Source organism: Gordonia sp. Swx-4 (genome assembly GCF_030316175.1).
Taxonomy (GTDB): Bacteria; Actinomycetota; Actinomycetes; order Mycobacteriales; family Mycobacteriaceae; genus Gordonia; species Gordonia alkanivorans.
Genome location: NZ_CP128197.1, coordinates 2,180,301 through 3,103,046, shown reverse-complemented (window position 1 = coordinate 3,103,046; position 922,746 = coordinate 2,180,301). Strand labels below are relative to the sequence as shown.

Below are 922,746 nucleotides of genomic sequence, written 5' to 3'. Positions count from 1 at the left end.
CCGGGGTCGCCTCGGCGGAGGCGTTCGACGATCCGCCCGGACTGATCGCGATGCCCGCCGAGCAGGCGCTCATCGGCAAGGCCGTGGAGAAGCGTCGCCGCGAGTTCACCACCGTCCGGCACTGTGCCCGGCAGGCGCTGGGTCAGCTGGGTTACGACCCGGTGCCGATCCTCAAGGGCGACAAGGGCGCCCCCATCTGGCCCGCGGGCATCGTCGGCAGCCTGACCCACTGCGACGGATACCGCGCCGCGATCGTCGCCCACGCGATGGGGGTTCGATCCCTCGGCATGGACGCCGAACCGCACGACGCGCTGCCCGACGGCGTCCTCGAGCACACCAGCCTGCCCGCCGAGCGAGAGGTCCTCGCGACCCGGCCGGCCGGACTGCACTGGGACCGCCTGCTGTTCTGCGCCAAGGAGGCCACCTACAAGGCCTGGTTCCCGATCACCAAGCGGTGGCTGGGATTCGAGGACGCCCTCATCACCTTCGAACAGACCGTGGATACGTCCGGGACGTTCGTCTCGCGCATCCTGATCGACCCGGCCGCCTCCGACGGCGGTGCTCCGGTGATCGAGTTCCACGGCCGCTGGCTCGTCGAACGGGGCATCATCACCACGACGATCGCGATGGTCTGACATGGCCGACGCAACCATCGAGAAGGCCGGCCTGCTCATCGTCGACAAGCAGGCCGGGATCACCAGCCACGACGTCGTGTCGCGGTGCCGCAAGATCTTCGACACCCGCCGGGTCGGCCACGCCGGCACCCTGGACCCGATGGCCACCGGCGTTCTCGTCGTCGGGATCGAGAGGGCGACAAAGCTTCTCGGCCTGCTATCGTTGACCACCAAGTCCTACACGGCGACCATCCGGCTGGGCGCCTCGACCACCACCGACGACCGCGAGGGGGAGATCCTCACCACCGCGGACGCCTCCGGTGTGACCGACGACGAGATCGCCTCGGGCGTCGCCGATCTCACCGGCGACATCCAGCAGGTCCCGGCGAAGGTGTCGGCGATCAAGGTCGACGGCCGGCGAGCGCACGCCCTGGTCCGCACCGGCGCCGACTTCGACCTCGAAGCCCGCCCGGTCACCGTGTCACGATTCGACGTGCTCGCCATACGGCGCGACGGCGACACCGACAACGGCACCCCGGGCGTGGTGGATCTCGATGTCGCGGTGGACTGTTCGTCGGGTACCTACATCCGGTCCCTGGCCCGTGACCTCGGCGCCGCACTGGGGGTCGGGGGACACCTCACCGCACTCCGACGCACCGCGGTCGGGCCCTTCACCCTTGAACACGCCCGCACGCTCGACGAGGTCCGCGAGGACGGCCGCGTCAGCCTCGACATCGACGAGGCCGTGAAGCTGTCCTTCCCGCGCCGCGACATCAGCGACGACGAGGCCGAATCCATCAGCCAGGGACGGTGGCTCGAGCCGATCGGCATGAAGGGCGTCTACGTGGTCGTCGACCCGCACGAGCAGGCCATCGCGCTGATCCAGGAGAAGGGCAAGCGGGCGAGTTCGGTGATGGTGGTACGACCCGCGACCCTGCGTTAGCGCGGGACGACGAAGATCGCGCGGGCGGCGATGTCGCCCAGGTCGATCGGCGCCGCGTCGTCGAGGGACACCGAGATGGTGCCGGCGAACGGCCGCTTCTCGGCGACGGTCACCACGCGGTCGAGGGCCACGCCCACCTCGTCGAAGTAGCGCAGCATCTCCGGATCGGTGTCGGAGATGCGTGCGATGCATCCCGACGCCCCGACCTCGAGGTCGGCGAGCAGGGCCGCGGCGGGAGTGGGGATCGAACCGTCGAGTGCGGGGATCGGGTCGCCGTGCGGATCCCGGTCGGGGAAGCCGAGTTTGGCGTCGAGCCGGGCCATCAGGCGGTCGGACACCGCGTGCTCGAGGATCTCGGCCTCGTCGTGCACCTCGTCCCAGCGGTAGCCGAGTTCACGGACGAGGAAGGTCTCGATGAGACGGTGGCGCCGCACCATGAGGATCGCGGCCTCGCGGCCGTGATCGGTGAGTGTCACCGCGCCGTAGGGCTCGTGGGAGACCAGACCCTGGTCGGCGAGCTTGCGGATGGCCTCCGACGCGGTGGACGGGGACACTCCGAGGGACTGGGCCAGCAGCTTGGTGGTGACCTTGACGTCCTCCCACTCCTGGCTGGTCCAGATGACCTTCAGATAGTCCTGGGTGACCTGTGACAGCTCGGTCACCGGACGGTCTGATCGCCATGGCATGGATCGAGCTTAGCGTCCCCTTGTCGCCTCGCCGACACCTCGTCGTCGGCATCGTGTCCGCTCGTAGGCGTGTGGCGGTGGTGGTTTGGAACTGGTGCTCCCCGTAGGCTGGTCGCGTGTTGCGATGGCGAGGTCTTGATGACATCCCCGCGGACTGGGGACGGTGCGTGGTCACCATCGGTGTCTTCGACGGTGTGCACCGTGGGCATGCCGAACTGATCCATGCCGCCACGAAGGCGGCGAAGGAACACGGGGTGCCCTCCGTGCTGATGACCTTCGACCCGCATCCGTCGGAGGTCGTGCGGCCGGGATCCCATCCGCCGCAACTGACCACGCTGACGCGACGGGCAGAACTGGCCGAGGAGCTCGGGATCGACGTCTTCTGCGTCATGCCGTTCACCCCGGAGCTCGCGGCCCGCTCGCCCAAGGACTTCGCCCACGACATCCTCGTGGAGACACTGCATGCCGCCGACGTGGTGGTGGGGGACAACTTCACCTTCGGACGCAAGGCCGCCGGCGATGTCGCGAAACTGACCGAGCTCGGCGCCAAGTTCGGCTTCGAGGTGCAGGCCATCTCGCTGTTCGGCGAACACGCGGTGACCTACTCGTCGACCTACATCCGGTCCTGCGTCGCCGCCGGCGACATGGACCGCGCCGCCGAGGCCCTGGGTCGCCCGCATCGGGTGGAGGGCGTTGTCGTCCGCGGTGACGGTCGCGGACGCGATCTCGGTTATCCGACCGCCAACGTCGCGCCGCCGATGTACGCCGCGATCCCGGCCGACGGCGTGTACGCGGCCTGGTTCACGATCCTCGGCGTCGGCCCGGCCGTCGGTGAGGTCGTCCCGGGGGAGCGCTATCAGGCCGCGGTGTCGGTGGGCACCAACCCGACCTTCTCCGGACGCACCCGCACGGTCGAGGCCTTCGTCCTCGACAAGAACGCCGACCTCTACGGCCAGCACGTCGCCGTCGATTTCGTCCACCGCATCCGCGGCATGGTCCAGTTCGACGGGATCGACGCCCTCATCGACGAGATGGGGAACGACGTCGCCAAGACCAGGGAGATCCTGGCGGCGGCCGAGACATCGTGAGCGCTCTCGGCAAGAGTCCCGCTCAGACGTCGGCGATCGCCGCGGCCCTCGCGTCGGTCGTGCTCGGCCTGGTGGTCGTGGCCGCGACGTTCATGCAATGGGTGGACCTCGCCGCGGTGGGACTCGCACCGCTCAACCCGAACGGTTTCGGCGTCCACGACGGGCGCTACGCGCAGACGCTCGGAACCCAGCTGACGCTCGGGTGGTTCACCGTCCCCCTCGGTCTGCTGATCATCGTCGGTGGTCTCGCCGCCCTCTACGGCCTCGTGCGGCGGGTGGGTGCACCCCACCCGGGTTTCGCCACGGTCGCCGGGGCAGGTGTCGGCGTCGTCGTCATGGCCGGGGCGGTACCCGTGCGGCCCCTCGGGCTGACGCTGCCGCTGGGGCAGATCGGGGCGACATCGGCGGCCGCCGACGTCGGTGAACCGACCGTCGGCTTGTTCCTGATGCTCGCCGCGGCCCTGACCTCCGTTGTTCTCGGACTGATCGGCGTCTCGCTGACCGGGCGAGGCGCCGAGCGTCAACCGGCCCGACGCCTGCTCGCCATCGCGATCGTCGTCGGTGCGGTCATCGGCGTGGTCGCCGTCGCCCTGGTGTGGTGGTGGCTCGGCCGTGACGCGGCCATCAGCATCCATGGACTCGGGCCGGTCCCGCACGGATTTGGGGCGGGCCCACTCCGGCAGGTAGCCTGATCAGTCGGTGTTGCTGCAGTCCGCAGTGGCGCACCGGATGTATCTGAGACGCGGCACTGAGAAACAGGAGTATCTCCATGGCTTTGACTGTCGAGCAGAAGAAGGAAATCCTCAGCGAGTACGGTCTGCACGAGACCGACACCGGTTCGCCCGAGGCCCAGGTCGCTCTGCTGACCAAGCGCATCGTCGACCTCACCGAGCACCTCAAGCAGCACAAGCACGACCACCACAGCCGCCGCGGTCTGCTGCTGCTCGTCGGCCGTCGTCGTCGCCTGCTGAAGTACGTCGCCAAGGTCGACATCAACCGCTACCGTTCGCTCATCGAGCGCCTCGGCCTGCGTCGCTGATCGCAGACCGCGACAACAGACTCACCACCGGCCATCTCCCGAACGGGAGGTGGCCGGTTTGTCATATTGAGGTATTGACACGGCGCGGTGATAGGCTGACAACGGATCGTTGCCGTGAACTGATGGCAGTGCGTGACGAGCCAGATCGGTCCTCGGTAGTGGCCGCCGGAACAATGGTTCCGGCCGCTTCGATCGAAGGCCGTCTGAGCACTCAACCGGGCGCGAAACGTCGCGCCATTCACCCGCTGCCGTATTTTCTCGGCGCGTTCTGGGTCGGTCCGATCCGCGCGTGCGACGAGCTCCACAGCACGACTGCACCGGCATTCGGTGCACGCTGCGCACCTCGCGATGACCACCCTCAACCGCACAAGCGGCCATCTCTGCGTGGCCGCGCATCACGACGGCCGCTAACGGCAGCCGCTACGAAGGGATTCCACCCCACATGACAGATGTGAACACCACCGAAGAATTCACCGACGAGTACGACGACGCCATCACCGAGGCCACCGCGATCATCGACAACGGGAGCTTCGGCACCCGCACGATCCGCTTCGAGACCGGACGCCTCGCCCTGCAGGCCGCCGGCTCGGTGACCGCGTACCTCGACGACGAGAACATGCTGCTCTCGACCACCACCGCGTCGAAGCACCCGAAGGAGCACTTCGACTTCTTCCCGCTGACCGTGGACGTCGAGGAGCGGATGTACGCCGCCGGCCGCATCCCCGGATCGTTCTTCCGTCGTGAGGGCCGTCCGTCGACCGACGCGATCCTCACCTGCCGTCTGATCGACCGCCCGCTGCGCCCGTCCTTCGTCGACGGCCTCCGCAACGAGATCCAGGTCGTCGTGACCGTGCTGTCGCTCGACCCGAACGACCTCTACGACGTCGTGGCCATCAACGCCGCGTCGGCGTCGACCCAGCTCGCGGGTCTGCCGTTCTCCGGCCCGGTGGGCGGCGTGCGTGTCGCGCTCATCCCGACCGAGGAGAACAAGGCCGGCCAGTGGGTGGCGTTCCCGACCGTCGAACAGCTCGAGGGCGCCGTGTTCGACATGGTCGTCGCGGGCCGTATCGTCAGCGGTGAAGGCGATTCCGCCGACGTCGCGATCATGATGGTCGAGGCCGAGGCCACCGACAACGTCATCGACCTGATCGCCGGCGGTGCTCAGGCGCCGACCGAGGCGATCGTCGCCGAGGGCCTCGAAGCCGCCAAGCCGTTCATCGCCCGCCTCTGCGAGGCACAGAAGTCGCTGGCCGCAGCCGCTGCCAAGGACACCGGGGAGTTCCCGCTGTACCCGCCGTACCAGGACGACGTCTACGAGGCCGTCGCCGCCGCCGCGACCGAGCGCCTCTCGGAGATCCTCACGATCCCCGGCAAGCAGGAGCGCGACGACAAGACCGACGAGCTCAAGGCCGACATCCTCGCCCAGCTCGGCGAGCAGTTCGAGGGTCGTGAGAAGGAGATCGGCGGCGCCTACCGTTCGCTGACCAAGAAGCTGGTGCGCCAGCGCATCCTGACCGACCACTTCCGCATCGACGGTCGTGGCATCACCGACATCCGCGCACTCTCCGCCGAGGTCGGCGTGATCCCGCGCGCCCACGGCAGTGCGCTGTTCGAGCGTGGCGAGACCCAGATCATGGGCATCACCACACTCGACATGGTCAAGATGGCGCAGCAGATCGACTCGCTCGGACCCGAGACGTCCAAGCGGTACATGCACCACTACAACTTCCCGCCGTACTCGACCGGTGAGACCGGCCGCGTCGGTTCGCCCAAGCGTCGCGAAATCGGACACGGAGCGCTCGCCGAGCGTGCCCTCATGCCGGTGCTCCCGAGCGTCGAGGACTTCCCGTACGCGATCCGTCAGGTCTCGGAGGCCCTGGGCTCCAACGGTTCCACCTCGATGGGTTCGGTCTGCGCCTCGACCATGTCGCTGCTCAACGCCGGTGTGCCGCTGCGCGCCCCGGTCGCCGGCATCGCCATGGGCCTGGTCTCCGACACCGTCGACGGCGAGACCCGCTATGTCGCACTGACCGACATCCTCGGCGCCGAGGATGCCTTCGGCGACATGGACTTCAAGGTCGCGGGCACGAAGGACTTCGTGACCGCTCTGCAGCTCGACACCAAGCTCGACGGCATCCCGTCGCCGGTGCTCGCGGGTGCGCTCAGCCAGGCCAAGGACGCCCGGCTGACCATCCTCGACGTCATGGCCGAGGCCATCGACGAGCCCGACGAGATGAGCCCGTTCGCACCGCGGATCACCACCATCAAGATCCCGATGGACAAGATCGGCGAGCTGATCGGCCCCAAGGGCAAGACGATCAACGGCATCACCGAGGAGACCGGCGCCAACATCTCCATCGAGGACGACGGCACCGTGTTCGTCGGCGCCTCCGACGGGGTGAAGGCACAGGCTGCGATCGACCGCATCAACGCGATCGCCAACCCGCAGCTCCCCAAGGTCGGCGAGCGTTTCCTCGGCACCGTCGTCAAGACCACCGCCTTCGGTGCGTTCGTGTCGCTGCTGCCGGGTCGTGACGGCCTGGTGCACATCTCGAAGCTCGGTAAGGGCAAGCGCGTCAACAAGGTCGAGGACGTCGTGAACGTGGGCTCCAAGCTCCGCGTGGAGATCGCCGACATCGACGAGCGCGGCAAGATCAGCCTCGTCCCGGTCGACGAAGAGGCCGACAAGGCAGAGGCCGCAGCCGCCGAAGCGGCCACCGCCGACGCCTGAGCCGTTCTGAACTGAGGTACCCATCGGGCCCGCCGTCCATCCGGACGACGGGCCCGATGTTCGTCCTCTTCGGCCTAAGATCTTCAGAGATGAACGGTCCGCCTGACCAGCTGACGGTCGCGCACCGCCGCGACGCCGCGCGCACACCCGCGTCGCGCACCGTGGCCGACCTGCTGCGAACCGCGCCGGTGATCGGACGGGCGGACATGACCGTGCGTCAGGCCGCGACGCTGATGACCGAGCGCGACCAGGACTACGTCGTGATCCCGCAGCCCGGCCACGGTCTCGGGCTGCTCACCGACGCCGACATCCGGGCGCGCGTCGTCGCCGCCGGACGAAACCTCGACACCCCGGTGGGGGAGGTCGTCGACGGTCCGGCGTTCGTCGTCGACGCCCGGACGTCGGCGATCGACGCCCTCACCGCGCTCGTCGACCGCGACCTCACGGTGATCCCGGTACGCGACGCCGACGGCACCGTCCTCGGCGTTGTCGGCGCGAGTGATTTCGTCGCCGACCCGGCCGGTTCGAGCATGCCGCTGCGCGAACAGATCTCACGGTCGCAGACGGTGGAGGAACTGCAGGGACACGCGCAACGCATCCCGCAACTGGTCGCCGATCTCGTGCGGCGCGATCGACCGGCACACGAGGTCACCCAGGTCGCCTCCCTCATCGTCGACGCCGTCGTGCTGCGGGGACTGCGGCTGGTCGTCGACTCCCGTCCCGACGTCGATCCCGCCGCGTACACCTGGTTGTCGCTCGGCAGCAATGCGCGTCGGGAGCCGGTGCTGAGTTCGGATGTCGACTCCGCGGTCGTGTTCGACGACTCGCTGGGAGGGTCCGAGCTCGACGGCTACCGTGGGGCTTTCGCGGAGCTCGACGACCTGTTGCGCGGTGCCGGCCTGACCGTGGACACCAAGGGCGCCGTCGCGTCGAAGCCGTTGTTCTCGCGGACCCGCAGCCAGTGGCAGACGGCGGCACGCGGGTGGATCGACACGCCGCTGGAAGACAAGGGGATGATCTTCACGTCGCTGATCCTCGACGGCCGGCCGCTGGCCGGGCCGCGTCGTGGTTCGGCGGCACCGACGCCGGGAGTCGAGATGATCGGCGCCCTGCGCGCCGACCCGCGCACCATGCGGTTGCTGCTCGAGGAGTCGTTGTCGACCAAGGCGCGACTGCGCTCGATGCGCGACGTCCTGACCCGGCGCCCGGGGGCGTTCGACGTCAAGGCCAATGCGCTGACGCCGCTGATCAACATCGCCCGCTGGGTGGCGTTGAGCGTCGAATCCACCGAGGTGAACACACGCGCGCGTCTCCAGGCGGCGTCGGGGAGCGCCTTGCTCACCGACGACGATGCGACGACGCTGACGGAGGTGTTCGACGTCCTGCAACGGGTGCGGTTGCGGTATCAGGTCGCGCAGTTCGATCGTGGCGAGACACCGACGGACGTGCTGGAGATGGGGCGGCTGTCGCCGCTGGACCGGAGCCTGGTGGCGCAGGCGGTGCGAGAGATCGCCGGTGTCCAGCGCAGAATGGCGGGTATGAGCCACTACCAGGTGAACTGAGATGCCATGTGCCTGATCCTCTTCGCGTGGAACGCACATCCCGAGCACCGGCTGATCGTCGCGGCCAACCGCGACGAGTACCACCGGCGGCGCACGTATGCGCTGTCCCGGTGGGATGAGCTGCCGATCATCGCCGGACGCGACGCCCTCGCCGGCGGCACCTGGATGGGTGTGTCCGCCGACGTCCCCGGCCGGGTCGCGATGGTGACGAATGTGCGGGTCGGTCCGCCCGAACGCGCCGGGGTCCGCTCGCGCGGGCAGTTGCCGGTGGACTTCCTTGACGGCGACGAGGACCCGAAGGTGTTCGCCGATCGCGTCGTGGAACAGGCCGCCGACTACGACCCGGTGAACCTGCTCATCGGTGATGCCACGGATCTGTGGTGGGTGACGAATCGACCGGCTCCGCACGCCGAGCGGGTGGCCGACGGCGTGCACGGCGTGTCCAACGGTGCGCTCGACAACGACTGGCCGAAGGTCGCCGACGGTACTGTTGCACTCCGTGACCTGATCTCCGCCGGCGCCTCCGACGACGACTACTTCTCGATGCTGGCCGACCAGGACCGCCCCGACCCGGTGCGGCTGCCCGACACCGGCGTCGGAGCCGAGTTCGAGGCGGCCCTGTCGTCGAAGTTCATCAACATCCCGGGATACGGGACGCGGGCGTCGACCCTGCTGCGCATCGGTCACGACGGCCACGGCGCGATCGTCGAACGCCGCTACGGGTACCGCGGGAAGCGGCGGGGAACCACCCGCATCGCCTTCTGAACGCGGGTGGCCGCGCTGATCAGTTGTGTGCGAACGGCATCGCCGCGACGGGGAGACCGAGCGCCTCGCCGACCTCGGCGGTGAACAGCTCGCCGCGATGGGTGCTCAGACCCGATGCCAGTGCCGGATCGGTGTCGCAGGCCTTCTTCCAGCCCTGATCCGCCAGGCGCAGCACGTAGGGGAGGGTCGCCCCGGTGAGCGCGTGCGTGGATGTGCGGGCGACGGTGCCGGGCATGTTGGCCACGCAGTAGAAGGTGGTGTCGTGCACGGTGAAGGTGGGGTCGGCGTGGGTCGTGGGATGCGAATCCTCGAAGCAACCGCCCTGGTCGATCGCGATGTCGACGAGAACCGCACCCGACTTCATCTGCGCGACAAGGCTGTTGGGCACCAGGACCGGCGCCTTGGCGCCCGGGACGAGGACGGCGCCGATGACCAGGTCGGCCTTCTTGACCGCGTCGTCGAGCGCGAGCTTGGTGCTGTAGCGGGTGTGGACGCGGCCGGCGAACCGGGCGTCGATCGCGCGGAGCTTGGCGATGTCGAGGTCGAAGACGGTGACCTGCGCACCCATGCCGACGGCGATCGTCGCCGCGTTGACGCCGCTGACCCCGCCGCCGATGACGACGACCTCGGCCGGCTCGGTGCCGGGGACGCCGCCCATGAGGACGCCGCGGCCACCCTCGGACTTCATCAGGTGATAGGCGCCGACCTGAGGTGCGAGCCGTCCGGCGACCTCACTCATCGGCGCGAGAAGGGGGAGCGCGCCGTCTGCGGTGCGGACCATCTCGTAGGCGATGGACGTGGTGCCGGAGGCGAGTAGCGCATCGGTGCACTCCTTGCCGGCGGCCAGGTGGAGGTAGGTGAAGATCGTCTGGCCCGCGCGCATGAGGTCGAACTCGGCGGCGATCGGTTCCTTGACCTTGAGCAGCAGATCGGCCTGGTCCCAGACCTCGGCGGCGGTGCCGAGGATCTGCGCGCCGGCGGCCTTGTAGTCGTTGTCGGTGATGGCCGACCCCTCACCGGCTCCCGCCTGGACGATGACGTCGTGGCCGCGGTGGTGCAGCTCGGCGACGCCCGCCGGGGTGACGGCGACGCGGTACTCGTGGTTCTTGATCTCGGTGGGGACGCCGACGCGCATCATGCTCCCTCTCTTGTCGAAGTTTGTGCAGAAAACCTGTCCTCAGGGTGAAGGAACTTCAGAAGGGACACAATGCGGGTGAAGAAGATTCTTGACCAGCCAAATCTGACGAAGATGTTTCTATCGAGGAGGGTTCGATGCCTGCCGCACCGAAGGATGTTCAGCCCGGAGAGCTCGACGCGACGGACCGTGAACTGCTGAAGCTCCTGCAGTCCGACGCGCGCATGCCCAACAGTGAGCTGGCACAACGCGTGGGGATCGCCGCGTCGACGTGTCACGGCCGCATGCGCAGGCTCGTCGAACTCGGTGTCATCCGTGGTTTCTTCGCCGACGTCGATCCCGCCGCCGTCGGTCGCCCGCTGCGCGCGATGGTGGCGGTCAGTCTCCAGTCCGATGCGCGTGGGCAGATCCGGCGCTTCGTCGGCGAGATCGCCGCGTACGACGAGGTGATCGACGTGTTCTTCCTCGCCGGCGCCGACGACTACATGCTCCACGTGGCGACCGCCGACACCGAGACGCTGCGCCAGTTCGTCGAGCGGCTCAACAGCCGTCGCGAGGTCGCGGGCACCACCACGTCGCTGGTCTTCGAGCATCGCCGCGGCGATGCGCCGATCTATTGAGAATGTCCTCGCCACTAGACTGAGACCCGTTGGCACGTCGAGATCGAAGAGGGTGGACATGAGCGGTATCACGGTGGGCGTCCTGGGCAGTCAGGGCAAGGTCGGGCAGGCGATCGTCACGGCGGTCGAGAAGGCCGACGACCTCACCTACACCGTGGGCGTGGACAAGGGTGACTCGCTGGAGTTCTTCTCCGACACCGACACCCAGGTCGTCGTCGACTTCACCCACCCCGACGTCGTGATGGACAACCTCAAGTACCTCATCGCCAACGGGATTCACGCCGTCGTCGGTACCACCGGTTTCACCGAGGAACGCCTCGAGACCGTCCGCGGCTGGCTCGCCGAGAACCCGAAGGTCGGCGTGCTGATCGCCCCGAACTTCGCGATCGGCGCCGTCCTGTCGATGCGTTTCGCCGCGCAGGCCGCCAAGTACTACGACTCGGTCGAGGTCGTCGAACTGCACCACCCGCAGAAGGCCGACGCCCCGTCGGGCACCGCTTACCGAACCGCCGAACTGATCGGCCGCGCACGTGCCGAGGCGGGCGTCGGACCGAGCCCCGATGCGACCACCTCCGAACTCGACGGTGCGCGAGGGGCCGTGGTCGACGGTGTGCACGTCCATTCGGTGCGCCTGGCCGGCCTCGTCGCCCACCAGGAAGTGCTGCTAGGGACCGAGGGTGAGACGCTCACCATCCGCCACGACTCGCTCGACCGGTCGTCGTTCGCGCCCGGTGTGCTCCTCGGGGTGCGCAGCATCGCGGACCGTCCGGGTCTGACCATCGGACTCGAAGAACTGATGGACCTCTGATCACCATGGTCGATGACGGCACTCACGACGAGGGCACCCACACCGGCGACACCGAGGGCGGCGCGCCGCAGCTGGGGCCGAAGAAGAAGGACGCGCGACCGATCGTCTGGATGATCGGGTTCCTCGTCGTGGCGCTGATCGTCTACTTCGTGCTGCTCGGCTGGCGTGGCTTCCAGCTCATCGCCACGGGGACCGCAGCGGGAATCGGGTTGGGGCTCGGTGTCATCGCCCTACCGCTCATCGGCGCCTGGCTGATCTACGCGACGCTCCGCGCAGGCCTGGAACACCAGAAGCTCGCCGCGATCATGGCCGAGGAGGGTCGCGAGCTCGACATCTCGAACCTTCCGCACCGCGCCTCCGGCCGCATGGAACGCGGCGCCGCCGACGAGCTGTTCGCCCAGGTCAAGGCCGAGTGGGAGGCCGATCCGAACGACTGGCGGAACACATACCGCATCGCCCGCGCCTACGACTACGCCGGCGACCGCCCCCGAGCCCGCGCGATGATGAAACGCGCGGTCGCGCAGTTTCACGGCAGCGAGCAGTAGGGACCCGGGAGGGCCAGATGGTTCTGCTCGAGGGTGCGAACGCGGCTGATAGGTTGCTGGCGTTCGCGGGGAGGTCGTGATGTCCGACGATGCCAAGCGACTCCTGATCGTTCACCACACGCCGTCGCCCCACTGCCAGGAGATGTTCGAGGCCGTCATCTCCGGTGCGACGGACCCGGAGATAGAAGGCGTCGAGGTGGTCCGTCGAGCCGCGCTGGCGGTGACCGCGAGCGACTTCCTGGAGGCCGACGGTTACATCCTCGGCACCCCCGCCAACCTCGGATACATCAGTGGCGCACTGAAACACGCCTTCGACGTCAGCTACTACCAGATCCTCGACTCGACGCAGGGTCGCCCGTTCGGTGCGTACTTCCACGGCAACCAGGGAACCGAGGGCGCGGAGAAGGCCCTCACCTCCATCACCACCGGCCTCGGCTGGGTGAAATCCGCTGAGTACGTGGTGGTTTCGGAGAAGCCGACCAAAGTCGACCGCGAAGCGTGCTGGGAGTTGGGCGCGACGGTTGCGGCGCAGCTCATGGGCTAGTGTCCTCGGCCGCGTCCCCTGGGCCGGCGGCTTCGTTCCTTTTCGCCTCGATCAACCCCCGTCGTCCATTGGCGCCGTGTGTTCCGCGGAACACTTGCGAGTCTGTGACCTGCAGAATTGTCGGTGCCCGGCGATAGCTTGTTCGTATACCTGTTCGAACTGGCTGGGGGGTCGGGATGTCTGTTACCGCGTTACGTGCCGAGGGTGTGTCGTCGATGTTCGATGGCGCGGATCCGAAGTCGTTGTCGGACGAGGTGCTCGAGGTTCGGGTGCTCGGTTACGCCGCACAGATCACAGCGTTGACGGCCGATCTTCTTGATTTGGTGGCGGAGTTGGATGAGCGGGAGTCGTGGCGGGGGCCGGGGATTCACTCACTGGCGCACTGGCTTTCCTGGAAGGCGGGGATTGCGCCGCGGACGGCGCACGAACAGGTGCGGGTCGCGAAGGCATTGCGCGAGCTCCCGCTGATCCGGCAGCACTTCAGCGAAGGTCGGCTGACGTATTCCAAGGTGCGAGCGTTGACGCGGGTGGCCACGCCGATGCGGGAGCCGGAGTTGGTGAATCTGGCGTTGTCGTGCACGGCGTCGCAGCTGGAGAAGGCGGTGCGGGCGATGCGGCAGATCGACCGGGGCTACAGCGATGGTGGGGAGTTGACGCCGCCGGCGGAGTCGTCGGCTCGGTGGAAGTGGAATGCGGATGGATCGTTGTCGGTGTCGATGACACTGACGCCTCTTGATGGGGCGCGGTTTCTGGCGGGGACGGTGCGCGCGGAGTATGAACGCGCCCGCACGATGGGCGATCCGGACCTGCCGAGTGTTCCGCGGAACACTCCCGGCGAACTGGAAACCGAATCCGGGGAGACGGATTCGGAGGTGAAGCCGGCGAATCGTCGGGATCTGTGGCGAAACGTACCGTCAAATATTGCTGCGGCGGTGGTGGCGATGGCCGATGCGGTGCATGAGGGAATCGCGATGCCCGACCTCGCTCCCGGGGCCGAGATCTTGATCCATGTCGGAGACGGGGTGGAGCATGCGCATCTGGATGACGGTCCGGCGTTGTCGGAGGCCGAGGTAGAGGAAGCGGCGTGTGGTGCGTCGTTGCGGGAAGCGTTGTCCCGCCGGGTGGCGGGGAGTCCGGGGAAGCGGGCGTTGTTGGGGTTGGGGCGCAAGCAGCGGGCTCCGTCCAAGGCGATGATTCGGGCGTTGTTCCTGCGGGATCGGTGTTGTCAGACGCCGGGATGTGGGCGGACGCGGCATCTGCATGCGCATCATGTGGTGTTCTGGTCGGCCGGTGGGGAGACCGAGTTGGACAACCTGATTCTGTTGTGCGGCTCGTGTCATCGAGCATTGCATCGGGGCGAGTTTGCGATCAAGGGACTTGGGCAGCAACGGTTTTCGTTCCATATGTCCGATGGTTCGGTGATTCAGTCGAGTCCACCGACAGGCGCGTCCGGACAATGGCGACCGGACGGACGGATTGCCGCGGGTGCGACGGTGCCGATCGGTGGCGGGAAGCTCGATCTCGGGTACGCCACCGAGGTGATCTACGCGGTGTGGGAATGGAAGGAGCGCCAGTCGACGGCCAATCCTGCGGCTGCTTGATTCCGGCCGGCCCGCCCAGAGTGCAGAGCGTTCCGCGGAACGCTCGTGACGCCGATTGTCCGGTGCGCTGTTAAGCTTTCTCCCGGAGTGCCGGGAAGTCTGGTCGGCTGCGTGTTTGTCGTTGGTCGTGATCCGCGGTCGGCGGCGACGCGTACGTTGCCGCACCACTGAGGACGACCATGCACTCACTTCAGCACCCTGAACCGAAACCACGCCTGTTCGCGCGAGGCTCCTGGCCGGAGACCTCCCGCATCACCGACATCCTCCGCAAGGAAACCGTCGGCGGGATGCTCCTCCTCGTTGCCACCGTGGCGGCGTTGGCGTGGGCGAACTCCCCATGGTCGGCGGCGTACTTCGATCTCGCCGATGTTCGAGTCGGTACCGACGCCCTCGGCCTGCACCTCGACCTCACCCTCGCCACCTGGGCGGCCGACGGCCTCCTCGCGATCTTCTTCTTCATCGTCGGCCTGGAGTTGAAGCGAGAATTCGTCGCCGGCGACCTGCGTGACCCCGCCCGGGCCGCGCTGCCGGTGGTCGCCGCCATCGGGGGCATGGCGGTACCGGCCGTCATCTTCGTCGCATTCACCGCACGAGCCGGCGACGGCGCAGTACAGGGGTGGGCCATCCCGACGGCCACCGACATCGCCTTCGCGGTCGCGGTGCTGGCGGTGATCTCCACACACCTGCCCGCGGCGCTGCGTACCTTCCTCCTGACCCTGGCAGTGGTCGACGACCTGCTCGCGATCACCGTCATCGCGGTGTTCTACAGCGACACGATCAACGGCTCGGCCCTGGCGCTCGCGCTGCTGCCACTCGCGGCGTTCGCGATCTGTGTACAGCGGGGGATACGCGCCTGGTGGATCCTGCTTCCGCTCGCGGTGCTGACATGGGCGTTCGTCCACGAGTCAGGAGTGCACGCAACCGTCGCGGGGGTGTTGCTCGGGTTCACCGTCCCGGTCCTGCACCGGATATCCGACGACTCGGCCAAGCCAGGTCTCGCCGAACAGTTCGAGCACCGGATCAGGCCCCTCTCAGCAGGTTTCGCGGTCCCGGTGTTCGCCTTCTTCGCCGCAGGCGTCGCCATCGGCGGGCTCGACGGTCTCCGCGACGCCCTCGGCGATCCCATCGCGCTCGGCATCGTCTTCGGGCTCGTCATCGGCAAGGTGGTGGGGATCGTCGGCACCAGCGCCCTGCTGGCCACCTTCACCCGCGCATCGCTCGACGCCGACGTGCGGTGGATCGACGTGGTCGGCGTCGCGATGCTGGCCGGAATCGGATTCACGGTGTCGCTACTCATCGGTGACCTCGCCTACGAATCGGGCACCGAACGCGACGAGCTGGTGAAGATCGGGGTCCTGGCCGGCTCCCTCATCTCCGCGTCGGCGGCCGCGGTTCTCCTTCGCCTACGAAATCGTCACTACCGCGCAGTCGCTCGCGAAGAGTCGCGTGACGACGACCACGACGGAATACCCGACGTCTACCAGCGAGAGCAGTGACATGCAGCAGACCGGACTCGGCGTGATCAACGTTCCCGAACGCGCACAGAATCCAGTACGTGCGATCGGTATACGCGTCGCCATCGCCGTCGGCGTCATCTCGATCGCGACGGCGGTGGTCTACGTCGACCGGGATGCCTACAGCCACGCACTGGATGCTCCACTCACACTCCTGGACTGTCTGTACTACGTCACCGTGTCGCTCTCGACCACAGGTTACGGCGACATCGCTCCCATGACCCCGGGAGCTCGAGTCGTCAACGTTCTCGTGGTCACGCCGTTGCGCGTCCTGTTCCTGGTGGTGCTGATCGGGACGACTCTCGAGGTGCTGACCGAACGGTCTCGTCGGGCGTGGCGGATTCAACGGTGGCGGCACAACCTGCGCGACCATCACGTGATCGTCGGCTTCGGCACCAAAGGTCGAAGTGCGGCCCGCGCGCTCATCGACGCCGGCGTGGACACCGCGAGTCTCGTGGTGGTCGACAGCGACCCGAATGCGCTCGACGCCGCGGAATCGCTCAACCTGGTGGCTGTTCGTGGAGACGCCACACGGAGTGAGGTCCTCAAGCTGGCCGAGGCCGGCGCGGCCCGTGCCATCCTCATCGCTGTTCACAGCGACGCGACAGCCGTCCTCATCACCCTTACCGCCCGCCAGCTCAGTCCCGGGGCCAACATCGCGGGTGTGGTCCGCGACGCGCAGAACGTGTCGCTGCTGCGCCGATCGGGTGCCGACACCGTCGTCGTCTCCGCGGCGACCGCGGGGCGCCTCATGGGAATTGCGACTCGGACACCACATGTCGTCGAGGTGGTGGATGACCTGTTGACTCCGGGAACACGGCTGTCGATGGTCGACAGGCCCGAGGACCGTTGACCGCGGCAATGTTCCGCGGAACACCTACCTGGGGGTCAGCTTGATGATCGGCAGTTCTCGATCGGTCTTCTCCTGATACCCGGCGAACCGCTCGTTCTTGCTGATCTGATTCCAGGCCTGGGCGCGTTCGTCGCCGTGGAGCTGCTGGGCGCGGACCTCGACGGTCTTGCCGCCCACCTCGATCCGGGCCTTCTCGGGGTTCGCTTTCAAATTGTGGTACCAACCGGGGTTGTTCACGGCTCCGTTCGCCGACGCCACGATCAGCCAGCTGCCGTCGGGGCCCGGGAACCAGGCGAGCGGGGTGGCCCGCTCCTGACCGCTCTTGCGGCCGACGGTCGTCAGCACGAGCGCATTCATCCCGCCGAACTGTCCCTTACGGCGGATCATCGGCGCGACGACCTTGTTCACGATGCGCATGAAGGGGCCCTTCGGCACCCGGCCGCCGCGCGTACCCGCCGAGGTCTCGAAACTCATCGTCGAACTCTCCTTCGCCAGATGGTCTCAGTGTGCGCCTCCCGAGTGTTCCGCGGAACACTTCGGACCTGCCAGATCGGGCTCCGCACTACTCGACGTCGGCGAGGAGCCTGCTCACCTCGTACTGCCGCACCAGGAACGCCTTCTCGTCGAGCTTCTTGCGGCGCATCCAGGAGGTGACCTCGGAATTGCACTTGCTGGCATTGCACGAACCGCAGCACGGGACGACGTTGGTCACGGTGTAGCGGCCGCCCCGCGAGATCGCCAGCATGCAGTCGCGCTGGAGGGCGACGCCGTCCGCGCCGCAGTACGCGCACCCACCCCAGGCCTCCTGGAGTGCGAGCCACTGGGTGTCGGTGAGGTCGTTGTCGCGGGAGGCGACGCGCTTGCGACGCCGCTTGGCATAGCGGTTGGCGCGGGTGGTGCTGCGAGTGGCCACGGGAGGAGGATACCCCCGACGCCACATGCGTCACTGCAGTCACAGCAGGTGGTTGCCGCGTGTCGTGCGGGCGGCGACGTGTCGGGGGCTTTGCCTAGACTGACACCCGTGAGTACGGCCATCCGCGACATCTCATCGACCGGGACGATCCCCACTCCTTACGAGGACCTGCTGCGCCTCGTGCTCGAGACGGGCACCCCGAAGGCGGATCGCACCGGCACGGGCACAAGAAGTCTCTTCGGGCATCAGCTGCGCTACGACCTCGCCGAGGGCTTTCCGCTGATCACCACCAAGAAGGTGCACCTCAAGTCGATCATCTACGAGCTCCTCTGGTTTCTGCGCGGCGACTCCAACGTCCGCTGGCTCCAGGAGCGCGGCGTGACGATCTGGGACGAGTGGGCCGACACGAACGGTGAGCTCGGACCGGTGTACGGCGTCCAGTGGCGCAGCTGGCCGACTCCGTCAGGGGAGCAGATCGACCAGATCTCCGCAGCTCTCGAGATGCTCAAGACCAATCCGGATTCACGACGCAACATCGTGTCGGCGTGGAACGTGGGGGAGATCCCGCAGATGGCGCTGCCGCCCTGCCACGCGTTCTTCCAGTTCTACGTCGCCGACGGCAAGCTCTCCTGCCAGCTCTACCAGCGCTCGGCCGACCTGTTCCTCGGCGTGCCGTTCAACATCGCGTCGTACGCGCTGCTGACCCACATGATGGCGCAGCAGGCGGGCCTCGAGGTCGGCGAGTTCGTGTGGACCGGCGGCGACTGCCACATCTACGACAACCACCTCGACCAGGTGAACCTGCAGCTCTCGCGCGAACCCTACCCGTATCCGAAACTCGAGCTACGCAAGCGGGATTCGATCTTCGACTACGAGTACGACGACATCGAGATCGTCGGCTACCAGTCGCATCCCGGGATCAAGGCGCCGGTGGCGGTGTGACCCGCCGAGTCCGGCTCGTCTGGGCGCAGGGCCGCGAGGTCACCGGTGAAGGGGCCGCGATCGGACGGGACAACACCATCCCCTGGCGCGTCCCCGAGGACATGGCCCGGTTCAAGGAGAAGACCCTCGGCAACCCGGTCGTCATGGGCCGCAGGACGTGGATTTCCCTGCCACCGAAGTTCCGGCCGTTGCCGGGCCGCACCAACATCGTGGTGACACGCAATCCGGACTGGTCCGCCGACGGTGCGGTGGTGGCCCGATCCGTCGAGGAGGCGTTGGCTCTCGCCGACGGCGACACCGTCGGTGTCATCGGCGGTGGCGAGATCTATCGGGCGGCAATGCAGTTCGCGACCGAACTCTGCCTCACCGAGATCGACGTCGACGTCCCCGGAGCCGACGCGTTCGCGCCGGAGATCGGGCCGGAATGGACGGTGGCCGACAAGGGGGAGTGGCGGACCTCGACCACCGGTACGCCCTACCGCTTCATCGACTACACCCGCTGATGGCGCCGGACCGGCTGTCTCCGGCTCAGGCGCGTCGAACCGCGCTGGCGGCACAGGGTTTCGCCGATCGCGCACCGTCGGGCACCCCGACCATGGCCCACCTCAAGCGCGTCGTCGGCCGGACGGGTCTGCTCCAGATGGACTCGGTCAACATCGTCGCGCGGGCGCACTTCATGCCGCTGTACAGCCGGCTCGGTCCCTATGACCCCGACCTCCTCCATCGCGCCGCGTGGCAGCCGACGAGGGGCCGACGGCTCCTCGTCGAGTACTGGGCTCACGAGGCCGCACTCATCCCGGTCGAGGACTGGCCGCTGTTCCGTTGGCGCATGGACGAATTCGCCGACGGGCGGTACCGACACACGCGTGAGGTCATGCGCCGCAACAAAAGTCTCGCCGCGGACGTCCGCAGCGTGATCGAGGAGACCGGTGCCGCGATGCCGCGGACCATCGAGGAGAAGCTCGGCATCGAACGCGAGCCGGGCACGGCGGGGAGCTGGTGGCAGCGCGGCGAGGTCAAGCACCTGTGCGAGGCGATGTTCGCCGCAGGCGACCTGTCGGCGGTGCGGAACGGCAACTTCATGCGCCACTACGACCTCACCGAACGGGTCGTGGGCGCCGACATCGCCGCGCAGCGTCCGGATCGCGCGCAGGCACACCGGGATCTTCTCGCCCGGGCCGCGCGTTCACTCGGCGTCGCGACCGTCGCCGACCTCGCCGACTACTACCGCATCAAACCTGCCGACGCCCGGCCGGCCGTTGCCGACCTGGTGGATTCGGTTGTGCTGCACGAGGTCTCGGTGGACGGATGGCGCGACCCCGCCTATCTCGCCGACGGTGCGCCGATGCCGCGAAGCATCGACACCTCGGCGATCCTCTCGCCGTTCGACCCGCTCGTGTTCTTCCGGCCGCGAGCCGAGCGCCTCTTCGACTTCCACTACCGCATCGAGATCTACGTCCCCGAGCACAAACGCATCCACGGTTATTACGTGCTGCCCTATCTGCTGGGCACCGACATCGCCGCACGCGTCGACCTCAAGGCCGACCGCAGGTCCCGAACCCTGTTGGTACTCGGTGCCTTCTGTGAGTCCGGGCACGATCGCGGCACCGTCGCCGAACGATTGGCCGCCGACCTGCGGACTTTCGCGCGGTGGCTCGACCTCGACGACGTGTCGGTCGGCACGAAGGGTGACCTCGCGCGCGATCTCCGAGTCGTGATGGGATGCTGAGCACCGGGAGAACGCGAACCAGCGGAACAAACATCCGGGGACCAGAAGGAGAGTAGCGACGATGACCGTGTCGTATGAAGGCAACGACTACCGCTTGGTGATGTTCGACCTCGACGACACACTTGCCCCCTCGAAGAGCCCGCTCGATGACCAGATGGTGGACCTGCTCCATCGAATGCTCGACGTGAGCCTCGGGTGCATCATCTCCGGCGGCAACTTCACCCAGTTCGAGAAGCAGGTCCTCGCGCGCCTCGGCACCTTCGACTCCGTCGGCAACCTCCATCTGATGCCCACCTGCGGCACCCAGTACGTCCGTTGGGCGGGCAGCGAGTGGGAGACCGTCTACGCCGAGTACCTGACCGACGATGAGAAGAAGCGCACGGTCGACGTCCTCGAGACCGGTGCCAAGGCGCTCGGCATCTGGGAGAGCGAGACCTGGGGCGAGATCCTGGAGGACCGCGGCAGCCAGATCACCTTCAGTGCGCTCGGGCAGAAGGCCCCGGTCGACGCCAAGGCCGCCTGGGACCCGGATGGCGCGAAGAAGGAGTCGCTGCGCGCCTACGCTGCCGAACGTCTGCCCGACCTCGAGGTCCGCAGCGGCGGTTCGACGTCGGTCGACGTCACCAAGAAGGGCATCGACAAGGCGTACGGCGCGCTCAAGCTGATGGACATCCTCGGCCTGACCACCTCCGACATCCTGTTCTTCGGCGACCGCCTCGACGAGGGTGGCAACGACTACCCGGTCAAGGCACTCGGCATCACCTCGATCGCCGTGCACGGCTGGCCCGACACCCACGCCAAGCTGTCGGCGATCCTGGATCAGAGCTAGACCGCGGGTCGCCCGACCGGCTGGACCCGCTGCGTTCCGCTGCGCACCCGGAAGGACTTGGCGTAATACTGCCCCGAACGCGGGTTGGTCTTGTCGTTGAGGAAATACCAGTCCATCTGGGTGGCGGACGGCGTGACGGTCAGCACCGAGTATCCATGCGAGTCCAACTCGCAGTAGCGGATGTGGTGATTGGCGGCCCCGAACGCGGCCGCGATCGTCGGACCGGCGGTGTTCTCCGGCACGTTGAACATCTCGTCGATGTTGGTCGACGTCACCGACGTCCCGACCAGTTCTGTCGCGACGGTTCCGGCGCCGGGATAGTTCGCGACGTCGACGGGGATGTCACAGGCCCACGACGAGTGGATGTCGCCGGTGATGAACACGACGTTGTCGACGCCGTTGCTCGTGATCGAGTCGAGCAGACGCCGGCGGTCGGCGGCGTAGCCGTCCCACTGATCGGCGTTGTAGGGGATGCCTTCCCGCGGAACGCCGAGCAGCTCGGTGACCGCGCCGGTGGTCTGCGGGTCGAGCGGCGGGATCAGCACCGGCGTGATCATCACCGGGTTGCCGACGATCCGCCACCGGGTCTCCGACGACGCGAGTCCGTTGGTCAGCCACGACATCTGGGCGCGGCCCATCATCGTGCGGGCGGGATCGTCGATGCGTGACGACACCGCGTCGACCTGGAGGTCGCGGTAGGAACGCAGATCCAGCATCGACAGCTCGAGCAGCTTTCCGAACCTGAGTCGGCGGTACAGATGTCGGCCCTGCGGGTCGACGCCCGGTCGGATCGGCATCCACTCGGAGTAGGCGCGCAGGGCCGCGCTGCGGCGCACGATCCACGAGCCCTCGCCGGGCTGATGGTTCTCCGCGCCGTCCCGCCAGCTGTCGTTCGACGACTCGTGGTCGTCCCAGATGCAGATGAACGGCGTCGACCGGTGCAGTGCGGTGAGGTCGGGATCGGTCTTGTACTGCCCGTGGCGGGTTCGGTAGTCGCGCAGTGTGCGGATCTCGTGGCGCGGGTCGTGGATGCGGACCGCGCCGGTCTTCCCGGTGTACCGGCCGGTTTGGTACTCGTAGTAGTAATCGCCCAGGTGCACCACGGCGTCGAGGTCCGGCTGGTTGTTCAGATGCCGGTAGGCCGAGAAGTACCCGGCCTCCCAGTTGGCGCAGGACACGACGCCGAAGCGGAGCCGCGCGACGTCGGCCCCGGTCGCGGGAGCGGTGCGGGTGTGGCCGACCGGCGAGACGGCCCCGGCGGCCGGTCCGGACGTCACGGTGAACCGGTAGTGGTAGGTCGTCCGCGGACTCAGCCCGGTGGCGTCGACCTTGACGGTGAAGTCCTTCTCGGCCGACGTCTGCTCGACCCCGGAACCGACGATCGCACCGAAACCAGCGTCCCGAGCGATCTCCCAGCGGACCGAACATGGTTGTCCCACACCGGAACCCGGTGTCGATGCGGGGGACTGGGTGATGCGGGTCCACAGGATGACCGCGTCGGGCAGCGGGTCGCCGGAGGCCACGCCGTGAGCGAAAACGTTTCGCGGGGCGGCTTGCGCCGAGCCGGATTCGGCGACGGCGGGCAAGGTGAGGGCGGCGCCGGTGACGACCGCACCGGTTCGCAGGAAAGTCCGTCGGGTGGACTCATGCCGAGTGGACACATAGGGACCTTACCCACCGCGGACCGCGACTTCAGGCCGAATCCACGCCCCGTGGAGCGGTGGGGGACAATCAGGGCACACAAACGTCGAACGGAGGGGACTGCGTGTCCGAGTTGGTGCCACTGAAGGTGCAGATGGTCGCCATGACCCAGTTCACCCCGCCCGAGGACGTGCCGTGGAGCACGGATGCCGAGGGCGGCGAGGCGCTCGTCGAGTTCGCGGGCCGCGCCTGCTACCAGAGCTGGGACAAGCCCAACCCCCGTACCGCCACCAACGCCGGCTACCTCCGACACATCCTGGAGGTCGGGCACCTGTCGCTGCTCGAGCACGCCTCGGTGACCTTCTACATCTCCGGCATCTCGCGCTCGTGCACCCACGAGCTGATCCGCCACCGGCACTTCTCCTACTCGCAGCTGTCGCAGCGGTTCGTGCCCGAACACGACTCCAACGTCGTGGCGCCGCCGGCGATCGTCGGCGACGAGCACCTCGAGGAGCTCTTCACCGCCGCCACCGACGCGAGTCGCGAGGCCTACACCGAACTCCTCGATGCGCTGGAGGCGAAGTTCGCCGACGTGCCGAACGCGATCCTGCGCCGCAAGCAGGCACGTCAGGCGGCACGATCGGTGCTGCCGAACGCCACCGAGACCAAGATCGTCGTGACCGGCAACTACCGGGCGTGGCGGCACTTCGTCGGCATGCGCGCCACCGAGCACGCCGACGTCGAGATCCGGCAGCTCGCCGTCGAATGTTTGAGGCAGTTGATGCAGGTGGCGCCCACGGTTTTCGGCGATTTCGAGATCGGCACGCTCGCCGACGGCACCGAGGTCGCGACCTCACCGTTCGTGCTGGAAGGGTGAGACCCGTCACGGATACGGAGGCGGTAGCCTTTAGCACCATGAACGCAGTCCAGGAACCGCTGCACGAGCATCCCTTCGGGACGAACGTGGTGGCGATGGTGACCCCCTTCCGTCCCGACGGAAGTCTCGATCTGGACAAGGCCGCCGTCCTGGCCGACCACCTCGTGTCGAAGGGTTGCGACGGGCTTGTCGTGTCCGGCACCACCGGCGAATCGCCGACCACCACCGTGCCCGAGAAGCTCGACCTGCTGCGCGTCGTGCTGGACGCCGTGGGCGACCGCGCCCGGATCACCCAGGGTGCCGGTAGCTACGACACCGCCGAGAGCGTGCGGTTCGCCATCGAATCGGAGAAGATCGGCGCCCACGGTCTGCTCGTGGTGACCCCGTACTACTCCAAGCCGCCCCAGGCCGGCCTCCTCGCGCACTTCCGGACCGTCGCCGACGCCACCGCACTTCCCGTGCTGCTCTACGACATCCCGCCGCGCTCGGTCGTGCCCATCGCCAACGAGACGATGCTGGCGCTGGCCGAACACCCGAACATCCGCGGCGTCAAGGACGCCAAGGGCGACCTGCACTCGGCCGCCGGCCTCATCGCCACCACCAAGCTCGAATACCTGTCGGGCGAGGACGCACTCAACCTGCCGTGGCTGTCGATCGGTGCCACCGGTTTCGTCAGCGTGATCGGGCACCTAGTTCCGGATCGCCTGCGCGAGATGCAGATCGCGGTGGAGAAGGGGGATCTCGCCACGGCGCGGACCCTCAACACGTCGATGCTTCCGCTCGTCAACGCCATGGGACGCCTCGGAGGTGTCACGATGGTGAAGGCGGCGCTGCGCATTCTCGGACTCGAGGTGGGCGATCCGCGCCTGCCCCAGGTGCCCGCCTCCGGGCCTCAGATCGAGGAGCTGATCGTGGATCTACGTGCGGCAGGTGTTCTCGCCTGATGTCTGACAACACCGGCACTGACACCAACGGTCCCGAAGCACGGACCACGCGCCCCCGACGCCGTGCCGCCTCCCGTAAGGCCGGACCGCCGAGTACGCCGCCGGTGGAAGCGGTCCCGGTCGACACGGTTCCGGCCACCACCGCGCCCGACGCGGGCCCGGCTCGCCAGGCCCCCGCGAAGACCGAGACCGCACCCAGGCATTCCGCCAAGCAGAAGTCCGGTTCGTCGTCCGGTGGCCGGCGCGGCCGGCACGAACGCGGCGGCGACTCTCGCGGTCGCCGCAACGAGCAGGCGACCCCGGCGCCGGTCGATCGCCTCGGCACCCCGCGCCGCCTGCCCAAGGGTGGACTGCGGATCGTCGCGCTCGGCGGTATCGGCGAGATCGGCCGCAACATGACCGTCTTCGAGTACGACGGACGTCTGCTGATCGTCGACTGCGGTGTGCTGTTCCCCGAGGACCAGCAGCCCGGCGTCGACCTGATCCTGCCGGACTTCCGCTACATCGAAGACCGCATGGACGACGTCGACGCGGTGATCCTCACCCACGGCCACGAGGACCACATCGGCGCGATCCCGTTCCTGCTGCGGCTGCGCAGCGACATCCCCGTCGTCGGTTCGAAATTCACGCTCGCCCTCGTCGAGGCCAAGTGCCGGGAACACCGCCTGCGGCCCAAGCTCGTCGAGGTCGCCGAGGGGGAGCGGACCGACCACGGCCCGTTCGAGTGCGAGTACTTCGCCGTCAACCACTCGATCCCAGACGCCCTCGCGGTCGCGATCCGCACCCCCGCGGGTCTCGCGCTGCACACCGGAGACATCAAGCTCGACCAGCTGCCCCTCGACGGTCGGCTCACCGACCTCGCCGGCTTCAGCCGCCTCGGCGACGAGGGTGTGGACCTGTTCCTCGTCGACTCGACCAACGCCGAGGTCCCCGGCTTCGTCACCCCCGAACGCGAGATCGGCGGCGTGCTCGACCAGGTCATCGGCAAGGCCAGGCAGCGTGTCATCGTCGCGTCCTTCGCCAGCCACGTGCACCGCATCCAGCAGATCATCGACGTCGCGCACACCCACAATCGGCGCGTCTGCTTCGTCGGCCGGTCGATGGTGCGCAACATGCAGATCGCGCAGGACCTGAACTACCTGTCGGTGCCGGACGGTGTCGTCGTCGACCTCGACACCGCCGCGACGCTTCCCGACCACCGCATCGTGCTGATCTCCACCGGTTCGCAGGGCGAGCCGTTGTCGGCGCTGTCGCGGATGGCGCGCGGCGAGCACCGCCAGATCAACATCCGCGCCGACGACCTCGTCGTGCTGGCGTCGTCGCTGATCCCGGGCAACGAGAACTCGGTCTTCGCCGTGGTCAACGGTCTGGCCAAGCGCGGTGCCACCGTGATCACGCAGCAGAGCGCGAAGGTGCACGTGTCCGGCCACGCCTCGGCCGGCGAGTTGCTCTACCTGTACAACGCGGTGCGCCCGTCGAACGTGATGCCGGTGCACGGCGAATGGCGTCATCTGCGCGCGAACGCCGCACTCGCGGTCGCGACCGGCGTGCCGGAGGACCGCGTCGTGCTGGCCGAGGACGGTGTGGTGGTCGACCTCGTCGACGGCCGCGCCGACATCGTCGGCCGCGTCCCGGTCGGACACGTCTACGTCGACGGACTGTCCGTCGGCGACGTCGGCGAGTCGACCCTGTCCGAGCGTCTCGTGCTCGGCGAGGGCGGCTTCATCGCGATCACCGTCGCCATCGATGCCACGACGGGTCGCGCGGTCAGCTCGCCGGAGGTCTCCGGCAGAGGCTTCTCCGACGACCCGGACGCGCTCAAGTCGGCCGCCGACCTGGTCAACCAGGTCCTCGACTCGCTCGCTGCCGAGGGCGTCAACGACGCGCATCGCATCGCGCAGGGAATCCGGCGCGCCGTGGGCCGCTGGGTCTCCGACGTCTACCGTCGCCGGCCGATGATCGTGCCGACGGTGCTCGCCGTGGGCGCCGACTAGTTCTCGCTACTGTGGGCTGGGTGACCGGTGCACAGGAGGAACGAGCGGCTCTCGTCGAGACCATGAAGAAGGTGGGCCCGGACGCGCCCACCCTCTGTGAAGGTTGGACCACCCGCGATCTGTTGGCTCATCTCGTCGTCCGCGAACGACGCCCCGACACCGGGCCGGGCATCCTGATCCCGGCCTTCGCCGGCTACACCGAGAAGGTGAGGACCAAGGCCGCCCGGCGGGACTTCGACGAACTTCTCGACGAACTCGCATCCGGGCCGCCGGTCTACTCGCCGTTCAAACTCGTCGACCGGTTCGCCAATCTCGCCGAGATGTTCGTCCACCACGAGGACGTGCTGCGTGGGGGAGCGGACCCGGCGGGGCGCTGGACGCCGCGGATGCTGTCGCCCGAACTCGAGGCCGAGCTGCGCGGTCCGGCCACGTCGATGGCGAAGATGACCCTCAAGAAGATCCCCGCGCGCGTCACCCTGCGCACGACCGCCGGCGAGGACCTCGTCACCGTCGGCTCCGGGAAAGAAGTCGTGGTCACGGGATCGATCGGCGAACTCGTCCTGTTCGCGTTCGGACGCGCCCCCGTCGCAGTCACCTTCGACGGCGATCCGAGCGCGATCGCCGCGGTTCGTGACAGTTCTCACGGCCTGTAGGGCGTGTCGGCGATGCAGGCGGGTAACAACTTCGACACGTCGCCGTTATCAGTGTTGCCCGTGTGACTGAAGTGAACAGAGCCGACTAGTCTGTCGGTATGGCTTCGAAGGCAAGCACGGGTACGCGCACGTCCGCGTCGAAGGCATCCGGCACACGGTCGGGTGGCACGAGCACCGGACGGTCGACCGGGTCGGCGGCACGTTCCGGCGCGAGCCGGTCAGGCAAGAGCACTGCGAACAGCCGCGGGGCGAGCAAGTCGTCGACCCGTGCCGGTTCCGCACGGTCCGGTGCGGGCAAGTCCGGGGCCTCGCGCACGTCGAGCCGATCCACGAGCACCGGGTCCCGCAGCCGGCAGTCCGCCACCGCGACACCGCGTCGCCGGAACACCTCCGCGTCGGCCGAGTCGGTCGATCTGCACCGCCGTTCGGTGGCCGCCGCCGGCGCCTCCGCGGTGGGGAAGGGGATCGGCGCAGGCTGGTCGCTGTTCGCCCGCGGTGTCGGCAGCGCGGCTCGCGTGGGTTCCGGCGTCGGCCGGGGGCCGCGCACCGAGTCGCGACCGTTCGACGACGATGATCTCGAACTGGATGCCGTCGACGCCGACTACGACGACGAGGTCGACGCCGATGGTGCGCCCGGTCCGCGTGGACCGGCTCCGCGCGGGCAGGGACACAGTCATCGCCGCGACGGTGTTGCTCTGGGACTGCTCGCGCTGGGTCTGTTGTTCGCGGCCAGTGTCTGGTTCGGGGCCGCCGGACCCGTCGGCGCATTCATCGAGGCGCTGATCCGCGCGATCGTCGGCTCGGCGGCGGTCGTGGTGCCGGTGGCGCTCGTCGTGGTCGCGATCATGCTGATGCGACGCCCCGCGGCACCCGAACGACGTGGCCGCTATCTCGGCGGCGGGTCCCTCGTCGTGCTGCCGCTGCTGGGCATCATGCATCTCATCGCCGGTGCACCGCTGGATCTGCCGGGCCGATCGTCGGCGGCGGGTTTCGTCGGTTTCGCCATCGGCACGCCGCTCACCACGGGCGTCACCGCCTGGGTGTCCGTCCCGATCCTGTTGCTGTGCATGGCCTTCGGCGTCCTGATCCTCAGTGGACGCACGGTGCGTGAGGTCGTCGACGCCGCCGCCGGATATCTCGGACTGGGTGTGCCCGGTGCCGACGACGCGCCGTGGGAGAGCGACCTCGACTGGGACGAGGACGCGGAGAACTACGAGGATCCCGACTTCGGCGATCCCGCGGCGGACGACGCCGACGATGACGCCTTCGGCTCCCGCGCGACACGTCGCTCGTACTCGTCGAACCCGTACGACAACTACCCGCCCGACGAGACCCCGTCGCGGCCGGTGAGCCGATCGCGCCGCAAGCCGGCCAAGGTCGCCGAGGAGCCGATCGAGGAAGCGGTCACCGAGAACTTCGCCGACGCCTACACCGAGCCGTTCGGCGACAACGCCGCCGACGAGCAGATGACCGAGGTCATCGAGCCACCGGCCCGCCCGGCCACTGCACGTCGTACGACGCCGGCCGCGCGTCCGGCGCCCAAGCCGGCACCCGCAGCGGAGCCGGAACCAGAGCTCGACGACGAGGCGTTCGCACCCTCGGAACCGGCAGCCGAGGGTGACTACATCCTGCCGCCCCCGCACCTGCTGCTCGAGGGCGATCCGCCGAAGGCCGGCACCAGCGCCAACGACGAGATGATCGACCGGATGACCGGCGTGCTCGAACAGTTCAAGATCGACGCGGCCGTCACCGGCTACACCCGCGGACCGACGGTCACCCGCTACGAGGTCGAGCTCGGACCGGGCGTGAAGGTCGAGAAGATCACCGCGCTCCAGCGCAACATCGCCTACGCCGCGGCGACCGACAACGTCCGCCTGCTCGCGCCGATCCCGGGCAAGTCCGCGGTCGGTATCGAGGTGCCCAACGCCGACCGCGAGATGGTCCGCCTGGCCGACGTCCTCAGCGCGCCGTCGACCCGCAAGGACAAGCATCCGCTCGTCATCGGTCTCGGCAAGGACATCGAGGGTGACTTCGTCAGCGCGAACCTGGCGAAGATGCCGCACCTGCTCGTCGCCGGTTCGACCGGCTCGGGTAAGTCGAGCTTCGTCAACTCGATGCTGGTGTCGCTGCTCAGCCGCGCCACTCCCGAGCAGGTCCGGATGATCCTCATCGACCCGAAGATGGTGGAGCTCACCCCGTACGAGGGCATCCCACACCTGATCACCCCCATCATCACGCAGCCCAAGAAGGCTGCCGCCGCCCTCGCGTGGCTGGTGGAGGAGATGGAACAGCGCTACCAGGACATGAAGGCCTCGCGGGTTCGCCACATCGACGACTTCAACACGAAGGTGCGTTCCGGCGAGATCACCACCCCGCTCGGCAGCGAGCGGGTGTACAAGCCGTACCCGTACATCCTCGCGATCGTCGACGAGCTGGCCGACCTGATGATGACCGCACCGCGCGACGTCGAAGAGGCGATCGTGCGCATCACCCAGAAGGCGCGCGCGGCCGGCATCCACCTGGTCCTCGCGACCCAGCGTCCGTCGGTCGACGTGGTCACCGGTCTGATCAAGACCAACGTGCCGTCTCGCCTCGCCTTCGCCACGTCGTCGCTGACCGACTCGCGAGTCATCCTCGACCAGCCCGGCGCCGAGAAACTCATCGGCATGGGCGACGGACTGTTCCTGCCGATGGGCGCCAACAAGCCCATCCGCATGCAGGGCGCCTACATCTCCGACGAGGAGATCGCGGCCGTCGTCGACTTCGCCAAGGAGCAGGCCGAGCCCGAGTACACCGAGGGCGTCACCGCGGCGAAGGCCGGCGAGAAGAAGGACATCGACAGCGACATCGGCAACGACCTCGACGACCTGCTGCAGGCGATCGAACTCGTCGTCTCCAGCCAGTTCGGTTCGACGTCGATGCTGCAGCGCAAGCTACGCGTCGGCTTCGCCAAGGCCGGCCGCCTGATGGATCTCATGGAAACCCGCGGCGTCGTCGGACCGAGTGAGGGCTCCAAGGCGCGCGAGGTGCTCGTGAAGCCCGACGACCTCGCCGGGGTCATCGCCTCCATCACCGGCGGCGGGGACGACGAGTCGGCCGAGAGCTGAGGAAGTGGCTGAACAGGGATTTCCGTGGCCGCCTACCGGCATCCGGTAGGCTGGCCGCCAGATCCATGAGGGGAGTATCCCCGACGCGGCGTCTCCGTCAGTACGGTGCCGATCCGCGGTGATGCCGATCATCACCGCCTCGGTGACCCGGAGCGTCGGCCCCCGAATCCCGGGTGGGAGAGACCTCTGGCTCGTCAGCTGATGCTGCCTGCTGGAGGACTACTGTGGACGTTTCTTTATCCCTATGGCTGATCACCGTTGCGGTGATCCTCGGATTGTTCGTGTTCGACTTCTTCTCACACGTGCGCGTGCCCCATGCACCGTCACTCAAGGAGTCGGGCACCTGGTCGGCGGTTTACATCTCGCTCGCCATTGCCTTCGGTGTCTTCGTCTGGTGGAAGTGGGGCGGAACGTTCGGTGGCGAGTACTTCGCCGGGTACGTCACCGAGAAGGCGCTCTCGGTGGACAACCTGTTCGTCTTCGTCATCATCATGGCGAAGTTCGCGGTGCCGCCGGAGTACCAACAGAAGGTGCTGCTGCTCGGCATCGTGATGGCGCTCGGCATGCGCGCCGTCTTCATCGCCGTCGGTGCGGCCGCCATCAACGCCTACAGCTGGGTGTTCTACCTGTTCGGGGCCTTCCTGATCTTCACCGCGGTCAAGCTGCTCCGCGAGAGCGACGACCCCGTCGAACACGAGGAGCAGCGGGAGACCAGGCTCGAACGCTTCGTCAAGCGGTTCCTGCGCACGCATGACTCCTACGACCGCGACAAGCTCTTCACCCGCGTCAACGGCAAGCGGCTCGCGACGCCGATGCTGATGGTGCTCATTGTCATCGGCTTCACCGACTTGCTGTTCGCACTCGACTCGATCCCGGCGATCTACGGCCTGACCTCCGAGCCGTACCTGGTGTTCACCGCCAACGCCTTCGCGCTCATGGGCCTGCGCCAGCTGTACTTCCTGCTCGGCGGACTGCTCGACCGGCTGGTGTACCTCTCGATCGGCCTGTCGATCATCCTGGCGTTCATCGGCACCAAGCTGGTCCTGCACGCCCTGCACGAGAACACGCTGCCCTTCGTCAACGGCGGCGAGCACGTGAGCGTCCCGGAGATCTCGACGCCGCTGTCGCTGTCGGTGATCCTGGGTGTCCTCGTCGTCACCACCGTCGCGAGTCTGGTGAAGAGCAGGTCAGGGGCTGACAAGGATCAGGCGCAGACCTGACGCGACCCGTCAGAACGGTCCGAAGACCTGGTTCCACTCGTCGATCCGCACGGCGTCGACGGCCTCGTGAGCCTGGAACGGGTCGTTGGCGAGGAAGGCCTCGGCGGCCTCGAGGTCGGCCGCGCTGATGATGATCAGCGCGCCCGACCCGTCCGGGTACGGCCCGGCGAGGAGCACGTTGCCCGCCTTGTTCTCCTCGCCGAGCCACTCCCGATGCAGCGGACGGTGCTGGTCGCGGAGTGCGGCCTTGGCCGGACGGTAGGTGTACTGGACGGCGAAAAAGGGCATCTGCTCACTCCTCGGAGATGGTGGCCAGCATCCTGGTGTTCCCCAGGGTGTTGGGTTTGACGTAACTCAGGTCCAGGAACTCGGCGACACCGGTGTCGTAGGAGCGGCACATCTCCTCGAACACCTCACGCGTGACCGGGGTGCCCTGGATCTCGCTGAACCCGTGCTTGGCGAAGAAGCTCGTCTCGAAGGTCAGCACGAAGACGCGGGACAGTTCGAGTTCGCGGGCGATCTCCATCAACCGGCCGACGATCTTGTGACCGATCCCGCGACCGGAGAACGTGGGGTCGACCGCGACCGTGCGGACCTCACCGAGATCGGCCCACAGCACGTGAAGGGCCCCGCAGCCCACGACCTCCCCGTCGAGTTCGCCGACCCAGAACTCCTGCACCGACTCGTACAGGGTGACGAGGTTCTTCTCCAGGAGGATCTTGCCCGCGTACTCGTCGATCAGTTCCTTGATGCGCGGCACGTCCGAGGCACGCGCGCGTCGCACCACGACATCGCCAGTAGTCGATTCGGGCGCAACGGGATCCGCCGTGGATTCGGGTTCGGCGGGCTCCGGGGAGACGGGGGACATGGGACATCACCTTAGTCCTGTGCGGACATGCGCATCGGCCCGGTTTACCTTCTGCGCGGCGTGGGCCGATACCCTGTTGAGCGTGCGTATGAGAATTCCCGTGTATCGCGGAACCCGTCCGCGCCCGGGGGTGTGCTCATGACCGATCGCATTCGGCGGGCCGTCGACGAAAAAGGTATCGCGAATGTGGGCCGCGGGCCGGATCACATCACCGATCCGGTCGACCCGGTCCCGGTGGTCAACATCGCGAACGCACTGACTGTCTTCCGGATCCTCCTGGTCCCGGTGTTCCTGGCGGCCCTGTTCATGGAGTCCGGTGAATCCACGCTGTGGCGCACGGTGGCCACGGTCGTCTTTGCGGTCGCGGCCCTCACCGATCGGTACGACGGGCGCATCGCCCGGCAGCGCGGCCTGATCACCGACTTCGGCAAGATGGCCGACCCGATCGCCGACAAGGCCCTCATCGGCGGTGCGCTCGTCGGGCTCTCGATCCTCGGCATCCTGCCCTGGTGGGTCACCGCGGTCATCATCGCGCGCGAACTGTGGGTCACGGCGCTGCGCTTCTGGGTGCTGCGCCACAAGGTGATCCCCGCCAGCCGCGGCGGGAAACTCAAAACCCTGCTGCAGGCGGTCGCGATCGGTCTGTACCTCGCGCCGCTCGGCGGGGGATGGCAGATCGCCGCCGGGATCCTGATGGGTCTCGCGGTGGTCGTGACCATCTACACCGGGCTCGACTACACCTGGCAGGCGATCAAGGTCCGCTCCGGCGGGTCCGGCACCGGCACCCCCGATCCGGGGTCGGCGCCGCAGGCGCGACGGGCCGTCGGAGGAACCGGCGCGGGCCGCTGAGTTCGACTACTGTCGGGGGAACCGCGGCCGGGGAACGATCCGGCCGCGTGAGGCGTTGGCTGAGGAGTGAACAGGGAGAGGAGACTCGATGGCGATGCTCTTACGTGAGGCGCTCGGCGACAGCCTTCGTCGGGTCCGCACGCAGCAGGGTCGGACCCTTCGTGAGGTGTCCACCGGTGCACGCGTGAGTCTCGGTTACCTCTCCGAGGTCGAGCGCGGTCAGAAGGAGGCCTCGAGCGAACTGCTCGCGGCCATCTGCGACGCACTCGACGTGGAGATCGCCGACCTCCTCCTCGACGTCGGGCACGCGATGCGTCCCGCCGAGACGGTGGCCCCCGAGGTCGCCGAGGCCGGTCTCACCGCGACCAAGGTGGTCATCCCCGCGCCTGCCGGACGCCGCGACGCGACCGCGCTGGCCGCGGCCTGAACGCGCAGCCACTAGATTGGTCTGCACAGTCCTCAAACCCTTGAATGGAGTGACGTAGAGCATGGCGAACCCGTTCGTGAAGTTGTGGCGCTACCTGACGGCACTCGGTAACGCGAAGATCGACGAACACGCCGACCCGAAGGTCCAGATCCAGCAGGCGATCGAAGATGCTCAGCGTCAGCATCAGGCGTTGTCGCAGCAGGCCGCCTCGGTCATCGGCAACCAGCGACAGCTCGAGATGAAGCTGAACCGGCAGCTCGAGGACATCGAACGCCTGCAGGCCAACACCCGTCAGGCGCTGACGCTCGCCGATCAGGCCGCGGCCGCCGGGGACACCCACAAGGCCACCGAGTACACGAACGCCGCCGAGGCGTTCGCAGCCCAGCTGGTGACCGCGGAGCAGAGCGTCGAGGACCTCAAGTCGCTGCACGATCAGTCGCTTCAGGCTGCCGGCCAGGCCAAGAAGGCCGTCGAGCGCAATGCGATGATCCTCCAGCAGAAGCTCGCCGAGCGCTCCAAGCTGCTCAGCCAGCTCGAGCAGGCGAAGATGCAGGAGCAGGTCAGCGCGTCGCTCAACCAGATGAGCGAGCTGTCGGTGCCCGGCAACACCCCGAGCCTCGACCAGGTGCGCGACAAGATCGAGCGCCGCTACGCCAATGCCCTCGGCTCGGCCGAACTGGCGAAGAACTCGGTCCAGGGCCGGATGCAGGAGGTCGAGCAGGCCGGCATCCAGATGGCCGGTCACTCCCGCCTCGAGCAGATCCGCGCCAGCATGCGCGGCGACGCCCTGCCGTCCGCCGGAGCGACCGCACCGCCGCTGCAGAAGGGTCAGCCGGCGACGCAGGCCACCCCGCCGACCACCGAGCCGCCCGCGCAGAACTGATCCGCGGCACGTGCATGTCGCACTTGTCGCGGGTTCTGATGCAGGACATGCCTTTCCGGCCTTCGCCCTCGCCGAGCGTTTTGTCTCGGCGGGGCACCGGGCGACGGTCTACACCGGACTGAACTGGTCGGATGCCGCGCGTCGTCGCGGCATCGACATCGCCGAACTCCCGGGTCTCGCGGCCACGGATGTCGACGACGACGCCGACGCCGGGGACAAACTCGGCGCCCGTGCGGCGCGGATGGCGCAGCTGCTGGCACCCGTGCTGTCCGAGTCCGGCGCCGAACTCGTCGTCTCCGATGTCATCACCGTCTGCGGGGGATGGGCGGCGCAGCTGAACGGCCTGCCGTGGATCGAGCTCTCGCCACATCCGCTGTACCTGCCGTCCCGCGGACTACCGCCGATCGGTTCGGGTCTCGCCCCGGGAACCGGGTTTCGTGGTCGCGTCCGGGACGCGCTGATGCGTGCCGCGACCGCGACCTCCATCCGCAAGGGCGAACGGCAGCGTGCCGCTGCGCGGGTGTCGATCGGTCTGCCCGCCGCCGACGACGGCCCGAGTGCGCGGTTCGTGGCGACCCTGCCCGGCCTCGAGGTGGCACGGCCCGACTGGCCCGCCGACACCCATCTGATCGGCCCACTCCTGTGGGAACCCACCGACGACCTCTTCGACCGCCCCGCCGGTGACGAGCCGCTGGTGGTACTCGCGCCGTCCACGGCCGAGACCGGCGCCGCCGACATGGTCGGTGTGGTGCTCGAGGCGCTGTCCGAGCCGGTTCTCGGACGGCGTGTCCGGGTGGTGGTCTCCGGGCTGCACCGGCCGACGGCCGAGGACCTGGCCCGCTTCGGCGGCGGCGTACCCGCCCCGATCACCGCGGGACTGGGACGGCAGGACGAGGTGCTGGCCCATGCCCGGGTACTCATCTGCGGCTCCGGGCACGGCATCCTCGCCAAGGCGATGACCGCCGGGGTGCCGGTGGTCGCGGTACCCGGCGGCGGCGATCAGTGGGAGCTGGCGAACCGTCTCCAGCGCGCGGGTGCGGGCCGGTGGGTCCGCCCGCTCACCGTCGACGCCGTCGCCGACGCCGTCCGCGCGGTCCTCGACGACACCGGACACGCCCGCTGCGCCGAGCGGATCGGGGAGAGCGGCACCGACACCGTCGACCCGGTGGTGGTGGCCGAACGTAGGGTGGGGCTGTGCGCCTGACCGAGTTCAACGAACTGATGAGCACCGAATTCGGTGTGACACGGGCGGATTCGATCCTCGTCGACCACGTGCTCACCGAGTTCGCCGGCCGCACCGGTGCGCAGGCGATCGACGACGGGATCGACCCCCGCGATGTCTGGGTGGCGATCTGCCGCGACTTCGACGTGCCGCGACAGCGGTGGTGACACGCCCCGCGTGTCGCACTTGCCATCGAACACCTGTTCGTTCATTCTGGTGATCAGACGGAACCGAACGGGCCGCCGCCGCGTCTGAAGTATCGGGACCGAGGAGAAGAATGGGTCGCCGGGAGCGCCGCCAAGACTTGTCGGACCCACGCGATACCTTTCAGACATGAACGCCCGGACCGCACCGACCACCCGCCGGAAATCCGGCTCACAACCGAGGAGAACTCCGATGGCATCTGCGCCTCAAGACCGTGAGAAGGCCCTCGATCTGGCCCTCGCCCAGATCGACAAGAACTTCGGCAAGGGTTCGGTCATGCGTCTCGGTGAGGAGACTCGTCAGCCGATCGAGGTCATCCCGACCGGCTCGATCGCACTCGACGTCGCCCTCGGTATCGGTGGTCTGCCCCGCGGCCGCGTCGTCGAGATCTACGGTCCGGAATCCTCGGGTAAGACCACGGTGGCGCTGCACGCCGTCGCGAATGCCCAGGCCCAGGGCGGCATCGCCGCCTTCATCGACGCCGAGCACGCTCTCGACCCCGACTACGCCGCCAAGCTCGGTGTCGACACCGACGCGCTGCTGGTGTCCCAGCCCGACACCGGTGAGCAGGCTCTCGAGATCGCCGACATGCTGATCCGTTCGGGCGCTCTGGACATCCTGGTCATCGACTCGGTGGCCGCACTGGTGCCCAAGGCCGAGATCGAGGGCGAGATGGGCGACAGCCACGTCGGCCTGCAGGCCCGCCTGATGAGCCAGGCGCTGCGCAAGATGACCGGTGCGCTCAGCCAGTCCAAGACCACCGCGATCTTCATCAACCAGCTGCGTGAGAAGATCGGCGTCATGTTCGGTACGCCCGAGACCACCACGGGCGGTAAGGCTCTCAAGTTCTACTCGTCGGTGCGCCTCGACGTCCGGCGCATCGAGACCCTCAAGGACGGGACCGATGCCGTCGGTAACCGCACCCGCGTGAAGGTCGTCAAGAACAAGGTCGCGCCGCCGTTCAAGCAGGCCGAGTTCGACATCCTCTACGGTCACGGCATCAGCAAGGAGGGCTCGCTGATCGACATGGGTGTCGCCGAGGGCTTCATCCGCAAGTCCGGCTCGTGGTTCACCTACGAGGGCGATCAGCTCGGCCAGGGCAAGGAGAACGCCCGCAAGTTCCTGCTCGAGAACCTCGACATCCGCGACGAAATCGAGAAGAAGATCAAGGAGAAGCTCGGCGTCGGCGCCACCGTCGACGCCGACGACGTCGCCCCGGCGCCAGTCGAATTCTGATCGGTCCCGCCTGATCCGATATGAACGAGGCATCAAGCCCCGAACGGACGGACCCCGAGCGGACGCAGAAAAAGGGACCCAGTGCATGGGACTCCGCACTGCGGCTGCTCGGGGTCCGTGCGCGTTCACGGCACGAGATGCGGGAGAGGTTGACCCGCAAGGGATTCGACGCCGACACCGTCGACGAGGTGATGGCACGGCTCGACAAGCACCAGCTGCTCGACGACACCGATTTCGCCGCGGAGTGGGTGCGTTCCCGACACCTGAACTCGGGTAAGGGACGTGTGGCGCTCCGTCACGAACTGCGCACCAAGGGGATCTCGGAGTCGATCATCGCCGAGACCCTGGCCGACATCGATCCCGATGACGAACGCGGGGTCGCGGCGGGACTCGTCGAGCGAAAACTGACGCCGTCGGTCGTCGAACGCGTCGTCGCCGATCGTGCCGAGCGCGAGAAGACGCTGCGCCGGCTGGTCGCATTCCTTGTGCGGCGCGGTTATTCGCAGTCGCTGGCCTTCGACGTGGTGGGGGAGGCGCTCGGCGCGTTGGACGACGCCTGACGCCTCCCCGTCACGGGATCACTCGGATCAGAGCAGGTTCTCCGACGCGGCCTGCTCGGTCTTCTCCGGGTCCGCGGGCTCGGTCGCCCGACGCCCCTGACGCAGCCGTCGTTCGACGTAGGTCGCCAGGTTCGACAGCCCGAAGTTGATGAGGATCATGATGATCGCCACCACGATCAGCGCCGGGATGTAGTTGCCGTAGCGCGAGGCCGACAGCAGACCGCTGCGTACGACCTCCGAGTAGCCGATGATGTAGCCCAGCGCGCTGTCCTTCAGGGCCACCACCATCTGCGAGATCAGTGCCGGCATCATCGCGGTGATCGCCTGGGGGAGCAGCACGATCCTCATCATCTGGCTCTTCCGCAGACCCAGCGCCATCGACGCCTCGGTCTGGCCCTTCGGCAGCGAGTTGATGCCCGAGCGCAGGATCTCGGCCATCACCGACCCGTTGTAGAGCGTGAGGCCGGTGACCACGGCGGCGAACGCCAGCATCGACGACGGGAAGATGCCGTAGATGGCGAACAAGAACCAGGTGAACACCATCAGGATCAGCACCGGGATCGCGCGGAACACCTCGACGAATACGCTCGAGACGGCACGCACCCAGAGATGATCCGACAGCCGGCCGATGCCGAGGACGGCACCGAGGATCAGCGACAGCACGATCGAGACGGCGGCCGCCGCGAGCGTGCGCCACAGGCCGGGCAGGATGTAGCCGGTCCAGGTGGACCAGGTGACGAACGGGCTCCACTTCTCGCCGGTGAACTGCTCGTTGGCAGCGAGCACGGTGATCACGTAGATCGCGATCGCCGCGAGGATCGCGATGAACAGGATCGCTGTCAGGCGGTTCCGGGTTCGTGCGCGTGGGCCGGGGGCGTCGTACAGGACAGTCGATTCGGCGCTCATCGTTTCACCGCCAGTCGCTTGGCGAGGTAGCCGAAGACGGCTCCCTCGGTGAGGGTGATGATCATGAAGCCCACGGCGATGACGCCGAAGATCACGAACAGCTGGTCGGAGAAGGTCTCGATCTCGGTCTTCATGAGGGCCGCGGCCTCGGCGACGCCGATGACCGAGGCGACCGTGGTGTTCTTCGTCAGCGCGATCAGCACGCTGCCCATCGGACCGATGACGGCTCGAATGGCCTGCGGCAGCACGATGATCCCGAACACCTGGGTGAAGGGCATGCCCAGCGACCGCGCTGCCTCCGCCTGCCCGAGGGGCACGGTGTTGAAGCCGGAGCGCAGCGTCTCACAGACGAACGTCGACGTGTAGAGGACGAACGCGAGCACCGCGAGCCAGAAATTGTTGGACTTGATCGTCGGCGCGAAGGTCAGCCCCAGGTTCTGGTACAGGCCGATCGCGCAGAACAGCACGACGAGCGTCAACGGGGTGTTGCGGACGACGTTGACGTAGACCCCGGCGAAGGCGCGCATCACCGGGACGGGGGACACCCGCATCGCGGCGAGGATCGTGCCCCAGACCAGCGAGCCGATCGCCGAATAGAAGGTCAACTGGATGGTCACCCAGAAGGCGGGCCACAGCTGGGGGCCCATGCTCTCCCACAGAGAGGCGTCATTCATCGATTACTCCTCTCACTCGAGTCCGGGCGGGCACGGCGTGGACGGTGAATCGAGGAACTCGAGGTCACCGGGGTCCGGCAGGTAGGGGAACTTCGAACCGGGACGGTCCGCGCGGGCGATGATCTCGTCCACGTACTCGTTGCCGAGTGCTTCGCGGAGGTCGGCGTTCCAGGGCGACTCGATGCCCTCGGCCGGGGTCAGCATGGTGTCGAGGGCCTTGTTGATCGCCTCGACCGCGGCGGTGTCGCCGAGTGCGACACCCACGCCGTAGCGTTCGGTCGAGAACGGGCTGCCCGCCGTCTTCAGCGCGTCCTTGACGCACGCGTCCTTGAGGTACGTCATCTCGACGAGCTTGAACTCGTCCTTCCAGAAGTTGGAGTAGCCGGCGAGGATCGCCTCGTCGGTCGTCAGCGCGTCGACCTTGCCGCGGCGGAGCGCCTCGACGCAGGCCGAGTAGGAGTCGTACTCCTGCAGCTGCACGGTCGGCAGCTGCGCCTTCACGTTCTGCGCCGACGTCGAGCCGGTGACCGAACAGAGCTTCTTTCCGTTGTCGAGGTCGGCCAGCTCGGAGATCGAGTTGTCGTCGTCACGCACCATCAGGCCCTGGTAGGTCTGCAGGTAGGGGCCGCCGAACGACACCTTCTTGGAACGGCTGGCGTTGATCGAGTAGGTGGCGGCGATCAGGTCGACCTCGCCGTTGTCGATCATCGCCTCGCGGCGGGCCGACGGCGTCTCGCGCCAGGTGATCTCCGGGTGATCGACGCCGAGGTCGTCCGCGATGGAGTTGACCACGTAGGTGGCGACCGACGCGTCGAAGCCGGTGACGTTGCCGTCCGGCTCGTACAGGCCGAGGCCGGGCTGGTCGAACTTGACGCCCAGGACGACCGCTCCGTCACGGATCGAGCTGAGCAGGTTGCGGGGTTCGGTGCTGCCACATCCCGACAGCAGTCCGGCGAGCAGTGCCCCGACCGCGACGACCAGTCCGGCGCCACGCCATCGGGACACCTGCGGGCGTACTCGGTGTGTTTCCTGACTCATCCGCATCTCAGTGCCCCAGGATCTTGCCGAGGAAATCGCGTGCTCGGTCGGTCTTGGGGTCGGTGAAGAAGGTGTCGGGTTCGGCGTCCTCGATGATCGCGCCGTCGGCCATGAAGATCACCCGGTCGGCGGCCTTGCGGGCGAAGCCCATCTCGTGGGTGACCACGAGCATCGTCATGCCCTCTTTGGCCAGGGCGACCATGACGTCGAGGACCTCGTTGACCATCTCGGGGTCGAGCGCCGAGGTCGGCTCGTCGAACAACATGACCTTCGGATCCATGGCGAGGGAGCGGGCGATGGCGACGCGCTGTTGCTGGCCGCCGGACAGCTGGGCGGGGTACTTGTCCTTCTGGCTGGCGATGCCGACCCGCTCGAGCAGTTCCAGCGCCCGCTTGCCGGCGTCGGCCTTGGACTTCTTGCGCACCTTCGTCGGTGCGAGGGTGACGTTCTCGAGGATCGTCTTGTGGGAGAACAGATTGAAGGACTGGAACACCATGCCGACGTCGGCACGGAGTCGAGCGAGGTCCTTGCCCTCGGCGGGCAGGAGCTGACCCTCGACCCGGATCTCACCCTCGTCGATCGGTTCGAGGCGGTTGATCGTCCGGCAGAGAGTGGACTTGCCCGATCCGGACGGACCGAGGACCACGACCACCTGTCCGGCGGGAACCTCGAGGTCGATGTCCTTGAGGACGTGCAGCGACCCGAAGTGCTTCTGCACCCCGCGCATCGCGATCATCGGCTGGGACCCGGGGTCCGCGGACTTGCTCGGCGAAACGGTCATTGGAGAACCCTAACCAAATTCGTGCCGAGGAGCGGTACCGGTCACGCAACGTCGGCGATTTGCGTCGGCACCGTACCCTGGTAGGAGTGAGTATCGAGTTGTCGGATCGGCCTGACCAGGCTGCATCAGCCCCAGGCCCCCTCGGCGATCAAGCACCCCGCAGCTACCAGGTTCGAACCTACGGCTGCCAGATGAACGTCCACGACTCCGAACGCATCTCCGGGCTCCTCGAGGACGCGGGTTATGTGCGTGCCGGCGAGGACGACGACGCCGATCTGGTCGTGTTCAACACGTGTGCCATCCGCGAGAACGCCGACAACAAGCTCTACGGCAACCTGTCGCACCTGGCGCCGGTGAAATCCCAGCGGCCCGGCATGCAGATCGCCGTCGGCGGTTGCCTCGCGCAGAAGGACAAGGACACCGTCATCGCCAAGGCGCCGTGGGTCGACGTCGTGTTCGGCACCCACAACATCGGCTCGCTGCCGGCGCTGCTCGACCGTGCCCGTCACAACGAGGAGGCGCAGGTCGAGATCCTCGACTCCCTGGAGCGCTTCCCGTCGACGCTGCCCGCCAAGCGCGACTCGGCCTACTCCGGTTGGGTGTCGGTGTCGGTGGGCTGCAACAACACATGCACCTTCTGCATCGTGCCGTCGCTGCGCGGCAAGGAGGTCGACCGCCGACCCGGTGACGTGCTCGCCGAGGTCCGGGCACTCGTCGACCAGGGTGTCGTCGAGGTGACGCTGCTCGGTCAGAACGTCAACGCCTATGGCATGTCCTTCGCCGATCCGGACCAGCCGCGCAACCGCGGCGCCTTCGCCGAACTGCTGCGTGCCTGCGGCGACATCGAAGGACTCGAACGGGTCCGGTTCACCTCGCCGCATCCCGCCGAGTTCACCGACGACGTCATCGAGGCGATGGCCGAGACCCCCAACGTGTGCCCGCAGCTGCACATGCCGCTGCAGTCCGGCTCCGACCGCATCCTGAAGGCGATGCGACGCAGCTACCGCCAGACCAGGTTCCTCGGCATCCTCGACAAGGTCCGCGCGGCGATGCCTCATGCGGCGATCACCACCGACATCATCGTCGGGTTCCCGGGGGAGACCGAGGAGGACTTCCAAGCGACCCTCGACGTCGTGGAACGCGCCCGGTTCTCCAGCGCCTTCACCTTCCAGTACTCGCCGCGCCCGGGAACCCCGGCCGCGACGATGCCCGACCAGGTGCCCGCCGACGTCGTCGGTGAGCGCTACCAGCGACTCATCGCGCTGCAGGAACGAATCTGCCTGTCCGAGAACGAATCCCTGACCGGCACCGAGGTGGAACTGCTCGTCGTCGCCGACGAGGGACGCAAGTCCGCCGAGACCCGGCGGATGACCGGTCGCGCGCGGGACGGACGCCTGGTGCACTTCGCGCCCGGCGACACCGCGGGCATCCGACCCGGCGACGTGATCCACACCGTGGTCACCGCGGCCGCGCCGCACCACCTGATCGCCGACGCCGGGGTGCTCTCGCACCGCCGCACGCGCGCCGGCGACGCCCACGAGCAGAGCCGCACGCCCACGACCGCCCCCGTCGGAGTCGGCCTCGGCCTGCCGACGATTGGTCCCCCCGTACCCACCCCCGCCACCGCCGCTGCACCCGCGTCCGCCGGATGCGGCTCCTGCGGCTAGAGCGCGCGCCACACCAGACCCACTCGTGAGAAGAGGCGATGACATGTCCGAGAACCCGGACCGCACACCCGGCGCTTCCGACCGGGACGCGTTGAAGGAATACGAACAGGACCTGAGGAAGGCCGAGCGCAAGGTCGCCGGTGAGATCGACCCCGGCGCACGCGCGGTGGTCGTGGCCATCGCCGTATTGCTGGCCATGGTGTCGCTGGTCCTGCCGCACACCGGCTCGGTCACCGGCCTCGAGGTGCTGTCCTTCGCGCCGGAGGCCGCAGCCGAACGAGTCACCATCGTGTCGAAGATCTTCGTCTACCTGGTGGCGATCTTCGGCATCGTGGTCTCGATGCTCGCGCTGCTGACCCGCCGGTGGATTCTGGCGTGGATCGCCTTGTGCGGCTGTGCGATCGCCTGCGTGGCCGGAATGCTCGCCTGGTGGTCGCGCAACACCCCCGGCGTCGGTGGCGTGGAGCCTCCGTCGGGTGTGGGCATCGGACTGGTCCTCGGCTGGATCTCGGTCTTCGTCCTGACCTTCCACTGGTCACGCGTGGTGTGGGCGCGCTCGTCCTACCAACTGGCGATGGAGGCCGAGCGTCGCCGCCAGGCTGCCGAGCAGGAAGCCTATGCCTCGGCGCTCTACCACAAGGACCCCGAACAGCCGAAGTAGTCGGCGGCCCGGGGTCCTCGGGTCGTTGTAGCGGGTTCGCTCAGCGGTCGGTGACGGCGCTGTGGGCGGCCTCGGCCCACTCGCGCCACTGCGCGGCCTGCTCGCGCAGCGACGCCGCCTCACGGTCCTTGCCCTTCTCCACAGCCTTGCGGGCCTGCTCCTCGAACTGCGCGGCGCGGTCGGCGAACTGGGCGGCACGCGCCTGGGCCTCCGGGTCGGTGCGCTGCCACTGGGCGTCCTCGGCGTCGCGGATGCGCTTCTCGATCGCTCGTGCGCGTCCCTCCAGCGAGTGCATCTGATCGCGCGGGACCTTGCCGATCTCGTCCCACTTGTGGCGGAACGCCCGGAACTCACGACGCGCCGCGTCGAGGTCGGCGGCCGGGTCGATGGCCTTCTCGGCGGCCTCGAGCAGCGCGATCTTGGCGGTCGCGTTGGCCGCGAACTCGGCGTCGCGTTCGGAGGTCGCGGCGTTGCGGGCGTTGAAGAAGACGTCCTGAGCGGCCTTGAACCGCTGCCAGAGTGCCTCGTCGGTGTCGCGGGGCGCGCGGCCGGCGGCCTTCCACTCACCCAGGAGTTCGCGGAACCTGGCCGAGGTGGGACCCCAGTCGGTCGACGAGGACAGTTCCTCGGCGCGGGCGATCAGCGCTTCCTTGCGTTCCTTGGCCCCGGCGCGCTCGCGGTCGAGTTCGGCGAAGTGGGCACCACGGCGGCGGTTGAAGGCATCGCGTGCCTTCGCGTAGCGCTTCCACAGGGCGTCATCGGTCTTGCGATCGATACCCTTGATGGTCTTCCACTCGTCGAGGATCTCGCGGAGTCGATCGCCGGCACCCTTCCAGTTGGTGGCCTCGGCGCCGATCTGTTCGGCCTCGGTGGCAAGGGTCTCCTTGCGGGCGATGGCGGTGGCGCGGGTCTTCTCACGCTCGGCGCGCAGCGACTCGGCGACCTCGTCGGCGGAACCGACGATGGCCTCCAGTCGACGCTGTAGCGCGGCGACATCGCCGATGACGTGGGCGTCGGGCAGGTCGTCGAGCAGGTGCTTGGCGGCTGCCTGGGCCTTGCGCGGGTCACCGGACCGTGCACTGAGACGTTCCTCGAGGATCTCGACCTCGGTGGCGAGGTCGTCGAAGCGGCGCGCGAAGTGGGCCAGACCCTCTTCGACGGTGCCGGCCTGCCACTGGCCGATCTCGCGCTCGCCGTCGGCGGTCTTGAGCCACACCACACCGGAGGAGTCGATGCGACCGTATCGGTGCGGGTCGCCGGCACTGATGTGCGTGATGACGGGTTCGTGCGGACCGGGTCGTGGGCCCGGCTTGGGACGCGGACCGGGTTTGGGGCGGGGCGTCGGGACCGGAGTGCTCGTCTGCGGCGCCTCGGTGGCCGTGGAGGGATCGGTCGGGTGGGTCATCTGCACATGTCCTGCCGCTCAGTGGTGCCGCGCGTCACGGCTGCCGGTCGCTGGGTCGGTTCTCGCGGGGCATCGTAACGCCCCGTCGACAGCCGACAGTACGGATCCATTCAAGCAGTTCAGGCGCGTGCATGTGGCGTGCGCGGCGAGTTGTCGGAATCCGTGTCGGGGTTCGGGCGTCGGTCGCGATGTCTGGTTCGACTAGCGTCGTGGTGTGCTTGCGGCCGTCGTCTTCGTACCGAGTGCCCCGTTGCTGGTACCCGAATTGGCCGGTCCGTCGGCGTTCGACACCGAACCCGTGCGATCGGCGGTGCGGGATGCCCTTGCCGACGCGGCGTCGACCGGGATCGATCGCTGGGTCGTGGTCGGCGCCTCCGACGACCCGGTGACCGGACCGGTGGAGGAGTCGGGGTCGGGCGGTTTCGCCCGGTACGGGGTCGACGTCCGGGTGAGCGTGAGCGATCGGACCGGTCGTCGGATGAGTCTGTCCGCCCTGATCGGAGCCTGGCTGCGTGAGTGGGCGGCGCTGGGACCGACGAGCATGTCGATCGTCGGCCGGGCGACGACGCCCGCCGAGTGCGCGGTCATCGGTGCGGATCTCGGCGCACGGCTGAGGAAGTCGCCGGAGCGGATCGGACTCCTGGTCGTCGGCGACGGCTCGACCGCGCTGACCCCCAAGGCGCCGGGCGGTGGCCGACGGGATTCCGCGGTTGCCCTCAACGACTCGATCGTCGCGGCGATCGCCGCCGCCGACACCGCTGCCCTCCTGGACCTCGACGACGCGCCCTGCGACACGGAGGGAGTCGGCGGCCGGGTCGCATGGCAGGTCGCCGCCGCCGCGGTCGACCACTCCGGTTCCGGCGTCGTCGCGAAGACGAGGTACGCCGAAGCCCCGTTCGGGGTCGGCTACGTCGTCGGCACGTGGACCGTCACCGGTGACCGTTCATGAGCGACCAACCGGCCCTGCGGCCGATCATGGTCGTCGGCCCGACCGCGTGCGGGAAGTCCGACCTCGCCCTCGACCTGGCCGAGCGGCTGGGCGGGGAGATCGTCAACATCGACGCGATGCAGCAGTACCGCGGCATGGACATCGGCACGGCCAAGGTCCCGGTCGCCGAACGCCGCGGCATCCCGCACCACCAGATCGACGTCCTCGACGTGACCGAGGTGGCCACCGTCGCCCGGTACCAGCAGGCCGCGGCCGCCGACGTGGAGCGACTCCTCGCCGCAGGTCGCGTCCCGGTCATCGTCGGCGGTTCGATGATGTACGTCCAGGGGCTGCTCGACAACTGGCAGTTCCCGGCGACCGACCCCGAGGTCCGCGGCCGGTACGAGGAGATGCTCGCCGAACGCGGCGTCGCCGAGATGCACCGGCTGCTGGCGTCGGTCGACCCCGCCGCGGCCGCAACGATTCTCGACACCGACGGCCGGCGCATCGTCCGCGCACTGGAGGTCGTAGAACTGACCGGGCAACCGTTCGCGGCGTCGCAGCCGACGATCGGCGAACCCCGGTGGGGGACCGTGATCCTCGCGCTCGACCGGGAGACCGCCGAACTCGACGACCGGATCGCGCGTCGTACCCGGCTGATGTTCGAGACCGGGCTGCCCGACGAGGTCGAGACCCTGTGCGCCGGCGGACTGCGGGAGGGGCGCACGGCCTCGCAGGCGATCGGCTACAAGCAGGTGCTCGCCGCCCTCGACGGTGAGTACGACATGGCCCAGGCCGAGGAACTCACCTTCATCGGCACCCGCCGGTACGTGCGCAGGCAGCGGTCGTGGTTCCGCCGCGATCACCGCGCCGTCTGGCTCGACGCCGCCGCCCCCGACCTCGCCGACCGCGCCCTCGCCGCCGCCGCTGTCTGAGGTCACCGGCGCCTGACGCTCTGCGCGAGAAGTAGTCTGGTGCGCGTGAGTTCTCATCAGACGGGTCTGCGCTTCGTCAAGGGCCACGGCACCCAGAACGACTTCGTCGTGCTCGCCGATCCGGCCGCCGAGCTGTCGCTCGACGCCGAGATGGTCGCGGCACTGTGCGACCGGCAGCGGGGCATCGGTGCCGACGGTCTGCTGCGCGTGGCGCGCACGGGTGCGCTCGTCGAACGCGGCGTCCTCGACGCACTGCCGGACGGCGTCGCGGCCGACGACTGGTTCATGGACTACCGCAACGGCGACGGCTCGATCGCCGAGATGTGCGGCAACGGCGTCCGGGTCTTCGCCCACTTCGTCCGCGCGACCGGACTCACCGACACCGACACCTTCACCGTGGGCTCGCGTGCCGGAGCCCGGCCCGTGACCATCCACTCCTTCGACGACGTGCACGCCGAGGTCACCGTGGAGATGGGTGTCGCCCGCCTCGACGGCACCTCGGTCGTGCGCATCGGCGACGACATCTATCCGGGTGTCAAGGTCGACGTCGGGAACCCGCACCTGGCGTGCGTGGTCGCCGACCTCACCGCCGACGGCCTCGCGGCTGTCGACTTCACCGCCGGCGTGGTCATCGAGGCCGACGACTTCCCGAACCGGGCCAACGTCGAGCTGCTCACCCCGCCGGTCGAGGACGTCGACGGACGTCTGTACGCGCGGATGCGGGTCTTCGAACGCGGCGTCGGAGAGACGCGTAGCTGCGGAACGGGCCTGGTCGCGGCCACGCGCGCCGCCCTCGACGCGCGCGGACAGGACACCGGCGAGCTGCGCATCGGCATCCCGGGCGGCGAGGTCACCGTGACGATCCGGACCGACGGCTCGACCCTGCGTGGCCCGTCGATGCTGGTCGCCGACGGCGTCCTGCGACCGGGCTGGGACCGCTGAGCCGATAATCACGTGCTCGGCGGGGGCGGGGCGTGAGACCATGGATCCCGTATGACCGAATCATCAGCACAGATCCTGTCCGACGCGGACCTCGACGATCGCCCCGGTGACCCCCACCGCGACGACGATCCGACCGTCGGCGAACTCCAACTCTCCGAGCGTGCGTCACTCCAGCGCGTCGCCGGGCTCTCCACCGAACTCACCGACGTCACCGAGGTCGAGTACCGGCAGCTCCGCCTCGAGAAGGTGGTCCTCGTCGGTGTCTGGACCGAGGGCAGCGCCGCGTCGGCCGAGGCCAACATGGCCGAGCTCGCCGCCCTGGCGGAGACCGCCGGTTCGCAGGTGCTCGACGCGTTGATACAGCGCCGTTCGAAGCCGGACTCGGCGACCTACATCGGTAGCGGCAAGGCCGAGGAACTCCGCGAGATCGTCCTGGCGACCGGGGCCGACACCGTCATCTGCGACGGTGAGCTCACGCCCGCCCAGCTGACCGCGCTGGAGAAGGTCGTCAAGGTCAAGGTCATCGACCGGACCGCCCTGATCCTCGACATCTTCGCCCAGCACGCCACGTCCCGAGAGGGCAAGGCGCAGGTCTCGCTGGCGCAGATGGAATACATGCTCCCGCGCCTGCGTGGTTGGGGTGAGTCGATGTCCCGGCAGGCCGGTGGCCGTGCCGGCAGCAACGGCGGTGTGGGTCTGCGTGGGCCCGGTGAGACCAAGATCGAGACCGACCGCCGGCGCATCCGTGAGCGGATGGCCAAGCTGCGCCGCGAGATCCGCGACATGAAGAAGGCGCGCACCACCAAGCGTGCGGCGCGCAACCGTTCGGCCATCCCGTCGATCACCGTCGCCGGCTACACCAACGCCGGCAAGTCGAGCCTGGTCAACGCGATGACCGGCGCCGGTGTGCTCGTCCAGGACGCGCTGTTCGCGACCCTCGACCCGACGACGCGCCGGGCCACCCTCGACGACGGGCGGGCCGTGGTCTTCACCGACACGGTCGGTTTCGTCCGCCACCTGCCGACCCAGCTCGTCGAGGCGTTCCGGTCGACGCTGGAGGAGGTCGTCGACGCCGATCTGCTCCTGCACGTGGTCGACGGATCGGATCCGTTCCCGATGGAACAGATCTCGGCGGTACGTCAGGTCATCAGCGAGGTCGTCGCCGAGGAGAAGGCGGAGGCGCCGCCGGAACTGCTGGTGATCAACAAGATCGACGCGATCGACGGTAACCGGCTCACCGAGCTGCGCGGCGCGGTCGGCGCCGACGCGGTGTTCGTCTCGGCACGCACCGGCGAGGGACTGCCCGAACTGTTCGACCGGGTCCGCGAGTTCGTGGGCCGCGAAGACGTCGAGCTCACCATCGAGGTGCCGTTCTCCCGCGGCGACATCGTCTCCCGGATCCACAGCGAGGGCGAGGTCCTCACCTCCGAGCACACCGAGTCGGGTACCACCATGAAGGTCCGCGTCCCGGCCGCTTTCGCGGGCGAGATCGCGGACCTCGAGGTCTAGCTGTCAGTCGGCATCCAGGTCGGTTTCGACGAGGGTGACGATCTTGTCGAGCGCCGCCTGGTCCTCGGCGGTCACCACGACCCGGGTGCCCTTCTCGGCGCCGAGCGTCATGATCATCAGCGCGGAACCGGCGTCGACCGGGTCGCCGCCCTCGAGTCCGAGGGTCACGGTGCTGCCGGTGTCGGCGACGGCCTCGGCGATGATCGTGGCCGGCCGGGCGTGCAGGCCGACTGCCGATCCGACGGTGACGGTGGTGCTGGGCATGGTGCCTCCTGTGTTGGCGATTGCTTGTCGGTTGGTGGTTGTGCGTGGCGATGTGGTCGCGCGTCGGGGTCTGGACTTCAGGCTGCCACGGCCTCGAGATCGGCCGCGGCGATCTCGCGGGTCCGGCCGAACTGCTTCGCCGCGATCACCACGACCGCGCTCAGGACGGTGCCGGCGAGCAGGGCCACGAGGAACAGCACCCAGCTGTTCATGGCGAAGAAGACGAAGATGCCGCCGTGCGGGGCGCGGAGCTCGACACCGAATGCCATGATCAGTGCGCCGGAAAGGGCGCCGCCGGCCATCATCGACGGGATGACTCGGAACGGGTCGGCCGCGGCGAACGGGATGGCGCCCTCGGAGATGAACGACGCCCCGAGAAGCCATGCGGCCTTGCCGTTCTCGCGTTCGGGTTCGGTGAACAGGCCGGGACGCAACACCGTTGCGAGCGCCAGGGCGAGCGGCGGGACCATGCCGGCACACATGACGGCGGCCATGATCTGGAACTGTGCGGGACCGGCGGTCGCGGCATCGGCGATACCGGCGGTGGCGAACAGGTAGGCGGTCTTGTTGACCGGGCCGCCGAGGTCGAAGCACATCATCAGACCGAGCACGATGCCCAGGACGACGGCCGATCCGCCGGACATGCTCTCGAGTCCGGAGTTCATCTGCTCGGTCAGCCAGGCGAGCGGCTTGCCGAGAACCAGGTAGAGCAGACCGCCGACGATCAGGCTGCCGAACAACGGGATGACCACGACCGGCATCAGTCCACGGGCCCACTGCGGCACGGGGAGTCGCGAGATCCACAGGCACGCGGCACCGGCGATGAGGCCGCCGATGAGTGCGCCGATGAAGCTCGCGCCGACTGCGAGGGACACGATGCCCGCGACGAAACCGGGTGCGATGCCGGGACGATCGGCGATCGCAAAGGAGATGTACCCGGCCAGGACCGGGACGGCGAGTCCCATCACCCCCGACCCGATCGCGAAACTGACCGCGCCGAGGTACTGGAGGAGACCCCCGGAGGGGAGATCCCAGAGGCTGTTGTTCAGGGCGATGAAGGCGGCGTCGTTGAGGGAACCGCCGGCATCGAGCGTACTGTTGGCGATCTCGTAGCCCGCGAGCAGGAAGCCCAGCGCGATGAGCAGACCGCCCGCCGCGACGAACGGGATCATGTAGCTGACACCGGTCATGAGTGCCTGACGGGTGCGCCCGGCCAGTCCGACGCCGGATGAACCCGCCTCGGCGGACTCGGTGCCGCCGTCGTCGGTCACGCGAGCCGCATCCGGATTCCGTCCGGCCGCAACGGCTTCGGCGATCATCGTGTCGGGTTCGTTGATGGCGCGCTTGACGCCCGAGGCGATCACCGGCTTGCCGTGGAAGCGGCCCTTGCCCTTGACCCCGATGTCGGTGGCGAAGATGACGGCGTCGGCGGACGCGATGACCTCGGGATCGAACGGTGTGGTGGCCGAGGAGCCCTGCGTCTCCACCGCGAAGTCGACCCCGGCCCGTTCGGCAGCGTACTTCAGTGCGTCCGCGGCCATGTAGGTGTGCGCGATCCCGGTGGGGCAGGCGGTGATCGCGAGGATGCGCGGCCGGTTCTCGGAGACCGTCTCGCTGCGCTTCTCGGTGGCGGCCGGGGTCTCCCTCGCCGCCGGGGCTGCCGGGGGAGTGGCGGCCTTCCCGGCGTCGGGATCGATGGCCGCGGTGACCAGTTCGATGACGCGGTCGTCGGTCTCGGCCTCGCGGAGGCTCGCCACGAAGTCGGGGCGGACGAGCGAGCGCGCCAGGGAACTCAGCAGTTTCATGTGCGCGGCCGCACCGCCCTCGGGGGCGGCGATGAGGAAGACGAGATCCGCCGGACCGTCGGGTGCGCCGAAGTCGACCTTGCGGGACAGGCGCGCCATGGCGAGGCTCGCCGACGTCACCGATGCGGTGCGGGCGTGCGGGATCGCGATGCCACCGGGTAGTCCGGTGGCGGACTTGGCCTCTCGCTCGAGTGCCGCCCGGGCCAGGTCGGCGGGATCGGTGGTCCGTCCGGCCGCGGCCAGAGCATCGGCGAGAGTGGTGATGACGGCGGCGGGGTCGGCGCCGGCGTCGACGTCGAGACTCACCGTCTGCGCGGTGATGATCTGCTCGGTCATGGGATGTCCTTCGGCAATGTGGGTCGGGGGTTTGTGGGGGTCCTGTGGGCGCGGGATCGGCTTCATCTCATCGGCCGGCCCCGGAGAGTTCCGTGATCGTGACCCCGGACAGGTCGAGATGATCGGGAGTGGGGGAGGCGGTGCCGGCGAGCGCGGCGGCCGCCGAACCGTAGGCGACGGCGGAGCGGAGACATTCCGGAGCCGACGCACCGCGCGTCTGGGCGATGAGGAAGCCGGCCAGGGACGAGTCGCCCGCGCCGACGGTGCTGCGCGGGACGATCGGCGGTGGGGTCGCGCACCAAGTGCCCGCAGCGGTGACGAGGACGGCGCCCCGCGCCCCCAGCGTCGCCAGGACGCTGCCGCCGATCTGCTCGACAAGGGCCTGCGAGGCGGTCACGACCGGCCGGAGATCGTTGCGCGACAGGGAATCACGGAGCTCGGCGGCATCGGCGCCGGTGAGTTCGGCGAGTTCGTCCTCGTTGGGTTTGATCAGGTCGACACGTCCTGCCGCGGCTGCGCGCAACGGTGCTCCCGAGGTGTCCACGGCCACGCGGCATCCGGCGGTGACCAGCGCGTCGGCGACCGTCCGGTACCAGTCCTCCGGCACGCCGGGTGGAAGTGATCCACACAGCGTGACCCACTCCGCGCCGTTCGCGTGGGTGCGGATCAGAGTGGACAGCGACTCGAGCTGAGCTGCTGTCAGGGTCACGCCCGGGGCGTTGATCTTCGTGGTGGTGCCGTCGGATTCGGCGATGGTGACGTTGGAACGGACCTCGCCGTCGACGGGGACGGCGTCGTAGGGGAGTCCGAGGTCGTCGAGCGCGGCGAGCAGGGGGTCGCCGGTGCGAGCGGGCAGCAGGGCCCGTGTCGAGAGACCGGCGGCGGCGACGGTGCGGGCGACGTTGACGCCCTTGCCGCCCGGTTCGGCGCGGACGACGCCGGCCCGCTGGACCTCGCCGCGTCGCAGCGGGGTGGCGAGTTCGAGGGTGCGGTCGACGCTGGGATTGGCGGAGACGGTGAGGATCACGCGATCACGACCTCGACGCCGCGGGCGGACAGTGCGGCCGAGAACTGCGGATCGACGCCGGAATCGGTGATGAGAACGTCGATGTCGTCGATGCCGGCGAAACCGGACAGCTCCTCGCGCTCCATCTTCGAACTGTCGGCGAGGACGACGACGCGGCGGGCTGCGGCGACCATCGCCGCCTTCACCGCCGCCTCGTCGGGATCGGGGGTGGACAGACCGTGCGCCTCGCTCAGGCCGTTGGTGCCGATGAACGCGGTCGTCACGCGGAGTCGGCCGAGCGCGGCGACCGTTTCGGCGCCGACCGTCGCCTGCGTGAGTCCGCGGACGCGACCGCCGAGGGAGTGGAGACCGTCGGCATGGCGTCCGGCGAGCAGCCCGGCGATCGGGAGGCTGTTGGTGATCAGTGTGAGATCGCGGTCGCGCGGCATGGCCTCGGCGGCCCGGAAGGTGGTGGTGCCGGCGTCGAAGAGCACCGATCCGCCGTCGGGCGGGAGGAAACGAAGCGCGGCACGGCCGATCGCGGCCTTCTCCTCGGTCTGTTCCGTCTCGCGCTCGTCGATGCCGAGTTCACCGATCACGCGCAGGACCTCGGGGCGGACGGCACCGCCGTGGACTCGCTGCAGGTGCCCGGCACGTTCGAGCACCGCGAGGTCGCGGCGGACCGTCTCACTGGTCACGTCGAACTTCGCGGCGAGCTCGGCGACCGAGGCGCGTCCTGCGACGCGTACCTCCTCGGCGATGGCCTGCTGTCTCTCCTCGGCGTACACACCGGCTCCGTTCTGATCGTTCCCGTGGCGCTGATCGGGCCGTCCAATGTGGGAACATGTGGCTTTGCGTGTTGTAGTAATTGTGTTTACGCCTGTTTATGTTGACAAGTCAAGAAGAATTTGTAACCGTGGTCACATGACGCAGATTCTGACGGGGACGCCGGTTGTCGGTGGTGTGGCTCTCGGGCCCGCACTCTGGCCGGGACGCCGACCCGACCACTCCGCAGAGGCACTGGGCGCAGGCGTCGAGATCGCCGAGGACCGTCGCGCCGACGAGGCCGAACGGTTCACCGCCGCGGCGGCCGCGGTCGCCGCGCGCCTACGTGAGCGTGCATCGCAGAACACCGGCGTCGCCGCCGAGGTGCTCACCGCAACGGCCGGACTCGCGGAGGACCGCGGCTGGATCGGTGCCGCCTCGGGTCTGATCGCCAAGGGCGCCTCGGCGCCGTCGGCCGCCGTCGCCGCCACTGAACAGTTCGCCGCCGTGTTCACCAAGCTCGGTGGGCTCATGGCCGAGCGCGTCACCGATCTCAACGACGTCCGCGACCGCGTCCTCGCCGAACTCCTGGGCCTCCCCGAGCCCGGCGTGCCCACGCCGGACGTGCCCTCGGTCCTCCTCGCCGACGACCTCGCGCCCGCCGACACCGCGGGGCTCGATCCCGCCACCACCATCGCGCTGGTTACCCGCCTGGGCGGGCCCACCAGCCACACCGCGATCATCGCCCGGCAGCTCGGCATCCCGTGTGTCGTCGCGGTCCCCGGTCTCGCCGGGATCGACTCGGGCACGGTGATACTCGTGGACGGCACGACAGGCGAGATCGTCGTGCAACCCGACAACGCCGCCGCGCGGGCCCGTGTCGACGAGTACACGCGTCAGGCCGCACGGGTCGCCGGCTGGTCGGGCCCGGGTCGCACCGCCGACGGTGTGGAGGTGGCGATCCTGGCCAACGTCGCCGACGGATCGTCGGCCCGTGCGGCCACCGATCATCCGGTGGAGGGCGTCGGACTGTTCCGCACCGAACTGGCCTTCCTCGAACGCGCCGACGAGCCGTCGGTGGAGGAACAGGCGGACATCTATCGCGAGGTGCTCGACGCGTTCGGCGGCCGCAGGGTCGTCATCCGTACGCTCGACGCCGGCTCGGACAAGCCGCTGCGCTTCGTGCACCAGCCCGAGGAGGCCAACCCGGCGCTCGGTGTGCGCGGCGACCGGATCGCCTTGGCACACCCCGAGATCCGTGCCCATCAGCTCGACGCGATCACACGCGCCGCGGAGGGTTCCGAGACGAGCCCCTGGGTCATGGCGCCGATGATCGCCTCACCGGCCGAGGCGGCCGCCTTCGCCGCTCAGGTACGGGAACGCGGACTGGTCGCCGGGGTGATGATCGAGGTCCCCGCCGCCGCGATCCTCGCGCCGGCGATCCTGGCCGAGGTCGACTTCGTCTCGATCGGCACCAACGACCTCACGCAGTACACGATGGCCGCCGACCGGATGTCGGCCGATCTCGCATCGCTGACCGATCCGTGGCAGCCGGCGGTCCTGCACCTCATCGCGACGGTCGCGCGGGCCGGACGGGATCAGGGGAAACCGGTGGGCGTGTGCGGCGAGGCCGCGGCGGACCCGATCCTCGCCTGTGTGCTCGTCGGGTTGGGTGTCACCTCGCTGTCGAGTGCTCCGGTGGCGGCCGCCGCGGTCGGTGCCCGCCTCGGCGGCGTCTCACGGTCGACCTGCGAAAACGCGGCGACAGCCGCGCTCGCCACCACCGATCCGGCTGCGGCGCGCGAGGCTGCCGCCGCGGTTCTCGAGAACGAAGAGGTCAGATACGCCGCATCACGGTGACGACCTTGCCGAGGATCACGGCCTCGTCGCCCGGGATCGGGTCGAACAGCTCGTTGTGCGGCATCAGCCAGACATGACCCTTCTGGCGTTTGAAGGTCTTGACCGTGGCCTCGCCGTCGATCATCGCGGCCACGATGTCGCCGTTGTCGGCCACGTTCTGCTGGCGGACGACCACCCAGTCGCCGTCGCAGATCGCGGCGTCGATCATCGACTCACCGACGACCTTCAGCAGGAACAGCGAACCCTCGCCGACGAGCTCGCGGGGGAGCGGGAAGACGTCCTCGACGGCTTCTTCCGCGAGGATCGGGCCGCCTGCGGCGATCCGGCCGAGCACCGGCACGAAGGTGGGCTCGGGTAGCGCACCACCGGTCGGTGAGGTGGGCGTCGGCGGCTCGCTCGGTGCGATGTTGACCGCTCGCGGACGATTCGCGTCGCGCTTGAGGAGGCCCTTGCGTTCGAGCGTCCGCAGTTGGTGGGCGACGGAGGAGGTCGACGTGAGACCCACCTCGTCACCGATCTCGCGGATGCTCGGCGGGTAACCGCGCTCGCGCACGGATCTGCGGATCACCTCGAGAACTCCGCGCTGCCGCGGCGTCAGCGAGGCCTCGGCCGCCGCCATGTCTGCCGGGGCGACGGGCTCGTCGGCGCCCCGCGCTCCGGTGCGCTTACCGCCGTCATCGCTCATGATCGGGTTCCTCTCGATTCCGAACGTGCTGGTAGATCGCTTGTCTGACGACGACCCTAGCCGAGAATGCCGACCGCATCAAACATTTGTTCGACGTGTTGCGAGACAAGTGTCGGAGTGCCGTGCTACAAATCGAACATCAGTGCATCGAACAGATGATCGACAATCGAACAGTTCGAACGCCGACGACGCAGTCGGAGCACGGACAAGCGTTCGACCGGAAACACGGAGGGCATCATGCGCACCGCCACTCTCATCGACCCCGACCGCTCCACCGATTCGGTCCGTGGTGACGTCCTGGAGCGTCCGCGCCCGATGCGCCGCGGCGACGGCCGCCGGCCCGTCGACGGGCGTCCGGTGCCGGAGTCGGCGGTCCGGGTCCGCCGGGTCGCCTCCACCCGGTGCGCCTCGCCGGTCGGTATGCGGGGTCGTGCACCGGTCGTACCCGTCTCGCGTGTTGCGCATACCGCGCCCTCGGCCGTCATCCGGCGGCGTCGGCGCACGGCGACGGCAATTCTCGCCGGCGTCGGGCTCGCTCTGGCCGTGTGGGTCATCGCGGTCGTCGGTCAGAACTACGCCGCGACGGTCACACCTTCTTCGGTCGGCACCGAGGTCGTACACGTGCGGTCGGGCGACTCGCTGAGCACCATCGCATCGCGCGTCGCCCCCGAGATGCCGCGTGAGGCGGTCGTCGACGAGATCATCCAGCTGAACGACCTCCCGTCGAGCGGGCTGCGCGTCGGTCAGCCGCTGCTCGCCCCCCGGTACCACTGAGCACGGGCGGTATCCTCGATGTCACAGGGACCGGCCGACTACCGGCCTGGCATGCGGCGCGGCTGCACCAGAGTGTCCCGTGACCTGCGTGAGGATACGATGCGCTGCCCCTTCTGCAAGAACGACGACACCAAGGTCATCGACTCGCGTGTCGCTGATGAGGGGCAGGCCATCCGGCGCCGCCGCTCCTGCGTGGAGTGCGGGCGACGCTTCTCGACCGTGGAGAGCGCGGTGCTCGCGGTGGTCAAACGCAACGGCGTCACCGAACCGTTCAGTCGCGAGAAGGTGATGAGGGGCGTCCGGCGCGCATGCCAGGGACGCCACGTCGCCGAGGACGCATTGGCGCAGCTCGCCCAGCAGGTCGAGGACACCGTACGTGCCAGTGGATCGGCCGAGATCCCCAGCAACGAGGTCGGTCTCGCGATCCTCAAGCCGCTGCGCGACCTCGACGAGGTCGCCTACCTGCGGTTCGCGTCGGTCTATCGCTCGTTCGACTCCGTCGAGGACTTCCAGCGCGAGATCGACGACCTCCGAGCCGCCTCAGCCGAGTCGGTCAAGAGTTCGTAGGACCCGCTTCTCCGACACCGGGTACGCGGTGCCGAGCCGTTCGGCGAACAATCCCACCCGCAGCTCCTCGACGAGCCACTGGGCCTCGTCGTTGACGTGCGCCTTCCGGTGGTCGGGCACCTGAGTCAGTCGTTGCGCCCACCGCTCGGTCACCCGGTCGACGACGGCTACTCCGGCCTGATCCCGGGCCGCCGATGCAGGGAGCGCCGACAGGCGGGCCTCGGCGGCCGCGAGGTAGCGCGGCACATTCTCCAGATGTCGTCGTGCGGTGGCGGCGACGAATCCGTCGAAGACGAGATTGTCCAGCTGTTCGGCGACGTCATCGGCCGCGAGTGAACCGGCATGTCGGTCGATCGCGGCACGGACCGGTGCCACCCAACCGAGGGATTCGACGGCGAGAGAGAAGTAGTCCGGTGCCGACTCGGTGATCCGTGGACGCAACTTCTCGGTGAGCACGCGGAATGTCTCGGGAGAGCGCACCGCCGACAGGGTGCCGGCGTCGAGGCCCGCCACGACATCGCGGATGGCGCGACGTGTGCAGTCGGCCAGCAACGCATCGAGATCCGGGTAGGGGCTCTGGCTCAGCGCGAGTCGACCCGCGGCCCCGAGGGAACCGGCCACGCGGCGGTGCAGGGGCGGGATCGCCAGGTCGAGGAGCGCGACGATTCCTCTCGCCGCCAATCGATCACGGGTCTGCTCCGACGCGGCGTCGATCACGACCACCCCGCGCGTGCGTCCGGCGTCGTCGGTGATCGCGTCGATGGTCGGGTAACGGGTGAGGCGTTGTCCGGCGATGTCGACGGTCCGCTGTGCGGCGAGAGTGCCGATGCCCTCGTCGGTCCAGGCGCGATACAGGGTGCGCTTCACCGTCTTCGACGCTGGCGGGGTGGCCGCGCGCTGCAGTTCGGCGATGGAATCGGCTCGCGCGGTGATCTCCCCGGCGTCGTCGGCGACCGCGAAATGCATCCGTAGGTGGGCCGGAATCCGGTCGACGTCGAAATCGCCTGCGGTGACCGTCATCTGCGTGATCGTGGTGAGCTCGCGAGCGAGCCCGACCGTGAGCGGCTCGCTCCGTGGGGTGAGGCGGGCCAGTGCCAGTTCGGCGAAACGCTGTGCCGGCGACATCGACTTGCGTAGCTGCTTCGGCAACGACTTCACCAGTGCGGTGGCCAGTTCCGTCCGCATGCCGGGCACCGACCAGTCGAAACCCGCCGGGCGCACGTGGGGGAGCAGTGCGCGCGGGATGATCACGGTGACACCGTCATCGGGGGCGCCGGGCTCGAACCGGTAGCGGAGTTCGAGTCGGGTGTCGCCCTGCTGCCAGGCGCCCGGATAGTCGGTGGGGGCGGCTTCGGTACTCGCCGCGACGTCCTCCGGCTTGAGATCGAGCAGAGCCGCATCGGAGCGTCGGGCCTTCTTCCACCACGTGTCGAAGTGCCGTGCGGAGGTGACCTCGGCGCCCACCCTCTTGTCGTAGAACTCGAACAGCTGGTCCTCGGTGATCACCAGTCCGCGTGTGCGCATACGGTTCTCGACGTCGGAGGCGGCCTCGAGCAGTGCGCGGTTGCGTTCGAAGAACGGGTGCTGCGTACGCCAGTCGCCCTCGACGAGGGCATGGCGGATGAACAGTTCGCGTGAGACGACCGGGTCGATGGGGCCGTAGTCGACACGACGACGCGCGACGAGGGTGACCCCGTAGAGGGTGACCCGCTCGTAGGCCATCGCGGCACCGCGCTTGGACGACCAGTGCGGTTCGCTGTGCGTGCGCTTGACCAGATCGCCGGCCAGCTTCTCCGCCCACAGCGGGTCGATGCCGGCGACCGTGTGCGCGAACAGTCGCGAGGTCTCGAGGACCTCGGCGGCCATGATGAACGGCGGCGGCTTCTTGGCGAGCGGGGACGCCGGGAAGATCATCAGCGTCGTGTTGCGCGCCCCGGTGAACTCGCGGCCCTCGGTGTTGCGGGCGGCGATGTTGGACAGCAGTCCTGACAGGATCGCGCGATGGACGGCGTCGGCGTCGACCTCGGGCAGGTCGGAACCGGCCGGACTCACCGGCCAGTCGAGGTCCTTGACGATCTCGGTGAGCTGGCGATGCAGGTCCCGCCATTCCCGGATTCGCAGGAAGTGCAGGAACTCCCGTTCGCACATCCGACGGAACTTGCTGCTGGACAACTCCTTGCGCTGTTCGTCGAGGTAGCGCCACAGCTCGACGTAGGACAGGAAGTCCGACTGCGGCACGACGAAGCGCCGGTGCGAGGCGTCGGCGGCCTCGCGATGTTCGGCCGGACGCTCGCGGGGGTCGGGCAGGGACATCGCGGAGGCGATGACCAGCAGGTGGTCGAGGCAGCCGAGTTCGCGACCCGCGATCAGCATCCGTGCGATCCGCGGATCCACCGGGATCCGGGACATCGAGCGCCCGACGGGGGTGAGGCGCGGCGGGCCGCCCTCACGGCTCACGGTGATCGCCCCGAGTTCGGTGAGCACACCCATGCCGTCGCGGATGGCGCGCTCGTCGGGCGGCTGCACGAACGGGAAGTCCGCGATCTCACCGAGTTTCAGCGAGGTCATCTGGAGGATGACGGCGGCGAGGTTGGTACGCAGGATCTCCGGGTCGGTGAACGCGGGCCGGGCGTCGAAGTCGTTCTCGCTGTAGAGCCGAATGCACACACCGGGGGCGACGCGACCGCACCGCCCGGCGCGCTGGCGGGCGCTGGCCTGCGAAACCGGTTCGATGGGAAGGCGATTGACCTTGGTGCGGGTCGAGTACCGGCTGATACGAGCGGTGCCGGTGTCGATGACGTAGCGGATGCCGGGGACAGTCACCGACGTCTCGGCGACGTTGGTGGCCAGCACGATGCGGCGACCGTTCGACGGGGCGAAGACCTTCTGCTGGTCGGCGATCGACAACCGCGCGAACAGCGGGACGATCTCCGCGCCGCCGTTGCGGCCCGTTCCCGTCCGGCGCTTCAACGCATCCGCGGTCTCGCGGATGTCGCGTTCGGTGGGGAGGAAGACCAGGATGTCGCCGCGGCCGCCGGCCCACAGTTCGTCGATCGCGGCGTCGATGCCCTGGATCTGGTCGAGGTCGGCGTGTTCGCCGCCGCCGGTGTCGTCGCCGCTGTCGGGGCGCTCCTGCAGACTCAACGGCCGGTAACGGACCTCGACGGGGTAGGTGCGACCCGACACCTCGATGACCGGGACCGACATCTCGGGTGTGCTGAAATGCCGTGCGAAGCGGGCGGGTTCGATCGTCGCCGAGGTGATGATCACCTTCAGGTCCGGTCGTTGCGGTAGCAGCCGTCGCAGATAGCCGAGGATGAAATCGATGTTGAGGCTGCGCTCGTGGGCCTCGTCGATGATGAGGGTGTCGTAGCGCCGCAGCATCGGATCGGTGGCGATCTCGCGGAGCAGGATGCCGTCGGTCATCACGCGGATCAGGGTGTCGGCGCCCGAGCGGTCGGTGAACCGGACCGAATAGCCGACCGCGTCACCGAGTTCGGTGTCGGTCTCGTCGGCGATGCGCTTGGCCACCGAGCTCGCCGCGATACGACGCGGCTGCGTGTGGCCGATGGTGCCGCGGATGCCCCGGCCGAGTTCGAGGCAGATCTTCGGCAGCTGCGTGGTCTTGCCGGAACCGGTCTCACCGGCCACGACCACGACCTGGTGGTCCCGGATCGCGGCGGCGATCTCCTCGCGGGCGGCCGAGACGGGGAGTTCGTCGGGGAAGCGCAGCACCGGCACCGTGGCCCGGCGACGGTCGAGGCGGTGCCGGGCCTTCTCGACGTCGGCGACGAGCTGTTCCCATCTGTGCGGATCGGGGGTGCGGCCGAGTTTGTCGACCCGGCGGCGCAGACGGTGGGCGTCGACGATCGCGACCGCGTCGAGCGACCGCAGCAGTTCGGAACGGGAGATGCCGGGCTGAGGATCTCGCGGGGCTGGATCTGAGGACTCGACCGACATGATGACTCCAGGATATGGGTCGATGCCGGGGGCGCTCACCTCGCCCGGCATCATGGTGGGCATGTCTGAAACTTCTGGTGCTCTGTGGCACGGCTTCGCCGACATGGGTGCGGTGACCGCGAGTGGCCCCTTCGTCGTGACCAAGGGTGAGGGGACCCGTATCTGGGACCGCGAGGGCAAGGAATACATCGACGCGACCGCCGGTCTGTGGTTCACCAACGTGGGCCACGGGCGTACCGAGATCGCCGACGCGGTGTCGCGTCAGCTCGGCACCATCGCGCACTACTCCAACTTCGGGGACATCGCGAGCGACGTCACGCTGCAGCTCGCCGACGAGCTCGCCGCGATCGCGCCGGTGCCCGGGTCGAAGATCTTCTTCACCTCGGGCGGCAGCGACTCGATCGACACCGCGGTCAAGCTGGCCCGCCGCTACTGGGTGGAGCAGGGCAAGCCCGCCAAGCGCGTCGTCATCAGCCGCACCAAGGCCTATCACGGCATGCACGCCGCCGGTACGTCGCTGGCGGGCATCCCGCTCAACCACGACGGCTACGGCGAACTCATGCACGACGTGCAGAACGTCGACTGGGATGACGCGAAGAGCCTGCTCGGTCTGATCGAGCGGGTCGGCGCCGAGAACATCGCCGCGTTCTTCTGCGAGCCGATCATCGGCGCCGGTGGCATCTACCTGCCGCCGGCCGGATACCTGGACGAGGTCCGTGCGATCTGCCGGGACCACGACATCCTGTTCGTCGTCGACGAGGTCGTCACCGGCTTCGGCCGTATCGCCGGCAACTCGTGGTTCGCCTCGGCACGTTTCGACCTGCAGCCGGACATGATCACCACCGCCAAGGGGCTCACCTCGGGCTACGTGCCGATGGGTGCGGTCTTCATCGCGCCGCGCCTCGCCGAACCGTTCTTCGCCGGCGGCGTCTGGTGGCGCCACGGCTACACCTACGGCGGTCATGCCGCGGCCGCGGCCGCCGCACTGGCCAACCTCGAGATCATCCGCCGCGAGAACCTGCTCGCGGAGGCCACCCGACTCGAGGGCGACCTTGCGGCGGCCCTGTCCCCGCTGGCCGACCTCGACGCGGTGGCCGAGGTGCGCACCGGGCTCGGTGCGGTCACCGCGGTGCAGCTCGCCGATCCGGCGACGGCGCCGGCCACGGTGGTGAAGCTGCGTGAGCACGGCGTCAGCACACGCGCCGCCGGGCAGGGTGCGCTGCAGATCTCGCCCTCGTTCGTCATGACGACCGACGAGGTCGGCGAGATGGCCGACCGCATCCGTGCCGCGCTGAGCTGACGGCCCGAACACTGTCGAACACCACGAAGCCCGGCTGCCGAAAGGCAGCCGGGCTTCGTCGTGTTGCCTGGATCAGGCGTTCGCGAGCACCTCGGTGGTGGCGATGGCCTGGGCCACACCGGTCACGATCGAGGCGACCTTGAGGGCCTCGAAGATGGCCTCGCGGTCGACGCCGGCCTCACGCAGGGTGTTCTCGTGGGCGGCGACGCAGTGTCCGCAGCCGTTGATCGAGGACACGGCGAACGACCACAGCTCGAACGCGGCCTTGTCGACACCCGGGTTGCCGATGATGTTCATCCGCAGGCCGGGACGCAGGTCGTCGTACTTGCCGTCGAGGAAGCCGCGACCGCGGTAGAACACGTTGTTCATACCCATGATCGACGCGGCACCGAGTGCGGCGTTGTAGGCCTCGGCCGACAGGTTGTCAGCGGCCTCGTCGGCGATCTCGCTGAGCACCTTGGCGCTCTTGGTGGCAGCGGCGGTCGACAGCAGGGTTCCCCACAGCTGCTCCTCGTTCAGCGCGGTGGTGCGGCTGATCGAACCGAGGTTGAGCTTGAGGTCCTTCGCGTACTCCGGAAGGGCTTCCTTGAGATTGTCGATGCTCATCTTGATCTCCTTCTCTAGACGCCCGAGGACATGAGCTCGCCGGCGTCGATCGTCGGGTCACCCTTCTTCCAGTTGCAGGCGCACAGCTCGTCGGACTGCAGGGCGTCGAGGACGCGCAGCACCTCGTCGACGTTGCGGCCCACGGAACCGGCGGTGACCGACACGAACTGGATCTCGTTGTTCGGGTCGATGATGAAGGTGGCGCGATCGGCGACCCCGTCGGCGTTGAGAACGCCTGCAGCGGTGGCCAGCTCACGCTTCAGATCGCTCATCATCGGGAACGGCAGGGTCTTCAGGTCCTCGTGCTGTGCACGCCACTGGAAGTGGACGAACTCGTTGTCGACCGAGGCGCCGAGCACCTGGGTGTCACGATCGGCGAACTCGTCGTTCAGCTTGCCGAACGCGGCGATCTCGGTCGGGCACACGAAGGTGAAGTCCTTCGGCCAGAAGAAGACGACGCGCCACTGGCCGGGGTGGTCGTCGGAGGTGACGGTGGTGAAGTAGTCATCGGGCTGCTGGGCGTTGACCTTGCTGAGGTCGCCACCGATCACGGCGGTGAGGTTGTAGGCGGGGAACTGGTCACCGATGGTGAGCAGGGCCATGTATCGCTCCTTCAGCTGAGGGGGTGTACCGGAATTGCGCGCGAAAGACTTTCGCGACGTACGAGTACTATCGTGCCGGAAATTCGACAAAAGCGAAACGTGATTAGTAGCACTACACTGATAGCCATGCCCGATAAAACTTATCAGCCCACCATCGCCGGTCTGCGCGCGTTCGTGGCGCTCGCCCAGCGCAGACACTTCGGGTCCGCCGCCGCGGACCTGGGAGTGAGCCAGCCGTCGCTGTCGCAGGCCCTGTCGGCGCTCGAGACGGGTCTCGGGGTGACGCTCGTCGAACGGACGACGCGCCGGGTGCTGCTGACCCAGGACGGCGAGGAACTGCTGCCGCGGGCGATCGCGGCCGTGGACGCCGTCGACGAGTTCACCGCGGCGGCCGCGGGTGCCGGTCAGCCGCTGCACGGGGCGATCCGGCTGGGAGTCATCCCGACGGTCGCGCCCTACGTGCTGCCCGCGGTGCTGCGCGGACTCGCCGAGAGGCTTCCGGACCTGCGGCCCCGCGTCGTCGAGGAACAGACCGGGCGGCTCGTCGAACAGCTGCGGGGCGGCACGCTCGACGTGGCGCTCCTGGCGCTGCCGCTCGACGTGCCCGGAATCGCCGAGATACCGCTCTACCGTGAGGATTTCGTCCTCGCCCTGCCGGCCGGGCACGCTCTTGCCGGCAAACGACGGGTGGACCCGAGCGCATTGGCCGACCTGCCGTTGCTGCTGCTCGACGAGGGGCACTGCCTGCGGGACCAGGCGCTGGAGGTGTGTGCTCTCGCTGGGGTCCGGCCCGACCTGGGGCAGACGCGCGCGGCATCGCTGACGACGGCCGTGCACTGCGTCGTGGGCGGGCTCGGGGTGACCCTCATCCCGCAGACCGCGGTCGCGTCGGAGACGGCTTCGGGGGACCTGGCGATCGCCACCTTCGCCTCGCCGCGACCGGGGCGGCGGATCGGGGTCGTCTTCCGCCGGTCCGCACGCCACGACGACGCGTATCGACAGCTCGCGACGATCATCGGGGAGATCGTCGCCGACACCGGCGCCGTCACGCCGGTGTGAGGGTCAGACCTCCGCGGCCTGGGCGGCGAGTGCCTCCCACTCGTCGACGAGACTCGAGTCGACCTCGCGGACCATGGTGCCGAGATCGGCCACGATCTGTTCGATCTCCGGCGTCACCGCACTGGTCGGAACGCCCTGGCGGAGAACCCGATAGCAGTCGGACAGGTAGCGCAGCACCACGCCCTCGCTGCGGGCGAGACCGTAGGCGGAGATCAGCTCGGTGAAGGTCATCGCCTTCTCCAGCATCTCGCGGAGCACCGACTTCGGGTTGGGTGGGAACGACGCCACCCAGGGGTGACCGCGCCGGTAGATCTCGAAGGCGCCGAAGATCTCCTCGAAGAGCGGCTGCGGCCAGGTGATGTCCTCCAGCCGCGTCATCCGTTCCTCGTACTCGATGCCGTCGGCCTTCATCTCGGCGATCGCGGCGTCCCGGGCGACCTTGCGCTGGGCGAGCAGCAACGGTCGCGGGTTCTCCAGCGTCGACTCGAGAACGGAGATGACATCGAGGGCGTACGTGGAGGATTCGGGGTCGAGGATCTCGAACGTGGCCATCGCGAACGCGGACAGCGGGTTGGTCAGCGCGAAGTTCTCCGGCATGTCCACGCTGAGCGCGATGTGCCGGCCGGTCTCGTCCGGTTGGTCGAGCTGCACGACGATGCCGGCATCGCGCAGGCCGCGATAGAGCTCGATGGTGTGCTTGATGTGGCGCAGCTGCCGATCTCGCGGTTCGTGGTTGTCCTCGAGCAGGTGCCGGATGGCGGCGAAACAGTCGCCGGGACGGCCGAGGACCTCGAGCAGCATCGCGGTGGTCATCTGGAAGTGCGACCGCAGCGGCTCGTCGGGCGCGTCGATCAGCTGGGTGAAGGTCTTCTCTCCCCACGACACGAAACCCTCGGGAGGCTTGCGGCGCACCAGTTTCCGCAGCTTCTTCGGATCGTCGCCGGCCTTGGCGACGGCGCGGGCGTTCTCCACGTCGTGCTCGGGTGCCTGAGCCACGACGTACCCGACGGTGTCGAAGCCGGCGCGGCCGGCGCGGCCCGCGATCTGATGGAACTCCCGCGCCCGGAGGCGACGGACGCGGCGACCGTCGTACTTGCTCAACCCGGCGAACAGCACCGTGCGGATCGGCACGTTGATGCCCACGCCCAGCGTGTCGGTGCCGGCGATCACCTTCAGGAGTCCCTGCTGCGCAAGACGTTCGACGAGGCGACGGTAGCGGGGGAGCATCCCGGCGTGGTGGACGCCGACACCCGAACGCAGCAGCTTCGACAGGGTGTTGCCGAAGCCGGTGGAGAAGCGGAAGTCGCCGATCGCCTCGGCGATGGCGGCCTTCTCCTCCTTGTCGCAGATCTTGACGCTCAGGAGAGCCTGGGCGCGTTCGACCGCGGCGGCCTGGGTGAAGTGCACCACGTAGACCGGGGCGCGACCGCGGTCGACGAGATCGGCGATGGTCTCGTGGATCGGGGTCATCGCATAGTCGTGGACGAGCGGCACGGGCCGCTGGGCGCCGGTGACCTCGACCGTGTCGCGGCCGGTGCGGCGCGCGAGATCGTCGACGAAGAACGAGACGTCACCGAGCGTTGCCGACATCAGCAGGAACTGCGTGGAGGGCAGCTCGATGAGCGGGACCTGCCACGCCCAGCCGCGGTCGGGTTCGCCGTAGTAGTGGAACTCGTCGGCGACGAGCGTGCCGATGTCGCTGTCGCCACCGGCGGCGAGGGCCAGGTTCGCGACGATCTCGGCGGTGGCGCAGACGATCGGCGCATCCGGGTTGACCGACGCGTCACCGGTCAGCAGACCGACCTGGTCGGCGCCGAACATCCCGCACAGTTCGAAGAACTTCTCGCTGACGAGGGCCTTGATCGGCGCGGTGTAGAAGGCCCGCTCGCCCCGGCAGCGCGCGAAATACAGTGCGCCGGCGGCCACGAGCGACTTGCCCGAACCGGTCGGGGTCGCCAGGATGACGTGGCTGCCGGCGAGCAGCTCGAGCAGGGCCTCTTCCTGGTGTTCGTACAGGTCGAGGCCACGATCGGTCCACCACTGTGTGTAGGTGTCGAGCGCCTGGTCCTCATCGTCGACGGGCACCAGGGCCGTCGGGCTCGCGGTCAGATCGACGATCGCGGTCCCTCGTCTCCGGGCTCATCGTCCTTCGGGGTCTGCTCGGCTGCCTGCTCGGCGAGGAACCGTTCGAGTTCGGCGCCCAGTTCGTCGCCGCTGGGCAGCGACTCCTCGGCGGCGAGCAGCGACGCGCGCTCCTCGGCGGCCTGGGTGAAGGTGTCGTACTGCGTCTCCAATGCGGCGACGACCGACTCGATCTCGGAGTTGCCCTCGACCTCGGTGTCGACCTGGGCGCGCACCTTCTCGGCGGCGCTCTCGAGCGCGGCGAGCGGCAGGTCGAGACCGGCCAGTTCGGCGACCGCGGACAACAGTCGCGCAGAGGCCGCCGGGTAGTTGGTCTGCGCCAGGTAGTGCGGCACGTGGACCGACAGGCCGGAGGCCCGGTAGTCGTGCTCACCCATCCGCAGTTCGAGCAGCATCGAGGCGCTCGCGGGCAGCTTCATCGCCGAACCCCAGCGCGGGAGGTCGCCAAGGGCGTCGGGGTCGCTCCCGTGCGCGGTGATCGACGGCGGACGCGTGTGCGGCACGGCCATCGGGATGGCGTTGAGTCCGATCACATCGGTGACGCCCAGCCGGTCGGACAGGCGGCGCACCGCGTCGACGAACTGCTCCCAGCGCAGATCGGGTTCGGCGCCGGCCAGCAGCAGGAAGCCCTTCCCCGAGTTGTCGCGGATCGCGTGCAGGGTCAGCGCCGGCATCTCGACCTCCGTGAAGGTCTCACCGCTGAACGAGATCGTCGGGCGGCGGGAGCGGTAGTCCATCAGCTCGTCGGACGAGAACGTCGCGACCAGTTCCGACTCCAGGCTGTCCCGGAGGTGGGCGGCCGCGAGAGCGACGGCGTGGCCGGCGTCGGCGAACCCCTCGAGAGCATGGATCAGAACGGGGCCCGTGCCGTCGGCGCGGGTGACCTTCGGAGCGGGAAAGGCGAGTTCGTACAGCGCGTCGTTCCGCGCGGGTTGCTCGTCCACGTCATCCCTCCTTGTACGTGGCGGCCGTGGCACAGCACGGCCGGATTCTCGTCATATGTCTCATTGTCTCGCACCTCCGGTCGCGGTTGGGCACCGGCGTCCGGCGAGACACCGAATATGTAACGACATAGCCGCGCCAGGGATTCCCTCGTCGGGTGTGTCACCCGCACGGGCGGGCTCTCGCGGTGGCACAGTAGATCGCTGTGACCCCGGCAACCGCTGCACCCCGTACGTCCTCCGGACGCCGCCTGCCCGTGCTCGTGCTGGCCGCCGCCTGCGTCTTTTTCGCCGGTGGTGTCCTCTCGGCGTGTTCGATCGCGGGTGACGCCCAGTCGGCGAACCCGGACCTCTCGTCGAGGTCGGTGCTGGCCTCGGACTTCCCGGGTGGACCGGCGAGCCCGATCCCGCCCCAGGCGGTGGCCAACGCACTGGCCGACGTGACCGGCAGCCCGGCGCCGGGGCAGGGGGCCGACACCGAGGTCTCACCGGCCGACTGCGCACCTGCCCCGGTCTCCGCCGACGGCGCCGTCGCCTTCCTCGGCCCCGGCACCGCGGAACGCTCGACCCTGACCACCGTCGTCGCCCACGTCGACACCCCGCTCGCCGAGGTCGTGCAGCGCGCCGAGAGGTGCCCGGAACTGACAACGACCACCTTCGGGGCGTCGTCGACGGTGACCACCGAGGTCCTGCCCGCCCCGCCCGCACGGGACGGCGTCGAGACCGCGACCATCCGCCGCACCATCGTCACCGGCGGTGGTACCGCACCGGTCACCACCAGCTCGCTCGCATTGACAGGCCAGCGCGACGGGGTCCGTGTGTACGCCGAATATCGTTGGCCCGCAGCAGGTCCGGTGCCCGCCGAGGATTCGGCTGCGCTCGACGAGCTGTTCACCAAGGCGGTGTCGGCCGCCTTCGGCTGAGAAGACCACGGCCTGTGGACGGGCCGCCGCGGTTGTCCACAGGTCAGCCGGCGCGCCGTCGAGGCGCCCTCACGCGGCCGATGCTTCGTGCATGCCCGCCTTCGCGTCCTCCCGTTCCGTCCGTGACCCCATCGACCCGACGACGCTGCTGACGGCGATACCGGCGTTGCTCGGCTTCATCCCGGAACGCTCGATCATCGTGGTCGCCTTCGCGCCCGACCGGGGGATCTCGGCCACCATGCGCCACGATCTCGCCCTCGACGACGCCGGCGAACCGACATCCGAGCTGTCCACTGTGCTCGCGGGACTCGGGGCGATCACCCACTCCTACGGCGCCGACGAGGTGGTGGCGATCATCGCCGACAACCGCTATCCGGCCGACAGTCCTCGGTATCGACGGGTGCTCGCGATCGCCGACCGCCACTTCGACGCCATCGGGGGTGTCGCCGCCGGATTCGCTCTGTCCGCCTTCGATGCCGGGGCGGCGTGGTCGGTGATCTGGTGTCCCGACGGGCAAGCGTGGTCGGTCGACGTCCTCGACGACCGCGAGGGCGTCCTCGACGATCCGCAGACCTGTCCGACCGCCATCGCCGAGGCGGTGAAATCCGGCCGGCGCATCCTGCCGCGCCGGTCGGAGATGCGGGCCATGCTCGAACCGGTCGCCGGGGAGTGCAGCGCCGGACGGCCCTGCCCGGACTGCACCCGCGGCGTCGTTCCACTCGGGCGGGCGATGTCCGACGCGCAGCTGCTGGACCTCACGATCGGATCGGTCGCCGACGGCGGGGGACCGCTGGACTGCGCGGAGGTCGCCGTGCTGGAACAGGCCGTCCGACGACCTCAGGTCCGCGACGCCGCGCTGGCGCTCGCCGTCACCGACCTACGAGAAGACGCCGAATCGGTGTGGCGAGAACTCACACGCCGCCTGGCCGGACCCGGCCGTGCAGGAGCGGCCACCCTCCTGGCACATCTGCACTACATCGGCGGGGAAGGGGCGTACGCCGGAGTCGCACTCGACGTCGCCCTCGAAGCCGACCCGGACGCGAACCTGGCCCGACTCCTCGACACCGCCCTGCGGGCCGGCGTCCGGCCGACGATGCTGTGGGAGATGATCGACGGTTCCTACGGCACCGCCCGGGAACTCGGGGTCCAGATGCCAGAGATCACCCGGCGCGCCGCCGGGTGATCTCCGAGATTTTGTGGTGCCGGCCTCGTTGGGCCAGACCGCTGCCGCGTCAGACCTTCTCCACGACCTTCTCGACGAAGACCGAATGCGCCATGTCGGCGGAGAGCTCCAGGCCCTCGTGTCCGGGGGTGTTGATCGTGATGGTGCCGGCGACGTTGGTCACGGTCACGCGGGCGTTCGGAACCACGCCGGCCTCCCGCAGATGCGAGATGAGACCCACGTCGGACTGTGCGTGCTCGGACAGTCGCCGCACGATGACCGCCACGGTGTCGCCTGCGGGCAGATCCGCGATCCGGGTCGCACCGTCGTCGGTCGAGGACACCTCGACGCCGAGCAGATCCAGACCCGGGATCGGGTTGCCGTAGGGCGAGGTCGTCGGGTACTCGAGCACGGCGAGCAGACGACGCTCGACGTTCTCGCTCATCACGTGCTCCCAGCGGCAGGCCTCCTCGTGGACCTGGTCCCAGGGCATGCCGATGACGTCGACCAGGAGCCGCTCGGCCAGGCGGTGCTTGCGCATGACCGCGACGGCCAGCGACCGGCCGCGCTCGGTCAGTTCGAGATGGCGGTCGCCCGCGACGCGCAGAAGTCCGTCGCGTTCCATCCGGGCGACGGTCTGGGAGACGGTCGGGCCGCTTTGGTCCAGGCGCTCGGCGATACGCGCCCGCAGCGGCATGATCCCCTCTTCCTCGAGGTCGTAGATCGTCCGCAGATACATCTCGGTGGTGTCAACCAGATCGTTCACTGTGCCCAATCCCTTTCGTCCCCGCCAAGATTACCCTGTTCGCCCACGGTGACAGCCCTCTCACGAGGCCGCGGCACATGGCGACGACCCCGACCGTACCCACATGTGGTCGAACCGACATCGTCCAGCCGCCCGCCAGGTGAACCACTAGCCTGAACCTGTGACCGACACTTCCACGACGGCCGTCATCTGGAGCGAGGACTTCCTGTCCTACCGGTGGGCCCACACCCACCCGATGAATCCCGTGAGGCTCGCGCTGACGATGACCCTCGCCCAGAGCCTCGGGGTGCTCGACGACGTCGAGACGGTGCCGCCGCAGGCCATCGACGACGACGCCCTCACCGCGGTGCACACCCGCGACTACATCGACGCCGTCCGCGCGGTGGGTTCCGGCACCGCGTCGCTGTCGGGTCCGCTGCTCGAGCGGCTGTTCGGACTGGGCGACGCGGACAACCCGGTGTTCGCCGGGATGCACGAGGCCGCCCGGCTCCTCGTCGGCGGCACCCTCGCCGCCGCGCAGACCGTGGCGTCGGGTGCCGCGACCCGCGCGGTCAACATCGGCGGTGGCATGCACCACGCGATGAAGGCCCGGGCCGCCGGGTTCTGCATCTACAACGACTGCGCGATCGCGATCCGATACCTGCTGGACAAAGGCTTCGACCGGATCGCCTACATCGACGTCGACGCCCACCACGGCGACGGCGTCCAGGTGGAGTTCGCGGCGGACCCGCGCGTGATGACCGTCTCGCTGCACCAGCATCCCGCGACGCTGTGGCCGGGGACGGGCTGGCCGACCGAGGTCGGCGACGGCGACGCGCAGGGGAGTGCGGTCAACCTCGCGCTGATGCCCAACACCGAGGATCGCCTGTGGCTGCGGGCATTCCATGCCGTCGTGCCGTCACTGATCGCCGGGTTCAAACCGCAGATCATCGTCAGTCAGTGCGGCGCCGACAGTCATCGCGCCGATCCCCTCACCGACCTGTCGCTCACCGTCGAGGGGCAGCGCGCGGCGATGATCGCGATGCGTGATCTCGCCGACAAATACTGTGAGGGACGGTGGATCGCGGTCGGCGGTGGTGGCTACGGCGTCGTCAACGTGGTGCCGCGCAGCTGGACCCACCTGCTCGGCGTCGCTCTCGACCGGGAGATCGACCCGACCACGACCATCGACGAATCCTGGTGCGCCACAGCCGAACAGATCTCCACCCAGGTGCACTCCGACTATGCCCGGCCGCCGGTCGGGGTGATGGGCGACGGCGGCGACGTCGACTATCAGCCGTGGGACGGCGATGCGGGTCAGGAGCCATTCGAGGGGGTGAGTGCAACGGCACAGCGACAGACCGATCGCGCGATCCTGGCGACCCGCCGCGCGGTGTACCCTCTGCACGGTCTCGACCCGGAGGATCCCCGTGACTGATCAGGACGTGTCGTCCACCCCAGAGCAAACGCCGACCACGCCGGAAACACTGGCCGATCAGCCCGAACCCCGTGGCGCGTGGGACTATCCGCGACACTGGATCGCCGACGTGCTGGCCTCCGACGGCGGGGTCGTGCACCTGCGTCCGATCGTCCCCGACGACGCCGAGCGGATCGTCGCCTTCCATTCCAAGCTCTCCGAACGCACCCGCTACATGCGGTACTTCGGCCCGACACCGACGCTGCCGCCCCGCGAGGTCGCCCGGATGACGACCGTCGACCATCAGCAGCGCGTGGCGATCGTGGCGGTGCTCGGCGGCGAGATCATCGCCGTCGGCATCTACGAGGGACTCGCCTTCGACGGCAAGCCGGAATCGGCCGAGGTCGCCTTCGTCGTGGCCGACGAACACCAGGGCCGCGGTCTCGGACCGATCCTGCTCGAACACCTCGCGGGCGCCGCGGCCGAGAACGGTTTCACCCGCTTCGAGGCCGAGGTGCTCAGCGAGAACCCGAACATGGTCGCCGTGTTCCGCGACGCCGGCTACCAACTCGCCCGCAGCTTCGACGGCTCGACGGTGCACGTGGAGTTCCTGATCGACCCGACCGAGGCGCTCCTGTCGGTGCGCAACGCCCGCGAGAACGCGTCGGAGGCCCGCAGCGTCGCGAACCTGCTGCGCCCCACCTCGGTCGCGGTCATCGGTGCGTCGACCGATCCGAACAAGGTCGGCAACGCGTTGCTGGCCAACATCATCGCCGGCGGGTTCACCGGTCCGGTCTTCCCGGTGAACGGACCGGCCCGCGTCGAGGAGGAGCCCGGTAGCGACGCGCAGCGGCTCGGTCGCATGACGAGCCCGAGCCGGAAGCGAACCCGCGAACGGCCGCCGTCGGTCCGCGGCATCCGTGCCTACGAGACGGTGCGTGACATCCCGGACCCGGTGGATCTCGCGGTGGTCGCGGTCCCGGCGTCCCGGGTCGACGACGTCCTCGACGACTGTCTGGTGAAGGGTGTGCGGACGCTGGTCGTCGTGTCGGCGGGTTTCGGTGACTCCGGCGAGGAGGAGGGCCTCGAGAACGAGCGTCGCCTCGTCGCGCAGGTCCGCGAACACGGCATGCGGCTCGTCGGGCCGAACGCGCTCGGCGTGGCCAACAACGACGCCGGGATCGCGCTCAACGCCACACTTGCACCGCGGATCCCGGCTGCCGGCCGGGTCGGGTTCTTCTGCCAGTCCGGTGCGCTGGGCATCGCGATCCTCGACACCGCTGCCCGGCGGCAGATCGGGTTGTCGACCTTCGTCTCGGCGGGCAACCGTGCCGACGTCTCCGGCAACGACCTGCTGCAGTACTGGGACAGCGACGCCTCGACCGACGTGATCCTGCTCTACCTGGAGAGCTTCGGTAACCCGCGCAAGTTCTCGCGCATCTCGCGGCGGGTGTCGCGGGCCAAGCCGATCGTCGCGGTGAAGTCGGGCAGGGGAGCGATGAGCCCGGTCCGTGCGGCCCGGTCGACGGCCAACTTCGACGACCAGATCGCGCGCATGATGCTCGAACAGGCCGGTGTCATCCAGGTCGAGACGATCCCCGAGTTGTTCGACTGCGCGGCGTTGTTCGCCTATCAGCCGCTACCGCGCGGACCCCGCGTTCGGATCATCGGCAACTCGTCGGTGCTGGGCAGTCTCGCCGCCGACCAGGCACGCAACGGCGGCCTCGAGGTCGTCGACAACATCGACCTCGGTGCGGGGGCGTCGGAGGAACTGTTCGAAGATGCCGTCTCGGCGGCCATGACCGACACCGGCGTGGACGCGATCATCGTCGTCTTCGTGCCGCCGGTGGCGGTGGACGCCGACTGGCACGCCCGCGCACTGATGGCCGCGGCCAACACGCCGGGTGCCGATGGCGAGAAGCCGATCGTCACGACGTTCCTCGCCGTCGACGGCATCCCGCCGGGTCTCACCAAACCCGGCCCGAACGGTATGCCCGAACGCGGGTCCATCCCGTCATATGCCAGCCCGGAGCGCGCCGCGGCGTCATTGGCCCGTGCGTGGCAGTACGCGAAGTGGAAGTTGCGGCCGGAGTCGGCGATCCACCGGGCCGAGGGCACCGACCCCGAGGCGGCCCGTATGTACGTCCGCGAGGCGATGGACTCGGACGGGCAGTCGTCGGACCGTCTCCTCGGCCAGGTCGAGTCGGCGAGACTGCTGCGCTGGTACGGCGTCTCGGTCGTCCCGTTCCGTGAGGTCAGGACGATGCACGAGGCGTCGGCCGCAGCGCGGGAACTCGGCTTCCCGGTGGCGGTGAAGGCCACCTCGCCCAAGTGGCGGGGTCGTCTCGACCGTGAGGGTGCCCGGCTCGACCTGCCCGACGCGACGGCGGTCGTCAACGCGTTCGCCGAGCTGAGCGAACTCACCGGCGATCACGTCCTGCATGTCCAGAAGATGGCCCCGAAGGGCGTCGGCACGGTCATCCGCGTCCGCGACGACGAGTCGTTCGGGTCGGTGATCTCGTTCGGGTTGTCCGGGCGGACCTTCGACCTGCTCGGGGACCACGGCTACCGGGCGATCCCGCTCACCGAACCCGACGCCCGTGAACTGATCGACGAACCGCGTTCGGCGCCGCTCCTCTCCGGGTATCGAGGTGAGGAACCGGCCGACAAGGAGGCACTCGTCGACCTGTTGCTGCGGATCTCCACACTCGTCGACGACATCCCCGAGGTGCGCGACGTGCTCTGCGACCCGATCCTCGTGTCGGTCGAGGGCGCCTCGGTGCTCAACGCCCAGATACGAGTCGGCCCGGTGCCCGGAAGACGGGACACCGGACCGAGACGGCTCAGCTAGGAGACCGGAAGCGTCAGCTGGCGTAGGCGCGCAGGCGCTCGGCACGATCGCCGGCGCGCAGCTTGCCCATGACCTCGCGCTCGATCTGACGCACGCGCTCGCGCGACAGTCCGAACATGCGGCCGATCTGATCGAGGGTGCGCGGCTGGCCGTCGTCGAGGCCGTAGCGCATCCGGATGACCTGCTGCTCACGCTCGTCGAGGGTTGCGAGGACCGCCCGGATGTCGGAGTGCAGGAGACCGGCGATGACGGCGTTCTCGGCGGAGGTGGCCTCGGCGTCCTCGATGAAGTCGCCCAGCGGCGCCTCCTCGTCGCTACCGACCGGCATGTCGAGGCTCACCGGGTCGCGGCTGTGGTCGAGGAGGTCGGCGATCTTCTCGGCCGGGATGCCCGACTCGTTGGCCAGTTCCTCGTCGGTGGCCTCGCGGCCGAGCTGCTGGTGGAGCTCACGCTTGATGCGGGCGAGCTTGTTCACCTGCTCGACGAGATGGACGGGGAGCCGGATCGTGCGGCTCTGGTCGGCCATGCCGCGGGTGATGGCCTGACGAATCCACCATGTGGCGTACGTCGAGAACTTGAAGCCCTTGGCGTAGTCGAACTTCTCCATGGCGCGGATCAGACCCAGGTTGCCCTCCTGGATGAGATCCAGGAGCGGCATGCCGCGACCGGTGTAACGCTTGGCCAGCGAGACGACGAGACGGAGATTCGCCTCGAGCAGGTGGGCGCGTGCCGCCTCACCCTCGCGGACGATGGTCGCCAGGTCACGCTTCTTGGTGGCCGAGAGGCGCTTCTTGGTTGCCAGGACGTGCTTGGCGTAGAGGCCGGCCTCGATCTGCTTGGCGAGTTCGACCTCCTGCTCTGCGTTGAGGAGAGCGGTGCGTCCGATCCCGTTGAGGTAGACGCGGACGAGGTCCGCGGCCGGCGACTGGGCGTCGAGATCCTGCTCCGTCATCGCCGGGCGGGTGCCCGGGGCGGCGGGATCGGCGAAACCTGTGGTCGGGGTCGAACGTGCAACTGTCGAGCGTGACATGCGGCCTCCTGACTTGAATGCGTTCACTGGGTCCAACGTCCATGTGATGGCGATAGTTCCCGAAAGTCATTCGGCGCAAACCCGAAGGAGGCTTGGTGACCTGCGAAGACTTTCGCCGATTCGCAGGAGCGGCTGAGAAGTTGCTGAGATGTCGAACGCGGGGGAACCGCGAGCGCGTCAGTCGTCGGGATCGACGACGTGCCCCTCGACGGTTCCCCGGTCGAGTTGCTGATCGGTGTGCGAGAGGGCGGGCGGGCCGACGACGTGATGGTCGGCGCCGTACTTATAGTGCGGTACCTCGCCGCGCTTGCGGGGCGGGCGGTCGTTGGCGATCAGCACGGCCATCCACGGCAGCGGGATGGAGATGGCGACGATGGCCAGGGCGAGGAGTCCGGAGCCGGTGATCGAGTAGGCGATGCCGGCGACTATCAGTGCGGGGACGCGGAACGCCATCATGATCAGGTACTTGCGCACCCGGGCCTTCTGCTGCGCTTCGAGCGAGTCCTGGGCGTCGGTGATCAGGAAGGTCTCGGCGGCCACGGCCGGGTGTTCCGACCTGCCGAATCGTCTCGAGTCCTCGTGGTGGTCGTGCGGCTGACGGCCGGTCGCGCCCATGGAATCCCTTTGTTCGAACACCCTCTCCACTGTCCCACTTTCGGTTGCTCATTGCACTGACGGATTCCGGGCACCTGACGGCTGCCGCGGAGCAGCCTGTGCTTCGGGTTCCCCGGTGACGCACAATAGAGCAATGGCAACTGAAACCATCGAACGCCCCGATCTCGACGAGTGGACCGACACCGAGACCGACGAGAGGTCCGACGCCGACGCCACCGACAGCAGTGACGACGACCGGCCCAAGTTCTTCCACTACGTCAAGAAGGACAAGATCGCGGAGAGCGCCGTGATGGGCAGCCATGTGGTCGCGCTCTGCGGCGAGACCTTCCCGGTGACCCGTGCGGCCAAGCCGGGTTCGCCGGTGTGCCCGAAGTGCAAGAAGATCTACGCCAAGCTGCGCAAGTAGCGAGGGGGTCGCCGGGACCGGTCAGTCGCTCTCGCGGTCGCGCGTGGGACGTCGGATCGGTCCCGACGACAACCGGTCGGGAATCGTCTTGAGCTGGCCGGTGAAGTCGGAGGTCTGCGAGTTGACCCAGTGCCGGACCTGGGTCGTCGTGGACGCCTTGGCCGGCCAGAACTGTTGCACCGCCGCGTTGAACTCGGCCCCGATGACGATGCCGAAGCCGAGCGAGAAGGTGAACAGCAGGAAGGCGATCGGTGTCGCCAGCGCCCCGTATGACACGCCCGCCTCGGTGATCTTCGTCAGGTAGATGCGCAGCACGTAGCTGGCGACCCAGAAGAACACGCCCGCGACGATCGCGCCGCCGATGAGCCGGTGCCACGGCAGCGGATTGGGCAGGGCCAGGTGGTAGAGCGTGGTGAGCACGAACAGCAGGAGCACCGCGACGAACGGGAAATAGCCGAAGTCGATGAGTGTGGTCACGAACGACCCCCACGACTCCGGGACGATCGCCCGCAGATAGTTCGGTCCGAGTGCGACCAGCGGCAGCAGGAACACCGCCACGAACAGGAAGCCGACGTAGAGGAACAGCGCGAAGAACCGCTGCCACACCGGATGCCGGACCTCGTGCTGATCGTGCGCCTTGGCGATGGAGGCGATGAAACACGACATCGCCGACGAGCCGGCCCACAGCGACAGGATGAAGCCGACCGACATGAGTCCGATGCGGCCCCGTCCCAGGACGCTGTCCACGGTCGGGGTGATCAGGTCGTCGACGACCGTCTCGGTGAAGGTGCGCTGCGCGAACTCGATGATGCGGTCGTAGACGATGTCGACGGTGCCGGGTCCGAACCAGCCCGCGACGTAACCGACCGAGCCGAGGAGCCCGAGCAGCAGCGGGGGCAGCGAAAGCGCCTGCCAGAACGCGGCCTGCGCCGCCCAGCCGATGATCCCGTCGTCCCAGGACTTCACGATCGTCCGCCACACCACCCGGTGCATGTTGGGTAGGACCGGGGGACCGGGTTCGTTCTCGGCGTCGTCCGAATCCGAAGCCGCCTTCGCGCCGTTCGCCGGGACGGGCTCGTCGACTCCCTCGGGCTTCTCCGGCCGGTCGTGCACGACCGCGACGTCACGGGAGGCGGGTGCGGTGACGCCGGGGATTTCGGTGTCGCCGGCGAGCGGGGCCGGCCGGCGCGGCGTCCGGATCGTCGTGTCGAGCGGAGCGGTCACCGCGCTCGACGGATTCGGGCGCACGGCAGCCACCGGCGACGTCGCGTCGTCGGTCAGTGGCACCGGATTCCTCTTTCGCGTTGTGATGAGTTCAATATCCCCGATCGAAGGCCGTAAAGGGTACCCGGGTCACCAGGCGCGTCGTTCGGAGCGACCACACGGTGATGTCCGCGTCGGTGTCGGCGAGCCGCGGCGAGGGGGTGTCGCGATGCGGGTGCGGGGGCGGCCCGGCGGTACGATTGCCGGGTCCCCTTCGGCGCGGGTCCTCCCAACGCGAGGGGTCATTTCATGCCCGGTAGGGAATCCGTACGCCGTCAGGAGCAACACACACGTGACGTCCGCCGAACCCTCCACCAGCAGTGCCGATGCGTCGGGAACCGCCGCTCCCAATCTCGGGTCGCTCCGTGCCTGGCAGCGCCGTGCGCTGACCAAGTACCTGACGCGCAGGCCGAAGGACTTCCTCGCGGTGGCGACGCCCGGCGCCGGCAAGACGACGTTCGGCCTGCGTGTCGCCCGCGAACTGCTCGACGATCGGACTGTCGAACAGATCACCGTCGTGGCGCCCACCGAGCACCTCAAGCACCAGTGGGCCGAGGCGGCCGCGCGCGTGGGTATCGCCCTGGACTCGCATTTCTCGAACTCGGCCGGACAGACCAGCTCCGACTACAACGGCGTCGTCCTCACCTACGCCCAGGTGGCCGCGCACCCGACCAAGCACCGGGTCCGCACCGAGAACCGCCGCACCCTGGTCATCCTCGACGAGATCCACCACGGCGGTGACGCCAAGTCGTGGGGTGATGCGATCCGCGAGGCCTTCGACGACGCGGAACGCCGCCTGCTGCTCACCGGTACGCCGTTCCGCTCCGACGACTCGCCGATCCCGTTCGTCGTCTACGAGGCCGAGGCCGGCGGACACCAGCGCTCCAAGGCCGACCACACCTACGGCTACGCCGACGCGCTGAAGGACGGCGTCGTCCGTCCGGTGGTGTTCCTGGCGTACTCCGGCGAGGCGAGCTGGCGGACCAGCGCGGGCGAGGAGTTCACCGCGCGTCTCGGTGAGCCGTTGTCGGCCGAGCACACCGCGCGCGCCTGGCGGACCGCCCTCGACCCGCACGGTGATTGGATTCCGGCGGTCCTCACCGCCGCGCACACCCGACTCGGCCAGCTGCGTGCCAGCGGGATGCCCGATGCCGGCGGCCTGGTCATCGCGACCGACCAGTCGACCGCCCGCGACTACGCCGAACTGCTCACCGCCATCACCGGCAAGCAACCGACTCTGGTCCTCTCCGACGACCCCAAGTCCTCCTCCCGGATCGCCGAGTTCTCCGCGTCGAAGGACGAGTGGATGATCGCGGTGCGCATGGTGTCCGAGGGCGTCGACGTGCCGCGGCTCGCGGTCGGCGTGTACGCCACCAGCTCGTCGACCCCGCTGTTCTTCGCGCAGGCGATCGGTCGCTTCGTGCGATCGCGGCGCCCCGGCGAGACCGCGAGCGTGTTCCTGCCGTCGGTCCCCGTGCTGCTCGACCTCGCCAGCCAGATGGAGGCCCAGCGCGACCACGTCCTCGGCAAGCCGCACCGCGAGAGCGACGGCCTCGACGACCAGCTGCTCATCGACGCGAACAAGCAGAAGGACGAACCGGGGGAGGACGAGCCGGCGTTCCAGTCGCTGCACGCCGACGCCGAACTCGACCAGGTGATCTTCGACGGAGCGTCGTTCGGCACCGCCACCTTCGCCGGCAGCGATGAGGAATCGGACTACCTCGGCCTGCCCGGACTCCTCGACGCCGATCAGGTGCGCGCTCTGCTGCAGAAGCGCCAGGCCGAACAGGTCGTCGCCCGGTCGACCCCGGCGGCCGAGCCCAAGTCGGAAACCCCTGATCCCGGTCGTGCGCCCGGTACCACCGGGGAGAACCTGCACGCGCTGCGCAAGGAACTCAACACCCTGGTCGCCATGCACCACCACCGCACCGGGAAGCCCCACGGCATGGTGCACAACGAGCTCCGAACCCGGCTGGGTGGTCCGCCGACCGCGATGGCCACCGCCGAGCAGCTCAAAGAACGTATCGCCGCGCTGCGGACGTGGCGCTGAGCGCCCTCGGGGACCCGAACATGAGAGAACCCGGCCGGATGTTCCGGCCGGGTTCTCTCATCGTCTGGGGCTCGCCCGTCAGGCCATGACGAGTGTCAGACCAGTTCGCCCTCGGCTTCGACCACGGTGGCGCTGAGCTCCACCAGTCGGGCTTCGTGCTCGTTGAAGTGATGACGGCAGAAGAGAAGCTCGCCGCCCTTGGGCAGGACGGCACGTACCTTGGCTGCGGCACCGCAGCGATCACAGCGATCGGCGGCGGTGAGCGGTAGGTAGATCGGGGCTGTGGTGGTGGCGATGTCAGTCATTGTTCCTCCGTCCCGGTCCGGCGCCGGTATCCGGACGCCTTCCCTTCGAGCCGACACATCCGGGCGATGCGTCAAACCTCACTCTGTCAGACGCTCGGCGGCTTCGTATTGTTCCGGCAGGTGCTATCGGTGTGTCGTCACTCACCGTTAACCCCAGGCAACAATCCGACAACGTCTCCCGGAATCAGCCGTCCGGGGTCGGCGACCGGTTTTCCGGAGTGCGGAACTAGTCCAGGTAATCCCGGAGAACCTGCGACCGCGACGGGTGGCGTAGCTTCGACATCGTCTTGGACTCGATCTGGCGGATGCGCTCACGCGTGACGCCGTAGACCTGACCGATCTCGTCGAGGGTGCGGGGCTGGCCGTCGGTGAGACCGAAGCGCAGACGCACCACGCCCGCCTCGCGCTCGGACAGCGTCTCGAGGACCGACTGCAGCTGATCCTGCAGGAGGGTGAAGCTCACCGCGTCGACCGCGACGACCGCCTCGGAGTCCTCGATGAAGTCGCCGAGCTGGCTGTCGCCCTCGTCGCCGATGGTCTGGTCCAGCGAGATGGGCTCCCGGGCGTACTGCTGGATCTCCAGCACCTTCTCCGGGGTGATGTCCATCTCCTTGGCGAGTTCCTCGGGAGTCGGCTCGCGGCCGAGGTCCTGGAGGAGCTCACGCTGGATACGGCCCAGCTTGTTGATGACCTCGACCATGTGCACCGGGATGCGGATGGTGCGGGCCTGGTCGGCCATCGCGCGGGTGATCGCCTGGCGAATCCACCACGTGGCGTAGGTCGAGAACTTGTAACCCTTTGTGTAGTCGAACTTCTCGACCGCGCGGATCAGACCGAGGTTGCCCTCCTGGATCAGATCCAGGAACGCCATGCCGCGGCCGGTGTAGCGCTTGGCGAGCGAGACGACCAGACGGAGGTTGGCCTCGAGCAGGTGGTTCTTCGCACGGTTGCCGTCGCGGGAGATCCAGTTCAGGTCGCGCTTCTGCGCGGTGCTGATCTTCTCGCCGGAATCCATCATCCGACGGAGACGCTCGGTGGCGAACAGACCGGCCTCGATGCGCTTGGCGAGCTCGACCTCCTCTTCGGCGTTGAGGAGGGCGACCTTGCCGATCTGCTTGAGGTAGGCGCGCACGCTGTCGGCGGAAGCGGTGAGCTCGGCGTCCTTGCGGGCCTGGCGGAGTGCCTCCGACTCCTCTTCGTCCCAGACGAAGTCACCGGACTTGGCGGCGGCGTCGGTCTTGGTCGGCTCCTTTGCCGCGGTCTTGGCGCCGGCGGGTGCCGCCTCGGCCTCCTCGGACTCGTCCGCGTCGTCGGAGTCCTCGGTCTCGTCCTCGTCGTCGACCTCGATGTCGTCGATCTCCACGTCCTCGAGCTCGCCGTCGGCGACGTCGATGTCGTCGATCGAGTTCGGGTCATCGGGCTCGGCGTCGGTGTCGGCGACACCCTCGGCGGAAGTGGCCTTCTTGGCTGCCTTCTTGGGGGCTGCCTTCTTGGTGGCCTTCTTCGCTGCTGCCTTCTTCGCGGGCGCCTTCTTGGCAGCGGTCTTCTTCGCAGCCTTCTTGGCGGTCCGCTTGGCCGGGGTTTCGGTCGAGGCGGTGGTCGACTGGGTCTCGTCGGCCTCGGCGTCCCCCTGGCGGGTCTTGATGGCTGCCACGTACAACCTTTCGAACTTCTCTTCAGCGGAGTCTTTGTCGGGTCCCGTGAGACGTGACACGGCAGCACGAGCCGCCGTGGACAAGGGCTTGGTTTCTCGGTTCAGATGACCGGTGACGACCATTGTAACGACATCGGCTCGCCCGATGTGACAAAGCCCTGGTCAATCGACGCGGCGGCCTAGGTTTTGATGCCCTGTGAGACCGCCATCGCCGCGCCCACGATACCGGCGGTGTTCAGCAGCGTGGCGGGCACGACCGGGGTCTTGTTGGTGAGCAGGGGAATCCACTTGTCGGCCTTGCGGCTGATGCCGCCGCCGGCGATGAACAGCTTGGGCCAGAACAGCGCCTCGTAGGCCTTGAGGACGTCGGACACCTTCTCGGTCCATTTCTCGTAGGACCAGTCCTTCTCCTCCTTGATCCGCGACGACGCCTGGTGCTCGGCCTCCTTCTTGCCGACCTGCATGTGACCCAGCTCGGTGTTGGGCACGAGGTTGCCGTTGATGAGGATCGCCGAGCCGATGCCGGTGCCGAACGTCAGCAGCATCACCACGCCGTCGACGCCCTTGCCCGCGCCGTAGGCGTCCTCGGCCATCCCGGCCGCGTCGGCGTCGTTGAGCACCGAGACCGCGCGCCCGCCGAGGTGGCGGCTGAACAGCTCGTAGACGTCGGTGCCGATCCACGCCTTGTCGATGTTCGCGGCGGTCCGCATGATGCCCTCGGTGACCACGCCCGGCAGGGTGATGCCGACCGGACCGGCCCAGTCGAAGTGGGCGACGACCTCGGCGACCGCGGCGGCGACCGCCTCCGGGGTGGCCGGCTGCGGGGTGAGCACCTTGAATCGCTCGCCGACGAGTTCGCCGGTGTCGAGATCCACGATGCCGCCCTTGATCCCGGAGCCGCCGACGTCGACGCCGAAGCCCGGATTCCTGGGGGTCGGCGAGCTGTCGGTGGCGGGCGTGTCGGTCATGGCGGAGTCCCCTTCGGCGGCCGGCGGTGATCGACATCAGGCTATCGGCGCCCGCCGCCGCACGCGCGGCATCCCTCCAGATGCGTTGCTTCGCCTCACCGGTGAACGGTCCCGGCCGCCGATGTGCTGACATGGAACACGTGGATCAGACAATTCCGGTGGACGAACTGGCCGCCATCGCGGTGGACGTGGCGCAGGAGGCGGCCGCCCACGTGCGACGCCGCCGACCCGAATTGTTCGGTGCGACACCGGCACTTAACCCGGTGTCGACCAAGTCGACGGAAACCGATCCGGTCACCGTCGCCGACACCGAGACCGAACGCCTCATCCGGCAGCTCCTGCACCAGGCGAGGCCCGACGACGAGGTCCTGGGGGAGGAGCACGGCGGGAGTCGTGCCGTCCCGTCCGGTGTGCGCTGGGTGGTCGACCCCATCGACGGCACGGTCAACTTCATGTACGGCGTCCCCGCCTACGCGGTGTCGCTGGCGGCGCAGGTCGACGGCCGCTCGGTCGCCGGCGTCGTCGTCGACGTGGCGCGCGAGGTCGTCTACGGGGCCGCTCTGGGCGGCGGTGCCTGGGTCGCCGACGGTGACGGCGACCGAGTGCCGCTGCGCTGCAATCCTGTCGACCGTGCGGAACTCGCCCTCGTGGCAACGGGTTTCGGTTACGCAGCCGACCGTCGGCGCGCGCAGGGACGGATCGTCGCGGAGCTGCTCCCGAAGGTGCGGGACATCCGGCGGATCGGTGCCGCGGCGCTCGATCTGTGCATGGTGGCCTCCGGCGCGGTCGACGCCCATTACGAACACGGCCTGAGTCCCTGGGACTGGGCTGCGGGCGGTCTCATCGCCGCCGAGGCGGGTGCGGTCGTGGTGACCCCGCCGCCGGACTCCCGGGCGGACGAGGGGCACATCACCGTGGCCGTCGCACCGGGTATCGCCGACGAGTTCCTCGGACTGCTGGACGAGGTCGGGGCGCGGGAACCGCTGGTCTAGGACGAACTCAGCACGGGGCCGAGTGGACCGCCTTCACCAGGGCGGGATCGGCACCGGTCTCGGGGTTGGTGGGATCGGCCGACCGCAGTGCCTCGAGCGCCGCCTGCGCGTCCTGGGAGAGCTCACCACCCGAGTGGTAGGTACCGAGTGCGACGTCGACCGCGGTACCCCGGCGTCCGTCGTCGACGAGCTGCGCGCAGGGGAACGCCAGCCAGGCGGCCGCGGCGGAGGCGCGGCCCGCAGGACCGAACCGGATCTGCGCGACGCAGTTGAGATCCCGGTTGACGTAGACGGGATCGTCGGCGAACGGGGTGTCGACGGCCGGCGTGAAGCCCTGGGCCGCGAGGTCCTCGGACACCGATCGGGCAGCGCCTCGTTCCTCGGAGGCGTTGAGGACGCGGACCTGGAAGGTCGACAGGGCGGCGGGTGCGACCTCCAGCATCTCGTCGCGGGGGACCGGGGTGAGGGCCGGCGGCTCCGCCGGCTCCGGCGCGCCGGCCTCCGTGGCGGTTGCCGGGGACGGCTGATTACAAGCCGTGGGAACCGATTCGCTGTCGTCGCTGCCGAGCACGACCGCCCAGACGATCACGCCGAGGACCATGAGGACCACCACCGTGATGATCGCCGGGGCATACCGGCGGCGCGGGTACGGGCGGCCCTGTTCGTCGGTCGGGTAGCCGGTCGTAATCTTCGAGACCACCGTGGAACGACTCCTCACTGGGGAAACTCACGAGCGGGTGTACTGCACCGGGAACGACGCCCCGCGCGATCTCCGCAACACTCTAGAGGGTCGATCGCGCCGCGGGTGCGAGCCTCGCCGCCGGTGCCGTGTCGTGACCTCACCTACGGGCCCGACCTGCGTCAAACGCCCGATTTCGGACAAATCCGCGGTGCCGCATTGACGATTGACTGGACGTGGTCTATTCTTCGGGCGCTCGCGCTTCCAGACTCGGGGTGCAGCCGACATCGAACCGTGACCGAAGTCACACAATACGCCGGATTCTCGGGAACGAATTGCGCTCGAGCCGGTGTTGTAGTGACCCCACCGGCTAGACAATCCCGGCGGAGTCGTGCGCACACCCCTGGTGACGGCCGAGCCGGAACCGAGAGCGCCCCCTCACACTCGCAACAAGTAAGGCACACAATGGCTACTGATTACGACGCGCCACGACGCACCGAGGCCGAGGACCTCAACGAAGACTCGCTCGAGGAGCTGAAGGCCCGTCGGAGCGAGGCGCAGTCCGCGGCGGTCGACGTCGACGAGAGCGACACCGCGGAGTCCTTCGAACTGCCCGGGGCCGATCTCTCCGGTGAAGAACTGTCGGTCCGGGTCATCCCGAAGCAGGCCGACGAATTCACTTGTACCAGCTGCTTTCTCGTCTACCACCGTAGCCGGTTGGCCGAGGAGAACGGCAACTCGCTGATCTGCGTCGACTGCGCGTGAGTTCCGCGGATCACCCGCGGATGAGCACGACGAGTCCCTGACAGACAGGGCCTGACGAAGAAGGGGCCGCGCCATCAGGCGCGGCCCCTTCGTCGTGTCCTGTGTGACGTCCCGGTGTCGTCAGGCGGTCGTCGACGGGCGATCCGCGGCGGCGTCCGGGATGTCGAGCGCTGCCAGCAGCTCGGCCGGGCGACGGGTGGACACCAGCCAGTACGGGGTCGGGTCGTCGGGATCGTCGAGGACGATGAGGACCATGGTTTTCACCCAGAAGCGGTGCACCAGGTAGGCGGCGGGGTCGAGCTGCCGGCCGAGGGCGGCGCTCTTGGCGGTCGCCGGGATCGAGGCGCCGCGCGCGACGACGGCCCGCGGCAGACGCGCACGATGCGCCTGCAGTTCGCGGTCGGCGGTCACCCGGACGCGGGTGCGGCCCATCGACCACAGCACCAGGACACCGAGGATGGCGGTGACGACATAGCCGATCACGCTCCACTTGCTGCCGTGGGCGGACAACTGGATCTCGTAGCCCACCACGCCGGTCACGACGGCGGCGGCCAGCCACCACCACCACGGCACGTGCAGGCGCTCGTCGAACAGGTCCGCGGACCCGGAGTCGCGGCGCGTCGCCGGATTCTCCGACGTGCCGCCGGTGTTGTCAGGCGATTGAGGTGCGGTCACGTTGACCAGCGTAGTCTGCGTGCGTGACCCCAGATCTCCCCCCTCCGCCGCCCATCGCGGTCCGTCGACTCGACCCCGATCTGCCGTTGCCCACCCGGGCTCATCCCGGGGATGCGGGCGTGGACCTGTGCTCGACGATCGACCTGGAGCTGCCCGCGGGACGCCGGCAGCTGGTCGGCACCGGGATCGCGATCGCGCTGCCGTTCGGCACCGTCGGGCTGATCCATCCGCGCTCCGGGCTGGCCGCCCGCGCCGGCCTGTCCATCGTGAACACGCCCGGCACGATCGACGCGGGGTATCGCGGGGAGATCAAGGTCTGCCTGATCAATCTCGACCCCGAGCAGTCCATCACCATCTCGCGCGGTGACCGGATCGCGCAGCTGATCGTGCAGCGCGTCGAGCTGCCCGACTTCGTGGAGGTCGACGAACTCGACGACACCAGCCGCGGCGACGGCGGATACGGGTCCAGCGGCGGCCACGCCGTCCTGGGCTGAGCGCGACACGCCGGGCGTCGTCTGCCCCCGCGTCGATTAATCTTCAACACGAATGCGGATCAACGAGGAGTAGGCGATGACGAATAACGGTTCGGACGAACTGCGGGTCGGACAGGCACTGGGCCCCTACGACATCGACGCCCTCGCGACGGAGACGAGCGAGCTGGAGAACTCCCATCTCGACCTGGGCTCCGTGCTCGTGCCGGTGGTCGAGGGCGGGCAGGTGACCGTCGAGATGTCGGAGACCCACCAGCCCCAGAACGTCTACCTGGTCACCCCGATCGGCCGGATCTCGGTGAGTGCCTTCGCGGCGCCCAAGTCGCCGGGGATGTGGCGTGAGGTGGTCCGCGAACTGGCCGAGTCGCTGCGCGACGGCGGTGCGGCCACCAGCATCGAGGACGGCCACTGGGGCCGTGAGGTCGTGGCCGAGGTCGAGGGCGGCACGCACCGCTTCATCGGCGTCGACGGCCCGCGGTGGCTCGTGCGCTGTGTCGGCAGCGGTCCGTCGGAGAGCGCCGAGGATCTCGCGCGCCTGAGCCGGGCCGTGCTGGCCGAGACCGTCGTGCGTCGCGGTTCCGAGCCGCACCCGCCGCGCGAACCCCTCCCGATCGTGCTGCCGCCGGTGCTCGCCGACCAGGTGGCCGCCGCGCAACAGCAGATCTTCGCCGAGGCGGAGGCGGAGGCAGGGGCCGGGTCGCAGGCCCAGGCGCCCGCCCCCGAGGTCCCGGCCGCCGACGAATCGGACGGGGTTGCCGGGGGAGCACTGGACCAGGTCGCACACGCCACCGTCTACGGCGAGAACTCCTACACCGAGACCCCGGCCGGGGGCGGGTCGGGTGGACATGACGACCCGTCGGTCACCGCCGACCCGGACCCCGAGGACGACGCTCCGTTGCCGCCGTCGTCGGGCTCGGCGATGCAGCGCTTCTTCCGTCGGCGCTGATCCCGCTGCGGCCCGGCCGACGGCTCGACGCGTAGGTATGCATCGAGGCAACTCGCACCGAGCAGCGCGGGATCACGGCCCCACCCCTCGAGGGTGACCTCGACCAGCGCCGAATGCGGTGCTGCGTCCTCCCAGGCTCGGGCGACGGCGATCGGATGGATCGCGTCGTCGGGCGCCGCGACGAGTGCCAGCGGAACGGTGAGCCCGGCTATCCGTGCGGGTGTCGGGGCGCAGTAGCGCGCCGCGTCACGCAGCTGACCGATGACCTCGGGGTGCAGTCTGCGCCAGGAACGGGACAGCTCCTCGGCCAGCCAGTCCGGACTGCTCGCCGCCATCTCGGCGACCGTCGCCTCCAGTCCGTTCCGTTCCATCGCGTCGGCGGTCGCCCGTGCGCTCGCGGCGGCGAGCGCGGAGTCGGCGTCCCCGCTCCAGGCCGGTAGGGCCGCGAACACGCCCGCACAACGTCCGACGTGGTCGGCGAGGGCCCACTCGAGGGCGATCGCGGCGCCGATCGACACTCCTCCGACCAGAACGCAGTCGTGCTCGGCCGTCGCGCGGTCGAGGCCTCGACGGTGTCCGTCGACGAGAGCCGACGTCGGCTCGAGTGCCACCAGCTCCACCCCGAGCGTCGCGGCGGCGTGACCGAAGGCACGTGTGACGTGGTCGGCATCGGAACCGGTCCCGGGAATCACCACCAGCGCGGTGGGTTTTCGTGTTTGCGGACTGTCCACGACGGCATCAACTGTCATCCGGATGCGAGGCACCCAGAGATCATCCCTTAGGGTGTCCCGGGACTGCGGGTGCGCCCCAGTCGTCCACGTTGTCACCGGAGGGTGCCGGGTCTACGCTGGCGGACAGCCACCGATCATTCGTTCGGTGGCCACGGACGCTACGGCGGAAGCCCTGGCGCCGGTTGAAATCCATTGGGAGGTTGGGATGCCCACAGCTGGTTATCTCAAGCGACTGACCCGCCGACTCACCGAAGACCTCGGGGACGTCGACGCGGAGCGAATCGCCGAGGAGTCGAAGGCGACGGGCGCACAACGCGCGTCGGACTGCACCCGCGGCGAGGAGGTCACCATGCACGGCGAGCTGCGCGCGGTGGAGACCTGTTCACGCACGGCCAAGGCCGGCGTGAAGGCGGAGTTCTTCGACGGCTCCGACACCGTCATGCTGAAGTGGCTGGGCCGCAATCGCATCGCCGGCATCGAACCCGGCCGCAAGGTGACCGTACGGGGCCGACTCGCCCTGCAGGACGGCCACAAGGTGATCTACAACCCCTACTACGAGCTGCAGGGCAGCGACGACGAGTGACACCCACGAGTGACACCGGCAGGTCGGACGACGAGTCCGCCGACCACGACGTCGAGCAGGAACCGGGCCTCGAGCCGGCCCCCACGGTGCTGGAACAGATCGGCGGCGTCTCCGGCCTGATCTACTCGACCGTCCCGGTCGTCGTGTTCGTCCCCGTCAACTCGTTCTTCGGCCTCACGGCCGCCATCGTCGCCGCGCTCACCGCCGCGGCCCTCGTCTTCGGAGTGCGGCTCGTCCGCCGCGAAGGGCTCTCCCCGGCGATCTCCGGCCTTCTCGGCGTGGCGATCTGCGTCTTCATCGCCAACCGGGTGGGGGACGCCAAGGGATACTTCCTCTTCGGGATCTGGACCACCCTCACCTATGCGATCGTGTTCGTGATCTCCATCGTCGTGCGCTGGCCGCTGATCGGTGTCGCCTGGCACCTCGTCAACGGGCAGGGGACCGCCTGGCGCAAGCATCGTCGGACGTTGCGCGCCTACGACATCGCCACCGCCCTGTGGGCCCTGGTCTTCGCGGCGCGGTATCTCGCCCAGTCCGAGCTCTACGACCTCGGTGCCACCGGATGGCTGGCCTTCACCCGGATCGCGATGGGATGGCCGCTCACGGCTCTCGCGGTGCTCGCGACGGTCCTGCTCGTCCGCCGCGCGGTCCGCGAGGAAGAGACCGTCAGCGCGTGATCGTCAGCGTGTGATCTGCATGGCGTCGTAGAGGGCAGGTTCGGCCTCCGACGGGGCGATGAAGATCAGCTCGTCGCCGCCCTCGATCGGGTCGTCGCTCTGCGGCACGATGACGCGCCCGCCCCGCAGGATCGTGACCAGAGCCACGTCGCGCGGGAGTTCGAGCTTGCGTACCGGCTTGCCCGCCATCGGGGTGTTCGACGGCAGGGTGAGTTCGACGAGGTTCGCCTGTCCCTGGCGAAAGGTCATGAGGCGGACCAGGTCACCCACCGATACCGCCTCCTCGACCAGGGAGGCCAGCAGGCGCGGGGTCGACACGGCGACGTCGACGCCCCAGTCCTCACCGAAGAGCCACTCGTTGCGCGGGTCGTTGACCCGCGCGACGACGCGGTTGATCGCGAACTCGGTCTTGGCCAGCAGGCTCACGACCAGATTGGCCTTGTCGTCGCCGGTCGCGGCGATCATCACGTCGAAGGTCTGCAACTGCGCGTCTTCGAGTTTCGCGAGTTCGCAGGCGTCGGCGAGGATCCACTTGGCGCCCGCCACCGAGTCCGGGTCGATGTGGTCGGCCTTGCGCTCGAACAGCGTGACGTCGTGCGAGTTGACCAGGAGTTCGCGGGCGATCGAGCGCCCGACCGCGCCGGCTCCGGCGATGGCGACCTTCACAGGATGACTCCTCGGTGTTCGGGGCTCTGGTGTTCCGGGGTGTTCAGGACTCGGCCTGGGTGAACGGTCCCGCGGCGATGCTGCGCGCGTCGGCCAGGTGGTCGAGCAGGACGGCGCCGTAGACCACGTCGTCCTGCTGGAGAACGGTTTTGGACTCGGGCAGGATCGGCCGGCCGACCCGGTTGAGGAAGGCCACGCGAGCGCCGGTCTGCTCCTGGAACTTGGCGACCGACACCCCGATCCACGACTCGTCGACGTCGATCTCGGCGACGGCCAGGGAACCGGACGGGTCACGCCACTCGGCCGTCGCGGTCTCGCCGAGCGCGGAGACGAAACGTTCGGTCGTCCACGGCACGGTCGCGACGGTCGGAATGCCCAGACGCTCGTACACCTCGGCACGCTTGGCATCGTAGATGCGGGCGACGACGCGCTCGACGTCGAAGGTCTCCCGGGCCACGCGGGCGGCGATGATGTTGGAGTTGTCGCCGGAGGACACCGCGGCGAAGGCGTCGGCGTGCTCGATCCCGGACTTGACGAGGATGTCCCGGTCGAAGCCCACGCCGGTGATCGTGCGGCCCGCGAAATCGGTGGACAGCCGGGCGAACGAGGACGGGTCCCGGTCGATGATCGCGACGTCGTGTCCGCGTTTCTGCATCGCCATCGCGAGCGACGATCCGACGCGCCCGCAACCCATGATGACTACCTGCACGACATTCCTCTCCTGACGCGACCTGCGTGCCGCGAGTCGAACCTACCCGCCACGATGCGGACGCTCTAGGGTTGCCTGGTGTCCACCGTCTCCAAGGTGTCCGTCGCGACGAAGCGCCTCCTGCTCGGCAGGCCCTTCCGCAGCGACAAGCTGGGTCACACTCTGCTCCCCAAACGGATCGCCCTCCCGGTTTTCGCGTCCGACGCGATGAGCTCGGTGGCCTACGCGCCCCAGGAGATCTTCCTCGTCCTGTCGGTGGCCGGTATCACCGCGCTCGCGTTCACCCCCTGGGTCGCCGTCGCCGTCGCGGTGGTCCTCGCGGTCGTGGTCGCCAGCTATCGGCAGAACGTGCACGCATATCCGTCGGGTGGTGGCGATTACGAGGTCGCCACCGTCAACCTGGGCCCCAACGCCGGCCTGACGGTCGGCAGCGCTCTCCTCGTCGACTACGTGCTGACGGTTGCGGTGTCGGTGACGTCGGCGGCGGAGAACATCGGTTCGGCCGTGCCGTTCGTCAACGAGCACAAGGTCTGGTTCTGCGTCGGCGCGATCCTGATCCTGGCGGCGGTGAACCTCCGCGGCATCAAGGAATCCGGTGCGTTCCTGGCCATCCCGACCTACGCCTTCATCGTCGGCGTGCTGGGCATGCTCGTCTGGGGGTTCACCGAGATCTTCGTCCTCGGCGAGGAGATCCGTTCGGAGACGGCCGACTTCGGTATCGTCGCCGAACAGGACAACCTCACCGGACTGGCGCTGGTCTTCCTCGTCGCGCGCTCGTTCTCCTCCGGATGTGCCGCGCTGACAGGGGTCGAGGCCATCAGCAACGGTGTCCCCGCGTTCCGGAAACCCAAGTCCCGCAACGCCGCGACCACCCTCCTCATGCTCGGCGCATTCTCGATCACCCTGCTGCTGGGCATCGTCATGCTCGCCCAGGAGATCGGCGCGAAGTACGTGATGGACCCGTCGAAGGACCTCGTCGGTGCCCCCGAGGGCTACCAGCAGAAGGCGATGATCGCGCAGCTGGCTCACGCGGTCTTCGACTCGTTCCCGGCCGGTTTCTTCTTCGTCGCGGTGGCCACCGCGCTGATCCTGTTGCTGGCCGCGAACACGGCGTTCAACGGTTTCCCGGTGCTCGGTTCGGTCCTGGCGCAGGATCGATACCTGCCGCGACAGTTGCACACCCGTGGCGACCGCCTCGCGTTCAGCAACGGCATCCTGTTCCTGGCGGCCGCGGCGATAGTCTTCGTGGTCGCGTTCGGGGCGCAGGTGACCGCGCTGATCCAGCTCTACATCGTCGGCGTGTTCGTCTCGTTCACGTTGAGTCAGACCGGCATGGTGCGGCACTGGACAAGACTGCTGCGCACCGAGACCGACCCCAGTGCCCGGCGGCGGATGATGCAGTCGCGGGTGGTGAACTCGGTCGGCCTGGTGATGACGGCCACGGTCCTGGTGGTGGTGCTGATCACGAAGTTCACCGCCGGTGCCTGGATCGCGGTGCTCGCCATGGTCTCGATCTTCGTGCTGATGAAGCTGATCCACCACCATTACGCGTCGGTTCAGCGCGAGCTCGACCGGGCCGAGACCGACGACGAGGGCGTGCTGCCCAGCCGGACGCATTCGATCGTTCTCGTGTCGAGTCTGCACATGGCCTCCAAGAGGGCCATGCGCTACGCCCGGGCGACGAGACCGGACGTCCTGGAGGCGATCACGGTGAACGTCGACGACCGGGACACCCGTAAACTCGTCTCCGAGTGGGAGGCCAGCGACATCACGGTCCCGCTGAAGGTCATCGCCTCCCCGTACCGCGAGATCACCCGGCCGGTCATCGATTACGTGCGACGCATCCGCCGTGAGTCCCCGCGCGACGTGGTGACCGTGTTCATACCCGAATACGTCGTCGGACACTGGTGGGAGCAGATCCTGCACAATCAATCCGCGCTGCGGCTCAAGGGACGCCTGCTGTTCGAACCCGGGGTGATGGTGACCTCGGTGCCCTGGCAGCTCACGTCGTCGGACCGCCGCAAGGAGACCAAGAGGTACTGGGCGCCGGGTGAGACCCGCCGCGCCCTGGGCGAATCGGAGCGCACACTGTGACACCCCCGGCACCGACGCGGCGCGTCGAGGTCACCGTCGATCGTCCCGCGAACGGTGGGGAGGCGGTCGGACGTGCCGACGGTCGGGTCCTGTTCGTGCGCGGCGCGATTCCGGGCGAACGCGTGGTCGCCGAGATCACCGACGACCGCCACGACTCGTACTGGCGTGCCGAGGCCGTCGAGATCCTCGACGAGTCCCCTCATCGGGTTCCGGTGGTGTGCCCGGCGGCGGCCGGGGGAGCGGGATGCTGCGATCTCGGGCACATCGAGCCGGGGCACGCGCGCGACCTGAAACAGGCCGTGCTGCTCGACGTCCTGAGCCGGATCGGTCACCTCGACGAGGCGACGATCGCCGGCACCGACCTCGCGACGCGGGGGGTCGACCGGTTGCCGGGAACCGACACCGGCTGGCGCATCAGGACACGGCTGGCCGTCGACGGACGGGGTCGCGCCGGACAGCACGCGTTCCGCGGTTCCGCGGTGATCCACGACGTCTGCGTGCAGCCGGCGCCGGGAATGGTCGACGACCTCGCCGGCCGCCGGTTCACCCCGCACGCCGAACTGGCCGTGGTCCTCGACGCCGACGGCACCCGCCACATCACCGAACTCGCACCCGTCGCCGAGGTCCGGCACGGTGACGCCCGACGCCGCGCACAGCAAAACCGTCGCCGCCGCTCCCGACCCCGCGCACAGGTGGTCGTCGAGGGCGCCGAGTCCGCGGTGCATCGCGTCGGTGACCGGTCGTGGGACATCCCGGTGACCGGGTTCTGGCAGGCGCACCGCGCCGCGCCGCAGACCTACGCCGACACCGTCGTCGGCTTTGTTCGAGACCATCTCGGCACCGGCCCGCGGGTCGCATGGGACCTCTACGGCGGCGCCGGGGTCTTCGCCGGCGCGTTGCTCGACCACCACCGAACGGGCCTCGAGGAGGTCCACATCGTCGACTCCGACGCGGGCGCACTGGCGGCCGCGGCCCGGACCTTCGACGCCGACGGCGATCGCGTGGTCACCCATCAGGGTGAGGTGGCGGCCCGGGTCCACGACCTCGGGGCGGCGCCCGACGTCGTCGTCCTCGACCCGCCGCGCACCGGCGCCGGCGAGCGGGTCGTCGAGGCGATCGCGGCCGCCGAACCGGCCGTGGTGGCGCACGTCGGCTGTGATGCCGCCCGCTTCGCACGTGATCTCGGTCTCTTCGCCCGTGCCGGATATCGCGTCGCGCAGGTGCGCGGCTTCGACGCGTTCCCGCTCACGCACCATGTCGAGGCCATCGCGTGCCTGGTTCCGGTCTGAGCTCCACCCGCCGAGTGAGGTCGTCGACCATCCGAGGGGCGGGGTCGTGCCGAATGCTTCCGTAGACTGACGGGTTATGAGCCGGGGGGTTTCTCCCGGAATCGCGAACCGGGGTTCCCGGGGGCATCACGTGATGGAGGAAACGATGGGTGTGCTCGACCGGATCAGCTCGCCGGCCGATCTGCGGTCACTGTCGGAAGCGGAGATGGAGACTCTCGCCTCCGAGATCCGGACGTTCTTGATCGAGAAGGTGGCGGCGACCGGCGGTCATCTCGGCCCCAATCTCGGCGTGGTCGAACTGACCCTCGGAATCCACCGGGTCTTCGACTCGCCGCACGATCCGATCCTCTTCGACACCGGCCACCAGTGCTACGTCCACAAGATCGTGACCGGCCGCAAAGACGGCTTCGATCATCTGCGCCAGCGCGGCGGTCTGACCGGCTACCAGGAGCGCGCCGAATCCGAGCACGACTGGGTCGAGTCCTCCCACGCTTCGGCCGCGCTGTCCTACGCCGACGGCCTGGCCAAGTCCTTCGAGCTGACCGGACAGAACGACCGCACCGTGGTCGCGGTGGTCGGCGACGGCGCGCTCACCGGCGGCATGTGCTGGGAGGCGATCAACAACATCGCCGCCTGCAACCGTCCCGTGGTGATCGTCGTCAACGACAACGGCCGGTCCTACGCCCCGACCATCGGCGGTCTCGCGAGCCACCTGTCGGGTTTGCGCCTGCAACCCGGCTACGAGAAGTTCCTCGACGAGAGCCGCCGCGTCGTCAAGCAGATGCCCGTGGTCGGCGAACCCGCCTACGCGGTCCTCCACGGCATGAAGAGCGGTCTCAAGGACCTGCTCGCACCCCAGGCGATGTTCACCGACCTCGGTCTCAAGTACGTCGGCCCCGTCGACGGACACGACATCAACGCCGTCGAGTCGGCACTGCGGCACGCCCACGACTTCGGCGGACCGGTCATCGTGCACACCGTCACCCGCAAGGGTATGGGCTACGCCCACGCCGAGAACCACGTCGCCGACCAGATGCACGCCACCGGCATCATCGACCCCGTCACCGGGCGACCCACCAGCGTCGCACCGCAGGACTGGACCAAGGTCTTCTCGGCCGCGCTGCTCGACGCCGGCGCCAACCGCCCCGACGTCGTAGCGATCACCGCGGCCATGCCCGGCCCCACCGGCCTGACGCCGTTCGGCGAGCGCTACCCGGACCGCATGTTCGACGTCGGTATCGCCGAACAGCATGCGATGACCTCGGCGGCCGGCCTGGCTCTCGGCGGCCTGCATCCGGTCGTCGCCATCTACTCGACCTTCCTCAACCGCGCCTTCGACCAGCTCCTGATGGACGTCGCGCTGCTGAAGCAGCCGGTCACCCTCGTCCTCGACCGGTCGGGCATCACGGGGCCCGACGGCCCGAGCCACCACGGCATGTGGGATCTCTCGCTCATGGCGATGGTCCCCGGTCTGCGGGTCGCCGCGCCTCGGGACGCGGTCCGGCTGCGCGAGGAGTTCGACGAGGCGCTCGGCACCGACGACGGCCCGACCGCCCTCCGCTTCTCCAAAGGTGCTGTCCCCGAAGACATCCGCGCGGTCGAACGTCTCGACGACGGGGTCGACGTGCTTCACCGCAGCGATCGCGATCTCGGCCCGGCCTCCGGTGACGTGCTCATCGTGGCGGTCGGTGCCTTCTGCAGCCTCGCCGTCGACACCGCCGAACGTCTCGGGCAGCAGGGCATCGAGGCCACGGTCATCGACCCGCGCTGGGTGCTGCCCGTGCCGACCTCGGTGGTCGAGGTCGCCCGTCGTCACCGCCTGGTCGTCACCCTCGAGGACGGCTGCGTCAGCGGCGGAGTGGGATCGGCTGTCGCGGGAGCACTCTCGGCGGCCGAGGTGACTGTTCCGGTGCAGATCAAGGGAATCCCGCAGGCGTTCATCGAACATGCCTCGCGCGGGGAGATCCTCGGCGACCTCGGTCTGACCGCCCAGGATCTCGCGCGCTCGATCACCGCGACGGTGTCGGGCATGCAGGCCGGTCCGGCGCTGGAGCGCCAGATCGAGAGCCCCGCGGATCCCGCACAGAGTCGCGCCGAGGACTGATGCCTCAGGTCGGCGCCGGAGGTCGGCGCCGACCTGTGACCATCGATCTCAGCGCAGGGTGGCCAGATTCGAGATCGACTTGTGCACATCGGATTCCAGCACCCTGGCGACGAGACGCCCGACGGGTCCGTTGAGCAGACCGCCGGACACGTCGGCGGACAGGTCGAAGTGCGAGCCGTCGACGATCTCGTCGACCTTCATCGCGAGGTCGATGTCGATCCCGCCGCGGCCCGTGCCGGACAGTGCGATCAACCGTGGTTCGTCGTACTGGACGACGGTCCAGTGGATGACGTTGCGGAACCCCTTCACCTTGATCAGCGACGAGACCTTCGTCCCCTCGGTGATCGAGTCGGGGACCGGGGACTTCCACCCGCCGAAGATGGTCATCCACTCGTCGAAGCGCGAGAGGTTGCCGGCGAGTGCCCAGGCTGCGCCCGGGTCGAGGTCAGAGTCGATGCCGACGGAGACTGTGGCCACTGAGTGCTCCCATTCCGTGAGGTCGTGCCTGTTGCGAGGTCGTGCCTGTCGGAGGGTCTCTTACCCAACTCGGAGCGGGGCTACTCCGACGATGTGGTCTCGGTCGTCCCGGCCTCGCGCAACGCCTCGGTCAACGCGTCCACGCTGAGCTGCCGCTGCCACGGACGAGCTCCGGCGGCGGTGAGGTGTGCGTCCATCGCCTCGGTGGTGACGGGCTCGGCCAGTCCGTCCCAGCACAGCTGGCGGACGACGTCCGGGGCGAGGATGTTCTCCACCGGGAGGGTGTGGTGCTCGGCGACCTCTTTGAGCGCCGGGCGGACCTTCTGCATCCGCGCCGCGGCCTCCGGGTTGCGCTGTTCCCAGCGGCTCACCGGGGGAAGCCCGGGGCCGGTGGTCTTGCGGGCCGGCAACTCGCTGTCGGGGAGTTCGCGGGCCCGTTGCAGGGCGCTGAGCCAGATCCCGGCCTGGCGACGCTGGCGAGGGCCACCGAAGACCGGCAGGCGGGTCAGTTCGCTGTTCGATTTCGGGTCGACGGTCGCAGCGTTGACGATCGCGGTGTCGGGCAGGACGCGACCCGGAGCGACGTCCCGGCGCTCCGCCAATTCTTCGCGCGCCGTCCACAATTCGCGGACCGCCGCGAGTGCACGAGCCGACTTCACGGTGTGGATGTTGGAGGTCTTGCGCCAGCGGTCGGTGCGCGGGGGGGCCGGCGGGCGGGACAGCACGTAGGCGAACTCCTCGCGGGCCCAGCCGTCCTTGCCGGACTCGGCCAGTGCCGCGTCCATCGCGTCCCGGAGTTCGACGAGCACCTCGACGTCGAGGGCGGCGTAGTTCAGCCAGTCGTCGGGGAGCGGTCGTCGTGACCAGTCCGCCGCGCCGTGACCCTTGAGCAGGCCGAGCCCGAGGAACTGGGCGACCATCGCGGCGAGGTTCACCTTGGCGAGGCCGAGCAGGCGCCCGGCGAGCTCGGTGTCGTACAGCTCGACGCATTCGAAGCCGAGCTCGCGTAGGCAGGGGAGATCCTGATCGGCGGCGTGCAGCACCCACTCGGGCCCGCGTAGCGCGTCGATCACCGGGGCGAGTGCCTCGGGATCGGCGATCGGGTCGAGCAGGAAGCTGCCCGAGCCGCGTCGTTTGATCTGGATCAGGTAGGCGCGCTGGGAGTAGCGGTAACCGGAGGCGCGTTCGGTGTCGACGGCGATGGGTCCCTCGCCCGCGGCGAGTGCTCGCGCGGCGTCGGCGAACTCCGCCGCGGTCGAGAGCACCGGCGGGACACCGCCGGCGGGGGCGAGCAACGGCTCGACCTCGGGGGCTTCGTCCCCTGGGGGGTTGTTCTCGGCTGCTCGGTTCTCGGGTGGTGTGTCCACAGTGCTCACGTCGCGCCGAGTTGGGTCACGCCCGTCGGCGGGAGGCCGGCAGCCGACGACAGAACCTCGCAGAACGCCTCGAGGTGTCCGTTGAGACCCTCGGCGGTCAGCGCGGTCCACGACGCCCGGACCTCGAGCTGGTGGGCGCGCGGCGGTCCGGCGATGTCGCCGTAGCGCACCGACGTCGTCGACGTCACGGTGCCGCCGAGGGCGGTCACCTCGATGCGGTGTGCGGTGCCGTTGGGGGAGGCGGGGGTGCTGCTCTCACCGACCGGCACGCCGAGGGCGTCGGACAGCCAGCTCCAGGCGACCTCGGGCAGCAGCGGGTCCATCGCCAGGGCGGCCTCGACCTCTGCCTGCAGGTAGGCGACGAGGCGGATCGTCCCGTTCCAGGCGTCCTGGCCGGCCGGGTCGTACAACAGGATCAGCCGTCCGAAGGCGGTGCCCTGAGAATCGGTGGGGACGACGTCGGGGTCGTCCGGCGGGCGCACCTCGGCGCCGACCGCATAGCTGTACGGCGCCAGCCGCTGCGGCGGGCGGATGGGGCCGACCTCGATCTCACGGCGGACGCGGGCAGCATGCAGCGACTCCACCGCCGCGCGGAAATCAGCAGGCTCGTCCGGAGCTCCCGAGGAAGTCACCGTTCGACCGTAGGTGTGTCGTGCCTGGCAGCGGCGGAGGCGCGCCGAGTCACCGGCCCCAGAAATGGGGACGCGGACCGGGAAGGGTGGCGCGAGGCGACCCGGGGCGGGTCAGATCGCCGAACATGGCAGAGTGAGCGGTGATGTCGAACGTAACTGGTACCCGGGTCCATCGGTCGCACCTGCCGCTCGTCGCCGCGGCCACGGGTGGGACCCCGTCACGCCGTCCGGTGTGGTTCATGCGGCAGGCGGGCCGATCGCTGCCCGAGTACCGCGCCATCCGCGCGAACCACGGCATGCTCGAATCCTGCTTCGACGCCGAGCTGGTCTGCGAGATCACCATGCAGCCGGTGCGTCGTCATGACGTCGACGCCGCGATCCTGTTCTCCGACATCGTCGTCCCGCTCAGGGCCGCGGGCATCGACCTCGACATCGTCGCGGGCACCGGTCCGGTGATCGCCGAACCTGTGCGGTCGGCGGACGCCGTCTCCCGCATCCCGCGCCTGGAACCCGCCTCGGTCGGCGCGATCTCCCGCGCCATCGAACTGTTGCTCGCCGAACTCGGCGACACCGCGCTGATCGGTTTCGCGGGTGCACCGTTCACCCTCGCGTCGTACCTCATCGAGGGCGGACCGAGCCGCAACTACGAGCGCACCAAGGCGATGATGCACGGCGACCCGGAGACCTGGGCCGAGCTGATGGCCCGCCTCGCCGACATCACCATCGTCTTCCTGCAGGTCCAGCTCGAGGCCGGCGTCGACGCCATCCAGCTCTTCGACTCCTGGGCGGGCATGCTGTCGGCAGCCGACTACCAGCGTTTCGTGGCACCGCACAGCGCCCGCGTCCTCGCCGAGGTCGCCGGATACGGCGTTCCGCGCATCCACTTCGGTGTCGGGACGGGTGAACTGCTCGCGCCCATGGCCCATGTCGGGGCCGACGTCATCGGCGTCGACTGGCGGGTGCCGCTCGACGAGGCCGTCCGTCGCGTGGGCCCCGGCAAGGCCGTCCAGGGCAACCTCGACCCGACGATGCTCTTCGCGGGACCGGAGGTCGTCGACAGCGAGGTGCGTCGTGTGGTCGCCGACGGTGACCGGGCGCTCGCGGCCGGCGCGATCGGCCACATCTTCAACCTCGGCCACGGCGTGCTGCCGGGCACCGACCCGGACGTCCTCACCCGCGTCGTCGAACTGATCCACAGCCTCTGATGGCTGCCCGGCGCCGGATCGCGGTCGTCGGCGGAGGTGTCTCCGGCCTGACGGCGGCGTACCGGCTGCGTCGCGAACTCGGCGCCGACGCGGAGATCGACGTCCTCGAGGCGAGCGAGCGGCTCGGCGGCATCCTGCACACCACGACGGTCGGTGGCCAGTCGGTCGACGTCGGGGCCGAGGCGTTCATCGTCCGACGACCCGAAGCGCTCGGCCTGGTCCACGAACTCGGTCTGGGGGACCGGGTCGTGTCACCGACCGGCCGGCGTCCGTCGGTGTGGTCCGGCGGCCGCCTGCACCCACTGCCGGCCCCGGCGCTCATGGGAATCCCCGCGACCCCCGAGGCGGTCGCCGATCTCGCCGACCCCGCCGACCTGGAACTCCTCCGCACCGAGCCGCATCGTCCCTGGAGTTGGGACGCGTCCGCGGACCCGACGGTCGGGGACCTCGTCGCCGACCGTTTCGGTCCGTCCGTGGTCGCCCGCAGCGTCGATCCCATGCTGGGCGGCGTCTACTCGAGCCTCGCCGCCGACATCGGTCTGCGTGAGGCGCTCCCGGCCCTCGTGGCGCGTCTCGACGGCGGTGCGCCCAACCTGACCGCGGCCGTTTCCGGCCTCGTCGCCGACGCCACCGGTTCGGGTCCCGTGTTCGGCACTCTTGTGGGTGGCTACCGGGTCCTGCTCGACGCGCTCCGGTCCGCCGCGGCCGTCGAACCCGAACTCTGCTCGTACGTCCGCGGCCTGGAGCCGACCGCCACCGGTTGGACGCTCGATGTCGCCGGCGGTGCCCGCGAGGACATCCGGGACTACGACGGTGTCATCCTCGCGATCCCCGCGTGGCAGGCCGGGCATCTCCTGCGCGGTTCGCTACCCGACTTCGCCGCCCCGCTACGTGCGGTCCGGGGTGCGTCGTCGGTCGTGGTGTCGATCGCGCTGGCCCCCGGGACGCCGGTACCCGATCACTCCGGCGTTCTCGTCGGGACCGGGGAGAGTCTGCGCGCCAAGGCGTTCACGCTCAGCTCACAGAAGTGGGGACACCTGTCGCACGACGACGCGCCGGTGTCGGTGCGGGCGTCGTTCGGCCGGTTCGGCGCCCCGGTACCGAGCGTCGACGAAGAACCCGGTGTCGACGACCGGCTGCGGACCGAGGCCCTCGAGGATCTCGACGAGGTGTGCCGGGCCGCCGGCGTGGCACCCGCATCGCCGAACGTCGTCGACACCTACGTGCAGCGTTGGACCAACGGCCTGCCCGTCTACGGTCCCGGACACCTGGCCACGATGGCGCAGGTCGCCGCGTCCCGTCCGCGTCGGCTCGCGCTCGCCGGGTCGTCGTATGCGGGGGTCGGTGTCCCGGCCTGCATCGGCCAGGCCGGACGCGCCGTGTCGGCTCTGCTGACCGACCTGACCTGACTGTTCGTCCCGCCGGACACGGTGGCACCATGTCAGTCATGGCCCGCTTGGATTATGCAGAACTCAATTCCACGATCCGCTACCTGATGTTCTCGGTGTTCGCCGTTCGCCCCGGCGAGCTCGGCACCGACCGGGACCAGGCCAAGTCGGATGCCGCCGACTTCTTCAAGTCCCTCGAGGACACCGGCGTCGTGGTCCGCGGCGTGTACGACGTGTCGGGTCTCCGCGCCGACGCCGACTTCATGATCTGGTGGCATGCCGCCGGCGTCGAGTCCATCCAGGCCGCCTACGCGAAGTTCCGGCGCGAGACCGTCCTCGGCCGTGCCTGCAACCCGGTGTGGAGCAACGTGGCGCTGCACCGTCCCGCGGAGTTCAACAAGAGCCACATCCCGGCCTTCCTCGCCGGTGAGGAAGCGGGCAACTACATCTGCGTGTACCCGTTCGTGCGATCCTACGAGTGGTACCTGCTGCCCGACGAGGAGCGTCGCAAGATGCTCGCCGACCACGGCAAGGCCGCCCGCGAGTACAAGGACGTCCGCGCCAACACGGTGTCGTCGTTCGCCCTCGGCGACTACGAGTGGCTGCTGGCCTTCGAGGCACCGGAACTGCATCGCATCGTCGATCTGATGCGTGACCTGCGCGCCACCGAGGCCCGTATGCATGTTCGGGAGGAGACGCCGTTCTTCACCGGGCCGCGCGTCGAGGTCTCGGCGCTCATCGACGCCCTGCCCTGACCGAGAGACCTCCAGCAGGGGCACCCGCGATCACCGCGGGTGCCCCTGCTTTTTGTGGGGAGTGACCTGTGTCGCCCGGTTAGATGAAAAGCGGACAAAACTCCTGCGGATCAGATCACGGTGAGCGAAAGGTGAATGGAGCCTCAAGAAGAGGTAACGAATTGCTCTCGATCTGGAGGAAGCACATGGTCCGAATCGCTCCCGCGGCCCGGGTTATCGCCGGCCTGATGTTCTCGGCGGCGCTCGCCGGTGGCGTCGCAACCGCGAATGCCGAACCGTGCAAGATGAATCTCGCCAACGGTCAGCACGCTCCCTGCGCGCCTGAAGTCATCTCGCATGTACCCGGCGACCCGGGCGGCGGCAACGACCCGGCATCCGATCCGGCGTCGTTCGAGCATGTGCTGGTGGAGCCGGCTTGGCCCATTGTCGAGGAGTCGACCGAACCCGAGCGGTCGCCCGCGGTGTGATGGCCCAGTTGCCTACCGTTGAAGGGGGCACCCGCGGACACCGCGGGTGCCCCCTTTTTCTGGGTGGAGTTTCCCGATTCTTCTTGAATATGGCTGTGGCACAAGCGACTTGGTCGACCGACCCAGGTCGCCGCAAAGGGTGAAAACGGACAAAACGCCATAAGTTCTGTTATGACGGGAGTGTGAGCTTCGTCTCACGAGGGACACAGCACCGTTCTACCCGACGTGAAGGAACCCCCATGACCCATCTCGTCCCCGCGGTCCGCATCATCGCAGCACTGATGTTCTCGGCTGCACTGGCCGGCGGCGTCGCGACCGCGAACGATCCGATCCTGGCTCGTTCGAACACACGCCGCTGGACCGGATCTCGCCTGTCGCGGCTCCGCCCGTAGAGGAGCCGGTCGACGACCACCAGATCGACATCCCGCAGCCCGAGGAGAAGGACCCGGACAAGGAGAAGGAAGAGAAGGCGCAGAAGGAGAAGGAAGAGCGGGAGGCCAAGGAAAAGGAAGAGCGGGAGGCGAAGGAAAAGGAGCAGAAGGAGAAGGAGCAGAACGGCTAGTCCTGCTCCCTCCGAACCTGCTGTGCTACAGCGCTACTCGGCCGGCTCGAGTTTCAGGCTGATCGAGTTGATGCAGTAGCGCAGGTCGGTGGGGGTGTCGTAGCCCTCGCCGGCGAACACATGCCCCAGGTGACTCTTGCAGTTCGCGCAGAGCACCTCGACTCGCTTCATGCCGAGCGAGTTGTCCTCGACCTCGATGATCTTGTCGCCGGCGAGGGGTGAGAAGAACGACGGCCAGCCGCAGTGGGATTCGAATTTCTGCTCGCTGCGGAACAACTCCGTGTCGCACGCCCGGCAGCGGTAGACGCCGACCGTCTTGGTATCGGTGTACTCACCGGTGAAGGGTGCTTCGGTGCCGGCCTGGCGCAGGACACGGTACTCGGCCGGGGTCAGGCGCTGCTTCCACTCCTCGTCGGTGAGTGTCGCGAGGTTCTCGGTCTCGGGCTTGCTGTCGGTCATGGGTTCCACGTTAGCGCGGCATGCACCTCGGTAGCGCGGCGCGCGGCGGCGCTACTTCGAGAGCGACAGCGAGTCGTCGGACTTCGCCGTCGGTGCCGGGGGAGCGTCGGTCTCCGACCGCATCACCACGTCCTCACCGGCGACGCCGTCGGATCGCATGTCGAGCCAGCGGAACAGCAGCGAGCAGAACACCGCGATCATGAGCAGCGACCATCCCCAGGTCACCTTGTTGTACTCGACCATCCAGCCGAAGGCCGTCCACCGCTGCGAGTAGAAGCTGTCGAACGTCATGCAGCCGTACACGCCGAGCCAGGCAGGCCAGTTCCGCATCGCCGACCCCGGAAGCAACACCGTCATCAGCAGCGGGAACAGCAGCATCGAGTAGTAGCCCTGGCCGAGCGAACCCACCAGGAACGCGGTGCCCAGCAGCACGCCCGACGATGTCGCGAGCCACAGCAGCTCGTTGGTCTTGCGGTAGTAACGGTAGAGGAACCACAGGGAGAACGCGGCCATCACCACGAAGGCGGCGCGCAACAGCAGCACCAGCCACGGCGAGACCCCGAAGTAGGCGCCGTTGCCGGCGATCGAGCTGTTGTAGTAGTCGCGGGCCTCGCCGAGGTAGGGAACAGTCCGGCTGATGAATGCGTCGGCGTCGACCGAGAGCGGCCAGGCGACCGCGGTCAGCACGAGGGGGACCACGACGGCGAAGACGAACACCCGCCACTGCCGGTTGAGCAGGGGGAGAAGCATCAGTGGAGCCAGAATCGGTTTCACCGCGATCGTCAGGCCCATCGGGACACCGGCCCACCAGTCGTGCCGTGAGCGCATCAGCATGAGGAATGCGATCATGCCGAGAAGGACGAACGAGTTGAAGTTCGTGAAGATCAGGGTGTGCGAGACGGTTTCGGTGAAGAAGAACACGAACAGGACCGTCGGCATCACCCAGGAGTTCAGGGCGTACCCGAACATCCGGGTCAACAGGTAGGCGGAGATCAGCAGTGCCACCACGCTGACCGCGATGAACGCCCAGCGGGCACGTTCGTAGTCGATGATCGCCACCGGCGCCATCAGCAGGGTGCCCGACGGCGGGTACAGGTAGTGCGGGTCGACCGTGGCGTAGTTCTCGCCGTAGACCGGCAGGTTGTTCAGAAAGTTGTAGGCCGCCGCGTACACCGGCTTGAAATCGTCGGTGCGGTCGCCGTTGACGCCGAGGAACACCGACCGGTGCACCACCATGAGCAGGCTGATCGGCCACAGGATCATCGGGATGATCCGTTGCGCGCTCATCTGGGGATACAGATACCTGTCGAGATTGGCCACCCGCGCACCGTACTACGAGCGGGTCGGGACCTTCCGCAGAACCCTCCGGGCCGGTGCCGGTCACGGGTGGTCAGGCGGGGCAACCCCGCTGGGTCGGTCCTTCGAGCGGTGCCTTCTTCACGTACTCGGCGGCGACCTGTGCCGCGCAGGCGCTTCGGCCCAGCACCGAGAAGCCCAGTCCGTCCCAGCTGACGGTCACCGGTTCGGCTCCGGCGTTCATGAACAGCGGCACGAGCGTGCCCGCGCCGCTACCGCCGTTGATGGGGTCCCGGGTGCCGTTGAGGACCAGCGGGTCGGCGGGCAGTGACGACGGGGGACGGACGGCGGTGCCCGACGCCCAGCCGTTGCAGCGGACCAGCGACAGCGCGCTGTCGGAGCCGGTCAGCGGACTCTGCTTGGTCCAGGCCTCGACGAGGCCGGGGATCTCGTTCTGACCCACCGGGCCGGTGACGTCGTTGCAGCGCGAGACCAGGGCGCCGTCGGTCGTCCGTAGGGCTGCGGCCCGGTCGGCCAGCCGGACCAGCTCACCGGTGTCGCCGCGGTCGGCGGCGGTGATGGCTCGGGACAGGTCGAGCAGTGCCTCGGGGCGATCCGAGGCGACGGCGAGCGTGGTGGTGATGGCGTTGAGAGCGGTGGTGTCCGACAGTCCGTCCAGGCGTCCGGCGCGCGCCTTGGTGAGCAGACCGGTCATCACCCGCACTCCGTTGGTGCCGAGCGTGCAACCGTCCAGCGTCGAGCATCGCTGCGCGAATCCCTGCAGCGCGGTCTGCACACCCTGGGCGCGCAGGAGCGCGCGATCGCGGGCGTTCGCGCCGAAGGGCGTCGGGGTGTCGAGGATGATGCGTCCCGCGCGGCCGCCGTAGAGGGAGGAGTACGCGAGGACGACGTCGGAGCCCTCACCGACGCCGATGAGACCCAGGTGCTCGACGCCCCACCGCTGCCGGAGTGTCTCGAGGTCGGCCGCGGCGAACTGTGCGCCGAAGTTGAGTTGGTAGGGCGTCAGTGTCTCGGTACAGCCGTCCGAGGCCGACGACGCGGCCGCGGCGAGCCGCGAGATGCGTGCCTGGGTGGTGGTCCCGCGCGTGGTGAGCCCGTTGTCGGCGATCGTGCTCCGCTCGAGCCGGGTCATGCAGTCGAGGTCCCCGCTCTGGGGGATGCCGCGATGGTCGACGGCCACCACGGGGTGGGCGTCGACGAAGGCCCGGCCCGGACCGGACGACATCACCATCAGCGTCCGCGACGACGGGAGATCCGATCCCGAGGTGAGGACGAGCGGCGGCGCGTCGGCGGGCGTCGCCGCGGTGCGGGCCCGGGTCGCCGCGATCCGCACGACCTCACCGTCGGGCTTGTTCCGGTCGACGGGGGAGTCGAACTCCGCGCATTCGATGGTCACCCCGGCCGGACGGGCGACCCCGTAGCGTCCGGCCGTCCCTGCCGCACAGTCCGACCACTCGAGGTCGGACTTCGGTACGGCGAGCGCCGGCGCCGGGGGCGGTGCGGACGACGAGGGTGCGGGACCCTGACCGCCGCCGGCACCGGGGATGAGTTCGGGGCCCCGGTCGGGGCCCACGGCGCACGACGACACGAGGATCGCGACGATCACACCCAGGACTGCCGTGACGGCGTGCGCTCTTCGCATGTCCGCGAGCGTAGTCAACGACGCCCGGCGACGGCCGTGCAGTGATCCGTTCGGATCGGTCAGTGGATGGACGACCGGCCGTGACGCAGCCAGCGCGTGAAGACGTAACCGTCGTCGTCGGTGATGATCGCGGCCGGTGACATCCCCTTGAGGGTGGCGGTGTCCTCCCCGTCCTCGGTGCGGGTGACGATGCGTCCCGCGCGCCCGCCGGCCAGATGGGGGCTGGTCGTCAGGCACAGTTCGTCGAGCAGGTCGTCGGCGATGATCGAACCGAGCAGGCTCGGGCCGCCCTCGCAGAGCACCCGCGGCCGGCCCCGCTTCCCGCACGTCTCGATCAGTGTCGACGTCTCGACGTCGTCCTCGCCGCAGTCGATCAGGGTGGCACCGGCGTCGACGAGCGCGGCGCGACGATCCGCGGGGGCCGACGCGCAGGTGAGTACGACGGTGTCGGGGTGACTCAGCGGCGGGTAATCCGGCGGGATCGAGAGCGACCGCGACACCAGGGCGAGCGCGGGCGCGGGTGTCTGTCCGTTCTCCTCCCGGAGGTCCGCGAACGCCTCGTCGGGTTGCGGTTGGCGGTATCCCTCGGTGGTCGCCGTCCCGGCGCCGACGAGGATGACGTCGGCGAGTCCGCGCAAGACCCGGAAGACGGTCTTGTCTCCGTCGCCGCCGAGGCCGCCCGACTTCCCGTCGTGGGTGGCGGCGCCGTCGATCGAGGCCACCATGTTGGCCCGCACGAAGGGGGCCGCGGCGCCGGGCCCCTCCGACGGCCGTGGTGGATAGCGATAGTGCTCGGCCAGCCGGAGCAGAATGTCGTTCCCCGTCTGATCGGACTCCGCGGATGTGACCTGGGTCGCTTTCTGCAGGTGGAACATGCATCCATCATTCCGCGGATGGCTACTCTCCACACATGGCGGCCCGACTTTGCGATCGCAACCCTGCGACCTCGCCGGACGCACTCATCGACGAGATGGTGCCTCCGTCGACCTTCGACGAGGTGAGTTTCGACTCCTACATTCCCGATCCGAAGGAGCCCTCGCAGGCCCAGGCGGTCGCGAAAGCGCGCGACTTCGTCGCGCGGGCGTCGAAGGCGCGCTCGGGGAAGAAGGGGCTCTTCTCGCGCAAGGCCCCCGCGCAGGGCATCGGGCTGTACCTCGACGGCGGGTTCGGCGTCGGCAAGACCCACCTCCTCGCCTCGATCTACCACTCCATGCCCGAGCCGAAGTCGTTCGCGACCTTCGTCGAGGTCACCCACGTGGTGGGTGCGCTCGGCTTCGTGAACGCGGTGGAACGGCTGTCGAAGCACACGGTGCTCTGCATCGACGAGTTCGAACTCGACGATCCCGGTGACACGATGCTGGTGTCCCGACTGCTCACCGAGCTCACCGCCAAGGGTGTGTCGGTGGTCGCCACCTCGAACACCCTGCCCGGCCAGCTCGGCGAGGGCCGCTTCGCAGCGCAGGACTTCCTGCGCGAGATCCGCAAGCTCTCGGCGGTGTTCGAGACCATCCGCGTCGACGGCCCCGACTATCGTCACCGCGACCTGCCGCCGGCCCCGGACCCACGCACGGAGTCCGAGCTGGCCGACATCGCCGACTCCACCGAGGGCGCGACCCTCGACGAATTCGATGCACTGTGCGATCACCTGAGCACGCTGCATCCGTCCAAGTACAAGGACCTCGTCGACGGCGTCTCGCTGGTCTGCATCAACGGTGTCCACCCCGCGAAGGACCAGTCGGTGGCCCTGCGGCTCGTGGTGCTCGCCGACCGCCTCTACGACGCGCACATCCCGGTGACGGTGTCCGGCGCCAAGCTTGACGAGATCTTCACCGACGAGATGCTCGCCGGTGGTTACCGCAAGAAGTATCTGCGCGCGACGTCGCGCCTGCTGGCCCTGTCGCGGTTCGCCGAATCTGCTGCCTGAGAGGTCTTACAGCTTCTGTGTGAACACGTAGTCGTGTTCGACGCTGCCCCCGAGGTCGAAGGTCCGCACCCCGGCGCGGGTGAAACCCGTTTTGGCGTAGAACTTCTGGGCCCGTTCGTTGAGCTGGTTCACCCCGAGCCAGACGACGACGCTCCCGCGGTCTCGGGCACGATCGAGCGCCGCTTCCATGAGCGCACGCGACGGGCTGAGACCGGGACGCGCATGATGGTCGGGGAGTACGTACATCTTCGACACCTCGCTCGCCGGCCGCTCCGGGACTATCTCGGCGACAACGGGATTCGACGGATCGCCGTGCAGCACCAGTCCATAGCCGATGACCGGGCCGTCATCGCCGTCCCGGACGACGAGCACGTCGGCGTCCGGGTCGGCGATGTAGCCGCGAAAGTTCTTCTCACCGAGATTGGTCGCGATGAACTGGGCGATGTCCTCGGCCGCGGCGTGCGGCGGGCACGCCAGGGGGAAGGTCGCGCCGGCGACTTCGGCCACCGACGCCGCCCGGTCGGGATCGGTGAGGAGTTCGACGGTCGCCGCGGGATGAGTCGGCGTCATGACCGCGAATCGGCCGACGACAGCGGACGATCCGGGTCCGCGGTCCAGGCGTTCATCGACCCGTCGTACACCGCGACATCGTCGCGGCCGAGTGCCTTCAGCGCAAATGCTGCTGCGGTGGCGGCGATCCCGCCGCCGCAGTAGGTGACCGGGCGCACCGTCGGGTCGAGGGCGCCCGCGTCGGCGAACAGTCCGCGCAGTTCGTCGAGCGGCTTCAGCGTGCCCGCCTCGTCGACGAGTTCGCCGAACGGGACGTTGACGCTGCTCGGGATGTGGCCGCCGGCGAACGACTCCCGGTCGAGGGCATTGACCAGCAGCACCGACGATTCGGCGGTCGCCGTGACGACCTCGTCGGTCGACGCGATCCGCTCCGGGCGGCGGTGTGCGGTGAAAGTGGCCGCCGGATGGGTGGATTCACCGGTCTCGGTGGGGAGCCCCGCTGCCACCCAGGCGTTGTACCCGCCGTCGAGGACGACGACGTCGTCGAAGCCCTCGAGGCCGAACTGCCACCACAGTCGTGTCGCCCAGATGCCGTTGACCGTGTCGTAGACGACGACGGTCGAGTCGTTGCCGATCCCGGCCGCGCCGACCGCCGCGGCGAAGTTCTCCGAGGACGCCGCTGCGAACGGGGCCTCGCCATTCGGATCGGACAACTCGGTGATCTGGTCGAGGAACACCGCACCGGGCAGGTGCCCCTGCAGGTAGGTGTCGCGGCCGGAGCGGACGTGCGCGCCGTCGGCGTCGAAGCTCAGGTGGACCGTCGCGTCGACGATGCGCAGACGTCCCTCGCCGAGGCGCTTCTGCAGTTCGTTCGGGGTGATGAGCGGTGCGGGGGTCATGCCTGACACGGTAGTCCCGCCGTGCCTGCGCCGGTTCTCAGGGATCGAGCGGTTCGGCCGTCATCGGTTCGGTGTGGAAGTCGGCGAGATCGACGTGGCGGGTCTTGGCCCAGTAGTCGACGATCCGCCACGGCAGCACCGCCACGACCCGACCGTCGGGGTTGCGGTACCAGTTGGTCATCGCGGGATGCGTCCACACCATCTGTGCGTGCGCGCGGTCGACGGCGTCGTTGTACTCGTCGGTGACGTCGCGTCGCACCTCGAGGGCACCGAGCCGGCGCTCGATCATGGCGCGGATGGCGTCGCAGACGTAGCGCACCTGGTACTCGAGGATGCTGATGAAGCTGCCCCCGTGTCCCAGTGCGGTGTTGGGGCCGGTGAGGATGAACAGGTTGGGGAAGTCCGGCGCAGTGATGCCGAGGTAGGCGTACGCGTCGTGATCGCCCCAGGCCTCGACCGTCGTCTTGCCGCTGCGACCGACGACGTCCATCGGGTACAGGTAGCGGTCGCTGTGGAAGCCGGTCGCGAACACGATGATGTCGAAGTCGTGTGCCCGGCCGGTGCTGTCGACGAGACCGGTCTCGGTGACGGAGTCCACGCCGTGTCCCACCAGCTCGACGTCGGGCTGCCGCAACATGCGAAACCAGCCGTTGTCCAACAGCATTCGTTTGCCGAAGGGCGGGTAGTCCGGCGTCGACAGCTCGACGAGATCGTCGCGGTCGCCGAGCTCGCTGCGCATGTACCGCAGGTAGAACTCGCGGTGACCGTGATTCACGGCGTTGATCGACGCGGTGGGTTCGGGCCATTCGGGGTCGACGTGCAGGGTGGAGTGGACCTTGTCGTTGAAGATCCAGGACAGCCGCGCGCGGTACCACTCCCGGTAGCCGGGCAGGTTGTTCATCAGCCAGTGCACGCTGTCGCCGACCGGCGCGAAGTAGTCGTCGTTGGGGGCGATCCACTGCGGCGACCGCTGGAAGATCGTCAGCGATCCGACCTTGTCGACGATGGCGGGGCCGATCTGCATCGCCGACGCACCGGAGCCGACGATGGCGACGCGTTTGCCGGCCAGGGCGCCGGGCTCGTCGAGTTCGGTGGGCCAGTGGGCGGAGTGGAACATCTTGCCGGTGAAGGTGTCCATGCCGGCGAGCGCGGGGAGCTTGGGCCGGTTGAGGATGCCGACCGCGCTGATCAGGATGCGTGAGGTGAGGGTGCTCTCGTTTCCGTCCCGGTCGCGGACCCGGACGACCCACTGCTGGGCGGCGGAGTCGTAGGCCGCGGAGAGGACCTCGGTGCCGAATCGGACGCGGTCGCGCACCGCGTGGCGGTCGGCGAAGGCCTGCAGATAGCCCTGGACCTCGTCGCGCTTGCCGAAGTGGGTGGACCAGTCGTGGTCGAACGACGAGATCGAGTACAGGTAGCTCGGGGTGTCGACGCCGGCGCCCGGGTACTGGTTCTCGTACCAGGAGCCGCCGACCTCGTCGTTCTTCTCCAGGACGGTGTGCTCGATGCCGGCGTCGGCGAGCTGGGTGGAGATCAGCATCCCGGCCACGCCGGCGCCGATGACCAGGGCGTTCATCGTTGAGCCGAGCTCGTCGGGCAGCGCTGGCAGGTGGGTGCCGCGCAGGTCGCCCCGCACGATCTCGCTCATCATCGGCGCGAACTCCGGTGCCACCGGTTCGCCGGCTGTGAAGGACATCAGTGCGGCGACGAGTTCCTCGTCGGCCGGCACGCGTGCCGGTGAGCCCTGCTCGTACCAGTCCTCGAGGGCGTCGACGACGGCGTCGCGGATCTCGGCCTGCACGTCCGCGGGCAGGCCGCCGGTCGAGTTGTCGTCCATGCCGCGGCTACGGGTCGGACGGTAGCGGTCGGCCAGCCAGCGGCGATCCCCGGTCATCTCCACCAGCACGGCGAGCAGCGTCGGGATGTTGCCCGCGTCGACCGCGGTCCGGATCTCCGAGGGGGCCGGACGCGTCGCCGGGCGGGTGGAAACTGAAGTCATAGCTGCAACTAACCACTGTTAGTCCCGTTTCGTCAACAGGAGGAAAGTCTCGATTTCTGATGCTTGACTGCCGCTATCTCGTATGGAACTGTGTCCCCAGTCATACTAACAACGGTTAGTGATCACGGAGGTTGACATGGAACTCAGCGAGGCAATGCGCACCACGGGCACATGCCGCTACTTCAGCGACAAGCCTGTCGAGGACGAGGTGTTCTACCGGGCGTTCGACGACGCGCGCTTCGGTCCGCAAGGCGGAAACCGCCAGCCGGTCCGCTGGGTCGTCGTCCGTGATGACGTCACCAAGAAGGCACTCGCCGACCTCTACCTGCCCTACTGGGAGCCGTACTACAACTCGATCCTCGAGGGCTCCAAGAAGGTCGGAGCCGTCCCGAAGACCATCGAGAGCGCCAACTACTTCGCCCATCACCTCGCCAAGGTGCCCGCGCTCGTCGTGGTGTGCGCCGAGGCGGAAGGGCTGCATCCCACCGACCACGAACTCGGCCGGCTCAGCGTCGTCGGCGGCGCGTCGATCTACCCGAGCGTGCAGAACCTGACCCTTGCGCTGCGTCAGCAGGGCGTCGCCACCGCACTCACCACTCTGCTGTGTGCGGCCGAGAACGAGGTCAAGGAACTGCTCGGCATCCCGGACGAGTACATCACCGCGGCACACATCGCGGTCGGCTACCCGCGCAACGGTTTCCCGCGCAAGCTCACCCGCAGCCCGGTCGAGGAGATCGCCTTCCTCGACCGGTTCGACAATCGGATGTTCGCGTGAGTGCCCCAGCCGTGACGGACGACCGCAAGCTCACCCGAACCCAGACGTCGCCGCTCGGACGCGCGACGATCGGTGATCAGCTCCGCAGGCTCTCGCGGTCGCAGGGCGACAAGCCCGCGATCATCGCCTACGACGCGGCCGGCGGCCGCACGTCGACCAGCTACGGCGACCTCGATCGCATGGCCAACCGCGTTGCCCACGTCCTCGTCGACCTCGGCGTCCGGCGCGGCGACCGAGTCGCGGTGATGAGCCGCAACCGCGTCGAGACCGTCGCGTCGTACTACGGCGCGCTGAAGGTCGGCGCGGCATACTCCGGTGTCAGCCCGATGTTCCGCGAGAAGGAGATCGCCCAGCAGCTGGGTCATCTCGAGCCCGCGGTCCTCGTCGTCGAACGTGACCTGGCACCTCTGGCCGGTCCGATCGCCGACAGCCTCGGCGTCTCGGTTCTCGTCGTCGGGGAGTCGGGATCGGATTCGTGGAACTCCTTCGACGAGCTGGTCGGGCAGGCCGACGACGCCGAACCCGACTGTGACGTCGACGAACACGATCTGGCGATGATCGTCTACACCAGCGGTACCGAGTCGACCCCCAAGGGTGTCGAGATCGCGCACCGCAACTACCTGATCTCCACCGCACCCGCGTACACCTGGGGTCTGCGTTGTCAGAACGACGACGTCTGGCTGTACGTCATGCCGTTCCACACGATCGCGGGTATCGGATCGCTGACCTCGCTGACCCTGCTCGGCGCCACGCTCGTGCTACCGGCCGCGGTCGACCCGGCGACGTCGCTGCGGATGATCCGCGACGAGAAGATCTCGGTGCTCGCCCAGACCCCGACCTTCTTCATCGCCCTCGCCAACCACGCCGACTTCGGACCCGACACCGTCGGGACGGTCCGCCGGTGTCTGACCTACGGCGGTCAGGTGTCGCCGCATGCCGTCGACGCATGGGCCACCGCCACGCCGGAATCGGTGTGGGGCACCTACTGGGGCCAGTCCGAACTCACCCAGCTGGGCTCGGTCGGGTGGTTCAAGCGGCTCGAGGACGTGCCCGGACAGGACCCGACGTGGATCGGCAAGCCGGTGGGCCATCTCGAGGTGCGAGTGGTCGACGCCGACGGCAACGAGGCCGAAGAGGGTGAACTCCTCTGTCGTACACCGTCGGTCATGCTCGGCTATCACAAGGACCCGGAGAAGACCGCGCAGGTCCTCGAAGGCGGTTGGGTGCACACCGGCGACATCGTGCGCATCGACGACGAGGGCAACATGTTCTTCCGCGACCGGCGCAAGGACATGATCAAGACCGGCGGATACAACGTCGCCTCCCAGGAGGTCGAGCGTGTGCTGCAGGCGCATCCCGACGTCGAACGGGCCGCGGTCGTCGGCCTGCCCGATCCGTACTGGTCCGAGGCCGTCACCGGTTTCGTCGTGCTGCGTGCGGGTACCTCGGTGTCCGCGGAGGACATCCGCGAGTACTGCCGCACCGACCTGGCGTCGTACAAGGTCCCCAAGGCGGTGCACATCGTCGACGAACTGCCGACCGACGCCCAGGGCAAGTTGCTCAAGCGTGAGTTGAGGAGAGCCCATGGAACCCCTCAGGGCTGACGCCGCCGAGGCCGCCGTCTCGAAAGCGGCGGTGGCGGAAGAGCGTCCGCGGACCCGCCGGGACGAGATCGTGGAGGCCGCCGCACGGTATTTCGCCGAGCACGGTTACGCGAACGCGGGGATGCGCGACATCGCCGAGGCCGTCGGCATGCGAGGTGCGAGCCTCTACAACCACTTCCACTCGAAAGAGGAGATCCTCTACGCCATCGCGTTGCGGATGACCGAGGACCCGCAGCAGGATCTGCTGGTGCTCGACGGCGAGGGCGGCCCGGTCCAGCGCCTCACCGGCCTGGTGGAGGCGCATGTCCGGAGGCTCGCGCGGTACCGGGTGGAACACCTTGTGGCGCTGCGGGAGCTGTCCGCCTTGACGCCTGAACACCGCCGGGCGGTCACCGACTACCGCAAGTACTACCAGCGGCGCATCCGCGACGTGATCGAGGCGGGCGCCCGCATGGGCGTGTTCGAGGTGCGCGATGCCCATCAGTCCGCGATCGCGGTGCTCGACCTGATGAACGGCATCAGCTGGTGGCTGCGCGACGAGCACGATGTCGACCAGTTGGTCAGCGACTACGTCGATTTCACGATCCGCGGCGTCCTGCACCACCAGGCGGGTTCGTGAGCGGTCCGCTCGCCGGCGTGCGCGTGGTCGAGATGCCGGGCCTGGGTCCGACACCGCACGCCGCGATGATGCTCGCCGACCTCGGCGCCGACGTCATCCGGATCCGACGCCCCGGCCCCGAGACCCCGGGTCCCGACGGCATCGTCGACGCGGACGCCGGTCTCTACCGGTCCCGGCGCAGCGTCGAGGCCGATCTCAAGGACCCCGCCGACCTGAACCGCATCCGCGAGATGATCCGGCGCGCGGACATCCTCATCGAGGGTTTCCGGCCGGGCGTCATGGAACGCCTCGGCCTCGGACCCGAGATCTGTGACGATGCAACGCAACTCGTGTACGCCCGCATGACCGGGTGGGGTCAGGACGGCGACCGCGCGATGCTCGCCGGACACGACATCAACTACCTGGCCGTGACCGGCGTGCTCGAGGCGATGGGCCCGGCCGGATCACCACCCGTACCGCCGCTGTCCCTGGCCGGTGATTTCGGCGGGGGATCGATGCTGCTCGTGGTCGGCGTACTGGCCGCGCTGCACGACCGGTCGCGGACCGGACGCGGGCAGGTCGTCGACGCCGCGATGGTCGACGGTGCCGGTCTGCTCGCCCAACTGCAGTGGTCGTGGAAGGCCGCCGGTCGCTGGGTGTCCCGATCGGAGGGCAACCTGCTCGACGGTTCCGCCCCCTTCTATGCGACCTACGAGTGTGCGGACGGCCGCTTCGTCGCCGTCGGCGCGCTCGAGGAGAAGTTCTGGCGCAACCTGATCGGCACGCTCGGTCTGGCCGACCTGCCCGACCGCTGGGACCGCGCGCACTGGCCGGTCATCTCCGCCGCGCTCGCCGCCCGGTTCGCCGCGCGCACCCGTGATGAGTGGGCCGCTGAGTTCGCCGGCGTCGACGCGTGCCTCACCCCGGTGCTCGACTTCGACGAGGCGGCCGCCGATCCCGTTGCGCAGCAACGCGTCAGCTACGTCACGGTCGATGACGCCGTGCAGCCCGCACCCGCTCCGCGGTTCTCGCGAACCGTACTGCCCACGCCGTCAGGGAGTTCGACCGCAGACCTGACGCAGATCCTCGATCAATGGTCGACCGATTCACCTGTGGAGGTGTCGTGAGTTACACCAGCCCGTTCCCCGACGTCGAGATCCCCGAGGTCAGCGTCCACGAATTCCTGTTCGGTTCGATCGCCGACGACGAGCTCGGGCGTACCGCTCTGGTGGACCCGAAGTCCGGTGCGGTGACGTCGTATCGAGAGCTGATCACTCAGATCGACGCGGTCGCCGGCTGGCTGGCGTCGCGGGGGATCGGGGTGGGCGACGTGGTGGGCATCCTCTCGCCCAACATCCCGGCGTTCGCGTCGGTCTTCCACGGAATCCTGCGGGCCGGGGCCACCGCGACGACGATCAACGCGCTGTTCACCGCGCCCGAGATCGCCAAGCAGCTCCGCGATTCCGGTGCCACGATGCTGGTCACGATCTCGCCGATGGCTGCGCAGGCGAAGGCCGCCGTCGCCGAGGTCGGGCTGGATGACACGAGCCTCGTCGTCCTCGACGGTGAGGGACAGGACGCCTCGGCTCACCCGAACGCCGCCGACATGCTCGGCGCCCGATTGCCCGCGCCTCAGGTGTCCTTCGACCCGGCCACCCATGTGGCGGTGTTGCCCTACAGTTCCGGGACCACCGGCAATCCGAAGGGTGTCGCGCTCTCACACCGGAACCTGGTCGCCAATGTCGCCCAGCTGAAGCCGTTGCAGGGCATGACCGCCGACGACGTGGTGATCGCGGTGCTGCCGTTCTTCCACATCTACGGCATGACCGTGTTGCTGAACGCGGCGCTGTTCAACCGGTCCTCGCTGGTCGTCATGCCCAAGTTCGACCTCGTGGAGTTCTTGGAGAACATCCAGGACCACAAGGTGACGATGGCCTACATCGCGCCGCCGGTCGCCGTCGCCCTGGCGAAGCATCCGATCGTGGACGACTACGACCTGTCGTCGCTGCACACGATGATGTCAGGCGCGGCTCCGCTCGACGACGAGCTGGGCCAGGCGGTCGCCAAGCGTCTGGACCTGCACATGCTGCAGGGCTACGGCATGAGCGAGTTGTCCCCGGTGTCCCACATCATCCCGTTCGATGCGAAAGCGCTTCTCGGACTCGAAGATCCGCCGCTGTCGTCGACGGGCTGGCCGGTGCCGAACACCGTGAACAAGATCGTCGACCCGGCCACCGGAGAGGACATCCCCCTCCCGCAGGAAGGGCTCTCGGAGCCGGGTGAGTTGTGGGTGAAGGGGCCGAACGTGATGCTCGGCTACCTCAACAACGAGCAGGCCACCGCCGACACGATCGACGCTGACGGCTTCCTGCACACCGGTGACATGGCGCAGGTCGATCCGACGGGCTGTGTGTACATCGTCGACCGGCTCAAGGAGCTCATCAAGTACAAGGGCTACCAGGTGCCGCCGGCCGAGTTGGAGGCCCTGCTCCTGACGCACGAGAAGATCGCGGACTCGGCGGTCATCGGTGTGATCGATGCGGAGTCGGGGGAGGAGATCCCGAAGGCGTTCGTCGTGCGGCAGCCCGAGGCCGAGCTGACCGCCGACGAGGTGATGGAGTTCGTGGCGTCGAAGGTGGCCCCGCACAAGAAGGTTCGTGCGGTGGAGTTCATCGAGGCGATCCCGAAGTCGGCGTCGGGCAAGATCCTCCGTAAGGATCTGCGTAAGTAGGAGACCGGAGCAGCGTCTATCCCAGGTCGCGCCTGCCGAAGCCGACGACTCCGAGGATCACGGCAAACAGTGCGAGCGCCGTGACCCCGAGGATGCCTCCCGCCCCCACACTGTCGAGCGGGGCCTGCGGCAGATGCTGGAACGGTGATGCGGCGCGGGTCCATTCGGGCAGGTTGAACGATTCGGCGAGGATCTCGGCGACCAGGCAGTACGCGAAGTACGTCCAGGCGATGATCGCGGCCGCTCGGGGCACGAAGCCGATGCCGGCCACGGCGACCGCGAGGATCAACCAGACCGCCGGGACGTACACCGCTGCCGCGGCGAGAAGGCGTGGGATCTGACCGGGATCGCCGATGGTGAGGCCGTAGGCCAGCCCTTCGCCCACCGCGCCGGCCGCCAGGACGGCGGCGCTGCCGACGAGTGCCATCGTGATGTGGCCGCCGAACCAGTAGAGCCGGTTGGTGTTCGCGGCGACGAGCGACTCCGCCCGGTCGGCGGTTTCCTCACGGCGTGCCCGCAAGGCGCTGTTCACCCCGTATCCGGCCGACATCAGGGCGGCGATCGTGAGCGTGAGTGCGAGGTAGGCGTCCACGGCGTCCTCGGCGCCGCCGGGCAGGAACTCCGCGATCTGAGGGTTGTTCTCCATGAAGTCGGTGATCGCGTCGCCGAACGAGCCGTAGGCGGCCGATAGGACGAACACGCCTGTCGCCCAGGCGGCGATCGACCCGCGGTGTAGACGCCACGCCAGACCCGTCGTCGTATGCAACAGCCACGACGCCTCTGCGCGCCCGGCCCGGTTGCCGAAGATCCCGGCGCCGAAATCGCGGTGCTCGGAGACCGCCACGGCGGCTGCGATGGTCAGCGTCCCTGCCACGAGTGGAAGCAGGATCGGCCACCACCTGTCGTCGACGTACGGGTACGTGCGCTGACCCCAGCCGATGGGGGAGAGCCACGACATCGCTCCGTTGCCGACATCACCGATCGCCCGCAGCACATACGCCAGCCCGAGCATCGCGGTGATCGAACCGTAGACGCTGCGGGGATTCTCGAAGATCTGCGCGGCCAGTGCCGTCAGTGTCGCGAAGGTGAGGCCCACTCCGGCCAGTGCCGCGCCGAAGAGTACGGAACCGCCGAGCGGGAGGCCGGTGGCGACGGCGGTGATCACGACGGCGACCCCGGCGGCAAGATTCGCGACGGCCGCAAGAGTCAATGCGGTCGCGACCGGCGCATCGCGGCCGACCCGCGTCGAGCGGAGGAGTTCGGCGCGACCGTTCTCCTCGTCGGTACGCGTGTGGCGACCGACGAGAAACATCGACATGAGTCCGAGAACGATGGCGGCATAGCCGAATATCTCGAACACGACCTCGCCGCCGATGGTGGCGAGCAGCTGCTCCGGGCCGCCGAGCGCGATCACCGCGGGACTTCCGCCGATGGTCTCGCGGAGGGCGGCCAGCTTGGCCGGGGTGTCGTAGAGGTTCTGGCTGGCGACGGCCTGGAATCCCACTAGGGCGGCGGTACCGCCGATCCACGCCACGAGCGCGGCTCGTTCGCGCCGAACGTAGAACTTCAGAAGTGTTCGGAGCCCGGTGGCGTCCGCAGTCCGTCCGGCGCCACGTACCGTGTTCCGCTCCGCGACCTGCACCATCTCGATCTCCGCCATCGGATCTCCTCAGGCCCCGGTCGCCCGGGTGCCGGTTCCGTAGTGCCGGAGGAAGATGTCCTCCAGCGTCGGCGGGGCGCTGGTCAGATCGCGGACACCCAGGGTCGCGAGTTCGCGCACCACGGTGTCCAGGGCGGCGGCGTCGACGGTGCAGCGGATGCGGTGTCCGTCGCGGATCAGGTCGTGCACGCCGGGGACCGCGTCGAGCGTCGAGGGATCGTGGGCGGTCTCGGCACTGATCTCGAGCCGACCGAGGTGGCGCAGCTCCGACAGTGATCCGCTGTCCACCGTCCGCCCGGCCCGGATGAGGGTGACCCGGTCGCAGAGCGCCTCGACCTGGGCCAGGATGTGACTCGACAGCAGAACGGTGCGACCGTTCCGGCGTTCCTCCTCGATGCACCGCTGGAACTCGGCCTCCTTGAGCGGATCCAGACCGGACGTCGGCTCGTCGAGCAGGAGCAGTTCGGCGTCGGAGGCCAGCGCGGCGATCAAGGCGACCTTCTGCCGGTTGCCCTTCGAATAGGTCCGGGCCTTCTTCCGCGGGTCGAGTTCGAATCGCTCGATCAATTCGTCACGACGACGCCGGTCACGGTCACCGCGGAGGTTGCACAGGAGATCGATGACCTCCCCGCCGGTCACGCCCGGCCACAGATTCACCTCTCCGGGCACATACGCGATGCGGCCGTGCAGATTCACGTTGTCGCGCCACGGATCTCGGTCCAGGACGCGGACGACGCCCGAATCCGCGCGCAGCAATCCGAGCAGAACACGGATGGTGGTGGTCTTGCCGGAGCCGTTGGGTCCCAGGAATCCGTGGACCTCGCCCTCGGTGACGGTCAGGTCGAAGGCGTCGAGGGCCCTGACATGGTCGAACGACTTGGTCAGCTCCTGGATCGCGATCGCGGGCACATTCCCAGACTAAGACCGTCGGGCGCCCCGATCGCGGGGCCGAAAGTCACCTGATTCCGGCCCCGCGAACATGGCGATGAACTCAGCTGGAACCGAAGAGACCGTCGAGCGAGCCGCCTCCGGAGCCGGCGCAACCGGTCACGGTCACGGTGTGCCACTCACGGTTCCCGATCCATTCGCCCCCGCCTTCACCGTTGTTCCCGGGCGGGCCGAGGACCATCCGGTACTTCACCGTGTGTGTCGCGGCGTCCGGATTGGGGAGCGGCGGATTGTAGGAGTCGCTCAGATTCTTCAGATCTTTGGTGTACGTGGCTGTGGACACGCTGCGGTTGCTCACCATCCACCGGTTCTGCTCGGTGTTCTCACCTTCGGTTGCGATGTCGTCCGGCCACCGCGGGGCATCGTTGACCGTCGTGTGCATCCCACCGGTCCGTCCGACCTTGAAGTCGGCATAGTCGACGTCGCGCAGCGGTTCGTCGTCGATCTGCCAGTCGATCGTGTAGCTCGTGACGTTGGTGGTGTTCTTGATGGTGAACTCCACCTTGCAGTTTCCCTGGTTCTCGGCCCAGAACTGGACAGGACCTGTCCGCTGACCGTTGTCGGCTGCCTGCGCGACACCGGGTGCGATGGAGAGCGCCAACCCCCCGGCGGCGACCGTCGCCAGTCCGGTAACGATGGTCCGTTTGATCAATTGCCTCACCCATTTCGTCTTGTCCCGACCTGTTCGGGACGCTATGGACGGGTCAAATGTCCAATGGTGAGATCTGGATCACATGGCACGAATTTGCCGTCGCTGGGCACGTGCAAGTCACAGAAAAGCCCCGGTCCGGGGACCGGGGCTTTTCTTCCTACGAGCGGATGACGGGATTCGAACCCGCGACCCTCACCTTGGCAAGGTGATGCGCTACCAGCTGCGCTACATCCGCATGCTCACGAGCGATGGCACTGCCCGCGTGGCCAAGAGAAAGCCCCGGTCGGGGACCGGGGCTGACTTCTCTCGTGGTGCGCGATACAAGGATTGAACTTGAATCATCGTGCATCTGCGGTGTGGCCCCTGACCAGCGGCGCAGTGCTCTGAGCTGCTGGTATTCGAGACAGTATCGCGTGAAGGGTGCGGAAGCAAGCGGAACCTTTGGTAGGTTCTTATTGCACGTATGTTGCACGCGAGAGGTCACTATGGCACGACAGAAGGCGCGCACCCGGCGGTCGTTCGGCCGGTTGCGCAAGCTCCCGAGCGGTCGGTACCAAGCCTCCTACAGCGGCCCAGACGGTCGTGTCTATGCGGCGCCGTCCACCTTTGCCGCGAAGATCGACGCCGAGGCATGGCTGACGGACCGACGACGCGAGATCGACCGCGAGCTGTGGTCGCCACCGCGGCCCGAGTCGACAGTGGCGAAGTCGACGACGTTCGCCGACTACTCGGCCGAGTGGCTCGCGCACCGCCTGGTGAATGGCCGGCCGCTCAAGGCCCGCACCCGCGAGCACTACGAGGCACTGCTGTCCCACCGCCTGCTCCCGACGTTCGGGGCGCTGCCGGTCGGATCGATCACCGCCGAGGACGTGAAGCGTTGGCACGCTGACGAAGGATCGGCGACGCCGTCCTACACCGCCCAGGCGTACAGCCTGCTGTCGACGATCATGGCCACGGCCGTCCGCAACTCTCTGATTCCGACGAACCCCTGCATCATCACCGGCGCCGGATACTCCAAGCGGGTCAAGAAGATTCGGCCGGCGTCTCTCGAGCAGCTCGCGGCCATCGTCGAGGCAATGCCCGAGCGGTTCAAGGTCATGGTGTTGCTCGCCGCATGGTGCGCGCTGCGCTTCGGCGAGCTGACCGCGCTCACCCGCGGCGACGTCGTGCTCGTCCGTGATCCCGACGGTGTGCTGATCGCCGGCGAGCTGGACGTCAGCAAGGGCGCGGTGCGGGTGTCCGGCGAACGCCGGAAAGACACCACGAAATCCGAAGCGGGGGAGCGCTCGGTGTCGATCCCGCCGCACCTGCTACCGACGATCGAAGCGCACCTGGCCGAGCACGTGGACACCGGCGCGACGTCCCTGCTATTTCCTGCCGATCATGGCGGCTACCTCGCGCCGAGCACGTTCTACCGGCACTACTACCCGGCGCGCTCCGCGGCCGGACGTGACGACCTCCGGTTCCATGACCTCCGGCATACCGGTGCGGTGCTTGCGGCCTCGACGGGCGCCACGCTGGCCGAGCTGATGAACCGTCTAGGGCACTCGACACCGACCGCGGCGCTGCGCTATCAGCACGTGATCGACGGCCGAGACCGCGAGATCGCAGCCATGCTCTCGAGACTCGCCGACGGATAGTCTTTGCCACGCTGACGGATTGGTGCGGAAATGTTTGCTATTCTCTACCGCAAGAAGTCCGGACCTAGTCCGGCCTGGAGGGTAGGAACTCACCGGCGCTGACCCGACCGGCCTACCGTGCAGCCAGGTCCCCGTAAGGGGGCGCATAGGGCGCTTTGATGCCGATAACTGAAGACAGAGTCTAGCGACGCACTGGCCCTAGCATTCGGGTGACGGGAGCTCCAGTGGTGGCGGGCGATCAGGAATAGAACCCTCATCGTTCATGGAGCCAGTCGCATGTCTTCCACCCTTCCTCGTCGTCGCTACGCGACGATCAAAGAATCCGCCCACTACCTCGGCGTCACTGACCGCACCGTTCGGCAGATGATCGCAGATGGCCGGTTGCGTGGCTACCGCAACGGTCGTCTGATCCGCCTGGACCTCAACGAGATTGATGCCTCGATGCAGCCATTTGGCGGTGCAGCTTGAGGCCCCCGAACAGCGAAGAGGCCCCCGCACCACACGAGGACCTCTCCAAGTCAGTCGCCACCAAGCAATCCGACAGTGGTCATTCTACCGACCTCGCATTCGCATGGCAGCTCGACGCGCTCGGCATCCCAGTATTCTGCCTGCCGCCTGGCGACGACGAGTTCACCTGGTCCGGCGACACCGGCTGGCAGCACTACACCGCAGACGGCAACGCCGAACGTCTCAGCCGATGGCGGCCGGGATGGTCGGTCAATGCGGTGTGTGGCGAGACGTTGACCGTTCTCGATGTCGATACCAAGAACGGTGCTGACATCGAACAGGCACGACAGTTTCTCGCCGACAACGATATTCGCGTGTTCGGTGAGGTATTCACACCATCGGGTGGCCGGCACTTCTACCTCGCCGGCCACCCTGACCTACGCAAGTTCACCCCTCACGGTTTCGACCGCACACATGTCGACCTGCAGGCCAACGGCTGCAACGTTTACGCTCCTGGCACCCGGCGGCCCAAGTACGACGGAATGGGTTACGTGGTCGGTGCTGATGGCCTCGACGACGCACTCGCCGAAGGCGACGAAGCCATCGAGGTACTCGTCGGCATGCACGCTGCCAAGGTTGCTGCGAAGACGCAGCGCCCGCCGGTGCAGCCGTGGAGTGGAGAGCCTCTCGACACACGGCAGAAGGCCTATGTCAGCACCGCGTTGCGCGACGAGGCCCGCATCCTGGCCAACACGGCCGACGGCAACCGACAGAATCGACTCTACGAGGCGGCGATCAAGCTCGGATCGCTGATGGCGGGAACCGGTCTCAACGAGACGGAGATCCGGCGAGAGCTGACTCAGGCCGCCGAACGCAACGGCTACCTCGCCGACGACGGCCCTGCCGCTGTGCAACGGCAGATCGACCGCGGCCTGGACTATGGGGCAAGGAACCCCCGCGGGGTACCACCGGCTGACGACCCGACACCCCCGGCTGCCGCGGACACGCCGCGCCTGGCCACGAAAGTGCTCTCCCGCACCGACTTGCGTGCCCTGCCCAATCCGGAGCCACTCATCCACGACACGCTCGACCAGGGCACCACGGTGCTGCTGTACGGCAAGTGGGGCACCGGAAAGAGCTTCATCGCGCTCGACTGGGCCGCCAACGTCGCCACCGGCCGCAACTGGCAGGGCAGGCCGGTCGCACGACGCCGAGTCCTCTACGTCGCAGCGGAGGGCGCTTTCGGACTCAAGGGACGCGTGGACGCGTGGGAACACGCCTGGAAACGCGACATCGACGCCGATGACCTGACCGTGTTGCCCGAGCCGGTGAACCTCACCAACGGAGTGCAAGTCGCCGAGCTGTGCCACCTCGTCGAGTGGGGGTCATTCGGCCTCATCGTGCTCGACACGTTGGCGCGGTGCATGGTTGGCGGCGACGAGAACAGCGCCAAGGACGCCGGCGTCGTCATCGACGCCATGACGAAGATTCGCCAAGCCACACCGGGCGGCCGAGGCGTGGTCCTCGGCGTCCACCACACCGGCAAGGACGCGAAGACACTGCGCGGCTCGTCTGCGTTCGAGGCAGGCGTGGACACGGTCTACCAGGTGACCACCGATGGCGGGGCAATCGACCTCATTCGGGAGAAGCGAAAGGACGGCCCCGCCGAGGACCGACACCGGCTGAAGGTCGAGCCGATCATGGGCACGACATCGGCGGCGATCACGTGTCACACCCCCATGACATGGGGGTCGTGTGCCGACAGGGTCATGTCATCGTTTTTGTCATCTTTCGCGGCCACGGGCGCCAGCAAGTCGGAGCTTCGGGCGGTGGCTGAGATGCCGCCCGCGTCGTTCTACAAAGGCGTATCTGAGCTGGTAGAAGCCGGTCGGCTGGTCAACGTCGGCACCGACAAACAGCCCTTCTACAAGGAGGGCAGGGCATGACCGATCTGTCACGTGTCACGGAATGTCACAGCGCCGGTGACGGTGTCATGTCACATCACCCCCCTTTAGGGGGTGACAGACCGTGTGTGGATGACATGACGGCCTCTGAGGTTCGTCGACTCCCCTATGGCTTGGTCGCGCTGATCTACCTCCGTGACGAGCGTGACGACCTCGCACCCGAAACTCGCGACCGCCTCGACCACATCACCGAGTCGGAGTCGGAGTACACCCGGCGCTGCGAGAGGGGCAGCGCATGACCGAGTCACGGCCCCGCACCCGCCGACGCCTGGTGACCCGGCTCTACGGCCTGGCCGCGCGCATCAACCACGACCGCCTCAACGACGCACAGCTGGCCTACCTGACTGCCGTGCTCGACCACTACAACCACGCCATCAAGGGGATGACCGATGACTGAGCCGACCAACCTCGACGACCTCGACCACCGCGAGAGCATCAACCACTACGTGACCGTGTGTGCCCTTGTCGCCGAGGGCAGGCGACGCGATGCCTTCGCCTACATGAAAAGCCTGACCGACGTCGAACGCATCGACATGTGGCTCGCAGGCTGCTCCATCACCATCGCCTTTGCCGACGACTGCCGCCGCTTCCACAAGGTGCCGGTGGAGCTTCCGGCGTGGTTGCGCCTCATGGCGCTCGCCGACGAGGACGGCGCCCAGTGATGGGCCTCATGCGTCCGTGTGTCGAGTGCGGCGAACCCGCCGAGGGCACCAGGTGCGCCGAGCACACCGTCAGCCACCGTGCGGTCGCCCGTACGCCCGAGTCCCGCCCGTCCCGCCGCGCCGGCTATACGACGGCTTGGGACCGGCTCTCGAAACGTGCCCGACGTCTGCAACCGTTCTGTTCCGACTGCGGCACCCGCGACGACCTGACCGCCGACCATTCGCCCGAGGCATGGCGACGCCACGATGCCGGCAAGCCTGTACGGCTCTGTGACATCGACGTCGTGTGCCGCCGATGCAACTCCCGCAGAGGCCCCGCGAGGCCGTCAGCGGCCCGCTCAGACCCCAGGGGGGTGCCCCCTGCGCCGGGGGGTGGGAGCCGACGGGGGGAGTCGGGATGTCGCTCTCACACCCCCGGGGGGTACCCAATGGCGGGTGGTGCGGCATGAAGGCCGGCGTCAAGCAGCAGATCACGGTGGACCCGCTCGATCTGAGCGACTACCCGGCGGAGCGGGCGGCCCGCATCGCTCGGTTCATTGAGGAGTTCCTGGTGATCCCCAAGGGTGTGGGTGCCGGTGAGCCGGTGCGCCTGCCGGACTTTCAGCGCGAGATCATCGACGGCGCGTTCGCTGACGGTATCCGTCAGGCGTTGGTGAGCATCGCCCGCGCCAACGGTAAGACCGGCTTGGCCGCGATGGTGGGTGTCGCCGAGCTGTTCGTCGGTGGTGAGTCTCCCGAGGTGCTTGTGGTGGCCTCAGATCAGCGTCAGGCCAACATCACGTTGCGGGTGGCACGCCGCATGGTGGAGATGAGTCCGGCGCTCTCAGAGCGTTGTCACATTTACGCCGACAAGCTCCAGACCCCGCACAACGGAGGCCTGTTGCAGCCGTTGCCGGCCGATCCGGCTGCGCTGCATGGCTGGGACCCGACGCTGCTGATCGTCGACGAGCTGCATGTGGTGACCGAGGAAGTGTGGGAAGCGGTCACCTCGATGGTCGGCAAGCGGCCGGTGTCGACGACGCTGGCCATCTCGACGCCGGCGACCAGTATCGAGTCGGTGATGTGGCGGTTGGTGCAGCACGGTCGCACCAACGACGACCCGGCGTTCTATCTGCGAGAGTTCGCGGCGCCGGAGGGCTGCGACATCGACGACCGCGAGGCGTGGCGCATCGCGAACCCGGCGATGGGCCTGTTTCTCGCCGAGGACGGTATGGCCGCGGCGCGACGCACGTTGCGTGAGCCGGTGTTTCGTCAGCTCCGACTCGGTCAGTGGGTGGGGCAGGTGGACAGGTGGTTGCCGTGGGGTGCGTGGGAGCCGCTGGCCGACGCCGAGCGCACGGTGGGCCGACGCGACAAGGTGGTGCTGGCGTTCGACGGGTCGGCGTCGGGGGACTCGACGGCGCTCATTGGCTGCACGATCGGCCCTAAGCCGTTTCTGTTCACCGTCGGCATGTGGGAGAACCCCGGCGATCCGCGGTGGCGTGTGCCGCGCGGTGAGGTCGACGTCGCGGTGGCCCGCGCGTTCGATCAGTACGACGTGGTCGAGTTGGCCGCGGACCCGTGGGGGTGGCGCTCGGAGATCGAGGCATGGGCCACCCGGCACGGTCAGCGTCGGGTCCTGGAATGGAACACCGCTAACGCCGCTCGCATGGCCCCGGCGACCGATCGCTTCTATCAGGCGGTGGTCGACAAGACCGTGTCTCACGACGCCGACGAGCGTCTGGCCCAGCATCTGGGCAACTGCGTGGCCAAGTCGACGCCGGCGGGCGACCTGGTCAGCAAAGACAAGAAGGGCAGCAAGAACAAGATCGACGCCGCGGTCGCGGCAATCGTGGCTCTGGACCGGGCCGCGTTTCACACCAACAAACCTCGGAAGAGGGCAAGGAGTTTCCCATCATGACCAACGCTCTGCACACCACCCTGCTGCAACGCATCGACGCACCTGCCGCCCGCTACGCGGTGCTGGACCGCTACTACGTCGGCGAACAGCCGCTGGCGTTCCTGGCCCCTGAGGCCCGTAAAGCGTTGGGAGACAGGTTCGGTCGAATCGCCTCGAATCTGTGTCGTCTGTCGGTGACCTCGATCGCCGAACGGTTGCGCGTTACCGGATTCACCGGCGCCGACGTCTGGGACGACTGGCTGCGCAACGACCTCGACCAGCTCGCCCCGGTCGCTCACCGCGAAGCGCTGCTACTCGGCGCCAACTACGTCGTGGTGTGGGCCGACGCCCAGGGCCGACCCCAGGTGTCCATCGAGTCGGCGCATCAGATGAGCGTGGTCGTCGATCCCGGTACCCGACAGATCGTCGCCGCCTGTAAACGGTGGACTACTGACACCACTACCGAGGCAACGATTTTCGAGGCCAACAAGGTGACCCGGCTGCGTGCCAACAACGTCGGCGCGACGACGGCAGGATTCGAGACGGTCGAGGTGCTCGACAATCCGCTCGGCGTGGTGCCGGTGGTGCGGCTGGCCAACACCGACCGCATCCTCGGCGACCCGGTCTCCGAGATCGCCGACCTGATCCCGCTCAGCGATGCGCTCAACAAGATTCTCGCCGACATGATGGTCGGCTCCGAGTTCTACGCCCGCCCCCGCCGTTGGGCCACCGGTGTCGAACTCGTCGAGGAACCTGTCGTTGACGACGAGGGCAACCCGGTCCTCGACGAGGACGGCGTACCGGTCGTCGAAGAGACATCGCCGTATCCAGAAGAGACCAACCGGATGATGATCGCCGAACAGGCCGAGGCGAAGTTCGGTCAGCTCGAAGCGTCCGGTCTGACGGCGTACTCGTCGAGCATCGAGGCGCTGCTCACTCAGATCATGGCCGTCAGCGCGCTACCGGCGCACTACGTCGGCATCACCTCGGCGAACCCGGCCAGCGCTGACGCGATGCGCGCCGCTGAGGCCGCGCTCACCGCCCGCGCTGAAGCCAAGCAGGCGCTGTTCGGTCGCGCCTGGGAGCAGGTGGCGCGGCTGATCGTCGCAGTCCGTGACGGCGTCGATCCGGCTGAGGTGCAGGCGTCGGTGCAGTGGGCCGACCCGAGCACCCGGTCGATCGCCCAGGAGGCCGACGCGGTCGTCAAGCTGCACCAGGCCGGTCTCCTGCCGGCGACCTACGCGCTCAAGCGGCTGGGCTACTCCGACTCCGACATCGTCGAGATTCGTACCGCGACCCGGCTTGAGGCTATGGACTCCGCCGGCGCCGACGTCACCAGCCTGCTGCCGTCTGAGGCGCCCCGGTGAACGCCTACGCCGACCGGGTGACCGCGCTGGCGCAGTCGACCAGCGAGGCGGTGCAGGCACTCTACGACCGGTTCCTGGCCGGTGAGCTGACCGAGGAGATGTTCGTCGAGCTGGCCACGACCGCGCTCACGCTCAACGACCACCGCGCCGCCACCCTGGCCGACGTCGGCGTCGCCGCAGTACTGACCGCGCAACTGCGCACGGTGGCCCTACCGGTCGGCGTACCCGCACCGAACCCGCCGAAATCACTGTTGCACAACCTGATTCGGGAGGCCCTCGACGACCCCGACCCGCGTACCAAACTCGACACCGCCGCCCGCGGCCGGACGCTGGAGACGGCCCGCGAATCCTACGCCTCCGGCCTGCATCGTCACGAGGTGCAGTTCTGGAAGCGCGTACCGAACTCCGGCGCCTGTCCTGCCTGCCGCAACCTCGCCGGCACCGTCCTACCCATCGAGACGCCCATGTGGCACCACACCGGCTGTTCCTGCACTCAGGCGCCGGCAACACCCACCGAGAAGGAGAACTCCGATGCCCAACGATCCGCAGCAGCTCGACGAGCAGCAGCCACCCGCCGAGAACGAGACGCCGCAGACCCCGACTCAGCCCGAGCCCGACGATCAGCCGCAGCCCAGCGAGGCGCAGCAACCCGACGAGCCAACCGAGAACGATCCGACGCCGGAGCCTGAGCCCGACACGTTCCCGCGGGCCTACGTCGAAGACCTCCGCAAGGAGAACGCCGACTACCGCACCCGCGCCAAGGCCGCCGACGACCTCGCCAAGAGGCTCCACACTGAACTCGTCCGCGCCACCGGCAAACTCGCCGACCCCACCGACATGCCGTTCGATCCCGACCACCTCGACGACCCGGACAAGCTGGCCGTGTCCATCGATCAGTTGCTTTCGGCCAAGCCGCATCTGAAGGCCCGCCGGGTTGTCGGTGCCGTGGGGCAAGGTGAGTCCGGCACCACCACCGGTGTCGACCTGCTCGGCATCATGCAAGGCCGAGCCTGACTTAGTCCATTTCCCGGCGTCAGGAAATGGTGGCCCAAGGCGGCGCCCGCGCAGCAATGATCCTCGCGCGTCCGTCAAGGACTAACGACAACCGTTGTCATCTGGCCTGCATCCTGTCATCATGGGTGCAGGCCAGATGCCTGTCTAAGAGACGTTGCGAGCCGGGCGCTCGACGTGAATCCCCAACACTCACGTAGGAGCCCCATATGGCCACCCAGACCACCGCCACCCTGTCCACGTTGCAGCAGACGCAAATTCAGCAGCTACTCGTCCAGCCCCTCGAGAGCGAGTCCGTGTTCCTCGCCTCCGGCCCGAAGGTCATCGACACCAACGGCCCGATCCGCATCCCGCGTATCGCCTCCGGCCTGACCGTCGGATTCGTCGCCGAGGGTGCTGCGATCCCCGAAAGCTCGGTCGGCCTCGACGAAGTGTCGATGCTGCCCTCGACGCTCAAGAGCCTCAAGGTCATCAGCCGAGTCACCTCCGAGGTGCTCCGCTCGTCGGCCCAGGCTCTCGACGCAATCCTCAAGCAGCGCTTGGTAACTGATACCGCCAAGGCGCTCGACGTCGCCCTGTTCACCGGCACCGGTACCTCCAACACCATCCGCGGTCTGCTCAATCAGAGCGGCGTCGCGACCGGCACCCTCGATGCCGACGAGCCTGACAGCCTGCTCGACGGCATCGGCATCGCCCGCGCCAACGAGGTCAAGCCCAACCGCTGGTTCCTCAGCCCCGCCGACTACCTGTCGATCCGCAAGGTCAAGGACGCCGACGGTCGCTACATCCTGCAGCCTGACCTCACCCAGGCCGGCCAAGAGGTGCTGTTCGGTGTCCCGGTGACCGTGACCGCTCAGATGCCCACCGGCAAGGCAGCACTGGCCGATATGAGCATGGTGGCCATCGCCCGCGACATGAGCCCGAGCGTCACCGTCGACAGCTCCCGCTACTTCGACACCGACGAAGTCGCGTTGCGGGTCGTCGCCCGCTACGACCTGGCACTGCTGCAGCCCAAGGCCGTCACCATCCTCACCGCCACGCCGTGATCGAGTCCTCTCAGGTGGTGGCCCTGCTCGGCCGCGACGGCGACACCGAACTCGCCGCCGTGGCCGAACGGGCGCTACCGATCGTCACCGCCCAGGTGCGCGCCTACACCCGCGGTCGTGGATTCTCTGGTGACCAGCCGGCGCCCGACGTCGAGACGGTCATCCTCACCTCGACCGCACGCCTGGCCGCCAACCCCGAGAACCTGCGCGCCGAGAAGATCGGCGACTACGAGGTACAGCGGCAGGTCATCGACGGGTGGACGTTGCCCGAGCTGGCGATCCTCGGCCGCTACCGCAGGCGTGCCCGATGATCCCGAAACGACTGCTCCCCCAGCGGCTGACCTACCGGCCGATCGTCGGTCGGGGCAGTTTCGGACCGATCTACGACGACCCGGTCACCATTCCGGCGCGGGTGCAATTCACCGCCAAGGCCGTCCGCAACGCCAACGGTGAGGACCTCGTCGCCGCCGCGACGATCTACGTACAACCCGGCGAGAACCTGCCCGACGTCGGCGACATCGTCACGTTGCCTGACGGCAGCGTCCGGCCGATCATCGCCCGCTCAGATCAGGTGGGCGCCCGAACTGTCGAGGTGGTGTCCCTCGACGTGTCCTGAATGGTGGACAGGACACACAGAACGACCCCGGTTCTCCTCTGGGCATGGTGGAGAACCGGGGTCGTTTCGCTGGGTCGGAATTGAACTCCGCCCCTTCGCGTCCGACCACCTACACCAAGCGCAGCACCGGCGCCGCGGTTGCCTGATGCAGAGCGTTGATGTTCTCCAGCATCACCGTCAGCGCGGCAATCTGCTCGGTGGACAGGTGACGCTCGTCGAACTCGTCCAGCGCCTTGCAGCAGCGGTCTATCCATGCAGTTCTGTCTGGTATCACGTCGGGCCTCTCGATATAGGGGGAGTGGCCAACCGTAATTGCACGCTAGTCGCACGAAACAAGAAAGCCCCGGCGTAAACCGGGGCTGACCTGCACTAACAATGGTGCGCGATACAAGGATTGAACTTGTGACCTCTTCCGTGTCAGGGAAGCGCTCTCCCACTGAGCTAATCGCGCGGGACTGTGTTGAGTTGTGATGCGTGGAGGTGGCGACGGGAATCGAACCCGTGTACACGGCTTTGCAGGCCGTTGCCTCACCACTCGGCCACACCACCAGATGCGAGGTCGACTCGCGCCGAGCGGATGACGGGATTCGAACCCGCGACCCTCACCTTGGCAAGGTGATGCGCTACCAGCTGCGCTACATCCGCATGCCCACGAGCGATCTTGTGGATCTTGCTGCTCGCGGTGCGAAGAGAAACTTACGCGATCGATTCCGGACTTTACAAATCGGCAGGTCAGACGCTTGACGAACGGCGAATTCCCAGCGTGTGATTCCCGGTGGCTGCCGAATCGGACGTCTGTGACGTGGCGCACGTCCGTGATTTGGGAACTCTGCGCAAGCCGTGTAATCTTCTGGCTCGTGCGCAGGCGCCCCTGTCACAGACATCAGGCGCCCGACACGGTCCCGTGGCTCAGTGGAAGAGCGTCCCGTTCACACCGGGAAGGTCGCTGGTTCGATCCCAGCCGGGACCACAGAGAAAAGCCCCGCCGAGTCTCGGCGGGGCTTTTTGCGTGCTGGGTGCTGTTTCGACGCGAATCGGCAACGACTCGCGCACCGTCGGCGTTTCTCGTGATCTGGATCACAGCTCGGGCGTAGTCTCGCCCGCGTGTCCGCAGCACCGACCGTCCACTCCCGTTCCATCCCGACGTGGGCGATCGTGCTGGCGGGGATCGCGGCTCTCGGCGTGATCGCCTGGCACATCAGCGCTTTCCCGATCACCAATCCGTTCTACGGGCTGTTCGAGAACGCGACCGATGTCCGCGTCTACCGTGCCGGCGCCGACGCCGTGCTCGACTCGCGCCCCCTCTACGACGCCCCGGTCCTGTGGCGCCTGCACTTCACGTATCCGCCGTTCGCGGCGATCGCCTTCGTGCCGCTCGCCGTGCTGGGTGCCGGGTTCGCCGACATCATCTGGTGGGCAACCGGTTTCGCCGCACTCGTCGCGGTGGTGGCGCTGGGCACGCGCAGCCTGGGCTACCGGTTGGGTGCCCGCCTCATCGTGTTCGCCGCCCTGTTCTCGATCGCGGTCACCGCGCTCGAACCCGTGCGGACCACCATCTGGCTCGGCCAGGTCAATCTCGTCGTGATGGCGCTTGTCCTCACCGACCTGGTCTTCCTGCGCGTCGATTCGCGGTGGCGGGGGATCGCGCTCGGGATCGCCGCCGGACTCAAGCTGATGCCGCTGTTCGCGGTTTTCTATCTGGTCGTCACGCGGCAGTGGCGTGCGGCGGCCACCGCGATCGCCACCTTCGGCGCCACGGTCGCGATCGGATTCCTCGTCATCGGGTCGGATGCCCGGACGTACTGGACTCGTCACCTGTTCGAGTCCGCCCGCATCGGCCGTGCCGATTCGCCTGCCAACCAGTCGGTCCGCGGCTTCGGTTCGCAGATGCTGGCGCACCTCGACGTCCGGCGTTTCACCCATCCGGGACCGGGCGGGCCGGTGTTCGAGGCGCCGTCGTGGCTGTGGGTGCCCGCGGTACTGGTGGTCGCGGTAGTGGGCCTGTGGGCCGCGGTCGTCGCCCGGCGGATGTCGCAGCCGCTCCTGGCCGCGACGATCGTGGGGATGACGATGTGCGCGGTGTCGCCGTTCGCATGGGGGCACCACTGGGTGTGGTGCGTACCGCTGCTGCTGGTGACCCTCGATCTCGCCCTGCGGCATTGGTCGCGTCAGACCTGGTGGTACTGGCTCGCCCCGACCGGTGTCGTCGCGCTCACCTTCACCTGGTGGCGGCACTGGTGGGACAGCGGGACTTACCTGACTTCTGATCACGCGATCTCGCTGGGGCTGTTCATGATGCCGCGAAGTCCCGGCCTGGGCGTGGGCGGCCATGTACTGGCCGTGATCTACGCCGGTTGCTACCCGCTGCTGCTCGCCGTCACCGTGGTGGCGACTCTGGTCGGACACTCGGTCGCGCGGCGTCGTGCCGAGGCGCGGACGCCGGCACGAGATGACGTCATCGCGGTTGCGTAGCGGGATCGTCGGCGCCGAGCCCGCCCGTCTCGCCGAAATACCCGAGCCGGAGCAGGTCGGTGATCTCACTGATCAGCGGCATCCGCGGGTTGGTGCGGTTGCTCAGATCACCGAAGGCGGTCATCGCCAGCTGTGGCAGCGCGTCGAGGAACTCGGCTTCGGGCACGCCGATCTCGGCGAGTGTGCGTGGCATTCCCAACCTGCGCAGCAAATCGTCCACGCCCTGAAACAGCCGGCGCCGGCTCTCGGCCGGTTCGCGGCCGCCGAAGACGACCCGACCCAGTTGCGCATACTTGTCCGGCGCGACGTACGCCGAATAGCCCGGCGCGGGCATGAACTTGGTCGGCACGGAGGCGTTGTAGCGCAGAGTGTGCGGTAGGAACACACCGTTGACCCGACCGTGCGCGATATTGAACCTGGCGCCGACGGCATGGGCGAGAGCGTGATTGGTCCCCACGAACGCGTTCGAGAAGGCCAAACCCGCGAGAGTGGCCGCGTTGGCCATGTCGGTTCGGGCCGCGAGGTCGGCCGGATCGTCGTACGCACGGGGCAGCGCATCGAAGATCAGTCGGGCGGCCTGGACGCAGAACGCGTCGGTGTACGGGGAGGCGAAGATCGAGGCGACGGCTTCCAGCGCGTGGGTGAGCGCATCGATGCCGGTGTCGACGGTCAGCGTGCGCGGCATGGAAAGGGTCAGTGTCGGGTCCACGATCGCCATGTCCGGGACGAGCGAGTAATCGACGAGGGTCTCCTTGCGGCCCGCTACGGTCAGCACTGCGGCCGGCGACACCTCGGAACCGGTGCCGGCGGTGGTGGGAATCGCGACCAGTCGCAGTGTGTGCGGGTCCTGGGGGTACTCCGCGATCCGCTTGCGGGGATCGAGGAACGGCAGCGTCAACTCCGCAAGGTCGGTCTCGGGGTGCTCGTAGAAGAGCCGGATCGCCTTGGCGGCGTCGAGCACCGACCCGCCTCCGACGGCGATGAGCAGATCCGGCCGCTGACCTTGCAGCACCGCGACGCCCCGACGGATCGTCGCTTCATCCGGTTCCGGCTCGACCTCGGCGAAGACCCTGACGTGTTGGGCGCGCATGTGGGCACGCAGCTCGTCGACCACGCCGCGTTCTTCGCTCAGGACATCGGTGACGACCACGACATCCGTACACGGGACGTCGCGGAGATTGTCCAGTGCGCCGGCGTTGAAGAAGGTGTTCGCGGGCACGCGGAACCACTGGGACGGGGACCGTCGACGGGCCACGGTCTTGATGTTCAGCAACTGCAGGTAGTTCACGTTCTCGGTGGTGCTCGACCCGCCCCAGGTGCCGCAGCCCAGCGAGAAGGTGGGCGCGAGGTCGTTGTAGATCCCGCCCAGCGCCCCGACTGCGGTGGGTGCGTTGACGAGAATCCGCCCGGTGCGTACGGCGGCACTGAAGGCGTCGACGACCGACTCGTCGGCGGTATAGACGGCCGAGGTGTGGCCGAGGCCGCCGTGCTCGGTGACCAGGACCGCGGCGTCGATCCCGTGCTGCACGTCGCGGGCGCGGACGAGTCCGAGGACGGGCATCAGCTTCTCCTGCACCAGCGGGTGGATCGCGAGCTCGTCCAGATCCGACGGAAGTGGCGCCAGCAGCACCTTCACCGCGGGGTCGACGGTGAAACCGGCTCGGGCGGCCAACTCGGGAGCCTGCTGGCCGAGCGCGCCGAGGTTGACCTTGTCGCCGTCGCCGAAGGCGAAGTCGGCGATGGCCGTCGCCTGCTCGTCGGTGAGCAGGTGAGCGCCCATCCGACGGAACTCTGCAACCGTGGCGTCGTAGATCGCGTCGTCGACGATGCAGGTCTGTTCGGCGGGGCAGATGACGGAGGCATCGAAGGTCTTGGAGATCAGGATGTCGACGACGGCACCCTTGATGTCGGCGGTTCGGTGCAGGTAGATCGGTGCGTTGCCGGGTCCGACGCCGAGTCCTGGTTTGCCGGCTGCGTTGGCGAGTGCGACGATCTTCTGTCCGCCGGTGACCCAGATGAAGTCGACGAGCCGGTGCCGGAACAGGTAGTGGGTGACCTCATGGGCGGCGTCGGGAATCACCTGCAGGGCGCCGGGGGGCATGCCGGCCGCCTCGGCTGCCTCGCGCAGGATCGCCACCGTCCGTTCGCAGGAATGCGCCGCCACCGGTGAGGGGCGAAAGATGATGGCATTGCGGGTCTTTGCCGCGATGATCGCCTTGTACAGCACCGTCGACGTGGGATTGGTGACCGGGGTGATCGCGAGGACGACGCCGATCGGCTCGGCCACGCGCGCGACATCGCGTTCGGCGTCCTCCTCGATCACGCCCACCGACTTCTTGTCCTTGAGGTGGTCGTAGAGGAACTCCGTGGCGATGTAGTTCTTGACGACCTTGTCCTCGAAGACCCCGAAGCCGGTCTCCTCGATCGCCACCGCGGCGAGTTCGGCGGCGGCCCTCACCCCGGCCCGTGCCATGGCCGCGACGATCGCGTCGACCCGTTGCTGATCCAGCGTGCGGAACTCCGTCGCGGCGGCCGCGGCCCTCTCGACCGCGGCGTCGACATCGGTCAGATCGAGTGTTGGTGCTTCGGCGTTCTCGCGGATGGTCGACATTCGATATCACCTCGAACCGGTGTGTCGTCGCGCTTTCAGAAGATACGCGGCCGTGTTCGCGCACGTTACTCGCGACCGTGGGGACACGGGCCCCTTTGGGTCTTCCCCGGCACGATCTTCGACCCGGTGTGCGCCGGCAGTCGGGTTTGCCGGCATCAGTCGTCCGGGTTCTGAGCCAGGAAGTCCGCGAGTTCCCGACGCACCCGTTCGCTCTGACCGAGCAACAGGTGTCCACCGGAGTCGAGGCTGACCAGTCGCGCGCCGGGAATCCTCGACGCCGCCTCGGCGGCCGCTGAATATGACGTCAGTGGATCATCCACGGCGTGGACGATGAGCGTCGGGACGGCGATCTCCTCGAGTGGGTACGTGTTGATGTCGGGGTCGGCGACATATGCGTCGAAGACCGCACCCCGCCTGCGTAAGCCGATGGGGAAGATCGCGTTCGACAACTCCGTCAGGACGTGGCGCTGGGCGGGGGAGCGCGGGAAACCCCTGGGCACACCAAGTAGGCGGAAGAACGCCGGGCGGGCGAAGTACTTCAGCGACCACATCGCTGGATCGTTGTAGAACGATCGAGCCCATCGTGGCGGGATGCGTGTCGTCCGACTGCCCGGGAAACTGCCCGAGATGACGACCAGATGCCGGACCCGTCCGGGATGTCGAAGCGCGAACCGGACCGCGGCGCTCGTGCCGGCCGACAGCCCGACGGCGTCCACCTCGTGATACCCGAGGTGGTCGAGCAATTCCGCGAATGCATCCGCCTGGTCGGCGACCGAGGCACCGTCGGGCATCATCGATCCCAGGTAGCCGAAGCGCGACGGCGCGATGATCCGTCTGTCCGCCACCAGGTCGCGCATCGACAGCAGGCCGCCATCGCAGCCCTGAAAGATGCCGTGGCTCACGAGAAGTGGGTCTCCGGCGCCGCGTCCCGCGTAATCGATCGCACCGAACCGCGACTCGACCATGTGTCGGGGGGTCGACCCGATCCGTTTGCGAGCTGCGACCAGGTCGCGGACATAGGCGACACGGACGAGTCCGGCCACCGTCGCGACGACGGCGGCGACGACCAGGCGGAGTACGCGCACTCTCACCGGGGTTCGGCGACGGAGAGATCTCGATCTCATGAGAACTCGACCGTTTGTCCGGGGGCGAGTTGCACGAACGAGTCGCGACACTGGACATCGATAGGGTCGACGTCTCGTTGCTCGGAGGTCACCTCGACGCCGCTGCCGCTGACGGTCAGCTTCAGCCGGTGTCGCCGGTAGTAGATGCGAAACGACAGTGCGCCCAGCGATCGCGGCCACCGGGGATTGAGGATCAGCCGGTCATTGCGGAGTTCGAGGCCGGTGAAGCACCGCTGCAACAGGTCGATGCTGCCGCACATGGCCGCCAGGTGGATGCCCTCCGACGTCGTGCCACCCTGGATGTCGGTGATGTCGGCGTCGAGCACCTGCTCGAAGAACTTCACCGCGTGCTCGCGGTCGGCTCGGGCGAGGACCCACGAATGGACCACCGAACTCAGCGTCGAACCGTGCGAGGTCCGCGCCATGTAGTAGTCGATGGTGTGCGGAATCATTTCGGCCGGTAGCCCATAACCCAAGTCCTCCAACAGTTCCCGTAGCTCCTCCGCGGACAGCAGATAGAACAGCATGAGGACGTCGGCCTGCTTGGACACCTTGTACCGGGTCACATCGTCGTTCTCGGCCTCGAGGATGCGGTCGAGGCGTTGGATGCTCCCGTAGCGGGCGCGGTAGGCCTCCCAGTCCAGTTCTTCGAGCCGGTCGTAGCCTTCGAACTGGCTGATCGTCCCGTCGTGGAAGGGCACGAACATCCGGCGGGTGAGGGACCGCCACAGTTCGAGCTCGGGTTCCCGCAGCCCGAGGTCGACGAGCAGATTCACGCGGTCCCGCTGCGGGATCGTCGCGAGTGCGTCGAGGGCGCGACGGATCACCCACACCGCCATGACGTTGGTGTACGCGTTGTTGTCGATCCCGTCGTAGGGCGCGTCCGGATAGCCGGCATGGAACTCGTCGGGTCCGATGACCCCGCGGATCACGTAGCGGTCGCGGTCGGGGTCGTACTCCGCGAGGTCGGCCCAGAAGCGTGCGATCTCGACGAGCATCTCGGCGCCGGGCCCGATCAGGAAGTCGAGGTCGTGCGTGATCTGGAAGTACTGCCAGACGTTGTAGGCGATCGCCAGGCCGACGTGATGCTGACGCGCGCTCGGGTCCGGATTCCACCGGCCCGAACGCGGGTTGAGATGCAGCTTCTGGCTCTCCTCGCGGCCGTCGCTGCCGGATTGCCAGGGGTACATCGCGCCGCGGTGGCCGGCGTCGCGGGCGGCGATCCGGGCCTCGTCGAGCCGGCGGTAGCGGTAGCGGAGCAGCGCTTCGGCCAGGCGGGGGAGTCGGGGGGTGACCACCGGGAGGACATACATCTCGTCCCAGAAGATGTGTCCGCGGTAGGCCTCTCCGTGCAGTCCGCGTGCGGGGATCCCCACATCGGTGTCCACGGTGTTGTGCGAGACCACCTGCAACATGTGCAGCATGTGGAACCGGATCGCCCGCTGCGGGTCGGGTTGGTCCTCGAGGTCGATCCGGCACAGATCCCACAGCCGCACACAGGCACGAGCGTGGCCGGCGAGCAGGCCGTGAAACCGTCCGAGCCGCGTCAGACCGTCGGCGGCGGCCATTCCCGGCTCGGAGATGCCGCGGTCGCGGGAGGTGTAGAGCGTCACGACCTTCTCGACGACGACCTCCTCACCGGCGGTGACGTCGACGGTGAGGAGATGTCCGATCCGACCGTGGTCGGAGACGAGGTCGCGGTGCGCGGGCAACTGTTCGTTCCCGCGCCACACCGTGGTCCGGGCCGCCATCGCGATCTGGACCCGCGACTGGTTGGTCTGCACCCGCAGCAGCACGGAATCCGGTGTGGGTGCGCTGGTCTCGTGCGCGGTCAGGTGCCGGCCGGCGAGTTCTCGGTAGCGATCGACCCCCGTGTTGGCGACCTCCCCGTCGAGAACCGAGGAGAACTCCACCCGGCCCGACCAGTCCTCGGCGAGGACGCTCGTCTCCAGGGCGCACACATGGGGCCGGTCCATCGACACGAAACGACGCTGCCGGAGCTTGGTGGTGCGTCCGTGCGCATCGCGGAATCGGATGTCACGGATCAGAACCGCGCGGCGCAGGTCGAGAATCTGACGGAACGCCAGGATCTCGACCGCGTCGATGTCGAAGTTCTCGCCGTCGTCGATCCGGAAGGTCAGCGGCAGCCAGTTCGGGAGGTTGACCAGGCTCTCGTTCTCCACCATGCCGGCCGGGAGATCGTCGCTGAGCCGGTTGTAGACGCCGGCGGCGTAGGTGCCCGGATAGTGGATCGCGCCGGCCACCGACTCCGGCGCGGCGCCACGCGTCGCGAAACAGCCGTTCCCGACCGTGCACAGGGCTTCCCGGAGTTTCTCCGCGCCCGGGTCGTAGTGTTCGTAGATCAGCGACCAGGCGCTCGAGGGTTGGGCGGCCTGTGCGACCAGGTCGACGACCCGGCGCAGCAGCGCAGGGACGGCCGCGGGCGACTCGACGGCGAACTGCGCGGCCGTGCGACGGTCGCGGTTCTCGTCGGCGCACACCACCACGCCGAGCCCGTCGGTGGCCACCCGGTCGAACGCATCCTCGTCGGGCAGATCGTCGCCGAAGTAGATCGGGATCGACTCGTCGTCGGCCGCGCCGACCTGATGGAGTATCCAGTCCACCGCTCGGCCCTTGTCCCAGTCGACATCCGGACGCAGCTCGAGCACCTTGCGGCCGGGAAGCGCCCGCAATCCGTGCCGGACTCCGATCTCGCGGGCTCCCGCGACGATCTCGTCGGCCAGGTCGGGGGCCGCGTTGCGGTAGTGCACCGCGACGCTGAACTGTTTGGATTCCACCAGGACTCCGGCCGAGTCGGCGAACCGCTGCCGGAGATCGGCGGTCGCGGCGGTCACCTCCGAGGTGGACGCCCGCGCGACGTCGTTGACGCGATGCTCGCCGTCCGGGCCGACGAGTTCGAGTCCATGACACCCGGCGTACCAGAGACCGGGAATGCCGACGCGCTGCCGGATGTCGGGCAGATCGCGTCCGCTGATGATCGCCACCGGGCACAGTTCCGACAGCCGGCTCAGTGCCTCGCCCGCACCGTCGACGAGGGTCGCCGCCGCCGGGTCGTTGACGATCTCCGACAGCGTCCCGTCGAAATCGAGGAAGACCACGGGTCGGCGCGCGACCGCGATGGCGTTCAGATGCTCCAGGTAGGTGACGGCGTCCGGCATCGTGGCGATCCGCGCGCCGCCGAGACGCGTTTTGATGTCTGCGGGGTGCTCGAGGACGGCATCGGCACCGTGACGCCGGAGTTCGTCGGCCGATGCGGTGCCGTCGACGCCGATCACCAGGGCGAACGCGCCGCTTCGAGCCGCGGCCACGCCGGCCGTGGAGGACTCGACGGCAACACATCGTGCCGGTGACACCCCGAGGCTCCCGGCCACGTGCCGGAGGGCGCCGCGGTCGGGCGGGCCGACCAGGGCCGGCAGATCACCCATACCCGCGGTGTCGAGCAGGGCGGGCAGGTCGCGATGCGACGAGTGCACCCCGCACGCGATGCCGAACCCCCGCAGCCGGTGGACGAGTGCCCCGGTGGATCGGAGCAGTGCCGAGTCGGCCTCGAGATCAACCGAATCGAGACCGAAGACCACGCCGTCGTGCAGGCGTGCGTCGATAGTGACCGTTCGCATCGTCCCCATCTGCTCAGCATGAACGCGTGCCCGGGCGTACACGCCGGACTTCGGTAGCCTGGACCCGACTTTTGACATTGACGGGTCCGACGTAGGGGGAACATGGCGGAGTCGTGGTGGAAGCGCATGCGGGTCCGAGCGCGTCATCGCCGGTACGTAGTGCGTTCCGACCCGCGCTGGCATCGCATCTATCGCATCGGCGTCGCCGTCGTCGGCACGATCGTGCTGCTCTGCGGCATCGTCGCCATCCCGTACCCGGGCCCCGGCTGGCTCATCGTGTTCCTCGGCCTCGGGATTCTGGCGTCGGAGTTCGAGTGGGCCCATCGCCTGCTGAAGTTCGCGCGAGCGAAGTACGACGCCTGGATGGAGTGGATCGGCCGGCAGCACTGGTCGGTGCAATCCGTGTTCTGGATCGGCACCTTCGCCATCGTCGTGGGAACGCTCTGGCTCCTGGGAGCACTGCACACGGCGGCCGGATGGGTGAACCTCGACTACCAGTGGCTCGCCAGCCCCATCTTCTCCTGATCGCCCTTCCGGGCCGCGCCGCGCGCCGGGAGAGGAGGGGTACGGCCGGTCGGGATGACACGCGGATACCATCGGAGTCGCAAACGTCCGCCGACTCCACGCGAACTCAGCGTGTCCGAACCCATTCGAGGAGCGTCCCGTGCCCGACGACGTCCAGGTGACCAGCCCAGCCACGATCCGTGTGCCGGCTGGAACTACCGCGGGCACCGCACTCCGTGACCACGACCTGCCCAACAAGGGCCCCGAGGCGATCGTCGTCGTCCGCGACGCCGCCGGCGACCTTCGTGACCTGTCCTGGGCGCCCGCCGAGGACGCCGAGGTCGAGCCGGTGGCGGCCAACACCGAGGCCGGACGCAGCGTCATCCGGCATTCGTGCGCGCACGTGCTCGCGCAGGCGGTCCAGGATCTGTTCCCCGACGCCAAGCTGGGCATCGGACCGCCCATCAAGGACGGCTTCTACTACGACTTCGATGTCGCCGAACCCTTCACGCCTGAGGACATCAAGGCCCTCGAGAAGAAGATGAAGCAGATCATCAAGTCCGGTCAGCGTTTCTCGCGCCGCGTCTATGAATCCAAGGACGAGGCACGCGCCGAACTGGCGAACGAGCCGTTCAAGCTCGAACTGATCGACGACAAGGGTGCCGCCGACGACGCCGAGGTCATGGAGGTCGGCGGCGGAGAGCTGTCCGTCTACGACAACCTCAATCCGCGAACCGGTGAACGCATCTGGTGCGACCTGTGCCGCGGGCCGCATGTGCCGACCACCAAGTACATCGCCGCGTTCAAGTTGACCCGGTCGTCGGCCGCTTACTGGCGCGGTGACCAGGACAACGCCGACCTCCAGCGGGTGTACGGCACCGCATGGGAGTCCGCCGAGGCCCTCGACACCCATCTCGAGCTGCTCGCCGAGGCGGAGAAGCGCGACCACCGCAAGCTGGGCGCCGAACTCGACCTGTTCAGCTTCCCCGACGAGCTCGGCTCGGGCCTGCCGGTCTTCCATCCCAAGGGCGGCATCATCCGCAAGGAGATGGAGGACTACTCACGGGCACGGCACGTGGCCGCCGGGTACGAGTTCGTCAACACGCCGCACATCACCAAGGGACACCTCTACGAGGTCTCCGGTCACCTCGACTGGTACCGCGACGGGATGTTCCCGCCCATGCACGTCGACGCCGAGATCGACGAGAACGGCGAGGTGCGCAAGCCCGGCCAGGACTACTACCTGAAGCCGATGAACTGCCCGATGCACAATCTGATCTTCCGGGGCCGCGGACGTTCGTATCGTGAACTGCCGCTGCGCATGTTCGAGTTCGGGTCGGTCTACCGCTACGAGAAGTCCGGCGTGATCCACGGCCTCACCCGGGTGCGCGGCATGACGCAGGACGACGCGCACATCTACTGCACGCGCGAGCAGATGCGCGACGAGCTGACGTCGATCCTCAACTTCGTCCTCGGTCTCCTCAAGGACTACGGCCTGGACGACTTCTACCTCGAACTGTCGACCAAGGACCCGAAGAAGTTCGTCGGCTCCGACGAGGTGTGGGAAGAGGCGACCAACACGCTCGCCGAGGTCGCCGAGGCCTCGGGTCTCGACCTGGTGCCCGATCCGGGCGGCGCCGCGTTCTACGGCCCCAAGATCTCGGTGCAGGCCAAGGATGCGCTCGGCCGCACGTGGCAGATGTCGACCATCCAGCTCGACTTCAACCTGCCGGAGCGGTTCGAACTGGAGTACACCGGCCCGGACGGCACCAAACAGCGTCCGGTGATGATCCACCGCGCCCTGTTCGGCTCCATCGAGCGGTTCTTCGGTGTGCTCACCGAGCACTACGCGGGCGCCTTCCCGGCTTGGCTCTCGCCGGTCCAGGTCATGGGCATCCCGGTCGCCGACGCGTTCGCCGGTCACCTGCAGGGCGTCGTCGACGCGCTGCGTGCCGCGGGTGTCCGCGCCGAGGTCGACCACTCCGACGACCGCATGCAGAAGAAGATCCGCAACCACACCACCGGCAAGGTGCCGTTCATGCTGCTCGCCGGCGAACGCGATGTCGAGGCGCATGCGGTGAGCTTCCGGTTCCGCGACGGGTCCCAGATCAACGGTGTCCCGGTGGGTGCCGCGATCGCGGCGATCACCGACTGGGTGGGCGCCCGGCGCAACGAGTCGCCGACCAAGGAGCTCCTGGAGGCGAAGCTCGGCACCGTGGGGGCCGTCGATGGCTGAGGCACCGGGCGAGATCCGCGACGAGGGCGTCGGCGTCGGTGGTCGTCTGGAGCGGCTGTGGAGTCCGCACCGGATGACCTACATCGCCGACCCGCAGCCGGCGGCCAAGACCGGGCACCCCTTCCTCGACATCCCGACGATGTCGGACGAGGACGGGCTGATCGTCGCACGCGGCGAGTCGGTGTATGCGGTGCTCAACCTGTACCCGTACAACCCCGGGCACACGATGGTGGTCCCGTACCGCCAGGTCGCCGACCTCGAGGATCTGACGCCCGCCGAGTCGGCCGAGCTGATGACCTTCACGCAGCGGACGATCCGCACGATCAAGGCGGTCTCCAACCCGAACGCCTTCAACGTGGGACTCAACCTGGGCTATGCCGCGGGCGGGTCGCTCTCCGAGCACCTGCACCAGCACATCGTGCCCCGCTGGATGGGCGACGCGAACTTCATCACGATCGTCGGCGAGACCAAGGTGATGCCGCAGTTGCTGCGCGACACCCGGGGACTGCTCGCCGAGGCGTGGCAGCGTCTCGATGACTGAGGGGGGAGGAGCTCGCGGATGCTGAGCATTCTGGGTCGGGCGTCGGTCTCCAAGGTGACGTTGCCGATGGGGCGGGCGCTGCTGCGTACCGGGCTCACGCCGGACATCATGACCGTGATCGGGACCGTGGCGACCGTGGCGGCCGCGCTCACGCTGTTCCCGATGGGCTACCTGTTCGCGGGCACCCTGGTGATCTGGCTGTTCGTCATGTTCGACATGCTCGACGGTGCGATGGCCCGTGCCCGCGGCGGCGGAACCCGCTTCGGGGCCGTCCTCGACGCCACGTGCGACCGCATCGCCGACGGCGCGATCTTCGCCGGCCTCGTGTGGTGGTGCACCATCACCGAACCCCACCGCCTGCTCCTGGTCGCGACCCTCATCTGCCTGGTCACCTCGCAGGTGATCTCGTACGCGAAGGCCCGCGCCGAGGCCAGCGGCCTCTACGGCGACGGCGGTCTCATCGAGCGCCCCGACCGCCTGATCATCGTGCTCGTCGGTACCGGCCTCACCGGTCTCGGCCTGCCCTGGGCGGTACACGTGGCGATGTGGCTGCTCGCCGTCGGCAGCGTGATCACCGTGGGCCAGCGCATGTGGTCGATCTCCAACTCGCCGGGTGCGCGGGATCTGATCCCGCTCCAGGCGGAAACCGAAGCCGCCGATCCCGACGCGGACGGCCCGACGACCCCGCCCACCGGGTCACGATGACCGGCATCGCCGCACTCGCCGCCGACCTGGGGTACCGGGCCGGCTGGGCCGCGGTCCGTTACGCACCGGAACGCGCCGCCCGCACCGTGTTCGACCGCGCCGGTGGGTTCGCGGGACGCCGCAACGGCGGTCCGGATCAGTTGCGCCGCAACCTGGCCCGCGTGATCGGGGTCGCCGACCCCGCCGACGTGCCCGACGAACTGGTCGCGGATGCGGTGCGTTCCTACGCTCGGTACTGGTGCGAGGCCTTCCGGCTGCCCGCTCTGGACCGTGCCACCGTGGCGTCGACGGGGAACCTGCCCGACGCCGATCACGCCCGGCTCGACGCCGCGGTCTCGCGCGGCAAGGGTGTGGTGCTGGCCCTGCCGCACACCGGCAACTGGGACATGGCCGGCGTCTGGCTCGTCCAGCACTACGGGAAGTTCGCGACGGTCGCCGAACGGCTCGAACCGGAGTCGCTGTTCAACCGGTTCGTGGAGTACCGGGAGTCGCTGGGCTTCGAGATCTTCCCGCTCAGCGGTGGTGAACAGCCCCCGTTCGGAGTGCTCGCCGACCGCCTGCGGGCCGGCGGCATCGTCTGCCTGCTGGGGGAGCGCGACCTCGCGCGCCACGGCGTCCCGGTCACCTTCTTCGGGGAGCGCACCCGGATGCCGGCCGGATCGGCGAGGCTGGCGATCGAGACCGGCGCAGCCCTGTTCCCGGCCCACCACTGGTTCGAGGAGGCGCCCTACTCGTCGATGAGCGTCGGCGAGGAGATCGATGTCTCCGGCGGCGTGGAGACGGCCACCCAGGCGCTCGCCGACGCGTTCGCCGAGAACATCGCCGCACATCCTGCCGACTGGCACATGCTGCAACCGCTCTGGGAAGCCGACTGGACCGATCGGCAGAGGGCACGGATGAACGAAACCGGGGGAGCCGCATGAGAATCGGGATGATCTGCCCTTATTCGTTCGACGTCCCCGGCGGTGTGCAGGCGCACGTCACCGAACTCGCCCACGTCTTCATCGACCGCGGTCACGAGGTGAGCGTCCTCGCCCCGGCGTCGCGCCGCACCGAACTGCCCGAGTACGTGGTGCGCGTGGGCCCGTCGTTGGCCCTCCCGTACAACGGGTCGGTGTCGCGGGTGAACTTCAGTCCTAAAGGGTATCTGCGACTGCGTCGTTGGATCGCGGAGAACGGCTTCGACGTCCTGCACGTCCACGAACCCAACTCACCGTCGATCTCCATGCTCTCGCTGATGGTGGCCTCCGGACCAATCGTCACGACCTTCCACACGGCGACATCGAAGTCGTTGTGGCTCAGCGCTTTTCAGGGCATCCTGCGCCCGTATCACGAACGCATCGCCGGCAAGATCGCCGTCTCCGAACTCGCCCGGCGCTGGCAGATGGAGTCGCTGGGCTCCGATGCGGTGGAGATCCCCAACGGCATCAACGTCGCCGGCTTCGCCAACGCCGAACCGCTCGACGGCTACCCGCATCCCGGCCGCACGATCCTGTTCCTCGGCCGCTTCGATGAACCCCGCAAGGGCATCGACATCCTGATGCGCGCGCTGCCGTCCGTGGTGGAGAAGTTCCCGGACGTGCGCGTCCTGGTCGTCGGCGGCGGCAACCAGGCCGCGCTGCGCCGGCGCGCGGGAAGCCTCGCCGATCACCTCGTCTTCCTGGGGCAGGTCGACGACGCGACCAAGGCGCGCGCCCTGGCCTCCGCCGACGTCTACTGCGCCCCCAACCTCGGCGGCGAGAGCTTCGGCATCGTCCTCGTCGAGGCGATGGCCGCCGGTGCCGCGGTGATCGCCAGCTCGCTGAACGCCTTCCGGCGCGTCCTCGACGACGGCCGGGCGGGCAAGCTCGTCGACACCGGTTCCCCGGATCAGCTCGCGGCGGGCATCATCTCGCTGCTCTCCGACGACGAGGCGCGCGAGCAGCTGGTCGCCCGGGGACGTGTCCGCGCCGACAAGTACGACTGGTCCCGCGTGGCCGACCAGATCCTCCGCGTCTACGACACCGTGACCGTCGGTGCCGGACCGGTGGTGGTGTCCGACTGATGGCGACCTGGATCGTCCTCGGGGTCGTCGCGGTCCTGCTGGCCGCCGGCTGGGCCTATCACACCGCCAACCGCCTCGACCGCCTCAACGTGCGCGTCGACCTCGCCCGGCAGTCCCTCTACGCGAGTCTCGACCGACGGGCCGTCGTCGTGCGTGCCATCGCCGCGGAACTGCCGGGATCCGAGCTGGCCGCACTGGCGGACCGGGCGGAACGAGCAGCCCCCGAGGCTCGTGAGGACGCGGAGAACGCGCTGTCGTCGGCGCTGGCCCGCGCCGACGCCTCCGGACGGTCTCCGGCGCTGGTCATCGAGCTCGCCGACGCCGAGACACGGGTGATGATGGCCCGTCGGTTCTACAACGACGCGGTGCGCGACACCCGTGCCCTCGCCGAGCGACGACTGGTCCGGTGGTTGCGTCTGGGCGGCCGCGCGTCGCCGCCGACGTACTTCGAGATCATCGAGCGCGTCTCACCGGGCCGGGGCGAGTGATCCTGACACCAGGGCGTTCACCGGGCTGACCTAGACTGGTTCCACGCTGCCGCGGGGTCCGCTGAAGGGGGATCGGCTGCGGCACGCCGAGACAGCGACATGAGGAGAAATCAGTGAGTCACAACGGCGCGACCGTTCCCGAGGTCGGACAGGGCACTGCCCGTGTCAAGCGGGGAATGGCCGAGATGCTCAAGGGCGGCGTGATCATGGACGTGGTCACCCCCGAGCAGGCGAAGATCGCCGAGGACGCCGGCGCGGTGGCCGTGATGGCTCTCGAGCGCGTGCCCGCCGACATCCGCGCCCAGGGCGGCGTCTCGCGGATGAGCGATCCGGACATGATCGACGGCATCATCTCCGCGGTGTCCATCCCCGTGATGGCCAAGGCGCGTATCGGGCACTTCGTCGAGGCGCAGATCCTGCAGAGCCTGGGCGTGGACTACGTCGACGAGTCCGAGGTGCTGACCCCGGCCGACTACTCCAACCACATCGACAAGTGGGCGTTCACCGTGCCGTTCGTCTGCGGTGCGACCAACCTGGGTGAGGCGCTGCGTCGGATCACCGAGGGTGCGGCGATGATCCGCTCCAAGGGCGAGGCCGGCACCGGTGACGTGTCCAACGCCACCACCCACATGCGCAAGATCCGCGACGAGATCCGTCGCCTGACGTCGCTGCCGAAGGATGAGTTGTACGTCGCGGCAAAGGAACTGCAGGCTCCCTACGACCTGGTGGTCGAGGTCGCCGAGGCCGGCAAGCTGCCGGTGACGCTGTTCACCGCCGGCGGTATCGCCACCCCGGCCGATGCGGCGATGATGATGCAGCTCGGCGCCGAGGGCGTCTTCGTGGGCTCGGGGATCTTCAAGTCCGGCAACCCGGCTCAGCGTGCGGCCGCGATCGTGCAGGCCACCACCTTCCACGACGACCCCGACGTGCTGGCCAAGGTCTCGCGCGGCCTGGGCGAGGCGATGGTCGGCATCAACGTCGACGACATCCCGCAGCCGCACCGCCTGGCCGAGCGCGGCTGGTAAACAAGGCATTCGCGGTCACGCCGTGAAAGTTTGCGGAGTGACCACCTAGGCGGGCGCCCCATGGCCGTGATCTTAGTTAGAAGCCGTTGTCGAAAACCTGACGGCTCACGGCATAGTGAGGCGCCCGCCGGATGCCAGCGTCGACCTCAGCCCTCGCGCATGGTTGGCAGTGTGACAGTCGAGTCGTCGGACGACATGAATCCGTTCTAGCTCTTGCCCGGGTCGACGGTCGCGCCTTCTCATTGGAGAACGCTACCCCACATCCGATTTCGCGTGACGCAAAGTTGTTCTTTCGTGGTTTGCCGCGTGCGCCGGCCGCTCGCCGATAGGATTTGCCTTGGCGCAATCAGGCTGTGATGTGGCGTCGATGTCCCTCCGGGTAGACAGGCGACGTAAAGGTCGCCGCCGACACCGGGAGCGGCGCGATCATGCATGGGAGCGTCAAGAGTCGCCCGACGCGGAAGGACAAAGTGACGCATGACTGTTCTCGGCCGACTCGAGCAGGTGCCCCTACGTGAGGTCTGGAGACATGAAGCGTCTGACTTCACGCAGTGGCTTGCGCTGCCGGAGAACATTGATCAGCTTGCCGAGGTGATCCTCGGCGGCGGCTCGCTGACGGTGACAGACACCGAGGTGAATGTCGGCTCGTACAAGGCCGACATCCTTGCGGTGGACTCCGAGGACCGCGTCGTCGTCATCGAGAATCAGCTCGAGCAGACCGACCACGACCACCTGGGGAAGATTCTCACCTACGGTGCTGGGAAGCAGGCCGAGGTGCTCGTCTGGATCGTCAAGGACGCCCGGGAGGAACACGAGAACGCCGTCAACTGGCTCAACGAGCACACTGATGACATGATCCACCTCTTCCTGATCCAGATCGAGGCGTGGCGGATTGGGAGTTCTGCTGCCGCTCCGCGATTCAACATCATTGCCAAGCCCAATGACTGGCTCAAGGCGGTGAAGCAGAGTACTGCGTCGGGTTCCGTGAGTGACCTCAAGCTGCAGCAACAAGCATTCTTCGAGGAGGTCCGCGAGCTTGGCAACGAGAGTGCCCCGCACGTGAAGAGCTGGGCGCGGCCCCAGCCTCAGCACTGGTACGAGGTCCGTGTCGGCTCGGGCAAGGGGCAGATCTTGATTACGGTGAACTCGCAGAAGTCGTACGTTGGGGTCGAGTTCTATGTGAACGCCAAGGACACCTACTACGATCTCGAGCATCACAAGCCCGAGATCGAGGAGGCCGTCGGCGTGGCTCTTGATTGGCAGGAGTTGCCGACGAAAGCCGCCAGTCGGATCCAGATCACGCGGGCCGGCGACTTCCGCGACGGCGAGATCCGCGCGGCGCTGCGTGAGTGGGCAGTGCAGACCACTGACTCATTCGCCCGCGTTTTTCCGCGATTTCTCTAAACCAGAGGCGGCCACTGCTTCCGTGGGAGGCTTCGTGTCTACGCGAGCCGCACGACCGAGCGTCAACTTAGGGGGTAGACGTGCGCGCGCCTCAACTAAACGTGTCTAGCAGCTCGTCGATCTACTCCATTTACTTGCCGATTACCGGGCTGACGCCTCGGACGGTTAGCGGATACGTTCAGGACGCCGCACCGCCTGGCGGAGCGCGGCTGGTGACCCCCGCCGCCGGAGCGCCCCCGTTCAACACGCCGGAGACCGAACAGTCGACATGCGTAGCGAGCCGGGGGTGTTCCGGCGGTAGGATCTGCTGATCATGGATGCGGCGACCATCGTTCGGGATGCCTCGGTCTCGGGCACACACATCGTGGGTGAATTGCGGCTCGAGTGGTCGGCGGCGTGCAACGTCGGCCGGGTCCGCGAGACCAACGAGGATGCCGCCCTGGCACTGCCGGGCATGTATCTCATCGCCGACGGCATGGGCGGTCACGACAGCGGCGAACTCGCCAGCGAGGCCGCACTGCTCACGCTCTCCGAGGCGACGAGCGCCGGTGAATTGAACGCCACCAAGGTGCAGCTCGACGACCTGCTGGTCGCGGCACAGCGCCGCATCGGCGAGATCGACACCGAGACCGACCGTCGGGCGGGCACCACCGCCACCGGTGCTGTGCTGGTCACCCACGAACAGAGCCCGCACTGGCTGGTCCTCAACATCGGCGACTCGCGCACCTACCGGTACCAGAACGGTTCGCTGCAGCAGCTGACCACCGACCACTCACAGGTCCAGGAATTCATCGACGCGGGCTTCCTGACGCCGGAGCAGGCGCGAACCGATCCGCGGCGCAACGTCATCACCCGTGCCCTCGGTGCCGGGATGGTCGATCCCGTCCCGGATTTCTTCAACACCCCGGCCTTCCCGGGCGATGTCCTGCTCCTCTGTACCGACGGGCTCACCGGTGAGCTGCCCGACGAGGAGATCGGCGACATCCTCGCCAACGCGTCGACCTCCGACGAAGCGGCCGAACGTCTCGTCGATGCGGCGCTCGCACTCGGCGCCCACGACAACGTCACCGTCATCGTGGTGACCGTGCACGAGTCGGTTCCGACCCTGACGATGCCTGCTCTCGACGGCGCCGCCGAGGGAAAGTCCACCGACGAGGCGACGGTCTCAGACCCCAACTGATGGAGGTGATCTGGTGAACACAGGTCACGATCCCTCGGTCTACGACCCCTCGGACGCCGCCGACACCGGGCTCGACGGTGCGACCTACGTCGAGTACTGCGGCGAACGAACCGCGCTCGACGCCGACCGGCGTTTCTTCATCGGCCGTGAGGCCGATCTGTCGATCGACGACAACCCGTATCTCCACCGCCGATTCCTGGTGGTGCACAACGAGAACGGGCTGTGGTGGCTCACCAACCTGGGCACCCACCTGTCGGCGAGCGTGTCGGCCGGTGATGTCGGCTTCTCGGCCACCCTCGGTCCGGGGGCCCGCATGCCGCTGGTGTTCGGCGAGACCACCATCGTGTTCACCGCCGGCCCCACCACCTACGAGCTGAGTGTGTTCGCCCGTGCGCCGCAGGTGAAGTCGGTGACCCGCCCGGAGTTCAGCGGCGGCCACACCACTCAGGGCGTGCCGACCCTGACCGAGAGCCAGAAGCTGCTCATCGTCGTACTGGCGGAGGAGATCCTGCGCCGCGAGGGGACCGGCGCCTCGTCGATCCCGTCCTCGGCCCAGGCCGCCCGACGCCTCGGCTGGCCGCTGACCAAGTTCAACCGCAAGCTCGACAACGTCTGCGACAAGCTCGATCAGCTCGGCGTCAGCGGGATGCGCGGCGGCGGTGGCAAACTCGCGAGCAACCGCCGCACCAAGCTCGTCGAGTACGCGGTGTCCTCGCGCATCGTGACCCGAGAGGACCTCCCGCTGATCGACGCGGAGGCCGCGCGGAACGCCGCAGGCTGACCGGGTCCTCTGACCTGCGGTTATGGCATGGGTAGTTCTCCCCATGCGGTGGGGAGTTCTCCCCATCGACCGGGGCGCGAAACGCCTATAATCTTCAACTCATCGCCGGCGAAGACCCGGCACAGACCATCCGGTTCGATGAGTGAAGAGGAAGCACACATGACTGCGATCGCCCACCAGGCCCCCCAGCACCTGCGCCAGATCAACGCTCGACGCGACGCCGAGGCGCAGGCCCGTCGCCAGGAGGCACTGGCCCGTCTCGCGGCCCGCCGGATGCCGCTCCCCGGACAGGTCTCCCGTCAGAACCAGCCCGGCCTCGGTCTCCGCGCCGGGCACCCGCACCTGCACCGCGTCGCCTCGCCGATGCCGGCGTCCGAAACCGCGGTGACCACCGAGGCGTCCACCGGTCGCGCCAAGCCCAATCTCACCTCCCGCGAGGTCGAGGTGCTGCGGACCTGGATGCTCGTCGACTCCAAGCCCGCCGTCGCCCAGGAGCTCTACATCTCCCTCGGCACGGTCAACACCCACCTGACCCGCATCCGCGCCAAGTACGCCGAGATCGGTCGCCCGGCCCCCACCAAGGCCTCGCTCGTGGCCCGCGCCATCCAGGACGGGATCATGACGCTCGACGAGCTGTAGAGGCTGACATCGGGATGGGTTGCCCGGTGCGGGATACTGGTCGGCGTGGCAGCCATCGAGGACATACTCCAGGTCGAGCAGATCGAGACCGACATCTACCGGGGTGGTGCTTTCCCCAGCCACCTCCAGCGCACCTTCGGCGGCCAGGTCGCCGGTCAGGCGCTGATGTCGGCGACGCGAACGGTCGACGCCGACCATTACGTCCACTCGCTGCACGGATACTTCCTGCGACCCGGCGATCCCGACATCCCGGCGGTGTTCCTCGTCGACCGGATCCGCGACGGGCGGTCCTTCGTCACCCGGCGGGTCACCGGGATCCAGCGTGGTGAGGCGATCTTCACGATGTCGGCGTCGTTCCACGTCCGGACCGACCAGGGCTACGAGCACCAGGACCGCATGCCGCCGGTGCCGGACCCCGAGGAACTCACCGACCGCCTCGACGAGCTGGGCGAGGAAGAGCGCGCGGTGTTCAAGGAATGGCGTAACTTCGACCTCCGCATCGTGCCGCCCGAGAAGATGGTCACCTCCCCGTATCTCGCTGCGCAGCAACGGGTCTGGTTCCGGTATCGGCACCAGCTGCCCGACGACACGGTGTTCCACGTGGGCACGCTCGCCTACATGAGCGACATGACCCTGCTCGGGTCGTCGCGCGTGCCGCACCCCGAGTCCAACCCGCAGGTCGCCTCCCTCGACCACGCGATGTGGTTCATGCGCCCGTTCCGCGCCGACGACTGGCTGCTCTATGACCAGACGTCGCCGTCCGCGGACGGCGGACGTGCCCTGACGCAGGGCCGGATCTTCGACCGGCAGGGACGCATGGTCGCGGCGGTCACGCAGGAGGGGCTCGCCCGCACCGGACGCCAGATGCCCGAGGACCAGCACGCCCGGACCGATCGGTGAGCGCCGGATCGCGACCGCGGATCGGGGTTCTCGCACTCCAGGGTGACGTGCGCGAACACGTCCACGCCCTCGAGGCCAGCGGCGCCGACGCACTGCCCATCCGCAGGCGGTCCGAGCTCGACGAGATCGACGGCATCGTCATCCCCGGCGGGGAGTCGACGACGATGAGCAAGCTGCTGGGCATCTTCGATCTCTTCGACCCGCTCGCCGAGCGACTCTCGGACGGGCTGCCCGCTTACGGCTCCTGCGCGGGCATGATCATGCTCGCCTCCACGATCCTCGACACCCGTCCCGACGCGCGCCACCTCGACGCGCTCGACATCACGGTGCGGCGCAACGCCTTCGGCCGTCAGGTGGAGAGTTTCGAGACCGATCTCGACTTCGTCGGCATCACCGATCGAGCCGGTGCGCAGCCGATGCGGGCGGTCTTCATCCGGGCGCCCTGGGTCGAATCGATCTCACCCGACGTGGAGGTCCTCGCCCGGGTTCCGGAGGGGCCGGCCGAGGGTCGGATCGTCGCCGTACGTCAGGGAAATGTGCTCGCGACGTCGTTCCATCCGGAGGTCACCGGCGACGGACGCGTACATGAATACTTCGTGCAGATGGTGCGTCGGTAAGATCGTGCCGAACCAGCGACAGTGCAAGCGCCTGCGGCAGCAGTCGGCAGGCTTGAGGATCGTCGGATGCGGGGCCACGGGCCCGGCATGCGTTCCGCGGGTGACCACCCGCTGCGCACCGGCACCGGGAAAGGATGCGACGACATGAGCGGCCATTCCAAATGGGCCACCACCAAGCACAAGAAGGCGGTCATCGACGCCAAGCGCGGGAAGATGTTCGCCAAGCTCATCAAGAACATCGAGGTGGCGGCACGAACCGGCGGTGGTGACCCGGCCGGCAACCCCACCCTCTTCGACGCCATCCAGAAGGCGAAGAAGTCGTCGGTGCCCAACGACAACATCGAACGCGCCCGCAAGCGCGGCGGTGGTGAAGAGGCGGGCGGCGCCGATTGGCAGACCATCATGTACGAGGGCTACGGCCCCAACGGCGTGGCGATCCTGATCGAGTGCCTCACCGACAACCGGAACCGCGCGGCCGGCGAGGTCCGCACGGCGATGACCCGCAACGGCGGCAACATGGCCGACCCGGGTTCGGTGTCGTACCTGTTCACCCGCAAGGGCGTCGTCACCCTCGAGAAGAACGGCCAGTCCGAGGACGACGTCCTGATGGCCGTGCTCGACGCCGGTGCCGAAGAGGTCACCGACCTCGGCGACACCTTCGAGATCGTCAGCGAACCGACCGATCTGATCGCGGTGCGCAGCGCCCTGCAGGAAGCCGGCATCGACTACGACTCCGCCGAGGCCAGCTTCCGCGCATCGGTGGAGGTCGCCGTCGACGCCGACGGTGCGCGCAAGGTCTTCAAGCTGATCGACGCGCTCGAGGACTCCGACGACGTGCAGAACGTCTACAGCAACGTCGACATCAGCGACGAGGTCCTTGCCGAGCTCGAGAACGACTGAGGCTCGCCGCCCTCGCGGGGGCGTGTTGATCATCGGAGTTGTCCGCTCTCCCCGATAGGATCTCGAACAGTTGTTCGTAACATCGTTCGGATGCCTGGGAGGGTACGAGTGCGCGTCATGGGCGTCGATCCGGGTCTCACGCGGTGCGGCATAGCGCTGGTGGAGTCGGGTCGCGGAAGGTCGGTGACCGCACTCGACGTGGACGTGGTGCGCACGCCGAGCGACATGGATCTGGCCGAGCGGCTGCTCGCGATCTATACCTCGGCGTGCCACTGGCTCGACGTCCACCAGCCCGATGTGGTGGCCATCGAGCGTGTGTTCGCGCAGAACCAGGTCTCGACCGCGATGGGCACCGCCCAGGCCGGCGGCGTGATCGCGCTTGCGGCGAGTCAGCGTGACGTGCCCGTCCGGTTCCACACGCCGTCGGAGGTCAAGGCCGCCGTCACCGGCAGCGGTCGGGCGGACAAGGCCCAGGTGACCGCGATGGTGACGCGGATTCTCGGCATGCAGACCAAGCCGAAGCCGGCCGACGCCGCGGACGCTCTCGCGCTCGCGATCTGTCACTGCTGGCGCGGACCCATGATGGAGCGGATGGCAGCCGCGCAGAAACAGGCCGATGCGGCCGCCGCGAAGCATCGCCAGCGGCTCGCCCAGGCACGAGAGGGGAGTCGCGCATGATCGCGTCAGTCCGCGGTCCGGTTCTCGAGATCGCCCTCGATCACGCCGTGATCGACTGTGCGGGAGTCGGTTACCGGGTTCTGGCGACCCCGGTCACGTTGTCCCGTCTTCGCCGCGGCGACGAGGCCACGCTGTTGACCTCGATGATCGTCCGCGAGGACTCGATGACGCTGTACGGGTTCACCGAACCCGACGCCCGCGCGCTGTTCGCGCTGCTGCAGACGGTCACCGGCGTCGGTCCGCGGCTGGCGATGGCGACCCTCGCGGTCCTCGAACCCGACGCGTTGCGTCGTGCGCTGGCCGACTCCGACACCAAGGCACTGACGTCGGTGCCCGGCATCGGCAAGCGGGTCGCCGAAAGACTCTGCGTCGAACTGCGGGACAAGGTGGACCGTCCGACGGCCGACACGGCCACCGGCAGCGTTCCCGCAGTCGGAATCCGCGATCAGGTGGCCGAGGCGCTCGTCGGACTCGGCTTCACCGCTGCCCCCGCAGAGAAGGCGGTCACCGCGGTCCTCGCCGAGAACCCCGACGCCGATGCGTCGACCGTGCTCCGCCGGTCGCTGGCGATGCTGGGCAAGGCTTCGTGATGACCGGCGATCCCGACGACCTCGAGGATCGCGAGGTCAACGCGACACCGGTCCGGTCCGACGGCGATCTCGACGCAGGCCTGCGTCCGCGGTCGCTGGCCGATTTCATCGGTCAGCCGCGCGTCTGCGAGCAGCTCGAACTCGTCCTCCACGGGGCCAAGGGCCGCGGCGGGACCCCCGACCACATCCTGCTGTCCGGTCCTCCGGGACTCGGCAAGACCTCGCTCGCCATGATCATCGCGTCCGAGATGGGTGCGGCGATCCGGGTGACATCGGGTCCGGCACTCGAACGCGCCGGGGACCTCGCCGCCATGCTGTCGAACCTCGTCGAGGGCGACGTGCTGTTCATCGACGAGATCCACCGCATCGCCCGGCCCGCCGAGGAGATGCTGTATCTCGCGATGGAGGACTTCCGCGTCGACGTCGTGGTCGGCAAGGGCCCGGGTGCCACCTCGATCCCACTCGACGTCGCCCCGTTCACCCTGGTCGGCGCCACCACCCGTTCCGGCTCGCTGACCGGCCCGCTGCGCGACCGCTTCGGGTTCACCGCGCACATGGAGTTCTACGACCCCGCCGAACTCGTCCGGGTGCTCAACCGGTCCGCGGGCATCCTCGGCATGGAGCTGCGGCCCGACGCCTCCGAGGAGATCGCGCGCCGGTCACGCGGCACGCCCCGAATCGCCAACCGCCTGCTCCGACGCGTCCGCGACTACGCCGAGGTCCGCGGCGACGGCTCGATCACCGTCGACGTCGCCCGCGCCGCCCTCAAGGTCTACGACGTCGACGAACTCGGTTTCGACCGACTCGACCGCGCCGTCCTCGACGCCCTGATCCGGGCGTTCGGCGGGGGACCGGTGGGGGTGTCGACGCTGGCCGTGGCGGTCGGCGAGGAGCCCGCGACCGTCGAAGAGGTCTGCGAGCCGTTCCTGGTCCGGGCCGGGATGATCGCCCGCACCCCACGTGGCCGAGTCGCCACCGCGGCGGCGTGGCATCACCTCGGCCTGACGCCGCCCGCCGGCGCGATGAACGCCTCGTTCGGCGCCCGCCCCCGCGACGTCGGGGGCGAGTCCCTGTTCGGCGAACTCTGACCCGACCCGCGTGCGGAACCCCGGTGTGACGCGGGGCACCACCTGCAGGGATGCTCTCTCCGGTGGACGTGGCACACTGTGTGGAGCACAGCGTGACCATCTGACGCCTCTCGCCGTTCGGCGCGGGGTGGTGGTGCACGCGGTACAACCCGAAACACAAAGGACTGACTCTCACCCATGGACGCTCTGCTCTTCCCCCTCTTGCTGGCACTGCTCGCCGGCTTCATGTTCTTGTCGATGCGGAAGCAGAAGAAGCGCGCGGCCGAGATGCAGGACATGCAGAACTCGGTGTCGACGGGTACGCGCATCCAGCTGACCTCGGGCCTGTTCGGCACCGTCATCGATGCGGCGTCGTCCGACTTCGTCGACGTGGAGATCGCCACCGGTGTGGTCACCCGCTGGAACCGTCTCGCGATCATGCGCGTCATCCCCACCGACGAGGCCGCCGCGACCTACCCGGGCCACACCGCTCCGGAAGCCGACTACAGCGACTACGCGGACGACTCGGACTCGGTCAGCCTCGACAAGCCGTCGTCCGACGACGCGCGCGACACCGACAAGTAATCCCGGAGCAGCGCCGCGCCGGCGATCGGCGTGGCGCCTCCTGCCCACCTCCCGCGCATCGCCTGTCTTGCTGAGGTCTGCGTGCCCCGCTGCCATCGCGGCGCGCGCACGCAGACCTTCGGAGTCGGTGGGTCATGCGGTCAGAGTGCCCTCGGCCGGTTGACGTTCCCAAAGGAGACCTGAACAGCTGTGACAAGTCCTCGCTCGACCGCAAAGGCGGACAAGCCCGCCGGCAAGCGGTCGCGACCGAGTCGAGAGATCCCACCGTGGCGTCCGCTCGTGGCCTTCCTCGCTCTGCTCGCCGTCGTGTACGGGTTGATCTACTTCACCGGTCCCCGGACGCTCGAGCCCAAACTGGGTATCGACCTGCAGGGCGGAACCCGGGTGACGCTGACCGCGCGCACCGAGGACGGCAAGGAGCCGACCCGCCAGCAGCTCGACCAGGCCAAGCAGATCATCGAGCAGCGTGTGAACGGCCTCGGCGTGTCCGGTTCCGAGGTCGTCGTCACCGGCAACAACCTCGTGATCACGGTTCCCGGTGAGGACGGCGCGCAGGCCAAGTCGCTGAGTCAGACCGCGCGTCTGTATGTGCGGCCGGTCGTCGGCGCCACGGCGGCGACCCCGCAGCCGCCCAAGCCGGAGAACCAGGACGAGGACCAGGGCAACGCGATGCCCACCGAGGTGGCCGCGGCGGCGATCGCCGAACAGCGCAAGATCCGTCAAGCGCCCGGCGATGCCAAGCAGGAGCAGCTGGTCCCGCTGCAGGAGCAGATGGCGAAGATGGACTGTTCGCCGACCGCCAACGACCCGCTCCGCGGCAACGATCTGCCCGATCAGTACCTGGTGGCGTGTTCCACCGACGGTAAGGAGGTCTACCTCCTCGGTCCGCAGATCATCGACGGCCGCGACATCAAGGACGCGTCCGCCGGCACCGATCCGCAGACCGGCGAATGGGTCGTCACCCTCGAGTTCAAGGGCAAGGCCGCGGACTTCTGGCCCAAGTACACCGCCCAGGAAGCGCCCAACCGCACGCAGACCGCGTTCACCCTCGACTCGGCCGTCGTCTCCGCACCGGCCATCAACGAGCCGATCCCCGGCGGCCAGACCCGCATCAGCGGCAGCAGCGCCGACCCGTTCACCGAGAAATCGTCCAACGAACTCGCGAACGTGCTCAAGTACGGCTCACTGCCGCTGTCGTTCAACGCCTCCGACGCCGAAACCGTCTCCGCGACACTGGGTCTCTCGTCGCTGAAGGCGGGCCTGCTCGCCGGTGCGATCGGCCTCGTCGCGGTGTTGATCTACGCACTGGCCTACTACCGCATGCTCGGCATCCTGACGATGCTGTCGCTGGTCCTCGCCGGAGCGATGGTCTACGGCATCATCGTCCTGCTCGGCCGCTGGATCGGATTCACCCTCGACCTCGCGGGCATCGCCGGTCTGATCATCGGTATCGGTATGACCGCGGACTCGTTCGTCGTCTACTTCGAACGCATCAAGGACGAGATGCGCGAGGGTCGGAGTTTCCGCTCGGCCGTGCCACGCGGTTGGGCGAGTGCCCGCCGCACCATCTGGTCGGGCAACGCGGTCAGCTTCATCGCCGCCTCGGTGATCTACATCCTCGCGATCGGTGAGGTGCGCGGCTTCGCGTTCACCCTGGGACTCACCACGATCCTCGACGTCATGGTCGTGTTCCTGGTGACCCACCCGCTGGTGGTCTACGCGAGCCGGTCGTCGTTCCTGTCCAAGCCGAGCGTCAACGGCCTCGGCGCGGTCAGCGAGGTGGCTCGCGAGCGCAAGGTCGCGGCCCGCCGCCAGGCCGAGGCCGCCGGCGTCGAAGCTGCTCGTGTCGACGCGTCCACGAGCGAGAAGGGGACTGTGCGATGACCCGTCCGGACAACCCGAACAAGGACCCGCGGGAGACCGGCAACACTGCGGTCGTCGAACCGCCGTCACCGTCCTCCGGTACCGATGCGGACTTCGTCTCCGACAACAGCCGCGGCTTCTTCGCCCGCCTGTACACCGGTACCGGCGCCTTCGAGATCGTCGGCAAGCGCAAGATGTGGTACATCGTCACCGCGGTGATCATGCTGATCTGCCTGGCGTCCATCGCGATCCGCGGCTTCACCTTCGGCATCGACTTCGAGGGCGGCACCCAGATGTCGGTGCCGGTCGCCTCGTCGGAGATCACCGCCGACTCGGTCGAGAAGGTCGTCACCGAGGCCCTCGGCGAGGAGCCCGAATCGGTCCAGACCGCCGGCGCCGGCAACAGCGCCACCGTGCAGGTGCGCACCGAGACCCTCGACCTGGCCCAGGCCGAGGCGGTGACCCGCGCGCTGACCGAGGAGTTCGGTCCCGCCCTGACGGCCTCCGAGGTCAGCATCTCCGACGTCAGCTCCACCTGGGGCCGCGAGATCACCGAGAAGATGGTCATCGCGCTCGCGGTGTTCCTCGTCATCGTGTTCGTCTACATCGCGGTCCGGTTCGACCGGGAGATGTCGATCGCGGCGATGGCGTCGTTGGTCTTCGACATCGTCGCCACCGCGGGTGTCTACTCGCTGGTCGGCTGGGAGGTCACCCCGGCCACGGTGATCGGTCTGCTGACCATCCTCGGCTTCTCGCTCTACGACACGGTCGTCGTGTTCGACAAGGTGCAGGAGAACACCCGCTCGGTGCTGCAGACATCCCGCCGGACCTACGGGGAGCAGGCGAACCTGGCGGTCAACCAGACGCTGATGCGGTCGATCAACACGACCATCATCTCGGTCCTGCCGATCATCGCGCTGATGGTCGTGGCGGTCTGGCTCCTCGGCGTCGGCACGCTGAAGGATCTCGGTCTGATCCAGCTCGTCGGCGTCGTGGTCGGCACGTACTCCTCGATCTTCCTGGCCTCACCGCTGCTGGTGACGCTGAAGGAACGCCGCGACGACGTGTCCCGGCACACCGCCAAGGTGCTGAACCGTCGCGCCGGGATCGAGTCGGGTGTGACACCGAGCGCCGGCGCCCGCCCGGTGCGCCGACGCCGGGGCGCGGCCGACACGGATGACGCCGACCGGGTACCGACCGGCAAACGCCGTCGCAACCGCTAGTCTCACCCACGTGATCGTCAGGCACCGGGAGTTCATCAGGGCCCTGAGCCTGCTCGTCGGGATCGTCACGGGCGCGAGCGTCCTGACGGCCTGCGGCGACGACGGGCCGCCGACCATCGACTACGTGGTCGATGCCCATGTGACCAGCTACAACGCGAACACCGTCGACGGCAACGCCGACGGCGTGCTCATGGCGACCAGCCGACTGCTGCCTGGCTTCAGCCTGCTCGGACCCCAGGGGCAGGTCATCCCGGACCGCGACGTCGGCACCGTGACCCCGATCCCGGGACGGGCGCCGGCGCTGCGCTACGAGTTCACGCCCGAGGCGGCCTTCACCGACGAGGTCGCGCTCGACTGCGACGACCTGGTGCTGGCGTGGGCAGCGATGAGCGGACGCTTCCCGGGCTTCACGCCGGCGACGACCGCCGGGTACCGCGACATCGAGAAGGTGGAGTGCTCGCCCGGCGAGAAGTCGGCGACGGTCACGTTCGCGCAGGGGCGTGAATACCGCAACTGGCTGTCGTTGTTCGGCGCGGGCACGTTGCTCCCGGCGCACATCGTGGCCCGCGAAGCCGGGCTCGCCAACGTCGTCGACGCCATCCGCGCGATGGACCGCGGCGCGCTGGCCCGTATCGCCACGGCCTGGAACACCGGCTTCGACCTGACCTTCGGTCCGGTCGACCACGCCCGGTTCCCGTCTTCCGGGCCATACCGCATCGACCGCTACTCGCGGTCGGGCGGACTGGTCCTGATCCCCAACGAATCATGGTGGGGGAACAAGCCCGAGACCTCGCGCATCGTGATCTGGGGCCGCGGAACCGATTCCACGCGACGGCTGCCCGACGGCAAGTTCGACGTCGTCGACGTCACCGCGGGCATCGTCGAGGGCGATCTCGCCGGGACGTCCGGACCCGACGGACCGGCCTCACCCGCCCGGGCGATCGGGGTCGAACAGATCGTGCTCGCCGGCAAGGGTGTCTTCGGGGACGTGCGGATGCGGCAGGCGTTCGCCTCGTGCGTGCCGCGCGCCGACCTCGCCCGCGACTTCTCCGGTGGCGCCGCCGTGTGGAATCTGCGTGTCCTCGCGCCCGCCGACAACCTCGCGGGACCGATGAACCCCGAGTTCGGACGCGCCTACCAGAGTCCCGACCTCGAGCGGGCACGGAACCTGCTGCGCGCCGCGACCGGTCAGGGCGCGGCGGACGGGACCACGACCACCGCGAGTCTGCAACCGCGTCGCGTCCGCATCGGCTACGTGGCGCCGACCCTGCGCTGGCAGCAGATGGTCGCGGCCATCGCGGCGTCGTGCCGGGAGGCCGGCTTCGTGGTCGAGGACGTCGCCACACCCGACGTGCAGCCGCGCTCACTCGGCAAGGACGTCGACGCGGTGATCATGGCCAGTGGCGACTCCTTCGCCGCAGCCGGTGCCGCCGACCCGAGCCGTGATGCCTACTCGTTGCGCGGCGGCGACCCGCTCAATCTCTCCGGAACCCGGGATCAGCAGGTCAGTCGCGGGATCGATCAGTTCGCGGTCACGGTGTCCGAACCCGACCGGCTCCGGCTGGCCCGCTCGATCGAGAACGCGAGCTGGTCGTCGATGCCGTCGATACCCCTGTTCGCGTCGCCGCGTATCCGGCAGTGGAAGGATCAGGTGGGTGGTGTCGCAGCGGGACTCAGTCGCGCCGGCACCGGATGGAACATGGATCGATGGACGATCCGCCAGTGACGGCAAGTGACAGGGGAGTTCTGATGGGCGGCGTGGTACCCGAACGGACCGCGGATGCGGTGACACGTGCCCAGGCGGCGATCGCCCGGCACACTCGGCTCGTCGACGACTTCCCGAGCCCCGGGATCGCCTTCAAGGACCTGACCCCGGTCCTCGCCGATCCCGAGGGGTTGTCCGCGATCGTCACCGCGCTGACCCACGGTTGCACCGAGATCGACCTCGTCGCCGGTATCGACGCCCGCGGGTTCCTCCTCGGTGGTGCGGTCGCCCGTGAACTCGAGGTCGGGGTCCTCGCGGTGCGCAAGGGCGGCAAGCTGCCGCCTCCGGTTCATGCTGTCACCTACAGCCTCGAGTACGGCTCGGCGACCCTGGAGATCCCGGCCGACGGCCTCGACCTGACCGGGCAGCGTGTGCTGCTCGTCGACGACGTCCTGGCCACCGGCGGTACGGCGGTCGCTGCGGCGGATCTGCTCAACCGCACCGGGGCGAGCGTCGTCGGTGTCGCGGTGATCATGGAGCTCGTCGGGCTCGGCGGGCGCGACACGATCGCCGGCGGCCTCGGCCCGCACGTACCGGTCCACTCGGTGGCGCTCGACTGACCGTCGGGGATCTAGACTCGGAAAGACCACGACAGACGGAGGAGGACCGGTTATGCCCGATGAATCCGGCACGGCTCAGCACTCCGTGACTCCCGCGGCCGACGCCTCGGACGACGCCGTCGGCGCACCGACCTCGACATCGGCCTCGGCCTCGACCTCCCCGTCCGCCTCGCGGCGTGTCCGCGCCCGCCTCGCCCGCCGGATGACCGCCACCCGCAGTCAGGTCCGCCCGGTCCTCGAGCCGCTGGTCACCCTGCACCGCGAGATCTACCCGAAGGCCGACGTCGCCCTGCTGCAGCGGGCCTACGACGTCGCCGAGGAGCGCCACAGCGGGCAGAAGCGCAAGTCCGGTGACCCCTACATCACCCATCCGCTGGCGGTCGCGACGATCCTCGCCGACCTCGGGATGGACACCACGACCCTGATCGCCGCGCTGCTGCACGACACGGTCGAGGACACCGGTTACTCGCTGCAAGCGCTGGAACGCGACTTCGGTCAGGAGGTCGCGCATCTCGTCGACGGTGTGACCAAACTCGACAAGGTCGCGCTGGGCAGCGCCGCCGAGGCCGAGACGATCCGCAAGATGATCATCGCGATGGCCCGCGACCCGCGCGTCCTCGTGATCAAGGTCGCCGACCGGTTGCACAACATGCGGACGATGCGCTTCCTCCCGCCGGAGAAGCAGGCACGCAAGGCCCGCGAGACGCTGGAAGTCATTGCGCCGCTTGCGCATCGACTCGGTATGGCGACGGTCAAGTGGGAGCTGGAGGACCTTTCCTTCGCGATCCTGCACCCCAAGCGGTACGAGGAGATCGTGCGCCTGGTCGCCGACCGTGCCCCGTCGCGCGACACCTACCTGGCGCGGGTGCGGGCCGACATCAACAACGCGCTGTCCGCGGCGCGGATCCAGGCGACGGTCGAAGGCCGGCCCAAACACTACTGGTCGATCTATCAGAAGATGATCGTCAAGGGACGCGACTTCGACGACATCCACGACCTCGTCGGCATGCGCATCCTCTGCGAGGAGGACCGCGACTGCTACGCCGCGGTCGGCGTCGTCCACTCGCTGTGGCAGCCGATGGCCGGACGCTTCAAGGACTACATCGCGCAGCCGCGGTTCGGCGTCTACCAGTCGTTGCACACCACCGTGATCGGGCCTGAGGGCAAGCCGCTCGAGGTCCAGATCCGCACGCACGAGATGCATCGGACCGCCGAGTTCGGTATCGCCGCGCACTGGCGCTACAAGGAGAGCGGTTACCGGAAGTCGGGGAAGAAGTCCGACACCGCCGAGATCGACGACATGGCGTGGATGCGTCAGCTGCTCGACTGGCAGCGTGAGGCCGCCGACCCCGGCGAGTTCCTGGAGTCGCTGCGCTACGACCTCGCCGTCCGCGAGATCTTCGTTTTCACCCCGAAGGGCGATGTGGTCACGCTGCCCGCCGGGTCGACCCCGGTCGATTTCGCCTACGCCGTCCACACCGAGGTCGGTCACCGGTGCATCGGTGCCCGCGTCAACGGTCGGCTGGTTGCGCTCGAACGGAAGCTCGAGAACGGTGAGGTGGTGGAGGTGTTCACCTCCAAGGCACCGACCGCCGGACCGTCGAGGGACTGGCAGGGCTTCGTGGTGTCGCCGCGGGCCAAGGCCAAGATCCGCCAGTGGTTCGCCAAGGAACGCCGTGAAGAGGCCCTCGAGGCCGGTAAGGACGCGATCGCCAAGGAGGTCCGCCGCGGCGGACTCCCGTTGCAGCGCTTGCTGTCCGCGGAGTCGATGGCGGCGATCGCCAAAGAGTTGCGGTACCACGACGTCACCGCGCTGTACGCGGCGGTGGGCGAGAACCACGTCTCCGCACGGCACGTCGTCAACCGCCTCGTCGCATCCCTCGGCGGCATCGAGGACGCGGAGGAGGCCCTCGCCGAACGATCCACTCCGTCGACGATGCCGACCCGCTCGCGTCAGGGCGGGGATGCCGGCGTGGTCGTCGACGGCGTCGACAACGTCGTGATCAAACTCGCCAAATGCTGTACACCCGTACCAGGTGACGACATCATGGGCTTCGTCACCCGCGGCGGCGGCATCAGCGTCCACCGCACCGACTGCACCAACGCGACCTCGCTGCAGCAGCAGTCCGAACGCATCCTCGACGTGTCGTGGGCGCCGTCCCCGGAATCGGTGTTCCTGGTCGCGATCCAGGTTGAGGCACTCGATCGTCACCGCCTGCTGTCCGACGTCACCAAGGTGCTCGCCGACGAACGCGTGAACATCCTGTCGGCGTCGGTCACCACCAGCCGCGACCGGGTCGCCATCAGCAAGTTCACCTTCGAGATGGGCGACCCCAAACACCTCGGCCACGTACTGAACGTGGTCCGCAACGTGGAGGGCGTCTACGACGTCTACCGCGTCACCTCGGCCGCGTAGTCGGACCCCGGAAGGTAGTCGGACCCCGGAATCCAGAAATCCCATTGCGTTTTGTCTCGGAATCCGGGACAAAACGCAACGGGATCTCCGTCGGCGCAGCGGGTTTGGTCAGTCGATGACCGCGGTCTCGATGGTCACCGGGGTCTTCGGCTTGCCGTCGCCGGGCTGGCTGCCGGCCGGGCCCGGGGTGATCCCGCCCTCGTAGACCTTGTCCAGCACGGCGAGTCCGGGCTCGTCGACCTTGCCCACGATGGAGTAGTCGGGACCCAGCTCGCTGTCGTTGATGACGATGAACAGCTGGCTCGACCCGGTGTTGGGGTTCTGGCCGCCCTGGCTGCTGTTGGCGATGGCCACGGTGCCGCGCGGGTAGACGACCGGCTGCGATCCGCTCATCGGATCGGGCTGTCCGACCTTCTTCAGGTCGGTCGGCGGCTCGTCGGGGCTGGTCCAGCCGGGACCGCTCATGCCGGTGCCGGTCGGGTCGCCGCACTGCAGGATCTTCAGCTTGTCGCTGGTGGTCATGCGGTGGCAGGTCGTGTCGTCGTAGAACTTGTTCTCGATCAGCGAGGTGACCGCGGCGACGTTGCAGGGGGCGCCGTCACGTTCCAGGGTGATCGGCAGAACACCCTGGGTGGTCGTGAAGGTGGCCTGCTCGGTACCGGACTTCAGGACCTTGTCGTCGGGCTTCGGGGACTTGCGTTCGTTCTTCGCCGCCGCCTTCAGCTCGTCGAGTTCGGCCTGGTACTGCGGCCGCTGATCGGCGGGCACGTTGTCGGGCACCTGGTCGGGAAGCTGGTCGAACCGGCTCGGGGAGTCCTCGAACGCACAACTGGTCCAGCGTGCGGCCTCGCGGTCGTCCATGATCTTCTTCACCACGACGGCGGTCACGCCGGCGACGACGGCGACCACGACGGCGGTCGAGACCGAGGCGATGACGATCTTCCGCTTCCGACGGGCGAGGCGTTCGGTTTCGAGGCGTTCCTCGAGCTTCCGCTTCGCTGCCTCGCGGCGCTCCTCATTGGTGGTCACGCGGGTGGATCCTCCTGAATCTCGGCATAGTCGTGCCGACAATCTGCGCGGATGTCACTTACTCGAGAGGCAAGTCTGCCAGTTGTACCTGAGAACAGCGTTCAGCGGGTGTTGGAGTGGGGTCTCGCGGCCGGGGAATCGGTGCGTGGAGAACCGGCTGTCGGTCGCCGTGGGCAGCTAGGACACAATGGAGGGACCCGCGACCCTCGAGGAGTGCCATGCTGATCACCGGATTCCCCGCCGGCATGTTCCAGACGAACTGCTACGTCGTGGCGGCCGAACCCGGGTCGGATGCGGTGATCATCGACCCCGGCCAGGACGCCGCGCCCCGCGTGCGTGAACTGCTCACCGAGAACGATCTCACCCCGGTCGCCGTCCTGCTCACCCATGGCCACCTGGACCACACCTGGAACGCCACGCAGCTGTGCGACGAGTACTCCATCCCCGCCTACATCCATGCCGCCGACCGGCCGATGCTCACCGATCCCGGCCTGGGCATCGGACGCGCGCTGGGCGCGATGATCGGCGACGAGAAGTTTCGCGAGCCGGAGAAGGTCATCGAGTTCTCCGACGGAGAACCGGTCGAGCTCGCCGGCATCCACTTCTCGGTGGACCTCGCACCCGGCCACACCCAGGGATCGGTCCTGCTGGGCATCGAGGTGACCGTGCCGGGGGAGTCCCCGTCCGACACCCCGACGAGGGTGCAGGTCCGCTTCGCCGGCGACGTCCTCTTCGCCGGCTCCATCGGCCGCACCGACCTGCCCGGCGGCAGCCATCAGCAGCTGCTCGACTCCATCGCGGCGAAGCTGCTGCCGCTGCCGGACGACACCCTGGTTCTCCCCGGCCACGGGCCGCAGACCACCATCGCGCAGGAACGTGCCACCAACCCCTTCCTGGCCGGCCTGCGGGCTCCGGGAACCGACACCACCATCGCGACTGATCGACCGAAGGGACGACACGGACTGTGAGCGGAGCATTTCAGGCACCCCGGGGCATCCCGGACTACTTCCCGCCGAACTCGGCGGATTTCCGGAAGGTGCGGGACACGCTCACCGACGCGGCGCGTCGTGCGGGATACGGGCACATCGAGCTGCCGATCTTCGAGGACACCGCGCTGTTCGCCCGCGGCGTCGGCGAATCGACCGACGTCGTCAGCAAGGAGATGTACACCTTCAACGACCGCGGTGACCGGTCGGTGACGCTGCGCCCCGAGGGCACCGCGGGTGTGGTGCGCGCGGTCATCCAGCACGGCCTCGACCGTGGACAGCTGCCGGTCAAGGTCTGTTACGCGGGTCCGTTCTTCCGCTATGAGAAGCCGCAGACCGGTCGCTACCGCCAGCTGCAGCAGGTCGGCGTCGAGGCCATCGGCGTCGACGACCCGGCACTCGACGCCGAGGTCGTGGCCGTCGCCGACGAGGGGTACAAGCGTCTCGGACTGTCCGGCTACCGCCTCGAGATCACCTCGCTCGGCGACGACGCGAGCCGCCCTCGCTACCGGGAGGCGTTGCAGGATTTCCTCTTCAAGCTCGACCTCGACGAGGCGACCCGAAAGCGTGCCGAGATCAACCCGCTGCGCGTGCTCGACGACAAGCGCCCGGAGATCAAGGAGGCGACCGCGAACGCGCCGCTGCTGATCGACTACCTGTCCGATGAGGCGAAGGCCCACTTCGACCTCGTGCTGGCCAACCTGGACCGGCTCGGCGTGGCCTACGAGATCAACCCGCGACTCGTGCGCGGCCTGGACTACTACACCAAGACCACCTTCGAGTTCGTCCACGACGGCCTCGGTGCACAGTCGGGCATCGGTGGCGGCGGCCGGTACGACGGCCTCATGCGCCAGCTCGGCGCCAAACAGGACCTCTCGGGTATCGGCTTCGGCATCGGCGTCGACCGCACGATGCTGGCCCTCGAGGCCGAGGGAGTCGCGGGCACGCAGGCGGCGCGCTGTCAGGTCTTCGGTGTCCCGCTCGGTGCGGACGCCAAGGCCGAACTGGTCGGTGTCGCAGGCGCATTGCGCGCGGCCGGGCTCAGCGTCGACCTCGCCTACGGCGACCGCGGACTCAAGGGCGCGATGAAGGCCGCCGACCGGTCCGGTGCGCGGCTGGCGCTGGTGCTCGGCGAGAACGAGCTGGCCGAACGCCAGGTCGAGGTCAAGGACCTGAGCAACGGTGAGCAGCACCGTATCTCACTCGATGACGTCGTCGTCGAGGTCACCCGGCTGCTTGGCTGACGTCCGCGCGACCCGCTGAAAAACGCCCCTGGCATCCGCCAGGAGCGCTTTTCAGACGTCGTTGTCGGGGCCGGTCATCTCCTCGGCCAGGACGTCAAGTGACACCCCGCCCAAGGCCAGCGCGCGGGTGTGGAAGTCCTTGAGCGTCCACTCCGGGTGGGCGCTGAGGGCGGCGTGCCGGGTCTGTTCCCAGACTCGTTGTCCCAGTGCATAGGACGGTGCCTGGCCGGGCCAGCCGAGGTATCGGTCGAGTTCGAAACGCAGCACCGAGTGGTCCATGGCCACCGAGGCGGTCAGGAACTCCCACGCCTTGTCGGCATCCCAGATCCCGCCGCCCAGGGACTCCGGTGCGGGCAGACGGCAGTGCACGCCGATGTCGACGACCACGCGTGCCGCGCGTAGCCGCTGTGAGTCGAGCATGCCCATGCGGTCGCCCGGGTCCTCCAGCCAGCCCAGTTCGTCCATCAGCCGCTCGGCGTAGAGCGCCCAGCCCTCACCGTGCCCGGAGGTGAAGGACGCCAGCTTGCGCCAGGTGTTCAGGTCGGGATCGACGATGGCCGAACCGAGTTGGAGGTGATGGCCCGGGACGCCCTCGTGGTAGACGGTCGTCTTCTCCTGCCAGGTGTGGAAGACGGTCTGATCGTCGGGCACCGCCCACCACATGCGGCCCGGCCGGGACAGGTCGGCGGTCGGCTGGGTGTAGTAGATGATCCCGGTCGACGACGGCGCGAGGCGGCATTCGAGCCGGGACAGGCGGGCGGGGACGTCGAAATGCCGGCCGGCGAGTCCGGTGACGGCAGCGTCGGAGGTCTCCTGCATCCAGTCGACGAACTCGTGGCGGTCGTGGATCTGGTACTGCGGCTGGCGATCCAGCCAGGCGAGTGCCTCGTCGACGCCGCGGCCGGGGAGAAGTGACTCGGCGATCTCGTGCTGTTCGGCGACGATCTGCTCGAGGCGGGTCAGCGCCCAGGCGTAGGCGTCCTCGGGGTCGGCGTCGGCACCGAGGTACGCCGGCAGGTGGAGCAGGTAGCGATCCCGGCCCACCGCGTCGTCGTCGACGGAGGCCGGCAGGACCTCGGTCTCGAGATAGTTGGCGAACGTGCCGAACGCGGTGCGGGCCGCGTCGAGGGCGGTGCCGAGCGTGCCGGCGAGCGCCGGGTCGGCGGCGATGGACGCGGTGTTGTCGGTGATGGCGTCGGTGGCCGAATCGGCTTGTCGCACCACGGCCGCCACCTGTCGGCGCGCAACCGGGGGGCCGTGCCGCAGGCGGTGCGCCAGCCCGTCGACGGCGCGGTTCAGCGCACCCGGGATCGCAGTGAGGCGGGCGAGGAACACCTCGCGGTCGGTCCGGGTGTCGGTGGGCATCAGATCGAAGATGTCCCGCATCGCCTGCAGCGGCGAGGCGATGACGTTGCACTCGCCGATGTGCTCACCGGCGTCGGCGAGGGCGAGTTCACGACGCAGTGACGCAGACATCGTCGCGACCGTCACCCGGTCGACGGCGTCGACGACGGGTGCTTTCGCAAGTGCCGCCAGGGTGTCGGCGGCGACCGCGGCCCGCTCGGCACATGCCTGCGCGGAGAAGTCGGTCAGGGCATCGTCGTGGTCGCCGTGGCCGATCTCGGTACCGAGCAGGGGATCGAGCTCACACAGTCGATCCAGGTGCGCCTCGGCGATCGCATCCACCTCGGTGCGTTCGCGCGGGCTCGTGGGGGTCGCGGCGGTGGGGGTCATCTCGAGGTCGCGTCAGAGATCGTTGGTCGCGAAGGTGTCGCACCGGTTGGGGTCACCGGACCGGTACCCGATGCCGAACCACTTCGCGCGTTGCGTGGCCGATCCGTGCGTCCAGCCCTCCGGGTTGGAACCCGGGCCCTGGATGGTGTCGTCGCCGATTGCCTTGGCGGTCTGGATGACCGAGGAGATCTGCTGCTCGGAGATCGGGGCGAGCAACGCGTCGGGGCCGTTGTCGGCGTGGTACGCCCAGACACCGGCGAGGCAGTCGGCCTGCAGCTCCACGCGTACCGAACCCGACCGCGGTCCCTGCGAGCCCATCCGCTGCCCCTTGGCCAGGGCGCCGGTCAGGTTCTGGATGTGGTGTCCGTACTCGTGGGCCACCACGTACTCCTGGGCGAGCGGCCCGTCGCTGCCACCCATGCGGCGCAGCTGGGTGAAGAAGGACGGATCGAAGTACGCGGTGCTGTCCGCGGGGCAGTAGAACGGCCCGGTCGCCGCACTGGCCGCGCCGCACCCGGTGTCGACCGAGTCGGCGAAGATGACCGTCTTCGGCGGCTGGTAGCCGGGCATGAGCTCCGACCACACGTCGTCGAGGCTGACGGTGGTCGCCTTGATCCGGCAGATGGTGTTCTCGTTCGCCATCTCCCAGGTGCAGGAGTCGAGCTGCTGCTGGATCTCGGCGGCACCCGACGAGGTGCCCTGCTGAGGGGCCTGGCTGCCGAGGAGTTCACCGGGGTTCACGCCGAACAGCAGCGCCACGATCGTGATGATGAGACCCGCACCACCGCCGAGCGCGATCCGCCCGACACCGCCACCGCCGCCGCCGGAGACGTTGCCGGTGTCGATCGATCCGCTGCCTTGGAATGTCACGCGGTCATTCTGGCACGCCGCGGTGCGCGGACCGGGCATCTCCGGGTGGCCGGGTTCAGGACACCGACGCCGATGCGGCACGATGGGTACCTGGCCTGCGTTTCCACCGGGTCACGAACAAGCCGACACAAACAACGCCTCCGTCGCCGCCCGCGAGACCGGGCCGGCTGCACGACGTTGGGAAGGACTCTCAGTGCTCCGCACGCATTCCGCAGGTTCGCTGCGCCGGGCCGACGCGTCGCAGACCGTCACCGTCGCCGGTTGGGTCGCGCGCCGACGCGACCACGGCGGTGTGGTGTTCATCGACCTGCGCGACTCCACCGGCCTGGTTCAGGTGGTCTTCCGCGAGGAGTCGGTCGCCGCGGCCGCCCACCGCCTGCGCGCCGAGTACTGCGTCGCCGTCACCGGCGTGGTCGAGGTCCGTCCCGAGGGCAGCGAGAACCCCAACCTGAGCTCCGGCGAGATCGAGATCAACGCCGTCGAACTCGAGGTGCTCAACGAGTCGGCGCCGCTGCCGTTCCAGCTCGACGAGTCGCCGGGCGAAGAGGCGCGGCTGCGTCACCGCTACCTCGACCTCCGCCGCGAGGGTCCGAGCGCCGCCCTGCGCCTGCGGTCGAAGGCCAACGCCGCCGCCCGCGGTGTCCTCGCCGCCCACGACTTCGTGGAGATCGAGACCCCGACGCTGACCCGCTCGACGCCCGAGGGCGCCCGTGACTTCCTGGTGCCCGCGCGCCTGCAGCCCGGCACCTTCTACGCCCTGCCGCAGAGCCCGCAGCTGTTCAAGCAGCTGCTGATGGTCGCAGGCATGGAGCGCTACTACCAGATCGCGCGTTGCTACCGCGACGAGGATTTCCGCGCCGACCGCCAGCCCGAGTTCACCCAGCTCGACATCGAGATGAGCTTCGTCGACCAGGACGACGTCATCGCGGTCGCCGAGGAGATCCTGGTGGCGCTGTGGAAGCTGATCGGCGTCGACATCTCGACCCCGATCCCGCGCATGACCTATGCCGACGCGATGCGTCGCTACGGCTCGGACAAGCCGGATCTGCGATTCGCCATCGAACTCGTCGAGTGCGCCGAGTATTTCGCGAACACCCCGTTCCGCGTCTTCCAGGCCCCGTACGTCGGTGCCGTCGTCATGCCGGGCGGGGCGTCGCAGCCGCGTCGTCAGCTCGACGCCTGGCAGGAATGGGCCAAGCAGCGCGGCGCCCGGGGTCTCGCGTACGTGCTCATCGCCGAGGACGGCACGCTGTCCGGCCCGGTCGCCAAGAACCTGTCGGAGGAGGAGCGCGCCGGTCTGGCCGCCCATGTCGGCGCGAAGCCGGGCGACTGCGTCTTCTTCGGAGCCGGCGAGGTCAAGCCGACCCGCGCCCTGCTCGGTGCGGCGCGCGGCGAGATCGCCTCGAAGCTCGGTCTCATCAAGCAGGATGACTGGGCGTTCGTGTGGGTCGTCGACGCACCGATGTTCGAACCGACCGCCGACGCCACCGCGTCCGGTGACGTCGCACTCGGACATTCGGCCTGGACCGCGGTGCACCACGCGTTCACCTCGCCCAAGCCGGAGTCGATGGAGAAGCTCGACACCGATCCGGGCGAGGCACTGGCCTACGCCTACGACATCGTCTGCAACGGCAACGAGATCGGCGGCGGCTCGATCCGTATCCATCAGCGTGACGTCCAGGAACGCGTCTTCGAGATCATGGGCATCGGGCACGATGAGGCACAGGAGAAGTTCGGCTTCCTCCTCGACGCCTTCGCCTACGGCGCCCCGCCGCACGGCGGCATCGCCTTCGGCTGGGATCGCATCACCGCGCTGCTCGCCGGTGAGTCCTCCATCCGCGAGGTCATCGCCTTCCCGAAGTCCGGCGGCGGCGTCGACCCGCTGACCGATGCACCCGCGGCGATCACCCCGCAGCAGCGCAAGGAGTCGGGCATCGACGCCAAGCCGGCACCGCGCGGCGGAGCCGAGCGGGCCGATGGCGCCCCCGAGAAGGCGGCCGAGCAGAAGGCAGCAGCCGACAAGTAGATTCCCAGAGCAACGAAAAGCGGTGGCCGAGCGTGAGTTCGGCCACCGCTGTCGTCTGTGCGCGATCGCCGACGGGCGGCCGCTGGGCATCTGTGGTGTGATCACTCCCATGTCTGCGAGCGCGTGCACTCCGGAGGTATGCCGGTGACGATCAAGGTGGCCCTCGAGCACCGGACGAGCTACTCCTTCGATCGCCCGACGAAGATCTACCCGCACGTGGTCCGGCTGCGCCCGGCACCACATTCGCGGACGCCGATCGAGGCGTACTCGCTGAAGGTCGAGCCGGGGAGCACTTCCTCAACTGGCAGCAGGACGCGTTCAGCAACTACCTCGCGCGGCTGGTGTTCCCGGAACCCTCGACCACGCTGAGCATCACCGTCAGCCTCGTGGCCGACCTGACCGCGATCAACCCCTTCGACTTCTTCATCGAGGACCGGGCCGAGCACTACGGGTTCGAGTACCCGGAGGAGCTGCGCCGCGACCTGGAGATCTTCCTGCGCCCGGTCGGTGTCGGCGAGGGCGAATTCGCCGGTGCGCCGGTGCATCCGGAGGTCGCCGCGTTCGCCGCGAAGCACAAGCCGGTCGGCAGGACACGCGTCATCGACTTCCTGGTGGCGCTGAACAGCGCGGTACGCGAGGCGGTCGGCTACACCGTGCGTCTCGAGGCGGGTGTGCAGACACCCGAGTTCACGCTGTCGAGTGCGATCGGTTCCTGTCGTGACTCCGCCTGGCTGCTCGTGGCCCTGCTGCGCGAACTCGGTCTCGCGGCGCGGTTCGTGTCCGGCTATCTCGTGCAGCTGACCTCCGACATCAAGTCGCTCGACGGCCCGTCGGGTCCCGACGCCGACTTCACCGACCTCCACGCGTGGACCGAGGTGTACCTGCCCGGTGCCGGCTGGGTCGGATTGGACCCGACCTCCGGCCTGTTCGCGGGGGAGGGACACATCCCGCTCGCGGCGACACCGCATCCGGTGGGCGCCGCACCGATCACCGGCGCGACCGGCCCCTGCCACGCCACGCTCGATTTCTCCAACACCGTCACGCGCTTCCACGAGGATCCGCGCGTCACCCTGCCGTACACGCCCGAGCAGTGGGATCGCGTCGTCGACCTGGGTGCGCTCGTCGACGAACGCATGGAGCGCAACGATGTGCGTCTCACGATGGGTGGCGAGCCGACCTTCGTCTCCATCGACAACCAGACCGCGCCCGAGTGGAACACCGCCGCCGACGGCCCGCACAAACGGCTTCTGGCGTCCCGGCTCGCCGAACGTCTCAAGGCGGCCTACGCGCCGCAGGGCCTCATCCAGCGGAGCCAGGGCAAGTGGTATCCCGGAGAACCGTTGCCGCGCTGGCAGATCGAGATCATGTGGCGTGCCGACGGCGAGCCGATCTGGCGTGATCCGGACCTGCTCGCCGACCCGTGGTCGACGCCGGAACAATGCGCGTCGGCGATCGAGACCGAGACCTACGGTGCCCACCCGGACACGACCGTCGACGCCGAGCCCGCACAGAAGCTGCTGACCGCCTTCGCGACCGACCTCGGCCTGCCCACCGACCAGGTGATGCCGGCCTACGAGGACCCGCTGGTGCGCATGCGCGAGCTGGCCGCCATGCCGCCCGGAGACCCGGGCGACGACCCGACCCTGCCCACGGCCCGGAAGTTCGCCCAGTCGGAGTTCGACGTCGACCTGGAGACCCTGGAGGACGGCGACGAGGAGGAGCTGGCGCCCGAGAAGGACTCGGTGGCGCGACGCCGTTCACTGTTGGCCCGGCTCGACGCCGCGGTCGACGACCCCAGCGCCTACGTCCTGCCGCTGAACCGGTCGGAGGACCGGACCGCCTGGCAGAGCGCGGTGTGGTCCCTGCGACGCGGCCGCATCGTCCTCACCCCGGGCACCTCGCCGGCGGGTCTCCGTCTGCCGCTGAACTCGTTGTCGTGGGGGCCGGCGCCGACCATGTTCGAGGCCGACCCGACGGCGCGACGCGAAGCACTTCCGGCCGACCCGGCTGAAGCACTCGGCCACTCCGTACGCGCGGTGGACCCGTCCGAGTTCCTGCCGCGCACGGCGGTGGTCGCCGAGGTCCGCGACGGCGTGACCTATGTGTTCATGCCGCCCACCTCGACCGGCGAGGAGTTCCTCGCCCTCATCGAACTCGTCGAGGGCGCCGCCGCGGCGACGTCGACCCCGGTTGTCGTCGAAGGCTATGGGCCGCCGTCGGATCCGCGTCTCACGTCACTGTCGGTGACCCCCGACCCCGGCGTCATCGAGGTCAACATCCAGCCGGCGGCGAGCTTCGCCGAACAGTCCGAACTGCTCGAGTCCCTCTACGGCCACGCCCGCCAGGTCCGGCTCGGCACCGAGAGCTTCGACCTCGACGGCAGTCACGGCGGCACCGGCGGCGGTAACCACATCACGCTCGGCGGGACGACGCCGGCCGACTCGCCGATGCTGCGCCGCCCCGACCTGCTGGCGTCGATGCTGACCTACTGGCAGCGACACCCGTCGCTGTCGTATCTGTTCTCCGGCCGCTTCATCGGCACCACCTCGCAGGCGCCGCGCGTCGACGAGGGCCGGGAATCGGCGCTCTACGAACTCGAGATCGCCCTCGCCGAGATCGACCGGCTCGCCGCCACGGTCGCGGACCCGCGTGGGACCGGCCCCAAGGGCGCCCACAGCGCCGACGAGCCCGATACGAACGCACCCAATCCGTGGGTCACCGACCGTGCGCTGCGGCATCTGCTCACCGACATCACCGGCAACACCCACCGCGCCGAGTTCTGCATCGACAAGCTGTACAGTCCCGACTCGGTCCGCGGCCGTCTCGGCCTGCTGGAACTGCGCGCCTTCGAGATGCCGCCGCATCACCGGATGGCGATGGTCCAGTCGCTGCTGGTACGCAGTCTGGTGTCGTGGTTCTGGGAGAAGCCCTACCGCGCCCGGCTCATCCGCCACGGCGGCGACCTGCACGGCAAACATCTGTTGCCGCACTACGTCATCGAGGACATCGCGCTCGTCGCCGAGGAGCTCCGTGAGGCGGGCTACCCGTTCGAGACCGCCTGGCTCGACCCGTTCACCGAGTTCCGTTTCCCGCGTCTGGGAACCGTGCAGATCCGTGATCAGGAAGTGGAACTCCGCGGTGCCATCGAACCCTGGAACACGCTGGGGAGGAGTCGACCGGAACCGGCACCGCCCGGTACGTCGATTCCTCCGTCGAGCGGGTCCAGGTGCGTGTCCTCGGCGGTGAGGACGACCGGTACCTGTTGACCTGCAACGGTTTCCCCATCCCGCTTCGGTCCACCGGCCGCACCGGCGAACGGGTCGCCGGCATCCGGTTCCGGGCCTGGCAGCCCCCGAGCGCTCTGCACCCGTCGATCAGCATCGACACCCCGCTGACCTTCGACCTCGTCGACACCGTCAACGGCCGGTCGGTGGGCGGTGCGACCTACCACGTCGTCCACCCGGGTGGTCGCGCCTACGACCGCCCGCCGGTGAACGCCGTCGAGGCCGAATCGCGTCGCAACGGGCGCTTCGAGGCGTCGGGTCACACCACCGGCACGGTCGACGTCGGATTGCTCCGGGAACGACAGGCCCGGCAGGCCATCGACTTCGGGGTCCCCGGGATCCTCGATCTACGGCGGGCACGTACAGTTCTCCGGTGACCTCTCCACCGGGCAACGCTTCCGCGGTGTTCGATGCATCCACGGTTTTCGACCGTTACCGTGACGAGGGTTACACGCTCTTCGACGTCGCCGGAACCGGCGATCCCGACCTCGTTTCCGGGGCCCACTACGACGAGCTCCTCGACTCCGCCGGCATGGTCCGTCCCGCGTGGGAAGACCTTGTGCGGCTGTATCAGCGGCGCGGTGACAGCCGCCTGCGCGAGTCCGCGGACCGGCTCGCCGCGGCCGTCCGGGACGACGGCGTGGTCTACAACGAGTTCGACGGTCAGACCACCCACACCCGCGACTGGGACATCGATGCGGTGCCGCTCCTCGTCGACGGCGTCGAGTGGGCCGAGCTGGAGAAGGCGATCACGCAGCGCTCGATGCTGCTCGATCTGCTGCTGCGCGATCTCTACCGCGATCAGAAGACCATCACCTCCGGTCTCGTGGCGCCGGAGATGGTCTTCGGGCACCCCGGCTACATCCGCAAGGCGGCGCGCCTCGAGGTCGCCGGACCCCATGCCCTGTTCCTGCACGCGGTCGACATCTCACGGTCCGCCGACGGTCGGTTCGTGGTCTACCGCGACCGCACCCAGGCCCCGTCGGGCATCGGTTTCTCGATCGTCGGCCGGCGCCTGCTGACCAAGGCCCTCCCGCAGCTCTTCCAGGCGTGCGCGCCGCGCCCGGTGACCGGTTTCGCCGGGACGATGCGCCTCGCGCTCGCCGAGTACGCCCCGCCCGGTGTCGACGATCCGACGGTCGCCGTGCTCAGCCCCGGCAGCATGTCCGAGACCGCCTTCGACCAGGCGTATCTCGCGTCGGCGCTCGGCTACCCGCTGGTCGAGGGTGCGGACCTCACCGTGCGCGACGGCGCGGTCTACATGCGCTCTCTCGGCAGGTACAAGCGGGTCGACGTCCTGCTGCGCCGGGTCGACGCCGCCTATGCCGACCCGCTCGATCTGCGGACCGACTCCCGGCTCGGCGTCGCCGGTCTCGTCGAGGCGATCTCGCGCGGCAACGTCACGGTGCTGAACACGCTCGGTTCCGGTGTTCTCGAGAACCCCGCCCTGCACACGGTGCTCGAACGACTCGCACCCGTCCTGCTCGACGAGGAGCTCGCGCTCGGCTCGGTCACCACCTACTGGGCCGGAGATGACCTGGAGCGCAGCAAGATCCAGAGCCGCGTCGGATCGCTGGTGCTCACCAACACCCGGACCGGCGAGGAGTTCATCGGCCCGCTGCTCGACGCGCGGACCCGGGCCGAGGTCGTCGCGCGGATCGACGCGCAGACCTGGCAATGGGTCGGACGCGAACTCGACGCCTACTCGGTGGCACCGACCGTCACCACCGGGACACGACCCGGACGCCACACCACCGCGCTGCGCGCCGCACCCGTGTCGATTCGCGCGTTCAGCGTCGCCCAGGGTCCCACCTACGCCGTGATGCCCGGCGGTCTCGGCGCCGTCCTGGCCGACGGCGTCGAAGGGGCCGCCCACCACGTCGTGTCGGCCAAGGACGTCTGGGTCACCAGTACCGAGGTCGGCGGACATGTGTCGCGTCGTTCGGAGACCCGCGTCGAACCGGCCGGTGAGGTCATCCCGGAGGCGGGGCGTCCCGTCTCGCTCGAGTACTCCGAGGTCGCGGCCGCCGCGAGTCCGCGTGTGCTCGCCGACCTGTTCTGGCTCGGCCGCTACGCCGAACGCACCGAGCAGGTCACCCGCCTCGCGAAGGTCTCCCGCCAGCGCTATCAGGACTTCCAGTACCGGCCGTGGATGTCGGGTACCCCGGCGGTGCCCCTGCTGCTGCATGCGGTCACGACGATCACGGGGACCGACGGCTACCTCGACACCGCGGATCTGGTGCTGTCGGGCACCGACCGCCAGCCCTCGCCGGAACAGGTCAACGAGGCCATCGAGAAGATCGCCGACCTGACCGTGGCCCGGTCGATCCCGGGTTCGGTCGCCCACTCGGTCGACCGCCTCGTCGGCGCCGCCCGCGCCGTTCGCGACCAGATGTCGACCAGCACGTGGATGGTCCTGGCGCCCGTCGAGCGGGTCGTCGCGAGTACCGCGCGTCTGGTCTCCCGGTCGCGGGCGGACTCCGCCGACGCGGGCACCGAGGGTCTGGGCGACGCCGCCCTCGACCTCGGTCCGGACCTCGCGCGGGCGCACGAGGAGATCCTGCACGGTGTTCTCGCCCTGACCGGACTCCAGGAGGAGTCGATGGTCCACGACCCGGGCTGGATGTTCATGGACCTCGGTCGACGCATCGAGCGCGCGATCACCCTCGCCGACCTCACCCGGGCGATGTTCACGCAGGCCCACGACACCGACACCGAACAGGCGCTGCTTGAGTCGTACCTCGCCGCCAACGAGTCCTCGGTGATCTACCGGCGCCGCAACCGCGGTCTGTACCGGTTCTCGAGTGTCGCCGAGCTGCTGCTGTTCGACCCGACCAACCCGCGTTCGATGATCTTCCAGCTCGAGAAGATGAACCACGACCTGACCTCGGTCCCCGAACCGCTGCGCTCGGCCGGGGCCGAGCGAGGGGTGCAGGACATGATCGCCGAACTGCGCCGGAGCGGTCCGGCCGACCTCGCCGGCGTCGACTCGCAGGGTCGGCGGACCGACCTCGCCGACCTGATGACCACGCTGCGAACCGTTTCCCGTGAACTGTCCGACCTGCTCAGCAGGACCCGCTTCGCCGTGCCGCGCCAGGCGCAGCCGATCTGGGGCGGGGGTGAGATGTGAGCACCCGCGTCTACCGGGTCATGCACCGGACCCGGTACACCTACAACGACGACGTGTCCTCGTCGTACGGCCGTTGCTACCTGACCCCGCGCGACCTGCCGGGACAGCGGGTGCTCTCGGCCACCGTCGACATCGAACCAGAGCCCGACGACCGGTCGACGGGCATCGACGTCTACGGCAACAACGACAGCTACTTCCACGTCCGCACTTCCCATCGGGAACTGACGGTGACCGCGCGCTCGGTCGTCGAGGTCGACGGCGTCGACCAGGGCATGATCATCGGTCCCGCGGCGCGCGCACCCTGGGAGTCGGCGCGCCCGGCGGTGGCCGGTAGTCGCGAGGCCGCGCTCGCCGCCGAGTTCGTCATCGATCTCGATCCGCCGGAGATCACCGCGTCGGTACGCGACTATGCGTCCCGGGTGTTCACCCCGGGACGACCGCTGATCGAGGCCGTCACCGACCTCACCACCCGGATCTTCGACGACTTCACCTACCGCTCCGGATCGACGGCGATCTCGACGAGGGTCGACACGGTGATGCAGCGGCGCGAGGGTGTCTGCCAGGACTTCGCCCGGGTCGCGATCGCGTGTCTGCGCTCGGTCGGACTCGCCGCCCGCTACGAGTCCGGGTATCTGGCGACCGATCCGCCACCGGGCAAGGAGAAGATCTTCGGCGCCGACGCGAGCCATGCGTGGGCGGCGGTGTGGATGCCCGACGGTCGCTGGCTGCCGTTCGACCCGACCAACGACAAACTGGTCGACGAACGCCACGTCACCCTCGCCTGGGGCCGCGACTACGACGACGTCCCGCCGCTGCGCGGGGTCATCTACACCGACTCGACCAAGAGCCACATCGACGTCTCGGTCGACGTCAGTCCGGTCGAGGACGAATCACCCGACCCGGCCGGCGCGACCCCTCCGGTTGTGTCCACCGAGGGCGCAACCCGGCACGAATTGTGAGCCGGTCCGCTAAACCCCTGGGAGGCACCGGAATCGGCGCGTCTGAATCGTCATTCACCAATCCCGAGGTCGTACAGAAGGATGAACACCGGTGTTGCAACACAGTTGCAACGGGTACCTTGGGATACGACATGACGGTCATTACTGAAAGCCGCATCACCAGCGTGGTGCGGGCGGCAGAGGCGCTGCTGTCACACCGCGCCGGTTCCTCCGTAGTCCTCGACGACCCGGAAGACCTCGGTGGTAGCGGCCGTACGACGGTGGTTCGGGTGAGGGTGGCGCAGAACCCCCTCAGCCTGGACCGTTCGCTGGTGATCAAGGCGCTGCCCGAGCACGAGGACCCGCAGGCGTTCCACCGGGAGATCGCCTCGTACAAGTACGCCACCGCGCTCCCGAACGAGTCGCGGCCGGGTCCGCAGCTCATCGCCTCCGACCCCGACCTGCGCCTGATGGTGCTCTCCGACCTCGGGCACGGCCGCTCGATGCTGGAGTACCTCGACGGCGTCGACCCGGTGGAGACCTCCCGCGCGGTGAGTGCCTGGGGCCAGGCCCTGGGCCGCATGCACGCCGCCACCGTCGGCGGCGAGATCGACTTCGACGCCCTGGTCCGCCGCGGCAGGTCGGGCACCGAGGGACGCGACATCCTCCGGGACGAGGCCCGACGCTCCGTCGAGGCACTGGCCGGACACGCCGCCGCGCTCGGCGTGCAGGTGCCGGACCGCGTCATCGAGGCCCTCGAGACCGCGGCCGCCCTGTTCGACGACGGTGAGCACCGCGCATTCAGTCCGTCGGACGTGGGCCCCGAGAACATCATGATCAACGACGACGGCGTGCAGTTCATGGACTACGAGTGGGGCGGTTTCCGCGACGCCACCCTCGACATCGCGTACGCCGTGGTGACCATGACCGCCCAGCTGCCCGCGCGCGCCGCGGCACGTGCCACCGACCTCGAGGTGTCGATGGTCGACGCCTGGCGGTCGGAGGTGAACCCGATCTGGCCGGCCCTCGCGCACGAACGCGAGATGGAGCGCAAGGTGCTCGTCGCCCGGCTGCTGTGGGTGTGGCTGTCGACCGCGTGGATGCTGCCCGCCGACACCGACCTCATCGCCACGGAGAACGCGGTCGGTGCGGATTCCGACGCGAGCCTCGAGATGACCCCGTTCGACCCCGAACTGCAGGGCTCCGCCGCTGGCACCCCGACCGAGAGCACCGGCGGATTCACCCACGACTGGGCACTGCACACGAACGATCCGCGTGTACTCGTGTCCCGCTGGACCGACCTCGCGGCCGCCGCCGGTCGCGCCGGTGAGGACGCGATCGCCGACTTCGCGACTGCAACGGGTCTCGCGTTGCAGCGCATCTGGATGGCCTGATCGGCTCGTGGACGGATTGTTCGACCCGCCCGTGGATCCCCGGGCCGGAGCCGGTGGGCCGACGCCCGGTGCAGACGGCTTGACCGCGGCACCGAAACCGACGGCACCGCTCGCGGTCCGCATGCGTCCGCAGACCCTCGACGAGATCGTCGGCCAACAGCACCTGCTCGGCGACGGCTCGCCGCTGCGTCGCCTGATCAGCGGCGTGGGCGCGGCGTCGGTGCTGCTCTACGGCCCGCCCGGCACCGGCAAGACGACGATGGCGTCGCTGATCGCCCGCGCCACCGGCGGCCGGTTCGAGGCGTTGTCCGCCCTGTCGGCGGGAGTCAAAGAGGTGCGCGCCGTCATCGACGTCGCCCGTCGCCGGCTCATCGACGGTCAGCAGACCGTCCTGTTCATCGACGAGGTCCACCGCTTCTCCAAGACCCAGCAGGACGCTCTGCTCGACGCGGTCGAGAACCGGATCGTGCTGCTCGTGGCGGCGACCACCGAGAACCCGTCGTTCTCCGTCGTCGCACCCCTGCTGTCACGGTCCCTCGTGTTGCAGTTGCGGTCGCTGACCGACGACGACATCCGTGAGGTCCTCACCCGGGCCGTCGCCGACCCGCGGGGCCTCGACGGGCAGGTCGAGGTGACCGAGGCCGCCTACGACCACCTGGTCGCGGTCGCCGGCGGCGATGCCCGGCGGGCCCTCACCGCGCTCGAGGCCAGCGCCGACTCGGCCACCCACGTCGACCTCGCCGACGTCGAGACCGCGATCGACCGCGCGGCGGTGCGCTACGACCGCGACGGCGACCAGCACTACGATGTGACCAGCGCGTTCATCAAATCGATCCGCGGCTCCGACGTCGACGCCGCCGTGCACTACCTGGCGCGCATGATCGCGGCGGGGGAGGACCCGCGCTTCATCGCCCGGCGCCTGATGATCCACGCGAGCGAGGACATCGGCATGGCCGATCCCACCGCGCTGCAGACCGCGGTCGCCGCCGCCCAGGTGGTCAACCTCGTCGGCATGCCGGAGGCCAAACTGGCCCTGACCCAGGCGACCATCCACCTGGCGACCGCACCGAAGTCGGCCGGCGTGGTCTCGGCGATCGGCGCCGCACTCGCCGACGTCGAGGCGGGCAAGGCCCGGGCGGTGCCCGCCCACCTGCGCGACAGCCATTACGCCGGTGCCAAGAAACTCGGCAACGGCGTCGCCTACCGGTACCCGCACGACCATCCCGACGGCGTGGTGCCCCAGCAGTACCCGCCCGACGAACTCGTCGGCGTCGACTACTACGAGCCCACCGATCACGGGCTCGAACGTGAGATCGGGCCGCGCGTGGCACGCCTGAGATCCATCGTCCGGGGTGCCGTCACACGTCGCCGATCCCGCTGATCACGCCGGATGTGCCGGGGTATGACGCCCGGGACCGGTTCCGCGACGCGCCGACGGTACTCTGGGATGTCGCGACAACCAACGGCGAGGACGAGACCAACAGTGCAGACGCATGACATCCGGAAGCATTTTCTGGACCACTTCATCAAGGCCGGCCACACCGAGGTGCCCAGTGCCTCGCTGCTGCTCGACGACCCCAACCTGCTGTTCGTCAACGCCGGCATGGTTCCGTTCAAGCCGTACTTCCTGGGCGAGCAGACCCCGCCGTACGACCGCGCGACCAGCGTCCAGAAGTGTGTCCGCACCCTCGACATCGACGAGGTCGGCATCACCACCCGCCACAACACCTTCTTCCAGATGGCGGGCAACTTCTCCTTCGGCGACTACTTCAAGCGCGAGGCCATCACCTTCGCCTGGACCCTGCTGACCAACAGCGTCTCCGACGGCGGCTACGGCATCGACCCGCAGAAGCTGTGGCCCACGGTCTATCTCGACGACGACGAGGCCGAGGCCATCTGGCGCGACGAGATCGGCGTGCCCGCCGAGCGCATCCAGCGTCGCGGCCTGAAGGACAACTACTGGTCGATGGGCGTCCCCGGCCCCTGCGGTCCGTGCTCGGAGATCTTCTACGACCGCGGCCCCGACTACGGCGTCGAGGGCGGCCCGGAGGCCGACGAGGACCGCTACATCGAGATCTGGAATCTCGTGTTCATGCAGAACGTCCGCGGTCCGGGCGGCGGCAAGGACAACTACGAGATCCTCGGGCCCCTGCCGAAGAAGAACATCGACACCGGCATGGGTGTCGAGCGCGTCGCCTGCATCCTGCAGGGCGTCGACAACGTCTACGAGACCGACCTGCTCAAGCCGATCATCGACCTGGCCGCCGAGCTCACCGGCCGCGCCTACGGCGCCGGTTCGCATGCCGACGACGTGCGCTTCCGCGTGATCGCCGACCACGCCCGCACCTCGGCGATGCTGATCGGCGACGGCGTGCTGCCCGGCAACGACGGTCGCGGTTACGTGCTGCGTCGCCTCCTGCGCCGCGTCGTGCGGTCGATGCGGCTGTTGGGAGCGGGGGACAACCAGGCGACCATGGGCACGATCATCGGCAAGGTCATCGACCTGATGGCCCCGTCGTACCCGGAGCTCGAGACCAGGCGTGCCGACATCGTGAAGGTCGCGGTGGGCGAGGAGACCTCCTTCGCCAAGACCCTCGCCGCGGGCTCCAAGCTCTTCGCCGACGCCGCGACCGCCACCAAGAAGTCCGCGAGCACCACCATCACCGGGGCCGACGCGTTCACCCTGCACGACACCTACGGCTTCCCGATCGACCTCACGCTCGAGATGGCGGCCGAGGCCGGGCTGGAGGTCGACCAGGAGGGCTTCACCGCCCTGATGGCCGAGCAGAAGCAGCGCGCCAAGGCCGACGCGACCGCCCGCAAGACCGGGCACGCCGACCTGAGCGTGTACCGCGACTTCCTCGACCGCGGACCCACCGAGTTCACCGGCTTCGACGAACTCGTCTCCGAGGCACGCGTTCTCGGTCTCGTCGCCGACGGCGCCCGGGTGCCCGTGGCGACGGCCGGGCAGGAACTCACCGTGGTGCTCAACCGCACGCCGCTCTACGCCGAGTCGGGCGGCCAGATGGCCGACGTCGGCACCATCACCACCGGTTCCGGTGTGCGCCTGTCCGTCACCGATGTGCAGAAGGTCGGGAAGTCGGTGTGGCTGCACAAGGTCCGCGTGGACGAGGGCGAGATCGAGGAGGGCGACGAGGTGCTCGCCGCCGTCGACACCGCCTGGCGTCACGGCGCCACGCAGGGCCATTCGGGCACCCACATGGTGCACGCCGCGCTGCGCGAGGTCCTCGGACCCGGTGCGACACAGGCGGGTTCGCTCAACCGCCCGGGTTACCTGCGCTTCGACTTCAACGCCAGCGGCCCGGTGACCGAGTCGCAGCGTCGGGAGATCGAGGAGATCTCCAACGCCGCGGTCGAAGCCAACTATCAGGTCAACACCTTCGAGACCGGACTCGACGAGGCCAAGGCGATGGGTGCGATGGCACTCTTCGGTGAGAACTACGGCGACGTCGTACGTGTCGTCGAGATCGGTGGCCCGTTCTCGATGGAACTGTGCGGTGGCACGCATGTCGTGTCGTCGTCGCAGATCGGTCCGATCACCCTCATCGGCGAGTCCTCCGTCGGTTCCGGTGTGCGTCGCGTCGAGGCCTACGTCGGTATGGATTCGTTCCGCTTCCTGTCCAAGGAGCGTGCTCTGCTCGCCGGTCTGGCGTCTTCGCTGAAGGTGCCGTCCGAGGAAGTGCCCGGCCGCGTCGAGCAGCTCGTCACCAAGCTGCGCGATGCCGAGAAGGAACTCGCCCGGGTGCGTGCCGAGCAGGCGCAGGCGGCCGTGTCGGGTCTCCTCGACACCGCGACCACCGTGGGTTCCACGCTCGTGGTCGAGGGGCGTGTCCCAGGACTCGACGCCAACGGACTGCGTTCGGTCGTCACCGATCTGCGGGGCCGGGTCGCCGACCGCCAGGCCGTGATAGCCCTGTTCTCGCCGAGCGGCGACGGACCGGATGCCAAGGTGCCGTTCGTGATCGCCACGACCGCCGCGGCCCGCGACGCCGGGATCAAGGCCGGTGATCTGGTCAAGGAGGTGGCGCCGCTCGTCGGTGGCCGCGGTGGTGGCAAGCCCGACCTCGCCCAGGGCTCGGGAACCGAACCCGGCGGGATCGACGCCGCCCTGTCGCGTATCCGCGAGTTCGTCGGCTGATGCCCATCGACCAGGATCCGCGCCTGCAACGAGGCCGCCGCCTCGGTATCGACGTAGGGAGCGTCCGGATCGGTGTCGCGGTCTGCGACCCCGACGGGATTCTCGCCACACCGGTGGAGACTGTCCGTCGAACACCCTCTGCCACAACCGATCTCGATCGGATCGTGGAACTGGTCGCCGAATACGGGGCGATCGGCGTCGTCATCGGGCTGCCGAAGACGCTGAAGAACACCACCGGGGTCGCGGCGGAGACCGCACGCGCCTTCGGTGATCGACTCGCCGAGCGGATCGCGCCGGCCGAGGTGCATTGGCAGGACGAACGATTCACCACCGTGACCGCGCAGCAGGCGCTGCACGCGAGCGGCCGGACGGTGAAGTCATCACGAGGAGTCATCGACCAAGCCGCGGCGGTCGCTATCCTTCAGGGATGGCTGGATGCGCGACGGTGAGTCCGATGATCCCTCGACAGAGTCGGGAGGGGAGCCGGCGGTGACCGAAGAACGGCGTCGCACGCGACACCGGGACAGCCAGGGACGCCGTGCCGACGCGCACCAAAGCGGTGCCGAGGGTATGGATCCGGAGCGTCTGCGGTACTTCACGCAGCCCGGCGAGGGTGCGTCACACACCCGGCATCGTCGCCGGCGTGCAGCCCCGCCCGCGCAGCCCGGCGAGCCCACGCCCCCGGCCCAGAGTGGCCGGCCGGGTGGGATTCCGGGACGTGCGCAGCCCGTCCGGATTCCGCCGGGCGGTCAACCCCCGCAGCCGCCGCGTGCACAGCAGGCACCTCCGCCGCCGGCCCCCCCGCGCCGGCCCGAACCGGAATACGTCGAACTCCGGTACGACGACCACGAGTTCAGCGACGTCGACGCCCAGCCCGCGTACGACGAGCCCACCTACGACGAGCCTGCGTACGGCGAGCCCGCACACCCCGAGCCCGTGGCGACGACGCCGCGTGGACCGCGTGCGCGCGACGAGGACGACTGGTGGCCGGGTGCCGACGACGCGGAGCCGGCCGCGGCGCCACGACGCCCGCGCCGACGCAACCGGGAGAACCAGAAGAAGCGTCGCGTGGTGCTGGCACTCGCCATCGTGTTCATGCTCGCCCTCGTCGGCGGCGTCGGCTACTACGGTCTGCGTTCCATGGGAGTCCTGGAGTCGCGCAAGGACTACACCAACACCGCCGGTGCCAGCGACGTGATCGTCGACATCCCGGAGAACTCGACCCTGTCCGACTTCGGCCGGATCCTTCTCGACGCCGATGTCGTCGGCAGCATGCGTGCTTTCCTCGACGCCGCGGACGGCCAGCCCATGTCCGGCGGCCTCTACAAGATGCGGACCCAGATCCCGGCGTCGACCGCCGTGGAGATGCTCACCGACGAAAGTGCCCAGCACCGCGTCGGACGGGTGGTGATCCCGCCGGGTCTGCAGCTCGACTCCAAGACCGGTATCGACGACAAGGTCACGCCGGGCATCTTCCAGTTGATCGAGGACGCGACGGCGACCGAGGTCAACGGTCAGCCCGAGGGTGTCACGGTGGCGCAGCTCGAAGAGGCGGCCGCCACCTCGACCCCCGAGGCCCTCGGGGTGCCGGATTGGGCGAAGGAGAACGTGGCGTCGATGACCGGCGACCACCGCCGCGTCGAGGGCCTGATCGCGCCCACCACCTGGGAACGCGTCGAACCCGATCACACCGCGGTGCAGATCCTCAACGAGATGATCTCCAAGAGCGCGGTGATGTTCGATCAGTGGGGTCTGGTGGACAACAACAAGTCCGGACTGTCGCCCTACGAGACGCTGATCGCCGCGTCGATCGTCGAACGCGAGGTCCGGCACGTCGAAGATGCGCCGAAGGTCGCCCGCGTCATCCGCAACCGGCTCGACGAGGATCAGCGGCTCGAGATGGACTCGACGCAGAACTACACCGCCGCCGTCACCAACATCGATGTGCACGGTGAGGCCTACAAGGCGGACAACGAGTGGAACACCTACCGCTACAAGGGTCTTCCGCCGACCCCGATCGCGGCCGTCGGTGTCCCGGCACTCGAGGCGATGCTCGACCCGGCTCCGGGTTCGTGGTTGTACTTCGTCACCGTCGACACCGCGGGCACCACGCTGTTCGCGAACACCTTCGAGGAACACAAGCGCAACCGCACTGTCGCCTGCAAGAACAAGCTCGTGTCGACGGGATGCCAGTGAGCCGTTCGCCGTACGGTGACCGTCGCCGGGCGGCGGTCCTCGGTTCGCCGATCGCGCATTCCAAGTCGCCTGCCGTCCACCTGGCCGCCTACCGGGCGCTCGGTCTCGACGGCTGGACCTACGACCGGATCGAGTGCACGGCCGATCGGCTGCCCGAGATCGTCTCCGGCGCGGCACCGGAGTTCATCGGGTTCTCGGTGACCATGCCGAACAAGCTGGCCGCCCTGGACTTCGCGACCGAACGGACCGAGCGGGCCGAACTCGTCGGATCGGCGAACACGCTCGTCCGCGTCGACGACGGCTGGCGGGCCGACTGCACCGACATCGACGGCATGACGGGAGCGCTGGCCGAACTCGGCGTCGACACCGACATCGCCGCGGGGGCCGCACCCGACGCGGTCGTGGTCGGCGCGGGCGGCACGGCGCTGCCGACCGTCATGGCGCTCGCCGAGGTCGGCGTCTCGACGATCTCGGTCGTCGCGCGCGACGCCGGCCGGGCCGCGTCCGTCCTGGAGTTGTGCGAGCGCCTCGGCATCACCGGTGAGGTCGTCCCCTTCGACGCCGGGACTGTGCTCGAAAACCGTTGCCGCGCTGCGTCTGTGGTGGTGTCGACGGTGCCCGCACCGGCCGCCGGGACGCTCGCGCCCGCAATCGCCCACGCGGGCAAGGTCGTCGACGTGATCTACGACCCCTGGCCGACGCCGCTGGCGGCCACCGTCGAGGCGTCCGGTGGAGTGGTCATCGGGGGACTGGTCATGCTGCTGAACCAGGCCTTCCGTCAGGTCGAGCTGTTCACCGGGCTCCCGGCACCCCGCGAGGCGATGACGCAGGTGCTCATACCCAACGCCTGAGGCTGTGGAGACCGTCCGCGATCCTGCCCGGATGCGCGCGATGCTCGGCACATGGCCGAACCCGCGATCCTGCTCTGGTTGCTCACGATCGCCGTCACCGACGCATGCACCCGGCGCATCCCCAATGCGATGGTCTGGCCAGGATTCTGCGCGGTGGCTGTCGTCGCCGTCGCCCAGCCCGCCGTGGGGCTCGCCGCAGCGGCTGCCGCGACGCCGTACCTGCTGACGTTCACGGTCGGGTGGTGCGGCGGCGGTGACGTGAAGCTCGCCTTCGCCTGCGGCGGTCTCGCGCTGCGTTGGGACACCGCGATGATCATGGTGGCGTGCGCCTCCCTCGTGGCGCTGATGATCGCCCTGGTGAGCATCGGGCGTCGCGGATCGACGGGGGGACACGCACATGCCCCGGCGCTCGTCGGCGCGCTGATCGTCGTGTCCGATCTGGCCTGACGGCGCCCGCCCCACGACCGCTGTCGGGGAGTTGTGGGGCACATGGAACAATTGATCACTGTGCTGCGCTGGATAACTGCCGGAGAATCCCACGGACCCGCCTTGGTCGCCCTCGTCGAGGGCATGGTCGCCGGGGTCGAGGTGACCTCGTCGGACATCGCCGAACAGCTCGCCCGCCGTCGCCTCGGCTACGGCCGCGGCGCGCGGATGAAGTTCGAGGCCGACAAGGTCACCGTGATCGGTGGCGTACGCCACGGTCGCACGATGGGTGGTCCGGTGGCGATCGAGATCGGCAACACCGAATGGCCCAAGTGGGAGACCGTCATGTCGGCCGACCCGGTCGATCCCGCCGAACTCGAGGGCAGCGCACGCAACGCGCCGCTGACCCGTCCGCGTCCCGGTCACGCCGACTACTCGGGCATGCTCAAGTACGGCTTCGACGACGCCCGTCCGGTCCTCGAACGCGCCAGCGCCCGGGAGACCGCGGCCCGCGTCGCCGCCGGCACCGTCGCCCGCAACTTCCTGCGTCAGGTCTTGGGCATCGAGGTCGTCTCGCACGTCATCTCGATCGGCGCGAGTGATCCCTATGTCGGTCCGCCGCCGCGCTTCAGCGATCTCGAGGCCATCGACGCCAGCCCGGTCCGTGCCTTCGACGCCGCCGCCGAGAAGTCGATGATCGACGAGATCGAGGCCGCCAAGAAGGACGGCGACACCCTCGGCGGCGTCGTCGAGATCGTCGCCACCGGAGTGCCCGTCGGGCTCGGCTCGCACGTCAGCGGCGAGACCCGGCTCGATGCACGTCTGGCCGCCGCCCTCATGGGCATCCAGGCCATCAAGGGCGTCGAGGTCGGCGACGGCTTCACCACCGCCCGCCGCCGCGGCAGCGAGGCCCACGACGAGATGGTCCCCGGACCCGACGGCGTGCTGCGCTCGACCAACCGCGCGGGCGGCCTCGAAGGCGGCATGACCAACGGCGAGGACCTGCGCGTCCGCATCGCCATGAAGCCGATCTCGACGGTGCCGCGCGCCCTGTCGACGGTCGACATGGAGACGGGGGAGACCGCCAGCGCGATCCACCAGCGCTCCGACGTGTGCGCCGTGCCCGCGGCCGGTGTGGTCGCCGAGGCCATGGTGGCGCTCGTCGTCGCCCAGGCGGCGCTGGACAAGTTCGGTGGCGACTCGGTCGCCGAGACCGCCGCCAACCTCGGTGCCTACCTGACTGCCGTCCACGCGCGCCCTCCGCGCCCATGACCCAGACGCCGACCCCCACACGGGCGACCACGGGGCGACGCCCCAGCGCCGTGCTGATCGGCTTCATGGGCGCCGGCAAGTCGACCGTCGGGCGTCTGCTTGCCGACCGTCTCGGGGTCGACTTCGTCGACACCGACATCGAACTGGTCCGGCGGACCGGCCGTAGCATCCCGGAGATCTTCGAATCGGACGGTGTCGACGGCTTCCGCACGATCGAGGAGAACGTGGTCTGCGACGTCCTCGACAACCACGGCGGGGTGGTCTCGCTCGGCGGGGGCGCGGTCACCACGGCGGGTGTCCGCGATGCCCTGGCCGATCAGCGGGTGGTCTTCCTGCGCGTCAGCCCCGAACGCGGTTACGAGCGGGTCTCCGGCACCGACCGGCCGCTGCTCGCCACCGAGGACCCGGCCGCCCGCTACGCGGAACTGCTCGCCGAGCGCACCGAGATCTATTCGTCGGTGTGCACCTTCGAGGTCGACGCCGACGCAGCTCCGGAAGCCGTCACCGACGCCATCGTCGCCGAACTCGCCCGCGAACTCGACGTGAGGACACCAGAATGACCGACATCGAACCCGTTGCGATCCGCGTCAACGCGGGTGCGCCCTATGACGTCACGATCGGCCGCGGGCTGCTCGGCGAGGTCGCCGAGGCCGCCGCCGGCGCCGACCGCATCGCGATCCTGTATCAGCCGCCGCTGAACAAGACCGCCGAGCAGATCCGGGAGTTCCTGGCGGACAAGGGCTTCGACGCCCACCGCATCGAGATCCCGGACGCCGAGGCGGGCAAGGACCTCTCGGTCGCCGCCTTCTGCTGGGAGGTCTTCGGCCGGATCGGTCTCAAGCGCAACGACAAGGTCATCAGCCTCGGCGGCGGTGCCGCGACCGACGTCTCCGGATTCGTCGCGGCCACCTGGATGCGCGGCATCGGCGTCATCCACGTCCCGACCACGCTGCTGGCGATGGTCGACGCCGCGGTGGGCGGCAAGACCGGCATCAACACCGAGGCGGGCAAGAACCTCGTCGGCTCGTTCCACGAACCCGACGCGGTCCTGATCGACATCGGCACCCTCGAGACCGTGCCGCGCAACGAGATCGTCGCCGGGCTCGCCGAGGTCATCAAGACCGGTTTCATCGCGGATCCGACCATCCTCGACATCATCGAGGCCGACCCGGAGGCCGCGCTCGACCCCACCAGCCCGGTCCTCCCGGATCTGATCCGCCGGTCGGTGCAGGTGAAGGCAGACGTCGTGTCAGCGGATCTCAAGGAGTCCTCACTGCGCGAGATCCTCAACTACGGCCACACCCTGGGCCACGCGATCGAACGCCGGGAGCGCTACCGCTGGCGTCACGGCGCCGCGGTGTCGGTGGGCCTGGTGTTCGCAGCCGAGCTTGCGCGCCTGGCCGGGCGTCTCGACGACGCGACCGCCGACCGTCACAAGTCGGTGCTCGAACTCGTCGGCCTGCCGACGACCTACGATCCCGATGCCTTCGCCGACCTGCTCGAGGGGATGGCGGGGGACAAGAAGAACCGTTCCGGTGTGCTGCGGTTCGTCGTGCTCGACGGGCTGGCCAAGCCGGGCCGTCTCGAGGGACCTGATCCGGGCCTCCTCGCCGCCGCCTACTCGGCCGTCGCCGGCGGGGCGGGCAAGAGCACGTCGGTCCTGCTCTAGCCGCTACTCGGCCAGAAACGAGCGAACCGGCTCTACTGCGCGGTCGCGTCGGCGTGACGGTCCTCGTGGGCCGACCAGTCGTCCTCGGGGGCGTGCTTGTTCTGGTCGCGGCGGATCAGCCAGCGGCCGATGGCTGCGCCGACGAAGGCCGGGACGAACACCAGCAGGGCGGTGAACGAGGCGCCGGCGATCAGCTCGACGAACAGACCGGCCTGGCCGATGCCGGCGAGGACCGTGTTGCCGAGGATCCAGGAGATGAGTCCGGCGATGACACCGGCCATGACACCGGCCTTCAGCCAGCGGACGGTGAGGTCCTCGTAGTCGTCCGGATCGGGATTGGCGCGGGCATCACGGATACCGTCGAAACCGCCCCAGACCAGGGCGATCAGGACGACCGCCGCGATGGTGACGGTGCGCCACACGGTGGAGTTCAGCGGGGCCTCGACCACCGCGACACCGAGCAGGATTCGGGCGAGGACGTGAACGGCGGTCATCGTCAGACCGCGTACCAACCACGAAGACATGCGCGTCATACTACGCATCCGTGCCGTGATCGCCGACACACCCGGTCGATCCGGGCGGTCCAGCGTGCCGGGGTCGCACTGTGCGACGTCCCACCGTAGCGTTGCCCGGGTGCCGATCATCCACGACACAGCAGGCCGGCGAGACCGGCTGCGGAACCAATTGCGTGAACGCGCGGACGCCGAGCAGGTGTCGGCGTTCGTGGTCTCCGACCTCGTCAACGTCCGCTACCTGACCGGTTTCACCGGGTCCAACGCGGCGGTCCTCATCGACGTGTCCGACCCCGCGGAGGACCGGATCGCCACCGACGGCCGCTACCTCACCCAGGTCGCCGCGCAGGTCCCCGACGTCGAGCCCGTCATCGAACGCGCGTGCGTCCCGGCGCTGGTCGCACACGCGCGCACCGCTGGTGTCACCCGCATCGGCTTCGAGGCCGACGCCGAGACCGTCGCCGGCCATCGGGCGCTGACCGCGTCGATCGAGGACTCCGGTGTCGAACTGGTCGGCCTCACCGGCGTCGTGCAGGGCCTGCGGGCCGTCAAGGACGCGGGGGAGATCGCGCTGCTGCGCGCCGCGTGCGCGATCGGTGACGCCGCCCTGGCCCGGATCATCGCCGACGGCGTCCTGCGTGCCGGAACCACCGAACGTCAGGCCGCCCGCGCGCTGGAGTTCGAGATGTACCGCCTCGGCGCCGACGGCATCGCCTTCGAGACCATCGTCGCCGCCGGTGCGCATTCGGCGATCCCGCATCACCGGCCCACACACACCGCGCTGGCCGACGGCGATCTGGTGAAGATCGACTTCGGCGCGGTCGTCGGCGGGTACCACTCCGACATGACCCGCACCTTCGTGTTGCGCCGCGCGGCGGATTGGCAGCGCGACATCTACGACCTCGTCGCCACCGCGCAGGCCGCCGGGCGGTCGGCACTGCGCCCGGGTGCCGAGCTGCGAGAGGTGGACGCCGCCGCACGCGACGTCATCGACGATGCGGGGCACGGCGACCACTATGTGCACGGACTGGGCCACGGCGTGGGTCTCGAGATCCACGAAGCGCCGGGAATCGGCAAACTCGCGGCGGGTACACTGCCATGCGGTGCTGCGGTCACCGTGGAGCCCGGTGTGTACCTACCCGGATGGGGTGGGGTCAGGATCGAGGACACCCTGGTCGTCACACAAGGCGACCAGGAACTGTTGACCACCACCGACAAGACATTCACCGTCATCTGACTGCAAGGGAAGAAACACCACATGGCGACCACCGCCGATTTCAAGAACGGCCTCGTGCTGCGCATGGACGACCAGCTCTGGCAGATCCAGGAGTTCCAGCACGTCAAGCCGGGCAAGGGCCCCGCGTTCGTGCGCACCAAGATCAAGAACGTGCTGAGCGGCAAGACCGTCGACAAGACCTTCAACGCCGGCGTCAAGGTCGAGACCGCCACCGTCGACCGTCGGGACATGACCTTCCTGTACAACGACGGCACCGACTACGTCTTCATGGACGCACAGGACTACGAGCAGTTCGCGCTGCCGCCGGCCGTCGTCGGCGACGGCGCACGCTTCCTGCTCGAGAACATGACCGTGCAGGTCTCGCTCAACGAGGGCAACCCGCTGTTCGTCGAGCTCCCGGTCACCGTCGAGCTCATCGTCGCCCAGACCGACCCGGGTCTGCAGGGTGACCGCTCCACCGGTGGCACCAAGCCCGCCACACTGGAGACCGGCGCCGAGATCCAGGTGCCCCTGTTCATCAACACCGGTGACAAGCTCAAGGTCGACTCGCGTGACGGCAGCTACCTCGGCCGCGTCAACTCCTGAGCTGTGAAACAACCCGGAACCCGACACAAGGCGCGGCGGCGCGCGGTCGACCTTCTCTTCGAAGCCGAGGCAAAGAAGGTCAGCCCTGCGCAGCTCGTCGCCGAACGCCGTGAGTACGTCCGCAGCGACGAGAGCGTCGGCTCGATCCACGACTACACCGCCACGGTGATCAACGGACTCGCCGACGATCAGAACCAGATCGACGCGGTCATCTCCTCCTATCTGCGGGAGTGGACGCTGGAGCGTCTGCCCGCCGTCGACCGCGCCATCATGCGCCTGGCGACCTGGGAGCTGTTCAACTCGCTCGACGTCGACACCATCGTGGTGGTCGACGAGGCGGTGGAGCTCGCCAAGGAGCTGTCCACCGATGATTCGCCGGCCTTCGTCAACGGTGTGCTCGCCAAGATCGCCGAGCTCGCGCCGCAGGTCCGTGCCGCCGCGTCGGCCGAGCCGCGGCCGTCGGGTGACGCCGAGTAGTACCGAAGATCTCATGTCATCGGTCCCGGTCGTGTTCGCGACCGGGACCGCTTGCTGTGGCGCAGGTCGCGGGAATTCGTCTGTCTCGCCACGCGGTGTAAAGTGTCGCGAGACAGACATCCTTTAACGATCCGTCCTGCGAGGCGGAGAAGGAGGTCGGCTTTGGCCAGCCCCGCCCCCAGGGTGCTGCTCGATGCCGCTGACGTGTCGCGCACGATTGCTCGTGTCGCACACCAGGTTATCGAGAAGACAGCACTGGACTCGCCCGACGCCCCGCGCGTCGTTCTCATCGGAATTCCCACTCGCGGAACGTCTCTCGCGACCCGCCTGGGTTCCAAGATCGGCGAGTTCGCCAATGTCGAGGTGCCGGTCGGCTACCTCGACATCACCCTCTACCGCGACGATCTGCGCGGCAAGCCCCATCGCCCACTCGAACGGACAATGGTCCCGGCCGGTGGCGTCGACGGCGCGATCGTGATCCTCGTCGACGACGTGCTCTACTCCGGACGCACGGTCCGCGCCGCGCTCGACGCGCTGCGTGATCTCGGTCGCCCCGCCGCGGTTCAGCTCGCGGTGCTGGTGGATCGCGGCCACCGCGAATTGCCGCTGCGCGCCGACTATGTCGGCAAGAACATCCCCACCGCTCGAGACGAGCAGGTGTCGGTGCACCTCACCGAACACGACGGGATCGACCAGGTCGTCCTGAGTTCCGGCGCCGATGTCGTTGCCGCCGAGGGTGATTCGTGATGCGGCATCTGCTCTCCACGCAGGATCTCGGCCGCGACGAGGCCACCGCGCTCCTCGATGACGCCGAGCGCTTCGAGCAGGCACTGACGGGCCGCGAGGTCCGCAAGCTCCCGACGCTGCGCGGCCGGACCGTCATGACGGTGTTCTACGAGAACTCGACCCGCACCCGCGTCTCCTTCGAGGTCGCCGGCAAGTGGATGAGCGCCGACGTCATCAACGTCAGCGCGTCGAGTTCCTCGGTGGGCAAAGGCGAATCGCTGCGGGACACGGTCAAGACCCTGCACGCCGCCGGCGCCGACGCGCTGATCGTCCGCCACCCCGCGTCGGGTGCGCCCGCCCAGATCGCCGACTGGACCACCGATTCCGACGGTGAGGGCCCGGCGATCATCAATGCCGGTGATGGCACGCACGAACATCCGACGCAGGCCCTGCTCGACGCGCTCACCCTGCGCCAGCGGCTCGGGTCGCTGGACGGGCGTCGCATCGCGATCGTCGGCGACGTCGTGCACTCGCGCGTCGCGCGGTCCAACGCGCACCTGCTGTCGACCCTCGGTGCCGAGGTCGTCCTCGTCGCCCCGCCGACCCTGCTCCCGGCGGGAGTGGGCGAGTGGCCGGTCACCGTCTCGGGCAACCTCGACGCCGAACTGCCCGCCGTCGACGCGGTGATGATGCTGCGCGTGCAGGCCGAGCGGATGAACGGCGGCTTCTTCCCGAGCCCCCGCGAGTACGCGGTTCGCTTCGGTCTCAACGACCGCCGCCTGGCGATGCTCTCCGACGACGCGGTGGTCCTGCACCCCGGCCCGATGCTGCGCGGCATGGAGATCGGCTGGTCGGTCGCCGACTCGCCGAAGGCCACCGTCCTCGACCAGGTCCGCAACGGCGTGCACGTCCGCATGGCGGTGCTCTTCCGCCTCCTCGTCGGCTCCGATTCGGCGGGAGCCCAGCTGTGACACCGAGTACGCCCACCCCCAGCACGTCAGGAGTTCGCAAGTGACCGCCCCGGCAACCGGAACCGTCCTGCTCGGTGATGTTCGCCCCTACGGCGAAGGTGAGCCGGTCGACGTTCTCGTCGTCGACGGCGTGATCACCGAGATCGGCCCCGAACTGTCCGCACCCGCGGGCGCCGAGCGCATCGAGGGCAAGGGCGGGGTGCTGCTGCCCGGTTTCGTCGACCTCCACACGCATCTGCGCGAACCCGGCCGCGAGGACACCGAGACCATCCGGTCCGGCTCCGAGGCCGCCGCCCTGGGCGGGTACACCGCGGTCTTCGCGATGGCCAACACCAGCCCGGTCGCCGACAACTCGACCGTCACCGACAACGTATGGCGCTCCGGCCGCGAGGTCGGCCTCGTCGACGTCTACCCGGTGGGTGCGGTCACCGTCGGACTCGAGGGCCGCCAGCTCGCCGAGATGGGCATGATGAACGCCGGCGCCGCGGGCGTCCGGATGTTCAGCGACGACGGCAAGTGCGTCGACGACCCGCTGCTCATGCGCCGCGCCCTGGAGTACGCGACCGGACTCGGTGTGCTCATCGCGCAGCACGCCGAGGAGCCGCGCCTGACCGTCGGTGCCGTCGCCAACGAGGGCCCCACCGCGTCCCGCCTGGGCCTCGCCGGCTGGCCGCGTGCCGCCGAGGAGTCGATCGTCATCCGCGACGCGCTGCTCGCCCGCGACGCCGGCGCCCGCATCCACATCTGCCACGCCTCGACCGAGGGTACCGTCGAGCTGCTGCGCTGGGCCAAGGACCAGGGGATCGCGATCACCGCCGAGGTGACCCCGCATCACCTGCTCCTCGACGACTCGAGACTCGAAACCTACGACCCGGTCAACAAGGTCAATCCGCCGCTGCGCGAGGTTCGCGACACCGAAGCCCTGCGTCGGGCGTTGGCCGATGGGATCGTCGACTGTGTGGCCACCGACCATGCGCCGCACGCCGCGCAGGAGAAGTGCTGCGAGTTCGCCCAGGCCAAGCCGGGCATGCTCGGGCTGCAGACCGCCCTGCCGATCGTCGTCGAGACCTTGGTCAAGCCGGGACTCCTCGACTGGCGCGGCGTCGCACGGGTGATGAGCGAACGCCCCGCGCAGATCGTCGAGTTGACCGATCAGGGCCGCCCGATCGAGGTCGGTGAGCCGGCCAACCTCACCGTCGTCGACCCGGACTCCTCGTGGGTGGTCCGCGGCGACGAACTGGCCAGCCTGTCGCGCAACACCCCGTTCGAGGAGATGACGATGCCGGCGAGCATCACCGCCACCGTCCTGCGCGGCGTGGTCACCACCCGCGAGGGCCGGGTGACCCGATGAACCTCCGGGCCCGGCGCGGCCTCATCCCCGGCATCCTCGTGCTCGTCGTGGTCGCCTCGGTGATCGGCACCGTGCTCGGCTACGGCAGGTTCGTGTTCAACGCGTGGTTCATCGGCGTGTGCGTGCTCATCGTGCTCGGCCTGCTGTCGATGTTCTACCTGCTGATCACCGGCAACAAGAAGAAGCAGGCGGCGCAGGCCGAGCTGATCGGCGAACTTCCGCCCACCCCGGCCGATCTCGGGGCGGAGCAGCGCGGCCCCGACACCGGCCTCTACCTCGGTTCCACGATGGCACCGAGTTGGCAGAACCGCGTCGCCGTCGGGGACATCTCCGATCGCGCGTCGGCGACGATCGCCGAGTTCGCCGCGGGCATCCTGATCACCCGTCAGGGTGCAAGCGACATCTGGATTCCGCGTGAGGCGATCACGGCGGTCCGCACCGAGCGCGGCATCGCGGGCAAGGTCATGAGCGCCGACGGTGTCCTGGTGATCCGGTGGGTCCTGCCCAGCGGCACCGAGATCGACTCGGGAATCCGCGCAGACGACAAATCGATCTATCCCGGTTGGGTGAACGCCTTTGCCGGGCAGCATGACAGTGGACAGGGGACACAGGAATGAACACAGCGGTCTTGGTGCTGGAGAACGGCCAGGTGTTCACCGGCCGGAGCTTCGGCGCAGTGGGCGAGACCCTCGGTGAAGCGGTGTTCTGCACCGCGATGACCGGCTACCAGGAGACCCTGACCGACCCGAGCTACCACCGGCAGATCGTCGTGGCCACCGCGCCGCAGATCGGCAACACCGGCTGGAACACCGAGGACGGCGAGAGCACCGGCAGCGCGGGCAGCACCGGGGTCGACGGCGACTCCGGCAAGATCTGGGTGGCCGGATACGCGGTGCGCAATCCCACGCGTCGCGTCTCGAACTGGCGCGCCACCACCTCCCTCGAGGACGAACTCGTCAAACAGGGGATCGTCGGCATCGGCGGGATCGACACCCGCACCGTGGTCCGCATCCTCCGCGACCACGGCTCGATGAAGGCCGGCATCTTCTCCGGACCGGCACTGGCCGACACCGACGAACTCGTCGGCCGGGTGCGCAACCAGCCGGACATGAAGGGCGCCAAGCTCGCCGACGAGGTCACCACCACCGACGGCTACATCGTCGAGCCGGTCGGCCAGCACCGGTTCACCGTCGCGGCCATCGACCTCGGGATCAAGACCAACACCCCGCGCATGTTCGCCGAGCGCGGCGTCCGCACCCATGTGCTGCCGGCGAACGTCGCCCTCGACGCGATCGCCGACCTCAAGCCAGACGGTGTCTTCCTGTCGAACGGCCCCGGTGACCCGGCGACCGCCGACGACGTCGTCGAGCTCACCCGCGGCGTTCTCGGCCGGGATCTGCCGCTGTTCGGCATCTGCTTCGGCAACCAGATCCTGGGCCGGGCCCTCGGCCGGTCCACCTACAAGATGAAGTTCGGGCACCGGGGCATCAACATCCCGGTTGTCGACCACGCCACCGGCAAGGTCTCGATCACCTCGCAGAACCACGGCTTCGCACTCGAGGGTGAGGCGGGGGAGGAGTTCGACTCCGACTTCGGCCGCGCGCGGGTCAGCCACGTCTGCGCCAACGACGGCACCGTGGAGGGTCTCGAGCTGCTCTCCGGCCGCGCCTTCTCCGTGCAGTACCACCCGGAGGCGGCCGCCGGGCCCCACGACGCCGCGTATCTGTTCGACAAGTTCGTCACCCTGCTCGAGGGTGACCGTGCGCAAGGAGCGAGTGCCTGATGCCGCGCCGCGAAGACATCAACCACGTCCTGGTCATCGGCTCCGGCCCGATCGTCATCGGCCAGGCCTGTGAATTCGACTACTCGGGCACCCAGGCCTGTCGCGTGCTCAAGGCCGAGGGCCTGCGCGTCAGCCTGGTGAACTCCAACCCGGCGACGATCATGACCGACCCGGAGTTCGCCGACGCCACCTACATCGAGCCCATCACCGCCGAGTTCGTCGAGAAGGTGATCGAGGCCGAGCGCGACGCCGGTCATCCCATCGACGCGGTGCTCGCCACCCTCGGCGGGCAGACCGCGCTGAACACCGCGGTCGCACTGCACGATCGCGGCTCGCTGGAGAAGTACGGCATCGAGCTGATCGGCGCCGACTTCGACGCCATCCAGCGCGGCGAGGACCGCCAGATGTTCAAGGACATCGTGGAGAAGGTCGGCGGCGAGAGCGCCCGTTCCCGTGTCTGCCACACCATGGACGAGGTCCGCGAGACCGTCGCCGAGCTCGGCTTCCCGGTCGTCGTGCGCCCGTCGTTCACCATGGGCGGCCTCGGTTCGGGCATGGCCTACAACGACGAGGACCTCGACCGCATCGCCGGTGGCGGACTCGCCGCCTCGCCGACCGCCAACGTCCTCATCGAGGAGTCGATCCTCGGCTGGAAGGAATACGAACTCGAGCTGATGCGCGACAACCGCGACAACGTCGTGGTCGTCTGCTCCATCGAGAACCTCGACCCGGTCGGCGTGCACACCGGCGACTCGGTGACCGTCGCCCCGGCGATGACCCTCACCGACCGCGAGTACCAGATCATGCGCGACCTCTCGATCGACATCCTGCGCGAGGTCGGCGTCGACACCGGCGGCTGCAACATCCAGTTCGCCCAGGACCCGCGCGACGGCCGCCTCGTCGTGATCGAGATGAACCCGCGTGTGTCGCGGTCGTCGGCCCTGGCGTCGAAGGCGACCGGCTTCCCGATCGCCAAGATCGCCGCGAAGCTGGCCATCGGCTACAGCCTCGACGAGATCGTCAACGACATCACCAAGGAGACCCCGGCCTGTTTCGAGCCCACGCTCGACTACGTCGTGGTCAAGGCGCCGCGGTTCGCGTTCGAGAAGTTCCCGGGCGCCGACGACACGCTGACCACCACGATGAAGTCGGTGGGCGAGGCCATGAGTCTCGGCCGCAGTTTCGCCGAGGCGCTCGGCAAGGTCATGCGTTCGCTGGAGACCAAGGCCGGTGGCTTCTGGGTGGAGGCCGACCGGCCCGACCCCAAGACCGTCGATCTGCCCGCGCTGCTCGAGGAGATCAGGACGCCGAAGGACGGGCGTCTGTACAAGCTGATGCTGGCCTTCGACGCCGGCGCCACGATCGAGCAGCTCTACGAGGCCACCGCGATCGACCCGTGGTTCCTGGCCGAGATCGGCGGCATCGCCGCGCTCGGTGCGGAGATCCGCGACGCCGACACCCTCGACGAGGCGCTGCTGCGCGAGGCGAAGTCGAACGGCTTCTCCGACCGTCAGATCGCTGCCCTCCGTCCGGAGTTCGAGGACGAGGCCGCCGTGCGCGCGCATCGTCTGTCGCTCGGTGTGCGCCCGGTCTTCAAGACCGTCGACACCTGTGCGGCCGAGTTCGAGGCGAAGACGCCGTACCACTACTCGACCTATGAGCTCGATCCCGCGGCGACCAGCGAGATCGCACCGCAGCCGGATCGGCCGAAGGTGCTCATCCTCGGTTCGGGCCCCAACCGCATCGGTCAGGGCATCGAGTTCGACTACTCGTGTGTCCACGCCGCGCTCACCCTGAGCGAGGCCGGGTACGAGACCGTGATGGTCAACTGCAACCCGGAGACCGTCTCTACCGACTACGACACCGCGGATCGTCTGTACTTCGAGCCGCTGACCTTCGAGGACGTGCTCGAGGTCTACTACGCCGAATCCCAGTCGGGCACCGTGGCCGGCGTCATCGTGCAGCTCGGCGGCCAGACCCCGCTGGGTCTCGCACGCCGCCTCGAGGAGGCGGGTGTCCCGATCGTCGGCACCAGCCCGGCCGCCATCGACCTCGCCGAGGATCGTGGCGAGTTCGGCAAGGTGCTCACCGGGGCCGGCCTGCCGGCTCCGGCATTCGGTACCGCGACCAGCTTCGCCGAAGCCCGCGACACCGCCGCCCGCATCGGCTACCCGGTGCTGGTGCGTCCGTCGTACGTCCTGGGCGGCCGCGGCATGGAGATCGTGTACGACGAGAAGTCCCTGGAGGACTACATCTCTCGTGCCACCGAACTGACCCCCGACCACCCGGTGCTGGTGGACCGCTTCCTCGAGGACGCGGTGGAGATCGACGTCGACGCCCTGTGTGACGGCGACGAGGTCTACATCGGCGGCGTGATGGAGCACATCGAGGAGGCCGGTATCCACTCCGGCGACTCCGCGTGTGCGCTGCCGCCGGTCACCCTCGGCCGCGCCGACCTGGAGATGGTCCGCACCTCCACCGAGGCGCTCGCCAAGGGCATCGGCGTGAAGGGCCTGCTCAACGTGCAGTACGCGCTCAAGGACGACGTCCTCTATGTGCTGGAGGCGAATCCGCGCGCGAGCCGGACGGTCCCGTTCGTCTCCAAGGCGACCGCGGTGCCGCTGGCCAAGGCCTGTGCCCGCGTGATGCTCGGCTCGTCGATCGCCGAACTGCGCGAGCAGGGCATCCTGCCGAAGACCGGAGACGGCGGCGAGGCTCCCGCGACCGCGCCGATCTCGGTGAAGGAAGCGGTCCTGCCGTTCAACCGGTTCCGTCGCCACGACGGCAGCGGTGTCGACAACCTGCTCAGCCCCGAGATGAAGTCGACCGGTGAGGTCATGGGCATCGACGCCGACTTCGGTCGCGCGTTCGCGAAGTCGCAGACCGCCGCGTACGGTTCGCTGCCGACCAGCGGCAAGATCTTCGTCTCGGTTGCCAACAAGGACAAGCGCGCGCTGATCTTCCCGGTCAAGCATCTCGCCGACCTCGGCTTCGAGATCCTGGCGACCGAGGGCACCGCGGATGTGCTGCGCCGCAACGGCATCAAGTGTGAGACCGTGCTCAAGCACTTCGAGGCCGCCGAGGGACAGCGCACGGTTGTGGACATCATCCGCGCCGGTGAGGTCACCATGGTGATCAACACCCCGTACGGCAACTCCGGCCCGCGCGTCGACGGGTACGAGATCCGCAGTGCGGCAGTCTCGGTCAACATCCCGTGCATCACCACGGTGCAGGGTGCCAGCGCCGCGGTCCAGGGCATCGAGGCCGCGATCAACGGCGACGTCGCGGTGCGCTCGATCCAGCGACGCCACGCGGACATGGCCGGCCGGTCATGACGGTGGTGTCGGCATGATGGGGGCGTCCGGTTTCGGCGCCCGCTACCGGCAGGTGACGGCCGAACGCGGACGCCTGTGCGCGGGCATCGACCCGCACGCGGCGCTGCTGACCGACTGGGGTCTGGACGTGTCCGTCGACGGGTTGTCCCGCTTCGCCGACATCTGCGTCGAGGCGCTGGCCCCGTCGGCGGCGGTGATCAAGCCGCAGGTGGCCTTCTTCGAGCCGTTCGGCGCCGCGGGTTTCGCGGTGCTCGAACGGGTCGTCGCGGGTTGCCGCGAGGCGGGTGCCCTGGTGATCGCCGACGCCAAGCGCGGTGACATCGGCTCGACCATGTCCGCCTACGCGCAGGCCTGGTTGGCCGACGCCTCGCCGCTCTGCGCCGACTCGGTGACCGCCTCGCCCTACCTCGGGTACGAATCACTGCGTCCAGCACTGGATCTGGCTCGTGCGGGGCAGCGCGGCGTGTTCGTCCTGGCACGAACCTCGAACCCGGAGGGCGGCGACGTGCAGAAGGCGATGGCAGGGGAGCGGACGGTAGCCCAGTCCATCGTCGACGCCGCTGCGGCCGAGAACGCCGACGGCACGGCCACCGTGGGTCTCGTCGTGGGCGCGACCCGCGAACACGGACTCGACCTCGCCGGCCTGAACGGCCCCATCCTGGCACCCGGCCTGGGTGCTCAGGGCGCCACCGCCGAGGACCTGAAGGTGGTCTTCGACGATGCCGACCCGGCCTGGGTGTTGCCGGCGAGCTCGCGTGGCGTGCTGCGGGCGGGTCCCGACGTCGCCGCTCTACGGGACGCGTTCATGCAGGCGCGCGACGAGGTCGAGGCCGCGCTGGGCTGAGACGACGCGGGCCCGGCGCTACGCCGGGGAAGCGCGCGACACGCTCGAAACGCGATCGAATTCCGGACGAATCTGGTCACATCACTCCAGTCACATCCGTCTCAGCAAGTGAATCACGCGATCGCGTGTCTTTCGCATTGCTACCGACCTGCGCGGATGGCGTCATCGCCGTGACCTGCAGGTTCCTGGTAAAACCCGTAGTCAGAGCGCTGCAACACTGAGTGAAGGGTTGAAGGGCCGGAGCGGACTGCTGCAGTGCACTACAACATGAGAAAACACCGCGAAAACGGGGGGTCGCGCTCGCAAATGCCTGCTCACGTCGGTACGGTCGCATTCGCCGCCAACAATCGGTGGTGCCGGACGGGTACCCCACCCGACCGCATCGTTGCGAAGACGACGCAGCGCCGCCAGTGTGGCAACAGCCGTCGGACGCCTCAGGGCGGACGATGACAGTCCCAATCAAGAACGAAAGACGGAGGAACCCGTGGCCCTTCCCCAGTTGACTGACGAGCAGCGCGCCGCTGCGTTGGAGAAGGCAGCTGCCGCTCGTCGCGTCCGCGCGGAGCTCAAGGAGCGCCTGAAGCGCGGTGGCACCGATCTCCAGCAGGTGCTCAAGGATGCCGAGAACGACGAGATCCTGGGCAAGATGAAGGTCTCGGCACTGCTCGAGGCCCTTCCCAAGGTCGGCAAGGTCAAGGCTCAGGAGATCATGACCGAGCTGGAGATCGCCCCGACCCGCCGCCTGCGCGGTCTCGGCGACCGTCAGCGCAAGGCTCTGCTCGAGAAGTTCAGCTCCTGAGCGTGAGCATCGCAACCGAACACGGCAGCGTGATGAGCTCGTGGGACCGGCGGTGACCAACCGGCCGGATACCGCGGGAGCCGCACGCACGAGGGGTCGACTGATTGTCTTGGTCGGCCCCTCGGCCGTCGGCAAGTCCACCGTGGTCGCCAAGGTGCGCGCCGCGTTGCCCGACCTGTACTTCAGCGTCTCGGCGACCACCCGCGCACCGCGCCCCGGTGAGGTCGACGGCCGCGACTACTACTTCGTGTCCGCCGAGGACTTCGACAAGATGATCGCCGGTGACGAGCTCCTGGAGTGGGCTGAGATCCACGGTGGCCTGCAGCGATCGGGTACACCGCTCGCGCCCGTCCTCGCGGCTCTGGAGGCCGGCAAGCCCGTTCTGGTGGAGGTCGACCTCGTCGGTGCGCGCAACGTCGTCACCCGACTGCCCGAGGCGACCACCGTCTTCCTCGCGCCGCCGAGCTGGGACGAACTGGTCGCCCGGCTGACCGGCCGCGGCACCGAGAGTCCCGAGGCGATCGAGCGCCGGCTGGCCACCGCGAAGGTCGAGATGGCCGCCAAAGACGAGTTCGACCACGTCATCGTGAACAGCGAAGTCGACCGAGCGGCCTCCGACTTGGTATCCTTGCTGGTCGGACCTGAGCAGGCCACCGCGCCCGCGACCTGACCAGCCTCTCTGACATCCCAGACCTCGACGCAGGAGTTTGTGTGACCACCCCGACCAATTTCGACATCACCGAGATCGCCGACGCACCGGCATACGACACGCCGCTGGGTATCACCAATCCGCCGATCGACGATCTCCTCGAGCGCGCCTCGTCGAAGTACGCCCTCGTCATCTACGCGGCCAAGCGTGCCCGCCAGATCAACGACTACTACAACCAGCTCGGCGACGGCATCCTCGAGTACGTCGGCCCGCTGGTCGAGCCGGGCCTCCAGGAGAAGCCGCTGTCGATCGCGATGCGCGAGATCCACTCCGACCTGCTCGAGCACACCGAGGGCGAATAGTCTCGACGTCGGGATGACCACACCGACCAAGCCGCGACGCCGAATCCTCATCGGCGTCGGTGGAGGTATCGCCGCATACAAGGTGTGCTCGGTGATCCGCCACTTCACCGAGTCCGGGCACGAGGTCCGCGTCGTGCCGACCCCCGCCGCACTCAAGTTCGTCGGCAAGGCGACCTTCGAGGCACTCAGCGGTAACCCGGTCAGCACCACCGTCTTCGACGACGTCGACGAGGTCGCGCACGTGCGTCTGGGCCAGGGCGCCGACCTCGTGATCATCGCCCCGGCGACCGCGGACCTCATGGCCCGCGCCGCCCAGGGCCGCGCCGACGATCTGCTCACCGCATCGCTGCTCACCGTGCGGTGCCCGGTGCTGTTCGTGCCGGCCATGCACACCGAGATGTGGGAGCACCCGGCCACTCAGGCCAACATCGCGACGCTGCGCGAGCAGGGCTCGACGGTCATGACCCCGGCGTCGGGTCGGCTCACCGGCACCGACTCCGGCCGCGGCCGTCTACCGGACCCGCAGGAGATCGCGCTCACCGGCGAGCTTCTCCTCGATCGCGCCGACGCCCTGCCCTACGATCTCGCCGGTGTCCGCGTGCTCATCAGCGCCGGCGGCACCCGCGAACCTCTCGATCCCGTGCGTTACCTGGGCAATCACAGCTCCGGCAAGCAGGGATTCGCGCTGGCCCGTGCGGCCGCGCAGCGCGGTGCGAGCGTCACCGTCGTCGCCGGTTCGACCGCTGATCCGGGCGATCCCGCCGGCGTGCAGATCGTGCGGATATCGACGGCTCAGGAACTCTCCGAGGAGATGACCAAGCGCGCGGCCGACGCCGACGTCGTCATCATGGCCGCCGCCGTCGCCGACTTCCGGCCGATCGCGGTGGCCGACGCGAAGATCAAGAAGGGCGATCAGGGTCCGGCCCCGATCGAGCTCACCACCAACCCCGACATCCTCCGCGGCCTGGTCGATGCGCGGGACGACGGTCGGATTCCGTCCGAGACCGTCATCGTCGGCTTCGCGGCCGAGACCGGGGACGAGACCGGCGGGGTCCTCGACCACGGTCGCGCCAAGCTCGCCCGCAAGGGTTGCGACCTCCTCGTGGTGAACGCCGTCGGTGACGGCAAGGCGTTCGGCACCGAGGACAACACCGGGTGGCTGCTTTCCGCCAAAGGTGACGAGACCGCTCTGCCCTTCGGATCGAAAACACTCATGTCGAGTCGGATACTTGACGAAGTGCGACAACTGGTGCCTGATGGTCGGGGGGCCTGAGCGGCACCGTAGTTTTGAAAGTGACTCCACCGGCCACACCGACCGGCCGACACCTGCCAAACGGCGCCGGACACATCCGCGCGCGAGATCTCGAGAGGATCTGATGACCACCTCGTCACGCCTGTTCACGAGCGAATCCGTCACCGAGGGACATCCCGACAAGATCTGTGACGCGATCAGCGACTCGATCCTCGACGCCATCCTCACCGACGACCCGAACGCGCGGGTCGCGGTCGAGACGCTGGTGACCACCGGCCAGGTCCACGTCGCGGGTGAGGTCACCACCACCGCCTACGCCGACATCCCCAAGATCGTCCGGGACAAGGTCCTCGAGATCGGTTACGACTCCTCGACCAAGGGCTTCGACGGCGCGTCGTGCGGCGTCAACGTCGCCATCGGTGCGCAGTCCCCGGACATCGCCGGTGGCGTCTTCGACTCGCACGAGAGCCGCAGTGGCATCTCCGAGGACGAGATCGACAAGCAGGGTGCGGGCGACCAGGGCCTGATGTTCGGTTACGCCACCAACGAGACCCCGGAGCTCATGCCGGTGCCGATCGCCCTCGCGCACCGGCTGTCGCGACGACTCACCGAGGTCCGCAAGAACGGCACTCTGCCGTACCTGCGCCCCGACGGCAAGACGCAGGTCACCATCGAGTACGACGGCGACACCCCGGTCCGGCTCGACACCGTGGTGCTCTCGACCCAGCACGCCGCCGACATCGACCTCGACAACCTCCTCGCCCCCGACATCAAGAAGCACGTCGTCGACGCGGTGCTCGCCGAGATCGGCCTGCCGTCCCTCGACACCTCCGATTACCGCCTGCTGGTCAACCCGACGGGCAAGTTCGTCCTCGGCGGCCCGATGGGCGATGCCGGACTGACCGGCCGCAAGATCATCGTCGACACCTACGGCGGCATGGCCCGCCACGGCGGCGGCGCCTTCTCCGGCAAGGACCCGTCGAAGGTCGACCGCAGCGCCGCGTATGCGATGCGCTGGGTCGCCAAGAATGCGGTGGCGGCAGGCCTGGCCGACCGCATCGAGGTCCAGGTGGCCTACGCGATCGGCAAGGCCGCACCGGTCGGCCTGTTCGTCGAGACCTTCGGCACCGAGCATGTCGACCCGGCGGTCATCGAGCGCGTCATCAAGGAGAACTTCGACCTGCGTCCGCTCGCGATCATCCGCGACCTGGACCTGCTGCGTCCGATCTACGGTCCGACCGCCGCGTACGGCCACTTCGGCCGCACCGACGTCGATCTCCCGTGGGAGCGGACCGACCGCGCGGACAAGCTGCGCGCGGCCGCCGGTCTCTGACCGGCGAAGGGCGCAGTCCCTGCCCCCGAAAGGCGCACGGGTCCCGGCTGATTCGCTGCCGGTGGCACGTGTGCTGCCCATTCTCGGACTCGCACACCTCGACCGACCGTTCGACTACCTGATCGACTCCGATCAGGATGCGACGGCGGTTCCGGGGGTGCGGGTCCGCGTTCGGTTCTCCGGCCGTCTCGTCGACGGATTCCTGCTCGACCGCATCGAGAAGAGTGATCACCCCGGCAAGCTGGGCTGGCTCGACCGTGTCGTCTCCGCCGAACCGGTGCTGTCACCGGAGCTGGCATCGCTGTGCCGCGCCGTCGCCGATCGCTACGCCGGCACCATGGGAGATGTTGTCCGGCTGGCCATTCCGCCGCGCCATGCGCGAACCGAGAAGGAGACGACACCCGAACCGACGACCGTCGTCGAGGCGCCGGACCTCGAGGCGTGGCGACGCTATCCGCTGGCCGGGTCGTTCTTCGAGGCGATCGCCGGGGACGGTCACCCGCGAGCGGCGTGGCAGGCCCTGCCGGGCGAGGACTGGCCCCGACGACTCGCCGAACTGGCCGCGGCGACCCTGGCGGCCGGACGCGGCTGCATCATCGTCGTGCCCGACCAGCGCGACCTCGACCGGGTGTGGGCGGAATGCGAACCACTCATCGGCGATCAGGGAGTCGCGCTGGCGGCCGGACTCGGACCCACCGCCCGGTACCGGCGCTGGCTCGCCGCACGACGCGGGGCGGCGAAACTCGTGATCGGCACGCGCAGTGCGGTGTTCGCGCCCGTCACCGACCTCGGTCTGGTCGTCGTCTGGGATGACGGTGACGACAGCATGGCCGATCCCCGTGCGCCGTACCCGCACCCGCGTGAGGTCGCGGTGCTGCGGTCGCATCAGGAACGCTGCGCACTGGTCCTCGGCGGCTTCGCCCGAACCGCGGAGGCTCAGGCGCTCGTCGCATCGGGGTGGGCACACGACCTCGTCGCCGATCGTCCGCTCGTTCGTCACCGCAGCCCGCGCGTGCAGGCCATCTCCGACGACGACCGGCAGATCGCCCGCGATCCGATGGCGAGGTCCGCGCGAATCCCCGAGGTCGCCTTCGACGCTGCCCGTTCGGCGTTCGCCGCCGACCAACCGGTGGTGTTCAGCGTGCCGCGTCGCGGCTACGTGCCGTCGCTGGCGTGTACCCGGTGTCGCGAGCATGCTCGGTGTCGCGGCTGCAACGGACCGCTGCAGATGGACGGAAACCAGCGTCTGAGTTGCCGGTGGTGTGGTCGCCCGGAGCCGACCTTCCGCTGTCCCGAGTGTGGCAACACGAAAGTGCGGGCCACGGTCACCGGCGCTCGACGCACCGCCGAGGAACTGGGGCGCGCCTTCGCCGGTGTGCCGGTCCACACCAGCGGTGGCGACTCCATCATCGACGAGATCGAACCGGGCGCACGGCTCGTCGTCGCCACACCGGGTGCCGAACCGGTCGCACCCGACGGCTACGGCGCAGCGATCGTCGTCGACACCTGGGCACAACTCGACCGCGCCGACCTGCGCGCGGAGGAACACGCCGTCCGACGCTGGATGGCCCTGGCCGGCATGGTCCGGCCCCACGGCGAGGGCGGCCGCGTGGTAATCGTCGCCGACTCGACTCTCGCGCCGGTTCAGGCGCTGATCCGTTGGGACCCCGTCGGATTCGCCTCCATTCAGTTGAGTGAACGCGTGGAACTGGGTTTCCCGCCGGCGGTCACGATGGCCTCGGTCGACGGTCCCACGCAGGTCATCACCGACTTCGTCGAACACCTCGAGCTGCCCGAGGGCTCGGACGTTCTCGGACCGGTGCCGCTTCCGCCGGGGGTGCGGCCGCCCGCCGGTAGCGCCGAATGGGAGGCCGCTGCGGACGACGAGATGGACCGCATCCTGGTGCGGTTGCCGCGCAAGCACGGACGACTCCTCGCCCAGGCTCTCGCCGCCGGGCAGGCGCGGCGCAACACACACCGGCAGACCGGGCCGATCAGGGTTCAGGTGGACCCGCCTACGATCGGATGAATGCGCATCGTTTTCGCCGGCACCCCAGAGGTGGCCGTGCCGTCGTTGCAGGCCCTGCTCGACTCGCCGTCGCATGAGGTCGTCGGCGTCATCACCCGGCCCGACGCGGTGTCGGGGCGCGGCCGCAAGGTCGTGCGGTCACCGATCGGCGTCCTCGCCGACGAGCACGGCCTCGAGGTGATCACCCCGCGCCGCATGTCCGAACCCGACGTCGCCGAGACGTTGCGACGCTGGGCGCCGGACTGTGCGGCCGTGGTCGCCTACGGAGGCCTCGTGCCCGAGGATCTGCTGGCGCTCCCGACCCATGGCTGGATCAACCTGCACTTCTCGGTGTTGCCCGCGTGGCGTGGGGCGGCGCCGGTGCAGGCCGCGATCGCCGCGGGCGACGAGGTGACCGGTGCCAGCACCTTCCGGCTGGAGAAGGGGCTCGACACCGGACCGGTGTTCGGCATCCTGACCGAGACCATCCGGCCCACCGACACCAGCGGCGACCTGCTCGCACGTCTCGCCGACGCCGGGTCCGGCCTGCTCGTCAACACGCTCGACGGCATCGAGGCCGGGGAACTCACCCCCGAACCGCAGCCCTCGACCGGCGTCAGCCACGCGCCGAAGGTCGAGGTCGAGGATGCGCGCATCCGCTGGGATCTGCCCGCGCACATCATCGATCGCCTCATCCGCGCCTACACACCGGCGCCGGGTTCGTGGACGAGTCTCGACGACGCACGGATCAAGGTGGGCCCGGTGCGGCCCGTCGCCGAGGACGACGCGTCATTGCCGGACTCGGTTCGGGCCGAACCGCTGGCCGCGGGTGCGATCGCGGTGACCAAGAAGGCGGTGTTCGTCGGGACCGGTTCCACGCCGGTGAAACTCGGCACGGTACAACCGCCGGGGAAGAAGCCGATGCCTGCCGCGGACTGGGCCCGTGGCGCACGACTGACCGATGGGACGGTACTGGGATGAGTGGGGATCGAAAGTTACGGCAGAAGGACCTCGACCCGGCGCGCGTCGCGGCGCGGGACACGCTGCGCGCGGTTCGTGAGCGGGACGCCTACGCGAACCTGGTTCTCCCGAAGATGCTGCGGGATCGCAAGATCGAGGGTCGCGACGCCGCATTCGCGACCGAACTCGCCTACGGCACGGCGCGTGCCCAGGGGCTGCTGGATGCCGTGATCGCCGCAGCGGCCAAGCGTCCCGTCGAGGAGATCGACGGTCCCGTACTCGACGTGCTGCGGCTCGGGGCGTACCAGCTGCTGCGCACGCGCGTGGGTTCCCATGCCGCGGTGTCGACGTCGGTGGACCTGGTGCGTTCCGAGAACGGGATGGGCCCTTCGGGTTTCGCGAATGCCGTGCTGCGCAAGGTGTCGCAGAAGACCGAGGAGATGTGGGTCGACGAGCTGGCGCCGTCGCCCGCCGAGGATCTCGTCGGGTATCTCGCGTTCCAGTACGCGCATCCGCGCTGGATCGCGGAGGTGTTCCGGGATGCGCTCGGGGGGTCGGCCGGCCAGCTGCAGGCGGCGCTCGCCGCCGACGACGAGCGGCCACCGGTGCACCTGGTTGCCCGCCCCGGCTACATCACCGCCGAGGAGCTGGCGCTGACCAGCGGGGGAGAGGAAGGCGACTACTCGCCGTACTGCGTGTATCTGCCCGGCGGCGATCCCGGCGACGTGGAGGCGATCCGCGAGGGCTACGCGGGTGTGCAGGACGAGGGCAGCCAGCTGATCGCGCGGGCGGTCACGGTCGCCGAGGTCGCCGACGACTCCGGCCGCTGGCTCGACATGTGTGCCGGGCCCGGCGGAAAGGCCGCGCTGATCGGTGCGCTCGCCGAGATCGATGCTGCCTGCCTCGACGCGATCGAGGTGTCGAAGCATCGCGCGGAGCTGATCCGGAAGGTCGTGAACGATCTGCCGGTGACCATCCACGTCGCCGATGCACGATCGAGTGGCCTCGAACCGGGATACGACCGCATCCTGCTCGACGCTCCGTGTTCCGGTCTGGGCTCGCTGCGTCGCCGCCCCGAATCCCGTTGGCGCCGAACCGCTGCAGACGTCGAGGAGCTCGTCGTGCTGCAGAAGGAATTGCTGACCGAGGCGTTGAGGTTGGTCAAACCCGGTGGCGTGGTGGCGTATTCGACGTGCTCGCCGCATCCCGCCGAGACCACCGCGGTGGTCGCCGACGTGCGGGCATCGGTGGACGGGGCCCGTCAGCTCGATGCCCGCCCACTGGTGACCGTCGGCAAGCTCGGGCCGGAGCTGCTCGGCGACGGCCCACACGTGCAGCTGTGGCCGCACATCCACGGCACGGACGCGATGTTTCTGGCGGCGCTCACTCGGGATTAGACGTTCAGTTCTCGTGTGAGCCTGTAACTGCCGCCGCCACGCCTTCGTAGTCCGCGACCGCCGCTCGGCCGTTCGGCTCGTACTCGAGGATCAGGAGTCCTGCGGGCGTCGCGGTGTGGTGTCTCAGTCGGAAGCCCAGGTCGGTTGTGTTGCGACCGAACAACTGTCGGCCCGTGCCAAGTGCGGTCGGGGCCACGACCAAGCGCAGTGTGTCTACGAGACCTGCTTCGAGGAGCGACGCGGCGAGGGTGTTGCTGCCGTGGATCTGTAGTTCGCGTCCCGGCTGCGAGCGCAGGGCGGACACCTCCTCTACCGGCTCGCCGCAGAGGAGGGTCGCGGGCTGCCAGGGCAGTTCGGTGAGGGTGCTGCTCACCACGTACTTGGGGAGGCCGTTCATCCGCCCTGTGAACGGGTCGTCGGGGTCGGTGATCTGCGGCCAGTCGCGGGCGAAGGCCTCGTAAGTTCGACGCCCGAGGAGGAGTCCGCCGGCGAGGTCGAGCCACTCCGACGCCTGCCGGATGAAGGTCTCATCCATGTGCGGCACGAGCCATCCGCCGGCGGTGAAGCCGTCGGAGGTGTCCTCGTCGGCCGACCCGGGGCCCTGGGTGACGCCGTCGAGGGTGATGAATTCGGTGACGGTGATCTTCATTGCCGGGCTTCACTTTCCACCAGTTCGGCGAGCGCCGCGGTCACCGAACCCCAACCGTCGTAGAAGCCGAGTTCATGATGTCGGTCGCGATCGGATGGATTGCCGTGGCGCACGACGACGCTGTACTCGGTTCCGTCGGTGTGTTCGGCGAAGGTGATCTCGGCGGTCATGGGGACCGGCGCCGGTTCCGCGGGTCGCCAGGAGCTGTCGATGGCGTTGGTGAACACCAGACGCTCGGTGGCGTCGACGACGACGAAAACGGCGTCCATGTGCGGGACGAACGTCGCGCCGTCGTCGCTCATTTGCGTGACCAGGGCGCCGCCGGGGCGTGGCTCGAGTCGGTCGACTCGGGTGACGGTCGGGGAGGGCGTCCACCATTTCGCGAGCTGTTCGGGTCGGGTCCACGCATCCCAGATCCGTTGTCGCGGTGCGCGGATGATGCGTTGCAGGGTCAGGTCGAGTTCGGGGTCGATCATGATGTCTCCTCTGGTTCGGTGACGAAGGCTTCGAGTCGGTCGGTGCGTTCGGTCCAGACGATGCGCTGGTGTTCGAGCCAGGTCTGCAGGCGTCGCAGGCGTCGCCGGTCGAGCGTGCACACCCGTGTTCGGCCGGTCTTCTTGGTCATGACCAGTCCGCTGTCCTCGAGGACCCTCAGGTGCTTCATGAACGACGGCAGCGTCATGGGGAAGGGATCGGCGAGTTCGCCGACGCTCGCGGGTCCGCGCCCGAGACGTTCGACGACGGCGCGGCGGGTCGGGTCCGACAATGCGCCGAAGATCTCGTCGAGAGTCGCCGTACGGTTTGCCATGTGGCTAAGTGTCGCACGGCTCGTCACTTAACTCAATGGTTAAGTGAAGGATCGTCTTCGGGTTGTGGATAACTCCGGCGGGCCTGGCGACATCGGCGTACTATCGAATGTATGTACGAATCATCGTCGGGCGGAACATCGGGTCTGTCGACGGACGGTCTACGTGCCCTCCAAGGCCTCCTCGCCGGGATGCCTGCAGGCGTCGACGAGGCCGAGTCGGTGCGGCGGCTGACGCTGCTCGAGGAGATCAAGTCGGCCTGCACTGCGGTCCAGGTGCGTGAGACCGCGAATCTCGACCGGCTACGTGCCGACGATGAGGCGGCACGGAATGTTCCGCAGAAGCGGCGGGGCCGGGGACTCGCCGCCGAAGTCGGGCTGGCACGGAAGGTCTCACCGAAGAAGGGGAGTCAGTACCTCGGGTTCGCTCGTGCTCTGGCACACGAGATGCCGCATACGATGGCAGCACTCACAGACGGTGTACTGACCGAATGGCGTGCCACCATTCTCGTTCGCGAAACCGCTTTTCTGACTCGCGAATCGCGCGAAGAGATCGATCGGCGGGTGTGCGGTGACCGTGCGGAATTGGTGGGTGTGTCCGACCGCGAGATCGAATCGACGGCGAAGCGTCACGCCTACGAACTCGAGCCGGCGGCGGTGGTCGCGCGAAAGGCCAAGGCCGAGAAGAGTCGGCGGGTTAGCGTGCGGCCGGCGCCGGATCTGATGACCCAACTCTCGGCGTTGTTGCCGATGACACAGGGAATCTCCGTATATGCCTCGCTCAAGAAGCACGCCGACTCCATACTCGGTGCCGACGATCGCACGCGTGCGCAGATCATGGCCGACACGCTGGTCGAACGTGTCACCGGCCGATCCGCAGCGGAACCGGTTCCGGTGTCGGTAGACATGATCATGTCCGACGAGTGCCTGTTCGGGCTCAACGATTCGGCGGCCGAAGTGAAGGGGTACGGACCGATTCCGGCAGCAGTGGCACGGGAACTCGTCGCCGCGTCGGTGTCGCCCGATGGTGAGACCGCCTCGACGATGCGTCGTATCTATGCACGTCCGTCGGATGGCGCACTGGTGGCGATGGAGTCGAAATCGCGAACCTTCCCGGCCGCGCTCGCACACTTCGTCCGACTCCGAGACCAACGCTGCCGAACTCCGTACTGCGGTGCGCCCATCGCGGAGATCGACCACGCGAAACCACATCGCCACGATGGCACGACCAGCGAGGCCAACGCCGACGGCATCTGCGTCATCCACAATCGGGCCAAAGAGGCCGACGGCTGGGACTACTCGGTCCGCATGGCCGGTGACATCCGGGTCATCGACGTCATCACCCCGACCGGTGCCCGTCATCGGAGCACCGCACCACCGGCGATCGGGCACCAGAGTCCTGACCGCAGCGTCGTCGAGACGAAGCTGCTGCAGCTGCTCGCGGTCGCCTGAGCGGTGCCGGCGCCGGGTAACGTCCAACGGCGTGACGATCCGCCCTTTGATTCGGCCGGCGACTCCGGCTGACGTCGACGCTGCCGCAGTTACTCTCGGCCAGGCCTTCGCCGACTACCCGTTCACCCGGCACACAGTCGACTCGCATGATCATGGCGACCGAGTGCGGTCGTTGCAGCGGCTGTTCCTCGCCGAGATCGGCATGCGGTGCGGACGTGTTTGGGTATCGGACGACCTTGCCGCCGTGGCGGTGTGGATCACACCGTCCTCGAGTGGCCTTGACGAGGCGTTCGGCGACATCGCATCTCGAGTCGTCGACCTCTACGGCGACAGAGCGGAGATCGCAGCGCGGGCCGACGAGGCAACTGCCGGTCTTCGGCCGGCCGAACCTGTCTGGCATCTGGCCACGGTGGGGGTCGCGCCGCATTCACAGGGGCGAGGGCTCGGTGCAGCTGTGCTCGAGCCGGGGCTAGCGGCCGCGCAGTTGGAAGGGCACGTCGCCTACCTGGAGACCTCGTCCCCGGCGAACGTCTCGTTCTATGAACGACTCGGGTTCGAGGTGGCCGGGAAGGTGTCTTTGCCCGACGACGGCCCGGAGGTGTGGGCGATGACTTGTGGAAGGTGAATCCCGCATCTCCTTGTCTCGTACTAAGTTGTCCGAGGGGAGTGGTGTCAGGACGCTGGCGCCGGGAACGGGGGACTCACAGTGACTTATCGCCTGGAAGCCGAGAAGTGTGTGATCGAGGGCGTCGGCAAGACGTTGGCCGGGTGTTCGGACGCCACGCGGGCGCTCTGGTCGGGCAGCGCGGGATTCGCTGACGCAGCTGCCGCGATGCCTGGATCAGCGTTCAGCGCCGCTTGTGCCGGCAAGGACGACGTCATTCGTACCCTTCTTGGACGCGCGGCCGCTCGCATGGACGCGGTGTCGCAGACGTGCTATCAGGTTGCCACCGAGTTCGCCGATACCGATGGAGAGTTGGCGAGCGGTTTCCGAGCCATTTCCGTGTTCTGATGAGCCGACCGACTCGATCGACGGTCAACAGCTGGGATGTGATGGTCCTGCTCCAGTCCGCGAGTTCGCTGGAGACAACAGCTGAGAACCTACGAACCCAGACCAAGACGATGGCCGACGCACCGATGAACGTGACGGGCTGGTCGGGCGAATCCAGGCGCGCGTGCGAAGACCGTACGACGTCTGACCGAGACGAGATCAACAAGCTCGGCACCGAACTCAGCGCGGCCGCAAGGGTGCTGCACGACACCGCCGCCGCGATCAGCCCCAATCGCAGCACTGCGCTGACGAAAGCGCTCGGCCTTGAACTCGACAAGTTCAGCGTCTCGGACGACTGGACCGTGCGCGACGCTCGTGACTACGCGTCAGAGTTGGGCGGAGTGGAGGCCGGAAGCGCGGCCGAACAGTCGATCCTGAATGATCAGGCCACACGTGCAGAAGAGGCGAAGACAGCGACGCTGTCGCTACAGTCGCTCGCGGACGAGATCGGGGAAGACGACCGGAACGGTGCACGCGCGCTGAATGTGGTCTTCGGCAATGCAGAGATCAATGCTCCGCTCAGCTCGAGCTTTTCCGCAGGACAAGCAAGCCGCGATGTCCAGGCGATCATGAGGGGGAACGCGACGCCTGATCAGAAGGAGCGGTTCTACCGAGCGACCAGCCTGACACCTGAGCAGCGCGCGGCACTGGCGAGGGGTGACGATGCTGTCATCCCGAAAGAGCAGTTCGATTATCTAAAGGCCACCTACACCCCCATCTGGGGACAGAATGCGGATGGGTCCGCGCCCTATTCTCTCGACGCGTTGAAGCGTTTCGGAGACGAATACAGTGGTGCGGAACGGCTGAAGCTCAAGAACGCGCTCGGTGACGGTATCTACATGCTCGGCAACCCGAGTCTGCGGACGGACCAGCAGGTCGAGCCGGCGTTCCTTGCTGGGCCGCTGCAGCAGATGGGATTGGCGCCGGGGCCGAAGTTCGTAGGCGGCGGGATACATCAGCTATCCACGCCTGTCCGTGAGGTGTTGACCAGTCCTGCATCGAGCAAAGGTCAACTTAGCCTGCCCGATGCCTCCGCGCATTCAGGCGGCGACAAGCTGATCAATGATCTGAAGACTTACAAGGATCTCAAATCCTTGATGGACATCATTGAAAATAGGTCCGACGACGGCGAAGGCACCTACGGTTCGAAGTCGGTGCAACTGGGCAGCGACGTCGATCGAGCGCTGATAGCTCGCGCTGGTGAGATCGCCAGTGGTACACAGGAAATGTACGTCACCGACCTCAGGACTATGGGGCACAGCAACATTTCGAAGCATGAGGTCGAAGATCTCCTCATACGAATGCTGGACGTTAGCGGGTCTGACCATATTGCGGTGCATGATGCGGTAATGGCTTCCACTGGGAAGGCTGCTGGCGGACCAGCATTGCTGGCTCTTCCTGATTGACGGTGCGTAGAACGGGTTCTACCGGGCACAAGATGTAGGTCGGGTTCGGCGGCGGCGAGCCGGGGATGCGGGCGGGTCCTGTGGTGTGAAGATGAAAGCCCCTACACCTCATCACTCACACCGACAGGACCCTCGTTGCAGCGTAGCGCCATTGCCGACACGATTTGCCGCACGATCGAACTCGGGGTGACGATCACCGATGCCGCTCTCGACGGCGAGGATCGCACACACCTGTTCTGCGAGGTCTTGGCCCCGAAGAGTAGCTGCCCGAGGTGCGAGCGGGCGGGTCGGTTGCGTGATCATGTCGATCGTGAGGTGGCAGATCTACCGATCGTGGGCCATCCGACCCGGTTGCATCTGAGGGTGCCGCGCTACGCCTGCGAGAACGGCGCGTGTGGTCAGGGCATCTTTCGCGCCGACATCTCGGCGATCGTCGCGCCGCGCGCGGCGGTGACGCGCCGCACGATCGCGTGGATTCTTCGGCGGATGATTCTGGACAAGATGAGCGTCTCTGCGGTCGCCGCGTCGGTCGGGTTGGGCTGGAACACCGTGAATGCCCTCGCGTTGCAGGCGGCGCGTACGGTGGCTTCGGCGCCTGGCCGACTCGACGGTGTCAGGGTTCTCGGTGTTGATGAGCACAAGTGGAAACATGTTCGCGGCAATGGTGATTCGAGTTTCGTGACCGTGCTGGTCGACCTCACACCGATTGTGGATGGGACCGGGTCGGCGCGCTTGCTGGATATGGTGGGCGGCCGGTCCAAAGCGGCGTTGAAGGACTGGCTCGATGCCCGCGATGACTCCTTTCGGGACCGGATCCGGGTGGTCACCATGGACGGATTCACCGGGTATCGCACCGCGACCGCCGAGGCATTGGATAAGGCGCGGGCGGTGATGGACCCGTTCCACGTGGTCCATCTGGCCGCCGAGAAGCTCACAGTGTGTCGTCAACGCGTGCAACACGATACGTGTGGGCACCGCGGCCGCACGGGTGATCCGCTCTACGGTATCCGCCGACCACTGCTGACCCGGATCGCGTTGCTGACAGACAAGCAGAAGGCCCGGCTACGTAGCGGGTTGGAGGCTCACGAGGAGCACGTGGCCGTCTCGGTCACCTACGCGATCTACCAAGAGCTGATCAACGCCTACGGCCAGGAGAACAAGCGTGACGGCAAGATCGCGATGTACAAGCTGCTCAAACGGATTCATACCGGCGTTCCGTCCGGGCTGGCAGAGTTGGCCCAACTCGGCCGATCATTATGGGCGCGGCGTGCCGAGATCTTGGCCTACTTCGACACCGGCGCCTCCAACGGACCCGTCGAAGCGATCAACGGCCGCCTGGAACACCTCCGCGGGATCGCGTTGGGCTTCCGCAACCTCAACCACTACATCTTGCGGTCACTCATCCACTCCGGCGGCCTCGCACAACACCTCGACGCACTCTGAATCAGGAAGAGCCGCATTGCTCGCGTACGACATCGATGGCAATCAGGGTTCTCTGAAAGATGCGGAAACGCTGAAGAATCTCATGACCTTCGATTGGACAGACGGCGCTGGTCATAAGGACGCGGGCGTCAATCGGCTGTTCAACTGGATGCCCGGCGCTGCTTATGGCGACGAGGCATCGTCTGTGGAGCAGTTGATGGATAACGAGCGTGCTGGAAAGATTGCTACAGAGCTAACCAAGTACTTTGGTGCGAACAAGGATTCGTTGATCGATATCAGTGCTGATGACAAGCGGGCATTGGGTGAACTGAACCCAGAGCTTGCACGGACACTCGCTGCCGCTATCGGTCCGCACACGGCGGTGATGGGCGGTGCGGACGCGGGTCTCTTTGGATCGTCGGGTGTATCGGAGGTAACCGGAGCAGAACTGAAGGCAATGTTCCAGATTCTAAATTCAGACGCTGAGGCTGGAAAAGTAGTGAATTCGCTGACCGCGCTTCAGGTCGACATCCTTCAGGAAGAGTTTGGTAGAGACCACAATGACTACGGTCTTGGTGAGATCGCCGGCCGCATAGAGGGGGCGATGATCGGTGGGCTGGATTCACACATCCAAGAGACATTCGAAGATAAACGCTATGAAGCAGCTAAGGATGCTGCTCGGGCGGGAGCGCTCTTCGAGAGCGCTACGGCCCTCCTGAAGGTGACCGGCTTGAATCCGGTGGTCAGCGCACTGATCGACGGGACCGCGGCGGAAGTCAAGTTGGAACTCTTCGGACTACCCAAAGATCCCGACACGATAATCACCGACGAAGATACTGCAAAACTACGCCATGATGTCTATAACTCGGAGATTCAGCCCAACGCCAAGTATGTGCAGGTCCTTGAAGGGTATTTCAGGACCCACACGGATCTGGTCGATCAACCTGAATTTCGGAAATTGTTTGTCGGGCAGGAGGTCGATTTCGAAGAGATGAGACGAACCGGAGAAATGCCACCAGTGTCTCACGATAGCGCCGCAGCTACGTACATCCAGCAGTTACTTGAGTCTGACATGAGTTCCTTCGTGAACCGTCATAATGAGAATCACCACCATGCATACGGTCAGAAGTAGTCTGGTGCTTAAAGGCCACGGTTTTCTGACTGGGGTGTTGTGTACTCTGCTCACGCTTTGTGTCGCGTGCGGACCATCTCCGAACACCGGTGGTGATTCGACAAGTTCGTCGCAGCCGTCGGTGGCGGATCGGTTGCCTCCGAGGCTGCAGACCTCGTATCGATGGTTCGAAACTGATGTCCTTGACCTGGCGAGTTCGGAAGGAACGTTTGTACGCGCTTACACGGAGTCGTTCGAGTTGTCTTTTGAGGGCCAGTCTCCGCAATGGGGCTATCCCGGATTTGTCGAGGCCTCGCCGTCAGACATCGACGAGAAGGTCACATTCGTGCCCAGTGAGAGTTCGCACAATGATGTGGTGAGCACTTTGTTCTTCCGTCCACTGCGCCGAGTGGACGATGGTCCGAATGTGCGCATTGTGTTGTGCCGTAGTGAGATCTTCTCGATCGCTCCCAGTGCCCGGGGCGGCGGTTCGCAGGAGTGGCGAAACGTGCACGCGCAATGGGGATTTCCTGTCACGATCGATCTCACGAAGTCCGGTGACGTTCTGCCACCCGCAGACCAAGCGGGCCCGGCGCCGGCGCCGTACCGTTCGGTGTTCGGCAGTTGGAAGGTGACGGATTTCGAGAGGCTCGGAGTCCGGCCGGAGAACTCTGCAGACATTGTCGCGTGCGACGCGTTGCCTGACAATCCTGACATTCCACGGATCGACATGTACTCCGGTCCAGACCCGGTGCCGACGCTTCCGTCTTACCCCGGGTGGCCGGCCAACGGAGTCTGAGACACCCGGACGCTTTCGTCGGCACCGACCCTCTCGCCCTACACTTGTCCACCATGTGCACCGCTGGTAACGCGCCGATGATCGCCCCGTCCATCTTGTCCGCGGACTTCGCGAATCTCGCCGACGAGGCGGCTGCTGTTGCCAAGCCCGGTGCCACCCGCGCCGACTGGCTGCACGTCGACGTCATGGACAACCACTTCGTGCCGAACCTGACGCTGGGTCTGCCGATTGTGGAGAGCCTGCTGAAGGCGACCGACATCCCGCTCGACTGTCACCTGATGATCGACAACCCCGACCGCTGGGCGCCGCCGTACGCCGAGGCCGGCGCCCACAACGTCACGTTCCATGCGGAGGCCACCGACAATCCGATCGCCGTGGCCCGCGACATCCGTGCTGCCGGCGCGAAGGCCGGTCTGTCGATCAAGCCGGGCACCGCGCTCGAGCCCTACCTGGAGATCCTCCGCGACTTCGACACCCTGCTGATCATGAGCGTCGAGCCGGGCTTCGGTGGCCAGAAGTTCATGCCCGAGGTCCTCGAGAAGGCCCGCGCCATCCGGAAGTTCATCGACGCCGAGGACCTGACGCTGCTCGTCGAGATCGACGGTGGCATCAACGCCGACACGATCGAAGAGGCCGCCGAGGCGGGAATCGACTGCTTCGTCGCCGGATCGGCCGTCTACGGTGCCGCCGACCCCGGCCAGGCCGTCGCCGCCCTGCGGGAGTCCGCCGCGACCGCACGCGCCCACAGCGACATCTGACCCGCCACATGGACATCGTCGCCGCCATGGACCGCGCCGTCGAGGCGTCGTTTGCGGCCATGGGTGTCAGCTCGCCCAATCCGCCTGTCGGAGCGGTGATCCTGACCGCCGACGGCACCGTCGCCGGTGTCGGCGCGACCCAACCGCCGGGCGGCCCGCACGCCGAGGTCATGGCCTTGCGCGCAGCGGGTGAAGCCGCGCGGGGCGGTACCGCGATCGTCACGCTCGAACCCTGCAACCACACCGGACGCACCGGGCCGTGCTCGCAGGCGCTCATCGAGGCCGGCGTCGTCGAGGTCCACTACGCGGTCAGCGATCCCAACCCCGTCGCCGCGGGTGGCGCCGACACTCTTCGGGCCGCCGGCATCCGGGTGACCGGGGGAGTCGCGGTCGACGCCGTGGAGAACGGTCCGCTGCGTCCGTGGCTCACCCGTCAGCGGCTCGGGCGGCCGATGGTCACCGCCAAGATCGCGGCGGGCATCGACGGCCGGATCGTCGCACCCGACGGCACCAGCCAGTGGATCACCGGGCCGGCGGCCCGCGACCACGCCCACCAGCAGCGCTCACGCCTCGACGCCATCGTCATCGGCACCGGCACGGCCCTCGCCGACAACCCGACCCTCACCGCCCGCACCGCCGATGGCGGGCTGTACCCGCACCAGCCGGCACGTGTGGTGCTCGGGCACCGCGACCTGCCTGCCGATGCCAACGTCCGCGGCGACACCGGAGGACCGCTGGTCTGCGTCGACTCCCACCACCCGGCCGACGTCCTCTCCGCCCTGCCCGACGCGCTCTGGGTCCTGGTGGAGGGCGGCCCGCACATCCTCGGCGCCTTCTTCGCCGCCGACCTCGTCGACGAGGTCCACGCCTACGTCGCGCCGATGGTCCTGGGCGCCGGACGCAGTTCCGTCGAGATCCCGGGAGTCACCACTCTGGACGACGCCAGACGGTTCGAAACCCGCGAGGTCACGACGCTCGGAAGTGACATCTTGATCGCACTCGACCGCTCATCGCGGGCATCGGCGCAGGACTGAGCGGGGCGAGATGCACGACACACCGGCGGCGATCTGTTTCGCTCAGCGAAATTCCAATGCGACTCCGTTCTCGCGTCGTGCTAGCGTCGATACCACCAGTTCTCGGGGCGGGGTGAGATTCCCCACCGGCGGTGATGAGGGTGCTACGGACATGCACCTTCCAGCCCGCGAGCGCCTGTCGGAAGACAGGGACAGCAGATTCGGTGAGAATCCGAAGCCGACGGTCATAGTCCGGATGCGAGAGAACAGGCGACACAGTGCCGCCCTGTCTGCTCCGAGCGAGCAGGAGGAGTGCGTGTTCACCGGAATCGTGGAGGAACTCGGCGTCATCGCCGACCGCGAGGATCTCTCTGATGCAGCCCGCTTCACCGTGCGGGGACCCATCGTCACCGCCGATGCCGGCCACGGCGACTCCATCGCGGTCAACGGCGTGTGTCTGACCGTCGTCGACCTCCGACCGGGCGAGTTCACCGTCGACGTGATGGGCGAGACGCTTCGTCGCAGCTCCCTGTCCGACCTCGCCGCGGGCAGCACCGTCAATCTCGAACGCGCCATGCCCGCGAACGGGCGTTTCGGCGGCCACATCGTGCAGGGCCACGTCGACGGGACCGGTCGCGTCCTGTCCGTGAGCCCCTCGGAGAACTGGACCGTCGTGCGCATCGGCGTGCCGGCGAAGCTCACCCGGTACCTCGTCGAGAAGGGTTCGATCACCGTCGACGGTGTGTCGCTGACCGTCTCGTCCGTCGGCGGATCGGGTGACGACTCGTGGTTCGAGATCTCCCTGATCCCCACCACCCTCAACGAGACCAACCTCGGTGCCACCAAGCCCGGCACCGTGGTCAACCTCGAGGTCGACGTGATCGCGAAGTACGTCGAACGTCTGCACCTCGGAAACACCCAACATGTCCCTGCGCTTGATGTCACCGGGACGAAATGAGGACAGCGGGCGAAATGAGCACAACGAGTGAGGTTCTGATGAGCGAATCGCCGCGTGATGGTGACGACGCGACCACCGACGAACGAGTCCGGCTCGACTCGATCGAACGGGCCATCGCCGACATCGCCGCCGGCAAGGCGGTCGTCGTGGTCGACGACGAGGACCGGGAGAACGAGGGCGACCTGATCTTCGCGGCCGAGAAGGCCACCCCGGAGCTCGTCGCCTTCATGGTCCGCTACACCTCGGGCTACCTGTGCGTCCCGCTCGACGGCGACGCCTGCGACCGCCTCGGTCTGCCCCCGATGTACTCGATGAACCAGGACAAGCACGGCACCGCCTACACCGTGACCGTCGACGCCCGTGAGGGCATCGGCACCGGTATCAGCGCCTCGGACCGCGCCACCACCATGCGTCTGCTCGCCGACCCGGAGGCCACCGCCGGTGACTTCACGCGTCCCGGCCACGTCGTCCCGTTGCGCGCCAAGGAGGGCGGCGTGCTGCGTCGTCCCGGCCACACCGAGGCCGCCGTCGACCTGGCCCGGCTCGCCGATCTCGCGCCGGCCGGCGTCATCTGCGAGATCGTCAGCCAGAAGGACGTGGGCTCGATGGCCCGCTCCGACGAGCTGCGCGTCTTCGCCGACGAGCACGACCTCGCCATGATCTCGATCGCCGACCTCATCGCGTGGCGTCGTCGCCACGAGAAGCATGTCGTTCGCGTCGCCGATGCCCGGATTCCGACCCGTCACGGCGACTTCCGCGCAGTCGGCTACTCCAGCGTCTACGACGACGTCGAGCACGTCGCCCTGGTGAAGGGCGACGTCTCCAGCGACGACGGACACGACGTCCTCGTCCGCGTGCACTCGGAGTGCCTGACCGGCGACGTCTTCGGCTCGCTGCGCTGCGACTGCGGTCCGCAGCTCGACGCCGCGATGGAGATGGTGGCCGAAGAAGGCCGCGGCATCATCCTGTACATGCGCGGCCATGAGGGTCGCGGCATCGGCCTGCTGCACAAGCTGCAGGCCTATCAGCTGCAGGACGCCGGCGCCGACACCGTCGACGCAAACCTGGAACTGGGTCTGCCCGCCGACTCCCGCGACTACGGTCTCGGCGCCCAGATCCTCGTCGATCTCGGGGTGTCGTCGATGCGTCTGCTGACCAACAACCCGGCCAAGCGCGTCGGTCTCGACGGTTACGGCCTGCACATCGTCGACCGGGTGCCGATGCCGGTGCGCGCCAACGCCGAGAACCTTTGCTACCTTCGCACCAAGCGCGACCGGATGGGACACGACCTCGTGGGTCTCGACGATCACGCACATACCGGCGACGACGCATCTGAAGGAGCCCCTGCATGAGTGGTCACGGAGAACCGACCCTCGAACTCGCCGATGCCGGCAAGCTCCGGCTGGCGATCGTGTCGTCGCAGTGGCACGAGAAGATCTGTGGCGCACTGCTCGACGGCGCGGTCCGCGCGGCCCACGAGAACGGTGTCACCGAGCCGACCATCGTGCAGGTCGCGGGCGCCATCGAGTTGCCGGTCATCGTGCAGGCGCTGGCCCGCACCCACGACGCCGTCGTCGCGCTCGGCGTCGTGATCAAGGGTGAGACACCGCATTTCGATTACGTGTGCGACGCGGTGACCGCGGGTCTGACCCGCGTCTCGCTCGACGAGTCGACCCCGGTCGGCAACGGTGTGCTGACCACGCTCACCGAGGAGCAGGCCATCGCCCGCGCGGGCTTACCCGGTTCGACCGAGGACAAGGGCGCGCAGGCGACCGTCGCCGCACTGGCGTCGGCCCTGACCCTACGCGCGCTGGCACGCGGTGAGGCCCTGCCGAGCACGGTCGGAGGAGCATCGGCGTGACCTCCCCTCGATGGGACCTGGTCTATCGGCCGCGCAAGCTGCCCCGCTGGGCGATCGTCGCGGCCGTGATCGTGATGGCCATCCACATCACCTTCGGGCTGCTGCTGACGATCGAGGACGTCGGGGTCCGCAACCTCGGCAGCTCCGACCAGGTCGCGATCATCCTCATCGGTGTTCTCTTCACCGGCGCCATCCTGCTGCTGACCCGTCCGCGGCTGCGGGTGGGCGCCGAGGGTGTCGAGGTGCGCAACCTGGTGCCCACTCGACTCTTCACCTGGGACCAGGTACTCGGACTGACCTACCCGGAAAAAGGCTTCGGCGCCTGGCTGCTGTTCCCGTCCGACGAACACATCACCGTGCTGGCTGTGCAGGCGAACGACGGTCCGCAGGCCGTCGAGGCGATGGCCCGGTTCCGCGAGCTCGAAGAGCGCTATCGCGGGACCGTCCGACCCGCCAACTAGCCTGGAACACGTGGCCGACCCGACTACCTACCGTCCTGCTCCCGGAACCATCCCGACCGATCCCGGGGTGTACAAGTTCCGTGACGAGCACGGTCGTGTCATCTACGTGGGCAAGGCCAAGAACCTCCGGTCGCGTCTGACGTCGTACTTCGCCGACATCGCCTCGCTGCACCCGCGCACCCGTCAGATGGTGACGACGGCGGCGTCGGTGGAGTGGACCGTCGTGGGCACCGAGGTCGAGGCACTTCAGCTCGAATACAACTGGATCAAGGAATTCGATCCACGGTTCAACGTCCGCTATCGCGACGACAAGAGCTACCCGATGCTCGCCGTGACCCTCAACGAGGAGTATCCGCGGCTGTTCGTCTACCGCGGACCCCGCCGCCGTGGCGTGCGCTACTTCGGGCCGTACGCGCATGCGTGGGCGATCCGCGAGACCGTCGACCTGCTGACGCGGGTGTTCCCGGCGCGCACCTGCTCGGCGGGCGTGTTCAAGCGGCACCGCCAGATCGACCGGCCGTGTCTGCTCGGCTACATCGACAAGTGCTCCGCGCCCTGTATCGGCCGGGTCGACGCCGAGGAACACCGCGAGATCGTCGAGGACTTCTGCGACTTCCTCGCCGGCCGCACCGACCTGCTGATCCGCAAGCTCGAACGTGACATGTCCGCTGCGGCCGAGGATCTCGATTTCGAACGCGCGGCCCGCCTGCGCGACGACATCGGCGCCCTCCGACGCGCCATGGAGAAGCAGGCCGTGGTTCTCGGCGACGGCACCACCGCCGACGTCGTCGCGATCGCCGGAGACGACCTCGAGGTGTCGGTACAGGTCTTCCACGTGCGCGACGGACGCGTCCGCGGTCAGCGCGGGTGGGTCGTCGAACGCAGTGACAACGGGACCGACGGCGACGTCATCGGCGAGTTCATCACCCAGTTCTACGGTGCGCAGGTCGATTTCGACGCCACCGTCGACGTCGGCGAGGACCGTGCACACGGCGAGTCGGTCCCGCGCGAGGTCCTGGTCCCCGAATTGCCCGCCAACGCAGCCGAACTCGAGGAGTGGTTGTGCGGACTGCGGGGAAGCAGGGTCACCCTGCGTGTACCGCAGCGCGGCGACAAGAAGGCGCTGTTCGAGACCGTCGCCCGGAACGCGGGGGAGGCGCTCACCCAGCACAAGCTCCGGCGCGCCGGTGACCTCACCACCCGGTCGGCCGCCCTCACCGAGCTGCAGGAGAACCTGATGCTCGACCAGGCTCCGCTGCGCATCGAGTGCGTCGACATCTCGCATGTCCAGGGCACCGACGTCGTGGCTTCTCTCGTCGTCTTCGAGGACGGTCTGCCGCGCAAGTCCGATTACCGCCACTACGCGATCCGCCATGCCGCCGGCGACGGCCACTCCGACGACGTCGCATCGATCGCGGAGGTCACCCGCCGCCGCTTCCTCCGGCATCGCGCCGACCGTGACGCACCGCCGCCCGAGTCGGGGGAGGTCGACGCCGAACCGCAGACCTCTGCGCAGCCGCGGAAGTTCGCGTACCCGCCCAATCTGTTCGTCGTCGACGGCGGTGCGCCTCAGGTGCATGCCGCGGCGGCGGTTCTCGACGAACTCGGTGTCACCGACGTCTCGGTGATCGGACTCGCCAAACGCCTCGAGGAGGTGTGGGTGCCCGGTGAGGACGACCCGATGATCCTGCCGCGCAGCAGCCAGGCGCTGTTCCTGCTGCAGCGTGTGCGCGACGAGGCGCACCGGTTCGCCATCACCTTCCACCGCAGCAAGCGCAGCAAGCGGATGACCGCGTCGGCGCTCGACGGCATCCCGGGTCTCGGCAAGACACGACGCACCGCGCTGGTGACCCACTTCGGGTCGGTCGCGCGCCTGCGTGAGGCATCCTTGGAGGAGATCGCCCAGGTGCCCGGGATCGGTCTGACCACCGCGCGTGCGGTGCAGAGCGCACTGGGTGGTGACACCGTTGCGGAGGCGGGGCCGGAGTCCGAGGTGGTGTCGGTGGAGTCGGTGGTGTCCGAGACGGTGAACGAGGCGGAGATGACGGTGGTGACCGGTGACGCGGGACGAGGTGTCGATGAGTGAGCGGGCCGAGGCCGAACACGACGAGCAGTTGACCGGAGGCGTGCGGAACGACGGGGTACCGGACGGACTCACCGTCCTGTTCGTGACCGGCATGTCCGGCGCGGGCCGCTCCACGGCGGCCAACGTGCTCGAGGACGACGGCTGGTACGTCGCGGACAACGTTCCGCCGTCACTGATCTCGACGATGGTCGGGATGGTGCGGGAGAGCGACCCGACGATCACCCGTCTCGCGATGGTGTTGCGCGCATCCGGCCCCGACCTCGCCCACGAACTCGAACAGCTGCGGGACAACCTCGAGGAGTCGGGGATTCGTACCCGGCTGCTGTACCTCGACGCGAGCGAGGAGGCGCTGGTCCGTCGCTTCGAGCAGGTGCGTCGCCGACACCCGTTGCAGGGCAAGGAAACTCTCATCGAGGGCATCGCCCGGGAACGCGCGATCCTGGCGCCGATCAAGAACGTCGCCGACCTCGTCGTGGAGACCTCGGCGCTGACCGCGGCCAAGCTCCGCTCCGTGGTGGAGGGTGTGTCGCCGGGAGACACCGAACCGCGGCTGAGCATCGCGGTGCAGTCCTTCGGCTTCAAGTACGGACTGCCCATCGACTCCGATCTCGTCGCCGACGTGCGGTTCCTGCCCAACCCCCACTGGATCGACGAGCTGCGCGACCACAACGGGCAGGAGGCGCCGGTCCGCGACTACGTCCTCGGCCAGCCCGACGCCGGTGACTTCCTCGACCTGTACACCGACCTGGTGTCCATCGTCGGTCGTGGCTACCTGCGAGAAGGTAAGCGCTACATGACGATCAGCGTCGGCTGCACCGGCGGTAAACATCGAAGTGTCGCCATCTCCGAGGAGCTCGCACGGCGTCTCCGCAAGGCCGTCGACGACTCCGGCGTGGCCACCTACGACGTGCGCGTGATGCACCGCGATCTGGGGCGCGAATGACCCAGGAGATCGTCGACCCCAAGATCGTCGCGCTGGGTGGCGGCCACGGCCTGTACGCGACGCTGACCGCGATGCGTTACCTGAGTACCGACATCACCGCGGTGGTGACGGTCGCCGACGACGGGGGATCGTCGGGCCGCCTGCGTGCCGAACTCGGCCTCATCCCGCCGGGAGACCTGCGAATGGCCCTGGCCGCGTTGATGTCCGCGCCCAAGGCGCTCGAGGACTTCCAGACCGCGGGTGACCCCGACACCCGTCGACGCCACGAACTGTGGGCCGAGGTGCTGCAGCACCGCTTCGGCGGTCGCGGCGCGCTCGCCGGACACCCCATCGGCAATCTGATGCTCGCGGGGCTCACCGAGGTCCTCGGTGACGCGGTGGCCGCGCTGCAGGAACTCCGGTCGATGTTCGGGATCGTCGGGCAGGTGCTGCCCATGTCGACCGTCCCGCTCGACATCGAGGCCGACGTGTCGGGACTCGAGGCGGACCCGCGCATCAGCCGGGAGATCCGCGGACAGGTCGCGGTGGCGACGACGCCCGGCAAGGTGCGTCGCGTGCGGCTGATCCCCGAGGAACCGCCCGCCTGCGAGAGTGCCGTCGGGGCAATCGAATCCGCCGATCTGGTGATGCTCGGACCCGGCTCCTGGTTCTCCAGCGTGATCCCGCACGTGCTGGTGCCCGAGCAACTCAAGGCGTTGCAGCGCACCGCCGCCCGCAAGGTGCTGGTGGTCAACCTCGCACCCGAACCGGGGGAGACCCCGGGGTTCTCGGTGGAGCGGCATCTGCACGTCCTGCACGCCCACGCCGACACCTTCCGCGTCGACAACGTCCTGGTCGACGCGTCGTCGGTGCCCGCCGGACGCGAACGCGAGCATCTCGTGCGCGCGGCCGGACTCTTCGGCGCCGAACTGAACGTCGGCGATGTCGCGGTACCCGGCCGCCAGGTCCATGACCCGGCGAAAGTCGCCGCCGTGGTGAACGAACTGTGCGAAGGTGAATCGAACCGTTACGCTGACCGGGCCGACGCCTGACCCAGGCGATGATTCGGCGTTTTCTCGAGGGACGTGTGGGCAGTTGACAGGAGGACAGGGACCGGTGGCGATGACGGCAGCGGTGAAAGACGAGCTGAGTCGCCTGACGGTGACCCAGGTGAGTTGCCGGAGAGCCGAGGTGTCGGCCCTGCTGCGTTTCGCCGGCGGCCTGCACATCGTGGCGGGCCGCGTCGTCGTGGAGGCCGAGGTCGACATGGGCAATGTCGCGCGGCGCCTACGACGCGAGATCCACGACCTGTTCGGCTACGGCTCCGACGTCCACGTCCTGCGAAGCGGCGGCCTGCGCAAGTCGGCCCGCTACATCGTGCGCATCACCAAGGACGGCGAGGGACTCGCCCGGCAGACCGGCTTGCTCGATCTGCGTGGCCGGCCGGTGCGCGGCCTCCCGGCCCAGGTGGTCGGCGGTAGCGTCGCCGACGCCGAAGCCGCTTGGCGCGGTGCGTTTCTCGCCCACGGTTCGTTGACCGAACCAGGACGCTCGTCGGCGCTCGAGGTCAGCTGCCCCGGACCCGAGGCCGCGTTGGCGCTCGTCGGCGCCGCCCGTCGCCTCGGTGTGACCGCGAAGGCGCGCGAGGTCCGCGGCGCCGACCGCGTCGTCATCCGCGACGGCGAGGCCATCGGCGCGCTGCTCACCCGGATGGGCGCCCACGACACCCGCCTGGTCTGGGAGGAACGCCGCATGCGCCGCGAGGTGCGCGCGACCGCGAACCGCCTCGCCAACTTCGACGACGCCAACCTCCGGCGCTCGGCCCGCGCGGCAGTGGCTGCGGCCGCCCGCGTCGAACGCGCCCTGGAGATCCTCGGTGACGAGGTCCCCGACCATCTCATCGCGGCCGGACAGCTGCGCATCACCCATCGGCAGGCCTCTCTGGAGGAGCTCGGCCAGCTCGCCGACCCGCCGATGACCAAGGACGCCGTCGCCGGACGCATCCGCCGGCTGTTGTCGATGGCTGACAAGAAAGCTCGCCAGGACGGCATCCCGGACACCGAATCGGCGGTCACCTCAGAGCTGCTCGACGAGGCCTAGGGACCTGCGGTGTGCCGGACCGAACCCGGCCTACTAGGCTGAAGTCGACGTGTGCGGACCGGGGGTCACCCCTGTGTGCCATCGGTGACCGCTCACGGCGCGGCCAGCAGGGCTTGACCCACAGGCCTGACCATGAATACCGCTAAGGAGCACAACTGTGACTGTTCGGGTAGGCGTCAACGGATTCGGCCGGATCGGCCGCAACTTCTTCCGTGCCGTCGAAGCGCAAAAGGCTTTGGGCACCACTGACATCGAGATCGTCGCGGTCAACGACCTCACCGACAACGCGACTCTCGCGCACCTGCTGAAGTTCGACTCGATCCTCGGCCGTCTGCCCGAAGACGTCAGCCTCGAAGGCGACGACACCATCGTGGTGGGCGACAAGAAGATCAAGGCGCTCGAGGTCAAGGAAGGCCCCGCAGCCATCCCGTGGGGCGACCTGGGCGTGGACGTCGTCGTCGAGTCGACCGGCATCTTCACCGCACGCGCCAAGGCCCAGGGCCACCTGGACGCCGGCGCCAAGAAGGTCATCATCTCGGCCCCCGCCTCGGATGAGGACATCACCATCGTCATGGGCGTCAACGACGACAAGTACGACGGCAGCCAGAACATCATCTCCAACGCCTCGTGCACCACGAACTGCCTCGGCCCGCTGGCCAAGGTCCTCAACGACGAGTTCGGCATCGTCAAGGGCCTCATGACCACGATCCACGCCTACACCCAGGATCAGAACCTGCAGGACGGCCCGCACAAGGACCTGCGCCGCGCACGTGGTGCCGCGATCAACATCGTGCCGACCTCGACCGGTGCCGCCAAGGCCATCGGCCTGGTCCTCCCGGAGCTGAAGGGCAAGCTCGACGGTTACGCCCTGCGCGTGCCGATCCCCACCGGCTCGGTCACCGACCTCACCGCGCAGCTGGCCAAGCAGGCCACCGCCGAGGAGATCAACGCCGCGCTCAAGGCTGCCGCCGAGGGTCCGCTCAAGGGCATCCTCAAGTACTACGACGCCCCGATCGTCTCCTCCGACATCGTCACCGACCCGCACAGCTCGCTGTTCGACGCCGGCCTGACCAAGGTCATCGACGATCAGGCCAAGGTCGTGTCCTGGTACGACAACGAGTGGGGCTACTCGAACCGCCTCGTCGACCTCATCGGACTCGTCAGCAAGTCTCTCTAGTCCACTCGTCGTACAACGAAAGAGGAGTCAACGCCTCATGGGTGTTCCCACTCTGAAGAACCTTCTGGAAGAGGGTGTTTCGGGTCGCGGAGTGCTGGTCCGTTCGGATTTCAACGTCCCGCTCGACGGGTCGACGATCACCGACCCGGGTCGCATCCTCGCCTCGCTGCCCACCCTCAACGCGCTGATCGACGCCGGCGCCAAGGTGATCATCACCGCCCACCTGGGTCGGCCGAAGGGCGAGCCGGATCCGAAGTTCTCGCTCGCGCCCGTCGCGGCGCGGCTCGGCGAAGAACTCGGTCGCAACGTGCAGCTCGCCGGTGACGTCGTCGGCACCGACGCGCTCGCCCGCGCCGAGGGTCTCACCGACGGTGACGTCCTGCTCCTGGAGAACATCCGTTTCGATCCGCGGGAGACCTCCAAGGACGACGCCGAGCGCGAGAAGCTGGCCAAGGCCCTCGTCGAACTCGTCGGCGAGGACGGCGCGTTCGTCTCGGACGGCTTCGGAGTGGTCCACCGCAAGCAGGCATCGGTCTACGACGTCGCCAAGCTGCTCCCGCACTACGCGGGAGAGCTGGTGGCGGCCGAGGTCGACGTCCTGTCGAAGCTCACCGAAGAGGTGACCCGTCCCTACGCGGTCGTCCTCGGTGGCTCGAAGGTCTCCGACAAGCTCGGGGTCATCGAGGCGTTGGCTCCCAAGGTCGACACGCTCGTCATCGGTGGCGGCATGGCCTTCACCTTCCTGGCCGCACAGGGCCATTCGGTGGGCACCTCGCTGCTGCAGGAAGACCAGATCGACGTCTGCAAGAGCCTGCTCGAGCGCTTCGGCGACGTCATCCACCTGCCGGTCGACGTCGTGGTGGCCGACAAGTTCGCCGCCGACGCGGAGGCGAAGACCGTCGCCGCCGACGCCATCCCGGACGGCTGGATGGGACTCGACATCGGACCGGAGTCGGTGAAGCGATTCACCGCGGTCCTCTCGGGCGCCCAGACGATCTTCTGGAACGGTCCGTCCGGCGTCTTCGAGTTCGAGAAGTTCTCGGCCGGCACCCGCGGTGTCGCCGAGGCCATCGCCGGTGCGACCGGCAACGGTGCGTTCACCGTGGTCGGTGGCGGCGACTCGGCTGCCGCGGTGCGGACCCTGGGTCTGCCCGACTCGGACTTCTCGCACATCTCCACCGGAGGTGGCGCATCGCTGGAGTACCTCGAAGGCAAGGAACTCCCCGGACTGAAGGTGCTGGAGAGCTGAGCCATGGCAACTCGTAAACCGCTCATCGCGGGCAACTGGAAGATGAACCTGAACCACCTCGAGGCCATCGCGTTGGTTCAGAAGATCGCCTTCGCCCTGCCGGCGAAGTACTTCGACAAGGTCGACGTGACGGTGATCCCGCCGTTCACCGACATCCGCAGCGTGCAGACCGTCGTCGACGGCGACAAGCTGCTGCTCACCTACGGTGCGCAGGATCTGTCGCAGCACGACTCGGGTGCCTACACCGGGGAGATCAGCGGCGCCTTCCTCGCGAAGCTCGGCTGTACCTTCGTCGTCGTCGGCCACTCGGAGCGACGCACCCTGCACGGTGAGACCGACGAGATCGTGCTGGCCAAGACCAAGGCCGCGCTCAAGCACGAACTCACCCCGATCGTCTGCATCGGCGAGGGTCTCGAGATCCGCGAGGCCGGCGAGCACGTCGCGTACAACGTGGCGCAGCTCAAGGGTTCGCTGGCGGGCCTGTCGGCCGCCGAGATCGCCAAGACCGTCATCGCCTACGAGCCGGTCTGGGCCATCGGCACCGGTCGCGTGGCCAGTGCCGCCGACGCCCAGGAGGTCTGCAAGGCCATCCGCGAGACCCTCGCGGAGATCGCCGACGCGGAGACCGCGGCCTCGGTCCGCATCCTCTACGGCGGTTCGGTGAACGCCAAGAACGTCGGCGACATCGTCGGCCAGACCGACGTCGACGGAGCTCTCGTCGGCGGCGCGTCGTTGAAGTCCGACGAGTTCGCGACGCTGTCGGCGATCGCCGCGGGTGGCCCCTTGCCCTGACGGGTCACACCCACGCGTACACTGTGGCAGGTTGGTGTCGATTTGCGTCGGCACCACCTGCCACAGCTGTTTCTCCAGGTGTTTACGGAAGGGCGTTTCGACTCGTGACTGTGCAAGGTGCACTCGACATCGGATTGATCGTGACCAGCGTTCTGCTGATCGTGCTCGTCCTGCTGCACCGCGGCAAGGGTGGCGGTCTGTCGTCCCTGTTCGGCGGCGGTGTCCAGTCCAGCCTGTCGGGTTCGAGCGTCGTCGAACGCAACCTCGACCGGTTGACCATCTTCGTCGGCCTCATCTGGGTGATCTTCATCGTCGGCGTGGGCGTCGACATCAAACTTTCCTGAGCTGGTTTCTGCTCTGGACCTCGGGCGACGCGTGATACGCGTCGCCCGTCGCTTTCCCCGGGATGCCGGACTCCCCTGATCTCGGGATACTTGACGGCATGAGTGAAACCGCCCCCGCCAAGGGAGCCCCGGCCTCGCGTCCGTCCATCTCGATCGTCGACCACATCGTCGTCGACGACGAGGGCCGTGCACTCACCGAACCATTACGCGAGGACATCCGTCTGCTCGGCGGCATCCTCGGCGAGGTCGTCGCCGAGCATTCCGGCACGGATGTCTTCGATCTCGTCGAGTCCGCCCGGGTCGCCGCTTTCGGCGTGCGCCGCAACGAGATCGACCGCAACGAGCTCGCCGACATGTTCGTCGACCTCGACGTCGCCACCGCGGTACCCGTCATCCGCGCCTTCAGCCATTTCGCGCTGCTGGCCAATCTGGCCGAGGACATCCACCGCGAACGCCGCCGCGCCATCCACGTGCGGGCCGGTGACCCGCCGCAGAAGTCCAGCCTGGCCGCCACCTACCGTCAGCTCGCCGACGCCGGACTCGGCGACGAGGAGGTCGGCAAGGCACTCGCCGACGCCAACGTCGTCCCGGTCATCACCGCCCACCCGACCGAGACGCGGCGTCGCACGGTGTTCGAGGCGCAGAACCGAATCACCGAGCTCATGCGCTTCCGCGGTCGCACCGAACTGACCCCCGACGAGGACGCCGAGGTCACCGAGGCGATCCGGCGCCAGATCCTCACGCTGTGGCAGACCGCTCTCATCCGTCTCGAGCGGCTGACCATCCAGGACGAGATCCGTTCGGGCCTGCGCTACTACGACGCCTCGTTCTTCGAGGTGGTGCCGGCGATCAACACCTCGGTGCGAGCCGCGCTGCGGTCGGCGTACCCGGACGCGGGTCTCGCCGACGAGCCGATGATCCGCATGGGGTCCTGGATCGGCGGCGACCGGGACGGCAACCCGTTCGTCACCGCCGAGGTCGTCACCCTGGCCACCACGCTGGCCGCCGCGACCGCGGTCGGGCACCACCTCGCCGAACTCGAGAACCTCGCGCAGGAACTGAGTATGTCGGCGCGACTGATCACCGGCACCGAGCCGCTGCTGGCACTCGCCGGCGCCGATGCCGACGACCCCGGTGTCGACGAGCCGTTCCGGCTCGCGCTGCGGCACATCAGGTCCCGTCTGGCGGCGACGGCGAGGGGCATGTTCGACGACGACTTCCTCTCATCGAGCGACCTCTTCCTCGTCGACGGCAAGTCGCCGTATCACGACGCATCGGAACTCCTCGCCGACCTGGACGTCATCGACGCCGCGCTGCGGGTCAACAACGACGCCACCATCGCCGACGACCGCCTCTTGTCGCTCCGGGAGTCGGTGCGTACCTTCGGTTTCCATCTGTCCGGACTCGACCTGCGGCAGAACTCCGACATGCACGAGGAGGTCGTCGCCGAACTCCTGGCGTGGGCCGGCGTGCACGCCGACTACGCCTCGCTGGGGGAGGAGGAGCGCGTCGAGATCCTGTCCGCCGAGCTGCAACGCCGTCGTCCGCTGACCAGTCCCGACGCGGAACTGAGCGAACTGGCGACCAAGGAACTCGGGATCGTGCGGGCTGCTGCGAAGGCGGTCGCGACGTTCGGACCGGAAGCGGTGCCGAACTACATCATCAGCATGTGCACCTCGGTGAGTGACATGCTCGAGGCCCTGATCCTGCTGAAGGAGGCCGGTCTCTACGATCCTGGTGCGGCGGGGGAGAACGCGCCGCGCTCGACCGTCCGCGTCGTACCGCTGTTCGAGACGATCGAGGATCTGCAGCAGGGCGCCACAACGCTGCTCGCCGTTCTCGACGTGCCGTTCTACCGGGCGCTCGTGGAGTCCCAGCACGGCATGCAGGAGATCATGCTCGGCTACTCCGACTCCAACAAGGACGGCGGTTACATGGCCGCCAACTGGGCGCTGTACCGCGCCGAACTCGACCTCGTCGAGGCGGCGTCTCGGTCGGGAATCCGGTTGCGGCTCTTCCACGGTCGCGGTGGCACCGTCGGTCGCGGTGGAGGTCCCAGCTACGATGCCATCCTCGCCCAGCCGCCGGGTGCGGTCCAGGGATCGTTGCGGATCACCGAGCAGGGCGAGATCATCGCCGCCAAGTACGCCGAACCGGTGACCGCCCGCCGCAACCTGGAGACGCTGCTGGCCGCGACCATCGAGTCGTCGTTGCTCGACGTCGAAGGTCTCGGCGACGAATCGGAGTCGGCCTACGAGATCATGGACGACATCGCGGCCAGGGCACGTGCGGCGTACAGCCGTCTGGTGCACGAGACACCGGGATTCGTCGAGTACTTCACCACGTCGACGCCGCTGTCGGAGATCGGCGCCCTCAACATCGGCAGCCGCCCGGCGTCACGCAAGCAGACCGAGAAGATCTCGGATCTCCGAGCGATCCCGTGGGTGCTGTCGTGGACGCAATCACGCGTGATGCTGCCGGGCTGGTACGGCACCGGGTCCGCGTTCGAGGAGTGGGTCGGCGACGATCCCACCCGCCTCGAGGCCCTGCAGCGCTACTACGAGAAGTGGCCGTTCTTCCGCACCGTCATGTCCAACATGGCGCAGGTGCTGGCCAAGTCCGACATGGGTCTTGCCGAGCGCTACGCACAGCTGGTTCCCGACGAGCAACTGCGCGACAAGGTGTTCGGCATGATCGTCGACGAGCACGAGCGCACGATCGCCATGTGCGCCGAGATCACCGGCACCGACGACCTGTTGCACGACAACGCAGCCCTGAAACGTTCGGTCTACAACCGTTTTCCGTACCTCGAGCCCCTCAACCTGCTGCAGGTGGAGCTGCTGCGCCGGTTCCGTGCGGGGGAGGACACCCCGCTGGTGCGCCGCGGTATCCAGCTCACCATGAACGGTCTGGCGACGGCGCTGCGGAACTCGGGTTAGCCCGGAGTGGCTGTGCTCAGCCGTAGTGGCAGACGTAGCTGACGGGGTCGGTGACCTCGATGTCGAACGAGGAGTTCCCGGGCACCGAGAACGAGTCGCCCGCGCCGTAGGAGGTCCAGTCCTCGCTGCCGGCGAGCCGCACCCGGCAGGCGCCGCTGTGGAGTTCCATGATCTCGGGTGCGCCGGTGCCGAAATTCAGTGTCGCGGGCAGGATCACACCGGCCGATTTACGGGTGCCGTCGGCGAGGTGGAACGTGTGGCTCACGCACTTGCCGTCGAAGTAGACGTTGGCGCGAGGGTCGTGGGTCACGTTCGCGTAGGTCGAGGTATCGGTCACGAGCATCGAGCCTAGCGTGAGCCCGGAATCACTTGAGCCGGGAGGCCGCGTCCTCGTCGAGGAACCAGATGGTCTCTTCGGTGCCGTGGGCACCGGCGCAGGGCCAGTCCGCCGGGTCGGCACCGTTGTGGGCAGCGACGACGGCCTCGGCCTTGTCGGCGCCGGCGACGAGGAACCAGACGTTGCGCGACCGGTTGACCACGGGCAGTGTCAAGGTGATCCGACGCGGCGGCGGCTTGGGCGAATCCTCCACGGCGACAACCGACTTCTCGGTCTCCGCGGTGGCCGCGGTGTGCGGGAAGAGTGAGTTGATGTGGCCTTCGCCGCCCATTCCCAGAAGGTGAAGATCGAACTCCGGGGCAATGCCGTCAGAGGAGCGGCCGGCCAGGATCGCCGCGTAATCGGCTGCGGCGGCGTCGATGTCGTCGCCGAACGGGCCGTCGGACGGGGCCATCGGGAAGACCCGCGACGGGTCGACCGGCACCTTGTCGAGCAGGGCTTCGCGGGCCTGTCCGGAGTTGCGTTCCGGGTCGTCGGCCGGTACGAATCGGTCGTCGCCCCAGTACAGGTCGACTCGCGACCAGTCGATCGTGCCGCTGTCGGCGGCCAGGGCCGACAGAATGCCGATCCCGTTGCTGCCGCCGGTCAGGACGATGCTCGCGACGTCGCGTTCGGCCTGTGCGCGGGTCACCAGGTCGATGAAGCGAGCGGCCGCGGTCACGACCAGTTCCTGCTTGGACTCGAAGACCAGCGTCTCGTTGGCCACGTCTTTTACTCTTTTCCGTCGGATGCAGCTGAATCGCTCTGCTGTGCGGCGTGTTCGACAGCGGCTCGCATGTCGGCTCGGAGGAGTGCCTCCTGCTCCGGTGAGATCCGCTCCACGTCGGCGACACCGGCCAACGCCGAGGCGTACACCTCGTCGACGTCGAGACGGCGCAACTCCTCGGCGATGCACACCGGCAGCGAGCGCGGCGTCATCGCGATCTTCCCGTCCGGCTTGCCGGGTGCGGTCAGGACGGCGTTGTTGCTCTCGTCGACGGCCAGCACGGTGTCGCCGTCGGTCCGGACGAGTCGAACCTCGAAGCTGCCGGTGAACCTGCGCGTGGGGACGCCCAGCGCGGACCGCAGCCAGCCGGCGAGCAGGTCGATGGCCGGACTGCGATCGGGTCCGGTCACATCGATCTCGAGGACCGGGGTGAACGGAGGACGATCGAGGGCCGAAGCGAGGATCGCCCGCCACGGGGTGAGCTGGGTCCAGGCGATGTCGGTGTCACCGGGCGAGTACCCGGCGAGACGACGTTTGAGGACGGTGTTCAGGCCGGGGTCGCGATTGGCGTCCATGATCCGGCGGCGGCCCAGCGTGCCGAGCGGATCGGATGCCGGCCGCGCGGGACCGATACTCGGCCACCAGGTGACCACCGGGGTGTCCGGCAGCAGGAAGGGGATCACCACTGCGTGTGCGTGGTCGGCCATGTCGCCGGCCAGAGACAGCACGATGACCTCCGACGCGCCGGCGTCGCCGCCGACGCGGATCTCGGCGTCCATCCGCGAACGCGCATGGCGCACACCGCGGGAGACGACGATCACGCGGCTGGGATGCTCGCGGCTCGCGGCGATCGCGGCCTCGATGGCGCCTTCGGTGGGTTCGTCGTGTTCGGCACAGACGACCAGCGTGAGCACGCGACCGCTGTTGACCGAACCCTCGGTCTCGTGGAGCGTGACCAGTCGCTTGGCGACTTCCCGGCTCGACGTGTCGGGCAGGTTGACGATCATGGACGCCTCCACTGTCGGCCATGGCGTGCGAGCATCTCGTCTGCGGACGCCGGACCCCAGGTTCCTGCCTCGTACGCTTCCGGCCGGCCGTTCTGGGCCCAGTGGTCGAGCACCGGATCGAGGATCTTCCAGGACAATTCGACTTCCTCGTTGACGGGGAAGAGTGACGGTTCCCCGAGCAGCACGTCGAGGATCAACCGTTCGTAGGCCTCCGGGGACGCCTCGGTGAACGCGGTGCCGTAACTGAAGTCCATGTTCACGTCGCGGACTTCCATGCTCGATGCGGGCACCTTGGAGCCGAACCGGAGCGTCATCCCCTCGTCGGGCTGAACGCGGATCACCAGCACGTTCTGGCTGAGTTCCTCGGTCATCGTCTGATCGAAGGGCAGATGCGGCGCCCGTTTGAAGACCAGCGCGATCTCGGTGACGCGCCGGCCGAGGCGCTTGCCGGTACGCAGGTAGAAGGGGACACCCGCCCAGCGGCGGGAGTCGACCTCCAGGGCGATCGCGGCGAAGGTCTCGGTCGTGGAGTCCTTGGCGAAGCCGGACTCCTCTTTGAGGCCGCGAACCTTCTCGCTGCCCTGCCAGCCGGCGGTGTACTGACCCCGAGCCGTGTTCTCCGACAGCGGCTCGATGTTGCGGGTGGCGGCGAGAACCTTGGCCTTCTCGGCCTGTAACTGCTTGGGCTCGAAAGAGATCGGCTCTTCCATCGCCACCAGCGCCATCAGCTGCAGCAGATGGTTCTGGATGACGTCGCGCGCCGCCCCGATGCCGTCGTAGTAGCCGGCCCGGCCACCGAGACCGATGTCCTCGGCCATGGTGATCTGGACATGGTCGACGTAGTGCGAACTCCACAGCGGATCGAACAGCTGATTGGCGAAGCGCAGCGCCAGGATGTTCTGCACCGTCTCCTTGCCGAGGTAGTGGTCGATGCGGAACACCGACGACTCCGGGAAGACGTTGTTGACGATGGCGTTGAGTTCACGGGCCGAGCCGAGGTCGTGACCGAAGGGCTTCTCGATGACCACCCGGCGCCAGCTGTCGCCGGTCTGTGCTGCGAGCCCGCTGCGCTCGAGCTGTTCACACACCGTCGGGAACGCCCCGGGCGGGATCGACAGGTAGAAGGCGTGATTGCCGTCCGTACCGCGTTCGTTGTCGAGCGACTTGAGGGTGTCGCGCAACTTGTCGAAGGCGGCGTCGTCGTCGAAATTGCCCTGCACGAAGCGGAAGCCCTCGGCGAGGCGCTCCCACACCTCCTCACGGAAGCCCGTGCGGGCGTGTTCCCGCACGGCGTCGTGCACGACCGCCCCGAAATCCTCGTCGGTCCAGTCCCGCCGGGCGAACCCGACGAGAGCGAACGACGGGGGGAGGAGGCCGCGGTTGGCGAGGTCGTAGACCGCAGGCATCAACTTCTTGCGTGCCAGGTCTCCGGTTACGCCGAAGATGACCAGACTGCACGGTCCCGCGATACGCGGGAGCCGCTTGTCCCGTGGGTCACGGAGCGGATTGGTCCAGGAGTCGGGTCCTACAGCACCGGGTCCCACTGAATCCCCGCCGACGGCCACTGTGGGATCAGCCCTTGATCGCCGCGGACAACTGCTCGGCGGTCGCGTTGAGCAGATCGTTCCACGCGTCCTCGAACTTGCTCACGCCCTCGTCCTCGAGGACCTTGAAGACATCGACCGTGTCGACGCCGAGCGCCGCGATCTTGTCGAAGACCTCCTGCGACTCCTGCGCGAGACCGATGATCGAGCCGGTGTTCACCCAACCGTGGTCGGCGAAGGCGTCCATCGTCTTGCCCGGCATGGTGTTGACCGTGTTGGGTGCGACGAGCTCGCTGACGTACAGGGTGTCGGGGTAGTCCGGGTTCTTCACGCCGGTCGACGCCCAGAGCGCGCGCTGCGGACGGGCGCCGTGGGCGAGCAGATCGGGGAAGCGCGACTCGACCTCGAACACCTGCTGGTAGGCCGAGTAGGCCAGGCGGGCGTTGGCCAGTGCCGCCTTGCCCTTGAGCTCCATCGCCTCCGGGGTGCCGATGGCGTCGAGACGCTTGTCGATCTCGGTGTCGACGCGCGAGACGAAGAACGACGCCACCGAGTGGATGTTCGACAGGTCGTGGCCGGCTTCCGCGGCGGCGTCGAGGCCGTCGAGGTAGGCGTCCATGACGTCCTTGTAGCGCTCCACCGAGAAGATCAGCGTCACGTTGACGCTGATGCCCTCGGCGATGACCTTGGTGATCGCCGGGAGCCCGGCCGTGGTGGCCGGGATCTTGATCAGCAGGTTCGGGCGGTCGACGATCTTCCACAGCTCGATCGCCTGGGCGACCGTGCCGTCGGTGTCGTGGGCCAGGCGCGGGTCGACCTCGATCGACACCCGGCCGTCGACGCCGTCGGACTCCTCGTACACCGGTGCGAGCACGTCGCAGGCGTTGCGGACGTCGTCGGTGGTCACCGTGCGGATGGTGCCGTCGACATCGGCGCCACGCGCGGCCAGTTCGGTGACCTGCGCGTTGTAGGCGGTGCCCTTCGACAGCGCCGCTTGGAAGATCGACGGGTTGGTGGTCACACCGACCACCGACTTGGTCGAGATCAGTTCGGCGAGTTCGCCGGAGCCGATCAGGTCACGGGACAGGTCGTCCAGCCACACCGAGACTCCGGCGGCGGACAGTTCGGCGAGCTTCTCGTTCTGGGTCACGATCTCTCTCCTTGGGTTGGTCAGCCGGCGACGACGCGCTCGGCGGCCGACGTGACGGCCTCTGCGGTGATCCCGAACTTGGTGAAGAGCACCTTGTAGTCGGCCGAGGCACCGAAGTGCTCGATGCTGACGATCTCGCCACCGGCGCCGACGATGCGGTACCACGGCATCGCGATGCCGGCCTCGACGGCGACACGCGGAACCGACGGCGGGAGCACGTGGTCCTGGTACCCCTTGGGCTGCTCGTCGAACCACTCGACACAGGGCATGGACACGACGCGGGCCTTGATTCCCTTGTCGGCCAGCGCCTTCTGTGCTTCGACGGCCAGGTACACCTCGGAGCCCGTGCCGATCAGCACGACCTGCGGATCGCCCTCGGAATCGCTGAGGATGTAGCCGCCGTTGGCGACGCCCTGCGCCGAGGTGCCCTCGAGGATCGGGAGGTTCTGCCGGGTGAGCGCCAGGCCGACCGGGTGGTTGCGCCGGGTCAGCAGGTGCGCCCACGCGTAGGCGGTCTCGTTCGCGTCGGCGGGACGCACGACGTCGAGATTAGGGATCGCCCGCAGCGCCGCCAGGTGCTCGATCGGCTGGTGGGTCGGGCCGTCCTCGCCGAGACCGATCGAGTCATGGGTCCAGACGTAGATCGGGTCGATCTCCATCAGCGCCGCCAGACGGACGGCCGGACGCATGTAGTCGGCGAACTGCAGGAAGGTGCCGCCGTAGGCGCGGGTCGGTCCGTGCAGGGCGATGCCCGACAGGATCGAACCCATCGCGTGCTCGCGGACACCGAAGTGCAGGGTGCGGCCGTACGGGTTGGCCGACCACTTCTTGGTGCTGATCGACGTCGGGCCGAACGAGGGCTCGCCGTCCATCGTGGTGTTGTTCGAGCCGGCGAGGTCGGCAGAACCGCCCCACAGCTCGGGCAGCACGGGCGCGAGGGCGCCGAGCACCTTGCCCGAGGCGCTGCGCGTCGCCACGTCCTTGTCGCCGACGTTCCAGCTCGGCAGGTTCTCGGTCCAGCCCTCGGGGAGCTCGTGGGCGGTCAGGCGATCGAACAGCGCCTTCTGCTCGGGGTTCTTCTCAGCCCATGCGTCGAAGGACGCCGTCCAGGCCTTGCGCTGCTCGGCGCCGCGCTCGACGAGCTTGCGGGTGTGCGCGATGACCTCGTCGGTGACCTCGAAGTTCTTCTCCGGGTCGAAGCCGAGAATCTTCTTGGTCGCGGCGATCTCCTCGTCACCGAGCGCCGCGCCGTGGGCCGCGCCGGTGTTCATGAGGTTGGGTGCCGGGAAGCCGATGATGGTGCGGAGGCAGATGATCGACGGACGGTCGACGACCTCCTGGGCGGCCTTGATCGCGGCCTCGATGGCCACGACGTCCTCGCCGCCTTCGACGGTCTGCACGTGCCAGCCGTAGGCCTCGTAGCGCTTGGCGACGTCCTCGGACAGGGCGATGTCGGTGTCGTCCTCGATCGAGATCTGGTTCTGGTCGTAGAACACGATCAGGTTGCCGAGCTGCTGGGTGCCGGCGAGCGAGCTGGCCTCAGAGGTCACGCCCTCCTCGATGTCACCGTCGGAGGCGACCACGTAGATGTAGTGGTCGAACGGGCTCTCGCCGACGCCGGCATCCGGGTCGAACAGGCCGCGCTCGCGGCGGGCGGCCATCGCCATGCCGACCGATGAGGCGAGACCCTGGCCCAGCGGGCCGGTGGTGATCTCCACACCGCGGGTGTGGCGGAACTCCGGGTGACCGGGGGTCAGCGAATCCCAGGTCCGCAGCGCCTCGATGTCGGAGAGCTCGAGGCCGAAGCCACCCAGGTAGAGCTGGATGTAGAGGGTCAGGCTCGAATGCCCGCAGGACAGCACGAAGCGGTCGCGGCCGGCCCAGTCGGTGTCGGTGGGGTCGTGACGCATCACGCGCTGGAACAGCGTGTAGGCCAACGGTGCGAGGCTCATGGCCGTACCCGGATGACCACTGCCACACTTCTGCACCGCGTCGGCGGCCAGCAGGCGGGCCGTGTCGACGGCACGCGTGTCGAGGTCGGTCCAGTCGTCCGGATGGCGGGGGGTGGTCAGTGCGCGGATCTCGTCTGTGTCGGCCACGATGGTGATTGTCTCCTGTGCCTGCTCGGGTTTTCGGCGCGTTCGGGTCCAGAGTAATCGGCCAGGAGCACGGCCTGCGCGCCGACCGAAAGTTACCGGTCGGTTCGTCGATCGGTGCCGGTCACGGGTCCGGCCACGAGGCGATTACGGTTCGCGAAGGCAAACGTCTACCATGCTCTGTAGTAGCCCGCGGCGATCTGTGCGGGCAGACGAGGAGTGTTCGTGAGGATAGGGGAGCGTGTGAGCGGAGACCGTCCCGCCGCATCCCACTCGACCGACACCGCATCACAGCAGGTTTCGACCGAGCCGGTCATGCCGGCGGATCTGACGTGGGCCGGACGTGTGCGCGCGACGGTGCTTGCGTATGTCGCGCTGACCAAGCCGCGGGTCATCGAGCTGCTGCTGGTCGCGACGATCCCGGTGATGCTGCAGGCCGATCGCGGTCACGTCGACATCGCTGTCATCGCCTTCACCCTGATCGGTGGATGGCTCGGTGCCGGCAGCGCGAACACCCTCAACATGGTGGTCGACGCCGACATCGACAAGAAGATGAAGCGCACCGAACGGCGGCCCCTGGCCCGTCGGGCGGTCGCCACGCGCAGTGCGCTGATCTTCGGCCTGGTGCTCTGGGCCGCGTCGTTCGCGGTGCTGTACTTCGCCGCGAACCTGCTGTCGTCTCTGCTCGTCTCGGCGACGATCATCTTCTACGTCGGCGTCTACACGATGATCCTCAAGCGCCGCACCTGGCAGAACGTGGTGTGGGGCGGCGCCGCCGGTTGCATGCCGACGCTGGTCGGCTGGGCGGCCGTCACCGGCTCGATCAGCTGGCAGCCGATCGTGCTGTTCCTGGTCATCTTCTTCTGGACTCCGCCGCACACCTGGGCGCTCGCGATGCGCTACAAGGAGGACTACAAGGCGGCCGGCGTGCCGATGCTCCCGGTCATCGCGACCGAGGAACGCGTCACGCGTCAGATGCTGATCTACACCTGGCTGACCGTCATCAGCTCCCTCGCACTGATCCCGGCCACCAGCTGGATCTACACGGTGATCGCCCTCCTCGCCGGCGCCTGGTTCCTCGAGCGGGTCACCAAGCTCTACCGCGACACCAAGCGCGGCGCCGAGGTGAAGCCCCTCAAGGTGTTCCTGCAGTCCAACGAGTACCTGGCGATCGTCTTCTGCGGCCTCGCGATCGACGCGGTCGTCGGCATGCAGACGATCTCCTCGTACTTCTGATCCGGTCGTTCAGATCCCTCAGGAATCCGCCGGCAGCAGCACGGTCGCACCCGTGGTCTTGCGTGCCTCCAGGTCCGCGTGGGCCTGCGCGGCGTCGGCCAGCCGGTATCGCTGACCCACCCGCACGTCCACGTCGCCGTCTCCGATCGCCTCAAAGTACTCGCTTGCCCGCCAGTTCAGTTCCTCCGGCGTCGCGGTGAAATGCGCGAGGGTGGGTCGGGTCACCGACAACGAACCGGCCGGGTTGAGGCGCTGCAGATCGAACGGCGGCACCGGTCCGCTGGAGGCACCGAACAGCACGATGATGCCGCGGACGGCCGTGGCGGCCAGCGACTGCTCGAAGGTGTCGGCGCCGACCCCGTCGTAGACCACCGCAACACCGCGACCGTCGGTCAACTCCCGGACGCGCGCGGCGAGGTCGTCCCCGTAGCGCAGGACGTGGTCGGCCCCGGCCTCCCGGGACAACTGCTCCTTCTCCTCCGAGGACACCGTCGTGATGACCCGCAGACCGTGGCGCTTGGCCATCTGGGTCAGGATCAGCCCGACCCCGCCGGCCCCGGCGTGGATCAGCACCGTGTCCTCCGGATGCGGGTGTGCGCTGCCGTCGAGCAGGTAGTGCGCGGTGAGCCCGCGGAGCAGCGACGATCCGGCGACCGCGTCGTCGATGCCGTCGGGGACGACGACCGCCTGAGCGGCGGGCACCGCCACGAGTTCGGCATACGACGCGGGCGCCGCACACCATGCGACCCGCTGACCCACTTCGAGGGCGGACACGTCGGAGCCCAGGGAGACGATCTCGCCGGCCCCCTCGGTGCCCGGGATGTACGGCGGGGTCGAAGGATAGAGACCGCGGCGGAGATAGGTGTCGATGTAGTTGACGCCCACCGCCGAGGTTCGGACGATCACCTCGTCGGCGGCCGGGATCGGGTCGTCGACGGTTCCGAAGGTCAGGACGTCCGGACCGCCGTGGCGGGTCACCTGTATCGCACGCACGACACCCGTTGTACACGGGGAACGCGCCGGACGTGACGCCCATCCCGGTATCGGGATCGGCCGAGGCCCACCGGTATGCTGAGCGTCATGACTGACAGTGCCGCCACCGACACCACAGCCACGCCGACCGTCCAGGCACCGGGCGATGTCGTCGCCTCGGTGAAGAAGTTCGTCGCGCGCGAGGGCGGGAGCGCCAAGGTCGTCCTGCAGGCGATCGGTGCGGCCGGCGTCCGGATCACGCTCGTCGGTGACGCCGGAGGCGTCCTCGGTGACCGCGTCGTCGCCGACCTCGCGACCGCGCAGGCAGTCGTCGACGCCGTCGACGGACTCGAGATCGCCGAGTGGGATCGCGATCTCACCTCCGAGACCACCGTCAAGCCGTCGCATTACCGCAAGATGGCCGGCTGGGTGGCCCGCCAGAAGCGCTTCCCGAAGGCGCGCAACCGCGCGATCCTCTGACGCGACGGTCCGACCCGCGAACCAGAGACGACCCCCGGCGCGATCGCCGGGGGTCGTCGTCGTTCGTGACGCGTGGTCAGGCCGCGTCGACGTGCGGCTGATCGGTCGCCCGGGCGACCAGCACCTGCCAGGTCGCGCCGATGAGGAGCAGCGCACTGCCGAACATGTGCGCGATGACCAGCGCGACGGGCAGATCGGTGAAGAACTGGACGAAGCCGATCACACCCTGCAGGACGAGCAGGCCCACGAAGACCAGTGCCGAGCGCTGCTGGGGACGCGCGAAGACGCGGGCGTAGATGAGTGCGGCCAGACCCAGGCCGACGAGTACGAACACCGCATCTGCGTGGAGCTGGGTGGCGTTGTCGGGGTCGAGTCCGTTGCGGGGGGCGTCGGCGTCGCCGGCGTGGGGGCCGGAACCCGTCACCACTGTGCCGAGGTAGATGGTCACCCAGGTGACCGCGTACAGCAGCCACGCCAGGTAGACGCCCAGTCGCCGGGTCGCCATCCCCGGGGTGTCGGTGTCGGCGGGTGCGGGTTCGGCCGGGGTCGGATACGGGCGCATCCGGAAGACCAGGACGGTCGCCGCCGACACCAGGATCATCGACAGGATGAAGTGCAGCGCCACGACCCACGGATTGAGGTCGGTGAGGACGGTGATGCCGCCGATCACGCCCTGGAACGGGATACCGAGAGCGATCAGGGTCACGAGCCACTTGTCGCGGCGGGCCGATCCGGCGTAGCGGAGCACGGCGATCCAGGCGGCGATCGCGATGATGATGAGGACCCATGTCAGCATCCGGTTGCCGAACTCGATCGCGCCGTGGATGCCGAGTTCGCCGTGCGGGACGAAGGAATCGTCGGTGCAGCGCGGCCAGGTGGGACAACCGAGTCCCGAACCCGTCACGCGGACGGCGCCGCCGGTGGCGACGATCCCGACGTTGGAGACGAGCAGCGCCATCGCCCAGCGGTGTACGAAGCGGATCGTCGGTCGGCCGAATCCCGGGATGGACCGCCAGAAACCGCCCACCTGTCGATTGCCACCCTCGGTAGTCGCCCTGTCGGGGTCCGCCCCGTCGGGTCGTGTCGAAGTCTGCGACGTCGTCATCGGAATCGGAACCACCTCACTGCCAAGGTGCCGGCCACTGCGGCCCACACCAGCAAGACGCCCACCCCGAAGGCGTCGAACGAACCACGTGCGGCCATTTCCAGGGCCTCACTGAGCGCACCCGAGGGGATACACCGTGCGAAGGTGTGCACGGCGCCGGGAACGTTGGAATCGACGACCACGAGGCTGCCGAGTCCGATGAACGCGAACCAGAGCAGGTTCGCCAGGGCCAGGACGACCTCCGCCTTGAGCGTGCCGCCGAGGAGCAGCCCGAGGGCCGCGAAGCAGGCGGTGCCGACGATGATCACCAGCGCGCCGATGAGCAGTCCGACCGCGTCGGGCCGCCACCCGAAGGCGAGTCCGATGGCGCCGAGGATGACCGACTGCAGGGCCACCACGATCAGCACTGCGACCGACTTGCCGACGATGATGCCCCACCGGGGAATCGGTGTGGCGCCCAGTCTTTTCAGGGCCCCGTACCGGCGGTCGAAACCGACGGCGATGGCCTGGCCGGTGAAGGCGGTCGACATCACGGCGACCGTCAGGATCGCGGGGACGAAGAGCGTGGCGCGCTCGGCCGGGCCGTCGCCGAAGGTCGTGTTGATCGGCAGCAGGCACAGCCCGATGAGCAGCGTGATCGGGATGAACATGGTGAGCAACAACTGTTCACCGTTGCGGAGCAGGAGCTTGAGCTCGAGGGTCGACTGCGCGGTGATCATCGCCGGCAGGGACGCCGGACGCGGCGCCGGACGGAACATGCCCTCGGGGAAGAGTCCCGTGCCGGGAGCGGGGGAGTTCACTGCGGGGGAGTTCACTGTCGTAGGGCCCGTCCGGTCAGGTCGAGGAAGACGTCTTCGAGACTGCGGGTCTCGACACGGAGATCGGTGGCGAGGACGTTGATCTTCGCGCACCAGGCGGTCACCGTCGCGAGAACCTGCGGCGTCATCGGGCCGATGACGAGGTACGAGCCGGGGTTCGCCTCGGTGCAGTGATAGCCCTCGGGAAGTGCGAGCGTGAGCATCGACAGGTCGAGCCCGCGGGGCGCGGTGAACCGCAACTCGTTCTCGGCGCCGGTGCTCGTGAGGTCGGCGGGGGTCCCGGCGGCGACCGCGCGGCCGTGATCGATGATCACGACCTGGTCGGCGAGTTCCTCCGCCTCGTCCATCAGATGCGTGGTGAGCAGGACGGCCACGCCGTCGGCGCGGAGGCGGTCGACGAGTTCCCACACGACGAGACGCGCGTGGGCGTCGAGGCCGGCGGTCGGCTCGTCGAGGAACACCAGTTCAGGACGGCCGACGATCGCGCAGGCGAGCGCGAGGCGCTGCTGTTGTCCGCCGGAGAGGCGTCGGTACGACGTGCGGCGGACGTCGTCGAGACCGAGTGCGTCGATGAGGAATTCGGGGTCGATCGGGTCGGCCGAGTAGGCGGCGACGAGCCGCAACATCTCCTCGGCGCGGGCGCCCGGGTAGGCGCCGCCGCCCTGCAGCATCACACCGACGCGGCGTCGGAGGGCGTCGTTGTCGACGATCGGATCGAGCCCGAGAACCCGGACGGTGCCGGCGTCGGGGGCGGTGAAGCCCTCGCAGATCTCGACGGTCGTGGTCTTGCCCGCACCGTTCGGTCCGAGGAGGGCGAGGATCTGTCCGCGCTCCACGGTCAGATCGAGCCGATCGACGGCGGTACGGTCACCGAAGGTCTTGACCAGCCCGCGTACCTCGACCGCTGGGGATGCGACGGGGTCGCTCGGCGGACGATCGTTCATTCGATCGTCATCGCTGATCTGCCGAGGGGTCGTGCTGCGCACACAGGTCAGACTAGGCGCTCGGACCCCGCGGACGAAAAACGCCGTTCGCGGGTTCGGTGGGGGATCGTCATGGCGTCGGGGCGTTCTCGGCCGGTTCCGGGGACTCCTCCGGTGCCCCGGTTCTGCGACGACGCCATCGGCGCGGCGAACGGTCCTCGAAGAAGAGTGCGGTGAGTGCTGCGACCATGATCACACCGGCCAGAAGCCCCTGTGCGAGAACGACTCCGCTGGTGTTGGAGCTCGTGGGCATCACGACGATGGCGATGATCGCGGATGCCGCGATGGTCGAGATCCGGAACCACGCTCCCGTCGCCCACGCCGCGAGCGGGATCACCGCCCAGAGGAGATACCAGGCCTGGACGAACGGGAAGAACAGGATGAATGTGGCCATTGACACACCGAGTGCGCCGAGGGGGTGCAGGCGTCCGCCAAGGGTCGCGAGCATCCACCGGATGATGAACAGACCCGCGACGAGCTGACCGATCGGGCGTGCGACGTCGAGGATCGCCTGGGTGTGCTCTCCAAGTCCGAGCGTCACACCGATCCGACCCGTCGTCACCCCGAGCAGCGTCGGCATCGACATCCACGACCGGACGATCTCGCCGGTGGAGAGCGTGCCCGTCCAGCCGAATCCGAGCCCGGTGGCCAGCGAGATACCAACCATCACGATGCCCAGGACGACCACGTAGAACGCCGCGGAGACTCCGAGGGCGTACACGGACCATTTCGATCGGGTCCACCATTCGCGGATCGGCGCGTGCCGCAGGGCCGGCAGCGTGGCGCCCCAACGCATCGCCAGGGCGATCCCGACGAAACCGAGCGCGAGCATGGATGCGACCTTGATCATCGCCGACGCCGCGATCACCGCGCCGCCTGCGATCAATATCCAGCCGGCTCTTGTGGGTATCAGCGTTCCCGGCTTCCGTAACCGGTCGACGCCGTAGATGGCGCGGAAGCTCAGCTCGAGGCCGACGAGCATCAGGCCGAGCATGAGTGCCTCGTTGTGGATGCCGCCCACCAGATGCAGGATCACCAGCGGGTTCATCGCACCGAGCCACAGGGCGGCGACCGAGGACACCCCGCAGCGCTTCGCCAGACGCGGCAACGCCCACACGATGAGCGCGACACCGATCAGTGCGACGATGCGGTGCAGGAAGATCGCCGCGGTGATGTTCGCCCCGGTGATATTGGTGATGCCCTCGCCGATCCACAGGAACAGTGGTCCGTAGGGCGCGGGGGTGTCGCGCCAGAGGTTGGGCACGGATCGGGTGAGGATGTGATCGACGCCGAGGCCGCGGACGGGACTGACCGAGTACGGGTCCATGCCGCGGAAGGCGATCGCGCTCTGGGCGAGGTAGGAGTAGACGTCCTTGCTCAGCAGCGGGGGAGCCAGCACGATCGGCGTGATCCACAGCATGAGCGTCCGGTCGGCCTGGCGTCGGCTCATCCGCCGTTCCGGACTGCGTCCGTGACGGACCTCGACGCTGAAGCGGCCGACCGCGAAGCGGCCGATCAGAAGCCAGGCGACCACGAGAGTGATGGTGCCGCCGATGGAGAGGGCGAGTGCGGTCCCGAACATCCGCGATGGCAGCGACAGCACGCGCATGCCGGCGACCGGGTTCTGCAGCACGGGCACCGCGCCGGTGCCGAGCGCGCCGATCAGGATCAGAACCGAACCGGTGGCTCCGAACAGCTTGATGCGGCGGAGGCGACGGGTCTCCGCGGCGTTGAGGGGGCCGACCTCGCGCTCGTCGTCGTGTAGCCGGGCGATGGCCTTGCCGTAGTCGCCGCGCTGCTCGGTGGCGTCGCCGTCGGTTCCGGCGGGACGCTGTTTACGCAGTCCGAGGTAGTCGAGTACGGCGAGCAGGTGATTCCACACGAGTCCGAAGAAGTCCGGCACGCGGCGGCCAGCTGTGGTTTCGGGCACACGACGACTGTAATCGGCGGCGCCCGATACCTCGCGACCACCCTTTATCCGGACAATCACGACACCGCTGACGAACTCGGACGCAGCGCTAAGGGCACCCTTGCTGGCAGGGCGGAATCAATTACGTCACACTCGTGTTGTGAAAACCATGCGGAACGATGTTGTGCTGCCCTCGGGCGGCGGCGATGCCGTGCCCTCCGCTGGTACGGCAACCACTCGCGCGCCCCTCGGTGCCGATGCGCACCACGATGGTCAGACGCGTGATGCGGTGGTGAACCTGCTCGTCGAGGACGGCCCGCTGACCGCGAGCGAGATCGGTGAGCGCCTCGGTATCTCCGCCGCCGGAGTGCGTCGTCACCTCGACGCGCTCACCAGTGCCGGGGACATCGAGGTCGCCTCGACCGGGTTCGGTCAGCGTCGCGGTCGTGCACGCGGTCGACCGGCGAAGTGGTTCCAGCTCACGGCGGAGGGGCGCGGCAAGATGCGCCACGCCTACGACGACCTCGCCGGTGCCGCGATGCGCAAGCTCCGTGACCTCGGTGGCCACGACGCCGTCGCCGAGTTCGCGCGGGAACGTGTCGAACGGATCGTCGCCGACGTGTCGCCGAGCGCCGACCCGTTCACGGTCTCCGACACGGTCGAGGAGATCGCCGACGCGTTGACCAGCGCGGGATACGCGACCAACACCCGGCAGGTCGGCAACGGCATCCAGATCTGCCAGCACCACTGCCCGGTGGCGCACGTCGCCACCGAGTTCCCCGAACTCTGTGAGGCCGAGACCGCGGTCTTCACCGAGCTGCTCGGCACGCATGTGCAGCGCCTGGCCACCATCGCCAACGGTGACTGCGCCTGCACCACCCACGTGCCGATCCACCCGCCGCCGGAGGCTCCACCGTCTCCCCGGCACGGAACCTCACAGACACTGCCCACGACAACCCGAAAGGCCACGCGATGACCGTCACCGATCCGGCCGCCACCACGCCGACCGCCCCGGCTCCCCTCACGCAGGAAGAGACGATTGCCGCGCTCGGCAAGTACGGCTACGGCTGGGCCGACTCCGACGTGGCCGGCGCCAGCGCCAGGCGCGGACTGTCCCCGGCGGTCGTCGCCGACATCTCGGCCAAGAAGAGCGAACCCGAGTGGATGCTCGAGCAGCGACTCAAGGCACTGAAGATCTTCGACAAGAAGCCGATGCCGCACTGGGGCGCCGGACTCGAGGGCATCGACTTCGACAACATCAAGTACTTCGTGCGGTCCAGCGAGAAGCAGGCCGCCACGTGGGAAGACCTGCCCGAGGACATCAAAAACACCTACGACAAGCTCGGAATCCCCGAGGCGGAGAAGCAGCGCCTGGTCTCCGGTGTCGCCGCCCAGTACGAGTCCGAGGTCGTGTACCACTCGATCCGTGAGGATCTCGAGAAGCAGGGCGTGATCTTCCTCGACACCGACACCGCGCTCAAGGAGCACCCGGAGATCTTCCAGGAGTACTTCGGTTCGGTCATCCCGGCCGGCGACAACAAGTTCTCCGCGCTGAACACCGCGGTCTGGTCCGGTGGCTCGTTCATCTACGTCCCGCCCGGCGTCCACGTCGACATCCCGCTCCAGGCCTACTTCCGGATCAACACCGAGAACATGGGTCAGTTCGAGCGCACGCTGATCATCGTCGACGAGGGTGCTTACGTGCACTACGTCGAGGGTTGTACCGCGCCGATCTACAAGACCGACTCGCTGCACTCCGCGGTCGTCGAGATCATCGTGAAGAAGGGCGGCCGCTGCCGCTACACGACCATCCAGAACTGGTCGAACAACGTCTACAACCTGGTGACCAAGCGCGCCAAGGCCGAGGCCGGCGCCACCATGGAGTGGGTCGACGGCAACATCGGCTCGAAGGTCACCATGAAGTACCCGGCGGTCTGGCTGACCGGTGAACACGCGAAGGGCGAGGTCCTCTCGGTCGCCTTCGCCGGCCCCGGCCAGCACCAGGACACCGGCTCCAAGATGGTCCACCTCGCACCGAACACCTCGAGCAACATCATCTCGAAGTCGGTGGCCCGCGGTGGTGGCCGCGCTTCCTACCGCGGCCTGATCAAGGTCAACAACGGAGCGCACGGCAGCCGTTCGACGGTGAAATGCGATGCGCTGCTGGTCGACACCATCTCCCGCAGTGATACCTACCCCTACGTCGACATCCGCGAGGACGACGTGACGATGGGGCACGAGGCGACCGTCTCGAAGGTCAGCGACGATCAGCTCTTCTACCTGATGAGCCGTGGTCTGACCGAGGACGAGGCGATGGCCATGGTGGTCCGCGGCTTCGTCGAGCCGATCGCCAAGGAACTCCCGATGGAATACGCGCTCGAGCTCAACCGCCTGATCGAGCTTCAGATGGAAGGAGCCGTCGGCTGATGGCCGATCCGACACTCCCGGTTTCGACACCGGGATCGCATTCGCCTGTCGTCAACAAGGGTGAACTGTTCACCTCGTTCGACGTCAACGCCTTCGAGGTGCCCAGCCCTCGCGAAGAGGCCTGGCGCTTCACCCCGTTCCGCCGACTGCGCGGTCTGCACGACGGTTCCGCGCAGCGGACCGGCGAGGCCACCGTGGATGTTTCCGGAGTCGCCGACGGCGTCACGGTGGAGACCGTGGGTCGCGAGGACGAGCGCCTCGGCCAGGGCGGCGTGCCCTTCGACCGGGTTGCCGCACAGGCGTACTCGTCGTTCACCCAGGCCACGGTCGTCACCGTCGGCCGCGAGGTCGAGCTGTCCGAGCCGGTCACCATCACGATCACCGGACCCGGTGAGGGCGAGACCGCCTTCGGTCACACCCAGGTCAGGCTAGAGCCCTTCGCCCGCGCCGTCGTGGTGCTGGACCAGAAGGGCGGCGGAACCTTCGCCGAGAACGTCGAGTTCGTCGTCGGCGACAGTGCCGCGCTCACCGTCGTCAACGTCCACGACTGGGATGACGATGCCGTGCACGTCGTCACCCATCACGTGCGCACCGGCCGCGACGCCGTGGTCCGCCACTTCGCGGTCAGCTTCGGCGGCAACCTCGTTCGGCTCTCGCCGATCGTCCACTACGACGCGCCGGGCGGCGACGTCGAGATGTGGGGTCTGTACTTCGCCGACGCCGGACAGCATCTCGAGCAGCGTCTGCTCGTCGACCACAGCCAGCCCAATTGTCGCTCGAACGTGGTGTACAAGGGTGCGCTGCAGGGCGATACGACCGGCGACCGGTCGCGTGAGGCGCACACCGTCTGGATCGGCGACGTGCTGATCCGCGCCGAGGCCGAGGGAACCGACACCTTCGAGCTCAACCGCAACCTGGTGCTCACCGACAACGCCCGCGCCGACTCGGTGCCGAACCTCGAGATCGAGACCGGTGAGATCGTCGGTGCCGGCCACGCCAGTGCCACCGGACGTTTCGACGACGAGCAGCTGTTCTACCTGCAGGCTCGCGGCATCCCCGAGGATCAGGCGCGCCGTCTGGTCATCCGCGGATTCTTCGGCGAGGTGATCGCCAAGATCGGTGTGCCCGAGCTCCGCGAGCGTCTGTCCGCCGCCGTCGAGCGCGAGCTCGAACTCTCCGGCGCCTGACCAGCGTCCGCGCCTGACTCAAACCTCCCACAGCCTGTTAGAGAGAACTCAGAACATGACCACACTGGAAATCCGTGACCTGCACGTCGATGTCGCCCAGACCGACGCCGACGCCGAGCCCATCCACATCCTCAAGGGTGTCGACCTGACCGTGAAGTCCGGTGAGACGCACGCGATCATGGGCCCCAACGGTTCGGGCAAGTCGACGCTCTCCTACGCGATCGCCGGCCACCCCAAGTACGAGGTCACCTCCGGTTCGATCACCCTCGACGGCGAGAACGTCCTGGAGATGAGCGTCGACGAGCGTGCTCGTGCAGGCCTGTTCCTGGCCATGCAGTATCCGGTCGAGGTGCCCGGCGTCTCGATGTCGAACTTCCTGCGCACCGCCGCCACCGCCGTCCGCGGCGAGGCACCGAAGCTGCGTCACTGGGTCAAGGAGACCAAGGAGGCGATGACCGCTCTCGAGATCGACCCGTCGTTCTCCGAGCGGAGCGTCAACGAGGGCTTCTCCGGTGGTGAGAAGAAGCGCCACGAGATCCTCCAGCTCGACCTGCTCAAGCCGAAGATCGCCATCCTCGACGAGACCGACTCGGGCCTCGACGTCGACGCGCTCCGAGTCGTCAGCGAGGGTGTCAACCGGTACAAGGAACGCGACAACGGCGGCGTCCTGCTGATCACGCACTACACACGCATCCTCCGCTACATCAAGCCCGACTACGTCCACGTCTTCGTCAACGGACGCGTCGTCGAGTCCGGCGGCCCGGAGCTGGCCGATGTGCTCGAGGAGAACGGTTACGAGCGCTTCACCTCGGCGGCCAAGGCCGGCTGAACCAACACCCCTGGAGGTGCACGCACGTGACACTCTCACCTGAGACAACAACTGCGGCAGCCGCTCTCGACGTCGAGGCGCTGCGCGCGGACTTCCCGATCCTGTCGCGCACCGTTCGTGACGAGAAGCCGTTGGTGTACCTCGACTCCGGGGCCACCTCGCAACGTCCCGTCCAGGTGCTCGACGCCGAGCGGTACTTCCTGACCCACCACAATGCCGCGGTGCACCGGGGAGCCCACCAGCTCGCCGAAGAGGCCACCGAGGCCTATGAGGACGCGCGCGAGGTCATCGCCGGGTTCGTCGGGGCGTCGTCGGACCAGCTCGTCTTCACCAAGAACGCCACCGAGGCGCTCAACCTGGTGACCTACACGCTCGGTGACCCGCGCTCGGCGTCGGTTCTCGGCGGTTCGGCACTCGGTCCCGGCGACACGGTGGTGATCACCGAACTCGAGCATCACGCGAATCTGGTTCCATGGCAGGAACTCTGCCGTCGGACCGGCGCGACACTGCGCTGGTACGGCGTGACCGACGACGGTCGGATCGACGTGGACTCGCTGACCCTCGACGAGTCGGTGAAGGTCATCGCGTTCACCCATCAGTCGAACGTCACCGGTGCGGTCGCCGATGTCCCCGAACTCGTCTCCCGTGCGCGGGCCGTCGGCGCGCTCGTCGTCCTCGACGCGTGCCAGTCGGTGCCGCACATGCCGGTCGACTTCACCGCGCTGGACGTCGATTTCGCCGCCTTCTCCGGGCACAAGATGTTCGGCCCGAGTGGTGTCGGCGCGCTGTACGGCAAGAGTGAACTCCTGGAGGCGTTGCCGCCGTTCATCACCGGTGGATCGATGATCGAGACCGTCACGATGGAGGCGTCGACCTACGCGGCGCCGCCGCAGCGTTTCGAGGCCGGTGTGCCGATGACCTCGCAGGTCGTGGGCCTCGGTGCCGCGGTGCGCTACCTGCAGACCATCGGTATGGAAGCCGTTGCCGCCCATGAGCATGCACTCGTCGAGTACGCGCTCACGCGGCTCGGCGAGATCGACGGTCTGCGCATCATCGGGCCGGCCACCGCGGAGAACCGCGGGGGAGCGGTGTCCTTCCTCGTCGACGGCATCCATGCCCACGACCTCGGGCAGATCCTCGACGACGAGGGTGTCGCCATCCGCGTCGGCCATCACTGCGCATGGCCGCTGCACCGCCGGTTCGGAGTGGCCGCGACCGCGCGCGCATCGTTCGCCGCCTACAACACGCTTGCCGAGGTCGACGCGCTGGCCGCAGCAATCGTCAAGGCGCAGAAGTTCTTCGGGGTGAACTGAGCATGCGTATGGAGCAGATGTACCAGGAAGTGATCCTGGACCACTACAAACATCCGCACGGTCGGGGACTGCGCGAGCCGTTCGGCACCGAGGTGCACCACGTCAATCCGACGTGCGGCGACGAGGTGACCCTGCGCGTCGCCGTCTCCGCGGACGGCACCACGATCGACGACGTGTCCTACGACGGGCAGGGATGCTCGATCTCCCAGGCCTCGACGTCGGTGCTGTACGACCTGATCGTCGGGCAGTCGGTCGGCGAGGCTCTCGCCACCGTCGAGTCGTTCAACGCGATGATGACCTCCCGCGGTAAGGATCCGGGCGATGAGGACGTCATCGGTGACGGCATCGCCTTCACGGGCGTCAGCAAGTACCCGGCGCGCGTGAAGTGCGCCCTCCTCGGCTGGATGGCGTTCAAGGACGCTCTCTCCCAGACGGTGGACAGCCACGACACCGACAGCCACGAGAAAGAAGCGGAGTCAGCATGAGTGACGAGACAGCCACCGAGAACCCGACCGCGACGGACACCACCGCCGCCGGCACTCCGGCCGCCCCGGCGACCTCGCTGCCGGCCCTCGAAGACGTGGAGGAGGCGATGCGCGACGTCGTCGACCCCGAGCTGGGGATCAACGTCGTCGACCTCGGACTCGTCTACGGCATCGAGGTGACCGACGAGGCCGTCGCGAAGATCGACATGACCCTCACGTCGGCGGCGTGTCCGCTGACCGACGTCATCGAGGATCAGTCGCGCGGCGCCCTGGTCGGCAGCGGTCTGTGTACCGACCTCGAGATCAACTGGGTCTGGCTGCCGCCGTGGGGCCCGGACAAGATCACCGACGACGGCCGGGAGCAGCTGCGCGCGCTCGGATTCACCGTCTAGAACGCTGCGCTACATCGATCCGACCGCCGCCGGGGCGGCCGGATCGATCGCTTTGGCGACGATCACCTCGTGAACGGTGGGCATGCTGTGCGCGTCGCTGACTCGGCGTGAACCGGCGGTGGACCAGATCTTCTCGAGGATTCCGACATAGGCCCTGGTGTGGACGATGTCGGCGAAATCGAGTTCGATCGTGACCTCGGTCGGGTCTGCGACGCTGCGCATCACCCGATAACCGACGACCCCGTTCTCGGCACCTACCCGTTCGAAGCCGTCGAATGCGCGCCGCCAGGCGTCGAAGTCGGGAATGGTTTCGGTGATCCGGAGCTGATACATGGTGTTCCCCTTTCTCGTGAGTGGACTCGTCGACCGTACGAGCGAACGGGTCCGTGCGTACATCCCCGCCACGGGGGATTTCCGGGCCTAGCCTTGACCCATGGGCGTCGATCTCCTGAGTCGGGTCGAGCGCTCCTGCGCGCGTGGCGCCTGGATGGAGAGCCTCCGGCTGGCGGTACTCGGTGACCTCGGGGAGGCGGTCGGGTTCGACGGCCACGTGTGGCTTCTGACCGACCCCACCACCGCGGTCGGAACCTCTCCGCTGGCGACGCTGCCGGGTGTCCCGATGCCTCGTCTGCCCGATCTGATCCGCGCCCGGTACCTCACGACAAGCACACGCTGGACCTCCCTCCGGGGACACCGGGTCCCGGCCACGTCGTGGTCCCGGGCCGGGCATCGCGAGACCGCGGCGTCGTACCCGTGGCGGGATGTGCTGGCGGAATTCGGAGTCTGCGACGTGGCGACGGTGGTCTTCGTCGACCGGTTCGGGTGTTGGGGCTGGCTGGATCTCTGGCGTTTCGGGGTTATGCCGTTCCCCGCCGACGACCTCGACCGGATGTCGCAGATCGCTCCGCCGGTCACGGCCGCCCTCCGCTCTCGCCAGGCCGGGCACTTCACCGAGCCCGTCCGCCCGGCGGACTCCACCGGACCCGCCGTCGTGGTGCTGGATGAGCACCTGCGACTTCGGGGACAGACAGCAGGGGCGGGATCGCGGCTCTTCCGACTCAATCCGCCCGATGCAGGACCGGACGGGCGTATCCCGGACGTACCGGCGATCCCGGCGGCCGCCTACAACGTGGCGGCGCAGCTCGTGGCCCGCGAGAGGGGCGTCGACGCAGCGTCGCCGCGCGCGAGGGTGTTTCTCGAGCACTACGGCTGGCTGACCTTGGAGGCCGACCGGATGAGTGGGGAGCGACCGCCCACCGGTCGCGACATCGCTGTCACGATCGAGCGCAGCGGTTTCACCGACCGACTGGATCTCTTCGCCCGTGTGACCGGCCTGACCAGTCGAGAGCGGGAGGTGCTCGGCCGTGTCTGCGCAGGTATGGACAACAGGTCGATCGCCGCCGCGGTGTCCGTCTCCGAGCACACGGTGCACGTCCACGTGAAGTCGACCCTCCGGAAGACCGAGTGCGGCAATCGGACGAATCTGATCGCCCGCATCGCGGGCTGAGCGTCTCCGGTGCGGGGGGAGTAGAACCGAAGATGTGAACCGGTTCGAATCACGCGTCGAGCGGATGATCCGCGAGGCGGCCGAACGCGGCGAGTTCGACGACCTGCCGGGTGCCGGCAAACCGCTCGACCTGTCGGACAGCGACGACCCCGATTGGTGGGTCAAGCGCAAGATCCGTGACGAGAACCTGGATTCCTCGGCCCTCCTCCCGGCGCCGCTCCAATTGCGCCGGGAGGCACAGGATTTCCCGGAGTCGCTGCGCGACATCGCCGACGAGACCGCAGTCCGCGACATCCTCACCGACTTCAATCGGCGTGTACGAGAAGCACACCTGGCGCCACGTCGGATCGCGATGCCGCACAGCGTCGTCGCCCACACCATCGACATCGACGACATGGTCCGGCAGTGGCGCGCCCGACGGCGCTGACCGTCTCTGGTGCTGAGCAGGGATGTGCGGTTCCCAGCCGATGGTCTGACGTCGCGATCCCGCCGTGCCCGCCGAAGCGCCCGATGTTTACGCCGGTCCGTGCCGTGGTAATCCCCGGCGCGGCTCCGAAGTGTTCGGTATCGCGGATCGCGAATCAGGCCAAGATCGAAAGAGGCTCCGGTATGGACGAGTCCGTTGTCGTCTCGAGCGGACTGACCAGAAGAGGTTTCCTGGGGGCAGCCGCCATCGGCGCCACCGGGGTGGCCGCGATGGGTGTGGGTGGGACGGCGGCGGGCCTACCCGGGGGCAGCGTCCGCACAGCAGCACGTCGTCTACCCCCGCCTGCGTCTATCACGGCCACCGATCCGGCGCTGCTCAGCGCCGTTGAGGCGGCGAGCTTGCTGCAGTCGGGCCGACTGCATCCGAGAGAGCTGCTCGACGCCTGTCTCGCTCGTAGTGGGGCTCTGGACGGACAGATCGGCGGCTGGGTTCGGATCTACCCGGAGATGGCTTACTCGGCCGCGGATGCCGCGGCCCGACGTCTCTCCGCCAAAGGTCGAAGTAGCCATGGTGAAGCGCCTCCCGTGTGTGGCATCCCGGTGGCTCTCAAGGACGTTTTCGCGGTCGCGGGCCTACCCTCACGGCCTCGAGCAGGGTGCTCAAGGGGAATGTCGCGGCTGGAGATTCCACTGTATGGGCCAAACTTCGAGAATCCGGCATTGTGCTGATGGGGCACGCGCACACAGATGAGTTCGCTATGGGTATCGCCACTGAGCAGGTGGGGAACCCGTGGGACCCGGAATACTCGCCTGGCGGGTCGTCCGGAGGGAGCGCGGCTGTTCTCGCTGCACGGTTCGTCCCGCTTTCGACTGGCACCGACACGGGCGGCTCGCTGCGGTTGCCGGCCAGCGCGTGCGGTGTCACTGCGATCAAACCGACATTCGGTCGGTGCAGCGCCTACGGGGTGATCCCGTTGGTCTGGACCCGTGACCACGTCGGGCCGATGGGGCGCAGCGTCGCCGACGCCGCACTCTTGCTCGATCAAATGGTCGGCGCCGACCCGAACGATCCCATCACCGGCGTCGCTCCACCTGCACCGGCCGAGGGTTACCCCTTGGTCGCCAGGGGCGGTCGATCGCCTTTGGCCGGTTTTCGATTCGGCGTCGCGCGGCGCAAGGCGGAATCCCTCCCCCCGGCCCTCGCCGAGCTGTTCGATCGTTATCTCGACCTCATCCGGCGCATGGGTGGTCGAGTCGTCGACGTGTCGTTTCCGACCCCTGCTCCGTCGCTGTTGACCGGTGATCTAGCCGAGATGGGCAGCTACCACCGGCAGTTCGCCGACCGGATATCAAGCTACCGCGCCGACAACGCCGCGACTGTCGCCGCGGCCGCCGCGGCGCTCGGTATTCCATCGATCGACTACCTCACAGCTGCGCGAAATAGGCTTCGATATCAACACGAGTTCAACAGGATGTTCGCTGCTGACGATCTCGACGCTGTAGTCGTACCCGGCTCGACGGTGGACGGGGCGAAGCGAATCGAGGTGGCGGGGGTGTCGGTCTTCGGCGGCAACACCGGAGACGTCCAGTGGGCCAACCTTGCCGGCACACCTGTCATCTGTACGCCGGCCGGTCGTTCTGCAACGACGGGACTCCCGTTCGGCGTGCAGATCGGAGGGCGAGCTTGGGATGAACAACGTCTCATCGAGATCGTCCTCGAACTCCAGGCGGCCAGTCCGGATTGGCAGGACGCGCCTTCGGTCTCGGCGGCCCCTCGCGACATACCGCGGGCGCGGAGGACCACACCTGGTGCGGGGCCTGATCCCACCAACACGAGCAACGTGGGTGTCGCCTTCAACTTCGTCCCCACGAGGTCGACCGCCGAACTTTGAGTCACGCTTCGGATGTTTTCGGCGGCGACCGGACCCTGCAGGTTCTGCATCCGGGGTGGTGCTGGACTGCGGTAAAGGCCGTCGAGCGTCGCAGATTTACCGAATCGGCGCAGGGCCGACGTCCCCCGCCCAGTCCGGCGTGGACATGGCCCCGCGGGCCACGACGGCCCGCGTGCGCATGTCGACGGCCCGGATGACCCGGGTCATCGCGCCCATCGTCCCGGTCAGGTCGTCGCGCCGGCTGAGGTAGCTGCGCTGCGCTTCGATCGGCATCGCGAAGAACGCCTCGAAGAACGCGATCGTCTGGGTGGGGCTGAGTCGCAACAGGACGCTGAGTCCGCGCAGACGGAGATTGTGGACGGCGCGTGCCGAGGAAGGCCACAGCTCGGGCATCGGGTCCCGCCCCGCGGCCAGCGCGGCGACGACGTCGTCGACGCACATCAGTGAGTAGGCGACGCTGTAGCCGGTTGTCGGATTCTTGAAACCGCCTGCGGCACCGAACCGGAACGTCGGATCCCGCCACGGCTGCGGCGACGACCCCGTCATCGGGAACGCCACCCGTTCGGCCCGGCGGACACCCGACGGAAGCCCGCCGAGCCGGACGTCGAGCCGACGCTTCAACTCGTCGAGACCAAGTGCCGGCAGGCCGACCAGACAGGTCTCCTCCAGGAGGTACTCGTCGTCGCCGAGCGGCACCACATAGAGGAACGACGGCAGCGCCCGGCGGTCGACGATTCCGCCGCGCCAGTCCATCAGCAGCGCCTCGTGGTCTTCGAGAAAAGGTGCGGCGGTGGCCTTGTCGACGACGATGCCGTAGGCGGTCTGCCGGGGCGCCTCGTGGGTGAGCGCCCCCCGGCAGTCGACCACCACGTCGCCGGTCAGGACCCGACCGGACTTGAGATGTACTCGCGCCCCGTCGACCTCGGTCACCCGGTCGGTGACGATGTCCGCTCCGTCGAGTGTCAGGGATCGTTGCAGACCGGGGGTGTCGAACACCGTGTAACCGCGGTCCACTTCATCGAGAGCGGTGCCGGCTACGCCGACGCGATCGAGGCGGGCGGCGAACGCCGCCGGGTCGAGCCAGTCGGGGAGCTCGTCGGACCAGCAGGCGAAGGTGGACTGCCAGACGCGGTCGGGGTGGGTGTCGACGACGGTCACCGGTACCGCGGCGGCGAGCAGCCGATGGGCCAGGGCACGCCCGGCCGGTCCCGCACCCAGAACGATCACTCCGCCGGCCATGCCCTCGATCCTGCCACGAACCGGCGAGAGCCTCCTTCTCGCTAGGCGCCGCCCGTGGCCAGCGTGCCGCCGTCCACGGCGAGGGTCTCGCCGGTGATCCAGGCCGCCTCGTCGCTGGCCAGGAAGGCGACCGCGCGGGCGACGTCCTCGGGTTCGCCGATGCGCTTCATCGGATATGCCGCGGCGGCGCGGGCCTCGTTCTCGCCCGCGATCAATCCGGAGGCGAACTTCGTGCGCACGATCGCGGGCGCGATCGCGTTCACCCGGATGTTCGGGCCCAGCTCCCACGCCAGTTCCGCGGTGAGACGGATCAACGCGGCCTTCGAGGTGCCGTAGGCCGCGATGACACCGGTCGACCGGAGACCGGCGACGGAGGAGATGTTGACCACCGCGCCCCCGGTGTCCTTCATGCCCGCCCGGTAGGCCTCCTGGACGAAGCCGAGGGCGGCGACGACGTTGGTGTCGAAGGTCTTGCGGTAGGCGTCCAGATCGGCGTCCATCAGTGGTCCGGCGAGCGGGGCGATCCCGGTGTTGTTGACCAGGATGTGGATTCCCCCGCCCTGCTCGACAGCCGCCGCGACCGCACCCGCCCGGTCGTCGGCGTCCCCGGTGTTGGCGGCGAACGCGGTCACCGCCGCCGACGGCACGGCCTCCCGGATACGCTCGGCGGCCTCGGAGAGCGGCTCCGCCTTACGGCTCGTGATGACGACGGAGGCGCCGCGTCGGGCGAGCTCGGTGGCGATGGCCTCGCCGATGCCCCGGCTGGCGCCGGTGACCAGAGCGGAACGCCCCGTCAGGTCGGACGTCTGGGGGAACGAGGACTGGGGAATCGTTGTGGATTGCGTCACGTCTGCCACCGTATCGGTCCACCGTGTCGCCGTGGGGCGACTCCGCGGCGTGGTCTGCGACCCTTTCGTGGACAAACCAGTGGACGCGCGCCGGTAGACTGGTCCGTCGTGATCACCGCGACCGACCTGGAGGTACGAGCGGGCGCTCGGACCCTGTTATCGGCGCCCGGCGACGCCCTCCGTATCCAGCCCGGCGACCGGATCGGCCTCGTGGGCCGCAACGGCGCCGGCAAGACCACGACTCTGCGCATCCTGGCGGGGGAGACCGAGCCCTATGCCGGCACCGTCCGGCGCTCGGGTGAACTCGGCTACCTGCCCCAGGATCCCAAAGAGGGCGATCTGGAGGTCCTCGCCAAGGACCGTGTTCTGTCGGCACGCGGACTCGACGAGATCCTGCGCGACATGGAGAAGCAGCAGGCGCGGATGGCCGAGGCCGCCGATGACAAGCTGCGCGACAAGGCCGTCGCCCGTTATGGACGTCTCGAGGAGCGCTTCGCCGCCCTCGGCGGTTACATCGCCGAATCCGAGGCTGCCCGCATCTGCAACAGCCTGGGTCTTCCGGACCGCGTGCTGAACCAGCCGCTGCGTACCCTCTCGGGTGGCCAGCGTCGTCGCATCGAGCTCGCTCGCATCCTGTTCGCCGCCTCGGACGGCTCCGGGAAGTCCGACACGACGCTCCTGCTCGACGAACCGACCAACCACCTCGACGCCGATTCGATCGCGTGGCTGCGCAGCTTCCTGATGAACCACGAGGGCGGGTTGGTCGTGATCAGTCACGACGTCGAGCTGCTCGCCGACGTCGTGAACCGCGTGTGGTTCCTCGACGCCGTACGCGGCGAGGCCGACATCTACAACATGAGCTGGAAGCGCTACCTCGACGCGCGCGCCACCGACGAACAGCGTCGCCGCCGCGAACGCGCCAACGCCGAGAAGAAGGCCTCCGCACTGCGTGCCCAGGCCGCGAAGCTCGGCGCCAAGGCCACCAAGGCGACCGCCGCCCAGAACATGCTCAAGCGCGCCGAACGCATGATCGACTCGCTCGACGAGGAGCGGGTGGCCGATCGCACCGCGCGGATCCGATTCCCGGAACCGGCCACCTGCGGCAAGACACCACTCATGGCCTCGGGACTGTCGAAGAGCTATGGCTCCCTGGAGATCTTCACCGGCGTCGACCTCGCCATCGACAAGGGCAGTCGCGTCGTCGTCCTCGGACTCAACGGTGCGGGTAAGACCACGCTCCTGAAAATGCTTGCGGGCGTGGAGAAGCCGGACACCGGACAACTCGAACCCGGTTACGGCTTGAAGGTCGGTTACTTCGCGCAGGAACACGACACCCTCGACGACCAGGCCACGGTGTGGGAGAACATCCGCCACGCCGCGCCGGATGCGGGTGAGCAGGACCTGCGGGGACTGTTGGGCGCGTTCATGTTCAGCGGTGCGCAACTCGACCAGCCCGCCGGCACCCTGTCCGGTGGTGAGAAGACCCGTCTCACCCTGGCCGGTCTGGTGTCGTCGGCCGCCAACGTGCTGCTCCTCGACGAACCGACGAACAACCTCGATCCGGTGTCACGCGAACAGGTGCTCGACGCCCTGCGCAGCTACACCGGGGCCGTGGTCCTCGTGACCCACGACCCCGGCGCCGCCGCGGCACTCGATCCGCAGCGGGTGATCCTCCTGCCCGACGGCACCGAGGACCACTGGAGCGACGAGTACCAGGAGATCATCGAGCTCGCCTGACCCCCTTGCTGGCTGATTGAAAGACGCGACACAATCCTCGCTGCCTGAGGTGCGAGGAGCGCAAGCGACGAGCCACGAAGGCCTGGTGAGACAACGTCGCCAGACCCTTCGTGGCTCGCTCCGCTCGCCCCTCAGCCTGGATCCGTGGAGGGGTGTGGGGTGTCGGTGATATAAAAATGCCCTCTGAGCTGGGATGATTGGTGGTGTTGAGACACTAAACATCCCAGCTCAGAAGGCACTTTCAGTGAAAGTATCACACAGCTTCTCGGCCACGTCGGCACTCTTTGACGATGACAATCTGGTGTCGCATGCCGGGTTGGTGCCGGTGATGGAATTGGCTCACTCGACCGGGGTGGCCGCATTGCTGGCCGAACGGGTCGATCTGGGCACCACCCGGGTCGCTTCCGCCGGAGCCAACCTGGAAGCGAAACTGCTGACCGTGATCGCCGGGTTATGTTGCGGCGCTGACAGTATCGACGACCTCGACATCGTCCGGGCCGGTGGGCACACCCGCCTGTTCGACCGCGTATACGCCCCGGCCACGATCGGACAAACCCTGCGGGAGTTCACCCCCGGGCACACCCGACAACTCAACGCCGTGATGACGCGCTCGCTGCCGGCGATGTGTGCCCGGGCAGGATTGTTACCCACCGACGGTGCCCGCGTGTTCCTCGATATCGATTCCCTGCTGCGCCCGGTCTATGGCTACCAGAAGACCGGCGCCTCCTACGGACACGCCAAGATCGCCGGACGTGAACTGCTGCGTCGGGGCCTCTCACCGCTGATCGCCACCCTCAGTGCACCCGAGCACCCACCGGTGATCGCCAACGCCTGGCTGCGCGCCGGGCGCCGCCTCCGGCGCCGGAGCAGCAACGATGCTCGCCGAAACCATCGCCACCGCCCGCCGCGCCGGAGCCGCCGGTGAGATCACCGTGCGCGCGGATGCCGCCTACGGGTCGGCCGAGGTGATGGCTACCTGCCAACGCCTGGGCGCCACGTTCTCGCTGGTCCTGCGGACCAACACCGCGATCACCCGCGCAATCACCGCCATCGGCGACGACGCCTGGACACCGGTGTCCTATCCCGGGGCGGTCACCGACCCCGACACCGGCGAGTTGATCTCTGATGCCGAAGTCGCCGAAACCACCTACACGGTCAAACCACTCTCACCGCACCCGATCACCGCCCGACTCATCGTGCGGCGAGTCAAAGCCCATCACCCCGCCGACACCGACACCCTGATGCCGGCCTGGCGGTATCACTCGTTTTTCACCAACACCACCGACGACACCGTTACCGCCGACATCAACCACCGCGGCCACGCCGTCATCGAGACCGTGTTCGCCGACCTCATCGACGGACCGCTGGCGCATCTTCCCTCCGGCGTTTTCGGCGCCAACGCCGCCTGGCTGGCCCTGACCGCCATCAGCCACAACCTCATGCGCACCCTCGCCGCGCTCAGCGCGGCCCCCAGACTACGAGCCGCGCGCGGAGCGACGCTGCGCCGCACGCTCATCGCCGTGCCCGCCCGACTGGCCCGACCAGCACGAACACCCATCCTGCACCTGCCCCGACACTGGCCATCCCAACACGCATTCACCACCCTGTGGGCCGCGGTGAACACCACCTGACCCAACACCCCAACACGCCCACCCACGACCAGGAAACCCAGTGAAAAAGCTGACGCAAGATCAGCGAATACCCGACGCCCACAACACGATCAACCACTCACGCACACCCCACCACCACTCACCCACACCCCTCCACGGATCCAGGCTCAGGGAGCGGTGGCGCGGCAGCTCCCTGAGGGATCGTGAACTAGCCTGCGGGCCAGTACTTCTTGCGCAGTTCGCCCTTGACCAGCTTGCCGGTCGGTGTGCGCGGCAGCTCGTCGACGAAGTCCACCGACCGCGGTGCCTTGTAGGCGGCGATGCTGTCCTTGGTGAACGCGATGAGCTCATCGGCCAGTTCGTCGGAGGGCTCACGACCATCGGCGAGCTGGACACACGCCTTGACGACCTCACCGAGATCCGGGTCGGGAACACCGATCACCGCGACGTCGAAGACCGCCGGATGGTTGATGAGGACGTTCTCGGCCTCCTGCGGGTAGATGTTCACGCCGCCGGAGATGATCATGAAGGCCTTGCGATCGGTGAGGTACAGGTAGCCCTCGTCGTCGACGTAGCCCACATCGCCTGTGGTGGACCAGTTCTCGTGTTCCGGGTGCTGGGCCTTGCGGGTCTTCTCCGGATCGTTGTGGTACCGGAAGGCGACGTCCTCGCGTTCGAAGAAGACCTGTCCGACCTCGCCGACCGGGAGTTCCTTGCCGTCCTCGTCGCAGATGTGGACCACGCCGAGCAGCGGCTTGCCGACCGAACCCGGGTGGTCGAGGGCCTCCTGCGGCCCGATGAAGGTGGCGCCGGCGGCCTCGGTGGACGCGTAGTACTCGTGGATGACCGGGCCCCACCACTCGATCATCGCCTTCTTCACCTCGACCGGGCAGGGCGCCGCGGCGTGGACGGCGATCTTGAGGCTGCTGACGTCGTATGAGTTGCGGACCTCCTCGGGGAGCTTCAGCATGCGGATGAACATGGTGGGTACCCACTGGCTGTGGGTCACCTTGTGGTTCTGGATCGCCGCGAGTGCGGCCTCCGGCTCGAAGCGGTCGAGCATGACCACCGTGCCGCCGACCGAGTTGGTCATGCCGCAATAACGCAGCGGCGCAGCGTGATACAGGGGAGCGGGGGACAGATACACCGACGAGTCGTCGAACCCGTACATCGGCGCGAAGATGGCTGTGTACATGTCGGGGACCTGATCCACCTGGCCGTCGGGCATCGGGGTCTTGATGCCCTTGGGGCGGCCGGTGGTGCCCGAGGAGTAGAGCATGTCGGTACCGCGCGGCTGATCGGCGCGAGGTTCCGCGGACGCGTTGGCCAGGACCTTGTCGTAGCTGTCGAAGCCCTCGAGGTCACCGCCCCACACGAGACGACGGCCGGTGCCGGTGAGGGCCTCGACCTCGCCCGACCGCGAGACGGCGTCGGCGACCGAGGCGCCGGCGAACAGCACCTGGGCGTTGCAGTCGTCGAGGATGTAGTTGGTCTCGGCCGCGGTGAGGTGGCTGTTGACCGCGGTCACGTACAGGCCGCTGCGCAGTGCCGCCCAGTACACCTCGAAGACATGGAGATCGTTGGCGGACACCACCGCAATGGTGTCGCCGCGCTCGAGACCCAGCGACTCCAGGTAGTTGGCGAGCCGCGTCGAGTTCTCGTCGAGCTGACGGTAGGTCAGCTGTTCGCCGGTGGCGGCACGGATGACGGCGGGCTTGTCCGGAGTGGACTTGGCGAAGACTCCAGGGAACAAGGGTGCACTCCTCAGACGAAGGGAACGTTCACCCCGAACGTCCGTTATCTAACGATCGTTCGGGGTGTTGTGTGTCACAGTACCCTAGGCCTCCCGGCCGATCTCACTGCCTTGTGAGGACGACCCGAGTTGTGCTCAGTGGTTCGCCAGGAACCGATCCATCGTGCGTTCGGCGAGTGCCGTGATCGTCAGCGCCGGGTTCACCAGGCCCACGGCACCCGGTACGAACGAGCCGTCGACGACGTAGAGGTTGCCGTAACCGCGGACCGCCCCGTCCATCGATGCCGCGTCTCCCATCACGACGCCACCGAGCCCGTGGTACGTACCCGCCGAACCGAATCCGACGGCGCGGGTGTAGATCGGGACGCCGTTCGCGGGACGGCCGTGGCGTGCCTCGGTGCGCTGGTGGAACTTCCCGACGAAGGCGGCCGCCTGGCGGTCGACCTTGTTGCGTCCCTCCGGAAACGGATAGTTCAGCTTCGCCGTCCGGCTCGCGTGGTCGAAGTCGACCGTGCCGCGTTCGTCGGTGTGGGTCTGTACGAGGTGGGTGGTCCCGGCCTTGCCCAGGGGCGCCGGAAGCGGTGTGGCCTGATAGACCATCGACATCGGCGTCTCGGTGAGACGGTCCTCGTAGATTCGCGCGTACCCCGGTCCGCCCTGGACCAGTCCGAAATCGTCGGACGGGTTGGTGCGGATCGTCAGGAAGTCGCCATTGGTCCCGAACCCGTCGCCGATACGGGGGGAGAGCCGGGGCAGAGTGCCTCTCGCCCGGGCCTCGACGAGCATGCGGGTGGTGTGGAACGAACCCGCCGCCATGAAGAGGTGATCGGCTTCGGCGGTTACCGTCCGGATGGTGCGACCCTGCTCGTCGCGGACCCGGGCGGTGACGACGAATCCCGCCCGGCGTGCGCGCGGTCGGATGTCGAAGACCTCGTGCATCGGCTTGATGGTGACGTTGCCCGTCCGCTCGGCGGCGGCGAGGTAGGTCCGGTCGGTCGACTTCTTGGCGCCGCTGTTCACGCCGTAGCTCAACTCGCCGACGATGACCGACGGGCGTTTACGGCCCGCCATCTCGGCGCGCACGATGTCCCAGTCGATCGCGAAATCGAAGAAGTGCGGGGTGGCGCCGTAGCGCGCGATCACCTTCAGCCAGGACCTGGGCCCGACATAGTTGGGGTGCCTGAGGATGTCGGCCGGCATCGGTGAGACGCCGAGGGTCCTCTTGGCGCGCGGATAGTAGGTCGAGAGGAGCTCGGAGTAGTTCGCCGCGGCCGGGAAGATGTGCTCGAAGTCCTGACGCCGGGGGACCGGGGTGAAGGAACCGAAGACCAGCGAACCGCCCCCGACGCCGGCTCCGTAGACCGCCTCGATGCCGTTGCCGACCACGTGGTCCAGCACGCCCGGGTAGGGCTCGACGGGGATGGACGTGGAGCTGTTCGCGCCGGCTCTGTTGCCGAACCAGGCGGCGCGTTTGTCGGGGCTGGAGAAGGCGGCGAAGGTATCGCCGTCGGGGCGGATCGGCCAGCGGCGGCCACGTTCGAACACTGTGGTCGTGAAACCGGCCTCTCCCAGCCGCAGCGCTGCGACCGACCCGCCGAAGCCCGTGCCGATGACGATCGCCGTACGACCCGGCGCGGCGTGCGCAGGTGCCGAGGTGGCGCTACCCAGCGCGGCGAGTGCGCCGGCGCCGGCGGCTGTGCCGAGAACGGTCCGGCGTGAGACGGAAATGCTGGATATGTCCAAGTTCACGCTGGAACCCTAGCGTGAGATGAGTTAGGTAAGGAACGCCTTACCGGGCTTTCGTGATGTGGGATGGCTCACCCGAACCTACCCTTCGAGCAGGCTTGCCGGTGGGTCAGTCCTTGGCCCGCACCGATTCCTCGACGAGGTCGAGGACCGCGTGCAGGTCGTCGGTGGGCTGACCCGACGCCAGTCGGGTGATCAGTCCGTCGAGAACGAGGTCGAGGTACTTCAACAGGACGTCGGTGGGGACGTCGTCGCGGAGGCGCCCGGCCTGGCGGCCTCGTTCGAGACGCCTGAGGGTGGCTTGTTCGAGTTCGGCCGACCGGGCCATCCACTCAGCCCGGAAGCTGTTGTCGGTACGCAACTTTCGCGCGATCTCGAGGCGGGTGCCGAGCCAGTCGAAATCCTCCGGCCGCGTGAGCATGTCACGCATGACCTGCACCAGACCCTCTTCGGCGGCGACATCCGCCATCCGCTCGGCGTCCTCATGCGCGAGCGCGAGGAAGAGCGCCTCCTTGTCCCGGTAGTGGTGGAAGATCGCGCCACGGGACAGGCCCGTGGACTCCTCGATCCTCTTGACGGTCGCACCGTCGTATCCGTACTCCGCGAAGCAATGCCGCGCGCCGTCGAGAATCTCCCGACGACGCGCGGCAAGGCGGTCATCACTGACCTTGGGCACGTCGCGTGCTCCTTGTCAGCCGTTGATCATGTTCCGCAGCACGTACTGCAGGATGCCTCCGTTGCGGTAGTAATCGGCTTCGCCGGGGGTGTCGATGCGGACCTTCGCATCGAACTCCACCTTCGAGCCGTCCTCCTTGGTGGCGGTGACGTGCACGGTCTTCGGGGTCTTGCCCTCGTTGAGTTCCTCGATACCGGCGATGTCGAAGGTCTCCGTGCCGTCGAGGCCCAGCGACTTGTGCGACTCACCCTCGGGGAACTGCAGCGGGATGACGCCCATACCGATCAGGTTCGAGCGGTGGATGCGCTCGAAGCTCTCGGTGATGACCGCCTTGACGCCCAGCAGGCTGGTGCCCTTGGCCGCCCAGTCGCGCGACGAACCGGTGCCGTACTCCTTGCCGCCGAGGACGACGAGCGGGATGTTCTGCTCGGCGTAGTTCTGCGCGGCGTCGTAGATGAACGACTGCGGTGCACCCTCCTGGGTGAAGTCGCGGGTGTAACCACCGGACACACCGTCGAGCAGCTGGTTCTGCAGGCGGATGTTGCCGAAGGTCGAGCGGATCATCACCTCGTGGTTGCCACGACGGGCGCCCAGCGAGTTGTAGTCCTTGCGAGCCACACCGTTGGCGTCGAGGTACTGCGCGGCGGGGGTGCCGGGCTTGATCGTCGACGCGGGGGAGATGTGGTCGGTGGTCACCGAGTCGCCGAGCTTTGCGAGGACGCGAGCGCCCTTGATGTCGGAGACGGGCGACGGCTCGAGCTGCATGCCCTCGAAGTACGGAGGCTTCCGCACGTAGGTGGACTTCTCGTCCCACTCGAAGGTCTTGCCCGACGGGGTGGGCAGGTTCTGCCAGCGCTCGTCGCCCTTGAAGACGTCGGCGTAGTCGGCGGCGTACTGCTCCGGCGAGATCGACGAGGCGATGGTCGCCTCGATCTCCTCGTTGGTCGGCCAGATGTCCTTGAGGAAGACGTCGTTGCCGTCGGTGTCCTTGCCCAGCGGGTCGTTCTCGAAGTCGAAGTCCATCGTGCCGGCGAGGGCGTAGGCGATGACCAGCGGCGGCGACGCCAGGTAGTTCATCTTCACGTCGGGGTTGATGCGACCCTCGAAGTTACGGTTGCCCGAGAGCACCGCGGTGGCGGTCAGGTCGTTGTCGTTGATCGCCTTCGAGATCTCCTCGGGCAGCGGACCCGAGTTGCCGATGCAGGTGGTGCAGCCGTAGCCGACCAGGTAGAAGCCGAGCTTCTCCAGGTAGGGCCACAGACCGGCCTTCTCGTAGTAGCCGGTGACGACCTGCGAACCGGGAGCCATCGAGGTCTTGACCCACGGCTTGGAGGTCAGGCCCTTCTCGACCGCCTTCTTGGCGAGCAGCGCGGCGCCGAGCATGACCGACGGGTTGGAGGTGTTGGTGCAGCTGGTGATCGACGCGATGGTCACGATGCCGTGGTCGAGGATCATCGAGCCGCGCTCTTCGGAGTCCACGCGCACCGGGTTGGTCGGGCGGCCCTCGGCGCCGTTGGCGGCCGAGTGCAGGGGCTCCGCGTCATCGTCGGCGAAGGTCAGCGTGGCCGGGTCGGAGGCCGGGAAGGTCTCCTCGACGGCCTCGTCGAGCTGGGTGTGAGCCGGGCTGTTGCCGTTCTCGACGTAGTTGTGGATGTCCTTGCGGAAGGCGTTCTTGGCGTCCCACAGTTCGATGCGGTCCTGCGGGCGCTTGGGACCGGCGATCGACGGGACGACTTCGGCGAGATCGAGCTCGAGGTACTCCGAGTACACGGCCTCCTCGGCGTCCTTCTCCAGCCACATGCCCTGTTCTTTGGCGTAGGCCTCCACGAGGGCGAGCGTCTCCTCGCTGCGGCCGGTGAGCCGCAGGTACTTCACGGTCTCTTCGTCGATGGGGAACATCGCACAGGTCGAACCGAACTCGGGGCTCATGTTGCCGATGGTGGCGCGGTTGGCCAGCGGCACCTCGGCGACGCCGTTGCCGTAGAACTCGACGAACTTGCCGACCACACCGTGCTTGCGGAGCATCTCGGTGATGGTGAGGACCACGTCGGTCGCGGTCACGCCGGGCTTGGTGGAACCGGTCAGCTTGAAGCCGACCACGCGGGGGATGAGCATCGAGACCGGCTGGCCGAGCATCGCGGCCTCGGCCTCGATACCGCCGACGCCCCAGCCCAGGACGCCGAGACCGTTCTCCATCGTGGTGTGCGAGTCGGTGCCGATGCAGGTGTCGGGGTAGGCGACGCCGTCACGGACCATGATCGAACGCGCGAGGTGCTCGATGTTGACCTGGTGGACGATGCCGGTGCCCGGCGGAACGACGCGGAAGTCGTCGAAGGCGCCCTGGCCCCAGCGGAGGAACTTGTAGCGCTCCTCGTTGCGCTGGTACTCGATTTCGACGTTGCGCTCGAAGGCCTGGGCGTTGCCGAAGGCCTCGATGATCACGGAGTGGTCGATGACCATCTCGGCGGGCGCGAGCGGGTTGACCTTGTCCGGGTCACCGCCGAGCTCCTTGACGGCGTCGCGCATCGTGGTGAGGTCCACGATGCAGGGCACGCCGGTGAAGTCCTGCATGATCACGCGGGCCGGCGTGAACTGGATCTCGATGCTCGGTTCGGCACTCGGATCCCAGTTCGCCAGGGCCTCGATGTGTTCCTTGGTGATGTTGGCGCCGTCCTCGGTACGGAGGAGGTTCTCGGTCAGCACCTTGAGGGCGTAGGGGAGTTTCTCGGCGCCCTTGACGGCGTTCAGGCGGTAGATCTCGTAGCTGTTGTCGCCGACGTCCAGCGTGCCGCGGGCGCCGAAGGAATTGATACTCACGTCTAAATCCACTCTCCTCGTGTACCGACGGGCTGCGTCGGCAATGCTCGATGAATTTCTGAACCCGGCGGGCTGCACCGGTGCCATCGGATGTCCGCGAGGCGACCCGCGACAACATCGTCCAGTCTAACAGTACGAGCGTACTGTCCAAGCGGGGTGTCGACGACACGCCGTCGACGACTCACGCTGTGGGCGAATACCCGGACGAGACCATTGTGTCGTACCGTGCAGGTCGAAGTCCGGCGAGCGTCCGCTTTGCTCGCCGCGGGGTGTTACCGACAGACAGGGGTGAGGACAGATGGGTCCCGAGCCGACGATGATGGTGCTGGCCGCACCCGCGGAGAACACCGAACTCACCGGGCTCGTCGGCGTCGACATGGCGCAACTGTCGCGCGACATCGCCGACGACGGGGTCGCCGGCGCCACCCCTGAGCAGGTCCCGGCGATGCTCGAGGTCATCGAGTACGCCAAGAGCAAGGGCCAGGACTTCAGCTTCGTGGTCGTCGACCAGGTCCAGCCTCGGTTCAGCCTCTACCGCGACATCGCCAATCAACTCCAGGAGCAGGTCGGCGGCACCGTCATCGTCCTCGGACCGAACTCGGTGGGCAGCTCCTCGCCGGAGTTCAGCCGCGTCATCCAGGAGCAGGCGACGCAGAACCTGACCCTGACCGACCCGCCCGGGGCGGCCCGGCAGATGGTCGACTCGATGACCGATTCGCACATCGATTGGACCGTCGTCGGTCTGCTCCTCATCCTCGTCGTCGTCCTCGGTGCGGTCGGTGCGCGATTCCGCACGCGGCGCGCCCGCGCGGCGGCCGTGACCGGTGCGCTCGGTCCCGTGACCCCCACCGGGGCGGGTACCGCGTCGTCCGACGACGCGGACGCCCCTCGCGACGCGACCCCGGCCGACTCGTCGGCCTCCACCTGACCTCTCATCTGGTCGTTCCCCGGCGTCGCTGACGACCGCTTCCCGCGGTCCGGCGGCGCCGTCGTCGTCGTGTGGCGCCCGAACCGGTTCGTCTACCGGTTTGTTGCGAATTCGAGACCTGGGCCATGGTGGTGAACTATCTGCAGTTCACAGCATTTTCCCAGGTAATCACCTCTTTGTAATTCATAACTTCCGGTTTTCTCGTGTGGTTGATGTGACGTACGGTTCTGATGTCGCATGTGTGACCTGTGTTTCCTGCAGGGGCGGATGCGACGAATGTGCAGGGTGAGGTCGGGGCGGCCCACAGCGGCCGTTCGATCGACATCCGGGGATCGGACAGGTCTTCGGAAGGAACCGCGAGGAGTTCAGGTGAGGCGACTTAGAACAGGTGCGTCCTGGCCGGCGCGCGTCACGGCGGCCATGGCTGCCGTTCTCATCTGTGCGGTCGGCGCCGGTCATGCCGTCGCGACCCCGAAGAAGGCGCCCGAGTCGCCGGTGAGCGGACTGATCAACGAGATCGCCTCGGTGAACCAGGACATCGCCGACCTCGACGAGGCACTCGCGGTCCGGCAGGAGAACGTCAACCGCGCGATCGTCGACTTCCAGAACTCGCTCGCCCAGCGGCGGCTGGCGACCGTCGCCGCCCGCGGCGCGCGCACCGAGCTCGACCGCGCCGGCCAGGCCGTCACCGAGGCGCAGAAGGCCTTCGACAACTTCGTCCGACTCGCGTATCAGCAGGGCCCGGAGCAGGGTTCGATGTCGAACTACGTCGCGTCCCCGGACCCCCAGGCGGTCCTCGACCGGATGAAGCTTCTCGACCAGGTCGGCAAGAAGCAGCAGGAGACCATCCGTCGTCTCCAGGTCGCCCGCAACCAGAAGGCCAACCGCCTCGCCGCGGTCGAGGCGACCCGGCGGCAGGCGGCGTTCGCCGCCAAGAGCGCCGATCAGCGCAAGCGTGACGCACTGAGCGCGGTCACCGAGGCCAAGACCGCCATCGCCGACCAGCAGGAGCGCAAGTCCTCGCTGGTCGCCAAGCGTGATCGCGTGCAGAAGAAGATCGACTCGATCCGCGGATACGTGCCCAAGAAGCAGGCCGCCGGACCGTCGACCCGTGACCTGCTGAAGAACATCTTCCCGGCGGCCCCGACCCTCCCGGACCTGCCGACGACCAACGTCTCCGACAACGAACTGCTCGCGATCGCGGCGCGTGCCGCCGCCCGGATCGCCGTCGACGTGGGTTCCGCGGCTCTCGGCATGGGCCTCGACATGGGTTCGCAGATGCTCTCGACGATCATCGGCGAGCAGCGGCTCCCGCAGTCCGAACTCCTCAACGAGCTCGGCCTCGGAGGCATGGACCTCACCGGCAGCAGCGGCAACGACAGCCTGAGTTCCCGCCTGGGTTCGGGAAGCCTCGGCTCCCTGTTCGGCGGCTCCGGCGGCGGTGGCGGCTCCGGCGGCATGGTGCGGCCGGGTCTGCGCGGCCCGCAGGCGGTCGAGATCGTCGTCAACCGTGCACTGTCGCAGCTGGGCGTCACCTATGCCTGGGGTGGAGGCGACGTCAACGGTCCGACGCAGGGCATCCGCGACGGCGGCGTCGCCGACAGCTATGGCGACTACCGCAAGGTCGGCTTCGACTGCTCGGGTCTGATGATCTACGCCTTCGCCGGTGTCGGCATCGAACTGCCGCACTACACGGGCTACCAGTACACCTCGGGACCGCACTTCCCGCTCTCGCAGATGCGTCGCGGCGACATGATCTTCTACGGCCCGAACGCGAGCCAGCACGTCGCGCTCTACCTCGGTGACAACAAGATGGTCGAGGCCCCGCAGTCCGGCTCCGTCGTCAAGGTGTCGCCCCTGCGCACCAACGGTGCGATGCCCAACGTGGTCCGGCTGCTCTGAGAACGTCCGAACGACGGGCCGCGCATCTTCTTGGCGCCTTTTCAGTTCGCACGGCTAGGCTGGCACAAGCACACGGGGGTGTCTTCGGCCCCGACGTGGCCACACCAGTGAGCAGCAGAGTTCAGACGAACAGGAGCACGGGTTGACCGAATCGCACTCCCTCGACAAGGCGGCCACGGGGGACCCGGCCGCGGCAGGCGCCGACTCGTCGGTGCTGAGCGACGCCGACGTCGCACTGCTCGAGCGGGCCATCTACGAGGTCAAGCGCGTCATCGTCGGTCAGGACCAGCTCGTCGAGCGGATTCTCGTGGGCCTGCTCGCCCGTGGCCACATCCTCCTCGAAGGTGTCCCGGGTGTCGCGAAGACGCTCGCGGTGGAGACCTTCGCCAAGGTCGTCGGCGGTTCTTTCTCCCGTGTGCAGTTCACCCCCGACCTGGTGCCCACCGACCTCATCGGTACGCGTATCTACCGCCAGGGCCGTGAGGAGTTCGACACCGAACTCGGTCCGGTCGTCGCGAACTTCCTCCTCGCCGACGAGATCAACCGCGCGCCCGCCAAGGTGCAGTCCGCGCTCCTGGAGGTCATGGCCGAGCGGCACGTGTCGATCGGCGGCAAGACCTACGCGATGCCCGACCCGTTCCTCGTGATGGCGACGCAGAACCCCATCGAGAACGAAGGTGTCTACCCGCTGCCCGAAGCGCAGCGCGACCGCTTCCTGTTCAAGGTGCTCGTCGACTACCCGTCGGTCGAGGAAGAGCGGGAGATCGTCTACCGGATGGGCAACGTTCCGCCGACGGCCTCGCAGGTCCTCGACCCCGCGGCGATGCTGCGTCTGCAGAAGACCGCCGCGAACGTCTTCGTCCACCACGCGCTCGTCGACTACGTCGTCCGCGTCATCAACGCGACGCGCCGTCCGGCCGAGCTCGGTCTCTCCGACGTCGCGTCGTGGCTGTCCTACGGTGCCTCGCCGCGTGCGACGCTCGGCATCGTGGCCGCGGCTCGTGCGCTCGCGCTGGTCCGTGGACGCGACTACGTCATCCCGCAGGACATCGTCGAGATCATGCCTGATGTCCTCCGCCACCGCCTGGTGTTGTCCTACGACGCCCTGGCCGACGAGATCGACGCCGATCAGGTGATCACCCGGGTGCTGCAGACCGTGGGACTACCGCAGGTCGGTGCGCAGCCGGTGCAGTCGTCGTACCCGGCGGCACCTCAGGGCCAGGGGCAGGCCGGCGCGCCCCGGGCCGGTGCGTCCCAACCGGCCCCACAGGGCGCCAACGGCTATGCCGGACAGCAGGTTCCGCAGGGTTCCGGTCCCGTGAACCCGAATGCGCGGTATGGCGGCTAATCGCGACCTGCCGAGCCTCGGTGCCGGGCTGCTCGAGGAGCCCCAGCTCACCGCGGCTCTGAAGATGTTGGAGCTCACCGTTCGTCGCAAGCTCGACGGCGTGCTGCAGGGCGAGCACCTCGGACTCATCCCCGGCCCGGGTTCGGAACCGGGGGAGGCGCGTACCTACCAGCCGGGCGACGACGTCCGTCGGATGGAGTGGTCGGTCACCGCCCGCACCACCCAGCCGCATGTGCGCCAGATGATCGCCGACCGCGAGCTCGAGACGTGGCTCGTCGTCGACGCGTCGGCGAGCCTCGACTTCGGCACCGTCGGGTGTACCAAGCGCGACCTCGCAGTGGCCGCGGCCGCGGCGATCGTGCACCTCACCACCGGCGGCGGCAACCGGCACGGGGCGCTCGTGGTGACCGGTGACGACGTCGTCCGGGTGCCCGCGCGAGCCGGACGCGCCCACGCCCAGAACCTCCTCAAGGCGATCGCGACGACGCACCGCAGTGCGCCCGGCGTCCGCGGCGATCTCAAGGCCGGTATCGAGGCGCTGCGCCGTCCGCAGCGGCGCCGTGGTCTCGCGGTCGTGATTAGCGACTTCCTCGGGCCGATCGACTGGGAACGCTCGCTGCGTGCCATCGGCGCCCACCACGAGCTGCTGGCGGTCGAGGTGCTGGACCCGCGCGACCTCGAGCTGCCGGCGATCGGCGAGGTCACCCTGGCCGACGCCGAGTCGGGGGAGATCCACGACGTGACCGTCACCGAGGACCTGCAACGCGACTTCGCCGCCGCCGCCCGCGCCCATCAGCAGCGCGTGCACCGGACGCTGCGCAGTTGCGGAGGAGCGACGCTGTCACTCCGCACCGACCGCGAGTGGATCACCGACACCGTCAAGTTCATCGCCCAGCGACGACGCGGCCTCGCCGCCGGGGTGGGGTAGCCCATGCTGTCCAGCCCCTTCTGGTTGTTGCTGCTGCTCGTCGTGGCCCTACTCGGTGCTGCGTACGTGTACATGTTGCGTCGCCGCAGGCAGCGGGCGCTGACCTTCGCGAACCTCGATCTCCTGAAGTCCGTCGCTCCCGCCGACCGCAACCGGCTGCGCCACGTGCCGATCGCGCTGCTGATCATCTCGCTGATCCTGTTGACGGTGGCTCTGTCCGGACCGCAGGCCGACCGCAAGGTCCCGCGCAACAAGGCGACGGTGATCCTCGTGATGGACGTGTCCCGGTCGATGAACGCGACCGACGTCTCGCCGTCACGCATCAAAGCCGCGCAAGAGGCGGCGAAGAAGTTCGCCGACGAGCTGACCGAGGGCATCAACCTCGGCCTGATCTCCTTCGCGGGCACCGCGGCGAGTCTGGTCTCGCCGACCCCGGACCACAACGCGACCAAGGTCGCCGTCGACAAGCTGAGACTCGACGACAAGACGGCGACCGGCGAGGGCATCTTCGCAGCGTTGCAGCAGATCAGCACACTCAACGCCGTTCTCGGCGGCGGAGAGGCGGCCCCGCCGGCGCGGGTCGTGCTCCTGTCGGACGGCAAGGAGACCGTGCCCGACGATCCCGACGACCCGCGCGGCGCCTTCACCGCGGCACGGAAGGCCAAGGAAGAGAAGATCCCGGTCTCCACGATCTCCTTCGGCACCCGGACGGGCACCGTCGAACTCGAGGGTGATCGCGTGCCGGTCCCCGTCGACGACGATTCGCTGCGCAAGATCGCGAACCTCTCCGGCGGAGACTTCTTCACCGCGGCGAGCCTCGACGAGCTCAACAAGGTCTACGAGAAACTGCAGAACGAGATCGGCTACGAGACACGACGCGGGGACAACTCGAAGCCGTGGCTGATCGCGGGTACGTTGTTCGCGCTGGTCTCGGCGTTTGCAGCCCTCGCGATCAACCGCAGGCTGCCCTGACCCGACCCCGGGCCCGGGCCACCGGCAGCCACGTCCGACGACCACCGCGACGCCGACCCAAACAGAACGGATAGGTTAGACACCCATGACGGCATCCAGCAACGAAGCGCAGAACCCTTCCCGTTCGGTCCTGGTGACCGGCGGCAATCGCGGGATCGGCCTCGCCGTGGCCCAGCGCCTGGCCGCCGACGGCCACAAGGTCGCGGTCACCCATCGCGGCTCCGGTGCCCCCGAGGGACTGTTCGGCGTGAAGTGCGACGTCACCGACTCGGAGTCGGTCGACGCGGCCTTCGCCGAGGTCGAGGCCCATCAGGGCCCGGTGGAGATCCTGGTGGCCAACGCGGGCATCACCGACAACATGCTGCTCATGCGTCTGTCCGAGGAATCCTTCGAGAAGGTCCTCGACGCCAACCTCACCGGCGCCTTCCGCTGCGCGAAGCGCGCCACCAAGGGGATGCAGCGCGCCAAGTGGGGCCGCATGATCTTCCTCGGCTCGGTCGTCGCGATGTCGGGCATCCCCGGCCAGGTCAACTACGCGGCGTCCAAGGCCGGTCTCATCGGCATGGCGCGCTCTATCGCCCGTGAGATCGGATCGCGCAACATCACCTCCAACGTCGTCGCGCCGGGCTTCATCGAGACCGACATGACCGCCGCCATGGAGGATCGCTACATCGAGATGGCCAAGCAGGCCATTCCGCTGGGTCGTACCGGCAAGCCGGAGGACGTCGCCGCCGCGATCAGCTTCCTCGCCTCCGACGAGGGCGGCTACATCTCCGGCGCGGTCATCCCGGTCGACGGCGGCATGGGCATGGGCCACTGATCCTCCGGGTCACCACCGGCCGACGGCCACACCACATCTCAATCAACGTCGATCTCAGGAGCACATCTTCGTGAGCGGAATCCTGGACGGGAAGACCGTCCTCATCACGGGCATCATCACCGATGCGTCGATCGCCTTCCACGCGGCCGCCATGGCGCAGGAGCAGGGCGCGACGGTGATCATCACCGGCATCCCGGAGCGGCTGCGGCTGATCGACCGCATCGCCAAGCGCCTGCCGAAAGAGGTGCCGCCGGCCATCGGGCTCGACGTCACCAACGAGGAAGACCTCGAGTCGCTCGCCGACAAGATCCGCGAGATCGCCCCGCAGGGCATCGACGGTGTCATGCACTCGATCGCGTTCGCGCCGCGCACCCTGATGGGCCCGGAGGCCAAGCCGTTCCTCGAGGGTCCCGGCCCCGACGCCGCCAAGGCGTTCGAGATCTCGGCCTGGAGCTACGCGTCGCTGGCCCGCGCCGTGCTGCCGGTCATGAACGAGGGTGGCTCCATCGTGGGTATGGACTTCGACCCGCGCACCGCCATGCCGTACTACAACTGGATGGGCGTGGCCAAGGCCGCCCTCGAGTCGGTGAACCGGTACGTCGCGCGAGAAGTGGGCAACGCCAAGAACATCCGCTCCAACCTGGTCGCCGCCGGACCCATCAAGACCCTCGCGGCCAAGGCCATCGCCGGCACCGCGACCGACGACGCCAAGCAGCTCAACATGCTCAACGAGTACTGGGACGGCGCGTCGCCCATCGGCTGGGACGTCGACGACCCGACCGTGGTCGCCAAGTCGGTCTGTGCCCTGCTGAGCGACTGGCTGCCCGGCACCACCGGTTCCATCGTCTACGTCGACGGCGGCGCCAGCCACAACACCTGGTTCCCGGAGGGCATGACCTCCGGGTCGTGAGCCCGGGGAGAGACGTCGTGGAGACCGCCTTCGATTCCGTCCTGTTCCTGTCCTTCGGTGGTCCCGAGGGTCCCGACGAGGTCATGCCCTTCCTGGAGAACGTGACCCGGGGCCGGGGCATCCCGCGCGAACGCCTGGAATCGGTGGCGGAACACTATCTGCACTTCGGCGGGGTGTCGCCGATCAACAGGTTGAACCTGGACATGATCGACGGCCTCCGCGCCGATCTGGCACGCCGCGGTCTCGATCTGCCGGTGTACTTCGGCAATCGCAACTGGCACCCCCTGGCCGAGGACACCCTGGCCGAGATGTACCGGGCCGGGCATCGTCGCATCCTGGTCTTCCCGACATCCGCCTGGGGTGGCTACTCGGGGTGCCGTCAGTACCACGAGGACATCGACCGGTCCCTCAAGGCACTCGCCGATCGTGAGCCCGGGTCCACGACGCCCGAGGGTGCCGTGGTGCTCCGCAAACTGCCGCAGTACTGGTCGCATCCGGCATTCACCGCGGCCGGCGCCGACGCCGTCCGTCGCGCCATCGAGAAGCTCGGCGAGTCCGAGGACCCGGTGCGGCTGGTGTTCACCGCGCACTCCGTCCCGAGCTCGGCCGACGCCGCGTCCGGACCGGCTGCCGAGGGCGGTGGTCTCTACTCGCGCCAGGTGATGGCCGCCTCGCAGGCCGTTGCCGACGCACTCGGCGTCGACGACTTCGACCAGGTCTGGCAATCGCGGTCGGGCCCCCCGCAGATCCCGTGGCTCGAACCGGACATCTGCGATCATCTGGAAGAACTTGCGGCGCAGGGTGTTCGCCGGGTTGTGGTCTATCCCGTCGGATTCATCTCCGATCACCTCGAGGTGATCTGGGACCTCGACAACGAGGCAGCCGAGACGGCGCAGCGACTCGGGATGGACTACGTGCGGGCCGACACCGTCGGCACTGATCCGCGCTTCGTCGAGATGATCGGCGAAATCGTGGAGAACTACGTCGGCGGCGCCGGCGATCTCGCTGCGATGGGCTGCGGCGACAACGGTCGGGTGTGTCGAGACCGTTGCTGTGTGCCCGCCGCACGGCCGTCGCGGCCGTCGGCCCACGCATCTGACGGTACGTAGAGACAGCTGATCTCAAGCCCATTGTTAACGATCGTTTCGATGAGTTCGTTGCATCATTTGCGATGATAACAATCGGATAACAGGAGTCGTCATATATGGCTCCGTTGTTCGACAGATGACATTCTGTGGATACGCTGCCTCCCCCCGGGCAGCGATTACCAGAGAGAGGAATCTGCAATGGCAGATGGACCAATCGAATTGGACGGCGAGATTCTCGGACCGATCCTGGACACCCTGATCACCGGCTCGCTCGAGGAAGAAACGCCGACCGTGTGAGAAGTCTTCTCGGGTGGGCCGCGTCGATGACGCGGCCCACCCGTTTTTCTGCGTCGTTTCCGGCATGTCGCACCGGGGAATGCGAGCTGCGATGACTGATGAACAGTACGAATCGATCGAAACGGTCACACTCACCGGCGACGATCTCGACCCGGTCATCGAGTTGCTCGCAGACGGTCTCGACGAGATTCCGTTGTACTCGTGGCTGCTCGGGGAACACATGGCCGACCGCTCTCTGCGGAAATGGTTGGCGGAAATCCTCGTACGACCATTGCTGAACGCGAAATGCGTCGTCGGTGCCCGGCGCGGCGTACGTCTCGTCGGATTGCTGGTGTTTCAGCCGCACGACGCCGATCTGGCCGTCGACGGCAAGCCGCCGCTGACGCCGGCCGACTTCGCCGCGGTCGCGACCGTTCCCGGGGTGCGCGAACGTGTCGCGGAGCTGTTGACCAGTTCGAAGCTCGCGCCTCCGGCGGACGACGCGGTCAACCTCCGGATCGGGGTCGTGGCGCAATCCGAACGCGGCGGCCGGGCCACGATCGGCATGATGCGCGAGATGGAGCGGTTCTGCACGGCCGCATCTCGACCCTATTACGCGTGGACGGGTTCGGAGAGTCTGCGTCGCTACTACACCGAGGTCTGGGGTGCCACCGAGTTCGGGGTCGAGGACTGGAACGGCATCACGATGTACGGACTCGTCTCCGACCGGCCACCGCGGCGCCGGACCTGGTCCGAGCCGGTCTGACACGTACCGCTCGCAGGTCAGCGGCGGAGCAGCTCACCGATCGTGTGATTGACCGCGGCCGCCCGTGCGGTCCGGGTGAGCGTCTGCAACCCGCGCAGGGCGGAGTCGCCCGAATCCCATTGCCCCGCAGTGTCGCCGATCTCGACCCGGCGGGCGCCCGCCAGATCGACGATGGCCTCGACCTGGGCGGCGGTGTCGATCAGGCGCGTCGAGCGGGTGTCGAGCGCATGTGGGGGCAGGGCGACGCGATGCCGGGCGGTGAGGGCCGCGAGTTCCTTGCGGAGGTCGCCGGCGTCGACCGACCGGCGTCCGCCGAGCCCGCCGATGATCGACGCGGCATCGCGAACGGCTTGCCGGAGATCGTATTCCAGGTCACCGGCGGACGGCCCGGACGACACGAGGTGGGCGAGGTCCAGCCGATCCGCATACCGGAAGGTCGTCCACCGGCACGTCACGTACGGGGGATCGACGCCGAGAGTGGAGAACTCGGGGACGAGTGCGAGGGTTCCGGCCGTATCGGAGTCGTCGACGAGGAGTACCTCGCCGGCGACCAGCGCTTTCGCTGTCGCAGGATGCGGTGGCAGGCCCTGCGGATCGCCGGTGGAGGGCAGGCGCACCACCAGCTGCCGGGCCGGTTTCAGGGAACCCAGCAGGTTCACCATGCGGTTCCCGGATCCCGTTGCGGACCTGGACTGTTCGGTCGACACCTCATGCCGGTCGGCTGATTCGGCGAGCGCCTCGATCACGTCGTCGGGGGAGCAGCGGCCGGCGAGCCACGCGGCCGCCCACGCGCCCAGTGCGCAGGTCGGCCAGGCGACGGTGGAGGGGAGGATGTCGCTGCGATTCATCAAGGAGCCAGGATACCGCCGGGCCCCGACCGGTCGCCGGGCGTGGCAACCCGCCGCCGGGAGTCCGGGCGCTTACGGTGTTGGGCGCAGATGTCCAGGGACCGAAGAGGTGGAGCGCGATGGATGACCGGTACGGGCGCGATGTGCTGTCTCAGCCACGCCGGGCCAAGCCGCGTCCGGTGGAGGTCGCGGCCGAACGCGATCTCGTCGTGGAAGACGCCGCGACCGGTTTCTGTGGTGCCGTCGTCGGCCTGGAGAAGAGCTACGCCGGTGACCTCGTCCGCCTCGAGGACCGGCACGGCCGGACCCGCGTGTTCCTGATGAACCCCGGCGCCTTCCTGATCGACGGCCGGACAGTGACCCTCGTCCGGCCGCGCACACGTGGACCCCAGAAGCCCGCCATGACGGCGTCGGGTTCCCGCGCCGCGCCCCGCACCCGGGCTCGCACCGCGCGGGCCAGCCGGATCTTCGTGGAGGGTGTGCACGATGCGACCCTGCTCGAACGGGTGTGGGGCGACGACCTGCGGGCCGAGGGCGTGGTCGTGGTGAGCCTCGACGGTCTCGACAACCTCGACGAGGCGCTCGCCGAGTTCCAGCCCGCGCCGCATCGTCGCGCGGGCGTTCTCGTCGACCATCTCGTGGCCGGTTCGAAAGAGGCCCACCTCACCGCAGAGGTCGGCGAGCACGTGCTGGTGTGCGGGCATCCCTACATCGACGTCTGGGAGGCGGTGAAGCCCGCCTCGGTCAAGATCCGGGCCTGGCCGACGATCCCGCGCGGCACCGACTGGAAGACCGGGGTGTGTGCCGAGCTCGGCTGGGGCGACCCGCGGGACGGCTGGCGCCGGGTGCTGGGCGGGGTCAGCAGCTTCCGCGACCTCGAAGTGCCACTCCTGCGATCGGTGGAGGAACTGATCGACTTCGTCACCGCGGCCGAAGAGGCCGGTTAGCGTCGGATCCGCGCGCTCGCGCATCGAACGCGCCGAGGCTGCTCGGACATCTCTGGCAGACTGGACACATGAGCGCCCTGCTGTGGTTGGCGGCCGCGATCGTCCTGGTGGTCGCGGAGATGTTCGGTGGCGAACTGGTGCTGCTCATGTTGGCCGGTGGTGCCTTGGCCGCGGCCGGTGTGGATTTCGTGTGGGAGCCGCCCCTCTGGGTGGACGGCCTGGTGTTCGCGGCGGTGTCGATGCTGCTGCTCGTCGCGGTGCGCCCGGTTGCCAAGCGCCACATGCTCAATCGCCCCTCTGTGCTGATGAACACCGAGGCCCTGGAGGGGCAGCCGGCGGTCGTCACCGAGACGGTCGACGGCGACGACGGCCGCGTGAAGATCGGCGGTGACATCTGGTCGGCGCGGTCGGTCGATCCCGCACAGGTGCTCGAACCCGGAACCCATGTGACCGTCGTCGAGATCGACGGTGCGACCGCGGTGGTGTGGCACGTCTGATAGCTCGATCCGACCTGCTCGACGGTTCGCGAGAAAGGTGAATTGTGGACGATTTCCAGATCTTCGGCCTGGTGGTGGTGGTACTGCTGGTCCTGCTCGTGGCGGTGGTACTGGTCAAATCGGTGGCCCTGATCCCGCAGGCGGAGGCCGCGGTGATCGAACGTCTCGGCCGCTACACGCGCACCGTGTCAGGGCAGTTGACGCTGCTGCTGCCGTTCATCGACCGGATTCGCGCGCGGGTCGACATCCGTGAACGGGTCGTGTCCTTCCCGCCGCAACCGGTGATCACCGAGGACAACCTCACCCTGTCCATCGACACTGTCGTCTACTTCCAGGTGACCAATCCGCGGTCGGCCGTCTACGAGATCGACAACTACATCGCCGGCGTCGAGCAGCTCACCATCACCACCCTGCGCAACGTGGTCGGCGGTATGACCCTCGAAGAGACCCTGACCTCTCGCGACTCCATCAACGGGCAGCTGCGCGGAGTGCTCGACGAGGCGACCGGCCGTTGGGGCCTGCGTGTCGCCCGCGTCGAACTCAAGTCGATCATGCCGCCGCCGTCGATCCAGGAGTCGATGGAGAAGCAGATGAAGGCCGATCGCGAGAAGCGCGCGACGATCCTTGCCGCAGAAGGTCAGCGTGAGTCGGCGATCAAGACCGCCGAGGGCAACAAGCAGTCGCAGATCCTCGCCGCCGAGGGTGCCAAGCAGGCCGCGATCCTCGCCGCCGAGGCGGAGCGGCAGTCGCGCATCCTGCGTGCCCAGGGTGATCGTGCGGCGGCCTACCTGAACGCGCAGGGCGAGGCGAAGGCCATCGAGAAGACCTTCGCGGCGATCAAGGCGGCCAAGCCGACCCCGGAACTCCTTGCCTACCAATACCTCCAGCAGTTGCCGGAGATGGCGAAGGGGGAGGGCAGCAAGGTCTGGGTGGTGCCCTCCGATTTCGGTTCGGCGCTCCAGGGTTTCGCGAAGTCCTTCGGCATCCAGGGCGACGACGGGGTGTTCCGGTACGAGCCGACCGACTCGCCGCCCTCACAGGTCGACGAGTCGGAGACCGAGGACTGGTTCTCGCTGGCATCCGATCCCAAGGTCGCGCAGGCCGTTGCCGAGGCCGAGGCGGTGGCCCGCAAACCCGTCGCCCCCGAGATCGGCACCGGTGTGGGCCGGTCGTCACGTCATGCGTCGCTCGGCGCCGCGATCGAGGAGACCGGAACCACCCCGGGTTAGACCGGCCGTCAGGTGGTGACCAGGTGTGCGATCCCGGCGAGGCCGATCGCCCAGAGCACCGAGGCGAAGGTGCCCATGATGAACTGCTCCGACGCCTGCGGCGCACGTAGTTCGGGATAGCGCGCGAGGCTCTTCACCGCCAGGATGATCGCCAGACCCTCCGGCCATCCGGCCATCAGCGTCGTGACGACGGCCAGCCGCTCGAGATGACCGATGACGCGGCCGCCCCGGAGTGGTCCTACCTCGTTCGGGTCGGACTGTTCGGTATCTGCGTCGTCCGGGGTCTCGGTGTCATCGGGGCTCTCCGGGTCAGGCGTCGGCGTCGGGTTCGCCCGGACACCACCCAGTTTGAGGACCGCCCGCACCACCGGGCCACCACCCGTGACCGCAGCCACGGCCGCGATCACCGTCGCCGCCGCGGCGGGGAACCCGGCTGCGGGTCCGGCGGTGGCGGCGACGACCGCCGTCGCCCCGGCGAGTCCCAGCAGAATCGTGAGTCCGACGGCGTGGACGATCGTCGCCGACGGCGGCACGGTGAGACCGTCGAGTGCGCGGTCACGCATGAGCCGCTCCACCCCGAGCCACCCCACAGGTGCGATGGCGGTCAGCACGAGCAGGACGAGGGCGATCCCGGTCATCGCGCGACCTCCCCGTCCGGCGCCTGCTCGACGGCGTGGAGGCGGTCGGCCTCGGCGAGTGCATCGGCGAGGAGGTCCAGCGAATCGGGTTCCAGATCCCAGCCGGCGGCGCGGAGTCGTTGGCTCATGGCCTGGGGTGAGATGTCGAGGACGCCCGCCGCGTCGGCCTGGGTGAGTCCTCGCCGCATGAGTGCCACCGCCTCGATGCCGGCAGCGCTTCGGGTGGCGACGATGTCGCTGATCAGCCGGCCGGCGGTTTGTGCGTGGCGGCACCATCGGGCATCGGGGCCGCGTACACACAGCGGTATGCGTTGCCGCTTGGCCGCCTCGACCGCGTCCCGGGCGTAGAGGAAAGCGGCTCCGCGGCCTGCGCGGGTCGAGGCGGGGAGCGGCTGTTCGACGTCGCCGGTTCCGATGCCGACGCTCCAGTGACCGTCGGCGGTCAGTTCGACGGCGAGCTGTGCGAGGGTCACCGGGTCGTCGAGGACGCCTTGGATCTCGTCGCCCGCGGTGCGCTCGAAGGGGCGAACCGAGTCGATGGTGCGCAGCCGGTCGAGCACGGCTTCGACGCGATCGATGTCGGTGCGGCTGCCGCGCTGGTCGACGGTCATGACGAACATCACACAAGCCTACTGGCTTGATCAGGACTGATCAAGCCTTTTGGCTGGACCGATCAATCATCAGAACTTGATTCGTCCTTCTCAAGTCTGGGAGGTTGAGGGCTTCCGGTGGTCACCGGCAACCGAGCGTCGAGGACCAGTCCGGCGATCCCGACCGCGAAGAGTGCTCCGCTGATCAGAAGCTGCGCGGGGTTGGTGTCGCCGGTCAGCGAATCGCCGAGCATCACCACCGCCGCGGTTCCGGGGGCCATGCCGATGATGCTCGCCACGGTGAACGGCAGTGGCCGTACCGAAGACAAAGCCGAGCAGTAGTTGGCGACGGAGAACGGACAGGCCGCGATCAGGCGGAGCGAGCCGACGGCCAGCCAACCGCGCCGTTCCAGGCGGTACTCGACGGCCTTGACGACCGGCTTCTTGAGAAACGGTCGCACCCGGTCGCGGCCGAGCACACGCACGAGTCCGAAGGCCGCGACCGCCGCGATCGACGACGCGATCATCGCGCCCACGAAGCCGACGACGGGGCCGAAGAAGATCCCGGACATGACGGTGAAGGTCGAGCGGGGGATCGGGGCGATCGTGACAACGGCGTACGCCGTGAAGAACAGCCACGGAAAGGCCGGACCGAGGTCGTCGCCCCAGGCGCGGACGCTGCCGATCGAGGGGAGCGGGATGAAGTAGGAGCCGAGCAGGACCAGGGCCACGACCGCCGCTGCGACGAGTGCGCGCCGGACGACCCGCCGGTCGAAGGTGACGCGGCGTCGGCTGCCCGTCGCGTCGGGTGTCACCTCGGTGACGGGAGCTGGCTCGGGCACCCGGACACTCTACTCCGGACTGCACGGGGCGCCTCGACGTCGCGACCTGCTCGCACCCGTTGCGTGGTCCATTTCACGCCGACCTCGGTGATGGGCCGAGCGAGCGATCGGCTAAGGTCGTGTACGCGCTCGCACAGAGCATTCACGGAGGTGTGCTTCCCCACATGCCACAGCAAACTGACCAGCCCAAACCCGAGTCAGATCTCGATGGCGCCTACCAGGCGTGGTCGAAGGCCGCCGCGGCCGTTCTGGCGAAATCGCGTCGGGTGGACGTCGACGAGCTCCCGGATACACCGGAGGCCCTGCTCTCGACCGACACCGCCGACGGGCTGACCATCCGGCCGCTGTACACACGTCGCGACGAGACGACCGAACCCGGCCTGCCGGGCCGGTTCCCGTTCGTCCGCGGCGCCGATCCCGCCCGTGACGTGACCACCGGGTGGCGCGTCACCGAGCGGTTCGGCGACGACGAGACCCCGGCCGAGGACGTCAACGAACTCGTTCTCGAGGCGATGACCAACGGCACCAGCGGACTCTGGCTGTCCGTCGGCAAGCCCGGTGGCGGTCTCGGTGTCACCGACCTCGCCGCCGTCCTGCGCGGCGTCTACCTCGACCTCGTGCCGGTGACGCTCGACGCCGGCACCGAGGGCATCGCCGCCGCCCGGGAACTGCTGGCGCTCAAGGAGAAGGCGCAGGCCGCACCGGTCGCCGCCGCTCCCACCGCGGCGACCACGCATTCCTTCGGGCTCTCGCCGCTGACCGCGGCGTTCTCCGGCCGGGCCACGGTCGACGCCGACGAGGCCACGGCGCTTGCCGCGTCGAACCTCCCCGTCGGGGTCCGGACCTTCCGCGTCGACGGCAGCGACTTCGCAACCGCGGGTGCCGACAACGGCCTCGAACTCGCCCTCGTGGTGGCCGCCGCGGTGGCGCACCTGCGTGACCTGACCGCCGCCGGCCTGACCGCCGAGGCGGCCCTGAACCAGATCACCTTCGGTGTCTCGGCCGACGACGACCAGTTCGCGACGATCGCCAAGTTCCGTGCGCTGCGCAAGATCTGGGCCCGTGTGGCCGAGGTCGTCGGTGCACCCGACGCCGGTGGGGCGATCACCCACGGCGTCACGGACCTGTCGATGTACTCCCAGCGTGACCCGTGGGTCAACATGCTGCGCAGCACCATCGCCGCCTTCGGCGCGGGTGTCGGCGGCGCCGACCAGCTGACGGTCCTGGCCTACGACGCGACGATCCCGGCGGACAAGCGCACCTCGAGTGCGTCCTTCTCACGCCGCATCGCCCGCAACACCCAGCTGCTGCTGCTCGAGGAGTCCAACATCGGACGAGTCCTCGACCCGGCCGGCGGTTCGTGGTTCGTCGAGTCGCTGACCGACGACCTCGCCGCCAACGCCTGGGCCGTCTTCACCGAGGTCGAGGCCGCCGGTGGCTACCGCGCCGCCCTGGACAACGGCTGGATCGCCGAGAAGGTCGAGGCCTCGCTGGCCCGCCGCGACGCCGAGGTCGCGCACCGTCGCATCTCGGTCACCGGTGTCAACGAGTTCCCGAACATCGACGAGCGGGCCCTCTCCGACGCCCAGGGCGTCCCGGCGTCGAACGTGACCGACGTGGTCACCGGAACCCCGAAGCTGGCCCGTGTCGGCCGTGCCTTCGAAGCGCTGCGCGACCGGTCCGATGTGGTGCTCGCCGAGCAGGGTGCGCGCCCGTCGATCCTGCTCATCCCGCTGGGCAGCGTCGCCGAACACAACGGTCGCACCACGTTCGTGGCCAACCTGCTGGGTGCCGGCGGCATCACCGTCGTCAACCCGGGTCCGCTGACCGCCGACCAGATCGGCGACGCGTTTGCCGGTGCGAACACCCCGATCGCGGTCATCTGCGGCACCAAGGCCCGCTACGCCGAGGAAGGTCCGGCGGCCCTCGCCGCCGCCCGCGCGGCCGGTCTCGCCAAGGTCCTGCTCGCCGGTCCGGACCGGGAATGGCCCGAGTCCGGCGATCGTCCGGACGGTTCGCTGCGGGTCGGCATCGACGCGGTGAGCACGCTCTCCGAACTCCTCGATCAGCTTCTCTCAACCTCGGGAGCGACGGCATGACCCAGACCGAACCCAAACTGTCACAATCCAACTCGGCCCGGTCGATCCCGAGCTTCGCCGGGGTCGAGCTCACCGACGGAACGGCGGCAGCAGCAGCCGGACCGGGCGCGCCCGTCACCGAGGAACTGGCGTCGGCGCACGGCTACTCGGTCGACCAGGTCACCTGGAACACCCCCGAGCAGATCGACGTCGCGCCGGTGTACACCCGGACCGACCGGAACGCGATCCTCGACGACGCCGAGCACCCGTACCCGCTCGACTCGGTTCCGGGTGAGGCGCCGTTCATCCGTGGCCCGTACCCGACGATGTACGTGAACCAGCCGTGGACGATCCGCCAGTACGCGGGCTTCTCGACCGCCGCCGAGTCCAACGCCTTCTACCGCCGCAACCTCGCGGCCGGCCAGAAGGGTCTGTCGGTGGCCTTCGACCTCGCAACCCACCGCGGCTACGACTCCGACCACCCGCGCGTCGCCGGCGACGTCGGCATGGCCGGTGTGGCGATCGACTCGATCCTCGACATGCGTCAGCTTTTCGACGGCATCGACCTGGGCAACGTCTCGGTGTCTATGACGATGAACGGTGCGGTGCTGCCGATCCTGGCGCTCTACGTCGTGGCGGCCGAGGAGCAGGGCGTGCCGCCGGAGAAGCTGGCGGGGACCATCCAGAACGACATCCTCAAAGAGTTCATGGTCCGCAACACCTACATCTATCCGCCGAAGCCGTCGATGCGGATCATCTCGAACATCTTCGAATACACCAGCCAGAAGATGCCGAAGTTCAACTCGATCTCGATCTCCGGCTACCACATCCAGGAAGCCGGCGCGACCGCCGACCTGGAGCTGGCCTACACGCTGGCCGACGGCGTCGAGTACATCCGCGCCGGTCTCGAGGCCGGTCTCGACATCGACAAGTTCGCTCCGCGTCTGTCCTTCTTCTGGGGCATCGGCATGAACTTCTTCATGGAGGTGGCCAAGCTGCGCGCGGCGCGTCTCCTGTGGAGCGAGCTCGTCGCCGAGTTCGGTCCGAAGAACGCCAAATCGCTGTCGCTGCGCACGCATTCGCAGACCTCGGGCTGGTCGCTGACCGCGCAGGACGTGTTCAACAACGTGGCCCGCACCTGTGTCGAGGCGATGGCGGCGACCCAGGGTCACACCCAGTCGCTGCACACCAACGCGCTCGACGAGGCGATCGCCCTGCCGACCGACTTCTCGGCCCGTATCGCGCGCAACACCCAGCTGCTGCTGCAGCAGGAGTCGGGTACCACCCGCCCGATCGACCCGTGGGCCGGCTCGAACTACGTCGAGACGCTGACCCACCAGCTGGCGCAGAAGGCGCGCAAGCACATCCGCGAGGTCGAAGAGGCCGGCGGCATGACGCAGGCCATCAACGAGGGTCTGCCGAAGCTGCGCATCGAGGAGGCCGCGGCCCGCACCCAGGCCCGTATCGACTCGGGTCAGCAGCCGCTGATCGGCGTGAACAAGTACCAGGTGGCCGACGACGAGGAGATCGAGGTCCTCAAGGTCGAGAACTCCAAGGTGCGCGCCGAGCAGCTCGAGAAGCTCAACACCCTTCGCACGCAGCGTGATTCCGCTGCGGTCGAGGCGGCCCTGGCCGACCTGACCCGCGCCGCGGCGTCGTCGGAGGGTGGCATGGAGAACAACCTGATGGCCCTGGCCATCGAGGCTGCGCGTCATCAGGCGACGGTCGGGGAGATCTCCGAGGCGCTCGAGAAGGTCTATGGTCGCCATCAGGCCGAGATCAAGACGATCAGCGGGGTGTACCGACATGAGGCAGGCGAGGTGAGCAACATCGACGCGGCCATCGAGGCAGTGCGCCAGTTCGCCGAGGCCGAGGGTCGCCAGCCGCGCGTGCTGGTCGCCAAGATGGGTCAGGACGGCCACGACCGCGGCCAGAAGGTCATCGCGACGGCGTTCGCCGACCTCGGCTTCGACGTCGACGTGGGCCCGCTGTTCGCCACGCCGGAGGAGGTGGCCGCCCAGGCCGCCGACAACGACGTGCACGTGGTGGGTGTGTCCTCGCTGGCAGCCGGTCACCTCACCTTGGTTCCCGCCCTGCGGGAGGCGCTCAAGGAAGTGGGGCGCGAGGACATCATGATCGTCGTCGGCGGTGTCATCCCGCCGGGCGATTTCGCCGAGCTCTACGAGGCCGGCGCCGCCGCGATCTTCCCGCCCGGATCGGTCATCGCCGACTCGGCCGTGGAGCTCATCGGCAAGCTCGCCGACACCCTCGGCCTGGAGCTGCCCGGGGTGGCCGCGAACTGATGGCGGACAGTCCTCGGCGTCGGGTCGACGTCGACGCGCTGGCCGATGCCGTCCTGGCCGATCGCCGCGCCGACCTGGCGCGCGCGATCACCCTGGTGGAATCCAAGCGCCCCGATCATCGGGCCGCCGCCCAGGAATTGCTGCTGAAGCTGACCCCGCACGCGGGCAACTCGTTCCGGGTCGGCATCACCGGCGTTCCGGGCGTTGGCAAGTCGACGACCATCGAAGCGCTCGGCATGCACCTGGTCGAGCTCGGGCACAAGGTGGCGGTTCTCGCCGTCGACCCCAGTTCGACACGCACCCGCGGGTCGATCCTCGGTGACAAGACCCGTATGGGCCGCCTGTCGACGGAGAAGAACGCCTACATCCGGCCGTCGCCGACGTCGGGCACGCTCGGCGGTGTGGCCAAGGCGACCCGTGAGTCGATCGTGCTCGTGGAGGCCGCCGGCTTCGACGTCGTGCTCGTGGAGACCGTCGGCGTCGGGCAGTCCGAGGTCACCGTCGCCAACATGGTCGACACCTTCACCTTCCTGACGCTGGCCCGCACCGGGGATTCGTTGCAGGGCATCAAGAAGGGCGTCCTGGAACTCGCCGACGTGGTCGTGGTGAACAAGGCCGACGGCAAGCACCTCAACGAGGCGAAGGGTGCGGCGCGCGAACTTCGCAACGCGCTCGGGCTGATCTATCCGCACGACGCCCTGTGGACGCCGCCGGTCCTGACGATGAGCGCGATCGAGAAGACCGGCGTCGACGAGTTCTGGAACACGGTCGTCAAGCACAACCAGACCCTCAGGGAGGCCGGCGAGTTCACCGCCCGCCGCAACCAGCAGCAGATCGACTGGACGTGGTCGATGGTCCACGACATCGTGCTCAGCAGGCTCGCGGAGTCGCCCAGCGTCCGCGACATCCGCGACGAGGTCGAGGACGAGCTGCGCGAAGGTGTGTTGACGCCGGCACTCGCCGCGCAGCGCATCGTCGACGCTTTCGACAACAGGTAGGTGAAGTCGGCGATCTGAGCCGAGTCGCCTCACGGTTCGACCCTATGCGGGTGCGTGCCTGAGGTTTCGGACGAAGGCGCCGATCGTCTCGATCAGGTCGTGGAAGACGGCGTCGAGGTCGGTGGCGGTGGCGATCCGGGCGTTCGGGCCGAGCGGCGACATCCAGCGTTCGTCGGCGACCGTCATGCCGCGGGTGAGGGTGCCGACGAGTTCGACGTCGACCCGCGCCGGGATGGTCGTGACGAGGTCGGGGTTCAAGGCCACCATCGCCGCGAACGGGTCGTGGAGGTGGGCGATGTAACCCTCGTCGTGGTCGTGGTGGAACTCGAAGTAGAAGCGCAGGGCGTCGGTGAGGTGCCGGATGATCTCGTTGTCCGCGACCGAGCGCAGACCCCGTTCGTCGCCCGGGTCAGGGCGTTCCAGGGGCGAACTCCCCGCTGCGGCGGACAGGCGCACCACGTGGCCGGGGGTCAGCACGACCTGTTCGGTGAGATCCAGCGCGCACACGATGGGCTCCGGCGCGCCGTCGGTACCGAATGCGGCGAAGACCTCGGCGGCGGCCTCCGGGTCGACGGCGACGTTCCACTCCGAGGTCGGCGTCGTGTTGCCGTGGGTGTGGAAGGCCCCGCCCATGATCACGAGGCGGTGGAGGCGGGCGGGCAGTGCGGGGTCCCGGCGGATCGCGGTCGCCAGCGAGGTGAGCGGACCGGTCACCAGCCCGACCAGTTCTCCGTCGTGCGTGCGCGACGCCTCGATCCACGCATCCGGGGCGTCGAGGTGGCTCGGCGTGCTGGTCGGGGTGGGCAGCGTCGCGTGACCGACCCCCAGCGGTCCGTGCGTGTCCTCGGTCGTCATGAGTTCGGCGACGAGCGGCGCGGCCGGCCCGACGTGAACGGGGACCTCCGGGCGGCCGCAGAGTTCGAGCCAGGCGAGGTTGTTGGTGGTGACCACGTCGACGGGGACGTTGCCGGCCGTCGAGGCGATGCCGACGAGGTCGACGTCGGCGCGCGCCAGCAGGTAGAGGAGTGCGACCGAATCGTCGATGCCGGTGTCGCAGTCGAAGAACAGGCGCTGGGTCACGTCACAATTGTGCCCGGTGTGCGGAGGGTCGCCCCGGGGATCCCTAGTATTCCGACGCAGGAAGCCGGGGCGGATCGCCGTCGGCGCGGCCGCGGAGGAACGCACATGCACACACCACGACGTCCATTCGCGGTCCTCGGGGTGTGCGCAGCGCTCGTCCTGTCCGCCTGTGGCGGCGGCGAGGAGAACGGAGATGGTACGGCGGTACCGGTTCCGCCCGACCCGGTCCTCACCCCGGTCGTTGGGTCGGTGATGTTCGCTCCGACGCCGTTCGCCGGGTCGGACGGCGCCGATCACCTCGTCTACGAGGTGTCGCTGACCAACTTCATGCGCACCCCGGTGACCATCACCGGCGTCAAGGCGCTCGACGCAGGGGTGGACGGTACCCCCGAGCTGCTCGGCCTCGACCAGGCCGATGTCGGGGAACGGCTCAAGCCCACCGGGGCGCCCTCCGTCCCGCCGAGACCCGGTGTGCCCGAGGGATACTCGGACGTGCTCGCACCGGGGCAGAACGGCGTCCTGTTCCTGCATCTGAAGTTCGAGGGAGCGGCGCCGACGAAGCTCGTCCACGAGATCTCGGTCCGTGCCGACGGGGCGCCGCCGGAGATGCGGGAGACCACCGAGCGGATCGCGGAGGTCGAGGTGAACGACGGTGTTGTCCCCGTCCTGGGTCCGCCCCTGATCGGCGAGCACTACATCGCCGCCGACGCCTGCTGCGACGCGGTCCGGCACACGCGCGCGATCCTGCCGTTGGACGGCGCTCCCGTCGTCGCCCAGCGATACGCGGTGGACTGGGAGCAGGCCGGACCCGACGGCAAGATCTTCGTCGGTGAGGCCAGGAACCCGGCGAGCTACCGGATCTTCGGCGACGACGTGCTCGCCGTCGCCGACGGCTCCGTCGTCGCCAGCCGCAACGACCTGCCCGAACAGGTACCGGGGGAGTTCCCCGCGAACCTGCCGATCGCCGAGGCCGACGGCAACAACCTCGTCCTCGACATCGGCGACGGGTTCTTCGTGAACTACGCCCACATGCAACCCGGTTCGGTGCGATTCGAGCCGGGGGACCGGGTACGACGCGGCGAGGTCATCGGCAAGGTCGGCAACACCGGCAACTCGGTCGCACCCCACCTGCACGTCCACGTCATGAACGGGCCGTCGTTCCTGATGTCCCAGGGTGTGCCGAGTGTCACCGACCTGTTCACGATCACCGGCCGAGTGGCCGGCACCGCCGCCTTCGACGCCTCGGAGGGCACCGGTGTACCGCTCGAGATGGCGCCCGGTGTGACCGTCTCCACACAGCAGGACCGGATGATCCTCGATCAGAACGTCGTCACCTTCCGCGCAGGCTGACAACGGTTTTCGGCGTCGACACCGACGCTCTCGGGTCGATCCCGACTGGACAACGAATTCAACGTCCGTACGGTCGGGGTCATGACCATTCAGAACCTGGCCTTCGAATGGACCGAGACGAATCGCGAATGGATCATCGAGAATCCGATCCGCATCGCGGCCTACATCCTGGCCGCACTCGTCGTGCGTTTCGCCATTCACCGCACCATCGACCGGGCGACCCGTCCACGCTCGCGGGACGGTGAGAAGTCGCGTGGAGCGACCCTCATGCGCGGTCTGCGGCCCAAGACGGTGACGACCGAACGCAGCGCCCAGATCGCCGCCCGGCGCGCGCAGCGGGCCGCCACCATCGGTTCGGTGTTGAAGTCGACGGTGTCGATCGTGTTGCTCGTCTGGGTGGTGCTGTCGGTGCTGAGTGTCCTCGGCGTGAACATCGCGCCGTTCATCGCCTCGGCCGGAATCGTCGGTCTGGCGATCGGCTTCGGTGCCCAGAATCTGGTCCGCGACTTCGTCACCGGGGTGTTCATGCTCCTCGAGGACCAGTACGGGGTCGGCGACATCGTCGACCTCGGCGAGGCCATCGGCGAGGTGGAGACCGTGGGTCTGCGCGTCACCACGCTCCGCGACATCGACGGCACCCTCTGGTATGTCCGCAACGGCGAGATCGCCCGCGTCGGCAACATGAGCCAGGAGTTCGCGGTCGCACGCGTCGACACCCCGGTTGCGCCGGGCGCCGACATCGACAAGGCGCAGCGGGTCGCCGCCGAGGCGGCACGTCTGGCCGTCGAGGAGGACGACACCGACATCCTCGGAGCCATCGAGATGCTCGGTGTGCAGGAGGTGTCCTCGGATCAGGTCGTCCTGCGCCTGACGGTCAAGACCAAGCCGAACGGGCAGTGGGCCGTGCAGCGCCGGCTGCGACGCGCCATCCTGCAGGCCTTCGTGGAGAACTCCATCGCCCTGCCGTACTCGCGCGCCTGGGGTTCGTTGCTGGAGACCGCCGGCACCTGACCTCCGATCAGGGTGAACCAACGAGAAAACCCCCGGCCGGAGCCGGGGGTTTTCTCGTTGTTCTGCGGTGTCCGAGGGGGGACTTGAACCCCCACGTCCGTTAATAGGACACTAGCACCTCAAGCTAGCGCGTCTGCCATTCCGCCACTCGGACTTGCTTTGCTGCGTTGCTCCGGAGGGGATTTCTCCCCGCCATCTCGCGGCAGCGGGATAACACTAACCGAGGTTGCCCGTGTATCCCAAATCCCGTAGGAGTGAGGGGTGTCTTCACAGTCTGCGACCACTGAAGTAGTCGATCTCGTCAGCCGGTTGATCCGGTTCGACACCTCCAACACGGGGGAGCCGGAAACCACGAAAGGCGAGGAAGAGTGCGCCAAATGGGTGGCGCAGCAACTCGAGGAAGTGGGATACACCACACAGTACGTCGAATCGGGTCGTCCGGGCCGCGGGAACGTCTTCGCACGCCTCGCCGGACCGCCTGACTCCGACCGCGGTGCCCTCCTGATCCACGCCCATCTCGATGTCGTGCCCGCCGAGCCGGCGGACTGGAGCGTCCACCCGTTCTCCGGTGCGGTCAAGGACGGCTACATCTGGGGACGCGGTGCCGTCGACATGAAGGACATGGCCGGCATGGCGCTTGCGCTGGCCCGCCAGTTCAAGCGCGACGGCACCGTCCCGCCGCGCGAGATCGTCTTCGCCTTCCTCGCCGACGAAGAGGCCGGCGGCACCTGGGGTGCCCACTGGCTCGTCGAGAACAGGCCCGACCTCTTCGAGGGGATCACCGAGGCGGTCGGCGAGGTGGGTGGCTTTTCCCTGACCGTCGACCGACCGGACGGCACCCAGAAGCGCCTGTACCTCGTCGAGACGGCGGAGAAGGGCCTGGGCTGGATGCGACTCACCGCAGAGGCCCGTGCAGGTCACGGCTCATTCCTGCACGCCGACAACGCGGTGACCGAGGTGGCCGAGGCCGTGGCACGGATCGGTCGGCACACCTTCCCGCTCGTGATGACGGAGTCGGTGAGTCAGTTCCTCGCCGAGGTGAGCGCCGAGACCGGACTGGACTTCAGCCCCGACGCACCCGATCTGGAGACGTCGCTGTTCAAGCTCGGCGATCTCGCCCGCATCATCGGCGCGACGCTGCGCGACACCGCCAACCCGACCATGCTCAAGGCCGGATACAAGGCCAACGTCATCCCGCAGAAAGCCGAAGCCGTCATCGACTGCCGCGTGCTGCCCGGACGGCAGAAGGCCTTCGAGAAGGAGATCGACGAGCTCATCGGGCCCAATGTGACCCGTGAGTGGATCACCCACCTCGATTCGTATGAAACGACGTTCGACGGCGACCTCGTCGACGCCATGAACAACGCCATCCTCGCCCACGACGAGCTGGGAAAGACGGTGCCCTACATGCTCTCCGGCGGCACCGACGCCAAGGCGTTCGCCAAGCTGGGGATCCGGTGCTTCGGCTTCGCGCCGCTGCAACTGCCGCCCGACCTCGACTTCGCGGCGCTCTTCCACGGAGTCGACGAGCGGGTGCCGGTCGACGCGGTTCTGTTCGGCACCAAGGTGTTCGAACACTTCCTGCTCCACAGCTGAACGCTCACATAGAGTGTTGGACAGATCGTTCCGATGCGCGAAACGTCAGAAAGGTGAACACATGTCGTCCTTCGACCCGTACTCCCCGCTACCGAGTCTGCCCGGTTTCACGCTGACCTCGGAAAGCCTCACCGACGGCTCGCCGCTGGCCAACGGTCAGGTGAGCGGAATCATGGGCGCGGGTGGAGATGACCTGTCACCGCAGCTGAGCTGGTCCGGATTCCCCGCGGAGACCAAGTCTTTCGCGGTCACCGTCTACGACCCCGACGCACCCACCGCGTCCGGATTCTGGCACTGGGCCGTCGCCGACATCCCCGTGTCGGTCACCAGCCTGCCCGAGGGCGCCGGTGATGAGGACGGCTCGGGCCTGCCCGACGGTGCCGTGACGCTCACCAACGACGCCTCGCTGCGCCGCTACATCGGTGCCGCACCGCCTCCCGGTCACGGCCCGCACCGCTACTTCGTCGTCGTGCACGCCGTCGACACCGAGTCGCTGAACCTGCCCGAGGCGGCCACCCCGGCCTACCTCGGTTTCAACCTGTTCTCCCACGCGATCGCCCGTGCGACCCTGGTCGGCACCTACGAACAGCCCGGCGAGAACGTCTGAGAAGCAGAACAACGACAATGGCGTCCCGACCACTGGAGGTCGGGACGCCTTTGTTGTCAGAGCAATTCGCTAGGGCTGCTGGGCGGCGGCGCAACCCACCGCGTCGGAGATCGACGCGAACCCGCCTGCTCGGACCCGCTCGGCGAGACCGGAGTGCAACTCGTACAGCCACAGCGGTCCGCCGTAGATGAACCCGGTGTAGACCTGGAGCAGATCGGCGCCGGCGCAGATACGTTCCCAGGCCTGGTCGACGGTCTCGATGCCGCCGACACTGACAATCGCGATCTTCCCGCCCACGCGGTTGTAGAGCCGCTTGAGGACGGCGAGCGACCGGTCGGCCAACGGGGCACCGGACAGTCCGCCCGCACCGATTTCGCGCACCTCGGCGTCCGGAGTCCGCAGACCTTCGCGGCCGATGGTGGTGTTGGTCGCGACGATGCCGGCCAGTCCGAGCTCGACGGCGAGGTCGGCGACCGCGTCGATGTCGTCGTCGACGAGATCGGGTGCGATCTTCACCAGGACCGGGACGTGGACCTCCGCCTGCACCGCGGCGAGGATCGGCCGCAGCGAGTCGACAGCCTGCAGGTCACGCAGGCCGGGGGTGTTGGGTGAGCTCACGTTGACCACGACGAAGTCGGCGAGCGGCCCGAGGAGGCCCGCGGAGAGCCGGTAGTCGTCGATGGCCTCGTCGAGCGGAACCACCTTGGTCTTGCCGATGTTGGCGCCGATCGGGGCGGACACCGGACCGCGCCGGACCTCTTTGAGATGTTCGGCGGCGACGTGCGCACCGGGGTTGTTGAAGCCCATCCGGTTGATGAGGGCACGGTCGGCGGGGAGCCGGAACAGGCGCGGCCGGGGATTGCCGGGCTGTCCCTGGCCGGTGATAGTGCCGATCTCGGCGAAGCCGAAACCGATTTGCCCCCAGGCGTTCACGGCGTCGGCGGTCTTGTCGAAACCGGCCGCCAGGCCGATGGGCACCGGGAAATCCACACCGAACACACGGCTACGCAGGACCGGATCGTGGTGGGCCAGCAGCTTGGCCACCGGGAAGGAGAGGACGGAGAACCGGCTCACCGCGCGCAGCAGCACGAAGACGATGTGGTGGATGCGTTCCGGCGGCAGCAGGAACATCAGCTTGAGCAGCAGGGGATAGCACCGCCGGTTGAGTGCGATCAGCACCTTGGTGGCGGTTCGTGCGGTCAGCATGCCTGGGCGCTCCGGGGATCGTGGTCGGTGGAACGGTTCTCGTCGAGCGCGCGGGCCCCGCGCGGCGGACGTTTGCGCTTGAGCAGGATCTTGCGTGTGCCGTCGGAGTAGAGGCGGACCCGCGACAGCTCCCAGCCGCCGAACTCGGCCTCGAGCGCGAGACGCATCGACGCGGTCACCCGGGTGACGTCCGGCGGCAGCTTCAGCAGGATGTACTCGACGTCCTCCGAGGTGACCTCCCAGCCGGCGGGGTACTGCGCGCCGACGCGGGCGAAGGTCCGTGAATGCCGCGTATGGGGCCGTCGGTCAGAACCCATGGTCACCGACCGGGCTCGACCGCCGTGACACCGAGAGGGGTGCCGGGCGGCGGGACGACCTGGAGTTTGCCGTCGCGTGCCGAGAGGACATAGACGGTGCCCGCATCGTCGACGGTGATGGTGTCCGGCTGGACCACGGACGCGAACCGCTGCATCTCGGTCGGCTCGCCGTCGGCCAGGTCATACGCAACCACCTCGTTGTTCCCGGTTGTCGACACCCAGAGCAGGTTTCGGGTGTCGTCGTAGTCTACGGCGTACGGGCCATCGGCCACCGGGTAGCGGAATCGCATGACCAGCGGTGACCCGAAGAATCCGAGGATCTCGCCGTCGCGGGTGTTCGCGACCAGGATGCGCCCGAATCGGTCGACCGTCGAGGTCGTGGCGCCGTTGCCCGCACGTAGGGCAGGCCCGGTCTCGCCCGACTCCGGGTCGATCGGGGTCACCGACGACTGTGCACGGTCGAGGACGACGACCTGGCCGTCGAGGCCCTCAGCCGATGCCGGGGCCGCGGTGAGCGAGTCCACACGGACGAACTCGCGCAGGTCGTGCTTCTTCTGGAACTCACCGTTCTCGGACCCGGCGTCGTAGATCAGGACCCGGCCGTCGGCGGTTCCCACGACGATCTCACCGGACGCGGCGCGCACGACCGCGGTCGGTTCGTCGGTGTCGATTCCGGTGGTACGGGCCCGGCCCTCGGCATCAACGACGACCAGCGAACCCGGTCCGACACCGAGGTAGCCGCCGTCGGTGTCCGCGGCGAGCGCGGTCAGGCCCGGCACCTGGATCGGGGTGGGTGGCGCGGTCATCGTGGCGGCGTCGAAGCGGAGCAGTCGGCTGCCGTCCGGCGAGACTACGGCGACCGTGCGACCCGAGGAGGCGAGTGCCCGGGAGCCGGCGGGTGCGGGGACCGTCAGGCCGGCCGGCTCGGAGGTCGCGGGCGCCTCGACCGCGGTCGCCGGAGCGACGGTCGGGACGTCGGGGGTGCCGGATTCGTCGGACCCGCATGCCGTGATCATCGCCACACCCACGGCGAGGGTCGCCGCCGCGGCGACCGGGCGCCGCAACCGTGCGAGACCTCTCGGGGGCTGGTGACGGGGGCGCGGTCGTCGAGACGAGTGCATGGACCCATCTTGCGTGACCGGTCGCGCGCGATGCTCAGGCGGGTCGACGCGTGTCGCCGAGCCGGGTCGGCGGGCGGGTCGCCGCGTAGCATCGGGCGCCGTGACCGACACCATGACCTGGACCCAATCGATCGTCCTCGGGGCGCTGCAGGGTCTCACCGAGTTCCTGCCGATCTCGTCGTCCGGGCATCTCCGTATCGCCTCGGAACTGATGTTCGGCGAGGACGCCGGGGCGTCGTTCACCGCGGTCACCCAGCTCGGCACCGAGGCGGCCGTACTGTTGTTCTTCGCCAAGGACATCGTCCGCATCATCGCGGCCTGGTTCCGTGGCCTGTTCCACGCGGAGGAGCGCAGCCTCGACTACCGCATCGGCTGGTATGTGATCCTCGCGACCATCCCGATCGGCATCATCGGCTTCGTCCTCAAGGACCAGATACGCACCACCGGCCGCAACCTGTGGCTGGTGGCGATCATGCTGATCGTCTTCGCCGGTGTCTTCTGGCTGGCCGAACGCTACGGCAAGAAGCAGCGCCCGCTCGAGAAGCTGACGCTGCGCGACGGTCTGGTGATGGGCGGCGCACAGTGCATGGCCTTGATCCCCGGGGTCTCCCGATCGGGTGCGACCGCCAGCGCGGGTCTGTTCCTCGGCCTCGAACGCGAGGCCGCGTTCCGGTTCTCGTTCCTGCTGGCCATCCCCGCGGTGACGGCCTCCGGCCTGTTCAGCCTCCCGGACGCGTTCAATCCGAGCGGCGAGGGCATGGAGGCCACCGGGCCCCAGTTGCTGGTCGCGACGATCGTCGCGTTCATCGTCGGATATGCCGCCATCGCCTGGTTGCTGAAGTTCGTCAGCAATCACTCGATGAACTGGTTCGGCGCTTACCGCGTGGTCCTCGGTGTCTTCCTGATCATCCTGCTGTCCACCGGCGCCATCTCCGCGACCTGACGTTCGCGGCGGTCCTCGTCGTGTGCGGGTCGCCTGCGCACATGCCTATGGTTGTGGCATGACCGTGATCCTTCTCCGGCACGGCCGTTCGACGGCGAACACCTCGGGTGTGCTCGCCGGTCGTAGCCCCGGAGTCCACCTCGACGACCGGGGCCGTGAACAGGCCGACGACCTCGTGAGCCGCCTCGGCGACCACCTCGCCGAGATCAGGGCGATCGTGCGTTCGCCGCTCGACCGCTGTGCGGAGACCGTCGCACCGCTACTCGCCGCACTCGGCACCAACGGCGACCGCCCGCCGGAGGTCGTCGTCGACGACCTCGCCGAGGTCGACTACGGCGGCTGGACCGGACGTTCGATCTCCGAGCTGCTCTCCGAGCCGCTCTGGAAGGTCGTGCAGCAGCAGCCGTCGGCCGCGGTCTTCCCCGACGGCGAGGGTCTCGCCGACGTCCAGGCGCGGGCGGTGCGCGCCATTCGCGAACTCGACCGCGTCTACGGCGGGCCGGACGGTTCCGGGGTGTGGGTCGCGTGTTCGCACGGCGACGTCATCAAGTCGATCGTCGCCGACGCCATGGGCAGCCATCTCGACGCCTTCCAGCGCATCGTCGTCGAACCGGCGTCGATCAGCGTGATCCGCTACGCCTCGTCGCGTCCGTACGTGCACACCGTCAACAACACCCAGAAGCTCTCGATACCGACCCCGCGTCCGCCCACCGGCGACGACCAGCAGTCCTCCGACGACGCCGTCGTGGGCGGGGACACCGGTGCCACTGCGACGATCCCGGCGACATCGGGATAGTGAACTCAACAATCAAGGAGGTGTGATGTCCCGAGCGATCCACGTGTTCCGCAGCCCGGACCGGTTCGTCGCCGGCACGATCGGGCAACCCGGTGACCGCACGTTCTACCTCCAGGCCGTCCACGAGACCCGCATCATCAGCGTGATGCTCGAGAAGCAGCAGGTCCAGATCCTCGCGGACCGGATCGGTGCGCTGCTCGACGAGATCCATCGCCGGTTCGGGACGCCGATCCCGCCGGCGACCGATCGGGTCGGCGACCTGAGCCCGCTCGTCATGCCCGTCGACGCCGAGTTCCGGGTCGGCACCATGGGATTGGGCTGGGACGCCGAGTCCGAGGCCGTCGTCGTGGAACTCCTCGCCATCACCGAGGGGGAGTTCGACGAGAGCGTCGTACTCGACGACACCGACGAGGGACCCGACGCGGTGCGTGTGTTCCTGACCACCACGGCCGCACGGGAATTCGCCGCCCGGTCGTCGAAGGTGATCTCGGCCGGCCGCCAGCCGTGCCCGCTGTGCAGCGAACCGCTCGACCCCGAAGGCCACCTGTGCGTTCGCACCAACGGCTACAAGCGTGATGCGCAGCTGAGCAAGTCGATCGACTTCATCGACCCCGAGGTGTTCAACAGCCTTGCGGCGCAAACCGATCCGAGCTTCCTCGTCGACGAGGACGACGACGACCCGGAGGATCCTGACGACGAGGATCCGGGCACGTCCGGACCCTCGCAGGCGTGAGACAGGGGCACGGTCGTTGACGACGGAGGCCGCGAGTCCGCAACCCGAGCCCTCGGACCCGGTGCCGACCGAGGTGTCATCGCTCGACATCCTCCGCGACGGTGAGCTGACCATCCTCGGCCGGATTCCGTCGGCGAGCAACGCCACCCTGGTGTGCGACGCCGTGCTCGACGAACAGTCGGTCCGCTGCGTGTACAAGCCGATCCGCGGCGAGGTCCCGCTCTGGGACTTCCCGGACGGCACGTTGGCCGGCCGCGAGGTCGCGTCGTACCTGATCTCGGAGGCCCTCGGCTGGGGTGCCATCCCGACGACCATCCACCGGGACGGGCCGGTCGGTCCGGGGATGGTCCAGCGCTGGGTCGAGACGCCGGACAACACCGAACACCCGCCCGTCGAGAACCAGCCGCGGATCGACCTGGTGGACCTGTGCCCGGTCGACACGGTGCCGACCGGCTTCTTCGCCGTCCTGCAGGCCTACGACCCGTACGGCGAACCCGTCGTGCTCGTCCACGCCGACGACCCGAGACTCCAGCGCCTGGCGGTGCTCGACGTCGTCCTGAACAACGCCGACCGGAAGGGCGGCCACGTCCTCGAGGGTCTCGACGGCGGTGTCTACGGCATCGACCACGGCATCTGCCTGCACTCCGAAGACAAGCTCCGGACCGTCCTGTGGGGTTGGGCGGGGGAGAAGGTGCCCGGACACCTGGTCGCCGACGTTGCCGAACTGGCGGAGAAGCTGGAGACCGACGGGTGCACGCTGCGCGACGAGCTGCAGCGTCACATCACCGCCGACGAGGTCGACGCACTCACGGTCCGGGCGGTCGTCATCGCCGAGAGCGAGACCATGCCACTCCCGCCGGGGCACCGGCCGATCCCGTGGCCACCGTTCTGACGTCATACTGTGATCCGCGTCGCCGGCCCACGCAGGCTGGGACCGGGCCGTGAACACCTCGCGGTCCGTGGGCAATACAGTGGACGGCATGCAGTCGTGGCCCGATGTGGAACTTCCGGAGGTACCCGGCGAGGGGCCTGCCCTTCGTCTCTATGACACCGCCGACCGTGCGGTGCGTCCGGTGACCCCCGGACGGACCGCCACCATGTATGTCTGCGGGATCACCCCGTACGACGCCACCCACCTCGGCCATGCCGCCACGTATCTGACCTTCGATCAGGTGAACCGCGTCCTGCGGGACCAGGGACACGACGTGCACTACGTGCAGAACGTCACCGACGTCGACGACCCGCTGTTCGAGCGCGCCGACCGCGACGGAGTCGACTGGCGCGACCTCGGCGCGCGGGAGACCCAGCTCTTCCGCGATGACATGACCGCCCTACGCGTGCTGCCGCCGCGCGACTACATCGGTGCCGTCGAGTCGATCGGCGAGGTCATCGAGGTCGTCGAGAAGCTGCTCGCCTCGGGTGCCGCCTACACCGTCGACGATGCGGAGTACCCCGACGTCTACTTCCGGACCGACGCCACCGAGCAGTTCGGCTACGAGTCCGGCTACGACCGGGAGACCATGGCGCGGTTCTTCGCCGAGCGCGGCGGCGACCCCGACCGTGCCGGCAAGCGTGACCCGCTCGACGCCCTTCTGTGGCGTGCGAAGCGGGAGGGCGAGCCTTCGTGGGACTCGCCGTTCGGTCCGGGACGTCCGGGCTGGCACATCGAATGCTCGGCGATCGCACTGAACCGGCTCGGTATCGAGTTCGACATCCAGGGCGGCGGCAACGATCTGATCTTCCCGCACCACGAGTTCTCGGCCGCCCACGGTGAGGCGCTCACCGATTCGCGACGCTTCGCCCGCCACTACGTGCACACCGGCATGGTCGGCCTCGACGGCGAGAAGATGTCGAAGAGCCGCGGCAACCTGGTGTTCGTGTCGGTTCTGCGACGCGAGGGCGTCGACCCGGCCGCGATCCGTCTGGCGCTGCTCGCCGACCACTACCGCGGCGACCGCATGTGGACCCAGTCGGTGCTCGACACCGCCGTCGAACGTCTCGACCGGTGGCGTACCGCGTTCGCCGCACCCACCGGACCCGACGCGGCAGATGTGATCGCGCGTGTCCGCCAGCATCTCGCCGACGATCTCGACACCCCGAAAGCGCTTGCCGCAGTGGACGCCTGGTGCGCCGATGTGCGCAGCGGCATCGGCTCGTCGGCGGCGGCGCCCGCGACACTCGCGGCCGCGGTCGACGCGCTGCTCGGCATCCCGGCGACCCGTCAGGACTGATCCGGTCGCCGGCGTTCTCCGGATGCCGGCAAACGTCGGGCGGGTTGTACGGGGCGAACAGTGAGTGGCCGCTCTGGGTACAGTGCTCTCGTGGCGCGCGTGCAAGAGATCAGACCAGACACCGACTCCGGGGTGTTCACCGTGGTCACCCGGACATCCACCTACCTCCTCGACTTCGGGGAGATGACGCTGTTGCGTGCTCCCGGTGTCGGCGGCACGGACAGCGAGGACTGGACCGTCAGTCGGCTGCGCCGTGATTCGGAGGACATCCCGCTGCTCGGGGTGAAGTCCTGCCGGCTCGGCGAATCGGCTCAGTTCTGGGTGCGGGCCGCTGACGATCCCGACGTCCGGACGTGGCGGATCACCACGCCGGTCGTCTCCATCGAGAAGATCGGCTGACCCGGGCCGTCGCTCACCTGATCCGTCCGCTCAGGGCGTTGATCGAGTCGACGAACAGCGCCGGACGCTGCCGATGGATGTCGTGCCCGGCCGGGATCCGGTCGACGAGTAGGCAGTCCGGCATCAGGACATGGGCACGACGTGCGTCGTCGTGTGTCATCGCCCCGAGCAGAACGCCGTCCTGCTCGTGCACGGTCGCGTGCAGCAGCGTCGCGGGTGCGCGGACCCTCGTGAGGGTCTCGGTCTGGTCGAAGCCGTCGAACCACGTGTTGTCGTAGAACATCTCGCCGTAGCGGAGGTCGTAGTCGCCGGTGCCGTCCTGCAGGCAGGCGGTCAGGGCGAGGGCCCGGTTCATCGTCGGCGGCAGCCACCAGAGACGCGGGATTCGGTGCGGATCGCGGTCGAGCCGGCGCTCCACCGGGTCGCGGACCAGACGCGTCCAGCCCTTGTCGCCGAACAGCGTTCGTAGGTGACTGTGGCGCACCCAGTGGCGCGTCCAGGTCATCGACGCGTCGTGGCGGGTGGCCAGGAACTCGTGCATGGGCCGGAAGCCGTCGAGCCATGCGAAGGTGCCCGGTGCGCGGTCGGGTTCGGTGGCGAAGAACGGTGCGTCCTCGATGAGGACGGCGCGGACCAGGTCGGGGGAGTCGGCTGCCAGGCGTGCGGCGAGGAGCCCGCCCGACGAGTGCCCGGCCACCACCGCGGGCGTTCCGACGACCGACTCGATGAACCAGGTGAGTGCCGTGGTCTGCCGTAGAGCCGGATAGTGCGCCGGATCCTTGGTGGACCCACCGTGCCCGAAGCAGTCCACCGCGAAGACGTGCCAGTTGTCCGACAGCGCGCCGAGCACGGACGCGTAGTCGGTCCAGGAGACCTGCTGTCCGGGGATGAGGAGGAGCGGCGCGCCGCCCGGTGGGCCCTCGCCGTAGCCGATCACCGCGCCGTCGGGCATGGTGACCGACCGTGAGGTCACCCCGCTCGAGGCGAGGAGGGACGACTCCCGGCGATCATAGGTGAGGTTGCGGGTCACAAACGTGGCGGCGCAGGCCGACACGACGGACATGCACACCGCACCCACGGCAGCGGCGCGGCTCGCCGCTGCCTTTCGGGGAGCCGTCACGCGCTGAACGGCCCCTGGCCGCGACGCTTCAGATATCGCTCGAACTCGGCGGCCAGGGCGTCGCCGTCGATCTTCGCCATCACCTCGTCCGGATCCATCTCGGCGTCGCCGCGTTCCTCGAGCCCGCGGACGTAGTCGGCGATCTCCTCGTCGTCCTCGGTCATCTCGGTGACCGCGCGTTCCCACTCCTCGGCCTGCTCGGGCAGGGTGCCGAGCGGGACCTCGATGTCGAGGACCTCCTCGACGCGTGTCAGCAGCGCGACGGTGGCCTTCGGGTTGGGCGGGGTCGACACGTAGTGCGGCACCGCGGCCCAGAAGGACACGGCGGGCAGGCCTGCCTGCACGAAGAGGTCCTGCAGCACGCCGGTGATGCCCGTAGGGCCCTCGTAGCGGCTCTCCGCGAGGTTGTACCGGGCCGCCGACTCACTGCTGTAGGCCGTCCCGGTGACCGGCACCGGGCGGGTGTGCGGGGTGTCGGCGAGCAGTGCGCCCAGCATGACGGTGGTCTCGACCTCGAGCTCCTGGGCCAGATCGACGATCTCGGCGCAGAACGCGCGCCACCGCATGTTCGGTTCGATGCCGCGGACCAGCACGATGTCGCGGTCGGCGCCGCGCGGACTGCAGTACGAGATCGACGTCGTCGGCCATTCGATACGCCTGGTCACGCCGTCCACCTGCTTGACCGTGGGACGGTTGACCTGGAAGTCGTAGTATTCATCAGAGTCGATGTCGGCGAGCGGACGAGCGTCCCACTCGAGGGCGAGGTGCTCGACGGCGCTGCTGGCGGCGTCCCCGGCGTCGTTCCATCCCTCGAAGGCCGCGAGCAGAATGGGTCTGCGCAGCTGGGGGAGGTTCGACATCTGCTCAGCGTTCACCGAACCAGCCTACGACCGAACACGCAGAGAGGGCGAACTACGCTGTCAACCATGTCCTTCGAAAACTCCGGCCATCGACCGAGCGACTTCGACACGACGTTCCTGTCGTCGATGTCGCGGCGCGTGCTGATCGGAGACGGGGCGATGGGCACGATGCTCCAGGCCGCGGACCTCACCCTCGACGATTTCCACAACCTCGAGGGCTGCAACGAGATCCTCAACGACACCCGGCCCGACGTCCTCGAAGGCATCCATCGCGCCTACTTCGAGGCCGGGGCCGACGCCGTGGAGACCAACACCTTCGGCTGCAACCTGTCGAACCTCGGCGACTACGACATCGCCGACCGCATCCGCGAGCTGGCCTACAAGGGCACGGCGATCGCACGCGGCGTCGCCGACGAGATGGGTCCGTCCGCCGACGGCACCGGCCGTTACGTCCTCGGCTCGATGGGTCCCGGCACCAAATTGCCGAGCCTCGGCCACACGACGTTCGCCACGATCCGCGACGCCTACCAGGAATGCGTCATCGGCATGCTCGAGGGTGGCGCCGACGCGGTGCTCATCGAGACCTCGCAGGACCTGCTGCAGGTGAAGGCCGCGGTGATCGCGGCGCAGCGCGCCATGGATCGGGTGGGTCGCCGGATCCCGATCATCAGCCACGTCACGGTCGAGACGACCGGCACGATGCTGCTGGGTTCGGAGATCGGTGCCGCGCTGGCGGCGATCGAGCCGCTGGGCGTCGACCTCATCGGTTTGAACTGCGCCACCGGTCCGGCGGAGATGAGCGAGCACCTGCGCTACCTGTCGAAGCATGCGCGCATCCCGGTGTCGGTCATGCCGAACGCCGGCCTGCCCGTCCTCGGGGCGAACGGTGCCGAGTACCCGCTGACGCCGGAGGAACTGGCCGAGTCGATGGCCCAGTTCGTCGGCGAGTTCGGACTGTCCTTCGTCGGCGGCTGCTGCGGCACCACACCGGAGCACATCCGTCAGGTCGCCGAGGCGGTCGCGCAGGTCACCCCCGCGACGCGTACGCCCGAGCACGAGTCGGAGACGTCGTCGCTCTACACCGCGGTTCCCTTCGATCAGGACGCGAGCTTCCTGGTCATCGGTGAGCGCACGAACACCAACGGCTCCAAGGCATTTCGTGAGGCCATGATCGCCGAGGACTACCAGAGGTGCCTCGACATCGCCAAGGACCAGACGCGCGACGGCGCGCACATGCTCGACCTCAACGTCGACTACGTCGGTCGTGACGGCGCGGCGGACATGACCGCTCTCGCGAGCCGCTTCGCGACGTCGTCGACGCTGCCGATCATGCTCGACTCGACCGAGCCGGAGGTGATCCGCGCGGGTCTCGAGGCGCTCGGCGGTCGTTGCGCGGTCAACTCGGTGAACTACGAGGACGGTGACGGTCCGGATTCGCGGTTCAACAAGATCATGCAACTCGTGGTGGAACACGGTGCGGCTGTCGTCGCCCTGACCATCGACGAGGAGGGGCAGGCGCGGACCGCGGACTGGAAGGTCAGCGTCGCCGAGCGCCTCATCGCCGACATCACCGGCAACTGGGGTCTCGCCGAGGAAGACATCATCATCGACGCCCTCACCTTCCCGATCTCCACGGGTCAGGAGGAGGTCCGGCGCGACGGCATCGAGACGATCGAGGCCATCCGCCGGCTGCACGAGACGCATCCCGACGTGCACTTCACGCTGGGCATCTCCAATATCTCGTTCGGCCTGAACCCGGCTGCTCGGCAGGTGCTGAACTCGGTGTTCCTGCACGAGTGCGTGCAGGCCGGCCTCGACACCGCGATCGTGCACGCGTCGAAGATCCTGCCGATGGCGCGCATCCCGGAGGAGCACCGTCAGGTCGCGCTGGATCTGGTCTACGACCGCCGGCGCGAGGGTTACGACCCGCTGCAGAAGCTGATGGAGCTGTTCGAGGGTGTCTCGGCGGCGTCGGCTCGCGAGTCGCGCGCCCAGGAACTGGCCAAGCTGCCACTGTTCGAGCGGCTGGAACGACGCATCGTCGACGGTGAGCGCAACGGCCTGACCGACGATCTCGACGAGGCGATGACCCAGGTCCCGCCGCTGTCGATCATCAACGACACCCTGCTGTCGGGGATGAAGACCGTCGGCGAACTCTTCGGCTCGGGTCAGATGCAGCTGCCGTTCGTGCTGCAGTCCGCCGAGGTCATGAAAGCGGCTGTGGCGCACCTCGAACCGCACATGGAGGCGACCGGTGAGGACGGCAAGGGCCGTATCGTGCTGGCGACCGTCAAGGGCGACGTGCACGACATCGGCAAGAACCTCGTCGACATCATCCTGTCCAACAACGGGTATGAGGTTGTCAACATCGGCATCAAGCAGCCGATCGCGACCATCCTCGACGTCGCCGCCGACAAGAGGGTCGACGTCATCGGCATGTCGGGTCTGCTGGTGAAGTCGACCGTCGTCATGAAGGAGAACCTCGAAGAGATCAACACGCGGGGCCTCGCCGACGAGTACCCGGTCCTGCTCGGTGGTGCGGCGCTGACGCGCTCCTATGTCGAGAACGATCTGTCGGACGTCTACGAGGGCGACGTGCACTATGCGCGTGACGCTTTCGAGGGCCTGCGACTGATGGACGACATCATGGCGCGCAAGCGCGGTGGCGGCCCCGACCCCGACAGCGACGAGGCCAAGGCCGAGGCGGCCAAGACCGCCGAGCGCAAGGCACGCCATGAGCGGTCCAAGCGCATCGCCGCGAAGCGCAAGGCCGCCGAGGAACCCGTCGAGGTGCCGTCGCGTTCGGACGTGGCCGCCGACAACGAGATCCCGACCCCGCCCTTCTGGGGTTCGCGCATCGTCAAGGGCGTGCCGATCGCCGACTATCTGCAGCTGCTCGACGAGCGTGCGCTGTTCCTCGGCCAGTGGGGTCTGCGTGGCGCCCGCGGCGGTGACGGCCCCTCGTACGAGGAGCTCGTCGAGTCCGAGGGCCGGCCGCGTCTGCGCTACTGGATCGATCGGCTCGCGACCGAGAACATCCTGCAGCACGCCGCGGTCGTCTACGGCTACTACCCGGCGGTCAGCGAGGGTGACACCGTTCACGTGCTGACCGAGCCGGATCCCGATGCGCCGGTGCGGTTCAGCTTCTCGTTCCCGCGCCAGCAGCGGTCGAGGTTCCTGTGCATCGCCGACTTCATCCAGTCACGCGAGGCCGCGAAGGCCGCCGGCCGGGTCGATGTCATGCCGTTCCAGCTCGTCACGATGGGGCAGCCGATCGCCGACTTCGCGAACAAGCTGTTCGCCGAGGACGCGTACCGCGACTACCTCGAGGTGCACGGCATCGGTGTGCAGTTGACCGAGGCGCTCGCCGAGTACTGGCATCAGCGCGTGCGCAGCGAGCTGAAGTTCGGTGACCGGTCGATGGACAGCGAGGATCCCGAGCACGCACAGGGCTTCTTCGACCTCGAATATCGTGGTGCGCGTTTCTCGTTCGGTTACGGCGCCTGCCCGGATCTCGAGGACCGCGCGAAGATGATCGAGCTCCTCGAGCCGGAGCGGATCGGTGTCCAGTTGTCGGAGGAACTGCAGCTTCATCCGGAGCAGTCCACGGATGCGTTCGTGCTGCACCATCCGGAAGCCAAGTACTTCAACACCTGAGTCTTCACCACGATCGGAGGGGCGATGGGCGGGTCGGGAGTGATCGAACGGCCGCAGGGACCGGTCCGGATCATCGGGATCGACCGTCCCGACCGCCGCAACGCCGTGGATCGGGCGACCGCCGATGCCCTGGCCGACGCGTTTCGTCGGTTCGACGCCGACGAAACCGCCTCGGTGGCCGTGCTCTACGGCGAGGGCGGGACGTTCTGCGCCGGAGCCGATCTCAAGGCCATCGCCGACGGAACCCCCAACCGGGTGGAGTTCGACGGTGACGGCCCGATGGGCCCGACCCGGATGCGGTTGTCCAAACCGGTGATCGCGGCGATCTCCGGTCACGCGGTCGCCGGTGGCCTCGAACTCGCGCTGTGGGCCGACATGCGCGTCGTCGAGGAGGATGCTGTCTTCGGCGTCTTCTGCCGGCGCTGGGGCGTTCCGCTGATCGACGGTGGGACGGTGCGGCTTCCTCGGTTGATCGGGGAGAGCCGCGCGATCGACCTGATCCTCACCGGGCGCGCGGTGGCCGCGGACGAGGCGCTGCAGATCGGACTCGCGAATCGGGTCGTACCGTGCGGGACATCCCTCGACGCCGCCGTCGAGCTCGCGACCCAGATCGCACAGTTCCCGCAGACGTGCCTTCGCCAGGATCGTCTGTCTGTCCTCGAGCAGCCGGGCATGGACACCGACGCCGCCATGGTCAACGAGCTGCGCCATGGGATGGTGTCACTTGCCTCCGACACCGTCGCAGGAGCCGCGCGATTCGCCGACGGCGCGGGCCGTCATGGTCAGGGCATCACCTCTGCTCCCTGATCCGAAAGAACGCGACATAGCCCTCGCTGCCTGAGGTGCGAGGAGCGCAAGCGACGAGCCACGAAGGCTCACAGACCATTCGGCGTCACCCGCGCGGGTACGCCGCGGCGAGGAGTATCGAGGCAAGTGTGGCTTCGGCGTCGGAGGCGTTGCGGAGGTCGATGATCTGGCGCATCTCGAAGCGCGGTTGATCGCCGGACTCGGGTTTGGGTCAGTGGATATCGGTGCGCACCTGTTTCAGTTGTTCAGCGAATCGGCGGGGTATGTCGGGTCGCCGGTTGATGCGTTCGGGGTTGGGTGGTGCGCCGGGTTCGGCGTTGAGCCGCCAGGCGCAGCGGCCTTCGTCGGGTCCGTCCCGAACCATGCGGGTGGTGTACTGGCCGGGCTGGTCGCCGACCAGGCGGTTGTGTTTGGGACAGGCGGGGGCGAGGTCGGTGATGTCGGTGAGTCCGCCAAGGCCCCAATCCAGTTGGGCGTGGTGTATTTCCACGTGTGCGGCGGCTATGCCGCAGTCGGGGGTGGAGCAGCTTTCGCCGTCGGGTCTGGCGAAGGACACCAGGCGTTGTTCGCGGGTGGCCAACCTTTTGCCGCGGCCGAAGTAGAGCGGGACGGCGGTGGCGTCTTTGAATACCGCCAGCCAGGGTTGGGTGTCAGCGGCGAGTTTGATGAGGTCGGTGATGGGGATGAGGGTGCCGGTGGCGGTGGTGGCGAAACCGGCTTCGCGGACCAGGTCGTCGAGGTCGGCCTTGATGATCAATTGCGTGGGTAGTCCGCGGTGGCTCTTGCCCAGCAGGCCGTCGTCGAGGACAGCTTTGAGGAGGGCGTTGAAGGCGTCGTGATTGAGTTGGGCGGGGGTGCGGGTATCGCGTTCGGCAGCCGCCTCGACTGCTTCCGGATCGGCATCCTCGACTGAGCCACAGGGTGATTCGGGGTCATCCGGATTGTTCATGCCGGGTTTGGCCCACACGGCAAGCAACATGGTGACGCGCGCAAGCAGTTCGGGTGTGAGGTTGGCGGTCATTTTCGCGGTGCCGTCGGCGCGCTGGCGGTTCACGTACAGCTGGCGGCGGCGTTTGCGGTCGGTGTCGTCGGCGAGTGTGCCGTCGGGGTCCACGAGTGCCAGCAAGCGCGCCCCGAGGGCGGCGATGTCGGCGGGGGTGTGGTCGACGGCGATCTCGGCCATCTGTCGTTCGGCGGCGACTTTCACGTCGTGGTCGACGGCGTGGGGGATCTGGTCGAGGACGTCGAGCACGGCGTGCACGTGGGCAGATCCGACACGTCCGTCGGCGAAGGCTTCGGCCAGGGTGGGGTGCTGGGGTGGGAGTGGTTCGCCGGTGAGGCTGGGAAAGGTTGCGGTCGCTGACATCTGGTCGCGGCGCCGCATGGGGTGGGCGACGCGTAGGCGGTGGGTCATGAACTGGATGACGCTGCGGTGGCCGGTTTTGCGGGGCAGGTCGCGTTCGGTGGCTTCGACGATCTGTCGGTCACCGGCGAAACCCAGTCGAGCGATGGCTCGTTCGGTCTCGGCCGCGACATCGACGAGTGCGGCATCTGAGCACTGCGTGAGATCGACGGCCTGCAGTTCGGTCGTGATCCGGTGGAGTTCACCCACCAGTTCCTCGGCACGCGAGATGGGCTCGTCGGCGACGTCCACCTGCGAGGTATCCCTCATGGCGGCCACCCCCGACACCTGGTGCGAAATGTATGTTCGACAATACCCGCGATTGTGTTGTCGTGCAACGAATATCGTCGGTTCTTCCGGTCGCCAAGACTGTCGGTGCGGTGTGGTAACGCGGCTACCGTCCGACCTGTCAATCGGGCGAACTCAGCTCGTCAGCTCCTCGGTCAACTGCGGCACGATCTGCTTCTTCCGCGAGACGATGCCCTTGCCGAAGGCGTGCCCGTCGGCAACCGTGATCCCGAGCGCACGCTCGACGGCGTCGACGGGTTCACCGACCACGAGAAGGTCTGAGTCGCAGGCGATCACATCGGTGATCAGCAGCAGGAACAGATTGTGGCCCGCGGTCTCCCTCTCGGCGGCCATGGCCTCGAAGAACTCGTCGCGGCGGGCGAGGACGGCGTCGGAGTCGACGGTGGTCAGCTGGGCCACGCGCACGCTGGCCGATCCCATCGAGAAGGTCTTGGCGTCGAGTCCGATGATCGACGACGCCGGTTGGTCACCGAGGTCCGTTCCGGCGCGGAGTAATCGGTTCCCGTAGTCCACGAGGTCGACGCCGGCGATCGTCGCGAGCTCCTCGGCGGCGATGCGATCGGAGTCGGTGGTCGTGGGGGAGTTCAGCAGGAGGGTGTCGGAGATGATCGCCGACAACATGATCCCGGCGGTGTCGGCGGGGATCTCGACCTCGCTCTCCGCGTACATGCGGGTGAGGATCGAACACGTACATCCGACCGGCTCGACTCGCATGTACAGCGGCGCGGCGGTCTCGAAGTTGGCGATGCGGTGATGGTCGATCACCTTGCGGACGGTGACGTCGGCGATGTCGGCGACGCTCTGCTGGCGTTCGTTGTGGTCGACGAGCATCACGTCGTGGGGGCTCGCGTGCTCGATGACGCGCGGCGCCGCGAGGCCGAAGTGGTCGAGCGCAAAGGCCGTCTCCGGGCCGGGTGAGCCGAGGGCGACGGCTTCCGCGTCAACTCCGAGTGCCTGTTCGAGCCGTGCCAGGCCGATCGCGGACCCGATCGCGTCGGTGTCGGGATTGCGGTGTCCGATGACGAGGATCTTCGACATGCGACTCAGCTTTCGCTCGACGTTGCTGCATCCCAGCGTACGGCGGAGCTCCGACGTTCGATGATTGCCGCAGAGATAGTTGTAAAACTACAATCGTTTTATGTCGACAACGGACGCCCACGTGCGCTCGCAGACCACCACCGAGGTGTGGTTCGCGATGAACAGCCTCGTGCGGGATCAAGAGAAGCAGTCGCGTGCCCGCATCAGCGAGGTCATCGACATCCCGTTCAGCCGGTTCCGCGCGCTCCGCCGTGTCGCCGTGCGGCCGATGACGCAGCGAGACCTCGCGGAGCGAATGGGTGTGGATGCATCGGCCATGAGCGGCATCGTCAATGATCTCGTCGCCCGCGGGCTCGTGACCCGGGAGGCCGACGCCGACGACGGCCGGTGTAAGCGCGTCACGATCACCGACGCCGGCCGCCGGGTGATGGACGAGGTGACCGCGAACCCCGCGACTGCGCCCGAGATGTTCGCCGCGCTCGACGAGGCGCAGCTCCAGCAGCTCGCGGAATTGCTCGATCTCCTCCGCGCGGCGGCCGAGTCGTGAACGCCGCACGCGCTGCGTTGCGCGCTCGATCGGCCGACGGCACCCTGACGCGGCGCGACCGGCTCGTCATCCTCGCCACCTGTTGCCTGAGCCTGTTCATCGTCGGCCTCGACGTGTCGGCGGTGAATGTCGCGTTGCCGTCGATCAGTTCGGACCTCGGCGCGACGCCGGCGCAGCTGCAGTGGGTCCTCGACGCGTATGCGCTGGTGATCGCGAGCCTGCTGATCTTCGGCGGATCGCTCGGAGATCGCCTGGGCCGCAAGCGGATCTTCCAGGTCGGCCTGGTGACCTTCGGCGTCGCCTCGGTGTTGTGTTCGCTGGCACCGACACCGGAGGTCCTCATCGGGGCACGCATGTTGCAGGCCGTCGGCGGCGCGATGCTCAACCCGGTCGCGCTGTCGATCGTCACCAACGTCTTCGTCGATCCTCGCGAGCGTGCGCAGGCGATCGGACTGTGGGGCACCGCGTTCGGCATGAGCCTGGCATTCGGGCCGGTCGTCGGTGGGGCCCTCGTCTCCGGGATCGGGTGGGAGGCGATCTTCTGGCTCAACGTTCCGGTCTGCCTGCTCGCCCTCGGACTGACGATGCGATTCGTCCCGGAGTCGAGGGCCGAGCACGCTCGCCGCGCGGACCCGGTCGGACAGGTGTTGATCCTGACCCTCCTCGCCACCCTCACCTTCGCCATCATCGAGGGACGCCCCCAGGGGTGGACGTCACCGGGAGTGCTCACGTGTTTCGCCGTGTCGGCCGGCGCGTTCGTCGCGATGATCGCGTACGAGAGTCGCCGCGAGGAGCCGCTTCTCGACCCGCGATTCTTCCGGAGCGCGCCGTTCTCGAGCTCGGTCGCATGCGCGGTCATCGCCTTCGCCGCCACCGGGGGCTTCCTGTTCCTCAACACCTTGTACCTGCAGGAGGTTCGTGAGATGTCGCCGCTGCACGCGGGACTCATGACCTTGCCGATGGCGGCGGCGTCGGTGGTCTGCGCGCCCATCGCCGGTCGGCTCGTGGGCGATCGGGGAGCCCGGACACCGATGGTGATCGGAGGAGTCGGGATGGTGGCGGGCGCCCTGATGCTCACCGGCCTCGGCAACGACACCTCCCTCGTCTACGTCGGCGGCGCATATCTGGTCTTCGGGCTCGGCTTCGGGTTCCTCAACGCACCGATCACCAACGGGGCGGTCTCGGGGATGCCCCGAACGCAGGCGGGTCTGGCGTCGGCGATGGCCTCGACCGGCCGCCAGGTCGGCACCGCGCTCGGTGTCGCGGTGTTCGGCGCGGTGGCGTTCGCCGGAATCGAGGGGTCGGTCGCCGACGGGCTCGCCGCCGCCGCCCGCCCGGTGTGGCTGATCATGGCGCTGTGTGGCGCTACGGTCCTCGTTCTCGCCTTCGTCTCGACGGGGGCGTGGGCCCGTGGAACGGCTGCCCGCACACGCGAGCGGATCGAGTCCACGTCGGGGACCTGGGTGCCCTGACCTACCCCGGCCGGCGCTGAGCGTCGGCTTCGGTGGCTGCCCGTGCACCGGTTGCCTGCGAGTCCCACCACTCCGCGATCCGTTGCGCGACGACGTCGGGCGTACGGACCCAGCCGATGTGCGTCGTGTTGCCGCCCGCCGGGCATCGTGCGTCGTCGTAGCGCCAGTGGGTGATCGACTCCGGCGAGAACGCGGCGTCGAACGCTGATGCCGCACCGTCGGTGACGATCTCGTCGTCATCGAGCCGGATGGCCAGGGTCGGTGTCTCGATCGAGCCGTCGAGGGCGAACGGCGCCCTACCGGTGAGGACCATACGTGCCCACTGCCGCATCAGCGTTCGGGCCGTGGGGCCGCCGAAACCCTGCCGGGGCCAATGGCCGACGGCACCCGATACGGGCCCGACGGCCACGGCGATCGCGCCCAGGGCCAGACCGCGGAGCCCGTAGTGGCGTACCGCCGGCACCGACGCGCCCACTGCGACGATCCCGTCGGGCGTGTGATCCGACGACTGGGCGACCATCGCGGCGAGTTGCGCACCGAGGCTGTGCCCGACCACGACGACCCGCGTGCCCGGGACGTCGGCCCGGGTGCCGGCGATCGCATCGGCGAGGTCGGCGGCCTCGTCCTCGTAGGACCAGTCGGCGGTGTGGGAGGGCGGGGTTGTACCTTCCTCGACACCGCGGCGCGCGACGACGCGGACATCGAGCCCGTATCCCGTCAGTGCCTCCGTCAGCCGTCGGTAGACCCGCGCCGGCACGGCCATCGCCGGGGAGATCAGGATGGCGGTCGGCCGATCTGTGCTGGTCTGGGTCATGGCCCAAGAGTGACGCATCGCCGACGCCGGCACCACTACCTACCAGGTAGTGGTTTGATCTCGGCCCTATCCGGATATCGCCGGGGTGCTGTGATCGAAGATTCCGACCGAAAGGCGAGCCACCGATGTCCGACGTGACCGATTTCTCCGAGACGTGCGCGCGACTGGCCGACGCGATCGTGGAGCAGGGTGTGCACGTCGCGGTCGCGGAGTCGCTGACCGGCGGCAACCTCGCGAGCGAGCTGAGCAAGGCCCCGCAGGCGGGGGACTGGTTCCGCGGCGGCGTCATCGCCTACCACGAGGACGTGAAGTTCGGCCTACTCGAGGTGCCCGAAGGGCCCGTCGTCAGCGAGACGGCCGCACGCGCCATGGTGGCCACCACCGCGCGACTGTTCGACGCCGAGATCGTCGTCGCGGTGACCGGCGAGGCGGGGCCGGAACCCGACGAGGCCGCACCGGGAACCGTATGGTTCGGACTCGACCATCGCGGCCGGGTCTCCGCGACCCGCAAGGAGTTCGACGGCGAGCCCGAAGACGTTCTCGCCCAGACCATCGCGTACTCACTCGAACTGATCGAGAGCTGTCTACGATGACCCCATGACCGTCGAGGTGGGAACTCTGCTGCAGCAGTGGCGGTCTCGCCGGTCCATCAGTCAGCTCGACCTCGCCTACGAGGTCGGGGTCTCGCCGAAGCACCTCAGCTTCGTCGAGACGGGTAAGTCCCGCCCGAGTCCGGGGCTGCTTCACGCGCTGGCCGAACGTCTCGACATCCCTCTGCGCGAACGTAATTCGCTCCTCCTCGCGGCCGGTCACGCACCGCGCTACAGCGAGGAGCCCCTCGACTCGGAGACGATGACCCGCGTGCGCGGCGAGGTCAAGAGACTGCTCGACGCGCACAACCCCAACATCGGGATGGCCCTCGACCGCGCGTGGAACGTCGTGTTGGCCAACGACACCGCGATGCGGCTCCTGTCCCTGCTCCCGGACGAGCTCCAAGCCAGGCCGGTCAACCTGTTCCGGGTGTCGCTGCACCCCGACGGCTTCGCGCGGATGACGCACAACCTCGACGAGTGGGCCTCCTACCTGCTCGACCTCCTTCGTCGGATGGTGCGCATCACCGGCGACGAACGACTCGCCGAGCTCGAACGCGAGGTGTCGTCGTATCCGACCGTGTCCGGTCTGAACGGCGGGCAGGTGTCGGGCAGGTCGCGAGAGGTGGGTTCGCTGCTGGTGCCGTTCGAGCTGGAACTCGGCGACGAGGTCTTGTCCTTCTTCAGCACCCTGACCACCTTGGGTTCACCCCGCGATGTCACGCTCGAAGAGCTGACGATCGAGCTTTTCTACCCGGCCGACGAGCCGACGGAACGATGGGTTGCGATGATGCAGGGGTGACCGACTCCGCTGATCCCGCATTCCGACTCCCCGCCGCCGTCCTCTGGGACATGGACGGCACGCTGCTCGACTCCGAGCCGATCTGGGAGATAGCGATGTCCGAGCTGGCGGCGCTCCATGGCATCGCGATGACCCCGCACCTGCGCGAATCGACGCTCGGCAACTCCCTGCCCGACGCGCTGGCGAAGGTCCACGACGCCGCGGGTCTGTCGCCCGAGGTCCGGGATCCCGCCGCGGACGGACGGTGGACGCTGGACCGGGTGACCGAACTCTTCCAGGAGGGTCTCCCGTGGCGACCCGGCGCACTCGAGGCGCTGGAACTGATCGCCTGTGCCGGTATCCCGATGGCGCTGGTCACCAATACGGTGCGTGAGGCAGCCGATGTGGCCCTGGAGACGATCGGCCGTCATCGCTTCGCGACCACGGTCTGCGGCGACGAGGTCGCCGTCGGCAAACCCGCTCCCGACCCGTACATGCGCGCCGCCGAACTGCTCGGATTGCCGACCGCGGAATGCCTGGCGGTGGAGGATTCCCCGACCGGCGCTCAGGCCGCGACGGCGGCCGGATGTCTCACCCTCGTCGTCGAATCCGCGGCACCGGTGGAACCCGGACCGCTGCGGGTGTTTCGACGCTCTCTGGTCGGATTGGGACTCGACGACGTCACCGAGGCATGGACCGGCGGTCTCGCGCGTACCGCGACATGCCAAAATGAGGAATCGTGAAGACATTCGAGGAGCTGTTCGCCGAACTCAGCGACAAGGCCGAGAACCGCCCCGCGGGGTCGGGCACGGTCGCCGCGCTCGACTCGGGTGTGCACACCCTGGGCAAGAAGATCATCGAAGAAGCCGGCGAGGTGTGGCTCGCCGCCGAGCACGAGTCCGACGACTCGCTCGGCGAGGAGATCTCCCAGCTCATCTACTGGCTGCAGGTGATGATGATCAAACGGGGCCTCAAGCCGGAGGACGTGTACCGACATCTGTGACCGGAAGCCCCGGTCGCCGACACACAACCTCCCGCTCAGCTGAGCACAACCCCACGAAAAGGACATCGAGATGCTGCGAGTGGCTGTACCCAACAAGGGTGCGCTCTCCGAATCCGCGTCGGCCATTCTCTCCGAGGCCGGCTACCGCAAACGATCCGACTCCAAGGATCTGACGGTTCTCGACAACAACAACGACGTCGAGTTCTTCTTCCTCCGTCCCAAGGACATCGCCATCTACGTCGGGTCGGGACGCCTCGACCTCGGCATCACCGGCCGAGACCTCGCCGGCGACTCGGGAGCCCAGGTCCACGAGCAGCTCGCGATGGGCTTCGGCACGTCGACCTTCCGCTACGCGGCCCCGGCCGACCAGGAGTGGACCGTCGCCGACCTCGCCGGCAAGCGCGTCGCGACGTCGTACCCGAACCTGGTGCGCGACGACCTCGCCGGACGCGGCATCACCGCCGACATCATCCGGCTCGACGGCGCGGTCGAGATCTCCATCCAGCTCGGGGTGGCCGACGCGATCGCCGACGTCGTCGGTTCCGGACGCACGCTGCGCCAACACGGGCTGGCTGCCTTCGGCGAGTCGCTGTGCGACTCCGAGGCCGTGCTGATCTCCCGGCGCGACGCCGATCTCACCAAAGCCGAGAAGCAGTTCATCGCGCGCGTCCAGGGCGTCGTCTTCGGACAGCAGTACGTGATGATCGACTACGACTGCCCCAAGTCGCTCCTCGACAAGGCAACGGCGATCACCCCGGGCATCGAGTCTCCGACGGTGGCCCCGATGGCCGATCCCGACTGGGTCGCCGTCCGCGCTATGGTCCCGCGCAAGGACCACCAGAACCTGATGGACGATCTGTCCGAGCTCGGCGCCAAGGCCATCCTGGCCACCGACATTCGCTCCTGCCGGTTCTGACCCTTCGAGACGGCCGTCGCAGGCTCCGGCCTCCTCAGGGAGCGGAGGACGGCGGTCCGTCGCAGGCTCCGGCCTCCTCAGGGAGCGAAAAGGGGCACCCTCGACCAATCTCGGGGGTGCCCCTTTTCTCCTCCCTGAGGAGCGAGCTTGCGAGCGCCTCGAAGGGTCAGCCGACGGCGTTGAGCAAGACCGTCTGCGCCGACCGGCCGATGTAGCCGGAGGTGTCGTACAGGTCGCCGAGGGTCGCGCCGAAACCGTCGGGTCCGGCGACCATGTTGGCGTCGATGCCGACCCACGGCCCGCTCGGTACCCGCGTCAGATGCACGGTGGTGTCGGTGTTCATCCAGGACCAGCGGTCCGGGCGCAGTCTCGTACCCACACCGTTGGCGACGTCGATCACGATGAACATGGCCTCGAGGTCCGAGGTCTTCTCGCCCTCGACCAGCGGGAGGGCCGCGCGCAGCCACACCGCCGGGGTCTCGCCGTAGCGGCCCTCGGTGCGTGCCGATTCGACGGTTCCGATGAACCCGAGCGTTCCCCAGCTCACTGCTTCGCCGCTGTCGTCGGGGAACCCGATCTGGCTCGGCAGCTCGTCGGGCAGCGGGGTCAGGGGAGCGGGACCGTTGGCGATCTCGCTGGTGTCCGCGCCGCGGATGCGCCAGCCCACCGACTTCGCGGCCGTGCGGAACGAGCCGTCGGCCCGCTGCACCTCGAGCTCGGTCTCGACGAGACTGATCTGCCTACCCGGGCGGATCACGCGAGCGTGAATCCGGTTGACGCCCAGCCCGATCGGGCCGAGGATCTCGGTCGTCACGCGGGTGAAGTGCTGTGAGGGATCCGGGTCGCAGCGCAGCAACGACCGCATCATCAGCGCCGACGGCGGGCCGCCGTGCTGCATGGTCGGCGACCAGACGCTCAGGGTGGCGTCGGTCGGCTGGAAGTACTCATATCGCGCCGACGGGTCGCCGGCCGGGCTGGTGCCGTCGGACGCCGGGACGTCGACGGGAACGTAGTACGAACTCTCCACGTGTCCAGCCTATGTGCATCTACATAATCGGGCGTCTCGGGGTGTGCCTCAGGCGACGAACCCGGGCGGCGGACCGGGGTAGGGCGGGATCTCGCCGCCGAACTCCGGGCACCGCGACTGGTGTTCGCAGAACCGGCACATCCGGGACTTCCGCGGCCGGAAGTCCCCGGAGGCGACGCCGGTGCGGATGGCCTGCCAGATCGCGCGCAGCGTCCGCTCGAAGCGGAGCAGCTCGTTGTGATCGGGGTGGTAGATCAGCTGCTGGCCGTCGGACAGGTACATCAGTTGCAGCCGGGCCGGCACGACGCCGCGCGTCCGCAGGATCGCCAGCGCATAGAACTTCATCTGGAACAGCGCCTTGGCCTCGTAGGCCTCGCCGGGGGAGCGTCCGGTCTTGTAGTCGACGACGCGGATCTCGCCGGTCGGTGCGACGTCGATACGGTCGATGAAGCCGCGCATCAGCATGTCGTCGGCCTCGATCTCGACGTGTTCCTCCACCGAGTCGGCATCGAAGGCGGTGGGGTTCTCCATCGTGTAGTACGTCGCGATGAGCTTGTGTGCACCGGCGATGAACGCCGCCTGACCGCCCTCGTCGATCACCCGCGCGAGCTGCGGGTCCTCCTCGCACAGCGCCGCCCAGGCCCCCTCGACGAGCAGCTCTGCCGAATCCTGGGTGCGGAGCTCGGCAGGCATGTCGAAGAGGTTCTCGAGTGCCGCATGGACGACGGTGCCGCGGGTCTGTGCGGCGGTCGGCGTCTCCGGGAAACGGTCGATGGCGCGGAACCGGTACAGGAGCGGGCATTGCTTGAAGTCCGCCGCCCGCGACGGAGACAGAGCCAGGGGGCGTCCGACGATCCCGCGCGCCCCCTCCGACGGGGGCGGCTCCGGCGCGGGGGTCGCGCTGGCGGAGGGGTTGTCGGTGCCGGTCATCGTGCTCACATCTCGCAGACTAGGCCGCAGCCCCGACACTCTGCCGGTCCGACACCCACCTGCGGTCGGGTATCGTCCTCACGGCCCACCGGACTCCCGACCACCACCTTCTCCGCCAGCGCGGAGGCGTCGGCTCCGTCCCGTTCACGAGAGGAAGCACCCAGTGCCCACCACCGGACCGTTCGCCGTCGGCGACCGGGTTCAACTGACCGATGCCAAGGGCCGAAAGTTCACGGTGCTCCTCGAAGAGGGCAAGCAGTTCCACACCCACCGCGGCGCCATCTCGCACGACGATCTCATCGGCTCGCCCGAGGGCAGCGTCGTCTCGGCCACCAGCGGCACCCAGTACCTCGCGTTGCGGCCGCTGCTCGTCGACTACGTGCTCTCGATGCCGCGCGGTGCCCAGGTCATCTACCCCAAGGACGCCGCGCAGATCGTCCTCGAGGGCGACATCTTCCCGGGCGCCCGCGTTTTGGAGGCCGGCGCCGGATCCGGCGCGCTGACGTGTTCACTGCTCCGCGCCGTCGGCACCGAGGGCGAGGTGAACTCCTTCGAGATCCGCGAGGATCACGCCGAGCATGCGATCCGCAACGTCGAGACCTTCTTCGGTGGCCGCCCGGACAACTGGAACATCGTCGTCGACGATCTCGCGAACGTCGACCAGGACGAACGCTTCGACCGCGTCATCCTCGACATGCTCGCGCCGTGGGAGCCCCTCGACGTGGTGCGCACCGTGTTGAAACCAGGCGGGGTCCTGACCATTTATGTGGCGACCGTCACCCAGCTCTCGCGCGTGATCGAGGCGCTGCGCGAGCAGGAGTGCTGGACCGAGCCGCGCGCCTGGGAGACCCTGCTGCGCGAGTGGTCGGCCGTCGGCCTGGCTGTTCGTCCCGAGCACAAAATGCAAGGCCACACTGCGTTTCTCATCACCGCCCGCCGGCTCGCCGACGGCACCACCACGTTGCGTCCGCAGCGTCGGCCGACGAAGGGCTGAGTTCGGCTGGTCCGCATTGGCCGCAAGATCGTGATTCCGTTGCGAACGCGCACATTTAACACACCGTCAACACCGCCATCTGGTGGGTGAAGGGCGATTCTGCGTCCGTGCCGGTAGCGTAGGGATACGGCGCGAGCATTCCGATCGTGGGATCGGGTGATTGCCGGGGAGAGGAGTCAGCAATGACCGAATCTGACCGCCATGACGCCACCGGGGACCGTGCGGTCCCCGAGAGCGCGAGTGCACCCGACGAGGGCTTCACCCCTGCCTACACCCCGCCTCTCGCGCGGAGTGGTTCCGAACGCCCGTCGTTCGGACGCCAGGCAGACACCGATAGCCTCCAGGAACGCGTCGACAGCCTCACGGCGCGCAACGCGAAGCTGCTCGACACGCTCAAAGAAGCGCGTCAGCAACTCGTCGCCTTGCGCGAGGAGGTCGACCGTCTCGGTCAGCCGCCGAGCGGCTACGGGGTCCTGCTCGAGGTGTACCCCGACGCGACCGTCGACGTGTTCACCTCCGGTCGCAAGATGCGGCTCACCTGCTCGCCGAACATCGACACCGAGACCTTGACCAAGGGCCAGACGCTGCGTCTGAACGAGGCCCTGACCATCGTCGAGGCCTTGGCGTTCGACACGGTCGGCGAGATCAGCACTCTGCGCGAGGTTCTCGGGGACGGCAAGCGGGCGCTGGTCGTCGGTCATGCCGACGAGGAGCGCGTCGTGTGGTTGGCCGAGCCGTTGCTGGGCGAGGTCGACGCGGAGGACGGCAAGCGCCGCAAGCTGCGTCCGGGCGACTCGCTGCTCATCGACACCAAGGCCGGGTTCGCCTTCGAGCGGGTGCCCAAGGCCGAGGTCGAGGACCTCGTCCTCGAAGAGGTGCCGGACGTCGGGTACGAGGACATCGGTGGTCTCGGCCGGCAGATCGAACAGATCCGCGACGCCGTCGAACTGCCGTTCCTGCACAAGGACCTGTTCCGCGACTACCAGTTGCGGCCGCCGAAGGGCGTGCTGCTCTACGGTCCGCCCGGTTGTGGTAAGACGCTCATCGCCAAGGCCGTCGCGAACTCCCTTGCCAAGAAGATCGCGATGTCCCGCGGAGACGACGCCAAGGAGGCGAAGTCCTACTTCCTCAACATCAAGGGCCCCGAGCTGCTGAACAAGTTCGTCGGTGAGACCGAGCGTCACATCCGGCTGATCTTCCAGCGCGCCCGGGAGAAGGCGTCCGAGGGCACCCCGGTCATCGTGTTCTTCGACGAGATGGACTCGATCTTCCGCACCCGCGGCTCCGGTGTCTCCTCCGACGTCGAGACCACGGTCGTGCCGCAGCTGCTCAGCGAGATCGACGGTGTGGAAGGCCTCGAGAACGTCATCGTGATCGGTGCGTCGAACCGCGAGGACATGATCGACCCCGCGATCCTGCGTCCCGGCCGCCTCGACGTGAAGATCAAGATCGAGCGTCCCGACGCCGAGTCGGCGATCGACATCTTCTCGAAGTACCTCACCGAGGAACTGCCGATCCACGCCGACGACATCGGCGAGTTCGGCGGAGATCGCACGGCCTGCATCAAGGCGATGATCGAGAAGGTCGTCGAGCGGATGTACGCAGAGAGCGAGGACAACCGGTTCCTCGAGGTCACCTACGCCAACGGCGACAAGGAGATCATGTACTTCAAGGACTTCAACTCGGGCGCGATGATCCAGAACGTCGTCGACCGTGCGAAGAAGTACGCGATCAAGTCGCAGCTCGACACCGGTGCCCCGGGTCTGCGTGTGCAGCACCTCTTCGATTCGATCCTCGACGAGTTCGCGGAGAACGAAGATCTGCCCAACACCACCAACCCGGACGACTGGGCTCGCATCTCGGGCAAGAAGGGCGAGCGGATCGTTTACATCCGCACGCTGGTCACCGGCAAGTCCTCCGGGGCGAGCCGCGCCATCGACACCGAGACGAACACCGGGCAATACCTGTAGCACGCGCCTCATCCAGCAGACGACCGACTCCCCAGGGGGTCGGTCGTCTGCTGTACAGAACGGCATGAAAACCGTCGTCAAGCACTAAAGTTGGCGGCGATGAACAGTACATCGATGGCTCGCGGTCGGGTGATCGTCGACGGTGGGGCGCCTCATCCGCTGGGCGAATCCCCGCGCATCACCCTGGGCAGGGAACCCGACAACGACATCGTGATCAATCATCCGATGGTGTCGCGTCGGCATCTCGCCATCGAGTGGCGCGGGGCTGCGTGGTATCTCGTCGACATCGGTAGCACCAACGGCTTTTTCGCCGGCGGACGACGCCTGGCCGAGCTCATGGTCGCCGGCCCGACGCAGGTCCGGCTCGGCGACGTGAGCACCGGTCCGATAGTCGACCTGGTGATCGATCCGACCGCCTACCCGCCACCGCCGAGCGGTCAGATGCCGTCCGCACCCGCCCGTCCGGGTCCGTTCCCGCCGGGGCCACGGTCAGCGGGTTTCGCCGCCCCCGGCCACCCGGGACCGAACATGCCGCAGTCGGGCCGCATCCCGTCACGATCCTCGGGCGGACCCTCGCGCGCCGGTGCGCCGGAACCGATGCCCGCCGAGCTGCGCGACGCCCCGCATCTGCAGGCGCTGAAACAGAACGTCTCGGCGGTCTACCGGCTTCCGGGAGCACCGACTCCGCCCGAGCGCGAGTCGATCTCGCTGCGCGGTGTGCAGCGCATCGGCCGCACACCGGACAACGACATCGTCGTCAGCGACGTCCTCGCCTCCCGCCACCACGCGCAGGTGTCGAGCCGCGGCGGCGTCCTGGTCATCGACGACCTCGGCAGCGTCAACGGCACCTTCGTCAACGGCCGCCGGGTCAACAACGCGCCGCTGTCCGACGGTGACGTGGTCACGATCGGCAACAGCGACTTCGTGGTGTCCGGCGGCACGCTCATGCGCGGCCAGGAGAGCGCGGCGGTCGCCGACGGTCTCCACGTGCACGGGGTCAGCCTCATCGTCGACGGTGGTAAGCGGCTTCTCGCCGACGTCGACTTCAGCGCGAGTCCCGGCACGCTCACCGCGGTGATCGGCCCGTCCGGCGCCGGCAAGTCGACCGTGTCGAAGATCGCCGCGGGCCTGAACTCGCCGACGAGCGGCCTGGTCACCTTCGAGAGTCGCAACGTCCACGCCGAATACGACGCCCTCCGCACCCGAATCGGGATGGTCCCGCAGAAGGATGTGCTCCACCACAAGCTCACGCTCCGGCAGGCCCTGCGCTACGCGGCAGAGCTGCGACTGCCGCCCGACCTGTCGAAAGAAGACCGCGACCGGGTCATCGACGGCGTCCTCGGCGAACTCCAACTGACCGAGCACGTCGACACCCGCGTCGAGAAGCTCTCCGGCGGACAGCAGAAGCGTGCATCGGTCGCGATGGAGCTGCTCACCGGTCCATCGCTGCTGATCCTCGACGAGCCGACGTCGGGTCTCGACCCGGCCCTCGACCGCCAGGTGATGGCGACCCTGCGGCGCCTCGCCGACGCCGGCCGCGTCGTCCTCGTGGTCACCCACTCGCTGACGTACCTGTCGATGTGCGACCAGGTGCTGCTGCTCGCCCCGGGCGGCAAGACCTCGTTCTGCGGTGCGCCGGCGCAGGTCGAACAGGAGATGGGGACCTCCGACTGGGCGGAGATCTTCGCCTATGTCGCCGACCAGCCCGACGCCGCGTACACGCGCTACCTCGAACGGCATCGGCGTGCTCCGAATCCACCGCCGCCGCAACGTCCTCCGGGCCCGCCGATACCGGTGCCGCACACCAGCTTCACCAGACAGGCGTCGACCATCGCCCGACGCCAGGTACGGCTCGTCTTCGCCGACATCGGCTATCTGGTGTTCCTGGTGTTGCTGCCGGTGGTCCTCGGACTGCTGACGCTGGTCATCCCGGGGTCGAGTGGTTTCGCCCGACTCGAGGTGATCCCGAACGCGCCGCCACCCAAAGACGGCGCGGAGGCGATCCAGATCCTGGTGGTCCTCGTCGTGGGTGCCGCGTTCATGGGTGCGGCTCTGACGGTGCGCGACCTCGTCGGTGAGCGCGACATCTTCGAGCGGGAGAGAGCCGTCGGATTGCGTCCCGGCGCTTACCTGTTCGCGAAGATCGTGGTCTTCTTCATCGCCGCGATCCTGCAGACGATCATCATGGTCGGCATCACCTTCGCCGGTCGTGGGCTACCCGACTTCGGCGGCCCGATCCTGCCCCCGCCGCTGGCCCTGCTGTTCGCCGTCGCCGTGCTCGCCTGTGTGAGCACCCTTGTCGGACTCGCGATCTCGTCGGCGGTGAAATCCAACGAACAGGTGATGCCGCCGCTGGTCATCGTGGTGATGGTGCAGCTCGTCTTCTGCGGCGGCCTGTTCAAGCTGGACGGTGTCGGCCTGCAGCAACTGTCGTGGATCTTCCCCTCGTTCTGGGGTTACGTCACCGCCGCCGGCAGTGTCGACCTGTACAACATCAACGTCGCCGCACCCCAGCGGATCACGTTGTGGGAGACCTCGATCGCCCACAGCGCCATCGCCTACTCGGTGCTCGCCTTCATCAGCTTCCTGCTGCTGGCCTTCACCTACTCACGGTTGCGGCTGAAAAAGCGCTGAGCCAGCCGCACCCGACCGGTAGACGTCAACTCGACCGGCAGACGTCGATCGAGGTCTGGCGGTCGGGGCTGAGGTTCGGCAGTCGGGCCGAGCTCGTACGGCCTTCGCCTATCCCGCCGCATCGCCCGACGCCACCGGATACCGGACGAGTCCGAGTTCCGCGTCGTGCGAGAGCTGTTCGTGGCGGGGGAGTACGCGCACCGTGTAGCCGAGGTGGCCCGACGCCGGCGGGGTGGCCAGCACCGAGAAGATCACGCGACCCGACGCATCTCGTTCGGCGGCCGGGCTCATGTCGGTGATCGCGGGGTCGACGATGTCGCCGTCGTCGGTCACGCGGCCCAGCACGAGTTGGACACGGAGACTGTCGGGGTCGAGTTCGCCGACCGCCACGTGGGCGGACACGCGGAGACCGTCGTTCTCGCTCTCCTCGTCCACACCCGCGACGACGACCGAGCCCCAACCGGTCTCGATCTCCCGCCGATAGACGGCGAGGTCACGGGCGCCGGCATGATCGTCGGCGCACGCGGCGACGTAGGCCGCCGCGGCGGGGCAGTACAGCTCGGTGGTGTAGTCGCGAACCATGCGCGAGGCGAGGACTTGGGGGCCCAGACGGGTGAGCGTGTGGCGCATCATCTCCACCCACCGCGTCGGCAGCCCGTTCTCGTCCCGCTGATAGAACAGCGGGATCACCGTGTCCTCGAGGAGTGCGTAGAGAGCTTCGGCCTCGAGGTCGTCGCGCCGGTTCTCGTCCTCGACTCCCTCGGCCGACGGGATGGCCCAACCGTTGTCGTCGTCGGCCATCTCGTCCCACCAGCCGTCCAGGATGGACAGGTTGAGGCCGCCGTTGAGCGCCGACTTCATCCCCGATGTCCCGCACGCCTCCATCGGCCGCACCGGGTTGTTCAGCCACACGTCGCAGCCGGCGTAGATGTGGCGGGCCATCGAGATGTCGTAGTCGGGCAGGAACACGATGCGGTCGCGCAACTGCGGGTCCTCGGCGAAACGCACCACCTGCTGGATGAGCGCCTTGCCACCGTCGTCCGCCGGATGCGCCTTGCCCGCGATGACGAGCTGCACCGGCCGGTCCGGGTCGGTGAGGATGCGGCGCATGCGGTCCGGGTCGCGCAGCATGAGCGTGAGCCGCTTGTACGTTGCTGCGCGACGGGCGAATCCGATCGTCAGCACGCCCGGGTCGAAGAGGTCGGCGGTCCAACCGAGTTCGGCGTCGGTGAAGCCACGCTCGCGTCCGCTCGCATGCGCCCGGCGCCGGACCTCGGCGACGAGCTCGGCCCGCAGCGATTCGTGGGTCGACCAGATCGTCTCGGCGGGCAGCCCGGCGTAGACCTCGGGCGCGGAATCCTCGTCACTCGAGGCGAAGTCACGCCACACCTTCGCCACCCAGGTTGGGCCGTGCACGCCGTTGGTCACCGCGCCGATCGGCACGTCCGCGGCGTCGAAGCCGGGCCACAGGTCGGCGAACATCTCCCGGCTCACCTCGCCGTGCAGCTGCGAGACGCCGTTGCTGCGCTGGCCGAGCCGAAAGCCCATGTGCGCCATGTTGAACACGCCCGGGTCGGCCTCGTCGCCGAGCTCGGCGATGGTCGACGCGGGCAGGCCGGGCAGCAGTCGCGAGGTCCCGGAGGCGTCGGCGTCGAGGTACCGGTTCACCAGATCGGTGGGGAAGCGGTCGATCCCCGCCGGCACCGGGGTGTGCGTGGTGAAGATGTTCGACGCCCGGACCACGGCCTCGGCGGTGTCGAAGTCGAGCCCGGCGGCCACGTACTCCCGGATGCGTTCGGTGCCCAGGAATCCGGCGTGGCCCTCGTTCATGTGGAACACCGTCGGCTCGTCCCGGCCGGTCGCCCGCACATAGGCGCGTAGCGCGCGCACCCCGCCGATGCCGAGGAGGATCTCCTGCAGGATGCGATGCTCCTGGTCGCCGCCGTAGAGCCGGTCGGTGACGCCGCGCAACTGGTCGTCGGTGTTGGCTGCGATGTTGGAGTCGAGGAGCAGCAACGGGATCCGGCCGACGCTGGCAACCCACACCTGTGCAGACAGGGTCCGGCCGTCGGGCATGGAGATCTCGACGACGACGGGCGCGTCCCCGTCGGTGAGGAGGGTCAGCGGCAGATCCCGCGGGTCGTTGACCGGATATCGCTCCACCTGCCGGCCGTCGTGGTCGAGGCCCTGGCGGAAGTAGCCGGACCGGTAGAACAGTCCGACGCCGATCAGCGGGAGCCCGAGGTCCGAGGCGGCCTTCAGGTGATCGCCGGCGAGGATGCCGAGCCCGCCGGAGTAGATGGGCAGCACCTCGGAGACGCCGAACTCCATGGAGAAGTACGCGATCCCGGGCGGGACCGGATGGGTCTGCGCGTACCCGCCGAACCACTGCGGCGCATCGAGGTACTCCTCGAGACTCGCGTGCGCCGCCGAGACCCGCGCGCGGAAGTCCCCGTCGGCCGCCAGCTCGGTCAGCCGGGCCGGGTCGACGTCGGCGAGCACCCGCAACGGATCACCCGTCGCCTCCCACCGCTCGGCGTCGATCGTGGCGAACAACTCCTGGGTCGGCGGGTTCCACACCCAGCGCAGGTTGTGCGACAGGGGACCGAGGGCGGCGAGTTCGGGAGGCAGCGGCACCCGAACGGTGAACCGGCGGAAAGCTTTCACGGCGACGACGGTACTGGTGCCGGGCCCGCCCTGCGAGCGGGACGCTGCGAGCCTCTCCGCATCACCCTCTACCCTCGAAGCATGCAGCGAATCATCGGTACCGAGGTCGAGTACGGAATCTCCGCGCCCGGCGACCCGACCGCGAATCCGATCATGACCTCCACGCAGGCCGTTCTCGCCTATGCGGCGGCCGCCGGCGTGCCCCGCGCCAAGCGCACGCGCTGGGATTACGAGGTCGAGTCCCCGCTCCGCGACGCCCGCGGATTCGACCTCGGCCGCGGTTCCGGACCGGCTCCGATCATCGACGCCGACGAGATCGGCGCGGCCAACATGATCCTCACCAACGGCGCCCGCCTGTACGTCGACCACGCCCATCCGGAGTACTCCGCACCCGAGGTGACCGACCCGATGGACGCGGTCATCTGGGACAAGGCGGGCGAACGCGTCATGGAGGCCGCCGCACGCCACGTGGCGAGCGTTCCGGGTGCGCCCAAGCTGCAGCTCTACAAGAACAACATCGACGGCAAGGGCGCCTCGTACGGCACCCACGAGAACTACCTGATGGCCCGCGAGACCCCGTTCACCGCGGTCATCGCGGGTCTGACCACGTTCTTCGCCTCGCGTCAGGTCATCACCGGCTCGGGTCGCGTGGGCATCGGCCAGTCGGGCGACGAGGCGGGCTTCCAGCTCTCGCAGCGCTCGGACTACATCGAGGTCGAGGTCGGTCTCGAGACCACCCTCAAGCGCGGCATCATCAACACCCGCGACGAGCCCCACGCCGACCCGGAGCGCTACCGCCGGCTGCACGTCATCATCGGCGACGCCAACCTGGCCGAGACCGCGACCTACCTCAAGGTCGGGACCACCGCGCTGGTCCTCGACCTCATCGAGGCGGGCGTCGACTTCTCCGACATCGAGCTCGCCCGCCCGGTCCAGGCCGTGCACACCATCAGTCACGATCCGACCCTGACCGCGACCGTCGCACTCACCGACGGCCGCGAGCTCACCGGCCTGGCCCTGCAGCGCGAGTACCTCGAACGCTGCATGAAGTTCCACGAGCAGGAGCACTCCGACGACGAGCGGGCCAAGCACGTCCTCGAGACGTGGGCGGATGTGCTCGACCGCCTCGAGCGCGATCCGATGGAATGCTCCGACATCCTCGACTGGCCGGCCAAGCTGCGCATCCTGGAGGGCTTCCGCCAGCGTGAGGGCCTGTCCTGGTCGGCCCCGCGCCTGCAGCTCATCGACCTGCAGTACTCCGACGTCCGCCTCGACAAGGGTCTCTACAACCGCCTCGTCGCGCGCGGCTCGATGAAGCGTCTGGTCGACGAGAACGACGTGCTCGCCGCGATCCACGAGCCGCCGCGCAACACCCGCGCCTATTTCCGCGGCGAATGTCTCCGTCGTTTCGGGGCAGATGTCGCCGCGGCCAGCTGGGATTCGGTCATCTTCGACCTCGGCGGGGACTCCCTCGTCCGCATCCCGACGCTCGAGCCGCTGCGCGGGACGCAGGCCCACGTGGGCAAGCTTCTCGATTCGGTCAACTCCGCCGCCGAACTGGTCGACCAGCTGACGACCTGACACGCGCGGGGCATGTGCTTTGTTCCGCCCCAGTTGTCGCCGCCACAGGTAGTGTGGGACCACACGATTCCGAGGCCGATTCACCAGGGATCAGCGCCCGGCGGAAGCCGGTGAGATCCCAGGGGTCGCAAGACCCGATGGTGGTCGGTCGCGGGTAGCCCGCCAAGGGGCGATCGGTTTCAAGGAGGCAGCAGATGGCGCAGGAACAGACCAAGCGTGGTGGCGGCGGCGACGATGAGGGCGTCGGCCCCGATTCCGGTGCCGGACAGGAACGTCGCGAGAAGCTGGCCGAGGACACCGACGACCTGCTCGACGAGATCGATGACGTGCTCGAGGAGAACGCCGAGGACTTCGTGCGTGCTTACGTGCAGAAGGGCGGCCAGTGAGCGACAGGTTCGGATCACTGCCCCCTTTTTCACAATTTCGTACGGGTTCTGCTCTCGGCGCGGACATCTCGTCGTTCACCGAGTTCCTGCGGTTGCACGCGCCGGAGCAGCTTCCGCAGGCTCAGGTTGATCGCGTGGGTTCGTTCGCCGGGGGCGCAGACGGCGCCGGAGACATCCCGCACGGCACGACGATAGTCGCCGTGTCGTATCCGGGTGGGGTCGTGCTCGCCGGTGACCGGCGGGCCACGATGGGCAACCTGATCGCCACGCGCGACGTCAAGAAGGTCTACATCACCGACGAGTACTCGGCGGCCGGCATCGCCGGCACCGCGGGTATCGCGATCGAGATGGTCCGGCTCTTCGCCGTCGAACTCGAGCACTACGAGAAGATCGAGGGTGTCCCGCTCACGCTCGACGGCAAGGTCAGCCGGCTCGCGAGCATGGTGCGCGGCAACCTCGGCGCGGCCCTGCAGGGTCTCGCCGCGATCCCTCTTCTCGTGGGCTACGACATCGACCACGACGACCCGACCGAACGCGGCCGGATCTTCAGCTTCGACGTGGCGGGTGACCGTCACGAGGAGTTCGGCGGCTACACGGCCATCGGTTCCGGATCGGTGTTCGCGAAGTCGTCGCTGAAGAAGCTCTACCGCTCGGACCTGACCGCCGACGAGGCGATCGCCATCGCGGTCGAGTCGCTCTACGACGCCGCCGACGACGATTCGGCGACCGGCGGACCGGACCTGGTCCGCAAGATCTTCCCGATGGCCGCGGTCGTCGACGCACAAGGTGCACGGGAGGTGGACGCGGCCGAGATCGAGAGTGCGGCGCGGGCCGTCGTCGAACGCCGTGCCGCCGAGCACGAGGGAGGTGCCCGATGACCTTCCCGTATTACGCCAGTGCCGAGCAGATCATGCGCGATCGCTCGGAGCTCGCGCGCAAGGGCATCGCACGCGGGCGGTCCGTGGTGATCCTGACCTATGCCGACGGGGTGCTGTTCGTCGCGGAGAACCCGTCGAACACCCTGCGGAAGACGAGCGAGATCTACGACCGCATCGGCTTCGCCGCGGTGGGCAAGTACAACGAGTTCGAGAGCCTGCGCAAGGCAGGAATCCAGCTCGCCGACATGCGGGGCTACAGCTACGACCGCGCCGACGTGTCCGGTCTGTCCCTGGCCAACACCTACGCCAATGCCCTGGGCAGCGTCTTCACCGAGCAGGCCAAGCCGTTCGAGGTCGAGCTGTGCGTGGCCGAGGTCGCCCGGGCGGGCAAGCCGAAACCGTCTCAGCTGTACCGCATCTCCTACGACGGGTCGATCACCGACGAGACCCGGTTCCTGGTGATGGGCGGCGCGACCGAACCGATCGCGGCGGCTCTCAAGGAGAGCTATGCCCCCGACATGGCGCTCGCCGAGGCGATCGGGGTCGCGGTCAAGGCGCTCGCCACCCCGGCCGACTCCGGCAACGGAGCCCCGGCGTCGCCGCGCGAGCTGACCGCCGGCGACCTCGAGGTCGCGATTCTCGACCGCAACCGGCCGCGACGGGCGTTCAAGCGCCTGACCTCGGCCGCGGTCGAGGAACTCCTGCCCGCTGCCGCACCCACGACCAACTCCCCGGCCGAGGGTTCCTCAGCGGACGACACCACCTCCGGCGGCGACTCTTCCGGCGGATCGGACTAGAACGCGACGACTCGCGGTCGGCCTGGCGCTTCTGCCCGGTCGGCCGCGGGTCCCGCGAGTAGGGTTGGTCAAGTGCAGCGACGAATCATGGGCATCGAGACCGAGTTCGGTGTCACATGCACCTTCCACGGTCATCGGCGGCTGAGTCCTGACGAGGTCGCGCGGTACCTGTTCCGCCGCGTCGTGTCATGGGGTCGGTCGTCGAACGTCTTCCTGCAGAACGGCGCACGCCTGTACCTCGACGTCGGATCGCACCCCGAATACGCGACCGCCGAGTGTGACAGCCTGATCCAGCTGATCAACCACGACCGCGCCGGCGAACTGGTCCTCGAGGACCTGCTCGTCGACGCCGAGCAGCGTCTTGCCGACGAGGGGATCGGCGGCGACATCTACCTGTTCAAGAACAACACCGACTCCGCGGGCAACTCCTACGGCTGCCACGAGAACTACCTCGTCGTGCGGGCGGGGGAGTTCTCCCGGATCTCCGACGTCCTCCTGCCGTTCCTGGTGACCCGGCAGCTGATCTGCGGCGCAGGCAAGGTGCTGCAGACCCCGAAGGCCGCCACCTTCTGCCTCTCGCAGCGCGCCGAGCACATCTGGGAGGGCGTCTCCTCGGCCACCACCCGCTCGCGCCCGATCATCAACACCCGCGACGAGCCGCACGCCGACGCCGAGAAGTACCGGCGCCTGCATGTCATCGTCGGCGACTCGAACATGTCCGAGATGACGACCCTGCTGAAGGTCGGCTCGGCGGCGCTGGTGCTCGAGATGATCGAGGCCGGCGTGGCGTTCCGGGATTTCGCCCTGGACAATCCGATCCGCGCCATCCGCGAGGTCAGCCACGATCCCACCGGCCGGCGTCCCGTGCGTCTCGCCGGCGGACGGCAGGCCAGTGCCCTCGACATCCAGCGCGAGTACCACGCCCGCGCGGTCGAGCACCTCACCAACCGCCGTCCCGACCCCGAGATGGACATGGTCGTCGACCTGTGGGGCCGCATGCTCGACGCGGTCGAGGCCGACGACTTCGCGAAGGTCGACACCGAGATCGACTGGGTCATCAAACGAAAGCTGTTTCAGCGCTACCAGGACAAGTATTCGATGGAGCTGTCGGACCCGAAGATCGCGCAGCTCGACCTCGCCTTCCACGACATCAAGCGCGGCCGCGGTGTGTTCGACGTCCTGATGCGCAAGGGGCTCGTGGCCCGTGCGACCACCGACGAGGCCATCAAGACCGCCGTCAACGAGCCGCCGCAGACCACCCGTGCCAAGCTCCGTGGTGACTTCATCTCGGCGGCGCAGAAAGCGGGACGCGACTTCACGGTCGACTGGGTGCACCTCAAGCTGAACGACCAGGCCCAGCGCACCGTGCTGTGCAAGGACCCGTTCCGCAGCGTCGACGAGCGGGTCGACCGGCTGATCGCATCCATGTGAGCGAGCCTCCGCACCGCCTGATCGGCAAGGATCTAACCTGACGCAGTGGCCACTCCCAAAGTCGAGCGACTGCTCAATCTGGTGATCTGTCTGCTGTGGACGAAGCAGTACGTCACCGCCGACTACATCCGACGCAACGTCGCCGGTTACCAGGACGGCGACAAGTCCGACGAGGCATTCAACCGGATGTTCGAGCGGGACAAGAACGAACTGCGCGACCTCGGCATCCCGCTGGTCACCGGACGTTCGCCGATGGCGGCGGGCGCCGAGGGATACCGCATCGACCGTGACACCTACGAGCTGCCCGAGATCTCCCTGGACTCCGACGAGGCCGCCGCGATCGCCATGGCCGCCGCGCTCTGGGACACCCCGGAGGTCTCCACGCTGTCGCAGACCGCGATCCTCAAGCTGCGCGCCGCGGGCCTCGACGTCCGCTCGGAGGACGACCTCGGCTTCACCGCCGGCGGGTCGACGCGATCGATGGGTTCGGAGCAGGTCATCGCCGGACTCCTCGGCGCGATCCAGGTCAAGCGCGCCGTCGAGTTCACCCACCGGTCGTCGGCGACCGCGACCCCGGCCGTCCGTCGGGTCGAGCCCTGGGGTGTGGTGTCCCACCACGGCCGCTGGTACGTCGTCGGACACGACCTCGACCGGGCCGCCACCCGCACGTTCCGCCTGTCGCGGATCTCGACGGTGACGCCGGTCGGACCCGCCGATGCCGTCGACGTGCCCGTCGGCACGGACCTCCAGCAGATCGTCTCCGCGGCGGTCGATTCCGCGGCGGGCACCGACGGTCGCACCGCGCGCATCTGGGTGGCCGCGGGCCGGGCCGCCGGACTCCGCCGGGCCGCGACCACCTCCGAACCCGCTGACCTCGACGGTGAGGCGGGCGACGTGCTGACCCTCGACATCCATTCGCTGTCGGCGGTGGCGCGCATGGCGCTGGGCGTGGGCCGGGACGCGGTCGTCCTCGATCCGCCAGAGCTGCGCGACCTCGTGATCGCCGGCCTGGACCGCCTGGCGGGGGTGAGCGCCTGATGGCCGGTGCACAACCGTCGCGCCTGAACCGGCTGCTGGCGATGGTCCCGTATTTCCAGGCTCGGCGCGGCATCTCGATCGAGCAGGCCGCGCGCGAACTCGGCGTCACCCAGACGCAGCTCACCAAGGACCTCGAGTTGCTGTTCGTGTGCGGGCTCCCGGGTTACTACCCCGACGACCTGATCGAACTCGAGTTCAGCGAGGGCTTCGTCAGCGTCGGGTTCACCGCGGGCATGGACCGTCCGCTGCGGCTCACGACCGTGGAGGCCAGCACCCTGCTCGTGGCACTGCGTGCTCTCGTGGAGACGCCCGGTGTGGTCGACGTGACCGCCGCGCGGCGTGCCATCGCCAAGATCGAGGAGGCGGTCGGGGCGACCGCCGTGCCGGGTCTGTCCTCCGGTGCGGAGTTCGAGGCATCGCCGGGGGAGAACCCGACCTTCACCACCGTCCGCGAAGCCGTGCGTCGAGGACGTGCGCTTCAGCTGAGCTACTACTCGGCGAGCCGGGACAGCGTCACCGACCGTGTCGTCGACCCGATCCGGCTGCAGGTGATGGACCAGCACACCTACCTCGAAGCCTGGTGTCGCATGGCCGAGGGCGTGCGGTTGTTCCGCTTCGACCGCATCGACACCGCCGTCGAACTGGACGAACCGAGCAACCCGCCGGCCGAGGCCGAGTGGTCGTCGCAGTCGGTGCTCGTCCCGGAGAACCCCGATCTGCCGGCGGTCGAACTCGAGATCGATCCCGACCACCTGTGGATTCTCGACTACTACCCGGTGGAGCCGACCACCTCGATCGACGACCGCCATCCGGATGAACCGGTCCGCGCCCGCATGGTCTACGGCTCACCCGAGTGGCTGACCCGTTTCCTGCTCGGCTTCGGCGGCTCGGTCCGCGTCGTCGACGATCAGAAAGTCGCGGCGGCGGTCGTGGAATCGGCGGCGAGTGCGCGCGAGCGCTACCGCTGAACCGGGCGGTCCACCGGCCTCAGACAACTCGGGTAGCATTGGATACGGTCTGGATCCGATCTGAAGGGTGATCTCATGGGCTTCACTTCGTGGTGGCACTGGGCGATTGTCGCCGTCGTGCTGCTGATCCTGTTCGGCTCGAAGAAGCTGCCGGACGCCGCCCGAGGTCTCGGACAGTCGCTGCGCATCTTCAAGAGCGAGGTCAAGGAGATGCAGAAGGACGACAAGCCTGCCGACACCGCACCGGCATCTCCCGACGCCCCGCAGCGGGAACTCCCGTCGGCTGACAACACCCAGCCGGGCACGTCGTCGAACGCCGACACCAAGAAATCGGCTTAGGGGCGCGTCGGAGAATCCGAGTGCGCATCCCCTTCGACCCCCGACACCGCAAGCGCAAACTCAATCCCGACGGCACGATGTCGTTGGTCGAGCATCTCTATGAGTTGCGCACCCGCATGGTCATCTCGCTGTTGGCGATCGTGGCCACCACGATTCTCGGGTTCATCTGGTACAGCCACGGCTTCCTGGGCATCCCGTCGCTCGGCGACATGCTGCGCGGACCGTACTGCGACCTGCCGCCCTCGGCCCGTGCGACGCTGACCGCCGACGATTCCTGCCGTCTCCTCGCGACCGGCCCGTTCGACCAGTTCATGCTGCGACTCAAGGTCGCGCTCACCGCCGGTGTGGTCCTGGCATGCCCGGTGTGGATCTATCAGACCTGGCAGTTCATCACCCCCGGCCTGCATCAGAACGAACGCCGCTACGGCATAGCCTTCGTCACCGTCGCGACCACGCTCTTCGTCGCCGGCGCGGTTCTGGCTTATCTGGTGGTGGCGAAGGCCTTCGACTTCCTGTTGACCGTCGGCAACGAGGTCCAGGTCACCGCCCTCGCCGGTGACCAGTACTTCGGGTTCATGATCAACGTCCTGGTCATCTTCGGTGTCAGCTTCGAATTGCCCCTGCTGATCATCGCGCTCAATCTCGTCGGTGTCCTGACCTACGACCGGCTCAAGAAGTGGCGCCGCGGCCTGATCTTCGCGGTCTTCGTGTTCGCCGCCATCGTCACCCCGGGCCAGGACCCGTTCACCATGCTGGCCCTGGCCTGCGCGCTGACCGTGCTGCTGGAGTTCTCCATCCAGTTCGCGCGCATCGCCGACAAACGACGCGGCAGGCGGGCACCGAGCTGGGCCGGACTCTCCGATGACGAGGCCAGCCCGCTGCCTCCGACCCGCCCGGTCTCGTCGCCGTCGCCGGTCGCGACCTCGGCCGCGGGCACCTCGAACGCCACCCGGACCTCGACACGGGCACACGAGACATTCGACGACGTCCTGTGAGTCAACTCGACGCGTTCACGTCGCGGCTGGACTTCGGACTCGATCCGTTCCAGCGCCGTGCCTGCGAGGCTCTTGAAGCCGGTCACGGCGTGCTGGTCTGCGCACCGACCGGCGCGGGCAAGACCATCGTCGGCGAATTCGCGGTCCACCTCGCTCTCGCCGGCGGGACCAAGTGCTTCTACACGACCCCGATCAAGGCGCTGAGCAACCAGAAATATGCCGACCTCGCCGCCGTTCACGGCCATGAGTCGGTCGGACTGCTCACCGGCGACAGCTCCATCAACCCGGATGCGCCGATCGTCGTGATGACGACCGAGGTCGTGCGCAACATGATCTACGCCGAATCCCGCGCGCTCGACGGGCTGTCGCATGTGGTGATGGACGAGGTGCACTTCCTCGCCGATCGCTTCCGCGGAGCGGTCTGGGAAGAGGTGATCCTGCACCTCGAGCCGTCCGTGCGTGTGGTGAGCCTGTCCGCGACCGTCAGCAACGCCGAGGAGTTCGGCGAGTGGATCCAGACCGTCCGTGGCGACACCTCCGTCATCGTCGACGAGCACCGGCCGGTCCCGCTGTCTCAGCACATGCTGGTCGGCCAACGGATGTTCGACCTCTTCGACCCGGCCGATCGCGATCCCGCGGACCGGAAGGGGTCGCGTCCGCGGGTCAATCCCGAACTCAAGCGGCACATCCGTCACCGCATCCTGCTCGCCGAGGACGAGCGTGATTCGTCCCGGGGCCGAGGCCGGGGAGGTGGCGGGGGACAGCCGCGCCGACGCGACGGCCGGGGTCCACTGCTCTCGCGCCCGAATCTCGTCGGTCGCCTCGACCGTGAGGGTCTGCTGCCCGCGATCGGGTTCATCTTCTCCCGTGCCGGTTGCGACGCCGCCCTGGCTCAGTGTCTGCGGTCGGGTATCGCGCTGCTGACACCCGAGGAGGCCGCCGAGGTCGACGCCGTCGTCGACCGGCGCCTCACCGAACTCTCGCCCAGCGACGCCGACGTGCTGGGCGTGCAGGAGTGGCGCGAAGGTCTCCGCCGAGGCCTGGCTTCGCATCACGCCGGGATGCTCCCGACCTTCCGCCACGCCGTCGAGGAGCTTTTCGTCCGTGGGCTCGTCCGCATGGTGTTCGCCACGGAGACACTGGCTCTCGGGATCAACATGCCGGCCCGGTCGGTGGTCCTCGAACGTCTGGTGAAGTACAACGGCGAGTCGCACGTCGACCTCACCCCCGGCGAGTTCACCCAGCTGACCGGCCGCGCCGGACGCCGCGGGATCGACGTCGAGGGCCATGCCGTCGTGGTGTGGACACCCGAGGTCGTCCCCGAGGAGGTCGCCGGACTCGCGGGTGCCCGCACCTTCCCGCTTCGTAGCTCCTTCTCGCCGGAATACAACATGGCGGTCAACCTGCTCGGCCGGCTCGGTCTCGACGGGGCCCGTGAACTCCTGCACCGATCGTTCGCCCAGTTCCAGGCCGACCGCTCGGTGGTCGGGCTGGCCCGCAAGCTCCACGAATCGCAGCGGGCGCTGCGCAAGCTCGACGGCGAGCTGGCCCGCGCCGCCGAGGCCCGGGGTCTGGAACCCGGGGGAGTCGACGCCACCGGGGCACCGGCAGCGGGCGAGACCGAGGCGTACGCCGGGTTCCTCGGCTACGTCACGCTCCGCGAGGAGATCCGCCGTCGAGAACGAGACCTGAAGTACCGCAAGCGGATCAACACCGAGGATGCAATCGTCGCCGACCTGGCCGCGCTCAAACGGGGTCACGTCATCGGGGTGCCCGTCGGACGCCACCGGGGTCTCGCGGTGATCGTCGAACCGGCCACCCAGGCAGCAGATCCCAAGCCGCTGGTGGTCACCGAGGACGCCTGGTGCGGACGTATCGGGCTGCGTGACTTCGTCAATCCGCCCGAGGTCCTCGGCAACATGCGGTTGCCGAAGAACGCCGACCGCCGGACCGGACGCGGCCGCCGCGACCTCGCGTCTGCACTGCGGTCGACCGGGATAGAGATGCCCCGGGGGCGCTCCAAGAAGCGCGCCGACGCCGCCGATGACCCAGAGCTGGCCCAGATGCGTCGCACGCTGCGTGCCCATCCCGCGCATCAGATCCCGAACGGCGACGAGCTGTTCCGTCTCGCCGAGAAGCGCAACCGTCTGCTGCGCGACATCGTCACCGCCGAACGCAGCATCGGTGAGCGAACCTCGACGCTCGGTGTCACCTTCGACCACATCGTCGGTGTCCTCAGCGAGCTCGGGTACGTCGAACGCGTCCGCGAGGCCTCCGAATCGACCGGCCACAACATGCGGGTGACCGAGTCGGGCAAGCTGCTGGCCCGCATCTACAGCGAGAGCGATCTCGTGGTGACCGAGTGCATTCGCGCGGGCGTGTGGGACGACCTCTCGCCGGCCGACCTGGCCGCCGTCGTCGCCGCACTCGTCTACGAGAGCCGTCGCGACAGCTACGGCGGGGTCGATGCGCTGCCCGGCAGCACCTCGCTGCGTACTGCGATGGCCGCGACCGTGGACATCTGGTCGAAGGTGACGGCGGTCGAGTCGCGCCACCGGGTCAGTCCCACCCGGGAGCCGGACACCGGTTTCTCGCTCGCGGTGGCGACCTGGGCGTCGGGCCGATCGCTCAGCGAGGCACTGCTCCTCGCGGGCGAACGCGGTCAGCTGCTCTCACCTGGCGACTTCGTCCGGTGGAATCGTCAGGTCATCGACCTCCTGGAACAGATCCGGCTCTGCGTCGGCACCGACACCCGCCTGGGCGGCACCGCACGATCCGCGGTCAAGGCGATCCGCCGGGGAGTGGTGGCCGCCGAACTCGGTTGAGCCCGTCGGTTCACCAGACGACGCTGCGGGCCACCCTGCTCGAGGTTGCCTGATTGTCGTGTGTGCCTGAGGTAACGTTCATCCCGCATTCGGTGTCAGGGAGGGATGTCCCGGCACTGTCGCGTGACGTCACAGTTCGCCGACACCTCGTCGAGGTGGGAGCCGAGTGGGAGGGGACTCATGACCGACCCGAACAACCCGAATCCGTCCCAGCCCCAGCAGGGCCAGCCCGGCTCCGGCGACAAGACCGAGATCGTGAACACGGGCGGTTCCCAGGAGGGCGGCTCGCAGGCCGACCCCACGACGATGGCGCCCAACCCCGGTTACGGACAGCCCCAGCAGGATCCGTTCCAGGCGAATCCCTACCGGCAGAACCCCTACCAGCAGGCTCCCGGATACGCGCCCGGAGCGCAGGCACCGGGCCAGCCGGCCCAGAACCAGCCGACACAGGTCGGGTACCCCGGGGCGCAGCCCGGCCAGTACGGGCAACCCGGTGGTCAGCCCGCCTACGGTGCCCCGAACCAGGGTGCGCCCAACTACGGCGGACCCGCGCAGCCCTACGGTCAGCAGCCCGACCCCGCACAGTACGGTGCCGGACAGTACGGTGCCGGTCAGTACGGTGCGCCCGGCCAGTACGGTCAGCAGCCCTACAGTCAGCCGCAGCAGACCCCGGGCGCCTACGGCCAGAACCAGTTCGGCGGACCCGACCAGTTCAGCGGCATGGCGACGCCCAAGTCGAACAAGACGCTTCGGACGCTGCTGTTCGCCGGTGGCGGTGCGCTGATCGTGATCGCCGCGATCATCCTCATCACCGCCTTCGTCGCCCCCGGCTGGGCCCCGAAGAACCTCGACCAGCAGGCAGCCCAGGACGGCGTGCAGCAGATCCTCACCGAGGACTATCAGGCCAGCGATGTCAGCAATGTGAAGTGCCCGTCCGGCCAGCGCGTCAAGGAGGGGTCGTCGTTCACCTGCTCGGTGACCGTCGGCGGACAGGACCAGCAGGTCACCGTCACCTTCATCGACGACGAGGGTCGCTACGAGGTCTCGCGTCCCAGCTGACACGAGACCGCGCTGATCAGGCCTTGGGCCAGCCCAGCGCCTTCGACAACCGACCCACCGACGCCCCGATGCCCAGCTCCTCGACGAGCGCGGCCAGGGCCTCGGGGTCGGCCGGTTCCGACGGCAGCAGATCCGGGCCGCTGTCGATGGTCTCCGCGTCGGTGCGCACCGAGACGACGGTGCGGGCCGCCTCCAGGTAGTCCTCGGCGGCGAGCAGCGCCTTGCGTGCCCGCGTCGGGACCTTCGACGACGAGTCCCGGGCAGCCGCTTCGAGCGCGTCCAGGCTGCCGTATTCGCTGATCAGTTTCGCCGCGGTCTTCTCGCCGATGCCCGGTACACCGGGGAGGCCGTCCGACGGGTCGCCGCGCAGCATCGACATCTCCGCGTAGCCGATCCCGGCGCGATCGGCGGGTACGCCGTACTTCTCCCCGACCTCGACCGGCCCCATCATCTCCGCCTTCGCCAGTCCGCGCCCGACGTAGAGCACCCGCACCGGGACCGGATCATCGGAGACCACCTGCAGCAGATCGCGGTCACCGCTGACGACGACCACCGGATGCTCCGCCTCCTCCCAGGCGAGTGTTCCGATGACATCGTCGGCCTCGCAGCCGACCGCCCCCGAGGTCGCGATCCCCGCGGCGGCAAGGACATCCATGATCATGTCGACCTGCGGCGTCAGCGTGTCGGGCACTTCTTCGACGTCGATGGTCTCCGTGCCCGTGGCGTCGGTCGCACCGTCCTCGACCGCGACGCGGTGCGCCTTGTACGTCGGGATGAGGGCGGTACGGAACTCGGGACGCCAGTCGAGGTCGAGGCACACGACGAGCCGCGTCGGGTGTTCGCGTGTCACGAGATTCGCGATCGTGTCGATGAATCCCCGGACCGCGTTGACCGGTCGCCCGTCGGGGCTGGTCATCTTCTCGGGCAGGGCGTAGAACGACCGGAACCACAGGCTCGCACCGTCGAGCAGCATCAACGAATCCGTCACCTCCACACTCTCGCATTGACGGTGTCGCCGCGTCACCACGACCCGCACACCCGGCGGTAGTCTTCGACCATGGCTGCCACATCGACCACCGCCGGCCCGGCGGCACCGCTGTTCGATCCCGAGGTGTACCGCGAACGCATGCGACGCGCCGCGGAACTCACCCGCGACGCCGGCCTCGACGCGCTGGTGCTGGCGCCCGGTCCCGACCTGCGATATCTCGTGGGTTCGCGCGCCGACACCTTCGAACGCCTCACCGCACTCGTCATCCCCGCAGCGGGGGACCCGAAACTCGTCATCGCGCGCCTCGAGGTGCCGTCGCTGTCCGCCTCAGCCGTCGGCGACCTCGGCATCGAGGTGGCCGACTGGGTCGACGGCGACGACGCGCACGGTCTCGCGCTCTCCGGTCTGCCGTCGAATCCGACCATCGCGGTGTCGGATTCGATGCCCGCCCTGCACGTGATCCCGCTGGCCCGGCACACCGGCGCCACACCGCAACTCGCCACCGCAGTGCTGCGCGAACTCCGAATGCTCAAGGACGACGCGGAGATCGAGGCCCTGCGTCGTGCCGGCGCGGCCATCGACCGCGTCCATGCCCGGATGGGTGAATGGCTCAAGCCCGGACGCACCGAGCGGGAGGTCTCCGACGACATCGCGGCGGCGATCCTCGAGGAGGGCCACACCGAGGCCGCGTTCATCATCGTCGGTTCCGGACCCAACGGCGCCGACCCGCATCACGAGTTCTCCGACCGGGTCATCGAACGGTCCGACATCGTCGTCATCGACATCGGCGGACCGGTCGAACCCGGTTACAACTCCGACTCGACCCGCACCTACTGTTTCGAACCGCCCGCCGCCGACGTCGCCGACGCGTACGCCGCCCTGCACGAGGCGCAGCGGACTGCAGTCGCCGCCGTACGTCCCGGAGTCACCGCCGCCTCCATCGACGCAGCCGCCCGCGACCTGCTCCGCGAACGCGGCCTCGCCGAGGCGTTCATCCACCGCACCGGACACGGCATCGGCCTCTCGGTCCACGAGGAGCCCTACATCGTGAACGGCAACGACATCACCCTGCGCCCCGGCATGGCCTTCAGCGTGGAGCCCGGGGTGTACTTCTCCGGCCGCTGGGGTGCCCGCATCGAGGACATCGTCGTGGTCACCGAGGACGGCTGCGAGTCCTTCAACAACCGCCCGCACCAGCTGGTGCAGCTGTAGCTACCCCAGCAACGACGCCGACCCGAGCACCCGGGACACGCTGATCTCGATGACCACACGTCGAGGGTTGGGCTTCGGCTGCCGGTACCGCTGTGCGTAGCGCTGCTCCGCCTCGTGCACGCGTTCCGGTTCGCGGCTGACCCGCGCCGGACCCTCGAGGGTGAGCCAGCGGGGACCGTCGACGTTCGTCACCGCCGCGTAGCCGCCGCGCTCGACGTTGCGCACCTTCTGGCTGCCGTCGAAGGTGATCACCCGCGCCAGCCCGGCTTCGGGGTCCCAGGTGAAGCCCACGGCCACCGAATGCGGTGTCCCATCGGCCCGCAGCGTCGTGAGGGTGCCGAGATGGCGTTCGGTCAGGAACTCGAGTGCGGCGGGGCCGATGTCGGCAGCGGTACGTGACATGTCTGCCACGCTAGCGCCGGTGGGGTGACTTCGACGTGTCGGGGCTGGTGCGATACTGCTGTGCATGGCGTCTGAGACATCTGCGGGTTCGCTGGTCCTGTTCGGCGGCCGCAGTGAGATCGGTGTGGCCACCGCTCAGCGTTTGGCCGACGGGCGGACGGTGGTCCTCGCGGCCCGTCGGCCCGACGACCTCGCCGATCAGACCGCACTGCTTCTCGAGGCGGGCGCGACCGCCGTACACACCGTCGGCTTCGATGCCGACGACACCGACACCCACCCCGGGCTGATCGCGTCCCTGCTCGACGACTTCGGCCCGATCGGTATCGCGATCGTCGCGTTCGGGATCCTCGGTGACCAGACGCGCGCGGAAGCCGATGTCGCGCATGCCCTGCAGATCGCGCACACGGACTACTACGCCCAGGTCAGTGTGCTGATACCGCTTGCCGCCGCCCTGCGCGCACAGGGGTCCGGCACGATGATTGTCTTCTCCTCGGTCGCAGGGATCCGCGTGCGCCGGGCCAACTTCGTCTACGGCTCCACCAAGGCCGGGCTCGACGGCTTCGCCAGCGGTATGGCGGATTCGCTGCACGGCACCGGCGTCCGGCTGCTCCTCGCCCGACCCGGTTTCGTGATCGGCGCGATGACCAAGGAACTGATGGAGTCCGGGGTGAAACCCGCACCGTTCTCGAAGACTCCGGACCAGGTCGCCGATGCCGTCGCCCGCGCGTATCGCAAGGGGCGTGGTGAGGTTTGGATCCCGTCGGTGTTGCGCCCGATGTTCTTCGGCATGCGTCTGCTCCCTCGCGCGGTGTGGCGGAGACTGCCCCGATGAGTTCCACACCGTCGAATTCGGGTGTTCCGCCGCGCTTCGTGGTCGTCGGCATCGGCGCCGATGGTTGGCGCGGTCTCGGCGACGCCGCACGCGACGAACTGCGTGGTGCCCACGTGATCTACGGGGCGAGAAGGCAACTCGCACTCCTCGACGACGCCGGGCACGAGCTCACCGGCACGCGTGAGGTGTGGCGCTCGCCGATGTCGTCGCATCTCGCCGAAGTCCTCGAGAACGCCACCGGCCGTGTACACATCCTCGCCAGCGGCGATCCGATGTTCCACGGCGTCGGCGCCAGCATCGTCGCGCGGGTCGGGCCCGATCAAGTGCGGGTCGTCCCCACGGTGTCCAGCGCGAGTCTGGCGTGCGCGCGTCTCGGCTGGGACCTTGCGACGACCAGGATCGTCAGTGCCGTCACCGCCGACCCCGAGGTGGTCCTCACCGAGGTCACCGGCGGCGGACGTCTCCTCGTTCTCAGTCGGAACGAGATGACACCCGCTTCCGTGGCAGAACTGCTCTCGCAGAACGGATTCGGCGATTCGTCGATGACTGTCCTCGAACAGCTCGGTGGACCGGACGAGCGCATCCGTTCCTCGACCGCGGAATCCTGGGCACCTTCACCCGTGGACCCGCTCAACATCGTGGCCGTCGACTGCGTCGGACCACGTCGCAGCCGGATGCCCGGCCGCGACGACGACACCTACGACCACGACGGCCAGATCACCAAGTCCACGATCCGCGCGATCACTGTCGCCGCTCTCGAACCGGCCGGGGCGCAGCTCCTCTGGGACATCGGCTCAGGATCCGGAAGTGTGGCCATCGAATGGTTGCGCGCCGACGACCGGGGACGGGCGGTCGCCTTCGAGCAGAACGCGGACCGGGCGGAGCGGCTCACCGCCAACGCTCGCCGGCACGGCGTCGGTCATCGCCTGACGCTGCGCGGCGCCGCACCCGAAGCCCTTTCCGACGCACCGCCTCCCGACGCGGTGTTCATCGGCGGCGGCCTCGACGAGAAGGTCCTCACCTCCGCGTGGAACGCACTGCGACCGTCCGGACGGATCGTCGTCAACGCCGTCACCGTGGAGAACCAGGAGATCCTGGTCCGCTGGCATGCGGAACGCGGCGGCACCCTTCGGCGCCTGTCCGTGGAAACAGTCGCACCCCTGGGGACGATGAGCACCTGGCGGCCCGCGCTGCCGATCGTCCAGTGGGCCGCAACCAGAGACGACACAGCAGACAAGGCGGGATCGACGACATGACCGTCTATTTCATCGGCGCCGGGCCCGGCGCTCCCGACCTGATCACGCTGCGTGGCGCTCGGCTGCTGGGGGAGTGCCGCACCTGCCTGTATGCCGGGTCACTGGTACCCGGCGACATGCTCGAGTTGTGCCCCGACGACGCCGTCCTCGTCGACACGGCGCGAATGCCGTTGCCCGACATCGTCGATCACATCGTCGCCGCCCACGAACGCGGACACGACGTCGCCCGTCTCCACTCCGGTGACCTCTCGATCTACTCGGCATTGGCAGAGCAGCAACGCGAACTGCGTGCACGGGGCATTCCGTACGAGATCGTGCCCGGGGTACCCGCGTTCGCCGCCGCGGCCGCTGCTCTCGACACCGAACTCACCGTCCCCGGAGTGGGGCAGAGCCTGCTCATCACTCGGGTGTCGACGCTGTCGACCGACATGCCCCACGGCGAGGACCTGGCGAACCTCGCCGCAACCGGTGTGACACTCGCCCTCCATCTCGCCGCACACCGTGCCGGACAGATCGTCGAGGCGCTCGCACCGCACTACGGATCGGAATGTCCCACGGCGACCGTCGCTTTCGCGAGCCGACCGAACCAGCAGGTGGTGCGCTGTGCACTGAGCCGTCTACCGGAGACCCTGGACGCCGCCGACATCCGCAAGACCGCGATCATCTTCGTCGGTCGCGTGCTCGACGCCATGACGCATCCCGAGGTCACCGACAGTTACCTGTACTCCCACGCGCGAATGACGAAACTCCGCGAGACACCGCACCCATGACCGATGAACAGATCCTCATCCTCGGCGGCACCGGGGAGGCACGAGCACTGGCGGCGTCCCTGACCGAGACCGGGAGGTCGGTCATCAGTTCACTCGCGGGCCGCGTGGACAATCCGCGCCTCCCGGTGGGCCCGGTCCGCATCGGCGGCTTCGGAGGAGTCGACGGCCTGCGGGAGTGGCTGCTCAGCAACCGGATTCAGGCCGTCATCGACGCCACGCATCCGTTTGCGGCGACCATCACCCGGAACGCGGCGCAGGCCGCGTCGGAAGCGGGGGTGCCGCTGCTCCGGCTGCGTCGTGAACCCTGGGTCCCGTCCGACGCCGACCGCTGGATCCGCGTACCGGATCTCGCCACCGCTGCCGACGAGGTACGGCACCGCGGCAACCGGGTGTTGCTGACCACGGGTCGCCAGGACGTCGGCGAGTTCGCCGGCATCGACGACGTCTGGTTCCTGATCCGGGTCGTTGATCCGCCGACCGCGGAACTCCCTGCGCACCACGAAATTCTGCGGTCACGCGGGCCCTACGACTACGACTCCGAGCTTGCACTCCTGCGCGAGAATCGGATCGACCTGCTGGTCACCAAGAACAGCGGGGGATCGCTGACGAAGGCGAAACTCGACGCCGCCGCGACGATGGGGATCGACGTGATCGTCGTCGACCGTCCGATCGAGCCCGACGTCCCGGCGGTGTCAGAGGTTGCTGCCGCCCAGGCTTGGCTCGAGCGGCTGCTCGGTTGAGACCTGTTCCGGTTCCTCGGTGGGAGTGTGCCGGCGCGGGGTGAACACCAGCGGACCCCCGGCGCGGGACACCGCTCGGGTCGCCGACGAACCGATGATGAGCAACGTGCGCATGTCGACCACTTCGGGGTCGAGGCCGGCCACGGTCGTCGTGGTCAGTGACTGCTCCGGACCGCCCACATCGCGACCGAGGACGACGACCCGGTCGGATGAGACCGTCTGCAGCAGCGTGTGTTTGAGGGCCCCGACCTGCCACGACCGGCTGGCCGAACCCGGATTGTAGATCGCGATGACCAGGTCGGCGGCCAAGGCGGCACGGATGCGGCGCTCGATCACCGACCACGGCTTGAGCCGGTCGGACAGCGAGATCACCGCGAAGTCGTGACCGAGCGGCGCACCGACGGCCGCCGCGACGGCGGTCGCCGCCGTGATCCCCGGAACCACGCGCACCCGAACGTCATGCCACTGCGGTTCGGCGGCCACCTCGGTCACCGCGGCCGCCATCGCGAATACGCCCGGATCGCCCGACGACACGACCGCCACGCGCGCTCCGCGTCGGGCGAGATCGAGAGCGAACTCGGCACGCTCGGACTCGACCCGGTTGTCGCTCGCATGGACGCGCTGGCCCGGTCTCGGGGTCACCCGCTTGAGGTAGGTTGTGTACCCGACGAGGTCGGTCGCGGTGGCGAGTTCCGCGCGGACTTCGGGTGTCGTCCAGCTGTCGTGACCCGGTCCGAGACCGACGACCACCAGTTCGCCCGGTACCGGTTCCGGCTCGAAGCGCGGGTTGTTCCGTCGGCCGGGAACCACGAGGATCGAGAAGTACGGCACCTCAGCCGGATTCACCTCCGCCGCCGGCAGCACACGCTCGACGGTGGTCGACGCCCGTTCGACGTAGAAGGCCTCGTCGAGGCGGCCGGCCTCGCGCAACGCCTCCCGCACCCGTTCGAAGGTGCGGCCCAGTTTCATCACCACGATGGCGTCGGCCGAACGGAAGCGGAACAGCAGCTCTTCCGTCGATGCCGTACCCGGGACGACCGTCAAGGTCTCGTCGCCCTCCACCAGCGGAACACCGGTGGCCGCCGACGCCGCGCTCACCGACGTCACACCCGGCACGATCTCCGCATCGAAGTGCGGGGACAGCCGCTTGTGCATGTGCATGTAGGAGCTGTAGAAGAGCGGATCCCCCTCGGCGAGAAGGACGACGTCCCGGCCCGCGCGCAGGTGGACGGCGAGCCGTTCCGCGCTCTCGGCGTAGAAGTCGTCGAGTGCACCCTGATACCCGCCGGGATGGTCGGTGGTCTCGGTGGTGACCGGGTACATGAGACGCTCTTCGGTCTGGTCTTCGCGCAGATAGGGTTCGGCGACCGACCGCGCGATGCTGTTGCCGTGGCGCGCACAGTGATACGCGACCACGTCGGCGGTGCTGATCACCCGCGCGGCCTTGACCGTCATCAGTTCGCTGTCGCCGGGCCCGAGGCCGATTCCCCAGAGCTTGCCGGGCCGCTGATCATCGTTGACTGCAGGCACATTCACTCCTGAGGGGTGGCGAGCGCGTTGACGGCGGCGGCGGTGATCGCCGACCCACCACGACGACCGGTGACGGTGATGAACTCGAGATCGGTGCGGGCAGCGAGGGCCTCGCACGACTCCGCGGCGCCGACGAAACCGACGGGCGCGCCGACGATCGCGGCCGGGCGGGGTGCGCCCTCGTCGATCATGTCGAGCAGGGCGAACAACGCGGTCGGGGCATTGCCGATCGCGACGACCGCGCCCTCGAGGCGTGGCAACCAGAACTGCAGGGCAGCAGCGGTTCTCGTGGTGCCCATCTCCTCGGCCAGAGCGGGGAGACCCGGTTCGGAGAGATGGCACAGCACCTCGTTGTCGGCGGGCAGACGCTTGCGGGTGATGCCGGACGCCACCATCGACGCGTCGCAGAGGATCGGTGCTCCGGCCTCGAGTGCCCCGCGGGCCGCGCGTACGACGCCGGGTGTCGCGATGACGTCGCGTGTGAGATCGGTCTGTCCGCAGGCGTGGATCATCCGGACGACCACGGTCGACACGTCGGAGCCGAAGGCGGACAAGTCCGACTCGGCCCGAATCGTCGCAAAGGACTGGCGGTAGATCGCGGCGCCGTCGCGCAGGTACTCGGTCATGATGCGCACGAGCCTAGCGGCGACGCCGGTCGTACCCGCCGTCGGGCGTGGCCTGCACCGACAGGTGTGTACCGGCGGGGGAGCCGCAGCGACGCTCGCACCCCACCCAGTGTTCGCGATCGCCTACCGGGAGGCCGGCCTCGACATGGGCGAGCAGGTCCTCGCGCACCGGGGCGTTGGCCGATCCGCAGCCCGGGGCGCCCACACAACAGCTGAGCCGTGCCCACGGCGAGTTCGCGTCGAAGATCAGGCCCATCGGTGCGAGCACCCGCACCACGGTCTCGGCAACGCCTTCACCGAGGTCACAGATCAGGATCTCCCGGTCCGGGGTGAAGACCACCGGCGACTCCACCGCGCCGATGAACTCGGCGAGGCGCGCGGGCAGGCGGCCGAGTTCGACGACCGAGCCGAGCAGCACCGATCCGTCGTCCTGGTCGAACCAGCCCACGATCGGCTCCACCGGGGCCGCTACGTCGTCTTCGTCGGATTCGACGGTGGGGGCCAGGTTCTCGGCGACGAGCCGCTCCAGGCGGTGGCGGTCCTCGGCGCCGAGATCGCGGACGCGCCAGGCGCCGGGCGCCACCGCGTTCAGACCGGCGGCCACCGAGATGAGTGCCTCGACGATCCCGGGCACCCCTCCGACCGATCCGACCGCGACGCCGCCGACCAGGATGTCGGCGACCACAGGTTCGGCCGAGCGCGCCACGGCACACGCGTCGGCGCCTCGGCGCCGGATGTCGCCGCGACCGTCGTCGACCCCGAACAGGAAGCGTCCCGAGATCGAGGTGGCCGCGGGATCGGCGCGCAGCGCGTCGTCGAGTGCCGCTGTCAGCGGACCTGCGTCGATGACACCGCCGATGCGGCCGGTCAGCGGGCTGACCTCGATGTTCCGGACCTTGTCGTGCGACGAGCTGGGCGCGAGGCCGGCGCTCACCACGGCGTCGGCCACGGCCTCGACGTCGGCGATCCCGCGCAGCTGCAGGTTCCCGCGCGCGGTGAGCTCGAGGAAGCCGTCGGCGTGAGCAGCCGCAGCCTGGGCGAGGGTGGTGAGCTGATCAGCGCGGATCCGGCCTCCGGGAAGCCGGATCCGGGCCAGTGCGCCGTCCTGCGCCTCGTGCGTGCTGAACACGCCGGGGCAACGATCCGCGGATTCCCGGATCGCCGTGCCGGGAGCGGGTTCAGCCGCTTCAGTCATCCCACCAGCCTACGACCGGACCAGGTGACGACTCCGCCGACCGGTCGCCGTAGGCTGAGACCCAACCGCGAGCGGGCTGAAGCCGGTGAGATTCCGGCGCGGTCGCGCCACTGTGAAGGGTCCCGGTAGACGCCGGTGCCCCAGCCAGACCAGTCCCTCGCACACACCCGACACTCCGGGCGCGACAACCCGGCGAGGAGACACGATGATCCTGCTGTTCTCGACCTCGGACACCGATCTGCTGACCGCGGCGGCCGCCGGCGAGGCGAACCCGGAAGTGGGGTTCCGCGGCGCGAATCCCGCACGACTGCTCATCGACGAGATCCCGGCACTGGCCGCCGACGCCGACCTGATCGTCGTCCGCATCCTCGGTGGAACGCGTGCCTGGGAAGAGGGACTCGCCGCGGTCGAGGCGACCGGCAAACCGCTGGTGGTGTGTTCCGGCGAGCAGCAACCGGACCCGGACCTGATGGCCCATTCGACGGTGCCGGCCGGTGTGGCCGCCCAGGCCCACGACTACCTCGCCGCCGGCGGCGTCGCGAACATCGTCAACCTGCATCATTTCCTCTCCGACACCGTGCTGTTCACCGGATACGGCTTCGAGCCGCCGCAGCAGACCCCGGCGTGGGGAATCCTGGAGCGCGCGCAGCGGGAGAATTCCGATGCACCGACCATCGCGGTGCTCTATTACCGCGCCCAGCACCTCGCCGGGAACACCCGCTACATCGACGCGCTCTGCAGCGCCATCGAGGAGCGAGGCGCCCGGGCGCTGCCGATCTTCTGTGCGTCCCTGCGTACCGCTCCCGACGACCTGATCGAGCTGCTCGGCACGGTCGACGCTCTCGTGGTCACGGTCCTGGCGGCCGGCGGCGCGACCCCGGCGACCGCATCGGCCGGCGGCGACGACGAGGCGTGGAACATCGAACAGCTTGCCGCACTCGACATCCCGATCCTGCAGGGCCTGTGCCTCACGGGTTCCCGGGCGGACTGGGAGGCGAGCGACGACGGTCTCTCACCGCTCGATGTCGCAACGCAGGTGGCGGTGCCGGAGTTCGACGGCCGGATCATCACCGTCCCGTTCTCCTTCAAGGAATTCGACGACGACGGCCTTCCCTGGTATCGGCCGGATCCCGAGCGCTGCGCCCGCGTGGCGGGCATCGCGGTGTCGCATGCACAGCTGCGCCGAATTCCGGCCGCCGACAAGCGCATCGCCGTCATGCTGTCGGCGTATCCCACGAAGCACGCCCGCATCGGCAACGCCGTCGGCCTCGACACCCCTCGGAGTCTGCTGCGTCTGCTCTCGGCCCTGCGCGCGGCCGGTTACGACATCGGACCGGAATCCGGTCCCGGTGCGATACCCGGTTTGGCAGAAGACGATTCGGATGCGCTGATCCACGAGATCATCGCGACGGGCGGTCAGGACCCGGATTGGCTGACCGAGGAAACCCTCGCCGCCAACCCGATCCGCCTGCCCGCCGCGGAGTACCGCGACTGGTTCGAGACGCTGCCGGAAGAACTGCGCAACGGCGTCGTCGAACACTGGGGCGAGGCACCCGGCGAGCTGTTCGTCGACCGGTCGAACAATCCCGACGGCGACATCGTCATCGCTGCACTGACTTTCGGCAACATCGCGATCATGGTGCAGCCGCCGCGCGGGTTCGGCGAGAACCCGGTGGCGATCTACCACGACCCCGACCTGCCGCCGTCGCATCACTATCTGGCGTCGTACCGGTGGATCGCCGCCCGACACGCAACGGGGCAGGCCGGTTTCGGTGCGGACGCGATCGTGCACGTCGGAAAGCACGGCAACCTCGAATGGCTGCCGGGCAAGAACCTCGGCATGTCCGCCAACTGCGGAACCGACGCCGCCCTGGGCGATCTCCCGCTCATCTACCCGTTCCTCGTCAACGACCCGGGGGAGGGGACCCAGGCCAAGCGCCGGGCCCACGCGGTGCTCGTCGATCACCTGATCCCGCCGATGGCGCGCGCCGAGTCCTACGGCGACATCGCCCGCCTCGAGCAGCTGCTCGACGAACACGCGAACATCTCCGCCCTCGACCCGGCGAAGCTTCCGGCGATCCGCCAGCAGATCTGGACGCTGCTCACCGCGGCGAAGATGGACCACGACCTCGGACTGACCGAACGCCCGGACGAAGAGGTCTTCGACGACATGCTCCTGCACGTCGACGGCTGGCTGTGCGAGATCAAGGACGTCCAGATCCGCGACGGCCTCCACGTCCTCGGCGAGGCCCCCCGCGACGACGCCGAGGTCGACCTCGTCCTCGCGATGCTGCGCGCCCGTCAGCTGTGGGGCGGAACGTCGGCGTTGCCCGGACTCCGTGAGGCACTGGGCCTTGTCGAGGACGGCACCGCCGAACGCGGGACCGTCGACACCGTCGAGGCGCAGGCCCGTGAACTCGTCGCCGCATGTGCCAAGGACGACTGGTCGGAGGCTGCCGTCGCCGAGGCCACCGCCGGATTGCCCGACGCGGTCGCCGACGTCCTGCGTTTCGCCGCCGGCGAAGTCGTCCCGCGTCTGCGGCAGACCACGGGGGAGGTGCCTCGCGTGCTGCACGCCCTCGACGGCGGCTTCATCCCCGCCGGCCCCAGTGGCTCTCCGCTGCGCGGACTGATCAACGTGCTGCCGACCGGCCGCAACTTCTACTCCGTCGACCCGAAGGCCGTGCCTTCGCGGCTGGCGTGGGAGACCGGACGCGCGATGGCCGACTCACTGCTGGAACGCTATGTCGCCGACCACGGCCACCACCCGGCGTCGGTCGGCCTGTCGGTGTGGGGGACCAGCGCGATGCGCACGTCCGGTGACGACGTCGCCGAGGTCCTCGCACTGCTCGGCGTCATGCCGGTGTGGGACGAGATGTCACGCCGCGTCGTCGATCTCGAACTCATCGACCTCGCCGAACTGGGCCGTCCGCGTATCGACGTCACGGTCCGGATCTCCGGGTTCTTCCGCGACGCCTTCCCCCACGTGGTGGCGATGCTCGACGACGCGGTCGCCCTCGCCGCCTCAGCCGACGAGCCCGACGACCAGAACTTCGTCGCCGCCCACGTCCGCGCCTCGATGGCCGATCACGGCGACCGTCGCCGCGCCGTCACCCGGGTCTTCGGTTCCAAGCCCGGAACCTACGGCGCAGGGATCCTGCAGCTCATCGACTCCCGCGACTGGCGCAGCGACGAGGACTTGGCTCGGGTCTACACCGAGTGGGGCGGCTACGCCTACGGGCGCGGACTCGACGGCGTGCCCGCGGTCGACGACATGCGCGCGGCCTACAAGCGGATCGCGGTGGCCGCGAAGAACACCGACACCCGCGAACACGACATCGCCGACTCCGACGACTACTTCCAGTACCACGGCGGCATGGTCGCGACCGTCCGCGCGCTCACCGGAACGGCACCCGAGGCGTACATCGGTGACAGCACCCGGCCCGACTCCGTTCGCACCCGGACGCTTTCGGAGGAGACCGCCCGCGTGTTCCGCGCCCGCGTCGTCAACCCGCGCTGGATCTCGGCGATGCAGCGCCACGGCTACAAGGGCGCCTTCGAGATGGCCGCGACCGTCGACTACCTCTTCGGTTACGACGCCACCACCGACGTCGTCGCCGACTGGATGTACGAGAAGCTCACCGAGTCCTACGTCCTCGACGAGACCAACCAGGAGTTCATGCAGCAGTCCAACCCGTGGGCACTGCACGGCATCGCCGAACGACTGTTGGAAGCCGTCGAACGTGACATGTGGCACGAACCGCCCGCCGACCTCCTCGATCAGCTGCGCAACGTCTACCTGCAGACCGAGGGCGACATCGAGGCCCGCGGCGAAGACTGAACCCCGGGAGAAAAATCGCCCCGTCGTTCGTTAACCTGCCAGACCCTGACGTCGAGGGTGCCCACAAGGCACCGAAAGACAGGTGAGACGACCATGGCACTCCGCTACTTCGCCGTGTACGCGCTGCTGGAGATCGCCGCCTTCGTGGCGATGGCGGTATGGCTCGGGTTCGGCTGGGCCGTGCTGATCAGCATCGCGGCCGGCGTCCTGGGGTTCCTGACGCTGCGCTGGCAGGGCCGCAAGGTGTTCGGCGAGTTGCGCCGCGCCGCCAACAACGAGGTCGACGCACGGGCGCCGCTGGCCGACACTGCGCTGGTCGCCGCCTCGACGATCCTGCTGGTCATCCCGGGTGTCGTCTCGACTCTCGCCGGCATCCTGCTGCTGTTCCCGCCGACCCGCAAGGTGTTGCGCCCGGTCGTGGTGGCCGTGGGCGCGAAGCGGATGGCGACCGCGATGGACCGCGCGGGCCTGTACGCAACCGGCGTCTACGGCAGCCGAATCCGCGGTGGCGGCGTCCCCGGTGGTGGGACCGTCGTCGACGGCGTGGTTGTGGAGTCCGACACCCCCGGAACCGGCTTCGGCCCAGGAACCACACCGATGACCACCCCGCAGCTGCCGCCCACGCGCTGACCTGGGCACGCCCCGCCCGACCCCTCCCGGCCACATTCACTCACGGCAAGGCAGACTGAACGATCGTGGCAACCCAACTGCTTCTCGGCGGTGCCGTGTACTCGGCGGCCGCCCCCGACGCGACCGCGATGGCCATCACCGATGGGGTGGTGGTGTGGGTCGGTACCGATGACATCGGCCGGGCTCTCCACCCGGATGCGGAGATCGTCGACCTGAACGGGCTCTTCGTCAGCCCGGGTTTCGTCGACTCGCACGTGCACCTCACGTCGACCGGTCTCTCGCTCGACGGTCTCACCCTCAACGAGGCGACGAGCCGGACGCACTGCCTGCGTCTCGTCGGGAAGGCGGTGGCCGACGACGCCGCCGCCGGCCACGACGAGGGCGACCTGCTCTGGGGTCTCGGCTGGGACGACTCGACCTGGGAGGGCCCCGAACCCGAGGACGGCCGGTTCCCGACGACCAGCGAACTCGACGCCGTGGTCGGTGGCCGCCCGGTGTACCTGGCCCGCGTCGACGAACACTCCGCGGTCGCCTCGACGGCACTCCGTCGTCTCGTCCCGGAACTCGCGGGCGCCGTCGGCTACCACCCGGAGGAGCCGCTTGTCGCCGAGGCGCATCATCTCGTCCGCGGTGCGGCCCGCCTCCTCGTCACCGCCGCACATCGTGAACGGGCGCAGCGTCGTGCGCTCGACGTGGCCGCCGCGCACGGTGTCGTCGCCGTCCACGAGAACGGCGGCCCCGACATCAGCGGTATGGACGACTTCCTGGCCATCGCCGACCTCGACCACCCCGTCGAGATCCGCCGCTACTGGGGACAGACCGTCACCGACGCCGACCACGCGGCCGAGCTGATGACCATCACCCGCGCCCACGCCCTCGGCGGCGACCTCTTCATCGACGGCGCGATCGGGTCGCACACCGCGTGGCTCAACGAGCCGTACACCGACGCCCCGGACACCCGCGGCATCAGCTACCTCGACATGGAGACGATCCGCGATCATCTCCGCGGCTGCACACTGGCCGGTATCCAGTCCGGTTTCCACGTCATCGGTGATGCCGCCACCGGTGCCGTCGTCGCCGCGCTCACCGAACTCGCCGACGAGCTGGGCACCCCGGCGATCGCCCGCTGCGCACACCGGCTCGAGCACGCCGAGATGGTCACCGCCCGCGACGCGGAGGTCCTGGCGCGCTGCGGCGTCATCGCCAGCATGCAACCGCACTTCGACGCCGAATGGGGCGGCGAAGGCGACCTCTACGACGCCCGACTCGGCAAGGCCCGCGCCGCAACGCTCAACGACTTCGCGATGCTCGCGAAAACCGGTGTGGCACTCTCGTTCTCGTCTGACGCTCCGGTCACGCCGATCGATCCCTGGTCGACGATCCGGGCCGCCGTGCACCATCATCAGCCGACCAACGCGATCTCCGCACGCGGCGCCTTCGCAGCGGCAACCCGCGGCGGCTGGCGCGCCGGCGGCATCAACGACGGTCTCACCGGCACCCTGACACCCGGGGCGCCAGCGAGCTACGCCGTCTGGGAGGTCGACGACCTCGTCGTCGCCGGCTCCCACGAGAAGGTGCAGCGCTGGTCCACCGACCCGCGTTCCCGTGTGCCCGCCCTGCCGGACGTCTCCCCGGGAGCCGAACTGCCGCGGTGCGTCCGGACCGTCCACCGCGGACAGGTCCTGTACGACCGGGCCGTCGGGTGAACGCCACCGACACGATGACGTCCGCCGAGGAGACCGAGGCGCGTTCGCGTCGCTTCACCCTGACCTGGGACTGGAGTCTCCGCACCCTGGCCGCGATCGTCGCCGGTCTGGCGATGTGGGCGGCCTTCCCGCCCCGCAACTGGTGGTTCCTCGCGGTCTTCGGGCTCGGCGTGCTGTTCACCGCCCTGTACGTGCGGCGCCCGCGGGTGCGCACGGGTGCATGGGTCGGCTTCGTCTTCGGGCTCGCCTTCTTCATCCCGCTGCTGCCGTGGATCGGCGTCTATGTCGGGCCGCTGCCGTGGCTCGCATTGTCGGTGCTGCTGTCCGGGTACCTCGCCCTGTTCGGCGCGATCGCCACCCTGACCATGCGACTCCCGGTCCCGCCGGTCTGGTTCATGGTCTCCTGGGTGCTCGTCGAAGCCCTGCGATCGGCGTTCCCGTTCGGCGGGTTCCCTTGGGGGAGAGCCGCTTTCAGTCAAGTCGACGGCCCACTGCTACCACTGGCCTCCGTGCTGGGCGCCCCCGGGCTGTCCGCCGGCGTGGCGTTGTTCGGCGCGTCGGTCGCCTGGATGCTGATCATCCTGGTCTCCGCCTATCGCCGATCCGCCCGATCGGCGGCGGCGCTCAACGGTGACCAGCCCTCGGGTTTCGTGCGGGTCGCGACCCTCGCCGTCGCCATCGCGCTGCTCGCACCCGTGGCGGCGATCGCCCTCACACCGGCCACCATCGACCGCACCATCTCGTCGGAGTCGGTGCACATCGGGGCGGTCCAGGGCAACGTGCCCCGACTCGGCCTGGACTTCAACGCACAGCGTCGTGCCGTGCTCGACAACCATGTGCGCACCACCATCGGCTACGCCCAGGCGATCGACGCCGGCCTCGCCGCCCCGCCCGATTTCGTGCTGTGGCCGGAGAACGCCTCGGACATCTCGCCGCTGGACAACGCCGACGCCGCCGCGGAGATCACCGCCGCCTCCGAGGCGGTCGGCGCCCCGATCCTCGTCGGCACCCTGATCCGCAACTCCGACGGCCGCCCCACGAACTCGGTGCTCGTCTGGGACGGCGCGAAGGGACCTGTCGACCGCTACGACAAACACATCGTGCAGCCGTTCGGCGAATACCTGCCCTGGCGCCCGTTCTTCCGTCTCTTCTCGTCGTATGCGGACATGGCCGGCAACTTCAAGCCGGGCACCGGTCCCACCGTCGTGGACGTGCCCGGCCGCTCGGGTGAGGTCACGGTGGGAGTCGCGACCTGCTGGGAGGTCGCCTTCGACCGTGCGGCGCGCCAGTCGATCCGCGACGGGGCGCAGATGCTTTTCGTCCCCACCAACAACGCGACCTTCGGCCGCACCGAGATGACATACCAGCAGCTGGCGATGTCGCAGGTGCGCGCCGTCGAACACGGACGTGCTGTGGTCGTCGCCGCGACCAGCGGTGTGAGCGCGATCATCGACGCCGACGGCTCGATCACCGAACAATCCGGCGTGTTCTCCTCGGACGTGCTGACCAGCACCCTCCCGCTGCACAACGGAACGACCCTCGCGACCCGCCTCGGGAGGTGGCCCGAGGCGCTCGCGATCGTCGTGGCGGTGGGTGGTCTTTTGTTTGCGCTGGCCTCGCGTACTAGGTTCACACTCAAGCCACGCAGGGACGCCGCACGGGCGTCCGGTGACATTTAAGGAGCTCGATGGCATCGGGGATTGACGCCTCGGCAGGACAGCGGCAGTCAGGCGACGCGCCGCAGCCGGTGGTCGGCGCCGACGGAGCGGGCGCACTGGTCGTCGTGCCGACGTTCAACGAGCGCGACAACCTGCCGGTGATCGTCGAACGCCTCCAGGCCGCCCTGCCCGGCGTGCACCTGCTGGTGGTCGACGACTCCAGTCCGGACGGCACCGGCGAGGTCGCCGAGAAGCTGGCCCGCCAGGACGCCGAGGCACACGCCGAGAAGGGCGAGGAGTCGGGTCGCATCCACGTGCTGCACCGCGAGGAGAAGGACGGCCTCGGCAAGGCCTACCTTGCCGGTTTCGCGTGGGGCCTGAGCCGCGACTACCCGGTCATCGTCGAGATGGACGCCGACGGCAGTCACGCCCCCGAACAGCTGCACCGCCTGTTCGACGCCATCAACGACGGCGCCGACCTCGTGATCGGATCCCGGTACGTTCCCGGCGGCAAGCTGGTGAACTGGCCCAAGCACCGTGAGTTCCTCTCGCGCGGCGCCAACACCTACGCCCGCGTCGCTCTCGGCGCCAAGGTGCACGACATCACCGCCGGCTTCCGCGCCTACCGGCGCAGCGTGCTGGAGAAGATCCAGCTCGACACGGTCGAGTCGGCCGGTTACTGCTTCCAGATCGACCTGGCCTGGCGGACCGTGCGGGCCGGGTTCGATGTCCGCGAGGTGCCGATCACGTTCACCGAACGTGAGCTGGGCGTGTCCAAGATGAGTGGTGGCGTCATGTCGGAGGCCTTCACGATGGTCGCGCGCTGGGGCATCCAGAGCCGCCTCGAACGCCTGGGCCTCGTCAAGAACTCCTAGCTCGGCATACACATACAGACCGGCCCGGCAGGTGTTCCTGCCGGGCCGGTCTGTATGTCAAGCGGTCGGGCTCAGTGCGAGATGCCCTTGCGACGTTGTTTCAGGAGGTCGAGGCGCTCGTTGAGAAGCACCTCGAGCTCTTCCTCGCTGCGACGCTCGAGCAGCATGTCCCAGTGGGTGCGCGGCGGCTTCGTCTTCTTCTCCTCGGGCTCTGCGCCCTCGAGGATCGTGCCTTCCATACCGTTCTTGCACGGCCACTTCGACGGCACCTCGGCGTCGTCGGCGAAAGGCACGTCGAAGATCTCACCGTTGTCGGTGCGGTACTGGACGATGCGACGTGGCGCGAGGTCGTGGTCGCGATCGGTCTCGTAGCTCACCGCGCCGAGGCGGCTACCCCGAAGTACTCGATCTGCCATGAAGGGTTCCTCTCAAAGCTTCGTCAGATTCTCAGTTTGCCGGATCTATCAGCTGTGTTCACGCGGCGTTCACCATCGAACGCAGCCAACTGAGTCGTCAACAGGAACATTCTACGCGCATTCCTCCCGGTGGCTCGCCACCGCCGACGACCCGTGTTGCCGGTGGCGGCCGCCGGACGTGCCGTGCCGGTCTCCGGGCGTCCGATCGGGGTACCGTCTCCGATGTGGAACAGGTCTCCCATCACCGGCGCCGCCCGTACAACTGTGCCTGGTGCGGCTCGATGATGGTCGACTCCGAACTCGGCCGGCGCCGCAAGTACTGCAAGCGTTCGTGCAGGCAGCGCGCCTATGAGCAGAGAACGCTCCTCGAGGGCACGTCCATTCCCGCCGACGCCGTGATCCTGTCCGCGGCCGAGGCCGCGGACTTCGGGGACCGGATGTTCGCCCTCCGCTGCGCCGCGGAGGACCTCGGCACCGCGGTCGCCGAACGCGCCGACCACGATGTCCTGGCAGAGCTGACCGACACCCTGCTCGAACTCGCGAAGGAAGCCGAGAAGCTGCGGTGATCACGCGCATCTTCGGCCTGTCCGCCGTCGTCTCGGTGGCGGCGCTGATCGTCGCCTATCTCTACCTCGGCTGGACCGGGCTCGCGCTGTGCGCCATCCTCGGCGTGCTCGAGGTGTCGCTGTCGTTCGACAACGCCGTCATCAACGCGACCATCCTCGAGCGGATGTCGGAGTTCTGGCAGCGCATGTTCCTGACCGTGGGCGTGCTCATCGCGGTCTTCGGGATGCGTCTGCTGTTCCCGCTGTTGATCGTCTGGATCACCGGCGGCCTGAATCCGGCCGAGGCGCTGCGGTTGGCCACCAACCCACCGCCGGAGGGGCAGACCCACTTCGCCGACGGCCAACCCAGCTACGAGACGATCCTCACCGAGGCGCATCCGCAGATCGCCGCGTTCGGTGGCATGTTCCTGTTGCTGCTGTTCCTGAACTTCGTGCTGACCGAGCGGGAGCGCACCTGGCTGACGTGGCTCGAGCGCCCACTGGCCAAGATCGGCAAGCTCGACCAGCTACCGGTCGTGCTCGCGTCGACCGGCCTCGTGCTCTGCGCGGAGTACCTCGCGTCCGACGACATCAGGGCCACCGTCCTGATCGCCGGGATCCTCGGCATGGTCACCTACATCACCGTCGACGGACTCAGTTCGCTGTTCATGTCCGACGGTCCGGAACACGACGAGCCGGGTCCGACCCGAGCGACCAGGGCGACCGGCAAGGCCGCGTTCTTCCTCTTCCTCTACCTCGAGGTGCTCGACGCGTCCTTCTCCTTCGACGGCGTGATCGGCGCGTTCGCGATCACCTCTGACCCGATCATCATCGCGCTCGGCCTCGGTTTCATCGGCGCGATGTTCGTCCGGTCCATCACGATCTACCTCGTGCGTACAGGCACGCTGGGGGAGTACCGGTATCTCGAGCACGGAGCGCACTGGGCGATCGGCGCGCTCGCCGTCATCCTCCTTCTGGGCGTGAAATTCCATGTCGACGAGATCGTCACCGGCCTCGTCGGAGTGGCGTTCATCGGTGCCTCGCTCGCGAGCAGCATCCGGGCGAATCGACGCGACTCACGACGCCCGAAAACCCCGTCTTCGGTGAACGCCTGATGCCCCGATCGGAAGCGTTCGACGGGAATCCATGACCTTCCGGTGAACGTTCTGAGACACATTCGAATCACCTCGGTCACTTACTCCCGACTGTCCGGCGACAGGTGTACAAAGGACTCCGTCGGTGACGTGCGTCACGCACGATCCCCGGGATTGCGCGACCGGGGCGAGGTGCCCCGGCACTACTTCGCAAACAGCACACAGTTGGAGGTGGAATGAACGACAGGCAGCAGCAGATGATCCAGTTCGAGAAGTACTGGTACCCGCTGGGCGGTGGGTCGTCGAAGCAGATCATCGAGGAATTCGGGCTGTCTGATCGAGATTTCTTCACCGAGCTCAACCGGATCGTCGACGCCGATCCGCCGGAGGCCCTGAGCGCCGCCGAGCTACGCCGTATGCGTGAGGTCATCCGCCGTCGTCTGTGGATGGCCCGCTAGTCACGCGCCGGGCGCGGTTCTGCCGACGATCCGCGGTGAGGGGATAATCGATCCGTGCCCTTCTCCGACGACGATCTCGAATCGTTCTACCGCGAGATCGAGGCACGGACGGCTTTCCACGAGCTTATGCACCGGCGCCCCGCGGCGCGAGCGGAGCGTCGGATCGAGGCAGCCGAGTGTCCGACACCGGACAAGCTTCCCTTCTCGTCGCCGGCCGATGCGCTCGACGGCATCGACCGCATCAAGCGGCGAGCGCTGGGCACCCTGTCACTCCGCTACTACGAGTGCATGTGCGGTGCCTGGCACATCACCAGCTCGGCGCGGCTGACGTACCGACCCACCCCGCCGGGACCCCGTAGGCGGAAGGGTAAGAAGAAGCGGTGATCCCGCCGAACCCGTTCCCGACCGCGATCGTCGAACTCGCCTGCGCCGACCCCGCACTCGCCGCCCGTACTCACGCGAGCCTTCTCGGTCTCTCCGGTACGCCCGATGCCGATTCGCCGGCAGTGGTTCTCGGGAACACCGAGCTCCGGTTGCGTCAGGCACCCGCCGGGGATGCTGATGCCGAAGCCGATCACCGGGTGTATTTCACGGCCGACGACCTCCCGGCGATGCACCGGCTGCTGGTCCGACGCGGCTTCCCCGTGGTCGAGTCGACGCTCGGGGTGTTCGGCGAGACGGCCCCGCTCGGTGTCGCCGCCCGTGAGGCCGTGGGGGAGTCGACACATGCCGGGGATGTGACGGGGATGGACCACCTCGTCTTCACCTGCGACAACCGCGATCGGGCGGTCGCGCTGTTCGGCGGCGTGTTCGGCCTGGACTTCCGGCTCGACCAGCCGCTCGGCGACAACGCCCGGCAGCTGTTCTTCCGCGCCGCTGACCTCATCGTCGAGGTCGTCACCGCCGCGACCTCGACCGAGCCGCCGACCCCCGCTGCGACCTCGCTGTGGGGTGTCGCCTGGCGGTCCACCGACGTCGAGGTGACCCACGCGCGTCTGTCGTCTGCGGGTTTGGCACTCAGTGAGATCCGTACGGGCCGCAAGAAAGGCACCCGCATCTTCACCGTCCGAGAACGCGCCCTCGGCACCCGCACGGTCATCATCGGTCCTGCTTGAGTGCCGAAACCTGGGTTTTCGGCGCCCCCTGCGCTAATCTGACTACGAATGTTGTCGAAAGACACGCTGTCGAAAACGACGTTGGGGGCACCATGACCGCGGTACACGACGAACCGACGACCGCCGCACTCGAGGACACCGATCGCCTGATCAACCACCGTGACGACGAGATCGAGCTGATCCCGCCGGATTCGCTGACCGCGCAGCTCACCGGGCTCTACACGTTCCTGCCGATCAACGGTGCCGCGTTCGTGATGCAGGTGATGCATCCGGTGATCGGCGATGTCGTCGACAAGTACTCGGTGTTCCGCACGGACCCGGTCGGGCGGGCGATCCGGTCCGCCGACTCGGTGCTGCGCTGGACCTACGGCGGTCAGGAAGCCATCGCCGAGGGGCACCGCCTGCGGAAGCTGCACCAGCCGCTGCAGATGCGCAACGCCGAGGGCAAGCACATCAGTGCGCTCAACCCGGAGGCCTACGCGTGGGTCATCGCGACCGCATTCCCGACGATGACCACGGCCGCGCCGCTCGTCCTCGGCCGTGAGTTCACACTCGAGGAGCGCACGGAACTACTCCGCGACAACCGTCGCATCGCGAAGATCGTCCAGGTCCCGATGAAGGGCTACCCGGAGACCCTCGAGGAGTTCGAGGAGTACTTCGACGACTTCGTCGAGAACAAGCTGGTCCGTCACCCGGTGGCGATCGAACTCATCGAGCAGATGCGTGCCGCCCCGCCGGTGCCGAAGACCGTTCCCAAGGCGCTGCGCCCGGCCGTCAAGAAGGTAGCCGCCACCGCGTCGGTCCCGTTCCAGGATTTCAACTACCTCACGACCGTCGGCGTCATGGATCCGCGCGTGCGCGAGATCCTCGGGCTGACGTGGACCAACGAGGAGCAGCGCCACCTCGAGAAGATCCACCGTCGCCTGCGGTTCGCCTACCGCACCCTGCCCGAGCGTGCGACCTACTTCCCGCTGGCCTACCACGCCCGTCGCCACCACGACGCGATCCAGGCCATGAAGAAGCGCGAGAAGCAGAGCGCCGCTTACCAATACGCCGCCAAGTAGCTCCGCTCACGGGTCGCTCACGATCTCCGTTCCCGCTCACGCGGAAATCGTGAGCCGGTACAGAGATGATGAGCGGTTCGGCTCAGAGACCGAGGACCCCGACGACGTACTCGCCGATCGCCAGGCACGAGGTGATGCCTGGCGACTCGATGCCGAACAGGGTGACCAGCCCGGCGTGCCCGTGTGTGGCCGGCCCGTGGATGGTGAAGTCCGCGGTCGCCTCGCCGGGGCCGCTGGTCTTGGGTCGGATTCCTGCGTATGCGGGAGTCAGTGTGCCCGAGGGCAATCCGGGCCAGTAGCGGCGGATCGACTCCTCGAACCCGGCCAGGCGTGTCTCGTCGACCGAGTAGTCGAGCTGCTCGCCGTCAACCCACTCCACGTCCGGGCCGAAGCGCGCCGCACCGGCGAGGTCCATGATGAAGTGCACGCCCAGTCCGCCGTCGACCGGCACGGGATAGACCAGGTGCTCGAATGGTGCTCGTGCACCGGACAATCCGAAATAATTGCCCTTCGCCAGGTGTCGCGGCGGGATCGGACCGTCGAACCCGTCCAGGGAGCGGGCAACGTCCCACGCACCCAGCCCGGCGCAGTTCACGAGCATCTTCGCCGACGCCGAGCCGGCCTCCGCAGTGTCGACGGTGACTCCGCCGCTGTCGACGCGCCCGCCGATCACCCTGCTACGCAACGCCACTGCGCCGCCTGCGGACTCGAGGTCCCGTCGCAGAGCCCGGACCATGCCGTCGACGTCGACGATCCCGGTCGACGGCGACAGCAGCGCGGCCACACCGTGCACATCTGGTTCCAGTTCGTGCAGTTCGGCACCGTCGATCCGTCGCAGATCGGCGACACCGTTCGTCAGTCCGTGCCGGAGCAGTACGTCGAGCCGGTCGGTCTGGGCGTCGTCGGTGGCCACGATCAGCTTGCCCGGGCGACGCCAGGAGACGCCGTGCTCGTCGCAGTACCGGGTGAGGAGTTCACGACCCCGCACGCACAACCGCGCCTTCAGACTGCCCTCGGGATAGTAGATCCCTGCGTGGATGACCTCCGAACTCCGCGAGGTCGTCTGCGTACCGACCGAGTCGGCCGCCTCGACGACGATCACCTCGCGCCCGGTCGAAGCCAGCGCATGAGCCACGGCCAGACCCACGATGCCGCCGCCCACCACCAGGCAATCGGTCCGTTCCACCGGGTTCTCCCTTCTCCTCGCCCATCCGATCATCCCGGTACAGATCGAGGTCTCGGGCACACTGGGCTGATGCGGCACTCTGATGTTCTCGCGATCGTGCAGGCCGGTGGGCGTGGTTCCCGGATGGAGGTGTTGACCGATCGACGGGCCAAACCGGCCCTGCCGTTCGCGGGGAACTATCAACTCATCGACTTCCCGCTGTCGAACCTGCACCACAGTCACGTCGACGACGTCTGGCTGTGCGTCCAGTACGAGGCGGAGACGCTGACCCAACTGGTCGCCGGCGGGCGCCCCTGGGACCTCGACCGCACGAGCGGCGGACTGCGGATCGTCATTCCCGAGCAGACCGACGCCCCGGAGACCGAGGACGGCTTCGCCACCGGCAACGCCGACCTTCTCTACCGGATCCGCGACCGCATTGCCGAACACGGACCGGCCGAGGTGATCGTCATGAGCGCCGACCACGTCTACGATTTCGACTTCCGCGACGCCCTCGACACCCACCGCAGCCGCGGCGCCGAATGCACCATCGTCACCACGACCTGTTCGCTGGAGGAGGCGTCCCAGCACGCCACGGTCACCTCCCGCCGCGACGGCACCGTCCGCGAGTTCCGCTACAAGCCCGACCGTGCGACGACCCGCACGATCGCCACCGAGATCTTCATCTACGACCCGCAGGTGCTCATCGAAGGACTCGAAGGCCTGGTGCGCGAGACGACGGTGGGTTCGGCCGAGGACGACACCGGGCTCGGCGACTTCGGCGAACACCTCGTGCCGTGGTTCGTCGACCGCGGAAAGACGGTTGCGCACGCGATGTCGGGGTACTGGATCGACGCCGGCCGGCCGGAGACCTACCTGCAGGCACATCGGGATCTGATCGACGGCAGGATCGACGTCTTCCGCGCCGAGCGACCGGTCCTGACGAACCAGCCGCAGCGCGCCGCGGCCCGGATAGAAACCGGGGCGGTCGTCGAGGACAGCCTCGTCAGCAGCGGCGCCCACGTGTGCGGAACCGTGCGACGCAGCGTCCTCGGACCGGGCGTGGTGGTGGAGAAGGGGGCCACCGTCGTCGACTCGGTTGTCTTCGCGGACTCCGTGATCGGCACCGGGGCGTCCGTGTCGTGGTCGATCCTCGACGAACGGGTCCGGGTGGGGCCGCGGGCGACGATCGGTGGCCATCCCCGAACCCGGCCGGTGCCGACCGAGAAGATCACGCTCGTGGGGATGGACACTCAGATCCTCCGGGGAGCGAAGGTCGCTCTCGGCGACCGCGTCGAATGTCACCGCCGGATCCGCTGACTGATAGCGTCGCGCGGGTGATCGAGACCGCGCGTACCTGGCGAGACCACGACCCGGATCCGGCGACCCGCGCCGAACTCGCCGGCCTCATCGAGGCAGCCGAATCCGGAGACGCCGCGGCCGCCGCCGATCTCGACTCCCGATTCCGCGGCCCGCTGACCTTCGGTACCGCAGGGCTGCGAGGCGAGGTCGGGGCGGGGGAGACCCGCATGAACGTCGCGGTGGTCACCCGCGCCACGTACGGCCTCGGCCGCCACCTCATCGAGACCGTCGGGCCCGATGCGCGCGCCGTCATCGGTTGCGATGCCCGGTACGGTTCCGATGCTTTCCTTGACGCCGCCGCCGAAGTCCTTGCCGCACAGGGCGTCACCGTGATGACGCTCCCTCGTCGGCTACCGACGCCGGTGACCGCGTACGCCACCCGCGCGCTCGACTGCGATGCCGGGGTGATGATCACCGCGTCGCACAATCCGCCTGCCGACAATGGCTACAAGGTGTACCTCGGTGGCCGCGCCACCGACTCTGCCGGTCGTGGCGTCCAGATCGTCCCGCCCGCCGACGAGCAGATCGCCGCCTTCATCGACTCCGCGCCGCCGGCTGACGAGATCACCCGCGACGCCGCCTCGGTCGTCGCCCTCGACGGTACGACTCTCGAGGCGTACATCGCCCGGGCCGCCGCACTCCGGCCCGGCACCGGCCCCAGCCCGGTGCGCGTCGTCCTGACCCCGATGCACGGCGTCGGCGGTTCGACGGCACTCGCCGTGTTGAGCGCTGCAGGCGTCACCGACGTCCACGTCGTCGACGACCAGTTCTCTCCCGACCCCGATTTCCCGACCATCCCCTTCCCGAACCCGGAAGAACCCGGAGCCCTCGACCGTGCTCTCGATCTCGCCCGCCACGTCGACGCACATGTGGTGATCGCCCTCGATCCGGACGCCGACCGCTGCTCGGTCGCCACCCCCACCGACCGTGGCTGGCGGCAGCTCACCGGCGACGAAATCGGTTGGCTGCTGGGCGAACAGGCCGCCCGCGACGCCGGTCGCAACGGGAACACGCTCGCCTGCTCGATCGTGTCGAGCCGGCTGCTGGGGAAGATCGCCGGCCATCACGGACTTCGGTTCGCGGCGACCCTCACCGGCTTCAAATGGATCGCCCGGACACCGGATCTGCGATTCGGCTACGAGGAGGCCATCGGGTACTGCACCGACCCGGAGGCCGTGCGCGACAAGGACGGGATCTCTGCAATGGTCCGGGTCATCGGTCTCGTCGAAGAACTCGCCGCCGACGGCCGCACACTCGTCGACCTCCTCGATGACCTCGCCCGACGCCACGGCCTCCACGCGACTGCCCCGCTGACGATTCGCGTCGACGACGTCGCCGAGATCGGACAGATGATGGACCGGTTACGCACCACGACGATCGACGCACTCGCCGGCTCCCAGGTCGTCGAGGTCCTCGACCTCGCCACGGGTTCCGGCGACCTTCCGCCCACCGATGCACTCGTCCTCCGCACGGCCACCGACGACCGGGTCATCGTGCGGCCGTCGGGGACCGAACCGAAGCTGAAGTGCTACCTCGAGGTCGTCCTCGATTGTGCGGACACCGAGGTCCCGCACGTCCGCGCCGCCGAACGGCTCCAGGAGCTCAGCGCCGACATCGCCGCAGTTCTGCGCGGCTGAGTGGGTCCCGCGCGCCGGTTGACGATCTACGATCGACGGGTGCCCCGATCCGATTCCGACCAGCGGTTGCGTGACCTGACCCTGCTCCGACAGGTCCGTGACCGGATCGACCGTGAGTACGCGCAGCCGCTCGACGTCGAGGCGCTGGCGCGGGGCGTCAACATGTCGGCCGGGCATCTGAGCCGTCAGTTCCGTAAGACCTATGGTGAGTCGCCGTACTCCTACCTGATGACCCGCCGCATCGAGCGGGCGATGACGCTGCTGCGCCGGGGCGATCTCAGCGTCACCGAGGTGTGTTTCGAGGTCGGCTGTTCGTCCCTCGGGACGTTCAGCACACGGTTCACCGAGCTCGTCGGGGTACCGCCGACGGTGTATCGCGAGCAGTCCGCCGATGCCACCGACGGAATCCCTGCGTGCATGGCCAAGAACATCACCAGACCGATCAGGAATCGAGAAGCGTAGCGGGGGTGAGGATGCCTAGCCTGACATCCATGAACATCAGCATCCAGTACGCATTCCTCCCACACACCGATGGCGAAGCAGCTCTCGGCTTCTACCGCGACATCCTCGGCTTCGAGGTCCGCAAGGACGTCGGATACGAGGGCATGCGTTGGCTGACGGTCGGCCCGCCGAATCAGCCGGGCACGTCGATCGTGCTGTACCCGCCGGCCGCCGAACCGGGCATCACGGACGCCGAAAGGCAGACCATCCTCGAGTTGATCGCCAAAGGCAGCTACGGCGCGCTCACCCTCGCCACCGAGGACCTCGACGGACTGTTCGAGAAGCTGCAGGCCAGTGGCGTCGACATCGTGCAGGAGCCGATGGACCAGCCCTACGGCGTCCGCGACGCCGCGGTGCGGGACCCTTCCGGCAACCTGATCCGTATCGACCAGGCGGCCTGAAAGGTGTGCGGCGCCGGTCGATTGCCGCCACGTGAAGCGCTCGCCGGGGGAGTTGCCGAATCGCCGATGACTCTCCTGGTTGGATCGAGTCAGACCAGTACGCCAACGGAAATCCTGCCCGATCACGACGATGGCTGCGCACCGAGACGCGCCGCCGCGATGGAGACACGATGAGCCCTGCCTCGCGCACGAAGTCGACGCCCCGATCCGCCCCGGTCGACGAGTACGACACCCATCCCGCCGACACTCACGACCGCATCCGGGTGCACGGGGCCCGCGAGAACAACCTCAAGAACGTCGACGTCGAGCTGCTCAAACGGCGGTTGACCGTGTTCACGGGTGTGTCGGGGTCCGGTAAGAGCTCTCTGGTCTTCAGCACGATCGCCGCCGAATCGCAGCGTCTGATCAATGAGACGTACAGCGCCTTCGTGCAGGGCTTCATGCCGTCGATGGCCCGGCCCGATGTCGACGTCCTCGAAGGACTCACCACGGCGATCATCGTCGACCAGGAACGCATGGGCGCGAACGTGCGGTCGACGGTCGGCACCGCTACCGACGCGAACGCGATGCTGCGAATCCTGTTCAGCCGCTTGGGGAAACCGCACATCGGTTCGCCGCAGGCGTTCTCGTTCAACGTCGCGTCGATCAGCGGCGCGGGTGCGGTCACCGTTGAGAAGGGCGGCCAGAAGGTCAAGGAGCGCCGCAGCTTCTCGGTCACCGGCGGCATGTGTCCGCGCTGTGAGGGCCGCGGCGATGTCTCCGACTTCGACCTGACCGCGCTCTACGACTCGTCGAAGTCACTCAACGAGGGCGCCCTGACGATCCCCGGTTACACGATGGACGGCTGGTACGGGCGGATCTACCGCGGCTGCGGCTACTTCGACCCCGACAAGCCGATCGCCAAGTACACCAAGAAGCAGCTCAACGACCTGCTCTACAAGGAACCGACGCGAATCAAGGTCGACGGCATCAACGTCACCTTCGAGGGTCTGATCCCCAAGATCCAGAAGTCGATGCTGAGCAAGGACCGCGAGGCGATGCAGCCGCACATCCGCGCCTTCGTCGACCGCGCCATCACCTTCCAGACCTGCCCGGACTGTGAGGGCACCCGACTCACCGCCGAGGCCCGGTCGTCGAAGATCAATGGCATCTCCATCGCCGACGCCTGCTCGCAGCAGATCAGCGATCTGGCGCAATGGGTCGCCGAACTCGACGAACCGTCGGCGGCGCCCCTGATCAAGTCGCTCCGCGAACATCTCGACGCATTCGTGGACATCGGCCTGGGCTATCTGTCCCTCGACCGCCCGGCGGGAACGCTGTCGGGCGGTGAAGCCCAGCGCACCAAGCTGATCCGTCACCTCGGATCGTCACTCACCGACGTCACCTACGTCTTCGACGAGCCGTCGATCGGATTGCACCCTCATGACATCGCGCGCATGAACGACCTCCTCCGGGCCCTACGCGACAAGGGCAACACGGTGCTCGTCGTCGAGCACAAGCCCGAGGTCATCGCCATCGCCGACCGCGTCGTCGACCTCGGTCCGCGAGCCGGCACCGACGGCGGCGAGATCGTCTTCGAGGGCACGGTCGAAGAACTCCGCGCCGCCGACACCCTGACCGGCCGTCACCTCGACGACCGCGCGTCGGTCAAACCCGACGTCCGCACACCCAGCGGTGCTTTCGAGATCCGCGGCGCGAACATGCACAACCTGCAGAACGTCGACGTCGACATCCCGCTCGGTGTCCTGGTCGTGCTGACCGGCGTCGCGGGGTCGGGCAAGAGTTCGCTGATCACCTCGTCGGTCGCCGGCGCCGACGGCGTGGTCTCGATCGATCAGACGGCGATCAAGGGTTCGCGACGCTCCAACCCGGCCACCTACACCGGACTGCTCGAACCGATCCGCAAGGCGTTCGCCAAGGCCAACGGCGTCAAACCGGCTCTGTTCAGCGCCAATTCGGAGGGCGCCTGCCCGAACTGCAACGGCGCGGGTGTCGTGTACTCCGACCTCGCCATGATGGCCGGCGTCGCGGCCCCGTGTGAGGTGTGCGAGGGCAAGCGTTTCCAGGCCGAGGTCCTCGAGTACACCCTCGGCGGCCGCAACATCAGTGAGGTCCTCGAGATGTCGGTGGCGCAGGCCGAGGAATTCTTCGCCGATGGTGATGCCAAACTACTTGCAGCGCACAAGATCCTGCGTCGCATGGTCGATGTCGGACTCGGCTATATCAAGGTCGGTCAGCCGCTGACGACCCTGTCCGGCGGCGAACGCCAGCGTCTGAAGCTGGCGACGCACATGGGGGAGAAGGGGGACGTCTACATCCTCGACGAGCCGACAACCGGTTTGCACCTCGCCGACGTCGAACAGCTCCTCGGGCTGCTCGACCGGCTCGTCGACTCGGGTAAGTCGGTGATCGTCATCGAGCATCACCAGGCGGTGATGGCGCACGCGGACTGGATCATCGATCTGGGCCCCGGTGCCGGCCACGACGGCGGTCAGATCGTTTTCGAGGGGACTCCGGCGGACATCGTCGCCGATCGATCCACCCTGACCGGACAGCATCTGGCCGAGTACGTCGGAGCCTGATTGCCCGGAGTTCCGTCCTGCCCAGCGCCACTGCCGGGCAGGACGGAGCCCGTGGGCTCGCAGTGTTCACACTGTGTACTTGTCAAAGATCGAATGCGGTCCCGGCTCTGTGCTCGTATGCCGGGTGCGAGAAGGTGCTACGCGAAAGCTGGCGTCATGCGGCGTCGTCGAGGCGCATGGTGCGGCGGTTGTAGGCGGGGCAGGGCCGACGCTGCGGGTCGATCTCGACGGGCGGGACGAGCCACGGGTGTCGATCGAATCCCATGACGACGTCCCATCCGTGGTGATGAACCTGGGTATGGCAGCGCTGACACAGCAGGCAGCCATTGTCGAGATCGGTGTTTCCGCCGTCGCTCCAGTGCTCGACGTGGTGCACCTGCGTATGAGACGGCGGTGCACCGCATTTGATGCAGAACTCATCGCGGATGATGATCGCTCGTCGCAGGTGGGCCGGGAACAGGCGCTGCTCACGGCCCATCTGCAGCGGCACGGTCTCGGCGTCGATGACGATCTCGGAAACCGTGCCGTCGCAGGACAACTGTCGCGCGGTCGCGTGCGTGACCGAACCCGTCCACGGCAGCGCGGCGGGATCTTCACCGTCCGCCGGGATCGTCAGCACGATCTGGGTATGTGCCGACCCCGCGCTGTCGACGGATGCGCCGAGAGCTGCCTGGTCCAGTAGTAGTTCGAAAGCGTCGGCCCGGCGTTGTTCGGCCGATCGTCGATCGTCCGCGCCGTCCGGCTCTGGGCGAGGTGCCGCACGCTCGTCGATCATCGCTGCGAACTTCTCACCGATCACCTGCGTGACATTGGCGCGGATGTCGATCCGAGCGTCATCCGTCACGCTGTGATTGAGCGTGTTCAATGAGCGATCGTCGGATGCGGGAACGCCCGTGTCCACTGACTCGGCGACGTCGTTGCCGATCCGCCGGGCGAAGGTCTGGACCTCGGCGGGCGTCGCTCCCGACAGGGCTTGGCTGACGAGCTGGGACTCGAATTCGGCCCGATCACCGTCGGAGAGGCCGTCAGGCGAGCGTTTCTCGATGAGTGCGACCCCGCTGACGACGGCGTCGACGACCTCGACCGACAGTCGCCCATCCGCAGCGTGTCCGACCACCTTGCCGAGGCCGTACAGGCCAGCGAGGATGCGCATGAGCCGGGAAGCTGCGGATGGTGGGAATCCCATCTCGATCAGCAGTCGCTTGGTGGTGGAACCGGATCTTTCCGCCACATGACTATGGTTGAGTTGCGCTGTGTGGCAGACGATCTTGTGGTCGACGACGTTGCGCATCTGTCGCAATGAATCGATTTCTTCGAATGTTGCTTTCCCGGAGGGGTCGTCGACCGGAGGGGTGATCGCGATGAGCTGGTCGAGGAGGGAGTCGAGCTTTGCCATGACCCCAATGTACTCGAACAGACGTTCGAATTTCCAGGTTTCTCCACAGCGGTTCGGAACGTCAGAACCGCGGTGTTGCAATATCTTTCACATTCGTTAACTGCATCGTCGTCTCTAGTGATCAACAGTCACAGGCGTTACGCAATGCGGACGAAGAGGGGTGGGTTTGTCTTTCTTCTTGGCTCATTCTCTTCTGGCTGCTCGGTGACGAGATGGACTCGCAGAACAATCCGGTCGACCGAGGCGACCGCCCGGCGTCCATCTCACACGCACCCAAGGCGCTTGTGAGATCACCGTTACGCAGCTCTTGCGGCACGACATTCCGGACGCAACGCCGCAGCGGCAGGGTCTGTGCATGGACAAGCAACTCTTGGAAGAAAGCCTGACCCTCGTCGATCTACCCGATTCCGGTCTCACCGTCCGGTTCTACGAGATCCTCTTCGAGCGCTATCCCGGCGTGAAGCCGATGTTCCAGCGGGACACCCGCGTCCAGGCTGAGATGCTGCGCACCGCCGTCGTCTCGGTCCTCGACCATCTCGAGGACGCGGCGTGGCTGACGACCAACCTGCACGCCCTCGGCAAGCGGCATGCGAGCCTCGGCGTCACCAGGCCGATGTACAGCGCGGTCGCCGAATGCATGATCGCCGCCATGGGTGAAATCGGCGGTGAGTCGTGGACGCCGGCGATGACCTCGGCGTGGGAGGAGGCGTTGGGCGCGGTCGCCACGATCATGCTCGACGGCTATCCCGACGAAGCCACGTCGGAAACCGCTGAAGAATCCGGCGCTGCCTGAGCCCTGAACACACAACCACCTCAGCGGGGTCACCGCCGCCCCCGCTGACTCTCAGCTCCACCGCGATACGATCCCGCTCGGAAGAGAGGGCTCGTGACAGTTGTGGACATTCCCCGGTCGGTGATCGATCGCTATCTCCGTTCGGCGTGGGCGCGAAGGCTGACGCTCGTCGTCTTCCTCGTCAGTGCGGCGATCGCGATCTTCGTACTCCCGAACCATCCGCCGGTGCCCTATCGCATCGATTTCGACGTCTATCGCATGGGCGGCCGCGTCTTCCTCGACGGCGGTGACCTCTACGGCACCCTTCCGACGCTCGGCGGCGGCTCCTATCTGCCGTTCACCTATCCACCCCTGGCGGCGGCCTTGTTCTCCGTGTTCACCGTCGTCCCGTTGGGACTGGGTCAAGCGCTGTTCACCGCTGCGACCATCGCCTGCCTGCTGGTGGTCTGCCGGATCGTGGTGGCCCACCTGACCGACCGCTCGTCGTCGGATCTCTGGTGGCTGGCGACCGCCGCGACCACCATCGGCCTGTGGCTCGAACCGGTCCGCGACACTCTGAACTTCGGGCAGGTCAACATCGTCTTGATGACCCTCGTCATCGTCGACGCCCTGCTCGGGCGAGGGCGCTGGTGGCGCGGCCTGCTGGTCGGTCTGGCCATCTCGATCAAGCTCACCCCGGCGGTCTTCCTGCTGCTGTTCTTCCTCCGACGCGACTGGCGAGCACTCGTCGTCGGCGCGGTGTCGGCCGTCGCCTACGCCGGCATCGGGTATCTGCTGGCGGCCGACGACTCCGTCACCTACTGGACATCCACCCTGTTCGACACCGAACGCATCGGTAGTCCGCAATTCGCCAACAACCAGTCGGTGAAGGGCGAGGTGGCCCGACTCGGCTTCGAGTCGGAGCTCATCTGGTTCGGCGCGGCTCTCGTCGTCGGACTGCTCATCGCGTGGTCGGCGTGGCGCCTGCTGTCCGCGTCGGAGGCCTCTGCGAATGGTCGCGACGAGACGCTCGAGGTCGCGGCCGTGATGACCGTCGCCTTCGCCTGGCTGTTCTGCTCACCGGTCGCCTGGGACCACAGCTGGGTCTGGATCGTGCCGCTGCTCCTGGTGCTGATCGCACTGGCCGCACGCCTGGAGGCGTCGAGAATCTGGTGGTGGATGGTCGGCACCGGGCTGATCATCTTCGCCTACGCTCCGCATCAGCACGTCCCGCAGCGCTACGACGCCGAGCTGTCGTGGGCCTGGTGGCAGCACGTCATCGGGTCGTCGTACCTGGTCTGGGGACTGGTCGTGATCGTCTCCTTCGGCGTGCTCGCACCACGCCTGGCCTCGAACTCTGTCGGTGAAATCGTGAATAGCCGAGGGAACTGAGCGGCTGACACAGACTCGCCTCTTGAAACAACTGTCAAAATCCGTTCCAATGGTGCATAGTGACCTAAGGCACAACGGATCAACGGGGAGTGGCAAGGACATGGCTAGTCGGAAGAAGCAGATGCAGACCGCGCTCGGCAAGCTGAGCAGCATGTACCCGAGCAAAGAGCGCCCGCTGGCCGAGCCACCTGCGGGTTCAGGCCTCAAGCCGGTCATGGGTGATCCCGGTATCCCGTACCTGGGCAACACCCTTCAGGCCCTCGCGGACCCGCTGCAGTCGGCGATGGACCGCTTCGAGCGGTACGGCCAGGTGTCCTGGTCGGGTGCCCTCGGCATGAACATGGTGACCCTCGTCGGCCCCGACGCCATCGAGGCCGTGTGGATGAACCGCAACAAGGCGTTCTCCAGCGAGCTCGGCTGGGAGCCGATGATCGGTCCGTTCTTCCGCCGTGGCGTCATGCTCATGGACTTCGACGAGCACATGCAGCACCGCCGCATCATGCAGCAGGCCTTCAGTCGCCCGCGCCTGAACGGCTATCTGGACATCATGACCCCGCACATCGAGAAGACCCTCGCCAACTGGCAGGTGGGCAAGGGCTTCCACATGTACTCCAACACCAAGGACCTGACGCTCTCGCTTGCCACCGAGGTCTTCATGGGTGCGCACGTGAGCGAAGCCGAGGCACATCGCCTCGAGAAGGCCTTCGAGGCCGCGGTCCGTGGCGGTCAGGCGATGGTCCGCAAGGATGTCGGCAACTGGACCTGGGCGCAGGGACTCCGCGGCCGCGAGGTCCTGCAGGAGTACTTCCGCTCCGAGATCCCGCTGCGCCGCGGCAGCGACGCCGACGACCTGTTCACCGTCCTCTGCAACAGCGAGAGCGACGAGGGTGAGACCTTCACCGACGAGGACATCGTCAACCACATGATCTTCGTGATGATGGCCGCGCACGACACGTCCACCATCGCGCTGTCGATGCTGACCTACTTCCTGGGTCGCCATCCGGAGTGGCAGCAGCGTCTGCGCGAGGAGTCGCTGGCCCTCAACAAGCCGACGATCGACTACGACGACGTCGACAAGCTCCCCAGCATGGAACTCGCCTTCAAGGAGACCCTGCGCCTCAACGCCCCCGTCGGCATGCTCTTCCGGATGGCGATCGAGGACACCGAGATCTGCGGCCACTACATTCCGAAGGGCACCCTGCTGGCCATCCACCCCTGGGCGACCATGCTGCGCAAGGAATGGTGGCCGAACCCCACCCATTTCGACCCCGAGCGCTTCTCGGCCGAGCGTCGCGAGGACAAGGTCCACCGCTTCGCCTGGGCCCCGTTCGGCGGCGGCGCACACAAGTGCATCGGCCTGTACTTCGGTGGCATGGAGGTGAAGTCGATCCTGCACCAGATGCTGCAGCGCTTCGAGTGGACCGTCCCGGCCGGCTACAAGCCCGAACTCACCTACGGCACCGGACCCACCCCGGCCGACGGTCTGCCGATCGACATCCGGCACCGCGCGCTGTAACGAGCGAGTTCTTCCGTCCAGCACGAGGCTCCGCAAACCGGTCGACTTCAACCCGACCTGCAGACTTCGATCGACGTCTGCCGGTCGAGTTGAGGTTCGGCAGTCGGAAACGAGGAGCGGTCGACGCCACCACTCGCTCCCTGAGGTGCGAGGAGCGATAGCGACGAGCCACGAAGGGCTGGTGACCAAACGGCCACCAGCCCTTCGTATTTCGTTCTAGATCCCTAAGACGCCGCGAGAATTCCGATCTCGAAGATGAGCGTATCGCCGGGCTCGATCCCGGCGCTCGGCTGTCCCTGGGCGTAACCGTCGGCCGACGTCATCGCGACGCCTACCTTGGAACCGACCTTCTGCCCGGCGATCGCCTTGCTGAAGCCGGGGATCACGCCGTTCAGCGGGAAGTCGACGGGAGTGCCGCTCTGGTAGGCGCTGTCGAACTCCTCGCCGTTGCGTCCGTTGACGCCGACGTAGCAGACGGTGACCGATGCGGTCTCGGCGACGACGGGCCCGTCGCCCTCGACGAGGGTTTCGACCACGGTCTGATCGACGCTGAACGGCGACTGGACGGTGATCTTCGGCGCCTCGTTCTCGGTGGCGGCGACCATCTCCATCTCGCCGGTGGCGCCCTTCAAGGTCCACTGCGGCTCGGCGCCGTCCTTGGCCGACGCGGTGGGGCAGCTGGTCGGAGCCGAACCGGTGTCGGTGCTGCCGGCTGCGGCGGTACCGGTGGCTTCGGTTGTGCCGGAATCGGAATCGGAGTCGGAGCTACAGCCGGCCACCGCGAGGACGAGGGCCGCGCCGAGCGCGAGCGTCGCATTCTTCATGTTCACCCTGGTCACGCTACCCGAGCGGCCGGTGATCACCGACCATCATGCTCGGCGACGAGCCGGGCCGCACGAGCGAGGTCGGCGCGGATCGCCCGCACCGCCGGCCACCGGTTCACCGCCAGCAGGGGCACGCCGATGGCAGGCACCGTCAACGTCGCCACGGCGTGGACATCCGTGCCGCCGTCGGATCGTTCCTCGAAGCCCAACGTCAGTACTGCGTCGACCGATCGCCATCCACCGACTTCCCGCCACAACCGATGCGGCTCGCAGTCGGTGACCTCCATCCGCGGACCGACCCCGGGCACGACGGTGACGTCGGTCCAGCTTGTGCCGACGTCACCCGCCCGGTCGCCGACCACCTGCAGGTCGTCGATGCGACGCAGACTCGACTGCCACGCAGGCCGATTGCTCGGATCGGTGAGATAGTCGAACGTCTCCGCGATGGGCGTCGGGAACGCGACGACGTCGTCGATGATCGTGAACCGGGCGGGGGACAGCATCAGCTGATGAGGCCGGCGAGCTGATCGATCTCCTCGATGGTGCGCGGGGAGACCAGCATCGTGGTGACACCGCACGACTCCCAGACCTTGATCTGCTCGCGGACGTGGTCGAGGTCGCCGACGATGGCCGAGTCCTCGACGACGGCGTCGGGAATGATCTGCGCCGCTTCCTCTTTGCGGTTCGAACGGAACAGCTTGGTCACCTCGTCGACGACGTCGGAATACCCCATGCGGCGATACACCTCGGCGTGGAAGTTGGTGTCCTCACTGCCCATTCCGCCCATGTACAGCGCGAGGAACGGCTTGATGGCGGCGTAGGTCGCGGCCCGGTCGTCGGTGATGACGATCTGGGCGGTCGCGATGATCTCGAAGTCGTCGCGACTGCGGCGGGCACCCGGCTTGGCGAATCCCTCGTCGAGCCAGGCGTTGTAGGTGTCGGCCATGCGCGGTGTGTAGAACAGTGGCAGCCAACCGTCGGCGATCTCGGCTGCGAGTGCGACGTTCTTGGGCCCCTCGGCGCCGAGCATGACCGGGATGTCGGCACGCAACGGATGCGTGATCGGCTTGAGCGGCTTACCCAGTCCCGACGCGCCCTCGCCGTTGTACGGCAGAGGATAGTGCGGCCCGGCGCTGGTGACCGGCGCCTCCCGCGCCCAGACCTGACGCATGATGTCGATGTACTCGCGCGTGCGGCCGAGCGGTTTGGCGAACTTCTGCCCGTACCACCCTTCGACGACCTGCGGCCCGGACACGCCGAGTCCGACGATGTGCCGTCCACCGGACAGGTGGTCGAGGGTCAACGCCGCCATCGCACAGGCGGTCGGCGTACGGGCCGAGAGTTGCAGCACCGAGGTGCCCAACCGTACGCGGGTCGTCGACGACCCGAGCCAGGCGAGCGGGGTGTAGGCATCCGACCCCCACGCCTCGGCGGTGAAGATCGAGTCGAAGCCGGCCTGTTCGGCGGCGGTGACGAGATCGGCGTGACCGGCCGGCGGCTGCGCGGACCAATATCCGAGTTGCAGACCGAGTTTCATGCGTTCGCCCCGTTCGCGGTCTCGGCGGCCGCTTCGGCCGCGATCTGGTCGAATTGCGCCCCCATCGCTTCGGCGAGGGCCTGCGCACCCGACAGTGGCCGGACCATCACCATGAAGTCGTCGATCTTCCCGTCGTCGTCGACGTGGATGAAGTCGCAGCCGGTGACCGCCTTGCCGTTGACGGTGGCCTCGAAGACCAGCGCCGAATCCCGACCGCCCTCGTCGTTGATCTCCCGGACGTAGCGGAAGTCGGTGAAGACGCGCAGCACGCCCCGTAGGATCGCCGAGGTGATCGCCTTACCCGGGTACGGCTTGAACGCGACCGGGCTGGTGAAGACGACGTCGTCGGCGAGCAGATCCTGCATCGCCTGCGCGTCACGTGCCTCGACGGCCTCTCGGAACTGCTTCATGCATGTCCTCCTCATCCACGGCGGGGGCGCCGTTGTGCGTACTTCTCCGCTCGACGCTAACCGATCTCCGACGCCGCGCGGGAGCCATCAACACGACGAGCGCCACCGCCAGCACCGCGATGCCCGCCCAACCGCTCGCGGTGATCGATTCCGACAGCACGACGACCGCCAGCACTGTGGCGACCGCCGGTTCGATGAGGGTGATGGTGGTGGCGGTCGAACTGTCGATCCGTCCCAGCCCGCGGCTGAACAGCACGTAACCGAGGAACTGAGGCACGACGATCAAATAGGCGAGGACGCCGAGGCTTTCCGGGTGATCGATCACCGACGGCACACAGACCGCGACCACCGGCAGCAACAGCACCCCGCCCAGTCCCATGACGCCACCGGCCGACGCCCCGCGGGCGAGCCCCTGGTTCATCAGGCGTCGCATCGCCCACGAGAAACCCGCGTAGGTCGCGCCCGCTCCCAGCCCGAGTACGACACCCCAGGCCGACGCGGTGCTGCCGGTGACCGAGTCACCATGCGACGACTCGCTGCGCGACAACGCCAGCGCGACACTGCCGGCGATGCCCAGCGCGCACGCGACGCACCACCGCGTCGTCAACGCCCGACCCTCCGCCACACGTTCGATCACCGCCGAGAACAACGGCGCCGACGCCAGCGACACCACGGTGCCCAGCGCGACGCCACCGATGCGCATCGAGCCGTAGAAGCACAGTGGGTAGATCGCCACGCACACGCCGCCCGCCAGCACCGTCGGCCACCGCTGCGACAACGACGGCCACGCGGCACGCACCGCGCGAGCGTTGACAGCTCCCTGCAGCAATCCGCCGCCCGCCATCGCGATCGCGCCGATCGTGACCGCGCTGAGTGCGGGAGCCAGCGCGGCCGCCGTTCCCGACGTTCCCCACAGGAACGCGGTGAGCGTCACCGCGAGAATCCCGGCGCGTTCGGCGGCTCGCGAATGGGTCATGTGCGCGTGGGCATCGGATGGCGCGCATAGAACTCGAGATGACGACGAGCCGCGTCCTCCCACGTCAACGACGCGGCGAGCGACCGGCCGGAGTCGACGCGTGCCGGGTCCGGCGTGAGCGCGTCCGCCAGCGCATCGGCGAGTTCGGGCACGGTCGATGCGTACGCGACCGTGTCGCCGAACACCTCTCGGAGAATCGGCAGCTCACGCGTCACGACCGGCCGCCCCGCGGACAATGCCTCCATCGCGGCCAGCCCGAACCCTTCCTTGACCGACGGGAACGCGAACACCCGACTGGCGGCGACCAGCGACGGCAGCTCGTCGTCGGGCACGTTGCCGAGGACGATCGGTTCGACGTCCAGTTCGGCCCGGCGGCGGTCGAAGTCAGCGCGGTAGTCCCGATAGTCGAACAGCGTCTCCCCGCCGGCGAAGACCAGCGCCAGCTCCGGATGGCGCTCTCGCAGAGACGCATACGCGTTCAGCAGGTCGATGCTGCCCTTACGCGGTTCGATCCCGCCGACCGCCAGCACGTAGTCACCGAGCTTCCCGGTCCATCGCCCACGTGCTTCCACGGCCTCGGGGATATCCGACGCGGCGTCGGCGAAGCGTTGGTAGGCAACACCATTCGGGATCACGTCCGGTGTCAGCCCCCAGCCGTGCTCCACCTCGTCGGCGACCGCCCGCGACACACAGATCCGCGCATACGGATTCACGACGGCCTTCTCGTGACATTCGACGAGAATCGGCGTCGTGAACTGGTCGAGGTGGTGGATCGTGCGGATACATGTCCCGACGGCATTGGCGCTGATGCAATCCTGGGCGTGCACGAGGTCGTAGGCGCTTGCGTCGAAGGCGTCGCGCAGGGTGGCGATGGACCGCACGATGCGGTCGGTGATCGTCTCGTTCACGCGGTCGGCGAACGGCACGAGTCGCAGCGACACCGCCGGGTCCACCGCGCGGAAGAACCCGTCGTCACCGCCGCGTGCCAGCGACCAGACCGTCACCTCGACGCCGAGTCGCGCCATCGCTTCGGCCAGGTTCAGCGTGTGAACCACGCCGCCACGGGGTTTGGTCGAGTAGGTCAGCAGCGCGACGCGGAGTGAGGGGGAGTCCACACCGGTCATGATAGGTCCGCGATCGACCCGGCCTGGCGTCTCGCGCTGCGGTAGGAGTCCGGGCGCAGTTCGGCGAGGTGGCTCAGTACTCGACGTGCCCGGTCGATCTCCGCGTCGACATCGACGGTGACACTGGCCAACCCGCCCTTCGACCGCGTGGTGGCGAGCATGTCGCCGCCGGGTCCGACGACCTTGGCCTGTCCGAGGAACCGCAACGACCCCATCACCCCGGTCTGGTTCGACGAGACCACGAACACCTGGTTCTCGGCGGCGCGGGCGCAGTCGTAGAGGTCGAACAGTCGTGACTGGCGGTCGGCGGGGAGCCGGGCGGCGCGGTCGGTCACGCTTGCCGGCCACGCGGACAGGGCAGCGATGATCCGCGCGCCGTCGAGGGCGAGCGTGCGGGCCGATTCCGGAAACGTCTTGTCGTAGTCGATGAGCATCCCGATCCGCCCGACCGGAGTGTCGAACGCACGGAACTCGTCACCGGCCGCGTAGGCCAGGGACTCACCGGCAGGCTGATGGACCTTGCGGTGTGTGCCGAGAATCCCGTCGCCGGACACACACACCGCCGTGTTGAAATGCTTGTCGCCATCGGCCTCGGTGTAACCGATACAGACCGTGGTGTCGCCTGCGGCGGCAATGATGGCGGCCAGTTCGGGTCCGTCGGGATCCAGCGCCGGAGGCAGCTCGTCGGGGTCGGGATTGCGCAGGTCGCCGAGGTAACCGCCGAGGGTGGCGTCCGGGAAGACGAGCAGGTCGACGCCATCGCGCGCGGCCGCCTCGACGATGCCGACGGCCTTGGACACACCGCGCTCCACGTCGCGGCCGAAGTGCGCGGCGAGAGCACCGAGGGTGACAGTGCTCATGGTCGAACAGTACCGACCGAGAACTGGCGAGAGGGCGTCACCCGGGGTCCGATCATGCGGCCCCCAGCCCGGTGACCGTGGAGGCCACCGCGACGGTCACCGCACCGTCGGGCCACCGCAGTCGCACGCCGGGTTCCGAGGTGAGACGCCCACAATCCGCGACCGTGAGAGCGTCCGGCGCAGGCACATCGGTACGACGACCCGGCCGGTCCGTACTTAGCATTGCGTACCCGGGGAAGCAGGTCAGCCACGCACCCATCGACGCGTCGCCCGGCCGCGGCACGGCGGTGGCGTTGAGTTCGGCTCCGGTGCCCGACGCCTCGGCGAGCATGCCCAGGGTCCCGGCGATCCCGGCCATGCTCACGTCCTTCGCCGACGCCGGTCCGACCCTCGCCAAATGACCTGCCATCGCACACAATTCGTCGCTGCTGCGTGAGCTCGTCGAGTCCCACTGCCGGTCGTGATAGCCCGGGCGCCACGACCCGCCGAGGTCTGCGTGCAGCGTCACAGTGTCGCCGACCGCACCGCCACCGGCCCGCAGCGGACTGCCCGTGGTCCCCAACGCTGTCACCGACAGCGCCGACGGCACGCCGACCTGAGTGTGACCACCGAGAACCGGTGTCTGCCAGGCTCGTGCGGCTGCGGAGATCCCGCGGATGATGCGGGTCAGATGCGAGGTCGTGGGCGCGCCGACCGCGTCGAGCAGCCCGATCGGTCTCGCACCCATCGCGGACAGGTCGTTGATGTTGACCAGCACCGAACACCACCCGGCCCATTCCGGATCACGTTCGATCATCGACGGGATGATGGCATCGCACGCCGCGATCACATCGGTGCCGGGTAGCGGCACGCCGTCGTCACCGCGGAATCCGGCTGCCCCGAGGCCGCCATCCTGGTCGGCAAACGGTGCAAGTGCCTCCGCGAGGACTGCTTTGGTGCCGTCGACGGTCCGCTGGATCCTATGGATGGGCCACCGCATCTCCCGGTGCGTCTGACCTGCGATCACCGGACCCGCCCCGCAGTCGTCCCAGCCGAGCCGCCGGAACATGAGTGCGTAGCGGTCCTGCACGGTGGCGTCGAAGCGCAGTGCGCCCCGCTGTTCGACGTGCGCACACGCCGCCCGCACGAGCGCCGGACCGATCCCGGCCGCGTGCCCGGGGTCGGCGACCACGAGCCGGCTGCCGAACCACCACCCGATGTCCTCGGTGTCCGACGACCCGTCCCACCGCACGGGTGCGACGCGGACTCCGCCGGCGATGGAACCGTCCGCGAGGGTCGCGACGAGGACCACGGTGCGTGGATCGTCGTCGGTGTCGTCGAGGTCGGAATGCGCGAAAAGTCCCTGTCGATCGACGAACTCCAGGTGCCGCATCGCACGGTAGGCGGCATGCTCGACCGCGGTGTCGGCGACGGTGATCAGGAAGTCCGGGCGTGGGGCGACGCGGCGTCGACCGGCAAGGATCGAGAGTTCGCCGGCCACTGCGTCTTTGGTGGTTGTTCTCATTCAGCCACCCACCGTCGGCAGGATGCTGCACGCGCCGCACGCCGCGCATCCGGCCCGCTGATCGGCGCCCGCCATCCCGATCAGAGTGAGATGGCGCGCGACCTCGCGGCTGATCTTCTCCACGATGGCCGGATCCGGTGCGGGTGCATCGTCGACGTCCACGGCGAGCGTTCCCGCATGACGCCGGAACGGCACGATGAACGGATAGACACCCAGGTCGGCGAGTTCCTTGGCACCGGCGATCATCTCGTCGGTGTCCTCACCGAGCCCAACAAGCAGGTACGTCGACACCTGGTTGCGTCCGAAAACGCGGACGGCCTCGGTCCACGCCTCGCGATACTCGGCCATCGAGACCGACGACTTGCCCGGCATCCACCGGCGCCGGACGTCGTCGTCGAGGGATTCGACGTGGATGCCGATCGCATCGGCGCCCGCCTCCCGCAGCTCGGTCAGGACCGCGAGGTCGGCAGGTGGTTCGCACTGCACCTGGATCGGCAGGTGGGGGACCGCGGCCTTGATCGTGCGGACGCACCGCGCGAGGTGGCGGGCCCCACGGTCGCGACCCCCGGTGGTGCCGGTGGTCATCACCATCTGGGTGATGCCGTCGAGTTCGACTGCCGCGCGGGCGACCTCGGCCAGCTGATCTGGCTTCTTCACCGCGATCGTCGACTCCGACCTCAACGACTCCTCGATGGAACAGAACCGGCACCGCTCCGACTCGTCGTAGCGGATGCACGTCTGGACCACCGTCGTCGCCAGGACGTTGCGGCCGTGTAGACGGGCGATCTTCTCGTAGCTGGTGCCGTCGGCGGTCTGCAGGTCGTAGAACCGGGGCCGCCCGATCGCCTCGACCTCGATGCCGACGTCGACGCCGTCGTACAGGACGCGCTCGCCGTCGAAGACGAACGGGCTCTGCGGGTTTCGTGGGATCGCGGCGTGCAGGCCGTCGACCATCAGATGGCCGTCGTCGCTGGGGCCGGCCCCGCCGGTCCGCTGCACCGGCGGCTCGCCCCGAATGCCGAGCAGTGCCAGGTCAACTCGTGTGGATACCGTCATGGGTACTCCTCCTTGAGGAAATCGATGTGCTCGACCCTCGCTCCCTGAGGTGTGAGCTTTACTGCTCCCTGAGGTGCGAGGAGCGTTAGCGACGAGCCACGAAGGGCGGGCGACGACCGCATCCCGCTCAGCCATCTACTGCGCCGCCGCCAACCGCGGGCGGTTCTCACCCAGAACACCGAGGATGTGCTCCGCCACGTACCTCGCGTCCCGATCGATCCCGAGGAACCGTCCCGATCCCCAGGTGTGCATCCACGGCAACCCGACGAAGCTGAGCCCGGGGACCTCGGTGATCCCGCGCGTCTGCATCGGGCGACCCCCACCGTCGAAGGCGCTGGCCTCGATCCACCGGTAGTCGGGTCGGTACCCGATGGCCCAGATGATCGACGTCACCCCGGCTGCTGCGAGATCGAGTTCGGCAGGGTCTTCGTCGGGAGCCCACACAGGTTCGTACCGCGAGGGTTCCGGCGCCTCGATCCCCAGCGAGTCGATGTGCCGGTCGATGTCGGAGCAGATGGAGTTGTAGGTTGCGTCGGCCTTGTCCAGTGCATCGCTGAGCGTCGGCGCGAACCGCAGCGTCGAGTCCTTGCCGTCGGTCAGCATGCCGTAGAGCTGCATGCCCTCGACAGCGAAGCGTCGGAGGTCGATGTCGCGGCCACCGTCGCGGCCGGTGACGTAGTGGTTGGTCTTCTCCTGCGCGGCACGGCCACCCGGATACTCCTGGGTGGGAGTGTCGTAGAGCCCCATGTCCGACAGCCACGTCATGCAGTCGCGTCCGCGATAGAACCGTGCGACCCGCGGCGCGTTGCCGACCGCCAGATGCACCTGCCGCCCGGCCAGGTGCAGGTCTTCGGCGATCTGCGTGCCCGACTGCCCGGTTCCGACGACCAACACCGCACCCTCGGGCAACTGGTCCGGGTTGAAGTACTCCTCGGAGTGGATCTGATGGACGGCCGGATCGAGCGCCGACGCGAACGCCGGGATCACCGGCAGCGGATAACCACCGGTCGCGATCACCGCCTGGTCGCACGTCACGGAGGTGACGCCGTCCGGACCGTCGAGGGTCACCTCGAACCGGTCAACACCGAGCCGCTGCAGACGGGTCACCCGCGTGTGTTCGACGAGCGGCGGCTCGAAGGTCTGCAGCCACCCCTCCAGCCAGGCCACCACCTCGTCGCGGGTCATGAACCCGTCGGGGTCCGGACCCTCGTAGGCATACCCGGGTAGACGGCAATGCCAGTTGGGTGTCACGAGAGTGAAGTTGTCCCAACGCTTGTCGGCCCACGCGTGGACCGCGGTCTCGGCGTCGACGACGATGTGCTCGACTCCGGCCTCTCCGAGATACCAGCTGACCGAGAGGCCGGCCTGCCCGCCGCCGATGACGACGACCGGAACGTGTGTGTTCATGAGCGCTCCCGTAGGTCGGTGGTGTGCGCGGGTAGCGGCGGGTACATCGAGACCACTTCGACCTCCGCCGAGTCCAGATGCCGCGCAGCATCCTTGGTGATCTCCGCAGCGGACGCGGCGGCCGAGGTGCACGCGAACCCGTACTTGGCCCGCACCCGTGCGCTGGCTTCGTCGAGCGCGGTGGTGGCTCGTTTCCGGAAGTCGTCGACGCGGTACGAACCCGGCGCGAGGTGGTCGTGCAGGACGAGGCTGGGGGAGTAGTACTGGCGGAACAGCCCGTCGGGCCAGCGCACCTGGACGGTCATCTCAGGCATGAGCGAGGTCCCGCCAGGCGAGGTCGTCGGCGGTCTCTGGTTCGGTGAGCAGGCCGTACTTCTCTGGGCGGCGGTCCCGCAGGTGGAACATGCCGGCGCGCATCGCGGTGAAGCTCTCGCAGATGTCCACCTCGGCGACCGCGAGACCGCTGCCGAGGAGAGTGGTGGCGAGAATGTTGCCGCCCGGGTCGACGATCTTGGCGTTACCGACATACCGCAACGACCCGAACGTCCCGCTCTGGTTCGACGCCACCCAGAACACCTGGTTTTCCAGGGCGCGCGCGGCGTCGAAGAGGTTGAACCGGTAGGTCCAGCGGTCCTCTTGAAGGTTCTCGGCGGTGGCGGTGCGTGCCGCCGGCCACGCCGAGAGGCTGGCGATGATCTCGGCACCCTTGAGAGCCATGATGCGGGCGGCCTCGGGAAACGCCTTGTCGTAACAGATTTGGAGTCCGACCCGTCCGACCGGGGTGTCGAAGACGCCGTATCCCTCGCCCGACGAGTACGACATGTTCTCGCCGAGCGGCTGGTGGACCTTCCGATAGCTGCCGTAGATCCGGTGGCCGTCGAGGACTGTGGCCGCGTTGTAGCGGGTCTCGCCGTCCTCGCCGAGTTCGCAGAACCCGATCGCCACCACCAGGTCTCCGACGATGGACTGCACCCGCGCGATCTCGGGTCCGTCGAGGGAGATCGCCGGTGGCAGCGACCGTGCACTGTTCTTCCGGGTGTCGCCGTGGTTGCCCAGCGACGACAAGTATCCGCCGATCGCCGCCTCGGGGAAGACCAGGAAGTCGACGCCGCGGGCCCGCGCCTGGGCGACATACTCTTCGATCGTCGCGTAGTTCTGTTCGAGATCGCGGGTGAAGTTCGCCGCGACGGTTCCGATGGTGGTCATAGGAATGTCCCAGGGTCGGTGGTGCGGAAAGTGTTGCGACTCAGACCATGTACGTCGAGTTGATGATCGCGCCCTTGCGTGCGTAGTGGATGATCGCGTCCTGGACGTCGAGCGGGTGCGCCGGGATGACGCCCTCGATCAAGTCCTCCTCGCGACCGCCATGGAGCGCGAGCCCGAAGCGGCAACAGAACACGGTGCCGCCCTCGGAGATGAAGGTCTCGAGCGCGTTGTTGATGTTCTGTTCACCGGGGAAGCCGGAGTCGCCTGTCGTCGGAAAGCCGCGCGTGGCAAGGCAATTGATGGCTCCGGGGCCGTAGAAGTACATGGCCGACTCGAAGCCCTTGCGCAGTGCGCGGGTTGCCTGCAGGACGGCGACGAACGACACCGACGACTCGTGGGCGATGCCGTGCACCAGCGTGAAGTAGGTTTCGCCGTCCTCGGCCTGATAGTCCGGGAAGATCTTGGTGCCGCCGTAGATGTTGGAGCCCTTCGGCAGCGACGGGTGCGGGATCTCCGCGAGCGATGCGGCGATGTTCTCGGTGATGGATTCGTCGAAAGAGGGCACAAGGACTCCTGGATGGCGAGACGACGGCGCCTGGCGGCTCGGCGTGTGAGACGAATGCGGATCGGGCATCATTGCCCAAGAGCGGTGGATCGGAAGATTTCGATCGCATCGAGTAGCTGATTGCTACGAGAACCAGTTCACCCCTCGACGATTACCGGGTGGTTACCGCTGGAATAAATGGATGGCCGGTCTGCGTAACACGTCGCTCGACGCGCGCCCGTCCCTCAACCGCTCGTCAGGACAGCAGGATGGTCCGGCAACAAAAATGTCCGACGAACCGGTCGGGTCGGGGGTCTGACCGGTTCATCGGACGTAAGTCAGCATATCGTCTGTGTCTCCGCAGGTCGAGCGAGGGATCCGCAATTCTGTGACCTGTTTCTCACGGATTCCGGACGAACCCGACCTCTACGGCTCCGTAACCGTCGTTCGCCGTCGTCCACCTGGACGACACCGATCCCGTCCGACGTGTCGCACCATCTCGCCGAACGACGAGGCGCAAGCTGGACTCATGCTCACCGCGATTCTCTACGGTCTCATCACCGCGGTACCCATCGCGATCGGTGCCGCGATCGGTCTCCGGTGGGATCTCCCGGCTCGAGTCTTGGCGACCCTGATGGCCTTCGGCGCAGGCACGATGATCGCCGCGGTCTCCATCGAGCTCTTCCAGCCGGCGTTCACACAGGCCGGCTTCGGCCTCGCCGGGGTAGCGCTGCTTCTAGGAACCGCGGTCTACGTGGTCGCCGACCACGTCGTCGAAACCAAACTCGGCTCCCGCGCGATCGGCCCGGCTCTCATGCTCGGCGTCTTCCTCGACGGCGTCCCCGAGAACAGTGCGCTGGGCGTTTCGCTCACCGCTGGCGGCTCGCTCGTCCTGGTGGTGGCGATCGCCGTCGGCAATGTCCCGGAAGCGGTCAGTGGGGCGTCGTTGATGAGACGCGAACACGACATGTCGCTGCGGTACGCGCTCGTGATGTGGGTGGCCACCGCCGCGATCCTCATCGCGGTGACCGTGGGCGGTTATGCAGTCTCCGACGCCATCTCGCCGACCGCGGTCAGCATCGTCCAGGCCTTCGCCGGTGGCGCGACCCTCGGCGTCCTCGCCAACGGCCTCATGCCCGAGGCCTATAAAGAAGGCGGCTGGTGGGTCGGCCTGGCCACCGCGGGTGGCTTCCTGCTCGCGTTCGTCCTGGGTTGAGCCGACGACCTCAGTGCGTCTGCAGCGCGTCCGGGTCGCTGGCAACGTGGCCCTGGGCGAGCTCTTGGAGTTCTCGGAAGACCCGCTTCGACGCCTCGGCCCAGGGCATCAGGATCGGGAACACGTGGAACATCCCCGGTTCCTCGAGCGCGCGCGTGGGCACCTCGGAGTCCTCCAGCCGCGCCGCGAATTCCCTGATGCCGTCGCGGAACATCTCGTCCTTGCCCCAGCACACGAAAGTCGGTGGGAACCAGTCCGGCTCCGGGTCGGCGTGGATGATCGAGACGCGAGCATCGTTCGGCTGCACACCATGTAGGTACGGCGTCACCGGGATGTTCCACGGCAGCACGTCGTACTGGGCGTTCTCGGTGATCGACGGGTGATCGAGGTCGAGATCGATTTCGGGGGAGAACAACGCCATCGCACCGGGCTTGGGTAGACCCTGCTCGTGCAGGTGTGCCACCAACGACGCCGCGAGCCCACCACCGCCGGAGTCGCCCGCGACGATGATGTGCTCGGGTGTCACCCCGCGTCCCAGGAGTGCCTGGTAGACATCCGCGGCGTCGAGAACCCCGGCGGGAAAGGGGAATTCGGGTGCCATCCGATAGTCGGCGATGAAGACCTCGAACCCGGTGATCCGCACCAGCGAAGACGCGAACGCCGAATACATGATCGGCGACGTCCCGATGTACCCGCCGCCGTGGAGGTACAGGATGGTCGCGCCGATCTCCTGCTTCTCCTCGTCCTCGTCGACGTAGGCGTCGGTACTCGCCTTCGCGCGACACCACAGGCCGGGGACGCCGCCGATGGTGTCGTCGGTCAGTTCGACCCCGTCGGTCAGTTCGACGAACGGTGGCATCACCACGCGGCAGATCTCGTCGAGGATTTTCTCCATCGACCGGAATTCCTCGATCGGCAGACCCATCGAGTAACCCATGAACGTACGGATGGACTGCCGGGTGACGGCCTGGCCGATGTTGTCGAGCAGGCCCGAAGGTCCCGACCACGGCTTCTTGAACGGCACGCGGGCGAGTCCACCGAGCATGCTCGACGCCAGGCCGGCGACGGCCAGCGCCGTCAACGGTCCGGATGCGGTCTCCACCTCGGGACGATCAGCCATCACCATGTCGCACAGAGTAGCGATGCCCGTGACCGACGGCTGGACGCGCGACCCACCGGACTGGGGTGCGGCCGGGTGGACGTGGCAGACTGTCGCGGGTCCTGTAGTCCCCGAGAACCCCGTGAGGCGGCGATGGAGAGTTCTGCCTTCCCGGCTCAGCGCGAGGCCGGGCGACCTGCCGTGCCGTCGGAATCGGCGCAGGTCACGCTGGGCGACGCCCTCGATGCCAACCGTGCGCTGCAGAAGTCGGCGGCGGTCAAGTTGTTCGCCGCGAACAACTCGGCTCTCTACGTCACCTTGATGGAGCGTCACCTCGACTACGGCACCAAGATGTCGGAGGTCGAGCTCACGATGCGGCTCGAACGCGACCTCGCCGAACTCGACCTCACCGACGACCAGCCCACCGGCCTGGAACTGGTCAAACTGTGGGCCCGTCAGGGCTGGCTGCACCGCGTCACCGACACCACCGACCCCGACGCCCCCAACCTCTGCCATCTGACCAGCGAGGCCCGCACGGTCCTCGACTTCATGCGCCGCCAGCGCCGCGAGGACTCCATCGCCACCGGCGGCTCGATCACCGGCATCGCCGCCGAACTCCGACGCGTCGCCGGGCAGGTCAGCAACGACCCCGAGACCATCCGCCTCGAGCTCGAGGCGCAGATGTCCGACCTCGACGCCGAGCTCGCCGACCTCGAAGCCGGCCGCCGCCCACCGGTCGACCTCCGCGTCGCCGAGGACTCCGCCCGCGCGATCGGCTACCAGATGGAGCAGATCATCTCCGACATCGGCCAGTACGGCACGATGCTCGACCGCATCACCACCGCGCTGCTCGACGACCCGGGGGACTCCGACCTCGCCTACCGCGACCGTCAGCGCCAGCTCTTCGACGACTACGAGGCGCTACTGCAGTCGTCGCAGTCGGCGTCGTACCAGGCGTTTTCCCAGATGATCCAGGACCCGGAGCGTCGCGCCCGCCTCAAGGTCGACATCGACACCATCATCGAGAACTTCCCCGGGATGGACGCCGGCCTGCGATCGGTGATGGACAACTTCTTCGGTCTGGTCACCCAGCAGATGGCCGAGGTCGGCCGCACCCGCCAGCGTTGCGCCCGTCGTATCCGACGCTTCGTCGCATCGGGCACCCTCGAGCAGAGCCGCGGTCTCGCGCGTCAGCTCAACGACGCCCTCGCCACCGCCAACGACCTGCTCAAGTCCTCGCTCGCAGACCGTCGCCTCGGCTACGAACTGCCGCTGGCCGCCCCGACTCTCAACTCGATCGGCCGCCTCGCCTTCGAGATCCGTGAACACGTCCCGCCCGCCCCAGCTTTGCCCGCAGGTGGCGCCGACGCCGACCTCACCGCCTTCGCCTCGATGACTGGCCAGGTCGACACCGTCGAACTCACCGAGACCGTGAACAACGCCGTCACCGCCGGCCCGGTCGCGCTCACCGACGTCATCGAAGGCCTCGACGAGCCGTACCTCGCGCACGTCATCGTGCTGTGGTCCTGGGCCCAGAAGCAGGCCGCGGCAGGGGAGAAGGTGCCGATGACCACCGTGCGCTTCCGGTCCCTCCTCGGGGAGGACCACGCCATCGAAGTCCCCGACCTCACCTTCACCGAACCGATTCCGACTGCGGAGGTCGACGCCGAATGACCACCACCGACGACACCGACCCCTCGTTCCCTGAGGTGCGAGCGGAGCGAGCCTCGAAGGGCCCTGAAACCGAAGCTCCCGCAACCCCCGAAGAATTCGCCGGCTTCGACGATCTGCCCACCGTCGCCAATCGTGCGGCGACGCATACCCCGAGCGCCCCCCGCTTCGACGGCGACGTCAGCGAGATGCCCGACCGTGCCTGCTGGGCACTGCAGAACCTGCTGGCCCGCCGCTACGTCAGCGGCGACCGGCAGCCGCAGCTGTGGTCGTGGGTGTCCGAGTACCAGGACGTCCTGCGAATCCGCCTGTCCGAACTCGACCTTCGCCTCCGCCTCGTCGACGAACTCCAGGTCGCCTTCGTCGAACAGGCCGGCTACGAGTCCCGGTGGGGCCGACGCATTCTCAAGCGCGAGACCGTCCACACCTACGACGCGATCCTGGCGCTGCACCTGGCCAAGTACATCCGAGCCGCCCGCGACGAGGATGCGCTGATCACCCGCGAGGAGATCCACGAGCTCTTCGCCGGCGTCACCAACACCATCGACCGCGACCTCGCGCTCTTCGACAAGCGCATCGAGCGGGCCATCGACAAGATGGAAGAACTCGAGTTCCTGCGCAAGCAGCGCGACGACGCCGACACCTTCACCGTGAGCCCGGTGATCTCCGCGGTCATGACGGCGTCGGTGATCACGGACCTGCAGCGCCAGTTCGAGCAGTTCATCGGCTCTGGCGACACGGGGGAGGAGCCGCCGGAGAACGCAGCCGACGATCCCGCCCGGCCCGACGACGCCGAGGACGGCTTCGGCGACGACGAAGGAGACGACTGGTGAGCGTCGACCAGTACCACCTGTCCCGGTTGCAGCTGATCAACTGGGGCGTGTTCGACGGGTATCACTCGATCCCGTTCAGCTCCAACGGTTCTCTGATCACCGGGTCGTCGGGTTCGGGTAAGTCGTCGTTGCTCGACGCCATCTCGCTGGCGTTCCTGCCCGACCATCGCCGCAACTTCAACGCCTCGGGTGACGCCACCGCCGCCGGCTCGTCGAGCGGTAAGCGCACCGTCGGCAAGTACGTGCGCGGCGCGTGGGGTGAGCGACGCGACGGCACCAACGCGCACCGCGAGATCATGTACCTGCGCGGCACCGGCCCGGCGTGGGCGGCCATCGCGGTCACCTACACCTCCACCTCGGGCACCGCCATCACCGGTCTGGTCCTCAAGTGGTTGGCCGCGGGCAAGATGACCGACTCGCACAGCTCGTACTTCATCTACGACGGCGACGCCGACATCGTCGAGGTCTGCAACGAGTGGGCCGCGGCCAACTACAACTCGGCCAAGTTCCGCGACCGCGGCTGGCGCGGCGGACCCGGCGAGGGCAAGTACCTCTCGACGCTGTACTCGCTCATCGGCATCCGCGGGTCCGACGCCGCGCAGCAGCTCCTCGGAAAGGCCAAGTCGCTCAAGAGCGTCGGCGGCCTCGCACAGTTCGTGCGGGAGTTCATGCTCGACGCCCCGACGTCCATCGTCGGCATCTCCGATGCGCTGGAGCAGATCGATCCGCTCGTCGAGGCCCGTGAACTGCTCGACGTCGCGCGCCGCAAGCGCACCATCCTCGGCAACATCGAGGAGGTCCACGAGCGGTACGCGAGCGAGTCGGCCACCTTCTCCGTCCTCGACACCATCGACAGCACCACGATCCGCAGCTATGTCAACAACCTGCGGATCCGCAACGCGCAGCCCGAGGTCGCCGACCTCGACGACCAGATCACCCGCCTCGACGGCGATCTCGCCGCGCTGACCACCCAGCACGACCAGCTGCGCCAGGACCACAGCCTGCTGCTGGCCCGTATCGCCACCTCCACCGGCGACCTCGCCCCGCTGCGCGAACAGCTCGGCGGCGCACAGAAACTCAGCACCGAGGTCACCGCACGACGAAACGCCTACGAGGACAAGGTCTCCGCCCTCGGCTTCAGCGCCCCCACCAACGCCGAGGGCTTCTGGTCGCTGCGTGAGGAGCTCATCGAGGAAGCCACCAAGATCGACGGCCAGCTCGAGGCCGGCCGCGCCCACTACGCCGAGGCGCTGGCCCGCGAGGTCGCTGCCCGCAGCCGCCGCGACACCGCGCAGGAAGAACTCGGCCGCGTCGAGCAGGCCGGTTCCGCGCTGCCGCGCACCGAGCACGAGATGCGCCGCGTGATCGCGCACGCGCTGCAGATCGACGAGTCCGAGCTGAAGTATGTCGCCGAACTCGTCGAACTCGACCCCGACGAGGAACGCTGGCGCCTGGCCGTCGAGAAGGTCCTGCGCAACGCTGGCCTGCGACTCCTCGTGCCGGACAAGCACTTCCGCTCCGCCCTGCGCTTCGTCAACTCGCACGACATGCGCGGCCGGATCCAGCTGCATCAGGCCGAGACCCGTCCGATGCCCGACGTCGAGCCGGGCACCCTGGCGTCCAAGCTGCGTTCCGTCGATCCCGGCCATCCGTGTGCCGCCGAAGCGATGACCGTGCTCGCGAAGCTCGGCAACCACATGTGCGTCGACAACCCGGGGGAGTTCTCCCAGTACGCCAAGGCCGTCACCGATCAGGGTCTGCGCAAGGATTCGGCGAAGCTGGCCGTCAAGGACGACCGCCAGCAGCTGCGCCGGTCGCAGTACATCTTCGTTGGCGACGTCGAATCCAAGATCTCCGCGCTGCGCGACGAACTCGCCTACGAGGAGCGCGCTTTCGACGACGCCCGCGAGGACTGCGCCGAACTCGACCGCGAACGTTCCGCCAAGGAACGACGCCGCGACGCCTATCGCCGGGTGTGCGAGCAGTTCACGCAGTGGAACGAGATCGACGTCGACTCCGTCGATGATCGCGTCGACCAGCTCACCGACCAGTACGACCTCCTCATGGAGGAGAACCCCGACGTCGAGGCCCTGCAGCGCAAGGCCGAAGACCTCTGGGAGCAGGTGCGCCACGCGATCTCGCAGGCCGCGCTGGTCAAGGACAAGATCGCCCGCCAGGACGAACGCCGCACCCAGCTACTCGACCTCATCGACCGGCTGAAGCCCGAAGACGTTGCCGCGCAGGCGGAGAAGACCCTCGACGGCTTCCGCGAGGACCTCTCGGCGACCCTCGACGTGCTCAACCCCGAGCCGTACCGCCAGGAGATCGTCAAGGCCGCCGGCCGCGAACGCGATCGCATGCGCTCCGACGCACGACGCTCCCGCGACGAACTGGCCCGAATCCTCGACACCTACGACGAGGAATTTCCCGACGCCATTCCCAACGACAGCGACGACTTCGACGAGCGCATCCACGACTACGTCGCCGTCTGCCGCCGCATCGACGAACGTGAGCTGCCCTCCGCCTACGAGCGGATGCGCCGCCTGATCACCGAGCAGGCCCCGGGCGCGATCCTGGGCCTGCACATGGCCGCCGACGCCGAGGAACGACGCATCGTCGAGCAGATCGAGCGCGTCAACACAGGTCTCGGCGCGGTGGCGTTCAACCGGGGTACCCGCCTGCGGCTGGTCCCGGGTCGCAAGAAGCTCGCCGCGGTGGAGGAGCTGACCGAGAAAGCCCGCCAGATCTCCAACCGCGCAACAGCGGTCAGCTTCGGCGACGAGCAGGCCATCCTCGAGCAGTACTCCGACATCCTGCTGCTACGCGAACGCCTGGCCGGCAACACCCCGGAGGACCGCCAGTGGACGCGCGACGCCCTCGACGTGCGTAACCGCTTCGACTTCTATTGCGAGGAGCACGACGCCGAGAGCGGCGAAACCATCCGCACCTACTCCAACGCCGGCGACAACTCCGGCGGCGAGCAGGAGAAACTGATGGCCTTCTGTCTCGCCGGTGCGCTGAGCTTCAACCTGGCCAGCCCGCACGGCAACGACAACCGGCCGATCTTCGCCCAGCTGATGCTCGACGAGGCGTTCTCCAAGTCCGACCCGCAGTTCGCCCAGCAGGCGCTGTCGGCCTTCCGCAAGTTCGGGTTCCAGTTGATCATCGTTGCGACAGTGCAGAACACCAGCACGATCCAGCCGTACGTGGACAACGTGGTGATGGTGTCGAAGGTCGAGGCTGGACCGGATCTGCGACCGATCGCGACGGCAACGTCGACGACGATCAAGGCGTTCGCGGAGCTGCGGCGGTCGGGGAGTCAGTTGCCCGTGTAGTGCTGTGCTGGTTGAGGATCGACGAGTGTCCCGCCGAGAGTTGGTTTCGGAGGCGAGCGCATCCTTTACGGTTGGGCCGCCCTCGGCTTTCCTGCAGCTGGTTGAGCAGCCGACGGGCGTCCCCTCCGCTGGTTGAGCCGTCGACGAGCGCTAGCGAGGAGGCGTGTCGAAGCCACCTGGCGACCAGACGTCGGAACCGTCACACCACCTGGCACCCCGAGTCCACCGCGTCCGCCCACTAGATTGGTGGACATGTCTGACAACTGGGTCGAGTTCATGAGCCTCGACGCCGACGAGGACCATGCGTCAGATCTCATTGATGCTCAGGTGGATTGGCTGCTCGCACAACAGATCATCGCGCCATCAGCAAAGCCGGACACGCTCTATGGGACTTTCCGCGAAGGCCCGCGATTCGCCGAGGCGATGGAGCCGGAATCGGTGCCACCCGGTGCAGTTGCGGGTGGCCGGTACATCTTGTTCGGCGTGCGGGTCAGGAAGGGCTGGCAGATCTCGCACAACATGGACGGCTTTGAAGGTCCCTCGTGTCCTCGGTGCGGCCACCAGCAGTTCGACGACGGCGTCGCGGGTGGACTCATCTTCGACTGGTACGAATCGCGGGCGGAACCTACCGTGACCTGTACGAACTGCGGACACATCGATCTCATCGGGAACTGGCCCCACGAGTATTTCGGCTACTGCAACTACGCCTCGCTGTCGTTCGTCAACAGTCCGCCGCTCTCGATAGCGTTCAGGGACGAGCTCCTCGTGCGTATCGGCAACCGTCCTCGGGCCGTACACGTAAGGCTGTAGGGGCCGGCGAGTTCCTACGCAAGCCTCACCGGCCTGGTGCCGTCTGATTGAGTGTTCGTATGAGCCACGCCGCCAACGCATCCGGTCACCTTTTCATCGTTCACGGGCGAATTGAGGCGCTAGGCGCTGATGCAGTCGTAGTACCAACGGACGCTGAATTCACCGTCGAACCCCATTGGTTTCCTCTCTTCGACGATGAGCACCCTTCAAGGCCTGAAACCTGGGACGGCACCTTCTCCCGCGCAACCGAGGGCGGACGCCTCTGGTTCGTCAATGTCATCGATGACTCCGCGGCCGTTGGCGCCCAGTTGGCTGGTCGCCTCCGAGATGTCCTGCACGACGTAGCGCTCGAGTTCGAGCTGAGGGAGTCACGGCCACCCGTGGTGGCGATGCCAGTCTTCGGCGTCGGCGGAGGAGGGAAGGATGGTCTCAAGGGGCTGGTTGTCAAAGACCTGATCACGCTGCTGTGGAGTGTGGCAGCCGACCTCTCACTCGACGTCGTTGTGGTGACCCCCGACCGGTCCGTCTACAGCGCACTCCAGCATTTTCGGAGAACCGAGCATGCCGAGCATTGGCAGCTCACCCCTGGACAGTTTCGCGTCGCGCAGGATCTCGGGACGAGGGCACGCGACGGCGACCTCGCGCTGTTCCTCGGTGCCGGGGTCAGCATGTCTGCAGGACTTCCAGGCTGGGGACAACTACTCGAGGAGTTGGGGTCGATAGCACGCATCGACCCCAAAGCGTTGGAGAGTCTCGAAGGGAGTCCACTCGATCAGGCGGAGTTGATCTCGTTGCGGCTGGGCGACGCCTTGGGCACGGAAATCGCGCGAATAGTGGAAAGCGTCAGAAGAGTCTCACTTGCGCACTGCCTCCTGGCCGGTCTTCGATGTCGCGAGGTGGTGACGACCAACTACGACGAGCTGTATGAGAATGCAGTGGAAGCGACCGGTGAACCGCGGCCGACGGTGATCCCTTGGGAAGCGGTCCAACCTGGCCGGTCATGGGTGCTCAAGATGCATGGCGAAGTCGGCAGACCAGAGACCGTCGTCCTCACCCGGCGAAGCTTCGTGCGGTATGACGCAAACTTCCGGCCCGCTGGCTCACTTCTGCAGGCTCTGATGATGACCCGCCACATGCTTGTCGTCGGCACGTCGATGACCGATGACAACGTCATCAGATTGGCGCTCGAAGTCGACGACTTCATCAGTCGCGATCACTCGTTCGGAACGTTCATCGATGTCTCCGAGTCGTCGACGCGAGCCGAACTCTGGGGTCCCCGGTTTCATTGGGCACATTGCGGCGGTGACGGAATCGTGGCACGGGTGCGATCCATGGAGATTCTTCTCGACGCCGTCGCAATGTATGCCGCGCAGGACGATTCGTGGCTGCTGGATGAGCGATTCGGCGGCCTGCTGCACTCCGGTGACCAAAGCGCTGCCAGTGATGTTCGCGGCGTCCTCGGTCGCGTTCAATCGACCCCGCGGACGCGGCTTCGCCCACTTCGCAACAAGCTCGCCGCGCTCGGCGCCGACCCGCGCTGGGTCGAGTCACGAACGCTGCTAGCGGAGCTAGAACAACTCGTGCGTGCGTCGAAGAACGGGCGCCGCGCCACATACAAGTTTATTGTCCTCTTGTGGGCGGTCACCCGAGCCGAGCAAGGATACGAGCGTCTGACCAGCTACGAGGATGCACGCCGCCAGCTGGCGAACTTGCTGTCGCCCTTCCGAATCGCGGAGACTGCTCCCAAGCCGGTGGACCCCTGGTATGCACTGCGGACTTCGTCGTGGTGGGAGATCTGCGATCTGCCCACCACTCCCACCGCGCAGGATGTGATTCAGCGGAATGCACGAGCCGGGCTGTCGGTCAGCGTCTACAACCTGGTGCGCCGGGACTCGGTCTTTGCCGAGGAAGCCATTGAGCAATTGACCGACTTGATTGCTCACGATGTCGAAAGCTTGTCCATCGTGCGGGATCTGAGGAGTCAGCTCTCGTCGAACGCGGTGAAGATAGGGAGCCAGGAGTGACGGACCGCTATCGAGACTAGTTCTGCTCGGGGCAAGGCCTCGCGGGTGGCCGCGCATCCGGAACGAGGAAGTCGTTCCTCGTCGGCATCGCAAACCAATTAGTTGTCGGGACGCGCCGGGGGACGGTCTTCAGCCGTGACGGCGGAGTGCTTGTCGATGGCATCCGCAATAGCAAGAACCTCGGGGTGTTCGACCATGAAAGGCTCGTACCCACCGCTGTGTCGATGTGCACGTACAAGATAGAAAGCCCACCCGCGAAGGAGGTCTATCCCTGCCCACTCCGGAACCGTCCCCTGTCGATCGAACTCGTGCCGAAGCGGAGCCAGGAGTTCGTAGAGTGTGCCTGGGTCACCGACCAGACGCTCGTAAGTGTTGTAGGTGTGCGCCCACTCGATCAGGAGCTGGTCGTAGTTGGCGTTCATCTCAATTCGAAGCTCCTGTTGATACGACCGAGGGACGGACTTCGCAGCCGCGCACGCTCAACTATTGCACTCTCCTCGGTTCACCAGACGTTCATCACGGCTCCTTCGCCACGCTGAGGTCGCCATGGCCATCGAGCTGTAAGACTCCAGCCTCAGGAGCCTCTTGATCGACTGGCCAAGTACCTCCTCGATGTCAGCACCTACTCGGCGCCAGCCAAAGACACCAGCCGCCTGCTTGACGAGTGTGCGCTCGTCGATCGTCACTGCATCGAGCACAATTTGTTTGAGCGCGAGTTCGATCTCTTCCGGCGCGACCTGGGCGGCTTTGCGCTCTCCGCATTCGTTGTCGGGTACTCGAACTTCGAGGGGCGACGGATTGTCGAGACGGAAGAACCCGTGGCTGTCAGGACCCGCCGGATGCGCCCGCTTCAGCGCCTTGTCGATGGCGCTTCGAATCTGCTGTCCCACACGAGCGGCGCCCCACACCGACTTGAACCGATCGTTGAGGAGGTCGCGGTGCACTGGTGCCTCGACACGGATGGCGTTGAGGAAGAATTCTGACAAGTCCTGAATTCCCTCAAGCGTTTTGGGGTCCCGCGTCCGAGCAGGCCTCACGGTGTACTCAGAGTACGGACGGGTCCAGTCGCGCTCCACGGTCTCGGGGACGTCAGAGAACTCCAGAGTGCTGGACCGCGATGTCGGCTCCGGTCCAAAAGTGAGCAGGTAAATCCGGTCGAAAAGTGAGCACCATCCAATGATTGGAGAGTGATCACTGTGGAGGACTGGGCGTTGATTCGTCAGTTGCATCGGTCGGAGGGGTTGTCGCAAGCGGCGATTGCCCGGCACTTGGGGTTGTCACGCAACACGGTGGCCAAAGCGGTGCGCTCGGACGTGCCACCGAGGTATGAACAGCCACGTCCGCCCTCGTCGGGGTGGGCACAGATCGAGCCCGCGGTCCGCGAGCTCTTGACCCGGTTTCCGACGATGCCGACCACGGTGATCGCCGAACGGGTCGGCTGGTCGGGTGGCCGATCCTGGTTCGCCGAGAACGTGACCCGGATCCGCCCGGAATATGCCCCGGCCGACCCGTGTGACCGTTTGGTGCATCGCCCGGGAGAGCAAGTGCAGTGCGACCTGTGGTTCCCCGGCCAGCTGGTGCCCGATCAGGCCGGAGTGCTGCGGTCCTTCCCAGTGTTGGTGATGGTCGCCGCCTACTCACGGTTCATCGCCGCAGTGATGCTCCCCTCGCGTATCACCGGAGATCTGTTGGCCGGCATGTGGCTGGTACTCGGCGACCAGATCGGCGCTGTTCCTCGTACCTTGTTGTGGGACAACGAGTCAGGCATCGGCCAACGCCGCAAACTGGCGACCGGTGTGGCTGGGTTCTGCGGCACGCTGGGCACCCGAATGATTCAGGCCCGCCCGTACGACCCGGAAACCAAAGGCGTCGTCGAACGCGCCAACGGCTATCTCGAGACATCGTTTCTGCCCGGCCGAACCTTCACCTCAGCAGCCGACTTCAACACCCAAATGCAGCAGTGGTTGACCGGAGCGAACACCCGCATCCACCGCACCACCAGGAAGAAACCGGCCGGGGAGTTGTTGATCGACCGCCAGTCGATGGCACCGCTGCCGCCCATCGCTCCGGTGACCGGAACATCGGTCACCACCCGGTTGGGCCGCGACTACTACGTCGCGATCGCCGGATCGGTCTACTCAGTCAACCCGGAGGTGATCGGGCGGATGATCACTGCGACTGCCGGCCTCGATCGGGTCGTCGCACGATGTGGTGACCGGGTGGTGGCCGAGCACCAACGATACTGGGGGCCAAACGGTTCAAGCACCGATCCTGATCATGTGGTGATCGCCAAAGCCCAACGCGAACATTACAATTCGCGGCCACCGCGTCCTGGTGGTGTGGAGGTTCAGGTTGCAGATCTCAGCGCTTACGATCGTGCGTTCGGGACCGGGGAGGTTGCCTGATGGCCACCAAACGCCCCAGCCCACCCTCTGATGCCGACAAGCTGATCGCCCACCAATCCCGGCTCCTCAAAGCGCCGCGGATCGCCGGAAACTATGCCCGGATCGCCGAACAAGCCCGCACGGCGGACTGGTCGCTGGAGGACTACCTGGCCGCAGTGCTGGCAGTGGAATCCAATGCGCGCGCCGAATCAGGTGCCCGCCTGCGTATTCGTGGTGCAGGGTTCCCGGCGATCAAGACGATCACCGACTTCGATTTCACCGCCCAACCCGCGGTGGACCGCGCGCAGATTGCCCGCCTCGAAGCTGGCGGCTGGCTTTCTGAAGCCCGCAACATCGTCCTCCTCGGACCGCCCGGGACCGGGAAGACCCATCTCGCGACCGCACTGGCAGTCGCTGCAGCCCACACCGGCTATCGGGTCGGGTTCGCTGCGGCGACAGCCTGGATCACCCGCCTGGCCGAAGCCCACCGCCTCGGGCGACTCGACGCCGAGCTCAAGAAGATCAGCCGGATCGGGCTGATCGTGATCGACGAAGTCGGCTACATCCCTTTCGATGCCGAAGCGGCGAACCTGTTCTTCCAACTAGTGTCGAGTCGGTACGAGAAGTCGTCGATCATTTTGACCTCTAACCTGCCATTTTCACGCTGGGGAGAGGTGTTCGGCGAGGCCACCATCGCCTCGGCCATGATCGACCGGATCGTGCACCACGCTGACGTCATCGCTCTCAAGGGCACCAGCTACCGCATCAAACACACAGCAATCGAGTCACTGCCTTCCGTCGACGCCGACCGTCAGGCAAACTCAAACCCGTAACCTGCTCACTTTTCGACCGGACACAGCAGCGCACTTTTGGACCGGAGCTGACACCGCGATTCAGTAGCTGAGTTATAGGCGGGTGTGCTCGTCACGTCCCTCCCGTTTATCGCATCCTCGATGGCCAGACGCAGCCGCTCTTCTTGGGCCGAACGGTCGCGCCACCAGCTCAATCCCCAAATCCTGTGCATCCGCCAGCCGAGACCCTCGAGCACCTGCTGGCGGAGGCGGTCGCGGTCGCGAGCCGTTTGCGCAGAGTGGTAGGCCGCGCCGTCGCATTCGATTCCGAGCACGTACTCGCCCGGTCGCTCCGGGTGTCGAACCGCCATGTCGATTCTGTAACCGGCGACACCGACTTGTGGGACTGCGTCGTAACCCCACGATCGGATCTTGGCGAGGACCTGCTCCTCGAAGACGCTCTCCGGGCCGCCCTCACCTCTGCTGATGTCGATAGCGAGAGCCGCGTGCTTATGCGCCGCGAGGTATCGCTGGAGGTGAAGGAGTGAGGAATTGGAGGTTGACGGCATCTGGCCCGCGGTGAACACGACCGAGCCCCGACAAATGGATCGAATCGGCCCCGCTGTAATGCGCTGCGAGTAGGCGACTTCCGTCATTCGAGGCAAAGCTGCCCAATGTCAATCACCTGAACGGACTAAAAAGAGACGCCCGTCCTGACGGTCAGAAGGTCGCATCTCGAAGCGCGATAGCGAGCGGGACAGAAGACGACCAGACGGGAGTTGAGGTCGCCCGACGCCGGCCGGCCTAGGAGGGGGTCGACGGTGAGGAGAGAAAGCTCCCTGGATGAAATCGCCGACACGGAGCCGGTCCACGAGGACGATAATCTGTGCTGCACAAATGTGCGACCAGGCTGAAGACGGGCGTGGTGAGAGGGGCATACGTGTACGAACTGCAGCTATCAACTGACGAGTACCACTTGCTCGTGCGACTTCCGGAGGCGGGGGATCCCGTCGGCAATACGACAGCGCGCAGAGAGTTCGGCTGGACCAAGGCTCGTTACGCCCGCGCTCGACACGGCCTGCTTGACAAGCAACTGGTACTGAAGGCTCCAGGTCGGGGAGGTGCTCTGCGCCGAGCGCCGATAGCAGAGGATCTCAGTGTAGATGCCACGACGAGCACTCCTACGATTCGACCTCCGGTCGCGGAATCAACTCTCTACGAGCCGATTCGTCAGGTGCTCGAGAACGAATGGCGGAGAATCGGGGGTTCCGTTCGTTCGTCATCGAGGAGACTGCTTTTCAAGGTCGCCGCAAGACGGGCGGGCCGTGGACGCGTCCCGATCGGGTAAGTCCCCTGAGGTGGTGGGGTTTCGGGGCTGAGGTGAGCTGCTGCTGAGCGTGTCGGTGACCCTGTTGGGCGGGCCATCGCGTAGTGGTCAATGAGTTACCTACCAAGTGACTCACAGAAGGACACACCACACGATGACCCAGGACCATTCTGCCTTGCTCGCCCAGCTCGATGCACTCACCTCCGCCGATTCCGGGGCGGTGTTCGCCGAGTTGATCCGAGCTGGCCTGCAAGCACTGATCGAGGCCGAGGCCACCGAAAAGATCGGCGCCGGCCGGTATGAGCGTTCCGCGGAACGCGCCACCCACCGCAACGGCCACCGAACTAAGACCGTATCGACGACCTCGGGCGATGTGGAAGTCAAGATCCCCAAGCTCCGGTCCGGGTCATTCTTCCCCAGCCTGCTCGAACGACGCCGCCGCATCGACAAAGCGGCTCTTCCTGATTGACGGTGCGTAGAACGGGTTCTACCGGGCACAAGATGTAGGTCGGGTTCGGCGGCGGCGAGCCGGGGATGCGGGCGGGTCCTGTGGTGTGAAGATGAAAGCCCCTACACCTCATCACTCACACCGACAGGACCCTCGTTGCAGCGTAGCGCCATTGCCGACACGATTTGCCGCACGATCGAACTCGGGGTGACGATCACCGATGCCGCTCTCGACGGCGAGGATCGCACACACCTGTTCTGCGAGGTCTTGGCCCCGAAGAGTAGCTGCCCGAGGTGCGAGCGGGCGGGTCGGTTGCGTGATCATGTCGATCGTGAGGTGGCAGATCTACCGATCGTGGGCCATCCGACCCGGTTGCATCTGAGGGTGCCGCGCTACGCCTGCGAGAACGGCGCGTGTGGTCAGGGCATCTTTCGCGCCGACATCTCGGCGATCGTCGCGCCGCGCGCGGCGGTGACGCGCCGCACGATCGCGTGGATTCTTCGGCGGATGATTCTGGACAAGATGAGCGTCTCTGCGGTCGCCGCGTCGGTCGGGTTGGGCTGGAACACCGTGAATGCCCTCGCGTTGCAGGCGGCGCGTACGGTGGCTTCGGCGCCTGGCCGACTCGACGGTGTCAGGGTTCTCGGTGTTGATGAGCACAAGTGGAAACATGTTCGCGGCAATGGTGATTCGAGTTTCGTGACCGTGCTGGTCGACCTCACACCGATTGTGGATGGGACCGGGTCGGCGCGCTTGCTGGATATGGTGGGCGGCCGGTCCAAAGCGGCGTTGAAGGACTGGCTCGATGCCCGCGATGACTCCTTTCGGGACCGGATCCGGGTGGTCACCATGGACGGATTCACCGGGTATCGCACCGCGACCGCCGAGGCATTGGATAAGGCGCGGGCGGTGATGGACCCGTTCCACGTGGTCCATCTGGCCGCCGAGAAGCTCACAGTGTGTCGTCAACGCGTGCAACACGATACGTGTGGGCACCGCGGCCGCACGGGTGATCCGCTCTACGGTATCCGCCGACCACTGCTGACCCGGATCGCGTTGCTGACAGACAAGCAGAAGGCCCGGCTACGTAGCGGGTTGGAGGCTCACGAGGAGCACGTGGCCGTCTCGGTCACCTACGCGATCTACCAAGAGCTGATCAACGCCTACGGCCAGGAGAACAAGCGTGACGGCAAGATCGCGATGTACAAGCTGCTCAAACGGATTCATACCGGCGTTCCGTCCGGGCTGGCAGAGTTGGCCCAACTCGGCCGATCATTATGGGCGCGGCGTGCCGAGATCTTGGCCTACTTCGACACCGGCGCCTCCAACGGACCCGTCGAAGCGATCAACGGCCGCCTGGAACACCTCCGCGGGATCGCGTTGGGCTTCCGCAACCTCAACCACTACATCTTGCGGTCACTCATCCACTCCGGCGGCCTCGCACAACACCTCGACGCACTCTGAATCAGGAAGAGCCGACAAAGCCCTGCACGCGGTGGTGATGGAAGCCTACGTACACGGTGTGTCCACCCGCAGCGTCGATGACCTCGTCAACGCCCTCGGCGTCTCGGCCGGGATCTCCAAGTCCGAGGTGTCCCGTATCTGCGCCGGCCTCGACAAAGAAATCTCGGCGTTCCGGGAACGGCCTCTGACCCACACCGAGTTCCCCTATGTGTTCGCCGATGCCACCTTCTGCAAAGTGCGAGTCGGCGCCCACGTCGTCTCCCAAGCCCTTGTCGTGGCCACCGGGGTGTCGATGGACGGAACTCGTGAGGTGCTCGGCACTGCAGTCGGTGATTCGGAATCCTTCGAGTTCTGGCGTGAGTTCCTCGCCTCACTCAAAGCCCGAGGACTCTCAGGGGTGCATCTGGTGATCTCCGATGCCCATGCAGGGTTGAAAACGGCAGTGGCCCAGCAGTTTACCGGATCAGCGTGGCAGCGCTGCCGGGTGCATTTCATGCGGAACCTGCATGGCGCGGTCTCGACCAAACAAGCGCCGGTGGTGACCGCTGCGGTCAAAACGATCTTCGCCCACACCGAACCGGCCGAGGTCGCCGCACAGTGGGACCAGGTCGCCGACACCCTCGAAGCATCGTTCCCGAAAGTGGCGGCGATGATGGCTGAGGCCAAACCCGACGTGCTCGCGTTCACGGCGTTCCCGAAGGCGCACTGGCAGAAGATCTGGTCGAACAATCCAATTGAGCGGCTGAACAAGGAAATCAAGCGCCGCGCCGATGTCGTGGAGATCTTCCCCAACCCGCCGGCGTTTCTCCGGCTGGCCACCGCGGTCGTGATCGAAGCCCACGACGAATGGCAAGTCACCCGCCGCTACCTCTCCGACATCAGCATGGCCGAGCTGCGCAAGGTTATCGCCGCCAAACACCAGGCCGCCCAACAGGTCGACGCGCCACGCCAAATCGCCTAACATCCATCACGACTCGTTGATCACAACGCGTGGCACACGCCGATCCGAAGTCCACCACCCCACGGGGCGCTGTCTCCCGATCTTGTGGCCATCGGAACAAAGACGTCCAAGCATGTCCCGCATCAACAGCTCGAGGTGGTGACGTTCGAGGTGAAACCGATGGCCCAGCTCAATGCCATAGCGGTATCCGAAGCACTGGCGCATCGTCGCGCTTCCACACACGCGTACGTTCTCGTCGAGCATCGGAACGTATTTGCTACCGCCTACGAGAAGCGGCTCGCTGAATTAGAGCAAGCCGCGAGTACCCCGGAGTGGGCGTTATCGTGTTCGACGATCCTGCCGACTACGAGACCTGGGACGAGGTCGTCGTTGCGCAGCGAAGCGAGACGGCACCGGAGCTTCTCAACGACTTCATCGAGACTCAGGTGTCCCAACCCGGGCAAGAAGCGATCGAGCACGCTATCGAAAAGAGTCGAGCATGGCTGGTCGGCTAAGGTTTCAGCGGCATGGCCTATCGATCTCCGCGATATGCCGCGGATCGGCCGGAACTATCCTTGGGGCCGAGTGAGCCACACGGCGAGCTGGTCGCTGAACGACTACTTGGCCGCCGTATTCGCTGGAGAAACCGACGCCGACTTCCGGGTCCACCGCCCAACCTGAGCGGATCGAGCCCAGGTCGCCGTCCTGGCGGTCGGCAGGTAGATCACCCAGAGTACGCTTTCAAACCGGAGTAAAGGAATGACAGACCAAAGAAACCCCCGTTACATCGCGTTCGTAGACGGCAGCCAAGTAGTGTGTGGTCTAATGCTGATTACTGATTACGGCTGCTATCAGCGCAGCGAATGCGACTGGATTCCAATGGACCCGGACGATGAGTTTTCCCGCGACATCGAGGATTGGGAGTCGATCGATACTGGTGAGTTCTTCGTCGAGCTCTTCGATTTCGCACAGGAATCAGACGGCCGGCTCACTCGCTCGGATTTGTAAAGGGCGGACTACCGGACAAGACAGCTCGATAAGACAACTCCGAGCAGATCGGTCATTCCTGGCCGGGCGTCGAGCCGAGTGCTTCGACAAGCCTGTCTCGGATTCTGCTTCGTCGTTGTTTGAAAAAGGTTAGGTAGCTTTCAAGATTCAATGGTAGGTCATCGAGATCATTCTCTTGCAGGTAGTGCACTCGCTTTACCTCGTTCGGAAATGGGCTCTTCCGGATTGACGGTGCGTGAAACAGGTTCTACTGGCCACAAGATGTAGGTCGGATTTGCGGGTGTGAGCCTCTGCGTGATGTGGGCGGGTCCTGTGGTGTGAGGATGAAAGCTCCTACACACTCATCCGAACACTCACAGGACCCATGACGCAGCGTAGCGCTATTGCCGACACGATTTGCCGCACCATCGAACTCGGCGTCACGATCACCGATGCCGCCGTCGACGGCGAGGACCGCACCCACCTGTTCTGCCAGCTCCTGGACCCAAAGAACACGTGCCCGACCTGCGGGCGAGTGGGTCGGCTGCGTGATCACGTCGACCGGGAGGTCGCCGATCTGCCGATCGTGGGGCATCCGACCCGGCTGCATCTGACGGTACCGCGCTACACATGCGCCACCAGCGACTGCGCGACGTCGATCTTCCGGGCCGACCTCAGTGCGATCGTGGCCTCGCGTGCGCAGGTCACCCGCCGCACCACCACCTGGATCATGCGGGCGATGATCTGCGACAAAATGTCGGTCTCGGCCGCGGCCGCGGCGGTGGGGTTGAGCTGGAACACCGTCAACACCCTGGCCTGCGAAGCGGCCCGGACCCTGGCTACTGCACCCGTCCGGCTGTCCGGTGTGCGGGTCTTAGGGGTTGATGAGCACAAGTGGAAACATGTTCGTGGCCAGGGTGATTCAAGTTTCGTGACCGTCCTCGTCGACCTCACCCCGATCGTCGACGGGACCGGTCCGGCCCGCTTGTTGGACATGGTCGCCGGCCGGTCGAAAGCCGCGTTGAAGGACTGGCTCGACGCTCGCGATCAGGCGTTCCGCGATCGAATCCGAGTGGTCACCATGGACGGGTTCAGCGGCTACCGCACCGCCACCGCAGAGTCCCTCGACAAGGCGCGGGCCGTGATGGACCCATTCCACGTGGTGCACCTGGCCGCGGAGAAACTCACCCTGTGTCGCCAACGGGTGCAACAGGATACGTGTGGACATCGGGGTCGCAGTGGAGATCCCCTCTACGGTATCCGTCGGACCCTGCTGACCCGGATCGGGTTGCTCACCGACAAACAGAAGACCCGCCTGCGCACCGGCCTCGACGCCCATGACGAGCATGTGGCCGTTGCGGTCACCTACGCGATCTACCAAGACCTCATCGACGCCTACGACCAACCGAACAAGCGGGACGGGAAGATCGCGATGTACAAGCTGCTCAAACGCATCCACACCGGTCTGCCGACCGGGCTGGCTGAAATGGCGCAGCTGGGCCGATCCCTGTGGGCCCGGCGAGCCGAGATCCTCGCCTACTTCGACACCGGTGCCTCCAACGGGCCGGTCGAAGCCATCAACGGGCGCCTCGAGCATCTGCGCGGGATCGCGCTCGGGTTCCGTAACCTCACCCACTACATCTTGCGGTCACTCATCCACTCCGGCCAACTCGCAGAACACCTGCATGCACTCTGAATCCGGAAGAGCCCGGAAATGCGTGGCGGGTCCAGTCGTCCGGCATGGAATCTTGCTTCTCAATATTTGCGGTGCCCGCGAGTAGCTGCAGATTTGGCAGAAGATTAACCGTCGATAGGTAGTCGTCAATCTTCTCCTGCGGTACGCCTGCGTCAGTCAACTTTTTTCGCGTGAACTTAGACTTGGGGAAGATGTGGTCTTCATGAAATTTTTTCCCCAGATCGAGGCCAGGGTAGAGCACTGAGAGCACCGAGAAGGTCCGCTGGCCTGCGTACTTGAGGTTCAGCAGCTCATCAATCTCAGCAACATCGAACGTCAGGCTCTTCCCTGAAGCGGCCATCGCACCCTCAATCTCCATCGCCGGAAAGCCGCTCTGTGCTTCAGTACTTAAAACGTCCCGAATCCGCGTAAGTAAGGTATCGAGTCCCGAACCCCAGATGCCACGCTTGATCAGTGAACGAGTTACCCATCTCTGGACGGCGAGTCGGTCAGCTGCGTCCGCACTTGAATCGAGGTACGAGTCACTGGCTTTCCTCAAATGAAGGTAGTGGGCGAGTGGAATGATGACACTGTTGGCCGTGAGGTTGCGTTCGTGGTAACCAAACTGCTGTAGAAGTGTTGCCGCTCGTAGAAGCGCTCCCTTTATGTCAGGCCAGACTTTTTCGACTTTCGTCATATTTGTTTGCGTGAAATTGGAAACTTTGAATCGGACATCTACTTCCGAAATCGTAAGCGCTGTTTTAAGCACGATATCTTTGGTGAACGAGAACTGGCGTCCGGCATTGCTGTTCAACTCACTTACTAGGGAACGCACTTCTTCCCGCGCATCCAGATCTTGCCATTGGTTGGTCGCCATCGACAGCAGGAGGTCGGAGTAGGAGAGCGTCGTCCCGCCGCTATTTACGCGCACAAAGATCTCGAGGACCTTATCTGGATCTTGGTCAGTGACCAGGAAGTAGTTCATGGGCTTTAGCACGCGAACTGCTTCGTAAAGGTCATAGAGTCGTTGGTGTGCCGCCGGTATATCGGCGATCCGACGGTCACCGATGGCCTTCGTCATGGCGGGTCCCGAGTTGCTGAGGGAGAGTATGTCCCCCACACGGAACCACTTATCCTCAGCATCAGGTTCAGCTGCGGATTCCTTGTCGGTGAGAAATCTCAGATCGTATCGAAGGCCGAGTTCCTCGTCTTTCGGATCATCAACCAGATTCAAGTATAGGTGTTTGGTCGGGAATGCGTCGGAACTGTTCCACCAAGCGTATTTTTTCTTTTCTGACAGGCTGCCATACAGCGCAATATTGAGTGATGTCAGTCGTTGCTGGCCATCAAGAACGGCAGTCGTGCCGGCCCCGGCTGGGACCGTAGCCTTGCCGGCGTAAGGGTAGTCGCGCTCGTGATAGTGCGTCAGAAACTCGTAGAACGTATAGGACTTGGCGGTTTCCGACTTGACATCCCAAAGGAGGAACGAGCCGACGGGGTATCCGCGCATCAAGCTGTCTACCAGGCGGATGATCTGGTCAGCGTCCCATACAAACTCACGCTGTATAGCGGGCATCAAATACTCGTGTGTGTGAATCGCAGAAAGCATCTCTTCGATGGTCTTGGGCGTCTGAAAGGACATGAATTCTCACTCGCTCGCCTGTGCGGGGACATGAATATCCCGGCTGGGTATGTTTAGTTCACGCTGGAGAACATTGATCAGCTTTTGCGCCATTTCCTCATCTAGTTCGATAACCTGGCTCGGCTTGGGCCCCGACTTCCGCATGTCTGACCCGTAGGTCGTGATCTTGAGAATCTTCCCTCGATCGGGGTCGTCCACGACGATGTACGTTCCGTCGACTTCCGACTGTGGTGGCCGGCCGCCGCCCTTTCCGCGCTCCAGCGATCTGATGAGTGCCATCCGCTTCCTTCGTTCTTGTTCGTAGCTGCTCGAAGCTCCCTACACGGCGTTTGCGGCGAGCAACTCCGACCGCGTCCCGCTCCACGTCACCACAAGCTCGTCCCGCGCTCTCGACGCTGCGACGTACAGAAGTGATCGCTCGCGTAGCAACGCCTCAGCCTTCTCTTCTTCTGGAACCGAACGGAGCGTCGCCGCTGACGGCACGTGTCCGGCGTCGACACCGGCGAGGACCACCCGTGAAAACTCCATGCCCTTCGATCGGTGCATCGTCAGCACCTGCACGTACCCAGAGGACGCGGGGTTGCTGTCCAGCGCGCGCGCCTCAACTCCTCGTTCGCCAAGTGCGCGTACAAACTGACTCCGGTCGTTCTGCCCTCGTGTCAGCACGGCAATCGTGGACTTGTCTACGCCCTCGTCGATCCACGCCTGTACAAGTTCAGCGACTCTATCGAGTTCGTCTCCAGCAGAATCACATTCGACGAGACGCGGATTGGGTCCCAACCGTGCTGACCTGTACTCATTTGTCGACTCTTCGCCCTGTTCGAGATCTTTGTACTCGGCCCCTGAAAGAATGCTCACCGCGAAGTGCAAGTTCTGGGCGGTCGTGCGATAGTTGAGCGTCAGTCGCCGCGCCCGACCAACGATCTTAATTCCGAACTTTGACAGGACGACCGGCTGGCCGTAGATCCGCTGGTGCGAATCCTCAGCTATGAAGAGGTCGTTGCGAGTCTCCGCGACCAGTGCTCGCAAAAGAGCCCAATGGGCCGCATGGAGATCCTGAGCCTCGTCAACAAGCACATGGTCAGCGACGAAACCGTGCTCCGACTCGGCGCGGACCCGAAGGTGCTCGGCAGCCACGGAGAGGACCTCCGGGAAGCTGAGGCTGCCATCGACTCGCTCCTGACGGCGGAATGCTTCGACCAGCTTCCACACGGCGATACGCTGTGGCCGGCTCAGCCTCACGCCACGTCCAGGACGAGGAACTTTCGCGTACTGTTCGAGCGTCGTCGTCCGATTTGCCAAAACGACCGACACGTACTCGTTTTCGAGGAATCCGGGTGTCGCGAGTTTGGCATCTAGCCCGCTACTGACGGACTGCACCACATCGCGCCAGACCTTGTCGGAGTTCGTCCGGTTGTGTGTCAACTCTGCACCTGGGTAGCCGAGGACGCGTTCAGCAGCGCCCGCGATGTCACCGGCGTGACTGAGGACCGAGTTTCCGAGCGCGTCGATACCGCTCACGTAGACGCCGCGCTCGCCAAGTCGTTCGGCCAGAACGATATCGGGATCGAGGGTTCTGAGTGCGGCTTTGAGGTCCGCGGCCAGGGTTCTGTTGTAGGTGGTAAGGACAATACGCGCGTCGGGGTTGAGGTTCGCGAGGTGTCGTGCGCGATGAATCGCCACGACGGTCTTGCCTGTGCCCGCGCCTCCCGACAACCGAAACGGCCCGCTGAAGTCTTTCTCGACGTACTTCCGCTGTTCGGGGTGCAAGAAGGTGCGCCACGCCGCGAAGTCGCCACCTTCGATGATCCGGCGAAGCTCCTCGTCATCCTCGACGAACGTGAACTGCATCTTGGAGGCCGGTTGTTCGAGCGCTTTGAGGATCTTCTGGTCCTCATCAAGGTCGTTATCAACAGCGGTCTCGGTGAAGCCGTGCTTCTCGCGAATCGTGTCGATATGTAGACCAGTTGCCAAGTCGAGGAGGGCGCTGCCCTGCCAACCGACCGCATTGGCCGCGATATCCACCAGGACGTCCTCACTCGACGCAGCAAGGGCCCGTTCCGCCAGCTCGGAATCCAGACCAAGTCGCTCGGTGAGATCCGGGAGACTGAACCGCTCAGCAAGGTAAGGCTTCGCCTCCGCCCGCACAGCGCGGTCAAGATCGCCTTTCGGGTCCGGAACAACCGTGCGCTTCTTACGATCGTCCTCGCCATCGAGTTCCCCGATGATTCCTTCGAGGACTCCATTGATGGGGTTGACTCGAAGCTGCGATCGCTCAGCCAGCTTGTTTGCTTCATCATGTGGCCACGTCCCCATGTAGATAAACGTGGGGTCGTCGCCAAGCTTGTCGTCAACCTTGAACAAGATCGCGCGAAAGTTGAGGTCGACTCGTCCGGTGCGTACCCGTGGGTCGATGGCTCCGTTGAGGGGTTCGATGTGAAGGCCAGGGGCGGTGTGATCCGCCGAGAGCTTCTCGATGAAGGCCCAGACCTTATCTTTGATGGTCTTGTCGAGCTTCTTCATTGCCTTCGTGTTCGACGCTATGACCAAGTTGGCCATTTACGACACCCCATTCCTTATCGCGGTAGCGATCGCTTCAGCATCCGGTGGGCACATCGTCCACCCCGCATCCGACATCGTATGGGTCGTCTCATCGTCGGGATCGAGGAAAACGCCGATGCCGCGATCGGCCCACGCAAAGTCCACCACGTTGCCATCCTCAGTCTCGTAGCCAAGCTCCGGCACCGGAACGTTCGCCGCGGCCAGGGCTAGCACCAGCTGCTTCTCCGCATCGGACACTGTGGCGTCGAAGACAACACGCCAGTCGTGAGTCAGGTCAGCCGAGGTGGGCGCCGAGGCAGGCGCCGCATCGTTCTGGCCGAGCAGGCTTCTCGTGGTGATCCGGTGGTTTCGGCTCAGGCCCAGCCAGTTGGACAGGCGCAGCCATTCTTTCCAGGCATGCCCGTCGAGGACCTCTAGTCGATCGTCTCGGTCGTCGAGCGCAAGGACTGCGTTAGTAGTGCGAATGCTGGGCCGCATGGTGGCGGTGGCAACCAACGGCCCATCGACGTATGACCAGCACATGTCGACGCCGTCGCCAAAGTGTGGAGTCTTGCCGTCCAAGAGGTCGAGAGCTCGGGCGCCGACGGAGTCACCGTCTCCCTTAGCTCGTGTGCCGCTGCCGACGAACATCATCGGTACCCACCGGCCCACCTGCTCCCAGGTGTCGAGATCGGGGTCCGTGAGGAACGACAGGAGGGTCGTGATGGGGTCGGCGGACAGCAGCTTGACGACGGTGGGCCGGAGGTTGCCGGCGGCCATGATTTTCGACGCCGCCTGCTCGGTGAACCACGGCGGTACCGGTGCTGTCTTGTCTTTGAAGCGCTGAAGGTCTTCATGTCCGAACGACCAGACGATATGTCCGCTGTCGCGTAGGACGGCTCGCTTGGCGGCGTCGTCGGCTACCCGGTTGCAGTCTGGCACGGCGTGAAACCTTCGCCCGTCGGCGAAGATCGCGATTCGTGGAATATCGGGATCGGTAGTCGCAAGTTCGAAGTCGGGTTTGGAATTGACCATATGAACCTGCGGGGTGAGCTTCCACGTGCGGATCGTCTTACCGGGTAGCACGATCGTCGCAGAAGGTCCGTAGGTGCCTGGAGTTTCCTTGACCGTCGCACCCATTGCGCGTAGACGTTCGATGAACGCGACGTAGAACTCCTTCTCGAGTGGCGACTCCTCGCTGCCCATTGGCCTGGATGGTGCCGACTCGGTCACGTCCGCAATCCATGTCTCTCGATTGGGTTCCGCGTCGCTGTCCACGGCGAGGAGATCATCGAGGATGCGCACTGCGGTCTTCCGAGACACCTTGTCGAGATCGTGCGGCGGAGCGAACGGCAAAAGGCACTTGTGGCAAGCCAATCGATCGTGCTCCGCGCAGTCACAGTTGCGGACCACCGTTCGCGCAGCGTCTAACACGGACCAGACTTTCGAGGGGTCCGAGAACTCGGCCAGATAGCCGGTGCCGCCCGGGACCGTGTCGTGAATCAGTAAGGCGCGCTGGCTCGGTGCGTGGAGGGCATCGGGGATCGTGGCTACATCAAGGTGCTCGGGCGAACCTCCGATGACCTGGCGTAGGCCCAGGAGAATGGCCGCGCTGAGACTGGGGTGTGCGAACTGGTCGTACTCCAGCGCTCGTGGCAGATGAAGTAGAACGCCCTGGGTGCGAAGAGTCCGGGCCAGAGCGATCTCTCGGACATGCTCGGTCGCCGCATTGCGGTGACGGCACCAGCTGCGGTGCTCGTAGCGGCTATTGCGCCCGGCGGCACGGTCGAGCTGTCCGCACGACGAGCACACGCGAAATAGTCCGGTTGTGGTTTCCTGTCCGGCGATCGTTCGGGTACCGCCCTGAGAGGTGCGGCGGCCCATATTGAGCCACCGAACATCCATGCGGCGCAGGTACTCGGCGCCGAACTCGAGTTCACCAACGAACCACGCGCGATCGACGTTGACGGGGTCGATGTCCGCAGCGGTGACGACGGTGAAGGACTCCTTGTGCCGTTCATCGCGCGCATCATTGATCGACGCTTCGTCTCGGCGCACCTCTGCGGAGACGCGAGCCATCTCAACCACCTGTAGCTGCTGGCTCACATCGGCGATGGCCGCGGTCCCGCAACGCGGGCACGCCGTCACCGTCGGTGGTTCCTCACCGGCGAGAGTGATTCCCGCCCAACCGCATTGTGGACATAACCGCCAGGTGTGGATGTTGGATTCGCCGGCGCCAAGATCGACGGCATCGATCCGGGCCGCCAGGCCCTGTGCGTAGAAAGTGGCGCCAGGAGCCAGTTCTGTCAGCGCAACGCGGGAGCCCCGCTGATAGCTGGTGGCCTCGCCCATGTACTGGTTGGTGTCGGGATCAATCCAGGTGACTCCCACATCGAGGGTGACGGAGTCATCGAGCAGCGTGTAGTTGGGGAGAACTCCGTAGCGTTCGAGGACGCTGATCCAGTAATCGTCTGTGAGGTCGTGAATCTGGCCGCCGAGCAGTCGCAGTGATCCCTTCGCGGTTCGCAGGTCTCGCAAGTCATCGTCCGTGGCGGCAGGCGATGATGCCCGGCGCTCGAACTCGGGCATCTCAGCTTCGACGGCGGCGCGGCGGGCAGTGAGCTCGGTGAGGTCGCGATTCCAGCGATGTACAGCCTCTTGGAGATCGGCGACGAGCTCGCTAGGCGAGCCATCGGCTCCGGGTATGGCCCACGCACGCAGAGAACCTCGAGCCTCGTCGTCGAGCACATCATTGAACTGAGCCAGAAAACCGTCGATGAGTGCGTCGGCATCGGTGGTTACCACAGCGAGCAGATCAGCCATCCAGCTACCGGGATCGAAGCTGCCGAGCACGGCGCGGGCGCCTCGGGGAGCGATGGTGTTGGGGTCGCGCGCGAGCCGGTCGATCACGTGCGCAATGTACTGGCGTTGCAGGATCTCCTCGGCGGTGAGGAAGGTGGCGGGCGGCCGGACGTCGCCCTGGATCACCGAGGTGGGGTCGTACAGCTTGGGTAGGTGTTCACCGCGACCGCGGACGAAGGCGAGGACCAACGAGTTGCCGGTGAGACGTCCGGCGCGGCCGACCCGCTGCAGGTACGACGAGACTGTCCGTGGCAGTGACCCGAGCATCACCGTGGACAGGTCGCCGATGTCGATGCCCATTTCCAGAGTGGGGGTGGCGACGAGGACGTTGGGTGCCTGCGGGTCGGCGCCGCCGCGCTTAAATGCTGTCTCATAGCTGAGTCGGGTTGCGGTGGGCAACAACGACGTGTGTTCGCGTGCGACGACGCGTTTCATCTCTGAGCTGTCATACAGCCGCCGGTAGAAGTTCTGCGCTTTCGGCGCGCGGGTGAGGGACCCGGGGCAGCGGACGAGAAGGCAAGGCGCACCGTCAAGTTGATCGACGACAGTGGCCGAGCCGGGCGTTGGGGTTTGGCAGACGCTGCACACCAGGAGGTGCCGGCCGGCGGCGAGATTGTCGTCGTTGGGGGCGGAGACGACGATCGCGGCGGCTGGTAGCCCGTACGCGGTGAGGCCGCTCTCGGTCAGGACCGCGGTGAGGACGCGCTGCTCGGCGAGCACCGAGAACAGTGAACGGGCGAGGAAGCTACCGTCGAACGGCGACACTCCCAGGCACTGCGACGCCCAGCGTGCGTACCAGGATGAGGGCGCGGTGATGGCGTCGAATCCTTCAGGGACCGAGCGTGATCCGACGGCAGGGAATGCAGCTGCGGGCCGGCCCTTCGGGAATGCGGGCATGCCTTCACCTTTGGGGCGAGCTCCCCAGACCCAGCGGCGATTAGCATCCTTCTCGACGTACTTGCGCAACCATGGGTGATGGATGGCTCCCCGGGTGCGGACGCGTTCGACGGTGCCGCGGACCCAGCGAGTGATCGCCGCCTGGTCCGGGGCCTCAAGCGCGAGTTGGTGTTCGGTGGCGTTGAGGGCGGCGCGGCCGAGCCGGACGGGACGTTCCGCGCCACCGAGGTCCACTTCGGCGACGGCGCTGCCGGTGAGTTCGAGGGTGCGGCCGAGGCGGGACTGCAGACCGAACTCCATATCGATGTCGAACCCGATACGGCGCAGCACCTTGGTGGTGGCCTTCTTGCGGGCCGCGGTAGACGCGTCGGGTTTCCAGAACGGGACGAATTCGTCGTGGTCGACGATGTCGGGTCCAAGTAGGTGGTAGCGGCGGATTGGATCGTTGCCGGCGCGGGTGATCACGGCTTCGCATAGTTCCGGCAGGGTGAGCGTCTCATCGCCGATCGCGCTGCGCAGGGTGGAGCGCAGGCTGAGGGTGTGCGAGCGGGCCTGCACGAAGCCGGCGCGATGCGCGGCGTCCTGCACGCTGTCGGTGAACATCAACGCCTTCTTTTCGTCGGCGTCGAGGCGGGCATCGCCGAAGAGGTTCGACAGGGTCACCGAGAGTTGGGTGGCGACGGCGCTGCCGAGGAAACGGATGCCGTCGGCGGCGCCGCAGGCCGGGCACATGTCGTTCTTGGAGTTCTCCTCCTCGTCCTCGCCGACGAGGACGAGCACCGGCAGTACCTTGCCTTCGAGCTGTTCGGTGCCGTCGGGATCGGGTGCGGCGTCGGAGATCTCGCGGTCGTCGATGCGGAACCAGCGCAGGCCTTCAATCTGCTCGTCGGGGCGAGTGACGGTAAGCAGGGCCTCGGCGGGCGCGGAGATGAGGGCCCGGAAGCGGGAGGCGCCGGCAGCGTGGTCGGCGCGGATGGATTCGTCGGTGACGTCGAGGGCGTGGCCGGTGGGGGCGAGGCGAGCACCCCACCCGGAGCGGCCGCAGTGCCGGCAGTACAGCGCGGGCAGGTGCATGCCTTCGCTGTCCTCATGGACACCGTCGTCGGACCAGCGATACGAGGTGCTGGTGGCGACTGCCCGGTCGATGCGGGATAGTTCCCGAATCCAAAGGTGTACATCGACATTCAGTGCGGTGCGGCCGATCTCGGCCCGCAGGTGGGAGAGCGCGGCGAACAGGTATTCGAGGAAGCGTTGCTGTGCGGCGAGCGCACGGCGGGTATCGCGCTCGGAGGCGGGGGTGTCGGAAAGTGCATTCGCGAGTTCGGCGAGGGAGATCGCATCGGCGGCGTGGACGAGGAGACGGGCCAGCAGCGGGTGGGCCTTGAGCAGATGCAGTTGTTCGACGGGGTCGAGGTGGCGCAGATCGGTGGGGGTGAGGCGGCGGTCGGTGTCGAGGTCGTCGGTGGCCGCGAACAGCTCGGTGCGCTCGAAGACTTCCGCCCGCTCGAACAGTTCGGCGAGGACGGCTGCGGTCAGCGCGGCGTTGCTGGGCGAGCTGGCGGCGAAGGTGTCGAGGCGCTCGGCGGCGTCGGTGACCGAGGGGGTGGTGGGCCGGTACAGACGGTCGAGGGCAGTATCGCGGTCGGCAAGCCAGTGGTTAGGCGTAAGGCGCGTTTCGCCAATAACTGCGTCAGCGTCGAACCGTTCCCCAAAGACGGTGTGTGCGAAGCCGAGCATTGCGGTGGGTTCGACTTTGGAGCCAAGGGTGGCGGAGGTTGCGACGGGGGTGATGGGGCCGAGGGGGTGGGCACGGTCGGCGTCCGTCACGGGAGAGGTGCCGGACCAGTGGGCTTTGATAGTGAGCCCCAGGCGGCGGAGCAGCATGGCGACGTCGGTGCCTTGCGCACCGTCGTAGGTATGGAATTCGTCGAGGACGACGTACTGCAACGAGTCCGCGGAGAGGCGCCAGATGTCGGCGCGGTCGGGGTGCAGCAGCAGGTGGTCAAGCATCTTGTAGTTGGTGAGCAGGATGTCGGGGGGAGCGGCGTGCATCAAGGAACGGTCAGTGATGAGCCCCTCATCGGTGACCTTGGTGCGCCCACCGGTGGACTGCTCGCCGGTGTACAGGCCGGCGGAGACGCCGGAGAGTTCGGGGTGTTCGGTGATGAGCCGGGCGAGTCGTTCGGCTTGGTCATTGGCGAGCGCGTTCATCGGGTAGAGGATGAGTGCTTTCATCCCGGTTAGACCGGAAGCCTTGGCTCGCAGGACGTGGTCGAGAATCGGGTAGAGGAATGCCTCGGTCTTTCCGGAGCCGGTACCCGTGGTGACGAGCGTCGGCTGCGGGCGGGCGCCGAACTTGGTGGACAGCCGCTCAAACGCTGCGGCCTGGTGGCCGTAAGGGGTGAATCCTGTTGGCCACCAATCCAGGTGCATCACCCAGTTGCCCCCGGCCGGTGAGAACGGGAGGCGCAGGCGGACGTAGGGACCTTTGAACATCCCGGTGTTGGGGTGGCCGACAAAATCCGACAGGGCGCCCTGAGCGTCCGGATCGGTGAGGGCGAAGGTGGTCGCGAGGTAGTCGGTGAGGCCGTCGCGAAGGCGGGTGGTTTGGAGGGTGGGTAGCAGCGCGCCCATTTCACTTCCTTTCAGGGTAGCCCCACCGACTGGGTGGACTGTATTGCTAAACCACAAATGAATTTCTTCAGGATTTTGACGAGACGTTTAGGCTACCGATTGACGCCTCTTGCTTATTTCTTCGTCTGGATACCAGTATTGAAGTAGGCTTGCACGTTGGTTGTCTCCAGTTATTCGTATGTTTCCTGACTGTATTTTGTACCTAAGGTGGAGCTGCCACTTTCGCTGAAGTGTTTATATGCGAGTCCCATTTCGCGTTCGCGGTCGACAACGACAAATGGCTCTTGATATGTGATACCGCAGGCGGTAAGCTCGGTTGATTGAATACGAGCGCCGTTCTTGTGCTTCGATGCTAGTTTGGCGGGCAGTGTCCGTCCATTCGAATCGAAGACGAGGCTCCGGTCGTTGTCTTGGAGTGTAGGAAACTGCGTCCGGAATATGGTGGATAACTCCTCGCTAGATACTCCCAGTATGATGGCTGAAATTGCATCGATCTCAATTAACGCTTGCCTACGCTCAAGCTGGCTTCGAAGTGGCGTATCGATGCTCCACTTGTTCTTGACTGCACCAATTTCTGCGAAATGGGGATAGCGTGATGCGAAGCTTGGGGTCCATGTATCTTCAGCCCATTCTGGGTCGAAAGAGGATTCCCAAAGTGCTGAAAACTCCTTTGTAAGGCAATTGAGCCGAAGGGCTCGGAGTGCAAGGTTGCGCGACAGCGCATGCGATTTGATATGGGGTATTCGGTCTACAGCACTTCCATTGATGTGACCCGATGTCGATACTTTGATCAAGAAATCGCTAACTATTGAGGACCATAGCCCAGCGGCGGCAACAAGATCGGCCTGCTGTTTGAAGCAGTATGAATAGATAGTATAAAGATGGGTTGGTCCCGGTGGGATGATTGCCGCTTGGAGGGTTCTCTCGGCTTTCTGTGTCACGAACTCTCGCCAGGCCAATCGGTAGTGCGTCGTCGTGTCAACGCCGCCGGGCCTCGGATAAGCGTTCATGAGCTCGCGTCGCGGTTTATTTAGAATATATTTCGTGCGAGGAATGAAATCTACGGTCGTCGACAGATGATCAATTGGTGACCAGTCGCGATTACTTCGGAGTGTTGGGTTTGGATGCTTATTTAGAGGATTTCCTGGAGAGATGTGCGGGCCCTGGAGAATTACATCCTCCCATGTGGTGGGGGTGATCACCTTTAGTGCAATATTCTTGTTCTTTTCATCGGTCGTTTCGTTCCACCCGTACACGGCTTTATTGGACAGCCTTCCTGCACGAGGATGTCGACCCAGGCGGAGCAGCACTTCAAGAACTGTGTCGTTCACCATATAACACATAGCTGTGTGCTCAACGGGTTCACCGCCGTCTATTGCGCGAATCTGTGCCCATTTATCGAGCATCCCACGGTCGACTTGGAAAATTCTCCGCCTGTGTGGTCGTGTATCCCATTCGCCATCGCGATTCTTTATTCCGGGAACTTCTCCGGCGCCGTCATGAATAAGCGATCGTTCGGCTGTTTCAGGTGTGAATAGTGAGGATGCTTGGAGGAAGTGAGGCTCTCTTTCGCCGCTGTAGATGTGTACCCCAAACTCTTTGTTGTTGTCGATATCAAAGAGCTTCTTCTCGTTCCGAAAATGCCAGTGTCTACGGAGGCGCCTGTATGCTTGTCGGCGAATTTCCTTCGAGTCCTCATTCACCAGGTGGCCTTCGGGGTGAATTAGCGCAACGACTCCATTCTCTTTCTGATTCGCCCATGTAGCGGAAATGAAGCAAGGGTAAAGATCGGTGCGGACCCCGTCCAATAACGGCCACTTGACTTCTGACCCGAGATACTCGCTCCCGCCTGCCTGGGTTGATCGTTCTAACAGCACTGATGTTGAAATTGAGGGGTTTGACATTAGTGCTTTGGAGCTGCTTGGCCCGCTTTCGGCCACATTAGTGCTCGCGAGTTTCCAAATCGGATCAAACTCGGCGAAAGTGCCGGCCTGGTCCCAGTCAGGCCTGACCCACGGCGGGTTGCCAACCTGCAGATCGAAACCGCCTCGAGCGAACACCGGCGCAAAATCTAGGGTCCAGTGGAAGTAGCCTTGCGAGTCGGCGGTTTTGGCGGCGATTGTTAGCCATGGGTATGTACGGAGTGCAGTGTCAATGGACATCGCCCGGGCAAATGCCCGGTCAGTGTCTTCAGCGATGTCGAGTTCATGCCAGTCCAGGTCACCTGCGAGGCTAGTTTGTCCGTACTTCTCAAATCTACCTTCTCTTGGGGATATCCCCAAGAGAGCCTCAAGCCCGCTGACCCATTCATCCCAGGTCGGCGGCTCGACGTCGGCGGTCAGCGGCCAAGACCACATGGCGCACCAAGCATCCATCACTCTCCGCAACCGACGGTATCCCCCATTCAGGTTACCGAGTACTGCCTCGATCTCTTCTCGGGTCACGCCCGAAGTTGGACCGACCGGGTCGGTGCCCCAGAGGTGGATATCGCGTCGGATCTCAGATTCCGCAATCGTCAGTCTGCGCAGCGTGATCTCCCAGAGCGTTTCCACGCGTTGTGCAAGCGCTTGCAGGCGCTTCACGATCGGTTTGCTGGGCGACTTGCGGATCTCGGTGCGCCAAAGTCGAAGTTTCTCACGCTTTTCCGGCGCGTAGGTCTTGGCTTCTAGGGTGTCGATGACTGCACCCCAACCCTCGGAGGGCAGTAAGAAGTGGTGAATGCCAGCACCAATTGCCTCGCCGAGCGGTACATCCGTTGACGGAATCTTGAGCCACTGCTTTTTCGACAGCCGACTCGGCGCGTACACGGACCGCTGCGCGCCGATGAGCGAGTTGCCTCGGCGCAAGTGCAGTCCGAACCACGGCGCCTGTAGGCCTGCAACCATCGTGTCGAGCCACAGTGAGACTTCCGCGAGCTCGACCGCAGTCGCGTTGAGGTCCACTCCATACACCTGGTGCAGCGCGATGTGTGCCTTGACCTTCTGTAGTTCGACTGGGTACTGGTCGGCGTCGATTAGCTTCCCGAGGTCTTCCTGCTTGCGCTTGAGGTACTCAGCAGCGAGCTGGCGAACCGCTTCGATCGCGAATGCTCCCGATCCGAGCGCAGGCTCGCAGATACTGAGCTGCAGAACTTGTTCGGGGGTTGTGCGTTCGTTGCCTTGGTCCAAAAGCTCCTCGAGGGCCTGTGAGACGACGAACTTTGTCATGAGATCCGACGTGTAATAAGACGCTGACTGCTGGCGTTCGCGTCCAGCTAGCCGGAAAACGAAGGTGCCCTTTGGATGGATAGCTGGCTTGCCCTGGCCGGACGTGTCCTCGGGGTCGGGAACGAAGTGTTTGGGCGGCAGGTGATCGGCGCGCGTGACCGGCACGACCCATGATCCCTTGTCTGGTTTGCCGTCCTTGTCGAGCGATTTTGCGACCTCGTAGAGGTCTTCCTCCGCGAAGAAGCCGGTGTACGACATTAGGCCCTCATATACAGCTCCCAGCTGGTTGATGCCCAGCTCCGCGTAGGAGACGAAGCCGCGGTCGGCGCCCTTACGGCCTTTTGATTCCTGGGTTAGGAGCAGGTGTTCGAGCACTTGCTGAGTGGCTTCGTTCCCCAGGCCCACTTCGTCGATCAGCAGAGTGGATTCAGGTCTGAACAGGTCCGCTCGGAGTGGCTGGAATTCTAGACCGGGTGCCGGGTCGTCCCGGTTCTCATTTCGTGGTGCAGGGATGTGTCCGATGTCTACCAGGCGGAAGAGTGTCGCCAGTGACTCATATAGGTGTGTGCCATCGCGGGCTTGTCCTGATGTCAACTCGACGAGAGTCAGCTCCCGCAGTCTGTCGAGGCCGTAGCCCTCTTGGTATTCGGCGGCGCCGGTTGGCAGCACTCGCATCTCTGGGGACGCTTCCGCGTACAGCAGAAACAGGATCCGGTACAGGAATCGCAGTGAGTGCTTCGCGAGTTCCTGCCCGTCGATACCCTCGAGCGTCAGGCCCATTGCGCTGCGTCGCTTGACCACATCATTGGCGATGATTTCGATGGACAGTCGGATGCCCTCGCGCAGGTCCTTCGAGACTCCGACGGTGTGCTTCACCGATTCTTCGAGCACTCCTGTCCACCAGATGTTGCCGTCGGCATCCGGGAGCAGCGCCTGCTTGCCGAACATCGCGGCGACGCGGTCGATCTCGCCGCCCTTCGCCTCGTGGCGGCGCTCCGCGACGACAAGCAAGTCGACGGCGAGGTAGCGTCCCTCCGCCCACCGCTCGGCCTCGGCGAGCAGCAGCCACTGCCCGGCCTGCACCACCATGAACGCCGGCGGCGCATCCGATCGGAACGCCGCCGACACCGCCGTCGACACTGACTCGATTGGCTTGCCGTCCTCGATGGCCGGCACAATCAGCACCCCCGTCTCCGGGTCGAGTAGGTCCTCGATAGCCGCGACCGGAACCGCTTGTAGGAAAAGCACACTCGTGGTGCCGTCGAGCTTCGCGTCGGGGATCTCCAGCTCGGAGCCGGCGCGCTCGGCCGTGAAAGTCGACAGCGCGGCCGGGTACCCGAACGTGACCCGGGTCAGGGCGTGTGCCTCACGTGCGGTGTCCGGGCTCTCCGCCAGCCCGGCGAGCACGGTCTGCAGGGCGCCTGCGGCGGCAAGTAGACCGTCGCGAACCGTCGTCCGACCCTCTTTCTTCTCCGCGTCCCACAGCTTGCGGAGCTCCAGCACCTTGCCGTGGAACGACTCCTTCGCCGAGTCAGTGGTGAAGTAGTGCTCGCTGATCCAGTCCTCGCCGATGACGATGGAATCGAGAGACGCCACGACCTACTGGTCCTTTCCGGAGGTGCTCGGCACGATGACTAGCAGGGGCCGCACCAACTGCTGAGTGGGAGCCAGTGATTCAGCGAGGCGCTGCTCCTCCGCGATCCGGCGAGACAGGGTGTCCACCTTCTTTCGTTGACCGCCGAAGAGTTCGAGATGTTCGGCGCCCGTACGCCACCGATCAGCACGCCGCCGCCACCGTTCCAGTCGCGCTGTAGCAGCGGACTCCTGTGCGGCTAGTACCACCTGCATCGCTCTCGACGCTTCGTCCACCGCCGTCGGAACCAGCGCCCGATACCGTTCCACGTCGGCGACCGCGCCGGGGTTCGCCGATCCCGGCCGCAGCCCCGTGTCGGAGGTGAGGAAATCGAGGCTCCGCAGCGTCTCCACCGCGCAGAACGATGGATTGCTCGGATTGGGGAACTCGGCCGTCGAGAACACTCGCGAGATCAACTGACCGCGCCGGTTCATCAACGTCCCCATCAGCAACACGGTAGGGGAGTCGACGTCGCCGCGAATCACGAAAATTTGATTGCGCCCCAACGCGCTTAACGCGCGGTCACTGGCCCAGTCCAGCACCGGATGCAGCGGCCCCAGGTAGTGCGCCTCTGGCCACGTCGTGTTTGCGACGCCCTTGCCCTCGCGGGCCGCGGCGAGCTGCGCGTTGCCGACCTCCGGGGAGGTGGCGAGGGTGAGCCGTTCGAGGACCTTGCCGTGCTGCAGGTAGTTCTGCGGCAGCTGCACGAGACGTTGCCGCAGATCCCGCGGCGGCGTCAGCTCCGCGACCGCGTGGTTGGCATGCACCGTCCAGCCGACGCCGCCGGCCTCCAAGTTCGCGTGCGGCACGTCGTGAAATGCGGCCTTGAGAGCCTCGTCGAGGAATGTGAGGTCGTCGGGGTACAGGCTTTGCCGCGGGGCTTGCTGCAGTGCGGTCGTCGGATCGTCGTCCGGGGTTTCCTCGAGGTCGAACTGCGCGAAGAACGCGTCGAGGTCGTCGCCGGCGGCCACGTCTTCGACGTCGCGGATTTGCTCGTCGAGAGTCGACCTGCCGATCAGGACGTCGCGGATCGCGTTCTCCTCGTCGGTCACGGAGTGCTTGCCCATGAGGGACGCGACGTCACCGAGGGTGCCGTGCGCCTGGTTCTCCCGCTCAAGAAGGCGAGACAGCACACGCAGGTCACCGGAGAAGTCAGGGTCCGACGGTTGGAGGATGAGTGACGAGATCACCGGCGGATGCTTCTGCCCATAGCGGTCAACGCGGCCGTTGCGCTGTTCGATGCGGATCAGTGACCACGGAATGTCGAAGTGAATCAGGTGGTGACACTGCGAGTGCAGGTTCACGCCTTCGGAAGCGACATCGCCAGTAACCAGCACGCGAATGGGCGAGGTTTCGAGTTTGAAGCTGTCGACAATCTCCTGCTGTTCGACGTCGGACAGGCCGCCGTGCAGCATCGCGACGTTCTCAGGCTTGAGCCCGAGTTGCTTGGGCAGGTGGTCGGTTAGCCACCGAAGGGTGGCCACTCGCTCGGCAAAGACCACGGCTCGCATCGGCGACTTGGCGCCGACCCCGATCTCCTTCAGCCGCTGAACCAGGGCCGCCTGCTTTCCTGCTGAGTCGTTGAGTGCCTTTGCGTTCAGCTCGTCGAGGGTGTTGAGGGCGGCGAGCTCAGCGGCTTGTTCCGGGACGGACGTGTCGAGCTTGGTTCGACGCTGTCTGATCGACTCTGCAAGTGCAGCAGGGGAGGAGAGGAACGCTTTGGCCAGGGTCCACGGAAAGAGAGCCTTCGTCTGACCTGAGTACGGAGAACGACCGCTCGCTGGGTGCAACCACGTCTGGGCGAGTTCGCTGGCGACGGCGTCTTCGGCGGACGACGGAGCCACTAGTTTGTGCACCGGCTCGGCTCGCTCAGCCCAGTCACTGCCGACCTCGGCCGCAACCTCCGGATGGTGCCGGTGTCGTCGAATGAGTAGTGAGGCGACGTCGTCCTTGGTAAACGAACCGTCCGCCGCAACAGCGGTGGGATCCAGGAGGCGCAGTAACTCTGCGAAAGACTCTTCGCGACCGTTGTGGGGGGTTGCTGAGGCTAGGATGAGCGCTTCCGTGTTCGGTGCGAGCACACGTGCCAGCTCGTTGTTTAGAGTCCCGACATTTGTCAGGTTGTGCGACTCGTCGATGACCACCGCATCCCAGTGCTGACGCTGCAGGTGCGCCTTATAGCGAGGGCTCTTGAGGGTGTCGATCGAGATAATCGCCCGCTTGAAGTAGGTAAACGGGTTCCGGGTCGCAGGAAGCTTCTGCCGCACCTTCTGGATGCCGGCGGAGTCTAACCGCACGAATGGCAATGCGAACCGGCACCATAGCTCATGCTGCATCTGCTCCAGCACGTGCTTCGGGGTGACGATCAGGATGCGCTCGCCACGTCCGCGTCGCACCAGCTCCGAGAGGATCATGCCGATCTCGAGGGTCTTGCCCAGACCCACCGCGTCCGCGATCAGGATGCGCGGCCGGATGTGCTGTGGATCCAGGGCCTTCGCGACCGCGGCCCGCTGGTAGCCGAGCGAGTCAGCAAGCATCTGCGTCGACACCGTCAGCGTCTGGTCCCCGTAGGGGAATGGTGTCTTGCGTAGCAGGGCTTCAAGCCAGAGACGTGAGTCCCGGTAGCCCGACGAACCATCAGCGACAACCTCCGCGTCGCGCGGGTCCTGTACCTCGATCTTGTCCAGGCTGGAGTAGAAGGTCGCGGTCGTGTCCTTGACCAGCTCCGTTAGTCCGCGCCCCTTGATAAGCCACCCGTCGGAGCCCTGCTCGGCTGACGTCACCAGCCACTCCTCGTCGCGGACCACCACGATCGAGCCAGGTGCGACGTTGAGTTCTGTGGTTGGTGCAGAAATGGTGCAGCCCTCCGGGTAGCGACGTGTACTAGCTGACCGTATCGCGTGACTGAAACCCTTCGTCACATTGAGGCCCGTTGCGTCACTTTCGATGTAGCTCGTCCGGACGACACTCATACGATTGGCCTTAAATGTCAGTTAGCGGTGGCACAGTGAATCGCGCTGACCAGCGGGAGGTAACACAGTGAGCTCCTATCTAGCGGACCAGGCTAGTGATGAAGAGTTTCGAATTCGTCAGGCACTCAGGGATGTTGGGCTGTTCTTCGAGCTCAACCTGGACGAGGACGAACTACGTCGTGCTCAAGAGCTCTTTGGTCGCCTCGTCACGCGTGAGAGCGGCAAAGGCACGCAAGCCACTCTCATTCGGAGATATCCCGCACTGACATTGACAACGATGATTGGTCACGCCGGTCTGTCGTACGAGCAGGGTCGATATTGGGACAGCTTTTGGGACGAACTTGGGGTCGACCGCGACCAGGAGTTCGAAGGACAACTTCGACATGCGCTACCCGAGTTACTGCGCAAGTTCGATCTTCGCGAGTTCCCGGAGTTCCCCGGCCGGACCTATGTCATGTCCATGGCACTGCATGCCGGGATTCCAGTGCACTGCCTCACCGACCTCATCGAAGTTATCGAGGACCATATCCAGCAGGGGCGCGACGCCACCGGCGCGGCTTTGCTCGAGTGGCTCACGGAACCCGGCATGGAACACCGGCTGAGCCGGCTCGATGTGCCAGTCCGGAACTTCCTTGAACTTGGCGGCGAGACCGCGGTCAACATTCTTGACCGGATCATCGAGTTCCTTGTCTTCACCCTTGAGAAGCCCGAGGTCTGGAACGACCTCGAGCTCGAGACTGCGACCACGGGACTGCCTACCCTCATCCTCAACGGCTTGATCGCGCGCATTCGAGACCACCCGTTCCTCGCGGACGTCGACGAACGCACCACTTCGCGAGCACTTCGACGCCAGTCAGGTCCGCTGGTCGCGTACTCCGTCGACGATGACGAGGTCGAGGTCCACGTTCCCTATCCCTTGTCCGACGGAGACCTCCCGTGGAAGGTCACGTTCAGTGGCGTCACGCGCGAGATCTTTGCTGAACGAGGATGGGGTAACGAGGACGGCGACAATCCACTGACGCCAGTGGCGATCACCAGCCCCTCTCGCGAGGTGACGATCCGCCACGACGCATCGGAAGCAACCTATCGAGTCGCGATCTTCGACTCCGGTGATCCGCTTCTACTGTTCACGCCCGACGGCCGCTTCATCCCACGGCATAGCACTCTGCCCCGCGGGCTTGTGCTCGCGATGCATCCCAAAGACGCGGCAGTGCTCGACGCGGTGACACGTGAAGAACTTCGCGCAGTCGATGACGTGCGTGTGCCGTCAGGGTGGACGGGGTGGCGTGTACACACTCTGAATCTCACGAATCACTCATCAATCCTCGTTGTGCGTACAGGTCAGGATGGCTCGGTCCGTGGAGTCAGGTCGGTCGGGTCGCCATCTTTCGTTGTTGGCAAAGCGCTTCCTGGACTGTTCACGCCCGCCGGGCTGAGTGTCTACGCGGACCTTCCCACGGTCGATCTTCCGCCGCATGTCGGTTCTGAACCTGTGACCTGGCAGGTAAAGACCCGTCGGGTAGGTGACCACGCGTGGCTGACCGACTGTGACTGGCAGTCAGACACTGAAGAGACAGAACTAGACCCCTTTGACGGTGTCGAGGAGGCGCTGCTGGGTCAGTACGAAATCGTTGTCAGCGGTGACAGGGGTCCCGACCAGCGGCTTGTGCTGTTCATTGCTGAAGGTCTGACGATCGACTACGAAGTGCCGTTCCGACGTCCTGTCGAAAGCGGGTTGACTCCGACGATTTGCCTGATCGGTTCTCAGTTCGATCTGCCGGTCGACACCGAGGTCCTCGAATTCGGGCCGAATGATCGAGAGAACGACATCAGAGTGGGCACCGCCGGCCACGGTTTCAAGCTTTTGGTCCGTCCGCCGCACTTTGAGTTCCGAATCGACACGGTGGGGTCACCGGCACAGTGGCGTTCGTCCCCTCTCGCCTTGTCGTCTGCTGACCTGGAACAACACTCCATCATCGCTGTTCGTGTTCCCGCGGCATCGCGAGTGGTCTTCGCACTGCTGGATCAGCAAGGGGAGACACTCCAGAGCGAGGTCCAGGAACGTGGCTCCAACGATGTCTTTCAAGTCGCATCGCGACGGTTCGTCGACACCGCGCGCGGCGCGGAAGTTTCTCGCCTGGTTGCCATCGTTGAGACGCCAGACGGAGTCGTCGACGAGATCACGCTTGCCGACATTCGTCCTGCACGACTGTGTAGTGCCATCTCGCTTGATGGCCAAGACCTCGTCTTCAACGATCTCGCCCACATACAGGACCTCGGCGTATGGGTATGGGCCGCCACGGCCCCTTGGAAACCAGTGCAACGCCTCGTGATCAGTGGTGGTCGAGCGCTACTTTCGGATAGCCTGCGTGATGCGGGTGACCTCATAGCCCAAGTCTTCGTCGACGATCCGTTTGCAGTCATCTCACGACCTCGACAGCCTTCCAGTGACGCCATGCGAGTACGCCAGCCGGGCTGGGTACGAGACTCAGATCAGGTTCTCGACGAACTTGCTCAATATCTGGCCGGTGAAGGGAAGGCCCCGCTCGTCGCCGAGGCAGCCGCCGGTGCATGGGCGGCTTTGACACTCCTTCGCTGGGACAGGTCCGATTCCAAGTCGCAGCACCTCCGCGGCGGGTTGGTGCGGATCCTCGGTCGAAATCCTCGGTTCGCGTTGGAAGCGCTTGGGAATAGCGTTGTCTCGCAGGACGAGATGATGGGCCTACTGATCCGAACTCACCTCGTCGACTATCCGTTCTCTGCAAGCTTCACTCTGAACGACATGCACCCGAATCCTTGGATCGGGTGCATGATTGAGATCGCTGATCTGCCAGCCTTGCGAGAAAAGGCCAGCACTGTGGCCACCGAGCGCGCTGAGACGCTCGGCTATCTCCGGGCGCAGGGTGGCGACGACCTCATGGCGCTGCTGCAGTCGGGCAAGATGGTTAGACCAGGTGCTGGTGTGTTCTCCAGAGGTGATCTTCCCTTGCTGCAGAAGAGCGTTGAGGAGGTTTCCCAGATCTACGAAGACTTGCGATTAGTTCCGGGGCCACTGCTTGACGCTGACACGCGAACCAGCGCCGCCTTCGAAGTCTTTCGGAGGCGTCATGAATGGACTGCTGACCCGATTTCGCGAGAACTCCCGAGCCATGTCACCAAAGCGCTTGCAGCGGTGAAGGATTTATCGCCGGCACTCTACGACGTGATCGCGTCTCGCGATGAAGGTTTGGACGGCGTGGATACATTCGAGCACCCATGGATGATGCTGCCGGCGCAATCGCTCACCCTAGCTGCAGTTGCACGACTGGAGTCGCGCGGAGAGTTCGAGTACCCGCCGATGACTGCGGATATGCGCAACGCATGGGCTGTGCTGGCCGATTACTTCCCGGAGATGGTCGCCGGTGACTTACTAATAGCCGAGGCGCTTACAGCACACCTGACGTATGGAGACTTGATTGGAGAAGGCGAATGAGCGCCCGTCTTGACCCGCTCGCCGCAGGAAGCGCAATCGAGGAGAGCTATCGGCGCTATCTCAAAACGCTTCTCGCGCCGCGGGACCCACAGCTAGCGCGGGCATTTGATAGTGCGATCGACGGCTCGACGCTCCTCACAAAGGGTCCTCTTCTCGAGGTGACGCCACCGTACGCGCCGGGCGCATCGCTGGCCGACTTGATCGACGATGGCACCTTGCACCGTGACTTCTCTTTGTTAGACAGCGATGCGTTGCCGATGACTCGACCGCTGTACCGGCACCAGGAGTCTGCGATCCGGAAGGTTACCCGCGGACGAAATCTCGTCGTCAGCACCGGTACAGGATCGGGGAAAACAGAGAGCTTCTTGGTTCCGATACTCAACTCGCTCATGGAGGAGCGTGCGAACGGCACGCTGGGGCCGGGGGTGCGCGCCTTGCTTCTATACCCCATGAATGCTCTGGCCAACGACCAACTGAAGCGATTGCGCGGGTTGCTTAAGGGTATGCCCGATATCACCTTTGGTCGCTATACCGGAGAGACCGAACAAACTCGACGTGATGCGGAGTCGACCTATCGAGCGGCGAACCCCGGTCAAGAGCGCTTGCCCAACGAGCTACTCAGTCGCGAAGAAATGCGGGCCAATCCGCCGCACTTCCTACTCACGAACTACGCGATGCTTGAGTACCTGCTGCTGCGGCCAGCTGATCTCGATCTGTTTGACGGCGAGCATTCCGGAACGTGGCGCTTCATCGCGTTGGACGAAGCCCATGTCTATGACGGTGCGCAGGGAGCAGAAGTCGCACTACTATTACGCCGCCTCCGGCAGCGCGTTGGTCGTGATCGTCCGCTTCAATGCATCGCGACTTCCGCATCGCTCACGGGAAAGACTCCTGAGACGCAAGGCGAAGAGGCGACGACGTTCGCACGCAACCTCTTCGACGCGCCTTTCGAGTTCGTTGCGGACGACCCGGAACGCCAAGACCTTGTCGTACCGACGCGTCTTCGACGGAGTGATGCTCCCACTTGGAGCATCGACGATGCGGACTTGTTCCGGTACGCGCAACCAGACGCCGACCTCGAGAGCCTCGGTGCTCACTCCGGCGGCGACATGGCTGACGCGCTGCACACCGAGAAACACGTCAGTGACCTGCAGGCGATTCTTGCTCGGGGGCCGGTGACGGTTCAGGAACTAGCACCGCAGCTGTGGCCAGGCGCTAGTGACAGCGCAAAGAAGCTCGAGGCACTCGTTGCACTTGGTTCGAAAGTACAAGACGCAGGCGGAAATCCCGTCCTGTCCGCGCGATATCACTTGTTTGTGAGGGCGACGGAGGGCGCGTTCGTGTCCTTCGCAGATGACGGACCCAAAGTGTTTCTTGGCAGACACGAAGTTGATCCTGACACAGGCCGAGCAGTGTTCGAGTTCGGTACGTGTCAGCGATGTGGCGCAGTGCACCTTGCCGGCGATCGAGAAGCCGTCCAGGGCCGTGAGTTTTTCCGTCCGGCGAAGAAGGATGGGCAGGTGCGGTGGTTGGTTCTGACCGACGCGCCCGGCGAATCGGTTGTTGATGAAGATGAAGCAACGTTGGCCCAAGACGGAGAGTCTGAAGCAGACACTAATCTCAAGTACCTGTGCGCCGGATGCGGAGCCCTTGGCTCTGACCACTGCGCAAATCCCGAATGTCCTGGCGGACCAGCGCTTCGGGTTCGTGAGCACACGCGGACGGCAAGCGTGATGAGCAAATGTACCGAGTGCGGTGCGCGGTCTCGCCAGGTCATCCGCAGGCTCCGTACCGACACGAACGCGGCCCCCGCTGTTATCACTACTGCTCTGTATCAACACCTTCCGCCGGCCACCGACGAAACCGTGGAAGAAGTCGGAGAAGGCCGCAAGCTCCTGATGTTCTCGGACTCGCGCCAGGCCGCCGCGTTCGCGGCACCGTATCTGGGTAAGACCTACGGTCGAATGATCGAGCGTAGGTACCTCACAATGGTGCTTGCCGACCCCAAGTACCAGGGCGAACAACTGTCCGCTGAGGACCTCGCGGACTACGCCGCCCGCAAGGCGACTGACGCCTACTACTTCGAGGAGACCGCGACACGCGCCACCGTCAAGCGCACGGTCAATCCATGGGTCATGGCGGAGTTGATGGCTCTGGACCAGCGTCAGTCGCTCGAAGGGCTGGGACTTATGGGTGTCCGGTTGTTCCGGTCGCGTCGTGCGCAGCTCCCGCCGGCGTTTGCAGCACTTGGGCTTACTGATGAGGAAGCCTGGGGACTCCTTGATGAGTTGGTCAAGATCGTCCGGCTGCAGGGCGCAATCACCTTGCTCGACGACGTCGATATCAAGGCAGAGATCTTCGAGCCACGGAACACACAGATCCGGATTCGATCGATGAACTCGGATCCAAAGAAGCGGATTATTAGCTGGCTTCCGGCCGGTAGGCCGGGGACGACTAATAACCGAATTGCCTTCGTTCGCAAGGTACTGACTGACCTCGGAGCGGACATGCCCGCCGAAAAGCTTCTCGACGGCTGCTGGCGCTTCCTCTTGGACCAGAACGCGTTCCGGCTTGTAGCCGACAAGTCAGCCGGTGATGTCTACCAGGTTGACCACAACATGTTGCGCATCGTCCCCGGCTCTGATTGCGACTGGTATCAGTGCTCGTCATGTCGACGGCTCACGATCAACAACATTCGCGGCTTGTGTCCTCACGGAGCCTGCGACGGCAAGTTGCAGACCTTTCTCGTGCCCACGGTCGAAGACGACGCGAATCACTACCGGACCCTGTACCGCACGATGCGACCTGCGCCGCTCACCGCGAAAGAACATACGGCGCAGTGGGAACCGAAGGCGGCGGCAGCAATCCAGCGCGAGTTCATTGACGGCAAGGTGAATGTCCTATCCTGCTCAACGACATTTGAGCTCGGCGTTGATGTGGGCGACCTGCAGTCGGTGGTCTTGCGCAACATGCCACCGAAGACGTCGAACTATGTCCAGCGTGCGGGTCGAGCCGGTCGCCGTGCCGCATCCGCAGCGCTCGTGTTGACCTACGCCAAACGCAGCTCGCACGACCTGTCGAAGTACCAGAACCCAGAATCCATGATTGCTGGGGAGATGCGCATACCGTGGATCCCCATCGAGAATGAGCGCATCGCGCGCAGGCACGCCCACTCAGTCGCACTCTCGGCCTACTTCCGCTCTCGGTATGAAGCAGACGGTGTGGCGTGGAAGTATGCAGGCGAGTTCTTTTCGCCGGCTGAAGGTGGTCAAGATTCGCCCGCTTCGCAAGTAAAGCACTTCCTGAATCCCGTTCCTAAGGCTGTGGATTCGGCTGTTCGTAGGGTGCTTCCGCCGTCGTTGACGGCGGCAATTGGCGTCGACGACGGGAGTTGGGTCGAAAAGCTGTGTGACCTGCTGGCGATTGCGGAGCAGGAGATTCAGGCCGACATCGCTATTTATCATGGGCTCATCGAAGACGCGGTAGCCGCGAAGAAACTGTCGTTCGCTGGGCGCCTACAGAAGACACTCCGCACTATCGAGAGCCGGCAGCTACTTGGGTTCCTCGCCAACAAGAATGTATTGCCCAAGTACGGGTTCCCGGTCGACACGGTGGAACTCCGTACTCTGCACTGCGAGAGTGACGTTGGCGCTTCACTCGAACTCTCGCGAGATCTGAGCCAAGCAATCTACGACTACGCACCTGGCAACCAGGTTGTCGCAGGCGGCAAGCTATGGACCTCACGCGGCCTGAATAAGCTTCCGAAGCGTGAGCTGGTCGAGCTGAAGTTTCGGACGTGCGGCACCTGCGGTCAGTTCCAGTGCGGGACTGACCTCGACCTGGATGAGGCATGTCCAAGCTGTAGTCAAAGCTTCCAGAGGGTTCGCACCTTTGTAGTACCCGAGTTCGGATTCGTGGCCGACCGAAAGGTTGAGGACGTCAAGCCTGAGCCTCCTCAGCGCCGCTGGGGAGGAGACAGTTACGTCGAAGATCTCGGCGATGTCAGCGACCCGTTCCCGTGGTCCTCGACGGGCGGCGTCGAAGTCGAAGCCCGCGCTGGAACGCGCGCCCGAATGATCGTCATTTCCGACGGGGGAGGACGTGGGTTCCAGCTCTGCGGTCGGTGCGGATGGGGTGCTCCAGCCACAACGAAACCCACGGGTGGTGGTCACCAAAGGCCGACAACTGGCGCTGCTTGTGATGGATCTGTTCGCATCGTGTCGCTCGCTCATCGGTATGAGACCGACATCGCGGAGTTTTCGTTCAGTTCGGTGTCCTACGACAAGGCTTCCGAATCACGCTGGCTGTCAGTGCTGTACGCGTTGCTGGAGGGAGCGTCGGAAGCGCTCGAGATCAGCCGCGATGACATTGACGGCACGCTGTCCTGGACTGGCGACGGGCGTCGAAGCATCGTGCTGTTCGATACTGTGCCGGCGGGCGCCGGCGCTTCGAAGAGCATCGCCGAGAACCTGGACCGCGTAATCAAGTTCGCGGTGGACCGGGTGGCCCGTTGCGATTGCGGCGTCGAGACGTCGTGTTACGGATGCCTCCGATCATTCCGAAACGAGAAGTATCACGATCAACTCTCACGTGAAGGAGCCCTCGAGATCTTCGCGGCACTCAAGGTTGAGGGGTCGACAGACCTCGTCGATGGCCCCTGGGGTGAGACCTTGGCGTTCACTTCGCCGGTTGTAGTCGAGCTTTTCATGTCGCTAGCTGCACGGGGTGTGGCGAAGGGGGCTGGTGCACGAGTAGGTGACATCTGATCTGGCTTGCCCTGCCGGGCGGCCTGGAAGGATGCCAGCTGTGCCCAAGCCCTATCCCCAGGAGTTCCGCGACGACGTTGTCCGCGTCGCCCAGAACCGTGAAGACGGTGTGACTCTCGAACAGATCGCTGCCGACTTCGGTATCCACCCGATGACCCTGAACAAGTGGATCCGCAAGGCCGACGTGGAGGCCGGGATCAAGCCCGGCACCACGTCGGCCGAATCGCGTGAGCTGCGCGAGGCCAAGCGGCGTGTGCGCCTGCTTGAACAGGAGAACGAGGTCTTACGCCGGGCGGCGGCGTACCTGTCCCAAGCGAATCTGCCGGGAAAAGGTGGTACCCGCTCGTGAGTGAGCTGGCCGCTGACGGCATCCCCGTCACGGTGGCGTGTCGGGTACTCAAGATCGCTCGCCAGCCCTACTACCGGTGGCGCAAGAACCCGATCACCGACGCCGAGCTCGCCGAGGCGTACCGGGCCAACGCCCTGTTCGACGCCCACCGCGAAGACCCGGAGTTCGGCTACCGCTACCTCGCCGACGAGGCCGAAGCCGCAGGCGAGAAGATGTGCCGGCGGACGGCGTGGCGGATCTGCTCCGCCGGCGGCTGGACCAGCACCATCAGCAAGAGAGGCCGCGGCAAGCACCGCAAGGCCGGCCCGCCTGTACACGACGATCTCGTCAAGAGAGACTTCACCGCGCCCGGCCCCAACGAGCTGTGGCTGACCGACATCACCGAGCACTGGACGGCCGAGGGCAAGCTGTACCTGTGCGCGATCAAGGACGTCTACTCGGGCCGGATCGTCGGGTACTCGATCGACTCGAGAATGAAGTCCCGCCTGGCCGTGGCCGCCCTGAACAGCGCTGTCGCCAGGCGAGGGGACGTGGCCGGCTGCGTTCTGCACAGCGATAGAGGGTCTCAATTTCGTTCGAAGAAGATGCAGAAGGCCATCACCCGGCACGGCATGCTCGGGTCGATGGGCAGGGTCGGTGCGTGTGGTGACAACGCGGCGATGGAGAGCTTCTTCTCGCTGCTACAGAACAACGTCCTCGACCGTCGATCCTGGGCCACCAGAGACGAGCTCCGGGCCGCCATCGTGCACTGGATCGAACGGACCTACCACCGCCGCAGACGACAGGACCGCCTCGGCAGATTGACCCCCATTGAATTCGAGACCATCATCAACCACGAGGCCCCTCAGGCCGCGTGACTAACCCTGTCACCTATCCGTGCACCAGGCCCAAGCCGGAGATTGGTGTCGAGGTTGGAGAGCACTACTGGCCAGTCGAAGCCCTATGGGAACGGACCAAGGTCGTACTTGTGGAAGGCCTCGACTCAGAGCGCGATGACGACCTCAAGAACGCGGGCTACACCGTTGTACAGGCGGAGGGCGCGGACGTTGATTGGCTCGTAGAGCTACTGGGCACGAACTGATCAGACCAACAGCCATGCGTACGAGGACTTCTCCAGAAGAGGGACCTTCGGCGCGAGGACAGCACATCACGAAGGAGCGAGGGTGAAGATTGTTTTCCTGCACGGAGTCGGCGACGGGAATCCTAAGTTGGAGTGGCTGGACGGCCTCAACCGCGGCCTGGCCCGTATCGATGCTCCTCAGGTCAGCCCCGAAGCGGTCATCGCGCCGCGCTACTCGCACCTGTTGAACACGGACGGGATCAAGTCCAAGCACCCAGGAGTCACTTACAAGGTCAAGAATGACCATGATTCGCGACGCGCGTTCGAGCGTCGTCAAGCACGTGTGCAGCGAATGCTCCGGAGATCGAGTGATGTTCGAGTCTTCGGGCTAAATGACGTACCGGACGTGGTTGTGGAAGCTGTTCAGGCGGCGGGCATCAGCGTCGCGCCAGGATTGGTGCTCAAGCAAGTTCGGAGATACTTATCTAATGAGGACCTCCGCGGCGCGGTCCTCGGCAACATCCTCGATGATCTGCCTAGCTCGGGGGAGATCGTCCTTATAGGCCACAGCCTTGGAAGTGTCATCGCTATCGACCTGCTCGATCACCTACCAGAGCAACTTCATGTAAAACGTTTCATTACTATCGGAAGTCCTGCAGGTTCCGAGCCCCTTCACCGGGGGAGTGACCGGATCTTGAAGCGCTTCCCGTATGCGCGTGTGGACGACTGGTCGAACTTCCTGGACCCTCGCGACCCTGTTACCGCCGGCCGCGGACTCGCCCGGATCTTCCCCGGTGCGCAAGATTTCCAGATAGGCGGCGCTGCGAAGCATTCCGCCGACCTCTACTTACGGCACCCAGCGATAGCGCGACTCGTCAGCGAGACGATCCATGGCGTCACCGCGTCAACTGAGACTTCCGCGGAGAACGCCGTGGTACTACGACTTGGCGATCAAGAGGCAGGATCGCTCCTCGCTCTCGCGTACGCGAACAATGTCGCGGCCCACATCAGTGACAAGGACACGAAGGACCGTTACGAAGATGCGCTCGACGTATTGCAAGACAACTTCGTCCAAGAGTTGCTTTCAGTAGTTGGCGAGGGTCGCCAACTCCCGCCGGAATTCGCAGAGTTAGCCAAGGGCAGGGTCCCATCTTTGCCACGTCGTTGGGACCTGACCGAAGCTGTAACGCAGGCAGTTGTTCTCGCATTCACCAACGCGGTTGACCCCTACGAGATCGAAGTAGGGGAAGCGCGTGTGAAGTCCTTGCCAAACCTGTTTGTCGAGTTGGGTTTTCGAAGCGGTATCGGGGATAAGGTCAAAGACGCGGTCACCGAGGTAACGGACTGTCTCAACGGTGACAAGGGACTTTTTGGCACGAAGACACGAATAATGATGGCGGCCGCAGGCGTAGCTCTTCTTGCGGCAGGTCCCATCGGATTGGCCGTCGCGGGTTCGGCAACTGCGGTCGGCGCCGCGGCAATTACCAGTAGCCTTGCTGCCTTCGGACCAGGGGGCATGGTCGGCGGCCTCGCGATGCTCGGTGGTCTTGCTTCCACTGGAGCGGTTGTTACGACGGCTGCGGCGACCGTCCGTGGTGGCGCGCCTCGCGTCTCACTAGATCCGACGAGCATCGCGATCCAGGTCGCTACCGCACACGCACTGAAGAAAGTGGGCGAACCCCACGACGCGGACCTCTGGACGCGTCTCGCGCTCGCTGAAAGCCAGATCTCGGCTCAATTGAACAGGCTCTCGACTTTCAGCGACGAGAAGGCGCCGGCGAAGGTGCAGCTCGCCAATACTCTTTCGGTGGTGGAGAAGCTGATGCAGTTCATGCGCGACAACCATCTGCTGCCTCAAGAGCTGGAAACGATAGAGGCGGAACTGGCGATTAGCTGACATAGAGACGCTGCCGTCGACAGCCTCGATGAACGACAACCGTCAAAGGAGCTCGAAGTGGAGTTCGAAGAAGCTATATCTGCCGGCCACCCGAACCGTGACGAAGCCCTGAAGAAGAGGCAGTCTGAGCAGCACGCGGCCTTCCTTGAGCGGTTTCCGTTGGGGGCCTGGCGTGACATGTCGCTTGAGGATTACGCGCTCAACGCCGGCAAGATTCGCAACAACTACTCCTACTTCCTCGAGTGGGGCACTCCCGAACTCGGCAGTATCGCAGGCGGTAGCGCGCACAAGCACGTCCTCTTTCGCCGGACTACCGGCGAGTGGGCGTATCCGAGCGGATACTCCAGCGTTGAGGAAGCATGGGACGCCTTGCGCGACGGCTTCAACCAGATGTTTGAGATCGCGGAACAAGGTGATTGGACATCGACGTCCGAGATCGACATTCTCCGTGGCGCTAAAGTTGTTCGGCTCAAGTCGCTCTACCTGTACTTCTCCGAGCACGTACTACCCATCTACAGCCAGAACCATCTAATGCACTTCGCCCGGGAGTTTGGGCTCGACACTTCGGGTGACGCAATCGATATCAACTTGCGGTTGCTGCGTCACCTTCGTAGCTACTCCGAACTCGAGACTCGAGACTCGCTGGATTTCATCGGCTTGTTATATTCCTGGTCCCCACCTCCAGGTTCGCGGAGCCCGAAGTACTGGAAGATCGCCCCGGGGGAACGCGGGAGGTTGTGGGATCAATGCGTAGAGGGTGGCTACATTTGCGTCGGCTGGGACGAAGTCGGGGACTTGTCGCTATTCACGACGAAAGACGACTACACTGCAGCGTTCACGGAGACCTTCGATGACATGTACCGAGGGCACAAAGCGACGATTACGCGCAAAGGTAGAGAACTCTGGCGGCTGATGGAGATCGCCGAGGGCGACAAAATTGTCGCGAATCGGGGGACCTCCGAGGTGCTTGGAGTCGGTACAGTGACGTCCGCGGCCTATCAGTGGCGGCCAGAACGTCCCGAGTACAAGCACACTGTGAACGTAACCTGGGACCTAGCTGCACAGCACGAACTGTCAGAACCCGTCAAACGGTGGGCGACGACCACGATCGCCAAGATCCCCAGCACTCACCTCGACCAGATCCTGGATCCTGAATCCACTCCTGAATCCAATCCTGTGCCGGCGCCGATCGCCGTCGAACCCGAAGCCGAGGCAGCATTCACCCGGTGGAAAAGCATCCTCGATCGAAAAGGGCAGCTGATCTTCTACGGACCTCCCGGCACAGGTAAGACCAGGGCAGCTAAGCAGTTTGCCGAGTGGATGCTGCAGGATCAGCACACCGCCCGTAGCGCTGATCAATTGACCGAGGTGACCTTTCACGCGTCCTACGCATACGAAGACTTCATCGAGGGATTCCGCCCGATGCCTGGCGAGGCCGAGCTCAAACTTGAACTGCGAGACGGCATCTTCAAGCAGGTAGCTAGACGAGCGGCAGAAGACGCCAGCCGGCGGTACGTGATAATCATCGACGAGATCAACCGAGCGGACGTACCGCGCGTGTTCGGCGAGCTAATGACGGTGATCGAGCGAACGCGACGTGGCGATGACGTCACGCTGCCGACCAGCGGCGAACTACTTTCGATTCCGTCGAATGTCATCGTCCTCGGCACCATGAACACAGCCGACCAGAGCATCCGCTCACTCGATGCAGCGCTGCGCAGGCGTTTTGGATTCATTGAGCTTCTACCTGACCCTGATCTCCTGGCTGACACGACAATCGACGACCTGCCGCTTGACCAGTTCCTCCAGCAGCTGAACGATCGAGTCGCACGAATCGCGGGTCGTGAACGACAGATCGGACACTCGTACTTCCTCGACCACGACGAACCTATTGAGTCCGCGGAGGCATTCGGTGAGGTGATTCGCACCGACATCATCCCGCTGTTACAAGAGATCGTCTACGACGACTATGCGCAGCTCCGCGAGTTCCTCGGAAGTGAGATTGTTGACGCAGGTGCGTCCCGGCTCAAGCAGATCGTCTACGACGACACCCAGCTGGTCGCCGCTCTCGCCGACAACTACGGACTCAAGATCAGGTCTACTCCTGAATGATTGAGCTCACCGAGTACTCTCGCGAACTCATTTCGCTGCCGTCGATATCGCTCGACGATCAAGAGCGGATGAGTCAGGCGCTCGGCAGCAAACTGGCGGTCGAATGGCTATCTGACGAGCGGGTAGAGGTTCGAGCCACCTCGTTCGTCGGTAGCGTCGACCTGACTCCGGATTTACGCGTGCGAGTCGTCCCGAAGCTTGCAGGCGGGAGTCTTGGCGTCCTCACGATGTTGGCGCTTACCAACGGTTGTGCGATCCGAGACTTGCCGCAGTACCTTCGAGGGCTGTCCGCGGACCCCACCGAGGATGCGGCTCAACTGCTGTGCCGGCTGGTCGTCGCGCATACCGAGGTGCTCGTCTCTCGTGGGCTGATACGAGACTATCGCAGCCACACGGATGACCTGCCTTTCTTGCGGGGGCGGCTCGATACGTACAGGCAAGCAACGGTGTACTATGGGAAGTTCACTGCGCTGGCATGCTCATTCGACGAATTCGACTTCGACAACATCGAAAACCATGTCCTGCTCGCAGGGGTGCGCACCGCACGCCGTGTCGCCTCGGACGCACAGGTACGGCGACGGGCTGCAGCACTCGAGGAACGACTCAGCCAGATCGCGCCCACACTGCCTTCGACCAGGACGTTACTCGAAACGTTAGTCGTCTACGGGCGCCGGACAGAGCCGTACCGCGCAGCGCACACCTGGTGTCGAGCGTTGATCGATCTAGCTCGGCTTGATGACGCCACCGACTCGGTCCTGCGGGTGGAGACGTTCCTCATCGACATGAACCGGCTCTTCGAGCAGTTCATCGAATGGCTGATCGCCCAAGTGGTGCCGGCACCAGGGGGCGTCATGCAGACCCAAGAACGCAACTCCTCGCTGATCACTGTCAACGGGGTTTCGCGACGCTCGATCGCTCCAGATATCGTTCTGCACAGCGGCATTCGTCAGTGTGCGATCGACTCGAAGTACAAGCGGTACGACGACAAGAGCATTTCTAACGAAGATATTTACCAGCTTCTTCTGTATGCGCAGTGCTACCTCGGGTTCACTCATACACCGACGTCGTACCTCATCTTCCCGGCCTCTGGGAGCGAGGGTTCGGAGATGACCGTCGAGCTGGCCGTTCCCAGCGATGGAGGGAAACGCAAGGTCCGTGTGCACGCGGTAGGGATCCCGCTGGCAGCAATCGTCACCGGAGTTCGTCGCGGCGAGACTGAATGCCTCGAGGCGATTGTCGGCTCGCTACGCGAGATACTGTCCGATGTCGTGCCGAACGACCCGAGTATCTCGGGGTGAAGTACGGCCGAGAACACAGCCTCGACTCGAGCTACGACCAATCTATTGGTGATGCGCCGAGCCCGATTCCTGGGCAGGGCGAAGTACCGCGACTATGAATTCTGAGTCTTCGGTGAACGGCCGAACATCCCACGCCGACAAGAGCACGTCCCTATCGAAGCCGGCCGTCGACGCGTCGCTGAGGAAGTCGTCGAAGGGATAATCTCGGCCCGCGCCGAAACCGATCACCGCACGACCGTTCTCGCGCAAATGCGCGCGCAACCGACGCAACACGGTGACGCGAGTACTCGGGGCCAAGAAGGTCATTACGTTACCCGCGGACGCAATGATGTCGAAAGGTTCGTCGATTCCACGGGCGGGTAGGTCGAGTTCGGCGAGGTCGTTGACCAGCCAGCGCGGTCCCGGGTGATCCTTCTCCGCCGCGGCGACGAGGACGGGATCGACGTCGACGCCGACAACGTCATGACCTACTGCCGCCAGGTATCCGGCGATGCGTCCGGCTCCGCATCCGGCGTCGAGGATGCGCGAGCCGCGGGCTGCCATCGCGTCGATGAAGCGGGCCTCGCCGACGACGTCCTTTCCCTCACGCTCCATGGTGCGGAAACGCTCGACGTACCACTGGGAGTGTCCGGGATCGGCGGCGACCTTCTGCATCCATATGCTCTGTTCGACCATGCGTCGCATTGTCGCAAAGGCGCCTGATCCTGAGATGAGGGAGCCAGCGTCGCATGCGGCCGGTCGCCGCCGCGAACTGTCATGACGGCGACCGGGGAGCGCACGTGAGTCATCGTCGCAGAATGATGCTCGTACGAAGCCGGTGTGCTGTTGTGTTGAGAGACGGTGAATTTCAGCCCTTCGACGCGAGTTCTTGCTGGTATTTGCGCGTCATGTGGTCGACAGCCTCGAGCTGCTTCGCGGCGTGGCCTTCGCGCACAGCACGCGCGTGCTCAGCGGCGTCGAGCGTCGCCTGCGCCTGTCCCTGGAAGTGCGGGAACACTTCCTGGGCGAAGAGTTCCGCGGAACGCTTGGTGTCCTGCGGGTTCGCCCAGTCGTGGCCCATCTGCAGCAGGCATCCGAAGCCTTGCGATTGATCCCATAGACGTTGGACCTGGGCTCGGGCTTGTTCCGGAGTACCGATGACGCCGATGCCCGCCTGGTTGATGAAGTCGATCATCTCGGTGAGTTTGTTTCCGGAGACCGCCATCTGAGGGAATGCGGCGACGTGTTGGAAGTAGTCGAACCACTGCTCGATGCCGTATTCAACCTGGCGATACGCCTCGGCCTCTGTCTCGGCGATGTGGAACGGTCCTGCGAGGGTCCACTTGCTGCGGTCGACGGTCACGTTGTTGGCCGCAGCGCGTTCCTCCATGACGTTCCAGTGGTGGCCGAGGGCGTCGAAACCATCGGCGGAGAGCGTCGCGCCGATCGACAGCAACCCGAGACCGTGGGTGCCGGCGAGTCGCGGTCCGGTGGGCGACGCCACTGCGGCGACCACTACGTCGATGCCGTCGGCCGAGTAGGGCGCCAGCTGGAGCTTGGCGTCGAAAAGTTCGTGGGTGCGGGTCTTCGCGGACACCGTCTCGCCACGGAGGAGTCGCACGACGATGTCGAGGTTCTCCTGTAGGAGTTCGCGGGTGTCGGTGGGGTTGAGGCCGATCATCGCGGAGTCGGTCGGTAGGGAACCGGGTCCGACGCCGAAGATGGTGCGGCCGCGGGTGAGGTGGTCGAGCTGCATGATGCGGTCGGCCGCCCAAAGGGGGTTGTGGTAGGAGAGCGAGGTGACGCCGGTGCCGAAGCGGATGCGCTTCGCCCGCTGTGAGGCGGCGGCGATCATGATCTCCGGCGAGGCGATGATCTCGCTGCCGGCGGAGTGATGCTCGCCGAACCAGGCTTCGTCGTAGCCGAGGTGGTCGAGGTGTTCGACCAGGTCGAGGTCACGTTCCAGGGCGGCGGTGGGGTTGCGGCCGGGTGCGTGGAACGGCGCCATGAAGTATCCGAAGCGAAGCCTGCTCATGCGAGTCTCCTGTCGATCTGTCGGCCGGCGGTCTGTCGGCCACGATCAAAGACTAGAAAGAGTGTGACTGGTGACACAGTGCACGAAAGTGGACGGTTTGCTCTGGGCTTCCTGCCGTAGCGCCAGTTGCATGGCGTTGCATGTGCTCCACATCACAATTGAACCGGTACAGTTCAGGAATCGCGTCAGGAGGAAGGAGCACGGGATTGGCCAGTCAGTCGGTCGCGCTACCCGCCGACGAGTACGAGCGGGTCTTCGCCATTCTGGACGCATGTTCGGAGGCGGATACCCTCGACGCGTTCAAGAACGTCTTGATGGGTGCGCTGCACGAGCACTACGACTGTCTGAACACAACGTTCTTCACCGGCCCGACCTTTGTCACCGCGTTCTCGGACACCAACCCTCTGGTGACGGGGCGGATCATGCCGGTGATCGACGAGTATCAAGCGCGGTGGTACCCGAAGGACGTCTTCGCCTCCACGCAATCGCGGGCAGCGCTGTCGAAGAATCCGGCGATCTCGGCGGACAAGATTGGCGGGCTCGCCACCGACTCGGTCAGCTATCTACAAGACTTCCTGTACCGCAAGCGGTTACACAGTGCATCCGTGATGCATCTCGACCTCGCGAACGATTGTCACGGGCTCGTTGGGTTGTTCGACTCGGAAGGTAGGGAACCGGACCGCGTGCGGTTGCATGCCATGGGTCTGCTGTCGCGGCAACTGTCGAACCTTGCGAAATTGCTTCCCGGGGAGCCGCTTCCATCGTGGCGGGAGTGTCTGTCGCCGCGGCAGATCGAGCTGGCTGAGCTCGTTGCGGACGGGCACACCAACGAAGAGATTGCGTCGATCCTCAACCTGGGGGTCGACACCGTTAAGAAGTATGTCAGCCGTGTGTTCGCGGCCACGCGAGTCCGGAATCGGGCCGAGTTGGTGAAGTTGGTCTGTGTCACGACCAATCGCTAAAGAAGTGAGTTGCCACCCAGGCGCTGAATGGCTGCCCATTTACCGGCATCTTTGACGTGGGGTCCGGAGAAATCCGCCTCAACGATGGACGACGCACCAGTGAGGTATCAGTCTTACGCGCATACTTCTGTGGCCTGAATCTTCGTCAGGGCGTTGCCGGCTGCGGTTTTGCTGCGTTACATACGCCGCTACAACGGCGTCGTCAGCCTACTCGGGAATGCCGTCGATGGTCGAGCGGAGGAAGTCGGCCGCAGATGCGCAGACAGCTTCGATGGGCGGCGGGTTCTGCTCAATCAGGACGACATTGGTTATGACTACGGCCTCCCCAGACTGGACGTAAGCTGCGCAGTCTGACGGACCCGTGGACCCGAGGATTACTCGCCGACCTTTAATCTCGATGTCTGGGTGCCAGCTCGTGGCGGCGTACTCCTCTTTGTGCGCAGAGAGACCGCCTTGCGGCCGGTCTAGATCTCCAACGAACTGCGACAGGAATGACAACTCATTGTTCGTATAGCTCCACTGACAACCGCGGGCTGTCTGAAAGTTCGACCCTGCGACATCGCCTACGGACTCCACGTCGAGCCCGAAGCGTCGAACAACTTCCTCAGGCACTTGGGTGCAAGGCTCGTACGAAGTGCCGTCGTTATTGCTACTCCAACGATCTGGAAACTCAGTGTCGAATGGAAGCCGCCGTCCAGCGTCGTCCGTCTGACGAACTCCGGTTGCCGCTGACGAGTGCGGACCAGACGAACTCGTTGGTGTGGGCGAACCGGCAACGCCGCAGGCCGACAGTCCGATTCCAGTCACGATGGCGCCCACGGCGATCAACGTCGATGTGATCTTCCGGTACCTATTGTTCAAGACTGGCGGCACCTCTAGCGTCCACGTCTTCGAAGCTTGAGACAGCAGAGCTGCACTGTTCGCTCAGTGCAGTGGCTCTCAGAGCTTGATCTGTTAACTCTGCCGAGAGGGACTCGATCGCAGATCGGACGGCCTTCGTAACGTCCCGGCCTTCAGTGCATTCTCCGAGCTTGTTTGTACGACTTGCCCCTGCGAGTAGCCGTTTCGCCGCTGATAGCTCCTTCGCCGCGTCTCTCGCGACCTCTGCCCGGCGCTCCCACAGTGCGCGCTCGGAGAGGAGTTGATAGTCAGCTCCGGCTGGATTCGATGGCACCGGTGGACCCAGTCTGGGAAACACCGAGTCATCTGAGAACGGTGTCGTCACAAGACCCCCTCACGCTCGCGCGCCCCGACGGCGCCCCACCCTCGCCGAACAGACTAGCGTGACCCGACGATTCCGCCATCTGATCCTGCTCGCTGTGGAGTGTGAACCCTAGGCAGTCCACGGGAACCAACTCGCAGCGCCGAACTTCTCCGAATCGAGTACGCCTCCACGTCCTGCGCGAACGGGGGTGCGGTGACGCCGCCGAGGACAGGTGTGGCCACCGAGCCCAAGCCAGGTGGCCACACGCCGACTACAACCCATTACGCCCGCCGGCGCCCCCGCTTCCGGTTCGAGAGGTGGTACGAGTCCCGGGACATCTTCGACGCGTACCCAGCACCCTCGACCCTCGCCTGCGCGCCCAACACCTCAATGCTCCGCAGCTCCTGCTCGATCGCCATGAACTCCTCGGGCGAAGCGAGCACCGAGGCCCGTCGAAGCTGAGACGCCGATTCGCCCAGCAGCTCGTTGCCGGTATCCAGATCTCCGGCCTCGAATGCCTTCGACGCCCTGAGCTTCGCCGCCTGCCCCTCCTGGTACAACCGCTCCGACTCGACCTTCGGATCCGGCACGCGACCCGACGCCTCGTCGCCCGGCACCACATTCACCGAAATGGGCAGCGTCACCGTGTGTTCGGTGAGCGTCGAGGTCTCGACGTACCGCAACTCGAGCGTCGCGATCTGCGCCAGCCCGAGCGCGGCCATCCCGTCGACCTTCATCCGCAGCAACAGCTTCCGCTCCTCGAGCGCGTAGAAGTCGCCGAGCTCGATCATCACCTCGCCGTCGGCGGTCTGGTGTGCCGGCAGGTCGTTGTACAGCGACAACTCTTGCACCTGCGGGACGTACCGCACGGTCAGCGTCACCACCTGCGCCGACTTCGACAACAGACCCTCGACCTCACCGGCGATCGCCGCACCCGCCGCATCCGGGTTGTCGGCGAACACGTGGTTGCCGTTGCCGGCGCGCGCCATCGCCGACAGCAGCGTCTCGTCGTAGCCACGCCCGTAACCGAGCGTGGACGTGACGATGCCGTCGCCAGCGGCCTTCGACGTAACACTCGCGAACTTGTCGACGTCGACGATGCCGCGGTTCACGTGGCCGTCGCTGATGATCAGTACCGTGCCGCCCTGGATTCCGGCCGTCTGGGCGCTGCGACGCAGTTCCCGCAGCCCGAGCAGGTAGCCCGACGACAGATCCGTGCAGCCACCGGCGACGATCGACCCGATCGCGTCCACCGCGCGCTGCTTGTCCGACAGGGGAGCGGCCGGCACGACCACCTGCGCGTCGTCGTCGAAGGTGACCACGCCGAACGCATCCGACGGATCCAGCTGCGCGACAACACCGGCGAGCGCCTTCTTCGCACCCTCGAGCGGGCTGCCGGACATCGACCCGCTCCGGTCGAGCACCACCTGCACAGCAGTGGGGGTGCGTGTGGTTTCTGGTCCGGCGGGAGCCTGCAGTTCCAGCAGAACGGTCACTTCATCGGCGGTCTCATGGGCCACCATCTCGACGTCCAGAGCAGCGGAGAGTTTCATTGTCATTCCTTCCTCCGCCTCGACGTTCGCGCGAGACGGTGACTTTGCGCGTTTCTGAGAATAGATCTTTGCGCAGACATTCGCATAGTCTTTTTGGTTGTGGCCACTGGTTCGACGACGCTCACCGACTACCCGCGACCGAACGTGGCCGTCGACATCGCGGTTCTCACCGTTTCCGACGGCACGCTGAATGTGGTGATCCAGCGCGACGAGCAGGGGAGAGCCGCGTTGCCGGGGCGGTTCGTCCGGGAGCGGCGCACCGTCGAGGAGACGGTGCGCGAGGTGCTCGAACTGAAACTGGGGCTGTCGCCCGATCACGTCCGACCGCACCTGCTGGCGGTCTTCAGTGATCCTGACCGGGATCCTCGGGGATGGACGATCTCGGTCGCGCATGCTGTGGCCCTGCCGGCCGCCGAGTTGTCCGACGTCACGGGTGAACTCGCACCCGTGACGTCAGCGGGGAAGTTGGCGTCAGGAGAGCAGGTCCTTTACGACCACGCCGAGATCATTGCAGCGGCCACCGACAAACTCCGCGAACGCTACGAAGACCAGCCCGACCCGGACAATCTCCTGCGACCTCCGTACACGCTGTCGGAGCTGCGGGAACTGCATGAAGCGATCCTCGGACGGCGGCTGATGCGGGACTCGTTCAACCGGCGCGCGCAACCATTGCTCGCACCGCAGCTCGACGCCGAGGGTAAACCTGCGACGCGGGTCGGCGGCGGACGCCCCGCACGGCTGTACGCGAAAGACGCGCCACCGACCGCGACCTTCGGGTGGCGATTACCCAGCCCGAGGCCCGACACTCAATAGCGGCCACGCGGCCTCGCCCTAGCGACGCTTCAGGTTCCACAGCGTCGTGCAACCACTGAACAAAGGAATTCGATGACGGACTCCCAGGCCCCGCTGCGTCGGGCGCTCGGTCTTCACGACGCGGTGCTGGTAGGCCTCGGGGCGATGCTCGGCGCCGGAATCTTTGTCGCCCTCGCCCCGGCGGCTGCGGCTGCCGGGTCGTGGCTCCTCGTCGGCCTCGCGATCGCCGGTGTCGTCGCCTATTGCAACGCAACATCTTCCGCGCGGCTGGCGGCCCTCTATCCGGTGTCGGGCGGCACCTACGTGTACGGCCGGGAGCGCCTCGGCGAGTTCTGGGGCTACCTCGCCGGGTGGGCGTTCGTCATCGGCAAGACCGCGTCGTGCGCGGCAATGGCGCTGACGGTCGGGGTGTACGTGTGGCCGGATCACGCCCACACCGTCGCGGTTGCCGCCGTGGTCGCGTTGACCGCGGTGAACTACGCGGGAGTGCAGAAGGCGGCGTGGCTGACACGGATCATCGTCGCCTTCGTGCTGGCGGTGCTGGCCGCGGTGGTGGTGTCGGCGTTCACGTCCGACGTTGCCAGTCCCGACCGTCTGACGCTGAGCTCGGACGCGAGCGTTCTCGGCGTCCTGCAGGCGGCGGGTTTGATGTTCTTCGCCTTTGCGGGTTACGCGCGGATCGCGACGCTGGGCGAGGAGGTCCGGGACCCCGCCCGCACCATTCCTCGCGCGATCGGCATCTCCCTGGGACTCACCCTCGTGGTCTACGCGCTGGTCGCGACCGCGGCGATCAGTATTCTGGGCGCCGACGAACTCGGCGACGCGGCAGCACCTTTGACGGCGGTCGCGGAATCGGCGGGTGTCGACTGGCTGGTCCCGGTCGTTCGCGTCGGTGCTGCGGTCGCGGCAATCGGGTCCCTGCTCGCGCTGATTCTCGGCGTCTCAAGGACCGTGCTCGCGATGTCCCGCGACGGTCATCTGCCGCGGACGCTCGCCGCGGTGCATCCGCGGACGCAGGTCCCGCATCGCGCCGAGCTGGTAGTCGGTGCGGTGGTTGCAGTCGTCGCCGCCACCGCTGATGTCCGTGCCGCCATCGGGTTCTCGTCGTTCGGCGTACTTCTCTACTACGCCATCGCCAACGCGTCGGCGTTCACCCTGTCTCGCGAGGAGAACCGTCCCGCGCGAGCCATCCCCGTGGTGGGTGTCCTCGGGTGCCTGGTGGTGGCGTTCACGTTGCCGCTCACCTCCGTGCTCGCTGGGATGGTCGTCCTAGCAGTGGGAGCCGGCGTGTACGCGATTCGCAGTACACGCCGGCTCCGACGTTAGGACTCAGGAAGAAGCTTCCGTCACGGGTGGACGCCGCGCTGGTTCAGCCACACCTGCGGGTTGATCTTCTTGCCGTTGGCATCCCAGACCTCGTAGTGCAGGTGGGGGCCGGTGGACTGGCCGCGATTACCGACGGTGGCGATCTTCTGACCGGCGGTCACATGCTGCCCGGGACGGACGAAGCTCTGGTCGACGTGGCCGAAGACACCGGTGGTGCCGTCGTCCTGCTTGACGCGGACCCACTGGCCGAAGCCCGAGGCCGGTCCGGACTCGAGGACGACCCCGTCGGTGACGGCGTAGATGGGGGTACCGATCTTGTTGGCGATATCGACTCCGTTGTGGTTGGTTCCCCAACGCGGGCCGAACCCGGAAGTCACGGTGCCGCTGACCGGCTTGACGGCCTTCCGCATGCCGGGGGCACCGGGGGTGAACACCGACGGCGGCAGGATGTCACGAGCGAACTTGTCGACCTCAGGCGGCAGGACGAGGCCGGCCGGCATCTTCACGTTCTCCGGCAGCGCGATATGCGGGGCGGGCGGCGCGGGCTGGGCCGATGCCTGTGCCGCGGTGCCGATCGTCAGGCCGGCGGTGCCTGCGAAGGCCGCGAGTGCGACCGCTCGCACTGCCTTCCGGGTGCGGGTCTGGGGTGAGCGATGAGCGTTCAGGAAATTCAAGGGCACAGCATTTCTGTTTCGGTAACGATTAGGTCTCGGAACGGACACAGCGAGGCTAACCATGCTGACCTGAGCGAATCCTTAGAAAACGGCCCGATCGTGGCCGGACTCACTCAAAATGGCTGAATTCCGAGCTCACCGTGGGTCCGGTCATACCTGGTTCGTCGCACAGCAGACACGTGGCGCTGTCTGTCACAGGACACGTGAGGGCCAGCGGGTCCGTCAAACGTGGGACACCGATCCCGAACACTTCGGCGCCCCGCCATCAGTACATTTGGCCGGTGCCGTGGGCGCCACGTCTTCGTGCGCCAAGCACACGAGCGTCACATGCGAGCTTGCCGACGCCTACCGAGTTTCTGCATCGCACCGATGAGTCCGAGGCCGACGCTGGGCGCGAGATCTCCGGCGCGGCTGATCACCCCTCGCCACCGCGGCAGTACCCGGAACACCTGACGGCTGCTCATGAGTTCCATACCGGCCTGAACGACCGCCGCCTCGTCGAGTGGCCGGGGGCCGGCGAAGAGCATCGCGGCACCCGGGTCGTTCGCGTGCGAGGTGACCATCTGCGTATTCACCACGTCCGGGCATAGCGCACGAACCCGGATGGGCAGGCCTGCGTGCCGCACATCGCCTTCCAGTGACGTCGTGTAGGACAACACCGCCGCTTTGGTGGCGGCGTACAGCGCCAAACCTGGCACGGGTGCGAGCGCCGAGAGGGACGCGACATTGAGAATGACTCCGCCGCCGGTGTGGCGCATCTGGGCGACCGCGGCGGCCGATCCCGCCATGACACCACGCACATTCACGTCGAGGATGGTCGCGATCTCCTCGTCGGAGTGCTCCCACGCCGCTCCCGCGTAGAGCACGCCGGCATTGTTCACCCAGACGCTCAACCGCCCGAGTGCGGCGGCTTCTTCGGCTATCCGACGATGTGACGAGATGTCCCGCACGTCCTGCTGCAGGCCGACTGCGCCTCCGCCGATCTCGGCCGCGGCGCGGTCGGCCGCCTCGCCATCGACGTCGGTGAGAATCACCAGGTGCCCTTCCTGCGCGAGACGACGGGCGAAAGCAAGGCCGATACCGCGACCGGCGCCGGTGACAACCGCTGTGCTGGACATGCCCGGACTCTACTGTGCGCAGCTTGGGCCCAGTCGCGTCGCATCTCCATGGCCCCGGTTCCGCCGGGGGCAGACCCCGGACCTGGTATCCAACTCCCGTTGCTGGCGCCGATGTTGTCGCAGATGCTCGCCGTAGCCTGACCGCCGAGCCCTTAAGGTGAACACATGGACACCGACGCCACTCGTCGTCTCGATGAACTCGCGCACATCGAGGCCATCAAGCAGCTCAAGCACCGCTACTGGCGTGCTTGTGATGCCAAGGACGTCAATGGTTTTCGCAGCTGCTTCATCGCTCAGGGTGCACGCATCGACTACGGCCGGCTCGGCATCTTCGACGACGCAGAGCCGATGGCGAAGATCTTCGACCAGGTGGCTCGGCACAAGGTGGGCGGGGAGTACGCCATCTTCGACATGCACCACGGCCTCCACCCCGACATCACGCTGACTTCGGAGACCACGGCCACCGGCCGGTGGACCCTGAAGTTCCGTCAGGTGAACCTGATCGACCGCACCGAAACCGTGATGACAGGGGAGTACGACGACGAGTACGTCGTCGAGGGCGGCGAATGGAAGATGTCGGCCAGCAAGCTCACCGAACGGTGGTCACTGCGACGCCCACTCGGCCCCGACGCCACGGTGCACGCCGGAGCCTTCCACGAGTCGGACTAGCGTCACACCGGCTGGCGGACCATCGCCGCGAGCCGCTCGAGTGTCTCCGTCATGCCGTGCCGCAGATCGGTTTTCCGGTCCTTGAGTCCGTAGAGCGTGCCGATGAGGAACCAGCCGAACGAGTTCAACGGCTCGGTCACCTCGTAGGACTCGGTGACCATCGTGCCGGTGGCATCGGGATCGAAACGATAGCTCCAGCGCAGGGTTCCGCCGATCCATTCGGTGCGCTCGAAGGTGAACTCGCGTCCTCGGTCGGCGACGGTGATGACAGGTTTGTTGAACCAGTCCGGTCCACGCCCGGCCGAGTTCCGCGCTCGGAACCGCGCGCCGACGGCTGGACCGGTGGCGCCGTCCACCCACTTCACATCCGCTATCTCCGAGGACAATTCGGGTGTTCGCGTGACGTCGGAGACGATGTCGTACAGCTCTTCGGGGCTCGCGTCGATGTGGCGCGACACCGAGTCGCTGGTCAGATCCTGACGCATGATGGTTCCTTCCTTCCGTGCCCCGAGGCTTGCTCAGGGCGAATAGTGGCGCACCCACATCTGTAGGGCGTCGTCGAGTAGTCGTGTATAAGAACCGGATTCGTAGGTCGCGCCCGGTTCGTTCGACATCTGCTGCGAACCGATCCCCGAGACGACCGAGGTGAGGAGTCGCAGGGCATCCTCCGAGTCGGCGTCGGGGCCGAGTTCACCGCGCGCGACTGCGGTCGCCAGATCCTCGCGAGCCTGGTCCACGATCGCCAGCGCCGGCGCGAACGCCGCCTCGCTCGGCTCGAAGCCGGGCACCGGACGCCAGAACAGCAGGGCCGCCAGCCCGGGCTCCGTCATCGACCACCGGATGATCGCCCGCGACTGTTCGAGCAACCCGTCCAACCCGGGTTCACGGCCCGCGCGTGCAGCGTCGACGAACGCGCTGAGTTCGAGGTTTCCGACCTCGAACAGCCTGTCGTACAGGGCATTGCGCGACGGGAAGTACTTGTAGAGCGACGGCGGCCGCATCTGCATCCGCCGGGCGATCTCGGAGATGGAGACCGCGCCGGCTCCTTGCTCGGCGATGATGTCGCGTGCATGACGGATCGCCTCGTCGATCGTCGTCTGCCGACGCTCCGACCGTCGCGTTGAGCTATATCCTGTAGCCACAGCTATAGGGTATAGCTGTCCAGGCGTCGAAACAACGGCTCGGAACTAGAAGATGCAGATCGTGGCACCGTGGAACCCATGTCCGATCCCGAACACACCCCCGACGGCCATCACATCGTGATCAACGGCCGCAAATGGCGTGCAACGGATCCGCTCATTCCCGACGACCGTCGGTCCGAACTTCAGTCGATCCTGATGGCGTGGCGACGCGACGTGAAACGCACGAAGGGTGCACCCGAGTCACGCGCCGGCGTTCAGGCCGCGAAGGTCGCGCTGGGGGAGCGCGGAACACCGTGGTGGGAGCAGTCCGACGACGAGCGCCGCGCACGGTGGGAGGCCGACGTTCCGCGACCGGAACACAGCTGAGACTTACCGAGGAACGATCGATTCGGCCGCATATCGTCCGGCGCGCTCGAATGTCTCGGTGATGTCGAGATCCGGGTCGATCCGCCAGTAGCGCATAGTCGACAAGTAGATCGCCGCCACCATCTGGGCGAGGAACTCCACCGGGTGATCCGTCCGCAGATCGCCCTGCTCCAAGCCCGGCTCGAGCAGCCGCTGCACCTGCGCGGTGAACAGGTGGCTGCGTTCTCCCAGGCCCTCCGACGCCGTCGCCAGACGCTCGATCTCACCGGTGACGACGCGCATGTAATCGGGATCGGCCACCGAGGACTGCGCGAAGTCGATGAAGACGCCCACGACCCGGTCATGGGTACTGACCGGCCGGCGCAACATTGCGTCGACAACCCGTCCGAACACGCCCATCAGTTCGGCGTACAGCGCGCCGACCAGGTCGTCTTTGCTGGGGAAATAGTTGAAGAAGGTCGCCCGGGACACCTCGGCGCGTTCGGCGATTTCCTCGACCGTGGCGTCGGCTCCGCGGATGCCCAACAACTCGCGTGCCGCGGTCACCAGCCGGTCACGGGTCTGCTGCTTGTTCTTCTCTCGACGGCCGACAGGCGCGGCGTCGGTCATGGAGGGCCTCCGTCCGTCGCTGGGTCGAGTTGCAGTATGCCGCTCGTGAGGACCAATTCTTACATTCGCCCACCAATTTCTGGATGGTCATCTAACTTTTGCCTCTAAGTCCAATGTGACGCACGACACGTCGACTGCGTGGTGTCGTCGCACGTCCCGAGGGATGGTGAGCGCCATGCGGGTGAGGCGGCCCAGCGGGGTGGGTCATCGACGGACGTCGCGTCGGAGTATGGCGGAAGGTGCCATCGCGGCTCGATGCTGCTCTATGCGCCCTGATTCGAATTGGGTTGCACTGCAACAGAATCGAGGTGGCGCACAGAATCACAAAACTACGCATACCCGACATCTGTCGGGGTTACAGTCGCCTCGACGCCGGGCACCTCGGTCCTGGCATCTCCTATCGAAGGGATTGCAGTTGAGATCACCACTTGCACTCAAGCGCGTGCTGCGGACAACCACGGTCATCGGTTGCGCAGGCGTGCTCGCCCTCGGAGCCCTCACGGCGTGCGCCGACGACAGCTCCGACAGTTCGAGCGCCGGGGAGACCAGCGCGCTGCCCAGCAACGCCGCGACCGGCGACCCGATCAAGCTCGGGCTGATCGTGCCCGAGGGTGGCGCGGTGACGACGCCGATGGTGCGTGAGGGCAGCGAAGCGGCCGTCGACTACCTCAACAACAACGGCGGCGGCATCGGCGGCCACAAGATCGACCTCGTCGTGTGCAAGCAGCAGGAAGAACCCGCTTCGGCGACCAAGTGCGCCAACCAGATGGTCGAGGAGAAGGTCTCGGCCGTCGTGTCGCCGCTGGGTGCGCAGGGCGCGGTCATGCTGCCGATCATCGCCGGCGCGGGCATCCCCTTCGTCGCGCAGGCACCGGTCTCGCAGGCCGAGATGGCCACCCCCGGATCGTTCATGCTCTCCGGCGGCATCGTCGCGGTGCTCGCCGGCCAGGCCGCCACCGCCGCCAAGGACGGCCTCAAGAAGGTCACCCTCATCATCGGCGACTCAGGCGACGCAGCCGCATCGGTCAAGGCCCTCGGCGAGCCGATGTTCAAGCAGGCCAACGTCGAGCTGAACGTCGTCACCATCCCGGTGGGCGCCGCAGACCTGACCCCGCAGATCACCGCCGGCCTCGCCGACAATCCCGACGCGGTCACCGTCCTCGGCGACACCCGCCAGTGCATCTCGGTGCTCAAAACCCTGCAGACCGTCGCACCGGACGCCAAGAAGTACCTGATCGCCAGCTGCCTCGACAAGCCGGTCCTCGACGCCGTCGGCAACGAGGCCGTGTCCGGGTCCAAGGCGTTCACCACCGTCAACCTCAGCTCCGACGACCCGAGCGTCACCCTGTACCGCAGTGTCATGGCGCAGTACGCCCCCGACACCGATCCCGCCGGTCTGGCCTACATCGGCTACCAGGTCGTCGCTGCGCTCGGTGAGCTGAAGGGCCTGGAGGGCACCGTCGACGCTCAGGCCTTCAAGAAGGCTCTGTCGGAGGCCAAGGATGTCCCGCTGCCCGCCGCGCCGGGTATCACGTTCACCTGCGACGGCAAGGCCTTCCCGCCGCTGACGTCCCTGTGCAGCAAGGCGATCCTGGTCAGCGACGTGACTGCGGACGCCAAGCTCGAGAACACCGTCGTCACCAACAACTGATTCCGACCAGATCGGGGCCACGTTCCGGCGTGGCCCCGATCGAGGAGTTCCATGACTGACCATCTCGCGTTCCTGGTTCTCGGCCTCGGCAACGGGGCCGTCTTCGCCGCACTCGGCCTCGCCCTGGTGATGACCTTCAAGAGCTCCGGCGTGGTGAACTTCGCCACCGGTGCCGTGGCCCTGTATGCCGCCTACACCTACGCTTTCCTGCGTCAAGGTGAACTCCTCAACCCCATACCCGGATTCCCGACGACCATCTCACTCGGATCGGATGTGGGAGTCGCTGTCGCCGTGCTGATCTCCGTGGTGATCGCCGCGATCCTCGGCATCATCCTCTACCTGCTCGTCTTCCGGCCGATGCGCGCCGCACCGGCTCTGGCCAAGGCGGTCGCGGCTATCGGGCTGATGCTGGTCATCCAGGCGCTCATCGCCCTGCGCGTAGGAGAGAACACCCCCAGCGTCGGCCCGATCTTCAAGGTCGACACCTTCAAGATCGGCTCCAGTGCGGTGCCCACCGACCGGCTGCTGCTCGCCGTCGTCATCGTCGGGCTCGCCAGTTGCGCCGGACTCGTGTTGCGCTACACCCGCTTCGGCGTCGCTACAGAGGCGGCCGCCGAATCCGAGAAGGGTGCACTCGTCACCGGTCTCTCCCCGGACCGTATCGCCATCGCCAACTGGGCATTGTCATCGGCGACCGCAGGCCTGGGCGGCGTGCTCATCGCCCCGATCGTGCCCCTCAATCCGGTCGCCTACACGATGTTCATCGTGCCGGCACTGGCCGCGGCGCTGGTCGGCAACTTCACCGCGATCTCGGTGACGGTCGGCGCGGGACTCGTCATCGGCATGCTCCAGTCGGAGGCCACCAAACTCCAGGCGACCTGGGACTGGATGCCCGACGCCGGTGTCGCAGAGGCGGTTCCACTGATCCTGATCATCGCGTTCCTCCTCATCCGCGGTCAACCGCTGCCCGGACGCGGAGCAGTCATCCGCCAGGACCTCGGCCGCTCACCTCGTCCCGAACATCTGCTGGTCCCCGGGATCATCGGCGTCGTCGTCGCCGTCATCGCCCTGCTCGCCACGTCCGGCTCTCTCCGTCTGGCGGTGATCGCCACGATGATCTACGGGATCATCGCGCTCTCCCAGGTCGTGGTCACCGGGTACGCCGGGCAGGTGTCGCTGGCCCAACTGACCCTGGCGGGCGTGGGAGCGTACGCGCTGAGCAGGCTGACCGAGGACCTCAACCTGCCGTTCCCGCTCGCACCTCTTCTCGCCGCCTGCGCTGCGATGGTCATCGGCGTGATCGTGGGGCTGCCGGCCCTGCGAGTGCGTGGCCTGCCGCTGATGGTCGCGACCCTCGCGCTCGCGGTCTTCTGCGAGGCATTCTGGTTCCGCAACCCGTCCCTGAACGGCGGTCTGCAAGGCGCACCGGTCGATTCGCCGTCGATCTTCGGCATCGACCTCGGCATCGGTGCGGGCGAGGGTTATCCGCGTCTCGCGTTCGGCATCCTGTGCCTCGTCGTCCTGACGGTCGCCGCCTACGGCGTCGCGGCGCTGCGACGAAGTGGGCTGGGCGCGTCGATGCTCGCGGTCCGCGCCAACGAGAGGTCGGCGGCCGCAGCCGGTATCAACGTCGGCGTCACCAAGCTCATCGCCTTTGCCATCGCATCCTTTCTCGCGGGACTCGGCGGCGCACTGCTCGCGTATCAACAGACCCTGGCGACTGCCGGGACATACGCCGTGTTCGCCGGCATCGGACTGTTCGCGGTGACCTATGTCGCGGGCGTCACCTCGATCTCCGGGGCGATCCTGGCCGGCGTCATCGCACCCGGCGGCGTGATGTACTTCGCCGTCGACAAGTACGCATCCTTCGGCGACTACTACATGCTCGTCAGCGGAATCCTGTTGGTGCTCACCGTCGTCACCAACCCCGACGGCCTGGTCGGCTATCTCCACAAGTTGCCGTACCCGGGTCGACGCACCGCACGGCCCGCCGCCGAGCAACCGGTGGAACCACCTGCAACGCCGGTTGCCGATACACCCGCGCCGCCAACCGGCTCGGTCATCCTCTCCATCCGCGACGTCACCGTTCGCTACGGCGCCGTCACCGCAGTCCGCGACGTCGGCTTCGACGTCCGGGCCGGCGAGATCGTGGGACTGATCGGACCGAACGGTGCCGGCAAGACCACGTTGATCGACGCCATCAGCGGCTTCGCACCTGCCGACGGCACGGTGTCGCTCGACGGCGAGTCCATCGACGGTCTGGCGCCACATCGTCGCAGCCGCGCGGGACTCGGCCGCACCTTCCAGGACATCGAGCTCTACGGCGAACTGTCGGTCGCCGAGAACCTGGCCATCGCGGCACAGCGCGCACCCGGCGACACGTCGGACAACGTGCGAAAGGTGTTGCACATGCTCGAGATCGATCACCTTCGCGAGGTCCCGGCCGCCGACCTCTCACAGGGACAGCGCCAGTTGGTCGCGGTCGCACGGGTGCTCGCCGGTCAACCGAGGGTCGCGCTCCTCGACGAGCCGGCGGCCGGACTCGACAGCACCGAGAGCCGATGGCTGGGTGACCGGTTGAGAGCGGCTCGCGCACATGGGGTCTCGATGGTCCTGGTCGATCACGACATGGACCTCGTGCTGAGCCTCTGCGATCGGGTGATCGTGCTCGACCTCGGCGCCGTCATCGCCGACGGCACCCCCGATGAGATACGCACGTCACCGGCCGTCGTCGGGGCCTATCTGGGCACCCCGTCGTCGGCGATGGCAGCCGAACCCGAACCAATGAAGGAGATGTCGTGACGGTGCTGGAATGCCACGGCCTCGACGCCGGATACAGCCGAGGGAACCCGTGTGTTCACGGCCTCGAGCTGTCCGTGAACGCGGGTGAGATCGTCGCCCTGCTGGGACCGAACGGTGCCGGGAAGACAACTCTGCTGACGACCCTGGCGGGATTGATGCCGCGTCTCGGTGGTGAGGTCACGGTCGCCGGACAGTCGGTGCGTCCGGGCGACGCGCGCGCGGCGGTCCGTGCCGGACTTGTCCTCGTGCCCGACGACCGGGCGCTGTTCCGCCGCCTGACCACCCGACAGAACCTGCACCTGGCAACACGTCTGCGGGGACGGGCGCGTCCTGAGGCCGTCGACAACGTGCTCGGCCACTTCCCGTCGCTGACCAAACGACTGACGGTGGCGGCCGGGGACCTGTCCGGCGGAGAGCAGCAGATGCTGGCCATCGCCCGTGCACTGCTGCAGAACCCGAAGGTGCTGCTGATCGACGAACTGAGCATGGGCCTCGCACCCATCGTCGTCGAATCGATCCTGCCCGTTCTGCGCGACGTCGCCGATACCGAGAAGACCGCGGTGATCCTCGTCGAACAGCACGTGCGGCTGGCTCTCGGCATCGCCGACCGTGCCGTGGTCCTTGTCCATGGCGAAGTCGGCCTGGAGGATTCGGCCTCGGCGCTCGCGACCGACATCGAGCGGATCGAGGAGGCCTACCTTGGGACGGCACGCGCGTAGACGCCCACGGAAGCGCGTCGCCGACTCGTCGACCGTCGCGCCAGAGGGCCTCGGCTCAGGCGGTGTCGGACTGCGGCCGGTAGATCGCATCGGTGATCCGGTTGGCGATGTCGGCGTGGGTGAGAAACCGGGCGGGGGACAGGAGCTCGGCGCACACGGCGCTGACCATGAACTCGACGGCGGCCTCGGGACTGGGGGACAGGTATCGGGCAACCGGTGATTCGGTGATGAACGCCAGCGCGCGGTCGGTGACGATGTCGATCAGTGTCGGGTGGCCCTCGCGCCGGATCAGCCAGGGGGTCAACGACGCCGCGTCGTACCGTAGAGCGGCCTGGACCAGCTCGTTGTTGGCGTTGTAGTCGAGCACCTCGCGGACGAGCATGTAGATCGTGTCCCGTGGATCGTCGGCAAACCGCAGACGGCTCAACATGACCCGCTCGAGCGCGTCGAGCTCCGAAGAGACGATGGCCGAGAGCAACTGGTCGCGCGAGGCGTACCGGCGATAGATGGTGGCCCGGCTGATGCCCGCCTCCTTCGCCACGGCGGCCAGGGTGAGCGCGCCGACGCCGACTCGACGCGCAACGGCGCGCGCCGCGCTCGTCAGGTCTTCAGCGCTCGACATTCCGCCATCCTAGAGCACACCCTCGTGCAACACCCTTGCCTATTTTGTCTCAGCTCTGAGACTCTGCAGTCATGTCTGTATCAGACCTGACCCGGACGAGTACACGCGAGACCGGCGGCGAGTCCCCGTGGGATTCGCAGCATCAGGAGTTCGACTACATCGTCGACGACATCGAGGGACAGATCCCGCAGTCGCTGCGTGGCGTCCTCTACCGGATCGGGCCGGGTCGCTTCGAGATCGGCGGTCATCCGATGACCCACATCTTCGACGGCGACGGCATGGTGTCGCGGCTCGACATCTCGTCCGATTGGGTCCACTACCGCAACCGGTATGTGCGCACGCGAAGCTTCAAGCGCGCCGACGACACCCAACTCCCACCCAAAGGGTTCAACACCCAGCGCGTCGGTGGACCGCTGGCCAATGCCCTGAAGTTCCCGGAGAACATGTCCAACACCAGCGTTCTGGTCCACGACGACGTGCTCTACACGCTGTGGGAAGGCGGACGACCGCACCGCCTCGACGCCGAGACACTCGAGACGTACGGCAGCGAATCCTTCGACGGCGCGCTCAAACGCATCGGTGCGTTCTCCGCACACCCCAAGGTCGACCCGAACACCGGTGACGTCTTCAACTTCGGACTCGACTTCTTCCCGAGGCCGATGATCCGCTGCTACCGGCTCGACAAGTCCAAACGCCTGCACAACGTCGGCACGGTGCCGATCCCCAAACTCGGTTTCGTGCACGACTTCGCGCTCACCGAGCGTCATCTCGTGTTCGTGCTCGGACCGCTCGTCGTCAGCCGGCCCATCCCGGTCGCGCTCGGGATGCGACCGTTCGGCGAGGCGCTCTCGTACAAGCCGGAGTTGGGCACGACCATCGTCCTCGTACCGCGCGACGGCGGGAAACCCACCCGCATCGAGACGGATTCGCTGTTCCACTTCCATGTGGCGAACGCCTACGAAGCCGGACCCGACACCGTCGTCGACATCGTCGCCCACGACGCGACCGGCGGATGGACGCAGTGGAACAACTACCTGTGCAACTTCCGCGACAAGGCCGGCCCGGCGTTCGGCGGTACGCTCACCCGCTTGCGGATCAATCGCAACACCGAAGCCGTTGTGCGTGAGCCACTCAACGATCTCGGATGCGAGTTTCCGCAGGTGGATCCGCGGCTCGTGACCACCGCACACCGCTATACGTACTTGGCGGAGGCCTCCGTACGCGGGGGCGACCCCGATTCGATCACGACCGTCGACACGACGACCGGAGCGCAGGATCGCTACACAACGCGGGGCAACACCGTGTGCGAGCCCCTGTTCGCCGAGGACCCCGAGAACCCGGGCGAGGGTCGCGGCTGGTTGCTCAGCCTCGAACACCGGCCGTCCGACAAGCGGTCCCGGTTGATCGTGTTGAACGCCGAACGCCCGAGTGCGGGCCCGATTGCGACTGCGACGTTGCGTCATCACGTGCCGATGACGTTCCACGGGGCGTACAAGCCGGCCACGTCGGAATAGTCCGATGCACTTGGGGATACCACTCCTGATGTCTGAGGTGCGAGGAGCGTGAGCGACGAGCCACGAAGACCTGGTGAGGTACGGTCGCCGGCCCTTCGTGGCTCCTCGCTATCGCTCGTCGCACCTCAGGGAGCGAGTGGGGTTGCCGGACTTCGTTCGTCGCACCTCAGGGAGCGAGTGGGGTTGCCGGACTTCGTTCGTCGCACCTCAGCCTGGATCCGTGGAGGGGTGTGGGGTGTCGGTGATATAAAAATGCCCTCTGAGCTGGGATGATTGGTGGTGTTGAGACACTAAACATCCCAGCTCAGAAGGCACTTTCAGTGAAAGTATCACACAGCTTCTCGGCCACGTCGGCACTCTTTGACGATGACAATCTGGTGTCGCATGCCGGGTTGGTGCCGGTGATGGAATTGGCTCACTCGACCGGGGTGGCCGCATTGCTGGCCGAACGGGTCGATCTGGGCACCACCCGGGTCGCTTCCGCCGGAGCCAACCTGGAAGCGAAACTGCTGACCGTGATCGCCGGGTTATGTTGCGGCGCTGACAGTATCGACGACCTCGACATCGTCCGGGCCGGTGGGCACACCCGCCTGTTCGACCGCGTATACGCCCCGGCCACGATCGGACAAACCCTGCGGGAGTTCACCCCCGGGCACACCCGACAACTCAACGCCGTGATGACGCGCTCGCTGCCGGCGATGTGTGCCCGGGCAGGATTGTTACCCACCGACGGTGCCCGCGTGTTCCTCGATATCGATTCCCTGCTGCGCCCGGTCTATGGCTACCAGAAGACCGGCGCCTCCTACGGACACGCCAAGATCGCCGGACGTGAACTGCTGCGTCGGGGCCTCTCACCGCTGATCGCCACCCTCAGTGCACCCGAGCACCCACCGGTGATCGCCAACGCCTGGCTGCGCGCCGGGCGCGCCGCCTCCGGCGCCGGAGCAGCAACGATGCTCGCCGAAACCATCGCCACCGCCCGCCGCGCCGGAGCCGCCGGTGAGATCACCGTGCGCGCGGATGCCGCCTACGGGTCGGCCGAGGTGATGGCTACCTGCCAACGCCTGGGCGCCACGTTCTCGCTGGTCCTGCGGACCAACACCGCGATCACCCGCGCAATCACCGCCATCGGCGACGACGCCTGGACACCGGTGTCCTATCCCGGGGCGGTCACCGACCCCGACACCGGCGAGTTGATCTCTGATGCCGAAGTCGCCGAAACCACCTACACGGTCAAACCACTCTCACCGCACCCGATCACCGCCCGACTCATCGTGCGGCGAGTCAAAGCCCATCACCCCGCCGACACCGACACCCTGATGCCGGCCTGGCGGTATCACTCGTTTTTCACCAACACCACCGACGACACCGTTACCGCCGACATCAACCACCGCGGCCACGCCGTCATCGAGACCGTGTTCGCCGACCTCATCGACGGACCGCTGGCGCATCTTCCTCCGGCGTTTTCGGCGCCAACGCCGCCTGGCTGGCCCTGACCGCCATCAGCCACAACCTCATGCGCACCCTCGCCGCGCTCAGCGCGGCCCCCAGACTACGAGCCGCGCGCGGAGCGACGCTGCGCCGCACGCTCATCGCCGTGCCCGCCCGACTGGCCCGACCAGCACGAACACCCATCCTGCACCTGCCCCGACACTGGCCATCCCAACACGCATTCACCACCCTGTGGGCCGCGGTGAACACCACCTGACCCAACACCCCAACACGCCCACCCACGACCAGGAAACCCAGTGAAAAAGCTGACGCAAGATCAGCGAATACCCGACGCCCACAACACGATCAACCACTCACGCACACCCCACCACCACTCACCCACACCCCTCCACGGATCCAGGCTCAGGGAGCGAGTGGGGTTGCCGGACTTCGTTCGTCGCACCTCAGGGAGCGAGTGGGGTTGCCGGACTTCGTTCGTCGCACCTCAGGGAGCGAGTGGGGTTGCCGGACTTCGTTCGTCGCACCGCAGGGAGCGAGTGGGCCTACATCCGTCGAAATGAAGTCGCGGGCGACTTCGATGCGGCTCAACGACTTCGATCGAGGTCGTGCAGCCGGGTTGAGTTCGCACGCGACATCAATCCGGGTGCGCGCCGCTACCCCTCGAGATAACTCGCGCGCGGCTTTCATCGCTTCGATCCGGCGTCGTAACAACTGTTCCGCGGCGTTCCGGTCGTAGTCGCATTCCCAGGTGATGTTGTCGACTCCCACCGCGTAGCGGTGTCGATGCCGTGCTGGTCTTCGATGAAGCACCCGAACATGTGCTTGCGAAACAGACCCGACAGTCGGACCATCTGATTGATGAGCTTGTCCAGCGACCAGGCGCACGACACGTTCTCGGTCAGCGTCGACCGTCGACGAGGATCGCGGCCACCTTGATGTCACGGTGTGTGACCAAGGATTGCGGCGGGGGTGGCCCCCGGACGACGCCGGTAACCCTCGAACATGATGAGCGGGAGCGACGCGGACGCAAGATGATCTCGCCGGGCCGACCGTCGCGGCACCTCGTCGCCCTGGTCGTCGACAATGGCGGGCTTCAGTCCATCACGTCCCGGACACGGGTGGTCTCGTGTCCGGCGAGGAGCGCCTGGTTGGAGTTCTTCATGTGACGCTGCCAGTGGGCTGCGGCCTCGGCGCCGTCGCCGGCGCGGACGAGGTCGACGAGCTTCTGGTAGGAGCGGATGAGCTTGGTGTACTGCGCGCGCGGCATCGGGTCGTCGTCGATGGTGTTGGCGATGTGGCGCTCGGCGATCTCGCTGAGCATGCCCGCGATCATTTCCATTGCCGAGTTGCCGGACAGCTCGACAATGCGGCGGTGGAACCAGACCGATGCCTGGGCCATGGTGCCGTTCTCGAAGGCCTCGTCGAGTTCGTTGTCGATGATCGCCTGGAGTTCGTCGAACGCATTGGTGTCACCGGTCTCCGCGAGCATCTCCGCGGCTGCGGGTTCGATGACCTCGCGGGCCCGCATGACTTCGGCGACCGTGGTCCCGGACAGCTCCAGCAACAGTCCTGCCGGACGCGCGACGATCTCGGGGCCGGGGACACGGATCCGGGCACCAGTACGCGAACCGCGACGCACCTCGACCAGCCGCTCGGACTCGAGGACGCGGACCGCTTCACGCAGCGTCGGGCGGCTCACCTGGAAGTGCGCCATGAGATCGGCTTCGTGCGGGAGGAAATCGCCGTCCTTGAGCCGACCGTCGACGATCATCCGACGCAGGGTGCGTGCCACCAGCTCAGCGGTCTTGGGGGACCGGATCGCACCGCTCGTGGTCGCGGGGACCATCATGGGAGCCAGGTTGACGGGCTTGGTCATGAGTACCTTCCTCGTGCTTGACCACCGACGCTCCCGAGGTGAGGGCGGCGGCCGAACCGGATCTGATCCCCGGGCCGATCTGATACACCCAGTTGTCAAACCCAGTGATACAAGTCGATTCTACGCAACCGCGGCGAGCTGGTCGGCGGCAGAACCGATCGCAGCATCGTTGACATGCAAGCGTGCGCTTGCCTATCGTCAGGTGTGGCAGACGTATTCCATGCTCTCGACGATCCGACGCGGCGTGCGATCCTCGACGAACTCGCCGACCGTGACGGTCAGACGCTGTTCGAGATCTGCGGACGACTCACCACGAAGCGGGGCTTGAGCCTGACCCGCCAGGCCATTTCGCAGCATCTCGGCGTTCTCGAGTCCGCAGGGCTGGTTCGCACCGAGAAACGCGGACGCGCCAAGTTCCACTACTTCGATCCGGCACCACTGGCGGATATCGCCAGGCGGTGGCCGGTGACACGAAAGGCATGACATGAGAATCACGTTGACCTCGATCTTCGTCGACGACCAGCGCAAGGCGCTGAGTTTCTACACCGATGTACTGGGCTTCACCAAACACCACGACATCCCGATGGGCGAGGACACCTGGTGGCTCACCGTGAAGTCGCCAGAAGCACCCGAGGGCACCGAACTCCTGCTGGAACCAGCCGGGCATCCGGCCGTGAAGCCCTACCGGGATGCGCTTGTCGAAGACGGAATCCCATTGGCGCAGTTCACCGTCGACGGCGTCGAGGCCGAGTTCCGACGACTCCGCGAACACGGTGTCGTCTTCACCCAGGAACCGACCGACATCGGTCCCGCGGTGGTGGCCGTCTTCGACGACACCTGCGGAAACCTGATCCAGATCGCCTCGGTCAAGGACGCCTGACCGGCACTTGCGCGGTCACACACCGACGAGGGGCTTGGCGAGCGGCGGGATCTCGACGACCCGTGCTCGCAGCGCGTCGGGGTCGCCCTCGAACGTGGCAAGCCACCATCCGATGTTCGGTGCCTTCCGTCGCCGTCCGTCCTGATCGGACTCCCACCGGGTCAGCGCGGGCTCGGCGATCAGCAGCGGGGTCGCCGGGTCCTTCTCGATCTCGAGCCGGCGTCGCTGGAGTCGATGCCGAATGGTGGTGCCGTGCAGTCGGAATGGCCCGATCGCGAGTTTGGCCAGGTTGACGATCTGGTACGCGGCGTTCATCGACCTGTTGGCGGCATACTCGGGGCACGCCGGATCGACCGGTTGCCGGATCGCGGTGAACCGGTCAAAGGAGAACTCGAGACCACGCAGCGTCGCCTCCCGCACCATCCAGGCCAAGGTCAGCTCGGACGGTTCGACGATCTCGAGGCCACCGCCGATGTCGGAGTGGACACCCTCGAACCAGACCTGTTTCACGTCCGTCTGCGTGTTGTCGGCCTTTTCCCAGACACACGGATCGAAGGTCAGCCGGCACTCGTCGATTGCCAGCGCCTGCCGGGCGACCTCGACCCACTTCCCGAGGTTCACGTCGTGGAACTTGTGTTTGTGCCGGGTGATGCCGGGTACGCCGAGGGCGCCGACGGTGTCGAACACTCCGATGAAGGCGACCGGGACCTCGCGACCGAGCGGAGCGTGTCTTTCTTTGTCCCGGTACAGCTGCAGGGCTTTCTCGAACAGGTTGCTCGTGGGGTCCTCGGCCAGCTGGCGTGGCGTGATCAGACCGACCTTGCCGATCATCCCGGCCAGACTCCTCGCGGTGTACGCGCCCCGACTGAATCCGAACACGAAGATCTCGTCATCGGGCTCGTAGTTGAGGACGAGAAAGCGGTACGCATCGAGAAGATTCGCGTCCAGACCACGACCGAAGGCGCCCCCGAAGACGCGGTCGGACCACGAGGAACCCGTACCGACCCCATTGACGTAGTGGACGAGTTGGACCGCGCCGTCGGCGGCGTCGGTCTTCACGGCGCGAGCGATCTTCTCCACATTGGAGATCCGCGGATCCTTGGCCGATTTCCAGGTGCCATCGCAGCAGATGATCAGTCGTTTCCTCATGTCGGCCCCCCTTGGCTTCGACGGCTCCGACACGTCGACGGTAACGCCGCAGACCGGTACCCGCAGCCCGGGTCAGTCGTACGGTTTACTGGTCTGATGAGCAACCTCGCGTCTCGACTGATGGGCGCCGCACTCGCCGCAGGCGCCGCCGCGTCTGCCGTGCTCGGAGTCGGTTCGGCGGCGGCAGCGCCCACGGTCCTTGCCCCAGGGACACAAGGCCTGGCTCCCGGCCTCGCCGTGTCGTACACGCTCGCCTCGAACGAGGCTCGGACGCAGGGTGTTCCGATCTGGATCACCTCGGGGAAGCGGTCGGATGCCGAGCAACGGCAGCTCTGGCGGAACGCGATCGCCACCTATGGCAGTCCCGAGGCCGCCAGACGCTGGGTCCTGCCCGCCGAAGAGTCACCGCACGTTCGCGGCGAGGCGGTCGACGTCGGCCCGTGGGACGGTGCGGCCTGGCTCGAACGCAACGGTCACCGGTGGGGGCTGTGCCGGACCTTCGTCAACGAGTGGTGGCATTTCGAACTCGCGACCACACCGGGGACTCCGTGTCCGCCGATGTGGCCGGATGCCGCGGTCCGGGCGGATCGGCGCGGAATCTGATCGAACGGTCGTAGGCTGTCGATCGACGGGTCGCACGCTCGTCATCTCCTCACACGGACCGAGAGCCGGTCCTGGTGATCAGGAGGTCGACCATGCACTACTCAATCTTGTTGCACTACCCCGAGCACGACGCCTCGACGCTCGGCGAGGAAGCCATCCAGGCCGGGCAGGCCGCATTCTCGGCGTACACCCGTGCGCTGCAGGACGCCGGAGTCCTCGTGACTGCCGAAGTGCTACGGCATTCGTCCGCCACCACGACGATCCGGAAGGTCGGCGGCGAGCTCGTCGTCCAGGACGGGCCCTTCGCAGACACCAAGGAGCAACTCGGCGGAACGATCGTCATCGATGTCGATGACCTGGATGCCGCCATCGACTGGGCAAGTCAGGCGCCTCCGATCGACTGGGGTGTCATCGAGATCCGTCCCGGTGCCACTTACACCGTGAACGGGGCCTGGACCCCCAACGGATGATGCCGTACCGATGACCCGGGACGGGGCGCACGCCGCCGCCGATCATGCCGCACGCGAGTCGTATTCGCGGCTGGTAGCGCTTCTCGCCGCCGCATCCGGCGACCTCGCACTCGCCGAGGACGCGTTGTCGACCGCCTTCGAACGCGCGCTGAGCACGTGGCCCGAGCACGGCACGCCGGAGAAACCGACCGCGTGGCTGCTATCCGTTGCCCGCAACCACCAGCGTGATGTCTGGAAATCCGCCGCATACCGGAAGTCGGTCGACTTCGACGATCGGGCCGACAAAATCGCGGAGGTCAGCGTGACACCCATCGACGAACTCGGCCCCGATGCGATCGGCGACAAGCGGCTCGAGCTGCTGTTCACCTGCGCACACCCGGCGATCGACCCGGCCATCCGGACACCGCTGATGTTGCAGGCGGTGCTCGGATTCGAGGCAGCCGATGTCGCCGCGGCGTTCGCGGTGGCCCCCGCGACGATGGCGCAACGCCCTCGTACGCGCGAAGCGACGTATCCGGGACGCCCGCATCCCGTTCGTCGTTCCCGGCCGCGCGGCCATGCCGGCACGTCTGTCCGCCGTTCTCGAGGCGGTCTACGGGTGCTTCGCAATCGCCTGGGACGATCCGGCCGGCTCCGGTACCGACGCCGTCGACTCGATGGCCGGGGAGGCGCTGTATCTGGCGGTGACGCTCGCCGACCTCCTCGATGATGAGCCCGAGGCGTGGGGCCTGGCCGCTCTCATCGCCCTCTCGTCGGCACGCGTCCCTGCCCGCACCGGATCGTTCGTCCCGCTGGAGGAACAGGACCCAGAACTGTGGAACGGAGACCTGATCCGCGACGGCGAAGCGATGCTCCGGCGTGCCGCCGCCCTCGGCGCTCCGATGGGACGGTTCCAGCTCGAGGCCGCGATGCAGTCGGTTCACAACGACCGCGCACGCACCGGCGTCGTCGACTGGGACGCTCTGCGGACATTGTCGGCCGCCCTCGTCATCGTCACCCCGACCGTGGGTGCACAGGTGGCTCACGCCGCGATCGTGGGGCGCGCGGGGTCACCAGCCGAAGGTCTGGCTCTGCTCGACCGACTCGAAGCAGAGCACGATCTCGACGACTTCCAGCCGTTTCACGCCACACGAGCGGATCTCCTCTCCCGCACCGGGTCTGCGGCGGCCGCACGGCACCACTTCGAGCGTGCCGCAGTGCTGTCGCGTGACCCGCGTGTCCGCGACTGGTTACGCCGCCGTGTGGACCACGTGTGCTGATGCGATTCACGCCGCAGCGGACGCCGGCGCAACGGACGAGGCCGGGGTCATAGGAGTCGACTAACCCTGCCATAGGTGCAAATCATCGGCCGCACAGCGCTTTCCGCAGGCTCACGGCCTAGGGTGATGACTCGGAACGACAAGTCGGACAACGGGTGTCCGCCACCGTAGGGAGGCCGTAATGACCGCAATCGCCGAGGCCATCACCGACCTGACCTCCGAGCCCTATCGCTCACGCCGCAATCACTGGAACAACCAGGTCTGCCGGCACGCGCTGATGACCCCCGCCGAGCCCGCGATCACCTACCTCGACGAGACCCGCACGTGGAAGCAGATCGAGGACCGGTCCCGTGCCTTCGCCGCGGCGTTGAGTCGACGCGGTGTGGGATTCGGCGACCGGGTCATGATGGCGCTGCTCAACCGCACCGAATACGCCGAGGCGATTCTGGGAGCGACCCTGATCGGGGCGATCGCGGTGCCCGTCAACATCCGCATGAGTCCCGCCGAGCTCGCCTACCTCATGACCGACAGCGGCGCGGCCGTCGTCGTCACAGAGACGGCGCTGACCGGCGTCGTCGATGCCGCACGCGCCCTGGACGGCGGCACGAACACGGTGATCGTCGTCGGCGAGAGCGACACACCCGAACATCTCTCGTTCGAGGACCTCGTCGCCGAGGACCCGTCGGACCTTCCGCTGGTAGACGTCCCCGAGGACGCCGTCGCGATCATCATGTACACCTCGGGCACCACCGGCCGGCCCAAGGGCGCGATGCTCACCCATCAGAACTTCCAGTCGCAGGCCGTCACGTCGATCTCCACCACGAATCCACGGACCGGTGACGTGGCGTCGATCGTCCCGCCGATGTTCCACATCGCCGGCCTCGCCACCTTCGCGATGGTCTTCTACCGCGGCATCCGCGCGGTCATCCATCCGCTCGGTTCCTTCGACCCCGACGCCATGCTCGACACCCTCGAGCGGGAGGGATCGACCTCGGTGTTCATGGTGCCCGCGCAGTGGCAGGCGGTCTGCGCCGCGCAACGGGCGCGCCCCCGGGAACTCCGGTTGCGTCACCTCAGCTGGGGCGGGGCCCCGGCGTCGGACACCGTCCTCGACGCCATCAACGAGACGTTCCCCGGAGTTCTCAACATGACGTCGTTCGGGCAAACCGAGATGTCGCCGGTGACCTGCATCCTGGAGGGCAAGGACGCCCTGCGGAAGATCGGATCGATCGGCAAGGTGGTGCCCGCGGTGACCGCGCGCATCGTCGACCCGCTGATGAACGACGTCGCGCCCGGCGAGGTGGGGGAGATCGTCTATCGCGGCCCGACCCTGATGAAGGGGTACTGGAACAAGCCTGAGGAGACCGCCGAGGCGTTCCGCGGCGGCTGGTTCCACTCCGGCGACCTGGTCCGCCAAGACGAGGACGGATTCCTCTTCGTGGTCGACCGCGCCAAGGACATGGTGATCTCCGGCGGCGAGAACATCTACTGCGCCGAGGTCGAGAACGTCCTCTACGGCCACCCGAGTGTCGCCGAAGCCGCGGTCATCGGCCGGGCGGACCAGAAATGGGGCGAGGTGCCCGTCGCCGTCGTCGTCCTCGCCGAGGGCGTCGGCAATCTGACCCTGGCCCAGCTGGAGCCTCATCTGAACGAGCACCTGGCGCGGTTCAAGCACCCCAAAGACCTCGTCATCGTCGGCGAACTGCCGCGCAACGCCGGGGGCAAGGTCACGAAACCCGTGCTGCGCCAGCGCTTCGGCAGCAAGGACGCCGGTCTGTCCGACTGACCCGGCGAAATCTCGCGAGCTACCCGGTGAGTCTGCGTAGGGTGTGACGCAGACAACAATGTCGACCATCGCACGATCGACACGGGAGCCAGTGAATGACTGCAACCACCGAAGCCGCCGCCGACCTGACCACCGAGCCCTACCGGTCACGCCGCAACCACTGGAACAACCAGGTTCACCGACATGCGCTGATGACGCCGGACAACGTGGCGATCACCTACCTGGACAAGTCCACGACGTGGAAGCAACTCGATGACCGGTCACGGGCGTTCGGTACGGCGCTCAGCCGACTCGGTGTGCAGTTCGGCGATCGCATCCTGATGGTGCTGCTCAACCGGACCGAATACGTCGAGGCCGTCCTGGGTGCGACGCTGATCGGCGCCATCCCGGTTCCGGTGAACATCCGGATGAGCCCGGCCGAGGTCGCCTACCTCGTCGCCGACAGCGGCGCCAAAGTCATCGTGACCGAGAAGCTCCTCGCGCCGCTGGCCGATGCCGTGAGTGCGTCCACCGGCGGGATCGACACCCTGATCGTCGCCGACGGCAGCGAGAACCCGCAGCATCTGGAGTACGAAGGCCTCCTCGCCGAGGGCGACGCGGACCTGCCGGCGGTCGATGTCCCCGAAGACACCGTCGCGGCGATCATGTACACCTCGGGCACCACCGGAAAGCCCAAGGGCGCCATGCTGACCCACCAGAACTTCCATGCGCAGGCGGTGACCACGATGGCCACCACCGCGTCGGCCGATGCCGACGACGTGGCGTCGGTGGTCCCGCCGATGTTCCACATCGCCGGCCTGGCCGCGTTCGCCCCGGTCTTCTACCGCGGCATCCGCGCCGTCATCCACCCGCTCGGCGCCTTCGACCCCGACGCCATGCTCGACACCCTCGAAAGAGAAGGCACCACCTCGGTGTTCATGGTGCCCGCCCAGTGGCAAGCGGTGTGCGCAGCCCAGAAGGCGCGACCGCGAAAGCTCCGCCTGCGCAACATCAGCTGGGGTGCCGCCCCGGCGTCGGACACCGTCCTCAACGCGATGGGCGAGGCCTTCCCCGACGCGCTCAACATGACCGCGTTCGGACAGACCGAGATGTCCCCGGTGACGACGATCCTGGAGGGGAAGGACGCACTGCGCAAACAGGGTTCGATCGGCAAGGTGGTGCCCGCGGTGACCGCGCGCATCGTCGACCCGCTGATGAACGACGTGAAGCCCGGCGAGGTGGGGGAGATCGTCTACCGCGGGCCCAACCTGATGAAGGGCTACTGGAACAAGCCCGAAGCCACCGCGGAAGCGTTCCGCGGCGGCTGGTTCCACTCCGGCGATCTCGTGCGCGAGGACGAGGACGGGTTTCTCTACGTCGTCGACCGCGCGAAGGACATGATCATCTCCGGCGGCGAGAACATCTACTGCGCCGAGGTCGAGAACGTCCTCTACGGCCACCCGGCGATCATGGAGGCCGCCATCATCGGTCGCGCACACGAGAAGTGGGGCGAGGTGCCGGTCGCCGTCGTGGTCCTGGCCGACGGCGTCACCGATCTGACCCTGGCCGACCTGGAGGCCCACCTCAACGAGAACCTGGCACGGTTCAAGCACCCCAAGGATCTCGTCATCATCGACGAGCTTCCGCGCAACGCGGGTGGCAAGGTCGTGAAGCCGAAACTGCGCGAGACCTATGGCAGCAAGGATGCCGGGCTGGCCGACTGACCACAATCGCCCTCGAACGAATCAACCCGCCGCCTCGAAGAGGTGGCGGGTTGATCTTGTCAGCGGCGGGTCAGCCCGACCATCACTTCTTCTTCTTGTCTTTCTTGGGGCGGGTCGCCGCGAGCTCCCGGCCACGCCGCCGGTAGCGCCAGATGAACCATCCGACGACGATCGCGAGAAGGACGCCGATGATCACGCCCCATGCGGTGGCGGCGCGGAAACCGGGTGCGTCGACGTCGAAGATGCGTTCACCCGCGTGTGCACCGTTGCCGCCGCCGATGACGACGGTCAGCGTCAGCAGGTTGGGGATCGCCACGATGACGCCGACCACGGCGAACGCGATGGCGGGGACATTTCGCATGCGGCTGCGACTCAGGAACGCGAACGTGAACAGCAGCAGCGGCACGAAGGTGCAGACGACACCGAGGACGAGGCCGGTCCAGACACCGCTGGCCATCGACCCGTCGACCCGGCGACCGATCTGTCCGGCCCACCACCGCGGCAGGAACGCCTCGAGGATGAAGTACGTGATCACCAGCAGGGCGGCGATGATCAGGCCGATCACGACCTTCTTGACGATCGTGTTCGCACGTTCGGCAGCCGTCGGTTTCAGTGACGTGTCGGTCGTCCCCGGCGTAGCCGGCGGTGTCGAGCCTGCCGTCGTACCCGGCAGTGTCGAGCCTGCCGGTGTCGACGCGGGCGGGACCGGCGAGGTGTGCGACCCGGGCGGCGGACCGGCCGGATCTGACGAATGGGCCGAGAACTGCTCGTTACTCATGAGGCCGAGTGTAGGCGCGAAAGATGACCTTTCAGGTGCGACGCCGCCGAGGATCGGCAGACGTCGGCGGACCGGTGTAGCGAATCCCGCCGTAGATTCCACGCCGCACGACCCACGGCTGCAGCACCGCGTCCACCGACCATGCGGGAAATCGGAATGCCCGGCCGTTCGGCGCGAACACCTGGAGGCCGTCGTGCTGCGCGCCGAGAACCGATCCCCACCGTCGCCGGGGTGGCACATAGCTCCGCGCACGGTCGGGGCGACCCGACAGGTCCCCGCGGATGTTGTGGGCGAGAATCCGGTCGGCTCGGTTGCGAGCCGAGCTCCGGAGTGCGTCGGTCGCGGCGATGTCCCCGACGGCATAGACGAACCCGTGTCCGGGCACCCGCAGTTCCGGTGTCACGCGCACGAACCCGCCCGGATCGAGGAGGTCCGGTGGCAGCCACTCCGAGTTCGGTATCACCCGACCGATCGCCCAGAGCACCGCGTCCGCCCGCACCGGCTCCTGCCCGGTGGTCCAGCGCACGGGTCCGCTGGTGATCTCGTCGCAGGCGAAGCCATCTGGTACCTGCGCGCGGTGTCCGCCATGCACTCCTACGCCGAGCCCGCGCAGCCGCGTCGACACGTTCTGCCAGGTTCGCCGGTGGTGACGGGGTAGCGCGCGGTCGCCGGGGTGGTAGAGCTCGATCCGCTTGCCCGGCCACGTCGCGGCCAGGTTCGCCGCCGCGCTCACCGCGGCGGCACCGCCGCCGATCACCGCGATCGAATCCGCCTCCGCCAGGCGGTGATGCGCCGCGGCGAGGTCCCGGTCGACGTCGGTAGGGGACTGGAGGACCGGGCGCCGCCAGAAGCCGTTGCGGACCCCGGTTGCGATGACCAGGGCGTCGAACGGTTCGACGTGCTCGGTTCCGTCGGCGTCGGTGACCGTGACCGTTCGTCCGTCGAGATCGGCCGCGGTCAGTGATCCGTGGACCGTGCGGACGCGGTCCAGCTTGCGGAACCGATCGAATGGGATCCGGTAGTCGCGGGCCCAGGTGTCGGGTCGGCTGAGGCGGAGTCCGAGTTCTTGACCGCTGACCAGCCCGGGCTTCGACGAGATCCCGACGACGTCGGCGTGCCCGGACAGATGGATCGCGGTGAGGATTCCTGTGTCACCGAGGCCGGCGATGACGACGCGGGGTCGGGTCATCCGGGGACGTGCTCGGTCGATTGCGGTGGTCGGGCACCGCGCGGCGGGCGGGGTACGAACAGCGATACCCGGTCGACGACATCGGCGTAACCGGGACGTCGAGACAGGCTGCGCTGCTCCATCATCGGAATGCTGGCGCCGAGGAACATCGCCAGCATCACCACGACGCCCACGAGCAACCACCACCAGTCAGAGGGTGATGCGGCGATGCCGAACAAGGCCATCGCAACCCCAGAAGGAGAACTCGCCGAAGTAGTTCGGGTGTCGGGACCACGACCACACACCGGTGTCCAGGACCGCTCCCGGTGTGCGTTGTGCCGTGAAACGACGCAACTGGGCGTCGGCGGCCGATTCGAGGCCGATGGCGGCGAACCCCACGGCCGCGGCCAGTGCGGTCAGCCAGACGATCGTCGAATCCGAATGGGTCACCGCGACATACACCGGGACCATGCCCAGGAACACCTGGATGGTGGGAATGACGTGGATGGCGAACAGGTCGACGACGATCGCGGCACCACCGGCGCGCTGCTTGAGCAGTCCGTAGCGCCAGTCCTCGTGGTCCAGACCCGGCCACCCGGTCGCCCAGTTGGCGGTCAGCCTGATCGCCCAGATCCCGACGACGACGGCGATGACCCAGCAGTGCACGGCATCGACGCCGACATCGCCTGCAGCCCACCAGTACACGAGCAGCACGGGCGGAATGACGCTCCAGTAGGCGTCGTACATGCTCGAGTTCGAGTACCAGCGGCTGAAGCCGAAGATCACAAGAGTCGCCCAGAGGTCGGCGACGAGGGTGTCGAGCCACAGATGACCGGTGTCGGGTCCCGACCACAGCCACGCGGCGGCGACCCCCAGTGCCACCACGTAGGCGATGACAACACGCACGAACGACGCTGTCCGGCTCACGATGTCTCGTCCCTACCGTCGGCGGATCACAGTTGTTTCTCGATGGACCCGGCCAGTTTCTCGGGTTTGGTGGCCGGTGCGAATCGTTCGACGACGATACCGTCGCGGTTCACCAGGAACTTGGTGAAGTTCCACTTGATCCGCCCGCCGAACACCCCCGACTTCTGGTGGCGGAGCCACTCGAACAGGGGATGGGCGTCGGGCCCGTTCACGTCGACCTTGGCGAACATCGGGAACGTGACGTCGTAGGTGAGCGAACAGAAGTTCTTGATCTCTTCCTCGTCGCCGGGTTCCTGATGGGCGAACTGGTCGCAGGGGAAGCCGAGGACTCGCAGCCCCTGCTCCTGATAGTCGCGGTGAAGCGTCTCGAGCCCTTGGTATTGCGGCGTGAAGCCGCACTTCGACGCGGTGTTCACGATCAGCAATGGGTCGCCCCGGAACGTCGAGAGGTCGACGGGGTTGCCGTCGATCCCGGTCGCGGTGAAGTCATACGCGGAAGTCATGTCGCCACGCTACTTCCGGTCGGCCCAGAACAGCACGCATTGAACCGAACCCGCAGGCTACGAGCGTCAGTCGCCGAATCGTTCGGTACGGATCCCGGCTGGGTCGTGGCCGGCGTCGACCATCCACGTCGCACAGCCCTCGACGAACCTGTTCGGTCCGCAGATGTAGACGGTCGGCGACTTCGACGGGTTCATGGTGAGCGCGGCCAGCTCTGCCGAGTCGAGGCGCCCTGCCGGTCTCTGCGAACCTGCGGGTGCGACGCGTGTATGGACCAGATGGAGATCCATGCGGCGGTGCTCCAGGAGCTGCCGGATCTCGTCGCGGTAGTAGACGCGTTCGGGGCTGCGCACCGAGTAGACCAGGGAGAAGGGCGTGAGCGGTGCGTCGACCTCGCGGCTCCGGATCATCGACATGAGTGGCGCGACCCCGGATCCGCCGCCGATCAGCTGCACCGGGCGGTCGTCGCCGGAGGCCCAGGTGAAGTACCAGCCGTGTGGGCCGCTGATCTCCAGCGGGTCGCCGACCTCCACGACGTCGACCAGGTAGGGGGACACCTCGCCGTCGTCGAGACGTTCGACGGTGACCTCGATCGATCGGGTCTCCCGGGCGTCCGACACCGAGTAGGTGCGGGCGGTGGAGTAGCCGTCCTCTGCGGTGAGTCGGATGTCGACATGCTGGCCGGGTAGCACGAGGACGGGTTCGGGGAGAGCCAGCCGCAGGGTGCGTGCGGACGGGGTGATGTCGACGACGGAGGTGACCGTGGTAAGCAGCCAATCGGTCACGAGTACCGCTGCTCACGCCAGGGGTCGCCGTACATGTGATACCCGCGTTCCTCCCAGAAACCCGGCGTGTCGTCGGGCATGAACCGAAGGCGCCGAACCCATTTCGCGCTCTTCCAGAAATACAGGTGGGGGACCAGAAGCCGGGCGGGCCCGCCGTGTTCGGGTGCCAGGGGCTCGCCGTCGTAGGTGTCGGCGATCCAGCCCTGTCCGCCGGTCAGGTCGGCGAGCGGGACGTTGGTGGTGTACCCGCCGTGGCAATGCGCCATGACGTACGGTGCCGGTTCGAAGGGCAGCGCACCGACCAGGGTGTCGAAGGAAACCCCGCGCCAGCGCGTCGCGAACTTCGACCACCGTGTGACGCAATGGATGTCGGTCGTGATCTCCTCGTGGGACAGCGCCTGGAACTGCTCCCAGGTGAACGTCGTCGCACGGTGTTCGGCGGACTGCACGGCGAGCGACCATTTGTCCAGGGGCACCGACGGAGTGGGCTCGGCCGACAACACCGGGAAATCGAGGGTCGTGTACTGGCCCGGTGGAAGGCGGCGGGCATCGCGGTCGCGGCGGCCCACGAAGCCTCGGTTGACGATCGCCATGGTCGCGGAGTCTACGCGCAGCTGAACGGGACGGCTGTGTGGCGAGGTTTGGCGGAACATCGACCGTGGGCATTCCGGGGCATGGCGATCAACAAGAACGACACCGTCCGCTGGAACACCTCGCAGGGTCAGACCGAGGGGACCGCGGAGGAGAAGCGAACCAAGGAGTTCACGTTCGAGGGGCAGAAATTCAAAGCCAGTGAGGACGAACCCTATTGGATCGTGAAGTCGTCGAAGACGGGCGCCAAGGCAGCCCACAAGGAGTCGTCATTGAGCAAGAAGTAGACGGTGCGATACCGCCGAACGTGCGGTTTAGCGGCAGTCGCTCACGTTTCGGGCCTACCTCACCGGCTGCTGTGCAACGCTTATGGCGATCGCCGAATCTGGAGGTTCGCCATGCCCACCGGAGTATCCGACGCCACCGGGCGGCCACCTGCTGATCTCGCCGTCGACGTCCGTAAGCTGCACAAGTCCTTCGGCAGTTTCGAGGCCCTTCGCGGACTCGATCTCGAGGTCCGCCGCGGTGAGGTCCACGGGTTCCTCGGCCCCAACGGTGCCGGCAAGTCGACGACGATCCGCGTCCTCCTGGGCTTGCTGCGTGCCAACGCGGGTGAGGTGCGACTGCTCGGCGGGGATCCGTGGCGCGACGTCGTCGAACTGCATCGCCGACTGGCGTATGTGCCCGGCGACGTCTCGCTGTGGCCGTCGATGACCGGCGGCGAGATGATCGATCTCCTCGGTTCGATGCGTGGTGGGCTCGATGAGGACCGACGCGCCGACCTCGTCGAACGTTTCGAGCTCGACACCGCCAAGCGTGGCCGCCAGTACTCGAAAGGCAACCGCCAGAAGGTGGCGATCGTCGCCGCCCTCGCGTCGGACGTCGAACTGCTCATCCTCGACGAGCCGACATCGGGCCTGGACCCGTTGATGGAGAACGTCTTCCAGGAGGTCGTCGGGGAAGCCAAGGCGCGTGGCACGACCGTCCTGCTGTCGAGTCACATCCTCGCCGAGGTCGAATCCCTCGCCGACCGTGTGAGCATCATCCGCGACGGCGTCATCGTCGAGACCGGCACGCTGACCGAGCTGCGCGGTCACACCCGGACCGCGGTGCGCGCCGAACTCGACACCGTCCCGGCCGCCGATCGGCTCACCGACTTCCACGATGTGGACGTCGACGGTCACCGTCTCAGCGCGACAGTCGATTCCGATCGGATCGGCGCGGCGATGGAGGTGTTGACGGCGAGCGGGCTGCGGTCACTCACCGTCGAACCACCTTCTCTCGAGAGTCTGTTCCTGCGGCTCTACGACAGCGACAGTGACGGGGTCCGCGTCTCCGACAACCCGGCGGCAGGGGAGTGACCAGCGCGATGGCGTCTTCCTCGACGGTCGGAACCCGACCACTGCTCCATGCCTCACTCCGTCACGAGGGCCGGTCTTTCGCGCCGTGGATTCTGCTACCCACCGCGTTGTCGGTGTCGTCGGTGCTCATCTATCCCTGGTTGTTCTCCGACGCGCTGGAACGTAAGGCGTTCGCGGCCACGATCGGGGCGAATCCGGCTCTGGGACTGATCTTCGGGCCCGCCTACGACCTGTCGACCACCGACGGGTTCAACGCGTGGCGCAGTCTCGCGCTCGGCGGGTTCATCGCCGCACTGGGCGCGATCTTCATCGTCGTCAAAGCCAGCCGCGGCCAGGAGGATTCGGGGCAGGCGGAACTGCTGGCCTCCGGCGTCTCGGGCCGGTCGTCGCGACTCCTGACGGCCGTGGTCATGGCGGTGATCTGTTCGGCCGCGATCGGCATCGTCTCGTGCGTGCTGACCGGATTGTGCGGAGGAGACTGGGCATCCTCGGCGTTGCTCGCCGCCGGGTTCACGGTCTCCGGATGGATGTTCGCTGCCGTCGCCGCGGTCAGTTCGCAGATAGGGGCCGACGCCCGTGCGGCGACGACGATCTCGGTGTCGTTGCTCGGGATCCTGTTCGTCCTGCGAGGTTTCCTCTTCTCGATCAGCGCACCGGTGTGGACGTCGTGGATCAATCCGCTCGGCTGGATCGAGGAGACCCGGCCGGCATCCGGCAACCACTGGTGGCCGTTGCTCATCGGCGTCGCGTTCGCGGTCGTCGTCGCGGTCGTCGGTTTCGCATTGCAGTCGTCTCGCGATTTCGGTCAGGGTCTGATCCCGTCCCGTCCAGGGCCGCCGCGGGGGAGCGCCGGTACACCTCTGAGCCTGGCGATTCGTCTCAACCGCGCACCGATCGTGTCGTGGGCGGTGGCATTCCTCGGTCTCGGTGTCGTCTTCGGGTATTTCACCCGGTCGGTGAAGGACCTGTTGACCAGCAACCCGGCGATGGCGTCGATCTTCGCCTCCGGTGCCGCATCCCCGGCCGACCTGATCTCCGCGTTCGTCACCACCATCCTGAGCATCGTCGGTATCATCGTCTCGGTCGCCGGCGTGCAGATCGTCAACCGCGTGCGTACCGAGGAATTGGATGACCGAGCCGAGCCCGTGCTGGCGACGGCTGTCCACCGCCTCCGGTACCTCGCCACGAATGTCGGTGTCGCACTGCTGGCGACGGCGGCGTTCCTGATGATCGCTGGTGTCGTGGTGGGTGTCTTCGCGTCGACCGCGGATATCGGGATCACCTTCGGTGACGCCCTCCTGCAGGCGGTCGCAACCATCCCGGCAGCGTGGACGGTCATCGCTTTCGCGGTCGCCATACTCGGTGCCCGCCCGGCGGCCCGTCCGGCGATCTGGTTGGGCGTGCTCGTCTCGTTCGTGATGACGGTGCTTGGCCCCAGTTTCAAACTGCCCGACTGGGCGCTCGGTTTCAGTCCGTTCCACCATGTACCCGACGTCGTCGTCACCGACCCCGACTGGTGGGGGCTGGTGTGGATCGGCCTCGTCGCCCTCGGATTTCTTGCGATCGGTTTCGTCGGGTTCCGACGACGCGACATCCCGTGAGGTCGCTCAGATCCGTATGACGTTGAACCCGGAATCCGGGTTCAACGTCATTCGGAAGATTCGGGTGGCCGACTAGTCACGCACGATCGCGCAACGTGATCAGTTCTGTCCGAGGGCCGCCGCGAGGCGACGCCACTGCTCGCGCGGGAAACCGCAGTGATCCTTCTGCAGGACCTGGACACACACGTGATCGGCGCCGGCAGATCGGTGCTCGTCGATGCGGGACAGGATCGCCGACTCGTCACCCCACACGATCAGCGCGTCGAACAGCCGGTCGCTGACCGTGGTGAGGTCCTCGTCGGTGAAGCCGAGGCGACGAAGGTTGTTGGCGTAGTTCGGCATGGCGAGGTAGCCCTTGAGCCACTTGGTGCCGATCGACCGTGCCTCGTCACGGTCCGCGGCGAAGATGGCGGTCTGCTCGGGCGCGAGGAGCGGCCCGGTGCCGAGGGTCTCACGGGCGGTCGCGGTGTGGTCCGGCGTCACCAGGTACGGATGCGCACCGAGAGTCCGGTCCGCGGCCAAACCGAGCATCTTCGGCCCAAGGGCCGCGAGAACCCGACTGTCGGCCGGAACCGGCTGCGGCGCCGAATCGAGTCCGTCGAGGAAGGCGCGGGTGGTCGCGAGCGGCTTCCGGTAGCGACCGGCCTCCTGCGCGTCGATCAGCGGCGCGTGGCTTATGCCCAGCCCGAGCAGGAAGCGTGAACCGAACTCGTCGGCGAAACTCGCGTGCGCAGCCGCGACGTCGTGCGGCTCGTGCATCCACATGTTGAGGATGCCCGTCGCGACCACGGTCTTCTTGGTGGCACCGAGCAGGTTGCGCACCGAATCGAGAACCGGGCCACCGACGTCTGGGATCCAGAGGGCGGTGAAGCCCAACTCGTCGAGCTCGGCCGCGGCTTCCGCGGCCTCCCCGGTGTCTCCGTACCGTAGTGGCGAACTCCAGATTCCTACTCCGTCGAGTTTCATGCTCTCGACACTACCGACGGCCTCGGCGATCGAGCGCGAATGCCGGGTTCATGCCGTCTCAGATGCTCCCGGCGCCGTCTGGGCGAGGCGAGCGTCGAGGGACGAGGTCAGCTGTCGGAAGATTCCTATGCCCACCGCACCGACCACGATGACGACGATCCCGGTCACCGTGCTGAACTCGTCGGTGAGCAATCCCGCGATCCCGATCGCCAAGACGAAGATCGGTACCCAGTCGAAGAGATGGAGCATGCTCTGCGGTTTCTCATCGGTGTCCCAACCCTCGCGGACCGCCGCGCGATACGTGGCGAAGTCGGGATAGAACTCGGTGAACGCGATGGCGAACACGGTACCGCCGATCTGGATGATCCAGCCCGTCCAGAAGTCGTTCGGATCATCGAGGACGAGGTCACCGACAGCACCGGACACCGCGGCGACGCCGAAGCCGACGACCCACGCCCACGTGATGACGTAGTTGATCCGGAGGAACAGCGGGCTGTCCCAGACCTCCTCGTCGGTGGACTCGCGCGCGTACTGCAGGGTGAACGGTTGGCGGATCAGGATCGAGCCCAAGGCGAAGGCGACCAGCGCGATGTTGGTCATCTCGCCGCCCCACTTCTCCAGCCAGTCGATGACGCTCTCCGACGCGAAGAGAGCCAGGGCGGCCATCGTCCCGAAGTAGGCGACGTCGAAGACCTCGAGAAGCTTGATCTTGGAGCCGCGTCGATGTCCGCCCACGACGAGCAGCAGTGACAACACGAATGCCGACGCCGCGGCTTCCTCGAAGCGACCCGGACCGGTGAGCAGCGCCATCAGGATCCATGGCGACATCCCCGCGAAGGGGGAGTTCAGGAATGCGGTGAGGACGCGCCGCGCCCCCGTCGCCTGCACTGTGCTCACCGTCGGCTGATCGGCCGCCGGTTTGTCCGGCGAGTTGGTCATGCCTGAATTGTGCGGCTTCGCTGCGGTTTTCCGCAGGAAACTCGGTAGATCCGCGGAACATCGTCGCGCTCGATCAGCTCTGGGGCGCGATCACCACCGCGGAGTTGTGGCCGCCCATGCCCAGCGAGGTCTTCAGTGTGGGTCCCGCTGCAAGCGGCGTGAGGCCGTCCAACAGTTGCGGGATCCCGTCGGAAACCCTCGGAGTCGCCGGGATCCGACCCCGGTCGTATCCGAGAAGCGACGCGGCCAGCTCGACCGCACCCGCCGCGCCCTGGCAGTGCCCGGCAAGGGGTTTGACGGAGAACACCTCGCTGTTGGGCAGCATCGTCTCGGCGATTGTCGCCTCGGCGCGGTCACATTGCCGGGTACCGGGACCGTGTGCGTTGAGGTACCGGATCTCGTCACCGGCGACACCGGCGGTCGAGAGGGCCTGTTCCACGCAGCCCACCACATTGGTGAGCTGGGGATCGATCGACGTGACGTGATAGGCGTCGTGGGACATGGCCCCGCCCAACACATCTGCGTAACCGTCGGTCTCGGCGTTGGTCATCGTGAACGCGATGGCCGCTTCGCCGAAGGTGAAGCCCCGGCTGCCTTCCTGGAACGGACGGCAGGCGTCGAGTGCGTCGGTGTCGGTGATGGCGACGCCGAGTTGAACGAACATCCCGACCACCTCCGGCTTGGCCGACAGATCCGTTGCGACGACGAGGACGTCGTCGACGAGATCGGCGTCGAGCCACGACTTCGCGGTAACGATCGCCGCCGAACCCGAGGTGCACATCGCCGACACGTTCAACGCCGGACCGTGAAAGCCGTACTCCTGCATCAGCAACGACACCGGCGTGGACGGTGTCACCGACAGATACTGCCGACCGGTGTACTGCCCGACGCCGGAAGTCACCATCGGATACATCTCGAGATCACCGAGCACACACGCATGAACCAAACCGACACGCGAACCCGGGCGCCAACCGCGTTCGGTCGCATCCTCGATGGCCTCCCGCGCCGCACTTCGCATCGCACGCGCGAAGCGGGTGCTCCCGTCGGCCTGGTCGCCGCCCTCCGGCACGCGCACGATCCACCCCGGACCGCCGTCGTCTCCGGAACCGAATCCGAAACCCTCGTGCAATGCGGCCGCCGACTTGCCGGAGATGAGGCCACTCCACAGCGCCTCTCGCCCCCAGCCGTATCCGGTCACGGCCCCCACACCCGAAATAGTCGATCGCTGATTCGTCATTGGTGAATCCTCTTCATGGATTTGGAATTGTCGGCAGTTCTGCCAGGTGATCCGACCGAACGCCACCTCAAGAATCCCCCGGAAAGCGGCATTCGACTCATTTCGCGACGGGCGGGGTCGCCAATTCGACTTTCGCACGACTCGGCGGCGTTTTAGCCCACCCCGCGCCCCCTTTTTGGGGATCATGTACACCGGGGGTCGGAACAGGGCGGGGGAGGGACTGACGCAGTGCCGGAATCGACGCCTACGGACGGTGGCCACAGCGATCTCGTCGCACCTCATGCCGAGCCCATGACCCGATCCAGCGACGCTGCGGTGGCCGAACGCTATCGTCTCCTCCTCGAACTGAGCCCGGACGCGATCGCCGTGCACCAGCACGGCGTCATCGTGTACGTGAACTCGGCCGCGCTCGACTTCGCCAGGGTCACCGACCGGGACGAGATGCTCGGCCGCCCGATCACCGACTTCGTCCACCCCGATGAACTCCCCCAGATGATCGAGCGGATCGTCAGCATGGGCGACGAAGCCGGTGCGGCGACGTACCCGGAAGAAGTCGTGATGGTCGACGCCCACGGGGTGTCGCGACCGATGGAGGTCACCTCCGTACGCACCGTCTGGCTTGACGAACCCGCATACCAGGTGATCTTGCGGGACGTCACCGCGCAGAAGGCCATCGAGGCGGCGCTTCGACGGCAGGCGGCACTGCTCGACCATGTCAGCAACGCCGTGATCGCCGTCGACCGGAACATGACGGTGCGGTCGTGGAATCCGGCGGCCGAGCAGATGTACGGCATCACCGCCGGCGACGCCGTGGGGCGCGAGCTGGGTTCGGTCACCGGCGGCGATCTCGACGTCGAGGCCGCCGTGGCCCTGGGCGGCACCGTCGACCAGCTTCACCGCCGCGCCGACAACGACCGGACATTCCTCGCCCACATCTCGGTGACATCGATGGACGACGGCTTCCTGATCGTCGCCGAACCCACCCGCAGACCGCTGATCGAACGCCTGGGCACCATCCTCGCCGCCCTCCACCAGGCGGTCATCGTGGTGCGGGCGGACGGCGGGATCGAACTCGCGAATCCCGCCGCCGCGACCATGCTCGGCCCGCACGGCGTTCCCGGTTCGTTCGTTCACGATCTGCCGCTCGACTTCGTCGGCGGAGAGTCACCGATCGTCCGCTGCCTGCGGACGCGGACCGCGATCACCGACGCCACGGCGACGATCAGCACACCGGGCGGCGAACGGTGGTTGTCGTGCAGCTGCCGGCCGATCGACGACGACACCGCGGAAGCGGTCGTGCTGGTGTCCTTCGCCGACATCACCGAGCGCTACCGCGAACGCGCCCGGCTCGCGTGGGACGCGGTCCACGATCCGCTGACCCGGCTGTACAACCGGGCCGGGATCCTCAACGAGCTCGAGTCACACCTGAATGCACTCGCCGAACACGAAACGGGTTGCGTGGCGATCTATTACATCGATCTCGACAACTTCAAACTGGTCAACGACTCGCTCGGTCACGCCGTCGGCGACGAGGTGTTGCACACCGTCGCCCAACGGCTCGCGGGTGCGACGCCACGGGAGGGCGCGGTCGGCCGGATCGGGGGAGACGAGTTCGTCCTGGTCACCACCCACACCGGGGCGAACACGCCCGCGGAGATCGAGCGCCGGATCGAGTCGATACGCGCCGCGATCCGGCCGCCGGTGAGTGTGACCGACCGCAGCGAACCCCTGACGGTGCGGGTGAGCATCGGCGTCGCCACCGTTGCGGCCGGCGACCGCTACACCCCGACAGACCTCCTTCGCGACGCCGATATTGCTCTGTATCAGGCGCGCAAGGTATCTCGAGAACCCTACGTCCAATTTCGGACCCATCACCGAGAGGAGCTCCAGCGCCGCCAACGCATCGAGGAGGAACTCCGTCGCGCACTGACCTCCGACCCTTCCCAGCTGGAGATCCACTATCAGCCGATCGTGTCCACCGATAGCGGAACACTCGTCGCACTCGAAGCCCTCCTGCGGTGGAACCACCCCGAACTCGGTTCGATCCCTCCGACCGAGTTCATCCCTCTGGCAGAGCAATCCACGCTCATCGACAAGGTCGGCGCCCACGTCCTGGCCACGGCCTGCGCCGAGGTGGCCGGAACACCTCAGTTGCAGCAGGTCATGTTGTGCGTCAACGTATCCCGACGCGAACTCACCAACGGGAGGTTTCTACGCCGTCTTCGTGAGACGTGTGAGCAGACCGGCATGAATCCTCGCTCTCTCTGCCTCGAGATCACCGAGAGCGCACTCGCGCCGCTGGAGAGCGACCTGTTGAACCTGCTTCGCGACATCCGGACCCTCGGCGTCAGCATCTCGCTCGACGACTTCGGCACCGGCGCTTCCTCGCTCAGCGAGCTCTACCGACTGCCGGTGGGCATCCTGAAGACGGCCAAGGCCTTTGTCGACGCCCTCGGGGAGAACCCGAACGCCCGTACGATCCTCGCGGGCATCGTCGACGTCGCACACGCGGTGGGTGTCCGCGTGATCGCCGAGGGTGTCGAGACCCCTACCCAGGCAGCCACGATCGCGGCCGTCGGGTGCGATTTCGCGCAGGGGTATCACTATGGACGGCCGAAACCGCTCGCCGAGATCGTGGCCGGGAATTTGGCGATCTCGACCACGACCGCAACGCAGCCCGACGCCTGACCAGTCGATTCAGACCAGATCGATACCGACGCGTGTTCGGATGTGCGCCGCCTGACCTCACCCCGCGAGTAGATTGGGCGCGAAAACGTCGGAGACGACGACCATGCAACCGGACAGCGAGGTCACGGACATGCCCCAGGATTCGTGCTGCACCACACCGGCGATCGGGGTCATGTGATGGCCGACGCGCAACAACGCGAGATCGCCGAACAACACACCGCGAAGGTCATCGGCGTCACCGTCGCCGCGGCCGTCGGTGGTTTCCTCTTCGGTTTCGACAGTTCCGTGGTCAACGGCGCCGTCGACTCGATCGAATCGAATTTCGGTCTGGGCAAACTGATGACGGGTTTTGCCGTCGCGATCGCCCTGCTGGGCTGTGCACTCGGCGCATGGTTCGCCGGACGACTGGCCGACGTCTGGGGCCGCAAGCGGGTGATGTTGCTCGGCTCCGCACTGTTCATCATCTCGGCGATCGGGACCGCCTACACGCAGACGATCCCGGACCTGCTGCTCTGGCGCGTCCTCGGCGGAATCGGCATCGGCATCGCGTCGGTGATCGCTCCGGCATACATCTCCGAGATCGCACCCGCCCGCTATCGCGGCGCGCTCGCCTCGATGCAGCAGCTCGCCATCACCATGGGCATCTTCGCCGCTCTGCTGTCGGACGCCATCCTGGCCGACACCGCCGGCAGCGCATCGAACGACCTCTGGTGGGGTCTGGAAGCCTGGCGATGGATGTTCCTCGTTGGCGTGGTGCCCGCCGTCGTCTACGGCGTGCTCGCGTTGCTGATCCCCGAATCGCCGCGATACCTGGTGGGCCGCAACCGCGATGAGGAAGCCGCACGCATCCTCCAGACGGTGACCGGAGAGAACAACCCGCTCGACCGGGTCAAGGAGATCAAGCTCACCGTCAAGCGCGAGTCCAAGACGTCGATCAAGGACATCACCGGGCCGTCGTTCGGGCTTCATCCGCTGGTGTGGGTCGGCATCTGGCTCGCGGTCTTCCAGCAGTTCGTCGGCATCAACGCGATCTTCTACTACTCGACGACGCTGTGGCAGTCGGTGGGATTCTCCGAGAGCGACTCGTTCAAGACGTCGGTGATCACGGCGGTCATCAACGTCGCCATGACCTTCGTGGCGATCCTGTTCGTCGACCGAATCGGTCGCCGGAAGCTGCTGCTGGCCGGGTCCGTGGGCATGTTCATCGGCCTGCTGATGGCGTGCGTCGCGTTCACCCAGCAGATCGGTGAGGGTGAGAACATCTCGCTGCCGGACCCGTGGGGTGTGATCGCACTGGTCGGCGCGAACCTGTTCGTCGTCGCGTTCGCCGCGACCTGGGGTCCGGTGATGTGGGTGATGCTGGGGGAGATGTTCCCGAACCGCATCCGTGGTGTCGCGCTCGGCGTCTGTACCGCGGTGAACTGGCTCGCCAACTTCACCATCTCGATGCTGTTCCCGCCGATGACCGAGGCCGTCGGACTCGGAATCATCTACGGTTTCTTCGCCTTCTGCGCCGCGGCGTCCTTCATCTACGTCTTCAAGAAGGTCGAGGAGACCAAGGGGCTTGAACTCGAGGACATGGATTCGGTGGCCGAGTCCCGTCTGTCCCGGGTCACCGCTGCCCGCGGAACGCGCGAACAGGCATGACGACAGGAGCATCGGCCCGTGGCTGACCTTCGTGACCTCGCGGTGCCGGTCGTCGGGGCGCCGATGGCCGGCGGGCCGACCACGCCCGAGCTCGTGGTCGCCGTCAGCACCGCCGGCGGGCTCGGCCAGTTGGCCGCGGGTTATCTTTCACCGAGCGCGTCGCGGCGGACATCGCAGCCGTACGCGCCGGCGGCGTCGACACCTTCGGGGTCAACATCTTCGTCCCCGAAACCGAGCCGGTGGACCGGGACGCCGTGGCCCGTTACCGCGACCGTCTGCTCGACTACGCCGCCTCGCTCGACGTGGAGTTGCCCGCCATCGAGGAGCTCGGGGATGACGACGACCACTTCGACGCCAAGATCGCGCTGATGTGCGACGAGCGAATCCCGTTCGTCTCCTTCGCCTTCGGCTGCCCACCGGCGGACGCGGTCGCCGAACTTCGACGACACGGATGCAGCGTCGGGGTCACGGTCACCACCGCAGACGATGCGGTTCTCGCCGCCGACGCCGGAGCCGACTGGCTCTGCGCGCAGGGACCCGACGCCGGCGGCCATCGATCTGTCTTCGACCGCCGGACCGAACCACCCACCCAGCCCCTCGATGACCTCCTCGAGGAGGTTCGTGCCCGCGTCGCAGTTCCGCTGGTGGCGGCCGGGGGAGTCGCGACCCGTGATCGAGCCGACCGGCTGCGGTCGTCCGGGGCGGCGGCCGTCCAGGTGGGCACGCTGCTCCTGCGTACTCGGGAGGCCGGAACCAAGCCGGCACACGCCGACGCCCTGGCCGATCCGGAGCGTGCCGAGACTGTGGTGACCCGAGCGTTCAGCGGACGTTCCGCGCGAGCGCTGCGAAACCGCTTCACCGACGAGTTCTCCGAGGCCGCGGTCGCCGAGTATCCGGCGGTCAACAAGCTCACCGGCGGCATTCGACGCGCAGCCGCCACCGATCCCGACGGCATCAACCTCTGGGCCGGGACCGGATTCCGCGAGGCCGTCGTCGAGTCCGCGACGGAAACGATCCGCCGTCTCGGCTGATCCATGTCGCGCCCGCCGCCGCGCCGTGGCGCCTAGACTCGTGGCACGACCCGAGGGGACGCCATAAGCGAGCCTGCGATGCAACAGTCGGCGAAACCGGCCTCCGGAAGTCCAGCCGACCAACCGCGATCGACGACGCCACGATTTGACCTCTAGAACGCTCGATGGCCCGCCGGGCAGTCACGAAGTCCCACGATCCCCCTGCCCGGGAGATCGCGGAAGATCTGAGCGCGGCCGGTTTCACCGACGCCCGGATCGCGGGTCGTGGCGGCTTCGGAGTCGTCTATCGGTGCCGACAGCCCGCGCTCGACCGTGAGGTGGCGGTCAAGGTGCTGCGGACCGGTGGCGACGAGACCGATCGAGTGCGGTTCCTCCGCGAACAGCGGGCGATGGGACGCCTGTCGGGTCACCCCAACATCGTCCACATCCTCGAGGCGGGCGTTACGCGATCGGGATTCCCGTTCATCGTCATGCCTTTTCACGTCCGCGGATCGCTCGACACCCGACTCCGGCGACAGGGACGCTGCGATGTAGCCGACGTCATCGACCTGGGTATCAAGATGGCCGGGGCCCTGGAGACCTCGCACCGAGCCGACGTCCTGCACCGGGACCTCAAACCCTCGAACATCCTGCTCACCGAGTACGGGCAACCACAGCTGACGGACTTCGGCATCGCCCGCCTCGCCGATCGGGACGACACCAGCCGCGGGCTGGTCCTCGGAACCCCCGCCTACACCGCAGCGGAGGTGCTGCGGGGCGACTCGCCGTCGGTGGCCTCGGACGTGTACGGACTCGGCGCCACTCTGTACGCGGCGCTTGCCGGTCGACCGGCGTACGGACGCCGCAAGAACGAGGACCTGGTCGCCCAGCTCTTGCGGATCACCACCGATCCGCTCCCGGACCTGCGCGTACAGGGTGTGGCGGAGCCCGTGTGGACCGTCATCGCGCGGTCGGTGTCCCGCACACCGGCGGACCGCTATGCAACCGCACTCGAGTTCGGCGAGGCACTGCGGCGGGCCGGCCTCGAACTCGGCCTCCCCGTTGCCGACGTGCCCGTTCCGCTCCTCGCCGGCATCGACGGTCCTACGCGCACCGACGCCGACTCGTCCATCGACACCTCGGGGTATCTCCATCTGGGCACGCCCGGCAACGGATCGGATGCCGGGTGCCCTCCCGTCGTCGCCACCAGATACCGGCCACCGGTCATGGCCCACGCCACGGTTCCGCGCATCCGACTGCTCGAGCGACTCGCCACCGACAACCGAACCCGCCTGATCCTGATCCACGGACCCGCCGGGTACGGGAAGACCGTTCTGGCCATCCAGTACGTCCAGGCGGCCGAGGCCTCCGGCGGCAAGACCGCGTGGTTGGCGATCGACGAGGACGACAACACCCCCGCGTGGTTCCTGTCCCACCTCGTCGACGCCATCAGCGTGACACTTCCCGGCCTCGGGACCGAGCTCACCCGCACCTTGGAGGAGTACGGCGAGGGCGCCGAGCGATACGTGCTGACCACGCTGATCAATCGAGCCCACACAACCGACGAGCACATCCGGGTCGTGCTCGACGACTGGCACCGGATCACCAACCCGGCGAGCCGGGCGATCGCGCGGTTCCTGATCGACAACGGCTGCCATCACCTGCAGCTCGTCGTCACCAGCCGGACTCGTCTGCATCTGCCGCTCAGTCGCCTCCGGGTGAAGCACGAACTGATCGAAATAGACTCTACGGCATTGCGTTTCGACATCGACGAGTCGCGGGAACTACTCATCGGGGGCACCGGGTTGTCGATCGACGACACCGATGTCGCCGAGCTGGAGGAGACAACCGACGGGTGGGTGGCGGCCCTGCAACTGGCGTCGCTGGCGCTTCGCGAGCACGATGATCCCCGCGCCGCCATTCGTCAGTTCTCGGCGAATCACCGCGAGCTGGGGGACTACCTCGCCGAGAACGTCCTCGACAGTCTCGACCCGGATCTGCTCGACTTCCTGCTGGCGACGTCGGTCGGTGAGCGCATCTGCGCATCTCTCGCGACCGCGTTGACCGGTCGACGACGCGCGCAGAGCGTGCTCGAGGACATCGAGGAACGCGATTTGTTCCTCACCAGGCTCGACCCCGAAGGACAGTGGTTCCGCTATCACCACCTGTTTGCCGAGTTCCTGCGTCGCCGGCTCGAGAAGCAGGAGCCGGACCGCTGCGACGAGCTCCATCGGCGGGCTGCCAGGTGGTTCGCCGAACGGCGCATGTTCAGTGCAGCCGTCGACCACCATCTCGCTGCCGGCGACGAATCCGAGGCGATCGAACTGGTCGAACGCGAGGGCTACGACATGCTCGAGCAGTCCAAGATGATCACCGTGCTCGGCCTCGCCGCGAAGCTCCCGCTCACGGCCCGTAGGCAGCGGCCCGACCTGCAACTGATGATCGCCTGGGCTCACGCGCTCCTGCACCACCGGGCGCCGGCCAACGCAGCACTGGCCTACATCGACGCAGCCCTACCGCCCGGGCCCGACACAGACGAAGACGTCGCCGACATACGCGCGGAGACGGCACTCATCCGTGCCGCGATGACCGTTCTCGACGACCAACTCGACGGCATCGACGAAGCCGTCGAGGCGTGCGTGGTGCGCGCCGACAACCTCCGCCCGTGGGTTCTGTCCGGTGTCGCCGCCATTGGATCGTTCCGCGAGGTCCAGCGGTTCGCCTACGACGAGGCACGAGACTGGCAGCGTTGGGCGCGTCCGCACCATCGGCGGACGAAAGGGCCGTTCAGCGTCATCTACGGATACATCCTCGACGGCGTGGCGACGCGGGAACAGCTCGATTTCGACTCTGCCGAGGCGGCGTTCCGGCACGCGATGAGCCTTGCCCGCGCCTCCGACGAGGACCGGTCCTACGGGTCTCGCCTCAGCGGCGCACTACTCGGGGAGTTGCTCTACGAGCGCGGTCAGGTCGAGGAGGCAGTGCAGCTCCTCGACGACACCTACAACCTGGGCGCCGAGGGTGGCATCGTGGAGATCATGCTTGCCACCCATGTCGTCGGCGCACGCGCGAAACACGCTCTCGGACAGGATGATCAGGCTGCCGAACGCCTGGACACCGGGGATCGGCTCGCACAGGCGCTGCACCTGCCGCGGATGGCGGCGCACATCACCGCCGAGCGCCTCCGTTCCGGAATCGGCGCGTCGGCGCTGTCCGCGGACTCGTTTCCGGCCGAGATGCCACACGACTTTCCCGACGGGATCGTCCAGGTCACCGCCGAGAAGACCGAGGAGGCTGCCATCCGGGCACTGCTGGCCGTCGGCGCCGACGACGCCCACCGCGCCGCGTGCCGCCGCGCACACGCCCTCACCGCGTCGATCGACACGAAGGCCCGACCCAGAGCGGCACTCAAGGCCCGACTGTTGCTGACCGAATGCATCGCCGCGAGTGGATCTGCTTCTGAGGCGGAAGAACTTCTGCTTCCGATCCTCGATCGTTGTGCGCGTCTGGGTCTCGTGCAACCCGTGCTCGACGCGGGACCCGCTGTGCGACAGCTCGTCCGTAGACTCGGCACGACCGGCCGCGGGGACGTCGATCCGGCGGTGGTTCCGTTCCTGGACAGATTGCACGCGCCTCGTGCGGAGTGATCGGCCGACACTGCCCGTGCCGGTGGCAGTACGGATCGCGCGGGACGAGTTCAGTGCGGGTCAAGCCGATTGAGCGTTGCGACGACCTCGGCGTAGTCCCCTCGGGACTCGGCATGACGTAGGAACTTCACCCGGTCGACCTGAATCTCGGTGGCGTCCGGCTGCGTGTCGATGAGTTCGATGACCTCGGTCACGAAATCGTCGAGGGGCATGGCGAACTCGCTGTCGCGCTGTCCCGGCATCAAATCCGTGCGGACCGCGGGCGGTACGAGCTCGACGATCTCGACCGTGGTTCCGTCGAACTGCAGTCGGAGAGACTCGCTGAGCATGTGGATGGCCGCCTTGGTGGCGTTGTACGTCGGCGTGACGCGCAGCGGGGTGAACGCCAGACCCGACGATACCGTCATGATCGTGGCGTGCGGACGTGTCTGCAGATGCTCGATGAAGGCGCCGATCAGCCGGATCGGCCCGAGTAGGTTCGTCGTCACGGTGGCCTCCGCGGTCGCGAGGGATCCGGCGGGGGAGGTCCAGTCCTCGACCCGCATGATGCCGGCCATCGTGACCAGGACGTTGAGGTCAGGATGTTCGGCGATGACCGAAGCGGCCGCGGCGTCGATGCTGCCGGGGTCGGCGGTGTCGATGGCCACGGTGTGGATGTCGGGATGTTCGGTACGGATCTGTTCGAGGAGTTCGGTGCGCCGACCGCCGACGATGACGGTGTTGCCCTTCTGTTGGAGGCGGAGTGCCAGAGCGAGTCCGATGCCGCTGGTGGCGCCGGGGATGAAGATGGTGTTTCCGGTGATGTTCATGCATTCGAGTGTTCGTCGGAGCCGGCCGGACATCCAGAGTGCGCTCATCGGGGGATCGGCGATCCCTGGCTGAGGCGTCGGCGTGCGCGCGATACTGCACCGATGGATCGTGACGCGCTCGCCGGCTTCCTCGTCAGTCGGCGGAACAACCTCCAGCCCTCTGATGTGGGGCTGGTGACCGGTGCGCGGCGTCGGACCGCGGGCCTGCGGCGCGAAGAGATCGCGCAGCTCGCGACGATGTCGACCGACTATTACACCCGTTTGGAACAGCGCCGTGGGCCACAACCGAGTACCCAGATGCTCGCGGCGCTGGCTCGTGCCCTGCGGTTGACGCCGGACGAACGCGACTACATGTATCGCGTCGCCGGGCACAGTGCTCCCGATCGCGTCGTCGGTTCCGACTACATCGCCCCCGGTCTGCTCCGAGTTCTCGACCGCCTCACCGGCACCCCGGCGCTGATCCTCTCCGCGCTGGGCGAGACGCTGGTTCAGAACGATTCGGCCCGAGCCCTGTTCGGCGATGTCAGCCACCTGACCGGTTTCGAGCGCAGCGCCATCTACCGGTGGTTCACCCAACCCGATGTCGAGCGGCGCCGCTACCCGGAGGACGATCACGACCGCCAAAGCCGCGCGCAGGTCGCGTCATTGCGAGCGGCCTACGGCGTGATGGGAGCGCGATCGCGCGCGGGGGAGATGGTGCGCGAACTGTGCCGCCGGAGTGAGGAATTCGCCGCGCTGTGGGAGACACACCTGGTCAGTCGGCGATTCGAGGACCACAAGACCCTCATCCATCCCGAGCTGGGACACATCGAGGTCGACTGCCAGGCTCTGTTCACCGAGGACGAGGCCCAGGTACTTCTCGTCCTCACCGCCGCTCCGCGAACCGATGCCGCGGAGAAGATCGAACTGCTCAACGTCCTGGGGACGCAGCAGTTGAATCCGAGTCGCGAATGACCCTCAGCGCGAACCGGACTCGGTGTCGTTGATCCGCCGTCCGATCGCCGACACCTGCCGTAGTTGGGTGCGGGTCAGACGGTCGACGACCAGCCGCCGCACATTGGCGACATAGCCGGGTGCCGTGGCCACCACTTTCTCCCATCCCGCCGCTGTCAGCACGGCGTTGGTGAAGCGTCCGTCCTCCGGACACTGGTAGCGGCGGACCCATTCGCGCTTCTCCAGCCGGCTCACCACATGGGAGAGCCGTGAGAGGGAGCCGTAGGACATCTCGGCGAGCTCGCTCATCCGTAATGTGTGATCGGGCGCCTCGGAAAGCGCAGCGAGGACCTCGTATTCGAAGTGGGTGAGCTGCGCGTCGCGGAGCAGCTGTGCGTCGAGGGCATGGGGGAGCCGGGCCAGCGCCGTGGCCACCTGGATCCAGGCGTCCATCTCCTCGTCGTCGAGCCACTCGGGCTCTTGCTCTCCGGACACCCGGGCAGTCTATCGGATCGATTCACTTGAAGCTTCACTTGAAGCTTCACTTGACTCTTCAACTCAATCCACTTAGGTTGTTCAATTGACACGTCAAGTCATCCCTCTCGAATCCAAGGCGGTTTCCATGTCCAATCCCATCGTCCGTAGCGTGGGAATCCTCCTCGCACGCATCGCGATCGGCGTCGTGTTCCTGGCCCACGGCCTGCAGAAGTTCCAGCAGAACGGCTGGGCCGGACCCAAGGCCGGGTTCGAGATGATGGACGTTCCACTGCCTGCGGTCTCGGCGTTCCTGGTCACCTGGCTCGAGATCCTGGGCGGCATCGCACTGATCGTCGGCGCATTCACCCCGGTCGTCGCGATCCTCTTCGTCATCGACATGCTGGGCGCGGTGTTCATCACCCACATCGACAACGGTCTCTGGGCGTCCGACGGCGGCTACGAGTTCGTCCTGACCCTCGGCGCCGGCGCGCTCCTCCTCGCGGTCGTAGGCGCAGGCCGTTTCAGCGTCGACGCGGCTCTGGGTACCAAGCTGCCCTGGCTCGCCGTCGACAGCGGTCGACCGGCGGCGACGGTCGGCTCCGCCAACTGACCCCACGCACACCCGATTTCGGACCCGCAGCCCACGGCTGCGGGTCCGTACCGTTCTCGGGGCGGCTTCGCGCAAACGCCTCTCCACCGATGAAGGAGTCCTGTTCAACTGAGCGCAGTGCACTGAGACTCTGCAGTGTTGGTCAAGCGACCTTCTCACACGGCGGCTTATACCATGTCTGAATCGACATGTCTCGGTAATCCGTGATTTTGCCCATGTGCATCTGTGCTTATCCTGGGGAACGTGACCCCCTCAGTAGGTAGTTCCGTGCCCTCGGGACGTATTCGCAACACCGCGTTCGCGTCGAAGGTGATGTCCGCCGACGACGCCGTGAAGTACATACAGCCGGACGACACCGTGGCGATCAGCGGTTTTGCCAGTGCCGGAACCCCGAAGGTCGTCATCCCGGCCCTCGCCGACAAGATCAAGAACACCCGGGCGAACGGCTCGAACTTCACGATCAACCTGTTGACGGGCGCCTCGGTCTCGACCGAAACCGAACGTCTCCTCACCGAGGTCGACGGCATCGCGCTGCGCATGCCGTACCAGTCGGAGAGCACGGCCCGCAAGCGGATCAACGACGGCCGGATGGACTACGTCGACATCCACCTGTCCCACGTGGCGCAGCAGGTCTGGGTGGGCTACTACGGCCAGGTCGACGTCGCCGTCGTCGAGGTTTCCGGAATCACCGAATCGGGGGAGCTGATTCCGGCCGCGTCCATCGGGAACAACAAGACCTGGCTCGACGTCGCGAAGAAGGTGATCCTCGAGGTCAACTCGTGGATTCCCGAGGCCGTCGAGGGCATGCACGACGTCTACTACGGCACCGCACTGCCGCCGCACCGCAAGCCGATCCCGCTGACCCGGGTGCAGGATCGAATCGGGCAGCCGACGTTCCGGGTCGACCCGGCCAAGGTCGTCGCGGTCGTGGAGACCAACCAACGCGACAGCGCCAGCCCGGTGACCCCGCCCGACGCGATCAGTGAGGCGATCGCCGGTCACGTCCTCGAGTTCTTCGACTACGAGGTCCGCAACGGTCGGCTGCCCGCCGACACACTGCTGCCTCTGCAGGCCGGCATCGGCAACGTCGCCAACGCCGTCCTCGGCGGTCTGGACCGCGGCCCTTACAAAGGTCTGACCTGCTACTCGGAGGTCATCCAGGACAGCATGTTGCGGCTGATCAAGGACGGGACCGTCGCACACGCGTCGTCGACCGCTCTGGCACTCAGCGAGGCCGGCATCGAGGAGCTGACGGCCAACGTCGACTTCTACCGGAACCACATCACCCTGCGTCCGCAGGAGATCAGCAACCATCCCGAGGTCGTTCGTCGTCTCGGCGTGATCGCGATGAACGGCATGCTCGAGGCCGACATCTACGGCAACGTGAACTCGACGCACGTGATGGGCACCAAGATCATGAACGGCATCGGCGGTTCGGGCGATTTCGCGCGCAACGGCTACGTGTCGCTGTTCATGAGCCCGTCCACGGCGAAGGACGGTGCGATCTCGTCGATCGTCCCGATGACGCCGCACGTCGACCACACCGAACACGACTGCCAGGTGCTGGTCACCGAACAGGGACTGGCGGACCTGCGTGGGCTGTCACCCCGACGCCGTGCCCGGCTGGTCATCGAGAAGTGTGCGCACCCGGAGTTCCGGCCGATGCTGAACGACTACTTCGCCCGCGCCGAGGCGATGCCCGCGGCCGGCCAGACCCCGCACATCCTCGACGAGGCGTTCAGCTTCCACCAGCGGTTCCTGGACACCGGCTCGATGCGCTGAGTGGTCAGCTCGGTTCGTCGCCGGGCTGACCGTCCGGGGAGCTCTCGCCGTTCGTCCGGCCCTCACGAGGGTTGTCGAAGGTCACGTCGATCTCCTGGAACCCCTTGTTCCGCTGCGCCCGAACCTGCGCCGCATACGCGGCTTCGTCGCCCTCGGTGAGGATGACGTTGTCGGTGAACGGCGTCAGCAGCGACCGCGGGTACAGGTGGTCCACGCGGACGGCGTTCGCCTCGAGGCAGAACACCAGCACGATCGTGGTCACGTAGAGGAACGCGAGCAGGCCGAGAACGATCGCGAAGACCCCGTTCGTCGAGCTCGCATTGGCGATGACGCGCCCGACGTACACCGCGCCGAAGGTCTGAATCGCCTGCCAGCATGCTGCGGCCGCGAGCGCTCCGGGAAGCACGTCGCGGACGGACAGGGCGCGAGCAGTGCCGAACCGGAACGCCACGATGAACACGAGCGTGCTCAGCACGACCGAGCCGAGGATCGCGAACCAGCGGCCGGCGACGCCGAGCTCGATGCCGGCGGCGATGCCGTTGACGACGGTCAGTCCGATGACGGCGAGGCCGACCGTCGACAGCAGGACCAGGCCGCGCAGGCGCACGAAGATCGGATCCGGTCGTTCGTTGCGGGGGACGGCCCAGATGGTGTTCATCGCATTCTGGGCCGCGACGGCGACTCCCAGACCGCCGTACAGCGAGACCAGGACACTGATGATGAGCGCCGGGATCCCGCCGCTGAGTTTCTCGGGCTCGCCGAGTTGGCTGCCGATCACCGGGATCTGACTCATCGCCGAGTCGAGGATGCGCTCCTGCAAAGCCGGATTGTCGGCGAGCACGATGCCCAGGATCGTCGAGAACAGCAGCAGCAGCGGGAACAGCGAGATGAACGCGTAGTAAGTGCACAGGGCGGCCAGATAGGCGCCCTGGTCGTCGACGAACTTGTAGATCACCGCGAGCGGGAACCCGGTCGCCGGGTGTCGTCGCTGGAAGTCGTCGATCCGTTCCGACAGCGACACCCGCTCACCTTCTGCTCGTCGTTCAGCCGGTCCTACCGGCACCGCCCGGGCGGCGGGTGTGCTGACTGTATCCCGGCCGACAGCCGATCAGCCGTAGCCCGGTCCGTACCGCACTGAATTCGATCTGTGCCTCAGTGAAACGGATCCACGGCTGGTACACCGAGCTTGCGCAGCGGCCACCCGAGCCGCCAGTAGGCAAGTCCGACGACCCCGTGCGGAAAGAAGCGGCACGTGGTGGTGACCTCGGTGCGTGCAGGCTTCTGGCCGAGGTCACGAAGTGCGTACTCGACGAACCCGTTGCCGCGCGAGTTCTCGCTGACCTGGACGCGGAGGAACTCCGGTTGCTTCTCCGCGATTACGCGTCCCCTCCGTTCGAGCGAGTCCCAGATGTCGTCGGGTGTGCCGTTCTGGACGGTTGCGGACGTCGACTCGAACACCTCCTCGCCGGCCCAGTCCGGGTCGGTCGGGATGGGTTCGGCTGCGGGGGTGTCAGCGTTCGCGTTCGCCCACGTCGCGGCCTCTGAGCCGCGTTCGGCGCGGCTCAGCGTCTCGGCGACCGCTCGGCGGTACGGGGTCAGGCCACCCGGCGGGCGGGGGATGATCGAGTCGATGTCGCGGTTCCGGCAGACGGCGTCGCACTCGAGCGACTCGATCAGCGGTCGCGCGATCTTCCCTCGGATCGGGGTCACCAGGCGGACCCAGCGGCTTGCCACCGACGGCGTGAGGAACGGGAGGACGACCATTTTGCGCGGACGAAGACCGGCGACCTGCGCGTAGACCTGCATCATGTCGCCGTACTCGAGGACGTCCGGACCGCCGATGTCCCACGTCCGTGACTCCGGGACCTCCGCGGTCGCCGCCTCGACCAGGTAGTACAGCGCGTCGGAAGCGGCTATGGGCTGGATCTTGTTGCTCACCCAGCGCGGCGTCGTCATCGCCGGGAGCCGCTCGGTGAGGTGGCGGATGAGTTCGAACGATGCCGACCCGGACCCGATGAGCGTCCCGGCCTGCAGTGCGACGGTCTCGATCGACGAGTCGATGAGGATGTCGCCGACCTCGGCTCGCGATGCCAGATGTTCGGAGAGATCGGTGCCCTCGGGGTGCAACCCGCCGAGGTAGACGATCCGGGACACGCCGCACGCCTGTGCTGCTGCCACGACGTTCTCTGCGGAGCGTCGTTCCTCGGCCGCAAAATCCGCGTCGTTGCTCATCGAGTGCACGAGGTGATAAACGACGTCGACGCCGCGGAAGGCAGCGAGAAGCGAGTCCCGGTCGGAGAGATCACCTTTCACGACCTCGGCACGTGAGTCGTTCGTCCACGGCGCGTCGGACAGCTTCGACGGCGTCCGGGCCAGCGCGCGGACACGGTGCCCACGTTCGAGCAACCGGGGTGCCAGACGGCCTCCCACATAGCCGGTGGCTCCGGTGACCAGACAGGTTCGCGCTTCGTTCACATGACTCCTCTGTACCTTCGGGCGGTACCCCTCAGGCTAGGAGTGGAAACGTCGACCGCGGCCCGGTCGCCGGGTGTCGGTGCCGGATCGTTCCCTACGGCCACAGGTTGATAACGCGTGGCGGTGCCGGGTCAGGCGTCGCGCTCTTCGCGAGGTGAGTTCACGAACCAGAGGCTCTCTTCGTGCAGACGTTCACTCCGCCAACCGGTCTCGGTGCGGACCATCGAGTGGTGATAGTTGCCGCCGCAGGTGCTGAGCTCGGTCATCCCCACGAACTGCATGGGGTTGTAGAACATCGCCCGGATCTGTGCGCGGTCGCCTTCGAAGGAGTACTCGATGTTCGTGATGAAGTGTTGGCTGACGGTGACGAACGCGAAGTTCTCCTCGAGCCATGCGGCGATCTCGTCCCGACTCCCGGCCCGTCCGGCCGGAGCCGAGGTGTAGTCGACCGTGGCGTCCGCGGTGAACACGGAGCGCCACAGATCCCAGTCCTTGGTGTCGACCGCGCGGGCGTATCGGTAGAGGACGTCGGCGATCTCGAACCGGTCGGCGATCTCCTGGGTGTTCACGTCTCTCCGATCAGTTAGTTCTTCGGCAGGGCGGCAGCTTTGGCGTTCAGCCACCTCAGCGCCTCGAGTTCGGACACCAAGCCCACGCCGTGGCCGAGGAACGTACCCGGCAACAACACCGGCAGATGCATCGTCTCGACGGTGACGTCGGCCCCCTTGGCACGCCAGGACCGCACCATGCGATCAGTGCCGCGGGGATCGACCACGTCGTCGCCGCGGTTCTGGCTGACCAGGACCGGCATCCGCGGGGCGACCCCGCCGAGTCGTTGATCGTTCACCGCCGTCAGCCACGGCTCCTTGCGCAGATGCGCCGCGATCGGCCGGCCGTCCTTGGTGTAGAAGGTCGTCGGCACGAACGGAAGCATCCTCATCACGTCGAACACGCAGTACGAGTTGACATCTCGCAGCACACTCCGACCGAGCGGGTTGAACGCGGCGAGGAACTTCGCGCGATGCTCGGGGTACGCGGCGATGAAACCGTTGACGACCCACCCGACGCCACCTCCCAGGAGGCTCCCGTCTCCGAGTCGGGCCAGGTCGGCGAGGTCCGGTGCCGGTGCCCCCGCGAAGGCCGCGAAGATCGGGAGTTCCGGGGCGTACGAGCCGGCCAGTTCGGCGGCGGAGCCGGACGCGAAACCACCCTCGGAGTACCCCCACAGGGCGACGGGCGCCTGCGCACTCACACCGAACTTCGGGTTGCGCGCCACACGGGCCATGTCCAGCATCGATGTCCCGAGCGACCTACGGTTCAGGTAGGGGTGATCGCCGGGCGTGCCGAGTCCTTCATAGTCGGTCAGCGCCACCGCGTAGCCATTGGCGAGCAACGCTCCGATCGCCATTTCCTCGTAGGCCTGTCCGTACCGCAGCAGACGTGACGGTGCGCACTGGTCGCCGGCACCGATGGTCCCTGAACCGACCACCACGACCGGACGCTCACCGCGCCCGGCCCACGGAGTGCGGGGGACCAGGACGCTGCCGGTCACGGCCGTCGGACGGTTCCGAGCGCCGGTGCTCGCATACATGACCGTGGTGGTGCGGGCGTCGATGTTCGCGCCGGTGAACGGGATGACAGCCGCGTACGACGGCGCCGATCGGATCAGCGATCCGGGACGGGCGTCGAAGCCCGACGGCGGGTTGTAGAACCCGGCATACGGGTCCGCCGACGCGGGACCGATTCCGGCGAGTGTGGCGGTGGCGGCCACCGCGCAGGTGGCGAGGAGGGCACGTCGACGAAGACGACCACCTCTCGGAAAGCGTGCGCGAGACTGTTCGCGCACGAGACGACGTCGACCCTGACCCCCGATGAACATGTTCTAATTAGTTGGATAGATCACGTCCCGTGTCAACCGTCTGGAGAAAATCTCCCAAGGGCGGCGCGCGTCTCCGACCCGCCGGCGGGGGAGGCTCGATGGGGGTGTCCGTTTCTCCTTCGACACGATCCTGCACAGCCCGCGACAGACGATGGCGCGCATCGTGTCCGTGCTCGTCGATGCTGCCATGCGGTGTCGGACACCAGGCTGTTTGCTCGGGGAAACGTCACGGTCGGGAGGCTGCGACGGCCGACTCCGGTGCAAACGGGGTAGGGCTGGGGGTGTACAAAAGGACCCGGTTCATCTGCGAACCCCGAAAGGATCGAGCAATGTCAGTGGTGTCGTACGTGATCGCCGGGTCCGAGGCGACCGGAGGCGCGGGAATCCAGGCCGACCTGCGCACTTTCGCCCAGCTCGGCACCTACGGCGTCGGAACCATCACCTGCATCGTGTCCTTCGATCCGAAGGCCGGCTGGGGCCATCGTTTCGTGCCGGTGGACGCCGGCGTCATCGCCGACCAGATCGAGGCGGCCACGGTCGCGCACGAGCCCGAGGTCGTCAAGATCGGCATGCTCGGCACGCCCGCGACCATCTCGACGGTTGCCGAGGCACTGGCATCGCGGACCTGGCGGCACGTGGTCGTCGACCCCGTCCTGATCTGCAAGGGTCAGGAGCCCGGTGCGGCTCTCGACACCGACAATGCCCTGCGCTCGGAGATCCTCCCGCTGGCCACCGTGGTCACGCCCAACCTGTTCGAGGCCGCGACCCTCGCCGGCATGGACGAACTGGCCAGTGTCGACGACCTCGCCGAAGCGGCTCGCCGGATCGCCGATCTCGGGCCGAAGTGTGTCGTCGTCAAGGGCGGGGTCGGACTCGCCGGTGACGAAGCGGTGGACGTGGTCTTCGACGGCACCGACATCACCATCCTCCGCGCACCCAAGGTGGGCGACGAGCGCGTGTCCGGTGCGGGTTGCGTGTTCGCCGCCGCGACCACCGCCGGACTGACCAAGGGCGCCGACGTCCTCGACGCGGTGCGCGCGGCCAAAGAATTCACCCACCGCGGGATCGTCGGTCGCATCAGCTCGACCGCCCCGTTCGACGCCGTCTGGCACGGACAGCAGTAGCACTCCGCGCTGTGCGGTAAACCCACCCTTTATCGGCACAATCACCACCTTGATGGGGGGTGCGTTTGCCGAAAAGTGGTGGGCTTGTCGGAGCTGGCATCCTGGAGACAGCACCACGTCGGACAGCCAGGAGTGAACAGTGACCGCACCAGACCGCGTCGACGTCCTCATCATCGGAGCCGGGATCTCGGGCATCGGGGCCGCCCGCTACCTACGGACCAAGCGTCCGTCGAAGACGTTCACCATTGTCGAGGCTCGTGCAGCCGCCGGCGGAACCTGGGACCTCTTCCGTTACCCGGGCATCCGCTCGGACTCGGACCTGCACACCTTCGGCTACGAGTTCAAGCCGTGGACCGACAAGCAGGCGATCGCCGACGCCCCGCGAATTCTCGACTACCTCCACGAGACGATCGAGGAGAACGACCTCACCGGCCACATCCGGTACCACCACAAGGTCATGGCCGCCGCCTGGTCCTCCGACGACGCACGGTGGCTCGTCGACCTCGAGCGCACCGACACCGGGGAGCGGACGCAGATCAGCGCGCGGTGGATCTTCTGCGGTTCGGGCTATTACGACTACGACGAGGGATTCAGTCCCGACTTCGCCGGCGAGGACCGCTTCCGCGGTCAGATCGTGCACCCGCAGCACTGGCCGGAGGATCTCGACTACGCCGGGAAGCGGGTCGTGGTGATCGGAAGCGGTGCGACGGCCGTGACGCTGCTGCCCGCAATGGCCGAGGAGGCCGCGCACGTGACGATGCTGCAGCGCACGCCGACCTACGTCATCCCGTTGCCGCGTGAAGACGCAATTGCCAACTCGCTGAAGAAGATCTTCGGCGACGAGCGGGGATATGCGCTCACTCGGCAGAAGAACGTCGCGCAGCAGCGAATCCTGTTCGAACTGTGTCAGCGGTTCCCCCAGGTGGCGCGACGAATGATCCGGAAGATCAACAAGTCTCAACTCCCGGAGGACTTTCCGGTCGACGTCCACTTCAACCCGCCCTACGACCCGTGGGATCAGCGCCTGTGCGTGGTGCCCGACGCTGATCTCTTCCGCACCATCCGGTCGGGCAAGGCGTCGATCGTCACCGACCGGATCACGTCGTTCACCGAGACCGGCATCCTCCTGCGGAGTGGCGCCGAACTCGAAGCCGACATCATCGTCACCGCAACGGGACTCAACATCAAGATCATCGGCGGCATCGACCTCACCGTCGACGGCAACCCGGTCTCGCTACCGGACACCGTCGTCTACCGCGGGATCATGCTGTCCGATGTGCCGAACTTCGCACTGGCCATCGGGTACACCAACGCATCCTGGACACTGAAGATCGGGTTGCTGTGCCAGTACTTCTGTAAGTTTCTCGGGTACATGGACTCTCACGGTCACGACGCGGTGTGGCCGGTAGCCGACCCGGGCATGCCCACCCGGCCGTTGCTCGACTTCGGCGCCGGGTACGTCCAGCGCGCTCTCGACACCCTGCCGAAACAGGGACCGCACGCCCCGTGGGTGATGTCGATGAGCTACTACGCCGATCGTCGCCTGTTCAAAGGCGATGTCGCCGACGAGAATCTACGGTTTGCGCAGGCGCGGCAACCGGAGGTTCTCACGTAGGAAACACGGACAGAACGACATACCTCGCCGGCTTCACCTGTCGGGCAAGCGAAACAATCAGTCGAACTCTAAGTCCTTCGCGGCCTCTCGCCGGTTCAGTCGCTGGGCGACGAGACCCACCCCGAAGCCGTGCAACACGACGCTCGCCAGGACCGTCACGGTCATCGCATACAGCGTCTCGTTGGCGACCATGCCGTCGAGTTCGTTGAAAGCCAGGAGACCGAAGACGATCGACGCGGTTCCGCGTGGCCCGAGGACGCCGATCAGAAGTCGATCACGTGGGCCGATGTCGGTGCGCAGCAGCGCGAGGTAGACGGGAACGATCCGGAGGACGGTCAGCGCGGCGAGGGCCAGAACGACGATCTGCCAGACGAACCCGAGTTCGAAGACCAGCACGGCGGCACAGCCGAAGACGAACCACATCGTGAGGGCCGCGAGCGCACTGACATCGTCGGCGAGGCGCAGTTGCTCGTCGCCCGGACCGTCGGCCCGTGCCGCCTTGTAGGCGATACCGCAGAGGAATGCCGCCACGAAGCCGTTGCCGCCGAGTTGCACCGAACATCCGTAGGCGAGGATCGGGATGAGGACGAGGCTGATCCGGATGGACTGTTCGGTGGCGAGCCCGCGGCGAATGGTGAAGTTCGTCAGTCGCGCGGCGAGGAGTCCGATGACGCTGCCCGCCAACACCGCCCACAGCGCAGACGGCACCGCCTGTTCGAGTGCTTCGGCGGGGGAGGAGGCGTGCTTGTGGTCGCCTGCGAGCGTCAGGGCGAAGATGAAGAGCGGCGCGATGATGCCGTCGTTGTAACCGCTCTCGATGTTCAGCAGGTGTCGCACCCGCGTGGGGAACCGCCGATCACGTACCAGCGACGAGGCGGGCGTCAGGTCCATCGGGGTCACCACGCAGGCGATCAGCAGCGCGACGCCGACCGCCATCGACGGCAGGAGCGCGACACCCAGCAGGGTCGCCAGGGCGACCGACAGCGGCATCGCAATGAGCAACAGCCGCAGAGATGTTCGACGTTCACCGGCGAAGTAGCCGCCTCGCACCTCGATGGCGTCGACGAACAACAGGAGAGCCAGGATCAGTTCGACGAAGGGTTCGGCTGCGTCGGTGTCGAGTGCGTTGCCGATGGAGTTGTTCGTGGTCAGCCCGATCACGAGGCCGGCGACCACCATCACGATGGCCCCGGAGATCTGGAGCCGCGACAACCGGCCCGCGACCAGGGTCCACCCGACGATCACCACGATCGCGATCAGTGCGGGAGTCATCGACCTCGCCCACGTGACAGCATTGTCGGATCTTATCCCGGCCGGCCGCGCTGATCAGGTAGGTCGCAGCGAGATCAGTGCACGTGAGGCAGCTTCGCCACGTCGTGAATCCATGAAGTCGGCTCGCTCCGGACAGCCGTTGCACACGGGTGGACGCGGATAGGCTGACGTGCATGGAGTTCGAGGACATCTTCACCGCGGTGGCGGTCGCATTCGAAGCGCTCGGCGCACTGGCCATGATCACCGGCTTCATCATCGCGCTCGTCCTCGGTGCGCGGTCGTTGTCCCGCAGGGAATCCGGCAGCGAAGCCTTCTCGATCCTCCGGACAACCCTGGGCTCGGCCATCCTCCTCGGTCTCGAGATCCTCGTCGCCGCAGACCTCATCCGGACGATCACCTCGAAGCCCTCGATCGAGGACGCACTGATTCTCGGGATCATCGTGGTGATCCGGACGGTGCTGTCGATGTCCATTCAGATCGAGATCGAGGGCACTCTGCCGTGGCGGCGGGCGGTGCTGACCAACGGCGGTCAGTTGCTGAGCAAGGCGGTGGCACGTGATGCGGCCGCGAGTCGGGCGGTCGAAGAATCGTGATCGGCTGATCGACAACGCGTTCGGACGCCTACCAGATGCGCCTCGGGATGAGGAGTCAGCCGGTGACCCGGAATTGACGGCGATAACTGGTCGGCGACGTCGCGAACGTCGCCGCGAAGTTCTGTCGCATCGTCACGCTGCTGCCGAACCCGCATTGTTCGGCGATGGTGTCCATTCCGAGGTCGGTGGTCTCGAGGAGAACCCGGGCACGATCGAGGCGCTGCCGAAGAATCCACTGCGCAGGCGTCGTTCCGGTGACCATCTTGAAGTTCCGCACGAAGCTCCGGGTACTCATGGCGGCCCGGGAGGCGAGATGTTGCACGGTGAGCGAGTCGTCGAGATGCTGCGCGGCCCACTCCATGAGTTCGCCGATCGGGTTGCCTGTTGCCGTCACCGGGACGGGCTGTCGGGTGTATTGCGCCTGACCGCCGTCCCGGTGCGGCGCGACGACCAGGCGGCGGGCGACGTCGTTGGCGACGTCGGCACCCAACCGTTCGCGGACGAGGTGCAGGCAGGCGTCGATCGCCGACGCCGTGCCCGCTGACGTCAACACGTCACCGTGGTCCACGTACAGTACGAGCGAGTCGAGCGGGATGTCGTTGTGGCGCTTGCGTAACGCGTCCATCGCCGCCCAGTGGGTCACCGCCGATCGCCCGGACAGCAGGCCGGCGTCGGCGACCGGGATCGCGCCGAGACACAGCCCGACGATGACCGCGCCACGGTCGTGGCCGTCGATGAGGATCTGGCGGAGAGAGGCGTCGAGCGGCGGGAGATCCTCGGGCCAGGACGGCACGACGATCATGTCCGCATCTGCGGCAGCCTCCGGTCCCACAAGACCTGAGATCTTGTACCCCTCGCCGACGCCGACCTCGCCGCCGGCCGCACTCCACAAGACAGTGGTCCACGATGATCCCGGGTCCGTTCTCGCGGTCTCCCCGAAGACCAGCTGCGGTGCGGCGAGATGGAACATCGAGATGCCGTCGAAGGCATAGACTGCGATTCGCATTGGCCAGATCCCATCGAAAGTAGGCATTCGTGCCACTCCCGACCGTACTCTGCGACGACGCATAGTGAGATTGGTCGGCGACACCCCCGGCCGCCGACAGATGGGAGACCCGACCATGACCACGATCCGCCGCGCACTGATCCTCGTCGACGTCCAGAACCAGTACTTCGACGGCCCGCTGGCCATTCAGTACCCGCCTCGGGACATGAGCGTGCAGAACATCGTCCGACTCATCGACCACGCGAAGGAGCAGGGCATCCCGGTGGTGGCCGTTCAGCACACGTACCCGGCCGACGCGCCGGCGTTCGCGGAGGGGTCGCGATCGTGGGAACTGCACCCGGACGTCGCCTCGCGGGCGACACCGTCGTGGAAGCGGGTGCGCAAGATCCACGGCAGCGTGTTCGCCGGGACCGACCTGACGGAGTGGCTGCGGGCGCAGGACGTGAACACGGTGACGTTCGCCGGCTACATGACGAACAACTGCGACCTGGCCTCGGCCGCGGGCGCCGAGGAACTGGGCATCGCCGCCGAGGTGGTCTCCGACGCAACCGGCGCCATCCACATCGCGAACGCCGCCGGGAAGGCCTCGGCCGAGCAGGTTCACAACACGCTGATGGCGATCCTCCACTCCAACTTCGCCGCGGTCGCCACCACCGATCAATGGATCGACGCCAGCGCCGGTGGGGCCCCGCTCGACAAAGACGATCTGGCGTCCTCAGCCATGGAAGGGCAGCGGGCATTCGGCGCCTGACGAGCGCGGTTTTATATGCCGACCGTCATAGAGTAGCGTGCACTGCGTTATAGCGGTCGTCATAGTCGCGTGAGGAAGAGTCCTGCCATGCCCACACTCGCCGAACTCGTCTCGGGTTTCGATCCGACCTCGGAATTCGTCGTCCCCACCCAGTGGACGCAGGGTCGTACCGCTTACGGCGGGCTGACCGCGGCCATGTCGGTACTCGCCGCGCAGCTGACCGAGGGTAAGCCGCTACCGCCACTGAAGTCGGCACAGTTCCTGCTCAGCGCGCCGGTCGTCGACGCCGCGACGTTCACCGCCCGCCGACTCCGCGAAGGGCGATCAGCCTCGAGCGTCGCCGTCGAAACCGTGAGCGGGGGACAGATCGCCGCGCACGCGTCGCTGATCTTCGCGCAGCCGCGTCCGAGTGCGATCAGCCATGACCTCGTCGGCGCTCCCGAGGTTCCGGCACCCGAGGATTGTGGGCCGTTCGGCGACGCCTCGGCGCCCCTTCGTCCGGCGTTCGTCGACAACGTCGAGATGGTTCGGGCGGGTGGGACCGTCCCGCTGGGTGACGACGGGGACCCGCGGTTCCTCGCCTGGGTGCGGCATCGCGGTGCCGAGGGAGTGGATCCGACGATCGCGCTGGTCGCCCTCGCCGACGCCCTGCCGCCGGCGACCACGGCGGCGTTCACCGAGTGGGCGCCGATCAGCACGATGAGCTGGTCGCTGCACATCTGCACCGACGACCTGCCGAAGCCGACGGACTGGATGCTCCTGGAATCGTCGAGCACCTTCACACGCGACGGCTACTCCCATCAGTCGATGACCCTGTGGGACAGTGCATCGCGTCCGATCATCCAGGCCTCACAGACGGTTGCGCTGTTCGCCTGACGAAGCCCGGAGAAGTGCGGCGTTCAACCGCCGTGGGATTCCCTGAGGGCTCGGCCCTTCTCGATGTCTTCCTGGTGGGTCTTCTCGTTCTTGTCCGAGACGGTGGTGTCGCGAGGGGGAAGCTGTAGCCGCTCTTCGGCAGCCATACCCGCCTGAAGCTGACGACCACGCTCGAGTTCGGCGTCGAACTCCGCGCCGAAGAGCAGGGCCAGATTGGTCAGCCACAACCACAGCAGGAAGACGATCACACCCGCCAGCGCGCCGTAGGTCTTGTTGTAGCTGCCGAAATTCGACACGTAGAGAGCGAACGCCGCCGAGGCCACGATCCAGGTGACGATCGCCAGGACTGCGCCCGCACTGATCCACCGGAACTTCGGTTGTTTCACATTCGGTGTCGCCCAGTACAAGACAGCGACGATCACCACCACGAAGACCAGCACCACCGGCCAGCGCACGATGTTCCACACAGTCAGAGCGGTGCTGCCCAGACCGATCGCATCGCCGATCGAACGTGCGATCGGTCCACTGACCGCGAGCATCAGCGCCACAGCAGCGGCGAGGATCAGGGCCACCAGCGTCACCAGCAGCATGGCGGGCCGCAGCTTCCAGATCGGACGGCCTTCATCGACCTCGTACATGCGGTTCATCGCACGACCGAATGCGCCGACATATCCCGACGCCGACCACAGAGCGCCGGCGAGACCGATCACGAGGGCGAGGCCTGCACTCGGCGCGGACACGAGTTGTTCGACGGGTGCACGCAGCGTGTCCACCGCATCCGACGGGCCCAGGTCTTCGACCATCGTCAGCACCGCGTCAACCGTCTTCTCTCCCTGTCCGAAGACACCGAGCAGCGAGACCATGGCGAGCAGTGCGGGGAACAGTGACAGCACCGAGTAATAGGTGAGCGCGGCCGCCAGGTCGGTGCATTGATCACGGGAGAACTCGCGGGCCGTCTTTCGCAGCACGAACATCAGCGACGGCTTGGTGAGGTCGGTGGGCGATTCGGGCTTACGTGGATCGTCTGGATCGGCGAGAGTCGGGTCGTCTTCGACGTCCCGGCCGGCCTTGTCCATGGTCTGCTCGTCCTTGCTCATACCCCGGTGTAGCCGCCGGGTTCGCAGACCAAACTCTCCATGCCTTGACCAGGCGGGACGGGGGAGCGCGCCCGGTGGCGGTCAGCCCGCGGAGGCGACCACACGTGACAGCGCGAGCTCGCGGCCGGCGATGCGCGCGTTCTCCTCGGCCTCGACCTTGAGCTCGGCCGCGATATCGGCGAAGGCATCGAGGGCAGGATTCACACCGACGAGCGTGAACTGACGTTTGACGATCCGGAGGTCGAGTCCCCAGACATCCTCCAGGACGCGGCGCAGCCACGGCGTCGAGTGGTCCCAGCCGTCCCTCGGCGTTCCCGGGTCGTAGTTGCCGCCCTGGGTCGTGACCAGCACCGCGGGCTTGCCACGCAGCGCGGCCGGGTCGACGCCGATCCGCGGATCGGTAGCTGCGAGGTCGTACCAGCCCTTGAAGTGTTGGGAAACACCGAAGTTGTAGAGCGGAACGGTGAGCAGCAACGCCTCGGCCCCGATGACCTCATCCGCGATCTCGGCGGCGAGGGCGACTGCCTCGCGTTGCGCAGCGTCGCGGTCGGCCGGCGGGACCGTTCCGGCGATCACGGCATCGCGCCACACAGTCGCGGAAACGGGATCGGTCGACAGATCTCGGCGTGTGACCGTCGAGTCCGGGTGAGCGCTGGTCCATTCGCGCTCGACGAGGTCGCCGAGGGCGCGGCTCGACGACGTGGAGGGGAGGATGCTGGCATCCAGACGGAACAAAGACATTCGAACTCCTCGGGAGTGACTAGGTATTTAGAAGTGACTACTCACAAGGTAGTACTGTCGTCGTCGAAGCGCCACCGGGCGACTAGGATGTGGTCGATGTCCGATATTTCCGCGACCGGCCACGCGCCGCGCACATGCGACGATGCGTTGCGTCGTGCGTTCGGCTTCCTGGGCAAGCGGTGGAACGGCATTCTCATCGCAACGCTGATGAACGGACCGGCGGGGTTCGCCGAATTGCGTTGCGCCGTCGGAGGAATAAGCGATTCGGTGCTGTCCGGCCGACTCTCGGAACTGACCGCGGCCAATCTGGTGGAACGCCTGGTGGATCCCGGACCGCCGGTGTCGGTGTCCTATCAGCTCACCGAGTCGGGGCGCGCACTCATGCCGGCACTGACCGCCCTCACCGCTTGGGCTTGGGAGAATCTGCCGCCGTCGGTGGCGGAGTAACTCGACGGATCAGACTGCGATCCGACACACTTCGTCGACCACACCCTGCAGGTCGCCCTGGATCATCCTCGTCAGCGCGGCAGGCGTCTCGTCCTTGAAGCCGGTCAGGTCGACCGGATCCCCGAAGGTCACCATCGGTCGGGCCCGATCGCTCTCCGATGAGTAGGCGATACCGGCGGACACGAGCGTGACGTCGACGCCCGCTTTCAACGCACGGTAGGCGATGTGGCCGATCCCGGTTCCGAGCTTCTGCAACCGGGTCACGTCACCCTCGTTGCAGGTCCCCTCGGGGAAGACGGCGATGCTGTCGCCGCGGACCATTCGCTCGACGCAGACGCCGAACATCTGGCGACCGGCCTCCGCGGCGGCCCGGACACCGTGGTCCTTCTGACGGAAGACCGGAATGCCGCCCAGGGTGTCGATCTTGCGTCGCTGCTCCGGGTCCTCGAAGAGTTCGTCTTTCGCCAGCACGCGCAGGTGACCGATGCGGGGACGAAGCGGTGAGCGGAAGCCTGCCGCCGCCAACACCAGCGGATCGCGCTCGGACACATGGTTGGCCGCGACCAGTAACGGTTTGCCGCTGCGGACCGCGCGAACCAGACGATCGCGGGCGGTGAACCCCACGACGGGCCTGATCTTGGCGGCGAGCACCCCGTACATCAACTTCGCGCGTACGCGATCCTGCTGGTGATCGAGGTAATGCGCGTATACGGCCTCAGACCGGGTGAGCTCCACATCCACGTAAGTTACGGTACCGTAGGTTAGGTGTCATGCCCAAGGAACGGCGAAACCAGTCTGTCTGTGGACGACGAAGAACAGCAGGTGGGGGGCTTGAGTCCATGCCGGGGCGATGTTCAGTCAGGCACCACGACGGCTCGACCACGTAGGTCATTGGCGGCCAATCGCCGGTAGGCCTCGACCCCGTCATCGAGCGAGAACCGTTCGACCGCCACCTCTAGGACACCGTCTCGTGCGAGGTCGAGAACCTCGATGAGCTCGTCGCGTGCTCCCCAGTACGGCGCGCGCACCGACACCTCGTAGGGCTGGGTGAAGAAGCCGACCTTCGCCGCGGCGACCATGTCGCCGATGCCCACGATCACCACGTCACCCATGGTCCCGACGACGCCCATCGCGATGTCGAGAGTGGGTTGCAGGCCGACGAAGTCGAAGACTGCGGTCGCACCGTCGTTCCCGGTGATCCTGCGGACGCCCGCGACGGCATCGGCGTCGGAGAGCACCACCTCGTGGGCCCCGACCTCGCGCGCGAACTCGAGCTTCTCGTCGCTCACGTCGAGGGCGATCACTCGCGACGGAGTCAGGTGCCGAAGCAGTTGGATCCCGACATGCCCGAGACCACCGGCTCCGATGACCACTGCCGTGGTGCCACCGACCAGCTTCGGAAGCGAGGGTTTGATCGCGTGGTAGGGCGTGAGGCCGGCATCGGTGAGAGGGACTGCATCCACCGGATCGAGGTCGCCGAGGGGCACCAGGTGGCGCGCATTGTCGACGAGCAGGTACTCGGCCATCGCGCCCGGGTTGCCCAAACCCGGTGGTGCGATGCCCAGTTCGCCGGCTCGGCTGCAGTAGTTCTCCAAGCCGCGGGAGCAGAAGTGGCAGACGCCGCAACCCCAGGCTCCGTACACGGCCACCGAGATGCCCTCGGAGATACCGGTGACGCCGGTGCCCACCTCGGCGACCACGCCGGCTCCTTCATGGCCGAGCGTCATCGGAAGGGGATAGGGGAATCCTTCTTCGGGCAGGTTGAGGACGAAGTCGTCCGAATGGCAGGCGCCGGCTGCCGTCACCTTCAGGAGCACCTGTCCGGGACCCGGCGAGGGTTTGTCGACCTCACGCAGCTCCGGCAGTTTGCCCGGCTGGACGACCTGAATGGCCTTCATGCGCATACCTTTCGATCCGGCGGATGGTGGACCCGCCTTCCGGTCTACTCGGTCGGTCGCAAAGCCATGCGTCTTCCGGCGAACTCGGCACAATCCGCTCGGCGTGGCAACTTCGTGTTCACCACCGGCGGGATGGGTTCCGTGCCGCGCATCGCACGCATTGCCGGGCCGCGGGGAGGACCTCGAGTCGCTCGGGGTCGATGACCTCGCCGCACGTCTCGCAGCGGCCGTACGCTCCGCGACCGACGCGCTCGAGAGCAGCGTCGATCTCGTCCAGACGAACCCGCGATCGTTCGAGCTGGGCGACCAACTGGCCACGCTCGACGGCGAGTGTCGTCCCCTCCGGATCGTGTTCATCGTCGGAGGCGGCGTCCGCGGTCGACTCGATGACGGCGGCCAGACTCGCAGACAGTGATTCGATGAGCGTCGCGGTTCTCTCGCGCTCGGCGATCAGCGATGCTTCCGATTGGTTCGGGCCGGAGTTCGGGTCGGAGTGGATCACGTTGACCGAGCCCAGGTCTGTGGTCGACTCACGGCTCAAGTTGTACGCCGCAGGTACGACGTTCTCGGTCACGCATGAACGTCGCGGAGACCGACGGCGCCGCGCAACCCTGAACAGTTGACGCACCCCACGCAGCCGACACATCCAGCGCACCGCCGGCACAGCAGACAGGCCACGACACCGACACTGCCGGCGACCCCGAAACTGATTGCGGTGGCGACACTTCCGGCGACGAGCAGGCTGGCCATCGTCGCCGCCGAACCCGTGACGATCGCGCTCGCGACCGTAGCCGCCGAGGAACTGACACCGGCGCTGGCCACCGTGCCGGCCGACCCGGCGACGGCAGCGCTCGCGACGGTGCCGGCCGAACCGGCCACCGCCAGGCTCGACGTGGTCGCGATCGAGCCGGCGACCGCGGTCGAGTTCACGGTCGAGGGTGATTCGACGACAGAAGTCTCATCGCGGGTGAGTGTCCACATGATGTCCATGGTCGCGCAGTCGGAACACGCACGCAGGGGGTTCGGGGGCAACTCACCGGTGTTCCGCGGAACACTCCCGACACTCAGGTCCCGCAGAACGTCTGGAACGACGAGTTGAACTCGTCCGAAGCAGGCGCGGTGTACTTGACCCATTCGACGCGCCGCTCGAACGGGTGCGTCACGACGTCGAGTAACTCCTCGAACGGCGCGAGGTCACCCTCGTGCGCGGCGCGGAGGGCGGCGTCGACCATGTGGTTGCGTGGGATGTAGAGCGGGTTGACCTGATCCATCGCGTCTGCGGTGGTGTCGTCGTCCCGGCCGTGATCGGCGAGCGTCTCGCGCCATCGTGCGAGCCAGGGCGCCGAGACCTCCCGTGGGAGGAGTAGGTCGAGTGGAGCCGTTCGTCCGCGGAGTTCGTCGGCGAGCGCCCGGAAGGCCCCGGTCCAGTCGGCGCGGTGTTCTGCCATCAGGGCCAGCAGGTCGTCGATCAATGCGTGGTCGACAAAGGTATCGGCCAGCCCCAACTTGGCGGACAGACCTTCGTTGAGGTGCTGCTCGTACAGACCGTCGAAGGTGGACAGCGTGGCGGTCGCGATGGCGATCGCCTCGTCCGGCGTGGGGCTGATCAGCAAGAGAAGCGTTTCGGCGAACCGTGCAAGGTTCCATTTCAGGACGGCGGGCTGGTTCCCGAAGGCGTAACGCCCGCCCTGATCGATCGAGCTGAACACCGCTGCCGGATCGAAGGCGTCGACGAATGCGCACGGCCCGTAGTCGATGGTCTCGCCGGAGATGGTGGTGTTGTCGGTGTTCATGACACCGTGCACGAACCCGACGAGCATCCACTGGGCGACGAGGCGGGCCTGACGGTCGACAACGCCCTCCAGCAGCTTCGCGTAGCGGTTCCCACCACCGGTGGTCGGCAGGTCGGACAGGTCGGGGTAGTGGCGAGCAATCGCATAGTCGGCGAGGGGTTGCAGGATGTCGCCGTTGCGGGCGGCGAACTCGAAGGTACCGACCCTCAGGTGACTCGCTGCGACGCGCGCGAGCACGGCTCCGGGCTCGACACCGGTGCGGTGAACGCCGCGACCCGTCGCCACCACCGACAGTGACCGGGTGGTGGGCACGCCGAGAGCGTGCATGGCTTCGCTGACCAGGTATTCGCGGAGCATCGGTCCGACGACCGCGAAACCGTCTCCTCCTCGCGAGAACGGCGTCGGACCAGAGCCCTTCAACTGCATGTCGACGCGGTGACCCTCGACGTCGAGCAGTTCACCCAGCAGAAGTGCCCGCCCGTCGCCGAGCAGTGGGGCGTATCCGCCGAACTGATGTCCGGAGTACGCCGTCGCCACCGGTTGCCCGTCGGCGGGCACGGCTGCGCCGGCCAGGATCGCGACCCCGTCGTCGGAGCGCAAGGCCTCGACGTCCAACCCCAACGACGATGCGAGCTGTTCGTTCACGACGAGGAGCTGCGGATCGGGCACGTCGGCTCCCCGCCATTCGACGGTGAGCGGCGTCAGCTCATCGACGAAAGTGCTCTCGAAGCCGGTGATCGCGTCGGACGTGCGGGCGGGGGAGTCGGTGGCAGCCACTCTTCGAGCGTAACCACTCGTCGCGCTGCCCGACTTTCGCTGATGTCTACAGTGCGATGGCGGCGCCGCAGATGCCGCAGGCCTCGAACTCGCGCCGTCCCCAGCGCGCGATCGGGATGAAGAACACGGTGAACTGCTTGAACTCCCGCATCCGGGTCCACTGGGTGGTGTTGTGACAACGGGGGCACGTACGGGTCTGTCCTGCGCCGAGTTGCTGCTGCTTGGGGCCGTATCCGAAGACGAAGAACACTCCGTCATCGTATGCACGACCGCGACCGGCCCGTCCGGACTGGATCGAGACCCGGCACCCGTCAGTCGCACGCGCGTGCGAACATGGGACGCGTGAGCTCGCAGAAGAGGACCGGCCTGACCGCCGTTGACCTGGAATCTCTGTCCGCCGCACTCGCGGCCGGCAAGCGCGTGACCGTCTACCTCCGTGACCCGATGCCGTCCCTCGGACTCGACGCCGGGACTTCGGCGCGGGTTCTGTCCGTCGACGGTTCGACGGTGACGGTGCGGCCCAAGGGCGTCGACGATCAGTTGCCCTTCGAGGCCGACGAACTGCAGCGCGCACGTTCCGCCTCAGCACCCGCGAAGGCAGCCCCACGGTCGCCCAGGACCGCCCCTGCCGACCCGACACCGTCGGTACGCCCTGCGCCGACACCGAAAGCAGCTGCAGTGGAACCGAAGCCGACGCCCGAGCCCACTACGCGTCCGGAGCCCGCACCGCCGCGATCGGCCGCGCCGAAGTCTGCTCCGGCGAAAGCTGCTCGACGGTCGAAGAACACGACAGCGGCGGTGAGCGTGACCATCACGTCAGCGGGTGAGAGCCTCTGGACGGTGTCGGTGGCGCACGGGAGTAAGAAGGGAAAGCCTGCTGAGGTGACCGCTGACCGCGTGGCCCGCGCGATGCAGGAACTCGGCGACGACGCAGCGATCACGGCCGTCGACGAGGTCATCGAATCCGCGCGCGAGGCCGCGCAGAGGAAGATCGAGGAGCTGACGCGCGAACTCGAGAACGCACGAGCAGCGCTCGCTCACCTCGACGTCGGGCCCGCCGAGAGCTGACTCGAGTTCATCCGGCCGGCGGGGCGAAGAACTCCAGCGCGATGTTGTCCGGGTCCCGGAACGATATCCCTGATCCGTAGTGGGCGTGCTTGATGCCGCTGTGCGCGATTCCGGCCTTGTCCAGACGGGCAACCCATTCTTCGAGTTCGGGCCGAGTGCAGGCGAATGCGACATGGTCCAGTCCGACGTTCCGCTCGTCGAAACCGTCAGCATCCGACCCGCTCGAACTATGGGTGTGGAGTCCGAAAAGCGTTCCGCCGGCGAGTGCGAAGACCGTGTGATGGAAGTTGCCGGATTCCTCGTCCTCGTCCAAGACCGGTTTGGCGTCGAACAGGGTCTGGTACCAAGCGGTACTCGCAGCAAGGTCACTCACGGTGATCGCGACGTGGGTGAGAGCGGGAAATGCAGGCATCGGATGCCTCCTCCCAGGAAGGGCGCCGGATGGGAACTCCGGACGCACCGACCAGTTTATCGCCGCAGCCAGAGTTCAGGCCTCAGTCCGGGTCGGTGAACCGAGGTTCCCGGCGGGCCAGGCCGGCGTGCACGGCCTCGAGCTGGTTCGGTGAACCGATCAGCTCGACCTGCAGTGTGCTCTCCAGCAGCAGCGCGGCCGATGGGTCGGTACCGGTCCAGGTCTCGTCGTAGAGGCGCTTCGCGGCGCGCACCGCGTGGGGCGACTTCGCCGCGATCTGGTGGGCGAGGTCCAAGGCGCAGGCGAGCGGGTCGTCGGCCGTGCCGGTGACCAGCCCGAGCTCGTGGGCCTCGGCTCCCGAGAGCACACGACCGGTGAAGGTGAGTTCTTTGGCCACGTCGGCCCGAAGGAGGCGCGGGAGCGTCTGGGTGATACCCATATCCGGCACCAGGCCCCACTTCACCTCCATGATGGACAGTCGTGCGTCGGGGGTCGCGTAGCGGATGTCGGCGCCGAGCGCGATCTGCAGGCCACCTCCGAAGCAGTTGCCATGGATCGCGGTGATCACCGGCGCCGGCACGTGACCCCAATCGAGAGACACCCGCTGCGCCTGGTTTCCGCGGTCGGCGTCGTCTCGATCCAGCAGAGAGTCGGCGAGCCCATCGCCGCCGAGTGATGAGATGTCGAGGCCGGAACAGAAGCTCTTCCCGGCTCCGTGGACGACGACCGCCCGCACTCGACGATCCGCCGCCAGGTCGCCCGTCACCGCGAGCAACGCGTCGAACATCGCGGGGTCCAAGGCGTTGTGCTTGTCCGCCCGATTGAGCGTGACCGTCGCGACGCCCGCATCGTCGACATCGAGCAGAATCCGTTGTTCCGTCATCGTCTTCACCACCTCGCCGTGTGTCGTCGGCCGTGCGATGGGCCCGGCCACGTACTCCGAGCGCTTACACTACGGCGGTGGCGGAATCAGTCTGGGAGTTCACCGAATCCGATGGTTCGGTCGTCGTGCACACCGATGTGGGCGGGCGGGCGGCACGCACCGGCCACCGACTGACGATCGCGATGCGCACCTGGTCGGCGTCGGTGACACTGACCGACGACCTCGTGCCGACGAACCTGAGCGCCACGATCGCGGTCGACTCGATGCACGTGGAATCCGGGGAAGGTGGACTCACCCCGATGACCGGTGCCGAGAGGTCACTGGCCCGCATGAACGCCCTGAAGTCCATGGGCGCCGACAAGTACCCCGAGATCACCTATGCGGCAGATACATTCAGCACTACGGACGGTGGTTACCGAGCCGACGGAGTGCTGACGATCCACGGTCGGTCACACCCGCATGGGCTGGACCTGCAGGTCGTCGAGACCGCCGATGGTTGGCAGATCTCGACCGAGTCCACCATCACTCAGAGCGACTTCGGGATCAAACCGTATTCGCTGATGATGGGCACGCTGAAGGTCGTCGACGACGTCCGCGTCGTCGTCGAGGTGGCCCGCACTCGCTGACCAGCGGTGGCCGCGCGCCTGACTTGGCTCCGGTGCGAGTGCGTTCCGGTCGGTACGCTCGATGGTGCGCGATTTGTCCGCCAGGTCCGTCAGCCCTCGCGGGCTTGCGCCGGACGAGCCCGTCGGACACGCACGAGCTGGAGAGAACCATGGAAGCACTGATCCTGATCGCCGTCATCGTCCTGATCGTCGTCGGGGTGGTGGTGATCGCTCAGCAGCGCTCGGGCACCAACGCGGCCCGAAACCTGGACGACGCGAAGGCCGACGCCCGACAGGCGATCGAACGGCTCGGCGGGCAGGTGTTCATGCTGATCGGCGACGGCCCGGCGTCGAAGCAGGCTCTCGCCGACGCGGGCGAGCGCTATACCGCGGCGGGGTCGCAGATCGAGCAGGCCAACTCACCCGCGCAGGCGCGCCTGGCCAAGCAGACCGCCATCGAAGGCCTGTACTACATCCGCGCGGCGCGGATCGCGATGAACCTCGATCCCGGTCCCGCCATCCCCGAACTCGAGGGCCGGCAGAGGGCGGGCAAGGTCACCGAGGATCGGAAGGTCGAGTTCGAAGGACGCCAGGTCGAGGCGTCGCCCAACCCGTCTGATCGGACGCCGAACTACTACCCGGGTGGCCGTGTCGCCGGGCGGCCGGTTCCGGCCGGCTGGTACTCCGAGCCCTGGTGGCGGCCGGCGCTCGTGGCGGGCGCCTGGGGTGTCGGATCGATGTTCCTGTTCTCCGCGATGTTCTCCGGCATGGCCGGCGTCCCGTACGACGCCCAGGGCTTCGAGAGTGGCATCGGCGATGGATCCGACATGGGAGCCATCGACGGTGGCGCCGGAGGCGACGACTTAAGCGGGGGTGCCCCCGGCGGCGATGGCGGTTTCGGCGGAGACGGTGGTTTCGGTGGAGACGGCGGCGGTTTCGGTGATTTCGGTGGCGGAGGATTCGACTTCTGATCGACCTGAGGGGCATCGAAAACCGCGGTGTGTAGCCATCTTCGAGATGTCCTCCACCGGCAACGACCGCTCGGCGACTCGTGGTTCGATGTGCGGGTTTTGCGGCACGGTCCGCTCAACGGCGAAGAGGTCTCAGTACCTGGAATGGGCATAGACGTATAGCAAATGGAGCATCTTCGCATCCGCATGATGAGCCGGATGCAGCTCCTCCGCGACACAGACTAGAGCCGGCCTTGTCGACCCACTCGTAGCTTCCACCCTCGAACCCACTGGTCAGCGCACCGGCTATGGGTCAATCGCCCGTCCTTCGATTTTGGTGACACAGGTCACTCGACGCCCATATAGTTACCCAATGCCACTTAGTCATCTAAGTGACAGAGGACGGCGGCGCCGTTCCTGATCCCCAATTGAAAAGGACACACCGATGAAACCGTTCAGAGGCTCGCGCGTCGCCAAAGTGGTGGCCGCATCGTTCGCGGTGGTCGCGCTCAGTGCGACAGCTGCATGTGGCAGCGACGACAGCGGTGACGGCTCCGCGTCGGAGAGCGTCGCCGCACCGGAGGGTTCCTTCCCTGGGACTGCGGCCAGTGGCGAGCCGGTGAAGATCGGTCTCATCAACAACGAGGGCGGACAGGCCATCTCGATGCCCGAGAACCGGGAATCGGCCGAAGCCGTCGTCCAGTACGCCAACGAGAACCTCGGCGGAATCGGTGGCCGGCCCATCGAACTGGTCATCTGCAAGCAAGGTGAAGACGCCAATCAGGCCCGAGACTGTGCCAACAAGATGGTGGAGGCCAAGGTCTCTGCCGTCCTCATGACCAGTAGCGGCCAGGGCAATTCGATGGTCCCGATCATCACCGGGGCCGGCATTCCCTACGTTTCCGCAGCGGGTCAGGCATCGTCGGAGCTGACCACCGACGGCGCGTTCATGTGGACCGCAGGCCTGCCCGGCGCGCTCACCTCGATGGCGAAGTACTCCGCCAACCAGGGCATGAAGAACGTCACGGCCTACGTCATCGAGTCCCGGCAGCGACCGCCGGTGTCCAGGCGATGGGCGCCCCCGCCTTCCAGGCCGCGGGAGTCAACCTCAAGGTCGTTCCGATCCCGCCGGGCACCCCGGACGCCACTCCGCAGGTGAGCGCGGGCCTCGGCGACAACCCCGACGGTTTGGTCGTCATCGGTGAATCCACCCTCTGCACATCGGTGTTCAAGGCACTGGGCACGGTATCGACGACGGCCGAGAAGATGACCATCCAGCCGTGCTCCGATCCGGCCGTGGTGGAAGCGGTCGGCAACCAGAACCTCAACGGCACCAAGGTCTTCACCGCCTCGGTCATCAACGCCGACGATCCCGAGACGCAGCTCTACAAGGCGATCATGGCCAAGTACGCGCCCGACACCGACATCGAAGGATTCGCGATCATCGGTTACCAGGGCATGCTCGGCCTGGTCCGCGCAACCGAGTCGGTCCAGGGGACGGACACGTCGCCGGCCGCGTTGACCGCCGCGATCAAGTCCGCCAAGGACGTTGTCCTGCCGGCCGGTTACGGTCTCAAGTTCACCTGCGACGGCAAGGCGATGCCCGGCATGGTCTCGGTGTGCGGCAGCGGAGGAATCGTCGAGACCTTCGAAAACGGCGAGCTCGTCGACCCCCAGCTCGTCTGACCTGACGAACGTTCACCACACCCGCACGATCATCCGGAAGTCGGTAGATGACCCAAGATATTCAGTTCTTGCTCCTAGGGCTCGGCAACGGCGCTGTCTACGCAGCATTGGCACTGGCCCTGGTCATGACCTATCGGAGTTCGGGTGTGGTGAACTTCGCCACCGGTGCCATCGCGCTGTACATCGCGTACACGTACGCGTACCTGCGCGACGGCGAGCTTCTCATCCCGATCCCGGGGTTCCCCAAGACAATTGATCTCGGGGGACCCCTGGGATTGGCACCCGCCATGGTGATCGCACTCCTGATCGCCGCCGGCCTCGGCGCCCTTCTCTATCTCTGCGTGTTCCGAATGCTCAGGACCGCACCAGCCACGGCCAAGGCGGTCGCCTCGATCGCCGTGATGTTGGTGATCCAGGCTCTGCTCGCCGCCCGGGTGGGCACCAGCCCGGTGTCGGTGGATGCGATCCTGCCCACCGACATCATCGAGATCGGAGACATCCGCGTTCCCGCCGATCGCGTGTGGATCGCGGCACTGGTCGTCGTGCTGACGGTGCTGTTGATCCTCGCCTTCCGCCTGACCCGATTCGGTCTGGCCACCCGGGCAGCCGCCGAATCGGAGAAGGGCGCAATCGTCGCGGGCCTGTCACCCGAGCGCATCGCCTACGCCAACTGGGCACTGTCGACGATGATCGCAGGTCTGGCAGGCATCCTGATCGCCCCGACCGTCCCGCTGATCCCGGTGTCCTACACGCTCTTCATCGTGCCGGCCCTCGCCGCGGCGCTGGTCGCCAACTTCTCCGCGATCGGTCCGGCGGTCGCCGCCGGTCTGGGAATCGGTGTCTTGCAGTCGGAGATGACACATCTCCAGGCATCCGTCAGCTGGATGCCACAGTCCGGGATGGCCGAGCTCATACCCCTGGCGATGATCCTGATCTTCCTGGTGGTGCGCGGCAAACCCCTGCCGACCCGTGGTGCCATCATCCAGAACACTCTGGGCGCCGCACCGCGACCACGAAACCTGTTGATCCCCGCCATCGTCGGTATCGTGGTCGCCCTCGGGTTCCTGATCTTCACCGAGGGCAGTATCCGAGGCGCGGTCATCGTCACCTTCACGGTGGCGATCATCGCCCTGTCGCAAGTGGTGGTCACCGGGTTCGCCGGTCAGATCTCGTTGGCGCAGTTGACCCTTGCGGGAGTCGCCGCGTACACGATGTCGCGCCTGACCACCGATTGGGGCCGTTCCGTTCCCGATCGCGCCGGTGTTGGCGGCTCTGGTGGCGACGGTGGTGGGTGTCGTCGTCGGACTCCCGGCACTGCGGATCCGGGGCTTGCCGGTCGCGGTCGTGACGCTCAGTCTCGCGGTGTTCCTGGAGGCGTTCTGGTTCCGCAACAACGAGTTCAACGGTGGGATCGACGGGGCGGTCGTCCAGGATCCGTCGCTGTTCGGTCTCGACCTCGGCATCGGCTCCGGAAGTACCTATCCCAACATCGCATTCGGCATCCTGTGTCTGATCGTCCTGACGCTGGTCGGCCTGGGCGTCGCCCGGCTGCGGACCAGTCGTCTGGGTGCCTCGATGCTGGCCGTTCGCGCCAACGAACGCTCCGCCGCCGCCGCCGGGGTCAACGTGTCACGAACAAAACTGGTGGCCTTCGCAATCGGCGCGTTCATCGCCGGGATCGGCGGCTCCCTCATGGCCTATCAACAGACGGTGGTGGTTCCCGAATCCTATGCCGCCATCGCCGGAATCGGCATGTTCGCACTGGTGTACCTGGCCGGCGTCACCTGCGTCTCCGGCGGCGTCCTCGCGGGCATCATGGGCGCCGGCGGCATCCTGTTCGTGCTGCTCGATCGCACGGTCAACCTGGGCACCTACTACCACGTCATCACCGGCGTGCTCCTGGTCATCACCATCATCGCCAACCCCGAGGGCATCATCTCCGAGGTCCACAAGGCGGCGAACTGGTTGCGCGCCAGGATCTCCGGCCATCGGGACACCGAGGCCGAACTCGACCTCACCATCTCGTCCGAGGCCGACACCAAGAACGCCGAGGGGCCTCGCGCGCCTGGGGAAGTCATCCTGTCGTCCAAGGGAATCGGCGTCCGGTACGGCGGCGTCACCGCCGTCGACGATGTGTCGTTCGACGTGCGGGACGGGGAGATCATCGGCCTGATCGGTCCCAACGGTGCCGGGAAGACCACGTTCATCGACGCCATCAGCGGGTTCGCCGACGCGACCGGCAGCGTGACCCTGGAGGGTGACAGCCTCGACGGGCAGCGCCCCTATCAGCGCAGCCGCCACGGCCTGGGTCGCACGTTCCAGGGGATCGAACTGTACGACGACCTGTCGGTCCGTGAGAACGTCGCGGTCGGAACCACCGCCGCCCGGCATCGCCCGGACACCGCGACGCTGGGGGACGAGGACCTGGACCGCCTCTTCGAGCTGTTGCACCTCACCCCGGTGGTCGATCGCCAGGTGAAGGAACTCTCGCAGGGGCAGCGACAACTCGTCTCGGTCGCCCGGGCACTCGCCGGCCGCCCCCGGGTGGTCCTGCTCGACGAACCTGCCGCCGGACTCGACAGCACCGAGAGCCTGTGGCTCGGACACCGCCTCCGCGCGATCCGCGATGCTGGGGTGACCGTCGTGATGATCGACCACGACATGGAACTGGTTCTCGCAGTGTGTGATCGGATCGTCGTCCTCGACCTCGGCAAGGTGATCGCCATCGGAACCCCCGACGAGATCCGCAACGATCCCGCTGTCACGAGCGCCTACCTCGGCGCCACCCATACCGGCGAGGAGCTGAAGGGATGAGCCACGTACTCACCTGCACCGGCGTGGATGCCGGATACACCGGTCGCCCGTGCGTTCGAGGATTCGATCTCGAGCTCGCCGCGGGGGAGGTGCTGGCACTTCTCGGCCCCAACGGCGCGGGCAAGACGACGGTACTGATGACACTGGCCGGGTTGCTCCCGAGCCTGGCCGGCGAGGTGTCCATCGACGGTCACACGGTGAAGTCCGGACACGCACGGAGCGCGGCGAAGGCCGGGCTGGTGTTGGTTCCCGACGACCGTTCGTTGTTCACCTCGCTCACCGTCGAGGAGAACCTTCGGCTCTCCGTCAGGTCTCGGCGTTCCTGGCCGACGGAACGGGACACCATCGTGGAGACCTTCCCCCAGCTCGCCGACCGGCTCAAGGTGCCCGCCGGTGCACTCTCTCCGGAGGCGAGCAGCAGATGCTCGCGATCGGACGGGCTCTCGTGCAGCACCCCAAGGTCCTGCTGATCGACGAACTCAGCATGGGCCTGGCGCCGGTCATCGTCGAACGCCTGCTGCCTATCGTCCGCGCCGTCGCCGACAACACCGGCACCGCAGTGATTCTCGTGGAACAGCACGTTCAACTCGCCCTTGGTGTCGCGGATACCGCGATGGTCATGCGGCACGGAAATCAGGTACTGCAGGGCAATGCGTCGGAGCTGGCCGCGACACCCGAGGTGATCGAGAACGCGTACATGGGTGAGGCGTTCGCTGGACCCTGACATCGCGGTGGTGTGCCACACGCCACGACTACGGGGCGGACGTCCGCGGCTGTGACCTGCGAGGACCATCGTTCTGCGGTGTCGAAACCGGGGCCTCGGCCGTGTCCGTACAGAGGTCGTTGTCAGCCAGTTTCCTGCGCTGCGCGCCGGCGAGGATCCGTCAGGAACGAAGGTGCATCGAGGTGTCGCCGACGTGGGTGATGTCGCCGTAGTCGCGACTCGCGAAGTGCCACTCACCGTCGTCGACAACGAAAGTGTCATGGTGTCGGCCGATCATGACGACGTACTCTCCGTCCGGCCCGTGCTGCACCACCGTGTACGCTGCCCGCACCGACCCGGTTGCCGGAGACGAACACTTCCGCTCGGCCGAAGAGCTCTGCGACACCTGTGAGGTCACCGCCATCCAAGCGTTGAACGTAACTGCGCAGCAGGGCCGTGATGGCCGAAGTCGGAGATCCCATCAGCCGTGGACTCGGACGGCCAGCGACCGGAGGCGGCGGACGAGAAGGCTTCGCTCCCAATGAGGATCGGCGGTGTCGACGGTGGGGATCCGAGCAGTTCGGCGACAACCGCCATCGGCAAACGTTGGGCGACGGCGGCGACCCAGTCGATCCGGCCGTCGCGGAGCCCTTCGGACCACAAGCGCTCGACGGTGACGTCGATGAACGGTTCGAGTGCACGAACCCGCTTGGCCACCAACGACGGCATGACCATCGCACGGTGGGCTTTGTGACTCGGGTCGTCGACCGTGGCCAACACATGGATGGGGGAGCCCAACTCGGCTATCGGGTACTCCTCGACCTTGCCGCCCTCTTTCCACACCATCGTCGCGGTGAGGTTGGAGGAGAAATCTTCGGGCCGTGCTACCGCCTCGGCGATCGCATCCCATCCCGTGACGAGATAGAAGTTCGAGTCACCGACACGGCTGACAGGAGCGGCTCGGGTCAGAGCGGACAGTTCTGGATACGGATCGTCAAGATCATGCACGCCACAAGGGTGTATGCCGTTGTCCCGCGCACCTAGCAGTGTCGGCAGGGTCGATACGATCACGGCATCGATCCGACCTGCGATTGTCTCAACGTGACGCTTCGAACTGCGGTTTGTCTCTGGGTCGTGGTGTCATGTCGTCTCACGGTGAGATCACGCTGACGGCTGCCGACATCGACCGGAACCGGGCCCGGGCTGGAGAAGGCCAGTCGGCGACGGGCTCGATCGACTGCCGCAGCGGTCGTCCAGCGACTCAGGTCAGCCGTGTCACCGGTTGGCCGGGGTGATCGCGCTATGCGGTCGCCTTGTTGCGAACCGACGCGAGTTGAGACGCGATCGGTATGTCGAGATCGGCAAGTGCATCGCGATCGACCGGCAGGCCCTGTGTCAGAACACGTTTGCTGAACATGAACTCTTGCGGACGATTGACGCAGTCGGCTGCGATCAGTTCTCCCGCTCGCAGGTAGAAGCAGGCGAACTCGCGGTCCGACGTCGGGTCCCCGCGGAGTACGACGCTGTCGTACCCGGTGTTGAGTCCGGCGATCTGCAGCTTGAGGTCGTATTGGTCTGACCAGAACCACGGAAGAGCCGAGATCGTCGCCTCCTTGCCGCACATGGTGGCGGCGGCGACCTTGGCCTGCTCACCGGCGCTCGGCACCGACTCGAGTCGCGTCTTCCCGTACCGCTCATCGTGATACGCGACGCAGTCTCCGGCCGCGGTGATGTGGGGGTCGCTCGTGCGGCCGTGCGCATCGACGATGATGCCGTCGTCGACGGCGAGCCCGGCTTCGTGCGCGAGCTCGATGTTCGGCCGGACGCCGATCCCGACGATCACGAAATCCGCAGGTACAGTCTCGCCGTCGGCGAGGCGTACCCCCGTCACGCGATCTGTGTCGTCGTCGCCCTCGAAGCCGACGACGGTCGCACCGGTCCGGATGTGAACGCCCTCTGCTTCGTGGATTCGACGGAAGTAGTCGGAGACCTCCGGAGCGGTGACCCGCTGCAGGACACGGTCGGCCGCCTCCACGACGGTGACAGAGAGACCCAGTTTGCGCAGCGATGCCGCTGTCTCGAGTCCGATGTATCCGCCGCCCACGATGACGGCGCGCTTGCTGCCGGGAACATCGGCGCGGATCGCCTCGACGTCCTCGGCCGTCCGAAGGTAGTACACGCCGCCGAGGTCGGCTCCCGGAATCCGTAGGCGCACTGGGCGAGCACCGGTACACAGGGCGAGCCGGTCGTAGTACACCGACTCGCCATTCGTCAGGACGACGCGCTGTTCGGCGCGGTCGATGCGTTCCACTCGAGCACGACGAACCTCGATGTCCTGCTTGTCGTAGAACTCGGTGCCGCGGATCAGCAGGTCGTCGATCCCGACGGTGTCCGCCAGGTACGTCTTCGACATCGGCGGACGGTGATACGGCAGGTACGGCTCGTCGCCGACCAGGACGACCTCGCCGTCCCACCCCGACGACCGAAGCTGCGCACTCAGTTGGGCGCCGGCATGGCTGGCCCCGACGACGACCGCACGCCCCGTGGTCATGACCGTGTCTTCGGCGTGAGTTCGACCATCAGCTTGCTGTAACCACGGACGAAGTTGGACTGCACGTACTCGGGTTCCTCGATGACCTTGATGTCATCGAAGCGCTGCAGCAGTTCTTCCCAGAGGATGCGCAGCTGCAGTTCGGCGAGACGGTTGCCCATGCACCGGTGCACACCGAAACCGAATGCCATGTGGTTGCGGGCGTTCGGCCGGTCGATGATGAGTTCGTCGGGGCTGTCGAACTTGGTCTCGTCCCGGTTGCCCGAGGCGTACCACATCACCAGCTTGTCGCCCTTGCGGATGAATTGGCCGTTGAGAATCGCATCCTTCTTCGCGACCCGTCGCATGTACGCGAGCGGGGTCTGCCAGCGGATGATCTCCGACACCATGTTCGGGATCAGGCTCGGATCAGCCTTGAGCTTCTCGAACTCGGCGGGGAACTTGTTCAGTGCGTAGACACCGCCCGACATCGAGTTGCGCGTGGTGTCGTTTCCGCCGACGATCAGCAGCGTCAGGTTGCCGATGAACTCCATCGGACGCTTCACTAGGTCGGCGGTCTTCGGATCGGACTGCAGCATGCTGATGAGGTCGAATCCCGGTGCCTCGCCGGCGGCGCGTCGTGCGGCCTTGTCGTGCCACAGCGCGCTGAAGGCACGGGTCATCTCCAGGGCTGCCGCGTACACCTCGTCGGGATCGCTGGCGCCGCCGGTGGCCTCTTCGCTGCCGGACGCGAGATCGGACCAGCGGACGAGACTGCGCCGCTGCTCGTACGGGAAGTCGAGGATGGTCGCCAGGGTCCGGGCGGTGATCTCGACCGAAACGCGATCGACCCAATTGAACGGTTCGCCGACGGGAAGGTTGTCGAGAACCTCGCACACGCGTTCCCGGATCAGCCCTTCCATCTCCTTGAGATTCTTCGGGGCGACGACGCCCTGAACGGCGCGACGCTGCTCGTCATGCCGCGGCGGGTCCATCGCGATGAACATCTCGACGTCGAGGCCCGGTGGGGGAGTGCCGATCACGATGAAGGGTTCGGCCGAGAAGGTCTCGTGGTCCTTGTCGACTGTCATGATGTCGTCGTAGCGGGTGATCGACCAGAACGGGCCGAACCGGCTTTCCGGCTGATAGTGGACCGGCGCCTCGGCGCGGAGGCGAGCGAAGTAGGGAACCCACTGCCCCTGCCGGTACATGAACGGGTTGCTCATGTCGATCTCGTCCAGACCGACTTCGTTGACCGGCGGGATAGGCTGCTCCACATAGGTTTCCGGCCGCGACTCGCCGAGCAGGCGAGCACGCGTCTTGTGGAAGAGCTGGAGGCCCTGAACCTGACGGTCCAGCGGGATGTTCGCCTGCACCGTCTCAACGACGCGGTCGAGGATCTGCATCAGTGGTTCTCCGATCGGTTCAGAACTGGAATTCGGGAAGATTGACGATGAGGCCGTCGTGCTCGGCGTTCAGCGCGATCTGGCACGACAGACGCGACGTCGCCTGGCAGTCGGGATTCATCTCGAGCATCTGCTCTTCGGCGACAGTGCGGCTGCCGGCCGCGGCGGCCCACTGCTGCTCGACGATGACGTGGCAGGTGCCGCAGGCGGCGTCGCCCCCGCAGTCACCGTCGATTCCCGACACGCCGTTGTCGGTCGCTACTTGCATCAGGTTCTGTCCCTCGACGAACGGGACCTCCTGCTTTTCGCCGTCGTGGGTGACGAAGGTGACGCTGGCCATGACTTCCTCCTCGGGTTGGGCTGCCCCCGGTGTGACGATTGCCACGTGTTGGCGCTGTCAACATGAGAATGGCCCACGATGTTGTCCTTGTCAACATCCGTTGGCACACATGTTGCCCGTGTCGCGTTCACCCAGGTAGGAGGACTGCACACGCGTCGGTAGAGTGACCGCCATGGCATCGGAGCGCAGCACCTACCACCACGGCAACCTTCGCAATGCCCTCATCGACGAGGCGTGGGAGCTGGCGCGCACCAGCGCGCCAGAGAAGGTGACCGTCCGCGAGGCGGCGCGTCGCGCCGGCGTTTCCCACAACGCTGCCTACCGGCATTTCGCGGACCGCCAGGAGCTGATGACGTCGATCGCCGATCGTGCCCTCGCAACACTCGCCGACTTGATGCGCGAGCGGATCGCGACGGTTCCCGACGACCAGGCCCCCGGGGAGGTCGCACGATCCCGGTTCCGGGAGACCGCACGTGCCTATGCCCTCTTCGCGATCGACGAACCGCATCTGTTCCAGGTGGCGTTCCACGCCGAGTTCTCGCGACCGGGTGTCAATCCGGACGTGTCCGCGCGCCGCGACGGCCCGTACGCCATCCTGCACAGCGTCCTCGACGAGATGGTGGCAGTCGGGGAGATCCCGCCGGAACGCCGCCCGGACTCCGAGATCGTCTGTTGGGCAGCGGTTCACGGATTCGCCGAACTCTGCATCAAGGGACCGCTGGGGTTGTTACCCGAAGCCGAGCGCGAGAACTACTTCGAGCGACTCATCGGCACGATCCTGCACGGACTGAAGGCCCCGCTCGGCTGACCCGTGAACTTCTGCGTCGCACGACGTTTCGACACTTCTCCACGGATTGCCCACCACCGGTGTTGAGCTGACGTATGTTCACCTGAACCCAATGCCGAGGGATTCGGGTATCTCCGCACGGGCGACTCCGCAGCAAACGCCGCTCCGGAACGATCGAATACCGCGGAAGAGGTACCGGATGTCAACGAGAGGTCGTCGGTGTCGTACGACGCGCCTGATCGCCGCCATAGCCGTCAGCGGTCTGGCAATTGTCAGCTCTGCGTGCAACCAAGAATCCGACGCGAGCACAGGGGAGTCGCTGCAGATTGTGCTGGGTTCGCCTCCACAGGCGTCGCAGATCCCATTGGTCTACGGCGTCGACCACTACGGCGGGGACCTCGGGCTGAACCTCAGCGTCGAACAGAACGTCACGATCACCGACACGCACACCGACGCGGTGAAGACCTCGTCCGACGCCGATGCCGAGGTTCTGGCGACGTCGTTCTCCGCGATTCTCGATGCGCGGAAACGGGGCGAGGACCTCAAGGTGTTCTGCCCGTACGTCAGCATGGACGACTTCGTTCTGGCCGGCGCGAACGGTGTGAACACGGCCGGCCAGCTGTTCGAGACGTCGACCCGCGTGGGCATCGACAGCCCGGGCGGCGCCGGCGCCATCGTCCTCAACGCGCTGTTGAGCGGCATCGGCGAGCCCCGGGACGTCCACGAGATCCCGAATCCGAAGATCATCGAAAGCTCAAGCGCCCGAACCGAAGCGTGGGCTACAGGACAGCTCGACGCCACCGTCATCCACGACACGCAGTACGACGCCGCCCACTCAACGGTGAACCGGCCGGTCCTGATCGCCACCCTTTACGAAAACTCCCCCGGTTTCGTCAAGGTGGCCCAAGCCGCCGAGGCGGACTGGCTCGCACAGAATCGTGAACTGGCCGCGCAGTACTGCGCCACCACGCTGCGGGCGATGAAGGAACTGAAGAGCGACTTCGCCGTCTTCCGGGCTGCGGTCGGCGCGTACGTCGAAGAACCGCCGTCCGACCAGTCACTCAGAGAGCTCTACGACCTCATCCAGAAGTATCCGTTCTGGACAGCAGACGGCGGGCTCTCCGACGAGAGTGTGGAATTCATGATCGACATCGCTACCGAGTCGGGCGTCCTGACCGGACCGATGAATGCCGCCGATGTCGTCGACCGGGAGACTCTGCGTAGGGCCGTCGAACTCGCGAACACGCCGTCGACGGGGTAGTACTCACTTCCTGCCTGAGGGCACGTCGTTGCGGTCGGAGTCGGGCCCGGGCGCTTGGCGTTCCTGCTCGACCAGTTCCTTGGTCCGGAGCAGGCGCAAGGCCGTCACCAGCACGATGCCGCCGATGATGTTGAACACGACGGTGTACCAGAACCATGACAACCACCCGACGACGGTGACCCCGCCGCCGACCTGGATCGCTCCGAAGATGAGCAGCGAGTCGAGGACGGAGTGGAACAGCTGTAGACCCGCCAGCAGAAACGCTGTTCCGACAGTCGCCGCGATCTTGGCCGGGTCGGACGACGTGCCCTGCTGCATCCGGGTCAGGAGAGTCATGACGGCTCCACCGAGTACCGCCAGACAAATGCTCTGCAACGACAGCGGGGCGTCGACGAAGTGGTGTGCCGACTCCGACAGGGTCTCGTTCCATTCCGGAAACGATCGCGTGATCAGCCACATGATGACCCAACCTCCGAGGAGGTTGGCGAGCAGTGTGCCGACCCAGAGCTTGATCAGCTGAAGAACAGACCCCTTACGCGCCACCACCGCGGCGATGGGCATCAGGAAGTCCTCGGTGAACAGCTCGCTGTGCGCGAGGTATATCGCGATGAGTCCGATGCTGAAGGCGAGGCCTCCCAGGAGGTGGCTGCCGGTTTCGTGGACGACGGCCAGCATCGCCATGACGCCGAGTCCGACCTCCAGCCCACCGAAGAAGCCGGTGATGAGAACTGTGCGCACCGCCCGGTACAGGCGTTCGGTGCCCTCGGTCACGACTTCGTCGAAGCTCTCCTCGAGTTGCTGTTCGAGGGGGCCGTCCGCGCGACCGGCCGCGCGTCGGTCGTCCTCGTGGTCCCGCTGGTTCGCAGTCATCGCCATTCCTCTCGGAACGCGGGGCAGGCGCCACGCACCGCCCCTGCGCGGTCCCGCGCTGCTGCAGGTGCGACCCGAATGCTACGCGTCGTCGACGACTACGCAGGGGAACCGACCGATGCACGGCCGGTGTGCGTTGATGACGGTCGGTGGGCGGGCTCAGGTACGAGGAGACCGAACAGGTTGCGACTCATTGTTTCCGGCCGACGAAACCCCCAGCGGTTGGGGTCAGGCCGGCTCCAGCGCCCGGTTCGCCTTCTCCAGAGCGGCGAGCGTACGCAGGACGGAATCCCGCTTCGCGGTCAGGTCCGACACCTTGGCCTTGCCGCTCAAGCCGGAGTCCTTCTGCGCGATCGACAAGCGTTCCTCGATCTCCGCGAGCTGCGCCAGCAGGTTCTCGGCGCGGCTCATGAGCTCGGCGCGGTCGGGGCGGGTGACTCCGGACTTGTCATTCTGCGTCCTGGTCGCAGGCGCCTTGGTGCTCGCCTTCGGAGCGGTGGTCGTGGTGCGGGTCGTGACGCGCTGCCCGGTTCGAGACTTGGCACGCGGAGGGGTGTGCGAGCGGGTCTGGCTCAGCAGCGCACGGGCCTCGCGAGCGGCCACCCGGTGCTCGTGCTCTTCCTCATCCTCCGATGCGAGCGATCCACCCAGGGGCCGCAGACCGTACAAACCGACGAACTCGCGGGCCGCAGCAATGGTCTGTTCTGCAGTGCGGCAGCGCCCGCACCGCGGCTCACCACGGAACTCGGCGATGTCCTCGGTGGACGAGCACCACACGCACACGCGCGAAGTGAGGTCGGTCATGAAAGCATCGTCAGCAGCGGAATTCACGTGAGAAAAGACTACGGCACATGGCTTTTCGATCTGCAGCGGGGTTGCACCCTCAGTCCGACGGATGCCGCGACGGATGTTCCTCTGAGGACGTCGCCGCCCCGATGACCTCAGCAAAGTAGGCGTCGAGCCGGTCGAACAGTCCGAGGAAGGCCTCGACGTGGCGGTCACCCGAGTCCGCGTAGCCCGCGATCGCCATTCGAGCAGGCACGCCCAGCAACCTCTCAGGTCACTTCATCTAGCCGTCCAGGATTCGTGCATCACTGCCGGTGAGTTGGTCGCGTGAGGTGTCCTTGAGCGCGACTCCGGATCTCCCGAGTTTGCGAGCGCCGTCGACCAGGGCCGCGGTGATCGCGGCGGCGGTTGTGTAGTCGAGGCCGTCGGGCGGGTGGATGTTGGAGATGCAGTTGCGGTCTGCGTCACTGCGTCCGGCTCGCGGGAGATGGGTGAGGTAGATACCGAGACTGTCGGCGACCGATAGGCCGGGGCGTTCGCCGATGATCATGATCATCGTCTGGGCGCGGAGGGCTTCGCCGAGGTGGTCGCCGAGGGCGACGCGCGCTTGGGTTGCGATCACCGGGGGAGCGAGGGAGTAGCGCGGGGCGAGGGTGTCGAGGAGCGCTTCGAGCAATCCTCGTCCGTGGTCGGCGAGCGCACGCGGTGAGAGTCCGTCGGCGAGCACGATGGCGAGGTCGGCTCCGGTGTCGGGCAGGTGAGACAGATCCGCGGGCCGTCGCCCGAGATCTGGTCGCCGCAGGTACTCACTTCGGGAGCCGGCCTCGCTGTGCACATGGAGTGCTGGCTCGATGTCGAGATCACTGATCTGATCGTTGAGGTCGGCCACGTCGAGCGGTTCGTGCACGGCGTCGCGGGCTGCGGAGTGGGCAGCCTTGAACTCGAGTACTCGACGCGAGGGGAGTGAATTCCCGGCCCGGCCCAATCCGATCCGTGCTCGGGTGGTCAGTCGCAGTCCAGCCCAATGGTCCTCGGCCGGTTGGCGGGCGTTCATCGGGCCGCACTCAGTGCACGCAGGGGAGAGTCGAGCACGTCGACGGGCAGGATGCGTCCGTCGGTGTCGGCCATACCGAGTCCGGCCAGCCAGGCCTCGAATTCCGGAGCGGGACGGAGGCCGAGTGCCTGACGCACGTAGAGCGCGTCGTGGAAGGACAGGCTTTGATAGCCGAGCATGACGTCGTCGGCGCCAGGGACGGCGATGACAAACGCGGCGCCGGCGACACCGAGCAGGGTCAGCAGAGTGTCCATGTCGTCTTGGTCTGCTTCGGCATGGTTGGTGTAGCAGACGTCGACACCCATCGGGAGACCGAGGATCTTCCCGCAGAAGTGGTCTTCGAGACCGGCGCGAATGATCTGTTTCCCGTCGTAGAGGTATTCGGGTCCGATGAAGCCGACGACGGTGTTGATCAGGAGAGGTTCGAGGTCACGCGCCACGGCATACGCACGGGTTTCCAGTGTTTGCTGATCGACGGGTTTGCCGCCGGTGCCGAGATGCGCATTCGCCGACAGCGCGGATCCCTGCCCGGTCTCGAGGTACATGACGTTGTCACCGACGGTGCCGCGGTGCAGAGAGTGGCCCGCTTCGTTGGCTTCTCGCAACATCGCGATGTCGACTCCGAAACTGCGGTTGGCGCCCTCGGTTCCAGCGATCGATTGGAAGACCAGGTCGACCGGTACCCCTTTCTCGATCAGGTCCACAGTGGTGGTGACGTGTGACAGAACGCAGGATTGCGTCGGGATCTGAAAGCGTTGTCGGATGTCGTCGAGCAGGTACAGCAGCTCCGAGGTCGCGTGCGGCGAGTCGGTAGCCGGGTTGATGCCGATCACCGCGTCTCCGCATCCCATCAACAATCCGTCCAGAGTCGCCGCCGCGATGCCGCGAGGATCGTCGGTGGGGTGGTTGGGTTGCAGTCGGGTGCTGATGCGTCCCGGCAGGCCGACTGTGGTGCGGAAAGCTGCGGTGACGGTCGCGGCTGAGGCAACCAGGATCAGGTCCTGGTTGCGCATGATCTTCGATACGGCGGCAACCATTTCGGGGGTCAAACCTGCTGCCACAGCGGCAATTCGAGCGGCACCGTCGTCGCGAACCGCGGTTTCGAGGAACCAGTCACGCAGTCCGCCGACGGTCAGGTGCGCGATCGACTGGAACGCCACCCGGTCGTGGGTGTCGATGATCAGTCGGGTGACCTCATCGGTCTCATACGGAACGACCTGTTCTTCGAGGAAGGTCGTCAAGGGTAGATCTGCGAGTTGCCATGCCGCAGCGGCGCGTTCGGCATCGGACTCGGCAGCACACCCGGCGAGTTCATCGCCGGAGCGGCGGGGGGTGGCCTTGGCCATCAGTTCGACGAGTCCGTCGAAGGTGTAGGTCGTACCCGAGATCGACTGGGTGTAGATCATCGTAGGTCGTCCTCCGCTTCGGCGAGCGCTGCGAATTCCTCGTCGGGCGAGTTCGCGACGAGCCGGTGTCGGCTGTACAGGGCGAAGTAGAGCATGAACAGGGCGAACACTCCGAGGCAGCACAAGGCTGCCACCACGTCGACGAGGAAAGTCGCGATGACCGCGATGACTGCGACGACGAGTGCGAAGCCCGTGGTCGCGACGCCGCCGGGGGTGCGGTACGGGCGCTTCATATCTGGTTCGCGGCGCCGTAGAACGATGTGGCTGACCATGATCAACACATAGCTCGAGGCGGCACCGAAGACAGCCATGTTCAACAGGAGGTCGCCTTTGCCGGTGAGCGACAGCAGGAAGCCGATGATCCCGGGCACGATCAGCGCTAGCGTGGGGGCCTTGCGTCGGTTGGTCACCGACAACACCGTCGGCAGGTAACCAGCTCGTGAGAGTGCGAACAGCTGGCGCGAGTAGGCATAGATGATCGAGAAGAAGCTCGCGACCAGACCGGCAAGCCCGATGTAGTTGACCACCTTGGCCATCGACGAATCACCCAGTGCCTCGACCAGCGGATTTCCCGACTCCGACATCGGACCTGCACCACCTGCGCCGGTCGTCAGGAACAGCACGGTGACACAGGTGATGAGAAGGACGCTGATCGCAGCGATGATGCCCCGCGGAACGTTTCGTTCGGGGTCGGCGGTCTCTTCGGCCGCCAGCGGTACACCTTCGATCGCCAGGAAGAACCAGATCGCGAACGGAATGGCCGCCCAGATCCCGATGTAACCGAACGGCAGGAACGACGACGACCCGGCTGCGTCCGTGGGTGCGATGTCGGTGAGGTTGCCGATCTCGAAGTGGCCGATGGCAGTGATCGCAAAGATGACCAGACCGACCAACGCGATGGCAGTGATCGCGAACATCACCTTCAACGCCTCGCCTGCGCCGGACAGATGGATTCCGATGAAGATCATGTACACGACCAGATAGACCCACCAGCCGTCGGTGATACCGAACAGGTTCAACGACTCGACGTAGGCGCCGATGAACGTCGCGATCGCTGCCGGCGCGATCGAATACTCGATCAGAATCGCCGTGCCCGTGGCGAATCCGCCCCATGGACCGAGTGCCCGGCGGGCGAACGTGTAACCACCTCCAGCCGCTGGAAGAGCCGAGGACAGCTCAGCCATCCCCAGCACCAGGCACAAGTACATCGCGGCGATGATGACCGCGGCGATCGCCAGGCCGCCGAAGCCGCCGTGTCCGAGGCCGAAGTTCCATCCCGAATAGTCGCCGGAGACCACGTAACTCACACCCAGACCGGCGAGCAGCAGCCACCCGGCGGTGCCGCCCTTGAGTTGACGCTTCGCCAGATAGTCCGCCGATTCTGCGTGACTGTCCACGCCACCGGTGTGGTGCGAACTCTTCGATTCGTCGATAGCCAAACCGGCCTCCTCGGGAGAAGGACCTAGACCCAGTTATCCAGGCCACACTGGTCCGTGAACGTGACGCCTGACATTAAGGCGAGCAACGTTGCAACCGAGTTGGCCAGGGTTGCGCACTGCCCGAACGGGCAGGGCCCGTCCCAGGGTGCGAGCCGCGAGACGTCGGACACGGACCAGCCCGATCGCCGCACCGGGCGAGCAGGTACTCGAGGCGGCCCCTCAGCGCAGTGCGGCCACGACCTGGTCGGCCATCGCCCGCTGACCGAGTGCATTGGCGTGCATCGCCGGGAAGCTGACCGCACCCAACGTCGGCTCGACCCATCGCCGATCGCCCGCGCAGGCGTCGTGGCCTGCGGAGACCTTGGTCATGTCCACATAGGTTGCGCGCGTGGCTGCGGCGGCGCGGCGCATGGCGTCATTGAGGGCGGCGAAGGCCCGGTGTAGGTATTCGGTGTCTCCGGGCGTCGTGAGCAGAGACGCCGAGCAGAGCGCCGAGCCCACCGCCGGGAAGATCTGCGGATACCCCACGAGAAGGACGCGGGCTCGCGGCGCGGCGCGTTTGATGATGCGCAACGCGTTCACGAGGTCGGGGTAGGTCGCGGAGTTGATCCTGTCGACAAACGAGGTGCCGAACTTGTCGCGGCACGGGGTGGCCGACAGCGGCGCCGCCAGCCAGGCCTGCTGGCAAGCCGAGGTCGAGAAGCTGAAGAGCCCGTTGTTGTTCGCGCCGATCGTCAAGGTGATCAAGCGGGTGGCCGACCCCACCGCGGTGATCTGCGGTCCCTGCCACAAGTGTTGCGCCTGGGTCAGGTCTTCGGTCGACGCGCCTGAGCAACTGACGTCGGCGACCGAGAGCCCGCGTCTCTCCGCGACGAGATGGGAGTAGTTGACCAGCGAGTTCGAACAGAACATTGCCGCATTCGTCGCCTGGGGGAATACCGATGCGCCTGCGCTGTAGCTGTCACCGAGATTGACGTACGGGTATCCGTCCGCTGCCCGGGCCCCGCCGGCGTGGGCGAGTCCGCAGACGAGGGCGAGGGCGGTGGCCGCCGCGGTCAGCACGGTTCGAATGCCGAGGCGCCGGCGTAGGTCACGGCCGTACGGCAAGGGCATTCGGGCACTCCAGATCGTGGTGCTCAAGTTACTGATGGTGCTGATGAGACTAACACGGACGGAGAATTGCCTAAGTTGCAGCCGTCGATTCAACGGGCCTGCATTTGTCGCGTGTGACGATTCTCTTTTTGGTCGAATCGGGTCAGGACCTTTCGACGTCATGCCGATGACCTTCGACTCCGGCTTGTCGGCGGTGGCGGGGCGAGGATGAGTGGAGTCGAGGGGAACTGCTGCCGCAGGCTGTGCAGGGTAGGAGACAAACCATGACTGATTCAGTGACCGATGCGACCGCACCGATTGTCGTCGGGGTAGACGGTTCGGACTCCGCTTTGATGGCGGTGAGGTGGGCGGCCGGTGCTGCAGTTCGGGAGCGACGACCCCTGCGGCTGATCTCTGCGGTGGGGATCGTGCCGGGCGCGTACGCGCCGACCGCGACGTTGACGTCCCCGGCAGTGGTCGAGGCGATGCACGCGGGCGCGGCGCGGGCCATCGAGGCCGCGACTCAGGTCGTCGCAGATGTCGACCCTGACGTGGACGTTGCAGGCAAGACTGTGAGCGGGTCGGCCATGCTGACGCTTCGTCACGCGTCCGCGTGGGCGCACATGCTCGTGCTGGGCAGGCGTGGTCTCGGCGGAGTGCGCGGACTGCTCCTCGGATCGGTCAGCACCGACGCCGCCGCGCATGCGGAGTGCCCTGTTGTGGTTGTGGGCGGGCCGGCGCCCACGACCGGCCCCGTGGTCGTCGGTGTCGACGGGTCGCCTACCTCGACTGCGGCGATCGCCCATGCGTTCCGTCAAGCTGACCTGTTGAACACATCTTTGCTCGGGGTGCACGCATATGGAGGGTCTTCGGGCGCAGCGTTCTACGGCGCAGACCAGAGGACCCTTCGACAGTTCGAGGACGAAGCCGAAGAACTGTTGGGTGAACAACTGGCCGGGTATCCCGAGGACTACCCCGATGTGCAGATCGAGCGTCACGTCGGCATCGCCTCACCTGCCGAAGAAATCTTCGATGCGGCTCAGACCGCGCAGCTCGTCGTCGTCGGGACCCGCGGACACGGGGGTATTCGGGGATTGCTGTTGGGGTCGACGAGTCGCGCCGTGGTGCAAGTGGCGCCGTGCCCGGTGATGGTGGTGCACCGCAAGCCCTGACCCGTGACCGGGTTGCTCACTCAGAAACAGGTGTTCCCGGAGGTGGAGCGAGTCACCGATCCTGTGCGGGCTCGCCGCGAGAGGTAGCGCGGTGGATCGACCGTAGGGTCGTCGTCGATGGTGTCGACGTGCGGGTCGGCGAGAATGTTGGTAACCGCAAGGAGCTGGCACCGAAGGTGGCGAAGTGCGGGTTGACGTCTCTGACGACACTCCGTGCACGGTCCGCCGGCCAAACGAACGCCGGGATCGGCCAAGAAGACCCGAACGGCGCGCGGCGTGGTTGTCGTCCCACGCGGCCAGATCAGCCTCGCCTCGCACAGGTAGTACCGACGGACGCTATGCCGCCGCTGCTCGTTATTGATGTTGATCCTCACGGCACCGGTTCGCCCGCGGAGGTTCTCGACATGACTGACCAACGGCCCTCGTGAATTAACCCCTGGCTCAGTGGGTGACCGGTAGTAGCACTCGTCGCGAGTGGTGGTGTGCTGCATTCGAGCGAAGTTCTGTACACCGCGAGAAGCGCCTGAGACAGTGAGCGGGTGAGCCCGTCGTGAACTCGCCCCGGCCGTGCATGGTCGGAAGAACGTGCTGAGCGTCGACGAACTCCAGCCAGGCGGGGGCGCCTAGGTGTCTGCGTTGCCGTTCTTCCATTGTGGCCACGGGATGTTCCAATCGCCGAGTCCATCAACTCCCGGCAGTGTGTCGGCGTTGGTGTTCTTGACCGTGACGGGGTCACCGCGCAGGGTGTTCTTCACGAGCCATTCCGCGTCAGTGGGACTCAGGTTTGGGCAACCGTTGCTGACGTTGCTGCTGCCTTGCGCCGACATCGACCACGGTGCGCCGTGCATGTAAATGCCGCTGTAGGACATTTGCACCGCCCATTGAACGGGTGTGCGGTATCCCGCTGCGGACTCGACAGGCACTCCGTAGGTGGACGAGTCCATGATGATGTGCTCGACGCGATCTCCGATCATGTAGATACCGCGGGGCGTCGGAGTGCTGTCTTTGCCGAACGAGGTCGGCATCGTGCGGATGACCTTGCCGTCTCGTTTGACGACTATCGTTTTGGTGTTGTCGTCGGCAACGATTTCCTGAGCTCGGCCAATCGCGAAGTCGTAGGACAAGTTCTCGTCGCCGTAGAGCCCGTCGCCGAGGTCGACTCCGTAAATGTTGACGGCGACACTGACTTTGGTGCCCGGCGTCCAGAAGCGTTCGGGCCTCCACCGGACTTCGGAGTCGCTGATCCAATAGAACGCACCCCGCATCTGGGGGTCAGACGACACGGTGATCGCCGCCTGTGCCTTCTTTCGGTCGGGGATGGGATCGGCGAACCGCACCCCGACTGTGTGGGCGATCCCGACGGTTTTCTCGCCGAGGATGGCAGCGCTGGTCAGTGACTCCGGTGAGGTCGTGGTGAAGCGCTGCGAGACGACCGATCGACCGCCCACGCCCACGGCCTCGGCTTGAACGGAATACCGCTTCGAATATCCCAGGGGTTGGGTGCTTGTCCACGTTGAGCCGTCCTCGCTCAGTGAGCCCGCCAAGGGACGGCCGCTGGCTGTGGGGATACGGACGTTTGTCAACGCGCCGCGGCTGGCCGTGACAACAATAGGAAGCCCAGGTTCGACAACCGCGTTGGGCGCGAGTCGACCGCCACCTTCGGTGGCCACAGCAATGGAAGGCTGTGCGATGTCGGCGAAGCTGTCAACGGCCTGAATCTCGTTGCTGTAGGCGGCGCCTCCGGTTGAGCTGCACGAGGTCAATAACATCACCACAGCCGTCAGGGCTGCGAGCATCAGCAGTCGCGGAATACCTGCCCGGACCGACCCGCGGCATCCACGAGCGCTCGAGCACTGCGGCTGCGCACCGTAAGCCGCCAAGAGATCACGTGGCTCTTCGATAGCTCGAGTCCTTCTTACGCGGCCCATCGATTGTGGCGAACCCTCTCACTCGGCGCCTGGACTAGGTTTACTATCCACGATAGTAGTTGAATGCTGTGCGCTCCTCTACCCGCTGCACAGCGCGAGAGAAGGTTCGAAACGTCTTCGTGGTGGGCGACCGCCGAGCGGTCACGTCGACCTCATACTTGCCGTGTGGCGACACCCCACAGGTAGTCCCCGCCGATGCGTGTTCGCCACCGCTCGCCGACGTCGAGGCCGTGGTGCGACAACTCTCGCGACACCTGCGGGACCACTCGTCCTCATACCTCCCGCGCGCCGATAAGGCGGGTCGTCCGACGACGTAGACTCCCCGGGTTCTCAACCACGGTGCAGGATCGAGTTTGGGTCCATCTTGCTGCCACACCTTGTAGTGCAGGTGTGGGCCGGTGGAGTAGCCGCGGTTTCCTACCGTTGCGATCTGCGCGCCGGCCAGGACTCGCTGCCAGACGCTCACCAGTGTCTCGCTGATGTGCCCATACACGCCGATCGTGCCGTCGTCTTGCAGCACTCGCATCCACAGCCCGAAGCCGGCGGCCTTCGATAACCGTCCCCGCCCAAGGCGATCTTTGAGGTCGCGGGTTCGGTGTGCTCACGCAGCTGTGACACGCGCAGCAAGTTCGTGGGGTAGTCGGGGCTGCTCGTCTCATCGATAACGACAGTGACGTCTTCGAAGACGTGGCGTTTCTGGGTGCCGTCAGGTGGTCGAGAGTGACCACCCAGGTCGGCCGGGTGCCACCGTCTGTCAGATCCTGCTCGTGGAGTGGGTGGAGTGGACGTGATCAAAAGCGCGTCCGGATCTGAGTCGCCTCCTTCCTTCGTTGCTCCACACGAGTCCGTTAGCTGAGCGTGTAGAGCAATTGTTCGTTTGCGGCGTATGCATTTTCGGCGTTTCTGGCGACCAGCGCGTTGACACTATTGATGGTGCTGCGTTGTTCCCAGTGTGTGCCGTCTGGGCTGCGCCAGACGGTGTCGGCGGTGTCGATGCCCCAGAGCGTGCCATCGGGTGCGGCCGCCAGGAGGGCTAGGGCTGGCGCATCGGGGACGATTGTGAAGGTCTGGGCGTCGTCGGTGCTGTGTTGCAGCCCTGCAGGGGTGGTCGCCCAGACGCCGTGGTCGGTGATCGTGAGTGCTGCTGCGGCCAGGGACGCGCCGGTGGTCCAGCTTGTCCCGTCGTCGGTCGATACGAGCAGGCGGTTGATTCCGTCGAAGCCTACGAGTAGTTGTCCGTTGGTGGCGAGCGCGTGGAAGTCGATTTGGCCGGCCACCGATCTCGGTGTCCATGTCTGCCCGCCATCTTCGCTGGCGACGAGTCCCAGCGGGTTGGGTGCCGAGCTCGTTGGACCTGGATGGCCGGAGGCGAAGAGCCGGTCAGAGCCGGGTACCCCGGTCAGTCCCATGAAGTCGTTGTCGGAGGCGCCGACCCGGCTGGTGGTTCCGTCAGCGGTGAGAGCGACTACGCCGGTGTGAGTTCCGGCCAGGATGGTGCCGTCGGCGCGGATGTGCAGGGCGTGGAGGTGGTCGAGTTCTGGGGTCAGTGTTGTGGCTGTCTCTGCTGAGATTGCCGGCGGTGGTAGAGATTGGGTTGTTCCTGGGTGGCACAACCGGTCAGCACAGTCAGCGTGGCGATGACTACGACCGCAACAGTGCGGATGGACAGGCTCGAGGCAGGCAAGCGGCTAGGGCGTGTTGATCAAGAAGGTGCGGGGTGGCCAGCCGCCGCGAGTTGCGCGGGAGAATGGGCGTGTGAAGATCCAGGTGCTGCATATCGAGGATTGCCCGAATTGGCAGGAGGCGGGCGATCGAGTACGGCTGGTGCTCGACTCGATCGGACGGGGCGATGTTCCGGTGGAGTTCGTGTTGATCCGCACCGAGGCTGAGGCGGTGAGCTCTGGTTTCGCGGGCTCGCCCACGATTCTTCTGGACGGTCAGGACTTGTTCCCGTCCCAGGGGAACACCGCCGACTTGGCGTGCAGGGTCTATCTGACCGAGCGCGGCTTTGCGGGTGCGCCGACGGTGGGACAGCTTGAGCGCACGCTGCAGGAGCGCGAAGCGCTCAGCGGAGATCGGTCTTGATCCAGATCAGCGCCGCGGCGAGGCTGACGGCGGCTCGGTAGTTGCGGGCGAGTTTGTCCGAGCGCATCGCGATGCCGCGCCACTGCTTGAGACGGTTGAAGCAGCGTTCTACGACGTTGCGTCCCTTGTAGCGTTCCTTCTGCTTGTCGCCGAAAGCGATCGGCCGGCCCGGCTTCTTGCGGCGGTGCGCGATCTGGTCGTCCCGCTCGGGGATGGTCGCCGCGATCCTCCGGTCGCGGAGCCAGGCGCGGTTCGCCCTTGAGGGGTACCCCTTGTCGGCGAGCACCCGGTCGGGGCGGGTGCGGGGGCGGCCCTTCCCGTCGCGGGGAACGCGGATGTTCTCCAGCACCGCGCTCATCATCGTGGTGTCGTTGATGTTCCCGGCGGTGATCATCATGCTCAGCGGCCGGCCGCGGCCGTCGCAGACCAGGTGCAGTTTGGTCGTCAGCCCGCCGCGGGAGCGTCCGACCGCGTGATCAGGCGGCTCGCGCGTCGTTCCATCCGACTTGCCGGGATGCATCGGCGATCGGCAGGTCGGTTTCCTCGATCAGTCGCGTGAACTCCGTCAGGCGGGTCTCGATGAGGAACCGCATGGGGGCGACACCGACCTGCTGGGTGAAAACGCGTGTGAGATGGGCGCGGGAGACGGCCACCTCCGCGGCGAGCCTGCCGACCGTCCACGGCTCGGTCATGCGCGAGCGCAGCAGGACGACCGAGCGGCGCACGGGGCGAGCGATTGGCGGCTGCGCGAGCCGGCCGCGCACCGGGAGGACGAACCTCTCGGGCACAGCGCCGTCGTCGGCGAGCAGCGTCGGTAGGGCAATCTCGACGGCGCGGGAGAACAGAGAGATCAGTCGGGTGGTCGCGACCTCCGGTGGCGCGGTCTCGTTCACGAGGCTGATCTGGCGCCACAGCGGTTCGATGCGGTGCAGGATGTCCACGCCAGGCTGCAGCACGAGTGCCGAGCCGTCCCAGGCGTCAGGATGCACGCCCGGACGGACGCGCGTGGTGTCGGCGAGCACCCATCGCATGTGGGAGCGGAGGAAGGACTCGTCGAAGTAGAGCGTCCATAGCCGCACAGTCGGGTCTGGGCGCACTGAGCACCACATGCCGGCCCCGAGAGCCATCGCGTAGCCCGGTGTCAACTCGTGGATGCCTGTGGCTGTCTCAATGTGTGCGGCGCCCTCGAGGACGTGGACGATCTTGGCGTGCCCAAACACGGCGCGGTGGATGCGTTCGGCGCGCACGCTCTCCACCGCCGACAACGGCGGACCGGCCGGCCGGCCAATAACGTAGCCGCGGCCGGTATCGTCACGATCCCGCAGGGGTGGGACCGCATCCCGTCCGATCAATGGCGCCGTCACGCGTTCATCGACACGACCAGTTCCGTGGCCTCCGGAAGGTTGCGCCGTGGTCACGCCCGATAGCCGATGACAGTGGTCATGCCGGTTTCGGCGTGGTAGATGTTGTGGCAGTGGGCGACCCAGAGACCTGGGTTGTCAGCGTCGAAGTCGACGGTGAGGGTCTGCTTGGGCAGGATGATCGACGTGTCTTTCCGCGGGCCGCCACCTTCATGCTGGTAGGTGTGACCGTGTAGATGGAATGGGTGCCACATCTCGGTGTCATTAGTGATCGTGAACCGGACGCGTTCGCCTTCGCGGATCTCGTGCGCGCCGTCGAGGGGCTGATTCATATCGAACCGTCGCCCGTCGATGCCCCAGTCGTATTCGGCCATACCTCCGGTGAGAGTGATCGCCACGGTCCGATCAGGCTGCCGTGAGGACAGCGCAACGCTGCTATCTGACGTCAGCAGCTGTGCGGTCCCGATCCGGCTGCTAGTGAGCTCCGGGATGCTCACATCGGCCGTCGGTGCTGCCGCGGCGCTGCCGGTGCGGATGACGGCGAAACCGCGATCGCGTTTGCCCTCGGCCTGAGCGATGAGGGGGAACGCGCCGTCATCCAGGGTAATGATCGCGTCGTAGCGTTCGCCCATGCCGATGAGGATGCTGTCGACTTCGACCGGTTCCACGGGGAATCCGTCGGTATGGGTGATGGTGAGCGTGTGACCGCCGATGGCGAGGCGGAACGCGGTGTCGCTGCCGGCGTTGATGATCCGCAGCCGCACCTTCTCGCCGGCCCGCCCGGTGAACTGGGTCGGGTCGGCGGGGGGCTTCCCGTTGACGAGGTAGAGGGGATAGTAGACGTCGCCGGCGTCGCCGCCGAGCAGGTCGGAGGTGGCGCCCATGAGGGTGTTGCCCATCCGCATGAACATGTCGCCCATCCCGCCCATGTCGCCCATCCCGGCGGACAGCTCGTCAAGGACGTCGTCGGGGGTGGCGGTGACGCCGTCGAGCCAGTCGTCGAGGATGATGACCCACTCGTCCTCGTACCCGCCGGGCTCGGCGGGGTCCTCGACGATCAGCGCCCCGTACAGGCCACGGTCCAGCTGCACCCCGACGTGGGGGTGGAACCAGTAGGTGCCGGGATCGGGCGCGATGAACTCGTAGTCGAAACTGGCCCCGGCCTTGATGGGCTGCTGGGTGACCGGCGGGACGCCGTCCATGTCGTTGCGCAGCGCGAGCCCGTGCCAGTGCACGGAGGTGTCCGCCTCGAGCTGGTTCCGGACGGTGGCCTTCAGAGTGTCTCCGGCGCCGAGACGGATCACGGGCGCCGGAACAGACCCGAACGCCCAGGTCGGCGCGGTCGCCCCGGCTAGGTCCAGCACGGTCGGGGCGGCGGTGAGGGTCGCGGTGGTGACCTTCCCGGTGCCGCCGCGGCGCCGCTCGGCGCCTTGGACCTGGGCGCCGTCGGGCTGCACCCAGTTCGCCGCCGGCGCGCAGGATGCCAGCGCGACCGTCGCGACGGCGCCAATGCTGACGCCGAGGAACCCTCGCCGAGTTAGGAGGAAGCGGGGGCGTGGGGCGGGCGACGGGTTCATCGTTGTTTCCTTTCCGGCCGGGAGCGCGGGCCGTGGTTTTCGTCAGGGAGGCCGTCCGGGTCGGACGTCGCATGATCGGCGGAGGCTCGTGGGGCACGATTGCCGGTTGCCGTGACGGCCGAGGGCTCTGAGCGCCTGGATCCGATGGCGAGCAACGCCATTGCGATCAGCACGATCACGGTCCCGATCCAGCCCCACAGGCCCGGGTCCTCGCGCAGGATCAGCAGCGACAGCAGGATCCCGAAGACCGGCACGAGCAGCGTCCACGCGGCGAGGAGGTCGAGCCGGGCACGTCCGATCTCGGTGAACCAGGCGACCGTGGTGGCGGCGGTGCCGACCAGTGATAGGAACAGCAGGGTGAGGATGAACCGGATGTTCCAGTCGATCGTGGGCGGCCCTTCTGTGACGGCTGCGGTGCCGGCGAGGATCGCACCTCCGATGAGCAGCTGAGCTGCCGCCACGACTCGGACGTCTGCGTGCACGATCCGGCCGATAAGGGTGCCGGCGGTGATCGCGGCGGCGGAGGTCAGTGAGAGCCACGCTCCGGTGCCGAGCCCGGAGGGAAGGACGATGATGAGTAGGCCGGTGAAGCCCAGGCCGATCGCGGCGATCGCGGCGGGGGTGGGACGCTCGCGGTAGAGCCACCACGCGGGCAGCAGGATCAGGATTGGCTGCGCGTTGGCGAGCACCGAGGCGATCCCGGTCGACAGTCCGGTCGCGGCGACGAACATCGTCGCGAATGCCAGGGCGATGTTCACCAGTCCGAGGCAGCCGATCAGTGCCCATGTCTTCGGGTCGCGGGGAAGAGGTGCCCGCTGGATGCCGGCGACGGTTGCGAGCGCGACCCCGGCGATGAGGGCTCTCAGTGCCGCGAGCCACAGCGGCGGGGCGTCTTGCAGGCCGACGGTGATCGCGACGAAGCACGACCCCCAAGCGAGCGTGACCCACAGCATCCGCAGCGGTCGGGGGTGCCCGTGCCGGCTGGCGTCCGCGAGGGGGCGGACGACGGTGTTCACGACGACTCTCGCGTGTCGGTCCCGCTGTCGCCCCCGTGGCGTCGATGATTCGAGTCGTGGGCGCCGGTGTGGTGGCGGTGGCCGAACAGGTGCATGGCGGCCATGCCGATGATCGCGACGTAGGGCAGCACTGCGACGACGTGGGGAAGGTGGTCGATGAACAGGTAGATCGCGGTCCCGAGCACGGAGATCCCGATGATCAGCCACGACGTCACAGGCATCCGTCGCCGCGGGTCGCCTTCGCCGGGATGGTCGGCGGGCGGTTGGTGGTCACCGGTCATGGTCGGGCTCCTCCGCCGGTGTGAGGAAGTCCTGGCGCATGCCGAGGCTCTCGTCGGTGAGGCGGATCGAGGTTGCGGCGTCGGGGACGGTGCCCGTCAGCGCGCGGATCGCGTCGATCGTCTCGGGCACGACGATGGCCTCGTTGTAGACCTGGTAGGCGAGGTAGGCCTCGCTGCCGTTCACGGTGACCAGGTCCTCCCACATGGCGACCTCCCACATGTCTCCCCGGGGGCGGCCGAGATCGCGCATCAGCTCGACGGTGGAGTTGAGGGCGACCAGGCCATCGGACATCCGGATGAACGCGATGCGGGGCGCGGCGTGCAGGGCGTCCAGCACCTCGTCGCGGGTCGCCTCCCGGGTCAGTTGTAGCGTCCAGTAGTGGCTGTGGGTCTGCGTGTGGGCGCCTTTGGCGGCGATGGTGACGACATCGAGTCCGGGGAGCACGGTCTGTGCGTCGGGGCCCTGATGAGAGGGGATGGTCGGTTCTGGGACCATCGTGTTCATGATCCCGCCGAGGTGCGATTCCCATGGGTCGGTGGCGCGGCGGATGAGCACCCCACGGGCGCGCAGCAGGAGTTCGGCCGCATCCAGCGCGCCGAGGATCCGCACGATGCTGGTGGTGTTGCAGGAGACCACCCGGGTGCTGTCCCTGCCGATGGCGCTGGCGTAGTTGGCTTGGGCGACGAAGGAGTGGCCGGTGGTGGAGTGGGACTCGCCGCCTTGGAGCACTGCCTTGACGCCGAGGGCGCGGTAGCGCTCCAGGTTTCCCGCTGCCACATGCTTGGGGGTGGTGTCGACGACGACGTCGCACTGCGCGAGAAGGTCGTCGAGCACTCCCTGTGCGGGCACGTCGGCGCCCCGCATGGCCTGCTGCGCCTCGATGGTGGAGGCGAACACGGGCAGGCGGTTCGCTGCGGACTTGATCCGCCAGTCGGTGGCGATGTCCGCGACGCCGACCAGGTCCATGTCCGACTGCAGCAGGACCGCGTCGGCGACGCGCTTGCCGATGACGCCGTAGCCGTTGACGCCGACTCGAATGGTGTTCATGTGTGTGCCTTTCTGATGAGGGATGGGAGCCGCGGCGGTCATCGCCGTCGCCGCGTGGTCCAGAGCAGGTAGCCGCCCAGTGCGGTGACCACGCTCGCGCCGGCGCCGATCATGACGCCTTCCCGCGAGCGCCATCTCGTGTTCCCGCTGACGAGTTCGCCGATGCCGTTGATCAGGGCGGCGGTGATCATGCCGGCGATCAGGCGATTGCCGATCCGCTCAGCCCGTCCCACGAGCGGTTCCAGTTCGGCCGCGCGCAGGTGCACCTCGAGGCCGCCGTTCTCCAGCACCCGCCGGAGCTGCTTGAGTGTTCCGGGCAGCTCGAGCAGCAGTGCTCCGGCATCCGCGGATGCCTGTGCCCAGCGTTTCGCCAGGGCGGGGAGGGAGAACTGTCGCTGCACGATCCGCTCCGAGAAGGGGGTGAGCGCCTGCAGCATCTCGAACTCGGGGTCGAGCCGTGCCGCCAGTGCCTCGCCCATCATCAGGACCTTGAACAGCAGAGCGATCTGCTGCGGCAGCTGGAGGTGGTGGTGTCGCAGCAGGGCGAGCAGCTCTCCGAGCAGGTGGCTGAGGTTAATGTCGGACAGGGGGCGTCCGAGATACCGCGACACGAAGACGTCCAGGGAGCGGCCTAGCTCGCCGCGGTCGGAGGTGTTCTTGGTGATCGAGAGCGCGAGCAGGGCGGTGGCGAGCGCGTTGGAGTCTCCGCGGGTGAAGGCGAGCAGCACGTCGGAGAGCTGCTCGGTGACCTCTTCGTCGAGTTGGCCGACCATGCCGAAGTCGATGAGGGCGATGGATCCGTCGGTTTGGATGAACAGGTTGCCCGGGTGCGGGTCGGCGTGGAAGAAGCGGTTCTCGAACACCATGGTGAGGATGAGGTCTGCGCCTCGCCTGGCCAGCTGGTTCCGGTCGATGCCGGCCGCGTCCAGGGCGGGCAGGTCGTCGACTCGGATGCCGTGCATCCGTTCCAGGGTCAGCACGCGTGACGTGGTCGTCTCCCAGAACACCTGGGGGACGGCGACGTCGGGTGAGTCGGCGAAGTCGGCGGCGAACCGCTCCGCGTTCCGGCCCTCCTGCAGATAGTCGAGCTCGGCGCGCAGCGTGCGGGAGAACTCCTCGACGATGCCCGGCAGGTTGTACTGGCGGGCGGCATCCCACCGCTTGTCGGCGCGCTCGGCGAGGTTCTGCAGGATCTCCAGGTCTTCGTGGATCTGGGCGACCGCGCCGGGTCGGCGGACCTTCACGACGACCTGGGTGCCGTCGTGAAGGGTCGCAGCGTATGCCTGCCCGATCGACGCGGCGGCCAGCGGTTGCGGGTCGAACTGTGCGAAGAGCTGTTCGGGGTCCGCGCCGAGCTCCTCGCGGATCACCGCCTTCATCGGCTCCCAGGCCTCGGGCGGCGCGGCGTCCTGAAGCTTGACCAACTCGGCGAGGTAAGCGGCGGGCAGCAGGTCGTTGCGGGTGGACAGCAGCTGGCCGAGTTTGATGAAGGTCGGTCCGAGCTCCTCGAGGGCGAGTCGGAGGTGTTCCGGACTGGTGTAGGGCTCGTCCCGGCGCGCATGCCCGAGAACGCCTTTGTTGAAGGGAATCCACTTCTCCAGCCCGAGCAGCCCGAGGCCGAGCCCGAGTCCGTGGTGCTCGAGGATAGTGGCGATGCGCCGATACCGGCTCCGATGCGTGCTCATCAGTCGAGGCCTCCTTCGCGGTTGGTCGCGTCGCGGGCCGAGGTGCCCGGGCCGATCGCGAACGTCTTGGTCTGTCCGGCCGAGAGCGGCACGGCGACCGCGCCGACGCGCACGTGGATCGCGGGTGCTGAGCCGGCGTGCACGCGAAGCTCCAGGCTGCGGTCACGGAGCATCACGTCGACGAGGTGGCCGCGGTATCGGATCTGGAACCCGACCCGGGTGAGGTTCGGCGGCAGTCGGGGGGCGAAGACGAGCTCGTCGTCACCGAGGGCCATGCCGGCGAAGGAGCGGACGGGCAGGTCGATGGTGCCGGCCATCGCGCCGAGGTGGATCCCTTCGCGGGTGGTGCCGCCCTGGGAGTCGTCGAGATCGGCGGTCAGCGCCTCGCGGAACGCGATCCAGGAGCGGGACGGGTCGATGCCGGCCAGGACGGAGGCGTTCACGACTCGGCTGAGCGTCGACCCGTTGGCGGTGCGCGCGAGGTAGTACTCGACCGTGCGGGTCAGGTCCTGCTCGGAGAACGGGTAGCCGAGCGTGGCGAGTTGCGCCCGGAGCCCGTCGTGACCGAGCAGGTAGACCAGCATGACGACGTCGGGCTGCTTGGCGAGCTTGTACCGGTTGGTGCTGTCGTTCTCGGACTCGAGGATGAGATCGAGCCGGCCGATGTTCCCGTACTCCTCGCGGTAGTGGTCCCAGTCCAGCTCCTGCAGGCTCTCGTAGCCGTCGAACTGGGTGAGGATGCCGTCGCGGTGGAACCCCACCGCCAGTCGTGTGCTGAGCCGGGCCCATCCCGCGATCTCCTCGTCGGTGACGCGGAGCCGGTCGCGGAGGCCCTCGCCGCGGTGCCCGTGGAGCAGGGCGAGTGTCCGGGCCGCTCGCGTGGCGACCCACGAGGCGAGGACGTTGGTGTACGTGTTGTCGCGCAGGCCGCTGCCGGGAGCGTCCGGGGCGCCGTCGTGGAACTCGTCGGGTCCCATCACCCCGGCGATGTGGAAGCGGTCGGTGGCAGTGTCGTGCTCGGCGAGCGAGGCGAACAGGCGGGCGACCTCGATGATGAGCTCGCCGCCGCGTTCGGCGAGCCACTCGAGGTCGCCGGTGGCCTGGTAGTGCTGCCAGGCGTTGTAGGCGATGGCGAGGCCGACGTGGCGTTGACGGTGGGAGTTGTCCGGCATCCACCGACCGGAGCGCGGGTTGTAGAGCGCCTCGGGCGTCTCCTCGCGACCGTCGCTGCCGCTCTGCCAGGGGAAGAGGGCTCCGCGGAGTCCGGCGGCGGTCGCCGCGGCGCGGGCGGCGTCCAGTCGCCGCCAGCGGTAGTCGATCAGCGCCCGGCTGATCTCGGGCGTGCGCAGAGCGATCACGGGCAGGACGAACACCTCGTCCCAGAAGACGTGCCCCCGATACCCCTCGCCGTGCAGGCCGCGGGCGGGCACCCCGGCGTCGAGCTCGACGGTGTGCGGCGAGAGGGTCTGGAGCAGGTGGAAGACGTGCAGGTTCAGGATGAGTCGGCTGTGCGTGTCGGCGTCCAGGGTGACCGCGAAGCGTTCCCAGAGTCGCCGCCACGCCGCCGCGTGGCGTTCCCGCAGCGCCTCGACGTCGCCACCGCGTTCGGTGAGCAGGGTCAGGGCGGCACCACCCGGCTCGCTGATGGCCCGATCGTGGGAGGTGTAGATCGCGGCCGTCTTGGTGAGGGTGACCGGTCGACCCTGCTCCAGAGGGATGCGCAGCTCCCGGGTGTGCTGCGATGGCGTGTCGATGCGGTGATCGGTCGCGCTGTCGGTTCCGGTGAGGGTCGAGCGGACGGCGGTGGCGATGTGGACCCGGCTCTGCCGGGTCCACACCTCGCAGAGGGTGGTGTCGCCGACCTGGCGGAAAGTCGGCTGCGTGAGGTGGGTGGCGTCCGATCCGAGATACGCGGCCACGTTGCTGTTGCGCACCCCGGCGTCGATCCCGGCGCGGAGGGTGACCGTGCCGCTCCAGTCGGGGGCGGTGAGCGTGGTTTCCAGCACGGCCAGGTGAGGCTCGTCCAGGGAGGTGAACGTCGTCTGCACGAAGTCGAGTCGATCCCCGTTCGGACCGGTGAGGACCGCGCGGCGGACGACCAGGCCGCGGCGCAGGTCGAGCTCGCGTCGTTCGCTGTGCGTCACGACCTGGCCGGTGGACAGCCACGGCCCGTCTCCGAGGCGGAGGTCCACCGGAAGCCAGTTGGGAGTGTTGACGAGATGCTCCTCCTCGAGCTCGCGCCCGTGGATGGTGCTCGCCAGCCGGTTGTACACGCCGGCGAGGTAGGTGCCGGGATAGTGGATGCCGTCGTCGTGGTGCTCGGGCCGGGCGCCCCGGGTGGCCAGGTAGCCGTTGCCCAGCGCGGTGAGCGCCTCCCGGTGCCCTTCGTGCGCGGGGTCGAAGCCGTCGTAGACCAGCTGCCACGGATCCGTGGTGGAGACGCCCAGGTCGAGCTCGGCGACATCGGCCAGGACGAGGTCGGCGCCCGCGGCCTCGAGCTGCTCCCGCGCTCCGGCGCGGTCGATGCCGACGACGAAGCCGAAGCCTCCGCGCCTCCCGGCCGCCACGCCGGCGACCGAGTCCTCGACGACCGCGGTGCGGGCCGCAGCGACACCCAGTCGCCGGGCTGCCTCGACGAACATGGCGGGATCCGGCTTGCCTTTCAGGTGATGCGAGAGCGCGATCCGGCCGTCCACCACGGTGTCGAAGCAGCCGGCCAGTCCTGCGGCGGCGAGCATCTGGTGCGCGTTCCGGCTCGCGGTGACCAGCCCGACCGGAACGGCCGCGCCCCGCAGGCGATGCAGCAGCGCCACGGTGCCCGGATAGACGCGCAGCCCGCGGGTGCCCAGCTCCGCCAGGAACAGCTCGTTCTTGCGCGCCGCGAGCCCCTCGATCGTCCACGCCGTTGGTGGGTCGTCGGGATCTCCGGCGTCCAGGGCGATCCCACGGGCCGTCAGGTACGCCGATACCCCGTCCTCGCGGGTTCGCCCATCCACATAGCGGCGGTAGTCGGCGACCGGGTCGAAGGTCGTCTCGGGGTCGTCCACCTGCACACGCGGGTCTCGCAGCACCTCGTCGAACAGCTGCTTCCACGCGGCGGCATGGATCGCGGCGGTGTTCGTGACCACGCCGTCCATGTCGAACAGCACCGCGTCGTAGACGGCATCGAGGTGGTGAGTCCCGCGCTCTGCCGACCGCGGAGTCATCGCGGCGCCTCGCGTCCGGTCATGAGGCGCCGCCGGGCGTCGACGCCGGGGCGAGGCTGCTCGCCTCTGCCGGGGCCGCGGGGGCCTGGTGCGCGGGCAGCCGGAGCCGCTTGAGCAGGAGCGCGTTGACGGCGACGATCACGCTGGAGCCGGACATGCTGATGGCGGCGATCTCCGGGGAGAGCATGATCCCGAACGCGGGGTAGAACACGCCGGCGGCGATCGGCAGCGCGATCGCGTTGTAGCCGATGGCCCAGCCGAGGTTCTGCCGCATCTTCCGCAGCGTGCCCTTCCCGATCTTCAGCGCGATCGCCACGTCCAGCGGGTCGGAGCGCATCAGGACGACATCGGCGGTCTCGATGGCGACGTCGGTGCCGGCGCCGATCGCGATGCCGAGGTCCGCCTGGGCGAGGGCGGGGGCGTCGTTGACGCCGTCGCCGACCATCGCGACCTTCTTGCCGGATGCCTGGAGCTCGGCGATCTTGGCGGACTTGTCCTCGGGGAGCACGTCGGCGATCACGGTGTCGATGCCCAGCAGCGAGGCGATGCGCTCGGCGGTGGGCTTGTTGTCGCCCGTGAGCATCGCCACCTCGATGCCCTGCTCGTGGAGTGCGTCGATCGCGGCTTTCGCGGTGTCGCGGGGGGCGTCGGCGAGGGCGATCACGCCGGCGATCTGCCCGTCGACGGCGAACATGATCGCGGTGCGGCCGCCGTCCGCGAGGGCCTGCTGCTGCGAGACGACCGGGCCGGTGTCGATGCCCTGCGCGGCCATCAGCCGGGCGTTGCCGAGCACCACCTGCTTCCCGTTCACGGTGGCGATCGCGCCCTGCCCGGTGACGTTGCGGAACGCGGACGCGGTGCGGCGCGGGATGTTCCGGCTGTCGGCGTAGGTGACGATCGCCTTGGCCAGCGGGTGCTCCGACTCCCGCTCGAGCGCGGCGGCGAGGGCGAGCAGCTCCAGGTCGTCCATGCCGATGGGGATGTAGTCGGTGACCTCCGGCTCGCCCTTGGTGAGCGTGCCGGTCTTGTCCAGCACGACGGTGTCGATGTGCGCGGCGGTCTCGATGCCGGTCGCGTTCTTGAACAGCACGCCGCGCTTGGCGCCCAGGCCCGTGCCGACCATGATCGCGGTCGGCGTGGCGAGCCCGAGGGCGTCGGGGCAGGTGATGACGACGACGGTGATCGCGAACAGGATCGCCATCGGCAGCTCCGCCCCGGCGAGGAACCACACCAGGAAGGTCAGGGTGCCGCCGACGAGGGCGAGCAGAACGAGCCAGAACGCGGCCCGGTCGGCGAGGCGCTGGCCGGGGGCCTTGGAGTTCTGCGCCTCCTGCACCAGCTTCACGATCTGCGCCAGCGCGGTGTCCGCGCCGACCTTCGTGGCACGCACCCGGAGCGTGCCGACGGTGTTCACGGTCGCCCCGATCACCTCCGAGCCGGGCGCCTTCTCGACCGGCATGGACTCGCCGGTGACCATCGACTCGTCGATCTCGGACTCGCCGTCCTCGACGACGCCGTCGGTGGGGACTTTCGCGCCGGGGCGGATGAGCATGAGGTCGCCGGGGACGACCTCGGAGGTGGGGATCTCGACCTCCTCTCCGTCGCGGAGGACGACCGCGCGGGCGGGCGCGAGCTCCAGCAGCCGGCGGATGGCGTCGTTCGCACCTCCCCGGGCGCGCATCTCGACCCAGTGGCCGAGCAGCACGAAGGTGGCCAGCACGGTAGCGGCTTCGTAGAACACCTCGCCGCCTCCGGTGAGGGTGATGACCAGGCTGTAGATCCAGCCGGCGCCGACACCGACCGCGACCAGCACCATCATGTCCAGGGTGCGGGCGCGCAGAGCCCGGTAGGCGCCGTCGAAGAAGATCCAGGCTGAGTAGAAGATCACCGGCAGCGACAGGATCAGCATGAACACGTCGTCGCGCAGCCCGAACGGGGCCGGCACCTCGAAGCCGAGCACCTCCCGGCCGATCGGGGACCACAAGGTGATCGGGATCGACAGGATCAACGCGACCAGGAACCGGTTGCGCATGTCGCGGATCATCGCCGCCATCGACATGCCGCCGTGATGCCCGCCGTGGCCCATCACATCCTGCGCGCTGCGGCCGGCCGGCTGAGCCCCGTGATCGTGCCCACCCTCGGTGGCCGGAGCGTGACCGGCATGCTCACCGGCGTCCACTGCGGAGTGGTCAGCGTGGTCCGCTGCCGGGTGCGGGTGCTCGTGCCCCGCCGGGGTGTCATGACCGGTGGAGACCGCGCGTCCCTCGTGCTCGGCGTGCTCCTGATAGCCGTCGTGCGCGTCATGCTCGGCGTGGGCATCGTGCTCGGCGTGGTCGTGGTGGTCGGCGTGCTCGTGGGGTTCGTGGGCGGGGTCGCAGATGTGGTCCGGGACGGACTGCCCGGCGCAGTGGTAGCCGCATTCGATCACCCACTGCTGCAGGTGCGCGACCGAGGTGGTCTGCGGGTCGTAGGTGACGGTCGCGGTCTGGGAGACCGGGTTCGCGTCGACGGACAGGACGCCCGGCTGGCGGGCGAGGTGGGCTTCGGTGACGTTCTTGGAGGTCGCGCGGATCATGCCGCTGACCTGCAGGGTCACGGTCTTGGTGTCGGTCATCGGATTTCCTTCGCGGTGGAGGGGCGGTTCGGGTCGGTGTCGGGGTGGGGCCAGCGCCAGTCGGCGACGGCGGGGATGTCGGTGCCGTGCTCGCGGGTGTGGGCGCGGGCGCGCAGGCGGGCGTCGACGAGTTCCTGCCGCAGCTGCGCGTGGGTCGCGGCAAGGCCCGGGACGTGGTCGAGGACGTCGATCGCGAGCCGGTATCGGTCGAGGTCGTTGAGCATGACCATGTCGAACGGGGTCGTGGTGGTGCCCTTCTCCACGAAGCCGTGGACGTGCAGGTTCTGGTGCCCGGCGCGCTTGTAGGTGAGACGGTGGATCAGCCACGGGTAGCCGTGGTAGGCGAAGATCACCGGCTTGTCGGGGGTGAAGATCGCGTCGAACTCCCGGTCCGGCAGGCCGTGCGGGTGCTGGTCCTCGGATTGCAGACGGGTCAGGTCGACCACGTTCACGACCCGCACGGACAGGTCAGGGATGTGCTCGCGCAGCAACGCGGCCGCGGCGAGCACCTCGAGGGTGGGCACGTCGCCGGCGGCGGCGAGCACCACGTCCGGCTCGGCGCCCTCGGTCTCGGTGCCGGCCCAGGGCAGGATGCCCAGGCCCCGGGTGCAGTGCTCGATCGCCTCGTCCATGGTGAGCCACTGCGGGGCGGGCTGCTTTCCGGCGACGACGACGTTGATGTAGCCGGTGGAGCGCAGGCAGTGGTCGTAGGTGGACAGCAGCGTGTTCGCGTCGAACGGGAGGTAGACGCGGACGATGTCGGGGCTCTTGTTCAGGGCGAGGTCGATGAACCCGGGGTCCTGGTGGCTGAACCCGTTGTGGTCCTGCCGCCAGACGTGGCTGGAGAGCAGGTAGTTGAAGCTCGGCACCGGTTCCCGCCAGGGCACCTCGCTGGCGGCTTCGAGCCATTTGGCGTGCTGGTTGAACATCGAGTCGACGATGTGCGTGAACGCCTCGTAGCAGTTGAACAGGCCGTGCCGGCCGGTGAGGACGTACCCTTCGAGCCAGCCCTGGCACTGGTGCTCGCTGAGCACCTCCATCACCCGCCCGGTCGGCGCCAGATGCTCGTCCACCGGCAGCACGGTCGCGTTCCACTGCTTGCCGGTGGCCTCGAACACGGGCGGGGCGAGCCGGTTGGAGGCGGTCTCGTCGGGGCCGAAGATGCGGAAGTTGTCCGGGTTGTGCCGGATCACGTCGGCGAGCCATTCGCCGAGCATCCGGGTCGCCTCCGCCGTTCCCGTGCCTCGCGCCTCGGGGTCGACCGGGTGGGCGTGGTCGCGGAAGTCGCCCAGGCGCAGCGGGACGGTAAGCTGCCCGCCGTTCGCGACCGGGTTAGCGCTCATCCGCCGCGCTCCGGCCGGGGCGGCGGCGACCGTGGCGGGGAACGGGGCGCCGTCGGCGTCGAAGAGCTCGTCGGGCCGGTAGGAGGCCAGCCAGTCCTGGAGGAGCTGCAGGTGCTCGGGGGTGTCGCGGACCTCGGCGAGCGGCACCTGGTGGGACCGCCAGGTGCCCTCCACGGGGAGCCCGTCGATCACCGGCGGGCAGGTCCAGCCTTTCGGGCTGCGCAGCACAATCGCTGGCCACGCCGGCCGGCCTTCCAGGGTGCCGGCCGCCGCGGCGGTCTTGATGTCCGCGATCCGGTCCAGCACCTCGTCCAGCACGCCGGCGAACCGGGCGTGGGACTCCCGCGGGTCCTCGCCGTCGAAGCCGACGGTGACCACGAACGGCTCGTGGCCGTAGCCGCGCAGCAGCGCGACCAGCTCGTCCTCGGGGATGCGGGACAGCACCGTCGGGTTGGCGATCTTGTACCCGTTCAGGTGCAGGATCGGTAGCACCACCCCGTCCGCGGCTGGGTTGAGGAACTTGTTGCCGTGCCACGCGGTCGCCAGCGGCCCGGTCTCGGCCTCCCCGTCGCCGATCACGCACGCGACCAGCAGGTCCGGGTTGTCGAACGCGGCGCCGTAGGCGTGGACGAGGGAATAGCCGAGCTCGCCGCCCTCGTTGATCGACCCGGGCGTGTCCGGGGACGCGTGCGAGGGGATGCCGCCGGGGAAGGAGAACTGCCGGAACAGCGCCTTGAGCCCCTCCTCGGTGCGGTCGATCCGCGGGTACAGCTCCGTGTAGGTGCCGTCCAGGTAGGCGTTGGCGACCATGCCCGGCCCGCCGTGCCCCGGCCCGGTCACGTACAGGGTGTTCAGATCCCGGTCGGTGATCGCCCGGTTGAGGTGGGCGTACAGGAAGTTCAGGCCCGGGGTGGTGCCCCAGTGCCCCAGTAGTCGAGGCTTGATGTGCTCCGCGGTGAGCGGGTCGCGCAGCAGCGGGTTGTCGAGCAGGTAGATCTGCCCGATGCTCAGGTAGTTCGCCGCCCGCCACCACGCATCCACCTCCTCCAGTCGTTCCGGGGTGACGGCGGTGGTGCGGTATGCCCAGCGGGCCGGTGCGGTGCTCATGGTCGGTCTCCTCGAGGTTCGCGGCCGAAGCCGCCGAATGTGGTCATGGTGATAGTGGTCATTGTGCGGTCCCTGCCGGGAGGACGACGGTGGTCTCGGTGCCGTGGATCCAGACGATGCCGCGGTTGTCGACGAGCACGACCGCCCCATCTGCGTTCCCGAGCGCCTGGACGGTGCCCGTGGCGGCACCGACGCTGTCCCAGGATCCGTCGGTGGGGGCGCAGCCGGCGAGCACGAGCGCAGCGGCGAGCGCGCCGGTGCTCAGCGCGAGAATGCGGAAACGCACGGGTGGGTGTCCTTGTCTAGTCGGTCGAATGGTGAGTCGATTCCCGTGCCGTATGCGGGCACGGCGCAGCATCTCCCGGCACAGCGGTGACGGGAGGGCGGGGAATCAGGTTCGACTGATCGACAGGACGATGAGGGAAGGTGGTCGGGGGTGCGGTAACGCGGTGAGCACATTCCGCCCGTGCAGGCGCAGCAGGGCGAGGGCGGTGCGCAGGCGGGCCAGCAGCGCCGGGGCGAGCAGCGCGATGGTGGCGGCCAACAGCGCCAGCACGCACGCCATCATCAGCATCGAATGGTCCGGCATTCCGCCCGAGCCGTCGCAGTCGCCCTCACAGTGCCCGCCCGAAGCCTCGGGGCCTGTCCCGATGGTGTCCTCGAGCATGCTCCCGGTCGCGACGGTGCCGCCCAGGTCAGAGGCAGGCGCGGCATGGGCGGCTTCGGAGGCCGCTGCGGGGGTGTCGGCGTGCCCGCTGGTGAGCGTGCCGGTGAGGGTGTGCATGGCCAGCAGGCCGGCGATCAGCAGGAGCGCGGTCGCGAAGGTCAGCAGCAGCCGGTGCAGCCCGGATGGGGCGTGCACCAGGGTTCGGATGTGGTTCACCGCCGACCTCCTTCCCGCGTCCAGCGTACCCTGGTGTGCCTGGATCTCCACCGGCGCCGATCGGGCGCACGGCGGTCCTGCCCAGGCTGGTCGCCCGACCGATGCCTGGCCAGGGGCGATGGTCCCGGATGGGGACCGGTGCGCGGCAGCCGGCTCATCGGCGGCCCGTTCCGGCGCGGTGGGCCTTCTCCATCAGAGCCAGCAGCCCGAGGGTGTCGTCCTTGATCTGGGTGCGACCGACGACGGCCCAGTTGCGGGCGAGGTGATCGCGGAGGTAGTCGAGGATGTGCTCGAGCGGGACGGTGTGCCAGGAGCGGGACAGATTGGGGCGGGCGGTGTTGCCGAACGCGACCGTGCGGATCAGGTGGCCCTCCGGGGCGAGGACCTGCCCGGCCGTCAGCAGCTCCTGGACGAGCGCGGGCGCGTCGGCGGGGGTGCAGCAGCCGAACCGGGCGAACGCGGCCTCCAGCACCGCGGGGTCGCGCATCGCGGGGTTCAGCTTCGGGGCGCCCTCCTTGACCTCGCCGACGATCATGTCCGGCGCCCCGGGGCGGGCGCCGAGGGCCGGGTCGGGGTCGTCGCCGCGGATGTGGTGCAGTCGGATCGCGAGGATGTCCAGGTCGGTGACGGTGCGCGGCCCGTCCGGACCGGTCGCGTCCAGCACCGGGTACTCGGCGACGGTGAAGTACCCGTTCACCCGCAGGTAGGCCTGCACCAGCCCGACCGCTGTATCCATCCCGCGCCCCCTTTCCCTGCCGTCGTGGGTCAGGCGGCGTTGGCGTAGCGGGCGGGGTCGGCGTCAAACAGCGGCCCGCACTCGGGGCAGCAGAACCAGTACCGGGTGCCTTCGTAGTCGCGGAACAGGCCGCGCTTCTCGGCCCATGCCGGGTCAACCTGGTTGCCGGGCATGACCGGGCAGGTGACGAGGTTGGTCGCTCCGGCCGGGGGCTCGTGGTGATGATGCTCGTGGGACCCGTGATCGTGCGCGGCGGCGTCGTGGCCGGTGTGGTCGCGGTCGTGCGTCATGGCGGTCTCCTTGCGTGGGTGTCAGGCGTGGACGGGGGTGGTGTCGCGGCGGGGCGTCGGGACGGTGGGCGTCGGGGCGGGCAGGTGGCGGAAGCGGCGCAGTCGGAGGCTGTTGGTGACCACGAACACGCTGCTGAACGCCATCGCGGCGGCGGCGAGGATGGGGTTGAGCAGGGCGAGCATCGCGACCGGGATCGCGGCGACGTTGTACGCGAACGCCCAGAACAGGTTGCCCTTGATGGTGCCCAGGGTGCGGCGGGCGAGCCGGATCGCGTCCGGGACCAGGAGCAGGTCGCCGGAGACGATGGTCAGGTCCGCGGCGGTGATGGCCGCGTCGGTGCCGGTGCCCATCGCGATGCCGAGGTCCGCTTGGGCGAGGGCGGCGGCGTCGTTCACGCCGTCGCCCACCATCGCGACCACCCGTCCGGATGCCTGCAGCTCCCGGATGGTGTCGAGCTTGCCCTGCGGGGTGACTCCGGCGCGGACGTCCTCGATGCCGGCGTCGTCGGCGATGGTGCGGGCGGCGCCGGGGTTGTCGCCGGTGAGCAGGATCGGGGTCAGCCCGAGCCCGCGCAGTCGGGCGATCGCCTCACGGCTGGTGGGCTTGATGGTGTCGGCGACGCTGATCGCGCCGCGCGCCTGCCCGTCCCACGCCACCACGGTCACGGTCGCGCCCGCGGCCTCGTCGGCCGTGATCGTCGCGGCGAGCTCGTCGGGGATCGCGATCGCCCATTGCCCGGTGATCCAGGTGGCGCGGCCGGCGGCGACCATGCGGCCGTCGACGATGCCCTGCACGCCCTGCCCTGACTCGGCGGCGAACGACTCCACCGCATCCACCGGGCCATCCGCGGCGGCGGTGATCGCGCGGCCGATGGGGTGCTCAGAGCCGTGCTCGAGCGCCGCGGCGACCCGGATCAGCTCGGCTCGGTCGGCGCCGGGTGCGGGGTGGATGCCGGTGACGGTCATGGTGCCGGCGGTGATGGTGCCGGTCTTGTCGAGCACGACGGTGTCGATGCGGCGGGTCTGCTCGAGCACCTGGGGTCCGCGGATGAGGATGCCCAGCTGGGCGCCGCGGCCGGTGCCGACCAGCAGAGCGGTCGGCGTCGCCAGCCCCAGCGCGCACGGGCAGGCGATGATCAGTGTGGTCACCGCGGCGGTGAAGGCGACCTCCAAGGGCGCCCCCGCGATCAGCCACCCGGCGAACGCGATCAGGGCGAGAGCGATGACGATGGGGACGAAGACGGCCGACACCCGGTCGGCGAGGCGCTGCACCTGGGCCTTGCCGGTCTGCGCCTCCTCGACCAGCCGCGCCATCCGGGCCAGCTCGGTGTCGGCGCCGACGCGGGTGATCTGCACGAGCAGGCGCCCGCCGGTGTTCACGGTCGCGCCGACCACGCGGGAGCCGGGGGCGACTTCGACCGGCACGGACTCGCCGGTGAGCATCGACTCGTCCACCGCGGAGACGCCCTCGGTGACGAGGCCGTCGGCGGGGATCTTCTCACCCGGCCGCACCACCACGACATCACCCGGTACGAGCTGTGCGACGGGGATGCGCTGCTCGGCACCGGCCCGGAGGACCACGGCGTCCTTCGCGCCGAGCTCCAGCAGGGCGCGCAGGGCCTCCCCAGACTGCCGCTTCGCACGAACCTCGAGGTAACGGCCGAGGAGGATGAACACGGTCACCAGGGCGGCGACCTCCAGGTACACCTCATGACCGCCGGCCTGCGGGGTGCCGACGAAGGTGACGCTCATCCGCATTCCCGGCATCCCCGCACCGCCGAAGAACAGCGCGTACAGCGACCAGCCGAACGCGGCCAGCACCCCGACGCTGATCAGAGTGTCCATCGTCGCCGCCCCGTGCCGGGCATTGATCGCCGCGGCGCGGTGGAACGGCCACGCCCCCCACACCACCACCGGCGCGGCCAGGGTGAGCGTGAGCCACTGCCAGTAGGTGAACTGCAGGGCGGGGATCATCGACAGCACCGCGACCGGCACCGCCAGCACCGCCGAGACGATCAGCCGCTGCCGCAGCGACGCCAGCTCATCGTCCCGCGGGATGGTCTGCTCAGCCGTGTCGGGCACAGGCGGGGCTGGGAGGCTCGCTCCGTACCCCGCCTGCTCGACCGCCGCGATCAGCTCCTCCACCGGCACCGGGGCCTCCGAGTGCACGCGGGCCTTCTCGGTGGCGAAGTTGACCGTCGCCTCCACCCCGGGCAGCTTGTTCAGCTTCCGCTCGACCCGCGTCGCGCACGACGCGCAGGTCATCCCGGTGATGTCGAGATCGACGTCCAGCGTGCTCATGAGGCTGCGGCGAGGCTGTACCCGGCCTCCTCGACCGCCTCCCGCACCCGCTCCGCGTCCACCGGGGCGGTGCTGGACACGGTCACCGTGGACACGCCGCCGGCGTGCAGGTCGACCTCGACGCCGGAGACCCCGTCGATCGCGGAGACCTCCTCGGTGACGCTGCGCACGCAGTGCGAGCACGTCATCCCCTCCACCAGGAACTGCGCCGACACCTCGCCCGATGCCGGTTGCGCCGTCGCGGAGGCGGTGGTGTTGGCCGTGGCGGCGTGGGAGGTGGGGGCGCAACAGGCGCAGCCACCGCCGTTCGTCGCCTGCAGGCCGAGGTCCTGGAATCCTTGTCCGGTCATGTTGTGCTCCTTTCGTGAGCGTGTCGATGCGTGTGGTGTGAACGTTCTAGGAGCGGACCAGCCGCGCGATCGCGGCGTTCGCCTCGCGGAGCTTCTCCTCCGCGACCGGGCCGCCCTGCGCGGTCGCCTGCGCGACGCAATGCCCGAGATGGTGCTCCAGCAGCGTCAGCGCGACCGACTCCAGCGCCTTCGTCGCCGCCGAGACCTGGGTCAGGATGTCGATGCAGTACACGTCCTCGTCGACCATCCGCGCGATCCCGCGCACCTGCCCCTCCGCCCGACGCAACCGCGCCAGCAGCGCCTGCTTGTCATCCACGTATCCGTGTGCCATCTCAGCCACCTCCGACGTCGATCGTATACCCTCTAGCGGTATAAGGTACTTCGTGAAGAGGATATTCCCGGAGCGGGCAGAGCGAAAGGGCGAACGTGACCAACTGGTACGTCATCACCGGCGGGCCCAGCTCGGGCAAGACCACCACCGTGAACCTGCTGCGGGACCGCGGCTACACCACCACCATCGAGCATGCCCGGCACTATCTCGACCTGCAGCGCATCGCCGGCCGCACCGTCGAGGAGGTCCGGGCGAAGCAGCGGCAGTTCCAGCGCGGCGTCCTGGACATGCAGCTCGCGGAGGAAGCTGCCCTCGACCCGGACGCCACCGTGTTCCTCGACCGGGCGGTCCCCGACTCCCTCGCCTACTACCGCTTCCTCGACCTCGAGCCCGACCCCGCTCTGCTCACCGCGCTCGAGCACGTCGACTACCGCAAGACGTTCATCCTAGACCTGCTGCCCCTGGCCGCCGACTACGCCCGCACCGAGGACACCGCCGCCCAGCAGCGCATCCACGAACTGCTGACCCAGGTGTACGAAGCGCTGCCCTTCCCGGTCGTGCGGGTTCCGGTCCTCAGCGCCGAGGAGCGGGTGCAGTTCATCCTGGACCGGCTCTGACCGCTCTCGCCCGATCGGGGTGTCCTGTGCAACGCTTGGCGCCCAGGGCATATCTCACCGGCACAGGTCCAGGCGAGAACGCGCCCCACGGTCGAACAGGACGGATGTCTCGGATGCCCACTCAGGAACGTCTCCGGAAGGACCTGCTTGGCGGCGCTCTCACGACCGCGCTCGGCGTCTTCACCCTCGGGATCGGGGTCTACTTCCTGTTCCTTCGACCCTTCCTCCTGCCAGAAGACATCCGGCATACGGGTATCGACGCCGCCACGCTGCCAGTGGCATTCGTGGACTGGCTCGGGATCGTCTTCTCGACCTGGGGCGGCTTCATCGCGGGGTTCGGGATCGTGCTGCTGGGCATCGGCGCGACCCTGCTGTCCCGCCGCACGCTGTGGCTCTACCTCGGCACGGCGGCCGGGGTGCTCGTCGCCTTCGGCCGCTTCGTCATCAGCAACATCCTGATCGGCTCGGACTTCCTGTGGTTCATCGCGACCATGTTCGTGCTGGCACTGGTGCTCGCAACCGTCCTCGTCTTGAACGTCATCCGACGGCATCGGACGAACGAGACCGCCTCCTCCGACGTCGACGGAACCGCTAGGGCGTGTTGATCAAGAAGGTGCGGGGTGGCCAGCCGCCGCGAGTTGCGCGGGAGAATGGGCGTGTGAAGATCCAGGTGCTGCATATCGAGGATTGCCCGAATTGGCAGGAGGCGGGCGATCGAGTACGGCTGGTGCTCGACTCGATCGGACGGGGCGATGTTCCGGTGGAGTTCGTGTTGATCCGCACCGAGGCTGAGGCGGTGAGCTCTGGTTTCGCGGGCTCGCCCACGATTCTTCTGGACGGTCAGGACTTGTTCCCGTCCCAGGGGAACACCGCCGACTTGGCGTGCAGGGTCTATCTGACCGAGCGCGGCTTTGCGGGTGCGCCGACGGTGGGACAGCTTGAGCGCACGCTGCAGGAGCGCGAAGCGCTCAGCGGAGATCGGTCTTGATCCAGATCAGCGCCGCGGCGAGGCTGACGGCGGCTCGGTAGTTGCGGGCGAGTTTGTCCGAGCGCATCGCGATGCCGCGCCACTGCTTGAGACGGTTGAAGCAGCGTTCTACGACGTTGCGTCCCTTGTAGCGTTCCTTCTGCTTGTCGCCGAAAGCGATCGGCCGGCCCGGCTTCTTGCGGCGGTGCGCGATCTGGTCGTCCCGCTCGGGGATGGTCGCCGCGATCCTCCGGTCGCGGAGCCAGGCGCGGTTCGCCCTTGAGGGGTACCCCTTGTCGGCGAGCACCCGGTCGGGGCGGGTGCGGGGGCGGCCCTTCCCGTCGCGGGGAACGCGGATGTTCTCCAGCACCGCGCTCATCATCGTGGTGTCGTTGATGTTCCCGGCGGTGATCATCATGCTCAGCGGCCGGCCGCGGCCGTCGCAGACCAGGTGCAGTTTGGTCGTCAGCCCGCCGCGGGAGCGTCCGATCCCGTGATCAGGCGGCTCGGACCACGGATTCTTGTGATTCGGCACAGCCCCCTGTGTCCCGGGCGAGGGTCGCGCCGTGCTGATGCACGCGCGCGATCGTGGAGTCGATCGAGACGACCCAGTCGATTTCCCCAGCGGCGTCGGCCTGCTTCTGCACCTCGGTGAGCAGCTTCTGCCAGGTGCCGTCCCCGGCCCACCGGTTGAACCGCTTGTAGATCGAGTTCCACTTCCCGAACCGTTCCGGAACGTCACGCCACGGCGCACCGGTCCGGTACTTCCACGCCATCCCCTCGATAGCGAGCCGGTGATCCGTCCACGGCCGCGACCGACCGGTCACCGTCGGCATCAACGGCTCCATCACGGCCCACACCTCGTCAGAGATCTCCTGTCGCGTCACCGTTCAAGACTCACCCACCGAGGAGCGGAACCTCTTGATCAACACGCCCTAGGACTTTCGTGTGGATAGGGGGGACTGTCGTGAGAACGGTGTAAGTGGCCTTACCGCCCTCGGTGTGTCGGGGGCAGGAAGGTCGCATCATGACCGACACTCTGGTGGCTGTGGAGCCATCTGATGAACACGATGACGGGATCGTCGAGGTGCCTGCGGACCGCAGCGTCGATGAACTCGAGGTAGCCCGCGAGCTGGTCCGCCAGGCCCGGGAGGCCGGGGTCCGCCTGACCGGTCCGGATGGGTTGCTCAAAGCGATGACCAAAACGGTGCTCGAGACGGCGCTCGATGAAGAGATGTCTGAGCATCTCGGTTACGACAAGCACGACCAGCGTGGTCGCGGGAGTGGCAACTCGCGCAACGGGTCTCGGTCGAAGACCGTGCTGACTGATGCGTGTGGGCAGGTCGAGATCGATGTCCCGCGGGATCGGGCGGGCACCTTCGAGCCGCAGATCGTGAAGAAGCGCCAACGCCGCTTGACTGATGTGGATGAGGTGGTGTTGTCGCTGTATGCCCGTGGGCTCACCACCGGTGAAATCAGCGCCCATTTCGCCGACATCTACGGTGCTGCGGTCTCCAAAGACACGATCAGCCGGATCACCGACCGGGTGCTCGAAGAGATGGCCACCTGGCATGCCCGTCCGCTCGAACGCGTCTACGCCGCGGTGTTCATCGACGCCATCCATGTCAAAATCCGCGATGGGCAGGTAGGGCCCCGGCCGATCTACGCCGCGATCGGGGTGGATCTGGCCGGGCATCGTGACGTGCTCGGGATGTGGGCAGGTGAAGGCGATGGTGAGTCGGCAAAGTACTGGCTGGCGGTGCTTACCGAGCTGAAGAACCGGGGTGTAGCCGACATCTTCTTCCTCGTCTGCGACGGGCTAAAAGGCCTGCCGCAATCGGTCGGGGCGGTCTTTCCCGACACGGTGGTGCAGACGTGTGTCATCCATCTGATCCGGGGCACATTCCGCTATGCCGGCCGCCAGCACCGCGATGCTATCGCCAAGGCGATCAAACCGATCTACACCGCCCCCACCGCTGCAGCCGCGGCCGAGGCGCTGGATGCGTTCGACGCCGAGTGGGGGCACCGGTACCCGGCAGCTATCCGGTTGTGGCGCAACGCATGGCAAGAATTCATACCGTTCCTCGACTACGACATCGAGGTCCGTAAGGTGATCTGCTCGACGAATGCGATCGAGTCACTCAACGCCCGCTACCGGCGCGCAGTGCGGGCTCGTGGGCATTTCCCGAACGAGCAGTCGGCGCTAAAGTGGCTCTTCCTGATTGACGGTGCGTAGAACGGGTTCTACCGGGCACAAGATGTAGGTCGGGTTCGGCGGCGGCGAGCCGGGGATGCGGGCGGGTCCTGTGGTGTGAAGATGAAAGCCCCTACACCTCATCACTCACACCGACAGGACCCTCGTTGCAGCGTAGCGCCATTGCCGACACGATTTGCCGCACGATCGAACTCGGGGTGACGATCACCGATGCCGCTCTCGACGGCGAGGATCGCACACACCTGTTCTGCGAGGTCTTGGCCCCGAAGAGTAGCTGCCCGAGGTGCGAGCGGGCGGGTCGGTTGCGTGATCATGTCGATCGTGAGGTGGCAGATCTACCGATCGTGGGCCATCCGACCCGGTTGCATCTGAGGGTGCCGCGCTACGCCTGCGAGAACGGCGCGTGTGGTCAGGGCATCTTTCGCGCCGACATCTCGGCGATCGTCGCGCCGCGCGCGGCGGTGACGCGCCGCACGATCGCGTGGATTCTTCGGCGGATGATTCTGGACAAGATGAGCGTCTCTGCGGTCGCCGCGTCGGTCGGGTTGGGCTGGAACACCGTGAATGCCCTCGCGTTGCAGGCGGCGCGTACGGTGGCTTCGGCGCCTGGCCGACTCGACGGTGTCAGGGTTCTCGGTGTTGATGAGCACAAGTGGAAACATGTTCGCGGCAATGGTGATTCGAGTTTCGTGACCGTGCTGGTCGACCTCACACCGATTGTGGATGGGACCGGGTCGGCGCGCTTGCTGGATATGGTGGGCGGCCGGTCCAAAGCGGCGTTGAAGGACTGGCTCGATGCCCGCGATGACTCCTTTCGGGACCGGATCCGGGTGGTCACCATGGACGGATTCACCGGGTATCGCACCGCGACCGCCGAGGCATTGGATAAGGCGCGGGCGGTGATGGACCCGTTCCACGTGGTCCATCTGGCCGCCGAGAAGCTCACAGTGTGTCGTCAACGCGTGCAACACGATACGTGTGGGCACCGCGGCCGCACGGGTGATCCGCTCTACGGTATCCGCCGACCACTGCTGACCCGGATCGCGTTGCTGACAGACAAGCAGAAGGCCCGGCTACGTAGCGGGTTGGAGGCTCACGAGGAGCACGTGGCCGTCTCGGTCACCTACGCGATCTACCAAGAGCTGATCAACGCCTACGGCCAGGAGAACAAGCGTGACGGCAAGATCGCGATGTACAAGCTGCTCAAACGGATTCATACCGGCGTTCCGTCCGGGCTGGCAGAGTTGGCCCAACTCGGCCGATCATTATGGGCGCGGCGTGCCGAGATCTTGGCCTACTTCGACACCGGCGCCTCCAACGGACCCGTCGAAGCGATCAACGGCCGCCTGGAACACCTCCGCGGGATCGCGTTGGGCTTCCGCAACCTCAACCACTACATCTTGCGGTCACTCATCCACTCCGGCGGCCTCGCACAACACCTCGACGCACTCTGAATCAGGAAGAGCCGCTAAAGTGCCTGTACCTGGTGACCCGGTCGCTCGATCCGACCGGCACCGGACAGAAACGATGGACAATGCGGTGGAAACCAGCACTCAACGCATTCGCCATCACCTTCGCCGACCGCATGCCGGCCAGCGAAGACAACTAACCGAAAACGCCACTTACACCGTTAATCTGATACTCCCCGCCACGGCGGTCCGGCGCGACTGCGTGGCGAAGTCGACCGGAAGCCAACCGGATTGCCCCGGGCCGAGTCCAACAGGCGGCCTCAGTGTGGGCGGGCTAGTCGCCGAGGCCGTGATCGTGTCCTCGCTCGCGTCCCTGCGGTAGGTCGTGGACAACAGGCGCAGGTGATGGCGGTGATGCTGTCCGAGAGGTATCCCTGCTGTTCGTCGGCGCGACGACTGCCCGGATCGCGTCTTCGGCGGCGCGGTCTTCCGGGGAGAGGGTGTGGCGACGGTCGAGTTCGGCGCGAGCGTCGGCGATGCCGGTGGCTGCGGTGTCGCGGGCGTCGATAGCCGTCTGATGGAGAAGCCGGGCACGCGCATCGGCCTGCTCGGCGGCATCCAGTTCGCCGGCAAGCGTGGCGGTATCGGTGGCGCGGGCGGTCAGTTCGTCCCACTGATGTTCGGGAACACCGACGTCGCGACGGGTCTGTTCGTGGGCCGCGGCGAGGTACTGATGCTGACGCTCGGCCGCGGCGACCGCCTCGGCGAGGCGCTGGTGGTGCTGGTCGTGCTCGGCGCGTGCTTTGCGGCCGCGTCCGGCTGGCGGCAGTCCCGCCAGCGCAGCGCGGGCCCCCGCGAGGTGTGTAGCCGAGTCGGCGAAAGCACTTCCGGCCGCGCGAGCGGCGGAGATGCGTTCGACGGCGGCGGCGAGGTCGGCGTGGTCGGCGCGCACCCGGGAGGCCCGGTCCGTGGCTGGTCGGCTGGTCCTCAGGTCGTCGACGGCGAGGGTGTGGCGGCGGGTGAGGGTGCGTAGGTGGGCGGTGAGCTGGTCGTCGCTCATGGCGCGGAGTGGGTCCGCGCGCAGCCAGTCGCGCAGTTCGGCATCAACGTCTTCAACGACCGCGGTGGCGGTGGCTTCGGTGGCGGGGTGGGTTGCCGACGGTGTGACCGCGTCGGGTGTGGCGACGGGTCCGGTGGCGGGGGTGGGCATGAGGTAGGTGTCGCGGTGGTGGTGGGCGGTGTGGGTGAGTGCGTGGACGTGGTTGAGGCGGTTGTCGATTCGGTAGATGCGGGTGGTGAGGTCGGCGCGGCGAGCACGGAGGTCGGCGAGGTTGAGTTCGTCGAGTTCGCTGGCTTGCAGGCGCATGAGTTCGACGTCGGTGTCGGTGACGCGGACACCACCGGATTCGGCGATCGCTTCCTCGAGGCGGGTGTTGGCGTCGGCGTAGACGGCGGCGAGGGCGTCGCGGTCGGCGACCGCGGCGGTGATGCGCCAATCCAGAGCGGTGGCGTCGGCCTCGGCCCGTAGCGCGGCGAGGTCGGGGGCCTCGTCGTCGCTGAGGGGGTCGAGGTCGGTGGTGTCGGCGGCGCGCAGTTGAGCGGCGGTGCGGCGCAGTTCGGTTGCCTGGTTGGTGAGATCTTCGATGAGTTGTTCGGCGACCATCAGGTCGTGGTGGTGGCCGGCGGTGTCGGCGGCCGCCGCGAACTGGTGATCGGCCGCGGCCCGCAACGCGAGCACGTGCGGGGCCATGGCTTGCTGGTGTGCGCTGGTGCCGGCGTTGATCGCCTCGCGCAGCTCCGCCATGTTCGTGCCGAGTTCGGCAAGCTGAGCGGTCAGTTCATAACGCAGCGCAATGCATTCGGCGAGGTCGGACGGTGCGGCGAAACGATCCGGTGCGGCGACCACGTCGGCGGCGAAGTCGTCGAAGTCGAGGTCCTCGTAGCGGTCCAACTCGGCGACGTCGAGGTCGTCGACGCCAGGTTCGGGCGGTGGTTCGGTGGCGGTGAGCGCGGCGAGGTAGTCCTCGTCGACGGCGGCGAGCTCGTGGTCGGCGTCGACGGCGGGCTGGCCGGTGAGGGTATCGGCCCAGGGGTCGGACAGACCGGCGGCTTCGGCTGCTGCTTCGGCGGCGGCCTCGTCTTCGGGGGTGGGGGGAGCCTCGGGCGGCGGGGTGAGGTCGGTGGCGTGGCTGCTGTGGGTGACGAGCAGTTCGACTCGCCAGGTGAGCAGGCGGGCGTACTCGTCGAGGCGGACGGTGTGGCCGTCGTCGGCGGCGCCGTGGTGGAGCAGGGTGTCGGCGAGGTCGAGCAGCTCGTGGGGGGTCCACTGGGCAGGGTCGGCGGCGCTGACCGCGGCCACGAGTGCGGGCCAGGCCCGGTCGGTGAGGATCGCGTCGGCGGCGCGGTCCCCGACGATCCCGACGAGGTGGTCGGCCCAGTCGGGCCGCAGTCCGGTGTTGGTGGCTTCGGCTGCGGCGGGAGCCAACTGTCCGGACAGGCGCCACCACAGGGCAGCAGCGGGCATTTCGGTGGGCAGCGGGTTGTCGGCGATGGCGTCGCGGGCCAGGGCGTCGACGTCCAGGCCGGCGCGGGCGGCCAGTGACAGGTGGTCGGCGAGTTCGGGCCAGTACGGGTCGGCGAGGAGGTGAGGGTCGAGGTCGCGGGCGAGGTCGGCGTAGCGGGCGGCCTCGGCGGTGGTGGTGATGAGCGCGTCGGCACGCTCGGTCAATGCCGCGTGACGCCGCGCCAGGGCGATGGAGTCCGGGCGCGGACCGGCGGGACGCCGGTCGGTGTCGTCGACACCGCGGGCGGCACGGAACACGGCGAGTTCGGCGACGAGCTCGCGGCCGCGCTCGGGGTCAGCCAGCAGCAGCGGACGCGCCCACATCGGAGCGGTGGTGGTGTCCCAGGCGGTGGCGCGTTCGGTGACGGCGGCCGCGAGGTCGGTGACAAGGGCGTCGCGGCGGGTGAGGTAGGGCGTCCACTGGGGGTCGTCGAATCCAGCGGGGATGCGGGCCAGCCAGGGCAGGGGCCCGCCCCCGGCGGAGTGTTGCTGGGTGGGGTCCAGTCGCCAGTCGAGCACGGCGGCAGGGTCGGCGGCGGTGGCCAGTTCGCGGTGGGTGATCGCGGCCTGTAGGCGCGCGATCGGGTCGTCGCCACCGAGGGCCAGCGTCGCGAGGTGGGTGCGCAGGGTGGGCCAGGCCGCGCACGCGGTGAGCGTGCCTGCGGGGGTGCCGGTGTGGGTGCTGTAGAGGGCGTCGGCGTCGTGTTCGAGGTCGCGCAGCGCCTTTGCGCCGAGAGCGTGTTCGGCGGCGGCACCGAGGGCGTGGTCGTAGGCGGCCGCGGCGCGGGCCAGGCGCCGGAACGGGTCGGCGGCTTCGCGTTGGGCGGTGGTCGCCGATTGTTGGGTGCCGTCGCGGCCGAGGATCGCGGCCAGGGTTTCCAGCCCGGTCTGGGGGTGGCGGGCTTTGGGGGTGGTGGCGTTGTGCGGGTCGGTTTCGGTGGTGGGCAGGTAGATGTGGTTGCCGTGGCGGCCGCGGGTCATCGCGACGTAGAGCAGTTGGCGGTCCAGGGCGTCGGAGCCGATGACGTGGCAGGTGTCGGTGGTCATGCCCTGGGCGGCGTGGATGGTGGAGGCGTAGCCGAGGGTGGTGTGTTCGGCGACGTAGTCAGCGGGTAGCTGCACGTGCCGGTTGAGGTCGAGATGCTGGGCGGTCAGGGTGCCGTCGGCGCCGATGTGGGTGACCCGCCACCGGTCGCCGTTACGCACCCAGTCGGTGGCCGACACGCGTAGATCGCGGCGGTTGCTGCGGGTGCTGATGATGTCGCCGACGCTGGCCGACAACCCATCAGACAGCCGCAGTTCCGGCCCGTGCAGGTGTGGGTCGATGGCGGCGAGACGGTCGGCGCGGGCGCGTTCGTTCAGCGCGTTGACGGTGTCGCGGGTGGCGGCGAGCATGACGGTGTCGCGTCCGGCGGCGCGGTCACCCAACCAGGCCCGATAGGCGTCGTCGGTGGCCACGGCGTCGGACTCGACATGGATGCGCCCGTGGTCGGCATAGAAGCCGAGCGCGGCGGGGTCGCCGTCGCGCAGGGCCAGCGACGCCGCACCTTCGGCGGCGTCGGAGAACCGCACGACCTGACTCAGGGTGAGCGCGCCGGTTTCGTGGGCGACGTCGCGCAGCACACCGCCGGCCGAGATGGAGGCGAGCTGTTGGTCGTCGCCGACCAGACGCACACTGCCGCCGCGCGCGGCCACGCACCGGATCACCTCATCGAGGTCGGCCGTGGAGGCCATTCCGGCCTCGTCGACGACGACGAGGGTGTCGGGTCCGATGCGGGTGAACCAGTCCGGTTCCTTGGGCGCGACGTAGGCGGGGTCGGCCAGCTTCGCTCTCGCTGCGGCCACCTGCGCGGCGAGCTCAGGGTTGCCGACGGTGCGTGAGTGCGGGGTCGCGGCCAGGGCGCGGTCACGGCTGGCGTGGGCGAGTTGGACGAGCTTGGCGGCAGTGTCGGTGGTGGTGTCGAGTTCCTCGCGCAGCACCGCGGCCGCGGCGGCGGTGGGGGCCAGTCCGATGAGGGTTCCGCCGCTGTCTGTCCACGCCCGGGCGAGGGTGCGCATGGCGGTGGTCTTACCCGTCCCGGCCGGGGCCAGCACCAGTTGCACGCGGCGCCCGGAGGTCGCCAGTTCGCGGACCATGGCGGCTTGGCCGGCGTTGAGTTCGCGGCCGTTGGCGGCTTGCTCGAGCAACGCGATCTCGACGGTCGTCTCGTCGAGACGGCGGCCGTCGGAGCGCTTGGCGGCAGCCACAATCCGGTGCTCGGCGGCGAGGATGTCGGTGCTGGTGTGCAGGGCGACATCGTGACGCACGAACACTGATTCGCCGTTCGCGCGGCGCAGCACTTCGGGTTCGTTGAGGTCGCCGTCGAGGGCATCAGACGACACCGCGACGCTGGTGTCGGCGGTCAGTGCAGTGTCGACGATGCGCTCCACGGCGGCAGCGAGTTCGTCGGTGTCGGTGATGCCCGCGAAGTCGCGTGCACGCAGTTGACGTTCGGCTTCGGCGCGTAGATGCGGACGCTGCCAGCGGGCGCGCGTGGCCGAGATGTTCTCGATGCAATTGGCGGCGAGCTCGGTGCACAACTCGTCGGTGAACTCTGGATGCTCACGGGTGCGGGAGCGGGGATGGGTGGCCTCGTGCACGAGGTTGCTGATCGCGCGGTCGCTGCCGAGGACGCGGCGTGCTTGGTCGCGCCAGGCGTGGCGCTGCTCGGCATAGGAGCGGGGTTCGTGTTTGGCGTCGCGGGTGTCCAGGGTGGCTTGTTGGGCCAGATCGAACGCCTCACCGGTGGTGGGTTCGCGGCCATGATTGTCGTAGAACTGCTTGGACAACTCACCGATACGGTCTTCGATCGCCGCGCGCCGCGACGACCACTGGGCCATCAGTTCGGTGTCGACTCCGTCGATCTCTCGGACCGGTCGTTTGCGGGCATCGGCCTGTTGGCGTTCGCTGAACGACACCCCAAGGTCACGCTGGAGGTACAGCTCGATGCGCGAGTTGTAGACCTCCGAGGCCGACACGGTGGCCTTGAACAACGGGGTGCCATCCAGGGCCATCCAGCGGGTGACCCCGGCGGCGTCACGTACCCGCACCTTGTTGGAGATGGCGACGTGGGTGTGCAGGTCCGGGTCACCGGCGCGGGAGTCGCGGTGTGTGAACGCTGCGGCGATCAGACCGTCGGTGTCGACCTGAGCGATGCCGTCGGTTCCCAACCGCGACAGGCACGCTTCGCGTTCGATGAACGCCAGTGCATCGGCGACCGCCTGACGGTGGGCGGCCTCGATCTTCTCGGCCATCGGCAGCGGCGCAACCGCCCACAACGCCGACACCGATTTCACCGGAGAGAACGTCATGTCGTAACCGGCAACCGCCGACTGACGCCGACGGCTTTCCTGCGCGATGAACCCCGACAGCTCGCGCGAATCCCGCGGCGGGCGACGGTAGGTTTTCGTGAATCGCTCGCGGCCCAACTCGGTGCGCAACGCCGCCCGGGTGTCGTCGTCGATGACAGCATCCCACCGCTCGCCGCGGGCGAGGTTGTGGTCGCGGAACACCACCGCGAGTTCCTGTAGAAACTCCGGGAATTCGTTGTAGACGGCGTAGGCGTTGCCCAGTTTCGTCGCCGCCAACGCCTGGGCAGCGCGGCAGTCCGAGGAGGCCACGGCGTGCTGCTCGATCGCGGTGGCGTTGGGGTGGCGACCCTCACCGAACAGGGCCTTCATCTGCGCCGCCGACACCATCGACCCCGCCTCGACGGTGCGCGCCTCGGCGAGCTCATCAGCGACGTCCAAACCCGATCCGACGTCGGCCAATCCGGCCAGCCCGGACCCGATCCACTGCCCCGGCGAGTCGCCTTTGGCGCTGTAATAGTCGGCGAGTGAGACCCGGCCTTTGTCGGTGGCGTCCATCGCCGCAACGGATTTCGTCAGGTACTCATACCCGTCGCCGGCGGTCAGTTTGTGGATGGTCGCGGTCACTCAGGTCACCGCCGGAATGGGCGCAGCTCGTTGGTACGGGCCACCGCGTGGACGCTGGCGTGGTGGGCCCGGACCAGCTCGGTGATGACTCCGCTGGCGACCTCGTCGCCGCCCTCGATCCGCGCGGTCAACCCCGCGAGGAGTTCGGCTGTGGCGGTGGGGGAGTCCAGCACCTGGGCCACCGCATCCTGGGCGGTCATCCCGGTCGCTGCGGGCCGGTCGTGGCGGCGGACCCAGGCCGCGCGACGGCAGTCTGTCGAGCACCAGCGCCGCGGCCGACCGCGCCGCGGCGCGCCGTCTCCGGGCAGCACGCCACCGCAGTGATCGCACGTCCCGGCAGCGGCCATGGCTGCATTCTGGCACATTAATTTCGTCGGACGAATCCAGAATGCAAGAGGTGTGTGGGAGTTAAAGGGTTTCGGGGTTCGTGGGGTGAGGTGCTAGGTGAGGGGTGATCGGGGGTGTTGGTGCAGGTGAGGGCGTGGACGAACGGAATGGAGAGGCGGGAAACGAGGGCGAGGGAAAGAGGAGGGACGGTGAAATGCTCACGGAGAAGCCGCGTGTGGCGGTGGCGAGGGGGCGTTGGCCGGCGTTATCGTGTCGGGTATGCCGTCGAACAATTCAAAACTCACTGCCAGTCAGGCGCGCGCTGCTGCGCGCAAACGAACGCTCGCCACGTTGGAGACGCGGAGAGCCGAGGAACGCGAGAAACTCGAACGCAGACTCGCCGCTGAGGTGCGGGTGATGGAAGCCAACGAGGCCAACATCGCCGAGTTCCTGCAAGCCGACTCCGAACTCGCCGCTGCCGAAGCAGAACTGCGAGTGATCACCGAGCGGTCAGCGAAGGCGAAAGCCACCGCACTTGCCGCGATCGCCGAGCGAGTAGGAAGTGTTAGTGGCGCGGCCGATCTCGTGGAGATCAGCGCAGCCAAAGCCAAGACGCTGCTGCGCGAGGCGGGCCTGTCCGTCGGAACGAAAAAGGCCGCCTCGAGCCAGGAGTCGACACCGGCCCCGGCCACTCCGGACGCGGCCACCGATGAGGGCCGCACCGAGCCATCCGATCCCGCGGTGATGTCGGCCTAGCGTTCTACGGTTCGGCCATGAGTGTCGACCCTGACCACGATCAACTCGGCCTATTCGCGGTGCCGGCCACCGACCTGACGGTCGGCACCGCGACACCGTCGCCGGGTGTGGTCACCGACCCAACGCTGATGCCCGATACCCGCGCCGAGCGACACTTCTGGCAGCACGTCGTCCTCACACCGCGCGGCTGCTGGTACTGGATCGGCGCGGTCAGCTCGCCAGACGGGTACGGCCGATTCACCTTCCGCCGCAACAACCGTCAACGGGCCATCAGCGCGCACCGTTTCGCGCTGCTGCTGGTGCACCCCGACCTCGGTGCCGACGCCGCCGACATCGGCGAGCACTACTGCAACGAACCACTGTGCGTGCGCGTCGATTCCGCACACGTGCGCATCGGCACCCAGACCAACAACCTCACCTACGCCGTCGGCCTCGGCCGCCACCGCGGATCACGACCAACCACCGCCATCGACCGCGCCGCACGCTCGATCATGCTGCGCACCTACCTACGCGACGGCGGCGACCCCGAACAGGCACACCGACTGTTCCAACCCGTGCCGTCCACACCCGCCGACCAACTCGGCCTGTTCTGAAAGCAAGACCGCCTTGTGTTAGTGCCCGGCGGCGCTCACGCGACGGGGCCGTTACCGCGTTGCGCTGTCATCCGTCCCGAGGCCAGAAGGAGACTCCCATGCTCGACCTCGAAACCACGAACTCGCCGATCGTGAGCGGGCGTTGGTGGTTCAACGCGTCGCGTGTGGGGGCGCTTCTGATCGCCGCCGGAGCGTACGCGTCCGCGTTCGGCGACGGGATCTCCACAGCGATCGCTCGCTACGGGGACGGCGCGTCCACGCATCCGTTCTCGTGGTCTGGGGAAGTGCTGTCGTGGGCGTGGCTTGTCGTCGCTGTGAGTGTGTTCGGCGGCCTCAGTTGGCTGATCCTTCGCGAACTCACCACGAGGCCGTGGTGGTCGTGGCCGCAGTGGACTCGCCGCCCTCCGCTGTCGCGCTCGACCTACGTGGCGTGCGTGAGCGTGTACGTGCTGAGCGTGTACGCCGCTCTGGGTCTCAGTTGGCTTGTCGAGCTGGCTGTGCCTGGACCCGCCGTCGACGGTGCGACCACGGTCTCGCAGCGTCCGTTGGCGGCGCAAGTGATTGCGGGCCTGCGGGCCGGGTTCGGTGAGGAAGTGTTCGTGGTCGCGGTGCCGATCGCGGCGCTGGCGATGTGGCTGCCGTCGACTCGCGCGGGTTTGGTCGCGGCGCTGTGTGTGCTAGTTCCGATGCGGCTGGCCTATCACGTGTACTACGGGGTCGGCCTCTGGGTGAGCATGGCCCTGTGGGCAGTGGTGTCGGCGTACATGATCTGGCGGTGGCGCGACTACCGGCTCGTGATCGGGTTCGCGCTGGCTCACGCGGCATACAACATCTGCGAGGGCTATGCGTTGGCTTTCTGGGGGTTAGTTGGTGTTGCTGCGGCGAGCGTGATCGCGCTCGCTGTGACCCATCGCGTGCGGACCGGACGGTGGATCACGATGGCACCGCCGCTGCGGGCGCCCACCCCTGTGCGCGCCTGAGGATCGGCTATCGCGGGCACTGGCCCCAGACACCGGCTCGGGCTGCCTGGGCGTCGCGCTGGGCGTCAGCGAGGGCGTCGGCGTGGCGGCCGGGTTGGTGGTTGTAGACGTAGGTGCGTGCCCACCCCTCGGCGACGAGTGTGTGGTTGAGCATCGTGTCGCCGATCCAGACGTAGGCCAGGGCGCGGCCGTAGCGGTCGGTGTGGTCTTGGGTGGGGTCGTACTCGAGACGCACGGCGGCGCCGGGGGCGGCGAGCACACGAGTGCGGTCACTGGCTTGCGGGCCGCACGGCTGGACCGGGGTGTGGGGTTTGCGGACCTCGGGGGTGTCGATGCCGAGCAACCGGACGGTGAGCGCGGGATCGGTGTCGGTGGAGACGACGATCGTGTCGCCGTCGACGACACGGGTGACTACTGCGGGCATGGTGTCGCCTGAGGGTCGCGACGGCTCGGCAACAGTGGTCGCCCGTGTCCACAGGTCGGCGGGCGCGGGTAGGGCGTCGACGACGCCACTAAGGGCTACGACTGCTGCCACGACGAGCGCGGCGAGTACCGCGAGGCGCAGCACGGTGCGGGAGACGAAACGGGCGAGGATGCGCATGGGGCGGGCTCCGAACGACGTCGAGCGAGGGCGGTCGGATGGGTCAGTCGAACAGCGACATTTGCTGTTCGGCGGCGGCGGCGTCGGTGCGGTCGATGTAGGTCTGCGCCCAGTCCTTGACCACCGCGACGGGTTCGTCGAGTGCGGCGGCGACTTGGTCCCAGGTGAGGTTGTCGACGTGGCGCAGGGTGTAGGCGTCGACGTGGAGCTTGGCCAGATCGGCGGCCGGGTAACGGGTATCGGTGTCGGTGGGCATGGCGGTGTCCTTTCGGTGTGTCAGTTCGGGCGCAGGGAGGCCAGGCGGGTGCGGTGCTCGCGCAGTGCGATGCCGTGGGCGCACATGTAGTCCCACAGTTCGGCTTCGGGGAGGTGGTCGGCGGCGTGGGTGATGCCGTCTCCGGCGGCGCGGTAGCGGCGGCGGTAGGCATCGGCGACGACCATCGCCGCGTAGTGGCGGGCCTGGATGCCGTCGGCGCCGGCGGAGGTCGCCGCGACGAGCGCACGGGTGAGGTGCTCGGCGCCGAGGGTGGCCGCACGTCCCTGGCGGCGTAGTTCGTGGGCGACGGTGGTGGCGTCGTGCGCGCGGTGGGCGCCGTCGGCGATGAGTTCGGCGATGATCGTGAACAGTGCTCCGTGGGCGGGTACGTAGAAGTCCTCGGCGCGGACCAGGCCGACGATGTCGGCGAGGTCGTCGTGGTGGGCGGGTGTGGCCCACAGCAGCGCCGAGAGCAGCAGGACCTCGGCGTGGCCGGTGTCGCTGGCCCACCCGTGGCCATCGGTGAGTGCCACGGCGTCGTGGTCGGCGGCGCTCGCCGACGGGTCGGGTGGGGTCTCGGCGGGCATGGGTCAGATCACCTGGTGACGTCGTTCGGGGTCGCCGCGGCCGTCGTAGTCGTCGGTGAGGTTGCTGTGCTCTCGGCGGGCGCGCTCGGCCAGTTCGAGGGCCTGGTCGAGCAGGTGGGGAAGCACAGCGACCTCAGCGTCCCGGGTGGACACTTCCACGAGCGGGCAGCAGGCGAAGTCACCGTCTTCGTAGACGGCGATGACGATCGGGTGGACGGGCGGGCGGCGCGGGTTGCTCGGCGCGAAGACACCGGCGCCGTTGTCGATGAGTGCCTGCCAGTCGTTGTCGATCATCACCACGGCATCGCGCGTGCGGGTGTAGGCGAGGTGCCCGCTGCGCTTCGGGCCGAAGGTGGTGTAGGTGAACACCAACCCGGTGGCGGCCGTGATGTCGGCGAGAGCGGCGTCGAGGGTGTAGGTCATCGCAGCCGCCGTTCGGCGCGGGCCTCGAGGGCGGCGAGCATGGCGGTGTCGTCCTGGGCGGCGAGCGCGGCCTCTTCGGCAGCGCCGATCTCGCAGTCCGGTGCGTGCGGATCGCTGAAGTGTTCCCCGCACCTCTGGCAGCAGTCCGAATGGATGTTGGCCATGGTGATCTGGATGACGCCCTCGTCGAAGTTGGCCACGTAGGTGAGGCCGTCAGGGACGGCGATGGAGACGACGAGATCGCCCTCGACGTCGGCGAGTGTGGCCTGCACCTGGGGTGCGGCGGTGTCGGCGGGATCCGCTGCGGCTTGGGTTGCCCACAGTGAGGCGTTGTCGGCGGCGATCGCGAGGCCACCGAAGGTCCACTGGGTGTGGTCGTTGGTGGCGGCGGTGGTGGATGGACGGCTCATCCTGGTTCTCCTTGTTCGGCGTTGCGGAGTTGGGTGTCGTCGACGGCAAGTGCGACACCCGGTGGGGGGGCTTGCGGGTCAGGCCGCGGTGGCTGGCGGAGAGGCAATATTCGCCGGTGCGATATTGGTCATTGGCCTCACCATCATTACTCGATGATACATCGTATTTCATTGTTAGGCAACTGTTTTCACACATCGTGTGTCGATTTATGTTCAGTCGCAACGTCGTTCGCTCGACATCAGATCCACACTTCTTTGGCGTCCGGTCGGGTTTGGCCTTTCCTGATATTTGGCCGCTTGTGCGCGCTGGCCGGATGTGGCAGGAGCGGAGAGCGGCCCGGTGCCGCGATGGGAGCGCAGCGCGTGGCGGCGGGTCGGTCGGAGTCTCTTGCCGCGCAGGTCAGGGCGTAGAACAATCGGCGGGTCAGGAACGGCGTTCTTCGCGGCGGCCGCGGTCGTTGCCACGCCTCGGGCGGGAGGTGGGCGCCGCGCGAGGGGCGGCGTCGGCGCGGTTCGCGTTCAGCCGATGTTCATTTGTTCGGTGGTTTGAGGTCTGTCAATATAGACGTATGTCGAAACAGAAGGTGTTGCCTGTCGTGGCAGGCGAGGCGTGTTGCACGCCGTTGGTGCAGGAACCGCTCAGTGCCGATGCGACAGTGGAGCTCGCGCGCATGTTCAAGGCAATGGGTGATCCGGTGCGGCTGCGGTTGCTGAGCTTGGTGGCCAGCCATGCCGGCGGGGAGGCCTGCGTGTGTGACATCTCGGAATCGTTCGATCTGTCCCAACCCACCATTTCCCATCATCTGAAGGTGTTGCGGCAGGCGGGGTTGCTGGACTGCGAGCGCCGGGGAACGTGGGTGTATTACTGGGTCATTCCTGCTGCGTTGCAGCACCTTTCGTCGATTCTGAGTTCAGCGGATCCCACCGCAGACACGTTGGTGACCGCGTGAGTACCGCTACGAACACACCAGAGCATCCCGCGGTCGTCGGCAAGCTCTCCACCCTCGACCGGTTCTTGCCGGTGTGGATCGGGGTGGCCATGGTCGCCGGGTTACTCCTGGGCCGGCTGATTCCCGGCCTGAACGATGCGCTCTCGGCCATCTCGCTCGATGGTGTCTCACTGCCCATCGCGATCGGCCTGCTGATCATGATGTATCCCGTACTGGCGAAGGTTCGCTACGACCGCCTCGACACCGTGACCGGGGACAAGCGCCTGCTCATCGGGTCGCTGGTTCTCAACTGGGTTGTCGGCCCGGCGTTGATGTTCGCGCTGGCCTGGATCTTCCTGGCCGACCTGCCCGAGTACCGCACCGGGTTGATCATCGTCGGGTTGGCACGGTGCATCGCGATGGTCATCATCTGGAACGACCTGGCCTGCGGCGACCGTGAAGCAGCGGCCGTGTTGGTGGCGATCAACTCGGTGTTCCAGGTCGTGATGTTCGCGGTCCTGGGCTGGTTCTACCTCTCGGTGCTGCCGGGCTGGCTGGGACTGGAACAGACAACGATCGACGCCTCGCCGTGGCAGATCGCAAAATCGGTGCTGATCTTCCTGGGTATCCCACTGGTCGCCGGGTTCCTATCCCGGTATCTGGGGGAGCGGAGCAAGGGACGCGACTGGTATGAGTCGAAGTTCATTCCCAGAATCAGTCCGTGGGCGTTGTACGGGTTGCTGTTCACCATCGTGATTCTCTTTGCCCTGCAAGGTGATCAGATCACGTCGCAACCCCTCGACGTGGTCCGGATCGCAATTCCGTTGCTGGTGTACTTCGCCGTGATGTGGGGCGGCGGGTACGCGTTCGGCGCTGCCATGAAGCTCGGGTATGAACGCACCACCACGCTGGCGTTCACCGCCGCGGGCAACAACTTCGAACTGGCCATAGCGGTCGCGATCGCAACGTATGGGGCCACCTCGGGCCAAGCCCTGGCCGGGGTGGTGGGGCCGCTGATCGAGGTGCCGGTCCTCGTGGGATTGGTGTACGTCTCGCTGGCGTTGCGTAAGCGCTTCACCGCCCCACAATCGACAGCTCAGCCGAGCTCGGTCACGGAGGCACGGTGATGGACGACTCGACCCTGGATCAGCGCCTGGCGGCAGGGGAGCATCGCGCACAGCTCGAACTGCTCATGCCCCACGTCGTGCTCAGTCGGATTGCCGCGGACTTGGCCGCAAAGTACGAGGGTGTGGTGTCGCGGCAAACGGTGGAGCGCTGCGTTTTCGAGTCGTATGCGGCACTGCGCCGCACCTCGCGGGTACAGGCGCATCTGACCTCGTTGGCGAGCCGGTTCGCTGCCGACCGGTTGCGTGCACTGGCGCAATCCGACGGGGCGATCGCCAAAGACGTGCCCGAGGTGTTGTTCGTGTGTGTGCACAATGCCGGCCGGTCGCAGATGGCCGCAGGTCTGTTGACCCACCGGGCCGGGCCGCGTCCATGTCCGATCGGCGGGTTCAGCGCCGGTCCATTCGATCAACCCCACCGTGGTCGAGGCGATGACCGAGATCGGGATCGACCTGGGCAACGACTTCCCCAAACCGCTGACCGACGATGTCGTCGCCGCCGCCGATGTCGTGGTGTCGATGGGTTGCGGTGATGCGTGCCCCATCTATCCGGGCAAGCGGTACCTCGACTGGACAGTCACCGATCCCGAAGGCCTGCCGTTGGATCGGGTGCGCGCAATTCGCGACGACCTCGACACCCGCGTTCAACGGTTGCTCGACGAGCTCGCCCCTCACCCCGCATAACCCCGTCACACCGAGAAGGAAGCTGCTCCCATGTCTGCACAGACACCGAGTGTGTTGTTTGTCTGCGTCCACAACGCCGGCCGCTCTCAGATGGCCGCCGGGTTCTTGACCGCCCTGGGCGGCGGTCGGGTCGAGGTTCGTTCCGCGGGGTCAGCCCCCGCCGACGCCATCAACTCCGCCGCTGTCGAGGCAATGGCCGAGGTCGGTATCGACATCTCCGACCAAGCACCGAAGATCCTCACCCCCGACACCGTCGAATCCTCCGACGTGGTCATCACCATGGGGTGCGGCGACGCCTGCCCGGTCTTTCCCGGCGTCAGTTACCGCGACTGGGCCCTGGACGACCCTGCCGGCAAAGGCATCGATGCGGTGCGCCCGATTCGCGATCAGATTCGTTCGCTCGTGGTCGACCTGCTGGCCGAGATCGCGCCCGCCGACGACACCGCGAGTGTGCGATGACCACACAACACTCGGTTCTGTTCGTGTGCGTGAGCAATCGGGGCAAGTCGGTGATGGCCCAAGGTTTGGCGAGCACGCTGGCCGACGGAACGATCAACGCCTCCTCGGCCGGCACCGACGCCGCGATCGGCAAGCGCGTCAACGAGCTGTCCGCTCAGGTACTCGCCGAGGCCGGCGTCGACGTCAGTGACCACACCCCTCGCCAGCTCACCGACGACCTGATGCGCGAGGCGGACCTGACCGTCGTACTGGGAACCTCCGCGCAGGTCGCCCCACCAGAAGGGGCCGTCGTCGAGGTCTGGGAAACCGATGAACCCTCCTTGCGCGGGATCGACGGCGTCGAGCGCATGCGCCTGATCCGCGACGACATCGCCGCGCGACTCACCGACCTCACCGCCCGCCTGACCCACACCACCTGAACCGGTCGGCGGGCACGATCAGGGGTGCCCGCCGACCGGCGGGGATGACGCTCAGCAACAAGCGGTCGACGCACTCGCCGCGGACTGGCCGGGCTGCGCGACGCCGGCAGTACCGCAGCACACCGCAGAATCAGAGTCAGGGGTCTCGTTGCCCGCCAACAGCGTTGGGCTGGTCCCGAAGGTGTCAGAGTCGGCCAGCACCGTGTAGACCTCCCACTTTTCACCTGCCGGACCGGTCACCCACACCTTGTCCTGAGTGGCGAAACAACAGGTGGCGTTGATCTCCTCCTCGGTGAACAGGCCTTCGCCGCTGAGCCGGGCGATCTCAGCGTGCACCTGATCGCTGGACTCGACCTCCACACCGAGGTGGTTGATCGTGCCGCCCTTACCCGGATTCTCCAGCAGCACCAGCTTCAACGACGGCTCCGCGACCGCGAAGTTCGCGTAACCCGGCTTGCGTTTGGCCGGTGCCACATTGAACAACTTCGAGTAGAACTCGACCGCCTGATCCAGATCATCGACGTTGAGCGCGAGCTGCATGCGCGACATGACTACCTCCACCTGTGAGACATACATCGAACTACTGACATGGTCCAGAGTGCCTACCTCTTCGACATATGTCAATGAGGTCGGTAGGATTGGGTACATGCCCAAGACGCTTCCGGTCATCGACATGACCGATCCCATCTGTTGCGCACCCGTCTCGGCCTCGCCGCTGGATGACGCCGCGGCGCTGGAGATCGCCCTGCGGCTCAAAGCTCTTGCCGATCCAGTGCGGATCAAGCTGATGTCGATCCTGCTCACCGATGCCGCGGGTGAGGTCTGCACCTGCGACCTGGCGACTGCTGTCGGGTTGTCTGAGCCCACGGTCAGCCACCACCTCGGACAACTCAAGAAGGCCGGCATGGTCCTGCCCGAGCGCCGCGGCATGAGTGTCTACTACCGTGCCCACGCCGACGCTCTGCAAGCTTTACGGCAGGTCCTCGACCCGACGTGCTGCCGCTGAGCGACTTGTGTCTACCGGGACGTCGGTCGGCGGGGTTGGGTGCTCGGTGTCGTGGCTGTGCAGGTAGGCGGTGTAGTCGCGTTGGGCCAGTTGCGCCCACTGCGATGAGGTCGTGGAGCACAGTCCGAGCTGGGTTGCCAGGACTGCGGCGGGTAGGTCCGCGCCCAACGCGAGTAGGGCGTGGTTGCGGCTGATGCGGGTGGGAATACCTGCGGTGGTGAGCTTTCGGTTCAGTGTTCTGACGTGCATCGGGTGGTGGGCTGTTCTGCCCGGGAAGAGGTAATGTCCGCGGCCGTCCCGGGTGCGGGCGCGCGGGTCGGCGCAGACGGTGCCGGCAAGGGTGTCGACCAGCTCAGCGAGGCGCTCGGGTAGCTCGATAGGGTGACGTGCCAGCGTCACGTACCTGCGGTGCTGGTCGCGGGTGAGCGACGAAGTGGTGAGGTTCTGCACCTGGGGGAGTCGTGCGCCGTAGAGCAGCACGAGTAGCCCGGCGATGCGGGTGGACAAGTGAGCGGAAGTGTCGCCGGAGAGCAGCGCGGCAATGGCTTGCTGGTGGGTGTGTTCGTCGCCGGTCTGCGACGGCGGTGGGGTGGGGTAGCGGGTCACCGATATGTTGGTGGCCAGTCCGCGTTGCGTCAGCCACGTGATGAACCCGGCGATGTTGTTGGTGCGGTGATGCTGTCCGTCGGTCCAGGCATCGAGCATCGGTTGGGTCAGGTCGCCGACGGTGTGGCCGTGCTCGTCGAGGTGGGTCAGAAGCGAGATGGCGACGCGAATTTTGTTGCGGCCGGAGTCGGCGGCGGCGTGGGTGAACCGGCGACGGCGGGACCTGCGGCGAGCGCGCCGCAGGATGGCCCAATGCCCATAGGGGCGGATCAGCGCGCTGTGGTGGGCGGGCAACGCGGCGGCGGTCTCGTTGATCCAGGTGTCGAGCCGTTCGAGGGCTTCATCGCGTTCTGGAAGTATGGCGGCGTCGATAAGCAGTTCGCGCAGATGGTGGCGTCCCCACCCTGGCGGGCACTGGTCGAGCACGGTGTGGCTCATGGGGTGCTCGCTGGAGGCCAGCGACCTCAGCAGCTGGCCGGTCGCGGGTTTGGTCAGCCACCTCAGCGTCGAGCGCGGCTGGCCACGGGCGGCAAGGAACGTCGGCAACTCCTCGAGGCTGTCGGGCATCGACCCTTGAGGTGTGGTGAGCAGTTCCCGGGACAGCCGGATGATCGAGCAGCGGTGGCAAGTTCGGGCGAAATGATGTTGCCCCGTTCCGCCACACGTTGCGTTGCACACCGATAGTCCAGGTCAGAGCCCGCGCATGGATCGCAGATGCGTTGACTGCCAGCATTTCTGCCGATGAGTGCGGCGGTCGTGCCGCAGTCGGTACAGGACGCCGACTCGGACAGAGTCCGTCGATAGCAGCGCACGCATACTGGTCCCAAGGGCCACCGGGTGTGCACTTCACGGAGCAGTCCGCAACGTCCGCACGTCTCCTCGGGTGCTCTCGCGCAGCGCCGGCACAGGTCCACGGCGCCGGGGCGAGCTCTGATCGCGATCGGCGCGTGGTCGTTGCAGCGTCCGCAGAGGCGTGCCGGTGCGGTGTAGCAGCGCTGGCACAGCTCGCCGTCCTCACCGCTGGTCTTGATCTGGTCGATCTGTCCGCAGCCGGTGCAGCGGCGTTTGGGACGCGCACAGTGACCGCATAGCGGATCGCCTGCGGCCGTGCGTGTGCTGGGGGCGGTGCGCTTGCCGCAGTTGCCGCACGGTTCGCGGCGGCGGATGTTGTAGCAGGACCGGCAAATTCCCCCTTCGGGTGTGCGTTGAGATCTCGGGGCGATGGTGCCGCAGTCCGAACAGGGATACTTAGGCGGAGAGGCGACACTCACGACTCGGTGCCCGGTCGTCGAATGGTGGTGCGACGAGCGGTGATCGGTGTGACCCCTGCCGGTTTGCCGGCAGTCTTGCGGACTGTGGTGTCGACGATGTGGGGTTCGATCAGATCGTTGGGGGTGCACTCGAGGATGTCGCACAGGGCGACCAGGGTGTGCATGCTCAGCCGTTGCGGTTGTCCTGTCACCAGCCGGTACACCTGCTCGCGGGAGAGTGTGATCCCGCGGTCAGCGAGGTGCGGTTGCAGATCGGTGGTTGAGTACATGCCGTGGGCGGCCATCCTGGCTCGCAGATGCCACGTGTAGTCGATCTGCTTCATGTCGGGGTCCCGTCATTGAGGAGGTGGCCGTATCGGGCGTGGATGGACTGCATGAGCAGTCCGTTGCGGTACTCGTTGCTGACCCCGATGTAGACCGCCGTGGTCGAGGAGAATGCATGGCCGACTTGTTCCTGGATGAATCGTTCGGGGTAGTCGAACTCCACCAGATGCGTGACGTAGGAGTGGCGCAGCGAGTGGAGGTCGAGTGTCGGGTCGATTCCTGCGGCGTCGCGGGCGGTGGCGAAGGCGGTGTTGAGTGCGCGCACTCCCAGTCGGCTGCCGCGTTCGGTGAGAAACAGTGCTGGGTGTCCGGTGTGGTCGAGCTCGCTGCGCACTTCGGTGAGGTAGTGGTCGAGGATGTCCACGATCCAGCTCATCTCCGGCACCGTGAGCACGGTGCGGCGTTTGGGCGGGCCGCCCCGGGCCGCTTTGCCGTGCCGCACTGTCAGTGCCCCGAACCGCCCGAAGGCTGGGAACTTCGAGTTCCTGCGGAGATCAACGACGTCGCTGCGGGAAACCTCCTGCCGGCGTAGGCCGTAGGCGTAGCAGTATTTCAGTGCTACTGCGTCTCGCAGCGCCGGTATCGCTCCTTTCCGGCCGCGAGATCGGATCTGCGCGACCCGTGCGTCGGCGGCATCGAACAGCGCCTGGACCTCGTCGTAGGTCAGTGGCCGTCGACCGGGATCACCTTCGTACTCACCGATGTGGATGATGGAGTTGTCTTCGTGGAAGACCTGCACGGGCGCGCGACCGAACTGAGCAATGCACTCAGTAACCCAGTCGTAGCGGGCATCGATCAGGTAGGCACAGAACAGGCCGATGTCCACCTCGTACCCGCGGACGGTGGACAACCGAAGTGGGGTTGAGCCCGATCGAAGATGACTGATCCACGCTTCGCCCTCCTCGGGGGTCCACTGCCACGGATACAATCCAGCGAACTCGGCGAATCGGCGCACGAGCCGCATTCGAGGACCGATCGTCGACTCGCGCAGGAACTTTGTCCGCTGCTGCTGAGCCCACCCGTCAACCATCGCATCGAACATCGCCCGTTCAGGATCGAGCTGCACAACATTCTGGGTCAGCGCTTGTCGCGCGCTGACAACGTCGTCACGTGTCACACCTATGTTGTATCAGATGCATCAATGATGCACGCAACTGTTCTGCTGCCTACGTGGGTGCGGTCTAGTGATCGCGACGCCTGAGGGTCGGCGCAGTCGATATGAGTTGGCTGACAGTCGGATTGGGCATGCACTCGACGGTCTACTTGGGCCGGTCCTCACGGTGGATTCCGCACCGACGTCGCAGACGGACTGGCCCTCGGCGTGCAGGGACCCCCACGTTCTTTCTCGACGACCAGCGGTGAGAACCCGCCTCAATCGACGACCTCACGCAGCCCCTTCACCAGGCTGCGACGGATCAAACCCCTTTAGGAAGTCCACACCGCCAGATGGCACTCTGTCGTATCGACAGAAGCGGTCTCCCACGTTTGCCGCGTTCCGCAAAGCTCCTACGAGGTACGAACTGCACCGACCCACGCTTTGATTGATCGTTGATAGCAGTTATCATCGGTATATGACGATGAATGAAGTTGGTGAGTGTTTCGTTTCGAACGGCACCGGATCGAATGTGGATGCGGCGGTGGCGTTGTTCCACAGCCTGTCTGATGGCACCCGCTTAGCGATCGTGCGTCGCCTAGCTACCGGGGAGGCCAGGGTCGCCGACCTCGTAACAGAGTTGGGACTGGCGCAGTCGACGGTGTCGGCGCATGTGGCATGCCTGCGCGACTGCCGACTGGTGGAGGGCCGCCCACAGGGCAGGCAGGTGTTTTACAGCCTCACCCGCCCTGAGCTGATGGATTTGCTGGCATCGGCGGAAACTCTGCTGGCTGCCACCGGCAGCGCGGTAGCGCTCTGCCCGAACTACGTCAGCGACGTCACCGATTCAGTCCAGGCCAGCAAGGAGAGTCTTCGATGAGCGATGCGTGCGGCTGCGGCCACGACGAACCCACCACCGACGAGACCGAGGAACACGCGCCGGAACCCCTGTGGCAGGTCCGGGAACTCCAGTTTGCGGCAGTTTCCGGGGTGTTTCTGTTGGGCGCGTTGATTGTCGGCTGGGTCGGCGCACCCCGCGCGGTCGAGATCGGCCTCGAGGCGGTAGCACTGGCGCTGGGGGCCTGGACGTTCGTGCCTTCTACCCTGCGCCGGTTGGTGAAGGGACAGATCGGGGTCGGCACATTGATGACCATCGCCGCGGTTGGTGCGGTCATCCTCGGCGAGGTCGGAGAGGCGGCAATGTTGGCCGTCTTGTTCTCCATCAGCGAAGGCCTCGAGGAGTACTCGCTGGCCCGCACCCGCCGTGGTTTGCGGGCCCTGTTGTCGCTGGTGCCCGACCAAGCGACCGTGCGCCGCGGCGGCACTGACGTGATGGTGGCACCGAGTGAGCTACGCGTCGGCGACATCGTTTTGGTCAGGCCCGGCGAGCGGGTCGCCACGGACGGCGTAGTACTCAGTGGGCATACAGCACTGGACGTTTCGGCGATCACCGGCGAATCGGTCCCGGTCGAGGTCGGTCCGAAGGCAGAGGTGTTCGCCGGGTCGATCAATGGCACTGGGGTACTGGAAGTCGAGGTCACCACGACCTCCGAGGACAACTCGCTGGCCCGGATCGTCCGGATCGTCGAGGCTGAACAATCCCGCAAGGGCGCGAGCCAACGCCTGGCCGACCGGATCGCCAAGCCCTTAGTGCCCGGCGTGATGGTCGCCGCGGCCCTGGTCGCAGGGATCGGTAGTCTCGTTGGCGACCCGATGGTATGGATCGAACGCGCGTTGGTGGTGCTGGTCGCCGCGTCTCCGTGCGCGCTGGCGATTTCGGTGCCGGTCACCGTGGTCGCTGCGGTCGGAGCGGCAAGCAAGTTGGGTGTCCTGGTCAAGGGTGGCGCCGCGCTCGAGGCGCTGGGCAGGGTCCGCAATATCGCCCTCGACAAGACTGGCACACTTACCCGTAATCAGCCGGCCGTCATCGAAGTCGCTACCACAAACGGCACACGCGGAGAACAAGTCCTCGCCGTTGCCGCGGCGCTGGAAGCCCAAAGCGAACACCCTCTGGCGCGCGCGATTCTGGCCGCTACCGATCTGCGGATGGCGGCGGCCGAGGTCGAATCTGTCACCGGCGCCGGACTGACCGGCCTCGTCGGTGGCCGTCCCGCCCGGCTCGGCCGACCGGGCTGGCTAGACGCCGGTGAACTCTCGGACACAGTCACGGCGATGCAAGAAGCTGGTGCCACTGCCGTGCTGGTTGAATACGACGGCCAGCTCATCGGCGCCATCGCGGTGCGCGACGAGCTGCGGCCTGAAGCGGCCGAGGTGGTTAGCCACCTTCATCGGTCCGGTTATCAGGTAGCAATGCTCACCGGCGACAACACGGCCACCGCTACCGCCCTCGCCGCGCAAGCTGGCATCACAGACGTTCACGCCGAGCTACGACCGGAAGACAAAGCCCACCTGATCACGCAATTGCGCAAGTCGCGGCCGACAGCGATGGTCGGCGACGGCGTCAACGACGCACCCGCGCTGGCCACCGCAGACCTGGGCGTCGCCATGGGCGCGATGGGCACCGACGTCGCGATCGAAACCGCCGACGTAGCTCTCATGGGCGAAGACCTACGGCATCTGCCCCAAGCGTTCGACCACGCCCGCCGTGCCCGCCGCATCATGCTGCAAAACGTCGGGTTGTCGCTGGTGATCGTCGTCGGCCTGATGCCGCTGGCCCTGTTCGGCGTACTCGGCTTAGCAGCCGTGGTGCTTGTCCACGAACTCGCAGAGATCGTCGTCATTGCCAACGGTGTGCGTGCAGGCCGTGCGAAACCACTGACCGCCCCACCCGCAACCTCAGCCCCAATCACAGTGTCGGCGTAGGCAAAAGCAACTTCCATACCGGTGAGCACAACCCACACCCGGGTTGTGCTCACCGTGCTCGCCCTGCTTATTGCCGTCGGCGATCTGAGCCTATGACGCCCAATCTGGAACAGGCGCTTAAGCAAACTGTGAGGAACTCGATCGTTGGCGAGTCGACCTCGGTTCTCACCCAGCCAATGTTGCATCAGCTGGCAATAAATCCCGTTCGGCGAGAGCCTTGACTCGGTCTGGGCGGAACCCCGACCAGTGCGTGTCGCCGGCAACCACGACCGGTGCCTGCTGGTAGCCCAGGCTCATCACGTAGTCGCGGGCCTCGTCGTCGGCGCTGATGTCGACCACCTGATAAGTCAAACCCTGCTTGTCCAACGCTTTGTAGGTGGCGTGGCACTGGACGCAGGCGGGCTTGGTGAACACGGTGATCGTCATTTCTGAAACCTTTCTTTCGGTGGCTGTTTGCTTTCTTCTATTCTATACCCTTTGGACTGTATATGCAAGGGCTGCAACGTATTTCAATGTCCAAAGAAATGCACCGCGACATGCTGTTAGGGGTCCTTTGAATGCTCTCCACCTCCTCTATTCCAGGATTCTTTTTATGCGTTCGGAAATCTCCACAGAAACGCGCACCGAATACCTTCGGAATTGCAGGGGTTGCGTGACTGCGCCGGTAGGCAAGAGGGCTCTGGCCCTCGGGATGGCTGCTGGCGGCGCTGAGAGTGGCGGGGCCGGGTCAGCGGATGGTGGCGATGAGTGCGCTGGGTGTGGTGTGCAGGGCGCGAGCGATCCGGGTGAGTGTGACCACGGTCGGTGCGCGCTCACCGGCCTCGATGCCGCGCAGGAAGGTCCGGCTGGTGCCGACGGTGCGGGCCAGTGCTTGCTGGCTGATCTTGAGTTCGGTGCGGCGGGCGACGATCGCGGCTCCGACGGCGGTCATGACGGCGGTCTCGTCGACGCTGATCGCGGACGGGTCGCTCGACATGGATTCGGGCCTCTCGGGGGCGGTGGGTGGTTGTGTGGTGTCGAGCTTGCCAGAGCCGACCGAAGGCGAGTGCGTGCCGTGCCCGGCACGCAGGCCGGGCACGGCTCGATCGGTGGTGTCGGTCATCGGCCGAGCGTTTCGGCGGCGACGTCGTAGCCTCCCCACAACGATCGGCCTGGCACCGCCCGCCACCCGTGCGGTCCGCGGCGGGTGATCATCGGGTAGCCCTGGGGGCGTTCGGTGCCGTGTAGCTCAGTGACGGTGGTTTCCCAGTTGCGGCGGGTGCGGCGCTTGGGTCCGTCGTCGTAGGGCGCCGAGGGCACGATCGGGTCGTCGCGCCATCCCGGGAAGCAGTGATCCAGGCCCACCAGCGCCGCGTCGGTGTCGTCGTCGACAACCTCGGAGTGCCAGCCGCAGCCTCGGCAGAAGCTGCGCGAGACCAGATCACCCACGCACAGGCAACCGCGGTGCGAGGCCCGGTTGCATCGGAGATCGGTTTGCAGGGTGATCGGGATGCACGTGTCAGTCGGTTCGCGGCTGCTCGCGTACTCACCGATCGCCACGTGCCAGCCGTGCGAGTCGCGCAGGCAGGCGAGATCAGGCCACGCCTTCCTCCACTGCGTCATCGCGTGCTCGTAGTCGGCAATCGTGGTGCACCGCAACGCATACAAGCGAGGGACACCAGTTGTGCGTTCGGCGTGCGCACGCTCATCGCGTGCCGCCTCGGCGAACATGTCGAGCTGTAGGCCGTGCGAGGACGGCGCGGTCGGCTTCGTCGGGAGAGTGGTTGTGGTCATGACTTGACTGTACCCCATAGGGTGCATACGGTGAACCCTATAAGGTGCAGACCTACGGCGGGTTAGACGCTCAGAACATGAACCACCACAGCAACATTCGACACAACGGGAGCCTCGCATGTCGTGGAGCTACAGCAACATCGCCGCCAGCCCGAGCGCACGCGAGATCATCCGCGCCACCAACGTGCTCCAGACCGGACATCCTGAGCTGGTACCCATCGAGCACGTGCACGCCATGGTCGATCTGACGTGGTCCCAATGGGCACTCGGTCTCGCCGAAATCCTCACCACCGGTATCGGGATCGTCCTGGCCGATGACGAGAACCGCGAATGCCTGTTCCTGACCCGCACCCCGATCTACGCCGCCAACTGACGCCCCACGACGTCATCTGAGAGGACACCCCATGACGCACCGCCCATCGTCCGACCACGACAACGACATCGACCTGCTCGATCTGCTAGACGGCACCGCCGAGCGCATCGAGGAGCAACGTCGCCTCGATGCCGAGGTTGCGACCCTGCGCCAGCTGTGGGAGCAACGTCGGGCCGGTCGCCCCGACGGCCAACCCGTACCGACCGGTGAGGACTGGTGTGGCCGCTGCGGGCAGAACACCTTCGACTACGGGCTGGTCATCAACCACGACCTGGGCTACCTCGGCTGCCCGGTCGAGGTCGACCCCACCTGGTCGAAGTACCAGTGCGTCGGCTTCCGAGGCGCGGTGGGCTACCCGTCAAGCACGCTGACCGTCGAAGACCTCTGCGACCGCTGGGACCGCCAGTTCTTCCCCGGCTGCGAATGCGGGCACCCCTGGGGAGTACACACCCACGCCGCCCACCCCACCTGGAGCTTCGCCTGCAACACCTCGTGCGGTTGCCCGATCTACCGGGAGGCTAAGACCGAGACGGGTGGAGTTCGCGGCACGCCAGCGACGTGATTGCACTGGGTCTATGCGGGCTTGTCGTCGTCATCGTGCGGGTCGTCGTCCCGATCGTCCTCGTCATTGACGGCCTCTAGTCGCTCGCCGGAATCGGTATTGGAGAGCGCCGGGTTCACCTCGCTGCGCAAGAACTCCGCGAACGCCTTAGATGCCGGATTGCCCGGCCCGTACATAAACTTCTGGAACGACTTAGATGCGGGATTGTCTGCCCCGTACATGAAGTTCCGGAACGCCTCGGAGTGCAGCGTTGTGTTAAACGCTTCGTTGGTGCGGACCCATTCCCTCAGGAGCTCCCTCGTCTCTTGGGACGGCAGTTCGATCCTTGAACCAGGAGGGGAGAGATAGATGCGTGCATTCTTGACCTCGTCGATCACATCGGCGTCCACATCGGCGTCGAGGTATTTGTTGAGGTCTTCAAGGAAGGTGCCCGAGTTGACGTGGTGGTATCGCTGGCCGGTTTCGTCGGCGAACTCACGCAGAAGGTCAGGCAGAGGCCCGAAGTCCTTGCCATCGACGATCTGACGCCAGTCTGCCTTCATGTCGTCGCTCAGAAACAACACGTCCTGCTTGACAGCTCTGGCCAGGCCCATCATCTCCATCCAGATGAGCGGGTCACCGATCCCGCCGTCCCGCTTGGACTCATCGACTCCGGTCCCCGGCGGCATGGCAGCGGAGAGCCGGGCACGCGCTTGGTCCTCCCATGCCCGGAGGTCGGTCGATGTCCGCCGAGGACCTATCTGACCGGCATCGGTGAACAGCTTCTCGATACGATCCCGGATGGGGTCATCTGTCTGAATTTGTCTGGGGTGGAGGATGTTCGACTCTCGCTCTGCCCGTATCACTTCGCCGACGGCTGTCGCGGCTTCTTTGAATGCCTTGTCTACCGCATCGACTAGTCGTTTCTGTACTCCGGTGTCCTTAACCTCGCTGATAGCCGCGCGAAGTTCCTGCAGGAGCTGACTATGGACACCTTTGCCCTTGACCCCTGAGATGATGTTCGTCGCTCTGGTGTATTGCTTGGCGTGATCGTCTGTAACTGACAGTCGTTGACGGTGGTATTCGAGGCCCGCGCGGTAGGGAAGGAACAGGCGGGGACGGATCTCGTCCCGTTCGAGCTGGACGAGGATCTTTTCGCGGGACTCTTTCGATATTCGGTACAGGCCCAGCAGGACGTTGGCATCCACAGCGATTCTGGCGGAGGTGACGAAGTCGCTGCGCTCATCATCGCCATCGGGGTACCACTCACCGAACACATCCTGCATCGCGTTCTCCTGCCTTCGCTGCGCTGTGCCCGCTTTGCGCCGGGCGCGCTGGTCACAATTTAAAGCTCGGGTCCGTGGTCGCGGGAGCGTTCTGTGCCACGTGGTGACGGCCGCGGGGAGCTCTCGGTTGCCGGTGTGCGGGGTGCCGCCTGTGGAGCACGGGTGTCGCCGAGCAGTTCTCCAATCGAACGTGGTCTCTCCGAAGTCCAGACTCCGTCGTCGGGGTCCCACTGGCCGTTCCCGGTCGTGCCCGCCAGGATTGGTTCGATGAGGCTGTTGGCGGCCGCGAGCGCGGCGTCGGCCTGGTGCAGGTGCGCCGGCAAACCGCTGTGGGCGGCGCGTTGGGGGTAGTCGCGTTCCCAGGTCGGGTTGGGCAGGGCCAACGGCACCGGGATAGTCAGTCCACGGCGCTGTTCTTGGTGGCGGATCGCGGCGCGCAGCTGCTCGGCATCGAACGATTGTGTGCGGGCGAGGATGACGAGGTCGACCAGATCGTGGGCACGGGTCGAGGGGCTGTCGCCGTGGGTGCCGTGCAGCTCGTAGAGGGCCGCGACCTTGTCAGCGACCGCTTCGGCGGCGGCCTGCATACGGATCACGGGCATGGGGTCGAGTTCGTCGAGCGCGAGCACCGGGCGCGGGCTGATCGTCTCGGGCGGTAGCAGCATCTCCCGGTGGGTGGCGAGGTCGAGCGTGGCGTCGGAGAACCGTTGTCCGGCAATGTTGTAGCGGATACGTCCGGCGAACAATCCGGGACTGCGGGTCGCGGTGATCGTGATGTCGAACTCGCCGAAGTCGCCGGGGCCGGGGTGGGCGGCCTGGCGCAGCGAGTGCTGCATGTGTTCGGCGTCGAGGCGGGTGGCCAGGTCGGCGTCGGTGGTGGGGCGGGCCTGGGTCGGTGCCCGGAATTGCAGGGCGGTGCCGCCGGTGAGGATCCACTGGTCGGCGTAGGGGGAGCGGAACAGCCGGGCCAGGAACAACTGGAGGGTCACGGTCTGAGCGAGTTCGTCGCGGCTGAATCTGCTCGTCCGTGCTTCGGCGGACAGGCGGGCTTTCAGCCCGGCGCGGAACGCTTCTTCGGACGCATACGCCATCAGCCGACCAACACCGGTTCGGCCGGCATCTGGGCCTGATCGAGCAGCGAAGCGAACAGCTCAGCACCGGAGGCGTAGTTCCAGCGCGGCGCGGCCCGATCACATGCCGCGATCAGCTCGTCGACGTCGACCAGCGATTCGGTCAGGCAGGTGTGCAGCGCGGTCCCGAGGTGCCCACCGTCGCCGTGGGTGAGCAGCAGGTCGGCCACAGTGAGCGCGGGTGTGGTGACCGGAAGTCCGTCGACGAGGTCCCAGTCGCGGCCGCAGTCACCGATCGGCCGGCGCCAGGTGCGCACCGACGGGTCGCGGACGTTGATGCGGTGCGGGCTGCTCAGCTCGAGCCCGGATGCGGTGATCGTGCCCAATCGCAGCACCTGGGCGGCGGCGGCGTGGCTCACCACGCTGTCGGGGTGTGTGCGGCGTTCCTCGATGTCGGCGGCGGGGTGCAGCGCCAACCACTGTGCCGCCCAGTCGCCGACCGTGGTCCAGGCCGAGGACTCGGGGAGCTCGTAGACGCCGTGGTGAACCCGGACGATGGCCTCACGGGCAGCGAGGCGAGCCAGGACGTACGGCGCGACGCCAAGGTTGCGGGCCTGGGCGGTGGTGAACAAGCCAAACTGGCGATCCGCCAGCTCGCGGATCGCGCACCACCGGCCAGCGTCGATCATGCAGCAATAATAGCAACGTGAGGGGCCGCTCGACTGTTCAGAGTTCCTTGAATACATCGTGTCATGTATTATTTCGATGTGGACATAGTGGTTGAGGGGCAGCGCGACGCGTTGACGAGGTTTGGCTACGCACTATCCGACTCGACGCGCACGCAGGTGTTGGTGCGGTTGCGCCATGGTGGGGCCTATCCCGCGGACTTGGCTGAGGCGATTGGGGTGTCGCGGCAGGTGTTGTCGAATCATCTGGCCTGCCTGCGGGGGTGCGGTCTGGTGGTTGCGGTACCTGAGGGCCGACGGAGCCGGTATGAACTGACTGACAGCCGGATTGGTCATGCGCTCGATGATCTACTCGGGCTGGTACTTGCGTTGGATGCTCCGTGCTGCTCCGAGGACGCTCGCGATGGCTCGCATTAGTGAGGCAGCCCGTGACCTTTACCGGGCAGAGATGGCAGCGGCAGCTGTCACTGAGGTGGCCGAGCAGCGGTGGCGCCACTTTGAACGCGCCCACATCGTGTCCCAACCCGACCCGTGGTTGCATACCAAGAATCACATTGCCATGTTCAAGTTCGCTGTGCGCCAGCATGATCGGCGCGAAGCACTCGGCCAGGTGGTGCGCATCATCGTCGCCGCTCCGGGATCGTTGAGCGGACGGTACCCCGAGGGCAACACGGGACGGGTTTCCGCCGGTCTGATGCGCCCGATGCCGATTCCCGGCGATATCGCTTCTGCGTTGCGGTCATGAGCAGCGCAGACACAGCCAGGCTGAGCTCGCGCTGCGCGTTGGCCGGCAGCGGTACCGGGAATGACCGCTCACACTGAGGCTCGGGCGGCCTGCTAAAGCAGAGCTGCGAACATGATGACCGTCCCACCGGCGGTCATCGCATGGCATATCCATGGGGATCTTAGACGGGGGCGGCGAAGTGTCGTTACAGCGTTTGACATCGGTGGCCCTGGGGCCGCGGTGCGTGGCAGCTGAACCGACCGGGTTGCGCAGTAGATGGTGAGCGCGAGGAAACCGAGCACGAGTAGCAGCGTGACCGACCCCATCCACATGGGATTCGATGAGGCGCCGTGCAACTGCGCCATATCGCTGAGGGCATCGGTTCCCGACGGGCTGCCGTGGTGGGCGGGGGTAGCGGTAGCAGGAGCTGCGGAGGTGGCAGTGTGCCGGCTCATCACCGCATACATCCAGACCATGGAGGCCATCATCACTGCGGCATAGACGTGAAGTAGGCGGTCGTTGGTCCTCCGCACCGCGAAGACGACCGCGGTCACAGTGCCGAGAGCGAAGAGCAGCAGCAGCGGTAGGAGTGGAAGCTGATTGCCCTGTGGCCACGCCATGACGATCATCGCCAGCGACATCAGGAGCATGAGGCAGTGCGTGATCGACAGTCTCAGGTCGCTGCGACGGGCGGCTAGGGTGCGGATGCTGTCGATGGCGCCCACCGCGAAGAGGGCGGTGACGATCCACCGCAGGAGTAGATCGTCGATCACCGGTCCCTCGATCCTCGCGAGTTAACTACTATGCGCAGTAGTAGCATACTGTTGGTGGGCGAATCAAAGGCGTTGACGGAAGCTGTTACCCCGTCAATCCAGTCGCGACCGCAGCGCGCAATTGCTCTTCGGGTGGTAGCGCCGTTGGTGGTTGGTGGGCTGGTGCTGTTGTTGGCGGTCTATGCCTGGGTGTCCGGCGCCGCTCGCTACGTCGAGAGTGCGGATCCATATCCCGGGGTGGGCACAGCTGTGGCCGATGTGGTGGGCAATTTTGCTGGCTTTGCATTGGCTGCGGTGGTGCTTGGGGGACTGGTCTCGGTGGTGCTCACCGCCGTGCCTGACTCGCAGGGGTTTATCGACGCCGCGGTGTATCCGGTGTTTCGCCGCGTCCGTCGCGCCGCGGGGTGCTCTGTGGTTGTTGCGCTATTCATGGCTTTCACCGCGGCCGCGGACACCACTGGTGTGTCCGTGGGCGCGATGGTCTCGAGCGGCAAGGTCGGTTACGCGTTCAGTGTGAGTTTGCCGGCGCTGGCGTGGCTGGTTGTGACGACAGCGGGTGTCGTGGTGCTGATCGGTTCGGTGTCGCTGCGGTGGTCGATGCAGGTGGCGCTTATGGTTCCCGCGGCGGTTTGTGTGCTCGCCCTGCCCGTGGTCGGCAATGCCGCGCAGGGACCTGACCACGATTACACGACCGGCGCGGTGATCGTCTTCGCGGTCAGTTTGGCGTTGTCGGTGGGGCTGCGGTGGGCTGATCGGTACCGGGTTCGTGGTCTGGGGTTGGCGACCATCGACGAGGCTGCCGACCGGCGTGTTGGCTATGTCGTCCTGGGGGCCGATGTGTCGGCACTGGCGGGCGCGGTGGCTGTGACGCTGCTGCTGCGGACTCCCGATGTGTGGTCGTCGGCGTTCGGTCGCGCCGCGGGCCTGTTGGTTGCTGTACTGACGGTCCTGGTGGTGGCCGACCTTGTGCGCCTGCGCCGGGGCGTGGTGACGCCGGCAACCGCTTCTGTCCTTGCAGCGTCGACCGCACTGGTGGCCGTGGCCTGCTGGGCGGTGATGGACACCAGGGTCGCACCCGGGTTGATTGCCCACCCATTCACGGGCTGGGATGTCTACCTGGGCTATTCGCTTCCTGGCCCGCCTGATGTCGGATCGCTGGTCTCGCTGTGGCGTGTTGATCTCGTGGTGGGTGTGGCGGCGGTGGTGGGTGTCGTGGGGTATGTCGTCGCCGTCCGGAGGGAGCGGGGCAGCGGGCACCGCTGGCCGATCCGGCGAACGGTGTCGTGGGTCGCGGGGTGCGCTGTGGTGGTGGTGTCCACCAGCTCGGGGCTGAAGGCCTACGGCAACGCGTTGTTCAGCGTGCACATGGCCGAGCACACGGGTTTGACCATGATCGCGCCGATCTTGCTGGTGGGTGGTGCACCGATCACCTTGCTATTGAGGGTGCTGCCGACGACCGGAACCACCGGTGGCGCGGTGTGCCGACGGGCACTGCTGATCCTGTTCCGCTCGCGGGGTCTGCAGTTACTGCTCAATCCGATTGCCGCGTTCGCGTTGTTTGTGGGTTCGTCGTATCTGGTGTACTTCACACCGGTGTTCGACGTGCTCGTCCGCTACCACTGGGGGCATGTCGTGATGAGCGTGCTGTTCCTGGCCACCGGCTATCTGTTCTTCTGGGTGACTGTGGGGATCGATCCTGGACCCAGGCGATTACCGTTCCTGGCGCGGCTTGGTCTGCTGTTCGCCGTCATGCCTTTTCACGCCTTCTTTGGTATCGCGGTGATGACCTCCACCACGGTGATCGGGGAGTCCTTCTACAGCCAGTTGCAATTGCCGTGGAATCCCGATCTCGCGCGCACGCAATGGGTGGGCGGTGTGGTGGCTGCGGTGATCAGCGAGATTCCGATGGTGCTGGTTTGCCTGGTGCTGTTGGCGCAGTGGGTGCGTGCCGAACGCCGGCCCGATCGGTCCGAGTCCGCGGCCATTGATGCCGGCGACGCCCCCACCGTCGCTGCGATGGTCTCGGAGTTGGCCCAGCCCCAGCCGCTGTCACCCTCAGCGGTCTATACGCGCGAAGTTCTGCAAACGCAGGCTGTTGGAGACGACGAAAAACGATGACAACGCCATTGCGGCCCCGGCGATCAGAGGATTGAGCAATCCAGCGGCAGCCAACGGCAGTGCGGCGAGGTTGTAGCCGAACGCCCATGCCAGATTGGTGCGCATCGTGCGTCGCGTGGCCGAGGCGAGTTGCAGCGCCAGAGCGACGGTGGTGAGGTCATCGCGCACCAACACGATGTCGGCGGCGCCGATAGCAACATCGGTACCGCGTCCGATAGCAATGCCCAGATCAGCCGACGCGAGTGCGGGCCCGTCGTTGATGCCGTCGCCGACCATCGCCACACCAGCCCCACTACTGCGCACGTTGTCGATGATGGCCACTTTCTCGGCCGGGAGCACCCCGGCGATCACGTCGTCGATGCCGACCTGCTCCGCTGTGCGCTGCGCTGCGCCGGCGTTATCGCCGGTGACCAGTAACGTGCGAATTCCCATGCGGTGCAACTCATCGACCGCCTGGCGGGCAGAGGGTTTGATGCCATCACGAATGTCGATCAGGCCCCGGACTGCATCATCGGCTGCGACATAGACCGCGGTACCTCCAGAGCGCTCGATGTCAGCGCGCCGCGCGTCGATCGCGGCGGGCACCGCGGCGCTACGGGCGATCCATGCCGGGGAACCCACCTGCACCTTCACACCGTCGATCACCCCTCGCACGCCGCTACCGACGTCGGTGATTACCTCGTCGACGGGTGCAGCAAGCGACTGCGGACCGGCCGCGGCGGCGATAGCGGTGGCGATGGGGTGGCTGGTGTGCTGCTCGAGTGTCGCCGCCCAGCCGAGGATCAGCTCGGCACTGTCGTCGTCGACGGTGTACACGCCGGTGACGTGTGGCTGCCCGTTGGTGAGGGTGCCGGTCTTGTCGAAGACCACCACATCGATCGTCCCGGACAGTTCCAACGCGGCGTGTCCTTTGAGGAAGATGCCCAGTTGGGCGCCTCGCCCGGTAGCGATCACCAGCGCCATGGGCATGGCCAGGCCCAAGGCGCACGGGCAGGCGATGACCAGCACGGCCACCGCGGCACTCACGGCGTGCTCCCATGACGCCCCGGTGAGCGACCAGCCCACGAGAGTGGCTGCGGCTAGGGCGATGACACACGGAACGAAGATCGCGGCGATACGGTCGGCGACGCGTTGAGCGCGAGCCTTGGCTGTCTGCGCGCTGTCGACCAGCGCGATCATCTCGGCCAGGCGGGTGTCGTCACCGACTGCGGTGACTTCGACGCGTAGTCGCCCGTCGAGGCACGTCGTGCCCCCGACGGCGGTGGAGCGTTGCTCGGCTGACACCTGAACCGGCGTCGTCTCACCGGTCATGGCGCTGAGGTCCACAGTGGCGGTGCCCTCGATCACCTGCCCATCTGATGGAATGGTCTCTCCCGGCAGCACGATGAGTCGTTGCCCCACTTTGAGTTCCGCGAGGGGTATGAGCATGGTCGTGTCCCCTGCGCACTCGACTCGGGCGTCGGTGGCACGCAGGGCGGCCAGCGCTGTCAGTGCGTGAACGGCTTGTGTCCGGGCACGCGCCTCGTAGTAGCGTCCTGCCAGCACGAAGACGGTGACACCGGCGGCAACTTCGAGGTAGATGGAGTCGCTGGAGAAGATTGCTGACCACACCCCCTGGCCTGCGGTGGACGTCGCTTCGGCCGAGAACATCGAGTACACCGATAGTGCGGTCGCGGCCAGCACTCCCAGCGAGACGAGGGTGTCCATCGTGGCCACGCCGGTCCGCAACGTGCGCACAGCGGTGCGGTAGAAGGGCCACGCGCAGTAGGTCACCACAGGCGCGGCAAGCGCCACCAACACTGCTTGCCAGCCGGGGAAGCGAAGGTCGGGGACGACAGCAAGGACCACGGAGAGGTTGGCCAGGGGCACGAACAGGGCTAGCGCGACGATCAGCCGGGTGAACAGCGCCTTCGCAGTCGCCGAGTCTTCGTTGACGGCAGGGGCCTGCTCGGACAGTTCCGCAGCCGCATACCCTGCTGTGTGCACGGCGTCGATAGCATCGGCGACGTGTGCGTGGGTCTCGAGTTCCACGGTGGCTCGCCGAGTGGCGTAGTTGACCGAGGCGCGCACGCCGTCGAGTTTGTTGAGTTTGCGTTCCACCCGAGCTGCGCACGCACCGCAGGTCATTCCGCCCACATCAAGTTGGATGCGGCGTGTCGGGTGCGTGTCGTCAACGAGGTCGGTCACGGGTGGGCGCTTTCAGTAGGCGGTGAGGGCACGGCACCGCAGGAGATGCGAGAGCCCCCGTGGGGCAGTGGCAGCAGGGCTGAGGCAACCAGGCTTCGGCTACTAAGTGTACTGACCGGACACGTTGATCGATAGACAAGTCGCCACTTGTGACAGAAGGCCACGCTTGTCTATAGTGTGGGTATGACAGTTTCACTGGATGTTGCCCTGCCGCGCACGGACCTGTCGGCGCGGGATCACGCGCGGATGCTTGCTCCGTTGTTGAAGCCTTTGTCAGACGAGAACAGACTGATGATCGTGCTGACGCTTGCGGCGGGGGCGTGCTCGAACAAGAAGTTGCAGGAGGCCACCGGGTTGAGCCAGGCGCTGGTGAGTCACCATGTGGCAGCCTTGCGGCAAGCGCAGCTGATCAGTGTGCGGGCCGAGGGCCGGTCCAACATCTACGCGCTGTGTTGTGAGCAGTTGGCGGCGCCGGTGCAGTGGCTCGCTCACTTGGCGACTCTCACTCCAGAGGGACAGAAGGCGTGCTGCACTGCCCCAGCAGGGGAGGGTCAGGCATCGACTGAGGGTGCTGCGCGGTGATTCATGCGGTACAGACCTTCGGGTTGATCCTGGTCGAGTTGCTCGTCCTGTTCTCGCTGATCTCGGTGCTCGTTGCGCTGGTGAACCGGCGGTTCGGGCCGGATCGGATCCAGAGCTGGATGGCCGATGGGCGCCTTCCCGGCCCGCTCAAGGGGCTACTGCTGGGGGCGATCACGCCGTTCTGTTCCTGTTCGACGCTGCCGGTGCTGGCTGGGATGTTGAAGTCGGGGGTGGCGTTCCGGACGTCGATGACCTTCCTGATCTCGTCACCGCTGCTGGATCCCATCATCGTGGCCGGGGTGGTGCTGCTGTTCGACTGGCGTATCGCGTTGGTCTACACGGTGGTCACCGCCGCATGGTCCCTGCTCGCCCCCCTAGTATGGGAACGACTCGGCATGGCCAGCCAGCTCAAGCGAGTCAAGGTCGTCGGCGACGACAGCACCCCCCACCCCTGGGCAGGCCTGCGCAACGAGATCCGGCCCGCACTCGGCGAGGCCTGGGCCGATCTGAGACCGCTGCTCGTCCCGATGGTGCTGGGTGTCTCGGTCGGTGCATTTATCTACGGTTTCGTGCCTCAGGACCAACTCGCCGCGGTCGCTGGCGACGACAAACCGTGGGCCGTGCCGTTGGCCGCCGTGCTTGGCGTTCCGCTTTACGTGCGTATCGAGACGATGCTGCCCATCGGCTTGGCCCTCAGCTCGACCGGCATGGGGCTAGGTGCAGTGTTCGCGCTGATGATCGGCGGCGCCGGAGCCTCGATCCCCGAGATCTGGATGCTCACCACCTTGTTCAAGCCCCGACTGGTCGTCACTTTCGTGGTCACTGTCATCGGCACGGCCATCGCCGCCGGCTACCTCATCCCACTGATCGCCTGACCCAACCACCACATTCCCAACCACACGAGGAGAACAAGCAACCATGGGACTCAAGGACCTCTTCACCGCACGCAAGCAGGACAGCAGTTGCTGCGGGGCCCAGATCGTGCCCGACGATGACGACCAGCCCCAGAGCGAGCAGGGAACACCCACCGAGACGGCTGCCTCTTCAGCGCCGAACAGCGAGGACACGGACGGCAACTGACATACCGAATCGATGGGGCTGCACCACAGGGTGCAGCCCCATCACTGTCTCCACCCGCTCGTCACCAGGAAGACCACCATGTCCCACGCCAATGCCGCCCTCACTCCGCGTCACCGCCTCAAGGTTGCCCAGCTGGTTGTTGACCACGGATGGCCGATCAGCGAGGTCGCTGCCCGGTTCCAGGTCTCCTGGCCCACCGTGAAGCGCTGGGCTGACCGCTACCGGGCCGGTCAGTCCATGCAGGACCGCAGCTCACGGCCTCACCGCTCCCCGAACAAGACCAGCCCCACGACTGCGAAGCGCTGTATCCAGCTCCGGCTGCGTCTGCGGGAAGGTCCGGTTCAGTTGGCATACCGGATTGGCGTTGCTCCGTCGACAGTCCACCGGATCTTGGTCGACGTCCACTTGAACCGCCTGTCGCACGTCGACCGTGCCACTGGAGAGCCTGTTCGTCGCTACGAGCACGACCACCCCGGGGCGATGCTGCACGTCGACGTGAAGAAGCTCGGCAACATCCCAGACGGCGGAGGCTGGCGCTACGTCGGCCGACGACAAGGCGAGAAGAACCGCGCAGCCACACCCGACAAGCCCAAGAACAAGCACTACGACCCGTTGATGGGCAAGGCCTACGTCCACACCGTCATCGACGACCACTCCCGCGTCGCCTACGCCGAGATCCACGACGACGAAACAGCCCACACCGCCACAGCGGTCCTGGCCAGGGCCGTCAAGTGGTTCAACGCCCGCGGGGTGACCGTCGAGCGGGTCCTGTCGGACAACGGTGGCGCCTATCGCTCACACCTGTGGCGCGACACCTGCGCCGAGCTGGGAATCAGGCACAAACGGACCAGGCCGTATCGCCCGCAGACCAACGGCAAGATCGAGCGCTTCCACCGCACCCTGGCCGACGGCTGGGCCTACGCCCGCTGCTACACCTCCGAGACGGAGCGTCGCGGCGAACTCGACGGCTGGCTGCACTACTACAACCATCACCGGCCCCACACAGCCTGCAGCAACCAGCCGCCCTTCTCACGATTGACCAACGTGTCCGGGACTGTCGTGAGAACGGTGTAAGTGGCCTTACCGCCCTCGGTGTATCGGGGGCAGGAAGGTCGCATCATGACCGACACTCTGGTGGCTGTGGAGCCATCTGATGAACACGATGACGGGATCGTCGAGGTGCCTGCGGACCGCAGCGTCGATGAACTTGAGGTAGCCCGCGAGCTGGTCCGCCAGGCCCGGGAGGCCGGGGTCCGCCTGACCGGTCCGGATGGGTTGCTCAAAGCGATGACCAAAACGGTGCTCGAGACGGCGCTCGATGAAGAGATGTCTGAGCATCTCGGTTACGACAAGCACGACCAGCGTGGTCGTGGGAGTGGCAACTCGCGCAACGGGTCTCGGTCGAAGACCGTGCTGACTGATGCGTGTGGGCAGGTCGAGATCGATGTCCCCCGGGACCGGGCGGGCACCTTCGAGCCGCAGATCGTGAAGAAGCGCCAACGCCGCTTGACTGATGTGGATGAGGTGGTGTTGTCGCTGTATGCCCGTGGGCTCACCACCGGTGAAATCAGCGCCCATTTCGCCGACATCTACGGTGCTGCGGTCTCCAAAGACACGATCAGCCGGATCACCGACCGGGTGCTCGAAGAGATGGCCACCTGGCATGCCCGTCCGCTCGAACGCGTCTACGCCGCGGTGTTCATCGACGCCATCCATGTCAAAATCCGCGATGGGCAGGTAGGGCCCCGGCCGATCTACGCCGCGATCGGGGTGGATCTGGCCGGGCATCGTGACGTGCTCGGGATGTGGGCAGGTGAAGGCGATGGTGAGTCGGCAAAGTACTGGCTGGCGGTGCTTACCGAGCTGAAGAACCGGGGTGTAGCCGACATCTTCTTCCTCGTCTGCGACGGGCTAAAAGGCCTGCCGCAATCGGTCGGGGCGGTCTTTCCCGACACGGTGGTGCAGACGTGTGTCATCCATCTGATCCGGGGCACATTCCGCTATGCCGGCCGCCAGCACCGCGATGCTATCGCCAAGGCGATCAAACCGATCTACACCGCCCCCACCGCTGCAGCCGCGGCCGAGGCGCTGGATGCGTTCGACGCCGAGTGGGGGCACCGGTACCCGGCAGCTATCCGGTTGTGGCGCAACGCATGGCAAGAATTCATACCGTTCCTCGACTACGACATCGAGGTCCGTAAGGTGATCTGCTCGACGAATGCGATCGAGTCACTCAACGCCCGCTACCGGCGCGCAGTGCGGGCTCGTGGGCATTTCCCGAACGAGCAATCGGCGCTAAAGTGCCTGTACCTGGTGACCCGGTCGCTCGACCCGACCGGCACCGGACAGAAACGATGGACAATGCGGTGGAAACCAGCACTCAACGCATTCGCCATCACCTTCGCCGACCGCATGCCGGCCAGCGAGGACAACTAACCGAAAACGCCACTTACACCGTTAATCTGATACTCCCACGTGTCCGGTCAGTACAACTAAGCAGGGTAGTTTGTTCTAGACTGGCAGCAAATACGAGGCGATCAGGCAGGCGACGGTGGCTCAGTTGGGTTCGTTGGAACGCGCGGTGATGGACGTGCTGTGGGGCGCTTCGGCGGCGATGAGTGTGCACGACATCGTCGATGCGCTGGCCGACCGCGACTTGGCGTACACGACGGTGTTGACCGTGGTCACCAATCTGCACAAGAAGGGCTTCGCGGGTCGCGAGAAGATCAGCCGCGCCTATCGGTACTTCCCGTTGCAGTCGCGGGAGGAGGCGACCTCGCAGACACTGCGGCAGGTGCTCGATGCCAGCGGCGATTCGACGGCGGTGCTGATGCACTTCGCCCGGATGGTTACTCCCGAGGAGCGCGAGGTCCTCAGTGAACACCTGTCCCGGACGCGGGCGGATCGTCCGAGGAAGCGCTGAGACTGTGAGCGTCGCATTGGCCCACCTGGTGGGCGCGGCCGTGCTGGGCGTGTTGGGTCCCTACGTTCTCGACCGACTGCCCCAACGATGGTCACCGCGGGTACTGATCACCGCATGGGTCAGCAGTATCGCCACGGCGGTGGGATTGTTGTTCCTGTCGGCGCTGTCGGCGTTGTGGCCGGACCCGCCGCCGGCCGAACGCTTCGTTGACACCTTGGCTCGGTGCGCGGGAGCTGTCCTGCACGCGGTGCGCGACGATTTCAGCCAGGTGTACGGCATTGCCGTCGCCGTGGTCCTGATCGCCGTGGTCGCGCGCACCGCGATGTCGTGCGCTCGGCACACCCGCGACGTGCATCGCGTGCACCGTCTTCATCGCGACGTCGTTGCTGTGGTGGGCAGTACCGAACCCGACACCCCCGACGTGCTCTGGATCGATCACCCCCACCCCATGGCGTACTGCGTCGGCGGTCGCAGTGGCTTCGTCGTGGCGACAAGTGCGCTGCGCACAGACGTGCCCGCCGAGGCGCGGGCTGCAGTACTAGCGCACGAGTTCGCCCATCTGAGGTCCCGGCACGACCGCGTTCTGGCGGTCTGCGATGTGATGGCACGAGCTCTGCCCTTTGTGCCGCTGTTTCGCCGGGCGCCGGCGGCAGTCGCGACCTTGATCGAAGCAGATGCCGACATGTCGGCTGCTCGGGTCACCAGTACAGCTGCCGTGCGCAGCGCACTCGCGCACGTGACCAGTCAGGGCGTAGGCCCCGAGACCCCCATGCCACGCTCGACGCGCTACCGATTGCTGATGCTCGAGAACGGCGCGATCGAGCCAACGAAGTCGACCTACGCTGCGGCGAGCGTGCTACCCCTCTTGGGTGCTGCGTTGTGTACGGCTGCGGCACTTCCGGTGTTGTCAGTTCTCGTACATGGACTCACCGCGTAAGTCCCTGTCACGCCATATTCGCTCGACAGGGGCTGCTACTGCTCGACACCCACGAGCGTCGCGTCTGTTTGCGCCACCGAGCGGCGGCCGTTGACCGGCGCTCGTCGCAGCGTGTCGATCGCAGCCCGTGCGTGCCTTCGCGAGATACGCCCAAGTTGGTCGCGTTATCGCGGCACCTTGCGTGATCGGTACCTAGTGCACGATGGTGGTCTCGGTCAGGCCCGGTGATCTTGGAGGCCCTGGTGGCTGCGGGTCTCGCCGCCGCGCGGTGCGACGGGTTCTCCACCTGGGATGGTGGTGAGTTTCTTCGCCTACGGTCGCACCGCACGGCCTCGTGCTGGCCTCATCGCTCGGGTCGCGACCGCGGCTGCTCCGCGGGCCGCGCAGGCTGCCGCGGTCGCCGCGATCAGCCACAGCAGCAGGGGAGTGCCCTGAGCGAGGACAGAACCTGCGAGCAGGGTCAACGCAAAGGTCATCACCGCGGTGTAGCCGACTGCGAGGATGGCGAACCATCGAGGAACGGTCAGCGGGCGGCGCGTTCGCGGGACGGCCTGGTCGAGGGCAGGGTAGGGGTAGTTGTTCACGGTCGGCTCTCCGGGTCGGGATCTGTAGATGCTTCGTGGTCTCCGGTGGTCAGCGGCGCACGGCGGACTTCTTCTGCGGTCTCGCTGGGTTCACCGTGCCGTGTGCCGACGTGGGCTTCGGCGCGCATCCGCTCCACCATGTGCGGGTAGTGCAGTTCGAACGCCGGGCGTTCTGACCGGATGCGGGGGAGTTCGGTGAAGTTGTGGCGCGGCGGTGGGCAGCTGGTGGCCCATTCCAGGGAGTTGCCGAAGCCCCATGGATCGTCGACGGTGACGACCTCGCCGTAGCGGTAGCTGCGGAAGACGTTCCACAGGAACGGCAGTGTCGAGATGCCGAGGACGAACGCGCCGGCGGTGGAGATGATGTTGAGCGTGGTGAAGCCGTCTGAGGGCAGGTAGTCGGCGTATCGGCGGGGCATGCCTTCGGCTCCGAGCCAGTGTTGCACCAAGAAGGTGAGGTGGAAGCCGATGAACGTCAGCCAGAAATGGATTTTGCCCAGGCGTTCGTCGAGCAGGCGTCCGGTCATCTTCGGGAACCAGAAGTAGATGCCGGCGTAGGTGGCGAACACGATGGTGCCGAAGAGGACGTAGTGGAAGTGGGCCACCACGAAGTAGCTGTCGGAGAGTTGGAAGTCGATGGGTGGGCTGGCCAGGAGCACACCGGTGAGTCCGCCGAAGAGGAAGGTGACCATGAAGCCGACCGAGAACAACATCGGTGTCTCGAACGTCATGTGGCCCCGCCACATTGTGCCGATCCAGTTGAAGAACTTTACGCCCGTGGGTACCGCGATCAGGAAGGTCATGAAGGAGAAGAACGGCAACAGCACGGCGCCGGTGACGTACATGTGGTGTGCCCACACCGCGACCGATAGGGCGGCGATGGCGAGGGTGGCGTAGACCAGTCCTGAGTACCCGAACAACGGTTTACGGCTGAAGACCGGGAAGATCTCGGAGACGATGCCGAAGAACGGCAGCGCGATGATGTAGACCTCGGGGTGGCCGAAGAACCAGAACATGTGCTGCCAGAGAATGGCGCCGCCGTTGGACGGATCGAACAGATTCGCGCCGAACTGGCGGTCGACTTCGGCGCCGAGCAGTGCCGCGGTGAGCAGCGGGAACACCAGCAAGATCAGGACACTGGTGACCAGGATGTTCCACGTGAAGATCGGCATGCGAAACATCGTCATTCCCGGTGCGCGCAGACAGATGACCGTGGTGACCATGTTGACCGCGCCCAGGATGGTGCCCAAGCCGGACACTGTCAGTCCGAGAAACCACATGTCGGAGCCGACGCCGGGTGAGTGGATGGCGTCGCTGAGCGGGGTGTAGGCGGTCCAGCCGAAGTCGGCGGCACCACCGGGGGTGATGAAGCCGGCGATCGCGATGGTCGAGCCGAAGACGAACAGCCAGAAGCCGAGGGCGTTGAGCCGCGGGAAGGCGACGTCGGGAGCGCCGATCTGCAGGGGCAGTACGAAGTTGGCGAAGCCGATCACGATGGGGGTGGCATACATCAGCAGCATGATCGTGCCGTGCATGGTGAACAGCTGGTTGTACTGCTCGGTCGAGAGGAATTGCATGCCCGGCGTCGTGAGTTCTCCGCGCATCAGCAGCGCCATCAGGCCGCCGATGAGGAAGAACGCGAAGCACACGACGATGTACATCATGCCGATCAGCTTGTGATCGGTCGTGGTCAGCATCGTGTAGATGAATGACCCTTTGGCCTTTCGCCGCTCGGGGTAGGGCCGCGTAGCGACCACCTCGGGTGGGCGCGGGGACACCGCGGTCATCAGGCCTCCATCTGAGTCGGACAAACGGTGGCCCTGATCGAAGCAACACGCGCATCGTGCGTGCGACTTCCCGGGCCGTTACTACGGACTGTAGTCGATTAACTACTAGGTAGCATAGTTGGGCCCGGAATCCCGAGTCTCGGCCAGGAGGCGACAGAACCGCGACGAAACGTCGCCTCCCTCATTGAGATCGGCCCGACCGGTCCGTTGCGACCGTGCGCCGCAGCCACCCTTACCGCCAGAGGTCTGCGCTTCCGGTGCTCGGCGGTTCGTTGGGCGTGATAGTAGGTTCGGCGTCGCTGTCCGAGGGCAGACTGACACCGCGTTCGGCGAGCCATCGCACCGGGTCGAGGGCGGCGCCGGATGCATCAGCAACCTCGAAGTGCAGATGAGGCCCGGTCGAGTTACCGCGATTGCCCACCGTGGCAATGGGTTGACCGACCGTGACCGGCGCTGCCGCGTCGATGAGATTGTCGTCGTTGTGGCCGTAGGTCGTGACTGTTCCGTCGGCATGCCGGATGCGTACCCACAACCCGAAGCCTTCAGCTGGCCCCGAATTGATCACTTCGCCGTCGGTGACCGCGAAAATCGGTGCCCCCAGGTCGTTGCCGATGTCCATACCCTGATGGCCGCGGCCGTCACCGAAGGTAGAGGTGACTCGGCCGTTCGTGGGAGCGACCACCGACCCCGGCGACGGCGACGAATAGACGGGTGGACCGGCCGGTGCCGGGTGCGCAGCCGCGGGATCGTGGGGACGCATCTCGAAAGCCAGAAGCGCCAGCAACCGCCCGATCGGAAGCGCGTCGACAACCAGCTCGGCGGCTGCTCGTCCCGCACCGAGCACGGCGGCGAAGCATCCCACCGCAGTGATGGGATCCTCGGCCGGCACTGACGGCTCGACTGGGCGCGCTCGATCGGCCAGACATGAGCTGACTGTTCGGATCTCGTCGGCGAGGGCTCCCATCGCCGGGCCGCCCAGTGTCGCCGAAATCGTCTCGGCGACCAGTTGGGCGAACTGCTGAGTCACGTGGCTGTCATCGGCGTCGGCTCGCGCTCGAGCGTCAATTGAGAAGCTCAGCAGAACCGCAGCAACCAGTCCCACGACCCCCAGTCTCAGACAGGGCCGCGGAGCGCCGCAGCGGCGGATGAGGGACGACATAGGCATGCCAGCGAGACCTTCCGGAGACGGGCGCGACGCACTGACATTCAGCACCACACGCCAGGTGCGCATAAGGCCACGATCGGCAGCCCTCCGTTCGAACCATAGGCCCCACAGATCACAGCAGTAACACGATCTGATTGAGCACCTGTCGCAATCGCGCGCATTTACTACTAGGACGAATAGTTGCGGATGGTCATTGACTGCCGAGCCGGACACTCGCCAGGATTAGAAGGTAGTACCAGGTGAGAAGGTCTAGTGCGCTGGGTGAACGTCACACATCTACGCCAGGAGAAGTGGGGCTCCGGTCAGGGATCGGCCACAAAAACTATGGTCATGTTGACAATTCGAATGGTGATCTACCACGCTGCGTAGTAGATCAACGGCGAGGAGCGCTGGTGCAGCAGGAGAGAAGGCGGGTATCCGCGGTGCGGGCGGCGGTCCTGGCGCTGATGTGCGTGGTGCCGTGGGTAGCGTCGGGTTGTGGTAGCGCTGGCGACGACGCCGTTGCGCAGGGGGGAACCTTTCAGTTCGTCTCGCCCGGCGGGCAGACGGTCATCACCTACGACCCGCCCGCGAGCCGTCAGAGGATCGCTGACGTCTCGGGCCCTGACGTGGTGACCGACGAGACCATCGGACTCGACGACTTCGCAGGCAAAGTCGTCGTCATCAACGTCTGGGGTTCGTGGTGTGGACCCTGCCGGGGAGAAGCCGACGACCTCGAACATGTCTACGCCCAGAACAAGGCCTCGGGAGTCGAGTTCCTCGGTATCAATCTGCGCGACAACCGGCAAGCGGCGAAGGACTTCATTGTCGACAGAAAGGTCGCCTTTCCCTCGATCTACGACTTTGCCGGTCTGACCCTGGCTGCGCTGACCACCCCAACGTCGGTGGTGCCGACCACCATCGTGCTCGACCGCGACCACCGTCCGTCCGCGGTGTTCCTCAAGGCCATCACCGCCGACGAACTCGGGTCAACAGTTCAGCGAGTTCTCGCTGAGCCTGTGGCACAACCCCAATGACCCCACAGTCGGTCGAAGTGCAGGCTGCGGTCGGCGAGACGTTTGCCGACCTCGTCGCCAGCGGTCCGCTCCTGCTGGCGCTGCTCGCGTGCGTGATCGCCGGGCTGGTGTCGTTCGCCTCACCGTGCGTGGTCCCCCTCGTTCCGGGGTATCTGTCGTATCTGGCTGGCGTGGTCGGCGCCGAGGCGCCTGCGGTGTCGGTGGGGGAGTCGAACAAGCGGGGTCGCTCGCGCGTGGCGCTCGCCGCAGGCCTGTTCGTCCTCGGTTTCACCGTCGTCTTCGTGGCAGCGACCGCCACCGTCCTCGGAGTCACCACCACTTTCGTGGTGAATCGTGAAGTCCTCCAGCGCATCGGCGGCGTGGTCACCATCATCATGGGCCTGGTGTTCATCGGGCTGGTGCCGGCACTGCAACAGGAACGACGGTTCGCCCCCCGCCGCGTCTCCAACATCGCCGGCGCTCCGCTGCTCGGCGGGGTCTTTGCACTCGGGTGGACCCCATGCCTGGGGCCCACGCTCGCGGCGGTCATTGCTACGGCCAGCGGCACCGAGGGCGCCACCGCAGCCAAGGGCGTCGCGCTGATCGTGGCCTACTGCGCCGGCCTTGGTATTCCCTTTGTCGTGCTTGCGTTTTCCTCGGCGTGGGCGTTGCGCAGCCTGGGCTGGTTGCGGACCCACGCCCGCATGATCCAGATCGTCGGCGGCGCCATGATGATTGCGGTGGGTATTGCCTTGATCACCGGCCTGTGGGATCAATTCATCGTGTGGGTCCGCGACGCGTTCATCACCGATACCCAACTACCCATCTGAGGCCTGTAGTGGCGGCGCCGGTTCGACGTCACAGCGTCCACAGGTTTCCGGTCACCGCACCGTCACGAGACCCAATACCACCGGCACCACGCCGCCGACGTCGGGCCATCTCCGCCGGTTCCGTTCCGCCCCGGTCTGTCATATAGTCACATGCGCATGTATTGATATATGTGGACAGCGTAGCTATCTGGACGTGGATGAGAGGGAGTACGAAGCATGGGAGCCGGACACAATCACGGACCAACCGACCCCGCATCCAGCGACTCGTCGCTGCGTGTCCGACTGGCGATAGCGTTTGCTCTGACGGGGATCATTGTCGTGGCCCAGCTTGTCGGGTCGGTGATCACGGGGAGTCTGGCGCTGCTAACCGACACCGCGCACGCCGCGACAGATGCGATCGGGTTGGCCGTCGCGCTCGTCGCAGCAACCGTGATGCACCGCCCGGTCAGCAAAACCCGCACCTGGGGACTGCGGCGCATCGAGGTCATCGCCGCTCTGGGGCAGGCCTCGCTGCTGCTCGCTGTGGGCCTCTACGCTGCTGTCGAAGGCGTACGACGACTGTTCTCGCCACCCGAGGTGCCCTCGACCGAACTCCTGCTCTTCGGCGTCATCGGGCTCGTGGCGAACATCGTCGCCATGCTCGTGCTCGCCTCGGGACGCGGCGCCAACTTCAACATGCGAGCGGCGTTTCTGGAGGTCCTCAACGACGCACTGGGATCGCTGGGTGTGATCGTCGCCGCAATCGTCATCGCTACCACCGGTTTCCAACAAGCTGACGCGCTGGCCGGATTGTTCATCGCCGCGCTCATCGCACCCCGCGCCCTCAAACTCATGGCCGAGACGACGCGGGTACTGATGGAATTCACCCCGAAAGGGATCGATCTCGACGACGTCAGGGCCCACATCCTCGAGATGGACCGTGTGCACGACGTGCACGACCTTCACGCATCGACGGTGGCCACGGGCCTACCGATCATCAGCGCTCACATTGTGGTCGATGACGACTGCTTCCAGGACGGCCACGCCCCCACCATCTTGGATGACATCCGGACCTGCGTGGCGACCCACTTCGCCATCTCCTTCGAGCACTCCACCTTCCAGCTCGAGACCAGCGCCCAGCGCCACCACGAGGAAGCGTTAGCCACCCATCACCCGTGAGGGATCACATCGGCTTCACACCACACCTGCGGTCTGCGCGAGTGCGAGATCTCTGCTACACGAGTGTGCCGTCTCGGGCCGGGCGCTGCCGCGGAGGTGTCACATCAGCGTCGACCAGTACCACCAGAAACGGTGGGCGATCAGGGCGATCACTGCCAGCACCCACACCAGCGGTACCACGGTGTGCACCGTGAGGATCGCATCGAGGGCTCGGCGCGCTCTCCCGGGTGGGCAGAAATGGTCGGCATTGCGCAAGCTCACATACCAAAAGGCAACCACGACAACCACCCACACGGCCATGCAGTACGGACAGAGCGCGTTGATTCGGTACAGGCTCTGGAAGATCAGCCAATGGACGAACACCACAGCACCCGTCAACCCACTCTGCAGCCCGATCATGACCCAGGTGGGCGGCCGGCTCCCCATCAGGACCGCGACAGCAATCAACGCGGAGAAGCCGGCAATTCCGATCAGTGAGTTGGGAAACCCGAAGACGACCGCCTGGGGGGTGTCCATCACCGATCCGCAATTGACGATTGGGTTGATACTGCAGGTCGGTGTGTACGCCGGATCGGTTGCCAGTTCGAACTTTTCAACCGTCAGCGTGAACGCAGCGATGAGCCCGATACCTCCGCAGACCGCAAGGATCCACGCGAGCAGTCGCGGAGACACTGGAAATCGTGCAGCTGCCGCCGAGGGTGAGGATGGCGAGGCCTGGCGGAGTGGTGGTGGGACGGTCACTGGCGTATTGCGGATTCGAGCGCCGAACTCAGATCGTCATAGCTCTCGGGTTTGATGAGTTCGTCGTTGATGAAGAAGGTGGGTGTACCGCTGACACCCAGCGCTTTGCCGTCAGCAACATCGCGGTCGATGAGTTCGCGGGTGGCCTGCGAGTTGTAGTCGGCGGCGAATCGATCCATGTCCAGACCGAGCTCCTGGGCATAGGAGAAGAACAGATCATCCAGCGGTACCCGCTGCTCACCCCAGCTGCGTTGGGTGTCGAACATCTTGCGGTACATCGGTTCGAACTGGCCTTGCTCGGCCGCCGCAGCGACAGCCCGTGCTGCACGGTCAGCGTTGAAATGCCCGGGGAGCGGAAAGTAGCGGACCACGAAAGTGACCTGATCGCCATAGGTTTGGCGAAGCTGCTCCACCGCCGGGTACGCCGCCCCGCACCCCTCACATTCGAAGTCCAGGAATTCCACGAAGGTCGCCTTGGACTCGGTCGGAGTCGATAGTCGTGGGGAATCATCCCGTACCGTCATGCTCGCCTGAGCGTCGGCCTGTTCGCTGTCGCCGGCCCGGGACACCACGAACACCACTGTCAGCGCCAGGCAGAACACGAACACCACGGCGAGTGAGACCTTGACGGTGCGGCTCACCGAGGCACCCCCGACTCGAGTCGAACCTTGAGCGCTTGACCTGCCACGATGTTCACTCCCGTCGAACTACTACTACGTTAGCTAGTAGTTTACAGGCGCGCGGCCCCGGCTGGGCGCCCGCGGGCGGATCGATGCGCTCGACAAGAACTCGGTGAGGGGTGCGTTGCGCGGTGGTGAGTTCTTCGAATGCTCGGCGGGCCGGCTCGTCGTTGCCACCGGTGGTTCACCCTGTGCTGCGCAGCGCAGCTGCAGTCGGCGCCGGCGGCATGCTGTACGCGAGTTTTCCTCCGCGTCAGCTGTGGTTCCTCGCCCCGTTGGCTATCGCGGTTCTGGTGGTGACGCTGCGTGGGCGGTCGCTGTGGGCGGCAGCAGGTTACGGCTATCTCGCCGGACTGGGGTTTTTCCTGCCGCTGTTGCCGTGGGTCGGCACCTATGTGGGTGCGGTGCCCTGGGTGGTATTGGCAGCAGTCCAGGCGGTGGCGTTCGGGATCTTCGGGGCGTTGGCGGCAGCACTGGGCAGATGGCGCGGCGCGCCGGTGTGGTTGGCAGGCGCCTGGGTGGCAGTCGAAGCTGTTCGTTCCCGGATACCGTTCGGCGGTTTCCCCTGGGGCCGAATCGCATTCGGTCAACCGGACGGGTTGCTCCTGCCGTTGGCGGCGCTGGCCGGCGCGCCGGCGTTGTCGTTCGTTGTGGTGCTGCTCGGCACGGCCCTGGCCGCGATGGCGGGGGCTGTGGTCCGCCGGCAGCCTCAGACGTTGGCCGGGCCTGCCGCCACGGTTGCCGTGATTGGACTGCTGGTGTGGACGATGACGCCCGCGGGGGAAGGCGATGACGCGGGGGAGCGGTCGGTGACGGTGGCAGTGGTGCAGGGCAATGTGCCGCGGCTGGGGTTAGATTTCAATGCTCAGCGACGCGCAGTGCTCGACAACCATGTCCAACGCACCCTCGACCTGGCAGAGCAGGTCCGCTCCGGGCGGGTCGTGCGTCCCGATGTGGTGGTGTGGCCAGAGAACTCATCCGACATCGACCCGTTCGGTAACCGCGATGCTGCGGCGCAGATCGATCGTGCCGCGCGGGCGATCGGGGTGCCGATCCTGGTGGGAGCGGTGATCGCCGGGAACAACGGCACGTCCCGCAACACGTCGGTGGTGTGGAATCCGGAAACCGGTCCCGGTCAGGAGCACGACAAACGTCAGCTGGTGCCGTTCGGAGAGTACTTGCCGCTGCGGGAACTGATGACACAGCTGTCGTCCTACGCCAGCCGGGCCGGCAACTTCGTTCCTGGCACAGGCAATGGTGTCGTCGATCTTGCAGGTGTACCCGTGGCGGTAGCGACCTGCTACGAAGTCGCGTTCGACGATCTGGTGACCGAATCGGTGCGCGCCGGCGCGCAACTGATCGCCGTACCGACCAACAACGCGACGTTCGGGCGCACCGAGATGACCTACCAGCAACTCGCGATGTCGCGGGTGCGGGCAGTCGAACACGATCGGGCGGTGGTCATCGCAGCAACCAGTGGCGTGAGCGCGGTCATCGAACCTGACGGGACCGTTGCACAACGCACAGCACTGTTCACCCCCGACGTCCTCATCGCGCGGGTGCCGCTGAGGACAACGACGACCCTGGCGACGCGGATCGGAGCAGCAGGAGAAGGGATCTGTGCTGCCGCGGTCCTGGCGGCACTGGTTGTACGCACGTGGAGATCACGCCAACGCACCTGACGCGGCGTGGTTGTGCTCAGTGGCGTTCGCGATGAGGCGTTGGCGAGCTGCTCGATGCGTCATCGGCGTCATCCGACGGGCTCGAACAGCAGCTGCACCCTGGTTCTGTTGTGGCAGAACAACTCGTGCTGCTCGCCGCGCCGCGGACTCGTGGAGTCGGCAACAGCGGTACCGCGGGCACCGGCCGTGGCTGATCGGCGGTGGCTGATACCGGAGCGCAGCAGGCGTCGCCTGTGTCGTGGTAGGCCGCCGCCGAGATGTTGAGCTTGCCGGGGGTTACCCGGGGCACGGCAGCGGTGCCTGGCAGTGCTTTCGTCCGGGCGGCACGAATCGCGTTGGCGATCACCAGTACTTCTGCGAGTTCGTGGACGAAGACCACTGTGGCCAGGCCGAGGACGCCCGTGGCGGCCAGCGGAATCAGAACACCGATGATCGCTAGCGAGAATCCTATGTTCTGCAGCATGATTCGGCGTGCGCGCCGAGCGTGGGACAGCACTTGCGGGAGATGGCGGAGATCTTCGCCCATCAACGCCACATCGGCGGTTTCGATAGCGACGTCGGTACCCATCGCTCCCATCGCGATTCCGACATCGGCGGTGGCTATCGCTGGGGCGTCGTTGACGCCGTCGCCGACCATGGCGATCGCCCGCCCGCGCGCCAGCGTGGGCAGCAAGTCGGCTTTGTCTTCGGGGAGCAGTTCGGAATGGACGGTGCTGATTCCGGCCGCAGTGGCCAAGGCATGTGCGGTGCGGTCGTTGTCCCCGGTCAGCATGACCGAATCGACACCCAGCGCCGTCAACTGAGCGACCGTTTGAGCGGCCTCGGGGCGAAGCTCATCGCGGACCGCGATCGCGGCGACGACGGTGCCATCGCGTTCGATCAGCACGACGGTGGCACCGTCGCTCTGCAACCGGGTGACATCGCCGGCGAGCGCGCCAGGATCGAGCCATCCAGGTTTGCCCAGGCGCAGTTGCTGTCCGCGTATCTGGCCGGTGAGTCCGTGACCGGCGATCGCGGTGACGTCCTCGGCAGGTGCGCCCAGGGCCGGTGCGGCCGCGAGAATCGCGCTCGCCAGCGGGTGCTCGCTGCGTGCCTCGAGCGCGGCGGCATAGGACAACGCGTCTTCGCGGGTGATCTCGGGTGTGCTCACCACGGCGATGACCTCCGGAGTGCCGCGGGTCAAGGTGCCGGTCTTGTCCAGTGCGACGACGCGAACCCGTCCCAACTCCTCCAGGGCAGCACCGCCTTTGACCAGTGCGCCATGGCGGCTGGCGGCGCCGATCGCGGCGACCACCGTCAGCGGCACCGCGATCGCCAACGCACACGGGGACGCAGCAACGAGGACCACTAGGCCGCGTTCGAGCCACAGCAGGGGATCACCGAGTAGCGCACCGATACCTGCCACGAGCGCCGCGAGCACCATGATGGCCGGGACCAGGGGGCGGGCGATGCGGTCGGCGAGACGTTGGCCGGCGCCTTTGCGTTCCTGCGCTTGCTCGACGATGTGAACGATGCGGGCCAGGGAACTATCCGCGGCGCGGGCGCTCACGCGGACTTCGATCGCACCGCCACCGTTGATCGCGCCGGCGTGGAGCAAGTCACCCGGACCCGCCTCCACCGGAACAGATTCGCCGGTGATCGCCGACACGTCCACGCTGGTTGTGCCCGCTGTGATCGTTCCGTCGGTGGCCGCGCGCTCACCGGGACGCACCACCATCACATCGCCGATGATCAACTCATCCGGTGACACGGTGATCTCACGTCCCTCACGAATCACCGAGGCAGTGGGCGGAACCAGCGCGAGCAGTGCCCGCAGCCCGCGCCGGGTCTTGGTGACCGCGTAATGCTCGAGTCCTTCAGCGACCGAGAACAAGATTCCGAGTAGCGCAGCCTCGGGTATTTGACCCAGCGCCACAGCGCCTATCGCGGCGATCGTCATCAGCGTTCCGACACCGATGCGCCCGTGACGCAGCGACCTCAGCGTCGACGGCACAAACGTTGAGGCCGCAACGACAACCGCGACCAGTTCCACGACGATGCCCGCGGTCTCTGATAGAGAGCCACCGACGATCCAGCCGAGCGCGAGGAACGCTGCTGCGGCGGCGGCGAAACGCAGCTCGCGCACCTGCCACAACCGAACCGGGCCCTGATCGACCTCGGCGTCGAGGTCGGCGGAATCTGAAGGTCCGCAGCATGCGTCAGCCATGTGTTCGCCCCTGCATTGTGGACGCCGATGACGTCGTCGTGGCTGGTGTGGAGACACCTGTAATCGCTAGAACCGCTGTCACGAGAGCGTGGCCGGAGGGGGTCAACGCATACATCACCAACCGTCCGTGCCGGCGCCCGGTCACCAGGCCGGCACCCTTAAGTAGACGCAGATGGTGCGACACCAGGTTCTGCGCCAGGCCTACCACCCACGCGAGGTCGCAGACACATAATTCGTCGCCCGACAGCAACGCCGTCGCTACACGTAGCCGGGTGGGATCACCGAGTGCACGAGCTCCGGCGGCGGCACTGTCGACCGCGGTCACCTCGGGTAACGCAGTCCGGATAGTTTTTGCATGCGGCAGATCGAGACACAGCAGATCGCACGTGTCCACCGACTCCTCAGTCATATCAACATCCTTACATTCATTGATATGACGTATTGTAAGCATGCCGGTACGGATACCTCAACACCCGTTGATATGGCGAGTGGCGTAGCGTCGACACGCTCTCGAGCCAGGGGGCGGGGTGCTTAGGTGTCGGCGTTGCCCTTCTTCCACTGTGACCACGGAATGTTCCAGTCGCCGAGTCCATCGACTCCTGACAGTGTGTCGGCGTTGGTGTTCTTGACCGTGACGGGGTCACCGCGGAGAGTGTTTTTCACGAGCCATTCCGCGTCTGCGGGACTCAGGTTTGGGCAACCGTTGCTGACGTTGCTGTTGCCTTGGGCCGACATCGACCACGGTGCGCCGTGCATGTAGATGCCGCTGTAGGACATCTGCACCGCCCATTGAACGGGTGTGCGGTATCCCGCTGCGGACTCGACAGGCACTCCGTAGGTCGACGAGTCCATGATGATGTGCTCGACGCGATCTCCGATCATGTAGATGCCGCGGGGCGTCGGAGTGCTGTCTTTGCCGAACGAGGTCGGCATGGTGCGGATGACCTTGCCGTCTCGTTTGACGACGATTGTTTTGGTGTTGTCGTCGGCGACGATTTCCTGAGCTCTGCCAATGGTGAAGTCATAGGACAAGTTCTCGTCGCCGTAGAGCCCGTCGCCGAGGTTGACTCCGTAAATGTTGACGGCGACACTGACTTTGGTGCCCGGTGTCCAGAAGCGTTCGGGCCTCCACCGGACCTCGGAGTCGCTGATCCAATAGAACGCACCCTGCATCTGGGGGTCAGACGACACGGTGATCGCCGCCTGTGCCTTCTTTCGGTCGGGGATGGGATCGGCGAACCGCACGCCGATCGTGTGGGCGATCCCGACGGTTTCCTCGCCGAGGATGGCCGCGCTGGTCAACGATTCCGGCGAGGTCGTGGTGAAACGCTGCGAGACGACCGATCGACCGCCCACGCCCACGGCCTCGGCTTGAACCACGTATCGCTTCGAATACCCCAGGGGCTGGGTGCTTGTCCACGTTGAGCCGTCCTCGCTCAGGGAGCCCGCCAAGGGACGGCCGCTGGCTGTGGGAATACGGACGTTAGTCAACGCGCCGCGACTGGCCGTGACAACAATAGGAAGCCCAGGTTCGACAACCGCGTTGGGCGCAAGTCGCCCGCCACCTTCAGTGGCCACAGCGATGGAAGGTTGTGTGATGTCGGCGAAGCTGTCAACGGCCTGAATCTCATTGCTGAAGGCGGCACCTCCGGTCGAGCTGCACGAGGTCAACACCATCACCACCGCCGTCAGCGTTGCGAGCATCAGCAGTCGCGGAATACCGACTCGGACCGACCCGCGACATTCACGAGAGCCCGAGCACTGCGGCTGCCCACCGTGAGTCGATCGGCGATCACATAGCTCTTCGGTAGCTCGAGTCCCTCTTACGCGGCCCATCGATTGTCGAACCCTCCCACTCGGCGCTGGACTAGGTTTACTAACCACGATAGTAGTTGAAGGCTGTGCGCTCCTTTACCCACTGCACCGCGTGAGAGAAGGTTCGAAACGTCTCGTGGTGGGCGACCGCCGAGCCACCACATCGACCTCACTATTGCCGTGTGGCGACACCCAACAGGTAGTCGCCGCCGATGCGTGTTCGCCACCGCTCGCCGACGTCGAGACCGTGGCGGGACAACTCGTGCAGGAACTCACCGGCAGTGAACCGATCCTCGCTCGGATGGTCAAACAGCACTTGGTAGGTCGGCCGAGCAAGGGCGGTCGCGGTGACCTCGTCAAAGAAGAACCGCCCACCCGGTTTGAGTACGCGGGCCACCTCGTCCAAGGCTTCCCGCCAGTTCGGGATGTGGTGAATGATCGCGAAGTCGAAGACTGCGTCATAAGTACCGTTCTGCCCACCGCCGACGTCGTGAAATGCTGAACGCAGGTCCGTTGCGCTACCTCGGGCGAGGTGTGCCCTGCCGGTGTGTCGGCGTAGGCGGTGGCGAGCGCGAGAAATCATCGCCGGATCGAGGTCTACCGCGTCGACGCGCGCGGCGCCGAACTCGTCGAGGATCAGCCGGGTGCCGTAACCCGACCCGCACCCCAGCTCAGCAACGCGCGCTCCCGGGGTCCGTCCGCCCAACGCAGTCAAGACACGCGCCTCGTAGCGCTGCAGCCACCGCCGGGGCGGCGAGTTCACCAGGACAGTCTCCATGCGGTTCATCAACATTGTTGACCACCCTCCCTCATCATCGGCGGAGACCGCTTATTATCGTCTGGTGACGATCAATAGCATGGATGGGTGTCGCACGTCGAGAGCCGGAACGAATGTGGACGCGGCGGTGGCGTTGTTTCACAGCCTGTCCGATAGCACCCGATTGGCGATTGTGCGTCGTCTTGCCGGTGGGGAGGTCAGGGTCGCCGACCTGGTAGGGGAGTTGGGTTTGGCGCAGTCGACAGTGTCGGCGCATGTGGCATGCCTTCGCGACTGCGGGCTAGTTGAGGGACGCCCACAGGGTAGGCAGGTGTTCTACCGCCTCACTCGGCCCGAGTTGATGGACCTGCTGGCCTCGGCGGAGACCCTGCTGGCGGCCACCGGTAGCGCGGTAGCGCTGTGCCCGAACTATGCCGGCGACGCCGCCGCAGCGTCAGCGAGTTCTACCCCGGCTGGAGCCTTGACGTGACCGACGCGCCGCCGGCAGTGACGAAAACACTCCACCCCCGAGGCGTTCTCATGGCCCTGGTTGTCGTGGTGACGTTCGTCGGGCTGGCAGTCAACTCCTTCGTTGTCAGCCGACTCACCGAGGGCAGTGCGGCCGATCTGGGAGTGCTCCAGTTGCGGTTAGCGTTCAACCCCGGTGTTGCATTCAGCCTCGGTGATCAGCTGCCCAGCTGGGCCATACTCGCCGTGGCCGGGTTCATCACCCTCGCACTGGCCGGCTACGCAGTGCACGTCGCACCCGACGCGGGGGTCGCCGGTCGGATCGGATTTGCCGCGGTCCTCGGCGGCGCACTCACCAACCTGATCGACCGCGCCGCCGACGGTGTCGTCACCGACTACTTCCATACCGGCTGGTTCCCCACGTTCAACCTCGCGGACACATTCATCACCATCGGCGTCGTCCTGATCGTGCTAGATGTGTTGCGGCAAGAATGGTCAGCTTCGCGCGACGCCTAGGGGATCGAACCGTCGCGCGAACTCGCTTAACCGGTGACCGTCAGGTAAATCAAGGCGACGTTGAGCACGATGATGACCGCTGCAGTAAGCCAGGCCAGCGAAGTGGTGAGTCGATTGTTCACATCCTCGCCCATCAGCATCCTGTCGCTGGTGAAACGCACTAACGGAACCAGTGCGAAGGGAATGCCGAAGGACAGAACGACCTGCGAGACGATCAGAGCTCGGCTGGGATCAATTCCGATGGCCAACACTGTGATGGCAGGTATCAGGGTGATCAGGCGTCGGAGTATGAGCGGGATCCTGCGCTGCAACAGCCCGTCCATGATCATCGCGCCGGCGTACGCCCCGACCGAGGTTGATGCCAGCCCCGAGGCAAGAAGCCCCAGCGCGAACAGCAACGCCACCACTTGCCCCAAGGTGTCGGCGACCGCCGCATGCGCTCCGTCGATCGAATCGACCCCTTCACGGCCACGCAAAGTGGTTGCTGCCACCAGCAGCATGGACAGGTTGACCGCGCCCGCCAGCAGCATCGCCAGACCGACATCGATCTTCGTCACACGCAACAGCCGCGACCGGACCGGCCCCTCCGGTTGATGGCCGTGTCGATCCCGCACCAAACCTGAATGCAGATACACCGCGTGAGGCATCACCGTCGCACCCAACATGGCGGCCGCGATCAGCACGCTTTCCGTGCCATCGAACCGCGGCAAGAGGCCCCCCACGACAGCCCCGGGGGGAGGTGGTGCCACGACGGTGCTTGTCAGAAAACCGATGGCAATAACAGCCAGCAAGCCAATGATCACCCGCTCGAACGGTTGCTGCCCTCTGCGGTCTTGGACAAGAAGTAAGACCATCGACACCGAACCTGTGATGACGCCACCGATGAGCAACGGCAGGTCGAAGAGCAGATTCAGCGCGATAGCTCCGCCCACCACTTCGGCGAGATCGGTTGCCATAGCGACAATCTCAGCCTGCACCCAGTAGGAGAGCCTGGCGGTCCGCGACGCGCGCAGACGCACCGTCTCCGGCAATGACCTGCCCGTGACCACCCCCAGCTTGGCAGAAAGGAACTGCACCAACCCCGCCATCACGTTCGCAACCACGATCACCCACACGAGGAGGTAGCCGAACTGGGCGCCGGCGCTGATATTGGACGCGACATTGCCGGGATCAACGTAGGCGATGGCCGCGACGAAGGCCGGACCAAGCAGTAGCGACCCCGACCGAGCTCGCGCGAGCCGCGGACGAGCCGAAGCCATGACCTCTCGCATTGCCGCCCCTCAATAGCAAATTTCGGTCTACCGAATAAAACTATTCGATACACCGTAGTTGATGGGGCGGCACATGACGAGACCCGAGGAACTTGGGTGGTGTCGACGGCTCGTAAGTGCGAGCGCGCCGCAGCGGGGCGCATCACCGCTTGTCATCTGCGTACCGAAATACTACGCTACGTAGTATTTCGGTGTGGGCAGGAAGAGCAGGTGAGACCCGGATGGCGATGCGGGCGAGGAAATCCCGGCGGCCGATGGTGCTGGGAGTCGACTGGCAGACAGCTGCGGATCACGTCGCCGACCGCGCACTTCGTTCTCTCGCGAGTGATGACGACTTCCAGGGTGCGGCGTTACCCATACGACGACGATGATGCACACCGGCAGCATCGAAGCGCCGACGCCGCGACGACCACGCCGCCGGCTTAGCCCCCTACTCAGATTGTGGCGTTCGCTGACGTCGATGAAAACAGCACTCATGCTGCTGTTCCTGTTGGCCGCGGCGGCAATCCCGGGCGCTCTGCTGCCGCAGCGCCCACTCAACGAACAGAAAACAACCCAGTACATTGCCGACCGCGGCGCCCTCGGCACGTGGATGGACAGACTGCAGCTCTTCGACGTCTTCGCCAGCTCGTGGTTCACCGCGATCTATGTCCTGCTGTTCGTGTCGCTTGTGGGATGCCTCACTCCCCGCATCCTCGAGCATCTGCGCGCGGTGCGAGCCCGTCCAGTTCCCGCGCCGCGCAACCTCACCCGCCTGCCGCGGCATTTCGAGGACACCGTAGAAGGAACACCCGAAGAGGTTGCTGCCCTCATCAACGCCAACCTCCGGGGCTGGCGCCGAGCCACCACCACACGACCAGCGACTACGCACCGACCCACCGCAGCCGTAGAGATCTCGGCAGAAAAGGGTTACCTCCGCGAGTGGGGCAACCTCGTGTTCCACTTCGCTCTAATCGCCTTGCTGATATCGATCGCGGCCGACAAACTCTACGGCTACGAAGGCACCCGTAGTCTCGTCGCCGATGGCACACAAGGGTTGTGCAACACCTCGACCGCGGTTTATGACTCATTCCGCGCAGGCAGCCTCGTCGATGGCACCGATCTCTCACCATTCTGTGTCCGCGTCGAGGGCTTCGATGCCCGGTTCCTGCCGAGCGGTCAGCCCGACATGTACGAAGCCGACGTCACCTACACCGGGGACGTGCGACAGTCCGATCCCGATACGTGGAGCACTGCACGCGTCCGAGTGAACGAACCGCTGCGAGTAGCTGGCGACCGCGTCTATGTCCTCGGCAACGGCTTCGCACCGACGTTCACTGTGACGTTCCCCAACGGTGAGCAACGCACTCAGACAGTGCTGTTCATTCCCGACAACTTGCAGACGATGCTGTCCTCCGGCGCGGCCCGTTTCGATACCCCAGCCGGCCTCTACCCCGACGCAGACGAACGTCGCAATCGACAGATCGCGATCGAGGGCCTATTCGCGCCCACCGCAGCATTCCAAGGAACCCTGCTCACCTCATCGTTTCCCGTGCCGAATGATCCGTATGTGGCGATCAGGATCTACCAAGGCGACACCGGACTGGATACCGGTCGCCCGCAGAATGCGTACTCCTTGAACCGGGCGCTCATCGAGCAGGGTCGGCTCCAGCAGCGGGCACAGGTCAATCTCAGCCCGGGACAGACTCACACCATCGCCGATGGCACCGTGGTGCGCTTTGACGGGTATGAACGCTTCGTGTCCATGCAGGTATCACACGGGCCGGCACAGAACTGGGTTCTGTTGTCGGCGACCGTGATGCTGGCTGGGTTACTTGTATCTCTACTTGTCCGGCGTCGCCGAATCTGGGTGCGGCTAGTGCCCGTCGGAGTCGACGGCCAACGACGCACCGCAGTAACAATCGCAGGTCTGGCCCGCACCGATCAGGCCGGGTGGGGCGAAGACTTCGACCAGCAGGCGCGGCGATGGCTGACCCAGCCAGGGCCGAAAAAACGCCGACCACGGCGCACATCAGCCATGAGATCTCACATCCGTACAGATCTCATCTCATGAACCGCCCCCGCTGCAGGACGCGGCACCGAACCAACTGTCACGTCACAATCCATCCCGATCGCATTCACGCCACACGGAGGCCCATAGACCATGCGCAGAAACACTTCTCACGGCGCCACCACCACGCCGGCCTCTTCGGCCAGATCTCTCATCGCCATCGCGCTGCTGTACAACATCGCGCGCCTAGCGCTCGCTGCGGTGCTATGTGGACTGATCCTATTGGTCGCCTACCTGATTGACGTGGACGTCCCGTTCTTCGTAGCCGTCGTGCTCGCCGTGATTCTCAGTAGTCCAGTCTCGATGATCGTCCTCAAACCCCTACGAAGTCGTATCAATCACCGGGCCGAGGCAATGGACTCCCGCCGAGCGGCCAAAAAGGGACTCGCCAGACCGGACGCGACATGAGTTGGTACCAGACCAGAAAACATAATCAGCCAAGCCCGACTGTCCTGCCGAACATGCAGTGCAGTCTGCCGGATCGGTGAAACCAACGCAGATCACCCTCGATGAACCACAACCACCCGCACGCCGTTCCTCTCAATCGATCGGGGGTAGGCGCCCAACTGTGTGGCCGCCGAACCGACTACTGCGCCCGAGGAATTGGGCGTACCCAGTCCCGCCTCTAGCTCGCGACACCTGTGCGGGACCACTCGTCGTCACACCTCCCGCGCCGATACGGCGGGTCATCCAACGACGTAGACCCCCCGGGTTCTCAGCCACTGTGCAGGATCGAGTTTGGGTCCGTCTTGCTGCCAGACCTCGTAGTGCAGGTGCGGGCCGGTGGAGTAGCCGCGGTTTCCTACCGTTGCGATCTGCTCGCCGGCCAAGACTCGCTGCCCGACGCTCACCAGTGTCTCGTTGATGTGCCCGTACACGCCGATCGTGCCGTCGTCTTGCAGCACTCGTATCCACAGCCCGAAGCCATCAGCCGGACCGGATTCGATGATCTGCCCGTCGCTGGTCGAGACCACCGGTGTGCCAATCGAGTTGGCGATATCGAGGCCATAATGCGTGGTACTCCATCGCGCTCCGTAACTTGAGGTCACGGTGCCGTAGGTCGGTGCCGCCGACCGCGGCCGTTGTGGCACCGGGGGTTCAGACGGCCGCGCGCGATCTGGCTGTGCCAGTTCTCGCATAACCGAGGTCAGCTCATCGCGTGACGATGCCCGTGCCGACGTGCGGCTTCGCTGTTCGGCCACCGATCCGACGGTTACAGATCGTGGGGCTGCTGCGGACTGGACGTCGACGGGCACGCCAGCCTGAGTCAGGGGAGTGACCGTCAGGTCGTGTCGATCGGCGAGCGCAGTGGCCGCAGTCCCGCCGGCAGCGCATAGAACCACCGCGGCCAGGAGTGATCCACCCAACCCGGCCGCAGCCGCCGACCGAGTTGAGGTGCCCGAGACCTCCTCGCCGTCAAGCACCTCGAGAAAGCCTGACTGAGCTTGCTCGCTGGACTGAGGTTCAACGACACACAACGCCCGCTCCCACGGTGCGGTAGGCGCTGCCGAAGGATGCCTGCCGAGGTCGAGCGGGCGCTGTGAGCGACGCGGCCCGAAAACTCGATGGCCAGGCCCGGCTTGGCGGGGCAAGGCAGTACGCGAGCGCGCAGTGTATGGACGGCCACTGCGTGGTGGGTATGACGGCGACGCCTCGGGCGCCGTCGTCGATCGCGCACGCGGCGAGTAGGAGGGCACTGGGGCGCCCGAGAAGATGGGCCGCCGCGTGAACCCGGCCGACACCTCGGGTGGGACAGGCATTCGGTGTCGCCCGGCCGCATGCACGATGCGTGAATGCTCGAGCCCCGGGAGTCCGGGGGTGAGGCTCGCCGATGCGTCGCGCCGGAACGCAGGGATGCCAGCGGAGGGTGGGCTGGGATCAGCTTTGCGATGCCGTGCCAAGGGGAGTCCTTCAGTCCAAAGCGTCAGTCCGGATGGAAACAGTTCGATATCGAACGAGCCACAGCCAGGTTACTACTATCCAGGTTAGTTTCTCCGCGTTGGCCCCAGGATCACCCCGTACGCGCTGCGCAGCTCCGGTGGTGCGCCCGGTTGACCAGCAATATCGTCGTGGCCGACGACGGGTTGGCGTCATGCGTGCACGAGTTCTCGCCTGGGCTGCTGCGTCGGCAACGAAGCCGTCCGGCTCTCGTAACGGTCACCATTGAATCGCCCCGGGGTTGTCGGAGGCTTTCGAACCTGTGAAGGATGGAGAGCATGGCAGCACCACGGAAGTACAGCGCTGAGCTGAAGGAGCGGGCGACGCGGATGGCGGTGGAAGCCCGCAAGGACCCGGCCAAGCGGCCGGGAGCGCTCAAACGGATCGGCGATCAACTTGGTGTGCACCCGGAGGCGCTGCGCACCTGGGTCAAGCAGGCCGAGATCGATGGCGGTGTTCGACCGGGTACCACGACCAGCGAGGCTGAGCGGATCGCGCAGCTGGAGCGCGAGAACCGTGAGCTGCGGCGGGCGAACACGATCTTGAAGCAGGCATCGGCTTTCTTTGCGTCAATGCCATCCTGAGTAGGCCCGGCGGGATTCGCTCGTTTCTTTGCTGCCCCAGCTTCTGTTGGTGGCTTATCCCGATGTGCGGTCCTGCCGGGTCCCGGACGGTCGTCCGCGTGGCTTGATAGAAGCGTGCCGCTGGTGCCCGATTGAGGCGTGCCCAACGACGACTGCCGGTACCTCGTTCACCCCATCGATCGGAGTCCTCAGTTGATCGTTATCGGAGTCGACGCCCACAAGTCCACTCATACCTTTGTCGCAGTCGACGAGGTCGGACGCAAGCTCGCAGAGCTGACCGCAAAGGCCACTACCGACGGGCACTTGTCCGCCATCGAGTGGGCCACACAATGGCCTCAGCTCCAGTTCGCGCTCGAAGACTGCCGCCACGTCACCCGCCGATTGGAGGCCGATCTGCTCAATCGCGGGCATGCTGTGGTCCGGGTCAAGACCCAACTAATGGCTTTACACCGACGCAGCGCCCGCGAGCCGGGCAAGTCCGATCCGATCGACGCACACGCCGTCGCGATGGCTGCACTGCGCGAGCCGAACCTGCCGATCGCACGTTTGGACGGCCCCGCCCGGGAAGTCAAACTGCTCAGCGATCACCGGCACGATTTGGTTTGCGAGAGAACAAAACTCATCAGCAGGCTACGCTGGCACCTGCACGAGCTCGACCCCGAACTTCACGTCCCTCTCCGAGGGATCCGGCATTACCGTGTGATGGACGAGCCTCGCCGACCGGCTTACGCATTTCACCGGCGTGGTTGCCCAGATCGCTGGAGAACTCCTCAGCCGATGCCGGCAGATGACCCGCCAGATCAACGACCTCGAACGCCAGATCCGCGACCGCGTCCGGGTTCTGGCTCCGTCGTTGCTCGCAATTCCAGGCTGTGGGGTTCTTTCCGCGGCGGTCATCATCGGTGAGACTGCCGGAGCGCACCGCTTCCACTCCAAAGACGCCTACGCAAAGTTCAACGGTACGGCCCCGATCCCGGTGTGGTCGGCGCAGGAGCGGGTGCGTCTCAATCGCGGTGGCAACCGTACAGTCAACGCCGCCTTGCACGCCATCGCCATCACACAGGTCGCACGCGGCGGCCTCGGCAAAGCCTATGTGGCCAAACTGCAGGCTGCGGGCAAGACCCGACGCGAGGCGCTACGACTGCTTCGTCGCCGTATCTCCGATCGCGTGTTCCAGGTCCTGCGTGCCGATGAATCCGAACTCGGGAATACCGCAAAAGGACCGTTCGCGGTGGCGGCTTGACATAGAAGCATCGCGGAGATCGACCGCCCACAGCGCTGATCGTGGAGTTCGTCGCCGCTTTCCGCGACGAACACGGAGTCGATCCGATCTGCGCGGCCCTGAGAGATACGGCCGCCCAGATCGCTCCGTCCACGGTGCGAGCTCATTTGAGTTCTCGACGAGTCGAAGCGCCTCGGGTGGTCCGTGACCGCGAGATCCTCGGCGAGATCCGCACAGTGCATGCCGACAATCTCGGTGTTTACGGTGCCCGCAAAGTTCATGCCGAACTACGCAGGAAGGGTCTCGGCGTGGCCCGATGCACCGTCGAACGGTTGATGAAAGCTGATGGGCTGCAGGGGATAACGCGATTGAAGACGCGGAAGACCACGCGTAGCGAGGGGGCCGAAACTCCGCGGCCGGCAGATCGTGTGGAACGGCAGTTCACCGCGGCGGCGCCCAACGCGCTGTGGGTGGCCGACCTGACCTACATCCGCACTCACTCGGGGTGGGTGTATGCCGCGTTCATCCTCGATGTCTTCTCGAGGATGATCGTGGGCTGGCAGGTCTCGACCACCATGCACACCGACCTCGCGCTCGACGCCTTGAATATGGGGTTGTGGGCGCGGTCGCGTGCCGGCCAGGACGTGGCCGGGCTGATTCACCACTCCGACCGCGGAGTGCAGTATCGAGCCATCCGTTACACCGAACGTCTCGCCGAGGCCGATGCGGTGACTTCGGTTGGCTCCAAGGGCGATTCGTACGACAATGCGATGGCCGAGGCGTTCAACTCGCTGTTCAAAGCCGAATGCATCCGCAACCCAGTCATGCGCCCTCGAGGCGGCTGGGGCGGTGTCGGCGAGGTCGAGATCGCCGTCGCCGAGTACATCGATTGGTTCAATCACCGCCGTCTGCACGGCGAGATCGGACACGTCCCACCCGTCGAGTACGAGGCCGCCTACTGGTCGACCCACATGGTCACCAGCTACCGTGAGAACCCGGTCCCTGCAACCGCTGGAACCAACTAACCGAGCCTCCAGCAAACCCGGGGCGATTCACGTACCGGATACACGAGAGGCGATCGACCTTACGGGTGACCGGCGGTGGACCGACTTGGGCCCGCAGAGATGGCAACTTCGACAGCACTTCTCGTTCCACATCGAGTTGCTCAGCAGGCACGCACAGTGTGTCGCTGTGGCGGCGGGTGTTGACCTCGACACACCAGTCCCGCGCGGCCCGGTTCGCTGCGTGCACATCCAGCTGCACGTCGTCACGACCTGCGGCGATCTTGGCTTCGGTCCACAACGGTTGCGCCAGATCCGACTGCGCGTACCCGCACAGGTTTTCCACGATCCCTTTCGATTCCGGATCGGCGCCGTGACAGAAGTCCGGGGCGAACCCGTAGTGGGTGGCAAACCGCACATACGTGGGGGTCGGTACGACGACGTTGGCGACGACCCCACCTTTGAGGCAGCCCATCCGATCAGCGAGTACCTTGTTGGGTACTCCACCGATCTCTTCCAACGCCTCGGCGATGAATCCGAGTGTGGTGGTGGATGTTTCGTTGGTGGCGAACCGAACGAACCGCCAGCGTGAGAACGCCAACACCGCGCAGAACATGTGTAGCCCGCCGATCACGGCCCAATCGATGACCAGGTAGTCACCCGGAGCCCACACTGCCGGGCGACGCCCACGATGATGGTCACGGCGCCACTGTGTTTTCTCCTGAGCGACGAGACGACGGAAGTTGCGGGCCGAGCCTGCATAACCCGCCGCTCGCGCTACTGATAGCAGACGTTTCGCGGTGATCCGGCCGCGCGACCGCTCGACTCGCTCAGCGACCAGCTCGGCAACGGTGTCGTAGTTGCGGGCCCGTACCATGCGATCTGGTGGTTGATCGTCGGCCTCGAACCGGTCGACCACACGCTTGACGGTCTTGTGGGTGGTGCCGCACACCTCGGCGGCGGCGCGATAGCTTCCGAGTTCTCGGTAAGCAGAAATGATGTCCATACGGTCCTTCGCAGACTTCAATGGAACTCCCAGGCGGTGACAGTGATCGGTTGGCACCTTCACCGTCATCGCCTGGGCCCTCAGTTCCGGGTCGACACGACGAACACAGGGTGGGGACTTTTATCTGGCCACCAGCGGGGACCTCGACCTGGCCACCAGTGGGGACTTTCTCATGGCCATGGACAGGGGCAGCGTAAGAAGCCGGATGAGGATCCGTTCGAACCGTTCGTCGTGTACGTGACCGCACGCCTGGCCGAGGATCCGCATTTGTGGGCGCGCACGCTGTGCGATGAACTCGAGGAGCTCGGTTACAGCCAGTCGTATCAAACCCTTGACTCGTCAGATCCGGGCTCGTGGTCTGCGCCCGACGTGTGAGCAGTGCGCCTCCGCCATCCACCGACCGAACGCGGTAATCGAGCACCCGCCGGGTGAAGAGACACAATGGGATTGGCTGGAACTACCCAATCCGCCGACCTGCTGGGGGTGGGGATCGACGGCGTACTTGTTCGTCGGATCGTTGGCGCACTCCGGGCGCTAGCGCGGCTATCTGGCACCGAATATGACCCGCCCACACGTGGTCGCCGGCCTCGATCGCATCACCCGCCGACTCGGTGGGGTGACGAAGGTGTGGCGGTTCGACCGGATGGCCACGGTCTGCCATCCGGCCAGCGGCGCGCTGACCTCGGAGTTCGCCGCAGTGGCCAAGCATTACGGTGTTGCGGTGGCGATCTGCCCACCACGACGAGGTAACCGCAAAGGTGTCGTCGAATCAGCCAATCGTGTTGCTGCTCAACGGTGGTGGCGCACCGTGGGCGATGACATCACTGTCGAACAGGCCCAAGCGAGTCTGGACAAGTTCTGTCGTACCCGCTCGGATGTGCGAATGCGCCGCACCCGTGATGGCCGCTACAACGTCGCCACCATCGCCCAACGCGAACCACTGTCTCCAGCACCGGCCACGCCGTTTCCGGCGTTGGTGAGCGAAGCCAGGACGGCGTCTCGTCAAGCGCTCGTCGCCTGGCGTGGAAACCAGTACTCGGTGCCCCCGGAGTTGGCGATGGCTGAGGTGACGGTGACCGAACGCCTCGGCGCGGGCCATATCGACATCGCCACCACCTCGGGGATCGTGATCGCCCGCCACCGCCTCGCCGCACCCGGAACCGGCGCCCAGATACGCGACCACGGCCATGTTGTCGCCCTCGACCAAGCAGCCATGGCTGCTGCGGTCACCGGCGGCAGGCCGCACCGCCGCAAGGAACGCATCCCACCCGGGCAACACGCTCGCGAGGCCGCAGAACGACTGCGCCACAACACAACAACGACAGCAAACCCATCGGTTGATGCCGGACCATCGGTCATCGATATGAGCGTCTACGAACGCGCCGCACAGAACAGGACCCAACTGCCATGACCACCCACACCACCATGCCCGAGCCGCAGAGTCAGGCGGCGGTCTCGACCTATCAGAAGTTGCGGGGCCACCTCGCCGTACTCAAACTCGACGCGGCCGCCGAAGCGTTGCCCTCGGTACTGCAGACCGCTGGCGACGAAGAGTGGTCGATGACCCAGATGCTCGAACATCTCCTAGAGATCGAGGTCTGCGCGACCGAAGCCCGCCGCCTGGCCGGCCGGTTGCGGTTCGCGTGCCTACCGACCCCGGCCACCCTCGACGGCTTCGACTACGACGCCGCACCCGGCGTGGACCGCCACCTCATCCGGGAACTGGGCACCTGCGCCTACCTGGAATCAGCGACCAACGTGCTGCTCATCGGACCGCCCGGCACCGGCAAAACCCACCTCGCAGTCGGACTCGCGCGCGCCGCGGTACACGTCGGCTACCGCACCTACGTGACCACCGCCGCCGATCTGGCTGCCCGCTGCCACAAAGCGGCCATCGAGGGCCGGTGGGCCACCTGCATGCGGTTCTTCGCCGGGCCCACCCTGCTGGTGATCGATGAACTCGGATACCTTCCACTACCCGCCGAGGCTGCGTCGGCACTGTTTCAGGTTGTGGCGCAACACTATTTGAAAACAAGCATCGTGATCACCACCAACAGATCCGTAGCTGAATGGGGTGAAGTCCTCGGCGATACCACCGTCGCCGCGGCTATGCTCGACCGGCTGCTGCACCGCTCGGTCGTGCTCAAACTCGACGGAGACTCCTACCGCCTACGCGACCACCACGCCCGCTCCCAGAACCAGCGCACCGCGACCACACCGACCCGGCGAACGCTAGAGTAGAAGCCGCCTCCGGGTGGGGAATTTCAATGAGCACACCTGGGGAAGATCGATGAGCCTTGTCACACTAGCATTGAGTACCAACACAACTCGTCTATCGCCGGCGAGTGTGCCGCGACATGTACTACCTCGCTCCTAATCTGTTGGGGCAACACCGGGACCGGTTGCCCCAACAGATAGTGGTCGGGATGGTCGGGATGTTCAGGGACCGACGCAAGTCAGATCCCCAGGGGTCCGCCCGCGCGTCGTCTTCTGTGATGGTCCCGGGGCGTGCGGGGAACGGTCGATGTGACCCGGCCACCAGCTCGCATTGCCCAGCAACACGGCCAATGCCGGGACTACTAAGGTCCGCACCAGGAACGTGTCGAGAAGCAGACCGACACCGATGATGAACCCGATCTGCACCATCACATCGATGGAACCGACCATCAGTCCGAACATGCTGGCAGCGAAGATCAACCCGGCCGAGGTGATCACTGACCCGGTGTAGGCGACTGTACGCATTACGCCAACCCGCACGCTCGCCCTCGTCTCCTCTCTCAGTCGTGAGACCAGCAACATGTTGTAGTCAGCGCCCACCGCCACCAAAACAATGAATGACACCAGTGGAGCTGGCCAGGCAATCCCGGCACCGAACATATGTTGGAGTACAAGCACACCGATACCGAGCGCCGCCATGTAGTTCAAGACGACGGTTGCAAGAAGGTACACCGGCGCAACGACGGCCCGCAGCAGCAGCATCAGAATCAGACCCACGATGAGAAGGGTGGCAATGCCAAGCAGTTTGAAATCGTGCGACAACAGCCGCTGGACGTCGGCGTTGATCGCAGGAAAGCCCGCGACCGAAGCGCGTCCGCCCTCCAGCGTGGTGTTCGGCATTGCGTTCTCGGCGACGCTGGACAGCTCGTTCGCGAGCTTCATTGCCTCGGCAGAGTATGGGTCGTAGGCGGTCTGTATCGCATAGCGCACGGTTTTCCCGTCGGGCGAGATGAACTGTCGAGCGACCTGACTGAACTGCTGGTCCTTGAACGCATCCGCGGGGAGATAGAAGCCGGTTGCCGAATCAGAATCGCCGACCTCGCGGGCAGGAGCCCGAAGCTGTGCGGCGACCTGTGCCAGTCCACCGAGTAACTGAAGGTTGCTGTCCACCAAAGCCCCGACTCCATTCGACAACTGACGTGCGCCGTCGGCGAGAACGCCGACGCCGGACTCGAGTTGCGACACCCTGTTCCCGAGGTTCTGCCCACCGATCGTCTGTAGTGCAGAATCCAGCGTTTGAAAAGAACGCTGAAGCTGTGCCATGTCGGTAGAGCCTGGCGCACTCACGCGGCCGAGCTGCGCGGTAAAGTCAGCCACCCTCGCGAGCGACTGATCATCCGCGAGTGCCCGGATGTCGGCCGTCTGCGCGCGCAGTGCCGAGCACTCCGCGATCTGCTGACACCACGGAGCGTCCAATGCGGACAATGCCGGCGCGATCGCATCTGCCGCAGACTGGGCCCGACGGGCGAGTTGAGACAGCTCGGGCGCTTGCTGGGAGAACTGTCGAAGCGTTGGGGCGGCGCTCGCGAGTTGGTTCACCAACGGCCGGTACTGATCGAGTTGTGGGCCAAAGGACGACACCTCGTCGAGCAACCCCGACAGCGGAGCGAGATTGGAGGAGATCTGCTCTTCTAGCTGTGCCAGGCCTCCGGCTAGCTGCTCTGATCCGGTCTTAAGGACGGCCAGATCACCCTTGCGGGCCTGTACATCTCCGGTCTCCTCGGTGATCTTGGTACCGATCTGATCGTTCTGCCAAGACAATTGCGCCTGCTGTAGCTTCTCACCGGTTGGCCGCGTCACGCCAATGACCCTGGTCACGCCGGGAATCTGCGCGACGCGGGATGCCAACTGGTCGAGGTCGGCAAGGCCTTGAGCCGTGCGCATGTCGTTCTCGGACTCCACCACCAAGAATTCCGAGATAATGATGTCTTTCGGGAAGTGGCGGTTGAGCAGCGCGTAGCCTTCGTTGCTCCCTGTGTCAGTTGGCTGCCCCTCGCGATCGTCGTAGGTGATCTGAATTGTTGCGGCTACCAGGGCGAGGCCGATCAACGCGACCACACTGATCGCGAGCAGAGGTACCGGCCGCCGGATAACCATGACTCCGACTCTTCTCCAGTAATCCCGCGTCAGGTCACGGCGGGGAAGGCCGGCACCTCTTTTGGCGGCGAAGGAGAGCACGGGGGGCAACAATGTAACCGTTGCCAAGAATGCGAATGCTATGGCGATTGCGCAGGCCGGACCCAAAGTGTTGAACGCACTGAGCTTGGCGAAGGCCATAGCCAGGAAGGCTAGGGCCACAGTGCCCGCCGATGCGAGAACCACGCGGCCGATAGTTGCATTCGCGTGGGCAATAGCGGCATCAGGAGAGTTGCCTGCTCGAATACCCTCATGATAGCGGCTGATGAGGAACACCGAATAGTCAACTCCGGCACCGAAGACGATGACGGTCATGAACATCGAGGTGAACTGGGATACCGGCATGCCCAGCTCGCCTAGTCCAGATAGAACTCCGCGACCCACGGCCAAACTCATGCCCACGACAAGCAGCGGCATCAGCGCGGTGAACACCGAACGGTAGACGACGAGGAGGATCACGGCGATCAGCAGCACGGTGGCGACAGTGATCAGGACCAGATCCGACTCGCCCACGGCGAGTTGGTCGCTAAAGGTCGCGGGTGGGCCTGTCACACGGACTCTCGTCTCAGTGTCGCGAAAGATTCTCTCCGCGGTGTCGCGTACCGCTGCGACCGCCTCCGCGGTATCGGGTCCCCCGAGTGTGCCGGTCACTCCCACGGGCAGATACCAGGCTTGCTTGTCTTTGCTGAGAGCCTGACTCGCAGTGAGGGGATCGCTCAGCAGGTCTCGGACGGCGATGACGTGCTTGTCGTCCGCCCGCAGGGTGTCGACAAGCACGTGGTATCGATCGCGGGTGTTGTCGGACAGGCCTGCACTGTTCTCCATCACTACGAATACTGTGGTCTTGGCGCCGCGCTCGTCGAAAGCGGCGCCCATACGGTCCAAGGTCTGAAAAGACGGGACTCCGGCCGGGATCGGATCCACAGATTGTTCCCGTATCACTGACTCCAGTTGAGGAAAGAGAAGGCCTAAGCCGATGGCGGCGCCGAGCCAGACCAGCGTCACAATCCCTTTGCGGCGGAGGGTAAACCATGCAACCCGCTCAAGGGTCGGACTGTATTCGCCGAGTTTCTCGCCCCCTCTCGACGGGCGGGTTCGAATGGGAGACGAACTCACCATGTGCAATTTCCTCTCGACCTGAAGTGGGCGACCCAATCGTGCGCACCCGTTATGCGAACGTCCGTGCGGCGGTGGATGGTTGTCAATTGTGGTGGTGCTCGGCCATGTCTTCGACCTCCTCGAGAGTGGTGGGCAGGTGGTATGGGGGGGTGCTCTTACCTGAGATGCGGTATCGGCCCCAGAAGTCGGGATCCCCGACGACACACTCCGCTCGGCCCTCGGGGGTCGTAAATACAGCGATCGCGCGGGCGCCCTTCAGGAGCTCGTCGAGCTCATCATTCTTCTGAATCCGGCCATACCAGGTGTAGAGGCCGTTCAGCGGCTGGAAATAGCCTTTGATCTTCGCTTCGACATGGATCTCCGTCCCGCGGCACACCAGGGTCCCTTCGCCGGAGTAGTCGAGGTCATGGTCGTCAGACATGCAGCCCTACCTTCTTCGCATTGAGCGTTGACAAATATCGAGGTACGTGGATACTAGCAGTATCAGATACTGTGAGTAATGGGTACTGGGCCCCAGGCCCCGACTCCCAGCCGTGAACGACCGAGGAGACGACATGACCGTGCAGGATATCCAGATCAAGCCCGACTTTTCGAGGGAGGGCATGGCTCGGGTGGACGGGCGCAAGCCCGTCGACATGGAACGATCTGCAGGTCGTCTGTTGCGGTCTTCCGCGGAGAAGTTCTACGACGCGGAGATCGACATCGACTGGGAGTCGCCCTGGGAGGAAGGCAAGTACTTTCTGCCAGAGCACCGGGTGTCGCTATACGGCACCAAACTGTGGAACAAGATGACCGAGGAGCAGCGTCGCGAGCTGGGACGCCACGAGATCGTGAGCATCCTCAGTTTCGGCATCTACGCGGAGAACCTCTTGAGTTCGGCGCTCCTGCGCATGTCGGCAAAGGGGGCCCTAACCGATCAGAAGTCCCTATACGCGCTAACAGAAATCGGCGATGAGTCCCGCCATTCCACTATGTTCGCGCGCCTCATTAACAAAACAGGCGTGCCCCCTTACAAGCTCCCTAAGGGCTTCTTGAGCTTCGCAAAGATCCTGCATTTCGTCCCGCTCGGACCGTCGGTGTCCGGAGCCACGCTGCTGATCGAGGAAATCCTGGACCGCGCCCAGCGCGAGGCGATGAACGACCCCAGTATGCAGCCTCAGCTTCGCCAGCTCATGAAGATCCATGTCCTCGAGGAAGCCCGTCACATTACCTTTGCGCGACTGGAGATGATCGAAGGCATGCAGCGTCGACGTAAGGCGACGCGCGCTTGGCACCGAGGGGTGCTTGCCGTCATCGCGAACCTGGCGTACCCGCTGCTCATTAATCCGAAAGTGTACCCCGCAGTGGGAATTAGCCGCTGGCGTGGCGTATGGGCACAACAAACCAGCCCAAACTATCGGACCAACCTGCAGTTCATGTCGGAGCCCATGATTCGGTTCTTCCATGAGGCGGGAATGCTGGAAGGCAAGTTCACAATGGCCATGTGGCGCGCGACGCGGAGCCTTCCCGACGATCTCCGCTGATCTCCGTTCACGCGGCCGAGCCGTCACGGTCGACATCAGTTAGACCTGTGCGGAGCATTCTCGATGGCTTCGCGATCACTTCCGCCTCAACAGATCACCCGCTGCCACTGTGCGCAGGTGATGTGTTGTGCCAACGAACCCACGAGGGAGAAAGCATAAACATGGCATCTTCAACTACCCGGCGCGCCTCGCGCGCCGCCGCCAAAACCGACTCAACCGACGACCCGATTTCGACCAAGATTCTGATCATCGGAAGCGGGTTCTCTGGTCTCGGGATGGCCGCACAGCTAAGACGTCGCGGGTACAGCGACTTTCTTATCCTGGAGAAGGCAAGCTCCGTCGGTGGAACCTGGCGCGACAATACCTATCCGGGCTGTGCATGTGACGTCCCGTCGCTGATGTACTCGTACTCATTCGAGAGTCGAGGTAGCTGGTCGAAGGTGTGGTCGTCACAACCAGAAATTGAGCGGTATCTACAAGATGTGGCGGACAAGCGCGGCGTGACACAAAAGATTCATTTCGGTCAGAAGTTGGTTTCCGGATACTGGAGCGAGTCAGAGTCGCGGTGGCACCTGCGTACTGAGTCCGGACGTGAGTACATTGCTCAGTTCGTAGTTTCAGGAGTCGGTGCGCTGCATATCCCCAATTTTCCCGAAATTTCGGGGATTGAGGACTTTAAAGGCGAAGCGTTTCACTCCGCACAGTGGGATCATTCGGTGGATCTGGAGGGCAAGCGTGTCGCCGTGATCGGCACTGGTGCCAGCGCTATCCAGTTTGTGCCGTTCGTACAGAAGGAGGCCATGTCCCTCAAGGTCTTCCAGCGAACCCCTGCCTGGGTCCTACCGCGCAAGAATTTCACCGTTCCGCCGGCCCTGCGGACTCTTCTGAGCAGACTCCCGATTGCACGTCGTATCGCCAGGTGGTCGGTGTACTGGGGTGCGGAGAGCCTAGCCTTCGGCCTCAACGGTCACTCCAACCTTATGCGGCCAATCGAACGGGTCGCTCGGTGGAACATTGAACGCTCCATCTCTGATCCGGCACTACGCAAGAAACTGACCCCGTCATATCGCATCGGCTGTAAGCGAATTCTGGGGTCAAACGACTATTACCCTGCACTTGCGGCGCCCAACACCACCGTCATCAGCGATCGGATTGAGAGGGTCACCGCTGATTCCATCGTCACCTCAGACGGCGTCGAGCACCTCATCGATGTAATTATTTATGCGACCGGTTTTCACGTGACTGATGGTTTCGATCAGCTCGCCCTGAAAGGTGCCACTGGCGAGGATCTCCCGTCCCACTGGCATCAGACGGGGATTAACACGCACCTGGGCATCACGACCGCGGGTTTTCCCAACCTGTTTTTCCTCCTCGGACCCAACACGGGCCTCGGCCACAACTCAGTGGTGTTCATGATCGAGCAACAGATCAAATACATCATGAAGGCTATCGACACAGTAGGAAGCCGAGGCGCTGAGAAGGTTGACGTACGCCCGTCCGTGCAAGAACGGTTCAACACCGACATCCAGCGGAAGCTGGCCAAGGGAGTGTGGACCAACGGCGGCTGCACGAGTTGGTATCTCGACTCGCAGGGCGTCAACCGGACCGTGTGGCCGGGCTTCACATGGCAGTACTGGCGCGCCACAAAAGATTTCGACCCCGCCGAGTACGACATCGCCTGAGCCCGAACGCACGGAGAGACACGATTCGTAGAAATGGTGAGACGACAGTGAGCAATTCTGACCGGCATGATTACACAGGCAAGGTGGCAGTGATCACCGGTGCCGCGTCAGGGATCGGTCGGTCTCTGGCACTCCAGTTGGCGGAGCGAGGTGCCGCACTGGCACTGTCCGACATTGATGAGATGCACTTGAAGGAGACTGCAGAACTTTGCCGCACCAGGTACGGGGCGACGGTAACCGCCGCCGTACTAGACGTTGCGGACCGCAGTGCGTTTCAGGACTATGCCGACGGAGTGCGGTCAGAGTCGGGCCACGTCGACATGGTGTTCAACAACGCCGGCGTGGCCTTGGGCGTCGACGTGGTCGACATGACCTGGGAAGACTTCGACTGGCTCATGGGCATCAACTTTGGCGGAGTCGTTAACGGGTCGAAGGCGTTTCTGCCTCACCTGATCGCGTCCGGGGACGGACATCTCATTAACACGTCGAGCGTCTTCGGCTTGATCGGAATCCCCAGCCAGAGCGCATACAATGCCGCGAAATTCGGCGTCAGAGGCTTTACCGAGGCGCTCCGACAGGAGATGAAAATCAGTCGATACCCGGTCACAGTGACGTGTGTGCACCCGGGGGGTGTAAAAACCAACATTGTCAACAATGCCCGAGGCCTCTCCGCCATGGGGGCAGACACCGCGACTGTCGCCTCGTTGTTCGACAGGATCGCACGAAGCACCCCGGATAAAGCAGCGGCGACAATCCTCAAAGGTATGGACAAGAAGAAGGCACGAGTGTTGATCGGTGCGGACGCCCGCGGTTTCGACTTCGTGGCACGGGTGGTCGGTCCCCGCTACCAGGACATCGCGGCGCCACTGACACGGGCGGGTTACGCGGTCGCACGTAGACAGGGGATCCTCAAGTGACCGTCGAACCCGATGCACGTCCGGCTGCCGCAGCCCGCTCACGCACCTTGCGCGTCTCAGAAGTGACCCAGGAAACGAAAGACTCCGTCACCATTTCGTTCGAGATCCCCGATGCCATGGTCGAGGAGTTCAAGCATGTCCCAGGGCAATTCATCACCGTGAAGATCCCGTCTGATCGGACCGGTCATGTCGCACGATGCTACTCGTTGAGCAGCTCGCCTCACGTCGAGGACTTCCGTCTCGAGATCGGGATCAAGCGGACGGAGAACGGTTACGCATCGAACTGGCTGTGCGACAACGCGATGACGGGAATGGAGTTGACCGTCCTCCCGCCGTCGGGGCACTTCACGGCTAAGAATCTCGACGTCGATTTTCTATTCTTTGCAGGAGGAAGTGGGATCACTCCGGTCTTGTCGCTGATTAAGTCGGCCCTTGTGGTCGGTGGGGGCGAAGTCACACTGTTCTACGCGAATCGCGATGCCGAGTCGATCATGTACGAGGGCCAACTGGCGCAGATCGCCTCCGAGTTCCCCGAGCGTTTCACGGTCTTCCACTGGTTGGAGTCGGCTATGGGGATTCCGGCACCTGAGGATGTCGAATCCGCCATACGTGAGCACCGCGGTGCACAGATCTACACCTGTGGTCCGGCGCCGTTCATGGATCTGGTTCAGAAGTCGGCGGAGGCCTGCGGTGTCGAGCACGCCTCGGTACATCGAGAAGTCTTTCAGTCACTGACCGGAGATCCATTCGAGACAGCCACGATGCGTCAGCTCAGTGACGACGATGGTGTGGCGACCGCCACGGTCTATCTGAATGGGCAGTCCATCACGACTGAGTGGCCGCGCAACACTCCGTTGCTCGACGTGCTATTGGCCCAAGGTCACAATGCCCCGTACTCCTGCCGAGAAGGGGCCTGCAGCGCGTGCGTATGCAAGCTGGTTGAGGGTGATGTAGAAATGGCACAAAACCACATCCTCGTTGAAGATGACATTGCCGACGGTGAACGGCTTGCGTGTCAGGCACTTCCGCTGACGGATGCAGTCACGGTGAGCTTCGATGACCTCTGAGATAGCGAGCGAGTCGCGAGGATCGCGGCACCTCGAGGTCCTCTCCTCCGACGGAACCAGGTTGTTCGCCCAGGAATTCGGCCCGGGCCGGGATGCTCCACTTCTAGTCTTTAGTCACGGCTGGGCCTGTCAGGGGCGTTTCTGGCGGCCACAGATCGAACAGTTCGCGGCGACGCATAGGGTAGTGGTCTACGACCAACGCGGACACGGGTGGAGCGACCGGGGCCGGGTACCGTTCTCGGCGAGACTTCTGGCCGATGACTTGGAGGCCGTAGTTCGGGCGGTAGCCACTCCCACCGACAAGGCTGTCGTGGTCGGACACAGCATGGGAGGTATGTCCATCATGAGCTGGGCAGCTGAGTACCCAGCCTCGGTGTCGGAGCTGGCCCGCGGAGTAGTACTGGCAAGCACCGGGCCATCACAGTTGGTGGATCGGTCAACGTTACTCAAAGTTCCCCGCCAGCTACGACCGAGACTTGAACGGGCCTTCGCGGCTAGTCTTGCGGTCGCGGGACCCGAGATGCAGGACACGCGTTTGTCTCGCCGCCTGATTCGTTACGGAACCCTGGGCCCGGGCGCGACTGTCGAGGTAATCGATGAGTGCGCCGACATCGTGTTGCGATGCCCACCACAGGTGCGGGGGATGTGGGGTGCGGTTTTGGCGACAATCGACGTCAGCAGGGGTGTTGACTCGCTGACAGTGCCGGCGGCGGTCATCGTGGGCGATGCCGACAGACTGACCCCGGCGGCCCATTCGGTGGATCTCGCAGCGCGACTGGGTCGGCAGGGCGTTCTATTTGAATTCACTCTTCTCGACAAGGTCGGTCACATGTCCAACCTAGAGGCCGTTGAAGACTTCAATTCAGCTGTGGCCAGGTTAGACAGATCCGCCTGAAGCTCGTCTCATCAACCAATGCCTCGGCCACGCGGGCGCCACGTGCTCACCGGCGCGACGAGTCGTCCATCCTGATAACCTAGGAGGCCATGTCTGTAGTCCGTCGAATCTCCGCGGCCCCGGTGAAAGTGCAGCGTCGTGTGCGCGACGCACGAAGCACGCGTTGGGACGACCACCGCGCTGTCGTTAAGGCTGAACTCGTCGACGCGGCTATACGCGCGATCGAAAAGTTCGGCGATGCTGTGAGCATGGACGATTTTGCGGAAGAGGCAGGTGCGTCGAAACCTAAGCTCTACCGCCATTTCGGTGACAGAGCTGGGCTCTATTCCGCCGTGGCAGCACGTCTGGGTTCGATGATGTGGGAGTCAGCGCAGTCAACTCTGCTCTCCGGACAGGAAGACAGCTCCGTTGACGAGCTTTTCCGTTCAGCGATCTCTGCATACGTATCCTTGGTCGACGACCATCCGGCGGTCGTCCGTTTCCTCATGACGAATCACATGTTCCAGTACTCTGAGTCCGGCGAGGGAGGGGCCGCAGATCAGCTGAGATCGGCAATGGAGATTATTTCTGACGAGTTCGCTCGTGGCCTCCGAGAGGTCGGCGCCGACGAGTCCCTCGTCGCCGTAGCAGTGGCCTCTATCCTAGGGGCTGGTCTATCAGCGACCCAGTGGTGGATCGATCACGGTCGGCAGAATGGAATGAGCAGGGACTTGTTTGCCGCGCACCTGTGCCAGACCTCGTGGGGGATTATTGACGGCGCTGCGGCCACGGTGGGCGTTCGCTTTCATAGAGACAGGCCCTTCGGAGACCCTGCATTCGCCACTCGCGTCGACCCCGTCTAATCACCCCGCACGAGTGGTCCGCCTGTTGTCACGCACGTGGCACGACAGCTCACTCAAAACGATGTGTATCCCACAAGTCCTGACTGCGGTGTGTGGAAAGTCGGCCTTCAACAGCATCGAAGATTGGTGTCGTCCGCCAATTTGTCTCCCCGCGATGGCCACACCGTGCACTACGCGATCCAAACAAGATTAATGCACCAGCCGGGGGCAGAGATGCTGTCATGACAGGCGGGAGCGGGAATGAACCGCAGTCGTGCATCCGGTCAGACGCGAGTGGGCATCGTTCGAACGAATTCGCTGGCGGTGTCAACGGCCAGTTTGATGTCCCCGCTGGTGGCCAGGTAAAAGTCCCCACCCTGTGCGGGATGTTTTAGGTGGGTGGTACCTCCGTTCGGTGTGTCATGCGGTAGGAGTCGCCGTCGGTGATGACGATGGTGGCGTGGTGTAGGAGTCGGTCGAGGATGCTGGCGGCGGTGGTGTGTTCGGGCAGGAAGCGTCCCCATTGTTCGAAGGGCCAGTGACTGGCGATCGCGAGAGAGCGGCGTTCGTAGGCGCCGGCGACGAGCCTGAATAGCAGTTGGGTGCCGGTGTCGTCGAGCGGGGCGAATCCGATCTCGTCGAGGATGAGCAGATCTTGGCGCAGCAGGGTGTCGATGGTTTTGCCGACGGTGTTGTCGGCCAGCCCGCGATACAGGGTCTCCACGAGGTCGGCGGCGGTGAAGTACCGCACTTTGTGTCCGGCGTGCACTGCGGCGATCCCCAGCCCGATCAGGGTGTGACTCTTGCCAGTCCCGGCTGGGCCGATCAAGGCCAGGTTGTGTTGGGCCCGAACCCATTCCAGCGAGGACAGGTATTCGAAGGTGTTGGCCGGGATGGACGATGCGGCCACGTCGAACGATTCCAGGGTTTTGGTGAGCGGGAACCCGGCAGCTTTGAGTCGGTTGCGGATGTTGGAGGCATCACGAGCGGCGATCTCGGCTTCGACCAGGGTCCGCAGTACTTCTTCGGGTGTCCACCGCTGAGTTTTCGCGGTGAGCAGCACCTCGGGTGCGGTGCGGCGGATCGAGGCCAGTTTCAATCGGCGTAGCGCGTGGTCGAGGTCGGCCGGTAGTGGCGGCACTGTTTGGGGTGCAACTGATGTCGATGTTGTGGTGGTCATGACACCTCCTTGTCGCCGGCGCCGAGCTTGTAGGCATCCAGCGAGCGGGTGGGCGCGGTAGGCAGATGCCCGAGCAGTGCTGTGCCGGCCGGTCGCGGGTTGGGGGTGCCGGCTCCGGCATCGAGGATCGAACGCACATCGGCGGCCTTGAACCGTCGGAACGCCACCGCCCTGGTCAGAGCGGTGAGCACCTGTTGATGGCCGTGGGAGGTGACCAGGCCGAGGATGTCATCGAGTTCACCGCCCAGGCGGGTGTTGCCGATCGCCGCGGCACCGACCAGGAACTGCTCAGCAACCTCACCGAGAGCGCAGAACTGTTTCTCCACCGCAGTTTTGGGTCGTGGTGCACGACTGGGCGGTGTGCGTGGCCCCCCGTAGTGGTCGTCGTTGAGGACGACCTCTCCGGGTGCGGCCAGCAGATGTTCGGCAACCATCTCACCGGAGGCGGGTTCGGCGATCAGGAGCCGCTCACCGTCCTGGATGAGGGTCACGGTGGTGCCGATGAGCCGGTTGGGTACCGAGTAGCGGGCCGAGGCGTACCGGATACACGAGAGGCGATCGACCTTACGGGTGACCGGCGGTGGACCGACTTGGGCCCGCAGAGATGGCAACTTCGACAGCACTTCTCGTTCCACATCGAGTTGCTCAGCAGGCACGCACAGTGTGTCGCTGTGGCGGCGGGTGTTGACCTCGACACACCAGTCCCGCGCGGCCCGGTTCGCTGCGTGCACATCCAGCTGCACGTCGTCACGACCTGCGGCGATCTTGGCTTCGGTCCACAACGGTTGCGCCAGATCCGACTGCGCGTACCCGCACAGGTTTTCCACGATCCCTTTCGATTCCGGATCGGCGCCGTGACAGAAGTCCGGGGCGAACCCGTAGTGGGTGGCAAACCGCACATACGTGGGGGTCGGTACGACGACGTTGGCGACGACCCCACCTTTGAGGCAGCCCATCCGATCAGCGAGTACCTTGTTGGGTACTCCACCGATCTCTTCCAACGCCTCGGCGATGAATCCGAGTGTGGTGGTGGATGTTTCGTTGGTGGCGAACCGAACGAACCGCCAGCGTGAGAACGCCAACACCGCGCAGAACATGTGTAGCCCGCCGATCACGGCCCAATCGATGACCAGGTAGTCACCCGGAGCCCACACTGCCGGGCGACGCCCACGATGATGGTCACGGCGCCACTGTGTTTTCTCCTGAGCGACGAGACGACGGAAGTTGCGGGCCGAGCCTGCATAACCCGCCGCTCGCGCTACTGATAGCAGACGTTTCGCGGTGATCCGGCCGCGCGACCGCTCGACTCGCTCAGCGACCAGCTCGGCAACGGTGTCGTAGTTGCGGGCCCGTACCATGCGATCTGGTGGTTGATCGTCGGCCTCGAACCGGTCGACCACACGCTTGACGGTCTTGTGGGTGGTGCCGCACACCTCGGCGGCGGCGCGATAGCTTCCGAGTTCTCGGTAAGCAGAAATGATGTCCATACGGTCCTTCGCAGACTTCAATGGAACTCCCAGGCGGTGACAGTGATCGGTTGGCACCTTCACCGTCATCGCCTGGGCCCTCAGTTCCGGGTCGACACGACGAACACAGGGTGGGGACTTTTATCTGGCCACCAGCGGGGACCTCGACCTGGCCACCAGTGGGGACTTTCTCATGGCCATGGACAGGCGGTCTGCAAAGCCGGCGCGGATGAATCCCCTCGTGTCTCCGACTGTGATGCCCATCTTGGGTGCCGGTTTCTCAGCGACGCGATGGTGGATCGATCAGGACGATCTAGATCGGTGAGTCACCGCGTGAGCTGTCGACTGCTCACCTGCTCAGTGTCAAGGACTTGGCGGCACGTTCCAGTGACATCGCAAGATCCGCCTCGAACTCAGGCAAAGCCGCAGCAAGACCGATCACGCAACGGAGCCGATCGGGTGCGGTCGAGTCCTTCTGCACCGCTGCACGTGCGATTGCCGTCCACCTCGTGGCCGCTCGATGGGCCGCACCGGCCAGGTCACCGGTTGCTTGATCGCCGGTGCGGTCTCGGCGTCGGGGGCGGTGTAGATCGGTTTAATCGCCCGAGCGACGTCTTTGCGGTCTTTGTAGTTCACGAACCGCATCGAGTTGCGGATCAGATGCACCACACAGGTTTGCACGGTGGCCAGCGGCCAGGTCGCCTCGATCGCTTCGGGGAATCCGGTGAGCCCGTCACAGCACACGATCAGCACGTCCTTGACGCCGCGGTTGGCCAGATTCGCACACACCCCGGCCCAGAACTTGGCGCCTTCTTCGGCCTGTATCCAGATTCCCAGCACATGCTTGACGCCGGCCATATCGACGCCAATAGCAATGTGGGCGTGCTTGTTTCGGACATGGGCGCCGTCTTTGACCTTCACCACCAGGGCGTCAAGGTAGATGACGGGATACAACGGCTCCAGCGGCCGGTTCTGCCATTCATCGACCGCGTCGAGGACCTCGTCGCAGATCTTCGAGATCGTCTCGTGCGAGAGATCGGTGCCGATCGTGGAGGCCAAATGGTGTTGGATGTCGCGCAACGTCATGCCGCCGGCGTAGAGCGAGATGATGATGTCGTCGAGGCCGCCGAGGCGGCGCGAGCCCTTCGGGACCAGCCGCGGGGTGAACGTGCCGTCACGGTCACGAGGAATGTTCAGCTCGACCGGCCCGGCCTCCGAGGCCACCGTTTTCGGGCTCGACCCGTTACGGGCGTTGGGCAACTCCCGCCCGGCCGGATCGCCCTTGGCATAGCCGAGGTGATCGGTCAGCTCGGCCTTCAGACCGCGTTCGAGGGCCAGTTTGATCAGACCTGGGATCAACCCGCCTTCGCCGGTGATCTGGACCTGGCCGGTATCGATCTGGGCGAGCAGCTCATCGACCATGCCCGAGGCCTGTAATGCCTCGGCGACTTCCGCGGTCGAGCGCGGCTCGGCCAGTTCAGGCAACTGCTCGTCGTCGTGGCCCTGCTGCTTGTCGTCTAACGCCATGCTCATAGATCTTCCTCTCACTGATGAGCACTGGACTTACACAGACCATCTGACACCCCCGATCATCACTGCCGACCGGTACCGGGAGAACGCCAACGTCATCACCAGGACCGGAAGAATGCCGAACTGGCCATGGCCCAATGGGATTCGATAATCGGGGAACCACAGGTCCCACTGCGAGCACCCGCCGGGCCGATAGACCACACGATCAGCCGGATCCGATCGAAGAACGCCGACACCACTGGTGCCGTAACCCGTTCGAGGACGCGTGCTGCGGCTTCAAGAACAGTCACCTCCACTCCCAGAGCACGTAGTGAAGCGGCCGTTTCCAGACCGATGTAGCCACCCCCGACGATGACGACTCTCCGGCCCTGTACGGCCGCAGCACGGATGGCCTCAACGTCGGACGCAGTGCGCAGAGAATGGACGCCTGCGAGTTCAGCGCCGGGCACCGGCAGTTGGCGGGCACGCGCGCCCGTGCAGATGGCCAGCCGGGAGTAGGTGACTACGTTCCCGCTGCCCATGGTGACGGAGCGTGCATCGCGGTCGATCGCTATCACAGTCTCGGCGTCGAGCTCGATGCTCTGTTGCTCGTAGAACTGCCGTCCGCGGATCGCGAAATCATCGAGTTCCGAGGTACCAGCCAGGTACGCCTTCGACAAGGGCGGGCGCTGGTAGGGCAACCTGCCTTCATCGTCGATGAGCAGGATGTCGCCATCCCACTTCTCCTTGCGGAGATTGCCCGCGAGCTGAGCGCCCGCGTGGCTGGCGCCGACGATGACCGCGCGATTTGCTGTCACGAATCCTCCTTGGGTGTCAGGCGCACCATCATCTTGCTGATACCGCGAACAAAATTCGACTGGACGTACTCGGGGGTGCCCACCACTTCGATGTTGTCGAAACGCTGCAGGAGTTCCTCCCAGAGGATGCGAAGCTGGAGCTCGGCGAGCCGGTTGCCCATGCATCGGTGCACGCCGAATCCGAAAGCGATGTGGTTACGGGCGTTGGAGCGGTCGACGATGAGCTCGTCGGGGCGTTCGAACACGCGCTCGTCGCGATTTCCAGACGCGTACCACATCACGACTTTGTCGCCCTTGCGGATGAACTGACCGTTGATCATCACGTCGGTCTTGGCGATGCGCCGCATATATGCCAAGGGCGTCTGCCACCGGATAATCTCCGACACCGCGTTGGGGACGAGGTCGTGATTGGCCTTGAGCTTCGCGAACTGGTCGGGGAACTCGTTGAGCGCCAGGACTCCGCCGCTCATGGAGTTCCGGGTGGTGTCGTTGCCCCCGACGATCAGTAGCACCAGATTTCCAAGGAATTCCATCGGGCGATCGTCGAGGAGATTCTTGGTGTCGTCGTTGCTCTGCAGCATGGTGATCAAATCGAAGCCGGGCTCCTCTCCGGCCGCGGTCCGTGCGGCTTTGTCCCGCCACAGGGCGCTGAGACCCTGCGCCATGGCCACCATTTCGCGAAACACCTCGTCGTTGTCTGAGGGTCCGCCGTTGGCCTGCTCCATCGAGGTGACGAGGTCGGACCACTCGACCAACCTGTGACGTTGCTCGTAGGGGAAATCGAGCAGGGTGGCGAGCATGCGTGCGGTCAGTTCGATCGACACGTTCTTGACCCAGTCGAACGGTTCGTTGCTCGGCAGACCGTCGAGAACGTCCTTGACGCGGGAGCGGATGAGCCCCTCCATCTCGCGCAAGTTCTTTGGGGCGACGACTCCTTGGACGGCGGCTCGCTGCTGATCGTGCCGGGGGGGATCCATCGCGATGAACATTGCGATGTCCATGAATCGCGGCGGCCTACCGATGATGATAAATGGCTCGGCGGAGAACGCCTTATGGTTCTTATCGACAGCGATGATGTCGGCGTGGCGGGTGATTGACCAGAACGGACCGAAGGGACTGTGCGCCTGGTAGTGCACGGGCGCCTCATTGCGGACGCGCTCAAAGTACGAGCGCCATTTGCCCTGGCGGTAGAGGAACGGGTTGCTCAGATCGATGTCGAGAAGATCGACCTCGTCGACGGGGGGGATCGGTGTCTCAGTGAACATCGTCTGCCCATCGGTACGCGTGACCACTCGCCGCGTCTTGTCGTACAGATGCGCACCGCGGATCTGCAGATCGATCGGAATGAGGGACTGCGCCTTCTGTGTGACCGTGGCTGCGATGTTCATGCGATGCTCCTGTGGGCTGTCCGGGGTCAGAGTTGAAATTCGGGGAGGCGGACCGCCAGGCCGTCCCATTCGTCGGACGCCACCATCTGGCACGACAGTCGGGAATTCGCTTCGCGTTCCGGGTGCATACTGAGCATCTCCTCCTCGACCTCGGTGCAAAGGCCGACGGTGTCAATCCACGCCGCGTCGACGATGACATGGCAGGTCCCGCAGGCCGCCTCACCGCCGCAGTCCCCGTCGATTCCCGGAACCGCCTCGTCCACTGCGGTTTGCATCAATGACTTGCCAGGCGTCAGCGTGGCGGGATAGTTGTCTCCGTCATGGGTGACATAGGTGATCGTGGCCATGGCCGCCTCCTTGATCGTGAGTGCTTCCTCGAGTCTGGACGCATCGGGTTCACCCAATCCATGGTCCAACGTCGCAATGAGTTTGTCCCGCCCCGGGTTTGATGGAGACATCGAAACCTGGAGGAACAGAGGAAGATGGCAGCACAGCGTAAGTACCCGTTGGAGTTGAGGGAGCGGGCGACTCGGTTGGCGGTGGAGGCTCGGCGGGATCGGGTATCGAAGGTCGGTGCGATTAAGCGGATTGCGGACCAGCTCGGGGTGCATCCCGAGGCGTTGCGGACGTGGGTGAAGCAGGCCGAGATCGACGGCGGTGTCGTGCCGGGTGTCACCTCGGCCGAGGCGGGCCGGATCGCGGAGTTGGAGCGGGAGAACCGTGAGTTGCGGCGGGCGAACACGATCTTGAAGCAGGCATCGGCTTTCTTCGCCTCAATGCCATCCTGAGTAGGCCCGGCGGGATTCGCTCGTTTCTTTGCTGCCCCAGCTTCTGTTGGTGGCTTATCCCGATGTGCGGTCCTGCCGGGTCCCGGACGGTCGTCCGCGTGGCTTGATAGAAGCGTGCCGCTGGTGCCCGATTGAGGCGTGCCCAACGACGACTGCCGGTACCTCGTTCACCCCATCGATCGGAGTCCTCAGTTGATCGTTATCGGAGTCGACGCCCACAAGTCCACTCATACCTTTGTCGCAGTCGACGAGGTCGGACGCAAGCTCGCAGAGCTGACCGCAAAGGCCACTACCGACGGGCACTTGTCCGCCATCGAGTGGGCCACACAATGGCCTCAGCTCCAGTTCGCGCTCGAAGACTGCCGCCACGTCACCCGCCGATTGGAGGCCGATCTGCTCAATCGCGGGCATGCTGTGGTCCGGGTCAAGACCCAACTAATGGCTTTACACCGACGCAGCGCCCGCGAGCCGGGCAAGTCCGATCCGATCGACGCACACGCCGTCGCGATGGCTGCACTGCGCGAGCCGAACCTGCCGATCGCACGTTTGGACGGCCCCGCCCGGGAAGTCAAACTGCTCAGCGATCACCGGCACGATTTGGTTTGCGAGAGAACAAAACTCATCAGCAGGCTACGCTGGCACCTGCACGAGCTCGACCCCGAACTTCACGTCCCTCTCCGAGGGATCCGGCATTACCGTGTGATGGACGAGCTCGCCGACCGGCTTACGCATTTCACCGGCGTGGTTGCCCAGATCGCTGGAGAACTCCTCAGCCGATGCCGGCAGATGACCCGCCAGATCAACGACCTCGAACGCCAGATCCGCGACCGCGTCCGGGTTCTGGCTCCGTCGTTGCTCGCAATTCCAGGCTGTGGGGTTCTTTCCGCGGCGGTCATCATCGGTGAGACTGCCGGAGCGCACCGCTTCCACTCCAAAGACGCCTACGCAAAGTTCAACGGTACGGCCCCGATCCCGGTGTGGTCGGCGCAGGAGCGGGTGCGTCTCAATCGCGGTGGCAACCGTACAGTCAACGCCGCCTTGCACGCCATCGCCATCACACAGGTCGCACGCGGCGGCCTCGGCAAAGCCTATGTGGCCAAACTGCAGGCTGCGGGCAAGACCCGACGCGAGGCGCTACGACTGCTTCGTCGCCGTATCTCCGATCGCGTGTTCCAGGTCCTGCGTGCCGATGAATCCGAACTCGGGAATACCGCAAAAGGACCGTTCGCGGTGGCGGCTTGACATAGAAGCATCGCGGAGATCGACCGCCCACAGCGCTGATCGTGGAGTTCGTCGCCGCTTTCCGCGACGAACACGGAGTCGATCCGATCTGCGCGGCCCTGAGAGATACGGCCGCCCAGATCGCTCCGTCCACGGTGCGAGCTCATTTGAGTTCTCGACGAGTCGAAGCGCCTCGGGTGGTCCGTGACCGCGAGATCCTCGGCGAGATCCGCACAGTGCATGCCGACAATCTCGGTGTTTACGGTGCCCGCAAAGTTCATGCCGAACTACGCAGGAAGGGTCTCGGCGTGGCCCGATGCACCGTCGAACGGTTGATGAAAGCTGATGGGCTGCAGGGGATAACGCGATTGAAGACGCGGAAGACCACGCGTAGCGAGGGGGCCGAAACTCCGCGGCCGGCAGATCGTGTGGAACGGCAGTTCACCGCGGCGGCGCCCAACGCGCTGTGGGTGGCCGACCTGACCTACATCCGCACTCACTCGGGGTGGGTGTATGCCGCGTTCATCCTCGATGTCTTCTCGAGGATGATCGTGGGCTGGCAGGTCTCGACCACCATGCACACCGACCTCGCGCTCGACGCCTTGAATATGGGGTTGTGGGCGCGGTCGCGTGCCGGCCAGGACGTGGCCGGGCTGATTCACCACTCCGACCGCGGAGTGCAGTATCGAGCCATCCGTTACACCGAACGTCTCGCCGAGGCCGATGCGGTGACTTCGGTTGGCTCCAAGGGCGATTCGTACGACAATGCGATGGCCGAGGCGTTCAACTCGCTGTTCAAAGCCGAATGCATCCGCAACCCAGTCATGCGCCCTCGAGGCGGCTGGGGCGGTGTCGGCGAGGTCGAGATCGCCGTCGCCGAGTACATCGATTGGTTCAATCACCGCCGTCTGCACGGCGAGATCGGACACGTCCCACCCGTCGAGTACGAGGCCGCCTACTGGTCGACCCACATGGTCACCAGCTACCGTGAGAACCCGGTCCCTGCAACCGCTGGAACCAACTAACCGAGCCTCCAGCAAACCCGGGGCGATTCACCATAGATCGAACCGACTGGTGGCTTGGCTGACAGCCCCTGTCGCCGACAGCCTCCACTCGACGATCACCCGCCAGAGAGCGTGACGGTGATCGTGGCATGATCGGCCGCATGCGTGGACTGCTACGAGCACTCGGGTGGGGTGCGGTCCTCGCCGCTGCTGCCGGTGTTGCTGCCCACTATTCTGGCCTGGTCAGCAATTTCGCTTCCCGGGTAGCGGCGTTCACGCCGGTGCTGATCATCGTCGGTGTCCTCGGTCTGATGCTGCTGCTCGCCGCGCGCGCCTGGCTTTCCGCGGCGGGAGCTGTGCTCGTCATCGCCGTAGGCGTGACGGCGCAGGCCCCACTGTATCGGGGGGTCGACGAACAGGTCTCGGACTCGGACCTTACCGTGATGCAGGCCAATATCTATCTCGGGCAAGCTGATCCGGACGCGCTAGTGTCGCGGGTGCGCGACTCAGGCGTTGACGTCCTCACGATAGTCGAGCTGACGCCTGAGGCGGTGGGAGCCCTCGAGCGCGCCGGGTTGCGCCAAGCCTTGCCGTTCGCGTTTCTCCGTCCCCGAGACGGTGGAGGTGGAGCTGGCATCTATGCGCGGGCCCCGCTGACCGACGGGCAACTCCTGCGGGGATTCGAACTGTCGAACCTTCGCGCGCGACTGCTGCTTCCGAACCGCTCGCCCATCTCGATCTATGCACTGCACCCGTTGCCGCCGTATCCCGAACCGTCGTGGCGCTGGGATGCCGAGCTCCGCGAGTTGCGCTCGATCCTCTTCGCCGACACAGATCCACTGATCATCGGCGCCGATGCGAACTCGACCTACGACCACCGCTCCTTCCGGCAGCTACTGTCTGGACCCTCGAATTCGCCCCAACTGACCGACGCCGCCGAGCATCTCGGATCGGGCGTCGTCGCGACCTATCCTGCCGGCCGGCCCTACCCGTCGCTGCTTGCGCTCGACCGGGTGCTGACACGCAATGGCCCGACACCGACATCGTTCCGGCGGATCGATCTGCCGGGCTCCGACCATCACGGGGTGCTCGCGCGCATCCGGCTCAGCGAAGGATGACGTCCCCGAGTAATCTCGAACCATCGGAACACCTCGGTTCGTGACCGACAGCCTTATGTCATCAACTCGATCGAGCCTGGCAAGCTATCTCCCCCAACGATTTCCATATGCCACCACTGGCTACTTAATGATTCAGCCGGGCGGCGCCGGTGAGGGTGGAGGTGGGTTGCGGTCGCCGGGTTGGGGTATCGGGAAGGTCATCGACGGGCTCGGTGGGTCCGGTGGTGCGAGCCGGTTTTGGGGGTTGGCTCGCAACGCGGCCTCAGCCGCGGCTAGGGGCGCTGAGGCTCTGTCGCGGGCTTGTTGTTCGGTCACCGGTTTGCGGCCGTCGACAGGGATGAGGGTGTACCACTTCTCGGACTCGAGGTAGCGGGTGGCGAACAGGTACCACTGGCCGACCTTGAGGGGTGTGTCGCCGTCGACGGAAATGTAGACACCGTCCTTGCTCCGCCTTGCTGGTTGACTACTACGCTCTCGGGGACTTCGCCCTTGATCGCTGTTTTGGTGAGCACGCTGTACTGAGTTTCGGGGAGCGGCCCGAGTGCCTTGGTGCCAGCAGCTGATTCGACACGGCCGGTGAAGACGTGTGTGGAGATCGCCACCAGATTACGTAAGTCAGAGGTGTCAGTGAATGAGTCCGCATGGGCGGTTGAGGTGGCCGTGGCCGATTCGAGGGGTGGGATGCCCTCATCGACGGTTTGTTCGCCGCACGCGGTCAGGGTGGCAGCGGCGAAGATGCCGGCGATGCCGAGCGTGAGGGCCGCCGGTCGTGTTGCTCGGTGGTGGGTCATCAGAGTCCCCACTTGTTGCGGTACAGGCCGCGGGTGAGGCCGGTGGGTGTGTAGGACGTTCCGCGGGCCCCGTCATTATCTGCCATCAGGTCGTTGGAGCAGGTGTGGAACAGCCCCAGTTCGTGCCCGACCTCAGTCCAAGTTATGTCACTTTCTAGCAAAAGTGCCTGTCCCCCAGCTGGTTTTAAAGTGCCGATAATTTACGTTATGTAAAGTAGGCGATGCCGAGTATCCCGCGAACTCGACCTCTCCCAGAGCGGGCCAAATGGCAGGTGGCTTGGTAGAGGAGCCTAACGAGCTATCCGATTGTTAGCTGGTGGCGACTGTGCCTTCCGTGATTGCATCACGCAGCACGTGCTTGAGAATCTTCCCCGAGGGGTTACGGGGAATGGGCCGGGTGATGAGCTCGCGCGGAAGCTTGTAACCCGCAATGAACTGGGATCCGTACTCGCGGAGCGACTCCAAGGTGACCTCGCGGCCCTCGACCGGGGTGACGACGGCGATGAGGCTCTCCCCGAGCATCTCGTCCGGCCGCCCGACGACCGCCACATCGGCCACGTCCGGGTGGCCGGCGAGGGCCTGTTCGACCTCCACCGAGTACACGTTGCGCCCGCCCGTGATGATCATGTCCTTCATCCGATCAACGATCGTGATAAACCCGTCGGCGTCCCGGACCGCCACGTCGCCGCTGTGCAGCCAGCCGTCGCGGAGCGCATCGGCGGTGGCCTCGGGCTTGTTCCAGTAGCCCTTCATGATGGTCTCGCCTCGGTAAATGATCTCCCCGGGCTCGCCGACCGCGGTGTCGTTGCCCTCGTCGTCGACGATCCGCGTCTCGGCGTTAGTGATGGACGCCCGTCCGGTGGCATCTGGGCGGGCGCGTACTTCGTCCGGAGTGAGGAAGATGCCGGTCGGGCCGCCTTCGGTTTGGCCGCACAGCTGGAAGAACTGCACGTGCGGCAGGGTGGCGAGCAAGCTGGTCGCCGCGCTCGGCGGCATTGGTGCGGCGCCGAAGAAGCCCAGCCGCCACGCGGACAGATCGCGCGTGCCGAGCTCGGGGTGCTGCAGCAGTATCTGGTACATGGTGGGCACGCCCAGGAACACGGTGATGCGGTGCTTCTCCAGCGCATCCAGGACCGCCTTGGGCTCGAACGCTGGCAGCACCACGTGAGTGGTGCCCAGGCTGAACCCTGACATAACGAACAGGACCAGCTCCGCGCAGTGGTACATCGGCGCGACGTGCAGATTCCGGTCGAAGATATTCATACCGAGTGCGGAAACCGAGTTCCCCACCCACAGCATGCGGTGATGGTCGAACAACGCTCCCTTGGGACGCCCGGTCGTGCCCGAGGTGTAGAGGATAATGCAGTCGTCGTCCTCGATGACCTCCACTTCCGGCGCGGTGGTCGGCATGGTGTCTGCGAGCCGCGCGATGCCCTGCGCGGCGGGCTCGTCCAGCACCAGACTTTGCGGCGCGGACGGCAGCGGATCGAGTTCGTCGAGGCCGGCCACCACCACCGCGAGCCCCTCGGAGTACAGCAGCACCGTCGCACCGGAGTCCTCGAGCAGGTAGCGAAGTTCGCGGGCCGGCACGCGAGGGTTGAGAGGCACGGCGACGGCCCCCAGTCGGAACGCTCCGTACAGGCCCAGGATGTACGCGTCGGAGTTCGGACTCAGCAGTGCCACCCTGTCGCCCTTGCCGACTCCGAGCGACGCCAACGCGTGCGCATACTGATTGATCCGGGCCGCGAGCTGCTCGTACGAGTAGGTGCTCTCGCCGAAGATCAGTGCGGTCTTGTCCGGGTGCCGGCGGGCATTGAGCGCGAGGGCGCCTCCGAGAGTGGCCATGGTGACTCCTGAGGTGTCGATGACTCCGGGATCGGGTATGTGACCCCGGACACAGCAGGAACAGTAACCGCCAGCGTGATGCTTGTACAGATGTTCAGTGAAAGTGAAACTCGGGTCAGGTGGCTGACCCGTGGGAACGATCGACAGCTCCTCCCCCGGACACGCTCACGCCGAGTTCGGGCTTGCTGTGCCCCTCGGTGTGGGTGAAGGTCCCGAGGTGGGTCCAGACGGCATCCACCAGCGGCTGCAGGAACAGTCGGCCCATCTGGTTGATGATCACGTCGACCACCTGGACGGAGTCGGCGCGACCTCGCGAGGCCGCGCCGGTCTCGCGCATCGCAACGACCTCCCGGTGGGTGAGTTCGGTGAGCCGCTCCAGCAGTTGCCCCCGCTGGCCGCCGGGTTCGAGTAGCGCCCGGCGGAGGTAGTTGACCACCTCCGGGTTTCTGAACAGCATTTCCGCGACGGATTCATTCCGGACGCGAGCGATTTCTTCGCCGGCCCCGTCGGTCGGCGCCGAAGCAAGGGCCGACGCAAAACGCTCCACGACGATCTGCTCCACGGCCTCGCGGAGGCCGTCTTTGGACCCGTAGTGATGGACCACCAGCCCGACAGTCACCCCGGCGGCGGCCGCGACCGCCCGCATCGGTGTGCGGTCCTCGCCGTTGGCCGCGTAAAGCTCGAGAGCGGCGTTGCGGATTCGCGCTTTGGCGGTGAGATCTTGGTCGCCGGAGTGCTGGGCGGGGCGGTCCACGCGGTCTCCCTTCGGTCGACAAACGAGTCTACGGGGACGCGCCAATCGCTAAAGCTATACAGTGGCTAAGTTTACTGACTACTTGTATAGTCGCTGGAATGAGTCTTCGATCGCTCCGACCCCTGGCCGGCATACAGGTCGTCTCTTTGGCTACCAACCTGCCCGGTCCGCTGGCCGTGGCAGGCCTTCGTGACCTCGGCGCAGCGGTGATCAAAGTGGAGCCGCCGGTGGGTGACGCCTTGGCCGTGGCCGCGCCCTCCTGGTACGCAGAACTGACACAGGGGGTGGAGGTTCGTCGGGCCGACCTCAAGAGTCGTAGCGGCCTGGAGGAGCTGACCAGGCTGCTCGATACGGCGGACGTGTTGGTGACCGCCATGCGCCCGTCAGCGTTCTGCCGACTCGGCCTCGGCGATCTCAGCGACCGCTACCCGCGGTTGTGCCATGTGGAGATCGTGGGCTACGACGGCGCCGACGAGGAGGTCGCGGGCCACGACCTGACCTATCAGGCGAGATACGGCACCATCCGGCCGCCGCACCTGCCGCTGGTCCCGGTCGCCGACACCGTCGGTGGGGAGCGGGCCATCTCGGCCGCCCTGGCACTGCTGCTGGCGCGGGGACAGCACGACTCCGGTGGACATCAACGCATCACTCTCGACGCGGCCGCGTACGACTCCGCGGCTGCCCTCCGGCACGGCCTGTTTGGCAATGGAGCACCACTGGGCGGGGCTCTGCCCTCCTACAACATCTATGCCACCGCCGACGGCCATATCGCCCTGGGGGCACTCGAGCCGCACTTCGAGGCCCGCACCAGAGAGGTACTCGATTGCGACGGCACATCCGCCGCCTACACCCGCGCCTTCGCCGCGCGCACCACGGCCCACTGGGAGGATCTGGCCGCGCGCCACGACATCCCGCTCAGCGCCGTTCGCGATGCCCACCCGGCCACAGCGCAGACCACTCACGCGCTCACGGCGACTACCGCCTGACCACCTTGAGGAAGGACCCAGTCATGACCGACTCCCCCCAGCCCCGTAGTTCCCGAGCCACCCGCGAGGCGGTGATCGTCGATGCCGTCCGGACCCCGGTCGGCAAGCGCGGCGGGGCGCTGGCCGCCTGGCATCCCGCCGATCTGCTGGGGGCCACCCTCAGTGAACTGGTTCGCCGCAGTGATGTGGCGCCGGAGAAAATCGACGACGTGATCGCTGGCTGTGTGATGACGCACGACCAGCAGAGCTCCAACATCGCCCGCCATGCTGTACTCTCCTCCGGCCTGCCCGATTCGGTGCCGGCCGTGACCGTGGACCGACAGTGCGGCTCGGGGCAGCAAGCTGTCGCATTTGCCGCCCACGGTGTGGAGGCGGGGTCCTACGACCTCGCCATCGCATGCGGCGTGGAGTCGATGTCACAGGTGGCGCTGCCATCCTCACTACAACCCGGCGCCCCGCTCGGCCCGCAGTACTCCCCCCGGGAGCTGGCCCGCTACGACGGCGGACTGCTGGTGCAGGGCCCGTCCAGTGAGCTGATGAACACCCGCTTCGACCTCAGCCGGGAGGAACTCGACGCGTTCAGCCGCCGGAGCCATGAGCGGGCGCTGGCTGCCACCCGCGACGGCCGCTTCGAGACCCAGCTGGTTCCGTTGCGCCGCGACCCGCTCGATGACTCCAGCGAGCCCGTGACCGCGGATGAGGGGATCCGGGCCGAGCTCGACCCGGAGAAGATGGCGTCCCTGCGGGCGGTGTTCGCCGAGGACGGCAAGACCACCGCAGCCAACTCCTCCCAGCTCAGCGACGGTGCCGCCGCACTACTCATCGCCGACCGTGAGTTCGCCGAGGCCCACGGGCTCACCCCCCGCGCCCGCTTCGTGGTCCACGCGGTCGCCGCGGCCGATCCGATCATCCAGTTCACCGCGATCCTCGAGTCCACCCGCAAGGCCCTGGTCCGGTCGGGGCTCACGGTGGACGATATCGACCTGTTCGAGGTCAACGAAGCGTTCGCGGGAGTACCGCTGATGTTCCAAAAAGAGTTCGGCGTCCCCGACGACAAACTCAACGTCAACGGCGGCTCGGTGGCCGTGGGCCATCCCCTCGGATCCACCGGCGCCCGCATGATGACGGACCTGCTGACCGAGCTCGAACGCACCGGCAGCCGATACGGGCTACAGACCATCTGCGAAGCCCACGGCACCGCTAACACCACCATCATCGAACGCCTCTGACGAGCCCCCTCCGTCCCAGCCACCGTCCCAACCCCACTTCAGGAGCACCAACATGACGTCCCACCCCATCGTCACCGGTCTGCCGTCGACACACGGTGACAGTTACCAGCTCAACACCACCACCCTGCTGCGGCACTCCGCCCGGACCTACCCCGAGCAGGAGATCGTATTCCGCACCATCGACGGGGGCTGGGACCGCTACACCTACGCAGACATGTTCGAGCGGGTCGGGAAGTCAGCCCACGCGCTCACCGGGCTGGGGGCCGGCCCCGGAACGGTGGTGGGAATCCTGGATTGGAACTCCAAACGCCATATGGAGCTGTACTGGGCGATTCCCGGTATCGCATCGGTGATGCTGCAGATGAACCTGCGGCTCGCCCCGGTGGACCTGGCCTATGTCACCGACCACGCCGAAGCCTCGATCGTGCTGGTCGACGAGTCCCTGCTGCCCGTGGCCGAGGCGCTGGTCGAGCAGGGCGTCGGGGTGAAGACCTGGGTGGTCATGACGGACAAGCCACTCTCGGAGATCTCCACCACCCTGCCCGGGGTCGTCCACTGGGAAGACGCGCTGACGGCCGCGGAATCGACCTTCGACTGGCCGATGATCGACGAAACCTCGGCGTACAGCGCGTGCTACACCACCGGCACCACCGGCCGCCCCAAGGGCGTGTACTACTCCCATCGCGGGATCTACCTCCACACTCTTGCCGAGGCAGCGCAGTTGAAGATGGGCGACGACGACACCGTCATGGTCATCACCCCGATGTTCCACGGCCAGGGCTGGGGACTGCCGCAGTCGGCCATCTACTCGGCCGCCAAGGTCGTGCTGCCCGGACGGTATACGGCCGAGGACACCTCTGTGCTGGTTGACGCGATGATCTCCGAGTCCGTCACCGTAGCCAACGGTGCCCCCGCGATCTTCGAGCCGATGCTCGACTACATCCGCACACTCAAGACGCGCCCGGACTTCAGCCGCGCCCGTCTGCTGTCCGGGGCGACCGAACCGTCGTTGACGCTCATGCGCGGCTTCCATGACCTCACCGGCGCCGACATCATCCACGCCTACGGCGCCACGGAGACCACTCCGCTGGTCACCGTCAACGCAGGCCTGAAGCACACGCTGCGGGACGTGCTCAGTGAGAAGGAGAAGTGGGATCTCAAGCGGGCCCAGGGTCTGCTGGTCAACGGGATCGACATCAAGGTCGTCGGACCGGACGGAACCGAACTACCCCACGACGGTGTCTCCCAGGGCGAGGTGCTCATGCGCGGCCCGTGGATCATCGAGCGCTACCACAAGATGGAAGACAAAGGCGGCGCGTTCGCCGATGGGTGGTGGCGCAGCGGCGATGCCGGCACGATCCGCCCCGACGGCTACCTCAAGCTGACCGACCGCATCAAGGACGTGGTCAAAAGCGGCGGCGAATGGATCTCCTCGATCGACATGGAAAACGCGATCGTCGCCCACCCACAGGTCCGCGAAGCCGCCGTGGTGGGGATCGAGCATCCCAAGTGGCAAGAGCGCCCGGTTGCGATCGTCGTCCAAGAAGACGGTGCCGATCTTGACGTCGACGACATCCACGCCGTGTTGGAAGACAAGTTCGCCAAGTGGCAACTGCCCGACATCGTCATCTTCGCCGACGCGCTGCCGCGCACCAGCGTCGGCAAGTTGGACAAAAAGACGCTACGCACCGACCACGCCGATCTCTACCGGGGAGCCGAGGAATGAACAACCGGAGCGGACACGATGATGTGGTGCGCAGCGAACGACGCGGAGCCGTCGCGATCCTGCGCATCAACCGACCCGAGGCCCGGAATGCACTGAACGCCGCGGTGTTCGCAGCCTTGAACGGGCACCTAGCCGAGCTGCGGACCGATGACTCCGTGCGCGCCATAGTTTTGGCCGGCGCGAGCGGCGTGTTCTGCGCTGGAGCAGACATCACCGCGTTCGACGCCCTGCGGGCCGATCCGTTGATCGGGCAGCGGCGGGCCTCCGGGGGGACTCTATGGGCCGACCTGGAGAACTTCCCCAAACCGGTGATCGCAGCCGTCGAGGGCCTGGCCCTGGGGGGCGGGCTCGAACTCGTCCTGGCCTGCGACACCAGCATCGTCGGCCAGGGTGCCCGCCTTGGATTACCCGAGGTCAAGCTCGGCGTCATCCCCGGCGGCGGCGGCACCCAACGACTCATCCGGGCGCTCGGCAAACCTCGCGCCATGGCACTGCTGCTCAGCGGCGACCTGGTCACCGGGACCGAGGCCGCCACCCTCGGCCTGGTGGGAAAGGTGGTCGACGACGACGAGGTCGTCGAACAGGCGATCGCCCTGGCGCAGCGGATCTCGGCTAATTCCCCGCTGGCCGTGGCCCTGGCCAAAGACGCCGCCCTGGCCGCGCAGACCGGGTCGATAGCCGCAGGGCTCGAGCACGAAAAGCGCAACTTCGTCTATTCACTCGCCTCAGACGACAGCCACGAGGGCCAGGCCGCCTTCGTGGCCAAGCGTTCGCCGAACTTCACCGGCCGCTGACCCGGCCCGACAAGGACAAGATCATGACCACCACCCTGTTCCCCGACCACCGCCCCACCTGGCAAACCGAGTCCCACGAGTTGCTACGGGACCACGCCCGCGCCTTCTTCGCCAGAGAAGTCACCCCCCGCCAGGCGGACTGGGCCCGGCAGGGCCACGTCGACCGCGAACTCTGGAACAGAGCCGGAGCGGCAGGCCTACTGCTCACCGACATCGCCGAAAAGGACGGCGGCGGGGGAGGCGACTTCGGCCACGAGGCTGTAGTGGCCCAGGAACTGGCGTACGCGCACGACAGCGCGTTCGGCTTCACCGTGCACTCCACGATCGTCAGCCACTACATCAACGCCTACGGGACCGAGGAGCAAAAGCGCCGCTGGCTACCCGGGCTCGCCTCCGGCGAGAAAGTGGTGGCCGTCGCCATGACCGAGCCTGGTACCGGCTCAGACCTGCAGAACGTCAAGACCACAGCGATCCGCGACGGCGACCACTACGTGGTCAACGGCGCCAAGACCTTCATCTCCAACGGCACCCACTGCGACTTGGTTGTCATCGTGGCCAAGACCGATCCAGCGGCCGGCGGCAAGGGCATCTCCCTACTAGTCGCCGAGGTCGACAATAACGTCGCGGGCTTCTCCCGCGGCGCCGTCCTCGAGAAGATCGGCATGCACGGATGGGACACCCGCGAACTCTTCTTTGACGACATGCGGGTACCGGTGGAGAACATCCTTGGCGAGGAGGGCTCCGGCTTCGCCGAACTCATGACCCAGTTGCCGCGGGAGCGACTCATCATCGGAGTCGCCGGCGTGGCAGTGGCCGAGGCCGCGGTGATCGAGACCATCCGGTACGTCAAAGAGCGCGATGCGTTCGGCAAGAAACTCCTGGACTTCCAGAACACCCAGTTCGTACTAGCCGAGTGCAAGGCCGACGTCTACGCCGGCAAGGCGCTGATCGACGACGGCATCCGCCGCCAGATCGACGGCACCCTCGACGCCGCCGGCGCCTCGATGATCAAGCTGTGGGCCACCGACATGCAGTGCCGCGTGGTGGACAAGTGCCTACAGCTGTTCGGTGGCTACGGCTACATGATGGAGTACCCCATCGCCCAGATGTACACCGCCTCCCGCGTGCAGCGGATCTACGGCGGCACCAACGAGATCATGAAGCTGCTCGTAGCCAGGTCGCTGTGAACGCCACTCCCCCAAGTCCGTCCGTCTACGCCGAAGACTTCACCCCGGGCCAGATCCTCGAACTGGGCGATCACACCGTCTCCAAGGCCGAACTGGTGGATTTCGCCACACGCTGGGACGCACAGTGGTTTCACATCGATGAGGAAGCGGCCGATCAGGGACACTTCCGCGGACTCATCGCCAGCGGGGTACACACCATCGCCATCGCTCAACGGCTGCTCACACAAACAGTGCTCAACCAATGGGCAGTGATCGCCGGGCTCGGATTCGACCGGGTCCGGTTCCCGGTGCCCGTCCGACCCGGGAACGTTCTCACCGGAACCGTCCGGATTGCCGAGGTCACTCTCGACGGAACACGCGGGCGAGTGAAGATGGAGATGCGGCTGACCGATCAGGACGACCACACCGTCCTCTACGCCGAACTGACCATCGTCATGTGGCAAAGAGAGCAGGCCACGACACCGTCCGGAGGCTTCAACTGACACACGGCAGGACGTCACCAGAAAGAGCCACGGTCCCGCCCTACATCGACGAAGCGACCTTCATCTCGTATCCGCAAGTCAGCGTGGGACGTGACGACCCCACCTCACGACGGTGGCTCAAGGTAGTCAAACCCCCGTCCGAGCGCGTCCGCTAGCTAGCGATCGATTTCGCGACACTCACAGAACCAGTCGTTTCCGCAGGGCAGCAGTGTCCGAAAACTCGTGTCGCCTTGCCACCCACATCGAGCACCGGTAACCAGACGTTATGACAAGTAGCGGGTGCTGAGTTGTAAGTTCTGCGAACTCGACACCTCCCGGACATTCTCTCGCCCGCCCTGTCCGGCACCCCGACTGACCTGCACGTCGTCACGTGACGGACCGCTTCCCGGGGCCGCCTCTGAGTGCAGTGGCCCAACCTCCGCGGACTGACTGGCAATGCCGCTACCTGCGACCTCTTGTGTTGATTCGCGCAAAGTGCGATACTTTCGCATATATCGCGAACCATGTTTGGGTGGTGCGAGATGGCAGATCAGGATCCTCCGCCGGGGTCGGCGCGGCTGCAATTGGCCGACGGCATCGCTGTCCTGCGGCCGGAAGCCGCGGTGTTCGAGGCGATGGTCACCGGGTGGTCGCACCAGCAGATGGCCCGGAACCTGTCCGTTGGCACGATCGCGGCCCAGGTCGCCACGATCCGGCGGTTCCAGGACTTCTGCGGTGTCGCCGGCCCCTGGCACTGGACGCCCCGATGGTCGATGACTGGTTCACCGAACTGCGCGGGGTCCACGGCCTGGCCCTGGGCACGGTGCTGAGCTACCAGGGTGCACTGCGGCATTTCATGGACTACCTGCTCGATCCGGCCTACGAGTGGACCCAGCAATGCCAGGACCGATTCGACACGCATCCGATACAGATCATCACCGAGGCCAACTCGGCCCGCCACACCTACGAGGGCCCCGACAATCCACTCAAACGGGCCTACACCACCGATGAACTGCAGGACCTTTGCGATTTCGCGGACGATCAGGTCAACCACCGTTTCGAGGCTGGCTCGAAGGGCGCGATGGTGGCCCTGCGGACCGCGACGATCATCAAGGTCGCCTACGCGTGGGGCCTGCGTCGCAACGAAGTCCGCATGCTGGATCTGACAGACTTCGGACCGAACCCTCGAGCACCACAGTTCGGCCAGTTCGGGTTCTGCTACGTCCGCCACGGCAAACCCGGCAAGGGATCTGCGGCCAAGCGGCGTGGCGTCCTGACGGTCCCGGAGACCGCCTGGGCGATCGACTGCCTCAAACGATGGATCGACCAGGGCCGCACCACCTTTGACCACCCGGTCGGGACCGCATTGTTCCCGACCGAGCGATCCGAGCGCATCTCGAACGGCGCGTTGTCCCATAGCTTCGCCGACCTCTGCGACACCGCCGGCCTGACCGATCCCGGACTGGATTTTCACTCCCTGCGCCGCAGCTACGTCACGCTGCTGGTCGAGTCCGGATACGACACCCGCTTCATCCAGGAACAAGTCGGACACAAGTACGCCTCAACCACCTCGCTCTACACCTTCGTCTCCCCCGACTACCGCAGCCGTGTCGTGGCCGCCGCACTTCGCGCCGCGGCCAAACGCCTGCCCGAAAGGACCGACCAGCAATGAAACACCGGATCGCCTACCAGTGGCGACTACGCCAGGTCATGACCGACCGAGATATGCACACCCTGTCCGACCTGATCACGCCATTGCACGACGTGGGAATCGAACTCTCCGCCTCCCAGCTCTACCGCCTCCTGGGACGCACCCCTGAGCGACTGCCCCTGGCCCTACTCGGAGCGCTGTGCCACGTCCTGGACTGCACCGTCGAAGACCTCTGCGTCTTCCACGTCGACACCTCCCCCTCCAGACGCACCGCCACAGCCACCGACGCCTCCCCCGCAACCGACGTGCCACTGCGACCGAAGCGGGCACACATCCACCGACCCGGACCGACGGCGTAGACCCCCAGGCAGGCGGCGGACACATGGCTGACACATCGAAGTACCACTGCACACGGTGCAACGACGAGCAGCAGCATCGCGGAGTGCGCTGGCCCGAGGGCTTCGTCTGCCGCCGCTGCTACCAACAGGCCACCCGCCGACGCGGCACCTGCCCCCGCTGCCAACGCCCGGATCGACTGCTGCCTGGCCTCGCCAACGACCAGCCCATCTGCACTGACTGTGCCGGAATCGACGACCCCCGACTGACCTGCACCCGCTGCGGAGACCAGGACGAACCCCACCGCCGAGGACTGTGCGCACGATGCTGCCTCACCGACGACCTGACCGCTGAAGTGCCCCGGGTTTGATGGAGACATCGATTACCCGGGGCACTTCAATGGGATCTGCCCAGAAGTTGGCCATCTCGGGTTTTCGGGTTGTCAGGACAAGGGCTTCACTCCCTGGCCTGCGAGTGCTTCGGAGAGGCGGACGGAGTCGCCGCTGGTCTGGCAGACGTGGGCGCGGTGCAGTAGCCGATCCACTGTCGCGGTGGCGATGGTCTTGGGCATGAGTTCGTCGAAACCGGCCGGGTGCAGGTTCGAGCTGATCGCGATGGCACGTTTCTCGTAGGCGGCGTCCACCAGGCGGTAAAGCCCATTCGCTAGGCACCCGGACCGAACTTCTCGACGCGGTGCGCACGATCCGTTCCCGGGGGTTCGCGTCGAGCAAGGAGGAGAGCGAGGAGGATGTCGCCTCCCTCGCCGTCGCACTGGCCTCGACCCGCTCTCCGCGGTTGGCTGTCAAGGCCTCGCTGCCGCTCAGTCGCATGAGCTCGGCGACCGAGCAGGACATCCTCACTCGGCTGGTAGCTGCGGCGGAGGAGATCGACCATCTCCTGCTCTGATCGGCGTGGTCAGGCCGAAGTCGGCTGGGCCTCAGGCTGGACTGGGCTGCCCGCCGTCCCGGTCCAGCCGGTTGCCGGTCCCCTGGACGTGGCGCACGAAGGACCGTACCGCCGGGGCGATGCCTCCTTCGCGTGACCAGTAGATCCACAGCGGGGCGCTCATCGGGGTGTGCTCGTCGACCAGCACTGGCCATCTGGCCGAGTCGTCGGCACTGAGGTTGTCGTCGGCGATGACGGCCACGCCCAGCCCTGCCCGGGCGAGCGCAACGATGGTGGTGGCGTTGACGCTCTCCGACGTGATGTCGAGCCCGAAGCCCCCTGCCCGCAGCGCCGGCTCCAGCAGGCGCCGGGTGAGGCTATCGGCGTGCCCGGTGAGCACCGGCTGGCCACGCAATTCAGCGACCAAGACGTGGCTCCGGCCCCGCCACGGGTGGTCGTCGGAGGTCACCACCGCCAGCCGCACGTCGCCGAGCTGGTGGCCCGCAAGACGCTGGTCGGCCTGCCCGAGGCCCGTCACGAGATCGACGTCCCCGTTAAGCACCTGTTCGATCGCGGGCAGGCCCGAGTACTCGTGGACGGCGACGTGGATAGCGGGATGCGCCGACCGGAAGGTGCCGATCAGGGGCGCGAGGAACCGTGACACGTGCGGATATGCGCAGGCCACCGTGACGACGCCCGCTCGACCGCGAGCGAGTTCGTGGGCAAACTGGGAGACCGACTCCGCTCGATTCAGCAGGTAATGGGCGCGGGGCAGCAATTGATTCCCGGCACCGGTGAGCTGTACTCCGCGGCCGGACCTCTCGAAGAGGGCGATGCCCAGCTCCGCCTCCAGCGCCTTGATCGAACGCCACAGCGAGGGCTGCGGCACATCGAGGGTGGCGGCGGCGCGGAGGAACGACCCCTCGCGGGCCACCGCAACGAGATACCTGAGTTGACGCAGCTCCACGCACGGCTCCTAGTTTCACCAGTGAATAGCTCGATACCAAAATAGCCCATAGACAGCCTGTGATGAAGGTCATACTCTTTTATGTGTACTGCAATGCAGAAAGCCGTCCTAACTTGAGGAGAATTGGATGTCGGAGTCTGGTGGAGAAACCGTGGCCACTGCGCGGCAGCGTCAGCTGGTCGAGCGGGCACTCGGTGAGTGGCAGGGCGAGGCGGCGGGTCGAGTCATCGTTGTCACCGGTGGAGCCCGCGGCATCGGCCGTTCCCTCTGCGAGGGACTGTTGCGCGCCGGCGCCAAGGTCGTTGCAGCGGACCTGACGTGGGACGACGCTGACGACTTCCGCAAGCAGCTGGAGTCGGACGGCAGCGGCATGGCCGTCGACATGGACATCACCGACGACGACGCCCTCGACGCCGCCCGAGACGCTGTAATCGACAGGTTCGGGACCGTCGACGTCCTAGTGAACAACGCGTCTCTGGTCTCCGAAACCCTCTTCCCGCCCACAGGCCACCGGAACACCCTTGACACGACCGACCGCGACTGGGAGGTGATGTTCGGCGTCAACGTGTTCGGCACGCTGAAGGCCATCCGCCGGTTCATCGAGCCGATGCGGGCCCAGCAGCGGGGCAGCATCGTCAACGTCGTCAGCAGTGGCGTCCTGGCCGTCGCCGCCGGCGGCGGCTACCACGGGCTGCGCCCGTGGACGGTCGAGATGCCTTACCAGGCCACCAAGGCCGCCGTGATGGCGCTGACCTTCTACCTCGCCGAGGAAGTGCGCGGCGACGGGGTCGCGGTTAACGCGATCATGCCGGGGCACACCCGAGCGTCGTGGTTCGACGCCACCGCCCGGGCCTTCAACGAGCAGGGCATTGCCTACTTCATGCGCCCGGCGATTCCCGAGCACCTGCTGCCGATCTCGCTCTTCCTCGCCGCCCAGGACAGCGCGGGGACGTCCGGGCGCCTCTACTACGTGCCGGAGTGGAACTACGACCACGGCTACGAGGACTACGCCGCCTGGCAGGACCATGAGCTGCCTCCGGACATGGAGGAGATCTACAGCCGGCTGGAAGCCGCGACCCCGTCATACGAGCGGGCCGGCGTGGCCCACCTCCCCTTCGACGCGCAGGGTGCCCTGTACGCCGCGGGCATGGCAAACCTCGGGGCCCAGAACAGTTGGACCAGCAATGACAGCGCTCAGTGATACCGCAGACGCCCAGACGATCCGCCTACAGGTGGGCCGTTCGGGTCCGCCCTCCCATCTCACCTCACGCAACCCGTCAGACCCCGAGAGGACCCGATCATGACCAGCATTAGCGAACGCCCCGTTGACGTGGCCGCCGCAAGACTGCACGACCTGGTGAAGCCCGACGAGGGTGCCGTCAGCAGAACAGTCTTCGTCGACGAGGCAACCTACCGCAAGGAATTGGACCGGGTATTCACCAAGACGTGGTTGTTCATCGGCCACGAGTCCCAGTTGAGTGAGCCGGGCGACTACCTGACGAACTTCATGGGCGAGGACCCTGTGATCGCCACTCGCGGTGCGGACGGAGTGATCCGGGTGATGCTCAACTCCTGCGCCCACCGGGGCATGGCCGTGTGTAGCACCGACGCCGGGTCCTCGAAGTTCTTCCGCTGCCCCTACCACGGCTGGACCTACAGCAACAACGGCGATCTGATCGGTGCACCGCGCGCAGATACCGTCTACCATGGCGAGCTGGACAAGCCGCGCCTAGGTCTGAAGGCCGTTCCGCGGGTGGAGAACTACAAGGGCTTCATCTTCGCCAATTGGGACGAGGACGCCATCCCGCTGGTAGACTACCTCGGCGCTGACCAGCTCTGGTATCTGGACCTGGCCTTCGAGGCGCCGCTCGGCGGGCTCGAGGTGATCGGCCCCACGATGAAGTTCCGGATCAAGGCCAACTGGAAGCTGGCGGCGGAGAACTTCGCCGGCGACGACTACCACGTGCTCTACACACATGGGTCGGCCTTCCAGATCGGCTTCCTCCCCGATTACGACACGCTCGGCGACTACATCGCATACTTCGACCACGGCCACGGGATGGGCGACATCAGCAAGCCCGGCCGGGCCTATCAGAACGACGTCGGGATGGCTCAGCTCCTCGGGCCGGAGGCGATCGAGTACGTCAACGCCGTGCACGAGCGGCTCAAGGCCCGGGTCTCCCCGCTGCAGGCGGAGATGCACGGGCTCGGTCAGGGCAATATCTTCCCGAACCTGTCATGGATCAAGTTCGGCGTCTTCCACGTCTTCGGGCTCTTCCAATGGCACCCGAGGGGACCGGGTGAGATCGAGGTCTGGCAGACGGCGCTCTTCGACCGCGACGCGCCGCAGTCGGTCAAGGACTTCGCCCGCACCCAGATGTCCCAGGAGAACGCCGCGGCCGGGATCTTTGGCCAGGACGATGGCGAGAACTTCGAGCAAATCACCGAGTCCGCCCGAGGGGTGGTCTCCCAGACCCGGGATTTCAACTACGCGATGGGCCTGGGGCACGAGGGCGAGATCCACGAGGAGGGATACCCCGGCCATTTGGGGCCCCACTATTCGGAGCAGAACCACCGCAACTTCTATCGCTACTGGCTCGAACTCATGACCACCCCGGGAGAGCAGAAATGACCAATTCCCTCACCGATCTGCGCCGCGACGTCGAGGACTTCCTCTACAGCGAGGCCAAGATGCTCGACGAGCAACGCTACGACGAGTGGCTCGACCTGTTCACTGAGGATGTCCATTACTGGATGCCGATCACGGAGACCCGTGAGGTGCGGCAGCACCGGGACCACGTCCCCGGCGAGTGGTCGCTCATGGAGGAGGACGCCCGTTTCCTCGCCAAGCGGATGGAGCGCTTGGCCGGTGGCCTTGCCCACGCGGAGCAGCCGCGGTCGCGGACGCGCCGGTTCATCAGCAACGTCCTGGTCACCCCCGGGCCGGACGGCGACCTGGTAGCGGAGTGCAACTTCATCATCTTCCAGTCCCGGCGAGCCAACTCCGAGCAGTTCTTCGTCGGCTCCCGTCGCGACCGGATCGTGACCTCCGGTGAGAGCTGGAAGATCGCCGAACGGACCGTGCTCCTCGACCACCGGGTGTTGCCCCGTGCCATCTCCATCTTCTTCTGAGGCCCAGGCGGCTGACCTCGACGGCAGTCGGGACGTCGGGGCTGATGGCGCACCAGAGCCGAGTTCTTGGCTGCGCATCGGCTCTGCCGACGGCGAGCTCGTAGTCCGCAACGAGTTCGCCCGGGTGCGGGTACGCGCCGACCGAGACGGCAACGACCTTCGCCTGGCCATCCGTAGCCTGCGCACCGGCCGCGAGGTCTTCCTTGACGCGCTGCAGCTGGAGAGCCTCACCTGGCTCGACGAGAGGGCCTACACGACATTGCTCTCCGAGCCGTTCGGACCGGAGTGACCGACCATCCCGCACCGGCCGCACGGCCGAACAGAGAGGAGCTTCAACGTGACGAGCACTGAAGGGGGAATGGCCCAGCCCCAGGGGAACTCGTTCTGGGTGGACCTGCTGGGAACCGAGGTCCGGTACCGCCAGGCGAGCTCTTACCGCACCCGCAGCATCGAGGCAGGCGCCGGTGAGCCGGTAGTCCTGCTGCACGGCGTGAGCGGGCACGCCGAGACCTGGGTGCGCAACGTCGCCGTCCTCGGCCGGGACTTCCGCGTGCATGCCATTGACATGCTGGGTCATGGCTTCACCGACAAGCCGCAGATCGAGTACTCGATCCGCGCGCTCGCCGAGCACGTGCTCGGCTTCCTCGACGAGATCGGCGCCTCGCGAGCCCACCTGGTCGGGCAGTCTCTCGGTGGCTGGGTCGCGGCGTTTCTCGCCGTCCACCACCCCGAGCGGGTCGCCTCGCTCGTCAGCGTCACCGGGGCGGGGCTGCAGGTGGACGCCGACGGTGCCACGCTGACCGAGAACGTCGGCCGGCAGGTCGCGGAGGCTACCACCAAGGCTCTGGACACCCCGACCCGGGAGAAGGTCCGGACTCGGCTGGAATGGCTGGTCCATGACCCGTCCGTGGTCACCGACGAACTGGTGGAGACCCGGTACCGGATCTACGCCAGCCCGGACTTCGCCGCCACCGCCGGTGACATGGTCGCCGCATTCACCTCCCGGCCCCGGCCGGAGGAACTGCTGACCGCCGAGCGGCTCGCGACGATCAACTGCCCGACGCTCGTGCTGTGGACCCGGCAGAACCCGACCATGCCGTGGACGGTGGGGGAGGCGGCCAGCCGGATCATTCCCGATGCAACGTTCCGTCTGATGGAGGACGCCGGTCACTGGCCGCAGTTCGAGAAGCCGGCGGAATTCCACGCTGTCGTCGGCGGTTTCGTGCGTTCGGTCACCGCGGGGCGCCGAGGTGGGCGCACCGACGGCGACGGCGACGGCGGCCCCACGGATCGAGGCCGCCGCGAGCTGCCCGATGCGGGCCATCACCGTCTCCGACCCCCTGGTGGACGAACCATCGCTGCCGCGGCGCGGCCGGTGACCGACGGAGTTTCGCCGGACGCGGTGGCAACCGCGGTCGAGAACGAACCCCGTCGGGCGGCGGTGGCCGGTACGCCCTGTGCCCCGGTTCGTGAACGTGCTACCACCGACGTTAGCGGCCGGCTGCGCCGTTCAGCAGGTTCTCTCCGCTCGCGCTCTCGGTTGGAGGGGTGGCAGCCGCAATGGCCGATCGCTGAGCGGGTCAACGACCACGTTGTCAGACCGGGCGACTCGCGATCCGGGGCTCGATGCCAGCATCCCGGGCTGCCACGCGTACAGCATTTGGTCGCCGCGGCGGGCATATCGTTGACGCCCAAGAGGATACCGGCCTGCCTTCCTGCCGCACCTCGGGCACTGGCCCAGTCGGCTAGATGTACTGACCACGGAGGTTGTGTCTCCGGTCGGCATGGCGAGATGAAATGAGGAAGACCTCCGTGTGAGGTGTGAAAGCGACCAAGCAACCACACCCACAACGGAGGTCTTCGTGTCCCACGCTAACGCGACCTTGACGCCCACGGGAAGACTGCGCCTGGCCCGGTGTGTCGTCGAAGACGGCTGGCCCCCGGCCCGAGCTGCGGAACGGTTCGGTGTCTCGGTCACCACGGCCCGACGCTGGGCCAGCCGGTATCGCGAGCAGGGCAAGGCCGGCATGGTTGACCGCTCCAGCCGGCCGCACACCTGCCCCCACCGCACCCCGCGTCGTCGGGAGCGCCGGGTGATCGGCCTGCGCGTATCGCGCCGGTGGGGGCCAGCCCGAATCGCTTACCACCTGGGAATGCACCCCTCGACGGTGCACAAGATCCTGTCCCGCTTCGGGTGCGTGCGCCTGGCGTTCACCGACCCGGCCACCGGCGCCCCGGTGCGCGCCACCAAGCGACGCCCGCAGCGCTATGAGCACGCCGCACCGGGCGATCTGGTGCACGTGGACATCAAGAAGCTCGGACGCATCCCCGACGGCGGCGGGCACAAGTTCCTCGGCCGCGCCAAAGGATGGTCCCGGGCCGTTCGGCGAAGGTCCTCACCGAGTGGCTCAACGCCCGCGACCAGGCATTTCGAGACCGAGTCAAGGTGGTCACGATGGACGGGTTCGCCGGCTACCACTCCGCCGCAGCCAAGGCCGTGCCCGCAGCACGCACGGTGATGGACCCGTTCCACGTCGTGCATCTTGCCGCCGACAAGCTCACCGTGTGCCGCCAACGCATCCAGCAGGCCACCACCGGGCACCGGGGCCGCACCGGCGATCCGCTGTACGGCATCCGCAGGACGCTCAACACCCGGGCAGGGCTGCTGACCGACAAACAGAAAGTGCGCTTGTTCAAGGCGTTCACCGCCAACGATGCGCACGCGGCGGTGGAGGTCACCTACGGCGTCTACCAGCGACTCATCGCCGCCTACGAGGCCTCGGGCAAGCGGGAGGGCAAGATCGCGATGTACAAGCTCCTGCGCTCGATCCGGACCGGGGTGCCCACCGAGCTGCCCGAGCTCGCCCAGCTCGGCCGGTCGCTATGGAAGCGGCACCGCGAGATCCTCGCCTACTTCGACGTGGGTGCCTCCAACGGCCCCGTCGAGGCCATCAACGGCAGGCTCGAACACCTCCGCGGAATCGCCCTGGGCTTCCGCAACCTCAAGCACTACATCTTGCGGTCACTGATCCACTCCGGACAGCTTCAGGATCGGATCAATGCACTCTGAATCCGGAAGGGCCCTTTCTATTGACAGTCGATGCGGAGGCGCGTAGCTTTCAGGCACACGCAGAAGAGATTTCTACTGGCCAGAACTACCACGTCGGTAGGGGTCGAACTGCGATGAATTGTTCAATCGTTATCGTGCACAGAAAGGCGTTATCCGTGCCAAGCTCTTCAATCACCCAGAAGTTCCATACCGTCGATGTGAAAGGGGTTCAGACGCGTTATTTCGACGACGGCCAGGACAAGGATCCGATCCTCCTCATCCATGGGGGGCATTTCGGGTTCTTCATACCGGCCGGAATCGAATCCTGGGGCAACGTTCTAGAGGATTTCGGCGAGTACGGCCGTGTCCTCGCGGTCGACAAACTCGGTCAGGGCGAGACTGGTCTCCCGCTGAATGACGAAGACTGGACTGTCGACGCGGTCGCCGAACACGTTGCGAACTTTGCAACTCAGTTGGGGCTCAAGAACCTGACCCTGGTGGGTCACTCGCGCGGCGGCATGACGGCGGTCCTTCTCGCGTTGAAGTACCCTGAGATGGTAAAGAAGCTGGTCATCATCAGCAGTGCGACTGCGGCACCGGCGCCGCCCGTCGGAACCGACATGGACTTCTACGAGCGAGTCGAAAGGACTGCCCCCGGAGGTTCGGCCGAGTTGATCCGTCACTATCATGCTGCCCAGGCGGTTAATGAGGGAGATCTGCCCGAGGACTACATCGGGATCGCCACAAAGTGGCTCGAGAGCGAAAAGCAGCTCGACGCTGTCGCCGGATATGCACGCAATGCGGAGGAGCACTGGTTGCCTAGCCTCAGCGAGGGCAGGCGCTGGGTTCAGGAACGGCTTGCCGACGCAGGAATCCCGGTGCCGACGCTGGTTGTGTGGGGAGTCAATGATCGATCGGCGCCGGTGTCGATGGGTAAGGGGCTCTTCGATCTGATCGCTGCCAACACCCTGGATAGCTCGCTCTATCTCATCAACAACGCTGGTCATCACGTGTTCAGTGACCAGCGCGAAAAGTTCAACGCCGCGGTTGGTGCGTTCATCTCGCTTTAGCCTCGATCTTTCGTGAGGTGGCGGTCGTCTGTTGGGTGGCCCGGGTGGGTGGTCTGAGGACCGGATCTCCGGGCGTAGGCCGTGAGAGGTGCCCGACGCGTCGGTGGGCGTCGGGGTTCACGGCCCCGAGGTGGAACGTCCTTTCTGGATCAGAGGTCAGGTCGGCTTGATGTCAGGCAGGTGCGGGAAGTGCTGCGAGTCTTGAGATCCCGTCGAGCAGCAGTCCAACATGTGGTGCGTGGGCGGCAAGCTTCAACCGGGTTCGGCGGGCGTGGCGGCTGATCTTGGCGGCGATCGAGAACACGCGGTGGCGCAGTCGTTTGGGTTCCCACCGGCGAGCGGGATGATCAGCGAAGGCCAGCAGCTGGGTCCAGGCGATCAGCTCGCAAGCGAGCATCACGATGGCACACCAGATGCGGTTCTGATCGAATCCGTGCAACGGAAGATTGGTCAGGCCACAGTCTTTCGCCGTGCGGACCCGGTCTTCGCAGCGTGCGCGTCGCCGGTGACGCAGTTCCAGATCGGCGAGTTGGCCACGAACGGTGTTGGTGGCGAACGCGGTCACCCGCAACCCATCACGATCGGTGAAGCGTAGCTGCGCACCTGGATGCGGGCGCTCCTTGCGCACGATCACTCGCATGCCTTCGGGCCAGCCCGATAGGTCGATCAGCCCGGTCAACTCGGCCACCCACGCCCCGTCGCGCTCGATGCCCTCGGTGTCGTAGGCCGGGGTCCAGGCCTCGGGACTGATCCGGTCGATCGCGGTTGCGGTCGCTTCGGTGAGCCCGAACCCGACCGAGTACGCCAGGCGTCGTCGGGTGAGGTAGTCGACGAACTCGTGGGTGCCGCCGGCCGAGTCGGTGCGCACCAGCACCGACTTGCCAACCCGATAGCCCGCCACGTGCGGTAGCTGCTCGAGTGCGGCGGCGGTGACCGCGATGTGATCGGCAGCGGTATTGGCACCAGCATTACCCGGGCGCAACTCGATCGCTAGGGGTTCGCCGGTGCCGTCGCTGCCGTGATCGACGAACGCACACAGCGGGTGAAAACCGAACCCCCGCTTGTAGGTTGGTGCCGCATCCTGTTTCTCCGAGTGCGCGGTCACCAAAGTGGCGTCGAGGTCGACGATCACCGGGTCAGCGACGTCGGCGTCATGGTCGGGAGCAGTGGCACCGGCTGCTGACCAGCACGCTGCCCGCGCGGCAGCACGCGCGGTCGCAATCGCCGACAGCGCCGCCGGCGCATCATCGGCCAACGTCGAGATCAGGCGCGACACCGTCGGATCAGAGGCGACCTGACCGAACACCGCCGGGTCGGCGCGTAACTGGTTGATGTCGGCCAAACAGTCGCCACCGATCGCGACCGCCACGGCCAGGTCCGAGATGATCTTGCCCGGATCATGAGTCGCCAAAGGTTTGCGCCACGGCGCCAACGCCTCGGATAATCGGCTGGTCAGACCCGTTTTCTCCGCAGCCCGGAGTAACACCGCGGCGCCGGCGTGCGACACGACCCCGGTTCCGGTGCCATCTGCAGACAGCGTGGGGTACGGCGACGTAGACTTGCTCACCTGAATGGTGCTCCTCGATCTGGTCCGATTGATACCTTCGCAAGTTCAATCATCCCAGTTCAGGGCACCATTCTTTATTCACGACACGAATCAGCGTGAAAGCGCGAGGTTAGTAGACATCATCACCCCAGCTGCAACCACCTGGAGATCCAACAAAGATGTCGACTGACCGACACAGACCCCGAGGCTCGCGCTATTTGCCTCCGGTGACAAGAAAGCAAGACGTTTCGACGAGAGGCTGTCCATGACGACGAAAACCCATCCGAGCGATGACCCCGCAACGGTCCCGAGGCTCCGACTGCGGCACGGGCATAGCATTCCGCATCTGGGCCTGGGCACCTGGCCACTGGTGGGGGAAGAGTGCGAGACGGCCGTCCGCTACGCCATTCAAAGCGGCTACCGGCTCGTCGACACCGCGTTCCAGTACCGCAATGAAGACGCGGTGGGACGCGGTGTCCGCACTGCCGGCGTTGCGCGTGAAGAGCTGTTCGTCTCCAGCAAGTTCAACAAGGAGTCCCACAGCGTCGACGGTGTGCAGAGGGCCTACGACCGCAGTCTCCAAGCCTTGGGCCTGGACTACCTGGACATGTTCATGTGCCACTGGCCCGTGCCGGCCTTGGACCAGTACACCGAGGCATGGAGAGGCCTCGTCAAGCTCTTGGACGAAGGCCGTGTCAAAGCGATCGGTGTCTCCAATTTCAAGCCGGACCATTTGGAGAAGGTCATTGCCGCGACCGGCGTGGTTCCTGACGTGAACCAGATCCAGCTCAGCCCCGATCTCGCACGGCTACCCCCGCGGGCAGTGCACCAGGACCTGGGCATCATTACCGAGGCCTGGAGCCCTATTGGTCGCGAATCGGGACTGCGTGACCACCCCATCGTGGTGCAGATCGCGCAACGGACAGCAAAGAGTCCGGCGCAGGTTCTGCTCCGCTGGCACGTCCAGCAAGGAATCGTCCCGATCCCGCAGGCCGCCAAACCCGCATGGCTGGTCGAGAACATCTCGGTGTTCGATTTCTCCCTGACTGCCGAGGAAATGGCCGCCCTGGCGAGGCTGGACCGCGGAGAGAACGCCGCCCGCGACTCCGACTCCCCCGAAAACGGCCACTGACCCTTGCCGCACCCACCCGTACCTGGCACGAAGAGTGGGAGGGGTTGACGTAGATCACAAAATGCGGAAACCTCTTCACGACAGAGTGGACCTCTGCTCTACAGACTGACTGATCGATGATCGAGAAGGAGCTCTCCCATGGCAGACCATCACGGCGTCCTCGAGGACGTACGGCGGGGCATGATCCCTGCACATATCTACAACGACAAAGAGCTCTTCGAACTCGAGAAGGAACGTCTCTTCAGCCGCAGCTGGCTGTTCGTCGCCCACGAGTCGGAGGTCCCCGAGGCTGGTGACTACGTGGTCCGCAGGGTCCTCGAGGACTCGTTCATTATCTCTCGGGACGAACAGGGCCAGGTCCGGGCCCTGTTCAACATGTGCCTCCACCGGGGCATGCAGGTGTGCCGGGCGGAGATGGGCAATGCCTCCCACTTCCGTTGCCCGTACCACGGTTGGTCTTACCGCAATGACGGGCGCCTCGTTGGCCTGCCGTTTCACAAGGAGGCATACGGCGGGGAGGAAGGCTTCAAGAAGAAGGGCCAGACCTTGTTGCCTGCTCCCTCGCTGGCCACGTACAACGGTCTGATCTTCATCAGCATGGACCCGGATGCCGAGCCCCTGGAGGAGTTCCTGGGGGACTTCAAGTTCTACCTGGACTACTACACGAAGCAGAGCGCGGACGGCATCGAGCTGCGTGGCCCTCAGCGTTGGCGGGTCAAGGCGAACTGGAAGATCGGGGCCGAGAACTTCGCCGGGGACATGTACCACACGCCCCAGACCCACACCTCGGTGGTGGAGATCGGCCTCTTCCGCGAGCCCAAGGCGGAGAAGCGCAAGGACGGCACCACGTACTGGGCTGGCAACGGTGGCGGCACCACTTACAAGCTGCCCGAAGGTGGCCTGGAGGAGCGCCTGCGCTACGTGGGCTACCCGGACGAGATGATCGCCCGGATGAAGGAGCAGTGGACCCAGGAGCAGCTCGACGTGGTCGGCAAGGACGGGTTCATGATCTCGGCGGCCTCACTGTTCCCGAACATGAGCTTCGTCCATAACTGGCCGCGGGTCGAAGAGGGCTCCGACGAGGTGCTCCCCTTCATCTCTATCCGCGTGTGGCAGCCGATCAGCGAGAACGAGACGGAAGTCCTCTCGTGGTTCGCCGTCGACAAGAACGCGCCGGAGGAGTACAAAGCGCTTTCCTACAAGGCGTATCTCATGTGCTTCGGCAGTGGCGGCATGTTCGAGCAGGACGACGTCGAGAACTGGGTGTCCCTCACCAATACTGCCGCCGGCTCCATGGCACGGCGTCTGCTGCTCAACAGCCGGATGGGCATGCTCGAGAACGGCGAGAACGTCGTCGAGGCCCTGTCCCCCGAGGAATACTCGGGACCCGGCGCCACCCGTGTCGGCTACAGCGAGTACAACCAGCGGGAGTTGTTGCGCCGGTGGGCCGATCACCTCGAACGTCCGGTAGAAGCCGCAGCGCAGGTGCACGTGGGCTCGGACCCGGTGCAAGCGCCACCGGCCGCCGGATCGGGGCCCGCCCGCCCGGCCTGCGGCAGCGCAGAGACCGCGCCCGCAGCAACCCTTCACGAGGAGGTCTGATCATGAGTGTTGGAACGGCACACGAGAACGAGAACTTGACGCTGTCCGAACAATCGGCGCTGGGAGCCCACGCCCCGCGTACTCAGCGGACGGGGCAGACCCTGCCTTTCAACGATGAACTTCACCTGGAGGCGCATCGTTGGCTGGTCGATGAGGCGTACCTGTTGGACGCCCAGGACTACGACGAGTGGCTCTCCCGGATCGCCGATGACGTGCACTATCTCATGCCCGTCCGCGTCACCACTGCCCTGGGCGCCGGATACTCCACCTCACCGGGGATGGCGCACTGGGACGAGAACAAGTACTCGCTCAGTCGCCGCGTGGCACGCTTCGCCACCGAGCACGCGTGGACCGAAGACCCCCCATCACGGCTGCGCCACTACATCACCAACGTGCGCACCTTCCGCACCCCCGACCCGCAAGAGATCATCGTGGACTCGGCGGTTCTTCTCTTCCGCAGCCGTGGTGACGTCGGGGAGTCCTCCACTGTCTCGGCAGGACGCGAGGATCTCCTCCGCCGTACCTCATCCGGGTCCGGGTGGGAGCTGGCCCGTCGCACCATCATGGTCGACGAGTCGGTCATCCGCATGCAGAACCTGGCGATCTTCCTGTGAAACTGGAATGGGAAGGCGAGGAGGAAGACCGCCTCGCGGCGATCCAGGCCACCGAGGAACGCCGCCGGCTCGAAGAGCACGTCACCGGCAAGCCGATCGTGATCGCTAACGAGTTCTCGGAGGTCCAGGTCACCCGCATCGAGACCCGCAACGGTTCGCGGCTGATGATTCAATCTCCTCGTTCGGGCCAGTGGGTAACGCTCTGTCCGCTGGAACTGGAGTCCCTGACCTGGCAGGCCCCGGCCACGTTCTCGGCCATGATCGGACACCCTTTCGGGCCGCTCGTGGCCGAAGACGAATAAACACCCCAACCGCCAGAGCACCACCGTCTCAAGCTAAGGAGTTCGACCATGCCCGTTGTAAAAGCCGATCTGCAGGCCTGTCAGGGATACGCGAACTGCGTCGTCGGAGCCTCTGACTACTTCGACCTGGACGACGACGGGATCGTCGTGCTGCTCCAGACCGAAGTCCCCGAAGCCGACCGCGCCCGCGTCACCGAAGCCGCGCGCAGCTGCCCGGTCTCCGCACTGGTGGTAGAGGACGCATGAGCCCGGGCACCGTCGTCGTCGTCGGGTCCTCCATTGCCGGGGTGCGCACCGCGCAGTCCCTCCGGCTGGAAGGCTATAAGGGGGAGATCATCCTCGTGGGAGAAGAGACCGAACTTCCCTACGATAAGCCGCCATTGTCGAAATCCGTTCTTGCGGGATCCGCCGACGAGGACTCTATCCGGCTGCTGACACAGGAGCAGGCCGATGCCGAGGACATCCAACTCTTGCTGGGGCACCGCGCTGTCGATCTGGACGTCGCCGAGAACCTGCTGAAGCTTGAAGGGCATGACCCCCTTCGCTACGACAACCTCGTCATTGCCACCGGAGCATCACCCCGGCCCTCTCCCTGGGGCCAGTCTCCAGGGATTCACGTGCTGCGCACCCTTGAGGACGCCCGCGAACTACGTGGGGACCTTCTCCGGGGTGGGGCGCTGGCCGTTATCGGGGCAGGGTTCATCGGCGCCGAAGCGGCAGCCACCGCCCGCGGCCTGGGATTGGAGGTCACCGTCATCGACCCGGTGCCCGTGCCCATGAGCCGCCTCTTTAACCCTGAGATCGGCCAGTGGTTCGCAGACCTTCACCAGGACAACGGGGTCGACACCATGTTCGGCACCGGAGTGGAAGCTATCGAAGGCGAGGAGGGCAACTTCTCCCTCCACCTGACCAACGGTGAGAGCGTTCAGGCGGCCACCGTGCTGATCGGTATTGGCGTCATCCCCAATGACTCCTGGCTTAGCGCATCCGGCCTGCTGGTGGACAACGGGGTCGTGCTCAACGAGTACTGTCAAGCCCTCGACGCTGCGAACGTGTACGCCGTCGGCGACGTAGCCCGCTGGCGCCACCAGAAGCACGGCGAGGACGTCAGGACCGAGCACTGGACTAACGCGGTGGAACAGGCCGCCTGCGTGGCCTACAACATCATCCATCCGGAACAGCCGCGCGCCTACACGCCCATTGAATACGTGTGGAGCGACCAGCACGACTGGAAGATCCAGGTCGTGGGACGCGTCGGAGGCAATGTCGACCACGTCCTCATCGGACACCCGCAGGTCCACGGCAAGTTCGCCGCCCTCTACACCATCGACGGCACCACCGTCCGGGGCGCAGCCATCGTGAACTGGCCCAAAGCCCTCATTGCCTGCCGTCTGGGCATGGCCAGGGGCATCACGGTGCAGGATCTGCGCGCCAAGCTCGAACCCCAGTTGGAGCCACCGCCGAGGAGGGCGTCATGACACCCGGAAACTTGCTGCCCCAGACCGAGAGCGTCAGCCGGGAACGTATCGCCCTCGCCTGCCGGGTCTTGGCCCATCGGGGCCTTGCAGATGGAATCTTGGGTCACATCAGCCTGAAAATTACCGACAGCACATTGCTGGTGCGCTGTCGCGGCCCGTACGAACGCGGACTGGCGTATACGCAAGCCGAAGACATCCGCATGGTGGACCTCGACGGCAATCCCGCCGCCGACGGCGAGCTCGCGGGCGGATACACGGTCCCCAACGAACTGCCGCTGCACACCGAGCTCTTCCGGCGCCGCCCAGACATCCGGGCTGTCGTTCACGCCCATCCCCCGCGAGTGGTTGCCGCCGACCTGGCAGGGCTTGCAGTACGCCCCATCGTAGGGGCGTACGACATTCCCGGAGCCCGCCTCGCCGCCAACGGGGTGCCCGTCTATCCCCGCGGAGTACTCATCCGCGACCGTCGGCTCGCCACCGAAATGGCCGATGCTATGGGAACAAGGCCCGTTGTTGTGCTGCGGGGCCACGGCCTCACCAGCGCGGCCGAAACCGTCGAGCAAGCAGTTCTCCAGGCCATCAGCGTGGACGGCCTGTCCGGGTTGGCACTGCAAGTGACTTCGGCTGGTGGGCACCTCGTCGATCTGCCCGACGCCGATATGGCCGAACTGCCCGACCTCGGAGGAGCATTCAACACAGAGACTGCTTGGAGACATGAACTCGCACGACTTGGTGAGCCTCGTTGATGGCCTGCGCCCTAGCCGGACAGAGACTGAACCCCCGGTCAGTAACATGAAGCTCATGTCCGCATCACGGGCGGAGGACGACTCCAGATACGGCCCTCCTCCGCAGTACCCCATCGAATCCGTCGACAACGCACTCCGATTGTTGCTGCTCTTCGAGACTCGGCCGAGCATCCGGCTCACCGATGCCAGCAAGTACCTCGGAGTGGCGTCATCTACGGCCCATCGCCTCATGGGGATGCTCCTCTACCGAGGTTTCGTACGGCAGAACCCTCAGACCAAAGCGTACGAACCCGGACAAGCACTCAGCTCCATCGCCTTCGCCATACGGCGCCACGTCGACATCGGAACGCTAATTCGTCCAGCAATGGAAAGGGTATTCGAGGCAACCGGAGAGACGGTGCACTTTGCCGAGCTCAAAGGCTCGAACGCACACTTTCTGGAGGCCATCGAAAGCCAACGTGCCGTCCGCGTTGCCTCACGTCAAGGTGCGATGCTTCCTGCCAACTGCACTGCAACGGGCAAAGCAATGCTGAGCCTACTCACCACGGAACAACTGCATGCCCTGTACCCGTATGAGGAGCTCCCGGGTCTCACCAAGGGATCTATCATTTCCCGTTCCGATCTGGAGCGTGCCCTCGAAACGATTCGGCAAACCGGGTACTCAACGAGCCAGGAAGAAAGCGAAGACGGCGTCATGTCAGTCGCTGTTCCCATCACCAGCCCGAGCGGAGGATACTACGGGATCAATGTATCCGTGCCCGCTCACCGCATGACTGAACAACTCCGCACAGAACTCGGAGCTATGCTCCAGACAGCCGCCAAAGAAATCCAGAACTTGCTCGTTTAAGGATCTCGACGGCCGGTGACGGTGGTGCTGTGGACAGGACCACCTCAGGCCAGCGGCGATTCCAGAGAGTCGATTCTCCGCAGTCGGAGCCCGAAGAAGAAGGAAATGACCACGGCGACGGTTGCCATAGTGACGAGCATCGCCCAGGTCAGTGTCGAGTTACCGAGGCTAACCCGGGTGATTCATGGGAATCTGCGGATCGCTGGGCGAAAATAGACCGAAGTGCTTCCTGAACAGGGGAAACTGGGACTTGTCTAAGGTTCCATGTTCTCCAGCAGAAAGCACTCGGTAGGTGAAGCGTACTTCGTGGTCGGCCGGTCTGTCCGTTACTGCAGATGGTGTCGGGGTGGTCTCGCATGCCGGGGCTATCGTGCCTCGACTTCTGGCTGATCAGGTCGGTCTGACCGCCGAGCTGTCAGGGGCCATGGCTCGCCGCCGGTTCATCCCGATCCACGATCGCGGCCGGGTGTTGATCGATACCGCGGTGATGCTCGCCGATGGCGGCGAGTCCATCTCCGACATCGGCGTCCTGCGCCACCAGTCCGGCGCCCTGGGCCCAGTGGCGTCGGCGCCGACGGTGTGGCGCACGCTCGATGAGGTCACTGCCGGCAAGCGCAAGAAGATCCAGGTGGCGCGGGCTCGCACGCGGCGGCACGTGTGGTCCCACCTGCCCGGCGGAGTGCCCGCATCGGCGTGTGCGGGGCGGGATCTGGGATCGACGGTCGTGCTCGATGTGGACGCCACCATTGTGGTCACTCACAGCGAGAAGGAGCTTGCTGCGCCGACGTATAAGCGCACGTTCGGGTACCACCCGATCGGCGTGTGGTGCGACAACACAGAAGAGTTCCTCGCCGCGAGCTTGCGCCCAGGCAACGCCGGGTCCAACACCGCCGCCGACCACATCGACGTCCTGGGCCAGGCAATCGCGCAGATCCCCGCCAGTCATCGGCGTGATCTGCTGATCCGCTCCGACGGTGCCGGCGCCTCCCACGACCTGATCGACTGGATCACCGAGCAGAACCGCGTCCGTGGTCGACAGGTGGAGTACTCGGTCGGCTTCTCCATCACTGCCCCGATTCGCCGGGCCATCGCGACCTGCCCCGAAGCCGCGTGGGGACCAGCGCTCAACCCCAACGGGGACATTCGTGACGGGGCCGACATCGCGGAGCTGACCGGATTCCTCTCCCAACGGATGCTCGCCAAGTGGCCAGACGGGATGCGGGTGATCGTGCGCCGCGAGCGGCCCCATCCGGGTGCTCAGTTGTCGATGTTCGAGGAGATCGATGGATGGCGCTACCAGGCTTTTGTCACCAACACCACCGCCACGGGTCAGCTGCAATTCCTCGAGGCCAGGCATCGGGCTCACGCCCGGGTCGAGGACCGGATACGCCACGCCAAGGACACCGGGCTCGGGCGGCTACCTTCGCGGGGGTTCGCGCTCAACCAGGCCTGGCTCGTCGCGGTGATGATCGCAGCGGACCTCGTTGCCTGGACGCGGATGCTCGCTTGCACCGGCGAGGCCGCAGTCCTGGCGTTGTGCGAGCCCAAGGCACTGCGCTACCGCTTCCTTCACGTGGCAGCCCGGCTGGTCCGCAGCGGCCGACGGCGAAAAGTGAAGATCCCGGAAACATGGCCCTGGGCCGTCGCGATCGTCGCTGTGTTCAACACGATCGCCGCGATCCCCAAACCAGCCTGACCTCACATGCCCGCCCACGACATCACCACCCGGGGACCCGCCCACCGGCAGCGCCAGCCGGCACACACGCACGCCCACCCACGAAATCGATCCCGCCGTCACCCGACAGCAGCAGTCACACCGGCCCGTGAATCAGCGGGGCTAAGGGCCACCCCGGTGAGCACGGGGCCGATGGTATTGCCGATGTACGTGCCGGTCTGGACAATGCCGGTGGCCGCTGCGGTGGCCCCAGGCGCCATGTGCGAGATGAGGAAGTGCACCAGACCTGGCCACCCCCACCCCAGGCCCACCGCTAGCAGGACACCTACCACGTAGCTCCAGGTGGTGGGGATCGCCATGAGTGAAAGCCCGACGGCGCAGACGATGAGTGCTGTCTGGATCAGAGAAAGTGCTGACACGCCGCCTCGATCGACGACTCCGCCAATGACGATACGGGTCGCGGCTCCTAAGGCGCTGCCGACGGCCAGAATCACACCAGCCGGGCCGACTGCAATCCCCCGCTCCAGCGCGCCGATCACGGCAAAGGCCACGGCGGACGTAACGGCACCGCCCGCGAACATCGTCATCGCGGCCATCAGCACCAACGCCGAACGCATCTGGGTATCCCATTGCCCCGCCGGCCGGGTCGTACCCATAACGACCGGCATGGTCCGGGTCCGGGCCACGGGGACCAGTACGAGCATGCCCAGTACAGCCATCAGCAGGAAGGCCATGGACCATCCCAGAGTCAACGCAACCAACGGGATCGAAACGCCGGCGACCAACCCCGTCACAGGGACCGCGGCCTGTTTCACCCCGAAGGCCAGCCCGCACGAGGCGGCTGGGATGTGCGTGACGAGCAAGTGGTTGGAGGAAGGGTGCCCGAGACCGTTCCCGAGTCCCCCCAGGGATGCCCATACAATTAGCCACGGCCACGCAGAGATCCAGGACGCGCTGCCGGTCAGGCTCACGACCGCCAGAAGCAAGGCGGCGATGCCCATGCCTTTCTCGCTGAGCACACGACCAATCACACCGGTGCACGCGGAGGTGAGGGCGGCCGCAGCCCAGTAGACCCCTACCGCCAGGCCGATCCCGTAGGCCGGGACGCGGATTGTTGCGGTGATCTCCGTGGCCAGCGCCCCAAGGAGAAACACCGGCATGTTTGTTAAGACAGTCACCAGTACGGCCACAGCCAAAGCGGCGAATCCACGGCCCGGATGTCTCACGCGCTGTGACCTGCCACCGGGGCATCCGATGCCGCATCCATCTCCGGCACGCTGCGCTTACGCACCCGTGGGCAGGGCGGTAAAAAGTTCATGGCTGGCATTCCTGCCCTTCCAGGTCAAGGCTGTGGTGCGAGCAATACCGCTTCTGAAGTGCCCCGGGTTTGATGGGCACATTGGTGTGCCCCGGGTTTGATGGGCACATTGGTGTGCCCCGGATTCCGTGGGGTTCGATTTTTTGAATTCTCATGCCTCAAGTACGACTTCGCCGGACATCGGTCTAGATGGGTCAGCGTCGGCCCCTGTCTCCCCTCTGGCCCGCGTCAGATCTTCTTCCCATCACCCGCCTGACGCCAGTTCCCGGCCGATACCGAACGCCGCGGCCTGGAGGACTCCGACGAGGCGGGTCCTGTCCCTCGTCAAGCGGGGAACCACCAGTCCGAGGGATGCGACGACCGCGGTGTCTCGAAGCACGGGGACGGCCACCGAGCACGCCCCGAGGGACATCTCCTCGGCCGTTGTCGCGTACCCGTTGCGCCGCACCCGGGCCAGCTGCTGGCGCAGGAGCCCGGGCTGGGTCACCGTGTACGGCGTCATTCGGGTCAATGACCCGAGCGTCTCGGCGAGCACGTCGTCGGGCGCGTGCGCGAGCAGCACCTTCCCAACCGCCGTGCAGTGCAGCGGCAGTCGGGAGCCGACGGTGCTGACGATCGGGACGGACGCCGTGCCGGACAGCCGGTCGAGGTACAACACCTCGGCGCCCTCGCGCACCGCGAGGTGCACGGTGGCCAGCGTCGCGCCGTACACGTCGTGGAGGAACGGCTCGGCGATCTGGCGCAGGCCGGTCTGGGTCGGCGCCAGTAGTGCGAGCTCCCAGATCCGGCGACCCACCACGTACTCGCCGGTCGGCCGCCGCACCAAGCCGCCCCAGGTGGCCAGTTCGGCCACCAATCGGTGAGTGGTCGGCAGCGGTAGACCCGCCCGACGCGCAATCTGGCTCAGCGTCATCGCCCGGTGCTCATCGTCAAAGGCGCCGAGAACGGTCAGCAGGCGCGAGGCGACACTGGCTCCCGGGTCGGAGGTGTTGCCGGCCATCGTCGCCCCCCTTTCACTCAGTGAACGATATAGCTCGAAGCGTACGCCCCGGCCACCTACCGTCGGGCTGGTGAGCACTCCTGACCTATCGACCCAAGCCGAGATCAGCGCCGAGATCGCCGACCTGTCCGCCGGCACCGACCCGTCCGCTATCCGGCCCCGCCTCGACTACTCCCCGTACCGCAGCAGCCTCCTGCGGCATCCGACCAAGGATCTGCACCAGGTCGATCCGGAAGGCGTCGAGTTGTGGTCTCCGTGCTTCAGCCACCGGGACGTCGATCCACTCGAGGCCGATCTGACGATTCAGCGCTCGGGCGAGCCGATCGGCGAGCGCATCACGATCTCCGGCCGGGTCGTGGACGGCGACGGACGCCCGGTCGCGGGCCAGCTGGTCGAGATCTGGCAGGCCAACGCCGGAGGACGCTACATCCACCAGCGTGATCAGCACCCTGCGCCGCTCGACCCGAACTTCACCGGCGCCGGGCGGTGCCTGACCGGTGCGGACGGTAGCTACTCATTCCAGACGATCAAACCGGGTCCGTACCCGTGGCGGAACCACCGCAATGCGTGGCGTCCCGCCCACGTGCACTTCTCCCTGTTTGGCACCGAGTTCACCCAGCGCATCGTCACGCAGATGTACTTCCCGGGCGATCCCCTGTTCGCGCTGGACCCGATCTACCAGTCGATCACCGACCAGGGCTCCCGTGACCGCCTCGTCGCCCGCTACGACCATGACCTGACGCGACCCGAGTGGTCGACCGGCTACCGGTGGGACATCGTGCTCACCGGCGCCCACCGCACCTGGACCGAGAACAACGACGACAAGGACCACGCATGAGCCCCCGCCTGCACCCCACGCCCGGCCAGACGGTGGGCCCGTTCTTCCACTACGCACTCCCCTATGACGGCGACTCCGAACTGGTGCCTGCGAGCAGCCCGGGTGCGATCCGGTTCCACGGCCGCGTGCTCGACGGTTCTGGTGCGCCGGTCCCCGACGCGCTGGTCGAGCTCTGGCAGGCGGACGCGTCCGGCGCGATCGTCCAGCAGCCGGGCTCGTTGCGCCGCGACGGTTGGACGTTCACGGGCTGGGGCCGGTCGTCGACCGACAACGCCGGCCACTACTCGTTCTCGACGATCGCGCCGGGTGGGGTCGACGGGGGCGCACCGTTCTTCGCGCTCACGGTGTTCGCGCGTGGCCTGCTCGATCGGCTCTTCACACGCGCATATCTGCCGGGACACGAGGCCGCCCTCGCTGCGGACCCCCTTCTCAGCAGCCTCGAGCCGGACCGTCGCGCGACGCTGGTCGCGGAGGCCGATGCGCAGGGACATGCGTTCGACATCCGTCTGCAGGGCCAGGGCGAGACCGTCTTCCTGACGTTCCCGGGCCACGGGGCGGCACACTGAACGCCATGACCGACCTGTTCTGGCCCGGCGACGAGCGCGCCGGCGACCTGATGAGTGCTGAGGCGTTGCTCGCCGCCATGGTCAGGGTGGAGTCCGCGTGGCTGGACGCTCTCGTGGCCTCCGGGCTCGCGCCGTCCGCCGCCGCCACCGACCTCGCCCCGCTCGTCACCGCCGACGATCTGCCGCACATCGCGGCGGCAGCCGAGGGCAGCGGCAACCCCGTCGTCCCGCTCGTCGGGCTGCTCCGCTCGCGAGCGCCGCAGCCCGCCGCCACCTGGCTTCACCGCGGGCTCACCAGCCAGGATGTCCTCGACACCGCCCTCATGCTCGCGCTGCGCGATGCGCTCGAACGGCTGATCGGCGAGCTGCGCGCCCAGGTGACCGCTCTCGCCCGTCTCGCCGCGCAGCACGCCGACACGCCGATGGTCGGCCGCACCCTGACCCAGCACGCCGTCCCCACGACATTCGGTGCGGTCGCCGCGGGCTGGCTCGACGGCCTGGTCGACGCCGCCGATCTGGTCCTCGACGCCCGCTCCCTCCTGCCGGTGCAGCTCGGCGGGGCGGTCGGGACGTTCTCGGCGGCCACCGAGCTGGCGGGCCTGCGGGGGCACGACGATCCCCAGGGGACGAGCGCTGACCTGGTCGCCGACACCGCCGTGGCCCTCGGGCTGCGCGAGCTGCGCCCGTGGCACACCTCGCGGGCGACGGTCACCCGGACGTCCGACGCGTTGGTGACGTGCACGGACGCGTGGGGACACATCTCGACCGATGTCGCGACCCTGGCACGGACGGAGATCGGCGAGCTGGCCGAGCCGACGGCTGAGGGTCGCGGCGGCTCGTCGACGATGCCGCACAAGAACAACCCGGTCCTATCCGTGTTGGTGCGTCGCGCGGCCCTGGGAGCCCCCGGTCTTGCCGCCACGCTGCACGTCGCGTCGGCCGCCTCCGGCGACCAACGTCCGGACGGGGCGTGGCACGTCGAGTGGTCGACCCTGCACCTGCTCGGCCGACGCGCCGTCGTGGCCGCATCCCAGACCACCGAGCTGCTGACGGGTCTGCACGTGGACGCCGAGCGAATGCGCACGACGCTCGACACGTCGGCCGAGAGCGTGCTGGCGGAACGCCGCTCGATCGCCGGGCTGCTGGACGCCACCGCCAGCGCCGATCCGACCACGTACCTCGGATTCTCCGAGGACCTCATCGCGGGCGCCGTCGAGCGGGCCCGGACCTTCTTGGAGGAGAACGAGTGAACATCCCTCGCATCACGGCCGTCCGGCTCGGCGGATCGCCGGCCCTCCCCCTTCTCGTGCTGGGGCCCTCGCTGGGCACGTCCGCTCAGTCACTGTGGGCGCGCTGCGCCGCCGGACTCACCGATCGATTCGAGGTTCTCGCCTGGGACCTGCCCGGGCACGGGTCCAACGCCGGCTCCGCCGAGCCGTTCACGATGGCCGAGCTGGCCGCCGGTGTCCTCGGGATGGTCGACGACGTGGTGGCCCAGCGCGACACGTTCGCCAGCACTTTCACCTACGCGGGCGACTCGGTGGGAGGCGCCGTCGGGCTGCAGCTGCTGCTGGACGCACCCGCGCGCATCGACTCCGCTGTCCTGCTGTCGACGGGCGCACGGATCGGCGAGCCGGATGCCTGGCGGACACGGGCCACGTCCGTGCGCGCGTCGGGCACCCCGTCGATGATCGAAGGGTCGGCCCAGCGCTGGTTCGCACCCGGATTCCTGGAGCGGGAGCCGGAGATCGGCGCAGCCCTGCTGCACGACCTGCGGGACGCCGACGACGAGGGCTATGCGCTGGTGTGCGAGGCGCTGGCGGGCTTCGACGTCCGTGACCGCCTCGGCGAGATCGAACCGCGAGTGCTGGCGGTGTCGGGTCTGCTCGACGTCCCCACTCCGCCGGCCGATCTCGCGGCTATCGCCTCTGGAGTCCGGAACGGGCGGCTCGTCGTCCTCGACGGCGTCGCGCACCTGCCCCCGGCCGAGCAACCGTCCGAGGTCGCCCAACTCATCCGCGATCACGCGAACGCGGGGCAGGCGGTTGCCGCTCCCACGACCGTCGCCGGGGTGCGCGACGCCGGCATGGCGGTGCGCCGGGCGGTCCTGGGCGACGCCCATGTCGACCGCGCGACCGCGGCGATCACCGATCTGACCGCCGACTTCCAGGATTTCATCACCCAGTACGCCTGGGGGTCGGTGTGGACGCGTCCGGGTCTTGACCGGCGCAGCCGCTCACTCATCACGCTGACCGCCCTGGTGGCCCGCGGCCATCACGAGGAGCTGGCCATGCACGTGCGGGCCGCGCGTACCAATGGGCTGACCAACGACGAGATCAAAGAGTTGCTGCTCCAGACGGCGATCTACTGCGGCGTGCCCGATGCCAACGCGGCCTACCGCATCGCCCAGCGCGTGCTCGACGAGCTGGACCACCCCGCTTACTAGGAGACTGCTGCACAATCCTCGTGGCAGGAGCCCGGTGTGGTGGCTGGCGTGAAATCCTGTGGCTATGCAGGGTTGTGATTGTGACTTTCGCCGGTAAGTGGCGGTGGCGGTGGTCTACGGACGTTTCGCGGCGGTCTCACTGGCGAGTGGTGGTCACCCGGGCGCGCACTAGGTCGCGCCGAACGAGACGGTGGAGCTCATTCCAACCGGAACTCACTGACGCGTGCTCGAACCCTCGTCGTCCATGCCGTAGCGGGGATCTCCGAACGCGGCATCTCGACGCAAGGGCTACGACTTCGGTGTCATGTAAGGGTGTCGCACCAGCTTCGTCGCGCAGTGGGCGGGCTAACGCGACGTGTCGGCGGCGCCTACTTCCTTACTCGCTGGAGTGCGCGGTAGAGCGTGGATCGACCCACCCCGAGATCCCGGGCGATAGCTGACGGCCCCTCCCCCGCCTCGATACGGGCAAGGGCCTTGTCGATCTGCTCCTCAGTCAGGACGCGTTTGCGTCCCTTGTACTTGCCCTTCGCCTTGGCGATGGCGATACCCTCGGCCTGGCGTTCGCGAATGATGGCCCGCTCGAACTCTGCGAACGCCCCGAGCAGCGAGAGCATCAGGTCGGCTCGAGGATCCTGGGCACCGGCAGCGTAGGTGGCCCGCTCGTGGACGAACCGCACACTCGCACCCTTCGCGGTGACCTCGCCGACGATCTGCTTGAGATCAACCAGGGAACGAGCGAGTCGGTCCATCGACGCGACAACCAGCTCATCACCGTCCCGCAGATACCTGATGCACTCTTCGAGCTTTACGCGATCAGCGCGCGAGCGTGCCGACTGTTTCTCGATATAGACCCGGTCGCACTCCCCCACCGCCTCGAGCTGACGCGCCTCGTTCTGATCCGCGGCTGACACCCGCACGTACGCCACCCGCTGCCCACGCGCATGCGAAGATCGGCGAGCCGGCTTCGGATCTGGCTTCGGCTTTGGCGTTACCTCGATGACGTTCTCCGAGTCCGTCGACTCCACCCGAAAGTTCCAACCCAACTCATCCCGACGACGGAACCGAGTCCGCACCTTCCCGCGGCTGACGATGAGCACCTCCTCGCCACCCGAACGATTCAGCAACGTCCCGATCCGATCAGCCATGAGGGGACCCTTTCGCCCGGAATCTGTATCAATAGATCCTAGACCCCCCGGGAGAACGTTTCATAAGTATCAAACTAGACCCTGTGACACAGCAGCGACTGCCGGCGGCGCATCGTCCCGCACGGGTGTACCCCACCAGGACGTTGCCCGTTCACGGCCGGATCACCTGCCTGCCTCACCCCTCCCACTGCGGTAACATCGCTCGATGCCTTCCGCGACATTTAAACGCGCCGATTCCCGCTACTTCGCTTCCAGCCTAAGCGAGGGCACAACCCATTCTGGAATTGACACGTTCGAGGGGCCACTTGGCATTACAACCGAGGGAAATAAAGGAGAACGAAGCAACAAGATAGTGCAGCACATCTTTAACGGTCCGAACACTGATCTACTCCTTATTGAGCTTCTAAACTTCCTATACGTAGAAAACAGCTACGCTGACACATCCGACAGCAATCCTTCATACGCCAACTTGCGCAAGCGCGTACTGGACCCTCGAGGCATATCGCTCACCGAGAGCGGGTACACCCTGCCAGATGGTCGGGACGTTGACGACCTTCGTGCATCCAACGGCGCCCTTGAAAATGAGCGCTCCGCAGTCTCTAAGCCGGTTACAGCCATACAGTCCCCTGACACGCCAATTGAGAATAGAGATCCCGCCAAGATATTTATAGTTCACGGCCGAGACGCACGTCCGCTTGTTGCCCTTAGAACATATCTATTGTTTCTGGGGCTTCATGACATCTCGTGGTCAGAGGCAGTAAAACTGACCGGGGAACCCCAACCGCACACTTACGATATTGTCCGTGCCGGAATGCTGCATGCCTCAGCCACGATCGTAATTTTCTCCCCAGACGACCTCGCCCGAGTTAAGGACGAATTCTCCGAGACCGGAGATCCGGATCGAACCCCTCAAGGTCAAGCTCGACCGAACGTACTTCTGGAAGCTGGAATGTCATTCGCCATGGCCCCCGAGCGCACGATATTTGTCAAGAGCGGGCCGTCCAGGGAAATTTCAGATATCGCCGGGTTCAACTGGATCAAGCTCGACGGAAAGTGGGACAGTCGGCTCGATCTCAAGTATCGACTAGAAACCGCTGGCGCTTCCGTTAGGGCAGGAACATATGACCTTCAAGACCCGCTAGCTGGACCCTTCATGGTCCAGTAGTCCACTTCCGCCGATAATGTCATATTCCGTCATGCTTGCTGGTCAGTGGGCGACCGATTGCCGCTGACAGCGCGGACTGCGTGTGCGGTCATTTTCGGTGTGACGTCCGAGGAAGGTTCGCTCCCCTCGACGCCGTGGTCAGTCGAGAGTCCGGTCAAGCCCCGTGTGGTGGTGTAACTCGTTTCTGATCCTTCGCTTGCGGTCAGGCGGGGAGTTGCATCAGGTCATCGGTGCTCACCTCCGTCGGACTGGTGTGAGACAGCCGAAGCGGTGACAGTCCTCGTGGCCTACTGCCGCTGAATCCGAGCTACTCGCGGGCAGCGGTATGCGACTGAGTCGAAATGACGTGGGCGACGGGCCACGTCTTGCTGAGGTCGGTCAGGACCAGGTCGGCTCGGAAGCCTTCGGTCAGCACGCCACGGTCGTTGAGACCGACACAGGCGGCCGGGCCTGAGGTGATCAGCCGCACGGCGTGCGGGAGTGAGAGGACACCGTCGCGCACAAGTCGCACTGCGGCTGGGAGCATCGAGGAGGGAAGGTAGTCGCTGGCCAGGGAGTCGGCCACACCGGCGACGACGAGCTCGGCTGCCGAGACGTTCCCGGTGTGGGAGCCGCCACGGACGACGTTCGGGGCGCCAGCAACGACGAGCATGCCTCGGTCGCGGGCGGCACGGGCGGCGTCCAGGGTCGTTGGGAACTCCGCCACGGTGCAGCCGCGGTCGGCGGCAGCCGCGACGTCTTCCGGGGTGGCCAGGTCGTGGCCGAAGAGCCGGATGTGTCCGGTCCGGGCCAGGTCGCCCAGCCACGTGAGGGTGCGGTCGCGCACGGCGAGACGTTCGGCGCGGGTGCAACGCCACCGGTCGACGTGGTCGACCGCAGCAGCCTCGGCCATGCCCTCGTTGGTGATCAGCCACCGCTGCATGGTCGTGGGGTCGGCGAACTGCCCCTGCCCCGGTGTGTGGTCCTCGTGAGAGACGATCGGTACCCGTGCGTGTGGGGGATCATTCGGTGTGGTGATGCTCCGACGCGTTTCAGAATCCGCGGAGTCGTCGAATGCGGCCAGCTCCGTTGCGAGCAGCGTCCGGCCGTACTCGCAGCGGGCGTCCAACCGGTGCAAGACTTGGTGGTCGACCTGGGTGTCGTCAGCGTGACGCAGCGAATCGGACAATTCTGCCGCAGCGGGGGAACCGATCGTCGTTCCCACGATGGAGCGCTCCTGGAACGCAAGGCCATGGAAGGCGGTCGTGATACCTGCCGCGCGTAGACGGCCGCCCGCCGACATCAGTGCGAAGGCAGGGTCTAGGACGACGCCCGGTCGCGGCCGGGTCTCCCGCGCGAGGATGTCGGTGTGGACATCGACCAGGCCCGGCAGCAAGTGGGCGCCGTGGGCGTCCAGGGTGCAGCCGGCACCCGGCGGGTGTGGGCCCACCTCGGCGATCCGACCCTCGCGCACCACCACTCTTGCGTTATCCACCACCCGATGGGGCAGCACCGCTGTGACGTGGCCGATCACAAAATCTGTCGGCGTCCAACACGAGTTCCCAAAGGTCATGACGACACATTCTGACAGGGCCCTATGGCCGTCGCATGAACGCGGAAGCCATCGGCCGTTCACCGGCATCGGATGGTCGGACGGGGTTCACTCACCGTTCTCTCAACCCTAATCGCCCGTTCGTAAGTCCTCTATAGGTTTCGGGGTGTTCGACCAAGTCCTATAGAGGGGTTTCCATGATCGAGCTCGTCGAGGTGAGCAAGACCTACAAGGGGGGCGTGCAGGCGCTGCGCCGAACCGACCTGACGATCGAGGCCGGGCAGGTGACCGTGCTGCTCGGTCCTTCGGGAGCCGGCAAGTCGACGCTGCTGCGGTGCATAAATTTGCTCGTGCAGCCCACCACCGGGACTGTGCGTGCCGCCGGTCTCCCGGCACTGGACTCGCGCCGTGCATTACGACGGCATCGCCGGCGCACTGGCATGGTTTTCCAGCACCACCATTTGGTCCCGCGGTACACCGCGCTGCGCAACGTGCTGCTCGGCCGAGTCGGCTACCACAGTTTCTGGCACGGTCTCCTGCCCGCTGGTCGCGCCGACGAGCGCATCGCCCTCGAGGCGCTCGACCAGGTGGGTCTGCTCGACAACGCGCTCACCCGGGTCGACAATCTCAGCGGCGGCATGCAGCAGCGCGTCGGCATCGCCCGCGCACTCGCCCAACAGCCGCAGCTGATCCTCGCCGACGAACCGGTTGCCAGCCTCGACCCGGCCACCGCAGGCCGAGTGATGGCGCTGTTGCGCCGTGTCTGTCACGACAACGGCATCACACTCGTCGCCAGCCTCCACCAGGTCGACCTGGCCCTTGAGCACGCCGACCGCATCGTCGGCCTCGCACACGGCGAGATCGTGCATGACAGCCCCGCGTCCGATGTCACCGATGACGCCATCCGACTCATCTACGAAGGCGTCACTGAGGAACCCAACGGGGAATCCGACGGCGACGCCGTCACCAGTACTGTCACCGGCCACCTCGCTGCTGGTGTCCGCTGACCGGAAGCTGTTCGCATCACCCGAATCACATTCACCAGATCCTGGAGTTCTTCACAATGACCAGACCAGCCCGTTCCACAGTTGCCGCCCTGGCGGCGCTGATCTCTTTCGCGCTTGTTCTCACCGGCTGCGGCTCCGGCTCCACCTCCGAGCCTGCCGCCGGCGAGGTGCCTGAGACCCTCCGCGTGGCCCTGCTGCCCGACGAGAACGCGTCTCAAGTGATCCAGGACAACGAACCGCTCAAGGAATACCTAGAGGACGAGTTGGGCGTCGAGGTCGAACTCATCGTCACCACCGACTACTCCTCGATGATCGAGGCGATGACCCGCGGCCGGTTGGACCTGGCCTACTTCGGGCCATTGTCCTACGTGCTCGCCCAGGAGCAGGCCGACATCGAGCCCTTCGCCGCGCTGCAGGAGGAAGAAGGCGCTGCCCCCACCTACCAAGGGGTGTTTCTCGCCAATGCCGACTCCGGCATCACCACACTCGACGACGTCGCTGGCAAGACCGTCGCGTGGGGAGACCCGGCCAGCACCTCCAGCCACCTGATACCCAAGGCCATGCTCGCCGAGGAAGCGGACCTGCGCGTCGACGACGGCGACTACGAAGAACAGCACGTCGGCGCCCACGACGCGGTGGCGCTGGCAGTGCAGAACGGCAACGCCGACGCGGGCGGCATGAGCCTGCCCATCTACGAGCGCATGGTCCGAGACGGGACCATTGACCCTGAGGTGGTCGTGACCGTCCAGGAGTCCGAGCCCTACTACAACTACCCGTGGACTATGCAGACGAATCTGCCCGAGGACTTCAAGGACAAGGTGCGGGCGGCGTTTTTAGAACTCGACGACGACGCCGTGCTCGAGGCGTTCGAGGCCGCCGGTTTCGGACCTGTGACCGATAAAGACTACGACGCGGTGCGCGACCTCGCGCCCCTGCTGGACATCGACCTGGCGGACTACCAGTGACCGCCGACACTTTGCCGGACCCCGTCGAGGAACGGCGGGAAGAACAGTACCGGGACATCTCCCGTCGGGTGTGGATTGGCTGGGGGCGCAACAGCGCCGCCATGGGCGTCGTCGGCGTCCTGGTGCTGGTGTGCGTCTGGGCGGTGGGACTACTCGACGGCGAACGGATGATCACCGGGCTGGCCGACATCGCCGACCTCCTGGGCGACATGTGGCCCCCGGACTTCACCCACATCAACCGGTGGTGGGGCCCACTGTGGGATTCGATGTCGATGAGTATCGCGGCCACCGCACTGGCGGTCCTGCTGTCGGTCCCACTCGCGCTGCTCGGGGCCCGTAACACCTCCCCGCACCCCACCGTCTACGCGGTCGCGCGCCTGGTCCTCAACACCCTGCGATCGGTGCCCGAGCTGATCATGGCGATCGTGTTCGTCGCCGCCGTCGGCTTCGGCGCCCTTCCCGGCGCACTGGCGCTGGGTATCCACTCCGCCGGCATGGTCGGAAAGTTCTTCGCCGACTCGATCGAACGCGCCGATCAAGCATCCGTCGAGGTCGCCCGCGCCGCCGGAGCCACCCGGGCACAAGTGATCCTGCACGGCATCCTGCCGCAGGTGCTGCCCCAAATGGCCGACGTCACCGTCTACCGGTGGGAGCTCAACTTCCGCGCCTCGGTAGTCGTCGGCGTCGTCGGCGCCGGCGGCATCGGATTCGAGCTGATCGCCGCCCTCCGCACCCTCCAGTACCAGGAAGTCTCCGCAATCCTGCTCGTCATCCTCGCCACCGTCACCGTGGTCGACGCCCTCGGCGGAGCATTACGAAGAAGGTTCCAATGACAAACGCGTCCGCGCGCCCGGTGGTCGTTCTCACCCACCGGGTGCATCCCCAGATCCTCGACATGCTCGGCCGCGAGTGCGACGTGGTGCCGAACCAGCAAGACGACAGCCTCCCGGCATCCGAACTGAAACGCCGAGTGGCACACGCCGACGGGCTGATGGCGTTCATGCCCGACCAGATCACCGCGCAGTTCCTCGACGGTTGCCCGCGACTGCAGGTGGTCGCCGGCGCACTCAAGGGCTACGACAACATCGACGTTCGCGCCTGCACCGAGCGCGGCATCTGGCTCACCCGAGTCGAGGACTTACTCACCGAACCCACCGCGGAATTGGCAGTCGGGCTGCTGATCGGCCTCGCTCGACACGTCGCGACCGGTGACCGCACCGTGCGAGCCGGTTTCCGCGGCTGGCGGCCGGTGCTCTACGGACGCACACTCGTCGGCTCCACGATTGGCATCGTGGGCGCCGGCGTACTCGGCCGGGCCGTGGCGCAAATGCTCTCCGGATTCAATCCCCGACTTCTCTACCACGACCCCGATCCGGTGCCGTCCGCAACCGCGGCGTCGATCGGTATGGAACGGGTGGAACTCGCCGAGCTTCTGCAGCACAGCGACTCCGTGGTGGTCTGCGCCCCCCTGACGGCGGACACACTGCACCTGCTCGACCACGAGGCGATGACATCGATGCGACCCGGAGCGCTGCTGGTCAACGTCGGACGAGGCTCAGTGGTGAACGAAGGCGCAGTGGCCGAGCTCCTGCGCAGCGGACACCTCGGCGGATATGCCGCAGACGTGTTCGAGTTCGAGGACCTCTCCCGACCCGACCGCCCCAGCGGCCTGCACCCGGACCTGATGGAACTGACGAGCCATACCCTCTTCACCCCGCACCTCGGATCTGCGGTCGCGACGGCACGCTTGGCGATCGAGGAACACGCGGCGAGATCCATCCTGCAATCACTCGCAGGCAAAATGCCCGACGGAGCCGTCAACGACCCGCGGAAACCGTCGACCTCCTCCGTTCCCGCAGTATGATCACGCCCATCAGCGACGCCGCACCCACCAAAACCAGTCCTCGGGTACCGGTGTACCTTTCCGCCGCCGACGCGCTCGCCGAGACAATTGCCAACCAGCCCGTCGGCACTCGGCTCCCCTCAGAAGACGAACTAGCCCGCATCCTGGGCGTCAGCCGGCTCACCGCCCGAGCAGTACTGACCGAGCTGGAGAGGCGCTACCTGGTGCGCCGCCGACAGGGCAGCGGCACCTTCGTGTCCCAACGCATCGACTACACCATCAGTCGACACATCCCACCGTCCTGGAGCGCAAGCGTCCGCAAAGCCGGATTCACCCCAGACGTTCGCACCACCGGATGGCGACTCGAGACCCCCCCAACCGAGATCCGTGGCCGCATGAAAGTCGGAGCACGCAGACAACTGCTCGCACTCTCCCGGAACCGATACATCAACCACGAGCTCGTCGGCTACGCAGACACCTACCTCGACCCCCAACTCGTCCCCGACCTACCCCAGATCCTCGGCCCAGCCGACTCATTGCACGACACCCTGGCCACCCACTACAAACTGGAACCCGAGCGCGGATGGTTCGGCGTCTCCATCGACCCCGCGCCACCCCACGTCGCCGAGCACCTCGAACTGAGCGGCCGCCCACCGGTCATCTCTATCCGGTCCCGCACCGATGCCGCCGCACGCAACCACCGCCCCGTGGAACTCACGATCTCCTGGCTTCGAGCCGACGTGTTCCGAGTCGAGGTCGACTTCGACACCACCTAATCAGGACGACAAACCCATCGCCCGCCCCGAATAGCCGCCAGGTCCTCAGCGCGGAGCAGGACGACCTCACCGTCGCGCCACACCCGCGGAATTATCGCAGGTAAACGGCAGTAACCGCAGCTACTGATACTTCCGTCATGTTAACGCCGATAATGTTGCGTTATGTCAGGTACTCCTGACGCGACCCGACTCTTGTGTCTGGTTATCCTGACACAGCGGGTCTACCCTATCGGCATGGGCTGGGTACACGAGAGCGCCACGCACTTGCACGAGGCGGCGTTGGTGCCGTTCTTCGAGGACGGGGCCGAGAGCCACGGGTCGACCATGGTCGACGGCGTTGACTACGAGATCGTCGGGACCGGCCGGCACCCGGACGAGGATCGTCGGCGGCCGTCGGCCGAGATCGTCGGCTGGCTGTTGTCCTGCAATTGCGCCCGGCGAACCAGCTCTGATGTGTCGACCTGGACCGATCCCGTCCAGTGGACGCGGGTGCCCTCAGCGTCCCTCGAGGACCTGGCCCGCCACCAGGTGTTCGCCCCCGACATCGACCTCGACGTCAACGTGCGGCCCGATGTCGCGGCGGCCGCCCAAGCATTGTGGCGGCGTGAGCATCTCGATTCGATCGACATCGACGACGAGATCCGGGCGGCCGTGGAGGCCCGCAGGGACGCCGACGCACTGCTCGACGCCGCGGTGGCCAAGGCCCGCCGGCTGGGTCGCTCGTGGGCCGACATCGGCGCGGCGACCGGCATGACCCGACAATCAGCCAACGAGCGCTGGAAAGACCGCACGTGAGTGCTGCCGGGCGAGTATCGTCTAATTCGATTCTGCCGCAGGTAGTTTCGAAATCTGATACTAGATATCATGTCGTCAGGACGGGCGTCGGCTGCCAGCACATGGTGACGGTGGTGCCGTCGGGTCCGGTGGTAAGCGCATGGGTGTCGCTGAGCGCAGTGATGAGTGCGAGTCCGCGGCCGCGGAAGCGCTGTGCGGGGCTGAGGTCCCAGGTGCCGGTGTCGGTGACAGTGATTTCGAGGGTGCCGCTGGGGCGGCGGCGGCTGCGCACGGTGACCGCGCCTGGCTCTCGAGCGTCTTTGTAGGCGTGTTCGGTGGCGTTGGCAATCGCTTCGTAGACGGCCAAGACGATGTCGGCGCGGCGTTCGGTGTCGGCCTCGACGGTTGCTGTCACCCACACGGTGAACAGTTCGCGCAGTCTGTGGGCGGCCTCGGCGGTGGCCTCGACCGATCGTTCGAAGTCACCGGTGGAGTCGCCATCGAGGTGCTGTGATGAGTCCACGCCGTCGTGTTTACCCAGTCGGGCTGCCGCTCATTCCGGTGGGTCTGGTCATGGCGGTGACGGCGTGGGCGAGGGTGGGGTAGAGGACGATTGTCTGGTCCAGGCCCATGAGCGTCAGCGGCCGCGACGTTGCGGGTGCGGCGGCCACGACTCCGAACAGTCCGGTCGGTGCGATCGCCTCGTGGGCGGCGACGAGTGCGGCCATGCCGGCCGAGGCCAGGAAGTCGGTGGTGGTCAGATCGATGATCAGGCCTCGTGGTTGTCCGTGCAGCGCGTTCGTCACCTCCTCGGACAGTTGTGGTGCGGTGAGAACGTCGATGCTGCCTTGGACGGTCAGGATCACCAGTTCTTCGTGCTGCGCGGAGACGATGGTCATCAATGCCCGGCCGGCGGTGTCTCCGCTGTCGTCAACGAACACGGCATCGGGGTTGTCTGGCTGCACGGTGACTCTCACTTTCACGGAAGGGGGTCACACGACTTGCTGAGTGACCCGGTCCCGACCGACTACATGATCACGGCTATCTCAACGCCATCCAAACCTAGTCCGCCGCCACCGACGGCGCGCGAAGGGTGAAGTGACCTTATGTCACACATCGTTCGCGTACCTCCGGTTATCTGCCGGTAGTGTCAACGGCCAGTTTGATGTCCCCGCTGGTGGCCAGGTAAAAGTCCCCACCCTGTGCGGGATGTTCTAGGTCGGTGGCACCTCCGTTCGGTGTGTCATGCGGTAGGAGTCGCCGTCGGTGATGACGATGGTGGCGTGGTGCAGGAGCCGGTCGAGGATGCTGGCGGCGGTGGTGTGTTCGGGCAGGAATCGTCCCCATTGTTCGAAGGGCCAGTGGCTGGCGATCGCGAGAGATCGGCGTTCGTAGGCGCCGGCGACGAGCCGGAACAGCAGTTGGGTGCCGGTGTCGTCGAGCGGGGCGAATCCGATCTCGTCAAGGATGAGCAGATCTTGGCGCAGCAGGGTGTCGATGGTTCTGCCGACGGTGTTGTCGGCCAGCCCGCGATACAGGGTCTCCACGAGGTCGGCGGCGGTGAAGTACCGCACTTTGTGTCCGGCGTGCACTGCGGCGATCCCCAGCCCGATCAGGGTGTGACTCTTACCCGTCCCGGCAGGGCCGATCAGGGCGACATTATGTTGCGCCCGAACCCATTCCAGTGAAGACAGGTATTCGAAGGTATTGGCCGGAATAGAGGATGCGGCCACGTCGAACGATTCCAAGGTTTTGGTGACCGGGAACCCGGCAGCTTTTAGTCGGTTGCGGATGTTGGAGGCATCACGAGCGGCGATCTCGGTTTCCACCAGGGTTCGCAGTACTTCTTCGGGTGTCCACCGCTGGGTTTTCGCGGTGAGCAGGACCTCGGGTGCGCTGCGGCGGATCGAGGCCAGTTTCAATCGGCGTAGCGCGTGATCGAGGTCGGCCGGTAGCGGCGGCACTGTCTGAGGTGCAACGGGTGTCGATGTTGTGGTGGTCATGACACCTCCTTGTCGCCGGCGCCCAGCTTGTAGGCATCCAGCGAGCGGGTGGGCGCGGTAGGCAGGTGACCCAACAGTGCTGTGCCGGCCGGTCGCGGGTTGGGGGTGCCGGCTCCGGCATCGAGGATCGAGCGCACATCGGCGGCCTTGAACCTCCGGAACGCCACCGCCCTGGTCAGAGCGGTGAGCACCTGTTCGCGGCCGTGGGAGGTGACGAGCCCGAGGATGTCATCGAGTTCACCGCCCAGGCGGGTGTTCCCGATGGCCGCGGCACCGACCAGGAACTGCTCAGCAACCTCACCGAGATCGCAGAACTGTTTCTCTACCGCAGTTTTGGGCCGTGGTGCACGACTGGGCGGGGTGCGTGGCCCCCCGTAGTGATCATCGTTGAGGACGACCTCACCAGGTGCGGCCAACAGATGATCGGCGACCACCTCACCGGAGGCAGGTTCGGCGATCAGGAGCCGCTCACCGTCCTGGATGAGGGTCACGGTGGTGCCGATGAGCCGGTTGGGTACCGAGTAGCGGGCCGAGGCGTACCGGATACACGAGAGGCGATCGACCTTACGGGTGACCGGCGGTGGACCGACCTGGGCCCGCAGAGACGGCAACGGGCTCAATGTGTCTCGTTCGATCGTGAGTTGGTCAGCAGGCACGCACAGTGTGTCGCTGTGACGGCGGGTGTTGACCTCGACACACCAGTCCCGCGCGGCCCGGTTCGCTGCGTGCACATCCAGCTGCACGTCGTCACGACCAGCAGCGATCTTGGCTTCGGTCCACAACGGCTGCGCCAGATCCGACTGCGCGTACCCGCAGAGGTTCTCCACGATCCCTTTCGATTCCGGATCGGCGCCGTGACAGAAGTCCGGGGAAAACCCGTAGTGGGTGGCAAACCGCACATACGTGGGGGTGGGTACGACGACGTTGGCGACGACTCCACCTTTGAGGCAACCCATCCGATCAGCGAGTACCTTGTTGGGCACTCCACCGATCTCTTCTAACGCTTCGGCGATGAATCCGAGTGTGGTGGTGGATGTTTCGTTGGTGGCGAACCGAACGAACCGCCACCGCGAGAACGCCAACACCGCGCAGAACATGTGCAGCCCGCCGATTACGGCCCAATCGATGACCAGGTAGTCACCCGGAGCCCACACCGCCGGGCGGCGGCCACGATGATGATCACGGCGCCACTGTGTTTTCTCCTGGGCGACGAGACGACGGAAGTTGCGGGCCGAGCCCTCATAGCCCGCGGCACGTGCTACCGGCAGCAGTCGCTTGGCGGTGATCCGGCCGTGTGACCGCTCGACTCGCTCAGCGACCAACTCGGCGACCGCATCGTAGTTGCGGGCCCGTTCCTTGCGGTCGGGTGGTTGATCGTCGGCCTCGAACCGGTCGACCACACGCTTGACGGTCTTGTGGGTGGTGCCGCACACCTCGGCTGCGGCGCGATAGCTTCCGAGTTCTCGGTAAGCAGAAATGATGTCCATACGGTCCTTCGCAGACTTCAATGGAACTCCCAGGCGGTGATGGTGATCGGTTGGCACCTTCACCGTCATCGCCTGGGCCCTCAGTTCCGGGTCGACACGACGAACACAGGGTGGGGACTTTTATCTGGCCACCAGCGGGGACCTCGACCTGGCCACCAATGGGGACTTTCTCATGGCCATGGACAACTGCTTGGCGCGCTCGGCACCGAACAGTTGACCCTGAGCGAGCTCACGAACTCCTCACCCGAGGCGAAAACTCTGACGACTGGGATAGCTACCTGGATACGCGAATCGGTAGTTCTGGAAGACGGGTCACGCCCCCACGGCATCACCTACCCGTCAAAATGGGGCGCCGGTCTCACTAACTGGGCGATGTGGATGCGCCGAACCGATGACGGCACCGGGCAGGACCCGATCAAGACGCTCGAGACAGCCGAGATTGGGAAGCACTCAGCCGCACTCATAGCGGCAGCCCAACTTCGGGGATTCTCCATATTTTGAACGCCAAGACCGACACAAGCCTCAGAGTGAGCTGAAGTAGCCCGGCGAGGCGACACCCTCGACCAGCATACGCCGCTTGACTTATGTCGCATCTACTTGAAACTTCCGCTCCCCCAGTCGATCTAGAGGGCTGATTAGATATTATGACATTTGAGCAGGTAGGGGCGGCCTCTACCGCCGCATTCTGGCGAAGCAGGAACTCGGACAGAGACACGACCACGGAAGCTACTGCCTGGCAACGCGATTTGAGGTCGAGTTAACAGCCTCGGCAAGACATGGACATAGTCGCGCACCTGCTGATCTCTGGCCTTTAGGGTAAAAGGCCTGCCGAGCGAGCAAGCACCACAGCTTCTAGTCGCGAGGACGCACCAAGTTTGTGCATTATTCCCTTCATATATCCTTTTACGGTATTTACGGTTAGGCCGAGCGAATCAGCAATCCGAGCATTCGGGTATCCAAGCGCAACAAACGCCAGAACATCTTGCTCCCGGGCGGTTATATTTGTTGACATTGACTTGGCATCAGTTTCGGCAGTGAGCATTTCGATGATATCGGTGAGTTCCCCCGAGAGGCGCTGGTCGTCCACATCCTCAACCAGCTGGCGGAGACGTGCGAAAGCGGCGGTGACACGGTTGCGAAGATCCTTGTCTGGCGAGTGCGCATCGTACTCCAACAGCGCCCGGGCGGACGCGATCTCTTGCTCAATGGCTCGCGCCTCGCTTGCGAGTGTGTCGAGCATCCGATCACCAATGAGGCGTGGGGTGTGGAGTGCACCGTAGATCACCGCGATCGGGACTCGATCGACAATAACAGGGGCGGCCATCATCGCGCGCAGTTCTTCCTGCTCGATAATATCGTTGTAGCGGTGGGAGATTCGCGGCGTTTCCAGATAGTCGTCGACGACCATTGGCCGTCTTAGGGCAACTACCCTGCCGCCCAGTCCGTGCCCGACCTCGATAGAAACTCCATCGATTACGCCTTTCGTCTCGCCCTCAAAGTGCTGCAAGTGCACCGTTGATCGCCCCTTGACCATGCCGGCGAATGCCAGAGAAACATTGGTGTCCCGGCGCACCCTGCGCAATGAACTGGAGACGATCTCCTCGATCGTTCTAGACATTTGCTCTCCTACCATCAGTGGTGAGCAGATCTCATCGCTCGTTCTAGACGCTCGACCCCCTCTTCGGGGGGTGTGGACGAGGTCGCGCCCGCTTCACCCTGTGAGAGAACATACAACGCCAGGGAAGATTGGCATTCCAAATCGGGGGTTTGTGATGCACCAGCTCGTGGAGGCGCTGACTCCGAGTGTTCACGTCGCTACAGGTCAGCAGCTGTCCCATCAGCGCGCCTCACAGTCGCACCTCGGGTGAGTGCGCCGTGACATCGGGTGCGGCCGAGCGAGGTGCCGAAGACTGGTTCTCCCGAGACAGTTCGATGTGTGTTCACAGTTAGAGAACTCAACGTGTACGATGTGTGTTCACAGTTAGAGAACTCAACGTGTACTTTTGAAGGAGTGGATGTGCCCCGTACTTTCCTAGCAAGATCGATTGGATACGCAGCTGCTGCGCTACTCGTAGCAACAGCAACAGCAACAGCGGGCGCTCCGGCCGTTGCAGAGCCTGCGGACGCCCCTGTCGAGAACGGCGGCCTGCTGCGGTCTGTTAAGACGGATCTCCTGGCAGGCGCCATCCCTACTGGGGTGAAGGCGACTTCGGTCACGTATCGAAGCTCCGATACCCGCGGCAAGCCAGTCGCTACAACGGGAATTGTTATGGTTCCGGCTTCGAAGTGGACTGGTAGAGGACCTCGCCCATTGGTCACCTATGCAGTTGGCACCCACGGCTCGGATCCGAGTTGCCGACCTTCACAGCTGCTGACTCGCGGACTGACCACCGACCGCTCTGGCGTTCCTATGATCGAGCTACAGCTGCTTGACGTGGCTTCCCTCTTGACTCGAGGGTTCGCTGTAACCATGACCGACTTTCAGGGGACGGAGGCGCCGGGGCGGCTACCTTACCTGCAGCCCATTCCCCAAGCCCACGCAGTGCTTGATGCTGCGCGCGCCGCTATATCGGTGGGGGCAGTTGATCGCCGAGCGCCTGTCGGAATCTGGGGATACTCACAGGGGGGCGGGGCAGCTGCCGCCGCTGCCGAACAGGCCAAGTCTTATGCCCCTGAACTCAATATCAGAGGGTCTGTGGTCGGTGCGCCCCCGACCAACCCGGCGCGAACAATGATGTTCAACGAAGGGAAGCTAGCGGCCGGAGTTATTGGCTACTTCGTGAACGGGGTACGGGCTGAGTATCCGCAACTTGCGCCGAAGATCGATGCGAAACTAAACAGTCAGGGTAGAGATTTTCTGCGTAAGACTGCGGGTGAGTGTCTGGTGGGCAGTGCCGTCGGCCACTATTTCAGATCGACAAAGGGGATGACGGTAAGTGGGCGACCGTTAATCGAAGAGTTGGCTTCCGATCCTGAGATAAACAGCGTATTCCAGAGTTTCGTAATGGGACGAACGGCACCGAGTCATCCGGTACTCCTTATGCAGAACGTGAACGACGACGTTGTCCCCGCCGGCGATTCGAATGCCACGGCAGACGCTTGGGAACGCGGGGGTACCAACGTCGCCAGGGCGAATATCAACACACCATCGCTACCGCCCGGATTAGGACACGCAGTCGGATTGGTTACCGGTAATATCGCAGTCAACTGGCTGGCAGGCCGACTCACCCAATAAATGGCTCACAGCGAGGACCTGCGGAAGTCAAGCGTGTCTGCCGGCTTCCGCAGGTTGGCCCCTGAAGCATGGCCGTCACCGACACAGCTCGTCTATGCATCTGGCCACCAAGTGTTTGTCCACCACAGCAGCACGTGACCGCTGGTCCAGCGCTTAGTGATCGACGCAGGTCGCAGACACATGGCGTCCAAGCGGGTCGAAACGACGCGTAGCCAGCGCGCGATCACCGCCGGGTGAACTCCAACCCCACGGGTGACGCGCGCCGGACCAAACTAGGCGTGATCGTTGCGAAAGTACTTCGCTCGAGTCTCTGTCGGCAGCACTTCTAGCCGTCCCCTGAAATGAGAGCGTGCCGCCTCGACCTTCTGCTCATGACTTCGTGTGGCGGTCGTCAGCTGACTCTTGGCTCGCTCGATCTTTTCGGGAAGCGTCTTCTTCTCGTCAGCGGCCAGCCGTGCTTGTTTGTTGATCGCTGCCGCCAGCGCGTAGGCGTTCGGACCGGCTTTTGGGTCTTTCGATGCATCAAGGGTGGCGACACCATTTACTGCAGGACCATCAACCACAACGTACGCGTTGCCGGCACCGTTGGTGGATTCGTCGGCTGCCGATGCGGTGACGCCGATGATCGACCCGCTACCTTGCCTGGTGTCGATCCATCGCTGGTAGACCGTCACTCCTCCGCCGGCGGCGACCCGCTGGCCCTTGACGCTGCTCAGTTCGCTGATGGTTCGCTCGATGCTGGCGACTTCTGTCGTCATCAGCCGCGATGCAGCCCGGAACTGCTTGCGTGCAGACCTGGCGGCTGTCACTGCGTGCTGTACCTCGACATCGAGCTTGCCGAACTCCCGCCGGCGGTATTCGAACCAGCCGACGCCGACGATCACGGCCAGCGCGATGATGACCGCTACTGCTATTCCGGTGGCATCCATGTGGTTGGTCCTTCTGCTTGGTCACAATTGTTGTCGGGAACGGCGGATTGACATGAGAGTCTGTCAATCTTTGGATGGGCCTCGAGTCCTTGACCGGGTCGATCAGGGAGCGTCTTGCGAGTAGCGCTCTCGATTTGGTGGCGCAACTCCGTGGCTATGCTCGCGGGAACATCGATGTGAGCCTTGCCGAAGAGTTCGGTCACTCGTCGGTAGGCAGTTGCTCGTTCGTTAGGAGGAGATCGATCGTCGGAGCGCCACTTTGATTGCCGATTCAGCGCGTCGCAGCAGAGTTCGTTGCTCAGCCGACAGACCGCTGTCACCCGAGGCTGAAGCAGCTGCGTACGCGGCCCTCCATGCGGTTTCGGCAGCAACGGCCCGATCGGCGAAGTCACGCACGAAACCGAGTTCGTCAGGAACGGTGCCATCTACTCGCAAGGCATCGGCATGGGCGAAAGCAGTGTAGAAAGCTTGCACGAGCGGGTGTGTTCGATCGGCCAGTAGTGGGCGATGGAAGAATGCCGTTGCGTCGGTCTCGTAGGCAGCGAACTCTTCCCGCACCGTGTTCAGTCGGCGAACAGCGTCAATCCATAGCGCAGAGCGTAGTTGAGCATCGTTACCAATGCGCCCGGACGGTGGTGCCGCTGCGACGTCCGCGGCTGGCGGCTGTGGCCGGACTTCGCCACGAGTGTGCGGAGTATGAGAGGCCTGATGAAGGACTGCTCCGGGCGTGACGCACAGGACGCAGAAGCTGTTTCGCGCGCTTGTCACCGACTGAGGGGGAACCAGTTCGTTACCGGTGCTGCCTCGTATGGGACGAGTGATTACGACTGATCCGGATATGGGCCAAGCTTCATACGGTGCAGTGACAAGCATGTCAGCAGCTGCGGAGCGGAGACGACGCAGCCACTCCCGAAAGGCAGGGTCACCGTCCGCGATTATCAGTGGACCTTTGTTGTCGTCAACCCACTCAGCCACAGTGAGACCGGTTCCTGGGATCAGTAGTGTGGCGACGGCTTGACTCAGGTAGTAGCTCGTGGGGGCGTCGCGATCATTGTCGGCGTCATCGGCCGCGTGCATGGGCGAAATTCCTTGCCGGTACTGGGTCTCAGGTTTCGCTGAGTGTATCCGCCTGTCCGGAGAGCTCGTTACGCAGACTGAGGACCCGAGGAGTGGTGTCGGCGAGCATGGTCAGTTAGGTTTTTGCCGCCCGCGGGCGTCGGCAGCGTGGTGCGCTCGAGCACGACTCCAGGCTCAACTAGCCGTTGCCTGTTCCCATGTCGCCTAACAGCAGCACAGCTGCGGATGTCGTTCCGAGACAGGTGGGTGGCGTGCGCGCCGCGAGCTACTACGTACGGCTAGCGAACGGCGGTTGCAACCGGCTCAAGCAGTAGCAGGCACGACCGATCCTCGTAGCGGTCGACTTCGGCCGTTATGTCGAGGTTCGTCCCCACGCCGATCGTGTCCGGTACCGGGCCGACCCAGTGGAGGTCGTTGAGGGTGTTCTCATCACGGAACTGGAAAGCCGGTCCAGTCGCTGACGCAGCGTCGCCCGCGTTGATTAGGATGTCGTACCTAGTCTTCGCGTTCCCGTGCGGTGCCATCGCGGCGATGCTGCCGGGAAACACGATCGTTCGACCACGATGAGCCGCAGCAAACGCTGCGATGTCCGGCGAGCAGTAGTCAGTGAACGCGAGGACAGCCGCGAACTCAGGACTGTTCTCAGGCGTGAGCACCTCGCCATCACGGGTCGATGACCGTGACGCTGCTTCGCCAGTCGCTTCAGCGGACGGTTGCCCGCTCGGCGAAGCTGTCGCTTCACCCGGCGCGGGATTCGCCGGGGCAGTGTTCTTCTCGATGACTAGCCCGACGGTCACAATGATTGCCAGCACGAGCACAACCACGCCGCCACCGATGATCCAAAGCAGCCGACGAGACTTCGGCCGGGGGCGACGGAAGGTGATTTCAACCTGAACCATACCTGGCGACTGCGAGACCAACTCCCAGCCGTCGGCCTCCCACTTCTTTACAATCCGCGACTCCATGCCGCGGACCGCACGGATCGTTTTCGTCTCGTACGTGACTCCGGTGTCCGTTGCCATGCTCACAGCCCCTCAGCTTCATGCCAGGAAGGTGGCCGGCCCGTGCTGAGCCTACTGGCCATCCGAGCCCGTACCCGCCACTGGGACACCCCATATCCCTTTGTCGCCCGCGGGTGATCCTGCGGAGGGTCAGGGCCGAAGGACGGACGAGTGCGGCTAATCTTGTCGAGTTTCGTCAAGAGAGGGCACCCATACGACCACTCCACCGCCTCCCCCACCTGGGTGGTATCCAGATCCATCGGGAGGTTCAGGATCACGGTACTGGGACGGCAAGAAATGGAGGGCACAGGTGGCGCCCGCCCCGCCAGCACCCGACTTGGGTAGTGGAAAGCTAGCCCCGCTGCTGTCTGATACACGGGGTGCTGCGGGTGCTCCGATGTCAACGGCCAGTTTGATGTCCCCGCTGGTGGCCAGGTAAAAGTCCCCACCCTGTGCGGGATGTTCTAGGTCGGTGGCACCTCCGTTCGGTGTGTCATGCGGTAGGAGTCGCCGTCGGTGATGACGATGGTGGCGTGGTGCAGGAGCCGGTCGAGGATGCTGGCGGCGGTGGTGTGTTCGGGCAGGAATCGTCCCCATTGTTCGAAGGGCCAGTGGCTGGCGATCGCGAGAGATCGGCGTTCGTAGGCGCCGGCGACGAGCCGGAACAGCAGTTGGGTGCCGGTGTCGTCGAGCGGGGCGAATCCGATCTCGTCAAGGATGAGCAGATCTTGGCGCAGCAGGGTGTCGATGGTTCTGCCGACGGTGTTGTCGGCCAGCCCGCGATACAGGGTCTCCACGAGGTCGGCGGCGGTGAAGTACCGCACTTTGTGTCCGGCGTGCACTGCGGCGATCCCCAACCCGATCAGGGTGTGACTCTTACCCGTCCCGGCAGGGCCGATCAGGGCGACATTATGTTGCGCCCGAACCCATTCCAGTGAAGACAGGTATTCGAAGGTATTGGCCGGAATAGAGGATGCGGCCACGTCGAACGATTCCAAGGTTTTGGTGACCGGGAACCCGGCAGCTTTTAGTCGGTTGCGGATGTTGGAGGCATCACGAGCGGCGATCTCGGTTTCCACCAGGGTTCGCAGTACTTCTTCGGGTGTCCACCGCTGGGTTTTCGCGGTGAGCAGGACCTCGGGTGCGCTGCGGCGGATCGAGGCCAGTTTCAATCGGCGTAGCGCGTGATCGAGGTCGGCCGGTAGCGGCGGCACTGTCTGAGGTGCAACGGGTGTCGATGTTGTGGTGGTCATGACACCTCCTTGTCGCCGGCGCCCAGCTTGTAGGCATCCAGCGAGCGGGTGGGCGCGGTAGGCAGGTGACCCAACAGTGCTGTGCCGGCCGGTCGCGGGTTGGGGGTGCCGGCTCCGGCATCGAGGATCGAGCGCACATCGGCGGCCTTGAACCTCCGGAACGCCACCGCCCTGGTCAGAGCGGTGAGCACCTGTTCGCGGCCGTGGGAGGTGACGAGCCCGAGGATGTCATCGAGTTCACCGCCCAGGCGGGTGTTCCCGATGGCCGCGGCACCGACCAGGAACTGCTCAGCAACCTCACCGAGATCGCAGAACTGTTTCTCTACCGCAGTTTTGGGCCGTGGTGCACGACTGGGCGGGGTGCGTGGCCCCCCGTAGTGATCATCGTTGAGGACGACCTCACCAGGTGCGGCCAACAGATGATCGGCGACCACCTCACCGGAGGCAGGTTCGGCGATCAGGAGCCGCTCACCGTCCTGGATGAGGGTCACGGTGGTGCCGATGAGCCGGTTGGGTACCGAGTAGCGGGCCGAGGCGTACCGGATACACGAGAGGCGATCGACCTTACGGGTGACCGGCGGTGGACCGACCTGGGCCCGCAGAGACGGCAACGGGCTCAATGTGTCTCGTTCGATCGTGAGTTGGTCAGCAGGCACGCACAGTGTGTCGCTGTGACGGCGGGTGTTGACCTCGACACACCAGTCCCGCGCGGCCCGGTTCGCTGCGTGCACATCCAGCTGCACGTCGTCACGACCAGCAGCGATCTTGGCTTCGGTCCACAACGGCTGCGCCAGATCCGACTGCGCGTACCCGCAGAGGTTCTCCACGATCCCTTTCGATTCCGGATCGGCGCCGTGACAGAAGTCCGGGGAAAACCCGTAGTGGGTGGCAAACCGCACATACGTGGGGGTGGGTACGACGACGTTGGCGACGACTCCACCTTTGAGGCAACCCATCCGATCAGCGAGTACCTTGTTGGGCACTCCACCGATCTCTTCCAACGCCTCGGCGATGAATCCGAGTGTGGTGGTGGATGTTTCGTTGGTGGCGAACCGAACGAACCGCCACCGCGAGAACGCCAACACCGCGCAGAACATGTGCAGCCCGCCGATTACGGCCCAATCGATGACCAGGTAGTCACCCGGAGCCCACACCGCCGGGCGGCGGCCACGATGATGATCACGGCGCCACTGTGTTTTCTCCTGGGCGACGAGACGACGGAAGTTGCGGGCCGAGCCCTCATAGCCCGCGGCACGTGCTACCGGCAGCAGTCGCTTGGCGGTGATCCGGCCGTGTGACCGCTCGACTCGCTCAGCGACCAACTCGGCGACCGCATCGTAGTTGCGGGCCCGTTCCTTGCGGTCGGGTGGTTGATCGTCGGCCTCGAACCGGTCGACCACACGCTTGACGGTCTTGTGGGTGGTGCCGCACACCTCGGCTGCGGCGCGATAGCTTCCGAGTTCTCGGTAAGCAGAAATGATGTCCATACGGTCCTTCGCAGACTTCAATGGAACTCCCAGGCGGTGATGGTGATCGGTTGGCACCTTCACCGTCATCGCCTGGGCCCTCAGTTCCGGGTCGACACGACGAACACAGGGTGGGGACTTTTATCTGGCCACCAGCGGGGACCTCGACCTGGCCACCAATGGGGACTTTCTCATGGCCATGGACAGGTAGCGTGAAGGAATGCCGATCGCGTTGACTACCTTGTTTCCCGACGGTTCTGTTCCCGATCGCGAATGGGTCTTGGGCCAGTCAATTCGGTTCGATCCGGCTGCGGTGCGCGCACGCTTGCCGGATGCTGCGATGTGGCCTGACGAGCTCGACAGTGTGTCGGCGGGCAGTGGTCGCTATCGAGTGGTTTCGCGCCGCGATGTCTTTGAGGTCGCAGCCCGAGCGGTGCAGGACGGGTCGCCGATCGTAGCGGCGCAACTGCACGTGGCGTGTGTGGTGTGGGGTACGAGTCCGGGCCTGACGATGGTGCGGGCGCTGCGTCCCCTCAGCCAGCCCGACGCCGCGGAGAAGCTCGCCAAGGCTCTGGCTGTCGTGCGGACCGAGGGGCCGGTCAGCGCCTACAAAGCCCTCAGCGGGCGCAACCGGTTGAAAATCACCGGACTGGCGGCGGGCTTCTTCACCAAGTTCCTCTACTTCGGCGGGTACGACGCCAATGCGTTGACAGGCCGCCCACTGATCTATGACAGCAGGGTTGTAGACAGTCTGCGTCGAGTGACCACCGAAGAGTGGGAGATCGACGGCCCGGCTGACATGTACGGCCGTTACCTTGATTTGGCTGCGGACTGGGCCCACGACTTCGACACCACCCCGGATGTGATCGAACGAGCACTGTTCGGCCGCTGACAGCCCTCACCGCACTCCTTTTACATGAGCAATCCGCCCCGGGGGGTCTGGTCAGGTCTGGAAGCAACCGGCGATCGCTGGCCCGGTGAGCTGGCATCGGTTCCGGGCAGATCATTGCCCGAGACATGGTCGTTCGCTACGTTCGCGAGAGGGATCGACACCAGACTGTGCCGTTGTTGGGAGGATCATCGTGGCTGATCACGACGTGCGATTCAGCGCCAGTAGGGTGCGCGTTGCTGGCATCGACTTCGAGTTCGATGTCGCGATCGACGGGAGAACTCTCGGCACCCTTTACGTTTCTGAGGGCAATCTGCAGTGGCGACCCAAGCACGGGCAGAAGCGTATTCCGATCTCGTGGAAGGAATTCGCTGAATGGGCCGAATCGTAGCCCGCAGGAGAACCCCACGGGTCGCCGGCACCGGCAATGCGGACGGCCGACGAGTGCAGTTATGCCTGCTTCAGCCGTGGCGGCAAGCCGTAAATAGCTTCTTCCCTGGCGACGACGACGACCCGGATGTTGACGATCTCGTCTGGCTGACCCCACGAACGTATGCTGCCGGCGACATCATGGTGTACCTGGTCGACGCCCCCAGCCCAGCGATCATCAAGATCGACACCCTGTCCCGCGGCTCCGAGGACGATGGCCTGAACGCCGAACCCGACTTAGAGTGGGGCCCCTTCGACCAGGGATTGTCGCTGCGGGCGACCGCGAGAAGTGCCTGAGACAGTGAGCGGGCGCCCGTCGTCAACTCGCCCTGGTCGTGCATGAGCGTTTGATCGAAAGGGTCAACGACCTGTGGTACGGCCATAACCGACCGGGCCGCACGCCAGGTTCTACTGAACCGTCCTGGGTCTGGTGGAGACCGTGATCTCACCAGGAGAATGCCGGTATGGGTGCACTGAGGAAGTTTGATCCAGAGACGCGTGAGCGGGCTGTGAGGATGTATCACGACCACCTCGCCGAGCATGGCGGCGGAAAGCTCGCCGCCCGGAAACACGTGGGCGCATTGCTCGATATCAACCAGGCGACGTTGCGGAACTGGATCGAGAAGGACCGGCCGATCGTGACTGCGCGGGGAACGATGACGGTGGGCGAGCAGGACGCCGAGTTGGCGGCGCTTCGCAAGGAGAACGCTGAATTGCGAAGGGCCAATGAGATTTTGAAGACAGCGTCGGCGTTTTTCGCCGCGGCGGAGGTCGACCGCCGACTGCGGTGATCGTTGATTACATCGACGCTCACAAGGGTCGGTTCGGGGTCGCCCCGATCTGCCGAGTGCTCACTGAGCACGGCGTGCAGATCGCCCCGTCCACCTACTACGCCCGCACGCAAGCGGGTCCGGTCTCGGTGACACGATTGGCCGAGGCGTACGACGCTCACGCGGTCTACCAGGCGTTTCATCGCAATCGTGGCGTGTACGGCGTCCGCAAAATCTGGCACACGATGCGCCGCGAGGGCCGTGAGATGGGCCGTGATCAGGTGGGCCGACTGATGGGGATCTGCGGGATCGCCGGAGTCACCCGCGGAAAACATCGCACGATCACGACCCAGCGCGATGATCGCGCGCCGCGGCATCCTGATCTGGTGGAGCGCAAGTGGTCATTGCCGGCCAGGCCAGATCAGTGGTGGGTGGCTGATTTCACCTACTGCTGGACCCTGGCAGGGTTCGTTTACACCGCGTTTCTCGTCGATGTGTACTCGCGTCGAATCCTCGGGTGGCGGGTGATGACGAGCAAGTCGACACCGTTGGTGACCAGCGTTCTCGAACAGGCCTTGTTCACCCGACGTAGAACCGACTTCTCGTTCACTGCAACAGGTTTGATTCATCACAGCGATGCCGGAAGTCAGTACACAGCGCTGGCGTTCACCGAAGCATTACGCGACTCCGGCTTGGCCGGATCGATCGGGTCGGTCGGCGATGCACTCGACAATGCGTTGATGGAATCAGCCATCGGGTTGTACAAGACCGAACTGATCGAGCGCCAGCGATCGTGGACCGGGCGCGCAGAAGTCGAGCGCGAGACCGCCGCCTGGGTGCACTGGTACAACACCGAGCGGCTGCACTCATCGATCGGCTACTGCCCGCCCATTGAGTACGAGAGGCGCTACCGTGAGACAGCCACCTCCGAGATGGCGGTGGCCTAAACGAGGTCTCCATCCGATCCAGGACGGTTCATACACCCTGACCACCGGATGATTAACCGGTTGGCGCCGGTGAGGGTGGTGGCGGGTTGCGGTCGCCGGGTTGGGGTATCGGAAAGGTCATCGACGGGCTCGGTGGGGCCGGTGGTGCGAGCCGGTTTTGGGGGTTGGCGCGCAACGCGGCCTCAGCTGCGGCTAGGGGCGCGGAGGCTCTGTCGCGGGCTTGTTGTTCAGTCACAGGCTTGCGGCCGTCGACAGGGACGAGGGTGTACCACTTCTCTGACTCGAGGTAGCGGGTGGCGAACAGGTACCACTGGCCGACCTTGAGAGGTCTGTCGCCGTTGACGGAAATGTAGACACCGTCTTTGACTCCGCCTTGCTGGTTGACTACCACGCTCTCGGGGACTTCACCTTTGATCGCCGTTTTGGTGAGCACGCTGTACTGAGTTTCGGGGAGTGGCCCGAGTGCCTTGGTGCCGGCGGCTGATTCGACGCGGCCGGTGAAGACGTGCGTCGAGATCGCCATCAAATTGCGTAGGTCAGAGGTGTCGGTGATCGAGTCCGCATGGGCGGTCGAGGTGGCCGTGGCCGATTCGAGGGGAGGGATGCCCTCATTGACGGTTTGTTCGCCGCACGCGGCCAGGGTGGCAGCGGCGAAGATGCCGACGATGCCGAGCGTGAGGGCCGCCGGTCGTGTTGCTCGGTGGTTGGTGGTCATCAGAATCCCCACTTGTTGTGGTAGAGGTCGCGGGTGAGCCCAGTGGGCGTGTAGGACGTTCCGCGGGCCCCGTCATTATCTGCCATCAGGTCGTTGGAGCAGGTGTGGAACAGTCCCAGTGCGTGCCCAATCTCGTGGGCGATCACCCCCGCTCTCCTCGCCGATGAGTAGCCCTGCACGTAGTGCATGTTGATCTGGATAGTGCTGGTCAGCGGCGCGTTGTAGCGCGTGTGCAGCCCAGACCAGCTCACATCGGATCGGTTTTCCGTCGAGATCGCCACATCGGCAACCTCGAACACACCTACCGGCGCGACCGTGATAGGACTGAGTTGGTTCCAGGAGTTCACCGCAGATTGCAGCTCGGCGCCGTAGAGGAAACCGCCGCCGGTGCTGTAGGCGAGGCGCTGCCCATCGACGTCGTTGTTGGGTAGGAAGTAGCCGCCGACGCCCGTGTCCTTGTAGAGCACAGTGCCGCCCTGGAAGTCTTGCGCCCAGACCGAGCAGGTGGTGGTGCGGGTGTCTTCAGTGGGAAACTTGAATCGCCCGTTCTCCCAGCCTGAATCGGCCCAGACGTCGCAGATTCCCAGCCACACGTTTTTAGCTCCGGTCGTGGCCGAGTAGTAGATCGACCCGGCCACCATGTGATTCGCGCGCCCGCCGTTGACGCCGAACTCGCGGGTGATCGGATAGCCCAGATACCCAGTCTCCCAACCTACTCGGCCCCACGCATCGCGAATAAGTCCACCGATCTGGTTGGCATGCCCGCCGGCCACGGCGGAGTGCCAGTAGATCGAGCTGTTCTTGACGAACTTCTGAAACTTGCCGCCGTTCTGGGTGTTTGACTCGGGGATGGTGGCGTTGCCGAAGAAGTTGTAACCACCGGCTTGTTCGTATTCCTCGTGGATCTTCCCGTAGATCCAGTAACCATGGAAGACGTCCGCGCGTACCGCGCCTGCGCCGATCCACATTAATGCGGCAATTACTAACGAGGCCAGGGCAATACCAAACCTACGCACCGTCACCACCTTCACTCGCCCCCCAAGACCAGCAAGTGGTGGACACGCTATCTGCAATGTGTGATCTACGTCAACGAAAATCGGGTACCGCAGATCACTTCGGCACTCCTGCCTCGCACCTACCTGCCCGACTGATGTAGCGGGACGCTGTGGTGACTTTGTCGGCCTCGAGGGCCCGGCCCGTCCAGGTGACCTGACGTGTGAGCGGGAGAGTGTGTCGAGGTTGAAGCTCATTTGCGCGCGGCAATATACGCAGTGGATACTTGTTAGAGTTGTATAATGTTGTATAGTTTTAATCATGGCTGAACAAGGTTTTCTGCGAGTCGCGGAGGCGGCTGCTTATCTCGGGGTGTCCGCCCAGACGCTGCGGCGATGGGATCGTGACGGCACCTTGCCTGCGCTGCGGCGCCCCGGCAGTGATTACCGGTATTACCGGCGCGCCGACCTGGAGCCGTTCCGGCTGGAGTATCGCCGTGCCCAGGAGGCCGCCGCGGCTGGCGCCAACAGCAGTGTGTTCGTCACCGCCAACGCGGACGTCGAGGCCAACGCGGCGTTGCGGGAGCCACAGCGCGAGGCCCACCGTGCTGTGCGCGAGCACTTCGCTGAGAACGCCACCCCGGCGATCGTGCAGATTCCAGTCGGGTGCGGCAAGACCGGCATCATGGCGACTCTGCCCTTCGGCATCGCCCGTGGTCGCACGCTGGTGATCACGCCGAACTTGACGATCCGTAAGGGGGTCGCCGATGCCGTGGACATCACCAGCCCGCAGTGTTTCTGGACCAAGTGTCGGGTGTTGTCGGATTTCACCGCAGGGCCGTGGATGGCCGTCCTGGACGGGCCAAACGCCAACGTCCACGACGCGATCGAAAGTGACTTCGTGGTCTGCAACATCCAGCAGCTGGCCAGCCAGGCCGACCGGTGGCTTCCGCAGTTCCCGGAGGACTTTTTTGACATGATCCTGGTCGATGAGGGCCATCACGCTGCCGCCGAAAGCTGGCAGAAGGTGTTCCGGCGCTTCCCCAATGCCAAGGTCGTCAGCCTGACCGCCACCCCGTTTCGCTCCGACCAGCAGCAGCTGCACGGCGACATCGTCTACCGGTACCCGTTCACCCGGGCGATGATCACCGGCTACATCAAGCAGATCCACTCCCGCAACGTCGCCCCCGCCGAGCTGTACTTCACCTACCGTGACGACACCCGCCGCCACACCCTCGACGAAGTCCTGGAACTGCGCGAGGAGGCCTGGTTCCGCCGCGGCGTGGCGCTGAGTACCGAGTGCAACCGCCACATCGTGGAGGCCAGCATCCAGGCGTGTGACCGGATGCGCGCCCAGACCGGTATCCAGCACCAGATCATCGCCGCGGCCTGCTCGGTCGACCATGCCCGCCAGGTCGCCGCGATCTACAACGAATGCGGATACCGCGCGGCCGAGATCCATTCCGACATGGACGAAAACGACCAGGACGCCGTCATCGCACGGCTGCGCCAAGGGCAGCTCGACTGCGTCGTGCAGGTGCAGATGCTCGGTGAGGGCTTCGACCACCCGCGCCTGAGTGTCGCGGCGATCTTCCGGCCCTTCCGCAGCCTGGCGCCCTACATCCAGTTTGTCGGCCGGGTGATGCGCGTGGTGCAGGAGGCGGCCCCCGAGCACCCCGACAACCAGGGCCACATCGTGTCCCACATCGGACTCAACAACGACGCCCGCTGGTCAGAATTCCGCGAACTCGACCTCGATGACCAAGCCTTGGTGCACGGATGGGTTGCCGGCACCACCGACGATGACGGCGATGGCAACGGTGATGGCGAACCGCGTGCCCGCCGATTCGACGAGGGCATGCTCGTCGACAACGAGATCCTCACCGACTTCGTCGAGCAGACCTACCTTGATCCCACCGACGACCGGGTCCTCGACGAGATCTTGAACCGCGAAGTCGCCCCCGGCATTCGTGTCGGCGACGTCGTTGACCGCGAGCAGCTACGCCAACGCCTGCTGGCGCAGCAGGCAGCAGCCGCACCCCCTGCGCCGCAGCCGATCCCGGTCTCCCCGCAGCGGGCACGACAATCGGCCAAGACCCGGGTCAACCAGCGCACCAAGGCGGTCGCCAACCGAATTCTGGCCGACCTCGACCTCCCGACCCGGGGTCACCAGCTGATGGCCGTCACGGGCGGCCCGCGTCAGCACAACACGGTCATCGCAATCCGCCGTCTGGCCGCGGCGATCAACGAGGCGGTGGGCATGCCCAACGGCACCCGCGGCGAGTGGTCGGGCGAGCAGTTGACCACCATCTTCGAACGCATCGACAAGATCGCCGACACCGTCCGCGACACGTTGAGATCCCAACTGTCCCAACGCGGGTAAAACCTCACCCGTACCGTGCCCCAAAGGAGTCAGCATGCCCACCACCAAAGCGATCCTGCGCCACGTCCGTGTCGAGACGCCCCGCACGAATCACGAGCGTCCGTGCGCCGCCCACCGCAAAGGCAAGAAGGCCCACTTCATCCTGGCCGGTGACACCCACCTGGTCATCACGGAAAACGACAAGGCGATCAGATACTGCCCGCCGGCGGCCGCCGAGATCCTCGACGTCGCTCAACAGGACCTCGCCACGCTGCGCCAGCAGCTCGGCCTGTGACGCCGACGGGCCTATGTCTATCTGGCTAGCTAAAGCCCTGTCCCCCAGCATTTTTCAACTGGTAACGGGACGTGTTGAACTAGGGCGAGTTGCAAGAAGCAGTCCTGATCGACAAGGTCTATCCCAAGCCCCAATCGGTCCATGCCCCGAGTAGCGCGATCACTCCGGCCGTTACGCCAGCCGCGAGCGAGTACGCCCAGCCAGCCCAACGGGTGCGTGCCGGGAGCATAACCGCGATCCCGGGAAGGAGTAGCACCGCCCATGCCAGCAACCACGGAACCCAGTACGTGGCGATGAGCGGCCTGTCCACCGGTGCATCCAGGGGCGCGGCGGTGGGTTCCGACAAGCCCAGCCAGCTCCGTGTCAGATGGGCGAGCGGGATCACGACGAACATCCCGACTACGAAGCCGATGATAGCGGCGGCGACGACCTGGGCCTTGCCTGCACGCGATACGGCGAAAGTGGCTACCATCGACCCACCTTACGGTGAGTCCCGGCTCAATCTATGGCACCGAGGGCCGGTTCGTAAGAGAACTTGTTTAGCGCGAAAATCTCATCCGCAACGGCGGGTTCGTCTCGCGGGAGTCGGTGTACCGGCTGGGCGACTACGGTCCCGATCGCCGCCTGAACAACTGGATCGCTCCGTTCAACTCGATCTACGAGGAGCTGGTCGAGGACCGCGGTCTGGAGTCGGAGACCCTTCCGGTCGCGGCGGTGTACGACCGAGCGGTGAGCGGGTACCAGCGGGCACGCGGGTACCGCGTGTTCCAGGGGATCGTGCGACTGGTCCGCGAGCGCGAGGACCGCCTCACGCAGGCATAACCACGTATGAGCGAAAGCCTCCCGCTGCCTGGGATGTCCGGGCAGCGGGAGGCTTCGTTCCTACTTACCGCTTGGTGAGGCTGTAGCCGAGGGTGTCGGCGAGCATCGTCAGGAGCTGGTGGGCGTTAGGCAGGTGGGCCTCGGCCATTCGTGCTGCAGCTCGTTCGCAGTCGGAGTCGTCGCCGCACAGGCATTCTTCGCTAAGAGGGTGCTCTGAACGACGCGTTGCTGTCGCTAAGCAAGACCAACCCTGGAGCTTTCGATGACGTGGCTTCCAGGTTGTGGAAGTCTTCAGGACTGGATATGGCCATTCGCAATGGCGGTTTCGGGCTCGGCGATGCCTTCGGTGGTGATCGCAGCTTGCTGCCCGACCCTTCCAACTGGCCGGACCGTCGCTCGGGACCCCCGGATAGCACCGATGGCGAGGCTGACAGCTCGCACAGCGGTGATGGATAGTGCGTGTTCCGCTTACGATCACTCCATCGTCACCACTACAAGTGGTCTTGAGGCGGCGATGATCATGCTGACCTGGCGTTGCAGCGCGATGATGAGGTCTTAGAGCTGGTCGACAGCCCAGGAATGCGGGTACTGACGACGAGCAGTGATTCAAACTGGTTTCCGTCAACCAATGTTGACGGATCGCGGAGACACGGGCACGCTGGTCTGCATGAGGACTGGACTGGACCGCGGCGACGACGACGAGACACCAATCGAGCAGCTTTCCCGAGTCGCAGATTGGCGACGGGAGATTGCCCGCGAGGAGGAAGTCGCGGTGCGGCGGGCACGCCTGGCAGGACTGTCGTGGGCAGAGATCGGCACGCTCCTTGGAACGACGAAGCAGGCAATGCACAGGAAGTACCGCCGGGTCGGTTGAGAATTCAACGCACCAGACTCAGGTGCGGTAGGCGTGGGCTCGGTGGTCGATTCTGACAATGACGATGGTGTGGTTGGGGTCGTCGATGCGGAGCAGGATGCGATAATCGCCGCGGCGGGCGCTGTGAAGGTCTGCGAGGTCGTCGCGCAGCGGCTTGCTAAGCCGGTGGGGGTTCTCGGCGAGCGGCCCGGAGATGAATTCGATGACGGCGTGGACGATCCGGGATGGGAGTCGTTGAAGGTCGCGTCGAGCTGGGGATGCGACGTCAACCCGGTACGGGGCGGACGAGTCTGTCGGAGCGTCGCTCATTTCGGCGGCATGCCGTGTTCGGCGCGCAGGTCGTCGATGGAGACGGTCTCACCGGCCGCGTACTCGGCGTCTGCGGTAGCGACGTCGTCGCGGACGCCGGCGCGTGAGAGCCAGTAGATCGTCTCGTGCAGCGATTCGAGGTCGTCGGCCGACATCAGCACCGCGGCGGGTTTGCCGTGCTTGGTGATCGTGATGATGTCGTGCGTGCTCTCGGCGCTGTCGACCAGCGCGGAGAGCTTGTCCTTAGCTTCACCGAGTGGCACTGTCGTCATGGCTACATGATAGCCGCAATACTAGCCTTCCACTAGCCTCGTTTTTAGCCGATAATAGTAATTATGTCAAGTAGTCGGTAGCGAGTTGCATCATCCGCGAACTCGAGGTCATGCTCCGATTCGTCCAGTCACTCCTCGTCGACCCCGGCGACCCTCCTCGTTCGCCAGAGGCACTACGCGCATTCCTGCATCGTTGGGTTGGAACGGCCATTGAGGCGAAGATCCCGACGTCCTAGTCGGCTCGCCGATGGCCCGATCAAAGACATTGCCGCAGAGGGGGCTTCACCTCTCTGGACCCAACGCGCCGAAAACACTGTGCTCGCAGTCGTGGCCGACTCCGGCACAGCACCCACGGCACATCAAGCGACGGCCGACGCCGTGATCGCAGCGTCTCTGGCCAACATTGCTGTCGCTCAAGCGACTCTGGCGGCGGCGCGGGCAGCCGGGATACCGACGCCCACGCCCAACCGACGAGCCATGAGCCGAATCGCCGCACTCAGGTTCACCGACTCCCTCCCAGGGCTGGGCCGCGACGTCATTGCCGAAATACGTCACATAGTCGCCGGGCAACCGCGTTCGATACTGCTGCGTATCGCCATCACCCTGGCTCTGAGCGCGGCGCTGGTGGTGAGTTACCACACCCTGGGATGGAGACGGGACGACGACGCCGCATCACTGACCCTGTATGTGTTCTCGGTGATCGTCGGAAGCGTGGTGTGCACCAACGCTCTGCGCTTCGAAGCCAGCCGAGTACGCCGCCGCCCGGCAGGTGGTCAACGCCTTTGGCAATTGCTGATCGTCAAGAATCTCGCAATGGCGGTCCTGGTGACGGCGGCCGGCACGCCGGTGATGGCCGTGCTCTCCCTCACCGCCGGCACCAACCCCATCGCGATGGTCGACCAGTTCATCACGATGGTCTTCATCTGGCTGGGAGTGGGCAACGTACTCTCGGTGGTCTTCCCTCTACGCCAAGAGCCCTTCTCGGCTCGCCTGCGCGACGGCACCTGGGTCCCGTATCTGCTGTCCTTCGCACTGTCCTACGGGATCGGGCTCACGGTCAACCTCATGATCTACTGGCGGTTCTGGGCCGCCACAGCGCCGGCGACCACATCACCGGCGGCGACACCGCAGCCTTCGTCGTGGTCGTTGCCAGCGCACTGAGCAGCTGGATACTCTTGACACTCCTCGCGGTCGCGTGCAGTCACAATCCACGAATACGCCAACTCCTCTCCCAAGAAATGGTCGAATACCAGGCCCAGCGCACGCGACCCTGACACCACGGCCCCTCCCCTATTCCAGACGCGCCGCGATCCCTTCGATGCGCGGCAACGCGAAGGCCATTACCGGCAGATACGCCGCCGCCCAGACCGGCGCGCCGAAGCTGAGAACGCAGCCGCCCGCCACCGGAATCACCTCGTGCCGCGTCGCGTTCGCACCTGCCACCTTCCAGGCCCACAACCGTCCATCCACGAACTCGGTGACCTCGAAAGGCAGCGGCACCCCAGCGATAGTCGTGATCGTCCCACGTGCCCCGGAAGCCAACTCGACGTCTCCGTTCACGCGTGCCCCTGTGACAGTGGGCCCCCATCTCGGCCAGGCGTTCACATCGGTGATCGTTGCCCACACCGCTTCGGGGGGCAGGTTCATCCGCAATTCGGTCGTCGGCATGCCGTGGCGGAACGAAGTGCGGACCCGCAGAGCCGACATCAGCGACGCTGGAGTCGCCGGACATCTCATCGTTCGGCCCGACCGAACAGCTCCCGCGCCCAGGCGACGTCTTGCAGCGGCCGTTTCCGCCCCCGCGGTGCAGGACTGCCGTGGTCGAAGGTGTTACGCAACATCGAACCATCGTCGCAGAACGTGGTCGGGACGGCACTCGTCGCCACTCCCGGACGTGGCCGTCCATCTGGGTTGCGCGAGTAGGGTGCGCCAGGCGTCGTCACCGCAATCCCGGGAGGACCCGCAAAGGCTACGCGCGTTTCAACGTGCCCCGGATCAGGGAGCCTGTTTCCACCACGCGACGACATACAGCGCGAGCGACGCGACGAGACCACCGAGGACCCAGAGAACCACCGAGTAGTCGACCCATGATCCGAACGGGGGCGAACCGGGGAAGATGTTGCGCAGGGGTAGCACGGCAAACAGCATCACGGCGAACCAGGTCACCATCGGAGGCTGAAACGCCTTGCGGTGGCGGACCGTCTGGATCGAGACGAACAGGGTGCAGATCGGCAGAACGACCAGCATCGCGCACAACGCGAGATCAAAGGCCAGCGATGCGGCCGCCCTGGACGAGGTGACCGGGAACGCCTTTCCGCCGGCGACGGTGTCCCCGGCTTTGATGTCCCAGCCGATCAGCGAGTCGATCAGCACGACCTCTGTCGGCAACGCGGCATCGTTCGGACCGAACGCCTGTACCGTCACCGACTCCGCGACGTATCTGTCGAACGGCCAGAGCCGGATGTCGCCGTCGCTGTACAACGACACCGGCAGAACCCCGGGGCGTGTACCGGCGGGGAACGTCAGCTCGGTGTCGGAGACCGTCGGCGAAACGTCTACGGTCAGATCCTGTTTGAGGTCGCCTCGACCATCGAGCAGATCACCACCGGCATCGATCGAGACGGTGCCGGCCACCTCGAAGTCGGCGCCGTTGACCGTGTTGATATCGAGGTACACCACGACGCCGTTCGCCACTGGTCTACTTGCTTCCGCACCGTCATCGGTTCCACCTTTGGCGTAGACCACCAGGACGGAGACATAGGCGATCATCAGGCCGACCACGATCGCCAGCGCCACAACCCACGAGAATCTTCTACCGGTCTCCGCCATACTCCAGCCTCCACGCTCATCTCCCGTTCGGCGGCCGTAAGCAGGCGCCGGCTGCCGGAAAGTCTATGGGTGCACGCCAATACCGCTCCGGGCCGGGTGGAATTCGGAATGCAGAGCACGTCAGCAGCAGCAACCGACTATTCCGGGCAAGATCCCGCGGCGGGCGCAGCGGTTCCGAGGAGGCGCCCCAGTGGCACACTGGTCGGAACGCACTACTTCCGACGAAGCGAGCACGCGTGAGGAGTTCACAATGGTCATCGCAGGTTTGGTACTCGCCGCGGTCGCGGGGCTCCTCCACGTCCTCATCTTCTATCTGGAATCCATCGCCTGGACGAGCGAGCGCGCCCGCGCGACGTTCGGCACCGGGACGGTGGAGGAAGCGACAGTTCAGAAGGAACTCGCTTTCAACCAGGGGTTCTACAACCTGTTCCTCGCGATCGCGGTGTTCGTCGGAATCGTGTTGTACGCCATTGGATCTGACGCCGTCGGGGCGACGCTGGTCTTCACGGGCACCGCGTCGATGGTCGCTGCGGCATTGGTTCTGGCGCTTTCGAGCCCCGACAAGATCGCGGCCGCACTCAAGCAGGGCGTGGTTCCCTCGCTCGCAGTGATCGCGCTCGCCGTCGGCCTGATCGTCTGAACCCGGCGAACTCCTCGCCTACGCAGCCGCCGCTCACTTCAGGCCCGACGGAACGACCTTGCCGTTGACCGTCACGATGACGTCGCCGGTTGCTGTGTTCTCCGAGATGGTGCCGTACTCGAAAGTCACCACTTCGAGGTCACCGTCGGTGGTCACGTCGCTCGTGGGCACACCGAGCGGCCCGGCCGAGCCGTTCTTGCCGGTGAGTAAAGGCACGCCGTCCGGGGCACGTTCGGTATTCCATGCATCCCGGATCTTTCCCGAGGTGACGATATACGCGGGTGTCCCGGGGTTGGCGTTCTTCGCGATGATCACGCCGCGTTGGAATTGCTGGTACACGACGCCGCTGTCTCGGGTTCCGGCATTGTGATCCCCGGTCAGCGGTATGCCGATGGCCCGCTTCTGGGCGTCGGTCGCCGCCGCGTATTTGACTGCGAGCGGGCCGACCAGAGTCACCGCGACGTCGTCCACCCCCGTGATCGTCACCGTAGCGGGCGTCCCCGGGGTGCTGGTCTCCGCAACCGTCCGATCGTCGGCGTCTGACGGGGAGACGGAAGCCTCGGCCGATGATGCCTTCGATGACGTGTCGTTCGCGTCGGCACCACCGCAGCCGGCAGCGATCAGCGCGACGACGAACATTCCAGCAGCAAGGTTGGCAAGACGGAGAGCCACACGCGTCATGTTTTCCTCTCGGACATCGACACGTAGCGAATCCGGTACGCGCGAACCAGTGTCGTGTCGGAGTCTAGCGGCTCGACGCCCCACGTCGGCAGGTCCTCATCGTAGGCGGACACGATTCGATGCCATGTCACCAGGTGAGACGTTTTCGATGCAATGTCCCAAATCGGTCATGGCAGGTCGCCAGACCTGCTCCAATGGCGATGAGAGCAATGACTCGTCGACGGTGACTGAGAGGTCGGGATGGCGCACTACTACCCAGAACTGGCGGAGCGGGTCGCACGGCAGGCCGACGAGTTGCCCGAGCTGTATGGCGACTTCGACTTCGACACGACCCCGGAACGTTTCACCACCGACCCCGATGTCGAGTCTGCGCTGCCGAGTCGATTGGGCGATCGCAGCAAGTATTTGAACGACCCGCGTCTGATGGAACTGGTCCACACATCGACGTTTCTGGCCGACGTGCCCGCCGATCGGGTGGCTGCACTGTCTGCGCAGTATCCGGTCTCCGAACTCGTGAGTCTCGTTCGACGCGTATGCCGCGCGGGCGCGGAGAATGTTCCGGACGCTCCCCCGGAGATCGGCGAACTCATCGCCGTGATGCAGGAGAAGCCCGACTGGATCGACTTCGATCTCATCGACGACGGCGCCGCATACTCCCGTCTGTATGCCGCGCTCGTGTCACCCTTCATGACCCGGGGCGCATTCCTCGCGACCTTCACCAACAGCTATGCGGCGCTGCCGATGACGATCACCGGCGCGCTGTCGGGCACCCGAGCCGCACACCGTGTCAACGAGACCACCGCCTACTTCGCGGTCACGGCGCTACCGGGCGGTCTCAGGCGTTTCGGTCCGGGCTTCGAGGCGACCGTGATGGTGCGCCTGATGCATTCGATGGTCCGGTTCAATGCATTGCAGCGGACCGGCCACGGCAACAGCAGGAAACGAACTTGGGACACCAGGATCTACGGCCTGCCGGTCCCCCAGATCGACCAGTTCCCCGCAGGCATGATCGGCCCTTATCAGAAGGCAGACAAGGCAGTCAGGGCCAACCGTGAACTCCCTTACGACGAGCGGGCGATGGTCGAGTTCCATCGCTACCGCGGGTTCCTGCTCGGACTCCCCGAGGAACTGCTGCCCGGTTCCGCGCAGGAGATCGTCGACCTGTTCAACGCGCGGGCCGCAACCCTGCGCCACGGCTACGACGACGACTGCCGCAAACTCGTCAGCTCCACGATGGACGCCTACCTGCGCCCAACGGAGAGCCCCTTCGACCGTGTAGCCGACGCCGTCGAAAAGAGCTACAGCAAGCTCGCTTTCGCGGCCGCCTTCTGCGAGGGAAACCTCAGGAAGGCTGCCGACATGGGCGTCGACCTCTCGATCGCCGACCTCGCGCGTGCAGCCGCGACCGCGCCGTGGTTGACCGGCCGGTTCGCCGCGGTCCGCATCGCCGGCAAACTCCCGGTTCTGCAGAATCTCGCCGATCAATACATCACCGAACTCGTCAGGAGGCGCCTCGACGACTACGGAATCCCTGAGTACACAACCGATTCCCGTGAATACGCACACTGACGGACCCGTGCACAGGGCGGCCGGTCAGCGGTGCCGGGGCGACCGATACCGGACGACTTGCAGAGGCTTCATCGCCAGAGCACCGGGGGCACCCCTTCGGCCGTCAGACTTCCGCCGCCGGCGCGCCACAGTCGGCCATCTCGAGAACCGGTACCAACAAAACCGAAGTCAGGCGAGTTTCAGGACTGCCGGTTCCGCACGCGGGAGTTGGTCGGGACATGGCGTCGTGGCGCCGGCCTCCGACGCCGTGTCGAGCGAGTCGCGTCGCCGATTGCCGCCGGGATACTCCATGCGGCGCTGGAAACGATCCATGCCGACAGTGAACACCGTGAGCCCCACTGGGGCGAACAGTCCCACGATGAGTGCGACCATGCGTCGTTCCTCCTGGTGTTCCGATACGTTGACCGGGAGGGAATATAGCCATTCGTTCGTATCGGTAAACATCGCATCGCCGTCGTCGGCGACCGAAGGTCACCACAGCCCGGCGGCGCGGGTCAGCGGGGGTCGATTCGGAACACCCCACAGCGTCCCGCAACGGCGGCGAAAGCGTCCGGGGTGACGTCGGTGACCACGCCGGCATCCTTCATCATCTTCGGTCCGTCACTGCCCGACAGTTCAGGCCAGGCGCGGAGTACCGGCACCGCCTGGTCGGCGGGCAGTTCGACAAGACGGACATCGGTCACGTCCCCGCGAATCGACAGCTGCGCCAGCCCGTCGGCGGCGCGGACGTTGCGAGCCCAGTCGGCCCCGGGGAATCCTTCGAGGAGGTAGCGGCCCCCGTCCACGGCGACGACGGTCAGCGGCGTCCGCCGAGGCTTCCCGCTCTTTCTGCCGGGCACGATCAGGACCGGCAACTCCTTCATCCCACCGAAGCGTTGCAGGAACAGGAACACCTTGTTCATCGGCTTGAGCCAGCGCGGCGGCGTGACAGTTCGCGGTGACGTGGGCATGCTCGCTCCTTCCGGCGCCTTACTCCGTACACCGTACTAGGTTTACGGCGGCGGGTACACCGGCGGTCAGCGCTGCACGTCGATGACGAGTCGCGTCGGGTTGGTCAGCACGTCGACGGTGAAAGGAGCTCCGCGTTCCGACACCCCGATGAAAGACTGTGTGACACCTTCGAATACGAGCGCGCCCCGCACCTCCACCACCGACCCGCCTGGCTGTGCACGAATCGGATCGGGACCGGCATACGGCTCGACCCCGCTGTCGAAGGGGTACGCCGACCCGGTGATCTGGACTTCCAGGATCGCTCCACCCGCGACATCGACCGGGAAGCCGCTTCCGTCCTGGAGCGCCTCGTCGACATAGGCGACGCGCCAACCGGGCCGGCCGCTGCCCCCGAGCTCGTAGACGACCCGATCGAATCCGTCGTGCGAGCCGGTACGGATGTCGGTGACGGTTAGTCGAGCGCCCTCACCTGCGGGCGCGGTCTTCGGACCGGCGCTCTCGCCATCGGTCGGCACATCGGACGCCGTCGAACCGGTCTCGGACGGCGGCGTCGACGTCACCGTCTCGGTCACCGTCGGGGCGACACCGACGTCACTGTCACGCTCACCGTCGGCAGCCGAACAGCCCGCAACGACGAGAGCAGCGGCGACCAGGACCACCGCGGCGCGCACACGCATCATGAGCGCCCACGCTACCCGGGGATCAGGGCCAGAAGATGGTGCCGTTCTGGAAGTCCTGGGCAAAGCGGCTGCCGATGCGGTACTCGCCGCCGAGCGGAACGCCGTAGTACCCCTTCGCGGCCCCCTGCGCGCGCCACTTCTGCAAGATCCCGCCCCAGACGATCTGGGCGCCGCCGTTCTTGGACCAGGTGATCGTGCCGCCCTGGAAGTCGCTGGTCCGCCCCTTGCCCGACTTGTACTCGTTGGTCGTGGGGAAGCCCAGCGCGCCGCGCTCGGCGCCGATCTTCTGCCAGCGAGTCCGGATCGCGCCGCCGACCTGATGAGCCGTTCCGGCGTCGACCGTCGGGTGCCAGTAGAACGACACGTCGCGGGAAAAGGTTTGGTACCGGCCACGCTTGGCGGACGCCCGTTCGGGACCGGTCGGTGCGCCCCACTTCCAGAAACCGCCGGTCTTGGAGTAGGCCTCCTCGATCTTCCCGCCGACGACGATCCCGTTGATCACCCGATCGGCCTGGGCGTTCGGAGCGAGAACGACGAGAGACATCGCGGTGGCCAGGATCGCCAGTCCCACCGAGGCAAACCGCGACCGGTTACGGCCGGCGGCGGGGCGGGTGTCACGTGAGGCGCGTCGAATCAGGGACGAGAGACCAGACATGGGCGTGATCATACGGATGCAACGGGTACATCGTTAGGGCAGCTCACGAGCGTCGTCACGAATCAGTCGCATGGCGGGGATCACAGCGGGTAACAGAGCAACTGCTCTGTTACCGTTTTCTCGTGCCCCGGCCCAGAACTCATGACCTCGAGCAGTTGCTCGATGCCGCCGAGGCGCTGGCGGTCCAATCGGGCGCTGCTGCAGTCACGGTGCGAGCCCTCTCAGAGTCGACGGCAGTGTCCAACGGTGCGATCTATCACGCCTTCGGCTCGCGAGCGGGTCTCGTCGGGCGGGTATGGCTGCGCGCCGCACAGCGTTTCCTGACCGCGCAACGCGAGGCAGTGGAGGCGACCCTCGACTCCGGGCGGGGCCGGGACATCGCCGTCGAGGCGGTCGTCGTTGCCGCCGACGCCCCGGCGCGCTTCGCTCTCGATCAGCCCCTGTCCGGGCGATTCCTGCTCACCGTGGACCGAAGCGAACTACTCGGGAACGCCGATCTACCCGACGATCTGGCCGATGAACTCCGGGACCTCGATCAAGCTCTCGTCGACCTGTTCCGGACGCTGGCGCACGCGGTCTGGGGACGCACCGACCGCCAGACGGTGGAGGTCATCAGAGATTGCGTCGTCGAGCTCCCGACCGCCCTCCTTCTCCGCGGCCGACGTACCGCCGACGCCGCGGTCCGCGAACGCCTCGCCGCGGCCGTCCGCGCCGTGCTGTCACTCGCCCCTCCTGGAACCAACTGATCAGCCGCTGCGACAACAACTCTCCACGGACAAGGAACCGAACATGACCGCAACACTGGAATTCCACGACGACATCGCAGTCCTGATCCTCGGCGAGGACGAAAACCGTTTCTCCCCCCGCTTTCTCGAGTCAGTCAGCACCCATCTCGACAAGGTCGAATCCGACGCCCGCGGTCTGGTGACCGTGGGCTCGGGCAAGTTCTACTCCAACGGACTCGACCTCGACTGGCTCCTCGCCAACGGCGACAAGGCCGACTCCTACGTCGGACAGGTGCAGGAACTCTTCGCCCGGCTGTTGAACTTCCCGCTGCCGACAGTGGCCGGGGTCAACGGTCATGCGTTCGGCGCCGGCGCCATGTTCGCCCTCGCTCACGACTATCGCGTGATGCGTGAAGATCGTGGCTACTACTGCTTCCCCGAGGTCGACATCCGAATCCCGTTCACCCCCGGCATGGCTGCGCTCATCCAGGCCAAGCTGACACCCCAGGCCGCACTGACCGCCATGACCACCGGACACCGTTACGCCGGACCGGAAGCGGTCGCAGTCGGACTGGCCGACTCGGTGGCCGACGAGCACGCCATCGTCTCCAGCGCGCTCGATCGGCTCAAGCCGCTCGTCGGCAAGGACTCGAACACCCTCGGCGCCATCAAGTCCACGATGTTCCGCTCGGTCACCGAAGTGTTGCGTGAGGGCCACACACACTGACCTGTCCGAGGCCCTCGCTGTTCGTGCACCCGTTCACCGCGTAGGCCGACCGGAGGACGTTTCGGCGTTTTGCGTCGTTCGTGACCGTCGCTGTCTAGGTTTGATCTGACCTGAGCGGCGGAGGCCAGATGAGCAATCAGTCATCCCACAGTGATGCGAACGAGGTGTCCGCCGAGTTCGGCTACACCCCAGAGCTCAAACGCACGCTCGGCTCGTTCCAGGTGTTCGCCGTATCGTTCGCGTTCATCTCCGTCGCCGTCGGGATCTTCGGCACCTACGGCATGTTGCTGAACAACGCGGGCCCGGTGGGCATCTGGACCTGGCTGATCGCGCTGGCCGGTCAGATGCTGGTGGCGTTGGTCATCGCCCAGTTCGCCGCCCGCATCCCGCTCAGTGGATCGTCGTACCAGTGGGCGTCTCGGCTCGCCAACCCTCGCGTGGGTTGGATTTTCGGCTGGCTGACCTTCTGTTACCTCGTTGTGGGACTCATGGCAATCGACTTCGCGATGGCCAGCCAGTGCCTGATGCCATTGTTCAACATGACCCCCGACGAGCAGACCGCCCGCATCCTCACCGTCGTGATTCTGCTGGTGCAAGCGGCGCTCGCGATCGCATCGACCCGACTCGTCGGGCTGATCAACTCGCTGGCAGTGGGCGTCGAGGTGACGATCGTGGTGTTGCTGGTGGTCGCGCTGCTGGTGGCGGTCGCCGTGACCGGCGACGGTTCGGCCGCCAACCTCGGATCACGTGGCGTCGCAGCGGATTCAACAGAATACTTCGCCTTCGGCGGCGGCTTGATGGCCGTGATGATCGTCGGCCTGGCAACACTGGTGGGCTTCGACTCCGCGGCGAACATGGCTGAGGAGGCCAAGGATCCGCACCGCACGGTGCCGCGGGCCATCGTCGGCTCGGTCGCAGCGGCCGGAATCCTGGGAATGCTGTTCCTCATCGGACTGACCGTGGCGATCGACGACATCACCAAGGTGACCGCGTCGGAATCGCCGGTGGCGACCATCATGCGGGATCAGTTCGGAGCTCCGATGGAGCGAATCCTGTTGGTGGTGATCGCGATCGCATTCTTCGGCGGCGGACTGGTGTCGCTGACGTCGTGTGCACGCATGGTGTTCGCGATGTCGCGTGACGGGCGGTTCCCGGCGCATCAGGTGATGCGACGGGTCAACAAGCGGTCCCAGACCCCGATCCCGGCCACCGTGCTCCCGTTGGTCATCGGGATCGTCGTGATGATCGTGCTGCCGGGCGACGCGCTGATCGAACTCATCACCGCGGGCACTCTTTTCCCCGCGATCACCTACGGACTCGTCGTCATTCTCTATCTGGCCGTCCGCAAACGCCTGGACCGCAAGCGCGGTGCCTTCGACCTCGGTCGGTTCGAGTTGCCGGTGGCCGTGGCCGCCCTGGTGTGGTCGGTGTGTGCTGTCGTCATCCTGCTCTCCCCCATCGACGCGACCGTCCCCATGATCATCGTGGGCGGGCTGATCCTGGTCGGCTGTCTGTATTTCGGCTTCATGCTGATGTTCCGGCGGGAAGTCCTCGACAGCGAACCCGGACAGGACGTGTTCTCCGACACCGACCGTCGTACCGACCCCGACCCTCAGGACGCCGAGGTCTGATCCGGCCGGGCGCCCGCGGTTTCGGTCACGATTTCCCCACCCCGAGACCGCCGCCGGCATGATTGAATTCGGCGTGCGCGTACATCATTTGATCGCAACAGCCGCAGCGGCTGTGTTCGTCGTCGGATCCGCCGGATGTTCCACCGATTCCGGCGAATCCCCGCAGCCCTCGTCCACGGCGGCAACCGAGACCACCCACGCGCCCACCGCAGCTCCGCCGGTCCCGCAGGGTTCCGACGGAATCGACATCGAACGCATCGAGTATCTCGATCCCGCCGACGCCGACCCGGCCGAGAACTGGGCCAACCTGTACCTACCCGCGGGCGACCACGGGGACGGAACCGTTCCTCTCGTCACCATCATTCACGGCGGCGGCTGGGAGAGTCGCGCCGGCGCAGAGCAGTTCGACGACATGGCCCGTGATCTCGCCGCCCGCGGACTCGCCGTCTACAACGTCGAGTATCGCCGCGTAGGCACGGGCGGCGGCTGGCCGACGACCTTCCACGACGTGGCCCGCGCACTGGACCACGTACCCGCGATTGCCGAGGCACATCCTCAACTCAGCATCGACGACGAGCTGGTGATCGGCCACAGTGCCGGTGCGCAATTGGCCGTCTGGGCAGGCACGCGACACCGCCTCGACGACGATGAAGTGGGCTCACGTCCGGCATTCGGCCCATCCCGAGTGGTTTCCATCTCCGGCCCCTTGGACATGCGTTACGCCGTGAACCACGGCAACGGACGGGTCATCAAGCAGATCCTCGGCGGCACACCGGAACAGGTGCCCGATCGGTACGCATCGGTGGACCCGATCCAGAACCTGGATCCCGCAATGCCGGTGATCCTCTTCCACGGTCTCGCCGACGACGACGTCGACCCGGACAACTCGCGGCACTACACCGCCGCAGTCCGGGCGGCGGGCGGCAGCGCCGAGTTGCACCTGGTGGCCGGCGAAACCCACACCTCGCTGGTGCATCGACGATCTCCTGCGTACGAGCAGATCCTGGACCGCCTCTCCGTCGTGGCCACGACCGACCTCGACAGGCTTCGCAGCGAGTAGGGCTCGACCGATCTGGCCGCCCCTTCGCCCCCGGGTGCGCGAGTAGGGTTGTCCCCCGGGCAGTCCTGAGGTCACGAGGACCGCAGATATGACCGGGAGGTGCAGATGGCCGCAGAATCGACCCGGCGCGGTCGAGGTAGACCACCGGGACCCCCGGTCGACCTCGACGCGCGACGGGAGATGTTGCTCGACGCCGCAGAGGCGACCATCCGCCAGTCCGGCGCCGCGGTCGGGCTCGCGGAAGTCGCCAAAGCTGCCGGCCTCACCCGCTCCGCGGTGTACGCGGCGTTCAACGACCGCGATGGGGTGGTCGACGCGCTCGCAACCAGACATGCACGACGGATTGTCGAGCGACTCACCTCGGTCGTCGGCGGAACCGCCGATCCCGCCGAACAGACGCGCGCCGCCATCGACATCCTGGCCGCCTGGTTCGACGACGAACCCCAGCTGGCCCACCTACTGACCGGACGGCTCGATCAGACGGCCGAGAACACTCCCGGTGCCATCGTCGAAACCGTCGCAGACATCCTGCGAGCCGGTTTCCGGGCGCGCGGCGCAGACGACTCCCCCGCCGAACCTTGGGCATACGCCCTCGTCGGAGCGGTTTCCTCGGCCGTCGGATGGTGGTCACGAACGCGAAGCATCCCTCGTGCCGACCTCGTCGACCACTTGCATCGACTCATCTGGTCAGGCTTCGAAGGCGCGGGAGGCGCAGCACCGAGCAGCAGACCTTGACCGACGCCCACCTAAAAGACACACTGTATTTTATGACCTCGGTGTGGACAGTCAGTCCCGAACGCGCAGCCGCCATCACCGGCGCGCGCAACTGGACGGACGTGAGAGCCGAGCATCCCGACGCCGTCGACGCGATGGCCGACGGCCTGATGCTCGGCGACGCCGCAGCCGATGCGGTGATCGCGGAGATGTATTCCGGCCGGGGTTGGGCATGGTCGGACATCACCGCGGCCCTCGACAGCCCCACCGAGATCTCCGATGCACCACCCGCATTGCGTCATTTCCTCGAGGTGGCGACGGACCTTCCCTCCTGGTTCGATCCCGCCCTCGCGCGTGCGGGTGCCGAGGCCTGGTGGCGCTTCGGGTCACTCCAGTCGAGCACGTTGTACCAGTCACTGATCTACGGATACCGGGCACGCGGATTCACCCGGCCGCTGGTCGCCACGGGCCGCTTGACCGAGGGCACCTGGGATCGCGTCGTCGCCACCGGCCGATGGGTCACCCTGGCCACCGCCCCGGGGATGATGGACCCCGGCGAACCCGGATGGTCGGAGACGCTACGAATCCGGCTGGTGCATGCGATGGTTCGGCATCACCTCCACATGCACGGCCACTGGGACGACGAGCAGTGGGGCGTCCCGATCAATCAGACCTACTCCCAATTGACCATCACCGCAGGTTTCCTCGTCTTGCCGCTGCGAGTCGCCAAAGACTTCGGAATCCATTACACGCGCGCTGACATGGAAGCGATGACCCACCTCTGGAGGTGGGTCGGCTGGGTGATGGGAATCGAGGAGCACCGACTCCCCCGCAACTTCGGCGACGCTCGCCGCACTGATCGGATCGCGCAGGACTTCCGCCTGGAACCGCCGCCGGAGTCCAGGGAACTCGTCAAAGCGCTTCTCGACGACGGCTATCGCACCAACCTCGGACTACCTGGTCCACTGAACGACATCGTCCACGTCCTGTCGCGTCCGTTCCTACGGACTCTGTTCGAATCGGTGTCCGCGAGATGGGTTGACGACGAGGTCGCCACCGCAATGGGTTTGCGCTCCACACCGATGCACCACCTCGTGACCCTGGCTCGGCCGGCAATCCGGTCCAGGGAGATCGCACGCTGGTTCGGTCTGCTCGGCTCTGAGCACGCGGTGGCCCGCCGCGAACTCCGTTTCGTCACCTCGAGATTGGGGCTCGACCTCCGCCGTATCGCCTCGAACCGTTATGACTCCGCTGACAAAGGACACCTGGAGACCGTTGCATGACCGCCACTTTCACCCTCCGGCAGAACCTCGACTGCACCCCGGAGGCCGCCTGGCATCTACTCACCGACCCTGACCAGATGTGCCGGTGGTCGACCGCGCCGATCACTCCTATCTCACTCGGCCCGCAGGATCGTCCCGACACCGCCGGTGCGCTGCGGATGGTCACGCTCCCCGGCGGAAGGATCCGGCTCCGCGAAGTCGTCGAGTACGCAGAGTTCCCACGAACCTTCCGTTACCGGGTCTACGACGGGGGTCCGCTGCTGGTGGAACATCGGGGCGAGCAGCGCGTCGTCGAGACCTCGGAGGGTGTCGAGGTGCAGTGGACGGTGGACATGACGCTCTTCCCCCGTCCGTTGTCGCATCTGATGGCTTGGCAGATCCGACGCGAGGTGCAGCGCTCGCTGACGGAGATGGAGTCGCTGGCCCGAGACCTCGACACGGCGACGCTGACCTCTCCGGACGAACTTCCCCGGAGGACCGCTCACAACCTGGACGACCTCGTCTCCTCAGCCCTCGAGATCCGTGTGTTGCAGCAGGAGATCGCCGACGAGCTCGCCGGCGCGGACGACCCCAAGCAGTGGTTCGCCAGGGTCTATCAGTACGTCACCGAAACCATGATCGAGGCGGCCACCGGAAGACTGGAACTCGGCCTCACACACCCTGATTGGGTCCTCGCCCTGATCCCGGTCTTCCACCGGTACTACGCCGGCAACCTCGACGCCTACCGCAACGGGGGTGTAGTCGAGGACGCATGGCAGGTCGCGTGGTCGACGTGCGAGATCGTCGATCCGGACCGGCCGCACGAGCCGGTCGTGAAAGGACTCCTCGCGGGAGTGGCCGCGCACATCGACGCCGACCTACCGCGTGCGCTGGCCGCGCTTCACCTGGACCGATACCCCGACCGTGACCTTCGCGAGTTCCGTCCCGATTACCTGCGACTCGCACCGGTGTTCACCGTCGCCTCCGACCGTTTGCTCGCGGATCTACCCCGTAGTCACAAGCCGTGGTGGACGAGTATCGCCGGCCGGGTCAACACCGGGATGCGCGACTCACTCCTGGCCAGGACGGGATACGACGTGTCCCGCCACCGGGTTCAAGCGTTCGAAGCGGCAGTGCAACGAGCGTCGTCGCAAACCGGGCCGGCCTAGTCGCGCTCACGTACTACTGGGCCGACATCGCCGAACTCCTGCCGGCTCTGGCGCTTCTGGTCACCTGGCGGTCGGACCACTGCGGATTCGCCGAACGCTCGAGGTCACGAACCCTCCCGGGATCGTCGCCGCTACGACGCCGCCCGAACTGCGGGCCTCAGCGACCGGTACCCGCCGTCAACTCCGGTTCGGTGGGTCGAAAGGGCTGGACGATCTCGGTTCGCCAGCCCGCCGGATCGGTGGAGGGATCACTGAAGTAGACCTCCCAGGGATCGCCGGCCTTCCCGCCGTGCTCGTTCACCCACGTCTCCAGAGCCTTGTACGCCGGCTCCATCGCGTCGTAGGGTCCGGCGTGGGTGGTGACGGCGACCTGCCCGCCCGGTAGTTCGGAGGGCCCGACGTCGCCGACCGGGTCGATCGGCGACGTCGTGGGAAACCCTGCCTCGATCTCGAATCGGCCTTCACCGAGCATGCGATAGCGAGCGAAGGGCGGCCCGGTGGGACCCGCCTGACGTTCCGACAGCACGCGATCGATGTCCCCGTAGGTCTTGTTCAGCCAGGGCCCGATCTCCTCGACTGCCAACGTGGACCTCGCAACGGCTGTCACCTGGGCGGTCCGGGACTCCTCCATGCACTTCATAGTCCTGCATTCTCACAGAATCGCTCTGCGGAGCCCCCTGTCACAGGGCCATTGGTCAACTGTTCGGGAGGTCTTGTCGACTTCGATCGACACCGGTACCGAGGCGCTCGTGCCGGCCGGGCTCGCCTGGCTGGGGCCGTCGAACTCGGACTGATCTGACCGGTGAACGCGCGCCCCGCGTCACCGCTCCGACCATTCGCGACCGGCGTCAGAACCCTCCGATGGCAGCGCCGCCGAGGACAACAGCGACAGCTTCTCCGCATCTGCGCTACCCGGTTCCGGGTGGAACACAACGAGTTCGAGGCCAGGCGTGCTGTCGACGCTCATCCGCTCCCGATAGAGGGTCATCTCCCCGACCGTCGGGTGATCGAACTGCATGGGCGCGCCGAACTGCGCCTTGACGTCGTGCCGGGCCCACAGCTCGCGGAACCACGGGCTCGCCAGGGACAATTCGCCCACCAACTCGACGAACCGCGGGTCGTCGACGTCGGTTCCTATCGCACGACGCAGGTTCCCGATCAGGCATTTCGTCGAGTGTTGCCAATCCGGGTAGAGCGCTTGGTCGGCCGGCTCCAGAAACATGTCCCGAAGTGGGTTCCGTCCCACCGAGAACCGGGGCGAGAGCGCAGACGCCGACGAATTCGCGGCCAGGATGTCGAAGTACCGTCCCTCGACATACGCCGGCTGGGTGAGGGTCTCCACGAGCTTCTGGATGCCCACCGGCACGACCTCTTTGCGGGCACGGCGCCGGGTTCGTCGTGGCTGGTCGCCGCGGCGCTCGCACGAGTCGATGACCTCGAAGGGCGACTCGACGTGCTGGTGCACAACGCGGGGATCTCCGGCGACTGGGTCGTCGACGGTCCCACCGTTTCCCGGGTGTTCGACACCAACGCCGTCGGCATCGTGCGAGTCGCCGAAGCGGCACTGCCACTCCTCCGCAAATCGGATCACCCGCGGGTCGTCACCGTGTCCAGCAGCATGGGATCGTTCTGGGCCGTGACAAACCCGGACCGCGCTCACCGCCGCGCTCTACGCCGCGTCCAAATCGGCGGCGTCGATGCTCACGCTTCAGTACTCCAAGATCGAACCGGGCATCAAATTCAATGCAATCGAACCGGGCTTCACCGACACCGACATGACCACCGGAACCGTGATGACCGGCGGCCGACCCGTCGAGGACAGCGCACGCACCGTCGTGCTACTGGCAACGATCGGGGCAGACGGACCCTCCGGCACGTTGCAGGACGAAAACGGGCTACTCCCCTGGTGAACCCGGGTTTGGGGACGTCCCGGCGGGGTTACGCTGAGGCATGGTCTTCCAACGCGACGTCGCACCGGGAATCCATCGCCTGGAACACGCGTACACCAACCAGTACCTGGTCGAGGACGGCGACCGACTCGTGATCGTCGACGCCGGACTGCCCCGCTCGTACGGTCCCCTGGTCGACGCGATCCACCATCTGGGCCACGACGTCGATGCGGTGTCTGCATTGATCGTCACCCACGGGCATTTCGATCATGTGGGCACCGCACGACGCCTGGCCAAGCAGTGGCGCATCCCGGTCCACATCCATCGCGACGATGTGTGGCTCGCCGCTCATCCCTATCGGTACGCGCACCAGAACGCCACGCGCGTCGGAGTTCCGCTGCGCAACCCGCCGTCGTGGAAATTGCTCAGTCGCATGGCCTTTGCCGGAGCCTTCAGGGTCCGCGGAATAGACGAAGCCCATGTGTCCGCCTTCGCCGACAACGGCGAGCTCCCGGGAGGGGCCGAGGTGATCCCGACGCCCGGGCACACCTTCGGCCACGTATCCCTCTACTTTCCCGACCGCGATGCGGTCATCGCCGGCGACGCATTGGTCACCCTCGATCCGTATACCGGGGCGCACGGGCCCCGGCTGATCGCCGGGTCGGCAACCGCCGACTTCGAGCGGAACCGTGACTCACTCGACGCACTCGCCGCCACCGGCGCGAAGTCCGTCCTGCCCGGGCATGGCGTCCCGTGGCACCACGGTGTGGCGGCGGCCGTCGAGCGCGCACGCCACACCGACAGTTGACACCGACCGGCGCCTGCGCGACTCAGCCGAGGCGTTCGTAGATCGTCGCGTTCGCGAGACCGCCTGCCTCACACATCGTCTGGAGCAGGAATCGTCCGCCCCGCTGTTCCAGCGCGTTCAGCCCGGTGGTCGCCAGGCGGGCACCGCTGGCTCCCAGCGGGTGACCGAGTGCGATCGCCCCGCCGTTGACGTTCACCTTGTCGAGGTCGACGCCGAGCTCCTGTGTCCAGGCCAGGACAACCGGAGCGAAGGCCTCGTTGACCTCGAACAGGTCGATGTCGGCGAGGTCGAGTCCGCTGCGCGCGAGCACCTTTCGGGTCGCCGGGATGATCGCGGTGAGCATGAGGAGCGGATCGTCGCCGGCGACCGCGATGGTGTGGATCCGTGCCCGCGGCCGCAACCCGAGCTCCGCCGCCTTCTCCTCGCTCATGACGAGGACGGCGGCCGAACCATCGCTGATCTGGCTGGCACTGGCGGCGGTGATCCTCCAGTCGATCTCGGGGAATCGCCGCGCGATCGCCTCGTCGTAATAGGCGGGCCGCAGGGCGGCCAGACTCTCGAGGGTGCCGCCCAACCGGATCCCCTCGTCGGCGGTCAGACCGGAGATCGGTGCGAGCTCGTCGTCGAACATCCCGTTCTTGGTCGCCTGCGCCGCCAATTCGTGTGACCGAAGGGAGAATTCTTCGATCGCGGTGCGGGCGATTCCCCACCGGGCGGCGATGAGTTCCGCGGAGATCCCCTGCCCGACGAGCCCGTCGGGATAGCGCTCGTCGAACGCGACACCGTTCAGGTCCGACGTCCCGGCCGCGGCCGAACCCATCGGCACCCGTGACATCGATTCGACCCCTGCGGCCACGACCACGTCGTAGGTGCCCGCGATGATCCCCTGGGCGGCGAATGCGATCGCCTGCTGACCGCTGCCGCACTGGCGGTCGATCGACACACCGGGCACCGACTCCGGAAGACCTGCTGCCAGCAGGGCGCGCCGTGCGATGTTGAAACTCTGCTCACCCACCTGACTGACGACTCCGGTGATCACGTCGTCGATCTCGGCCGGATCGAGGCCAGTACGGTCGACGATCGCCCGGAGGCTGTGTGCGAGTAAGTCGACCGGATGGACGTCGTGGAGCCCGCCCGACGGCTTCCCCTTGCCGATCGGCGTGCGTACCGCGTCCACGATGACTGCAGTTGCCATGTCTGACCTCCATCGGTGTCGGATCGTCGACGACGATCCCCGTGTGGCTGACTTTTGTCTGCCATAGTCAGAGGTCTACGCCCTGACTATGGACTTGTCAAGTCAGGGTAGGATGGAGCACATGATGAAGCTGGTGGGACCGCTCGCGGAACGAGATCGGTGGGAGGCGACGCATTGCTCGATCGCCAAGGCGGTCGAGCTGGTCGGTACCCGATCAGCGATCCTGATCCTGCGCGAGGCGTTCTACGGCGCGACCCGGTTCGACCAGTTCGCCCGCCGGGTCGGCATCACCGATGCGGTCGCGTCGGCCCGGTTGAAAGAGCTGACCGAGGCGGGCGTCTTCTCGAAGGTCCCCTATCAGGAGCCTGGCCAGCGGGTCCGTTACGAGTATCTGCTCACCGACATGGGCCGCGACCTGTTCCCGGTCGTCATGTCGCTGATGCAGTGGGGAAACGAGCATCTCCAGCCCGACGGCGCACCGCTCACGATCACCGACGCATCCCGGAATCCGGTTCGCGTCGGGGTGGTGACCGGCGAGCAGAAGACCCTCGACCCCGAGGATGTCGAGGTGAGGGTCAACCGCTCGCGGCGATGAGTACCCGATCACGGATTCGTCGGAAGACGAATCCACCTGCTAGTCTCGGGCTCACGTTCACGCGGTGCTGTAACCCGCTTGTCGAACCAGAGGCCGGGGCGCTTACAGGAACCCCCGGTCTTGTCCAAACTTCCGCGGGTTCCGGCGAACTACTTCGCTGCCGTGCGCCGCAGCTTGGTGTTGACGAATTCGCCCAGGCCCCAACGTCCGAGTTCGCGGCCGTAGCCCGACCGCTTGACGCCGCCGAACGGCAGACCCGGCAGCGTGGTGCCGTGCTCGTTCACGTAGGCCATACCCACTTCGAGTCGGTCGGCGACCTCCTCGGCTTTCGCGGTGTCGGTGCTCCACACCGAACCGCTCAGACCGAACTCGACGTCATTGGCCAATGCGACGGCCTCGTCGGCCGAGGACACCTTGTAGACCATGGCCACCGGGCCGAAGATCTCCTCGGCGTAGGCATCCATGTCCGGAGTGATATCGGTCAGCACGGTCGGCTGGAAAAAGGCACCGTCACGATCGAGCGCGGCGCCGCCGGTCCGCAGCGTCGCACCCTGGTCCACCGCGGTCTTGACCTGGTCGGCGACGGTGTCGCGTGCCGAGATCGACGACAGCGGTCCCATGCGCGTCGACGAATCGCCCGGGTCCCCCACCGTCGTCGCCTCGAACTTCTCGACCAGCCCTTGCACGAAGTCGTCGTAGAGCTCGTCGAGCACGATAAATCGCTTCGGCGAGTTGCAGGCCTGGCCCGCGTTGGACAGCCGGGCCCGCGCGGCGATCGTAGTGGTCCGGGCCATGTCAGCGGAGTCGAGCAGGATGAACGGGTCCGAGCCGCCCAGCTCGAGGACCGACTTCTTGAGATTCTCGGCGGCGACCTTGGCCACCGCGGCGCCGGCACCCTCACTGCCGGTCAACGACACCCCGCGGATGGCCGGATGCGCCAAGAGCTCCGCGACCTGGTCGCTGCTCGCGTACACGTTCGCATACACGTCCTGCGGCACCCCGGCATCGTGCAGGATCTCCGCCATCAACGCCGACGACGCCGCGCAGATCGACGCATGCTTGAGGACGATCGTGTTGCCGGCCAGCAGGTTCGGAGCTGCGAACCGGGCCACCTGGTAGTACGGGTAGTTCCACGGCATCACACCGAGCAGCGGCCCGATCGGCGCCGTCTGCACGATCGACGACTCGGCGCCCTGCGGATCGAGTTCCTCGCTGACCAGCAGGTCCGGGCCATGGTCGGCGTACCAGCGATAGATGTCGGCGGCGAGCTGCACTTCACCTGCCGCCTCCTTGGCCGGTTTGCCCATCTCGGTCGTGATCGTCGACGCCAGCTCGTCCGCACGCTGCTCGTACAGATCCGCGGTCCGGGACAGGATGGCCGCACGCTCCGCGACCTGGGTGCGCCGCCAGCTCTCGAAAGCTTCGAGCGACCGTGCCGCGAGCCCGTCGATCTCGTTGTCGGCGAGACCGGGGAACTCCCGGTCGGTGACGCCAGTGGTGGGATTCGCGGTGACGTAGGTGCTCACTGAGAACCGTCCTTCCGATGTCGGTGGTTCAGATCGGCCGCGTTGATGAGCCCACTCGATGGGGCCGGCCCTGGTCACGAACGGGTACCCGCGCGATCTCGACGCAAACACGAGCACCAGGGTCCACTCCAGACGGTCGTGCTAGTCCGTTCGGACGATATTCGGCGAAGCTCAGGTGGCGGACACGCGGACACTCGTCCAATACCTCGGCGGGTCGGCGGCGTCTAGTACATGATTGAGCGGATATCGCCGACGCGGAGCGTGGGGGCGCACCGTCGGAAAGCAGTAGGGGGAGAAATGTCGATCTGGCAGAGAGCCGTCGTACTCGCGTGCGTGGGCGTCGTCGTCATGACCGCGAGCCTGGCCGTCCGAGGATCGGTCGCCGCGGCGCCGAGCACTACGCCGAGTCGTGAGGTGACGCGCGTGCTGTCGGTGTCGCCGACGACGCCCACGCGTTCGACCGTGACGGTCTACTCGGCCGCCATGGAGCGACCCGTTCGGGTGAGCGTGCTGCTCCCCCGAGATCGTGAGAAGCCCCGCCCGACTCTGTACCTTCTCGACGGGATCGACGGCGGCATCTACACCAACTACACGCAGAGCGGCTGGACGTTCCAGACCGACATCGTGAAGTTCATGGAAGACAAACCGGTCAACGTCGTCATGCCCATCGGCGGCATGGCCGCGTACTACACCGACTGGCAGAAGACCGATCCTGTTCTGGGACGGAACAAATGGGAGACGTTCCTGACCGAGGAACTGCCCCCGCTGATGGACAAGCGCTTCAACGGCAACGGTCGCAATGTCATCGGCGGACTGTCGATGGGCGCTCTGGGCGCGATGTCGATCGCCGTCCGCCATCCCGACCTCTATCGCGGTGTCGCGGCGTTCAGCGGTTGCCTCGACCAGGGTTCACCCGAATACCGTCAGGCCACGGCCGCGTCGGTGTCGACCCGCGGCGGTAACCCCGACAACATGTGGGGACCGGTGGGCCACTCGACGTGGGACGACCACAACCCGGCCGCTCATGTGGAGGTACTGAAGGGCAAGCCGATGTACGTCGCCGTCGGCAACGGATTGCCCGATCCATCGCTGGGCATCGCCGGCCTCGCCTCCCCGGTGGGCGGTGTTCTCGAAGGTGTCGTTCTCCAGTGCACGCAGAGTTTCAAGCGTCGGGCCGACGCGGCGGGCGTGAAGGTCACCTACGACTTCAGGTCCGGACTGCACTCCTGGGGCTACTGGAACCAAGACCTCCACCGTGCGTGGCCGACCATCGCCAAGGGCCTCGGCGTCCGACGCTGACCGTATCCGACCAGCGCCGTGCGTGGGACGTGCTCCTCGCGCCCCGTCCCACGCACAGGTGCGCCTATCCGGCGGTGAGGGCCGCGGCTCGTCGGGATCGGCTGCGGACCGGCCGGTGCACTCCCGCCGGCGCTTCCTGGATGTCGAGCGTCCGGCGAGCCACGTCGAGGTGATGGCGGGCGATCCCCAACGCGGCGTGGTAGCCGACCCGGAACTCACTGTCATCGGGGTCGGCGGCCCACCGACCCTCTCGCTCGAGCCGGTCTGCCAGTCCCTGGATGATGTCGAAGTCCCGGCGCAGACCCCCTGAGTACACAGCTGCGCCGACGAACGCGTCGGGACGGAGAGACTCGGTCGTGATCTCGTCGAGGACGCAGACACGTGCAAACGTCATGCCCGCCCGGAATCCGCGAAGGAGCTCCGACTGCGGCCGCTCGACCGCGGCCAGCGTCGAGAAACGGTCGTGGAGATACGTGAGAACCTCTGCGAGGCGCGTGTTCTGATCCACGTCATCCCACATTCTTCCGTTTTCGGATGATCGAGCTGTCTTCACTCGCACGCTTCTTCTCGCGTCGCAATTTCAACTCTTGGCGGCGTTTTTTCGAACTGGAATTCTTCTCTGCCATGATTCCTCGCTGACATGAAGGGTAAGTCCCCTGAGGTGGTGGGGTTTCGGGGCTGAGGTGAGCTGCTGCTGAGCGTGTCGGTGACCCTGTTGGGCGGGCCATCGCGTAGTGGTCAATGAGTTACCTACCAAGTGACTCACAGAAGGACACACCACACGATGACCCAGGACCATTCTGCCTTGCTCGCCCAGCTCGATGCACTCACCTCCGCCGATTCCGGGGCGGTGTTCGCCGAGTTGATCCGAGCTGGCCTGCAAGCACTGATCGAGGCCGAGGCCACCGAAAAGATCGGCGCCGGCCGGTATGAGCGTTCCGCGGAACGCGCCACCCACCGCAACGGCCACCGAACTAAGACCGTATCGACGACCTCGGGCGATGTGGAAGTCAAGATCCCCAAGCTCCGGTCCGGGTCATTCTTCCCCAGCCTGCTCGAACGACGCCGCCGCATCGACAAAGCCCTGCACGCGGTGGTGATGGAAGCCTACGTACACGGTGTGTCCACCCGCAGCGTCGATGACCTCGTCAACGCCCTCGGCGTCTCGGCCGGGATCTCCAAGTCCGAGGTGTCCCGTATCTGCGCCGGCCTCGACAAAGAAATCTCGGCGTTCCGGGAACGGCCTCTGACCCACACCGAGTTCCCCTATGTGTTCGCCGATGCCACCTTCTGCAAAGTGCGAGTCGGCGCCCACGTCGTCTCCCAAGCCCTTGTCGTGGCCACCGGGGTGTCGATGGACGGAACTCGTGAGGTGCTCGGCACTGCAGTCGGTGATTCGGAATCCTTCGAGTTCTGGCGTGAGTTCCTCGCCTCACTCAAAGCCCGAGGACTCTCAGGGGTGCATCTGGTGATCTCCGATGCCCATGCAGGGTTGAAAACGGCAGTGGCCCAGCAGTTTACCGGATCAGCGTGGCAGCGCTGCCGGGTGCATTTCATGCGGAACCTGCATGGCGCGGTCTCGACCAAACAAGCGCCGGTGGTGACCGCTGCGGTCAAAACGATCTTCGCCCACACCGAACCGGCCGAGGTCGCCGCACAGTGGGACCAGGTCGCCGACACCCTCGAAGCATCGTTCCCGAAAGTGGCGGCGATGATGGCTGAGGCCAAACCCGACGTGCTCGCGTTCACGGCGTTCCCGAAGGCGCACTGGCAGAAGATCTGGTCGAACAATCCAATTGAGCGGCTGAACAAGGAAATCAAGCGCCGCGCCGATGTCGTGGAGATCTTCCCCAACCCGCCGGCGTTTCTCCGGCTGGCCACCGCGGTCGTGATCGAAGCCCACGACGAATGGCAAGTCACCCGCCGCTACCTCTCCGACATCAGCATGGCCGAGCTGCGCAAGGTTATCGCCGCCAAACACCAGGCCGCCCAACAGGTCGACGCGCCACGCCAAATCGCCTAACATCCATCACGACTCGTTGATCACAACGCGTGGCACACGCCGATCCGAAGTCCACCACCCCACGGGGCGCTGTCGACATGAATGATGAAGTGGGGTTGGGCACCCACTCACCTCCGTGGACCATAGCCCAGAAAAAATAAAAGTCCAGTCGCCGAATCTGCTGCTGAACAGCAGATCTCACAGACCGTTCGCCCTGGGTCGGCGCCGACTGGCTTTTATATTTTTTTCGGCTAGAGTCCGTGACACCGGCCCGACAGGCCGGTTTTCAGTGAAAGGGAGAGTCGCCGTGCAAGCGGTTGTCATGGAATGTCGTATCCGAGTCTGCGCATCGAAGAGTCGGGTGAGGAAATTTCTCGACCAGGCGTCGTCGCGCGCATTCAACGCTTTTCCGAAATCGGTGAAGTCTTCGCTTGTCGTCGAGGATTCCGACTCTCTGCTCCTGCGCCGGCAGTGGCATCGGGAAAACGATGTCGACGACTTCGGCGTGCCGGTGGGCAAGGACGCCTGTTTCGCGTTCGCGGATCCGTCGGGCCGGCTCACCGCATCGAAGTTGGAAAGCCTGTCGCGGGACATTCTCGGCGATCTCGAGCTCGATCCGTGGGACTCGAGTTCGGGGGTCGGATCGCCCGCGGGCGGGGCAGCCGAGTCGGTGCCCTGGATTCTGACCCTCAGCACCGACCTGGACCACATCGCGCGTGCGGAGATCGCGGCACGCCATCCGATGCTCGAGCTCCGCGCGAGGCCCCTGATCGCGACGTCCTGACCGGGACGTCAACACTCTCTTGCCACTGAAGCAGAGGAAGCAACGATGACCACCGCAACACCTGCCCCGAGGGCCCGCCTGACCCGACATCTGCTGGAGCGCGAACTGGCCGCCGAGATCCGCGATCGAGCCGTCGTCAGTGCCGAGGTCCTCGATCACCGCGCCGCCGGCGATCTGGACAACAACGACGCCTACCACCGCGCCCTGGCGCGCCTCGAGACCCTCGACCGGCATCTCGCACAGCTGTATGCCGCCCTGTCCACGGCAGACGCCGAACCGGCAGCGGACGGCACGGTGCAGGTCGGCTCGGTCGTCACGGTCGTCTTCGATGACGATCCGACCGACGTCACCACCTTCCTGGTGGGACCTCCGGAGCAGTATGCCCTGGTGGGGATGGACGTCTGTTCACCCGACTCACCGCTCGGACGTGCGGTGCTGGGCGCCGACGTCGGCGATGTTCGGACCTATCGGCTGCCCAACGGGCAGGAGAGCACGGTAGCGGTGAAAGACCACCGGATCGAGCTTCTCTGACGCAGCGTGGCCGTGTGCTCGCGGTCGCGCCCGTCCGGCGGCGCCCCGATGAGGGCCGGCGCACGACCGGCAGAGGTCTCGTCGAGCGACCTTCGGCCGTCCGCGCTTCCGACTCGGAACCCGACGGCGACTGCCGATGTCCTCGTCATCGGACGACCGGGCGCGTTGACCACCAGGCTGTGCCGAACCCTCCGCAACCACGGGTTGAGCATCGAGGTCGTGGACCTCGGGTTCGATGGCCCGGGGGTTCGCGATGACCGCTACGACCCTGTCCCGGCGCGGCGCATACCGGTCGGGGCGAGGTCGTGCATCGCCGTGCTGGGTCGCGCGCCACGGCCGCGGCGCAGATGGTGGGACTGGCGTGGCCGTCGGCTCGAACGGCGGCAGGAGGACGAACTGACAGACGCCGTGCTGACTGCCGCGTCCAACGCCCGCAGGCTCGGTTTGCTCGTGGTCGCCGAGGCATCAACACCGGGTGAGACCGAGGTCGCACGAGAGCGTGCCCGACACGTCGCGCGTGTCGCAGGCTACGAGGCCGCCGTCAATGGAAACGCTCTGACCTCGGCTTTCTATCTTGTGACGAGCGCGTCGGATTGCGCCCCCGAGAACTTCCCGGCGATCGTCGCCTGGGCGCGGCGCCGAGTGGATTTATAGATACTTCCTGCCGCTCGATAGGCTGCGGGGTGGTGACCCGGTTCAGGGTGCACCGGCGTTCCCTGGAGAAATCGAAAAGGAAGTGGTGGCCACCGTGGTCGTGCTCGACGAGAAGATCAGCGATCTGTACGAACAGGTGATTACCCGCAATCCCGGGGAGGCCGAGTTCCATCAGGCCGTTCGTGAGGTCTTCGACAGCCTCGGACCCGTCCTGGCCAAGCACCCGCACTACGCCGACGCCGGCATCATCAAGCGTCTGACCGAACCGGAGCGGCAGATCATCTTCCGCGTGCCGTGGATCGACGACCAGAACCAGGTACAGGTCAACCGCGGATTCCGCGTCGAGTTCAACTCGGCGCTCGGCCCCTACAAGGGCGGCCTCCGCTTCCACCCCAGCGTCTACCTCGGCGTGGTCAAGTTCCTCGGCTTCGAGCAGATCTTCAAGAACGCACTGACCGGCCTGCCGATCGGTGGCGGCAAGGGTGGCTCGGACTTCGACCCCAAGGGCAAGTCGGATCTCGAGATCATGCGGTTCTGCCAGTCCTTCATGACCGAGCTCTACCGCCACATCGGTGAGTACACCGACGTTCCCGCCGGTGACATCGGCGTGGGCGGCCGCGAGATCGGTTACCTGTTCGGCCAGTACAAGCGCATCACCAACCGATACGAGTCCGGTGTCCTGACCGGCAAGGGACTCGCCTGGGGCGGGTCGCAGGTGCGCACCGAGGCCACCGGCTACGGCGCGGTCTTCTTCGTTCGCGACATGCTCGCCGCAGTGGACGACAAACTCGACGGCAAGACGGTTGTCGTGTCCGGCTCGGGGAACGTCGCCATCTATGCCATCGAGAAGATCCAGCAGCTCGGTGGCCGCGTCGTCGCCTGCTCGGACTCGAGCGGTTACGTCGTCGACGAAGCGGGCATCGACCTGGAACTCCTCAAGGAGATCAAGAACGTCCAGCGGGGTCGCATCGGCGACTACGTGAACGCCCGCCCCTCGGCGCGGTTCGTCACCAAAGGCTCGCTGTGGAACGTGCCCACAGACATCGCGATCCCGTGCGCGACGCAGAACGAACTGAACGGCGCCGACGCCGCACAGCTGGTCAAGAACGGGGTCCGCATCGTCGCCGAGGGCGCGAACATGCCCTGCACCCCCGAGGCCGTACGCACCTTCGGCGAAGCGGGCGTCAGCTTCGCGCCCGGTAAGGCGGCGAACGCCGGCGGCGTGGCCACGAGCGCACTCGAGATGCAGCAGAATGCATCTCGCGACTCGTGGAGCTTCGGCTACACCGAGGAGCGCCTCTCCGAGATCATGACCTCCATCCACGATCACTGCCTGCACACCGCCGAGGAGTACGGCGCTCCCGGCAACTACGTGATGGGCGCGAACATCGCGGGCTTCACCCAGGTGGCCGATGCGATGCTGGCTCTCGGTCTGATCTGAGCCGCCACCCGCTCTGAATCCGTATGACGTTGTGCCCGGTTTCCGGGTACGACGTCATACGGCTTTCAGCGGACCCTCAGCAATACCGAGCCTTCTTGAGCGGTGGCGGGATCGGCGGCAGCCGTGACGCCGCGAAGATCATCGACGCCTGCCTGATCATCTTGACCAACACCACCGGTCGCCCGATGTTCGGCAACTCCGTTGTCGGAAGCTACGGCCTGTACGTGAACAAACAGGGCATGCTGCAGAGTCCCGCGAACGCGAGTGCGCCTACGCGACAAGTCAATTCGCTGATCGCCCCCCGGCGGGTACGTCGGCACGTGGCTGCGCGACAACGGGGCGACCGACACCCTGCTGACGCTCTACCGGTCGGCCTACACGATCGAGGTCCCGTTCGGCTTTGTCGCAGAACAGATGTCGGGCGCCGCACAGTTGGTGACCAACACCAAGGCCAGCGTGACCAGTACCGTCGGCATGTCGATGGCGCCGCCGCTCTGGATTGTGAACTTCGCACTGCTCTACGTCGTCAAGCCGTCACTCGCCGCCGCGATGCCCGCCTACTGGGCACCCATCCCGCCGGCGGTGGCCGCTGCGATCAAGGCCAGCCCCAACGGTCAAGTGCCCTACAGCGAGTACGCGTCGTACTTCGACTGAGCACGAACGGCGGACCCGTCGTACCAGGACTGCGGTATGCCGCCGCCTACTCACTCCGCAGTAGGTCACCATCTCGGTCGGGCACCGAGCCGGCCAAGGCCACCGACTCGAGCCGGCGGTCGGCCCCTCCCCGTCGAAGTCCGGACACCGGATCGACCTCGACGGCCTGACCTGTACCGAAGGTGTCGTCGGACATCACGACCTCGTGACCGCGCGACCGAAGTGCGGCGACGAGCCTGTCTGACGGTGGGGTCGCCGCCTCGAAGAGAACACTCCGCCCGTCGGAACCACGCAAGAACCTCGGCGCGTTCACCGCGTCGTCCAACGTCATCCCGAAATCGAGCACGTTCACCAGCATCTGCCGAACCGTCTCCACCCGGGTCTTTCCCCCGGGGCTCCCGACCACCAGTCGCACCTTTCCGTCCGCGTCGAACACCACGGGCAGGCACGGGTTCTGCTCCAACTTGCCACCGGGCCGGATGTCGTTGAACCCGCGGTTGCGTGGGTAGCTGAACGACGCACTGGTGTTGGTCAGCATCCCGGTGCCGGGCACGACCGCTCCGGTCCCGAAGATCCCACCGACCGTCTGCATCAGGTTGACCGCGTTGCCCGCGGCGTCGACGACACACAGGGTGATCGTGTCGCCGGCGGAGAGGTCGGCGGCGATCGGCTTCGCCCGGTCGGATATCTGCGAACGGAGCGACTCGGTGTGCGACTCATCGAGGAGCCAGGCCACCGTCTCTGGAGGGGTTCGGTCGCCGATGTACCGGGCGCGTTCCCGGGCAACGAGTTTCGCCGACTCGACGCTCACATGGACGTACTCCGGGTCGTCCGGCGACCTGAAAGGAGGCCATTGCTCGAGCACGTTCAGACCCGAGGCGAACGACACGTCACCGAGTGGCCCCGGCGCAGCGTGGATCTCCCAGCCGCGGTACGAGGTCGTGAGCGCCGGATGCCATTGTGGGCATTGCCCTCTCAGGTCATCGGCGCCCACCACGCCGCCGTTGTCGGTGTAGAAGCGTGCGACCGCCTCAGCGGTCGTGCCGGTGCGGAACTCGTCAGGTCCGTTATCGGACAGGCGGGTCAGCGTGTCGGCGAGATCGCTCTGCACGAGCAGATCACCGGCGGCGAGCGGCTTGCCGTCGCGGAAGAACACCGACCTACTCGACGGCCATCTCTCGAGGCGATCGACGAACTTGGACAGCATCGCGCCGAGCAACGGCGACACCGTGCAGCCCTCAGCAGCGAGTTCGATCGCGTACGTCAGGACGCGATCCACCGGCCAGGTACCTTTCCGCGCGACGAGCTCTGCCCAGCCGATCGCCAGCGCCGGTGTCAGACCGGCGAGGAGCAGTCGCCGGGTCCTCTCCAGTTCCGCCACATCGCACATGCCGGTGTCATCGACGGGCAGCGCGGCGGGATCGAGACCCAGCGGGACCGTTCCACAGCACTCGAGCACTTCGGTCAGGCCGGTGGCCGCGTCGTGCACCGTAGCCCATCCGACGCCGGCGAGGCTGCTCGAAAATGGTTGCACGACAACGCAGACGGCGGCAGCGGCGACGGCCGCGTCGACGGCGTTGCCACCCTTGGCCAGCACATCGACAGCCGCCTCGGACGCGGCCGCGTGAGGGGTCGACACCGCGTACGCGCCGGCGACAGCCGAGGTCTGGCCGGTCGTGGTATCCGAGGTGACCGCCGCGGACGCCTCCGTCATGGTGCGTGGTTCTCCACGGCCTGCTGCGCGCGCGACCCGAGATGGATACGCCAGCCGGTACCGGGGGTGATCACCGCGAGCCCGTTCCGTTCCGGATCTTCCAGTACGACGTCCCGATACTTCATGGCCAGGGCTCCTGATCCGTCCTGCAGCCGGATGACGCCCAGTTCCAGCTCGACCGGCTCAGCGGGTAACAGTCGGCTCCGCAGCACCTCGTAGTCGACGGCGTAGAGCTCTCCCGGCACGGACCATCCGCCGACCTCGACGGGGTACAGGCCCGGAAACTCGTCCCGGCAGGAGAAGAAGGCGTAATCGGGTGCGGTGGACACCTCGCCCAGGAACGTCGCGGTACCGGCGAATGCGTCGTGGATCTCGCCGCCGCGCATGGCCTGTCCGTTGACGAACATCCGCACTGTCTGACCCGGTCCCGGCATCAGGTTGCCGAGTGGCGTGAGGTCGTCGGTCATGAGGTCCGTCCTTCGCGAAAAGCGAGCTCGATGTTGCGTAGGTCCGTGCCGTCCTGCGACGGCCGGCCACGAAGCGCATGGGTGTACATGGCGGTGACCGCCCGATTCTCGTCACCACTGCTGAGATCATCGAGCAGGGTTCGGTGCTGGGCCACGGGCTCGTAGCCGTCCTGCTGGACGTAGTCGTCGGTCTGATAGGCGCCCGGACTGCCGCCGAGGGCCACCCCGCGGGCACGGGTGAATGCGGCCTCGTTGATCGCTGTGTGGAGGTCGAGGTGCGCCAAGGAATACTCGGGCGATCGGATGCCGTGCACGGTCGCGGCTTCGCCGAGAGGTTCAAGGAGCGAATAGAGCTTGTCCCACTCGACGGTGTCGGCCTTCCGGGTCAACAACCGTGCCACCACCTCGTCGACGGCGACCCGAAGCATGTGCAGTTCGTTGCGCTCGGCCTCGTCGATCCGGACGACCTCGAGCTGGCCGCGTCGGATACGGACCAGCAGCCCCTCACTGCGAAGACGCTGGAGCGCCTCCCGAACCGGGGTTCTACTGACCGCGAGGTTCTCCGCGATCTGCTCTTCGATGATCCGCGTTCCGGCCGCGATCTTCCCGCAGATGATCGCCTGACGGAGATACCGGTAGACCCGGGCGTTGGCGGACAGGACCTCGTCGTCACCGCCGCTGACCATGCCTCACTCCCCTTTCGCCTGCTGGTCGAGCGCCCACGCTGCGCCGGCCGCCCGGCAGGCATGCGTGATCCGTTGCATCAAAGTCCCTGACATCACAGCACAGCCCGCCGCCAGTGCCTGAATCTGCAACGCACTGTGCCGGTTGTTGAGGTCGAACAGGATACGTCCGGGTGCGAAGAGCTCCCCTGCCGGAAAACCGAAGGGCGACGCCTCCGATTCATCGGTCTCACCCCAAGTGGTCGCGTTGATCACCACCGACGGCTCCACCTCGGCGGTGTCCGCGGGTGCGACGGCGGTGACGCCGTACCGTTCGGCGAGTCGGCAGGTCGCCTCGGGGCGGCGCCCGCTGACGAACAGCTCCGCATCCGGATGCGCCCTCGCGAGTCCGAGCAGCGCCGAGTGGGTCGTCCCGCCTGTCCCGAGCACGAGGATCCGGGGACGATCGAGTCCGCGGAGCAGCACCTCACCGGCGGCGGCGAGCGCCCACGAGTTGGAGTTCAGGCCGACGACGCCGGTGCTGGTCCGAAGCAGCGTGTCGACGATTCCGGTCCGTGCGGCCGACGGAGTCAGCCTGTTGGCATGGGCCCCTACTTCGGCTTTGAAGGGGCTGAGCACCAGGCCCAGATCCCACGTCGGCTCGACGAACGCCTCGCCCGGAACGGTTGTGACGTCGGTCGTGGCGATGCTCAGGTTCTGCCCGGCCAGCGCCGCGTCGAGCATCTGCGACTTGGCGGCGCGACCAGCGGTGGTACCGAGAGCCAGAACGTCAACTGTGCGTGCGACATTCGACTTCACGACAGCCACACTCAGTTCGTTCTCCAGGCAGGCGGCCACGGCCTCGGCGACCACGTCTGTCTTTCCGATGATGCTCATCTATACCCCTAGCTGATCTCGGTGCCGGATTGGTGTGACCTGGCGTCCACTCGGTGTGCCGACCGGTTCACCGTCGGCGGCGATGAGAGATCCGCGCAGGTACGTCGCGCGAACCGCACCTACCGTGGACCATCCGTCGAACGGTGTGATCGGGTGCATCGAGTGAAGTTTCTGCTGGACCACGGTTCCGGCGGCGTGTTCGTCGACGAGGACGAAGTCGGCGTCGCCACCGATTCCCAGATGCCCCTTGCGATCGTCGATGTGCCACAGTTTGGCCGGCGTGGCGCTGCAGAGACGAACGATGTCGCTGACCGAGAGCCGTCCCTCCGCGGCCTGCGTCAGCAGCAGCGGCAGCATCGTCTCCACGCCGATCCATCCACCATGGGCGCACCACACGTCCGCGGCCCCCTGTTCCTCGACCGAATGGGGTGCGTGATCGGTGGCGATGATGTCCACTTCTCCCGCGGTCACGCCGGCCCACAGCGCGTCGACGTTCTCGCGCGGACGGATCGGCGGGTTGAGCTTCACGAGGTTGCCGAACTCCTCGTATGCCTCGTCGTCGAGCAGCAGATGTCCGACCAGGGTTTCCACCGACACGCGGTGCCCGAGCGCACGCATCAGCCGGACCCGGGCCAGTCCCGCCTCGGTCGACAGATGATGGATGTGCAGCTGGACGCCGGCGGCCCCGGCGAGGGTGATGATGCGGGTGACCGCCTCGACCTCCACGACGTCGGGCCTGCTCTCGAGATGAGCCCTCGTGTCGGTCCGGCCCTGGGCGCGCAACTCGCGGGCGAGCTGCTGCAGGAGCGGGTTGTTCTCCGCGTGCACACCGACGACGAGCCCCGCCTTGGCGGCCTCGACGAGACCGGCGTAGATCGCCCCGTCGTCGGGGCACGGGTTGTCACCGGTCGTCTGCCCCATGAACAGTTTGAGTCCCGGCGCGCCCTGAGCCGCGAAACCGGCGATCTCGTCCGCGTTCGCCTGCCCCAGCATCCCGTAGATCCCGAAGTCCACGTGAGCCTTCGGCGCCACGGTGGCGATCTTGTCGGCATGGATCTGCGCGGTCGACACCGGCGGCACGGTGTTGGGCATGTCGAACACCGTCGTCACGCCTCCGACCGCGGCCGCCCGGGACCCACTGCCGAAGTCCTCCTTGTAGGTCATGCCCGGATCCCGGAAGTGCACGTGTGCGTCGACGAGGCCCGGGAGGACGAGCAGTCCGCGCGCGTCGATCTCGGTGGGCGCCGGCGGAACCGCGGTACCCACCTCACAGATTCGTCCGTCACGGATACCCAGGTCCGCGTCGAACCGCCCATCAGGGGTGACGACGGTTCCGCCGCGGACGACGATCTCGGGTGATTGGCCGGCCATGTCTCTCGTTCCTCTCACTTCGTGTTCTGCGTCAGCGGACGGTGGATCGACTTGACCTCCGACAGCTCCGCGAGTCCTTCGAGCCCGTGCTCACGTCCGATGCCCGATTCCTTGAAGCCTCCGATGGGTGCGTGCAGGTTGAACGGCCCGCCGTTGACCACGACCTGACCCGCCTGGATACGCCGTGCGACGCGGATCGCCTCGTCGACGTCGCCGGCCCACACCGAGGCAGTCAGCCCGTAGCGGGTCGCGTTCGCGAGCTCGATCATCTCCTCGACTCCGTCACAGACCTGGATGACGAGGACCGGCCCGAAGATCTCCTCGTTGGCAAGGCGATGATCTGGCGGGACCTCGCTGAAGACGGTGGGCCGCACGAAGAATCCGGCGTCGGGGACCCCCGCGGGCCGGCCCGATCCACCGGCGACCACTCGGAGCCCGGACTGTTCCCCGTACGCGATGAACTCCGACACCCGACGATGCTGCGCGGCACTCACCACCGGACCGAGCGTAATTCCCGACGCACGCGCCGGGCCCGTCACCACCGCACCGACGATCGACGCGATCCGCTCTTCGACCTCGGCGAGTCGGGACCGTTCGACGACGAGCCTCGTCTGCGCACCGCAGACCTGCCCGTTGTTGAAGAAGCAACTCGCGATCACAGCGGGCAACGCCTCGTCGAGGTCGGCGGACGGGAGGATCACTGCCGCGTTCTTGCCGCCGAGTTCGAGCACACACCGGGTCAGCGTCCGGGACGAGACCGCCACGATGGCCTTGCCCACGTCCCGGCTCCCTGTGAAGCTGATGACGTCGACCGCGGTCTGGTCCACGAGAGCCGCACCCACGGTCGGACCGCGACCACCGACCACGTTGACGACGCCGCGCGGAAACTCCAACTCGGCCAACAGTTCCACCGCGCGCCACGCCGCCAGCGGCTTGATCTCCGACGGTTTGACGACGACGGTGTTGCCCATGATGACCGCGGAAGCCAGCTTCGAGACGAGCATGTTCAGCGGGAAGTTCCACGCCGTGATCGCTGCAACCACTCCGGCCGGTTCGCGCACGACCAGCGAGTTGCCGACTTCCCGCTGCTGACCGAGGATCGTCTCGGCCATCTCCGGCAGGTGTTTCAGACTATCGATCGCGCGGTTCACCTGTGTGTTCCGCGCCACCGCCGGTGGCAGGCCCAGTTCGTCCACGGTGAGGTCGACGAGGGCATCGGCTTCGGCGGCGAGCTTCTCACCCCACTTGGTCAGGTACTCGGCGCGCTCCGCCACGGCGGTGGTGGCCCAGTCCCGCCCGGCCCGGGACGCGGCCCGAACCGCATGGTCGACGACATGTGAAGAGGCCTCCGCCGCATGGCCGATGACCTCACCGGTCGACGGATTCACCACCTCGATGGCGTCCGACACCGCACCGGCGATCATCTCGCCGTCCACGAAATGCCCTGTGATCGTTCCTGTACTCAACCTGCCGACACCTCCATTACGAATCCGAACCTGCGCGCGAGACCGACCAGCGCGCCGGGCATCATGTAGGCGATCAGCCCCACGACCGCGGCCGCCACCGTTGCCGCCCACAGCATGGTCACCTCACGATTGGCCTGCGCCGTCGTCATCAGGCTCCCGATCCCGTCGTGACCCGACAGCCATTCCGCGAGGATCGCCGCGACGATCGCCATCGGACCGGAGATCCTGAGCCCCATGACGATTCCGCCGACTGCGGCGGGAACCCAGGCGTACGCGGTCTTCCGGACGAACCCGGTGTCGTACAACACCGAGAGGTCGGTGACCGCTGGAGGAAGGGCTCGCATGCTCTCCAGGATCGCGACGAACAGGGTGAACACCGTCACGATCACCACACAGATGACGGTGGCCATGACCCCGCGGCCGGCCACCAGCGTGACCAGCGGCGCCACCCCTACGATCGGCAGCGTGCGAATGATCAACGCGTAGCCCGTGATCGGCCTGGTGAGCACCGTCCACCGCGACACCAGGACCGCGAGCACCATCGCCAGCACCGTCGAGACGACGAGCCCGGCAGCGGCGTCACGCAGGGTCAGCGCGCAGCGACCCGCGATTATCGGGAAGTCGTCGATCAGCGCCTGCATCGTCATCGCCGGTGTCGGGACGCTGTAGGCGGGTATGTCCTGGGCCCAGATCACTCCTTGCCAGACCACGCCCACGAACCCCAGAACCGCCACCGCACAGACGACGTTCACCCACCAGGGCTGTTCCTTGTTCATCGCACCGCCCGTTCCAACGGGGCCATCAACAGCGAGACGACGGCCAACAGCACGAGCGAGACCACGGCGGCCAGCATCAGCGTCGCCCACAACAGGTCGATCTGATAGCTGAAGAGCGCGTTGGCCATCAGACTCCCGAGCCCACGTTCACCGGCGGCACCCGACCACTCGGCCACGATCGCACCGACGAAGCAGGCCGGCAGCATGGTGCGGAGACCGACTCCGATCGACGGAATCGACCGCCAGAAACCGACATTCGTCCACCAGGTCAGACGACCGGCCTCGTACAGCGCGCCGAGCTCCTCATAGCCCTGCTGCGACACCCGCGCACAGGCCGCGAGGGTGGCCGCCACCGGGACGAGCCCGGCAAGGACGACCACGGTGGTGATGAGTGCCGTTCCCCGGCTGAAGAAGAGCGACAGGGCCGGGGTCAGGCTGATGAGCGGCACGCTGCCGACCACCACGCTCAGCGCGACGAACCATGGTGTCACCGAGGACAGCACGCCGGCGACGAAAAGCCCGACGGCCATCATCGCGACCAGGATGAGCGCACCCGTGACGGCCGCACTCACTGTGGGTAATGCGTTGTACCAGACGATGTCCCATTGTTCGATCAGAGCCTTCACGGCTTCCCCGGGACCGATGAAACCAGGCCCGAGCACACCGGTCGCGGCCACGGCCCACCACGCAACCGGTACGAACGCGACCATGCCCACGACGATGGCCGTGTCACGGAGCCCGCCGACCTGCCGGCTTCGTGCCCTCTTGCCGGTCATCGCGATGTCGAGAACGGCTGCGGTCATCGCAGACCCAGATCTGCGCGGAGCCTGCTGCAGTGTCCGGCGAAGTCCACGGTGTCCCGGAAACCACGACGGTCCTCACGGGCCACGTCGATTCGGTACCGGGAACGAATCCGGCACGGACGTGGACTCAGAACCAGTACCTCGTCACCCAGAAGAGTCGCCTCCTCCACGGAGTGCGTCACCAGCAGACAGGTCGTCCCGGTCTGACCGATGATGTCGAGCAGCTCGAAATTGAGTTCGGCCCTGGTGATCTCGTCGAGTGCGCCGAAGGGTTCGTCGAGGAGCAACACGTCGGGCCGGGTCGCCAGTGCACGTGCGAGGGCGACCCGTTGCCGCATCCCTCCCGACAGTTGCCCGGGCCGGTGGCCGGCCCACTCCGTCAGGTGGGTGATCTCGAGCAGGTGGTCGACCCACGACGAGTCCTTCGGCAGGCCCGACAGGTTGAACGGCAGCTCGATGTTGCGGCGGACACTTCGCCAGCTCAGCAGACCCGGATCCTGGAACGCGAAGCCGATTCGCCGTTCCTCACGCATGTTCTGCATGGTCGCGCCGTCGAATGTGATGGTCCCCGACGTCGGCTGAACAAGGTCGGCGACCAGACGCAGGAGCGTCGACTTTCCACAGCCGGACGGTCCCAGAAGGACGCCGAGTTCGCCGCGCTCCAGCTTCATGCTCACGTCGTCGACCGCCGGCGTCAGCTCGCCGCGGCGCCCCGGATACCCGTAGGTCACCTTGTCGACCGCGAGGCCGACCCGGCGATCGATGGTGGACCGATGCGGCTCGTCGGCCAGTTCCGCCGCGTCCTGTGCCACTCCTCCGGACGTCATGATCAGGCTCCAGACCCGTGGGCCGCCTGCAGCAGGGACTGGGTCATCACGGCGTCGAGATCGACTGGCGACGTGATCTTCCCGGCGGTCTCGTACAGTTCGTACACCGACTTGAAGGCCGCGGGTTCGATCCACATGAGGCCGTGGTCGGCGGCCGCGCCGGAGGTGATCAGCGGGACCGCCGCCTGGGCGGCGACCTTCTCGTCCTCGATCGCGGCGCCGGTCTCCTTGTGGTACTGATCCCAGGTGTACTGGGCGATCTCTTCCGGGTGCTCGACGAAGTACTCCCAGCCGGCGATGTCGGCCTTCAGCCACCGGCTCAGCACGTCGCCCTTGTCCGCGATGGTGTCCGCGAGGGCGAACTGCGCGTTGCCGTAGTCGGGGTCGCCCAGTTCGCTGAAGTAGACGACGTTGACCGGCACGCCGGACTGTTCGAGCGAAACACCCTGCTGCGTACCGTATCCGATGTAGCCGTCGACCTGACCCGAGGTGAGGATCGACGGGTCGGTGCCGACGGGGACGATGGACACCGAGCCCGGGTCGACCCCGGCCTTCTTCAGCATCGCCTCGATCAGGACCTTCTCCGTGTTCGGGACGCCTACTTTCTTGCCCACCATCTCCTGCAGTGAGGTGACCGGATTGCTCTTGAGCGACATGAGTGCGTTCGGGGTCTGCTGATAGATGGTCGCGAACGCGGTCACCGGGATTCCCTTGCTGCGCGAGAGCAGGATTCCCGATCCGTTGTCGTCACCGATGTCGGCTTGCTTGTTGGCGACCACGGCCACCGGGTCGATGTTGGGTCCGCCGGCAAGGAATTGTGCGTCGATGCCGTTATCGGTGAAGTAGCCCATCTTGATCGCGGCGAAGTGCCCGCCGAACTGGCTGAGCTTCTTCCAACCGAGCTGTGCGACAACGGTGTCGAGTTTCGCTCCGTTGGCCGCGGTCGTCGACGTACCGGTGCTTCCGCTCGCGCAGGCCGCGAGGAGCGGGCCGCTACCGAGCAGTGCGCCCGCGCCGAGCAGGCCCTGCAGCATCGTGCGACGGGAGAGACGAGGATTGGGAAGTTGGGTCATTGAGTACTCCTGCGACGGCCGTGCGCATGCGCGCACGGTGGAGATCGGGATGTGGATGGGTCGGGATGTGAACGGTGCGAGGCGACTCCGACTCGTCAATCCGCCTTGCGGGTGAGCAGCTTTCGATTGCGCACCCATTCGCCGACGCGGAGCGGTTCCGAAGCTGCGTCGCCGAGAAGGGGTGCGATGGTGTACGCGTCGTTGGGGCGGTAGAAGAACGGGATGGAGATACGCGGGGTGTCGGCACCGGGAGCACTCAGATCGGCTTCGCTCACCTCATGCGGGACCGCCCACCAGCGACCGTCGGTGAGGTAGGTCAGCAGTTCACCGACGTTCACCAGGAACACGTCGTCGCGGGGCGGAACGTCGAGCCACTCGCCGGCCCGGGTCTGCATACGAAGGCCGCCTCCGCCGCCCGCGTCCTGGTAGAGGATCGTGAACATCGTGAGGTCGGAGTGGATGGCGTTACGCACCCCACCCGATCCGGCGGTCGCCGGCGGATAGTAGTTGGCGGCGAGATCGGCCCAGTTGTCCTCGATGAGTTCCATCCATGCGGACTGTCCGACGCCGAGCGCGGCGGCCATGGCGAGGCCCAGAGTGGTTGCGTTCTCCTGCATCACGCGGAAGTACTCGTGCCAGGTCTGCCGGAACGCCGGCAATCGGTCCGGCCATAGGGGGCATTCGACGCCGTGGTCGTCGGACCACGCGGGGACCACACCGTCGGCGTCGGGTCCGGCCAGCGTTCCGTCCACCCGAGGCCCGATGTGGAACATCTCCTTGTGGTCCTGGAAGCCGAACTCGTTGACGTTGTTGGAGCCCTTCCAGCCCACGAACTGGTCCCCGTCGGCCGACTGGAGGCCCACCTTCGCCTCGTACGGCAGTGAGAAGAACTCGAGGGTTGCCGCGTGGACCCGATCGATCAGTCCGTCCGGCAAGGTCAGACCGGTCATTGCGAATGCGCCCACGTCGCGGCAGACCTCGTCGAATCGGGCGAGGAGACCGGCGTCTCCCGACGTCGTCGCCTCACCGAGTTCGGCAAGATCGAAGAGCTGTATTCCCACGGCGATCAAACCCTTCCGAGTTCTGTATCCAAGTTTGTATACGAATGTGCATACATAGTCTTGGCGAAGTATTGCCGTCGTGTTTCGCGACGGTAGACATCGCGAAACACACCTGACTCAGTCGCCGCGACGGCGCCCCTTGTCGACGAGTTGCACTCCACGGCACCACATCTCGCGGACGGTTGACCCTCTTGCGCCGGACAGGGCGACCTCCGCGCTGCCCCACCGCGGGTGCCGGATCACCTCGGCCCACCGGGTCAGGTCGTGTACGACGAAGTCGGCCAGGGCGCCGACCTGCAACGGTTCGGGGGCTGCGGCACCGAACGACGCCGCCGCCCCGACGGTCGCGGGCCCGAGCACCTCGCGCGCTCCGACCGTGTCGCGGCGCAACCCCTGCCAGAGCCCGCGAACCAGCCGCAGCTCCCGCCACATGTCGGCGTCGTCCTCGAGGGTCATCCCGTCCATACCGATGGCCACGCGTACTCCGGCGGTGGTCATGGCGTCGACGTCGGGAATCCCCGACGCCAGCCGGAAGTTGGAGGCGGCGTTGACGACGACGGTGCTCCCGCGCCGCGCGATCAGTTCCATCTCATCCGGCCTGAGATGCACCCCGTGCGCGAGAACCGTTTGCGCGGTGAGGAATCCCAGGTCGTCGAGCGCTCGGACGATCCCGTCTGGATATGTGCGGTCGGCCCACTGCCGCTGCGCCTCGGTTTCGAGGAGATGCATGTGCATGACACGTCCCGTCGCAGCACTGCGGTCGGCGCAGGCGGCAAGGGCATCTTCGTCGACCCACTGCGGACCGACCGGGTGATAGACCAGTGCGAGATCCGGGCCCTCGATCTCCGCCGCCAGTTCGTCGATCCGGTCCAGTTCGCGTTCGGCATGGGCGCGTGCTCGCGCATTCCTGCCCCGCCCCTCCCGCATGGCCCCGGCGGACAACGATGTCAACGGCACCCCGATACAGGCGCGCACACCGACTGCACGCACGGCGCGTGCAGCCTCGCGGACCTCGTGCGCGAGATCATCGGTTGTCGGATTGAGACAGATGTTGACCGAACCCACCCCGGCATCGCGCATGCGTTCCGACGAGCCGAAGACGTTGTCGTACTGCGAGTCACCGGGGGTGAGTGCGAGGAAATCCGCGATCCAAGGGTCGAGGCGGGCATCGCGCGCACCGAGCAACTGCGTGCCGTCACCGCGCCCGTGATCATGGGCATTCGCCAAGGTGGGCAGCGCCACGTCACAGCGTCCCGGCCGTGCCGGGACGGTGTCGATCGAGACGACCCGACCGTCCTCGATCCCGATCGCCCACCCGCCGTCCGATCCCGTGAGTCCGATCGGCGCACTCCCGAGCCCGATCGGCGCACTCCCGAGCCCGGTGACCATCGCGTCCACCACCACAGTCGCCGTGTCCCCGGTCGGCCGCATACGCGTCTCCTCGTTGGAAGTGTCGGACTCCGATCAGTCCGCAGGCACAGCTTGTATGCAAACCCGAAAGCGGGCAACTCGGACGCTACGACGAGTCACACGCGACCGCGATGAGTGTCACCGCGATCCCCCGGCCGAGTGTCGACTTCCGTAAGGGCCGGTCACGCAGTCTCATCGCGAGTTCGCCGGTGACCACGACGAGGATCTGCTCGGCCAGGTGGTGGGGATTCGCGCACGGCAGTTGCGCGGCGAGCTCGCGGAGGGTCTGTCGCATGTGGTCGGTGTCGCGCGTGACCGCGTCGGCGATCTCGGGCGGCGGGTCGGACATCTCGGCAGCGGTTCCCAGGAACGCGCACCACCGCGCGCCGTCGGGTCGGGCGGCGAACTCGTCGATGGCGTCGAAGATGGCCAGCAACCGGCCCTCGGCGTCGGGCGCAGCCGCGATGAGACTCCCCCACGTCTGGCGCCAGCGCTCGTGTCGTCGTGCGAGGGAGGCTGCGACCAGCGCCTCTTTGCTGCGGTAGCCGCGGTACAGGGTCGCCGCCGACACGCCCGCCCGCGCGAGGATGGCGTCGACGGGCGTCGATTCGATTCCGCGCGAGAACACCAGGTCATCAACTGCGTCGAGCAGTTTCTCCTCGGAGCTCTTGCGCATCGGCATGGCAATCAGCCTCGACTCGAAAATATGAAACGCACGTTTTCGTTTGGTCTCGGTCGTGAGCCATCGGTCATCGTGGCCGGCACAGCTTTCATCGCGGCGACCTACGGGCTGGTGCGACTCGCATACGGGCTGTTCCTACCCGACATCCAGGCGGACCTGGCTCTCGATTCGGCCCGTGCGGGGTATATCTCCTCGGGGTCGTCGCTGGTCTACTGCCTCGCGGCGTTGTGCGGGTTCCGCTACGGACGCCGAAATCCTCGGGTCTTGATCGTCGTCGCCACAGCCACCGCGGCGGGTGGGGTCTGGGGCATGGCCGCCGCCGGGGACCTGCTCACCTTCGGACTCTTCGCCGTGATCAGTTCTGCGGGAGCAGGCCTGGCGTCGCCCGCTATGGTGAGCGTCGTCCGGCGCAACATCGCCGCGAATCGCGTGGACCGGGCGCAGTCGATGGTCAACTCCGGCACCGGACCCGGACTCGTCGGCGCCGGGGCGCTGGCACTCGCCTTCCTACCCGAATGGCGACTGACCTGGGCGATCATCGGCGTGGTCACCGCGGTCATCGCGGTCGCCCTCCTCATCACCGACCAGCCGGGTTCCGCCGTCCAGGACGAGCAGTCGCACGCCCTGTCCGTCGGGTGGATCCGCCGCCACGGCACCGCACTGACCATCGCGGTTCTGCTGGGCGGGGCGTCGAGCGCCATGTGGACGTACGGCCGTGCGATCCTCGTCGACACCGGCGGATCATCCCAACGTGGCACGATCATCGCGTGGATCATGATCGGAATCGGCGGCGCCGCAGTGGCTCTCACCGCCACACCGTTGGCGAGGTGGTCGGCGACCTCGGCGTGGACACTCAGCTGCGGAACGATGACGGTCGGGATTCTCCTGGTCGCCGCTGCTCCGGGACAGATGGCGGTCACGCTCGTCGGCTGCCTCTTCTTCGGGTGGGGTTTCACCTCGGCGACATCCGCGCTCATCGCCTGGACCTCGACCATCGATGCGGCACGATCGGCTGCGGGTACCGCACTCCTGTTCATCGCGTTGATGTTCGGGCAGGCAGTGGGTGCCATCGCCCTCGGTGCCACTATCACCGCCGCGGGTTACGGGCTCGCCTTCGTCGTGGCCGCGGTGTTGTCGAGTGCGTCCATCGCCGTGTCCGCACTCGACCGCACCGGTCACCGGGTGCCCGCGGACCGCGCGGACCACTCAGGCGAACCAGGACATGAACCGTCCGCGGGACCAGCACCGGCCGACCGCGTCGCCGGCGACATCGAAGCGCGGCAATGTGGTTGACGGCTCGAACACGGTCAGCCCGATGATGCTGTGCCCAGACGCCGGACGATCCCCGAGGGCCGGAATGGTGGGCGCGACCCCGACCCCTTCGACCGACACCCAGGCAGTCCTCTCGCCGAGGAGAGCTCCTCCAACGCATGCACGAATCGGCGTCGTCTCTCCGGCGAGAACCCCGACAGCGACCAGGCGGTGATGACCAGAGGCAGCGCCCGATCCGGGACACACGAGACCGCATCCGACAGCGTCATGATCGGATCTCCCGAAATCTGTTGCGGTGGAGATGATTCTGCGTGATCGAGCTCGTCGTCGAGATCAGCCCTACGCGCTCGGCGGCGCAGCGTCGGGCCGCCTCGGCGATCGCGGGATAGAGGACCGCGTACCGCCCGGTGTGATCTGAGTGCTTCACCGAGACCATCAGGGAGAGCCCCATCTGACGCGACTCCCCCGGACGCTCGTGCCGACCGCTCCGCCAGCGTCGCGAAGGCCGTCCGCAGCTCTTTCGGGCCGATCACCTCGACATCGGCATCGAATCGCGCGAGCGAAGCGCACAGACCGACAGCGATCCTCGACGTCGCCGTGCAGTACACCGACGCATGACGCTCACGCCTGCTGTCGCTTTATCATCTCGGTGATCCAGGTGGGCGCGAACGGTGAGATACATCCGGGTGACGTGGGGTAGTCCTCGAGGACCCTCAGGCGCTCACCGATGGAGATGGCGCGCGCCCGGTATCCGGGGTGTTCGATGCCGATCGTCGCCAAACAGGTGTTCATCGCCCACTGCAGGCGGTCCGGGGCGTCCCGCATCTCCGATTCGATGATGTCGAGAAGCCCGACGAGGTCGAGTCCGTCGGGCTTCTTGGCCACCCGTTCGGTGGTGAGGACCCAGCCGGCGCTGCGCGCGGCCTCGTCCGCGTCGTCCATCCACGCGACGCGCAGTTCTTCCCTGTGCGGGTTCTTCTTCACGACGTAACCGACGAGCCAGTCGTGCACCTTCGGGCGACCGGCCTCGCGCACCATCGTGTCGAGCTGCGCGACGTCGAAGGCCTTCGGTCGGCAGATGAGCACTGCGACCAGTCGAGCGGCCGTGTCACCGGTAGCCCACAACGCCGAAGCGAGGTCGTGCTGGGTCTTCAGACGTTTGGCGACGGCCCGCAGCTTGGTCAGATTGACGCCGTGGTCGTCTCCGTGCCTCTCGTTGACCGCGCGGATCTTCGGGTCCTCGAGTTCGGCGAGTTCCGCGAGTACCCGGGCGACGGCAGCCTCGGTGTCGGCGGTTTCGGTCACGACGTCTCCGGTCTCCACCCAGATAGGTTATCGGCCCACGGACACCGTTCCACGGGCCTAGTCTGGGCGGATGGCGTTGGTACTGGGTCCGATCCTTCGGCACGTCGACGAGACATCCGCGCTGGTCTGGGTCCAGACGGACGGACCCGCGGAGGTGGAGGTCCTCGGCAGCCGCTCGCACACCTTCGAGGTCGTCGGAAATCACTACGCGCTCGTCGAGGTCACCGGTCTGACGCCGGACACCACGACTGAATACGAGGTGTTCGTCGACGGTTCTCGGGAATGGCCACTGCCGGATTCCGACTTTCCGCCCAGCATCATTCGGACGCGCGGACCCGAAAGCGCCCGCCATCACCGGCTCGTCTTCGGGTCGTGCCGCTACCCCAAGGCGGAGGACCCGAAGGTCGACGAAAAACTCGGACTCGACGCACTGGACTGTTATGCGGTCCGCATGCGCCACCTGCCCGTCGACGAATGGCCCGACACCCTCATCCTCCTCGGCGATCAGGTCTACGCCGACGAACTGACGCCGCAGGTCAAGGAGAAGCTCGAGTCGACCAGGACCTCGACCGCCGGTCCGTCTGACGAGGTGGTGAGCTTCCAGGAGTACGAGGGTCTCTACCGGCACACCTGGGGCGACCCGGAGATACGCTGGATCCTGTCCACCGTCCCGACCGCGATGATCTTCGACGACCACGACATCCGCGACGACTGGAACACCTCGGACACCTGGCGCCGGCAGATGGACGACCAACCCTGGTGGCGTGACCGGATACGCGCCGGACTCGCGTCGTACTGGGTGTATCAGCACCTCGGTAACCTGTCCCCCGCGGAACTGGACGCCTCCGACGGCTACCGCCAGGTGAGGGAGATCGCCGGGGACTGCTGGCCGCATCTGGTCGATCTCGCCGACCGCGCCGATTCCGAAACCGACGGCGTCAAAGGGATCCGGTTCAGCTTCCGGTGGGATCTCGGCGCGACGCGACTGACGATGATCGATTCACGTAACGGCCGCATTCTCGCCGGTGGCGTCCGGAAGATGTTGAGTGACACCGAGTTCGATTGGATCGAAGACCAGGTCAACGACGACGTCGAGTCGGTGGACCACCTGGTGCTCGGGTCGTCGTTGCCGTGGCTGCTCCCGCCCGTCCTCAGCGACGTCGAGACGCTCAACGAGATCGGGGCCCGCCACGACGGCCGGGTCGGACAGCTGGCCGAGAAGATCCGGCAGGGTGCCGACCTGGAGCACTGGCCCGCCTTCTTCGATTCCTTCACCCGGCTGAGTCGGATGATCAGTGGGGTCGCCGGCCTCGGCAACAGCGATCGAACCCTCGGTCCGGCGACCATCAGTGTCCTGTCGGGCGACGTCCACCACAGTTATGCCGCGCGAGCGGATTTCGCCGAAACCACCGGTGCGGTGGTCTATCAGTTGGTGTGCTCACCGGTGCACAACGCCATACCGCCGTACATGAAGGGCGTGTTCCGGCTCGGCTGGTCGCCGCGTCTTGCCAAGATCGTCCGACGCTGGGCCGGTTCCCGCGGAGCGCCGCAACTCCCCGTCACGTGGCACAACGCGCTCGGCCCCCTGTTCGGTAACACCATCGCCTCCCTGATCGTCGACGGACGGGACGCGCGGGTCACGTTCGAACAGCCCGACCTGGACGGCAAGCTGCACGTCGCAGCCGACATGTCGCTGACGGACGAATCCGTCGACCGCGTGGGGACATAGCGTCGTCGTCTGCTACGAAATGCGCTCAGTCCAGGCAGAATTCGTTGCCCTCGGGATCACGCATGACGATGTGCCCGGCACCGAGAGGCGGTTCCGGCTCAACTCGTCGAACGCGAGTTGCACCCAGGACCACGAGGCGGGCCGACTCCGCCTCGAGCGCGGCGAGGCGGTCGTCACCGGTCAGGCCGGATGCGGCCCGGACGTCGAGGTGTACCCGGTTCTTGGCTGTCTTGCCTTCCGGCACGCGCTGGAAGAAGATCCGTGGACCGCGACCGTCGGGGTCGGTGACCGCAGACGCGTCGTTCCTGCGTTCCGGCGGGACACCCATCGCATCGAGCGCGGCGTCCCAGCTGTCGAACCCCGTGGGCGGCGCCTGGATCCGGTACCCGAGCACCTCGGCCCAGAACGCCGCAAGGGCCGCGGGAGCAGCACAGTCGAATGTCACCTGCATCTCTCTGGTCATATCTCCACTGTGGCCTACATCGAGGACAGCCACGGTCCTCATCGCAAGGAAGCCCAGGCGTGGATCAGCGAAGCCGCTCGCCGTACACCCGCTTGACCGACATCACCATCAACACGCGCCGATCCGACACCATCACGCTGCGGTACTCATCCCAGTCCGGGTGCTGGCCGGCGGCCTTCCGGTAGTAGTCGACCAGTGCCTCCACCTCGGGGCCGTGGGGATCGGCGCCCGGCCCGATCAGCGTGACATCGCCCTCTGCGGTCGCCCAGGTGTAACGGTCGGGTCCGGTGACCTCGAGCGCCGCGCGCGGATCGCGGCGGAGGTTGACCGTCTTGGCCCGTCCCTCGGTCATCGACACGTAGATCGTGTCCGCGTCGCGGTCGTAGAACGGGGTCACCGGCGAAAGCTGCGGCAGGCCGGAGGACTTGATGGTGGCGAGAACACCGAGACGTGATTCGGCGAGAAGGTCGCGCGGGTCGTACTCAGAGGTGGTCATGGTCTGGGCAACTGCCCTCGGTCGGCGACTATTCCGGCGCGACGGACGCACCGGACCCGGCGCGGAACCCGGACATCGGACCACGAGGGCCTATACCTTCATACGGTGTTCACGATCGGAATAGTGGCGGCATCGCTTGCCGCGGTGGCCTATGGACTGTCGACGGTCCTTCGCGCACTCGGCGCCCGGAACGCCGCCGGACCCGACGCCGCCGGTGTCACGGCCAAGGGCGGGCCGTCGTTGCGTTCGACGCTCGACACCTTCCGCGACCCGGCCTTCCTCGTCGGCACCCTCATGGTGGTCCTCGGTTTCGCCGGTGGCGCCGTCGCCGCACGCTGCTCCCGCTCTTCCTCGCACAGACGATTGTCGCCGGGAACCTGATCGTCACCGCGCTTCTCGGCAGCGTCCTGCTCGGGACCAAGCTGCGTGGCCGGGACCTGGCCGCGATGGGCATCGTCGTCGCTTCACTCTGCATGCTCGGCGCGTCGGCGTCGCATGAGGCCGCGACCGCCCACGACATGGCCTTCCACTGGGCTCTGTTCATCGTGTCGACGGTGGTCGCGGTCGTGGGCCTGATCGTCGTGCACCTCCTCGGAAGGCGCGGCGCGATCCTCGCGGGGGCGCTCGCCGGCGCGATGTACGGCGCCCTCGCGGTGGCGGTGCGCGTCCTCGACGGCGTGCACCCATTCGACCCCGCGGCGCTGCTGACCGATCCGGCGGCCTGGACCATCGCCCTCGCCGGTGCCCTTGCGTTCTACGTGCAGACGGTCGCGCTCCAGCTCGGTCCGGTCAACGCCGTCACCGCCGTTCTGGTGGTGGGCGAGGTCGGCATTCCGTCGGTGATCGGTGTGCTGTTCCTCGGTGACCGCGCCGTCGACGGACTCGGGTGGCTCGCCTACGTCGGTTTCGTCGGTGCGATCGCGGGCGCCTTCGCGGTCGCGTGGCTCACCTCCCAACCCGACGGCAACGACGCGCAGCGCGGAGTTGCCGCAGGTTCGACCTCCTGACATTGCAACATTCTTCTCTATTTGTGTCTTTGGCCGTAGGATCGGCGACATGGACGTGCGCGAGATCCTGACCACCATTCCCACCGACACCGCCGAGGCACTCGAGCTGTTCGACTCCTGCGACGCGATCGACCCGGAGTTCATGATCGGCACCTGGCGTGGCGCGGAGCTGCCGACGGGCCATCCCCTCGACGGCTTCCTCGCCGCCAGCGGATGGTGGGGCAAGCAGTTCGTCGACGCCGAGACCGTCCACCCGCTGCTCTTCCCCACCCGCGACCACACCGCGCTCTGGGCGATGAACCCGGCGATCGCCTTCAGCGGGCTCTCCGTCGCGGAGAAGACTCCTCAGGTCAAGGCCATGTCGTTCGCGACACCGATCGCTGCCACCCGACTGCTGAGCCAGACCCGCAAGGCGCGCGCACGGCTGCGCACCACTCGCTATCGCGGCACCGACAACGCAACCATGGTCTACGACCAGTTGCCGATCAACGATGTCTTCCACCGCATCTCCGACGACGCGGTGATCGGCGCCATGGATCTCAAGGGTTCGCCGGCACCATACTTCTTCGCACTTCGACGCGACGATTCGTTGCGGTTGATCTGAACACTCAGAGATCGGCGAGCGCCGCTCTCAGCGTGTTCGCCTCGGAGACCGCGTCGCGGAGTGCGAGCTTGGCCTCCGATCGGCCCTGCTCGGCGGTCGACAATCGCTGACGCGCGAAGCGCAGTGAGTCCTCGACGCGGGACAACTGCTCGCGGAGTTCCCGTGCCCGAGAGACGAGTTCGTCGACCTCCGCGGACGCCTCGTCCACCGCGGAGGACGCGTCGCCGAGACCTTCGCGCGCGGACTGCTCGTCGTCCTCGGCCCGGGCGATCCGGGCCTCGAGTTCACGCCTGGTCTGGTCGTCCTCATCTGTACTCCCGGCCTCGTCGGCCGACTCCTCGCCGACATCCTCCGGGCCGGCACCGCGACCATGCCCGGCAGCGCGCTTCGACTCGGCCGGCGGGTCGGGAACGACGAAGACCCCTGCGGGGCCGAAACCGCTGTACTCCGCAGAGGTGACGAGGCGTCCGCGTCGGAGATCGTCCAGGATCTCGGCGTCGGCGATCGCGGCGCGCAGCGTCGTCGCGACCTCGCGAACCGCGCTGTCGGACAGCTGCACTCCGAGCGAGGAGGCGGTGCCGGCCACGCCGTCGGCGGAGTCGTTGATCAACTCCTGGCGCCGACGGGACAGTTCGCGCATCGTGTCGACCGCCGAACGCCGTTGCGCCGCAGACAGGTCCGCGGCCAGCGAGGTGACCTGGTCGCAGTCGTCGGGATTCGCGCGCACCCACTGGTTGATCGCCCAGGCGGCCTGCGTCGGCCTGCGCAACTTCGAGATGTCCTTGGCCAGAGAGGTTTCGCCATCGGCCTTGACCTCCTTGGCGATCTCGTTTCGTCGCTTCACGAACAGGTCCGGCGTCAGGCCGTAGAGTTCGTCGACGGTTTCGTCGTACCGGGACATCACATCACCCGCGACCGGCAGGATGTCGCTTCCACATGAGCCGATCGTACGTCTCCGACTGCCCGTCATCCGACACATCACGGCGGCCTAAACTTGAACAGTTCCAGAAATGGGTGCATACTCGTCCACATGCTCACCGACGACGACTGCGCCACCCGGCTGCGCTCGGCTCGACTCCGCGTCACCCGCCCGCGGGTCGCGGTCATGCGTGCGGTGCATGCACACCCCCATGCCGACACCGACACCGTGCTCGGCTCCACGAGAGCCGAACTCGCCGACGTCTCCCAGCAGACCGTCTATGACGTGTTGGCCGCGTTGACATCTGCCGGTCTCATCCGGCGGATCCAGCCGTCGGGGCACGTGGCTCGCTACGAGTCCCGGATCGGCGACAACCACCACCACGTGGTCTGCCGCTCGTGCGGTGCGATCGGGGACGTCGACTGTGCCGTCGGCGCAGCTCCGTGCCTGACCGCGTCCAACGACCAGGGCTTCGTCATCGACGAGGCCGAGGTCGTCTACTGGGGCCTCTGTCCCGACTGCCAGGCCTGAACCACCGAAGATCCGACCACACCTGACCGCCCGGTCCACATCTGTGGACCGGGCGGGATCAAGGCTGCGCCCAGCCACCATCACCATTTCCCGAAAGGAATGACATGGCGCAAGAACACCCGCCGATCGCCGAGGCCAACACGCAACCGCCCGCCGGCGGTTGCCCGGTCATGCACGGCCAGGCCAAGCAGCCCACCGAGGGCGGCGGAAACCGTGACTGGTGGCCGAACCAGTTGAATCTCAAGATACTGCAGCACAATCCGGATGTCGTGAACCCGCTCGACGCCGACTTCGACTACGACGAGGCCCTCAAGGGCCTCGATGTCGAGGCCCTCAAGGCAGACCTGATCGCCCTGATGACCGATTCGCAGGACTGGTGGCCCGCGGACTTCGGCCACTACGGCGGCCTGATGGTGCGCATGTCGTGGCACGCGGCGGGCACCTACCGCGTCCGGGACGGACGCGGTGGCGCCGGGGCCGGTATGCAGCGCTTCGCGCCGCTCAACAGCTGGCCGGACAATGCCAACCTCGACAAGGCGCGTCGTCTGCTGTGGCCGATCAAGAAGAAGTACGGCCAGGCCGTCTCGTGGGCCGACCTGCTGGTCTTCGCCGGGAACGTCGCACTCGAGTCGATGGGATTCGAGACCGCGGGCTTCGCCTTCGGCCGCGTCGACGAGTGGGAACCCGATGACGTCTACTGGGGTCCCGAACTCGAATGGCTGGCCGATCAGCGGTACTCCGGTGACCGCGAACTCGAGAAGCCGCTGGCCGCTGTGCAGATGGGTCTCATCTACGTCAATCCCGAAGGACCCGAAGGCAATCCAGACGTCCTGGGATCGGCCGCCGACATCCGGGACACCTTCGCCCGGATGGCGATGAACGACGTCGAGACCGCGGCACTCATCGTCGGCGGTCACACTTTCGGCAAGACGCACGGCGCCGGGGATGCGAGCCAGGTCGGTCCCGAGCCGGAGGCCGCCGCACTCGAGGACGCCGGTCTCGGCTGGCGGAGCTCGCACGGCGAGGGCAACGGTGCCGACACCATCACGAGTGGTCTCGAGGTGACCTGGAACCCGACCCCGACCCAGTGGGACAACGCCTTCCTGGAGACCCTCTACGGCTACGAGTGGGAGCTGTACAAGAGCCCGGCGGGCGCCAACCAGTGGCGTCCCAAGGACGGCGCCGGCGTGGGCACCGTGCCGATGGCCTTCGGTGACGGCAAGACCCACCCGTCGATGCTGACCAGCGACCTCGCACTCCGTTATGACCCCGAGTACGGGAAGATCACCCGCCGCTGGCTGGATCACCCGGAGGAGCTGGCCGAGGAGTTCGCCAAGGCCTGGTTCAAGCTGCTCCACCGCGACATGGGACCCGCGATCCGCTACCGCGGACCGCTGGTTCCCGACGTCACCTACGACTGGCAGGACAACGTGCCGGTGCACGAGGGACCGCTCGTCTCCGAGGCAGACATCGCCGCACTGAAGGTTGCGCTACTCGGGTCGGGCCTGTCGGTCTCGCAGCTGGTGAAGACCGCATGGGCGGCCGCATCGTCGTTCCGCGGCAGCGACTTCCGCGGCGGCGCCAACGGAGGTCGCCTCCGTCTGCAACCGCAGGCGAGCTGGGAGGCCAACGAGCCCACCGAACTCGCCGACATCGTCGCGACGCTGGAGGGCATCGCCGAGTCGTTCACCGGTGAGGCGGGCGCGAAGATCTCCTTCGCCGACCTCGTCGTCCTCGGTGGCGTCGCCGCCATCGAGAAGGCAGCTCGCGATGCGGGAGTCGACGTCACCGTGCCGTTCACGCCGGGCCGCACCGACGTGGCGCAGGACGACATCGACGTCGACTCGTTCGCATACCTCGAGCCCACCGCGGACGGTTTCCGCAACTACCTCGGCAGTGACAACGGCAAGCGGGGTGCCTCACAGCCGGCCGAGTTCACGCTGCTCGACCGGGCGAATCTGCTCACCGTGAGCGCGCCGGAGATGACCGCCCTCATCGGCGGCCTGCGCGTGCTCGGTGCCAATTACCAGAACTCGGCACTCGGTGTGCTCACCGACAAGCCGGGCGTGCTGACGAACGACTACTTCGTCAACCTGCTCGACATGTCCACCAAGTGGTCGAAGACCGACGACGAGAACGTCTTCGTCGGCACCGACCGCGCAACCGGTGAACAGACCTGGACCGGCAGCCGCGTCGACCTGGCGTTCAGCTCGAACTCGCAGCTGCGCGCCCTGGCCGAGGTGTACGCCTCCGACGACGCCGAGGAGAAGTTCGTCAAGGACTTCGTCGCGGCGTGGGACAAGGTCATGAACCTGGACCGGTTCGACGTCTGAGCCGATCCGTCGGTCAGCTGACTCGCTGATCGCCTCTCACACGACGATGCGGTGTTATCCGACCCGGGTGTCACCGCATCGTCGTCTCCGAGGAACGCAGTCGTTCCGCCCGGCACGATCGCGAATTCGGAACTATGCTGGCGCTTTCCTCGAGGTGGCGGATGACCGTCGTGACAGAAGGAGATCGCGATGTCCGGCGAGCACAAATCCCTGGGGCACATCCGACTGACCTCGCACAGCGGCGGAGTCGACGCCCCGCCCATCCACTGGGGGGCACCCACCGCGGCCGAGCGCGGGCCGGTCATCGGGACGACCGGAGTTCGCGCTCACCGCAACGTGATCGGCACCCACAGCGGGTCGTACAGCGTCTACCGTGCGCTGGCGGTGGCCGCCGGTGCGCTGGCCCGCGACCATCGCGCGGATCTGACCAACACCTCCCCGACCGACCACATCGGACCGTATCCGCAATGGGGAGATCCGAAGGCGATCGTCTCGCTCGATCCCTGGGGAGCGACGGTCGCCGAGAGCTTCCCCGACAAGATCGCCGCCGGCTACGACATCCGACCGACCATCGCGGTCACCAAGGCGCACGTCATCCTCCCCGAGATCGCCGAGGCCATCGAGAAGGGGCGGCTCGTCCCCGACGGCAAGCTGCTGCTCCCGAGCGGCGCCGCCCTGGTCACCAAGGCCGCGGTCGAGCCGGTGTGGCATCTGCCCGGTGTCGCCGAGCGCTTCGGCTGTTCCGAGGCCGAGCTGCGGCGGGTGCTGTTCGAGGAAACCGGGGGCATGTATCCCGAACTCGTCACGCGATCGGACCTGGAGGTCTTCCTGCCACCCATCGGCGGCCAGACCGTCTACGTCTTCGGCGATGCCCGTGATCTCGCCGATCCAACGGTCGAGCTGACCGCCCGCGTCCACGACGAGTGCAACGGCTCGGACGTGTTCGGATCGGACATCTGCACCTGTCGCCCGTACCTCACGCACGCGATCGAGGAGTGCATCCGCGGCACCCAGCGCGGAGGCGTGGGCCTGGTCGCCTACTCCCGCAAGGAAGGGCGCGCACTGGGCGAGGTGACGAAGTTCCTCGTCTACAACGCCCGCAAGCGACAGGAAGGCGGCGACACCGCCGACCAGTACTTCGCCCGCACGGAATGTGTTGCCGGAGTTCAGGACATGCGCTTCCAGGAACTCATGCCCGATGTGCTGCACTGGTTCGGGATCACCAAGATCCACCGGCTCGTCTCGATGAGCAACATGAAGTACGACGCGATCACCGGCTCGGGCATCGAGGTCGGCGAGCGGGTCAACATCCCCGATGAGCTGGTCCCGGCCGATGCCCGGGTGGAGATCGACGCCAAGATGGCCGCCGGCTACTTCACCCCGGGACCCGTGCCCGACGCCGAGGCGTTGCGAAAGGTCAAGGGCCGGGGGCTCGAGTGAGCGGCACCGTGCGGAACGGCACCGCCGACCGGTCCGCGAGGACACCCGACAATGACGTCGCCGCGGCCGCGCTGCTGCGAACGAGCACCGCGGTTCGCGAGCGTTCGCGCCGGCTCCTCGAGCGTGCCCGCGACGGCCGGTCCCCCTGGTTCACGGTTCACGACGATGCCCTCGGTGTCGCTGCGGACATCGTCGTCGAGACGACCCGCGGTCGCTATCCCGACGGCACGATCCCATTCCACAGTCGCTGGCGCCATTTCGAGGCCGGCGGCGTCGACCGGCTCGGAGCGCTTCGTGACGCACTACCGTCGACGAACTCCCCCGACCACACCCGTGCACTCATCGACGTCGTCCTGGTCAGCGTGCTCCTGGACGCCGGGGCCGGTCCCGAGTGGTCCTATCGTGAGGAGTCGAGCGGCCTGGTCCTGACCCGCTCGGAAGGACTCGGCGTCGCCAGCTGGCAGGCGTTCACCGCCGGGTTGTTCTCCGACGATGCGGCGCAACCCCTCCGCGTCGACGCGGCCGGCCTCCGTGCGGTGACGATCGAGAGTTTGGGCGGCGCCTTCCAGGTCTCCCCCACCAATCCGCTCACCGGATTGGCGGGTCGCGTCGAACTGTTGCGTCGGCTGGGCGACGTCCTCGCCGATGAGCCGACGGTGTTCGGCCCCGACGGCCGGCCCGGACGGCTGTTCGATCACCTGACCGCGGACGGTCGCGGAACGGTGACCGCTGCCGAGATCCTCGGCGCCGTGCTGACTCACCTCGGCCCGATCTGGCCGTCGGACAACAGGATCGGGTCCGTGCCGCTGGGCGATTGCTGGCCTCACCGCGCAGTGACCGGACCGGGTCTCACCGCCGGGTGGATCCCGTTCCACAAGCTGTCCCAGTGGCTGACCTACTCGCTGCTGGAACCGTTCCTCTGGTCCGGCGTCGAGGTCACCGGCCTCGACGAGCTGACGGGTCTCCCCGAGTACCGCAACGGTGGACTCTTCCTCGACACCGGCGTGCTCACACTTCGGGACGAGGACTGGGCCGACGTCGAATGGGAGGTCGGCGACCAGATCGTCATCGAATGGCGTGCCCTCACCGTCGCCCTGCTCGACGAGATCGCCGGACTCGTCCGCGAACGGCTCGGGACCGACGCGGCGACGATGCCGCTGGCCTGCATCCTCGAGGGCGGAACCTGGGCGGCCGGCCGGGTCCTGGCCACCCGCCTGCGGAACGGGCTGCCGCCCTTGTCGATCCGCAGCACCGGAACCGTCTTCTGAGAACCACGATAGGGGAACCCATGGGCACCGTCGCCGTCATCGACCATCCACTGGTGCAGCACAAGCTCACCCTGATGCGCCGGAAAGACACGTCCACCAACGACTTCCGGCGCCTGCTGAACGAGATCTCCACCCTCATGGCCTACGACGTGCTGCGGGACATCCCCATGCACGAGATCACCATCGACACACCGCTGGAGACCACCACGGCGAGCGTGATCGACGGCAAGAAGCTGGTGTTCGCGGCGGTCCTGCGTGCCGGCGCCGGGATCGCCGACGGCATGCTCACCGTCGTGCCGGGCGCGCGGGTCGGCCACATCGGCCTCTATCGCGACCCCAAGACGATGGTCGTGGTCGAGTACTACTTCAAGATGCCGCCGGATTTGGACGAGCGCGATGTAGTGATCGTCGATCCCCTTCTCGCGACCGGCTTTTCGGCGGTCGCGGCGATCGACCGGATCAAGGAGTACGCGCCGCGATCGATCAAGTTCATGTGCCTCGTCGCCTGTCCGGAAGGCATCGACGTCCTGCACCGGGCACATCCCGAGGTTCCCGTCTACACCGCCGGGATCGACCGCGAACTCGACGCCGACGGATTCATCCGACCCGGCCTCGGGGATGTGGGTGATCGGGTCTTCGGGACGGCGTGAGCGCACGCCGGTCAGGAGACCTGCCACGCCACCGCGGCACCGATCGCGCCGGTGGCGTTGAGGGCCCAGTGCAAGGCGATGGGGGCGAGGAGACTCGTGGTGCGCTGCCGTAGCCAACCGAGAACGAAGCCCGCGAGGCCGGTCGCGACAACCGCACCAGCGATCCCGGCGACCTGCGCGACGGTGCCCGACCCGAGGGTGTCGCTGAGTCCTTCGTTTCCTTCGGTGAGTCCCGTCGAGGACAGGATGTGCCACAGTCCGAAGGCGACGGCGCCGTAGACAAGGGTCCCGGTCGGACCGCACAACCGGCCGAGGGTTCCCTGCAGGACGCCGCGGAACATCAGTTCCTCGGGGATGGCGGTCTGTAGCGGGATGACGACGAACGCGGCCAGCAACGCCTCGGATGTGTCGTCGTAGCGGTCCGAGAGGAAGAAGTCACGGGTCGCCGGGATCGCGACGGCGGTCGACACGATCGCCGCCACGACGATCACCGAGGCGACGGCGAACGGGACACCCGCGCGCAGTTCGGCGCGGCTCAGTCCCAGTTCGCGCCAGTCGAGTCCGCCGAGCCGCGCTATGAGCAGCAAGAGGATCGCCGCCACCGGGATGATCAGCACCGCGAACACGCCACTCGAGCGGTGAGCCGCGACGTTGACCGCGATCAGGGCCGCGACGATCACGACGAGCAGAGCCACGTCGTGGCGTCGGGACGGTGCGGTCATCCGTCGAGTGTCGCGCAGTACCGCGGCCCGTGGCGCCGATCGACGCCCGGTGGCCCAGAATGGTGCCGTGCCCGACACCGTCCGCGTTCCCGAACGTCTCGAACGACATCAGGTCGCGCTGTATCTCCTCGCGATCGGCGTGGGCCTGACGTTCGGGCTGACGGTGCCGTCGGCGGCCGAGTCGATGGACGTGGCGGTCACCCCGTTGCTGGCCGCTCTCCTCTTCGCCACCTTCCTCCAGGTCAGGGCGACAGATCTCGTTGCCTCGCTGCGCGACCGAAGGTTTCTGGCGGTGGTGCTGGCGGTGAACTTCGTTCTCGTGCCGCTCGTGGTCTGGGCGTTGTCTCCCCTTCTACCGGCTGATGACGCCATCCGGATTGGTGCGCTGCTGGTGCTGTTGTGTCCGTGCGTCGACTACGTCGTCGTCTTCGCCGGTCTCGCCGGGGGTGACCGGCAGCGCCTGCTCGCGGCGACGCCGCTGCTGTTGCTCGCCCAGATGCTCATCGTCCCGGTGTATCTGACACTCCTGCTCGGCGAGGACCGGGCAGCGCTCGATCCGGAGCCGTTCCTGTGGGCATTCGCGGTTCTCATCGCCCTCCCCCTGGTCTTGGCCTGGCTCTCGCAGGCATGGGCCGTCCGGAGCGATGTCGGGCGTCGTACCGGCGACGCGGTGTCGGTGACGATGGTCCCGCTGATGATGGCGGTGCTTGTCACCGCTGTCGGATCGCAGGTCCCGCGGATCGATTCCCGTTTCGACGACATCGCCGGCGTCATCCCGGTCTACGTCCTGTTCCTGATCCTCATGGCGATCGTCGGGCTCGGCGTCGCCCGCGCCCTTCACCTCTCACCGGCGTCCGGGACAGCCGTCGTGTTCTCTGGCGCGACCCGCAATTCGCTCGTGGTGCTCCCGCTGGCACTGGCGCTTCCGGTCGGCGCCGAGCTGGCCGCGGCGACGGTGATCACCCAGACGCTCGTCGAGCTGATCGGGATGGTGCTCCTCGTGTGGGCGTTCAGCCGTGCGGCACGTCGGGGCGCTCTCAGACCACTCCGGCGTCGTGCATGAGGATCGCGACCTGGACGCGGTTCGAGGCGTCGAGCTTGGTGAAGATGTGCGAGATGTGCGCCTTGACCGTCGCGAGGCTCATGTAGAGCCGGTCGGCGATCTCCGCGTTCGACGCCCCCCGCGCGAGTTCGACGGCGACGTCGTGCTCCCGGGCGGTGAGCGACTCGATACGGGTTGTGGCAGAGAATGATCGGGCTCCCCCGCCGTCAACAACCTGCTTGATCAACGCGGCGGTGACCGAGGGACTCAGCGCGGGTTGCCCGGCGAGCACGTTGTGGATGGCTGCGACGATCTGGTCGGGCGCGGTGTCCTTGAGGAGAAAGCCGTCGGCGCCCATGGCGAGCGCGCGTACCACGAAGTCGTCGGCGTCGAAGGTGGTCAGCACGATCACCGCCGGCGGCGCCGGCAGTGCCTTGAATCGTCCGGTGGCCTCGATGCCGTCGAGAACCGGCATGCGCAGGTCCATCAGGATCAGGTCGACCGGATCGTCGCGATGGCTGTCGAGGGCTTCCTGCCCGTTGCCTGCTTCGGCGACGATGTCGAGCTCGGCGTCGCCCCCGAGGAGGAGCCGGAGTCCCGATCGGACGAGCGGGTCGTCGTCGACGATCATGATGCGTGCGGTCATGACTGCCACGGTAGCCAGACGTGCAGCAAGAATCTCTTGTCGTCGCTGACGGTCGCCGACTGCCGCCCACCGTGCAGGCCGACGCGCTCGGCGAGTCCGACCAGGCCGTAACCCGGGGCGGGTGAGGCGGCTCCGGCCGTCAGCGGCAACGGGTTCTCGACGAGGAGATCGACGCCGTGGTCGGGGCCACCGCGGATGTGCATCGTGACCGGCGCGCTCGGAGAGTGTCTGCGGGCGTTGGTCAGGGCCTCCTGCACACACCGATAGAGCGTGCGGGCGATAGTCGGAGGCAGTGCGGCGGGGTCGATCTCGCATCGCGCGTCGACCCGCATTCCGAGCCGCTGCGCCTCGTCGACGAGCGCCATCAGCTCAGGCGCATTCTGTGGTTCCTCCGGCGCGGCGTCGCCCGGGCCCTCCCGTAGGACGCCGAGGACCTCGCGCAGCTCGGTGAGCGCGAGATGTGAGGTCTCCTGGATCGTGCGTGCCGTCTCACGCACCTGCTCACCGGTCAGGTCCGTTCGGTAGGCCAGTGCCCCGGCCGACATGCTCATCGCCGAGATCCGGTGGGCGAGAATGTCGTGCATCTCGCGCGCGATGCGCGCACGTTCCAGCGATCGCGCCTGCTGCACCTTGGCCTGCTGCTCGGCTTCCGACGCGAGCGCCCTGGCCTGCCAGCTCGCGAGGAGTTCCCGCCGCGAACCGATGTACATGCCCCAGGACACCATCGCCGCGGTGAGTGCGGCAATGACGGCGTAGACCACGAGCGCCGGGTCGTCTTCCTCGGCGGGGGTTGAGAAGAACTGCGACGCGACCACATTCGCGACCACGCACAGCAGCGTCAGCGGGATGATCTCGACCCATCGCCGGCGGGTCGCCATCGACACCAGCGAGAGAGTCGCCGGCCCGAGCGACGTCGTCGACACGATCCCCGCGAGGTTGGTGAACACGGTCACCGCAACGGGATACCGACGCCGCCACCAGACCGCCGTGTACGACGCCACGCCGAGTGCGAGGTCGGCGAAAAACCACCAGCGCACCTCGTTCCACAGGTATCCGGCGCGGGTGCTGAACACGGCCGCGGACACCAGCAGCATCAGCGCGAGTCGCCACGCGTGACCGGCCCAGGTGAGCGGGGGTTGGTACTGCTCGGGTTTCACATCCGTTCACGCTAGTCGGACAGTTCCGGCGCGACCTCCGACCATCGGATACGACACGTCTACGACTTTCGGCTGATGTAGCTGTGGACCGGTGACCGATGCGGGTGATCACCTGCGCCGACGACCATGAGACCCATGATCACAGTGCAGAACCTCACGAAAAGGTATGGCGACCACGTAGCGGTCGACGACGTGTCCTTCACCTGCCGACCGGGACAGGTCACCGGCTTCCTCGGCCCGAACGGCGCCGGCAAGTCGACGACCATGCGCATCATCGCCGGGCTCACCCCGGCGACCTCCGGGGTCGCGCACCTCTACGGCGTCGACTACCGGACCATCCCGAACCCGGCCACGCAGGTCGGCGTCCTGCTCGACGCGTCGGCACAGCATGCCGGACGGACCGGCGCCGAGATCCTCCGCCTCGCCGCGATGACGATGGGCATCAACCGGGACCGCGTCGACGAGATGCTCGAGATGGTCAGCCTCACGCCGGAGGAGGCGGGCCGTCGGGTCCGCAACTACTCCCTGGGCATGCGCCAGAGGCTCGGTATCGCAGCGGCCCTGCTCGGCGATCCCAAGGTCCTGATCCTCGACGAACCGGCCAACGGGCTCGACCCGGCCGGAATCCACTGGATGCGAACCCTGTTGCGCGACTACGCCGATCGAGGTGGCACGGTTCTGCTGTCCTCGCATCTGCTCCACGAGATCGAGATCATCGCCGACGACATCGTCGTCATCGGCAACGGCCGGATCGTCGCGCAGGGCACCAAGGCCGAACTGCTCGCCGGCGCGGGGTCGCGTGTCCACTCACTCGACGACGAAGCGCTGTTGCGAGCACTGACCGCGGCCCAGATCATCGCCCGCCCCCATGCATCCGGAGGACTCGACGTGGACGCCGAGCCCGTGGAGGTCGGCCGCGCCGCGGCTGCGGTCGGCGTCGTCCTCACCGAGTTGCGTCCCGCCGACGGTGCACAACTCGAAGCCATGTTCTTGCAGCTGACCTCCGATACGCAGCGCGAGCAGCCCACCCTCGAAGGAGCCCTCCGATGACCATCGCCGACTTCAGCACACCGCTCGCACCGACGGCGGGTATCGACGTCACGCGCCCAGGAATCCCGTTCGCGCGCCTGGTGCGGGTCGAACTCCGCAAGCTCGTCGACACCCGGGCCGGCTTCTGGCTGACCGCGTCGATCGGCGTCCTCGCGGCGATCGTCATGGTCGCGATGCTCATCGCCAACCGGAACAACCCCGAGAACCTCAACCTCGGAGAGTTCTTCGGGATGATGAACATTCCCACCGCGATCATCCTGCCGATCCTGGCGATCCTCCTGGTCACCGGCGAGTGGAGCCAACGCACCGCGCTCACGACTTTCACACTCGAACCCCGACGGGAAAGGATCATCGGCGCGAAACTGGTCGCGTCGCTGATCACCGCGGTGGCCGCGGTCGCGGTGGCGCTGGTCCTCGGGATCGTCGGGAACGGTATCGCCGCCATCGCCTTCGCCGACCCGGCCGGGTCCTGGGGGCTCAGCATGGCCGGCTTCGTCAATTCCTTTGCGATCCAGGCGTTCGGGCTGCTGCTCGGTTTCGGTTTCGCAGCGCTGATCCTCAACACCCCGGGAGCCATCGTCGCGTACTTCGCGCTCCCGACCGCCTTGTCGGTGGTCAGCGAACTGGTCCCCTGGTTCAAGAACAACCTCGGCCAGTGGGTCGACACCACCCTGACCAACATGCCCTTCCAGTCCGGCGAATGGGCCACCGGCGGCGAATGGGCCCGACTGCTGGTGTCGGGCCTGATCTGGATCGCTCTGCCCCTCGGCGTCGGAGTGCTGCGGGTCATGCGGTCGGAGGTGAAGTAGGACAACTCGCCCGGATCAGGCACGCAACGACCAACCGCCGGCGGCTCGACGTCGCCGGCGGTAACCGTGCGGGAGCAGTATTGGGCCGAAGTGGGCACAGCCCGTGTCGCGGATGATGATTCGCTGCTAGGTTTGCCAGGTTCTCGAGAAATGAGGAACCCACGTGTCGTCGTCGACCCCCACCAGCGACCCGGTCGCAGAACTCCCGGCCGAACCTCCGGTCGAGGCACCTGCGGGCCTCGGCGCGGAGTCGCCGGCAGACGTCGAGAGCGGCGATGCCGCCCGCCCGGCCTGGTGGCGACGCCGCCTCGACCGCTTCTCCTGTGTCGGGCTGGCCGTCGCCCTGGTCTTCCTCTGGCTGTCGATGACACCGTCGCTACTGCCCCGCGGCGCGCTGTTCCAGGGCGTGGTCAGCGGTGCGTCCGCAGCAGTCGGATACGCGCTCGGCGTGTTCTTCTCATGGCTGATCCGCTTCATGATCTCGCGCGACAAGCCCTGGCCGGCCCCGATGCACCGGGTCTGGGCGGCCCTCGGACTCGCCGCGATCGCCGGCACGGTCGTCATGCTCGTGATGTTCCAGCGATGGCAGGACGACATCCGCACGATGATGAGCGTCGACCTGTTGTCCTGGACCGCATACCCGCAGATCGCAATCATCTGTGTGGTGGTGTTCTTCCTGCTCATCCTGATCGGACAGGCATGGGGCGACGGGGTTGTCTGGCTCGTCCGGACGATGAACCGCTTTGCGCCGCCGCGAATCTCCGCGGTCGCGGCGATCGTCGTCGCGATCCTGGTCACTGTGTTCGTCCTCAATGGCGTGGTCGCGAACTACGGCATGAAGGCACTGAACTCGACCTTCGCCTCGGTCAACGACGAGACGACCGCCGATTCGAAGCCTCCGACCTCGCCGCTTCGCTCCGGTGGTCCGGGCTCCCTGGTGACCTGGGATTCACTGGGACGTCAAGGACGGATCTTCGTCTCGGTCGGTCCGAGCGTCGAGGAACTCTCCGCGTTCAACGGCGCGCCTGCAATCGAACCCATCCGCGCCTACGTCGGACTCGGCTCGGGCGACGACCTGCGCGCCAACGCGAAACTGGCCGCCGAAGAACTCGAACGCACCGGCGGGCTGCAGCGAAAGGTCGTCGCGGTCGCCTCGACCACCGGCACCGGTTGGATCAATCAGGCCACCGTGGACTCCCTGGAGTACATGTACAACGGCGACACGGCCACGGTCAGCATGCAGTACTCCTACCTTCCCAGTTGGCTCTCCTTCCTCGTTGACAAAGAGCGGGCCCGCCAGGCCGGTCAGGCGCTGTTCGAGGCCGTCTCAGAGCGGGTGCGCGCGATCCCGGAGGTCCAACGGCCCAAGCTCGTGGTCTTCGGCGAGAGTCTCGGTTCGTTCGCCGCCGAGTCGGCCTTCGGCACGATTCCGTCCCTCAACGCCCGGACCGACGGCGCCTTGTTCGTCGGCCCGACGTTCAACAACTCGCTGTGGGTCGACACGACCACCAACCGCGACCCCGGCACGCCCGAGTGGCAACCGACCTATGACGAAGGCCGACAGGTCCGCTTCATCGCCGACGCTCCGGATCTGTACAACGCCAAGGGCGAGTGGGTCCCGGGTCGCGCGGTCTACCTGCAGCATGCCTCCGACCCGATCTCGTGGTGGTCCCCGCGCCTGATCCTGCGCGAGCCCGACTGGCTCAACGAAGCGCGTGGACGGGACGTCCTGCCGGCGATGCACTGGATTCCCTTCGTGACCTTCCTGCAGGTCAGCGCCGACATGGCGGTGTCGACCGGAGTCCCGGACGGTCATGGACACTTCTATCTGGCAGCCATCCCGGCGGCGTGGGCAGAGATCCTGCAGCCACCGGGCTGGACCCCGGAGAAGACCGAGAAGCTCATCCCGCTGCTGAATCGCGACTGAGCGGCACCCGAGGCGGTTCTGCGAACGAGCAAGATCGGTCGGGTCGGGAAGGCCTTAGGCGTTCCATACTCGATGGGTGAGCCCAACCCCCAACGACCGTGATCGTCTGCGCGAGTTGCTCGACGCCGTGCTGGCCGACGAGCACTCGAACCTCGACGAGATGGCGACCGGCGCATTCTCGTCGCCGTTCCACTTCTCCCGGCAGGTGAGCCGAGGTGCGGGCGAGTCGCCGGTCGCGCTTCGTCGGCGCGTGTTCCTGGAGCGAGCGGCATGGTTGCTGCAGCACGGCAAGACGGTCACCGAGGTGGCCTTCGACTCGGGCTACGAGTCCGTCGACGGGTTCGCCCGGGCCTTCACACGCGCCTTCGGGCACAGTCCCGGACGAGCGGCGTCGACCGCCGCACCGGCCGAGCACAGCCACTGGCTGCCGGCGCCCAACGGCATCCACTTCCATTCGCCCACTGTGCTCTACGTCGACAGCAGCACTCCCACCACGGAGAGCGCCGGCGACGTCCTGATGCTCATGGTGCGACACGACCTCGACGACGTCGAGGTCCTGCTGGACGCCGCCAAGGGGGTCGACGACGACGAGTGGACCCGGCGACGACTTCCCGGTCACGAACCGCTGCACTGGAACGGCCCGGAAGAGTCGCTCGCGCAGGTGATGTCACATCTCGTCGCCGACAAGCAGCCCTGGCTGGCGACCATCGAGGGCGCCGACATGCCGCCCGATCCGCCGTCGGATCTGTGCGCACTCGTCGAACTCCACCGCGAACTGACACCGAGGTGGCTGGCGCTGATCCGCGACATCGACCGGCGCAGCGCCTGGCAGGACCGCGTCATCGACGCACTGTGTGATCCGCCCGAATCGTTTCTGCTCTCCCAGATCGTCGCGCATGTACTGACCTTCTCCGCTCATCGTCGCCAACTCGCGCGGTGGATGCTGCGCGACGCCGGCGTCGATGTCGGAGTCGCGGCCCTCGACCCCGATCCGATCATGTGGCACCGCAAACACTCCGGAGGTTTCTAGATGGCGTTCCGCTACTACACCGCGACCACTCTCGACGGTTATCTCGCCGACGACCACGACAGCCTCGACTGGCTGCTGACCCAGCCGCTCGATGAGGGCGGTCCGATGAACTACGACGACTTCTACGCCGGGGTCGGCGCCGCGGTCATGGGATACACCACCTACCAGTGGCTCCTCGACAACGAACTCGCCGACGGCAAACCGTGGCCGTACGAGATCCCGTCCTTCGTGTTCACCCATCGCACGATCACTCCGGTGGCCGACTCCATCACCGTCCTCGACGGGGACCCCGCCGACCACCGCGACCGGCTGACGGAAGCAGCAGGCGGCAAGGACGTGTGGGTCGTCGGCGGAGGTGATCTCGCCGCGCAGTTCGCCGAGGCCGGGATGCTCGACGACATGATCGTCTCGATCGCGCCGGTCACCCTCGGGGCCGGACGCCCCCTCTTTCCGCGACGCTACGATCTCGAACTACAGGATTTCGCCCGCAACGGCGCATTCCTCTGCGCGCGTTACTCACTCATCGGAGCACGGACTCGGCTCGGCGAGGTCTGAGGCACTACGCGCAGTTCCGGACACTCAGCCCTCGCCCACCGACTTGCGCAACACGTCGGACACCTCACCGCGAGCCCACTTGGGCAGGATGAAGATCCCCTCCGCTTCGGCGCTGACCTTGCCGTTGCTCGAGATCGTGCCGGTGACAAAGGTTTTCACACCTTCGACGCGGTCGACCCGCGCCTCGCCACGGATCTTGCCGAGCGGCGTCGCACTCCGGTAGCGGACGCTGAGGGTGCCGGTCATTCCCGGGACGCCCTGGAACTCGGCGGTCGAGCCGAGGAGCTGGTCGAGGATCAGGGCCAGGACACCACCGTGGACGAGCCCGGCCGGGCCCTCGTAGGCGGCCCCGAGTTCGACCTCGGTCCAACTGAACTCGGACTCGTGGTGCAGCTCGACGGGCGGTGCGATCGGATTGCGCCGCCCCAGAATGGCATTGCCCCACGAGCGCTTGGTGCCGTCGGAGTTGAACCGGATGCCGTAGGCGCCGGGCAGCTGGTCCCTGCGGAGGATCTCGGTGGCGGCCTCGATGAGCCGGCGCGCCTCGGCGATGTCGGCCTCCCCGACCTCGGTGCGCACGGTCGCGTCGATCAGTTCGCGCACGCTCCCGGCGATCGACGACGCGAGCTCGGAACGATGCGCGAGCTCCTCGGGGTCGATGTCCTCCTGGATGTATCCGCTCATGGGTTTCATCTAACAGGGCGGCTCCGGCAGTCCGCCCATCGGACGTCCTGACTGCCGAGTAAGCTCCCTCGCATGACAGCGCAAGCCTGGAATGAACGCGACTGGACCGCGTTCGACGTCACCGTTGCCGACCACATCGCGGAGGTCGTGCTCACCGGCCCCGGCAAGGGCAATGCGATGGGCCCCGACTTCTGGCGCGAGCTCCCCGAGATCTTCGGCCACATCGACACCGATCCCGAGGTGCGCGCCGTCGTGCTGACCGGCGCCGGCAAACACTTCTCCTTCGGACTCGACCTCGTCGCGATGGCCGGCACCCTGGCCAACGTCCTGGCCGACAACGCCAAGGCCGCCGCGCGCACCGAGTTCCTGGAGTCGCTGCGCAAGCTGCAGGCCGGGATCACCGCGGTCGCGGACTGCCGCAAGCCGGTCGTCGCCGCGGTCTCGGGCTGGTGCATCGGCGGCGGCGTCGACCTGATCTGTGCCGCCGACGTCCGCTACGCGAGCGCCGATGCCAAGTTCAGCATCCGTGAGGTCAAGGTCGGCATGGTCGCCGACGTGGGCACTCTCGCCCGACTGCCCTACATCATCGGCGACGGCCACATGCGTGAACTGGCGCTGACGGGCAAGGACATCGACGCCGCGCGCGCGGAGAAGATCGGGCTGGTCAACGACGTCGCCGACGATCAGGACGCCGTGCTCGCGCTCGCCCGCGCGACCGCCCGCGAGATCGCCGACAACCCGCCGCTCGTCGTCCACGGCATCAAGGACGTCCTCGACCATTCCCGCAGCGCCGCCGTGCACGACAGCCTGCGCTACGTCGCGGCCTGGAACTCGGCATTCCTCCCCAGCGAGGACCTCTCCGAGGCAATCACCGCCGTCTTCGAGAAGCGCAAGCCGGAATTCAAGGGGCGCTGACCTCACAACTGGCTGCGGTGGACCTCCGCGGCCAGCGGGTGCGACTCGGCCAGCCCGGCCAGCAGCCGCACGCCGTCGAGGGGTTGCCCGTGCGGCGCCCCGATGTCAACACCGGGCGCAGCCTCGCCGATCACGACGACGAAGCGCCCGCGGAGTCGGTGGTTGGCCGTCATCACCGTGCCCATCCAGCTGATCCGCGCCTTCTCGCCGGGTCGGTGACCATTGCGTTCCAGCGCGGTGAGCGCCGACCCGGCGAGTTCGTCCGCGGCGTCGTCGATGATCTGTTGCGCGACCACGTCGCCATCCCGGGCGGCCGCGTCGACCGCGCGGGCGAATCCGGCCACCCGCGCCACGCGGTCCGGATCACCCTGGACGACCATGTACAGCTCGTCGAGCGGACCGAACATCTCGGCGGCCCGATCCCGTAGGACCGTCGCGCTCCCCCGTCCGTCGAAAGCACGCAGCGCGGCATCGATCCCGGCTCGTCCGATCCAATAGGCGCTGCCCGCGTCACCGAACAGATGGCCCCAGCCGTCCACCCGGTGGACCCCGGCGGGTCCGACGCCGAGTGTCACGACGCCGGTACCGACCGCGGTGACCACGCCGAACCCGTCCCGGTTCGCGGCCAGGTACGCGGTGACCGAATCGTGTGCCAGCGCAACCGACGTCACCCCGAGGTCGGCGACCGCGGCGAGCAACGCCGACGGGCGCGCAGCCTCAGGTGTGAGTCCGGAGACCCCGGCGGCCAACGACCACGTGGCCTCCGGTATCCCGGCGTCGTGGACGGCCTGCGCGATCTGTTCCACCACCGGCCGGTCCGTGCGGATCGCTCCGAGCTCGCAGTCGTCGGTACCGGCCGGCGTCTCGACACGCAGACGCGTTCCCGTCTGCCCGCCGTCGATGAGGATGTGTCCCGTCGTGTGGCCGCCCATGATGTGCACGCTATCCGGCACCGTGCCGACGCGGCGACGATGTCATGTCACACTGGGCGGATGAAGGTGCGGCGCAGCCTCGCGATCAAGATCGGGTCGATCCCCTGGATGCCTCGTTTTCTCCCACAGATCGTGGTGGGCGACAACGCCATTCAGACCGTCACCGGTCAACGGATGACCCTGCTCGACATCGCCGATCTCCCGAACATCACCATCCGGGTGGCGGGTCGCAAGACCGGTGCCATCCGGACCACCCAACTCCTCGCAGTTCCCGACGGCGACGACTGGCTGATCGCCGGCTCCTACTTCGGTGGACCCAAAATGCCTGCGTGGGTGTACAACATACGGGCCGCCGACACCATCGAGATCGTCGTCGCCGGAGTGGTGTCCGTCGCGGTCCCGACCGAACTCGAGGGAGCCGACCGTGATGCGGCGTGGCAGAAGCTGCGTACCGTGTGGCCCAACTTCGACCTGTACGAGAAGCGCACCGACCGCCGGATCCCGGTCTTCCGGCTCCGCCCCGCACCGCCCGCCGGGTAGCCGCACCGAGTCGAGGTCAGGACACCGGCTCGGCGGTGAACGACGGTGTGTCGGCGGTGAGATCGACCTCCCCGACCAGGTACTGGATGTCGGTCGTCTCGACGCGGGGCCCGTCCCGGTCGTAGTCCGGGGTGTAGGCCACCCGCCATTCGACCGCACCCGCGACGTCGACCGTGCCGAGGTCCTTCTCGTCCGGCATCGAACCGGTTCTCGCATCGGGGCGTCGGAGGAGGTACCGCAGACCGGACAGGTCTCGTGGGGCGGTCCATCGCACGCTGCCGTCGACCGCGGACCGGAACAGCCGCTGCGTGCAGCCGGGGACGTCGGCTCCGGCGTCGGCGCGGGTCGAGGCCGCGCATCGGGTGAGCTGTGCCGAGACGGCGTCGCTGACCGCCGACGCCCCGGTGGGACTGAGCTCGGCGACCACCTGAACCGTCATCGGCGCGCGCGGACCGGTGGGCGGTCCGTCGGCGGGACGTCCGACGAAGTCGGTGTCCCGGGAACCCCATCGCTGCGGCCCCGGAAAGAGGAAGACGGTCTCCCCGGCCTTCACCTGCGCTCCGAACAACGTCGGGCTCGGCACCAGCAGCGACTCGATGCGCACCTTCACCGCGCCGTCGACCACCGCCCAGCCGTCCCCGGCCCGCGTCACCCTGATGGGCATGCCGACCTCACGTGCCCCGAGCCGATACCGCGCCTGGACCGTCTGTGCGAACTCCCCTGGATCGTCGACCTCGATGTCGGAGATCGGCGCTTCGGCGCGCTGCTGACGCAACACCCCGTCGGAGAGAAACCGGGCGTCCGGGCGCGATTCGACGACGGCAAGGGCCGCCGAGGCGTCGGCGTCGGCGAGCGCGGTGAGATAGGTCCGGACGGCACCGGCGGGCGTGCGGGCCCGCTCGTCCTCGCGTGACAATCCCACGAGGAGAGCGGACACCAGCACGACCGCCAGGACCAACGCCCCGACTCCGATGGTGATCGTCCACCTCCGCCGGGTCATTCCGGGCGACCCACCCGGGGCGTCGGGAACCCGATCAGGAATCCGAACCGGCCGCGAACGACTCGGTGAGGCTGCCCGCGAGCAGCTTCGCGAACTCCGCGGGATCCTCGAGTTCGCCGCCCTCCGCGATCACGGCCATGCCGTAGACGAGCTTCGCGGTCGGCACCAGCTTGTCGTGGTCGCCGTTCGCGTACGCCTTGTTGAGTGCCTCGACCAGCGGGTGATCGGGGTTGAGTTCGAGCGCCCGCTTGGACTTCGGGAACTGCTGTCCCGAGGCCCGGTACAGCTTCTCCAGCTGGGGTGACATCGAGAACGTGTCCCCCACGAGGCAGGCCGGGGACTCGGTCAGGCGCGACGACAGCCGGGTCTCGCTGACGTCGTCGGACAGCGTGGTGGTCAACCACGACAGCAGGTCGGCGTAGGCCTTCTCCCGCTCGTCCTTCGACGTGTCGTCGGAGTCCTCGTCGTCGGCGTCGAGATCGACCGCACCCTTGGCGATCGACTGGAACGACTTGCCGTCGAACTCGGCACCGGCCGAGACCCACATCTCGTCGACCGGGTCGGACAGGACGAGGACCTCGATCCCCTTGGCGCGGAACGCCTCCATGTGCGGGGAGTTGACTATCTGCTGCCGGGACTCGCCGGTCATGTAGTAGATCGTGTCCTGACCGCTCTTCATCCGGGCGATGTAGTCGGCCAGCGTCGTGAGCTCCTCCTCCGAGTGGGTGCTCGCGAAGGACGACGCCTTGAGCAGCGCGTCGCGGTTGTCCGGGTCGTTGACGAGGCCTTCCTTGAAGACGCGACCGAAACCGTCCCAGAAGGTGCGGTAGTCGTCGGGCCGGCTGTCGCGCATCTCGGTGACGGTCGAGATGACCTTCTTGGTGAGGCGACGACGGATCGCGCGGATCTGCCGGTCCTGCTGCAGGATCTCGCGGGACACGTTGAGCGAGAGGTCCGCGGCGTCGACGACACCCTTGACGAAGCGCAGGTACTCCGGCATCAGCTCGGCGCAGTCGTCCATGATGAACACGCGCTTGACGTAGAGGTGGATGCCGACCTTGCTGTCGCGCATGAACAGGTCGAACGGCGGCTGAGTCGGGATGAACAACAGCGCCTGGTACTCGAAGGTGCCCTCGGCCTGCAGGGTTATGGTCTCCAGCGGCGCGTCCCAGGCGTGGGACACATGCCGGTAGAACTCGTGGTACTCCTCCTCGGAGACCTCCGACCGCGACTTGGCCCAGAGGGCCTTCATCGAGTTGATGGTCTCGGCCTCGATGACCGTCTTGGTCTCGGGAGCCTTGTCGTCCTCGGCGGACTCCGATTCGGACTCGGGCTTCTCGACGGGCACCGTCTTCTCGACGTCCATGCGGATCGGCCACGCGATGAAGTCCGAGTAGCGCTTGACCAGCTGACGGAGCTTGGACTTGTCGGCGTAGTCGTACAGGTGGTCCTCGGTGTCGGCCGGCTTCAGTGCCAGGGTGACGGAGGTGCCCTGCGGGGCGTCCGGTACGTCGTCGATCGTGTAGGTGCCATCGCCGGTCGACTCCCAGCGGGTTCCGGTGGTCTCGCCGGCCTTGCGCGTCACCAGGGTGACCTTCTCGGCGACCATGAACGTCGAGTAGAAGCCGATGCCGAACTGTCCGATCAGTTCCTCGGCGGCGGCGTCCGAGACACCCTTCTCGCGTGCCTCGGCCAGCGAGCGGCGCAGCTCCGCGGTGCCCGAGCGGGCGAGCGTGCCGATCAGTCCGACGACCTCGTCGCGGGTCATGCCGATGCCGTTGTCGGCGACGACCAGGGTGCGCTTCTCCGCATCCGGGACGAGCGTGATGTGCAGGTCGGAGGTGTCGACGTCGAGGTCCTTGTCGAGCAACGACTCCAGGCGCAGCTTGTCGAGCGCATCGGATGCGTTCGAGATCAGCTCACGCAGGAAACTGTCCTTGTTGGAGTAGATCGAGTGGACCATGAGATCCAGCAGCTGCCGGGTCTCCGCCTGGAACTCATGAACTTCGGGCTGAGCGCTCATCGCAAACCTCCATGTTCTGTTCTCGTGTGTTCGGTAGTCACGTGTTCAGTTGTGGACGTGGCGTTTCGGTGCTGGGTCCGGTGTCGGACGCGGGTCCGGGCGCGACACGTCGTGACGGACACCGACTTTACCGAGCGCCGGTGTGGCTACCCTGGGTCGGGGACCGACTACCCCGGTTGCGGATGGTGCCCGAGTGAGCGCCGTCCGCGGGGAACGATCAGGAAGCCAGGTGGATGGGTACGCCTCGACTGCTGCTGGTGCATGCACACCCCGACGACGAGTCGCTGTGGACCGGCGGACTCACCGCCCGTCACGTCGACGCCGGCGGCGAGGCCGACCTGGTCATGTGCACCTGGGCCGAGGGCACGGTCCGGCACCGGGAGCTGACCGACGCCGTCGGCATCCTCGGCATGCCCCGCCCACCGATCATGCTCGGCTACGCCGACGACCGGCGGCCCGAATCGGCACCGGACGCCCCCCGGCTGTGCGCGGCGTCCTTCGACGAACAGGTCCGGGCGTTGACCGCCCACATCCGCGAGCTCCAGCCGGACATCGTCGTCACCTACGACGCCCTCGGCATCTACGGTCACCCCGACCACGTTCACGCCCACCGGCTGGCGTGCGCCGCCGCCGACGCCGCGGCCTCGACGAAGCTCTACCACCGGGCCGGGCCCGCCTGGCGGGTCCGCTCGCTGTACTTCGCGACGATCCCCGAGTGGATGATGGACCTGCTCGCCCCCAGCCTCTTTCCCGAGATCCCCCGCGATCAGCTGCCCGGCACACCGGATTCCGAGATCGACGTGACCGTCGACGTGTCGGATCTGGCGGCACGGAAGAAGGCGGGGGTCACCGCACACCGGTCGGAGGTCGACCGCAGCCGCGCGATCGCCGGATTCCTGTCGTTGCCCGACGACGTCCAGCACAAGCTGCTGAGCGTCGAGTGCTACCAGCGCCGCGACCTGGTGCCGGGTGGGTGTGAGCTGATCTGAGGGTCAGATCGCGCTGAGCGTCGACCGCAACCCGCTGGCCCGCTGCACGCGTCGGTTGACGGCCGCGGTGAGCACGTCGGCGGTGCCGACGATGCGCACCCGGCTCCGCGCGCGGGTGATCGCGGTGTAGAGGAGCTCGCGGGTCAGCAGTTCCGAGCCGGCCGGCGGCAGGACGACGGTCACCTGATCGAACTGGCTGCCCTGACTGCGGTGGATCGTCATCGCGTGGACCGACACCACGTCGGCGAGCTGGGTCGGGTGAAGCAACCGGACCTCACCGCCGCGCCGGAACGCCACCCGGACCGCATCCGACGAGTCGGGACGATTCGCGCGCTGCGGCTCCGTGTCCGGGCCGGCGATGACGACACCGGTGTCACCGTTGAAGGTCGAGGTCTGGCGATCGTTCGCCGTCACCAGGATGGGTTGTCCCACATACCAACCCATGTGTTCGGCCTCGGTTGTGCCCAGCCAGTCGGTGATCCGCGTCGTCCATCCGCGAACGCCCCACGAGCCCTCGCGGTGCGCACACAGGACCCGGTGAGAGTCGAGGGCGTCCAGGGCTCCCGCCGCGTCGCCCCGGCGAGCCGCGGTGCGCAGGCCACGGCCCCACGACAGGATGTCGCCGGCCACCCCGTCGAGGTCGTCGGGGGCGACCAGTTCGACGTCGCCGATCTCCGGTGAGGTGACCAGTTCCAGGACCGCATCGGGATCGCCGGCGTTGACGGCGGCCGCGACCTGCGAGATGCCGCCACCGAACCGGAACTGCCGCCGGAGGGTGATGACGCCGTCGGCCATGCGTGCCACGTCGTCGGGATCGAGATCCTCGGCGGCGGGATCGAGGCCCACGGCGTCGAACGCCTGCGTCGGTGTCGTCGGCGACCCGTCTGTTTCGGCGGTTGCCGGGACGTCGGTTCGTTCGACGAGATCGGCCAGTACGGCGCCCGCCTCCACCGAGGCCAACTGGTGCGGATCGCCGACGAACACGACCCGTGCGTCGGGACGAACCGCGTCGAGCAGCCGGCTCATGGCCGTCATCGACAGCATCGACGTCTCGTCGACGACGATGACGTCGTGCGGCAGGGTGCGCCCGCGTCCGTACCGGGGATTCGAACCGGGGCGCCAGCCGAGCAGAGAGTGCAGGGTGACCGCGTGGGCGGTGACCGGGAGGGTGGATTCGGCCTCGACGGAGGCCTGGAGCTGTGCAGCGGCTCGCCCGGTGGGTGCGCAGAGTCCGATGCGGAGGCCGGGTCCCTGGAGACGGTCGAGGACGGCGAGGATACGGGCGACGGTGTAGGTCTTGCCCGTTCCCGGACCACCGGCGAGGACCGTCGTCCAGCGGGTCGCCGCGACCGCGGCGGCAAGCTTCTGGAGGGCGCCGTCGTCGGGCGAGGAGTAGACCGCCGCGATGGCCTCGCGGAGTGCCGCCGTGTCCACGGAGGGTGCGGTCCGAGACCGCCGGTCGAGGATCTCCCGAATCGTCTGTTCCTGCCGGAAGTACTTCTGCAGGTAGACGAGCGGGCCGTCGACCGAGTCGCGAACCACCAGCGGGCACAACGGTCCGGCGTCGCTCCCGGCGACGAGCGGACTCGCCGCCAACGCGTCGAGAAGGTCGCCGGGCGAGGGCATCTCGATCTCCGCGGTGTCCTCCCCCGCCGCCAGCTCCCCGATCCGGTCGAGGGCGAGGCAGGTGGAGCCGAGGCGGACGGCGCGAACGGCGAGAGCCGCACCGAGACGGGCGTCGTCGGACACGGATTCGCCACACATCCGGACCAAGCGGTCGGTGATGTGCAGATCCGCAGCGGCGAGAAGGCCCGCGGCGTTCCAGTCGGCGAGCGTGCCCGTCGCCGAGTCGACACGCTGGACATCGGGTGTGCTCATCGGATCTTCCCTCCGGTACCGGCGCTCGACTCCGCACCGGCCAGTGCGTCGGACAGGTCGACGACGAGCCCGGCGGGCAGCATCCACTCGAAGACACCGCAGCCGGGCGGGGTGTCGGGCCCGGCCATGCCGCGCACGAAGTGGTACTGCACCGGTCCGAGATGCCGGGCCGGCTCGTAGTCCGGCACCCGCCAGCGCAGATACCGATGCAGCGCAACCGAATACAGCATGGCCTGGAGCGGATAGTGGGCAGCGATCATCTCGCCCGCCATGGCCTCGGCGTCGAAGTCCTCCACCACCAGGTCACCCGGTCGGATGCGGTTGGTCTTGTAGTCGACGATCACGTAGCGGCCGTCGGGGATCCTCAGCACCGAGTCGATACTGCCGGTGAGGAATCCGCGGAGGCGGCGGCCCGGCACCGCACGCAGGTGGTCGGCGTAAGCGCGCAACGGGTCCGACTCCGGCAGATGCTCTTCCATCAGGTCGGCGAGACGGTCCAGGGTCGTGCCGCCGTCGGATGCCGCCTCGCCCGCAGGGCCGAGCGGCAGTTCGAAATCGAGTTCGGCCAGGCGATCACGAGGGTCGATGCTCCAGAGATTCCCGAAACCGAGGGGCGTGGTGAGCACACCGATCAGGGCGGCGACGAGCCGGTCGGGGTCGATGTCGCCGGCGAGCGCGCCGAGTGCTCGCGAACAGAGCTCGCGGACATGGGCGTCGATCTCGGGCGCCGAGGTGTCGACGTATTCGAGAACCTCGTGGACGAGGGTTCCGAAGGCCGCACCGAACGGCAGACCGTTCATCAGCGATGGCATCCCGTGACGCATTGTGGCCGAATCGGTTTCAACATCCTCGGCGACGTCGCCGGGAAGTGCGACGGGTTCGTCGTCGAGGATGTCGGTCACCTCGTCGTCGGGTTCGCTGCCGGTCTCGACGACCGAGGTCGACGGCCCACCGGGTGAACCGTGCGCCCCGTGGGCGACATCGGCGGTGAGGGCCGAGTACGAGGTGCGACGCCAGTCCTGGTCGATCCGACGGTCGAAGTGCGCGATGTCCAGGGCGGCGGGGTTGTCTCCGTCGCCTGCGGCCGGAGGCACGGTGTCCGTGTCGAGTCGGCCGGCCGGTTCGACGGAGATCGACGGGTCCCGCTCGGCGAGGGTGCGCATGATGCCCACACAGTCGGCATCGGCCTCGGGGATCGGCACCTCTCCGGCGACCGTCCATTCCGGGTCCCCCGTCGAGGACCGAATGGCGTTCTCGCGACCGAAGATCAACCGATGCAGCGGTCCGGTCGTGGTGTTCCGCGATGGCGCCCACCAGGCCACGACCTGTGACTGGGCGCGGGTGAGCGCGACGTAGAGCAGACGCAGATCCTCGCCCGCGACCTCGTCGGCGTAGCGACGGCGTCGCGCGGCCCGGTCCGGTGCCTGCTGGCCGCCCACGTCGAGCCGACGGGTTCCCGATTCGTCGTGGTAGGTGATGTTGCCGCGGTCGTTGACCCAGGTGCCGTCCCACCCGTAGGGCACGTAGACGATCGGGAACTGCAACCCCTTGCTCGCGTGGACGGTCATGATCTGGACGGCCTGGGTGTCGCGGTCGAGGCGTCGGCTCTGGTCCTCGTAACGTTGCCGCGACGAGGTGTCGGTGATCCGTTCGGTCAGCCACTCGACGAGTGCGCTCAGCCCTTCACCGGTCTCGACGACGTGTTTGTTGCACAGCGCCGACACCTGGATGAGGTCGGTGAGGGTGCGTTCGCCGTTCTCGACCGTGAGAACGCGCGCCGCCACTTCGTGCGCGTCGAACAGGCGCTGGGCCATCGCGGCGAATCCGCCCTGCGCGAAAACCCGGGCGAGCATGGACAGTTCGGCACCGAGCGAGGCGACCTCCGGCTCGGCGGCGGTCGCCACCCGTGCGGTGGACCACCCGAAGAGGGCGGTCAGGGCGGCCATGCGCACCCGGTCCGGACGGGACGGTTGTTCGACGGCACGCAGCACCCACAGCCATTGCTGGGCAGCCGATGTCGAGAAGACGTTGACACCCGACCCGATCACCGAGTTGATGCCGCGTTCGGCGAGCTCCCGCTGCAGCGGTTCGATGGTGCTGTTGAGGCGCACGAGGACCGCGATGTCGCCGGGGTCGACCGGCCGGGACACACCGTTCAGGTCGATATGGTCGCCCACGGCCAGGACGTTGGCGATGTCGTCGGCGACGTCGGCGGCGATGCGTGACCGCACCTCCTTGACGCCCGGGAGGTTGAACGAGTTGAGGGCGCCGAAATCCCGGCGCAGGAACGCCCGGAGTCGGAACGGTGGACGGCCTTCGAGCCGGCTGCCGGCGAAGGCGGCCTGGACCGGGCGCGCCACGATGTCCGGATGCCCTAGTGTCGCTTCGCCGTACAGGTGCTGAAGGGCTCCCACGAGTGCACCGTCAGAGCGGCGGTTGACGTCGAGCGCTTTCAGCGTGTCGGCGGACGACACCGCGGCGAGGTAGCTGAGCACCTCGGCACCACGGAATCCGTAGATCGACTGCTTCGGGTCGCCGACGAGGATCATCCGACGATGGCCGTGGAAACAGCGGCGGAGGATGTCCCACTGCAGCGGATCGGTGTCCTGGAACTCGTCGACGAGCACCACGGAGAAGGTGTCGCGAATCCGTTGGCACGCACGGTCGCCGACCACGTCGTCGTTGACGATCCGGTGCAGGATCGCCTGGAGGTCGTCGTACGTGCGCACGCGGGCATCCCGCTTGCGGGTCTCGACGTGCTGCCGGACCGCCTTGGCGAAGCTCACCCGGCGCGCGGCGACATGGTCCGCGGCCGGCCCGTCGGCGAGTGCGCGCTCGTCCGGGGCGAGTGCCACCGACGCCTGGCGGACGGCGTCGCGCGCGATCTCCCGTGCCTCGGCGAAGCTGAACTCCGGTGAGTCACTGGCCCAGAAGCCGCGCAGGTAGAGGTCGAGCGCGACCTCCTCGGTGAGTTCATCGACTTCTTCGACGATGGAGTGGACGAGCTCTCGTTCGCCGAGGAAGCCCAGTGCCTCCAGCATCCGGTTGCAGAACGTGTGCGTGGTGGCGATCGTCGAGGCGTCGAAGTCGCTCAGTGCGCGGGCGAGGTTCCCGCGGCGCGTGCGGACCTCCTCCGGTGTGCCGCTCGCCAGCTGTCGCAGCAGTGCGTCGTCGTCGGCCTGCGCGGGCCCGGACAGGACCTCGGCGGGATCGGCGAGGACGTCGAGCAGTTCACGCACACGGGCGCGCATCCGTTCCCGGAGTTCGGCGGTCGCCGCCCGGCTGAAGGTGACGAGCAGCATCTCCGAGATCGGTACGCCGTCGGCGAGATACCGGGCCGCGAGCCCGACGATCGCATAGGTCTTCCCCGTCCCGGCACTCGCCTCCAGAACCGTCGTGTGCTCCGGCAGTCCGGCGGTGATGTCGAAGGGTTCCGGGCGTCTCATGTGCCCTCCCGGTGTTGGCCGACGGGAACCCAGACCGCGCGGGCCAGCCCGGTGAACAGCGGTTCGTCCTCTGCCAGAGCGAGTTCCACCCCGCCGAGGACGCGGTCGGCCGGTGCCGGCTCCTCGAGCAGGACGTCGAACTCGACGTCGGCCAGGACATCGCCGCCGAAGGCGAGCTTGAGGTACCGGTCGTGGCGAGGACCGAAGGTGTCGTCGAAGACCTTGCGCGCACTGTTCAGTGCCCAGTGGCTCCGTCGACCGGGCCCGTCGTTGTCGACGAAGGTGAACGCCGGTTCCAGCGGCAGCGGCAGCGGGCGGCGCAGACCCTCGTCCCGCAGCCTCACGAGCTGATCGAGCAGCGGTACCGGATCCTCCGGGCGCCGGAGCGTGAGCGTGGTGGTCCCGCCCCCTCGGGCTGCGCGACCGACCGACACCGCGGAACCGACCCGTGCCGCGCCGGCATTGCCCTGGGTCGCGGCCGCCGCGACGGCGAGCAACGTGATCCAGGCGCTCAGCTGCTGTTTGGCCTTGAGGCGCGAGTACGTGGCGCGGACGAGGCGGGCCTGTCCGTCGCCGGTGAAGACGTCGCCGACCGTACCGTGCACGCGTCGCCCGTCCGGCAGTGTGACGAGGATGTCGAGGGTCTCCGGCGATCCCGGACGCAGCGGTGCGACGACGCCGTGCAGCCGGGTGACCGCACGCGAGATGGCCTGCAGTTCGCGGGTGCCGAAGGCGAAGGGCGGCAACGTGCCCCGACGGAGTTCGGCGGCCTCACAGTCGCCGAGGGGCACACCCGACAGCATCCGGGTGAGGAAACGGTCGCCGATCCCCCACTTGTCGAGCGGGTCGAGCTCGACGTCGAGCTGGTCGTCGTGCGGTGTCTCGTCGTCGGGAATCCGGGCGCCCAGCCGTTGGCGGACGAAAGCGGTGATCGGGTCGACGTGGAAGTCGATGAGCGACGCGAGGTCGATGTCGGCGAGCTCGGGCGTCGGTTCGGGCGCGGGGAGGGCCTCCCGGGCGGCGGGAACGACCGGGTCGGCCGGTCCGCGCAGGGCCTTGGCCCCCGCGAGCAATGACGCGTCGTGGCTGAACGGTCCGGCGATGCCGGGGACGCCGCCGTCGATGAAGTTGCGGGCGTCGAAGCCGTGCAGGGAATGTCGCCGCACGATCGTCGGCCGGTCCGGGCCGGTGAGACCGTCGAGGATGTCGATCAGTTCGCTGACCACCACGGCGGGTGGGATGTGCCGGCCCGACACGGGGTCGGCACCGCTGTAGAAGACGAGCAGATTGTCCCGCGCCGCGCCGATCGCGTCGAGGAAGCATTGCCGGTCCTCGTCCCGCGGATTACGTTCCCCTACGAGCGGATCGACGCCGAGCACGTCGTCCCCGTCGATGCGCTGTACGCGCGGGAACACCTCGGCATCGATACCGAGCAGCACGATGACGCGGTGGGGCACCGAACGCATCGGGACCATCGTGCACACGGTGAGCTCACCGGTCCGGAAGTTCGACCGGGTGGGACGTCCCGCGATCAGGGCGGACAGCAGGTCGCGCACGTCGGCGGGACGAAGTACCTCCTCGGTGGTGCCGAAAGCGTCCTCGAGCATCCGGATGGCCTGTGCGCGTTGCCAGTCGTCGGCGGGTGCGGTCGCGGTGAGCGACCCGACCGCCTCGACGAGCGTCTCGGCCCACCGATGAGCGGGTGCGGTCGTGGTCAGCTCCGCGAGTACGCGCCCGAGGCGATCGAGGAACTCGTCGAGCCGGCCGACCAGGTCGATACCGGTGCTCTCCACACCCGCGAGAGGTAGTGCGGTGCCGAGCCATTCGTCGTCGGTCTCCTCGGCGACCACCCCGAGCGCGATGCGGTCGAGACCGGCGTCGAAGGTGCCCTGGCGGAAACGTTCGAGACCGAACCGGGCACGTTCGGCCGTGCCGAGTCCCCAGCGGACATTGCTGTGGCCCAACCATTCCCGGACCAGGTCCAGGTCGTCGTCGGTCATCGCGAACCGCGTCCGGACGGGTTCGGTCCCGAGCAGATCGAGGACGTCGCCCGCGGTGACCCGGCCGGCCGCGAGTTCGACCACGCCGACGACGGTGTCGATGACCGGGTTCACGTGACGCACACCGCGATCGGCGAGGCGAACCCGGAGATCGAAGGCGGGGTGCGGCAACCCGGCCTGTCCGAAGGCACCCCGGATCAACGGCGCGAAGGTCTCGACGTCGGGGCACATGATCAGGACGTCGCGGGGTTCGAGGGTCGGGTCGTCGGCGAAGAGGTGCAGCAACCGGTCGCGCAGCACCTCGATCTGCCGTTCGGGACCGTGGCACGCGTGGACCTCGACCGACCCGTCGTCGGTGAGTTCGGCAGACGGTGCCGCGCCGGGGTCGGCGTCGTCGCGGATACCCGACTGGAGAGCACCGAGCAACGTGTCGGGCAGCGGCGTGCTCGGCTGATGACGGACGTCGCGGTCGACGACGTCGCCCAGCCGCAGCTGGAGTTCCTGGAGGTCGCGGGACAGCCCGGCCAGCAACGGGTTCCGGAGTTCGGGAACCGGACGTTCGCGCCGGCGCGGCGGGACGCTCACGCCGACCGCTCCCCCGGCGGACTCTCCCCCGGCGGCGGCTCGGAGTTCTTCCCACAGACGGGGACTCGCGTGCGGGACGAACAGATGGACGTCGTGGTGCACGCTCACCGCGGAGATGATGTTCCGGAACGACTCGGTGATCCGCGTGGGGCCGAACACCGAGAAGCGGTCGGGAAGGTCGGCGACCCCGGGGTCGGACCGTAGACGGTCACACACCTCGCCCAGGACCTCGGCCGGATGGGGCTGTCCGATCTCGGCTCGCACCGCACGCCAGAACCCCGCCTGCCAGGCCAGGTCGTCCCGCAGCGGCCCACCCGCCCCGTCGAGATCGTCGCCCGCCGCCCAGCCGGCGATCATCGACGGACGGGATCGTCCGTATCGCTCGAAGAGCTCGGCCAGATGTCGCGCGGTCGCGTAACGGCGGCCGATCCGGGGTGACGCGTCGTCGCCCGCACCGACGTGACGGGCGATCACCGTCAGCTCGGGGTCATCGATCCGTTCATCGAGGACTCGGAGCACCGGCCAGGTCAATTCCGCAGCGCGCCAGGGATTCCCGGTCGACAACGGGGTGTCGGTCGCGAAGCGGTCACCGGTGAGGACCGCCGCCGAGATCGCGTCCGACAGCCGTCCCGGACCGGTGAAATCGATGTTGGCCGCGATGCCGTCGGACAGCTCGGGACCGGAACCGAGCCGGCGGGCGAGGTGCTGGGCGAGCCAGCGTTCGACACCGGCCGCCGGTACCGAGATGATCTCGGTACGCATCGGATCGTCGAGCGGCGTGGCCAGCACCTCGGCCAACGTGTCGGCCAGGGTGTCGGTGCGCTCGGCGCGATGAAGGATCAGCACCAGGCTCGGTCAGCCGGCGGTGTTCGCGCGTGCCGAATGGAACTTCACCGGTTCGCCCAGGCTGTTGAGGAGGACCTCCCGCAGCTGATCCGGAATCGGCGTCGGCCGGCCCACCGCCGGGTCGACGACCACCAGCGTCGTCTCCGCCGTCGCGCAGAGGACGCCCTCCTTGTCGAACAGGCGCAGCGCCATCGTGAACGACGATCGACCGACCCGCCCGATGCACGAACGCACGGTCACGGGGTGGGTCGAGTAGTGGACGGGTGCGGAGAACTCGATGTCCTGGCGTGCCACGAGGAAGGAGAAGTTCCGCGGCCCGTCGGGAATCCACTCGTGGAAGGAACGCACACGCGCCTCCTCGAAGAGGCGGGAGATCTGCACGTTGTTGATGTGATTGTTGATGTCCATGTCGCCCCATCGGAGATGGACGGGGATCTCGAGGACATAGTCCGGTGCAGATCGTTCAGAGGCCACGGCAGCAACCATAACGGCGGGACACGCCCGCTGCGTACTGCGGTACCGACCGTGTCGAGACCGTAGACTCGCCTCCGGGGAAACGGCAGAGATGCGCAGGCAGGCAGTCGCCGCCCGCGTCTCCGCCACGGTGCGTCCGCGCGATTCGCGGGCTCAAGTCGGGCAGTGAGGGGCCTCGGGTGAACATCGACACGGCACGGGCACGTCTGCGCCCGGTGTCTGCGATGGACATCGACGACCTCGTCCACCTCGACAGCGATCCCGAGGTCATGCGTTTCGTCAGCGGCGGCACCCCGACCCCCCGGGCGGTCATCGAGGACTGGGTGGTGCCCCGGGCCGAGTCCGAGCGCCGGATGTACGGGACCGGCACCTGGGTGCTCTGCGATCCCGCCACCGACGCATTCCTCGGCTGGGCGTCGCTGCGTACTCCGCGTCACAGCCGACGCCCCGAACTCGAACTCAGCTACCGCATCCGCCGGACGGTCTGGGGACGCGGCCTGGCCACCGAGGCCGCATTCGCCCTGATGGCATTCGCCTTCGACCATCTCGACACCGAACGCGTCTTCGCCGGCACCGTCGCGGGCAACATGCCCTCGCGGCGCGTCATGGAGAAACTCGGCATGACGCTGTCGGGAATCCACGTGGGCGAGGAAACCGTTGGAGCAGGCATGCCCACGCATCCGCTCCATCTCGGTCCCGACCGGTACGAGGTCGAGTACCAGATCCTCAAGACCGAGTGGCAGCGACGATCTCTGCGCTGGTCATCGGCCAGCGATCTGACAGCCTGACCCCTGTGGCGACACCGTCCGCACGGCCGTGACCGCGCTCAGGGCGTCGCGCCACGCCGTCCTGGTCGCGCCCGGTCGCGCATCATTGACTACCGTTGTGGGCAAGTACGGTTTTGCCTCGATCCCCGTCACGTGGTTCGGCCACGTCACGACACGAATCCACACGGTACCGAAGCACAAACCGTCCCCCATCGAGCGAGAAGGAGATGTCTGGAGATGAGCAGCCCCGCCGTCCAGGCCCCCGCTGTAGCGGCCACCGACCGCAGGAAAGTGGTCATCATCGGCTCCGGCTTCGGCGGATTGTTCGCCGCCCAGCGTCTGGCGAAGGCCGACGTCGACGTGACGCTGATCGCCAAGACCACCCACCATCTCTTCCAGCCGATGCTCTACCAGGTCGCGACGGGCATCGTCGCCGAGGGTGAGATCGCCCCGGCGACCCGCGTCGTCCTGCGCAAGCAGAAGAACACCTCGGTACTCATGGGCGACGTCTTCGACATCGACCTCGAGGCCAAGACGGTCTCCTCGCGACTCCTCGAGCGCATCACGGTCACGCCGTACGACGACCTGATCGTCGCGGCCGGCGCCGATCAGTCGTACTTCGGCAACGACCACTTCGCCGAGTACGCGCCGGGTATGAAGACCATCGACCACGCCCTCGAACTGCGCGGCCGTATCCTCGGCGCCTTCGAGCAGGCCGAGCTGTCCCACGACCCCGCCGAGCGCGCCAAGCTGCTCACCTTCGTGGTCGTCGGTGCGGGACCGACCGGTGTCGAGCTCGCCGGCCAGATCGCCGAGATGAGCGACAAGACCCTCAAGGGCGCGTTCCGCAACATCGATCCGACCGAGGCGCGGGTCATCCTCCTCGACGCCGCCCCGGCAGTGCTGCCGCCGTTCGGGCCGAAGCTCGGCGGCAAGGCCGCAGCCCGCCTGGAGAAGATGGGCGTGGAGATCCAGCTCAACGCGATGGTCGTCGACGTCGACTACGACGGCTTAGTCGTCAAGGAGAAGGACGGCACCACCCGTCGCATCGAGTCGCAGTGCAAGGTGTGGTCGGCCGGTGTGCAGGCCAGCCCGCTCGGCCAGCAGCTCGCCGAACAGTCCGGCGTCGAACTCGACCGCGCCGGCCGCGTGAAGGTCGGACCGGATCTGACGATCCCGGGTCACCCCGAGGTCTTCGTCGTCGGCGACATGATGGCCGTCGACGGCGTGCCCGGTGTCGCGCAGGGCGCCATCCAGGGCGGCCGCTACGCCGCGGACGCGATCAAGGCCGAGCTGAAGGGCCAGACGCCGGACCAGCGCAAGCCGTTCAGCTACTGGGACAAGGGTTCGATGGCCACCATCTCGCGGTACTCCGCGGTGATGCAGGTTCCGGTCCCGGGCTTCAAGAAGCCCTTCGAGACCGAGGGCTACTTCGCGTGGCTCGGCTGGCTCGCGCTGCACCTCGTGTACCTCGTCGGGTTCCGCAACCGACTGAACACACTGATCAACTGGTTCTTCGCCTTCACCACCCGAGGCCGTTCACAGCTCGCCGTCACCGAACAGCAGGTGTACGCGCGCACCGCGATCGGACAGTTGTCGGCGCTGGAGAAGCAGGCCGCAGAAGGCAACGGCGGCGGACCCGACGCCGAGGCCGCCGAGACCGACTCCGGAACGGTCGACTCGAAGGCCACCGACGCCTCGGGATCGGTACCGACAGAAGGCAAGGACGCTGTGGGCAAGCAGTCCGAAGCGGCCAGCTGACGCCGAGACCGGCAGACCCGCAACAGCGCTGGTTCCCTATCCGCTGGGGACCAGCGCTGTTGCGTCGAGGGCATCGGTGAGGCGGCGAGTGGCCGTCACCGACGAGCCGAGCGCACTGGTGAGGGTCGCTTCGCCGACCAGCCGTAGGCGGGCCGCGAACTCGCTCGGGTGCACGTCCTCGGCGCGATCGTCCGGATAGCGGAAGACACTGCTCATCGCACGATGGCCGATCGCGGCGGCCGGTGTCGACGCGCCCAGCGCCACGCGATGTGCCAGCCACACCTCTCCGCCGACCGTCACCCGTAGACCTCCGGTCCAGGCGCCGGTGCGGTCGCGCTCGATCCGGTCGAGATCCGTGGTGGTCGCCCCGTCTATCTGCACGGATCGGCCGATCTGGACGTGTTCGTACAGATCGAGGACCGCGGACGGATCGAGGGCGGCGACGATGTCCGAGGTGTGGATCGCGCCGCCGGCGACCACCGTCGGTTGCGGATCGAGGCGCAGGCGGCCACCCGCACCCACCTCGATCTCCCATCTCGCCCGGGAGTCCAGGCGGTCTCGTGCGGGCAGGGCGATCGTGGCGGCGACACTGCCGACGCTCAAATGCGCTCCGGGCTCCACGCGAATGCGGACCACGATCTCGTCACCACCCAGCGGTGTGGCCGCGGTGCCGATCAGCTGGGCGTGGCCGGGTGAGGTCACCCGGACGGCGAGACCACCCGTCGCGCGGTGCCGCACACCGCGGTCGGCGGTCGCAACGATCTCGACGTCGGTGCGCATCGCTACCTGGCCGTCACGGGCGCGGCAAGCTGCTCGCGCACCCAGGCCAGCACATCGGTCGCCGCCGGATCGTCGGTCAGCGAGATCATCGCCGTCGGACGCCCCTCGCGAACCTTGTCGGCATCGCGACGCATGACCCCGAGGTCGGCGTTGACGCGCTCGGCGAGATCGGTCTTGTTGATCACCAGCAGATCCGAGAAGGTGACGCCCGGACCGCCCTTGCGCGGGACCTTGTCGCCGCCGGCCACGTCGATCACGAAGATCTGGACGTCGATGAGGCCCGTCGAGAACGTCGCGGTGAGGTTGTCACCACCGGACTCGACCAGAATGAGGTCGAGCGGCGGGTTCGCCTCGACGAGGTCGTCGATGGCATCGAGGTTCGCGGTGATGTCGTCGCGGATCGCGGTGTGCGGGCATCCGCCGGTCTGCACGGCGGTGATCCGCTCGTCGGGCAGAACCGCGTTGCGGCGGAGGAAGTCCGCATCCTCGGTGGTGTAGATGTCGTTGGTCAGCACGGCCACCGACAGCTCGTCGCGCAGCTGGCGGCAGAGTGCCGCGACGAGGGCGGTCTTGCCGGACCCGACGGGACCGCCGACGCCGATGCGCAGCGCCTCACCGGGTTCACGCTTCCGGCGGGGCCGGTCGTGGTCGTGGCTGTGGGGCTGCCCGTCGATGAGATGCGGGGGCATCGTTGACTCCTCTTGGTCGGACCCACAAGTCAGGTACCTGCGGGTAGTTCAGGACATGAAGAGCGGCATCGGTTGCCGCTCATGACGTTCGGCGAAGATGTCGAGGACCGGGTCCGACGTATCGGCGAGGCCCACCGCCGCCTCGGCCGCGACGCGTTCACATTCGGCGCCGAGATCGGCGATCATGATCGACACATCCGCCGGGTCCAGGGCGAGCAGGCGCTGGCCGGCGGTCGCCGACCCGCTCATCGTCGTGTACACGAGGACCAGTGCGGTGTGGAATCCGGACAGCGACGACGCCGCGCCGATCGATCCGCTGATCACCGGCAGATGTGTCGTCGGCCGATGCGCCGACCAGTCGTGGTCGGGGAACATCCGGCGCGCGAGCCGGACCATCCCGCGACCCTGCGCGAGCGAGGCCTTCCGGGCCGCGGCCGACGGGGTGCGGGCGTCCATCTCTCGTTGCGCCGCGCCGACTTCGATCACGCCGTCGGCGACCGCGGCGGCGACCGATGCCGCGACGAGACCGCTCGTCGTCACGCGGCGGTACAGGAAGTCGGCGAGATCGGCTGCCGTACGGATGAATCCGTCGGCAATCGCCTGCTCGACACCACCGGAGTGCACGTGCCCGCCGACCGGCAGCCGGGAGTCCGCCAGCGACAACATCATCGCCAACGGGGCGGGCGCGGGCGAGGACGGCGGCGGTTCCGGACGGTCGGACATCAGAACAGGAAATACCGCTGTGCCATCGGGAGTTCGGACACCGGTTCGGCATCCCACACCTCGCCGTCGACCTTCACCGTGAACGTGTCGGGGTCGACCTCGATCGTCGGGCACGCGTCGTTGTTCACCATGTCGGCCTTGCCGACGCCTCGGGTGTTCTTGACCGGGACCAGACGACGATCGACGCCGATCCGTTCGGCGAGGTCGGGGTCCGCGCCGGGGGCGACGAAACTCACCGATGTCGCGGCCGCCAGTTTCGGTGCGGCACCGAACATCGGGCGAGGCAGGACCGGTTGCGGGGTGGGGATCGACGCGTTCGCGTCGCCCATCGCGGCCCACGCGATCGCGCCGCCCTTGATCACCAGATCGGGCCGGACGCCGAAGAATGCCGGATCCCAGAGGACCAGGTCGGCCAGCTTGCCGACCTCGACTGACCCGATCTCGTCGTCGAAGCCGTGCGCGACGGCCGGGCAGATCGTGTACTTGGCGATGTACCGCCGGGCCCGGTTGTTGTCGGCGCGACCGTCACCAGGAAGCGCACCGCGCTTGCGCTTCATGACGTGTGCGGTCTGCCAGGTGCGCAGGACCACCTCGCCGATGCGTCCCATCGCCTGCGAGTCCGAGCCGATCATCGAGATCGCACCGAGGTCGTGGAGCAGGTCCTCGGCGGCGATGGTCGACGGCCGGATCCGGCTCTCCGCGAAGGCCAGGTCCTCCGGCACCGTCGGGTTGAGGTGGTGGCACACCATCAGCATGTCGAGGTGTTCGTCGAGGGTGTTCACGGTGTGCGGTCGCGTCGGATTCGTCGACGACGGAAGCACATTGGGATATGCCGCGACCGTGATGATGTCGGGCGCGTGGCCGCCGCCGGCACCTTCGGTGTGGTACGCGTGGATGCTGCGGCCGGCGATCGCGCCGAGCGTGCTCTCCACGAAGCCCGCCTCGTTCAGGGTGTCGGAGTGGAGTGCGACCTGCACCCCGGTCTCGTCGGCGACCCGCAGGCACGCGTCGATCGCGGCGGGGGTGCTCCCCCAGTCCTCGTGCAACTTGAAACCCGAAGCGCCCGCGCGGATCTGCTCGTGCATGGCCGCGGCGCTGACCGTGTTGCCCTTGCCCAGCAGGGCGATGTTCATCGGCCAGTGGTCGGTCGCGGCGAGGATCGACGCGAGGTGCCAGGCGCCCGGCGTGACGGTGGTCGCCTTGCTGCCCTCGGCCGGACCGGTACCGCCGCCGATCAGCGTCGTGATGCCGTTGCCGAGTGCCTCGTCCATGATCTGCGGGCAGATGAAGTGCACGTGGCAGTCGATGGCGCCGGCGGTGACGATCTTGCCGTTGCCGGCGATGATCTCGGTCGACGGTCCGATGACGAGGTCGGGGTGGATGCCGTCCATCGTGTCGGGGTTGCCGGCCTTGCCCATCGCGACGATGCGTCCGCCGCGGATTCCCAGGTCCGCCTTGATGATTCCCCAGTGATCGAGAATGACGACGCCGGTGATGATCGTGTCGGGCGCCCCGTCGGCGCGGGTCGCCCGGCTCTGGCCCATCGACTCACGGATCACCTTGCCGCCGCCGAAGACCGCCTCCTCGCCCGCACGGCCGGGTCCGCCCGAGAGGTCGTCGGTGACCTCGATGAGCAGATCGGTGTCGGCGAGTCGGATCCGGTCGCCGGTCGTCGGACCGAAGAGCTGCGCGTAGCGGTCGCGTCCGAGTGTCGCCATGTCACTTGCTCCCGTCGGCGTCGGTCGTGCGCGCCGGCGAGCCCACCGGCCCGCATTCACCCGGCGGATCCATCGAGATCCCGTACACCTCACGGGTTCCCCCGAGCGGGACGAGACCCACGGTCATCTCGATCCCCGGCTCGAACCGCACGGCGGTGCCGGCCGGGATGTCGAGGCGCCGTCCGTGCGCGAGCGCGCGATCGAAGTCGAGGGCGGCGTTGGACTGAGGGAAGTGGACGTGGCTGCCGACCTGCACCGGGCGATCACCGGAGTTGACGACGCTCAACTCGACGACGTCCGCGCCGGCGTTCAACTCGATCGTGCCCTCGGCGGGGATCACCTCGCCCGGGACGAGCGAGGAGCGTGTGGCAGTGGGTGGCGTAGCCGACATCTCGGCCTCTCTTCGACAGCTGGAGATCGGTTGGCGGAGCGGAGTTCAGGCGATCGGGTCGTGGACGGTCACCAGCTTGGTGCCGTCCGGGAACGTCGCCTCGACCTGGACGTCGTGCAGCATCTCGGGCACGCCGTCCATCACGTCGTCGCGTCCGAGCACCTCACGACCGGAGGTCATGAGCTCGGCCACCGACCTACCGTCGCGGGCCCCCTCCAGAACATGATCGGTGATGAGCGCGACCGCCTCGGGGTGATTGAGCTTCAGGCCGCGCGCCTGCCGCCGTCGCGCGAGCTCGGCCGCATACGAGATCAACAGCCGTTCTTGTTCATGCGGCGACAGTCGCACCGAGTTCGCTCCTCGCAGATGGCCGACCGGGTGGTCGTCGTTGATGGCAGTGGAGACATCCTGCCACGCCGAGGAGGCCTCGGCTCGCCGACGGCCACCGGGTTCGCCGGTGATCGCGAGATCAGTACTCCGGCGGTGAGACCGTGACCGCTCGGACCGGGATTCGCGAGACGAGCTCCGACCGGTTACCGGGCTTCGATGTTCTGGAGTCGCACCTGGGTCCTGGCGAGCAGCGTGCCATCCTGATCAACCATGTCGACGGCCCACAGCTGCTGACGCCGACCGCGGTGGATCGGCGTCGACGTCGCGGTGACCGTGCCGGCGCTGACGGACTTGAGGAAGTCGGTGTTGTTGTTGACGCCGACCGCGTGACCGCCGATGCCGGTCTCCTGCAGCCAGATGAATCCGCTCATGCTCGCCACGCTCTCACCGATCGCGCAGTAGACGCCGCCGTGGACGATCCCGAACGGCTGATGGTGACTCTCGGTGATCTCCATGGTGGCGACGATCCGATCCGGACCCGCCTCGACGACCTCGAGTCCGAGCACGCCGTCGAGTCCCTTGCCGAAGGAGTTCCGGAGGATCTCGTCCGCACTGTTCGCAGTCATGGCGTCAACATTGGCACGGCCGTCCGGCGTTCGCGATACCGACCCGGGAACACCGATGCCGGCCCCGGCGTTGTCTGTCCAGTGAAAGCGGAAGGCCCCGCACCTCGATGAGATGCGGGGCCCTCCGTGACGTGAACCGGGGGTCTCTGCAGCCCTCAGGACTCTCGCGCGGTCCGACGTGACACTTAATGTAGGCTAGCCTTACCAACGTGTCAAGGGCTCGGGCGTAAGGCCACGTGAAAGGCGAAATCGCCTCCGCGGACGCGACAACCAGATGAAGACGTGAGCCGAGGGCGCACAACGGAAGGCACAGCAGTAAAATGCGAAAGATGAATGGGCTAGGCGACCTCGAGCGCGCGGTGATGGACACGTTGTGGGCGGGCTCCGAACCGAAGACCGTCCGGCAGGTGCATGCCGAACTGTCCCAGGATCGATCCCTCGCCTACACGACGGTCATGACCGTTCTGCAGCGTCTCGCGAAGAAGAACCTGGTGACACAGATCCGCGACGACCGCGCACACAAGTACGTCCCCACCCACCCCCGCGAGGACCTGGTCGCGAGTCTGATGGTCGACGCACTCAGCGAGGCCGACGCGCCCGGATCGCGGCACGCAGCCCTCGTCTCGTTCGTCGGACGGGTCGGTGCCGACGAAGCCGCGGCGCTCCGCCACGCTCTCGATGAACTCGAAGCCGCCCGAGGAACCCGCGACACCGGTTAGATTCGCGGCACAACCCCCAACAGCCCACCCCTGAGGAAGCCCACCGGATGACCGCCCTGCTCTTCGGCATCGTCAGCCTGGTGCTCGCCGGACCCGTACCCGAGGCATTATCTCGGGCGCAGTGGCCGATCCGAGCGCCACGCGCGGCGATGACGCTGTGGCAGGCCATCGCACTCGCCGCCGTGTTGTCGGCGTTCAGCTGTGGCCTGGCGATCGCCGCCAACCTCCTGGTGATCGGGGCCGACGGCACGCCGACGACGCATCCGCTCCGCGAGATCGACCGCCTCGGCCTCCCCCTGTGGCTGACCTGCGTGGGCGTCTTCATCCTCACCCTGCTGGTCGGCGCCCGCCTCTTCTACACGACCATCCGCGTCGGACTGCGCACCCGCGCCCGTCGCAAGGCCCACCGCCAGCTGATCGACATCCTCGATCGCTGCGACCGGACCGACGCCGATGACCCCCTCTACGCCCGCGACGTCCGCATGATCGACGTCGAGCAGCCGCTCGCCTACTGCCTCCCCGGTCTGCGCCAGCGCGTCGTCGTCAGCGAGGGTGTCGTCCACCGACTGACGCGCGACGAGCTCATCGCCGTCATCGCCCACGAACGCGCACATCTACGGGCCCGACACGACCTCGTGCTCGAGGCCTTCATCGCGCTGCACGAGGCCTTCCCGCGGTTCGTCCGTTCCAGGTCCGCTCTCGGCGCCGCCGAACTGCTCGTCGAAGCGCTCGCCGACGACCAGGCCGTCCGAGCCACCGCACCGACGACCCTCGGCCGCGCGCTCGTCGCCTGCGCCGACGCGGTGGCCCCCCGCGGTGCGATGGCGGTCGGCGGGCCGACCACGCTCACCCGCGTCCACCGCCTGCGCGACGACCGCCCCGCCCACTGGATCGCGGTCGGCGCCTACGCGACTGCCGCTGTCATCCTGGTGCTGCCGACCCTCGCGGTCGCGATCCCCTGGCTCACCGAGCTCAACCGCCTGATGTCGGCTTTCTGAGTCCGCCAACCCCCGACCGGTTGAACACCTTCCGCGCGCGGCCCGAATGGTGAGGCAGATCGCCGGATCGGATCGTGAGGCAATAGGCTGTCGGACATGAACAACGTCGAGGCATCGTCACCGTCCGGGAAAGCTCAGATCGGCGTCACCGGTCTGGCCGTCATGGGTTCGAACATCGCGCGTAACTTCGCCCGCAACGGGTACACGGTCGCGCTGCACAACCGCAGCATCGCCAAGACCGACGCACTGCTCGAGAACCACGGCAGCGACGGCAATTTCATCCGCACCGAGACGGTCGCGGAGTTCGTCGCCGCACTCGAGCGCCCGCGCCGCGTGCTGATCATGGTCAAGGCCGGCGACGCCACCGACGCGGTGATCAACGAGCTCGCCGACGCGATGGAGCCCGGCGACATCATCATCGACGGCGGTAACGCCCTCTACACCGACACCATCCGCCGCGAGGCGGCGATGTCGGCGCGTGGACTGAACTTCGTCGGCGCCGGCATCTCCGGTGGTGAGGAAGGCGCCCTCAACGGCCCCTCGATCATGCCCGGCGGACCCGCCGAGTCGTACAAATCACTCGGCCCGCTGCTCGAGTCGATCGCCGCCCAGGTCGACGGCGAACCCTGCTGCACCCACATCGGTCCCGACGGCAGCGGCCACTTCGTCAAGATGGTCCACAACGGCATCGAGTACGCCGACATGCAGCTCATCGGCGAGGCCTACGACCTGATGCGCAAGGCCCTCGACATGCCCGTCGCCGAGATCGCCGACGTCTTCCGCGAGTGGAACGGGACCGAACTCGAGAGCTACCTCATCGAGATCACCGCCGACGTGCTCAGCCAGGTCGACGCCGAGACCGGCAAGCCGCTCGTCGACGTCATCGTCGACGCCGCCGGCCAGAAGGGCACCGGCCGCTGGACCGTGAAGTCCGCGCTCGACCTGGGCATCCCGACCACCGGCATCGCCGAGGCCGTCTTCGCCCGCGCCCTGTCCAGCGCCACCGACCAGCGCGTCGCCGCCCGCGGCCTGTCGTCGGGCAACCTCGGGGACGCGCCCACCGACAAGGCGCAGTTCATCGCCGACATCAAGACCGCGCTGTATGCCTCCAAGGTCGTCGCCTACGCCCAGGGCTTCGACCAGATCGCCGCCGGCAGCGCCGAATACGGTTGGAACGTCGACCGCGGATCGCTTGCCACCATCTGGCGCGGCGGCTGCATCATCCGCGCGCAGTTCCTCAACCGCATCCGCGAGGCCTACGCCGACGATCCCGAGCTGCCCAGCCTGCTCCTCGCCCCCTACTTCCGCGAAGCGGTCGAGGTCGGCATCGACAGCTGGCGCCGCGTCGTCGCCACCGCCACCCTGCTCGGCATCCCGGTGCCGGCCTTCGCCTCGTCGCTGTCGTACTACGACGCCCTGCGCGCCGAGCGCCTGCCGGCCGCCCTCACCCAGGGCCTGCGCGACTTCTTCGGCGCCCACACCTACAAGCGCGTGGACAAGGAAGGCACCTTCCACACGCTGTGGAGCGGCGACCGCTCGGAAGTGACCGAATAGGAGCCTGCGAGAACCGGTGCGATTCATCGAAGGCCATCGGCCGACCCACGACCTGACCTACGACGATGTCTTCATCGTCCCCAACAGGTCTGATGTCAGTTCGCGATTCGATGTCGACCTGTCGACCTCGGACGGCAGCGGGACCACCATCCCGATCGTCGTGGCGAACATGACGGCGGTCGCGGGCAAGCGCATGGCCGAGACGGTCGCGCGCCGCGGCGGACTCGTGGTCCTCCCGCAGGATCTTCCCATCGAGGCCGTCGCGTCGTCGATCGCGTTCGTGAAATCGCGCCACCTCGTGGCCGACACCCCGGTCACGCTCACCCCGTCGGATTCGGTGTCCGATGCGGTCGCGTTGATCCCCAAGCGATCCCACGGCGTCGCGGTCGTCGCCGAGGACGGACGCCCGGTGGGTGTCGTCACCGAGAAGCGGTGCCGCGACGTCGACCGCTTCGCCCGGGTCCGCGAGGTCCTCGACCCCGACATCGTCACCCTGCCCGTCGACACCCCGCCCCGCGAGGTGTTCGACGCGCTCGGCGACCTCCACCTCGGCGTCGCCGTGCTCGTCGACGCCGACGGCAAGCTGGCGGGTCTCCTGAACCGCGTGGGCGCGCTGCGCCACGCGATCTACGAACCGAACGTCGACGCGTCCGGCAAGCTGCGGATCGCCGCGGCCGTCGGGATCAACGGCGACGTGGTCGGCAAGGCCCGCGCGCTCGTCGCGGCCGGTGCCGATGTGCTCGTCATGGACACCGCGCACGGGCATCAGGAGAAGATGCTGACCGCACTGAAGTCGGTCGCCGATGCGGGACTCGGTGTCCCGATCGCGGCGGGCAACGTGGTCTCCGCGGAGGGCACCCTCGACCTCATCGCCGCCGGCGCGTCGATCATCAAGGTCGGCGTCGGCCCGGGCGCGATGTGCACCACCCGGATGATGACCGGCGTGGGTCGGCCGCAGTTCTCCGCGGTGGCCGAATGTGCCGGGGTCGCAGCGAGTCACGGTGCGTCGGTGTGGGCCGACGGCGGTGTCCGTCATCCGCGCGACATCGCCCTGGCGCTGGCGGCCGGTGCGTCGAACGTGATGGTGGGCTCGTGGTTCGCGGGCACCCACGAATCACCCGGCGATCTCCTCGAGGACGAGCAGGGCCCGTACAAGGTGAGTTTCGGTATGGCGTCGAAGCGGGCGGTGGCCGCGCGGTCGACCGGCGACAGCCCGTACGACCGTGCCCGCAAGAGTCTCTTCGAGGAGGGCATCTCGTCGTCCCGGATCCGGCTCGATCCCGATCGTCCCGGCGTCGAGGACCTCATCGACCACATCTGTTCCGGGATTCGCAGCACCGCAACCTATACGGGGGCCAGGAACCTGCGGGAACTGCACGACAAGGTCGTCCTCGGAGTCCAGTCGCCCGCCGGTTTCGCCGAAGGGCGTCCCCTGCCGGGCGGGTGGTGACGTGGAGATCCTGCTTCTCGTCGCCAGCCTGATCGGCTTCATCGCCCTCACGCTGGGCACGGCGCTGTTCGTCGCTGCCGAGTTCTCGTTGACCGCCTTGGAACGCTCGACGATCTCGGCGGACGTGGCCAAGCGCGGGGACCGGCGCGCACGGCTGGTGCAGCGCGCGCATTCGACGCTGTCGTTCCAGTTGTCCGGCGCCCAGCTCGGCATCACGATCACCACGCTGATCACCGGCTACATCGCCGAACCCGTCCTCGCCCGCATCATCAAGCCGCCGCTGGAAGCGGCCGGGGTGAGTCCCTCGGTCGCCTCGGCGACGTCGCTGATCCTCGCTCTCGTCATCGCCACGTCGCTGTCGATGGTCCTGGGTGAGCTGATCCCGAAGAATCTCGCGATCGCCAAGTCGCTGGCCGTCGCCCGTGCCACATCGGGTCCGATGACGGCGTTCTCCGCGGTCTTCCGCTGGGCGATCAACGGACTCAACGGCACCGCGAACTGGATCGTCCGCCGGTTGGGCATCGAACCGACCGACGAGCTCGCCTCGGCCCGCTCACCGCAGGAACTCGTGTCGCTGGTCCGCAACTCGGCCCGGCGCGGCGCGCTCGACGAGCAGACCGCCACGCTGGTGGACCGTTCGCTGCGCTTCGGTGAGCTGACCGCCGAGGATCTGATGACGCCGCGAGTCACCATCGACACCCTCGACCGCGAGGACACCGTCCGCGATCTCGTGATGGCGTCGTCGCGCACCGGGCACTCGCGTTTCCCCGTCGTCGTCGACGGTGACCTCGACGACCTCGTCGGCGTGGTCCACATCAAGCAGGCGTTCACCATCCCGCCCGAGCGTCAGGCCACCACGCGCGTCACCTCGATCGCACGCAGCGTGCCGCGCGTCCCCGCCAGCCTCGACGGCGACGCTCTGATGCAACGCATCCGCGCCGACGGCATGGAGCTGTGCGTCGTCATCGACGAATACGGCGGGACCGCGGGCATCGTCACCACCGAGGACCTCATCGAGGAGATCCTCGGCGACGTCACCGACGAACACGACGACGAGCGCGCCGACGTCGCGATCGACGGCAACGGCTATCTCTGTGCGGGGCTGCTGCGCATCGACGAGCTCTACGACGCGACCGGCTATCACGCCCCCGACGGTCCGTACGACACGCTCGGCGGCCTGATCATGTACTGCCTCGGACGCATTCCCACGGTCGACGACGTCGTCGACCTGCCCCGCCGCTCCCCGGTCGGCGACGGCGACGACGACTCGCCCGAGATGCCCGAAGCCCGCGACGACATCACCTGGCGGGCCACCGTCGCCCAGATGGACGGCCGACGCATCGACGTCGTCGCATTGCGACCGGCCCCCGCCGGCGACTCCCTCGGCGACGAGCCACGAGACACGGAGGCCGGAGATGGGTGACCTCTGGGCTGTCGTCCTCGCCTTCGCACTGCTGGGCGGCAACGCCTTCTTCGTCGGCGCCGAGTTCTCGCTGATCTCGGCGCGCCGCGACCGGCTCGAGGCGTTGGCCGAGAGCGGCAAGAGTCGTGCACGAACCGTCATCAAGGCCGGTGAGAACCTGTCGCTGATGCTGGCCGGCGCCCAGCTGGGCATCACGATCTGTTCGATCCTGCTCGGCCGCGTCGGCGAACCCGCGGTCGCGCACCTCATCGAGAAACCGCTGGAACTCGCGCACGTGCCGCACGCGCTGCTGCACCCGATCTCGTTCGCCATCGCGTTGTCGCTGGTGGTGGTGCTGCACATCCTGCTGGGTGAGATGGTGCCGAAGAACATCGCCCTCGCGGGACCCGAGTCGGCGGCGATGCTGCTGGTCCCGGTGCACCTGATGTTCATCCGCCTGGTGCGTCCGCTCATCTCCTTCTACAACTGGCTCGCCAACATCTCGCTGCGCCTGATGCGCGTGGAACCGAAGGACGAACTCGAGTCCACGGTGTCGCTGGGCGAGCTGGCGCAGATGCTCGGCGAGTCCAAGCAGGAAGGTCTCATCGATGCCGAGGAACACGAGCGCCTCACCCGCGCTCTGCAGTCCATCGGCCGCACCGTCGCCGAGGTGATGATCCCCCTCGAGAAGATGCGCAGCGTCAAGGTCCAGGTGTCGGCGACCGGCGGGATCGGCCCGACACTCGGCGCCGTCGAGAAGGCCGTCAGCGAGACCGGGTTCTCCCGCTTCCCGGTCCGCGGATCCGACGGCACGTTCACCGGTTACCTGCATCTGAAGGACGTCCTCGACGAGATCCTCGACGAGCACATCGGCCCGGACACCATCATCGGTGTCGACAAGATCCGCCCGCTGCCGGTCATCGCGTCCAACACACCCCTCGACGAGGCGACCACCGTGCTGCGCCGCACCAGCTCGCACCTGGGCGCCGTCGTTGACGACAACGGCCGCACGATCGGCATCGTCCCGCTCGCCGACCTCGTCGAGGAGTTCGTCGGCAACGTCCGGGACGAGACCCACCGGGTGTGACGACCGTGACCGCGCACGTGGAAGAGCAGACCGTGTTGACGGGCCGCGAGTGGCGGGCCCGGCGCGACGAGCATCAGGGACGCGTCGACGCGCTCATCGGTCCGTACCTGGAGGCGCGCCGCAAGGGCGGCAAGCATCCCGTCGTCGACTTCCTGTTCACCTACTACTCGTCGCGGCCGTCCCATGTGCTGCGCTGGCATCCGGGCTTCGGCGTGCGTCTCGAGGACGCCGACGAGTTCCTGCCCCTGCGCGGCTACGAACGTGCCGACTCCGGTGTGCACGTGGGCATCGACTACGTCCGACGCCGCCGCGACGCACTGCAGGCCACGGTGGATCTGCTCGACGCCACCGCCGCGCGTCCGGCCCGGCTGGGCTGCTTCGGGCTCCACGAGTGGGCCATGGTCTACCGCACCGACGAGACCCGGCACGACATCCCCTTGCGTCTGGGTGCCGCCGGCACCGACCGGGTCGTCGAACAGATGCCGTTGCGCTGCACGCACTTCGACGCGTACCGCTTCTTCACCGAGCCGGCGCGGCCGCGCAACGAGAACGAGCTGAACCGTGCGTCGCAGATCGACCACGAACAGCCGGGGTGCCTGCACGCGACCATGGACCTCTACCGGCACTGCTTCACCCTGGCGCCGCTGTTGCCCGCCGACCTCACCGTCGACTGCTTCGAACTGGCGCTGCGCGCTCGTGACCTCGACATGCGTGCGAGTCCGTACGACCTGCGCCACCTGGGATATGAGCCGGTCCCGATCGAGACCCCCGCCGGACGAGCCGAATACGTCCGGGAACAATCGGCCATCGCCGACGCCGGAACACAACTCCGCGCGGAGGTGTTGGGGCGGTGTACGCACCTGGCCGAGATCGCTCGCCACGCCTAAACAGGACGCCTGTACGGTTCAGCGTTACCGGCTAGTAGCATGGATGTCGTCTTCATTCGCTCGAGAAAGGCAATCATGTCGGACCGGATCACCGTCAACGGGTTGCAGGTCGCTTCCGTCCTGTACGACTTCATCAACAACGAGGCGTTGCCCGGTACCGGTGTAGAGGCCGACGCCTTCTGGTCGGGTGCGGCATCGGTGATCGCCGACCTCGCCCCACGCAACCGTGAGCTGCTCGCCGTCCGCGACGATCTGCAAACCAAGATCGACGCCTGGCACCGCGATCACCAGGGCGCCGACCTCACCCCGGGCTCTGCGGATTTCGACGCCTACAAGTCCTTCCTGACCGAGATCGGTTACCTCGCCGAGGTCCCGGCCGACTTCCAGATCACCACCGGCAATGTGGACCGCGAGATCGCCGAGACCGCCGGTCCGCAGCTGGTCGTGCCGGTCCTCAACGCCCGGTTCGCGCTGAACGCCTCCAACGCCCGCTGGGGTTCGCTCTACGACGCCCTGTACGGCACCGACGCGATCCCGGAGACCGACGGCGCCGAGAAGGGTTCGTCGTACAACAAGGTGCGCGGCGACAAGGTCATCGCCTACGCCAAGGACTTCCTGGACAAGGCGGTCCCGCTCGAGCAGTGCAGCTACACCGACGTGCGGTCCTTCGCCGTTCAGGACGGCGCCCTGCAGGTGACCCTCGACGGGGGCGCGACCTCGACGCTGGCCGATCCGGCCGCCTTCGTCGGCTACCGCGGCGACGCCGGCTCACCGTCCTCGATCCTGCTGCGCAACAACGGTCTTCACCTCGACATCGAGATCGATCCCTCCTCGCCGATCGGTTCCACCGATCCGGCCGGCATCAAGGACGTCGTCGTCGAGTCCGCGATCACCACGATCATGGACTTCGAGGACTCGGTCGCCGCGGTCGACGCCGAGGACAAGGTCACCGGCTACCGCAACTGGCTGGGCCTGAACAAGGGCGATCTGTCCGAAGAGGTCACCAAGGGTGGCAAGACCTTCACCCGTGTGCTCAACGGCAACCGCGAGTACACCGCTCCCGACGGCACCGGCTTCGACCTCCACGGCCGTTCGCTGCTGTTCGTGCGCAACGTCGGTCACCTGATGACCAACGACGCGATCCTCGACGCCGACGGCAATGAGGTTCCCGAGGGCATCCTCGACGGCCTGGTCACCTCGCTGATCGGCATCCACGGCCTGAGCGCAGAGGGTCTGCAGAACTCGCGGACCGGTTCGGTCTACATCGTGAAGCCGAAGATGCACGGCCCCGACGAGGTCGCCTTCACCGTCGAGCTGTTCGGTCGCGTCGAGCAGGTGCTCGGCCTGCCCGCCAACACGCTCAAGGTCGGCATCATGGACGAGGAACGCCGCACCACGGTCAACCTGAAGGCATGTATCAAGGCCGCCTCGGAGCGCGTGGTGTTCATCAACACCGGCTTCCTCGACCGCACCGGCGACGAGATCCACACCTCCATGGAGGCCGGCGCCATGGTGCGCAAGGCCGAGATGAAAAAGCAGAAGTGGATCGCGGCGTACGAGGACTTCAACGTCGACACCGGCCTGCACGCCGGCCTGCAGCACAAGGCGCAGATCGGCAAGGGCATGTGGGCCATGCCGGACCTGATGGCCGACATGCTCGAGCAGAAGATCGGTCACCCCAAGGCCGGCGCCACCACCGCATGGGTGCCCTCGCCGACCGCCGCGACCCTGCACGCGCTGCACTACCACCAGGTCGACGTCTTCGAACGTCAGGACGAGATCGCCAAGCGCGACCCGGCGTCGGTCGACGACATCCTCACCGTGCCGCTGGCCGCGAAGACCGACTGGTCCGACGAGGAGAAGCAGCAGGAACTCGACAACAACTGCCAGTCGATCCTGGGCTACGTGGTCCGCTGGATCGATGCCGGCGTCGGCTGCTCGAAGGTGCCCGACATCCACGACGTCGCACTGATGGAGGACCGCGCCACCCTGCGTATCTCCAGCCAGCTGCTGGCGAACTGGCTGCGCCACGGCATCGTCTCCGAGGCCGACATCGTCGCATCGCTCGAGCGGATGGCCCCGGTCGTCGACCGCCAGAACGCCGGCGACAAGGCCTACAAGCCGATGGCCCCGGACTTCGACTCCAACATCGCCTTCCAGGCGGCCAAGGAGCTGATCCTCGAGGGCACGACGCAGCCCAGCGGCTACACCGAGCCGATCCTGCATCGCCGTCGCCGCGAGTACAAGGCCGCCAACGCGGCCGGCTGACACCTCGGTCACGACGCACTGATACGACCGTGCCGGTCCCCGGTGGACCGGCACGGCGTATCGTCGTACCCTGCGCTGCACATCGACCGGGTGGAGCCCGGGGACAGCACGCTCAGAGCAGGGAGGGCATCGGCGTTGGCACATCATCGGAACCGCGGCGAGAGTATCCGCAACCGTGGCGTCAGCCGAGGTGTCGTCTTCGCACTGCTGTCGATTCTGCTCGTCGCCGCCATCGTGGTCACCTGGCGCGACCTCGGTGACCGCATCAACCGGCAGGCCGACGACGCCGCCGCCCAATGCGTCGAGGGCGCCACGTCGGTGCCGATCATCGCCGACCCCGACATCGCACCCGGGCTCGCCGCGATCGCGACCTCCTTCACGAACACGAAACCGGTGGTCCGCGACCACTGCGTCACCATCGCCGTCCGGCCCGGCGACGCGAAGATCACCCTCGACGGCCTGACCGGGAAGTGGGACGCCGAGTCGATGGGTGCCTACCCCGCTGCCTGGGTGCCGCAGTCGTCGGTGTGGTCGGCGGATCTGGCCACGGCCAAACCCGATCTGATCGAGGGCAACTCCCGTTCACTCGTCTCGACACCGGTCGTTCTCGCGGTCTCGCCCGAACTCGCCAAGGCCGCCGGCGACCAGCTCGACTGGTCGCAGATCCCGCTCCTGCAGCAACGCGACGCCTCGCTCACCGAGTTCGGCCTGCAGGGCTGGGGCTCGTTGCGCATGGCGATGCCGATCGGCGCCCAGTCCGATGCCAGTGCACTGGCGGCGCAGGCCGTCGCCACCCGCGTGACACGGACGACCGGCCCGCTGACCACCGCCGACGCCGAGTCGCCGCGGGTGACCTCCAGCGTGAAGGCGATGCTCGGCGGCGCGCCGCTCTCGCCCGATGGAACCCCGCAGGGCGCGGCCACCGCGATCGCCAATGCCGCCGACCCGGCCAAAGCCGAGATCCACGCCGTGCCGATCACCGAGCAGCGGCTGTACCAGATCACCAAGACCGACCAGCCCGCGCGGCTGTCAGAGGTGATCCCGTCCGGACCGACGCCGATCGCGGACTACCCGATCATCCGTCTCTCCGGCCCGGAGGTCGGAGACGTCGCGGCCGACGCGGTCGCGGACTTCATCTCCTACGCATCACAGCCCGAACAGCTGAAGCTGCTCACCGAACTCGGCTTCCGCGGCGACGCCCCGATGCCGTCGGCCACCGCCACGGTCACCTTCCCGCGAACCCGCGATCCGATGCCCACGCCGGAGGACGGCGCGATCGTCGCCATCAACCGCGTCGTCTACGGACCGACGAGTGTGCCGGCGAGCTCTGCGGTCTCGCCGGCACCTTCGGGAACCGCGGGCGGGTAGCCCTCAGCTGCTGTAGGCCTCGATCGGCGCGCAGCTGCACACCAGGTTGCGGTCGCCGTACACGCCGTCGATACGACGCACCGAGGGCCACACCTTGGCCCGGGCACCGGCCGACGGGAGTCCCTGCGGGTAGACCGCGATCTCTCGCGAGTACGGGTGGTCCCACTCGCCCACCAGCGCCTCGGCGGTGTGCGGTGCCCCGCGCAGCGGGTTGTCGTCGACCGGCCACTCGCCGCTGCCGACCCGGTCGATCTCCTCGCGGATGGCGATCATGGCGTCGCAGAACGCGTCGATCTCGTCGAGATTCTCGCTCTCGGTGGGCTCGACCATCAACGTGCCGGCCACCGGGAAGCTCATGGTCGGCGCGTGGAAACCATAGTCGGCCAAGCGCTTTGCCACATCGTCGACCGAAACGCCGGTCTCCTTGGTGATCGCCCTGAGGTCGAGAATGCACTCGTGCGCGACGAAGCCGCCCTCGCCGGTGTAGAGCACCGGGTAGTGGTCGCCGAGCCGCTTGGCGACGTAGTTCGCCGCGGTGATGGCCGTCAGCGTCGCCCGGCGTAGACCGGCCGCACCCATCATCGCGATGTAGGCGTAGGTGATCGGCAGGATCGTCGCCGACCCGTACGGTGCCGCGGCGATGGTCGCGGTGCCGGGCAATTCGTCGGCGAGGGGGTGCCCGGGCAGGAACGGTGCGAGGTGCTCGCGTACCGCAACCGGACCCACGCCCGGGCCGCCGCCGCCGTGCGGGATGCAGAAGGTCTTGTGCAGGTTCAGGTGGCTGACGTCGCCGCCGAAATGACCCGGACGTGCCACGCCGACCAGGGCGTTGAGGTTGGCACCGTCGACGTAGACCTGGCCGCCGGCGTCGTGGACGGCACCGCAGATGTCGCGGATGTCGTGCTCGAAAACGCCGTGCGTCGACGGGTAGGTGATCATGATGGCCGCGATCCGGCCCTCGTTCGCGGCGATCTTCGCGCGCAGATCCTCGAGATCGACGTCGCCGTTCTCCCGGCAGCCGACCACGACGACGCGCATGCCCGCCATGACCGCCGACGCGGCGTTGGTGCCGTGGGCGCTCGACGGGATCAGGCAGATGTCGCGGTCGATGTCGCCCCGGCTGCGGTGGTACCCCCGGATCGCGAGCAGTCCGGCGAACTCACCCTGCGACCCCGCGTTCGGCTGCAGGCTCACGCGGTCGTAGCCGGTGACGGCGACGAGCCAGTCCTCGAGGGTGGAGATCAGCTCGCGGATGCCGACGGTGTCCTCCACCGGCGCGAACGGGTGGAGACCGGCGAACCCGGGCCAGGTGATGGGTTCCATCTCCGTGGTCGCGTTGAGCTTCATGGTGCAGGAGCCGAGCGGAATCATGCTGCGGTCGAGCGCGATGTCCTTGTCGGACAAGGCCCGCAGGTAGCGCAGCATCGCCGTCTCGGTGCGGTACCGGTTGAACGCCGGGTGCGTCAGGTACTCGCTGGTGCGGTTCTCGATGGGCTGGGCGAAGTCGAGCGGTTGCACACCGGTGGCGCCGAACGCCCGCAGTACACCGTCGAGGTCGGCCTCGGTGGTGGTCTCGTCGCAGGCGATGGAGACGGTGTCGGTGTCGACGCGGCGGAGGTTGATGCCCTCGCGGCGAGCCTGGGCGATGATCACATCGGCCTGGCCGGGAGCACGGACCTCGACGGTGTCGAAGAACGAGCCGTGTGCGACCGAGAAGCCGCCCGCCGCCAGCGAGTTCGCCAGGCGGACCGCGGCGTCGTGGGTGCGGCGCGCGATGGCCCGGAGCCCCTCCGGTCCGTGGTATGACGCGTACATTGCGGCCATCACGGCGAGCAGAACCTGCGCCGTACAGATGTTGCTGGTGGCCTTCTCACGGCGAATGTGCTGCTCACGGGTCTGCAAGGCCAGGCGGTAGGCGAGGTTGCCGTCGGCGTCCTTGGAGATGCCGACCAGTCGCCCCGGCAGCTGGCGGGCGTGCTTCGAACCGACCGCGAGGTAACCGGCGTGCGGACCGCCGAAGCCCATCGGCACGCCGAAACGCTGCGTGGTGCCGAAGCACGCATCCGCGCCCTGCTCCCCCGGCGGCGTGATGAGCGTCAGTGCGAGGAGGTCGCCACCGACCGCGACCAGGGCGCCACGTTCGTGCGCGGCGGCGATGATCGGAGCGGCGTCGACGATGCGGCCCGACGCGCCGGGCACCTGCAGGATGACGCCGAAGAAGTCGCCGTCGGGCAGGCCGTGGTCCGGCCGCTCCGAATCCAGCGACGCCTCGACGACCGCGATGCCGAGCGGCTCGGCGCGGGTCTCGATCACCGCACGGGTCTGCGGGAAGAGATCGGCGTCGACGACGACACGTGGCGACTTGGACTTGCCGGCGCGCCGAAGCAACGTCATCGCCTCGGCGGCCGCGGTGGCCTCGTCGAGCATCGACGCGTTCGCCACCTCCATGCCGGTGAGGTCGGCGACCATGGTCTGGAAGTTCAGCAGCGCCTCGAGGCGTCCCTGGCTGATCTCCGGCTGGTACGGCGTGTACGCGGTGTACCAGGCCGGGTTCTCCAGGACGTTGCGCAGGATGACGCCGGGCGTGTGGGTGCCGTAGTAGCCGAGGCCGATCATCGAACGGGCCACGGTGTTACGGGCCGCGAGCCCGCTGAGCTCGGCGAGCACCTCGCTCTCACTCTGCGGCTGCGGCAGTGCGCCCAGCACGTTCGAGTCGAGTTCGTCCGCGATGACCGCGGGGATGGCGCGATGGGCCAGTTCGTCGAGCGACGACACACCGATCACCGAGAGCATGCGCTGCGTCTCGTCGGGGTCGGGTCCGACGTGGCGGTCCACGAAGGTGACTGGCGCTGACGACGGGTCGGCTGAGGGCATGATGAGGGCAACCTCTCGCAGGCGCCGGCGCGGTGCCGGCAGGCTCGCCCTCCCCCTCTGTCATGTCGCCGGCCGGTGGCCGGGAGGACGCCTGAGAGATTCGGTGCCACGCGACGTTGCGTGACGACCTTTCACCGTGGGCGGACGACTGATCGTCACTTTCCAGAGACGCCGTCACCACCACGGTCCGGGTGCCTGAGAGTTTGACGGAGAGGTGTTGCTCCTTCGGCGGTCACCCGTACTGCTCGGTGACGCTCTCCCGTGGCGTAGCGACGCGCGCACCAGTGTACGCAGGTCGTTGCCGTGTTGGTCCAGACGACATCGCGAGAGTCGTGAGGATCACGTGACGGGATGCTGTGAGGGGCGGTGCTAACCGGTGCGACGGGTGCGGCTCTTGCGTCGCGCCGCGAGCTCGTCCTCGGGTGCCGTCTCGCTGACGCCGCCGTCGGCGCGTTCCCCCGGGAAATCGGCGATGGTGCCGGTCAGCTCGCGCATCGCACCGCTGACCGCGATGCCGAACACTCCCTGCCCACCCTGGAGGAGGTCGACCACCTCTTCGGCGGAGGTGCATTCGTAGACGGTCGTGCCGTCGGAGAACAGGGTGATCTTCGCCAGATCCTCGACGCCACGCTTGCGGAGGTGGTCGACGGCGACACGGATGTTCTGCAGCGAGATGCCGGTGTCGAGCAGTCGCTTGACGATCTTGAGGACGAGGATGTCCTTGAACGAGTACAGACGCTGGCTGCCCGAGCCGGCGGCGCCGCGGATCGACGGGACGACCAGCGAGGTGCGAGCCCAGTAGTCGAGCTGGCGGTAGGTGATGCCGGCGATCTGGCAGGCACTCGGCACGCGGTAGCCGACGAGCTCGTCGGGCACGGTGTCGTCGGGGAAGAGACCCGGTGCGATCTCCTCGAGGCTGCCCTGGGTCGGGCCCGCGGGGCGATCGGACACAGCGTGGTCGGGTGACGGGTCGCTCGACGTCACTTCACTGTCGACCGGACGATCGCCCACTTGATGTCTCCCTCGCAAAGCTCGGACCGGATGCCGCATCACATGCCTGACATCCACGTCCACAGTACGCGGTCCAGGCCCTGCTCGGGTCAGCCGATCACATCTTCATCGGCCCGTGAGTGGTGCTCGATGTCGGGTTTGACGCTATGCCGCGCGGGACACCGGATCAACGCGACGCGCCATGTGGCTCAACCTCAAGTTGAGATTGAGACATACGGTGACCTCTCGGTTGCCGTTCCGTGACCGGGTACAGCCTCAGGCGCCGCTGGCCTTGAAATCGTCGGGCGAGACGTTGTCGAGGAATTCCTTGAACTTCTCGACCTCGTCCTCTTTGGTCCCGTCGACCGACTCGGCGGTGGCGTCCTCGGGCTCCTCTTCCGGGATCAGCAGACCGGCCTCGGCGAGGACCTCTTCGTCGGCGATGATCGGCACCTCGGCACGCATCGCGACGGCGATGGAATCCGACGGCCGCGCGGACACCCGGAGATCGCCCGAGAAGATCATCTCGGCATAGAAGGTGCCCTCTTGCATGTCGACGATGCGCACCTCGAGGAGCGTCTGGCCGAACTCGCGGATGAGGTTCACGATCAGGTCGTGGGTCAGCGGGCGGGGCGGCTCGATCCCCTTCTGACGCAAGGCGATCGACGCGGCCTCACTCTGTCCGATCCAGATCGGCAGGTAGCGCTCGCCGTCGACCTCACGGAGTAGGAGCACGGGCTGACTCTGCGGGGGCTCGACCCTGATGCCCACCACACGCATCTCGCTCATCTCGCACCTCCCAGACGCCTCGTAGGGCGATCGATTGATGACCTCGACGCTACACCGCTCAGGCGATACACGGCGGCCGACTCGCTGCTGCGCGACACGATCATTCCGGCCCGATGAGGACCCCGGGGAACGCGGAGTGTGCTGGTCGAGGAAGAGTTCAGTCGAGCACGTCGCGGACGGCCGACTTGACCAACTGCGTGTGCAGGGTCACCGACAGCGCCGCGATCTCGCGGACGAGTTCCTCGGCGCGGTCTCGCGCACCGGTCCCCTTGCCCTTGGCTATGGGGTTGGCGATCTGGGCGACCAGACCGGCCTCCCGGTCCGCGGACACCTTGAAGGCACGCAGATGGCGCGTCTCGAGTCCATAGCTGGCCAGCGCCGCGGCGGCCTCGACGAGGCGCACCGCATCCTCGTCGAAGAAGCCGGCCGGTCCGGGGGTCAGCAGTCCGTTGCGCTGCAGTTCGGTCACGAACGCCGAGTCGACGCCCGTGCGCTCGATCAGCGTCTCCCGGGACACCCGCCCGGCGCGCGCACCGAAATCGGTTGCGGGGGCCACGGTGCCGCGGGCCGTGGACAACGCCACGGTCCCGCCGGAACCGAAGCCACCGTTCCCGTTGTCGATCGCGTCGAGCTGTTCCTTGATGACCTTCAGCGGGAGATACCGGTCCCGCTGGGCGGTCAGTACGAAGCGCAACCGTTCACAGTCGGCTTCGCTGAATCGCCGATAGCCGGACGGCGCCCGCTCCGGGGTCACCAGACCCTCCGATTCCAGGAACCGGATCTTCGAGATCGTGATGTCTGGGAAGTCATCACGCAACTGGGCGAGGACCGTGCCGATGGACATCGATCCCTCGCCGCGGGGGGCTGTGGACGCCGTCACGACGTATCAGGCGTCGGCTTCGTCGCGTGGTCCGCTGAGGAAGACCAGACGGAACTTGCCGATCTGGACTTCGTCGCCGTTGCTCAGCGATGCGGTGTCGACGGGCTCCCGGTTGACGTAGGTGCCGTTGAGGCTGCCCACGTCGACGACCTGAAACTCGTTGTCGCCGAGACGGAATTCCGCGTGACGACGGCTGACCGTCACATCGTCGAGGAAGATGTCGCTGTCGGGATGCCGACCTGCGGAGGTCGTCGGCTGGTCGAGGAGGAACCGCGATCCCGCGTTGGGTCCCCGCTTCACGACAAGCAGCGCGGTCCCGGGAGCGAGTCGCTCGACTCCCGTCTCGGCCGGCTCACTCGAGGTGCTGGTTCCGGCATCGAGTTCATTGATGAACTCCTCCCGGAACACCGAGGTGGTCTCCACCGGCGCCTCGAAGTCCCTGTCGTTTTCGCTCACCACTTCTCCTTCGTCGTCGTCAGTGCAATCGCACTGTCAGTGCACACCGCACTGTTCGGCCAGCCGCACTGTCCGGCCGTCCACGTCTCCGGTCCCGATCGCGGTCTCGCGTCGGCTCGGAGTCGGCTCTCGCCACGATGGCCGGTTGAATCTACATGACATGTGCGGACGGGTAGATCTCGGTGCATGATCGCGAAGTTGGTTCACGTCACGCCTCTTTCCCACTGCCGTAACCGTACCGGTCATGTCGATCGCACCGGCGAGCGAGTCGACTCCGGCACGGTCGATCATATCGTCACCGGGGCGATCAGCCAGGTCGATCAGAGCCACCGGGGCGTATCGGCGGGAAGTCCTACCCTTCGATGACGGCGCGGTAGCCCGCGGCGTCGAGAACATCACCCAGTTGCTCGTCGAGGGTCGCCTCGTCGGCGGCCTCGATCTCCACCAGCCAGCCCTCACCGTACGGGTCCGAATTGACCAGTTCCGGTGAGGCGTCCAGTGCGTCGTTGACCGCGCTGACGGTACCGGTCAACGGCCCGAAGATGTCGGAGACACTCTTGGTCGACTCGACCTCGGCGAAGGACTCGCCGACGGTGACCTCTGCACCGGAGTCGGGCAGCTGCACGAACACCACGTCGCCGAGCGCATCCTGCGCGAAGTCGGTGATGCCGATGCGCACGGCCGTCGGCCCGATCTTCTCGATCCACTCATGTTCTGCGGTATAGCGCAGGTCTTCTGGCACTTTGCTGTCGGTCACAAGGGCCCCTTTCGTTCCCGTCAGACTCTACTGTCTGGGGAGGTGTCGGCCTGACGGCGCGACGGCATGTGTCGCATCACCAGGATCGTCTGATACCAGTACAGGACGAAGGACCACAGGTAGAGCCCCACGCCCCAGATCATGAACGCCCACCCGATCGGGTAGGCGAAGCCGCTCACCGCATCGATCTGTCCGGCGAGCAGCCACGGGAACGCGCTCATCAGCGCGAAGGTCGCCGCCTTGCCGATGTAGAGCACCGGGAGTGCGAACACACCGCGCGAGCGCAGCAGCGGTGCCGTGGCGAACAGCAGTACGTCGCGCCCGATGATGATGCCGATGAGCCACCACGGGATGAACTCCCGCACGCCGAAGGCCAGCGGGATGATCACGATGTACAGCCGGTCGGCCGCCGGGTCGAGCAGGGCCCCGATCCGCGAGGACTGATCGAGCAGCCGCGCGAGTTTCCCGTCGAGCCAGTCGGAGACCCCGGAGAAGATCAACACCGCGAACGCCCACCCGTCGGCCTTCTCGACGAGCAGCAGCCAGAGGAAGACCGGGATGAGGACGAGCCGAAGCACGCTGAGCGCGTTCGGCACCGTCACGATCCGGTCCGGAGCCGGCGTGGGTGCCGCCTCCGGTTCGGTCACCGGAAGATCCCGATGATGCCCTGCAGCGTCTTCGCCCCGCCGGAGGAGAAGAGGTTGTCGTGGACCATGTAGGTCCACGTCGTCGTCGAGCGGTGCAGATCCGAGGAACCGAGGTCGACTCCGTCCGCGGTGATCTCGGCCTCCCGGAACGTCTCCCGTGCCTTCTCGAGCGCCTTGGCGGGCAGATCGGAGAACTCCGCGAGGATCATCCGGTGGAACTCGTCGAGCGGGCTCTCCTTACCCAACGACCGCAGATGGATGCTCGCCCGGACATCGGAGACGAACGCGAGATGGTCTGCCCACGCACGGTCGAGGTGGTAGAGCACGATCTCGCGGGCCGCCTGGCTCAGCACCTCTCGCGGCACGGTCTCGGTGGCGGCCTTCGACGTTTCGTCCGACTTCTCCGCGTCGCCCGACGTCGTGGGCTTCTCCCCCGTCAGTTCGGCGTAGCGCTCCGGTTCGAGTTCGGCGAGCTCGTCGAGCGCGGTGTCCGTGGTGAGGATCTTCATGCGCCGGTCGACGATGATGTCGCGCTGCTGGTTGACGAGCTTGTTGTAGCGCCAGGTGTTGGCGTGCAACTCCAGGCGGACGCCCTCGGCGATCCGCTGCGCCTGCTCGATGAGGTCGATGCCCTTGCTGCCCATCGAGCCGTCCTCGTTGGGCGACACCGGATCACGCTTGAACGCGAGGTTCTTGGTGACGACCGGGTCCTCGAGGCTGGAGAAGAAGACCGACGTGCCGGGGTCGCCCTGGCGTCCGGCGCGACCCCGCAACTGGCTGTCGAGACGCTCGGTGTCGTGCCGTCCGGTGCCGACCACGCACAGTCCACCGAGCTCGACGACCGCGTCGCGGGCGGCGGCGTCGTCGGCCGAGCCGCCCAGCCGGATGTCGGTACCACGACCAGCCATCTGCGTCGAGACCGTCACCGCGTTCAGCGCGCCGGCCTCGGCGATGATCTTCGCCTCCTGCGCGTCGTTCTTGGCGTTGAGGACCACCGACGACACACCCGCCTTCTCGAGGAAGTACGCGAGCTCCTCGGACTCGGCGACGTCGTGGGTGCCGATGAGGACCGGCTGGCCGGTCTCGTGGATCTCCTTGACGTAGGCCACGATCGCCTCGACCTTGTTGGCCTTGGTGTCGTAGACCCGGTCGGGCAGATCGGTGCGGATGTTCTCGGTGTTCGGCGGGATCTGCGACACCCGGAGGTCGTAGAACTGCCGGAACTGCTCTCCGGCGGCGAGCGCCGTACCGGTCATGCCGCACACCTTCGGGTAGCGGCCGATGAGCGCCTGCACCGTGATGGTGTCGATGACCTCGCCCGAGTCGGTCTGGGCGAGCCCCTCCTTGAGTTCGACGGCCGCCTGGACGCCGTCCGGCCAACGCTGCAGCTGGGCCACGCGGCCGCGCGAGGCGTTGATCAGGTGGACCCCGCCGTCGCGGACGATGTAATGGATGTCGCGTTCCAGCAGGTAGTGGGCGTGCATCGCGATGCTGACGTGCACGAGCGTGGAGCCGACGTGTTCCTCGCTGTAGAGGTTGATCCCGCCGAGTTCCTCCTCGACGAAGGCCGCACCCTCGTCGGTGAGCGTCACGTTGCGGCCCTCGGCGTCGACCTCGTAGTGCTTCTTCTTCATCCGCGACACCACGTCGTGGATGGCCTGGTCGGGAACCTCGGTCTCGGTCGATCCGGCCAGCACCAGCGGCACGAGTGCCTCCTCGACGAGCACCGAGTCGGCCTCGTCGATGATCGCGACGTCGGGCTTGGGTGAGACGAGGTCGGCCTCGGACAGGGCCAGCTGGTCGCGGAGGACGTCGAATCCGATCTCGTTGACCGAACCGTAGGTGACGTCGCCGGCGTAGGCGCGTCGACGCTCCTCGCGGCTGGAGTTCTCCGAGATGGCATGCACCGCAATGCCGAAGACGTCGAAGAGCGGCTTCATCCACTCGGCGTCGCGGGTGGCGAGGTAGTCGTTGACCGAGATGACATGGACCTGGTGTCCTTCGAGGACATACCCGATCGCGGCGATCGCACCGGCGAGCGTCTTGCCCTCACCGGTGGCCATCTCGACGATGTCGCCCTCGAGGAGACGCAGCGCGCCCTGCAGCTGGACGTCGAAGGGGCGCAGGTTGATCGAGCGGTCCGCGGCCTCCCGGACGAGCGCCAGGAACTTCGCCCGGTCGCCGGGCTTGGACCCGATGTCGAGCTTCTCGGCCTCACCGACGAAGGCGTCGTCGGCGAGTTCGGCTGCCCAATCGGTGTGGGTCTCGGCCTCCTTGATCACACTCAGCGACTTCGACTGGTTGCGAGTCGACTGGGCGCCCAGAAGTCGCCACATGCTGTTGCTCAGCTTTCCCACCGAAACACTTCTCCTGATCGTTTCCCGGCCACCTACACGACCCGTCGGGCCTCGCGGCGCCGTCAGGTCAGCAACAACGGTACGCGGCCCCTGGTAGCGCAGGGTCGGCGACATTATGATCAGTCCACCGATTTCGCCCCTGACGCATTTCGCCCCTGCTCCCCTCACCCTAGGACGGCTGATGAGCGCGACCCTCTCGAGCAGGACACGCCTACGTCTGGTCCGGGCCGTCCTGGCCGGGATGCTGGTGGCGACCGGTATCGGGCTCGGCGCGTTCAACGCCTGGTGGGTCGCCTTGTCCTTCGGTGTTCCGCTGGTCTTCCTGGGGATCGCGATCAGTCCGCGCGCGTCGCGGGTGTCCGAGCTGCCGGAGTTCCGGCGCGGTGTCACGCGAGACGCACCGCAGATCGAGGTCGGGGCGCTCACGCGCAGCAGCCTCGGGGCCGAGGACATGCAGCCGACGATGGTGACCGCGACCGTCAACCCGCCGAATGACACCGCCTACGAGGCGCGATGGATCACCTCGATGAGCAAGGGGCATTTCCAGGCGCTGGCGTCGAGCCCGTTCACGACGCTGCCGCCCGACCAGTTGCCGCCGCGCGATCAGACCGACACCCCCGAGTTCGACGACCACCCCGGCCGGTGGGCGGTCATCTATCCCGCGGTGACCCTCGTGACGGCCGTCGCCCTGCTCTTCGGTGTCGCCGAGAGCTGGACGATCTCGGTCCCGTCGATGCCGTCCTTCGGTTCGGCCGTCGACATCGACGACGCCGACGACGCCGAGGCCACACTCGCCGAGCGCCACCAACGACTCCTCGACGAGATCGTCGACTACCTCGGACCCGGCGCGACCCGAAATCTGTTGCGCCTGAGCTACAATCTCGATTCGACCTCCGATCAGGCCATCGTGTTCGATCCCACGAACGGCCGCGCGACGAACATCAACGTCTGGGACGGGGGTTCCAATGCGTCGGCGACCCGCACCATGGACCGGGCGGACAAGACCTTCGACGCGGCCTCGATCAACCCGGGTTCGCTGGGCGACATCGTCGGGTCCATGCACGCCGAGGTCACGCCCATCGTGCCGGATGCCCAACTCGACGGATTCGAGATCCGACGTCCGGCGGCGAACGAGCCCGTCGTCCTCACCGGTTCGTTCGATCCCGGCGACGCTTTCATCCACGACGTCGAGATCGAGGCGCGCTCCGACGGCACCGTCGCGACGTTCTTCGACCCCGCGGACTTCGACACCGCTTTCGCGGTGGGCCGCGCCGCGCTGCCGCTCGCCGGCATCGCCCCTAACGCAGCGGCCCTCGACCAGTTCGTGATCCGCGGTATCGCCGACAACACCCCGATCATCAGCGCCAGCAGCATCCAGAACAGTGGCGGTGTCCTGATGCAGTACCGGACATCCACCAGTGACGGGCAGATCGTCATCGTGCCGGGCAAGTTCCCGGCGGTCAGCGGCGTCGAGGGAAGCTACCGGCCCGACGGTTTCTCCTTCGACGCGATCTCACCGCGATTGTTCGACCGTGTGCGCGACGACGCGATGAAGCGCGGTTCGGTCCCCGACTACGATCACGGGGCCGTCGCCATCGATGTCATCGAGCCGCATCTCCGCGACGACACGGCCTTCGTGATCCGCATCGAGATGGCGCGGGTCGACGCGTCGAAGGGCATGTATTCACTCGACGGACAGTTCATCAAGGCCGCGCACTACTGACTCGGCACCGGCCGGACTCCGAGTGGGACGGCGCCGTCGACCCGAGGTCACCAGCGATCGCGATGGATGACGGTCTCCGGGTCATACCGGCTGACCGGTCCGAAACGTCCTCGCGGCCAGCCGATCGGGACGATCGCGAACGTCTTGACCCGCCGCGGTATCCCCGCATGATTCCTCCCGAGATCGTCGACGGGTCACGCGTTGGACTTGCCGGCCTCCAGCGCGCGACGCGTGACGGCGCTCAGTTCAGCGACCGCCGCCTCCGGCGGATGCAGGACCCCGCGGTCGGTCATCGTCGTGACGATGTCGCGAACCCGGCCGTAGTACGTCGCCTGCTCTGCCGGGGTGCTGCTCGCCTCGGCATGGTTGTACAGCTTGAGTGCGGTGTCGAGGGCGTTCTGGTCGGCGGGTTCGAGGTAGCCGGCCCCGATGCGTCGTCCGTGCTTCTCACAGGCGATCCAGGCACGCCGCAGGGCAGCCACCGACTGCTGGTAGGCGTCGGCGCGACCGCGATTGCCCGGGTAGGAGTCGGTGCGCAGGGCGGTGGCCTCGTCGAGCGCGAGATGGAAGGTCTGGGTCTGATCGACGGTCACGTCGGTGACCGCGGGATACTTCAACAGCAGCGCCGGATCGAGCTCATAGCTCCCGTACGCGCTGAGCACCTCGTCGTGGCGCCGCGTCGCTTCCTCCCACAACCGCTCGGCGGCCTCGTCCGATCCCGCGTCGGCGATGCGAGGCCGGCGCAGATCGACGGGTGAGTGCTCGTCGTTCGAGGGGTCGTGGTCGGGCGGCACCGTCGCCACCGACGCCTTCTCCTTCGGCGGAGCGGCCTTCGTTTCCGTCGAAACACGTTGCGGCGCATGGACTAGTAGCCTGTCGATCACCGCGGACGCTGCCGGATCGCCCTCGATGATCGCGACCCGCCAGAAGTCGGGGTCGAGATCTTCGTCGGCTCCGGTGCCGGCGCGCGGTTGTTCTCGCGCGAAGGTCAGCTTGAGGTACTTCTGTCCGAAGACGGTGAGGTGCTGGGCCCGCCGGCCGGTCATCGGCGAGGTGTCGTCCGCCGGTCCGCCGATCGCGAACGAGCGCAGCGCGCTCAGGGGGTAGGACACCAGCGTGCGGTCCTCGTTGCCGAAGTAGACGGTGTCGTCGTCGACGGTCAGCAGCACCGCTCCGCGCTCGCCCAGTCGGCCGTATGCAGCCGCGAACAGCGACAAGGCGAGCAGTCCGGCGACCACTGCGGAGATGAGCAGACCGTCGACGCCGGCGATGTTCAGCCCGACGAGCGCGATCATCGCGACCATCATGACGATCCACGCGGCCCCCGCGGAGATGTGGTGGCGCCCCGTCAGATATTCGGTTCGGCAGGTCACCGGAACCACATCTCACCTCCGATGGCCATATCGCATCCCCCATCCGGTCGGCTACCGTAGTGAACGTGAGCCTCGGGGATCGCCGACAGACGGCACGCGTACTCCGCCCAGCCCGCGAACATCGCATCAGCTTACGCATTGTTGCGCTGGTCAGCGCGGTGTTGTTCGTGTCGGGTCTCGGTGCGTTCGCCGCCGGTCGGGGTGACGCCGCGCCTGCGGTTCCGCCCTTCGTCGGCAAGTCCTACTCGTCGACGGCGGTGACCGGCCCCGAGATCCCCGGCGGCGGCCCCCTCCAGTTGACCTTCACCGCCGCCAACCGCATCTCCCTGTTCGCCGGCTGCAACCGTCACGTCGGTGAGATGACCGTGGAGGGATCGGTGCTGCGCGTCGGCTCGCTCGCCTCGACGATGATGGCGTGCCCCGGTCCACGCGCCGGCGCCGACGAGTGGATCACCGCGCTCACCCGAGAGCCCCTCACCTGGTACTCGGCGGGCCACGCACTCGTACTCTCCGGACCGGGAACCCAGGTCCTCCTGATGGAAAAGTACTCGTGAGACGTTCCGCACCGGCTGTCGTCACCGTGACCGGTGCGGCCGGGAGCATCGGGTACGCCAGCGTCTTCCGGATCGCCGCCGGCGCCATGCTCGGCCACGACCAGCCCATCGCCCTCCGACTCCTCGAGCTGCCCCAGTCGGTCCCGGCCGCCGTGGGAACCGCGATGGAACTCGACGACGGCGCGTTCGGTCTGCTGAAGTCCGTGGACGTCTTCGACGACCCGCGCAAGGCATTCGACGGTGCGAGTTTCGCTCTGCTCGTCGGCGCTCGCCCACGGTCCAAGGGCATGGAACGCGCGGATCTGCTCGCGGCCAACTCCGACATCTTCGCGTTACAGGGAGCGGTCATCAACGAGGTTGCCGCCGACGACGTCCGGGTGATCGTCGTGGGCAATCCCGCGAACACCAACGCCGCGGTGGCCGCTGCCCACGCTCCCGAGGTGCCACCCCAACGGTTCACCGCGCTGACCCGCCTCGACCACAACCGCGCGATCGCCCAGCTGTCCCATCGCGCCGGGGTCGAGGTCGGCGAGATCAGCCGGGTCACCATCTGGGGCAACCACTCGGCGACGCAGTACCCCGACATCTTCCATGCACGCGTCGGCGGCCGGAGCGGCGCCGACCTCGCCGCGGACCGCGAATGGCTCGTCGACGACTTCATCCCGACCGTCGCACGTCGGGGCACCGCGATCATCGAGGCGCGCGGCTCGTCCTCGGCGGCGTCGGCGGCCAACGCGACCATCGATCACGTCCGTGACTGGGTGCTCGGAACCCCCGCCGACGACTGGACGTCCACCGCACTCCCGTCACCGGGCGTGTACGGCGTGCCCGAGGGCATTGTCTGCTCGTTCCCGGTGCGCTCGGTCGACGGACAATGGGAGATCGTCGAAGGACTCGAGATCAACGGGTTCTCCCGGGCACGCATCGACGCTTCGGTCGCGGAACTCGAAGCCGAACGCGTCGCTGCTCTGACCTCCTGATCGCCTCCGCAGCCCGTAGTCTCTTCCCATGGCGAAGAAGGACAAGCAGAGGCCTCAGGAGATTCCGAACAATGTCTACGAGGCCGAGCTGTTCCGGCTGCAGACCGAGCTGGTCAAGCTCCAGGAATGGGTGCGCGAGACCGGCGCTCGCGTGGTGGTGGTCTTCGAGGGCCGCGACGCCGCGGGCAAGGGCGGCACCATCAAGCGGATCACCCAATATCTGAGTCCTCGCATCGCACGCGTCGCCGCGCTGCCCGCGCCGACCGATCGTGAACGCGGGCAGTGGTACTACCAACGCTACGTCGCGCATCTCCCGGCGCCGGGTGAGATCGTGCTGTTCGACCGGTCCTGGTACAACCGTGCCGGAGTCGAGAAGGTCATGGGATTCTGCACGCCCGAGGAACACACCCGATTCCTGCGGCAGACACCGATCTTCGAGCAGATGCTCATCGACGACGGCATCATCCTGCGCAAGTACTGGTTCTCCGTCTCCGACGACGAACAGCTCAAGCGGTTCCGGCAGCGGATGAAAGATCCGGTGCGACAGTGGAAATTGAGCCCGATGGACCTCGAGTCGGTGTACCGCTGGGAGGACTACTCGCGCGCCAAGGACGAGATGATGGTGCACACCGACACCGCCCTGAGCCCTTGGTACGTCGTCGAATCCGACGTGAAGAAGCACGCGCGGCTCAACATGATCTCGCACCTGCTCGACAACATCGAGTACGGCGAGGTACCCCGCCCCGAGGTGACGTTGCCGAAGAAACCGATCCAGTCGGGCAACTATCACCGGCCGCCGCGATCGCTGTCCAAGTACGTTCCCGACCACGTGGCGACGCTGATCCGCACCGACCACTGATCGCGTTCTGATGTGGATCGGGTTCGCCGAGTTCGACTATCGCCTCGGTGACGTGCACTCGCTGAAACAAAAACGGTCCATCGTCCGGCCGATCGTCGCCGAACTCCGACGACGGTTCTCGGTGTCTGCGGCCGAGGTCGGTCACCTCGACATGCATCGGCGCGCGGTGATCGGCACGAGCGTGGTGGCGGCCGACCGGACCCACGTCGTCGATGTGCTCGATGCGGTCGAGCGGTCCGCCGCCAACCATCCCGAGGTGGAGCTCCTCTCGGTGCGGCGTCGGATCCTCAACTCAGAAGACCTCTGAGACCCGGCCGAAGGTCCGGCTGAGAAGCGCCCCCGGAATCCGCCCTCCAGAAGCCGACGGACGCTGGGTCGCCCGTGGCACTGTCCAGGGTCGTTTTCGGGCAGATTTCGGCGACGCCCGCTCAGACCACGCCGGCCGCGACCGCTGCCTCCCGATACGCGGCGGCCAGCGAGTCGACGGTCTCGTGCGCGTTGAGTCCGCTGGGGTTCGGGACCACCCAGAGCTGGGCCCCGTCCCAGGTCTCATCCTGGCGACCCGACACCGCGTCGCGACGCCCGAAGGCGCTGCGGTAGGCGGTGATCCCGGCGACCGCCACCACTCGTGGCCGGATCTCACGCACACGTTCCCGCAGCCGACGACCCCCGTCTTGAAACTCCTCGACCGTGAGTTCCGCGGCGGTCGCGGTCGCCCGGGCGACGACGTTCGTGATGCCGACTCCTCGTCCGGTCAGCAACTCGGCGTCGGCCTCGGACATGCCGCGGGACGCGTCGATGATCCGGTCGACGATCCCGGCGCGTGCCAGCGCGGGATAGAAGCGGTTGCCGGGGCGCGCGAAATGGGCGCCGGTGGCGGCGGTCCACAGGCCGGGGTTGATCCCGACGAACAGCAATCGACAGTCGTCACCGACGAGGTCGTCGACGGTGCGATCCCGGAACTCGAGGAGTTCGGCCCTGGTGAATCCCATCCCCCGAGGCTAGACGTCAGTCGAAGGTCCCCTCGGCCTCGTGCCGTCCGGCGACGCAGAACTGGTTGCCGTCGGGGTCGGCCAGCGTCACCCAGCCGAAACCGGGCATCTCACGGTCGGCGATCTTCGTCGCGCCGGCGGCGATGAGTCGTTCGACCTCGGTTTCGCGATCTTCGGTCGTGAGGTCGAGGTGGATGCGGTTCTTCCCCGGGGTCGGGTCGTCGACCTGCTGGAATGCGAGGAGCGGTGCCCCCTCTTCGAGGGAGACGACGACGAAGAACCCCTCGTTCTCCTGGATGATCCGGCCACCGAGGGCCTCGGCCCACCACGTGGCGAGCGGCATCGGCTGAAGGGTGTCGACGGTGATCATGCCCACTGTGAGAGTCATGCGGACAAAGGTATCGCCGCCCACCGACATCTGGCGTCCGCGTCTGTCGGACGAAGGACCGGTCCTGGTCCTCAACCCCTCCCTCGAGGGGTTGTGGAGCATTACACTCACGCTGATGCTCGGACTCTCGTACACGGTCTTGGGCGGGCTCGGCGCCCAGATCGGTTCCGATCCCGTCGAACTCGGCACCCGCAAGCAGCGGGCCACACTCGCGCAGCTCGTCCTCGCCGAGGGTGCACCGCTACGTGCCGACCGGCTGATCGAGGGCATCTGGGGCGACTCACCACCCGACCGCGCCGAAGTGTCGCTGCAGTCCTACATCTCGGGGTTGCGCAAGGCCCTCGAACCCGACCGTAAGCCGCGTAGTCCCTCGACCGTGCTGCTCACCCACGGAACCGGCTACAGCCTGCCGACGACCCCTGACCAGGTCGACCTGCGCCGGCTGACCACGGACCTGGCCTCGGCGCGAACCCTGATGCAGCAGGGCGACACCGCCGCCGCGGCCCCACTCCTGCAGAAGGTACTCGAGTCCTACCGGCCGATCCTCCCGGAGTTCGAGGGACTGGCATTCCGCGACGAGGCCGCCGACCATCTCGACCGCATGCTCGGCGCGGCGCGGGAGATGTCCTTCGAGGCGCGGATGGCCGCGGGCGACCATCATCTCCTCGTCACCGAACTCGACGGCGCCGTCAAGAGATCGCCGCTCGACGAAGGACTGTGGGTTCTGCTCGCCACCGCGCTGTACCGGCTCGGACGGCAGTCCGATGCGCTCGGCGCGATCGCCGGCGCCCGACGCATCCTCGCCGACGAGATCGGTGTCGACCCGGGCCCACGACTCCGTGAGCTCGAACGCGACATCCTCGATCACGCACCGCACCTCGATGCACCGGCAGCGTCGCGCAGGTCCGTCACCGCTGCAACCGGTTCCCTGAGCACCGATGCCGTGGAACCCACCGCGGCGACACACGCCCCCGAACCTCTCGACGACGCGCCGACGCTGGTCGGGCGAACCGACGAACTGGCCGCGCTGCACCGCGCCGTCCTCGCCTCGATGGCCGGGCACGGCGGGGTCGTCGTGGTGGAAGGCGAACCGGGTGCGGGCAAGACGGCCCTGATCGACGAGGCGGGACGGCGAGCGGCCGGGGCCGCCGACCTACGGGTGTTGTGGGGACGGTGCGTGGACGATCCTGCGGCACCGTCGATGTGGCCGTGGGTGCAGATCCTCGGCACGGTACTTCCCCAGCTCGATCCGGCCGACCGGGAACGACTCCTCGACAGCTCGCTGGGCCGAATGGTCACCGAGGGCGTCAACGTCATCCCGCCACCGCGTCAGATGCCAGACGCCGCAGCACGTTTCCAGTTCTACGACCAGGCCGCCGACCTCCTCGACGGCGTCGCCGAGACGACCAAGCTGATCATCGTCCTCGACGACCTCCAGTGGGCGGACGGCGCCTCGCTGGAACTGTTCGCACACATGGCCTCTCGTCGGACAGCGGGCGTCACGTTCTTCGCCTCGCTGCGGTCGCCGACCCACCGGCCGGTCGTCGCCTCGACCCTCGCCACACTGGCGCGGCTCCCCGAGCACCGCCGTATCCACGTCGGCCCCCTCCGCGGGGACGACATCTCCGAGCTGATCCGCCGCGAGACGCAACAGTGGCCGGAGGTCGCGACCGTCAGTTCGATCGAGCGACGCACCGGCGGCAACGCCTTCTTCGTCCGCGAACTGGCACGCATCCTCGCCGATCGGGGCTCGATCGCGGGCAATGCCGTGCCGTCCGGGGTGCGTGACGTAGTTCGCCAGCGACTGCTCGGATTATCCCCGGAGACAACCGAACTCCTCGACATCGCCGCTCTCATCGGCACCCGGGTGGATCTGGTGTTGCTCGCGACCGCGGCCGGACGACCGGTGGACGAGGCGCTCGACACCCTCGAACCCGCCTCCGCCGCCGGGGTCGTCGACCTCGGACCCGCCGACCCGTTCGGATTCAGCTTCAGCCACGACATCATCCGCGAGGCGATCGCCGACGGGATTCCGTCGATGCGCGCGCGGCGTATCCACCTCGCCATCGCCGATGCGCTCGCCGGCAACTCCTCGCCGCATGCGGTCAGCCGGGTCGCGCGCCATCTCTGGTCGGCGGGTCCGCTCGCCGACCGGGAGCGCACGACCAGCGCGCTGCTGACCGCGGGTGACATCGCTCTGCGCACCTACGACTTCGACGGCGCGAAGCGCCATTTCGGCGACGCGTCGACCCTGGCACGGGCCACCGGCGACCAGCAGGCCGAGCTCCGGGCGATCGCCACCCAACTCGCCGGCGAGGTCTCCGTACACGGCTACTTCGCCGCCGATCCCGACCTTCAAGAACGCGCCCGCACGCTGGCCACCACGCTCGGCGACCGGCGGCTGCTGGCCTCCCTCGACTATGCGCGCTGTGCCGCGCACATCCAGGTCGCCGACGCGCACACCGGACACCGGCTCGCGAACGACCTACGCGTCCGCGCCGAACGGTCCGACGATCCCGTCGTCGTCCACCTCGGCATGCAGGCCGCCGGGATCGACGAGTTCACCCGCGGCAATTACGGTGCGGCTCATCGCATCCTGGAGACCTACGGGCCGCTCGACGACGTCGACGGGCTCCGCGACGACCAGCTCACGATGGCACGCGGCTTCCGGGCCTGGGCCGCCACGGTCCACCTCGGCCGGGATGCCGGCCGCACACTGTTCGCAAGCATCACCGACGCACGCCCCGACCCCAGGTCCCGGCTGGGCACCGCCATCTTCGCGGTCGGCGCGGCGGCGACGATCGGCGATGCGGAGTGGGCGCTCCACGCTGGACAGATCATCGACTCCGAGAGTGCGGGCCCGCTCGCCTATCTGCGTCGCGGCGGCGAACGCATGTACTGGTGGGCACGCGCCATGGCCGGCGACATCGACGACGCCCTGGTCCGCATCGACCGGTTGGAGACGGGTGACGCCGGCCCCGACCGACCCGGCAACGCCGACCGGCCGCGCACCGGCGACGGATTCTGGCTCGGACTGCATGCCGAGATACTGGTCACCGCCGGCAAGCTGACCGACGCGGCCGCCCTCCTGGATCAAGCCGACGACTTCGCCGAACGGACCGGGGAACACTACGGGGACGCACACCGTCTTCTCGTTCGCGCCCGCTACGAGTACGCCAACGGTCGCCCGGCGTCGACGTTCGGCACGACCCTCGGACGGGCTCGCGCCACCGCCGTGGCGCAAGAGGCAAAAGCGCTGGTCGAACGGGTCGACGCCGTCGCCTCGGCATGGGGCGTCTCCCCGACCGCGTAGGCCCCAAGTCCGCCTCAAGTCGCCCTCAAGAACCGTCGGTGAATCTGGTCTGACGAACCCGGCCTGCCCGGAACCAGACCGAACGCCCGGCGAAGCCGGCCACACCCGAGGACTCACCGTATGACCGCGACTCCCACCTCACCGACCGGCCGCCCCGAACGGCTGATCGTCCGCACCCGCACCTCGGTGCTCGCACAACTGCGTGACCGGATCGCCGGCGCGGTCCTCGGCCCCGGGGACGCGGGCTTCCGCGAGGCACGCGCCGGATTCAACCGACTCGTCATCCACCGCCCGTCGGTCATCGCCGTTCCCGAGAATCACTTCGACGTCGTCGAGGCCGTGCGGTTCGCCGCCGAGGAGGATCTGCGGATCACGGTCCAGGCCACCGGTCACGGGACCGGGGTGGCGGCCGATGGCGGCCTGCTCATCAACACGTCCCGGCTCACCGCGGTGGCCGTCGACCCTGTCACCAGGACCGCTCGCGTCGCCGCCGGCGCCACCTGGAAGGCGGTGCTCGACGCCGCGGTTCCGTACGGCCTTGCGCCGCTGATGGGTTCGGCAAGCATCGTCGGCGCGATCGGCTACACCCTCGGCGGCGGTTTCGGTTGGCTCGGCCGACGGTTCGGGCTGGCGTCGGACTCCGTGCTCTCCTTCGATCTCGTGATCCCCGACGGGACGCCGATCCGCGTCAGCGACGCGAGTTTCCCGCACATCTTCTGGGCTCTGAAGGGCGGGGGTGCCGGCAGCCTCGGTGTGGTCACCTCGATGGAGATCGCCCTCGCCGATGTGAGCACGGTGTACGCGGGCAACCTCTTCTACCCGGCCGCCGAGGCCGAGGAGATCATACGTCGGTTCCGCGACTGGGCACCGGCTCAGCCGGAAGCCCTGACCTCGGCCGTCACCATCCTGAATCTGCCGCCCACCGACGACGTCCCGGAACCGCTGCGCGGCGGCAGTTTCGCAGTGGTGCGCGGATGCTGGTCCGGAGACCTCGCCACCGGCCGGGCGATCGTCGACGGGTGGCGGAACTGGCGGACACCCCTGGTCGACATGTGGGACGAGATGCCCTTCGCCGCAACGGACGCGATCAGCATGGACCCCACCGAGCCGATGCCGGTCATGGTCACCACTGAGTGGTTCGACGATCTGCACGACGAGGCGATCGACATCATCGCCGGATGCGCTCGTCCGGCCCCGGGCTCGGCACCGCTCATCATGTCCGCCGAGATCCGTCACGCCGGCGGCGCGATCGCCCGAGGTGCGGCGCACGCCGCCAACGACCGGGCACGCTCCGGACGGTTCCTCCTCGAACTGATCTCGATGGTCCCCGACCCCCAGGTGGCGCTCGCCGTCGAATCGACCCAGCGCGTTACCCGCACCGAACTCGCGCCCTACGTCACCGGCGCCACGTATCTGAACTTCACCTCGGGTGCCGAGCGCGCCGGCCGCGCCGCCGACGCCTACAGCGCCGAGCACCGCCGTCGGCTGCTGGAGATCAAGGCGACGCTCGACCCGTACGACCGGTTCTGTCACGGCGACATCGGCTGACGCGGGCCGTCGATCGAACACCGGTCAGCGCGGATGGTCGAGCAGGCCGAGAAACCGCTTCGCAGCAGGATTGGTCGGTCCTCCGGTCCTCGACAACAACGCCAGGGACCGAGTGGCCGGCGGGGTCGTCTCCAATGGAACGGCCACCACCAGGTTCGCCGCGTGCGCCACCGGAGCCGGTACGACGGCAACACCGAGACCATGGTGGACGAGATCGACCAACCGACCCATGTCACCGACACGACAGGTGATCTCGCGCTGGACGCGCGCGGCGGAGAACAGGTCCGCCACAACGGTCTGCAGTCCGGGACCGGCCTCGAAGTCGATGAAGCCGTGCTCGGCGAGTTCGTCCAGGTCGACGCTGCGTTTCACCGAGATCGGGTGGTCGGGGCCCGCTATCGCGACGAGCGACTCGTCGTATCTCGCCACCTCCGTCAGGGAGGTGTGCAGTGGCGTCGCGTCGAGAGCCACGAATGCCAGATCCAGTTCCCCTTCGATCAGCGCTTCGATGAGTTGGGTGGTGGTCGCCTCGCGGAGTCGCATCTGCACCATCCGATGGTGACGATGGAACAGCGCCATCGTCGCGGGAAGGTCGATCGCGGTGAAGGTCTGCACGGTTCCGATGTCGATCGTTCCCGCATCGACGCCGGTGATGGATTCCACCGCCAGGCGCGCAGCGGCGACCTCACCGATGATCCGCCTAGCGTGATCACGTAACGCCACGCCCGCGTCGGTGAGCAGCACCCGTCGTGTGGTTCTCTCGAAAAGCTCTGCGGACAACTGCCGCTCCAGAGAGCGAATCGAGGAGCTGAGCGCCGACTGCGACATGTGCACGAGAGCTGCTGCGCGAGTGAAGTTTCCCTCGTCTGCAACCACCAGGAAGTGCTCTAACTGCCGGAGTTCCATCGACGGATGGTATCCAGCACGCCATCCATCGGTCCAGTCGCTTGGAACGATCAAGTCTATCTGTTGGACAGCTGAAAAGGCCTCGGCAACGATCGGTGCATGTCACTCTCCACGACGGCAGCACACTCGCTGAGTCGGCGATCCGTTCTCCTGATGGCACTCGCATCCGGACTCGTCGTCGCCAACAGCTACTACGCGCAACCCATCGTCGCCCTGATCGCGAACGATCTCGATGCTTCGACCACGAGCGTGGGACTTGTCGTGACGGCGAGCCAGATCAGTTATGCGATCGGTCTGGCCCTGCTCGTGCCGCTCGGCGATCTACTGGATCGGCGCAAGTTGCTGTGGGCGATGCTGATTGTCACCGGCGTGTGTCTGGCCGTCATGGCGTGCGCGCCGTCCTGGCAGGTGCTCGCATCTGCTGCGGTCCTGGTCGGCACGGGCTCGGTCGTCGGCCAGCTTCTCGTCCCTCTCGCCGCGACACTTGCCGCGGAGGCCGAACGTGGGCGCGTCATCGGGAACGTGATGACCGGCCTGTTGCTCGGGATACTCCTGTCGCGGGTGGTCGCCGGTCTGATCGCGGAGGTGGCCGGCTGGCGTACGGTCTTTCTGACCGCCGCGGTCCTGATGGCGGTCGCGGGCATCGCCGTCGCCGCGCTGCCCACCAGTCCACCGACCACCGAGCTGACCTACGGCGCCTTGCTGCGATCGGTGGTCCACTTGGTGGCCGATGAGCCGGTGCTCCGCTGGAGGATCGGCTACGGCATGCTCACCTATGCGTCGTTCGGCGTGGTGTGGACCAGCATCGGATTCGTGCTCGCCGGACCACGATACGACTGGTCGGACGCCGGCATCGGGCTCTTCACGCTCACCGGGGTCGCCGGTGCACTTGCCGCACGAGGGGCCGGCCGAGGAGTCGACCGCGGATACGGACACCAACAGACCGGTCTCATGCTGGCTGTGACGGCAGCGAGTTTCCTGCTGCTGGCCGCCGGAGAGCGTTCCATCGTGGCGATGGGCCTCGGTGTCGCTCTCCTGGACCTCGGAATCCAGGGCACGCACATCACCAATCAGAGCGTGTTCTACCCATTGCGGCCGGATGCCCGGAGTCGGCTGAACACCGCATACATGACCACGTACTTCACCGCAGGATCGGTCGGCAGCATCCTGTCGGTTCTCGTCTTCGCATCGTTCGGCTGGTCGGCCGTCTGCGTCCTGGGCGCCGCGTTTCCGGTCACCGGAGTGGGACTGTGGTTCGTGGAGACCAGGTTTCGGCGGCGTGATCAACACCGTCGAGGGACATCGGATTTGCGCGACGGCGCCGACCGTGGGCTCATGGGCACATGAACGATCCGACGCCGTCCCGCCTCGACGTCCCGCTGCTCGTCGTCGACGGCGCGAACGTCGTCGGATCCGTGCCGGACGGTTGGTGGCGGGACCGCCGGGGTGCGGCGCAGCGGTTACGGGACCGGCTCGCGCAACTCGCCGAGCCCGGGCTCGACGTGTTGACCGGCCCGATCGAGGTGGTGCTCGTCGTGGAGGGAAGAGCGCGCGGGATCGCGTCGGTTCCCGCAGTGACGGTCGTCGAGGCCCCGGCGTCGGGCGACGACACGATCGTCGACGTCGTCGGCGACCACCCCCGCCGCCGTCGAGTGGTCGTCACCGCCGATCGCGAGCTGCGCGCCCGGGTCACCGAGCTGGGTGCCGAGATCCTCGGACCGTCGTCGATCCCGCGCTGAGTCCCCAACGATGCCGTGCCACATTTACCGAGTACCGCACCGGCATCGGTGGTCCAGCGAATAATCCGGTCCGGGAACACCGCACACGACCACCGACGAAGGGTCTCTGTATGAACGACGTCGACGTACTGATCGCGGGCGCGGGCCCGATCGGCCTGACCGCCGCCATCGAACTCCGCCGACGAGGTGTGCGGGTCCGGATCGTCGACCCGCTCCTCGAGCCTCCCCAGTACGCGAAAGCCGTTGGTATCCAACCCCGCACGCTCGAGGTGTTCGAGGGCATGGGGGTGCTCGAGCACATCCTGGACGCGGGCATGGAGATGCGCGGGCAGTTCGTGTTCGTCAACGGTTCTCAGGTCTCGCGGATCGACCTGGTCACGCCGGCCGACGTGCCCTTCCGGTTCCACCTGCTGCCGCAGTACTCCACCGAGCGCGTCCTGCGGGACCGGCTCACCGACCTCGACGCCGAGATCGAGCGCGGTGTCCGCGTGTCGGCGTTCACACCGGACGACGACGGGGTCACGGTCACCCTGACCGACGCGGCAGGCGCCGAGACCTCGGTCCGCGCGGGCTATCTGATCGGTGCCGACGGCGCCCACAGCACGGTCCGCAAAGGACTTGGTCTGGGCTTCGAGGGCGGGGCTTTCACCGAGCAGTACATGCTGGGCGACGTGGCCGTGGACTGGTCGATGCCCCGCGGCTACGCGATCCGCGCGATGCACCAGGCCGACGACGGCACCACCGACGACCTGCTGGTGTGCATCCCGCTGCCGGGACGGGGCCGGTATCGGATGTCGATGCTCGTACCCGACGAACTCGCGATCGGTCCGACCTCCGGCGGCGACGGTGTCGCCCACGGGTTCGAGGGCACCCGCACTCCCGAGCTGTCGCACATCCAGGCCGTCGTCGACCGGTTGTCGCCCGAACCCGCCACCGTGTCGGACCTCCGGTGGTCGTCGGTCTTCCGCATCAGCCACCGGATCGTCGACTCCTACGGTCGCGGAAGAGTCTTCGTCGCCGGGGACGCCGCGCACATCCATCCGCCCACCGGCGCGCAGGGCATGAACACCGGCGTGCAGGACGCCCACAACCTCGCGTGGAAGCTGGCGCTGGCCGTCGCGGGCGACGCGGCTCCCGGCCTGCTCGAGAGCTACGACCTGGAACGACGCCCCGTCGGAGAAGAAGTCGTCGGGCGAACGGTCCGCGACGCGCGGGAAGGCATCGGATCCGATTCCACCGACGTCGAGTTCGTGACGCGCCGCGAAGCCCAGTTGCTGATCTCCTACGCCGACAGCCCGATCACCGCGGGCTCGACGATCCCCTCCGCGCCGGCCGCACCGCGGGCGGGTGAACGGGCCCCGGATGCCGCCGGACTCGGTCGTGACTCGGTGAATCATCCGCTCCGGCTGTACTCGCTGCTGAGCGGCGTCGACCACGCTCTCGTGCTGTACGCCGACGCCGCCGCGGGGGCCGAGGACGTGGCCGTGCTCGAGAATCTCGCCGCCGAGGTCACCAAGGCGGCCCGCGGGCACATGACCGCGCACGTGGTGGCCGCGCCGACCGCGCAGGTCGGCAGCACCGACCTGCCGCTGCTCCGCGACACCGAGAACCGCTTCGCCGCCGGATATCTCCCCGACGGATCGACGGCCTTCGTCATCCGCCCCGACGGCTATCTCGGCTACCGCGGGCCGCTCGACGACACCGCCACGGTCCTCGCGTACCTCCGTGCCACGTTCGCGTGAGGCGACCCCGGTCCCCGGACCGCCGAGTGGCGCAGCCGAGCCGTCACCGTAATCTCTCACCATGACGAAATGGGGGCAGCTGGAGCGTGTTCGCGCGCTGGCAGGTCGGGTGGAGGCATCGGCGCGACGCCGGGCGAGTGAGTCCTCTGTCGGTCGCGCCCTGGGTTCGGGCGAGGTCATCTACCTGATCGCACCGACCGGCTACCCGAACTACGGAGACGAGCTCATCGCACGCACGTGGCTGCGCCGCCTCGCGCGCATCCGCCCCCAGGCAAAGGTGATCCTGGACTGCCACAGTCCGGGATCGGCGAGCGCGCTCATGGGCGACGCCCACCCCGATCTGCGCGTCGTCGACACACTGTGGCAACTCTCGAACCACGCCGCCGAGACCGAACCCGACGCCCCGTGGTCGTGGGTCGGTCGAGCGGTCCTCGATGCCGGGCTGGCGCCACGTCTCACCGCCGGCATCGACCTCCTGCATTCGGCGACCACCATCCACCTGCTCGGCGGCGGATATGTGAACAGCGTGTGGCCGCACCACGTGTCGCTGCTCGTGGCGGCCGCCGCGGTCTCCGGCCGATCGGGGACGAAGGTGGTGGCCACCGGGCAGGGCCTGGTGCCGACGGTCGAGGAACCGGCGTGGACGGCTCTGGTCACGGCGCTGGGCGCGTTCGACATCGTCGACGTGCGCGACACCGCATCGGCGCAGGCGCTGGAGGGTGCGGTCGACGTGCGGCAGTCCGGGGACGATGCCTGGCTCGCGCTGCACCGGCCGCAACCGGCGGTCTACCGCGACGAGGTACCTGCCGAGACACCCGGGCAGGGCGGCGGCGTCGTGCTCTGCTTGCAGTCGGACCTCACCGAGAAGTTCACCGGGCCAAGCGGATCGGGCGTCGAGGCGCTCGCAGCATTCGTCCACGACACTCTCGACGCCTGGGAGGTCCCGGGATCGGCGGTCACTGTCGTCGAAGGAATCCCGGGTCATGACTACGAGGTGCCCTTCCGTCTGGGCTCGCGTCTCGACGGTGCGCGCGTCCTCAACTTTTGCGACGTCTGGTTCGGCGGGCTGCCCGCCGGGCAGGGCAGCACCTGGATCAGCACGCGTTTCCACCCGCACCTCATCGCGGCTGCGGCGGGAGACCCGGGCGTGGCGATCGTGCCGATGCCGGTCTACTACTCGACCAAGCATCGATCCCTCGTCGAGGCCGGATCGGCCTGGAGCGTCGTCGATTCCGGAGACACGATCCCCGATCGCCCCACCGCCGGCGGCTTCGGCACGACGGACCGCACGCGCGCCATCGAAGCCAAGGTCGCCACCGCACTCGACATCTATCCGGTGGCCCCGCTGTTCGCACACCGCGCCTGACACCTCCGACAGCGCGGAATCTGCGCCGGGATCGCCCGATGTGCCCGCTGTTCCGGCATCCGCGGGAGAGGATCACAAAATGACCCGTCGGCCCGCGCGCCCCACTGCCCTACGACTTCTGGTGTGCGGTGTGACCGCCGTGCTCGGCATCGCCGCCTGTTCGCCATCCCAGACGACTTCGGAGTCGTCGAGCACCACCCCGACCTCGGTGTCCGCCGAGAGCGGCGCGGCCTTCCAGCAGGTGCTCGACGACCTCCGATCATCCGGCGGATTCCCCGGCGTCATCGCTCGCGTCATCTCGCCGGCGGGCATCTGGACGGGCACGGCCGGCACTGCTGTCGAGGGCGAGGACCGGCCGATCACCGCCTCCGATCACACCCGCATCGGCTCGCTCACCAAGACGATGACCGCGACGATCCTGCTGCAACTCGTCCAGGACGGGCGGGTCTCGCTCGACGATCCGATCAGCGAGTACGTCCCCGACGCACCCAACGGGAACGCGACCGTCCGTCAGGTCGCGGACATGACCAGCGGCATCCCGTCCTACACCCTGTCCGACGCCTTCACACAGAGGTTCTTCGCCGATCCCGGATACGACTGGCCGCCAACCCAACTCGTCGACACCGCGAGGTCGTTGCCGCCAGCATTCGCACCCGGGGCGGGCTGGCAGTACTCGAACACCAACTACGTTCTGCTAGGGCTGCTCATCGAAAGGGTTCTGCGGCAGCCGATTCGCGACGCCTTCGACGACCGGATCTTCCGTCCCCTGGGCATGAACGATTCGTCGTGGCCGGGCGGGTCCGTCGAGATCCCGGATCCGCACGTCGACGGCGTGACCAGCCAGGGGCAGCCGGCCGGCAAGACGGTCGACTCAACGAACTGGAACCCGTCCTTCGCCTTCACCGCGGGCGCGGTGATCTCGACCCTCGACGATCTGCAGCGGTGGGGTGACGCCTTGTTCACCGGCCGGGGCGTGCTCAATCCTTCGACACAGCAACTGCGGCGCGACTCGATCCTGACGTCTCCCCCGCCGAACACCGCGACCGCCGGCTACGGCATCGGTATCGGCAACCGGGACGGCTGGTGGGGGCATGACGGCGACTTCCCGGGCTTCAACTCGTCGCTGTTCCACGACTACGACTCCGACACGACGATCATCATCCTTGTCAACAGCGACGACGACATCACCGTCGACGGCAAGCAGGAGTCGCCGGTGTCGGCGATTCTCGCCGGTCTGATCTCCGCTCTGCCCTGAACCGCTGCGGCGTAGGGTCGTCGGCATGGCCAGAACCGTTGCGAAAGCCGATGCCGTCGACCGCGAAGCACTGCTGGAGTTCATCCGGCCACGCCACAAGATGATCCTCGGCACCGTCCGATCCAACGGCGGGCCACAGCTGTCCCCGGTCACCGGCGGAGTCGATGCCGACGGTCGGATCGTGATCTCGACCTACCCCGGCCGGGCGAAGGCCGCGAACCTCCGCAACACCCCCGTCGCGAGCGTCGTCGTGCTGTCCGACGAGTTCAACGGCGCCTGGGTCCAGGTCGACGGAGACGCCGAGGTCCTCGACATGCCGGACGCCGAGGATGCCCTCGTCGACTACTTCCGCAGCATTTCCGGAGAGCACCCGGACTGGGACGAGTACCGCGCCGCGATGCGTCTGCAGGGAAAGTCGCTGATCCGCGTCACCCCGACGCACTGGGGACCGATCGCCACCGGCGGATTCCCCGCCGATGTCGCCGCGAAGCTCGACGCGCAGGACGACTGAAGGTAGTCGCTTCAGATGACACATATTTGTGTCATCTCAGTCATGCGCGCACACTGTGATGCATGGCACTCGACGCCCAGCTGACGTTCGCCGATCACATGGCGCGGTTCTGTGCGCGCCGGTACAGCTATCCGCCGATGGTCGGTCGCGTTCTCGGCTATCTGGCGGTGTGCGAGCCGCCCGCCCCGACGATCGCCGAACTGAGCGACGCCCTGCTGGCGAGTCGCTCGGCGATCACCAACGCCATCACGACGTTGGAGTCCGTGGGCCAGGTGAAGCGGTCGCGCGCGGCCGGTGAACGGATGGATCGCATCTCGATCGACATCACGTCGGCACGCGGCCTCGGGATGGACAACGCCGAGTACGAGGAACTGGGGGCGCTCGCACGCGAGGGACTCGAGGTCCTCCGCGACGCCCCGCCGGAACGTCGCGCGGTCCTGAGTGAGATCGCGGCGTTCACCGAGTTCCTCACCAACCGCATCCCGGCCCTGTACGCCGAATGGCAGAAGGAACGCGAGGTGCTCATCGCGGCCGGCGAGATCCCGGCCTCCCCGCCGGAGGGCACACGGTCATGACCCACAGAGAGACCACCGGCGCCGAGATCCTCATCCGCGGACTGGCGAAAAGCTATGGCGAGCACCAGGTTCTGAGCGGTATCGATCTGACTGTTCCAGCCGGTTCGGTGACCGCACTGCTGGGGCCCAACGGTTCGGGCAAGACGACGACGGTGAGCATCGCCTCGACACTGTTCCCCGCCGACTCCGGCAGTGTGACCATCGACGGCCACGACACGGTGACCGATGCCCGCGCGGTGCGATCGATCATCGGAGTCACCGGCCAGTACGTCGCCATCGACGACCTGTTCACCGGCCGCGAGAACCTGACCCTCATGGCAGATCTCCGTCACCTCGGACGTGCGGCCGGCCGGCGGCGCGCAGACGATCTGCTCGAACAGTTCGACCTCACCGGCGCCGCGGACCGGGCGGTGTCGACCTACTCCGGCGGCATGCGCCGCCGCCTCGACCTCGCGATGACCCTCGTGTCCACCCCGCGCGTCATCTTCCTCGACGAGCCGACGACCGGGCTCGACCCGCGAAGCCGACGGGTGTTGTGGGACATCATCACCGGCCTCGCCGGAGACGGGGTCACGATCTTCCTCACCACCCAGTACCTGGAGGAAGCCGACCAGCTCGCCGATCGCATCGCCGTGCTCGATCACGGCCACATCGTCGCCGAAGGCACTGCGGCGGAACTGAAGAAGCGGGTGCACGATTCCGAGGTGCGTCTCACGTTCCCCGACGACGAAGCCTTCGACTCCGCCCGACGGCTGCTCCCCTCCGCACGGCCGATCGTCGAGTCACACCGGCTCGACATCGCCACCGACGACACGGTGTCCACCATCCGCACCACACTCAATCTGCTCGACGCTGCGGACGTGGAGGTTGCCGACGTCCACGTCCACACCCCCACCCTCGACGACGTCTTCTTCGCCCTCACCGGTGCGCCGGCCGAGGAACCCGTCGAGACCGACGCCGACACGTCCGGAGCCGCGTGATGAGCACACTCACCTATGCCGTGTCCGACTCCCGGGTCATGTTGCGCCGCAACCTCCGGCGGCTCGTCAAGTACCCGTCGCTGACCATCATGCTGGTGGGTCTGCCGGTGGTGTTCCTGCTGCTGTTCGTCTTCGTCTTCGGCGGGCAGCTCGGCGCCGGGATGACCACGTCCGGCGGGGCCACCGGGCGCGCCGCATACCTCGACTACGTCGTCCCCGGCATCATCCTGGTGACGATCGCGTCAGCCGTGCAAGGCTCGGCAATCGTCGTCGCGATGGACATGACCTCGGGGATCATCAACCGCTTCCGCACCATGGACATCGGACGGTCATCGGTGCTCGTCGGACATGTCCTGGCCAGCCTCATCCAGGCGCTGTTCAGCATCGCGGTCGTTCTCGCGGTGGCGATCGCCCTCGGCTTCCGCCCCAACGTCGACCCACTCGGGTGGCTCGGAGCCCTGGGCATCACCGGGTTGTTCTCGATTGCCCTGATCTGGCTCGCGATCTACCTGGGCCTCGCCGCGGACACCGTCGAAACCGCAAGCAACTCGCCGATGTTCCTGACGATCATGCCGTTCCTCAGCACGGGTTTCGTTCCCGCCGACTCGTTGCCCGTCGGCGTCAAACAGTTCGCCGAGTACCAGCCGTTCACCCCGGTGATCGAGGTTCTCCGAGGAGCCCTCACCGCCGCAACGGTTTCCACGAGCAGTGTGATCGCCGCGATCGCCTGGAGCCTGGGGATCGGCGCGGTATCGTACGGACTCGCCCTGCGCACCTACGAACGCCGGGCCATCACCTCCTAGCCGATGACCGGACACTCATGATCATGATCCCGGAGTGGTTGCCCGACGACCTGATCGCCGCCGCGATCGAGACCGTCGGCGCGACGAGATCTACTTCAGCGATAGGGGTCAGTGACCTCACGCAGGCGCATCAACGACTTCTCCAGAGCCGCGAAGTCGTCGGCACCCAGGTGATCGCGCCACTCCTGTTCGATGGCCTCGACCTCCCGCGCCGCGATCTCACACAGCTCGACGCCACGGTCGCTGAGAGTCACCAGCCGGGCCCGGCGGTCCGACGGGTCGGGGACGCGGACGAGGTATCCCGCGGCTTCGAGCTGGTCAACGATGCCACCGGCGGTCTGCTTGGTGACGCCCGCCTGCTCGGCGAGGTCGGTCAGCCGCATCGGCTCGGGCGCGAGCCGTTGCACCACGCGACTCTGCGCGAGGGTGATGTCGTCGGCCCCGACGGCGGCGAGCCGTGCCATGACCCGCCGTTCGATGGACCGGTGGGCCACGAACATCAGGACGCCTAGGGCCGGTCGTTCGTCGGTCACGCCGTTGACGTTAGTACGGATTCCTGACTAATATGGTCAGGCACCCTGACTAATTCGGAACGGGAGCCCGTCATGGACAGTGACACCCTGTGGAAGCACATCGACGAGCAGCGGATCGACCTCGCCGCACTGATCGAATCCCTGTCCGAAGAACAACTCGCGACACCGTCGCTCTGTGCCGGATGGACGGTCCGCGACGTTGCAGTGCATCTCACCCAATCACACGCGGGCGCCCGCCAGGTCATCCCGGCAGCCGTTCGGTACGGCTTCCGGTTCAACACGATGATCCGCGAGATGGCCGTCCGCGATCAGACACCACCGCGCGAGGCCGCGGACAAACTCCGCGCGATGGTCGGCTCACGACGTCACCCGTTCGCGACCAACGAGCGGGCGCCCCTCATCGATTCCCTCCTCCACGGCCAGGACATCGCCGTTCCGCTCGGGATCGATCGACCGATGCCGGTCGACGCCGCCGCGGCCGCGGCACAGGAGATCTGGGATGTCGCCTTCCCGTTCTTCGCCCGACGCCGCAACCGCGGGCTCCGGTTCGAGGCCACCGACGTCGACTTCGCAGCCGGGTCGGGTCAGGTCGTCGAGGCTCCGATCCGCGACATCCTGATGTGCTTCAGCGGGCGCGTCCCGGCGAGTGCACCTCAGCCGTCCGATGGTTCGGACTCCGGTTCGCGCGCGGGCTGACTCCAGCTCGCCAGGATCGCGATCGCTTGGCGGGACGACGATCCCGGCTCGGTCGTGTAGATGTAGAGGGCCTGTTCGTTGTCTCCGGGCAACTCGAAGGTCTCGTAATCGACGGTGAGGTCGCCGACGACCGGGTGGACGAGTCGCTTCGAACCGAAGGTCCGCTGGTGGACCTGATGTTCCGACCACCACCGCCGGAACTCCGGACTCGACACCGACAGCTCCCCGACCAGTTCGATGAGGTCGCGATCCTCCGGCGCGCGTCCGGCCTCGAGCCGGAGCGCCTCTACTGCGTTGCGGGCCTGCACCTCCCAGTCCACGAAGAGGCTGCGCGCGTCGTCGGAGAGCAGCATCCAGCGGGCGTAGTTCCGTTCGCGTCCGGGCATGCGCTCGAAGTCGGCGAACAACGCACACGCCATCCGGTTGGCCGCCAGCACTTCGGTCCGGCGGCCGAGGACCAGCGCGGGATGCGCGTCGAGTGAGTCGAGCAACCGGCGCAGTCCGGGTCGCACGCGCTGCACCGCTGAACGCGACCGTACAGCCGCCCGCGAAGTCCGCGTCGCCGAGACGAGGTCATGCAGGTGGGTACGCCCCACGTCGTCGAGCCCGAGGGCACGCGCGACCGCGTCGATGACCTGCGTCGACGGGACGATGCGCCGGCCCTGCTCGAGACGCGTGTAGTAGTCGGTGGACACCCCGGCGAGCACGGCCACCTCTTCGCGCCGCAGTCCCTTGACGCGGCGAACCCGCCCGTCATCGGGGAGGCCGGCCTGTTGCGGATCGCGCGCGGCCCGAGCACGGCGGAGGAAATCCGCGAGTTCTCGATTCAGATCGGCCATGACCACATCATGCGCGTCCGGTGCGGACCGTGCCTGGGTCTCTCAATCCCAGGTTGCGCGGTCCTGGGTTCGACGTGATCAGTTATGACGTCCCACAGGGCCTTTCGCGGCGCGATTCTGGTGCCACCGGTTCGAGAGACGAGCCGGAGCACACAGGAGGCAATCATGAGCTACCCCACCGATCGTCCGGCCACCTGGTTCGTCACCGGCGCCTCGCGCGGCCTCGGCCTGGAGCTGGTCACGCAACTGCTGCAGCGCGGTGACAACGTCGCCGCCACCACACGCTCGACGGATCGACTGACCGAGGCCCTCGCCGGCATCGACACGAGTCACTTTCTCCCCCTGCAGGTGTCGCTCGCCGACGAAGCCGAGGTCACCGCTGCGGTCGCGGCCACGCACGATCGGTTCGGCGGCATCGACGTGGTGGTCAACAATGCGGGCTACGGCTTCCTCGCCGCAGTCGAGGAGGTCACCGACGCCGAGGCCCGCGACATGTTCGACGTTCAGATCTTCGGGGTCTGGAACGTGCTGCGGGCAACGCTCCCCCAGATGCGGGCACGCCGCGGTGGCCACATCATCAACGTGTCGTCGATCCTCGGCCTGACCACGTTCCCCGGTTGGGGCCTGTACAGCGCAGGCAAGTTCGCACTGGAGGGCCTCACCGAGTCGCTCGCCGCCGAGATCGCCGACTTCGACATTTCGGTCAACCTGATCGAACCCGGGTACCTGCGGACCGACTTCCTGCGTGCCACCTCGCTGGGTCTGCCCGAGTCCACGGTCGACGCCTATCCCGCCATCCGCGAGATGACCCGGGCACACCAGGCCATGCCCGGCACCCAGCTGGGCGATCCGGTCCGCGCCGCGGCGGCCATCATCACCGTCGCCGTGGAGGGCGACGCGCCGCTGCACCAGCTCCTGGGTTCGGACTCACTCGAGTTCGCCGACGCCCGGCTGAACACTCTCCGGGCAGAGTTCGACGCCGCGAAGGACCTCGCGGTGACCTCGGATCACCAGGGCTGAGTCCATGGGACTTCGTTTCGGTGATGCGACCTCGACCGAGGACGCATCACCGAAATACTGTCTGCCGGCGAGCAGGCGTGGTGATCAGCTCGCCACGGCGTACTCCCACGCGTCGGCTCTGCGGTTGTAGGCGACCCGGATGATGACTCCGGGATCGAGTTGCGCGGCCAGCACCAGCGTCGGCACCAGCAGCTCGAGGGCGTATGCCGCAACCGGGTCCGCCGGCTCTTCGGGCACGACATCGGACCTGAGCAGATCGGCCCATCCTGCGGACTCCAGATATCCGAAGGCGGCCGCCACCAGATCCTCGACGGTCAGGTCGAGGTCGCGGACCATGATCGTCGTGGTGGCCTGGTGAGAGTTGAGTCCGCCGAACGCGCGGTCGCATCCGCAGGTCCGGGAATCGCACACCACCGACGGCAGCACGATCTCGCCCTCGACGGCGTGGCAGAAGTCATCCTCTCGGGTGGCACCGGAGGAGGTGGCGGTCAGGACTTTCATGAGCGACTCCCGTGTGTCGATCCACCTCGCAGAACACGAGGCCCACGCCGCCCGGCGTGGTGCGATCCACTGTGACGACGGACCCCGACGAGAAGCGTCGTGGCCGACGACGCCATCCACAGCCCGGCGGCATCCACAGGCGCCGGGGCTACCCCGCCAGCACAGGTCCGAGTCGTCGGGCGAGGTCGCCGAGTCCGTGGGATGACGACGAGACCCTGGGACGACGCGATCCTTGGAGAAGTTCTCGATGTCATGGGTTTCCGGGTGGAGTGGGGCCTGAAATCGTCGTAGCGCATCGAAACACTCACGGCGACGCCGGGATTGAGGCGTCCGCCGCTGAGGAGGTCGACGGAGTCTCTGCAGTGGTTCACCGCGCTGTGCCGGACAGCTGGTGTCATCGGCGAAACCGAACGCCACGCCGCGAATCATCGCGCACGAAAGTTGAACCAGGTCGGTACCGCTGGCGTCGCGTCTATAGTCGGGGTTCACACGGACTCGACCGAATGGATCGCCATGTCGACAACAGTCGCCGAGAGGATCGTCGAAGAGCTCGATCGTTCCGGAGTGCAGCGTGTATACGGGCTTCCGGGCGATTCCCTCAACGGTCTCACCGACGCCCTACGCAGCGCCGAGGCCATCACCTGGGAGCATGTCCGCCACGAGGAAGCCGCTGCTTTCGCTGCCTCCGCCGAGGCTGCTCTCACCGGCGAACTCGCGGTCTGCGTGGGCAGTTGCGGTCCCGGCAACCTCCACCTGATCAACGGACTCTTCGACGCCCATCGCAGCCGCGTCCCGGTGCTCGCCATCGCCGCCCACATCCCCGGCCCCGAGATCGGCAGCGGTTACTTCCAGGAGACCCACCCCGAACAGCTCTTCCGTGAGTGCAGCGCATTCTGCGAGATGGTCAGCACCCCCGACCAGATGCCGCGACTGCTCGATGTGGCGTTGCGGACCGCGGTCGAGCGACGCGACGTGGCGGTGCTCGTGATCCCCGGCGAGCTGTTCCTCAAGCCGTGCCCCAAACGCCGTGCGGGAGCCCCGATCCGGCAGGTTCGGCGCGTCGTGCGGCCCACCGATGCCGACCTGACGCGCACCGCGGACACCCTGAACGCCGCCCAGCGCGTCACCATCCTCGCGGGCGCCGGCGTGCAGGGCGCCCACGATGAGGTCGTCGAACTGGCCCGCACACTACAAGCACCGGTCGTGCATGCGTTGCGCGGCAAGGAGTTCATCGAGTACGACAATCCCTACGACGTCGGAATGACCGGGCTGCTGGGCTTTTCGTCGGGCTATCGCGCAATCGAGAAATGCGACACCCTGCTGATGCTGGGCACCGACTTCCCGTACGAGCAGTTCTACCCGTCGAAGGCGACCATCATCCAGGTCGACATCCGCGGCGAGCAGATCGGCCGCCGGTGCCCGGTCGACGTACCGCTGGTCGGAGACGTCGGCGACACCGTGCGCGCGTTGATCCCGCTGGTCTCGACCGGCCGCGATCCGGAACACCTGACGTCCTCTCTCGCGCACTACACCAAGGCGCGTCGACGTCTGGACGAACTGGCCGACAACGACCGCAACCGGGCACCCATCCACCCGCAGTACCTCACCCGGCTGATCAGTGAGAAGGCCGGTGCGGATGCCGTGTTCATCCCCGACGTCGGCTCCCCGGTCGTGTGGGCGGCGCGCTATCTGGTGATGAACGGCGCCCGCCGCCTGATCGGTTCGTTCACCCATGGGTCGATGGCGAATGCGGTCTCGCAGGCCATCGGTGCGCAGACCGCCTTCCCCGGGCGCCAGGTCATCGCACTCGCCGGCGACGGCGGACTCGCGATGCTGCTCGGCGAGCTGTTGACCATCACCCAGAACAAACTGCCGGTGAAGATCGTCGTCTACAACAACTCCTCACTGAACTTCGTCGAGGTGGAGATGAAAGCGGCCGGGTTCGTCAACTACGGGACAGATCTGGAGAACCCCGACTTCGCGAAACTCGCCGAGGCCGTCGGGATACGCGGACGCAAGGTCGAGCAGCCCGACGATCTCGCCGGGGCCATCGACGAATTCCTGGCCCACGACGGACCGGCGCTACTCGATGTCACAACCGCCCGCCAGGAGCTCTCGATCCCGCCGACGGTAACTGCCGCCCAGGCCAAGGGATTCACGCTCTACGCCCTCCGCACCGTGTTGTCGGGCCGGGGCGACGAGCTGGTCGATCTCGCCGAGACCAACGTGTTCCGGCGACTGTTCGACTGACTGCCACCAGTTCTGGATACTCGGCAGGCCGTCTCAGTTCAGGTAGGCAGCATTCAGCAACACCGAGGCAATGGCGAGTTCGGCGGGTGACGCCTCCTGCAGATCGATGACCTGCCGTAGTTGTGGGCGTGGTGCATCGACGGACAACGGTTCGAGTTGTCCGTGGATGGCGTCACGAATGTCGGTGAGGACTTCGCGGAACCGTCCGGCTATGTCGGGTCGCCGGTTGATGCGTTCGGGGTTGGGTGGCGCCCCTGGTTCGGCGTTCAACTGCCAGACACATCTGCCTTCGTCGGCGCCGTCGGCGATCATCCGGGTCGAGTATTGACCGGGTTGGTCACCGACCATGTGGTGGTGGCGGGTGCAGGCCGGAGTGAGATTGTCGATGTCGGTGAATCCGCCATCACCCCAATCGGTGTGGGCGTGATGCATTTCCACGTGTGTGGTGGGCATGTCGCAGTCCGGGTTGGAGCACATCTCGCCGTCAGGTCTGGCAAACGAGACGAGCCGCTGTTCCATGGTGGCGAGTCGTTTGCCGCGTCCGAAGTACAGCGGGACCGCGGTGGCGTCTCTGAACACCGCCAACCAGGGCTGCACGTCGGCGCCGATGGCGATGAGGTCTGCGATGGGGATCAGGGTGCCGTCGGCGCTGGTGGCGGACCCGGTTTCGCGGATGAGGTCGTCGAGCTCGGCTTTGGCGATCAGCTGGACCGGCAGGCCTCGGTGGGTCTTGCCGAGCATTCCGTCGTCGAACACCGCTTCCAGCAGTGCGTTGAGGGCGTCGTGATTGCGCTGTGCGGGGGTGCGGTGGTCGCGGTCGGCTGCTGCCGCGACCACCTCGGGGTCGGCGTCCTCGATCGAACCGCACGGCGATTCGGGATCGGTGGGGTTGTTCATGCCCGGTCGGGCCCAGACGGCCAGGAAAGTCATGATCCGCGCCCGCGCCAGAGGGGTGAGGTTGGCGATGAGTTTGGAGGTCCCGTCGGCGCGTTGCCGGTTCACCTGCAGGTTGCGGCGGCGTACGCGGTCGTCGTGGTCGGTGAGGGTTCCGTCGGGGTCGAGGTGTGCCAGCAGTCGGGCACCGACCTGACCGATCTCGGCGGGCGTGAGCGTGGCGGCGTATTCGGCCAGGGTTTGCTCGGCGGCGGCGCGCACATCGTGTGGGACGGCATGTGGGATCTGGTCCACGACGTCCATCACCGCATGAACGTGGGCAGACCCCACCCGGCCGTCGGCCAATTCTCGGGCGAGCGTCGGCAGTTCGGGTTCGAGTGGTTGTCCGGTGGTGAGGTCGGTGTAGGTGGCGGTGGCTTTCACCTCGGCGTGGCGTCGGCCGGGGAAGGCGATCCGCAGGCGGTGTTGCATGTACTGGATGATGCTGCGGTGACCGGTCTTTCGGGCCAGGCTGCGGTTCTCGACCTCGACGATCTGCTGGTTGCCGGCGTAGGTCAGGCGGGCGATCAGACGCTCGTTCTCGGCGGCCACCTGGTCGACCTCGACATCGGACAATCGAGAGAGGTCAACATTCTGCAACCGGTCGGTGAGGGCGTGCATCTGCTCGATGATCGCGACCGCGTCAGAGGGTGCCGGGTCGGCGGCGTCGACAGTTGCAGCAACGGCCACGACGGTCACCCCCCAAGATTCCGCGGTTCGAATGCATGTTCGATGTTACACACGAATCCGTCGTCACGCAGGAAAGCTCCACAGGCTTCACCAGCAGATCACCCGCACATCAACGTGTTGTTCCGGACGCGATTGCCAATCTTTCGAGCGCCTGCTCGATGTAGCCCGACCAGTCCTGCGCGGCAACCTGATTCACCGCCGACTCCCCGGCGAATGCGCTCGAGATGACCACGTCGGGAGCGAGGGTCGCCAGCAGATGCAGGCTCTCCGCGAGGGTATTCGCATTGCTGAACGGTAGGTATCCGGCGGCCCATTCCCCGGATGCGCTCAGATACAGGGTGTCCCCGGTGAAAAGGTACCGAAGACCGTCATCACCAGGCACCAGGTAGCACGTGCTGCCGGGCGTGTGCCCCGGAGTCGGGATCACCTCGACCCCGTTGTCGTCGACGTACCGTTCCGCGACCGCGATGTCCACGCGCGCAAAGCGGCCGATCCGCTCGGCCTCGGGAGCGGGCGCGTGCAGCGTCGCCCCGAACCGGTCTTCGACACGACCGAGAATCGGGCCGGCCTCGTCCTGATGGGACAGGTACTGGTCGTCGACACCGCCCAGCTTCTCCAGATCGTCGAACTCGGCATCCGATGCCATCGAGTAGAACAGCGCGTTGCGGTCGGACGTCCACAGATACGCATGGGTGGTGAGACCGGGGAACGGGTTGTCGGTCGTTGTCTCCCAGAGGTCGGGTAGCACCTGTCGCATCGGATCTCCTCGTTGAGTGGTGACGGCTCCGCCCCCACCGTGCAACTTCAAGTGAACTTCAGGTCAAGGGCGAACGTGCGCTGGTCAACCCTCGAGTGATACACATGATTCGATTCGTCTCAAACAGTTGGGGGTTCCCGTGTCCGCAGTGCTGCCGAGTCGACCGATCGACGACGCCCCCGGCTTCCCGAGGGCCGTCAGCTACGACGCCGCGATGTCGAACCGAAAGCTCCGGCGTACGCGCGCCCTCGTCCGCAAGGTCACCGGCAAGGACCTCTACCCCGAGCCCGAACACCTGCACACCTTCGCCGAGGACATGTTCCGCACCGATCCCGTGGCCGAGCGGTTCGTCGACGAGGTCTACGGCACGCTCGGCCCCGAAGCCGCGCGCACACTGCTGGACAAGGCCCTGACCGACGGACTCGACAGCGTCGAGAACCCGCCGCCCGCACTCGTCGAACTGTTCGAGGAGTTCGAGACCGTTCCCGACTGGGTCGATCCGCATCTCATCGCCGAGGGTGAGGCGATCTGGCGCCGCTGGGGTACCGGCCTGTTCAGTGTCGCCGGTGGGATCACTCTCGAGATGTACACCGAGGCCGCGGTCGCCAAGCCGTTGTCACTGGCAGGCGGATATGCCGGCGACAACGCGCTGCGCCGATTCCTGGAGACCTCCCGTTTCTGGATCGACGTGTCCCAGCCCGGCGCGCTGCTCACCCCGGGATCAGCCGGCCGGGCGACGGCGATGCGGGTCCGCGTGATGCATGTGTGGGTCCGACGCACCGTCGCGAAGCACCCCGAGTGGGACGTCGAACGGTGGGGCGAGCCGATCAGCCAGTCGTATCAGCTGCTGACCCTGCTCGGCGGCAGCGTCGTGCCGGCGTCGGCGCTGTGGCTGACCGGGGTCCAGACCACACCCCGAGAGATCCGGGTGCTGCTGCACTACCAGCGCTACCTCGGGCACCTCCTCGGCGTGCGGACCCAGTGGTTCCCCGAGACCATCGCCGACTCACTGCGATTGCTGGCCCTCGTCAACACCACCCGCAGCTACGACGCCGGCGCCGACGGCGCCGAACTCATCGAATCGTTCCCGGCCGCGTTCGCCAACGAGAGCGCGACGGGCCTCGAGCGCATCCGCGGCAAGTACAACGCCATGATGTACGCCGCCTACTCGACGATCTACATGATGCCGACGACGCGCTTCCGCTACGACATGCCCAACCCGATCCCGGGACTCGCACTGATCCTCCTGCGGTTGCCGGCCGTGACGCTCGTCGAGACGCTGCGCCGGATCTCCCCGACGTTCCGTCGGCTGCACGAGAAGGTGATGTGCCGGCACCGGGAGAACTGGCACGCCTGGCAGTCCTCGGGACGCCCCGCGGAGTTCGCGCACGGCAAGGGATTGCGACGGTGACCTTCCATCCGACACGGTCGAGTACGTGACAGGACACCGACCACGGTTTTGCCGACGGAACCCGCGCGATTAGCGTTGTCAAAATGACCCAACCCCCGATCACGGAACCGACGGCAGCCGGCGAGGCGCCAGACCTCGAGACGCGCGTCGGCCACTACTACGTCCTCGACGGCTCCTATGAGGTGGGACGCGAGAAGGTCCGCGAGTACGCCCGCGCGGTGCAGGACTACCACCCCGCCCACTGGGAGCCCGAAGCTGCTGCCGCACTCGGGTATTCGGGACTCGTCGCGCCGCTGACGTTCACCTCCATCCCGGCGATGGCGGCGAACCGCGAGCTGTTCGAGTCCGTGATCGTCGGCTACGACACCTACGTGCAGACCGAGCAGGCCTTCGAACAGCACCGGCCGATCGTCGCCGGCGACGAGCTCGTCACCGACGTCGAACTGTCGGGCGTGCGCAAGGTCGCGGGCCGCGAACTGATCACGGTGACCAACACCATGACCGACGCCGCGGGCGAGAAGGTGCACACGATGCACACCACCGTCGTGGGCGTGACCGCCGAAGAGGTCGATCCGGGCCTCAGCGCCGCGGTACGCAAGGTGATGATGCACGACGTCAACATCTTCAGCCACGAGGACACCCACCACCTGTACGAGAAGACCGTCCGGCCCGAAGGCGAGATCCGCGTCGCCGACGGCGCGACGCGCCCGTCCGGCGCCCGCTCCTTCGACGATCTGTCGGTCGGCGACGAACTGCCGATCCACACCGCCCGCATCTCCCGCGGCGACCTCGTCAACTACGGCGGTGTCGCCGGCGACGCCAACCCGATCCACTGGGACGAAGCCGTGGCCAGGCTCGCCGGCCTGCCCGACGTCATCGCCCACGGAATGTTCACCATGGGTCTCGGTGCAGCATTCGTCGCGTCGTGGTCCGGCGACCCCGGCGCTGTCACTCGCTACTCGGTCCGCCTGTCGCAGACCGTTCCCGTGTCGGCCGTCGACGGTGGCGAGATCGAGTTCAGCGGACGCATCAAGTCGCTGGACCCGGAGACCCGGACCGGCGTCGTCATCATCGTCGCGAAGTCGGGCGGCCGAAAGGTGTTCGGCCTCGCGACCATGAACATCCGCTTCTCCTGACGCCGGTTCCGCCCCTCATCGGAACCCGCTACTATCTGCATATGAATGCAGATAAGCATTCACCGAACGCCCACCCTCCCATCGCGGAGGACCAGGTGCGATTGGTGGTCGAGGTCTTCCGGATGCTTGCCGATCCGACCCGTATCCAATTGCTATGGGCGCTGGCCGACACCGAGATGTCGGTCAGCGAACTCGCAGAAGTGGTCGGCAAGCCCGGGCCTTCGGTGTCACAGCACCTCGCCAAGCTCCGGATGGCGCGGCTCGTCCGGACCCGACGCGCCGGGACCACCATCCACTACTCCCTAGAGAACGAGCACGTCCGACGGCTCGTCACCGATGCGGTCTTCAACGCCGAGCACGCCGGGCCGGGTGTGCCGCCGCACCATCGTGGTGACGCCGCTCTGCGCGCCGTCGATCACGACACCGAGCGGGAGGCCTGAGCGATGACGCACCTTCGCCGTGAACAGGATTCACACGATCACCCGCATGACCATGCCCACGGCCATTCGCACGACCACGGCCACTCGCACCGCCGCGGACTCGCCGGAGTCGTACGCGAGATCTTCGCGCCTCATTCCCACGACGCCGCCGACAGCCTCGACTCGGCGCTCGAATCGTCGCGAGCGGGTATCCGGGCCGTGAAGATCAGCCTGGTGGTCCTGGGCGTCACCGCGGTGGCGCAGGCCGGGATCGTCGCCGCATCGGGCTCGATAGCGCTGGCCGCGGACACGATTCACAACTTCTCGGATGCGCTCACCGCGCTACCGCTCTGGATCGCGTTCGCGATGGGCACCCGGCGTGCCACTCGCCGCTACACCTACGGGTTCGGACGGGTCGAGGACCTGGCCGGTCTGTTCGTCGTCGCGATGATCGCGCTGTCGGCCGTGATCGCCGGATACGAGGCCGTGGGCCGACTCGTCGATCCCCGCCCCATCGACCACGTCGGATGGGTGGCACTGGCCGGACTCGTCGGCTTCATCGGCAACGAGTGGGTGGCGCTCTACCGCATCCGGGTCGGCCGACGCATCGGCTCGGCCGCACTCGTCGCCGACGGACTCCATGCGCGCACAGACGGTTTCACGTCGCTGGCGGTGCTGCTCAGCGCAGCCGGCGTGGCACTCGGGATTCCACTCGCTGACCCGATCATCGGCCTGCTGATCACCGTCGCCATCCTCGCGGTGCTCCGCACGGCAGCGCGCGACGTCTTCCGCCGCCTCCTCGACGGCGTGGACCCGGCCCTGGTCGAGACCGCGGAGAGAACCCTCGCCGAACGTCCGGGAGTGCTCGCCGTCCGGAGCGTCCGCATGCGTTGGATCGGCCACCGTCTCCATGTCGACGCCGAACTCGACGTCGACCCGAACCTGCGGCTCATCGAGGTGCACACCATCGCGCAGGACGCCGAACACGAGCTGACCCATGCCGTTCCGAAGCTCACCAGTGCGCTGATCCACGCCTGTCCGGCACACGAGGATCGCTCCCACGACGAACACTCGGTCAGTACTCGCCCTTGACGACGAAGTACGAGCCGCGGACGGTGCCGGCGAGTGTCGAATTCTGCCGCGCGAACTCGAGCCTCGATTCGAGTTCTCCGGGCACGTCCGTGCCGTCGGACAGTGTGAAGCCGACGGCGCGTTTTGATAGCCGGGTCGATGCTGTACACGACGTTGATCGCGAGTCCCGAGTCGTAGAACACGTACGACACGTGGAGGCCGTCGACCTCGAAGTCGCTGACCTCGAGCGGACGTGAGGCGATCATCATGTCGCCCTGCGTGGAGACGTTCGTGAAATCGACGACGTGTCTCATGCCCACTCCCGCTTCGCTGACGCACACTCGGTGGCCAAAACACCAGAGCCCCCGACGTCGTCGGGGGCTCTGGTGCCCGCGGGCTGCAGAAGGATCACTCCAGGATGAAGACCGGGATCTCTCGGTCGGTCTTGGTCTGGTACTCGGCGTAGGGAGGGAACGCCGCCACCGCGAGCTCCCACCAGTGAGCGCGCTCGTCGCCACTGATCTCGCGCGCGGTGAGTTCCTTGATCTCGGTGCCGTCCTGCACGGTGACGTGCGGGTTGGCCTTGACGTTGAAGTACCAGGCGGGATGTTCGGGGGCGCCGCCCTTGGAGGCGACCATCGCGTACTTGCCGTTCTCCTCCACCCGCATCAACGGGACGTACCGCTTCTTGCCGGACTTCGCACCGGTGGTGGTGAACAGGACGATCGGGCGGTCCATGACCTGGACCCCGTCGGTGGTGCCCTGCTCCAGGATCTTCTCGGTCTGCTCGCGGACCCAGCCTTCAGGACTCAATTCAGCGTTGGCACTCATGGGCTCGGAAACGCCGCAGAGTCCGCGCTTATTCCCGCGAGCACAGCTCCGGACACCGTCATGAATGTCGGATGGCCGGTTGCTCCCTGAATTCGAAGGTGCTCTCCCGCCGACGCTGTTCTGAGCGGGGCGTGGTCTCACGCGACGGGCTGCCCGTCACCGACCGTCGGAACCGCGGCGAGCAGTTCCCGCGTGTAGGGATGCTCCGGGCTGCCGAAGACGCGATCGGCCTCGCCGTATTCGACGACCTCTCCCCCGCGCATCACCAGGATGTCGTCGGCGACGTGGTGGATGACCCCGAGATCGTGCGAGATGAAGACCAGCGAGACACCGGTTTCCACCTGCAACATCGCGAGGAGGTCGAGGATGCGGGCCTGGATCGAGACGTCGAGAGCCGACACCGGTTCGTCGCACACGATCACCGACGGTTCCGGAGCCAGCGCACGGGCGATGGCGACTCGTTGTCGCTGCCCGCCGGACAGGTGCAGCGGGTGACGCCGGCGAAACGCGTCCGACAGTCCGACGCTGTCGAGCAACTCGGAGATGCGGTCGTCGAGTGCTGTGCCGCGCAGATTCCGCGAACGCAGGCTGTCGCGCAGGATGCGTTCGACGTTCCAGCGGGGATCGAACGAGCTGAGCGGGTCCTGGTAGATGACGGAAATCTGGTGACGGTTCGCGCGTCGTCGGACATCGGACAATGCGCTCCACGGTCGCCCGTTCAGCTCGACGGTCCCGGTGTCCGGGGTCGTGAGCCCGAGGACCATGCGGGCGGTGGTCGTCTTGCCCGATCCGGATTCGCCGACGATGCCCAGTGTCTTACCGGGCAGGACGTCGAAACTCACGTCGCGCACCGCCGGTCGTGCCGTCTTGTCCTTGCTGTCGAACGACTTTCGGAGATCCCGGACACGCAGCGCGGGCGGCGCCTCGGTATGCGATGGCACGAGGGTCTCCGGGAGCGTCTCACCGCTCGTCAGGAGCGTGCCCTTGGAGGTGCGCGACGGCACCGACGCGAGCAAGCTCTTCGTGTAGTCGTGGGTGGGATTGCGCAGCACGTCGTCGGTGGAGCCGTACTCGACGATCTCACCGTGCCGCATCACCGCGACGCGGTCGGCGAGACGTGCGACGACCGCGAGGTCGTGGGAGATGAGGATGACGCCGTTGCCACGATCCTTGGCCTCGCCGAGGACGTCGAGGATCTGGGCCTGGACGGTGGCGTCGAGGGCGGTGGTCGGTTCGTCCGCGATGAGCAGCTTCGGGTCCTGCGCGAGAGCCGACGCGATCAGCGCGCGCTGACGGAGACCACCGGAGAGCTCGTGCGGGCGCTGCGCTGCACGGACTCCGGGCTCGGGAACCCCGACCAGGGTCAACAGTTCTTCGATCTTCTCGTCGCGTTCGGCGCGTCGGCGCGGTGATCGATTCCGGAAGAGACCGCCGCCACGGGAGTCTGAATGGGCGGTCAGGGCCTCCCCGATCTCGCTGCCGACGGTGCGCAGCTGATCCAGCGACACCAGGGCGTCCTGGAGGACGAATCCGATGTCCCGGCCGCGCAGACGGCGCCAGTCCCGGTCCTTGTACCCGAGCAGCGACCGACCGTCGAAAGCGATTGTCTCGGCGCTGATCCGGGCGCCCTCACCGGTGAGCCCGATGAGCGTGCGTGCGGTGACCGACTTGCCCGACCCGGATTCTCCGACGACCGCAAGGCATTCGCCGGCGCTCACCGAGAACGAGACGCCCCTGACCACCTCGCGGCCGCCGAAGGACACGTGCAGGTCCCGGATCTCGGCGAGTGGGGCCGTCGAGTCGTCGGTGCCGGTGGGGTCGGCGACGTCGTCGGTCCGGTCCTCGAGGGGAGTCGCGACTACGGTCATCGGGTGGTTCCTTCCAGACGGGCGCCGAGGTGGCGTCCCACGGTGGTGAATGCCAGGGCGGTGATCACGATGACGAGACCGGGGAAGATCTCGAGCCACCAGGCCACGGTGATGTAGGTGCGTCCGGCGTCGAGCAGGGCGCCCCACTCGGGCGACGGGGGCGCAACGCCGAGACCGAGGTAGGCCAGCCCCGACGCCCAGATGATCGCCTGACCGATACCCAGTGTCGCGGTGACGATCATCGGCCGCAGCGCGTTGGGAGCGATGTGCTGCAGGAGGATTCGCGTCCGCGAGTGCCCGAGCGCCGTCGCCGCCTCGATGTAGGCGGCATTGCGGACCGTCAGGACCTGGCCGCGGATGATCCGCGCATATCCCGGGGCGATGCCGATCCCGATCGCGAAGATCAGCGTGTACGGCCCTGGGCCGAACACCGAGGTCAGCAGGAGTCCGAGCAGGATCGTCGGGAAGGCGAACAGCACATCGATCCACCGATTGGCGAGGGCCTGCGCGATCCGTCCAGACAGACCGGCGGTGATTCCCAGCACCACGGCGAGGACGAGTGCCACCGCCACCGCGCCGAGGCCGATCGCGAGGGACTGCTTGGTGCCGAAGATGATCCGGCTCAGAAGATCTCGGCCCGACAGGTCGGTGCCGAACGGATGCGCCCACGTCGGCGGCGACAGCGTCGCGTCGAGGTCGATGGCGAGCGGGTCGTACGGCGCGATCAGCCCCGGCACGACGGCTGCCAAGACGAGCAGGACGAGGACTCCGAGCGCGGCGATGAGGGTGGGTGGCAGCGCCCACGGTCGGCGCGAGCTCTCCGGCAGCGCGGTGACCGTGCTGCGGGAGGTCTTGATCGATGACGTCGTGTCCGGTGACGTCGTGTCGGGTGCCGTCCCGGTGGACGGTTTCTGGATGGTCACGGGACCTCGATCCGGGGGTCGATGACGGTGTAGAGGAAGTCGACCAGCAGATTGGCGACGGTGTAGATCGCGGCGACGAGCACGACAATGCCGCTGACCAGTGGGACGTCACGCGAGCCGGCCGCCGCGACAAGGGTCTGCCCGATGCCGGCCCGCGCGAACACGGTCTCGGCGATGACCGCACCCGAGAGCAGCGCCCCCATGGCCCAACCGGAGACCGTGACGGCGGGAATCACCGAGTGGCGCAGCACATGTCGGGCGCGAACCGACAGATCGCCGAGACCACGGCTCCGAGCGGTGAGAACGAAGGGCTGGTCGAGCGCCCGGGCGAACTCGTCGCGGGCGATGCTGCCGAGGAATCCGGCCAGCGGTATCGCCAGCGTGAGAACCGGGAGGACCAGACCGCGCAACGAGTCACCGCTCTCGACCGGGAACCAGGCGAGGTTGATCGCGAAGACCACCAGCAGGATCGAACCCAGCCAGTATTGCGGGAGCCCGGCGCTCACGGTCTCGAGCAGGGCGCCGAGCGCTCCGCCCGGACCGCGGCGGCCGGCGGTCAGCGTCGTGGTCACCAGGACAAGCAGCCAGGCCACGATCAGCGCACTGATGGTCAGCACCAGCGTGGGACCGAGCTGGGCGGCGATCACCTCGGTGACGGGTTCACTCAGCTGGTACGACGTCCCGAGGTCGCCGCGCAGCAGACCCTGTAGGTAGTGCAGGTACTGCTGCCAGATCGAGTCGGTGAACCCGAACTGGTCGTTGACCGGGCCCAGTTCGTCGGGGGTGCGTTCGCGGCTCTCCCCCGACGACAGGTTCAGCAGCAGCGTGGCGCGGTCACCGGGCGCGAGCACCTGGAGGAGGAACGTGATCGTCGCAGCCGCCCACAGCACGAACACGGCCGAGCCGAGTTTGCCGAACCACCGCAGCCACACCGCAGAACCCCCGCGGCGTCGACGTCGGGTCGGCTCGCCGGCCGACTCCGGGTCGATGATCGTCGTCTTGTCGACCTGTATGGTCATCGCACAAACCTCGCATCCGCGAACACCGGTTCACCTTGGGATTTCTCGACCCACACGTCGTGCAGTTTCGGGTTGACCGCGATCGAGGTCGTCTGTGTGTACAGGCCGATGGACAGTGCCTCGTCGCCGATCAGCTTCTGGGCCCTGCGGTAGAACTCGCGCTGCTCGGCCGGGTCTGCCGCACTGTTGGCCTTCTCGATGAAGCCCTGCAGGGTCGGATCGTTGTAGTAGGCCGTGTTGTGGGGATTCGGTGAATCCTCGAGTCGCTGGCGCCAGTTGATGTAGAGCAGCCCCGGGGTCGGACTCGTCCAGTAGCCGACGTAGGCGTCGTAGGTGGGCGCCTTGGCGTAGTTGCCGCCGAAATATTCGCTCTGCGTCGCCGGGACGAGTTCGATGTCGAAGCCGACGTCGCGCGCCTGGTGGGCGATGTTCTGCAGGATCGCCGCGCCCTCGGGTCCGACGATGGCGTCGGCCGCGTACACCACGCGTGCGGTCAGACGGCGGCCGTCCTTGGTTCGGATGCCGTCGGAGTCGCGCGCGGTCCAACCTGCCTGGTCGAGCAGTGCATTCGCCTTCTCCGGATCACGGACGTAGGCGCCGGCGGCCGGGTCGTAGTCGGGGGTGCTCTGACTCAGCGCTCCGTTCGAGTTGAACGGGACGACGCCGAGAAATGCTGTCTCCACTGCCTTCTCGCGGTCGGCAGAGTAGGCGAACGCCTGACGCACCCGGACGTCGTCGAACGGTGCGTGATCGACGTTGAGCGTGATCGCGTTGGGGCGTCCCGGTGTCACGTACTGCCTGGTCTGGAACCGAGTTGTCGCGTCGGCCCAGTTGATGGCCGGGACGTTGTAGATGACGTCGGATGATCCGCTGGTCAGCGAGCCGTACCGTAACACCGGGTCCTTGAGGAACTTCCAGATCACCTTGTCGACATAGGCCGGTCCCTGGTGTTTCGCGTTGGCCGGCGCCGAGTTGTAGTTCGCGTTCCGCACGAAGGTGATGCTGCGGTTGCGATCCCAGCGTTCGATGATGAACGGCCCGGACCCGACGGGCTTCGAGCAGTTCTCCTTCTTCCCGCGCGCGAGCGCGGTCGGCGACTGAATCCCGAAGTAGCCCTGGGTCAGGACCGTGAGGAGCGGACTGTACGGCTGCTTGAGGTGCAGTACGTAGGTGTTGCGATCGCGAACCTCGCCACCGGCGTAGTACTGGCCGATATAGGCCATCACCGTTCCGTTGGGAGCGTCCGGATCGAGGTACTTGTCGAAATTGGTCTTCACCGCGGCCGCGTCGAGATCGGTCCCGTCGCTGAACCTCACGTCGGGCTTGAGGCGGAACGTGTAGGTCTTGCGGTCGGGCGAGATCTCCCAGCTCGTCGCCAGCCACGGCACCGGTGACCCGTTGTCGTCGAGTGAGACGAGGTTGTCGAGGTATTGCCTTGCGAGGTAGGCGTTCTGGACCCAGCCGCCGTGGATGCACGGCGGTTCCTGTTCGTGTCCGTACTCGATGACGCCGCCGTCGAGGTATTCACCGGCCGCTGCGGGCACGCCCGTCGACGTACCGTCTCCGGTGGCCGGGCGTTCGCCGCACGCCGACAGCAGCGCAGCGGCCGACAGGCCGACTGCCAGTAGGGTTCGAGTCCGTCTGGAACGGACAGATCTGAACACGCCAGGTACTCCTCGAGATCGAGAGTCGTGATTTCGACAGTGATGGAAAACAGAAGAACAAGTTCGGACCACGGGGGCCGGCGGGTCGGCGCCGGTGTCGCGGCACGTAGAAGCTGCAGAGGCGACCCGCGGTCAGCTCGTACGGTAGTGATCGGCGACGTCGACGTCAGGCTTTGGATTCACCCTGAGCACAAGGACGCACGAAGCGGGGGGCGTGAGTACCGTCATCCGGGTGTCAGAGCCAAAACCCTTGCGTTTCGCCGCATTTGTGATGAACACGACGTCCCACATCCTGCACGGGGCGTGGCGTGCTCCCGATGCGCGACAAACGGACTTCAACTCCCTCCAGCACTGGATCGACCTCGCAAAGACGTTGGAGGAAGCCAGATTCGACTTCATCTTCTTCGCCGACGTCGTCGGACTCTACGACGACTACCAGGGCGACTGGAAGAAGTTCGTCGACACCGGACTGCAGATCCCGAGCAACGATCCACTGGTTCTCGCCTCTGCGCTCGCGTCGCACACCGAGAACCTGGGCATCGCCATCACCAGTTCGATCCTGCAGGAACATCCCTTCGACTTCGCCCGCAAGATCTCCACGCTCGATCACGCCTCCAACGGACGTATCGCGTGGAACATCGTGACCAGCCTGTCCCAGAATGCCTGGCGCAACTTCGGATACGACGGCATCACCGCGCACGACGACCGGTATGCGTGGGCCGAGGAGTACGTCGACGTCGCCTACAAGCTCTGGGAGGGCAGCTGGGATGACGGCGCCCTGGTCCAGGACAGGATCCGCGGCATCCACGCCGACTTCGACAAGGTCCACAAGATCCACCACGTCGGCGACCGCTACCGCGTCGAGGGACCGCACCTGGTCGCCCCGTCGCCGCAGCGCACACCGGTGCTGTTCCAGGCCGGCTCGTCACCCACGGGCCGTCGGTTCGCCGCACGAAATGCCGAGGCGCAGTTCATCGTGTCGCCCACACCGCAAGCAGCCAAGGGACTCGTCGACGACACCCGTCGTCTGGCCGCCAGAGCCGGCCGCGATCCTCAGGACATCCAGTTCTTCCAGGGTCTTTCGTTCGTCATCGGGAGCACCGAGGAGGAGGCACGGCGAAAGGCGGCCGAGCTCGACGAGTACATCGACCCGAGCACGATCATCGCCCACTCGGCGGGTGGTCTCGGGTTCGATCTCGGGTTCTACGACCTCGACACCCCGATCGGCGAGATCAAGACCGAGGGCACGCAGAGCACCCTGCTGTGGCTGCGCGAGGCCGTACCCGATCGTGAGCCGACCGTCCGCGACCTGGCCGAACTGCGTAGCCGCAGCGGACGCGTCGTCGGCACGCCGGAGCAGATCGCCGATCGACTGGCGGAATGGCGCGACGCCGGCGTCGGGGGCATCAACGTCATCAACGCGACGATCCCGAACAGCTACATCGAGTTCGCCGAGCATGTCCTGCCGGTGCTGCGAGAGCGCGGACTTGCCCAGCACGAATACGCGCCGGGCACGAGCCGGCGCAAGCTGACCGGCCGGGACACCCTTCCGGACACGCATCCCGCCGCGGCGTACCGCGGCGCGTTCGCCGAGAAGGTCGAGGTGCCGGCATGAGTGTCCTGACCCGCGTCGTCTCCGATCGTTCGACGATCCTGTCCGAGATCGCAGCCGATGCCGCCGTGCGCGAACTGACCGGCATCGACCCGCACGCCCAGGTGCGATTGCTGAGTGAATCCGGTTTGACCGCTGTGACTCTCGACGAGTCGTCAGGCCCCGGTGCCGGCGCCCCCGAGCTGTTCGATTTCCTCATCGATCTCGCCCGTGCCGATCCGATCGTCGCCCACATCCTGCGGGCGCACTTCTGGTTCGTCGAGCAGATCCGCCGGTTCCCCGACGGCCCCGTCCGCGACCGCTGGGTCGCAGAGATCGCGGCGGGCAGGGTGTTCGGCAACGCGACCAGTGAACGCACCGGCAGCGCGGGTTCGCTCTCGTTCCAGACCGAACTGCGTGCCGTCGACGGCGGGTGGTTGCTGACCGGGGCCAAGTTCTACAGCACCGGCACCGCATTCTCGGACTACGTGTCGGTCACCGCGACGGTTCGCGGCGGCGAGTTCGACGGTCAGGTCGCTCGGATCGTCCTGCCCGTCGACCGCGACGGCGTCACCATCGTCGACGACTGGGACGGGATCGGACAGAACCGTACCGGTACCGGCACCACCACCTTGGACAGCGTCCGGGTGACCGCCGACGACATCCTGGCCTTCACCGACCCGGCGTCGACCGCCGCGATCGCCAACGACGGACCGTTCCTGCAGCTTTACCTACAGGCGCTGATCACCGGAATCCTGTTGTCGGTCAGCGACGATGCGACCGCGCTCCTGCGGTCACGGACGCGGACCTTCGACCATGCGCCCGCCGAGTCGCCGCGCCACGACCCCGTGCTGCTCGGCACCGTCGGTGAGATCGACGCGGCCGCCCACGTCGCGCGGGCCGCGGTCCTCGATGCCGCACGGACGATCGAGGAGGCGTTCGCGCCGGCACGCAGCGGCGTGATCGAGCCGGACCTGTTCGTCCGGGCATCCACGGCGGCCGCGCGAGTGAAGGTCCACGTCGACCGCGTCGGGTTGCGTGCTGCCGCCGATCTGTTCGACGTCGGCGGCGCGTCGTCGGCCAGCCGGGCCAAGAACCTGGATCGGCACTGGCGCAACATCCGCACGGTCACGCTGCACAACCCGACGTCATACAAGGCGATCGCGCTCGGTGACCTGCTGGTCAACGGCACTCCCCTCCCGGCGAACGGGTACTTCTGACATCTTGCCTGCAAGAGAGGGAACGGCAGCAACAATCCCTCGCTCCCTGAGCCTGGATCCGTGGAGGGGTGTGGGGTGTCGGTGATATAAAAATGCCCTCTGAGCTGGGATGATTGGTGGTGTTGAGACACTAAACATCCCAGCTCAGAAGGCACTTTCAGTGAAAGTATCACACAGCTTCTCGGCCACGTCGGCACTCTTTGACGATGACAATCTGGTGTCGCATGCCGGGTTGGTGCCGGTGATGGAATTGGCTCACTCGACCGGGGTGGCCGCATTGCTGGCCGAACGGGTCGATCTGGGCACCACCCGGGTCGCTTCCGCCGGAGCCAACCTGGAAGCGAAACTGCTGACCGTGATCGCCGGGTTATGTTGCGGCGCTGACAGTATCGACGACCTCGACATCGTCCGGGCCGGTGGGCACACCCGCCTGTTCGACCGCGTATACGCCCCGGCCACGATCGGACAAACCCTGCGGGAGTTCACCCCCGGGCACACCCGACAACTCAACGCCGTGATGACGCGCTCGCTGCCGGCGATGTGTGCCCGGGCAGGATTGTTACCCACCGACGGTGCCCGCGTGTTCCTCGATATCGATTCCCTGCTGCGCCCGGTCTATGGCTACCAGAAGACCGGCGCCTCCTACGGACACGCCAAGATCGCCGGACGTGAACTGCTGCGTCGGGGCCTCTCACCGCTGATCGCCACCCTCAGTGCACCCGAGCACCCACCGGTGATCGCCAACGCCTGGCTGCGCGCCGGGCGCGCCGCCTCCGGCGCCGGAGCAGCAACGATGCTCGCCGAAACCATCGCCACCGCCCGCCGCGCCGGAGCCGCCGGTGAGATCACCGTGCGCGCGGATGCCGCCTACGGGTCGGCCGAGGTGATGGCTACCTGCCAACGCCTGGGCGCCACGTTCTCGCTGGTCCTGCGGACCAACACCGCGATCACCCGCGCAATCACCGCCATCGGCGACGACGCCTGGACACCGGTGTCCTATCCCGGGGCGGTCACCGACCCCGACACCGGCGAGTTGATCTCTGATGCCGAAGTCGCCGAAACCACCTACACGGTCAAACCACTCTCACCGCACCCGATCACCGCCCGACTCATCGTGCGGCGAGTCAAAGCCCATCACCCCGCCGACACCGACACCCTGATGCCGGCCTGGCGGTATCACTCGTTTTTCACCAACACCACCGACGACACCGTTACCGCCGACATCAACCACCGCGGCCACGCCGTCATCGAGACCGTGTTCGCCGACCTCATCGACGGACCGCTGGCGCATCTTCCCTCCGGCGTTTTCGGCGCCAACGCCGCCTGGCTGGCCCTGACCGCCATCAGCCACAACCTCATGCGCACCCTCGCCGCGCTCAGCGCGGCCCCCAGACTACGAGCCGCGCGCGGAGCGACGCTGCGCCGCACGCTCATCGCCGTGCCCGCCCGACTGGCCCGACCAGCACGAACACCCATCCTGCACCTGCCCCGACACTGGCCATCCCAACACGCATTCACCACCCTGTGGGCCGCGGTGAACACCACCTGACCCAACACCCCAACACGCCCACCCACGACCAGGAAACCCAGTGAAAAAGCTGACGCAAGATCAGCGAATACCCGACGCCCACAACACGATCAACCACTCACACACACCCCACCACCACTCACCCACACCCCTCCACGGATCCAGGCTGAGGTGTGAGGAGCCATAGCGACGCCCCCCTCGCTCCCTGAGGTGTGAGGAGCCATAGCGACGAACCTCGAAGGGCCTGGTGACATTCCGTCACCAGGCCCTTCGTGCTGTCATGCCGAGATGAGGTCGCGCGCGATGTCGATCAGGGTTCGACGACTTCGGCCGATGACGCTCAGCCGGATCCGCGTCGGCGACCGGATGCAGTCCAGCCCCCAAGGTCACGTCTCGAAACTTATGAGACCCCTATTTTGCGACAGACGATCTCGAAATGGCTCCCATCGCGAGACTTTTGCAACCGACGTCTCGAATTCCCGGCGCGTCTCAGAATCAGTATCGAGACTTTTGAGATAGAGTCCCTCTTGTGACGGACCAAGCGAGAGGTGGCGCACCGGGGATGTCCCTCGGATACGCGCGCGAGACCCCGGGAGCGCACGCTCTCGGACCACAGATCGATGCACTGACCGAGGCGGGGGTGGATCCGGGTCGGATCTACACCGACGCCGCCGATCGGGCGCAGCCCGCGGACCGTCGGGCGGGGATGAACGCCTTACTCGACTATGCGAGAGCCGGTGACACGACGGTGGTCGTGGGCATCGACCGACTGGGCCGTAACATCCGCGAGGTCATGGCCATCACACGTGAACTCGCGAAACGACGCATCGGTCTCCGCTCGTTGCGCGAGGGCATCGACACCGACGATCCGACCGGCGCGATGGTCGTCGGCGTCCTGGCTTCACTGGCCGAACTCGACGACCCCTCCCCCGCGCTCACCTCGGCGCGACCACTGACGACGCGCCGGCGGTCGGAGTCGACGGTCGGACGGCCCCGCGTCCTCGACGACGAGCAGGTGCTCCGCGCCGAACAGATGCGTGCCGCAGGCGAATCCGTGCCGCGGATCGCCCAGGCACTGGGGGTCAGCCGTGCGACGCTCTACCGCACGCTCGCCGAAAGGCGCACGGTCCGTTGACGAACCACGAAAACGAATTTCCCGAACTCGACATCGTCACCGAATACGGAGTCGTCACCCGGCTACCCACCTCCTTCCCGATCTACGATGCCGACCTCGACGAGCACCTCGATCCCGATCTGTTCCAGAAAGGATTCGAGGATGCGGAGGCCGCGCTGTGCGCTCTCCCGGCACCGTGGGCACGTCAGCTCGCGTCGTCGACCCTCGACTGCCCGCCCGACCCGGACGACGAGGAACCCAGCTACACCCGCGGCTACCGCGCGGCCCTGTACGGGCACCTGCGGCACGCCGGCAGGTGAGCATCGACGACACGGAGGACGCAATGGGCACGGGTTCACACGCCGAGGTGCAGCAGGACGACGGACGGTTCCGAGTCACCCGGTGGACCATCGAGCCGGGTGGAGCCATCCCCATGCACCGGCATGAGCACGACTACGTCGTCGTACCGCTCGTCGACGACACGATGTATGCCGTCGCACCGGACGGTTCGGAGATCGCCGCAGAACTCCGGATCGGCGAGAGCTACACCCGGATCGCCGGTGTCGAACACCGCGTGGAGAACCGGGGTTCGACGAACACGATTGTCTTCGTCGAGGTCGAGCGGCTCTGACGATCTCCCGGCGAAGGTCCGGCACACATCGCGCGGCGCTGCGAGTCGGTGCCGTGTCCCTCGACGCCGTATTCTTCAGGCGTGGTTCAGCTGACAGTGGGAAGCCATCGCGACGACGCGACGTCCGACGTCGTCCTCTCCGCACACAAGTTCAACCGGCACACCTTCTGGTGCGGCCAGAGCGGTTCGGGAAAGACCTACGCACTCGGGGTGGTGCTGGAGCAGTTGCTGCTGAACACGCGCCTGCCACTGCTCATCCTCGATCCGAACGCCGACTTCACCCGGCTTCCGGAGACGCGTGACACCACCGATGCCGAACTCGCCGCGGCCATCGCCGCATCGGACATCCAGGTGCTGCATTCGACACGACGCGATCTCCCGCAGTTGCGGGCGCGGTTCACCGATCTGCCGTTGACCGCGAAGGCCGCCGTCCTGCAGCTGGATCCGATCGCCGATGCCGACGAGTACAACGTCCTGCTGCACGCCGACGCCACCCTCAGCGGCGGCGCCGGCGACACACCCGACCAGAGCACCTACATCTCGGCGCTGCGGGCGTCCGACGATCCCGGTCACCAGCGACTGGCCAAGCGGATCGAGAATCTCCAGGTCCTCGACTGGGACCTGTGGGCTCGAGGCGAGGTCGCGGCCACCGACATCATCGACGAACGCCCCCAGGCGACCGTGCTCGACCTGGGCGGTTTCGCCCACCCGGCAGAACCCAAGGTGGCCGCCCTCTCCGCGCTCGAACACCTGTGGGCGCGTCGCGAAGAGCGGCGACCCGTGCTCATCGTGATCGACGAGGCCCACAACATCTGTCCTCCCGTCGCCACCAGCGCGGTCGAGCAGGCCCTCATCGACCGCGTCGTGCAGATCGCCGCCGAGGGACGCAAGTTCGGACTCTGGCTCCTCCTGTCGACGCAACGGCCGACGAAGATTCACCCCAACGTGCTGTCCCAGTGCGACAACCTGTGCCTGATGCGGATGAACGCGCCGCGCGATCTGGCCGAACTTGCCGACACCTTCGGGTTCGTCGGTGAACACATGCTGGCGGAGTCGCCCGAGTTCCGTCAGGGCGAAGCGCTCTTCGCGGGCGGGTTCATCACCACGCCCACCTTCACCCGGATGGGAGGCCGGATCACCGAAGAGGGCGGAGCCGACGTCGTGGTGCCGCTGCTCGCCTGAGCGTCTTCTCCCTCTGTCACACCGCGAGCGGCGCGCGATCGGAGCCGGATCCCGGGCCGTGACACAACGTTGCCGTCGGTGGAGGGTGGACGGGATCGTCGAGGACCGAGTGCGAAATAACGGACATCCAACCATCCGAACGGATGACGGTGACGGCAGTGTCGTTGGTGAATCGTGATCTCCTGGTGACGCTTACGCCCTCGTGGTGCGCATGGTCGGTGCGACCATGGACCGAGTCGGGGTTGCGGTTCGCGAGCGCGGACCGGGCGCAGTGTCAGTTCGGGCCCGCGTCGCGTTTCAGCGGTTCAAGTCGGCGGGCCGCACTTCCCTTCGGACAGTGCAAGGTGGTCGAGCGGTGAGCGAATCGACGGGCAACAACGGACAGACGGTGACCGAGGGCGACCTCGGCGAGCGCGAGCTCGCCGACCTCCGAGCGGAACTGGACACAATCGACAACCGGCTGCTCGACGATGTCCGCGCCCGGCTGGAGGTCTGCACTCGCATCGCGTACCTCAAGGAGCGCCACGCCATTCCCGTGATGCAGCCGCGCCGCGTCGGAGCGGTGCACGATCACGCCCACCGTTACGCCCTCGACCACGGACTCTCCCCACAGTTCCTGCACGACCTCTACGACCTGCTCATCTCGGAGACCTGCCGGGTGGAGGACCTCATCGTGGCGACCGATGAACTGCGGACGAACGGGGCTCCGGTCGCGCATGCGGGCCCTGATCGCGTCCTCGTCCAGCGGACAGCCGTGGACGGCGCCGCCGACGCCAGCGTGGACTGAGGCGGACGCGGTGCGGACACTTCTGATCGACAACTACGACTCGTTCACCTACAACCTCCATGCCCTGTTGACGGAGGTGAACGGCTCGGAGCCGGTGGTCGTCGCCAACGATGCGCCGTGGTCGTCGGTGAACCTGACGGCATTCGACAACGTGGTGGTCTCCCCCGGCCCGGGGCGTCCGGACTGCGCCCGCGACTTCGGGATCAGCGGGCGGGCCCTGACCGACAGCGGACTTCCCGTCCTCGGAGTCTGCCTGGGCCACCAGGGACTGTGTCACCTGTTCGGCAGTCCGGTTGTCTCGGCCCCGGAGCCTCGGCACGGACGGATCAGCGCGGTGCACCACGACGGGCAGGGCCTGTTCGATGGTCTTCCGTCCCCGTTCCGGGCAGTCAGGTACCACTCGCTGGCGGTCCTGGAGGTCCCGGACGGGTTGGAGGCCCAGGCGTGGTCGGACGACGGCGTCCTGATGGCGGTGCGTCATCGGAAACTCCCGCTGTGGGGGGTGCAGTTCCATCCGGAGTCGATCTGCACCGAGTACGGGCGGGAGCTGCTCTCGAACTTCGCCGCGGCCACCCCGGTGCGGATGCGGCGACCGATACCGGCGGCGCCGAGGAACACCTCCACGGAGCGGCCGGCCGAGGCGGCACCGATGAGGCCGGAACACGACTACCGGGTGCGGTCGGAGCGGGTGGACCGGGTCGTCGACCCGGCTGCGGTGTACGAGCGACTGTTCGCTGATGGACCGAACAGCTTTTGGCTCGACGGGTCGGCGGCCAACGAAACGGGGAGCCGGTTTTCCGTGATGGGTGACTGCTCGGGCCCACGCGCCGAGTACGTGACCTACCGGGTTCCGGAAATGACCGTGCGAGTGGAACATTCGGACGGCGGCGAGGAGGAGATCCGCAGCACCTTCTTCGACTATCTCGACGCCCGGCTACGGGAGCGGTCGGTCGCGCCCCGGCCGGATCTGCCGTTCGGGTTCTGTCTCGGCTACGTCGGTTATCTCGGCTACGAACTCAAAGCGGACACCGGCGGCCAGTTGGCCCACGCATCTGAACAGGCCGATGCGGCACTGGTGTTCGCGGACCGGGCCGTCGTGATCGATCACGAACGCGGGTGCGCATACCTGCTCGCACTCGAACCGGTCGATGACGCGGAGCCCGGCACCGTGGACCCTGCGACCGCGCGGTGGTTGCGCGACACGGCGTCGGCCATCCGGGAGCTGCAGGATCATGCCTCCGAACCGATGGTCGCCGCTCCCCCGCTGGTCCAGGAGTCGCACGAGGTGCCGATCGTGTTCCGGCACGACCACCCGACCTACCTGAGGCTCATCGAGCAGTGCTTGGCGGAGATCCGGTCCGGGGAGTCGTACGAGGTGTGCCTGACGAACTCGGCAACCGTGCACCGCGGCCTCGACCCGGTGTCCGGGTACTCCTGCCTCCGCGAGATCAGCCCGATGCCCTACAGCGCGCTGCTCCAGTTCTCGGGGTTGTCGGTGCTCAGCGCATCCCCGGAACGGTTCCTGAAGGTGGGGGCAGATCGCACGGTGGAGTCGAAACCGATCAAGGGCACTCGGCCACGGTCCGCGGATCCCGTGCAGGACGAGGGGTTTCAGTACGACCTGCGACACAGCGAGAAGGACCGGGCGGAGAACCTGATGATCGTCGACCTGGTCCGCAACGACCTGTCGCGGGTCTGCGAGCCCGGCTCGGTGCACGTGCCGTCGTTGTTCGCCGTCGAAACCTATTCGCCGGTACACCAATTGGTGTCGACGGTGCGCGGAACGTTGCGCGCGGGTGTGTCCGCGGTGGACTGTGTGCGGGCGGCGTTCCCGGGCGGGTCGATGACCGGGGCGCCGAAGATCCGCACGATGGAGATCATCGACAAACTCGAGGCCGGTCCGCGGGGGGTGTACTCGGGGGCGATCGGCTACTTCTCACTGACCGGAACCGCCGACCTGTCGATCGTGATCCGCACGATGGTGGCCACCGAGTCCGAGGTGACGTTCGGGGTCGGTGGTGCGATCGTCGCGCTGTCGGATCCGGAGGACGAGTTCGAGGAGACGATGGTGAAGGCGCTGTCGATGCGACGCTGTCTGTCCGTCGCCGACGAGAGTGGACCGTGACCGGATCGCCCGCGCCCGAAGCCCGGTCGATCGTCGTCGCCGGCGGTGCCGGAGCCGTCGGGACGATGCTCGCCGATCGGTGGCGCGGTGACGGGAACACCGTGCACGTGCTCGACGCCCGCCACGGTGACGACATCCGATACCCCGACCGGGGGGCGGAGTCACGACTGCGGGAGGCCGATGTCGTGGTGCTTGCGGTCCCGGAGGGTGTGGCGTTGGAGGCCGTGAAGTCGGTGATCCCTCTGCTGAACGCGGCGGCGCTGCTGGTGGAGACGTTGTCGGTGAAGACGCGGTTCTCCTCGGCCGTCGCCGAACTCGACGGGGACGACGTCGACAGGGGCGGTCCGATCGTCGGGATCAACCCGATGTTCGCTCCGTCCCTCGGTCTTTCGGGCCGGGCGGTCGCGGTCGTCGTCCATCGTGACGGTCCGGGTGCGGATCGCTTGCGCGACGACCTGTCTCGGTGGGGCGCGCGGGTCGAGATCACGACCGCCGATCGGCACGACCGGGTGTGCGCGGCGGTGCAGGCCCTCACCCACGCGACGATCCTGGCGTTCGGGTGCGCGCTCGCCGACCTGGGAATCGATGCCGACGAGGCAGCCGCCCTGGCCACTCCGCCGTTCACGACGATGTCGGCACTACAGGCACGGATCACCGGCGGGACACCAGAGGTGTATCGGGACGTGCAGGCGTCAAACCCGTGTGCACCCGCCGCACGAGAGGCGTTGGCGCGGGCCGTGTGCCGGGTGTCCGCTGCGTCCGCGGGCGACACCGACGACTTCACGGCACTGCTCACCGAGGCCGGTGGTCCGTTGGGCGGCCACGCGGACGACTACGCGCGACTGTGTGCGCGGATGTTCGAGAGGCTGTCCACGTGACCGGCCACCTGCCCGAGCACGACGCGTCCGACCCGGTGGAGTCGGCGGTCATCGACGGCCTCGTGCGGAGCTGGCCACGGCGGGCGACGGTGCGGCGCACCGAACCCGAGCTCGACATACCGACGATGGACGACCTCTACGACGACACCCGCGAGGACTATCCCGAGGTGCTGCTCCCGTTCGCCGGGCATCCGAGCTGGGAGCGGCTCGACGAGGACGTCCGGACCCGGGTCCGGGCCTGGGCGTGGATCGCCTACAACAAGAACGTCGTCGACATCGAACAGGACGTCGTGACACCCGGTTTCGGGTTGCTGTTCCGGGACGTGTTCGGCACCGGCTTCTCTGATGCGGACCGGGCGGCGGTGGTGCAGTCGATGGTCGACGAGGAGTACCACACCCTGATGCACCTGAACGCGTCCGCGCTGACTCGTCGTCGTCGCGGCTGGGCACTACCGGACTCGACGTTGCCGGAGTCGTCGACCGCACGCGGGCACCGAGAGTCGTTCGCGCAGGCAGAGTCCCCGCGAGCAGCGGCGCTGACGACTCTGGCATACGCAACGGTCGCCGAGACCTCCATCGCCGACTACCTGAGCCTGATCGCCGGTGACCGGACGATCCAGCCCGTGCACCAGGCCACCATCGCGCTACACCGCCGCGACGAACGCGCTCACGCCTCGGTTGCGACCGAGATGATCGCGATGGTGCACGACAAGCTGGATTCGGACGACCGGAGCTTCCTGGCGCGCGCGCTGCGGGACGGCGTCGACGCGTTCACCGCCACCGATGGGGCTGTGTGGTCGGCGATTCTGGCCGCGGAGCAGGTCCCGGATGCAGATCAGATGCTGCGTGACGTCGCCGAGGACCCCGACCGCCGGCACTTCCTCCAGGACTGCAGCGCGATCAACCGGTTGCTCGCCCGGTTCGGTGAGCTCGAGCATCGCTGAGGCCGGAGGCACAAACGACAATGGCCAGCACCGTCGGTGCTGGCCATATTGTCGGGCTGACAGGATTTGAACCTGCGACCACTTGACCCCCAGTCAAGTGCGCTACCAAACTGCGCCACAGCCCGTTGTCTTCGGACCTCTCGGTCTTTCGACTGCCCACCGGAGCGGGCGGATTAAAGACTAGCCGACGAGTGCTGTTCTGTACCAATCGCCTGGTCAGAAGGGGTGTTCCCCGACTCGTCGGCCTCCGCCGGTCAGTTGGTCGAGGAGCGCTTCTTGAACCAGATCCAGCCGCCGGTGACGATGAGCGCGCCGACGAGCGAACCGATGATGCCGCTGGCGTGGAGTTCGATGCCGTGACCGGTGATCAGGCTGATCAGCAACCCGCCGATGAAGGAGCCGACGACGCCGGCGACGAGCGCCAGACCCCAGTCGATACTCCACATGTTCTTGCCACCGATGATGAGCTGAGCCAGAGCACCGATGACCATTCCGAAGACGATGCTTGCCAAGATGAGCACGAGAGGCAGTATCTCACAGCGCCTCCCACATCAGTCACAGCCGCACCAGGAACGCACAAACCCACCCTTTTTCGGTAAACGCTCCAGCCGAGGAGGCGGCGGGTTTACCGAAAAGAGGTGGGCTTGCGGAGGCGGTCAGCGCTTGCGGCGCTGCTCCCGCTTGTCGCGCACACGCACGTTGATGCGCACCGGTGAACCGTCGAAGTTGAACTCCTCGCGCAGACGACGCTCCAGGAAGCGGCGATAACCGGCCTCGAGGAAGCCGGTGGTGAACAGCACGAAGGTCGGCGGTCGCACCGACGCCTGGGTCGCGAACATCACGCGCGGCTGACGACCACCGCGCAGAGGCGGCGGGTTGGCCGCGATGACGTCCTTGAGCCAGCTGTTCAGCGGCCCGGTCGAGATGCGCTTGTCCCACGCCTCGAGCGCGCTCTCCATCGCCGGCACCAGCTTCTGCACCGAACGACCGGTCGACGCCGAGATGTTCACCCGACGCGCCCACGGCACGCGGGCGAGCTCGCGGTCGATCTCCTTGTCGAGCTGATAGCGACGATCCTCGTCGACCAGATCCCACTTGTTGAAGGCGATGACCAGGGCACGGCCGCTCTCGATGATGAGCGAGAGCACGCGCAGATCCTGCTCGGTGATCGGCTGCGAGGCATCGATCAGCAGGATCGCCACCTCGGCGGCGTCGAGGGCCGCCCGCGTGCGCAGCGAGGCGTAGTACTCGTGACCACTCGCGGTACGCACCTTGCGGCGCAGGCCTGCGGTGTCGACGAAATTCCAGACCTTGCCGCCCAGTTCGACGATCTCGTCGACCGGGTCGACGGTCGTACCGGCGACGTTGTCCACCACCGAACGCTCGGTGCCGGCCAGCTTGTTCAGCAGCGAGCTCTTGCCCACGTTCGGCTTGCCGACGAGTGCCACACGACGCGGGCCGCCCAGCACCGGGGTCTCGCGCGGAGTCGCGGGCAGCTTCTGCAGGATGACGTCGAGCAGGTCACCGGCACCACGGCCGTGCGCCGCCGACACCGGGTGCGGTTCACCGAGTCCCAGCGACCACAGGGCAGCCGTGTCGGCCTCCATCCGCTCGCTGTCGACCTTGTTGGCGCACAGGATCACCGGCGTCTTGGACCGGCGCAGAACGCGCGCCACGGCTTCATCGGTCGCGGTGGCACCGACGGTCGCGTCGACGACCACGACGATCACGTCGGCGGTCCGCATCGCGAGTTCGGCCTGGGCCGCGACGGCCTGCTGCAGGCCCTTCGCGTCGGGCTCCCAGCCGCCGGTGTCGACGACCGTGAAGCTACGTCCGGACCAGCTCGCCGAGTAGGACACGCGGTCACGCGTGACACCCGGGATGTCCTCGACCACGGCCTCACGCCGGCCGAGGATTCGGTTGACGAGAGTGGACTTGCCCACGTTGGGGCGTCCGACGATCGCCAGCACCGGCATGTGCTCGACCTCGGCGGCGCCGTCGGCGCCCTCGATATCGGTCAGCTGCCAGTCGGATTCGTCCGACCAGATACCGTCTCCGGGCAATGCCGCCAGGTCGGTCTCGAAGTTGTCGCTCACCGTTCTGATACTCCGATCCGGGTCTCGACGAGGCCGCTCAGTTCGTCGAGCACCTCCATGAGGGTCTTGTCACTGGTGTCGACGACGACGGCGTCATCGGCGGCACGCAGCGGAGACACCGCGCGCGTCGAATCCAGATGGTCGCGGCGGTTCACGCTGTCCAGGACCGCTGCGTAATCGCTGTCGCGTCCCGCGGCCAGATTCTGCTTGTGCCGCCGGTCGGCTCGTGCCTCCGGCGTGGCGGTCAGGAAGATCTTGACGTCGGCCGCCGGGAACACCACGGTCCCGATGTCGCGACCCTCGACCACCACGAAGCGCCCCTGCGCGTTCTGTCGCTGCAGCGCAACGAGTTTGGTGCGCACCTCGGGAACCGCGGACACCGCCGACACCGCACTGGTGACATGGTCGGTCCGGATCGGCCCGGACACGTCGCGACCGTCGAGCAGCACCGTCGACGACCCGTCGCCGTTGGGGATCAGCTCGATGTCGACCGCGTCGACAACCCGGGCGATACCGGCCGGATCGTCAAGTGCCACACCGGCGTCGAGAACCGCCAAGGTCACCGCGCGGTACATCGCCCCGGTGTCGAGATAGCTGGCGCCGACCTTGTCGGCGAGCAGCTTCGACACCGACGACTTGCCCGTACCGGCCGGCCCGTCGATGGCGACGACGCGCGTCGTGCCAGCGGTCACAGTCCGACCGCCTTGTACAGGCCGCCGACCTCGTCGCTGCCGAGGACACGCAGGCTACCGGGTCGCTGCTCCCCCAGCGCGACCGTACCCACATGGGTGCGAACGAGTTTCGTGACCGGGAAACCGACCTCGTCCATCATGCGGCGCACGATGCGGTTGCGTCCCTCGTGCAGGGTGATGCGCACCAGCGACTGTCCCTCGTGGACCTCGATGACGGTGAACTTGTCGACCTTTACCGGGCCGTCTTCGAGTTCGATGCCCTCGCGCAGGTGACGAGCGATCGCGCGCGGCACCTCACCCTTCAGGGTCGCCAGGTAGGTCTTGGGCACCTCGAACGACGGGTGCATCAGCCGGTGGGCCAGCTCGCCGTCGTTGGTCAGGAGCAGCAGGCCCTCGGTGTCGGCATCGAGCCGGCCGACGTGGAACAGGCGCTGTCCGGCCATCACGCGTTCGGCGACCACGTCACCGACGCACGGCCGGCCCTGGTCGTCGGCCATGGTCGACTGCCAGCCCTTGGGCTTGTTGAAGGCGAGATACTGCTTGGTCTCGTCCATGATCACGCGCGCATCGTCGACGTGGATGATCGCGGTGTCGGGGTTGATGCGCAGACCCTGCTCGGTGACGACCTTGCCGTCGACCTTCACACGTCCGGCGGCGATCATCTCCTCGGCGCCGCGGCGCGAGGCCACACCCGCCTGTGCCAGGACCTTCTGGAGTCGGACACCGTCTGCGACGAATTCCGGCCCGTTGCCGCTCACCTGCTCCGGTGCCACCTGGTGGCGTGCGGGCCGGGCGTTGTTGAGCCGGATCTTCCCGACGTCGGCGTTGGGTTTCGACGACCCCTTGCGGTGCGTCTTCTTCGTTCGCGGTTGCTGTGCGGGGGCGCCCTTACGGCGTTTTCCCGGTGAGCCATCTCGGCCAGCGGAAGCCATTGTTCTCAATCCTGTGTTCGGCAGATCCATGCGGATCTAGTCATCGTTCAGGTCACCGTCGGTGGCCAGTACCTTCGAGTCTGACGGCTGAGGTGACAATTTGGCGAATCGGGGATCCGACAACAACTCCTCGTCGAGGTCGTCGATGAGGTCGACGTCGGGCAGCAGCGGCGCCAGATCGGGCAGTTCGGACAGCGAGGCCAGGCCGAGCCGCTCCAGGAACATCTCGGTGGTCGCGTAGGTCGTGGCGTTGGTCTGCGGGTCCTGGCCGACCTCGTTGATCAGGCCGCGGGCGACGAGCGTCCGGATCACACCGTCGACGTTCACACCACGGATCGCGCTGACACGCGCACGCGTCACCGGCTGCCGGTAGGCGATCACCGCGAGCGTCTCCAGGGCCGCGCGCGTCAGCTTGGACCGCGCTCCGTCGAGCAGCAATCGCTCCACATACGGCGCGTAGTCGGCCCGCGTGTAGAAGCGCCAGCCGTCGCCGGCGAAACGCAGGTCGAAACCGCTGCGCGCCGCGGTGAACTCCGACGACATGGCATTGAGCATCTCGCGCACCCGTGTCCGGTCCTGGTCGACGGCATTGGCCAGCTCCTCGGTGGTCACCGGGGTGTCGACGACGAGCAGCACGGCCTCCAGCGCCGACCGCAGGGTTTCATCGTCGAGGACCTCGGCCTCGTCGGCCACCGCCTCGTCGTTCACGTCGTCGGCGTCGTCGATCGGTCCGTCGGTCATCCGTAGTCCTCTGCCTTGTCGATGCGCAGGTCGTCGATCTGGCGCTCACCGGTCCACATCACGGCGAGATCGCCGAGCGCCTCGGGTTGTTCGAAGGTAATGGCCTGCTCGCGGTAGAGCTCCAACAGACCCAGGAAGCTACCGACGATCTCCAGCCCACTCTCGCAGTCGGCGGTGAGATCGCGGAAGTGGACCCACTCCCCGACCGACGCGCTCAGCAAAGCCGCCATCCGCCGGGCCTGACCGGGCACCGACACCGACTGGACGTCGTGGAGATGGTCGAGTCCGACGGTCGGCACCGGCCGCGGGGTCAGCGCGGTCGCGGCCACCTGCACGAACCCGTTCGCGTCGACGCCGAGCGTGACCTCCGGCAGCAGGTCCTCGAACCGCTGCTCCAGCGAGACTGCGCGCGGATAGCGTTGCAGCGCAGCGGCTTCCAGCTCGCCGAACAACTGTGCCACCTGCTTGTACGCGCGGTACTGGAGCAGTCGGGCGAACAGCAGGTCACGGGCTTCGAGGAGTGCGAGGTCCTCGGGGTCGTCGACCTCGCCCGACGGCAGCAGCCGTGCCGCCTTGAGATCGAGCAGCGTGGCCGCCACGACGAGGAACTCGGTGGTCTGGTCGAGCCCGACCTCCGGTCCGAGCTCGCGGGTGTAGGCGATGAAGTCGTCGGTCACCACGTGCAGCGCGACCTCGGTGACATCGAGCCGGTGCTGCGAGATCAGGTTCAGCAGCAGGTCGAACGGGCCCTCGAAGTTGCGGAGTTTGACGCGGAAACCGGATTCGGGGGCCTCGGATTCAGCGGCGTCGTTCTCCGCGGGGGTGTCGCCGACCGGCTCCGACACCTCGACCGGCGCCGGCGCATCGGGTCCGTCCACCTCGGGTGCAGAAGGATCGGACACGGCCGGGTCGGTGTCGACGGTCATGCGCCCTTGAGGTTGCGCGCGATCACCTCGCGCGCCAGCGCCCGGTACGCCTTCGCGCCGGCCGAGCGGGGTGCCCAGGACGTGATCGGTTCACCGGCGACGCTCGTCTCCGGGAAACGGACCGTACGGGAGATCACGGTGTCGTAGACGGCCTCGCCGAACACCTCGACGACACGCGCCATCACCTCGCGGGAGTGCAGCGTGCGGGCGTCGAACATGGTGACGAGGATGCCCCCGAGGTCCAGGCGCGGGTTGAGACGGTCGCGCACCTTGTTGATCGTGTCGGTGAGCAGCGCCAGGCCGCGCAGCGAGAAATACTCGCACTCCATCGGGATGAGCACGGTGTCCGAGCAGGCGAGGGCGTTCACGGTGAGCAGGCCCAGCGACGGCTGGCAGTCGATGAGCACCACGTCGTAGCGGTCCAGGACGGGGTGCAGCGCACGGCCCAGGGACTGTTCGCGCCCCACCTCGGTGACGAGCTGGATCTCCGCTGCCGAGAGGTCGATGTTGCTCGGCAGGAGGTCGAGTCCCTCGACGCGTGTCCGCATCAGCACCTCGTCGGTGGCCACCTGCGGCGGGACGAGGAGGTTGTAGACCGTCTGCTCGAGTTCGTGGTGCGGCACACCCAGACCCGCGGACAACGCACCCTGCGGGTCGAGGTCGACGAGCAGGACGCGACGGCCGTACTCGGCGAGCGCGGCACCGAGGTTGATGGTCGAGGTGGTCTTGCCGACCCCGCCCTTCTGGTTGCAGACGGCGATGACCGTCGCCGGACCGTGACGGTCGAGGGGTCGCGGTTCGGGAACCTCGCGATAGGGACGTCCGGTGGGGCCGATCTCGTCGGCCGCGTGGTGGTCGACCTCGTCGGCGTCATGACCCGGTGAGACCTGGATCCTGTACTGATCCCCCGCGGAGGTCACGACCGCGTCCCCGAACACTCGAGGCGGGTGCCAGACCGCGGTGCGCTCGGAGTGGTCACGTGCCCGCCGCTCCCTTCACTCTTCGGTGTCCGATGCGTGTCGGCCGGGCGGCGGATGCCGGTCCCTGGTCGACGACTCGTATCAGCCTAGGACATCGCGGACGTTCACCCGCGGTCGGCGCGCGGTCAGCGGGCACGCGGATGTGCGACGGCATAGACCTCACGCATCGTGTTCACCGTCACGAGTGTGTACACCTGCGTGGTGGTCACGGATGCGTGCCCGAGGAGCTCTTGGACGACGCGGACGTCGGCGCCGCCGTCGAGCAGATGCGTCGCGAAGCTGTGCCGCAACGTATGCGGGGAAACCGCCTTGTCCAGCCCGGCACGTTCGGCGGCGGTGACCAGTACCTGCCAGGCCGACTGCCGGGAGAGGCGCCCACCCCGGGCGTTGAGGAACAGCGCCGGCGTCGCCCGCGACACCAGCGCGGGACGACCGCGGACCAGGTAGGCGTCGATGGCGTCGATCGCCGGTCCGCCGAGCGGGACGAGACGTTCCTTGCCGCCCTTGCCCCGCAGACGCACCGCCCGGGTGTCGAGGTCGAGGTCGTCGATGTCGAGTGAGGTCGCCTCGGAGATGCGGGCTCCGCAGCTGTAGAGGAACTCCAGCAGGGCACGGTCGCGCAGGGCGCGGGGATGGTCGTCGGCGCCGGCGGCCTCCAGGATCGCCAGCACCTCGTCGACCGGTAGCGACTTCGGCAGACGCCGCGCCGGACGCGGCGGACGGACCGCATGCGCGACGTCGGTCGTGACGATCCCCTCCTCGACTGCGAACTTGTGAAAACGCCTCGTCGCCACCAGGGTTCGCGCAATCGAGCTGTCCGCGAGTGGCGTGAACCCGGCATCGGGATCACCTCGACGAAGATCGACGAGGAACTCGCGCACGTCCTCCTCGGCCACCGCGTCCAGCGACGCGATGTCGCGCGATTCGAGATACCGCTTGTACCGCTCGAGGTCCCGGCGATACGAGGACACCGTGTTGGCCGCCGCACCCCGTTCGACGGTGAGGTGATCGAGGAAACGCGAGATGTCGGCGGCGATCGTCACAGGCGACCCACCGCTCGGGTACTCACGGCTGGGGTACTCACGAGCGGCGCCGACGATCGCGAAGCGCGGTGGGTTCGTCGGTCCACGGCGCGTCGACGCCCCGTAGACCGGTCCCCGACCGTTCCGCCGCCGTGGCGGCCAGGATGCCCGCGACGCTCGTGGCGTTCACGATCTCCCCGGCCAGCACCATCGCGACGGCGTCGTCGAGCGGCACCCATTCGACCTCCAGGTCGGCTTCCTCGTCGACGCGCTCCGCCTCGTCGAGGTGATGCAGGTCCTCGGCGAGGTAGAGACGGAGCGCCTCGTCGGTGAACCCCGGCGACAACGCCAGGTCGACGAGCACGTGCCAGGTGCCGGCGGCCAGGTCGGCCTCCTCGGCCAGTTCGCGCTGCGCCGCCGTCAGCGGTGCCTCACCGTCCTGGTCGAGAAGGCCGGCAGGCAACTCGAGAAGTCGACGGCCGATCGGATGCCGGTACTGACGCACCATCGCGATCCGGCCGTTCTCGTCACGGGCGAGGACCGCCACCGCACCGAAGTGCTCGACGACCTCCCGCTCCGCGATACGTCCCCCGGGCATGGCCACGTCGTCGACGCGCAGCGTGATGATCGCCCCGTCGTAGACGGTGCGGGTGCCGGTGACGTCGAACTCGTGGCCACCCAAGCCCGTCAGCCCTCGGTGCCGGTCTGGTCGATCCCGGCGACCGGCTCGACGGTGACGTCGTTGACCGCCGCGACGGTGTCGGCGGGCGCGTCGTTCGACTCGTAGTCGTCACCGAGATCCACCGGAAGCCGTTCGGCTGCCTTGTATTTCAGTGCCGCCTCGATGAACGAGCGGAACAGCGGATGGGGACGGGTCGGCCGGCTCTTGAGCTCCGGGTGCGCCTGGGTGGCGACGAAGAACGGATGAACCGACTTCGGGTACTCGACGAACTCGACGAGGTGCCCGTCGGGCGAGGTGCCCGAGAAGACCAGACCCGAATCGGCGATCTTGTCGCGGTAGGCGTTGTTGACCTCGAAGCGGTGACGGTGACGCTCGGACACCTCACGGGAGCCGTAGGACTCGGCCACGACCGAACCCGCCTTCAGGACGGCGTCGTAGGCGCCGAGGCGCATCGTGCCACCCAGGTCCGCCTCGCCGGCGACCGCGTCGGCCTGGTCGGCCATGGTCGAGATGACCGGATGCGGGGTGTCGGGATCGAACTCCGTCGAGCTGGCCTCGTCGAGACCCACCGAGCGTGCCGCCTCGATGACCACGCACTGGAGACCCAGGCACAGACCGAGCAGCGGGATGCCCCGGCGGCGTGCATACGAGATCGCGCCGACCTTGCCCTCGATGCCGCGGATGCCGAAGCCGCCGGGGATCAGGATCGCGTCGACGTCGCCGAGTGCGGCCTGCGCACCCGCCGGGGTGTCGCAGTCATCCGACGGCACCCATTTGATCTCGGTGCGCGCCTTCCAGGCGAAGCCGCCGGCACGGATGGCCTCGGTGACCGACAGGTAGGCGTCGGGCAGGTCGACGTACTTGCCGACCAGCGCGACCCGCACCGTCTCGCGCGGCTCGTGGACGCGGTGGAGCAGCTCGCCCCAGACCGTCCAGTCGACATCGCGGAACGGCAGCCCGAGCTTGCGGACCACATAAGCGTCGAGGTGCTCGTTGTGCAGCACCTTGGGGATGTCGTAGATCGACGGCGCGTCGGGGGTCGAGATCACGCCGTCGAGCTCGACGTCGCACATCAGCGCGATCTTCTTCTTGAGTCCCTCGGGCACGTCGCGGTCGCAGCGCAGGATCAGCGCGTCGGGCTGGATACCGACGTTGCGCAGCGCGGCGACCGAATGCTGGGTCGGCTTGGTCTTCAGCTCACCCGACGGCGCGAGGTACGGGACCAGCGAGACGTGGAGGAAGAAGACGTTGTCGCGACCGACCTCGTGGCGCACCTGGCGCGCAGCCTCGATGAACGGGAGCGACTCGATGTCGCCGACCGTGCCACCGATCTCGGTGATGACGACGTCGGGAACCTCGCCGTCGGCGTCGGGCTCGCCCATGGCCAGCACACGGGACTTGAGCTCGTCGGTGATGTGCGGGATGACCTGCACGGTCTCACCGAGGTACTCGCCGCGTCGCTCCTTGGCGATGACCGTCGAATACACCTGTCCCGTGGTCACATTCGCCGACTGCGAGAGGTTGCGGTCCAGGAAGCGCTCGTAGTGTCCGACGTCGAGGTCGGTCTCGGCGCCGTCCTCGGTCACGAAGACCTCTCCGTGCTGGAACGGGTTCATCGTGCCGGGATCGACGTTCAGATAGGGATCGAGCTTCTGCATCGTGACCCGTAGGCCCCGAGAAGTGAGAAGTTGACCCAGGCTCGAGGCCGTGAGGCCCTTACCCAGTGAAGAAGCGACGCCACCAGTGACGAAGATGTGCTTGGTGTCGTGAACGTGTCGCAAAGGTCGCAAAAGCGTGTCTCCCGTCGGCCGAATCGGGGCGGATGCCCTGATTACCTACGGGACTCCAGGGTAACACCACTGTGCCGCCGCGCTGTACCGCCACACCGACGCGCGGCGTGGCGGTACTCACTCCGACGACGTGATCGGCTCGATTGCGGCGGTCCCGATGGTGTCAGGCGGCCGGCTTGCCGTCGGCCCCGACGGTGACCGCGGTGGCGCCGGCGCCGGTTCCGTAGGACCCGGTCGCACCCTTGCCCTCGGCGGCGAGCGCCAGGACGGTGGTGATCAGGCCGGTCGGCTGATCGACGTTGTCGACGGTGGACACGGCGTTGGTCAACGACGGGTCGGCGCGGACCACGGCGATCGGTGAGCCGCCGTTCGCCGAACCGGTCCGACCGACGAGCACTCCGCCCACGCCACGGACGGATGCCGCCGCGGCCAGGCGTGCGACCACAGCACCCTGGGCGCCCGAGTCGGGGCCGAACTCGTCGCCGGTCACGACAACCATCAGATCGGCCGGTGTGACGGCGTTGTTGGCGTAGTCGATGAACCCACCGTCACGCAGGGCGGCCAACCCGGTCCGGCGGTCCGCGGACGACGCTGGGCGGGTCGTCTTCCCGGAGAGCACGAGTGTTCCGAGCAGGTCGCCGGCCCGGCTGCCCGAGTCGGTCAGCTCGGCACGCAGGATCGCTCCCGGCGGGATCGTCTGGTCAACGATGGTGCGCAGCTGCTCGGCGTTCTGGTCGCTCAGGAGGGACTCGGTCAGCGCGATCTGACCGGCGAAGCGCGCGCCGGCGCCCGAGATGTTCTCCTTCACGGCGTCCACGTCGGCCTCGGCCGCGTTCGGCGCGGTCACCACGAGAACCGACTGGCCGCGCAGAGTGTTGGCGATGAGCCGGGGCCCGATCGCCAGGTCGAAACTGTTGGCCGCGTTCAGTTTCGCGTTCAGGTCGTCGCGCTGGTTCTCGAGATCACCGATGCGGTCCCGGCTGGTGCCGGTCATCGAGTTCACGCGATCGCCGACGAACCCCGAGCCGAGGAACAGTCCGAGCGCCAATGCCAGGAATACCGCGACCAGTGAGATCGCATGCTGTCGTAGCGAAATCATCGCCTATCGGTTCCAGACCTCTCGTGCCCAGTCGAGCAGCGCATTCCACTGCGTGACAATCCAATCGGTGACGTCGGCGCCGGTGTTGGACAGCAGCAGCGCCGCGATCACGGCGACCAGTGCGGCCAGGACGACACATGCGATCGCGGCACCTGAGACGCGGCTGCGGTACAGCGTCGCAACGGCTTTCGCGTCGACGAGCTTCTGTCCGACCTTGAGGCGGGTCAGGAACATCGACGGGTTGCTCTCGCGACGCGAACGGTCGAAGAAGTCGTCGAGCGTGCCGGGGTAGCCGACGGTGACGATCAGGTCGGCACCGTGGTAGTCGGTCAGCAGCAGGGCGAGGTCTTCCGCGGAACCGGCCGCGGGGAAGGTGGTCGCACCGATACCGAGATCCTGGATGCGCTCGAGGCCTGCGGCGTGGCCATCGGTGTCGGCCGGAAGGACCAACTGGGCACCGGATTTCAGCGTCGGGGTCTTGATGTTCTCCGGATCGCCGACGATGATCGCGGGCTTGTAGCCGGCCTTGGTCAGGGTGTCGGCACCGGTACCGACGCCGACCATCACCGGCTGGTACTCCTTGATGAACGGCTTGAGTGCGCGCAGATCTGCGGCTCGGTCGGCGCCTTCGCCGACGATGATCACGTGCCGGCCGGCGAGGTCGACGTCGATGTCCGGCACGCCGACACCGTCGATCAGCAACGGGGACTCGCTGCGGATGAACTCGATCGTGTTGCCCGAGAACGCTTCCAGATGATCGACGAGGCCCGCCTTGGCGCCGATCATGATGTCGGCGATGTCGCGCTCGTCGAGCTCGGTGCCCAGGGCCAGTCGACGCTCACCGACGAACAGGCGGTCGTCGTGGACGCGCACCTTGGCGCCGTCCTTGACACGCTTGAAGATCTCCGGACCCACATCGTCGAGGAGCACGATGCCGGAGGCGACGAGCACCTCCGGGCCGAGGTTCGGGTAGCGGCCGGTGATCGAGCGGGAGACGTTGACCACCGCGACCACGTTGGCCTCGACGAGGGCGTCGGCGGTGACGCGGTCGAGGTCGACCTCGTCGAGGATGGCGATGTCACCCGGGCCGACCCGACTGAGCAGCCGCTTGGTGTTCTTGTCGATCCTGGCGATACCGGTCACGCCAGGCAGTTCTTCGGTGTTACGCGCGAGCAGTGCAGGCATCTTCATGCCCGCAATGATTGACCGAACACACGACGGAGCCCGGGAGGCGCGCCGTAACACGAGAAACTTTTGTCACACAAGCAACACGGGCACCAGCCCGTCCGAGTTCAGTGCGCGGCCCGTTCGGCCTCCGCGGTGGCCAGTAGTTCCTCGGCGTGCGCGCGTCCGGTGTCGGACTCCCCCAGGCCGGCGAGCATGCGTGCGAGTTCGGCGACACGCTCGTCACGGTCGAGGGTCCGCACACTGCTGGTGACCAGCGCACCCTTCTTGGACTTGCCGATCACGAGGTGGTTGTCGGCGAAAGCCGCGACCTGCGGCAGGTGCGTGACCACGATGACCTGATGGGCTCGGGCCAGCCGCGAGAGACGCTTGCCGATCTCCACCGCCGCACGACCGCCGACGCCGGCGTCGACCTCGTCGAACACCATGACCGAACCGGAGGTCGGCGCGGCGAGGACAACCTCCAGCGCGAGCATCACACGCGACAGTTCACCGCCCGACGCCGACTTCGCGATCGGGAGCGGCGTGGCCCCGGGGTGCGCGACCAGCGCGAACTCGACCTTGTCGGCTCCGTCGGCCCCGGCATGGGCGCGGGTCCCGGCGACCGTGATCGCGAGCCGGTCCTCGGGCGAGGCGGGTTCGGGACTGACGGAGACCGCCAGAGCCGAGTCGCCCATGGCGAGGCCCTTCAGCTCCTTGGACACCTTGTCCGCCATCGACGACGCCGCCTTGACGCGCAGCGAGTGCAGTTTGGCCGCAGCGGCCTCGACCTTCTCCAGCGCCGTAGCGGCCGCGGACTCGAGCTCTTCGATGGATGCCCGCGGGTCCTCGATCTCGGCGAGTCGGGCCTGCGCCTTGTGCCGCCAATCGATGACGCCGTCGACGTCGGGTGCGTACTTGCGCACGAGGGACTTGAGTTCGGCCTGGCGGGCCAGGAGTTTGTCGAGTTCGTCGGCATCCGCCGGGAGACTCGAGGTGAACGCGGTCAGTTCGGCCCCCACGTCGGTGATGACGGTGAGCGCCTCGGAGACGCGTGGGACCAGTCCTCGCAGGGTGTCGTCGGCGGCGCCCTCGAGGAGTGTGCGGACGGAGCCCAATCCCTCGATGACCGATGCCCCCGAGTCGCCGGCGACGATGTGGTGGGCCTGATCGGCGGCCCCGCGGATGGACTCGAGGTCGGACAGACGCCTGATCGTCGCGGTCAGATCCTCGTCCTCGCCCGGGAGCGGATCGACCGCGGCGATCTCGTCGATGCCGAAGCGGAGCCGGTCGGCTTCCTGTGCGAGCTCGCGGTAGTTGGCGCGACGGGCATCGAGCTCGTCGAGGATGTCGACCCACGCGGTCCGCGCCTTGCGGTAGGCCTCCAGCGCGGACGATGCCTTCGATCCGCCGAACGTGTCGAGAGCCGCACGCTGATGCTCCGGACGAAGCAGACGCAACTGATCGTTCTGTCCGTGGATGGCCAGGACCGCGGTGGTGAGCTGACCCATCACGCCGGCGGGGACCGAACGGCCACCCAGATGAGCGCGGGAGCGCCCGTCGGCGCTCACCGAGCGCACCGCGATCACGGTGTCGTCGTCGTCGAGTTCGGCTCCGGTGGAGTCGAGGATGTCGGCGACCACCGGATCCTTCTGCACGCCCTCGGCGTTCGCCAGCCGGAAACGACCCTCGACGATCGCCTTGGCGCTACCTGTTCGGACGCGGGTCGCGTCGGCGCGCGCACCCGACAGCAGGTGCAGGCTGGTGACGATCATCGTCTTCCCCGCGCCGGTCTCACCGGTCAGCACCGTGAAGCCCGGGTGGAAACGCGCCTGCGCCTCCTCGATGACACCGAGTCCGGTGATCGACAGTTCTTCGAGCACCCCTATGCCTGCCTCCCTCGCCATCCCGTGACCGGGAGGGCGAACTTGGTCACGAGCCGGTCGGCGAACGGATCGGAGTCGATCCGGATCCAGTTGACCGAACGATCGCTGCGTACGACCTCGACGCGGGCGCCGGCCGGCACGTCGAGTGCTCGACGGCCGTCGCACAGCGCCACCGCCGAGCGTCCGTTCTTGTCCACTTCCACGGCGATGCGCGACCGCGGGCTCGTCACCATGGGCCGAGCGAACAGCGCGTGGGCGTTGTTGGGCACCACGAGGATGGCCTCGAGGTCCGGCCACATCACCGGGCCGCCCGCGGAGAATGCGTAGGCCGTCGACCCGGTCGGGGTCGCGACCAGCACGCCGTCCGCGCCGAATGCCGATACCGGGCGACCATCGACCTCGGTGACGAGTTCGAGCACACCGTTCTTGCTGGTGTTGAGGATCGCGACCTCGTTGAGCGCCCAGCTGCTCGCCGTCGGCGGGTCGGGGTCGGCCGGGTCGACGATGTCGATCTCGAGCGTCATCCGCGGTTCGATGCGGTAGTCGCGGGCGATGAGCTGATTCATCACCTCGTCGACCTTGTGCGCCTCCGATTCGGCGAGGAAGCCGATGTGCCCGAGGTTGATGCCCAGCACGGGCACCCCCGCCGGACATGCCAACTCGGCGGCGCGGAGAAACGTCCCGTCGCCGCCGAGGACGATGACGAGCTCACATCCCTCGGCCGAGGCGGACTCGGCGGTGGTCACCTCGACCACGGCGCCCAGGGACCGGAGGTACTCGGGATCGACGGGTACGTTTCCGGGTCGCGACTGCTGATCGTCGCGGTTGCGGTAGATCACGTCATGATCGGGGGCGTCCCGGTCGAGGGTGTCGTGGTCGACGACGCGCAGCGCGACACCGGCGGCACCGCAGTGGCGGGCGATGGCCTCGATCGTCTCGAGGACGTTCTCGCGTCCGGTGTGGGCGACCACCAAGAACTCGCGGGCACCGGCGGACTCGGCTACCGAATCGTCGGTCACTGGTGGTTCCCTCCCAGAGAAGTGTGGTCGGACGTGTGTGGTCGAGCAGGAACGAGATGAGCAGGCGCCGGCCGATTCGGACTCAGCTCGGCCCCTCCGCGACCGCACGCTCGATCATGGAGCGGAGTTCGTCGGACGATGCCGACGGGTCGACCCTATCGCTCTCCCCCGACTCCTCGCCCGCCCGGCCACCGGGCTCGTTGCGCAGCCAGAGGAAGAACTCGACGTTGCCCGACGGGCCCGGCAGCGGACTGGCCACGACGCCACGGGTCACGAGCCCGAGTGCGGCCGCCTCTGTCGCCACCGCCAGCACGGCCTCGGCACGCAGAGCGGGGTCGCGCACGACGCCGCCGGAGCCGACGCGGTCCTTGCCCACCTCGAACTGCGGCTTGACCATGGGCAGCAGATCGGCACCCGGCACCGCGCAGCGCGCGAACGCCGGCAGGACGAGTCCCAACGAGATGAAGGACAGGTCGGCCACCACGACGTCCACCGGACCACCGATCGCTTCCGGTTCGAGGTGCCGGACGTTGGTGCGGTCGTGTACGTGAACGCGGTCGTCGTTCTGCAGACGCCAGATCAGTTGTCCGTAACCGACATCCACGGCGACGACCTCCCGGACGTCGCGACGCAGCAGGACATCGGTGAAGCCGCCGGTCGAGGCACCTGCATCGAGGCATCGGCGACCTGCCAGGGACAGCCCTTGGGGCTCGAACGCCTCGAGAGCACCGAGGAGTTTGTGGGCGCCGCGCGACGCCCAGTCGTCCTTCGGTGCTTCCACCACGACGATCGGGGTATCCCTGGTGACACCGGTCGCGGCCTTCGCCGCCACCGTTCCGTTGACCTTCACGACGCCGGCATCGACGAGTTCGCGCGCCTGCTCCCGGGATCGGGCCAGGCCACGCCGGACGAGTTCCGCGTCGAGTCGCGCTCTGGTGGCCATCGTCAGTGCCGCGTCCGGAGTCGGATCATCGGCGGTCCACCGCGTCGAGCGCCGCGGTGAGGGCGTCGTGAGCCTGCTCGAGGAGGTTGGCCTGACGCTCGAGGGCAGCGAGCGAGAAGGTGTCACCGACCGACTCCCGGAGATCGTCGACCTGCACGAGGAGCTCGGAGACGGTGGCCTCGACGTCGGGCAGGTCGAGTGCGGCGTCTGCGCCCGACGAGGGATCGTCGTTGAGTGCCGCCATCGGGTCGTACTGACGACGCGGCATGGCGCCCGGACCGGGTCGGGGCGCCATGCTGTTCGGTGTCGGAACGCTGCTCAGGCCCGAAGGACTGCTCTCGTCACTCGGATAAGTCATCGTCACCCACGCTAGCCGACCAGGGTGACACCCAGCGACGCCAGCTTGTCGCGCGCCGGGCCCTCGGCACGAATCCGCAGTTCCTCCGGATCAGCGGTGCCCGCATCGACCGCGGCCCAGGTGGCAGCTGCCAGAGCAGGAACGAGTCCGATTACGTCGCCCGAGCCGGAGACAGTCACGGTGGACGCCTCCACGCTCACGGTCCAGCCCGGCTGATCGGCCACGCGAACCGCGTCGATCTCGTCGAACACGCCGGCCAGATCGTCGATGACGTAGGTGGGACGCTGCTCCGGCGGAGCGGCCAGCAGGTCGGTGACCGTGCTGACGCCCGTGAGAACCAGTGCACTCTCGATGCCGACGGCGTGTGCGCCCTCGATGTCGGTGTCGAGACGGTCGCCCACGACGAGCGGTGAATTCGCCGCAGCACGGGCGATCGCGTCCGCCATCAGCGGGGCAGCCGGCTTGCCTGCGACGAGCGGCTCCTTGCCGGTGGCGTTACGCAGTGCGGCGACCATCGAACCGTTGCCGACGAGCAGACCGCGCTCGGACGGCAGTGTGGCGTCGACATTGGTGGCCACCCACAGGGCGCCGGCCCGGATCGCCAGCGCGGCCTCGGACAGCTGGGCCCAACCGGTGTCGGTGGAGTGTCCCTGGATGACGGCTGCGGGACGGTCGTCGGCACTGCGCGTGACGCCGATGCCGACCTCGCGCACCTCTTGCGCCAGCCCGTCGGTGCCGATGACCAGCGCCCGCGACCCCGGAGGGAGATGCTCGGACAGCAACCGCGCCCCCGACTGAGCACTGGTGACGACGAGGTCGTCGGTCGCATCGAAGCCGAGCTCACGAAGGTGGGCGGCGACCTCTGCGGGACGACGACTCGCATTGTTCGTCACGAAGAAGCGAGGTATGTCGAGCCGGTCGAGGGTGTCGACCGCATTCGGCAGTGCCTGGTGGCCCGCGAAGACGGTTCCGTCGAGGTCCAGTAGCAGCGCATCGTATCGATCGACGAGTGCCTGCGACCCGGTACTGCCCTCTTCTATGTAGCTGGACGTCGCCGACAGGTCGGCAGTGCCTTCCAGGCTGTCGATCGTGTCGGTGTCGGCCGGCTCCGAAGAGGCGACCCGTTCGGGTGCAGTAACCGGCTCAGGAGCAGCGATCGGCTCGGGCACGGACACCGGTTCAGGTGCGGCCACCGGCTCAGGGTCAGCAACGGGCTCGGGAGCCGGGCTCGTCTCGGCCGGAGCAGGCTCGGCAGTCACAGGCTCTCCAGTTACCGCCTCCGGCTTCGCCTGCTCGGAGGCCGCCGGAACCTCGGACACCGCGCTGTCGGCGAGAACGTCGACTCCGTCGACGTCCGGCTCGCCGTTCCCGACGGGTGTGTCGTCGTTCGCGAGCTCGGTCAGGCGGAACTCGGCGTCGGTGACATCGTCGATGTCGGCGGCGGCCGCGTTCATGAACCAGGTGATGGCCTCGTCGCGGCGACCGGACGCGTACAGCGCCGATGCGTAGGCGTAGAAGAGGCGTGCCGGCCCGGTTCCCACTTGACCCGGTTTGAGGTTCTCGGCCTGTAGCGTCACGACCGCTTTCTCCGGCTCACCGAGGTCGATGCGTGCACCGGCTTCGACGATCCGCATCTCGGTGGCTTCCTCACCGGTGAGCGCACGGCCCTCGTCGCCACGGGCGATCTCGACGGCACGTTCTGGACGTCCCAGCCCACGCTCGCAGTCGGCGATGAGGGGCAGCAGCGCGTTGTTGCCGGTGATACGACGGGCAGCACGCAGTTCGGTGGCGGACTCCTGCCACTCGCCGGCGTTGTACGCGGCGATACCGGTGGTCTCCCGGACCACGCCGACACGGGAAGCACGGCCTCGTGCGGCACGGGCATGCTCGAGGGCGAGAGCCGGCTCTTCGAGAAGTAGTCGCGAGACCATCACCAGGTGTTTCGCGACGATCTCGGCATTCGCCTTGTCGAGGGTCAGCAGGTCGCGACGAACTTCCGGATCGAGATCCGACGCATTGAGGTCATCGGGTAGCGGCGGACCCTGCTGCCGGCGGCCACCGTCGCCGCGCTCACGCCCCGGACGGTCCGGGCGACGCCCCCGGCCCGAATCACCACGGCTGGAGTCGCCCTGGCCACGGGATCCCCGCTGACCTCGGGGGCCACCCTGGCCCCGCGACTCGCGCTGATCTCGCGTATCACGTTCACCGCGTCCGTCACGACGCGGACGATCACGATCACTCATAGCTGCCAATCTATGCCCTCGAACCTTGATGGGAAGCATCGCCGGCCACGTCGAGACGACGTGCGCGAACAAGAAAAGCCCCGTATCCGACGAAAGAAATCATCGAATACGGGGCCCTTCTGAAATTGTGTTCGGCGGTGTCCTACTCTCCCACACTGATTAAGGTGCAGTACCATTGGCGCTGGAGGGCTTAGCTTCCGGGTTCGGAATGGGGCCGGGCGTTTCCCCTCCGCTATGGCCGCCGTAACTTTATGAAACAACCAACAAACCGGTCATTTGTTTGTTGTGTGTTGTCTCAGAAGATGCATAGTGGATGCGAACACACCAAAACCTGTTGTTTTGGTGATGTTGTGGGTGTTGTTGGTAAGTCCTCGGCCGATTAGTACCAGTCACCTGAACACATTGCTGTGCGTACAGTTCTGGCCTATCAACCCCATGGTCTGTAGGGGGCCTTAACCCCGCAAAAGGGGGTGAGAAACCTCATCTTGGAACAGGCTTCCCGCTTAGATGCTTTCAGCGGTTATCCCTTCCGAACGTAGCTAACCAGCAGTGCCCCTGGCGGGACAACTGGCACACCAGAGGTTCGTCCGTCCCGGTCCTCTCGTACTAGGGACAGGTTTCCTCAAGTTTCTTACGCGCGCGGCGGATAGAGACCGAACTGTCTCACGACGTTCTAAACCCAGCTCGCGTGCCGCTTTAATGGGCGAACAGCCCAACCCTTGGGACCTACTCCAGCCCCAGGATGCGACGAGCCGACATCGAGGTGCCAAACCATCCCGTCGATATGGACTCTTGGGGAAGATCAGCCTGTTATCCCCGGGGTACCTTTTATCCGTTGAGCGACACCGCTTCCACTTGCCGGTGCCGGATCACTAGTCCCGACTTTCGTCCCTGCTCGACATGTACGTCTCACAGTCAAGCTCCCTTGTGCACTTACACTCAACACCTGATTGCCAACCAGGCTGAGGGAACCTTTGGGCGCCTCCGTTACTTTTTAGGAGGCAACCGCCCCAGTTAAACTACCCACCAGGCACTGTCCCTGAACCCGATCAGGGTCCGAGGTTAGAAGTCCAATACGATCAGAGTGGTATTTCAACAACGACTCCATGAACACTGGCGTGCCCACTTCACAGTCTCCCACCTATCCTACACAAACCGAACCGAACACCAATACCAAGCTATAGTGAAGGTCCCGGGGTCTTTTCGTCCTGCCGCGCGTAACGAGCATCTTTACTCGTACTGCAATTTCGCCGAGTCTGTGGTTGAGACAGCAGAGAAGTCGTTACGCCATTCGTGCAGGTCGGAACTTACCCGACAAGGAATTTCGCTACCTTAGGATGGTTATAGTTACCACCGCCGTTTACTGGGGCTTAAATTCTCAGCTTCGCCACCCAAAGGTGACTAACCGGTCCTCTTAACCTTCCAGCACCGGGCAGGCGTCAGTCCGTATACATCGTCTTACGACTTCGCACGGACCTGTGTTTTTAGTAAACAGTCGCTTCTCTCTGGTCTCTGCGACCCACACCCGCTCAGAGAGTAAATCTCGTCACCGGTCTGGGTCCCCCTTCTCCCGAAGTTACGGGGGCATTTTGCCGAGTTCCTTAACCACAGTTCTCTCGATCGCCTTAGTATTCTCTACCTGACCACCTGTGTTGGTTTGGGGTACGGGCCGTGTACCAACTCACTAGAGGCTTTTCTCGGCAGCATAGGATCATGGAATTCGCCGCAACGGCTACGCATCACCTCTCAGGCTATATGTGTTCCGGATTTGCCTAGAACACGCCCTACAGGCTTACACCAGTACAACCACTGACTGGCCCCACTACCTTCCTGCGTCACCCCATCGCTTGCCTACTACCAGCCAAGGTCCCATGCATCACCCCACCCGGCACCCGAAGGTGCTCCTGGGGGATCTGGATGGTTAGTACAACTGATTCAGCATGGGCGCGGATACACGGGTACGGGAATATCAACCCGTTGTCCATCGACTACGCCTGTCGGCCTCGCCTTAGGTCCCGACTCACCCTGGGCGGATTAGCCTGGCCCAGGAACCCTTGGTCATTCGGCGGAAGAGTTTCTCACTCTTCTTTCGCTACTCATGCCTGCATTCTCACTCCCACACCCTCCACCACTAGATCACTCTGTGGCTTCCACGGATGCAGGACGCTCCCCTACCCACCCACACACCTGGTTGACACTCCGTAGAACATCAACGGGCTAACGTGTGAGTGCCGCGGCTTCGGCGGTGTACTTGAGCCCCGCTACATTGTCGGCGCAGGATCACTTGACCAGTGAGCTATTACGCACTCTTTCAAGGGTGGCTGCTTCTAAGCCAACCTCCTGGTTGTCTTCGCGACCCCACATCCTTTTCCACTTAGTACACGCTTAGGGGCCTTAGCCGGCGATCTGGGCTGTTTCCCTCTCGACTACGAACCTTATCGCCCGCAGTCTCACTGCCACACTCTCACTTACCGGCATTCGGAGTTTGGCTGACGTCAGTAACCCTGTGGGGCCCATCGGCCATCCAGTAGCTCTACCTCCGGTAAGAAACATGTGACGCTGCACCTAAATGCATTTCGGGGAGAACCAGCTATCACGGAGTTTGATTGGCCTTTCACCCCTACCCACAACTCATCCCCTCCATTTTCAACTGAAGTGGGTTCGGGCCTCCACGACGTCTTACCGTCGCTTCACCCTGGCCATGGGTAGATCACTCCGCTTCGGGTCTAGACCCGGCGACTCAAACGCCCTATTCAGACTCGCTTTCGCTACGGCTACCCCACACGGGTTAACCTCGCCACCGAGCACTAACTCGCAGGCTCATTCTTCAAAAGGCACGCCATCACCCACCCTCCGAAGAGGCACAGGCTTTGACGGATTGTAAGCGTCCGGTTTCAGGTACTATTTCACTCCCCTCCCGGGGTACTTTTCACCTTTCCCTCACGGTACTTGTCCGCTATCGGTCACCAGGAAGTATTCAGGCTTACCGGGTGGTCCCGGCAGATTCACAGCAGATTCCACGAGCCCGCTGCTACTTGGGCACCCATCACGCAAGACCATGTGTTTTCAGCTACCGGACTCTCACCGTCTACGGCAGACCATTCCAGGCCACTTCACCTAACACACGATTTTCTGACTCACGCTTCCACAGGTAGATGGAAGAAGATGAACCCCACAACACCACACACACAACCCCTACCCGGTATCACATGCGCATGGTTTAGCCTCATCCGCTTTCGCTCGCCACTACTCACGGAATCACTTTTGTTTTCTCTTCCTATGGGTACTGAGATGTTTCACTTCCCCACGTTCCCTCCACACCCCCTATACATTCAGAGGTGGGTAACACGACATCACTCGTGCTGGGTTTCCCCATTCGGACACCCTCGGATCACAGCTCGTTTGACAACTCCCCGAGGACTATCGCGGCCTACCACGTCCTTCATCGGCTCCTGGTACCAAGGCATCCACCGAACGCCCTTACACACTTACAACAACACCTACAAACCACCCCCACACCACAACCAGACCACCCGAAGATGACCCAACCGCGTCACGAGGATCGAATGTAGACATCACAAAACAAACAAATTTCTGCTAAATCACAGACCAACGTCAACGTTGATTTGAAATAAAGATGCTCGCATCCACTATGCACTTCTCAAACAACACACACCGCACACCAACCCAGATCTCCGCGCCCCATCACAGGACACCTCCACAACCCAGACCAGCTATGCAGCACCGAGACAACAACGCGTGTTCTCTCAGAACCCCGATAGTGTGACGTGAACCCGCCGGCCTCACAGCCAAAGCGGTACCCCCAACATTCCGTCCTGTGACAGAACATCGAACAGGGCTGTCTGATGTTTCACCCTCGAACACACACCCACCGCACAGACATACGCCGGCAGAAATGGGTGATGTTGTGTGCTCCTTAGAAAGGAGGTGATCCAGCCGCACCTTCCGGTACGGCTACCTTGTTACGACTTCGTCCCAATCGCCGATCCCACCTTCGACAGCTCCCTCCCACAAGGGGTTAGGCCACCGGCTTCGGGTGTTACCGACTTTCATGACGTGACGGGCGGTGTGTACAAGGCCCGGGAACGTATTCACCGCAGCGTTGCTGATCTGCGATTACTAGCGACTCCGACTTCATGGGGTCGAGTTGCAGACCCCAATCCGAACTGAGACTGGCTTTAAGGGATTCGCTCCACCTCACGGTATCGCAGCCCTCTGTACCAGCCATTGTAGCATGTGTGAAGCCCTGGACATAAGGGGCATGATGACTTGACGTCATCCCCACCTTCCTCCGAGTTGACCCCGGCAGTCTCCTGCAAGTCCCCGGCATAACCCGCTGGCAATACAGGACAAGGGTTGCGCTCGTTGCGGGACTTAACCCAACATCTCACGACACGAGCTGACGACAGCCATGCACCACCTGTACACCAACCACAAGGGAACATGTATCTCTACATGCGTCTGGTGTATGTCAAACCCAGGTAAGGTTCTTCGCGTTGCATCGAATTAATCCACATGCTCCGCCGCTTGTGCGGGCCCCCGTCAATTCCTTTGAGTTTTAGCCTTGCGGCCGTACTCCCCAGGCGGGGTACTTAATGCGTTAGCTACGGCACGGAACTCGTGAAATGAGCCCCACACCTAGTACCCACCGTTTACGGCGCGGACTACCAGGGTATCTAATCCTGTTCGCTACCCACGCTTTCGCTCCTCAGCGTCAGTTACTACCCAGAGACCCGCCTTCGCCACCGGTGTTCCTCCTGATATCTGCGCATTTCACCGCTACACCAGGAATTCCAGTCTCCCCTGTAGTACTCAAGTCTGCCCGTATCGCCTGCACGCCTACAATTGAGTTGCAGAATTTCACAGACGACGCGACAAACCGCCTACGAGGCTCTTTACGCCCAGTAATTCCGGACAACGCTCGCACCCTACGTATTACCGCGGCTGCTGGCACGTAGTTGGCCGGTGCTTCTTCTCCAGGTACCGTCACTTGCGCTTCGTCCCTGGTGAAAGAGGTTTACAACCCGAAGGCCGTCATCCCTCACGCGGCGTCGCTGCATCAGGCTTGCGCCCATTGTGCAATATTCCCCACTGCTGCCTCCCGTAGGAGTCTGGGCCGTGTCTCAGTCCCAGTGTGGCCGATCACCCTCTCAGGTCGGCTACCCGTCGTCGCCTTGGTAGGCCATTACCCCACCAACAAGCTGATAGGCCGCGGGCCCATCCTGAACCGCAAAAGCTTTCCACCCCAGAGCATGCACTCCAAGGTCATATCCGGTATTAGACCCAGTTTCCCAGGCTTATCCCAAAGTTCAGGGCAGATCACCCACGTGTTACTCACCCGTTCGCCACTCGAGTACCCAGCAAGCTGGGCCTTTCCGTTCGACTTGCATGTGTTAAGCACGCCGCCAGCGTTCGTCCTGAGCCAGGATCAAACTCTCCATGAAAAAATAGCGAAACAAAACCAACACCCACAAGGCGCCAGCGTTTCAACACAATCAGGAAAGCAAAACCTGACCAATCCAAAACTAGCAAAACATGTGACACCCAGACAAAGCCGAGCGCCACACAAAAAACAAACATCTACATCCATAAAGAATGCACGATGCCAAAATGGCATCAGACAATTCATCATCACACTATCGAGTTCTCAAAGAACACACACCCACCAGACGTCCTCGTGATGAGTCCGGCTCCGATGAGCTTTCCCAGAGCACGAGATGTACTCGTGATCTTGTTCTTGGGAGTGGCCCCGCACAGGCGGCCCGAGCGATTGGCTCGGGCACTTCTGGCTCCCCGGTGCTTGCGGCTCCGGGGCAGTTGCTCTCTGCGGTGCGTCGATTAAGTTACACAGCTGCGAACAACGCGTCAAATCCCCTGGTCAGAGGCTCAGCTTTGCTCCGGCAAAACTCTTCTTGCCTCGTCGCACGACCAACCAGCGACCATGAAGCAGGTCGGAGGCGGCCGGCTGCCACTCCGGATCTGTGATCTTGGTGTTGTTCACGTAGGCGCCGCCTTCGGACACCGCACGACGTGCGGCCTTGTTGCTCTCGGACAGTTTGGTGTCGACGAGCAACTGGATGATGGTGGGTCGCTTCTCCGAGTACTCGGCGATGACGGTCTCCCCCACGGCTGCTGCCAGCGTGGCCTCGTCGAGTTCGTCGAGCTCAGCACGTCCGAACAGTGCGTGGCTGGCGAGCTCGACGGCGCGAGTGTTCTCTTCCCCGTGGATCAGCGTGGTCATCTCGGCGGCCAGCTTCTTCTGCGCGAGGCGCAGGTGCGGCTTCTCCTCCGTCGCCTGCTCGAGGTCGGCGATCTCCTCACGACCGAGGAAGGTGAACCACCGCAGGTAGCGGATCACGTCTGCGTCGGCGGTGTTCACGAAGTACTGGTACCAGGCATACGGGCTGGTGAGTTCGGGATCGAGCCAAAGGCTCCCGCCGCCGGTGGACTTGCCGAACTTCTTGCCGTCCGACGAGGTCACGAGCGGCACGGTCAGCGCATGCAGCGACAATCCGTCGAGACGGCGTCCCAGGTCGACACCGCCGATGATGTTTCCCCACTGATCAGAGCCACCGATCTGCAGCAGGCAGCCGTACCGGCGGTTGAGCTCGACGAAGTCGTTGGACTGCAGGAGCAGATAGCTGAACTCGGCGTAACTGATCCCGTCACCCTCCAGGCGCCGCTTCACGGTGTCCCGGGCCAGCATGACGTTCACCGAGAAGTGCTTGCCGAGGTCGCGGAGGAACTCGATGGCGGTGAGCTGTCCGGTCCAGTCGAGATTGTTGACGACGAGTGCACCGGTCGGCGATTCGTCGATGTCGACGAAGCGGCGCAGCTGCGCGTCGATCCGGCCGGCCCATTCGGCGACCGTGTCGGGAGCGTTCATGGTGCGCTCCCCAACCTCACGCGGATCACCGATGAGGCCGGTGGCGCCACCTGCGAGAACGATCGGTCGGTGACCGGCGAGCTGGAATCGCCTGAGGGTCAGCAGCGGCACGAGGTGGCCGGCATGGAGGCTCGCCGCCGTCGGGTCGAAGCCCGCGTACAGCGTGATGGGCCCGTCCGCCAAAGCCTCGCGCAGTGCGTCGAGGTCGGTGGACTGCGCGATCAGACCTCGCCAGCCGAGTTCGTCCAGGATGTCGACGGGAGCGTTCCCGGTCCGGACGGTTCCCTCGGTCGTGTTGGCGGTTCCCTCAGTCTCAGCACTCACCCCTCGATCTTGTCATCCATCGAGATCGGCGCTCGGACGAGGTGACACCTGTGTGCGTCGAGACCGGTGCGTCGGGCTACTGCCCGGAGACCAGCCGTTCGTGCTCGGCGTCGTCGACCTTGCGTGCCTCGTCGATGAGCATGACGGGGATTCCGTCGGCATCGATCCGGTACGCGACGTGCAGCCGCGGGTTGTAGAGCTCGTCGCCGGCGTTGATCAGCGGGCCGTGGTCCTGCGGGCAGGCCAGCCGTTCGCGCACGATCGGGTCGATGGCCTCAGCGCGTGTCGTCACGCGGCTCAGCCTAGGGCATCGTCGACCGACGACCCGCCCCAGTCCAGCTTCTCGGCGATCGTCCTGGTGTACCGCCGGTAGCGCCCCTCCTCGTCGCGGTACCAGATCCGCGCTCCCGGCTTGGGCAGCCCTTCGGCCGCGAAGACGGTGCTCAACGGACGGTACGACGCGGAGTGCGGGATCTCGTCGACCACGCGGATGAGGTGCGGTCGGATCTCAGCAGGGAACTCCCCGAGTGCGATGCGCAGCTGGGTGACGGTGAGAGACTCGGGCTTGGCATCCGGGCGCAGGGTCAGTGTGGCAACGAGCACCTGGTGTCCGGGCTCCCCCACTCCGTAGGCGACGACCCGGTCGACGCCCTGCATCCGCGACAGCGCGTGGGTGATCGGCGGGATGAACGCGGGTCCGGCCTCGGTTCGGACCACCCGGTCGGTGGCGCCGAGGAAGTACAGGTCGCCGTCGGCATCGCGGACGAACAGGTGCCCCGAGACCTCCCACCGGTCGCGGCTGGTGAAGACGTCACGCAGCACCGTGCCGTTGGTGTCGAACTTGTGCCGGGCCTTGGCCAGCAGCAACCCGGGCTCGCCCACCTCGGCACGCCGGACGAATCCGGACTCGTCGATCAGAAGACGATCGTTTGCGATGTCGTAGGCCGCGACCTCGACCGGGTTGGTCTCCGGGAGCGGCCGCCCGACGGAGGACAATTTGTCGCCGGAGACGTTGGCCAGGATCGCCGAGCCATCGGCGGTCGCGAAGAACTCGAGGATCCGGGCGCGGGGGAAGCTGCTGCATACGTCTTCCCATAGACCCGCCGACATCCCGGAACCCATGAACAGCCGGATCGGGTTGTGCTGGTTGATCCGGAAACGGGGATCACGTACGACGTCGCCCAGCATCGACCAGGTGTAGGACACCACGGTGACGCCGTAGCGCTGCACCTCGGTCGCGAAGGTCTCCGGGTCGATGCCGTTGGACAACGCGATACGGGACCGGCCGACCACCGTCGCGCCGAGGCTCGTCAGCAGGCCGGAGGCATGGTGCAGGGGCGGCAGGCAGTACACGGTGTCGCGGTCGGAGAGCGCCGCCGCCGAGGCTGCACCGAACGCCGACATCGCGAATCGGTGGTTGGTCACCGGCCACGGCACGAGCTTCCCCCGGGCACGGCTGAACAGGATGAACGCGAGATCTCCCGCGAGACCGGGATCGGGCCGGTACCACGTGGGCAGGTCGACGGCGTTGGGATCGATCTGCTCCATGTCGATGATCGTCGCGCCGTCGACACCGTCGATGGCGCGGGAGTCGCCACTGCCACCGCCGAGCACCAGCACCCGGTCCGACGCCGCGCTGGCGAGGTCCAGGTTGGTGGGGTCGGTGACGATGACCGAACTGTCGGCGAGACGCATCATCTCCCGCACGTCGGCGTCTGCGGCCAGCAGCACCGAGACGGCGCCGAGCCGGGCCAGGGCCGCGACCACGACCAGGGCGCTCGGGCGGGTGTCCATCAGGACGCCGATGTGCTGCCCCGGCCGCACGCCACAGTCGATGAGGCCGGCGACGACGTTGTTGATGCGGGTGTCGACCTGGGCGTGGGTGAGTACACGGTTCTCGAAGAGGAAGAGCTCGCTGTCACCGTGCTTCTTGGTGTTCTCGGCCATCAGCTTCGACAGCGAGATCCGGGTGCCGCTCTGGATCTGGCCCAGGCGCAGCAGGCGGGGCACCGTGCGCACCGACTCCGACGCGACGGCCCGCGACGTGCGCTGCAGCGAGTTGACCAGTGTGAGCAGTTCCCGGGAGGCCGCGGTGCCGGCGTCGGCGACCGACCCCACGCCGTGGGTGATGCGCGACGACAGGCTGACGCCACCGCCGTGCCCCGGCTCGACCAGCGACATCTCGCTGATGAGTTCCGG

Annotated in this window: 812 protein-coding genes, 7 tRNA genes, 3 rRNA genes, 37 pseudogenes, 2 riboswitches and 1 other annotated feature (2 of these 862 running past the window's edge); of the genes and pseudogenes, 499 read left to right on the top strand and 360 right to left on the bottom strand. The window is 66.9% G+C overall.

Translation table 11 applies throughout. From position 1 onward, the window contains the following. Both PWF70_RS14105 and truB read left to right on the top strand, forming a co-directional pair. Window positions 1-635 carry the 3' portion of a 4'-phosphopantetheinyl transferase family protein gene (locus tag PWF70_RS14105; protein WP_006359565.1) on the top strand. Its footprint begins 22 nt before the window's first position, so 635 of the gene's 657 nt are visible here — the last part of the coding sequence; its start codon lies off the left edge, out of view; it ends in the stop codon at window positions 633-635. Window position 636: 1 nt separating this feature from the next. Further along, the gene (gene truB, locus PWF70_RS14100) at window positions 637-1,557 is read left to right on the top strand and encodes a tRNA pseudouridine(55) synthase TruB (protein WP_006359564.1); all 921 of its coding nucleotides are present in this window, start codon (window positions 637-639) and stop codon (window positions 1,555-1,557) included. On the opposite strand, the gene PWF70_RS14095 is transcribed toward truB, so the two are convergent. Continuing rightward, entirely contained in the window at window positions 1,554-2,243 is a 690-nt protein-coding gene (locus tag PWF70_RS14095) for a metal-dependent transcriptional regulator (RefSeq protein WP_164905319.1), read from the bottom strand. The two genes, truB and PWF70_RS14095, sit on opposite strands and share 4 nt — an antisense overlap. A 116-nt stretch (window positions 2,244-2,359) precedes the next feature. Here PWF70_RS14095 and PWF70_RS14090 point away from each other — a divergent pair, with 116 nt between their 5' ends. The 6 genes from PWF70_RS14090 to PWF70_RS14065 all read left to right on the top strand — a co-directional run bounded on the left by PWF70_RS14090 (window position 2,360) and on the right by PWF70_RS14065 (window position 9,428). Next, entirely contained in the window at window positions 2,360-3,331 is a 972-nt protein-coding gene (locus tag PWF70_RS14090) for a bifunctional riboflavin kinase/FAD synthetase (RefSeq protein ID WP_075863320.1), read from the top strand. After that, window positions 3,328-4,023, top strand: coding sequence for a hypothetical protein (locus PWF70_RS14085; RefSeq protein ID WP_006359561.1), 696 nt, complete (start codon window positions 3,328-3,330; stop codon window positions 4,021-4,023). Before PWF70_RS14090 ends, PWF70_RS14085 begins: the two co-directional genes overlap by 4 nt. Window positions 4,024-4,100: 77 nt before the next feature. Further along, window positions 4,101-4,370, top strand: coding sequence for a 30S ribosomal protein S15 (gene rpsO, locus PWF70_RS14080; protein ID WP_005199046.1), 270 nt, complete (start codon window positions 4,101-4,103; stop codon window positions 4,368-4,370). Window positions 4,371-4,812: 442 nt separating this feature from the next. Then, window positions 4,813-7,101, top strand: coding sequence for a polyribonucleotide nucleotidyltransferase (locus PWF70_RS14075; RefSeq protein ID WP_042375766.1), 2,289 nt, complete (start codon window positions 4,813-4,815; stop codon window positions 7,099-7,101). Between the two features lie 89 nt (window positions 7,102-7,190). Continuing rightward, window positions 7,191-8,663 carry a putative nucleotidyltransferase substrate binding domain-containing protein gene (locus PWF70_RS14070; protein WP_042375767.1) on the top strand — a complete coding sequence of 491 codons (1,473 nt, stop codon included), beginning with the start codon at window positions 7,191-7,193 and terminating at the stop codon, window positions 8,661-8,663. A 6-nt stretch (window positions 8,664-8,669) separates the two neighbouring features. Then, window positions 8,670-9,428 carry an NRDE family protein gene (locus PWF70_RS14065; RefSeq protein ID WP_006359558.1) on the top strand — a complete coding sequence of 253 codons (759 nt, stop codon included), beginning with the start codon at window positions 8,670-8,672 and terminating at the stop codon, window positions 9,426-9,428. A 19-nt stretch (window positions 9,429-9,447) separates the two neighbouring features. On the opposite strand, the gene ald is transcribed toward PWF70_RS14065, so the two are convergent. Further along, window positions 9,448-10,563, bottom strand: coding sequence for an alanine dehydrogenase (gene ald / locus PWF70_RS14060; protein WP_035754170.1), 1,116 nt, complete (start codon window positions 10,561-10,563; stop codon window positions 9,448-9,450). Window positions 10,564-10,700: 137 nt separating this feature from the next. On the opposite strand from ald, the gene PWF70_RS14055 reads away from it, so the two are divergent. The 7 genes from PWF70_RS14055 (at window position 10,701) to PWF70_RS14025 (ending at window position 17,048) form a co-directional block, all read left to right on the top strand. Then, window positions 10,701-11,183 carry an Lrp/AsnC family transcriptional regulator gene (locus PWF70_RS14055; protein WP_006359556.1) on the top strand — a complete coding sequence of 161 codons (483 nt, stop codon included), beginning with the start codon at window positions 10,701-10,703 and terminating at the stop codon, window positions 11,181-11,183. Window positions 11,184-11,241: 58 nt separating this feature from the next. After that, entirely contained in the window at window positions 11,242-11,991 is a 750-nt protein-coding gene (dapB, locus tag PWF70_RS14050) for a 4-hydroxy-tetrahydrodipicolinate reductase (protein WP_006359555.1), read from the top strand. 5 nt (window positions 11,992-11,996) lie between these two features. Then, window positions 11,997-12,536, top strand: a complete 540-nt coding sequence (locus PWF70_RS14045) for a hypothetical protein (RefSeq protein ID WP_006359554.1) — start codon at window positions 11,997-11,999, stop codon at window positions 12,534-12,536. 79 nt (window positions 12,537-12,615) lie between these two features. Beyond that, complete coding sequence (locus PWF70_RS14040) at window positions 12,616-13,080, top strand: flavodoxin family protein (RefSeq protein WP_006359553.1); 465 nt, start codon at window positions 12,616-12,618, stop codon at window positions 13,078-13,080. A gap of 215 nt (window positions 13,081-13,295) precedes the next feature. Continuing rightward, the gene (locus PWF70_RS14035; RefSeq protein ID WP_187346504.1) at window positions 13,296-14,681 is read left to right on the top strand and encodes an HNH endonuclease; all 1,386 of its coding nucleotides are present in this window, start codon (window positions 13,296-13,298) and stop codon (window positions 14,679-14,681) included. A gap of 179 nt (window positions 14,682-14,860) precedes the next feature. Then, complete coding sequence (nhaA, locus tag PWF70_RS14030) at window positions 14,861-16,177, top strand: Na+/H+ antiporter NhaA (RefSeq protein ID WP_006359551.1); 1,317 nt, start codon at window positions 14,861-14,863, stop codon at window positions 16,175-16,177. A 1-nt stretch (window position 16,178) separates the two neighbouring features. Then, window positions 16,179-17,048, top strand: coding sequence for a potassium channel family protein (locus PWF70_RS14025; protein WP_006359550.1), 870 nt, complete (start codon window positions 16,179-16,181; stop codon window positions 17,046-17,048). 24 nt (window positions 17,049-17,072) lie between these two features. Here PWF70_RS14025 and PWF70_RS14020 read toward each other — a convergent pair whose 3' ends face one another. Continuing rightward, window positions 17,073-17,522 (bottom strand): nitroreductase family deazaflavin-dependent oxidoreductase, encoded by a 450-nt coding sequence (locus PWF70_RS14020; protein WP_006359549.1) that lies wholly within the window; start codon window positions 17,520-17,522, stop codon window positions 17,073-17,075. Window positions 17,523-17,610: 88 nt separating this feature from the next. Beyond that, a complete protein-coding gene (locus tag PWF70_RS14015; RefSeq protein ID WP_187346503.1) occupies window positions 17,611-17,988 on the bottom strand; it encodes an HNH endonuclease in 378 nt (125 codons plus the stop codon). 81 nt (window positions 17,989-18,069) lie between these two features. Here PWF70_RS14015 and PWF70_RS14010 point away from each other — a divergent pair, with 81 nt between their 5' ends. From PWF70_RS14010 to PWF70_RS13995, 4 genes are all read left to right on the top strand, one after another. Beyond that, window positions 18,070-18,903, top strand: coding sequence for a thymidylate synthase (locus PWF70_RS14010; protein ID WP_040004223.1), 834 nt, complete (start codon window positions 18,070-18,072; stop codon window positions 18,901-18,903). Next, window positions 18,900-19,406 (top strand): dihydrofolate reductase, encoded by a 507-nt coding sequence (locus PWF70_RS14005; protein ID WP_006359546.1) that lies wholly within the window; start codon window positions 18,900-18,902, stop codon window positions 19,404-19,406. The genes PWF70_RS14010 and PWF70_RS14005 overlap by 4 nt, the downstream gene beginning before the upstream one ends. Further along, entirely contained in the window at window positions 19,406-20,632 is a 1,227-nt protein-coding gene (locus PWF70_RS14000) for a winged helix-turn-helix domain-containing protein (RefSeq protein ID WP_035754129.1), read from the top strand. The genes PWF70_RS14005 and PWF70_RS14000 overlap by 1 nt, the downstream gene beginning before the upstream one ends. A 61-nt stretch (window positions 20,633-20,693) precedes the next feature. Next, window positions 20,694-21,461 carry an HAD-IIB family hydrolase gene (locus tag PWF70_RS13995; protein WP_006359544.1) on the top strand — a complete coding sequence of 256 codons (768 nt, stop codon included), beginning with the start codon at window positions 20,694-20,696 and terminating at the stop codon, window positions 21,459-21,461. Here the strand turns inward: PWF70_RS13995 and PWF70_RS13990 are convergent. Next, complete coding sequence (locus tag PWF70_RS13990; protein ID WP_006359543.1) at window positions 21,458-23,122, bottom strand: alkaline phosphatase D family protein; 1,665 nt, start codon at window positions 23,120-23,122, stop codon at window positions 21,458-21,460. The two genes, PWF70_RS13995 and PWF70_RS13990, sit on opposite strands and share 4 nt — an antisense overlap. Before the next feature lie 104 nt (window positions 23,123-23,226). On the opposite strand from PWF70_RS13990, the gene thyX reads away from it, so the two are divergent. The 6 genes from thyX (at window position 23,227) to PWF70_RS13960 (ending at window position 31,897) form a co-directional block, all read left to right on the top strand. Beyond that, window positions 23,227-23,979 (top strand): FAD-dependent thymidylate synthase, encoded by a 753-nt coding sequence (thyX, locus tag PWF70_RS13985; RefSeq protein WP_006359542.1) that lies wholly within the window; start codon window positions 23,227-23,229, stop codon window positions 23,977-23,979. A gap of 38 nt (window positions 23,980-24,017) precedes the next feature. Continuing rightward, the gene (dapA, locus tag PWF70_RS13980; protein WP_005197420.1) at window positions 24,018-24,923 is read left to right on the top strand and encodes a 4-hydroxy-tetrahydrodipicolinate synthase; all 906 of its coding nucleotides are present in this window, start codon (window positions 24,018-24,020) and stop codon (window positions 24,921-24,923) included. Next, window positions 24,923-26,917, top strand: a complete 1,995-nt coding sequence (locus tag PWF70_RS13975; RefSeq protein WP_006359541.1) for a ribonuclease J — start codon at window positions 24,923-24,925, stop codon at window positions 26,915-26,917. The genes dapA and PWF70_RS13975 overlap by 1 nt, the downstream gene beginning before the upstream one ends. Window positions 26,918-26,937: 20 nt before the next feature. Continuing rightward, the gene (locus tag PWF70_RS13970; RefSeq protein ID WP_035754172.1) at window positions 26,938-27,570 is read left to right on the top strand and encodes a TIGR03085 family metal-binding protein; all 633 of its coding nucleotides are present in this window, start codon (window positions 26,938-26,940) and stop codon (window positions 27,568-27,570) included. Window positions 27,571-27,668: 98 nt separating this feature from the next. After that, window positions 27,669-30,677: a DNA translocase FtsK gene (locus PWF70_RS13965; RefSeq protein WP_196222005.1), complete on the top strand. Its 3,009-nt coding sequence runs from the start codon at window positions 27,669-27,671 to the stop codon at window positions 30,675-30,677. A 224-nt stretch (window positions 30,678-30,901) separates the two neighbouring features. Then, window positions 30,902-31,897 (top strand): TerC family protein, encoded by a 996-nt coding sequence (locus PWF70_RS13960; protein WP_006359537.1) that lies wholly within the window; start codon window positions 30,902-30,904, stop codon window positions 31,895-31,897. Between the two features lie 9 nt (window positions 31,898-31,906). Here PWF70_RS13960 and PWF70_RS13955 read toward each other — a convergent pair whose 3' ends face one another. Beyond that, window positions 31,907-32,185, bottom strand: a complete 279-nt coding sequence (locus PWF70_RS13955; RefSeq protein ID WP_006359536.1) for a YciI family protein — start codon at window positions 32,183-32,185, stop codon at window positions 31,907-31,909. Between the two features lie 4 nt (window positions 32,186-32,189). Beyond that, complete coding sequence (locus PWF70_RS13950) at window positions 32,190-32,765, bottom strand: amino-acid N-acetyltransferase (RefSeq protein WP_006359535.1); 576 nt, start codon at window positions 32,763-32,765, stop codon at window positions 32,190-32,192. Window positions 32,766-32,903: 138 nt separating this feature from the next. On the opposite strand from PWF70_RS13950, the gene pgsA (PWF70_RS13945) reads away from it, so the two are divergent. From pgsA (PWF70_RS13945) to PWF70_RS13915, 7 genes are all read left to right on the top strand, one after another. Further along, on the top strand, window positions 32,904-33,614 hold the full coding sequence (gene pgsA, locus PWF70_RS13945) for a CDP-diacylglycerol--glycerol-3-phosphate 3-phosphatidyltransferase (protein ID WP_006359534.1): 711 nt from the start codon (window positions 32,904-32,906) through the stop codon (window positions 33,612-33,614). A gap of 88 nt (window positions 33,615-33,702) precedes the next feature. Beyond that, window positions 33,703-34,041 carry a helix-turn-helix domain-containing protein gene (locus tag PWF70_RS13940; protein ID WP_005197401.1) on the top strand — a complete coding sequence of 113 codons (339 nt, stop codon included), beginning with the start codon at window positions 33,703-33,705 and terminating at the stop codon, window positions 34,039-34,041. 61 nt (window positions 34,042-34,102) lie between these two features. Then, window positions 34,103-34,924 carry a phage shock protein PspA gene (gene pspA, locus PWF70_RS13935; RefSeq protein WP_006359533.1) on the top strand — a complete coding sequence of 274 codons (822 nt, stop codon included), beginning with the start codon at window positions 34,103-34,105 and terminating at the stop codon, window positions 34,922-34,924. A gap of 10 nt (window positions 34,925-34,934) precedes the next feature. Beyond that, complete coding sequence (locus PWF70_RS13930; RefSeq protein ID WP_006359532.1) at window positions 34,935-36,128, top strand: glycosyltransferase; 1,194 nt, start codon at window positions 34,935-34,937, stop codon at window positions 36,126-36,128. Next, entirely contained in the window at window positions 36,119-36,313 is a 195-nt protein-coding gene (locus tag PWF70_RS13925; protein WP_006359531.1) for a DUF3046 domain-containing protein, read from the top strand. The genes PWF70_RS13930 and PWF70_RS13925 overlap by 10 nt, the downstream gene beginning before the upstream one ends. Window positions 36,314-36,542: 229 nt before the next feature. Further along, complete coding sequence (recA, locus tag PWF70_RS13920) at window positions 36,543-37,586, top strand: recombinase RecA (RefSeq protein WP_006359530.1); 1,044 nt, start codon at window positions 36,543-36,545, stop codon at window positions 37,584-37,586. A gap of 20 nt (window positions 37,587-37,606) precedes the next feature. Further along, a complete protein-coding gene (locus PWF70_RS13915) occupies window positions 37,607-38,146 on the top strand; it encodes a regulatory protein RecX (RefSeq protein ID WP_006359529.1) in 540 nt (179 codons plus the stop codon). A 27-nt stretch (window positions 38,147-38,173) separates the two neighbouring features. On the opposite strand, the gene PWF70_RS13910 is transcribed toward PWF70_RS13915, so the two are convergent. The 4 genes from PWF70_RS13910 to PWF70_RS13895 are packed head-to-tail and all read right to left on the bottom strand — an operon-like array spanning window position 38,174 to window position 41,500. After that, on the bottom strand, window positions 38,174-39,052 hold the full coding sequence (locus tag PWF70_RS13910) for an amino acid ABC transporter permease (RefSeq protein WP_006359528.1): 879 nt from the start codon (window positions 39,050-39,052) through the stop codon (window positions 38,174-38,176). Continuing rightward, window positions 39,049-39,726, bottom strand: a complete 678-nt coding sequence (locus tag PWF70_RS13905; RefSeq protein ID WP_006359527.1) for an amino acid ABC transporter permease — start codon at window positions 39,724-39,726, stop codon at window positions 39,049-39,051. The genes PWF70_RS13910 and PWF70_RS13905 overlap by 4 nt, the downstream gene beginning before the upstream one ends. Before the next feature lie 12 nt (window positions 39,727-39,738). Next, window positions 39,739-40,764: a glutamate ABC transporter substrate-binding protein gene (locus PWF70_RS13900; protein ID WP_502876394.1), complete on the bottom strand. Its 1,026-nt coding sequence runs from the start codon at window positions 40,762-40,764 to the stop codon at window positions 39,739-39,741. A 7-nt stretch (window positions 40,765-40,771) separates the two neighbouring features. Further along, the gene (locus PWF70_RS13895; RefSeq protein WP_196222048.1) at window positions 40,772-41,500 is read right to left on the bottom strand and encodes an amino acid ABC transporter ATP-binding protein; all 729 of its coding nucleotides are present in this window, start codon (window positions 41,498-41,500) and stop codon (window positions 40,772-40,774) included. Window positions 41,501-41,631: 131 nt separating this feature from the next. Here PWF70_RS13895 and miaB point away from each other — a divergent pair, with 131 nt between their 5' ends. Then, window positions 41,632-43,212, top strand: coding sequence for a tRNA (N6-isopentenyl adenosine(37)-C2)-methylthiotransferase MiaB (gene miaB / locus PWF70_RS13890; protein WP_372512871.1), 1,581 nt, complete (start codon window positions 41,632-41,634; stop codon window positions 43,210-43,212). Between the two features lie 43 nt (window positions 43,213-43,255). Further along, a complete protein-coding gene (locus tag PWF70_RS13885) occupies window positions 43,256-43,873 on the top strand; it encodes an Rv2732c family membrane protein (protein ID WP_006359523.1) in 618 nt (205 codons plus the stop codon). 40 nt (window positions 43,874-43,913) lie between these two features. Here the strand turns inward: PWF70_RS13885 and PWF70_RS13880 are convergent, their stop codons facing one another. Next, on the bottom strand, window positions 43,914-45,278 hold the full coding sequence (locus tag PWF70_RS13880; RefSeq protein ID WP_187346502.1) for a DUF349 domain-containing protein: 1,365 nt from the start codon (window positions 45,276-45,278) through the stop codon (window positions 43,914-43,916). A 214-nt stretch (window positions 45,279-45,492) separates the two neighbouring features. Between PWF70_RS13880 and PWF70_RS13875 the strand changes: the two genes are divergently transcribed. The 4 genes from PWF70_RS13875 to hflX are packed head-to-tail and all read left to right on the top strand — an operon-like array spanning window position 45,493 to window position 49,592. Next, the gene (locus PWF70_RS13875) at window positions 45,493-46,227 is read left to right on the top strand and encodes a class III extradiol ring-cleavage dioxygenase family protein (RefSeq protein ID WP_006359521.1); all 735 of its coding nucleotides are present in this window, start codon (window positions 45,493-45,495) and stop codon (window positions 46,225-46,227) included. After that, window positions 46,224-47,141, top strand: coding sequence for a tRNA (adenosine(37)-N6)-dimethylallyltransferase MiaA (gene miaA, locus PWF70_RS13870; RefSeq protein WP_006359520.1), 918 nt, complete (start codon window positions 46,224-46,226; stop codon window positions 47,139-47,141). The genes PWF70_RS13875 and miaA overlap by 4 nt, the downstream gene beginning before the upstream one ends. 39 nt (window positions 47,142-47,180) lie before the next feature. Continuing rightward, complete coding sequence (gene dapF / locus PWF70_RS13865; protein ID WP_035754133.1) at window positions 47,181-48,083, top strand: diaminopimelate epimerase; 903 nt, start codon at window positions 47,181-47,183, stop codon at window positions 48,081-48,083. 51 nt (window positions 48,084-48,134) lie between these two features. Beyond that, a complete protein-coding gene (gene hflX / locus PWF70_RS13860; protein WP_006359518.1) occupies window positions 48,135-49,592 on the top strand; it encodes a GTPase HflX in 1,458 nt (485 codons plus the stop codon). Window positions 49,593-49,595: 3 nt separating this feature from the next. Here the strand turns inward: hflX and PWF70_RS13855 are convergent, their stop codons facing one another. From PWF70_RS13855 to PWF70_RS13840, 4 genes are all read right to left on the bottom strand, one after another. Beyond that, window positions 49,596-49,856, bottom strand: coding sequence for an HPr family phosphocarrier protein (locus tag PWF70_RS13855; protein ID WP_006359517.1), 261 nt, complete (start codon window positions 49,854-49,856; stop codon window positions 49,596-49,598). Between the two features lie 77 nt (window positions 49,857-49,933). Continuing rightward, entirely contained in the window at window positions 49,934-51,997 is a 2,064-nt protein-coding gene (locus PWF70_RS13850; protein ID WP_006359516.1) for a PTS fructose transporter subunit IIABC, read from the bottom strand. A gap of 67 nt (window positions 51,998-52,064) precedes the next feature. Continuing rightward, window positions 52,065-53,024 carry a 1-phosphofructokinase gene (gene pfkB, locus PWF70_RS13845; protein ID WP_006359515.1) on the bottom strand — a complete coding sequence of 320 codons (960 nt, stop codon included), beginning with the start codon at window positions 53,022-53,024 and terminating at the stop codon, window positions 52,065-52,067. Further along, on the bottom strand, window positions 53,021-53,791 hold the full coding sequence (locus PWF70_RS13840) for a DeoR/GlpR family DNA-binding transcription regulator (RefSeq protein WP_006359514.1): 771 nt from the start codon (window positions 53,789-53,791) through the stop codon (window positions 53,021-53,023). The genes pfkB and PWF70_RS13840 overlap by 4 nt, the downstream gene beginning before the upstream one ends. Window positions 53,792-53,927: 136 nt before the next feature. On the opposite strand from PWF70_RS13840, the gene PWF70_RS13835 reads away from it, so the two are divergent. Further along, a complete protein-coding gene (locus PWF70_RS13835; protein ID WP_006359513.1) occupies window positions 53,928-55,628 on the top strand; it encodes a putative PEP-binding protein in 1,701 nt (566 codons plus the stop codon). Here PWF70_RS13835 and lexA read toward each other — a convergent pair. Then, a complete protein-coding gene (gene lexA, locus PWF70_RS13830; protein ID WP_042375778.1) occupies window positions 55,606-56,313 on the bottom strand; it encodes a transcriptional repressor LexA in 708 nt (235 codons plus the stop codon). The two genes, PWF70_RS13835 and lexA, sit on opposite strands and share 23 nt — an antisense overlap. Before the next feature lie 237 nt (window positions 56,314-56,550). Here lexA and PWF70_RS13825 point away from each other — a divergent pair, with 237 nt between their 5' ends. Both PWF70_RS13825 and nrdR read left to right on the top strand, forming a co-directional pair. Further along, on the top strand, window positions 56,551-57,087 hold the full coding sequence (locus PWF70_RS13825) for a LysM peptidoglycan-binding domain-containing protein (RefSeq protein ID WP_006359511.1): 537 nt from the start codon (window positions 56,551-56,553) through the stop codon (window positions 57,085-57,087). Between the two features lie 99 nt (window positions 57,088-57,186). Continuing rightward, on the top strand, window positions 57,187-57,654 hold the full coding sequence (nrdR, locus tag PWF70_RS13820) for a transcriptional regulator NrdR (RefSeq protein ID WP_035754175.1): 468 nt from the start codon (window positions 57,187-57,189) through the stop codon (window positions 57,652-57,654). On the opposite strand, the gene hrpA is transcribed toward nrdR, so the two are convergent. Then, window positions 57,628-61,614, bottom strand: coding sequence for an ATP-dependent RNA helicase HrpA (gene hrpA / locus PWF70_RS13815; RefSeq protein ID WP_286352980.1), 3,987 nt, complete (start codon window positions 61,612-61,614; stop codon window positions 57,628-57,630). The genes nrdR and hrpA overlap by 27 nt on opposite strands. 22 nt (window positions 61,615-61,636) lie before the next feature. Between hrpA and PWF70_RS13810 the strand changes: the two genes are divergently transcribed. Continuing rightward, window positions 61,637-62,914 carry an aminotransferase family protein gene (locus tag PWF70_RS13810; protein WP_006359508.1) on the top strand — a complete coding sequence of 426 codons (1,278 nt, stop codon included), beginning with the start codon at window positions 61,637-61,639 and terminating at the stop codon, window positions 62,912-62,914. Between the two features lie 72 nt (window positions 62,915-62,986). On the opposite strand, the gene PWF70_RS13805 is transcribed toward PWF70_RS13810, so the two are convergent. Both PWF70_RS13805 and PWF70_RS13800 read right to left on the bottom strand, forming a co-directional pair. Then, window positions 62,987-63,520 carry an alkyl hydroperoxide reductase gene (locus tag PWF70_RS13805; RefSeq protein ID WP_006359507.1) on the bottom strand — a complete coding sequence of 178 codons (534 nt, stop codon included), beginning with the start codon at window positions 63,518-63,520 and terminating at the stop codon, window positions 62,987-62,989. A 14-nt stretch (window positions 63,521-63,534) separates the two neighbouring features. Then, window positions 63,535-64,122 (bottom strand): peroxiredoxin, encoded by a 588-nt coding sequence (locus PWF70_RS13800; protein WP_006359506.1) that lies wholly within the window; start codon window positions 64,120-64,122, stop codon window positions 63,535-63,537. Window positions 64,123-64,248: 126 nt separating this feature from the next. Between PWF70_RS13800 and PWF70_RS13795 the strand changes: the two genes are divergently transcribed. Then, window positions 64,249-65,181, top strand: coding sequence for a hydrogen peroxide-inducible genes activator (locus PWF70_RS13795; RefSeq protein ID WP_006359505.1), 933 nt, complete (start codon window positions 64,249-64,251; stop codon window positions 65,179-65,181). Window positions 65,182-65,184: 3 nt separating this feature from the next. On the opposite strand, the gene PWF70_RS13790 is transcribed toward PWF70_RS13795, so the two are convergent. Both PWF70_RS13790 and PWF70_RS13785 read right to left on the bottom strand, forming a co-directional pair. Continuing rightward, window positions 65,185-67,266 (bottom strand): DEAD/DEAH box helicase, encoded by a 2,082-nt coding sequence (locus PWF70_RS13790; protein ID WP_006359504.1) that lies wholly within the window; start codon window positions 67,264-67,266, stop codon window positions 65,185-65,187. Between the two features lie 20 nt (window positions 67,267-67,286). Further along, window positions 67,287-68,267 carry a PAC2 family protein gene (locus PWF70_RS13785; RefSeq protein WP_006359503.1) on the bottom strand — a complete coding sequence of 327 codons (981 nt, stop codon included), beginning with the start codon at window positions 68,265-68,267 and terminating at the stop codon, window positions 67,287-67,289. Between the two features lie 254 nt (window positions 68,268-68,521). Here PWF70_RS13785 and PWF70_RS13780 point away from each other — a divergent pair, with 254 nt between their 5' ends. Next, entirely contained in the window at window positions 68,522-69,187 is a 666-nt protein-coding gene (locus PWF70_RS13780) for a hypothetical protein (RefSeq protein ID WP_006359502.1), read from the top strand. Window positions 69,188-69,278: 91 nt separating this feature from the next. Continuing rightward, on the top strand, window positions 69,279-70,370 hold the full coding sequence (locus PWF70_RS13775) for a DUF4192 domain-containing protein (protein WP_006359501.1): 1,092 nt from the start codon (window positions 69,279-69,281) through the stop codon (window positions 70,368-70,370). A gap of 49 nt (window positions 70,371-70,419) precedes the next feature. Here PWF70_RS13775 and PWF70_RS13770 read toward each other — a convergent pair whose 3' ends face one another. Further along, window positions 70,420-71,115 (bottom strand): iron-dependent transcriptional repressor DtxR, encoded by a 696-nt coding sequence (locus tag PWF70_RS13770; RefSeq protein WP_006359500.1) that lies wholly within the window; start codon window positions 71,113-71,115, stop codon window positions 70,420-70,422. Window positions 71,116-71,275: 160 nt separating this feature from the next. On the opposite strand from PWF70_RS13770, the gene PWF70_RS13765 reads away from it, so the two are divergent. Both PWF70_RS13765 and PWF70_RS13760 read left to right on the top strand, forming a co-directional pair. After that, on the top strand, window positions 71,276-72,532 hold the full coding sequence (locus PWF70_RS13765) for an acetoin utilization protein AcuC (RefSeq protein ID WP_006359499.1): 1,257 nt from the start codon (window positions 71,276-71,278) through the stop codon (window positions 72,530-72,532). Then, a complete protein-coding gene (locus PWF70_RS13760; protein WP_035754135.1) occupies window positions 72,525-75,362 on the top strand; it encodes a bifunctional acetate--CoA ligase family protein/GNAT family N-acetyltransferase in 2,838 nt (945 codons plus the stop codon). Before PWF70_RS13765 ends, PWF70_RS13760 begins: the two co-directional genes overlap by 8 nt. Before the next feature lie 13 nt (window positions 75,363-75,375). Here the strand turns inward: PWF70_RS13760 and PWF70_RS13755 are convergent, their stop codons facing one another. Both PWF70_RS13755 and PWF70_RS13750 read right to left on the bottom strand, forming a co-directional pair. Next, window positions 75,376-76,314 (bottom strand): sigma-70 family RNA polymerase sigma factor, encoded by a 939-nt coding sequence (locus PWF70_RS13755; protein WP_174310882.1) that lies wholly within the window; start codon window positions 76,312-76,314, stop codon window positions 75,376-75,378. 255 nt (window positions 76,315-76,569) lie between these two features. Continuing rightward, window positions 76,570-77,007, bottom strand: a complete 438-nt coding sequence (locus PWF70_RS13750; protein ID WP_035754136.1) for a DUF3099 domain-containing protein — start codon at window positions 77,005-77,007, stop codon at window positions 76,570-76,572. Between the two features lie 133 nt (window positions 77,008-77,140). Here PWF70_RS13750 and PWF70_RS13745 point away from each other — a divergent pair, with 133 nt between their 5' ends. Beyond that, the gene (locus PWF70_RS13745) at window positions 77,141-77,413 is read left to right on the top strand and encodes a DUF3039 domain-containing protein (protein WP_005197294.1); all 273 of its coding nucleotides are present in this window, start codon (window positions 77,141-77,143) and stop codon (window positions 77,411-77,413) included. A 21-nt stretch (window positions 77,414-77,434) separates the two neighbouring features. Here the strand turns inward: PWF70_RS13745 and PWF70_RS13740 are convergent, their stop codons facing one another. Beyond that, complete coding sequence (locus PWF70_RS13740; protein WP_139319493.1) at window positions 77,435-78,700, bottom strand: YihY/virulence factor BrkB family protein; 1,266 nt, start codon at window positions 78,698-78,700, stop codon at window positions 77,435-77,437. 268 nt (window positions 78,701-78,968) lie between these two features. Between PWF70_RS13740 and PWF70_RS13735 the strand changes: the two genes are divergently transcribed. After that, window positions 78,969-80,726 carry a DEAD/DEAH box helicase gene (locus tag PWF70_RS13735; RefSeq protein ID WP_006357269.1) on the top strand — a complete coding sequence of 586 codons (1,758 nt, stop codon included), beginning with the start codon at window positions 78,969-78,971 and terminating at the stop codon, window positions 80,724-80,726. A gap of 95 nt (window positions 80,727-80,821) precedes the next feature. On the opposite strand, the gene PWF70_RS13730 is transcribed toward PWF70_RS13735, so the two are convergent. From PWF70_RS13730 to ppgK, 3 genes are all read right to left on the bottom strand, one after another. Beyond that, complete coding sequence (locus tag PWF70_RS13730) at window positions 80,822-81,031, bottom strand: DUF7455 domain-containing protein (RefSeq protein ID WP_005197291.1); 210 nt, start codon at window positions 81,029-81,031, stop codon at window positions 80,822-80,824. Between the two features lie 226 nt (window positions 81,032-81,257). Continuing rightward, a complete protein-coding gene (locus tag PWF70_RS13725) occupies window positions 81,258-82,808 on the bottom strand; it encodes an RNA polymerase sigma factor (RefSeq protein ID WP_259347561.1) in 1,551 nt (516 codons plus the stop codon). 56 nt (window positions 82,809-82,864) lie between these two features. Next, window positions 82,865-83,653: a polyphosphate--glucose phosphotransferase gene (ppgK, locus tag PWF70_RS13720; RefSeq protein WP_035754137.1), complete on the bottom strand. Its 789-nt coding sequence runs from the start codon at window positions 83,651-83,653 to the stop codon at window positions 82,865-82,867. Window positions 83,654-83,784: 131 nt separating this feature from the next. Between ppgK and PWF70_RS13715 the strand changes: the two genes are divergently transcribed. Next, window positions 83,785-84,645, top strand: a complete 861-nt coding sequence (locus PWF70_RS13715) for an inositol monophosphatase family protein (RefSeq protein ID WP_006357272.1) — start codon at window positions 83,785-83,787, stop codon at window positions 84,643-84,645. 7 nt (window positions 84,646-84,652) lie between these two features. Here the strand turns inward: PWF70_RS13715 and cei are convergent, their stop codons facing one another. After that, entirely contained in the window at window positions 84,653-85,345 is a 693-nt protein-coding gene (gene cei, locus PWF70_RS13710) for an envelope integrity protein Cei (RefSeq protein ID WP_035754138.1), read from the bottom strand. A 444-nt stretch (window positions 85,346-85,789) separates the two neighbouring features. On the opposite strand from cei, the gene PWF70_RS13705 reads away from it, so the two are divergent. After that, window positions 85,790-86,089, top strand: a complete 300-nt coding sequence (locus PWF70_RS13705) for a DUF4193 domain-containing protein (RefSeq protein WP_005197286.1) — start codon at window positions 85,790-85,792, stop codon at window positions 86,087-86,089. A 120-nt stretch (window positions 86,090-86,209) separates the two neighbouring features. Here the strand turns inward: PWF70_RS13705 and PWF70_RS13700 are convergent, their stop codons facing one another. Next, complete coding sequence (locus tag PWF70_RS13700) at window positions 86,210-86,764, bottom strand: DUF3093 domain-containing protein (RefSeq protein ID WP_035754139.1); 555 nt, start codon at window positions 86,762-86,764, stop codon at window positions 86,210-86,212. 23 nt (window positions 86,765-86,787) lie between these two features. Between PWF70_RS13700 and dut the strand changes: the two genes are divergently transcribed. Next, window positions 86,788-87,258 carry a dUTP diphosphatase gene (gene dut / locus PWF70_RS13695; RefSeq protein ID WP_155225340.1) on the top strand — a complete coding sequence of 157 codons (471 nt, stop codon included), beginning with the start codon at window positions 86,788-86,790 and terminating at the stop codon, window positions 87,256-87,258. A 76-nt stretch (window positions 87,259-87,334) separates the two neighbouring features. Further along, window positions 87,335-88,201, top strand: coding sequence for a DUF3710 domain-containing protein (locus PWF70_RS13690; RefSeq protein WP_006357276.1), 867 nt, complete (start codon window positions 87,335-87,337; stop codon window positions 88,199-88,201). A 26-nt stretch (window positions 88,202-88,227) separates the two neighbouring features. Here PWF70_RS13690 and PWF70_RS13685 read toward each other — a convergent pair. Then, window positions 88,228-88,950 (bottom strand): annotated as a pseudogene (locus PWF70_RS13685) (alpha/beta hydrolase); the annotation flags it as partial. Window positions 88,951-89,137: 187 nt separating this feature from the next. Between PWF70_RS13685 and PWF70_RS13680 the strand changes: the two are divergent. Both PWF70_RS13680 and PWF70_RS13675 read left to right on the top strand, forming a co-directional pair. Then, entirely contained in the window at window positions 89,138-89,515 is a 378-nt protein-coding gene (locus PWF70_RS13680; protein ID WP_006357278.1) for an OB-fold nucleic acid binding domain-containing protein, read from the top strand. After that, window positions 89,512-90,192, top strand: coding sequence for a DUF3159 domain-containing protein (locus PWF70_RS13675; protein WP_006357279.1), 681 nt, complete (start codon window positions 89,512-89,514; stop codon window positions 90,190-90,192). Before PWF70_RS13680 ends, PWF70_RS13675 begins: the two co-directional genes overlap by 4 nt. A 3-nt stretch (window positions 90,193-90,195) precedes the next feature. On the opposite strand, the gene PWF70_RS13670 is transcribed toward PWF70_RS13675, so the two are convergent. Both PWF70_RS13670 and PWF70_RS13665 read right to left on the bottom strand, forming a co-directional pair. Further along, a complete protein-coding gene (locus PWF70_RS13670; RefSeq protein WP_035754141.1) occupies window positions 90,196-90,858 on the bottom strand; it encodes a potassium channel family protein in 663 nt (220 codons plus the stop codon). 43 nt (window positions 90,859-90,901) lie between these two features. Further along, on the bottom strand, window positions 90,902-91,567 hold the full coding sequence (locus PWF70_RS13665; protein ID WP_006357281.1) for a potassium channel family protein: 666 nt from the start codon (window positions 91,565-91,567) through the stop codon (window positions 90,902-90,904). Window positions 91,568-91,645: 78 nt separating this feature from the next. Here PWF70_RS13665 and PWF70_RS13660 point away from each other — a divergent pair, with 78 nt between their 5' ends. The 3 genes from PWF70_RS13660 to dxs all read left to right on the top strand — a co-directional run bounded on the left by PWF70_RS13660 (window position 91,646) and on the right by dxs (window position 97,054). After that, window positions 91,646-93,661, top strand: a complete 2,016-nt coding sequence (locus PWF70_RS13660; protein ID WP_006357282.1) for an APC family permease — start codon at window positions 91,646-91,648, stop codon at window positions 93,659-93,661. Next, window positions 93,658-94,950 carry a class I SAM-dependent RNA methyltransferase gene (locus tag PWF70_RS13655; protein WP_006357283.1) on the top strand — a complete coding sequence of 431 codons (1,293 nt, stop codon included), beginning with the start codon at window positions 93,658-93,660 and terminating at the stop codon, window positions 94,948-94,950. Before PWF70_RS13660 ends, PWF70_RS13655 begins: the two co-directional genes overlap by 4 nt. 145 nt (window positions 94,951-95,095) lie before the next feature. Next, window positions 95,096-97,054 (top strand): 1-deoxy-D-xylulose-5-phosphate synthase, encoded by a 1,959-nt coding sequence (gene dxs / locus PWF70_RS13650; RefSeq protein ID WP_006357284.1) that lies wholly within the window; start codon window positions 95,096-95,098, stop codon window positions 97,052-97,054. A gap of 48 nt (window positions 97,055-97,102) precedes the next feature. Here the strand turns inward: dxs and PWF70_RS13645 are convergent, their stop codons facing one another. The 3 genes from PWF70_RS13645 to PWF70_RS13635 all read right to left on the bottom strand — a co-directional run bounded on the left by PWF70_RS13645 (window position 97,103) and on the right by PWF70_RS13635 (window position 99,539). Then, window positions 97,103-97,531 carry a type II toxin-antitoxin system Rv0910 family toxin gene (locus PWF70_RS13645; RefSeq protein ID WP_042375783.1) on the bottom strand — a complete coding sequence of 143 codons (429 nt, stop codon included), beginning with the start codon at window positions 97,529-97,531 and terminating at the stop codon, window positions 97,103-97,105. An 80-nt stretch (window positions 97,532-97,611) separates the two neighbouring features. Continuing rightward, window positions 97,612-98,898: an HRDC domain-containing protein gene (locus PWF70_RS13640; protein ID WP_006357286.1), complete on the bottom strand. Its 1,287-nt coding sequence runs from the start codon at window positions 98,896-98,898 to the stop codon at window positions 97,612-97,614. Window positions 98,899-98,903: 5 nt separating this feature from the next. Beyond that, window positions 98,904-99,539, bottom strand: coding sequence for a DUF3000 domain-containing protein (locus tag PWF70_RS13635; RefSeq protein ID WP_035751407.1), 636 nt, complete (start codon window positions 99,537-99,539; stop codon window positions 98,904-98,906). Between the two features lie 143 nt (window positions 99,540-99,682). On the opposite strand from PWF70_RS13635, the gene hemE reads away from it, so the two are divergent. From hemE to PWF70_RS13610, 5 genes are all read left to right on the top strand, one after another. Continuing rightward, complete coding sequence (gene hemE, locus PWF70_RS13630; protein WP_155225339.1) at window positions 99,683-100,744, top strand: uroporphyrinogen decarboxylase; 1,062 nt, start codon at window positions 99,683-99,685, stop codon at window positions 100,742-100,744. Next, window positions 100,744-102,153 (top strand): FAD-dependent oxidoreductase, encoded by a 1,410-nt coding sequence (locus PWF70_RS13625; protein ID WP_155225338.1) that lies wholly within the window; start codon window positions 100,744-100,746, stop codon window positions 102,151-102,153. Before hemE ends, PWF70_RS13625 begins: the two co-directional genes overlap by 1 nt. 38 nt (window positions 102,154-102,191) lie before the next feature. Beyond that, on the top strand, window positions 102,192-102,887 hold the full coding sequence (gene hemQ / locus PWF70_RS13620) for a hydrogen peroxide-dependent heme synthase (protein ID WP_006357290.1): 696 nt from the start codon (window positions 102,192-102,194) through the stop codon (window positions 102,885-102,887). A gap of 185 nt (window positions 102,888-103,072) precedes the next feature. Continuing rightward, window positions 103,073-103,354, top strand: coding sequence for a hypothetical protein (locus PWF70_RS13615; protein WP_042375786.1), 282 nt, complete (start codon window positions 103,073-103,075; stop codon window positions 103,352-103,354). A 239-nt stretch (window positions 103,355-103,593) separates the two neighbouring features. Further along, a complete protein-coding gene (locus PWF70_RS13610; RefSeq protein ID WP_230461800.1) occupies window positions 103,594-103,746 on the top strand; it encodes a hypothetical protein in 153 nt (50 codons plus the stop codon). A 203-nt stretch (window positions 103,747-103,949) separates the two neighbouring features. Here the strand turns inward: PWF70_RS13610 and msrB are convergent, their stop codons facing one another. The 4 genes from msrB to PWF70_RS13590 form a co-directional block, all read right to left on the bottom strand. Then, entirely contained in the window at window positions 103,950-104,375 is a 426-nt protein-coding gene (msrB, locus tag PWF70_RS13605; RefSeq protein ID WP_035751674.1) for a peptide-methionine (R)-S-oxide reductase MsrB, read from the bottom strand. Window positions 104,376-104,426: 51 nt separating this feature from the next. Beyond that, on the bottom strand, window positions 104,427-105,695 hold the full coding sequence (locus PWF70_RS13600; protein WP_006357293.1) for a glycosyltransferase family 87 protein: 1,269 nt from the start codon (window positions 105,693-105,695) through the stop codon (window positions 104,427-104,429). Between the two features lie 70 nt (window positions 105,696-105,765). Further along, window positions 105,766-107,334 carry an alpha/beta hydrolase gene (locus tag PWF70_RS13595; protein WP_241548882.1) on the bottom strand — a complete coding sequence of 523 codons (1,569 nt, stop codon included), beginning with the start codon at window positions 107,332-107,334 and terminating at the stop codon, window positions 105,766-105,768. Window positions 107,335-107,393: 59 nt separating this feature from the next. After that, window positions 107,394-108,209, bottom strand: coding sequence for a dihydrofolate reductase family protein (locus PWF70_RS13590; protein WP_035751411.1), 816 nt, complete (start codon window positions 108,207-108,209; stop codon window positions 107,394-107,396). 35 nt (window positions 108,210-108,244) lie between these two features. On the opposite strand from PWF70_RS13590, the gene zapE reads away from it, so the two are divergent. Further along, on the top strand, window positions 108,245-109,258 hold the full coding sequence (gene zapE / locus PWF70_RS13585; RefSeq protein WP_006357296.1) for a cell division protein ZapE: 1,014 nt from the start codon (window positions 108,245-108,247) through the stop codon (window positions 109,256-109,258). 6 nt (window positions 109,259-109,264) lie between these two features. Here zapE and PWF70_RS13580 read toward each other — a convergent pair whose 3' ends face one another. From PWF70_RS13580 to PWF70_RS13570, 3 genes are read right to left on the bottom strand one after another with little or no spacing between them, the layout of a single operon-like run. Beyond that, window positions 109,265-109,828 (bottom strand): GNAT family N-acetyltransferase, encoded by a 564-nt coding sequence (locus PWF70_RS13580; RefSeq protein ID WP_006357297.1) that lies wholly within the window; start codon window positions 109,826-109,828, stop codon window positions 109,265-109,267. Beyond that, complete coding sequence (locus tag PWF70_RS13575; RefSeq protein ID WP_006357298.1) at window positions 109,825-110,667, bottom strand: sulfurtransferase; 843 nt, start codon at window positions 110,665-110,667, stop codon at window positions 109,825-109,827. Before PWF70_RS13575 ends, PWF70_RS13580 begins: the two co-directional genes overlap by 4 nt. A 37-nt stretch (window positions 110,668-110,704) precedes the next feature. Further along, entirely contained in the window at window positions 110,705-112,666 is a 1,962-nt protein-coding gene (locus tag PWF70_RS13570; RefSeq protein ID WP_042375788.1) for a flavin-containing monooxygenase, read from the bottom strand. Between the two features lie 136 nt (window positions 112,667-112,802). On the opposite strand from PWF70_RS13570, the gene PWF70_RS13565 reads away from it, so the two are divergent. Genes PWF70_RS13565 through PWF70_RS13545 form a run of 5 tightly spaced genes read left to right on the top strand, consistent with a single transcriptional unit; the run spans window position 112,803 to window position 118,374 of the window. Then, window positions 112,803-113,441: a nitroreductase family protein gene (locus PWF70_RS13565; RefSeq protein ID WP_042375834.1), complete on the top strand. Its 639-nt coding sequence runs from the start codon at window positions 112,803-112,805 to the stop codon at window positions 113,439-113,441. After that, window positions 113,438-115,045: a class I adenylate-forming enzyme family protein gene (locus tag PWF70_RS13560; RefSeq protein WP_035751413.1), complete on the top strand. Its 1,608-nt coding sequence runs from the start codon at window positions 113,438-113,440 to the stop codon at window positions 115,043-115,045. The genes PWF70_RS13565 and PWF70_RS13560 overlap by 4 nt, the downstream gene beginning before the upstream one ends. Then, complete coding sequence (locus tag PWF70_RS13555) at window positions 115,026-115,664, top strand: TetR/AcrR family transcriptional regulator (protein WP_006357302.1); 639 nt, start codon at window positions 115,026-115,028, stop codon at window positions 115,662-115,664. The genes PWF70_RS13560 and PWF70_RS13555 overlap by 20 nt, the downstream gene beginning before the upstream one ends. Next, window positions 115,661-116,770 (top strand): CaiB/BaiF CoA transferase family protein, encoded by a 1,110-nt coding sequence (locus tag PWF70_RS13550; RefSeq protein WP_006357303.1) that lies wholly within the window; start codon window positions 115,661-115,663, stop codon window positions 116,768-116,770. Before PWF70_RS13555 ends, PWF70_RS13550 begins: the two co-directional genes overlap by 4 nt. Continuing rightward, window positions 116,767-118,374 carry an AMP-binding protein gene (locus PWF70_RS13545; protein WP_035751681.1) on the top strand — a complete coding sequence of 536 codons (1,608 nt, stop codon included), beginning with the start codon at window positions 116,767-116,769 and terminating at the stop codon, window positions 118,372-118,374. Before PWF70_RS13550 ends, PWF70_RS13545 begins: the two co-directional genes overlap by 4 nt. 16 nt (window positions 118,375-118,390) lie before the next feature. Here PWF70_RS13545 and PWF70_RS13540 read toward each other — a convergent pair whose 3' ends face one another. From PWF70_RS13540 to PWF70_RS13525, 4 genes are all read right to left on the bottom strand, one after another. Then, window positions 118,391-120,034, bottom strand: a complete 1,644-nt coding sequence (locus PWF70_RS13540) for an ABC transporter permease (protein ID WP_155225333.1) — start codon at window positions 120,032-120,034, stop codon at window positions 118,391-118,393. 9 nt (window positions 120,035-120,043) lie between these two features. Beyond that, window positions 120,044-120,943, bottom strand: a complete 900-nt coding sequence (locus PWF70_RS13535; RefSeq protein ID WP_155225332.1) for an ABC transporter ATP-binding protein — start codon at window positions 120,941-120,943, stop codon at window positions 120,044-120,046. Between the two features lie 82 nt (window positions 120,944-121,025). After that, complete coding sequence (locus tag PWF70_RS13530; protein WP_230461798.1) at window positions 121,026-121,643, bottom strand: hypothetical protein; 618 nt, start codon at window positions 121,641-121,643, stop codon at window positions 121,026-121,028. Window positions 121,644-121,796: 153 nt separating this feature from the next. Continuing rightward, a tRNA-Gly gene (locus PWF70_RS13525) sits at window positions 121,797-121,869 on the bottom strand. Window positions 121,870-122,119: 250 nt separating this feature from the next. Between PWF70_RS13525 and PWF70_RS13520 the strand changes: the two genes are divergently transcribed. The 12 genes from PWF70_RS13520 (at window position 122,120) to PWF70_RS13465 (ending at window position 132,266) form a co-directional block, all read left to right on the top strand. Then, the gene (locus tag PWF70_RS13520) at window positions 122,120-123,274 is read left to right on the top strand and encodes a tyrosine-type recombinase/integrase (protein WP_286352645.1); all 1,155 of its coding nucleotides are present in this window, start codon (window positions 122,120-122,122) and stop codon (window positions 123,272-123,274) included. 276 nt (window positions 123,275-123,550) lie between these two features. Then, entirely contained in the window at window positions 123,551-123,742 is a 192-nt protein-coding gene (locus tag PWF70_RS13515; protein ID WP_286352644.1) for an excisionase family DNA-binding protein, read from the top strand. Further along, a complete protein-coding gene (locus PWF70_RS13510; protein WP_286352643.1) occupies window positions 123,739-125,667 on the top strand; it encodes an AAA family ATPase in 1,929 nt (642 codons plus the stop codon). The genes PWF70_RS13515 and PWF70_RS13510 overlap by 4 nt, the downstream gene beginning before the upstream one ends. Window positions 125,668-125,762: 95 nt before the next feature. Beyond that, window positions 125,763-125,924 carry a hypothetical protein gene (locus tag PWF70_RS13505; RefSeq protein ID WP_286352642.1) on the top strand — a complete coding sequence of 54 codons (162 nt, stop codon included), beginning with the start codon at window positions 125,763-125,765 and terminating at the stop codon, window positions 125,922-125,924. Beyond that, the gene (locus tag PWF70_RS13500; protein ID WP_286352641.1) at window positions 125,921-126,082 is read left to right on the top strand and encodes a hypothetical protein; all 162 of its coding nucleotides are present in this window, start codon (window positions 125,921-125,923) and stop codon (window positions 126,080-126,082) included. Before PWF70_RS13505 ends, PWF70_RS13500 begins: the two co-directional genes overlap by 4 nt. Further along, entirely contained in the window at window positions 126,075-126,347 is a 273-nt protein-coding gene (locus PWF70_RS13495) for a hypothetical protein (RefSeq protein WP_286352640.1), read from the top strand. Before PWF70_RS13500 ends, PWF70_RS13495 begins: the two co-directional genes overlap by 8 nt. Window positions 126,348-126,792: 445 nt before the next feature. After that, window positions 126,793-128,247 (top strand): terminase large subunit domain-containing protein, encoded by a 1,455-nt coding sequence (locus PWF70_RS13490; protein WP_286352639.1) that lies wholly within the window; start codon window positions 126,793-126,795, stop codon window positions 128,245-128,247. Further along, window positions 128,244-129,593 (top strand): phage portal protein, encoded by a 1,350-nt coding sequence (locus PWF70_RS13485; protein WP_286352638.1) that lies wholly within the window; start codon window positions 128,244-128,246, stop codon window positions 129,591-129,593. Before PWF70_RS13490 ends, PWF70_RS13485 begins: the two co-directional genes overlap by 4 nt. A gap of 531 nt (window positions 129,594-130,124) precedes the next feature. Continuing rightward, entirely contained in the window at window positions 130,125-130,607 is a 483-nt protein-coding gene (locus PWF70_RS13480) for a hypothetical protein (protein ID WP_286352637.1), read from the top strand. Between the two features lie 206 nt (window positions 130,608-130,813). Further along, window positions 130,814-131,650, top strand: a complete 837-nt coding sequence (locus PWF70_RS13475) for a phage major capsid protein (protein ID WP_286352636.1) — start codon at window positions 130,814-130,816, stop codon at window positions 131,648-131,650. After that, a complete protein-coding gene (locus tag PWF70_RS13470) occupies window positions 131,647-131,961 on the top strand; it encodes a hypothetical protein (protein ID WP_024497268.1) in 315 nt (104 codons plus the stop codon). The genes PWF70_RS13475 and PWF70_RS13470 overlap by 4 nt, the downstream gene beginning before the upstream one ends. Beyond that, window positions 131,958-132,266: a hypothetical protein gene (locus PWF70_RS13465; protein ID WP_096274462.1), complete on the top strand. Its 309-nt coding sequence runs from the start codon at window positions 131,958-131,960 to the stop codon at window positions 132,264-132,266. Before PWF70_RS13470 ends, PWF70_RS13465 begins: the two co-directional genes overlap by 4 nt. A gap of 109 nt (window positions 132,267-132,375) precedes the next feature. Here the strand turns inward: PWF70_RS13465 and PWF70_RS13460 are convergent, their stop codons facing one another. The 4 genes from PWF70_RS13460 to PWF70_RS13445 form a co-directional block, all read right to left on the bottom strand. Then, complete coding sequence (locus tag PWF70_RS13460; protein WP_286352635.1) at window positions 132,376-132,540, bottom strand: hypothetical protein; 165 nt, start codon at window positions 132,538-132,540, stop codon at window positions 132,376-132,378. 102 nt (window positions 132,541-132,642) lie between these two features. Then, window positions 132,643-132,717: transfer RNA gene (locus tag PWF70_RS13455), tRNA-Val, on the bottom strand. A gap of 24 nt (window positions 132,718-132,741) precedes the next feature. Beyond that, a tRNA-Cys gene (locus PWF70_RS13450) sits at window positions 132,742-132,815 on the bottom strand. A gap of 23 nt (window positions 132,816-132,838) precedes the next feature. Continuing rightward, window positions 132,839-132,911 (bottom strand) — tRNA-Gly (locus PWF70_RS13445). Window positions 132,912-133,164: 253 nt separating this feature from the next. On the opposite strand from PWF70_RS13445, the gene PWF70_RS13440 reads away from it, so the two are divergent. Together PWF70_RS13440 and PWF70_RS13435 are read left to right on the top strand one after the other, a co-directional pair. Beyond that, window positions 133,165-133,236 (top strand) — tRNA-Val (locus PWF70_RS13440). 134 nt (window positions 133,237-133,370) lie between these two features. Beyond that, window positions 133,371-134,738, top strand: a complete 1,368-nt coding sequence (locus PWF70_RS13435; protein WP_230461797.1) for a glycosyltransferase 87 family protein — start codon at window positions 133,371-133,373, stop codon at window positions 134,736-134,738. On the opposite strand, the gene adhE is transcribed toward PWF70_RS13435, so the two are convergent. The 3 genes from adhE to otsB all read right to left on the bottom strand — a co-directional run bounded on the left by adhE (window position 134,722) and on the right by otsB (window position 142,120). Beyond that, window positions 134,722-137,349 carry a bifunctional acetaldehyde-CoA/alcohol dehydrogenase gene (gene adhE, locus PWF70_RS13430; protein WP_155225318.1) on the bottom strand — a complete coding sequence of 876 codons (2,628 nt, stop codon included), beginning with the start codon at window positions 137,347-137,349 and terminating at the stop codon, window positions 134,722-134,724. The genes PWF70_RS13435 and adhE overlap by 17 nt on opposite strands. Before the next feature lie 155 nt (window positions 137,350-137,504). Further along, on the bottom strand, window positions 137,505-138,434 hold the full coding sequence (locus tag PWF70_RS13425) for an alpha/beta fold hydrolase (RefSeq protein WP_035751420.1): 930 nt from the start codon (window positions 138,432-138,434) through the stop codon (window positions 137,505-137,507). Window positions 138,435-138,469: 35 nt separating this feature from the next. Continuing rightward, window positions 138,470-142,120, bottom strand: coding sequence for a trehalose-phosphatase (gene otsB / locus PWF70_RS13420; RefSeq protein ID WP_035751422.1), 3,651 nt, complete (start codon window positions 142,118-142,120; stop codon window positions 138,470-138,472). Window positions 142,121-142,213: 93 nt separating this feature from the next. Here otsB and PWF70_RS13415 point away from each other — a divergent pair, with 93 nt between their 5' ends. From PWF70_RS13415 to PWF70_RS13300, 24 genes are all read left to right on the top strand, one after another. Then, window positions 142,214-142,636: a TIGR02611 family protein gene (locus PWF70_RS13415; protein WP_035751424.1), complete on the top strand. Its 423-nt coding sequence runs from the start codon at window positions 142,214-142,216 to the stop codon at window positions 142,634-142,636. 139 nt (window positions 142,637-142,775) lie between these two features. Then, a complete protein-coding gene (thrS, locus tag PWF70_RS13410) occupies window positions 142,776-144,851 on the top strand; it encodes a threonine--tRNA ligase (protein ID WP_035751426.1) in 2,076 nt (691 codons plus the stop codon). Beyond that, window positions 144,844-145,392, top strand: a complete 549-nt coding sequence (locus PWF70_RS13405) for an ATP adenylyltransferase (protein WP_035751428.1) — start codon at window positions 144,844-144,846, stop codon at window positions 145,390-145,392. The genes thrS and PWF70_RS13405 overlap by 8 nt, the downstream gene beginning before the upstream one ends. Before the next feature lie 18 nt (window positions 145,393-145,410). Continuing rightward, a complete protein-coding gene (pgsA, locus tag PWF70_RS13400; protein ID WP_035751430.1) occupies window positions 145,411-146,097 on the top strand; it encodes a phosphatidylinositol phosphate synthase in 687 nt (228 codons plus the stop codon). After that, entirely contained in the window at window positions 146,094-147,020 is a 927-nt protein-coding gene (locus PWF70_RS13395) for a phosphatidylinositol mannoside acyltransferase (RefSeq protein WP_035751432.1), read from the top strand. Before pgsA (PWF70_RS13400) ends, PWF70_RS13395 begins: the two co-directional genes overlap by 4 nt. Continuing rightward, window positions 147,017-148,141: a glycosyltransferase family 4 protein gene (locus PWF70_RS13390; RefSeq protein ID WP_035751433.1), complete on the top strand. Its 1,125-nt coding sequence runs from the start codon at window positions 147,017-147,019 to the stop codon at window positions 148,139-148,141. The genes PWF70_RS13395 and PWF70_RS13390 overlap by 4 nt, the downstream gene beginning before the upstream one ends. Further along, window positions 148,141-148,629 (top strand): LemA family protein, encoded by a 489-nt coding sequence (locus PWF70_RS13385; RefSeq protein WP_035751435.1) that lies wholly within the window; start codon window positions 148,141-148,143, stop codon window positions 148,627-148,629. The genes PWF70_RS13390 and PWF70_RS13385 overlap by 1 nt, the downstream gene beginning before the upstream one ends. 113 nt (window positions 148,630-148,742) lie before the next feature. Further along, a complete protein-coding gene (gene pdxS / locus PWF70_RS13380; protein WP_006436347.1) occupies window positions 148,743-149,654 on the top strand; it encodes a pyridoxal 5'-phosphate synthase lyase subunit PdxS in 912 nt (303 codons plus the stop codon). Between the two features lie 477 nt (window positions 149,655-150,131). After that, window positions 150,132-151,058 carry a DUF4268 domain-containing protein gene (locus PWF70_RS13375; protein ID WP_006356989.1) on the top strand — a complete coding sequence of 309 codons (927 nt, stop codon included), beginning with the start codon at window positions 150,132-150,134 and terminating at the stop codon, window positions 151,056-151,058. A 313-nt stretch (window positions 151,059-151,371) separates the two neighbouring features. Further along, on the top strand, window positions 151,372-152,238 hold the full coding sequence (locus PWF70_RS13370; RefSeq protein ID WP_035751439.1) for a PP2C family protein-serine/threonine phosphatase: 867 nt from the start codon (window positions 151,372-151,374) through the stop codon (window positions 152,236-152,238). Window positions 152,239-152,251: 13 nt separating this feature from the next. Further along, window positions 152,252-153,019, top strand: a complete 768-nt coding sequence (locus PWF70_RS13365; RefSeq protein ID WP_042375795.1) for a hypothetical protein — start codon at window positions 152,252-152,254, stop codon at window positions 153,017-153,019. Window positions 153,020-153,178: 159 nt separating this feature from the next. Then, window positions 153,179-153,658 carry a helix-turn-helix transcriptional regulator gene (locus PWF70_RS13360; protein ID WP_035751441.1) on the top strand — a complete coding sequence of 160 codons (480 nt, stop codon included), beginning with the start codon at window positions 153,179-153,181 and terminating at the stop codon, window positions 153,656-153,658. A 45-nt stretch (window positions 153,659-153,703) separates the two neighbouring features. Beyond that, a complete protein-coding gene (locus tag PWF70_RS13355) occupies window positions 153,704-154,558 on the top strand; it encodes an acyl-CoA thioesterase (RefSeq protein WP_006356985.1) in 855 nt (284 codons plus the stop codon). Continuing rightward, window positions 154,555-155,175: a pyridoxal 5'-phosphate synthase glutaminase subunit PdxT gene (gene pdxT / locus PWF70_RS13350; RefSeq protein WP_042375796.1), complete on the top strand. Its 621-nt coding sequence runs from the start codon at window positions 154,555-154,557 to the stop codon at window positions 155,173-155,175. Before PWF70_RS13355 ends, pdxT begins: the two co-directional genes overlap by 4 nt. 144 nt (window positions 155,176-155,319) lie before the next feature. Next, the gene (locus tag PWF70_RS13345) at window positions 155,320-156,075 is read left to right on the top strand and encodes a YebC/PmpR family DNA-binding transcriptional regulator (RefSeq protein WP_035751683.1); all 756 of its coding nucleotides are present in this window, start codon (window positions 155,320-155,322) and stop codon (window positions 156,073-156,075) included. 108 nt (window positions 156,076-156,183) lie between these two features. Next, complete coding sequence (ruvC, locus tag PWF70_RS13340; RefSeq protein WP_035751443.1) at window positions 156,184-156,753, top strand: crossover junction endodeoxyribonuclease RuvC; 570 nt, start codon at window positions 156,184-156,186, stop codon at window positions 156,751-156,753. Continuing rightward, complete coding sequence (gene ruvA / locus PWF70_RS13335) at window positions 156,750-157,343, top strand: Holliday junction branch migration protein RuvA (protein ID WP_006356981.1); 594 nt, start codon at window positions 156,750-156,752, stop codon at window positions 157,341-157,343. Before ruvC ends, ruvA begins: the two co-directional genes overlap by 4 nt. Further along, entirely contained in the window at window positions 157,343-158,431 is a 1,089-nt protein-coding gene (gene ruvB, locus PWF70_RS13330) for a Holliday junction branch migration DNA helicase RuvB (RefSeq protein ID WP_006356980.1), read from the top strand. Before ruvA ends, ruvB begins: the two co-directional genes overlap by 1 nt. Window positions 158,432-158,608: 177 nt before the next feature. Then, window positions 158,609-158,995 carry a preprotein translocase subunit YajC gene (gene yajC, locus PWF70_RS13325; RefSeq protein ID WP_006356979.1) on the top strand — a complete coding sequence of 129 codons (387 nt, stop codon included), beginning with the start codon at window positions 158,609-158,611 and terminating at the stop codon, window positions 158,993-158,995. A 189-nt stretch (window positions 158,996-159,184) separates the two neighbouring features. Beyond that, entirely contained in the window at window positions 159,185-160,879 is a 1,695-nt protein-coding gene (secD, locus tag PWF70_RS13320; protein WP_006356978.1) for a protein translocase subunit SecD, read from the top strand. Next, window positions 160,876-162,081, top strand: a complete 1,206-nt coding sequence (gene secF / locus PWF70_RS13315; RefSeq protein WP_035751445.1) for a protein translocase subunit SecF — start codon at window positions 160,876-160,878, stop codon at window positions 162,079-162,081. The genes secD and secF overlap by 4 nt, the downstream gene beginning before the upstream one ends. Window positions 162,082-162,091: 10 nt before the next feature. Further along, window positions 162,092-163,807, top strand: a complete 1,716-nt coding sequence (locus PWF70_RS13310; protein ID WP_035751685.1) for an ABC transporter substrate-binding protein — start codon at window positions 162,092-162,094, stop codon at window positions 163,805-163,807. A gap of 23 nt (window positions 163,808-163,830) precedes the next feature. Then, window positions 163,831-164,406 (top strand): adenine phosphoribosyltransferase, encoded by a 576-nt coding sequence (locus PWF70_RS13305; RefSeq protein ID WP_035751446.1) that lies wholly within the window; start codon window positions 163,831-163,833, stop codon window positions 164,404-164,406. 52 nt (window positions 164,407-164,458) lie between these two features. After that, window positions 164,459-166,822: a RelA/SpoT family protein gene (locus PWF70_RS13300; protein WP_035751447.1), complete on the top strand. Its 2,364-nt coding sequence runs from the start codon at window positions 164,459-164,461 to the stop codon at window positions 166,820-166,822. A gap of 108 nt (window positions 166,823-166,930) precedes the next feature. Here the strand turns inward: PWF70_RS13300 and PWF70_RS13295 are convergent, their stop codons facing one another. Then, window positions 166,931-167,851 carry a peptidylprolyl isomerase gene (locus PWF70_RS13295; RefSeq protein ID WP_035751448.1) on the bottom strand — a complete coding sequence of 307 codons (921 nt, stop codon included), beginning with the start codon at window positions 167,849-167,851 and terminating at the stop codon, window positions 166,931-166,933. Window positions 167,852-168,069: 218 nt separating this feature from the next. Here PWF70_RS13295 and PWF70_RS13290 point away from each other — a divergent pair, with 218 nt between their 5' ends. Together PWF70_RS13290 and hisS are read left to right on the top strand one after the other, a co-directional pair. Next, on the top strand, window positions 168,070-168,819 hold the full coding sequence (locus PWF70_RS13290) for an MBL fold metallo-hydrolase (RefSeq protein WP_035751449.1): 750 nt from the start codon (window positions 168,070-168,072) through the stop codon (window positions 168,817-168,819). Then, window positions 168,816-170,081 (top strand): histidine--tRNA ligase, encoded by a 1,266-nt coding sequence (hisS, locus tag PWF70_RS13285; protein WP_006356971.1) that lies wholly within the window; start codon window positions 168,816-168,818, stop codon window positions 170,079-170,081. The genes PWF70_RS13290 and hisS overlap by 4 nt, the downstream gene beginning before the upstream one ends. Before the next feature lie 51 nt (window positions 170,082-170,132). Here hisS and PWF70_RS13280 read toward each other — a convergent pair whose 3' ends face one another. Beyond that, complete coding sequence (locus tag PWF70_RS13280; RefSeq protein WP_035751450.1) at window positions 170,133-171,815, bottom strand: DUF885 domain-containing protein; 1,683 nt, start codon at window positions 171,813-171,815, stop codon at window positions 170,133-170,135. A 12-nt stretch (window positions 171,816-171,827) separates the two neighbouring features. Beyond that, the gene (gene ypfJ / locus PWF70_RS13275; protein WP_035751687.1) at window positions 171,828-172,685 is read right to left on the bottom strand and encodes a KPN_02809 family neutral zinc metallopeptidase; all 858 of its coding nucleotides are present in this window, start codon (window positions 172,683-172,685) and stop codon (window positions 171,828-171,830) included. A 193-nt stretch (window positions 172,686-172,878) separates the two neighbouring features. Here ypfJ and aspS point away from each other — a divergent pair, with 193 nt between their 5' ends. The 14 genes and pseudogenes from aspS to aroB all read left to right on the top strand — a co-directional run bounded on the left by aspS (window position 172,879) and on the right by aroB (window position 194,030). After that, the gene (aspS, locus tag PWF70_RS13270; protein WP_035751451.1) at window positions 172,879-174,711 is read left to right on the top strand and encodes an aspartate--tRNA ligase; all 1,833 of its coding nucleotides are present in this window, start codon (window positions 172,879-172,881) and stop codon (window positions 174,709-174,711) included. A 144-nt stretch (window positions 174,712-174,855) separates the two neighbouring features. Further along, window positions 174,856-178,372 (top strand): annotated as a pseudogene (locus tag PWF70_RS13265) (transglutaminase family protein). Further along, window positions 178,369-181,125 carry a circularly permuted type 2 ATP-grasp protein gene (locus PWF70_RS13260; protein ID WP_035751452.1) on the top strand — a complete coding sequence of 919 codons (2,757 nt, stop codon included), beginning with the start codon at window positions 178,369-178,371 and terminating at the stop codon, window positions 181,123-181,125. The pseudogene PWF70_RS13265 and the gene PWF70_RS13260 overlap by 4 nt, the downstream one beginning before the upstream one ends. After that, window positions 181,122-182,084 (top strand): transglutaminase family protein, encoded by a 963-nt coding sequence (locus PWF70_RS13255; protein ID WP_006356965.1) that lies wholly within the window; start codon window positions 181,122-181,124, stop codon window positions 182,082-182,084. The genes PWF70_RS13260 and PWF70_RS13255 overlap by 4 nt, the downstream gene beginning before the upstream one ends. Before the next feature lie 131 nt (window positions 182,085-182,215). Next, window positions 182,216-183,457 carry an aminoglycoside phosphotransferase family protein gene (locus PWF70_RS13250; RefSeq protein ID WP_286352634.1) on the top strand — a complete coding sequence of 414 codons (1,242 nt, stop codon included), beginning with the start codon at window positions 182,216-182,218 and terminating at the stop codon, window positions 183,455-183,457. 7 nt (window positions 183,458-183,464) lie between these two features. Next, window positions 183,465-184,838 carry a replication-associated recombination protein A gene (locus PWF70_RS13245; protein ID WP_035751454.1) on the top strand — a complete coding sequence of 458 codons (1,374 nt, stop codon included), beginning with the start codon at window positions 183,465-183,467 and terminating at the stop codon, window positions 184,836-184,838. A gap of 102 nt (window positions 184,839-184,940) precedes the next feature. Continuing rightward, window positions 184,941-187,616 (top strand): alanine--tRNA ligase, encoded by a 2,676-nt coding sequence (gene alaS / locus PWF70_RS13240; RefSeq protein ID WP_035751455.1) that lies wholly within the window; start codon window positions 184,941-184,943, stop codon window positions 187,614-187,616. Beyond that, a complete protein-coding gene (gene ruvX / locus PWF70_RS13235; protein ID WP_006356961.1) occupies window positions 187,616-188,065 on the top strand; it encodes a Holliday junction resolvase RuvX in 450 nt (149 codons plus the stop codon). The genes alaS and ruvX overlap by 1 nt, the downstream gene beginning before the upstream one ends. Continuing rightward, a complete protein-coding gene (mltG, locus tag PWF70_RS13230; RefSeq protein ID WP_035751457.1) occupies window positions 188,052-189,812 on the top strand; it encodes an endolytic transglycosylase MltG in 1,761 nt (586 codons plus the stop codon). Before ruvX ends, mltG begins: the two co-directional genes overlap by 14 nt. Next, on the top strand, window positions 189,803-190,663 hold the full coding sequence (locus tag PWF70_RS13225) for a shikimate dehydrogenase (protein WP_164905320.1): 861 nt from the start codon (window positions 189,803-189,805) through the stop codon (window positions 190,661-190,663). The genes mltG and PWF70_RS13225 overlap by 10 nt, the downstream gene beginning before the upstream one ends. Before the next feature lie 51 nt (window positions 190,664-190,714). Then, a complete protein-coding gene (locus PWF70_RS13220) occupies window positions 190,715-191,110 on the top strand; it encodes an A24 family peptidase (RefSeq protein WP_035751459.1) in 396 nt (131 codons plus the stop codon). A 42-nt stretch (window positions 191,111-191,152) separates the two neighbouring features. Then, window positions 191,153-192,361 carry a chorismate synthase gene (gene aroC / locus PWF70_RS13215; RefSeq protein WP_035751460.1) on the top strand — a complete coding sequence of 403 codons (1,209 nt, stop codon included), beginning with the start codon at window positions 191,153-191,155 and terminating at the stop codon, window positions 192,359-192,361. Next, window positions 192,358-192,921, top strand: a complete 564-nt coding sequence (locus PWF70_RS13210) for a shikimate kinase (protein ID WP_035751461.1) — start codon at window positions 192,358-192,360, stop codon at window positions 192,919-192,921. The genes aroC and PWF70_RS13210 overlap by 4 nt, the downstream gene beginning before the upstream one ends. After that, the gene (gene aroB / locus PWF70_RS13205) at window positions 192,918-194,030 is read left to right on the top strand and encodes a 3-dehydroquinate synthase (RefSeq protein WP_006356955.1); all 1,113 of its coding nucleotides are present in this window, start codon (window positions 192,918-192,920) and stop codon (window positions 194,028-194,030) included. Before PWF70_RS13210 ends, aroB begins: the two co-directional genes overlap by 4 nt. Before the next feature lie 32 nt (window positions 194,031-194,062). Here the strand turns inward: aroB and PWF70_RS13200 are convergent, their stop codons facing one another. Continuing rightward, window positions 194,063-194,554 (bottom strand): B-4DMT family transporter, encoded by a 492-nt coding sequence (locus PWF70_RS13200; protein ID WP_035751690.1) that lies wholly within the window; start codon window positions 194,552-194,554, stop codon window positions 194,063-194,065. A 109-nt stretch (window positions 194,555-194,663) separates the two neighbouring features. Here PWF70_RS13200 and PWF70_RS13195 point away from each other — a divergent pair, with 109 nt between their 5' ends. The 18 genes from PWF70_RS13195 (at window position 194,664) to PWF70_RS13110 (ending at window position 214,611) form a co-directional block, all read left to right on the top strand. Beyond that, window positions 194,664-195,779 (top strand): M24 family metallopeptidase, encoded by a 1,116-nt coding sequence (locus tag PWF70_RS13195; protein ID WP_035751478.1) that lies wholly within the window; start codon window positions 194,664-194,666, stop codon window positions 195,777-195,779. Window positions 195,780-195,800: 21 nt separating this feature from the next. Further along, a complete protein-coding gene (gene efp / locus PWF70_RS13190) occupies window positions 195,801-196,364 on the top strand; it encodes an elongation factor P (protein ID WP_035751479.1) in 564 nt (187 codons plus the stop codon). 3 nt (window positions 196,365-196,367) lie between these two features. Further along, window positions 196,368-196,841: a transcription antitermination factor NusB gene (gene nusB, locus PWF70_RS13185; protein WP_035751481.1), complete on the top strand. Its 474-nt coding sequence runs from the start codon at window positions 196,368-196,370 to the stop codon at window positions 196,839-196,841. 162 nt (window positions 196,842-197,003) lie between these two features. Next, window positions 197,004-197,588 (top strand): bifunctional pyr operon transcriptional regulator/uracil phosphoribosyltransferase PyrR, encoded by a 585-nt coding sequence (pyrR, locus tag PWF70_RS13180; protein ID WP_006357196.1) that lies wholly within the window; start codon window positions 197,004-197,006, stop codon window positions 197,586-197,588. After that, on the top strand, window positions 197,588-198,538 hold the full coding sequence (locus tag PWF70_RS13175; RefSeq protein WP_035751483.1) for an aspartate carbamoyltransferase catalytic subunit: 951 nt from the start codon (window positions 197,588-197,590) through the stop codon (window positions 198,536-198,538). Before pyrR ends, PWF70_RS13175 begins: the two co-directional genes overlap by 1 nt. A gap of 40 nt (window positions 198,539-198,578) precedes the next feature. Further along, window positions 198,579-199,889, top strand: a complete 1,311-nt coding sequence (locus PWF70_RS13170; protein ID WP_035751484.1) for a dihydroorotase — start codon at window positions 198,579-198,581, stop codon at window positions 199,887-199,889. Next, window positions 199,886-200,506 (top strand): PH-like domain-containing protein, encoded by a 621-nt coding sequence (locus PWF70_RS13165; RefSeq protein ID WP_006357199.1) that lies wholly within the window; start codon window positions 199,886-199,888, stop codon window positions 200,504-200,506. The genes PWF70_RS13170 and PWF70_RS13165 overlap by 4 nt, the downstream gene beginning before the upstream one ends. Next, entirely contained in the window at window positions 200,503-201,672 is a 1,170-nt protein-coding gene (gene carA / locus PWF70_RS13160; RefSeq protein WP_035751485.1) for a glutamine-hydrolyzing carbamoyl-phosphate synthase small subunit, read from the top strand. Before PWF70_RS13165 ends, carA begins: the two co-directional genes overlap by 4 nt. Beyond that, window positions 201,672-205,007: a carbamoyl-phosphate synthase large subunit gene (carB, locus tag PWF70_RS13155; RefSeq protein ID WP_035751486.1), complete on the top strand. Its 3,336-nt coding sequence runs from the start codon at window positions 201,672-201,674 to the stop codon at window positions 205,005-205,007. The genes carA and carB overlap by 1 nt, the downstream gene beginning before the upstream one ends. 13 nt (window positions 205,008-205,020) lie before the next feature. After that, entirely contained in the window at window positions 205,021-205,851 is an 831-nt protein-coding gene (gene pyrF / locus PWF70_RS13150; RefSeq protein WP_035751488.1) for an orotidine-5'-phosphate decarboxylase, read from the top strand. Between the two features lie 484 nt (window positions 205,852-206,335). Continuing rightward, the gene (gene mihF, locus PWF70_RS13145) at window positions 206,336-206,650 is read left to right on the top strand and encodes an integration host factor, actinobacterial type (RefSeq protein ID WP_004021989.1); all 315 of its coding nucleotides are present in this window, start codon (window positions 206,336-206,338) and stop codon (window positions 206,648-206,650) included. 40 nt (window positions 206,651-206,690) lie between these two features. Then, the gene (gmk, locus tag PWF70_RS13140) at window positions 206,691-207,320 is read left to right on the top strand and encodes a guanylate kinase (RefSeq protein WP_006357203.1); all 630 of its coding nucleotides are present in this window, start codon (window positions 206,691-206,693) and stop codon (window positions 207,318-207,320) included. Between the two features lie 41 nt (window positions 207,321-207,361). Beyond that, complete coding sequence (gene rpoZ / locus PWF70_RS13135) at window positions 207,362-207,661, top strand: DNA-directed RNA polymerase subunit omega (RefSeq protein ID WP_006357204.1); 300 nt, start codon at window positions 207,362-207,364, stop codon at window positions 207,659-207,661. Window positions 207,662-207,674: 13 nt separating this feature from the next. Beyond that, window positions 207,675-208,934, top strand: coding sequence for a bifunctional phosphopantothenoylcysteine decarboxylase/phosphopantothenate--cysteine ligase CoaBC (gene coaBC / locus PWF70_RS13130; protein WP_035751492.1), 1,260 nt, complete (start codon window positions 207,675-207,677; stop codon window positions 208,932-208,934). 103 nt (window positions 208,935-209,037) lie between these two features. After that, window positions 209,038-210,246 carry a methionine adenosyltransferase gene (metK, locus tag PWF70_RS13125; RefSeq protein ID WP_006357206.1) on the top strand — a complete coding sequence of 403 codons (1,209 nt, stop codon included), beginning with the start codon at window positions 209,038-209,040 and terminating at the stop codon, window positions 210,244-210,246. Between the two features lie 70 nt (window positions 210,247-210,316). Then, window positions 210,317-212,275 carry a primosomal protein N' gene (locus tag PWF70_RS13120; protein WP_462433823.1) on the top strand — a complete coding sequence of 653 codons (1,959 nt, stop codon included), beginning with the start codon at window positions 210,317-210,319 and terminating at the stop codon, window positions 212,273-212,275. Beyond that, window positions 212,276-213,235, top strand: a complete 960-nt coding sequence (gene fmt / locus PWF70_RS13115) for a methionyl-tRNA formyltransferase (RefSeq protein ID WP_035751496.1) — start codon at window positions 212,276-212,278, stop codon at window positions 213,233-213,235. Continuing rightward, window positions 213,232-214,611, top strand: coding sequence for an RsmB/NOP family class I SAM-dependent RNA methyltransferase (locus PWF70_RS13110; protein ID WP_035751498.1), 1,380 nt, complete (start codon window positions 213,232-213,234; stop codon window positions 214,609-214,611). The genes fmt and PWF70_RS13110 overlap by 4 nt, the downstream gene beginning before the upstream one ends. A 4-nt stretch (window positions 214,612-214,615) precedes the next feature. Here the strand turns inward: PWF70_RS13110 and PWF70_RS13105 are convergent, their stop codons facing one another. Genes PWF70_RS13105 through PWF70_RS13095 form a run of 3 tightly spaced genes read right to left on the bottom strand, consistent with a single transcriptional unit; the run spans window position 214,616 to window position 216,068 of the window. Continuing rightward, window positions 214,616-215,260, bottom strand: coding sequence for a dihydrofolate reductase family protein (locus PWF70_RS13105; RefSeq protein WP_006357210.1), 645 nt, complete (start codon window positions 215,258-215,260; stop codon window positions 214,616-214,618). Then, the gene (locus PWF70_RS13100) at window positions 215,257-215,736 is read right to left on the bottom strand and encodes an SRPBCC domain-containing protein (protein ID WP_035751500.1); all 480 of its coding nucleotides are present in this window, start codon (window positions 215,734-215,736) and stop codon (window positions 215,257-215,259) included. The genes PWF70_RS13105 and PWF70_RS13100 overlap by 4 nt, the downstream gene beginning before the upstream one ends. After that, a complete protein-coding gene (locus PWF70_RS13095) occupies window positions 215,733-216,068 on the bottom strand; it encodes an ArsR/SmtB family transcription factor (RefSeq protein ID WP_035751502.1) in 336 nt (111 codons plus the stop codon). Before PWF70_RS13095 ends, PWF70_RS13100 begins: the two co-directional genes overlap by 4 nt. Before the next feature lie 189 nt (window positions 216,069-216,257). Between PWF70_RS13095 and PWF70_RS13090 the strand changes: the two genes are divergently transcribed. The 22 genes from PWF70_RS13090 (at window position 216,258) to ppc (ending at window position 239,966) form a co-directional block, all read left to right on the top strand. Further along, a complete protein-coding gene (locus PWF70_RS13090; RefSeq protein WP_196813022.1) occupies window positions 216,258-217,517 on the top strand; it encodes a 13E12 repeat family protein in 1,260 nt (419 codons plus the stop codon). A gap of 31 nt (window positions 217,518-217,548) precedes the next feature. After that, window positions 217,549-218,142 carry a GNAT family N-acetyltransferase gene (locus tag PWF70_RS13085; protein WP_035751506.1) on the top strand — a complete coding sequence of 198 codons (594 nt, stop codon included), beginning with the start codon at window positions 217,549-217,551 and terminating at the stop codon, window positions 218,140-218,142. Between the two features lie 81 nt (window positions 218,143-218,223). After that, window positions 218,224-218,529 carry a hypothetical protein gene (locus tag PWF70_RS13080; RefSeq protein ID WP_006357215.1) on the top strand — a complete coding sequence of 102 codons (306 nt, stop codon included), beginning with the start codon at window positions 218,224-218,226 and terminating at the stop codon, window positions 218,527-218,529. After that, entirely contained in the window at window positions 218,529-219,974 is a 1,446-nt protein-coding gene (locus PWF70_RS13075) for a TPR repeat domain-containing protein (protein ID WP_286352633.1), read from the top strand. The genes PWF70_RS13080 and PWF70_RS13075 overlap by 1 nt, the downstream gene beginning before the upstream one ends. Before the next feature lie 135 nt (window positions 219,975-220,109). Next, a complete protein-coding gene (locus tag PWF70_RS13070) occupies window positions 220,110-221,417 on the top strand; it encodes an ISL3 family transposase (protein ID WP_006358292.1) in 1,308 nt (435 codons plus the stop codon). Window positions 221,418-221,433: 16 nt separating this feature from the next. Then, window positions 221,434-222,528, top strand: a complete 1,095-nt coding sequence (locus PWF70_RS13065) for a hypothetical protein (protein WP_286352632.1) — start codon at window positions 221,434-221,436, stop codon at window positions 222,526-222,528. Then, window positions 222,509-223,306 (top strand): hypothetical protein, encoded by a 798-nt coding sequence (locus tag PWF70_RS13060; RefSeq protein ID WP_230461796.1) that lies wholly within the window; start codon window positions 222,509-222,511, stop codon window positions 223,304-223,306. The genes PWF70_RS13065 and PWF70_RS13060 overlap by 20 nt, the downstream gene beginning before the upstream one ends. Window positions 223,307-223,359: 53 nt before the next feature. Beyond that, window positions 223,360-224,064, top strand: coding sequence for a ribulose-phosphate 3-epimerase (gene rpe / locus PWF70_RS13055; protein WP_035751691.1), 705 nt, complete (start codon window positions 223,360-223,362; stop codon window positions 224,062-224,064). 8 nt (window positions 224,065-224,072) lie between these two features. Next, on the top strand, window positions 224,073-225,098 hold the full coding sequence (gene ribD, locus PWF70_RS13050; protein ID WP_035751513.1) for a bifunctional diaminohydroxyphosphoribosylaminopyrimidine deaminase/5-amino-6-(5-phosphoribosylamino)uracil reductase RibD: 1,026 nt from the start codon (window positions 224,073-224,075) through the stop codon (window positions 225,096-225,098). A 94-nt stretch (window positions 225,099-225,192) separates the two neighbouring features. Then, window positions 225,193-225,349: riboswitch (FMN riboswitch) on the top strand. A gap of 44 nt (window positions 225,350-225,393) precedes the next feature. Then, a complete protein-coding gene (locus PWF70_RS13045) occupies window positions 225,394-226,035 on the top strand; it encodes a riboflavin synthase (protein ID WP_035751692.1) in 642 nt (213 codons plus the stop codon). A 38-nt stretch (window positions 226,036-226,073) separates the two neighbouring features. After that, window positions 226,074-227,387 carry a bifunctional 3,4-dihydroxy-2-butanone-4-phosphate synthase/GTP cyclohydrolase II gene (locus PWF70_RS13040; protein ID WP_035751694.1) on the top strand — a complete coding sequence of 438 codons (1,314 nt, stop codon included), beginning with the start codon at window positions 226,074-226,076 and terminating at the stop codon, window positions 227,385-227,387. Beyond that, a complete protein-coding gene (gene ribH / locus PWF70_RS13035) occupies window positions 227,384-227,896 on the top strand; it encodes a 6,7-dimethyl-8-ribityllumazine synthase (RefSeq protein ID WP_006357222.1) in 513 nt (170 codons plus the stop codon). Before PWF70_RS13040 ends, ribH begins: the two co-directional genes overlap by 4 nt. After that, window positions 227,893-228,357 carry a PH domain-containing protein gene (locus PWF70_RS13030; protein ID WP_006357223.1) on the top strand — a complete coding sequence of 155 codons (465 nt, stop codon included), beginning with the start codon at window positions 227,893-227,895 and terminating at the stop codon, window positions 228,355-228,357. Before ribH ends, PWF70_RS13030 begins: the two co-directional genes overlap by 4 nt. Before the next feature lie 10 nt (window positions 228,358-228,367). Beyond that, on the top strand, window positions 228,368-230,443 hold the full coding sequence (uvrC, locus tag PWF70_RS13025) for an excinuclease ABC subunit UvrC (protein WP_035751514.1): 2,076 nt from the start codon (window positions 228,368-228,370) through the stop codon (window positions 230,441-230,443). Then, the gene (gene rapZ, locus PWF70_RS13020; protein ID WP_196222000.1) at window positions 230,436-231,386 is read left to right on the top strand and encodes an RNase adapter RapZ; all 951 of its coding nucleotides are present in this window, start codon (window positions 230,436-230,438) and stop codon (window positions 231,384-231,386) included. The genes uvrC and rapZ overlap by 8 nt, the downstream gene beginning before the upstream one ends. Beyond that, entirely contained in the window at window positions 231,383-232,417 is a 1,035-nt protein-coding gene (locus PWF70_RS13015; protein ID WP_006357226.1) for a gluconeogenesis factor YvcK family protein, read from the top strand. Before rapZ ends, PWF70_RS13015 begins: the two co-directional genes overlap by 4 nt. Before the next feature lie 70 nt (window positions 232,418-232,487). Next, window positions 232,488-233,465: a DNA-binding protein WhiA gene (whiA, locus tag PWF70_RS13010; RefSeq protein WP_006357227.1), complete on the top strand. Its 978-nt coding sequence runs from the start codon at window positions 232,488-232,490 to the stop codon at window positions 233,463-233,465. A gap of 157 nt (window positions 233,466-233,622) precedes the next feature. Continuing rightward, complete coding sequence (gene gap / locus PWF70_RS13005) at window positions 233,623-234,642, top strand: type I glyceraldehyde-3-phosphate dehydrogenase (protein WP_006357228.1); 1,020 nt, start codon at window positions 233,623-233,625, stop codon at window positions 234,640-234,642. 37 nt (window positions 234,643-234,679) lie between these two features. Beyond that, entirely contained in the window at window positions 234,680-235,891 is a 1,212-nt protein-coding gene (locus PWF70_RS13000) for a phosphoglycerate kinase (protein ID WP_280089227.1), read from the top strand. Window positions 235,892-235,894: 3 nt separating this feature from the next. Next, entirely contained in the window at window positions 235,895-236,683 is a 789-nt protein-coding gene (tpiA, locus tag PWF70_RS12995) for a triose-phosphate isomerase (protein WP_005194872.1), read from the top strand. Window positions 236,684-236,793: 110 nt separating this feature from the next. Next, the gene (gene secG, locus PWF70_RS12990) at window positions 236,794-237,027 is read left to right on the top strand and encodes a preprotein translocase subunit SecG (RefSeq protein WP_006357231.1); all 234 of its coding nucleotides are present in this window, start codon (window positions 236,794-236,796) and stop codon (window positions 237,025-237,027) included. A 98-nt stretch (window positions 237,028-237,125) separates the two neighbouring features. Next, a complete protein-coding gene (ppc, locus tag PWF70_RS12985) occupies window positions 237,126-239,966 on the top strand; it encodes a phosphoenolpyruvate carboxylase (protein WP_283378097.1) in 2,841 nt (946 codons plus the stop codon). A gap of 16 nt (window positions 239,967-239,982) precedes the next feature. Here the strand turns inward: ppc and ppnP are convergent, their stop codons facing one another. From ppnP to tkt, 6 genes are read right to left on the bottom strand one after another with little or no spacing between them, the layout of a single operon-like run. Next, a complete protein-coding gene (gene ppnP, locus PWF70_RS12980; RefSeq protein ID WP_283378096.1) occupies window positions 239,983-240,309 on the bottom strand; it encodes a pyrimidine/purine nucleoside phosphorylase in 327 nt (108 codons plus the stop codon). 22 nt (window positions 240,310-240,331) lie between these two features. Further along, window positions 240,332-241,069, bottom strand: coding sequence for a 6-phosphogluconolactonase (pgl, locus tag PWF70_RS12975; RefSeq protein ID WP_035751698.1), 738 nt, complete (start codon window positions 241,067-241,069; stop codon window positions 240,332-240,334). 5 nt (window positions 241,070-241,074) lie between these two features. Then, window positions 241,075-242,076 (bottom strand): glucose-6-phosphate dehydrogenase assembly protein OpcA, encoded by a 1,002-nt coding sequence (locus tag PWF70_RS12970; protein WP_006357235.1) that lies wholly within the window; start codon window positions 242,074-242,076, stop codon window positions 241,075-241,077. After that, window positions 242,073-243,641, bottom strand: a complete 1,569-nt coding sequence (gene zwf, locus PWF70_RS12965; RefSeq protein WP_006357236.1) for a glucose-6-phosphate dehydrogenase — start codon at window positions 243,639-243,641, stop codon at window positions 242,073-242,075. Before zwf ends, PWF70_RS12970 begins: the two co-directional genes overlap by 4 nt. A gap of 7 nt (window positions 243,642-243,648) precedes the next feature. Then, the gene (tal, locus tag PWF70_RS12960; protein ID WP_006357237.1) at window positions 243,649-244,770 is read right to left on the bottom strand and encodes a transaldolase; all 1,122 of its coding nucleotides are present in this window, start codon (window positions 244,768-244,770) and stop codon (window positions 243,649-243,651) included. Window positions 244,771-244,790: 20 nt separating this feature from the next. Further along, window positions 244,791-246,869 carry a transketolase gene (gene tkt, locus PWF70_RS12955; RefSeq protein WP_006357238.1) on the bottom strand — a complete coding sequence of 693 codons (2,079 nt, stop codon included), beginning with the start codon at window positions 246,867-246,869 and terminating at the stop codon, window positions 244,791-244,793. 240 nt (window positions 246,870-247,109) lie between these two features. Here tkt and PWF70_RS12950 point away from each other — a divergent pair, with 240 nt between their 5' ends. Next, the gene (locus PWF70_RS12950) at window positions 247,110-248,102 is read left to right on the top strand and encodes a heme o synthase (protein ID WP_006357239.1); all 993 of its coding nucleotides are present in this window, start codon (window positions 247,110-247,112) and stop codon (window positions 248,100-248,102) included. A gap of 18 nt (window positions 248,103-248,120) precedes the next feature. Here PWF70_RS12950 and PWF70_RS12945 read toward each other — a convergent pair whose 3' ends face one another. Then, window positions 248,121-249,095 carry a quinone oxidoreductase family protein gene (locus PWF70_RS12945; RefSeq protein WP_035751521.1) on the bottom strand — a complete coding sequence of 325 codons (975 nt, stop codon included), beginning with the start codon at window positions 249,093-249,095 and terminating at the stop codon, window positions 248,121-248,123. Between the two features lie 75 nt (window positions 249,096-249,170). Here PWF70_RS12945 and PWF70_RS12940 point away from each other — a divergent pair, with 75 nt between their 5' ends. Beyond that, the gene (locus tag PWF70_RS12940) at window positions 249,171-249,554 is read left to right on the top strand and encodes a hypothetical protein (RefSeq protein WP_006357241.1); all 384 of its coding nucleotides are present in this window, start codon (window positions 249,171-249,173) and stop codon (window positions 249,552-249,554) included. Between the two features lie 76 nt (window positions 249,555-249,630). Here the strand turns inward: PWF70_RS12940 and PWF70_RS12935 are convergent, their stop codons facing one another. The 4 genes from PWF70_RS12935 to mptB form a co-directional block, all read right to left on the bottom strand. After that, window positions 249,631-250,659: a COX15/CtaA family protein gene (locus tag PWF70_RS12935; RefSeq protein ID WP_035751522.1), complete on the bottom strand. Its 1,029-nt coding sequence runs from the start codon at window positions 250,657-250,659 to the stop codon at window positions 249,631-249,633. Further along, complete coding sequence (locus tag PWF70_RS12930) at window positions 250,656-251,459, bottom strand: ABC transporter permease (RefSeq protein WP_035751700.1); 804 nt, start codon at window positions 251,457-251,459, stop codon at window positions 250,656-250,658. Before PWF70_RS12930 ends, PWF70_RS12935 begins: the two co-directional genes overlap by 4 nt. An 11-nt stretch (window positions 251,460-251,470) precedes the next feature. Next, window positions 251,471-252,421 (bottom strand): ABC transporter ATP-binding protein, encoded by a 951-nt coding sequence (locus PWF70_RS12925; protein WP_006357244.1) that lies wholly within the window; start codon window positions 252,419-252,421, stop codon window positions 251,471-251,473. Window positions 252,422-252,530: 109 nt separating this feature from the next. Then, window positions 252,531-254,363, bottom strand: coding sequence for a polyprenol phosphomannose-dependent alpha 1,6 mannosyltransferase MptB (gene mptB, locus PWF70_RS12920; RefSeq protein WP_035751523.1), 1,833 nt, complete (start codon window positions 254,361-254,363; stop codon window positions 252,531-252,533). Between the two features lie 175 nt (window positions 254,364-254,538). Here mptB and PWF70_RS12915 point away from each other — a divergent pair, with 175 nt between their 5' ends. The 7 genes from PWF70_RS12915 to PWF70_RS12885 are packed head-to-tail and all read left to right on the top strand — an operon-like array spanning window position 254,539 to window position 261,002. Beyond that, on the top strand, window positions 254,539-255,345 hold the full coding sequence (locus PWF70_RS12915) for a helix-turn-helix transcriptional regulator (protein WP_042378037.1): 807 nt from the start codon (window positions 254,539-254,541) through the stop codon (window positions 255,343-255,345). After that, the gene (sufB, locus tag PWF70_RS12910) at window positions 255,342-256,796 is read left to right on the top strand and encodes a Fe-S cluster assembly protein SufB (RefSeq protein ID WP_035751525.1); all 1,455 of its coding nucleotides are present in this window, start codon (window positions 255,342-255,344) and stop codon (window positions 256,794-256,796) included. Before PWF70_RS12915 ends, sufB begins: the two co-directional genes overlap by 4 nt. After that, window positions 256,796-257,983 (top strand): Fe-S cluster assembly protein SufD, encoded by a 1,188-nt coding sequence (gene sufD, locus PWF70_RS12905; RefSeq protein WP_035751527.1) that lies wholly within the window; start codon window positions 256,796-256,798, stop codon window positions 257,981-257,983. Before sufB ends, sufD begins: the two co-directional genes overlap by 1 nt. Window positions 257,984-258,038: 55 nt before the next feature. Further along, window positions 258,039-258,812 (top strand): Fe-S cluster assembly ATPase SufC, encoded by a 774-nt coding sequence (gene sufC, locus PWF70_RS12900; RefSeq protein WP_006357249.1) that lies wholly within the window; start codon window positions 258,039-258,041, stop codon window positions 258,810-258,812. 26 nt (window positions 258,813-258,838) lie between these two features. Continuing rightward, complete coding sequence (locus PWF70_RS12895) at window positions 258,839-260,125, top strand: cysteine desulfurase (protein ID WP_042378041.1); 1,287 nt, start codon at window positions 258,839-258,841, stop codon at window positions 260,123-260,125. A gap of 2 nt (window positions 260,126-260,127) precedes the next feature. Beyond that, the gene (gene sufU, locus PWF70_RS12890) at window positions 260,128-260,610 is read left to right on the top strand and encodes a Fe-S cluster assembly sulfur transfer protein SufU (RefSeq protein WP_006357251.1); all 483 of its coding nucleotides are present in this window, start codon (window positions 260,128-260,130) and stop codon (window positions 260,608-260,610) included. After that, a complete protein-coding gene (locus tag PWF70_RS12885; protein ID WP_006357252.1) occupies window positions 260,607-261,002 on the top strand; it encodes a metal-sulfur cluster assembly factor in 396 nt (131 codons plus the stop codon). The genes sufU and PWF70_RS12885 overlap by 4 nt, the downstream gene beginning before the upstream one ends. Window positions 261,003-261,011: 9 nt before the next feature. On the opposite strand, the gene PWF70_RS12880 is transcribed toward PWF70_RS12885, so the two are convergent. Further along, window positions 261,012-261,335, bottom strand: coding sequence for a hypothetical protein (locus PWF70_RS12880; protein WP_042378043.1), 324 nt, complete (start codon window positions 261,333-261,335; stop codon window positions 261,012-261,014). A gap of 100 nt (window positions 261,336-261,435) precedes the next feature. Here PWF70_RS12880 and PWF70_RS12875 point away from each other — a divergent pair, with 100 nt between their 5' ends. The 3 genes and pseudogenes from PWF70_RS12875 to PWF70_RS12865 all read left to right on the top strand — a co-directional run bounded on the left by PWF70_RS12875 (window position 261,436) and on the right by PWF70_RS12865 (window position 264,827). After that, entirely contained in the window at window positions 261,436-262,509 is a 1,074-nt protein-coding gene (locus tag PWF70_RS12875) for a helix-turn-helix transcriptional regulator (protein WP_052362808.1), read from the top strand. 64 nt (window positions 262,510-262,573) lie between these two features. Further along, window positions 262,574-262,936, top strand: coding sequence for a DnaJ family domain-containing protein (locus tag PWF70_RS12870; protein WP_187346508.1), 363 nt, complete (start codon window positions 262,574-262,576; stop codon window positions 262,934-262,936). A gap of 182 nt (window positions 262,937-263,118) precedes the next feature. Then, a pseudogene (locus PWF70_RS12865) lies at window positions 263,119-264,827 on the top strand (amidase). Window positions 264,828-264,923: 96 nt separating this feature from the next. Here PWF70_RS12865 and PWF70_RS12860 read toward each other — a convergent pair. Together PWF70_RS12860 and PWF70_RS12855 are read right to left on the bottom strand one after the other, a co-directional pair. Next, window positions 264,924-266,066, bottom strand: coding sequence for a lycopene cyclase family protein (locus tag PWF70_RS12860; protein ID WP_280089229.1), 1,143 nt, complete (start codon window positions 266,064-266,066; stop codon window positions 264,924-264,926). Between the two features lie 41 nt (window positions 266,067-266,107). Further along, on the bottom strand, window positions 266,108-266,923 hold the full coding sequence (locus PWF70_RS12855) for an SDR family oxidoreductase (RefSeq protein WP_040003951.1): 816 nt from the start codon (window positions 266,921-266,923) through the stop codon (window positions 266,108-266,110). Window positions 266,924-267,022: 99 nt separating this feature from the next. On the opposite strand from PWF70_RS12855, the gene PWF70_RS12850 reads away from it, so the two are divergent. Both PWF70_RS12850 and PWF70_RS12845 read left to right on the top strand, forming a co-directional pair. Then, window positions 267,023-268,651: an ABC-F family ATP-binding cassette domain-containing protein gene (locus PWF70_RS12850; protein WP_006357257.1), complete on the top strand. Its 1,629-nt coding sequence runs from the start codon at window positions 267,023-267,025 to the stop codon at window positions 268,649-268,651. A 244-nt stretch (window positions 268,652-268,895) separates the two neighbouring features. Continuing rightward, window positions 268,896-270,282 (top strand): annotated as a pseudogene (locus tag PWF70_RS12845) (IS1380-like element ISGosp1 family transposase). Window positions 270,283-270,469: 187 nt separating this feature from the next. On the opposite strand, the gene PWF70_RS12840 reads toward PWF70_RS12845, so the two are convergent. The 4 genes from PWF70_RS12840 to PWF70_RS12825 all read right to left on the bottom strand — a co-directional run bounded on the left by PWF70_RS12840 (window position 270,470) and on the right by PWF70_RS12825 (window position 277,253). Continuing rightward, window positions 270,470-272,014, bottom strand: a complete 1,545-nt coding sequence (locus PWF70_RS12840) for an AMP-binding protein (protein ID WP_006360454.1) — start codon at window positions 272,012-272,014, stop codon at window positions 270,470-270,472. Window positions 272,015-272,149: 135 nt separating this feature from the next. Beyond that, complete coding sequence (locus PWF70_RS12835; RefSeq protein ID WP_286352631.1) at window positions 272,150-273,763, bottom strand: GMC oxidoreductase; 1,614 nt, start codon at window positions 273,761-273,763, stop codon at window positions 272,150-272,152. Between the two features lie 106 nt (window positions 273,764-273,869). Continuing rightward, window positions 273,870-274,436 carry a TetR/AcrR family transcriptional regulator gene (locus PWF70_RS12830; RefSeq protein ID WP_006360452.1) on the bottom strand — a complete coding sequence of 189 codons (567 nt, stop codon included), beginning with the start codon at window positions 274,434-274,436 and terminating at the stop codon, window positions 273,870-273,872. Window positions 274,437-274,451: 15 nt separating this feature from the next. Further along, window positions 274,452-277,253 (bottom strand): aconitate hydratase, encoded by a 2,802-nt coding sequence (locus tag PWF70_RS12825; RefSeq protein ID WP_035751536.1) that lies wholly within the window; start codon window positions 277,251-277,253, stop codon window positions 274,452-274,454. Between the two features lie 298 nt (window positions 277,254-277,551). On the opposite strand from PWF70_RS12825, the gene PWF70_RS12820 reads away from it, so the two are divergent. From PWF70_RS12820 to PWF70_RS12780, 9 genes are all read left to right on the top strand, one after another. Beyond that, entirely contained in the window at window positions 277,552-278,181 is a 630-nt protein-coding gene (locus PWF70_RS12820) for an Rv1476 family membrane protein (RefSeq protein WP_006360450.1), read from the top strand. Window positions 278,182-278,550: 369 nt separating this feature from the next. Beyond that, window positions 278,551-280,083, top strand: coding sequence for an NlpC/P60 family protein (locus PWF70_RS12815; protein ID WP_127963010.1), 1,533 nt, complete (start codon window positions 278,551-278,553; stop codon window positions 280,081-280,083). Window positions 280,084-280,225: 142 nt separating this feature from the next. Then, window positions 280,226-281,431 (top strand): AAA family ATPase, encoded by a 1,206-nt coding sequence (locus PWF70_RS12810; RefSeq protein WP_006360448.1) that lies wholly within the window; start codon window positions 280,226-280,228, stop codon window positions 281,429-281,431. Then, on the top strand, window positions 281,421-282,359 hold the full coding sequence (locus PWF70_RS12805) for a DUF58 domain-containing protein (RefSeq protein WP_035751538.1): 939 nt from the start codon (window positions 281,421-281,423) through the stop codon (window positions 282,357-282,359). Before PWF70_RS12810 ends, PWF70_RS12805 begins: the two co-directional genes overlap by 11 nt. Window positions 282,360-282,362: 3 nt before the next feature. After that, window positions 282,363-283,331 carry a VWA domain-containing protein gene (locus PWF70_RS12800; protein ID WP_006360446.1) on the top strand — a complete coding sequence of 323 codons (969 nt, stop codon included), beginning with the start codon at window positions 282,363-282,365 and terminating at the stop codon, window positions 283,329-283,331. 85 nt (window positions 283,332-283,416) lie between these two features. Further along, complete coding sequence (fabG1, locus tag PWF70_RS12795; RefSeq protein ID WP_005194943.1) at window positions 283,417-284,151, top strand: 3-oxoacyl-ACP reductase FabG1; 735 nt, start codon at window positions 283,417-283,419, stop codon at window positions 284,149-284,151. A 70-nt stretch (window positions 284,152-284,221) separates the two neighbouring features. After that, a complete protein-coding gene (gene inhA / locus PWF70_RS12790; protein ID WP_006360445.1) occupies window positions 284,222-285,061 on the top strand; it encodes an NADH-dependent enoyl-ACP reductase InhA in 840 nt (279 codons plus the stop codon). Window positions 285,062-285,078: 17 nt separating this feature from the next. After that, a complete protein-coding gene (locus PWF70_RS12785) occupies window positions 285,079-286,170 on the top strand; it encodes a ferrochelatase (protein ID WP_035751541.1) in 1,092 nt (363 codons plus the stop codon). Window positions 286,171-286,537: 367 nt separating this feature from the next. Beyond that, window positions 286,538-287,191, top strand: a complete 654-nt coding sequence (locus PWF70_RS12780; RefSeq protein WP_035751543.1) for a hypothetical protein — start codon at window positions 286,538-286,540, stop codon at window positions 287,189-287,191. Window positions 287,192-287,208: 17 nt separating this feature from the next. On the opposite strand, the gene PWF70_RS12775 is transcribed toward PWF70_RS12780, so the two are convergent. After that, a complete protein-coding gene (locus tag PWF70_RS12775; protein ID WP_035751545.1) occupies window positions 287,209-288,039 on the bottom strand; it encodes an Rv1486c family protein in 831 nt (276 codons plus the stop codon). A 119-nt stretch (window positions 288,040-288,158) separates the two neighbouring features. Here PWF70_RS12775 and PWF70_RS12770 point away from each other — a divergent pair, with 119 nt between their 5' ends. The 3 genes from PWF70_RS12770 to PWF70_RS12760 all read left to right on the top strand — a co-directional run bounded on the left by PWF70_RS12770 (window position 288,159) and on the right by PWF70_RS12760 (window position 290,712). Next, entirely contained in the window at window positions 288,159-288,986 is an 828-nt protein-coding gene (locus PWF70_RS12770; RefSeq protein WP_006360441.1) for a DUF3097 domain-containing protein, read from the top strand. A 68-nt stretch (window positions 288,987-289,054) separates the two neighbouring features. Next, on the top strand, window positions 289,055-289,483 hold the full coding sequence (locus PWF70_RS12765) for an NfeD family protein (RefSeq protein WP_035751548.1): 429 nt from the start codon (window positions 289,055-289,057) through the stop codon (window positions 289,481-289,483). A 44-nt stretch (window positions 289,484-289,527) separates the two neighbouring features. Next, window positions 289,528-290,712 (top strand): SPFH domain-containing protein, encoded by a 1,185-nt coding sequence (locus tag PWF70_RS12760; RefSeq protein ID WP_006360439.1) that lies wholly within the window; start codon window positions 289,528-289,530, stop codon window positions 290,710-290,712. Window positions 290,713-290,720: 8 nt separating this feature from the next. Here the strand turns inward: PWF70_RS12760 and PWF70_RS12755 are convergent, their stop codons facing one another. From PWF70_RS12755 to PWF70_RS12745, 3 genes are read right to left on the bottom strand one after another with little or no spacing between them, the layout of a single operon-like run. Beyond that, window positions 290,721-291,350: a hypothetical protein gene (locus PWF70_RS12755; protein WP_006360438.1), complete on the bottom strand. Its 630-nt coding sequence runs from the start codon at window positions 291,348-291,350 to the stop codon at window positions 290,721-290,723. After that, complete coding sequence (locus tag PWF70_RS12750) at window positions 291,347-291,970, bottom strand: hypothetical protein (protein WP_006360437.1); 624 nt, start codon at window positions 291,968-291,970, stop codon at window positions 291,347-291,349. Before PWF70_RS12750 ends, PWF70_RS12755 begins: the two co-directional genes overlap by 4 nt. A 53-nt stretch (window positions 291,971-292,023) precedes the next feature. Further along, window positions 292,024-292,782, bottom strand: coding sequence for a TVP38/TMEM64 family protein (locus PWF70_RS12745; protein WP_006360436.1), 759 nt, complete (start codon window positions 292,780-292,782; stop codon window positions 292,024-292,026). A 164-nt stretch (window positions 292,783-292,946) separates the two neighbouring features. Here PWF70_RS12745 and PWF70_RS12740 point away from each other — a divergent pair, with 164 nt between their 5' ends. Genes PWF70_RS12740 through meaB form a run of 3 tightly spaced genes read left to right on the top strand, consistent with a single transcriptional unit; the run spans window position 292,947 to window position 298,161 of the window. Continuing rightward, complete coding sequence (locus tag PWF70_RS12740) at window positions 292,947-294,881, top strand: methylmalonyl-CoA mutase family protein (protein WP_006360435.1); 1,935 nt, start codon at window positions 292,947-292,949, stop codon at window positions 294,879-294,881. After that, window positions 294,878-297,163, top strand: a complete 2,286-nt coding sequence (scpA, locus tag PWF70_RS12735) for a methylmalonyl-CoA mutase (RefSeq protein ID WP_006360434.1) — start codon at window positions 294,878-294,880, stop codon at window positions 297,161-297,163. The genes PWF70_RS12740 and scpA overlap by 4 nt, the downstream gene beginning before the upstream one ends. Next, window positions 297,163-298,161, top strand: coding sequence for a methylmalonyl Co-A mutase-associated GTPase MeaB (meaB, locus tag PWF70_RS12730; protein WP_006360433.1), 999 nt, complete (start codon window positions 297,163-297,165; stop codon window positions 298,159-298,161). The genes scpA and meaB overlap by 1 nt, the downstream gene beginning before the upstream one ends. 42 nt (window positions 298,162-298,203) lie before the next feature. Here the strand turns inward: meaB and PWF70_RS12725 are convergent, their stop codons facing one another. Further along, complete coding sequence (locus PWF70_RS12725) at window positions 298,204-299,241, bottom strand: nucleoside hydrolase (protein WP_006360432.1); 1,038 nt, start codon at window positions 299,239-299,241, stop codon at window positions 298,204-298,206. A gap of 105 nt (window positions 299,242-299,346) precedes the next feature. Between PWF70_RS12725 and PWF70_RS12720 the strand changes: the two genes are divergently transcribed. Further along, complete coding sequence (locus PWF70_RS12720; protein WP_035751558.1) at window positions 299,347-300,591, top strand: M23 family metallopeptidase; 1,245 nt, start codon at window positions 299,347-299,349, stop codon at window positions 300,589-300,591. A gap of 81 nt (window positions 300,592-300,672) precedes the next feature. Continuing rightward, window positions 300,673-301,602, top strand: a complete 930-nt coding sequence (locus tag PWF70_RS12715) for a mechanosensitive ion channel family protein (RefSeq protein WP_006360430.1) — start codon at window positions 300,673-300,675, stop codon at window positions 301,600-301,602. Window positions 301,603-301,670: 68 nt separating this feature from the next. Here the strand turns inward: PWF70_RS12715 and PWF70_RS12710 are convergent. After that, window positions 301,671-301,756, bottom strand: a tRNA-Leu gene (locus PWF70_RS12710). Window positions 301,757-301,863: 107 nt separating this feature from the next. Here PWF70_RS12710 and PWF70_RS12705 point away from each other — a divergent pair. Then, on the top strand, window positions 301,864-303,198 hold the full coding sequence (locus PWF70_RS12705; protein ID WP_006360429.1) for a M20/M25/M40 family metallo-hydrolase: 1,335 nt from the start codon (window positions 301,864-301,866) through the stop codon (window positions 303,196-303,198). 61 nt (window positions 303,199-303,259) lie between these two features. Then, window positions 303,260-303,805, top strand: coding sequence for a YbhB/YbcL family Raf kinase inhibitor-like protein (locus tag PWF70_RS12700; protein ID WP_006360428.1), 546 nt, complete (start codon window positions 303,260-303,262; stop codon window positions 303,803-303,805). 69 nt (window positions 303,806-303,874) lie between these two features. Here PWF70_RS12700 and PWF70_RS12695 read toward each other — a convergent pair whose 3' ends face one another. From PWF70_RS12695 to PWF70_RS12685, 3 genes are read right to left on the bottom strand one after another with little or no spacing between them, the layout of a single operon-like run. Next, window positions 303,875-305,011, bottom strand: coding sequence for a quinone-dependent dihydroorotate dehydrogenase (locus PWF70_RS12695; protein ID WP_006360427.1), 1,137 nt, complete (start codon window positions 305,009-305,011; stop codon window positions 303,875-303,877). Further along, a complete protein-coding gene (locus PWF70_RS12690; protein ID WP_035751561.1) occupies window positions 305,005-305,328 on the bottom strand; it encodes a DUF5703 family protein in 324 nt (107 codons plus the stop codon). Before PWF70_RS12690 ends, PWF70_RS12695 begins: the two co-directional genes overlap by 7 nt. 2 nt (window positions 305,329-305,330) lie before the next feature. Next, the gene (locus PWF70_RS12685) at window positions 305,331-306,392 is read right to left on the bottom strand and encodes a hypothetical protein (protein ID WP_006360425.1); all 1,062 of its coding nucleotides are present in this window, start codon (window positions 306,390-306,392) and stop codon (window positions 305,331-305,333) included. Window positions 306,393-306,549: 157 nt separating this feature from the next. Here PWF70_RS12685 and PWF70_RS12680 point away from each other — a divergent pair, with 157 nt between their 5' ends. The 6 genes from PWF70_RS12680 (at window position 306,550) to PWF70_RS12655 (ending at window position 311,551) form a co-directional block, all read left to right on the top strand. Further along, window positions 306,550-307,392, top strand: coding sequence for an undecaprenyl-diphosphate phosphatase (locus PWF70_RS12680; protein ID WP_006360424.1), 843 nt, complete (start codon window positions 306,550-306,552; stop codon window positions 307,390-307,392). Window positions 307,393-307,450: 58 nt separating this feature from the next. Continuing rightward, entirely contained in the window at window positions 307,451-308,188 is a 738-nt protein-coding gene (locus PWF70_RS12675) for an MSMEG_4193 family putative phosphomutase (RefSeq protein WP_035751563.1), read from the top strand. A 25-nt stretch (window positions 308,189-308,213) separates the two neighbouring features. Next, complete coding sequence (locus PWF70_RS12670; RefSeq protein ID WP_006360422.1) at window positions 308,214-308,921, top strand: DUF3090 domain-containing protein; 708 nt, start codon at window positions 308,214-308,216, stop codon at window positions 308,919-308,921. Window positions 308,922-308,937: 16 nt separating this feature from the next. Next, complete coding sequence (locus PWF70_RS12665) at window positions 308,938-309,813, top strand: SCO1664 family protein (RefSeq protein WP_006360421.1); 876 nt, start codon at window positions 308,938-308,940, stop codon at window positions 309,811-309,813. A gap of 88 nt (window positions 309,814-309,901) precedes the next feature. Next, the gene (mshC, locus tag PWF70_RS12660) at window positions 309,902-311,152 is read left to right on the top strand and encodes a cysteine--1-D-myo-inosityl 2-amino-2-deoxy-alpha-D-glucopyranoside ligase (protein ID WP_035751706.1); all 1,251 of its coding nucleotides are present in this window, start codon (window positions 309,902-309,904) and stop codon (window positions 311,150-311,152) included. Window positions 311,153-311,242: 90 nt separating this feature from the next. After that, window positions 311,243-311,551 (top strand): hypothetical protein, encoded by a 309-nt coding sequence (locus PWF70_RS12655; RefSeq protein ID WP_006360419.1) that lies wholly within the window; start codon window positions 311,243-311,245, stop codon window positions 311,549-311,551. Window positions 311,552-311,564: 13 nt separating this feature from the next. Here the strand turns inward: PWF70_RS12655 and PWF70_RS12650 are convergent, their stop codons facing one another. Together PWF70_RS12650 and PWF70_RS12645 are read right to left on the bottom strand one after the other, a co-directional pair. After that, a complete protein-coding gene (locus PWF70_RS12650; RefSeq protein ID WP_051405857.1) occupies window positions 311,565-312,614 on the bottom strand; it encodes an alpha/beta hydrolase in 1,050 nt (349 codons plus the stop codon). A 53-nt stretch (window positions 312,615-312,667) separates the two neighbouring features. After that, window positions 312,668-313,546: a PAC2 family protein gene (locus PWF70_RS12645; RefSeq protein WP_035751570.1), complete on the bottom strand. Its 879-nt coding sequence runs from the start codon at window positions 313,544-313,546 to the stop codon at window positions 312,668-312,670. A gap of 51 nt (window positions 313,547-313,597) precedes the next feature. Here PWF70_RS12645 and metH point away from each other — a divergent pair, with 51 nt between their 5' ends. Both metH and PWF70_RS12635 read left to right on the top strand, forming a co-directional pair. After that, window positions 313,598-317,188, top strand: coding sequence for a methionine synthase (metH, locus tag PWF70_RS12640; RefSeq protein ID WP_006360416.1), 3,591 nt, complete (start codon window positions 313,598-313,600; stop codon window positions 317,186-317,188). A gap of 24 nt (window positions 317,189-317,212) precedes the next feature. Further along, window positions 317,213-317,995 (top strand): crotonase/enoyl-CoA hydratase family protein, encoded by a 783-nt coding sequence (locus PWF70_RS12635; protein ID WP_006360415.1) that lies wholly within the window; start codon window positions 317,213-317,215, stop codon window positions 317,993-317,995. Between the two features lie 85 nt (window positions 317,996-318,080). Here the strand turns inward: PWF70_RS12635 and PWF70_RS12630 are convergent. Further along, window positions 318,081-319,667 (bottom strand): annotated as a pseudogene (locus PWF70_RS12630) (DUF222 domain-containing protein). Between the two features lie 153 nt (window positions 319,668-319,820). Beyond that, a complete protein-coding gene (locus PWF70_RS12625; protein ID WP_035751572.1) occupies window positions 319,821-320,744 on the bottom strand; it encodes a manganese-dependent inorganic pyrophosphatase in 924 nt (307 codons plus the stop codon). Window positions 320,745-320,844: 100 nt separating this feature from the next. On the opposite strand from PWF70_RS12625, the gene PWF70_RS12620 reads away from it, so the two are divergent. Both PWF70_RS12620 and PWF70_RS12615 read left to right on the top strand, forming a co-directional pair. After that, complete coding sequence (locus tag PWF70_RS12620) at window positions 320,845-321,291, top strand: MarR family winged helix-turn-helix transcriptional regulator (protein WP_035751574.1); 447 nt, start codon at window positions 320,845-320,847, stop codon at window positions 321,289-321,291. Then, window positions 321,288-322,763: an MFS transporter gene (locus PWF70_RS12615; RefSeq protein ID WP_035751577.1), complete on the top strand. Its 1,476-nt coding sequence runs from the start codon at window positions 321,288-321,290 to the stop codon at window positions 322,761-322,763. The genes PWF70_RS12620 and PWF70_RS12615 overlap by 4 nt, the downstream gene beginning before the upstream one ends. A gap of 1 nt (window position 322,764) precedes the next feature. Here PWF70_RS12615 and PWF70_RS12610 read toward each other — a convergent pair whose 3' ends face one another. Next, on the bottom strand, window positions 322,765-323,577 hold the full coding sequence (locus PWF70_RS12610; protein ID WP_042376268.1) for an alpha/beta fold hydrolase: 813 nt from the start codon (window positions 323,575-323,577) through the stop codon (window positions 322,765-322,767). A gap of 125 nt (window positions 323,578-323,702) precedes the next feature. Here PWF70_RS12610 and PWF70_RS12605 point away from each other — a divergent pair, with 125 nt between their 5' ends. The 5 genes from PWF70_RS12605 to hisG all read left to right on the top strand — a co-directional run bounded on the left by PWF70_RS12605 (window position 323,703) and on the right by hisG (window position 326,867). Then, entirely contained in the window at window positions 323,703-324,170 is a 468-nt protein-coding gene (locus PWF70_RS12605; protein ID WP_006360409.1) for a CinA family protein, read from the top strand. A 4-nt stretch (window positions 324,171-324,174) separates the two neighbouring features. Beyond that, window positions 324,175-324,969 (top strand): helix-turn-helix transcriptional regulator, encoded by a 795-nt coding sequence (locus PWF70_RS12600; RefSeq protein WP_035751582.1) that lies wholly within the window; start codon window positions 324,175-324,177, stop codon window positions 324,967-324,969. Window positions 324,970-325,019: 50 nt separating this feature from the next. Beyond that, entirely contained in the window at window positions 325,020-325,691 is a 672-nt protein-coding gene (locus PWF70_RS12595; RefSeq protein WP_042376306.1) for an HAD family hydrolase, read from the top strand. Further along, window positions 325,688-325,951 carry a phosphoribosyl-ATP diphosphatase gene (locus tag PWF70_RS12590; protein ID WP_006360406.1) on the top strand — a complete coding sequence of 88 codons (264 nt, stop codon included), beginning with the start codon at window positions 325,688-325,690 and terminating at the stop codon, window positions 325,949-325,951. The genes PWF70_RS12595 and PWF70_RS12590 overlap by 4 nt, the downstream gene beginning before the upstream one ends. A gap of 70 nt (window positions 325,952-326,021) precedes the next feature. Beyond that, window positions 326,022-326,867: an ATP phosphoribosyltransferase gene (hisG, locus tag PWF70_RS12585; RefSeq protein WP_286352630.1), complete on the top strand. Its 846-nt coding sequence runs from the start codon at window positions 326,022-326,024 to the stop codon at window positions 326,865-326,867. Window positions 326,868-327,033: 166 nt separating this feature from the next. Here the strand turns inward: hisG and PWF70_RS12580 are convergent, their stop codons facing one another. Both PWF70_RS12580 and PWF70_RS12575 read right to left on the bottom strand, forming a co-directional pair. Then, entirely contained in the window at window positions 327,034-327,894 is an 861-nt protein-coding gene (locus PWF70_RS12580; protein ID WP_286352629.1) for a thioesterase family protein, read from the bottom strand. 48 nt (window positions 327,895-327,942) lie between these two features. Next, window positions 327,943-328,824, bottom strand: coding sequence for a RecB family exonuclease (locus tag PWF70_RS12575; RefSeq protein ID WP_286352979.1), 882 nt, complete (start codon window positions 328,822-328,824; stop codon window positions 327,943-327,945). A 163-nt stretch (window positions 328,825-328,987) separates the two neighbouring features. Between PWF70_RS12575 and PWF70_RS12570 the strand changes: the two genes are divergently transcribed. The 3 genes from PWF70_RS12570 to PWF70_RS12560 all read left to right on the top strand — a co-directional run bounded on the left by PWF70_RS12570 (window position 328,988) and on the right by PWF70_RS12560 (window position 334,422). Then, window positions 328,988-329,818 (top strand): tRNA (adenine-N1)-methyltransferase, encoded by an 831-nt coding sequence (locus PWF70_RS12570; protein WP_005200017.1) that lies wholly within the window; start codon window positions 328,988-328,990, stop codon window positions 329,816-329,818. A 182-nt stretch (window positions 329,819-330,000) separates the two neighbouring features. Continuing rightward, the gene (arc, locus tag PWF70_RS12565; protein WP_127963034.1) at window positions 330,001-331,788 is read left to right on the top strand and encodes a proteasome ATPase; all 1,788 of its coding nucleotides are present in this window, start codon (window positions 330,001-330,003) and stop codon (window positions 331,786-331,788) included. Window positions 331,789-331,902: 114 nt separating this feature from the next. After that, on the top strand, window positions 331,903-334,422 hold the full coding sequence (locus PWF70_RS12560; protein WP_035751708.1) for an FHA domain-containing protein: 2,520 nt from the start codon (window positions 331,903-331,905) through the stop codon (window positions 334,420-334,422). Window positions 334,423-334,530: 108 nt separating this feature from the next. Here PWF70_RS12560 and glgP read toward each other — a convergent pair whose 3' ends face one another. After that, on the bottom strand, window positions 334,531-337,089 hold the full coding sequence (gene glgP / locus PWF70_RS12555) for an alpha-glucan family phosphorylase (RefSeq protein WP_035751590.1): 2,559 nt from the start codon (window positions 337,087-337,089) through the stop codon (window positions 334,531-334,533). Window positions 337,090-337,170: 81 nt separating this feature from the next. On the opposite strand from glgP, the gene dop reads away from it, so the two are divergent. The 11 genes from dop (at window position 337,171) to PWF70_RS12500 (ending at window position 349,386) form a co-directional block, all read left to right on the top strand. Next, complete coding sequence (gene dop / locus PWF70_RS12550) at window positions 337,171-338,670, top strand: depupylase/deamidase Dop (protein ID WP_006360398.1); 1,500 nt, start codon at window positions 337,171-337,173, stop codon at window positions 338,668-338,670. A gap of 194 nt (window positions 338,671-338,864) precedes the next feature. After that, complete coding sequence (locus tag PWF70_RS12545; RefSeq protein WP_004019064.1) at window positions 338,865-339,056, top strand: ubiquitin-like protein Pup; 192 nt, start codon at window positions 338,865-338,867, stop codon at window positions 339,054-339,056. After that, window positions 339,053-339,934, top strand: coding sequence for a proteasome subunit beta (gene prcB, locus PWF70_RS12540; RefSeq protein WP_006360397.1), 882 nt, complete (start codon window positions 339,053-339,055; stop codon window positions 339,932-339,934). Before PWF70_RS12545 ends, prcB begins: the two co-directional genes overlap by 4 nt. Next, window positions 339,931-340,731, top strand: a complete 801-nt coding sequence (gene prcA / locus PWF70_RS12535; RefSeq protein ID WP_006360396.1) for a proteasome subunit alpha — start codon at window positions 339,931-339,933, stop codon at window positions 340,729-340,731. The genes prcB and prcA overlap by 4 nt, the downstream gene beginning before the upstream one ends. A gap of 72 nt (window positions 340,732-340,803) precedes the next feature. Then, the gene (gene pafA / locus PWF70_RS12530; RefSeq protein WP_005200010.1) at window positions 340,804-342,162 is read left to right on the top strand and encodes a Pup--protein ligase; all 1,359 of its coding nucleotides are present in this window, start codon (window positions 340,804-340,806) and stop codon (window positions 342,160-342,162) included. 45 nt (window positions 342,163-342,207) lie between these two features. Continuing rightward, on the top strand, window positions 342,208-343,200 hold the full coding sequence (locus tag PWF70_RS12525) for a helix-turn-helix transcriptional regulator (protein ID WP_006360394.1): 993 nt from the start codon (window positions 342,208-342,210) through the stop codon (window positions 343,198-343,200). Next, window positions 343,200-344,168, top strand: a complete 969-nt coding sequence (locus PWF70_RS12520) for a helix-turn-helix transcriptional regulator (RefSeq protein WP_006360393.1) — start codon at window positions 343,200-343,202, stop codon at window positions 344,166-344,168. The genes PWF70_RS12525 and PWF70_RS12520 overlap by 1 nt, the downstream gene beginning before the upstream one ends. Window positions 344,169-344,243: 75 nt before the next feature. Beyond that, window positions 344,244-344,507 carry a Sec-independent protein translocase subunit TatA gene (tatA, locus tag PWF70_RS12515; protein WP_006360392.1) on the top strand — a complete coding sequence of 88 codons (264 nt, stop codon included), beginning with the start codon at window positions 344,244-344,246 and terminating at the stop codon, window positions 344,505-344,507. 20 nt (window positions 344,508-344,527) lie between these two features. Continuing rightward, complete coding sequence (tatC, locus tag PWF70_RS12510) at window positions 344,528-345,502, top strand: twin-arginine translocase subunit TatC (protein WP_006360391.1); 975 nt, start codon at window positions 344,528-344,530, stop codon at window positions 345,500-345,502. Beyond that, a complete protein-coding gene (locus tag PWF70_RS12505) occupies window positions 345,499-348,327 on the top strand; it encodes a DEAD/DEAH box helicase (RefSeq protein ID WP_006360390.1) in 2,829 nt (942 codons plus the stop codon). Before tatC ends, PWF70_RS12505 begins: the two co-directional genes overlap by 4 nt. A 180-nt stretch (window positions 348,328-348,507) precedes the next feature. Further along, window positions 348,508-349,386, top strand: coding sequence for a DUF4333 domain-containing protein (locus PWF70_RS12500; protein ID WP_006360389.1), 879 nt, complete (start codon window positions 348,508-348,510; stop codon window positions 349,384-349,386). Window positions 349,387-349,402: 16 nt separating this feature from the next. Here PWF70_RS12500 and PWF70_RS12495 read toward each other — a convergent pair whose 3' ends face one another. After that, a complete protein-coding gene (locus PWF70_RS12495) occupies window positions 349,403-350,359 on the bottom strand; it encodes a 5'-3' exonuclease (protein ID WP_006360388.1) in 957 nt (318 codons plus the stop codon). Between the two features lie 84 nt (window positions 350,360-350,443). On the opposite strand from PWF70_RS12495, the gene PWF70_RS12490 reads away from it, so the two are divergent. After that, a complete protein-coding gene (locus tag PWF70_RS12490) occupies window positions 350,444-351,586 on the top strand; it encodes a M24 family metallopeptidase (protein WP_006360387.1) in 1,143 nt (380 codons plus the stop codon). Here PWF70_RS12490 and PWF70_RS12485 read toward each other — a convergent pair whose 3' ends face one another. Continuing rightward, complete coding sequence (locus tag PWF70_RS12485; RefSeq protein WP_035751598.1) at window positions 351,587-351,988, bottom strand: PPOX class F420-dependent oxidoreductase; 402 nt, start codon at window positions 351,986-351,988, stop codon at window positions 351,587-351,589. A gap of 64 nt (window positions 351,989-352,052) precedes the next feature. On the opposite strand from PWF70_RS12485, the gene dprE2 reads away from it, so the two are divergent. Genes dprE2 through PWF70_RS12465 form a run of 4 tightly spaced genes read left to right on the top strand, consistent with a single transcriptional unit; the run spans window position 352,053 to window position 355,586 of the window. After that, window positions 352,053-352,820: a decaprenylphospho-beta-D-erythro-pentofuranosid-2-ulose 2-reductase gene (gene dprE2, locus PWF70_RS12480; RefSeq protein WP_006360385.1), complete on the top strand. Its 768-nt coding sequence runs from the start codon at window positions 352,053-352,055 to the stop codon at window positions 352,818-352,820. After that, complete coding sequence (locus PWF70_RS12475; RefSeq protein WP_006360384.1) at window positions 352,817-354,076, top strand: bifunctional cobalt-precorrin-7 (C(5))-methyltransferase/cobalt-precorrin-6B (C(15))-methyltransferase; 1,260 nt, start codon at window positions 352,817-352,819, stop codon at window positions 354,074-354,076. The genes dprE2 and PWF70_RS12475 overlap by 4 nt, the downstream gene beginning before the upstream one ends. Then, complete coding sequence (gene cobM, locus PWF70_RS12470) at window positions 354,073-354,846, top strand: precorrin-4 C(11)-methyltransferase (RefSeq protein WP_075863257.1); 774 nt, start codon at window positions 354,073-354,075, stop codon at window positions 354,844-354,846. Before PWF70_RS12475 ends, cobM begins: the two co-directional genes overlap by 4 nt. Further along, window positions 354,843-355,586: a cobalt-precorrin-6A reductase gene (locus PWF70_RS12465; protein WP_006360382.1), complete on the top strand. Its 744-nt coding sequence runs from the start codon at window positions 354,843-354,845 to the stop codon at window positions 355,584-355,586. Before cobM ends, PWF70_RS12465 begins: the two co-directional genes overlap by 4 nt. On the opposite strand, the gene PWF70_RS12460 is transcribed toward PWF70_RS12465, so the two are convergent. From PWF70_RS12460 to PWF70_RS12450, 3 genes are read right to left on the bottom strand one after another with little or no spacing between them, the layout of a single operon-like run. Beyond that, window positions 355,539-357,116 (bottom strand): precorrin-2 C(20)-methyltransferase, encoded by a 1,578-nt coding sequence (locus PWF70_RS12460; protein ID WP_279938656.1) that lies wholly within the window; start codon window positions 357,114-357,116, stop codon window positions 355,539-355,541. The genes PWF70_RS12465 and PWF70_RS12460 overlap by 48 nt on opposite strands. A gap of 2 nt (window positions 357,117-357,118) precedes the next feature. Beyond that, window positions 357,119-357,742: a precorrin-8X methylmutase gene (locus tag PWF70_RS12455; protein WP_035751714.1), complete on the bottom strand. Its 624-nt coding sequence runs from the start codon at window positions 357,740-357,742 to the stop codon at window positions 357,119-357,121. 13 nt (window positions 357,743-357,755) lie between these two features. Next, on the bottom strand, window positions 357,756-358,937 hold the full coding sequence (locus PWF70_RS12450; RefSeq protein WP_006360379.1) for a ferredoxin-like domain-containing protein: 1,182 nt from the start codon (window positions 358,935-358,937) through the stop codon (window positions 357,756-357,758). 85 nt (window positions 358,938-359,022) lie between these two features. Here PWF70_RS12450 and cobN point away from each other — a divergent pair, with 85 nt between their 5' ends. From cobN to PWF70_RS12425, 5 genes are all read left to right on the top strand, one after another. After that, complete coding sequence (gene cobN / locus PWF70_RS12445) at window positions 359,023-362,778, top strand: cobaltochelatase subunit CobN (protein WP_442903302.1); 3,756 nt, start codon at window positions 359,023-359,025, stop codon at window positions 362,776-362,778. Between the two features lie 93 nt (window positions 362,779-362,871). After that, window positions 362,872-363,408 carry an FxsA family protein gene (locus PWF70_RS12440; RefSeq protein WP_006360377.1) on the top strand — a complete coding sequence of 179 codons (537 nt, stop codon included), beginning with the start codon at window positions 362,872-362,874 and terminating at the stop codon, window positions 363,406-363,408. A 65-nt stretch (window positions 363,409-363,473) separates the two neighbouring features. Continuing rightward, window positions 363,474-365,114 (top strand): amidohydrolase, encoded by a 1,641-nt coding sequence (locus PWF70_RS12435; RefSeq protein WP_035751605.1) that lies wholly within the window; start codon window positions 363,474-363,476, stop codon window positions 365,112-365,114. Then, on the top strand, window positions 365,111-366,793 hold the full coding sequence (gene lnt / locus PWF70_RS12430; RefSeq protein WP_279938661.1) for an apolipoprotein N-acyltransferase: 1,683 nt from the start codon (window positions 365,111-365,113) through the stop codon (window positions 366,791-366,793). The genes PWF70_RS12435 and lnt (PWF70_RS12430) overlap by 4 nt, the downstream gene beginning before the upstream one ends. A gap of 8 nt (window positions 366,794-366,801) precedes the next feature. After that, window positions 366,802-367,647 (top strand): polyprenol monophosphomannose synthase, encoded by an 846-nt coding sequence (locus PWF70_RS12425; protein ID WP_035751607.1) that lies wholly within the window; start codon window positions 366,802-366,804, stop codon window positions 367,645-367,647. A gap of 71 nt (window positions 367,648-367,718) precedes the next feature. Here the strand turns inward: PWF70_RS12425 and PWF70_RS12420 are convergent, their stop codons facing one another. Continuing rightward, on the bottom strand, window positions 367,719-368,063 hold the full coding sequence (locus tag PWF70_RS12420) for an RNA polymerase-binding protein RbpA (RefSeq protein ID WP_006360373.1): 345 nt from the start codon (window positions 368,061-368,063) through the stop codon (window positions 367,719-367,721). A 281-nt stretch (window positions 368,064-368,344) separates the two neighbouring features. Here PWF70_RS12420 and PWF70_RS12415 point away from each other — a divergent pair, with 281 nt between their 5' ends. From PWF70_RS12415 to PWF70_RS12390, 6 genes are all read left to right on the top strand, one after another. After that, complete coding sequence (locus tag PWF70_RS12415; RefSeq protein ID WP_005199987.1) at window positions 368,345-368,629, top strand: hypothetical protein; 285 nt, start codon at window positions 368,345-368,347, stop codon at window positions 368,627-368,629. Next, window positions 368,626-369,723 carry a DUF475 domain-containing protein gene (locus tag PWF70_RS12410; RefSeq protein ID WP_279938662.1) on the top strand — a complete coding sequence of 366 codons (1,098 nt, stop codon included), beginning with the start codon at window positions 368,626-368,628 and terminating at the stop codon, window positions 369,721-369,723. Before PWF70_RS12415 ends, PWF70_RS12410 begins: the two co-directional genes overlap by 4 nt. A gap of 215 nt (window positions 369,724-369,938) precedes the next feature. Next, a complete protein-coding gene (locus PWF70_RS12405; RefSeq protein ID WP_006360370.1) occupies window positions 369,939-370,160 on the top strand; it encodes a DUF3263 domain-containing protein in 222 nt (73 codons plus the stop codon). A gap of 54 nt (window positions 370,161-370,214) precedes the next feature. Then, complete coding sequence (locus tag PWF70_RS12400; protein ID WP_035751610.1) at window positions 370,215-370,544, top strand: hypothetical protein; 330 nt, start codon at window positions 370,215-370,217, stop codon at window positions 370,542-370,544. Further along, entirely contained in the window at window positions 370,541-371,275 is a 735-nt protein-coding gene (locus PWF70_RS12395) for a VOC family protein (RefSeq protein ID WP_035751611.1), read from the top strand. The genes PWF70_RS12400 and PWF70_RS12395 overlap by 4 nt, the downstream gene beginning before the upstream one ends. Before the next feature lie 92 nt (window positions 371,276-371,367). Next, complete coding sequence (locus PWF70_RS12390; RefSeq protein WP_006360367.1) at window positions 371,368-372,339, top strand: oxygenase MpaB family protein; 972 nt, start codon at window positions 371,368-371,370, stop codon at window positions 372,337-372,339. Window positions 372,340-372,421: 82 nt separating this feature from the next. Here the strand turns inward: PWF70_RS12390 and PWF70_RS12385 are convergent, their stop codons facing one another. Further along, entirely contained in the window at window positions 372,422-373,525 is a 1,104-nt protein-coding gene (locus tag PWF70_RS12385) for an NAD(P)/FAD-dependent oxidoreductase (protein ID WP_006360366.1), read from the bottom strand. A 69-nt stretch (window positions 373,526-373,594) separates the two neighbouring features. On the opposite strand from PWF70_RS12385, the gene PWF70_RS12380 reads away from it, so the two are divergent. From PWF70_RS12380 to PWF70_RS12360, 5 genes are all read left to right on the top strand, one after another. Further along, on the top strand, window positions 373,595-374,824 hold the full coding sequence (locus tag PWF70_RS12380; RefSeq protein WP_035751613.1) for a glucose-1-phosphate adenylyltransferase family protein: 1,230 nt from the start codon (window positions 373,595-373,597) through the stop codon (window positions 374,822-374,824). After that, on the top strand, window positions 374,803-376,503 hold the full coding sequence (locus tag PWF70_RS12375) for a phospho-sugar mutase (protein WP_286352628.1): 1,701 nt from the start codon (window positions 374,803-374,805) through the stop codon (window positions 376,501-376,503). Before PWF70_RS12380 ends, PWF70_RS12375 begins: the two co-directional genes overlap by 22 nt. 39 nt (window positions 376,504-376,542) lie before the next feature. Continuing rightward, the gene (locus tag PWF70_RS12370) at window positions 376,543-376,965 is read left to right on the top strand and encodes a helix-turn-helix transcriptional regulator (RefSeq protein ID WP_042376310.1); all 423 of its coding nucleotides are present in this window, start codon (window positions 376,543-376,545) and stop codon (window positions 376,963-376,965) included. A 29-nt stretch (window positions 376,966-376,994) separates the two neighbouring features. After that, the gene (locus PWF70_RS12365; protein WP_035751617.1) at window positions 376,995-377,405 is read left to right on the top strand and encodes a VOC family protein; all 411 of its coding nucleotides are present in this window, start codon (window positions 376,995-376,997) and stop codon (window positions 377,403-377,405) included. A gap of 170 nt (window positions 377,406-377,575) precedes the next feature. After that, window positions 377,576-379,987 (top strand): ATP-binding cassette domain-containing protein, encoded by a 2,412-nt coding sequence (locus tag PWF70_RS12360; protein WP_286352627.1) that lies wholly within the window; start codon window positions 377,576-377,578, stop codon window positions 379,985-379,987. 154 nt (window positions 379,988-380,141) lie between these two features. Here the strand turns inward: PWF70_RS12360 and PWF70_RS12355 are convergent, their stop codons facing one another. Beyond that, entirely contained in the window at window positions 380,142-381,383 is a 1,242-nt protein-coding gene (locus PWF70_RS12355) for an HNH endonuclease (RefSeq protein ID WP_286352626.1), read from the bottom strand. A gap of 355 nt (window positions 381,384-381,738) precedes the next feature. On the opposite strand from PWF70_RS12355, the gene PWF70_RS12350 reads away from it, so the two are divergent. The 3 genes from PWF70_RS12350 to PWF70_RS12340 all read left to right on the top strand — a co-directional run bounded on the left by PWF70_RS12350 (window position 381,739) and on the right by PWF70_RS12340 (window position 385,063). Beyond that, window positions 381,739-382,176 carry a globin domain-containing protein gene (locus tag PWF70_RS12350; protein ID WP_035751621.1) on the top strand — a complete coding sequence of 146 codons (438 nt, stop codon included), beginning with the start codon at window positions 381,739-381,741 and terminating at the stop codon, window positions 382,174-382,176. A gap of 93 nt (window positions 382,177-382,269) precedes the next feature. Then, window positions 382,270-383,547: a glycosyltransferase 87 family protein gene (locus PWF70_RS12345; protein ID WP_286352625.1), complete on the top strand. Its 1,278-nt coding sequence runs from the start codon at window positions 382,270-382,272 to the stop codon at window positions 383,545-383,547. A gap of 100 nt (window positions 383,548-383,647) precedes the next feature. Next, complete coding sequence (locus tag PWF70_RS12340; protein ID WP_187346496.1) at window positions 383,648-385,063, top strand: cytochrome P450; 1,416 nt, start codon at window positions 383,648-383,650, stop codon at window positions 385,061-385,063. A gap of 224 nt (window positions 385,064-385,287) precedes the next feature. Here PWF70_RS12340 and PWF70_RS12335 read toward each other — a convergent pair whose 3' ends face one another. The 13 genes from PWF70_RS12335 to PWF70_RS12275 all read right to left on the bottom strand — a co-directional run bounded on the left by PWF70_RS12335 (window position 385,288) and on the right by PWF70_RS12275 (window position 396,532). Continuing rightward, window positions 385,288-385,887 (bottom strand): FKBP-type peptidyl-prolyl cis-trans isomerase, encoded by a 600-nt coding sequence (locus PWF70_RS12335; protein WP_035751723.1) that lies wholly within the window; start codon window positions 385,885-385,887, stop codon window positions 385,288-385,290. Between the two features lie 35 nt (window positions 385,888-385,922). Then, window positions 385,923-386,390, bottom strand: coding sequence for an SRPBCC family protein (locus tag PWF70_RS12330; RefSeq protein ID WP_280072258.1), 468 nt, complete (start codon window positions 386,388-386,390; stop codon window positions 385,923-385,925). Then, window positions 386,390-387,424, bottom strand: a complete 1,035-nt coding sequence (locus tag PWF70_RS12325) for an LLM class F420-dependent oxidoreductase (protein ID WP_127963055.1) — start codon at window positions 387,422-387,424, stop codon at window positions 386,390-386,392. The genes PWF70_RS12330 and PWF70_RS12325 overlap by 1 nt, the downstream gene beginning before the upstream one ends. Next, window positions 387,421-387,834 (bottom strand): nuclear transport factor 2 family protein, encoded by a 414-nt coding sequence (locus PWF70_RS12320; protein ID WP_286352624.1) that lies wholly within the window; start codon window positions 387,832-387,834, stop codon window positions 387,421-387,423. The genes PWF70_RS12325 and PWF70_RS12320 overlap by 4 nt, the downstream gene beginning before the upstream one ends. Continuing rightward, complete coding sequence (locus PWF70_RS12315) at window positions 387,800-388,810, bottom strand: DMT family transporter (RefSeq protein ID WP_286352623.1); 1,011 nt, start codon at window positions 388,808-388,810, stop codon at window positions 387,800-387,802. Before PWF70_RS12315 ends, PWF70_RS12320 begins: the two co-directional genes overlap by 35 nt. Further along, a complete protein-coding gene (locus tag PWF70_RS12310) occupies window positions 388,807-389,934 on the bottom strand; it encodes an MSMEG_0565 family glycosyltransferase (protein WP_286352622.1) in 1,128 nt (375 codons plus the stop codon). The genes PWF70_RS12315 and PWF70_RS12310 overlap by 4 nt, the downstream gene beginning before the upstream one ends. Then, the gene (locus tag PWF70_RS12305) at window positions 389,931-390,794 is read right to left on the bottom strand and encodes a carbon-nitrogen hydrolase family protein (RefSeq protein ID WP_280072267.1); all 864 of its coding nucleotides are present in this window, start codon (window positions 390,792-390,794) and stop codon (window positions 389,931-389,933) included. The genes PWF70_RS12310 and PWF70_RS12305 overlap by 4 nt, the downstream gene beginning before the upstream one ends. A gap of 52 nt (window positions 390,795-390,846) precedes the next feature. Continuing rightward, window positions 390,847-392,298, bottom strand: coding sequence for an MSMEG_0567/sll0787 family protein (locus PWF70_RS12300; protein ID WP_286352621.1), 1,452 nt, complete (start codon window positions 392,296-392,298; stop codon window positions 390,847-390,849). Further along, entirely contained in the window at window positions 392,299-393,354 is a 1,056-nt protein-coding gene (locus PWF70_RS12295; protein ID WP_286352620.1) for an MSMEG_0568 family radical SAM protein, read from the bottom strand. A gap of 135 nt (window positions 393,355-393,489) precedes the next feature. Then, window positions 393,490-394,761, bottom strand: a complete 1,272-nt coding sequence (locus tag PWF70_RS12290) for an MSMEG_0569 family flavin-dependent oxidoreductase (protein ID WP_286352619.1) — start codon at window positions 394,759-394,761, stop codon at window positions 393,490-393,492. Beyond that, entirely contained in the window at window positions 394,758-395,075 is a 318-nt protein-coding gene (locus PWF70_RS12285) for an MSMEG_0570 family nitrogen starvation response protein (protein WP_075863238.1), read from the bottom strand. The genes PWF70_RS12290 and PWF70_RS12285 overlap by 4 nt, the downstream gene beginning before the upstream one ends. Next, on the bottom strand, window positions 395,068-395,967 hold the full coding sequence (locus PWF70_RS12280) for a carbon-nitrogen hydrolase family protein (protein WP_075863237.1): 900 nt from the start codon (window positions 395,965-395,967) through the stop codon (window positions 395,068-395,070). The genes PWF70_RS12285 and PWF70_RS12280 overlap by 8 nt, the downstream gene beginning before the upstream one ends. 40 nt (window positions 395,968-396,007) lie before the next feature. Beyond that, on the bottom strand, window positions 396,008-396,532 hold the full coding sequence (locus PWF70_RS12275) for an MSMEG_0572/Sll0783 family nitrogen starvation response protein (protein ID WP_074848887.1): 525 nt from the start codon (window positions 396,530-396,532) through the stop codon (window positions 396,008-396,010). Between the two features lie 508 nt (window positions 396,533-397,040). Here PWF70_RS12275 and PWF70_RS12270 point away from each other — a divergent pair. Then, the gene (locus PWF70_RS12270) at window positions 397,041-397,727 is read left to right on the top strand and encodes a ZIP family metal transporter (RefSeq protein ID WP_286352618.1); all 687 of its coding nucleotides are present in this window, start codon (window positions 397,041-397,043) and stop codon (window positions 397,725-397,727) included. 10 nt (window positions 397,728-397,737) lie between these two features. Here the strand turns inward: PWF70_RS12270 and PWF70_RS12265 are convergent, their stop codons facing one another. Then, window positions 397,738-398,853 carry an alpha/beta hydrolase gene (locus tag PWF70_RS12265; RefSeq protein WP_286352617.1) on the bottom strand — a complete coding sequence of 372 codons (1,116 nt, stop codon included), beginning with the start codon at window positions 398,851-398,853 and terminating at the stop codon, window positions 397,738-397,740. A 126-nt stretch (window positions 398,854-398,979) separates the two neighbouring features. Between PWF70_RS12265 and PWF70_RS12260 the strand changes: the two genes are divergently transcribed. The 5 genes from PWF70_RS12260 (at window position 398,980) to PWF70_RS12240 (ending at window position 407,499) form a co-directional block, all read left to right on the top strand. Continuing rightward, the gene (locus PWF70_RS12260) at window positions 398,980-400,500 is read left to right on the top strand and encodes a DUF3375 domain-containing protein (RefSeq protein ID WP_283348932.1); all 1,521 of its coding nucleotides are present in this window, start codon (window positions 398,980-398,982) and stop codon (window positions 400,498-400,500) included. Next, the gene (locus PWF70_RS12255) at window positions 400,497-401,330 is read left to right on the top strand and encodes a DUF4194 domain-containing protein (protein ID WP_283348931.1); all 834 of its coding nucleotides are present in this window, start codon (window positions 400,497-400,499) and stop codon (window positions 401,328-401,330) included. Before PWF70_RS12260 ends, PWF70_RS12255 begins: the two co-directional genes overlap by 4 nt. Next, window positions 401,327-404,665: an ATP-binding protein gene (locus PWF70_RS12250; protein WP_286352616.1), complete on the top strand. Its 3,339-nt coding sequence runs from the start codon at window positions 401,327-401,329 to the stop codon at window positions 404,663-404,665. The genes PWF70_RS12255 and PWF70_RS12250 overlap by 4 nt, the downstream gene beginning before the upstream one ends. Before the next feature lie 276 nt (window positions 404,666-404,941). Beyond that, entirely contained in the window at window positions 404,942-405,475 is a 534-nt protein-coding gene (locus PWF70_RS12245; protein ID WP_283348929.1) for a zinc ribbon domain-containing protein, read from the top strand. 59 nt (window positions 405,476-405,534) lie between these two features. Beyond that, window positions 405,535-407,499 (top strand): phosphorothioated DNA-binding restriction endonuclease family protein, encoded by a 1,965-nt coding sequence (locus PWF70_RS12240; protein ID WP_283348928.1) that lies wholly within the window; start codon window positions 405,535-405,537, stop codon window positions 407,497-407,499. 98 nt (window positions 407,500-407,597) lie between these two features. On the opposite strand, the gene PWF70_RS12235 is transcribed toward PWF70_RS12240, so the two are convergent. Both PWF70_RS12235 and PWF70_RS12230 read right to left on the bottom strand, forming a co-directional pair. Continuing rightward, a complete protein-coding gene (locus tag PWF70_RS12235) occupies window positions 407,598-407,921 on the bottom strand; it encodes a hypothetical protein (protein ID WP_283348927.1) in 324 nt (107 codons plus the stop codon). Window positions 407,922-407,978: 57 nt separating this feature from the next. Continuing rightward, the gene (locus PWF70_RS12230) at window positions 407,979-408,485 is read right to left on the bottom strand and encodes a DUF3320 domain-containing protein (protein WP_283348926.1); all 507 of its coding nucleotides are present in this window, start codon (window positions 408,483-408,485) and stop codon (window positions 407,979-407,981) included. Between the two features lie 210 nt (window positions 408,486-408,695). On the opposite strand from PWF70_RS12230, the gene istA (PWF70_RS12225) reads away from it, so the two are divergent. Together istA (PWF70_RS12225) and istB (PWF70_RS12220) are read left to right on the top strand one after the other, a co-directional pair. Continuing rightward, on the top strand, window positions 408,696-409,904 hold the full coding sequence (istA, locus tag PWF70_RS12225) for an IS21 family transposase (RefSeq protein ID WP_283348939.1): 1,209 nt from the start codon (window positions 408,696-408,698) through the stop codon (window positions 409,902-409,904). Then, a complete protein-coding gene (istB, locus tag PWF70_RS12220) occupies window positions 409,904-410,716 on the top strand; it encodes an IS21-like element helper ATPase IstB (RefSeq protein WP_283348925.1) in 813 nt (270 codons plus the stop codon). The genes istA (PWF70_RS12225) and istB (PWF70_RS12220) overlap by 1 nt, the downstream gene beginning before the upstream one ends. A gap of 5 nt (window positions 410,717-410,721) precedes the next feature. On the opposite strand, the gene PWF70_RS12215 is transcribed toward istB (PWF70_RS12220), so the two are convergent. Then, window positions 410,722-411,330: a PDDEXK-like endonuclease domain-containing protein gene (locus tag PWF70_RS12215; protein WP_283348924.1), complete on the bottom strand. Its 609-nt coding sequence runs from the start codon at window positions 411,328-411,330 to the stop codon at window positions 410,722-410,724. Between the two features lie 825 nt (window positions 411,331-412,155). On the opposite strand from PWF70_RS12215, the pseudogene PWF70_RS12210 reads away from it, so the two are divergent. From PWF70_RS12210 to PWF70_RS12185, 6 genes and pseudogenes are all read left to right on the top strand, one after another. Further along, window positions 412,156-412,455 (top strand): annotated as a pseudogene (locus tag PWF70_RS12210) (transposase); the annotation flags it as partial. Between the two features lie 150 nt (window positions 412,456-412,605). Next, window positions 412,606-413,913, top strand: coding sequence for an ISL3 family transposase (locus tag PWF70_RS12205; RefSeq protein WP_006358292.1), 1,308 nt, complete (start codon window positions 412,606-412,608; stop codon window positions 413,911-413,913). A gap of 7 nt (window positions 413,914-413,920) precedes the next feature. Next, a pseudogene (locus PWF70_RS12200) lies at window positions 413,921-414,874 on the top strand (IS256 family transposase); the annotation flags it as partial. Between the two features lie 311 nt (window positions 414,875-415,185). Continuing rightward, on the top strand, window positions 415,186-415,368 hold the full coding sequence (locus PWF70_RS12195) for a hypothetical protein (RefSeq protein WP_283348923.1): 183 nt from the start codon (window positions 415,186-415,188) through the stop codon (window positions 415,366-415,368). Window positions 415,369-415,678: 310 nt separating this feature from the next. Beyond that, on the top strand, window positions 415,679-415,861 hold the full coding sequence (locus PWF70_RS12190) for a hypothetical protein (RefSeq protein WP_283348922.1): 183 nt from the start codon (window positions 415,679-415,681) through the stop codon (window positions 415,859-415,861). Window positions 415,862-416,225: 364 nt separating this feature from the next. After that, window positions 416,226-417,536 carry an ISL3 family transposase gene (locus tag PWF70_RS12185; RefSeq protein ID WP_006358616.1) on the top strand — a complete coding sequence of 437 codons (1,311 nt, stop codon included), beginning with the start codon at window positions 416,226-416,228 and terminating at the stop codon, window positions 417,534-417,536. Here PWF70_RS12185 and PWF70_RS12180 read toward each other — a convergent pair. From PWF70_RS12180 to PWF70_RS12155, 6 genes are all read right to left on the bottom strand, one after another. Next, complete coding sequence (locus tag PWF70_RS12180; RefSeq protein ID WP_286352615.1) at window positions 417,493-419,157, bottom strand: DUF262 domain-containing protein; 1,665 nt, start codon at window positions 419,155-419,157, stop codon at window positions 417,493-417,495. The genes PWF70_RS12185 and PWF70_RS12180 overlap by 44 nt on opposite strands. A gap of 6 nt (window positions 419,158-419,163) precedes the next feature. Beyond that, on the bottom strand, window positions 419,164-419,436 hold the full coding sequence (locus PWF70_RS12175) for a hypothetical protein (RefSeq protein WP_286352614.1): 273 nt from the start codon (window positions 419,434-419,436) through the stop codon (window positions 419,164-419,166). Window positions 419,437-419,475: 39 nt separating this feature from the next. Continuing rightward, a complete protein-coding gene (locus PWF70_RS12170; protein ID WP_286352613.1) occupies window positions 419,476-421,716 on the bottom strand; it encodes a 3'-5' exonuclease in 2,241 nt (746 codons plus the stop codon). Further along, the gene (locus tag PWF70_RS12165) at window positions 421,717-428,091 is read right to left on the bottom strand and encodes a DEAD/DEAH box helicase (RefSeq protein WP_286352612.1); all 6,375 of its coding nucleotides are present in this window, start codon (window positions 428,089-428,091) and stop codon (window positions 421,717-421,719) included. A gap of 170 nt (window positions 428,092-428,261) precedes the next feature. Further along, a complete protein-coding gene (locus PWF70_RS12160) occupies window positions 428,262-432,893 on the bottom strand; it encodes an Eco57I restriction-modification methylase domain-containing protein (RefSeq protein ID WP_286352611.1) in 4,632 nt (1,543 codons plus the stop codon). 3 nt (window positions 432,894-432,896) lie between these two features. Then, the gene (locus tag PWF70_RS12155) at window positions 432,897-435,902 is read right to left on the bottom strand and encodes a helicase-related protein (RefSeq protein WP_286352610.1); all 3,006 of its coding nucleotides are present in this window, start codon (window positions 435,900-435,902) and stop codon (window positions 432,897-432,899) included. A 67-nt stretch (window positions 435,903-435,969) separates the two neighbouring features. On the opposite strand from PWF70_RS12155, the gene PWF70_RS12150 reads away from it, so the two are divergent. The 6 genes from PWF70_RS12150 to PWF70_RS12125 all read left to right on the top strand — a co-directional run bounded on the left by PWF70_RS12150 (window position 435,970) and on the right by PWF70_RS12125 (window position 450,856). After that, a complete protein-coding gene (locus tag PWF70_RS12150) occupies window positions 435,970-439,374 on the top strand; it encodes a hypothetical protein (RefSeq protein ID WP_286352609.1) in 3,405 nt (1,134 codons plus the stop codon). Beyond that, window positions 439,371-444,140, top strand: a complete 4,770-nt coding sequence (locus tag PWF70_RS12145) for a DEAD/DEAH box helicase (RefSeq protein WP_286352608.1) — start codon at window positions 439,371-439,373, stop codon at window positions 444,138-444,140. The genes PWF70_RS12150 and PWF70_RS12145 overlap by 4 nt, the downstream gene beginning before the upstream one ends. A gap of 40 nt (window positions 444,141-444,180) precedes the next feature. Then, a protein-coding gene (locus PWF70_RS12140; RefSeq protein WP_085948641.1) for an IS3 family transposase occupies window positions 444,181-445,346 on the top strand; the annotation gives its coding sequence in 2 pieces (ribosomal slippage) (window positions 444,181-444,465 and window positions 444,468-445,346; 1,164 coding nt in all). A 306-nt stretch (window positions 445,347-445,652) separates the two neighbouring features. Continuing rightward, complete coding sequence (locus PWF70_RS12135; protein ID WP_286352607.1) at window positions 445,653-447,446, top strand: alpha/beta hydrolase family protein; 1,794 nt, start codon at window positions 445,653-445,655, stop codon at window positions 447,444-447,446. Between the two features lie 57 nt (window positions 447,447-447,503). Continuing rightward, window positions 447,504-449,558, top strand: coding sequence for an AAA family ATPase (locus PWF70_RS12130; RefSeq protein ID WP_286352606.1), 2,055 nt, complete (start codon window positions 447,504-447,506; stop codon window positions 449,556-449,558). Next, window positions 449,555-450,856: an McrC family protein gene (locus PWF70_RS12125; protein WP_286352605.1), complete on the top strand. Its 1,302-nt coding sequence runs from the start codon at window positions 449,555-449,557 to the stop codon at window positions 450,854-450,856. Before PWF70_RS12130 ends, PWF70_RS12125 begins: the two co-directional genes overlap by 4 nt. Window positions 450,857-450,898: 42 nt before the next feature. On the opposite strand, the gene PWF70_RS12120 is transcribed toward PWF70_RS12125, so the two are convergent. Both PWF70_RS12120 and PWF70_RS12115 read right to left on the bottom strand, forming a co-directional pair. Then, window positions 450,899-451,531 (bottom strand): class I SAM-dependent methyltransferase, encoded by a 633-nt coding sequence (locus PWF70_RS12120; protein WP_286352604.1) that lies wholly within the window; start codon window positions 451,529-451,531, stop codon window positions 450,899-450,901. A 172-nt stretch (window positions 451,532-451,703) separates the two neighbouring features. Beyond that, a complete protein-coding gene (locus PWF70_RS12115) occupies window positions 451,704-452,870 on the bottom strand; it encodes an LLM class flavin-dependent oxidoreductase (RefSeq protein ID WP_286352603.1) in 1,167 nt (388 codons plus the stop codon). A 206-nt stretch (window positions 452,871-453,076) separates the two neighbouring features. Between PWF70_RS12115 and PWF70_RS12110 the strand changes: the two genes are divergently transcribed. After that, the gene (locus PWF70_RS12110; protein ID WP_286352602.1) at window positions 453,077-453,832 is read left to right on the top strand and encodes a helix-turn-helix transcriptional regulator; all 756 of its coding nucleotides are present in this window, start codon (window positions 453,077-453,079) and stop codon (window positions 453,830-453,832) included. 207 nt (window positions 453,833-454,039) lie between these two features. On the opposite strand, the gene PWF70_RS12105 is transcribed toward PWF70_RS12110, so the two are convergent. Then, a complete protein-coding gene (locus PWF70_RS12105; protein WP_286352978.1) occupies window positions 454,040-454,639 on the bottom strand; it encodes a DUF3558 family protein in 600 nt (199 codons plus the stop codon). Window positions 454,640-455,317: 678 nt separating this feature from the next. Beyond that, complete coding sequence (locus PWF70_RS12100; RefSeq protein WP_286352601.1) at window positions 455,318-456,589, bottom strand: vWA domain-containing protein; 1,272 nt, start codon at window positions 456,587-456,589, stop codon at window positions 455,318-455,320. A 99-nt stretch (window positions 456,590-456,688) separates the two neighbouring features. On the opposite strand from PWF70_RS12100, the gene PWF70_RS12095 reads away from it, so the two are divergent. Together PWF70_RS12095 and PWF70_RS12090 are read left to right on the top strand one after the other, a co-directional pair. Next, complete coding sequence (locus PWF70_RS12095; protein ID WP_286352600.1) at window positions 456,689-457,402, top strand: NUDIX hydrolase; 714 nt, start codon at window positions 456,689-456,691, stop codon at window positions 457,400-457,402. A gap of 72 nt (window positions 457,403-457,474) precedes the next feature. After that, window positions 457,475-458,728, top strand: coding sequence for an APC family permease (locus PWF70_RS12090; RefSeq protein ID WP_286352599.1), 1,254 nt, complete (start codon window positions 457,475-457,477; stop codon window positions 458,726-458,728). A gap of 20 nt (window positions 458,729-458,748) precedes the next feature. On the opposite strand, the gene PWF70_RS12085 is transcribed toward PWF70_RS12090, so the two are convergent. Then, entirely contained in the window at window positions 458,749-459,402 is a 654-nt protein-coding gene (locus tag PWF70_RS12085; protein ID WP_005195087.1) for a M23 family metallopeptidase, read from the bottom strand. Between the two features lie 323 nt (window positions 459,403-459,725). Continuing rightward, window positions 459,726-460,520 (bottom strand): SDR family NAD(P)-dependent oxidoreductase, encoded by a 795-nt coding sequence (locus tag PWF70_RS12080; protein WP_286352598.1) that lies wholly within the window; start codon window positions 460,518-460,520, stop codon window positions 459,726-459,728. A 165-nt stretch (window positions 460,521-460,685) separates the two neighbouring features. Here PWF70_RS12080 and PWF70_RS12075 point away from each other — a divergent pair, with 165 nt between their 5' ends. Continuing rightward, complete coding sequence (locus PWF70_RS12075) at window positions 460,686-461,189, top strand: nuclear transport factor 2 family protein (protein WP_283349201.1); 504 nt, start codon at window positions 460,686-460,688, stop codon at window positions 461,187-461,189. Window positions 461,190-461,191: 2 nt separating this feature from the next. Here PWF70_RS12075 and PWF70_RS12070 read toward each other — a convergent pair whose 3' ends face one another. Further along, a complete protein-coding gene (locus PWF70_RS12070) occupies window positions 461,192-461,674 on the bottom strand; it encodes an SRPBCC family protein (RefSeq protein ID WP_283349202.1) in 483 nt (160 codons plus the stop codon). Window positions 461,675-461,707: 33 nt separating this feature from the next. Continuing rightward, window positions 461,708-462,331, bottom strand: a complete 624-nt coding sequence (locus PWF70_RS12065; protein ID WP_283349203.1) for a TetR/AcrR family transcriptional regulator — start codon at window positions 462,329-462,331, stop codon at window positions 461,708-461,710. 78 nt (window positions 462,332-462,409) lie between these two features. On the opposite strand from PWF70_RS12065, the gene PWF70_RS12060 reads away from it, so the two are divergent. After that, window positions 462,410-462,697: a hypothetical protein gene (locus PWF70_RS12060; protein WP_283349204.1), complete on the top strand. Its 288-nt coding sequence runs from the start codon at window positions 462,410-462,412 to the stop codon at window positions 462,695-462,697. A gap of 3 nt (window positions 462,698-462,700) precedes the next feature. On the opposite strand, the gene PWF70_RS12055 is transcribed toward PWF70_RS12060, so the two are convergent. After that, window positions 462,701-463,306, bottom strand: coding sequence for a TetR/AcrR family transcriptional regulator (locus tag PWF70_RS12055; RefSeq protein WP_005195081.1), 606 nt, complete (start codon window positions 463,304-463,306; stop codon window positions 462,701-462,703). Between the two features lie 415 nt (window positions 463,307-463,721). On the opposite strand from PWF70_RS12055, the gene PWF70_RS12050 reads away from it, so the two are divergent. Genes PWF70_RS12050 through PWF70_RS12040 form a run of 3 tightly spaced genes read left to right on the top strand, consistent with a single transcriptional unit; the run spans window position 463,722 to window position 468,478 of the window. Then, the gene (locus tag PWF70_RS12050; RefSeq protein ID WP_283349205.1) at window positions 463,722-464,957 is read left to right on the top strand and encodes an ABC transporter substrate-binding protein; all 1,236 of its coding nucleotides are present in this window, start codon (window positions 463,722-463,724) and stop codon (window positions 464,955-464,957) included. Between the two features lie 51 nt (window positions 464,958-465,008). Beyond that, window positions 465,009-467,759: a branched-chain amino acid ABC transporter permease/ATP-binding protein gene (locus PWF70_RS12045; protein WP_280089093.1), complete on the top strand. Its 2,751-nt coding sequence runs from the start codon at window positions 465,009-465,011 to the stop codon at window positions 467,757-467,759. Then, on the top strand, window positions 467,756-468,478 hold the full coding sequence (locus tag PWF70_RS12040) for an ABC transporter ATP-binding protein (RefSeq protein WP_241548928.1): 723 nt from the start codon (window positions 467,756-467,758) through the stop codon (window positions 468,476-468,478). Before PWF70_RS12045 ends, PWF70_RS12040 begins: the two co-directional genes overlap by 4 nt. Window positions 468,479-468,533: 55 nt before the next feature. Here PWF70_RS12040 and PWF70_RS12035 read toward each other — a convergent pair whose 3' ends face one another. Next, complete coding sequence (locus tag PWF70_RS12035; protein WP_241548929.1) at window positions 468,534-469,100, bottom strand: TetR/AcrR family transcriptional regulator; 567 nt, start codon at window positions 469,098-469,100, stop codon at window positions 468,534-468,536. Window positions 469,101-469,171: 71 nt separating this feature from the next. On the opposite strand from PWF70_RS12035, the gene PWF70_RS12030 reads away from it, so the two are divergent. Together PWF70_RS12030 and PWF70_RS12025 are read left to right on the top strand one after the other, a co-directional pair. Beyond that, a complete protein-coding gene (locus PWF70_RS12030; RefSeq protein ID WP_283349207.1) occupies window positions 469,172-470,614 on the top strand; it encodes a carotenoid oxygenase family protein in 1,443 nt (480 codons plus the stop codon). Window positions 470,615-470,934: 320 nt separating this feature from the next. Beyond that, window positions 470,935-472,322 (top strand): annotated as a pseudogene (locus PWF70_RS12025) (IS1380-like element ISGosp1 family transposase). Between the two features lie 837 nt (window positions 472,323-473,159). On the opposite strand, the gene PWF70_RS12015 reads toward PWF70_RS12025, so the two are convergent. Continuing rightward, window positions 473,160-473,942 carry a FadR/GntR family transcriptional regulator gene (locus PWF70_RS12015; protein ID WP_006359094.1) on the bottom strand — a complete coding sequence of 261 codons (783 nt, stop codon included), beginning with the start codon at window positions 473,940-473,942 and terminating at the stop codon, window positions 473,160-473,162. A 174-nt stretch (window positions 473,943-474,116) separates the two neighbouring features. Between PWF70_RS12015 and PWF70_RS12010 the strand changes: the two genes are divergently transcribed. Both PWF70_RS12010 and PWF70_RS12005 read left to right on the top strand, forming a co-directional pair. Then, window positions 474,117-474,425, top strand: coding sequence for an ArsR/SmtB family transcription factor (locus PWF70_RS12010; RefSeq protein WP_241548931.1), 309 nt, complete (start codon window positions 474,117-474,119; stop codon window positions 474,423-474,425). Window position 474,426: 1 nt separating this feature from the next. Further along, window positions 474,427-474,822: a VOC family protein gene (locus PWF70_RS12005; protein WP_241548932.1), complete on the top strand. Its 396-nt coding sequence runs from the start codon at window positions 474,427-474,429 to the stop codon at window positions 474,820-474,822. A 15-nt stretch (window positions 474,823-474,837) separates the two neighbouring features. On the opposite strand, the gene PWF70_RS12000 is transcribed toward PWF70_RS12005, so the two are convergent. Next, complete coding sequence (locus PWF70_RS12000; RefSeq protein ID WP_241548933.1) at window positions 474,838-475,971, bottom strand: T6SS phospholipase effector Tle1-like catalytic domain-containing protein; 1,134 nt, start codon at window positions 475,969-475,971, stop codon at window positions 474,838-474,840. A gap of 96 nt (window positions 475,972-476,067) precedes the next feature. On the opposite strand from PWF70_RS12000, the gene PWF70_RS11995 reads away from it, so the two are divergent. The 5 genes and pseudogenes from PWF70_RS11995 to fadD5 (PWF70_RS11975) all read left to right on the top strand — a co-directional run bounded on the left by PWF70_RS11995 (window position 476,068) and on the right by fadD5 (PWF70_RS11975) (window position 481,792). Beyond that, a complete protein-coding gene (locus PWF70_RS11995; RefSeq protein ID WP_006359098.1) occupies window positions 476,068-476,574 on the top strand; it encodes a M15 family metallopeptidase in 507 nt (168 codons plus the stop codon). Window positions 476,575-476,666: 92 nt separating this feature from the next. Beyond that, entirely contained in the window at window positions 476,667-477,044 is a 378-nt protein-coding gene (locus tag PWF70_RS11990) for a YciI family protein (protein WP_006359099.1), read from the top strand. Window positions 477,045-477,054: 10 nt separating this feature from the next. After that, a pseudogene (locus tag PWF70_RS11985) lies at window positions 477,055-478,303 on the top strand (RNA polymerase sigma factor). A gap of 181 nt (window positions 478,304-478,484) precedes the next feature. Next, window positions 478,485-480,089, top strand: coding sequence for a fatty-acid--CoA ligase FadD5 (gene fadD5, locus PWF70_RS11980; RefSeq protein WP_155225267.1), 1,605 nt, complete (start codon window positions 478,485-478,487; stop codon window positions 480,087-480,089). Between the two features lie 95 nt (window positions 480,090-480,184). Then, complete coding sequence (fadD5, locus tag PWF70_RS11975) at window positions 480,185-481,792, top strand: fatty-acid--CoA ligase FadD5 (RefSeq protein WP_006359102.1); 1,608 nt, start codon at window positions 480,185-480,187, stop codon at window positions 481,790-481,792. Window positions 481,793-481,874: 82 nt separating this feature from the next. On the opposite strand, the gene PWF70_RS11970 is transcribed toward fadD5 (PWF70_RS11975), so the two are convergent. The 6 genes and pseudogenes from PWF70_RS11970 to PWF70_RS11945 all read right to left on the bottom strand — a co-directional run bounded on the left by PWF70_RS11970 (window position 481,875) and on the right by PWF70_RS11945 (window position 486,544). Beyond that, window positions 481,875-482,570 (bottom strand): hypothetical protein, encoded by a 696-nt coding sequence (locus PWF70_RS11970; protein ID WP_241548935.1) that lies wholly within the window; start codon window positions 482,568-482,570, stop codon window positions 481,875-481,877. 31 nt (window positions 482,571-482,601) lie between these two features. Continuing rightward, a complete protein-coding gene (locus tag PWF70_RS11965; protein WP_280073230.1) occupies window positions 482,602-483,759 on the bottom strand; it encodes an FAD-dependent oxidoreductase in 1,158 nt (385 codons plus the stop codon). Next, window positions 483,756-484,665: pseudogene (locus PWF70_RS11960) on the bottom strand (DUF1295 domain-containing protein). The gene PWF70_RS11965 and the pseudogene PWF70_RS11960 overlap by 4 nt, the downstream one beginning before the upstream one ends. A 26-nt stretch (window positions 484,666-484,691) precedes the next feature. Next, on the bottom strand, window positions 484,692-485,168 hold the full coding sequence (locus PWF70_RS11955) for a glutathione peroxidase (protein ID WP_042376989.1): 477 nt from the start codon (window positions 485,166-485,168) through the stop codon (window positions 484,692-484,694). A 66-nt stretch (window positions 485,169-485,234) separates the two neighbouring features. Then, window positions 485,235-485,951 (bottom strand): ferredoxin reductase, encoded by a 717-nt coding sequence (locus tag PWF70_RS11950; RefSeq protein ID WP_286352597.1) that lies wholly within the window; start codon window positions 485,949-485,951, stop codon window positions 485,235-485,237. Next, window positions 485,948-486,544, bottom strand: a complete 597-nt coding sequence (locus tag PWF70_RS11945) for a sulfite oxidase-like oxidoreductase (protein ID WP_006359108.1) — start codon at window positions 486,542-486,544, stop codon at window positions 485,948-485,950. The genes PWF70_RS11950 and PWF70_RS11945 overlap by 4 nt, the downstream gene beginning before the upstream one ends. 81 nt (window positions 486,545-486,625) lie before the next feature. Here PWF70_RS11945 and PWF70_RS11940 point away from each other — a divergent pair, with 81 nt between their 5' ends. The 3 genes from PWF70_RS11940 to PWF70_RS11930 all read left to right on the top strand — a co-directional run bounded on the left by PWF70_RS11940 (window position 486,626) and on the right by PWF70_RS11930 (window position 489,504). After that, window positions 486,626-486,829, top strand: coding sequence for a hypervirulence associated TUDOR domain-containing protein (locus PWF70_RS11940; RefSeq protein ID WP_006359109.1), 204 nt, complete (start codon window positions 486,626-486,628; stop codon window positions 486,827-486,829). A 111-nt stretch (window positions 486,830-486,940) separates the two neighbouring features. After that, on the top strand, window positions 486,941-487,903 hold the full coding sequence (locus PWF70_RS11935) for an ABC transporter ATP-binding protein (RefSeq protein ID WP_006359110.1): 963 nt from the start codon (window positions 486,941-486,943) through the stop codon (window positions 487,901-487,903). Window positions 487,904-487,911: 8 nt separating this feature from the next. Further along, window positions 487,912-489,504: an ABC transporter permease gene (locus tag PWF70_RS11930; RefSeq protein WP_035752579.1), complete on the top strand. Its 1,593-nt coding sequence runs from the start codon at window positions 487,912-487,914 to the stop codon at window positions 489,502-489,504. Between the two features lie 99 nt (window positions 489,505-489,603). Here the strand turns inward: PWF70_RS11930 and PWF70_RS11925 are convergent, their stop codons facing one another. From PWF70_RS11925 to PWF70_RS11915, 3 genes are all read right to left on the bottom strand, one after another. Next, entirely contained in the window at window positions 489,604-490,470 is an 867-nt protein-coding gene (locus PWF70_RS11925; protein WP_035752450.1) for an LLM class F420-dependent oxidoreductase, read from the bottom strand. 48 nt (window positions 490,471-490,518) lie between these two features. Continuing rightward, on the bottom strand, window positions 490,519-491,409 hold the full coding sequence (locus PWF70_RS11920) for a hypothetical protein (RefSeq protein WP_035752448.1): 891 nt from the start codon (window positions 491,407-491,409) through the stop codon (window positions 490,519-490,521). Between the two features lie 73 nt (window positions 491,410-491,482). Next, on the bottom strand, window positions 491,483-492,646 hold the full coding sequence (locus tag PWF70_RS11915) for a beta-ketoacyl synthase N-terminal-like domain-containing protein (protein WP_035752446.1): 1,164 nt from the start codon (window positions 492,644-492,646) through the stop codon (window positions 491,483-491,485). A 291-nt stretch (window positions 492,647-492,937) separates the two neighbouring features. Between PWF70_RS11915 and PWF70_RS11910 the strand changes: the two genes are divergently transcribed. From PWF70_RS11910 to PWF70_RS11895, 4 genes and pseudogenes are all read left to right on the top strand, one after another. Then, entirely contained in the window at window positions 492,938-495,334 is a 2,397-nt protein-coding gene (locus PWF70_RS11910) for a sensor domain-containing protein (RefSeq protein ID WP_241548938.1), read from the top strand. A 177-nt stretch (window positions 495,335-495,511) separates the two neighbouring features. Next, window positions 495,512-496,981, top strand: a complete 1,470-nt coding sequence (locus PWF70_RS11905) for a sugar porter family MFS transporter (RefSeq protein ID WP_040004176.1) — start codon at window positions 495,512-495,514, stop codon at window positions 496,979-496,981. 18 nt (window positions 496,982-496,999) lie between these two features. Then, a pseudogene (locus PWF70_RS11900) lies at window positions 497,000-498,012 on the top strand (nitronate monooxygenase). Window positions 498,013-498,176: 164 nt separating this feature from the next. Continuing rightward, window positions 498,177-501,638: a serine/threonine-protein kinase gene (locus tag PWF70_RS11895; protein ID WP_241548939.1), complete on the top strand. Its 3,462-nt coding sequence runs from the start codon at window positions 498,177-498,179 to the stop codon at window positions 501,636-501,638. A 50-nt stretch (window positions 501,639-501,688) separates the two neighbouring features. Here the strand turns inward: PWF70_RS11895 and PWF70_RS11890 are convergent, their stop codons facing one another. Further along, entirely contained in the window at window positions 501,689-502,447 is a 759-nt protein-coding gene (locus PWF70_RS11890) for an SDR family oxidoreductase (RefSeq protein ID WP_042377042.1), read from the bottom strand. Between the two features lie 102 nt (window positions 502,448-502,549). Here PWF70_RS11890 and PWF70_RS11885 point away from each other — a divergent pair, with 102 nt between their 5' ends. Continuing rightward, a complete protein-coding gene (locus PWF70_RS11885; protein ID WP_006359121.1) occupies window positions 502,550-503,401 on the top strand; it encodes a helix-turn-helix transcriptional regulator in 852 nt (283 codons plus the stop codon). A gap of 3 nt (window positions 503,402-503,404) precedes the next feature. Here PWF70_RS11885 and PWF70_RS11880 read toward each other — a convergent pair whose 3' ends face one another. Next, window positions 503,405-503,875 carry a MarR family winged helix-turn-helix transcriptional regulator gene (locus PWF70_RS11880; protein WP_006359122.1) on the bottom strand — a complete coding sequence of 157 codons (471 nt, stop codon included), beginning with the start codon at window positions 503,873-503,875 and terminating at the stop codon, window positions 503,405-503,407. A gap of 127 nt (window positions 503,876-504,002) precedes the next feature. Here PWF70_RS11880 and PWF70_RS11875 point away from each other — a divergent pair, with 127 nt between their 5' ends. Together PWF70_RS11875 and scpC are read left to right on the top strand one after the other, a co-directional pair. Continuing rightward, the gene (locus tag PWF70_RS11875; RefSeq protein WP_006359123.1) at window positions 504,003-504,467 is read left to right on the top strand and encodes a DoxX family protein; all 465 of its coding nucleotides are present in this window, start codon (window positions 504,003-504,005) and stop codon (window positions 504,465-504,467) included. Between the two features lie 267 nt (window positions 504,468-504,734). Next, window positions 504,735-506,249 (top strand): succinyl-CoA:acetate CoA-transferase ScpC, encoded by a 1,515-nt coding sequence (gene scpC, locus PWF70_RS11870; protein ID WP_075863084.1) that lies wholly within the window; start codon window positions 504,735-504,737, stop codon window positions 506,247-506,249. Window positions 506,250-506,253: 4 nt separating this feature from the next. On the opposite strand, the gene PWF70_RS11865 is transcribed toward scpC, so the two are convergent. The 4 genes from PWF70_RS11865 to PWF70_RS11850 form a co-directional block, all read right to left on the bottom strand. Then, window positions 506,254-507,270, bottom strand: coding sequence for a YihY/virulence factor BrkB family protein (locus tag PWF70_RS11865; RefSeq protein ID WP_035752436.1), 1,017 nt, complete (start codon window positions 507,268-507,270; stop codon window positions 506,254-506,256). 131 nt (window positions 507,271-507,401) lie between these two features. Next, complete coding sequence (locus PWF70_RS11860) at window positions 507,402-508,724, bottom strand: NAD(P)H-binding protein (RefSeq protein WP_075863083.1); 1,323 nt, start codon at window positions 508,722-508,724, stop codon at window positions 507,402-507,404. Window positions 508,725-508,855: 131 nt separating this feature from the next. Further along, window positions 508,856-509,293: a nuclear transport factor 2 family protein gene (locus tag PWF70_RS11855; RefSeq protein ID WP_286352969.1), complete on the bottom strand. Its 438-nt coding sequence runs from the start codon at window positions 509,291-509,293 to the stop codon at window positions 508,856-508,858. 14 nt (window positions 509,294-509,307) lie between these two features. Further along, a complete protein-coding gene (locus PWF70_RS11850; protein ID WP_075863082.1) occupies window positions 509,308-510,495 on the bottom strand; it encodes a lipase family protein in 1,188 nt (395 codons plus the stop codon). Window positions 510,496-510,932: 437 nt separating this feature from the next. Here PWF70_RS11850 and PWF70_RS11845 point away from each other — a divergent pair, with 437 nt between their 5' ends. Together PWF70_RS11845 and PWF70_RS11840 are read left to right on the top strand one after the other, a co-directional pair. Continuing rightward, window positions 510,933-511,727: a hydroxymethylpyrimidine/phosphomethylpyrimidine kinase gene (locus PWF70_RS11845; RefSeq protein ID WP_006357263.1), complete on the top strand. Its 795-nt coding sequence runs from the start codon at window positions 510,933-510,935 to the stop codon at window positions 511,725-511,727. Window positions 511,728-511,866: 139 nt separating this feature from the next. Beyond that, window positions 511,867-513,342, top strand: a complete 1,476-nt coding sequence (locus PWF70_RS11840; RefSeq protein WP_286352968.1) for a flavin-containing monooxygenase — start codon at window positions 511,867-511,869, stop codon at window positions 513,340-513,342. A 57-nt stretch (window positions 513,343-513,399) separates the two neighbouring features. Here PWF70_RS11840 and PWF70_RS11835 read toward each other — a convergent pair whose 3' ends face one another. After that, complete coding sequence (locus PWF70_RS11835; protein WP_286352967.1) at window positions 513,400-514,614, bottom strand: cation:proton antiporter; 1,215 nt, start codon at window positions 514,612-514,614, stop codon at window positions 513,400-513,402. A gap of 173 nt (window positions 514,615-514,787) precedes the next feature. Between PWF70_RS11835 and PWF70_RS11830 the strand changes: the two genes are divergently transcribed. Further along, on the top strand, window positions 514,788-515,207 hold the full coding sequence (locus tag PWF70_RS11830; protein ID WP_006357574.1) for a DUF1622 domain-containing protein: 420 nt from the start codon (window positions 514,788-514,790) through the stop codon (window positions 515,205-515,207). Between the two features lie 55 nt (window positions 515,208-515,262). On the opposite strand, the gene PWF70_RS11825 is transcribed toward PWF70_RS11830, so the two are convergent. Continuing rightward, on the bottom strand, window positions 515,263-516,213 hold the full coding sequence (locus tag PWF70_RS11825) for a GlxA family transcriptional regulator (protein ID WP_035752418.1): 951 nt from the start codon (window positions 516,211-516,213) through the stop codon (window positions 515,263-515,265). 115 nt (window positions 516,214-516,328) lie between these two features. On the opposite strand from PWF70_RS11825, the gene PWF70_RS11820 reads away from it, so the two are divergent. After that, window positions 516,329-516,964: an isochorismatase family protein gene (locus PWF70_RS11820; protein WP_035752568.1), complete on the top strand. Its 636-nt coding sequence runs from the start codon at window positions 516,329-516,331 to the stop codon at window positions 516,962-516,964. Window positions 516,965-517,051: 87 nt separating this feature from the next. Then, a complete protein-coding gene (locus PWF70_RS11815; protein ID WP_006357578.1) occupies window positions 517,052-517,840 on the top strand; it encodes a thioesterase family protein in 789 nt (262 codons plus the stop codon). A 23-nt stretch (window positions 517,841-517,863) separates the two neighbouring features. On the opposite strand, the gene PWF70_RS11810 is transcribed toward PWF70_RS11815, so the two are convergent. Both PWF70_RS11810 and PWF70_RS11805 read right to left on the bottom strand, forming a co-directional pair. Continuing rightward, the gene (locus PWF70_RS11810) at window positions 517,864-518,937 is read right to left on the bottom strand and encodes a YihY/virulence factor BrkB family protein (RefSeq protein ID WP_035752415.1); all 1,074 of its coding nucleotides are present in this window, start codon (window positions 518,935-518,937) and stop codon (window positions 517,864-517,866) included. An 81-nt stretch (window positions 518,938-519,018) separates the two neighbouring features. Further along, entirely contained in the window at window positions 519,019-519,678 is a 660-nt protein-coding gene (locus tag PWF70_RS11805; RefSeq protein WP_006357580.1) for an FMN-dependent NADH-azoreductase, read from the bottom strand. A 96-nt stretch (window positions 519,679-519,774) separates the two neighbouring features. On the opposite strand from PWF70_RS11805, the gene PWF70_RS11800 reads away from it, so the two are divergent. Further along, on the top strand, window positions 519,775-520,125 hold the full coding sequence (locus tag PWF70_RS11800) for a winged helix-turn-helix transcriptional regulator (protein WP_006357581.1): 351 nt from the start codon (window positions 519,775-519,777) through the stop codon (window positions 520,123-520,125). Window positions 520,126-520,134: 9 nt separating this feature from the next. Here PWF70_RS11800 and PWF70_RS11795 read toward each other — a convergent pair whose 3' ends face one another. The 6 genes from PWF70_RS11795 to PWF70_RS11770 all read right to left on the bottom strand — a co-directional run bounded on the left by PWF70_RS11795 (window position 520,135) and on the right by PWF70_RS11770 (window position 524,843). After that, window positions 520,135-520,866 (bottom strand): lysophospholipid acyltransferase family protein, encoded by a 732-nt coding sequence (locus PWF70_RS11795; RefSeq protein WP_035752412.1) that lies wholly within the window; start codon window positions 520,864-520,866, stop codon window positions 520,135-520,137. A gap of 113 nt (window positions 520,867-520,979) precedes the next feature. Further along, entirely contained in the window at window positions 520,980-522,023 is a 1,044-nt protein-coding gene (locus tag PWF70_RS11790) for an NAD(P)-dependent alcohol dehydrogenase (RefSeq protein ID WP_035752567.1), read from the bottom strand. Window positions 522,024-522,141: 118 nt separating this feature from the next. Further along, the gene (locus tag PWF70_RS11785) at window positions 522,142-522,540 is read right to left on the bottom strand and encodes a TraR/DksA family transcriptional regulator (protein WP_050918651.1); all 399 of its coding nucleotides are present in this window, start codon (window positions 522,538-522,540) and stop codon (window positions 522,142-522,144) included. A 53-nt stretch (window positions 522,541-522,593) separates the two neighbouring features. Continuing rightward, window positions 522,594-523,013, bottom strand: coding sequence for a hypothetical protein (locus PWF70_RS11780; protein ID WP_006357585.1), 420 nt, complete (start codon window positions 523,011-523,013; stop codon window positions 522,594-522,596). A 74-nt stretch (window positions 523,014-523,087) separates the two neighbouring features. Beyond that, window positions 523,088-524,593, bottom strand: a complete 1,506-nt coding sequence (locus PWF70_RS11775) for a protein adenylyltransferase SelO (protein ID WP_006357586.1) — start codon at window positions 524,591-524,593, stop codon at window positions 523,088-523,090. Between the two features lie 46 nt (window positions 524,594-524,639). Continuing rightward, on the bottom strand, window positions 524,640-524,843 hold the full coding sequence (locus PWF70_RS11770; protein WP_006357587.1) for a zinc-ribbon domain-containing protein: 204 nt from the start codon (window positions 524,841-524,843) through the stop codon (window positions 524,640-524,642). 83 nt (window positions 524,844-524,926) lie between these two features. Between PWF70_RS11770 and PWF70_RS11765 the strand changes: the two genes are divergently transcribed. Continuing rightward, window positions 524,927-525,661: a DUF6319 family protein gene (locus PWF70_RS11765; RefSeq protein WP_006357588.1), complete on the top strand. Its 735-nt coding sequence runs from the start codon at window positions 524,927-524,929 to the stop codon at window positions 525,659-525,661. A 7-nt stretch (window positions 525,662-525,668) separates the two neighbouring features. Here PWF70_RS11765 and PWF70_RS11760 read toward each other — a convergent pair whose 3' ends face one another. Continuing rightward, a complete protein-coding gene (locus tag PWF70_RS11760) occupies window positions 525,669-526,073 on the bottom strand; it encodes a VOC family protein (protein ID WP_006357589.1) in 405 nt (134 codons plus the stop codon). 82 nt (window positions 526,074-526,155) lie between these two features. After that, window positions 526,156-526,956 (bottom strand): crotonase/enoyl-CoA hydratase family protein, encoded by an 801-nt coding sequence (locus PWF70_RS11755; RefSeq protein ID WP_006357590.1) that lies wholly within the window; start codon window positions 526,954-526,956, stop codon window positions 526,156-526,158. Window positions 526,957-527,033: 77 nt separating this feature from the next. Here PWF70_RS11755 and PWF70_RS11750 point away from each other — a divergent pair, with 77 nt between their 5' ends. The 7 genes and pseudogenes from PWF70_RS11750 (at window position 527,034) to PWF70_RS24220 (ending at window position 533,735) form a co-directional block, all read left to right on the top strand. Further along, entirely contained in the window at window positions 527,034-527,582 is a 549-nt protein-coding gene (locus tag PWF70_RS11750; RefSeq protein ID WP_006357591.1) for a YceI family protein, read from the top strand. 149 nt (window positions 527,583-527,731) lie between these two features. Continuing rightward, window positions 527,732-528,532, top strand: a complete 801-nt coding sequence (locus tag PWF70_RS11745) for a hypothetical protein (RefSeq protein WP_006357592.1) — start codon at window positions 527,732-527,734, stop codon at window positions 528,530-528,532. Between the two features lie 424 nt (window positions 528,533-528,956). After that, complete coding sequence (locus tag PWF70_RS24140) at window positions 528,957-529,670, top strand: ABC transporter substrate-binding protein (RefSeq protein WP_006357593.1); 714 nt, start codon at window positions 528,957-528,959, stop codon at window positions 529,668-529,670. After that, on the top strand, window positions 529,583-530,197 hold the full coding sequence (locus PWF70_RS24135; RefSeq protein ID WP_336619232.1) for an ABC transporter substrate-binding protein: 615 nt from the start codon (window positions 529,583-529,585) through the stop codon (window positions 530,195-530,197). Before PWF70_RS24140 ends, PWF70_RS24135 begins: the two co-directional genes overlap by 88 nt. A gap of 47 nt (window positions 530,198-530,244) precedes the next feature. After that, window positions 530,245-533,011: pseudogene (locus PWF70_RS11735) on the top strand (ABC transporter permease subunit). Next, window positions 533,008-533,481 (top strand): ATP-binding cassette domain-containing protein, encoded by a 474-nt coding sequence (locus PWF70_RS11730; RefSeq protein WP_006357596.1) that lies wholly within the window; start codon window positions 533,008-533,010, stop codon window positions 533,479-533,481. Before PWF70_RS11735 ends, PWF70_RS11730 begins: the two are co-directional and overlap by 4 nt. After that, complete coding sequence (locus PWF70_RS24220) at window positions 533,433-533,735, top strand: ATP-binding cassette domain-containing protein (protein ID WP_006357597.1); 303 nt, start codon at window positions 533,433-533,435, stop codon at window positions 533,733-533,735. Before PWF70_RS11730 ends, PWF70_RS24220 begins: the two co-directional genes overlap by 49 nt. A gap of 393 nt (window positions 533,736-534,128) precedes the next feature. Here the strand turns inward: PWF70_RS24220 and PWF70_RS11725 are convergent, their stop codons facing one another. The 4 genes from PWF70_RS11725 to PWF70_RS11710 form a co-directional block, all read right to left on the bottom strand. After that, window positions 534,129-534,785, bottom strand: a complete 657-nt coding sequence (locus tag PWF70_RS11725; protein WP_286352966.1) for a cytochrome P450 family protein — start codon at window positions 534,783-534,785, stop codon at window positions 534,129-534,131. Window positions 534,786-535,014: 229 nt separating this feature from the next. Then, window positions 535,015-536,265 carry an NAD(P)/FAD-dependent oxidoreductase gene (locus PWF70_RS11720; RefSeq protein WP_006357600.1) on the bottom strand — a complete coding sequence of 417 codons (1,251 nt, stop codon included), beginning with the start codon at window positions 536,263-536,265 and terminating at the stop codon, window positions 535,015-535,017. After that, complete coding sequence (locus PWF70_RS11715) at window positions 536,262-537,650, bottom strand: cytochrome P450 (RefSeq protein ID WP_006357601.1); 1,389 nt, start codon at window positions 537,648-537,650, stop codon at window positions 536,262-536,264. The genes PWF70_RS11720 and PWF70_RS11715 overlap by 4 nt, the downstream gene beginning before the upstream one ends. Before the next feature lie 19 nt (window positions 537,651-537,669). Next, window positions 537,670-537,990 (bottom strand): 2Fe-2S iron-sulfur cluster-binding protein, encoded by a 321-nt coding sequence (locus PWF70_RS11710; protein ID WP_006357602.1) that lies wholly within the window; start codon window positions 537,988-537,990, stop codon window positions 537,670-537,672. Between the two features lie 172 nt (window positions 537,991-538,162). On the opposite strand from PWF70_RS11710, the gene PWF70_RS11705 reads away from it, so the two are divergent. Together PWF70_RS11705 and PWF70_RS11700 are read left to right on the top strand one after the other, a co-directional pair. Continuing rightward, window positions 538,163-538,798, top strand: coding sequence for a TetR/AcrR family transcriptional regulator (locus PWF70_RS11705; protein ID WP_040004000.1), 636 nt, complete (start codon window positions 538,163-538,165; stop codon window positions 538,796-538,798). A 307-nt stretch (window positions 538,799-539,105) separates the two neighbouring features. Then, complete coding sequence (locus tag PWF70_RS11700; RefSeq protein ID WP_241548944.1) at window positions 539,106-540,038, top strand: substrate-binding domain-containing protein; 933 nt, start codon at window positions 539,106-539,108, stop codon at window positions 540,036-540,038. Window positions 540,039-540,041: 3 nt separating this feature from the next. Here PWF70_RS11700 and PWF70_RS11695 read toward each other — a convergent pair whose 3' ends face one another. From PWF70_RS11695 to PWF70_RS11665, 7 genes are all read right to left on the bottom strand, one after another. Further along, window positions 540,042-540,908 carry a formate/nitrite transporter family protein gene (locus PWF70_RS11695; protein ID WP_040004005.1) on the bottom strand — a complete coding sequence of 289 codons (867 nt, stop codon included), beginning with the start codon at window positions 540,906-540,908 and terminating at the stop codon, window positions 540,042-540,044. A gap of 228 nt (window positions 540,909-541,136) precedes the next feature. After that, a complete protein-coding gene (locus PWF70_RS11690) occupies window positions 541,137-541,712 on the bottom strand; it encodes a hypothetical protein (RefSeq protein WP_042376962.1) in 576 nt (191 codons plus the stop codon). A 79-nt stretch (window positions 541,713-541,791) separates the two neighbouring features. After that, on the bottom strand, window positions 541,792-541,950 hold the full coding sequence (locus tag PWF70_RS11685; RefSeq protein WP_155829487.1) for a hypothetical protein: 159 nt from the start codon (window positions 541,948-541,950) through the stop codon (window positions 541,792-541,794). Between the two features lie 27 nt (window positions 541,951-541,977). Further along, window positions 541,978-542,748 (bottom strand): ethanolamine ammonia-lyase subunit EutC, encoded by a 771-nt coding sequence (eutC, locus tag PWF70_RS11680; protein ID WP_035752387.1) that lies wholly within the window; start codon window positions 542,746-542,748, stop codon window positions 541,978-541,980. Further along, window positions 542,745-544,154: an ethanolamine ammonia-lyase subunit EutB gene (locus tag PWF70_RS11675; RefSeq protein WP_006357609.1), complete on the bottom strand. Its 1,410-nt coding sequence runs from the start codon at window positions 544,152-544,154 to the stop codon at window positions 542,745-542,747. Before PWF70_RS11675 ends, eutC begins: the two co-directional genes overlap by 4 nt. Next, complete coding sequence (gene eat / locus PWF70_RS11670) at window positions 544,151-545,593, bottom strand: ethanolamine permease (protein WP_006357610.1); 1,443 nt, start codon at window positions 545,591-545,593, stop codon at window positions 544,151-544,153. The genes PWF70_RS11675 and eat overlap by 4 nt, the downstream gene beginning before the upstream one ends. A gap of 219 nt (window positions 545,594-545,812) precedes the next feature. Next, complete coding sequence (locus tag PWF70_RS11665) at window positions 545,813-546,706, bottom strand: SGNH/GDSL hydrolase family protein (RefSeq protein ID WP_035752385.1); 894 nt, start codon at window positions 546,704-546,706, stop codon at window positions 545,813-545,815. A 263-nt stretch (window positions 546,707-546,969) separates the two neighbouring features. On the opposite strand from PWF70_RS11665, the gene PWF70_RS11660 reads away from it, so the two are divergent. After that, window positions 546,970-547,857 (top strand): universal stress protein, encoded by an 888-nt coding sequence (locus tag PWF70_RS11660; RefSeq protein WP_006357612.1) that lies wholly within the window; start codon window positions 546,970-546,972, stop codon window positions 547,855-547,857. Window positions 547,858-548,480: 623 nt separating this feature from the next. Here PWF70_RS11660 and PWF70_RS11655 read toward each other — a convergent pair. From PWF70_RS11655 to PWF70_RS11645, 3 genes and pseudogenes are all read right to left on the bottom strand, one after another. Then, a complete protein-coding gene (locus tag PWF70_RS11655) occupies window positions 548,481-549,653 on the bottom strand; it encodes a L,D-transpeptidase (RefSeq protein WP_182155041.1) in 1,173 nt (390 codons plus the stop codon). Between the two features lie 436 nt (window positions 549,654-550,089). After that, window positions 550,090-550,332: pseudogene (locus PWF70_RS11650) on the bottom strand (M23 family metallopeptidase); the annotation flags it as partial. Window positions 550,333-550,633: 301 nt separating this feature from the next. Beyond that, window positions 550,634-551,469, bottom strand: a pseudogene (locus tag PWF70_RS11645) (F510_1955 family glycosylhydrolase). Between the two features lie 71 nt (window positions 551,470-551,540). Here PWF70_RS11645 and PWF70_RS11640 point away from each other — a divergent pair. Then, the gene (locus tag PWF70_RS11640; RefSeq protein ID WP_026095586.1) at window positions 551,541-551,870 is read left to right on the top strand and encodes a hypothetical protein; all 330 of its coding nucleotides are present in this window, start codon (window positions 551,541-551,543) and stop codon (window positions 551,868-551,870) included. On the opposite strand, the gene PWF70_RS11635 is transcribed toward PWF70_RS11640, so the two are convergent. The 17 genes from PWF70_RS11635 to PWF70_RS11555 form a co-directional block, all read right to left on the bottom strand. After that, window positions 551,851-552,390, bottom strand: coding sequence for an IS5 family transposase (locus PWF70_RS11635; RefSeq protein WP_286352965.1), 540 nt, complete (start codon window positions 552,388-552,390; stop codon window positions 551,851-551,853). The genes PWF70_RS11640 and PWF70_RS11635 overlap by 20 nt on opposite strands. Continuing rightward, on the bottom strand, window positions 552,347-553,234 hold the full coding sequence (locus PWF70_RS11630) for a helix-turn-helix transcriptional regulator (RefSeq protein WP_139114270.1): 888 nt from the start codon (window positions 553,232-553,234) through the stop codon (window positions 552,347-552,349). The genes PWF70_RS11635 and PWF70_RS11630 overlap by 44 nt, the downstream gene beginning before the upstream one ends. A 50-nt stretch (window positions 553,235-553,284) precedes the next feature. Further along, window positions 553,285-554,808 carry a multicopper oxidase family protein gene (locus tag PWF70_RS11625; RefSeq protein ID WP_052362817.1) on the bottom strand — a complete coding sequence of 508 codons (1,524 nt, stop codon included), beginning with the start codon at window positions 554,806-554,808 and terminating at the stop codon, window positions 553,285-553,287. Further along, entirely contained in the window at window positions 554,805-555,824 is a 1,020-nt protein-coding gene (locus PWF70_RS11620) for a DMT family transporter (RefSeq protein ID WP_091344499.1), read from the bottom strand. The genes PWF70_RS11625 and PWF70_RS11620 overlap by 4 nt, the downstream gene beginning before the upstream one ends. Next, a complete protein-coding gene (locus tag PWF70_RS11615) occupies window positions 555,821-556,105 on the bottom strand; it encodes a DUF2933 domain-containing protein (RefSeq protein ID WP_042378548.1) in 285 nt (94 codons plus the stop codon). Before PWF70_RS11615 ends, PWF70_RS11620 begins: the two co-directional genes overlap by 4 nt. Next, complete coding sequence (locus tag PWF70_RS11610) at window positions 556,095-557,153, bottom strand: type II glyceraldehyde-3-phosphate dehydrogenase (RefSeq protein WP_042378577.1); 1,059 nt, start codon at window positions 557,151-557,153, stop codon at window positions 556,095-556,097. Before PWF70_RS11610 ends, PWF70_RS11615 begins: the two co-directional genes overlap by 11 nt. 38 nt (window positions 557,154-557,191) lie before the next feature. Next, window positions 557,192-558,838, bottom strand: coding sequence for an ABC1 kinase family protein (locus PWF70_RS11605; protein WP_058253887.1), 1,647 nt, complete (start codon window positions 558,836-558,838; stop codon window positions 557,192-557,194). Then, window positions 558,838-562,044, bottom strand: a complete 3,207-nt coding sequence (locus tag PWF70_RS11600) for an HAD-IA family hydrolase (RefSeq protein ID WP_042378551.1) — start codon at window positions 562,042-562,044, stop codon at window positions 558,838-558,840. The genes PWF70_RS11605 and PWF70_RS11600 overlap by 1 nt, the downstream gene beginning before the upstream one ends. 19 nt (window positions 562,045-562,063) lie before the next feature. Beyond that, complete coding sequence (locus tag PWF70_RS11595; RefSeq protein ID WP_058253888.1) at window positions 562,064-564,658, bottom strand: heavy metal translocating P-type ATPase; 2,595 nt, start codon at window positions 564,656-564,658, stop codon at window positions 562,064-562,066. Further along, window positions 564,655-567,108 (bottom strand): phosphoketolase family protein, encoded by a 2,454-nt coding sequence (locus tag PWF70_RS11590; RefSeq protein WP_042378557.1) that lies wholly within the window; start codon window positions 567,106-567,108, stop codon window positions 564,655-564,657. Before PWF70_RS11590 ends, PWF70_RS11595 begins: the two co-directional genes overlap by 4 nt. Before the next feature lie 58 nt (window positions 567,109-567,166). Then, window positions 567,167-567,394, bottom strand: coding sequence for a hypothetical protein (locus tag PWF70_RS11585; protein ID WP_042378558.1), 228 nt, complete (start codon window positions 567,392-567,394; stop codon window positions 567,167-567,169). Between the two features lie 105 nt (window positions 567,395-567,499). Then, window positions 567,500-567,991: a DUF6153 family protein gene (locus tag PWF70_RS11580; protein WP_042378561.1), complete on the bottom strand. Its 492-nt coding sequence runs from the start codon at window positions 567,989-567,991 to the stop codon at window positions 567,500-567,502. A 154-nt stretch (window positions 567,992-568,145) separates the two neighbouring features. After that, complete coding sequence (locus tag PWF70_RS11575) at window positions 568,146-568,727, bottom strand: hypothetical protein (RefSeq protein WP_042378563.1); 582 nt, start codon at window positions 568,725-568,727, stop codon at window positions 568,146-568,148. Between the two features lie 29 nt (window positions 568,728-568,756). Continuing rightward, window positions 568,757-569,017 carry a YHS domain-containing protein gene (locus PWF70_RS11570; RefSeq protein WP_042378564.1) on the bottom strand — a complete coding sequence of 87 codons (261 nt, stop codon included), beginning with the start codon at window positions 569,015-569,017 and terminating at the stop codon, window positions 568,757-568,759. Window positions 569,018-569,038: 21 nt separating this feature from the next. Continuing rightward, the gene (locus PWF70_RS11565) at window positions 569,039-571,318 is read right to left on the bottom strand and encodes a heavy metal translocating P-type ATPase (protein ID WP_182155292.1); all 2,280 of its coding nucleotides are present in this window, start codon (window positions 571,316-571,318) and stop codon (window positions 569,039-569,041) included. Next, window positions 571,315-571,668, bottom strand: coding sequence for a heavy-metal-associated domain-containing protein (locus PWF70_RS11560; protein WP_021010665.1), 354 nt, complete (start codon window positions 571,666-571,668; stop codon window positions 571,315-571,317). The genes PWF70_RS11565 and PWF70_RS11560 overlap by 4 nt, the downstream gene beginning before the upstream one ends. 46 nt (window positions 571,669-571,714) lie before the next feature. Then, on the bottom strand, window positions 571,715-571,999 hold the full coding sequence (locus PWF70_RS11555; RefSeq protein WP_042378567.1) for a metal-sensitive transcriptional regulator: 285 nt from the start codon (window positions 571,997-571,999) through the stop codon (window positions 571,715-571,717). 95 nt (window positions 572,000-572,094) lie between these two features. Here PWF70_RS11555 and PWF70_RS11550 point away from each other — a divergent pair, with 95 nt between their 5' ends. From PWF70_RS11550 to PWF70_RS11540, 3 genes are all read left to right on the top strand, one after another. Further along, window positions 572,095-572,616: an AAA family ATPase gene (locus PWF70_RS11550; RefSeq protein WP_042378569.1), complete on the top strand. Its 522-nt coding sequence runs from the start codon at window positions 572,095-572,097 to the stop codon at window positions 572,614-572,616. 113 nt (window positions 572,617-572,729) lie between these two features. After that, window positions 572,730-573,221, top strand: coding sequence for a hypothetical protein (locus tag PWF70_RS11545; RefSeq protein ID WP_081790172.1), 492 nt, complete (start codon window positions 572,730-572,732; stop codon window positions 573,219-573,221). 53 nt (window positions 573,222-573,274) lie between these two features. Next, on the top strand, window positions 573,275-573,604 hold the full coding sequence (locus PWF70_RS11540) for a hypothetical protein (RefSeq protein WP_026095586.1): 330 nt from the start codon (window positions 573,275-573,277) through the stop codon (window positions 573,602-573,604). Here the strand turns inward: PWF70_RS11540 and PWF70_RS24215 are convergent. Both PWF70_RS24215 and PWF70_RS24210 read right to left on the bottom strand, forming a co-directional pair. Continuing rightward, window positions 573,585-574,118 (bottom strand): IS5 family transposase, encoded by a 534-nt coding sequence (locus tag PWF70_RS24215; protein WP_048809523.1) that lies wholly within the window; start codon window positions 574,116-574,118, stop codon window positions 573,585-573,587. The genes PWF70_RS11540 and PWF70_RS24215 overlap by 20 nt on opposite strands. Further along, a complete protein-coding gene (locus tag PWF70_RS24210; RefSeq protein WP_007929259.1) occupies window positions 574,081-574,470 on the bottom strand; it encodes an IS5 family transposase in 390 nt (129 codons plus the stop codon). Before PWF70_RS24210 ends, PWF70_RS24215 begins: the two co-directional genes overlap by 38 nt. A 140-nt stretch (window positions 574,471-574,610) precedes the next feature. On the opposite strand from PWF70_RS24210, the pseudogene PWF70_RS11530 reads away from it, so the two are divergent. From PWF70_RS11530 to PWF70_RS11520, 3 genes and pseudogenes are all read left to right on the top strand, one after another. Continuing rightward, window positions 574,611-575,807, top strand: a pseudogene (locus PWF70_RS11530) (IS256 family transposase); the annotation flags it as partial. Window positions 575,808-575,944: 137 nt separating this feature from the next. Next, window positions 575,945-577,252, top strand: a complete 1,308-nt coding sequence (locus tag PWF70_RS11525; protein WP_006358292.1) for an ISL3 family transposase — start codon at window positions 575,945-575,947, stop codon at window positions 577,250-577,252. A 2-nt stretch (window positions 577,253-577,254) separates the two neighbouring features. Then, window positions 577,255-577,407 (top strand): annotated as a pseudogene (locus tag PWF70_RS11520) (IS256 family transposase); the annotation flags it as partial. A gap of 134 nt (window positions 577,408-577,541) precedes the next feature. On the opposite strand, the gene mobF reads toward PWF70_RS11520, so the two are convergent. Both mobF and PWF70_RS11510 read right to left on the bottom strand, forming a co-directional pair. Then, window positions 577,542-583,745: a MobF family relaxase gene (gene mobF, locus PWF70_RS11515; RefSeq protein ID WP_231742675.1), complete on the bottom strand. Its 6,204-nt coding sequence runs from the start codon at window positions 583,743-583,745 to the stop codon at window positions 577,542-577,544. 5 nt (window positions 583,746-583,750) lie between these two features. Beyond that, window positions 583,751-584,092, bottom strand: a complete 342-nt coding sequence (locus PWF70_RS11510; RefSeq protein ID WP_231381004.1) for a hypothetical protein — start codon at window positions 584,090-584,092, stop codon at window positions 583,751-583,753. A 331-nt stretch (window positions 584,093-584,423) separates the two neighbouring features. On the opposite strand from PWF70_RS11510, the gene PWF70_RS11505 reads away from it, so the two are divergent. The 3 genes from PWF70_RS11505 (at window position 584,424) to PWF70_RS11495 (ending at window position 586,401) form a co-directional block, all read left to right on the top strand. Next, on the top strand, window positions 584,424-584,828 hold the full coding sequence (locus PWF70_RS11505) for a hypothetical protein (RefSeq protein ID WP_139114263.1): 405 nt from the start codon (window positions 584,424-584,426) through the stop codon (window positions 584,826-584,828). A gap of 17 nt (window positions 584,829-584,845) precedes the next feature. Next, on the top strand, window positions 584,846-585,421 hold the full coding sequence (locus PWF70_RS11500; protein WP_035755450.1) for a hypothetical protein: 576 nt from the start codon (window positions 584,846-584,848) through the stop codon (window positions 585,419-585,421). Window positions 585,422-585,519: 98 nt separating this feature from the next. After that, a complete protein-coding gene (locus PWF70_RS11495; protein ID WP_035755452.1) occupies window positions 585,520-586,401 on the top strand; it encodes a hypothetical protein in 882 nt (293 codons plus the stop codon). Between the two features lie 7 nt (window positions 586,402-586,408). On the opposite strand, the gene PWF70_RS11490 is transcribed toward PWF70_RS11495, so the two are convergent. Genes PWF70_RS11490 through PWF70_RS11470 form a run of 5 tightly spaced genes read right to left on the bottom strand, consistent with a single transcriptional unit; the run spans window position 586,409 to window position 588,678 of the window. Next, window positions 586,409-587,002, bottom strand: coding sequence for a thermonuclease family protein (locus tag PWF70_RS11490; RefSeq protein WP_035755454.1), 594 nt, complete (start codon window positions 587,000-587,002; stop codon window positions 586,409-586,411). Between the two features lie 43 nt (window positions 587,003-587,045). Further along, window positions 587,046-587,258: a hypothetical protein gene (locus tag PWF70_RS11485; protein ID WP_035755456.1), complete on the bottom strand. Its 213-nt coding sequence runs from the start codon at window positions 587,256-587,258 to the stop codon at window positions 587,046-587,048. Window positions 587,259-587,278: 20 nt separating this feature from the next. Next, window positions 587,279-587,845 carry a DnaB-like helicase N-terminal domain-containing protein gene (locus tag PWF70_RS11480; protein WP_035755458.1) on the bottom strand — a complete coding sequence of 189 codons (567 nt, stop codon included), beginning with the start codon at window positions 587,843-587,845 and terminating at the stop codon, window positions 587,279-587,281. A gap of 3 nt (window positions 587,846-587,848) precedes the next feature. Next, window positions 587,849-588,268 carry a hypothetical protein gene (locus PWF70_RS11475; RefSeq protein ID WP_035755459.1) on the bottom strand — a complete coding sequence of 140 codons (420 nt, stop codon included), beginning with the start codon at window positions 588,266-588,268 and terminating at the stop codon, window positions 587,849-587,851. Further along, complete coding sequence (locus PWF70_RS11470) at window positions 588,265-588,678, bottom strand: hypothetical protein (RefSeq protein ID WP_035755461.1); 414 nt, start codon at window positions 588,676-588,678, stop codon at window positions 588,265-588,267. The genes PWF70_RS11475 and PWF70_RS11470 overlap by 4 nt, the downstream gene beginning before the upstream one ends. 569 nt (window positions 588,679-589,247) lie before the next feature. Here PWF70_RS11470 and PWF70_RS11465 point away from each other — a divergent pair. From PWF70_RS11465 to PWF70_RS11445, 5 genes and pseudogenes are all read left to right on the top strand, one after another. After that, window positions 589,248-589,628 carry an ArsR/SmtB family transcription factor gene (locus PWF70_RS11465; RefSeq protein WP_035755463.1) on the top strand — a complete coding sequence of 127 codons (381 nt, stop codon included), beginning with the start codon at window positions 589,248-589,250 and terminating at the stop codon, window positions 589,626-589,628. After that, window positions 589,625-590,734, top strand: coding sequence for an ACR3 family arsenite efflux transporter (arsB, locus tag PWF70_RS11460; RefSeq protein WP_035755465.1), 1,110 nt, complete (start codon window positions 589,625-589,627; stop codon window positions 590,732-590,734). The genes PWF70_RS11465 and arsB overlap by 4 nt, the downstream gene beginning before the upstream one ends. Continuing rightward, window positions 590,734-591,415, top strand: a pseudogene (locus PWF70_RS11455) (arsenate reductase ArsC). The gene arsB and the pseudogene PWF70_RS11455 overlap by 1 nt, the downstream one beginning before the upstream one ends. A gap of 30 nt (window positions 591,416-591,445) precedes the next feature. Then, complete coding sequence (locus tag PWF70_RS11450; protein WP_035755467.1) at window positions 591,446-591,874, top strand: arsenate reductase ArsC; 429 nt, start codon at window positions 591,446-591,448, stop codon at window positions 591,872-591,874. Next, complete coding sequence (locus PWF70_RS11445; protein ID WP_268897833.1) at window positions 591,871-592,293, top strand: arsenate-mycothiol transferase ArsC; 423 nt, start codon at window positions 591,871-591,873, stop codon at window positions 592,291-592,293. Before PWF70_RS11450 ends, PWF70_RS11445 begins: the two co-directional genes overlap by 4 nt. A gap of 51 nt (window positions 592,294-592,344) precedes the next feature. Here PWF70_RS11445 and PWF70_RS11440 read toward each other — a convergent pair whose 3' ends face one another. Then, window positions 592,345-592,842 (bottom strand): ArsI/CadI family heavy metal resistance metalloenzyme, encoded by a 498-nt coding sequence (locus PWF70_RS11440; protein ID WP_268897832.1) that lies wholly within the window; start codon window positions 592,840-592,842, stop codon window positions 592,345-592,347. Window positions 592,843-592,939: 97 nt separating this feature from the next. On the opposite strand from PWF70_RS11440, the gene PWF70_RS11435 reads away from it, so the two are divergent. Next, window positions 592,940-593,299 carry an Rv2640c family ArsR-like transcriptional regulator gene (locus tag PWF70_RS11435; protein WP_268897831.1) on the top strand — a complete coding sequence of 120 codons (360 nt, stop codon included), beginning with the start codon at window positions 592,940-592,942 and terminating at the stop codon, window positions 593,297-593,299. Here the strand turns inward: PWF70_RS11435 and PWF70_RS11430 are convergent. The 3 genes from PWF70_RS11430 to PWF70_RS11420 form a co-directional block, all read right to left on the bottom strand. Further along, window positions 593,264-594,472 carry a hypothetical protein gene (locus PWF70_RS11430; protein WP_268897830.1) on the bottom strand — a complete coding sequence of 403 codons (1,209 nt, stop codon included), beginning with the start codon at window positions 594,470-594,472 and terminating at the stop codon, window positions 593,264-593,266. The genes PWF70_RS11435 and PWF70_RS11430 overlap by 36 nt on opposite strands. 700 nt (window positions 594,473-595,172) lie before the next feature. Next, window positions 595,173-595,499 (bottom strand): helix-turn-helix domain-containing protein, encoded by a 327-nt coding sequence (locus PWF70_RS11425; RefSeq protein WP_035755478.1) that lies wholly within the window; start codon window positions 595,497-595,499, stop codon window positions 595,173-595,175. Beyond that, window positions 595,496-596,542, bottom strand: a complete 1,047-nt coding sequence (locus tag PWF70_RS11420) for a tyrosine-type recombinase/integrase (RefSeq protein WP_268897859.1) — start codon at window positions 596,540-596,542, stop codon at window positions 595,496-595,498. The genes PWF70_RS11425 and PWF70_RS11420 overlap by 4 nt, the downstream gene beginning before the upstream one ends. Before the next feature lie 121 nt (window positions 596,543-596,663). Between PWF70_RS11420 and PWF70_RS11415 the strand changes: the two are divergent. From PWF70_RS11415 to PWF70_RS11405, 3 genes and pseudogenes are all read left to right on the top strand, one after another. Then, a pseudogene (locus PWF70_RS11415) lies at window positions 596,664-596,786 on the top strand (transcriptional regulator); the annotation flags it as partial. A 285-nt stretch (window positions 596,787-597,071) separates the two neighbouring features. Next, window positions 597,072-597,473 carry an ArsR/SmtB family transcription factor gene (locus PWF70_RS11410; RefSeq protein ID WP_035755482.1) on the top strand — a complete coding sequence of 134 codons (402 nt, stop codon included), beginning with the start codon at window positions 597,072-597,074 and terminating at the stop codon, window positions 597,471-597,473. Then, window positions 597,470-599,416 (top strand): heavy metal translocating P-type ATPase, encoded by a 1,947-nt coding sequence (locus PWF70_RS11405; protein WP_268897829.1) that lies wholly within the window; start codon window positions 597,470-597,472, stop codon window positions 599,414-599,416. Before PWF70_RS11410 ends, PWF70_RS11405 begins: the two co-directional genes overlap by 4 nt. Before the next feature lie 165 nt (window positions 599,417-599,581). Here PWF70_RS11405 and PWF70_RS11400 read toward each other — a convergent pair whose 3' ends face one another. The 3 genes from PWF70_RS11400 to PWF70_RS11390 form a co-directional block, all read right to left on the bottom strand. Next, window positions 599,582-599,842, bottom strand: a complete 261-nt coding sequence (locus PWF70_RS11400; protein ID WP_268897828.1) for a redoxin NrdH — start codon at window positions 599,840-599,842, stop codon at window positions 599,582-599,584. Window positions 599,843-600,143: 301 nt separating this feature from the next. Beyond that, window positions 600,144-600,518, bottom strand: a complete 375-nt coding sequence (locus PWF70_RS11395; protein WP_268897827.1) for a helix-turn-helix domain-containing protein — start codon at window positions 600,516-600,518, stop codon at window positions 600,144-600,146. Then, a complete protein-coding gene (locus PWF70_RS11390; RefSeq protein WP_268897826.1) occupies window positions 600,515-601,189 on the bottom strand; it encodes a DUF6349 family protein in 675 nt (224 codons plus the stop codon). Before PWF70_RS11390 ends, PWF70_RS11395 begins: the two co-directional genes overlap by 4 nt. A 118-nt stretch (window positions 601,190-601,307) precedes the next feature. Between PWF70_RS11390 and PWF70_RS11385 the strand changes: the two genes are divergently transcribed. Further along, window positions 601,308-601,562 (top strand): hypothetical protein, encoded by a 255-nt coding sequence (locus PWF70_RS11385; RefSeq protein ID WP_268897825.1) that lies wholly within the window; start codon window positions 601,308-601,310, stop codon window positions 601,560-601,562. A gap of 31 nt (window positions 601,563-601,593) precedes the next feature. Beyond that, window positions 601,594-602,124, top strand: coding sequence for a hypothetical protein (locus PWF70_RS11380; protein WP_268897824.1), 531 nt, complete (start codon window positions 601,594-601,596; stop codon window positions 602,122-602,124). 11 nt (window positions 602,125-602,135) lie between these two features. On the opposite strand, the gene PWF70_RS11375 is transcribed toward PWF70_RS11380, so the two are convergent. From PWF70_RS11375 to PWF70_RS11365, 3 genes are read right to left on the bottom strand one after another with little or no spacing between them, the layout of a single operon-like run. Then, window positions 602,136-603,389, bottom strand: coding sequence for a PIN-like domain-containing protein (locus PWF70_RS11375; protein WP_268897823.1), 1,254 nt, complete (start codon window positions 603,387-603,389; stop codon window positions 602,136-602,138). Between the two features lie 59 nt (window positions 603,390-603,448). Beyond that, window positions 603,449-604,480, bottom strand: a complete 1,032-nt coding sequence (locus PWF70_RS11370) for a nucleotidyl transferase AbiEii/AbiGii toxin family protein (protein ID WP_268897822.1) — start codon at window positions 604,478-604,480, stop codon at window positions 603,449-603,451. Further along, window positions 604,480-605,148 (bottom strand): type IV toxin-antitoxin system AbiEi family antitoxin domain-containing protein, encoded by a 669-nt coding sequence (locus PWF70_RS11365; protein WP_268897821.1) that lies wholly within the window; start codon window positions 605,146-605,148, stop codon window positions 604,480-604,482. The genes PWF70_RS11370 and PWF70_RS11365 overlap by 1 nt, the downstream gene beginning before the upstream one ends. A gap of 63 nt (window positions 605,149-605,211) precedes the next feature. Between PWF70_RS11365 and PWF70_RS11360 the strand changes: the two genes are divergently transcribed. Both PWF70_RS11360 and PWF70_RS11355 read left to right on the top strand, forming a co-directional pair. Then, window positions 605,212-605,562: an ArsR/SmtB family transcription factor gene (locus PWF70_RS11360; protein ID WP_268897820.1), complete on the top strand. Its 351-nt coding sequence runs from the start codon at window positions 605,212-605,214 to the stop codon at window positions 605,560-605,562. Then, window positions 605,549-605,890, top strand: coding sequence for a DUF3703 domain-containing protein (locus PWF70_RS11355; protein WP_268897819.1), 342 nt, complete (start codon window positions 605,549-605,551; stop codon window positions 605,888-605,890). The genes PWF70_RS11360 and PWF70_RS11355 overlap by 14 nt, the downstream gene beginning before the upstream one ends. A 92-nt stretch (window positions 605,891-605,982) precedes the next feature. On the opposite strand, the gene PWF70_RS11350 is transcribed toward PWF70_RS11355, so the two are convergent. Continuing rightward, window positions 605,983-606,642 (bottom strand): DUF5134 domain-containing protein, encoded by a 660-nt coding sequence (locus PWF70_RS11350; RefSeq protein ID WP_268897818.1) that lies wholly within the window; start codon window positions 606,640-606,642, stop codon window positions 605,983-605,985. A gap of 54 nt (window positions 606,643-606,696) precedes the next feature. Between PWF70_RS11350 and PWF70_RS11345 the strand changes: the two genes are divergently transcribed. Then, the gene (locus PWF70_RS11345) at window positions 606,697-608,760 is read left to right on the top strand and encodes a cytochrome c oxidase assembly protein (RefSeq protein WP_268897817.1); all 2,064 of its coding nucleotides are present in this window, start codon (window positions 606,697-606,699) and stop codon (window positions 608,758-608,760) included. On the opposite strand, the gene PWF70_RS11340 is transcribed toward PWF70_RS11345, so the two are convergent. Further along, a complete protein-coding gene (locus tag PWF70_RS11340; RefSeq protein WP_268897816.1) occupies window positions 608,698-610,947 on the bottom strand; it encodes a heavy metal translocating P-type ATPase in 2,250 nt (749 codons plus the stop codon). The genes PWF70_RS11345 and PWF70_RS11340 overlap by 63 nt on opposite strands. Before the next feature lie 183 nt (window positions 610,948-611,130). Here PWF70_RS11340 and PWF70_RS11335 point away from each other — a divergent pair, with 183 nt between their 5' ends. The 7 genes from PWF70_RS11335 (at window position 611,131) to PWF70_RS11305 (ending at window position 616,469) form a co-directional block, all read left to right on the top strand. Next, the gene (locus tag PWF70_RS11335; protein ID WP_048896403.1) at window positions 611,131-611,529 is read left to right on the top strand and encodes an ArsR/SmtB family transcription factor; all 399 of its coding nucleotides are present in this window, start codon (window positions 611,131-611,133) and stop codon (window positions 611,527-611,529) included. Next, window positions 611,526-612,404, top strand: a complete 879-nt coding sequence (locus tag PWF70_RS11330; protein ID WP_286352964.1) for a permease — start codon at window positions 611,526-611,528, stop codon at window positions 612,402-612,404. Before PWF70_RS11335 ends, PWF70_RS11330 begins: the two co-directional genes overlap by 4 nt. Before the next feature lie 43 nt (window positions 612,405-612,447). Beyond that, entirely contained in the window at window positions 612,448-612,609 is a 162-nt protein-coding gene (locus tag PWF70_RS11325) for a hypothetical protein (protein WP_154676754.1), read from the top strand. Between the two features lie 78 nt (window positions 612,610-612,687). Continuing rightward, window positions 612,688-613,683 carry an IS481 family transposase gene (locus tag PWF70_RS11320; protein WP_286352963.1) on the top strand — a complete coding sequence of 332 codons (996 nt, stop codon included), beginning with the start codon at window positions 612,688-612,690 and terminating at the stop codon, window positions 613,681-613,683. A 45-nt stretch (window positions 613,684-613,728) separates the two neighbouring features. Then, a complete protein-coding gene (locus PWF70_RS11315) occupies window positions 613,729-615,045 on the top strand; it encodes an IS256 family transposase (RefSeq protein ID WP_014928678.1) in 1,317 nt (438 codons plus the stop codon). 115 nt (window positions 615,046-615,160) lie between these two features. Then, a complete protein-coding gene (locus PWF70_RS11310; RefSeq protein ID WP_268897815.1) occupies window positions 615,161-615,532 on the top strand; it encodes a BlaI/MecI/CopY family transcriptional regulator in 372 nt (123 codons plus the stop codon). Between the two features lie 4 nt (window positions 615,533-615,536). Further along, entirely contained in the window at window positions 615,537-616,469 is a 933-nt protein-coding gene (locus PWF70_RS11305) for a M56 family metallopeptidase (protein ID WP_075863791.1), read from the top strand. A gap of 311 nt (window positions 616,470-616,780) precedes the next feature. Here PWF70_RS11305 and PWF70_RS11300 read toward each other — a convergent pair whose 3' ends face one another. The 3 genes from PWF70_RS11300 to PWF70_RS11290 form a co-directional block, all read right to left on the bottom strand. Then, window positions 616,781-617,053, bottom strand: coding sequence for a hypothetical protein (locus tag PWF70_RS11300; protein WP_268897814.1), 273 nt, complete (start codon window positions 617,051-617,053; stop codon window positions 616,781-616,783). Next, window positions 617,050-618,840 (bottom strand): aa3-type cytochrome oxidase subunit I, encoded by a 1,791-nt coding sequence (gene ctaD, locus PWF70_RS11295; protein ID WP_268897813.1) that lies wholly within the window; start codon window positions 618,838-618,840, stop codon window positions 617,050-617,052. The genes PWF70_RS11300 and ctaD overlap by 4 nt, the downstream gene beginning before the upstream one ends. A 232-nt stretch (window positions 618,841-619,072) precedes the next feature. Then, window positions 619,073-619,867, bottom strand: a complete 795-nt coding sequence (locus PWF70_RS11290; protein ID WP_268897812.1) for a M23 family metallopeptidase — start codon at window positions 619,865-619,867, stop codon at window positions 619,073-619,075. A 584-nt stretch (window positions 619,868-620,451) separates the two neighbouring features. Here PWF70_RS11290 and PWF70_RS11285 point away from each other — a divergent pair. The 3 genes from PWF70_RS11285 to PWF70_RS11275 all read left to right on the top strand — a co-directional run bounded on the left by PWF70_RS11285 (window position 620,452) and on the right by PWF70_RS11275 (window position 622,988). Further along, window positions 620,452-621,021: a TlpA family protein disulfide reductase gene (locus tag PWF70_RS11285; protein WP_268897858.1), complete on the top strand. Its 570-nt coding sequence runs from the start codon at window positions 620,452-620,454 to the stop codon at window positions 621,019-621,021. After that, window positions 621,018-621,830 (top strand): cytochrome c biogenesis CcdA family protein, encoded by an 813-nt coding sequence (locus tag PWF70_RS11280; protein WP_155225798.1) that lies wholly within the window; start codon window positions 621,018-621,020, stop codon window positions 621,828-621,830. The genes PWF70_RS11285 and PWF70_RS11280 overlap by 4 nt, the downstream gene beginning before the upstream one ends. Before the next feature lie 216 nt (window positions 621,831-622,046). After that, window positions 622,047-622,988: a cation diffusion facilitator family transporter gene (locus tag PWF70_RS11275; protein ID WP_127964025.1), complete on the top strand. Its 942-nt coding sequence runs from the start codon at window positions 622,047-622,049 to the stop codon at window positions 622,986-622,988. Window positions 622,989-623,087: 99 nt separating this feature from the next. Here the strand turns inward: PWF70_RS11275 and PWF70_RS11270 are convergent, their stop codons facing one another. Together PWF70_RS11270 and PWF70_RS11265 are read right to left on the bottom strand one after the other, a co-directional pair. After that, window positions 623,088-623,660, bottom strand: coding sequence for a vitamin K epoxide reductase family protein (locus PWF70_RS11270; protein WP_268897811.1), 573 nt, complete (start codon window positions 623,658-623,660; stop codon window positions 623,088-623,090). A gap of 65 nt (window positions 623,661-623,725) precedes the next feature. Continuing rightward, window positions 623,726-624,370 carry a DsbA family protein gene (locus tag PWF70_RS11265; protein ID WP_412768067.1) on the bottom strand — a complete coding sequence of 215 codons (645 nt, stop codon included), beginning with the start codon at window positions 624,368-624,370 and terminating at the stop codon, window positions 623,726-623,728. Window positions 624,371-624,636: 266 nt separating this feature from the next. Here PWF70_RS11265 and lnt (PWF70_RS11260) point away from each other — a divergent pair, with 266 nt between their 5' ends. Beyond that, the gene (lnt, locus tag PWF70_RS11260) at window positions 624,637-626,091 is read left to right on the top strand and encodes an apolipoprotein N-acyltransferase (protein WP_268897856.1); all 1,455 of its coding nucleotides are present in this window, start codon (window positions 624,637-624,639) and stop codon (window positions 626,089-626,091) included. Between the two features lie 16 nt (window positions 626,092-626,107). Here lnt (PWF70_RS11260) and PWF70_RS11255 read toward each other — a convergent pair whose 3' ends face one another. From PWF70_RS11255 to PWF70_RS11240, 4 genes are all read right to left on the bottom strand, one after another. Next, window positions 626,108-628,297 carry a heavy metal translocating P-type ATPase gene (locus PWF70_RS11255; protein ID WP_268897810.1) on the bottom strand — a complete coding sequence of 730 codons (2,190 nt, stop codon included), beginning with the start codon at window positions 628,295-628,297 and terminating at the stop codon, window positions 626,108-626,110. Beyond that, on the bottom strand, window positions 628,290-628,706 hold the full coding sequence (locus PWF70_RS11250; protein ID WP_268897809.1) for an ArsR/SmtB family transcription factor: 417 nt from the start codon (window positions 628,704-628,706) through the stop codon (window positions 628,290-628,292). Before PWF70_RS11250 ends, PWF70_RS11255 begins: the two co-directional genes overlap by 8 nt. 122 nt (window positions 628,707-628,828) lie before the next feature. Further along, entirely contained in the window at window positions 628,829-630,001 is a 1,173-nt protein-coding gene (locus PWF70_RS11245; protein ID WP_286352962.1) for a L,D-transpeptidase, read from the bottom strand. A 283-nt stretch (window positions 630,002-630,284) separates the two neighbouring features. Next, window positions 630,285-630,875 carry a class I SAM-dependent methyltransferase gene (locus tag PWF70_RS11240; RefSeq protein ID WP_331271843.1) on the bottom strand — a complete coding sequence of 197 codons (591 nt, stop codon included), beginning with the start codon at window positions 630,873-630,875 and terminating at the stop codon, window positions 630,285-630,287. 79 nt (window positions 630,876-630,954) lie between these two features. On the opposite strand from PWF70_RS11240, the gene PWF70_RS11235 reads away from it, so the two are divergent. Continuing rightward, a complete protein-coding gene (locus tag PWF70_RS11235) occupies window positions 630,955-631,359 on the top strand; it encodes an ArsR/SmtB family transcription factor (protein ID WP_035755537.1) in 405 nt (134 codons plus the stop codon). A 50-nt stretch (window positions 631,360-631,409) separates the two neighbouring features. Continuing rightward, complete coding sequence (gene lspA, locus PWF70_RS11230) at window positions 631,410-631,853, top strand: signal peptidase II (protein WP_051406003.1); 444 nt, start codon at window positions 631,410-631,412, stop codon at window positions 631,851-631,853. A 26-nt stretch (window positions 631,854-631,879) separates the two neighbouring features. Here lspA and PWF70_RS11225 read toward each other — a convergent pair whose 3' ends face one another. Next, entirely contained in the window at window positions 631,880-633,124 is a 1,245-nt protein-coding gene (locus PWF70_RS11225; protein ID WP_035755541.1) for an Nramp family divalent metal transporter, read from the bottom strand. Between the two features lie 367 nt (window positions 633,125-633,491). On the opposite strand from PWF70_RS11225, the gene PWF70_RS11220 reads away from it, so the two are divergent. Together PWF70_RS11220 and PWF70_RS11215 are read left to right on the top strand one after the other, a co-directional pair. Then, window positions 633,492-635,177, top strand: a complete 1,686-nt coding sequence (locus PWF70_RS11220) for a cytochrome c biogenesis protein ResB (RefSeq protein WP_231381013.1) — start codon at window positions 633,492-633,494, stop codon at window positions 635,175-635,177. A 90-nt stretch (window positions 635,178-635,267) separates the two neighbouring features. Further along, a complete protein-coding gene (locus tag PWF70_RS11215) occupies window positions 635,268-635,582 on the top strand; it encodes a DUF4229 domain-containing protein (protein WP_051406004.1) in 315 nt (104 codons plus the stop codon). A gap of 278 nt (window positions 635,583-635,860) precedes the next feature. On the opposite strand, the gene PWF70_RS11210 is transcribed toward PWF70_RS11215, so the two are convergent. Continuing rightward, complete coding sequence (locus tag PWF70_RS11210; RefSeq protein WP_373194821.1) at window positions 635,861-636,376, bottom strand: M23 family metallopeptidase; 516 nt, start codon at window positions 636,374-636,376, stop codon at window positions 635,861-635,863. 1,005 nt (window positions 636,377-637,381) lie between these two features. On the opposite strand from PWF70_RS11210, the pseudogene PWF70_RS11205 reads away from it, so the two are divergent. From PWF70_RS11205 to PWF70_RS11190, 3 genes and pseudogenes are all read left to right on the top strand, one after another. After that, window positions 637,382-637,678, top strand: a pseudogene (locus PWF70_RS11205) (transposase); the annotation flags it as partial. 210 nt (window positions 637,679-637,888) lie between these two features. Continuing rightward, window positions 637,889-638,939 (top strand): annotated as a pseudogene (locus PWF70_RS24205) (IS110 family RNA-guided transposase). Between the two features lie 41 nt (window positions 638,940-638,980). Continuing rightward, window positions 638,981-639,943, top strand: coding sequence for an IS3 family transposase (locus tag PWF70_RS11190; RefSeq protein ID WP_286352954.1), 963 nt, complete (start codon window positions 638,981-638,983; stop codon window positions 639,941-639,943). Between the two features lie 31 nt (window positions 639,944-639,974). Here the strand turns inward: PWF70_RS11190 and istA (PWF70_RS11185) are convergent. Continuing rightward, window positions 639,975-640,946: pseudogene (gene istA, locus PWF70_RS11185) on the bottom strand (IS21 family transposase); the annotation flags it as partial. Window positions 640,947-640,997: 51 nt separating this feature from the next. Between istA (PWF70_RS11185) and PWF70_RS11180 the strand changes: the two are divergent. Both PWF70_RS11180 and istB (PWF70_RS11175) read left to right on the top strand, forming a co-directional pair. Then, window positions 640,998-642,336, top strand: a pseudogene (locus PWF70_RS11180) (Mu transposase domain-containing protein). Further along, window positions 642,333-643,166 (top strand): IS21-like element helper ATPase IstB, encoded by an 834-nt coding sequence (gene istB / locus PWF70_RS11175; RefSeq protein ID WP_006902475.1) that lies wholly within the window; start codon window positions 642,333-642,335, stop codon window positions 643,164-643,166. The pseudogene PWF70_RS11180 and the gene istB (PWF70_RS11175) overlap by 4 nt, the downstream one beginning before the upstream one ends. Before the next feature lie 198 nt (window positions 643,167-643,364). Here the strand turns inward: istB (PWF70_RS11175) and PWF70_RS11170 are convergent, their stop codons facing one another. Then, complete coding sequence (locus PWF70_RS11170) at window positions 643,365-646,457, bottom strand: MMPL/RND family transporter (protein ID WP_286352960.1); 3,093 nt, start codon at window positions 646,455-646,457, stop codon at window positions 643,365-643,367. 82 nt (window positions 646,458-646,539) lie between these two features. Further along, window positions 646,540-646,878, bottom strand: a complete 339-nt coding sequence (locus PWF70_RS11165) for a DUF4873 domain-containing protein (protein ID WP_058253891.1) — start codon at window positions 646,876-646,878, stop codon at window positions 646,540-646,542. A gap of 133 nt (window positions 646,879-647,011) precedes the next feature. Between PWF70_RS11165 and PWF70_RS11160 the strand changes: the two genes are divergently transcribed. From PWF70_RS11160 to PWF70_RS11135, 6 genes are all read left to right on the top strand, one after another. After that, window positions 647,012-647,980: an AurF N-oxygenase family protein gene (locus PWF70_RS11160; protein WP_286352959.1), complete on the top strand. Its 969-nt coding sequence runs from the start codon at window positions 647,012-647,014 to the stop codon at window positions 647,978-647,980. Between the two features lie 161 nt (window positions 647,981-648,141). Beyond that, complete coding sequence (locus PWF70_RS11155) at window positions 648,142-649,662, top strand: flavin-containing monooxygenase (protein WP_286352958.1); 1,521 nt, start codon at window positions 648,142-648,144, stop codon at window positions 649,660-649,662. Window positions 649,663-649,709: 47 nt separating this feature from the next. Continuing rightward, window positions 649,710-650,579 (top strand): SDR family NAD(P)-dependent oxidoreductase, encoded by an 870-nt coding sequence (locus tag PWF70_RS11150; RefSeq protein ID WP_286352957.1) that lies wholly within the window; start codon window positions 649,710-649,712, stop codon window positions 650,577-650,579. Next, a complete protein-coding gene (locus tag PWF70_RS11145) occupies window positions 650,576-651,646 on the top strand; it encodes a ferredoxin--NADP reductase (protein WP_286352956.1) in 1,071 nt (356 codons plus the stop codon). The genes PWF70_RS11150 and PWF70_RS11145 overlap by 4 nt, the downstream gene beginning before the upstream one ends. Further along, window positions 651,636-652,541 (top strand): alpha/beta fold hydrolase, encoded by a 906-nt coding sequence (locus PWF70_RS11140; RefSeq protein ID WP_010844919.1) that lies wholly within the window; start codon window positions 651,636-651,638, stop codon window positions 652,539-652,541. Before PWF70_RS11145 ends, PWF70_RS11140 begins: the two co-directional genes overlap by 11 nt. Before the next feature lie 89 nt (window positions 652,542-652,630). Beyond that, on the top strand, window positions 652,631-653,383 hold the full coding sequence (locus tag PWF70_RS11135; protein ID WP_042378677.1) for a TetR/AcrR family transcriptional regulator: 753 nt from the start codon (window positions 652,631-652,633) through the stop codon (window positions 653,381-653,383). A 370-nt stretch (window positions 653,384-653,753) separates the two neighbouring features. On the opposite strand, the gene istB (PWF70_RS11130) is transcribed toward PWF70_RS11135, so the two are convergent. The 7 genes and pseudogenes from istB (PWF70_RS11130) to PWF70_RS11100 form a co-directional block, all read right to left on the bottom strand. Beyond that, window positions 653,754-654,542 (bottom strand): IS21-like element helper ATPase IstB, encoded by a 789-nt coding sequence (gene istB / locus PWF70_RS11130; RefSeq protein WP_006902471.1) that lies wholly within the window; start codon window positions 654,540-654,542, stop codon window positions 653,754-653,756. Further along, complete coding sequence (gene istA / locus PWF70_RS11125) at window positions 654,539-656,050, bottom strand: IS21 family transposase (RefSeq protein WP_127961568.1); 1,512 nt, start codon at window positions 656,048-656,050, stop codon at window positions 654,539-654,541. The genes istB (PWF70_RS11130) and istA (PWF70_RS11125) overlap by 4 nt, the downstream gene beginning before the upstream one ends. 519 nt (window positions 656,051-656,569) lie before the next feature. Then, window positions 656,570-657,541, bottom strand: a pseudogene (locus PWF70_RS11120) (IS256 family transposase); the annotation flags it as partial. A 54-nt stretch (window positions 657,542-657,595) separates the two neighbouring features. Beyond that, a pseudogene (locus tag PWF70_RS11115) lies at window positions 657,596-657,754 on the bottom strand (IS21 family transposase); the annotation flags it as partial. Further along, window positions 657,751-658,335 (bottom strand): annotated as a pseudogene (locus PWF70_RS11110) (NAD(P)/FAD-dependent oxidoreductase); the annotation flags it as partial. The pseudogenes PWF70_RS11110 and PWF70_RS11115, both read right to left, overlap by 4 nt. Then, window positions 658,332-659,723, bottom strand: coding sequence for a cytochrome P450 (locus PWF70_RS11105; protein ID WP_154884660.1), 1,392 nt, complete (start codon window positions 659,721-659,723; stop codon window positions 658,332-658,334). The pseudogene PWF70_RS11110 and the gene PWF70_RS11105, both read right to left, overlap by 4 nt. A gap of 26 nt (window positions 659,724-659,749) precedes the next feature. After that, window positions 659,750-660,070 carry a 2Fe-2S iron-sulfur cluster-binding protein gene (locus PWF70_RS11100; protein WP_127963145.1) on the bottom strand — a complete coding sequence of 107 codons (321 nt, stop codon included), beginning with the start codon at window positions 660,068-660,070 and terminating at the stop codon, window positions 659,750-659,752. Window positions 660,071-660,205: 135 nt separating this feature from the next. Here PWF70_RS11100 and PWF70_RS11095 point away from each other — a divergent pair. The 4 genes and pseudogenes from PWF70_RS11095 to PWF70_RS11080 all read left to right on the top strand — a co-directional run. Next, window positions 660,206-660,493, top strand: a pseudogene (locus PWF70_RS11095) (transposase); the annotation flags it as partial. Between the two features lie 210 nt (window positions 660,494-660,703). Next, on the top strand, window positions 660,704-661,753 hold the full coding sequence (locus PWF70_RS11090; protein ID WP_286352762.1) for an IS110 family RNA-guided transposase: 1,050 nt from the start codon (window positions 660,704-660,706) through the stop codon (window positions 661,751-661,753). A 41-nt stretch (window positions 661,754-661,794) separates the two neighbouring features. Continuing rightward, window positions 661,795-662,757: an IS3 family transposase gene (locus tag PWF70_RS11085; protein ID WP_286352954.1), complete on the top strand. Its 963-nt coding sequence runs from the start codon at window positions 661,795-661,797 to the stop codon at window positions 662,755-662,757. Window positions 662,758-662,885: 128 nt separating this feature from the next. After that, a complete protein-coding gene (locus PWF70_RS11080) occupies window positions 662,886-663,854 on the top strand; it encodes an endonuclease/exonuclease/phosphatase family protein (protein ID WP_035755546.1) in 969 nt (322 codons plus the stop codon). A gap of 1,100 nt (window positions 663,855-664,954) precedes the next feature. Here PWF70_RS11080 and PWF70_RS11075 read toward each other — a convergent pair. Next, window positions 664,955-666,490, bottom strand: coding sequence for an acyl-CoA synthetase (locus PWF70_RS11075; protein WP_055476452.1), 1,536 nt, complete (start codon window positions 666,488-666,490; stop codon window positions 664,955-664,957). Window positions 666,491-666,605: 115 nt separating this feature from the next. After that, on the bottom strand, window positions 666,606-667,244 hold the full coding sequence (locus PWF70_RS11070) for a TetR/AcrR family transcriptional regulator (protein WP_055476451.1): 639 nt from the start codon (window positions 667,242-667,244) through the stop codon (window positions 666,606-666,608). Window positions 667,245-667,342: 98 nt separating this feature from the next. Between PWF70_RS11070 and PWF70_RS11065 the strand changes: the two genes are divergently transcribed. The 10 genes and pseudogenes from PWF70_RS11065 to PWF70_RS11020 all read left to right on the top strand — a co-directional run bounded on the left by PWF70_RS11065 (window position 667,343) and on the right by PWF70_RS11020 (window position 675,984). Further along, on the top strand, window positions 667,343-668,230 hold the full coding sequence (locus tag PWF70_RS11065; protein ID WP_055476450.1) for a CoA transferase: 888 nt from the start codon (window positions 667,343-667,345) through the stop codon (window positions 668,228-668,230). A gap of 23 nt (window positions 668,231-668,253) precedes the next feature. Further along, on the top strand, window positions 668,254-669,459 hold the full coding sequence (locus PWF70_RS11060) for a thiolase family protein (RefSeq protein WP_055476449.1): 1,206 nt from the start codon (window positions 668,254-668,256) through the stop codon (window positions 669,457-669,459). 52 nt (window positions 669,460-669,511) lie between these two features. Next, window positions 669,512-671,185 (top strand): long-chain-fatty-acid--CoA ligase, encoded by a 1,674-nt coding sequence (locus PWF70_RS11055; protein ID WP_006897082.1) that lies wholly within the window; start codon window positions 669,512-669,514, stop codon window positions 671,183-671,185. Further along, complete coding sequence (locus PWF70_RS11050) at window positions 671,182-671,979, top strand: enoyl-CoA hydratase/isomerase family protein (protein WP_008382197.1); 798 nt, start codon at window positions 671,182-671,184, stop codon at window positions 671,977-671,979. Before PWF70_RS11055 ends, PWF70_RS11050 begins: the two co-directional genes overlap by 4 nt. Before the next feature lie 23 nt (window positions 671,980-672,002). Beyond that, complete coding sequence (locus tag PWF70_RS11045) at window positions 672,003-673,166, top strand: acyl-CoA dehydrogenase family protein (protein ID WP_008382198.1); 1,164 nt, start codon at window positions 672,003-672,005, stop codon at window positions 673,164-673,166. Further along, on the top strand, window positions 673,163-673,648 hold the full coding sequence (locus PWF70_RS11040; protein WP_055476448.1) for a MaoC/PaaZ C-terminal domain-containing protein: 486 nt from the start codon (window positions 673,163-673,165) through the stop codon (window positions 673,646-673,648). Before PWF70_RS11045 ends, PWF70_RS11040 begins: the two co-directional genes overlap by 4 nt. Window positions 673,649-674,169: 521 nt before the next feature. Continuing rightward, complete coding sequence (locus PWF70_RS11035; RefSeq protein ID WP_006897078.1) at window positions 674,170-674,457, top strand: hypothetical protein; 288 nt, start codon at window positions 674,170-674,172, stop codon at window positions 674,455-674,457. Beyond that, window positions 674,394-675,299, top strand: a complete 906-nt coding sequence (locus PWF70_RS11030; RefSeq protein ID WP_006897077.1) for a tyrosine-type recombinase/integrase — start codon at window positions 674,394-674,396, stop codon at window positions 675,297-675,299. Before PWF70_RS11035 ends, PWF70_RS11030 begins: the two co-directional genes overlap by 64 nt. Next, a pseudogene (locus PWF70_RS11025) lies at window positions 675,296-675,529 on the top strand (helix-turn-helix domain-containing protein); the annotation flags it as partial. The gene PWF70_RS11030 and the pseudogene PWF70_RS11025, both read left to right, overlap by 4 nt. Before the next feature lie 131 nt (window positions 675,530-675,660). Then, entirely contained in the window at window positions 675,661-675,984 is a 324-nt protein-coding gene (locus PWF70_RS11020; protein ID WP_006897075.1) for a hypothetical protein, read from the top strand. Window positions 675,985-676,056: 72 nt separating this feature from the next. On the opposite strand, the pseudogene PWF70_RS11015 reads toward PWF70_RS11020, so the two are convergent. Further along, window positions 676,057-676,278, bottom strand: a pseudogene (locus tag PWF70_RS11015) (ATP-binding protein); the annotation flags it as partial. Window positions 676,279-676,295: 17 nt separating this feature from the next. On the opposite strand from PWF70_RS11015, the pseudogene PWF70_RS11010 reads away from it, so the two are divergent. Then, a pseudogene (locus tag PWF70_RS11010) lies at window positions 676,296-676,520 on the top strand (IclR family transcriptional regulator domain-containing protein); the annotation flags it as partial. Between the two features lie 31 nt (window positions 676,521-676,551). On the opposite strand, the gene PWF70_RS11005 reads toward PWF70_RS11010, so the two are convergent. Then, complete coding sequence (locus tag PWF70_RS11005) at window positions 676,552-677,466, bottom strand: LysR family transcriptional regulator (protein WP_006897072.1); 915 nt, start codon at window positions 677,464-677,466, stop codon at window positions 676,552-676,554. Window positions 677,467-677,617: 151 nt separating this feature from the next. Here PWF70_RS11005 and PWF70_RS11000 point away from each other — a divergent pair, with 151 nt between their 5' ends. The 8 genes and pseudogenes from PWF70_RS11000 (at window position 677,618) to PWF70_RS10965 (ending at window position 684,717) form a co-directional block, all read left to right on the top strand. Further along, on the top strand, window positions 677,618-678,667 hold the full coding sequence (locus tag PWF70_RS11000) for an SDR family NAD(P)-dependent oxidoreductase (RefSeq protein WP_020674403.1): 1,050 nt from the start codon (window positions 677,618-677,620) through the stop codon (window positions 678,665-678,667). A 99-nt stretch (window positions 678,668-678,766) separates the two neighbouring features. Further along, window positions 678,767-680,098: an aromatic ring-hydroxylating dioxygenase subunit alpha gene (locus PWF70_RS10995; protein WP_006897070.1), complete on the top strand. Its 1,332-nt coding sequence runs from the start codon at window positions 678,767-678,769 to the stop codon at window positions 680,096-680,098. Beyond that, window positions 680,095-680,598, top strand: a complete 504-nt coding sequence (locus PWF70_RS10990; protein WP_006897069.1) for an aromatic-ring-hydroxylating dioxygenase subunit beta — start codon at window positions 680,095-680,097, stop codon at window positions 680,596-680,598. Before PWF70_RS10995 ends, PWF70_RS10990 begins: the two co-directional genes overlap by 4 nt. Beyond that, window positions 680,576-680,887, top strand: a complete 312-nt coding sequence (locus tag PWF70_RS10985) for a hypothetical protein (RefSeq protein ID WP_006897068.1) — start codon at window positions 680,576-680,578, stop codon at window positions 680,885-680,887. Before PWF70_RS10990 ends, PWF70_RS10985 begins: the two co-directional genes overlap by 23 nt. 48 nt (window positions 680,888-680,935) lie before the next feature. Then, window positions 680,936-682,399: an alpha/beta fold hydrolase gene (locus PWF70_RS10980; RefSeq protein WP_286352953.1), complete on the top strand. Its 1,464-nt coding sequence runs from the start codon at window positions 680,936-680,938 to the stop codon at window positions 682,397-682,399. Between the two features lie 61 nt (window positions 682,400-682,460). Continuing rightward, window positions 682,461-682,967: pseudogene (locus tag PWF70_RS10975) on the top strand (helix-turn-helix domain-containing protein); the annotation flags it as partial. Then, a pseudogene (locus PWF70_RS10970) lies at window positions 682,967-683,668 on the top strand (ISL3 family transposase); the annotation flags it as partial. The pseudogenes PWF70_RS10975 and PWF70_RS10970, both read left to right, overlap by 1 nt. Window positions 683,669-683,823: 155 nt before the next feature. Next, window positions 683,824-684,717, top strand: a complete 894-nt coding sequence (locus PWF70_RS10965) for an alpha/beta fold hydrolase (protein ID WP_286352952.1) — start codon at window positions 683,824-683,826, stop codon at window positions 684,715-684,717. 172 nt (window positions 684,718-684,889) lie between these two features. On the opposite strand, the gene PWF70_RS10960 is transcribed toward PWF70_RS10965, so the two are convergent. Further along, window positions 684,890-686,284, bottom strand: a complete 1,395-nt coding sequence (locus PWF70_RS10960) for an IS1380 family transposase (RefSeq protein WP_280359634.1) — start codon at window positions 686,282-686,284, stop codon at window positions 684,890-684,892. 244 nt (window positions 686,285-686,528) lie between these two features. Between PWF70_RS10960 and PWF70_RS10955 the strand changes: the two genes are divergently transcribed. The 9 genes from PWF70_RS10955 (at window position 686,529) to PWF70_RS10915 (ending at window position 694,680) form a co-directional block, all read left to right on the top strand. After that, complete coding sequence (locus PWF70_RS10955) at window positions 686,529-687,395, top strand: aldo/keto reductase (RefSeq protein ID WP_006897059.1); 867 nt, start codon at window positions 686,529-686,531, stop codon at window positions 687,393-687,395. Window positions 687,396-687,533: 138 nt separating this feature from the next. Further along, a complete protein-coding gene (locus PWF70_RS10950; RefSeq protein ID WP_006897058.1) occupies window positions 687,534-688,997 on the top strand; it encodes an aromatic-ring-hydroxylating dioxygenase subunit alpha in 1,464 nt (487 codons plus the stop codon). A 2-nt stretch (window positions 688,998-688,999) separates the two neighbouring features. Beyond that, the gene (locus PWF70_RS10945; RefSeq protein ID WP_006897057.1) at window positions 689,000-689,611 is read left to right on the top strand and encodes a 3-phenylpropionate/cinnamic acid dioxygenase subunit beta; all 612 of its coding nucleotides are present in this window, start codon (window positions 689,000-689,002) and stop codon (window positions 689,609-689,611) included. Continuing rightward, the gene (locus PWF70_RS10940) at window positions 689,608-689,913 is read left to right on the top strand and encodes a hypothetical protein (RefSeq protein WP_006897056.1); all 306 of its coding nucleotides are present in this window, start codon (window positions 689,608-689,610) and stop codon (window positions 689,911-689,913) included. The genes PWF70_RS10945 and PWF70_RS10940 overlap by 4 nt, the downstream gene beginning before the upstream one ends. 48 nt (window positions 689,914-689,961) lie before the next feature. Next, window positions 689,962-690,159: a ferredoxin gene (locus tag PWF70_RS10935; protein WP_006897055.1), complete on the top strand. Its 198-nt coding sequence runs from the start codon at window positions 689,962-689,964 to the stop codon at window positions 690,157-690,159. Beyond that, window positions 690,156-691,391 carry an NAD(P)/FAD-dependent oxidoreductase gene (locus PWF70_RS10930; RefSeq protein ID WP_006897054.1) on the top strand — a complete coding sequence of 412 codons (1,236 nt, stop codon included), beginning with the start codon at window positions 690,156-690,158 and terminating at the stop codon, window positions 691,389-691,391. Before PWF70_RS10935 ends, PWF70_RS10930 begins: the two co-directional genes overlap by 4 nt. Then, window positions 691,388-692,137 carry a 3,4-dihydroxyphthalate decarboxylase gene (gene phtC, locus PWF70_RS10925; protein WP_006897053.1) on the top strand — a complete coding sequence of 250 codons (750 nt, stop codon included), beginning with the start codon at window positions 691,388-691,390 and terminating at the stop codon, window positions 692,135-692,137. The genes PWF70_RS10930 and phtC overlap by 4 nt, the downstream gene beginning before the upstream one ends. A gap of 46 nt (window positions 692,138-692,183) precedes the next feature. Next, on the top strand, window positions 692,184-692,984 hold the full coding sequence (locus tag PWF70_RS10920) for an IclR family transcriptional regulator (protein ID WP_016895390.1): 801 nt from the start codon (window positions 692,184-692,186) through the stop codon (window positions 692,982-692,984). Window positions 692,985-693,276: 292 nt separating this feature from the next. Further along, window positions 693,277-694,680: an IS1380 family transposase gene (locus PWF70_RS10915; protein WP_006897051.1), complete on the top strand. Its 1,404-nt coding sequence runs from the start codon at window positions 693,277-693,279 to the stop codon at window positions 694,678-694,680. 98 nt (window positions 694,681-694,778) lie between these two features. Here the strand turns inward: PWF70_RS10915 and PWF70_RS10910 are convergent, their stop codons facing one another. Continuing rightward, on the bottom strand, window positions 694,779-695,849 hold the full coding sequence (locus PWF70_RS10910; RefSeq protein WP_016895387.1) for an MFS transporter: 1,071 nt from the start codon (window positions 695,847-695,849) through the stop codon (window positions 694,779-694,781). 372 nt (window positions 695,850-696,221) lie between these two features. Next, window positions 696,222-696,977: an IclR family transcriptional regulator gene (locus PWF70_RS10905; protein WP_119699246.1), complete on the bottom strand. Its 756-nt coding sequence runs from the start codon at window positions 696,975-696,977 to the stop codon at window positions 696,222-696,224. Window positions 696,978-697,047: 70 nt separating this feature from the next. On the opposite strand from PWF70_RS10905, the gene pcaH reads away from it, so the two are divergent. Genes pcaH through pcaDC form a run of 4 tightly spaced genes read left to right on the top strand, consistent with a single transcriptional unit; the run spans window position 697,048 to window position 700,827 of the window. Further along, window positions 697,048-697,815: a protocatechuate 3,4-dioxygenase subunit beta gene (gene pcaH / locus PWF70_RS10900; protein ID WP_006898356.1), complete on the top strand. Its 768-nt coding sequence runs from the start codon at window positions 697,048-697,050 to the stop codon at window positions 697,813-697,815. Beyond that, on the top strand, window positions 697,812-698,381 hold the full coding sequence (gene pcaG, locus PWF70_RS10895; protein ID WP_006898355.1) for a protocatechuate 3,4-dioxygenase subunit alpha: 570 nt from the start codon (window positions 697,812-697,814) through the stop codon (window positions 698,379-698,381). Before pcaH ends, pcaG begins: the two co-directional genes overlap by 4 nt. Window positions 698,382-698,386: 5 nt before the next feature. Continuing rightward, on the top strand, window positions 698,387-699,631 hold the full coding sequence (locus PWF70_RS10890; RefSeq protein WP_039868240.1) for a lyase family protein: 1,245 nt from the start codon (window positions 698,387-698,389) through the stop codon (window positions 699,629-699,631). Continuing rightward, entirely contained in the window at window positions 699,628-700,827 is a 1,200-nt protein-coding gene (gene pcaDC, locus PWF70_RS10885; protein WP_006898353.1) for a bifunctional 3-oxoadipate enol-lactonase/4-carboxymuconolactone decarboxylase PcaDC, read from the top strand. Before PWF70_RS10890 ends, pcaDC begins: the two co-directional genes overlap by 4 nt. Window positions 700,828-701,195: 368 nt before the next feature. Here pcaDC and PWF70_RS10880 read toward each other — a convergent pair whose 3' ends face one another. Continuing rightward, entirely contained in the window at window positions 701,196-701,972 is a 777-nt protein-coding gene (locus PWF70_RS10880; protein WP_020171242.1) for a recombinase family protein, read from the bottom strand. 205 nt (window positions 701,973-702,177) lie between these two features. On the opposite strand from PWF70_RS10880, the gene PWF70_RS10875 reads away from it, so the two are divergent. Next, entirely contained in the window at window positions 702,178-703,137 is a 960-nt protein-coding gene (locus PWF70_RS10875) for a TIR domain-containing protein (RefSeq protein ID WP_083229418.1), read from the top strand. Between the two features lie 307 nt (window positions 703,138-703,444). Here the strand turns inward: PWF70_RS10875 and PWF70_RS10870 are convergent, their stop codons facing one another. Continuing rightward, window positions 703,445-704,689 carry an alpha-D-ribose 1-methylphosphonate 5-triphosphate diphosphatase gene (locus PWF70_RS10870; RefSeq protein WP_055476444.1) on the bottom strand — a complete coding sequence of 415 codons (1,245 nt, stop codon included), beginning with the start codon at window positions 704,687-704,689 and terminating at the stop codon, window positions 703,445-703,447. Between the two features lie 176 nt (window positions 704,690-704,865). Between PWF70_RS10870 and phnC the strand changes: the two genes are divergently transcribed. From phnC to PWF70_RS10840, 6 genes are all read left to right on the top strand, one after another. After that, the gene (phnC, locus tag PWF70_RS10865; protein WP_055476443.1) at window positions 704,866-705,675 is read left to right on the top strand and encodes a phosphonate ABC transporter ATP-binding protein; all 810 of its coding nucleotides are present in this window, start codon (window positions 704,866-704,868) and stop codon (window positions 705,673-705,675) included. 56 nt (window positions 705,676-705,731) lie between these two features. Next, the gene (gene phnD, locus PWF70_RS10860) at window positions 705,732-706,640 is read left to right on the top strand and encodes a phosphate/phosphite/phosphonate ABC transporter substrate-binding protein (protein ID WP_055476442.1); all 909 of its coding nucleotides are present in this window, start codon (window positions 705,732-705,734) and stop codon (window positions 706,638-706,640) included. Continuing rightward, complete coding sequence (gene phnE, locus PWF70_RS10855; protein WP_055476441.1) at window positions 706,637-707,473, top strand: phosphonate ABC transporter, permease protein PhnE; 837 nt, start codon at window positions 706,637-706,639, stop codon at window positions 707,471-707,473. The genes phnD and phnE overlap by 4 nt, the downstream gene beginning before the upstream one ends. Next, entirely contained in the window at window positions 707,470-708,504 is a 1,035-nt protein-coding gene (locus tag PWF70_RS10850; protein ID WP_055476440.1) for a phosphonate dehydrogenase, read from the top strand. The genes phnE and PWF70_RS10850 overlap by 4 nt, the downstream gene beginning before the upstream one ends. Continuing rightward, window positions 708,501-709,259: a GntR family transcriptional regulator gene (locus PWF70_RS10845; RefSeq protein WP_137809377.1), complete on the top strand. Its 759-nt coding sequence runs from the start codon at window positions 708,501-708,503 to the stop codon at window positions 709,257-709,259. Before PWF70_RS10850 ends, PWF70_RS10845 begins: the two co-directional genes overlap by 4 nt. Before the next feature lie 234 nt (window positions 709,260-709,493). Next, window positions 709,494-710,054: a hypothetical protein gene (locus PWF70_RS10840; protein WP_171011585.1), complete on the top strand. Its 561-nt coding sequence runs from the start codon at window positions 709,494-709,496 to the stop codon at window positions 710,052-710,054. 67 nt (window positions 710,055-710,121) lie between these two features. On the opposite strand, the gene PWF70_RS10835 is transcribed toward PWF70_RS10840, so the two are convergent. From PWF70_RS10835 to PWF70_RS10815, 5 genes are all read right to left on the bottom strand, one after another. Continuing rightward, window positions 710,122-710,556, bottom strand: a complete 435-nt coding sequence (locus tag PWF70_RS10835) for an ATP-binding protein (RefSeq protein ID WP_055476438.1) — start codon at window positions 710,554-710,556, stop codon at window positions 710,122-710,124. A 10-nt stretch (window positions 710,557-710,566) separates the two neighbouring features. Continuing rightward, a complete protein-coding gene (locus PWF70_RS10830) occupies window positions 710,567-710,998 on the bottom strand; it encodes an STAS domain-containing protein (RefSeq protein ID WP_055476437.1) in 432 nt (143 codons plus the stop codon). 249 nt (window positions 710,999-711,247) lie between these two features. Continuing rightward, window positions 711,248-712,036, bottom strand: a complete 789-nt coding sequence (gene istB, locus PWF70_RS10825) for an IS21-like element helper ATPase IstB (RefSeq protein ID WP_062394395.1) — start codon at window positions 712,034-712,036, stop codon at window positions 711,248-711,250. Further along, window positions 712,033-713,544 (bottom strand): IS21 family transposase, encoded by a 1,512-nt coding sequence (gene istA, locus PWF70_RS10820; RefSeq protein WP_119699221.1) that lies wholly within the window; start codon window positions 713,542-713,544, stop codon window positions 712,033-712,035. Before istA (PWF70_RS10820) ends, istB (PWF70_RS10825) begins: the two co-directional genes overlap by 4 nt. Window positions 713,545-714,334: 790 nt before the next feature. Continuing rightward, window positions 714,335-715,141, bottom strand: a complete 807-nt coding sequence (locus tag PWF70_RS10815) for a LuxR C-terminal-related transcriptional regulator (protein WP_286352951.1) — start codon at window positions 715,139-715,141, stop codon at window positions 714,335-714,337. Between the two features lie 651 nt (window positions 715,142-715,792). Between PWF70_RS10815 and PWF70_RS24130 the strand changes: the two genes are divergently transcribed. Next, window positions 715,793-716,758 (top strand): lipase family protein, encoded by a 966-nt coding sequence (locus PWF70_RS24130; protein ID WP_353507331.1) that lies wholly within the window; start codon window positions 715,793-715,795, stop codon window positions 716,756-716,758. 272 nt (window positions 716,759-717,030) lie between these two features. On the opposite strand, the gene PWF70_RS10810 is transcribed toward PWF70_RS24130, so the two are convergent. Then, window positions 717,031-717,687: a hypothetical protein gene (locus PWF70_RS10810; RefSeq protein WP_006898340.1), complete on the bottom strand. Its 657-nt coding sequence runs from the start codon at window positions 717,685-717,687 to the stop codon at window positions 717,031-717,033. A gap of 1,355 nt (window positions 717,688-719,042) precedes the next feature. Beyond that, window positions 719,043-719,786, bottom strand: a complete 744-nt coding sequence (locus PWF70_RS10805) for a DUF4839 domain-containing protein (RefSeq protein ID WP_075844772.1) — start codon at window positions 719,784-719,786, stop codon at window positions 719,043-719,045. A gap of 229 nt (window positions 719,787-720,015) precedes the next feature. On the opposite strand from PWF70_RS10805, the pseudogene PWF70_RS24125 reads away from it, so the two are divergent. Continuing rightward, a pseudogene (locus PWF70_RS24125) lies at window positions 720,016-720,204 on the top strand (DUF2510 domain-containing protein); the annotation flags it as partial. A 25-nt stretch (window positions 720,205-720,229) separates the two neighbouring features. On the opposite strand, the gene istB (PWF70_RS10800) reads toward PWF70_RS24125, so the two are convergent. After that, window positions 720,230-721,018, bottom strand: coding sequence for an IS21-like element helper ATPase IstB (gene istB, locus PWF70_RS10800; protein ID WP_062394395.1), 789 nt, complete (start codon window positions 721,016-721,018; stop codon window positions 720,230-720,232). Further along, window positions 721,015-722,526, bottom strand: coding sequence for an IS21 family transposase (istA, locus tag PWF70_RS10795; protein ID WP_119699221.1), 1,512 nt, complete (start codon window positions 722,524-722,526; stop codon window positions 721,015-721,017). Before istA (PWF70_RS10795) ends, istB (PWF70_RS10800) begins: the two co-directional genes overlap by 4 nt. 178 nt (window positions 722,527-722,704) lie before the next feature. Between istA (PWF70_RS10795) and PWF70_RS10790 the strand changes: the two genes are divergently transcribed. The 4 genes from PWF70_RS10790 to PWF70_RS10775 all read left to right on the top strand — a co-directional run bounded on the left by PWF70_RS10790 (window position 722,705) and on the right by PWF70_RS10775 (window position 725,519). After that, window positions 722,705-723,376, top strand: coding sequence for an 8-oxoguanine DNA glycosylase OGG fold protein (locus tag PWF70_RS10790; protein ID WP_068971513.1), 672 nt, complete (start codon window positions 722,705-722,707; stop codon window positions 723,374-723,376). 190 nt (window positions 723,377-723,566) lie between these two features. Further along, window positions 723,567-723,764, top strand: a complete 198-nt coding sequence (locus tag PWF70_RS10785) for a hypothetical protein (RefSeq protein ID WP_055476435.1) — start codon at window positions 723,567-723,569, stop codon at window positions 723,762-723,764. Further along, window positions 723,749-724,099, top strand: coding sequence for a hypothetical protein (locus PWF70_RS10780; protein WP_223258969.1), 351 nt, complete (start codon window positions 723,749-723,751; stop codon window positions 724,097-724,099). Before PWF70_RS10785 ends, PWF70_RS10780 begins: the two co-directional genes overlap by 16 nt. Before the next feature lie 167 nt (window positions 724,100-724,266). Beyond that, a protein-coding gene (locus PWF70_RS10775; protein WP_137811086.1) for an IS3 family transposase occupies window positions 724,267-725,519 on the top strand; the annotation gives its coding sequence in 2 pieces (ribosomal slippage) (window positions 724,267-724,561 and window positions 724,561-725,519; 1,254 coding nt in all). Beyond that, window positions 724,551-724,682 (top strand) — a sequence feature (AL1L pseudoknot). (Overlaps the previous gene by 132 nt.) 52 nt (window positions 725,520-725,571) lie before the next feature. Here the strand turns inward: PWF70_RS10775 and PWF70_RS10770 are convergent. Together PWF70_RS10770 and PWF70_RS10765 are read right to left on the bottom strand one after the other, a co-directional pair. Continuing rightward, window positions 725,572-726,234 (bottom strand): hypothetical protein, encoded by a 663-nt coding sequence (locus tag PWF70_RS10770; protein ID WP_055477302.1) that lies wholly within the window; start codon window positions 726,232-726,234, stop codon window positions 725,572-725,574. Further along, on the bottom strand, window positions 726,234-727,265 hold the full coding sequence (locus PWF70_RS10765) for a reprolysin-like metallopeptidase (protein WP_286352950.1): 1,032 nt from the start codon (window positions 727,263-727,265) through the stop codon (window positions 726,234-726,236). The genes PWF70_RS10770 and PWF70_RS10765 overlap by 1 nt, the downstream gene beginning before the upstream one ends. A 283-nt stretch (window positions 727,266-727,548) precedes the next feature. Between PWF70_RS10765 and PWF70_RS10760 the strand changes: the two genes are divergently transcribed. Continuing rightward, window positions 727,549-729,609, top strand: coding sequence for a DEAD/DEAH box helicase (locus tag PWF70_RS10760; RefSeq protein WP_068970440.1), 2,061 nt, complete (start codon window positions 727,549-727,551; stop codon window positions 729,607-729,609). Window positions 729,610-729,643: 34 nt separating this feature from the next. Beyond that, the gene (locus tag PWF70_RS10755; protein ID WP_055477305.1) at window positions 729,644-729,883 is read left to right on the top strand and encodes a hypothetical protein; all 240 of its coding nucleotides are present in this window, start codon (window positions 729,644-729,646) and stop codon (window positions 729,881-729,883) included. A 118-nt stretch (window positions 729,884-730,001) separates the two neighbouring features. Here the strand turns inward: PWF70_RS10755 and PWF70_RS10750 are convergent, their stop codons facing one another. Next, window positions 730,002-730,355 carry a hypothetical protein gene (locus PWF70_RS10750; protein ID WP_055477306.1) on the bottom strand — a complete coding sequence of 118 codons (354 nt, stop codon included), beginning with the start codon at window positions 730,353-730,355 and terminating at the stop codon, window positions 730,002-730,004. 116 nt (window positions 730,356-730,471) lie between these two features. Between PWF70_RS10750 and PWF70_RS10745 the strand changes: the two genes are divergently transcribed. After that, window positions 730,472-730,705, top strand: coding sequence for a hypothetical protein (locus PWF70_RS10745; protein ID WP_055477307.1), 234 nt, complete (start codon window positions 730,472-730,474; stop codon window positions 730,703-730,705). Window positions 730,706-731,372: 667 nt separating this feature from the next. Next, window positions 731,373-731,579, top strand: a complete 207-nt coding sequence (locus tag PWF70_RS10740; protein ID WP_055477311.1) for a hypothetical protein — start codon at window positions 731,373-731,375, stop codon at window positions 731,577-731,579. A gap of 18 nt (window positions 731,580-731,597) precedes the next feature. On the opposite strand, the gene PWF70_RS10735 is transcribed toward PWF70_RS10740, so the two are convergent. Together PWF70_RS10735 and PWF70_RS10730 are read right to left on the bottom strand one after the other, a co-directional pair. After that, the gene (locus PWF70_RS10735; protein WP_286352949.1) at window positions 731,598-731,888 is read right to left on the bottom strand and encodes a type II toxin-antitoxin system RelE family toxin; all 291 of its coding nucleotides are present in this window, start codon (window positions 731,886-731,888) and stop codon (window positions 731,598-731,600) included. Further along, window positions 731,885-732,160: a type II toxin-antitoxin system Phd/YefM family antitoxin gene (locus PWF70_RS10730; protein WP_055477309.1), complete on the bottom strand. Its 276-nt coding sequence runs from the start codon at window positions 732,158-732,160 to the stop codon at window positions 731,885-731,887. The genes PWF70_RS10735 and PWF70_RS10730 overlap by 4 nt, the downstream gene beginning before the upstream one ends. Before the next feature lie 477 nt (window positions 732,161-732,637). On the opposite strand from PWF70_RS10730, the gene PWF70_RS10725 reads away from it, so the two are divergent. After that, complete coding sequence (locus PWF70_RS10725) at window positions 732,638-733,321, top strand: hypothetical protein (RefSeq protein ID WP_051405879.1); 684 nt, start codon at window positions 732,638-732,640, stop codon at window positions 733,319-733,321. 129 nt (window positions 733,322-733,450) lie between these two features. Here the strand turns inward: PWF70_RS10725 and PWF70_RS10720 are convergent, their stop codons facing one another. Continuing rightward, window positions 733,451-733,828 (bottom strand): SRPBCC family protein, encoded by a 378-nt coding sequence (locus tag PWF70_RS10720; RefSeq protein ID WP_035752553.1) that lies wholly within the window; start codon window positions 733,826-733,828, stop codon window positions 733,451-733,453. Between the two features lie 327 nt (window positions 733,829-734,155). Continuing rightward, on the bottom strand, window positions 734,156-734,989 hold the full coding sequence (locus tag PWF70_RS10715; protein WP_035752376.1) for a DUF4436 family protein: 834 nt from the start codon (window positions 734,987-734,989) through the stop codon (window positions 734,156-734,158). Window positions 734,990-735,239: 250 nt separating this feature from the next. Between PWF70_RS10715 and PWF70_RS10710 the strand changes: the two genes are divergently transcribed. Further along, the gene (locus PWF70_RS10710) at window positions 735,240-735,629 is read left to right on the top strand and encodes a DUF1304 domain-containing protein (protein ID WP_035752373.1); all 390 of its coding nucleotides are present in this window, start codon (window positions 735,240-735,242) and stop codon (window positions 735,627-735,629) included. 33 nt (window positions 735,630-735,662) lie between these two features. On the opposite strand, the gene PWF70_RS10705 is transcribed toward PWF70_RS10710, so the two are convergent. Continuing rightward, entirely contained in the window at window positions 735,663-736,310 is a 648-nt protein-coding gene (locus PWF70_RS10705; RefSeq protein ID WP_035752370.1) for an LGFP repeat-containing protein, read from the bottom strand. 240 nt (window positions 736,311-736,550) lie between these two features. Here PWF70_RS10705 and PWF70_RS10700 point away from each other — a divergent pair, with 240 nt between their 5' ends. Next, complete coding sequence (locus PWF70_RS10700; protein WP_035752367.1) at window positions 736,551-737,879, top strand: oxygenase MpaB family protein; 1,329 nt, start codon at window positions 736,551-736,553, stop codon at window positions 737,877-737,879. A gap of 168 nt (window positions 737,880-738,047) precedes the next feature. Here the strand turns inward: PWF70_RS10700 and PWF70_RS10695 are convergent, their stop codons facing one another. The 4 genes from PWF70_RS10695 to PWF70_RS10680 all read right to left on the bottom strand — a co-directional run bounded on the left by PWF70_RS10695 (window position 738,048) and on the right by PWF70_RS10680 (window position 740,165). Next, a complete protein-coding gene (locus tag PWF70_RS10695) occupies window positions 738,048-738,251 on the bottom strand; it encodes a hypothetical protein (protein ID WP_230461933.1) in 204 nt (67 codons plus the stop codon). 122 nt (window positions 738,252-738,373) lie between these two features. Beyond that, entirely contained in the window at window positions 738,374-738,829 is a 456-nt protein-coding gene (locus PWF70_RS10690; RefSeq protein WP_035752364.1) for a nitroreductase/quinone reductase family protein, read from the bottom strand. A gap of 66 nt (window positions 738,830-738,895) precedes the next feature. Then, window positions 738,896-739,510 carry an AMIN-like domain-containing (lipo)protein gene (locus tag PWF70_RS10685; protein ID WP_035752361.1) on the bottom strand — a complete coding sequence of 205 codons (615 nt, stop codon included), beginning with the start codon at window positions 739,508-739,510 and terminating at the stop codon, window positions 738,896-738,898. Between the two features lie 22 nt (window positions 739,511-739,532). Beyond that, complete coding sequence (locus PWF70_RS10680; RefSeq protein ID WP_035752551.1) at window positions 739,533-740,165, bottom strand: LGFP repeat-containing protein; 633 nt, start codon at window positions 740,163-740,165, stop codon at window positions 739,533-739,535. A 122-nt stretch (window positions 740,166-740,287) separates the two neighbouring features. On the opposite strand from PWF70_RS10680, the gene PWF70_RS10675 reads away from it, so the two are divergent. The 7 genes from PWF70_RS10675 (at window position 740,288) to PWF70_RS10645 (ending at window position 747,453) form a co-directional block, all read left to right on the top strand. Then, on the top strand, window positions 740,288-740,911 hold the full coding sequence (locus PWF70_RS10675; RefSeq protein WP_035752359.1) for a TetR/AcrR family transcriptional regulator: 624 nt from the start codon (window positions 740,288-740,290) through the stop codon (window positions 740,909-740,911). A gap of 43 nt (window positions 740,912-740,954) precedes the next feature. After that, a complete protein-coding gene (locus PWF70_RS10670; RefSeq protein WP_035752356.1) occupies window positions 740,955-741,617 on the top strand; it encodes an enoyl-CoA hydratase-related protein in 663 nt (220 codons plus the stop codon). A gap of 128 nt (window positions 741,618-741,745) precedes the next feature. Further along, a complete protein-coding gene (locus PWF70_RS10665; protein WP_035752354.1) occupies window positions 741,746-743,248 on the top strand; it encodes an APC family permease in 1,503 nt (500 codons plus the stop codon). A gap of 58 nt (window positions 743,249-743,306) precedes the next feature. Then, entirely contained in the window at window positions 743,307-744,308 is a 1,002-nt protein-coding gene (locus PWF70_RS10660; protein ID WP_006357554.1) for an alpha/beta hydrolase, read from the top strand. A gap of 105 nt (window positions 744,309-744,413) precedes the next feature. Beyond that, on the top strand, window positions 744,414-745,043 hold the full coding sequence (locus PWF70_RS10655) for a TetR/AcrR family transcriptional regulator (RefSeq protein WP_035752350.1): 630 nt from the start codon (window positions 744,414-744,416) through the stop codon (window positions 745,041-745,043). 32 nt (window positions 745,044-745,075) lie between these two features. Then, window positions 745,076-746,305 (top strand): oxygenase MpaB family protein, encoded by a 1,230-nt coding sequence (locus PWF70_RS10650; RefSeq protein WP_035752347.1) that lies wholly within the window; start codon window positions 745,076-745,078, stop codon window positions 746,303-746,305. Next, window positions 746,302-747,453, top strand: a complete 1,152-nt coding sequence (locus PWF70_RS10645) for an SRPBCC family protein (RefSeq protein WP_035752344.1) — start codon at window positions 746,302-746,304, stop codon at window positions 747,451-747,453. Before PWF70_RS10650 ends, PWF70_RS10645 begins: the two co-directional genes overlap by 4 nt. Before the next feature lie 157 nt (window positions 747,454-747,610). On the opposite strand, the gene PWF70_RS10640 is transcribed toward PWF70_RS10645, so the two are convergent. Further along, complete coding sequence (locus tag PWF70_RS10640) at window positions 747,611-748,084, bottom strand: GyrI-like domain-containing protein (RefSeq protein ID WP_230461931.1); 474 nt, start codon at window positions 748,082-748,084, stop codon at window positions 747,611-747,613. 189 nt (window positions 748,085-748,273) lie between these two features. Further along, the gene (locus tag PWF70_RS10635) at window positions 748,274-748,813 is read right to left on the bottom strand and encodes an MmyB family transcriptional regulator (RefSeq protein ID WP_286352977.1); all 540 of its coding nucleotides are present in this window, start codon (window positions 748,811-748,813) and stop codon (window positions 748,274-748,276) included. Between the two features lie 93 nt (window positions 748,814-748,906). Here PWF70_RS10635 and PWF70_RS10630 point away from each other — a divergent pair. The 3 genes and pseudogenes from PWF70_RS10630 to PWF70_RS10620 all read left to right on the top strand — a co-directional run. Then, window positions 748,907-749,020 (top strand): annotated as a pseudogene (locus PWF70_RS10630) (short-chain dehydrogenase); the annotation flags it as partial. Between the two features lie 130 nt (window positions 749,021-749,150). After that, on the top strand, window positions 749,151-749,363 hold the full coding sequence (locus tag PWF70_RS10625; RefSeq protein WP_286352997.1) for a Rossmann-fold NAD(P)-binding domain-containing protein: 213 nt from the start codon (window positions 749,151-749,153) through the stop codon (window positions 749,361-749,363). A gap of 40 nt (window positions 749,364-749,403) precedes the next feature. Then, on the top strand, window positions 749,404-750,150 hold the full coding sequence (locus PWF70_RS10620) for an MBL fold metallo-hydrolase (RefSeq protein WP_035752339.1): 747 nt from the start codon (window positions 749,404-749,406) through the stop codon (window positions 750,148-750,150). 22 nt (window positions 750,151-750,172) lie between these two features. Here PWF70_RS10620 and PWF70_RS10615 read toward each other — a convergent pair whose 3' ends face one another. Further along, window positions 750,173-751,345: an acetyl-CoA C-acyltransferase gene (locus PWF70_RS10615; protein ID WP_006357548.1), complete on the bottom strand. Its 1,173-nt coding sequence runs from the start codon at window positions 751,343-751,345 to the stop codon at window positions 750,173-750,175. A gap of 121 nt (window positions 751,346-751,466) precedes the next feature. Between PWF70_RS10615 and PWF70_RS10610 the strand changes: the two genes are divergently transcribed. Continuing rightward, window positions 751,467-751,940, top strand: coding sequence for a winged helix-turn-helix transcriptional regulator (locus PWF70_RS10610; RefSeq protein WP_035752544.1), 474 nt, complete (start codon window positions 751,467-751,469; stop codon window positions 751,938-751,940). Window positions 751,941-752,089: 149 nt separating this feature from the next. On the opposite strand, the gene PWF70_RS10605 is transcribed toward PWF70_RS10610, so the two are convergent. Continuing rightward, window positions 752,090-753,466, bottom strand: coding sequence for an NAD-dependent succinate-semialdehyde dehydrogenase (locus PWF70_RS10605; RefSeq protein ID WP_035752336.1), 1,377 nt, complete (start codon window positions 753,464-753,466; stop codon window positions 752,090-752,092). Between the two features lie 297 nt (window positions 753,467-753,763). Here PWF70_RS10605 and PWF70_RS10600 point away from each other — a divergent pair, with 297 nt between their 5' ends. Next, complete coding sequence (locus PWF70_RS10600; RefSeq protein ID WP_035752334.1) at window positions 753,764-754,765, top strand: alpha/beta hydrolase; 1,002 nt, start codon at window positions 753,764-753,766, stop codon at window positions 754,763-754,765. A 64-nt stretch (window positions 754,766-754,829) separates the two neighbouring features. Here the strand turns inward: PWF70_RS10600 and PWF70_RS10595 are convergent, their stop codons facing one another. Next, on the bottom strand, window positions 754,830-755,273 hold the full coding sequence (locus tag PWF70_RS10595; protein ID WP_230461930.1) for a hypothetical protein: 444 nt from the start codon (window positions 755,271-755,273) through the stop codon (window positions 754,830-754,832). Window positions 755,274-755,549: 276 nt separating this feature from the next. On the opposite strand from PWF70_RS10595, the gene PWF70_RS10590 reads away from it, so the two are divergent. The 5 genes and pseudogenes from PWF70_RS10590 to PWF70_RS10570 form a co-directional block, all read left to right on the top strand. Beyond that, entirely contained in the window at window positions 755,550-756,788 is a 1,239-nt protein-coding gene (locus PWF70_RS10590) for an IS256 family transposase (protein ID WP_068972296.1), read from the top strand. Between the two features lie 397 nt (window positions 756,789-757,185). Next, window positions 757,186-757,551, top strand: a complete 366-nt coding sequence (locus PWF70_RS10585; protein ID WP_006357543.1) for a hypothetical protein — start codon at window positions 757,186-757,188, stop codon at window positions 757,549-757,551. Between the two features lie 45 nt (window positions 757,552-757,596). Then, window positions 757,597-758,082: a GreA/GreB family elongation factor gene (locus PWF70_RS10580; RefSeq protein WP_006357542.1), complete on the top strand. Its 486-nt coding sequence runs from the start codon at window positions 757,597-757,599 to the stop codon at window positions 758,080-758,082. 736 nt (window positions 758,083-758,818) lie between these two features. Continuing rightward, window positions 758,819-760,177, top strand: coding sequence for an NADP-specific glutamate dehydrogenase (gene gdhA, locus PWF70_RS10575; protein ID WP_279957039.1), 1,359 nt, complete (start codon window positions 758,819-758,821; stop codon window positions 760,175-760,177). Between the two features lie 77 nt (window positions 760,178-760,254). After that, window positions 760,255-760,831: pseudogene (locus PWF70_RS10570) on the top strand (hypothetical protein); the annotation flags it as partial. A gap of 46 nt (window positions 760,832-760,877) precedes the next feature. On the opposite strand, the gene PWF70_RS10565 reads toward PWF70_RS10570, so the two are convergent. The 13 genes from PWF70_RS10565 to PWF70_RS10505 form a co-directional block, all read right to left on the bottom strand. Beyond that, a complete protein-coding gene (locus PWF70_RS10565) occupies window positions 760,878-762,545 on the bottom strand; it encodes a gamma-glutamyltransferase family protein (RefSeq protein ID WP_279957038.1) in 1,668 nt (555 codons plus the stop codon). Continuing rightward, on the bottom strand, window positions 762,542-763,012 hold the full coding sequence (locus PWF70_RS10560) for an allophanate hydrolase-related protein (protein ID WP_006357537.1): 471 nt from the start codon (window positions 763,010-763,012) through the stop codon (window positions 762,542-762,544). Before PWF70_RS10560 ends, PWF70_RS10565 begins: the two co-directional genes overlap by 4 nt. Continuing rightward, window positions 763,009-763,698, bottom strand: a complete 690-nt coding sequence (locus tag PWF70_RS10555) for a GntR family transcriptional regulator (RefSeq protein ID WP_006357536.1) — start codon at window positions 763,696-763,698, stop codon at window positions 763,009-763,011. Before PWF70_RS10555 ends, PWF70_RS10560 begins: the two co-directional genes overlap by 4 nt. Before the next feature lie 3 nt (window positions 763,699-763,701). Continuing rightward, the gene (locus PWF70_RS10550; protein WP_279957037.1) at window positions 763,702-764,571 is read right to left on the bottom strand and encodes a hypothetical protein; all 870 of its coding nucleotides are present in this window, start codon (window positions 764,569-764,571) and stop codon (window positions 763,702-763,704) included. Then, window positions 764,572-765,942: an allantoinase AllB gene (gene allB, locus PWF70_RS10545; protein WP_006357534.1), complete on the bottom strand. Its 1,371-nt coding sequence runs from the start codon at window positions 765,940-765,942 to the stop codon at window positions 764,572-764,574. A 14-nt stretch (window positions 765,943-765,956) separates the two neighbouring features. After that, window positions 765,957-767,408 (bottom strand): aldehyde dehydrogenase family protein, encoded by a 1,452-nt coding sequence (locus tag PWF70_RS10540; protein WP_006357533.1) that lies wholly within the window; start codon window positions 767,406-767,408, stop codon window positions 765,957-765,959. Continuing rightward, entirely contained in the window at window positions 767,405-768,184 is a 780-nt protein-coding gene (locus tag PWF70_RS10535; protein WP_006357532.1) for an ABC transporter permease, read from the bottom strand. The genes PWF70_RS10540 and PWF70_RS10535 overlap by 4 nt, the downstream gene beginning before the upstream one ends. Next, on the bottom strand, window positions 768,181-768,987 hold the full coding sequence (locus PWF70_RS10530) for an ABC transporter permease (protein ID WP_279957036.1): 807 nt from the start codon (window positions 768,985-768,987) through the stop codon (window positions 768,181-768,183). Before PWF70_RS10530 ends, PWF70_RS10535 begins: the two co-directional genes overlap by 4 nt. Beyond that, on the bottom strand, window positions 768,984-769,814 hold the full coding sequence (locus PWF70_RS10525; RefSeq protein ID WP_279957034.1) for an ABC transporter ATP-binding protein: 831 nt from the start codon (window positions 769,812-769,814) through the stop codon (window positions 768,984-768,986). Before PWF70_RS10525 ends, PWF70_RS10530 begins: the two co-directional genes overlap by 4 nt. A 2-nt stretch (window positions 769,815-769,816) precedes the next feature. Further along, on the bottom strand, window positions 769,817-770,887 hold the full coding sequence (locus tag PWF70_RS10520; protein WP_279957033.1) for an ABC transporter substrate-binding protein: 1,071 nt from the start codon (window positions 770,885-770,887) through the stop codon (window positions 769,817-769,819). A gap of 95 nt (window positions 770,888-770,982) precedes the next feature. Continuing rightward, window positions 770,983-771,948, bottom strand: a complete 966-nt coding sequence (locus tag PWF70_RS10515; RefSeq protein ID WP_040003987.1) for a 2OG-Fe(II) oxygenase family protein — start codon at window positions 771,946-771,948, stop codon at window positions 770,983-770,985. Window positions 771,949-772,065: 117 nt separating this feature from the next. Next, window positions 772,066-773,379 carry an amidohydrolase family protein gene (locus tag PWF70_RS10510; RefSeq protein ID WP_006357527.1) on the bottom strand — a complete coding sequence of 438 codons (1,314 nt, stop codon included), beginning with the start codon at window positions 773,377-773,379 and terminating at the stop codon, window positions 772,066-772,068. Between the two features lie 85 nt (window positions 773,380-773,464). Beyond that, the gene (locus PWF70_RS10505) at window positions 773,465-774,040 is read right to left on the bottom strand and encodes a TetR/AcrR family transcriptional regulator (RefSeq protein WP_006357526.1); all 576 of its coding nucleotides are present in this window, start codon (window positions 774,038-774,040) and stop codon (window positions 773,465-773,467) included. A gap of 24 nt (window positions 774,041-774,064) precedes the next feature. Here PWF70_RS10505 and PWF70_RS10500 point away from each other — a divergent pair, with 24 nt between their 5' ends. Continuing rightward, a complete protein-coding gene (locus PWF70_RS10500; protein WP_279957031.1) occupies window positions 774,065-775,333 on the top strand; it encodes an MFS transporter in 1,269 nt (422 codons plus the stop codon). Between the two features lie 14 nt (window positions 775,334-775,347). Here PWF70_RS10500 and PWF70_RS10495 read toward each other — a convergent pair whose 3' ends face one another. Further along, on the bottom strand, window positions 775,348-775,845 hold the full coding sequence (locus PWF70_RS10495; RefSeq protein ID WP_230461929.1) for a DUF2332 family protein: 498 nt from the start codon (window positions 775,843-775,845) through the stop codon (window positions 775,348-775,350). A gap of 88 nt (window positions 775,846-775,933) precedes the next feature. Further along, window positions 775,934-776,617, bottom strand: coding sequence for a DNA alkylation repair protein (locus tag PWF70_RS10490; RefSeq protein WP_040003991.1), 684 nt, complete (start codon window positions 776,615-776,617; stop codon window positions 775,934-775,936). A 70-nt stretch (window positions 776,618-776,687) separates the two neighbouring features. Here PWF70_RS10490 and PWF70_RS10485 point away from each other — a divergent pair, with 70 nt between their 5' ends. Further along, window positions 776,688-778,346 (top strand): alkaline phosphatase D family protein, encoded by a 1,659-nt coding sequence (locus PWF70_RS10485; RefSeq protein ID WP_006357523.1) that lies wholly within the window; start codon window positions 776,688-776,690, stop codon window positions 778,344-778,346. A gap of 25 nt (window positions 778,347-778,371) precedes the next feature. On the opposite strand, the gene PWF70_RS10480 is transcribed toward PWF70_RS10485, so the two are convergent. Together PWF70_RS10480 and PWF70_RS10475 are read right to left on the bottom strand one after the other, a co-directional pair. Next, window positions 778,372-778,809 carry a VOC family protein gene (locus tag PWF70_RS10480; RefSeq protein ID WP_035752321.1) on the bottom strand — a complete coding sequence of 146 codons (438 nt, stop codon included), beginning with the start codon at window positions 778,807-778,809 and terminating at the stop codon, window positions 778,372-778,374. 64 nt (window positions 778,810-778,873) lie between these two features. Next, the gene (locus tag PWF70_RS10475; protein WP_035752319.1) at window positions 778,874-779,305 is read right to left on the bottom strand and encodes a PPOX class F420-dependent oxidoreductase; all 432 of its coding nucleotides are present in this window, start codon (window positions 779,303-779,305) and stop codon (window positions 778,874-778,876) included. Between the two features lie 105 nt (window positions 779,306-779,410). Here PWF70_RS10475 and PWF70_RS10470 point away from each other — a divergent pair. Then, window positions 779,411-780,312 (top strand): annotated as a pseudogene (locus PWF70_RS10470) (DMT family transporter). A gap of 49 nt (window positions 780,313-780,361) precedes the next feature. Next, the gene (locus tag PWF70_RS10465) at window positions 780,362-780,916 is read left to right on the top strand and encodes a DUF4334 domain-containing protein (protein ID WP_035752317.1); all 555 of its coding nucleotides are present in this window, start codon (window positions 780,362-780,364) and stop codon (window positions 780,914-780,916) included. Between the two features lie 4 nt (window positions 780,917-780,920). On the opposite strand, the gene PWF70_RS10460 is transcribed toward PWF70_RS10465, so the two are convergent. Continuing rightward, entirely contained in the window at window positions 780,921-781,817 is an 897-nt protein-coding gene (locus PWF70_RS10460) for a hypothetical protein (protein WP_035752315.1), read from the bottom strand. A 129-nt stretch (window positions 781,818-781,946) separates the two neighbouring features. Here PWF70_RS10460 and PWF70_RS10455 point away from each other — a divergent pair, with 129 nt between their 5' ends. The 5 genes from PWF70_RS10455 (at window position 781,947) to upp (ending at window position 788,057) form a co-directional block, all read left to right on the top strand. Beyond that, window positions 781,947-782,366: a Fur family transcriptional regulator gene (locus PWF70_RS10455; protein WP_035752313.1), complete on the top strand. Its 420-nt coding sequence runs from the start codon at window positions 781,947-781,949 to the stop codon at window positions 782,364-782,366. A gap of 104 nt (window positions 782,367-782,470) precedes the next feature. Next, window positions 782,471-784,699 (top strand): catalase/peroxidase HPI, encoded by a 2,229-nt coding sequence (katG, locus tag PWF70_RS10450; RefSeq protein WP_035752311.1) that lies wholly within the window; start codon window positions 782,471-782,473, stop codon window positions 784,697-784,699. A gap of 189 nt (window positions 784,700-784,888) precedes the next feature. After that, window positions 784,889-786,139 (top strand): GTP cyclohydrolase II, encoded by a 1,251-nt coding sequence (locus PWF70_RS10445; RefSeq protein WP_006357515.1) that lies wholly within the window; start codon window positions 784,889-784,891, stop codon window positions 786,137-786,139. Beyond that, entirely contained in the window at window positions 786,136-787,407 is a 1,272-nt protein-coding gene (locus tag PWF70_RS10440) for a URC4/urg3 family protein (protein ID WP_006357514.1), read from the top strand. Before PWF70_RS10445 ends, PWF70_RS10440 begins: the two co-directional genes overlap by 4 nt. Before the next feature lie 20 nt (window positions 787,408-787,427). Continuing rightward, window positions 787,428-788,057, top strand: coding sequence for a uracil phosphoribosyltransferase (gene upp, locus PWF70_RS10435; protein WP_035752308.1), 630 nt, complete (start codon window positions 787,428-787,430; stop codon window positions 788,055-788,057). 11 nt (window positions 788,058-788,068) lie between these two features. Here upp and PWF70_RS10430 read toward each other — a convergent pair whose 3' ends face one another. Next, window positions 788,069-788,779, bottom strand: a complete 711-nt coding sequence (locus PWF70_RS10430) for a CPBP family intramembrane glutamic endopeptidase (RefSeq protein WP_006360947.1) — start codon at window positions 788,777-788,779, stop codon at window positions 788,069-788,071. 67 nt (window positions 788,780-788,846) lie between these two features. On the opposite strand from PWF70_RS10430, the gene PWF70_RS10425 reads away from it, so the two are divergent. Continuing rightward, window positions 788,847-789,842 carry an arsenic resistance protein gene (locus PWF70_RS10425; protein WP_196222041.1) on the top strand — a complete coding sequence of 332 codons (996 nt, stop codon included), beginning with the start codon at window positions 788,847-788,849 and terminating at the stop codon, window positions 789,840-789,842. Here the strand turns inward: PWF70_RS10425 and PWF70_RS10420 are convergent. Further along, window positions 789,817-790,467, bottom strand: coding sequence for a response regulator (locus PWF70_RS10420; RefSeq protein WP_006360945.1), 651 nt, complete (start codon window positions 790,465-790,467; stop codon window positions 789,817-789,819). The two genes, PWF70_RS10425 and PWF70_RS10420, sit on opposite strands and share 26 nt — an antisense overlap. Then, window positions 790,464-791,624, bottom strand: a complete 1,161-nt coding sequence (locus PWF70_RS10415; RefSeq protein WP_035752304.1) for a sensor histidine kinase — start codon at window positions 791,622-791,624, stop codon at window positions 790,464-790,466. The genes PWF70_RS10420 and PWF70_RS10415 overlap by 4 nt, the downstream gene beginning before the upstream one ends. Window positions 791,625-791,759: 135 nt before the next feature. Here PWF70_RS10415 and PWF70_RS10410 point away from each other — a divergent pair, with 135 nt between their 5' ends. From PWF70_RS10410 to PWF70_RS10390, 5 genes are all read left to right on the top strand, one after another. Further along, a complete protein-coding gene (locus PWF70_RS10410; RefSeq protein WP_196222040.1) occupies window positions 791,760-792,674 on the top strand; it encodes an ABC transporter ATP-binding protein in 915 nt (304 codons plus the stop codon). Further along, window positions 792,671-793,483, top strand: a complete 813-nt coding sequence (locus PWF70_RS10405; RefSeq protein ID WP_035752301.1) for an ABC transporter permease — start codon at window positions 792,671-792,673, stop codon at window positions 793,481-793,483. Before PWF70_RS10410 ends, PWF70_RS10405 begins: the two co-directional genes overlap by 4 nt. Window positions 793,484-793,646: 163 nt before the next feature. Next, complete coding sequence (locus PWF70_RS10400; RefSeq protein ID WP_035752300.1) at window positions 793,647-795,410, top strand: alpha/beta hydrolase; 1,764 nt, start codon at window positions 793,647-793,649, stop codon at window positions 795,408-795,410. A gap of 76 nt (window positions 795,411-795,486) precedes the next feature. Next, a complete protein-coding gene (locus PWF70_RS10395) occupies window positions 795,487-796,440 on the top strand; it encodes a helix-turn-helix domain-containing protein (RefSeq protein WP_241548963.1) in 954 nt (317 codons plus the stop codon). After that, window positions 796,441-796,995, top strand: coding sequence for a dihydrofolate reductase family protein (locus PWF70_RS10390; protein WP_035752296.1), 555 nt, complete (start codon window positions 796,441-796,443; stop codon window positions 796,993-796,995). Window positions 796,996-797,019: 24 nt separating this feature from the next. Here the strand turns inward: PWF70_RS10390 and PWF70_RS10385 are convergent, their stop codons facing one another. Continuing rightward, on the bottom strand, window positions 797,020-797,679 hold the full coding sequence (locus PWF70_RS10385) for a PaaI family thioesterase (protein WP_035752541.1): 660 nt from the start codon (window positions 797,677-797,679) through the stop codon (window positions 797,020-797,022). Between the two features lie 72 nt (window positions 797,680-797,751). On the opposite strand from PWF70_RS10385, the gene PWF70_RS10380 reads away from it, so the two are divergent. Then, the gene (locus tag PWF70_RS10380; RefSeq protein WP_006360937.1) at window positions 797,752-798,594 is read left to right on the top strand and encodes a crotonase/enoyl-CoA hydratase family protein; all 843 of its coding nucleotides are present in this window, start codon (window positions 797,752-797,754) and stop codon (window positions 798,592-798,594) included. Between the two features lie 2 nt (window positions 798,595-798,596). Here PWF70_RS10380 and PWF70_RS10375 read toward each other — a convergent pair whose 3' ends face one another. Continuing rightward, entirely contained in the window at window positions 798,597-799,526 is a 930-nt protein-coding gene (locus tag PWF70_RS10375; protein WP_006360936.1) for an N-acetylglucosamine kinase, read from the bottom strand. Between the two features lie 60 nt (window positions 799,527-799,586). Between PWF70_RS10375 and PWF70_RS10370 the strand changes: the two genes are divergently transcribed. Then, entirely contained in the window at window positions 799,587-800,066 is a 480-nt protein-coding gene (locus tag PWF70_RS10370) for a nitroreductase family deazaflavin-dependent oxidoreductase (protein WP_005198266.1), read from the top strand. 16 nt (window positions 800,067-800,082) lie between these two features. On the opposite strand, the gene PWF70_RS10365 is transcribed toward PWF70_RS10370, so the two are convergent. Continuing rightward, window positions 800,083-801,066 carry a hypothetical protein gene (locus PWF70_RS10365; protein WP_286352948.1) on the bottom strand — a complete coding sequence of 328 codons (984 nt, stop codon included), beginning with the start codon at window positions 801,064-801,066 and terminating at the stop codon, window positions 800,083-800,085. 34 nt (window positions 801,067-801,100) lie between these two features. Continuing rightward, entirely contained in the window at window positions 801,101-803,089 is a 1,989-nt protein-coding gene (gene htpG / locus PWF70_RS10360; RefSeq protein WP_075862573.1) for a molecular chaperone HtpG, read from the bottom strand. A gap of 233 nt (window positions 803,090-803,322) precedes the next feature. Between htpG and PWF70_RS10355 the strand changes: the two genes are divergently transcribed. Continuing rightward, window positions 803,323-804,078: a PIG-L family deacetylase gene (locus PWF70_RS10355; protein ID WP_006360932.1), complete on the top strand. Its 756-nt coding sequence runs from the start codon at window positions 803,323-803,325 to the stop codon at window positions 804,076-804,078. A gap of 3 nt (window positions 804,079-804,081) precedes the next feature. On the opposite strand, the gene recD is transcribed toward PWF70_RS10355, so the two are convergent. Genes recD through PWF70_RS10335 form a run of 4 tightly spaced genes read right to left on the bottom strand, consistent with a single transcriptional unit; the run spans window position 804,082 to window position 813,319 of the window. After that, complete coding sequence (gene recD / locus PWF70_RS10350) at window positions 804,082-805,956, bottom strand: exodeoxyribonuclease V subunit alpha (RefSeq protein WP_006360931.1); 1,875 nt, start codon at window positions 805,954-805,956, stop codon at window positions 804,082-804,084. Then, window positions 805,953-809,402: a UvrD-helicase domain-containing protein gene (locus PWF70_RS10345; RefSeq protein WP_006360930.1), complete on the bottom strand. Its 3,450-nt coding sequence runs from the start codon at window positions 809,400-809,402 to the stop codon at window positions 805,953-805,955. The genes recD and PWF70_RS10345 overlap by 4 nt, the downstream gene beginning before the upstream one ends. Then, entirely contained in the window at window positions 809,399-812,833 is a 3,435-nt protein-coding gene (recC, locus tag PWF70_RS10340) for an exodeoxyribonuclease V subunit gamma (RefSeq protein WP_286352947.1), read from the bottom strand. Before recC ends, PWF70_RS10345 begins: the two co-directional genes overlap by 4 nt. Window positions 812,834-812,842: 9 nt before the next feature. After that, window positions 812,843-813,319 carry an acyl-CoA thioesterase gene (locus PWF70_RS10335; protein ID WP_006360927.1) on the bottom strand — a complete coding sequence of 159 codons (477 nt, stop codon included), beginning with the start codon at window positions 813,317-813,319 and terminating at the stop codon, window positions 812,843-812,845. Between the two features lie 167 nt (window positions 813,320-813,486). Between PWF70_RS10335 and PWF70_RS10330 the strand changes: the two genes are divergently transcribed. Beyond that, entirely contained in the window at window positions 813,487-814,095 is a 609-nt protein-coding gene (locus tag PWF70_RS10330; protein ID WP_006360926.1) for a GNAT family N-acetyltransferase, read from the top strand. Window positions 814,096-814,311: 216 nt separating this feature from the next. Beyond that, window positions 814,312-815,835, top strand: coding sequence for an NAD(P)/FAD-dependent oxidoreductase (locus tag PWF70_RS10325; protein ID WP_155225235.1), 1,524 nt, complete (start codon window positions 814,312-814,314; stop codon window positions 815,833-815,835). A 36-nt stretch (window positions 815,836-815,871) separates the two neighbouring features. On the opposite strand, the gene PWF70_RS10320 is transcribed toward PWF70_RS10325, so the two are convergent. From PWF70_RS10320 to PWF70_RS10290, 7 genes are all read right to left on the bottom strand, one after another. Next, a complete protein-coding gene (locus PWF70_RS10320; RefSeq protein WP_280088795.1) occupies window positions 815,872-816,615 on the bottom strand; it encodes an urease accessory protein UreD in 744 nt (247 codons plus the stop codon). A 2-nt stretch (window positions 816,616-816,617) separates the two neighbouring features. Next, on the bottom strand, window positions 816,618-817,304 hold the full coding sequence (ureG, locus tag PWF70_RS10315; RefSeq protein WP_006360923.1) for an urease accessory protein UreG: 687 nt from the start codon (window positions 817,302-817,304) through the stop codon (window positions 816,618-816,620). Between the two features lie 48 nt (window positions 817,305-817,352). Beyond that, entirely contained in the window at window positions 817,353-818,027 is a 675-nt protein-coding gene (locus tag PWF70_RS10310) for an urease accessory protein UreF (protein WP_040004408.1), read from the bottom strand. Continuing rightward, the gene (locus PWF70_RS10305) at window positions 818,027-819,745 is read right to left on the bottom strand and encodes an urease subunit alpha (RefSeq protein WP_006360921.1); all 1,719 of its coding nucleotides are present in this window, start codon (window positions 819,743-819,745) and stop codon (window positions 818,027-818,029) included. The genes PWF70_RS10310 and PWF70_RS10305 overlap by 1 nt, the downstream gene beginning before the upstream one ends. A 1-nt stretch (window position 819,746) precedes the next feature. After that, complete coding sequence (locus PWF70_RS10300; RefSeq protein WP_006360920.1) at window positions 819,747-820,136, bottom strand: urease subunit beta; 390 nt, start codon at window positions 820,134-820,136, stop codon at window positions 819,747-819,749. 45 nt (window positions 820,137-820,181) lie between these two features. Next, complete coding sequence (locus PWF70_RS10295) at window positions 820,182-820,484, bottom strand: urease subunit gamma (RefSeq protein ID WP_006360919.1); 303 nt, start codon at window positions 820,482-820,484, stop codon at window positions 820,182-820,184. Window positions 820,485-820,669: 185 nt separating this feature from the next. Beyond that, complete coding sequence (locus PWF70_RS10290; protein WP_006360918.1) at window positions 820,670-821,092, bottom strand: PaaI family thioesterase; 423 nt, start codon at window positions 821,090-821,092, stop codon at window positions 820,670-820,672. 320 nt (window positions 821,093-821,412) lie between these two features. On the opposite strand from PWF70_RS10290, the gene PWF70_RS10285 reads away from it, so the two are divergent. The 9 genes from PWF70_RS10285 to PWF70_RS10245 all read left to right on the top strand — a co-directional run bounded on the left by PWF70_RS10285 (window position 821,413) and on the right by PWF70_RS10245 (window position 832,825). Next, complete coding sequence (locus PWF70_RS10285; protein ID WP_006360917.1) at window positions 821,413-821,811, top strand: BlaI/MecI/CopY family transcriptional regulator; 399 nt, start codon at window positions 821,413-821,415, stop codon at window positions 821,809-821,811. Between the two features lie 47 nt (window positions 821,812-821,858). Then, entirely contained in the window at window positions 821,859-822,809 is a 951-nt protein-coding gene (locus PWF70_RS10280) for a M56 family metallopeptidase (RefSeq protein WP_006360916.1), read from the top strand. Window positions 822,810-822,905: 96 nt separating this feature from the next. Further along, window positions 822,906-824,363: an NADP-dependent phosphogluconate dehydrogenase gene (gene gnd / locus PWF70_RS10275; protein WP_006360915.1), complete on the top strand. Its 1,458-nt coding sequence runs from the start codon at window positions 822,906-822,908 to the stop codon at window positions 824,361-824,363. A 16-nt stretch (window positions 824,364-824,379) separates the two neighbouring features. Beyond that, window positions 824,380-825,813 (top strand): GMP reductase, encoded by a 1,434-nt coding sequence (gene guaB1, locus PWF70_RS10270; protein WP_006360914.1) that lies wholly within the window; start codon window positions 824,380-824,382, stop codon window positions 825,811-825,813. A gap of 1 nt (window position 825,814) precedes the next feature. Further along, entirely contained in the window at window positions 825,815-827,236 is a 1,422-nt protein-coding gene (locus tag PWF70_RS10265) for a hemolysin family protein (protein WP_006360913.1), read from the top strand. Continuing rightward, a complete protein-coding gene (locus PWF70_RS10260; protein ID WP_006360912.1) occupies window positions 827,229-828,302 on the top strand; it encodes a hemolysin family protein in 1,074 nt (357 codons plus the stop codon). The genes PWF70_RS10265 and PWF70_RS10260 overlap by 8 nt, the downstream gene beginning before the upstream one ends. Continuing rightward, on the top strand, window positions 828,299-829,189 hold the full coding sequence (locus tag PWF70_RS10255) for a hypothetical protein (RefSeq protein WP_006360911.1): 891 nt from the start codon (window positions 828,299-828,301) through the stop codon (window positions 829,187-829,189). The genes PWF70_RS10260 and PWF70_RS10255 overlap by 4 nt, the downstream gene beginning before the upstream one ends. Before the next feature lie 75 nt (window positions 829,190-829,264). Continuing rightward, complete coding sequence (locus tag PWF70_RS10250; RefSeq protein ID WP_006360910.1) at window positions 829,265-831,457, top strand: malate synthase G; 2,193 nt, start codon at window positions 829,265-829,267, stop codon at window positions 831,455-831,457. A gap of 135 nt (window positions 831,458-831,592) precedes the next feature. Further along, window positions 831,593-832,825, top strand: coding sequence for a substrate-binding domain-containing protein (locus PWF70_RS10245; protein WP_006360909.1), 1,233 nt, complete (start codon window positions 831,593-831,595; stop codon window positions 832,823-832,825). A 3-nt stretch (window positions 832,826-832,828) separates the two neighbouring features. Here PWF70_RS10245 and gcvP read toward each other — a convergent pair whose 3' ends face one another. The 8 genes from gcvP to secA2 form a co-directional block, all read right to left on the bottom strand. Beyond that, the gene (gcvP, locus tag PWF70_RS10240; RefSeq protein WP_035752286.1) at window positions 832,829-835,699 is read right to left on the bottom strand and encodes an aminomethyl-transferring glycine dehydrogenase; all 2,871 of its coding nucleotides are present in this window, start codon (window positions 835,697-835,699) and stop codon (window positions 832,829-832,831) included. Between the two features lie 173 nt (window positions 835,700-835,872). After that, window positions 835,873-835,971, bottom strand: a riboswitch (glycine riboswitch). A gap of 97 nt (window positions 835,972-836,068) precedes the next feature. Next, complete coding sequence (locus PWF70_RS10235) at window positions 836,069-836,710, bottom strand: MerR family transcriptional regulator (protein ID WP_006360907.1); 642 nt, start codon at window positions 836,708-836,710, stop codon at window positions 836,069-836,071. Between the two features lie 255 nt (window positions 836,711-836,965). Then, window positions 836,966-837,478: a bifunctional nuclease family protein gene (locus PWF70_RS10230; protein ID WP_006360906.1), complete on the bottom strand. Its 513-nt coding sequence runs from the start codon at window positions 837,476-837,478 to the stop codon at window positions 836,966-836,968. Window positions 837,479-837,635: 157 nt separating this feature from the next. Then, on the bottom strand, window positions 837,636-838,322 hold the full coding sequence (gene ftsR, locus PWF70_RS10225; protein WP_006360905.1) for a transcriptional regulator FtsR: 687 nt from the start codon (window positions 838,320-838,322) through the stop codon (window positions 837,636-837,638). Between the two features lie 42 nt (window positions 838,323-838,364). Beyond that, the gene (gene garA, locus PWF70_RS10220; protein WP_005199386.1) at window positions 838,365-838,817 is read right to left on the bottom strand and encodes a glycogen accumulation regulator GarA; all 453 of its coding nucleotides are present in this window, start codon (window positions 838,815-838,817) and stop codon (window positions 838,365-838,367) included. 349 nt (window positions 838,818-839,166) lie between these two features. Continuing rightward, the gene (gene gcvH / locus PWF70_RS10215; protein ID WP_006360904.1) at window positions 839,167-839,571 is read right to left on the bottom strand and encodes a glycine cleavage system protein GcvH; all 405 of its coding nucleotides are present in this window, start codon (window positions 839,569-839,571) and stop codon (window positions 839,167-839,169) included. A gap of 20 nt (window positions 839,572-839,591) precedes the next feature. Next, window positions 839,592-840,218, bottom strand: a complete 627-nt coding sequence (locus PWF70_RS10210; RefSeq protein WP_006360903.1) for a CDP-alcohol phosphatidyltransferase family protein — start codon at window positions 840,216-840,218, stop codon at window positions 839,592-839,594. Continuing rightward, complete coding sequence (gene secA2 / locus PWF70_RS10205; protein ID WP_286352946.1) at window positions 840,215-842,575, bottom strand: accessory Sec system translocase SecA2; 2,361 nt, start codon at window positions 842,573-842,575, stop codon at window positions 840,215-840,217. Before secA2 ends, PWF70_RS10210 begins: the two co-directional genes overlap by 4 nt. Window positions 842,576-842,756: 181 nt before the next feature. Here secA2 and PWF70_RS10200 point away from each other — a divergent pair, with 181 nt between their 5' ends. Continuing rightward, complete coding sequence (locus PWF70_RS10200; RefSeq protein WP_035752284.1) at window positions 842,757-844,298, top strand: hypothetical protein; 1,542 nt, start codon at window positions 842,757-842,759, stop codon at window positions 844,296-844,298. Window positions 844,299-844,492: 194 nt separating this feature from the next. Here PWF70_RS10200 and PWF70_RS10195 read toward each other — a convergent pair whose 3' ends face one another. Then, entirely contained in the window at window positions 844,493-845,680 is a 1,188-nt protein-coding gene (locus PWF70_RS10195; protein WP_006360900.1) for a hypothetical protein, read from the bottom strand. A gap of 149 nt (window positions 845,681-845,829) precedes the next feature. Between PWF70_RS10195 and PWF70_RS10190 the strand changes: the two genes are divergently transcribed. The 4 genes from PWF70_RS10190 to PWF70_RS10175 are packed head-to-tail and all read left to right on the top strand — an operon-like array spanning window position 845,830 to window position 848,371. Then, window positions 845,830-846,225 carry an META domain-containing protein gene (locus tag PWF70_RS10190; RefSeq protein WP_006360899.1) on the top strand — a complete coding sequence of 132 codons (396 nt, stop codon included), beginning with the start codon at window positions 845,830-845,832 and terminating at the stop codon, window positions 846,223-846,225. Continuing rightward, window positions 846,222-847,205, top strand: a complete 984-nt coding sequence (locus tag PWF70_RS10185; RefSeq protein WP_035752282.1) for a malate dehydrogenase — start codon at window positions 846,222-846,224, stop codon at window positions 847,203-847,205. The genes PWF70_RS10190 and PWF70_RS10185 overlap by 4 nt, the downstream gene beginning before the upstream one ends. A gap of 28 nt (window positions 847,206-847,233) precedes the next feature. Next, complete coding sequence (gene ppk2, locus PWF70_RS10180; RefSeq protein WP_006360897.1) at window positions 847,234-848,064, top strand: polyphosphate kinase 2; 831 nt, start codon at window positions 847,234-847,236, stop codon at window positions 848,062-848,064. 10 nt (window positions 848,065-848,074) lie between these two features. After that, window positions 848,075-848,371, top strand: a complete 297-nt coding sequence (locus PWF70_RS10175) for a DUF503 domain-containing protein (protein ID WP_006360896.1) — start codon at window positions 848,075-848,077, stop codon at window positions 848,369-848,371. Window positions 848,372-848,492: 121 nt separating this feature from the next. Here the strand turns inward: PWF70_RS10175 and PWF70_RS10170 are convergent, their stop codons facing one another. Next, a complete protein-coding gene (locus tag PWF70_RS10170; protein ID WP_006360895.1) occupies window positions 848,493-849,056 on the bottom strand; it encodes a mismatch-specific DNA-glycosylase in 564 nt (187 codons plus the stop codon). 16 nt (window positions 849,057-849,072) lie between these two features. After that, window positions 849,073-849,444 (bottom strand): VOC family protein, encoded by a 372-nt coding sequence (locus PWF70_RS10165; RefSeq protein WP_006360894.1) that lies wholly within the window; start codon window positions 849,442-849,444, stop codon window positions 849,073-849,075. A gap of 115 nt (window positions 849,445-849,559) precedes the next feature. Between PWF70_RS10165 and PWF70_RS10160 the strand changes: the two genes are divergently transcribed. Both PWF70_RS10160 and PWF70_RS10155 read left to right on the top strand, forming a co-directional pair. Next, window positions 849,560-852,757: an ATP-binding protein gene (locus tag PWF70_RS10160; RefSeq protein ID WP_035752538.1), complete on the top strand. Its 3,198-nt coding sequence runs from the start codon at window positions 849,560-849,562 to the stop codon at window positions 852,755-852,757. Between the two features lie 120 nt (window positions 852,758-852,877). Next, a complete protein-coding gene (locus PWF70_RS10155; RefSeq protein WP_006360892.1) occupies window positions 852,878-854,305 on the top strand; it encodes an FAD-binding oxidoreductase in 1,428 nt (475 codons plus the stop codon). 24 nt (window positions 854,306-854,329) lie between these two features. On the opposite strand, the gene PWF70_RS10150 is transcribed toward PWF70_RS10155, so the two are convergent. Next, complete coding sequence (locus PWF70_RS10150) at window positions 854,330-855,211, bottom strand: LysR family transcriptional regulator (protein WP_006360891.1); 882 nt, start codon at window positions 855,209-855,211, stop codon at window positions 854,330-854,332. Window positions 855,212-855,364: 153 nt separating this feature from the next. Between PWF70_RS10150 and PWF70_RS10145 the strand changes: the two genes are divergently transcribed. From PWF70_RS10145 to PWF70_RS10105, 9 genes are all read left to right on the top strand, one after another. After that, entirely contained in the window at window positions 855,365-856,558 is a 1,194-nt protein-coding gene (locus tag PWF70_RS10145) for an MFS transporter (protein WP_006360890.1), read from the top strand. Beyond that, window positions 856,555-856,950, top strand: coding sequence for a PIN domain-containing protein (locus tag PWF70_RS10140; RefSeq protein ID WP_006360889.1), 396 nt, complete (start codon window positions 856,555-856,557; stop codon window positions 856,948-856,950). The genes PWF70_RS10145 and PWF70_RS10140 overlap by 4 nt, the downstream gene beginning before the upstream one ends. 110 nt (window positions 856,951-857,060) lie before the next feature. Next, window positions 857,061-858,692: an FAD-dependent monooxygenase gene (locus PWF70_RS10135; protein ID WP_006360888.1), complete on the top strand. Its 1,632-nt coding sequence runs from the start codon at window positions 857,061-857,063 to the stop codon at window positions 858,690-858,692. Window positions 858,693-858,753: 61 nt separating this feature from the next. Next, complete coding sequence (locus PWF70_RS10130) at window positions 858,754-860,058, top strand: polysaccharide pyruvyl transferase family protein (RefSeq protein ID WP_006360887.1); 1,305 nt, start codon at window positions 858,754-858,756, stop codon at window positions 860,056-860,058. A 79-nt stretch (window positions 860,059-860,137) separates the two neighbouring features. Beyond that, a complete protein-coding gene (locus tag PWF70_RS10125) occupies window positions 860,138-861,313 on the top strand; it encodes a serine hydrolase domain-containing protein (protein WP_006360886.1) in 1,176 nt (391 codons plus the stop codon). A gap of 25 nt (window positions 861,314-861,338) precedes the next feature. Beyond that, entirely contained in the window at window positions 861,339-861,824 is a 486-nt protein-coding gene (locus PWF70_RS10120) for a PPOX class F420-dependent oxidoreductase (protein ID WP_006360885.1), read from the top strand. A gap of 62 nt (window positions 861,825-861,886) precedes the next feature. Beyond that, window positions 861,887-862,399: a GbsR/MarR family transcriptional regulator gene (locus PWF70_RS10115; RefSeq protein ID WP_006360884.1), complete on the top strand. Its 513-nt coding sequence runs from the start codon at window positions 861,887-861,889 to the stop codon at window positions 862,397-862,399. Continuing rightward, window positions 862,396-863,379, top strand: coding sequence for a daunorubicin resistance protein DrrA family ABC transporter ATP-binding protein (locus PWF70_RS10110; RefSeq protein ID WP_006360883.1), 984 nt, complete (start codon window positions 862,396-862,398; stop codon window positions 863,377-863,379). The genes PWF70_RS10115 and PWF70_RS10110 overlap by 4 nt, the downstream gene beginning before the upstream one ends. Further along, complete coding sequence (locus PWF70_RS10105; protein WP_035752275.1) at window positions 863,379-864,182, top strand: ABC transporter permease; 804 nt, start codon at window positions 863,379-863,381, stop codon at window positions 864,180-864,182. Before PWF70_RS10110 ends, PWF70_RS10105 begins: the two co-directional genes overlap by 1 nt. 95 nt (window positions 864,183-864,277) lie before the next feature. On the opposite strand, the gene PWF70_RS10100 is transcribed toward PWF70_RS10105, so the two are convergent. After that, on the bottom strand, window positions 864,278-864,715 hold the full coding sequence (locus PWF70_RS10100; protein ID WP_006360881.1) for a MarR family winged helix-turn-helix transcriptional regulator: 438 nt from the start codon (window positions 864,713-864,715) through the stop codon (window positions 864,278-864,280). Window positions 864,716-864,787: 72 nt separating this feature from the next. On the opposite strand from PWF70_RS10100, the gene PWF70_RS10095 reads away from it, so the two are divergent. Then, the gene (locus PWF70_RS10095) at window positions 864,788-865,411 is read left to right on the top strand and encodes a maleylpyruvate isomerase family mycothiol-dependent enzyme (RefSeq protein ID WP_006360880.1); all 624 of its coding nucleotides are present in this window, start codon (window positions 864,788-864,790) and stop codon (window positions 865,409-865,411) included. Here the strand turns inward: PWF70_RS10095 and PWF70_RS10090 are convergent. After that, complete coding sequence (locus PWF70_RS10090) at window positions 865,369-866,250, bottom strand: helix-turn-helix transcriptional regulator (RefSeq protein ID WP_035752272.1); 882 nt, start codon at window positions 866,248-866,250, stop codon at window positions 865,369-865,371. The genes PWF70_RS10095 and PWF70_RS10090 overlap by 43 nt on opposite strands. Window positions 866,251-866,415: 165 nt before the next feature. On the opposite strand from PWF70_RS10090, the gene PWF70_RS10085 reads away from it, so the two are divergent. Then, a complete protein-coding gene (locus PWF70_RS10085) occupies window positions 866,416-867,270 on the top strand; it encodes an SDR family NAD(P)-dependent oxidoreductase (RefSeq protein ID WP_006360878.1) in 855 nt (284 codons plus the stop codon). Window positions 867,271-867,354: 84 nt separating this feature from the next. Here PWF70_RS10085 and PWF70_RS10080 read toward each other — a convergent pair whose 3' ends face one another. Then, window positions 867,355-867,771, bottom strand: coding sequence for a DUF7715 family protein (locus tag PWF70_RS10080; protein ID WP_006360877.1), 417 nt, complete (start codon window positions 867,769-867,771; stop codon window positions 867,355-867,357). Between the two features lie 219 nt (window positions 867,772-867,990). Further along, window positions 867,991-868,124 (bottom strand): annotated as a pseudogene (locus tag PWF70_RS10075) (LLM class flavin-dependent oxidoreductase); the annotation flags it as partial. A gap of 160 nt (window positions 868,125-868,284) precedes the next feature. On the opposite strand from PWF70_RS10075, the gene poxB reads away from it, so the two are divergent. Further along, window positions 868,285-870,021 (top strand): ubiquinone-dependent pyruvate dehydrogenase, encoded by a 1,737-nt coding sequence (gene poxB, locus PWF70_RS10070; protein WP_006360876.1) that lies wholly within the window; start codon window positions 868,285-868,287, stop codon window positions 870,019-870,021. A 33-nt stretch (window positions 870,022-870,054) separates the two neighbouring features. Here the strand turns inward: poxB and PWF70_RS10065 are convergent, their stop codons facing one another. Together PWF70_RS10065 and PWF70_RS10060 are read right to left on the bottom strand one after the other, a co-directional pair. After that, window positions 870,055-871,653 (bottom strand): HNH endonuclease signature motif containing protein, encoded by a 1,599-nt coding sequence (locus PWF70_RS10065; RefSeq protein WP_006360875.1) that lies wholly within the window; start codon window positions 871,651-871,653, stop codon window positions 870,055-870,057. A gap of 100 nt (window positions 871,654-871,753) precedes the next feature. Continuing rightward, window positions 871,754-872,401 (bottom strand): MBL fold metallo-hydrolase, encoded by a 648-nt coding sequence (locus tag PWF70_RS10060; protein WP_006360874.1) that lies wholly within the window; start codon window positions 872,399-872,401, stop codon window positions 871,754-871,756. Window positions 872,402-872,540: 139 nt separating this feature from the next. Here PWF70_RS10060 and PWF70_RS10055 point away from each other — a divergent pair, with 139 nt between their 5' ends. The 4 genes from PWF70_RS10055 (at window position 872,541) to PWF70_RS10040 (ending at window position 876,459) form a co-directional block, all read left to right on the top strand. Then, on the top strand, window positions 872,541-873,812 hold the full coding sequence (locus PWF70_RS10055; protein ID WP_006360873.1) for an oxygenase MpaB family protein: 1,272 nt from the start codon (window positions 872,541-872,543) through the stop codon (window positions 873,810-873,812). 83 nt (window positions 873,813-873,895) lie between these two features. Beyond that, entirely contained in the window at window positions 873,896-874,948 is a 1,053-nt protein-coding gene (locus PWF70_RS10050; RefSeq protein WP_006360872.1) for a fused (3R)-hydroxyacyl-ACP dehydratase subunits HadA/HadB, read from the top strand. A 41-nt stretch (window positions 874,949-874,989) separates the two neighbouring features. Further along, window positions 874,990-875,388: an ArsR/SmtB family transcription factor gene (locus PWF70_RS10045; RefSeq protein ID WP_042375720.1), complete on the top strand. Its 399-nt coding sequence runs from the start codon at window positions 874,990-874,992 to the stop codon at window positions 875,386-875,388. A gap of 3 nt (window positions 875,389-875,391) precedes the next feature. Continuing rightward, window positions 875,392-876,459: a cation diffusion facilitator family transporter gene (locus PWF70_RS10040; RefSeq protein WP_035752268.1), complete on the top strand. Its 1,068-nt coding sequence runs from the start codon at window positions 875,392-875,394 to the stop codon at window positions 876,457-876,459. On the opposite strand, the gene PWF70_RS24200 is transcribed toward PWF70_RS10040, so the two are convergent. The 7 genes and pseudogenes from PWF70_RS24200 to PWF70_RS10015 all read right to left on the bottom strand — a co-directional run bounded on the left by PWF70_RS24200 (window position 876,443) and on the right by PWF70_RS10015 (window position 882,743). After that, a complete protein-coding gene (locus PWF70_RS24200) occupies window positions 876,443-876,544 on the bottom strand; it encodes a DUF8821 family protein (protein WP_488160743.1) in 102 nt (33 codons plus the stop codon). The genes PWF70_RS10040 and PWF70_RS24200 overlap by 17 nt on opposite strands. Before the next feature lie 106 nt (window positions 876,545-876,650). Beyond that, window positions 876,651-876,704 (bottom strand): annotated as a pseudogene (locus PWF70_RS24195) (phage tail protein); the annotation flags it as partial. Window positions 876,705-876,846: 142 nt separating this feature from the next. Further along, entirely contained in the window at window positions 876,847-877,269 is a 423-nt protein-coding gene (locus PWF70_RS10035) for a nitroreductase family deazaflavin-dependent oxidoreductase (RefSeq protein WP_006360869.1), read from the bottom strand. Window positions 877,270-877,406: 137 nt separating this feature from the next. Then, window positions 877,407-879,137, bottom strand: coding sequence for a dipeptide ABC transporter ATP-binding protein (locus PWF70_RS10030; protein WP_280088799.1), 1,731 nt, complete (start codon window positions 879,135-879,137; stop codon window positions 877,407-877,409). Then, on the bottom strand, window positions 879,134-880,060 hold the full coding sequence (locus PWF70_RS10025) for an ABC transporter permease (protein WP_035752263.1): 927 nt from the start codon (window positions 880,058-880,060) through the stop codon (window positions 879,134-879,136). The genes PWF70_RS10030 and PWF70_RS10025 overlap by 4 nt, the downstream gene beginning before the upstream one ends. Next, complete coding sequence (locus tag PWF70_RS10020) at window positions 880,057-881,079, bottom strand: ABC transporter permease (protein ID WP_035752260.1); 1,023 nt, start codon at window positions 881,077-881,079, stop codon at window positions 880,057-880,059. The genes PWF70_RS10025 and PWF70_RS10020 overlap by 4 nt, the downstream gene beginning before the upstream one ends. Next, complete coding sequence (locus tag PWF70_RS10015; RefSeq protein WP_042375717.1) at window positions 881,076-882,743, bottom strand: ABC transporter substrate-binding protein; 1,668 nt, start codon at window positions 882,741-882,743, stop codon at window positions 881,076-881,078. Before PWF70_RS10015 ends, PWF70_RS10020 begins: the two co-directional genes overlap by 4 nt. Window positions 882,744-882,975: 232 nt before the next feature. Between PWF70_RS10015 and PWF70_RS10010 the strand changes: the two genes are divergently transcribed. The 11 genes from PWF70_RS10010 to PWF70_RS09960 all read left to right on the top strand — a co-directional run bounded on the left by PWF70_RS10010 (window position 882,976) and on the right by PWF70_RS09960 (window position 894,743). Next, a complete protein-coding gene (locus PWF70_RS10010) occupies window positions 882,976-884,358 on the top strand; it encodes an LLM class flavin-dependent oxidoreductase (protein WP_035752531.1) in 1,383 nt (460 codons plus the stop codon). Beyond that, the gene (locus PWF70_RS10005) at window positions 884,355-885,554 is read left to right on the top strand and encodes an acyl-CoA dehydrogenase family protein (RefSeq protein WP_035752256.1); all 1,200 of its coding nucleotides are present in this window, start codon (window positions 884,355-884,357) and stop codon (window positions 885,552-885,554) included. Before PWF70_RS10010 ends, PWF70_RS10005 begins: the two co-directional genes overlap by 4 nt. A gap of 160 nt (window positions 885,555-885,714) precedes the next feature. Next, window positions 885,715-887,103: an IS1380-like element ISGosp1 family transposase gene (locus PWF70_RS10000; RefSeq protein WP_006360329.1), complete on the top strand. Its 1,389-nt coding sequence runs from the start codon at window positions 885,715-885,717 to the stop codon at window positions 887,101-887,103. Between the two features lie 541 nt (window positions 887,104-887,644). Continuing rightward, window positions 887,645-888,217 carry a recombinase family protein gene (locus tag PWF70_RS09995; protein ID WP_006360861.1) on the top strand — a complete coding sequence of 191 codons (573 nt, stop codon included), beginning with the start codon at window positions 887,645-887,647 and terminating at the stop codon, window positions 888,215-888,217. Next, window positions 888,214-888,516, top strand: coding sequence for a hypothetical protein (locus tag PWF70_RS09990; protein WP_006360860.1), 303 nt, complete (start codon window positions 888,214-888,216; stop codon window positions 888,514-888,516). Before PWF70_RS09995 ends, PWF70_RS09990 begins: the two co-directional genes overlap by 4 nt. Window positions 888,517-888,539: 23 nt before the next feature. Then, window positions 888,540-888,827 (top strand): cupin domain-containing protein, encoded by a 288-nt coding sequence (locus PWF70_RS09985; RefSeq protein ID WP_006360859.1) that lies wholly within the window; start codon window positions 888,540-888,542, stop codon window positions 888,825-888,827. A gap of 81 nt (window positions 888,828-888,908) precedes the next feature. After that, the gene (locus PWF70_RS09980) at window positions 888,909-890,009 is read left to right on the top strand and encodes an ATP-binding protein (RefSeq protein ID WP_035752254.1); all 1,101 of its coding nucleotides are present in this window, start codon (window positions 888,909-888,911) and stop codon (window positions 890,007-890,009) included. Window positions 890,010-890,364: 355 nt separating this feature from the next. Beyond that, the gene (locus tag PWF70_RS09975; RefSeq protein WP_006360857.1) at window positions 890,365-890,796 is read left to right on the top strand and encodes a chorismate mutase family protein; all 432 of its coding nucleotides are present in this window, start codon (window positions 890,365-890,367) and stop codon (window positions 890,794-890,796) included. A 10-nt stretch (window positions 890,797-890,806) separates the two neighbouring features. Then, a complete protein-coding gene (gene pabB, locus PWF70_RS09970) occupies window positions 890,807-892,921 on the top strand; it encodes an aminodeoxychorismate synthase component I (RefSeq protein WP_035752252.1) in 2,115 nt (704 codons plus the stop codon). Further along, window positions 892,918-893,799: a prephenate dehydrogenase gene (locus PWF70_RS09965; protein ID WP_035752251.1), complete on the top strand. Its 882-nt coding sequence runs from the start codon at window positions 892,918-892,920 to the stop codon at window positions 893,797-893,799. The genes pabB and PWF70_RS09965 overlap by 4 nt, the downstream gene beginning before the upstream one ends. After that, window positions 893,796-894,743, top strand: a complete 948-nt coding sequence (locus PWF70_RS09960; protein ID WP_035752250.1) for a diiron oxygenase — start codon at window positions 893,796-893,798, stop codon at window positions 894,741-894,743. Before PWF70_RS09965 ends, PWF70_RS09960 begins: the two co-directional genes overlap by 4 nt. A 51-nt stretch (window positions 894,744-894,794) precedes the next feature. On the opposite strand, the gene PWF70_RS09955 is transcribed toward PWF70_RS09960, so the two are convergent. The 24 genes from PWF70_RS09955 to PWF70_RS09840 all read right to left on the bottom strand — a co-directional run. Beyond that, window positions 894,795-894,868 (bottom strand) — tRNA-Pro (locus tag PWF70_RS09955). A 129-nt stretch (window positions 894,869-894,997) separates the two neighbouring features. After that, complete coding sequence (locus PWF70_RS09950; RefSeq protein ID WP_042375713.1) at window positions 894,998-895,264, bottom strand: GlsB/YeaQ/YmgE family stress response membrane protein; 267 nt, start codon at window positions 895,262-895,264, stop codon at window positions 894,998-895,000. Window positions 895,265-895,399: 135 nt separating this feature from the next. After that, window positions 895,400-896,839: a ribosome biogenesis GTPase Der gene (gene der, locus PWF70_RS09945; RefSeq protein WP_035752246.1), complete on the bottom strand. Its 1,440-nt coding sequence runs from the start codon at window positions 896,837-896,839 to the stop codon at window positions 895,400-895,402. After that, a complete protein-coding gene (gene cmk, locus PWF70_RS09940; protein WP_035752244.1) occupies window positions 896,836-897,531 on the bottom strand; it encodes a (d)CMP kinase in 696 nt (231 codons plus the stop codon). The genes der and cmk overlap by 4 nt, the downstream gene beginning before the upstream one ends. Beyond that, the gene (locus PWF70_RS09935) at window positions 897,528-898,463 is read right to left on the bottom strand and encodes a pseudouridine synthase (RefSeq protein WP_155225232.1); all 936 of its coding nucleotides are present in this window, start codon (window positions 898,461-898,463) and stop codon (window positions 897,528-897,530) included. The genes cmk and PWF70_RS09935 overlap by 4 nt, the downstream gene beginning before the upstream one ends. A gap of 36 nt (window positions 898,464-898,499) precedes the next feature. Next, on the bottom strand, window positions 898,500-899,204 hold the full coding sequence (gene scpB, locus PWF70_RS09930) for an SMC-Scp complex subunit ScpB (protein ID WP_035752242.1): 705 nt from the start codon (window positions 899,202-899,204) through the stop codon (window positions 898,500-898,502). Beyond that, window positions 899,201-900,130, bottom strand: a complete 930-nt coding sequence (locus tag PWF70_RS09925; protein WP_035752239.1) for a segregation and condensation protein A — start codon at window positions 900,128-900,130, stop codon at window positions 899,201-899,203. The genes scpB and PWF70_RS09925 overlap by 4 nt, the downstream gene beginning before the upstream one ends. Beyond that, complete coding sequence (locus tag PWF70_RS09920; protein ID WP_006360847.1) at window positions 900,127-901,068, bottom strand: ParA family protein; 942 nt, start codon at window positions 901,066-901,068, stop codon at window positions 900,127-900,129. The genes PWF70_RS09925 and PWF70_RS09920 overlap by 4 nt, the downstream gene beginning before the upstream one ends. Before the next feature lie 167 nt (window positions 901,069-901,235). Then, window positions 901,236-902,153 carry a site-specific tyrosine recombinase XerD gene (gene xerD / locus PWF70_RS09915; RefSeq protein ID WP_006360846.1) on the bottom strand — a complete coding sequence of 306 codons (918 nt, stop codon included), beginning with the start codon at window positions 902,151-902,153 and terminating at the stop codon, window positions 901,236-901,238. Between the two features lie 37 nt (window positions 902,154-902,190). Further along, complete coding sequence (locus PWF70_RS09910) at window positions 902,191-902,814, bottom strand: NUDIX domain-containing protein (RefSeq protein ID WP_006360845.1); 624 nt, start codon at window positions 902,812-902,814, stop codon at window positions 902,191-902,193. 5 nt (window positions 902,815-902,819) lie between these two features. Then, window positions 902,820-904,604, bottom strand: a complete 1,785-nt coding sequence (gene pyrG / locus PWF70_RS09905) for a CTP synthase (RefSeq protein WP_075862581.1) — start codon at window positions 904,602-904,604, stop codon at window positions 902,820-902,822. A gap of 163 nt (window positions 904,605-904,767) precedes the next feature. Beyond that, window positions 904,768-905,703: a copper transporter gene (locus tag PWF70_RS09900; protein WP_035752236.1), complete on the bottom strand. Its 936-nt coding sequence runs from the start codon at window positions 905,701-905,703 to the stop codon at window positions 904,768-904,770. A gap of 3 nt (window positions 905,704-905,706) precedes the next feature. Further along, complete coding sequence (gene steA, locus PWF70_RS09895) at window positions 905,707-906,894, bottom strand: putative cytokinetic ring protein SteA (protein WP_035752234.1); 1,188 nt, start codon at window positions 906,892-906,894, stop codon at window positions 905,707-905,709. A gap of 101 nt (window positions 906,895-906,995) precedes the next feature. Then, a complete protein-coding gene (recN, locus tag PWF70_RS09890) occupies window positions 906,996-908,750 on the bottom strand; it encodes a DNA repair protein RecN (RefSeq protein ID WP_075862582.1) in 1,755 nt (584 codons plus the stop codon). A gap of 2 nt (window positions 908,751-908,752) precedes the next feature. Continuing rightward, window positions 908,753-909,772: an NAD kinase gene (locus tag PWF70_RS09885; RefSeq protein ID WP_006360840.1), complete on the bottom strand. Its 1,020-nt coding sequence runs from the start codon at window positions 909,770-909,772 to the stop codon at window positions 908,753-908,755. Between the two features lie 82 nt (window positions 909,773-909,854). Beyond that, window positions 909,855-910,715 carry a TlyA family RNA methyltransferase gene (locus tag PWF70_RS09880; protein WP_035752229.1) on the bottom strand — a complete coding sequence of 287 codons (861 nt, stop codon included), beginning with the start codon at window positions 910,713-910,715 and terminating at the stop codon, window positions 909,855-909,857. Between the two features lie 25 nt (window positions 910,716-910,740). Then, window positions 910,741-911,073: a hypothetical protein gene (locus PWF70_RS09875; protein ID WP_035752526.1), complete on the bottom strand. Its 333-nt coding sequence runs from the start codon at window positions 911,071-911,073 to the stop codon at window positions 910,741-910,743. An 11-nt stretch (window positions 911,074-911,084) separates the two neighbouring features. Beyond that, entirely contained in the window at window positions 911,085-913,316 is a 2,232-nt protein-coding gene (locus PWF70_RS09870; protein ID WP_187346451.1) for an HAD-IIA family hydrolase, read from the bottom strand. Between the two features lie 129 nt (window positions 913,317-913,445). Further along, window positions 913,446-913,562 (bottom strand): 5S ribosomal RNA (gene rrf, locus PWF70_RS09865). A gap of 113 nt (window positions 913,563-913,675) precedes the next feature. Then, a 23S ribosomal RNA gene (locus PWF70_RS09860) occupies window positions 913,676-916,810 on the bottom strand. 447 nt (window positions 916,811-917,257) lie between these two features. Beyond that, window positions 917,258-918,781, bottom strand: a 16S ribosomal RNA gene (locus PWF70_RS09855). The 16S, 23S and 5S rRNA genes sit together here, the layout of an rRNA operon. A 434-nt stretch (window positions 918,782-919,215) precedes the next feature. Then, window positions 919,216-920,547 carry a tyrosine--tRNA ligase gene (gene tyrS, locus PWF70_RS09850; RefSeq protein WP_279941017.1) on the bottom strand — a complete coding sequence of 444 codons (1,332 nt, stop codon included), beginning with the start codon at window positions 920,545-920,547 and terminating at the stop codon, window positions 919,216-919,218. 76 nt (window positions 920,548-920,623) lie between these two features. Then, window positions 920,624-920,839, bottom strand: coding sequence for a Trm112 family protein (locus PWF70_RS09845; protein ID WP_006360742.1), 216 nt, complete (start codon window positions 920,837-920,839; stop codon window positions 920,624-920,626). Between the two features lie 5 nt (window positions 920,840-920,844). Next, window positions 920,845-922,746, bottom strand: the 3' portion of a protein-coding gene (locus tag PWF70_RS09840; RefSeq protein WP_286352945.1) for an AMP-binding protein. The gene runs 1,095 nt beyond the window's last position; only the last 1,902 of its 2,997 coding nucleotides appear in the window; its start codon lies off the right edge, out of view; the stop codon is at window positions 920,845-920,847.

Coding starts and splice junctions, on each gene's coding strand:
- truB (WP_006359564.1), top strand. CDS start 637: ATGGCCGACGCAACCATCGAGAAGGCCGGCCTGCTCATCGTCGACAAG.
- PWF70_RS14095 (WP_164905319.1), bottom strand. CDS start 2,243: ATGCCATGGCGATCAGACCGTCCGGTGACCGAGCTGTCACAGGTCACC.
- rpsO (WP_005199046.1), top strand. CDS start 4,101: ATGGCTTTGACTGTCGAGCAGAAGAAGGAAATCCTCAGCGAGTACGGT.
- PWF70_RS14075 (WP_042375766.1), top strand. CDS start 4,813: ATGACAGATGTGAACACCACCGAAGAATTCACCGACGAGTACGACGAC.
- PWF70_RS14070 (WP_042375767.1), top strand. CDS start 7,191: ATGAACGGTCCGCCTGACCAGCTGACGGTCGCGCACCGCCGCGACGCC.
- PWF70_RS14065 (WP_006359558.1), top strand. CDS start 8,670: ATGTGCCTGATCCTCTTCGCGTGGAACGCACATCCCGAGCACCGGCTG.
- ald (WP_035754170.1), bottom strand. CDS start 10,563: ATGCGCGTCGGCGTCCCCACCGAGATCAAGAACCACGAGTACCGCGTC.
- PWF70_RS14055 (WP_006359556.1), top strand. CDS start 10,701: ATGCCTGCCGCACCGAAGGATGTTCAGCCCGGAGAGCTCGACGCGACG.
- dapB (WP_006359555.1), top strand. CDS start 11,242: ATGAGCGGTATCACGGTGGGCGTCCTGGGCAGTCAGGGCAAGGTCGGG.
- PWF70_RS14045 (WP_006359554.1), top strand. CDS start 11,997: ATGGTCGATGACGGCACTCACGACGAGGGCACCCACACCGGCGACACC.
- PWF70_RS14040 (WP_006359553.1), top strand. CDS start 12,616: ATGTCCGACGATGCCAAGCGACTCCTGATCGTTCACCACACGCCGTCG.
- PWF70_RS14035 (WP_187346504.1), top strand. CDS start 13,296: ATGTTCGATGGCGCGGATCCGAAGTCGTTGTCGGACGAGGTGCTCGAG.
- nhaA (WP_006359551.1), top strand. CDS start 14,861: ATGCACTCACTTCAGCACCCTGAACCGAAACCACGCCTGTTCGCGCGA.
- PWF70_RS14025 (WP_006359550.1), top strand. CDS start 16,179: ATGCAGCAGACCGGACTCGGCGTGATCAACGTTCCCGAACGCGCACAG.
- PWF70_RS14020 (WP_006359549.1), bottom strand. CDS start 17,522: ATGAGTTTCGAGACCTCGGCGGGTACGCGCGGCGGCCGGGTGCCGAAG.
- PWF70_RS14015 (WP_187346503.1), bottom strand. CDS start 17,988: ATGTGGCGTCGGGGGTATCCTCCTCCCGTGGCCACTCGCAGCACCACC.
- PWF70_RS14000 (WP_035754129.1), top strand. CDS start 19,406: ATGGCGCCGGACCGGCTGTCTCCGGCTCAGGCGCGTCGAACCGCGCTG.
- PWF70_RS13995 (WP_006359544.1), top strand. CDS start 20,694: ATGACCGTGTCGTATGAAGGCAACGACTACCGCTTGGTGATGTTCGAC.
- dapA (WP_005197420.1), top strand. CDS start 24,018: ATGAACGCAGTCCAGGAACCGCTGCACGAGCATCCCTTCGGGACGAAC.
- PWF70_RS13975 (WP_006359541.1), top strand. CDS start 24,923: ATGTCTGACAACACCGGCACTGACACCAACGGTCCCGAAGCACGGACC.
- PWF70_RS13965 (WP_196222005.1), top strand. CDS start 27,669: ATGGCTTCGAAGGCAAGCACGGGTACGCGCACGTCCGCGTCGAAGGCA.
- PWF70_RS13955 (WP_006359536.1), bottom strand. CDS start 32,185: ATGCCCTTTTTCGCCGTCCAGTACACCTACCGTCCGGCCAAGGCCGCA.
- PWF70_RS13950 (WP_006359535.1), bottom strand. CDS start 32,765: ATGTCCCCCGTCTCCCCGGAGCCCGCCGAACCCGAATCCACGGCGGAT.
- pgsA (WP_006359534.1), top strand. CDS start 32,904: ATGACCGATCGCATTCGGCGGGCCGTCGACGAAAAAGGTATCGCGAAT.
- PWF70_RS13940 (WP_005197401.1), top strand. CDS start 33,703: ATGGCGATGCTCTTACGTGAGGCGCTCGGCGACAGCCTTCGTCGGGTC.
- pspA (WP_006359533.1), top strand. CDS start 34,103: ATGGCGAACCCGTTCGTGAAGTTGTGGCGCTACCTGACGGCACTCGGT.
- recA (WP_006359530.1), top strand. CDS start 36,543: ATGGCATCTGCGCCTCAAGACCGTGAGAAGGCCCTCGATCTGGCCCTC.
- PWF70_RS13915 (WP_006359529.1), top strand. CDS start 37,607: ATGAACGAGGCATCAAGCCCCGAACGGACGGACCCCGAGCGGACGCAG.
- PWF70_RS13910 (WP_006359528.1), bottom strand. CDS start 39,052: ATGAGCGCCGAATCGACTGTCCTGTACGACGCCCCCGGCCCACGCGCA.
- PWF70_RS13905 (WP_006359527.1), bottom strand. CDS start 39,726: ATGAATGACGCCTCTCTGTGGGAGAGCATGGGCCCCCAGCTGTGGCCC.
- PWF70_RS13900 (WP_502876394.1), bottom strand. CDS start 40,764: ATGAGTCAGGAAACACACCGAGTACGCCCGCAGGTGTCCCGATGGCGT.
- PWF70_RS13895 (WP_196222048.1), bottom strand. CDS start 41,500: ATGATCGCGATGCGCGGGGTGCAGAAGCACTTCGGGTCGCTGCACGTC.
- PWF70_RS13885 (WP_006359523.1), top strand. CDS start 43,256: ATGTCCGAGAACCCGGACCGCACACCCGGCGCTTCCGACCGGGACGCG.
- PWF70_RS13880 (WP_187346502.1), bottom strand. CDS start 45,278: ATGACCCACCCGACCGATCCCTCCACGGCCACCGAGGCGCCGCAGACG.
- miaA (WP_006359520.1), top strand. CDS start 46,224: ATGAGCGACCAACCGGCCCTGCGGCCGATCATGGTCGTCGGCCCGACC.
- hflX (WP_006359518.1), top strand. CDS start 48,135: ATGACCGAATCATCAGCACAGATCCTGTCCGACGCGGACCTCGACGAT.
- PWF70_RS13855 (WP_006359517.1), bottom strand. CDS start 49,856: ATGCCCAGCACCACCGTCACCGTCGGATCGGCAGTCGGCCTGCACGCC.
- PWF70_RS13850 (WP_006359516.1), bottom strand. CDS start 51,997: ATGACCGAGCAGATCATCACCGCGCAGACGGTGAGTCTCGACGTCGAC.
- PWF70_RS13835 (WP_006359513.1), top strand. CDS start 53,928: ATGACGCAGATTCTGACGGGGACGCCGGTTGTCGGTGGTGTGGCTCTC.
- lexA (WP_042375778.1), bottom strand. CDS start 56,313: ATGAGCGATGACGGCGGTAAGCGCACCGGAGCGCGGGGCGCCGACGAG.
- PWF70_RS13825 (WP_006359511.1), top strand. CDS start 56,551: ATGCGCACCGCCACTCTCATCGACCCCGACCGCTCCACCGATTCGGTC.
- nrdR (WP_035754175.1), top strand. CDS start 57,187: ATGCGCTGCCCCTTCTGCAAGAACGACGACACCAAGGTCATCGACTCG.
- hrpA (WP_286352980.1), bottom strand. CDS start 61,614: ATGTCGGTCGAGTCCTCAGATCCAGCCCCGCGAGATCCTCAGCCCGGC.
- PWF70_RS13810 (WP_006359508.1), top strand. CDS start 61,637: ATGCCGGGGGCGCTCACCTCGCCCGGCATCATGGTGGGCATGTCTGAA.
- PWF70_RS13805 (WP_006359507.1), bottom strand. CDS start 63,520: ATGAGCATCGACAATCTCAAGGAAGCCCTTCCGGAGTACGCGAAGGAC.
- PWF70_RS13800 (WP_006359506.1), bottom strand. CDS start 64,122: ATGGCCCTGCTCACCATCGGTGACCAGTTCCCCGCCTACAACCTCACC.
- PWF70_RS13795 (WP_006359505.1), top strand. CDS start 64,249: ATGCCCGATAAAACTTATCAGCCCACCATCGCCGGTCTGCGCGCGTTC.
- PWF70_RS13775 (WP_006359501.1), top strand. CDS start 69,279: ATGCCCGCCTTCGCGTCCTCCCGTTCCGTCCGTGACCCCATCGACCCG.
- PWF70_RS13755 (WP_174310882.1), bottom strand. CDS start 76,314: ATGACGGAGCAGGATCTCGACGCCCAGTCGCCGGCCGCGGACCTCGTC.
- PWF70_RS13750 (WP_035754136.1), bottom strand. CDS start 77,007: ATGGGCGCGACCGGCCGTCAGCCGCACGACCACCACGAGGACTCGAGA.
- PWF70_RS13745 (WP_005197294.1), top strand. CDS start 77,141: ATGGCAACTGAAACCATCGAACGCCCCGATCTCGACGAGTGGACCGAC.
- PWF70_RS13730 (WP_005197291.1), bottom strand. CDS start 81,031: ATGACTGACATCGCCACCACCACAGCCCCGATCTACCTACCGCTCACC.
- PWF70_RS13725 (WP_259347561.1), bottom strand. CDS start 82,808: ATGGTCGTCACCGGTCATCTGAACCGAGAAACCAAGCCCTTGTCCACG.
- ppgK (WP_035754137.1), bottom strand. CDS start 83,653: ATGACCGACACGCCCGCCACCGACAGCTCGCCGACCCCCAGGAATCCG.
- PWF70_RS13715 (WP_006357272.1), top strand. CDS start 83,785: ATGGAACACGTGGATCAGACAATTCCGGTGGACGAACTGGCCGCCATC.
- PWF70_RS13705 (WP_005197286.1), top strand. CDS start 85,790: ATGGCTACTGATTACGACGCGCCACGACGCACCGAGGCCGAGGACCTC.
- PWF70_RS13690 (WP_006357276.1), top strand. CDS start 87,335: ATGACGAATAACGGTTCGGACGAACTGCGGGTCGGACAGGCACTGGGC.
- PWF70_RS13680 (WP_006357278.1), top strand. CDS start 89,138: ATGCCCACAGCTGGTTATCTCAAGCGACTGACCCGCCGACTCACCGAA.
- dxs (WP_006357284.1), top strand. CDS start 95,096: ATGGGTGTGCTCGACCGGATCAGCTCGCCGGCCGATCTGCGGTCACTG.
- hemE (WP_155225339.1), top strand. CDS start 99,683: ATGTCGAACGTAACTGGTACCCGGGTCCATCGGTCGCACCTGCCGCTC.
- PWF70_RS13625 (WP_155225338.1), top strand. CDS start 100,744: ATGGCTGCCCGGCGCCGGATCGCGGTCGTCGGCGGAGGTGTCTCCGGC.
- hemQ (WP_006357290.1), top strand. CDS start 102,192: ATGGCCCGCTTGGATTATGCAGAACTCAATTCCACGATCCGCTACCTG.
- PWF70_RS13615 (WP_042375786.1), top strand. CDS start 103,073: ATGGTCCGAATCGCTCCCGCGGCCCGGGTTATCGCCGGCCTGATGTTC.
- PWF70_RS13610 (WP_230461800.1), top strand. CDS start 103,594: ATGACCCATCTCGTCCCCGCGGTCCGCATCATCGCAGCACTGATGTTC.
- msrB (WP_035751674.1), bottom strand. CDS start 104,375: ATGACCGACAGCAAGCCCGAGACCGAGAACCTCGCGACACTCACCGAC.
- PWF70_RS13595 (WP_241548882.1), bottom strand. CDS start 107,334: ATGCGAAGAGCGCACGCCGTCACGGCAGTCCTGGGTGTGATCGTCGCG.
- PWF70_RS13590 (WP_035751411.1), bottom strand. CDS start 108,209: ATGTTCCACCTGCAGAAAGCGACCCAGGTCACATCCGCGGAGTCCGAT.
- zapE (WP_006357296.1), top strand. CDS start 108,245: ATGGCGGCCCGACTTTGCGATCGCAACCCTGCGACCTCGCCGGACGCA.
- PWF70_RS13580 (WP_006357297.1), bottom strand. CDS start 109,828: ATGACGCCGACTCATCCCGCGGCGACCGTCGAACTCCTCACCGATCCC.
- PWF70_RS13575 (WP_006357298.1), bottom strand. CDS start 110,667: ATGACCCCCGCACCGCTCATCACCCCGAACGAACTGCAGAAGCGCCTC.
- PWF70_RS13570 (WP_042375788.1), bottom strand. CDS start 112,666: ATGACTTCAGTTTCCACCCGCCCGGCGACGCGTCCGGCCCCCTCGGAG.
- PWF70_RS13565 (WP_042375834.1), top strand. CDS start 112,803: ATGGAACTCAGCGAGGCAATGCGCACCACGGGCACATGCCGCTACTTC.
- PWF70_RS13555 (WP_006357302.1), top strand. CDS start 115,026: ATGGAACCCCTCAGGGCTGACGCCGCCGAGGCCGCCGTCTCGAAAGCG.
- PWF70_RS13540 (WP_155225333.1), bottom strand. CDS start 120,034: ATGGCGGAGATCGAGATGGTGCAGGTCGCGGAGCGGAACACGGTACGT.
- PWF70_RS13520 (WP_286352645.1), top strand. CDS start 122,120: ATGGCACGACAGAAGGCGCGCACCCGGCGGTCGTTCGGCCGGTTGCGC.
- PWF70_RS13515 (WP_286352644.1), top strand. CDS start 123,551: ATGTCTTCCACCCTTCCTCGTCGTCGCTACGCGACGATCAAAGAATCC.
- PWF70_RS13505 (WP_286352642.1), top strand. CDS start 125,763: ATGACGGCCTCTGAGGTTCGTCGACTCCCCTATGGCTTGGTCGCGCTG.
- PWF70_RS13500 (WP_286352641.1), top strand. CDS start 125,921: ATGACCGAGTCACGGCCCCGCACCCGCCGACGCCTGGTGACCCGGCTC.
- PWF70_RS13495 (WP_286352640.1), top strand. CDS start 126,075: ATGACTGAGCCGACCAACCTCGACGACCTCGACCACCGCGAGAGCATC.
- PWF70_RS13490 (WP_286352639.1), top strand. CDS start 126,793: ATGAAGGCCGGCGTCAAGCAGCAGATCACGGTGGACCCGCTCGATCTG.
- PWF70_RS13485 (WP_286352638.1), top strand. CDS start 128,244: ATGACCAACGCTCTGCACACCACCCTGCTGCAACGCATCGACGCACCT.
- PWF70_RS13480 (WP_286352637.1), top strand. CDS start 130,125: ATGCCCAACGATCCGCAGCAGCTCGACGAGCAGCAGCCACCCGCCGAG.
- PWF70_RS13475 (WP_286352636.1), top strand. CDS start 130,814: ATGGCCACCCAGACCACCGCCACCCTGTCCACGTTGCAGCAGACGCAA.
- PWF70_RS13465 (WP_096274462.1), top strand. CDS start 131,958: ATGATCCCGAAACGACTGCTCCCCCAGCGGCTGACCTACCGGCCGATC.
- adhE (WP_155225318.1), bottom strand. CDS start 137,349: ATGTCGACCATCCGCGAGAACGCCGAAGCACCAACACTCGATCTGACC.
- otsB (WP_035751422.1), bottom strand. CDS start 142,120: ATGGGGACGATGCGAACGGTCACTATCGACGCACGCCTGCACGACGGC.
- PWF70_RS13415 (WP_035751424.1), top strand. CDS start 142,214: ATGGCGGAGTCGTGGTGGAAGCGCATGCGGGTCCGAGCGCGTCATCGC.
- PWF70_RS13405 (WP_035751428.1), top strand. CDS start 144,844: ATGGCTGAGGCACCGGGCGAGATCCGCGACGAGGGCGTCGGCGTCGGT.
- pgsA (WP_035751430.1), top strand. CDS start 145,411: ATGCTGAGCATTCTGGGTCGGGCGTCGGTCTCCAAGGTGACGTTGCCG.
- PWF70_RS13395 (WP_035751432.1), top strand. CDS start 146,094: ATGACCGGCATCGCCGCACTCGCCGCCGACCTGGGGTACCGGGCCGGC.
- PWF70_RS13390 (WP_035751433.1), top strand. CDS start 147,017: ATGAGAATCGGGATGATCTGCCCTTATTCGTTCGACGTCCCCGGCGGT.
- PWF70_RS13385 (WP_035751435.1), top strand. CDS start 148,141: ATGGCGACCTGGATCGTCCTCGGGGTCGTCGCGGTCCTGCTGGCCGCC.
- PWF70_RS13375 (WP_006356989.1), top strand. CDS start 150,132: ATGACTGTTCTCGGCCGACTCGAGCAGGTGCCCCTACGTGAGGTCTGG.
- PWF70_RS13370 (WP_035751439.1), top strand. CDS start 151,372: ATGGATGCGGCGACCATCGTTCGGGATGCCTCGGTCTCGGGCACACAC.
- PWF70_RS13360 (WP_035751441.1), top strand. CDS start 153,179: ATGACTGCGATCGCCCACCAGGCCCCCCAGCACCTGCGCCAGATCAAC.
- PWF70_RS13345 (WP_035751683.1), top strand. CDS start 155,320: ATGAGCGGCCATTCCAAATGGGCCACCACCAAGCACAAGAAGGCGGTC.
- ruvA (WP_006356981.1), top strand. CDS start 156,750: ATGATCGCGTCAGTCCGCGGTCCGGTTCTCGAGATCGCCCTCGATCAC.
- ruvB (WP_006356980.1), top strand. CDS start 157,343: ATGACCGGCGATCCCGACGACCTCGAGGATCGCGAGGTCAACGCGACA.
- yajC (WP_006356979.1), top strand. CDS start 158,609: ATGGACGCTCTGCTCTTCCCCCTCTTGCTGGCACTGCTCGCCGGCTTC.
- secF (WP_035751445.1), top strand. CDS start 160,876: ATGACCCGTCCGGACAACCCGAACAAGGACCCGCGGGAGACCGGCAAC.
- PWF70_RS13305 (WP_035751446.1), top strand. CDS start 163,831: ATGGGCGGCGTGGTACCCGAACGGACCGCGGATGCGGTGACACGTGCC.
- PWF70_RS13300 (WP_035751447.1), top strand. CDS start 164,459: ATGCCCGATGAATCCGGCACGGCTCAGCACTCCGTGACTCCCGCGGCC.
- PWF70_RS13290 (WP_035751449.1), top strand. CDS start 168,070: ATGCTGATCACCGGATTCCCCGCCGGCATGTTCCAGACGAACTGCTAC.
- PWF70_RS13280 (WP_035751450.1), bottom strand. CDS start 171,815: ATGACCCCCACCGCCGCGACCCCCACGAGCCCGCGCGAACGCACCGAG.
- PWF70_RS13250 (WP_286352634.1), top strand. CDS start 182,216: ATGACGGTCATTACTGAAAGCCGCATCACCAGCGTGGTGCGGGCGGCA.
- ruvX (WP_006356961.1), top strand. CDS start 187,616: ATGCCCATCGACCAGGATCCGCGCCTGCAACGAGGCCGCCGCCTCGGT.
- mltG (WP_035751457.1), top strand. CDS start 188,052: ATGCGCGACGGTGAGTCCGATGATCCCTCGACAGAGTCGGGAGGGGAG.
- PWF70_RS13225 (WP_164905320.1), top strand. CDS start 189,803: ATGCCAGTGAGCCGTTCGCCGTACGGTGACCGTCGCCGGGCGGCGGTC.
- PWF70_RS13220 (WP_035751459.1), top strand. CDS start 190,715: ATGGCCGAACCCGCGATCCTGCTCTGGTTGCTCACGATCGCCGTCACC.
- aroC (WP_035751460.1), top strand. CDS start 191,153: ATGGAACAATTGATCACTGTGCTGCGCTGGATAACTGCCGGAGAATCC.
- PWF70_RS13210 (WP_035751461.1), top strand. CDS start 192,358: ATGACCCAGACGCCGACCCCCACACGGGCGACCACGGGGCGACGCCCC.
- aroB (WP_006356955.1), top strand. CDS start 192,918: ATGACCGACATCGAACCCGTTGCGATCCGCGTCAACGCGGGTGCGCCC.
- PWF70_RS13200 (WP_035751690.1), bottom strand. CDS start 194,554: ATGTCTTCGTGGTTGGTACGCGGTCTGACGATGACCGCCGTTCACGTC.
- efp (WP_035751479.1), top strand. CDS start 195,801: ATGGCGACCACCGCCGATTTCAAGAACGGCCTCGTGCTGCGCATGGAC.
- PWF70_RS13175 (WP_035751483.1), top strand. CDS start 197,588: ATGCGGCATCTGCTCTCCACGCAGGATCTCGGCCGCGACGAGGCCACC.
- PWF70_RS13165 (WP_006357199.1), top strand. CDS start 199,886: ATGAACCTCCGGGCCCGGCGCGGCCTCATCCCCGGCATCCTCGTGCTC.
- carA (WP_035751485.1), top strand. CDS start 200,503: ATGAACACAGCGGTCTTGGTGCTGGAGAACGGCCAGGTGTTCACCGGC.
- carB (WP_035751486.1), top strand. CDS start 201,672: ATGCCGCGCCGCGAAGACATCAACCACGTCCTGGTCATCGGCTCCGGC.
- pyrF (WP_035751488.1), top strand. CDS start 205,021: ATGATGGGGGCGTCCGGTTTCGGCGCCCGCTACCGGCAGGTGACGGCC.
- coaBC (WP_035751492.1), top strand. CDS start 207,675: ATGACCACACCGACCAAGCCGCGACGCCGAATCCTCATCGGCGTCGGT.
- metK (WP_006357206.1), top strand. CDS start 209,038: ATGACCACCTCGTCACGCCTGTTCACGAGCGAATCCGTCACCGAGGGA.
- fmt (WP_035751496.1), top strand. CDS start 212,276: ATGCGCATCGTTTTCGCCGGCACCCCAGAGGTGGCCGTGCCGTCGTTG.
- PWF70_RS13110 (WP_035751498.1), top strand. CDS start 213,232: ATGAGTGGGGATCGAAAGTTACGGCAGAAGGACCTCGACCCGGCGCGC.
- PWF70_RS13105 (WP_006357210.1), bottom strand. CDS start 215,260: ATGAAGATCACCGTCACCGAATTCATCACCCTCGACGGCGTCACCCAG.
- PWF70_RS13100 (WP_035751500.1), bottom strand. CDS start 215,736: ATGATCGACCCCGAACTCGACCTGACCCTGCAACGCATCATCCGCGCA.
- PWF70_RS13095 (WP_035751502.1), bottom strand. CDS start 216,068: ATGGCAAACCGTACGGCGACTCTCGACGAGATCTTCGGCGCATTGTCG.
- PWF70_RS13090 (WP_196813022.1), top strand. CDS start 216,258: ATGCCTGCAGGCGTCGACGAGGCCGAGTCGGTGCGGCGGCTGACGCTG.
- PWF70_RS13075 (WP_286352633.1), top strand. CDS start 218,529: ATGAGCCGACCGACTCGATCGACGGTCAACAGCTGGGATGTGATGGTC.
- PWF70_RS13060 (WP_230461796.1), top strand. CDS start 222,509: ATGCATACGGTCAGAAGTAGTCTGGTGCTTAAAGGCCACGGTTTTCTG.
- rpe (WP_035751691.1), top strand. CDS start 223,360: ATGTGCACCGCTGGTAACGCGCCGATGATCGCCCCGTCCATCTTGTCC.
- ribD (WP_035751513.1), top strand. CDS start 224,073: ATGGACATCGTCGCCGCCATGGACCGCGCCGTCGAGGCGTCGTTTGCG.
- PWF70_RS13040 (WP_035751694.1), top strand. CDS start 226,074: ATGAGCGAATCGCCGCGTGATGGTGACGACGCGACCACCGACGAACGA.
- ribH (WP_006357222.1), top strand. CDS start 227,384: ATGAGTGGTCACGGAGAACCGACCCTCGAACTCGCCGATGCCGGCAAG.
- rapZ (WP_196222000.1), top strand. CDS start 230,436: ATGAGTGAGCGGGCCGAGGCCGAACACGACGAGCAGTTGACCGGAGGC.
- PWF70_RS13015 (WP_006357226.1), top strand. CDS start 231,383: ATGACCCAGGAGATCGTCGACCCCAAGATCGTCGCGCTGGGTGGCGGC.
- whiA (WP_006357227.1), top strand. CDS start 232,488: ATGACGGCAGCGGTGAAAGACGAGCTGAGTCGCCTGACGGTGACCCAG.
- PWF70_RS13000 (WP_280089227.1), top strand. CDS start 234,680: ATGGGTGTTCCCACTCTGAAGAACCTTCTGGAAGAGGGTGTTTCGGGT.
- tpiA (WP_005194872.1), top strand. CDS start 235,895: ATGGCAACTCGTAAACCGCTCATCGCGGGCAACTGGAAGATGAACCTG.
- ppc (WP_283378097.1), top strand. CDS start 237,126: ATGAGTGAAACCGCCCCCGCCAAGGGAGCCCCGGCCTCGCGTCCGTCC.
- ppnP (WP_283378096.1), bottom strand. CDS start 240,309: ATGCTCGTGACCGATACCTCGACCTACGCGAACGTGACCCACGACCCT.
- PWF70_RS12970 (WP_006357235.1), bottom strand. CDS start 242,076: ATGATCGTCAACCTGCCCGACACGTCGAGCCGGGAAGTCGCCAAGCGA.
- PWF70_RS12940 (WP_006357241.1), top strand. CDS start 249,171: ATGCTGAGCGTCATGACTGACAGTGCCGCCACCGACACCACAGCCACG.
- PWF70_RS12935 (WP_035751522.1), bottom strand. CDS start 250,659: ATGACGACGTCGCAGACTTCGACACGACCCGACGGGGCGGACCCCGAC.
- PWF70_RS12925 (WP_006357244.1), bottom strand. CDS start 252,421: ATGAACGATCGTCCGCCGAGCGACCCCGTCGCATCCCCAGCGGTCGAG.
- PWF70_RS12915 (WP_042378037.1), top strand. CDS start 254,539: ATGCGGAACGATGTTGTGCTGCCCTCGGGCGGCGGCGATGCCGTGCCC.
- sufB (WP_035751525.1), top strand. CDS start 255,342: ATGACCGTCACCGATCCGGCCGCCACCACGCCGACCGCCCCGGCTCCC.
- sufD (WP_035751527.1), top strand. CDS start 256,796: ATGGCCGATCCGACACTCCCGGTTTCGACACCGGGATCGCATTCGCCT.
- sufC (WP_006357249.1), top strand. CDS start 258,039: ATGACCACACTGGAAATCCGTGACCTGCACGTCGATGTCGCCCAGACC.
- sufU (WP_006357251.1), top strand. CDS start 260,128: ATGCGTATGGAGCAGATGTACCAGGAAGTGATCCTGGACCACTACAAA.
- PWF70_RS12885 (WP_006357252.1), top strand. CDS start 260,607: ATGAGTGACGAGACAGCCACCGAGAACCCGACCGCGACGGACACCACC.
- PWF70_RS12880 (WP_042378043.1), bottom strand. CDS start 261,335: ATGTATCAGCTCCGGATCACCGAAACCATTCCCGACTTCGACGCCTGG.
- PWF70_RS12875 (WP_052362808.1), top strand. CDS start 261,436: ATGGGCGTCGATCTCCTGAGTCGGGTCGAGCGCTCCTGCGCGCGTGGC.
- PWF70_RS12870 (WP_187346508.1), top strand. CDS start 262,574: ATGATCCGCGAGGCGGCCGAACGCGGCGAGTTCGACGACCTGCCGGGT.
- PWF70_RS12860 (WP_280089229.1), bottom strand. CDS start 266,066: ATGGCCGGCGGAGTGATCGTTCTGGGTGCGGGACCGGCCGGGCGTGCC.
- PWF70_RS12820 (WP_006360450.1), top strand. CDS start 277,552: ATGGGTCCCGAGCCGACGATGATGGTGCTGGCCGCACCCGCGGAGAAC.
- PWF70_RS12805 (WP_035751538.1), top strand. CDS start 281,421: ATGGCGGCTAATCGCGACCTGCCGAGCCTCGGTGCCGGGCTGCTCGAG.
- PWF70_RS12800 (WP_006360446.1), top strand. CDS start 282,363: ATGCTGTCCAGCCCCTTCTGGTTGTTGCTGCTGCTCGTCGTGGCCCTA.
- fabG1 (WP_005194943.1), top strand. CDS start 283,417: ATGACGGCATCCAGCAACGAAGCGCAGAACCCTTCCCGTTCGGTCCTG.
- PWF70_RS12780 (WP_035751543.1), top strand. CDS start 286,538: ATGACTGATGAACAGTACGAATCGATCGAAACGGTCACACTCACCGGC.
- PWF70_RS12775 (WP_035751545.1), bottom strand. CDS start 288,039: ATGAATCGCAGCGACATCCTCCCCTCCACCGTCGCCTGGCCGACCTGC.
- PWF70_RS12770 (WP_006360441.1), top strand. CDS start 288,159: ATGGATGACCGGTACGGGCGCGATGTGCTGTCTCAGCCACGCCGGGCC.
- PWF70_RS12765 (WP_035751548.1), top strand. CDS start 289,055: ATGAGCGCCCTGCTGTGGTTGGCGGCCGCGATCGTCCTGGTGGTCGCG.
- PWF70_RS12755 (WP_006360438.1), bottom strand. CDS start 291,350: ATGACCGGGATCGCCCTCGTCCTGCTCGTGCTGACCGCCATCGCACCT.
- PWF70_RS12750 (WP_006360437.1), bottom strand. CDS start 291,970: ATGTTCGTCATGACCGTCGACCAGCGCGGCAGCCGCACCGACATCGAT.
- PWF70_RS12740 (WP_006360435.1), top strand. CDS start 292,947: ATGCCACAGCAAACTGACCAGCCCAAACCCGAGTCAGATCTCGATGGC.
- scpA (WP_006360434.1), top strand. CDS start 294,878: ATGACCCAGACCGAACCCAAACTGTCACAATCCAACTCGGCCCGGTCG.
- meaB (WP_006360433.1), top strand. CDS start 297,163: ATGGCGGACAGTCCTCGGCGTCGGGTCGACGTCGACGCGCTGGCCGAT.
- PWF70_RS12720 (WP_035751558.1), top strand. CDS start 299,347: ATGCACACACCACGACGTCCATTCGCGGTCCTCGGGGTGTGCGCAGCG.
- PWF70_RS12715 (WP_006360430.1), top strand. CDS start 300,673: ATGACCATTCAGAACCTGGCCTTCGAATGGACCGAGACGAATCGCGAA.
- PWF70_RS12700 (WP_006360428.1), top strand. CDS start 303,260: ATGTCGTCCTTCGACCCGTACTCCCCGCTACCGAGTCTGCCCGGTTTC.
- PWF70_RS12695 (WP_006360427.1), bottom strand. CDS start 305,011: ATGCTGACCGCACGAACCGCCACCAAGGTGCTGATCGCACTCAACCGG.
- PWF70_RS12690 (WP_035751561.1), bottom strand. CDS start 305,328: ATGGGTTCTGACCGACGGCCCCATACGCGGCATTCACGGACCTTCGCC.
- PWF70_RS12675 (WP_035751563.1), top strand. CDS start 307,451: ATGACCGTGATCCTTCTCCGGCACGGCCGTTCGACGGCGAACACCTCG.
- PWF70_RS12670 (WP_006360422.1), top strand. CDS start 308,214: ATGTCCCGAGCGATCCACGTGTTCCGCAGCCCGGACCGGTTCGTCGCC.
- mshC (WP_035751706.1), top strand. CDS start 309,902: ATGCAGTCGTGGCCCGATGTGGAACTTCCGGAGGTACCCGGCGAGGGG.
- PWF70_RS12650 (WP_051405857.1), bottom strand. CDS start 312,614: ATGTCCGTCGTGTCGGCCTGCGCCGCCACGTTTGTGACCCGCAACCTC.
- metH (WP_006360416.1), top strand. CDS start 313,598: ATGTCCTTCGAAAACTCCGGCCATCGACCGAGCGACTTCGACACGACG.
- PWF70_RS12635 (WP_006360415.1), top strand. CDS start 317,213: ATGGGCGGGTCGGGAGTGATCGAACGGCCGCAGGGACCGGTCCGGATC.
- PWF70_RS12625 (WP_035751572.1), bottom strand. CDS start 320,744: ATGTCGAAGATCCTCGTCATCGGACACCGCAATCCCGACACCGACGCG.
- PWF70_RS12620 (WP_035751574.1), top strand. CDS start 320,845: ATGTCGACAACGGACGCCCACGTGCGCTCGCAGACCACCACCGAGGTG.
- PWF70_RS12610 (WP_042376268.1), bottom strand. CDS start 323,577: ATGACCCAGACCAGCACAGATCGGCCGACCGCCATCCTGATCTCCCCG.
- PWF70_RS12605 (WP_006360409.1), top strand. CDS start 323,703: ATGTCCGACGTGACCGATTTCTCCGAGACGTGCGCGCGACTGGCCGAC.
- PWF70_RS12600 (WP_035751582.1), top strand. CDS start 324,175: ATGACCGTCGAGGTGGGAACTCTGCTGCAGCAGTGGCGGTCTCGCCGG.
- PWF70_RS12595 (WP_042376306.1), top strand. CDS start 325,020: ATGGACGGCACGCTGCTCGACTCCGAGCCGATCTGGGAGATAGCGATG.
- hisG (WP_286352630.1), top strand. CDS start 326,022: ATGCTGCGAGTGGCTGTACCCAACAAGGGTGCGCTCTCCGAATCCGCG.
- PWF70_RS12575 (WP_286352979.1), bottom strand. CDS start 328,824: ATGACCGGCACCGACAACCCCTCCGCCAGCGCGACCCCCGCGCCGGAG.
- arc (WP_127963034.1), top strand. CDS start 330,001: ATGACCGAATCTGACCGCCATGACGCCACCGGGGACCGTGCGGTCCCC.
- PWF70_RS12560 (WP_035751708.1), top strand. CDS start 331,903: ATGGCTCGCGGTCGGGTGATCGTCGACGGTGGGGCGCCTCATCCGCTG.
- dop (WP_006360398.1), top strand. CDS start 337,171: ATGCAGCGAATCATCGGTACCGAGGTCGAGTACGGAATCTCCGCGCCC.
- PWF70_RS12545 (WP_004019064.1), top strand. CDS start 338,865: ATGGCGCAGGAACAGACCAAGCGTGGTGGCGGCGGCGACGATGAGGGC.
- prcA (WP_006360396.1), top strand. CDS start 339,931: ATGACCTTCCCGTATTACGCCAGTGCCGAGCAGATCATGCGCGATCGC.
- PWF70_RS12520 (WP_006360393.1), top strand. CDS start 343,200: ATGGCCGGTGCACAACCGTCGCGCCTGAACCGGCTGCTGGCGATGGTC.
- tatA (WP_006360392.1), top strand. CDS start 344,244: ATGGGCTTCACTTCGTGGTGGCACTGGGCGATTGTCGCCGTCGTGCTG.
- PWF70_RS12500 (WP_006360389.1), top strand. CDS start 348,508: ATGACCGACCCGAACAACCCGAATCCGTCCCAGCCCCAGCAGGGCCAG.
- PWF70_RS12495 (WP_006360388.1), bottom strand. CDS start 350,359: ATGCTGCTCGACGGTGCGAGCCTGTGGTTCCGGTCGTTCTACGCCCTG.
- PWF70_RS12490 (WP_006360387.1), top strand. CDS start 350,444: ATGGCTGCCACATCGACCACCGCCGGCCCGGCGGCACCGCTGTTCGAT.
- PWF70_RS12485 (WP_035751598.1), bottom strand. CDS start 351,988: ATGTCACGTACCGCTGCCGACATCGGCCCCGCCGCACTCGAGTTCCTG.
- dprE2 (WP_006360385.1), top strand. CDS start 352,053: ATGGCGTCTGAGACATCTGCGGGTTCGCTGGTCCTGTTCGGCGGCCGC.
- PWF70_RS12475 (WP_006360384.1), top strand. CDS start 352,817: ATGAGTTCCACACCGTCGAATTCGGGTGTTCCGCCGCGCTTCGTGGTC.
- cobM (WP_075863257.1), top strand. CDS start 354,073: ATGACCGTCTATTTCATCGGCGCCGGGCCCGGCGCTCCCGACCTGATC.
- PWF70_RS12465 (WP_006360382.1), top strand. CDS start 354,843: ATGACCGATGAACAGATCCTCATCCTCGGCGGCACCGGGGAGGCACGA.
- PWF70_RS12455 (WP_035751714.1), bottom strand. CDS start 357,742: ATGACCGAGTACCTGCGCGACGGCGCCGCGATCTACCGCCAGTCCTTT.
- PWF70_RS12450 (WP_006360379.1), bottom strand. CDS start 358,937: ATGACTGAAGCGGCTGAACCCGCTCCCGGCACGGCGATCCGGGAATCC.
- PWF70_RS12440 (WP_006360377.1), top strand. CDS start 362,872: ATGGCACTCCGCTACTTCGCCGTGTACGCGCTGCTGGAGATCGCCGCC.
- PWF70_RS12425 (WP_035751607.1), top strand. CDS start 366,802: ATGGCATCGGGGATTGACGCCTCGGCAGGACAGCGGCAGTCAGGCGAC.
- PWF70_RS12420 (WP_006360373.1), bottom strand. CDS start 368,063: ATGGCAGATCGAGTACTTCGGGGTAGCCGCCTCGGCGCGGTGAGCTAC.
- PWF70_RS12415 (WP_005199987.1), top strand. CDS start 368,345: ATGATGGTCGACTCCGAACTCGGCCGGCGCCGCAAGTACTGCAAGCGT.
- PWF70_RS12405 (WP_006360370.1), top strand. CDS start 369,939: ATGAACGACAGGCAGCAGCAGATGATCCAGTTCGAGAAGTACTGGTAC.
- PWF70_RS12390 (WP_006360367.1), top strand. CDS start 371,368: ATGACCGCGGTACACGACGAACCGACGACCGCCGCACTCGAGGACACC.
- PWF70_RS12380 (WP_035751613.1), top strand. CDS start 373,595: ATGCGGCACTCTGATGTTCTCGCGATCGTGCAGGCCGGTGGGCGTGGT.
- PWF70_RS12375 (WP_286352628.1), top strand. CDS start 374,803: ATGTCACCGCCGGATCCGCTGACTGATAGCGTCGCGCGGGTGATCGAG.
- PWF70_RS12365 (WP_035751617.1), top strand. CDS start 376,995: ATGAACATCAGCATCCAGTACGCATTCCTCCCACACACCGATGGCGAA.
- PWF70_RS12360 (WP_286352627.1), top strand. CDS start 377,576: ATGAGCCCTGCCTCGCGCACGAAGTCGACGCCCCGATCCGCCCCGGTC.
- PWF70_RS12355 (WP_286352626.1), bottom strand. CDS start 381,383: ATGGCAAAGCTCGACTCCCTCCTCGACCAGCTCATCGCGATCACCCCT.
- PWF70_RS12350 (WP_035751621.1), top strand. CDS start 381,739: ATGGACAAGCAACTCTTGGAAGAAAGCCTGACCCTCGTCGATCTACCC.
- PWF70_RS12340 (WP_187346496.1), top strand. CDS start 383,648: ATGGCTAGTCGGAAGAAGCAGATGCAGACCGCGCTCGGCAAGCTGAGC.
- PWF70_RS12335 (WP_035751723.1), bottom strand. CDS start 385,887: ATGAAGAATGCGACGCTCGCGCTCGGCGCGGCCCTCGTCCTCGCGGTG.
- PWF70_RS12330 (WP_280072258.1), bottom strand. CDS start 386,390: ATGCTGTCCCCCGCCCGGTTCACGATCATCGACGACGTCGTCGCGTTC.
- PWF70_RS12325 (WP_127963055.1), bottom strand. CDS start 387,424: ATGAAACTCGGTCTGCAACTCGGATATTGGTCCGCGCAGCCGCCGGCC.
- PWF70_RS12320 (WP_286352624.1), bottom strand. CDS start 387,834: ATGAAGCAGTTCCGAGAGGCCGTCGAGGCACGTGACGCGCAGGCGATG.
- PWF70_RS12315 (WP_286352623.1), bottom strand. CDS start 388,810: ATGACCCATTCGCGAGCCGCCGAACGCGCCGGGATTCTCGCGGTGACG.
- PWF70_RS12310 (WP_286352622.1), bottom strand. CDS start 389,934: ATGACCGGTGTGGACTCCCCCTCACTCCGCGTCGCGCTGCTGACCTAC.
- PWF70_RS12305 (WP_280072267.1), bottom strand. CDS start 390,794: ATGAGCACTGTCACCCTCGGTGCTCTCGCCGCGCACTTCGGCCGCGAC.
- PWF70_RS12300 (WP_286352621.1), bottom strand. CDS start 392,298: ATGAGAACAACCACCAAAGACGCAGTGGCCGGCGAACTCTCGATCCTT.
- PWF70_RS12295 (WP_286352620.1), bottom strand. CDS start 393,354: ATGACGGTATCCACACGAGTTGACCTGGCACTGCTCGGCATTCGGGGC.
- PWF70_RS12290 (WP_286352619.1), bottom strand. CDS start 394,761: ATGAACACACACGTTCCGGTCGTCGTCATCGGCGGCGGGCAGGCCGGC.
- PWF70_RS12285 (WP_075863238.1), bottom strand. CDS start 395,075: ATGCCTGAGATGACCGTCCAGGTGCGCTGGCCCGACGGGCTGTTCCGC.
- PWF70_RS12280 (WP_075863237.1), bottom strand. CDS start 395,967: ATGACCACCATCGGAACCGTCGCGGCGAACTTCACCCGCGATCTCGAA.
- PWF70_RS12270 (WP_286352618.1), top strand. CDS start 397,041: ATGCTCACCGCGATTCTCTACGGTCTCATCACCGCGGTACCCATCGCG.
- PWF70_RS12265 (WP_286352617.1), bottom strand. CDS start 398,853: ATGGTGATGGCTGATCGTCCCGAGGTGGAGACCGCATCCGGACCGTTG.
- PWF70_RS12260 (WP_283348932.1), top strand. CDS start 398,980: ATGGAGAGTTCTGCCTTCCCGGCTCAGCGCGAGGCCGGGCGACCTGCC.
- PWF70_RS12255 (WP_283348931.1), top strand. CDS start 400,497: ATGACCACCACCGACGACACCGACCCCTCGTTCCCTGAGGTGCGAGCG.
- PWF70_RS12245 (WP_283348929.1), top strand. CDS start 404,942: ATGAGCCTCGACGCCGACGAGGACCATGCGTCAGATCTCATTGATGCT.
- PWF70_RS12240 (WP_283348928.1), top strand. CDS start 405,535: ATGAGCCACGCCGCCAACGCATCCGGTCACCTTTTCATCGTTCACGGG.
- PWF70_RS12235 (WP_283348927.1), bottom strand. CDS start 407,921: ATGAACGCCAACTACGACCAGCTCCTGATCGAGTGGGCGCACACCTAC.
- istB (WP_283348925.1), top strand. CDS start 409,904: ATGGCCACCAAACGCCCCAGCCCACCCTCTGATGCCGACAAGCTGATC.
- PWF70_RS12215 (WP_283348924.1), bottom strand. CDS start 411,330: ATGACGGAAGTCGCCTACTCGCAGCGCATTACAGCGGGGCCGATTCGA.
- PWF70_RS12190 (WP_283348922.1), top strand. CDS start 415,679: ATGCTGATTACTGATTACGGCTGCTATCAGCGCAGCGAATGCGACTGG.
- PWF70_RS12185 (WP_006358616.1), top strand. CDS start 416,226: ATGACGCAGCGTAGCGCTATTGCCGACACGATTTGCCGCACCATCGAA.
- PWF70_RS12180 (WP_286352615.1), bottom strand. CDS start 419,157: ATGTCCTTTCAGACGCCCAAGACCATCGAAGAGATGCTTTCTGCGATT.
- PWF70_RS12175 (WP_286352614.1), bottom strand. CDS start 419,436: ATGGCACTCATCAGATCGCTGGAGCGCGGAAAGGGCGGCGGCCGGCCA.
- PWF70_RS12170 (WP_286352613.1), bottom strand. CDS start 421,716: ATGGCCAACTTGGTCATAGCGTCGAACACGAAGGCAATGAAGAAGCTC.
- PWF70_RS12165 (WP_286352612.1), bottom strand. CDS start 428,091: ATGGGCGCGCTGCTACCCACCCTCCAAACCACCCGCCTTCGCGACGGC.
- PWF70_RS12155 (WP_286352610.1), bottom strand. CDS start 435,902: ATGAGTGTCGTCCGGACGAGCTACATCGAAAGTGACGCAACGGGCCTC.
- PWF70_RS12145 (WP_286352608.1), top strand. CDS start 439,371: ATGAGCGCCCGTCTTGACCCGCTCGCCGCAGGAAGCGCAATCGAGGAG.
- PWF70_RS12125 (WP_286352605.1), top strand. CDS start 449,555: ATGATTGAGCTCACCGAGTACTCTCGCGAACTCATTTCGCTGCCGTCG.
- PWF70_RS12120 (WP_286352604.1), bottom strand. CDS start 451,531: ATGGTCGAACAGAGCATATGGATGCAGAAGGTCGCCGCCGATCCCGGA.
- PWF70_RS12115 (WP_286352603.1), bottom strand. CDS start 452,870: ATGAGCAGGCTTCGCTTCGGATACTTCATGGCGCCGTTCCACGCACCC.
- PWF70_RS12100 (WP_286352601.1), bottom strand. CDS start 456,589: ATGAAACTCTCCGCTGCTCTGGACGTCGAGATGGTGGCCCATGAGACC.
- PWF70_RS12090 (WP_286352599.1), top strand. CDS start 457,475: ATGACGGACTCCCAGGCCCCGCTGCGTCGGGCGCTCGGTCTTCACGAC.
- PWF70_RS12080 (WP_286352598.1), bottom strand. CDS start 460,520: ATGTCCAGCACAGCGGTTGTCACCGGCGCCGGTCGCGGTATCGGCCTT.
- PWF70_RS12075 (WP_283349201.1), top strand. CDS start 460,686: ATGGACACCGACGCCACTCGTCGTCTCGATGAACTCGCGCACATCGAG.
- PWF70_RS12070 (WP_283349202.1), bottom strand. CDS start 461,674: ATGCGTCAGGATCTGACCAGCGACTCGGTGTCGCGCCACATCGACGCG.
- PWF70_RS12060 (WP_283349204.1), top strand. CDS start 462,410: ATGTCCGATCCCGAACACACCCCCGACGGCCATCACATCGTGATCAAC.
- PWF70_RS12055 (WP_005195081.1), bottom strand. CDS start 463,306: ATGACCGACGCCGCGCCTGTCGGCCGTCGAGAGAAGAACAAGCAGCAG.
- PWF70_RS12045 (WP_280089093.1), top strand. CDS start 465,009: ATGACTGACCATCTCGCGTTCCTGGTTCTCGGCCTCGGCAACGGGGCC.
- PWF70_RS12035 (WP_241548929.1), bottom strand. CDS start 469,100: ATGTCGAGCGCTGAAGACCTGACGAGCGCGGCGCGCGCCGTTGCGCGT.
- PWF70_RS12030 (WP_283349207.1), top strand. CDS start 469,172: ATGTCTGTATCAGACCTGACCCGGACGAGTACACGCGAGACCGGCGGC.
- PWF70_RS12015 (WP_006359094.1), bottom strand. CDS start 473,942: ATGACCAAGCCCGTCAACCTGGCTCCCATGATGGTCCCCGCGACCACG.
- PWF70_RS12010 (WP_241548931.1), top strand. CDS start 474,117: ATGCAAGCGTGCGCTTGCCTATCGTCAGGTGTGGCAGACGTATTCCAT.
- PWF70_RS12005 (WP_241548932.1), top strand. CDS start 474,427: ATGAGAATCACGTTGACCTCGATCTTCGTCGACGACCAGCGCAAGGCG.
- PWF70_RS12000 (WP_241548933.1), bottom strand. CDS start 475,971: ATGAGGAAACGACTGATCATCTGCTGCGATGGCACCTGGAAATCGGCC.
- PWF70_RS11995 (WP_006359098.1), top strand. CDS start 476,068: ATGAGCAACCTCGCGTCTCGACTGATGGGCGCCGCACTCGCCGCAGGC.
- PWF70_RS11990 (WP_006359099.1), top strand. CDS start 476,667: ATGCACTACTCAATCTTGTTGCACTACCCCGAGCACGACGCCTCGACG.
- fadD5 (WP_155225267.1), top strand. CDS start 478,485: ATGACCGCAATCGCCGAGGCCATCACCGACCTGACCTCCGAGCCCTAT.
- fadD5 (WP_006359102.1), top strand. CDS start 480,185: ATGACTGCAACCACCGAAGCCGCCGCCGACCTGACCACCGAGCCCTAC.
- PWF70_RS11970 (WP_241548935.1), bottom strand. CDS start 482,570: ATGAGTAACGAGCAGTTCTCGGCCCATTCGTCAGATCCGGCCGGTCCG.
- PWF70_RS11965 (WP_280073230.1), bottom strand. CDS start 483,759: ATGACCCGACCCCGCGTCGTCATCGCCGGCCTCGGTGACACAGGAATC.
- PWF70_RS11955 (WP_042376989.1), bottom strand. CDS start 485,168: ATGACTTCCGCGTATGACTTCACCGCGACCGGGATCGACGGCAACCCC.
- PWF70_RS11945 (WP_006359108.1), bottom strand. CDS start 486,544: ATGGCGATCGTCAACCGAGGCTTCGTGGGCCGCCGCGACCGCGATGCC.
- PWF70_RS11940 (WP_006359109.1), top strand. CDS start 486,626: ATGGCGATCAACAAGAACGACACCGTCCGCTGGAACACCTCGCAGGGT.
- PWF70_RS11935 (WP_006359110.1), top strand. CDS start 486,941: ATGCCCACCGGAGTATCCGACGCCACCGGGCGGCCACCTGCTGATCTC.
- PWF70_RS11930 (WP_035752579.1), top strand. CDS start 487,912: ATGGCGTCTTCCTCGACGGTCGGAACCCGACCACTGCTCCATGCCTCA.
- PWF70_RS11925 (WP_035752450.1), bottom strand. CDS start 490,470: ATGAAACTCGACGGAGTAGGAATCTGGAGTTCGCCACTACGGTACGGA.
- PWF70_RS11920 (WP_035752448.1), bottom strand. CDS start 491,409: ATGACCAACTCGCCGGACAAACCGGCGGCCGATCAGCCGACGGTGAGC.
- PWF70_RS11915 (WP_035752446.1), bottom strand. CDS start 492,646: ATGACGAATCAGCGATCGACTATTTCGGGTGTGGGGGCCGTGACCGGA.
- PWF70_RS11910 (WP_241548938.1), top strand. CDS start 492,938: ATGACCCGATCCAGCGACGCTGCGGTGGCCGAACGCTATCGTCTCCTC.
- PWF70_RS11905 (WP_040004176.1), top strand. CDS start 495,512: ATGGCCGACGCGCAACAACGCGAGATCGCCGAACAACACACCGCGAAG.
- PWF70_RS11895 (WP_241548939.1), top strand. CDS start 498,177: ATGGCCCGCCGGGCAGTCACGAAGTCCCACGATCCCCCTGCCCGGGAG.
- PWF70_RS11890 (WP_042377042.1), bottom strand. CDS start 502,447: ATGAACATCACCGGAAACACCATCTTCATCCCCGGCGCCACCAGCGGC.
- PWF70_RS11885 (WP_006359121.1), top strand. CDS start 502,550: ATGGATCGTGACGCGCTCGCCGGCTTCCTCGTCAGTCGGCGGAACAAC.
- PWF70_RS11875 (WP_006359123.1), top strand. CDS start 504,003: ATGTCCAATCCCATCGTCCGTAGCGTGGGAATCCTCCTCGCACGCATC.
- PWF70_RS11845 (WP_006357263.1), top strand. CDS start 510,933: ATGTCAGTGGTGTCGTACGTGATCGCCGGGTCCGAGGCGACCGGAGGC.
- PWF70_RS11835 (WP_286352967.1), bottom strand. CDS start 514,614: ATGACTCCCGCACTGATCGCGATCGTGGTGATCGTCGGGTGGACCCTG.
- PWF70_RS11830 (WP_006357574.1), top strand. CDS start 514,788: ATGGAGTTCGAGGACATCTTCACCGCGGTGGCGGTCGCATTCGAAGCG.
- PWF70_RS11825 (WP_035752418.1), bottom strand. CDS start 516,213: ATGCGAATCGCAGTCTATGCCTTCGACGGCATCTCGATGTTCCATCTC.
- PWF70_RS11820 (WP_035752568.1), top strand. CDS start 516,329: ATGACCACGATCCGCCGCGCACTGATCCTCGTCGACGTCCAGAACCAG.
- PWF70_RS11815 (WP_006357578.1), top strand. CDS start 517,052: ATGCCCACACTCGCCGAACTCGTCTCGGGTTTCGATCCGACCTCGGAA.
- PWF70_RS11810 (WP_035752415.1), bottom strand. CDS start 518,937: ATGAGCAAGGACGAGCAGACCATGGACAAGGCCGGCCGGGACGTCGAA.
- PWF70_RS11805 (WP_006357580.1), bottom strand. CDS start 519,678: ATGTCTTTGTTCCGTCTGGATGCCAGCATCCTCCCCTCCACGTCGTCG.
- PWF70_RS11800 (WP_006357581.1), top strand. CDS start 519,775: ATGTCCGATATTTCCGCGACCGGCCACGCGCCGCGCACATGCGACGAT.
- PWF70_RS11790 (WP_035752567.1), bottom strand. CDS start 522,023: ATGAAGGCCATTCAGGTCGTCCAGCCGGGCAAACTGCCGGAGCTGCGT.
- PWF70_RS11780 (WP_006357585.1), bottom strand. CDS start 523,013: ATGGACATCATGTGGACACTCACCCGCGATGAGACTTCTGTCGTCGAA.
- PWF70_RS11765 (WP_006357588.1), top strand. CDS start 524,927: ATGGGACGCGTGAGCTCGCAGAAGAGGACCGGCCTGACCGCCGTTGAC.
- PWF70_RS11760 (WP_006357589.1), bottom strand. CDS start 526,073: ATGCCTGCATTTCCCGCTCTCACCCACGTCGCGATCACCGTGAGTGAC.
- PWF70_RS11755 (WP_006357590.1), bottom strand. CDS start 526,956: ATGACGGAACAACGGATTCTGCTCGATGTCGACGATGCGGGCGTCGCG.
- PWF70_RS11745 (WP_006357592.1), top strand. CDS start 527,732: ATGGAAGCACTGATCCTGATCGCCGTCATCGTCCTGATCGTCGTCGGG.
- PWF70_RS24140 (WP_006357593.1), top strand. CDS start 528,957: ATGAAACCGTTCAGAGGCTCGCGCGTCGCCAAAGTGGTGGCCGCATCG.
- PWF70_RS24135 (WP_336619232.1), top strand. CDS start 529,583: ATGGGCGCCCCCGCCTTCCAGGCCGCGGGAGTCAACCTCAAGGTCGTT.
- PWF70_RS11730 (WP_006357596.1), top strand. CDS start 533,008: ATGAGCCACGTACTCACCTGCACCGGCGTGGATGCCGGATACACCGGT.
- PWF70_RS24220 (WP_006357597.1), top strand. CDS start 533,433: ATGCTCGCGATCGGACGGGCTCTCGTGCAGCACCCCAAGGTCCTGCTG.
- PWF70_RS11720 (WP_006357600.1), bottom strand. CDS start 536,265: ATGACCACGGGGCGTGCGGTCGTCGTCGGGGCCAGCCATGCCGGCGCC.
- PWF70_RS11715 (WP_006357601.1), bottom strand. CDS start 537,650: ATGCAGATCCTCGACCGCGTCGTTGAGACGGTGCAGGCGAACATCCCG.
- PWF70_RS11710 (WP_006357602.1), bottom strand. CDS start 537,990: ATGGCCAGCGTCACCTTCGTCACCCACGACGGCGAAAAGCAGGAGGTC.
- PWF70_RS11705 (WP_040004000.1), top strand. CDS start 538,163: ATGGCATCGGAGCGCAGCACCTACCACCACGGCAACCTTCGCAATGCC.
- PWF70_RS11695 (WP_040004005.1), bottom strand. CDS start 540,908: ATGACTGCGAACCAGCGGGACCACGAGGACGACCGACGCGCGGCCGGT.
- PWF70_RS11690 (WP_042376962.1), bottom strand. CDS start 541,712: ATGACCGACCTCACTTCGCGCGTGTGCGTGTGGTGCTCGTCCACCGAG.
- eutC (WP_035752387.1), bottom strand. CDS start 542,748: ATGAACGCCCGCCAACCGGCCGAGGACCATTGGGCTGGACTGCGACTG.
- PWF70_RS11675 (WP_006357609.1), bottom strand. CDS start 544,154: ATGATCTACACCCAGTCGATCTCGGGTACGACCTACACCTTCGACGGA.
- PWF70_RS11665 (WP_035752385.1), bottom strand. CDS start 546,706: ATGCCCTTGCCGTACGGCCGTGACCTACGCCGGCGCCTCGGCATTCGA.
- PWF70_RS11660 (WP_006357612.1), top strand. CDS start 546,970: ATGACTGATTCAGTGACCGATGCGACCGCACCGATTGTCGTCGGGGTA.
- PWF70_RS11655 (WP_182155041.1), bottom strand. CDS start 549,653: ATGCTCGCAGCCCTGACGGCTGTGGTGATGTTATTGACCTCGTGCAGC.
- PWF70_RS11635 (WP_286352965.1), bottom strand. CDS start 552,390: ATGCATCCCGGCAAGTCGGATGGAACGACGCGCGAGCCGCCTGATCAC.
- PWF70_RS11625 (WP_052362817.1), bottom strand. CDS start 554,808: ATGAACCCGTCGCCCGCCCCACGCCCCCGCTTCCTCCTAACTCGGCGA.
- PWF70_RS11615 (WP_042378548.1), bottom strand. CDS start 556,105: ATGACCGGTGACCACCAACCGCCCGCCGACCATCCCGGCGAAGGCGAC.
- PWF70_RS11610 (WP_042378577.1), bottom strand. CDS start 557,153: ATGAACACCATTCGAGTCGGCGTCAACGGCTACGGCGTCATCGGCAAG.
- PWF70_RS11605 (WP_058253887.1), bottom strand. CDS start 558,838: ATGAGCACGCATCGGAGCCGGTATCGGCGCATCGCCACTATCCTCGAG.
- PWF70_RS11600 (WP_042378551.1), bottom strand. CDS start 562,044: ATGACTCCGCGGTCGGCAGAGCGCGGGACTCACCACCTCGATGCCGTC.
- PWF70_RS11595 (WP_058253888.1), bottom strand. CDS start 564,658: ATGACCGACACCAAGACCGTGACCCTGCAGGTCAGCGGCATGATCCGC.
- PWF70_RS11590 (WP_042378557.1), bottom strand. CDS start 567,108: ATGAGCACCGCACCGGCCCGCTGGGCATACCGCACCACCGCCGTCACC.
- PWF70_RS11575 (WP_042378563.1), bottom strand. CDS start 568,727: ATGGATACAGCGGTCGGGCTGGTGCAGGCCTACCTGCGGGTGAACGGG.
- PWF70_RS11570 (WP_042378564.1), bottom strand. CDS start 569,017: ATGACGCACGACCGCGACCACACCGGCCACGACGCCGCCGCGCACGAT.
- PWF70_RS11565 (WP_182155292.1), bottom strand. CDS start 571,318: ATGAGCACGCTGGACGTCGATCTCGACATCACCGGGATGACCTGCGCG.
- PWF70_RS11560 (WP_021010665.1), bottom strand. CDS start 571,668: ATGACCGGACAAGGATTCCAGGACCTCGGCCTGCAGGCGACGAACGGC.
- PWF70_RS11555 (WP_042378567.1), bottom strand. CDS start 571,999: ATGGCACACGGATACGTGGATGACAAGCAGGCGCTGCTGGCGCGGTTG.
- PWF70_RS11545 (WP_081790172.1), top strand. CDS start 572,730: ATGCCCACTCAGGAACGTCTCCGGAAGGACCTGCTTGGCGGCGCTCTC.
- PWF70_RS11510 (WP_231381004.1), bottom strand. CDS start 584,092: ATGGCCGCTGCCGGGACGTGCGATCACTGCGGTGGCGTGCTGCCCGGA.
- PWF70_RS11500 (WP_035755450.1), top strand. CDS start 584,846: ATGAGTGTCGACCCTGACCACGATCAACTCGGCCTATTCGCGGTGCCG.
- PWF70_RS11495 (WP_035755452.1), top strand. CDS start 585,520: ATGCTCGACCTCGAAACCACGAACTCGCCGATCGTGAGCGGGCGTTGG.
- PWF70_RS11490 (WP_035755454.1), bottom strand. CDS start 587,002: ATGCGCATCCTCGCCCGTTTCGTCTCCCGCACCGTGCTGCGCCTCGCG.
- PWF70_RS11485 (WP_035755456.1), bottom strand. CDS start 587,258: ATGCCCACCGACACCGATACCCGTTACCCGGCCGCCGATCTGGCCAAG.
- PWF70_RS11480 (WP_035755458.1), bottom strand. CDS start 587,845: ATGCCCGCCGAGACCCCACCCGACCCGTCGGCGAGCGCCGCCGACCAC.
- PWF70_RS11475 (WP_035755459.1), bottom strand. CDS start 588,268: ATGACCTACACCCTCGACGCCGCTCTCGCCGACATCACGGCCGCCACC.
- PWF70_RS11470 (WP_035755461.1), bottom strand. CDS start 588,678: ATGAGCCGTCCATCCACCACCGCCGCCACCAACGACCACACCCAGTGG.
- PWF70_RS11465 (WP_035755463.1), top strand. CDS start 589,248: ATGTCGAAACAGAAGGTGTTGCCTGTCGTGGCAGGCGAGGCGTGTTGC.
- PWF70_RS11450 (WP_035755467.1), top strand. CDS start 591,446: ATGTCTGCACAGACACCGAGTGTGTTGTTTGTCTGCGTCCACAACGCC.
- PWF70_RS11445 (WP_268897833.1), top strand. CDS start 591,871: ATGACCACACAACACTCGGTTCTGTTCGTGTGCGTGAGCAATCGGGGC.
- PWF70_RS11440 (WP_268897832.1), bottom strand. CDS start 592,842: ATGTCGCGCATGCAGCTCGCGCTCAACGTCGATGATCTGGATCAGGCG.
- PWF70_RS11435 (WP_268897831.1), top strand. CDS start 592,940: ATGCCCAAGACGCTTCCGGTCATCGACATGACCGATCCCATCTGTTGC.
- PWF70_RS11430 (WP_268897830.1), bottom strand. CDS start 594,472: ATGCCCGACAGCCTCGAGGAGTTGCCGACGTTCCTTGCCGCCCGTGGC.
- PWF70_RS11425 (WP_035755478.1), bottom strand. CDS start 595,499: ATGAAGCAGATCGACTACACGTGGCATCTGCGAGCCAGGATGGCCGCC.
- PWF70_RS11420 (WP_268897859.1), bottom strand. CDS start 596,542: ATGTTCGATGCGATGGTTGACGGGTGGGCTCAGCAGCAGCGGACAAAG.
- PWF70_RS11410 (WP_035755482.1), top strand. CDS start 597,072: ATGACGATGAATGAAGTTGGTGAGTGTTTCGTTTCGAACGGCACCGGA.
- PWF70_RS11405 (WP_268897829.1), top strand. CDS start 597,470: ATGAGCGATGCGTGCGGCTGCGGCCACGACGAACCCACCACCGACGAG.
- PWF70_RS11400 (WP_268897828.1), bottom strand. CDS start 599,842: ATGACGATCACCGTGTTCACCAAGCCCGCCTGCGTCCAGTGCCACGCC.
- PWF70_RS11395 (WP_268897827.1), bottom strand. CDS start 600,518: ATGACCGACACCACCGATCGAGCCGTGCCCGGCCTGCGTGCCGGGCAC.
- PWF70_RS11390 (WP_268897826.1), bottom strand. CDS start 601,189: ATGACCACAACCACTCTCCCGACGAAGCCGACCGCGCCGTCCTCGCAC.
- PWF70_RS11385 (WP_268897825.1), top strand. CDS start 601,308: ATGTCGTGGAGCTACAGCAACATCGCCGCCAGCCCGAGCGCACGCGAG.
- PWF70_RS11380 (WP_268897824.1), top strand. CDS start 601,594: ATGACGCACCGCCCATCGTCCGACCACGACAACGACATCGACCTGCTC.
- PWF70_RS11375 (WP_268897823.1), bottom strand. CDS start 603,389: ATGCAGGATGTGTTCGGTGAGTGGTACCCCGATGGCGATGATGAGCGC.
- PWF70_RS11370 (WP_268897822.1), bottom strand. CDS start 604,480: ATGGCGTATGCGTCCGAAGAAGCGTTCCGCGCCGGGCTGAAAGCCCGC.
- PWF70_RS11365 (WP_268897821.1), bottom strand. CDS start 605,148: ATGATCGACGCTGGCCGGTGGTGCGCGATCCGCGAGCTGGCGGATCGC.
- PWF70_RS11360 (WP_268897820.1), top strand. CDS start 605,212: ATGTATTATTTCGATGTGGACATAGTGGTTGAGGGGCAGCGCGACGCG.
- PWF70_RS11355 (WP_268897819.1), top strand. CDS start 605,549: ATGGCTCGCATTAGTGAGGCAGCCCGTGACCTTTACCGGGCAGAGATG.
- PWF70_RS11335 (WP_048896403.1), top strand. CDS start 611,131: ATGACAGTTTCACTGGATGTTGCCCTGCCGCGCACGGACCTGTCGGCG.
- PWF70_RS11325 (WP_154676754.1), top strand. CDS start 612,448: ATGGGACTCAAGGACCTCTTCACCGCACGCAAGCAGGACAGCAGTTGC.
- PWF70_RS11320 (WP_286352963.1), top strand. CDS start 612,688: ATGTCCCACGCCAATGCCGCCCTCACTCCGCGTCACCGCCTCAAGGTT.
- PWF70_RS11315 (WP_014928678.1), top strand. CDS start 613,729: ATGACCGACACTCTGGTGGCTGTGGAGCCATCTGATGAACACGATGAC.
- ctaD (WP_268897813.1), bottom strand. CDS start 618,840: ATGACCGCGGTGTCCCCGCGCCCACCCGAGGTGGTCGCTACGCGGCCC.
- PWF70_RS11285 (WP_268897858.1), top strand. CDS start 620,452: ATGTGCGTGGTGCCGTGGGTAGCGTCGGGTTGTGGTAGCGCTGGCGAC.
- PWF70_RS11280 (WP_155225798.1), top strand. CDS start 621,018: ATGACCCCACAGTCGGTCGAAGTGCAGGCTGCGGTCGGCGAGACGTTT.
- PWF70_RS11275 (WP_127964025.1), top strand. CDS start 622,047: ATGGGAGCCGGACACAATCACGGACCAACCGACCCCGCATCCAGCGAC.
- lnt (WP_268897856.1), top strand. CDS start 624,637: ATGCTGTACGCGAGTTTTCCTCCGCGTCAGCTGTGGTTCCTCGCCCCG.
- PWF70_RS11255 (WP_268897810.1), bottom strand. CDS start 628,297: ATGGCTGACGCATGCTGCGGACCTTCAGATTCCGCCGACCTCGACGCC.
- PWF70_RS11250 (WP_268897809.1), bottom strand. CDS start 628,706: ATGACTGAGGAGTCGGTGGACACGTGCGATCTGCTGTGTCTCGATCTG.
- PWF70_RS11245 (WP_286352962.1), bottom strand. CDS start 630,001: ATGCTCGCAACGCTGACGGCGGTGGTGATGGTGTTGACCTCGTGCAGC.
- lspA (WP_051406003.1), top strand. CDS start 631,410: ATGGCCCTGGTTGTCGTGGTGACGTTCGTCGGGCTGGCAGTCAACTCC.
- PWF70_RS11225 (WP_035755541.1), bottom strand. CDS start 633,124: ATGCGAGAGGTCATGGCTTCGGCTCGTCCGCGGCTCGCGCGAGCTCGG.
- PWF70_RS11220 (WP_231381013.1), top strand. CDS start 633,492: ATGATGCACACCGGCAGCATCGAAGCGCCGACGCCGCGACGACCACGC.
- PWF70_RS11215 (WP_051406004.1), top strand. CDS start 635,268: ATGCGCAGAAACACTTCTCACGGCGCCACCACCACGCCGGCCTCTTCG.
- istB (WP_006902475.1), top strand. CDS start 642,333: ATGACCACCCACACCACCATGCCCGAGCCGCAGAGTCAGGCGGCGGTC.
- PWF70_RS11170 (WP_286352960.1), bottom strand. CDS start 646,457: ATGGTGAGTTCGTCTCCCATTCGAACCCGCCCGTCGAGAGGGGGCGAG.
- PWF70_RS11165 (WP_058253891.1), bottom strand. CDS start 646,878: ATGTCTGACGACCATGACCTCGACTACTCCGGCGAAGGGACCCTGGTG.
- PWF70_RS11160 (WP_286352959.1), top strand. CDS start 647,012: ATGACCGTGCAGGATATCCAGATCAAGCCCGACTTTTCGAGGGAGGGC.
- PWF70_RS11155 (WP_286352958.1), top strand. CDS start 648,142: ATGGCATCTTCAACTACCCGGCGCGCCTCGCGCGCCGCCGCCAAAACC.
- PWF70_RS11140 (WP_010844919.1), top strand. CDS start 651,636: ATGACCTCTGAGATAGCGAGCGAGTCGCGAGGATCGCGGCACCTCGAG.
- PWF70_RS11135 (WP_042378677.1), top strand. CDS start 652,631: ATGTCTGTAGTCCGTCGAATCTCCGCGGCCCCGGTGAAAGTGCAGCGT.
- istB (WP_006902471.1), bottom strand. CDS start 654,542: ATGACCACCACAACATCGACATCAGTTGCACCCCAAACAGTGCCGCCA.
- PWF70_RS11105 (WP_154884660.1), bottom strand. CDS start 659,723: ATGAACATCGCAGCCACGGTCACACAGAAGGCGCAGTCCCTCATTCCG.
- PWF70_RS11100 (WP_127963145.1), bottom strand. CDS start 660,070: ATGGCCACGATCACCTATGTCACCCATGACGGAGACAACTATCCCGCC.
- PWF70_RS11080 (WP_035755546.1), top strand. CDS start 662,886: ATGATCGGCCGCATGCGTGGACTGCTACGAGCACTCGGGTGGGGTGCG.
- PWF70_RS11075 (WP_055476452.1), bottom strand. CDS start 666,490: ATGGCCACTCTCGGAGGCGCCCTCGCGCTCAATGCCCGCCGGCACCCG.
- PWF70_RS11065 (WP_055476450.1), top strand. CDS start 667,343: ATGAGTCTTCGATCGCTCCGACCCCTGGCCGGCATACAGGTCGTCTCT.
- PWF70_RS11060 (WP_055476449.1), top strand. CDS start 668,254: ATGACCGACTCCCCCCAGCCCCGTAGTTCCCGAGCCACCCGCGAGGCG.
- PWF70_RS11055 (WP_006897082.1), top strand. CDS start 669,512: ATGACGTCCCACCCCATCGTCACCGGTCTGCCGTCGACACACGGTGAC.
- PWF70_RS11050 (WP_008382197.1), top strand. CDS start 671,182: ATGAACAACCGGAGCGGACACGATGATGTGGTGCGCAGCGAACGACGC.
- PWF70_RS11045 (WP_008382198.1), top strand. CDS start 672,003: ATGACCACCACCCTGTTCCCCGACCACCGCCCCACCTGGCAAACCGAG.
- PWF70_RS11035 (WP_006897078.1), top strand. CDS start 674,170: ATGGCAGATCAGGATCCTCCGCCGGGGTCGGCGCGGCTGCAATTGGCC.
- PWF70_RS11030 (WP_006897077.1), top strand. CDS start 674,394: ATGGTCGATGACTGGTTCACCGAACTGCGCGGGGTCCACGGCCTGGCC.
- PWF70_RS11020 (WP_006897075.1), top strand. CDS start 675,661: ATGGCTGACACATCGAAGTACCACTGCACACGGTGCAACGACGAGCAG.
- PWF70_RS10995 (WP_006897070.1), top strand. CDS start 678,767: ATGACCAGCATTAGCGAACGCCCCGTTGACGTGGCCGCCGCAAGACTG.
- PWF70_RS10990 (WP_006897069.1), top strand. CDS start 680,095: ATGACCAATTCCCTCACCGATCTGCGCCGCGACGTCGAGGACTTCCTC.
- PWF70_RS10955 (WP_006897059.1), top strand. CDS start 686,529: ATGACGACGAAAACCCATCCGAGCGATGACCCCGCAACGGTCCCGAGG.
- PWF70_RS10950 (WP_006897058.1), top strand. CDS start 687,534: ATGGCAGACCATCACGGCGTCCTCGAGGACGTACGGCGGGGCATGATC.
- PWF70_RS10945 (WP_006897057.1), top strand. CDS start 689,000: ATGAGTGTTGGAACGGCACACGAGAACGAGAACTTGACGCTGTCCGAA.
- PWF70_RS10935 (WP_006897055.1), top strand. CDS start 689,962: ATGCCCGTTGTAAAAGCCGATCTGCAGGCCTGTCAGGGATACGCGAAC.
- PWF70_RS10930 (WP_006897054.1), top strand. CDS start 690,156: ATGAGCCCGGGCACCGTCGTCGTCGTCGGGTCCTCCATTGCCGGGGTG.
- phtC (WP_006897053.1), top strand. CDS start 691,388: ATGACACCCGGAAACTTGCTGCCCCAGACCGAGAGCGTCAGCCGGGAA.
- PWF70_RS10920 (WP_016895390.1), top strand. CDS start 692,184: ATGAAGCTCATGTCCGCATCACGGGCGGAGGACGACTCCAGATACGGC.
- PWF70_RS10905 (WP_119699246.1), bottom strand. CDS start 696,977: ATGGCCGGCAACACCTCCGACCCGGGAGCCAGTGTCGCCTCGCGCCTG.
- pcaG (WP_006898355.1), top strand. CDS start 697,812: ATGAGCCCCCGCCTGCACCCCACGCCCGGCCAGACGGTGGGCCCGTTC.
- PWF70_RS10890 (WP_039868240.1), top strand. CDS start 698,387: ATGACCGACCTGTTCTGGCCCGGCGACGAGCGCGCCGGCGACCTGATG.
- PWF70_RS10880 (WP_020171242.1), bottom strand. CDS start 701,972: ATGGCTGATCGGATCGGGACGTTGCTGAATCGTTCGGGTGGCGAGGAG.
- PWF70_RS10875 (WP_083229418.1), top strand. CDS start 702,178: ATGCCTTCCGCGACATTTAAACGCGCCGATTCCCGCTACTTCGCTTCC.
- PWF70_RS10870 (WP_055476444.1), bottom strand. CDS start 704,689: ATGACCTTTGGGAACTCGTGTTGGACGCCGACAGATTTTGTGATCGGC.
- phnC (WP_055476443.1), top strand. CDS start 704,866: ATGATCGAGCTCGTCGAGGTGAGCAAGACCTACAAGGGGGGCGTGCAG.
- phnD (WP_055476442.1), top strand. CDS start 705,732: ATGACCAGACCAGCCCGTTCCACAGTTGCCGCCCTGGCGGCGCTGATC.
- PWF70_RS10850 (WP_055476440.1), top strand. CDS start 707,470: ATGACAAACGCGTCCGCGCGCCCGGTGGTCGTTCTCACCCACCGGGTG.
- PWF70_RS10845 (WP_137809377.1), top strand. CDS start 708,501: ATGATCACGCCCATCAGCGACGCCGCACCCACCAAAACCAGTCCTCGG.
- PWF70_RS10840 (WP_171011585.1), top strand. CDS start 709,494: ATGGGCTGGGTACACGAGAGCGCCACGCACTTGCACGAGGCGGCGTTG.
- istB (WP_062394395.1), bottom strand. CDS start 712,036: ATGACCACCACAACATCGACACCCGTTGCACCTCAGACAGTGCCGCCG.
- PWF70_RS10815 (WP_286352951.1), bottom strand. CDS start 715,141: ATGTCTAGAACGATCGAGGAGATCGTCTCCAGTTCATTGCGCAGGGTG.
- PWF70_RS24130 (WP_353507331.1), top strand. CDS start 715,793: ATGGTTCCGGCTTCGAAGTGGACTGGTAGAGGACCTCGCCCATTGGTC.
- PWF70_RS10810 (WP_006898340.1), bottom strand. CDS start 717,687: ATGGATGCCACCGGAATAGCAGTAGCGGTCATCATCGCGCTGGCCGTG.
- PWF70_RS10805 (WP_075844772.1), bottom strand. CDS start 719,786: ATGGCAACGGACACCGGAGTCACGTACGAGACGAAAACGATCCGTGCG.
- istB (WP_062394395.1), bottom strand. CDS start 721,018: ATGACCACCACAACATCGACACCCGTTGCACCTCAGACAGTGCCGCCG.
- PWF70_RS10790 (WP_068971513.1), top strand. CDS start 722,705: ATGCCGATCGCGTTGACTACCTTGTTTCCCGACGGTTCTGTTCCCGAT.
- PWF70_RS10780 (WP_223258969.1), top strand. CDS start 723,749: ATGGGCCGAATCGTAGCCCGCAGGAGAACCCCACGGGTCGCCGGCACC.
- PWF70_RS10770 (WP_055477302.1), bottom strand. CDS start 726,234: ATGACCACCAACCACCGAGCAACACGACCGGCGGCCCTCACGCTCGGC.
- PWF70_RS10760 (WP_068970440.1), top strand. CDS start 727,549: ATGGCTGAACAAGGTTTTCTGCGAGTCGCGGAGGCGGCTGCTTATCTC.
- PWF70_RS10755 (WP_055477305.1), top strand. CDS start 729,644: ATGCCCACCACCAAAGCGATCCTGCGCCACGTCCGTGTCGAGACGCCC.
- PWF70_RS10750 (WP_055477306.1), bottom strand. CDS start 730,355: ATGGTAGCCACTTTCGCCGTATCGCGTGCAGGCAAGGCCCAGGTCGTC.
- PWF70_RS10740 (WP_055477311.1), top strand. CDS start 731,373: ATGAGGACTGGACTGGACCGCGGCGACGACGACGAGACACCAATCGAG.
- PWF70_RS10735 (WP_286352949.1), bottom strand. CDS start 731,888: ATGAGCGACGCTCCGACAGACTCGTCCGCCCCGTACCGGGTTGACGTC.
- PWF70_RS10730 (WP_055477309.1), bottom strand. CDS start 732,160: ATGACGACAGTGCCACTCGGTGAAGCTAAGGACAAGCTCTCCGCGCTG.
- PWF70_RS10725 (WP_051405879.1), top strand. CDS start 732,638: ATGAGCCGAATCGCCGCACTCAGGTTCACCGACTCCCTCCCAGGGCTG.
- PWF70_RS10720 (WP_035752553.1), bottom strand. CDS start 733,828: ATGCCGACGACCGAATTGCGGATGAACCTGCCCCCCGAAGCGGTGTGG.
- PWF70_RS10715 (WP_035752376.1), bottom strand. CDS start 734,989: ATGGCGGAGACCGGTAGAAGATTCTCGTGGGTTGTGGCGCTGGCGATC.
- PWF70_RS10710 (WP_035752373.1), top strand. CDS start 735,240: ATGGTCATCGCAGGTTTGGTACTCGCCGCGGTCGCGGGGCTCCTCCAC.
- PWF70_RS10705 (WP_035752370.1), bottom strand. CDS start 736,310: ATGACGCGTGTGGCTCTCCGTCTTGCCAACCTTGCTGCTGGAATGTTC.
- PWF70_RS10700 (WP_035752367.1), top strand. CDS start 736,551: ATGGCGCACTACTACCCAGAACTGGCGGAGCGGGTCGCACGGCAGGCC.
- PWF70_RS10695 (WP_230461933.1), bottom strand. CDS start 738,251: ATGGTCGCACTCATCGTGGGACTGTTCGCCCCAGTGGGGCTCACGGTG.
- PWF70_RS10690 (WP_035752364.1), bottom strand. CDS start 738,829: ATGCCCACGTCACCGCGAACTGTCACGCCGCCGCGCTGGCTCAAGCCG.
- PWF70_RS10685 (WP_035752361.1), bottom strand. CDS start 739,510: ATGATGCGTGTGCGCGCCGCGGTGGTCCTGGTCGCCGCTGCTCTCGTC.
- PWF70_RS10680 (WP_035752551.1), bottom strand. CDS start 740,165: ATGTCTGGTCTCTCGTCCCTGATTCGACGCGCCTCACGTGACACCCGC.
- PWF70_RS10670 (WP_035752356.1), top strand. CDS start 740,955: ATGACCGCAACACTGGAATTCCACGACGACATCGCAGTCCTGATCCTC.
- PWF70_RS10665 (WP_035752354.1), top strand. CDS start 741,746: ATGAGCAATCAGTCATCCCACAGTGATGCGAACGAGGTGTCCGCCGAG.
- PWF70_RS10660 (WP_006357554.1), top strand. CDS start 743,307: ATGATTGAATTCGGCGTGCGCGTACATCATTTGATCGCAACAGCCGCA.
- PWF70_RS10655 (WP_035752350.1), top strand. CDS start 744,414: ATGGCCGCAGAATCGACCCGGCGCGGTCGAGGTAGACCACCGGGACCC.
- PWF70_RS10650 (WP_035752347.1), top strand. CDS start 745,076: ATGACCTCGGTGTGGACAGTCAGTCCCGAACGCGCAGCCGCCATCACC.
- PWF70_RS10645 (WP_035752344.1), top strand. CDS start 746,302: ATGACCGCCACTTTCACCCTCCGGCAGAACCTCGACTGCACCCCGGAG.
- PWF70_RS10640 (WP_230461931.1), bottom strand. CDS start 748,084: ATGGAGGAGTCCCGGACCGCCCAGGTGACAGCCGTTGCGAGGTCCACG.
- PWF70_RS10625 (WP_286352997.1), top strand. CDS start 749,151: ATGCTCACGCTTCAGTACTCCAAGATCGAACCGGGCATCAAATTCAAT.
- PWF70_RS10620 (WP_035752339.1), top strand. CDS start 749,404: ATGGTCTTCCAACGCGACGTCGCACCGGGAATCCATCGCCTGGAACAC.
- PWF70_RS10615 (WP_006357548.1), bottom strand. CDS start 751,345: ATGGCAACTGCAGTCATCGTGGACGCGGTACGCACGCCGATCGGCAAG.
- PWF70_RS10610 (WP_035752544.1), top strand. CDS start 751,467: ATGATGAAGCTGGTGGGACCGCTCGCGGAACGAGATCGGTGGGAGGCG.
- PWF70_RS10600 (WP_035752334.1), top strand. CDS start 753,764: ATGTCGATCTGGCAGAGAGCCGTCGTACTCGCGTGCGTGGGCGTCGTC.
- PWF70_RS10590 (WP_068972296.1), top strand. CDS start 755,550: ATGACCCAGGACCATTCTGCCTTGCTCGCCCAGCTCGATGCACTCACC.
- PWF70_RS10580 (WP_006357542.1), top strand. CDS start 757,597: ATGACCACCGCAACACCTGCCCCGAGGGCCCGCCTGACCCGACATCTG.
- PWF70_RS10565 (WP_279957038.1), bottom strand. CDS start 762,545: ATGACGGAGGCGTCCGCGGCGGTCACCTCGGATACCACGACCGGCCAG.
- PWF70_RS10560 (WP_006357537.1), bottom strand. CDS start 763,012: ATGACCGACGACCTCACGCCACTCGGCAACCTGATGCCGGGACCGGGT.
- PWF70_RS10555 (WP_006357536.1), bottom strand. CDS start 763,698: ATGGTCAGCGGCGGTGACGACGAGGTCCTGTCCGCCAACGCCCGGGTC.
- PWF70_RS10550 (WP_279957037.1), bottom strand. CDS start 764,571: ATGAGCATCATCGGAAAGACAGACGTGGTCGCCGAGGCCGTGGCCGCC.
- allB (WP_006357534.1), bottom strand. CDS start 765,942: ATGGCCGGCCAATCACCCGAGATCGTCGTCCGCGGCGGAACCGTCGTC.
- PWF70_RS10535 (WP_006357532.1), bottom strand. CDS start 768,184: ATGAACAAGGAACAGCCCTGGTGGGTGAACGTCGTCTGTGCGGTGGCG.
- PWF70_RS10530 (WP_279957036.1), bottom strand. CDS start 768,987: ATGACCGCAGCCGTTCTCGACATCGCGATGACCGGCAAGAGGGCACGA.
- PWF70_RS10525 (WP_279957034.1), bottom strand. CDS start 769,814: ATGACGTCCGGAGGAGTGGCACAGGACGCGGCGGAACTGGCCGACGAG.
- PWF70_RS10520 (WP_279957033.1), bottom strand. CDS start 770,887: ATGACCCAACTTCCCAATCCTCGTCTCTCCCGTCGCACGATGCTGCAG.
- PWF70_RS10510 (WP_006357527.1), bottom strand. CDS start 773,379: ATGCGGCCGACCGGGGACACGGCGACTGTGGTGGTGGACGCGATGGTC.
- PWF70_RS10505 (WP_006357526.1), bottom strand. CDS start 774,040: ATGCCGATGCGCAAGAGCTCCGAGGAGAAACTGCTCGACGCAGTTGAT.
- PWF70_RS10500 (WP_279957031.1), top strand. CDS start 774,065: ATGAAACGCACGTTTTCGTTTGGTCTCGGTCGTGAGCCATCGGTCATC.
- PWF70_RS10485 (WP_006357523.1), top strand. CDS start 776,688: ATGGCGTTGGTACTGGGTCCGATCCTTCGGCACGTCGACGAGACATCC.
- PWF70_RS10480 (WP_035752321.1), bottom strand. CDS start 778,809: ATGACCAGAGAGATGCAGGTGACATTCGACTGTGCTGCTCCCGCGGCC.
- PWF70_RS10475 (WP_035752319.1), bottom strand. CDS start 779,305: ATGACCACCTCTGAGTACGACCCGCGCGACCTTCTCGCCGAATCACGT.
- PWF70_RS10465 (WP_035752317.1), top strand. CDS start 780,362: ATGGACGTGCGCGAGATCCTGACCACCATTCCCACCGACACCGCCGAG.
- PWF70_RS10460 (WP_035752315.1), bottom strand. CDS start 781,817: ATGTCCCGGTACGACGAAACCGTCGACGAACTCTACGGCCTGACGCCG.
- PWF70_RS10455 (WP_035752313.1), top strand. CDS start 781,947: ATGCTCACCGACGACGACTGCGCCACCCGGCTGCGCTCGGCTCGACTC.
- katG (WP_035752311.1), top strand. CDS start 782,471: ATGGCGCAAGAACACCCGCCGATCGCCGAGGCCAACACGCAACCGCCC.
- PWF70_RS10445 (WP_006357515.1), top strand. CDS start 784,889: ATGTCCGGCGAGCACAAATCCCTGGGGCACATCCGACTGACCTCGCAC.
- upp (WP_035752308.1), top strand. CDS start 787,428: ATGGGCACCGTCGCCGTCATCGACCATCCACTGGTGCAGCACAAGCTC.
- PWF70_RS10430 (WP_006360947.1), bottom strand. CDS start 788,779: ATGACCGCACCGTCCCGACGCCACGACGTGGCTCTGCTCGTCGTGATC.
- PWF70_RS10420 (WP_006360945.1), bottom strand. CDS start 790,467: ATGACCGCACGCATCATGATCGTCGACGACGACCCGCTCGTCCGATCG.
- PWF70_RS10410 (WP_196222040.1), top strand. CDS start 791,760: ATGATCACAGTGCAGAACCTCACGAAAAGGTATGGCGACCACGTAGCG.
- PWF70_RS10405 (WP_035752301.1), top strand. CDS start 792,671: ATGACCATCGCCGACTTCAGCACACCGCTCGCACCGACGGCGGGTATC.
- PWF70_RS10390 (WP_035752296.1), top strand. CDS start 796,441: ATGGCGTTCCGCTACTACACCGCGACCACTCTCGACGGTTATCTCGCC.
- PWF70_RS10385 (WP_035752541.1), bottom strand. CDS start 797,679: ATGAGCGGATACATCCAGGAGGACATCGACCCCGAGGAGCTCGCGCAT.
- PWF70_RS10380 (WP_006360937.1), top strand. CDS start 797,752: ATGACAGCGCAAGCCTGGAATGAACGCGACTGGACCGCGTTCGACGTC.
- PWF70_RS10375 (WP_006360936.1), bottom strand. CDS start 799,526: ATGGGCGGCCACACGACGGGACACATCCTCATCGACGGCGGGCAGACG.
- PWF70_RS10370 (WP_005198266.1), top strand. CDS start 799,587: ATGAAGGTGCGGCGCAGCCTCGCGATCAAGATCGGGTCGATCCCCTGG.
- PWF70_RS10365 (WP_286352948.1), bottom strand. CDS start 801,066: ATGACCCGGCGGAGGTGGACGATCACCATCGGAGTCGGGGCGTTGGTC.
- htpG (WP_075862573.1), bottom strand. CDS start 803,089: ATGAGCGCTCAGCCCGAAGTTCATGAGTTCCAGGCGGAGACCCGGCAG.
- PWF70_RS10355 (WP_006360932.1), top strand. CDS start 803,323: ATGGGTACGCCTCGACTGCTGCTGGTGCATGCACACCCCGACGACGAG.
- recD (WP_006360931.1), bottom strand. CDS start 805,956: ATGAGCACACCCGATGTCCAGCGTGTCGACTCGGCGACGGGCACGCTC.
- PWF70_RS10345 (WP_006360930.1), bottom strand. CDS start 809,402: ATGAGACGCCCGGAACCCTTCGACATCACCGCCGGACTGCCGGAGCAC.
- PWF70_RS10335 (WP_006360927.1), bottom strand. CDS start 813,319: ATGGTTGCTGCCGTGGCCTCTGAACGATCTGCACCGGACTATGTCCTC.
- PWF70_RS10325 (WP_155225235.1), top strand. CDS start 814,312: ATGAGCAGCCCCGCCGTCCAGGCCCCCGCTGTAGCGGCCACCGACCGC.
- PWF70_RS10320 (WP_280088795.1), bottom strand. CDS start 816,615: ATGCGCACCGACGTCGAGATCGTTGCGACCGCCGACCGCGGTGTGCGG.
- ureG (WP_006360923.1), bottom strand. CDS start 817,304: ATGCCCCCGCATCTCATCGACGGGCAGCCCCACAGCCACGACCACGAC.
- PWF70_RS10310 (WP_040004408.1), bottom strand. CDS start 818,027: ATGTCCGACCGTCCGGAACCGCCGCCGTCCTCGCCCGCGCCCGCCCCG.
- PWF70_RS10305 (WP_006360921.1), bottom strand. CDS start 819,745: ATGGCGACACTCGGACGCGACCGCTACGCGCAGCTCTTCGGTCCGACG.
- PWF70_RS10300 (WP_006360920.1), bottom strand. CDS start 820,136: ATGTCGGCTACGCCACCCACTGCCACACGCTCCTCGCTCGTCCCGGGC.
- PWF70_RS10290 (WP_006360918.1), bottom strand. CDS start 821,092: ATGACTGCGAACAGTGCGGACGAGATCCTCCGGAACTCCTTCGGCAAG.
- PWF70_RS10285 (WP_006360917.1), top strand. CDS start 821,413: ATGCGAAAGATGAATGGGCTAGGCGACCTCGAGCGCGCGGTGATGGAC.
- PWF70_RS10280 (WP_006360916.1), top strand. CDS start 821,859: ATGACCGCCCTGCTCTTCGGCATCGTCAGCCTGGTGCTCGCCGGACCC.
- gnd (WP_006360915.1), top strand. CDS start 822,906: ATGAACAACGTCGAGGCATCGTCACCGTCCGGGAAAGCTCAGATCGGC.
- PWF70_RS10260 (WP_006360912.1), top strand. CDS start 827,229: ATGGGTGACCTCTGGGCTGTCGTCCTCGCCTTCGCACTGCTGGGCGGC.
- PWF70_RS10250 (WP_006360910.1), top strand. CDS start 829,265: ATGTCGGACCGGATCACCGTCAACGGGTTGCAGGTCGCTTCCGTCCTG.
- gcvP (WP_035752286.1), bottom strand. CDS start 835,699: ATGCCCTCAGCCGACCCGTCGTCAGCGCCAGTCACCTTCGTGGACCGC.
- PWF70_RS10230 (WP_006360906.1), bottom strand. CDS start 837,478: ATGAGCGAGATGCGTGTGGTGGGCATCAGGGTCGAGCCCCCGCAGAGT.
- ftsR (WP_006360905.1), bottom strand. CDS start 838,322: ATGTCCATCGGCACGGTCCTCGCCCAGTTGCGTGATGACTTCCCAGAC.
- PWF70_RS10200 (WP_035752284.1), top strand. CDS start 842,757: ATGAGCGCGACCCTCTCGAGCAGGACACGCCTACGTCTGGTCCGGGCC.
- ppk2 (WP_006360897.1), top strand. CDS start 847,234: ATGGCGAAGAAGGACAAGCAGAGGCCTCAGGAGATTCCGAACAATGTC.
- PWF70_RS10175 (WP_006360896.1), top strand. CDS start 848,075: ATGTGGATCGGGTTCGCCGAGTTCGACTATCGCCTCGGTGACGTGCAC.
- PWF70_RS10170 (WP_006360895.1), bottom strand. CDS start 849,056: ATGGGATTCACCAGGGCCGAACTCCTCGAGTTCCGGGATCGCACCGTC.
- PWF70_RS10165 (WP_006360894.1), bottom strand. CDS start 849,444: ATGACTCTCACAGTGGGCATGATCACCGTCGACACCCTTCAGCCGATG.
- PWF70_RS10160 (WP_035752538.1), top strand. CDS start 849,560: ATGCTCGGACTCTCGTACACGGTCTTGGGCGGGCTCGGCGCCCAGATC.
- PWF70_RS10155 (WP_006360892.1), top strand. CDS start 852,878: ATGACCGCGACTCCCACCTCACCGACCGGCCGCCCCGAACGGCTGATC.
- PWF70_RS10150 (WP_006360891.1), bottom strand. CDS start 855,211: ATGGAACTCCGGCAGTTAGAGCACTTCCTGGTGGTTGCAGACGAGGGA.
- PWF70_RS10145 (WP_006360890.1), top strand. CDS start 855,365: ATGGCACTCGCATCCGGACTCGTCGTCGCCAACAGCTACTACGCGCAA.
- PWF70_RS10140 (WP_006360889.1), top strand. CDS start 856,555: ATGAACGATCCGACGCCGTCCCGCCTCGACGTCCCGCTGCTCGTCGTC.
- PWF70_RS10135 (WP_006360888.1), top strand. CDS start 857,061: ATGAACGACGTCGACGTACTGATCGCGGGCGCGGGCCCGATCGGCCTG.
- PWF70_RS10130 (WP_006360887.1), top strand. CDS start 858,754: ATGACGAAATGGGGGCAGCTGGAGCGTGTTCGCGCGCTGGCAGGTCGG.
- PWF70_RS10125 (WP_006360886.1), top strand. CDS start 860,138: ATGACCCGTCGGCCCGCGCGCCCCACTGCCCTACGACTTCTGGTGTGC.
- PWF70_RS10120 (WP_006360885.1), top strand. CDS start 861,339: ATGGCCAGAACCGTTGCGAAAGCCGATGCCGTCGACCGCGAAGCACTG.
- PWF70_RS10115 (WP_006360884.1), top strand. CDS start 861,887: ATGGCACTCGACGCCCAGCTGACGTTCGCCGATCACATGGCGCGGTTC.
- PWF70_RS10110 (WP_006360883.1), top strand. CDS start 862,396: ATGACCCACAGAGAGACCACCGGCGCCGAGATCCTCATCCGCGGACTG.
- PWF70_RS10105 (WP_035752275.1), top strand. CDS start 863,379: ATGAGCACACTCACCTATGCCGTGTCCGACTCCCGGGTCATGTTGCGC.
- PWF70_RS10095 (WP_006360880.1), top strand. CDS start 864,788: ATGGACAGTGACACCCTGTGGAAGCACATCGACGAGCAGCGGATCGAC.
- PWF70_RS10090 (WP_035752272.1), bottom strand. CDS start 866,250: ATGGCCGATCTGAATCGAGAACTCGCGGATTTCCTCCGCCGTGCTCGG.
- PWF70_RS10085 (WP_006360878.1), top strand. CDS start 866,416: ATGAGCTACCCCACCGATCGTCCGGCCACCTGGTTCGTCACCGGCGCC.
- PWF70_RS10080 (WP_006360877.1), bottom strand. CDS start 867,771: ATGAAAGTCCTGACCGCCACCTCCTCCGGTGCCACCCGAGAGGATGAC.
- poxB (WP_006360876.1), top strand. CDS start 868,285: ATGTCGACAACAGTCGCCGAGAGGATCGTCGAAGAGCTCGATCGTTCC.
- PWF70_RS10060 (WP_006360874.1), bottom strand. CDS start 872,401: ATGCGACAGGTGCTACCCGACCTCTGGGAGACAACGACCGACAACCCG.
- PWF70_RS10050 (WP_006360872.1), top strand. CDS start 873,896: ATGACCCAACCCCCGATCACGGAACCGACGGCAGCCGGCGAGGCGCCA.
- PWF70_RS10045 (WP_042375720.1), top strand. CDS start 874,990: ATGAATGCAGATAAGCATTCACCGAACGCCCACCCTCCCATCGCGGAG.
- PWF70_RS10040 (WP_035752268.1), top strand. CDS start 875,392: ATGACGCACCTTCGCCGTGAACAGGATTCACACGATCACCCGCATGAC.
- PWF70_RS10035 (WP_006360869.1), bottom strand. CDS start 877,269: ATGAGTGCCAACGCTGAATTGAGTCCTGAAGGCTGGGTCCGCGAGCAG.
- PWF70_RS10030 (WP_280088799.1), bottom strand. CDS start 879,137: ATGACCGTAGTCGCGACTCCCCTCGAGGACCGGACCGACGACGTCGCC.
- PWF70_RS10020 (WP_035752260.1), bottom strand. CDS start 881,079: ATGACCATACAGGTCGACAAGACGACGATCATCGACCCGGAGTCGGCC.
- PWF70_RS10005 (WP_035752256.1), top strand. CDS start 884,355: ATGAGTGTCCTGACCCGCGTCGTCTCCGATCGTTCGACGATCCTGTCC.
- PWF70_RS09995 (WP_006360861.1), top strand. CDS start 887,645: ATGTCCCTCGGATACGCGCGCGAGACCCCGGGAGCGCACGCTCTCGGA.
- PWF70_RS09985 (WP_006360859.1), top strand. CDS start 888,540: ATGGGCACGGGTTCACACGCCGAGGTGCAGCAGGACGACGGACGGTTC.
- PWF70_RS09935 (WP_155225232.1), bottom strand. CDS start 898,463: ATGGCTTCCGCTGGCCGAGATGGCTCACCGGGAAAACGCCGTAAGGGC.
- scpB (WP_035752242.1), bottom strand. CDS start 899,204: ATGACCGACGGACCGATCGACGACGCCGACGACGTGAACGACGAGGCG.
- PWF70_RS09925 (WP_035752239.1), bottom strand. CDS start 900,130: ATGACCGTCGACACCGACCCGGCCGTGTCCGATCCTTCTGCACCCGAG.
- PWF70_RS09900 (WP_035752236.1), bottom strand. CDS start 905,703: ATGATTTCGCTACGACAGCATGCGATCTCACTGGTCGCGGTATTCCTG.
- steA (WP_035752234.1), bottom strand. CDS start 906,894: ATGAAGATGCCTGCACTGCTCGCGCGTAACACCGAAGAACTGCCTGGC.
- PWF70_RS09880 (WP_035752229.1), bottom strand. CDS start 910,715: ATGGCCACCAGAGCGCGACTCGACGCGGAACTCGTCCGGCGTGGCCTG.
- PWF70_RS09875 (WP_035752526.1), bottom strand. CDS start 911,073: ATGACTTATCCGAGTGACGAGAGCAGTCCTTCGGGCCTGAGCAGCGTT.
- PWF70_RS09870 (WP_187346451.1), bottom strand. CDS start 913,316: ATGAGTGATCGTGATCGTCCGCGTCGTGACGGACGCGGTGAACGTGAT.